Genomic DNA, 922,746 nt, shown 5'->3' with positions numbered 1-922,746 from the left:
TGTACGGGCTGTCTGCCACGACGTACTGCGCCACCGCATCGGGCTGACCTACGAGGCCGAGGCGGAGAACGTTTCGACCGAAGAAATCATCACCGACATACTCAACACCGTGGAGGTGCCGTAGCGGTGCGGCATCGTTTTGCAGATTATCCGATATGGAGAGCGACAGCAGCGACATACTCCGGCAGGTACGCAAGATAGAGATAAAGACGCGCGGACTGAGCAATGACATTTTCGCCGGCCATTACCACAGCGCCTTCAAGGGGCGTGGCATGGCTTTCAGCGAAGTGCGCGAGTACCGTGTGGGGGACGACGTGCGCGACATTGACTGGAATGTCACCGCCCGCAGCCGCAGTCCGCACATCAAGGTCTATGAGGAGGAGCGCGAGCTGACCATGATGCTGCTGGTCGATGTCAGCGGTTCGCGTATGTTCGGTACGGCGGACAAACTGAAGAAGAACGTTATCACCGAAATCGCCGCCGTGCTCGCTTTTTCCGCTACGGAGAACAACGACAAGGTGGGATGCATCCTTTTCAGCGACCGCATCGAGAAGTTCATTCCCCCGAAGAAGGGTCGTTCTCATATCCTGATGATAATCCGCGAGTTGATAGAGTTCGTTCCGCAGCACGGAGGGACGGCGCTCTCGGAGCCTTTCCGTTATCTGACCAACGTCCTTAAGAAGCGCTGTACGGCTTTCGTGCTTTCGGATTTCATGGAGCCGGAGGAGGACAGAAAGCGGTTCGAGGATGCACTGAAGATAGCCTCCGGCAAGCACGACATCGTGGGCATACGTGTCTATGACCGCCGTGATGCCGAGTTGCCCGATGTGGGAATCATGGAGGTGCAGGATGCGGAGACGGGGCGCAAGATGTGGATAGACACGTCGCTCGCCGCGCTGCGAGACCATTACCGCGGAGAGTGGGAGCGGCTGAGCCGCGAGACGGCTTCCGTGCTGAACCGCAGCCGGGTGGATAACGTATCGGTCGCTACCGACGAGGATTACGTCAAGGCGCTGATAAAACTGTTCAATAGGAGATGATGAAGAGAGCCGTCATACTGTCGTGTCTGTTGCTGGCGTTCGCCGCGGGGATACCGGGCGTACGGGCCGCCGCGCCGGTGGTTCGGGCCACGCTGAAGCCCGATACCGTCCTCATCGGCGACCGTTTCTCGATAGAGGTTCTTATCGACAAGGATATGATGCAGGTGGTGGAACTCCCCACCTTCGGCACGGATATGACGGGTGGCGGCAGCATCGAGATACTCTCCGAATCGCCGCTCGATACGCTCCGGCAGGAGGGGCGCAGGCAGGTGCTTCGCAAACGGTACGAACTGACCTCGTTCGATGCGGGGATTTACGAGCTGGGGCGTTATCCGGTGCTTTACGGCGACAAGAATATCACCGATACGCTCTATTCGCAGGCGCCTCTGCGCATCGTGGTCGATACCTTTCCGGTCGATACCCAGAAGAGTACCGTCTATGACATCAAGGGCCCGGAGCAGGCCCCGCTGATGGTCGGTGAATTCGCGGGCTATGCGGCGGCGATACTGGTGTTTGCGGCGGTGCTGGCGGCCGTGGTGATACAGGTCTGCCGTTATCGGGCCCGTCGGCGCGGTACCGTACCGGAAGGCCGGTCCGTACCCGTCGTACCGCCCCATGTGCAGGCGATACAGGATTTGGAGACTCTCCATAACCGGAAGCTGTGGCAGAGCGGTCGGGTGAAGAGCTATTATACGCAACTGACCGATATCGTGCGGGCCTACCTGAACGGACGTTACGGCGTCAATGCGATGGAGATGACCTCGGACGAAATCATGGGGGCCGCGGCGGCTCTGCAGATGTCGGACAAGAACCGTCGCGACCTGCGGGCCATCCTGCTGACGGCCGACCTCGTGAAGTTCGCCAGACATGTACCCGCCGGGGAAGAGAACGAGAACCTCTATTATGCGGCCTATTATTTTGTGGAGGATACGAAAGAGGTGCCGGCTGAAGCCGACGGAGGGGAAAAGGAGGAGAACGATGGGAAGGAGAGCCGTTAAACGGGCCGTCGGGGCCGTTCTGTTTGCAGCCGCGCTCCTGTGGTGCGGCGGGGTTACCGCGCAGCAGCATCCCGAGCGCCGTCACCTGCGCGCCGGCAACCGCAGTTACGAGGCGCAGGAGTATGCCGCGGGGGCGGAGGCTTTCCGCGAGGCGCTCGCCAAGGAACCTTCATCGTTCGCGGCCGCGTTCAATCTGGCCGATGCGCTTTACAAGCAGGGAGATTATGCCGGGGCCGCCGAAGTGCTCGGTGCATTGGCCGAACGTTCCGACCTGACGCCCGGTCAGCGGGCCAAGGTTTTCCACAACCTGGGCAACGACATGTTCGCACAGCAGAAACTGAAAGAGGCGGCCGATTTCTACAAGCAGTCGCTTCGTGAAAATCCGGCCGACCTTGAAACGAAATACAATCTTGCGTATGTCCAGAAACTGCTCGAAGAGCAGCAACAGGAGGGCGGCGGAGGCGACGACCGGAATCAAAACCAGAACCAGGACCAGGACCAAAATGGAAATCAGAACCGCGACGGCGACCGGGAGCAGAATCGGGACGGTTCGGAGAACCGTGACGAGGGTGGAAATGACCGTCCGGATGACCGGAACGACTCCGACGGGGACGACAGCTCCGACGACCGGGACGACGGCGGAAGTGCCGGGGATGACTCCGGGCCGAAAAGGGAGTCCCGAGAGCAGGAGACTCCGGGCGGCATGAGCCGTGAGGATGCCGAGAATATTCTGGATGCCATGCAGCAGCAGGAGGACAGGACGCGTGAGAAGGTAAATGCCCAGCGTGCGGTCGGTGTGGCCCGGTCGGGAAAGAACTGGTAGCCGGGTGCTGCCTTTGTTGAGAACCATTGAGTTGATAGCATGAAGATAACGCAATTCGCCAATCCGGAACTGTTGTGGCTGCTGGTCCTGTTGCTGCCGATGGCCGCGCTTTATGTGTGGCGCGTCCGCCGGGGCGGTTCTGCGTTGCGCATCTCTTCGGTCGTCCCGCTGGAGGGAGTGTCCAGAGGGGTGAGGTATTGGGCGCGGCACCTGCCGTTCGTATTGCGCTGTACGGCGGTGGCGCTGCTCGTGGTGGCGTTGGCCCGGCCGCAGAACTCCGAGAAGGGGAGCTCCACGACCACCGAAGGTATCGATATCGTGCTGGCGATGGACGTATCGACCAGCATGCTGGCCCGCGACTTTGAACCCGACCGTATCACGGCGGCAAAGGACGTGGCCGCCAAATTCGTGGCCGACAGACCCAACGACCGCATCGGTATCGTGGCCTTCGCGGGTGAGAGTTTCACGCAGAGTCCCCTGACGACCGACCGGAGTACGCTCCAGACGTTGTTGGGGCAGATTAGTACCGGCATGATAGAGGACGGTACGGCGATAGGCAACGGCTTGGCCACGGCTGTCAACCGGCTCCGCGAAAGCGATGCCAAGAGCAAGGTGGTCATCTTGCTGACCGACGGCGTGAACAATGCGGGCCAGGTGTCGCCCGCCACGGCGGCCGATATCGCCGCCTCGTACGGAATACGCGTTTATACGATAGGTGTCGGGACGCGCGGAACGGCTCCCTATCCGGTGCAGGACATGTGGGGCATGGTGCGTTACGTTCCCATGCCGGTGGAGATAGACGAAGAGATACTCACCGACATCGCTTCGCGTACCGGAGGGGAGTATTTCCGGGCCACCGATGCGGGGACGCTGGCGGAGGTGTATTCCCGTATAAACGAAATGGAGAAGAGCCGGGTAGAGACCAGCGAGTATATGACGCATACGGAGCTGGCCGGAAGGTACATGCTTTGGGCGTTCATTCTGCTCGCGGCGGAGTTCCTCGTGCGTTTCCTTTGGCTCAGGCGGCTGCCGTAAGGCTGCCGTCGGTCGGGGAGGGGAGAATTTCCGTGTCGGAGCCGTGTGACAACGGCGGTTACGAAGAGGAAGAACGTTGCGGCGCTTTCTGCAAAGGAGAGGCAATAGGGTCGGCGGAGAGCACCGCCGGGTAAAAACAGATGGATAGGAGATGTTGAAATTCGCGGTTCCGGATTATTTGTACCTGTTGGCGGCGATACCGCTGCTGACGGCGGTGTATCTGTTTGCCGTTCGGTCGCGCCGCAGAAGGCTGGAGCGTTTCGGCAATCCGCAGACGCTTGCAGAACTCATGCCGGAGGCTTCGCCGACGCGTATGCGCAACAAGGCGGTGTTTTTTTTGACGGCGCTGGCGTTGCTTGCAGTGGCGATGGCCCGTCCGCAGCTCGGTTCCAAACTCCGGGAGGTGGAGCGCGAAGGGGTGGAGATAATGATAGCGGTCGATGTCTCCAACTCCATGCTGGCCCGCGATTTCGAACCCAACCGGCTCGAACGTACCAAATATGCCGTAGAAAAGGTGTTGGAGGGGTTGGAGGAGGATAAGGTGGGCGTCATCGTCTTCGCAGGGGACGCCTACGTGCAGCTTCCCATTACGTCCGATTATCTGACGGCCCGCAACTTCGTGGCGCAGATATCGCCCAATATGGTCTCCAAACAGGGTACCGCGCTCGGCAGTGCCATTTCGCTCGCAGCTTCGTCGTTCACGTCGGGGAGCGAGAACAGCCGTGTCGTCATCCTCATCACCGATGGGGAGAACCATGAAGACGACCCGCTCGCGGCCGCGGAACATGCCGCTTCGCAGGGCGTGAAGATTTATACCATCGGGATAGGTACGCCCGAGGGGGCTCCCATCGAGCTCGGCGGTGATTTCATCCGGGACGAGAACGGCGATATCGTGGTGTCCAAGCTGGATGAAAAGACGCTGCAGGAGATAGCCCTTGCGACCGGAGGGGCCTACGTGCGTGCCGGCAACCAGTCGATAGGACTGCAGGAGGTAATCGCCCGGATAAACGAAACCGAAAAGGCGCACCTGTCGGAGATGGTCTTCGAGGAGTACGACGAACGTTACCAATACCTGCTTGTTGCAGTGCTTTTCCTGCTGTTGGCTGAGTTCGCCCTTCTGCCCCGCCGGAACCGCCTGCTCGCCCGCTACAACATCTTCGGCCGGAAAGATTCCGGTACGAGCCGTTAGACGCGGCCTCCGTTCTTCTTTTCGCTTGCGGTGTGGCGCCGGCCGCTTATCTCATTGTCCGAACCAGAAACGGTACGAATACTCCCTTTCCACCCTTTGCTCCGTACTGTCCGGCAGATTGGGGTAGAAATCGAGGGAGGTGAAAGCCTGCAGACGCTCTATCGGGACGGCATAATCCGCATATTCTCCCTCGAAGTGCGTTGCGTTCGGCAGCAGGAATCCGATGGCCTCGAAGTCGTTTCCCTCTCGTGCCAGTATCGCCTTGTAGAAGTATTCCGGTATGCCTATGCCCGAGGGCAGGGTATCGAGACCGGACGTCAGGACGCCTCCGGCAACGATGTAGAGCGTGTCGCACCGCACGGCCCACCGTCTCGCCTGTTCTTCGAGCTCTTTCCACGGGCCACGGTTCAGAGCGGGTGTCTGTGGAGCGATGTTGGAGAGGTAGAAGGTGCAGTCGTTCTCTTCCTGCGAACGGGAACGGTCGGCCGAAGGGCAGAGATGCCCGCGGTCGTATCCGCTCCCCTTGTAAGAGGCGGTGGTCGCGGTGGGATATCCGGCTTTTACTACGGTGGGGTCGGGTACGAACCGGTCGCGGCGTTTGGCTTGGCCGGGGGCCGCATCCTCGCCCGTCAGGACGTAGGCCACCCACGAAGCCTGCCGGTACGCCGTATCGTACCGCAGCGTATATCTGCCCTCTGCGTTCCGGATGAGGATGTCGCCGCTGTCGAACGAGGGCAGTTCCAGCGGGCCGGTCATGCTCCGGGTTCCGGCAGCGGCCGTTTCCGTTGCAGGCTCCGGAGCGGTATCTCTTTCGTTGCGGGCCTCTCGGTTCGACATGTCGCGGACGTCGGCGCGAAGGTACCGGGTATCCCCTGCGGAGTCCTGCGGGTGTGCCTCGTGGGCTATTGTAGGAGGGGGGCTGCCGAGTAGGGGGTTATGCAGGCAGTAGTCGTAATACAGCTTGCCTGCCACGGCGAGCAACAGGAAGAGTGCCGCACCTGCCAGGCGGTTGCGGCGCCGTTCCCTGTCTGTCGGTTCGTTCCTGCGTTTGTCCATTCGTTCCGGATGCTTGCTGCAAAGATAGTATCCGGGAGAGGAAAGCGGTTTCCGCCGCTCCCTGTTTTTCCTTTCTCTGGATAGCTCTGCCCTTGTGTCGCCGGTCGCCGATATCCGAAACGGAAACGCCGACAGTCTGCGGAAACGGGGGTGCCGGTCGGGGGGCTTCAGACCTCCGGTTTGTACTGTTACTTAATGTGGGGGTTCAGCCGTTCAGCAGTTTCGTCAAGTCTCCGACGGAAACATCCGTTCTGACGGAGACTTCTTCCAGTGTCATGCCCGTGGCGAGGAAACGTTCGATGACCGTTTTCATCTCTTCGCCGACTTCGATGATATGTCCGTCCGGGTCGTAGAAGCGGACGACGCGCTGTCCCCAGCCCTGTTCGGTGACCGTGCCCAGCCGGTCGATGCCGGGAAATCTTTCCAGTCTCTTCAGAAAACCGTCGAAGTCGGATTCCTCAAAACATATCTCCATATTGTTCGGCCGCTTCGCAATCCGCTCCTCCGGCAGGCCGACCAGCCAGCCGAACGCTTGCTGCAGTGCCAGACCGCACGTAAAGGATACGTTGATGCCGTAATCCTGCCATACTTCCAAGCCGAACAACTCTTCGTAGAATTTCCTTGCGGCGGCGATATCCGCTACTGCAAGCACCGTGCAGATGGATGTCATAAGCGTGCGTTTTATCGACGGCTAAAGATACGAAATTCCCCGACAGGACGCCGTCCTGTCGGGGAATTTCGGTTGTGAAGAGGAGGTCAGCCTTCGGTCGCCGTGACCGGGATGGGAGAGAGTGACGCACTGTCCAGCGTAATGGGCGAATTCCCGTCCATTTCTCCGACATAGGGAAGGTGGCACCATGTCTGGTCGGTCAGCGTTTTTGTCACCGATTCGTCCGATTGGTCGTATAGGGCCCAGGAACCGATGGTGATATTCGTCAAGACCAATTCGCCCCGTTTGTTGGTGCAATCGCCCAGAAGCGCTGCGCTGTCGAAGTAACAGTCGCTTCCATAAATGTATGGGAAGCCGTGATTGGTGACTGTGATGCCGTCGGTTACGGCAGCCTTTATCGTTTTTTTGCCTGCGCCTTGGATGCCTCCTATGAGTCCGGCGATGGCGTAACTGCCGTGTACTTCGGCGTTCCGGATGGATACGTTGCTGATGGCCGCATCCTTGTCGCCGCTCCAGAATCCTATCATGCCGCCGATACGGTATGAGTAGCGGTAGGGTTCCTGAGGGAGCGTCTCCTCATAGGGGTGTATGAGCGCATTTATGACGTGTACGTTCTCGACGGTACCGTTCCACAGATAGCCGACCAGCGCGCCTTTCCATTTCCCGGCACCGGTGACGGTGATGTCGGAGAGGGTCAGGTTGCGGACGGTACACTCCCTGCCGTAACCGATGATTCCGCAGGCACGTCCGTCGGAAGAGAGGTTCACGTTGGAAATAGTCCTTCCGTTACCTTCGATGGTGCCTTGGAACGGATGGAGGGGGAGCGAGGTGTCGGTCATGTAATCGGCCTCCATCCCCATGGATATGAATTCGATACCGTCGAAGTCGAGGTCTTGGGCGAGGGTGATGGTCTTGCCTTCGAAGGTGTTGCCGGTATCTACCTGTGCCGCCAGCCAGTTCCATTGCTGGGGAGTGCTGACCGTATAGACATTGTCCACCTCTTCCACCTCGTCGGTCGGTGCCGTCGTTATGGTTTCGACCTTGAACGAATTGACCGTATTGCGTTCGAAGACGAGCCCTTCGCCGAGAAGCCCTTTGACGTATGAGATTTTCTGTCCGTCGGCCGTATAGACATCCACCGTAATTCCCGAGTAGGTACCGGCCGGCATGACGAAATAGAAGTCGGTCGGTGCGTCTGCCTCGAGCGCGACGTTGTCGCAGTTCAGCGTGATGCTCCGGTTGTTGTCGGAGCTGCCGTCCAGTTCGAAGACCGGTTCGCTGTCGTAGTCGTTGAAGCAGACTTTGCCGCTGCCGGCGAGATAGAGTTTCTGGTTCGGCAGGCCGTTATCTTTGCCGGCCGTGATGACGATTTTGTCCAGCACGATGCCGTCGCCCTGAAGCTTGACGTCGAGGTAACTGCAGGCGTTCCGGAAAGCGTATTCGCGTCCGTCGGTCGAGACGGCTACGGCAATGTTGGCGTTGGTGGCGAAGGAGTTCTTTTTATAGGTCTGTACGGCCGGAAGTACCAAAGATAGTTCCGCTTCGTCCGTCATGCAGCAGTCGTTCGCGGTACGCGGATAGTAGGCGTAAAAAGTGTCGCTTTCCAGTTTGATGTCGGCGTCCAGCGTGAATATCCCTGCGGAGCAGTGCTCCTGTTCCCGGATGGCATAGGTCATGTTGGCGTCGGGTTTTTCGGGAGTCATCACCCCTATCTGGTCGCCCAGCGACCAGATGATTTTCATGTTGCTGTCGAATTCCGAACGGGTGGTGGCGTCGCTGAAGACCGGTTCGATGGTCGCCCTGATTTGGTTTTCGCCCGGAGCGGGAAGTTTCGTTTCGTTGTCTGCCTCTTTGGAACATGAGGCGGCGAGCAGAAGGATGCCCGTCGCAACTGTCAATATTTTTCTCATGACTGTCGGATGGATGAGGTTAGTATTCGGTACCGATGTTCACATCTTCGTGGGAGCCCTGTACATTGTCCGGACTGCTGATAGCAATTCCCTGTTCGACCGCAACGGAGATAATCTGCATTACGGGAGATTCGTAAGACATTCTTTCCAATTTTTTCATATTCGATTGAGTTTTGGTAATGTCGTAAGCGCTGTGTCGGCGGGACGATGCGGATGCGCAGCAGGTCTGTGTCGGGCGGATGTCCGGTCGGCGCGACAAATATACGTCTTTTACAATAATATATGCAATAATATTGTTAACGGTAATTTTGTCGGTAGATGGACAGAATGCGTATTTTACGTTCCGAACGGGACTGCTGTTTGCTTCGGGATTGTGCGGGCGCCAAACCCGGTCTTCGGCGGATATCCGTACACCGGTGTCTGACGTTTGCGAGCATGCTGTCTGGCGGCAGCGGATATGTCTGATAACCGATTTGGAGAGTCGGTCGGAAGGGATGATGTTTTCGGAACTGCCGGATGTGGCAATCAGTACTGGGGATGCTAATGCCATGTCTGCTGATGGATTGCTGTTTTTGTTCGCAAAAGATTGCTGAATCTGTTTTTTATGCTTATATTGTGAACACACGTAAGTTTCACATTAATTGCCAGAACTGTTATGAATAGGTATTTTTTTCAGGCAGGATTGTTCGCCGTTGCTGTTGCGGCATGTACATCCTGCGGCGGACGGGCATCCCAGGCAGAGAGGGATAAAACGACCGTTTCGACTGCTGTCGAAACGAAATCCATGATTGAGCTGAAAGACTATGGCGCAGAGCCTGCGGTACTCGATATCGAAGCCTATACGCTTGGAAACGAAAATTTCCGAACGGCATTGTGGACGGGAACCAATCTTCAGGTGACGCTCATGACCATTCCGGTCGGCGGCGAGGTGGGGCTCGAATTGCATCCCGATATCGACCAGTTCCTGCGTATCGAAGAGGGTGAGGCCAAAGTGATGATGGGCGACAGCAAGGAAGACCTTAATTATGTACGGACGGCGAAAGCGGACCATGCGGTATTCGTACCGGCCGGCAAATGGCATAATCTGGTAAATTTGAAATTAGCGTAAGTTTTCTATATATAATTCGCTTATAATCAATGTAGTGATATTTTTACACATTTGATTAAGAAACAATACAGAAACAAAATCATCGATTAAAGCAGATTCAGACCTTTTCTATTTTCATTAGGTTTCATTCCCTTCACTTGTTTGCACAAGGAGGCCGAGCTTTACTGCGAGCAGTTATTCTCTCCGCTCCGAGGAATATTTATTGGTAAACATACTTGCAGCCAAAAAAGAAAAACATCCGATCTCTCTTCAGCCTGTGAATCCCTTTTATTGGCAACCAATACCGATTTTACCGTAATAGCCATAGGCATACTGACAAGCAAGTATGCCTATCTAAATATAGTTTACTTTGGTTTAGCTTATATATAGAGCTAACCGACCAAACTAAACTGAATTTTCGTAGCCTCTACCTGTTCAACAGAGTTGCAGCCAAAAGAAAAAATAACTGAAGCCAATAAGTCTTGGCGCAGCCATCTCCTTTCTTCCCTTTGTTTGACTTTACTTTGATGAATGTATATATGAGACGGGAATAAAGTAAAGTTCGTATTTTTCTTTTCGCTGCAATCATAGTTCTGCCATAATTAACATCTCTAAACCATACACGAACAACTGAAACTCTTAGGATAGTAAAGTTTGGTACACACAGATGGTCGCGCTTTCAGAAACTTGTTGTTTTTATCTTTTTATTGCATTTTATTTTATATCTTTGTAGCAAAGATAAACGGATTAACATGGACAAGCCAAGGAATCGCATAAAAGAGGTGCTCGAAGAAAAAGGCATCAAGCAAACATGGTTAGCAGAAAAGCTCGGAAAGAGTTTTTGTATTGTTAATTCTTATGTATGTAATCGACGTCAGCCGAGCCTGGAGGTATTGTTTGAGATAGCCAATATTTTGCAAGTTGATCCAAAGGAGTTGATTAAAAGTGAATAAATATGATAATTGCGTTGTGTGTAATAAATTGGACTGCAATAAGTGCTGTCATTACGGCTATTACGGCATTGGTCGCTGTTATAGCATTGTGGCAGAATAAACAACAGCTTAAAGAGATGCGGCAGCAATGGTTGGAGGACCGTCGTGCTCGACTAAGTTTTAGTATTATATCGAATGATGGGCTTTTCTTGCTGCGAATAACCAATGTGGGGAAAGAAACGGCGTACAATATATCCATAACGTTAACTGGAGATCCTATCGACAATCATTACTCCGAAGCGGTAAAGAATTCGTATGCAAGGTTGCAAAACAGACCATTTGCCATAGAGGCCGGGGTAAGTAAATATTTCTACTTGTCGAGAATAAAAAGCGATATGGATAGCGAGATAATTCTATACCGCGAGAAATTCATGCAAAGTGATATAAACAAGTGGCTTGACAATAATATGGATTCTCCACTGCATATAGCCGGAACATATTGCGGCAGATATTCAATTGAAGAATCTTTCTGCATAAGCGACTTTATTATGGAGGGCAGTATGAAAATCAAAGACGAGTTGGTTGCATCCATAGAAGATATTCAGAAAGGCCTTGTACTGAACAACAAGCAATATATGCCCATACAGAAAAGTTTGGACGTTATAGCGAAAAAAATTACGAAAGAAGAATAAGCATATGCCTACACTGACTTGGATAGGAAAGGAGAAAGTTGTCAATCACCATCAGGAGGTGCCGTATCGGGTGCTGGAGCATAAATACGGATTCCGGGCAGATGATCCGGCTGACACGACTCCCACAAATAGCGGTAATAAAATCATTCACAGCGACAACCTTGAAGCGCTGAAATCCCTGCTGCCCGAATACGAAGGGCGAATCAAGTGCATCTATATCGATCCGCCCTACAATACCGGGAACGAGAAATGGGTCTACAACGACAATGTGAATGATCCGAAAATCAAGAAGTGGTTAGGCGAAGTTGTCGGTAAGCAAGGGGAGGATTTGAGCCGCCATGACAAATGGCTCTGCATGATGTATCCCCGTCTGAAGCTGCTACATAAGTTGTTGGCTGAAGATGGTGCCATCTTCATTTCGATTGATGATAATGAACTTGCCAACTTGAAATTGCTTTGTGATGAGATTTTCGGAGTGAATAATTTTATCGGACAATGGCATTGGTTTAAATCAGCAACACCGCCCAATCTCTCTTATAAAATCAAAAAGAACATAGAGTATGTTCTTTGCTACGAAAAGCAAAAAAGCAGCACTAAATATAAGGGTGTCCAAAAGGTTAGTGGTAGCGATGATCCCATGACAAAACCTCAGAATTCATTGAAAATTTTGAAATTTCCAGCAGGAAGTATTCATGTCAAGGGGGCAGACCGGATTATTCCTGCGGGTATATATGGAACGGACAAATTCCCTAACAAGCTATTAAATGATTTGATTGTAACAAACGGGGTAAATGCAAATGAAGTCGAATTCGAGAACAAGTTTATATGGCTACAAGAGAAGTTGGAAAACGAGCTTGCGCAGAATACGATCATAAATTGTTCGAACAGACTCGTTTTATCCTATAAAAAACAAGAATACGATCCCGAAGTCCCACCTAATTTAATAGATTCAGAAGTTGGCGTAAATACTACGGAAGAAGCGGGGAAAGTTTTATCTGTGATATTCAATGGGCGAAATATTTTTGACTACCCCAAAGACGTTTCGCTAATCGAATATATCATAAACTTTTTATGTAGTCCTAACGATATTATCCTCGACTCCTTTGCAGGTTCTGGAACGACAGCCCATGCCGTGCTGAATCTGAATAAGAAAGACAAAGGCAACCGCAAGTTCATCCTTGTGGAGATGGAAGAGTATGCCGAAAATATTACCGCCGAACGTGTGCGGCGAGTAATGAAAGGTTACGGCGAGGGCAAAAACGCAGTGGTCGGTACTGGCGGCGCATTCGACTATTACGAGTTAGGCGAACGGATGTTCGACGAGGATCAAAACCTCAACGAACGTATCGGTGAGGAAAAAATCCGCGAATACATCTACTACACCGAAACGAAACGACATTTGGATCGTGAACGTACCGAAGCGGCGAAATATCTGTTGGACACCTACAATGCGACGGGGTACTACTTCTATTATGAAAAAGAACGTCTTACGACGCTCAGCATCGATACGCTAGGTATCGTAACGGAGCGTGCCGAGCAGTATGTCATCTATGCCGACATCTGCACTGTGCCGCCGCAAGTGCTGGCAGCCCGAAACATTACTTTCAAAAAAATTCCTCGTGACATCAAACGATTCTGACTTTATGGAACTCAAACAATATCAAAAAGAGGTAATCGCCGATTTGGATGCATATATCGAGTATGCCGAGAAATACAACCGTCTCGATACGGCTTTTCATAAATTTTGGGAAGATAAAGGCGTTTCGATTTCATCGTACGATAACTACTATCTGCATCCATATGACAACAGCATTACCGGTGTACCGCATATAACGGTCAAGGTGCCGACCGCCGGCGGCAAAACTTTCATAGCCTGCAATGCATTGAATACGATATTCAGGCATATGCCTGCCGATAAGCCGAAAGTCGTGACGTGGTTCGTTCCATCGGATACGATTCTAAAACAGACCTACAAGAATCTGAATGACCCGTCGCACCCCTACCGGCAGAAGATTGACAGCCATTTCGGTAATGCCGTATGCGTTGTAGACAAAGAGGCTGCATTGTTCGGGCATGGCATCGGGCCGACGGAAATCCGCGAGCAACTGACCATTTTCGTGTTGAGTGTGCAGTCGTTTGCCGCCAACAATAAGGATGGACGGCGTGTTTACCGTGAAAACGAGAATCTGGTGGAGTATGCCAAGTTATACGACAACATGACCAAGCGTGTAAACGGATCGGACGAAACGGGGTTGATTCAGGTGCTGTCCTATCTGAATCCGGTGGTCATCATCGACGAGAGCCATAACTTCGAGGCAGACCTGCGTGTGGATATGCTTAAAGCGATCAATCCGTGTTTTATCCTTGACCTGACGGCCACACCACGCAAGAAAAGCAACATTATCAGTTTTGTGGATGCCATCAAGCTCAAACGGGCGAATATGGTCAAATTGCCCGTTATCGTCTATAACCACCGCTCAACGAACGATGTTATTTCGAGTGCGATACAAATGCAGCGCAGTCTGGAACAGAAAGCCGTTGCGATGGAGGCTGAAGGCGGTCGGTACATTCGCCCGATCGTGCTGTTCCAAGCCCAGCCGAAAACCGATGATGACAATATTACGTTCGATAAAATCAAAAACAAACTTGTCGAAATAGGCATTCCCGAAGACCAGATAAAAATCAAGACAGCGAATAAGGACGAAATCAAAAACACCAATTTGATGTCCCGTGACTGTCCGGTTCGTTATATCATTACGGTCAATGCGCTCAAAGAGGGTTGGGACTGTCCGTTCGCCTATATTCTCGCGTCACTTGCCAATAAGACCTCACGGGTGGATGTGGAGCAGATATTGGGTCGTGTGCTGCGACTGCCCTATACGACCAAGCACAAAGAGGAGCTGCTCGACCTGTCGTATGTATTTACCTCGTCCAACGATTTCCGGAGTACGGTAGAGAATGTTATAGAGGGCTTGAACCGTGCGGGCTTTAGCAAAAAGGATTACCGTGTTGCCGAAGTTCCGGCAGAACCAGCTTCTGTTCCAACGGAATTGCCGTCTCGCAGTCTGTTTGATAATGATGACGCAGATATGCCTGCCATTGCGCCAACCGACGACATTGACGAACAGATAAACCCCGAAACGATCAAAACGACAATTGCGACACCCGCAACAAATACGGGTACGGTCGAATTGGAGGCTTTTGCCCGACAGGAAAACGAGAATTACAACCAACAGGCGGCGCAACAGACCGATAATAACGACATCCCGAATGATATTAAAGGCATGATAAATACATATCCGATTAAAGATGTTTTCGCGGACAGCGCAAAAGAGTTGGCATTACCCCACTTCGTGAAAAAGATAAATGCCAATTTGATCTTTGCCGATGAATACGTACCGTTGGACAAGACGATGCTTGCCGAAGGTTTCGATTTGGACAAGTGCGACCATAATATCGACTTTACCCCAGCCAAAAGCGAAGCGGTGCGTGTGGACTTGGAAAAATCCAGCGGCGAGGAATATGCCGTCACAAGAAGAAATTTGAATGCCAATCAATTGTCATTCATCAAACGACACTTTGCGACCTTATCGCCGGAAAGCAAACAGAGGCAGTTGGCTGAAATGCTTGCGAAGAGTATTCGTTTCGATGAAATCTCCGAGCCGCAGGTCGCGCGTTATATCAAAAAGGCGATCGAGGGCGCAGATACCGAACAACTCGAAGTTCTGTACTCGAACGATTGGCAGACGAGAAATACGATTCGACAGAAAATAGAGTCTCTGCTGTCCGCTTATCAAGAAAAGAAGTTCAAAGAGTGGCTCGATACCGGTCAGGTAAAATGTCAGGCCGCCTATCGTCTGCCTGAACGGATAACTGTGAGAATTAAGTCTATCGGACTGGCTAAAGGACTTTATACGGAAGAGGAGTCGATTAACGGCTTCGAGTATGAGGTTATAAACGCTGTCGCCAATCTGGACAACGTTTTGTTTTGGCATCGAAATCCGAGCCGCACGGGGTTCTGTATAAACGGTTATATGAATCATTATCCTGACTTTATCGTCCGATTGAATAGCGGTATAACCGTTCTTCTTGAAACGAAGGGCGATGACCGGGATAACTCGGATAGTCGGGCTAAAGTTGAGTTAGGCAGAACTTGGGCCAATAAAGCCGGCGAACAATATCGCTATTTCATGGTTTTCGACAAGCAGGAGATGGAGGGCGCTGTTACGATCAAAGAGCTTTTGCAAAGATTAAGCGTAATGTAATTGACCAGTAAGCCAGAAGGAAATATCCCGGATGAATATACTATTAGATACAAACATTATCATTCCACTGGAAGATACGAGCAAAATACTCGATTCTTCCTTTGCAGAACTGCGGAAACTCTCTGTAGAGCAGAGCCATTGTCTGTATATTCATCCGATGCAACTTGAAGACATTAACCGAGACAAGAATCAAGAAAGACGGAAAATCGTATTATCTCGGTTAAAGCAATATTCAAAGATAGAAAATCCACCAATCTTATCCGATCAGGAATGCCATGAACTCGGTTTATCGCAATCCAACGATAATGATAAAGTAGACAATAACGTTTTGTTCGCTTTGTATCGAGGTGCAGCGCACCTCGATACAAACGACGAAGGCATTCACCGGAAAGCCTCGAAAATCGGATTGCAGGATAAAGTATATCGGTTAGAGCAATTCTTGTTATTACTTCGGCGATATACGACTGTCCCATTTTCTTTCGATTACACTGGTGTAAAAGAGCGCTTTCTATATGAAATAGATAAAAAACAGCCGTTCTTCGAATCTTTACGGCAATCGTATGACGGTTTTGATAAGTGGTTTCAGAAATGTGCTACAGATAAGCGGAAATGTTGGTGTATCGAAGACGGGACCGGCAACATCGTCGCAATCTGCATCTACAAACATGAGCAAGATGTTCAGCTGACTGATAACGGAGAGGTTATTCCCGAACGCATCTTGAAGCTTTGTACATTTAAAGTCGATATAAAAGCTCGCGGAAAGAAATTAGGTGAGCGACTTTTGTATATCGCATTCGATTATTGTGTAAAAAACAGGTTGGACTGGGCATATTTACATACGTTCGGAGAGGAACAAAAAACTCTTGTAGGGCTTTGTTTAGATTATGGCTTTTATTGTCTCGGTAAATACAAACAAGATGATGTTTATATTAAGCCAATGAAATTAATGGATGATGATTGTGGCAGTTTGGATTCTTTGATAAGATATTATCCCTACTTCAAGGATAATGAATCTGTTCAAAAGTTCATTATTCCTATTCGACCGCAATACCATGAAGACTTGTTCCCGGACTTCAGCAGCATGAAAGGTTCTTTGTTCGAGAAAGATCAATCGCTGTATTCTTGCCAAGGAAATACGATTAAAAAAGCGTATTTGTGTCATTCCAAAATAAAAACGATTCGTAAAGGGGATATCATCTTGTTTTACCGAAGCAAAGACCGGAAATCCATACAATGTATGGGAATCGTCGAAGATGTTCTATTTTCAGAAAATATCGACGAAGTATTTCCTACTATTGCCAAAAGAACCGTCTACAGTTATTCGGATTTACTTAAAATTCTGGAGAAAAAGACGCTAGTAATACTTTTCCGGTATATCGCTCTTGATAAAGAAATATCCTATCAACAGATAGCTAAAGCTAAAGTTGAAGGATATATCCAGAGTATTAGAAAAATTGATAATCAACAATATTCAGCATCGATACATGAGAACTGACACGATTATATTATCCATTCATCCAAGTCATATTGAAAAAATACTATCTGGAGAGAAGCGATACGAATATCGCAAGCGTATTCCTACGGATATACAATACATTGTCGTATATGCAACGGCTCCGATCAAAATGATCGTCGCCTTGATTAAGATAGATTCTATTTTAAAGGGGACACCAGAAAGCGTGTGGAAAAAAACCAAAAAACATGCAGGTGTTTCCAAAGATTTTTTCATGCTCTATTTTGCCGACCATCAAGATTCTTATGCTATCAAATTTAAGACGGTTTTAAAATTAGAGACGCCGAAATCTTTAATGTGCTTGGGTAATAATATTGCTGCTCCACAATCTTATACATACCTAACAGAGACAACAGAGGAATTGTGTAATAAATTAGGGATAAAGTAATTGAGCTATGATTAATTTCGACGAATATATGCGTCAATGCGAGCCGCAGAAGCGGGAGAAAGGATATGCGTGGCAGACTGCAATCGGCTTGCAGGCCGTTGATGGGCTGAAGCCGTCAGACTACCTGATTGAAACCGCGCGCAAGGACATCGAGGGAGAAATTACTATCGATGAAGCTGAACAACTCATAAAAAGTTACTACCAGTCGAAAGAAACGCGTACCCCTGAAGATGCGGAAACGCATGAAGCAGATACGGCATCAACCAATATTCGTCGGCTTCTTACCGAAAAGACCTTTGCTTTTACGCTTGTCGGACTGACATCGATTCATCGGCGTATTTTCGACGGAGTATTCAAGTTTGCAGGGCAAATCCGTGATTATAATATCACAAAAAAGGAGTGGGTACTCCGTGGAGATACGGTACTCTATGTTTCTGCGCCAGATATTCGTAAAGCTATTGAATACGACTTGGAGCAGGAACGCCAGTTCGATTATTCCAAAGTAGACAGGAATAGTCTTGTGAACCATATCGCCCAATTCGTATCGGGGCTGTGGCAAATCCATCCGTTCGGAGAGGGAAATACGCGAACGACTGCCGTATTTACGATTCTCTATCTCCGTTCTATGGGTTTCGACGTAACGAACGACCTGTTTGCCAACCATTCATGGTACTTCCGCAATGCACTGGTACGAGCAAATTATCAGAACGTACAAAAAGGTATTATGCGTAATTCCGAATATTTGGAGCGGTTCTTTCGCAATCTTCTATTGGGCGAAACTAATGAATTACGGAATCGATATATGGTGATTAATGCTCCGGAAGAACTGGTTACAGAGCAAGCACAACATAATGACCGTACAAGTACCGAACAACCTACCGTACAAGTAACCGAACAAGTTCGCACTTTATTGCTTACCTTATCAAATGAGCAATTATCTTTGAAAGGGCTAATGGAGAAGATCGGCTTAAAGCATCGCCCAACATTTGTAGAAAACTACATAACTCCCGCTTTAAAAGCTGGTATTCTCAAAGTACTATATCCAGACAAGCCGAATCATCCTCGACAGAAATATTTGTTGACGGCAAAAGGATTAGCATTATATAACGAAATCAAGGCAAAGCAATAATCCTGATGGTTACATTTGTTGTGTATCTTTCGCTTCTGTTGTGATATTTCTACTGGAAGGTTCTCGATGGTAGGCTACATTGTAGGAGTCTGTTGTCTTCCAATGCTATTTTAGCTCGGGCTTGCCCGTCTGCCACAATATTTCTTTCGGGGGAGCCTAATACCCCTCCAGCCATTCGGCGGCGGGAGGGATGCCACACAATCTGCAAGCAGAGGCAGTCTCGTTGTCCAATGTTGGCCTGATTATAAAGTGGCAAACAGGTTGGTATGGTTCGACGCAGAATTGCCATCAAAGTCTCTTCGTCAACATGCACATCTATCAAGCAATAAAAGGGGAAAAGAAAGACAAAACTGAATCCGTTATATCCGACTGGGTAACATTTCCAGCAACCTGTCCAGAGATATTTTTCATTGGCAGGAGGACAAATGTCGGACGACATGTTCCCCTTTATACAAGCCTGAAAAAAGCCCGTATTTGGCTCAAACTTTCACCGTCGATTTTCTTTAAGTTGTTTGCACGAAAACGGTTTACTTTAGTTTTTCTCCCCTATATATAGATATTAAAGTAAACTAAAATATATATGCCCGCGCCGGTGTAAAGAACCGTTCGTGTTTCAGTCGAACAATCCGTTTACCAGATTGACCGCATCATCCTTTTTCTGATTGATGATTTTGGCGTATACCTGCGTCATCTTCACGTCGGCATGACCGAGCAACTTCGAGGTGGTATAGAGGTCGGCGCCAAGCGTCAGCATCATCGTCGCGAACGTGTGCCGAGCCGTATGGAATGAGAAACGCTTGTCTATGCCTGCCGCTTTTGCCCAAGGTTTGAGCAGCAGGTTTATCATCGTTGGACACGGCAAGTCGAAGACGTGGTCTTCTGCCATCTTGTCTCCTCGCTCCGGCATCCACTTTAACGCTTCTGGTGAAAGCGGCAAATAAATCGGCTCTTTGGTTTTCTGCATGGACACAGCAAGACGGTATTGTCCTCTATCCACAAAAACATCTTTCCATCTCAAACCGATAATGTCGCTTATTCGCAATCCACAGAAGCAAGAGAACAAATAAGCCTGTTTTACGGCCTCATTCTTCATCGGAGTAGCAATCAGTGCCCGGACCTCTTCAATGGTCATATACGAGCGTTTGCTCTCCGGCAAGCGTATCTTATCCGAGTTGTTGATCTTTGTAAATGGGTTGGACTTGATAATATCCGCACGAACAGCAGCATTCAAAGCGCCGTTCAGGATACGGTAGTAGGTATGAAGCGTAAAGTTAGACACCCGTTTTCCTTTGGGGCGGTATTCTGTCTGCAGATAGTCGAGATAGTTTTGACAAAAGGTCTTGTCGATCTGATCCATCATTACCCGAGCTCCCGCAAAATCCTTCAGGATACGGATAGTAACATTGATTTGATTGCCGTCCTTCTTTCCCCTCTTCGCCTGATTCTCTTTGTAGGTCTCCATCCAATCCAAAAGAAAAACCTTTTCTCTGTTTTCGATTCCGGCTTCACCATTGGTAAGTTGGATAATGCGTTTCGATTTGATGGCATTGGCGGCAGCCATTGTCGCTTGATTCTGTCTACGGGCATTATGGTCGATTTCGGGGATAATATAGAGCTTCAAATACTCATACGACCGTTTGCCGTTGCGGTAAATGTCCAGATACAGGCTCTTGTTTCCGTTGACCAGTTCTTTCATCCGCAGACGGACAGGTTCTTTGACTTTCGAGGGTTTCTTTATGCGCGGCATGGATTCTCCCTTATTCTCGTTATTCTGCCGTAAAGTTAGAAAGAATCCCGCGAATCAAGAAACAAATAAGAAACAAAAATGTACCGAAAAAGAACCAATCAACTGAAAAGAATGAAAACAACAGAAAATATCAAACCCCAGATAAATCACTGTAAATTAGTGAATTTATTTGCACTTATTTAGCTCTTGTTTTCATTTAACACCCATACTTTGGAAATCTGGTAAATATCGGCGATAAACCGCTGAAGCTTTATTCGATTTATGCTCCGGTAGAGCACCCGTACGGTACGGTTCACAAGACCTACGACGACGCGATGGCGGCCGAACATCTTCATTGATAACGATAGAACTGTGGCGGACGACAGGCACAGTCTGTCTATCCTGCCGGAAACGTGCGTTTGGTTGCGTTTCTCCGGTCGGAATGTCGGTCGTGCTATATCAAGGAGTGAAGTTTGCCGAGACGGATGCGGTGGTTTTATGCCGCATCCATCCTCGTATTGATTCGGATATAAAGGGTATCTGGCCGGGTCGAGACCGAATTTATTTGTAATAGAATCCGGTTATTTCGTATCGGAATATATGTTGGTCCAAAGTATAGGGCGTACCGTTGAAGATGTCGTGGGGCAGTTCGCAGGTCGAGGAACCGACCGGTATCAGGAACGTACCCTGCTCCTGTATGGTAGAGGAGACCGGTTCCGAGTCGATGTCGTAGTAGTCGTCCCACAGGATGTAGCTGCATTCGATGGTGTTTTCGGTGGAAGCTATCCTGCGCGTACATGCGGCGTCAGAATAGAATCTGAGCGAGAAGCGTGATACGGCTTCGTTGTTCTTCAGGTATCCGTATTCTATTCCGACGTACTCTTCGTACATCTTGTAAAAGACCGGCGTCCTGTCGATGGATGTTATCTGCAGCGTCTTTTCCGCCGTTTTCGTCTCGCCGAGCCGGTTGGTAACGGTCAGGATGATTTTGTAAGTACCCCTGTCGGGAAATCTGAAATACCATCTGTCGGCGGTTTCGGAGAATCTGAGGGGGACTTCTTCTGTGGTTCCCGTATCGACCATCTTCACGCTTTTCGTGTATTCCTGCCAGTCGGGGAAGTTGGTATCGAATTCGCATTTGACGACGTATTCCCGGGCAAGGTCGATGGTTTCGTTCTCCCTCGCATTGGTCCATATCCGGGGCTGCGTCTGCCAGAACTTTACTTTTGCCTCCCCGCATAATACCGACTCAACCAAGACGCCGTATTGCAGCGTGTACTCACCGTAGGGAATGGAATAGCTTTCGTTCGCTTTGCCGAGTGCTACGACCCTGCCGTTCGCGTCCGTTATTCGGATGTATTTCTGTTTATTCTCGTGGTAATACCAGAAATCGCCGGTCTGTTTTACGTAGTTTTGGAATACATACGGCGTGTCTTCCGAAAAATCCCGCACGGAGAGTTCGATATCGAAATCATCTTGCGAGTATATCCAGGGGATTGAGGGGTCTATATCCGGCTCCGGCTCCGGTTCCGGCTCGTCGGTGGGATATATGGCCTTGAATGCCTTGATGTCGTTTTCGCTGAAGCCGCTCCAGCCGAGCGGGTCGGATTCTTCTGCCATAATGGATTTTGAATCAGGCCTAAGGTGTTCTATTCCATCAATGGGGTATTTCCCGAAGTCTTCCTTGATATTATCTCCGTTATTTACGAATGTGTGACCGAACCCTATGGCGTGTCCCATCGCATGAAGCATCATATACATGGCTTGAGAACTGTTCGGGTCGGGTTTGTATTTGCAGTCGGTATTGAATATGATTTCACCGCCGAGTTCTCCGGATGCGGTAGGCGGCGATACCAGCATCAGGATGCTTTCATCGTCCATGCTTTCTTCGGATATGCGCAATTCGTTTTCGATGCCGGTTACATGGAACTGAACACCGCATTTCGATTTGGTATTCCAGTAGTTAGCTGCTTCCGTGTAGGCATTGTTGTATTGCCATCCCGTGTAATTGAGGTAAACCTCCCGATTCTCTTCGCTGAGCGTGTTGCCGTTGGTCAAGCCCTGACGGGTTTGTGGTATACGCTCGAAATCACGAATATGGCGCTGCGTGATGAGAATGTGTTTTTCTACGACATAACTGCTGTCGATTCGGTAAATGTCGGAAATGTCGTATCCCATCTGACTGATTGTGTAAACGTCTCGGTCGTATTTTGATTGAATCGGCGGCTGAACGGTTTCTTCCAACAGCTGAGTGCATGCCGTTAGACAAAACAACAAACAAATGTTGAAAAGATAACTCGGTTTTTTCATGGTCGTAGTTTTATAAATGATAATATATTTCTACTGTTTTTTGTGCCGGATTTTCCGGGCCGAGGAATGCTACCCGATACGCGACATCAAGGAAGTTGTTCCCGGGATAATAGTAATTCGACCCTTCCTCGCCATGTGTATAACGCTCTTCCAGAAATCCGATAATTTCTTCCTGATATTTTGTGTATGCTGTCAGGTAAATCATCGTAATCCGGTAACAGCCTTCGCCGTCTAAAGCGCAGTAATATGTCCTGCCTGCCAATTTCGGATTGTCTTCTTCTACGGAAACGAGCCGCAAACTGTTATGAACTTGTTCCGTCTTAATAATTTTTCTGGGTTCCAACGATTTAATTACTTCCATAGGCTGCATCAACAGTTCGATAATCGGTTCTTCGAACGTATCGTAACGGGGTTGTACTTCCACGGTGCAGACGGCGCTACCGGAGTCGGCTGTTGCGGTCACGGTCGTGGAGCCGACGTGCCGGGCGGTGACGGTACCGTCGGCGTCCACCGCGGCATAGAAGTCGTCCGCGGCGCTCCACGCGACGGGCCTGTCGGCCGTGATTCGTACCTGGTCGCCCACATAGAGCCGGACGGCCTGCCGGTCGAGTTTCGGTGCATCCTGCTGTTTGCACCCTGCCGTTCCGGCAGCGATGCCTGCCAGTACGGCCAATAAGAGCATACGTTTCATAAGCATGAGTAGTGAAAGGTTTATATTTTATCAAAACATGTATCGTAAAGTTAATATTAATCCGGTTAATGACAAATATTATATAATGGATAATTGTGGAAAAGTCGGATATGCCGGGGAAAGTCTCCTCGCTGTCGACAGCTTCGGTTGCGGAGTGAGCTTATGGCAGGGCGGCATGCGTATCGTGCCGTCAGGCGGCTTTTCGGGGTTTCGGGTGCAATCCCCGGTTTGGCCCCGGCAGGATTGTGAAACTCGTTCCAAACCGCTATATTTGTATCCGCGTCCCGCCGGCGTGCGATGCGGGTGCGGAACAGGAATACTTATACGACAAACATAAAAATCAAGACGTAAATGAAAAAACTCTTCCTTTCGGCGCTCGGTGCGCTGGCGCTGGGGCTGACTGCCTTTGCGGATGAGGGGATGTGGCTGCTGCCCTACCTCCAGAAAACGAATTACGCCGATATGAAGGCAGCCGGACTGAAACTGAAGGCTACCGATATCTACAATCCCGACGGGCCGTCGCTCAAGGATGCCATCATCATCTTCGGGCCCGGTTGTACGGGCGAAATCGTATCGCCCGACGGGCTTATCTTCACTAACCACCATTGCGGTTACAGCAGTATCCAGCAGCTCAGCACGACCGAGAACGACTATCTGGCCAACGGTTTCTGGGCAATGGACCGCTCCGAGGAGATACCCGTTCCCGGCCTCTCGGTACACTTCATCCGCAAGATTGAGGAGGTGACCGACCGCATGACCGAAGGGCTGGAGGGGCTGCCTTTCGAGGAGTATACCGCAAAGGTGAATGAACGGCGCGGCGAGCTGACCGAAGCCTACCGGGCGGAGTATCCCGGCAAGAAGATACTCGTGGAGAGCTTTTTCGGCGGGAACCAGTATTTTCTTTTCGTCATGGACGAGTACACCGACATCCGTTTCGTCGGTGCTCCGCCCAGTTCGATAGGCAAGTTCGGGGGCGATACCGACAATTGGATGTGGCCGCGTCACACGGGCGACTTCTCCGTATTCCGTGTCTATGCTGCTGCGGACGGGACGACGCCGGCCGACTATTCGCCTGAGAACGTGCCTTACCGGGCTCCCGTGCACCTGACCGTTTCGGCCAAGGGCTACAAAGACGGCGACTTCACCATGATAATGGGTTTCCCGGGAACGACGACGCGCTACATGACCACGTACGAAATCGACGAGATGCTCGACGTGGCCAACCCGAACCGCATCCTCATCCGCGGCGAACGCCAGAAGATACTGAAAGAGGATATGGAGGCGAGCGACCGGGTACGCATCCAATATTCGGACAAATATGCCAACTCTTCCAACTATTGGAAAAATTCCATCGGCAAGAGCAAGGCCGTGCGCAAGCTCGGCATCCGTGACCGTCGACAGGAGCAGGAGGCGGCTTTCACGCGGTGGGCGCAGGCCGACCCGGCAAGGAGCGAATACCTGCGTGCTCTGCCGCTTATAGCCGCATCGAAAGAGGTCTCCGTACCGCTGGAGAGTGACAGGCAGGTGCTCCGCGAAGCCATCGTGAGCAGTGTCGAGGTGGCGTCGATAGCCGCCGTGCTCAGCCGTGCGCTTCCCGACCTGCTTTCGGCCGAGCCGCTCGCGGCTGAGGAGACCATTGCCGCGGTTTATAAGGACTACAACGAGCCGACCGACAGGAAAGTGGCCAAGCGCATGATAGAGCTCACGATGGAGATGGTGTCGCCCGACAACATGCCCGAATTCATCACGACCGAGGTGGAGGGTCGTTTCGGCGGCGACGTGCAGGTTTATGTGGACTGGCTGTACGACAACTCGATTTACGCGAACAGGGAGAAGCTCGAAAGTTACCTGGCCGGCGGCGGGGAGCTCCCGGCGGACGACCCGGCCCTGACGGTGTTCAATACGACCGTCGCCAAACATAACGGCCTCGTGGAACAGCTTCGGGAGCCGGCGATGCAGTTCGCCGAAGGGCACAAACTCTATATCAAGGGACTGCTTGAGATGGATGCCGACGGCAAGCACTATCCCGACGCCAACTTCACCATCCGTCTCACCTACGGCAACGTGAAGTCGTACTCTCCCGCGGATGCCGTGGATTACGACTACTTCACCACGCTGACGGGCGTCATGGAGAAAGAGGATGAGCTCAATCCGACCGAATTTACCGTCCCCGAGAAGCTCAAGGAGCTCTACATCGAGCAGGACTACGGTCCCTATGCCGACCTTTCCGGGCTTACCCGTAAGGAGATACGGAACGGTGCGAAGGGGCATGTGAATACCTGCTTCATCTCCACGAATGACATCACCGGCGGTAACTCCGGCAGTCCCGTGCTCAACGACCGTGGCCAGCTCATCGGCCTCGCCTTCGACGGAAACTGGGATGCCATGAGCGGCGATGTGCTCTTCGAACCGGAACTCCAGCGCTGCATCAACGTGGACGTGCGTTACGTGCTGTTCGTGATAGACAAGTTCGCCGGAGCGGGCCACCTGCTCGACGAAATGACGATAGAGTGGTAGCCGGGCATATGCCGGCTGGAAATACGGGGGCGGGTTCCGAAGGGGCCGCGCCCCCGTTTCGTTCCGTTCGTGCGGGAAGGCGGATGCGGCGAGTCGTACCGTGTCGGACGGAAAATTTTTCCGACCGTATCGGGTCGCGTACCTTTTCCCGGACAAAATATGTAACTTAGCGAACGCAAAAACATCGCTATTCCGGAGATGCTCGAAAGGTTGTCGATAGAGAATTACGCACTTATACAGCAGCTTGAGCTGGAACTTTCCCCGTCGCTGAATATCATCACGGGCGAAACGGGTGCCGGCAAGTCGATTCTGCTGGGGGCCCTCGGACTGATAATGGGGAATAGGGCCGATACGGCCGTGCTGAAGGATTCCGGGAGGAACTGCGTGATTGAGGGGCTGTTCGATATGGGCGGATACGGGCTCGAAACGTTTTTCGACGAGAACGAGCTCGATTACGAACGGCATACCGTTATCCGCCGCATCGTCACGCCCGCCGGCAAGAGCAGGGCTTACGTGAATGACCTGCCCGTACAGCTTGCCACGCTTCGGGAGCTTGCGGCGCACCTGATAGATATCCATTCCCAAAACCAGGGGGTACTGGTGGCCGACGGGGAGTTCCGCATCCGTGTGCTGGACAGCCTGGCCGATAACCGCGGCTTGCGGGCCGAATACGGCAGGGCGTACCGTGCCCTGCGTGAACGGGAGCAGGAGTTGGCGCGTCTGCGCGAAGAGGTCGGGCGGAACCGCCGCGACGAGGAGTATATGCGGTTCCAGTGGCAGCAGATAGCTGCGTTGGGGCTGCATGAAGGAGAGCTGCAGGAGCTGGAGGCCGAGCAGCGGGAGCTGTCCAATGCCGAGGGGATACTCGCTGCACTCTCCGAGGCGTGCGGCCTGATGGAGAACGACGAGACGGGGGTGCTTGCAGCCCTGAAGACCGCAGAGGCCGCACTGCAGCGCCTCGGCGGGGTGTTGGAGGGAACCTCCGACCTGGTTGCCCGCATACATTCCGCCTACGTGGAACTGAAAGATGTAAGCGGAGAAGTCGCTTCACTGGCCGGACGCATAGAAGATAATCCTGCGCGGCTGGAGGCTGTGGACAATCGGATAGGGGCTGTTTCCGACCTGATGAGGCGTTACGGCGCCGCTTCGTCGGATGAGCTGCTGGCACTCGGGAACGACCTGGCCACCAGGCTTGAGGCCATCACCGATTCCGATGCGGAGATAGCGGAACTGGAGGCCGAGACCGGAGCGCTCAGGGTGACCGCCGAAGGACTTGCGGCTGCCGTGACGGCGAGCCGTACCGAGGCATCGGCCTTGTTCGACGAAGCCGTCGGCCGGGTACTTGCCCGTTTAGGAATGCCTTCGGCGCGGTTCGTGACGGAGATAACCCCTTCGGGTGCACTCTCCCCTTCGGGCGCGGACAGTGTCCGGTTTCTGTTCAATGCCAACGGCGGCGAAGGGCTCCAGAGTCTCGAACGCATTGCCTCCGGCGGGGAGACGTCACGCGTCATGCTGGCCCTGAAATCCATCGTGGCCCGGAGTACCAAACTTCCGACGATACTGTTCGACGAGATAGACACCGGCGTATCGGGAAAGATAGCCGATGCGATGGGGAGAATAATCGCCGAACTGGGCGACTCCATGCAGGTAGTCAATATCACCCACCTGCCGCAGGTGGCGTCGAAGGGGGAGACGCATTTTCTCGTTTACAAGGAGGCGTCGCCTTCGGGAAATGTTACCCGTATCCGCCTGCTCGACCGTGAGGCGCGTGTCGGCGAGATTGCCAAGATGTTGAGCGGCAGCGAGGTGACGGAAGCGGCCGTGGCGCAGGCGCGTGCCCTGTTGGGATACGGCGGCGAAAAATAGGCGGCGGATTTGTCCGTTTGCGGAAAAAACGTTATATTAGGTACGGCCATCGGAATAGGACGGCATGGAGTGCCGGAGAGTCCGCCGGTCGGCTACGGATACCGCGGGGGTTGCCGCGGAGGATCTCCGGGAGAGGGGATATGTTGTCGAACCTTTAAACCTTATCGTTATGGATTATTCGGTATTACTTCAGAAATACGCTCCGGTGGCTTCGGACAGCCTGGTGGAGTCGGTGGTGGCAAAGGCCAGGGCCGAGATGGACAGGAACCGCAACGAGGAGGTTTACAGGTTCTGTTTCAGTGCGCTCGACCTGACCACGCTCTCCGGGAGCGATTCGGTGCGGAGCGTAGCGGAATTTGTCAAGAAGGCGGTGGACGTACCGGTACGTTTTCCCGGGATGCCCAATGTGGCGACCGTCTGCGTCTATCCCTCCTTTGTGGACATTGCGGGTCTCGGCGTGGAGGGGACGAACATCGGCGTAACGAGCGTAGCGGGCGGTTTCCCCGCGGCGCAGACCTACCTCGAAGTGAAGATGCTCGAAGTGGCGATGGCTGTTGAGAACGGCGCCGACGAAATCGATGTGGTGATGAATGCGGGAGAAATGGTGGAGGGCGAGTTCGACCGGCTGGCCAACGACCTCGAACTGCTCTGTCGGGAAGCCGGACAGGAAGTGACGTTCAAGGTCATCATCGAGTCGGGCATGCTCGAAACTCCGGAGGATGTCTATCGCGCCTCCATGCTGGCAATCCTTTCCGGTGCCGATTTCGTGAAGACTTCGACCGGCAAATCGGCTTACGGTGCCACGCCGAAGTCGGCCATGGTCATCTGCAATGCCATCAAGGATTACTATTTGCAGACCGGAATCAACGTCGGCATCAAGCTGGCGGGCGGTATCCGTACCGTGGACGATGCCGTGCTCTATTATACCATCGTGGAAAATATGCTCGGCCGCGAGTGGCTTACCCCGTCGCTGTTCCGTTTCGGGGCGAGTGCTCCGTTAGCCAACGCTTTGCTGTCGGCCGTAACGGGCGGTACACAGTCTTACTTCTGAACCTCCGTCTCTTCGGCAACTGTTCGGAGATAAGCGGTGCACAAGACAACCGTTGCATTTGCAAGGCAGGGCCGCCGAAAGTATCTTTCGGCGGCCCTGCCTTGCAAATGCTTTCACAAATGGGAGGCGATTCCCGGAATCGAATCGTTCTTTCTGTTCCGGCCGGTATCTTCCGTTCGGTCGTACATGCCGCTGCTCCGCGGAATTGCGGTTGCGGGCGATTCCGGAGACAGAACGGCAGAACGACCTGCCCTGTGGACGGGATTATTCGAGTTCCAGTTCGAGTTCCCGCCGAAGTTCGTCAAGCGCGGCGTTCTTGCTGCGCAGGTGGGCGAGCTTGTCTTCCGGCTTGACGGGGCGGACTGCGCTCCGGTCCTCTTTTACTTCGATGTCGAATACGACCGTTCCGTCGAGCCCCGAGATGTCACGCAGCAGGGAAATCAGCTCCTTTTGGTGCTGAATGATGTCGTCGCGCAGCAAATCGGTGGAGACGGTGGCGCGAATGGTGTTGCCCGTGACCTCCATGTTGGCGAATGCCGTGGCGAAACGGGGCCTGCGGCGGCCGAGCTCTGCGATGAAAGTCTCTTTGGCCGCCGTGATTTTCTGCTGGCTGTCGGGATCGACTGCCTGTCTCGCCGCCGTTGCGGCCGGTTCTCCGGCCGCGGCTTTCTCTTTGGAAGTTCCTCCTTTCAGGATACTGTGGATGGATACGCCCGAAACCGACCTGCCAGCCGGTTTTGCGGCTTGAGCGGCAGCCGGTTCCGGAGTCGTCTGCGCAGCGGGCGTATGACTATGGGGAGCATCGTTGCCTCCGGCCGGTGGCGCAAGGGGACGTTCCGTCTCTTTCGTCGGCTGCGGAATAGGGGGTATCTGCGTTGCCGCTCGCTCTGCCGGAGAGGCGGTATGCTGCGGTGCCGGTCGTGCGGGTTCGGATACCGGCTGTGTTGCAGCCGTCCCTTCGTGCGGCGGGACGGAGGAAGGATATTGCCCTGCAGCCGCCCCGACAGGAGACTGTCCGGCGCTGCCGGGTGTTTGTACCGAGCGCGGTGCGGTTCCTCCTGTGAGCGGAGGAAGCTGCGGTCCGTCAGGCTCTAAGCTGTTTTTTTTTTGCCCCATGCCGCAGAGCTTCATCAGTCCGAGCTCTACGTGCAGCCGGGTGTTCGTCGCGCTGCGAAGGGTGGCATCCACACCGTTTATCAGGGCTACCGCATCAAACAGGAATCCGATTTCCAGCCGGGCGCTCTGGGCTTTGTAGCGTTCCAGCAGCGTCCCCGTGGCTTCGAGCAGGGGAGCGGTCGCCGCGTCCTTGCACATCAGCAGGTCGCGCAGGTGCGCTGCCAGGCCGCCCGTGAAGGTCTGGGCCGAGAAACCTTTGCGCAGCACGTCGTCCAGCAGCAGCAGTGCTGACCGGTAGTCGCCTGCCGCGGCAAGGTCGGTGAGGTTGAAGTAGGTGTCGTAATCGAGAACGTTCAGCGTGCGGGCCACTTCGCGGAAGTCGAGCGATGTGCCGCAGAAGGCCACCGCCTTGTCGAACATGCTGAGCGCGTCGCGCATACCGCCGTCCGCTTTTGCCGCAATCAGGTTCAACGATTCGTCGTCGTAGGTGATACCCTCCTTTTCGGCGATGTATTTCAGGTAGGCCACGCCATCCTCCACGCGGATGCGGTTGAAATCGTATATCTGGCAGCGGGAGAGGATGGTGGGGATTATCTTGTGCTTTTCGGTCGTGGCGAGGATGAAGACGGCGTGTGCCGGTGGTTCTTCGAGTGTCTTGAGGAAGGCGTTGAACGCCGCCTGAGACAGCATGTGCACCTCGTCGATGATATAGACGCTGTACCGTCCTATCTGAGGGGGGATACGTACTTGTTCGGTCAGCGTGCGGATGTCGTCCACCGAATTGTTCGAGGCGGCATCCAGCTCATGGATGTTGAAACTGCGTCCCTCGTCGAAAGCGCGGCAAGATTCGCATTCGCCGCAGGCCTCGCTCCCCTGCGGGTTGAGGCAGTTGATGGTTTTGGCGAAGATGCGGGCGCAGGTGGTCTTGCCCACGCCCCGCGGGCCGCAGAACAGGTAGGCATGGGCAAGCTGTCCGCGTGCGATGGCATTCCGCAGCGTGGAGGTGATATGCGACTGTCCGACCACCGACTCGAAAGTGGCAGGTCTGTATTTTCGGGCTGAAACGATGAAATTGTCCATACGGAGAGCGGTCATGTGGCAGGAGGGCAATCCCGCCGTCCATACAAAGGTACGAAAAAAACACGGAATGTCGCTTCCTGTGCTTATTCCGCCGCCCGGTCCTTCGGTGTCTGTCCGCATGAACCGGCTCCCCCGGCGGAAATACGGGGGAGCCGAAACGCGAAAACGGCCGGCATATAAAAGTATCGGACAGACTGCCGGCAGAAAGACGGACGCCGTCCCTCCAAATCGCTACCGGTATTCGATACCGACGATTTCATAGTCGTACCGGTATCCGTGGAGCGTGAGGTAATCCTTCGCCTCGAATGTGTAGGGCAGGTTGTAGGTCGTAACTCCCGCCGGAAGCATGACCGTATCCTCCATCACCTTGTCGTTCTTCGTCGGATTGCCTTCTGCGTCGTGGTGACGCCTCCATACGATGTAGTGGCAGGCGGCGGAGTGCTGCAGCGAAAGCTTCTCCGTGCAGGCTTCGTCCGAATAGAAGTCGATGTAGTATTGGATGACTTTATCGAAGTCTATCGCCCGCCAGTTCAGCGTATGGTAGATGTCTTTGGGATTCGTCAGTTCGGGAAGGACGAAATCTTTGCGGATAACGAGGGTCTCGGAACCGTTCGATACGGTGGCCACCGCACGATAGGTGCCCCGTTCGGTCAGCCTGAAGGCCCAACGTTCGTTCGGCGTGTAGGATTGGTGCGTTATCTCCTCCCCGGTCCGCAGATTGACGAGTTGGACGGAGCAGGAGAAGTTTCTCCATGCGGCATCGTCGGTCTCGAAGGAGCAGCGCACCACGATTGTGCGCGAGAGGTCGATGTCTTCGGGATGGGAGAGGATGGGCATGGTGAGTTCGAATCCGGGGAGAGTCACCTCGAAATCCGCGGTGCCGTAGCGGCACTCGAAGGTGCCGTCTTCGCGCCGGACGGCCGCCCCGTAATGGAGCGTGTACTCGCCTGGCTGCAGCCGGCAGCTGCCGGCCTTTCCGCGCATGACCTCCTCGCCGGTGTACAGGTCGTATATCCGCATCCCCCTGACCTGACCGTCCGCCCATTCGCTGCCTGTCAGCCGTACGCGAACGTCGATATTCACCGAACCGTAGGCATACGGCCCGCCCATGGCGATGGCGAAGCCGTCATCCGCTATCCATTCCATGGACCGGTCGCTGAAATCGACTTCCGGTTCCGGCTCCGGCTCGGGTTCCGGCTCGTCGAGGGGATACACGGCTTTGAACGCCTTGATGTCGTTTTCGCTGAAGCCGCTCCAGCCCGAATGCGATTCCTTGACCATAATTGATTTCGCATCATAGGGTTCAGTGCCTGGAATTGGTACTCCAACCTCCTCCTGCGTTTGGCCGCTTCCGTCATTATAGTCTCTCAATGTATGGGTAAAGCCTATGGCATGACCGACGGCATGCAGTATCATATATTTGGCTTGCTCCGTAGAAGGTTTAGGCAGATAAGAACTCTGCGAATTGATTTTTATACTTCCCGGATAACCGTCGCTTGTGGGTGGAGTAACGAGCATGAGCGTATTGAAATCTTCGTAGCCATCCACCGTTTTGAAAGGTTCGGTGATGATGTCGATGATACTGTTCCCTCCAGCTCCTGACAAGACGATGCTGCATTGGGATTTTTCATTCCAATACTGAATGGCGTCGAGGCAGTCTAACGAAAAGTCTACATACGGAAAAGCAGAATTGATTTGTATCTTTTGATTGTCTTTGCTGACAGTCAGCCAATATTGATTAAAATTCTGCCGGGTTTGAACTCGCGACTCGAATTCGTCGAGGTGTCTCTGGGTCAGTAATATGTCGCCTTCGACAATGTATCCGTTCGCGGCGGAACGTATATCGGATATATCGTACCCCATTTCTTTGATGAGATAGACGGTCCTTTCGTATTGTAACTGCTCCGGACTTTTGGTGGTATCGGGATTGCCCTGCCGTACACAGGCAGTTCCGATAGACAAGACACCGATTATGATGGAAAAAAGAAGACGTTTCATGGCTTTTTGAGTTAAATGGTTTCAGAATTAAGCATGTGTGCGGTTTATAGTTTATGGGTTTGAAAATAGGTTACAACGATGTATTCCGGCTCCGTTTCATCGAATGCTATCATTATGGGAGGGATTGACCGGAAATTATAAAAGCAATCGTTTGACCCATCGTATTCATAGCGTTCGAAAAAGAAGTTCCTCATCTCTTCTTTGTACGATTTTTCGATGAAAATATTGGCATAGAACACGACAGGGTCTTCGCCCTTGTCGAATCTGTACTGAACTTTCGCTATGTAAGGCCGTTCTCCCTTATAGAAAATAGAGGTATCGTTTTCTTCCAATATTTCCCGTGTTTCCGCCTTTTTGAGTACGGACAGCGGTTGTCCGAACAGTTCGTACAGCGGTTCTTCGAACGTATCGTACCGGGGCTGGACTTCCACGGTGCATGCGGCGCTGCCGGAGTCGGCTGTAGCGGTCACGGTCGTGGTGCCGACATGCCGGGCGGTGACGGTACCGTCGGCGTCCACCGCGGCATAGAAGTCGTCCGCGGCGCTCCACGCGACGGGCCTGTCGGCCGTGATTCGTACCTGGTCGCCCACATAGAGCCGGACGGCCTGCCGGTCGAGTTTCGGTGCATCCTGCTGTTTGCATCCTGCCGTCCCGGCAGCGATGCCTGCCAGTACGGCCAATAAGAGCATACGTTTCATAAGCATGAGTAGTGAATGGTTTATATTTTATCAAAACATGTATCGTAAAGTTAATATTAATCCGGTTAATGACAAATATTTCATGCTGAAAAACACGGCGGAGGGACGGGTTCCGTCTGATTCCGTTGTGGAAGATGGTAGGGACGAAGATAAAAAGCGAGGTGCGGACATTGCCGTACCTCGCTCATTTCTGTGCGGAGATTGCCTAGGGTCAGGGCTTTTCGTATATCCAGAGTTCGTTGTTCACCCCTGCGAGTGCCCGCTTGCGGGCCTCGACAGCGGCGCGGTCGGTCGAGGAGAAGACGCTGACGAGCGTCTTGCCGCCGCTGAAACCGACTTTCCGGTAGTTGGCGCTTCCGATACCCAACGGGTCGGCTGCTATCAGCCGGTCGGCATTCGCCGGGTCGGAGAATACGCCGGCTACAAGGTGGAATTCCGGCCCTGAAGCGACGTTCGGAGAGGCGTATTCTTCCAGGCTGCGCTGTATCTCGTCCGCAATCGCATCGTTCGCCGTACTGTTCTCCATGTCCGTTGCGGTGGCCACAGTGCCTGCGGAGCGGTTCTCCGTTTCGGCGTTCTTTCCGGTTGTTGTCCCGACCGTCCGGTTGTCGGCGACGGTTTCCTCTTTCACCTCTTCCGCTACGGCGGGCGCTATCGTGCTCTCTCCGCGGGATGAGGCGCCTGCGGCCTCTTCACGGGCGATGCGTATTGCGGCGGGAGTTTCGCCGGTATCGGCTTTGCGGTCGGCGGGCGTATTGCGGCGGGAGTTTCGCCGGTATCGGCTTTGCGGTCGGCGAAGCGGCTGATTTGAACGACAACCGCCATGACGAGGGCTGCAACGGCTATCACGCCGATGCCGATGAGCAGCTTTCTGCCCGTCCCGTAACGGGGCTTCACCGGTACCGGTTCCGTCCCCTGCGGATTGAGCAGTTCGTACAGTTCGACGGCGGGATAGAATACGCCTCCGCGCAGTACGCCTACGCCGTTTATCTCCCGGACATCTCCCTCCTGCTGCGAATGGAGTGCCCACTCCTCATACCCCTCCAGCGTGCCTGCGGAAGGATATGCCGGATTCTCCGCCGGCGAGAACGCTATCCGGTTGTATGGCGGTCGGAGTGATTTTCCGGAGATGAACTCCGCCGGTTTCTGCTCGACGTAAAGCGCTCCTATTCCCGGCAGGTTGATACCCCGGCCGGCCGCGAGCGTGTCGAATATCGTTTTTTCGATGGCGTTCATAGCGGTATGGTTTTAAGGTCGGAAATGCTGCATCGGACGGTCCTTTTCCCTGGAGAGGAGGCAATCCCGTCCGGAAACTCCCGCAGTGGCGGCCTTTTCCGCCGCCACTGCGGCCCCCCTATTTCTTGCGTTTGCCGTTGTTTTTGGCATTGCGTGCTGTCGTCTGCGCGTCGCGTTTTGCGGCAAGCGCCTGTACTTCTGCGAGCGGGGGAGGCGTCTGTTTGTGATGCAGGGCGTAAACTATCATCACGATGCCGGCGATGATGAACGGCACGCTGAGCCACTGGCCCATGTTAAGGAACATGGTGGCCTCGAAATCCACCTGGTCGTTCTTGACGTATTCGATGAGGAAGCGTGACAGGAAGATGCCTATCAGTCCCACGCCGAACAGCAGGCCCGGGTAGCGCCTGCCCGCATCCTTGCGGTAATAGAGGTAACAGAGCAGGGCGAACAACACGAGGTAGGCGAGGGCTTCGTATATCTGCGTCGGATGGCTGGGCGGCCCGTACACCGGTTCGGCGCCGTTCATCCAGGCGTTTACGTTCTCGATGAACCGGAATCCCCACGGCCTGTCGGTCGGGTGGCCGTATATTTCGTGGTTGAAAAGGTTACCCATCCGGACGAAAGCACCGCCTACGGCCACGGGAATCATCACCCGATCCAGCGACCACAGGTAGGGCATCCTGTTCTTCCGCGAAAAGAGCCACAGACCGATGAGGAGTCCTATGGCCGCTCCGTGGCTCGCCATGCCGCCGTCGCGGAAGGCCAGCAGCTTGAGCGGATTGGCCAGATAGTACCCCGGTTCGTAAAACAGGCAGTGGCCCAGGCGGGCGCCGATGATGGTGGCCAGTGCCCCGTAAATGAATATCGAGTCGGCGAGCTTTGCGGGAAGCCCCTCTCGCTTGCAGAACTGTACGAAAAAGAAGGCTCCGAGCCCGATGGCGATGGCCCACATCACGCCGTACCAGCGGATGTCGAGCGACCCTATTCTGATGAATGTGGGATTGAAGTGCCAGACTACCGTAAGAAATTGGTTGAACATCTCTTGTATGGTTGGTTTACAAATCGTCGCGGCACAGCCGCATGCTCCTAATACTGCCAAAGGTACGAAGAAAATCCTTTTTCCTGTATCGCTGCCGGTTATTTGTTGCCGGAGCCGGCCGTCGCCGGGGGTATCGCGGCAGGGGAAGTGGCGGGCCGGAAGAATCCGAATATTTGCCGGTATGATTATATATGTTTGAAAATCCGTATCTTTGTAGCATTGGAATAAGCGGTTTTATTTGGTTTCCGGTAATTTAAAAAGTTCAGTATGAGAAAATTTTACACGAATTATGTGCTGCCGGCCGCGGTATTCGCCGTATCTCTCCTGTCGTACGGGTGCGTGGACAGGGAGTACAGCCTCGACAATATCGACGGCGGCGGGAGTATCAGTGTGGGCGATGTGATAACGACGCCGCCGGTGACCGCCCACCTCACCTTCGAGGGTATTTTGGGCGGTATGGACGAAGTGGAGAGGATACTGGAGGAGAACGGCCTGTCGTTCGAGGACATAGGTTTCGTGGAGATGTATATCGGCGAAGAGCTCTTTCTGGTGAATCTGCCGCTCGACATTCCGCTGATACCGGAAGGGATGACGGATACGTTCCTGCCCGAGGGCGACGACAAAGTGGAACTGCTGCTGGATATTGCCAGTACGCTTCCCATGGCGATGGATTTGAAAATCGAGTTTACCGATGCGTCCGGCGCGGTCGTGACCGCTTTCGACACGATTTCCATAGCGAAGGCCGGGGAGGGCGAAGAGTTCGGTGCGCAGGAGCGGCTGGATATCACGGATGTGATTGGCCGCATATCGGATATCGAGGGGATGAACGTCACCCTGTTGCGTCCCGATTTGGAGAAGGTCAAATTCCTGCTCGACAACTATATCGAAGTCGGAGTCCGGCTTGAGAAAACGGGCGGTATCAAGTTGCCGCTTTAAAAACCCAATCCTGCCATGAAGAGACTATGTTTTGTATCCGCCCTGATGCTGTTGGCGGCTTCCGGGGCTTCGGCCCAGCAATACCGGACCTCCTATTTCATGGAGGGTTCCACGATGCGCGGTTACCTCAATCCCGCCCTGCGTCCCGACAGAGGGTACGTTTACATCCCCGTGTTGGGTACGACATCCGTAAATTTTAATTCCAATGCACTTACGTTCAAAACGATATTCTATCCGGTAGGGGACAACGGGCAGTTGGTGTCGCTGTTGGACGACCGGGTGACGTGGCATGACATAGAACCGAATCTGAAGACGATGAACAAGGTCGGTTTCGACCTGCACATGACGCTTCTCGGTGCCGGTTTCTATACGGGCCGCGATTTCTGGACCATCGAGGCAGGACTCGATGTGACAGGGGGATTTCATCTTCCCAAAAGTTTCGTGGAGTTCGTCAAGCTCGGCTCCAAGGCCAATGCCTACGACATGGGTGGCCTGATGGCCGGTGCCGATGCGGTGATGAACATTTCGGCGGGATACTCGCGTCGTATCAATGACGAGCTTACGGTCGGCGGACGGGTGAACTTCAAGGGAGGGCTCGCCCGGGCCAACATGAATTACGACCGGCTCAACGTTACCCTGAACGGGGAGAAGTGGGCCGTGGATGCGGGCGGGAATCTCGCCCTGAGCCTGAACGGACTGGATGTACCGACCGATGCGGAAGGATACGTCGACATGGACAGGCTGGATGCAGAGTCGTTCTTTTCGAATATCCGCGGCCTGGCGGGTTTCGGCCTGACGTTCGACATAGGCGCCGAATACGTGTGGATGGAACGGTTCAAATTCTCGGCGGCCATTCTGAACCTCGGCTTCATGAACTGGAGTGAAAAACATACGTTCGTGGGACGTTCGGAGGCTTCGTACGACTTCGTGGGAATGCGCTACGATTTCAATCCGGAGACGAATCAGTGGGAGACCGTCGGAGAGGGCGGGGATTTCAACTTCGATGAGTTCGCCAAGTTCAAGGAGGCGTCTGGTAGGGCACGGACCAAAATGTATCCGGGCTTCGTGCTGGGTGCCGAATACGACATTTTCGGCAACAACCTGCTGGGTGCAGGTGCGTTGTTCACCCACCGGAAGAACGAATATTATGCCCGTACCGAAGTGGCGCTGTCGGCGACGGTACGCCCCATTGAGTGGTTCACGGCTTCGCTGAGCTGGTCGGTCGGCAACTACAAGAATATCGGCGACAATTTCTTCAATTCGTTCGGTTTCGCCTTCAATTTCCATACGGGGTGGATAAACTTCTTCGCCGGGACGGATTTCCTCATGTTCAAGGTCAATCCGCAGTTCATACCGGTCGGGCAGAAGGTGTTCAACATCACTGTCGGCCTCTCCGTTCCGCTCGGCCCTTCGCCGTACTGCCGTTACGGAAAGTGCTGAAAGACGATGCCGCAATACCGTATCGAGAGTATATTGCACGGGGGATGTCCGGTCGGGGCATCCCCCGCGGTTTTGTCGGCCGGTTCCGCGGCGGATATCCGGATGCGGTGCGCCGGTTTCCCGCAGGGGATACCCGTGCCTGTCCGGCGATGAAAATTGCCGATTTGTTTGTTATTTAAAAAACAATGGGATACCTTTGCGAGCGGTAACCATTTGTAGGTATAGGCGGCCTGCCGCCGGACTTTCCGGGTCAATACAAACACAAAATAACATATTCGTTCTATGGCCAACATCTTTACTTCATCTATCGGCAAGAAGCTGATTATGAGTATTACGGGAGCGTTTCTGATACTGTTCCTGACCTTCCACATGATTATGAACGGGGCGCTGGTCTTCTCCGACGACGCTTACAACGCCATCGTGAATTTCCTCGGGGCCAACTGGTATGCGCTCGTGGGGACCGTCATCCTGGCGGCGGGCGTGGTGTTCCACTTCGTGTACGCCATCGTCCTCACCGTGGGTAACCTTCGGGCACGCGGAAAGGTTCGCTATGCCGAGACCAAACGCGAGAACGGCGTGGAGTGGTCCTCCAAGAACATGTTCGTTCTCGGACTCGTCGTATTGGGCGGACTGCTGCTCCATCTCTTCAACTTCTGGTACAACATGCAGTGGACCGAGATAATCGGCAGGCATGTGAACAGCCTCGGCTTCGGTCCGAAGGAGGGTGCCGAGATGGTGAGGTTCGTCTTCTCGCACGTAGGGTATGTCATCGCCTATATCGTATGGCTCGTGGCGCTCTGGTTCCACCTCACGCACGGTATGTGGAGCATGATGCAGACCGTGGGATGGAACAGCAAGGTGTGGATGAAAAGGCTGAAGTGCATCGCCTATATCCTTTCGACGCTTATCGTCGGCTGTTTCATGCTGATAGTCATTATCCTGTATGTACAGAGCCTGATGTAGTTTTAACTAACCGCTGAATAATAAAAAAGCAAGATATGACAAAGATAGAATCCCATGTGCCGCAGGGCCCCATTACCGAGAAATGGAGCAAGCATAAGGCCGACATCAAGGTGGTCAGCCCGGCCAACAAGCGTAAACTCGATATCATCGTCGTAGGTACCGGCCTCGGCGGCGCGTCGGCTGCTGCCTCGCTGGGCGAACTCGGCTACAATGTCAAGATATTCTGTATCTCCGACTCGCCGCGCAGGGCGCACTCCATCGCCGCGCAGGGCGGTATCAACGCTGCGAAGAACTATCAGAACGACAACGACTCCGTCTTCAGGCTCTTTTACGACACCATCAAGGGCGGCGACTACCGTGCTCGTGAAGCGAATGTCTATCGTCTGGCGGAAGTTTCCAACAATATCATCGACCAGTGCGTCGCACAGGGCGTGCCGTTCGCACGCGACTACGGCGGGCTGCTCGCCAACCGTTCGTTCGGCGGCGCGCAGGTATCGCGTACCTTCTATGCCCGCGGCCAGACGGGACAGCAGCTTCTGCTCGGCGCTTATGCGGCGCTCAACCGGCAGATAGCCAAAGGGTCGGTGAAAAGCTATCCGCGCCATGAGATGCTCGACCTGGTGATGATAGACGGCAAGGCGCGCGGTATCATCACGCGTAATCTCGTAACGGGCGAAATCGAACGTTTCGGCGCACATGCCGTGGTTATCGCCACGGGCGGTTACGGCAACGTCTTCTTTCTCTCGACCAATGCGATGAACTCCAACGGTTCGGCCGCCTGGCAGTGCTACAAGAAGGGGGCGATGTTTGCCAACCCCTGCTTCACGCAGATACACCCGACCTGTATTCCGGTGCACGGCGAACACCAGAGCAAGCTGACGCTCATGTCGGAGTCGCTCCGCAACGACGGCCGCATCTGGGTACCCAAGAAGAAGGAGGATGTGGAAAAGCTCCGCGCCAAACTCAAAAAGGCTTCCGAAATCGCGGAGGAGGACAGGGATTACTACCTCGAACGCCGGTATCCTGCATTCGGTAACCTCGTTCCCCGCGACGTGGCTTCCCGTGCCGCCAAGGAGCGCTGCGATGCCGGTTTCGGCGTGAACGAAACGGGGCTCGCCGTATTCCTCGACTTCAAGACCGCTATCGAAAGGCTCGGCAAGGATGTCATCAAGGCCCGCTACGGCAACCTGTTCCAGATGTACGAAAAGATTACCGACGTGGACCCGTACGAGGAGCCGATGATGATTTATCCGGCCGTACACTATACCATGGGCGGCATCTGGGTGGATTACAACCTGATGACCACCATTCCCGGCCTTTACGCCATCGGCGAGGCCAACTTCTCCGACCACGGTGCCAACCGCCTCGGTGCATCGGCCCTCATGCAGGGACTGGCCGACGGTTACTTCGTACTGCCCTATACCATTGGCGATTATCTGTCGCATGACATCCAGACGCCGAAGATAGATACCAACGCTCCGGAATTTGCCGAAGCGGAGAAGAACGTCCGTGCACGCATCGAGAAGCTCTTCTCCATCAAGGGCAAGCAGACGGTGGACGAAATCCACAAGAAACTCGGCCATATCATGTGGGAGAACGTAGGCATGGCCCGTTCCAAAGAGTCCCTTGAAAAGGCGCTCGTCGAGATAAGGAAGGTGAGGAAAGAGTTCTGGGAGGATGTCAAGGTTCCGGGTAAGAACGAAGAGTTCAACCAGGAGCTCGAAAAGGCGCTGCGTGTGGCCGACTTCCTCGAAGAGGGCGAACTCATGGCCCGCGACGCGCTCCAGCGCAACGAATCCTGCGGCGGCCACTTCCGCGTGGAGTACCAGACACCCGACGGAGAGGCGCTCCGCGACGACGAACATTTCGCTTTCGTCGCCATCTGGGAATACAAGGGAGAAAACGAGGAACCTGTCATGCACAAGGAACCGCTCACTTTCGAGGCCATCAAGGTGGCACAGCGTAATTACAAGGACTAACCGGTAAAAACAAAGGACGATGAATTTCAAACTTAAGATATGGCGTCAGGCGGACGCCAAGGCAAAAGGCGGGTTCGAGACGTACGAGGTGAACGATATCTCCGAAGACACGTCGTTCCTCGAAATGCTCGATATCTTGAACAACAACCTGATACACGAGGGCAAAGAACCGGTGGCGTTCGACCACGACTGCCGTGAGGGTATCTGCGGCATGTGTTCGCTGCATATCAACGGCGAGGCGCACGGTCCGGATACCGAAGTGACCACCTGCCAGCTCCACATGCGCAAGTTCCATGACGGCGATACGATTACCATCGAACCGTGGCGTTCGGCCGCTTTCCCGGTCATCAAGGACCTCGTCGTGGAGCGAAGCGCGTTCGATAAAATCATGCAGGCCGGCGGATTCATATCGGTCAATACGGGCGGCGTTCCCGATGCCAATACCATCCCCGTACCGCGTGACGATGCCGAGGAGAGCATGGACGCTGCCGCTTGCATCGGTTGCGGTGCCTGCGTGGCTACCTGCAAAAACGGTTCGGCCATGCTGTTCGTAGCGGCCCGCGTTTCGTCGCTGGCCAAGCTGCCGCAGGGCAAGGTCGAAACTCTGCGTCGAGCCAAGGCCATGATTGCCAAGATGGACGAACTCGGGTTCGGCGGCTGTACGAATACGCGTGCCTGCGAAGCGGAGTGTCCGAAGAGCATCTCCATCTCGCATATCGCACGTCTGAACCGCAAATTCCTGACGGCCAAGTTCAAAGACTGACGGTAAGAAAACCTTCTCCGAGCGGTGTCCGAGCGGCGGAACGGTTTCGGCTTTCTTCTCATATCCGGCGTACATGAATGTACGCCGGATTTTTTGTTGTCGGAATCTGGAAATGGAGTTGACCAATTGCCGTTCAACGGGTTGCGGAGCGGGGCTTCCCCGGCTCCGTATCGTGAAACGGTTCATTCATGTCGCCCGATGCGGTTGGAAGCCAGCATGCTTCCGGATGAGAATCGTCCGATTGTGTCAATTTTTCACGTTTGGCTGACAATTTTGCAGTCAGAAGCCCTTTTGCGGTCATGGCATACTCTTTGTCTATTCTATAAATGACTTCGGGCAGTGGCCTGAAGGATGGAATGAAGCGGACGGCCGTAAGGCCGGACAAATATTGATAATACTGATTAAAGTTAGGAGGACAAAATTATGATGCCAGTTAGAAGAACGCAGGGATGGTTACCGGGGATTCTGGATGATTTCTTCGGGAACGAATGGGTGGACAAGACCAGCTCGACGGCTCCTGCCGTGAACGTGATAGAGACCGACAAGGAGTACAAGGTCGAAATAGCTGCGCCGGGTTTGACCCGCGACGATTTCAAAATAGATATCAACGAAGATAACGAGCTCACCGTTTCGATGGAGAAGAAGGTCGAGAAGAACGAAGAGTCGGAAAAAGAGGGCAAGAAACATACCTATCTCCGCCGCGAGTTCTCGTACAGCAGTTTCCGTCAACGCATGATACTGCCCGACAATGTGAATGTGGACAACATCGACGCGAAGATGGAGAACGGCGTTCTGACTATCGATATTCCCAAGAAGACCGAGGAGGAGAAACGTAAAAACATGCGCCAGATTGATATTAAATAGGGAGCAGAAGCGAGGGCGGTACCGCTCTCATCGTGGTGAAAGACCGGGGTACGGAGTGTCCGTACTCCGGTTTTTTCATGCCGTTCGCGGCGGGTTCCGGCGGCAGGCAAGTCGGACGGTGATTCCGGCGAGGGGGCGACGGGTTTCGTAGGGCTGCGGTTCCCCGTATGCGTGCGGAACCGTTACGCCCCCTGTCGTCCGGGCCTGATTTTTGAAACGTAAGCGCACGGCGCTGCCGGCGAGGAGCGATGTCCGGGGCGGCGTAACATAATCGTAATATTTTTTTAACACCATGTAAGGGCGGCGGTTCGTACCTTTAGGGCCGTTTGGCATGTGGATATTAAAGCGGTTCGTTTATGGAGAAAGATTATGTGGAGAGGGATGTCAGTTGGATGTATTTCAACAGGCGTATCTTGCTGGAGGCTGAGAAAGAGGAGGTACCGCTGCTGGAACGGCTCGGTTTTCTCGGCATCTATTCCAACAACCTCGACGAGTTTTTCCGTGTCCGGGTGGCGACGCTCAACCGTATCATCGAGTATGAGGACAAAGGCATCAAGCGGGAGCAGCAGACCGCTGTCGATACGTACAGGGAGATAACGAGGCTCAATGCCCAGTACTCCGTGCGGTTCGAGGAGATTTTCGCCCGTCTGAAGGAGGAGCTCGGACAGCACGGTATCTGGCTGCTGGACGAGACGCAGTTGAACGAAGTGCAGCGCCAGTATATCTGTTCCCTCTACGATACCCGGCTCAACGGTTCTACGAATCCGTTGTTCGTCTCCTGTTTCCGTCAGCTCGACGACCAGCCCGACGATGCGATATACCTCGCCGTCCGGCTCCGTGCGGAAGAGGGCAAGGTTGCGGATGAGTATGCGCTTATCGAGCTGCCCGTACAGGAGTTCGGGCGTTTCGTGCGCCTGCCCGACGACGGGGAGAGAAAGTGCCTGATGTTCCTCGACGATGCGGTGCGTCTCTGCCTGCCTTTCATCTTCGAGGGGCTGCCCTATACGGAGTTCGAGGCCTATACCTTCAAGTTCACCAAGGATGCCGAGATGGAGCTCGACAGCGACATGCGCAACGGGGTGCTTCAAAAGATATCCAAGGGGGTGAAGAGCCGGAAGAAGGGCGAACCCATCCGGCTTGTCTATGATTCGGCCATGCCCCGCCGCATGCTCCGCAGCATCGCCAAGATGTTGCACATAGATAAATGGGATACGCAGGTGGCCGGCGGGCGTTACCACAACATGAAAGACCTCATGCGTTTCCCGGACTGCGGCCGCAGTGACCTGCGTTATCCGGCACTCGAACCCGTGCTGAAACCCGAATTTACGGCGCATGGCAGCATGCTTGATGCGATACGCGCCCGCGACCGGTTTCTGCACTATCCCTATCACGGCTTTTCGTCGTTCCTGAGGGTACTGCGCGAAGCGGCCATCTCTCCCGACGTTACCGCCATACGCATGACGATGTATCGGCTGGCCCGCAATTCGAAGGTGGTGAAGACGCTGATTTGCGCCGCTCGCAACGGCAAGAAGGTAACCGTCGTCATCGAACTGCTGGCCCGTTTCGATGAGGAGTCGAACATCAACTGGTCGAAACAGATGCAGGATGCGGGCATCAACGTGGTGTTCGGTATGGAGGGGCTGAAGGTGCACTCCAAACTCGTGCATATCAGCAGCCGCAAGGGGGACGTCGCCTGCATCAGTACGGGCAACTTCCACGAAGGCAACGCGGCGCAGTACACCGACGTGACGCTCTTTACCGCCCGCAAGAGGGTGGTGCAGGAGGTCGGCACCGTCTTTGGTTTCATCCAGAAACCTTATGTTCCCATCCGGTTCAAGGAACTGCTCGTATCGCCCAACGACATGCGCCGCCGGTTGCTCGCCCGTATCGACAAGGAGATACGCAATGCCGCTGCAGGCAAACCGGCGTATATTATGGGTAAGCTCAACCACATCACCGACCGTGCTCTGGTGCAGAAGCTTTACGAGGCTTCGGCCGCCGGCGTCAGGATAGATCTCCTCGTGCGGGGCAACTGTTCGCTCGTGACGGGTATTCCCGGCAGGAGCGACAACATCCGGATTAACGGCATCATCGACCGGTACCTGGAGCACTCCCGCATCCTCATCTTCGCCAACGGGGGCAAGGAGGCCTACTATATCGGCTCGGCGGACTGGATGCCGCGCAATTTCGATAACCGCATCGAAGTGATGGCTCCGGTACACGATACCGAGATACGCCGGGAACTGAAACGGATAATCACGTATGGACTGCGCGATACGTTCCAGGGACATACCGTAGACGGTACCGGCAGGAATCTGCCCTGGACCTTGCCGGAGGGTTGCGGCGAGGCGCTGCGTTCCCAGTCTGCCCTGTATGCGTATTATCGGGAGCAGGCGGAGCAGGCCGCCCTGCGCGGAAGCCTTGCCCGGCGCCGTCGGCCCGGCCCGGATGCGGGAGAGGAGAAGAAGATTTTGATATCGGAATAATATGGAAAAGACGAATTATGCGGCGATAGACATCGGGTCCAATGCCGTCAGGCTGCTTATAAAAAGCGTGGATATGGAGGAGGGGACAGCCTCTTTCGTAAAGGAACAGCTTCTCAGGGTGCCGCTGAGGCTCGGAGAGGATACCTTTTCGGTCGGGACAATCTCCAAGGAGAAGGGAAAGCGGTTGCTGCGCCTGATGAAGTCGTACCGGCAACTGATGAAGATATACGGCGTGAAACGTTACCGGGCGTGCGCTACCTCGGCTGTCCGCGATGCGGCCAACGGGCCGGAGCTTATCCGGGAGATAAGCCGCAAGACGGGAATAAAGATAGAAGTAATCGGCGGAGAAGAGGAGGCCCGTCTGATATATGACAACCATATTGAGGAGATGCTCGACAGGAGGTACGATTACCTGTACGTGGATGTGGGCGGCGGAAGTACCGAGATAAGTCTCATCAGCGGCGGGGTGTTGCAGAGCTCCCGGTCGTACGACATCGGGACGGTGCGCCTGCTCGAAGGGCGCGTGAAGGAGGAGTCCGTGGCCTCCCTGCGGAACGACATGCGGGAACTCGGAGCAGGGCATCCCGGTTTGCGTATCATCGGCTCGGGCGGCAATATCAACAAACTCTACCGCCTGGCCGCTGCCGGATGCAAGAACGGCATGGAACTTCCGGTGAGCGAACTCTCCGTTATCAACGGCGTACTCAAGTCGATGTCTTCCGAGGAGCGTGTGCGTGTCTTCAGGATGCGTCCCGACCGGGCCGACGTCATCACCTTCGCAGCGGATATCTTTCTGGAGATAGCCGGGCAGTGCGGCGCCTCGGTCATCCTCGTGCCGACCATAGGACTGGCCGACGGCATCATCGACAGCCTTTATGCCGAGGATACGGAGCGGGCAGGCAGGCGTTGATTCGTTTTCCTGCCGTCGGTGGCGGCTTAGAATATTTCGCCGAGGATGCGGAGTGACTGCACCTTGTTGATGGCATCGAGGTGGTAGCCGAAGTAGTGCAGCATGTCCGAAAGAAAATCGGCCCGCTGCGTGCGTGACAGGCGCAGGGTGCCGAGCTCTTCCGCTTCTGCGGACATGAGCGTGGCCAGCAGGGCGGCGTTGGGGCGGTTGATGGCGACGGCATGTTCCGGGAAACCGGCAGTGAACGACCCTTCGACGATGTCGAACCAGTCCCCTTCGGTGTATTCATTGCCCGGATAGAATCCGAGGAAAGCGCTTAACTGGACGAGGAACCACAGGTGGAAGTTTGAGATTCCCTCTTCCATCTGGTCGAGCGCCATGACCGAGGCGCGGACGAAACCGAACAGCGGAGAGTTGGGTTCGACCTCCTTGATGAGCCTGTAAAGGACTTCGGCCATGAAGAGCGAAATGGTGCTTTTGCGGACGTCGAACGGGATATGCTGGAGGGGGTGCGACAGCCGGACGTCTTTCATGCGGTCCATCTGCGACCGGTGCGAGGGGATGCCTTCGAATTCCAACAGGAACATGGGTTGCAGCAAGGCGGCCTTGTTTCCCTTTCCCTTGCCGCTTTTTACCCCTTGTACCAGGTAGTTCCGGCGACCGTAGGTGTCGGTCAGAATGTAGGCCACTACCGACGTATCGCCGTATTTTATCGTGTGCAGTACGATGCCGTGTGCTTTGTAAGAGTCCATCTGGAGGCGTCGAGTTCGGGTGTCCAAGCCTGTGAATGAGGCAAAATTACGAAATATAAAATCAGCAGGCCGAACTTTCGGCAGAATAAACCTATGATTTTTTTCTGTAATTTAATATGTTTGCAGAAGCGATTTAAAAATCTTTTCCTTATATTTGCATAAATATGTGACAGAAAATCCATGTGTTATGAGCAAAAAAACTGAAAGACTGGATGTTATAAGGAATCTGATAGATTCCGAGCAGATATCTTCACAGGAAGAGCTGTTGTCATGGCTGAAAAGGGTGGGCATCGATGCTACTCAGAGTACCCTTTCGCGCGATATGAAGGAGTTGCGGGCCATCAAGGTTCCCGATGCGGAGAAGGGCTATGTCTATCTGCTGCCCGAGACACTGCAGGGAGAACAGACCTCGGGCAAGGTCTCCTCATCGGTGACGGACAACATCAGGTACATCGAGTTTTCGGGCAATATGATTGTCATACGCACGAAGGCCGGTTATGCGAAAGCCGTGGGGGTGATGGTTGATAATGAAGATTACGACGATGTGTTGGGTACGCTTTCAGGCGATGATACCGTATTCGTACTGCTGGCCGAAGGGGTGAAGCCGCTCGATTTCCTGCCGTCGTTCGATTCGATACATCCTAATATCAAGACGCTTTACAATCCCGAAGGACGGAAAAAGAATAACGGTGCCATGCGCCGCCGTTTCTTCTGACCGAGGACGGGGTGGAATTCGGCCGCGGGGACAACGCATGTGCGTTGTCCCCGCGGTGTTTTCGGACCCGGAGAAGAAATTCCGGAAAAGCCTCGCGGGCGGGCGGAGGCTCCTCTTCGTTGGAAAAAGCAGACGGTTTCGCAGGAAGACAGGCGATTTTTACAGGTAGCGATACGGTGCAGATGCTGTTGTATAATGCAATGAAAATTAATATCTTATATGTCGGTTCTGCGCCGGCCGGCTGCCGGGGAGGTGTGCGTTTTCCGCAGATTGAAGTATGCACAAGGAAGGTTTTGCACATAATTTGTTTATCTATCGGGAGAAAGGGTCGTTTCGTGCGGCCTGCCGAACCGCAGAACGGTTCGTAAAAGATGATATTCACATTAAAATTACTGAGATGAAAAGAATTACGTTATTGTTGGCAGCGGTGGCCCTGTTGGTAGGGAGTGCCGCTACGGCGCAGGACCTCAGGCGTGAGGAGCGTACCATGAAACGGTACGGGCAGCAGGCCGAGAACGAGATGCGCAGGGAGATGCGCGGAGTACGCGCAGAGGAGAGGCGTGCGGAAAACGAGATGCGCAGGGAGATGCGCCGTGCGGAACGCCAGATGCAGCACATGCATACGCCTGCCCGTCAGGCCGTGAAGGTCGTGTCGTACCGTTCTACCATGGTGGGTGACCTGACCGACCTGGATTTCATGATAAACTTCGACGGCGTCATGCTTGACCCGAACGAGGAGTTCGTAATTACACCCTATCTCGTCAAGGGCGAGAACATGCTATGGCTGGAACCCGTCGTGATAGTGGGCGAGCGGCGTTACAAGGAGTTGGAACGCGGCGGGGAACTGAATGCCAATCCTTCCGGGCTGATGCCTTACGAAACGGTGGTGCAGTCGCGTCGGTACGTGCGCGAGATGCGTCGCGAGGCCCGGAAAAACGGTATGCAGTGGGCGCCCGATTCACCCAATACGGTGATGTACTCCGCTTCGTTTCTTTATGAGGCGTGGATGGACGGAGCCGAAATAAAGCTTGACCATGTCTATTCGAGGCGGAGCGTGATAGCCGAGTATCCCACGCTCGTGGGAACGCTTTACAATCCGATGCCCCCGCAGGTGATGTTCCTCGTTCCGGAAGTGGAGGTTGTCAAGGCCCGTTCGGAAACCATGACGGCCCGTATCGTGTTCCAGGTAAGCAAGACCACGATAGACATGAACATATTCGACAATGCTGCCGAGCTGGAGAATATATACAGGTTTACCGGCCGTCTTGCCGGTGACGACAAGGTGAAGGTCACGGGTATCCGGATGACGGGATATGCGTCGCCCGAAGGCTCCTACGACTTCAACGCGAAACTGTCGCTCGGGCGCGTGAATACCATTCGCGACCTTGTACAGAAGCGGTTCCCCGGTATCGCAAAGTCGCTTTATACCGTTGGCAATGTGCCGGAGGATTGGGACAGTGTGCGCCATTGGGTAGCTGCTTCCGATATCCGTTACCGGGATGAGGTGCTCGCCATTATCGACAACTACGCTCCCGATGCCCGTGATGCGAAGATACGTGCGCTCGACAAGGGCGCTACCTACAACATGCTGCTGCACGACGTCTATCCCGGTCTGCGCCGGACAGACTATACGATTGATTACACCGTGCTGCCTTTCACGGTAGAAGAGGGAAAGAAGGTTATTCGGACGAATCCCCAATACCTCAGCCTGAACGAACTGTACCAGATAGCCCTGTCGTATCCGCAGGATTCACCCGAGTACGAGGAGGTGTTCATGATAGCCCTGCGGTATTATCCGGACGACCCCGTAGCCAATAACAACATGGCGGCCATTGCGCTCCGCAAGAACGACCTCAAGGAGGCTCACAAGTATCTCGACAGGCTCGGCGACTTCGCCGGTGCACATAACAATATCGGTGTCTTGAAAGCCCTCGAAGGGGATTACCGTGCTGCCGAGGCGCACTTCCGCAAGGCCATCGAGCACGGCAGTAAGGAGGCGAAGTTCAACCTCGAAAACCTCACCTCGCTGCGCAGGCATTGATGCCGGGCCATTGTCCGGAGCGCCGCCCTTGCGGAAAGAGTGTTCCGGACCGCCAGCCGATACTATGGATGAAGGGACTGCCTTTTAAGGCAGTCCCTTCATCGTGTCGTCCGTGTATGGGGGAGCCGGCGGTTCCGTACGGAGTCTGCCGCCTGCTGCACACAGAGGAGGGGCGGAGAGCTTTCCTTTTTCCGATGTCAGTACGCCCTATCGGACAGGCTGCGGCGGAGAACCCTTACCAGAGTTGTTCGGGGTATTCGCCCGCATCCACCAGGGCGCGTATCTTCTCCACTACACCCGGCCGGTCGGCCGCATAGGTGACACCGAACCAGCTTGCGTCGGTATCGAGTACCTTTACCTTCGCCGCTCCGCAGCGGATGGCTTCATTGACGACGGTCGGAATGTAGAATTCGCTTTTCAGTTCGTGGCCGCGCTCCGCCAGAAAGCGTGCGAACAGCCGGGCGGAGAAATCCATGTAGTCGGGCGTGAAGCCCCACATGTTCATGGAGACCGGTGTTTCGGGAGCCAGCGCATGGTATTCGTCCTGTTCGTCGCGGAAGATGATGCCGCGGCCCTCCTGACGGCGTATTTCGGTGCGTTCCGTGACCGATGTAAGGAATCCGTTCGTATCGGTTTCACATACGCCGCGCGACACCGACCCGCTTTCGGAGAGGGTATTGCCGACCCGGTAGCCGACCATGCAGTATTGTCCGGTACCGTCGGTCCCGGCGAGGAACCGTGCGAGCACCTCAAAGCCATTGCGGCCGTAGAAGTCGTCGGCGTTTATCACGGCGAACGGTTCGCGTACCGTTCCGGCGGCCGTCAGTACGGCGTGTCCCGTACCCCACGGTTTTACTCTGTCGGCGGGCGGAACGAATCCGTCCGGCAGCGCATCTACCGATTGGAATACCACTTCGGTCGGAATGCGTCCTTCGTACTTGGCGAGTACCTTTTCGCGGAAATCCCGTTCGAAGTGGCGGCCTATGACGAAGACCACCTTTCCGAATCCTGCCCTCGCGGCATCGAAGACCGAGTAGTCCATGATGGTTTCGCCCGAAGGGCCCACCCCGTCGAGCTGTTTGAGGCCGCCGTACCGGGAACCCATGCCGGCCGCCATTATCAGTAGTGTCGGTTTCATGTGAATGCTTTTTTACCGGTGCAAAGATAATGGTTTGTCGGTGGTTCGCATAGGGAAACGGAGAGCCTCTGCCTTCTGTTCGCTCTTTTCGCCTTTGCTGCGGAGACTGTCGGCGGACTGGGGAACGGCGTTTCCTTCGTTCCCTACATCTTCGGCGGTATCCGCCGGATGTCCGGTCGTTCTCCGTGCCTTCCGGCACCCCGTTCCGTTTCCTCTGCGCGGATTAGAATACCCGTTTCAATATCTCGCAGATGTTTCCCGAACGGCTCATGGTATAGAAATGGATGGCCGGTACACCCGCCGCCTTCAGCTCTTTGGCCTGTCCGACGCTCCATTCAATGCCCACTTCCTTGGCCTGTTCGTCGGTACGGCAGCGCGACAGCTCCTCGGTGAGCGCTTCCGGCATATCGATGTGGAACGTCCGCGGGAGCATTTCGAGGTGTTTCAGCGACGAGACGGGTTTCAGTCCCGGTATTATCGGTACCGTAATACCTTCGGCGCGGCACCGCTCCACGAAGTCGAAGAAACGGGCGTTGTCGAAGAAGAGCTGCGTAACGATGTAGTCGGCCCCCGCGTCCACTTTTCGCTTCAGGTTCCGGATGTCCTGCGAGAGGTTGGGCGATTCGTAATGTTTTTCCGGATAACCGGCGACCCCGATGCAGAAGTGGGTGGGGATGGGGTTCTGCTGGAGTTCGTCGAGGTAGACGCCCCGGTTCATGTCGCTGATTTGCCGCACGAGGTCGGAACAGTAGGCGTGTCCTCCTCTGGTGGGGGTGAAGAAGCGTTCGCCCGGAGCGGGGTCGCCCCGCAGCGCCATCACGTTGTCGATGTCGAGGAAGTTGAGGTCTATCAGGATATTCTCTATCGTATGGCGGTCGAGGCCGCCGCAGACCAGATGGGGAACCACCTCCACGTCGTAACGTTTCATGATGGCCGCCGCCAGTGCCACCGTTCCGGGGCGTTTCGTGACCGTGATGCGCTCCAGTGTTCCGTCCGGCCGCTGGCGTATCACCTCCTCGTCGCGGTGGTAGGTAAGATTGATGAAGGAGGGCGAGAACTCCATGAGCGGTTCAATGGCGTTGTAGACCTTCCCGATGTCGCCGCCCTTCAGCGGCGGCAGGAGCTCGAACGAGATGAGCGTCCTGTCCGATGCTGCCAATATCTCTTTTACTTTCATTGTGCCGTGTTTGCGTGCCGTTCCGTGCGAGCGCAGGTACAGGGATATTCGCCGGAAACCGCGGCCGGTTTCCGTATCCTTCTGTCCTGCGTTCGCTTTCGGAACGGTTCCCTTATCTTATCGTATCAGGGGTTGTTTCCATATTTTGAGTCCGTATTCGCCGCAGATGCCGAACATGTCGTCCTTGATGCAGATGGCTCCCGAAATGGCGGGGATTTTCCGTATCTCGGCGATTACGTTGTTGATGTCCTGTTTGGTGTGTATCTTGTTGGCGAAGGCGGTCGCGTAGCTGTCGGCCAGTGCTGCGTCGCTGCAGACTATCATCACGGCATCGGCCATTCCGAAACTGAGTGATGGCCCGACCGTGCCGGAAGATGTGCAGATGCTGATTCTTCCTCCCTCCGGAATGAAGATGCCGACCTTCTCCGAGAGCGGCGACTGTCCCGCGAATACGGGTATGTCCATCCCCTCGACAATGTCGGCGTAGATGTCGCCGCCGTTTTCGACGATGACTTCCCGGCAGTCGTACTCCGTCTTGAGGCGTCGGCCGATGTACTCCGCTATCGCTCCTGCAACGGCGGCCATGGGGCCGACGCCCGCCGTTGCTGCGGCTTCTGCCATCCGTACCAGTATCCCGGGCGCACCGGCGGCCGGGAAATAGGGGGAGAGGATGACCGCGTAGGTCGGGTCGTTCGTAATGTATGCGTCCATTTCGAGCCGTAGTTCACGGAGAATCTGTCCGGCGAAGAGATTCATTTCGGGGACGTACGATGCAGTGTCGATGCCGATGCAGAGGTCGCTCTCCTTGTAGCTTATCGTGAAGGTTTGCCAACGGTCGCGGTTGAAATTGTCGCGGTATATCCGAATTTTGTACTCTTTCATCGTTAGTCGTTTGCTATGGTGAATAAATGTTGCGGGCATGCCGTCAGGCACAGTTTGCACAATATGCAGTTTTCCCGCTGGAAGGAGAGTTTCCAGTCGGGCGGCCCGATGGTCAGTGCTTTGGAGAAGCAGGCCAGCGCACAACTGCCGCACTGTACGCACCGCTCCTCACGGAAGATGATTTTGTCCGTGACGAGGGCTGTTCCTACCCCTTGGGCGGCAAGGAATTCAAGTGCCTGTGCGATGTCCCCTTCAGGAGCGCTGAACTCCGCGAGCATGGACCCGGCCAGTCCCGGTGCCATCTCCGCCTTGATGATATTGATGCATATGTCGAAACGTTTTATCAGGTCGTGTATTATCGGTTTGTCGCCCGTGCTCTCCGAGAACGACAGCATATATTTCCTTTTCATGTTTTTTCGTATTTCAATGGTTTCTTCCGGGTTCTTCGCGTATTTGCAGTTTCTTGGTCGTAGTACCCGTAGGCATGGGGCGTACCGGCTCGCTCAGCAGGAATTTGCCGCTCCGGATGCGCTCCCTGAGCAGTTCCGCTATCTCGCGGGCTTTGGCGAGGCTCGACACGGGGGCTGTTCTTATCCGGTGGCCGCCGACCTCTATCTCGCCGCTCCGCAGGGCAGCGTAGTTGGTTTTGCCGAGCACTCTGTTGCCGTTGCCGTAATCCACCACGGTCGTTTCAATCTGTTCGTTGCGGATGGATACGCGGCGGGCCAGGTCGGCGTCGAGTATCGGTATCGGAATACCGATGCCGACGAAGAGACTGCATCCGTACTTCTCGTAATACATGCCCCGCAGGTATTCGGTACTCATCTCACGCAGGTCGCCTATGACGGCGATGGTGCGGGCATTGCTTGTCGGGATACCGTATTCGTTCGTCTCCTTGGAGGTGTTGAACTGCGTCCCGTTCCACGCCACATACCCTTCCGCACCGGCGAGAAAGATGCGCGTACCGAGTCCTATCGTGCGGCACTCCGGGTCGTTCAGCAGGGGCGACAGCTCGCCGGAGGTGGAGTAGCTGGCGTTCTTCATCTTCGGTAGGAGCGTACCCATGTAGGTATGGATGGTGCGGTCGGAGGTGTTGGTCGCCACATTGTAGTTCTGGTAGGCGTTGCGCGGATTGTAGAGATAGGCTTCGTTCACCGTATCCCGGTTGATGTAGGTGCGGATGTGGCGGCGGGGATAGCAGTCGGTCCCTTTGCCCCAGGCCTCCAGCAGAATGTCCTTGCCGTTGATGAAGTCTTCGATGATATGCGCTCCGCCGTATTCGGGATTGGCCGGGTTGCAGTCGGTGGCTCCTATGTAGGTATCCACGGCAGCGAGTCCGCCGCTTACGCCCACACCGTTGAGTTCGATGCGTTCCATGCGGATGGGCGGGTCGGAGTGTCCGAAGTTGATGAAGGCGCCCGAAGAGCACATGGCGCCGAAAGTACCGGTGGTTACGACGTCCACCTTGTCGGCTATCTCTTCCGGCGACATCGTGAGGGCGAGTTGCGACACCTCCTCGGCAGTCAGTACGACCGCTTCGCCGTTCTTAATCCGTTCGTTTATCTGTTGATATGTTTTCGCCATGGTAATGAAATTACAGGGCATAGCTAATGCTATGCGTTGATTGTTAATAATATGCGTGTTTGATTACATGATGCCGTAAGGATACGGCGAACTATGCACGGCCTGTCTTACAGGTCTGTCGATAGTATGTTCCGGGAATAAGATAAGATTAGCGCGCTTGGCGCATACGCATATCCATGGAGAAAAGACTGCGCGACGAACCGCCGCAGTAACATGTCGTTGAAAAAGCTTCTCCTGAAATAGTCGTTTTCATAGCCTTCATGGTTAATTATATTTCCTGTCCTTGGCAGGTCGGGACGTGGCACCTTATCGTTGCGATAGGTTGCCGAAGTTTCATAGAGCCCGTTCTCTCCGCTTCTCGTTATAATTCGGCACTACTTTCACTCATAGTGTTGCCACAAAGGTATGCAAATTTTCATTAAAACCAAACATATTTTTGAAAAAGTGGGAAACTATACAGAAAACGGCTTTTGAAACGGTTCCGTCCGGGTGTTCCGGTCAAGGTCGCATTCGCAGACCTGTCGCGGAGCGGTGCTGCGGCAGTCGGTTTCGGACTCCGGATGGAGCGGAAAACGGAAGGTCGGGAGCCGCCGCGAGGCCGGTTTGCCGAATGGCCGCCGCGTTCCGGGGTTTCGTCTGCTCCCTGCTGTTTCCGTGTATCGGGATAATCCGTCCGTTTCGCTTGGCGGCATTGGCTCCGCCGCCGTGTTCCGATTCGGCATCCCCGGCTTGTACCGTTATATTTCGATGATATATTTCCTATCTTTGCGGATGCAAGACAAAAATACGAAGACGAATTTATGGAGTACAATTTCCGCGAAATAGAGCCGCGCTGGCAGAAGGAGTGGGAGCGGCGCAGGACTTACAGGGTGGATGCGGACGCTTCCCGCCCCAAGTATTATGTGCTCGACATGTTTCCTTATCCGTCCGGGGCGGGCCTCCACGTCGGGCATCCGCTGGGGTATATCGCTTCGGACATCTATACGCGCTATAAACGGCTCTGCGGGTTCAACGTGCTGCATCCGATGGGGTTCGATGCTTTCGGGCTTCCGGCCGAGCAGTATGCCATCCAGACGGGGCAGCATCCCGCGGTCACCACGGCGCAGAACGTGGCGCGTTACCGGGAACAGCTCGACAAGCTCGGATTCTCGTACGACTGGGACAGGCAGGTGGTGACCAGCGACCCCGCATATTACCGGTGGACGCAGTGGGCGTTCCTGAAGATGTTCGACAGCTATTACTGTTACGACCGGCAGCAGGCGCGCCCCATCGCCGAACTGACCGAGGCGTTCGCCCTCCGGGGAACGGAGGGGCTGCATGTCGCTTGTACCGAGCGGATGGAGTTCACCGCCGCCGAATGGAATGCGATGGACGGGAAACGGCGGCAGGAGGTGTTGCTGAACTACCGGTTGGCTTACCGGGCCGACACGACGGTGAACTGGTGCGAAGGGCTCGGTACGGTGCTTGCCAACGACGAGGTGGTGAACGGCCTTTCGGTGCGGGGCGGTTTCCCGGTAGTGCAGAAGCGCATGAAGCAGTGGCTGCTGCGGGTGAGCGCCTATGCCGAACGGCTGCTCGACGGCATGGAACGGCTTGACTGGAGCGAATCGCTCAAGGAGATACAGCGCAACTGGATAGGGCGCAGCACCGGAGCGCAGATGTTCTTCGGCATCCGGGGCAGCGGGCGGAAACTGGAGATATTCACCACACGGCCCGATACCGTTTTCGGATGCACGTTCATGGTCATCGCGCCGGAACATGAACAGGTGTGCGCACTGACGACCGACGCACAACGGGCGGAGGTCGAGCGCTATATCGAAGAGACGAAGAGGCGTTCCGAGCGCGAACGGATGGCCGATACCAAACGGGTCAGCGGCGTTTTCACCGGTTCTTATGCGATTAATCCGTTCACCGGCACGGAACTGCCGGTTTATATCAGCGACTACGTGCTGGCGGGGTACGGTACGGGAGCCATCATGGCCGTACCGGCGCACGACGCGCGCGACTACGCTTTCGCCAAACATTTTGGACTCGGCATCGTGCCGGTGGTCGAGGGGGGCGATATCGACGTCGCAAGTTACGATGCGAAGGAGGGGCGGATGATGAATTCCGGGTTCCTCGACGGCCTGGACGTGAAGGAGGCCATCGAGCGGATGTTCGCGGAGATAGAGGCGCGGGGCATTGGCCGGAAGAAGGTCAATTACCGCCTGCGCGACGCCATCTTCAGCCGTCAGCGTTATTGGGGAGAGCCCTTCCCGATTTATTATAAGGACGATACGGCCTGTCCGTTGCCGGAGGATGCGCTGCCGCTTACGCTGCCCGATGTGCCGGAGTTCCGTCCGACGAGCTCCGGAGAACCGCCGCTCGCCCGTGCCGAGGGGTGGCATACGGCCGAAGGGTATCCGTATGAGACGAGCACCATGCCGGGTTTCGCCGGTTCGTCGGCCTACTATTTGCGTTACATGGACCCGCACAACGACCGGGAGCTGGTGAGCCGCGAGGCGAACGCCTACTGGCGCAGCGTGGACCTCTACATCGGCGGTATCGAACATGCCACGGGGCACCTCATCTATTCCCGTTTCTGGAACAAGTTCCTGTATGACATCGGTGTGGCCGTCGAGGACGAACCGTTCCGCAAGTTGGTGAATCAGGGGATGATACAGGGACGTTCCAATTTCGTTTACCGGGTTGCCGGGACGAATACCTTCGTATCGTTCGGTCTGAAGGACGGGTACGAGACGCAGCCGATTCATGTGGACGTGAACATCGTGAAGAACGATATCCTCGACCTGGAGGCATTCCGGGCGTGGCGGCCGGAGTTCGCCGACGCGCAGTTTATCCTGGAAGAAGGCCGCTACGTTTGCGGCTGGGCGGTGGAGAAGATGAGCAAGTCGATGTACAACGTGGTCAATCCCGATTATATCGTGGAGCATTACGGAGCCGATACCCTGCGCATGTACGAGATGTTCCTCGGTCCGCTCGAACAGAGCAAGCCGTGGGATACGAACGGCATCGACGGCGTGCACAAGTTCCTGCGCCGCTTCTGGAGGCTGTTCCATGCCGGGGGCGGGGAGCTTTCGGTAAACGAGGAGGCGCCTTCGCCGCAGGAGCTCAAGGTGTTGCACAGGACGATAAAGAAGGTCAGCGAGGATATCGAGAACTTCTCGTTTAATACGTCGGTCAGCGCTTTTATGATATGCCTGAACGAGCTCGGCGACTGCAGCAAGCGTGCCGTGCTCGAACCGCTCCTTGTCCTGTTGTCGCCTTTCGCTCCCCACATCGCCGAAGAGCTGTGGCACGAACTGGGGCACGAGGGAACCATTTTCGACGAGCGCTACCCGGTCTTCGACCCCGCCTGCCTCGTGGAGAACAGTTTCGACTATCCGGTTTCGGTGAACGGGAAGATGCGCTTCAAGAAGGAATTTCCGCTCGGTGCTGCGGTCAGCGAAATCGAAGCCGCCGTGCTCGCCGACCCGCAGATGGAGAAATACACTGCCGGGAAGGAAGTTCGGAAGGTCATCGTCGTACCGGGCAAGATTATCAACGTCGTCGTGTGACGTCCGTCGGTGTCGTGCGGCATTGCGGTGCCGGTGCGTGCGGCTCTTCCGGAACGTGACCGAAGGCCGGTCGGAAAAACAGACTTTTCCGACCGGCCTTCGTCGTTTCTCGGCTGCGTAGCAGTTGCGGTCACCGGCTTGCGCCGTTCTCTCCTCGCCGCAGCGCGGAGGCAGGCCGATGTCATTTCCGGAAGAGGTAGAACTTCAGGTCCAGAGTGGCGCTGTGTTCGTATCTCCACGGTCTTGTAGTGCCGAATTGGAAGAAGGTGGGACGATAGGTGGCTCCGAACATGATTTTGGGCGTGATGTTGATGTAGGCGGCCACCATGATGCCTGCCGCCCAGTACCGGTCGTCGAGGCGCGTATCGCCCAGGTAGTTCGTTCCGAAACCGGGGTAAGGCGGTTTGTAGGTGTACTTGTTCCGTGCCGCATTCAGGCCGTACCCTACGGTGAAACGGCGGAAATGGAAGTATTCGGCTAGGGAGATGTGTATGGCAGACCATTCTTCGTTGGGCGGCGGGTCGATGCTGGCAGCCGGTCCCCAGATAGTGGCATATCCGGCCAATGCACTTGCTTCCAGTGCGATGCCGCGCTTGTCGCGGTAGAGGTATTCGATGCCTGCGGCGATTCCGATACATCCGCCGTTGTTTCGGCGTATTCCTGTCGAAACGGGAGAAAACGAATAGAGTTGCAGCCACGGGAAGGCCAGCGAAACGTTGACGCGTCCTTTCTGGAACGAGTTTGCATAGCGTGTCGCACGGCGCCCCCCGCGTCTTTCGGTGGCTTTCAGTACGGACCGGTATCGCGGGCGTACGCCCAGCGTCCAGTCGTTCTTGCGGAAGGTACGGTAGCCGTCGCCGGTCCAATAGAGGTCGGGATGTTCGTAGCGGTTGTCGTTGCCGCGGTCTTCGAACATTCCTATCCCCAACGAGAGGAAATTGAGCCAGAAGAGGTCGCTGTTGTAGGCTGCCAGACGGTAGGAGTAGGTGGTGTCGGCGGCGTGTATCTCCACCGACAGCGGTTCCGGGGTGGCGTCGTAAAAGCCGTAGGCCGTCTGCGGCGAGTTGGCTGCATAGACAATCCGGGACATTCGGGCGAGGTTCTTTCCCGACGGTTCCACTCCGAGTTCCAGGGCCATGTCGCGGGGCGTGAGGCCGTAGCGGAGCGTGTCGCCGTTCATGACCACCGTCTCCCCTTCGGGGGTGTCCACGGCGACGTATTTCCGGGAGGTGCTGTAAGTCGTCACGCATGAGGCGAATAGAAGACATGCGGAGAGCGGCAGGAGGAGTGTTCGGTTCATAGGCATTGGCGTTTTGGGTTTGTAATATACAGATGCATCTCCCCGTCGTTTTGTTGCACGGCCGGTCGTTTTTTCGGAAAGGCGCTCTTCCGGTGCCGGAAGGGTCGCCTCTGCCGTTCCCGTAGCGGAACATCCGGACGGCATCTCTCTCCGGAGGCTATCTCAGCAGGTAGAATTTCAGTTCGATGGCAATCGTATGTTCGTATCGCCACGGTTCGGGATTGCCGAACCGCAGGAAGGTGGGCTTGTACGATATGCCGAAAAGAATTCGGGGTGTGATGTTGACGTATCCGGCGACCGAAACGCCCGCCGCCCAGTAATGGTCGCGGAAGCTTTCGCGTCCCAGCGGTGCCGGCGGCATTTCGCCCTCTTCCGGTATGTCGTAATGGTAAGCCCAAAGATAGCGGGTGCAGTTGAGACCGTAGCCGAATGTGAACCGGCGAAGATGATGGTAGGCCGAGATGCCGGCCGTCATGACGGAATACCCCTCGTGGGGGCTGTTCCATACAATGTCGAGCGGTGCCAGGACGGGGATGAAGGAGAAGAGCATCCCGCTCCACTCGGCGGCTATTCCCTGTTTGTCGCGGTAGAGGTATTCGATGCCGGCTCCTGCCCCGATGAAACCGCAGAAGCGCCGTCCGCCGCCTGCTGCTGCGGGGTGGCAGGAGGAGAAGTGTGTCCACGGAAGAGACAGGGAGAGGTTGAGACTGCCCGGTCGGAATGTGCCGTCGAAACGCATACGGCGCAGTTGTTCCCGATGCCTTGTGGGAAAGAAGTCCCTTTTCGGGGTGAGGCGGTATCCGGCTCCGTCGCGGCAGATGTCGGGGGCGGGCGAATACTTCTTCTGCCGACGTTGTACCGTTGTTTGCCGGTGTGACCTTTTGTCCCGTTCGTTCGGCCCGATGGCGAAGACGAAGGTCGAATCGCGGGTCTGTATCTCGACCGTTACCCTTTCGGATGTCGTCGGAAATACACCGTAAACCGTCTGTGGTGGATTCAGGTCGTGGATTATCTGGGCGAATTTGTCGAGTTCCTTCCGGTCGCTTTGGAGATGCAGCTGTTCGACCAGCCGCTCCGGTGTCATGCCGTAACGGAGGGTGTCGCCGTCGAGGAGGACGGTTTCGTCGCAGGGCGTCTCTACCGCTACATAATCGTAGGCGGGCGGGGCGGGCGGTTGGTAGAGGAGGAATTGGGGGGTACAGGCATAAGCCGCAGTGCAGCAGATGGCGGAAAGGAGCGCGTAAATGGAGTGTTTCATGCCGTTGCTTTTCTGTAAGATGCACCGGGGAGCGGGAATGTTGCACCGGTGCGAAGAAATTTTTATGGCGGGAAGGGCGGGGTGTCGCCTGCTGTGTGCAGTCGTATCCCGTCGCAGCGACATGCGGCCGCACACGGCAGGAGCGATTCGTCGGATGTATCCGCATAGGAAGCTGCCGACGTTTGAATGCGGAAAGACTTGCAGCGGGCCAGTCGGGAAAAAGTCGGACAGCGGATTTTGCCGGACCGTGGACTGAAGCGGGAGAAGAGTGGCGGCGGAATTACAGGTAAAGGTCGAGGAGCCCTTCCGGGAGCACAAAGGTTATCTCCCGTGCGTCGATGTCGAGGGCCGATATCATCTCTTCGGCGGCGGGTACGAGGATTTCCCTCCCTTCGGCCGTAATTGCGAACAGCGGGTTCTGTTCGCTGTCGATATAGTCCGTGATTTCTCCCCGAAGCGGATGACCGTCGAACGTCGCCCGGAAGCCGACCAAATCCTCCAGATAGACGATGTCGTCGTCCGCCTCCTCATCGTCCGTGCGCAGGGAGAGTTCCAGACCGACAAGTTCCGCGGCCCGTTCCTGCGTGTCGAAATCCGCGAATGTAACGAGTGCGCTGCTGTGGCCGCGTCGCTCGAATTTCTCGATAAAAAGAGGAACCGCCAACGCATCGATAGATGCGAAGAGCGGTTCCCTTTTATCGAATTCTTCCGGAAAAGTGTCGTACAGGTTGATTATCAGTTCGCCTTCGCGGCCAAACGGTTTGGATACCTTACCGACGGTTTCCAGCGTATTCATCGTCTTACTCGGCGGCGGGAGCTTCCCCTTCGGCAGGAGCCTCCGCTTCCTCGGTTTGTGCGGCGGCAGCGGCTGCTGCTTCAGCCCTTTTGGCCTCGATAGCCTTCGCCTTCTTTTCGTTGGCTTCTTTCTCCGCTGCGAGGCGTGCCTTTTCGGACTTCTCCTTTTCGCCGGTCAGCTTCTGCGTCTTGGCGGATATCTTGGCGGCCTTCTCGCTCATCCATTTTTCGAACTTGGCATCGGCTGCGGCTTCGTCGAAAGCTCCTTTGGCAACGCCTCCGAGGAGGTGCTTCTTGTACATCACACCCTTGTAGGAGAGGATGGCGCGGCAGGTGTCCGTGGGCTGTGCACCCTTCTGGAGCCATTCCAGGGCTTTGTCGAAATTCAGGTCGATGGTAGCAGGATTCGTGTTCGGATTGTAGGTACCAATCTTTTCGATGAACTTGCCATCGCGTGGCGCCCTGCTGTCTGCGACAACGATATGATAAAAGGCGTAGCCTTTCTTACCGTGGCGCGCAAGTCTGATTTTTACAGGCATTTGTTTGAATGTGTTAGATTAACAATCGTTGTTGTCCTGCCGTTTTCACGAAACGGCCTGCAAATGTAAGGAGTTTTTGCCGAACTGCCAAACGCTCCGGGGGAATAACTTCCTGCGGTACCGGTTGCGGAGAGGGACTACCGGGCCGTCTGTTTCCGGTGCCGTGCCCGTGCGACGGCCCGCCACGCCTCTCCTGCCCACAGCACGAGCGAGGTGCCTGCCGTGATGAGGAGCCATTCGTGCAGCGGCAGCGGTTCCGTCCGGAATACTTCGCCTCCGAACGTGACGATGATTATCTGGCCGGCGAGTATCAGCAGGGCGGTCCAGAGCAGTCCCTTCGCCCGCGAAGCGTCCCGGAAGACGGAGTGGTCGGTGCCGAAGACGCCTGCGTTGAAGAGGTTCCAGAATTGCAGCATGACGAATACGGTGAAAAAGACCGTCAGCCGGTGGGTATCCATGCCGCCGGGGAGGGTGTTCATCCAGGCCAGCAGCCCCATGAGGAGGACGATGAAAGCGATGCCGACGCCGAGGATGGCATTGCGCATGGCGGGCGTGATGATGAAGTCGCTTTGTTTGCGGGGCTTCTCGGCCATTACGTCCGGGCTCGGAGGTATGGAGGCCAGCGCCATGGCGGCGAAAGTATCCATGATGAGGTTCACCCAGAGCATCTGCGTGACGGTGAGCGGCAGCGCCGTGCCGAAGAAGGCGCCCAGCAGGACGCTCAACAGCGCCACGATGTTGATGGTGAGCTGGAAGACGATGAACCGCTGGATGTTCTTGTAGAGCGAACGCCCCCACATGACGGCCGTGGCGATGCTGCGGAACGAGTCGTCGAGCAGGGTGATGTCGCTCGCCTCCTTGGCCACCGAAGTACCCGTGCCCATCGAAAGGCCCACCTGGGCGTGGTTGAGTGCCGGGGCGTCGTTCGTACCGTCGCCCGTAACGGCTACCACCGCTCCCTTTTGCTGGAGCAGTTGTACGAGCCGCTGTTTGTCCATGGGGCGTGCACGGCTCATCACTTTCAGGTCGAGTACCCGGTCAAGCGCCTCCTCGTCGCTCAGCGCGGCGAATTCGGCTCCCGTAATGCGGTTGCGGTCGGTGTCCTCCGGTGTCCAGAGCCCTATCTGGCGGGCTATTTCGGTTGCCGTGCCGGGTGTGTCGCCGGTCACTATCTTGACCGCTATCCCGGCCGATTGGCACTGCCGGACGGCATCGGGGACATCGGGACGTATCGGGTCGCTGATGGCGAAGATGCCCAGGAAGGTGAGCCCTCCTGCGGCGACGAGCTCCGCACAGTCGGTTGGAGCATCGGCTGGAATGACCTTGTAGGCCAGTCCGAGGGTACGCATGGCCTTGTTCTGGTAGGCGAGCAGTGCCTCTTCGTACTCTCTTTTCCGGGCTTCGTCCAGCGTACACCTGCTCATCACGATTTCGGGCGCCCCCTTGACGTAGAGTACGCGGCTCCCCGCAACAGGCGACTCCACGAGCGTCGCCATGTATTTGCGTTCGGTGGAGAAGGTGAGCTGGTCGAGCACCCGGGCCTGCGAACGGAGCGCCATGTAGTCCCTTCCGCGGCCTTGCAGCCACAGCAGCAGCGCCACCTCCGTCGGGTTTCCGACCCCCGCGGGTCGTTCCCCTTCGCCTTTCTCCTCCAGGAAGGCCGTCGAGTTGGCCGCGATGCTTTCGGCGACGATGTCGGGGCATGTCTCGTCGAGCTGCGTTTCATAGACCTGCATCAGGTTCTGTGTCAAGGTGCCCGTCTTGTCGGTGCAGATGACCGTAATCGCTCCCATCGTTTCGCAGGCGTGCATCTTGCGCACGAGGTTGTTTGTCCGGAGCATGCGCCGCATGTTGAGCGCAAGGCTGAGAGTAACGCTCATGGGCAGCCCTTCCGGAACGGCCACGACGATGAGCGTCACGGCCATCATGAAGTATTTCAGGACGATGTTGGCGATGTCGAGCCACTGCTCCCAGCCCGTCACCGTGTGGACGGAGAGATAGGCGTAGAGGTCCTTGCCCGTAAAGATGAGGAAGGTGAGTATCGCAATGGTGAAACCCGCCCGCCCAATCAGCTTCGCCAGCCGCGAAAGCTGGATGTTCAGCGGTGTCCGTTCGGTTCCCTGTTCGGTCGCCTGCCGGGCTACTTTCCCAATTTCGGTCGCATCTCCGACGCGCTCCACCCGCATGACGCCGTGGCCGTCGGTGACCGTCGTGCCGCGCATGACGGCGTTGGAGGGATAGGTCGCTTCGGCGTCGAAGGCCGTCTCCTCGACCGTCTTGTTTACCATGAGTTCCCCTGTCAGGTTCGATTCGTTTATCTGCAGCGAGACGGCTTCGAGCAGCGTGCCGTCCGCGGGAACCTCTTCGCCGGTGTTGAGGATGACGATGTCGCCCACTACGATATCCTTGCGGGGAATTTCCCGGATTTTCCCGTTGCGGACGACCGATACGGGCGTCTCTTCGCCCACGGTGTTTAGCAGGTCGAATTTCCGGTTGGCGTCGTACTCGAACCAGAAGCCGATGCCCGTCGCCAGAAAGATGGCGAAGAAGATGCCTATCGTTTCGGCGTATTCGCCCTCGATGACGGAGATGACCAGCGAGAAGCAGGCCGCTACGAGCAGTACCTTGATGACGGGGTCTTTGAACTTTTCGAGATAGAGCCTCCACATGGAGGGGCGTTTAGGCGGGGTGAGCAGGTTTTGGCCGTGCTGTCGCCGGCTCTCCTCCACCTCGCGGTCGGTCAGGCCGGTCAGGTGCGGCCCGTTCGCGTTTTGTGTCATGTCGTTTCTGTGCGTTTGGTTCGTTTTGCAGTTTTCGGGCCCGGGAGACTGCGGAGTCGGGATAGCTTGTCGTACCGCTCCGCAGGTGCATTGCCGTCGGGTAGGGATTTTGCCTTTCGGCATCGGCCCCTGTCGTTTTGGGAACGCTGTTCCGTTCGGCCGGAATCTGCTTGTCGGCTGCAAAAATGGTGTACATATGGAAAAATATCGTTATGTTTACGGGAGAAAAAATGTGTAAAAGGTCGGATTGAACGGATATGGAGCCTGATGGAGATTTGCACGGAATGGCGGCGGGCGAGCCGTCGCAGGAAAAGGAGGTTTCGGTCGGGGCAGGTGTCCGCTTCTCCCTGCACGACAGAGCGGAGCATTTTTACCACGGCGAGACACCGTTTATTCTCGACGGCTTTATTCTGGGGCTCTGTCTGCGGGGCAGCGAGGAAATCCGTGTGAACGGGAAGACTTATTCCGTCGTTCCCGGCACGGTCGTCCTGCTGTCGCCGAATCAGTTGGTGGAGCACGGCGGGGCTTCGGAGGATTTGGAACGGCACACGGTAGCGATGTCGCTGGAACTGGTATTGGAGTTTCCTTCGCCGGTCGATATCGAAATACTGAGTATGGCCCGCACCATGCCTGTGGTGCGGGCTTCTGCGGAGGAGATGGATGGATTGACGGTATATTACCGTTTCCTTGAGAAGCAGTATGCCTCCGAAACGGGCGTCTACCGCGAGGAGATAGCCAAGGCGTTGCTCTATGCGCTGATGTTGAAACTCTGTGAAGTGTACCGTCGGGAAGCGGGGACGGCCTCGCATGTCGCCAAGCCTCGGAACGAACAGCTGACCGACGATTTTTTCGTCCTCCTGTCGCGTCACTACCGCAGGGAACGGAGCGTGAAGTTTTATGCTTCCCGAATGAACCGCACACCGAAATACCTTTCCGGGGCGGTGAAGCGTATTACAGGCCGTTCGATATCCGACTGGATTGACGAGGTGGTGGTGATTGAAATCAAAAGGCAGTTGAAGACGACCGACCGGACCGTTCTTCAGATATCCGAAGAGCTCAATTTTTCGAGTCCCTCGGTGTTCGTGCAGTATTTCAGGCATCATACGGGGATGACGCCGCGGCAATACCGGAAAGAGGGGCTTTGACGGATACCCTACTTGTTTTGGCAGGGTCGTTTCGTATTCTTGTGTCCTGCTTCATCGCCCCGATTACGGCCCTATTTGCACAAGTGGCGGAAAAGCATTACTTTTGTGGACCTTTGTGGACCTTTGCGGACCTTGAGGCCGCAGGGGTTCTATCGATAAGGTTCCGTAGCTCAGTTGGATAGAGCAACAGCCTTCTAAGCTGTGGGTCTTGGGTTCGAATCCCAACGGAATCACGCAGCGGGTATTCCGGAGAAGTCCCGGTACCCGGCTTTCCGCTACCGGAAGGTAATCGCATTTACATACATGACGCGGCGGCCGATGGTTATTCCGGTCTGTGTCGGCTCGGAAAGCGTCTGCTTCGCAGCGGGTGGTCGCTCCTCTCTTTTTGCATCCTTTTTTCGTTTTGGAAATCGGTTCATTCCGCAGGAGTGCGGTACGTTATGCCCCGTTCGAACACGGACATCCGGCAGGCCATTGCGCGCTCATGCGGTACGCTGGCGGTTTTCAGGTGCGGATTCCATGCTGTGTGCAGGTATGTTGTTTTCAATCATGTGTTTACGTTGTATGTTTCTGTTTCTTAAATGTGTATTTTCTATGCGTTTAAAAAAACGATAAGCAAAAAGAATAGCGCAAAGGGGCGGCAGACGTGAAAAACGCTGTAAATCCGGCCGAAACAGGTGAAAAAAGTTGTCGCTTCATATACCGTTTCGGAAATTTTGCCTATATTTGCACTCCGTTTTGATTGCGGAATTACGAGAAAACAACAGTTAAGTTACTCAAACTAAAGGACAAAAGTTTTAAAGATGCCAACTATTCAACAGTTAGTTCGGAAAGGACGGGTGCAGATGGAGGACAAGAGCAAGGCTCCGGCACTCGACGCATGTCCGCAGAGGCGCGGCGTGTGCGTGCGTGTGTACACCACCACACCCAAGAAGCCTAACTCTGCAATGCGTAAGGTCGCCAGGGTGAAGCTGACCAACCAGAAAGAGGTGAATGCCTATATTCCCGGAGAGGGGCATAACCTGCAGGAACACTCCATCGTGCTTGTGCGCGGAGGCCGTGTGAAGGACCTCCCCGGTGTACGTTACCACCTCGTGCGCGGTGCGCTCGACTCGGCAGGTGTGGACGGCCGTCGCCAGCGTCGCTCCAAATACGGTGCGAAGAGGCCCAAGGCAGGCGCTGCTCCCGCCAAGAAGAAATAGCGGCCCGTACTTTTCGTGATGCGGACGCGGCTTCCGGTGCCGGGCGCGTGACGCAGGGAATCGACAAACGAGGCGCCGCCAAACAAACGAAGAATTTTTAAATAAAATGAGAAAAGCTAAGCCTAAAAAGCGAATTCTACTTCCGGATCCCAAGTTCAACGACGTACTTGTGACAAGGTTTGTAAACAACCTGATGGTGGATGGTAAGAAGAGTATTGCTTACACGATATTCTACGATGCGTTGGATATCGTCGGCGAGAAGATGAAGGACGCGGACAAGGCTCCTCTGGAGATTTGGAAGCAGGCATTGGAAAATATCACACCGCAGGTGGAGGTGAAATCCCGCCGCATCGGTGGTGCCACGTTCCAGGTTCCTACCGAAGTGAGGCCCGAGCGCAAGATTTCCCTTTCGATGAAGAATCTTGTCCTTTATTCTCGTAAACGCGCCGGGAAATCCATGGCCGAGAAGCTGTCGGCCGAGATAATAGCTGCCTACAACCAGGAAGGCGCTGCCTTTAAACGGAAAGAGGAGATGCACCGTATGGCCGAGGCCAACAAGGCGTTTGCTCACTTTAGATTTTAGGAGGCTGCAATCATATGGCAAGAGACCTTAAATTTACACGCAACATAGGCATCATGGCCCACATCGATGCCGGCAAAACCACGACGTCCGAACGTATCCTTTTCTACACCGGCAAGACGCACAAAATCGGCGAGGTGCACGAAGGGGCCGCCACGATGGACTGGATGGTGCAGGAACAGGAGAGGGGTATTACCATTACCTCCGCCGCCACCACCGCTTTCTGGCGTTATGAGGACAAGACCTATCAAATCAACCTCATCGACACTCCCGGACACGTGGACTTTACCGTGGAGGTGGAGCGTTCGCTCCGTGTGCTCGACGGTGCCGTGGCTACCTTCTGTGCAGTCGGCGGCGTGGAACCCCAGTCCGAAACCGTATGGCGCCAGGCCGACAAATACAATGTGCCCCGTATCGGTTACGTCAACAAGATGGACCGTACCGGTGCCGACTTCCTGGCCGTATGCGCACAGGTGAAGGAGCGCCTCGGAGCCAATGCGGTGCCCATCGCCCTGCCTATCGGAGCCGAGGACAAGTTCGCCGGCGTGATAGACCTTATATATAACAGGGCGCTCATATACGACGATGCCAAGAAGAACGAACTCGTCAACTATACCTACGAGGAGGTTCCGGCCAACATGAAGGCCGAGGTGGAGGAATACCGTGCGAAACTCATCGAAGAGGTCGCTACCGTGGACGAGGCTCTGATGGAGAAGTTCTTCGAGGACCCGGATTCGATAACCCCCGAAGAACTGAAAGCGGCCATCCGCAAGGCGACCATCGAGATGACCATCGTACCGATGCTCTGCGGCTCCTCGTTCAAGAACAAGGGTGTGCAGCTGTTGCTCGACTCCGTCGTGGCGTTCCTGCCCTCGCCGCTCGATATCGAAGCCATCAAGGGTGTGAATCCCGCTACCGGCGAAGAGGTGGTACGCCATCCGTCGGAATCGGAACCTTTCTGCGCCCTCGCGTTCAAGATAGCCACCGACCCCTATGTGGGCCGCCTCGCTTTTGTGCGCGTCTATTCGGGCAAGCTCGATGCGGGAAGCTACGTGTTCAACTCCCGGTCGGGCAAGAAGGAGCGTATTAGCCGTATCTACCAGATGCACTCCAACAAGCAGAATCCGCTTGAAACGGTGGGTGCCGGCGACATCTGTGCCGTAGTTGGTTTCAAGGATGTACGCACGGGCGATACGCTCTGCGATGAGAAGGCTCCGATAATTCTCGAATCCATGACCTTCCCCGAACCGGTAATCGGTCTGGCGGTAGAGCCCAAGACGCAGAAAGACCTCGACAAACTCGGCGTCGCACTCGGCAAGCTGGCCGAGGAGGACCCGACCTTCACGGTGGAGACCGACGAGGAGAACGGCCAGACCATCATACGCGGTATGGGCGAGCTTCACCTCGATATCATCGTGGACCGTCTGAAACGCGAGTTCGGCGTGGAAATCAACCAGGGACAGCCTCAGGTGAATTACAAGGAGGCGCTGACCGCTCCCGTGGAACACCGCGAAGTGTTCAAGAAGCAGTCGGGCGGCCGCGGTAAGTTCGCCGACATCGTATTCCAGCTCGGTCCGGCCGACGAGGGCGTTACCGGACTCCAGTTCATCGACGAGGTGAAGGGCGGTAACATTCCGAAGGAGTATATTCCCTCAGTGCAGAAGGGCTTTACGGCTGCCATGGCCAACGGCCCGCTCGCAGGGTTCGGCGTGGACAGCATGAAGGTGATTCTCCGCGACGGTTCGTTCCACCCGGTGGACTCCGACTCGCTCTCTTTCGAAATCGCTGCCCGTAATGCGTTCCGTGCCGCAGGCGTGAAGGCCCGGCCGGTCATCAAGGAGCCGGTGATGTCCGTAGAGGTGGTGACTCCCGAGGAGTACATGGGCGATATCATAGGCGACCTGAACAAACGCCGCGGACAGGTATCCGGTATGGAGCAGAAGGGCAATGCCCGTGCCATCAAGGCGAAGGTGCCCCTCTCGGAGATGTTCGGTTACGTGACCGTGCTCAGGACGCTCTCTTCGGGTCGTGCGACGTCCTCCATGGAGTTCTCGCACTTCGAGGAGGTACCCGCCAACATCGCCAAGGAGATTATCGAGAAGAATGCCGGACGCCGGAAAGACGTGGAGTAACCCTTTACAGACAATTTGAATAACAATTAAAATTAAGGTTCTAACGATATGAGCCAAAAAATCAGAATAAAGCTTAAATCTTACGACCACAATCTGGTCGATAAATCGGCTGAAAAGATTGTGAAGACCGTAAAGGGTACGGGTGCCGTGGTGAGCGGTCCGATACCGCTGCCTACCCAGAAGCAGATTTTTACGGTAAACCGTTCGACGTTCGTCAACAAGAAGGCACGCGAGCAGTTCCAGCTCTCCACCTTCAAGCGGATATTGGACATTTACAGCTCCACGCCCAAAACCATCGACGCGCTCATGAAACTGGAGCTGCCGTCGGGTGTCGAGGTCGAGATTAAGGTCTGACCGGAGCCGGCGGAACGTGCGGAGCCTGCCTGGCGGGAGGCTTCGCATGAAACGTACGGCATGCGTACGGAACCGCCGCGAGTGCCGTGCCGGGTCCGGGTAAACCGCAGACCGGAAGAGAGAATATACGCAAAAGATTCATAACAACACCAAGTAACAAGTAATCAGACGACTAAAATGTCAGGACTAATTGGAAAAAAAATCGGAATGACTTCCGTTTTCAGTGCCGAGGGTAAGAATATACCATGCACTGTTATCGAAGCTGGTCCCTGTGTAGTTACGCAAATCAAAACCGTGGAGAAGGATGGCTACGAAGCGGTTCAGATTGCCTATGACGACAAAAGCGAAAAACACACCAGCAAAAGTCTGTCAGGACACTTCGCGAAAGCAGGTACGACTCCCAAACGCAAGGTGGCGGAGTTCAGGGATTTCCATGAAGTGAACCTTGGTGATACCATCACGGTGGATTCCATTGCCGACGGCGAATGGGTGGATGTGACGGGCATCTCCAAAGGAAAAGGTTATCAGGGCGTCGTAAAGCGCCATGGCTTTGCAGGTGTGGGCGGACAGACACACGGTCAGCACAACCGTCAGCGCAAACCGGGTTCGCTCGGTGCATCTTCGTATCCTTCGAGGGTGTTCAAAGGCAAGAGGCTTCCCGGCCAGGCGGGCGGTACGCAGGTTAAAGTCCTTAACCTGAAGGTTCTCAAGGTAATTCCCGAAAATAACCTTATCCTCGTGAAGGGTTCAATCCCGGGAGCAAAGGGTTCTTATTTATTAATCGAGAAGTAGGAGATGGAATTAACTGTTTACAAGACCTCAGGAGAGGAGACCGCCAAGAAAGTAGTCCTCGAGGATACGGTCTTCGGCGTGGAGCCTAACGACCACGCTATATACCTGGACGTGAAGCAATATCTCGCCAATGCACGCCAGGGTACACACAAGTCGAAACAGCGCAACGAAGTCGCAGGTTCGACCCGCAAACTGAAACGCCAGAAAGGTACCGGCGGCGCCCGTTCGGGCAGCATCCTTTCGCCGCTCTTCCCCGGCGGAGGCCGCGTATTCGGTCCCGTGCCGCGTGACTACAGCTTCAAGCTCAACAAGAAGCTCAAGAGGCTGGCCCGCCGCAGCGCACTCTCTTATAAGATGAAGGACGAAGCCATCAAGGTCGTGGAGGATTTCGCTATCGAGGCTCCGCGTACCAAGACCATCGTAGCCATGATGAACGGTCTCAAAGTGAGCGACAAGAAGATACTGGTCGTTCTTCCGGAGTCGAACCGGAATATCCTGCTGTCGGCACGCAACCTTCAGAACGTAAAGGTAATCCCTGCCGCAAACCTCAATACCTACGACGTGATGAACGCTTCGAGCGTACTGATTGCCGAGGGGGCGGTCAATGTAATCAACGAAATGTTAGCTTAGGAGAATCATGGAAATGCAGATTATTATCAGGCCGGTACTTACCGAGAAGATGACCGCGCAGGGCGAGAAGCTCAACCGCTTCGCCTTCATAGTGGACCGCAGGGCTAACAAGATTCAGATTCGCCAGGCCGTGGAGGATATGTACGGTGTCGTGGTTACGGATGTGAATACCGTGAACTACATGGGCAAGGAGAAGAGCCGTTATACCAAGAGCGGTCTCCTCGAAGGGCGCTCGAACCACTTCAAGAAGGCGATTGTAACCCTGAAGGAGGGAGATACCATTGATTTTTACAGTAATATCTAAGAGAGATGGCAGTAAGAAAGTTCAAACCCGTTACTCCGGGTACAAGACATAAAATCGCCGGAACGTTTGAGGAGGTTACCAAGAGCGCTCCCGAAAAGTCGTTGCTCGAACCGAAAAAGAGCACCGGCGGCCGCAACAGCAACGGCAAGATGACCGTCCGCTACCGCGGCGGCGGCCACAAGCAGATGTACCGTATCATCGACTTCAAGCGGACCAACGACGGAATGCCTGCCACGGTGAAGGCCATCGAGTACGACCCGAACCGTTCGGCCCGCATCGCGCTCATCGTCTATGCCAACGGCGAAAAGAGCTACATCCTCGCTCCGAACGGCCTCAAGGTGGGGCAGACCATCGTGAGTGGTTCGGGTGTCGCTCCCGAAGTGGGCAACACGCTTCCGCTGGCCGAGATACCGCTCGGTACGGTGATACACGCCATAGAACTCTATCCCGGTCAGGGTGCCGCCATGGCACGCAGCGCCGGTACTTACGCGCAGCTTCTCGCCCGCGAAGGTAAATATGCTATTATCAAACTCCCTTCGGGTGAAACCCGCATGGTGCTGACCACGTGCCGCGCAACCGTAGGCGTCGTGTCGAACCCCGACCACAGCCTCGAACAGCACGGTAAGGCCGGCCGCCGCCGCTGGCTGGGCCGCAGGCCGCATAACCGCGGTGTCACCATGAACCCGGTAGACCACCCCATGGGTGGTGGCGAGGGCCGTTCCTCGGGTGGGCACCCGCGTTCGCGCAAAGGTTTGCTCGCCAAAGGCTACAAGACCCGCAACCCGAAAAAGACTACCTCGAAGTTCATTATTTCAAGGAAAAAGTAGGGCCGCATGAGCGCCTTGCCTGAACAAAAAGGAAAATTTAAAAGGTAAAAAATAGTAGCATAATGAGTCGTTCATTAAAAAAAGGACCATATATCGAACCGAAACTCGAAAAGCGCGTCATTGCGCAGAACGAGGGCGGTAAGAAAAGCGTCATCAAGACCTGGTCGAGGGCAAGCATGATTTCCCCCGATTTCGTGGGGCAGACCATCGCCGTCCACAACGGGAACAAGTTCATCCCGGTTTATGTAACAGAGAATATGGTAGGCCACAAACTCGGTGAGTTCGCGCCGACGCGCAACTTCCGCGGTCACGCCGGTAACAGAAAAAAATAAGTAGGAAATGGGCTCGAGAAAACATGAAATGGCCGAGAGGATGAAGGCCGAGAAGAAGCAGATAGCCATTGCCTCCCTGCGTGACTGCCCGACCTCCCCGCGCAAAATGCGTATCGTTGCGGATACCATCCGCGGCGTCGAGGTGAACCGGGCGCTGGCACTGCTGCGTTACTCCAAGAAAGAGGCTTCCATCAGGTTGGAGAAGCTGCTCCGTTCGGCTATTGCAAACTGGGAAGCGAAGAACGAGGGCGAAAGACTTGAAGACAATACCCTTTACGTAAAGGAGATTATGGTCGACAGCGCACGCATTCTCAAGAGGATACAACCCGCTCCTCAGGGGCGCGCACACCGTATCCGCAAGCGTTCCAACCACGTTACGATTGTAGTAGATAAAAAGATAACCGAAGAAAAAGCGAACTAAGATGGGACAGAAAGTAAATCCGATAGCTAACCGCCTCGGCGTAATCCGCGGCTGGGACTCCAACTGGTACGGTGGGAAAGACTTCTCGTCCAAGCTGGTGGAGGATGCTAAAATCCGCGAATACTTGAACGCCCGTCTGGCCAAGGCAAGTATCTCGAAGATTATCATAGAAAGGACGCTGAAGCTCGTCACCGTTACCATCTCGACCGCACGCCCCGGTATCATCATCGGCAAGGGCGGCCAGGAGGTCGACAAACTGAAGGAAGAGCTTAAGAAACTCACCGGCAAGGAGGTGCAGATAAACATCTTCGAGGTGAAGCGTCCGGAGGTGGATGCGGTGATTGTCGCCAACAACATCGCCCGCCAGCTCGAAGGCCGCGTATCGTACCGCCGTGCCGTGAAGACCGCTATCGCATCGACCATGCGTATGGGAGCCGAGGGCATCAAGATACAGATATCCGGTCGTGTGGGCGGCGCCGAGATGGCCCGCAGCGAAACTTACAAGGAGGGACGTATCCCGTTGCATACTTTCCGTGCCGATGTCGATTACGCACTGGCCGAAGCCATCACCAAGGTGGGTATTCTCGGCGTGAAGGTGTGGATTTGTACCGGCGAAGTATATGGTAAGCGCGACCTGTTCGAGATATCGGGCGCAAGCTCGTTCTCCGGTACGGGTGAGGGCGGCCGCAGGGATGACCGCGGTCCGCGCGGCAAGCGTGACGGTAACAGGAAGAGAAGGGGAGGCGACCGTCCGGCACGTTAATGTCGCCGGCCGGTATCCGGCAGGGTCCGATGCGGAACGCTCCGCGCTACGGAGCGGAAAGGCTGAGGGCCGATGCGGAGCCGAACCGATTAAATGCAACAATTAAAAAACAGAAATAACAATGTTACAGCCAAAAAAGACCAAATACAGAAGGATGCAGAAGGGGCGCATGAAAGGTCTTGCCCAGAGGGGTAACCAGCTTGCGTTCGGCTCTTTCGGAATCAAGGCGCTCGACTCTACCTGGATTACCGGACGCCAGATTGAGGCGGCCCGTCAGGCTATCGTGCGTTACATGAAGCGTGAAGGTCAGATATGGATAAGGATTTTCCCGGACAAGCCCATCACCAAGAAGCCTGCCGAGGTACGTATGGGTAAGGGTAAAGGTTCGCCCGAAGGGTTCGTGGCTCCCGTTACCCCCGGCCGTATCCTCATAGAGGCCGAAGGGGTGCCGTTGGAAGTCGCTCAGGAGGCACTCCGTCTGGGTGCGCAGAAGCTCCCCATCGCAACCAAGTTCGTCGTAAGAAGGGACTATACCGAAAACCAAAACTAACAGATAGACCATGAAAGCAGTAGAGATTAAGGAGCTCTCCGTGGCAGACCTGCAGGAGCGCATTGAGGCTGAAAAGGCGAATCTGAACAAGTTGAAGGTGACGCATGCAGTCTCGCAGATAGAGAATCCGCAGAACATCAAGAAGGCACGCCGCGACATCGCACGCATGATGACCATTCTGCATGAAAAGATGAACAAATAATTACCGCTACTATGGAAAGGAATCTCAGAAAAGAAAGAATCGGGGTGGTTGTCAGCAATAAAATGGACAAATCCATTGTGGTGGCAGTTAAGAGGAAGGTTAAACACCCTATCTACGGCAAGTTCGTGAACAAGACGACCAAGTTCACCGCTCAGGACGATACCAATACGTGCAACGAGGGCGATACCGTCCGTATCATGGAAACCCGTCCGCTGAGCAAGACGAAACGTTGGAGGTTGGTTGAAATAATAGAAAGAGCTAAATAGTCATGATACAACAGGAAAGCAGACTTACAGTAGCCGACAACAGCGGTGCGAAAGAGGTTCTTTGCATCCGCGTGCTGGGCGGAACGCGCAAGCGTTACGCCACGATAGGCGACAAGATAGTGGTTAGCGTGAAAAGCGCTACGCCTTCGGGGGATATCAAGAAGGGGACGGTTTCCAAGGCCGTCGTCGTAAGGACCAAGAAGGAGATAAGGCGCGCGAACGGCTCTTATATTCGTTTCGACGACAATGCCGTGGTACTTCTGAACAACCAGGGAGAAATGAGAGGCACCCGTATCTTCGGGCCGGTGGCACGCGAACTCCGCGACCAGTACATGAAGATTATCTCTCTTGCACCCGAAGTATTGTAGAACTGATTATTCATTTTAGTTTAGCGCGGCGGTCGGCCGACAAGTGCGAACGGCGCTTCGGCGCAGGGAGCGGAAACGGCAGTACAGCGGCGCGGAACAAGAAACAAACAGGAAAATGTCAGCAAAATTACATATCAAGAAAGGGGACACCGTCTATGTGATTGCCGGTGAAAGCAAGAGCAAGGAGAAAACGGGCCGCGTGCTTGAGGTCGATGTGAAGAACCAGCGGGCTATCGTCGAGGGTTTCAACATGGTCAAGAAGCACACCAAACCCAACTCTGCACACCCCCAGGGTGGAATCATTGAGCAGGAGGCTCCCATCCACATATCGAACCTGATGCTGGCCGACCCCAAGACGGGTGCACCGACCCGTGTGGGACGCCGTGCAGGTGAGAAAGGTAAATTAGTTCGTTACGCTAAAAAGTCAGGGGAGGAGATTAAATAATGGCAACGTACACACCTACACTCAAGACGAATTACAGGGAGCAGATAGTTCCTGCCCTGATGAAGGAGTTCGGTTACAAGAGCATCATGCAGGTACCCAGGCTCCAGAAGATAGTGGTAAACCAGGGAATGGGCCAGGCTGTTGCCGACAAGAAGCTCATCGAAGTGGCTGCCGAGGAGCTCTCCCTCATCACCGGTCAGAAGGCCGTTACCACCAAGTCGAGGAAGGACATTTCGAACTTCAAGCTCCGTAAGGGCATGCCCATCGGCGTGATGGTGACCCTCCGGTCGGACAGGATGTACGAGTTCCTCGAAAGGCTTATCGCCGTTGCCCTGCCGCGTATCCGCGACTTCAAGGGCATCAACGAGAAGTTCGACGGCAAGGGGAACTATACCCTCGGTGTTGCCGAACAGATAATCTTCCCGGAAATCGACATCGACAAGATTACCAAGATATTCGGTATGGAGATTACGTTCGTGACCAGTGCGAAGAGCGATGAGGAAGCTTATGCGCTGCTCCGGGAATTCGGCCTGCCGTTCAAAAACGCAAAAAAGAACTAACGAATATTGTGGGCACTCCCCGGAACGGCTCGATGCCGGTGCCGGGGTGGGCACATGAAAATAACAGACATTCGATATGGCAAAAGAATCGATGAAAGCCCGCGAGGTAAAACGCCAGAAACTCGTGAACAGGTATGCTGAGAAGCGCGCTGCCCTCAAGGCGGCCGGTGACCAGGAGGGTTTGAGCAAGCTCCCGCGCAACTCGAACCCCATCCGTCTGCACAACCGCTGCATGATTACCGGACGTCCGAAAGGATACATGCGCCAGTTCGGTATCAGCCGTATCCAGTTCCGCGAGATGGCTTCCAAAGGGCTCATCCCCGGAGTGAAGAAGGCTTCCTGGTAGGAGCGCTGCCACCGGCCGGTTTCCGCAATGCGGAGCCGTCGCCGGAGGAGTGGCCGGGAGTTCCCGGAGCGCTCGGCAGGAGAGACGGAAGCGGACCGAAATGGAGGATTTACGCTTTTTTTACGCTCGGGAATAGTGAATTGTGCCGATAAAAGTGTACTTTTGTGCGGTCTTTTTGTGGACTAACGGATATTTTCCGGGAGGACATCCGCCCGGAATATCCGTAAAATCCACATTATATGATAAATAGGTGGCTTGTGTCTATCTGCAGTACGGCGGGCGGAATGCTCCGCTTGTGCTGTTTCCGCAGTAGCGATGCAGGTGCCGAATGATGAAACTTTAATTTTTAACTTCTAAATCATTATGACAGATCCAATTGCGGATTTTCTGACAAGAATTAGAAACGCGGTGAAAGCCAACCACAAGGTGGTTGAAGCTCCCGGTTCAAAAATTAAGCAGGAAATTACCAAGATTCTGTACGATCAGGGGTATATCCTTGCGTACAAATTCGGGGAAGACGAGAGGGGGCATGCTACCATCAAGATAGCCCTCAAGTACAACCCCCAGACCAAGGTCAATGCAATCAAGGGACTGGAGCGGGTGAGCCGTCCGGGCCTGCGCCGCTATGCGGGTGCGAAGGAGATGCCGAAGGTGCTCAACGGTCTCGGAATCGCCATCGTCTCCACTCCGAAGGGCATCATGACCGACAAGCGTGCCCGCGAGGAGAACGTAGGCGGGGAAGTATTGTGTTATATCTACTAAAACGGAAGGGCCGCGAGATATTTTCCGCGGGAGAATCCGCCGGTGTGCTGCCGGGAGGATGTGCCTCCGCAGAAGCGAAGATATCTTCGGGCGCTTTCGCAAACCAAGCAAAATAAAAGAACAATGTCAAGGATTGGAAAATTACCTGTAAACCTGCCCGCCGGGGTTACCGTGACGGTATCCGATAAGAACGTGGTAAGCGTGAAAGGACCTCTGGGCGAACTGAGCCAGAAGGTAGACCCGGACATCAAGGTCGCCGTAGAGGGGAACGTATTGACAGTGACACGTCCTACGGACCAGCCCCGCCACCGCTCCATGCATGGTCTCTACCGTGCGCTTATCCATAACATGGTGGTCGGCGTATCGAAGGGATACGAGATAAGGCAGGAGCTCATCGGCGTCGGTTACAAGGCCGAGGTCAAAGGACAGATTATCGAATTCTCCCTCGGCTTCTCGCATGATATCTTCTTCATGCTGCCGCCGGAGGTGAAGGCCGAAGTTATCCAGGAGAAGAAGAACGCTCCTATTTTAATCCTCAAGAGTTGCGACAAACAGCTTATTGGTCAGGTTGCCGCCAAGATACGTTCGTTCCGCAAACCGGAACCGTACAAGGGCAAGGGTATCCGCTTCGTGGGTGAAGAGCTCCGCCGCAAGGCTGGTAAGAGCGCTAATGCTAAATAGTAAAAACGTAAGGCTATGTCAATTAATAAGATAGAAAGACGCAACAGGATTAAGATGCGTGTCCGCAAAAAAGTGAGCGGAACCGCCGAGAGGCCTCGTATGACCGTGTTCAGGAGTAACAAGCAGATTTACGTTCAGTTCATAGACGACCTGCGCGGGGTTACCTTGGCGTCGGCATCTTCGCTGGACAAGGAGGTTGCCGAACAGATGAAGGGCATCAACAAGTGTCAGGAGGCGGCCATCGTCGGCAAGCTCGCAGCAGAGCGTGCCGCAGCCAAGGGCATCACGATGGTATCTTTTGACCGCAACGGTTACCTTTACCACGGACGAGTTAAACAGTTGGCCGACGCCGCAAGGGAAGGCGGACTTAAATTTTAAGCGATTATGTCAAATACCAACATAAAGAAAGTAAGAACGAGCGACCTCGAGCTCAAGGACAGGCTCGTGAGCATACAGCGCGTCACGAAAGTGACGAAGGGCGGTCGTACATTCAGCTTTTCCGCGATTGTTGTGGTAGGCAACGAAAACGGCGTGGTAGGCTACGGGCTGGGCAAGGCCAGCGAAGTTACCGCCGCCATTGCGAAGGGCGTGGAGGATGCCAAGAAAAACCTCGTGAAGATACCGATAATCAACGGGACCATTCCTCATTTCCAGGAATACCGTTTCGGCGGTTCGCAGGTTATCGTGCGTCCGGCTGCCCCCGGTACGGGAGTGATAGCCGGCGGTGCCATGCGTGCCGTGTTCGAGAGCGTGGGTATCAAGAACATCCTCGCCAAGAGCAAGGGTTCGTCCAACCCCCACAACCTCGTGAAGGCGACCATAGGCGCGCTTACCGAACTTCGCGATGCGCATACCGTGGCACAGGCCCGCGGCATTTCGCTCAGTAAAGTGTTTAACGGTTAATACGAAAGCGTTATGGCAAAATTGAAAATCACTCAGGTACGCAGCCGTATCGGCGCTACCGAACGTCAAAAGAGGAACCTCGACGCGCTCGGACTCCACAAGATGAACCAGACCGTGGAACACGAAGATTCCGCCATCATCATGGGGATGCTCGAAAAGGTGAAGCACCTCGTCCGTGTAGAAGCGGCGAAATAGGAGGTATCCGTTGCGGAGGATGTTTGCTGTAGGCAGGCATCCGGCCTGCGGCGGATTGTGCGCCGGATTCTTGCAAGGAAGTTGTCCCGTACAGGAGGAAGGCGGCAAAACGGTTTGTAAATTAAAAAACAACATAACGATGAATCTGAATAATCTTAAACCCGCAGAAGGCTCGACCCATCACGACAGACGGATTGGCCGCGGACAGGGTTCCGGGCGCGGCGGTACTTCCACCCGTGGCCACAAGGGGGCCCAGTCGCGTTCGGGCTATTCGCGCAAGCTCGGTTTCGAGGGCGGCCAGATGCCTCTGCAGAGGCGCTTGCCCAAGTACGGTTTTACCAACCTCAAGAGGATCGAATACAAGCCTATCAATCTGAGCGTCATCGATGCGCTCGTGACCAAGGGCAACCTTACCGAAGTCAATGTCGAGACGCTTATCGAAGGAGGCTACGTTTCGAAAAACGACCGCGTGAAAATCCTCGGTAACGGTACGCTCAGCAAAGCGGTCAAGGTTACGGCCCATGCTTTCAGCAAGAGTGCCGTGGCGGCCATAGAGGCCAAGGAAGGCTCCGTTGTAAAACTCTAATATTTCGACGACCGTGAAGAAACTTATCCAAACATTCCAGAACATATTTAAGATAGAGGAACTGAAGAAGAGAATACTCTATACTTTGGGCCTTCTTCTTATATATAGGTTCGGTAGTTTTGTGGTGATTCCCGGTATCAATCCCAATGCATTGTCTTCGCTCGCCGACCAGGTGTCGGGGACCGGTTTGCTCGGCCTGCTGGATATCTTCTCCGGCGGTGCTTTCGCCAACGCGTCGATATTCGCACTGGGCGTGATGCCCTACATCTCCGCCTCCATCATCATGCAGCTGGTGGGTATGGTGATACCCTATTTCCAGCGGATGCAGCGCGAGGGGGAGAGTGGACGCCGCAAAATGAACCAGTGGACAAGGTACCTTACCATCATCGTGCTCCTGTTGCAAGGTTCGGCCTATATCGCCAATCTTTACCACAAGCTCCCGAGCGAGGCATTCGTCCTCGGGCCCGACAACTTCCTGTTCAAGGTCAGCACGATAGTGGTACTTACCGCCGGCACCATGTTCGTCATGTGGCTCGGTGAGAAGATTACGGACAAGGGTCTTGGTAACGGTATTTCGCTCATCATCATGGTGGGTATCATCGCCCGCCTGCCCCAGGCGCTTCTGGTGGAGTTCAACATGCGTTGGGCCGAGGCCGTCGGAGGCATGGTGATGCTGGTTGTCGAGATAGTCATTCTCTACCTCGTCTTCATGGCCACGATTTCCGTATTGCAGGCCGTGAGAAAGGTGCCCGTACAGTATGCCAAGCGTATCGTGGGCAACAAGCAGTACGGCGGCGTACGTCAGTACATTCCGCTTAAGCTCAATGCTGCCAACGTGATGCCTATCATTTTCGCCCAGGCGATTATGTTCATCCCGATGCTTTTCGGAGGGAAGGTAGGCGCTGCAATGGCCAACTATACCGGCTTCTGGTACAACTTCGTATTTGCGATACTGGTAATCCTGTTCACTTATTTCTATACAGCGATTATCGTGAACCCCAACATGATGGCCGATGAACTGAAGCGTAACGGCGGTTTCATTCCCGGTGTGAAACCCGGCAAGGAGACCTCCCGCTATTTGGACACCATCATGACGAGAATCACACTTCCGGGCTCCATCTTCCTTGCTATCGTGGCTATTCTGCCGGCGTTCGCATCGAAGCTGGGCATCAGCCAGCAGTTCTCCCTCTTTTTCGGAGGTACCTCGCTGCTGATTCTCATCGGAGTTATTCTCGACACTCTCAAGCAGGTCGAAAGCTACCTCCTGCTGCGCCATTACGACGGTCTGATGAAGACCGGACGTGTGAAAGGCCGCAACGGTTGATGCTACGGCTGCTTTAATGAGTTTTAATGGTATCTGATGATAACGATAAAGACAGAGGAAGAGATAGGGCTGCTTCGTGAGAACAACCTGCTGGTGAGCGCGACGCTCGCCGAGGTGGCAAAGCATGTGGCTCCGGGTGTCACCACGCTTGAGCTGGATCGCATTGCCGAGGAGTTCATCCGTTCGCACGGAGCAGTCCCGGGCTTCCTCGGGTACGGCGGATTCCCGAATACGCTTTGCGTCTCTGTAAACGAACAGGTGGTGCACGGTATTCCGTCGGATTACGCACTCAGGGAAGGCGATGTAGTTTCGGTAGACTGTGGCACCGTTATGAAGGGGTTCTATGGCGATTCCGCCTATACGTTCGCGGTCGGCAGTATCGACCCGCAGGTGGCGAAGTTACTGCAAGTGACCAAAGAAGCTCTTTATAAAGGTGTCGCACAGGCGAAGGCGGGCAACCGCGTCGGAGATATCTCTGCGGCTGTGCAGCAACATGCCGAATCGAACGGCTTTTCGGTGGTGCGCGAACTGGTGGGGCACGGACTCGGCAGGGACATGCATGAAGACCCGGAGGTGCCCAATTACGGAGTCCGCGGACGCGGCCCGCTGCTCAAGGAGGGAATGGTCATCTGCATCGAACCCATGATTAACATGGGGCGCAGGCAGGTGGTGTTCGAGAAGGACGGATGGACGGTACGTACCGCAGACCGCAAACCTTCGGCCCATTTCGAATTTGCAGTGGCTATCCGCAAGGGAGGCCCCGACGTACTGACCGATTTCGGAATTATCGAGAAAGCGATTTCATGACCGGAGCGGGATTTCTTTTACCTGTGCAGCGGAACACGGTTCCCGGCAGAGGAAGAGAAAAGTTTTCCGGATGGAAGAAAATTTAAGACTCTATGGCAAAACAGGCTGCTATTGAAAAGGACGGAACGATTATCGAAGCGTTGTCCAATGCGATGTTCCGGGTGGAACTCGACAACGGTCATATCATTACCGCCCACATCTCGGGAAAGATGAGGATGCACTACATCAAAATCCTTCCCGGTGACAAGGTAAAAGTGGAGATGTCCCCCTATGATTTGACGAAGGGGAGGATATCGTTCCGCTACAAATAGGGAACGGTTGCGGGAGGGACCGTAACGGATGGAACCCTGTCGTCTCTCTGCATGACGCGGAGCGCGTCGGAGCAGAAGAATAGGGACGGCGGGAGTCTGCGCGGTACGGCGAAAAGGTTCGCAATGCAATCCCTTACTATTGACAATTAGAAAGATGTTTCAAGATGAAAGTAAAAGCATCAATTAAGAAAAGAAGCGAGGACTGCAAGATTGTAAGGCGTAAGGGGAAACTCTACGTTATCTGCAAGAAAACTCCCAAGTACAAAATGCGCCAAGGCTAATTAAAATTAAAGAAAAGATTTATGGCACGTATAGTAGGTGTAGATTTACCCAAAAACAAACGCGGCGAAATAGGCCTTACCTATATCTACGGCATAGGCCGCAGCACTTCGCGCAGGATTCTCGATATGGCCGGCGTGGACCCTAACATGAAGGTACAGGATTGGAACGACGACCAGGTTGCAGCCATTCGTAACGCCATCGCCGAAAGCGGTATCAAGGTGGAGGGCGAATGCCGTTCGCAGGTACAGCTCAACATCAAACGTCTGATGGATATCGGTTGTTACCGCGGCATCCGTCACCGTCTGGGCCTTCCGGTACGCGGACAGAGTACCAAGAACAATGCCCGTACCCGCAAGGGAAAGAAGAAAACCGTGGCTAACAAGAAAAAAGCAACCAAGTAATAATTTCGAAGAGTTAATATGGCAAAGAAAACAAGTACGACTAAGAAAAGGGTTGTCAAGGTTGAGCCCGTGGGTATGGCGTTTGTCCATTCTACCTTCAACAACGTCATCGTCACCCTTACCAACGGCATCGGAGAGGTTATTAGTTGGAGTTCGGCAGGCAAGATGGGCTTCAGGGGGTCCAAGAAAAACACCCCCTACGCTGCCCAGATGGCTGCTGCGGACTGTGCGAAAGTGGCATACGATGCCGGTCTGCGCAAGGTGAAGGTTTACGTCAAGGGTCCGGGTGCCGGCCGCGAATCGGCTATCCGTACGATACACGGTTCGGGCATCGAGGTGATGGAAATCATCGACGTTACGCCGCTGCCGCACAACGGTTGCCGTGCTCCTAACCGTCGCAGGGTATAAGCGGCAGGAGGAACGGAACATCCGTCAGCGGAATCTGCAATTAGGTAAGTGGCGCCGACCGGTCGGCATAGGGTTCCGGGAAGCGCGGTATGCTTAAAAACAAAAATTAAAAAACAATGGCAAGATATATAGGACCAAAAACCAAGATTGTACGTAAGTTCGGTGAGCCTATCTATGGGGTCGACAAGACTCTGGAGAAGAAGAACTATCCTCCCGGACAGCACGGCATCAACCGTAAACGCAAGAAAGTATCGGAATACGGTACTCAGCTCAGCGAGAAACAGAAGGCGAAATATACCTACGGTGTACTCGAAAAACAGTTCCACAAGACTTTTGAAGAGGCTGCCCGTATGGGCGGTATCACGGGCGAGAACCTGCTCAAGCTGCTCGAATCGCGCCTCGACAACGTGGTATACAGGTTGGGCATCGCTCCTTCGCGTGCGGCTGCGCGTCAGCTCGTTTCTCACCGTCATATCACTGTGAACGGCAACGTAGTGAACATTCCTTCGTACAGCCTGAAAGTGGGCGACGTGGTGGCCGTTAGGGAGAAATCCAAGAGCCTCGAGGTCATCACCGAATCTCTGGCAGGAAAACGCAACCGTTATCCGTGGCTGGAGTGGGACGGTGCGACGATGAGCGGACGTTTCCTCCAGAAACCGGAGCGTGAGGATATTCCCGAGAATATCAAGGAACAGTTGATAGTCGAGCTCTACTCGAAATAGCCCCTGATCTGTCGCGGTACGCCGCGACGGTCATGCGGATATCCGGCGGGAGGTACGCGGCGTGAGCCGGGTACCCCGCGGCCCGGAGGGTCGGGATGACCGTAACGGCGATGCGGAGGCCGGCAACCGCAGGACTTCGGCCGCGATGATGAACACTGAAAGAATATAAAGAAAAATAAGGAGCGAAAATTATGGCAATACTAGCATTCCAGAAGCCTGAAAAGGTCATCATGCTTGAGTCCACTTCGGAGTTCGGGAAATTCGAGTTCCGTCCTCTGGAGCCGGGATTCGGTATGACTATCGGAAATGCCCTGCGCCGTATCCTGTTGTCCTCTCTGGAGGGTTACGCGATAACGAACGTAAGGATTACCGGTGTCGACCACGAGTTTGCCGCCATCCCCGGAGTGATGGAGGGCGTAATCGATATCATCCTCAATCTCAAGCAGGTGCGGTTTATCAGGACGGTGGAGAATGTGGACACGGAAACCGTGACCATCAATGTCGCGGGACAGAGTGAATTGACGGCGGGCAACATCTCGAATTTCATGACGAACTTCAAGGTGCTCAATCCCGACCTCGTTATCTGCCACCTGACTCCTGAGACCAAACTGCAGATGGAGCTTACCATCAACAAAGGTCGCGGGTATGTCCCGGCAGACGAGAACCGTCAGCCGGATGCCGAATTCGGTGTCCTGGCCATTGACTCTATCCACACTCCCATTAAGAACGTAAAATATTCTGTGGAGAACTACCGTGTGGAACAGAAGACCGACTATGAGAAACTCAACATCGAGATTACCACGGACGGTTCCATCCACCCGAAGGATGCTTTGAAAGAGGCGGCTAAAATCCTTATCCACCACTTCATGCTCTTCTCCGACGAGAAGATTACGCTCAATATGGAAGAGAATAACATGTCCGAGGAGTTCGATGAAGATGTTCTCCATATGAGGCAGCTGCTCAAGACGAAACTGTCCGACCAGGACCTTTCCGTGCGTGCGCTCAACTGCCTCAAGGCGGCCGAAGTCGATACGATAGGCGATTTGGTTCGTTACAACCGCAACGACCTGCTGAAGTTCCGCAACTTCGGCAAGAAGTCGCTCACGGAGTTGGACGACCTGCTGGCCAATCTCAATCTCCACTTCGGCATGGATGTCACACCGTATAAACTCGATAAGGATTAGGGCCGAAGTGCCGTTCACAGTTTTTGTCTCCCGTACGGCGGGATGACGGAAATTTCTTAACCGATACGTAATTATGAGACACAATAAGAAAATCAACCATCTTGGTCGTCAGGCAGGTCACCGCAAAGCGTTGATGTCTAACATGGCAAGTTCCCTGATTCTCCACAAGAGGATAGAGACGACCGTTGCTAAGGCAAAAGCGCTCAGGAAGTTTGTAGAGCCGCTGATAACCAAATCGAAAGAGGATACTACCCATTCGCGCCGCGTCGTTTTCAGTTATCTGAAGGACAAGTATGCGGTTACGGAGCTGTTCCGCGAGGTGGCTCCCCGCGTAGCCGACCGTCCGGGCGGTTACACCCGCATCCTGCATACGGGCTTCCGTCTCGGTGACGGTTCGGAGATGTGTATCATCGAGCTTGTCGATTTCAATGAGACTTATAAGGCCGGTGCGGCTCCCGAGGCGAAAGCCCGTACGCGTCGCAGCCGTGGCGGTGCTGCCAAGAAGGCGGCTGCTCCGGTGGCTGAGGAGACGGTGGGCGCTGAGGCAGATGTTCCTGCAGAGGGGACCGAGGAGGTTCAGAAGACTTCTGCAAAGAAGGCACCTGCAAAGACCGCTGCTCCCAAGCCGGTTGCTAAGCCTGCTCCCAAGACTTCGGGGGCGAAGAGTGCCGCTGTTAAGACGGGGGCGACGAAAAAAGGGTGATAGAACATTAATAGCCAGATATTTGATAGCGGAGCGGAGTGCCTGTATGGTACTCCGTTCTGTTTTCTTGATGGGGTCCGACGGGGCGAGTGTCTGTCGGAGGGCAAGCGTTGCGGGTGTGGAAGCTCCGTATGTCTCTGCGGGGGCGGTCTTTGCTTCGTCTCCAATGTATGATTCAAGGCGCAAGGTTTTACTCTACCCTGAAACCGGAGTGGGACGGAGCCGCTGTCTGTAGGATACGGTTCGCCTTGCGGTTTTACGAGAAAGGTAAGTGTTAAAGCTCTTTTTCGGGAGCGGGTATTACTTTCCGGATAGTTGGCATTGATTTGATGCGTTGTCCGGTTTGTGCTTTTTTTCGGCAAGGCAGGCCGTTGGAGCTTTCTTTCGGGTGTCGCTCTCCGGGCGTCGGATTGTATCGGGACATATCTTGTCCCTCTCGGAGTAGGCGGAACGGCCTTATCCGGTCGGGATGGTCGGACATGTTCCGGCCTGAGGGTCCCCGAAGTGGCTGCTCTCTGTGCTTACCGTTTGGTTGTCAGGCGGACAAGTTATTTTAAAAAAATTTAATTTTGTTGTTTAATATCGGGCAATGTCGTAATTTTGCGTGTTCGGAGATGCGGTACGGTTGTTGTCGCCTCCCCGTCGGGTAACAGGCAGTTTAAGGTTGTATAACATTTTAAATATGAAAGAGATGTCAGAGATTGTAAGTGTACATGCAAGGGAGATAATCGACTCCCGAGGAAATCCCACGGTAGAGGTCGAGGTGACGACGGCCAGCGGTGCTTTCGGCCGTGCTGCGGTTCCGAGCGGTGCCTCCACGGGTGAACATGAGGCGCTGGAGCTGCGCGACGGAGACAAGGGGCGTTACCTGGGTAAGGGCGTGCTGAAAGCCGTGGCCAATGTAAACGATGTGATTGCTCCGGAAATTATCGGAATGGAGGTTACCGACCAGGTAGGTATCGATAAGACGATGCTTCAACTCGACGGGACTCCTACCAAAAGCAATCTCGGGGCCAATGCGATACTCGGTGTTTCGCTTGCTTGTGCGCGTGCGGCGGCAGACCTGCTCGGCATGCCGCTCTACCGTTATATCGGCGGGGTGAATGCCAAGACGCTGCCGGTTCCCATGATGAACATCATCAACGGCGGCTCCCACTCCGATGCGCCCATTGCGTTCCAGGAGTTCATGATACGTCCGGTAGGTGCACCCTCTTTCCGAGAGGGACTCAGGATGGGGTCGGAAGTATTCCACAACCTCAAGAAAGTGCTGCATGAACGCGGCCTGAGCACCGCAGTGGGTGACGAGGGCGGTTTCGCCCCGGCACTGAACGGTACCGAAGATGCAATCGAATCCATCATAGAGGCTATCAAAAGGGCAGGTTACAAGCCGGGACGCAAGGAGGATGGCGGCGATGTGGCCATTGCCATGGACTGTGCGTCGAGCGAGTTCTATGCGGACGGCATCTACGATTACACCAAGTTTGAAGGTGCCAAGGGTGCCAAGCGTACCTCGGCCGAGCAGGTGGCTTATCTTGAAGAGCTCGTTGCGAAATATCCGATAGATTCGATAGAGGACGGTATGAGCGAGAACGACTGGGAAGGGTGGCAGCTTCTTACGGCGAAACTCGGTGGACGCTGCCAGCTCGTGGGCGACGACCTCTTCGTGACGAACGTGGAGTTCCTCAAAAAAGGAATCGAGATGGGGTGTGCCAATTCCATCCTTATCAAGGTGAATCAGATAGGTACGCTGACCGAGACGATGGACGCCATCGAGATGGCCCATCGTGCCGGCTATACCAGCGTGACTTCGCACCGTTCCGGAGAGACGGAGGATGCAACCATCGCCGACATTGCGGTGGCTACGAACTCCGGCCAGATTAAGACCGGTTCGATGTCGCGTTCCGACCGTATGGCCAAGTACAATCAGTTGCTCCGTATCGAGGAGGAGCTCGGCGACGAGGCGGTTTACGGATACGCCAAGATTTACAGAAAGTAGACGGTATCCTGCCCCTCTCCTTTTGGGAGAGGCAGGAGCATCGGTAGGCTGTGTGCAAGTCGGCCTGCGATGTGTGGAAGCGGGGAGGGGAGTGTTTCCTTTCCCGCTTTCTTATTTGTATTGGAGGGTGTTTAAATAGCTGCAACGGAGGTGTCCCGGTGGAAATTTCCTGTGCCATACGCTCCTGCCGCATCGGAGAGCGGTTCATACAGATACAGAAAAAGGGAAAAGTGTAATCCGTTCCGTCCTTCCTGCAAACTGCAAACGCAATTCGAATCGATTCAACCTTCCGTCTCCGAAGTTCATGCCGAATTTCAAAGTACCGGGATGTTGCATTTTTTCGTCAAATCTTCCTGGGCTGTCGCTTATCCTTTTTGTATTTTCCCCGTGTATGCAGAGTGTCTTACCGCGGCATAATCTCTGGAAAAGAAAAAGGGGAGGAACCATGTTCCTCCCCTTTTTCCCACTCTTTGCAACGGTTATTTCGCTTCTGCGTTTTCCGCCATCGCTTCGTACTCCTTCTGCGAACCCACGAGGATGTGGTCCCAGTCGCGGACGCCCGTACCGGCAGGTATCAGGTGACCGCAGATGACGTTCTCCTTGAGGTTTTCCAGCGGGTCCACCTTGCCGTGGATGGCCGCTTCGTTGAGCACTTTGGTCGTCTCCTGGAAAGATGCCGCCGACATGAAACTGCTCGTCTGAAGGGCCGCCCGAGTGATACCTTGCAGGATCTGGCTCGATGTGGCCGGTACGATGTCCCGTACCTCGACCAGTTTCTGGTCCTTGCGTTTGAGGATGGAGTTCTCGTCGCGCAGCTTGCGCATCGAAATTATCATGCCCGGCTGTACGTTCTGCGAATCTCCGGCGTCGGTTACGACCACCTTGTCGTAGAGGGAGTCGTTCTCCTCCATGAATTCCCACTTGTCCACGATTTGCTCTTCGAGGAACCGCGTGTCGCCCGGGTCCTGAATCTGCACCTTGTTCATCATCTGGCGCACGATAATCTCGAAATGCTTATCGTTTATCTTCACGCCCTGTCCGCGGTACACTTCCTGTACTTCGTTGACGATGTACTCCTGTACCTTGGTCGGGCCCTGAATGGCGAGGATGTCGCTCGGGGTGATGGCTCCGTCGGAGAGCGGCATGCCTGCTTTCACGTAGTCGTTCTCCTGGACAAGTATCTGGCGCGACAGCGGCACGAGATACCGGCGGATATCGCCGCCCTTAGAGGTGATGATAATCTCGCGGTTACCACGCTTGATTTTGCCGAACGAAACCTCGCCGTCGATTTCCGACACGATGGCCGGGTTCGACGGGTTGCGGGCCTCGAACAGCTCCGTAACGCGGGGCAGACCGCCCGTGATGTCGCCCGCCTTGCCGAAGGCACGCGGTATCTTGATGAGGGTATCGCCCGCCTTGATTTTGGCGTTCTCCTTCACCACGATGTGTGCGCCTACCGGCAGGTTGTACTGTTTCACTTCGTTGCCCTCGTTGTCGAGGATGCGGATGACGGGGTTCTTCGTCTTGTCCCTGCTTTCGATGATGACTTTCTCGCGCAGACCGGTCTGTTCGTCGGACTCGTCGCGGTAGGTGACGCCTTCGATGATGTTGTCGAATGCTATCTTACCGTCGTGTTCCGATATGATGACCGCGTTGAACGGGTCCCATTCGCAGATTACGTCGCCGTTCTGGATTTCATCCCCGTCGAACTTGAAGAGGTGCGAACCGTAAGGCAGGTTGTGCGTGTAGAGCACGATATCCGTGTGGTTGTCCACGATACGCATTTCGGAGAGACGGCTCACCACGATGTTGACCGTTTCGCCGTCCTTGTCCTTGTGCTTGATGACCTTCAGGTCGTCGATTTCCAGACGGCCGCCGTAGCGTGCGACGACCTGGTTGTCCACCGCCGAACCGCTGGCCACACCGCCGACGTGGAATGTACGAAGCGTCAGCTGCGTACCCGGCTCGCCGATACTCTGTGCGGCGATTACGCCGACCGCTTCACCCTTCTGAACCATGCGGCCCGTGGAGAGGTTGCGGCCGTAGCACTTCGCACATACGCCGTGGCGCGATTCGCAGGTGAGTGCCGAACGTATTTCCACCTGTTCGATGGGCGATTTCTCGATGATTTCGGCGGCTTCCTCCGTAATCTCCTCGCCGGCACGCACGATGATGTCGCCCGTGAGCGGATGGATGACATCGGTAAGTGCCACACGCCCCAGTATCTTCTCGTAAAGTGTCTGCACGACGGCTTCGTTCCGTTTGGTCGCCGTGGCCGTGAGTCCGCGGAGCGTGCCGCAGTCCTCTTCGTTCACGATGACGTCGTTGGCCACGTCCACCAGACGACGGGTGAGGTAACCTGCATCGGCCGTCTTCAGTGCGGTATCGGCCAAACCTTTACGCGCACCGTGCGTCGATATGAAGTATTCCAGCACCGAAAGACCCTCCTTGAAGTTCGAAAGAATCGGGTTCTCGATGACCTGACCGCCTTCCGCACCGGATTTCTGCGGCTTGGCCATCAGACCGCGCATACCGGAGAGCTGACGTATCTGTTCGCGCGAACCGCGGGCGCCGGAGTCGAGCATCATGAATACCGGGTTGAAACCCTCCATGTCGGCTTCGAGTTGGCGGGACACCGTTTCGGTGAGCTCCGAGTTCACGCGCGTCCAGATGTCTATGACCTGATTGTAACGCTCGTTGTTGGTGATGAAGCCCATGTTGTAGCTTTCGTACACCTCGTCCACCTTTTCGTAACCTTCCCGAACGAGCTGTTCCTTTTCTTTCGGTATCAGTACCGCGTCGAGGTTGAACGAAAGGCCGCCCTTGAAGGCCATCTGATATCCGAGCGCCTTGATGTCGTCGAGGAACACGGCGGCCTTGTCGGCGCCCGCTTTCTTCATGATGACGCCGATGATGTCGCGCAGGTTCTTCTTCTTCAGGAGGGTGTTGATATATCCCACCTCCTTCGGAACCACCTGGTTGAAGAGGATACGGCCGATAGTCGTCTCCTTGATGAGTTCGCGTTTCGGGTTGCCCTCCTCATCCACCGTATCGACCATTACGCTTACCTTGGCGTGCAGGTCGGCACGGCCCTCGTTGTAGGCGATAATCGCCTCCTCCGGGCCGTAGAATACCAGCCCTTCGCCTTTGGCGCCGGGGCGCGATTTGGTGATGTAGTAGAGGCCGAGCACCATGTCCTGCGAGGGAACGGTGATAGGCGCTCCGTTGGCCGGGTTCAGGATGTTGTGCGAACCGAGCATGAGAATTTGCGCCTCCAGAATGGCGGCATTGCCCAGCGGCAGGTGTACGGCCATCTGGTCGCCGTCGAAGTCGGCGTTGAATGCCGTACATGCCAGCGGATGGAGCTGCAGGGCCTTGCCTTCGATGAGCTTCGGCTGGAAGGCCTGGATACCGAGACGGTGCAGGGTAGGGGCACGGTTCATCAGTACCGGGTGCCCTTTTATTACATTTTCGAGGATGTCCCAGATGACGGGGTCTTTCCTGTCGATGATTTTCTTTGCCGATTTGACGGTCTTGACAATGCCGCGTTCGATGAGCTTGCGGATGATGAACGGCTTGTAGAGTTCTGCCGCCATATCCTTCGGAATACCCATCTCGTGCATCTTGAGCTCCGGGCCCACGACGATGACCGAACGGGCCGAGTAGTCTACACGCTTACCGAGGAGGTTCTGGCGGAAACGTCCCTGTTTCCCCTTGAGACTGTCGCTGAGCGATTTCAGCGGTCGGTTGCTCTCCGTTTTTACCGCGTTGTTCTTGCGCGAGTTATCGAACAGGCTGTCCACCGCCTCCTGAAGCATGCGCTTCTCGTTGCGGAGGATGACTTCCGGTGCCTTGATTTCGATGAGCCTCTTGAGGCGGTTGTTGCGGATGATAACGCGGCGGTAGAGGTCGTTCAAGTCGGAGGTGGCGAAACGTCCGCCGTCCAGCGGGACGAGGGGCCTCAGTTCCGGCGGAATGACCGGAATGACCTTCAGCACCATCCATTCGGGTTTGTTGATTTCGCGCGACTCGCGGAACGCCTCGATGATGTGGAGCCTCTTGAGGGCTTCGGCCTTGCGCTGCTGCGAGGTCTCCGTGCTGGCCTTGTGGCGGAGCGAATAGGAGAGCGTATCGAGGTCGAGTCTGCGGAGCATCAGGTCGATGGCTTCCGCACCCATGAGGGCGATGAACTTGTTCGGGTCGTCGTCGTCGAGCTGGGCGTTGCCTTTCGGAAGCTGGGCGAGGATGTCGAGGTACTCCTTCTCCGCCAGCAGGTCCTTCTCCGAAACGCCTAACTCGGCGGCCGCGCCGGGCTGTACCACGATGTACCGCTCGTAATAGATGACCGCATCGAGCATCTTGGTGGGGATGCCGAGCAGGTAGCCTATCTTCGATGGAAGCGAACGGAAATACCAGATGTGCACTACCGGGACGACGAGCGATATGTGCCCCATACGCTCCCTGCGCACCTTCTTCTCGGTCACCTCCACACCGCACCGGTCGCAAACGATACCCTTGTAGCGGATGCGTTTGTATTTTCCGCAATGGCATTCGAAGTCCTTGACCGGACCGAATATCCTTTCGCAGAAAAGCCCGTCCCGCTCCGGTTTGTAGGTGCGGTAGTTGATGGTTTCGGGCTTCAGAACTTCGCCGCTCGAGTTTTCGAGTATCTCCTCGGGCGATGCCAGCCCTATCGATATCTTGCTGAAATTCGAAGTTTTGTTCTCTTTCTTGATTGGCATATCTTTTACTTTCTAAATTATCCGACATGCGGAAAACCGTTTCCGGCCTCCCGGACTCTCCGGCCTGTCGCCGGAAGCTGCCGCCGGCGCCGTCCCTGCCGAGAGGGACGGCGGACGGGGCATCGTCTTACTCCAGCTTGACGCTCAGCGCCAGGCCCCTCAGCTCGTGCAGGAGCACGTTGAGCGATTCCGGGATACCGGCCGGCGGGAGGTTGTCTCCCTTGACGATGGCTTCGTAGGCCTTCGCACGCCCCATGACGTCGTCGCTCTTGATGGTCAGTATCTCCTGCAGGATGTTGGCTGCACCGAACGCTTCGAGCGCCCAGACCTCCATCTCTCCGAATCGCTGGCCGCCGAACTGCGCCTTACCGCCGAGCGGCTGCTGGGTGATGAGCGAATAGGGACCGATGGAACGCGCGTGCATCTTGTCGTCTATCATGTGGCCGAGCTTCAGCATGTATATCACGCCTACGGTAGCCGGCTGGTCGAACTGTTCGCCGGTTCCTCCGTCGCGCAGATAGGTGCGGCCGCTGCGCGGAATGCCCGCCTTGGCCGTGTACTCGTTTATCTCGTCGAGCGTGGCGCCGTCGAAGATGGGGGTGGCGAACTTGAGCCCGAGTTCCTTGCCCGCCCATCCGAGTACGGTTTCGTAAATCTGGCCGAGGTTCATTCGGGAGGGCACGCCCAGCGGGTTCAGTACGATATCCACTATCGAACCGTCGTCGAGGAAAGGCATGTCCTCGTCGCGCACCACTTTCGCTACGATACCCTTGTTACCGTGGCGGCCCGCCATCTTGTCGCCTACTTTCAGTTTGCGTTTCTTGGCGATGTAAACCTTGGCGAGCTGGATGATGCCTGCCGGCAGCTCGTCGCCGTTGGTGAGGTTGTACTTCTCGCGTTTCACGCGGGCATCGAGCTCCTTGTACTTGATGATGTAGTTGTTGATGGTCTGTCCGACGAGGCGGTCTATGCGTTCGTCGCCCACCCACTTGTCCGTATTGAGGTTCAGGTAGTCTATCTCTTCGAGCATCTTGCGGCTGAACTTCGCGCCCTTGCCGTAGAGCTCCGCGCCGAGGTAGTCCTTGATACCCTGCGTGGTCTTGTCCTTCAGTATCGTCCACAGCTTATCCACCAGGACGGCTTTCAGGGCGGCGGCCTCCTTGGCGAACTGTGCGTCGATTTTGTCGAGCTGCACCTTTTCGGCCTGTTTGCCCTTCTTGTTGTCCTTGTTCACGCGGCTGAAGAGCTTCTTGTCGATGACCACACCGTAGAGCGAAGGCTGTGCCTTGAGCGAGGCATCCTTCACGTCGCCGGCTTTGTCGCCGAAAATAGCGCGCAGCAGCTTCTCCTCCGGACTCGGGTCGCTCTCTCCCTTCGGGGTTATCTTGCCGATGAGGATATCGCCCGGCTTGACGTTCGCACCGATGCGGATGATACCGTTCTCGTCGAGGTCTTTGGTCGCATCCTCGCTGACGTTCGGGATGTCGGAGGTCAGCTCCTCCATACCGCGCTTGGTCTCGCGCACCTCCATGATGTACTCGTCCACGTGCACTGACGTGAAGAGGTCTTCGCGCACGAGGCGTTCGGATATCACGATGGCATCCTCGAAGTTGTATCCCTTCCAGGGCATGAACGCCACCTTGAGGTTGCGGCCCAGGGCGAGTTCGCCGTTGTCGGTCGAATAGCCTTCGGTGAGTATCTGGCCTTTCGTTACCTTTTCGCCCTGCATGACGGTGGGGCGCAGCGTGATGGACATGTTCTGGTTGGTCTTGCGGTAGCGCGGCAGGATATAGGTGGTCACTTCCGGGTCGAAGCTGACGAGCTTTTCGTCCTCCGAGCGTTCGTAGCGTACCTGTATCTGCTGGGCGTCGGCAAATACCACCTCGCCGTCCTTCTCGGCGACGATATGGATGCGGCTGTCGCCCATCATCTCCGATTCGAGACCTGTGCCCACGATGGGGGCTTCGGGGTTGATGAGGGGCACGGCCTGGCGCATCATGTTCGAGCCCATGAGAGCACGGTTGGCATCGTCGTGTTCGAGGAACGGGATGAGGCTCGCCGCAATGGAGGCTATCTGATTCGGTGCCACGTCCACCAGATTCACCTGCTGGGCGTTCACTGTCGGATAATCGGCCTCCACGCGTGCCTTGATGCGGTCCGGTTCGAGGAAGTTACCCTCCTCGTCGATACCGGCCGTGGCCTGCGCGATGATGAGGTTCTCCTCCTCTTCGGCGCTCATGTAGACGATGTCCTCGTCCTTCATGTCCACTTTGCCGTTTTCCACGCGGCGGTAAGGCGTCTCGATGAATCCCATGTCGCTTATCTTCGCATAGACGCAAAGCGAGGAGATAAGACCGATATTCGGGCCTTCCGGCGTCTCGATGGGGCAGAGGCGTCCGTAATGCGTGTAGTGTACGTCTCGTACTTCGAAACCGGCCCTGTCGCGCGACAGACCGCCCGGACCGAGGGCCGACAGACGGCGCTTGTGCGTCATTTCGGCCAGCGGGTTTATCTGGTCCATGAACTGCGAGAGCTGGTTCGTGCCGAAGAACGAGTTGATGACGCTCGAGAGCGTCTTGGCGTTGATGAGGTCTATCGGGGTGAAGACTTCGTTGTCGCGCACGTTCATCCGCTCGCGGATGGTACGCGCCATCCTGACGAAGCCCACCGAGAACTGGTTGGAGAGCTGCTCTCCGACGGTCCTTACGCGGCGGTTGCTCAGGTGGTCGATGTCGTCCACGTCGGTTTTCGAGTTGATGAGCGAGATGAGGTATTTGATAATGGCTATCATGTCCTCTTTCGTCAGCACCCTGATTTGCGGGTCGATGTCGAGTTCGAGCTTCTTGTTTATCCGGAAACGGCCCACTTCGCCCAGGTCGTAGCGTTTGTCGGAGAAAAAGAGCTTGTCGATGACATCCCTTGCCGTCGCCTCGTCGGGTGGTTCGGAATTGCGCAGCTGTCTGTATATGTAAACCACCGCTTCCTTTTCGGAGTTGCAGGGGTCTTTCTGTAACGTGTTGTATATGATGGAATAGTCGTTGCCCGTCGCATTCTCCTTGTGCAGGAGGATGCTTTTGGCGCCGCTGTCGATGATTCGGTCTATGTCGTCGGCTTCGAGCACCGTTTCGCGGTCGATGATGACGTCGTTACGCTCGATGGATACCACTTCGCCGGTGTCCTCGTCAACGAAGTCTTCCACCCAGGTGCTCAGTACCCTTGCGGCCAGCTTGCGGCCTACGGCCTTTTTAAGGTTCGCACGGTTTACTTTCACCTCGTCCGCCAGGTCGAATATCTCCAGTATCTGCTGGTCATTCTCGTAGCCGATGGCACGCAGCAGCGTCGTGACGGGGAGCTTCTTCTTGCGGTCGATGTAGGCGTACATCACGTTGTTGATGTCCGTGGCGAACTCTATCCACGACCCCTTGAACGGAATGATACGTGCGGAGTAGAGTTTGGTGCCGTTGGTGTGTACGCTCTGCCCGAAGAATACGCCCGGCGAACGGTGGAGCTGCGATACGATGACCCTCTCGGCACCGTTGATGACGAATGTGCCGCGCGGCGTCATGTAGGGGATGGTACCGAAATAGACATCCTGTACCACCGTGTCGAAGTCCTCGTGTTCCGAGTCCGTACAGTAGAGTTTCAGTTTCGCCTTGAGCGGGACGCTGTAGGTCAGGCCGCGTTCGAGGCACTCCTCTATGGAATAGCGGGGCGGGTCGATATAGTAATCGATGAATTCCAGAACGAAGTTGTTCCTTGTATCGGTTATCGGGAAATTTTCCATGAACACTTTGTAGAGCCCCTCGTTCTTGCGGTTCTCTGCGGTGGTGTCGAGCTGGAAAAAGTCGTGGAATGATTTGAGCTGAATCTCCAGAAAATCGGGATAGTGCATCCTTTTTTTCACTGAAGAGAAGCTTATTCTCGGGTTATTTGCTTTTAAGGACATGTAACAAATATGTTTTTGAGTTGAACCCGCGGCATTCGTGGCGCCGTTGCGGGTAGCACATTCTAATCCAAGATAAGTTGGCGTCTATCGCTTGTCAGGTAGTAGTCGCCGGTCGGTTGAGGGTAGGGGGAACCCCGGTGGGCAGGCCGGTAGCCGTTCAGGCCGTGCTTCCTTGTGCGGGGGACCGTTTGTCTTCGCCGGTTAATCACCCTTTTCGTTTCTCGACACAGAAAGCGGCCGTAGCCGCATCCTGTCTTCGTGCGGATGCGGGCGGTGTACAGCCCTCTCCGCTTTCCGTCGCATATCGCCGCAGTTCCCGTTCCGGAGTATCCGAAAGGTGTTTACCCGTTTCGGTGTCTCTCCGGCCTCCGCCCGCGGCGGTCGTTCCGGATAACTCTTTGCCGTTCGTTTTGGCGGATGTCGCTCCCGCCGCTGTGACGTCTCCGCCATCGCTTCCCGGCACCTCTGCTTCGCCCTGCGGCATCTGCTGCCGTGCCTTGTGACAAAATAAACGGCAAAAGGTATAGAGCCTGTCGCCAGACTCTATACCTGAATATGTTCCGAGTTAGAAGTATAAACTATTTAAGTTCAACTTCAGCTCCTGCTTCTTCGAGTTGAGATTTGATAGACTCAGCTTCCTCTTTGGAAACACCTTCCTTGATAGCTTTGGGAGCGCCGTCAACGAGGTCCTTGGCTTCCTTGAGACCGAGACCGGTGATTTCCTTAACGACCTTGATAACACCTACTTTGGCCTGACCTGCGCTGGTGAGGACAACGTCGTAAGTGGATTTCTCGGCTGCACCTCCTTCGGCTGCACCTGCTGCGGGAGCTGCTGCAACTGCAACTGCTGCGGCTGCAGGTTCGATGCCGTACTCGTCCTTGAGGATAGCGGCCAATTCGGTTACTTCCTTAACTGTCAGGTTTACCAACTCTTCAGCTAATTTCTTGATGTCTGCCATTGTTGTATTGATTATTGTTTGTTTAATGTTTTTGTTAATGTCTTATTGCCTCCCGGCGACCTTCAAGCGGCTGTCGCAGCCGTTTCTTTCTGTACGGATGCCGGTAGGACTTCCGCTAATTGTTCCTCTCTTCGAGAGCTTTTACGATACCTGCGACCTTCTGTCCCGCAGCGCCGGCAAGGGCGGAAATAACGTTCTTGGCCGGAGACTGGAGCAGACCGATGATATCCCCGATAAGCTCTTCGCGGCTCTTGATGGCTACGAGCATGTCGAGGTTCTGGTCGCCGACATAAATACAATCCTCTACGTATGCAGCCTTGAGCACCGGTTTCCCCTGCGGGTTCTTCTTACGGAACTCCTTGATGACCTGTGCCGGAGCTTTGTTTACGGAGGAGAACATAATCGAAGTCGCGCCGCTGAGCACTCCGATGAGCTGCTCGTCGGCCTTGTCGGTTGCCTCCAATGCTTTCTCGAAAAGGGTATTCTTCACGACCATGAGATTTACCTCCTTTTCGAAGCACTGACGGCGGAGTGCCGCAGTCTGCTCGGCGTTGAGTTCGGCTATGTCCGTTATGTAGAAATGAGGGTATTCGTTGAGCTTGGCGGCCAGAGACTCTATTACCTGTCTTTTTTCTTCCCTGTTCATTGTCTTCGGAATTTTTATTTCGTGTCAATAGATTTGGGATCTATCTGTAAGCCGCAGCTCATTGTCGAGGAGAGATAGATGCTGAGGATGTAGGAACCCTTAGCGGCGGACGGTTTCAACTTGATGATTGTTCCGAGGAACTCCTTCGCGTTGTCGGCTATCTGTTCGGCAGTGAACGAAGCCTTGCCTATCGAAGAGTGGATGATGCCGTACTTGTCGACCTTGAAGTCGATTTTACCGGCCTTGACCTCTTTGACCGCTTTGCCCACCTCCATGGTGACCGTACCGGTCTTGGGGTTCGGCATGAGTCCGCGCGGACCGAGAATACGGCCCAGCGCACCTACTTTCGCCATTACGTTGGGAGTAGTGATGATGACGTCCACATCGGTCCAACCTCCTTTGATTTTCTCGATGTATTCGTCGAGTCCCACGTAATCGGCGCCGGCCTCTTTCGCTTCGTTCTCCTTGTCGGGAGTACAAAGCACGAGCACCCTTACTGTTTTACCTGTACCATGCGGCAGGGTAACGACACCCCTGACCATCTGGTTTGCCTTGCGGGGGTCTACGCCCAGGCGTACGTCCATGTCCACGGACGCGTCGAATTTCGTAAAGGTAATCTCCTTCAGAAGTTCGGCGGCCTCACTCAGTTTGTAAACCTTGTTCGGCTCCACCTTCGCAAGCATTGCTTTCTGATTCTTGGTCAGCTTACTCATCTTCGTCTATTCAATTACTTTTTAGGAAATTCGCCGACAACGCTGACACCCATGCTGCGGGCCGTTCCGGCAACCATGCGCATTGCAGACTCGACCGTGAAGCAGTTCATATCGCTCATCTTATCCTTGGCGATAGCCTCGACCTGCTCCCACGTAATCTGACCGACCTTGTTTCGGTTCGGCTCGGCTGACGCAGTGCTAATCTTGGCTGCTTCCTTAATCTGGACGGCTACGGGCGGCTGTTTAACGACGAAGTCGAACGACTTGTCGCTGTACACGGTGATGATAACCGGCAGGACCTTCCCCGCCTTGTCCTGGGTACGCGCATTGAACTGCTTGCAGAAGTCCATGATATTGACTCCCTTCGAACCGAGCGCGGGACCCACGGGGGGTGAAGGATTTGCGGCACCACCTTTTATCTGCAATTTAATAAATGCAGCAACCTCTTTTGCCATAGTTTTCCTTGGTTAATTACTCTTTTTCAACTTGCATAAAACTCAACTCCATAGGAGTCTTGCGTCCGAATATCTTCACGGAGACCGTGAGCTTCTTGCGGTCGTTGTCGACGGCCTCTATGACCCCCGAGAAACTTGAGAACGGCCCATCCGTAACCTTGACCGTCTCGCCGACAAAGAAAGGAATCTCGTTCTCCTCCTCACCCTGACTCAATTCGTCGACCCTGCCGAGGATGCGCGCCACCTCCTGTGGACGGAGCGGCGTGGCAATCATGCGTTTGCTGTCCTCCTTGGAGTCGCCGAGGAAGCCGAGTACATTGGGTGTGTTGCGAAGTACATACGGAATTTCTCCTACCATCGCTGCTTCGACAAGTACGTAGCCCGGATACGACACCTTCTCCTTGCTGATTTTCTTTCCGTTGCGGATGGTGTAAACCTTTTCCGTCGGAATCAGCACCTGCGAAATGTACTCCTCAAGGTGGGAGTTGTGAACCATCGTTTCGATGTACTCCTTGACCTTTTTTTCCTTTCCGCCGACGGCGCGTATCACGTACCACTGTCTGGCCTCTTTTTCACTCATAATCTGTAACCTGATTAATAATGAATTACCTTGCCAGATACCTGTAGACTACTTTCATGATATTCTCGAAAGAGAGGTCCATCGCCAGTACGACCACAGCGAATATCAAGGAAGCTACCATGACGGTAATTGCTAAACTCTGCAGCTCCTTCACCGGCGTCCAGGAAACCTTATGAACCAGCTCCGAATAGGATTCTTTGAAATAACGTATAAGTTTTTTCATACTTATATTTTCTTGTTTGCAGGAATGGAGGGATTCGAACCCCCATCAACGGTTTTGGAGACCGCTATTCTACCCTTGAACTACATTCCTATGATGCGGCCGGATTGTCGTAAAGCCTTTAATATTCAGCCCCCGGCCGCATATCGGTAAACGGGCACAGCGCATCTGCCGCGCCCGTCGTAATCATCGTCGGTTACTCGATAATCTTGGTTATCTGACCGGCACCTACCGTACGGCCGCCTTCACGGATAGCGAAACGGAGACCTACGTTGAGGGCAACCGGGTAGATAAGCTCTACGGTAATCGTCGTATTGTCACCCGGCATGACCATATCCACGCCCTCCGGGAGGTGTACCTCGCCGGTTACGTCGAGCGTACGGAGGTAGAACTGCGGACGGTATTTGTTGTGGAACGGGGTGTGCCGACCTCCCTCGTCTTTCTTCAGGATATAAACCTCAGCCTCGAACTTGGTGTGAGGGGTTATGGAACCGGGTTTCGCAACTACCATACCGCGTTTCACATCCTTCTTGTCGATACCGCGCATGAGCAGACCTACGTTGTCGCCGGCTTCACCCTCGTCGAGCAGCTTGCGGAACATCTCCACGCCCGTGCAGGTAGAGGAGAGTTTCTGGCCGATACCGATGATTTCCACCGGGTCGCCTACGTGGATAACGCCGGTTTCGATACGGCCGGTAAGTACCGTACCGCGGCCCGTAATCGAGAATACGTCCTCGACAGGCATGAGGAACGGCTTGTCCACTTCACGCGGAGGCAGCGGTATGTAGCTGTCCACAGCGTCCATGAGCTCCATCACCTTCTCTTCCCACTTCGGTTCGCCGTTGAGTGCGCCGAGTGCGGAACCGCGGATGATGGGAGCGTTGTCGCCGTCGTAGTTGTAGAAGTTGAGCAGGTCGCGGAGCTCCATCTCTACGAGGTCGAGCATCTCCGGGTCGTCCACCATGTCCACCTTGTTCATGAACACTACGATTCTCGGAACGTTCACCTGACGGGCGAGAAGCACGTGCTCGCGGGTCTGGGGCATGGGACCGTCGGTTGCGGCAACCACAAGGATGGCACCGTCCATCTGGGCGGCACCGGTAACCATGTTCTTCACATAGTCGGCGTGACCGGGGCAGTCCACGTGTGCATAGTGACGGGAAGCCGTCTGGTACTCTACGTGCGAGGTATTAATCGTGATACCGCGTTCCTTCTCCTCCGGAGCGTTGTCGATAGAGTCGAAGCTGCGGAGTTCCGAGAGGCCCTTCTTTGCAAGTACGGTGGTAATTGCGGCGGTGAGGGTCGTTTTACCGTGGTCCACGTGTCCGATGGTACCGATATTTACGTGCGGCTTGGACCTGTCAAATTTCTCTTTTGCCATAATTTGATAGTTATTTAGGAATTAATTTAAAAAAATTCTTGCCGTTTCTTACGGAACTTCCGGCCCGGTTTTCGTCGTTTCGGCGACCTGTTTTCCGGTCCCTGCGCTCTACGGACAAATCCGGCGGCAAGGGCATATTTTACCCGCCTGGCCGGAAAACGGATAAATCCGCCGTGCACTCCGTTCGCAAAAAACGCAGTGATATAAAAAACGTCCTCCGGACATCTGTCCGCAAAAGAACCTGCTGATTTTTATACCACCTCGCCCGAATCGTTCATGGCCGGCCGGCGCGAGCAGGACGGTCATGCATATCATCCTTTTTTGAGCGGAAGACGAGGCTCAAACTCGCGACCCTCAGCTTGGAAGGCTGATGCTCTATCAACTGAGCTACTTCCGCTTGTTGGTAAAGGTCGCTATCCCGTCGGGAATCCCGTCCGGAATATCAGCCTTTACTAAAGCCACTTCGGCTTCGTGGGAGAAGATGGATTCGAACCACCGAAGGTATAAACCAGCAGATTTACAGTCTGCCCCATTTGGCCACTCTGGTATTCTCCCGTATCTTGTTAAAACGTTTTCCGCGCTCTTTTGCCGTTCTCCTCTTTTGTGATGCGGTGTCCGGCTTTTCCGCCCCTCCTTCGAGCCGATGGAGGGATTCGAACCCCCGACCAGCTGATTACAAATCAGCTGCTCTGGCCAACTGAGCTACATCGGCATGGCTTTCGGGGTGACAAAAATAGCGATAAAATCTTAATGTGCAAAAAATAAGCGCAAAAAAACGTCGCGTATCTCAAAATGCAAAGAACCGTTTTCTTTCCTTTCCGTCCCCGCGGGATTCCGGCGTTTTTTGCCGGGCCGTGCGAAGAGGAAAATTCGCCCGCAAAAGTACGACAGTTTTTCAGAATAAAAAATAATGGGCGATTTTTTTCCGCACAAACCGTCGTGTCGGAGGCTTTGCGGTGGAGGACAAGGCGGTTCGGGACGGGCATGATGGGAAAGGAGGCTTTCGGGAGGCGGCGATATCGTTTGCGGTTTGAGCAGTCCGGATGTGCAAATGTGTATATATTGTTGCAAATTCTGTCCGTATGTACTATCATTGCCGGAGATTGTTGTATCTGATATTTATCTGTTAACCAAAAACTTTCTGACTCATGAAAAAATGTTTTGTGACTTTGGCGGCTGCCCTGGCGATGTGTGGGACGGCTGTGGCCCAGATTTCTGCCGGCGATTACATGATAAAAGGCCGCGTGGGGTTGAATACGGCAGGGGTACTGCCGTATGAAAGTCCGTTCGGAGGAAAATACGCAAGCTCTTATAACCTCGTGGCCTTTACACCGCAGTTTGAATATTTTGCTACGGACAGACTGTCGGTCGGTTTTTCTGCGGGGATATTGAATGCATGGTCGAGAGACAAGGCGGACTACGAACAGTTGGGAGAAAGCATTGATAAAGACGGGGTATTGGGCTACTTCGTAGGGCCTTCCGTCAATTATTATATACCTCTCGGCAATAGGTTCTATTTGTCTTTCAATGGATTCATCGGGTATTTCGGGATGTCGTCGTGGTCGGTGTACAAAGTCGGTGACAACAAGGAAAAGGGTAGCAGTTGTGCGAATTTCGGAATACTCTCCGTCGTGCCCATGCTGAATTATTGCATCAATGACCGTTGGATGCTTACCCTTTCCGCAGGGAATGCTGCACTTGCATTGGGCGGTGAGGACGGTATGGATACTCCGATGTATTATGCCGGCGTCAATTGGGGAACACCCATGTTGGGCATCGGGTTCAAGTTCTGACGGATAGAGGACCGTTTTCCGTCCGGTGCCGGTACGATGCGTGCCGTCGGCCGGTCGGGAGCCGTATGCGGCGGTTTTCCTGCGGGAAAGCCTGCCGCTTTTTATTCGTCGCATCTGCAAAAATAATTGACTTTTATGTCGTTGCATTTTTCCGTCGGGCGACGTATCTTCGCCGGAGACTCGGCGGTGTTCTTGATTCGCGGGAGAAGGGGACGTTGTCGTATTGGGTAATCCGACCGACAGGCCGGATGCCGGATTCATTCATGTTAAAATGACGGGACGATGAGATTTTATGGTTTGTGCGCGGTCGCTTGCGGTGTGTTGCTGGCGGCCGTATCCTGCAAGGGAAAGACGGTGGACGGCACCGGCGGAACGGAGTGGCAGGAGGGGATTCATTACGTGAAATCCGTGAAGAGCGTTTGCGAACTCTTTGGGGCCGTTTCCGAAAGCAAAGCTGTATTTCGTTACGACGATGCCTGGCGGCTGTCGCGTATCGATGTTACCGATGAGGACGGCAGCTATGCGGTCGGATATGCGTGGGAGGAGACAAAGCTCACGGTAACTACCGATTACGGCGATGGAGAGAGCTTCCGGGGTACCTTGCTGGACGGTTCCGGTCGGATAACGGAACTGACGATTACCGGCGGCGAGGAGGCTGTGCGGTGGAAATATACCTATGAGAACGGCGCGGTCGTCGAGTATCGCAGCAATCTGGTGACGCGGGTCGGTGGCATCGTATGGGATGCCGGGAATATCGTTTCGGCCGATTTGCTGTATGCGTTCGAGGACCCGGACGATGACGAGGGGGAGGGGGATGTGTGGACCGAGTTGTTGACATGTACTTACAGTCCGCACGCCAATACCTACAGTATCGACATGAATGCGTTGACATGCAGTTATTTTAATCCCCTTTCAACGGTGGTTCCCCGTTTCGAGGGGGTCTCTTGTGCCGGACTGCTTTCGTCGTTCCGATGCGCGGAGAGTTCCTATGGCGAGACGGAGGCTGCGGAGATATCGTATGAAACGGACACAGCGGGCCGCATTGTCCGTATGACGGTGAACTATGGTTACGGAAGCAGCGACAGGTATGCTTTTACCTATTACGACTGACGGCCGAACCGGAAAGACGGTCAGTAGGAATCGGCGGGGGCGTTCGTTTTTGCGGGTACTCCTGTTCGTTGCGCGTTGGAGGCCGCGAAGGGATGTGCATCGGGTGCATGACGGCGGCTGCAGTGATGGGAACGGTGCCCGTTTTTATATTCGATTCTGCGTGCCGTGTGCGGATTGCCGGCTGTAGGAGTACGAACGAGGGTGCCCGCTTTAGCGGGCACCCTCGTTCGTCATTGTATGGCGTGCCGTGCGGAGGGGATTACTCCTGCATGAGAATTTCGAGTATCTTGATAGCTGCCGTGGCTATCGGCGTGCCGGGGCCGAAGATGGCGGCGGCGCCGTCGGCATAGAGTTCCTCGTAATCCTGCGCAGGGATGACGCCGCCCACGATGACCACGATGTCCTCGCGGCCCAGCTTTTTGAGTTCGGCGATTATCTGCGGGACGAGGGTGAGGTGCCCTGCGGCGAGCGACGATACGCCCACCACGTGCACGTCGTTTTCGACGGCCTGTTTGGCCGCTTCGGCCGGTGTCTGGAAGAGCGGGCCCATGTCCACGTCGAACCCGATGTCGGCATAGCCCGTAGCCACCACTTTGGCGCCGCGGTCGTGGCCGTCCTGGCCGAGTTTGGCAATCATGATGCGCGGCTGGCGCCCCTCCCTCCGTGCGAACTCCTCGGCCATCGCCTTGGCTTTCGCGAAATTCTCGTCTGTCTTCACTTCGCTTGAATAAACTCCCGATATGGAACGTATTACGGCTTTGTAGCGGCCCACCACCACTTCGCAGGCATCCGATATCTCGCCGAGCGTCGCCCGCACCTTCGCGGCCTCCACGGCGAGTTCGAGCAGGTTGCCCTTTCCGCTGCGGACGCATTCGGTGATGGCGGCCAGCGCCCGCTGCACGTCGGCCTCGTTGCGGTTGGCCCGCAGGTCATGCAGCCGCTTGATTTGCGCCTCGCGCACGGCTGTGTTGTCCACGGCGAGGATGTCGATGGGGTCTTCCTTCGGCAGGCGGTATTTGTTCACGCCTACGATGATTTCGCTGCCGGAATCGATGTGGGCCTGCTTGCGTGCGGCCGCCTCCTCGATGCGCATCTTCGGAATACCCGTTTCGATGGCTTTCGCCATGCCGCCGAGGCTTTCGATTTCCTGGATGTGTTCCCATGCCTTGTGGGCGATTTCGTGCGTCAGCGCCTCCACGTAATAGGAACCTGCCCACGGGTCTACCTCCTTCGTGATGTAGGTCTCTTCCTGGATGTAAATCTGCGTGTTGCGGGCGATACGCGCGGAGAAGTCCGTCGGCAGCGCGATGGCCTCGTCCAGCGCGTTGGTGTGCAGCGACTGCGTGTGACCGAGTGCCGCACCCATGGCCTCGATGGCGGTGCGGGCCACGTTGTTGAACGGGTCCTGCTCGGTGAGCGACCAGCCGGAGGTCTGGCAGTGCGTGCGCAGCGCCATGGATTTCGGGTTCTTCGGGTTGAACTGGCTCACGATTTTAGCCCACAGGAGCCTTGCGGCACGCATCTTGGCGATTTCCATGAAGTGGTTCATGCCCACGCCCCAGAAAAAGGAAAGGCGCGGCGCGAACTGGTCCACGGTCATGCCCGCATTGATACCGGCGCGGATGTACTCCAGACCGTCGGCCAGCGTATAGGCCAGCTCGATGTCGGCCGTCGCCCCCGCCTCCTGCATGTGGTAGCCGGAAATGGAGATGGAGTTGAACTTGGGCATGTTCTTGGCCGTGTATTCGAAGATGTCGGCGATAATCCGCATGGAGAATTCGGGTGGGTAGATGTAGGTGTTGCGCACCATGAACTCCTTGAGGATGTCGTTCTGTATCGTGCCGGCCATCTGGTCGAGACGGACGCCCTGTTCGAGCCCGGAGACGATGTAGAAGGCCAGTACCGGGAGCACGGCGCCGTTCATCGTCATCGATACGGACATCTGGTCGAGCGGAATGCCGTCGAAGAGCACTTTCATGTCCTCCACGGAGCATATCGAAACGCCCGCCTTGCCCACGTCGCCCACCACGCGCGGATGGTCGGCGTCGTAGCCGCGGTGGGTGGCGAGGTCGAACGCCACCGAAAGACCCTTCTGCCCCGATGCGAGGTTGCGGCGGTAGAAGGCGTTGCTCTCTTCGGCGGTCGAGAAGCCGGCGTACTGACGGATGGTCCACGGACGCATCACGTACATCGTGCTGTACGGGCCGCGCAGGAACGGGGCGATGCCGGCCGCATAGTTGAGGTGTTCGAGCCCTTCGAGGTCCTTTTCCGTATAGGAGCCCTTGACGGGTATCTGTTCGGCGGTCATCCACACGCTTTCGCCGTGGCCGCCCTTTCCGGCGTGGCAGCACTTGGCGGGCCCGCCTTCGTATGTCATTTCTGAAAATTTTGCTCTCATCGTTCTGTCGTGTGTTACCCCTTGTTAGATTCCGAGTTCCTTAACGTATTCCCTGAGGGTTTCGAGTACGTTGCTCCTTACGCTGATGAAGCGGGTGATGCCCTGCGCTTCGAGTTCGGGCTGCGATGCCGGTGCACCGGCCACGACGAAGAGCGCCCGTTCGCCGAGCAGTTCTTTCGCTTTCGGGGCGAGCGTTGCGTAATCGTCGTCCGCGGCGCAGATGACCACGATTTCGGCTCCGGAGTCGAGCGCGGCTTTCGCGCCTTCCTCCACCGAATGGAAGAAGGTGTTGTCCACTACCCGGATGCCTGCGCAGGCGAAGAAGTTGCATGCGAACTGCGAGCGGGCGCGCGCCATGGCGAGCGTGCCGCAGGTGAGCATGAAGGCCCGCGGACTGCGGCCGCTGCGGTCCACCTTCAGGCGGAGTTGTTCGAAGGCCATGCCGCCGCGGTAGGGGCGCAGTACCTTGGCGTCCCATGCCTGCGGCGTGATGCACGCTTCGGTAATGGCGCTGTCGGCCACTTCGTTGAAATTAGGGTATTGGTTCGTGCCGAGGAGTACGATGCGGCGCGTGGCCACGGCGTTGTCCTTCGCCTCGGCCGAAGCCTTCACGGCGTCGGGAATGAAACCGTCGCGGAAAGCGGCCGTATAACCGCCCCGTTCCTCCACTTCCTTGAAGAGCTTCCATGCCTGCTCGGCGATGCTCTGCGTGAGGTTTTCGATGTAATAGGAACCGCCGGCGGGGTCTACCACGTTATCGAAATGGGACTCGTTCTTGAGCAGCAGCTGCACATTGCGGGCGATGCGCGAGGAGAACTCCGTGGGGCTTTCGTAGGCCGTATCGAACGGGAGCACTTCCAGCGAGTGTACTCCGGCCAGCGAGGCGCTCATCGCCTCGGTCGTACCGCGCAGCATGTTCACGTAGGGGTCGTAGGCGGTGATGTTCCAGCCCGATGTCACGGCGTGGGTGAACATTTTGCGGGCGCAACCGCCCGTGTAGGCGTTTACGATGTTGGCCCACAGCATGCGTCCGGCACGGAACTTGGCCATCTCCATGAAGTAATTGGAGCTGACCGCCATCGAGAAGCGGATGGTCCGGGCAGCCTCTTCGGCGCTCAGCCCTGCTTCCGTCAGTTTTACGAGGTATTCGTGTCCTGCCGCGAGCGTGAAGGCCAACTCCTGCGTAATGGTCGAACCGCTGTTCTGGAACGTTTCGCCCGAGACGGTCACGAATTTCGCCTTGGGCCACGCCTTGGCCCCCCGGACGAACCCGGCGATGGTCTTGTAACACTGCTGTCCGTCGTCGCCGTCGCAGAAGGCGCCCGTGAGCGAAAGCTGCCGGATGAGCGGGTCGTAGCCGAAGAAGACGCGGAATTTCTCCGGGTCCGCCTTTTTGGCTTCGGCCACCGACAGCACCTTGTCGGGCAGTTCGGCATCCGGTTTTCCGCTGAAAGCCAGTTCGGTGGCGTTCAGGTCGATGCCGGCCATGAGGTCGGCGACCTGCTGTGCGGAGAGCTTTTCCGACAGGTCGAAACCGATGGAGTCGGCACCCGCCTCCACCGCATGCAGGGCGAGACGGTTGGCCTCGGCCACCTCTTTCACCGCGATGGTTTCGTGGATGCGCCAGCGGTTGTTGCACCGGTTCCCCCTGACGTAGGGGAATTCGCCGCTTTTTTTACCTAAATACTTGATTCCTTCGAGGTCTTCGGCCCGGTAGTACGGGCGGACATTGAACCCCTCGGTCGTGCGCCATACCAGTTTTTTCTGGTAATCGGCTCCCTTGAGGTCGGCCGTTATTGCCGCTTCCCACTGTTCGGTGCTCACCGGCGGGAATTGGGAGAACAGCTTCTCTTCCGTGTTATTTGCCATAACTTTTATATGAAGGTTAATATCTTGTCGTCACTTAGGATTCTTAATCGCTTCAACCTACAAAGTTATAAATTTTTTGATAAGGCGATGGGGCCGGCATTAAATTGTTAGCGGATTCACAGTGTTGCCGGACCGTTTACCGTTCCACCCGTGCAATGAGGCTGATGGGAAAGCGGAACGACCACTCCGTATCCTCCCACGCATCGCCCTGGTTGTATCGGACGCAGCTCCGGGCGCCCGTGAGGCCTATCGGAAAACGGATTTGCCCGGTCAGGGAACTGCTGATATGCTGGTAGGCTACGATGAGGTCGTCATCGGTCACGATGTGGAGGTCGGCGAGGTTTATCGTTACGGTAGTCGGTTCGTCGGTTCGCGGTACGGAGGCGTAGATGGGCTGCCGGAGGATGTTCACGAAGCGCCCCGTTTCGTCCCGGCCGTAGATGTTGAGCCGGAAGACCAGGTCGTCGTACGAACAGCTCAGGACGTTTATCCGGACTTCTTCCAGCCAGGTCCTTTTTTTGATTTTGATTATCGTACCGAATTCTACGCCGGTCAGGTCATCCTGATGCACCGCCTCCATCAGCGGCGACCTGAAATTGTTGCCCAGCCGTTTGAGCCGGGTTTTCACCGGTACGACGGTCACTTCCTCGATGACCTGGGGTACGGGGGCGAGGAAGGCGTCGAACGTGCCGTCCTGCGGGATGTCCCGCAGACGGACGGTGCATGTGTCGTAACCGATACAGTTGAAGCTAAGCGTATGGTCGGGGGTGACGGTACCTGCGTCGATCGAATAGATGCCGTGCCCGTCGGCCACCGTACCGCGGCCCGTGCCGTTGAACCAGATGTTCGCGTAGCCGACCGGCTCTCCGGTCGTGCGGTCGGTGACGGTACCGTGTACGGTCTGTCCGGAAACCGTGCTCCATGCCTGCGGCAGCAGGAGGGCAAAGCAGAGAAGCGATGCGAATTTCATCCGTGTGTCGTTTGCCGGGCGGAATGTCCGTCCGAAAGTTATGACCCGAATCGGCTAAATTGATTACTTTTGTAAAAATAGAAATAATTCTGCTTATGTACGGCAGTTTGCGGGAATATATCGACCTGCTCGAACGGGAGGGCGAGTTGGTACGGATAAAGGCATGCGTGAATCCTGTGGAGGAGATGGCGGAGATAGCCGACCGGGTGGTGAAACATGGCGGGCGGGCGCTGCTTTTCGAGAATACGGGGACGGCGTTTCCGGTGGCGATGAACCTCTTCGGTTCCGACCGTCGGATGGCGCTGGCCCTCGGCGTCGCTTCGCTGGATGAACTTCCGACCCGGATAGAGCGGCTGGTCGGCGAAGTCATGTCGCCCAAAGGTTCGTTCGTCCAGAAAATAGGGGCCTTGCCGTTGCTGGGCGAAGCGGCCCGCTGGTTCCCGAAACGGATGCGCGGTCGCGGTGCGTGTCAGCAGGTCGTCCGGATGGGCGGCGATGCCTCGCTTGACCTGCTTCCGGTGCTTAAGTGCTGGCCCGCCGACGGCGGGCGCTTCGTGACGCTGCCCATGGTGAATACGGCAGACCCGGCGACCGGAGCGGTCAATGTGGGCATGTACCGCATGCAGGTGTTCGACGGCCGCACCACGGGGATGCACTGGCACATGCACAAGACCGGCGCGAAACATTACGAAGCCTATCGGCGTGCGGGACGGCGGATGCCCGTGAGTGTCTGCCTCGGCGGCGATCCGGCCTACACCTACGCCGCCACTGCGCCCGTGCCGGACGGCATCGACGAGTATCTGCTGGCGGGATTCCTGCGGGGTCGGCCCGTGCGGCTGGTCAGGTGCGTGACGAACGACCTCTATGTCCCGGCCGACTGTGATTTCGTAATAGAGGGGTACGTGGACCCGGCCGAAGAGAAGGCGGTGGAGGGCCCCTTCGGCGACCATACCGGTTTCTACTCCCTCGAAGACCGTTATCCGCTCTTTCATGTTACGGCGGTGACGCACCGCCGTGACGCTGTGTGGCCCGCCACGGTGGTGGGTATTCCGGTGCAGGAGGACTATTATATGGCGCAGGCGACGGAGAAGATATTCCTCGCCCCCATCCGGCTCGCCCTGCAGCCCGATATGGAGGAGATGTATATGCCTGCCCCGGGGGTGGCGCACAACCTCGCCGTCGTGGGACTGCATGTCCGTTATCCGGGGCATGTGCGACAGGCCGTCTCTTCGCTGTGGGGAGCGGGGCAGATGATGTTTAACAAATACATGCTCGTCGCACCGGCGGGCAGCGACGTGCGTACTCCGCAGGAGTTGGCCCGGCTGCTGCGCGGCGTGGAGCCGGAACGGGCGGCCATTCGCGGCGAAGGGGCACTCGACGTGCTCGACCACGCTGCGGCCGAGACCGGTTACGGAGGCAAGCTCGCACTCGACCTGACCGGTGTTCCGGAGGGAGAGGTACCCCTCCTGGCCGTGCCGGAGCGAATCGTTCCTGCGGGGGGTATCGCGGCGTGGAGCATGGCATTCTATGCGGAGTGGGGTATCGTGGCGCTTTATGCCGAGCCCGGTGCCGAGGCGGACATTGCCGCTTTCGTCCGGGAGAACTGTCCGGAGGCCCGCATCGCCGTGCTCTTCGATACCGCTGCGCAGGGGTTGGACGGCGGCGACCTGCTGTGGCTGGCCACGGCCGATACCGATGCCGGGCGCGATATCCGTTTCAGCGGCGGTACGCTGCTGGCCGATGCGCGGACGAAGCTGCCGGGGAGCGGGACGGACTATCCTCCGCGTTTCCCGAATGTGGTCGCCGCTTCCGAAGCCACGATTGCGCTTGTGGATGCACGGTGGAAGGAGTATGACATAGGCGAGTTTCTGCCCTCTCCTTCGGACCGTTACTGTCGGCTGCTGCGCGGCGGAGGGGCGGAGATTTCGTAGGAGCGGCGGGGTATCCGAACGGTTGCGTGCCGTTCGTGAGGCGTGACCTTGCATGTTTGCAGTACAAACAGAGACAGTATAAATATAATATATGGCTTCCGACAGGAATCGTACCCGGCGGTGCTGGGAGTTCCCGGCCCGTGAGCGCAGGGCGGTATTGTTGCTGCTCCCGTTGCTCGGTGCGCTCGTGTGGCTCGTGTCGGAGACGCTCCGGCCCCGGTTCGGCGACAGTGCCCCGCTGCTGGGCGATACGCTTGCCGAGGAGGAGAAACACCCGGCCGGCGGTGCCGATACGGCTGGAGTGCGCAGGCTCCGGTTGTTCCGTTTCGACCCCAATACCGTAACGTATGAGGAGTTGCGCCTGCTGGGGATTGCTCCGCGTACCGCCGCGGGTATCGTCAAGTACCGGACAGCGGGCAAGGTGTTCGCCATCCCGGAAGATTTCGCCGCCTGTTACGGCATCACCGATTCGGCGTATGCCGTACTGAAACCTTATATTGATATAGGAGAAGCCTACCGGATGCGGATACGGGAGCCTCGGACGGCGGAGCGGCGTTGTCTGTTTTCCGTGACGCCGGAGGGAAACGGGCGGACCGCGATGGCGCGCACCGGGGAGGGCGTTTCCGCTGCGGCTTCAGGTGCCGAAAATGGGCTGGTACCGTTCGACCCGAATGCGCTCGGCGAGGAGGGATTCGTCGGACTCGGTTTTACGCCTCGTCAGGCCCGGACAATCATCAACTTCCGTGAAGCCTGCGGCGGTTTCCGCACAGCGGCCGATTTTGCCCGTTCCTATGCGGTATCCGAGGAGATGTTTGTCCGGTTGAAACCTTATATCGTCATCGCTCCGCCTGAGGAAGAGTCAGCCGGGAAAGAGAGCGGACAGGCGGCAGGGAACGGCGGTGCGGCGGCCTCCCTGCCGGTGGAACTGAACCGTGCCGATTCCGCAGCGCTGGTGGCCGTAAGCGGGATAGGGCCCGCGACCGCATCGGCCATCCTCGCCTATCGGGAGCGTCTGGGCGGATTCTGCAATCGGAGACAGGTGGTGGAGACCGGGGTGGTGACGGAACGCAATTGGGAGCGGATGAAGGAACAAATTTGGGCGGACAGTTGCGCAATTCGGAAAATTGATATTAACTTTGCAGCCCCGAACGCTGTTGCAAGGCATCCCTACATTACGCCGCGGACCCTGCGGAAGATACTTCGCAACAGGCAATTGAAAGGAGGTTGGAGTACGATTGAGGATATGGTCGAAGACAATACGTTGACGAACGAGGAGGCCGGAAGACTGGCCCCGTATCTTCATTTCGGCACCGTCCCCCTGTGAGGGACGGGCCGCGCCGGAGGTTCCGGTACCGCAGCGGATGCGGAAGGTGTCCGCAGGGACATGCAACCGAATTTCAATAACCAAAAATAGTTACGACAATGATTATCATGCCTATCAAGGAGGGTGAAAACATCGAGAGGGCCCTCAAGAAGTTCAAACGTAAATACGAAAGGACGGGAGTTCTCAAGGAGCTCCGTCGCCGCCAGTACTTTACCAAACCTTCGGTGGTGAAGCGCGAGCAGAAAATACATGCCATTTACGTAGAGCAGCTCCACCGCAACGAAGAGGAGTAGCGTTCCGGCCGGCTGCCGCTCCCCGCAGGTTATTCGTACCGTACGGTACGAAGGCTGGGGGCGGGAATGGAAATGAGGACGGGGCGACGGGTTTTCCGCCGCCCCGTTTTGTATCTCCTACCTGAGTAGCTGGCGGAAAAGAACGTGCGCTTTTCGGCATTTTTCTCGTTCGGCCGAAGCGAACGGCCGGAAGGCGGAGATTTGTGGGTAGGAAGGCCGCGGAGGAGTTTCGGGGAGGGGGCTGCACAGAGGGGGGAACGTGTGTGCGGCCCGCTGTCGCGCGGACGGAAAATTCGGCCGGCGTTCTTACAGAATGCCGCTCTCCACGATGAGTTTGCAGAGTTGGGTACGGGCGCGGTGTATCTGCGTTTTGACCGTTCCGAGCGGGATGTCGAGTTCGGCGGCTATCTCCTCGTAGGAGTACTCCTTGAAGAAACGCAGTTCTATCAGCCGCCGGTAACGCGGCGTCATGTGCGAGAGGTGATTCTCGAGCTGTTTGCCGTTCTGGTTGTTGATGACGCGCTCTTCGGGCGTAGCCTCGTGCGAAGGGGGATTGATGTAAGCCGTCCCGCCTGCCGGGGAGGTGTCTATCTGCAGGTCGTCGCGCCTTTTGCGCATGAAGTCGATGAAGGTGTTCCGCGCGATGGTATATATCCACTGGCCGAAAGTGAAGGCCGTATCGTATTTGCCGAGGTTGAGGAAGACCTTGATGAAAGTCTCCTGCAGCAGGTCGTCGGCATCGTCGCGGTTGCCTCCCGTCCGGTTGAGGTAGAGTTTGTAGATGCCGTCCCGATAGCGGTTGAAAAGCGTCTCGAAAGCTACGGCATCCCCGTCGTGGGCAAGGGTGACGAGCTGCTGGTCGGTGAGTATGATGTAGTTGCTTATCTCCATAGTCCCGGCGAACGTCTGAATTTACGGTCTGCGGCCATCCATGCCTCGTACAGCGGCGAGCAGAGGTCGTAGAGGGGAACGGCCCTCATCAATCCCTTCTCGGAAAGCCGGCGCGTGATGCGCCGCATCTCGAAGAAAATCAGGCCGAAACGTATCAGCAGCAATCCTGCCGCGAAGAGTTTTAGTTCCGGTGGAAACAGGACGACGGCCGCGGCCGCCGCGGCGAAAAAGAGCGCCCGGCTCCAGAGCTCGGCGGCAACAAAAGTCTTCACCTTCGCCGGATAGTGGCGGAATGCGTTGCTGCGCATGCAGCGGTCGGCATACCACCAGCCCGTTCCGCCCCATATCTTCTGCCGGACGGTCGAATTGGATGAGACGATGACTGCTGCGGCGGTACCCGTTTCCAGCAGTTTCTGGATGAAGAGGTCGTCCTCGCCGATATTCATGTTGAGGTAATTGAATCCTCCGTTGCCGAAGTAAAGTGCCTTGGTGAAGCCGATGTTCTGGAGCGTACCCCGGTAGGGTTTCCCGTGCATGGCCGCACTCAGCCAGCGGATGGCCCGGGCCGCATTGTCCAGCCTTATCAGGCGGGAGGAGAAGGCGGAGGCTCCTTCCATGCCGCAGTAACCTATCACGATACCCGCACCGTCGAATCCGCGTGCCATGCGGGCTATCCACTGGAGCGATGCCGGGCGGCTGTCTACCGTGGTCAGCAGGATGTTGTCGTAGCGTGCCGCCTTGATGGCCACGTTGAACGCCATCTTGTCGCTTATCGGAAAACGGGCGTCGCGTACCATGCGGGTGACGTTGAAACGGGGGTTGTGTTCGGCGATAACCGCGAGCGCCTCTCCGAACTCCACATCCCCGGAGAGGTCGGTCACGATAATTTCAAAGTCGTCGTACTCCTGTCCCAAAAGTACCGGAAGTCCGTTTTCCAGAAAATCGTAGTCGGGTTCGTGCACCACCAGGGCGACGGAGACCGGCGGGCGGGCGTCGCCTGCGCGGGCGTTCCGGTAGGAGGGGATGCGTCCGTAGTACCCCACCCAATACCAGAACTGGACGAAAAAGAGGATTATCATGCAGGCCAGCAGGGCGATGCCCCACGGTCCGCAGGTTTCCCAAAGGTATGCGTATGCGGATGAGAGTCTTTCCATGTTCGTCGGCGGATACGAAGACAAAAGTAGTGTTTTTCGGCCAACATCCCTTGTCCTGCCGGCAATAAACCGTTCCCGTGTCGGAGAGGACTGCGGAATGCGGCGCTGCTCCGGTGCGGAGGCGGGAATCTCGGCGGAATTGAGTACCTTTGGCCCGTTGAAACCGTTGAAATTCCATATGCCCCGTACGATAACGCTTACTCTTTCGCCGAAACAGGCCGCCGACCGGAAAGTTTATACGGAGATAGCTGCCCGGCGGGCGGGGGTGCCGCCTGCCGATGTGGCGTTGGTACGTATCCTGAAGCGTTCGGTGGATGCCCGCGGGCGTTCGGTACGGGTGAATCTGACGCTCGAACTCTATGCCGACGGCGACGGGCCCGCTCCGGAGGTCCGCTTCGACTATCCGGACGTGTCGCATGCCGAGGAGGTCGTCATCGTGGGCGGAGGCCCTGCCGGCCTCTTCTGTGCGCTGCGGCTCATCGAATCGGGATACCGGCCCGTCATCCTCGAACGGGGCCGGGAGGTGTCGGTACGCCGCCGCGACGTGGCAGAACTGAACCGCAACGGCCGGCTCGACCCCGACTCCAACTATGCCTTCGGCGAAGGAGGTGCGGGTACCTTTTCCGACGGCAAGCTCTTTACCCGGAGCAAGAAGCGCGGAGATTACAACAAGGCGCTCCGTACGCTCGTCTTCCACGGTGCCGACGAGGCGATACTCTATGAAGCCCATCCGCATATCGGTACCGACCGGCTGCCCGGTATCATGACCGCCATCCGCCGGACAATCACCTCCTGCGGCGGCGAAGTGCGGTTCGGCAGTCGGGTGACGGAGCTGTTGCTGCACGGGGACGCCGTAGCCGGCGTGGTATGCGGCGGTGAGCGGATAGAGGCCCGCAGCGTGGTGCTGGCCACGGGTCACTCGGCGGACGATGTCTACGCGATGCTCCACCGGCAGGGGGTGCTGCTGCAGGCCAAGCCGTTCGCCATGGGCGTCCGGGTGGAGCATCCGCAAGCTCTCATCGACGAGATACAGTATCACGGTGCCGGACGTGAATACCTGCCCGCGGCCTCCTATACCCTGACGGCCCAGGTGGGCGGACGGGGTGTCTACTCGTTCTGCATGTGTCCGGGCGGCGTCATCGTACCTGCCATGACCGACCCGTCGGAGAGTGTCGTGAACGGCATGTCCTCGTCGGGGCGCAATTCGCGGTGGGCCAATTCGGGCATCGTGACGGAAGTGCGGCTGTCCGATTTCGAGCATTTGCGCGGGGAGTGGGGCGAGCTGGCCGGACTGAAGTTCCGCCGCGACTTCGAGCAGGCCGCCCGGCGGGCCGGGGGCAGCGCACAGGTGGCGCCGGCCCAGCGGCTGACCGATTTCGTTGCCGACCGCAGGTCGGCCGACCTGCCGGCGACCTCGTATGTGTTGCCGACCGCAGGTCGGCCGACCTGCCGGCGACCTCGTATGTGCCGGGAACGGTGCCCTCGCGTTTCTCCGAATGGATGCCGGAGTTCATCGGCGGTGCGCTGCGCGAAGGGTTTGCGGTGTTTGGCCGCCGCATGCACGGGTTCCTGACCGACGGGGCGCAGGTGGTGGGGGTGGAGTCGCGCACCTCCTCGCCGGTGCGGATTCCGCGCGACCCCGTCACGTTGATGCATGTGTCCGTGCGCGGACTCTATCCTGCCGCAGAGGGGGCCGGGTATGCGGGCGGCATCATTTCGGCGGCTCTCGACGGGGAGCGTATCGCGGAGGCCATCGTGCGCAATCTCGGCTGAACGGGCGGCTTTTCGGACAGGGAATTTTAAAAGGATGGTTCATATGGAACTTATCGAGAAATATTTCAGCGGGGAACTCACTCCGCTGCAACGGGAACGCTTCGTCCGTTTGTACGACCTCTATGCGGAGTGGAACGCCCGTATCAACGTGGTGTCACGCAAGGATTTCGACAGCCTCTACCTGAAGCATGTGCTTCATTCGCTGGCCATTGCTTGCGCGTGCCGTTTCGACGGCGGGGCGCAGGTGTGCGACGTCGGGACGGGAGGGGGGTTCCCTGCCGTGCCGCTTGCCATCTTCTTCCCCGGGGCACACTTCACCGCAGTGGACTCCATCGGCAAAAAGATTACGGTGGTACGGGCGGTTGCCTCAGCCCTCGGTCTCGATAACCTGGAGGCGGTGAATTGCCGGGCGGAGGCGCTGCCGGGCGGATACGATTACGTAGTCAGCCGGGCCGTTACGGAGATGTCGGTGCTGAAGGGATGGATGTGGAACAAGATAACGTCCGGCCGGAAGGGAACGCTTCCCAACGGCATGCTCGTGCTGAAGGGCGGCGATCTGACCGCGGAGCTGACCGCGGCAGGGGGGCGTTTCGAGGTGTACGATATAGCGCAGTGGTTCGGCGAGGCGTTTTTCGAAACGAAAAAGGTGGTTTATGCTCCCCGCTGAATTCCGGCCTTGTCCGCGGGGTTCTCGCCGGAGGAGACTCCGGCATGACGGAAGGTCCCGTTCGGAGAGTAAATAAAAAACCCGGAGGGGGATATTTCCGCCCTCCGGGCCGACAAAGCCGAAAGTTGGGGGTTCTCAATGGTATCCCGGTACAGGCGGTCGGAGACCTTGCCTGCCCGGCTGCTTTCGTGACATGCCGTTATGCCGCCGTTCCTGCGGAGATATATCTTCGCAGTCGTTTTCCTTTTCCGGTTTTTGCGGTGCAAATATATATAATTTTCTGCCGATTGAATGTTGTTTGAGTGAAAAACGGTTTCATATACAGGCGATTGTACGTTGCAAGGGCCTGCAGGGCCATTTTTCCCGACAGATTTCCTCCCGGAAGAGGGCGGCGCGCACGCCGGCGGATACATCTCCTCCCGGAGGGGCAACGGCGCATCCCTATGTTTTGATACGCATGTGATTATTTTGCCGTATTTCTTTTGTAAATCGTAAAAATGGTTTACCTTTGCACTCCGCAAAGAGTGGACGAAAAGTAAAAATATAGACAGCCATGAAAAGGACTTTCCAACCCTCCCGTCGCAAGAGGATAAACAAACACGGTTTCCGCCAGAGGATGGCGACCGTAAACGGCCGCAAGGTTCTCGCAGCACGCCGTGCCAAAGGCCGTAAGAAACTGACGGTATCGGACGAAACGCGTTTCAAGTAGCGTTCAGCCGTCCGGTTTCCGGTAGACAAGATACGTACAGCCGCCCTCAAGGCGGCTGTTCATGTTTGCCGCGTTCGGGCGGTGTTTGTAGATTTCTTTTTCGTATCTTTGAAAACTATGTTTGACAAGGAGAGAGTATGCGGCGGTATAGCGGAACGGGTGGCCGCCGGCGGACGCATATCCCGCGATGAGGCGGAGACGCTGTGGAACGATGCGCCGCTGTCGCTGCTGGCCGAATTGGCCTGTGGTATGCGGCATTGCAAAAGCGGCGACGTGGTCTATTACAACCGCAATTTCCATATCGAACCGACGAACATCTGCGTCTTCAACTGCCGTTTCTGTTCGTACCGTCGCGGGGCTGGCGAACCGGGGGCGTGGAACCATTCGTTGGCCGAAATAGAGGAAATCGTGCGTGCCCGCCGCGACAGCGGGGTGACGGAGGTGCATATCGTGGGCGGCGTGCATCCCGACCATGACATCCGGTTCTATGCCGAAATGATACGTCTCGTAAAACGTATTATGCCGCAGGTGGCCGTGAAGGCGTTCACGGCGATAGAACTCGCCTATATGATAGAGAAGGCGGGTATGGGATACGACGAGGGACTGCGGCTGCTGCGGGAGGCCGGTATGGAGGCCATACCGGGCGGCGGTGCCGAGATATTCGACGAGGAGCTCCGTGCACGGATATGTCCGGAGAAGGGGAGTTCTCAGGTGTGGCTGTCGCTCCACCGGGCCGCACACCGGCTCGGCATACGGAGCAATGCCACCATGCTTTACGGCCATGTGGAGACGGTTGCCCAGCGGATAGACCATCTCGACCGGCTCCGGACGCTGCAGGACGAGACGGGCGGTTTCGACGCCTTCATTCCGCTCAAGTTCCGCCGGGCGGGCAATCGCCTCGGCGAGGGGCTGGAGGAGGTACCCGTAACGGAAGACATGCGGACGCTGGCCATGTCGCGTATCTATCTCGATAACTTCCCGCACATCAAGGCCTACTGGGTGATGTACGGCAAGCAGACGGCGGAGATGGCGCTCGGCTTCGGAGCCGACGACATGGACGGTACGATAGACGACTCGACCAAAATATACTCCATGGCGGGGGCGGAGGAGAAACCCCGGCTCACGGTGGATGATATGCAGGCCATGGCCGCATCGGCCGGACTGCGGGCGGTCGAAAGGGATACGTTTTATAACGAAATCGTCCGGTAGGCCCGGCCTGCCGGTCAAATCACGTGTTGTATGGGAGACAACGGAAAACATTCCGGACAGGGGTGGTTGCGCAGAATGTGGGGCAACTATGTGGTGCGCAATATCGTGTTGGCGGTAAGCCTGCTCGTCATCGTACTTTTTGCAGCGAACCTGCTGCTGAACCTCTTCACGCGTCACAACAAGCATGTCGAGGTGCCCGATTTCATGAACATGACGCTCGACGAGGCGTTGGCGGCTTCCCGCGGGGACAAGCTGCGGATAGAGGTGAACGATTCGCTCTATGTACCCGCCTTCGACCCGGGCGTCATTCTCGAACAGCGTCCGGCTGCCGGTACGGAGGTGAAGCCCGGCCGCCGTATCTATGTGACGGTGAACTCTTCGCAGCAGCGGATGATAGATGTGCCCTATGTCGCGGGGTATTCGCTCCGTCAGGCCAAGAATATTCTGGAGACTGCAGGGCTGGAGATAGAGAAACTCGTCTATGTGGACGACATCGCAACCAACAACGTGCTTGAACAGCGGGTGGGGCCGGAGGTGGTGGCTGCCGACAACCGGGTTCAGGCCCGCGTGGGAAGCGGCGTGGTGCTGACCGTGGGTCGTGCGCCCGGAGCCGACCTCGTCTCCGTGCCCCGCGTGGTGGGACTGCCGCTGCGGGAGGCCAAGAGCCGTATCTGGGAGGCCGGACTCAATGTGGCCGGCGTAACGCTGGCGGAGGATATCGACCGGATGAATCTCCGCCAGGCCCGTGTATATCTTCAGCAACCCGACCAGGGGCACCGCGTGGTGCTCGGGACGGGGATTTCCATCGCCCTGTCGCTCGACTCGCTTACCGTAGCGTCCGGCGTTTCGCGTTCGGACCGGTATGGAAACAGGGTGGCTGCCCGGGAACAGGCCCTGCGGGACAGTCTGGCGGCCGAAGGGTATTCGGGCGACGAACTGCAGGAGGAGATGGACTGGATAATCCGGATAGAGAACGGCGAAGCGACGCCGGCAGAGAGGAGACGCAAAGAGGAGGATGCCATCGTGCGTTCGTTGGAAGAGTACGGCGGAACGGTACGGCATGACGACGAGAGCGAGTTTTTCGAATAGCGGGACGGCGAATGCGTGCGCCCGATACGTTTGTGCGGATGCGGAAAGACGGCTGCCGGGAAACGGTGCCGCCTGCCGCTTCGGGATTAAAGGATTTGTGCGAGGTGGAGAGTGCCGAAATGGAATACGCCGGGGAGGTACCGGAGGAGCTGGAGGAGCAGCAGGATGAACTGTACGAGCATTTCGCCGTCACGGTAGACCGGGGGCAGGCCATGCTCCGTATCGACAAATATCTGGCGGTGAGACTGGAGAACTGTTCGCGGAGCCGGGTGCAGGCCGCAGCCGACAGCGGAAATATCCTTGTGAACGGCATTCCCGTGAAGTCGAGCTACAAGGTGAAGCCGCTCGACCGTATTGCCCTCGTGATGCCCTATCCCAAGCGGGAGGTGGAAATTATTCCGGAGGATATTCCGCTCGACATCCTGTATGAAGACGACGACCTCATCGTACTGAACAAGCCGGCCGGGCTCGTGGTGCATCCGGGGCACGGCAATTACAGCGGGACACTCGTCAATGCCCTGACCTGGCATCTGAAGGATTTGCCCCTGTTTCAGGAGGGGGACATGCGGGCCGGATTGGTGCACCGTATCGACAAGAACACTTCCGGACTGCTGGTGGTGGCCAAAAACGAGCGGGCCCATGCCCGTCTGGCCCGGCAGTTTTTCGACCATACGGTTTCGCGACGCTATGTGGCCCTTGTGTGGGGCAATTTCGAGGAGGACGAAGGCACGGTGACCGGCAACATTGGCCGCAGTGTGCGCGACCGGCTGCGCATGGCCGTCTATCCCGACGGCAGCGACGGCAAACATGCCGTGACGCACTACCGGGTATTGAAGCGCTACGGCTATGTAACACTCGTAGAGTGTCGACTCGAGACAGGACGCACTCACCAGATACGTGTCCACATGGAGTATATCGGCCATCCGCTTTTCAATGACGAACGTTACGGGGGCGACCGTATTCTGAAAGGAACGACATTCGCCAAATACAAGCAGTTTATCGATAACTGCTTCTCTGTCATGCCGAGACATGCCCTGCATGCGCGAAGCCTCGGATTCGAGCATCCCTCCACCCGTCGGCGCATGGAGTTCGACAGCGAGCTGCCGGCCGATTTCCGGGCTGTTCTCGACAAGTGGGACGCTTATACGGCCGCCCGGCCGGCGGAGGAAGAGTAGCGGGGCGGCCCCGTACGTCGGCGGGGATTCTTGCCGGCGGACAGGGGCGGCCGTCCTCTTTGCCGGATGCTCGCCTTGTTCCTGCGGTTGTCTGGACACAGACGGTCGGTGCGGCGGTCGGCTGCGGAACGGTTTTTGCACGGTTCGTGGCGGCGGGTGCGTACCTGCCGTCGTGTTTTCGTATAATGCAGTTCGCCATGGAAGAGAGGACTTTCACCATCATCAAGCCGAATGCCGTTGCAATGGGTGTTACGGGCCGGATAATCGACGCTTTTCTGCAGGACGGCTTCCGGATACTCGCCATGCGCCTGGTTTGCATGAGCCGTAACGATGCCGAGAAGTTTTATGCCGTACACCGGGGGCGGGAGTTTTTCAGTCGGCTCGTCGATTTCATGACATCGGGGCCCTGCGTGGTGATGTTGCTGGAGCGGGAGGATGCCGTCGCCGAACTGCGGCGGCTCGTCGGAAACACCGACCCGGCCCGAGCGGCGGAGGGTACGCTGCGCCGGATGTACGGCGAAAATGTCACGCGCAATGCGGTGCATGCCTCCGACAGCGTGGAGAATGCTCGTATGGAGGCCTCCCGTTTTTTCCGCGAAGAGGATATCGTCGTGGCCCGATACGAGCCGAAGGAGGAGTAAGCGCGGCAGGGCCGACGGAGGAAAGACCGGCCGGAGGGGACAGAACAAGCTGTCCCCTCCGGCCGGTTTCTGTTTCCCGATGGATACGGTTAGGCTGTCGGCATTATTCTGCAACCTGTTTTATCCATGCCGCGATGTCGGCGAGCACTTCGGGCGAGAGGGTCTCCTCTATCTCCCCGTATTCCGCAGGCAGGCCCGTTCCGGCGTGCTGGAAGAGGTGGTTGAGGTCCGGGTACACCTTGACGGTGAGGTCTGCAGCCGGGTTGATGCCTTCGCGCAGCGGGAGTTCCACGACTGAGGGCGGTACCTGTACGTCCTTCTCGCCCACCAGAGCCAGCACCGGGCAGGTGATGCGTGCAAGGTCTGCGGCCGGGTCGTAACGCCTGAGCGATACCATCTCGGGTACGGCGGATTGCAGAAGTCCCGTTTTGATTTGGTTTACGGCGAGCGTATCGTTACGCATGAAGGCCGGCAGCACGGTCGCTGCAAGCGAATCGAGGTGCGTTTCTACATAGTCGTAGGGGTATCGGTCGGTCACCTCTATCATGTACTCCACCATCTGTTCGTTCTGGCGGAAGGCCGATTCGGGAAGGCCCATCCTTTCGGTGATGAGGCGGCGCTGTTCACGCATGAATTCCGTCCCCTTGACGGCCGGTCCCGCCATCGAAACGATGAAGTCGGGGGCCTCTCCGCCGCCGGCCAGCATGTAGGCGATGATGCCCCCTTCGCTGTGGCCGATAATGCCTGTGGCGGCCGTTTCGGGCCGTGCGGCGAGCCAGCGCAGGGCGCTTGCCGCATCGGAGGCGAAATCCTGCAGCGTGGCGGAGGCGTAGTCGCCTTCCGAAGCGGCCGTTCCGCGGTCGTCATAGCGCAGGACGGCGATGCCGTTGCGTGTCAGCCAGTCGGCCAGTACGAGGAACGGTTTGTGGCCGAGGAGCTCTTCGTCGCGGTTCTGTGCCCCCGAACCGGTCACGAGGACAACGGCGGGGAAGGGACCTTCTCCGGCGGGCAGTGTCAGGGTTCCTGCAAGCGTGATGCCCGCAGCGGAGTTGTCGAATGCGACCTCTTTCGCGGTGTAGGGGAAGGGCGGCCGGGGCGACTGCGGCCTCGCCCGTTCCACTTTATGGCGCGTGAAGGTCAGCGGCAGGGCGAGCCCTCCCTGCCGGAACGTTCCCTTCAGGGTATCAGCGGCGAATGCGCCTTCGTAGGTCATTCCCAGAGCGGCGGCCCGGACGGTCAGGGTCGTGCCGTCGAATACGGTCGAAGAGGTCTCCAATCCTTCGGCATGCTGGTCGGGGCTGTCCATGACGGTCGCGTATCTCCCTTCGTTTTCGCTGATATGGAAGACCAGGGCGAGCTTTTGCGGGCCTATTTCGAGGGTTCCGTACCAGTCGCCCGTAATGTCCTGTCCTCTGGCCGGAGCGAAAGCCAATGTTATAGCCAGGAGCGGCAGCAGCAATCTTTTCATTCTGTCGGTGTTTTTTGTCGAATCGTCGTCGTGCGGTAATGTTACCGATTGCAAGGTACGGATTCTGTTCGGAATGCACAATGATTGTCGTTGCGGTCGGAACGGTTTATTTTTCTATCTTAGCACCGCAGTATTCCGCGCCGGCTGCCCGAAACGATTATGGCACGGGTGTCCCGTGCGGGAATTCAAAAACGGTTTTTGTCTATGACGGACGAATGTTACGGGACGGGATTCGCCTTGAGCGGCGGTTTCGTGAAGGGATATGCGCATCTCGGTGCGCTACAGGCGCTTTTCGAGTACGGCATCAGGCCGGAAATCATTGCAGGGGTCAGCATCGGCGCGGTGGCGGGTGTATTCATCGCCGACGGCAAGAGACCGGAGGAGGTGTTGGAACTCTTCATGAGCAGGGAGTTCCGGAGTTTTACGGGTTTTACCCGTTCGCGCGGCGGTTTCATGAACCTCGATAACTTCTACGGTTTCCTGCGCGACACCCTGTCGGTCGGGCGCATCGAAGAGCTCTCCTTGCCGCTGGCGGTGACGGCGACCAACCTCGATACGGGGCGGAGCGTCCACTTCCGGGAGGGGGAGATAGCGCCCCGCATCGCGGCCTCGTGCTGCGTGCCCGGCCTTTTCACCCCCATCGAGATAGAGGGCGACCACTACGTGGACGGCGGCGTGCTGATGAATCTGCCCGTGTCGGTCATCCGCGGCCGGTGCGAGAAGGTGGTGGCCGTGAACCTCAGCAAAATCGTGCCCGACAGGGATTACCGCCACAACGTATTCGGTATCCTGATGCGCACCTATCACCTGATGTCGCACTGCAACGTCATCCACGACCGGCGTAATGCCGACATACTGATAGAACCCGACGGGCTCTCCATCTACGGCAATACCCAGCTCGACAAGGGCAGGGAGATTTTCGACATCGGATACGAGGCGGCGCGGAAGGTCATCGAACAGGTGAAGGATATCGTTTACCCCCGCTCCGGGGAGGCGTGATGCCGTACCGTTCGGGGCGTCCTGTGCGGGAAAAGGGTCCGTCCCTGCGGGTGACGGGGGAGTGCCGCGGGAGGGCATGTCCGGCGGCGGTTGCGGCGTATCTCTGAAAAAAGCGGAAAGGAGCGTTCCGTATATCCGAAAAAAGGTTAAATTTGAGGGATTCTAAATTTCTAACCTACTATTTTATGAACAACGCTCTATTCAAATTTCAGAAGCCGTGCAACGAACCGGTGAAGGGATACGCTCCCGGTTCGGAGGAGAAGGCGGAACTTAAAAAGGCGCTCCACCGGCTCGCATCCGAGAAGTGGGAGATACCGCTCGTTATCGGCGGCCGCGAGGTACGCACGGGCGATACCGGCGAAGTGGTGATGCCGCACGACCACAGACATGTACTCGCTACCTATCACAAGGCCGGAGAGAAGGAGGTGCGGATGGCGATAGAGGCTGCCATGAAGGCCCACCGCGAGTGGGCCCGGATGCCGTGGGTGGAACGTGCCTCCATCCTGCAGCGTGCGGCGGAACTCATCGCCACGAAATATCGTTACCTCGTCAATGCCTCGGTGATGCTCGGCCAGAGTAAAAATCCTTTCCAGGCCGAAATAGACGCCCCGTGCGAACTGGTGGATTTCCTGCGCTTCAACAACTTCTTCGCGGGAGATATCTATGCCGACCAGCCCTGTTCGGAAAAAGGAGTCATCAACCGCATGGAATACCGGCCCCTGGAGGGTTTCGTGTTCGCCCTCACGCCGTTCAACTTTACGGCCATCGCTTCCAACCTCAACATGTCGCCCGTGCTGATGGGCAATACGACGATATGGAAGCCTTCGACCACCGCCCTCTACTCCAATTATCTCGTAATGCAGATATTCCGCGAGGCGGGCCTGCCCGATGGCGTGGTGAACTTCGTCCCCGGCCAGGGGAGCCTGATGGGCAAGGTGATAACGGCGAGTCCCGACCTGGGCGGCTTCCACTTCACCGGCTCGACGGCGACCTTCAACTACCTCTGGGGGCAAATCGGCGCCAATCTCGCGGGCTATAAGTCCTATCCCAGAATCGTGGGCGAAACGGGCGGCAAGGACTTCATCTTCGTACACCCTTCTTCCCCGACGACGGAAGTGGCAGCGGCCATTGTGCGCGGCGCGTTCGAGTATCAGGGGCAGAAGTGTTCCGCAGCTTCGAGGGCATACATCCCGAAATCGCTCTGGGGCAGTATACGTTCCGAAATAGGGGATATGCTGCGGGAGGTGAAGATGGGCGATGTGCGCGACTTTACCAATCTCGTGAATGCCGTCATCGACGAACCTTCGTTCGACAACATCATGGCGAACATCGAGTATGCGAAACATTCGTCCGACGCCGAGGTCGTATTCGGCGGCAGGGGGGACAAGTCCGTGGGTTATTTCATCGAACCTACCGTCATCGTCACCACCGACCCGAAGTTCAAGACCATGGTGGAGGAGCTGTTCGGTCCGGTCATCACCGTCTTCGTGTACGACGATGCGAAATACGAGGAGACGCTCGACCTGTGCGACGCCTCTTCGCCCTATGCTCTGACCGGTTCCATCTTCGCCCGCGACCGCGCGGCGATAACGACCGCGATGGAGAGACTCCGCTATGCGGCCGGCAACTTCTATATCAACGACAAGCCTACGGGGGCTGTCGTGTCGCAGCAGCCTTTCGGCGGTTCACGAGCTTCGGGTACCAACGACAAGGCGGGCAGCGCCCTCAACCTGATACGCTGGACGAATGTGCGGGCCATCAAGGAGACGCTTGTTCCCCCGACGGATTTCCGCTATCCGTTCCTCGGCGAGAAATAGGGGCCGGCCATGTTGGATTTCAACGATACCAAGACCGCATTCGCCCGCAAAAGCGACGGTGAGATGCGGAACGCCCTCATGCTCTTCCGTATGATGAAGAGGCCCGGCCTCGTGAAGGCCGGCAAGCGGGCGTGCGGTGCGGCTGCCCGGCTGCATCTGCCGGTGGGGTGGATTGTGAAACCGACCCTTTACCGGCAGTTCGTCGGCGGAGAGACGCTCGAGGAGTGCGGGCCGACGGTGGACGGTCTCGAACGGGCGGGTGTGAAGGCGGCTCTCGACTACTCGGCCGAGAGCGAACAGACGCCCGTGGGAATCGAGGCGGTTTTCGCCGAGACCGAACGTTCGATAGAGTATGCCGCTCGTAACAAGAACGTTGCCTACGCGGTGTTCAAGCCTTCGACGCTTACGACGGATACCCTGCTGGCCAAGGCATCGGAGCACCCGGAGACGCTCACGGCTGCGGAGCGTACCGGATTCGATGCATTCGCCGCGCGTTTCGATGCGCTCTGCGCTCTGGCTCACAGGCATGGGGTGCGGATACTCGTCGATGCCGAAGATGTCCGGTTCCAGGATGCGGTGGACCGGCTGACGGAGGAGGCCATGCACAGGTACAACGGCGGACGGGCCATCGTATTCGCCACGCTCCAGATGTACCGCTGCGACCGGATGCCCTATCTGCGCAGGCTGTACGAAGATGCCCGGCAGGCGGATTATGTGGCCGGCGTGAAGTTCGTGCGCGGCGCTTATATGGAGGAGGAGCGTGCACGGGCTGCAGCAATGGGGTATCCCGACCCGATATGCCCCACGAAAGAGGCCACCGATGCCAATTTTGACGAAGGCGTGGCGTTCGCGGTGGAGCATATCGACCGGATGGAGATTTTCATGGGCAGCCACAACGAAACGAGCAATTACCGGCTTGCACGGCTGATGGATGAGAAGGGGCTGGAGCGCAACGACCGGCGTATCTTCTTCGCCCAGCTCCACGGCATGGGCGACCATATCTCTTTCAATCTGGCGGCCGCGGGATATAACGTGGTCAAGTACGTGCCTTATGCCCGGGTACGGGACGTGCTTCCGTATCTTATCCGCCGTGCGGAGGAGAACACCTCCATGGCGGGGCAGACCACACGCGAGCTCGACGTGCTTCGGGCCGAGATGAAGCGCCGTCGGGAGGCCCGTCGGGAGCGGTGATTCCGGTCGGAAAGCGCAGATGAATTCAGGGGCGGGAACAGTTTGTTCCCGCCCCTGAATTTGCTTGGCCGGCCCGTGCGGAGGCATCCGCAAGTTTCGTCCGCCGGCGGGGGATTACATTACGATATCCGTGACGCCGGCGAAGGAGGTCTTCCAGAGATAATTCCAGAACGATTTCTGCGGGTCGCGTTCATAGAAGCCGTGCCCGATGCGGAGTTTGCCGCCTTCGGGATTGTCCCGGTGCAGTACCATGCCGTTCGCGATGGTGGTGAGCAATTCCCGTTCCCGTTCGGGGTCTTTCTTGTGCAAAATGGCTATTTGCAGGTTGTTATAACGCATGTCCACGACTGACTGCGCCTTGACGGAGCTTCCGGAGAGCTCCACGTTCACCGAATGGAGGTCGCCCGATACGATGCGAACGTTGGCGATGGGTTCGGTGACCGGCGAGGCGATGGTGGCCGACATGGGTCCTACCTCCGCCTTGAGCGAAAAGCGGTCGTTGCTGCTGTCGGCGGGGAGAGAGAGGGTGGTTTTGACGAGAGCTCCGCCGAACATGTATCCTTCGGCGTAAATTCGATATTGCTGTGTCGGCTTTTGGGGTCGGTTCGTCAGGCCGGTTATCCGGGCGTCCATGTCGGTGAAGGTGACGACGCCGGGTACGGTGGCCCCTTTCGATACCTCCTCGTAGCGGATGTTGATGCCGCGGGCGTCGATGACGGGAAAATCAATGCCGACGGGGATACGTTGTACCGATGTGTAGAGCATCTGCCGGAATGCAGGCGACTGGAGCTGGTTGCGGTCCTTGTAGCTGTCTATCTCTACGCTCCCCACGCTGACCGAGTCGGCGTGCAGCATGTCGTGACCGGAGAGATAGGGAAGGCTGACACCTGAACAGGCTATCTCCCGCACGTCGAGCATCACCCAGTCGGTGTGGTCGCCCACGCGCACGGCATACTGGTACTTGTCGTACTGCGGGAGCAGGGCCAGCCGTCCGGCCGAAAGGATTCCTTTCCCCGAATCCAGCGAGAGGGTGTCCGCCTCCATCTTAAGTGCTCCGTTCTTGAAAACGTAGGCGAGGGTTCGGACGGAGAGGCTGACGGCCGAGACGCCGGCCGGAACGCTGTCCGCCTGTCGGAGCGTCTCCTTCGGTATCCCGCTCCCGAAGGACAGGTGCAGCAGCGTCAGGTCGAGGCCTTCGGCAGTGAAATTGTTCTTTTCGCTCCCTTCCCAGATGCCGGCGTGTATCGTGGCTCCGCTTATTCCGAAACGTTCGATGTCGATTTTCATTGGCTTGTTCCTCTTTCCGGCAGCAGCGGTACGGCAGGTGTCCCCTTCGGGGCAGGGAACGCCCTCGAATATCACCTCGGGAGCGGTGACTTCGAGGCTGCGTATGTGCAGTGCCCCTGGTACGGTATCCCTTCCCTTACGATAGTGGATGCCCGATGCGCTTACCTTTTCGGCACGGGCCTCGAGAACGGGCACGGGGCCTTGCTTCCGTGTACGGGAGTTCTTCTGTGTCTTTACGCTGACTCCGTGCAGGGTGACGCTCCGTCGGGCGAGGTCTACCCGTACTCTGCCGACGTCGGTTATGTAGGCGCTTCCGTCGAGGTTGAGCGGTTCGCTCTCCAGTAGTTTCGTCACTTCGCGACCCAACCACGCCTGTATGCCGAACCATGCGCCCAGCAGAACGGCGACCGCGATGCCGCTTATCAAAAGGATGCGGCCCGTCCGCGAGAGCCGCTTGTTGTTGTCTCTGTTCATGTATGATGTCTGTTTCCCGATTTTTAAAGATATGCAATTATTCTGCCTTTTTCGTACCGGGCCCGACGAATCTTTCCAAGTCCGGCGTAAAATGGTCTCTCTCCGGGCCTTATTGCGCCGGGTGGTGGCGATAACCCGTTTTTTATGTGTACCTTTGGGCCGAGAAATAACGATGATATGTCTAAGAAGAAGACTGAAGGGGGGCCGAAGGGGACCCCGAAGAGGCGTGGCGCCGACCGCAGCGCCGTCATAGCGGAACTGTTCCGCTCGTTTCCGGGCAAGCAGTACACGATAAAGAACCTTGCTGCGGCCAGCGGCGGAAACGACAAGGAGGGGCGTTACCGCACCAAAGAGATTGTGGACGCCATGGTAAAGGAGGGAGTGGTTGTGGAAGCCCTCCCCGGGAAATACAGGCTGAGCACCTCGCAGATGCCTTCCTACGAAGGGGTCGTGGACCTCGTACCTTCCGGAGCCGCATACGTTAAAGTAGAGGGCTTTGATAAGGATGTCTATATCGACGGGCGCAATACGAATCATGCGCTGCAGGACGACGTGGTGAAACTGGTCGTCATCCGCCGCAAGCGCAACGGCGACCCGGAAGGAGAGATAACCGAAATCGTGAAGCGGGCCGACAGGCAGTACGTGGGCCGGGTGGAACTTACCCGCAACCACGCCTTCGTGCGGGTGGATTCGCGCAAGATGCCCTATGACATATTCGTCTATACCAAAGGGATGGAACTCCACGACGGAGACAAGGTCGTGGTGAAGATAAAGGAGTGGCCGGCAGACACCAAGTCGCCTACGGGCGAAATCATCGACGTGCTCGGTCCGGCGGGCGACAACGATACCGAAATGCATGCCATCCTCGCCGAATTCAACCTGCCCTATAAATATCCGGAGGAGGTAGAGAAGGCGGCCGATGCCATTCCGGAGCTGATACCGGCCGAAGAGATAGCCCGGCGGCGCGATTTCCGCGGAGTGACGACCTTTACCATCGACCCGGCCGATGCCAAGGATTTCGACGATGCGCTCTCGATACGTCCTGTAGGGGAGAACCGGTGGGAAGTGGGCGTACACATTGCCGATGTCACCTATTATGTGCAGGAAGAGAGCATCATAGAAGCCGAAGGCCGTGAGCGCGCCACTTCGGTCTATCTGGTGGACCGTACGATACCGATGTTGCCGGAGAAACTCTCCAATTACCTCTGTTCGCTGAGGCCCGATGAGGAGAAACTCTGTTTCTCGGCCGTGTTCGAGATGGATGCCGACCTGAATATCACGAACGAATGGCTGGGCCGTACCGTCATCCGTTCCGACAGGCGCTTTACCTACGAGGAGGCGCAGCGCATTATCGAAACCGGCGAGGGGGATTTCAGGGAGGAGGTGCTCACGCTGAACATGCTTGCCCAGAAGATGCGTGCGGAGCGTTTCCGCAACGGCGCCATCACGTTCGGCCGCGAGGAGGCGAAGTTTACCCTCGACGAGCAAGGCAAACCCACAGGCGTCTATTTCAAAGTACAGAAAGAGGCCAACCAGCTTATCGAGGAGTTCATGCTGCTGGCCAACCGCAAGGTGGCCGAGTTTGTGGGGAAAAAACGAGGCAAGGGTGCCAATGCGGAGCGGACGTTCGTCTACCGCGTGCACGACAAGCCCGACCCCGACAAGCTGGAGCGTTTCAGCAACTTCATCCTCAAGTTCGGCTACTATTTCAAACCGGACGCCAAGGGAAAGGAGATTTCGCGCGAGATTAACAGGCTGCTCAAGGAGATAAAGGGCAAAAGCGAAGAGAATGTCATCTCGACGCTCGCCATCCGCTCCATGGCGAAAGCCTACTATTCGACCGACAACATCGGACACTACGGACTCGCGTTTCCTTACTATACCCATTTCACCTCGCCCATCCGCCGTTATCCGGACATGATGGTACACCGGCTGCTCGCCCGTTACCTTGCCGGCGGCAAGTCGCCCGACGTGGCGTTTTACAACGAGCAGTGCGAACACTCCTCCGATATGGAGGTGGTGGCTGCCGAGGCGGAGCGTACATCGGTGAAGTATAAGATGGTGGAGTTCATGGAGGACAAGATTGGACAGGAGTTCGACGGCGTCATATCAGGCGTTACCGAGTGGGGCGTTTATGTGGAGCTCGACGATACGCATATCGAAGGCATGGTCTCCACACGGGATATAACCGACGATGTCTATTCGTTCGACGAGGAGAATTATGCCCTGCGCGGTCACCGTACCGGTCGCACCCTTACGCTAGGAGAGAATGTGCGCATTCGGGTGAAAAATGCCGATCTTGCCCGCAAACTGCTGGATTTCGAACTGGTGGGAACCATCGAGTTCGGTACCGGCAGGCTGCATCCGATGGGGCAGGCCGCGGCCGGAAAGCAGGGCGGAGCACCGGACAGGCAGCCGGGAAAGTCCAGAGGAAGGCATCGCCGCTGAGCGGGTGACGGCCGGTCGGCGGAGGATGCTCTACGGACCGTGTCCGGAACGAATCGGGCGGCCTGCCCGGACAATAGATGCAAAGCGAGGGGAAACGGATAACGTTTCCCCTCGCTGTTGTGTGGACGGTCTCCTTACTTTTTGACGTTGGGCAGTTCCAAACCGTAGTGGTTCTTCGTATCGAGCCGTTTGAGCCAGATGCCGAGGAAGAAGGCGAGGACACCGAGACTCGCAAAGACAAGCATCGGTACCGTATAGTTGTAGGTTACGCCCTCCACGCCTGCCTGTATCTGTTCCGATACACCGGGGTTGGTAGCCTGGAGCGTTTTGCCGATGATGAGCGGGAAGGCCCACAGACCGAGGTTCTGTATCCAGAAGATGACCGAGTAGCCCGAACCGAGGTACCGGCCGTCCACCAGCTTGGGTACCGAAGGCCACAGGGCGGCGGGAACGAGCGAGAACGACACGCCGAGCAGAATGATGGCGATGTAGGCGATGGGCTTGGTCAACGGGACGAGCGCGAAAGTGAGGTGGCATGCACACATCAGAATGGCGCCGAGAATGAGCATCGTGGCTCCCTTGCCCCTGAAGTCGAGGAATGCACCGAGGAGCGGCGTGAGTATCATCGCTCCGATGGGGAACCATGCGAAGAGGTCGGAAGCCTCCTGGCTGGAGATGGCGAGCGTGTTCTGTAGCATGGGAACGGCGAACTTCTGGAAGGGGAAGATGGCCGAATAGTAGAGCACGCAGAGGAATGCCACTATCATGAAGGTTTTGCTTCCGAAGAGGTTGCCGAGGTCTTTTACCTTGAATTTGTCCTCCTCTATCTCTTCGATGTTACCCATTTGCCGGTCGAGTTTCCGGTCCATGAACGTGAAGACGAGGAAGGTGAGAAAGCCGATGCAGAGCAGGGCGCCTACGACCGCTACCGGGCGCACGACGCTTTCGGGTGCGATTGCGGCCAGACGGGGCGAGAGGAAGAAGACGGCCGTCACGCCGAGGCGTGCAATGGCCATCTCCACACCCATGGCGAGCGCCATCTCCTTGCCGTCAAACCAGCGTGCGATGGCTCGCGAAACCGTCACGCCCGCCATTTCGGCGCCGCATCCGAAGATGGCGAAACCGATGCATGCCACCTTTGCGCTGCCGGGCATCGAGGGCCAGAATGAATTGAAGAATTCCCAGCCGAAACCGCCGCCCACGAAGTAGTCGCTGATACCGTAGAGCTTAATTCCGGCACCTATTATCATCAGGCCGGCCGAGAGGAGTCCCGTGAAGCGCACCCCCATCTTGTCGAGGATGATGCCTGCGAATATCAGGAAAAGTACGAATACGTTGAGGAAATACTCCGAACCTACGACCGTGCCGTAAACGTCCGGCGACCACCCCCGCTGCGTCTCCAAAAGGGACGATATCGGGGAGATAACGTCCACGAACATGTAGGCGAAGAACATCATCAGTGCGATGAGTATCAGCGCCCCCCATCTTGCCACGACCGAGTCGTTGAGCTTTCTTTGCATTGTCTGTGTCATTTTTTCTTCATTTGATATTTTATGGTTTATGTCAGTTGTCCGTGTCGTTCGGCATGCCGGCGGCCGAGTAGAGCCGGAGCAGGTCGTAGGCTTCGCCGATGCCGAGTTCGCCCGCCTTGCTGATGTCGAGCAGCCCCTTGCGGGTATCCTTCATGTATATCTGTACCAAGCCCCTGTTGAAATAGGCTTCGGCGAGGCCCGGGTCGAGGGCGATGGCGTGCGAATACTCCTCGAATGCCTCCGGGAAGCGTCCCGACAGGGCGAACAGATTGCCCCGGTTGTAGTAGATGCAGGGGAGGTTCGGATTGAGTTTGGCCGCCTTGTTCAGGTCGGAGATGGCTTCGTCGTAGTCGTACGTCCGTGCCGCGTCGCGCATCCTGGCCGAACGGTCGCTTTCGGGCGAAATGCGCGAATAACCGTTGTTCATGGAGGAGATGAAATCCGTCATTTCGGCCTGTACGGCGCTGCGGGCGATGTAGAGGAACGGGTTGCGCGGAGAGAGCGTGATGGCAGTCGAAAGGGCTCCGACCGCGTTGGTGTACTGTTTCAGCAGCGCCTGTGTCATGCCCCGCATGAAATAGGCCTGCCAGCGGCTGCCGTTGGCGGCGATGTCCGCCGAGACGGCCTCGTCCTTCCTGACGAGGGCGGCGGCCGCCATGTCGCTTCCTTCGCATCCGAAGACGACCGATGCGTCGCCCAGCGAAGCGATGAACTCTTCCGCCTCGGCCTCTCCGGGGTGCAGGATGAGGCCCCGGCCTGGCTCCGCATCCGAACGGAGGGTGAAGCCGTAGGAGGGGCGCAGCGTTATTCGCTCGTTCGTTCCCGTTGCCGTATTGCGTACCGGTCCGTCGGAGAGCTGCGTGTCGAACGACAGCAGTTTGTCGAATTGCCGGGAGGTGTCGGCAAAGGAGACTTCGCTTTCCCCTTCGAGCCGTGCCCGGTATTCGGCGATTTTGCGTTCGGCGACACTGCGGTCCCGTTCGGCGCCTTCGCTGTCACGGAGCAGGTATTTGACCGAAGCCCGGCCGAGGTAGGCGTTGGCGAAGTCGGGATAGAGTTCGATGGCGCGGTCGTAGTCTTCCAGCGCCCCCTGCAATTCGCCGAGTCTGAAGCGGAGGCCGGCCCGGTTGTAGTAGACGATGACGTTGCCCGGCGAGTAGGCGGCTACCTGGTCGTAATCCTCCAGGGCCCGGTTGTAGTCACCCGTTTCGGTGCGCACCAGCGCCCGGTTGAAGTAGGTTACCGAACTGGTCGGGTCGAGCTCCAGTACCCGGTCGAAATCGGCGAGTGCGGCCTGCAGGTTGTGCTTCCTGTAATAGGCCATGGCCCGGCTGAAGTAGGCCGGTATGTACGACGTGTCGCACCGTACGGCCGTATCGAAATCGGCGAGCGCTTCGTCGTACCTGCCCTGCTCCATGTAGAGCGAACCGCGTTCGAGGTAACCGCGCGGATACTCCCGATTGGTGCGGATGGCCCTGCCGAAGTCCTCGTATGCGGCGACCGTATCCTGCAGGTGGAGGTACGCTGTGCCCCGGTTGGCGTAGGCGTCGGCGTCGCGCTGGTTGAAGCGCATGTACATGTTGAAGTCATCGACGGCTTCGCGGTAGCGCCCCGTGAGAATGTTCGTGACGCCCCGGCTGTAATAGGGGGCCGGATAATCGGGACGCAGTTCGATGGCTTCGTCGAAGTCTTTCATCGCGTCGTCGTAGTTGCCGAGCCGCGAACGGGTGAGTGCACGGAATTGGTAGGCGTTGGTGTAAACCGGATTTTTTGCGAGTGTCAGGGTGAAATCCCGTTCGGCGCCCAGCAGGTCGTCTAGGTGATACTTCGCGATACCGCGCCAGAAGTAACCTTCGTAGGCGTCCGGGTCGGCGCGCAGCAGAATGTTGAGCGTCTCTATCGCTTCCCGGTAGCGGCTGTCCATAACCATGTCGCGGCCTACCCACACGAAATACTGTTTGTTGACCTGCGCTCCGGCGTTGTCTGCGAACATGCAGAAAAGGAATAGTATGGCCCCAATGAATTTACGCATTCCCGGATTTTAAGCTTGCTAATATAACGATTATAATCCTAATACGGATGCGCCGGAGGCGTTTTCGGAGCGGCAGCGGTCTGAGAGGACTTGTTAAGTGGCTGGATGTTAGTGTATTCGTATCCGATGGACGGTCGGCCGACGGGAAAGCCCCGAAAAAACGGGACGTTTATGCACCTTTCTCGGAAAAAAGAGTAAATTTGCATCCGGCCCTAATTTGGAACGGTGTATTTGCAGCTATCCCGGCTATGTAGAGATAGTATTGTCATACAGTATGTTGCAATGCAAAGGCAGGATGCCGGGCCGTCTTGCAGGGCCGTGGCGGGGCATGTCGGCGGCGGTGTCGGCAGGAGCTTTCGGAAATCGGTGATATTAAAAGGAATCCCGTGCGGCGCAGCCCGCACGCGGTTCGGTTACTAAATAAAAGTTAAGCTAATGGGAAAACAGTTGAAAGTAGTTGTACTCGCCAAGCAGGTTCCCGACACGCGCAACGTGGGCAAGGATGCCATGAAGGCCGACGGTACGGTGAACCGTGCCGCCCTGCCGGCCATCTTCAACCCCGAAGACCTGAATGCGCTCGAACAGGCACTGACCATCAAGGACATGTGCGAAGGGAGTACGGTATATATCCTGACCATGGGGCCGCTGCGTGCTGCGGATATCATACGCGATGCCATGTTCCGCGGTGCCGACGGCGGATACCTTCTTACGGACAGGGCATTCGCCGGTGCGGATACCCTCGCCACCTCCTATGCCCTTTCGCGGGCGCTGGCCGAGATAAAGCCCGATATCATCGTGGCGGGCCGGCAGGCCATCGACGGCGATACCGCGCAGGTGGGGCCGCAGGTGGCTGAGAAACTCGGTCTTCCGCAGGTGACCTATGCGGAACAAATCGTGTCGATAGACGACAGCCGCATCGTCATCAAACGTCGTCTGGAACATGGCGTGGAGACCGTTTCGTCGCCTTATCCGATGCTGATGACGGTGAACGGTTCGGCTCCCGAATGCCGTCCCCAGAACGCGAAACGGGTGATGAAGTACAAGCATGCCCGTACCCGCAGCGAACTGCAGGAGCTCGGCGAGGATTACTACATGCAGCTCCTCGAAGCCAAGAGTTACCTGAAAATCAATGAGTGGAACGTCGGCGATATCGATGCGGACCCCCAGCAGCTCGGACTGCTCGGTTCGCCCACCAAGGTAAAACAGATAGAGAACGTGGTATTCCAGGCCAAGGAGTCGCGCAGACTGACCGCTTCGGACGGGGATATCAATTCACTGATGGTCGAACTTATTTCCAGCCACACGCTCGGATAGAGGAGGAATGTAAGATGAACAACGTATTCGTATATATTGAAACGGAAGGCGGCAAGGTGGCTGATGTCAGCCTGGAGCTGCTCACCAAAGGCCGCGAACTGGCCGACCGCCTCGGGTGTAAACTGGAAGCGCTCGCCCTCGGTCACGAACTCAAGGAGATGGATAAGATTGTCGGACGCTACGGAGCCGATACGCTCTGGCTGGCGGACGATGCGGAGCTCGCTCCGTACCGCACCCTGCCCCATACGGCGGTGGTTTGCGGTATCTTCGAAGAGGAGAAACCCCAGATAGCCCTGTTCGGTGCGACGCCGGTGGGGCGCGACCTCGCTCCGCGCGTCTCCTCCACGCTGCGCAGCGGGCTCACGGCCGACTGTACGAGCCTCGTCATAGGCGACCATACCGATGCCAAGAGCGGCCGGTCGTACGAGAACCTGCTCTATCAGATTCGTCCTGCCTTCGGCGGCAACATCATCGCCACCATCGTCAATCCCGACCATCGTCCGCAAATGGCGACCGTCCGCGAGGGCGTGATGCGCAAGGAAGAGCTCAAGGAGCCGAAGCATCCGGAGGTGAAACGGGTGGACGTGGCGAAGTTCGTGAAGGAGAGCGACCTCGTCGTGAAAATAATCGACCGGCATATCGAGGAGCGGGGCATCGACATCAAGAACGCCCCGGTTATCGTGGCCGGCGGTTACGGCATGGGGTCGAAGGAGAATTTCGCCATGCTGCATGAACTGGCCGACCTGCTCGGCGGCGAGGTGGGCGCGTCGCGTGCCGCCGTGGATGCGGGATTTACCGACCATGCCCGTCAGGTGGGGCAGACCGGCGTGACGGTTCGGCCGAAACTCTACATCGCCTGCGGCATCTCCGGTCAGATACAGCATACGGCGGGAATGGACCAGGCCTCCATCGTGATAGCCATCAATACCGACCCGGAGGCGCCCATCAACAAATTCGCCGATTATGTGATTACCGGCAGTGCCCTGGAGGTCGTGCCCAAAATGATAAAGTTCTATAAACAAAACTCCAAATAGGCGGGAGCCGTTTCCGGGGAGGGCCGAGAGAGACGCCGCTTCCCGTATCCGGGAACCTGCCGCAAGGCAAGATATGGGAAACTTTTTTTTAGACAATAAAGACCTGCAGTTCCACCTGAATCATCCGCTGATGAAGAAAATCGTGGAGCTGCGCGAGAAGAATTTCGCCGACAAGGATGTGTACGACTATGCACCGGCGGATTTCGAGGATGCGATGGACAGCTACCGCCGCGTATTGGAGATAACGGGCGGAATATGCGCCGACGTGATAGCGGCCAATGCCGAGGATGTCGATAAGGAGGGACCGCGGGTGGTGGATGACCATGTCGTCTATGCACGCGGTACGCAGGCTAACCTCGATGCCATCCGCAAGGCCGGATTGGGCGGTATCCACCTGCCCCGCAAGTACGAAGGACTCAACATGTCGCTCATCTGCTTCGTGATGGCCAACGAGATGGTGGCCCGCGGCGATGCCGGTTTCGAGAATATCTGGGGATTGCAGGACTGCGCCGAAACCATCAACGAGTTCGCCAGCGAGGAGATAAAGCAGAAATATCTGCCGCTCGTATCACGGGGGGCTACCTGCGCCATGGCGCTTACCGAGCCCGATGCCGGTTCCGACCTGCAGGCGGTGATGCTTCGGGCGCATTACGACGAGGCCCGCGGCAAGTGGTTGCTCAACGGCGTGAAGCGGTTCATCACCAACGGCGACGGCGACATCTCGCTCGTGCTCGCCCGCTCGGAAGAGGGGACGAAGGACGGGCGCGGTCTCTCCATGTTCGTCTATGACCGCCGCGACGGCGGAGTGAAGGTGCGTCGCATCGAGAACAAGCTGGGTATCAAAGGCTCGCCTACCTGCGAGCTCGTCTATACGAACGCTCCGGCAGAGCTCGTCGGCGACCGCAAGCTCGGCCTTATCAAATACGTGATGTCCCTGATGAATGCCGCCCGTCTCGGTATCGGCGCACAGGGCACGGGGCTGTGCGAGGCCGCCTACCGCGAAGCGCTGAAGTATGCCAACGAACGCCAGCAGTTCGGCAAGCCCATCATCCAGTTCCCGGCCATTTATGAAATCCTGACGAACATGAAGGCGAAACTGTACGCATCGCGTGCGATGCTGTACGAGACGGCCCGTTTCGTCGAGATATACAAGTGCTGGGCGGAGATAGGCAAGGAACGTCCGCTGACGGCCGAGGAAAAGAGCGAGATGAAGGCCTATAACAAGCTCGCCGATGCCTTCACGCCGCTCTGCAAGATGTTCGCCAGCGAATATGCCAACCAGCTTGCCTACGAGGCCATACAGATACACGGCGGTTCGGGCTACATGAAGGACTATCCCATCGAACGGATTTACCGCGATGCCCGCATCACCAACATCTACGAAGGTACGACCCAGCTTCAGGTGGTGGCCGCCATCCGCCACGTGACGACCGGCACGTTCCTCGCGCAGATGAAGGCATACGAGGCTGCCGAGCGCCCGGCCGAGTTCAAGTTCCAGCTCGACAAGCTCATCGCCATGCGCGAGGAGTACGAACGGGCGATAGCCCGCGTAACGGGCGGCGACAGCGAACAGATAGAGTTCCATGCACGCCGGCTCGTGGAGATGACCGGGCACATCGTCCTTTCGCACCTCCTGCTCCGTCAGGCGGCCGAGAGCGAAGAGTATCGGGTGCCTGCCGAGGCGTACATCAAGTATGCCCAAGCGCAGAACAAGGCGGCGGCCGAATTCATCGCCAACTCCTGCTGCGGCGATATCGACCTCTACAAGGCGGTTCTGAACGAGACGCTGGAATAAGATAAGAACGGTTGCGCGGAAAGCGTAGCCGATTGGGACGAGGGGTGCGGCAATCTTGCCGCATCCCTCGTCTCGTCTTTGCTCCGTAGACAGCCGTAACGGATTGCCTGCGAAACGGTGCGGTAAAGTGGGTGTCGTTGTCGGGCAGTGTATCCCGGCCGGTGAAACCCAGCCGGACATGACGCTGTTTCGGGAAGACGTTCGGCGGCGGTGACGGAATCGGGAGTTGTCTCGGTCGGAGCTGAGCCCCTTGCCTGCGTGTGGTTGTTGGGCGGTTTCCGTGCAGAACCTGTATGCGGTTCGGTCGGAATGCCGGAAAGCGGCGACAGGGAAATGGCCGGTCGGTTTTCGGAATCTCTGTGGCCGTACTGTTGCGGGGGCAGGAACAGTACGGCACGGAATGCTGCCGGTTTATGGCGGCGGTGTCCGGGAAAGGATAGGGAGAGGCTGGCAGGTCAGAGTTCCTCTATGAAATGCGGATATTTGTTCCGGTATTCGTCATAAATCCGTTCTTCCTGTCCGTCGAGGTTGAGTTGATACATGCGAAAGACGACCGGGATGTTTTTGGGCAGCCAGAGCTCCCGGTAGGAGTAACGGTATTTCATACCTATGGCCTGCATCACGTTTCCGCTTCTCGGGTTGTTCACGTCGTGCGTCGCCGTAACATAAGGGAGACCATCTCGCCGAAGCCGGTCGATGATGGCCTGGCAGGCTTCCGTACACAGGCCCCGGTGCCAGAATGCTTTTCGGAGTCCGTACCCCAGGTCGTGGCTGCCGGCGCCGCTTACGTGGACATAACCGACGGGTACATCGCTGCCTTTCATGCAGACGGCATCGTATAAAAGCGATTCGCCGGAACGCAGTGCTGCAAGTTTCTTGTGCAGGTATGCCTCGGCCTCTTCCAAATGCTTCAGCGGAAACATGGGCAGGAATGTATTCACTTCGGTGTCGCCCAGAATGTCCAGCAGGGCTTTCGCATCCTGTTCGGCAAACGGCCGCAGGTGCAGCCGTTCCGTTCTTATGTCATGGGACATGCGTTCGTTTTGTGAGGGTTGTCGCGTTGTATCCGGGCATTTCGATGAGGCGGTGCCGTACCCCGTGCTTTTGCCGGAAAGGCGGGAACGACGGGTTCGGGGAAATGGGCCGGAGGACGTCCGTTCGCTGCCGCACGAAGTGCGGCGGCACGGAACTGCCTGCCGCTGCGTTATTCCTCGATATAGAAGAGGTCGCTGATGATGCTGTTGGAGACCATGAGCTTTTCGGGTGGTATCCTGTACACATTGCCTTCGCGGACTATCAAGCCGTTTCGGAGAAACTTGCCGGCACAATATTCGAAGTAGAGCAGTCCCTTGAACCCGAACCGTTCGGAGAGCGCGTCGCGTCGAATACCGTAATCGGTACGGAGGGCGGTCATGATATATTCGTTGTACTTGTCTATGCGGGAGAGGATTTCCCGTCCGTATATCCGGTCGGTACCGGCCAGGTCGATGTACTTTTCGAGGTTGTTGACCGAGTAGATACGTTGGTCCCCATCGTAGGAGTGGGCCGATGGGCCGAGGCCGAGATAGGTTTTGCCGCACCAGTAGGCCCAGTTGTGCAGCGAGCGGAACTCTTCGCCGCGGGCATAGTTGGAGATTTCGTAGTGACAGAAACCGCTGTCGGTCAGAATGCGGTGGCATATCATGAACTGCTCCTCACATATTTCGTCGCTGGCAGGTATGAGCGTTCCCGCCTCCGCCATGTCGCCGAAGACGGTGTTGTCGGAGATGGTCAGGCAGTAGGCCGAGATGTGCTGTACGCCGAGTATTACGGCACGCAGGACATTGTTTTCCCACTCGCGGAGCGACATGCCGGGGATGCCGAAGATGAGGTCGAGCGAAATGTTGCCGAACCCCTTTGCCTGGGCCGCCCGGATGGCCTCTACCGCCTGTTGGGCGTTGTGCCGTCTGCCGAGCAGCTTGAGGTCACGGTCGATGAAGGACTGTACGCCGAAACTGAGCCGGTTGATGTCGGTACGGGCGAGTTCGTCCAGATAGTGTTCGGTGATGTCGTCGGGATTCGCCTCGACCGTGATTTCCGATACCTCTTCCAGATTCCAGAGCGAGCGGGCCTTGTCGATGAGCCGCTGGAGCAGGGCGGGCGGAAGAAGCGACGGGGTACCCCCGCCGAAGAATACCGTGTCTACCGGGGTGTCGCCGAAATAGCCGCGCCGGTACTCCATCTCCCTTTCGAGGGCTTCTATGTAATCCTCCGTTTTGGCACAGGATGTGCTTTTATAAAAATCGCAATAGTTGCAGCGCGTTTTGCAGAACGGGATATGGATGTACAATGCGGCCATTTCTGGGTGGAATGATGGTGTGTTTCGATTTCGTAAGGTGCTGAACACAAAAAACGTGCGAAAGTTAGCAAAAAAACCGTAATAATGGCCGCCGCTGCCGTCATTATGCGGTGGGGGAAGATATGCAGATAGGTATTCCCGGTTTCCGGTACGGTAAAAAAAGTCGATTTTATACGGTGGAATTAGTACCGCAAGACGGAATTATTCCATATCTTTGCGCCGTTGTTAGTGTGCTAACAATAATTCCGGCGGGAAAGAGTTATATAACCGGATTCGCAGACCGGACCGTTCCGGGTGTCCGGAGGCGCATATAACAGGTGAGAATAGCATAAACACATAATATACAGAAGATTATGGCAAAGAAGATTGATTTGACCAAGTATGGTATCACCGGAACCCCGGAGATACTGTACAATCCGTCGTACGAACGGCTTTTCGAGGAGGAGATGAACCCGGCCCTCACCGGTTACGAACGGGGCCAACTGACCGATACCGGTGCGGTGAATGTGATGACCGGCGAATATACCGGCCGTTCGCCCAAGGACAAGTTCTTCGTGATGGACGACACGACGCGCGATACCATCTGGTGGACCAGCGACGAGTATAAGAACGACAACAAGCCCGTGAGCGAGGAGGCGTGGAAGGAGCTCAAGAAGATTGCCACGAACGAGCTCTCCAACAAGAAGCTCTTCGTGATGGATACTTTCTGCGGCGCCAATGCGAATACCCGCCTCAAGATACGTTTCATCATGGAGGTGGCATGGCAGGCCCACTTCGTGAAGAACATGTTCATCCGTCCGACCGAAGAGGAGCTGGAGAACTACGGCGAACCCGACTTCGTGGTGATGAATGCTTCCAAGGCGAAGGTAACGAACTATAAGGAGCTCGGCCTCAATTCCGAAACGGCCGTCGTCTTCAACCTGACCGAAAAGGTGCAGGTCATCATCAATACGTGGTATGGCGGCGAGATGAAGAAGGGCATGTTCTCCTACATGAACTATCTCCTGCCGCTCAAGGGCATCGCTTCGATGCACTGTTCGGCCAACACCGACAAGGAGGGCAAGAATACGGCCATCTTCTTCGGCCTCTCGGGTACGGGCAAGACCACCCTTTCGACCGACCCGAAACGCCTGCTCATCGGCGACGACGAGCACGGCTGGGACGACCAGGGCGTGTTCAACTTCGAGGGCGGCTGCTACGCGAAGGTCATCAACCTCGACAAGGAGAGCGAGCCGGATATCTGGCACGCCATCAAGCGCGATGCGCTGCTTGAGAACGTGACGGTGGACAAGGAGGGGCATATCGACTTCGCCGACAAGAGCGTGACCGAGAATACCCGCGTGTCCTATCCGATATACTTCATCAACAACATCGTGAAGCCCGTATCCAAGGGCCCGGCTGCGGAGCGTGTTATCTTCCTGTCGGCGGATGCGTTCGGTGTGCTGCCTCCCGTTTCGATCCTCACTCCGGAGCAGACGAAATACTACTTCCTCTCCGGTTTTACCGCGAAGCTGGCGGGTACCGAGCGCGGTATCACCGAGCCGACACCGACTTTCTCGGCATGTTTCGGTGCGGCGTTCCTCTCGCTTCACCCTACCAAGTACGGCGAAGAGCTCGTAAAACGCATGGAGAAATCGGGTGCGAAGGCCTACCTCGTGAACACCGGCTGGAATGGTACGGGCAAACGTATCTCCATCAGGGATACACGCGGCATCATCGACGCCATCCTCGACGGCTCGATAGACAAGGCCCCGACCAAGCAGATTCCTTATTTCGACTTTACGGTGCCGACCGCACTCCCGGGCGTAGACCCTGCAATTCTCGACCCGCGCGATACTTATGCCGACGCGGCCGAGTGGAACAGGAGAGCGGAAGACCTTGCCGGCCGGTTCATCAAGAACTTCGAGAAGTTTACCGGCAATGCGGAGGGCAAATCGCTTGTCGCCGCAGGTCCGAAGCTGAAATAAGAGTGTAGTGTTGTCACTCATCGAACGGCGGGGCGGCGTAATGTCGTCCCGCTTTTTTCAAAAGGAGAAGAGATGAAGACGATTCGAAGGTACATGTTTTTCGCTCTCCTTCTGCTGGCGGCAGTCGCCTGCCAGCCGGGAGCAGGGGCGGAACGGGGAGCGGCCGGATTGGATTACGGTCGGGCCGACATGTGGTATCGGGGCGGTACGGCGGCTTCGGCGGAGAATGCCGATGTGTTTTACATCGCCCCGACCTGCAATTGGGGACGGACGGATGCCGACGGCACCGTGCATTGGCAGATGGATGTGTACGATACCGTGCAGCGTGCCAATCTGCAGGCGCCGCTCAGACTGGCCGAGCGCGTGTTCGCCGAAGGCAACCGTTTCTACGCGCCTTATTACCGGCAGATTACCATGGAGTCGTGGTTCGAGCCCGATTCGGTTATCGGGGCAAGGTTCGCCGTGGCGATGGAAGATGTACGGGAGGCTTTCCGTTACTATCTGGAGCACGTCAACGGGGGCCGGCCTTTCGTATTGGCGGGACACAGCCAGGGAGCCCGGTGCGTGTTGGAGCTGTTGAAGGAGGAGATGAACGACAGTCTTTACGGCCGGTTGGTGGCCGCTTACGTGGTCGGGTACCGGATTACCGACGGAGAGTTGGAGGGAGCGCGGTATGTCGTGCCTGCCGCCGACTCGCTCGATACAGGTGTCGTGATATGTATCAACAGTGTGGCGGATACCTCTGCGCTCTCTCCGCTCTTTCGGGGAAACCGTGCCTGCATCAATCCGATGAACTGGCGGACGGATGCTCTTCCCTCCCGGCCGGAGGAGAACCTCGGTACGCTTTTCCTCAATCCGGACGGGACGGTCGCCCGGCAGGTGGAACCCGTGACGGCACGTATCGATACGGCCTCCTGTACGCTCATCGTGGACGGTCTTGTTCCGGAGGAGCATTTCATTCCGGCCATAGCCCCCGTAGCACCGCTGGGAAATTACCATGTGCAGGAACTGAACATCTATTTCGGCAACCTGCGGCACAATGTGGCGCGAAGGGTGCGGGCGTATTATGAAGAAGGCCGTGCGGCACGTTTTCCGACCGCATGCCGGGCTGCCGCAGTCCGGGAATGAAGGGGACTGTTTGAAATGCACAGAGGGGCGGGAAGTTCATCTTCCCGCCCCTCTGTGTAGGTGATTGGTCGGCGTTACTTCCTGAGGAACTTCCGGGGTTTTACCATATTCTCCGGACGCAGGATGTTGTCGAGCTCCTCCTTGCTCATGAGTTTGTGTTCGAGCACGAGGTCGTAGATGCCCTTGCCGCTGTTGAGCGCCTCCTTGGCCAGCATGGTCGAAGTTTCATAGCCGAGGTAGGGATTGAGGGCCGTAACGAGCCCGATGCTGTTGTACACCATGTTGCGGCACACTTCCTTGTTGGCCGTGATGCCGGTCACGCACTTCTCGCGCAGTGTGTTCATCGCATTGGCCAGCATTTCGATGCTCTCGAAGAGACAGTGGATGATGATGGGCTCCATGACGTTCAGTTCGAGCTGACCCGCTTCGGCGGCCATCGTGACGGTCAGGTCGTTGCCGATAACGCGGAAAGCCACCTGGTTCACGACTTCCGGAATGACGGGATTCACCTTGCCCGGCATGATGGACGAACCCGGCTGGCGGGGCGGCAGGTTGATTTCGTTCAGACCGCAGCGGGGGCCGGAAGAGAGCAGACGCAGGTCGTTGCATATCTTGGAGAGCTTCACGGCGAGACGTTTCAGCGCCGAGGAGTTCATGACGAATGCACCGGTGTCGTTCGTCGCCTCTATCATGTTCGATGCGACCACCATCGGCAGGCCCGTGATTTCACGCAGATACTTTTCGCAGATGGCCGGATAGTCCGGGTCGGCATTGATACCCGTACCGATTGCGGTGGCACCCATGTTCATCTCATAGAAGAGCTTGTAGTTCTGTTCCAGCCGCTCCATCTCTTCGGAGAGGTTCGCTGCATAGGCTTCGAACTCCTGCCCGAGTGTCATCGGTACGGCGTCCTGCAACTGCGTGCGTCCCATCTTGATGACGTCGGCGAACTCTACGCCCTTGGCACGGAAAGCCTCCACGAGCTGTTTGAGGGAGTCCTCCAGCTTGGCGATGCTGCGGATGAGGGCTATCTTCATGGCCGTAGGGTAGGCGTCGTTGGTGGACTGCGACAGATTGACGTGGTTATTGGGGTGGCAGTATTTGTATTCGCCCTTCTTGTGGCCCATCAGTTCGAGGGCGATGTTGGCGATGACCTCGTTGGCGTTCATGTTGGTGGAGGTGCCGGCTCCGCCCTGTACCATGTCCACAACGAACTGGTCGTCGAACTTGCCGTCGCGTACCATGCGGCATGCCTCTACGATGGCGTCGGCAGTCTTTTTGTCGAGCAGTCCCAGGTCGCGGTTCGCCAGTGCGGCGGCCTCTTTCACGTCGGCCAGGGCCTTGATGATTTCCGGGAAAAAGCTGAGCCTTACGCGGCTGATATGGAAATTCTCCATACCGCGCATCGTCTGCACGCCGAAGTAATACTCTTCCGGAACCTGCATGTAACCTATCAGGTCGTGTTCTTCTCGTGTTTTGCCCGACAGTTGGGCAGTCGTGATATCCATAGTCTGAATGAGGTTAATTTAAAGAACCTATGTCTGGTTTTAATTTGTTTAGCTGTCGGATTGGTAATCCCCCAATTCTGCAAATGTAGCTATTTTTACGTGTAGTTATCCTTTTTAGCTACAAAAATTTACAAAATGCCCTTGTGAAGTATCATTTTATCACTTCCGGGCCGGATGCCGTACTATTTCGGCGCTTTCTTGTAAAGGTAGAGCGCGATGAAGGCGTAGAATATGTCTGGCAGCCAGACGAGCAGGATGGGGGAGAAGAAGGTGCTGCTTTTGGCGAATTCGGCTGCGAACTTGCAGACGAGGATGTAGGTGAAACAGAGTCCGATACCTACGCCGATGTGCAGGCCCGTCCCGCCCCGCACCTTGCGGGAGGAGAGCGAGACGCCAATGACCGTCAGCACGAAGGTAGCCATCGGGTAGGCGAAACGGTTTTGCCGTTCCACCTCGAACATCGAGACCATGTCGGAGCCTTTGGCCTTCTGTTCGACGATGAACCGGTTGAGCTGCCCGATGCTCATGGTCTGGATGATGTCCTCCAGCTTGCCGAGTTCCAGCACATCGAGGTTTATCATGGTGTCGAGCTTCTCCTTTTTTTCGAGTTTCTCCACGTTGTTCTCGTCGAAGCTGCGCGTCAGGTATTTCGCTGCTGTCCAATGCTTCGTGTCGGGATTGAATTTCACGTCCGAGGCTTCGAGCGACGCCACCATGCGGCTGCCTTCGTACTTCTCGATGGCGAGGTAGGAGGCTTTCTCCGTCGTTCCGTTGTAACTGCGGATGTAGGCGAAAGTGCCCGGGTAGACCTGACGGTAGATGTGGCGTTCGTAGCGGATATAGGCGTTTTTGGTGAGATGCTGCCGTTCGAACTCCACTCGCCGGGCGTTGGCGTTGGGTATCACCCACAGGTTGAGGCTCAGGGAGAGCATCGTGATGAGCATGGCCGAAAGGAAATAGGGCCACATGAGTCTGCGGAAGCTGACGCCGCTCGAAAGGATGGCGATGATTTCCGTCTGGTACGCCATTTTCGAGGTGAAGAAGATGACGGCGATGAAGGTGAACAGGCCGCTGAACTGGTTGATGAAGTAAGGGATGAAGTTGAGGTAGTAGTCCAGTGCGACAGCTTTGAGCGATGCTTTCGTGGTGATGAAGTCGTCCATCTTCTCCACCGCGTCGAATACTACGACGATGACGATGATGAGTGCGATGGCGAACACATAGGTACCCAGAAACTTCCGGGTGATATACCCGTCGAGTATCTTGAATCCGGGGAATTTTATTCTTTTCCTGTCTGCCATGCCTTTGTCGCAAAAGGTGCTTCCCGACCGGGAAACAAGCCAAAGTTACAACCTCCGTGTCAATTTTACAACCATCCCGCGTTTCCACTCCGCGAAAGTGCCGTCGGCGATGCGCCGCCGTGCCTCGTCCACGAGCCACATGTAGAAGGCGATGTTGTGCAGCGATGCGATTTGCGCCGCCAGCATCTCACCCGAAACGGCCAGGTGACGCAGATAGGCTTTCGAGTAGAGCGTATCCGCGAAGCAGTGTCCCATGGGGTCTATGGGCGAGAAGTCCTCGCGCCACTTCTGGTTGCGGATGTTGATGATGCCCTCCGAAGTGAAGAGCATCCCGTTGCGTCCGTTGCGGGTGGGCATCACGCAGTCGAACATGTCCACGCCGCGGTCTATCGCCTCGAGGATGTTCACCGGAGTTCCCACCCCCATCAGATAACGGGGTTTGTCCTGTGGAAGTATGCCGTTCACGATTTCTATCATCTCGTACATCACCGGGGCGGGTTCTCCGACGGCGAGGCCGCCGATGGCATAGCCGTCCGCACCGAACTGCTGCACGAACTCCGCCGCTCCGGCCCGCAGGTCGGGATAGGTGCACCCCTGTACGATGGGGAAGAGCGACTGTCTGTGGCCGTATTTCGGCGCAGTGGCGGCATAGCGTTCGAAGCAGCGTTCCAGCCAGCGTTGGGTGAGAAGCAGCGATTTTGCCGCATAGTCGCGCGGCGAGTCGCCGGGGGGGCATTCGTCGAATGCCATCATGATATCGGCTCCGATGGTGCGCTGGGTGTCGATGACGTTTTCGGGGGTGAAGAGGTGGCGCGAGCCGTCGATATGGGAGCTGAAACGGCACCCCTCTTCGGTCAGCTTGCGGCACTGCGCGAGCGAGAATACCTGGAAACCGCCGCTGTCGGTCAGCATCGGTTTGTCCCATGTGCAGAAACGGTGGACGCCTCCCGCCGCTTCGATGACCTCCATGCCCGGCCGCAGGTAGAGATGGTAGGTGTTGGCGAGGATGATGCGCGCTCCCGCTTCGGCCAGGTCGCGGTGGAAAACGCCTTTGACGCTCGCGGCCGTGCCGACCGGCATGAAGACGGGAGTCTCGACGGTTCCGTGGTCGGTGGTGAACCGTCCCGCCCGGGCCGCGCTGCCTGCCGCCCTGTGTTCCACTTCAAAAGTCATTGCTGCTTGACGAGGCTTTGGTTTTCGCTCCCAAAGGTAAGCAATTCCGCTCCATTTACAGCACGAAAGCCTCCCGCTTCCCCGATTTCGGAACAGCATTCTTTCGGTCTCACGGATTATCCATACCTTTGGAGACGGAAAACGGAGAGCGTTTGGTTGATGGAGATAAGGAATCTGTTGGATGCGAAGTCCCGGCGGGAGCTTCGGGCATGGCTATCGGAGAATCATCGGCGGGAGAAGGAGTGCTGGGTGGCGGTCAGGCGGGGTCGGCCGGTCGATGACGGCACATTCTGGTATGTGGATGCCGTGGAGGAGGCGTTGTGTTTCGGCTGGATTGACAGCACGGTGAAAAAGCTCCCGTCGGGAGCGACGGTGCAGCGGCTGTGTCCCCGCCGTCCGGGCAGTGCCTGGTCGGAGCTGAACAAGGAGCGATGCCGGAGGCTGGAGCGGCTGGGGCTGATGACCGATGCGGGGCGTGCCGTATTGCCGGATATGACGCAGGCGGGATTCGTCGCGGACGAGGATATCCTGCGGGCGTTGCGTGCCGACCCGGTCGTCTGGGAACATTTCTGCGGATTGCCCGAACTTTACAGACGGGTAAGGATAGACACCATCCGGATAAAACGGAAGGAACCGGAACTTTTCCGTCGCAGGCTGGAGAAGTTCGTCGAATGTACCCGTGCGGGGATTCTCTACGGCGAATGGAACGACAACGGCAGGCTGTTGAGTCGTTGAGGAGGAGGGCCGGCGGAAGGAGCCGGCGGCGGATGTCCGGTCGAACGGCGGCCGGGTATTATTTCCCGAGTTTGCGTTCGTTTATTCCGGCGATTTTCCGTAAGTTTGTCTTCGGGGAACTGACCAATAGCTTGACCATACATGCGAAAACTCGTGATAATACCGACCTATCTTGAAAGGGAGAACGTGTCGGCCATGATTGACAAGGTTTTTTCGTTGCCGGAAGCGTTCGACCTGCTCGTCATCGACGATGCCTCGCCCGACGGGACGGCCGATATCGTGCGCGGCAGACAGGCGGAGTTTCCCGGCAGGCTCTTTCTATTGGAGCGTTCCGGCAAACTCGGCCTGGGTACCGCCTACCTGACGGGCTTCCGATGGGCGCTTGCCGAAGGGTACGACTACGTGTTTGAGATGGACTGCGACTTTTCGCACAATCCGGACGACCTGCTGCGCCTTTACCGTGCCGCTCTCGGCGGGGCGGACGTCGTGGTGGGTTCGCGTTACATACAGGGGGTGAACGTGGTGAACTGGCCCATGTCGCGGTTGCTGATGTCCTACTGTGCCTCGTCGTATGTGCGTACCGTGACGGGAATGCCCGTCCGCGACGCAACGGCCGGATTCGTCTGCTATTCCCGCGAGGTGCTGGAAGCCATCGACCTCGATGCGGTACAGATGAAAGGCTACGGTTTCCAGATAGAGATGAAATATACGGCATGGCGTCTCGGTTTCAGTATCCGGGAGGTTTCCATCATCTTCATGGACCGCACGGCCGGGGTGTCGAAGATGAGCAGCGGCATCTTCGGAGAAGCGTTCTGGGGGGTGATAAAGCTGCGTTTCCGTAAGATACGACCAGCCGTCCGACCCTGATGCGTCTGCGGTAAAAAACGCGGCGGATGAAATATACGGCCCCTGTTGCCGTTATCCTGTAAAAAGAGGGGCGTTCTTACGGATGCTTCGCGTCCGTAAGCGTGCCGACAGGGGTTCTGTTTAATCTTTTTTGTCATGACCGACCTCGCGGAAGCATATCTCGCCTACATAGAGCGCGTCAGGCGCTATTCGCCCAATACGGTGAAGAGCTACCGTCGCGACATCGGGATGCTGCTCGATTTTCTCGGGACGGAGGAGGGAACGTTCGACCCGTCGCTGCTGACTGCCGACGATATTCGAGAGTGGATAGTGGCGCTTTCGGAAAGCGGGCTGAAGCCGTCGAGTATCAACCGGATGCTCTCCGCCTGCAGCTCTTTCTTCAAATACCTGCTGCGGGAGGGGATTGTTGCGGGGAATCCCTTTGCGAAAGTCTCGTCGCTCAAGACGCCTGCCCTGCTCCCGTCGTTTATACCGGAGGGGCGGATGGCGGCGCTTGTCGGCGAATTGTCGGCCGAGATGGAGGAGGCGACGGATTTCCGCAGTATGCGCGACGCATTGGTGGTACTCTTTTTGTACGCTACGGGGATAAGGCTTGCGGAGCTGATTGCGATAGACCGGACCGATTTCGGTCCGGAGTTCCGTGAACTGCATGTGACGGGGAAGGGCGACCGGGAAAGGATGGTGCCCGTCGTCCCGGAACTGAGGCGGCGGTTGTTCGAATATATGGCAGCGATAAAACGGGACGATATTTGCAAATCCGGAGAAAAAGCGTTATTTTTAACAGAGCAAGGGAGGCGGATTTCGAGAACGGAGGTTTACCGTATCGTGCGCGGGGAGCTGACGGCGCTCGGAGTACAAGGTAAGCGGAGTCCGCACGTCCTGCGGCACACGTTCGCTACCCACCTGATGAACGGTGGGGCGGATTTGCGGGAGATACAGGAGTTGTTGGGGCACGGTTCCCTGAATGCCACGCAGGTCTATACCCACAACAGCATTGCGCAGTTGAAAGAGGTTTATGCCGGCGCACACCCCCGCGGGAACCGCAAGTGATGCCGTCTCTGCAGGAGAGAACCGGTCGGGCCGGAAGCCTGTACCGAAAAGATAAACGGCGCCTTCGGGTGCTTTAAAGTTAGGAGGATTAGTTATGAACGTACAGATTCAGGCAGTTAAATTCGATGCCGACAGGAAGCTCATCGAATTCGTAGAGGCAAAAATGGCTAAACTCGACCGTTTCATAGAGCGTGCGACAGGGGCCGATGTCATCCTCAAACTCGACAAGGACAACGAGAAAGGTAACAAGGTGGCCATTATCCGGATAGAGGTTCCCGGTGACGACCTGGTGGCGGAAGCCCGCAGCAAAAGTTTCGAGGAGTCGGTGGACAATGCCATAGATGCGCTGAAGAAGCAGATAGAGAAACACAAGGAACGTTACGCCAAATAATCTCCTGACAGCCACGCAGGCATGGGCCGTTCCCTGACCGGGGCGGCTCTTTTTATCGGTCCGGACGCTGGCGGCCGTCTGCCCCGGCGGGCCGGAGCACAATAAAACGGGAAAGCGCCCCGCTTTTAAGTAAAATTTGATAAATTTGCGGAAAGAGGTTTTTTCGGCGGAGTATGCAACAAAGAGGTTGTTTCCGGCGTCTTAGGGATAAAGCAGAGAAAAATGAAGAACGAATATCGTATATCAGGCATGGGCATGAGAAAGTTCGTATTGACGCTGGCAGCACTGCCCGCAGTGCTGCTGGCCGGGTGCAAGCAAGAGAGCAATTACAACAATATCACGCTGGACAAGTATGCGCTCGAAATGCGTACGGGCGATACGCAGATTGTCTATGTGGAGACAGGCGACCCCGATAATGTGGCGTGGCGCAGCGACAACGAATTCGTTGCCACCGTGGAGAGGGGACGCATATCGGGTCTGCGAATCGGCCAGACGCGCATCACGGCCAACAACGCATCGGTTTCCGTGACAGTCCGGGGGCGTTCCGACCTGTACGACGAACCGATGGAAGACCTGAGCTGGAACATGACCCGGGAACAGGTGGTCAATCGTCTCGGTTTGCCGGACAAGATGGAGAACAACGTATTGACGTACGACCTCGTCTCTTCGGTGAATTCGTTCAAATCGTATGAATTCGACTCCAATAACCGGCTGGTCGCTGCCAACATTACCGTCGGCAAGGATAAGACGGCACAGCTCGACGACTTTCTGAATGAGAGGTACCTGTTGCTTAATGGCAGCGAACAGGGGGATAAGAACTATATCAACAACCTGACGTACTCCACTTCGACGATGACGGTCTGCCGGACAGGATACGACGATGATTATTGGCTTGTATCCTATCGGCAGATAAAGTGAGCCGTCTTCGCAGACCGACGGCGGGCATCACTTTCTCCGTTTGCCGAATCGCAGCCCCTTGCGTCCCTGGCCGCTTTTGGCCGAAAGCTCGTCCATCCGTTCCTCCTTTATCTCCTGCGGTGTCATCAGTTTGAATTCGTGATAGTATATCTTTATGAGCAGCAGGAAGATGGATATGAGGAGCGGGCCGAATATGATACCCCAGAAACCGAACAGGGGAATCCCCATGAAGACGCCGAATATGACTATCAGCGGATGCGTGTCGGTCATCTTCTTATTGAGGAATATCCTGATGAGGTTATCTACGTTGGCGATGACCAGCATGCCGCAGAGCATCAGTAGAATACCTTGCCACAGATGTCCCTGCATGATGATGGAGATACCCAGCGGCACGCTGACGATGATGGAGCCGACGACCGGTATCAATCCGGCGATGGCGGTAAGGAAGGCCCAAAAGGCGATATGCTGGATTCCGAAGAGCCAGTAAATCAGGGCGGCGGTCAATCCCTGGCCGAGCATGATGATGGGGATGCCGACTGCGTTGCTGTAGATGATATCGGATACCTCTTTCGTCACCACTGCACGGCTGTCGCCCTTGAACGGATTGTAGCGGCCGAGGCGGCGCTCCAGCGTCCGGGCGTTGGCCAGCATGAAATAGAGGATGATGATGGTGAACAGGATGTTGATGACGAAGCTGTACGTGGTGTTGATGATGGAACCCGCCGCTTTCGTCAGGTAGGCCGACGAGTCGGATAGGTAGGAGGCCGGGATGAGGTTGAACGGCAGTTCCCGGTTTATCTTCTCCACCACGTTGTCGAGCCCGGAGAGCAGGCTTTTGAAGTCGATGTTGATGATTTCGGCGGATACGACCCGGAATACGCCGAAAAGCAGTCCCGCGAGTACGAGCAGTGCGAGAAACACGAGCAGCAGCGAGGCGAGCCATGGACGCCATCGGTACCGGTCGATGAGCCGGTATTGCAGAGGACGGAACACGATGTAGAGCGTAATGGCCCCGAGGAAGGAACCTATTATGAAGGAGAGCTCCCTGAGCATGACTACTCCCATCAGTATCAGTACCGACAGGAAGAGGAGCTGCCGGAAAAACAGGTTGTTCTTGCGGATGGTGTCGTCGAGTTCTGCCATAAGCGGAAATTTTGCGTGTGAGACCTTGCGTAAAATATTGCGGTGCCGCATGATGGGTGTCCTGCAACCTTCCGTGCGACAGGGATGTACGAACAAAAACCAATCCAAAAACGGATTCTTTTGCGGCAGGAACTTTTTTATTTTTTGCTTTTTTATAAAAAATAGGATATATTTGCACCTCGATTGAAGGCGGGATGTAGTTCAGTCCGGTTAGAATGTTGGTCTGGGGGACCAAAGGTCGCTGGTTCGAGTCCAGTCATCCCGACGGAGCCGCGCAGGTTGTCTTACGACAGCCTGCGCGGCTTGTTGTTTGCTTGCTGCCGGGTTTCTGTCGCCATAAGGCGGGGAAGAGAGGCCGGTATAGTCGTATGACATCAAGGGGGAGGCCGAAACCTCTCCCCCATGCGTTTGTGGCGGGCGTCTTCTATTTGTTGCGGCGGCGCGACTTGTCGTTCTTGACGTCGCGGTATTCGAGACCCTCGTTGTAGATGTGCATCGCCTGCATGCTCATGCCCATGCTGGAGTATCCTCCGTCGTGGTAGAGGTTCTGCATGGTGACTTTCCGCGTGAGGTCGGAGAAGAGCGTAATGATGTAGTCGGCGCACTCCGCCGCGGTGGCGTTGCCCAGCGGCGACATGCGTTCGGCGAAATCCATCAGGTTTTCGAGACCCATCACTCCGCTGCCGGCGGTCGTGGGAGTGGGTGACTGCGAGACCGTGTTGATACGGATGTTCTTTTCCCGGCCGTAGATATAGCCGAAGCTGCGGGCGATGGATTCGAGCATCGCTTTGGCGTCGGCCATGTCGTTGTAGCCGTACAGCGTGCGCTGGGCGGCTATGTAGGTCAGCGCCACGACCGAACCCCACTCCTCGATGGCGTCGAACTTGCGGCACGTCTGTATCACCTTGTGGAACGAGATGGCCGAGATATCCACCGTCTTGTGGTAGTAGTCGTAATCGAGGTCGTCGTAAGTCCGTCCTTTGCGTACGTTGGGCGACATGCCTATCGAGTGCAGGACGAAATCGAATTTTCCACCGAGGTGTTCCATCCCTTTCGTCACGAGGTTTTCGAGGTCTTCGACGCTGGTGGCGTCGGCGGGTATCACGACGGCTCCGCACCGCTGGGCGAGTTCGTCGATGTTGCCCATGCGGATGGAGACCGGAGTATTGGTCAGTACCAGCTCCGCGCCCTCTTCGCGGGCGCGTTCGGCTACCTTCCATGCGATGGATTTGTCGTTGAGGGCACCGAATATCAGGCCGCGTTTTCCTTTCAGCAGATTGTAAGGCATAAGTTTCCGTATTGATTGAATGTACGCAAAGATACGAACTTCCTTCCGATTTGCGGCAATGGAAGCGGTCGGCTGCAGGCGAACGGGTGGCCGTGTCTGCAATCGTTTATACGTATGTACGGTTTTTTGAATATCTTTGCACTCTCCCAACGACGGGAGCTGCTAAAAGATTGGAATATGAAACAGTTTATCCATATCGCCGCCTTTGCCGCGGCTATCGTCTTCTCCGGCTGCGAGCCTGTGGATTTGACCGACCACGGTCGGGCCCCCGAGAGCATAGGACCTGTTACCGTAAACCGCGAACGTATCGGTACGGGCCAGCCCTTCACGGCGACGTGCGTCATTCCCGCCGACGGGCATAACATCTCTTCGGTGGAATATTTGTGGGGTATTCGTCCGGCTGCGGAGCAGGTAGCTGCGGACGTTACCCGTACCTCTCCGGTGGAACCCACCGTGGAATCGTACGATTTCAGGGCGCCTTCTGCGGCCGGCAGTTATGTGATAAGCTGTACCGCACGGTATATATTCGGTGCGCCCGATGCCGGGGGGGCTCTGTCGGCGGATGTGACCGGCGAGGCCCGTATCGAGGTTGTACCCTGCGATGTGCTCCGCTCCTTCTGGGGCGACAGTATGCAGGAGACGGAGCTCAACTATCCGGGACTGACGGCGCAGGGCGAAGATGCGTTGGTCGGTATGGTATATGACCCCCTGCAGTCCGGTCAGCCGAATATCGTGACGGGCTTCCAGTTCACTGACGGCAGGCTTGCCAGGATACTGCAGACGGAAGGGGCGGATGTTTCGCGCGGCAGCGGTTTCTATATGCACTACCTGCTGCTGCATCATCATATCACGACGTGGGACTCGCTGATGCTTGCCTGCGACAGCGCCGTGATTGCGTGGACGGACGGTACGGAAGAGACGCCCGATATGGAGAATGACAACAAGGACAGGGAGAAGCAGGCGCGTATAGATGCCGGATTTGCCGCCGGCGAAGTGACGATAAGGTCCGTGTTCCACAGCGACAGCTATACGTTGACGCTCAATGTACTCAAAGCCGGCGAGCAGGTGGTGTACGACCGTACCTATACCCCTCGGCGGGCGCAGTGACGTTTCGGCTGTCACAAATGTATATACGATGCGGGGACCCTCACCGGTCCCCGCATCGTTCGCATATGGCTGTACTGTCAGAAATACTCCTGTCGGAATATGTACTCTTCCCGGAGAGTCTCGAACTGTTCCGGTGCCGCTTTGAGCGTCCGTGATTGGCCGTCGATGTCGAAATAGTCCGTGATGGTCGCACGCATCTCCGCCCAGCTTATCGGTCTGCGTCCGACCTGCGTCACGCCGGTCGGGTACCATCCTTCCGGCGGGAGGCCGAAGTGTTTGGCCGCAGCGGCCACGACGGCCGCCGAAGCGTTGGCCTTGCCCTGTTCGGAGTAGCCTGCGATGTGCGGTGTGGCCGACAGGGCCGCATCCAGCAACCGGCGGTCGATGGCCGGTTCGTTCTCCCACGTATCGATGCGGCACGCGCACCGGTCGCTTGCCATGGCGCGTTTCAATTGCTCTTCGTCCACGACGCCGCCGCGGGAAGAGTTGAAGAGTGTCGCTCCCGGCTTGAGGGCGGAGAAAAAACGTTCGCCGGCCAGATGCACCGTAGGATGGGGGCCTTCGGCGTGCAGCGGGACATGGAACGTAACGATGTCGGAGTGCGCGGCCAGTTCGTCGAGCGGTACGTAACCATCGGCGGGACCCAGCTTCTCGGCCGTTTCGCGCGGCGGGTCCGAGCGGAGTACCCGGAATCCCCATGCGGAGGCATACTGTTCCACGAGCGAACCGACGTGGCCGATGCCGACGATGCCGAGCGTCAAACCGGCGGGAGATGCCTCGCCGACCGTGCGGGCGAGTGCGGCCGCTACCCATTGGAGTACCCCGCCGGCGTTGCAGCCCGGAGCGGAGACGACCTTTATCCCGTGGGCGGCGCACCATGGCAGGTCGATGTGGTCGGTGCCTATCGTTGCGGTGGCGACCATACGGACGGAGGAACCGGCCAGCAGTGCCGCATCGCAGCGGGTTCGTGTGCGAACCAGAAGCGCGTCCGCCTCCTTGACCTCTTTGGCCGTGATGGCCTTGCCCGGCAGGTAGGTTATGTCGGCGTAGGGTTCGAATACGCCGCGGATATAAGGTATCTTGTCGTCGGCTACTATTTTCATCGTATTTCTATGGGCGTTTGCGTATTTTCCCGAGAGGCGCCGGGGAGGGTTCGGATGAATGGTTTCAGATAACGAACTCGATTTCCCGGAACAGGAAGCCGCGCTCTTTCCCGTCGATGGTTACCGTCAGCCGACCGTCGGGTCCTGCGCCGCATATCGTGCCGATGACTTCGCCCTCTTCGGGCAGGAAGAAGCGCGACGGCTTTCCGCGGCGGTAGAGCAGGGTGTTGTAGTCGTCGCTTATCCGGTCGGCCCGTCCTTCCTCCAGCATACCGTAGCGCATCGAAAGGTGGCCGTACAGTTTGGCGAAGACCTCCATGACGTCGTGCCGTATTCCCGTCTCCGTGCGTATGGAGCAGGGGTTGGCTATCCATGCGGGAAAACGTTCCTGATTGACGTTGAGTCCGATGCCCGCTACCGTACGTGCGAGTCGTGTGCCGTCGAGGTTGTGCTCCAGCAGCATGCCGCATATTTTCCGGTCGTTGACGTATATGTCGTTGGTCCACTTGATGGCTGCACCGATGCCGTACTCCTGTAAGGTATCGGTTACGGCGAGCGCGATGGCTTCCGAGAGCAGGAACTGCTCTCCCGCAGCGAGGAAGGTCGGTTCGAGAACGATGCTGAACGTGAGGTTCTCGCCCGGCACGCTCTCCCACCGGTGTCCGCGCTGTCCCCGCCCGGCAGTCTGGCGTATGGCCACTACCGTGTCTCCGTGGGCATAGCGGCTGCGGTCGGCGGCCTCCGTATTGGTCGAACCGCACGTTTCCAATACCGTCGTCTCTCCCCGAAGCATCTTATTTGCGGAAAGGCTTGTCGTTGTACCGGAGGAACGCATAACTGACCGCTACCGTTCCCCGCATGTGCAGCATCTTGTATTCGAGATAGTTGCTGCCGCGACGGAAGATATCCTTGAATCCCATCGAGAAACGGGCGGTCATCTTGACGCGAGGGACGATTTGCCATTCGTATCCCAGCAGCATGCCTGCATCCCATTTCCCGAGGTAGTCGTTGAAAACGGGCATCGCGTCCGGCGGTACGGGGCTGTCGGGCGTCACCATGATGGGCGGTTTCGACGGGTCGTTCGGATTCTCCACGAGTCCTTTGAGGGGGGTGGTATTGAACTGGCTCTTCAGTATGTAGCTGTAGTAGGCGCCGAGGTATATCCGGCTGCGTCCGCCGCCGAAGCTGTATCCGACGTAGATCGGTATTTCGAACATGGAGAAGTTCATGACCACGTTGGCCGTTCCACGGAACCGCGTGATGAAATCCTCGCCGTCGGGATTAGGCATCCTGAACTGCTGTCCGGATACCCACGCTTCGGCGTCGATGCCGACCTGTTTGTAGGTAAGTTCTGCCGTAAGCGACAGCCGGTAGGGCATGTGGGCGGTAAAGGAGAGGCCCAGCGAGGGACTCAGCTTCGGGACTGCGCTCATCTTCATGGCCCCGCCCCGCATGTGGGCGGGGGGCCAGGGGGCGGCGGCACCCAAGTCTACGCCGACGTGTACGCCGAAGGCGTATTTCGGCTGTTCGGTGCGGCGTTTCTCTGCCGTGCGCTCTTCGGTCGGGACGGGCTTGGAGTGAAGGACCGTTTGGTGCCATGCCTTTTCCCGTTCCTGTGCCGGGGCGGGTCCCTCTTCTTCGGCCGTCGAGGAAAGGGCGGTGTTTGCAGCGGGACATGTCCGTACGATGTCCGCGGGCTCCGGCGCCTGGCCGTAGGCGCTGGAGGTGCCGGCCGCAGCGGCCAGCAGCAGCGCGGCATATAGCGTGAGGTGTTTACTCTTCATAGATTAACCGGATGTTATCGATTTTCAGTATGGAGCCTACGGCACCTTTGTAGGAGTCGCCTTTGGACGAGGAGGAGAAAGTGACCGTCAGGTGGGTGTATGCAGGGTAGGCGCCGTCGTATTCCAGCGGGACGAACACTGTCTGCCAGGTGTTGTCGGGCACGACGAGGTCGGCCGTATCGCCGTTGTCGAGCGTGCCTGCCTGGGTGGCTACGATGGAGTGGCCGCGCGCTACCCGGTCGGCGTTGTTCTTGGAGTGCCACGTCCCGTCGGGATTCGCGCCGTGATATTCGAGTTCCTGGGAGAGGTCGCGCTGCCGGATGAGTTCGATGGCCAGCGAACCGGAGTCGCTCGAAGGTCCGTTGCCCGGGTGGTAGAGGATATCCACCTGCATCCCTTTGATGGGCTGGTTGGAGGAGAAGGGGATACCGTAAAACATCATGACGGCCGGGTCGTTCATGTTCCCCATGGGGTTGGAGTCGTCGAACCAGCCGAGGAAGAGCGAACCGGCGGCGAGTTTGCCGATGATGGTATTCTTGGTCTCCATCTGTACTGCCTTGCCCTGTCCCGGTGCCCCTTCCGTCTGGGTGGTGCCTTCGACTACCACGGGAGAGGTCATGTTGGCGGATGCCCAGTAGGGACTGCCCTTGATGCCTTTCGGGAGGGGTGTCTGCAGGTTGGCCCAGCGTTCGAAGTCGGCGTTCTGGAGCTGGGGCATGTAGGTGGTGCGCAGCGTCCATTCGCGTGTCTCGCCGTTCTGTGCGGTTACGGTGAACGGTTTGTCCTCCACCCGGGCGAATTCGACTGCGCCGGCACCGTACTGGTCGATGATGGTGCTCGTGGCCTTGTAGGAGAGCCCCATGCGTATGTTCATCGTCACGGGGAACCGTCCCGTTTGCAGGAAATTCACGGTCACCACCGCATTGTCGGTATCGATGCCGACGAGTTCCGCGTTGAATCCGCTCTCGGAGAAGGAGACGATGCGGAAGGAGGTTACGTCGGTTCCCGTCTCTTTCAGCGGCGGGCGGAGCCGGAATGTCCACATTTCGCTGTTCTTTCCGCTTTCGGAGACGACCTCCACCTCATTCACCGCTTCCGGCGAATCGAATACCAGCGGGTCGCGGCCGCCGTTTTGCGTGGCGATGCGTGCGTAGTCCGAAAGCTGGTAGTCGACAGCCACCGAGAGCGGATAGCCGTTGTCGTCCTTGGTGAGATTCAGCGTGATGGTGCGGTTATCGTAGTCTATTGTCAGGGGTTCCGCTTCGAGTTCCACGGTGTAGGGACGTACCTCTTTAAGCGTTACTCCGTAGAGTTCGCATTCGTCGGAAGCCTCCGGTTCGCCGTCGCTCCAGTCGCGGATGATGATTTTCCATTCATAGACAGTGCCGTCCGAAGCCTTCACCCCGAAAGTTTTCGGGTTTTTCCAGGAGTCGGTGCCCGTCCAGTCGAAGTTGCTCACGTTGACCAGCGATGCTCCGTTGCTTATCCTGATGTCCACTGTCAGGCTCAGTTCCCACGGGTCCAACGAGGCGTATTTCGGTTTGTGTATCTCCACCGCCCGCAGGTAGATGCACCGGTTCACGGGGTCTATGTCGGCCGTCCGGTCGGCATCCATCACGATGGCCGGTACCTTGGGGTCGGAAAGCGAATTTTCCCGTACCTCGGAGGCCGTGTATTCATAGGAGAAGTCGAGAACCGTGGCCACGGGGGAGTTGTACTCTTCGAGGGCCACTATCCAGCGCCGTGCGATGCCGTCCACCGTATCCAGCAGCCAGAAGGTATGCTCGCTCCCGATGTCGGGGAACGACATGTCGCTTACATCGCCGACGAGCGATACGCCGTCGGGAAGGGGTATCGCCATGTCGATGCTGATGGGGAACGGCGTGCCGGAGGAGGTGTTGATATAGAGTTTGAGCGTATCGGCGGTCGGTGTGTCTGCCTCTGCGGGGCGGCCGTGCCGGATGGTCGCTTTTTGCAGGGCGTTTCCTCCCTTGCCGGAGAGCGCTGCCGTTTTGGCCGGTTCGGAAGTCGCGGCGGTTTCGGTACCTGCGGCGCCGGTGGATGCGGAGAAGCGGTGCTCCTCGATAGAGAAACCTTTACTGCCCGGTTCGGCGGAGAATCCCGCCAGGTTGGTGAGCGCGAGGGCGGCTTCGTCCACCTCGGCGCTGTTGGCATTGACGACCGGGAGGACGGCCAGACCGAACGTCCACCGTTTTTCCGTACCGTCGCGGGCCACCACCGTGAAGCTGTGCCGCTCGTCCGCCGAACCGAATTCGTACGGCGTAGTGCCGTTGCCTTCGAGTGTGGCTCCGTCGCTGAGGCTGAATTCGGGGGTGAGCGTCAGCGGGAACTGCGGTGCGACGATGTTGGCCAGCACCATATTCCCCTCTTCGGGTACATCGCTGTCAGTGACCGTCAGCAGGTCGGCCACGATGCTTCCCTCGGGCACTTCTGCGAAGGTTACCTGCGGGAATATCTCCGCGTCGCTGCTGGTGGCGGTATAGTCGATTTTGAACGTGTATTCCCGCGGCATCCCGCTGAGCGCCTGTACGTAGAATTTGGGCTCCTGGAAGATGTAATTTCCGTTTTCGTCGAGGACGGGTTCGTTTCCGCTCTCGCCCCCGCGTTCGAGGTCTATCTCTATCCAGTCGTTAAAATCGAGCCCCGTAACGCGGTCTATCGGATTCTCGAAGTGCGGCTGCCCCTTGAAATAGAGCGGAAAGTTGTGAATGCCGTGCAGCACCGGGATGCGGATGGTGTTGCCGGCCATGACCGGTTCGCCTATCACGATTTCGCCGTCGGTACCTTTGTGTTCCGTTATTTCGAACGAGAAGACGGCATTGTAGTCGTTCAGCCCGTCGATGTCGCTGCATGCGGCCAGCAGCAGCGCGAGAAATAATACCGGAAAGAATTTGAAGTTTTTCATGAATCGCGTCTGTACGTTATAACTGTTGCATTGTCACCGCCGGACAGGCGGCGCCGGACTATACCGGTACGTCGAAATCGCGCAGGGCGTCGTTGAGCGATGTTTTCGTGTCCGTACTCTCCTTGCGCTGTCCGATGATGAGGGCGCACGGTACGCCGTACTCCCCGGCGGCGAACTTTTTGGGATAGCTGCCCGGTATGACCACCGACCGCGGCGGAACGTAGCCCTTGTAGGTGACGGGTTCCGGCTGCGATACGTCGATTATCTTGGTGGATGCCGTTATCACGGTACCGGCTCCGATGACCGCCTCCCGTGCGATGCGGGCCCCTTCCACGATGATGCAGCGCGAACCGATGAAGCAGTGGTCTTCGACGATGACGGGAGCGGCCTGTACCGGTTCGAGCACTCCGCCGATGCCTACTCCTCCGCTGAGGTGCACCTCTTTGCCTATCTGGGCGCAGGAGCCGACCGTGGCCCAGGTATCTATCATCGTGCCTTCGTCCACGTAGGCGCCTATATTGACGTAAGAGGGCATCATCACTACGCCCCGTGCCAGATAGGAGCCGTAGCGCGCCACAGCCGGGGGTACGACGCGTACGCCGAGTTCCCGGTAGTTGCGCTTGAGGTCCATCTTGTCGTTGTATTCCATTTCGCCTGCGTTGGTCTGGCGCAGTTCCCGTGTCGGGAAGTAGAGTATCACGGCCTTCTTTACCCAGTCGTTCACCTTCCAGCCTCCTTCCCCGTCCGGTTCGGCGGTACGCAGTTCGCCCTTGTCGAGCAGTTCGACCACTTCGTTCACCGCAGCCTGCGTTTCGAGGTTCCGAAGGAGCGTATGGTCTTCCCATACCTTCTCTATCAGCCCCTTCAGCTCTTCATGGCCTAAGTTTTCCATAATCATATCTTCTTTGAGATAAAACGATATTCGGGTGTAAACAGGTGTAAAATTAGCCATTTTTTCCGTCCCGCAACCATTTTCTCGTAAAGAAGGGCCGAATCGGGGAGGCAAGTCCCGATAAGTTTTGTATTTTTGTTTGCCGTACCGGTTCCTTTCGGAAGCATTTCATGAACTTAAAAAGATAACCGATGAAGAGAATCCCGTTTTATGTCGCGCTGGCGGTGCTGTGCCTCGCAATGACAGACTGTACCTCTAAGAAAAAGATGGAGATTAAGATGAAACCCTATCCGCAGACGGCGAAGGTCGATGTCTCGGATAACTACCACGGCACGGTGGTGGCCGACCCCTACCGGTGGCTGGAGGACGACAATTCCGCCGAAACGGCGGCATGGGTTGCTGCCGAGAACGAGGTGACGTTCGATTACCTTTCGCAGATACCCTACCGTCCGGCCATAGACGAACGCCTCACGGAGCTGTGGAACTACGAGAAGATAGGGGCGCCGACCAAGGTGGGCGACCGCTATTTCTATTTCCGCAACGACGGACTGCAGAACCAGAGCGTCCTCTACATGCTTGACAGCCTCGATGACCCGCAGCCCGAGGTCTTTCTCGACCCCAATGCCCTGTCGGCCGACGGGACCGCCGCCCTCAACAGCGTTGCTTTTTCGGAAGACGGGAAATATATGGCCTACGGTATCGCCAGGTCGGGTTCCGACTGGGTGGAGATATTCGTCAAGGAGGTCCCCACGGGCCGGGTGCTCGACGATGTCATCCGCTGGGTGAAATTCTCCGGTGCGAACTGGTCGGCCGATTCCAAGGGGTTCTATTACCGCGGTTACGAGGAGCCGGCGAAAGGTTCCGAGCTTTCGGGCCAGAACCAGTTCCAGAAGGTTTATTACCACAGGCTGGGTACGCCGCAGTCCGAAGACGAAATCATCTATGCCGACCCGCTTCACCCGCTCCGCTATTACGACGGTTTCGATGACGGCGATACGGGCAAATACCTCTTCGTAAGCGTTTCGGAAGGAACGTCCGGTACGCAGCTGATGTACAAGCGCACAGGTGTGCGCGAGCCGTTCCGTGTCATCCTCAAAGGGTTCGACCACGAATATGCCGTGGCCAAGGTCAGGGACAACATGCTCTACCTCTACACCAACGAAGGGGCGCCCAACTACCATCTGCTCCGGCTGGATGTCCGCTTTATGCCTTCGCCTGCCGAGAAGATACTGCCCGAGGACCCGAACATGCTGCTGCAGTCGGTGCATTTCGTGGGTGACTACATCTTCGCCATCTACATGAAAGATGCCTCCAGCCGCGTTTACCAATATACGCTCGACGGCGACCTGGTGCGTGAAGTCGCTCTCCCCGGTATCGGTACCGTAGCCGGTTTCGACGGGAAGGACGATGCGACAGAGACGTTCTATACCTTCTCCACCTTCACCGCGCCGCCCGCCGTGTACCGCTACGACCTGGCTACCGGAGAGTCCACGCTCTTCGCCCGGCCGGAAGTGAAGTTCAATCCGGACGACTTCGTGACCGAACAGGTCTTCTTCGCCAGCAAGGACGGCACACAGGTGCCCATGTTCCTCTCCTATCACAAGGGGTTGAAGAAGAACGGCAAGAATCCCGTGTACCTCTACGGTTACGGCGGTTTCAACGCCCCGCTGACGCCCGGATTCAGCCCCACGAACATTGCCATGATGGAGCAGGGTGCCATCTATGCCTCGGTCAATCTGCGCGGCGGCAACGAGTACGGCGAGGAGTGGCACAAGGCGGGCATGCTTGCCAACAAGCAGAACGTCTTCGATGACTTCATCGCGGCGGGCGAGTATCTCGTCAGGAACAAATATACCTCCAGCAGGAAACTCGCCATATCGGGCGGCTCCAACGGCGGACTCCTTGTGGGCGCCTGCATGACGCAGCGTCCCGACCTCTTCGCCGTGGCCTTCCCGCAGGTGGGCGTGCTCGACATGCTCCGTTACCACCTCTTCACCGTAGGTTGGGGATGGGTGGTCGAATACGGTTCGAGCGACGACCCCGAACAGTTCGAGTACATTTACAAATACTCCCCGCTTCACAACATCAAGGAGGGGGTATGTTATCCGGCGACGATGATAACCACCGGTGACCACGACGACCGTGTGGTGCCGGCCCACTCGTTCAAGTTCGCGGCTACGCTCCAGCAGGCGCAGGGGTGCGACAAGCCGGTGCTTATCCGCATCGACACCAATGCCGGCCACGGTGCCGGGAAGCCGACCGCCAAACGCATCGCCGAGGCGGCCGATATCCTGTCGTTCTTCTTCTGGAATACCGACACCGACTATCGGCCGGTAGCCGAATAGCGGCGGACGTTCCGCAGCAGGACTGCGGCGATATATCCGAACGTATCTCTAAGTCTTCCGCCCGGCGGGGGACTTAGATTTCGTTAGGGCGCGGGGAAGCGTGCGGCCGGTATGCCGTACGTGCCTTTCGTCCGACTTGGGAAAAGACCCTACATAGAGAAAATAATATGGACAATATGAAAGTGTATAAATTCGGCGGCGCGTCGGTAAAAGATGCCGCCGGAGTACGCAACATCGCCTCGATAGTGGGTGCCGAAAAAGGGAGGCTCTTCGTCATCGTCTCCGCCATGGGAAAGACGACGAACGCGCTCGAGGGGTTGCTCGATACGTTTTACGACGGGAAGACCGCCCTGGCGTTGGAGCGCCTGCAGAATATAGTCGATTTTCACAACCGGATAATCGCGGAGCTCTGGGGCAGGCCGTTCCTGCCCGACCGGGTGGCCCGTTTCTATATGGAACTCGAGGAGACGGTGGCTTCTTCCAATCCTGCCGTGCGTGAATACGAGGTGTGGTACGACCGTATCGTGGGGTACGGGGAGCTCATCTCTACTTCCATCGTGTCGGAATACCTCGCTGCGGTCGGTATCGCCAACACGTGGGTGGACATGCGGGAGTGTTTCGTGACGACGGCGCGCCACAAGGATGCGAATGTGGATTTGGAACGGTCGGCCGAGCGGCTCGTTCCACTCGTGGAGGCTGCCGATTCGCGCGTCTATGTCGGCCAGGGATTCATCGGGGCTACCGAGGACGGAGCGCCTACCACGATAGGGCGCGAGGGTTCGGACTATTCGGCCGCGGCGGCGGGATATATTCTCGGTGCGGAGAGCGTGACTATCTGGAAGGATGTGGAGGGTATTCTGAACGGCGACCCGAAGCGGTTCGACGATGTCTGCCATATTCCGGAGATGAACTACCTCGATGCCATCGAACTCGCTTACAGCGGGGCGCAGGTAATCCATCCCAAGACCATCAAACCGCTCCAGAACAGGAATATTCCTCTCCATGTGCGCTGTTTCCTCGACCCTGCGTTGCCGGGCAGCGTCATCCGCGCCGGCGTGCAGAAGAACCGCGAGATACCCATCCTCATCGTCAAGCCCTCGCAGGTGCTGCTGACCGTCCGGGCCAACGACTTCTCCTTCATTTTGGAGGAGCGCTTCGCACAGATATTCGCCCTGCTCGACGAGTATATGGTGAAGGTGAACCTCATCCAAAGTTCCGCCGTGAACCTCGACCTTTGCATGGACCGCACGCGGCATCTGGAGGAGCTCACCGAGCGGCTCCGGCAGGAGGGGTACTATACGCGCTACAATACCGATATGGAGCTCATTACCATCCGCAACTATACGCCTCAGCAGCTCGCCGCGCTGGAGGGGGCGCAGGATGTCTATCTGGTGCAGCGGACGCGCCGCACGCTGCAGGCGGTGAGAAGAAGGGAGGAGTAGGACGATGGAGATACTGAGACAACAGTTTCTGAGACATATCGGCCAGACCTCGCCTTCGCCTATGCTGGTGGAGGTGGCACGTGCCGAGGGGGTGTGTTTCTTCACTCCGGAGGGAAAACGTTATTACGACATCATCGCGGGGGTTTCGGTGAGTAACGTGGGGCACGGCAATCCGGCTGTCACGGAGGCCGTGTGCCGTCAGGCCCGCGACTACATGCACGTGATGGTCTACGGAGAGCTGGTGGAGCGCCCGCAGGTGCGCTATGCCGCCCGCATCGCGGAGTACCTGCCTGCACCGCTCGATGCGGTCTATTTCGTCAATTCCGGTGCGGAAGCGGTGGAAGGGGCGCTGAAGCTCGCCAAGCGCTTTACGGGCCGCCGGCGCATGGTGGCCTGCCGCAATGCGTACCACGGCTCCACGCACGGAGCGATGAGCGTCATGGAGAGCAGGGAATTCTCCGACGCCTACGGCCCGATGCTGCCCGGTGTGGATTGGATACGGTTCAACGAACCGGAGGATTTGGGTCGGATTACCGAAGAGACGGCCTGCGTGCTCGTGGAGCCCGTGCAGGGCGAGGCGGGGGTGCGGATTCCGCAGGAGGGGTATCTGGAGGCTCTGCGCCGTCGCTGCGACGAGGTGGGTACCCTGTTGATTTTCGATGAGATACAGACCGGTTTCGGTCGGACGGGGGAGATGTTCGCCATGTCGAAATACGGTGTGACACCCGATATCGTCTGCCTGGCCAAGGCGCTTGGCGGTGGCATGCCCCTCGGCGCCTTCGTCTCTTCTGGCCGGATAATGGAGTGCATTTCGCATGACCCGGCCCTGGGGCATATCACCACCTTTGGCGGTCATCCCGTCTGCTGTGCGGCAGGGCTTGCTGCCATGGAGTATATTATTGATGAAGGGCTGCTGGGGAGCGTCGAACGCAAGGGGGCGCTTTTCGAGACGCTGCTGGGCGGTCACCCCGCCGTGAAGAGCATCCGTCGCAGCGGTCTGCTGTTGGCTGTGGAGCTCGGCGAGAGCAGGAAACTCTACCGGATAATGGAGCATTTCAAGGAGAGCGGCATCCTGAGCGACTGGTTCCTTTTTTGCGATACCGCCTTTCGTATCTCTCCGCCGCTGACCATCACCGACGAAGAGGTGGCGGAGGTATGTCGGATAGTCGTCGATTGTCTCGACCGGCTGTAAGGGCGGAATTGCCTGCCCTGTTGCACGGTACTTTTCCGTTTGTCCGGAAGGACCGGTTGCGGAGATGACGTTTCGGACAGGAGAGCCCGGCCGCACCATGGTGCAGCCGGGCTTCTCTATTTTTCGGCTGCCGGTTAGCATATGACGGCCGTCGTGTCTGCCTGCGGACGAATTTGTATGTATCCGTGCATTTTGTCCGCTTTCCGGAAAGGAACGGCACAATAATGGCATGGCGAATCCTCCGAAATGAATTCTTTGTCGGATTTTCAGCATGATATTCATCCGTTTGGTACCGTGCGATTGAATATGCGCAGTGGCATTCTGTCGTTTTTTAATCCGGTAAACATAGTATAGAGGCGTACGGGGTACTTCCGAGGCAGGGGGCCGTGACGAACTGCGGCGGCGGAAGCGCTGCGGCAGCCTCTGCGCGTTTTTGCCGGCTTTCGGCGGAGAGGTTCGGGCGGAGCCTGTTCCAGCGGCCCGGCGGCAGGCGAGGAGGGAAGAGTGCCGGTATGAATAATTAGAAGATTGACTTAAATCGATATATTGATTATGAAAACTGTTATACATCTTTATAATCCGTCGGAGAACGGAGTCGTGGAGTATGGGTTTATCGACTCTCCGTTCGGGAGATGCCTTGCGGCTTTCAACTATTCCGGCCTCTGTTCTTTCGAATTCGTGGATTCGGAAGAGCGGGCGGCTGCTGTGCTCCGGCGGGTGTGGGCCGATTCCTGGGTGGGCCGCAACCGCGCTTTCGACAGGATATCGTTCAAGGAGCTGTTGTATGACGGGAAGAATCCTTTGCCGCTCTGTTTCAGGAGCACGACGTTCCAGTCGGCGGTATGGCAGGCCCTGCTGCGGATAGCTCCGGGAGAGACCATGACCTATGCCGAGGTCGCGGCGGCTGTCGGGTGTCCCGGGGCTGTCCGGCAAGTGGCGTTGGCCATCGCGGCGAACAGATTGGCCGTGGCCGTACCGTGCCACCGCGTCGTGTGCGGCGACGGTGGTGGCGGATACCGCTGGGGTCGGGAGCGGAAGAAGGCGATAGTGGATTGGGAGCGGATGGCCATGTAGGAGGGATAACGGCGCTGCCGCAGCAAGATGCGGCGAAAACCGCCGACGGTTTGTCCGGTGTCGCGGGATTGTTTATTTTTGTGCGCCCGGAGCATGTTGCGGTGTAGGTGCGTGGCTGTCCGGGGAGGAGTTGCGGGCGATGTCCGTGACGAACGGAAAGAGATGCACCTGATTATGGTACGTTGGATAAAAGGTATTGTGGCGGTCGCGGCCCTCGTGTTCACGAACGAAGTGGCGGCGCAGGAGAGACGTTGCCGTGCGGAATTTGGCGGCGGCGCAGATATAGTAAGCAATTACATGTGGCGGGGACTGCGGGAGGCAGGTGTCAGTTTCCAGCCTTCCCTGTCGTTTTCCGTCGGGGCGTTCTCCATCGCTGCCTGGGGGTCCACCGATTTTGCAGCCGCCTCCTACCGGGAGATGGACCTGACGCTTGCTTACGGGGTCGGTCCGGTAGACCTGTCGCTCGCCGACATCTATTGCGTCTCGCCGGCAGGGGAAAAGCGGGATAGCTACGGCTATTTCAGTTTCGGCAAAGGGTCGCCCCACCGTATCGAAGCGGGCATTAGGTGGCGCATTTCCGAACAGGTTCCCGTCGCGCTCGCATGGTACACGACGCTGTTCGGCGGTTCGGATTACAATGCCGCCGGCAAACGGGTTTTCGCTTCCTATTTCGAGATTTCGTATCCTTTCACCTTCAAGGGCATCGACCTGGAGGCGGGTATCGGCATGGTGCCGTGGAATGCCTACGGCGTTTACGGTATCGACCGCGACTTCTATGTGCAGGATGTCCACTTCAATGCCGGGCGAAGCTGGCGTTTCGAGGGGCTTGCCGGACTGGAATTCGGTATCTTTACCTCCGTAAGCTGGAACCCTGCTCTGGAAGATGTCAATTTCACGGGCGGTCTCTCTTTCCGCATGTAATTTCCAGGTCGGTCTCTTGCCGCGGCGGCGGATTCCCGAATGGCCGTTTTCCGCAACGACATACGCAATGGGAAAAATAAAGGTTGTCTTCTGGCGGAGTGAGGTGCCGGAGCGCCTGCGGCTCTCAGACCGGGTGTCGTGGCTTCCTGTCGGGGTCCGTGTCGGACGTATCGTGACGGCCGGCCGTTTCCGGCAGTGTGTGCCTTCTTGTTGCCCGGCGGATGTGTCGTGTGGCGTTTTCGTAGGCTGCTCATCATGTATCGTATCACCGGGAGTGTGACGTCGTCGATGCTCGGTGGTTGCACCTTGTCGGACGAATTGTCGCCGGGCCGACCGGGTAATACGGTGGACGGCAGAAGCGGTTCGTTCCGTTGCCTGTGGCAGGTGTCGTGCGTGGGAGAGCAGAGATACCGGACGGATGTGGGACAAAATAATACGGGCCCCTTCAAGGGGCCCGTATCGTTTCGGAACGACAGGGTTTATTCCGCTGCGGTTTCGGGCGTCATGAGAATCTCGATGACGTTGCCATCGGCGAGAATCTTGGCGGCCAACTGTTTGAAGTAGTCGGACGTAAAGCCGTTCACGGTCTCCATGTAGTTCGTATCGAGGTCGTAACCGTAGAGGTGGTAGTTCACGAGGGTACCCAGCCAGTAACCATTCTGTTTGATTTGGTCGGGATACTGTTTGGTGAAGTACTCCTTAATCTTGCTGAGGTCTTCCTCTTTCACGCCCTCCTCGGAGAGTTTCTGAATCTCGTTCACGATATCCTGCTTGAGCTCGTCGGCCATAGCCGGGTCGGTGTCGAAGATGGTGAAGAGCATGTAGGTCTGTACCGGAGCGAACGATGCGTCGCCGCTGGTCTGTACGCCGTAGGTACCGCCCTTCTCCTCACGCAGGGTAGCCGTGTAGCGGATATCGAGTATCTGCGAGAGGAAGTCCATGGCGAGAATGTTCTCCAACGTGTAGGGCATTTCGCCGGTGAAGATGGTCAGGACGCTGGTCTTGGGCATCTCCATGGTGGTCGAGAAGTGGTTCGTCACCTTGCCCTGCGGATACCGTACGCCGTCGTCTTCCCACGAATAGCCCTGTTTGGTGCTGGGCAGCGAGCCGATGTACTTCTCTACGAGCGGTTTCAGCGTTTCGAGGTCTACGTTGCCCACGATGGTATAGGTGAAGTCGTCGGCATTCCGGTAGAGCTTGTCGTAAATCTGCTGCATCTTGGCGAAATCTATCTGGGAGAGATTGTCGTAAGTGAGCATTTCACGGCGCGGGCTGTGGTTGTAGAGCGTGCTGGTCAGCGTGTCCTGCAACTGGAACATCGGGTTGCTGGCCATGTTCTGGTAAGCCGACTGGAGTTTGTCCATCAGTACGTTGAAGTCGCTCTCGTCGAACCTCGGAGAGGTGAACGACAGGTAGAGGAGCTGGAGCATGGTTTCGAGGTCCTTGGGCGAAGCCGAAGCATAGAAACCGTTGCTGTAGTTACCGATGAAGGGGCTGACGCTGGCCATCTTGCCGGTAAGCTGCTTGCGCAGGTCGCTGGCATTGAACTTGCCCAGACCGGCCATTGCGGTGTAGTCGGGCAGCACGGTAGCCGAAAGAATCTCGTCGTCGGCGAGTACCGATTTACCGCCCTTGGAGATAACCTGCATGGTCACCTCGTCGGCCTTGAAGTCGGTAGGCAGTACGACGATTTTAGCGCCGTTCTTGAGGGTCCATATCGTTGCGCCGAACCGGTCGGTTTCGGTCGTCTTCACCTTCGAGCCTTTGAGTTTGGTCTTGGCCGGAATGAGGGGCTCTATCACGAAATCTTCGATGTTCGCTTCGAGTTCGGCTGCGCGTACCTTGCCGATGGTCTCCTCTATCTGTTCCGCGGTGGGTACGACGGCATCCGCTTTCTCCGGAGCCATTACGATGATTACCTGGTTGGTCGGGGTGAGGCGCATCTGCTGTACGAATTGGTTGAGCAGGTCGAGGTTGATTACCTGCAGCAGGTAGTTGTTGAATTCGTATTCATCCTCGGCGCTCATCATCGGTGCGTTGAGCATGTAGTTGTAGATGAACGGCCACATGAACTCATCGCTGCGGCGGTCGTCGCGGCGGTCGTACTCCTGCTGTATCTGGCGTTCGATTTCGGTCTTGGCGCGGTCGAATTCCGACTGCGTGAAGCCGAAGCGTATCATCTTCTCCACTTCGGTGTACATGGCGTCGAATGCCCTCAGGGCTTCGCCGTCACGGGCGTTGGCCTGCACGAGCGTCACATCCATGGCGTTGACCATATAACCGCTGTACATTCCTCCGGAGATGAACGGTGCGTCGGGTTTCTGGGCGATGTCGCTGAAGCGTTCGTCGGCGATGGTCATCATGAAGCGGTCGAGCATGTCGAGCATGGCGACATCCGGTGTCTTGTTGTATTCGGTGGGTATCGGTTCCCTCTTGATATAGAGCGTCACGTTGGTCCCGGTGAGTTCCGGGTCGGTGATGATGCCCACGATGGGTTCGTCGTTCGGGGCAATTACGATTGTCTGCTTGGGTTCCGGGTTCTCTACGGCGGGAATGTCGGACATCAGGGCGATGACCTTCTGTTCCATCATGTCCACGTCGAAATCGCCGACGATGAAGAGCGCCTGCATGTCGGTGCGGTACCAGCGGTGGTAGAAGTCGCGGAGCTCCTTGTGGTCGAAGCTGCGGAGGCCCTCTTCACTGCCGATGATGTTGCGGGTCGTGTAGCGCGTATCGCCGTAGAGATAGGGCCTGAGTTTCTCATTGGTCCGCCAGCTTGCGTTCTGACAGGTGCGGAGCTCCTCGACGATGACACCGCGCTCGTTGTCAATCTCGTCGCCGTCGAGCGTGATGTAGTACGCCCAGTCGTGGAGGATGAGCAGGGCGGAGTCGATGACGCCTTCGCGGGTGACAGGCACGTTGGACATGTTGTAGCAGGTCATCTCCTGTGCGGTGAAGGCGTTCAGGTTGGCACCAAATTTCACGCCGATGCTCTCCAGGTAGTTAATCATGTTCTTGCCCGGGAAGTTCTCGGTCCCGTTGAAGGCCATGTGTTCGAGGAAGTGTGCGAGTCCCTGCTGGGAGTCCTCCTCCTGCAGTGCGCCCACATTGTCGAAAATCCAGAATTCTGCCTGATTGGCGGGTTTGTCGTTGTGGCGGATGTAGTAAGTCATCCCGTTGTCGAGCACGCCCTTGCGTACCTCGGGGTCATCGGGAAGCTCCTGTGCGAACAGCCCCGTAACAGCTACGAGTGTCGCGGCTACCGTTAAAAAGATTTTCCTAATCATAACATTAACTTTAAGAGTTGATTGAACTTATGTGTAATTGTCTTTCATCGCGTGTCACTGCTGTCTGCCGGGGCGGAGCCCCTCCTCCGGTTACTCCGGGTCCGGTTCGTCCGGGCGGTATTCGATGATGTCGCCGGGCTGGCACTCCAGAACGCGGCATATCGCATCGAGCGTCGATATCCGGATGGCCTTGGCTTTGCCCGTCTTGAGTATCGACATGTTGGCCTGTGTGATATTGACGCGTTCGGAGAGTTCGTTCAGCGACATCTTCCTTTTGGCCATCATAACATCTATGTTGATTATAATCGCCATGCCTCTCAGTCTTTCTTGTATGCTTTCATGCGTGTCATAGGTTCCCGGTCAGATGGTGAGTTTCTGTTCTTCGCTCAGCGTGGAACTGATGGAGAATATCTCCGCGATGATGAAGATGAGTACGCCCATGATTATCTCTCCGAAGTTGAACGGGAAAGCCGTGTTTATCGCATAGGGACTTCCTGCGAAATAGGGTGCGGCGGCCCGCGCTTCGAGCCAGCTCATCAGCGAGAAGAGCAGCGAAGCGGCTATCAGCAGGATGCCGATGGCCCGCGTAAGGGCGATGTTCGACTTGCGGAACACGTCGTCATTGCGGATGCTTTTCCGCAGGGAACCGATGATGACGAACAGTATCACGAATATCGCGGCATAGGTCATCATGGCCAGCAGACCGTAAACGATGCTGTAGGAGTTGAAGGCGGAGGTGCCGGAGGAACTTCCCGCCGGCATGACGGCCTCCAGGTCGAGGAGCGACGGCCGGGCATACATCGTGACGCTGTCGGCGGCATTGCGGTATATCGGTATGTCGAAACCCGTGGTGCTGGTGGCTACCCGCAGGTCGTACATGAGTTCGACGTTGCGGCCGTCGGCCATCCGTGCGGCGGCCACCATGCGGCGGGCGTCGTTCCGCCCCGTATTGAAGTCTTCGCCGGAAAACCGGGAAACCGTCCGCACGATGCCGAAGGCTATCACGACGAAGAACACGACGTACAGCGTGGTGATGCGGCGCAGTATGGTCTTTTTGGACTTCATGATTCAATAACAATTTATCGTAATTCGATATGCAAATATACGGCTGTTTTCCGGAAAAACAATAGTTTTTTATTGTTTTTCGATATATTTTTATTCTTAGCCCTTTGTCATGCCGGCAGGCGCTTGCCGTTTCGCGGGATTATGCGTATCTTGGTAGTGGCCGTACATGGCGTGCCGCAGGAGGTAAAACTGTGGCAAGTTAATAATTATTACCGGCTTATGGACAATAAAAGGGAATATATTTACAGAATAGAACCGGGAGATGCCGATTTCATGAAACGGGCTACGCTCATGTCGCTCGCCGATTACATCCTGCACACGGCGGGGGAGGATGCGGACCGGGGCGGGTTCGGCGTGCGCGACCTCAACCTGCATAACGCTTCGTGGGTATTGACGCGCATGGCGCTGGAGGTGGAGCGCATGCCTGCCGAGTACGAACGTATCCGGGTTACGACGTGGGTGAGCGCCGTGACCCGTGCCATGACCACCCGCAACTTCGAAGTGTTCGACGAGAAAGGCGTCAGGATAGCGTGCGCCGTTACCAATTGGGCTATGCTCGACCTGTCGGCCCGGCGCATGCTCGACCTGCACCTGCTGCCGGCCTACGACTCCATGACGCAGGATTTCCCGCTGCCGGCCGCACTGCCGTGCCGTCTGGCTCCGCTCTCCGGCGGCCGGGAGTACGAACATGCGGTGGTTTACAGCGACCTCGATTTCAACTGCCATGCCAACAGCGTGAAGTATATCCAGTGGGCGGTCGATACGCTGCCGCTGGAGCTGTTGCAGCAAAAGCGCTTCGCCCGGACGGACATCAATTTCATTCGGGAGGCGCGTTACGGGGAGCGGCTGCGCATCGTGGCGGCGGAGGAAGCCCTCGCTTTCGAGATACGGAATGCGGAGGGAGAGGCCGTATGCCGTATCGCTTTCCGGATGGAGTGACTTTCGGTGCCAGATGCTGTTCGCGTACAGAATTTTGCCTGCCGGAAAACGATTATTTCCTGCCGGAAAGCATGGCGGGTACGGATTTTGCTGAACAGAGGGAATACGGAGACTGTGATTTTAAGACATAACTTATAAACTTTAAAGACTATGGCAAACGAAAAAAAGTATGAGCGCAGCATCGAACTGCTGAACAATGCGCTCGCGGAGGAGAACACGGCATCGTTGCAGTACATGTATTTCCACTTCATCTGCGAGGACAAGGGGTACCGTCCGCTGGCGCAGTATTTCAAGAGGACGGCCATTCAGGAGATGAAACATGCCGAGGAGTTCGCCGAACGTATCCTGTTCCTCGAAGGCGAGGTGAAGATGGTGCTCGCGAAAGGCGTAAAGCACATTACGGAGGTCCCGGAGATGCTCGACTATGCGCGTGAGCTCGAAAAGGGGACGATAGAGGATTACAATGCGTGGTCGAAAGAGACGGCTGCGCTCGGCGATGCGGGTTCCCACAAGTTGTTCCAGGACATCCTCGTGGTGGAGGAGGGGCATATGGACCAATTCCGTCTGGAGATGGAGAACTCGAAGGAGTACGGCAAGGAGTACCTTGCGCTGCAGGTGGTGGACAACCTCAAGAACGCGGAGTAGGGAGACGCTGCGGCTTATGGAAAGGAGGGCGGTCTTCGGGCCGCCTTTTTGCGTATAGGAGCGGGCACACGGTCTCTGGAGGCAGATGATGGTGCGCCGCGGCCGGCAGGAGAACCGGAAACGGGGTGGCTGCCGTTTCGGTCGTCCCTTGCTGTGTCCGGCAATCGGATGCGCAGCCGGAATCCGGAGCGCGGTTTACGGATGTCGTCTTTGTATGCCGAATATCTCCCGCTGTACGGAGCCGGCGGCGTTCCTCCGCCCGGCCATGCTTCCCGGCGTCAGTTGGTGACCGTTATGTCCGTCTGCATTCGGGAGCGGCTGGATGAGGGAGCTTGCTGCCGCAGCGGCAGGGAAAACGGCCGTGCTTCCCGGAGCATGAGCCGATACCTGTTTCGTGTCGCCGCGTTTCGATGCGGATGTGCCGTTTCTTCGTTTCGGCTGCATTGCCTTGCCGCTTCACGATGGGATGGCATTCGGTGGAAACCGTTCTTTTTCATCGAATATAAACTTATCTTTGCAGGGCAGTTGAATTCGGAAAGATATGTTCATATCGCTTGTCATACCGGTATATAACCGGCCGCAGGAGGTGCGCGAGCTCCTCGAATCGCTGACGCACCAGACGCGGCGCGACTTTGAGACGGTCGTGGTCGAGGACGGTTCCGCGCCGGAACTCTCCTCGGACGGGGTGGTGCGGGAGTATGCCGACCGGCTGGATATCTGTTATGTCCGCCAGCCCAACGGCGGCCCGGCGGCGGCCCGCAATACCGGTGCGGCCCATGCGCACGGCGATTTTCTGGTCATTATGGATTCCGACTGCATCGTTCCGCCGGGTTATTTCGAAACCGTCTATGCGGAGGTGGAAGCCCGCGGCATCGCCTTTTACGGCGGTCCCGATATGGCGGCTCCCGATTTCAGCCCTTTGCAAAAGGCGGTCAGCTACTCCATGACCTCGGTTTTCACCACCGGCGGTATCCGGGGAAACAGGCGCAGCATCGGTAAATTCTCTCCTCGGAGTTTCAATCTCGGCATCTCGCGTCCGCTCTTCGAACAGGTGGGGGGCTTCAGCGACATGCGCATCGGCGAGGATATCGACTTCAGCATGCGTGTCATGGCGGCCGGGGCACAGGCCTGGTTCCTGCCCGATGCGAAGGTGTGCCACAAGCGGCGGACGAGCATGCGGCTCTTTTTCAAACAGGTTTTCGTGTTCGGTACGGCGCGGGTGAACCTCGATATCCGCCATCCGGAGTCGCGCAGGGCGCTCTTCATGCTGCCTTCGCTCTTTACGATTGGTTCGGCGGCACTGCTGCTTGCCGCGTTGTGCACGAGCCCCTGGTTCCTGCTCGCCGTTGTCGGGGTGGCGGCCCTTTGGGCTCTCGGCACTCCCGTTCAGTGGGGCGGCCTGCTGCTGGTTCTCTTCGGTGCCGTCTATGCGCCCTGGTGGTTCAGCCTTCCTTTCGGGGCGCTCATGCTGCTGTGGTTCGCGGACGCCTCGGTGCGTAACCGGAGCGTTGCGATAGGGTGGCTCGCTGTATGGACATCGTTCATACAACTTTACGGCTACGGAGCAGGCTATCTCTACGGGCTTTGGCTGCGGCGTGTCCTTCGGAAGGACGAGCCTTATACCTATAGGGTGACGAAATTTTTCTCGCAGAAGACGCGTTGAGCTTTCCGCCGGTTTCGCTTTCCTTCCGCCTCTTTGCTGTTATCCTTTTGTCTTTCCTGTCGGAACGCTTCGCAGCGTGGTACTGTTTTTGCCCATGCTCGTTTGTGTTTATGCCTGTCTGGATTAGGGGCGGGGATGTTCGATTAAAACGCATGACTATGGCAGAGATAAGGATACGTTCGGACAGGAGGGTGGACTCCACCGACAACAACGGATTTGCGGACGGTACGCGGGACGAGACGGCCATTGCCGCCGACCTGACGGAGGAGGTCTCCGTAGACGAAGAGATACCGGAAGCCCTGGATGAAGCCGGGGTAGGGCACCGGCCTGTTTATGATGAGGCGGGGGTGCGCGGCGACGACTGACGGGCCCTTTGCGGGGCCTGCCGTTACGGCATCCCCATGCCGGAAAAGAGAAGAACGGGCGCGTGTTTGTCACGCGCCCGTCGGATTTGCAGCGGTCAGGCCGGACCTGCGGCTTCGGCTGCAGCGGGCGAACCGTATCCCCCCTCGGGTTATTTCCGGGAAGTGTCGCCGGTGGGGAGGCTGAAGAGGAATTCGAGCCCGCCTTCACGGCGCTCTTTGGCTGTTATGGTTCCGCCGTGGAGACTTACGATGTTCTTCACTATCGACAGTCCGAGCCCGGAACCTCCCGCGTCCCTCGTGCGTCCCTCGTCGAGACGGTAGAAACGTTCGAAGAGCCGGTTGAGCTTGCTGCGGTCGCCGATGCCGCAGCCGTCGTCGGCGAAGGAGATGTAGACATACCCGTTGCGTTCGGCGCGTTTCCCGATGGTGACGTGTACCCCTTCGCCCGCGTGGTTTATCACGTTGTCGGTCAGGTTGCGGAATATCGAGTAGACGAGGCTTTCGTTGCCGTTCACCGTGAGGCCCGCCGGCAGGGTGTTCTCCACGGTGATGCGTTTTGCCTGCAGGGCCGGTTCGAGTTCGGCCGTCACCCGGTTTATCACCGCGCCGAGGTCTATTCTGCCGAAATTGAAGGAACCCGGCGTGTCCTCTATCTTCGTGAGCAGGCTCATGTCGCGGATGAGTTCCGATAGCGCGAGCGTCTGCCGGTAGGCTTTGGTGATGAAGTCCCGCTCCTTTTCGGGCGGCATCGGCGTTTCGAGCACCGTTTCGAGGTAGCCCCGGATGCTCGTTACCGGTGTGCGGAGTTCGTGGGCGATGTTGCCGGTCATCTCCTGTTTCAGGCGGCGCGTCTTCTCCTGTCGGGTGATGTCGTTGAACACCACCTCGAAACTTTTGTCGTCGAAAACGTTCACGCGCAGCAGGAACTCCCTGCCCTGGTCCTGAAGGTGCGTTTCGAAATACTGTTCTCCAGACCCGGACGCGAGGAAACGTCGGACGGGTTCGAATACGTCGAGCGTCAGGAGGGCGGGGTTGTCGCTTACCACTACGTCGCTGATGGTATTCATGTATTGCAGGAACAGGCCGTTGTAGAATTCCACCGAGCCGTCCGGTCGAAAGAAGCATACCCCCTCGGCCGAACTGTGTACGTGCTGGAGCAGTTTTTCGCGTTCGCGAACGAGTGTCCGTTCACTCTCCTTCAAGCTTTTGTAGCTGCCGGCTATGCGCTGGCCTATCTCCCCGAGCTCGTCGTGGGGAAAGTGCGCCGTGCCGAGGTCGGCATCGGCGTCGTCCGCTGTGGAGGCGAAGTCGCGGAGCCGTTTGACCGACCGGCCGAAAAGGCTCCCCACATAGTGGATGAAGAGCAGGCCTACGGCGAAAAGGATGACGATGAAGTAGAGGAATCCGTTGTCGGGCTGGAGGAAGTGTTTTACCTTTACGTCGTAGGGCAGCGCCACGCGAACGAAGTCGTTGCCGAAGTATTTGGCGTAGTAGATGTATGGGATGTGGTTCGAGGCCGAGGTGCGGATGTCGTAGGAGGCACCCTGCTTCCGTGCGTTCGCCACTTCCGGCCGCCCGGCGTGGTTGTCGAGTTCGCCCGGTTCGGCGAACAGGTTGTCGTATACCACCTCTCCGGAGGCTCCGATGACCGTGAGGCGCAGTTCCTGCGGCAGCAGGGGAAGCAGTACCTTCAGGTCGATGCTGTCGGGGGTGTCGCCGGCCACGCACGCGTGTATCATCTCCGCATAGGCGTCGAGCCGCTCCTCCAGCGCTTCGGTACGGTAGCGCCGTGCCTGGCCCTGCTCGAATACCACCACTCCGGCGGTAAAGATGACGAATATGATGAGGAAGCTGAGCGTGAGCCTCCGCTGGAATGTCAGTTTCATTCTTCTGTGTAGTTAAAACGGTATCCGTATCCCGGCCTGCTCGATATGAGCGACGCCTTGGCTCCCAGTTTCTTGCGCAGCCGCGTGATGTGGACGTCCACGGTGCGTTCCGTCACGAAGGGCGCATCCTTCCAGATGCGGTCTATCAGGTCCTCGCGGCTGAAGACGCGGGCGGGATTGGAGGCGAGCGTCGTAAGGATGTCGAATTCGGTGCGCGTCAGCGGAATGGCATGGGGGCCGATGATTACCTCTTTGGTGTCGAAATCTATCGTGACGTCGCCGAAGACGAGCCGGCCTTCGCGCTGTCCGGGGCCGGCCGACTGTCCTGCACTGCGTTTGAGCACTGCTTTGACACGGGCCACCACCTCCTTGATGGAGAAGGGTTTGGGAATGTAGTCGTCACCCCCTACGGAGAAGCCCGTCAGCATGTCGTTCTCCGTATCCTTGGCTGTCAGGAAGATGATGGGTATCCGATTGCCGTCGTGACGGAGCTTCTCGGCCATTTTGTAGCCCGACATGCCGCCCATCATGACGTCGAGCAGTATGAGCGCATGTTCGGGCGTCAGCTTCCGAAGGGCCTCCTCGGCGGAGGTCGCCGTATCTACCCGGTATCCTTCGTTGGAGAGATTGAAGCCCAATATTTCGCATATGTCCTTTTCGTCGTCTACGACGAGTATCCTTTCGTCCATGTGTATGACGTTTTTTGAATCTGCTTTCGCAAAGATAGGATTATTCTTTGTTCCTGTTGTGCTTGAGTATCTTGGCGTCTATGTAGAAGACGATTTCCTCCACGATGTTGCTGCAGTGGTCGCCGATGCGCTCTATCTTGCGGAGCACCAGCAGCGTATCCAGTACGCACCGTGCCTGTACGGGTTCCTTCTGCATGTATTCGGCCAGCAGGCGGATGTCGTCGTGGTAGATTTCGTCCACCGTTTCGTCCTTGGCGAGTATCCGTCCGGAGAGTTTCGTGTTCTCCGATTCGAGCGCCACGAAGCTGTCCGACAGCATGGAGATAACCGTATCGAACATCGTGCCGACGCGAAGCTCTTCCTTGAACGAATCCGGCAGGGCGGCGCACTCCTCCTCTATCACATGGCGGGCGATGCCGTCGGCGAAATCGGCGATGCGCTCCAGCGTGCCGCTTATCTTGATGAGCGACAGCACGAGCCGGAGGTCTACGGCGACCGGCCCGAACAGCGCGATGTAGTTCTCGCAGTCGCTGTCTATCTTGAGTTCGTAGGTATCTACCCTCTTTTCGCGGCTCGCCACCTCACGGGCGAGTTCCGCATCGTTGTTCAGATAGGCCTGGCGGGCCTTCTCGAGTTGCGAGAGCACCAGCCCCCACATCTGGCTGACCTCCTCGCGCAGGAGCGTCAGCTCTTTTTCCGTATGTTTCATTGTCCTGGTCGTTGCGCTTTGTCCGGTTAACCGAACCGGCCGGTGATATAATTCTGTGTCTGTACCTTGTCCGGATTGAGGAACATCTTCTTGGTGTCGTTGTATTCGACCAGCTCGCCCAGCATGAAAAAGCCCGTCTTGTCGCTTACCCGTGCCGCCTGCTGCATGTTGTGGGTGACGATGACGATGGTGTACTCCTTTTTGAGCGAATGGATGAGTTCCTCTATTTTGGAGGTGGAGATGGGGTCGAGCGCCGAGGCGGGTTCGTCCATGAGGAGTATCGAGGGCGAAACGGCCAGGGCCCGCGCGATGCAGAGCCGCTGTTGCTGCCCGCCGGAGAGTTCGTAAGCCGACTTTTTGAGCTTGTCTTTCACTTCGTCCCAGAGCGCTGCGCCCGCGAGCGACTCTTCCACGCGCTGCCGAATGAAGGCTTTGTCGCGGACGCCGTTTACGCGCAGCCCGTAGGCCACGTTCTCGAATATCGACTTGGGAAAGGGGTTGGGCTTCTGGAAGACCATGCCCACGTTCTTGCGAAGTTCGTCCACATTCACCCCTTTGCCGTAGATGTCGTTGCCGTCCACGAGGCATTCGCCCGTGAGGCGCGTCCCGGGGATGAGGTCGTTCATCCGGTTGAACAGCCGCAGGAAGGTGGACTTGCCGCACCCGGAGGGACCGATGAAGGCCGTCACCGTATTGCTCTCCATGGTCATGCTGATGTTCTTCAGCGCATGGAAGTCGCCGTAGTAGAAATCGACGTTCTTTGCTTCTATCATAATGCGTTAGTTCGTTTTGACTTTTTTGCCGAAGTGGCGCCTGAGGAACGAGGCGAGCAGGTTCATGGCCAGCACGATGACGATAAGCACCAGCGCCGTGCCGTAGGCCATGGGACGGGTGGCTTCGAGGTCGGTGCCGCTCGTGGCTATCACGTAAAGGTGGTAGGGGAGCGCCATCACCTGGTCGTAGATGCTCGTCGGCAGCTTGGGCAGGAAGTAGGCCGCCGCCGTGAAGAGTATCGGCGCCGTTTCGCCCGACACACGTCCGATGGAGAGAATGAGGCCCGTCGTGATATTGGGGAAGGCCGTAGGCAGCACCACGCGCCATATCGTCTGAAGTTTGGTGGCTCCGAGGGCGAGGCTGCCCGTGCGGTACGAATCGGGGACGGCCTTGAGTGCCTCCTCCGTGGTGCGGATGACCAGCGGAAGCGCGAGCAGGCCGAGGGTGAACGAACCGGCGATAATCGAGTCTCCGAAGCCGAGGGCATTGACGAAGAGTGCCATGCCGAAGAGACCGAAGATGATGGAGGGGATGCTGCCGAGGTTGTTGGTCATGATGCGGATGAAGCGGACGATTTTTCCGTTGCCGGCGTATTCGGTGGTGTAGATGGCCGACATTACCCCGAGCGGGAATGCCACCACCATGCTGCCCGCGATGAGACAGAAGGTGCCCACTATCGCGGGGAAGATGCCGCCGCCCGTCATGCCGTCGGTCGGCGCCGTGGTGAGGAACTTCCAGTTGATGACGCCGGCTCCGTGCCAGATGATGAAACCGAGTATCCAGAAGAGTATCCCCACGACGATGAGCCCCAGGATACGGAATATCCAGAAAGCTATCCGTTGGTTGGTTCTTTTGCCCGTCATAGTCCTTTGTTGGATTGTCGTTTGGAAATCATTTCGGCCGTGACGCTGATGACCATCGTGATGATGAAGAGAATGCACCCCAGCATGAAGAGCGACTGGTAGTGCGCTCCGCCGGCGGGTGCTTCGCCCAGTTCCGCCGCGATGGTGGCGGGGATGGTCCGCACCGGCTCGAAGAGCGAGCGCGGCATCACGGCGGCGTTACCCGTCACCATGAGTACCGCCATCGTTTCTCCGATTGCGCGGCCGATACCCAGCACTACGGCAGCGGAGATGCCCGAACCGGCATAGGGGATTACCACGCGGTAAATCGTCTGCCAGTGGGTCGCCCCGAGGGCGAGGCTCGCTTCGCGCATGGCGCGCGGGGTACCCCGCATGGCATCTTCGGCTACGGTGATGATAGTCGGCAGAGCCATGACGGCGAGTATCAGACTGCCGGCGAGGGCGGTTTCTCCGACCGGCAGCCCGAAAGTCTTCTGTATCAGCGGTACGAGTACCACAAGCCCGAAAAAGCCGTACACCACCGAGGGGATGCCGGCCAGCAACTCGATAGTCGGCTTGAGTACCTTGCGCATGCGTTCGCCGGCGAGTTCGGAGAGGTAGATGGCGACGCCGAGCCCCAGCGGGAGCGCGATGAGTATCGCCACGAAGCTGACCAGCAGGGTGCCGAGTATCAGCGGGAGTACCCCGAACTGCGGGGCGGGCGTGGCGGTGGGTATCCATTGGCGCCCTCCGAAGAAGTCGGCCGGCGTGATGCGGTCGCTCCGCAGTATCTTGACGCCGGCCATTCCGTCGGGGACGTATTGGTCGGGGATGAAGGCGACGATACCCGGCGTCGAGGCGATGACCTCGCCCAGCCGCTGGGGCAACAGTTCGTAATCCTCGCCGAAAGCCTCCTCCGGGTAGCGGTCGAACACCTCCTCGAAGCGGAACGGGACGATGGCCTCGTCGGGCCCTCCGACCTGTCTCCAGTTTTCGGTCCGGTAGTCGAAGATATCCATTATCTGTGCGGAGCTCAGGTGCGATACCGTATTGGAAGTGTTGACGCAGAGGAGATAGCCCTTTTCCACGGCCGGACTTTTGAAAAGTCCGAGCCCCTCGCGGAAGAGGAATACCACTATCAGCAGGATGGTGACGGTGGTCACGGCTCCGCTGACGGTGAAGATGCCTTCTATCGTGCGTTCGAGTATTTTCCTCAATCTCTTCATGGCTGACAGGTGGGGCGGCTGCCGTGGGGACCGCCGCCCGTTTCAGTGTCCGTTTATTCGCTTACCGGGATGAAGCCTATCTCCCGGACGATTTGCTGTCCCGCAGGGGAGAGGATATAGTCCACGAAAGGTTTTACCGTCTTTTCGGAGTGTGTCATGTAATAGTAGTAGAGCGGACGGACGATGGGATAGCTGCCGTCCTTGGCGTTGGCTACCGACGGGGCGGTGAAGGTCTTGCCGCCGTCGTAGGATACGTGGACGGCCTTCACGTTGTCGTTGAGGTAGGCCAGCCCCACGTATCCGATGCCGCCCTTGGTCTGACTGATGGACTGGATGATGGCGCCCGTGGCCGGCATGCTCATGATGCCGTTCATGTAGTTCCGGTTGCGGAGCACGCTCTCCTTGAAGAATTCATAGGTACCCGAGGAGGTCTCGCGTGAGTAGGGGACGATTTTCATGTTGGCACCGCCCACCTCTTTCCAGTTGGTTATCCGGCCCGTGAAGATACCTTCGAGTTGTTCGCGGGTGAGGTTGGTTACCGGGTTGGAAGGGTGTACCACGATGGCGAGGGCATCGTAGGCGACGACGGTCTCCTTCACCTTGTCGCCTTCCTTCTGTATCTTCTGCTTTTCGTCGAACTTCATGCGGCGCGAAGCCTGGGCGATGTCGGTCGTACCCTCCATCAGGGCCGAGATGCCTACGCCGCTGCCGCCGCCCGTGACCGTTACGGTGGCCGACGGATTGACCTTCATGTACTCCTCGGCTTCTTTTTGGGAGAGGGGAAGGACGGTATCCGAACCTTTGATTTTCTGTGCACTGGCCGTTGCGAATCCTGCCAGCAGGAGAGCGGCCGCGATGATGAACTTTTTCATGGTCTTCATGTTTTTATGTTCCTGTGAATGATATTTTTCCGTGTTTCAGAATTTGTATTGCAGGCGGAGGGTGAACATGTCGTCCTTCAGGTCGGCGGCGAAACCGTCGAGTGCCGTGCTCGTCTCGTTGCGCACGATGTCGTAGTAGGCAGTAAGCTTCAGCCCTTTCATAATGTGCCATGTGGCGCCGAAGCCGATGGCCCATCGCAGTGCGTCGGTGATGCCCGTCCCGCCCGTGCCGAGCGCATTGCCCGATACTTTCGTATTGGGGTCGTAGACGTCGTATTTGGCTACCAGCGAGAAGGGCGTATCCTCGATGTCGTGGGCGAGAAGGACGTAACCGCCCCGGAACGGACGCAGGTAGGTGTCCGATGCGGGCAGTGCCGCCGTATTGGGGCTTTTGCTGGAGGTCTGTGTACCGGGCTGCGTGCCGAAGAGGTACTCGCCCCGCAGTGTGGTCGTACCCAGGTCGGTCTCGAACCGGAAGCATGCGTCGAAACCGTAATATTGTCTTTTGGCGTACCGCCCTTTGTTGGACGGGTCGGTTTCCGTCCGGAAGCCGCTGTCGGTCATCGTGTGGACGGTGCCCGTTCCCTGATATACGAATCCGTGATAGTAGGAGGCGCCGGCCCTGAACGAGAAGTCGTCGAACTCGTCGCCGAAGGAGAGATGGCCGATGAAATCCTTGCGGTTGTCGTTGTCCTGACCGATGCCGTTGCCGGAGAAGATGCCCGCCTGCAGGCCGACAATGTGCCAGGGCGAATCTTCCGGGGCCCGAATGACGAGCATGGCGCCGAAATCGCGTTCGTCGGGAAAGAGCATCGGAAAGATATAGGAGCGTTCGGGGGTCTCGCGTACCGATGAGGAGAGCTCTATTTCGAGACCGAAAGGACGGTTGAAGACTCCGGCCTGCAAACCGAATGTCCGGAGCCACGGCTCCTTTACGTCGATATAGGCATCTTTCAGAATGACGCCCTTCTCGGTGCTGACGTCTATCTGCACCACCGCCGAGGCCGTCTTGTAGGCGTATGCGAATTTGAGGTGACCGCGGCGCAGTCCGAACCGGTTGAACGACTCGGACGGGTTGTCGTTCGGCGTGCCCACTTTCAGGGAGGCGTCGCCCTCTCCCCACTGGAACTGCGGCTGGAGGTAACCGGAGATTTTCAGTCTCCCCTTATCCGAAACCGGTTCTTCGTGTCTTTTCTCTTTCCGGTCGTCGTGCCCGTCCGGTGCTGCCGCCGTGCCGGTGTGGATGGCCAGCAGTGCGGCGAACAGGATTGCGGCTTTTGTGCGTAATGTCATCTCCCTTGCTTTTGTCGCTGCAAAGCTATGGAGGCGTATTTACGCCCCGTTTACGTTTGTGTTACGAAAATATTACAACGATACGGAGGGGACGGTAACTTGTAACGTGCTTGTGTGTCGGGTGTTATGAAATGCGAAAAATGGTCGTGTCGTTCCGTTCGACACGACCGGACGCCTGCGCGTCCGGTCACCGTAACAAAAATGCAACGTAGCCGGCCGGCGGGCAAGCCGGATTTTTCGGCAATGGGGTGTCCTTGTGTGTGGCGGAACCTCTCGGAACAGCGGTGTTCTGCTAGGTGTGTTTCGGGAATGTTCCGTAAGGTGGATGGGGGCAGATGCCGGTGTTGGCGGCGGAGAGTAGCAAACCGTTTCGCAGGGTCTTCTTTCGGGGATGTTTCCCGGAGCGGTGCAGAACGGGATGATAGAGAAACACAAAAAGCGCGGCCTGAAGATTCAGGCCGCGCTTTTTGTGCCGTGCTCCTGTCCGGGAGGCACGACGCAAAAGATTCCTTCGTACTATTTCTTGTCGAAGAACTCTTTGATTTGGTCGTTCGGTACGATATCCGATTTGAAGGCGTAAGCGCCGGTCTTGTCGGACTTCACCATTTTGATGACCTTGGTGAAATTCTTGCCCGTACCAGTTTTGAGCGTTGCAACTACTTTCTTTGCCATGGTTTGTCTGCTTATTTAATTTCCCTGTGTACCGTCACCCTCTTGAGATACGGATTGTATTTCCTGCGTTCGAGCCTTTCGGGCGTGTTCTTCTTGTTCTTGGTCGTGATGTACCTCGACATGCCCGGTACCCCGCTCTCTTTCTGCTCCGTGCACTCCAGAATTACCTGGACACGGTTGCCTTTTCCTTTCTTTGCCATTGTTCAGTCGATGATTTAGTAGAGGTTCTTGGGAGCCTTGGCCTCCTTGAGGGCGGCTGTCAGTCCCTTTTTGTTAATAGTCTTGATTCCGGCGGCGGATACTTTCAGGGTAATCCAGCGGCCTTCCTCCTCCAACCAGAAACGCTTCGTCTTCAAATTGGGATTGAATCTGCGTTTGGTACGCCTTACCGAGTGGGAAACGTTGTTTCCGGTAACGGCGGTTTTTCCGGTGATTTCGCAAGCTTTCATTCTGTCGTTTTAATTTCGTTAAGCCCTGTTTCGCAATAAGGCTCGCAAATATACGACTTTTTTTCAAAACGGCAAGTACGTCGGGGTATCTGACGGTTGTGAGGAGACCGTTTGTGCCTGTGCAGGCGGTTTCTCCGCTGCGGGGCGGAGATGGGAACCAGGCAGTCGTGGAGACGGTACGGCGTATCGGGCCGTATATAGATACGTGTGCTGTTGCGGGTGGCAAGAGAGGAGGAAGACGGCGGAATGAATTTGTCCTGCGGCAGCTATGATATGATGGGCTTGGGATACGTGAAGCCGCCCGTACGGGTATCGATGCCGCCTTCCTGTATTGGTTGCGGGCCGTGCCGCTCCCGGCCGCCGGGAAATGGCTGAAAGACCGGCGGCCGGAGAGGGCGTCCCTGTCAGGCGATGCTGCCCCGTATCTCGTCGGTCCAGGCCGAGACCCGCTCGTCGGTCTTGTCCCCTTCGTTGACGTCGTCGATGGCAAGCCCCACGAAGTGGCCGTCCACTGCCGATACGGAGGAGTTGTAGGTATAGTCCGTGTCGGGTACGAACCCGATGAATTTGCATTGGCTGTCTTTCAGGTCTTCGTAAAGGATACCCATGCCGTCGCAGAAGGTGTCGGAGTAGGATTCCGAATCGCCGCAGCCGAAGAGGGCTACCGTTTTGCCGGAAAGGTCCATCTTCTTCAGCGTCTCGACGGCGTCGTTCCAGTCGTCCTGCAGTTCGCCGTATCCCCAGGTGGAGGTGCCCAGTATCAGGACGTCGTAGGAGCCTGCCAGGTCTGCGGTGAGTTTGCCTGCGTCATGTACGTCGGCCGGGGCTATACCCAGTTTGGATGCGATAAGATTGGCGACGGCCTCGGTGGTGCCGGTCGAGGAGCCGTAAAATATGCCGGTCTTTTTCATGTCTTTAAAGAGATTTGGTTTGAACACTGCAAATTAAGGCCATCGCATCGGGGCTTGAAATACCTAAAGATGATGATTTCGGGTCGCGGGACGGGACGACGGAAAGCGTTGGGGCGTGTCGGACGGTCTGTCCGGCGCGGACAGCAGAGCGGGTTTCCGCGGCGGAGCGGACGTTGTGGTTCGGAGCCGGGAAGACGCATGGCCGCCCGAAAGGCGGCCATGCGGGGGAGTGTGTTTTTGGGGGTTACTCTGTCGGCTGTCGGTGCAGCAGTTCCAGCCGGAGCATGTTGGCGGCCGCGGCCGCTGCGCGTTCGATGTTCTGTGTCCGCAGGCGGGCGAAGACCGATTTGCAGGCCCGGGTTCCGTGCGGTGTGGCAAGCCCTATCCATACCGTGCCGACGGGCTTCTCCGGGGTGCCTCCCGTGGGGCCCGCCACCCCGGTGGTCGAGAGGGCGTAATCCGCACCGCAGAGGCGGCGTACCCCTTCGGCCATCTCGCAGGCGGTCTGTTCGCTGACGGCCCCGTGCAGCCGCAGCGTGTCGGGGGATACGCCGAGTATCCCGACCTTGACGTCGTTGCTGTACGACACCACCCCGCCAAGGTAGTAGTCGGAGGCTCCCGCCATGGCGGTGAAGGATGCGCTCAGGGCGCCTCCCGTGCACGACTCCGCCACGGCCAGCGTCGCCCGGCGGGCCCGCAGCAGGTCGGCTGTCGCCGAGGCTACCGTGGCGTCACCGTAACCGATGAAGTAGTCCGGTATCAGCCGTTCGAGCACTCTGAACCGCCGTTCGATTTCCTCCTCCTCCCGTCGTCCTTCGATATCGTAGGCCGAGAGGCGCAGTCTGATTTGCGAAGGGCTGGGAAGGTAGGCCAGATGAAGGTAGCCGGGCAGAGCCGCCTCCCATTCCGCTATCGTTGCCGCGAGTACCGATTCGGCCAGTCCGTAGGTGATGGCAGTGCGGTGTACGACCTTGCTTTGCCGGAAGTGTGCGGCCAGCCGCGGCATCACTTCCGTCTCCATCAGCTCCTTCATCTCGAAGGGAACGCCCGGCAGGGAGACGACCGCCTTGCCGCCCCGGGTGAACCACATGCCCGGTGCTGTACCGTGCATGTTCTGAAGTACTTCGGCCGAGGAGGGAACCGTCGCCTGCTCCCGATTCAGCTCGTTGTACTCGATGCCGCGTGCGGCGAGTATCCGGCCGTTGCGTTCGTAAGTTTCCCGGTCGCGTACCATTTCGCCGCCGAAGATGCCTGCCAGCGTCTGTTTCGTGATGTCGTCCTTCGTGGGACCGAGACCGCCGGTGACGATGACCGCGTCGGCGGTGCGCATGGCTCCCTCGACCGCATCGGCTATCTCCCGCCGGTCGTCGCCGACGGTGAGTTTCCGCACTACGGTGAACCCTGCTTCGTTCAGCCTTGCGGCTATCCATGCCGAATTGGTATCGACGATTTGGCCGATGAGGATTTCGTCCCCTATGGTGATGATTTCTGCTTTCATGTCGTATGGTTTTATCGGAGGGTAAATTTATGAAAAACCGTCGGCCGTTGTGTCGTTCGGGGCGGATATCTTCGGAGACGCGGAACGGTGTGAAGGTGCCGCCGGGTGTTTTCGTGCGGTGGCCGTCCGGTCGGCGGGTACGTTGCGAAAGCCGGTGACCCCGGTACGGCTCCGGGCGGTTCCGGAGAAGAGGAGGTCCGGACACTGTCCCGATGCCGTACCGTCTCCGGTTCTCCCGCTTACTCCGGAAATTCGTGGGCGAGGATGCGCTGCGAGTCGCGGATGCTCTCCATGAGCCAGCGGAAGAGCAGGGCGGCCTGTTCGTCATCGGACAGCCGCCACGGAGCGTTGCCTGCCCGCAGTCGTGAGGAGAGTTGGCTGAGGAGGATGGCTGCGGAGGCGGAGACGTTGAGGCTCTCCACGAAACCGCACATCGGGATGCGGATGAATCCGTCTGCCGCCGCCTTGACCTCGTCGCTTATCCCGGCGTGTTCCGTGCCGAATATGAGTACGAAGGGGCTTTGCGATACGTCGAATGCTTCCGGTGAAGTGTCGCCGCTGTGGGGCGTGGTGGCGATGAGTCGGTAACCCGCCCTGCGCAGGGCGGCGAGTGCGCCGGCTGTGTCGGCATGCCGGTGCAGGTCAATCCACTTGTCCGTTCCCTTGACGATGTGGGTGTTGGGACTGAAGGGGCAGAGCGTTTCGACGGTGTGTATGTCCTGAATACCGAATGCCTCGCAGTTGCGGATGATGGCGCTCGCGTTTTGCGGATGAAAGGTGTTCTCCATGCAGACGGTCATCCACCGGGTACGCATGGAGAGTACCTGTCGGAAGGTTTCGAATCGTTCGGGCAGGATGAACTGCGAGAGGTAGGCGATGCGCGGACGATACCACTCCGGGCTGCGCATTCCGTCATTGGCGGTATTTCCCATCTTCGTCGAGCAGTTTGATGTAACTGATGTAACGCTGTGGAGCGATGTCGCCCCGCTCTACGGCAGCGGTGACTGCACAGCCGGGTTCGTGCGTATGCGTGCAGTTGTAGTATTGGCAGTCGGGGGAGTGACGCATGAATTCCGGAAAGTAACGGAACACTTCGCCCGGTTCGATGTCCACGAGCCCGAATCCCTTGATGCCGGGGGTGTCGATGATGTTTCCGCCGCCTGCCAGCGGGTACATGCGGGCGAACGTGGTCGTGTGCATCCCCTTGTGGTGGTACTCCGAAATCCGGTTGATGCGGACATCTGCATCGGGTACGAGCGCCTTGATGAGGGTGGATTTGCCCGCCCCCGAGTTGCCTGTCAGCAGGGTGGTCTTTCCGGCCGTGAGTTCGCGCAGCGTCTCCAGACCGGTGCCTTCGGTCGCCGACACGGGATAGACCGTATAGCCGGCGGTCTCATATATCGCGATGAACTCGTCCAGTTCGTCGGGCCGTTCCGCCGCGAGGTCGAGCTTGTTGAGGACGATGGCCGCCGGGATGGCGTAGGCCTCGCACGTCACGAGGAAACGGTCGATGAATTCGGTGTTGGTGACGGGCGAGAAGAGCGTCGCCACGAGCAGGGCCCGGTCGAGGTTCGAGGCGATGACGTGTGACTCTTTTGAGAGGTTCGAAGCGCGGCGTATCAAGTAGTTGCGGCGGGGGTCCACCGCCGTTATCGTGGCACCTTCAGGGGTCTCCTCGTAAAGGACGCGGTCGCCCACGGCTACGGGATTTGTCGTGCGGCTCCCGTTCAGGCGCAGCCTGCCGCGCAGCCGCGTCTCCAGCCGTCTGCCGTCCGGCGTGAGGATGATGTAGCGGCTTCCCGTACTCTCTGTCACGATTCCTGTCTCCATATCCTGTGCTCCGTTATGCCGGTCGGGCTTCCGTCTCCGCCCGTTTCGTCTCTTCCTGCGAAGGCGTTTCGTCGAAAATCTTCTCCTTGGCCTTGACCAGGTAGGGGAAGACCGCGTCGGTCATCGCCTGGAGAGGTCTGTAGATGACCGAGTCGCTGATTGTTTCGGGCTTTACCCAATGGTAGTTGTCGTTCATCCTTGCGAAGAATCCAGTCAGTACCGCCAGCAGCATGCCTATCTTGACCACGCTCAGGGCAAGGCCGCCGAGCCGGTCGATGATGCCGAAACCGGTAAGGCGGAACACTTTTTTGAACAGGTAGCCGATGAGTGCCAGCACGAGGATGCTTACGACGAGTATCACGACGAAGCCCAGCACGGGGGAGAGCTCCTCGCCCGCACCGAGCCATCCGCCTATCGTCCGGCTGAAGCGCATGGCGAAGAGGATGCCCAGCACGAGTCCCGCGATGCCGCACGCCTGTACGATGATGCCTTTGCGCCATCCGGCCACGGCGGCGATGAGGAGCAGGACGAGCAGTATGATGTCGAGCGTATTCATGTCGTCTCCTTTGCGATGGGATTATGTCACGAAAGTAGTAAAAAAATCGCTACCTTTAACGCCGTGTGGAACGGGCGCGGCTTCACCGGCCGAGTGCCTGCGGGCGGAATCCCGCCTTTCGCAGGCCTCAGGGCCTGCCGCACATTCATCTGAACGGGGCTTATGAAAAGGTTTTTCTTCGTTTTGCTGGCGCTTCTGCCGGCGGTGTCTGCGCTGGCAGGGCGCGAGGTGTACGATATCGGCCGGGGCTGGAAATTCTATACCGTGGACCGTCGCGATTCGGTCGGTGTCACCCTGCCCCATACGTGGAACGATACGGATGCGGCGGTGGGGCGCCTGGATTATTACCGCGGGATAGGCAACTATTTCCGTTATCTGAAGGCCCGTCCGGAGTGGCGCGGCAAGCGTGTGTTCGTCCGTTTCTACGGGGCCGGTACGGTGGCCGACCTGATGGTGAACGGCCGCCATGCGGGGGAACACCGCGGCGGTAACAACGCGTTCGAGTTCGAGATAACCGATTTGCTGGATTACGGAGGGAAAAACCTCCTGTGGGTGATAGTGAACAACGGGGCGCGGCTGGACGTGCTGCCTACCGCGGGCGAGGAGAACGTTTACGGCGGACTTTTCCGGCAGGCCGAAATCATTGTGACCGAGCCTGCCGCCATAGGCTTCGACGGTTATGGCGGCTGCGGGGTGCTTTTTGCCACGGAACGTGCGGACACGCTCCGGGCATCGGGCAGCGCCGCAGTGACGGTGAATGTTCCGGACAGCCGCCACGTGCAGCTTGACATGCGTATCCTCGACGCCCGCGACAGCGTGGTCTTTTCGGGGCATGCGAAGCATCGGGCCGACGGGGGCCTGTCGGTGGCGGAGCTGCCGTTCGAGATAGAGCGGCCGCACCTGTGGCAGGGAACCGCAGACCCCTATCTCTATACCGTCACAGTCGTCCTCGCCGACGGGACGCGTACCGATTCGGTATCGTTCCGCACGGGGCTGCGCACTTTTTCGGTGGATGCCGCCCGCGGATTCTTTCTGAACGGTATCTCCTACCCCCTGCGCGGAGTGGTGCTGTGGCGCGACCAGGCCTTCAGCGGGCCGGTCTTCAACGAAGAGGAGCTGCGCCGGGATATGAGGCTTATCCGTGAAATGGGGGCCAATGCCGTCCGTGTGGCCGGGGGAACGCACCATCCCGCCTTTTACGAATTGTGCGACGAGGAGGGGGTCGTCGTACTGGCAGACGGTCCCTTTGCGGGAACTTCGACGCTCGACGAACGCGGCTATTTCGCTACGCCGGCATTCCGCGACAATGCGGAACGCCAGTTCCGGGAGCTGGTCTGCCAGCGGTACAACAATCCGTCGGTGGCATTTTGGGGAATATTCGCAGACCCGGAGATACTTGGCGATGACCCCATTCCCTTTATCGAGGAGATGAACCGGCTGGTGAAGTCGCTGGACCCCGGGCGTCTTACCGTAGGTATAAGCAACAAGGACGGTGACGTGAACCGGATAACGGACCTTGTTGTGTGGAACCATACCTTCGGCTGGAAGACGGGACTGCCGGGCGATATCGCCATCTGGCGCGACCAGCTCCGCGGCGATGCGGAGTGGCGCAAAATCCGTTCGGGCGTCAGTTACCGGGTGGGCGGCATTGCGGGGCAGTATGCCCCGAAACTTGTACGGCCCGACCCTGCGAGCGGATGGCACCCGGAGAATTGGCAGGCCTATGTGCATGAAGTGCATATCGGCGCGCTGGCGGACGAAAGGGCTTTCTGGGGGGTGTTCGTCGGCGATATGTTCGACCACGGCTCCGTGCGGACCGCTGCGGGCGGTCTCCGGGGGGTGAACGACTGCGGACTCGTGACGTTCGACCGGCAGGTGCGTAAGGATGCCTATTGGCTTTACAAGGCCAATTGGAACCGGGAGGACCCCTTCATTCACATAGCTTCGGTACGGGAGAGGCGCCGAAGCGATAAGATACAGACCGTGACGGTCTATACCAACCTTCCCGTTGCGGAGCTCTGTGTCAACGGAGTGTCGCTCGGCACCCGTGTGGCCCGCAATGGTGTCATGAAGTGGGACGGCGTGCAGTTGCGGCTGGGCGAGAACGGTCTCAGGGTCTTTGCCGTCATCGCCGGCGACGATGATTATGTGACCGTGGAGGAGACGGTCGTGCTGACCTGCCGGCCGGGCGGCGGTGTGTGACGGGTTTCGGACTCTTCTTTGTTTGCCGGCGGAGGTTGCGGTATCCCGACGGGCGGAAAAAAACACCGGCGCATTTCCCGCAGTGGAGATGCGCCGGCGGCTCTTTGTATAAAATTCGCAGTTCGGATTATTTTACGTACAGATAACGCCGAATCGACATCTTGGGTGTCTTCTCGAATTCGGAGGGGTAGAGAATGATTGCTTCTATGTGCGGTGCGTCGCCGAGGGAGGCATTCAGGGCTGCGAGGTTGGCATCCATCATCTCCCGGATGCCGTTCATGCCGATGCCGAGGTGGTCGGCCTGTTCGTAATCGGGTACGACGAACGCGACGAGCCGCCCTTCGTGCATGGCTACGAGGCTCTCCATGATGCCGTCCATTACGTTCAGCCTCGATTCGATTTCCTCCGGATAGACCTCTCTGCCGTCCGGCAGCGTTATCCGGCTCTCCAGACGTCCCCGTACGCGCAGAACATCGCCTTCGAGCGTCCCCATATCGCCCGTATGCAGCCATTCCTCGCGGTCGATGGCACATGCCGTACTGCGTTTGTCGCGGAAGTATCCCGCCATCACATGGTCGCCCCGGACGAGGATTTCGCCCGGAATCTTCGCTGCGTCGGACGAAGCTATCCGTACCTCCATGCGGCTGACGATGCGTCCGCAGGAGCCCGCTGCGAACTCTTCCGGTGCCGAGTGGCTTATCAGGGGACCGCATTCGGTCATGCCGTACCCTACGGTGAACGGGAACCGGATGCGCAGCAGGAAGTGTTCTATTTCGCGGTTGAGGGGGGCTCCGCCGACGATGACGAGACGTATTTCGCCTCCGAAGGCGTGCGTGAGTATCTTGCGTGCGGCCGGCTCGATGAGACTGTTCATGGCCGGTACGAGCGACGCAAGCCTGACGGCTCCGGTTTGCATGCGTTCGAGCACCTCTTTGCGTGTGAGCTGTTCCAGAATCCGAGGCACGGTGCATACTACGTGTGGATGTACCCCCTGAAGCGCCTTGGTGAGTACCTTGGCAGAGGGGATATGGCCGAGCAGCGTGATATGGGAGCCTGCCGCGAGGGGGGCGAGCATGTCGAGTACGAAACCGTAGATGTGGCCCAGCGGCAGCATACCAAGCGTCCGGACTCCCCGTCCGAACAGTTTCCGGGAGAGAGTATAGGAGACGTTGGCGGTGAGGTTACCCACCGTGAGCATTACCCCCTTGCTGAAACCGGTCGTTCCCGAAGTGTAGCATATTGCGGCCACGTGTTTCAGTGCCGGAGCTTCGTACGATATGTCGGCCGGCAGGAACCCTTTCGGGTACCGGGCGTTGAAGTGGCGTAGGATGTCGCGTTGGAAAGCCGTCAGCTTCTCTCCGTCGCGTTCGTAAAGGCACCGGAAGTCCGAGAGCGAGAACGCGGCCTTTACCCGGCGGGCGCTGTCGGGTTCGACGATGTCCCAGAAAATGTCGCTGAGAAAGAGCAGACGGGCGTGCGAATGGGCGATGATGTGGTTGATGTCGTTCGCATCGAAATCCTGCATGATGGGAACGACGGTACTGCCGTAGGTGAGCGTTGCGATGCAGACCGCTGCCCACCGCGGGTTGTTCCGTCCCACGACGGCCACTTTGTCGTCCTCTTTCAGACCACATGCGTCGAAAAGCATGTGCAGTTTAGCGACCTCCTGCGCCAGCGTGTAATAGGTGAATACCTCGCTGGTGAAGTAGTCGGTGATGGCCGGGGCGTCGCTGTGCTCCTTGAAACTCTCCTCGAAGAATTTAATCAGGTTGTCCTGTAACATGCGGGGGCGTTTAGGGGTTGTGATGGAACACAACAAAAATAATACTAACTGCGGGAGGCATGTGCGTCGCCGCAAAGTTATCTACGATGTCTAATTCGGATGTTTCGGGACCGGACGGTTGTCTCGTCAATTCGTACCGCCCCATATGTCGGAATGAAAAGGGACATGGGAATTCGTCTTTTCTTTTGAGCGGAGTGGCTTTTTTACGATGTTCAGATTTGAAAAAAGCCTGTCGTAAGGCGATGCCTTAACATATGCGTCCGGAACTGCACATGCGGTTCCGGACGCCGTTTCTCCCTGAAGGGCGGATACGCTTCTCCGTCGTGGCAGTCTATCTGTAAAGGTATCTTTTGATGCTCCTTTTGGCCGTCTTTTCGAATTCGGTAGGATAGAGCATGATTTCCGCTATCCGTTCGTAGGCGGCTACCTGCGTGTTCAGTTCTTTCAGGTTCTCATTCATGATTTCCTGTAGTTTCGCGTGGTCCACGCCCTCGTTGTCGGCCTGTTCGTAGTCGGGTACCACGAGTGCTACGAGCCTGCCGTTGCGGTCGACGATGAGGCTCTCCATCACGCATCGCATGTTGTTGAGGCGGGCTTCAATCTCTTCGGGGTAAATGTTCTGTCCGTTGGAACCGAGGAGCATGGATTTGCAGCGGCCGCGGATGAAGATGGTGCCGATGTCGTCCGTAGTGCCCATATCGCCCGTATGGAGCCAGCCGTCGGGTTCGAGCACCTCGGCGGTGGCCTTTTCGTTTTTGTAGTAACCCATCATGACGTTCTCTCCGCGGGTGAGTATTTCGCCCGGAACATTGAAGGGGTCGGGCGAATCTATCCGCAGTTCCATGATGGGGGCGAGTATCTTGCCGCACGAGCGCGGAATGAACTCCCAGTAATCCGTATAGCTGATGAGCGGGCCGCACTCGGTCATGCCGTAGCCGACGCAGAAGGGAAACTTTATCCGCGTGAGGAAATCTTCCACCTCGGCGTTCAGCGGTGCCCCGCCGATGATGACGTGGCTCAGTTCGCCTCCGAACGTTTCGATGAGTTTCTCCCGGATGCCCGCATATATCTTGTTGTTGACGCCCGGAATCTTTACGGCCACTTTGGCCACGCCGCGGCTTATCTTGGGGAATACCTGCTTGCGGACGATTTTCTCGATGAGCAGCGGTACGGTGACGACCACGTTCGGCCGGACGTTCGCCATTGCCTCCACCAGTATTTTGGGGGCCGGCATCTTGCCCAGGAGCGTGACGTGGGCACCGACCGCCAGCGGCGAGAGCATGTCGATGGCGCAGCCGTAGGCGTGGGCGAGGGGCAGGAACGAGAGGACTCGGCTGCCGCGGGCGTGTATGTCGTGCGAGCGGACGAAGACCACGTTGCCCGTCAGGTTGTTCACCGAGAGCATCACCCCCTTGCTGAAACCGGTCGTTCCCGAGGTGTAGTTCAGCAGGCAGAGCGCTTCGTTGGGGATGTCGGGGTAGCTGATGTCCTCCACGCTGAATCCCTTCGGGTAACGGGCGTTGAAATGCCGGCGTATGTCCCGCTGGAAATCGGTTATCCGGGTTCCCTCCTTTTCGTAGATACAGTGGTTGTCGGTGAGCGAGAAGACGGCCTGTATCAGGTCGAGTTCCTCTTCGTGGATGATGTCCCAGAAGGTGTCTCCCAGAAAGAGGAGCTTCGATTCGGAGTGCTTGATGATGTGGTTCACGTCGTTGGCGGGGAAGTCCTGGAGCATGGGTACGATGACTGCGCCGTAGGTGACGGTTGCCAGATAGGCTATCACCCAGCGGGTGTTGTTTCTTCCTATCAGCGCTATCTTGTCTCCTTTCTCTATGCCGCATTCCTCGAAGAGCAGGTGCAGTTTGGCTATCTCCTTGGCCATCTCGAAATAGGAGAAGGTCTCCTGTTTGAAGTAGTCGGTGAGCGCGGCCAGCTCCCTGTTCTCCCGGAAGCTCTGCTGGTATATCTTGATAAGGTTTTCCTGCATCATAAACGTATTCGGTTAAATGACAAAGTTAGAATAAAAAAAACGTAGCTGCAAAAACAGCCGTCGGAGGCCTCTCCCGTGGCGGAGCCGGTCACTCCGTCCTATCGGGGCGTTTGTGGAAATAGGTTTTCGGTTCCGTGCCGGCCAGAAGCCGCCCGATGTTCTTGCGGTGGGTTATCAGCAGGAGTACCGACACCGCACAGCAGAACAGGATAAGGGGAAGATAGTGTTGGCCGAATACGAAAACGGTATAGACGGGCAGCAGGATGCCGGCGGTCATCGAGGCCAGGGAGACGTACCGGCAGAGCATGAAGACGACGGCGAAGGTGGCCAGACACAGCAGGACGGCGGGCGGGTAGACGGCAAGTACCGCTCCCGCGAGGGTGGCTACCCCTTTGCCGCCTCGGAAACCGGCGAAAAGGGGAAAAATGTGGCCGAGTACCACGGCGGCGGTCAGGACGAATTTCATGTTGAACAAGGCGGGGCTTCCGGCCGCATAGGGGAGAAGGGCTGCCAGTGAGACGGCTATAAAGCCTTTCAGAAAGTCGAGCACGAAGACTGCGATACCCGCTCTGCGGCCCAATATCCGCATGGTGTTGGTGGCACCGGCATTGTGGCTGCCGTGTTCGCGGACATCCGTTCCGTAGAACGTCTTGCCTATCCATACGGCGTTGGAAACCGAGCCGAGCAGGTAGGCGGCTGCTGTCAATAGAATGATGAGGAGTGTCTCTGTCATGTCGCTGTCGGATGCTGTCCCGTCGCGGAACGGTACAAAGATAAGTCCTATACTATAAATAGAACTTATGGTTTGCCGGCATCTTATTGGCTATGTTGCGAAGAGGTGCGGCTGCCGGTCGGTGTGCAGTCGGATGACACTCCTTTGTATGTTTTGTGAAAACAGTTGATTTTTAGCTGTTTGGTGCGGTAATGGCGAAGAACCATCATACAGGGAAGAGACCGGATGCCATCGTCCGCTGTCGGCTGTCCGTTCTACAGGGCGTTCCGTTGCGGGGTGTGTGTGTACAAACTGCGGGCTCGGGCGCCTATGGCACCGGGGCCTGGTCGGCCGGGCCGACCAGGGTATCCGTCACCAGGTCGGTGACCCGATTCGGGTATAAGCACCGGACGTGGTGCCGTGCATGCTGAATATGACCGGGAGGCTGTATCGGAACATGACCGTCTTACCGTCCTGTCGGGCCGGCTCCCATTGCGGCGACATGCGGAGCACCCGCAGCACCTCCCGTGTCAGGGAGGAGTGGGGCGATGCGACGACATGCGTATCGGTCAGGCATCCCTCCGTGTCGATGACGAAATGGACGACTACCGTCCCTTCTATATTGTTGTCGTATGCGGCGGTGGGGTACTCCAGATTGGACATGACCCAGGAGCGGAAAGCTATCAGGCCGCCGCCCATGAAGTCGGCGGGTTGGCTGTCGCCTGCTGCCGCAAAGACCGCCTCTTTCGGGCGGATGGCGTTGCGGAACGAGACCGGCAACGTTACGGTGACTGCGACGGGTTCGCCTCCCTTTCTCCCCGGCAGCCAGCGGGGCGACCGGTGCAGGGCGGCGACCGCCTCCGCTGCGAGAGCTGCGTCGTCGTATGCTGTTGCTTCGATGCCGTCGAGGCTGCCGTCGGGTTCGACGGTGAAGCGTACCGTTACCTCGCCGTGCAGGCCGTTCTCGAAGCCGTTCGTCGGGTATGTTATATTTTCGGCAAGCCACTGTTCCAGTGCGGCCTGTCCGTCCGCTGCGAACAGGGGCGGTTCATCGTAATTCCCCTCTGCCTGCAAACTTCCTGTATTTCCATAGCCTACGACGGTTCCGCTGTGCCGTACCTCTTGGGCGAGGCCAGGTATGCCGGCGTACAGGAAAGCGAGACAGGCAATCCATGTTGTTATTTTCGGCGAAGACATGTTTGTTATCTTATTCGAGTAAATTTAAAACAAATATAAGTAAAAATACTTCAACAAAGGTGGACAGGCATGGCGTTTTTTCTTCCCTTTTTAATATAAAACAAATTGGGGGCTTGGAAACTATCACTATCTTTGCATACCCAAAAAAAGATGGTTGGAACATCTGCGATACTAACGGTCCGTGCATCACAGGAGGAAATAAACCTGCACGGTAAATTTAATATAAAGTTATGGATTTCAGTGCTGCAATGCGCAATTTGCGTTCAAAAAAATTCTGGTTCCCGTGGCTGGGGGTGATGGTCGGAGCCGTGATAATGTCTGCCGGGTTCGTGCTCTTCACCAATCCCTATAAGATAATCCCCGGCGGTGTTTACGGTCTCGGGCGCGTCTTCCATTACCTTGTGCCTTCGATACAGACGGGTACATTCGGTCTGATGATGGATATTCCGCTGATGATAATCGGCCTTATCGTATTCGGAAAGACCTTCGGAGCTAAAACGGTATTCGCTGCGCTCGTCACGCCGCTCGTCATGAACGGCATGACGAACCTCGTGGGGGAGAATCCCGACGACGGCACCTCCTTCATCAGCCAGTTCTTCAACTTTTCAGACAACTTGCTCGTAGCCGCCATATTTGGCGGTGTACTGATAGGGGCCGGCGTGGGTATCATCGTGAAGTTCGGAGCCACGTCCGGCGGTACGGACATCATCTCCATGCTCCTTTCCAAATTCATGAAGATGAAGTTTTCCACGGCCATGTTCATCGTGGAGTCTTCGGTCGTGGTAATCGGTATGATAATTCTGCGGGACTGGAGCATGCCCCTCTACGCCCTTATCTCCATCTTCGTGGCGGCGCAGGTAACGGATTTCGTGCTGGACGGTGCGAGCTACGACAAGCTGCTCTTTATTATTACCGACAAGAACGAACAGATGAAGGATTATGTGATGAACGACCTCAAGCGGGGCGGTACTTACATCAAATCCAGGGGCATGTATACGGGAAAAGACCGCGATATGATATTCGTTGTGGTGAACAAGCGGCAGATTTCCGAAGTGCAGGATAAGGTGAAGAATGTGGACCCCAACGCTTTCGTCGTCATCGTTAATGCACAGGATACTTTCGGCGAGGGTTTCAAGGCGTTTCCGGAATAGCCCTCGGTGCGGGCGCAGGGGCGTGCCTTGTCCCGGTTGTCAATCAGATACGTGATATGAAACTCGAGAATTTGAGGCCTCTTTCCGGGAACGGGAAGAGGCTCTATGTGGAGACATACGGGTGCCAGATGAATGTCGGCGACAGCGAAATCCTCGTTTCCATCATGCAGGACGAAGGATACCGTTATACGGAGGATATTGCGCAGGCCGATGTCATTCTGGTGAATACCTGTTCCATCCGCGACAATGCCGAACAGCGGATATGGGGCAGGCTTCGGGAGTTCCACCGTTACAAAAGGGCCCGCAAGGGGCTCGTCGTAGGGATTGTGGGGTGTATGGCCGAGAGACTCCGGGAGGAGCTGTTCGAACGGGAAACCGTCGTGGATGTGGTGGCCGGTCCCGACTCCTATCGCGAGCTGCCGAGGCTGGTCGCGGCTGCTGCTGCCGGAGGTCACGGAGTAAACGTGCAGTTGTCGCAGGAGGAGACCTACGGCGATATACGTCCCGTCCGGCTCGACCGCAACGGCGTGAGCGCTTTCATCTCCATTATGCGCGGCTGCAATAATTTCTGTTCCTATTGCGTGGTTCCCTATACGCGGGGACGTGAGCGCAGCCGCGACCCGCAGACCATTCTGCGCGAGGCGCAGGAGCTTTTTTCCGCCGGGTACCGGGAGGTGACGCTGCTCGGACAGAATGTGAATTCATACCGCTGGAAGGAGGGGACGGCCGAGGCCGTCGATTTTCCCGCACTGGTGGAGCGGGTGGCCGGCATATCGCCGCTGCTCCGGGTGCGTTTCGCCACATCCCATCCCAAGGACCTCAGCGACCGTCTGATAGAGGTGATGGCTTCGTATCCCAACATTTGCCGGGCTGTTCACCTGCCGGCGCAGTCGGGCAGCGACCGGATGCTTGCGGCGATGAACCGCAAATATACGCGGGCATGGTATCTCGAACGGGTGGCGGCCATCCGCAGACGGATGCCCGACTGCGCGGTCACGACCGACCTGATAGCCGGTTTCTGCGGCGAAACGGCCGAAGACCATGCGCAGACGCTGTCGCTGATGCGGGAGGTGGGATACGATTCGGCTTATATGTTCAAGTATTCCCAGCGTCCGGGGACCCTTGCGTCGCGTACCATGACGGACGATGTATCCGAGGAGGTGAAAACGGCGCGGCTGAACGAAATCATCGCGCTGCAGAACGAGCTTTCGACGGCGAGCAACGAACGGGATATGGGCAATGTGTTCGAGGTGCTCGTGGAGGGGCTCTCGCGGCGCAGCAGCGAGCAGTTGTGCGGTCGCACGTCGCAGAACAAGATGGTCGTTTTCGACCGGACGGGGGAGACGGCTCCGGGCGATTACGTGCGGGTTCGGATTACCGGATGCACGTCGGCGACACTGTTCGGAGTGGCGGAGTGAGGCGGTTGTCGCTGCCTGTCGGTAGATGGATACAATGAAGAAAGGGAGCGTAAAAACGCTCCCTTTCTTTGTCTGCGGATGCACGGCATGTTATGAAGGTGCCGTGCATCCTGCATTGCGGCGGCCGGCCTGACGGATGTCCGTCCGGTTCTCCGGCGAACCACGGCGGGCAGCAACTTCCCAGCAGCTACCCGCGAATAAATAACCTAACCCTAACCTATGAATCCTTACTTACTGTTCGTTTGCAGCATTAGTATGTTTATTTCGGAATGTCTCTTTCAAATACGTATCGAGGTAACACAGTTCGCAATCGTCCCTGATGATGTAGTCCATCAGCATCTGTTCGTCGTCCGCACCGTCGGGACAATCGATTCCGCAAGCATAGTCTATCTGTTCCATAGGCTTATTTCCGTTTTACCGTTTCCGATTTTCCAATAAAACGGCGCCTGTCGGATTATATTGTGCGCCTCAGGTTAATATCAGTTGGTTTTCCTTTATCATCTTCCGGAGGTTGATGAGGGCGTACCGCATCCTGCCGAGAGCCGTGTTGATGCTTACGTTGGTCTGCTCTGCTATCTCCTTGAAACTGAGGTCGCCGAAATAACGCATCATAACGACTTCCTTCTGTTCTTCGGGCAGATTGTCCACGAGTTTTCGCAGGTCGTTTTCTATCTGTTCGCTCACCATGCGGTCTTCCACGGTCGTGTCGGCGAAACGCTTCGTATTGAGAATGTCGTATCCCGCGTCCGATTCGGACAGGTTGTTCTGCTGTTTCGCCTGCCGGAAATGGTCGATGACCTGGTTGTGCGCGATGCGCAACACCCACGACAGGAATTTGCCGTTGTCCGTATAACGTCCGTCGTCGATAAACCGCACGACTTTGATGAATGTCTCCTGATATATGTCGTCTGCGACTTCATTGTTCTTCACCATCATGCGAATGTAGTCCAACACACGTTTGGAATGACGTTCGATGAGTATGGAAATCGCATCCTTATCGCCCGAAAGATAGGCACTGAGCAACTGCTGGTCACTAAGCGCTGATACCTTCTTGTTCATTGTCTTCTCCTTTTTAAATTGGTGGAGTAGATTTATTCGATAGGCGATACGTTTTAAGAGTTAGAAATAAATTTTGCGCGCACAAGATACGCTATTTTCCTTGAAATTCCAAAGGGAATCCGCAGGATTCGTTTCTCCATGCTTCTGCATGATGATTATCATCAAACGGGATGCCAGTATGCGGCACATGACACCGAACGGCAGCCGAGCCGTTGCCGTTATTCTCCGGAAAGGAGTATTTTTTATGTAATAGATTGAAAATCAGTAAAATCGTGCGGTGGAGGTGTGGGTGTCAAAAAAACAGATAGCCTGACAAAATCCTGACAAATTTTTGTCAGTTCACTTCCTTTCTTGACATGATACCGTTAAAACCGACGACGGGAAACCGTAACAGTCCCCGCCGCTTGCGGTCGTTTTTTGTGCCGGAGGCATCCGGATGTCCGATTGGTATCCCCTCTCGGAAGGGCCGGTTATTTTACTGCCGCATAGTAGCAGCGTTTCGGCGACTCCACTTTGCCCTCCTTGACGAGCTTTTTGATGATTTTCTCCACCTCTTTCTTTTCGATGCCGGTGGCTTCGGCTACCTCCCCCGTCTTCATCGGCTGGGTCAGGAGATTCAAAATCTTCTCTTCCATGGCGTTTGGTCTTTGTCGGTTATGTCCATTGCAGCATAGACCGGAAAGGCATCCGGTATGTGTCGGATACTCTTCCTCCCCGGGAGTTCCGCCCGTTCGTAGAGCGGACCGGCGGGGTGCCGAGCTGTGCTGCCCGTTCGGACCCGGTCTCTGTCTGCGGCAAAATAGCGATACATAAACCGTGCTAAACGTACCTGCGGGCGGGAAGAATTCGACCCTGCCGCCTTGACCTGCCGCTCCGGAGAATGAGACGGCCCGCCGAGTCTCGGCGGGCCGTCTGTCTGCGGTGTACCGCAATCGCTATTTTACTGTGTTAACTACTTGCTCGAATGCCTTCGGGTGGTTCATGGCGAGGTCGGCCAAAACCTTGCGGTCGAGGCGGATATCCTTAGCCTTGAGCTTACCCATCAGTTCCGAATAGGTCATGCCGTTGCTGCGGGCTGCAGCGTTGATACGCTGTATCCACAGGCTGCGGAATTTCCTTTTCTTGTCCTTACGACCTACGTACGCATAGGTCAACCCCTTTTCGACAGTATTTTTCGCTACTGTCCAAACATTTCCCCTTGAACCAAAGTTGCCTTTGGCAAGTTTTAAAACTTTTTTTCTTCTGGCTCTTGATGCTACCGCATTTACGGACCTTGGCATAATTTTAAAGTTTTACGAACGGCCAGCGGTGTGTTTTCCTCACACGCTTGGGGGCTGGCACACTCTTGGTTTTACATTTTCCGGCGCCGGCGGGGCTGCTTTTCCGGCAGCTCTTGCGACCGTGCGGCAACCGTCCTTTCGCAAAAGGCGATGCTATTTTACGAGAAGGCTTTTTACTTTTGCCTCATCGGCAGGAGCGACGAGTGCGGAATAATCCAGATTGCGTTTCTGCTTCGTCGTCTTTTTGGTGAGGATATGGCTATGGTAAGCGTGTTTCCTCTTGATTTTTCCGGTGCCGGTGAAGTCGAAGCGCTTCTTGGCAGCGGAATTTGTTTTCATCTTTGGCATTTCGATAAACTTTAAGTAGTTACGACCGCCCGACCGGGTGTGGTGTCCAAGCCCGGACAGAACCCGGCTGACCGGTACAAATGGTTAAACAGCCTGCAAAGATAACCATATTTTGCGAAGAATCAAATTGCGTTTCCCTATTTTGCGCCTTTCCGGAACGGCAGAAGGAGGACCGCAGGTCCTCCTTCTGTATCGATATCCTTATACTGGACGGTTATTCGGCTTCGTCCGCCGTAGGAGTGGTGAATTCGATTATCTGCGTTTCACCGCGGGTACCGTTCTCTGCGAACGGCTGGGCGAAGATGGTGTAGGTTTCGCCCGGAGTGAGGCCGGTAGCCTGCGTCTCTTTCGGGGCGGTCACGTCGTTCTCCCACATGATGTCGGGCCAGGTACCGTTTTCAAAGTAGTCCAGCAGTTCCATGGAGCCGAGCATGTAACGGTATTTGGAGGTGTCGCCGCCCGGACGTATCTCGACGACGGCGGAGGTCGAGGTCAATTCATCTTCCAGCAGAACAAGTTCGAGTTCGAGTTTCAGCGTCTTGCCGGATACCGTCGATACGTTTCCTTTCTTGTCGCCGGCTACTGCCTGTACGAAGACCGTGTACTCCTGACCGCGCTCCATACCCCTGACGATGATGGTATTGGCTGTGGGGTTGGTGACTTTCGTAATGGTGGAGAGGGTACCGTTTTCGAACGCTTCGAGGTCATCTGCGCTGCCGTATCCGTACACCAGCGTGCGGGTATCGGCACCGAACTCAACTCTGATGACGAACGAGTCTTCGGTGATGTTGTCGATGGTGGTCGTGGTTGTGAGGTCGAAATCGGGTTCACCTTCGGTAGTCACGACCAACTGCCTGACGTTCCCCTTTTCTTCTCCTGCGAAGGCTTGTGCGTAGATGGTATAGTCGGTCGCCTTCGTCAGACCGTCGAAGGAGGCGGATTTGACGGTCGGGTCGTTCTGTGTCTGGATACCCTCCATCGTACCGTTCTGGAATTCGTTGAGCTTGCCGGCTTCGCCTATGGCATAGATGTATCCTTCCGCATCTTTCTCTGCGGTGATGTCCACCGAGACGGAGGTCTCCGTTGCCGATGTGAGTTCTATGCTGACGCCGAGTTCCTTTTCGACGGGTAGGGTCGATTCGGAAGGCGTTTTGTTGCAGGAGACTGCCGTAAAGCAAACCGCAGTCAGGAAAGCGGCGATGGCCGATGCATTACATAGTTTTTTCATGAGTGTAATTTTTTATTTCAAAACAAATAGTGTAGTCCGCAAAAATAACAAAAAACTTTAGAACAGGATAACGTTTCGGTCGTTTAGTTGCGCTTCTCTTCGTTTCCGGCGCGGATTTCCGTGCGAACGGTGTTTTCTCGGACAGGCCGTTCCCGGATTTTTCCGGGCCGTGTTCCGTACGGTCCTTGCGCCGGGCGGGTCCCGATTCGGTATATATGACGTCGCAGGGGCTGTCAGTGTTGCATGACGTCGCCGTTTTTTTTCGATTTTTTTGCGGCAGGCGGACTTTTAGCGTGGATTTTGCCGTTGTCGGTTTCCGGATTGAGGCAGGATTCCGTATCTTGCGGAAGAGAGATTGTTGAATTTTAAATGTCACGGAAATGAAAAGATTCGTCATGACGGCGGTCGCGGTGATGGCGGCCGTCGGGGCATTTGCCCTTGAACCGGTGAAGTTGAATGAACCCGACCTTGACAGGGGCGGTTCGTTGATGCGGGCGTTGGCCGACCGTCGCTCCGTGAGGGAGTATGCCGACCGGGCGCTTTCGTTGCAGGACATGTCCGACCTGCTGTGGGCAGCCAACGGCGTGAACCGTCCTGCGTCGGGTAAGCGGACGGCTCCCTCGGCCATGGACCGGCGCGACATTCAAATCTATGTCCTGACCGACAAGGGTGTCTATCTGTATGTGCCGGAGCAGTCGCTCTTGCAGCCCGTCGCAGAAGGCGACCACCGGCAGGATGTACGCGGCAATAAGCCGGCGGTGAACCTCGTGTTGGTGGCCGAGGACGGCTCGTCCCGGTTCGCCGATACCGATGCGGGATATGTGTCTCAGAATATCTTCCTCGCCTGTACGTCGCTGGGGCTCGCCACCGTATCGTGCGGCTCGATGGACGAACCCGCCTTCCGCAAGGCGTGTCGGCTGAACGACAGGCAGCGCATCATCCTCTTTCATCCGGTCGGCTACCCCAGATAACCTGTGCCGCAGCCTGTCCGGGTGCGGCCGGCACGAACGGGAGGCGGGATGCTGTCGGTGCAAGCCGCCGGCAGGGTTGCCGGTTTCGGAGTCCGGTCATTCCCGGCGGAAGGTCGCCGCATTTCGCGTTTTGTCGCTTCCGGTATATGACAAAGGCCGTACCTTTCATGATACGGCCTTTGTCATAATCGGAGGTGCCGTGGCGTGTCCGCTGTGGGCATCGCCGGCCGGTGTTTACAGTATGCCGAATTCGCGGCGCAGATTCTCCACCTCGTCCAGCTTTTCCCACCCGAAGAATTCGATTTCTTTCGTGACTTCCCTGCCATGGTCGAACAGGGTGACCTCCCGGCGGTAGGGGCGGTTGCCGAAGTGACCGTAGGAGGCCGTCGCTTCGAAGATGGGGTTCTTGAGACCGAACCGTTCCACGATGGAGGCGGGACGCAGGTCGAAAAGCCGTTCGATGCGGCGGGCTATCTCGGCATCGGTGTCCGATACGCGGGCCGTGCCGTAAGTATCCACATAGATGCTGAGCGGATGTGCGATGCCTATCGCGTAGGAGAGTTGGACGAGTATCTGGTCGGCGATGCCTGCTGCCACCATGTTCTTGGCGATGTGGCGGGCCGCATAGGCTGCCGAGCGGTCCACCTTCGAGGCGTCTTTGCCCGAGAAGGCTCCGCCGCCGTGGGCACCCCGGCCGCCGTAGGTGTCGACGATGACCTTGCGCCCCGTGACGCCCGTGTCGCCGTGCGGGCCGCCGATGACGAATTTCCCCGTCGGGTTCACGTACAGCAGGTAGTCGTCGCCGATGAGGTCGGCCAGCTTGTCGCCCGCCCGCTGCAGGCGTGCCTTGACACGCGGTATGAGGATGCTGCGCACGTCGTCTTCGATGCGTTTGCCCATCTGACGTTCGGCCTCCTTTTCCGTCACGTTGCCGCCGGCACGGATGAATTCGTCGTGCTGGGTGGAGACCACGATGGTGTGTACCCTTACCGGGCATCCCGTCTCGTCGTACTCGACGGTCACCTGGCTCTTGGCGTCGGGCCGGAGATAGGGCATTTCGTTGTGCTCGCGCCGCAGTACGGCGAGCTCTTTCATGATGACCTGGGCGAGTATCAGCGTCGCGGGCATGTATTCGCGCGTCTCGTCGCAGGCGTAGCCGAACATGATGCCCTGGTCGCCGGCTCCCTGCTCTTCGTCCTTTTTCACGACGCCCTGGTTGATGTCGGGGCTCTGCTCGTGGATGGCGGAGAGGATGCCGCAGGAGTTTCCGTCGAACATGTAGTCGCTCCGGGTGTAGCCGATGCGGTTGATGACGCGTCGGGCGACGTTCTGTACATCGACGTATGCTTCCGAACGCACTTCGCCGGCAACTACTACCAGTCCCGTCGTGCAGAGGGTTTCGCACGCCACCTTCGATTCGGGGTCGCGGCGAAGGAATTCGTCGAGTATCGCGTCGGATATCTGGTCCGAGATTTTGTCGGGGTGCCCTTCCGAAACGGCTTCCGACGTAAATAAGAATGCCATTTTAAAACGTTTTTGGGGACGGCGCCGTGCGCAGCCCGTTGGACAAAATTTTAAAACGGAAATTATTGGCTGTTGTAAAAGTAACGAACCCCGGCCGGGGCCCCTAAAGAAAAACGGATTGCTTCTTTAGCTATTTTTTTACGTGGTTTGCAAGCGGCCAAATCTTTCCACTGCCGGAGTTCCCGGCGCTGTTCACCGCACAAAGGTAGGCAAAAAAACGTTAGAATGTGCGCTGCGGTCGGTTTTAGGTATATTTACTTACCGTCGGGCAGTACGGACTTTCGGAGGCTGCCGTATCCGGTTCCTCGGTACGGACGGCCGTTGGGGGCCTGACGCGGCGGGGAGACAGGAAAGACGCAGCAGCTGCTTTTCTGCCAGCCGGTTGGGGTGGAGGCGGGTAACGGGGCGTGCCGGCAACTGTGTCGGCGGGCGTGTCGTCGCTGCGGTCGGCCGTCAGAAAGGATAGCCGATACCGAAATTGAGGGCCGTGTTGCCCCATTTGAAGGCCTTGAGCCATCGCTGTCCGGCGGGCAGGCTGGGGTCATGCACCCGGACGCCCCAGTCGAGGCGGATGACAATCAGGTCGAGGTCGTAGCGCAAGCCGAACCCGGTGTTGAAACCAAGCTCCTTGTAGAAGCTGTCGAAACGGAAAACCTCGTCGCTGGCCGCACCGGGGATGCCTGCGAGCCAGACGTTCCCTACGTCGAAAAATACCGCACCGTGCAGGGCGTTCCAGATGGGAAAGCGGAATTCGAGGTTGGCCTCCAGCCGCAGGTTGCCGAGCTGGCTTTTGAAGCCGGAGTTCCGTCCCTTGGAGGAGTTGCCTGGTCCGAGGGCTCTCACCGGCCAGCCGCGCATGCTGTTGCTGCCTCCCACGTAGAACATGCGGTCCATCGGGAGGGTGGAGGAGTTGCCGTAGGGGAGTCCGATGCCGCCGAAGAACCGGTAGGCCACGGCCGACCGGTATCCTATCGGGATGGTATTGCTGACACTGGCATCCACGCGGAAATACTGCGAGTAGCGGATGCCGAATATTTTGTAGAATGTTTCGTACCGTGGGGAGGTCTGTCCCCCCGTACCGCAGTCGTCGATGTTCACCTGTTCGGAGACGGGCGAGGAGAGCCAGTGCGCCAGTGCGTCGGTCAGGTTGCCTGCCGTTTCCGCATTGACGCGTACCGTTATCGAATTGCCCTTGCCGGTATTCGGGTTGTTGAAGAGATAGGAGCCCGAGATGGCTGCTATGTACTGCGATTTATAGCTTTCGCGCAGGTAGCTGTTCTGGATGGAGCAGAGGAAGTCCGTGTCGATGAAGCTCACGTCCACGAGGTTGAAGTCTATCGGACGGACGGTATAGGTGGTGTTGCGGCCGTTGTTCCACGAATAGCCGATGTTGGCTCCGGTGATGGTGCGGTGGTATTTCGATTTGCGCTGCAGGTTGGTCGATACCTCGATGCGCGTCAGGGGACGGTAGAGTTTTCCCGCCCTGTCAATGGGGAAGGGGGCGAGGAACCGCGGGAAGGTGACGGATGCCGTGAGCCCCACCTCGTAGGAGTTCTTGGCCGCCGTTTCGTCCGTGTTGAATTCGTATCCGCCCGACAGGCTGATGTTGAGCAGTTCGGCACCGCGGAACAGGTTGCGGTTGAGGTAGCTGACGGTTGGACGCAGCGCATAGAACGCCGACGAGGTGGTGGCCTCGAAGTCGAGCGTGTAGCCCTGCCGCATGGCGGGCGTGCAGAAGATGTCGCAGTCGAGCGCTCTTTCGAGGGTCTGTACCGGGGTCTCCCCTTCGCCTCCTTCGCCGATGTAGGTGATGTAGTTGTCGTCTTCCGGTTCGGGTTCGGAGAAGGTCACGCTGGCATTCTTGAAGTAGTCGAGCCGTTGCAGGTTACTCGATGTGCGCTGCTTGTCGCCTGCGCTGTAAAGGTAGTCGGAGTAGATGGGGATGGCCCGGCGCAGTGTCTGCGGCTTGATTTTGGGCTTGCCCGACCGGATGATGTAGAGTCCCCGGTAGTAGGTCGTGTCCATGCCGCGCAGGTAGGCGGGGTCGGTGGCAGCCGCGGTGGCGTCGTAATCCGGATAGACGAAGATTTTGCCGAGGCGGTAGACGGCGTTGTTCCCATATATCGGCTCTCCCTCGGGCGTGTATCCTTCCAGTTGCTGCCGGATGACCATCGTGAGGTTTACCAGGTGGTCGCCTGCGAGCGTATCGGCTATGTAGCTGATGTTGTTCACGGAGAACTTGTAGTACCCCCGGTCTTTCAGATAGGCCGTTATGCGCTGCCGTTCGTCGTTGAGCAGGGTGAGGTCGAAGATGTCTCCCGGCCTGATGAGCGTGGCGGCACTGTCTTGTCGGATGACCTGTTCGAGGAATTTGTCCTGATAGTCGTAGGAGAGGGAGTTGATCCGGTAGGGCGCTCCTTGTCTGACCGAATAGGTGACCACCGCTTTCCGGTTGCGTTTGTATTCGATTGCGTATCGGCTCGTCGATTCATAGAATCCGCGGGAGTCCATGTAGAGCTTGATGTTGCGGTTCGATGCGGCGGTCTGTACCGTGTCGAGGATGACGGGTTCGCTGCCCAGCCTGCGCAGCAGGTTGTTCCAGCCGTTCTCCTTGTTCGGGTCGGCCTGGTTGTAGAGCCAGGCAGGGAGGTTCGTTCCAAGCAGCTTTTTGGAGGGGTTCTGCCGTACGTACCGGTCTATCTCCCCGGCCGTGATGCGTTCGTCGCGCGGTACCGTCCGGTCGGTCTCTATCTTGTTTTTCGTCAGCATGTAGGAGTCCGGCGGGAGGTGGCGCGTCACGGAGCAGGAGTACGACGCTACCCCGCATGCGAATGCGAGCGCGCATCTCAGGACGGAGGCCTTCATGCTTTTCATGGACGTTACTGCTGGTTGAAAAAGCCCTGCTCGACGAGTTCGTCGAAGTATTTGCGCGAGAAGGTCACGTTGTCCTCCCTGACGTAGCGGCGTTCGGTGAAGATGCGGGCGAGGTTGGGCAGCCGGTTTTCCGCGAGAAGCTGCTGCGTCTCGGCCGAGGCTTCGCGCTCGCGCCAGAGGATTTCGAGCCTTTCGGGTGTGTAGTCCGTATAGGTATCCCGATGAACTACCGCATCGAGCGGCAGCCGGTCGGTCAGCGGCGGCAGGGTTTCGGGATATCCCATGGCGACGGTCATTACCGGCAGAACACCCTTCGGGAGCCGGAGTATCCGGGCGATTTCTCCCGCATTGTAGAGTGTCGTTCCCAGATAGCAGATGCCGAGCCCGTGCGCTTCGGCCTCCAGGCAGGCGTTCTGCGAGGCGAGCAGGGCATCGGTCACGCCGTTCATGAACCAGCAGAAATTGTCGTAGCCCGGTTCGGCTCCCCGCAGTTCGCACCACCGGCTGAAACGGTGGATATCGGCGCAGAAGGTCAGGAGGACCGGTGCCGTCGTTGCGGCGGGCTGGTTGAAATGCAGGGGGGCGAGCTGTTCCAGCAGCTCCCGCGATGTGGTTACTATAATGCTGTACAGTTGCATGTTCCCCACGGTGGAAGCCCGCGAGGCCGCCTCGAGTATCTCTTCCATGACCGTGGAGGGGATGGGTTCGGGTTTGTATCGCCGAATCGACCTGTGTTCCCGTATCTCTTTTATCATCGTCGTGTTTTTATGGTACAATCCGTACAAAGGTAGTAATTCTTGCGGAGGATGCGACCGTACCCGTTTCGATTTTGCGTGGCCGTGCCTGCCCGGCAAAGAGCAAATTCCGTGCATTTTCCGTTCTTTTTTCTCCGGAGGCTGCGCATCTCCGGCGGGGGGATGACCCCATGTAGGGATTTTTGGCCGGAAGTTGCGGCAGGCTCGGGAATAATCGTAAATTTGCACACATGCAGATAGAATTCGGAAAGTACGAAGGCGCAGGCAACGACTTCGTGATAATAGATAACCGGGAAAGGGTGTTCGAGCCCCGTCCCGCTTTGGTGGCCGCCCTATGCGACCGCCGGTTCGGAATAGGTGCCGACGGGCTCATGCTTCTGGAAGAGGAGTGCGGGGCGGATTTCCGCATGCGGTACTTCAATTCCGACGGGCCCGAGGCGACCATGTGCGGCAATGGCGGCCGCTGCATGGCGCTTTTCGCCCGGCATGCCGGTGCGGCGGGCGAAAGGATGGCGTTTGCTGCGGTGGACGGCCTTCACCGGGCCGAGGTGCTCGCCTGCGGGGACGATGCGGGGCGTATCGCCTTGGGAATGACCGAGCCGCACGGCTTTGCCGAAGCGGAGGAGGGATACTTTGTCGATACGGGGTCGCCCCATTACGTCCGTTTCGTGGAAGACGTGGAGCGGGTGGACGTGCGGGGTGAGGGACGCCGTGTGCGGAACCTGCCCGCTTTCGCCGGGACGGGAGGCGTGAATGTCAATTTCGTCGAGGTCGCCGGCGAGGGGACGCTGAAGGTGCGTACCTACGAGCGGGGTGTCGAAGACGAGACGCTGGCCTGCGGAACCGGTTCGGTAGCCGCTGCCGTAGTGGCTTCCCGCGTGCGTTTTCCGCAGGTGCGGAGCATCGATGTGCAGGTGCGCGGCGGACTGCTGAATGTGGCGTTCGACGTCGTCGGGGGGCGGTTCTCTGATGTGAGGCTTACGGGGCCGGCCCGCAGGGTCTATTCGGGTGTTTTCAGACCGGAAAATTTTTGAGACGGCGTCGTGCCGGTTCGGAAAATTTTTCTAACATTGCACCGTGTGCGGCGGCTTTGTGCCCTGGCAGGTATTTTGCGGGACAGCAGCCGGAGCGTAAGGAATTTTCAGTTTTTACACTACGATGAAATCTATCAGGGATGTCCGGAGACCGGGCGGGAACCGGTCCGATTCGGACGATTTGCGCAGAAGTACGAAACTCGCGCCCGCGAAGAAGGGTGGTCGGGAGCGTTATTCCGTGTACGATGGGGACGACGAGGAGGAGATGTCGCTGTCCCTATCCAAAAAGGAGTCGGTCTTCGATTACTTCGATGACGGAGAGGAGTCGGTAGGGTAACCGGCAGCTTTCGGATGGATGGGTAGTGTGGGCCGTTCCGCAGGGAGACGGCTTTGTCTGTTGATGGTCGGATATGGTTAAGGAAGAGAAATTCATCATGGCCGGCGGTTGCGCGGTCCGGGTGAGCGATACGTTGGAGGGCGAACGGACGGTGGTGTTGCTGCACGGCTATCTGGAGTCGCTTGATGTATGGGACAGGTTCACGGAGCTGCTCGCGCCGCAGGTGCGGGTGGTTGCGGCCGACCTCCCGGGACACGGCATCTCGGAGGTGAAGGGCGAGGTGCACACTATGGAGTTCATGGCCGATACGGTACATGCCGCGATGGAGACGCTCGGCATAGGGCGTGCCGTCGTGGTCGGTCACTCGATGGGCGGTTACGTGGCGCTGGAGATGCTGCGCAAATATCCGGAGGCGTTTGCCGGCCTCGTGCTGTTCCACTCCACGCCGAACCCCGATTCGGAGAAGAAGCGGGAGGACCGTCTGCGGGAGATACACCTCATCGAGGGGGGCAAGAAGGAGCTTATCGCCCGGAGTTTCCCCCATGTGGGGTTCGCTCCGCAGAACCGCAAGCGGTTGGCGTGGGCAGTGGAGGAGCTCTCGGACCAGATAACCCTGACGGAGGATGCGGGAATCGTGGCCGTGCTGAAGGGTATCCGCGACCGGCACGACCTGAACGGGACGATGCGCGGAAGCGGTGTTCCGCAGATGATGCTTTTCGGCCGGTACGACGAGTATGTGACGCCGGAGACGGCTGCGGAAGTTATCCGGAACCAGCCCCAGGCTCGTGCGGTATGGCTCGAAAACTCCGGGCACATGGGCTTCGTCGAAGAACCCGCGGCGGCGGCCGATGCGCTTCTCTCTTTCGTGGCGGAGGCGTACGGCGACGTGTCGCCGGAAGCTGCCGGGTGATTTTTAGTGTGGAACAGGCCCGCTTCGTTGTGCGGCGGGTATTAACGTTTGGGTGAAATGGAGGCTGTCATCTCCTTTCTTTCGGAATATCGCCTGACCGGACTGACGGTCGGCATCTTTACGTTTCTTATCATCGGACTTTTCCATCCGCTCGTCATCAAGGCGGAGTATTGGTTCGGTACGCGTTCGTGGTGGATGTTTCTCGTGCTCGGCATCGCCGCCGCAGCGCTTTCCGTCTGCGTGGAGGGGCTGGTGCTTTCGATACTTTTCGGCGTCGTCGCGTTCTCTTCGTTCTGGAGTATCCTCGAAGTTTTCCAGCAGCGGGAACGTGTGCGCAAGGGGTGGTTCCCGGAAAATCCGCGCCGTAAATCCTGATATCGTTCGTTTTGCTCGCGTGCAGGCAGGGGCAGGGCTTTGCCTCCGTTGCGTGTATCTGCCGCACGGGATATGATGCGGCGTCTTGGAGCCGGAGACAGGCGGTTTGTCTGTGGTAAATATTTCCAGGTAAGGTGCTGTCGGTGCCGAAATCGGTATGTATGTGCCGGTTTGTGTTATTTTCATCGGTCGTGAATGGATATTTATCTTGCCGGAACGAATGTGTTTATATTTAAAAAATCATAAATTAATATTGGTTTTTATGGGTATATTTGCAAATACATGAAACAGGATTCCGTGTTTCATGGCGTGGAGTTATTACTTAATTACTATCTATCACTATTTATGACGAAGAAATTTTTTGCAGGCGGCATGCTGGCGTTGCTGGCCTGCATGTCGCTTGCTTCCTGCACGACCGGTGGCGGCGAGGAGGTGCAGTATGTGAAAATCGGACAGAATCTCTGTTCGTTCCTGGCGGAGGGCAATCAGCCGCTCGAAATCGACGTGAAGGCTTCTCCGGCGGAGTGGACGGTCGAAGCGGGTGCCACCTGGGTGAAGGCGGAACGTACCGCTGACCGGACGCTGACCGTCACGGTGGAGGATAACGATACGGGTAGCGAAAGGAGTGCCGTCCTGACGGTGACGGCCGGGCAGGCGGTGCAGGAGATAGGTATCCGGCAGTTGGCGGCGGACGGTGCCTTCGCCCGTTTCCGCAAGCTCGACACTTTTTCCATGGGGGCGGCGATGTCGCCCAGCGGCAGGTATGCCGGCGGTTTCGTCATCTCCATCGCGCCGGATGACTCTTACCAATACTCTCCGACCATCGTGGACCTTGAGACGGACGAATGGCATCAGTTTGGACCCTATCCCGAATCGGTCTATGCACTGCATCAGACGATGGCCGTTACCGACCAGGGTTTGCTGTTCATCAGCGACGGTACGAACGGCGGCCAGATAGCCATCGACCTCAACGGAGACATCTTCATACCGGAGGCGCCTGCGGATTTTCAGTTCCGGCCTGAAATACAGGGTACCTCTGCCGATGGAAATTTTTGGGTAGGATTCGGCAAAAAAGAGGCCGGCGGACTCTATTATCCTCTTCTGTGGATAGACGGGGCGGCACAGGAACTGTCCCTCCCGGAGAAGAATTACAGGGAAGAGGAGCTGCGGGCCGGTGTCATGGCACGGAGCATCTCTGCCAACGGGGAGGTGATTTACGGTACTTCCTGAGATAACAGCGACTACGGCATGCTCTATTGGGAAAAGGAGGGTGCCGGTTTCGGCCGGCCGCAGTGGGTAGGCGAGGATGTACGCGAAATCACCCCGACGGTGATGCAGTATCAGGATGGTACGGAGTACGATTACAACCTGGTGAACGGTTGCATATGTCAGGCACAGCTTACCAAAATCAGTCCTTCCGGGAAATGGATAGCCACTACATACCGGACGGAAACCCCGTCGGCCAACAGGCAGTATGTGGAATATACCTATGCGGCGGCTTTTTATAATACCGAGACCGGAACGACCACGATAGTGGAGGATTACGGCGAGACTACGGGAGTACACGTTACCGACGACGGCATCGGCTTCATCGGTATCGGTACCCTCGGCGTATCGGCCGGCAAAGTTTACGACCTGAATACGCATACGGACCTGGGCGATACGCAGGATTGGGTGTACGATACCTACGGCATCGTCATTCCCGGCGGTTACATCAACCATATTTCGGCGGACGGCAGGTATGTGCTGGGTACTTCGGCGCAGTCGTCTGCCGGCGGTACCAGCTTCATCAACTGGTACATCGCCCCGCCTCGTGCGAAATAACTGTGTTAACCTAAATAGATACGACCATGAAGAAGATTTTATTCATCGCGGCGGCCTGTATGTTCGCCGCCGCATGTACGCCGCAGGACGGGGGCGGAGAGACCGCTTCCCTCGAGGTGTCGCCCAAGTCGCTTACTTTCGGTGCAGAGGATACGACTCCGCAGGAGATTACCGTGACCGCCACCGGCGTGGAGTGGGAATATGCCGTTCCTTCGTCGGCCGACTGGATTACCGTGGACGACGGGACGGCCGGAAAACTGCTGGTCTCGGTCGCCAAGAATCCGACAGCCGAGAAACGTACCGCTTCGATTCGGATAACTGCCAAAGATAACGATGATTTGGAACCCGTGAGCGTGACGGTTACGCAGGCCGGTTCTGAGACTCCGGAGGTCTATTCGCTGACGGTAGACCCGGCGGCACTGACTTTCGAGGCCGAGGGTGCCGCAGGCCAGAGCGTGAAGGTGACCGCTTCGGGCGAGGGGATTACCTGGAGCGCCGCGGTTGATGAGGCCGCCAAAGAGTGGATAACCCTTTCGACGACGGAAGGAAGCGAGGGGGAGACGACGCTGACCGTCACAGTGCAGGACAACCCCGACACGGCGGAACGTTCTGCGAACGTCACCCTGACGCCGAGTGTGGAATCGGCAGGCCCGAAGGCCATCCGCGTGACACAGGAGGCCAAGGTGCTGCCGCCGTCGCTGACGATGACTTACAACGGCGGCGACGTACCGGAGGAGGGCATCGTGTTGGAATACAAGGGCGGTTTCGCCCGTATCGACCTGACGCCCGTCAGCCTGACCTGGTCGGCCAGGGCGGATGCGGCCTGGCTGGACATCAATGCCTATTCGAGCGACGATAAGAATTTCATCGAAATCTTGATGAATGAAGAGATAAATGAATCGTCCGAACCGCGTACCGGCCGTATCATCGTGACGACCGATGCGGAGGGTATCGGGCCGTTCGAGATTCCTGTTACGCAGGAAGGAAAGCCCGATTTCCAGAGCACCATTCTGGAGGATGTGGAACTGACTACGCTGACTCATTGTCGTGCGAACCTGCAGCCTAACTGTGACTGGCGCGATAAGCCGTTTACGTGGTGGGAACTGAGGTTCATGAGCGAGGGGCTTACCTTTGAAAATTCCAAAGGGGCATATTTCGGGACGGGCGACCGTTTGACTGTTTGTATGGCGACGGAGCCTGTTTGGGTAAACGATGACAGGGAGTATTATCTCCCGGAGGGTACCTATACGGTGCGTCCCAATTTCAGTTATGACACGACGGAGGCTTTGGAACCGGGCATCAGCGCGGGGGCGTTCGGCTATTCGCACCCGACTTTCCCGAACGGTACGTGGTACGTACGCATCGAGGACGATGCCTATCCCGGCGACCAGGCGGCGATAACCGAAGGCACCATGACCGTGAGCCGGACGGGCGAGGAGTATGTCATCACGTTCGAGTTCGTGAGCGATGCCGGTTTCGCTGTGACAGGGACGTATGAGGGAGCCCTGGACCTTTATCCGGATGCCTGAGGCATAATGCGTTTCATCGCGCGGTAAGGCATGCGCTTTCCCGACAGGAGGGGATATTACCCTCTCCTGCCGGGAATTTTTTTGTCCCATGGCGAATGAGGCGGAAAGAAGGATTTGTGTTGTGGCTTATATAAGTATGTGTGTATTTTTTTGCTGAAGTTATAGAATGATATATTATAGAACAAATATGTGATTATTTTAAGATGATATATATTTATTTAATTTTATCAATATATTTGCCAACACATGAGATGTAGGCTCTCATGCAGTCTAACTAAAATTATTAACCGTTATGAGAAAGAATGTGTTTGCCGGCAGTATGCTGCTGTTGGCATGTGTGGCGCTTGTTGCCTGTACGACCGATAGCGGCGAGGAGGTGCAGTATGTGAAAATCGGACAGAATCTCTGTTCGTTCCTGGCGGAGGGCAATCAGCCGCTCGAAATCGACGTGAAGGCCTCTCCGGCGGAGTGGACGGTCGAAGCGGGTGCCACCTGGGTAAAGGCGGAACGTACCGATGACCGGGTATTGACCGTTACGGTAGAAGACAACGGTATGGATAGCGAAAGGAGTGCCGTCCTTACGGTGACGGCCGGGCAGGCGGTGCAGGAAATAACGGTTCGCCAGCTTTCGCAGGACGGGGCGTTCGCACGCTTCCGTAAAGTGGACTATTTTTCGCAGAACGGCGCCATGTCGCCCAGCGGCCGCTATGTGGGCGGTTATACGGTTTCTATCGCTGCGGACGACTCTTTCCTGAAATCTCCTACCATCATCGATTTGGAGACGGACGAAGTTTATGAATTCGGTCCTTATCCGGAAACTCTGTATTTCATGACGCAGACGATGTGCATCAGCGACCAGGGACTGCTGTTCATCGTGGACGGCAACCAGGGCGGAACGTTCGTCTGCGACCTGGAAGGGAATATCACCAAACTGGAGGCGGTGGAAGGATTCCGTAGTGAACCGACCATACAGGGAACTTCGGCCGACGGTGTGTATTGGGTAGGTTATGCGCGTGAAGATGTTATAGGAAAGGGGCTTTGCAAACCGTTGCTGTGGACGGACGGTGTGGCGCAGGAACTGCCGCTGCCCGACCTGAATTACCGGAATGAGGAGATATGGTACGGTGTCATGGCCCGCGGCATTTCGGCCAACGGCGAGATTATCTACGGCACCTCCTGGGAGAACTCCGACTTCGGCATGCTTTACTGGCGGAACGAAGGCGCGAATACCGCAAAGCCGAGATGGGTAGGCGATGACGTGCGGGAAGTGACGTCCGTTAAGTTGATAAGGGACGGCGAGGAGTATGACTATAACGTCGTGAACGGCTTTACCTGTCAGGCACAGCTTACCAAGGTAAGCCCCTCGGGTAAATGGATAGCCGGTACGTATCGTACGGAAACGCCGGCCGACGACAGGCAGTCGGTAGTCTGCGTACAGACCGCCGCCTTTTACAATACCGAGACGGAGACCTCCGTCATTGTGGAGGATTACGGCGAATCCTCCGGAATACACGTGACCGACGACGGCATCGGCTTTATCGGCATCGGTACGCTGGGCATCTCGTCGGGTGCGGTGTACGACCTGAATACGGGCACCGACCTGGGCAGCACGCAGGAGTGGGTATATGACAACTACGGCATCATCATCCCGGCCGGTTACATCAACCGTATCTCGGCGGACGGCAAATTCGTTTTCGGTACTTCGGCGCAAGCATCGGCAATGGGAACTTCGTTCATCAATTGGTACATCGCTCCGCCTCTTGAAAAATAACCTAATCTGATAAAATGAACCGGATATGAAGAGATTGACATTTATCGCAGCAGCATGTCTGCTTGCAGCGGCATGCACACCGAAAGACGGGGGCGGAGAGACCGTTTCCCTCGAGGTGTCGCCCAAGTCGCTTACTTTCGGTGCGGAGGACACGACTCCGCAGGAGATTACCGTGACCGCTACCGGCGTGGAGTGGGAATATACCGTTCCCTCGTCGGCCGACTGGATTACCGTGGACGACGGGACGGCCGGAAAACTGCTGGTCTCGGTCACCAAGAATCCGACGGCCGAGAAACGTACCGCTTCGATTCGGATAACTGTCAAAGATAACGATGACTTGGAACCCGTGAGCGTGACGGTTACGCAGGCCGGTTCGGAGACTCCGGAGGTCTATTCGCTGACGGTGGACCCGGCGGCACTGACTTTCGAGGCCGAGGGTGCCGCAGGCCAGAGCGTGAAGGTGACCGCTTCGGGCGAGGGGATTACCTGGAGCGCCGCGATTGATGAGGCCGCCAAAGAGTGGATAACCCTCTCTGCGACGGAAGGTGCCGAAGGGGAGACGACGTTGACCGTCACGGTGCAGGACAACCCCGACACGGCGGAACGTTCTGCGAACGTCACCCTGACACCGAGCGTGGAGTCGGTAGGCCCGAAGGCCATCCGTGTGACGCAGGAGGCCAAGGTGCTGCCGCCGTCGCTCGCCATAACCTACGATGGTGGCAAAGAGCTGCCGGAGGAGGGTTTTGTCATGGGGTATCGGGGCCGTCTCATCACGTTGGCTCTGGTTCCCGTCAATCTCACGTGGAAGGCCGAAGCGGATGCCGAGTGGTTGAAGATAACCGTCAATACCGATTATAATCTGCTCACTATTGCAATGTCCGACGTGCTCAATACTTCCTCGGAATCCCGCTCGTGCAACATCATCGTGACGACCGATGCGGAGGGCGTCGGGCCGTTCAAGATTCCTGTTACGCAGGAGGGGCAGCCGGAGTTCCAGAGTACTATACTGGAGGATATGGAACTGACTACGCTGACGCATTGTTACGTTGCCGTTACCCCCAACTGCGACTGGCGCGACAAGCCGTTTACGCAGTGGGATATGCGGTTCATGTCGGAAAACGTTTCGTATGCGAACAATCTGGGCAACTATTCCGGGACGGGCGACCGGCTGACCGTCGATTTCGTAACGGAACCCCTGTGGGCCAATGACGACAATGAGTATTATATTCCGGACGGTACCTATACGGTGGGGGCGAATTACAACGGCATCGAGAGCCTCATGATTCCGGGCAATATCAGCGCGGGGGCGTTCGGCTATTCGCATCCTAAGTTCCCGAACGGTACGTGGTACGTGCGCATCGAGGACGGTACCTATCCCGGCGACCAGGCGGCGATAACCGAAGGCACCATGACCGTGAGCCGGACGGGCGAGGAGTATGTCATCACGTTCGAGTTCGTGAGCGATGCCGGTTGTGCTGTGACGGGAACCTATGAGGGGCCGTTGGACCTCCATGCATTTTATTGATAATTGAGGTAGGAGCTCCGTCGCGCGGTAAGGCACGCGCTTTCCCGACAGGAGGGGATATTACCCTCTCCTGCCGGGATTTTTTGCTGCCGGTTCGGAATAGAAGGGCGGACGGAAGGAACGGAAGACAGACGGCGCAGTCGGCGGAAAATCCGGGGAGGAAACAGCACGGGAAAGAGGAAAAACCGTTTCCCTCGGCATCCGTTCGTTCCGTTTCGGCCGGATAAAAAGCCCCGTACCCTCACGGGCCGGGGCTTCCGCCAAATAAACTTACTCCTATCTAATTCCTAACAAAAGCAGTGTGGTTTTCGGGAGGGTAGAGCTCGCCGCCGACGATGTATGTCTTGGCCGTGCTGCCGGTCGTATATGTTCCCGTGTGGTATTTCTCCGTTTCGATGTACTCCCCGACGCCGTCCTTGCGGTCCATGTTGGATTTCAGTTTGATGTCGATGCTCTCTTCCCCTTCGGGTACGAGGTCGGCGATACGGAAAGAGGCCAGTCCCGTGTCGCTCACGACGTACCGTCCGTTCCCTTCCACTTCACCCATGGCGTTGTGGCGCAGTTCGAGATATACGGAATCGGTCGCCGGGCGCGTGTCGTCCCACACGAGGTTTATCATGTGCGGCTGTCCGTTCTCGTAGCGAAAGTATTCGAAACCGATGTTGATATAGTTGCCGGAGAATGCCGCCGTGACGACGCGTATCAGGTCGTGCCCGATGCTGTCGCTGCGGTGCGGGTCGTCTTCGAGCAGGAAACTCTTCCGGACTATCGGCACCGCGTGGATGTCGTTGAAGACGAGGACGCGTATGTCGTAAACGGTCTGTTCCGGTGTGGAGTAGGAGCTCACGTAGTCGCCGTTGCCGGGCAAAATGTTGTATTTGAAATAGACCCTTTCGCCCCTCTCTATCTCCTTGCTCCCATTGTACTCCAGGACGCGGAGCAGCACGCCGTCGTCTCTCGTTATCTCGAAATAGCCGTCGTAGTCCGTGCGCGTTATCTCCCCGAAGCCGTTGTAAACGATGTCGGTGGGCGGTGCCGCGCCCGCAAGCTCCTTGCTGCATGAGGAGAGTGCGGCGACTGCCGCAGCGAAGGTCAGGAGCACCGTGATGTATTTAGTCCAATTTTTCATTCTTTTCGGCTTTGCCGGCGCGGCCGTTCGCGGGTCGGCGCCGTTCCGTCTATACGTCCATTTTATGTAATGACGCTAATATATATTATTCTGTTGCACGGGCGGTGAAAAAAATGGATTTTTTCTCTTTGCCGCCCGGCCGTCGGAGTCTCAGAGGCCGAACCGTACGCCTACCTTGACGGAAAAACTGGTCGGATGGACGGTACGGTAGCTTGCCGGCTGGTCTTTCTGCCGGAAATAATATCCGACTCCCGGTTCCACGTAAAGGCCTATGTACCTGTTGAAATTGTAGCTGACTCCGGCTGCGGCGCTTACCGAGAACTGTACGCCCTTGATGCGGCGGAGGGTCGATTCCCTACCGCTGTCGCCCGCATCGGCGAATCCCTGCGTCTCGCGCCAGGCAACGCCTTTTTCGACCATGCCGCCTCCCTGGACGTAGAAACCGAATCCGCCCGCGCGGTAGAATGTATAGGTCAGCCCGACCGGTACGCCGATGTAGTGGAGCTCGCGCGTGATATGCGCTGTACCCGCCGAGAACGACTGTTCGGAGGAGGAGTAGAGATAGGAGTAGTTGAGTCCCGTGGTCAGGGCGAGCCGTTCGCCCAGCGGGACGGAGAGCGACAGTCCCACGTTGAGCGGCATCCGGTGCTGGAGCCGTACTTCCTCCGTGACAGGCCCCGTGGGGGCGAGTACCGGGCGGCCGTTCTCCTCGTGCAGTCCGGACTGGAGCGTCATGCCTCCGTCGGAGGTCTGTTTGATGAGCATGCCGGCCGATGCGGCCCTGTCCGGGTCGTTCGTTACGCTGTTTCCGGCGAAAGTGCCGAAGTTGCCCGCATAGACGGAACCGGCCACCTTCCGGCGGGGTGATCCGCCGTACTCCCGAGCGATGGCCCGCTCCCAATAGGCATCCGTGTTCCTCCGCAGTTCCGCGGCGGCCGAACCGGGCGAGGGGTAGGCAGGGCGTTTCCGGCTGCGGCCCCGCTGTCCGTTTCGGTCGCCCTCCCGTACGACGGGGGGAGCGTCCCGCGCCTCCGTATCCTTTCCGGCCGGGGCGTTCTCCTGTCCTGCGGCCGTAGTCTGTCTTTCCGGGACGGTGTCCTCTCCGTCTGTTTTCGCGACGGCCCGTACCGGCTGCGGGGTGTTTGCTCCGGACACGGTCTGCGGAGGTTCGGAACCGGCGTCCGTATCGGGTACGGCCGTATCCCCTGTTCCGTCGGGCAGTACGACTGCGGTCTGCCGTACCGCTGCCTCTTCCGTGATACCGGCCGGTCGGGAGAGGTAAAGGGCCGTGACCAGTACCCCAGCCAGCAGTGCCGCCGCGACGGCATACCCGTACGCATGCCGGATGCGTTGCCGCTTGCGGGGGGCTGCACCGGCTGCGGCGAGCGTCTCCTCTATCCGCTGGAAAAGCTCCCGGGGCGGCTCTTCTTCGTAGCCGCGCAGGGCATCTCCTATCCGTTTGTCGAAATCCTTATCTGTCATCTTTCCGTATTCTCTTTATCCGTGCCGCCCCGCGGGATGCGCCGGGCGGCCGCATGTCGTCTTTCATCTGCCGGCCCCGCGGCCGTCCGTCTTGCGCGGCGGCGTGCCTGTATGGAGCCTTCTGCCCAGTATCTCTATCAGTTTCATCCTCGCCCGGAGGTATTGCGAGCGGGTGGTCGCCTCGCTTATTCCCAGCATCTCCGCAATTTCGGCATATTCGTACTCCTCTACCGCCCGCAGATTGAAGATGGTTCGGTACCCTTCCGGCAGGGTGTCCACGCACGCCTTTATCTCTCCCGCCGAAAGTTCGTCGAGGACCGTCGGCGGTACGGAGCCGCGGAGGTTCGCCGCGCTCACTTCATCGGCTCCCTCCAGCGGGTTCCTGCGGCGGAAATAGGACATGACCGTATTGACGAATATCCGTCTGCACCAACCCTCGAACGGTCCGTCGCCGCGGTAGTCGCCTATGCGCGTATAGAGCGTCACGAAACCGTCGTGCAGCAGGTCTTCCGCCGTGGAAGCGTCGCTCACATAGCGCCTTATGACGCCATACATCGGACTGCCGTAGCGTACGTACAGTTCGCGGCGAGCCTCCGCGTTCCCCCTGCGGCAACCCTCTATTATCTCTTCCAGTGTCAAAGACGGTCAGTGATTCGTTAATAAGATGCTTTTGCAGTACGTTTTGTTGCATCCGGGTAACAATTTTACGCATTTTTTCCCGGCCGTTCAAGTTCCGGATAGCTCATTGGCAAATTTTGCTTACCTTTAAGCCGTATAAATACGCATATTATGGAAGCAAAGAAGATAGGCATAGCATCCGATCATGCCGGATACGAGATGAAGGAATTCCTCATCGGATACCTCGAAAGCAAAGGATACGAAGTGTATGATTTCGGAGCTCCGAGCGCCGAAAGTTTCGATTATCCCGATTCGGCCCATCCCCTCGCATGCGCCGTCGAGAAGGGCGAACTGCCCATGGGCATCGCACTCTGCGGCAGCGGCAACGGCATCTCCATGACGCTCAATAAACACCAGGGTATCCGTGCGGCCCTCTGCTGGACGCCCGAATTGGCCGAGCTCGCCCGCAGGCACAACGATGCCAATATCTGTTCGCTGCCGGCGCGTTTCATAGACAATATGCAGGCTGCGGCTATCGTGGACGCATACCTCGGAGCCGAATTTGAAGGGGGACGTCACCAGCGCCGGATAGACAAGATACCTTTCAGGGGAACGTGCTGACGCTCGCCGGTCGTACCAACGGAAAGACCCTATGAAGGAGATAGACGTATACAAGGTGCTCGAAGGCAAGAATCCGAAGCTTGCCCGTCGCGTCCCGCGTTTCGTCGTCGATTATCTTCGCCGTACCATACACGAGCGGGAGGTGAACGAGATTCTGGCGAGATTCGGAGACCTGGAGGGGATAGCGTTCGTACGGGCCGCTCTCGGGTACATGAATGTCCGCTATCATTCGGTCGGTATGGAGCGGCTGAACCCCGAAGGACGTTACGTGTTCGCTTCGAACCATCCGTTCGGAGGAATGGACGGACTGATGCTGGCCGACGAGGTGGCGCGTTATTTCGGCGATGTCCGGGTAGTGGTGAACGACCTGCTGATGTACCTCGGCCCGCTCAGGGGACTGTTCGTGCCGGTGAACAAGCACGGCCGTCAGGATGCCGGAAGCGTGGAGGCTTTCAATAACGCTTTCGCATCCGATGTGCCGATAGTGACCTTCCCCGCCGGGCTCTGTTCGCGCCGCCGCCGCGGGGTCGTGCGCGATCTCGAATGGAAACCCAATTTCGTGAAGAAGGCGGCCGCCTACGGCCGGGATGTGGTGCCTGTCTATTTCAACGGCAGGCTCTCCGACTTCTTTTACCGGCTGTCGAACCTGCGTACCGCGCTCGGCATCAAGGCCAATATCGAGATGCTCTATCTTGCCGACGAGATGTTCCGTCAGGCAGGCAGCGATTTTGAAATCATCATCGGGAGACCGATACCGTCCGCTTCCCTGCTGGAGGGAAGGACGCCGGGGCAGGCGGCCGATTACGTCAGGCGCGCCGTGTACGCGCTGGGGAGAGGCTGACGATTTCCCTCTCCTTCGGGCGGTCTGCGAGCGCGGCCGGAGGCGGGCCTTTCCATGCAGTTGTCTCAGTGTTCATCCATACAATAAAACGGATACCATGAAACCGATAATAGAAGCCGTACCGAAGGAACTCATCGAACGGGAACTAACCGAGGAGCGCCTGCTGCGTGCCACCAACAATGCGGGAAACTTCATTTACACGATAAAGGCGGCGGAGGCTCCCGACATCATGCGGGAGATAGGCCGTCTGCGTGAGCTCGCATTCCGGCAGGCCGGGGGCGGTACGGGGAACGAGGTGGATGTCGACGAACAGGACCTGGCTCCGGACGGTTATACGCAGTTGTTCGTATGGGACCCGGTAGCCCGTGAAATCCTTGGCGGCTACCGCTACATTATCTGCGATTCCCCTTATCCGAAAAATCTCTCGACGGAACACTATTTCCGTTTCAGTGACAGGTTCCGGCAGGAGGTGCTGCCCTATACCATCGAGCTGGGACGTTCGTTCGTGCAGCCGCGCTATCAGCGTACCCGCGATGCGAAGAGCCTCTATGCGCTCGACAACCTGTGGGACGGACTCGGTGCGCTGATAGTGGAGAATCCCGACAAACAGTATTTTTTCGGCAAGGTGACCATGTACGGGCACTATGACAAGGAGGCGCGCAACATCCTGATGTATTTCCTGCAGAAATATTTTCCGGACAGGGACGGCCTGCTCGAACCGCTCTATCCCGTCGAGATGAACATCGACGTGCCGGCCATGGAGCGGATATTTGCCGGAGGAAGTTATATGGACGACTACCGGACACTCGTCAATGAACTGCGCAAGCGGGATGAGTTCATTCCGCCGATGATAAATTCATACATGAATCTGTCGCCTTCGATGAAGGTTTTCAGCACCGTACACAATCCCGATTTCGGAGAGGTGGAGGAGACGGGCATCCTCGTCCGGATAAAGGACATCTACCCGGAGAAGGCGGAGAGGCATACGCGCGGCCTGCTGCAGAAGCTGAAGAAGCGGATAAAATCGGTTTCGGGTGGCGAGTGAGCCGGGCCGGCACGCTGCGGGCGTTTGCGGAAGCTGCGGTTTGGGCTGCGGCGGCATACATTGCCGCCGCAGCTCTTTTACGGGGGGCGGTATGGCGGAAGTGTCGGAGGAGCGGAGTCCGTTCGGAAGTACCTGCCCCTGTATCTGGTACCGGGGACGGATTATGATATGCGCGGGTTTCTGATTAATTTTGCGGTATGAACGGGAAGACCATCACGGAGGAGCAGTTGCTCGAAGCCCTGCGGAGGTATTGGGGGTACGGTTCGCTGCGCGGAACGCAGTCCCGGACGATTCGGTGCGTGCTCGAAGGCCGGGATACCCTTTCGCTGATGCCTACCGGTGGCGGCAAGTCGCTGACCTACCAGCTTCCCGGTCTGCTGATGGAGGGGCTGTGCGTGGTCGTGACGCCTCTCGTGGCGCTGATGAAGGACCAGGTCGATTCGCTGCGCCGCCGCGGTATCCCGGCGGTCGCCATCCACTCCGGCATGAGTCCGCGCAACATCGACATCACGCTCGACAATTGCGTGTACGGCGACATCAAATTCCTGTATGTCTCTCCCGAACGGGTGGCGGGCGAACTGTTCGCGGCCCGGCTGGCCAAGATGAACGTGAATCTGATAGCGGTGGATGAGGCGCACTGTATTTCGCAATGGGGGTACGACTTCCGTCCGGCTTACCTGCGTATCGCCCGGATGCGCGATATCCTGCCGGCGGTGCCCGTGCTCGCGTTGACGGCTTCGGCTACGGAGCCTGTGGCGCAGGATATCATGGAGAAGCTGGCGTTCCGCGAGCCCAACGTCGTCCGGAGCGATTACGCCCGGCCGAACCTGTCGTTCTCCGTCCGGCATACGGATGACCGGAAGGGACAGTTGCTGCGGGTGATAGGGAATGTGCCGGGGAGCGGAATCGTCTATGTCCGGACGCGTGACGCCGCGGAGCTGCTTGCCGCGGAGCTGAAGGAGGAGGGTATTGCGGCCGAGTATTACCATGCGGGGCTGCCTCATGGCGAGCGGACCCTGCGGCAGAACGAATGGACGGCGGGAAAGACGCGGGTGATGGTGGCCACCAACGCATTCGGCATGGGAATCGACAAGCCCGACGTCCGCTTCGTGGTGCATTACGGGCTCTGCGCTTCGCTGGAGGAGTATTATCAGGAGGCCGGGCGGGCCGGAAGGGACGGCCGTCGTTCCTATGCCGTGCTCATCGTCGCTTCCGACGACCGGGAGCGTTTGACACGCCGTTTCTCCTCCGAATTTCCCACCATAGCGCAGATAAAAGATATCTATGTCCGGTTGATGAATTATCTCGGGGTGGCCATCGGGGAGGGGAAATTCTGCTCGATGGCGGTGAACCTGTACGATTTCTGTACCCGTAACCGTCTCTTCATGGGAACGGTGCAGAATGCGCTGAAGATACTCCAGCAGAACGGTTACCTCGTCTTCACGGACGACGAGGAGAATCCCGCACGGCTTATGTTCTGTGTCAGCCGCGACGACCTCTATTCGTTGCGTGTCGAACGCGAGGACCTCGACAATATCTTGCGCACCATTCTGCGGCTCTATACCGGTGTATTTACCGGTTTGCGCCCGGTGGATGTGCAGGAGATGGCCATCTATACCGGTTATACCGAAGAGCGCGTGATGGAGCTGCTCAAGACGTTGTGGCGCCTGCATGTGATACGGTTCGTCCCCAAGAACCGCAGCCCCATGGTATTCCTGACCGACAATCGGCTCCCGGATGCCGACGTGTACATTTCGCCGGGGAGTTACCGGGCACGCAAGGAGACGGCCGCCCGGCGGCTGGAGGCCGTGTTCGCCTATGCTGCCGATACGGAGCGGTGCAGGAGCGTGGTCTTGCAGGAGTATTTCGGACAGAAGGATGCCCGGCCCTGTGGGGTGTGCGACATCTGTCTTGCGCATAGGAAGCGGGGGACGGTCGGGGAGGGGATGGCCGGCGAGATTCTGAAAAGAATCCCGGCCGGCGGAATAAGTCCGAAAGATTTGGCCGGACAGTTCGCTGCCGCGCCCGAAAAGGTGGCCGCAGCGGTCGATGCGCTGGCCGCGGAGGGTAAAATTTCGGTCATGCCGAACGGATTACTCGTGATTAATCGGTAACTTTGCAGACCGCCCGGTTGGCGGTTTTGCCTGTATGCTTGTACGATGAGCTGTTTCCGGAACAACATAACGAATGAAGAGATAACCGCGATGCCGAAGTGCGCTTTCCCCGGTACGGTCGAGATTGTCGATACGGAGGAGAAGGCCGTTGCGGCGTGTGCGTACCTCATGGCCCAGTCGGCGCTCGGATTCGATACCGAGACGCGGCCGTCGTTCAAGGCGGGCGTGTCGAACCGGACGGCGCTTCTGCAGCTCGCTTCGGCCGACCGTTGTTTCCTCTTCCGCCTTTCGCAGATGAAGTTCGTGCGCGAGGTGGCGCGGGTGCTCGAAAGCGGCGACGTGGTGAAGGTAGGGGCTGCCGTGCGCGACGACATCAAGGGGCTGCAAAGGCTCCGTTGGTTCAGGCCGCAGGGGTTCGTGGACCTGCAGAGTGTTGCGGGGGAGTGGGGCATCGAGGAGAAGAGCGTCCGCAAGCTCGCGGCGATAGTGCTCGGCAGTTCGGTTTCCAAGGCGCAGCGGCTGAGCAATTGGGAAGCGGCCACTCTCACGAAAGCGCAGATAGGGTATGCGGCGACGGATGCCTGGGTCTGCCTGGAGATATATAACAGATTAATGAAGGAACCCAGATGACGAAGATATTCCTGAAACGCGGCAAGGAGGAGTCACTCGGCCGTCGCCACCCGTGGGTCTTTTCGGGAGCCATCGAACGGATGGAGGGGGAGCCCGCCGAAGGCGATGTGGTGGATGTCTATTCGCGGCAGGGGGAGTTCCTTGCCAGGGGCCATTATCAGATAGGTTCCATCACGGTGCGGATACTGACTTTCGTGCAGGAGGAGATTGACGCCCGGTGGTGGCTGGAGCGGTTGCGTGCCGCTGTCGGGGTGCGTCGGGCCGTCGGGCTTGTCGGGAATCCGATGACGGACTGTTATCGTCTCGTGCACGGCGAAGGCGACGGATTGCCCGGACTCGTCGTGGATATTTACGGCGATACGGCGGTGGTACAGGCCCACAGCGTCGGCATGTACCGTTCGCGCGATGCGGTATGCGATGCCCTACGGAGGGTTTACGGCGGTGCCTTGGCGGCTGTCTACGACAAGAGTGCGCAGACACTTCCCTATAAGGCCGATACGGGGGCTTGCGACGGCTATCTGTATGGCGGAGACGGTACGACGGAGCGGATTGTCACCGAAAACGGCAACCGGTTCCATGTCGATTGGGGCGCCGGCCAAAAGACGGGCTTCTTCCTTGACCAGCGGGAAAACCGGGAACTCGTCCGGCGTTACAGCAGCGGGCGTGCCGTACTCAATACGTTCAGTTATACCGGCGGTTTCTCCGTATACGCTCTGGCGGGCGGGGCGGAACGGGTCGTATCGGTGGACAGCTCGGCCGGTGCCGTCCGCCTCGCGGAGCGGAATGTCGCGCTCAATTTCGGCGACGGCGCACCGCACGAGGGGGTGGCGGTCGATGCGTTCGATTACCTGAAAGAGATGGACGGCAGTTTCGACCTCGTCATTCTCGACCCTCCGGCCTTCGCGAAGCACCACAAGGTGCTGGGCAACGCCATGAAAGGTTATATGCGCCTGAACGCAAGGGCGCTCTCGCAGATAGCTCCCGGAGGTATTCTCTTTACTTTCAGTTGTTCGCAGGCGGTGAGCCGCGAACTTTTCCGAACGGCGGTCTTCACGGCGGCTGCCGTTGCGGGGCGCAATGTCAGGATACTTCATCAACTGACGCAGCCTGCTGACCATCCCGTAAATATCTACCATCCGGAGGGGGAGTACCTGAAGGGGTTGGTGCTGTACGTGGAGTGACCGTCCGCCGTGCAGCGGATGCATCGGCACATAACCTCCATTGCTTCCGGTCTGGAACGGCAATGGCGGCGGACAGGGGAAGCGCCGACGGTTTTGTTCGTGCGGATGCGTGGAGCGGACGGACTATTTGACTGCTTCGCTGAGTTCGGTGCCGGGGCGAAACTTGACGACGTTTTTGGCCGCTATCCGGATAGGGGCTCCGTTGCGCGGGTCCCGTCCGGTTCGTGCATGTTTCCTCTCTATTGCGAAGGTGCCGAATCCGGCCAGGGTGACTTTTTCGCCGCTGATGAGCGCGGCGGTTGTTATTTTCATGAAAGCCTCCAGGCTCCTTTTCGCTTCGCCTCTGGATATTCCCGCTTCCGAGGAGATGGATTCGATTAACTGCGTCTTGTTCATTTTAAGTCGGTCTTGCGATGGTGATACGGATGGTTCGGCGGGCAGGGGGCACGTTGCCGCCCGTTCCACAAAATAACTAAAAATAATCTCCAAATCCAAACCTTGTCGTTTCGTCTCGCGGTATTAAGCGAGGGGCTGTGCCTGCGGCGCCGTCCGCAGATACAGACCGTTGACATGCCGTAGGACGGGGCCGGGCTGTGCGGCGGGCGGAGCGGTATCGTGGGGAGATAACCCGTCGGTATGGCTGCGGAACGGTGCCGTACCGTCCGGCCGCCGGTTTGGATAAGTCGAAAAGAGGTTATACTTTTGTGTCTGGAAAGATGGCAGAGTGGTCGATTGCGGCGGTCTTGAAAACCGTTGAGCTGCAAGGCTCCGGGGGTTCGAATCCCTCTCTTTCCGCAGAAGACGGCCGGGAAGATGTAAGACGCGGTGCCGGAATACGAGAGGCGACAGCAGGAAGATTTGCTGGTCGCCTTTCGTGTTTTATGTTTTATGCCGTTCCCGGCAGGGAAGGCGTTCCCTGTTTGCCGGGGCAATGAGCAGCGCACATTGTTGCATGCTTGCCGGAGGGTCGTTTGGCGGAAAGACAGTGAAATGATTGGAACGGACGCATCCATGTTTTTTTGAGATATTTGACCGTTGCGGGAGGCAGGGTCGGTCGGCCCGTGTTGTGGGTGCAGACCCGGACGGGGCCTGGCTTGTGGCCTTGCGGCCCGTTTTCGTTGCGGACTGTGTTTTTTCGGGTGTTGGGAACCAACCGTATGGCGGGTGTGGATTGCCGGACCGGTATGGAAGAGCGTTGCTGTTTTCGGTGAAATTAAAATTCTATCGCCTTTTTAAATCTTTTACCGGTTTTCTGCCGTCATATGAGTGAACGGCCGTAAGTAGAATTTATGATTGGAAAAAGATTGGATGAACTGGAGCGTGTGATTGAGCTCTATCAGGATGCGTTGTTCCGTTTCGCTTTTTTCCGTACCGGTTCCCTGGCGGATTCGCAGGATATCGTACAGAATGTGTTTCTCAAAATGGTTGACAGCAGTCGCGACCTTGCGCATGTCGGGGATTTGAAAAACTATCTGTTTCGGTGTGTCTCGAATGCCTGCTGCGATTGGACGGAAAAAAGGCGGCACACCGGGACTCTTCCGCTGGAAAGCGTGGGTGTTGCAGACGAAACCGGTACGGAGGAGGAGTGGATGCATGAATACGTGCGTATCGGCAGCATGCTGGAGGGTCTGCCTGCAAGGCAGGCGGAGGTCGTGCGAATGAGATGTGTGGATGGACTTCGGTTTGCGGAGATAGCCGATATGCTTGGCGTTTCGCTACCGACTGTCAAATCGAGGTTCAGGTATGGTATTGAAAAAATGCGAACGATTGAAAAAAAGGGAAAGCTATGAAATGCGATGATTTCAAAGATAAGTGCGGAGACCTGTCCGATGGAGAAGTCTCTGCGGAGATGCGGATGCATATGGCTCATTGTGAGGAGTGCGCAGCGTATTATCGGTTAATGCGTTCGTTGGAGCCCAAGGCGGTTCCTGTGGCGCCGGGAACGCTGAAGCGGGAAGTGCTGGCCCGTGCCGCCGCGAAGCACAGAAAACGCCCGGCGGTCGCAGTCCGGCGGATTGGTTATGCCGCCGCAGCCGTGGTATTGGTTGCCGCGGCAGTGTGGATGGCCGTATTGGCCGGTCCTTCGGAAGCAATGGCTTCAGCGGCACAGTTGAACAGTTCGCTGCGCGGGATGGATAGGGTGGAAAATATGGTGATGGAGGTGAAGGTTCGTACGATGCCGGCAGAGGGTTTCGGCAGTATCGACCTTGAAGCGGACTTTACGGACCATATTCTGACGGTATTGTTCGGGGATACCTGCCGGTGGCGGCTTGAAAAGGCAGGCCGTACGGCAGTGTGCGATGGCCGGAGGAAATACATGTGGTTGGCCGACAGTCGGTCGGGAGTAACAGGGCCGGTCGGGAGTAACTTCGAAGAGTGGTTTGCGGTGCTCCTCGACCCTCGTTTGGTGCTCATGAAAGAGAAGGAAGCAGCCGAAGCGCACGAAGGTGTCCGGTATTCTGTGCGCGACGAAGGCGATGAGGTGTTGTTGACTGTGAGGGCGAAGGCGCGTGGTGATTTTAGAAACGACTATCTGTTCAATGGCTCGATTGACGAATCCGATACCCGTCGTGAATATCGTTTCGATAGTGCGACCAATTTGTTGAAGGGATTGAAGGTCTACGTGCTTGACGGTCGCCGTGAGGTATTGGTTTTGGAGGTCGCTGCCGTCGGTTACAATGTCCTTGTCGATGAGAAGGCTGTCGTTTCCCTGCCGGAGGGGTATGTGTGGCGGGATGTAGATGGACGGTATGCTGCGGCTATGTATCCGTCCGATTCGGCGGAGGAGACCGTTGTTCGGCTGTTTCAGGCATTCCGCGACCTCCGGCTCGATGTGGCGGACGGTATGTTGGCCGTTCTTTATGACCGGGAGGGGTTGTTGGAACGTTACGGCGGGGCGGAGCTGATGCACGTCGGGAGTGCCTTCCGTTCCGGACTCTATCCGGGGCTCTTTGTCCCGGTGGAGGTCGTTCTGAAGGACGGTTCGCGTGAATCTCTGTGTCTGGCGCTGAGGAACGACAATCCCCGTCGGGTATGGATAGTGGATGGCGGTTTCTGACGGGGCTTGCGTCCGGATAATGTGTAGTGGTTTGTGTTGGCCGCCGCGGGTACTTCGGTATCTGCGGCGGTTTTGCGGCGGATTGGGCGGCGGCTTTTGGCGTGGCGTATGGAACAGGATATAACCGAAAAAGCAGGTATATTATAATAAAAGGTCTCTTGTTGCAACCGGTGCGTCGACGGTTACGGATGCCGTTTGGAATGGAACTTTGTTGTTCGCACAATGCTCGGTGCCGACCGGCAAAGCATGAGAATAAGACACCTGCACATGAATGGACATGTGCAGGTGTCGGTGTTAATCGGTTATCGAATCGTTGATAACGATTGTCAGGGTACATGCCGCATCAGGGCATGGGATATGCACCCGAATCCCATGTTATTTGCCAGTTGTAGGTATTCATTCTGTTATTGATGGAGTTGACGATGCTGCTTTTGATATATATCGGCGTGTAGTCGCTTAACGAAGTATTTATACCACGTAGGATTATCGTACCTTTGGACTCCGTATTCGTGCATGGGGGCAACGTAAATAACGTTTCCTGCAAATATCTTCCTTGTGTCGAGGAGGTTCCTCCGCATACGATGCCGTTCAGTTGCGAAGACAGATAGAGGTAATTGAGTTTTTTCAGGACATGCAGGTCCAGGCCGGTCAGACGGGTATTCTCCAGGCTGAGCGTAGTGATGTTCGGACAATTTTCAATTGTCAGACCGCTGCCGGCATTATTGCTGAGCGAATAGCGGTACTCGGGTAGTTCCGGCCAGTCCGTGACGGGGTCTTCTTCCGGCCCGACGATTCGTGCCGCTCCGTCCTGCGCAGCCTCTTCATTGACTTCCATCGGTTCTAAATCGACATTTATCGGCGACAGGGACGACGGAGTGTAGATGTGCGTGCTCGTAGCTATGGTAGAGAGTTTCTGGCAATTCTTGACGACGATTCTGGAGTCGCCGATTTGGTTGAGATAAAGCGACTTTAACTCTCCCCAGCCATCGAATTCAAGTGTCTGGGCCGGGAACCCAGACCCTCCGACTATGCGTATGTACTCCAATTTGGTGTTCTTCGATTCTTCGAAATTGAAATTGGAGGCATTATTGCCGCTGCGCAGGTCGAATTTGCTTAGCGCGGCGCTTGTATCAGATCTGGGAGCCTCTGGGCTCCGCCATACGATTTCGCACACGACCACCCTCTTTTTCGTGTAATCGTTGAAATTGCGGATGATTGTATGGGTATAGTCGCCGGTCGCATCCGTCGGATAATAGAACGCCCCGTTTTCCTGGTCTACCAACTGCTCCCCTTTGTCGTCGTCCCAGTTCCATACGACGGCGAAATCCTTGTCGCCTGTCAGCCGCATGTCTAATTTCTTGCCTGTAAAATCGAATGAAATCAAAGGCTGAAGCGTGGCAATCTCGTTGCCGCCTTGTACGTCGTAAAGCTCTATGATGAAACTCTTGTCGAGTTCGGACAGCTCGTTTACCGGATAGTCGTCGTAGTCCAGGACGGGGATATTCTCAGCGATCATTTCGTAGAAGGGCCATGTCATTACCGAATTGGGGTCGTACTCGTCGGTGCTGCGGATGAGCAGCGAATGGTCTTCGAGCGGGTCTATTACATATTTTTTGAGCTCTTCCCAGGAGAGGAAGCTGTTGAGCTGTTCTTCCCAATATGTCCGTATCTTTGCCTCGTCGATGTTTCCGTTCGCATCCGTAATCCATGTGGGATGGAATTTCGGATGGCGGAACTCCAGGTCGAGGCCGAGGACCTGTCCGAAGGCACGCAGCACTTCGTTGCGCTTGAAACGGTCGTCGAGCCGGAACCAGTTGCCGAACTGTACGGTGGCCTGCGTCTGGTCGGTCACCCGTGCATGGTCGGTACCGGTCAATGCCCAGCTCGTTAACGAGGCGTTGTCGAATGTTATGCGCACCAATGCGGGTTGCGTGTTGTCCTCCAGGAAATTGAATTTGACGTTAGCGTACTTTGCCCATTCATTTGCTGCGTCCTTGACGAAAGCCTGCGAAGCCGCCGAGCCGTCGAGGAACTTGACGGTGAGGCCGTTTTTTACGACCTCTTTCGGCCAAATTTTCGTACCGTCTGCGACACCGCGCGTTGCCGGCGCCGAATCGTCCGGCAGTGCGTAGCCGTAAAAGTGGGGCACGCTTTGTGTCGGCTGAGCGTTCGGGCCGTCGGCCGGAACATCGTTCTGCGAGCAACCGGACAGTACGAGTCCGATGGCTGCCAATAGAAATAGTTTTCTCATAATAGTTTGTTGTTTAGGTTGATAAAATGATTATGACTGCCTTCCGGCAGTTTGTCGGTTGTCAATAATCCATTTTGTCGTTTTCCAGAAATTTTTCGAAAGTGTACTCTTCTCCCGCCAAGGTCAGAATACGCCTCACGAGCAGTTCCCTGCATACCGTATCGAAATATGGCCAGTTTGGGGATGAGGTCATTATACATCTCGGCGATGCGTGCCACACGCCATACAGGTAATTGCTGCCCCCCCGATAGATTCCCACATCCGGAAACCGTGAATCTCCGATAAGATGCGCCCAGGGGACGCTGGCCGGGTCGTCGGTCAGGGAGAGATTGAGATGTGTACCGACACGATGCCCGTAGTGGATGGTTTCTATTGCTCCTGATGTAGGGGTGGTCTGATTGTGGCCATATTCGTCTCCCAACAATCCGAGGGCATGACCGGCCACTTCATGTACCACTGTAAAGTAAAAAGTGCCATCCAGATATCCTATTGTGCCGAAACTCGGCTGGTACGGTGGATTGATATATCCGGCGCCTGCTCCCGGGCAGTTGTTCACTACAAACCCCCACACTTTGGCCGTTTGCAGCCTCTCGTGGTCTTGTGTGTAATCCGATAAATTGGTCGGGCCCCCATGGCTCATCTGCAGCCCCCAGTTAGTGATGAAGCCGATGTCCAATGCCGTTTCATAATCGGCCGGCCAATCCTTTGTTCGCGGTTGCGCATGCTTTGATACGGCATAAACCATATGGATGTTGAGGTAGTCCTTATACGTTTTCAGGGGTTCTACGGAGAGAAGCGCGTCTTTTGCGGCTTCCATTATCTGCCGGTAACGGCCGACTTCGATATCGATGTCCGTGAAGGCGTCGCCCATCAGCACGATATCCACGCCGTCGCCCCGTGTGGCTGCATGCAGCAGTTCGTACTGTTTGTCCATCGAATAATCCGTGCTTTCGTATTTGCATGCCCCGACGTGCTCGTAAAAACAAAGCGACACGTAATAGTCGAATCCGAGAGAAAGGATATCTTCCAAAGGCTGCCATGGTCCCATACTGAAAGAGGGGGGGATGTTTTTCCCTTCGTATATCTCGTCTACGATGATTCCCTCTGCGTCGAAGAGCATGTAACTCGGATAGGGGGCGCCGGGTAGGACAAGCTCTTCGCCGCTGAGCGTCCGATAGTCCGAACAGATGTACCATTCCGTTTCATGGGTCCGCAGGTATTCCTCCGCCGCCCTGCGGTACTCCTCTCCCTTCGGAATTACGGCTATTACGTCGAACCCCTGGCCGTGGTAGAGCTTATGCAGTCGTTGCACCGTGGTTTCGGCGAAACGGACGGATTTCTCCTGCAGGGGGTCCCACGACAGCAGCATGGTCATGCAGTTGTCCTTGCAAATATCCTGTACCCGGAGTGTCTGGCCCGTTGTCAGGTCGTCGAAGAGGAAATCGGGCAGTTGTGCACCGTCCATAAACCCCGTGTCTTTGTCGGCCCGCTGCCGCGCTATCGCCATGCTCATCTGAGGCCAACTGTGGTAATTCAGGTAAATATCGGGTACATAGCCGGTCGGTATTTTGTTGTAATTCAGTCTTAGGTCGAGGTTGCGCCCGTCGAAAAGCGCCGTCCACTCCCGCAGATTGCTGTCCAGTTCATTGTATGAGAAATCAATGTAATCCAGGAATTTGTGGCTTTTACTCGTCCACTCCGACCAAAACGGCAGGCCGCCCTCGATGCGGTTGTGACTGAGGTCGATGGCTATCAATTCATGCATGGTATCCATAAAACTGTAAGTGCCATTTTTCGGTGGGCGTCCCTGCTTGTTTATCGTACCTCCGATATCGTTGTGGCTGAGGTCGAGATGGCGTAGGACGGTCAGGCCCGACAGTTCGTCCGGCAATTCGCCCGTGAGGTTGTTGTTGCTTAGGCGGAGGGCGATGACGCGTCCCGAGAGGTCGGTCTCCACACCGTACCACTCGTTCAGAGGCTTGTCGCTGCACCAGTTGTCGTTGTGCGTCCAGCCGTCGCCGCCCGTGGATTCGTACAGCGCCGTGAGCGCGGTCAGCTCCGGAGTCGGGTCTGTCCATGCCGCCTGTACGATGGTCAGCGTATCGCAGAGCTTCGTCTCCGTGTTGCGGAACAGCACCACGCCCTTGCGTTCCCGTTCTTCGGTATTGGCGGCAATGCGGAAGGCGTGCGCCGTCGTTTCGAGCGCTTTCGTGTCGGTCGGCGCTTCCGCCTCTTTTATCCATTGCTGCCCGCTCTCTACGACCGTTTCGTATGCGACGTTGGCCTGCACCTCCACGGTCAGTGTCTGCTCCTCGCAGGAGACTGCATAATCGTTTTGTCCGGACAGAATCGCATTTTTCTGACGCTGACGGACTGCGATGCGCTCCTCGCGCGTCCCGGCACGCAGCACGAGGAACACTCCCCGTTCGGAATAGGTGTCGTTCTCTCCGACGGTCACCTGCAGCCGCAGGTTCTCGCCCGCCGGGCCGGAGGAGGGGGTGATGCTGTACCATGCTTTCCGCTGTGCAGCGAATGCGGACCCTGTCGTGGTCAGCGGTTCCGTCTCCACGCTCCACGGTGAATCCGTGGAGAAGATGAGCAGATTCTCTCCGCCCGAAGCATCGAACGTATAAAGTTCGGACTGTAGCTGAAGGTAGCTGTCCGGCCCTTTCGTACAGCCCGTGAACATTACGGCTGCCAGTAAGAACGTGGGCCAAAATGTCAATTTGATGATTGATTTCATCGTTTGTATGTTTTATTTAATCGTAATGTGTGTCCTGTCTGTGGCCGGGAATACGTCATGCAGACGAGTAGTCAACCGATTTTAAATCATATGGTTTATCTGTATGCAAATTAATGATTATTTATTGAACAACCAAACTAATATGTAGGAAAATAAAGACAATGTGTTTTTATTACGTACGGTGCGTCGGCGCATGCGAATGATTCATGGCTATGAGCGGGTGCTCCGGTGCCTGCGGCGGTTCTGCGGCGGATTGGGCGGAGGCTTTTGGCGTGAAATGTGCATGGAACAGGATATAACCGAAAAAACAGGCATAGTATGAAAGGCGGATTTTTGTGTGCCGCGCTCCTCGCAGGGGCGTTGGCCGTCGCTTTCCCGGAGAGGGCGGAAGCGTGTACGAGAGTGGTTTATGTGGGGCCCGACGGAACCGTACTGACGGCCCGTTCCATGGACTGGAAGGAGGACAGCCGGAGCAATTTGTGGATATTCCCGCGCGGTATGGAGCGCAGCGGCGAAGTGGGGGGCAACCCCCTGACGTGGACCTCCCGGTACGGCAGCGTGGTGACTTCGGCATACGATATATGCAGTACCGACGGCATGAATGAGGCGGGACTCGTGGCGAATCTGCTGTGGCTCGCCGAATCGGCCTATCCGGAGTGGGACGGTTCCACGCCCGGCCTTTCCATCGCAGCATGGGTACAGTACATACTCGATACCTGTGCGACCGTGGACGAGGCGGTGGCGGAGATGGAGAGCGGACGGTTCGAGGTGGTCTCCGGCATGATGCCGGACGGTTCGAGAATGGCTACCCTGCACCTCTCCGTATCGGATGCCGCGGGCGACAGTGCCATATTCGAATATGTGGACGGGGCTCTGTCCGTTCATCACAGTCCGGCATACAGGGTGATGACCAACTCGCCGCTGTTCGACCGGCAGCTGGCTCTGGACGATTATTGGCAGAACATCGGCGGACTGACCTTCCTGCCCGGAACGAACAGGGCGGCCGACCGCTTCGTGCGGGCCTCCTTCTATGTGGATGCGCTTCCGCAGACAGCCGATACCCGGCAGGCGGTTGCCGGCATATTCAGCGTCATACGCAATGTCTCGGTTCCGCTCGGCATCAGCGTTCCCGACCAGCCCAATATCTCCTCCACCCGCTGGCGGACGGTGTCCGACCAGAAGAACAGGGTGTATTATTTCGAATCCACGCTTTATCCCAATATTTTCTGGGTGGATATGAAGGATGTGGATTTTTCGGAGGGGGCACCGGTCAGGATGCTCGACCTGGTGGGCGGCCGGACTTATGCCGGTAATACGGCTTCTCTCTTCGTGGAGGCAGAGCCTTTCGAGTTCGAGCGCGTGGATTAGGCCGCAGAGTTTCTCTGTAGGAAGCAACCCGGAAAAGGGTTGCTTTTTTTGTCTTCCGCCAGACCGTGTGTGCTCGAATAGCTACGATATCCAAAAATAAGCAACAATTAATAAAAAATTTTAATAGTGTTTATGTATTTGTATTCCAGTGGTGTGTGTCGATGGTTTCGGCGTCTTTCCGGAATGTAAAATATGATGCGTAAAATATGAGGGTGGGATGTCTCGTTATTTATTTGACAATTAACAAGGATTTATCATGAAACTCAAACAGACAAAAGCACTCGAAAACGCCCTCGCACGCGGCCTGCTGGCTTCGCAGAGGGCCGGCGGCGGCAATCCCGTTGACCGAGCGTTTCTTTTCCTGCTTGAAGAGGGTAATTGTCACGCAGCCCACATCCTGGGCAAATTCATCAAAAGTTGGGAGTCGTACCAAATAAAGGTGAGGATTGAGAAGGATTTGGAAAGCGCGACGCAGGAGAACATCGCGGCCGACAGAAAACTATACGACAATCTGATGGCGGCGCTCCGAAAGGTATGCGCCGAATTCGGGCAGGAAGGGGGCGAGCCGCTCGTCAATACGGGCCATTTCCTGCTTTATCTGCTCCGGAGCAGGAAATTCGCCAGCTCCCAGGTTTTGAGTACGTTCAATATTCCCCGGAATCTGGTGGCGGAGATGATTTCCGACCTGCCGTTCGACGAGGACTACTATATGGAGATGAATGCGCTGCGCAACATCCGTATTCTCCGGATTGATCCCAAGGATACGGGATACGGCGGTACGGCAGGCGACGGCCGGGAGCGGCCGGATGAAGAGGATACGGAACGGAACGACGTCAAGCCCCATGGAAAATCCGTGCTGAAGGAGCTTGAAAAATACGGAACCGACCTGACCGCCGCTGCGGCTGCGGGCGGGGTGGACCCGGTGATTGGGCGGGAGACGGAGATTGACCGGCTCATCCAGATACTCGGCAGGCGCAAGAAAAACAACCCGATACTCATAGGCGAGGCGGGTGTGGGCAAGAGTGCGATAGTGGAGGGGCTCGCCCTGCGCATCGTTTCGCACGACGTACCGCCGTCACTTTACGGCAAGCGTGTCTTTTCGCTCGATGTGGCGTCGCTGGTGGCAGGCACCAAATACAGGGGACAGTTCGAGGAGCGTGTCAAGGAGTTCATGGAGGGCCTGAAAAGAGAGAGGGATGTCATTCTCTTCATTGACGAGATACATACCATCGTGGGAGCAGGTGCCACGCAGGGCGGACTCGATACGGCAAACATCCTCAAACCGGCGCTCGCCCGAGGCGAACTGCAATGTATCGGGGCTACCACGCTCGACGAATACCGGGAGAGCATCGAGCACGACGGGGCGCTTGAGCGGCGTTTCCAGAAGATAGTGGTGGAACCTACTTCCAGGGAGGATACCCTGCGGATTCTCCACAGGCTCCGGGAGCGGTACGAGCAGCACCATCACGTCCGGTATTCGGACGAGGCCCTCGCCGCATGTGTGGAGTTGACCGACCGGTATGTGACGGACCGGTATTTCCCCGACAAGGCCATTGACGTGCTCGATGAGGCGGGCTCCAAGGCGCGTCTTTTCGCCCGTCACGAACCCGAGGCCATTTCGGAGCTCGAGGAAGCGCTTCAGGCTGCAGGGGAGGAGAAGCGGTCGGCGGCCAAGGGGATGAATTACGAAGCCGCGGCCAAGGCCCGTATCAGGGAGATTGCGCTTGCAGACAAGATAAAGGAAATCAGGGCTGACTGGCAGCGCGAAGTACGTCTCAGTCCCGGTCTGGTCACGCCCGAAAATATCCGCGAAGCGGTAAGCGCCATGACGGGGATACCGGTACAGGAGGTCTCCGGCGACGAACGGGCCCGACTCAGGGATATGTACGGCCATCTGGCGTCCCGCGTGGTAGGGCAGGACGCAGCTATCGGCAAGGTTACGAAGGCGATACAGCGTTCGCGGGCTGGACTCAAGGACCCGGGCAAACCCATCGGCGTGTTCATGTTCGTGGGGCCTACGGGCGTAGGGAAGACGCTGCTGGCCAAGGAACTTTCGCAGTGGATGTTCGGCAGGCGCGATGCGCTGGTGCGGATAGATATGAGCGAGTATTCCGAGAAACACAACGTGAGCCGCCTCATCGGTTCTCCGCCTGGATACGTCGGATACGGCGAAGGTGGACAACTGACCGAAACGGTACGCCGCCAACCCTATGCGGTGGTGCTGTTCGATGAGATAGAGAAGGCTCATCCCGACGTGTTCAACATCATGCTCCAGCTCTTCGACGAGGGACAGCTTACCGACGGGCTCGGCCGAAAGGTGGATTTCCGGAATACGGTGATAATCATGACTTCCAATGTGGGCTCGCGCCGTGCAGCCTCCCGTCCGCCCGTTATAGGCTACGATGCGCCCGGACTTTGCACCCTGGAGGAACAGAACGGCGACGGTGACTATCGGAGTGCGTTGGAGGATACCTTCGCTCCGGAGTTCATCAATCGCATAGACGATATCGTGGTATTCAATACGCTTTCGCTCGACGACGTGAAGCGCATAGTCGATATCGAGTTCGGGCGGATTGCGAAACGGGCTGCTGCGATGGGCTATACGCTGGAGCTCTCCGAAGATGCCCGCGAGGAGCTTGCGGCGCTCGGCTTCCAGCCGCGTTACGGAGCCCGTTCGCTCCGGCGGATGTTGCTCGAATATGTCGAGGAGCCTCTCGCCGGGATGATAGTGGGCGAGGAGGTCTGCGGAGGGGATACGGTATCGGTCGAGTTTGTCGGCGGACGTGTTGCGCTCGTGCGCCGGGCACCGGCGGGTCATCCCCACATAGCATAGGTGAAAGTATAGGGTGCGCTCTGCGTACCGGATGGAATGACTTCCGGCATTCGGACAGGGCCGGTACCGGCGGCTTGCGTGCCGTACCGGCGGGTATTGAGATGGTTTGTGACATGCCGGGAGGAGAGGCGGAAGTCCCGTGGGCTTCCGCCTGATGAAAAGCGAATCCGAGACGGACCGCTTATTCCGGGAAACCGGAACGGGAAATGTTTTTCTCTTCAATATTAGTTTTTGTGTTTGTGGTGCGCCCCCTTGCGCGACGAGGGGGCGCATTTTCAGAGAGGGGCGGTTGCTCCCGATGCAGGGCCGGCTGCGTAAGACGCATTGCCGGTATCGTGTCCACGCAGGTGGAAATTGTTAACGTTTAGAAGAAAGGGATTGGAAAATGAGAAACAGACAGATTCAGGAAGAGAGGATAAAGACCTATTTTCTGGATGCGGCCAAGAATCTGCTCAGGGCGGAGGGGCTGAAAGGCGTGAGCGTACGCAATGTGGCATACCGCGCCGGCTATTCCTATGCGACGCTGTATAACTATTTCAAGGATATCAACGACTTGCTTTTCCGTTGTGTGGAGGATTTCTGTCAGGAGGTCGGCGATTTCGTGGCAGCCCGGACGGAGGGGGGCGCTCCCGGCAGGGAGGGGCTGCGTCGAACGGCCCGGGCTTATGTGGAGTATTTCGTGGAGTATCCGGGAGTTTTCGAGCTCTTCTTTCTGGAGCGGCTCGGCGGCTTCGGCGACCGTACCGAGACGGCGGCCCTTATCACGGGGCTCCTCGGCAGGCTGTGCGAACCCCGTCTGGCGGAATGCATTGCCGACGGAACCTACACGGCCGGAGAGGCGGCTGCCGTGGAGGAGGGGCTTCGCTGCATGCTGCCGGGTATGCTGCTGCTCTACGAGAACAGGCTCGCCCCCGACAATTACGAGGAATTCATGCAGTCGGTCGATGCGCAGCTCGGCAGGGTAATCGACTGAGGCATGCGGCGGCCGCAGGACAGGGCGCACCGTGGAGACAGGGTGCGCCCTGCGTATGTTCTTCCCTTTCTGCCGGCGTATTATACGGTTGGCGGCTGCGGAAATTTTCAGTACTTTTGCGGGGCTTATAGAACAATGGTTCCGTGTGCCGCTGCTTTTCGGGGGAGGGGTTCTACGCATGACGCTCCGTTGCGGCGGAGTGTCCCGGAGCGGTGGGAACGCTGGCGGGTAGTCTTCCTTGACCGACCGGTACGGACCGGATGCCGCCCGACCGCGAAGAATGCGGAACGGGGCCGCCGGAAGCCCGGCGGGGGCGATGCAAAGGTTTCACTAATGGAAAAATTCAACCGTTCAGGATATTACAGGCGGGTATTGACTCTTGCCTTTCCCGTCATACTTTCGCAGGCGGGACAGATACTCGTACAGCTTGTGGACAACGCCATGGTAGGCCGGCTCGGTGCCGTGCCGCTTGCGGGCGTGTCGTTTGCCAACGCGGTGTTCTTCATGCTTTTCGTCCTCGGGACGGGGATGTCGCTCGGACTGACGCCACTGGTCGGAGAGATGTACTCCGTGAGCAACCACCGCAAGTCGGCCGCCTATCTTCAGAATTCCATCCTCTTCTACGGCTGCATGGGCGTCTGCATCTTTCTGCTGGCCATGGCCGTGCGTCCCTTCATGTGGCACATGGGACAGTCGCCCGAGGTTGTCCGGCAGGCCGTGCCGTACTTCGGCTATGTGGCCGTTTCGGTCATCCCATTCATGGTGTTCGCATCCTTTAAGCAGTTCCTCGAAGGGGTGGGCAACACCAAGGTGGCGATGGCGATAATCATCACTTCCAACGCCATCAATGTCGTCTTCAACTGGCTGTTCATCTACGGTCATTGGGGGTTTCCCGAGATGGGTGCCGCAGGGGCCGGACTTGCGACACTGATTTCCCGTGTATTGACACCCGTTCTCATCATCGTCTATTTTTATCGCCGCGATAGTTTCTACCGCTATTTCAGATTGTTCCGCAGGGAGAATTTCTCATGGGAGATGATACGTTCCCTTATCCGCGTGGGGGCGCCGATATCGCTCCAGATGTTCATGGAGGGCAGTGCCTTTGCCCTGACGGGCATCATGATGGGATGGGTGGGAACGGTGGAGATGGCCGGCAACCAGATAGCTTCGGTGATTTCCAATTTCGCCTTCATGATAATCCTGGGAATCGGTTCTGCCGTCACGATATGCGTCAGCCATGCCTACGGCCAGCGCGACTGGTGCGAGATAAGGCGTTATGCGGGGACGGCATACCGGCTGGGTCTGATGTGGAACGCCGTGACGGCGCTGCTGTTCATTTCGCTGCGGCGCTATATTCCGATGCTCTTCACCTCCGACCCGGAAGTGATAGAGATGGCGGCCCGTTTTTTGGTGTTCGTCGCCGTGTTCCAGATATCGGACGGCCTGCAGGCGAGTTCGGTCGCCATTCTGCGCGGTATTCAGGACGTAAAGAGCATCATGTGGATATCATTCATCTCCTACATCGTCATCAGCCTGCCGATAGGGTACTGCCTCGCGTTCGGTACGGAGGTCGGTGCTTCGGGATTGTGGATGGGGCTCATCATAGGCCTGGCAGTCGCTGCGGTACTTTACAATGCCCGTTACCGGAAGCAGATGAAGCGCAGTGCGTCCGTTGTGCATGCGGAATAAAAACAGCATGGAAAAAGGGGCTCGGCAGCGGTATTTATCCGCAGTCTGAGTATCTTTGTAAAATACGGGGAAGGGTGTGCGGCTCCCCGGCGGCTTAGCCGTATATCCGCTTTTCATACGTTTGACAAATACGGAACGACAAATGGAACTGTTTCAAGATAAGAAAGATAAAAAGGACTGTACGCTCGATATGGGCAGGGGCTGCGAATTTTGCGGCTGTGGAGGCGAGGAGCTCTCCGCCGGCGTATGCGAGGGCTGCTTCAAACTGCATGTGACCGACTGGCTGAAAGATTACCCCGACACGCTGCCCGGCGACATATACGAGGTGCGGTTCAAGAATACCCGCAGAGGATACTACCAGAATGTCAACGGTCTCTCTCTGAAGGAGGGCGACATCGTGGCCGTAGAGGCCGCTCCGGGGCATGATATCGGCATCGTCTCCCTGTCGGGCGATATGGTGGCCAGGCAGATGCGCCGCGTGGGCTTCAATCCGCAGAACGGCGAGTTCAAGAAGATTTACCGCAAGGCCAAGCCGTATGACATCGAGAAGTGGCAGGAGGCCATCGCTCTCGAGCATGGTACGATGATAAAGGCGAGGCAGATAGCCGCCGAGATGAATCTCAACATGAAGATAGGCGATGTCGAATATCAGGGTGACAAGATAAAGGCCATCTTTTACTATATCGCCGACGAACGGGTGGATTTCCGCGAGCTTATCAAAGTTTTCGCGGAGGTCTTTCACATACGGGTGGAGATGAAGCAGATAGGTGCGCGGCAGGAGGCCGGGCGCATCGGAGGCATCGGTTCCTGCGGCCGCGAACTGTGCTGCGCTTCTTGGATATCGAGTTTCATGTCCGTGACCACCAATGCCGCCCGTACGCAGGACATATCGCTCAATCCGCAGAAGCTGGCGGGGCAGTGCAGCAAGTTGAAATGCTGTCTCGTATATGAATACGACGATTATATGGATGCCCGGAAGGAGTTTCCGCGTGTGTCGGAACCTCTCCAGGCTCTGGACGGGGACTACTATTTCGTCAAGAACGATATCCTTGCCCGTACCATGAGTTTCAGCAGTGCGCCGGGCTCTATGGCCGGTCTCGTGTCGCTGCCTGTCGAACGGGTGCGTGAAATCATGAAAATGAATGCCAGGGGCATCAAACCCGACAGGCTCGAAGCGGCGGGAGCCGCTCCGCGGCAGGAGGTGGACCCCGGTTTCGTGAATGTCATCGGGGAGGACAGCATCACCCGTTTCGACAACACCCGGAAAAAGAAGAAATCGCGCGGCGGCCGTGGCAGGGACGAACAGCGTGGCGACGGACAGCGGCCGCGGCAGGAGGGACAGCGTCAGGCGAAAAACGGCGCGGGCGGCGGAAGTGTTCCGGACGGAGGCGTTTCGCAGCAGCGTACTGCCGCAGGAGCCGGCGGCGAAGTCGTGCGGAACAACGGTGGGAACAACCGCCGCCGCGAGGGAAGTAACGGCCGGCAGAACGGTCAGGACAGGCCCCAGCGTCAGACACCCAACGGGGCGGAAGGCAGTCGTGATAACCGTCGCGGCGACCGGCCGGCGGGTGCGAAACAGCAGGGAAAATCCGCTTCCGGTGCGGAGAGAGAGGCGAACGGTTCTGCCCGTCCGCAGCAGCGTACCGCCGAAGGGGCCGGCGGCGAAGGTGCGCGGAGCAACGGCGGAAACAACCGCCGCCGCGAGGGAAGCAACGGCCGGCAGAACGGTCAGGGAAAACCCCAGCGTCAGAAACCCAACGGGGCGGAAGGCAGTCGCGATAACCGTCGCGGCGACCGGCCGGCGGGTATGAAACAGCCGGCGGAACAGGAGGGAAAACCCGCTTCCGGTGCGGAGAGGGAGACGAACGGTTCTGCCCGTCCGCAGCGTACTGCCGACGGGACGGGCGGCGAAAATGCCCGGAACAACGGTAGCGAATCTTCGGTTGCCGGGAAAGAGTGATTTCTGGCGGTTTTCAGCCGGGAAGAAGTGAGGGGATTTTTAAAAATACGGATGCGGTTTGCGTTGTTTTTTATTAATCATTGCGCTGTATTGAAAAAATATTAGTAATTGCTTCCGGAGATGCGGACCGTACGATATTGTGCCGTAATGGCTTTATGTTGCATGTTGTTGTCGGCGGGGTGCTCCGGTCGGCCGGAGAGTAGGGCCGTAGCGGTAAACCCGTGCGGATGGAAGAGCGTTGAGGAGCGGGAGGTATCGTTCGTCAATTCGGATACCGTGTCGTTGAGGGAGTTGTCGGTTTTTGCCGTTACGGGGGGCCGGTGCTCTGCCGGGTGCGACTCGCTTCCTCTGGAGATAACGGTGCATACGCCCGATTCGCTGCTCTTTATCGAACGGGTTGTCCTGCCGTTCGGAACGGATGCGGCGGAGGGTACGGTTCGGCAGCGGACGTTCCGGTCGCATGGCGTCCTGCGGCGTGAGGGAACCTACCGTTTCGCGGTCAGTCATACGTCCGATACGCCGGTGCGCGGCTTGCGTGCCGTAGGCATAGAGATAACAGAAACCGAGCATGGGAAAAGATAAATACCGCAGGTTCCAGGAGAACCTGACATTCGCCAATATGGTGCAGCCCGATTTCGAGGAGGTTTTCGGCAAGGAGTACCGGCTCAAGGGGCATTGGCACGATGAGTTTTTCCGTAATCCGAATCCGATAATTCTCGAACTCGGCTGCGGAAGAGGGGAGTACACCGTAGCGCTGGCCGAGCGCAATCCCGACCGGAATTATATCGGTATCGACATCAAGGGGGCCCGCATGTGGCGCGGTGCCAAAACCGCTACCGAGAGGGGGATGGCAAACGCCGCTTTCCTGCGCACGCGTATCGAGTTCATCAACTCTTTCTTCGCGTCGGGAGAGGTGGATGAGATATGGATAACCTTTCCCGACCCGCAGCTCAAGAAGCAGCGTGTGAAGAAGCGCCTGACCTCACCGCAGTTCCTCGGTTACTATGCGAAGTTTCTGAAGCCCGAAGGTGTCGTACACCTGAAGACCGACTCGCGCCACCTCCACGAATATACGAAAGCGGTCATCGAACGCAATGCCCTGCCCCTGTTGGCCTGCGGTGACGATATCTACGGGACGGGGATGGCTGATACGGACCTCTCCATCCAGACGGCATACGAGCGCAAATTTCGTGAACAGGGCCTGCCCATTACCTATCTGCGGTTCATGCTCGGCGGCCGTTCGGAGTTCGAGGCGCCCGATTTCGAGGAGGACGACAATTTGGATGCATCACGGTTGGGCGAATGACGCAGCATCCGTCCGAGCGGCCGTGGTGACGTCCGTCCGGCTTCCGTGTCGGGGAATGGTGGTAACCGGATATGGCAGAAAGGCCGGAGGAATTCCTCCGGCCTTGTATCATCATCCGGGGAACCTGCTGTTTCCCGGATGTTTTTCTCTATATTCCGTACATTTTTCCGGTTCGGCTTCTTCCGACAATCGGTGTCGGATGGAGGCTTCCGGATTGGATTTGAGGCCGATTCCATCGTGTCGGGCAGGTAACGGAGATTGGCGAAACGACGGGTGTATTCGATTCTTCTGTCTCGGCCTCCGTTTGTGTCGTGTATGGCAAGACTGAAGTCTTTTGGTATTCGTTGCGGCCCTGGCCGTTCGGGGAGGATTGTCGCAGGTTCCGTACCCGTCGCGGGTGCAGGGCATAACATGTATCTCGGTTGCGTATCGGATAAATGCGTCCGATGGCAATGATTTCGGATAGGATGAGCGGAAAAGGCGGGCGTTCGGCTGCCGCTTCCGGAAGTACCGGTAACTGTCTCGGACCGTATATGGCAGCGTTACATCTCTTCGGTGAAGATGGCCTTGGGTAGTTGGTCGATACGGCTGACGCGGACGATGCGTATGTCGCCGGGCACCTCGGATTTGTCGCGGTAATAGCCCGATACAACGATACGGCCGAAACCGAGCCGGGCGGCTTCGAGTATCCGTTGATAGGTGCGCGGTGCGGGACGTACCTCGCCCGAAAGTCCTATTTCGCCCGCGCAGCATACGCCCGTAGCCAGCGGTCGGTCGAAATAGGAGGAGATGACTGCCGATACCACGGCCAGGTCGAGCCCCGTGTCGGCTACCTTGAAACCTCCGGCGAAGTTCAGGAAGACGTCTTTCTGGTACATTTTCATGCCTACGCGCTTCTCCAGCACGGCCAACAGCATGTTGAGGCGCTTGATGTCGAATCCTGTGGAGGAGCGTTGCGGCGTTCCGTATGCGGCGTTGCCCACGAGCGATTGCACCTCGATGAGGTAGGGGCGGATGCCGTCTGCCGCTGCTCCTACCGCGATGCCGCTCAACGGTTCGTCGTAGTGGGTGAGCAGGATTTCGGACGGGTTGGCGACCTCTGCGAGCCCTTCGTTGCGCATTTCGAACACGCCTATTTCGTAGGTGGCGCCGAAACGGTTCTTGATGCCGCGCAATATCCGGTAGACGTTGTTGCCGTCGCCTTCGAACTGGAGTACGACGTCCACGATGTGTTCCAGCACCTTGGGCCCCGCTATTGTGCCGTCTTTGGTGATATGGCCGATGAGCAGGATGGAAGTCCCCGTCGTTTTGGCGTATTTAAGCAGCATGGCGGCGCACTCCCGTATCTGCGATACGCTGCCGGGCGAAGACTCCAGTACCTGACTGTAAATCGTCTGGATGGAGTCGATGACCATCAGGTCGGGGCGGACGGCCTCGGCCTGTCGGATTATCTCTTCGAGGAGGGTTTCCGCGTAGACGAGGCATTCCCCGTCGCCTCCGGGAAGCCTGCCTGCCCGCATCTTGATTTGCTGCGGCGACTCTTCGCCCGACACGTAGAGTGTTCGCAGCCCCCGGCTGCCGAGGGCAAGCTGCAGGGCCATGGTCGATTTGCCGATGCCCGGCTCCCCGCCGAGCAGTACGAGCGACCCCCTGACCATGCCTCCGCCCAGCACGCGGTTCACTTCGGTGCTGCCTGTGTCGAGCCGCCGGTGGTGTACCTCCTCGATTTCCCCTACGGGAACGGGGCGTGTCTGGGCGCGTGCGAAGCCGGGAGCCGGTTTTTCGTCGCCGCGGCTGACCACTTCCTCGGCAAACGTATTCCATTCGCCGCATGCAGGGCATTTGCCGAGCCATTTGGGCGCTTCGTACCCGCAGGCCGTACAGAAATATGCTTTTTTTACCTTTGCCATCGGAGGGTATGCTTTCGGAGTTTGTTTCGATTATCGGAGTTTCCGTTTGACGGCTGCCGGATTGCCTGCGGCCAGCGAGTCGTCCGGGATGTCCCGCGTGACGACACTTCCGGCACCGATGATGCAGCGGTCGCCGATTTTCACTCCCGGGCAGACCACGACGCCTCCTCCCAGCCAGCAGTCTTCGCCTATCTCGATGGCCGCTCCCCGTTCGATGGGTTTGCGCCGCTCGGCGGCATCCATCGGATGAATCGGGGTGTAGAGTTTGCAGTCGGGGCCGATGAGCGTGTGGGCGCCGACGGTGATGCCTCCCTCGTCGAGGAAGGTGCAATTCGCGTTGATGTAGACCTTCTCGCCGAGGCGGATGCGGAATCCGTAGTCGCAGAAGAAGGGGGTGATAAGTACCGACGAGGGGGCCCGGTCGGGAATGAGTTCCGTGAGGGCCTCCGCGTAACGGACCGTGTCGAGCCAGGAGGTGGCGTTCAGTTTCTCGAGCTTGCGCCGGGCCTCCCGGTTCAGCCGGCTCACCTCGGGGTCGGTGATGTCGTGCATCTCGCCCGCGAGCATCTTTTCCAGTTCGGTCATGGCGGAAAACTATTTGATGAACAGCCGGTAGATGTCGTTCCCCGTGGCGTAGATGATGAGTGTGAAGAGAAGAAGCATGCCGGCTATCTGAGCGTACGTCATGAATTTGTCGCCCGGTTTGCGGCCCGTGATGACCTCCACCAGCAGGAAGAGCACATGGCCGCCGTCGAGTGCCGGGATGGGCAGGATGTTCATGACGGCGAGGATGATGGAGAGTAGGGCGGTTATCTCCCAAAATGCCGGCCAGTTCCATTCGTCGGGGAAGATGCTGCCTATCGAGAGCGGACCGCCGAGCGATTTGTAAGCCTCCGTCTGGGGACGGAAGACCAGTTTCAGTTGCTTCCAGTAGCTTCCAATCTCTTCGCCGATGCGTTTCGTGCCGGCGGGTACCGCCTGCCAGAAGGTGTAGTCCATCGTGTGGATGGGCGTGACGGCCAGCATGTCCACTGCCGCCCCTATTCTGCCGTCGTCGGATACGCGTACCGGGAGATGTCTGATGACCGATGTGCCCGCACTGTCGCGGACGATGCCGACTTCGGCCACGGTGCCGCTGAGCTGCGGGAGCCGTTCGGTGTATTGGTCGAAATAGGCGAGCGGTTCTCCGTTGAGTTCGACGAGGCGGTCGCCCTGCTGCAGTCCGGCCTCGGCCGCACCGCTTCCTTCGACCACCTGTCCGATGAGGAAGGGATAGCGCGGCGAGATGAAACCGGCATCCTGTGCGAGGTCGTTCACCGAAACCACCGGTGTCCGGAACGTTACCGTATCGCCGTTGCGGAGCACCTCGACCGTATAGTTCTGTTCGAGCAGCAGTGCGATGCGCAGTTGGCGGAAGTCGTCGTACGTTTCGCCGTTCACCGACAGGATGCGGTCGCCGTCACGGAAACCCATCTCCTCCCCCTGGGGGCTGAATACGTAACCGTAGGTCATGTCGCGCGTGGAGAGGTAACTTTCGCCCCATTTCCAACTGATGCCGATGTAGATGACCAGGGCGAGGAGAATGTTCATCAGCACGCCGCCGACCATGATGAGCAGGCGTTGCCAGGCGGGTTTGCTCCGGAATTCGTCCGGCTTGGGTTCGCTCTTCATCTGTTCTGTATCCATGCTCTCGTCTATCATCCCGGCGAGCTTGACGTATCCGCCGAAAGGTATCCAGCCGATTCCGTAACGGGTACCCCGGCGGGTGAACGATGCGATGGGACGGCCAAAGAAGAGTTGGAACTGTTCGACGCGCACTCCGAAGATGCGTGCGAAAAGGAAGTGTCCGAGTTCGTGTATGATTACCAGCAGCGAAAAGCTGAGTATGAATTGCAGTACCTTGATAAGTATATCCATAAGCGTCGTCCTCTGTCGGTGCGGGTCCTTTGGCTGTCGGCCCGTCTCTGCCGTTACGGTAAGTCAAACGGTGTAAACCCTGTAAAAGTATATTCCTTCCTCCGCAAACCTTCTGCCTTTTTTCGCGGTCGTTCGGCCGTTGCCTTCATTGTCCGGATGTGTGGCCGCCGATGGGGTCACAGCATGGCCGATACCATGCCGCGTACTTCGCGGTCGCATGCCGTGTAATCCTCCACGGTGGGCGAGGGGAGAAAATCGGCCTGTTCCAGTGCCCGTTCGATGAGCCGCACGATGTCGCTGTAACCGATGCGTCCTTGAAGAAAGGCCGCTACTGCCACTTCGTTCGCTGCGTTCATGGTGCAGGGAGCCGTTCCTCCGCGTTCCAGGCATTCGTATGCGATGCCGAGCGCCGGGAACTTGTCGCCGTCCACCTCCTCGAAGGTCAGCGAAGGGGTTCGGGCGAAATCGAAACGCTGTCCGCCGTAATCGGGCCTTTCGGGAAAAGTGAGTGCGTACTGTATCGGCAGACGCATGTCGGGTGTGCCGAGCTGGGCCTTGATGGCACCGTCCGCGAACTCTACCATGGAGTGTACGACCGACTGCGGATGTACGAGTACGTCTATCTTCTCGGCCGGGAGTCCGAACAGCCAGTGCGCCTCGATGACCTCGAAGCCCTTGTTGACCATGGTGGACGAATCGACCGTTATCTTCGCGCCCATGCTCCAATTGGGGTGACGAAGTGCCTGTTCGACCGTCACCTCGCAGAGCCGCTCTTTCGGGGTGTGCAGGAAAGGACCTCCCGAAGCGGTCAGGATGAGCCGGCGGGCGGGGGATACTTCGCCGACCAGCGACTGGAAGATAGCCGAATGTTCCGAATCTACCGGCAGGATGGCCGCGCCGTTCCTGTCGGCGGCTTCGATGATTTGCTTGCCGGCTATCACGAGGCTCTCTTTGTTGGCGAGGGCGAGTTTTTTGCCCGTCTCTACCGCAGCGAGCGACGGCATCATACCGGCATATCCTACCAGGGCATTCACCACGACGTCGGCGCTGTCGCCCCGGACGACCTGTTCGATGGCCTCCGTACCGGCATAGACCTTGACGGGCAGATGGGCGAGGGCTTCCCGCAGGTCGCCGTACCACCGTTCGTCGGCGATGACTACCGCATCGGGAGCGAACTCCTCTGCCTGCCGGGCGAGCTTTTGCCAATTGCTGCATGCGGTGAGAACCGCAATTTCGAACCGGTCGCTGCGGGCACGTACGACGTCGAGCGTCTGTTCGCCTATCGAACCCGTCGAGCCCAGCAATGCTATCCTTTGCTTCATGGTCGTGCTATTGGAATATCACATATTTCTCCGGGTCTGCCGGGTGGCCGTCGGCCCACAGCTCGAAGATGAACTCGCCGGAGGGGCGGGTGGCGTTGTCCACGACGCCCGGTTCCACGTAGCCGATGACCTCTCCCGTCTCGACACGGTCGCCGACCCGCTTGAGCAGTTGGGAGTTATGCTTGTAGAACGACAGGTAGTTGTCGCCGTGCTGTATCTGTATCGTGTTGCCGTCTTCGGGTGTCCACTGGCTCATCACCACCGTGCCGGCCTGCGCCGCAACGACCTGTTGCGCTCCGTCGGGTACGATGCCCGTACCGAACATGTTGCGTCCCGGGTCAAACCGCGAGATGACCTCCCCTTTCACGGGGGCGATGAACTCCATGCGCCGGACGACTGCTCCGGAGGGGGTGACTGTGGCATTTACCAGAGCGAACCGTCCGTCGCCTTCCAGTTGTGCCCGCAGGAGCGAATCGGCCGCGGAGGGCGGAACGAGCGCCTTTTCCGATGCCGGCGTATCGTCCCGGTCGGTCGGTCGGTCGGCCAGCGGCGTCTTCCCTTCCATGATGAGCGCCACGTTATCGCTGTATGCCTGCATGATGCGCAGGCTGTATTCGAGCGAGTCTATCCGCTCGATGTTGGCGAGGAGTATCTCCCGGGCCTTTTTACCCGGATAGCCGGGCAATGTATCGAGTATCGGTGTGTACACTACGGCCGTCACCACGACGGCGAACATGACCAGCAGCACGCCGAGTACGGCCAATACCATCCGCATGGGACTGATATACATGTACCATACCTCCCGTTCGAGCTCCCGGTCGCGGACGCTCACCCGGTGTTTCTTGGTGAAGTTTCTCAGCAGGTAGCCGAGGCCGGTGCGTATCTTGTTGTCGTTTTTCTGTTTGCCCATGTGGCGGTGATTGCTTTACAAAAGTAATAAATTAATGCGAGTTTGTCGGTCGGAGCTGCGGATTTGTGACGCTTCGGGCCGTTTCGTCTCCGGGTGCGGGATTTTGTCCGGCAGGGTTTTCCGGTTTCCGGTTGCCGTGGGATGGCGGATGTACGCTGCCCGGAAGAGCAGGAGGCCGGGAGCGGAAGCGGCCGAAACGAGAACCGGAGCACCCTACATTGGGGTGCTCCGGTTCTCGTCTTTCTGCTGTCGCGCGGACGGTCTACGCCTCCTCTTCGTGGTCGAGCTCGTCGGAAACGAGGATACGGCCGCAGTATTCGCATACGATGATTTTCTTGTTCTGCCTGATTTCGAACTGCCGCTGCGGCGGTATCCGGTTGAAACAGCCTCCGCAGGCATCCCGCTTTACGGTAACGACGGCCAGTCCGTTGCGGACGTTGGAGCGGATGCGGGAATAGGCCGAAAGCAGCCGTTCGTCTATCTTGGCCCTCGCCCGTGTCTCTTCTTCGCGCAGGCGTGCCATTTCATCGGCCGTCTCCATGTCGATGCTTTCGAGTTCGGAACGTTTCGCTTCGAGGTCTATTTTCCGCTCTTCGAGGACGGCGGCGGCATCTTCGGTCTGTTTCTTCTTGACCTTTATCTCCGCGGTGTACTCCTTGATGTGCTTGTCGTTGAGCTGTATCTGGAGTTCCTGATACTCTATTTCCTTGCTGATGGCATCGAATTCGCGGTTGTTGCGGACGTTCTTCTGCTGTTCGTTGTATTTGGCTATCTGTATCTTCGCCTGTTCGGTGTCCTCCTTGGACTGTTTGACCTGCAGGTTGAGTTCGTCAATTCCGCTCTTGATATTGTCTATGCGCGTCTGGAGTCCTGCCACTTCGTCTTCGAGGTCCTGTACCTCGGTCGGGAGCACCCCCTTTATCTTGTTTATCTCGTCTATTTTGGAGTCGATTTTCTGGAGGTCGTAGAGCGCCATTATCTTCTCCTGCATCGAATAATCGACAGTGTCTGCCGTCCTTCTGCTTGTTGCCATATGTTTTGTCGTTATATGCTTTATGTCAAATAGTTCACCGGATTGACCGACCGCATGCTCTTATGAAGTGCAAAAGTAGGCATTTTTTTTCTAATAATTTCATAGATAAGGTCGATGGCGCAATATTCGCTTTCAAAATGTCCGATGTCTGCAATCACGAGTTCGCGGTCGGCATCGAGGAAGTCGTTGTATTTGAAATCCGCCGAGAGGTAGACGTCGGCTCCCGCCCGTTTGGCGGCGGACATCATGGAGGCTCCGGCTCCGGTGCAGAGGGCTGCGCGCCGAACCGTCGGCCGCGTGATGCCGCTGTACCTTATGCACCTGAGAGAGAGCCTGTCGCGTACAGTCCGCAGGAACTCCTCCGTCGGCAGCACGTGTTCCGGTTCGCCGACGATTCCGAATCCCGAACCGGGCATCTCCGTGGCGGTGGGTTCGAGAAGTATAACGTTCCGCAGCCCCAGAAGATTGCCCAACATCCGGCTCATGCCCTCCGGGGCGCTGTCGAGGTTGGTGTGGCAGGCGTAGAGCGCGATGCCGCGGCGTACGGCTTCGGCCACCGTGCGTTCGATGTAGCTGCCACCGGTGAGGCGTTTCAGCGGATGGAAAATGACCGGGTGGTGGGAGAGGACGAGGCCCGCTCCCACTTCGGCGGCTTCGGCAACGACACTTTCGGTCGCATCCACGCAAATCAGGGCGCTGTCGATTTCCGCTTCGGGGTCGCCCACGAGGAGCCCCGAATTGTCGTAACTCTCCTGAAGGAAGAGCGGGGCGGCCTCTTCCAGAATGGCTGTTATCTCTTTTACTTTCATTGTCGGTTCGGATTGTCGGAATAAAATTCGGTCGGAAGCGTCGTACGCCTTTGCCCGGTGCGGGCAGTCCTGCCCGCAGTCCCGGTGTCAGAACAGGGTCTGTTCAATGGCCTGTACCCTCGGTTTAGGCTCCTCTTCCTGCGGGGTCTCCTCGCCGGCAGTTTCGCCGGCGAAGGCGGCACGGGCCGATTCGAACCCGTCGTCGTCGGCCGTTCTTCCCGCCTGCATCAGTTCCAGCGGAACGGCCACCTCGAAGAGTACCTGTTCCTCGAAGGGCGGCCTGGTATCCGCCGTGGCAGGGGCCGGTCTCTCCGCTCTCTCCGCTCTCTCCCGGGTCTCCCCGGTCGGCTGCGCGGCAGATTCGGGAGCACGGTCGGCCGCTGCGGCCGTTCCTGTTTTCGTCCCGGTGTCCGTTTCTCCCGCTTCGTCCCCCTTTCCGACGGTTTCCCGTCCGGATTGCTGAGGGACAGCCACGGGCTCTTCGTCGCAGTCGTCGTCCACCACTGCCCCGCCGTAGGCAAGGTCCTGTTTGATTTCGAGCAGAATGGCGCGGATGTTCATCAGGTGTTCGGTAATCTCCGCATCGCGGTCCACCTCCTTGCGGTAGTCCCGGATGTACTTGCGGGCTACCTCGATTTTCATCTTGCGCTCCTTGAGCAGATGGTAGATGATGCGGATGTTGTCCACATCCTTCGGCGTGAAGAGGCGGTTCCCCTTTTTGTTCCGGTGCGGTTTGAGAATGTCGAACTCCTGTTCCCAGTAGCGCAGCAGCGAAGGATTTACGTCGAACATCTCCGCCACTTCGCCCATGGAGTAGTATATCTTGCCCTTTTTGTGGTTTATCTCCTGCATAGGTGGAAATTGGTTGGTAGTGGATGAAAACGCCGCAATTTACGAAAAAACGTGCAACCCGCGTAACGATACCGGCGGAGAAAGGTGTCGCTGTCCCGTGCGGAGCGTCCGTCCCCGGTTGCGGCGGTTGCCGTTACGGGACGTTTTCTCCCCGGACGGTACAGCTCGTGTAGTCCACCGTCAGTGTGTCGAAAGCGGTCGCGAAATCCGTGCCCAGCGAACCGGCCTCCGAACCGGCCGTGGCACCGGCGCTTCCGGATGGCAGTACGTCGATGTCGCGGAGTGTGAAAGGAACGCCCTCCAGCGTGAATTCCACGGAGGGAAGCCGGTAGCATACATTCTCGGCGACACCGGCGAATCCCCCGATGCGCACCGTATCTTCGACGCCGCAAGAGTCTACCTGTTCCCGAAAGAGTTCGTAATATGGGGGGTAGAGGGTCGTCGCCACGTTGCCCGTATCGAAATGGAACAGCAGGGGGATACCGTCCGCATGGATACGGACGTAGGGCTGGAAGCTGTTCAGCATCATGTTCGCCATCCTTTCCGTTCCGTCCGCGTGCAGCGTCCGTTCGGCAGGAAAGACGATGTGCCGTGTGCGGTTGTCGATGGTGAAGCGCTCCGCCTTGCGCATGAAGGCGTTGCCGAGCACCGCGCTGATGACCTCGATGGTGTCCGTCGCCTGGTCGGGCGGAGATATCAGAAAAACGGGGTTTCGCATCACGATACCGCCCACGGCGAGGCTGTCGGCCACGCCGAGTCCGACCCACCCCCGGCCGATACCCGCGACGGGAATCGAGTCGGCAATCATCCGTATTCCGTTCTCGCGGGCGAACCTTTCGGAGACGAAGTTGAACTGTGCTGCGCCCGTATCGAAGACGAAATCGCGGACGTTGCCCCCGATGTGTACCGGTACGGTCATGATGCGGCCGCGGCCTACGCTGTCGAGCCGGTAGGATACGCAGGTGCCGCCTTCGGGCATGACGAGCTCTGGGGCCGGACGTCCGGCCAGGGCGTGCCCCGTGCGCCGGAAAAATTCGAGGCTAAAAAGCAGTTCGTCAGGCAGACTGCCGTCTGTATCGGCAATGAAGTCGTCCGTGAGTTCCGCCGCAGCAGTGTACCGGTCGAGCATGAAGAGGTCGAGCAGGGCCATGAAGACCATGCTCGTCGCATTGTCAGGCCCGAGTTCGTCGCCGTATGTCTCCAACAGTTCCGATACGGCTGCGAGGGCATCGGCCGGCCGGTTGAAGAAGGTGCCGACCAGTGTTTCGGCCATCCCGCGCACGACGGGCGACACGATGCTGTCTGCCTGTCGGGGCAGCACTTCACGCAGGGTGAAATAGTCGCCGGAGTTCAGCAGTGCGCCGATTCGTGCATCGGCATGCTGTCCCGCGGCCGGTACGGTGACTGTCGCGGCGGCAAGCAGAAACAGCAAGAAAGAGAGTGTGTATTTCATATGGCGGCGATTCATTAGGTTCTGTCCGTGTGCGGGACGGAACGCATCTTCGCAAAGATAGCGAAGCCGGCGTTGCCGGGCAAGAACGAAAAGCCGTTTCGGGGGGCGTGATGCGTGTCATATTTTCATAACTTTGTTGCGTAAAAGATTTTTGGTATGGTACACAAGATAAGAGGCAAGGTGGTGCGCGGCAACAGCATCGGGCGCAAGCTCGGTTTTCCTACCGCCAATATTCCCGTCGCGGCGGAGATGCCCGTGCAGGACGGAGTCTATGCGGCGGAGGTACGCGTGGGCGGGGCACTTTACCGGGCCATGGTCAATATAGGGACGAGGCCTACGGTAGGCGACGGTGCAGGCCGTTTCGCGGAGGCCAACCTGTTCGGTTTCGACGGCGATATTTACGGTGAACCGGTGGCGATATTCCTGCTCGGTTATATCAGACCCGAACGCCGTTTCGCCGGCCTCGACGAGTTGCGTCGGCAGTTGGCCGATGACCGACTGGCTGTTGTGAAATATTTTAATAATGTAGGGCTTTGATTGCGGATATCGATTTGTTGGTTGGGCGCATTTTGATGTTTATTGTATAATTAAGACGTTGTTATGCGTGTATTTTATTAGATGGTAGGTATATATTAAAAATATTAAAAAATAAAGATAGAATGTTCTTGGATAAGTCGATACCCTATCGGGTGGCTGATATGTCACTGGCCGGTTGGGGCAGGAGAGAGATAGAGATAGCGGAGAAGGAGATGCCGGGGCTGATGGCCGTCCGGCGCAAGTATGCTCCGCAAAAGCCGTTGGCCGGCGCCCGTGTCATGGGGTCGCTCCACATGACCATACAGACCGCGGTGCTGATTGAGACGCTGGTCGAGCTCGGTGCCGATGTGCGCTGGTGTAGCTGCAACATCTTCTCCACGCAGGACCATGCCGCGGCGGCCATCGCCGAGCGGGGCATTCCCGTCTTCGCATGGAAGGGGGAGAGCCTCGAAGAGTATTGGTGGTGCACGGCCATGGCGCTGACCTTTCCGGGCGGTGCAGGTCCCCATCTCATCGTGGATGACGGCGGCGATGCGACGCTGTTGATTCATAAGGGATTCGCGGCCGAGTGCGATGCCGCGTCGCTCGACGGCGAACCTGCCTCGCATGAAGAGGCGGTTATCGTGGAGACGTTGCGCCGGTGTCTGTCCGAGGACAGTACGAAATGGCACCGTCTTGTGGCGGAGTGGAAGGGCGTTTCGGAGGAGACGACGACCGGGGTGCACCGCCTCTATCAGATGCAGGAACGGGGCGAGCTGATGGTTCCGGCCATCAACGTGAACGATTCGGTAACCAAAAGCAAATTCGACAACCTGTACGGCTGCCGCGAGTCGCTGGCCGATGGCATCAAGCGGGCTACGGACGTGATGATTGCCGGCAAGGTGGTCGTCGTGTGCGGTTACGGCGATGTGGGCAAGGGGTGTGCCGCGAGCATGCGTTCCTACGGCGCACGGGTAATCGTGACCGAGATAGACCCGATATGCGCCCTGCAGGCGGCCATGGAGGGATATGAGGTGAAGACTGTCGAGGAGGCGCTCGCGGAGGGCAACATCTTCGTGACCTGTACCGGCAACCGCGATATCATCACCCTCGAACACATGTACGGCATGCGCGACCAGGCCATCGTGTGCAATATCGGCCACTTCGACAACGAGATACAGATGGCGCGGCTCGACGGTGACAGGGCGGTGGCCAAGAGCGTCGTCAAACCGCAGGTGGACAAATATACCTTCCCGGACGGACATGCGATTTTCGTCCTGGCCGAGGGACGCCTCGTGAATCTGGGATGCGCTACGGGCCATCCGTCGTTCGTGATGAGCAATTCGTTTACCAACCAGGCGCTCGCCCAGATGGAACTTTGGGCCGGGCGGGAGAATCCCGTGCCGGGTGTTCGCTGTCTGCCCAAGCACCTCGACGAAGAGGTGGCCCGCCTCCATCTCGAACAGCTCGGCGTACACCTCACGCGTCTTACGCCCGAACAGGCAGCCTACATCGGTGTCAGTCCGGACGGCCCGTACAAGTCGGAGATTTACCGTTATTAGTAATCGGAGATACGACCATGCAGCAGGGGCACCAAGCGGTGCCCCTGCTGCATGGTCGTACCGTGCCTTCCGTTACTTCGGTGAAGGCGATTCCCGCCTCGGTGAAGTCCATGTTTTCCGGCGCGTCATGGAGTAGGCCTTTTTCGGGAAGAGGAAAATCACCAGCGTGGCTCCGCCCGCAAGCAGGAAAACGACGCTGACCGTCACCGTCGCATTGACGAAGAACTGGTTGATGTAGATGTCCGACATGGTGTAGTCGCCGAGGTTCTGCATGAGTTTGACGAGTGCATAGACGCTCTTGTAGGCATACATTCCCGGTATCATGGGCAGCAGGGCCGGAATGTAGAGCACCGTCAGCGGACAGTGCGACAGGCGTCCGAACCATAATGCCAGCAGGCCGATGGCCAGCGAGGCGCAGAACGACGAGGAGGCGATGTCCATACCGGCGTAATTCATCAGCGTGTAGCGCAGCGCATGGCCGGCTGCCGCCAGTATGGCTATGTATTTGAATGCTTTCCGGGGCGGGTAGGAGATGGCCCCGAAGCCTACTGCCGCTATCGCCGCCAGCAGGCCGTCCGTAATGATATCCGTTATCATAGCAGGTTCTTCATGAATAACAGCAGGGGCACTGCGAGCCCGGTCGCTATGCAGATGACCAGCAGCGTGGCCTGTATGAGCCGCGAGGTTCCCGTGACCGTGTGCCCTTCGAGGATGTCGATGATGCCGTTGATGAGCGGGACGCCCGGTATGAGGAACAGGACGCTCGTACCGATGGCGATGTCGGGCGTCCATCCGGGAATGAGGGTCAGAGAGGCGAACATGGAGGCGGAGAAAGCCGATACCATGAAGACGATGAAGTGGTTGTAGTGGCGCTTCTGCATCTGCTGGCGGATGAATATGCCCAGCAGCGTGGCCAGTATCACCGTGGCTACGGCGCCCCACGACCCGCCGAACAGCCTGCAGAATGCGCCGTTGGCCAGACCGACCAGCAGGAGTATCAGGCGGGGCGACATCTTCGGACGCGAGATGATTTCCCGGTACCGTTCCCTGAGCTCTGCAAGCGGCATGCGGTTGTCGTAGGCCTCCCAGCTCAGGGCGCTGAGTTCGGAGTTGTACTCGAAAGAGATGGGAAGTGTCGGAATGGAGAGCACCTCGGTGTTTGCGCTGCCTGTACCCGAGTCGTCGAATACGGTGAGAACGATGGTCTTGGAGAGTGTCGTCATGTGTATCCGCAGCCCGAAGGCTTCCCCTATGCGCGACGAGTTGCGCAGCACGCGCGAAGTGTGTACCCCCGAACCGAGCAGGCATGTCGCATATTCCGCAATGAAAGCCGTTATCTCTTTCAGTTCTTCTGTCGTTCTCATCGGTCGTTTATCCGGTGTTTTTTCGCCGCAAAGGTAATGCGCGGGTGTGGAATATCCGCCATGCAGCGGAGGTTTCCGGCCGATTTTCCTGCACGGGGACGGGAATCGGGCATTCTCTGCGGGCAGGGAAACAGCGAGGCGCAACCGAACGGACTGCGCCTCGCTGCTCTTCGGGCCCGTCGGCGGGCCGGGATGGTACGTCTTTCGCGGTCACATGTAGATGACGTTCAGGCGGGCCAGTCCCAGCCGGTATTCGAGGTCGGTCCGTATGCGCGTTTCGAGTGCGGAATAGAAGGTGTCGAGCTCCGAGTAGTAGTCCACGATGTTGATTTGGCCCGCTTCGAGCGTCCGGCCGAGCATGTCGATATATCCGGCGGCATCGGGCAGGCCGCCGAAAGACTCCAGCAGCCGCCCCGTGTAATCCACTTTCAGATAGAGCTCCCTGACCGAACTGCGTTGCTGGGCCAGGGCAGACTCGGTGTTGGCCTTCGCGGCCTGCTCCATGGCATGCGCCCGCTTCACGTTGTGGCGGTTGGAGAGTATCGGAATACTCAGTCCCGCCGTGAAGCCGTTGAAATGCTCTCCCGTACCGTATTCGTATTTATAGCCCAATTCGACTTTCGGGAGCGCCTGTTGCCTGCTGAGGCGGACGTCGTAGCGCGCCCCCTGCTCCTGCAGGCGGAGCGCCGTGAGTTCGGGGGCATACTCCTCCCAGTCGGCCAGCAGGACCTCCAGCGGCATCTGCTCTTCGGCCGGCGGCATCGTATAGCCGCATTCGGGCATCTCCCCGCCGTTGAGTACGGCCAGCCGCTGTGACAGCTCAATCATCCGCATGTCCACGGCCGAGAGCTCCTCTTTCAGCAGAAGGTATTCGACCTCCGTGCGATTCTTGTCGATGGCCGTGGCGTCGCCCGTTTCGTAGCGCGAGGCGAACAGGGCGGCCATGTGCTCGGCCGCAGCCAGGCGCGGCCTGTTGAGTTCCATGATACCGTGCAGGGCGCAGAGTTCGAGGTAGACTTCCTTGGCCTCCAGCAGGATTTGTTGCCGCAGGGCGAGATATTCCGTTTCGTATTGCTGTGCCAGCGTCCGGGCTATCCGGCTTCGGGTGGCGTAGAGCATGGGCAGGTCGAACGACTGTGAAACCTCCAGTTCCCCCTCCTTGCCGAGCGCCTGCGGAGAGTCTCCCGCCGAGGAGTATGAGACCGACAGCGGTTCGAGCGAGTTGCCCGTACGGGCTTCGAAGGTGCGGCCGGCAGTTGCATGCGCTTCGGCCTGCAGGGTGAGGTTGTTGCGTTCCACGCTTTCCAGTACGCGCCGCAGGTCGTTCTGTGCGACGGCGGGTGTCGCCGCCAGGAGCGCTGCGGCGACGGTTATGATGAGCGTTCTATTCATTTTGACTGCATTTGTCGGTTAATAACTCTCCGCCTGTTCGCCGGAGTTTCCGCTTTTCGGTTCGGGTAGTGACCAGTATGTACATGATGGGCATGACGAAGCCGTTAAGCAGGGTGGAGCTGACCAAACCGCCCAGTATCACCTGGGCCATCGGACTCTGTATCTCGTTGCCGGAGACGTCGCCGTTCACCGCGAGGGGGATGAGGGCGAGGGCCGTGGTGAGCGAGGTCATCAGGATGGGGGTGAGGCGGTCGAGCGAACCGTGTACGACCGCCTCGTACAGCGTACACCCCTCCGCACGGAGCTGGTTGTAGCGCGATACGAGCAGGATGCCGTTGCGTACCGAGATGCCGAAGAGCGAGATGAATCCGATGATGGAGGGGATGCTCACGACATCCGAGGTTATCCAGATGCTGACTACGCCGCCCACGAGCGCAAAGGGCAGGTTTACCATTATCATGGTGGAGAGCGGGACGCTCTTGAACTCCTGGAACAGGAGCATGAAGACTACGAGGATGGCGAGCAGTGATGCGAAGACGAGCGTGCGCGAGGCCGATTGCTGGCTCTCGAACTGTCCGCCGTACTCCACGTAATATCCTTCCGGAAGGACGATGTCCCGGTCTACGGCCTGCCGGATGGCTTCCACCGCACCGCCGAGGTCGCCTCCGACCACATTGGCCGATACGACGATTTTCCGTTTCACGTTTTCGCGGCTTACCGTATTGGGACCCGAGGAGGATTCGATGTCGGCGATGTAGCTGAGCGGTATCTTCGCTCCGTTGCCGTCTATCAGCAGGTTGCCTATCTTCTCTATCGTGTTCCGGCGGTCGTCGGCTACCTTGACCGTCAGGTCGAAGGTATTGTTGCCTTCGTAGACCTGCGATACGGCCTGTCCGGCCAGTGCCGTAGTGATGTATTCGTTGAATTGCGGCATGGTGACGCCGTACAGGGCGAGCATCTCGCGCCGCGGCGTTATTTTGAGCTGCGCACGCTCCACCTGTTGTTCCACGCTGATGTCGGCGATGCCCTCTACGCCGGCGATGGAGCGGCCTATCTGCGTGGCGAGGGCATACATCCGGTTGAGGTCTTCACCGAAGAGTTTGATGGCGATGTTGGCCTTCGTTCCGGAGAGCATGGCATCGATACGATGCGAGATGGGCTGGCCTACCTCCACTGTCAGTCCCTTCAGGTCGCCCAGTCGGTGGCGGACATCGGCCAGGAATTCGTCGCGCGAACGCCTGTCCAGCACGAACGGCGCTTCGAGTTCCGATGCGTTTACGCCGAGGGCGTGTTCGTCGAGTTCGGCGCGGCCGGTCTTGCGGGCCACGGTCTGTATTTCCGGTATTTCGAGGAGGATTTCCTCTACCATCCGTCCCATGCGGTCGGACTCTTCGAGCGATACGCCCGGCATCGTGGCGACGCTGATGGTCAGCGAACCTTCGTTGAAGGGCGGCAGGAAGCTGCTGCCGAAGGTGCTGAAAACGATGGCGGCGCCGACGAAGAGGGTGACCACTCCCGCAAGCACCGTCTTGCGGTGACCGAGTGTCCAGGTGAGTGCCTTGCCGTAGATGCGCTTGAAGAACCGCGTGACGGGAGGTTCCTTCTGGCTCCGTTTCAGGGCACGTTCCGAAGTCAGCATGTAGCTCGACATGACCGGTGTCAGCGTCACGGCTACCAGCAGCGAGGCCAGCAGCGAGATGATGAAGGCGATGCCGAGCGGTTTGAGCATGCGTCCCTCCATTCCGCCGAGGAGGAAGAGCGGCACGAAGGCGACGATGGTGATGAAAGTGGCGTTCACGATGGAGACGCGGATTTCGCGCGAGGCGTCGTAAACCACCTTCAGGCATTTCTCCCGTTCGGCTTTGGGACGGGCATAGTTTTCCCGCAGCCGTTTGTAGACATTCTCCACGTCGATGATGGCGTCGTCTACGAGCGAGCCGATGGCGATGGCCATGCCGCCGAGGCTCATGGTGTTGATGGTATGCCCCGTAAGGCGCATGACGATGACGGTGATGAGCAGCGACAGGGGCATGGCCGTGAGCGAGATGAGCGTCACGCGGCCGTTCATCAGGAATACCAGCAGCACGAGGACGACGAAGAAGGCTCCCTCGATGAGGGAGTTTTTGATGTTGTTTATCGAGCTGTCGATGAAGCGCGACTGCCGGAAGATATCGGTCGATACCTCCACGTCGTCCGGAAAGCCCGCACTGAGCTCGGCGATGGTCGCATCGAGTGTTTCGGTGAGGTCGATGGTGCTGGTGTAGGGCTGTTTGGTGACGGTTATCAGCACGGCCGGTTCGCCCCTTACGGAGGCTACTCCCAACTGCGGCGATTTGGCTCCCGTCCGTACTTCGGCGATGTCGCCGAAGGTTACCGGTTCGCCCTGGGCTGACATGCGGACGAGTCCGGCGGCTATCTGCTCCGTGTCGGTCGTGGAGGCCATGCCGCGCACGATGTATTCGTTGCCGTATTCATAGAGTACGCCGCCCGAAGAGTTGCGGTTCATCTCCCGTGCGGCTGCGAGCACCTCGTCGAGCGTGATGCCGTAGGCGTCCATCTTTTCGGGTGAGAGGAGTATTTGATATTCCCGGATATCGCCTCCGATGACGGCCACCTGCGAGACGCCCGCAACGGAGAGCAAACGCGGCCGGAGGGTCCAGTCCGCCAGTGTGCGCAGCTCTTCGAGCGAGGTCTCCCCGGTGGAGGTGAGGCCGATTATCATCATCTCTCCGAGAATGGAGGACTGCGGGCCGAGGGTGGGCTGTCCTGCCGTGGGGGGCAGCAGTTCGGCTACCGAGGCGAGTCTTTCGGAGACTATCTGACGGGCGATGTAGATGTCGGTGTCCCAGTCGAACTCCACCCATACCACGGAGAAGCCCGTGGTGGACTGCGAACGGACGCGGCGCACGTCCGTTGCGCCGTTGAGCGAAGTTTCTATCGGAAAGGTCACGAGTCGTTCCACCTCTTCGGCGGCCATTCCCTGTGCCTCGGTCATGACTACCACGGTGGGGGCGTTGAGGTCGGGGAATACGTCCACTTCCATGCGCGTGGCGGCCCATACGCCGGCGACGGCGATGAGGACCGCCGCGATAACCACCACCAGGCGGTTATCGAGCGAGAACCTGATTATCCTGTTCAGCATGGCCGTGCGGAATTAGTGGGTGTGTCCGTGGGGAATGGCGTCCGATGCGGAGGCCATCTTCACATTGACGGCGCCGCGGGTGACGATGCGTTCGCCTCCCTCCAGTCCGCGCAGGATTTCGACGTTCACTCCGTCGTCGCCGCCGCGCCATACCTGCTGGCGGCGGTAACAGTCGGCGTCGAGCTGAATGTAAACGTAGTAGAGTCCCTGCTGTTCGGTCAGGGCCGAGAGGGGAACGGAAACGACGTCTTCGCGTTCCCGGCCGAGCAGCACTACATCGGCATAGGCTCCGTCGGGGAAACGTCCTCCGGCATCGAACTCGAAGACCACGGGAACGAGGGAGGAGCCTTCCGGAATGATTTTTCCGGAGGTATAGAGCCGGCCGCCCAGTTCGCTTACCCGGTAGCAGGCATCCGAAGCGGGGGTGCGGAAGGTGGCGTCGGTCAGCGAGGGCAACAGGCTGAAATAACGCTGCGATACCATGGCACGCAGCTGCATTCGACCCGATTTGGCGATGGTGGCCAACGGCTGTCCCATCTCCACGTAGTCGCCCGGTGCGACGGATAGCTGCGACACGTATCCGGCGGCCGGAGCCTGGATGAGTGTCCCCTTCTCATCGGAGACCTTCACCGGGTCGTATTCCGCCTTGGCGCGGAGGTATTCGGCTTCGGCGGCCAGATAGTCGCGTTGTGTGACGAGTTTGTCGGCATAGAGTGCCTCGATGCGCCGGAAATCGGCTTCGGCCTGGTGGAAGGCGATGCGTGCCTTCTGTACGGCGTCGCCCGAAGCGAGTCCGCCGGAAGAGAGACGGAACAGGCCCTGTCCCGCGCTCACCGTCGAGTTGGTCATGACGCGTCCGTCCACGAAGGTCACCACACCCGCGATAGGAGCCGATACGACCGACAGTTCGCTTTGCGAGGCGTATATCTCGCCTCCGCAGCGGAGTGTTTCGCGGAACGGACCGCGTTTCACCTCCTGCACTTCGAAGTCGGTGCGGGCGGCCTGTTCGGCAGGAAAGACGATTTCGTCCGGATTTTCGGCTCCGGTGTCGGGCGTGCCGTGCGTGTGGCCTTCGAGGCCGTGGGATTCGTCCGCACCGTGGGCGGTGTCGGACGGGCAGGGAGTGCCCTCCGGATGGTCGTGTACGTGTCCCTTTTCCGCTGCGTGCTGTGCGGCGGACGTCTCTTCTTTTGTGGCCGTGCGTCCTGCACAGCCCTGAAGTACGGCGAGCGATACCGCTGCCGTTATCAATAATATGTTTTTCATGGAAATTAAGACTTTATGTGGGGCCGTCTGCGGCCCGTGTTGATGAACGATTCCTGTCGTGCCTGCGGGCAGGCGTTTCAACACATAAAGTCGGGGGCGCGGCACGGTACCGCGGCCGTGAGGAAAATCCGGATATAGGATTCGGTACAGGGAGCGTCGCCGAAGCCCTGCAGGGCGACCTCCGTGAGATGATTGACGACGAAAGTTCGGCAGACCTCCGCACAGGAGAGGCATCCGCATTCCGGCGAGTGGTCGGCGACCGCCTCTTCCAATCCCTCCTCGCGCGGCTGGGGTTGTGCGACGGTGAGGCTATGCGACGCACACGACGCATAGGGTTGCGTATTGTGCGAACCGGTGCCGGTGCAGACGTTGCGGCACGGATTGGCCCCGTTGATATGGCTGTAATTGAGACATACGGCCGTCGGGTCGCCGTGGTGATGGTGCGGCATGAGTGCCACCGCCTGCATCAACACGCAGAGCAGCAGTACGGTCTTCGCGAACCTGTTGTTTCCCAAGTGCCTCATCTCCCGCAAAAATACGCCTTTTTTCCGAATATGGAAATTCCGGGTGTTTTTTTGCATGGTCGGGTCTTGCGGTCAGCCGTACTCTCCGTCCGTCCGCAACCGAGTGAAGCAGGCTACTTCCCTTTTTCCTGGCCTGTGCGGGAGTGTGGCTCCGGGAACGGAAGCGGAGGCCGAGACTGGGAAGTCTCCCGTTCGTATGCGGAGCGGCGGTGGCGAGGAGTGGAAAGTGGCTTGTAGGGGCGGCTCCGGGAACAGGGCCGGAGGTTCGGCGCGATGCGGAAAATGACACCCCCGGACGGCAAAAAGCCCTTTCTCCGATAGGGGAAAGGGCTTGGCCTGAGCGGACGGATAGTGTGCCGCAGGTGTGTACGGCTCTTCTCCGAATGTACAAATTACTTCGTAGCCATGTATTTGATGAGCTCTACGACCTTGTTGGAGTAACCCCATTCGTTGTCGTACCAGCTCACGAGCTTCATGAAGTTGCCGTTGAGGGCGATACCTGCATCGGCGTCGAAGATGGAGGTGCGCGCATCGCCGATGAAATCCGACGATACGACCGCATCTTCGGTATAGCCGAGGATGCCTTTGAGTTCGTTCTCGGAAGCGCGTTTCACTTCGGCTTTGATTTCGTCATAGGTGGCTGCCTTTTCGAGCCGTACGGTGAGGTCTACTACCGAAACGTCGAGGGTGGGAACACGGAACGACATGCCGGTAAGCTTGCCGTTGAGCGCCGGTATCACCTTGCCTACTGCTTTGGCTGCCCCTGTCGAGGAGGGGATGATGTTGCCGGCAGCGGCACGGCCGCCTCTCCAGTCCTTGGCCGACGGGCCGTCTACGGTCTTCTGCGTAGCGGTCGTGGCGTGTACGGTGGTCATGAGACCCTCGATGATGCCGAACTTGTCGTGTATCACCTTGGCCAGCGGAGCGAGGCAGTTGGTGGTGCAGGAGGCATTGGAGACGATTTCCTGTCCGGCATAGGTGTCGTTGTTGACGCCCATGACGAACATGGGGGTGTCGTCCTTCGAGGGGGCCGACATCACGACGCGTTTCGCACCCGCCTTGATGTGTGCGCCGGCGAGTTCCTTGGTCAGGAAAAGGCCGGTCGATTCGACCACGTATTCCGCACCTATTTCGTTCCACCGGAGATTCGCCGGGTCTTTCTCTGCCGTAACGCGTATGGTTTTGCCGTTTACGACGAGGTTGCCGTCCTTTACCTCCACGGTGCCGTCAAAATGGCCGTGAACGGTGTCGTAACGGAGCATGTAAGCCATGTAATCAACCGAAATGAGGTCGTTGATGCCTACCACCTCTACGCCGCCCTGCTTGACGGCGGCACGGAAAACGAGGCGGCCGATGCGCCCGAAACCGTTGATGCCGATTTTAATTTGTGACATAATCCTTTATTGTTTTATGGTTCTGTATAATTCTTAATGCCTGTTCCCCTGCGGTGATGCAAAGGTAGGAATCTTTTGCCTGTAAATCAATACGCATGCAAACGTATGCGCAGTTTAATTTTCGGAAGCGTTCCGGGTGTCGGAGTCCTGTGGCCGGGCCGCCTCTTTCACCTTTTTGGCCATGTTCGATGCGAATACGAAATCGTTGAGGGCCCGGTTGTCCGTGTGCAGGATATCCGCCGAAGTGCCTTCCCATCCCTTGCGCCCCTGGTTGATGAACACAATTTTCTCGCCAATCTCCATGACCGAGTTCATGTCGTGGGTGTTGATGATGGTCGTGATGTCGTACTCCTTGGTGATGTCGTATATCAGTCGGTCGATTACGTTGGAGGTGACCGGGTCGAGCCCGGAATTGGGTTCGTCGCAGAACAGGTAGCGGGGATTCATCACGATGGCGCGGGCGATGGCCACCCGTTTTATCATGCCGCCGCTCAATTCGGCGGGATAGAGTTTTTCGGCCCCTTCGAGGTTCACACGGTGCAGGCAGAAGGCCACCCGCTCCCGTTTTTCCGCCATGCTCTGGCCGGTGAACATGTCAAGCGGAAAGCGGATGTTCTCTTCCACAGTGGAAGAGTCGAGCAGGGCGCCCCCCTGGAATATCATGCCCACATCGCGCCGGATGGCCTTCTTCTGGCGGAAATCGAGCGATGTGAAGAGCGTGTCGCCGTAGTATATCTCGCCTTCGTCCACCGGAAAGAGGCCGGCGATGCTTTTGATGAGCACCGTCTTGCCGGAACCGCTGCGGCCGATTATCATGTTGATTTCGCCCGGCAGAAAGGTCGCCGATATGTCTTCCAGTACCGGCTTGCCGTCGAAGGACTTGTATATGTGTTCGCAGCGTATCACAGGTAGGAGATTTGGGTGATTATAAGGTCCATCATCAGTATCACTACCGAACTCACCACCACGGCCTTGGTGCTGGCACGCCCCACTTCGAGCGAGTTCCCTTTGGCGTAATAGCCGTAGAAGCCGGAGATGGAGGTGATGACGAATGCGTATACAATCATCTTTATCAGCGCATAGACGATGGAGAAGAGTCTGAAATCCATTTTGATGCCGGTGATGTACGTGTCCGGGATGATGATTCCCGTGACCAGCGTGATGGCGTATCCCCCGATGAGACCGACGACGATGCTGAGGATGGCGAGCAGCGGGAAGAAGATGACCGTTGCGATGATTTTCGGGAGTATCAGGTAGCTCGCCGAATTGACGCCCATGATTTCGAGGGCGTCTATCTGTTCGGTAATGCGCATCGTGCCTATCTCGGAGGCGATGCTCGAACCGACGCGGCCGGCCAGGATGAGCGCCACGACCGTGGAGCTGAATTCGAGTATCATCGTTTCGCGCGTGGCGTAGCCCATGAGCTCGCGCGGGATGAAGGGCGACTCGAAGTTGATGCACATCTGAAGCATGAGCACGGCCCCCATGAAGACTGATACGAGCGTTACGATGCCGATGGAGTTGAGCCCCAGCGTCTCCATTTCGGCCAGCACCCGCCGTTTGTAAACGCTCCTGCGTTCGGGACGGGAGAAGACCTTGCCCATGAGCAACATGTACCGTCCTATGAGGTTGAAGATATTCATACCGGCGATGATGTTATTCCCTGCGGCTTTCAGATGTCTCTTCGCGGATGTCCTCGTATTCCACGTAGTCTCCGACCTCGTTGCTTACCACCTTTTTCGACGATGTCTCGGTCTGCTGTACGGTGATTTCGCCGTCCTTTTTCTTTTGGTTCCGGCCGCCGCCCCATGTGTAGGTGCGGAAAGTCTCTCCCTGCTCCTCCATCTGTCTGCGCAGACGGTTCATCCGGTAGCGGAATATCAGTATGCCGATGAGTACCAGTGCGATGAATCCCATAACGATATAGAAGGCCACGCTGAGTATGTCGCCGATGGATACGAGGCCGAACAGTATCAGAATGACCAGTATGATAAGAATGTATGTTCCTACTCCCGTTCTCATAAAATGGTGGTGTGTTTCGGTTCTGGGGGCCGGTCGCGGGCATCTCCCTCCGGCCGATTATACAAAGATAACTCTTTTTCCCCGAAAATATTATTGCCCTTTTCCCGATTTGAGTGACATAACATATTTTGTGCCCGGCCGGTGCAGTTTGGTAACAATTTTGTATCTTTCGCTCCGGAAACATCGTTTAATTAAAACAGTCACGGATATGAAAAAGTACATTTGTAACGTATGCGGATATATATACGACCCGGCAGCGGGGGACCCCGACAGCGGCGTGGCACCCGGAACCGCTTTCGAGGATATTCCCGAAGATTGGGTATGTCCGCTGTGCGGTGTGGGCAAGGAGGATTTCTCTCCCGTGGAGGATTGAGCCGGCCGGAAATGGAAAAGGCGGCGCTGCGAATCTGCGGTGCCGCCTTTTTTGTCTCCTGACGGGTGTTACCGTATCCTGTCGAGCGACTTCACCAGAAGGATATCTTTCCGGATGCCCCGCAGCGCAAGGTAGGTGAAGATGAGCGAAACGGGCGGGAAGAAGGCGGCGGCGGAGAGTTTCCAGGCTGAAACGGCGAGCGTCGAGAGGCTCCGCGCACCTCCCCAGATGTAGTATATCTCGAACAGCATCACTCCGGCGAGGAGTACCGTCTCCACTACGCAGAGCCGGAATTGCAGCAGGCGTTTCTTATAGAGGAAGATGGTTACGAACGGTAGCAGCGCGGCGGCGATGACCGTGGCGGCGAGGCCGTAGGCGGTCAGCACGGGCGTTCCGTCGGCGGCGTCGGAGAATCCGAAGGCCGTGAGGTACATCTCTTCCGTTCCGCCGAGGAAGGTTCCCAGCGGCATCAGCAGCATGAGGCCCGTCAGTACGGCGACGAGCAGCAGGTAAAGCGATTGTATCCTTTGTATCATCTCTTTTGGTATTTGTTGTCTTTTTCTGTTTGTCATTGGGCCGTTTTCGCTGCTTGGCGAGGCGGATGCCGGTCTTCTGGCAAGGGGCGCCTGACGCCTGCTGCGGACGGGGCGCGGGGGCGTTAAAGTTCTTCGTCTATGAGATAGTGGTTGCGGTCTGCCGAGTTCCGGTTTATCAGCTCTCCGAGGAAACCCGCCAGGAAGAGCATGACGCCCAGAACGACGGCCAGCAGGCAGAGGTGGAACAGCGGCTGGTCGGTGACGGCGCGGAATACCATGTCGTGCGACTGGCGATAGAGCTTCTGGGCGATTATCACGATGACGGCCACGCCCCCGAAGAGGAACATCAGCGTGCCCAGTCCGCCGAAAAAGTACATCGGACTGCGCCCGAAGCGCGACAGGAACATGACCGTGACGAGGTCGAGGTAGCCTTTGACGGCGCGTTCCCAGCCGAATTTGCTGTGGCCGTACTTGCGTGCACGGTGGTGTACTTCCTTCTCCCCGATGCGGGTGAACCCTGCGTTCTTGGCCAGGATAGGGATGTAGCGGTGCATCTCTCCGTACACCTCGATGCTCTTGACGACTTTCTTCCGGTACGCCTTGAGGCCGCAGTTGAAGTCGTGGAGCCGGATGCCGGAGGTCGCCCGTGCCGTAGCGTTGAAGAGTTTGCTCGGCCACCGTTTCCCTATCGGGTCGTGGCGCCGGCGCTTCCATCCCGAGACGAGGTCGTAGCCCTCCTCTGTTATCATGCGGTAAAGCTCCGGTATCTCGTCGGGGGAGTCCTGCAGGTCGGCGTCCATTGTGATGACGACTTCGCCCCGGGCCGCCTCGAATCCGCAGTAGAGTGCGGCGCTCTTGCCGTAGTTGCGCCGGAAGCGGATGCCGCGTACCGAGGGATTGGTCGCCGAGAGGCTGCGTATCACGTTCCACGAGCTGTCGCTGCTGCCGTCGTCGATGAAGATGGCTTCGTACCGGAAACGGTTTGCGGTCATTACCCGGTCTATCCATGCGGCGAGCTCCGGAAGCGATTCGCTTTCGTTCAGCAGGGGGATGACCACCGATATGTCGGGTGTCTCACTCATGGCCGGTTCCGTTGTCGTCGCGGTCATCGTTCCCGGCGAGCGGGTCGGGCTGGCGCTGTGCCATGGCGCTCGTAAAGAGGCCGATGATGCCTCCCTGTATGAAATAACCTATTACGTAGCAGATGACGAGCACGAGCGGGTTGAACATGGCCGAATAGAGCGCGTCGTAAACCATGTCGAACTGAGCCTGTGGCAGGAGGTCCTGCATGGTGGCCATCTGCAGGTCGATTGCCTCCGTGACCGCTTCCTTAATGAGGAAGTTGTTGATGAGTGCCGAGGCGAATCCGAAGATGACGCCCGTGAAGAGCATCATGGCAAGGACGAATCCCATGCACCGGCCGTAGGGGAACCCTTCCCGTGCATCGGCCATGCCGGCTATCCGGCGCGTGAAACCGTAGGTGAGCAGGATGAACAGGACGAGCGACAGGATGCTCATCCAGCCTCCCAGCGCGAGCGATACCCGTGTAAGCTGCAGGGCAGCCGCCACGAGTCCCATGACGGTGCCGCCTTTCATGGCCTCCGTCCAGAATATCTTTTTCGTTATCTCCATGTCGGAATCTTGTTTGTCTGCGTTGCGTTCACAAATATAACGCTTTTTGCCGCTTCCGGCAACTTTCGCCTCCGTGCCGAATTCGCTGTTCCGGTACCCGGAAGGGCACTGCGCCGATGCGTTCGCCTGTTCCGGTGCGGCGGGATGCGGCGTCTTGCGGAGAGTTTCCTTTCGGGCGCGGAGACCCGTCAGTATTTGCCTTTCCAGAGCGAGGCGATGCGGCGTGCTATCTCGGCCTCCTTCGGATTGTTGCCCGGTTCGTAGAAGCGCCGCCCCTCCAGACCGGCAGGCATGAACTCCTGTTCGGCGAAGTTGCCTTCGAAATCGTGGGCGTACTTGTAGTTCTTTCCATAGTCCAGCTCCTTCATCAGTTTGGTCGGAGCGTTGCGGATGTGCAGGGGGACGGGTCGGTTGTTGGTATCCTTCGCCGCCAGCCCCATGGCCCGGTCGATGGCCATGTAGGCCGAGTTGCTCTTGGGACTCGTGGCGAGGTAGATGGTGGCCTCGGCCAGGGGAATGCGGGCCTCGGGCATGCCGATTTTGTGGACGGTGTCGAAACAGGCGTTGGCGAGCAGCAGCCCGTTCGGGTTGGCCAGTCCGATGTCTTCGGCGGCGAGGATGACGAGCCTGCGGGCAATGAATTTGGGGTCTTCCCCGGCATTGAGCATGCGGGCGAGGTAGTAGACGGCGGCGTTCGGGTCGCTGCCGCGTACGCTTTTGATGAAAGCGGAGATGATGTCGTAGTGCATCTCTCCGTTCTTGTCGTAGGTGGCGATGTTCTGTTGCAGGGCGTCGGTTACGGTGCGGTCGTCTATCACCAGGTCGCCGTCCGAGGCTCCCGCGACAATGTCGAGAATGTTGAGCAGCTTGCGGGCGTCGCCTCCCGCGAAACCGAAGAGCGCGCCCGTTTCGCGTACCTCGATGTGCCGTTCACGGAGTATCGCATCCGTGGAGAGGGCGCGGTCGAGCAGTTCCTGCAGCTGTGCGTCGTCCATCGCCTTCAGTACATAGACCTGACAGCGTGACAGCAGCGGCGAGATGACCTCGAAGGAGGGATTCTCGGTCGTCGCGCCGACGAGGGTGATGTCGCCCTGTTCGACGGCCCCCAGCAACGAATCCTGCTGCGCCTTGTTGAAACGGTGGATTTCGTCGATGAAGAGGAACGGTGCGGGCGTGTTGAAGAATTTCTGTTTGCGTGCCTGTTCGATGACCTCACGCACGTCCTTGACGCCCGAGTTTATCGCCGACAGCGTGAACATCTTCCTGTCGAGAGCTCCGGCGACGAGCCGGGCCAGGGTCGTCTTGCCCACGCCGGGCGGCCCCCAGAGGATGAAGGAGGGGACGTTGCCCGTTTCGATGAATTTGCGAAAAACGCCTCCGGGCCCCACGAGATGCTCCTGCCCGATGTAGTCGTCGAGCGTCCGCGGCCTGAGCCGTTCGGCCAGGGGAATGTTGCTTTGCTGTGCCATGTGTCGTGTCCTCCGGAATTTGCGGGTCGGATACCTCCGGCCGGGGAGCTCTCCGGCCGGCATGCCTGCCCGGCAAAGGTAACGAAAAATCCCCGTTCCGCAGTATTCCCCGTCGTCTCCCGGTACAGGGGTTGCAAAAAAGGCGGCATGCACAATAAGGAGGGAGAAAGGTGCGTTCTAAATTAGTCACGAATGATTTAAGAAATTAAGAAACAGAACGATATTCGCCTATGGTATGATTCGACGCGCTTTCCCGCAGCAGGCTGTCCGTGCGGCGGCCGGGAAACAGGAGTTCAACTTATACTTATTTTATATATCGTTATGAACAGAAAATGGATGTTTGCGGGTCTCATCGCCGCAGCCCTGGCGGTTGGCAGCGGTGCGACCTACCTTATCACGAAGAACAGCCGGAGCGTGCAGCCGCAGGAGCGGGTGGTGGAGAAGGTTGTGGAGATAGAGAAGTCGCCGGCGGCTCACTTTACCGCCTACCAGGCGGCCGACTATCCCGACCTGACCTATGCCGCCGAGAATGCGGTAAATGCAGTGGTCAACATCGAGGTGACGCAGCAGGTGCAGATGCGCAATGTAGACCCCTTCCTCGAATTTTTCGGAATACCGCAGGGTTACTCCCGCGGCGGGGAGTATGTGCCTCGCGAATTCAAGGCGGGCGGTTCGGGCGTCATCATCTCTCAGGACGGTTATATCGTTACCAACCATCATGTCGTGGATAACGCCACCGAACTGAAGGTGAAACTTTACGACGGGCGTACCTTCCAGGCCAAGGTCGTCGGTACCGACCCGACCACCGAGGTGGCGCTTATCAAGATAGAGGGTGAGAACCTGCCGACGCTGGCATTCGGAGATTCGGATGCGCTGCGGCTTGGTGAATGGGTGCTGGCTATCGGCAGCCCTTTCGACCTGCAGTCGACCATTACGGCGGGTATCGTGAGCGCCAAATCGCGTAACCTCGGAGCGATTCCCAACCAGTACCGCGTGGAGTCGTTCATCCAGACCGATGCAGCGGTAAACCCCGGCAACAGCGGCGGCGCACTGGTCAATACGCGCGGTGAGCTTGTGGGTATCAATACGCTGATTAAAAGTCAGACGGGAACCTATATGGGCTATTCGTTCGCCATTCCGAGCGCGATAGTGAAGAAGGTGGTGGTGGACCTCAAGGAGTACGGCGTGGTGCAGCGTGCGCTGCTCGGCGTCAGCTACCGGGAGATTGACGAAGAGTTCGTCGAGACGTTCGGCGAGGAGTACGGCATCCGCGAAACGGGCGGTGTCTATGTGGCCGATGTTTCGGAGGACGGTGCGGCCAAGGCGGCCGGCATCCGCAAGGGCGACGTAATCACCGCAATAGATGGCATCCGGCTCGGCAACAATACCAACCTGGCGGAAATCATGTCGCGTTATCGCCCGAACGACAAGGTGACTATTTCCGTAAAAAGGGACGGGAAAACGAAACAATTCGAGGTTGTGCTGCGTAATAAGGCTGGTAAGGCCGAACTGCTCTCCCGCGACTATGTGGATGTGGCCGAGTCGCTCGGCGGACGTTTCGCGGAGATTAACGACAGAACCCGCAGAGAGCTGAGGATAGAGAACGGCATACGGGTGACGGAGGTGCGTCCGGGCGGCGTGCTGGCCAGGGCCCGGGTGAAGGAGGGATTCGTGATAACCCATATCAACGACCGCCCCATCCGTTCGGTGGCCGACCTTGACCGGGTGACGGGTCCCGTGACATATATCGAAGGCGTATATCCCAACGGGCGCGCCATCAGTTACTCCCTTGTGCAGTAGGGAGCTGCCGAGAGGGACGATAAGAGAAAGATGGTCCCGGCCCACGCAGGAGTCGCATTGCGGGGCCGGGTCCGTTTTTAAAACGCCTGCCGGCGGGAAAGAGAGAAGAGACAACGTACTATTTTATATTGCAACCAACAACATGAGGCAGTTAAAGATTACAAAATCCATCACGAACCGCGAAAGTGCATCGCTGGACAAATACCTTCAGGAGATAGGCAAGGAAGACCTTATCACCGTTGAGGAGGAAGTGGAGCTTGCGCAGCGCATCAAGAAGGGCGACCAGGAGGCGCTTGAAAAGCTGACCAAGGCCAACCTGCGTTTCGTGGTTTCGGTGGCCAAACAGTACCAGAACCAGGGGCTCAGCCTTCCCGACCTTATCAATGAAGGCAACCTGGGGCTCATCAAGGCTGCGGAGAAGTTCGATGAAACGCGCGGTTTCAAGTTCATCTCCTATGCCGTGTGGTGGATACGCCAGTCTATCCTGCAGGCCCTCGCCGAGCAGTCGCGCATCGTGCGTCTGCCGCTCAACCAGGTGGGGTCCCTCAATAAGATAAACAAGGCGTTCGCCCGTTTCGAGCAGGAGAACGAGCGTACCCCTTCGCCGGAGGAGCTTGCCAACGTGCTCGACCTGCCGAAGGAGAAGGTCTCCGATACGCTCCGTGTGTCGGGTCGTCACGTCTCGGTGGATGCCCCCTTCTCGGACGGAGAGGACAACAACCTGCTCGACGTGCTGGTCAATAACGATTCCCCGAATGCCGACCGCGGGTTGATAAACGAGTCGCTCTCCACCGAGGTGGAGCGTGCGCTCGCCACGCTGACCGACCGTGAGCGCGACATCATCCGTTACTTTTTCGGTATCGGCTGTCCGGAGATGACGCTCGAAGAGATTGGCGAGAAGTTCGGGCTGACGCGCGAACGTGTGCGTCAGATAAAGGAGAAGGCCATCCGCCGTCTCCGTCACAGCTCGCGCAACAAATTCCTGAAATCGTACCTCGGATAGTGCCCGGGGCGCCGGGGCGGTTGCCGCCCGCAGGAGGGGAATCCGCAGAGGGGTTCCCCTCCTGTTTTTGTCGCCGCCGCAGGTGTTTCTTCCCGGGAACAGGTACGGGAAACGGGACAATTGGGTATCTTTGCGCCGTTTGAAAAACATTCCGACCATGAAAGCGCTTTATACCGTTCTGTTGCTCGTATGTTCCAATACCTTCATGACGATAGCGTGGTACGGACACCTGAAGTTCAATGGCTCGAACAACGGCAGTCCCCTTCCGCTCTTCCTCGTCATTCTGGCCAGTTGGGGAGTCGCCTTTTTCGAATACTGTTTTCAGGTGCCGGCCAACCGGCTGGGGTTCGTCGAGAACGGAGGACCCTTCTCGCTCATCCAGCTCAAAATCATACAGGAGGTCATCTCCTTGCTCGTGTTTACGGTTTTCACCATTCTGGTTTTCCGTACCGAGACTTTCCGCTGGAACCATATCGCCGCTTTCGTGTGCATCGTTCTGGCCGTCTATTTCGTATTCAGAAAATAGTCCGTGACAGTGCCGTGCAACGTCCGGCCCTACGCGAACCGCCCGCAGGAAACTTCCTGCGGGCGGTTCGCATACGCGGTAACGCTGCCGTTAGAACAGCGTCCGGTTGTTCTCTTTCAGAACATTCACCGCATCGAACACCTTCTTCGATATCCTGGCCCGCTGGAGGGCATCGAGATAGGCATTGGAGTGCGTGTCGGTTCCCACGAAGGTGTATAACCCCTGCCGGAGCATCTGTTCGGCATATTTCTTCGCACCGCTGCCGTGGTATCCTGCCAGCGAGAGCAGGTTGAGCTGCAATTTGTACTGTTTTATCAGGTTGATGACCTTATCCTTGCCGTTGGCCTGTACGAACGCATATCGTTCGGGGTGGGCGAGGATGATTTCATAACCCGAAAGGGTCGCTTCGAACAGCATGTCGAAAGCCCGGAGGCTGTATCCGTTGATGGAGAACTCCACGAGAACGTGGCGGCAGTTCATGGTCAGGGGATTGCCTTCGAGGTGTTCCGGGAACTTGTCGTCGATGAAATACTCCGCGCCCAGCCGGATATCCAGCGGCCCCTGGTACCCGAAGTCGGCGAATCGCTGTCGGAGCTCCTCTTCGCCGCGGTTGTCGTAGGCTCCGTGAATGATGTGGGGCGTCATGTAGAGACCTTTTACCCCCATGCCCTGCATTCGCTCCAGCAGTCGAAGGCTGTGTTCCCGGTCGGGACTCCCGTCGTCCACGCCGGGAAGCAGATGGCAGTGGATGTCGTAAAAGTCGTCGAGCAGGTCGGCGAGATATATGTTCTTTGTATGGAAACTGAACATTTCTGCTTTAAATGATGTATAGTATCGGTTTATCGGATAATGCTTTCGAAGTAGGCGATGGTTCGCGCGAGCCCTTCGCGGAGCTGTATCTCCGGCCGCCATCCGCCGAGCAGTTCGCCTGCAAGCCCGATGTCGGGACGGCGCTGTCGCGGGTCGTCCGAAGGCAACGGACGGAAGACTATCCGCGAGGAGGAGCCCGTAAGCTCCCGGATGAGGGAGGCGAGTTCGAGGATGGTGAACTCGCCGGGATTGCCGATGTTTACCGGACCGGTCACTTCGTCCGGGGTATCCATCATGCGCACCATTCCTTCCACCAGGTCGCTGACGTATTGGAAACTGCGCGTCTGTGAGCCGTCGCCGTATATTGTGATGTCCTCTCCGCGCAGTGCCTGTACGATGAAGTTGGAGACCACGCGTCCGTCGTCCGGATTCATGCGCGGGCCGTAGGTGTTGAATATCCTCACGATTTTGATGCGGACGCCGTTCTGACGCCGGTAATCCATGAAGAGCGTCTCCGCGCAGCGTTTGCCTTCGTCGTAGCAGGAGCGGATGCCCACCGGGTTCACGCTTCCCCAATAGCTCTCCGGCTGCGGATGCACGTCCGGGTCGCCGTAAACTTCGGAGGTGGAGGCCTGCAAGATGCGTGCCTTGACGCGCTTGGCGAGCCCCAGCATGTTGATGGCCCCCATGACGGATGTCTTGGTGGTCTTGATGGGGTTATATTGGTAATGTATCGGGGAGGCGGGGCAGGCGAGATTGTAGATTTCGTCCACCTCGGCGTAATAGGGAGCGGTGACGTCGTGGCGCACCATCTCGAAATTGCCGCATCCGGCCAGGTGCATCACGTTTCTCTTGCTGCCGGTAAAATAGTTGTCGAGGCAGATGACGTCGTGGCCTTCGCTTACCAGCCGTTCGCACAGGTGCGAACCTATGAATCCGGCTCCTCCGGTTACAAGCACTCTCTTCATCGTCAATCGTTCAGTGTCGCCGACGGTATGCGGAATACCGTATTTGTGGATGCAAATATAGCTTTTTTTACCATCCCCTTCGAACGCTTCCCTATTTTTATCCCTTCCGTTTCCGCGGTCGGACAATGAAACGGAGGGCGATGCCGTTGTTTAGGGAGAGGGATTGCCGTGCGTGCGGTTTTGCGTGGATAGGTTTTTTGCCTATCTTTGTACATTAAACGGACGCGAGCCGTGTCCGAAGGAAAAAATTCGGCCTATGAAGGGTAAATGCTGGAGAATGTGCGCTGTTGCGGCCGTTGCGGTCGTGCTTGCGGTTTCGGCGTGCAACAAGAAGGGCGAGATATTCGAGCAGCAGATGGATACCATCCGTTCGTGGGTGGAGAGCAGGAATGAAAACGGTAGTGCCTATACCGAAATCATGTCGGGGGTGTTCCGCGACATCGTCTATCCGGAGGATGGCCGGGGAACTCCGCTCGCGGAGCGAGGCGACAGTCTCTATCTGATGTATGAGGTATATAAGTTTTCGACCTCTTTTTCCGAGACGAGTACCGGAGACCTCATCTATACCAACAGGCCGGAGCGGATGCCCGACCGGGTGGAGTGGAACCGCGATACGCTGCGGATAGTGCTGGGTGACGGAAAGCTGATGAAGGGCGTGGAGGAGTCGTTGGCGGAGAGTGCGCCGGGCGACCTCGTCATGGTGGTAATGACCTCCGGTAATGCCTATGGCGACCATACGGTGCAGCAGCTTCCGCCCAACACGCCCGTAGCCTGGCGGGTGAATGTGGAAAAAGTGATTGAGAACCAATGAGAAGGCATAGCGCCGAACAGTGATATATGATGAGACATGTTTTGAAACCTTTGGCGGTCGCCGTCGCCGCATGCGCCTTCTGCTCGTGCGCCAGGACCGAGAGCGAGAATTTCAACGAGATAGAGGACAAGGCGCTCGACATCTGGGTGAGCAGCAATGCTCCCGATGCCGAACCGCTCGGAGATACGGGGATGTATTATGAGGTAATCGAGGCCTTGCCGGACGGAAGTGCCACGAAGGTGGACGTCCGGGGCAGGTGGGTGGATGTGGAATATGTCATCCGTGACCTGAACGGCGACATCGTTTACAACCGTAACGAGGAAACGGCCCGGCTTCTCGGAACCTTCACCAAATATACGCATTACATCCCCGACAGGCTCTATATCGCCAGTCGGCAGGACCTGAGCGATATACCTTCGGGCATCTACCAGGCCATCACGGAAATCATGCCCGGAGAGACGTGGCGTGTCTATATCCCTTCGCGTCTGGCTTTCGCATCGTACGGTATTCAGACTTCGACCGGATACGGGGGGCAGCAGGCCCTTGAATCGGACGTGCCGGTCATTCTCGACAGCCTCCGCATCGTCAATATCGTGGATAATCCCCAGTCCGAAGGGCGGCAAGCGATAGAGGAGTTCGTCACCGCATCCCGGCCGGAAGGGTGGGGCAAACCGCTGAACGATACGGTGCGCGAGGGACTGTATATGGATATACTCGCCCGGCCCAATCCCGGTGATACGGTGCCGCTGAACCAGAGCGCCAATATCTACTACAGGTGCGGGTTTCTCGACGGGCATCTGATAGATTCCAATATCGATACCGTATTGTACAACCGGTTCGGTACGGTGCGCAGCAGCGACGTTACGAGTCCGATAAGGGTGACGCGGATGTCCACCGACCCCAACAATGCCAACCAGATGCCGGCGAAGGTGTTCTATGCCATCCTGCCCGACCTCTGTTACGGCGACAGCGTGCGTATCGCCGTCCCGTCGGAGTACGGTTATTACCGTCAGTACATGTATCCGGACAAGAGCAGCTCCATGTGGTCTTCCTCGGCCACGTTCACGTTCGACTTTACGTATCAGTATAAGGACTATACGACGGAGGATACGGACTACTTTTTCGCCTCCTCTACCTATTATATGCCCTATTCCACCTCTTCGGGCACTACTGTACCGGTAGCGGAAATCAAGCCTTATACTCCGTTGATATACGAGTTCGTCGTGCAGAAGCCGGAGTCTTGACGGTCCGGCGGATGAACGACCGCAGGAGGCTGTGCCAGATTGAATCGATACGGTTCAGAATGGCACAGCCTTTTTCGGTGTCGGAGTCGACAAGCTGAAAGATATTCGGGTACGGGAGGAGGACCGTGCAGGACTGAATCGATGCCGATGGTGATACGGCGGGTGGCGGTCGGAAGATACCGCCCTCTCTTTTCGCCGTAATCGGGCTTGCCTGTCGGGGATGTATTTTCATGCCGTCTCGGTTGTACCGTATGTGCCGAGCCGGGCGGCCGGTGGTTGGCGCAGCGGAAGGACGGGAAGAAACGGCGGGGATGCCGCCCGTGGCGGTCGGCGGATTCTTTCAAGTTTCAAGTCCGTATTTCGATGGAGTGAGAAGGATGCCTGTTGTCCGGTCTCCGTTCCCGGGATTGCCCGGGCCGAGGCATTTGCTGGAAGCCGACGAAAAAGGGGACGAATCGTTCCGTCCCCCTTTGCTTCTGTCTTCCGTCCCCCTGACTGTGCCCCTGCTGATTTATTTGTTTCCCATGAGGTCGTTGGAGGTGTCCTGATTCTCCATGAACGAACGCTGCGACTTGAGAAGGTTTCTCGACTGGAGTACCATGGTCTTCGTTTCGTTCAGGATAGTCAGGTAGAGCATGCTGGCTTTGGTGCTCGTGGCCTTGTTCTGTATCCTGCGGAGCTGGCTCTTCACCGCATCGTCAATCGTGACGAACAGCTCGTCGCGCATCTCCAGCACCACGTTCGTGTCGGAGTAGTCGTTGTCGTTGAGCATGACGTTGATGCGGGCGTATATCTCCGATACCTTGTCGTTGATTTTGAGGAGGTCTTCCACCTGTTCCTCGCTCATCCCCTTGTGGTTGTTGTCGATATGTTCGAAGCAGGGACGGGTGATGTGCACTAGCGCCTTGGACATCTCGCTGATGTAGTCCACGACCTGTACGTAGAAGTGGCCCGCTTCGATGTAGTTGTCCTGAAGTTTCTGGAGGGTGGGCAGCAGGGCGTATTTCTTTTCACGGGCGTTGTAGAAGAGGTCGTTCGATTCGCGCACCATTTCGCGCAGCGTCCTGCGGTCTTCGTTCAGCGTCGCCATGATGGTCTTGCTGTATATCTCGGTCGTTTTGGTCATGACACCGCTTATCTCGGCGATGAGATTGCGCATCACCTCCTGAGTGCTGTTGCCCGAAGCGGTGACGATTTCTTCGGTTTTATGTTCTTTGGCCTTGCGGCGCTTGTGGGTGATGGAACTCTGGATGAACATCCCTACGCAGAGCAGCGAGATGATGATGACGGCCCACGTACCGCCCCACAGCAGGGCGTAGGTCACGACGAGGGCGATGACGAAGGCGATGAGTGCCGTGACGAACCAGCCTGCGATGACCGTCACCACGCCCGTTATTCTGTAAACGGCGCTTTCGCGGCCCCATGCCTTGTCGGCGAGCGAACTACCCATGGCCACCATGAAAGTGACGTAGGTGGTCGAGAGGGGGAGTTTGAGCGAGGTGGCCGTGGCGATGAGGATGGAGGCGACGGTGAGGTTCACCGTGGCGCGTATCAGGTCGAAATGGGCGCTTCCGGCTTTGGGGCGCAGCGGAATGAACCGTTTGTTTATCGCCCGCTGGAAGGATTCGGGAGCGTGGTCCTCGTACCACCTGTTGACGGTGATGGCTCCCCGCACGATGGAACGGGAGAAGAGGGTGGAGCCGAAACGCTCCGTTCCCTCGTCCTGTTTGGCGAGGTTGATTTCCGTTTCGCTGACGCTCTGTGCCTTTTTGGATGTCCAGAGCGTCACGACCATGATGCACCCGGCTACGAGCAGCAGCAGGTGGTTGGCCACTACCGGTTCGCTGAGCTTGCCCATCATCATGCCGTCGTCGCCTCCGGCCGCAAGGGCTATCTTGTAGGAGTCGAGGCCGGCTATCGGTACGCCGATGAAGTTCACCAGGTCGTTGCCCGCGAAGGAGAGCGCCAGCGAGAAGGTGCCGGCGAGTATCGTAACCTTGAGGATGTTGATTTTGGCGAGCTGAAGCAGGAACATGACGAGCGAGCTGACCGCGAAGAAACCGAGCAGGATGGGGAACATGTGGGCCGAGAGCGTATCGAAAAAGGCCGGACTGAATATCCCGGAATCCTGCAGCCCCTTGAAGAGAGCGAAGTAGGCGATGGCGGTGAAGGCGATGCCGCACCACAGGGCGCCGAAGCGCTTCAGCATCTTCTGGTAGCGGAAAGTGAAGATGAGACGGCTGATGAACATCACGAAGGCACCCACCACGAAGGCGATGGCCACGGAGGCCAGGATACCCGATATGATGACGAGAGCCTTGCCCGAGTTGATGTAATTGGACATGTCGGCCGCCGTCAGCGTCGGGTCGGCGCTTATCTTGAGCGAGGTGACCGCCACCGCGGCGCCGAGCAGTCCGAAAACGAGGGAGACGGTCGTGGAGGTGGGCAGTCCGAAGGTGTTGAACAGGTCGAGCAGTATCACGTTGGCGAACATCACCCCGAGAAAGAGCATCATCACGTCGCGGAAGGTGAACATCTCCGGGTAGAACACGCCGCTGCGGGCCACCTCCATCATGCCGCTGGAGGTCATCGTACCCAGCAGGATGCCGACCGAAGCGATGGTAAAGATGACTTTGCGGGAGGCGGCTTTGGAGCCTATCGCCGAGTTGAGGAAGTTGACTGCGTCATTGGAAACCCCTACGACGAGACCGAGGATTGCCAGAACCAATAAAATGACTACGATGACGGTGTAGATAGTTTCCATTATTCGTGTCCTGATAGAAAAATTTGGGACAAAGTTAATCTATAATTTGAAAAGCCCTATAAGGACGGGGCTAAATCTTAACATTTAATTGCCGTGAACGCCACGGTTTTGTCATGGCCGTTTCCCGTGAGGGGGAGGGGGTACCCGGCGGGAGATTGTTATTTTCTGCATAAATTTTGCACATCGCAGGCAGATGGTTAATTTTGTGGATTGGATGAGAAACTACGTTTGGGATTACGCATGGAAGAGAGCAATAAGATAATACGCGATATTGCGGAACAGGAGTACAAGTACGGTTTTACAACCGATATAGATACGGAGACCATTCCGCGCGGACTGGACGAAGAGGTCGTCCGGCTCATATCCCGCAAGAAGGAGGAGCCCGAATGGATGACCGAGTACCGGCTGGCCGCCTTCCGCCATTGGCAGACGATGAAGCTGCCGACCTGGGCCCATCTCGACATTCCGGAGATAGATTTTCAGGATATCATCTATTATGCCGCTCCCAAACCCGCCAAGGGGAAGGCGGGGGCTACCGTGGACGACATCGACCCGGAGCTGAAGAAGACCTTCGACAAACTCGGCATACCGCTCGAAGAGCAGCTCGCGCTGAGCGGGATGGCGGTCGATGCCGTGATGGATTCGGTGTCGGTCAAGACCACTTTCAAGGAGACGCTGGCCGAAAAGGGGATTGTCTTCTGCTCGATGAGCGAAGCCATCCGCGACTATCCGGAGCTGATTCGGAAGTATCTCGGCAGCGTGGTGCCCTATACGGACAACTTTTACGCCGCGCTCAATGCGGCGGTCTTCTCCGACGGTTCGTTCTGTTACGTCCCGAAGGGGGTTCACTGCCCGATGGAGCTGAGTACCTATTTCCGCATCAATGCCGCCGGTACGGGGCAGTTCGAGCGGACGCTCATCGTGGCCGACGAGGGGGCGTACGTCAGCTATCTGGAGGGGTGTACCGCGCCGCGGCGCGATGAGAACCAGTTGCATGCCGCCGTGGTGGAAATCGTGGTGATGAAGGATGCGGAGGTGAAATACTCCACCGTCCAGAACTGGTACCCCGGCGACCGGGAGGGCAAGGGAGGTATCTACAACTTCGTCACCAAGCGCGGGATATGCCGCGGCGAAAATGCCCGACTTTCGTGGACGCAGGTGGAGACCGGTTCGGCCATCACCTGGAAATATCCGAGCTGCATTCTCGCCGGGGACAACAGTACGGCGGAGTTCTACTCGGTGGCGCTCACCAACAACTTCCAGCAGGCCGACACGGGTACCAAAATGATACATCTGGGGCGCAACACCCGGAGCCGCATCGTTTCGAAGGGTATTTCGGCCGGGCGCAGCCAGAACAGCTACCGCGGACTGGTGCAGGTGAATCCCAGGGCGGAGAACGCCCGCAACTTTTCGCAGTGCGATTCGCTGCTGATAGGCGACCGCTGCGGGGCGCACACCTTTCCGGTCATCGACGTGCGGAATTCAGGTGCCGTGGTGGAGCACGAGGCCACGACGTCCAAGATAAGCGACGACCAGCTTTTCTACTGTAACCAGCGGGGGCTGGATATGGAGGAGGCCGTGGGACTCATCGTGAACGGCTATGCCAGGGAGGTGCTCAACAAGCTGCCGATGGAGTTCGCCGTGGAGGCGCAGAAGCTGCTTTCGGTGAGCCTGGAAGGAAGTGTGGGATAGAAATTTGCGGAGCCGTGCAACGGAAAGGACCGGTGCGGCGTCATGGTAAGAGAGGCGGGACGATACCCGCTGCATTTGACTGAAACCTCTTGAACCATGAAAAAGTGTTTGCTGCTGTTATGTACGGCGTGCGTGTCGGTTGCAGCCGCCGTGGCACAGACCGGTGGCCGGGATGAGCGGCGGGCGGACCGCAACGTGATTGCTTTCTCCGGCGGTGTGGCTATCGGCGTCGGAGATATTGATATGTTCGGTCCGTTCGGCTATGTCGAGTATGCCCGGAACGTGAAGGGCAGGTTTTGGGCGGGAGGCCGTCTGGGCCTGCAGTCCGATTTTCAGTCCGCGACGTGTCAGCCTTCCTACGTACTCGACCGCTGGCTCCGTCCGGCGTTGTACGGCATCGGGTATTGGGAACTCCCGGTGGCAAGGCAGTGGCTGTCGTTCCGGGCGGGTGCCGGAGTAGGACTGGGCATGCACCTCGGACCAGGAGTGAAGGACCTCGGCCTGGCTCCCTACGTGATGGTACGTGCGGAGTGGGTGGTGCATTTGGGCCGGCATTTCGGTATGACCTTCGCGCCGCTGCTGTTCGGGCCTTTGGGCTCGTCGCAGGCGGAGTGGACGCCGCTGGCTCCGATTACCTACGGTGGCAGGAGAGGGCATTTGGCCTCGATTGATGTATTCGGCCATATAGGTTTTTACGCCCGGTTTTGAGCCTGCGAGGCGGCGGGGCCGCAGAATGGGGCGGAATTTGGCCGGACAGTGCCGGAACGTGCCGACGGTGAGTGGACGCTGCGCCTCGACGGAAGGACGGATAACAGGGATTGTATGCCGTGTGGAAACGGCAATGATATGAACCTTAGAGCATAACAAGATGAAGAGAGCGCTGATTGTCTTGCTGTTCGCCCTTACGGCTTTTGCGGCCCGGGGGGCAGAGCCCGCTGTTGCGGAAAAGGGAGTCGAACGCCCGAATGTTATAGAGATACGCGGAGGCTTGACTTGGGATATAAACAGTAGCTTAGGGTATTTTTTCTACGCTGAGTATGCCCGGAATATGAAGGGGAAATTTTGGTTGGGAGGCCGTCTGGGCGAAGCATACGAAACGTTGGCAGGGAACCCAGTTTCGAATATGGTTTTAACAAGTTATTTCGCGACGACCGCTTACGGCATCGGGTACTGGGAGTTTCCCGTCGCCCGTAAATGGCTCTCTTTCCGGGTCGGAGGCGGCGTGGGCCTGGGGGTTCATGCGGCTGAAGACCTGTACCGTCCGACGGTAGGTCCCTATGTGATGGTGCGGGCGGAATGGGTGGTCCATATAACCCGGAACTTCGGCCTCTCCCTCTCGCCGTTGGTCATCGGGCCTTCGCAGTTCGAGTTCGGGCTTGCTCCTTGGTGGAAGAACGGAGCGATGGGGATAAGCGGCAAGCTGGATTGGCTGGGCCATTTGGGCCTGTATGTGAGATTTTAGTGCGATGGACCGGGTGAGGTAGGGATGTAATATTGACACAACGATAGAAGTATGAAAAACATATTGACGGTTAGAGGCCTCCATGCCTCGATAGAGGGCAAGGAGATACTGCGCGGCATCGACTTCACGGTGAATGCCGGCGAAGTACACGCCATCATGGGACCGAACGGTTCCGGCAAGAGCACGTTCGCTTCGGTGATAGCCGGCAGCCCGCGTTTCGAAGTGACGGCCGGTACGGCGGAGTATGACGGAAAGAACCTGTTGGAGATGAATATCGAGGAGCGTGCCCGTGCGGGGATATTCCTCGGGTTCCAGTACCCGGTGGAGATACCGGGGGTGAGCATGGCTAACTTCATGAAGCTCGCCGTGGCCCGCCGCCGCGAGTACCTCGGCCTGCCGCCGCTCTCTTCGGGCGAGTTCCTGAAACTGATGCGCGAGAAGGGAAAGGTGGTGGAACTCGACAGCAAGCTGACGGGCCGTGCCGTGAACGAAGGCTTCTCGGGCGGCGAAAAGAAGAAGAACGAAATCTTCCAGATGGCCATGCTGGAGCCGGAACTCGCCATACTGGACGAGACGGACAGCGGGCTCGACATCGACGCGCTCCGCATCGTGGCGCAGGGGGTGAACAAGCTGCGCACGCCCCAGAACGCCACCGTCGTGATAACGCACTACCAACGGCTGCTCGATTACATCGTGCCCGATTTCGTGCATGTGCTCTATAAAGGCCAGATTATCCTGTCGGGCGACAGGGAGCTCGCCCTGAAGCTGGAGCGCGAGGGGTACGACTGGTTGATAAACCGATATAAATGACGGCCGGCCATGAGAAAAGCGTCTGAATTGACCGGTATCTGCGGCGGAGCCGCAGTGGAGGTAAGGGACGGCATCTGTACGCGGCCGTTCGGAGTCCTGCCTTCCGGCATCGAAGCCGGTGCGGGAAGTGCCGGAGATGCGGCAGGCGTGACCGTGCATATTCCCGACGGGTTGCAGGCTGCGGAGCCGCTTTGCCTGTCGTTCGGCGGTCGGGGCAGTTGCCGGGTGGAGGTCGTCGCCGGAAAGGATTCCGCGGCGGAGCTGCTCTTTCTGCTTTCGGACGGCGCTTCCGTGGTGCGGAATACGGTCGTGCAGGAGGGGGCGTCGCTTCGGATGCGGGAGGTAGTGCTTCTTGCTGCGGAGGGGAGCGTTTCGGGTTCCGTGCGGTTGGAAGCCGGTGCACGCAGCGAAACGGTAACGGTGGCGTTCGGTTCCGGAAAGACGGCGCTGCGGTATGCCGCACAGTTGGCCGGTCCTGCGGCAGAGGCGCTGCATGCCGGCCTTTTCATGGCGGCGGACGGCGAACGCAAGGAACTGGACGTGCGGGTGGAACATCTTGTGCCCGATTGCCACAGCGACGTGCTGATGAAGGGCGTCGCTTCCGGAACGGGGTACGGTTCGTTCGACGGTATGGTCTATGTGGCGCAGGATGCGCAGCGGACGGAGGCTTATCAGCAGAGCCGCAACCTGCTCATGGGCGACCGGGCGCGGATAGTCACTTCGCCCCGGCTTGAAATATATGCCGACGACGTCCGGTGCAGCCACGGGGCGACGGTGGGACAGATGGACGACGATGCGGTCTATTACATGCGCCAGCGGGGGCTGAGCGAAGCCGAAGCCCGCGGCCTGCAATTGACCGGGTTCGTGAACGACGTCGTCTCCCGGTTGGGCGAGGGGCCGCTGGCGGCAGCGGTGCTGGCGATGGCCGAGGAGAAAATCGCCGAACTCCAGCAGGGTGTCTGAACGGATGCCTGCCGAGGGGATGCCGGTCCGTCGCAAAGGAGACGTATTGCGGCGATACGAAGGAAAACCGGCAGTGCGTTCGGTGGGGGAAAGCCGTGCCGGACAGAGGCAGAGCCCCGCAGCGGGCGGATGCTGCCGGGCAGGAAACAGGACGGTACCGGACAGGAGGCCGGATAGGGCCATGATTTATGAAGAGTGCAAAATGTTGGATGTAGAAAAAATACGGGAGGATTTCCCGATACTGTCGCGGCCGGTTTACGGCCGGCCGCTGGTGTACCTCGACAGTGCGGCTACCGCCCAGAAGCCGCGGCGTGTCATCGATTGCGAACGCAGGCTGTATGAGGAGGTGAATGCCAATGTGCACCGCGGCGTGCATTACCTCTCCGGGCAGATGACCGAACTGTTCGAGGAGGCCCGCGAACGGGTACGCTCTTTTATCGGGGCCGCCTCGCGTGAGGAGATAGTCTTTACTTCGGGGGCGACGGCCGCCGTGAATGCCGTGGCGTACAGCTACGGCGAACTCGCTTTCGGGCCGGGCGACAACATCGTGGTGTCGGAGATGGAACACCACTCCAACATCGTCCCCTGGCAGTTGGTCTGCGGCCGCCGTGGCGTGGAAATGCGTGTGTTGCCTTTCGACGATACGGGACGGCTGATGGTGGAACGACTGCCTGAACTGCTCGACGGTCGGACGAAACTGGTCGCCGTCACGCAGGCATCCAACGTGTTGGGTACCATGCCGCAGCTCGACGAGGTGGTCTCCGCCGCCCATGCCGTCGGGGCCGTCGTGCTGGTGGACGGCTGTCAGGGCATCGTCCACGGCGGGGTGGATGTCGGTGCACTCGGCTGCGACTTCTATGTCTTTTCGGGCCATAAGCTCTATGCTCCGACCGGGACGGGAGTCCTGTACGGTCGGCGCGAACTGCTCGAGCGGATGCCTCCTTTCATGGGCGGCGGCGATATGGTCAGGAAGGTGCGGTTCGCCGGTACCACGTTCGCCGACCTGCCGCTCAAGTTCGAGGCCGGAACGGCCAATTATGTCGGTGCCGTCTGTCTCGGCGAAGCGATGGAATATCTCCGGGAAATCGGCATGGACGGAATCGCGGAGTACGAACATCGCCTGGCGGAGTATGCCGCCGACAGACTGTCCGCCGTGGAGGGGCTGCGTATCTACGGTACGACGCCGGATAAGTGCAGCATCCTTTCATTCAATGCGGAAGGGGTGCATGCTTACGATATGGGAATGATACTCGACAAGCTGGGTATCGCTGTCCGGACGGGGGCACACTGTGCCGACCCGGTCATGGAACATTACGGGGTGAAGGGCATGGTACGTGCCTCGTTTGCCTTTTACAACACCGAGCGGGAGGCCGATGCCCTCGTTGCCGGTGTGGAGCGGGCCGTGCGTATGCTGCGTTAGCGGCGGGCCGGTCCTTTTGCGGGGGGGGGGGTCCCGCCGGATGCGGCAACAGCCGCGGTAAATAGTTGTCCTTATGCCGCTGATAGTTCTCGAAGGGCTCGACGGAGCCGGGAAAACCACACAGACGGAGCTGCTGAAAGAGCGGCTCGAAAGCCGCGGGCTCCGCTACGAATACCTGCACTTTCCGCGTTTCGACGCTCCCGTGTACGGCGGGCTCATCGCCCGTTTCCTGCGCGGGGAACTGGGCGGTATCGATGCTGTGGACCCATACCTCGTCGCCCTCCTTTTCGCGGGCGACCGGGCCGATGCGGCCGCGATGATACGGAAATGGCTCGCCCGGGGAAAATACGTCCTGCTGGACCGGTATGTGAACTCCAACATCGCCTACCAGTGCGCCAAGGTGGAGGGGGGCGAGGCCCGGGAGATGTTGAGACGGTGGATACTCGACTTGGAATACGGGCACAACGCAATTCCGCGTCCGGATGTCTCGCTCTTTCTGGACGTGCCGTTCCGCTTTACCGAGCGCAGCCTCACCGCACCACGCCGCGGCGCGGACCGGGGGTACCTGGGCGGCGCGGACGACATACACGAAGCTTCGCTCGCTTTTCAGCGGCGCGTGCGGGAGATTTATCTCGGCCTGGCCGAAGAGGGCGAACTGGAGGTGGTGGACTGCCGTGACGAGAAGGGGGACATGTGCCCGCCGCAGCGCGTGTTCGCCCGGATAACGGAAAAGATGGAAGGCATCCTGTGATTTGAAAGAGATGGAGAAGAAGGAATGGTTCAGGACAGCGGCGCATGTATGCCGCATTGTACTCGGTGCGGTATTCCTCTTTTCGGGTCTTGCGAAAGGGATAGACCCCTGGGGTTCGGCACTCAAGGTGGAGGAGTATCTCGATGCGTTCGGTCTCGGCGGCCTTTCGGCGGTCGCTGCTCCTCTCGCCGTGGTGCAGTGCGTGGCGGAGTCCGCCGTAGGACTCATGCTCCTGTGCGGTACGGGACTTCGGCTGGCCAGTCTTTTCGCCCTGCTCTTCATGGCATTCTTCACCCTGCTGACCCTCGTGATAGCCGTGTGGAATCCGTTGGATGACTGCGGCTGTTTCGGGAATGCGCTCAAGTTGAGCAATTGGATGACCTTCGCCAAGAACGTCGTACTGCTGCCCGTGGCGGCGGTGGTGTGGCGCGATGCGAAGAGGCGCCGCGGGTTCGCCTTTACTCGGCGCGAGGCGGTCCGGAGCACGATATTCCTCCTTTTACCGCTCGCACTCTGCCTGTATGCGTGGTACTGCCTGCCGCCGGTGGATACGTCGGTTTACCGTAAGGGAACCGACCTGCGCCGGGACGTTCTCTGCACGAGCTGCATGGAGCGCTCGGTGGTGCTTGTGTACGAAGATTTGCAGACGGGCGGGCTGCAGGAGTTCTCCCTGTCGGATACCACCTGGTACGATACCGCGCGGTGGCGGTATGTCGATACGCGTACTCCGTATGACGAGTTGCCGGAAAAGGCGAAGGAATATGATTTCTCCCTTTGGCTGGACGGTGCGGACCGGGCCGGGGATATGGTCTATGCTGCGGGAAGGAGTTACCTCGTGCTCGTGCGGGATGAATCGGATATCTCCGGGCGCTGCCGCGAACGTATCCGGACATTTGCTGCGAAGGCTGCGGCTGGCGGAGCCCGTGTGATTTGTGCCGTGGGTACGGAGACTCCGGGGGATGCTCCTGCCGGAGCGGATTTGGGTGCCGGAGCGGTATATGGCATGGACCGTCGGCTGATGGCGCAGATGCTGCGGGCGGATGCGGGCGCGGTAGAGATAACGGACGGGGTGATAACCGACAGACGGCCGTGCCGGACGATGGAGAAGATGTTGGAATGAACGGCCGGAACAGGGCCGTTGCAGATAAGATAAACGGAAAATGATGGGACACAGGATATTATTGTCTGTATTGTTGCTGGGGAGCCTGCTCCCGTCGGTCTCTTTCGCACAGGACGGGGGGCTGGAACGGCACCTTTCGCGTGGCGAGGGACTGTACCGTATGGAGAAGTACGGCGAGGCATTCATGGAGTTCGGAAAGGCCGGACGGTATGCGGCCGGTGCCGACGCTGCGGTCAGGGAGCGGTTGTGCCGGCTCCTTGCCATGAGTGCGGCGCAGGCCGGAGAGGGAGAGGCGCAGGAGCTGCTCGAAACATACCTTACCCGTTATCCGGCGGGGCCGGGAGCCGTAGAGGTGCGCTTCGAACTCGGCAATCTCTTCTTCGGGGAGGGCGACTATGCGGCGGCGACGGAACAGTATGCCGGAGTGGATGCCGGCAAACTGCCGGCGGAGGATGCGGACGAATACTGTTTCAAATACGGGTATGCCTGTTTCGAGCAGGAGCGTTTCGAGGCCGCCGTGCGGCTGATGGCCCGCATCGCCTTCACGAGTGACTACTATCCTCATGCGCAGTATGTGATGGGTTATTCCGAATACCGGAAGGGGGAGTACCAGTCGGCCAAACGCTACTTTACCGTAATAGCGGACCATCCTGCATACAGCAATGTGCTGCCTTTCTATATCCTGCAGATTGAATTCAACGACGGCAACTACCACTATGTCCGCGAGAACGGCGGGGCCGTCCTGCGCATGGCCGCAGGTGACCGGCTGGCGGAACTGAACCGTATCATCGGTGAGAGCTGGTTCTATACGGGCGGGTGGCGCGAGGCCGCGCAGTATCTCGAACGTTACCGGGAACTCGGCGGTGAGATGGACCGCGAAGTCTATTACATGCTGGGATTCGCCGCCTATATGGTGGGCGATTACGGGGAGGCGGAACGGAACCTTGCCCGTGTGGCCGGTCCCGACGACAAACTGTCGCAGAACGCGAGCTACCACCTGGCCGACTGTTATCTGCGCATGGGGCGCAAGCAGCAGGCCATGCAGTCGTTCGCCATGGCCTCTTCGGAGGGGTACGACGATGCGATAAGCGAGGATGCGCTGTTCAATTACGGAAAGCTGCAGTACGAGCTCGGCGGCGGTTATTTCAACGAGGCCATCAACGTGCTCAACCGTTACATTGCCCGTTATCCGAATTCGGGACGTGTTCCGCAGGTCAAGGAGTATCTCGCCGCGGCTTACTACAATTCGCGTAATTACGATGCCGCCTATCAGGCCATCATGCAGGTACCCTATCCGGACAACAACCTGAAGGCGGCGCTCCAGAAGATAACCTACTTCCGCGGACTGGAATATTACAATGCGGGCGATTACGATGCCGCCGCGCGCCTGCTCGACCAGTCGCTCGCCAACCGTTTCAATGCCAAGTACACCGCCCTGGCAGGATATTGGCAGGGTGAAATCTGTTACCGCCGGGGCGACATGCCGGGGGCGGCCGAACGTTTCGCGGCCTATGTGCGCCTTTCGCCCAAGAGCGAACCGGAAAACCTGGCGGCACGCTACAATCTGGGGTATGCCTATTTCAATATGAAGAACTGGGAGGAAGCCAGGAAGTGGTTCGACGAGTTCCTGCTCGATTACCGCCGCAAGGACAGCTATGCCGCGGACGCCTATAACCGCCGCGGCGATATCGAATACAGCGGGCGTTCCTTTTGGCGCGCCATCGAGTTCTACGACAAGGCGGCCGCGATGAATACCCCGGAGCGCTATTATTCCGCTTTCCAACGGGCGATGATGCTCGGCATGGTGCAACGGCCCGAGCGCAAGATAGAGAGTCTCACGGAAATAGTGCGCAAGAACGAAGGCCCCTATGTGGCCGATGCCATGTACGAGCTGGGAAGGGCCTACATGGGGCAGCAGCGCTATTCGGAGGCTACCGGTGTCCTCGAACGTTTCGTGAATACCTATCCCTCCTCGCCGCGCTATGCCTCGGCGCTCAACGAGCTCGGCCTCGCCTGCCAGAATCTCGGCGACGATGCGAAGGCTTTGACCTACTATAAAAAGGTGATGCAGCACGAGCAGCACTCCGATGCTTCGCGTAGCGCCATGAACGGTATCCGCACGATATATGTGGAGCGGAACGACGTGGATGCCTACTTTAAATATGCCGAAAGTGTCGGGATAGAGACCGACCTGGGCGAAGTACAGCGCGATTCGCTGGCTTTCGCGGCTGCGCAGCGGGTTTATCTCTCCGGCGATACGGGCCGGGCAGCCGCGGCGCTCGACAACTACATCGCGGGATACCCGAAGGGTGTCCATGTCGCGGAAGCGCTCTATTTCGCCGGGGAGAATGCCCTGGCGGCGCAGGATGCCGCCAGAGCTGCCGGTTACTACCGGAGGCTTGTCGCAATGCCCAACGGCGACTTTACGGTGCGCGGACTGGAGCGGCTCTCTTCCGTCAGCATGGATATGAAGCAGTATGACGAGGCGGCCGATGCCTACCTCCGGCTGAGCGGACTGGTGACCGTGCCGGCCCGGAAGGACGAGGCGCTGTCGGGCTATATGAAGGCCGTCGTAGCCGGAGGGGACGACGGGAAGATATTGGCTGCGGCCGACGAGGTGGCTGCGCGGGCTGCCGGCGAACCGGCAAAACGGCAGGCCCTCTATGCGAAGGCTTCGGTGTTGAGGCGGACGGGTCGCAATAGCGAGGCGCTGCCGCTTTACGAAAGGCTCGGCAGCGACGTCTCCACTCCGGAAGGGGCGGAGGGAGCCTACCGCGTAATCGAGGCTGCGCGGGCCGCCGGGGAAAATGCCCGTGTCGAGGAGCTCGTATATGCCTTCGCCGACCGGAATACGCCTCACTCGTACTGGCTCGGGAAGTCGTTCATCATTCTGGGTGACATCTATGCCGAAGCGGGGGATGCCTTCCAGGCGCGTGCGACTTACCAGAGTGTGGTGGACGGCTATCCCAATGCGACGGACGGCGTAGTAGAGGAGGCGAAGGCGCGGATTGCCGCGTTGTAAGGCGGCCTCCGCCCGGGTCTGCGTATCCGGACGAAGGCGCAAAAAGCGTACGGGGCCGTTCGCTGACGATTGGCGGTAATGCACGGCCTGCGGCCCCGGATGGTTGAAAGATATAATCCCAAAGGGAGATGAAGAGGATAGTTATGACTGTTATCGCGGCCTTTCTGGCCGCAGGGGTGTTGACGGCACAGGAGGATGCCGCCTCCTCCATTACGCAGCGTATCGAGGTGACGAGGCAGTACGTACCGGAACTCGGCGAGGCGCAGAAACTCGATTTTCCGCCCCGCATGGCCGATACGGTCACGCTGAAACCGGATATAAGTTACGCCATCACCCCGACGCCGTGGAAATCGGTATTCGATACGGAACCCATTGCTCCGGTGGCGATAAGTACCGCGGAGTACCGGCACCAGCGGCCGTTCTACCTGATGCTCGGCGGTGGCTATCCGGCTCAGAGCAGACTCGATTTTTACGCCGCCTTCTCTACGCCCCGCGACATTCGGGCCGGGGTGTATGCCAACCATGTCGGACAGTGGGCGAAGCTGGAGAACGAACGGGGAACGAAGGAGCCTGCGTCGTGGACGGAGAACGGCGTCGGCCTCTATGCCGGGCGGGATTTCGGAACCCGCAGCCTCGACTTCGACATCCGTTACGGATACAATTACTACACGACGATGGACAAGGTATGGACGGGATATATGGAGCCCGAGAATATATACTATCATAAAGTGCAGACTTCGTTGACTTTTGGCGATGCGTTTACGGACTTGTCCCGTTTCAATTACCGTTTCGGTATTGCGGGCAGCCTGTGGGGAACGGTCGTGGAGAATCCGGCGGCCTCCGCATTCGCCGATTTCGGTTGGAAGGCGGGCCGTCGCGGCGCGGTGGTGGTCGGCGCCTCGTTCGAGGGGGCGTGGAACGACTGGGATACCGGCGACTGGTATGCGGCGCTGGTCCCGGAGTATCGTCTGCGGACGGACCGTCTTTCCCTGCATGTGGGGGTGAAGTTTTATTACGACAGTTTCCGGCTCTCGGCAACGGACTGCGGCAGTCATTTTTTCGTGCTCCCGAAAGTCGGGGTATCGTATGAACTGGCCGATGCCTTCATCCCGTATGCGAGCCTCGACGGAGAGATAGGAACGGGGAATTATCTGGAACTCGCCGGACTGAATCCCTATATCCATGAGGCGGACATCGCCGGAGCCAAGCGTGCCGAGCTGCGCGGCGGTTTCCGGGGCGACGCCGGAGACGTGGTGACTTACGACGTATATGCCGGTTACCTGATAGGAGAACTTCCCTATTTCCTGAAGACCGGGGAGACATTCGTTCCCCGACTCGCTCCCGTGAACCTGTTCTATGCCGGTGCGGGTGTCGGACTGAAACTTCCGATGGGATTCGGGCTGCAGGCCGGGGTACGGTACGACAGCTACAACAATGCCGGCAACTTCTGGAGCGGTCGGGGCGGCCGGGTAGGAATGGGAATTCCCGAATTTACGGTAACCGGGAGGGCCAGCTATTGTTACCGCGACCGATTCTCCGTCGGCATCAGTGTGGAAGTGCTGGGGGAGAGAAGATTCGCTTCCCTGCAAAACCTCGATACGGCGGTACCGGCGACGGTGAACCTCAAGGTCGATGCGGAGTACAAGACCGGCCCCCGGTTCAGCATCTTCGCGGCTGGCGACAACCTGCTGAATCGGCGTATTTACCGCTGCCTCGGCTATCCGGCTCTCGGAGCCAATGCAGTGGCGGGAATACGGATGTTGTTCTGACGGGTGCATACGGCCTCCGCGGGACGGAGACGGATTTCGAAGGGTATCCATCGGTGTTCGTAAGGACGGTAACAAGATAACGGAAGAGGAAATATGAATACGGAAGCAGTTGCACATTATATTGCGGAGTGGATGTCGGGTTATCTCGACGGAACGGGTGCGGCGGGATTCGTCGTGGGCGTTTCGGGGGGTATCGATTCGGCGGTAGTTTCGACGCTGGCGGCTATGACCGGCCGCAGAACGCTCTGCGTGACATTGCCTATCCATCAGGTACAAGCACAGGTGGACCGGGCCGGGGAGCACGTCCGCCGGCTGACGGAACGTTATTCCAATGCAGAGGCGGCACATGCCGACCTGACGGCGGCGTACGATGCGTTCGCCGGCTCTTTCGCTCCCTCTCTGGTGCAGGGGGCGGGCAAAGGGGTGGCCGACCTGGCCGGAGCCAATGCCCGGTCGCGGCTTCGCATGACCGCACTCTACTACTTCGCCGGACTCAATAATCTGCTCGTGGCCGGTACGGGGAACAAGATAGAGGATTTCGGAGTGGGGTTCTTCACCAAGTACGGCGACGGAGGGGTGGACATCAGTCCGATTGCCGACCTCACCAAGACCGAGGTGTACGAACTGGGGCGCTGGCTGGGGGTTCCTGAGGCGATTCTCGCTGCGCCGCCGACGGACGGCCTTTTCGGTGACGACCGCACGGACGAACAGCAAATCGGGGCCACCTATCCCGAACTGGAGCGGGCGATGGCTCATGCGGAGCGGGGTACCGACCCGGCACTCCTGTCGGGCCGCGAGCGCGAAGTGTACGACATTTTCCTCCGACGCAACCGTGCCAACCGCCACAAGATGGAGCCGATACCGGTATGCCGCATTCCCCGGCACCTGGTGGAGCCGGCCGGGCGATAGAGAAGCATGTTCCGGCCGGGGCCGAAGGCGTCGGTGTTGGGGTGCATGCGCAGGGATTGTTCTTTTAACAAAATCACATTATGAAACGGGTTTGTTTGTATTATGTCTTGCTGTGGGCTGCTGTGGCGTGTGCGCCGGGCGATAATAAGTACAGCGAACGGGATTTCGTCGGGATATGGGTAGAACCCGTACCGGGGATGGCCGGCGTGCAGGGAATCGCTCTCGAAGAGGACGGCGCGGCGCATTCGGTCAATATGGCGACGCTGCGCTATGAGACCTGGAAGTATGAAAAAGGAAGGTTGGTACTGACCGGAATGAGTATCGGGAACGGTGTGACGATTCCGTTTTCGGATACGGTGAAGGTCGAGGGTCTCACGGAAGACAGTCTGCTGCTTTCGCGGGGAGAGACGGTGCTTCACCGTTACAGACGGTCGGTGGAAGAGTGCGGTTTCTCGGCCAATCCGGGTGAAATCGTACGCGGGACGGTAACCTTTGCACATGAGGTCCGCACGTTCCGGCCGTTGAACGATACGGCCGTGTACTGGCTGGTCGATAGGTCGGGTTATCTGCAGCAGCGGTACCTCGATTCCGGCCGGCCGGAGTGGCAGGCGGATGCAGAACTGGAGGTGCGGCGTGTCGATGGTGCGGCGTCGGAATTTGCCGAACGGTACGACGGCGTTTACCAGGTACTGCGCGTCGTGGATGTGCGGGAGCGATAGCCGGTGTCGCCGGAACGTTTTCGGTGTTGTGTGAATCGGATGCGGCTGCCGGAATCCGCTGCTGTGGCCGTTCCGTCTATCGGATGCCCCGGCGGTCGAGAGCGGCGGCGTAGGCGCGGGCGTTGCGGTTGTGTTCGGCAAGCGTGCGCGCGAACGCGTGATAACCCGAAAAGTCGGGCCGGGCGCAGAAGTAGAGATAGTCGTGTTCCGCATAACCGAGCACTGCATCGATGGCTGCCACGGAGGGCATGCGTATCGGTCCCGGAGGCAATCCGGCATGCTGGTAGGTGTTGTACGGCGAATCGACTTTCAGGTGTCGGTTGAGGATGCGCTTCAGAGTGAAATCGCCTATTGCATAACGTACCGTGGGGTCGGCCTGCAGGGGTATGCCGCGGTGTAGGCGGTTGATATAGACGCCCGCCATGACCGGCATTTCGTCCGTCCGGTTGGTCTCCTCGTCGATGATGGAAGCGAGTATCGCCACTTCCTTTTCCGTAAGTCCAGTGCGGCGCAGACGTTCCTGCCGCGTACCGCTCCAGAAGCGGCGGTACTCCCTGTTCATGCGTTCGGCGAAGGCGTCGGGTGATACCGTCCAGTAGACTTCGTACGTGTCGGGAATGAACATGCCGATGAACTCCTCCGGCCGGAAACCGTAGCGGGCGGCCACGGAGTCGTCCAGCAGCATGGCGGCGAAGGCGGCGGAGTCTGCGCGGAGCTGCCGGCCAAGTACGGAGGCCAACTGGGGCATGGTGCGTATGTTGTTGAAGGTGACGCGCAGAGGCGTCTGGCTGCCGCTCCGGAGCATCGAGACTATCCGGTGGGCGCTCATTCCCGCATGCAGCTCGTAACGGCCCGACCGTATCTTTCGGTCGGCGCCCATCGCCCGTGCCACTATCCGGAACCGTCCCGGCCGGGTGATGCGTCCTTCGGCCGAGAGCGTATCGCACAGCGCCTCGAAGGAGGTATTCTCCGGGATGCAGACCACCGAATCCCGGTCGGTGATACTGCCCGTGAACAGGCCGTACCCGGCGGCACCGGCGGCGAGAAGCACGGCAAGCAAGACAGCGGCTGCCGTAAGGAGCCGTCGCTTTGCGGTATGGCGGGAGGGATGGGGCATCGGAAAGGTACGCTCTCTTTGATTCGTTTGCAAAAGTATGAAAAATTTGCTTATCTTTGTGCCGGGTAAGTCTTATACGACCAGCTCCTGCTGAATCCCCCAGGCGTGGAAGCGAGCAAGGGTAGGCGGTCGCAGCGGTGCGATATAAGTAGCTTACCCTTTTTTTGTATGTTGTCACGGGCGACGGCCGCGTATCCTTTCGGAATCCATTCTTGTTCGCCCCTTAAACGTTTCCGTCATGTTCGTTAAACTATATCCTGAAAACCCGAACCCCAGGGATGTGACGCGTATCGCCGGGATACTGCGCGGCGACGGTGTAATCATCTATCCGACCGACGGCGTCTATGCCTTCGGCTGTTCGCTGGCGAGCCAGAAAGCGATAGAGCGTCTCAAAACCATCCGCGGCAAACGTGACGATGAACTCACCATCGTCTGCGACGGACTGAGCAATATTTCGGAGTATGCGCGTGTGGATAATGTGCAGTTCCGCATCCTCAAGCGCAATCTGCCGGGGCCCTTTACCTTCATCATGCAGGCCTCGGGCCGCATACCGGGCAGGGCGCTCGGGAGGCGCAGGACGGTGGCGGTGCGCGTACCGGCCAATCCCATTCCGGTGGCTATCGTGCGGGAGCTCGGCGTGCCGATGGTAACGGCTTCGGTCAAGGACCCCGACGAGATTATCGAATACACCACCGACCCGGAGCTGATTTACGAACGCTACCGCGATACGGTGGATGCCGTAGTAGACGGCGGATACGGGAATCTCGTTCCGACCACCATGGTGGACCTCACTTCCGGTGAGCCGGAGATACTGCGCGAAGGCGGCGGCGAACTCGTATGATGGACGGTCTGCCTTGATTTTCTACTTTTTCCATTCGCCCACTTCGAGGCTGCCGATGGCACTGCCGTCTACTTCGAGCCGGATGGCTGTCCGGACTTTGTGGAACCCGTATTTGCCCGCAGCACCGGGATTGATGTGCAGTGCGCCGTGCCGGCGGTCGTACATCACTTTCAGAATGTGCGAGTGGCCCGTTATGACGATGCCGGGTCGGCACGATTCGATGCGGCGCAGGAAGGAGGGTTCGTACCGACCGGGATAGCCGCCGATGTGCGTCATCAGTACGGTGATTTCCTCGCATGCGAAACACGCCGTTTCCGGCCATATCCGTCGTGTCTGGGCGTCGTCTATGTTGCCGTAAACGGCCCGGAGCGGTTTGAAGGCCGCGATTTCGTCGGAGAGCGCAGCCGAACCGATGTCGCCCGCATGCCATATCTCGTCCACATCCGCAAGGAACCCCTTCAGGGCAGTATCGAAAATTCCGTGCGTGTCCGATATGATTCCTATCTTTTTCATCCCTGCAAAGATAAGCCGGCCGGACGTCTGCCGTATCCCTGCGGACGGTTTTTTACCGTGCCGTTCTTTCGGAGAGAACAGTTCGGCCGACCGGTTCCGGTCGGAATAATAAGATTTACTTGTTTAATAATACATATCAGGCATGTGATTTGTAGCGTGTGAGATTGACGGGTACCGGTCAATCGTTTCATTTCTCAAATAAGTGTTCTATGAAGCATGTGTTACGGATTTTTGCAGTGGGTGCAGCACTGCTGGCGGTTGCCTGCACGAAAGAACAGTCCGACGGGGAGCGGATACCGGAATCCTTTTCGTCCGACAGCCATTATGTGAACGTAGATGAGGCCCGTGCGGCGGTGGAGACCATGCTCGGCAGCATGGACCCGGAGACGCGGGGCGGAGCGGTACGGAGCATCACGGGAGTCGTGACGATAGGCGGGCCCGGCGATACGCGGGGCGGCGCTTCGGATTCGCCCGTTTACCACGTTTTCAGTCTCGGTGACGGAGAGGGGTTTGCTCTTGCTTCGGGTGACGACCGCACACCGCCCGTCTTCTGTATCACCGACAGCGGTACTTTCGAGGAGATAGCCGAAACGGGTAATCCCGGTCTGGGCATGACACTGCTCAGCTACGATATCAATTATCGTGTGGCGGTAGGACTGCCCATTCCCGACGAAGGGGACGGGATGATATATCCCGGCGAGCCCGGCTATCCGTCCGCTTCTGCCTATGGCAGCGGCGGTGGGATTACCGATGTCGATATCGATTACGGCGGAGGTGTGGGGAATAATATCACCCGCAAGACTTATCCGTGGGAGCTCTCCGGCTACAAGGGGACGCAGGTCGCCTGCAACTGGGGACAGGGAGAACCGTATCACCTGATGATGCCGATGATATCCGCCAACAAACACGCTTATGCCGGCTGCGGTGCGGTGGCCGTGGCGCAAATCCTTTACCATTACGGCTATCCTTCGAGCATCGACGGTTATGCCTTGGACTGGAATAAGATAAGCAAGCATAGAAGTATTTATAGTTGCGATACGACTGTCTATCCGGCAATTGCCCGTCTGTTCGAGAGGCTTAATTCCCAAAATTATTTGCAGGCAACCGTCAGGGGGAGCAGTGGAACATTTACTAATACGAATCGGATAACGCCTACTTTTCAGTCATTGGGGTATTCGTGTGTAGCGGAAGCCGATTACAGTGCGGTATCGCTTTTGAAAGCTATTATGACAGACGGAAGACCAGTCATGGTGTTCGGCATGTCGCATCGGACACCGAAATATATTTTAGGGAAAGTGTCCGGCTATGATTATTCTGATGGACATTATTGGGTTTGCGACCGGGTAATGACCTACAAACAGAAAATAGAGACCTACAATTGGAGTATCCTGCTGCGGACGGATTACGAATGCCTTTACTATGTCCATTGCAACTGGGGATGGGACGGAAGTCACAACGGGTATTTCCTTCCTAATGAATTCGATGCAGCTCATGAGCCTGCGAAACCCGATACGCGTGCGGTGGAGGGCGAGGAGAACTATTACCAGTTTCGTATGAAAATGTGGCACCAGATAAAACGATGACAGTGATGAAAAAGGTATTTTATATTTTGCTATTTGCATGGTTCGGGATTTCCTGTACCAGAAGCGGAAGCGAAGTGGGAGGAGAATTCAGTGAAACGGAATATTATATCCAAGGCTATCTGGAGGCCGATATGCTGACAGGGACCGTTTGTACGGGAGGCTTAATCGGGTTGGGATTCAGCGGGGAACTATATTTGCCGTCTCGTGGTGAAAAAGGCGATAAGTTTCGGGAGTTGAGCGCTTTTTACGGAGATACGCACTATAATAAGCCGACCTATCCCGGAGGGCCCAACGTGTTATGCAATGAGTTCAAGAAGATAGATATTGTAAGCGACAAGGATTTCAATGAGATTCCGGCAGGGCAGTCGCTCGGTAATGTCGTTCAGTTCCTTGCTGTTTCGGTGAAACCATTCCTCGATAGCGGGTATACGGAGGAATTCGATTGGAGCAGGAATGATGTGCCGTCAGAATATAGAGACTATGCTTGGAGATTTTGGCCTAAGGAAGAGTTTTATCCGGTATATGGCTTGCTGTCGGAGTTGAGGGAAAATGAGCTCAAATTGCTTGAAAGAAGAAGTCCGAGCCTTTGTTTCCTTGATGAACCGAGGGCTTTTCGGAAACACACGTTTACGATTACGCTGGAAGATACGACGGGGCGGGAGTTGAGCTGCACGGTCGAGTACGATTTCGATGCTGTGTAGCCGGCTGATTGATTCGGTCATTGCTTCAGTGAATTAATGCGTTCCACAAGCCTGCCAAACCCGATACGCGTGCGGTGGAGGGCGAGGAAAACTATTACCAGTTTCGGATGAAGATGTGGCACCAGATAAAACGATGACGGCGATGAAAAAGGTCTTTTATATTTTGATATTTGCATGATTCGGGATTTCCTGTACCAGAAGCGGAAGCGAAGTGGGAGGAGAATTCAGTGCAACGGAATATTATATTCCAGGCTATCTGGAGGCCGACATGCTGAAAGAGCCCGATGTTTGTACGGACGGTTTGGTCAGTTTGCAATTCAGCGGTGAACTGTATTTGCCGTCTCGTGGTGAAAAAGGCGATAAGTTTCGGGAGTTGAGCGCTTTTTACGGAGATACGTACTATAATAAGCCGACCTATCCCGGGGGGCCCTACGTATTGTGCAACGAGTTCGAGCGGATAGATGTGATAAGCGACAGGGATTTCAACGATATTCCTGCGGGTTCGTCTTTAGACAGCGTGGTGGAACTTCTTGCCGCATCGGCCAAACCGTTTATCGACAGCGGTTACGACCCGTCGTACGGTTGGCCTGACAATGCTCCGGCTGCTTATTATCGGGACGGTGAACCTATCATGTGCGGCACTGCGGGCGAGGAAGGATTCTCTCCGGTTTACGGGGTGTTGTCGGACCTTCGTGCGGAAGATTTGAAATTGCTCTATTTTAGTTATGTGGGATGCATGTATCTTTCGTTTCTCGAAGAACCGGCCGTCAAGGAGCACACGTTTACCGTTACCATGCAGGATGCTGCAGGCCGGACGTTGAGCTGTACGTTCGAATATACATTTTGATTTTCTGTGCCTGCCGGGCCGCCGGTCCGGTACAGTGTGCAGGGGGCATGAAAGGACAGGCTGCCGATGAAAGTCGGCAGCCTGTCGTGTGTCGTAGCGAAGGGAGCTTTTACTGGGCTCCGCCGGTCATGGATTTGAAGAGGGCGTTGTATTTTTCGTACTTGGCCATCATGCCGTCCAGGTCGCGGATGCGGAACGTGACGTTCTTGAGCAGTTCCACGGTGCCCACGTTGGTCGGGTCGCTCGCATAGGCCTTTTCGAGATAGGGAACCGCTTTGGCATATACCTGGAATGCCTTGTTGAGTTCCGCATCGTATTCGTCCTGCGTAGCGAAAGTAGCGGCGCGCGAATTGACGTCTTCGAGGATGGCTTCGGCCTGCTTGATATAGACGATGCCGAGGTTGTTGTTCGCTACATAGCTGTCGGGGACGAGTTCGGCCATCTTGGTGAATGCCTCTATCGCCTTGTCGTATTCGTTGTTGGAGACATACAGTACCCCCAGCGCGCTCCACATGTCGGCGTTGGTCGGGTCGCTTTCGGCCGCTTGCTGGACGATGGTGAGTATGTTGTCGGGGTTCTCTCCGAGGAATACGTATGCTTCCGAGAGGCTTTCGATGATTTTGGAATCCGTCGGATACATGGCCATGCCCTTTTCCAGGTATTGCTTGGCAGTCTGTATTGCATTCGGGTCGGCCATGGCGTTGCCTCGGTAGGCGTGGTATATCAGGTAGTATATTTCGGGGTCCGAAATGTCGGCATTGCCGGCGCTGATTTTTTCGGCTGCCGTCAGGTATTCGATGCTCTGGGGGTACTTCTGGGCGAGCATGAAGGCCAGGCCTGCGTCGTGCAGCAGGGAATAGAGGTCGGCCTCGGAGATGGTGGCTCCGGGCATCTGGGCCACTTCGTAGGCGCTGATGAACATGTTGCCGGCCTCTTCGTACATGCCGAGCGGGAAATAGAGGGCTCCCGTCTTGGAATACTCGTCGTATGCCTGTTTGAGCCCTTCGTTCACTTTCTCGGCAGTTTTCTGATTGTTCCCGTCGAGTTCGTAGGCTTTTTCATACGCTTCTACCGACTTTTGGAGTGCACCGGGATATATCTCCTTGGTCATTATCCACGCTACCGGTATGGCTAGCTCGTCGAGGTAGATGTCCATGTACGGGAATATGCCCTTGGTATAGACCTTGCCGTTGAGCTCCACGACCTCGGCAGCGGTAGGTTCGCCGAACAGGGTGGTAAGCGTGACAACGTCGATGCCGTCGTAAAGGTGCTTGGATACTGCCGTCGCAACTTCGTAGAATACTTCGCCGCGGTGTATCCATGTAGAGGCCTTGCCCGATTTCTTCGGGTTGGCGATATCGGCGTCGGAACGCTCTATCTTGTTCAGCAGGCTCTTTTCGTTGATAGTCACCTGCTGTGCGGAGAGCGACGGACCGCAAAGACAGATTGCGGCAGCCGCCAGCATCAATATGCGCTTCATGGTAAGAAATGATTTAAGTTATTGTTTTTCGTAATGTGGTAATATTGTCTTTTTCATCGGTTCGGGCTGTACCGGTCGAATGTCCGTTTTTCGCGGGCTTCCAGTGCGGCCGGCGGTTACTCTTCGTGTTTCCCGCCGTTCTCCTCCGCAGCAATTATCGTTCCGTCGCTCTCCCCTTCGGGCTCTTCGCTTTTGGGAACGGCCATGACGGAGGCTATCGAATCGCCTGCGCGGAGGTTGATGACCTTCACCCCCTGGGTAGCCCTTCCGGCCAGCCGGATGTCGGAGGCAGCGGTACGTATCGCCGTTCCGTTGCGGGTGATTATCATCAGGTCGTATTCGTCGGATACCGACTGGATGGAGACCACCTTGCCGGTCTTCTCGGTCACCTGCATCGTCTTGACGCCCTTGCCGCCCCGGTTGGTCGTGCGGTAGGCATCCAGGTCGGTGCGTTTGCCGTAACCGTTCTCGCTGAGTACGAGGATGTCGTTGGCGCTTTCCGGTTCCATGCATATCATTCCTACTACGCGGTCGTCGCCTTCGATGGTGATGGCGCGTACGCCTGCTCCCGTGCGGCCTATCGGGCGTACCTTCTCCTCAGGGAACCGGATGGCCTTGCCTTCGCGGGCGGCGATAATGATGTCGGCGCGGCCGCTGGTCAGGTTGGCGTCGATGAGCTGGTCGCCCTCCTTGACGGTGATGGCATTGACGCCGTTCTGGCGGGGCCGGGAGTAAGCCTCCAGTTTCGTCTTCTTGATGATGCCTTCGCGCGTACACATGACGATGTAGTTGTTCTCGACATACTCCTTGTTGTCGAGCCCGCGCACGTTGATGTAAGCACGTATCTTGTCGTCCGGTTCTATCTGGATGACGTTCTGTATGGCGCGTCCCTTCGAGGTGCGCGTTCCCTCCGGAATGTTGTAGACCTTGAGCCAGTAGCAGCGTCCCTTTTCGGTGAAGAAGAGCATCGTGTCGTGCATCGAGGCCACATAGATGTGTTCGATGAAGTCTTCGTCGCGTGTGGCGCTCGCCTTGACGCCCACGCCGCCCCGGTGCTGCGTCCGGTATTCGGCCAGCGGAGTGCGCTTGATATAGCCCATGTGCGAAATGGTGATGACCATCTCGTCGTCGGCATAGAAATCTTCCGGATTGAACTCTTCGGCACTCATGACGATTTCCGTGCGGCGTTCGTCGCCGTACTTCTCCTTTATCTCCAGCGTTTCGTCCTTGACGATGCCCAGGCGCATCTCGCGGCTGGCCAGCACGCGGTTGTAGTACTCGATGCGTTCGAGCAATTGCGCATACTCTTCTTCTATCTTGCTGCGTTCCAGTCCGGTCAGCGCACGAAGCCTCATGTCGATGATGGCTTGTGCCTGTACCTCGCTCAGGCCGAAGCGCTCCATGAGAGCCGCCTTGGCGATGTCGGGCGTCTGGGAGCCCCGTATGATGGAGATGATTTCGTCGATGTGGTCGAGAGCGATGAGCAGTCCACGGAGGATATGGGCGCGTTTTTCGGCCTGGTCGAGGTCGTAGCGCGTGCGGCGCTCCACCACGTCGTGCCTGTGGTCCACGAAATGGCGGATGAGATCCTTCAGGTTCAGCAGGACGGGCCGGCCGTTCACCAGCGCGATGTTGTTTACCGGGAAACTGGTTTGCAGTTGCGAGTGTTTGTAGAGGGTGTTGAGTACCACGCTCGCCACGGCGTCGCTCTTGAGGATGATGACGATGCGCGTACCGCGGCGGTCGCTTTCGTCGTTGATGTACGAGATGCCGTCGATTTTCTTCTCGTTAATCATGTCGGCAATCTGACGTATCATCTCGGCCTTGTTCACCTGATAGGGAATCTCCGTCACGACGATGCACTCCCGGCCGCTGTGAGTGTGCTCTATTTCTGTTCGGGCCCGCATGACGATGCGTCCGCGTCCCGTTTCGAGCGCCTCACGCACCCCTTCGTAGCCGTATATGATGCCTCCCGTCGGAAAGTCGGGAGCTTTCACGTATTTTGCCAGTTCGGAGACTTCGATGTCCGGATTGTCTATGTAGGCTGCTATCGCGTCGCATACTTCCGAAAGGTTGTGGGGCGGCATGTTGGTGGCCATGCCCACCGCGATGCCCGACGAGCCGTTCACCAGCAGCAGCGGGATGCGGGTGGGGAGCACGGAGGGTTCCTGCAATGTATCGTCGAAGTTGTTGACGAATTCCACCGTATTCTTGCCGATGTCTGCCATCACCTCGTCGGCTATCTTGCGCATACGGGCCTCCGTATAACGCATGGCCGCGGGGCTGTCGCCGTCCATCGAACCGAAGTTACCCTGACCGTCCACCAGCGGGTAGCGCATGGCCCACGGCTGTGCCATGCGGACCATGGCGAAGTAGACCGAGCTGTCGCCGTGGGGGTGGAACTTACCGAGCACGTCGCCGACGATACGGGCGCTCTTACGGTGCGGCTTGTCCGAATAGAGGTTCAGTTCGTTGCTCATATCGAAGAGGATGCGCCGGTGTACGGGCTTCAGGCCGTCGCGCACGTCGGGAAGCGCGCGGGAGACGATGACCGACATCGAATAGTCGATATAGGCGGTCTTCATCTCTTCCTCGATGTTTATCCGGATTATCCTCGGTTCGGCGGGTGTCTCTTTAGTTTCTTCTGACATATCTGCTGATGTTCAAAACTATCATGAAATAATCGTGTAAAGATACGATTATTTTGGATTATGTACAAAATAAGCCTCTCCCTTTTTCTCCCCCGGACAGCCGGTGCGGAGAGGGTTCCGGCTCTTTCCGGCTTCGCCTCCGGAGGTGTTGCGGGGTGTGCGTGTACGGGTTCCGGCCGAACGGAACGGGGTCTCCGAAATTTCCGGAGACCCCGTTCATGCCGCCCGTTCTGTCGTTGGCACGGCGGATGTATCCGTCAGCCTTGCGGATAGACTTTCAGCGTACCTCGGAACGTGCCCTTGACGGTATAGCCTGCGTCGCTGACGAAATCGAACTGCATGTCGTACGACTCTTCCGTGCTGGAGACCGTCATGGTGCCCGTCCGGATGCACGCTTCTCCCGTGTATTCGCTTCCGGCCATGCGGACGTACCACGTTCCGTTCGGGAAGGTGGGATGGCCGTAATAGCCGAATGCGCCGCCACTGATGTCGCCGGCCTGGGGCGTCAGGTCGGGGTAGTTGCCGAAATTGACCGTTACGGTATAGGTACCGTCCGGAATACGGTATTCGTTGTCGTCGTTGGCCGCTATCGGTTCGGTGTAAAGGAGAATGTTCAGTCGGTCGCCCGAGCCGGTGTAGGCCGCTCCGTCGAAGCTTAACCCTTCGCTCCAGAGGCGGAGTTCCCAATCGGTGTAGGGCTGGTCGCGGAAGTCGTTGTTGGGGCGCACCAGCACATAGCTTTCGGTGAGCGTTCCGAACTCCACGTGTTCGGTAAGGGTGCTGATATAGTCGGGTTTTCCCGCTTGCGAGACCTTTACCTCCACCGGGCCGACGCCGTCGGCGTCGGTAGTCAGGACAATACGTCCCGTCCGTGCTTCGGCCTCCTCATTTCTGCCGACACTTACGCTGATGCTGTTCATCCCTTCGTTTTCCGATGCGGTAATCCAGCCGGTCGTCTCCGTGTCGTACTCCGTCTTCATGAACCATTCGCAGTTTACGGCTTCGACATCTATGCGGTAGCTTTCCTGGCCGATGTAATCGAAGGAGAGGCCTTCGGAGGGGGTGGCTCCGTTCGTCAGTGTGACGTTCAGGGAAGGGGGCAGCTCTTTTGCCTCCTGTGTGACGCGTACCGCCTTCGCGGGTACTGCGGCATCGCTGGGCGTAACGGTGATGTCCGCCGTGCGTCGGGCCGGTTCGGGATTCGGGGATGCGGTGACGGAGAATTTACCGTCGCTCTCCGTGACGGTGAGCCAGCTGCGGCCTGATTCCGCTATGTCGGTACTCCATGTCAGGTCGTTTCCCTCCACGGTTACGATGACCTCCTGCGGCCTGTCGTCTTCCGCCCCGAAAGTGAGTGCGGCCGGATTGACCGATAGGGAATAGGTCTGGGGACGGTCGGAACCCTGCTGGGTTATCGTAACCATGCGCGATTTGACCTTGAAGTTGTCCGTTTTGACGGTCAGGGAGGCTGTCCTCGGTTCGCTTTTCAAATTGTCCCGTACCGTTACGTTCAGTTTTCCGGCCGTCCGTTCTTCTACCGTGACCCATTCGGAGGCTCCGGCGGAGAGGGCATATTCCCAGGTCACGCCCGAAGCCGTGACAGTGAGCTCCTGAGCGGCCGCCCCCTCTGCTGCGAAAGAGAGCTGTCCGGGCGTTACGTCGAGCGAGGGGAGTTCGGTATCCGTTTTATTGCATGCGGCCAGTGCGATACATGCTGCCGCGATGTATGAAAGTCGTTTCATGTGTGCAAGGTTTAAGATTCATGTTTCGTCTTGTCCGAGGGAGCCCCCTATGCCTCTGCGGGAGGGGCGACGTACCAGCCTATCGTAATGAGGTCCTGGGTACCGGTCATGTCGAGCATCGTACCGAAAATCACCCGGCCGTCAGGTGAAACGGAGTTGATATAACCGGTCGGGACGTAGATACCGTAGGTGTCGTGTACCCATTCTTCCACGGAACCGAGTTCTGTATTCGTGTTCAGGTCGTACACGACTCCAGAGGAGAGGTTCATGGTGCCCAGTCCGATGAATGCGATACCGTCGTCCGTGACATGAATGCCGACGGAGCCGCCGTAGTCTTTCACGACAGTGGTCGTTTCGGTTTCCGTATTGTAAAAGGCGGCGTATTGCGTCCGGACGATATCCATGCGGTTGTCGGCCAGTGTTTCGATGCGGTAACTGCCGGCTATCCATTTGCCCGTGGCGCTTATCTTCGTATATTCGGCGGTGCAGATGATGCCGTCGGCGAGGTTGTAGTCCATCTCCTCCCCGAAGGCGTCGAGCATCTTGACAGGTTTGATTTCGTGGACGTCCTGTCCGACGTAATCCACTTTCCATTCGCCTCCGTCGCGTTTCCAGTAGACCATGCCGAAATCGAGGTTTTCCCATGTCGTACCGTAGATGACCGAGCCGTCGGCCGAGATGCCCCGTGCCATGATACCGTACCAGAACGCTTCGTCCCGGAAATTTTTGGCGGGCATCGGAAGTTTCTCGGCGACGCCGTCCGTCCAGAGCAGCGGCCAGGTGAGTCCCTCTTCGCCGTTGCTCTCTTTGGCGAAGCCTACCCAATATCTGCCGTCGGCAGAGCTGCCCTGTACTTCGGGTTGAAACTGGAATCCGGCGGGAGCTTCGGGAACGATGATATCGCCGGTAGTATTGATGGCTATCTGTCCGCCGTTTGAGTTGGAAAGGAACATCAGCCCCTGGTCGGTGATGGCGATGGTCTGGCTGATGAAATAGAGCGATTCGGGAAACGGGCCGAATTCGTACCGTTCTTCGGTCTCGACGTCGATGATGACCGGCGAGTATTGCCACGAATCGTCCGGTGCGACCGAGATGATGTAGCCGCCGGCATATTTGCCGCCCGGCGACATGGCCGAACTCGCAAATTCGTCGAGTTTGCGGTAGCGTGCGAAAGAGGAGTCTTTCGGCAGTTGGTTGATGCGGATGGTTTGGGTTGCCCGGTCGGCCTGGATGGTGACCGTTGTCTTGCGTTCCTGGTCGGTATCGTTATCGTCAGCGGTTAGCGTAAGGGTGTGTTCGTCGGTACGCTCGGCTTTTATCCATGATGCGTTCGGGGTGGCCTGCCACGTCGCCGGAGAGGCATCGACGGTTATCGTCAGCGGTGTATTGTCTTCGCCCAGAAAGGAGCAGGCTGCCTGACTGAGATTAACGTACTGTAAATTTTCCGTTCCCTCGTTGCAGCCGTTCAGGACCGAAACTGCGAAAAGCGCCGCTGCGACGCCTTTCGGAAGCAAACATCTTTTCATTTCGTTTTAGATTATTGAATTGTTAGGTAAATAGGGTGTGTGGATATGAAATCCCATATCCTCGTATGTATGCAAACATAATGATAAAATAAATATTATATATGCAGTGTTAAGATGTTTTCGTATTTCTTTTGTGAAGAAATATATTCCTCCGGTAAGAGGCGGAGTTGTACGTTCCGTTGTTTTAATGAACGGTTTTCGCTGATGTTTGTCTTGTTTCCTGTACTGCGGCAGGAGAGGTTGCAAGGCGTCGAAAGAGAGGGGGTACCAATACGCAAGGGGATGACTGCTCGGCAGTCATCCCCTTGCGTATTGGTATTGCGGACGGTCTATCGGAAATCTATCACTTCGTAGTCGCCGTAAAGCGACGGGTCGAACAGGAACATGGTTTTGTCAATCTCCTCGAGGGGGATAATCCGGTCGATGGTGACGGTGAGTTCTTCGCCCTGATAGTCGTAGTTCAGCGCCACGGGCATGCCGTCTTCCGCACTCACGTACAGCGTTATCGTTCCGTTGCCGTAACGGTCGCTGCGCGGAACGAGTTTGACCTTTTCCACTGCCTTGCGTTTGAGCTCGGCCGGCCCCGTATAGGTACTTTCGAACTCTTCCGGGGCGAACTCGAAGGCGCGCGTGGGGTTGTTCAGGATGTTGTGCGAACCGGTGTCGGCTGCGTCGATGACCACCTCCTTGTCGGCCGCATAGATTTCGTAGCGGTTGGTGCCGTCGCTGAACTGCTCCTGTTTCTGGAGCTTGATGCGGTAGCGGTCGCCGCTGACGAAATAGTTGCCGCTCATGTTCCCCATGCCTTGGGCCGACACGGTGAAACGTACTTCGTAATTGCCGTACGAAGCGAAGGTTTCGGCAATGTGGCGGAGGATGCTTTCGCTTGTTTCGTCGGCTTTTGCGGACGATGCCGCTGCGACCAGTGCGGCCGCTATCAGGATGAATCTTTTCATGGTATCGGTATCTGTTTGTTGCGTTGTACGGCAGATTCCTGCTGTGTCCCCTCTCCGGAGAACGTAGCATTCGTTCGGTTATTGTGTCTGCTGCAGTGCCCTCATACGTCGAGTTCCTCGTCGTCGTAGGAGAGAAGGATGTCTTCGAGCTGGCGCATGTCGGTCACGATGACCTCACGCGGCTTGCTGCCGTCCTGCCTGCCCACGATGCCCATCTTTTCCAGTTTGTCCATGATGCGGCCCGCCCGGTTGTAGCCGAGGCGGAAGTTGCGCTGGATGGCCGATGTGGAGCCCTGCCGGTTCTGGACGATGAAGTGGGCCACCTGTATCAGCATGTTGTCGGAGTCGGCCGTCTCTTCGCCTCCTCCTCCGTTGCCGCTTCCGGTCGTCCCTTTGAGCTCGAAGAAGGGGAGTTCGAAAGGCCCGTCGTATCCCTCCTGCTGGCTGATGAAGGAGGTGAGGTTCTCGATTTCGGGCGTATCGAGGAAAGCGCACTGCATTCGGGTAAGCTCTCCGTTGAGGTAGAGCAGCATGTCGCCCATGCCGATGAGGTTGTTGGCCCCCGGCTGGTCGATGATGGTACGTGAATCCACCATGGAGACCACCTTGAAGGCGATGCGGGCCGGGATGTTGGACTTTATCAGTCCGGTGATGACCTTCACGTCCGGACGCTGCGTCGCCACGATGAGGTGGATGCCCACGGCGCGCGCCTTGGCGGCAAGCCGCGTGATGGGGATTTCCACTTCGCGGCCGGCGGTCATAATCATGTCGGCGAACTCGTCGATGACGACCACGATGTAGGGCATGAAGCTGTGACCGTCGCGTTTCTTGAGCTTTCCGGCCTGGATGCGGGCGTTGTAGTCGGCGATGTTGCGTTCGCCCGCCCGGTTGAGCAGCGTGTAGCGCTCCTCCATCACCATGACCAGCGAGTTGAGCGTGTTTACCGCCTTGCTCGTGTCGGTGATGATGGCGCTCTCCTCGCCCTCCATTTTGGCGAGGAAGTGCCGGTCGAGTTTGGCGTATGCCGACAGCTCCACCTGTTTCGGGTCGATGAGGACGAACTTCAGCTCGGCCGGGTGTTTCTTGTAGAGCAGCGAGGCGATGATGGCGTTCAGACCGACCGATTTGCCCTGTCCGGTGGCGCCCGCCACGAGCAGGTGGGGCATTTTGGTAAGGTCGCCGATGTATATCTCGTTGTATATCGTCTTGCCCAGAACGATGGGAAGCCGGTACTGGCAGTCCTGGAACTTGACGGACTTTACGACCGAAAGCATCGACACGATTTCGCGCGTGCTGTTCGGTACCTCGATGCCTACCGTACCGCGTCCCTGGCCGAGCGTGACGATACGGATACTCTGCACCTTGAGTGCGAGGGCGATGTCCTCCTCCAGATTGCGGATGCGCGATACCTTTACTCCCTGTGCGGGCTCTATCTCGTAAAGCGTCACCGTCGGCCCTATCGTGGCCTTTATCTTGTCGGTTATCCGGATGCCGAAATCCTCCAGCTTCTCGCGGATGATGTTCTTGTTTTCGCGTATCTCGTCTTCCGAGATACGGATGCCCACGCTGTGGTCTTTCAGGATAACCCATGAGGGGCGTTGGTAGCGGGGCAGGGTACGGGTGGGGTCGCGGAAATCGTCGGCCTCCTCCTCTGCTTCGGTATCCTTGTAGTCCGTCTTGACGATTTCGATGCCCTCCTCGTCGCTGACCACGACACCGCCGGCGCCGAGCGTGGCCGGCGTGCGTGTCGGACGCAGCGTCGAAGCCTTGATGCGTTCGCCCTGTTCGTCCACCACGATGAAGTCGTCTTCCTCCTCTTCGATGAAGGGGGATTCGGCTGCGTCGTTCCCGTCGTTTCCGGCCGTCGCTCCGGTATGGCCGGCGGGTAGTTCTTCGTTGTCCGTCCGGTCGCCGTTGCTGACGAAGATGCCTTCCGCCTCCTGTTCATCGGAGGGATAGACCGTGAGGGTCTCCTCGGTTCCGGATACGGCCGTCCGCTCCGTTCCGGCCCTTTCGGCGGATTCCGTTCCGATTGCCTCTGACGCGATGTCGGATGCGGCTTTCGCGGCGGGTACGGTATCGGGCGTATAGTAGTAGTTGGCCGCTTCCATGTCTTCACGCAGCCGCTCCTCTTCGGCCTGCCGCTGTGTGTCTTCCTTTCCCTTGAAGGGATGGACGGGAATTTTCCCCATGAGGTCGGTAGCCCCTTTGGCTACCGACGAACCTACGCGGTTGACGACCTTGATGGTGCTGCGGTTGATATAGACCGCGATGAGTATCCAGCAGACTGCGAGCAGCAGTCCGAGCCCGGCCGTCCCTATCACCGAACGGAGCCAGTCGGCCGCGGCGATGCCCGCTTGTCCGCCGAGTCCCGTGCCGAAGATGCCCCAGCGTGTGCCGAAAAGATAGCCGAGCGAGAGCGAGCCGAGTATCATGACGATGAGCGTCGTCCGTACCGAACGGTTCAGGAAGAGCGGCCGGACGCGCATGATGCGCAGCGAGAGAATGAGCAGTACAACGGGAATGCCTATGGCGAAGACACCGAACCACTTGCCGACGAGTGCCGAGCCGGTGATTGCTCCCAGCTTGCCCGCATGGTTGGCGACGTTGTCCACCGCGCTCCAACTGAGTCCTTCGCGCAGGGCGGCCTGGTCTTCGCTCCAGGTGAAGTAGTAGCTGACGACGGCGAGCAGGAAGAAGAGCGACACGAACAGGAGCAGGAATCCGTATATCCAGCGTTCTGTTTCTCCTATTTTCCTGCCTGCGAACAGCCTGGCGGCTGTTCCGGTACTTTTCGCTTTCGTCTTTTCCTGTTTTGCCATGGTGCGGCTTTTCTGCTGTTCGGGCAAAGATAATAAAAATGTGCGAGGGTGCTGCCGGCCTGTCGCGCCGGGTGCGGTGTCAGAGTCGGGAAGCCCGTTCCCGGAGCCGTTCGGCATAGGGAACTCCTGCGGCCGAAAGAAAGGTATAGACCGGGACATGTCCTCTTTCGGCCCGCAGTCCATGGCGGTCGAGCAGCGATGCGGTTCGTCGGGCGATGGCCGGTGCGGGGTCGATGATTTCGATTGCGGCGCCGGCCTCGTCTGCGATGACCTCGGCCAGAAAAGGATAATGGGTGCAGCCGAGCACGATGCGGTCGGCGCCCGCTTCTACCAGCGGCGCGACGGCCCGGTGTACGAGTTGTCGGACGGCGGGCGTGTTTTCCTCGCCTCTTTCGACCGCTTCCACGAACCCCTCGCCTACGGCAGGCAGTATCCGGACGCCGGCGGCGTATTTGCCGCTCAGTTCGCCGAACCAGTCGCTTCCCAGCGAAGCGCGTGTGGCGAGCACCCCGATGATGCCGCTGCGGGTGGTGGCCGCGGCCGGCTTGATGGCCGGCTCCATCCCGACGAAGGGAACGGGATAGGCTGCCCGCAGCCGTTTGACGGCTATCATCGTGGCCGTATTGCAGGCCAGTACGATAAGTTTGGTTCCTGCGCCGAGCAGCGTGCGCACGGCATCGTCGATATAGCCGGACACCTCTTCGGCGGGCTTTTCGCCGTAGGGGCAGTGTGCCCCGTCGCCGTAGTAGACGACCGACTCCTCCGGCAGGGCTTTGCGCAGCTCCCGCCAGACGGAGAGGCCGCCCATGCCTGAATCGAAAACACCTATTGGGGAATTGTCCATACGGTACAAAGGTAGGGATTTTATGCGTGCGTGGTACCGGGAAAACGGCGGTCGTTGCATGCCGTCGGGAAAGGACGGCCGTTGTCCCGCTCGCTTGCGTTACGGTGGCCGGGCGGGGTATTCGTTCCTTCTGTCGGGTCTCGGCGTATGCGGCGGACGCTTTGCGGAGACGGGGCGTTGTGCGGGCGGGCGGCCTGACGATTGACGGCATGATTTTGAAAGGCCGGCAGCGGGGATTGTCGTCCTCCGGCTATCTTAATTATGACAGCGTGGCATACTGCGCAGGCGTTGGCTGCGTGGCCGGAGAGGTATTTGTCATCTGACGGTGCGCGGCAGGTACGATGCCGTGGTGTTGTACCTGATGTTATTTGTATGGGGTGGCGGGAGTTGTGAGTCCGGCAGATGCGCAGGGCGACGAGGAGTGCACAGCGTTGACAGCGTTGTCGTTTTCGTCGGGGAAGCGGTGTGTTTGCCCGGCACTCCCGGACGGTCGTCTGCGGCGGTTACGGCCCGGATGGTGACGGGTTTTCTGCGGTAGGTGTCCGGCACCGGGTCGGGGCTGTGAAACGGTGGCTGCGATTCGGCAGTTCGCGCGGAGCGCCGTATCGGCGTATCTCTTTTCGGTGCGGAGAGGGGCGGTTATTGAAGCTCCTCCAGCGAGCGGATGTAGGCGATGATTTCGTCGACGATATGCCGGCTGTCCATGCCGTCGCAGATAACCGTCCGGTCGGCCTGCGCATAGTAGCTTTCCCGTTGGGCGAGGGCGGTGCGGACATACTCTCGGATGCCGGCCTCGTCGAGTCCCGCTATCCGGGGGCGCCGGTCGCGGCGGCAAGCGAGCAGAATATGCACCAGACGTTCCTGAGAGGAGGCGAGATAGACGATGCGGCCCCGCTGCCGCATGAGCGACAGGTTGCGTTCGCTGCACGGCAGGCCGCCGCCCGTGGCTACGACGGTATTCCCTTCCTGCGGAATGGCGGCGAGCGCTTCCGTCTCCAGTTGCCGGAACACCGTTTCCCCCTCCTCGGCGAAGATGCGGGCGATGCTCTTCCCGGCAGTCTCCTCCACCAGACAGTCGGTATCGGCGAAAGTGTATCCGAGGGCCCGTGCCACGCGCCGGCCCGTCGAGCTTTTGCCGCATCCCATGAAGCCTGTGAGATAAATGGTCATCGTATGGTGTGCTTCGGTCAGAAAAGGTCAAGCTGTTGGATGTCGGGGTTGCGGGTTTCGTCCTCCTCCTCCGGCCGTTCGATGATGAGGTCGTCGTCGACCGCCGTTACGGTGGTGCGGCGGATACTCCGGTTGCCGTTCTGCAGGGCATCCTGTTCCCCGTCATCGCCGTCGGGGTCGGGGGTCGTCGGCTCCGTCGTCCGGCCTGCGGCATCTGGAACCTCCGGCTGCTCCCCGTTTTGGGATGCATCGTTTTTCTGGTCACCGCTTTCCGGCGATGGGGCCGGCGTGTCCGGCAGGTCATTCGCTGTGCCATCTGCCTCTCCGTTCCCGTTGCCTGCGGATGTCTCGTCGGGGTCGGGTCGGAGCGGTTCGGTAAAGCGGAGCGACGCCACGTCGTAGGTGGTGAGCCGTTTTCCCTTCGCCCGGTGGCTCTTGACGCCGATGAACTGCTCCACGTCCACCAGGTCGGCGGGACGCGTACGGTGGGCGCCGCCGTAGGTGATTTCCAGCTGCGGATAGCGGTCGGCCGACAGGGCTGTCATCCGCGAGCGGGGGTTGGAGTCGTCGATGAAGGACTGCATACGGTTGTCGCTCGCTTCGGCAGCGAAACGCTTCAGGTAATAGTAACGGCTGTCGGCGTCGTAGTATGCGACGCTGTATATCCGGTCGGGTGCGTACTTCTCCACCCGGATGGTATCTTCCGGGAAGTGGTGGCCGGTGTCGTATCCGGTGGTATAATACTGGCCTTTGGACGTGAAGACGATGATTTTGTCGTCGCCCTGGAACTCGCCCAGCAGGCGTCCGCGGCCGTCGGTATTGAGCCGCATCACGTCCTCGTCGAACCAGATGTTCTGTCCGGCGAGGGTGGAGGCGCCTCGCTCTTTCACCTGTATCTTGTGGATGGCGTAGCGTGAGAAGAGATTGCCCTGCGAGCTGCGCCCCTTGATGGCGAGCTTGCTGAAGTCGAGGTCCACGATGGCCTTTTTCAGTCGTGTACGCTGTTTGAACATGATTTTGAGTACCTCGGCCTCTCCGTTGGGATTCACGCTCATGTAGAGGATGCGGCTGCCGGGCGTGCCTTTGGTGATGGCGTATTCGCGGTCGCGCGTGACGCCCTTGATGGCGCAGCGCTTCATCATGATGGGGCCCTTCTCGCCGTCGCGGTAGAGGACGTTGTAAATCGTCCGTTCGTCGTTGCGCTTGAAGACCCCGATGTACTGGATGCCGGGGGCATAGAAGGCCTTGTCGCTCACCTTCGTCACCAGATAGTTGCCTGCCTGGGTGAAGACGATTACCTCGTCGATGTCGGAACAGTCGCAGACGTATTCGTCCTTCTTCATGGCGTTGCCGATGCCGAAAAAGCCCCCTTCGCGGTCCACGTAGAGTTTGGCGTTGGCGACGACCACTTTCGCCGCCTCGATGCTGTCGAACTCCCGCAGTTCGGTGCGCCGTTCGCGTCCCTTGCCGTACTTCTCCTTTATCCGGCCGTACCAGGCGACGGCGTAGTCGGTCAGGTGTTCGAGGTCGTGGCGGACACGCTCCGTCTCCTCCTCGATGCCCTTTATCTGGTTGTCGGCCTTGGCGGAGTCGTATTTCGAGATGCGGATGAACCGCAGCTCGGTAAGCTTTACCACGTCCTCGTGCGTCACTTCGCGGCGCAGCAGTTTCTTGAAAGGTGCGAGCCGTTCGTCCACCGCCTCGTAAGCCTCTTCGCGCGATTTCTTGCCTTCGATAGCCTGGTAGATTTTGTTCTCGATGAAGATGCGTTCGAGGGAGGCCATGTGCCACTCCTCGTCGAGCTCCCCGAGGCGGATGCGCAGCTCGGTGCCCAGCAGATGTTTGGTGCGTTCGGCGCTCCGGCGCAGGATTTCGCTGACGCCGATGAAGTGCGGCTTCTCGTCGGAGATGACGCACGAGTTGGGCGATATGGAGACTTCGCAGTCGGTGAAGGCATAGAGCGCGTCGATGGTCTTGTCGGCCGATTCGTCGGCGCTTACGTGGACGATGATTTCCACCTTTTCGGCGGTGTTGTCGTCCACTTTCCGTATCTTGATTTTTCCCTTTTCGTTGGCCTTGATGATGGACTCCTTGATGGACTCGGTTGTGGTGCCGTAGGGGATTTCGGTAATGGCGAGCGTGCGCTTGTCGATTTTGGAGATGCGTGCGCGCACCTTCACTACGCCGCCGCGCAGTCCGTCGTTGTAGCGCGACACGTCGATGAGGCCCCCCGTCTGGAAGTCGGGATAGAGCGTGAACGGTTCGCCCCGCAGACAGGCTACGGAGGCGTCGATGAGTTCGTTGAAGTTGTGCGGCAGGATTTTCGAGGCGAGGCCCACCGCGATACCCTCTACCCCCTGCGCCAACAGCAGCGGGAACTTCACGGGCAGCGTGACGGGTTCCTGGTTGCGGCCGTCATAGGAGAGCATCCACTCCGTGGTCTTGGGATTAAACACCACGTCGAGGGCGAACTTGCTGAGCCGGGCCTCGATGTAACGCGGCGCGGCGGCCATGTCGCCCGTGAGGATGTTGCCCCAGTTGCCCTGCGTGTCGATGAGCAACTCCTTCTGGCCGAGCTGCACGAGGGCGTCGCCGATGGAGGCGTCGCCGTGGGGGTGGTACTGCATCGTCTGGCCGATGATGTTCGCCACCTTGTTGTAGCGTCCGTCGTCGATTTTGCGCATGGCATGCAGAATGCGCCGGTGTACAGGTTTGAGGCCGTCCTCCACATGGGGTACGGCCCGTTCCAGTATCACGTACGACGCATAGTCCAGAAACCAGTCCTTGTACATGCCCGTCAGACGGTAGCGGGCCGTACCCGTTTCCGTGAGGCGCACGTATTTTTCGGACATCCGGCCTCGGCTCTCCGGCACGGCGTCCGTATCGTCCGCGTCCGTCATTCCGTCGTCGCCGGCATCCGTTCCGTCGGTCTCTTCTCCGAAACCTGCGGCGTTGCCCTCTTCGTCCGTATCGTCCGTACTGCCGGCCGCCGCCGTTCCTTCCTCTTCCGGGTCCGTTGCCGCCCGTTCCTTGTTCCTTCTCTCTTCGCTCATCGTATCTTGGTTGGCCTGCGGCAGCCGGACCGCCGCAGGCTTTCGTTATGTTTCCGCGGGCGAAGGAGGGATGTTATCGCTTCCGGGAGATGTCCGGGGAGCCCGTCTTGTTGGGATTCTCCATGTCGGAGAGCCCGTTCTCGTCCCGGCGGAAATCCTCCGTCGCCTCTTTTGTCCCGTCCAGCGGCCCTGTTTCGTTCATCAGGCGTTCCGTATCCGCCTTTTCCGCTACACATTCGTTGGGGAAGTCGCCTTTGTACTTCCTGTCCAGTTCTTTTCCGTTCATAACCGTGGTTTTTAAAGTTGTCCGTAAGTCGCGGCATCGGTGCCGCTCTTCGCAATAACAAGTAAAAACCGTGCCGGAAAAGGTTCGCCGGCATTTTTTTCGCAATTCGGCTGCCGGCAGCCCTCTCTTTCCGCCCTTCGTGCGGATTATATCAGCTCGTCGATGTAGTCGGCCTCTATGCGCAGGTTGTTGATGATGAACTCCTGCCGGTCCGAGGTGTTCTTGCCCATGTAGAACTCGAGCATGTCGTGTATCGGGTCCTCTTTCGTCAGCCGCACCTGTTCCAGCCGCATGTTCTCGCCGATGAACTCCTTGAATTCGTCGGCGGATATTTCGCCGAGTCCCTTAAATCGCGTGATTTCGGGGTTCGGGCCGAGCCGGTTCACCGCCCGCTGCCGCTCCTCTTCGTTGTAGCAGTAGATTGTCTCCTTCTTGTTGCGCACCCGGAACAGCGGGGTTTGCAGCACGAAAAGGTGGTTGTTGCGTATCACGTCCGGAAAGAACTGCAGGAAAAAGGTCATGATGAGCATCCGGATGTGCATGCCGTCCACGTCGGCATCGGTGGCGATGATGACCTTGTTGTATCGCAGGTTGCCGATGTCCTCCTCGATGTTGAGCGCCGCCTGGAGCAGGTTGAACTCCTCGTTCTCGTAGACCACCCGCTTGGTCAGTCCGAAGCTGTTGAGGGGCTTGCCGCGGAGCGAGAAGACCGCCTGCGTCTGTACGTCACGGCTGGCGGTGATGGAACCGCTCGCCGAGTTGCCTTCCGTAATGAAAATCATGGTGTCGAACCGGCGGTCGTTCTTTTCGTCGCTCAGGTGTATCTTGCAGTCGCGCAGTTTCTTGTTGTTGAGGCTCACCTTCTTGGCCATTTCGCGCGCCTTCTTCTGGACGCCCGATATGGCCTTGCGTTCCTTCTCGTTGGAGGCCACCTTCTTGCCCAGCGCATCGGCCGTCTCGGGGTGCATGTGCAGGTAGTCGTCCAGCCGCTCCTTGACGAAATCCATGATGAAATTGCGCACCGATGGGCCTCCCTCGGCCACGTCCTTCGAGCCGAACTTGGTCTTGGGCTGGTTCTCGAACATGGGATTTTCGACCTTGATGCTGAGCGCCGCGATGATGGAGGTGCGCACGTCGGCCGGGTCGTAGTCTTTCTTGTAGAACTCCTTGACGGTTTTCGCCACCGCCTCCCGGAAAGCCGCCTGGTGAGTGCCTCCCAGTGTGGTGTACTGGCCGTTCACGAACGAGTAGTAGGTTTCGCCGTAGCCGCTGCCGTGGGTGATGACTACCTCGATGTCCTCGCCCGTCAGGTGGATGGGCGGGTAGAGCGGCTCCTCGGAAAGGTTGTCGTTGAGCAGGTCGAGCAGACCGTTCTTCGAAAGAAAGGCCTTGCCGTTGAACTTCACCGTCAGCCCCGGATTGAGATAGGTATAGCGGCGGAACATGGGTTCCACGAACTCGTAGTTGTAGGCGTAGTTGCCGAATATCTTTTCGTCGTCGTCGGGGACGAAGCTCACCCACAGACCGTTTTTTTCCTGCACCCCCTCCTCCCAGCGGTCCGAGAGCTCGTAGCCGCGCGAGAAGCTGACCGTGCGGGCCTGGCCGTCGCGCACGCTGCGGACGGTGAATTCGCTGGAGAGGGCGTTCACCGCCTTTACGCCGACGCCGTTCAGTCCGACCGACTTGCGGAACGTGGTGCTGTCCTCGAACTTGCCGCCGGTGTTCATCTTCGATACCGCATCGGCGAGTTTGTTGAGCGGTATGCCGCGTCCGTAATCGCGGATGGTGACGCGGCGTCCCTCGATGGTCACCTCGATGGTTTTGCCGTGCCCCATCATGTATTCGTCGATGGAGTTGTCCATCACCTCCTTGATGAGCACGTACATGCCGTCGTCGGACTGGCTGCCGTCGCCGAAGCGGCCCACGTACATGCCCGGTCGCTGCCGGATGTGTTCGTTCCATGCCAGCGTCTGGATGCTGTCGTCGTTGTAAGTCGATGCGTTGGTATTCCGGTTCTCTGCCATGAATGGTTATCGCTCCTTTTCGGTTTTCTTCTCCCGGCCGCGGATGGCGGCCAGTTCGCTGACGGTCCGTTCCCGTACTTCGGCGAGTACCTCCCGGACGGGGGTCTCCGCCACCTTTCCGGCGGGTACGGGCGGGGTGATGCGCACGGTGAAGGTGTTGCACCGTACCCGCCATCCCTTGATGAACGTTTTGGCTCCGTCGATGACACACGGCAGGATGGGAACTCCCGCCTCCCGCGCGAGCAGGAAAGCACCCTCCTTGAAGTTGTGCACCTCCCCGTCGCGGCTGCGCGAGCCCTCCGGGAAGATGATGACCGAGGTGCCGCGGTGCAGGTGTTCGAGTCCTTTGGACATGAATCCGAGCGTCTTGCGTACCGAGCCCCTGTCGTCCACCGTGATGTCGCCGTGCAGCCACAGCACCACCCCGAACAGCGGCCATTTGTAGACGCCGCTTTTGGCCACCCATTTAAAGTTAATCTTCGGCAGCACGTACATCAGCGGGATGTCCACCATGGATTGGTGATTGACCGTCACCACGTAGGCGCCTTTCGGGTCGATGTGTTCCCTTCCTTCCACGCGGAGCCGCCAGAGCGGGTTCAGGAAGAAAATGCTCCGTGCCCAGAAACGCGACGCCGCATGGAGCGCCTTCCGTTCCCGGTCGAACGCCACGGTGAGCGCGAAAAGCAGGAGCATGAAGACGAAGTAGGCGAGCGACCACGCCAGCAGGACGAGGTAGTATAGGATGGATACGATGGCTGTCAGCATGTTGCGAAGGTTTGGCCTCCTGTCGGGGAAGAATACATGTAAATTATGGAATCAGCTTGCAATTTTAGCAAAAATTCGCCTCAATTCCTAATCGTCTTCTTTTTGTTTTTGTTAAGATGCTGTTATGCTGTTTGTTGCCCGGCAGCAGCGGACGATGTGCAGCGGTATGGATTATTTTGACTATTTTTGTCCCGTAACGCTGTTATCAATCTAACACACAATATGCAATGAAAAAGGCATTCGTTTTCCCCGGACAGGGGGCCCAGTTCGTGGGCATGGGTAAAGACCTTTACGACAACATTCCCGAGGCGAAGGAGCTGTTCGAGCGAGCCAACGAGATACTCGGTTTCCGCATTACGGACATCATGTTCGCCGGTACGGACGAGGAGCTGAAACAGACGCGGGTGACGCAGCCGGCCATTTTCCTCCATTCGGTCATTCTGGCCAAGAGCCTCGGTGCGGCGTTCGTGCCCGACATGGCTGCGGGACATTCGCTCGGCGAATTCAGTGCGCTGGTGGCTACCGGTGCGCTCAGCTTCGAGGAGGGGCTGAAGCTGGTCTCCAAACGTGCGCTCGCCATGCAGCGTGCCTGTGAAATCAATCCTTCGACCATGGCTGCCGTGCTTGCCCTGCCCGACGAGACGGTAGAGCGGATATGCGCAGAAACCGAGGGCGTGGTGGTGCCGGCCAACTACAACTGCCCCGGCCAGCTCGTCATATCGGGTTCCAACGAGAGTGTGGAGCGGGCGTGCGAGGCGCTCAAGGCCGCGGGTGCGAAACGGGCGATGAAACTCGCCGTGGGCGGTGCGTTCCATTCGCCGCTCATGGAGCCGGCCCGCGAGGAGCTCAGCCGTGCCATCGAGGAGGCGGTTATCGTGGCTCCGTCCTGTCCCGTTTACCAGAATGTGGATGCGCTGCCGCATACCGACCCGGCTGAAATCAAGGCGAACCTCATCGCACAGCTCACCGCGCCGGTGCGCTGGACGCAAATCGTGCGCAACATGGTGGCCGACGGTGCCGCTTCTTTCACCGAACTCGGTCCCGGCAAGGTACTTCAGGGCCTTGTGGGTAAGATAGCCCCCGGGGTGGAGGTCACCTCGATACAGGCGCTGTAACGGGTTCCGGCGAGGCCGGTAGGGTCCGATGACCCGCGAAGGTGCGTCGCCGGAGCGGTTGTCCCCGTTTTCGCGGACGTTCCCGAATCGCCCTGGCCCGGAAGAACTTGAAAAGGAAGGCGGCACCCCATACAGGGGTGCCGCCTTTTATCGTCCGCTTCGGTGCCGGGCCGGAACTCCGTTACGTATCCGGTACCGTCGGATGCGGCGAGTGCCGGGTTATTTGTCGTCCGGGCGGTAGAGGTTCGCTTCGACGTATTGGCGGAGCGTACCCTTTTCCTGCATCTTTTTGAGTCGTTCGAGTTTTCCGTTCCGTCCCAGCAGGTCGCGGTTCCGGTCGTAAAACGCTATCGAATATTCGATGGCCCGCGTGGCCCCTGCGGTCCGGTCTTCGTCCGACAGACCGCGCGGAGAGAGCGTCATTTTGCCGAGCGTGCCGTTTTCGCTTTTCAGTTCGAGTAATCCGGCTGCATACCCGCCTGTATAAACGGTCATCTGTTCCTCGAAGTATTTGGCGTCGTCGAGGAACGCGGTGAGTGTCGGGTCGAGGCTTATCCGGATACTCGGTGTCTCTCGAAGCCAGGTGTCGATGAATTTGCCGATTGTCCGGCGGTCGAAACTGTCGGCTTCGAGAGGGGTTTCCGTCAGCCATTCGACGCACTCCAAAACGTTTGGCTCGTAATGGTAATAGGCTTCCGGGGCGGTTTGCAGGAAGTTTTGCGGGATGAGCGGCTCCTGCGCGTGCAGGGAGGCGGGGACGATGACGACGAGCGTTGCTGCGATGAGTCCTTTCATGTTCATGGTCTGTCGTTTTGAAGTCCGTTCGGTTACAGTTTCTTGAGTGCGAGGCGTATGACCTCCTCCACCCCTGCGGAGGGGGTCTCCTTCAGGATGGATTGTACGGCTTTTTCGGAAGCCGCCTTGCCGAATCCCAGCATCGTGAGAGCCGCTGTCGCTTCGGTGCGGGTTTCGTCCGTTCCGGCTGCGGTGGTCTGCGCGGGCGAGCCCGTTCCGGTACTGCCCAGTCCGGTCGCCTTGTCTTTCAGCTCGACGATGATTTTCTGGGCCGTTTTCAGACCGAGCCCCTTGACGTTCTTGAGCAGTACGGCGTTTTCGGTTGCCAGAATGTTGGCCAGCTCCGCCGGAGAGTAGGTGGAGAGTATCATGCGAGCTGTGTTTCCCCCGACACCCGAGACGCTGACCAGCAGCCGGAAAACCTCGCGTTCCTCGCGTGTGGCGAAGCCGTACAGCGTCTGTGCGTCTTCGCGTACCGCGAAATGGGTATATACGCGGGCTGAGGAGAGATGTTCCAGTTCGGCATAGGTTTGAAGCGAAATGACGAGGTAGTAGCCCACGCCTCCCGCCTCGACGACGGCGTAGGCAGGCGTCAGCTCCGTGACTTCGCCCTGTATGTAGTCGTACATGGTTCCTGACGATTTTGTGGATTGCGTAATGCAAACATAGAGAAAATTCATATATTTGCTCTCCGTAACGAACGAAAATAAAACCATACGCGATGAGAAAAATAGTTGTGGCGGCAGCGGTGCTGCTGGCTTTTACCGCTTGCCGGAACGGCGGGCAGCAGGCTCCTGCGGCGACCGGTCAGGAACCGGAGGCGGCAGCGGCGGTCGAAGTACGGAGCGAAAGACCCAATGTGGCTTATATCCAGATAGATTCGCTGATGCTGGATTATCTGCTTGCCCAGGATTTGAGCAATGCCTTCCAGGCCAAGGCCAACAAGGCCGAACGCGAGCTTAACGCCAAATCCCAGCAGTTGGAGAAGGATATGCTGGAGGCGCAGGACAAGATACAGAAGGGGCTCGTTACGCGGGCTACCGCCGAGGAGATGCAGCAGAAACTGATGCAACAGCAACAGGAACTGCTGGCTACGCGCGACCGGATGATGGGCGAACTCGCCGAAGAGGAGCAGGTGATGAACAACCGGATATACTATGCGGTCATGGATTATCTGAAGGAGTACAATGCAGATTACAAATACTCCATGATAATCAGTACGACCGCGTCGGGGCCCATTCTCCATGCCGACCCCGCAATGGATATCACCGAAGAGGTGCTCGTCGTGCTGAACGAACGTTATGCCGCCGAGAAAGCGGCCGGAAAGAAGTAGTTTGCACGCGGAGGGAAAACGATAGGCGAGGCTGCGGGTGACCGCGGCCTCGCTGTATTTCGGGAGAGCGGTCTGTTCACGGAGACTGGCAGCTCCGTCCTGTCGGACGGCCGGGAGCGGTGCAGGGCGTTTTCCGGAGCGGATTGCCGGGCCGTGCTGCCCCGGAGAGCCTTTCCTGCGGAAGATGCGGGACGCAGGGTGTTTCGGTATGAATAAAATGGTGCGGAGGAGGGCGTTTATTCCGGTCTTCTTACTATTTTTGTATCTGGCAAAGCGGCGTTTCGGAGAGTCGCATGCCTTTCCTGCCGGAAGCATTCCCTTGGGGATGCGGGCAGACTGCGGTTTTAAACGGTTTCGGACAATGGCAGAAAACGGCATACAGCCCGGCGCACCGGCGCCGGAGAAGCATTCGGGCGGCGACAGACCGCTCGGAGAGCAGGAGGGGATACCCGCCGTGTTGAGGGAGAGTTTCACGGAGCGTATGCGTCCGTGGTGGGCGCGTTTCACGGCGTGGGTGAAACGGATATGGGCGCCCGTGTGGAAACGGCTCCGCAAGTTCATCTCCGTGCCTTTCCTCGTCATGCTCCTGCTGTCGTTCACGCTGTGGTATGCCATCAAACTGGGCTATACCTATCAGGCGGAGATACCCGTCCTGGTCAATGTGGACGGCCACGTGTTTGAAGTGAACTGCATGGTCGAGGGGCAGGGAACGCGTCTGTTCACCAAACGGCACTCCAAAGGGAAGCCGTTGGAACTCAGTTGGAGCGATTTGGACGTATCGCCGTCGGCCATCAATCCGGGGTGGGTGGTCATATCGCCCTATTCCCTGCAGAATGCCATCTCGGCACGCAATACGGATATCAAGTTCCTTTCCGTCGGGCCGATTCCCGAGATAGAGTTATGACGCGCCGTGTTCCGCTCAAGGTCGGTGTGACGGGGGGAATAGGCAGCGGGAAGAGTACCGTCTGCCGTCTGTTCGCCATGCTGGGTGTCCCGGTTTACGATTCGGATGCCGGGGCGAAGCGGCTCATGTCGTCCGACCCGGCGCTCATCGCCGCTATCCGGGAGCGGTTCGGGGCGGCGAGTTACCGCGACGGCGTATTGGACAGGCGATACCTTGCTTCGCAGGTGTTCAGCAGCCCGGTGGCCCTGGCGGCCCTGAACGGGGTGGTGCATCCTGCCGTGCGGAGTGATTTCCGTCGTTGGGCGGGGGAGCTCGGTGCGGAATATGTCGTGGCAGAGAGTGCCGTGCTTTTTGAGAGCGGGATGGACCGGGAGGTGGACGAGATAGTGACCGTTTCCGCTCCGGAAAGGCTGCGTCTGGAACGTGCCGTCGGCCGCGACCGGAGTTCGGAGGAAGAGGTTCGCGCCCGCATGAGGAGTCAGATGAACGATGCGGAGCGGGAAGCGCTCGCCGGGCATGTTATCTTCAATGACGAAAAGCATCTGCTGTGGGAGCAGGTATTGCGGCTCGATGCCCGGTTTGGTGTCGGCCGGCGGTAAACGGCCTGTATGGAAAGGTAGATTGGTTTATACAGCAATCATGATGAAAACGATAAGAGTAGGGAGCCGGCTGCTCGACCTGCAGCGGCCTGTGGTGATGGCCATTATCAATGTGACGCCGGATTCGTTTTTCGCCGGCAGCCGGACACCTGAGGTCCGGGCTGTCAGGGAACGTGTCCACAAGGCCGTTGCCGAGGGCGCTTCGATAATCGACGTGGGCGGTTATTCGTCGCGGTCGGGGGCGGCCGACGTACCGCCTGCGGAGGAGCTGCGCAGGGTGTCGCTCGCCGTGGAGGTCATCCGCAACGAGCATCCGGAGATGGCGGTCTCGGTCGATACTTTCCGGGCGAGTGTGGCGGAAGGGGTGATTTCCCGTTTCGGACCGTGTATCGTGAACGACATATCCGCCGGTGAGCTCGATGCGGACATCATGGGGGTCGCTGCCCGCTACGGTGTACCCTACATCGCCATGCACATGCGGGGCACGCCCGCCGACATGCAGGGGCGTACCGTTTACGGCGACATAACCCGGGAGGTCGTGGAGTATCTGGCCGGGAGGCTGGAAGCGGCCCGCCGGGCAGGCATACGCGATGTGGTGCTCGACCCCGGTTTCGGTTTCGCCAAAACGACCGCCCAGAATTACGAACTGCTTGCCGGAATGGGCGGAATTGCGGAACTCGGTTGTCCCGTACTTGCCGGTGTCTCCCGCAAGTCTATGATTTATAAGGTGCTCGGCGTGACGCCCGACGATTCACTGAATGGTACGACGGCGCTCAACTGGGAGTGCCTCCGGCAGGGGGCCGACATATTGCGGGTACACGATGTTGCTCCGGCCGCAGAGGCTGTGCGGCTCTTTAATTTCTACAGGGAACATGGACGGATATAGGATGATAGAGGCTGCCGACGTGCATAAAAGTTACGGCTCGCTGGAGGTGCTGAAAGGGGTTTCGCTGACCGTATGCCGGGGCGAGGTGGTGTGTATTGTCGGGGCGAGCGGTGCGGGCAAGACTACGCTGCTCCAGATACTCGGTACGCTCAGTGCGGCCGACAGCGGTCGTATACGCATAGACGGTATTCCGGTCGAAAGGCTCTCCGACCGGGAACTCTCCGATTTTCGCAACCGCCGGATAGGATTCGTCTTTCAGTTCCACCACCTGCTTCCCGAGTTTACCGCTTTCGAGAATGTCTGCATGCCGGGTTATATAGGGCGTCGCGACCGGGTGGAGGTGGAGAAGCAGGCACGGGAACTTCTCCTGATGCTCGGGCTTGGAAGTCGGGGGCACCACAAACCTGCCGAACTCTCCGGAGGGGAGCAGCAGCGGGTGGCCATCGCGCGGGCATTGGTGAACTCGCCTTCCGTACTGTTGGCCGATGAGCCTTCGGGCAACCTCGATTCGAAAAACCGCGAGGAGATTCACCGGCTCTTTTTCGAGCTGCGCGACCGGCTGGGACAGACGGTCGTTATCGTGACGCACGACGACGGCTTGGCGGAGATGAGCGACCGCAAAATAGTGATGAGCGACGGCCTTATCATCGCCTGAGACGATGTGCCCGGGCGGATGGGGATGAGTGTGGCCTCCGTGTCCGGTTGGTTTCTTCTCTGTTAGCGCTCATGATTTCTCAGTGTCGGCTAATTATCGTTTGACGATGGGGGCCTGCGTAGTTTTTTCGATACCAGAATGTGCTGGCTATTGTGGCCGTTCGTCCTCTTTGTGTCACCGTTGATGGCTTTTGCTCGGCATCGGTATTTTCTGTCGTTTTTGGGTGGTGTTTCTGTCGGAGTTTTTTCGATATCAAGAGGTGCAGGGGGGGCGTCTTTTTCTGTCACCGTTAACGACTTCTCAGTATCGGCGTCTGTTTTGACAGTAGATTTGTCTCCAAACGTGTTCTTGTATCTGTTTGTATTGTCGGAGACGTTCGATATGACAGAAGCTTGCGGTAACTAAACTTACACTCTTGCAGGATGACTTAAGACATATATCCTTCCGAAAAGCAGGAGATTTCTTTGTACCGTTCGGAATATATTGTCTGCTTTCGGAGCGAAATCTCGTTTGTCCCCCTACTGTTTTCACACCGCACACCTTTCCTCCGCCCGTATTGGCAAATTTATTTCAATTCTACATCAAACCACAACACCTTGCAGAACTACCACAACGCCTACGGCGTTGTTTCTTATTTCAATTCTACATCAAACCACAACCCAAGCGGGGGGCTACTCGGGCGGGCGAAGGTTGTTTCTTATTTCAATTCTACATCAAACCACAACTGGACGCTAACGGTAATCCGACAGACCAGCGTTGTTTCTTATTTCAATTCTACATCAAACCACAACTTCCCTTTACTTTTCCCATCATCCAATCCTGTTGTTTCTTATTTCAATTCTACATCAAACCACAACCTCGGATATGCGATTTGTTGATTGTCATTCGGTTATGTGGCCGAATGAACGGTACGAACGGCGCATGACAGGCCGGGGAAGCCGGAATGATGCAGGTTTTGTATTTCAAAGATACTTTTCGTTAAAGGTTGAATGTACGAGCCGTGCAAGGAACCGATACATGTTTGCGAAATAGTTCGACTCAGACAAATATAAGATTATATGTCTTAAAAACCAAAGCGGTTGTCGGCGATAGCCCGGCTCGCAGTTGTTGCAGTTCGGTCAAAACAAATATACGGAAATAATCGAGAAACCAAAAGCGGCCGCTGGATTATTCGGTGGACGACAGGTCATGCGGGGCCGGCGGTCGGGCCGGCGAATACCGTCGTCTTTCGGAAGGGGAGATACCGGAGTCGGTTTCTTCGGTGTCTCTGTCTGCCGCCGTACCGTTTGTTATTGGGAACATGGAAACGTCCCGTTCGGCAGGGTATCTGTTTTCACAGATTAGGGGTGTTGCCCGCGCTTTTGCGGGGAGTAGCGGGGTACCTGGGGGAGAGGCTGTGTCTAGACTGTGTGTCGAAACGGATGACTTTGAAGACCGGAGTCGGATGAAACGCTTCGGCGGGCAGGTGGCAATCGGTTTGTCCGATGGCAATGTGCAAGGTGTTTCGGGAGGGTGCCGGCGTTTTTCGCATCCGGATACCCGGCTGTTTCCGCGGCAAGAGGAACCGGCGGATATCGTACCTGAGGAAATGGCGGTCATTTCGTTCGGCAGCCAGCTCCATGCGCGCCGTCCAGGTGTCGTCCGATTTCCGACGGAGACAGGGAGACCGGCTGTCCGATGGCCGTTGTGCGTGTGGCAGGGGGCGATAATATCGAAGGGCCTGCTGCAAGCAGGCCCTTCGATATGTCGTGCGGCAGTGCCGGTTATGGTTATTCCAATATTTTGTCGATAAGTGCTTTCGTTTCGGGCTTGTGGCCGCGGAACCTGACGTAGAGTGTCATCGGGTGTTCGCTGCCGCCTTTGGAGAGGATGTTCTCGCGGAACGAGCCGGCGACGTCGCGGTTGAAGATGCCCTGCTCCTCGAAGAGAGAGAAGGCGTCGGCTTCGAGTACCTCGGCCCATTTGTAGCCATAGTAGCCTGCCGCATAACCGCCGCCGAAGATGTGAGAGAAGGCAGGCGACATGGCCGTACCGCTGATGTAGGGCGTTATCTGGGCCGGTGCGGTGGCCGTGCGTTCGAACTCCTCCACACTGACCGTGACGGGCTCCGTAACGGTGTGCCATGCCATGTCGTTCATGGCGAAGCCGAGCTGCCGCACGTTGGCGTATGCGGCCAGGTAGTTTTTGGAGGCTACTATCTTGTCGATGAGTTCCTGCGGCATCTTTTCACCGCTTTTGTAGTGCACGGCGAACAGGTCGAGGAACTCTTTCTGCGTCGCCCAGTTCTCCATTATCTGCGAGGGCAGTTCGACGAAGTCCTGGTACACGGACGTCCCCGTGAGGGATGCGTATTTTCCTTCCGCGAAGAGGCCGTGGAGACAGTGGCCGAATTCGTGTAGGAAAGTTTCGAACTCGTCGAAGGTCAGCAGCGACGGTGTCGAGGAGGTGGGTTTGGTGAAGTTGCCGCAGAGCGTCACAATCGGGCGTACTTCGGTTCCGTCGGCTTCGGTGTACATCGGCCGGTAGTTGGTCATCCATGCGCCGCCGCGTTTGGTGGCACGCGGGAAGAAATCCATGTAGATGATGCCCGTAAAGCTTCCGTCGGCCTCGTGTACTTCGTAAGCCACCACATCGGGGTGATAGACGGGAATCTCCTTGTTGGGGACGAAGGTGATGCCGTAGAGTTTCTCGGCAAGGGAGAAGATGCCCTGTTTCACGCTTTCGAGTTCGAGGTAGGGTTTTATCTCCTCGTTGCTGACGGCATAGCGGTCGTTCTTGTACTTCTCGCTGACGTAGCTCCAGTCCCACGGCATGAGTTCGAATCCGGCCCCGTAAAGGCCGCTTGCGACGGCATAGCGCTGGAGTTCGGCAACCTCTTCGAGCGCCCGTCCCTTCGTGGCGGTCAGCAGTTCGTCGATGAAGGCATCCACCGTCGCCTCGTTGCCGGCCATCTTCTCTTCCAGCACGTAGGCGGCGTAGTTCGGATAGCCGAAGAGTCCGGCCAGTTCGAGGCGCAGTTCGGCGATGCGTTTGGCAATGTCGCGGTTGTCATTTTCGCCGATGCCGCGGGTGTTGTACGCTCTCCAGAGCTTCTCCTTCAGTTCCCGGTCGCTGGAGTAGGTCATGAAGGGACCGTAGCTCGCCATCTGCAGCGTTACGGTCCATCCCTCCTCGCCGCGTGCGGCCGCTTCGTCGGCCATGCTTTCCCGGACGAAATCGGGCAGTTCGGCTACTTTGGCGGAGTCTGCTGCCGGGATGTTGAGCGTAAAGGCGTTGGTAGCAGCCAGTACGTTCTGTTCGAATTTCAGTGACAGGGTCGCGAGCTCGTTCGTAATGGCGCGGTAGCGTTCCTTGCCTGCTTCATCGAGTCCCGCTCCGCCGCGGACGAAACTTTTGTAGGTTCTGTCGAGCAGCATGGAGTCCTGGATGTCGAGCCCGTAGTCGGCCCGGTTGTCGTACACGGTCTTCACTCGCTGGAAGATGACCGGGTCGAGATAGATGTCGTTGGAGTACTCCACCAGCTTGGGTTGCAGCCGTTCGGCTATCGCATCCATTTCATCGGAAGTTTCGGCGCTCTGGAGGGCGAAAAAGATGGTGGCGACGGAGTTGAGACGGTTTCCGCTGCGTTCCAGTGCGACGATGGTGTTGTCGAACGTGGGAGGTTCGGGATTTCGGGCTATCGCCTCGATGTCGGCCCGTGCTTCGGCCAGGGCTACGTCGAAGGCGGGTTCGTAATGTTCCGTTTTGATTTTGTCGAATTGCGGTGCGCCGTAGGGCGTTGCCGGCGTCGTCAGGAGCGGGTTCTCTTCCGAGGAGCCGCCCTGCTGACATGCTGTCGCAGCCAATGTCATGATGGTGAGTGGGATGATGATTGTTTTTTTCATTGGTATTGTTGAATGGTTTCTTTCGTGTCCGGGCGGACTCCCTTCCTCGGGGGGCGGGAGCACGTGTATGCGTTCGGTCTGCCTTTCCTATTCGCCCCAGTCGATGTTGTCGAGATAGGAGCTGTGCTTGTCGTATTTGAGGTCCTGCAGGGCGGCGGCCTTCACGCTGATGTTGAACTGCCAGCTTTTACGTGCCCCGGTCGGTACCCACGAAAAACTCATCTGCCAGCAGTGCAGGTCGCGCGTGAGGGTGAAGACGCCGGTGGTCAGCTTGCCTGTTTCGAAGTCGAAGCCTCCCGTGAGCGTAATGCCCCATTTGGGCGTCAGGTTCACGCTTCCGCTGTAACTCAAGGTCTGTACGATGTTCTTCCGGGCGAGCTGGTTGGAGTAGCTGATGCTGTAATTGAACGTCAGGTTCCACGGGATGGAGAAGTCGTAGTAGGTGGCGCTCATCATCTGCCGCCTCAGCAGCGGGTCTATCGGGTTGTCCGGGTCGAAGTAGAAGGGGTTGAGCAGGTCGGCCTGCGTATTGATGCTGTTGTTGATGGCCGGCTGGCCCGTCTGGTTGGACTGGCCGGAATTGAACGTGTAGCCTATCGAGGTGGAGGCGTTCGTGATGCGCCCGAGGCCCTTGCCGTTGGCTATCATGAGTTTGTTGATTCGGGTGAGCTGTCCGTTCGCACCGATGCCGATATCGTACGGGTCGAGTGTGGCCGAGATGTTGATACCGAAGTTCTTGAGGCCCGGAATGGTCATGCGCAGACTGAGCGGGATGGTGGAGAGCTTCATGGAGTCGGCCAGAAAGTTGTAGGAGCCGCTGAAGGAGAAGTTGTCGATAATCTTCACCTTCTTCATGCCGGAGGTATCCCGCTTGCTCGCCACCTTGGCTTCGAGCGTCTGGGCGACGCTGAAGGTGAGGGAGGCGGCATGGCTGCTGCGGCTCGGCACGCTGTAGGCGTTGCCCGAATAGGGGGAGTAGTAGTCTATCTTGCCGTCTTCGGAGGTCTGGTAGGGTTCCCAATAACCGTATGTGGGAGAGCCGAAATTCGGTGTATAACGGAAGCCTATCGTCGGCGTTATCGTGTGACGGAGCATCTTCAGCGGGAACTTCTCGTACCGCGTGAAATCGTAGGTCCCGTACACCTTGGTGTTGGCCGACACGTTGAAGTTGTAGTCATTCAGATGGTGGAATCCGTAGGTCGTGTCCCTGCGCAGGTGATTTTCCGCGTCGGGGTCGTAGGCTTGGGTCACCTCTCTGAAGAGCCATACGGCATTGTAGTTGAAGCTCGGCGATACGTTGATGTAGTTGAACAGGTTGAACGACGTCGATACGGGAATCTTGTGCTGGATGCCGTTCACCATCTTGTCGAAGATGTCGGGCGAAAGCAGTTCGTCCTCTTTCGCCTTGACCGAGTTGGTGAGGCTACCGGTATAGGAGACCGAAATCTTCTCGTACCACCGTTGTTTGCCTACGGCATTTTTTCGCCGGAAGGGAAAGACCTTCGACATGTTGAACGTAGCGCTCGGCAGGGTGAGCTGTATGGTGGAGTCGCGGGAGTTTACCGAGGCGCGCATACTGATTTGCAGGGAGAAGGGGGTACCCGCCCAGCTCTTGCCGTAGGAGATGGACGATTCGGTGGTGGTGCTGACGTAGTCGTTCAGCGATGTGGAGGCGTACTGCCGGAAGCCGCTGGTGGCGAAGTTCACCGAGGCGGAAAAGGTCGAGCCGGGATTGAACTTGGGGTCCTGCTGGTGGGTCCACTGCAACTGGAAACTCGGCGAGTTCACGTAGTTGGCATCGCCCGGTTCGCCGATGACGGTCTTGGCGTAACGGCCGGATATCCGGCCGCTGTATTTGTATCGCTGTACGTATCGGCTCTCGGCGGAGAGCTCCCACGAACCGTAAGTGTAGATGCTGCCCAGCAGCGTCAGGTCCATGTGTTCACTCGCTGCCCAATAGTAACCGCCGTCGCGCAGGAAGAATCCGCGGGTGGTCTCCTCGCCGTAGCTCGGGATGATGATACCGGAACTGCGCCCCTGCGTGAGGGGGAAAAAGCCTTCGGGAACGGCAATGGGCAGCGGTACGTCCTCCATGACGAGGTAGGCCGGACCGATGATGACTTTCTTCTGCGGGATGACCTTCGCCTTGGTGAGACCGAGGTAGAAGTGCGGATGGTCGGTCTGGTCGCAGGTCGTATATTTGCCGGAGCTGATGTTGATGGAGTTGTCCGGCATCTTCTTCACGTCGTCGCCCAGCAGAAAGCCTTCGCCCTCCTGCGTTGCCACGCCCTTGATTTTCGCCTTGCCCGATTTGAAGTTGTAGAGGATGGTGTCCATCGTAAACGTGGAGCCACCCTCCACGAATACGGGCCGTGTCCTGTTGCCGAGGGTGTCGCTGACGCCGGTGGCATACATCTGTTTGGTATCCAGTTCTACGCGCATGAAATCGGCCTGCATGTTCATGTTGCCGTAAGTCACGTCGCCGCTGTTATAGATGTAAACGAGTTTCTCTTTCGGACGGTACACGAGCGAGTCCTTGTTCTTGCCGCTTATCACGTCGTCGAGAAAATTGTTGACCCGTACCGAGTCGTGCCGGGCCGTGTCCTGCGGTCCGCGCTCTTCGGGCGGGATGTAGTCCGGGAAGAGGACCATGGAGTCGAGGGCGGTGTAGTTCTCCGGCAACGGCTGTTGGCGTACCGTCCCGAGCTGGCGGAGAGTTTGCGGTGCAGTCGGCCGTACCGAATCCCTCTCCGTTTCGGTATCCTGCCCTGCCGGCGGCACCGGAGAGGAGGCATCGCCCTGCGGCGGAAGCGCTGCGGGGGAGGGGATGGAGTCGGGAAGCGAATCGCGGAGGGTTCCGAGGATGCCGAAACGCGGCGCATGCGAACCGCTGCGCAGTCCTGCACCGAACACCATCTGTATTGCCAGCGACGCGGCCAGCAGCGCGGCGGCATATTTTAACGCTCGTTTGACCAAATTCCGTTAAAAATGGTTAACTTTGCCGACAAAGTCGGCAAAAACGCCACGGGAACCCTTCCGGGGCGGGTTTTTCGCCAACAAAAATAGGTAAAAAAAAGCAGTTTATCGCATCCGCAGCCAATAAAGTGCGGAGGGATTACGGCAGCAAAAAATACGGAAAGCATGAAGGTTACGCCCCGCAATTTTCTACTCATAACGGCAGCCTCCCTCTTTATGTTGTGTACCTGTTGGGAATCGGGTGCACAAAACGCGCAGCCCGCCGAGAGGGGAAAGGTGTGCAAGGTGGTGCTCGACCCGGGGCATGGGGGAAAGGACCCCGGATGCGTGTACAGAAACTATTACGAGAAGGATGTGACCCTCGGCATAGCCAAGAAGCTGGGAGAGCTTATTCGGAAAAACTATCCGGACGTGGAGGTTATCTATACGCGTTCCACCGATAAGTATGTGGAACTTGCCGAGAGGGGAAAAATCGCCAACCGGGCCAATGCCGACCTCTTCATCTCCATCCATATCAATGCGGCGACGAATCAGAATGCGCGGGGAACCTCCACCCATGTCATGGGTATGGACAAGGACGGCAAGAACCTGGAGGTGGCTATGCGCGAGAACGACATCATCATCTACGAGGACGACTATACGACCAAGTACGAGGGGTACAATCCGGGCGACCCGGCGAGTTATATCATGTTCTCCCTGATGCAGTACGCCTACAAGGACCAGAGCATGATGTTCGCCGAAATCATCCAGAAACATTTCAAGGCCGACTTGCCCATGCCCGACCGGGGGACGACCCAGGAGCCTTTCCTCGTGCTCTGGCGTACCTCCATGCCCAGCGTGCTGACCGAGGTGGGTTTCCTTTCCAATCAGACCGACCGCAGCTATGTCACTTCCGGCAAGGGGCAGAGCGAGGCGGCGCGGGCGTTGTTCAACGCCTTCAGCGAATATAAGAGCAAGGTGGAGGGCCGGGCCAATGTCGTCATGCTGCGCGAGGCCGAGACGGAGCCCGTCCGGAAAGGGAGCGGCAGGACTCCGGCACCGGAGTTGCAGGAAAAGGAGGAACCGGACACCCGTCTCGTCGGGCAGGAACCTTACGACGGTGTACTTTATTATGTGCAGATAGGGTTTCTTGGAAGTAGAAAACCGCTGAATGACAGGGTATTCAAATCGTACCGTAACCGGGTGACGGAGAAGCGAGAGCCCGGACGCGGATACCGTTACCTCGTGGGCGGGGTGCGGGATTACGATGCCATCGTGAAGATACAGTCCGAGGCCCGGAAGGAGTTTCCCGACGCTTTCGTCGTGGCCTATGAGGGCGATAAACGGATAGATGTAAAGACCGCACGGCGTAAAACGGGACAATAGGAGGATGTCGCCCCGTACGTTCAGGTGACGGAGAGGGCGCCCGTCGGGCGTGTGTTTAAATAAGTTTACGGTTATGAAGATGAGAAAAGAGGTTAAGATAGGAATATTCACGGTAGCCATACTCGCGTTGCTCTATTGGGGGATAAACTTTCTGAAGGGGAGGGATTTGTTCAACCGGAACATGACGTACTACGCCTATTACGACAATGTGAGCGGCATTCAGATGTCCTCGCCCATCATCGTGCAGGGCATTCGTGTCGGTGCGGTCACGGGCATCAAATTCCGTCCCGACCTGAACAATACCGTGGAGGTGAAGTTCGACGTGAAGTCGGCTTACCGCGTACCGGACAATTCGGTCGTCCGCCTCTTTACCAACGGTATCATGGGGGGAAAGGCCCTCGAAATCGAGTTGGGCGATTCGCCCAATGCGCTTCCCGACGGTGCGACCATACGGTCGGAGAGCGAAACGAGCTTTCTGGAGCTGGCCGGTTCCGAGCTCGACTACTTCAAACAGAAGCTCGACCAGCTCATCAGTTCCCTCGACCTTACGCTGACGAGCCTTAACTCGATACTCGTCGATAACAGCGGTTCGATAGCGGGTACGCTCGAAGGTCTGCGCAGGGGAGCAGAGGCTTTCGGCGCCAAGGGCGAGGAGATAAGGAGCATCATCGACGACATCAACGAGGTCACGGGAGCGTTGGCGGCCAATTCGGAACGGATTGACAATACCATGGCCAATATCGAAAACGTCAGCGGAGCGCTTGCCGAAGCCGACCTGTCGCAGACGGTCGCCAAACTGAACGGTGCGATAGACGAATTGACCGCTACCCTGGCGGCGGTCAATTCTACGGAGGGCAGCATCGGTCTGCTGATGAACGACCGGGCGCTGTACGATTCGCTCGCCGAGGCGAGCGCAAACCTCTCCTCGCTGCTCGAAGACCTTCAGAACAATCCGAAACGTTACGTGCATTTCTCCCTGTTCGGGGGCGGCAAGAACAAATAGCGCCGCCTGTCGGGGCCGTGGAACTGCGCCGTTCCCCGTTCCTTTCCGGACGGGGTGCGGTGGGAGTGTACGCCGTGTCTGCGGCGAGGTGTTGCACTGCGGGTCTGTCGTCGTTCGGGCGGCCGTGGATAGAAGATAATGGATGATAAATATGGTATATCCGTCAGATTACGAGAACAAAACCGGTTTCGACCGCATAAGGGCCCAGGTGCGCGGCAAATGCACGACCGATGGCGGTCGTGCCCTGCTCGACGGCGAAGGGTTTTCGGCGTCGGCCGGAGAGATAGCGCACCGGCTGTCGCTTTGCAGCGAACTGCAGGAGATATTGATGCTGGAGTCGGGGTTTCCGCTGCAGGAGTACACCGACATAGGTCCTGTCGCCCGGAAAATAGAGGTGGCAGGCACCTTTCTGGATATCGAGGATATGATAGCCCTGCGGGCGGGACTCGGTGCGGTGAACGAAATAACGGCATTCCTCGCGGCGAAAGAGGAGGGGCGCTATCCGGTACTGCGCGGTCTTGCGCAGGGGGTCGAAAGCTTTCCGGAGATAACCGGTCATATCGATACCATCCTCGACCGTTACGGCAAGATAAAGGACAGCGCTTCGCCGGAACTGTACACCATCCGCCGTACCATCCGTGACCGGGAGGGGCAGGTGTCGAAGCGGTTGCAGGCCATTCTTTCCAAGGCGCAAAAGGACGGCTATGCCGATGCCGATGCCGCCGTATCGATACGCGACGGTCGGGCCGTCATTCCTGTGTCGGCAGCCAACAAACGGAAAATCAACGGTTTCATACACGATGAATCGGCCACGGGCAAGACCTTTTATATCGAACCGGTAGAGATAGTCGAGATTAACAACGAACTGAAGGAGCTGGAGTATGCCGAACGCCGCGAAGTGGTGCGGATACTGACGGCTTTTACCGACCGTATCCGGCCCGATGCGCCGGGTATCGCCCGGGCCGGGGAGTACCTCGCCTGCATGGACATGATACGTGCGAAGGCCCGCTGGGCTGCGGAGAACGAATGCGTGAAGCCGGTTCTTTCAGAAGAGGGAACGCTGTGGCTGCGCTCGGCACGCCATCCGCTGCTGCGGCAGACGCTGGCGCGCGAGGGGAAACAGGTGGTACCCCTCGACCTGAAGCTCGACCGCGGACGCCGCATGCTCGTCATTTCGGGTCCTAATGCCGGAGGCAAGTCGGTATGTCTCAAGACCGTGGGGTTGCTGCAATACATGTTCCAGTGCGGTTTTCCGGTGCCTGTACTCGAAAATTCCGAATTTCCGGTATTCGACGGCATATTCATCGACATCGGTGACGAACAGTCCATCGACAACGACCTGAGTACCTACTCTTCGCATCTGCTCAACATGAAGCATATGCTGGCCGGGGCAGGTTCCGGGTCGCTCGTCCTTATCGACGAATTCGGTTCGGGTACGGAGCCGGTGATAGGCGGGGCGATAGCCGAAGCGATTCTCGAACGTTTCGTGGAGACGGGAACCTATGGTGTCATCACCACCCACTACTCCAATATCAAGTATTTCGCCGGCAGCCATGAAGGGGTGGAAAACGGAGCGATGATGTTCGATGTACAGAACATCCGTCCGCTGTTCCGTCTGCAGATGGGAGAGCCGGGAAGTTCGTTCGCCGTGGAGATAGCCCGCAAGATAGGGCTGCCGGCGCAGATAATCGATGCGGCTTCCCGAAAGGCCGGCAGCGACCACATCAATCTGGAAAAGCAGTTGCGCGACATTGCCCGCGACCGGCGCTACTGGGAACAGAAACGCGACCGGATACGCATCACGGACCGAAAGGTGGAGGAACTGGAACAGACCTATGCACGTCAGCTTGCCGATATCAAGCAGGAGCGGAACCGTATCCTGCATGAAGCCCGGGAGGAGGCCCGTGCCCTCGTTGCCGAGGCCAACAAGCAGATTGAGAATACTATCCGTGTGATAAGGGAATCCCAGGCGGAGAAGGAGATGACGCGCTTCGCCCGCCGTGAGCTCGACGAGTTCCGGGAGCGGGAGGTCGAGGAACGTGCGGTGACACCGGAGGAACAGGCTCGCATAGACCGCGAAATGGAGAAGGTGGAACGTCGCCAGCAACAGCGCCGCGAACGCAAGGCCCGGCAGGGTGAGGTGACCCGGGAGCCGGCTGCGGAACCGGAGACGCTCGAAGTAAAAGTGGGCGGGAAGGTGCGCATCAAGGGCCAGGAGGGTGCCGGCGAGGTGACGGAAATCAAGGGGAAAAAGGCGACGGTGGCTTTCGGACAGTTATTGACTACGGTGGCGCTCGACCGGTTGGAGGCCATCTCCAATTCGGAGTATAAGCGGCAGGTGAGGCCGGAGCGGGCACGTACGGTGGTCAGTGTGGATATCGCGTCGCGCCGCCTCAATTTCAAGGACAACATCGACGTGCGGGGTATGCGTGCCGCCGAGGCGCTCGAACGGGTGGAGGATTTCATCGACGATGCCCTGATGGTGGGGGTGGCGGAGGTGAGCATCCTGCACGGCAAGGGTACCGGGGCGCTCAAGGAGGAGATACGGCGTTATCTGCGCAGCGTGAGCGAGGTGGCTTCCGCTACGGACGACCATGCCGACCGCGGAGGCGCGGGTATTACGGTGGTGCGGTTCCGGCAGTAGTCCCCGTGCGGGCGAAATAAAATAGCGCAGCAGGGGATAAGGCGCGTCAAAAAGTGCTATTTTAGCGGCATCCGCGCAAGACGGGTCGCGGCGCACTTTCTCCCTGTCGGCAGTTGCCGCCGTGCGTGCGGATGTGGCGGGGGCGGATGCGGTTTTCCGGTGCGAAAATTGTACGGAAAAAATTTTTGGCAGCGGTTTCGGTCCGGGAAGTAGAAAAGAATAATGTAAGTGATGGAGTATTCTGTAAGCGAGATAGCCGCGATATGCGGAGGCACGTTCTGCGGCGAGGATGTCACTGTCCGCAGCGTGATGGCCGACAGCCGTCGGAGTGTTGCCAGGGATGGAGCCGCGCTCTTCGTGGCGATACGGGGCCGCAACCACGACGGCCATGACCACATCGGCGAACTGTACCGCCGGGGAGTGCGCGGTTTCATGGTGGAGCGCGAGGTGGACGCTTCGGCCTGGCCGGGTGCAGGATTCGTGCGTGTGAACAAGTCGCTGGCCGGACTGCAGGCCCTGGCGGCTCATTACAGACTGTCGTTCAGCGGAACGGTAGTCGGTATCACCGGTTCCAGCGGGAAGACCACCGTGAAGGAGTGGATAGCGCAGGCCGCCCCGGAGGGAGTGTCGCTTTTCCGCAGTCCGCGCAGCTACAATTCCCAGCTCGGCGTGCCGCTTTCGATATTGATGATGACCGGAAACGAGGACATCGCCCTCATCGAGGCGGGCATATCGCGTCCGGGAGAGATGGACCGGCTGGCGGCCATTATCCGGCCCGACGTAGGGGTGTTTACCCATCTCGGTCCGGAGCACGGCGAGAATTTCCAGTCCGACCGTCAGAAGATGCGGGAGAAGGCTCAGCTTTTCGCGACATGCCGCAGCATCGTCTACTGCGGCGGCGAGCCGCTGATAGAGGAGGCGCTGCGGGCGAAAGCACCCGAAGCGGAGCTGCGCGATGCCCTGCCTTACGAATGTCTGCTTCCCGAGGAGGGGGAAGACGGGGTGGCCCGCCGCAACAAGGCGCTCGTGACCGCTTTTTACGATGCGGTGGGGGTGCCGCCCGCGACGGTCGTTCCGAAGCTTTCCGAGCTGCAGCCCGTGGCCGTGCGGCTCGGCATGCGGGAGGGAATCGCCGGTTCCATCATCGTGACAGACATGAACAATACCGACGCCAATTCGCTGCCGATGGCGCTCGACTATTTGACCGGAGTGGCCGGCAGCCGCGAGAAGGTACTTATCATGTCGGACATTCCCTTCAGCCCCATGCCCGACTGGGAACTTTACGGCAAAGTGGGCGCCATGGTCAGGAGTGCCGGTATCGGACGGTTCGTCGGCGTCGGCGAACGTATCTCGGCGTGCCGCGACGCGTTCGGTGCGGGGAGTGAGTTCTACCGCACGGCGGAGGAGTTTATCCGTCACTGTACGCAGGACAGCATAGCGGGCCGGGCCATCCTGCTGCGCGGCAACTCCGACACGGGGGTCATCCGCATCCTGCATCAACTCGACCGCCGCAGCCATACGACTGTGCTGGAGGTGGACCTCGACGCCATGAGGCACAACCTCAATCACTACCGTGCGCTGGTGGGCGACGGGGTGAAGATGATGGCCATGGTGAAAGCGTCGTGTTACGGCAACGGAAATTTCGAAGTGGCGGACATGCTCGACAAACAGGGGGTGAACTACCTTGCGGTGGCTTTCGCCGACGAAGGAGTGACGCTGCGTGAGAAGGGTATCGCCATGCCGATAGTGGTGCTGAATGCCGATTCGGACAGTTTTGCGCTGATGGTAGCCAACCGTCTCGAACCGGAGATATACAATTTCCGGTCGCTGGAGCGTTTCATCGCGGCCGTGCGGGATGCCGGGGAGACCTCCTGGCCCGTACACATCAAGATAGACACCGGGATGCACCGCCTCGGATTCCGGATGGAGGATATGCCAGAGCTGGCCGCCTTTCTGCGGCGCGAAGCGGGTGCCGTAGCCGCAAGGTCGGTATTTTCCCATCTGGCGGCGGCCGACATGCCCGAAGAGGACGGCTTCACCCGTTCGCAGATAGACTATTTCCGGCGGACGGTGCAGGCGCTTGCCGACGGTCTGGGTTACCGTCCCCTGATGCACATCCTGAATACGGCCGGCATGGAGCGTTTCCCGGAGGCGCGGTTCGACATGTGCCGTCTCGGTATCGGACTCTATGGCGTCAGTTGTACGGAGGGGGAGGCGCTGCGTCCGGTGAGCCGGCTGCTGACGCGCATCGTGCAGGTGAAGGAACTGGCGCAGTCGGAGACGGTGGGGTATGGCCGCAGCGGAAAGCTCGCGCGCGATTCGCGGCTGGCAACCATTCCGATAGGGTATGCGGACGGACTTGACCGCCGGCTCGGATGCGGAAACTGGAGCGTGCTCGTGAACGGCAGGCCGGCTCCGATTGTGGGGCGCATCTGCATGGACAGCTGCATGGTGGACGTGACGGGAATGAACGTTTCGGAGGGTGATGAGGTGACCGTATTCGGCAGCACGCCAGGCAATACCGTTTCGGATATGGCTGTTCTGCTGGGTACCATTCCCTATGAAATCATGACCTCCGTGTCGGAACGGGTAAAGCGTATCTATCTGAAAGAGTAAAATGGAACCTGCCGGCCTCTCCGCACGGCGTGCCGCGGCGGGGAATAGGGAGACCGGGCGCCGGTGTTCGAATGGAGCGGAGAGATGGCCTCTTACGGAAAACTTTATATGATACCGTGCCCGATAGGGACGGATTACGGCGTCCTTCCGGAGGCGAACCGGCCGGTAGTGGAGGCGCTCGACTATTTCATCGTGGAGAATGTACGTTCGGCCCGCCGTTTCCTCGGGCGCGGAGGGATGGGGCGCACGGTAGAGGAGCTGACCTTCGTGGAGTGCAACGAACACACCCGTCCCGAGGAACTTCCGTCCATGCTGGAACCGCTATTCGGCGGCAGGGATGCCGGATTCATATCCGAAGCCGGAGTTCCCGGCGTAGCCGACCCAGGTGCGGAGATAGCAGCGCTGTGCCACCGGGCGGGTATCCGGGTGGTGCCGTTGGTCGGTCCCTCTTCCATCCTGTTGGCGCTGATGGCCTCCGGGCAGAACGGGCAGTCGTTTGCTTTCAACGGCTATCTTCCCGTCAAGCCGCCGGAGCGGGCAAAAGCCCTGCGGATGTATGAAAAAAGGGCATTGGGTGAGGGACAGTCGCAGCTCTTCATCGAAGCGCCCTACCGCAATGCGAAACTGCTGGAGGAGATGCTCGCAGTGCTTTCGCCCCATACGCGCCTGACGGTGGCAGCCGACATCACTGCATCCTCCGAATTCATTCTTACCCTGCCGGTAGCCGTATGGCATTCCAGGCCGAGGCCCGACCTCAACAAGCGGCCTGCCATCTTCATCATCGGTCGGTAATCATCCTTGCACCGTTTTCGGGAGGCGGCGGGACTTTTTGCTTTTCCCCTTTCCGAAGGTATGTTTTTTGCTTATGAGTATATAAGAAATAACAATCGTGGATTGTGCTCTTGTTTGTTATTCTTATAGTAAGAGTCTGTATCTTTGTATCGGATAAACCGGAATCATTCATTAAAACATAAGGAGATATGAAATCTTTGATAGGAAAAAAGGCGCCTGCCATCCGTGCGACGGCGGTAGTGAACGGAAACGAGATTGTACAGGACTTCACCCTCGGCCAGTACGAGGGGAAAAAGTATGTGGTATTGTTTTTCTACCCGATGGATTTTACGTTCGTGTGCCCGACGGAGCTGCATGCGTTCCAGGAGAAACTGGGCGAATTCGAGGCCCGCGGCGTACAGGTAGTAGGCTGTTCGGTTGATTCGGAGTATTCCCACCTGGCCTGGCTCGGCCAGCCCAGAAACAGAGGCGGTATCGAAGGGGTGAAGTATCCGATAATCGCCGATACGACGAAAACCATCTCCGAGAATTACGGCGTCCTCGGTGGAGAGTATCTGTCGGGTGAAGAGGATGAACTCCTGTTCGAGGGCGGTGCTCCCGTAGCCTACCGCGGGCTTTTCCTTATCGACAAGGGCGGTATCGTAAGGCATATGGTCATCAACGACCTGCCGCTGGGGCGCAGTGTCGATGAAGTCATCCGCATGGTCGATGCACTCCAGCACTTCGAAGAGTACGGCGAAGTCTGTCCCGCCAACTGGGCCAAAGGCAAGGATGCGATGAGTGCGACGGGGGCCGGTGTGTCGGATTACCTGAGCAGGCATTAATCGGCAGCGGCGGGAGCCGCGGCGTACCGTTTATGCGAGAGGCTGTACCTGAAGGTACAGCCTCTCTGTCGTATCGTGTCCGCTTTCGGTTTCGGACCTTTATTTTTTGGATTTCGCCATGATGTCCCTGACCTGTTCCAGCGTGAGCGTTGCCGGGTCGGTATCTTTCGGGATGCGGTAGTTTTTGCCGCCGGATGCGATGTAGGGACCGTAACGGCCGTTCAGTACCTTTATCTCCGGTTCGGCATCGAAGACCTTGATGGGCTCTTTCGATGCCTTGGCGGCACTCTCTTTTTCATGGATAAGCTCTACGGCACGTTCCAGCGTGACGGAGTAGGGGTCGTCCTTTCTGGGCAGCGAGGTGAATTTGCCGTCGTAGCGGATGTAGGGGCCGTACCTCCCGATTGATACGACCACCTCTTTGCCGTCCAGCTCGCCCAGCGTGCGCGGAAGCTCGAAGAGGGCCAACGCTTCGTCGAGGGTGATGGTGGCAATCAGTTGGTCTTTCTTCATGCTGGCATAGCGCGGTTTCTCCTCGTCGTCCGCGCTCCCTATCTGTACGATGGGACCGTAACGGCCGATGCGTGCCGAAACCTGTTTGCCGCTTTTGGGGTCCGTTCCCAGAATGCGTTCCCGGCCGCTGCGGTCGGGAAGCTCTTCGAGCGCCTTTTCCACGGTGGGATGGAAGGCGGTGTAGAACTCCCGAATCATGTTGGTCCATTCCTTGCCTCCTTCCGCTATCTCGTCGAACTCCTTCTCCACGTTGGCCGTGAAGTTGTAGTCGAGTATCTCCTCGAAATGTTTGTCGAGATAATCATTGACAATCATGCCGATGTCGGTAGGCGTCAGCTTGGCCTTCTCCCGGCCGGTGGTTTCCGAAAGCTCTTTCGAGCTGATTTTGCCCTTTTCGAGCCGGATGAGCCGGTAGCTGCGTTTGGTTCCCTGCTTGTTCTGCTTGATGACGTATCCCCGGTTGATGATGGTGGAGATGGTCGGCGCATAGGTGGACGGCCGGCCGATGCCGAGCTCTTCGAGCCGTCGCACCAGCGATGCCTCGCTGTAACGGAACGGAGGCTGGGTGAAGCGTTCCGTGGCTGATATATCCTGATAGCTCAGTCCGTCGCCCGCTTTCAGTTCGGGCAGCGTATTCTCCTGTCCCTCCTCCGTTTCATCTTCTACGGTTTCGGAGTAGAGCCTGAGGAAACCGTCGAACAGGATGACCTCGCCCGTAGCGGTGAACTTGTGGGGCGATTCTCCGGCTGCGATGGATACCACCGTCTTCTCTATCCGTGCCGGCGACATCTGCGAAGCCACCGTACGTTTCCATATCAGGTCGTAGAGACGTTTCTCTTCCGGCGAGCCCTCTATCTGCTGGCGGTTGAGATAGGAGGGGCGAATGGCTTCGTGGGCCTCCTGCGCTCCCTTGCTTTTGGTCTTGTATTTCCGGGCGCTGCTGTACTCCTCTCCGAACATCTTGATTATCTCCTCCCGGGCGGCTGCGATGGCCTGCGAGGAGAGGTTCTGGGAATCGGTACGCATGTAGGTGATGTAACCGTTTTCGTAAAGCCGCTGGGCGACGGCCATCGTCTGCGATACCGACATGCCGAGCTTGCGTCCCGCCTCCTGCTGGAGTGTGGATGTGGTGAACGGCCCGGCCGGGTGGCGTTCGGCAGGTTTGCTTTCGCTGCTGAGTACCCGGAAGTCGGCCTCCCTGCACGTCCCGAGGAATCCTTCAGCCTCTTCGGCCGAATCGAACCGCCGGTCGAGCTCCGCCTTGAAAAGGGTTTTGGCAGGGTCGTCCGTGCGGTAGAACCGGGCAGTGACCCGATAGTAGGGGGTGCTTCGAAAATTCATTATCTCGCGCTCGCGCTCGACGATGAGGCGCACTGCGACGCTTTGGACTCTTCCGGCCGAGAGCGACGGTTTGACCTTCTTCCAGAGTACCGGCGAGAGTTCGAATCCGACCAGCCGGTCGAGTACACGCCGTGCCTGCTGCGCATTGACGAGGTTCATGTCGATGGTGCGCGGATTCTCGATGGCGGCCATGATGGCGCTCTTGGTAATTTCGTGGAAAACGATGCGCCGCGTCTGGTCTACCGGCAGGCCGAGCACCTGTGTCAGGTGCCAGGCGATGGCTTCCCCTTCGCGGTCTTCATCGGATGCGAGCCAAACCCGTTCGGCCTCCTTCGCACTCTTGGCGAGCGATTCGACGAGTTTCTTCTTGTCGGGCGATATCTCGTAATCGGGTTTGAAGTTGTCGTCTATGGCGATGCCGAGCTCCTTTTTCGAGAGGTCGCGGATGTGACCGTAGCTCGACATGACGGTGTAGTCCTTGCCGAGGAATTTTTCGATGGTTTTCGCCTTTGCCGGAGACTCGACGATGACGAGGTTTTCGTGTGTCTTCTTCGTGTCAGTATTGCGTTGTTTCTCCTGCGCCATAACTTTCTGCGCTTGTGTGAATTTGATTAAAACAAGAACCTAAAGGCATCCTTTAGGTTCGTTACTCTGTCGTTCATTCGCCGTCCGGCTCGATGAGGGTGTATGTTATCTTGACTCTGACCGGTTTGTCGCTGTCTGCCGCCAGAAGGACCGACGTATTGTCGGCGAAGGGCTCGTAGGGCGTGTAGGTAGGGGCCAGCGTCAACTGCCTGCTCTCTTCGTCGTCGTGCTGCAAGGCGTGCTGCAGGAACGAGGTGATGTCCATTCGGTAGTATCCCTTGCCGGGGTTGCGGTTCAGCGTACCGTCGTAGGGTATCGTGAGGCTCCCCGTGGAGGCGTCCGATATATAGTAATCCGGGATAACGGTCATGCTGCCGTAATCGGAGTAACTGCCGAGTTTTTGGAACGCCTTGTCGTATGCTTCCGTTGTCTCTCCTTCCAGCCATACGAACATGTGTGCCTGGTTGATGTACAGTCCGTAATCCTCCGATGGCTTGAGGGCGTTCATGGCGTCGAAGAAACCGTCCGGGAATTTCAGCGTCGCTGTCACGCCGCCGAGTCCCTGCACGTAGACCGTTTCGTCGGCGGCTACCTCCCCTCCGTTCTGCACCCCTTCGAGCGGCGTACCCGTGTAGTCGTGGCGGATGCTTGCCACCGACATCGTTTTGAGTCCGTCGGCGTCGGAGAAGTACCACTGCATGTAGGCCGTGACCTCTTTTTCTTTGTTGTCGTCGTCGAGGTCTATCTCCCACTGGTCCCTCTCCCGCTGGAAGTAAAAGTTCATGTTGCAGTTCGGAAGGTAGTTGGCATATATCGCTGCATTGGCAGGAGTTCCGGGAGCCTGAGCGATGACGAACCCCTTGTATTTCCGCAGGAATTCGTAAGCCTTGTCGGAGTAGAAGAGGGTGGTGTCTGCGGCCGCCAGTTCGTCGAGCAGCAACTGTCCCTGCGGAAGGATATCGAGCTTTATCTCTTCGATTTCATCCGGTTCGCCCGAATATTCGAAGCTGAACAGCGGTTCACTGTCGATATGGTCTTCGTAGCGGAACGAATGGTAGTATATCGTGTCCGTCGTATAGGCGAGCGAATCGCGGAGCCGGTAGATGTTGAAAGTCTGCCGTACGGAAGGGTCGCCGCATACGTACTTCATGTTGACGATGAGCTTGACCGAGTCGAACGGCGACTTGCGGTTCTTGAAGAAGTTCGGGGTAAGCGCCTGAGCGGGCAGCCCCGAAAATACGGAAGCCGCCACGGTCTTGCCGAAGAAACTCTCCTCCGCCGAACCGATATAACCTACGTTGACGTTCATGGCACCGCGCATGTGTTTGGTCGAGGCCCGCAGCCCGATGGAATCCGTATAGGTCTGGAACGCCCTTATCCGTTCGCCTTCGCCAAGTCCGAGTGTGTCGATGTGGATGGAAAGCTTCTCCCCTCCGCCGGGAATGAGACCGGCTCCCAGCGTATCGTCCACCGAGGTGCAGGCTACCGACAGCACGAAGGCCGACAGGAGGGCCGTCGCTGCGGAGAGGTATCTCTTATTGTAAAAGCTCTTCATAGAATTTCTGGTAATTGTCGAGATAGTCGGCGGCATCCGAAGGCTGCCAGGGAAGAAGCACTTTTCCCGTTCCTTCCAGTGCTGCCGTTATCAGCGGAGAGGGATGCTCGGTACGCATGACCACGCCGTCCGCATAGTCTATAACGAGTTTCATCAGGTTTTCGTATGAAGGGGAGTCGAGCAGTGCCAGTTTCGGGTCTTTTATTCCTTCGTTCTCTATCTTTTTCCTGAATCCGGCATCGAGCGTTCCCGGAAAGGCATCGTCGTAAATCGAGACGGCTATCTTCAGGTTCTGGAACATGGGGTCGTCGGCGAAGGTGTTGCGCAGGTAGATGGGCATGACCGCCGAGAACCATCCGTGGCAGTGTACGACGGTGGGCTCCCACCGCAGTTTGCGTACCGTTTCGAGTACGCCCCGGGCGAAGAATATGGCTCGTTCGTCGTTGTCCGGAAACATTCCGTCCGTTGCAGGGTCGCGGAGTACGGCCTTGCGTGCGAAATAGTCGTCGTTGTCGATGAAATAAATCTGTACCCTTGCCGAGGGTATCGAAGCTACCTTGATGATGAGCTGATGGTCGTTGTCGTCTATGATGAGGTTCATGCCCGAAAGGCGGATGACTTCATGGAGCTGGTTGCGTCTTTCGTTTATGACCCCGTAACGCGGCATGAACGTCCTCGTTTCATTGCCCCGTTCCTGCATGGCCTGAACCAACAGCCTGCATTCGGACGAGATTTCGGTCGGCGGTAGATAAGGGGTTATCTCCTGACAAACGTACAATATTTTGGAACCTGCCATTACCGGAAACTTAAAATACTCACAAAGATACGAATTAATTTCCAATGAAACCGGACGTGTCGGATAAAAAAGATTCCCCTCGGGAAGTCTTTTCCCGTGCAATCGTTTGTTTCTGAATGCGATGCGTGCGGGGTTGCAACCCCGCACGCATCGCATTCGCTCCGGCCGGTGCCGTGGGGAAGTCGTTCCCGTCAGAGCAGCAGCATGGCGTCGCCGTAGGTGCCGAAACGGTAGCCTTCCTCTATCGCCACCTTGTAGGCGTGCATGACAGTTTCGTAGCCGCCGAATGCTGCGACGAGCATCAACTGCGTCGAACAGGGGAGGTGGAAGTTGGAGACCATCGAGTCGGCCACGCTGAAATCGTAGGGACAGAAGATGAATTTGTTCGTCCATCCGTCGCACGGTTTCAGCATGCCGTTGGTCGATACGCTGCTTTCGATGGCCCGCTGGACGGTCGTCCCTATCGCACAGACGCGGTGCCCTCCCTCCTTGGCGCGGTTCACTTTGGCAGCCGCCTCTTCGGGGATATGCACCTGCTCCGAATCCATCTTGTGTTTCGTGAGGTCTTCCACATCCACGGTGCGGAAGTTGCCGAGCCCGACGTGCAGTGTTATCATGGCCGATTCGATGCCTTTGATTTCGAGGCGTTTCATGAGGTGTTTGCTGAAGTGCAGACCCGCCGTAGGGGCGGCTACCGCCCCCTCTTCGGTGGCGAATATCGTCTGATAGCGCTCTTCGTCAATCGGCTCCACCTTGTCGCGTATCCATTTGGGGAGGGGTGTTTCGCCGAGTTTGTAGAGTGCGGCCCGGAACTCCTCATAGGTGCCGTCGAACAGGAAGCGGAGCGTGCGTCCGCGCGAGGTGGTGTTGTCTATCACTTCGGCCACCAGCAGGTCGTCGTCGCCGAAGTAGAGTTTGTTGCCTATGCGTATCTTCCTTGCCGGGTCCACGAGTACGTCCCACAGGCGCAGGTCGCGGTTCAGTTCTCTCAGCAGGAAGATTTCTATTTCCGCGCCTGTCTTCTCCTTGTTCCCGTAGAGCCTTGCGGGGAAAACCTTCGTGTTGTTGAAGATGAAGACGTCCTTTTCGTTGAAGTAGTCGATGATCTCCTTGAAGATGCGGTGCTCTATCTTGCCTGTTTTGCGTTCTACCACCATAAGCCGCGATTCGTCGCGGTTGTCGGCAGGATATTTCGCCAGCAGTTCCGGCGAAAAGTTGTAATTGTACTGTGAAAGTTTCATCCTTTATTCCCGGGAATTTATATAGCGATGTTTTGTCGTAAGCAACGTTGCGGCTTCTGTACAAACAGGGACCGAATAATTATTATACGAAAAAAAAACGGGTTTGTTTCACCCGTGCCGTTTTTTCCGTCAGTACCCGTGCTTCCCGCCCGGACAGGCTCCGGCGGTTGCCGCTGCATCCGGTGCTGTACATGGCTGGCCGTGCATCTCCTGCAGTTTCGGAAGTCTCCGATTCGATAACGGTTATTTCAGGATGTTTATTATTTCGTCCATGGAGTATCCCTCCTCGGCAGTGAACCGGCCGCTGCGTGTCCGGCGGAGCGAGGTGAGGTAGGCCCCGCTGCCGAGTGCTTCGCCTATTTCGCGGGCGAGCGAACGGATGTAGGTACCCTTGCTGCACACCACCCGTATCCTGATGCGGGGCAGGTCGTATTCGAGCAGCTCCATGGCGTAGATGTTGATTGGGGCAGCCCGGAGTTTCACCTCTTCGCCTTCGCGGGCGTATTCGTAGGCACGCTGCCCGTCGATTTTCTTGGCGGAGTAAAGCGGCGGCATCTGCAGCCGTTCGCCGGTCAGGGCGGCGAGGGCCTGTTCCACCTCTTCACGCGTGATGTGTTCCCAGGGATAGGCGGCATCCTCCGGATGTTCCATGTCGAAACTCGGAGTGGTCGCGCCGAGTTTCATTTCCGCCACATACTCCTTCTCCTCGGCCTGCAACGCTTCCACTGATTTGGTGGCTTTGCCGAGGCATACGACGAGTACGCCCGTGGCGAGCGGGTCGAGCGTGCCCGCATGGCCGACCTTCAGGTTCCGCAGTCCATTGTGGCGGAGCATGAACTTGACTTTGCGTACCACGTCGGTGGATGTCCAGCCCAGCGGTTTGTCCACGACGAGCACGTATCCCTCCCTGAAATTTGTCTCTTTGGAAAATGGTTCTTTCAATTCCGCTTGTTTTGTGTTTGGGTCAATGTCGTCCGCAGCCTAATGGAAAATGCCGAATCCGATGGAAAGAAGGCCGACGGCGACGCAGTAGACGGCGAACCAGGTGAGTTTGCCCCGGTTCACGATGCGAATCATCCAGCGGCAGGCGAGCGTACCGGTGAGGTAGGCCGCGGCGAAACCGCCCACGAGCTGCCACGTCCCGATGCCTTCTCCTCCCGTCGGCGCACCAATCAGCTCCAGCAGGTTCATGCCGATGATGGGAACGAGCACCATGAGGAAAGAGAATTTGGAGACTTCGCTCCGCTGTACTCCCAGCAGCAGACCGGTGGAGATGGTCGTGCCCGAGCGCGACAGACCGGGCAGGACGGCCAGTGCCTGTGCGAGGCCGATGATGAATGCGTTTTTGGGCGTTATCGTTCCGGTGCGCGGTTTGGCAAGTCCTGCAAAGGTCAGCAGGCACGCCGTGACGAGCAGCATGATGCCCACCAGCACCAGATTGGAGGTGAAGAGTCCCTCGATGGCGTCCTTGAAGAAGAAGCCGACGACGGCAATGGGTATCATGGAGATGAGCAGGTTGATGACATATCGGGTCTCTTCGTTCATCCGGAATCGGAACAGCCCTTTGAACAGCTCCACTATCTGACGGAAAAAGACGGTGATGGTGCTCAGCACGGTAGCCGCATGCACCGCCATGGTGAACTGCAGGTTGCTTTCGGCCTCTATGCCGAACAGGTAGTTGGCGATTTCGAGGTGGCCGCTGCTGCTGACCGGCAGGAACTCCGTGAGCCCCTGCAGGATGCCCATGATGATGGCTTCAAGTACCGACATGACTCTCTACTCCTTGAATTTTTTCATGATGGCGAACAGCTCGAATCCGAATCCGGCGAGTACCACCACCGGAGCGAGCGTGATGCGCCGAAAGCTGAACATCGAGTAGTCGAATACGTTCGGGTCGTCGCTGCCGCCTCCGCTCATCAGGATGAAACCGAGAATGATGATTCCCAGTCCGATGAGCATGAAAAGGTAGTTTTTGCGTCCGAGCGGCATGCGGGCCTCCGCCTCTTTCCGCTGTTCGGCTCCGTTTTTCGATGCGGCCGGTGCGCCGCCTTTTCCCTTTGTCGTCTGTGCCATATCTTACATATATTGACTCTGATTTTTCCGTCGTTTTCCCGTGCCGGAATGCCGCATCGGCCCCGGTGAATCAGTAGAGATTGATTTTCGTGGTGTTCATCCGGACGAATTTGTTCACCGCGAAGAGGGTGAACAGCGCCGATATCAGAATCCCCAGCAGCAGCATACCGCAGAGGACGTAATAGACCGGTCGGCTCTCCGCCAGAAAGGTCACTTCGGGGAGCCCTTCGCCGAGTCCCGCCACGAGCGCGAGGAACATCGCCGCGGCGATGAGCCATGCGTAGACGCCGTGGAGGATGCTGCGCAGAAGGAACGGTTTCATGATGAACCATTTGGAAGCCCCGACGAGCTTCATCGTATTTATCAGGTAGCGTTTGGAATAGATGGTCAGGCGGATGGTGTTGTTGAGCAGGATGAGTGCAATGACCAGCAGGGCGCCTCCGAAGAGCAGCAGGACGAGATTGAACTTGTTGATGTTGGAGCCTATCTGTTCCACCACGGCCCGCTGATAGACCACCTCTTCGATGCCGTTCCAGGAAGCGGCCTCCTTTTCGAACTTGCGGACATAATCCTTGTCGGAATACTGTGCGTGCAGTTTCACTTCGTAGGCATCGGGCAGGGGATTGAAGGCGAGAAACTCCACGAAGTCGCTTCCTATCTGTTCCTTGAAATTCTCCGCAGCCACTGCCTTGGGGACGAATGTCACCTCCTTGACGGCCTCGTGGGCACCTAGCTCCCGGCCTATTTCGGCAATCCGTTCGTCGGACGTGCCCTGCTTTATCATCAGATGGATGGCCACGTTCTCCTTCATCAGGTCGGTGGCCCGGACGGCGTTGAATATGAGGTAGCCGACGCTTCCGAGCAGGAACAGTACGAGTGCGATGCTTATCGTGGAAATGATGTACGAGTTGCGTACTTTACGCCTGAGGCTTTTCGTGTTTTCGGCTTTAGCCATGGTTTGATACGGTGTTTGTTGTCCCTTCCCGTCTTCTTACGCTTCCGGGAGGATATTATTGTTCTCGTTCCGGTCTTTTTTACGCCGGTCGTCCCATACCGCATAGATTGCCGTTGCGGCGAATCCGATGAGGATGATGAGCGAGCCTGCGAGTGTCACGGCCGATGCCTCGCGGAACTTCGGCGCACGGAAGACGAACTCCACGGTGTGGTGTCCGGCCGGCAGCGCCATGGCCCGCAGTACGTAGTCGGCCCGGAAGTAGGGCGCCTCCGTGCCGTCCACATAGGCTTTCCAGCCCTTGTCGTAATATATTTCGGAAAATACGGCGATGCCTTCCGTTGCCGAATCGTATTCGTAGGTGAGCCGGTTCACCCGGTAGTCGGTCAGCCGGATGGAGGCGGCGGTGTCTGCCGTGCCGGTGACCGGCAGCCGGTCGGTGAAACGCCGGTCGGCCACGGCCTGCCGTTTGGTGTCGATGCGGTTCAGCGCATCAATCTCTTCGTTCGGGGTATCCGACGGTATCACCTCCGCAACGAACCATGCGGCCCCGTTGGCGTCGGGATTGAACTGCGCTTCCAGCCGTCCGGACATCTCCGGAACGATGAAATAGCGCGTGTTGAGCATGTTGTAGACCTCCATGTTCATCGGTACGAGATGCCGGTCGATGAGGTCCTGATAGCGCTGCAGTTTGGCACCGTGGTATCCTCCGACGGAGCGGTGGAAGTAGGAGGTCGTGGCGTCGCTGAAGGTGTTCACCGCAAAGTTGGCCACCCGATATCCCGGTGTGGTATCTTTCAGTATCTCCTTGTCCGCCTCCGTGGGATAGAGTTGCGTGCGCCGTGCCGGAACGAAGTCGTCCCACGAGAGGTAGCGCAGGTCTACGGGAATGAGGTCGAGGCAGACCAGCCCTGCGAAGCATGCGGTCAGGATACCCCGTTTCATCCGCCCTTTGGCATAGAGCAGCACGAGGCCGGCCGAGACGAGGACGAAGAGCAGCGAGCGCCAGGCGTCGGCGCGGAGCATCTTCGCCCGTTCGGCGCTCATGGCGTCCGATACGTAATCGGCGAACTGACGCGCCCCGGCTTCGTTGAAGCCGGAGTGGGCGGCGATATTGTAGAGCAGCGGGTAGTCTCCCGGAGCGGAGAAACCGAACATCTTCGGTCCGAAAAGGGCGAAGAGCAGGGCGATGCCACCCGTGATGCCGGTCGCCCATGCGAGCCCGCGGCGTATTTTCCGTGCAGGGATTTCGCCTTTCCAGAGTTCCGAGAGCAGCAGGCAGGCCAGCAGGGGAAAGGTCCACTGGACGATGACGAGGGCCGTCGAGACCGCGCGGAACTTGTTGTAGCCGGGCAGTATTTTGAAGCAGAGTTCCGTGAACCACATCATGTTGCTGCCCCACGAGAGGAAGAGGGCGAGGAGGCTCACTGCCAGCAGCCACCATTTCCGGCTGCCGCGCAGAACGAACAGGCCGAGCACGGCGAGGAACACCACCGCGGCGCCGAGGTAGGTGGGGCCGGCCGTACCGGGCTGGTCGCCCCAGTAGGTGCCGATGGGCAGGTCGGCGGGACGGGCACCGAAATTGGCGAGAACTTCGGCCACCGGGCCGTCCGGCGAGAAGGGTTGTGCCGACGAACCTCCCATGAGGTTCGGGATGAACAGGTTGAAACTCTCCGTGCGGCCGTAGCTCCAGGCCGTGGCGTATTCGAGATCCAGCCCCCGCTGTGCCGCTTTGCCGCCGGCATCCCCCTCGGCGAGTTCCGAGCCGCCCCGCGTGGTGTCGGCGGCGTGCTGTGCGGTGAAGTAGAGCGGTGCGAAGTTGGACCCTACCGCCAGTACGGCGGCCAGCAGGAGCGCCCCCGACGCCTTCCAGAAACGCGGAAGCACCCGATGTCTGTACGACCGGACGAATTCGTTTATCAGCAGCGCGACGATGACCAGCAGGAAGTAGTAGGTGATTTGCGGGTGGTTGGCCGATATTTCGAGCGAAGCGGCCAGCGCCGCCAGCGCGACCCCGAACCACAGGTGCCGTCCGCGGTAGGTGTAGACGATGGCTCCTATCAGCAGGGGGATGTAGGCCATGGCCCACACCTTGGAGATGTGGCCGGCTCCGATGATGAGTATCGTGTAGGTCGAAAAACCGTAGGCGAGTGCCGGAACGATGCCTACCCACGGGTTCACTTTCCACAGCAGCGTCATGAGCCAGAAGCAGAGCATGGCCGTGAAGATGAGCACGGCCGGTTCGCCCATCGCCCGCACGGGCAGCTTCGAGGCGTGGCGGATGAGCCATGCCGGTACCTTGAAGTCAATCATGTAGGAGGGCATACCGCTGAAGGAACTGCCCGTCCACTGGGGGTCTTCGCCGTATTGCTCTACGTGCCGTTCGATGTCGGCACTCGCTCCGACGTACTGGGTGACGTCGTGCATGTCGAGTTTCTCCCCGCTGAACTGGGGGGCGAAGTAGAGCATCGATACCAACAGGAATATGACGGGGGCCGCGACGTATGGCAGCCAGCGGAAGGATTTCCCTTTTTTGTCCATAACGGGCTTGTGTTTTCGTATCCCGCAAAGTAACGAAAAATAGTTGAGATTATGAACTGCGGTATCCCGGCTATTGTGTCCTGTTGGCGTATTTCCCGGTGCCGGAGCGGGGTTTTTCGACGGAAATGTGCGTAAAATATCTCCGAAGGGGAGGACGCAGGCGGATTCTCTCGGAATTTTGCACTACCTTTGTGCGTTCGGTCGGAACGGCATGGATAGGTTGAGTGAAATAAGGGAACCGCTCGAAAAGGTGTTCGGGGAGTATGAGGAGTTCATGAAACGGGCCCTGTACAGCGACAACAGGTTCGTCGCGGGCATCATGGATTATATCGTCTCTTCGCGCGGCAAGGGTATCCGGCCCTTGCTGGTCTTTCTCTGTGCCGGTATCCATTCCCGGTTCGGAATCGGCAAGCGGGCCTATCTGGCCGCCCTGATGGTGGAGATGATACACAACGCCTCGCTCGTTCACGACGACGTGGTGGACGGTTCCGATACGCGCCACGGCAAGCCTACGGTGCATCACCGATGGGACGCGCGCGTTTCGGTGCTTTCCGGCGATTATATCCTCGCACGGAGCTATTCGCTCGGCATGCAGAGTGCCCAGTTCGACATCGTATCCTATATTACGGCCGGCATTTCCGAACTTGTTGAGGGCGAGCTCATTCAGAGCGAGCTCAACGGTAGCCGCCGCGTCTCGCGCGAGGCATACCTCGACATCATCTTCAAGAAAACGGCTATCTTGATGGGGGTCAGCAGCGGCGCGGGAGCCATGGCTGCGGGGGCTGCTGCCACGGAGGTGGGGATGGCCCGTCAGATAGGACTTGATTTGGGGATGGCCTTTCAGATTAAGGACGATATCCTCGATTATGCACCCTCCGAACAGACCGGCAAGTCCTCCTGCGCCGACCTGCGCGAAGGGAAGGTCACGCTTCCGCTGATAGCCATTTTCGAACGGTGCGGCGACGAAGAACGAGCACGCATCATGGAGAAAGTGAAAGCTGCGGGCGAAAATCCCGGGCTTATCGAAGAAATCTCGTCGTTCGTCCGCCGCGAAGGGGGTATCGAGGCCGCCGAGAGTGTCATGGAGGAGTACCTCGGGCGGGCTCGCAGCATCATTGTCACCTATCCCGATTCCGTTTACCGCCGTTCGCTCGAACTGCTCTGCGACTACATCGGCGACCGGGAGCGGTAACCGGCGGATTCCTTTTTTCGGCGGAGCCGTATTCGTCCTGAATCCTTGAATTTTCCGTTTTTGTTTCTTCTTCTGTGACGGGGTGCCCTGTGCAGGTTCGTTGCTTTTTGTGGTGATGTCCGGCGTTTTCCGGTCATTGTCATACGCCGTGGGGCGTTTGTCGTCCTGCAATGTGTCGCTGCGCGGAGTGACTTTGCGGTCGGGTGGAGGATTCCGCTGACAGATGCCGGAGTATGTCCGTCGGTTACGGTCGGCCGGTCGTAATGATACGCGCGGCGGGAGGCGTGTCTGTCGGGAGCAGTCCCGTATCGGATGGGGTATATGGGGCGTGTGGCAGGCTGCGGTATGCTTGGGGATGGCGTTTCCGGGGGTGCCGGTCGGCGCAGTGAGACGGACTTACGGGGAATGGTCAGGAGGTTGCGGCGGCATGCGGTCGATACCGATATGGCAAGATGTGTTGCCGCGTTCGAATCGCTGTGCGGGATGGTTAGAGAGAAAGACAATGCCGCTTGCCGGGGGCGGGTGCTGCCGGACCGGATGTGCGGGGATGCTCTCCGTCGCGGAGGGGCGGCCCGTCAGGGCAGCCAGCCGATGAGGCTGTCGCCGCGGTGCGCCTCGCGCCAGGCCGTGAGGCCGGCATAATCCCTCACTCCGCCGGAGAGTACTGCCGCGTAATATTCCGCTCCGATGACGGACTCCGTGTCGGGGGTTTCGTATTTGAGCCGCAGAATGGCGTCGCGCGTCTCTTCGGTCAGGACGGCGCCGATGCGTGAGGCCATGCGTTCGGCGAAGCCATCGTAGGCCGAACCGCGCCGGATGTGTATCATGTCCATTTTCCACATGCGTCCGTCCCGGTCGCGGTAGGCGGCGTGCCATTCGATGCACTCCTCTTCGGTGTCGATGAGATTGGTGTATTCCATCCGGACGATGCCCGGATGCGAGGCGATTCGGGCCGCCGCCCGGAAACTCTCCTTTATCGACAGCGTATCGGTGTAGACGTGCATGTCGATGTCCAGCTTCTTCATCATCAGCCCCGTGGAGAGGCTGCCGATGAGGTTCGCCTGTGCTCCGATTGCCTCCCAGCTTTCGACCAGCTGCGTTTCGGCGATTATCTCCCGGCCCCGTCGCTGATTGGCTTCGGCCATCTTTCTGTAATCTTCCATTGTCGTTGCTTTTTGCGGGGCGCAAAGATATGGAAAATCGGGGAAAAAGGTCCGTTCGGTAGTTGCCCGATGTAAAAATCGGAGCGTATTTTGGGGACGGATAGCAGGAAATTCGATGACTACGGTCGGACGACAGCGTTCATTCCGCTCTCCGACCGTAACGACCAGGCCGTATCGTGTGCTGATATCGGTGGATGTGCAGGAGCGTTTAGCTGGAAGTCGTTTCGATGGCGAGCAATTTATATTTCCGCAGCCTGCTGTGTAATTGAGAAGGTTACTGCGGAGGTGCCGCATGTGAAGGTAATCTCGGCTGCCCGTTGTACTGGGGCTGCGTTTTCAGCGACGGTTATGGTGAGGGAGTGTTCTCCGGCTTCGCCCGCGGCCTGTGAGAGGACAATCCATTCGACCCCATCGGTTATTTCTGCCTGCCATGGGCCGGAAGCGGAGAATGTGAGGTCGATTTCGCCGCCTGCTGCGGGGAGGGTCAGGGTCTGCGGGGTACCGTCCGGAAATGTGATGGTTTCCGTTGCCTGCTGTGTAATTAAGATGGTTACTGCGGAGGTGCCGCATGTGAAGGTAATCTCGGCTGCCCGTTGTACCGGGGCTGCGTTTTCAGCGACGGTTACGGTGAGGGAGTGTTCTCCGGCTTCGCCCGCGGCCTGTGAGAGGACAATCCATTCGACCCCATCGGTTATTTCTGCCTGCCATGGGCCGGAAGCGGAGAATGTGAGGTCGATTTCGCCGCCTGCTGCGGGGAGGGTCAGGGTCTGCGGGGTACCGTCGGCAAATATGAGCGAATCTTCGTCTTCGTCTTCATCTTCGTCCCCGGTGCCGTTTCCGCTGTCGTCCGTCGCTTTTTGCGTGATTCTTGCTTGGACCTCGTCCTTTCCGCAGGTAATCGTTATGAGTGCGGTGCGGTCCGAGTTGTTTTCGTTTGGAAGCAGTGCGATGTGCATGGAGTAGGTTCCGCCTTCGTCCCCGCTTTCGGGCGATACGGAGAGCCATTCGGGAATGCGTTCCTCGCCCGGTTGGGATATTGCAGCCTGCCAGGCATCCTGGGTGATGAAGTCGATGGTGGTTTCCCCTTCGGTGCTTTCGGCAGAGACGGTTTGTATGAGCTGCGAGGTGTCCGGTACGCTGATTTGTCGGTCGAGCAGCGATTGCAGTTGTTCGCATCCGGTCAGTAGCAGGAGTGCCGATACGCTTGTCAGGTACAATCTTTTCATAAGGTTTAATCAGTTACTGTACGAGAGCCGGTCGGGTTCTCGGAAATCGTGTTCAAGGCGCGAAATTAGCGTTTCGGATGATAAAAGTCAATATTATAAATAATTGTAAATTCCATTGTTCGGCCGTTAGTGTCGGAAAGATGCGGGATGTAGGGGAGGAATGCAACCGTCCGCCGGTACGTTGTCCCGGCAGGCATGGGTCGAATCGACATGCAAAAAACAGGGGCCCCGTTCATTACGGGGCCCCTGACATAGGAACGTGTCGCAACCGTCAGAGCGTCCGGAGGATTTCGATAAGGAATTTCCAGAATTTGTCTACGGTCGCTATTTCGAGGCGTTCGTCGGGCGAGTGTACGCCGCGCAGCGTCGGGCCGACCGATATCATTTCGAGCTTCGGATATTTTTCGAGGAAGAGTCCACACTCCAGCCCCGCGTGGATGGCGCGTACTTTGGGCTGTGTGCCGAACAGGTGTTCGTAAGCCGCCTCCGCAATTTGGAGCAGGCGGCTCGACGGGTCGGGGTTCCAGCCGGGATAACCTTCGCCGTGCTCGACTTCGGCACCGGCCAGCCGGAAGGCCGCTCCGACGGTGGCTGCGGCATCGGCCTTGGCGCTCTCCACCGAGGAACGCTGCGAGGAGGTCACGACGATGCGCCCTCCGTCGGCGAACTTGACCGATGCGAGGTTGGTGGAGGTTTCCACGAGGCCAGGCATTGAACGGCTCATGGCGAGCACGCCGTTGGCCACGCCCTGCAGGGCGAGCAGCAGAGAGCGCTGGGTGCCGGCATCGATGACCGTCGCCGGTTTGCCGGCCTCCCTGACCTCCAGCCGGACGCCCGCGTCCGTATATTTATACTCTTCGGCGAAGGTCGCGGCGAACTGTCCGGCCAGTCGGCGCATCTCGTCCGCTTGCCCGGCCGGGACGCCGAATACCGCATGCGCTTCGCGCGGAATGGCGTTGCGCAGATTACCCCCGTCGAACGAGGCCAGACGCAGGTCCATACGTTCCGTTCCGGCCAGCAGCAGGCGCGTGAGCAGCTTGTTGGAGTTGCCGAGTCCGTCGTTGATGTTGTCGCCCGAATGGCCGCCTTTGAGACCGGAGATGTCGGCCTGCATCCAGGTCATCCCTTCCGGGGCGGGTTCTTCGCGGTAGCGGAAAGTCGCTACCGTATCGACGCCGCCGGCGCAGCCGATGAAAATCTCGCCGTCGTCTTCCGAGTCGAGGTTGATGAGGTAGCGGCCCGAGAGCATGTCGCTGCCGAGGTTGAACGCACCGGTAAGGCCCGTCTCCTCGTCCACCGTGAATAACGCTTCGAGGTCGGGATGCTCTACACCCTCGGCCGTGATGAGTGCCAGGGCGGTGGCCATGCCGATGCCGTCGTCGGCACCGAGCGTCGTGCCGCGCGCCTTCACCCATTCGCCGTCGATGTAGGGCTGTATCGGGTCGGTCATGAAGTCGAAGGCGACGTCGGCGTTCTTCTCGCACACCATGTCCATGTGGCTCTGGAGCACGACGGTGGGTTTGCCGGCCATCGAAGGCGTGGCTTTCTTGTACATCACGATGTTGCCGGCCGTGTCTTTCCTGTAGTCGAGACTGTGTTTTCTGGCGAACCCTTCCAGGTAGGCGATGATTTTCTCCTCTTTTTTGGAGGGTCGGGGAACCTGAGTGATTTCGTCGAAGATTTCCCATACGGCCCTCGGTTCGAGCCTGCTGATTTCTGACATAGCTTTTGCGTTTTTGCGGCCCTGCGGCATGCGGTGCCGGCCTCTTGCGGCGGGGTGTTCCGGCCGGAGAGCAGCACGCTCCTGTGCAGCGCCTTGATTATCATTTAATATGTTGTTTCGGGATTTTAGCCTTTTCCCGCCGTCGGCAAGGAAATGTAAAAATAGTGAAAATATGCGTAACTTGCAATCCTCAAACTGACTGTTATGGATAGGACTTTTGCCGATTGCCTCCGGGTGGGGCACGGTTATGACGTGCATGCCCTCGCGCCGGGGCTGCGCCTGAGGCTTTGCGGAGTCGACCTGGAGCACGACAGGGGATGCGTGGCCCATTCGGACGGCGACGTGGCCGTGCATGCGCTGTGCGATGCCCTGCTCGGTGCCGCCGCTCTGGGCGATATCGGGCTCCATTTTCCGGATACGGCGGCGGAGTATGCCGGGATAGACAGCATGGTGCTGCTGGAACGGTGTATGGAACTGCTGGCCGGTGAAGGATTCGGTGTGGTGAATGCCGATGTGACCATCGCCATGCAGCGTCCTCGGCTGCGTCCCCACATCGATGCCATGCGCCGGAGGCTGGCCGGCGTGCTGGGCGTGGATGTTTCTCGTGTGTCGGTCAAGGCGACCACGACCGAACGGCTCGGCTTCGTCGGCCGCGAGGAGGGGGTGGAGGCCAATGCCGTGGTGCTGATAGCCCGGCAGAAATGACGGCTGCATAGCCGGAAAGCTCCGGCCGCAGGGCTGTATCTTCCGTGTGTTTGCCCTCTTTTCGTATTGCGGCATATCTCTTTCGGTTGCCTGTCGCGGGCGGTTGTCTGCGGGCCGGGCGGAATGCGGGCGTGTGTTGTCTCCGGAAAGCCCGTTTGCGTCGGGCCTGTCCGTTGCCGCCGTGTACGTCGGCTGTTATTTTATCCGTCGTCCTTCCCGGTCGATGAAGTATGCGGTATGGCCGGTGCGGACGAGTGCCCGGCCGTCGCTGAAGGAGAAAGCCTCCTCGTAACGCAGCTCCGTGACGGGTTGGCCGGTCAGGTCGATGAACCCGAACCGCTCCCTGCGCCGGACAAGGAGCGTCCCCTCCGCCGGCGGAGCCATCCAGTCGTATCCGGAGGCCGTCAGCCGCTTTCCGCACCGGTCGTAGAGATTCCATTCGCCGTCAAGGCAGGCCGCCGCCACGTTCCATTCGCCGTACCATTCGAGCGCTTCGAAGCGCGGTTCCATGACAAATCCGCCGCTGCGGTCTATCAGACCGACCCCGCCGGTATTTCCCGCGGCGGCCCGGCCTTCGTAAAATTCGTCCGCCCGGGTGAACACCGGAGCTGTCAGTGGCCGCAGTTCCGCGTCGGCGTATCCCCACAGGCCGTTTTTACAGTAGCGCACGACCGTGTCGGCCGGACGTCCGATGTGCTCGCATGTCTCGGTATCGAGGAGTATCGTCTGCGGGCCGGCTGTTTCCGTTGCCGTGTAGGGTACGGTGATATCGTGTGCCGTGGCGTGAGCGGAGGTATTCGCTGCCGTTTCCAGCAGCGCTTCCAACAACGGCATGGGGGCGAAGGGCAGTGCGGCCAGCGTATCGAGCAGTGCGGCGGTCTCTTCGGGGCCGGGTGACCGGAGCAGTTCCGGCGGAAGCGCGTGTAGGGGAGGGGTACTGTCTGCTGCGGCGGCTGCCGCGATGCGTATCAGGGGCGTATTCCGGTCGAATTCGGCCTGTGTAAAGAGTGCCGGCAGCCACGCCTCTGCTGTCGGGGAGGTCCACAGCATATGGAAGAGCGGCGGCATACAGGCCGAAACATAGACGGCGAGGGAGAGCCGCAGCAATGCCGAACGGTCGTTTCGGGCGTCGCGGCTGTGGCTGTGGAGACAGCGGATGGCCGTGGGCCGGCCGTCGGCAGTGACGAGGATGTTGGCCGTTTTGAGGTGTCCGTGTACGATACCTTCGGCATCGAATGTCCGGTACATTTCGGCCACGCTCTCCAGCAGACGGCGGAGGATGGAGGCTCCGTTACGGTCGAGGTGGGTGCGGACGAAATCGGGGAGCCGGAGGGCGCCGGGCGGGAGCCGTTCGAGCAGAAGGTCGGTACGTTGCGGGGTTCCCGTACCGTCGAAGAAGAGCATCTCTTCGTACAGGTATTCGTAGGGGGCGATGAAGAACCTTTCACCGCCTTTGGGAAAGGGATGTTCCTGTGCGTTACGGCGCAGGCGCGTATTCTCGCCGAGGGAGAACCTGAGCAGACAGGGCGTACCGTCGGCTTCCGCCTCGAAATCCGCCGTTTCCGCCGTGACGGTGAAGCGGGGTACGCCGTTTGTGTCCGTGACGGGGGTTACCCCGGAGAGCCTGCGGAACCTTCCCTGCGGATGGAGCAGGCTTTCGGCGATGGCGGCTATGGTCGGACCCGGTCGCGTCATATCACGAAGGAGGAGCTGGCCGTACCGATGGCCAGCATGGCGAAGAGCTCTTCCACGGGACAGTTGTAGCCGACCGCCCGGAACGGCGGGCAGGCTCCGGGGCGCGAGGCGAGTATCAGGTCGTCGTAACAGGCGGGTAGCTCGCTCGACATGTCGTAGAGCAGGTCGGCATACCGGATGTAGGGGAGTTCCTCCCTGTTCGAGGGGAAGCACTGTGCGGAGGTCTGCGTGCCGCTTCCGGCCAGGTGGATGTTGAAAAGAAGGACATTCCCGTCGCGTGTGGCGACGGATTTGATGCTGCCGGCTTCGGCGAGCAGGGTTTGCGGCGTGGCATCGGAAGCTTCGCCGTCGGTGATGTTGAGGACGATGGGCGGAAAGCTGTCGCGGTTGCGGGGGACGGCACACCACGCTCCTGCCAGTACGGCGGCTGCCGACAGTGCTCTGCACATGGGGGTGTCGCCGTTCGCTTCGGGGGTTATCCACTGCCGCTGTCCGATTTCCACCGCCGTCTGTCTTCCGCCGGGCAGCGTGCGCAGCATACGGCGCTGCTGCACCGGCGCAGGCAGACGGACGAGGTCGCCGATGCCGATGAACCGTTCCCGGTCGCCGGCGGGGAGCAAGGGCTGCACTCCGCTGCCGGAGTATCCGAGAACGGCGATGTCGAAGTAATCCCTTATTCCGTCGTCGCGCCGGGAGCGGTGGATGAGTTCGCCGAGCAGCATGTTGATGATGCAGGCGACCGCTTCGGCCTTTCGCATGACCTGCCCGCCGAACCGTGTCTCTTCGGCCATGGAGCCGGAGCGGTCGCAGAGGATGATGAATGCCGTCCGGTGTTCTCGGGTTATCTTTGCCTTGTACATCGTATGTTGTTGGTTTGTCGCGTGTCTTCCTTGCCGGACCGGCCGGGTTCTGTCCGTTTCCTGTCGCACGGTATCCGGCATGTTGCTCTTTTTCCGCCGTCTCCTGCTGCCCGTTCCTCTTGCCACGCCGGATACGGCTTTTACCGGTTTTCTTCTCCGCCGGCTTCCGGGATACCCTTCCGGCCGTTGTCGGAGGGTGACTCTACCGGATTGCCCCGGCGGTCGATACAGCTCCACCGGCCTGCCCGTCTGACGGCCGCCACACCGCTGCGGAAGGGCTTCAGATGGTCGTATCCGCTGCCCACGATGGCCGTGTGTCCCGTGGGGTCGATGAAGTGACGGAAGCCGCCCGTTTCCACTACGGCGAGCCCTTCGGTAAAGCGGAGAGCCGTGTCGAACAGCGGAGGGACGGTTTCGTGTCCGGCCGTTTCGTATCCCCATGCACCGTCGCGCAGGAAGGGTTCCGGTGCGGTATTTCCGGCCGGGAGCGCGTCGTTTCCGTTCGTCGCGAACCGGATGATTCCGCCGAGGGACGGAAGTGCCGGTGTCGGTGAGAGCAGGAGGGCGAGCAGACGGTAGGTGACGGCATCGCCCCGCCGTGCCGCCTCCGTGAGGGCTTTGGCATATCGCTCAGACCGGCGTGCGAAGAGCTCCGGCGGAGTGAAAAGCAGCGAGTCCGTCAGGTCGGCCCCGTCGGCGAATGAAAGGTCGGCGGCGAGTGTGCGCAGTGCTGCCGAGATGAGTGCCGCGGGATAGTCGTCGATGCTTTTCGAGAAGAAGGAGGCGTTGCGGGAGGGGTGGTTGAACTGCGGGGTACCCGTTTCGGGTGCTCCGGGCGCGTCGATGCCGGGAATGTACATGGCGTCGTAGTCGAGCAGCCGCATCGTGCCGTCAGTCCCGACCGTGATGTTCCCCGGTTTCAGGTCGCCGTGTGCCCACGGCATGGAGAGCAGTGCGGCGACCATCGCGTCGAAACCACGGGACAGGGCGGCCATTCTCTCCGTATCGCGGTGATGGAGCGCTCTCCTTACGGCGTATCCAAGCGAATCCCCGTCGGCCCACTCGGTCAGCACGGTATCGTACCACGCCCCTTCTCCGTCCGGGCCATAGATGTAGAGTTCTTCGGGTAGGTACCGGACTTCGCAGAGCAGCGGCGTCCGGCGTCCGGCGAGGTATGCGTAGAGCATGCCGTTGCGTTTTCCCGGTCGGGTGTAGCATTTCAGCGCATAGGGTCTGCCTGCGAGCCATACTTTGAACACCGCCGCATTGCCTCCTGCATAGAGCAGGGGTTCCCCGTAGGCATCGCGTTCGACGGCCGGTTCTCCGAGGGTGCGGAAACGGCCGTAAGGGTGGCATACGCTTTCGGCATATTGGGATATGGTGGGTGTGTTCATGCAGGTGGATTACCCTGTAAAGATATGAAAAATATTATAATGAAGTCTAATTATGGTATTATACTTCTTCGCTTGTCCGGGAGATTGCCGCTGTGGAAGGGGTTTTCGGTAGGTATTCCGGCGCATACCGTCACGGAACGGGGCGGTATGAAGGGAAAAAACTGCCCGGCGGTTGGTGCGGCTCGGCGGTAATGATTATTTTTGCAGCATATTGGCATAAAAGAATCGGTATGAAAAAGGAATACATTCCCTTCGTGGAGGAGCTCATCGAGCTTGCCATCCGGGAAGACATCGGCGACGGCGACCACACGTCGCTCGCCACCATTCCCGCGGATGCCCGCGGGAAGATGCAGTTGCTCGTCAAACAGGACGGTATCATCGCCGGAATCGAAGTGGCGCGGATGGTCTTCGACCGGCTCGACGGCAGCGTGGCCTTCGACCAGCGGATAGAGGACGGTGCGTGCGTGCGCCGGGGTGACATCGCTTTCTACGTGGAGGGGCGCATCCTGTCGCTCCTGCAGGCGGAGCGTATCGTGCTCAATATCATGCAGCGCATGAGCGGCGTGGCGACTCAGACGGCCGCATACGTGAAGCTGCTGGAGGGCACGCACTGCCGGGTGCTCGATACGCGCAAGACCACGCCCGGTATGCGGGTGCTCGACAAGATGGCCGTCAAGCTCGGCGGCGGCGAGAATCACCGCATGGGACTTTTCGATATGATACTGCTCAAGGACAACCACATCGACTTTGCCGGCGGCATCGCCAATGCGCTGGGAGCCGTGCGCGGCTACCTGGCCGATACCGGACGGCAGTTGCCTATCGAAGTGGAGGTGCGTTCGCTGGAGGATATCGACGAGGTGTTCGCCGCAGGGGGGGCCGACCGCATCATGTTCGACAACTTCACGGTGGAGATGACGCGCGAAGGGGTGCGTCGTATCGCCGGTCGCTGCGAAACGGAGTCTTCGGGGGGTATCCGGGAGGAGACGATGCGGGCGTATGCCGAATGCGGTGTGGATTACGTCTCGGTGGGTGCGCTGACGCACCAGATACGGAGCCTCGACATGAGCCTGAAAGCGTGCGTATAGTGCGCGGAGTCGCGGAGTATGCGGTTGTATCGGGGCGTTCCGGTGCCGCACGGCGGGCGGAGAGAGCCGTGTCGGCCGACGGGATATTGGAATTTAAGTTAATAAACAGGTTATCATGAGGAAACTCGGATTGTTGCTGGGGTTGGCCGCCGTCGCATGTACGGCATACGGCGCCTCCCCGCAGTTTACTTATGCGGATATCGCTGCCGGCAAGTTCGCGCAGCGCACCGTCGCGGGACTGAGGTCGATGGCGGACGGAGAACATTATACGGTGCTCGACAGCGGCCGGGTGGTCGTCTTTTCCTATGCGTCGGGCGACCGGGAGGGGGTGCTGGCTTCGCCGGAAGATATCGGTGCGGCATGGCAGCGCATCGCCGATTACCGGCTTAGTCCCGCGGAGGACAAAGTGCTGTTCCGTCTCGACGGAAAACCGTTGTATCGCCGTTCGGCCTACTCTTCTTATGTGGTGTACGATACAGAATCGGGTGAGGCCGCTCCGCTGCACGAGAGCGACAGCCTGCGGTATGCGGTCTTCTCTCCCGACGGGGAGCGGGTGGCCTTCGTACTGCGCAACAACATCTATGTAAAGGAACTGGCTACGGGGCGCGAGACGGCGGTCACGACCGACGGTGTACCCAACCACATTATCAACGGTATGCCCGACTGGGTGTATGAGGAGGAGTGGGGCTTGGAGGATGCGCTCCGCTGGTCGCCCGACGGGAAGAAACTCGCCTTCCTGCGGTTCGACGAGAGCGGTGTGCGCGACTATTCACTCGACCTTTACGGCCCGGACGGAAGCACTCCGGAAGACGACGTGACGGCACCCCGCTATCCGCGGCGCTTCACCTACAAATATCCGATGGCGGGCGAGGCCAATTCGGCGGTTTCGCTCCATGTGTACGACCTGGCGAGCGGACGGACGACGCATGTGGATGTCGGCCCGGAGCGCGACCAGTATCTCCCCTTCTTCGGCTGGACGCCTGCCGGCGCTCTCTGTTTCTACCGTATCAACCGGCTTCAGAACCATCTGGAAGTTTTCGTGGACGACCTGAAGGGAACTCGGAAGATGATATACGAGGAGCGTTCGGACAAATACATCGACAACATCGGCATGGGAACGGTGACTTTCCTCTCCGACGGTGACCGTTTCATCGTGAAGAACGAGACCCGTACCGGTTTTTCGCACCTTTATATGTACAGCATGGAGAGGGGTTTCCTCTATCCGCTGACCGAGGGCGAATGGGAGGTGCGCAGCCTCGTATGTGCGACGGACGAGCGGGTGTGGTTCCTCTCCAACGAGACCTCCCCGCTGCGCAACAACCTCTATGTGGTGGGGACGAACGGCAAGGGAAAACGTCGGCTCACCAAAGGTGAGGGCACCTATGCCATCGCGCCGAGCGAGGGGTGCAAATACTATATCAGCTACTTCTCCAACTCCTCGATGCCCAATACGGTGACGCTTCACGACAGCCGGGGCCGACTGCTGCGTACGCTGGAGGATAATGCGGAACTGAAGGAGTACATCGCCTCGGTAGGGTATCCGGTCAGGGAGTTCTTTACCTTTCCCGTTACCCACGAGGGGCGTCGGATAGAACTCAACTGCTATATCGTCAAACCGGCGGATTTCGACCCAGGCGGGAGTTATCCCGTACTCTTCACACAGTACAGCGGGCCGGCCTCGCAGCAGGTGCTCGACCGTTGGTTCGTGGACTGGGAGGATGCCCTCGTGCAGCAGGGCTACCTTGTGGTCTGCATGGACCCGCGCGGTACGGGCGGTCGGGGCGAATGGTTCAAGAAACTTACCTACGGGCAGATGGGGCTGCTCGAAACGGAAGACCAGATAGCCCTTGCACGGTACGTGGCCGGGCTGCCTTACGTGGATGCCTCCCGGATAGGCATATACGGCTGGAGCTATGGCGGTTTCATGTCGCTCAACTGCATTCTGAAAGGGGCCGACGTATTCAGTATGGCCATTTCGGTTGCCCCGGTAACCTCGTGGCGCTACTACGATTCGGTCTATACCGAGCGGGTGAACGGTCTGCCGCAGGAGAATCCCGACGGTTACGACATCCCTTCGCCCGTTTATTATGCCGACCGGCTGAAGGGGCGGTTGCTGCTGATGCACGGTTCTGCGGACGACAACGTCCATCCGCAGAACAGCTACAAGATGGCCTATGAACTGGTGCGGGCCGGAAAGAAGTTCGACATGATGATATATCCGGACGACAACCATTCGATGGTACCCAACGGGCGTTTCCATGTCCGGCAGAAAATGGTCGATTACTGCCTTGAGAATCTTTGACGGGCAATAGGTTGATTATGATGAAATTGAACCCTTCCAGCCGTGAGGCGGAAGGGTTTTTGCCTTTGTCGGCGGCCCGAAAAGGGAGGTGTGGCACGCATTTGGTTTAATATTTGCAAAACTCGTAAGAAAGAGAAACCATTTAGTTTCGTTAAACCAATTAAATTATCTGAATTATGAAAAGACTTTTTATCTCGCTTGCAGCCATTCTGTGTGTAGCGGCTACGGCATCGGCCCAGACCCTTATCGTGGTCGAAGAGAAACCGGTTCTTACCAACAAGAAGGGTGCCCCCATCCTTCCCCAGGCCGGCGACATGTCGATAGGTATCAGTACGACTCCGTTCTTTACCTATCTGGGCAACATGTTCACCCGTGACGGTTCCAATTCGGCTCCCACGTTCAGCAGCCTCGGAGCTGGCCTCAACATGAAGTTCTTCACGGCCGACAACCAGGCTATCCGTGCCGGCCTGACCGTTAATTTCGGGACGGACTATTATTATGGCAACCCCACGAGCAATACGGCGGCAGGCGCTACCGTCACCGACCGCATGGAGAAGAGCAACCAGGGCTTCGGCATTAACGTCGGCTACGAGTGGAGGCGCGGTTACGGCCGTCTGCAAGGCTTCTACGGGGCTCAGCTCACCGCATCCTACAACAACGTGACCACCCACTACAAGTACGGTAACGAGATGAGCGCGACCTATCCCGACCCGTGGACCTGGAACTTCAATACCGACAGCCAGGCTCAGGTCAGCGAACGTACGATAGATGTCAAGGGGTCGCCGGTCATCAGCGTGGGCGTATTCGGTTTCGTGGGCGTGGAGTATTTCTTCGCACCCAAGATGTCCGTGGGCGGAGAACTCGGACTCGGCATCGCCTATGTCAATCAGGGCGAGAGCGAGTACAAGACGCAGTATTTCGATACGGCCAGCAACAGCGTGAAGGAGAACACTGTGAAGCGTCACGACTCCACGACGCCTACCAACGGTTTCAACGTACGTACTGCGGCGACGGGCAACATCTTCCTGTCGTTCTACTTCTGACGGCGCGTTCCGAAAGTTTGATTTACCCGGTTTGCGTTTCCGTGTGAGCGGAACCGGAACCGCGGATTATACGGAGAGTGGTCCGGGCGGCATTGGCCGCCCGGATTTTTTGTGTCTTCCCGCCCGGTGGGTTTCGGTAAGACTGCCGGATGTGTTGCATATCAGTGTGTTGTGTGTTGTCCGGCATTTTGCGGCTCCTGCTTCCGGCCGGACCGCTGTTCCTATACTTTTAACGTGTGTGTGAAAAATTACATAGAGTATAAAAGATGAAAATCTTTTAACATGCTATATTATGTATTTTATATTATTTATAAGTTTGTATTGCTACAAAAAGTCATGTGTCCGGCCGGCGTGACGATTGGTGGCGTCAACTCTAAATCATTAACTCTAAAAAGAACGAAAGTATGAAGAGAGGATTGCTTTTTGTCCTGCCGGTACTTGCAGCGGCTTTTGCGGCCTGTACCACGGAAGTGAAAGAGGAGCGTCAGTTCGTGAATCTCAGCCAGGTGGTGTGTTCCTTCCATGGCGCAGGAAACGAACCGCTGGCCATCGAAGTGAAGACATCGCCGACCGAGTGGACGGTGGAGTCGGAGGCTTCGTGGGTGACGGCGGAACGTACCGACGGCCGGACGCTGACCATCACCGTGGCCGACAACGATGCGTCGGCGGAGCGGAGTACGACGGTGACCGTTGAGGCCGGGCAGGCCGTGCAGCACATCAAGGTGGTGCAGTTGGCTCCCGACAGCGAGATTGCTACCTACCGCAGGCTGGACGCCCTAGCCAACGGGGGAGTGATGTCTCCCGGCGGGAAGTACGTGGCCGGTTATACGGCTTTCATCGACGAGAGCGATGCGGCCGGGTTCCGCTATACGGTCTCTTTCATCGACCTCGATACCGGCGAAGTGACCGAAGTGGGTCCCTTCTTTAAATCCCAGTACGACTTTTTCAGTACGCAGGCCGTGACCGACCAGGGGGTGTTGTTCATCAATCTCGGTATGACCGGGGAGTGCCTGATGATAGACCTCGACGGCAATGCTTCGTTCGTAGAGCGCATCGACGGATGCGAATCGTGGCCCCACGTTTCGCGGACTTCCGAGGACGGCAGGTACTGGGTGGGGTATGTTACAGAGAGAAAAGGTTTCTACCGGCCGGTACTTTGGACCGACGGGGTGCCCGAACTGCTCCCCATGCCCGAAAAAAACTACAGGGACGAGGATTTTACGACAGGGATTCTGGGACGCGGCATCTCCAACGACGGCAGCGTCATCTACGGCAGTACGTGGGAGAACTCCGATTTCGGCATGGTCTATTGGAAACGGGTGAACGGCGAGTGGCAGGTGGCTTATGCCGGTAAGGACGTGCGCAAGGTGACTCCGGTCAAGATGATTGATGTAGAGGGAAACGAATACGACCTCAATATGGTCAATGGCCTGACCTGTACGGCGGAGCATACGAAGGTAAGCCCCAACGGCAAGTGGCTGGCCAGCATGTACCGTACCGAAACGCCTACCGAGAATAGGACGGACTGGATATTGGAGAAACGCGCCGCATTCTACAATACCGAGACGGAGCAGACCGTCATCATCGACGACCTGGGCGAATGCGTGGGGGTTGCCGTGACGGACGACGGCATCGCTTTTATCTCCGAGGGGTACGCGTTCTTCACGGGCGGCCATGTCTATGACCTGAATGCCGGCACTTATCTCGGTACCTTGCCCGAATGGGTTTACCAGCATTACGGAATCCATGTCCCTGCCTCTGCGTGGGTGCGCTATATGGCTCCGAACGGCCGTCTGCACGGGTACTATACGGTAGAGATGGCCGGGATAGGGCTGCAGCATCTGGGGTGGTATGTGACGCCTGTAGGCGAGTGATGTGAGCATGGCTTTTCATGTTGAAGCAGTTTTTTTCATAGAGGTTATTTTTGGTGTAAGGGAGGCCCGCAGACGGCGTCCGTGCGGCAGAAACGCCGGGCGCCGGAGGGGCCGGATAGCCTCCGGTCTGCTGCCGGCAGCGGGATTTCGATGACTAACCTTTTAATTCGTAACCTTTTAACGCAAAATCGAGATGAAAAAGATAGGAAGTATTTTGGCGGCGGCATTGGTTGCCGTGGCATGTTCGCCCGAGAATGAGGGCGTACAGGAGGCGTCGCTGGAGGTATCTCCCTCGCAGTTGACCTTCGGCGCGGAGGATACGGCTCCGCAGGAGATTACCGTGACCGCTGTGGGTGTGGAGTGGGAATATGTACTGCCCTCCACGGCCGACTGGATTACGGTGGAGGACGGAACGACCGGAAAACTGCTGGTTACGGTCGCCGCGAACCCGGCGGCCGAAGCGCGTACCGCCTCCGTCACCGTCCGGCCGACGGATAACGACGACGTAAAGGCCAAGAACGTGACCGTGAAACAGGAGGGCAATCCCGCTCCGGTCGTTTATTCGCTGACCGTCGAGCCGGCCTCGCTGACCTTCGGTGCGGAGGGTGCGGCCCCGCAGGAGGTGACCGTCACGACCGAGGGCGAAGGCCTTACGTGGAGTACGTCGACGGAGGCCGACTGGCTTACCGTGACGGAGAAGGCAGGCGGCTTTACGGTCTCGGCGGCCGACAATCCGGATACGTCGGAGCGTACCGCCGACATCACGGTGACGCCGAGCGAGCGTTCCGCTTCGCCGAAGGCGGTCCGCGTGGTACAGGAGGGGAAGGTGCTTCCTCCCTCGCTGACGCTCTCCTACGATGGCGGTACACTGCCCGAGGAGGGATTCACTTTGTCCTATAACGATAACAATCCGATTTACATAGATATCGAGGCCGTAAACGTGGAGTGGAACATCTCCGTCGAGTACGAGGGCGATTCTGCCGGATGGCTGAATGCAGTGAAAACGGATGAACGGGCAGTCATTCAGGTGCTTGACGGGAATGAAAACACCTCGTCCGAGGCGCGCCGCTGCACCGTGCGCATTACGGCCGATGCCGAGGGAATCGGCCCGTTTGAGATACCGGTGACGCAGGAGGGAAAACCCGAGTTCGACAGCACGCTGGCCGAGGATGTCGATTTCGGGACGCTGACGCACTCCAAGATACTGCTGTATACGGCACGTGAGGGTCAGGATTATTCGTTGTGGGATTTGGTCTTTTGGAATGAAGGATTGGAGTTCGATCTCAATTACGGCCGGTTCAACGGAACGGGCGACCGGATACAGGTGTATCTCGCTTCAGAGGCCATCGCCAAGAACGAGGAAGGGGTCTATTATCTGCCGGAGGGTACCTATGAGGTGGTCGATAACTTCTATTCCGATAGTGCCTTGTATGTGCCTTTCAACATCAGCGGCGGATACAGAACACCGTATGCGCAGTCGCATACGTGGTTTATACGGCAGGTCGACGACACCGTCACGGGCGACGCCTGCATCACGACCGGCACCATGACGGTGAAACGTACCGGCGAAACGTACAACATCTCGTTCGATTTCGGCAGCGATGCGCTGTACAGCGTGAAAGGTTCGTTCGAGGGGACTTTCGATATCGTAGGAGTTTACTGATTGTTCGGATGTGCGACAACCGGCCGGCCGCGGGCGGCACGCGGCGCAGGCCGTTTCATAATGACCGGAATTGACAAATAGAGGTTTTTACCAGGCCGCACACGCCTGTCCGGAGGGTCTCGCACCTTTCGGGCAGGTTTTTTCATGTCCGGGGTGATGTTTCGTGTTTGGGGCGATGGGGTTCGGAGGCCGGTCGTCTTTTCCTGTTCGGGCCGGGTGTACGGTGTGCGGGCCGGTGTTCGGGCTCGGAGCGCTGCGGCCGGGAAGAGCCGGTTTGTACGGGCAGCGGTGGCAGGAACGGTTTGTGCCCCGTCGGGCAGAGCTGGAGAAGAGCTGAAAGACACGGGGCGGGGCGTCGGGTATGACAGGGCAGGGCCGTATCGGAGTGGATGAGGACAGACCGCATAGGATGCGGTGGAAACGAATGGCTCGGAAGGCATGGCACGAATGACTTTTCGTCGGGGCAGGATTGCTTTTCGGCGTGTCGCTATATGCTCCGTCGTGTCGTTACGGTGGCATAGGGGCGATTCAAAAGGTTTGTCGCAAAGGATTTTGCATCGGTGAGGATTCATGTGCTCGGTCGGAGCATGTTCCGGCAGACGTTGCGCGGGCACGGAAAACGATAAAAAAAGAGACAGGCCGCAATGACCTGTCCCTTTTCGTCTAATCGTTTCTATGGTTACGGAGTCCCTCTACCGTCCGCAGACGGCCGGGCGTATCGTCCGTCTTATTTGACCTCTTCGAATTCCACATCGGTCACGCCGCCGTCGTTCTGGCTGCCACCCGCATTGTTCGGTGTACCGTGCTGCGTTCCGGCATCCTGTGCACCCTGTTGTGCACCGCCGGCCTGCTGCTGGGCTGAATACATATCCTGGGAAGCCGCCTGCCATGCGTCGTTCAGCCGCGTGGTAGCCGAGTCGATGTTGGCCACGTTGCCTGCGGCGTGTGCGGCTTTCAGTTCGGCCAGCGCACTTTCGATGTTGGCCTTCTTGTCGGCCGGTATCTTGTCGCCGTACTCCTTGAGCTGCTTCTCGGTCGAGAAGATGAGGGTGTCGGCCGCATTCACCTTGTCCACCTTCTCGCGCTCCTCGCGGTCGCGGGCCTCGTTGGCTTTCGCCTCGTCGCGCATCCGCTGTATCTCCTGTTCGGTAAGCCCCGAGGAGGCCTCGATGCGGATGTTCTGCTCCTTGCCCGTACCCTTGTCCTTGGCCGATACGTTGAGGATGCCGTTGGCGTCGATGTCGAAGGTCACCTCAATCTGCGGCACACCGCGCGGTGCGGCGGGGATGCCGTCCAGATGGAACCGGCCGATGGTCTTGTTGTCGCGTGCCATGGGACGTTCGCCCTGCAGGATGTGAATCTCCACGGAGGGCTGGTTGTCGGCCGCAGTCGAGAAGACCTCGCTCTTGCGGGTAGGTATCGTCGTGTTGGCGTCGATAAGCTTGGTGAAGACGCCGCCCAGGGTTTCGATACCCAGCGACAGCGGGGTGACGTCCAGCAGGAGCACGTCCTTCACTTCGCCCGTCAGTACACCGCCCTGTATAGCCGCGCCGATGGCTACCACCTCGTCCGGATTCACGTTCTTGGAAGGCGTCTTGCCGAAGAAGTCCTGTACGACCTTCTGGATGGCCGGAATACGGGTGGAACCGCCCACGAGGATAACCTCGTCGATATCCTTCGCCTGCATACCCGCATCCTTGAGCGCCTTGCGGCACGGCTCGATGGTGGCCTGTATCAATCGGTCGCTGAGCTGTTCGAATTTGGCCCGTGTCAGCGTCGTGACCAGGTGCTGCGGAATACCGTCTACCGGCATGATGTACGGCAGGTTGATTTCCGTCTGCGTGGAGCTCGAAAGCTCGATTTTCGCCTTTTCGGCAGCTTCTTTCAAGCGCTGCATCGCCATCGGGTCCTTGCGCAGGTCGATGTTGTGATTCTTCATGAACTCCTCTGCCAGCCAGTCGATGATGACGTGGTCGAAGTCATCGCCGCCCAGATGCGTGTCGCCGTTGGTCGATTTTACTTCGAAGACGCCGTCGCCCAGCTCCAGAATGGAAATATCGAACGTACCGCCTCCCAGGTCGTACACGGCTATCTTCATGTCCTTGTTGGCCTTGTCCAGACCGTAAGCCAGCGCGGCGGCCGTAGGCTCGTTGATGATACGGCGTACCTTCAGACCGGCGATTTCGCCCGCCTCCTTGGTGGCCTGACGCTGCGAGTCGGAGAAGTAGGCCGGTACGGTGATGACCGCCTCGTCCACCGTGGTACCGAGGTAATCTTCCGCCGTCTTCTTCATCTTCTGGAGAATGATGGCCGAAATCTCCTGCGGAGTATATTTACGCCCGTTCACCTCCACGCGCGGCATGTTGTTCTCGCATACCACCGTGTAGGGGACGCGCTCGATGTCGCCTTTCACCTGCCCGCAGTTCTCACCCATGAATCTCTTGATGGAGAAGATGGTGTTCTTCGGGTTGGTGATAGCCTGCCTTTTGGCCGGGTCGCCCACTTTGCGCTCGCCGCTGTCGGTGAACGCCACGATGGACGGGGTGGTGCGGTGCCCCTCGCTGTTGGGTATCACAACGGGTTCGTTGCCTTCCATTACTGCTACGCAGGAGTTGGTTGTTCCTAAGTCGATTCCGATAATCTTTGCCATAATTGATATATTGTTTTAGTTATTTCTTTAATTTCCGTTCGTCTTACCGTTTCGGTTTGTCCTGAGAACTTCAATCTTTATGCCAACCGCGCAAAGTCCCGTGAAACTGACAAAAAGGAGGTGGCATGTCAGTCCCGCTGCCAGAAAAGGTGACATGCGGACTGTCACCGGCAGACTAAACCGTCCGCTCCGGCGTTCTTATGGATGAAGACCCGGAATACTCCTCGGAAGGGCGTGTTGCACGGCTGTTAATTATGAATGACAAAAAAGATACGTTTCATTTTTTTAGTCCGGAATTTTTTGTTATCTTTAAATCGTTGGATGTATATTTCACATAAAACCATATAGCTATGACAATAACCTTTAATGAGTTGCGCCGTATCAAGGACCAGCTTCCGAGCGGCAGCACCCAGCGTATTGCGGATGAACTGGGAGTGGATGTAGAGATAGTGAGGAATTACTTCGGCGGACGCCATTTCGAGAGCGGCAATACCGTGGGTGTACACTTTGAACCGGGGCCCGACGGCGGCGTCGTCACACTGGACGATACGGCCATACTCGACTGCGCAAAGCGCATCCTCGACGAGCGGCAGGCGAACTGACGCGGCCGGGTTTTGAAGAAAATACTGTCCGTTCCAGACGGACATCGGTTGGCGGGGCTGTCCGGAAGGGCGGCCCCGTTCCGTTTTTCTCTCCCGCCGGGCTCCCTTTTTCCCCTTCCGGATGCGAATAGTGGCTGATACCCTGTTGTATTTTACGAAAAAATATCTATTTTTGCGCACTATTGGGAAGAGTGTCTGCAGCCTCCTCGTGCGGCTGCGGCTTATGCGACGCAATTAACTGAAAAAATAATAACTCTTACTTACAATGCAAAACAGAGGCGCTATCAAAGCAATTGCGATTATTTTGGCTATCGCTTGTGCTTACCAGCTTTCGTTCACATTCGTGGCACGGAACATCGAGAAGAAGGCCGCCCGCTATGCCGAAGGGTTCCCCGTCGAACTCCAGCAGGAGAGGCAGCAGTCTTACCTCGACTCTATCAAATCCCAGAAAGTATTCCTGGGCTTCACCTACAAACAGGTCAAAGAGAGGGAAATAAACCTCGGCCTCGACCTGAAGGGCGGTATGAACGTCATGCTCGAAATCTCCGTCGAAGATGTGGTGAGAGCCCTGTCCAACGACAGTCAGGACCCCATCTTCAATGCGGCGCTTTCGCAGGCACGGAGCGAGCAGAAGAACAGTGCGGAAGATTTTATTACACTCTTCTCGCGTGCATACGCCGACCTTTCGGGCAATGCTCCGTTGGCGCTCATCTTCAATACCCAGGAGCTGCGCGAAAAGATTACTCCCACCAGCACGAACGAACAGGTCATCCGTGTATTGAGGGAAGAGGCCGAAAGTGCGATAGACAACTCGTTCAACGTGCTGCGCAGCCGTATCGACCGCTTCGGCGTCACGCAGCCCAATATCCAGAAGATAGGGGCCTCGGGCCGTATCCTCGTGGAACTTCCCGGTGTCAAGGAGCCCGAACGCGTACGCAAGCTTCTTCAGGGAACGGCGTCACTCGAATTCTGGCTTACCTATAATAATACGGAGATATTCCCGATGCTTGAACAGGCCAATGCGGTGGTGAAAGAGCTGCAGAAGGCTTCCGATGCCGCAGCGGCCGGAGAGGAACAGCAGGCGCTGCAGGATACCGAGGTGGTGGACGTGACCGAGATAACCGACGGACAGGTTACCGAAGTGGCAGTCAGTGAGGAGAGTGCCGAGCAGGACCTGCTGGCCGAGTTGGAGAACCGGCCCGATGCCGCTGCCATGACGGGGGCCGATGAGGCGGTTATGGATGAATTCCCGCTCTTCGCGAAACTCTCCCCTGCATTGAGCGAAACGGGCCAGATAATGAACGGCCCGGTGATAGGGTATGCGAAATCGTATGATACCGCCGCCGTCAATTCGATGCTCAACACCCCGCAGGTACGTATGCTGCTGCCGCGCGACGTGAAACTCATGTGGGGCGTGAAACCGATAGACCCGGCCGAAACCACCTATGAACTTTATGCCATCAAAGCCAATACGCGCGACGGCAAGGCTCCGCTGGACGGTTCCGCAGTAGCCGATGCGAAGGGCGATTTCGCCGAGCAAGGCTCTGCTGCCGAGGTTTCCATGACCATGACGCCTACCGGTGCCAAAACCTGGGCCCGTATGACGGCCGATAACATCGGCGAATTCATTGCCATCGTGCTCGACGGCTATGTCTATTCCGCACCGAGGGTGAACAGCGAGATACCCAACGGACGTTCCTCCATTTCGGGACAGTTCACCATTCAGGAGGCCAAGGACCTTGCCAACGTGCTGAAGTCCGGTAAGCTGCCGGCGCCGGCCCGCATCACCCAGGAGGCGGTGGTCGGTCCGTCGCTCGGACAGGAGTCCATCAATTCGAGCATGATTTCGTTCGTGATAGCTTTCTGCTGCGTCCTCATTTACATGATGTTGTTCTACAACAAAGCGGGTATGGTGGCGAGCATCGCACTGGTTGCGAACCTCTTCTTCCTGTTCGGAGTGCTCGCTTCGTTCGGAGCCGTGCTGACACTGCCCGGTATCGCGGGTATCGTGCTGACGATGGGTATGGCGGTGGATGCCAACGTCCTCATCTACGAACGTGTCAAAGAGGAGCTGCGGGGCGGCAAGGGATTGAGTCTCGCCGTGAACGAAGGATACAAGAACGCCATGTCGGCCATCATCGACTCCAACGTGACGACTATCATCACGGGTATCGTCCTCTTCGTATTCGGTAACGGCCCCGTACAGGGATTCGCTACCACGCTTATCATCGGTATCCTGACCTCTCTCTTTACTTCGCTCTTTATCACCAGGTTGATATTTACGGGCATGCTCAGCCGCGGGAAGAACATCCGCTTCTCGAACAAGTGGTCGGAGAATTTCCTCCAGAACGTGCATGTCAATTTCCTCGGTATCCGCAAGTGGGCATACGGCGTATCGCTGCTGCTCATCGTGATAGCCGCCGTGTCGTTGATGACCCGCGGCCTCAACTACGGCGTGGAGTTCTCCGGAGGCCGTACCTTCGTGATACGGTTCGACCAGGTCATCTCCGACAACGACGTCCGCTATGCGCTCGACCAGACTTTCATGTCGGACGACGTGGAGGGCGATGCTGCCTACAAGAGCTTTGAGGTGAAACAGTTCGGCTCGGAAGCGCAGATGCAGAAGCGCATTACTACGCAGTACAAATACGATGATGACAGTCAGGATGCGAATACCACGGTAGAGCGGCTGATGTACGAGGCGCTTGCACCGCTTTTTGCTACGCCGCTGACGTTCGAAGAGTTCCATTCGACGGCGACCAATCCCTACGGTATCATCTCCGCCGACATGGTGGGCCCGAGCGTGGCGAGCGACATTACCCGTAACTCGTTCATCGCGGTATTCATCGGCCTCTTCGCCATCGGTATCTATATCATCATCCGCTTCCGCAGATGGCAGTGGGGTGCCGGCAGCGTCATCGCCCTCGCCCACGATGCATTCCTGACCATCGGTGTCTTCTCCCTGTTTTACGGCATCCTGCCCTTCAGCATGGAGGTGAACCAGTCGTTCATTGCGGCTATCCTGACCATCATCGGTTACTCCATCAACGACAAGGTGGTGGTGTTCGACCGTATCAGGGAGTATATGGGACTGTATCCCAAACGTTCGATGTTCGACAATATCAACAATGCGATAAACCATACGCTGTCCCGTACGATAAACACTTCGGCTACGACGTTCGTGGTGCTGCTCGCCATCTTCCTTTTCGGCGGTGAGGTTATCCGCGGGTTTGTATTCGCCCTCATGTTCGGTATCGTTATCGGTACGCTCTCTTCCATCTTCCTTGCGACGCCGGTCTCCTATGACCTGATGTCGCGCAAGGCCAAGGCGCCGGCAGCCCCCGTAAAGACGGCGAAGTAATATCATCCGGATATTCCGGACCTGTTGCAGCCGGAGCCGCCCCGAAAGGGCAGCTCCGGCTTTCTGTTCCGGTTCATTCGGCAGGCGTTTTTTTGAAAACGGCCGGACTGCCGGCCGGCTCTTTTTCCCGCTGCGGTTATTGACATGTCCCGTTTTTTTATTTAGTTTTGTGTTTCAAATAGAGGCTGGTATGGATTTCATCCGGATAACATTCGTCGATATCCTTGACATCGTGTTGGTGGCGATGCTGATGTATTACCTGTACAAGGTGTTGCGCGGTACGCATGCGATGAGCATCCTTTCCGGTATCCTGTTGCTCTTCGTCGTCTATATCGTCGTCCGTGCCCTCAACATGGAGCTGCTGACGTCGCTTATCGGCAGTCTGACCAGTGTCGGTCTTATCGCTTTGGTCATCATTTTCCAGCCGGAGATAAGGCGTTTCCTGCAGGTGTGGGGCAATCAGTTCCGTGACCGGCAGCGCTCTTTTCTCGGACGCATATTCGATTTTAAGGGGAGCGGCAAAGTGGCGGACCTCGAATACATCAACCCGATAGTCAGTGCATGCGGCGATATGTCTGCGACGAAAACGGGAGCTCTGATAGTGATAAAGACGGAGGGTAACTTGCAGGAGATAATCGATTCGGGGGTCCGTGTGGATGCCATCATCTCCACGCCGCTGGTCAAGAACCTTTTTTTCAAGAACTCTCCGTTGCATGACGGGGCGGTAGTCATAGCTGATAACCGGATAGTGGCGGCCAAGTGCGTGCTGCCTTCCACCCGTTCGGAGGTACCTATTTCGTTCGGCATGAGACACCGGGCTGCTCTCGGCGCCAGCGAAACGACGGATGCCATCATCGTGGTGGTGTCGGAGGAGACGGGCAATATCTCCGTGGCCCATAACGGCAAGATAAACGTGGGCCTCTCTTCCACCGAACTCAAGGCCGAACTGATGCGGCTCTCCGCTCCCGAAGAACCGCACGCCAAGACTGCAAAAGCCTCCTGAGAGGCGTAACGGCAGGTGGACGGCGGTGCCGTTGGCCGGTAGAGACAGGGTGTCGGGGGTGTTTTTTTCGGGGAACGGGGAGAGCGGAATCTTTTTCCCGAATGTCGGTCGGGATTTACGGAAACATGGAAAGGATAAACGGGACGGTTCTTTCGTCCCGCTGTTTTTTGGTATTTCTCGTCTCTGTGTGCGGGTAGGGGGGACGGGGGATATGCCTATGCCGGGAACGATAGAAGACAGGCGGCGTTCGTGGGAAGGTTTTCTTCTCCGGTGCGGTGGAGTGATTCGGCCCTGTTTGTCGGGATGTCGTTTTTAAGTCGGGAGCGATGGAATACAGGAGGGGCCGTAAGGAGGTTTTCGTGATGTATGGAGCGGTTCGGTGCGGGGACGGCTTTTCTTTATTCCGGGATGGAGGGGTACTGCAGCGGAAGACCGGGCCGTACGGAGGCTGCGCATGGCGGGTTTCCGTTCGGTCACTCCTCGACGGGCAGGTCGTCGGACTCTTCCAACATGGACTGGGGCAGGGATTTGGAAACTTTGATGTTCAGGGCGCTGAGCCGCTGGGCTCGGCTGACGAGGTTGCCGGTGCCGGTGCGGAGCTGTTTCATCGCCTTGTCGTAGTTGCCCTGCATGGTGTCGATATTCTTGCCGATTGTTTCGAGCGTAGTGACGAATCCGACGAATTTGTCGTACATCATGGCCCCCTCGCGGGCGATGCGGTTGGCGTTGCGTCCGAGGTCGTCGCGTTTCCAGAGGTCGTCCACAATCTTGAGCATGCCGAAGAGGTTCGTGGGTGAACTGATGATGACCTTTTTGCGGTAGGCCTCGTCCCACAGGCCGTTGTCGTACTGTACGGCAGCCAGGAAGGCCGGTTCCGTCGGAATGAACATGATGACGAAATCGGGCGAACCGAGCACGTTCTCCTGGTAGCTTTTGCGGCCCAGCTCGTTGACGTGGTTGCGGACGGAGCGCAGGTGTTCGGCCATGGCCCGGCGGCGCGACTCTTCCTCCTCGCATGCACAATAGTTCACGTAGGCCGTGAGCGATACCTTGGAGTCGATGACCACCCGTTTGCCGTCCGGCAGGTTCAGGATGACGTCCGGCCGGAGGTTGTTCCCTTCGGCGTCCTTCACGTTGGTCTGTGTCGTATAGTGGATGCCTTTCTGCAAATTGGAACTTTCGAGAATGGTGTCGAGTATCATTTCGCCCCAGTCGCCCTGTACCTTGCTGTTGCCCCGCAGGGCGGAGGTAAGGTTGTTGGTCTCCTCGGTGATGCGGCGGTTGAGCTCCATCAGACTGTTGAGTTCCGCCTTGAGGGCGCCGCGGTTCTCGTTCTCTTTGGAGTAGATTTCCTCCACCCGCTGCTTGAAGTCGGAGATGTTGTCCTTCAGCGGCTTCAGAATAATGTCGAGCGACTCTTTGTTGACATCCTTGAACTGGCGCGTCTTGCGTTCGAAGATGTCGTTGGCGGTCTTCTCGAACTGGAGCATCAGCATCTCGTTCTTCTCCTTCAGCTTCTCTCCCTCTTCGTCGAGCCGGGCCGTGAGCGCTTCGATGTCCTTGCGGGCTGCCACGAGGTCGAGCTCCCGTGCGCGCAGCTCGCCGGCCAGCTCCGTACTCCGTGCCGTTTCTGCAGCCGTGCGGGCCTCCTCCTCCCCGATGCGCAGGGACTGCGCGTGCAGCCGGCGGCGCTGGGACAGGCAGAGAACGGAGAGGATGCCGCATGCGGCGGCGAAAATGACAGCGGTGATTATCAGAAAGATTTGCATATCGTCTTATTTCGTCGGAGAGCTCTCCAAAGTTACCCGTTTTTTTCGGAAATTGCCTTACCTTTGTGCAAATGTTTTAAAATGCCATGGAACGCATTATCTCCCCTTCTATGCTTTCGGCCGATTTCGGCCACCTCGACCGCGACACGAGGATGATTGACGAAAGTGCCGCGCAGTGGATACACATTGACGTCATGGACGGCGTCTTCGTGCCCAACATATCGTTCGGCTTTCCGGTGATGAAACCCATCCGTCGGGCGAGCGCGAAGTTTCTCGATGTACATCTGATGATAGTGGAGCCGGAGAAGTACCTCAGGCGTTTTGCCGAGGCGGGAGCCGACCTCGTGACTTTCCATTACGAGGCGACGCAGGACCCGCTGGGCGCCATCCGGATGATTAAAGAGTGCGGTGTGAAGGCGGGAATTTCCGTCAAGCCGGCTACTCCGGTGGAGGTGCTCGGAGAGTTGCTGCCCGAGCTCGACCTTGTACTCATCATGAGCGTGGAACCCGGTTTCGGCGGCCAGAGTTTCATGGAGGGCAGTTGGGAAAAGGTGCGTCGGCTGCGCCGCATGATAGACGACCGCGGTCTGCCGGTGCTGATAGAGATAGACGGCGGCGTATCCGCGTCCAATGCAGGCGACCTCTTTGCAGCGGGTTGCGATGCGCTCGTGGCCGGAAGCGCGGTGTTCGGTGCCGCCGACCCGAAGGCGGAAATCGTGAAGATGCTGGAGGCACAGTCCTCCCGGTAACGGCAGCCGGTGCCGGGAGCTGCAGGATGTGCGGGAGAGAACCGTGGCGGATGCGGTATCCGAAGGGTGCGCCGTTGCGTTGTGCTTTCGGCCATGGGATGGCGCATACCGTTTTTGCCGCTGGAGAGGCGTGTTTGAAAAGGATTAGGTTGACAGATGATTTCAGTAGATAACCTGACCGTCAGTTTCGGCGGCTGGGATTTGTTTAAGGACATATCGTTGCTCGTGAATCCCAAAGACCGCATCGGTCTGGTGGGTAAGAACGGTGCGGGCAAGAGTACTCTGCTCAAGGTGATTGCCGGCGAGCAGCCCGCCACGAGCGGTACGGTGACCCGCAGCGGCGACGTGACGGTGGGGTACCTGCCGCAGCAGATGAAGGTGGCCGATACCACGAGTCTCGTGGAGGAGACGGCGGGAGCCTTTACCGAGGTCATCGCGTTGGAACGGGAGATAGCCGAACTCACCGATGAGATTGCCGTGCGCACCGATTATGAAAGTGCCGATTACGAGAAACTGCTCCACCGGCTGAACGATGCCACGGACCGTTACCATATTCTCGGCGGAGACAACCGCGAGGCGGAGATAGAGAAGACGCTGCTCGGACTGGGCTTCCGTCGCAGCGATTTCGATCGTCCCACGAGCGAGTTCAGCGGTGGGTGGCGCATGCGCATCGAGTTGGCCAAACTGTTGCTTCGCCGTCCTTCGGTCTTTCTGCTCGACGAGCCTACCAACCACCTCGACATCGAGAGTATCCAGTGGCTGGAGGGGTATCTGAAGGAGTACAACGGGGCCGTCGTACTCATTTCGCACGACCGGGCATTTCTCGACAACGTGACCAACCGTACGGTGGAAATCATGCTCGGCAAGCTGTATGACTACAAAGTTCCGTACAGCAGGTATGTGGAGCTGCGGCGCGAACGGCGCCAGCAGCAGATGGCCGCCTACGAGAACCAGCAGCGCATGATAGAGAAGACGGAGGAGTTCATCGAAAAGTTCCGTTACAAACCCACCAAGAGCAATCAGGTGCAGTCGCGCATCAAGCAGCTGGAGAAGCTCGACCGTATCGAAGTGGACGAAGAGGACCTGAGCGCCCTGAGCATCAAGTTTCCTCCGGCGCCCCGTTCGGGACAAATCGTGGCCGAGGTCAAGGGGGCGGGCATGAGTTTCGGGGAGAAACATGTCTTCAGCGGTGCCGAATTCACCATCGAGAAGGGTGACCGCATTGCGCTCGTGGGGCGCAACGGCGAGGGCAAGACTACGTTCGCGCGGATGCTCGTCGGCGAGCTCCGGCCTACGGAGGGGAGTATCCGGGTCGGCGTGAATGTCAATACGGGTTACTACGCCCAGAACCAGGACGACCTGATGAACGGTGATTTCACCGTGTACGATACCCTCGACCGGGTGGCGGTGGGCGACATACGCACGCGGCTGAGGGATATTCTCGGCGCGTTCCTCTTCCGGGGCGAGGATATCGACAAGAAGGTGAAGGTGCTTTCGGGCGGCGAACGCAGCCGTCTGGCCATGGCCCGTATGATGCTCGAACCCCACAACCTGCTCGTGCTCGACGAGCCGACGAACCACATGGACATGCGTTCGAAGGATATTCTGAAAAATGCCCTGCTGAAATACGACGGGACGCTGGTGGTGGTATCACACGACCGCGAGTTCCTCGACGGACTGGTGGACAAGGTGTACGAGTTTCGCGACGGAGGGGTGAAAGAGTATCTGGGCGGTATCTGGTATTTTCTGGAGAAACGCCGGGTGGAGTCGATGCGCGAGATAGAGGCGCGGCAGCCTGCGGCATCGGCCCCGGCTGCGGCGAAGCCGGAGAAAAAGAAGGTGGATTACCAGCAGAAGAAGGAGCTCGAACGCACCATCCGCAAGACGCAGGGGGCCGTGGCCGCTGTGGAGCAGCGGATAACCGGTCTGGAGGCGGAAGTCGCCGAATGGGACAAACGGCTGGCAGACCCCGCCGCGCACGGGATAGACCTCTCCGACGGAAGTGTGTTCGGGGAGTACAACGCCCTGAAAGAGCGGCTGGCATACGAGGTGCATGAGTGGGAGAAGCTCGGATATGAGCTGGAATTGCTCGAAGACCGGTTGAAGGAGATGCTCTGAACGGGCATGCGGCCGTGGAAAGGCATGGGCAGTCCGCAAGAGAACGAGAAGGGTCGGCCGCAAACGGCGGTCGGGAATAGATAGGGAACGATATCCGGAGAACGGAGAAGAGGGTACGGTATGGAAAATATCATTTTCGGCATACGTCCGGTCGCAGAGGCGATACAGTCAGGCCGGCAGATAGAGCGGTTGTACATAAAAAAGGATGCCGGGGGGCAGCTCATGACCGAGTTCAAGGACCTCTGTTGGCGGTACAGGGTGCGCTGGCAGGAGGTGCCGGTGGAGAAACTCAACCGGATGACGCGCGGCAACCACCAGGGGGTGGTGGCGCAGATAGCCGCCATCGGTTATGTAGCGTTGCAGGATATCCTCGACCGGGTGCCCGACGACGAAACGCCGCTGATTGTGGTGTTCGACGGCGTGACCGACGTACGTAACTTCGGCGCCATCGCCCGCAGTGCCGAGTGTGCCGGGGCCCACGGGCTTATCGTTCCCATGAAAAACGCCGCTCCGGTGAATGCCGAAGCGGTGAAGGCTTCGGCCGGGGCGCTGAACAGGATTCCCGTCCATCGGGCGGGCAGCATCCGCAATACGCTGAAATATCTCTCCGAAACGGGCATGCAGATAGTTGCCGCGACCGAGAAGTCGCGTACGCTGATTTACGATGCCGACCTCGGCAAGCCGACGGTCATCGTCATGGGAAGCGAGGACAAGGGGATTTCAAAGGAGGTTCTTAAACTGTGCGACGTGCAGTTGGCCGTACCCATCATCGGGTCCATCGAGTCGCTGAACGTTTCGGCTGCCGCGGCCGTGCTGCTGTTTGAAGCGGTGCGCCAGCGGATTCACTGACCTTGGCGGTGGAACCGTCCGGAACAGTGCCGCGTGCGGAGAGTCGCAGCAGCCCTGTCGGAGTGCGGGGGCGGTCAGCGGAGTTTGTGGTCGTGGGGAACCGCATGGGCAGGCGGACGGAACAAAAAAGACGGGGGCGGAACGAGGGGGCGGAGGTGCCTGCCGTTCCGCTTCCGAACGGATATAAAAGGTGTGAAGAAGAGGGTAGTGCATCCTGTTTTCGGGGAGGTGACGGTGTTCGGTACCCGTCGGGCACGGCGTATCTCGGTGTCGGTCCGACCGTCGGGCGAGGTGCGTCTGACCTTGCCGGCGGGATGTTCCGTGCGGGAGGGACTCGCTTTCCTCGCTGCAAAAGAGTCGTGGGTGGCCGCGGCGCTCGAAAGAATGGAACGAAGCCACCCTGTCCGCCTGCTGGAACCCCCTTATGCCACCCGTACCCACGTTCTGCGTTGGTATCCGGAGCCGGGCAGGGAACGGGTGGTGTGCCATGTCACGGCGGACGAAATAGCGGTTTCGTTTCCGGTTTCGATGCCGTCCTCCTCCCCGGAGGTGCAGGCGGCGGCGAGGGAGGGAGCCCTCCGTGCCCTGCGTGCCGAGGCGAAGGCGCTGCTGCCGGGCATGGTGGAGGAGCTCGCCGCCCGGTACGGTTTCCGGTACGGAAAGGTGACCGTCCGTGCCACGCGCAGCCGGTGGGGCAGCTGTTCCTCGCGCAACGATATTTCACTCAGCATCTTCCTCGTGCGTCTGCCGCTGCCGCTCATCGAATATGTGATTGTCCACGAACTTTGCCATACGTGCCATAAGGACCATTCGGCCCGTTTCCATGCGCTGGCCGATACGCTGCTCGGCGGTCGGGAGAAGGAACTTGCGCGGGAGATACGCCGCTATGTACCGGATGTGGTGTGAGCCTGCCGGCGGCAGCGGATTTGGATAAAAGAGGGGAATTGCTTAATTTTACACGTTTTTAACGCGGTACCGGCAACAGCCTCGTTTCGGTGCCGTATCCGGAAAGATTAAACCGAAGGGGCGGCCGCCGGGCCGGATTGTCTGCCGCCGCTCCGCCAAACGATATCGAACAGTTATGACTATTTTGATGCATGAACCCACCGAGGAGCTGTTTCTCGGTGTGATACATCCCGATGCGGCTCTGTTCGCGGATTATTTCAATGTGGACCAGGCCTCCAGGGAGCACAGGAATTACCGGAAGGCACTGACGGAGGCCGGTGCCCGTGTACTGACCGTTAGGGAGGTGCTTCTCGACGGTACGCTCGACGGGGAGGGTAATGCGGTGGAGGGGCCGGCGCTCGACGCCCTGCGTACCTTTGCCGGAGAGTTTCTCGTGTACAATACGGATGCTATCCCTGCCCAGCGCGATGCCCAGCGGGCATACAAGGAGGAGGTGCTCCGCAAGGCCAATCCCAAGGACCTGCTGCGCATCATCCTGCTTCAGCCGGAAGTGGTGCTGTCGCATACGGAGGGGAATACCGGTTTCGCGGCCACTTACAGGCAGCGGCCGATGATGAATCTCTTCTACATGCGCGACCAGATGATAGCGACTTTCAAAGGGTTGGTCATCGCCCGCATGCACTCGCCCCAGCGGGAAGTGGAGAGCCGCGTAGCCGAATTTTGCCTCAATAAGATAGGAATGCCGCCGATAGGCCGTATCAGCGGCGAGGGGGCTTATCTCGAGGGGGGAGACTTTCTGCCTTTCGGCAGCAGCGCCTTTATCGGATGCGGGCTGCGCACGACGCAGAAGGCCATCGACCAGCTCATGGAGAACGACTGGCTCGGTACGGACAGGCTCATGGTTGTTCGGGACAACTGGCTCGAACAGGAACAGATGCACCTCGATACCTATTTCAACTGCATCGACCGCGACCTGGTGACGCTGTCGGCAAACCGCTACAAGGCCGGGCCCGATTCGTCGCAGTACTTGACGGTAGATGTGTACGAGCGGAAGAATGGCCGGTACAGCAGGACGGTCGAAGGCGCATGTTTCGTAGATTTCCTCGAAAAGACGCTCGGCGTGAAAGTCATTCCCATATCGCGGCCGGACGAGCTGAATTACGCCAACAACTACCTGACCATCGGCCCGCGCCGCATCATGGCCGTCGCCGGACAGTCGCAGGAGCTGCAGCAGGCGTTGGCGGCGCACGGCGTCGATGTGACGTGGATACCGCTCCCCAACCTGACCAGAGGATACGGTGCGGCGCACTGCATGACGCAGATTCTCGGTACGGAAGAGGTTTTCTGAGGAAGGAAAGCGGATTTGGCCGGGAGAGTTTGGCAAGCCGGTGTCCGTAAGCGGATAGGGGCACGGTATCCTTTCCGGCAGCAAGGAAAAGGGATTGCAAGATGCAATCCCTTTTTTATTTGTGTGCAGCGTACCCGGTCGTAAGGTGCGGTATGGTCGTCTCGACCGCATCACATTTGCGGGCCGGGCTTATACCCGCCGTCCGTTTTCGGTTTTTCACCGGATATATTCGTTATATTTGCGCGGAAAAATTAAGACTCTTCATGAATACGAAGCTGAAAGGTTATGTGCTGGGGGCCGTTGCGGCGGCATCGTACGGAATGAATCCGTTGTTCGCGCTTCCGCTCTACAAGGAGGGGATGGACCCCGATTCGGTGCTCTTCTTCAGGTATCTGCTCGCCATTCCTCTGCTGGGTATCATGATTAAGGCCCGGGGACGCGATTTCAGGCTCAAGCGGAAAGAGATAGTACCTCTGATAGTCATGGGCCTTCTCGTGGCCCTGTCGTCGCTCACGCTCTTCCTCAGTTACAACTATATGGATGCCGGAATAGCCTCCACGCTCCTGTTCGTCTATCCGGTGCTGGTGGCTTTGATTATGGCCCTCGTATTCAAGGAGAAACTGACGATGCAGACCGGATTGTGCATCGTCCTCGCGCTGGTCGGCATCGCGCTGCTCTACCGGAGCGGTGACGGAACCACCCTGAGCCTGACGGGAACCGTACTCGTGCTGGTTTCGGCATTGGCTTATGCCATCTATATCGTGGGTGTCAATCAGACGGCGCTGAAGAGTGTGGCGACACTCAAGGTCACCTTCTATGTGCTGCTGTTCGGCCTGTCGCTGTTCCTCGTCCGGCTGGATTTCGGCCGGGACGTGTGTCTCCCCGACCGGTGGTATTCGTGGGGCAATCTGCTTGCGCTGGCGGTCTTTCCCACGGCCATATCGTTTCTTTGTACGACCAGCGCCATACAGTACATAGGTTCCACGCCTACCGCGATACTCGGCGCACTGGAACCCGTGACCGCCGTTTTCTTCGGGGTGACGGTATTTGGAGAGGCGCTGACGCCGAGGATAGTGTGCGGGATAGTGATGATAATTCTGGCCGTGACCTTCATCGTAGCCGGAGGCAGCATCACCGCTTATCTGGTGCGTTTCCGCAAACTCTTCCCGAAGCTGTCCCGGCGGAGGCGTGCCGCCTGATAACGGGGCCGCTGCCGTAGTAAGAGGCGGGCGACGGAGGAGGCTTTTTCGGAACGCCTCCCTTGTACGGGGCCGGTGCGGGAAACGGCCGCTTTCCGGGGGTAGGGGAGCGTTTCGTTCGTTTCCTACAGGCGGAACGAACGTCTGGTCTTCTTACCGTTTGTCTGCCGGCGTTTGCGGGTGTTCCTTCTCTTCCTTCGGTTTGCGGGTGTAGAGGTAGCGTTTGATTTTATGGGAAGGCGTCTTTTCGAAGTCGTGTTCCTGCTCCTCGATGGTGGCTATTTTGGAGGATTTGTTGACCTTCGAATTGACGTATTTTATCACGTCGGCCTTGATATCCTCCATGGTCGTGGCAAGGTCGTCTCGGAATTCGTGGTAGCGTTTCTCCAGTTCGGCCCGGTCGAAACGGACGAGCGCCACGAGTTTGCCCTGCTCCTGCGTCACGATGGAGTCGCTTATCAGAAAATGGCTGTTCAGAACGCTTTCGATATCCTCCGGGTAGATGTTCTCGCCGTTCGGCCCGACTATCATGCTGCCGAGCCTCCCCTTGATGTAGAGGAATCCGTCCGGGTCGAAGGCGCAGAGGTCGCGCGTGCGGAACCAACCGTCGGGAGTGAAAACCTCCGCGGTGAGTTCCGGATTCTTGTAGTATCCCAGCATTGTGCAGGGACTTTTGACCACGAGTTCCCCCTCGCCGAATTCGTTCGTATCTTCGAGCCGTGCCTCGATACCCGGCAGTACCGGTCCCGTAGAGCCGAGCCGCACGTTAGACGGTACCGCTCCGGCAATCAGCGGGGCCGTTTCGGTCAGGCCGTAGCCGATGGCGTAGGGGAACTTTCCTTCCGACAGGAACCGTTCCGCCTCCGTGTCGAGCTTCGCTCCGCCGATGCCGAAGAAGCGCAGCCGTCCTCCGAAGAGTTTGTAAAGCTGCCGCCCCGCTATGCGGTGTATCATCTTTCTGAAGAACGGTTTCCCGTAGAGTTTCCGCAGGAGGCCCGACGAATTGAACCGCCCGGCCACCTGGCTTTTGTATATCTTTTCTATGACCAGCGGGACGCTGAGCATCACCGTCGGGCGTACCTCCCTGAGCGCGGGCAGCAGGTTGGATGCCGTCGGCGGTCTGTCTACGTACACCACCGAAGCGCCGCACATGAACGGCAGCAGCATGCCGAGCGAACATTCGTAGGTGTGGGAGAGGGGGAGTATCGAAAGGAAGATGTCGTCCGGCTTCACGAAAAACAGGTCGCGGTCCATCTGTATTTGTGCCGCGAGATTGTAGTGCGTGAGCATGACGCCCTTGGGCGAAGAGGTCGTTCCCGATGTGTAGATTATCACCGCCAGGTCTTCCGGTTTCGGTTCGGTCATGGCCCCGAGTTCGAACGAAGTGCGGGCGATGATACCGAGGTTCTTGGTGCGTACCACGATGTTCATCCGTTCCACCACCTCCTTGGAGATGCGCGTGTAGAGCTTGTCGGATACGAAAAGCGCTTTGGCTTCGGAATGGGTGATTATCATGTCCAGCTCGCTGCCGGAGAAATCGGGCAGTATCGGAACGGCGACCATGCCGGAGGTGACGATGGCGAAATAACAGACGCTCCAGTTGGGCATGTTGCTGCTCAGCAGCGCCACTTTGTCGCCGCTGCCGATGCCGGCTCCGAGCAGGATACCGCGCACGTACTCCACCCGGTCGTCGAAATCGTTGTACGTCATGGATTCGCGTTCGAGCATCGAGAACGAAGGCCGGTTGCCGTAGGCCTTGATGCTGTGGGCATATAGTTCTTTGAGAGTCTGGAATTCCATTGGGAAATGATATGTTGTGAACCCTTGCCGCGGGCTCTTGCGTTCCGTAGGAGGCGCGGCCGCCTGCCTGTGTCCGGACGAGTCCGCTGCACTTCCGGCCGCCTCGTCGCACCGTTCGACCGCACGCTGCGTAACGCGCTGACCGGCCCGCCGTTCCTTTTCCTACACAACGCAAAGTTAATTATATTTATTTCCTACTCCTTTTATTAATCGTTATTTTTGCCGCAAATGGTCAATATGTTGCAAGCCCGTGAAATAAAGCAGGCCGCCGCTGCCGCCGGTTTCGACCTGTGCGGTATCTGTCGTGTGCGCAATTTCAGTGCCGAACAGACCTTTTTCGAGGGGTGGCTGGAGCGGGGGTTCGACGGAGGACTGGGGTATCTGCGCAGGAATGTGGAGAAGCGTTTCTCTCCGGCGGAACTGATGCCCGGAGCGCACTCGGTGGTGGTCTGCGGTGTCTCCTACAAGAATGATACGAGCCTCGGTTACGGCGATACGGCGGTACCCAAGGTGGCGTCGTATGCCTGTTCGGGGGATTATCATGTCGCGGTGAAGGAGATGCTGTACGAGACCGCTGCGCGGTTGGGACTGAAGGAGGACGGAACGGGTTTCAGAGCCTTTACGGATACGGCTCCGCTGCTGGAGAAACGGCTCGCCTGCGAAGCGGGCCTCGGTTTCATAGGACGCAATACGCTGCTCGTCTCGCCCCGTTACGGCTCTTTCCTGCTGCTCGGCGAACTGGTGGTGGATGTGCCGGTCGATACTTATGACCGGCCCTATGAGGGTATCGGCTGCGGCGCGTGCCGGAGGTGCGTGGAACATTGTCCGGCAGGCGCTTTGACAGGCGAGGGGCTGGATGCCCGCCGGTGTATCTCCCGGTTGACCGTCGAACCGCATCCGGAACGGGTCCCGGCGCTTGCGCAGCGCATCGGAGCTTCTACGGCGGGATGGATATTCGGGTGTGACGACTGTCAGAACGTGTGTCCCTATAACCTCCGGGCTCCTTTCTTTGCGAATCCTCGCTTCCGGCCGCTTTTCAGTCCGGCTGATATGCCCGCCTGCCGGTGGCTGGAGATGACACAGGCAGAGTTCGACGCGCGGTTCGGGGCGACACCGATGGCACGTTCGGGACTGGCACGTATCAAAGAGCTTCTGAGGCGCTGAGGCTTCCGGGAACTTCCGGGGCTTCTTCCGGTACGGCGGACTGCGGCGCCGGTTTCTGGGGTGCCTTCGCCGCGTCGAGGAAGATGTCTTCGAGGCTGTCGGTATTCACCATCTCCACCGAACATTCGCCGATGGCACGCGGAAAGACGAGGTAGATGCCGTTGCCTTCCCGTTTCTTGTCGGCACGGATGGCAATAAGCAGCTGTTTCATCTCTACCGGGTACTCCGTGGGCAGGCCCATGCTGCTGATGACGTTCCGGATACGGTCCGCCGTGGCTTCGTCGAGCTTGCCTGCGCGTACCGCCGCGTCGCAGACGATGGCCATGCCGGCCGCTACGGCTTCGCCGTGGGAGAGGTTGGTGAAACTTTTCTCTATCGCATGGGCGAATGTGTGGCCGAGGTTGAGTTTGCGCCGTTCGCCCCGTTCGCGCTGGTCGTGCTCCACTATCGCCGTCTTCACCCGGATGGAGCGGATGATGAGTTCGCGCAGCAGGGGAGCGTCGGAACGTATCTCCTCGAAGGAGTGCCTCTCCACCATGGAGAAGAGCTCCGCGTCGCCGATGATGCCCGCCTTTATTACCTCGGCCAGACCCGCCCGGAACTCCCGGTCGGGGAGGCTGGAGAGCAGCTCGGGGTCGCAGAGGACGAATTCCGGCTGGTTGAAGACTCCGATGATGTTCTTGTATCCGTCGAGGTTCACGCCGTTTTTGCCGCCGATGCTCGCATCGACCTGTGCGAGGAGGGTGGTGGGCAGGAATCCGAAACGGACGCCCCGCATGTAGGTGGAGGCGACAAAACCGGTGACGTCGGTCACGATGCCGCCGCCCATACCGACGATGAAGGTGCTCCGGTCGGCCCCCATGTGGAGGAGCTGGCGGTAGACCTCTTCGAGCTTGACGAAAGTCTTGCTGCTTTCGCCCTGACCGATGACGATATGTTCGTGCGCATTGACGAAAGCCAGGTTGTTGGCATGTACCTTGGCGTCGGTCACGATGATGATGCGGGGCGTTCCGCCGGGCAGCAGGCTCTCGAAGTTCTCCTCTACGGAACCTATCACGACCCGGGACGTGGCCCCTTCGTCGCATACGATATTGATGATATCCTTCATATGTGATTCCTCGCTGAAGTTGCAAAGATAATCCCGATTGGATTAGAATCGGCATAAATGGGGACGATAATTTTCAGTGCGGAGTGCCGTCCTGTCGTGGCGGCGTTGCCCGTCGGTCGGAGAGACGGAAATTTTTGTATGAAATCGGCGATTTATTCGTACCTTTGCGCCCTAATCGGAAGACGTGTAGGCACGCTTCCGGCCAATGTGTTGATAACTGCCTGCCGGCGTCGTTCCTGCGCTTCTGCGGCGGGCTGTATAACGGAAAGGATATCAGATGCGGAAACTTCGCAACATCGCCATCATCGCCCATGTAGACCACGGCAAAACCACGCTGGTGGATAAGATGATACTCCAGGGACATCTGTTCCGGAACGCCGCTTCGGCGGGCGAACTCATACTCGACAACAACGATATCGAACGGGAGCGGGGAATCACGATTCTCTCCAAGAATGTTTCGGTCATCTATAAGGACTACAAGATAAACATCATCGACACGCCCGGTCACTCCGATTTCGGGGGCGAGGTGGAGCGCGTGCTGAACATGGCCGACGGAGTGTTGCTGCTTGTGGACGCTTTCGAGGGGACCATGCCCCAGACGCGGTTCGTACTTCAGAAGGCGCTGGCGCTGGGCAAGAAACCCATTGTGGTGATAAACAAGGTGGACAAGCCCAACTGCCGTCCGGAGTTTGTGAACGAGCAGGTGTTCGACCTGATGTTCACCCTCAATGCCAACGAAGAGCAGCTCGACTACCGTACCGTGTACGGCAGCGCCAAGCAGGGGTGGATGTCCAACAAACTGGGCGAACGTACCGACAATATCACACCGCTGCTCGACGCGATAATCGACGATATTCCCGAACCGGCCCGTGTGGAGGGGACTCCGCAGATGCTCATCACCTCGCTCGAATACTCTCCTTACGTGGGGCGTATCGCCGTGGGCAAGGTGACGCGCGGCACACTTCGGCCGGGCATGAACGTGACGCTCGCCAAACGCGACGGCGTGACGATGGTGAAGACCAGAATCAAGGACCTGATGACCTTCGAGGGGCTCGGAAAGAGCAAGGCCGAAGAGGTGCCGTGCGGCGAGATATGCGCCATTGTGGGTATCGAGGGTTTCGAGATAGGTGACACGATATGCGATTACGACAACCCCGAACCGCTCGAACCGATAGCCATCGACGAGCCCACGATGAGCATGCTCTTTACCATCAACGATTCCCCCTTCTTCGGCCGTGACGGCAAGTACGTGACTTCCCGCCATATCAAGGAGCGGCTCGACCGGGAACTGGAGAAGAATCTCGCCCTGCGCGTGGAGCCCGGTGCGACGGCGGACAGCTTCGTGGTGTACGGGCGCGGCGTGCTGCACCTTTCCGTGCTCATCGAAACGATGCGCAGGGAGGGGTACGAGCTGCAGGTGGGACAGCCCAAGGTCATCATCAAGGAAATCGACGGCCGAAAGTGCGAACCGGTGGAGGAGCTGACCATCGACCTGCCCGACGAATACTCCGGCAAGGCCATCGAGATGACCACCAAACGCAAGGGGACGCTCGTGAACATGGTGTCGGAGAACGGCCGCACGAGGCTGGAGTTCGACATCCCTTCGCGGGGCATCATCGGGCTAAGGAGCAACCTGCTGACCGCTACGGCCGGCGAGGCGGTGATGGCGCACCGGTTCAAGGATTTCGAGCCCTACAAGGGAGAAATAGAGATGCGCAGCAACGGTTCGCTGATAGCCATGGAGACGGGGCAGGCGTATGCCTATGCCATCAACAAGCTTCAGGATAGGGGCCGTTTCTTCGTATCGCCCGGCGACGAGATATATTGCGGCCAGGTGGTGGGCGAGAGCACCCGCGAGGGGGACATCACCATCAACCTGACCAAGTCGAAGAAGCTGACCAACATGCGGGCGAGCGGTTCCGACGAGAAGATGAACATCGCTCCGGCGGTCATCTTTTCGCTCGAAGAGGCGCTGGAGTATATCAAGGAGGATGAGTATGTGGAGGTGACGCCCAAGGCGATGCGGCTGCGGAAAATCCTGCTTGACGAGACGGAGCGCAAGCGCGCCGCGAAATAGTCCGCCGGGGGGCGGATGCAACGGAGGGGCCGCATCGACCGATGCGGCCCCTCCGTTGTGTCTGTCGCTCTTCGGCATCCGGAACGTTTCGGTTCGACGGGTTGTCCGTGGATGTTCCTCCGTTGTGCCTGACGGGCTTTGCGATTCGGCGGCCCGGCCGGTTCCCGTGTGTTTTGAGCGAGCCTTTCCGCTGCATGCCTGTTTCCTGGAGCGGCTTCGTTCCGTACTGCCCGTCGGAACGGCAATGTTCGGCGTGTCGGGCGGTTTTGTGCGGCAGTCCGGATGCTGCCGATTTCGCCGGAGCGGAAAACTGCAGGTACCGGGAGGAGACTCCCCCGTTTTACTCTTTGCAGGCCTTCTCTTTGCAGGGCTGTTGTTCCGTTTGTTTCGGGGCCGGAGGTTACTGCCGGGAGAGGGCCGCGGCGTAGTCGCGCTTTCGGTAGAGCTGGTCGCGCAGCTGTGGAGTGAAACCCGCTTCACGGATGGCCCGCTGGATGCCTTCGGCATCGAAAGCGTTGCGGGCGCCTGCCGAGGAGACCACGTTCTCCTCTATCATTATCGAGCCGAAATCGTTGGCTCCGCAGTGCAGGGCTATCTGTGCCGTGGCCTTGCCGACGGTGAGCCACGAAGCCTGTATGTTGCGTATGTTGTGGAGTACGATGCGGCTGACGGCGATGAGACGCAGGTATTCGAGCGGGGAGAAGCGGGAACGTACCCCCTCCTTTTCGAGCCGGGTACCCTCGCTGCAGAATATCCACGGGATGAAAGCGATGAAACCGTAGTGGCCCTCCGGGCATTCGGCCTGCAGGTCGCGCAGCAGCAGCAGGTGTTCGATGCGCTGGGCGGGTGTCTCCACATGGCCGTACATCATGGTAGCCGAGGTGGGCAGGTTTATCCGGTGGGCTTCGCGCATCACTTCGCACCATTGCGCGACGGAGGGTTTGCCGGGTGAGATGCGGCGGCGCACTTCGTCGCAGAGAATCTCCGCGCCCGCGCCGGGCAGCGAATCGAGCCCTGCCTCGTGCAGCCGTCGCAGCGTCTCGCCTATCGAGAGGCAGCTGATACGGGCGATGTGGGCGACCTCCGGGGCACCGAGGGCATGGAGCCGGATTTCCGGATGGCGGGCCTTGAGGCCGCGGAAGAGCTCTTCATAAAAGGCGATGTCGAGGCGGGGGTGCAGGCCGCCCTGCAGCAGCAGTTGGTCGCCGCCCAACCGCAGGGTCTCCTCTATCTTGGCGTCATAGGCTTCGGGGGTCGTGATGTAGGCGGTGCGCTCGCCGGGCCGGCAGTGGAAATTGCAGAACGTACAGCCCGAGATGCAGACGTTGGTGATGTTGACGTTGCGGTCTATCTGCCAGGTCACGGTACCGGGCTCTTCCACTGCCCTGCGGCGCAGTGCGTCGGCCAGGCGGAAAAGCCGTGCGGGCGGGACCGTTTCGTAGAGCCACAGCGCTTCGTCGAAAGTGAGCGGCACCCGGTCGAGCGCTTTGCCGCGGATGGTTTCGAAATTCATCGTGTTTTCCCTTTTTGCATGCGAAGTTACGAAAAATAGCGGTCTGCCGGGCGGAAAGCGGGGAGGACGTTCCGGCAGGGGAAACGAAAAGGGGCACGGCCGCTGCCATACCCCTCTTTCGTATTCTGGAAATATCCGGTTTACTCCTCCGAAATAGCCTCCGTCGGGCAAACACTTGCGCAGGTGCCGCAGGAGATGCATTTGTCGGCGTCGATAACATAGGAGTTATCACCGGCCGAAATCGCTTCGGTGGGACATTCTCCGGCGCATGAGCCGCAGGAGATGCAGACATTCTCATCAATTTTGTAAGCCATTTCTTTAGTGTTTAAGTGTCGTTAAAAACTTCGCAAAGATAGTATTTTATCTTGTATAAAATAAACGGCCTCCGGATTATTTTATTTTGCCAGACGAAAGGGCGGCTACCGGCCGTGGGAGAGGATGGAGTATCCCTGTCGGTGGCGCTTCCGGCGGTCTCCCGGCGAGGCGTGCGCCGTACCTCCTGGCGCCGCAGCGGTGCTTTTCCGGATAATTTATATCGTTTATATATAATGTTTTAAATGCGGAAATGTATCTTTATCTTTGGCTAAACATTAACCTTAAATTCAGGACTATGAAACAGATTGGACGGAATGTGATGTGCGGCCTTTGCACGGCGGTGACCGCTGCGGCGGTGCTGCTCTCTTCGTGTACGCAGGGGCCGGAGCCGGTAGGGCCGCAAAGCGGGATGACCATCCGTGCGACGACGGAGGTGACACGTACCGCACTGGGTGCCGACTATTCGGTCGTGTGGAACGAGGGTGACTCGTTTCTTCTGATGAACGACAGCGGCGGCAGCTCCGTGTTCGGATTGACGGAGGGGGCCGGGGAGCGTTCGGCGACTTTCACCGGCGATTGGCTCGATGCCGGTTCCGACGGTATGTATTATGCGGCGTACCCGGCTGCAGGTGCGGTTTATGATTCGGGGTCGGTGGCTATGGAGATACCTGCCGAACAGCCTTATGCAGCAGGGACGTTCGCTTCGGGCTGCAATCCCATGGTCGCTTCGGGCAGCGACCCGGAATCCGGTCTCGCTTTCCGGAACGTATTCGGATTGCTGGAACTGCGCATTACGGGCAGTACGGTGCTTTCCAAACTCATGTTGACGAGCAATACCGATTTGAGCGAGCAGGCGCTGAATCTTTCGGGCAGGATGTATTTTGGTGCCGACGGTTCTTTCGTCGGTTATGCGAAGACGGAGCAGACTGCCCGTTCGGTGACCGTAACGGGTATCGATACGCAGCTTTCCGATACGCCTCTGTCGGTGTATGTCGCCGTTCCGCCTGCGGAATACGATGCGCTTACCGTCCGTTTGTTCGATAAGGAGGGAGGATATGTCGAGCGCACGCTGGCATCGCCGATAACCGTCGCCCGCAATACGGTGCTGCCTGTCGAGGGACTCGTGTTCGACGGGGCGGAGAAGACCGGCGCCGTCATCATGACCATCGACCAGAAGAACTATTCGCCCTATCGGATGTTGGTGAACTTCGTGATGGCGGAAGGATGCGCGTCCTTCATACCGGGCTATGTGGAGAAGGCGGTGTTGGAACAGTGGTTCGCAGACAATGCCGGTCATACGATGGAGGAGTTCATTCTGGCCAACCAAGCGTATCAGGAGCAGTTCGGGGACATTCCCGGCGAATTTTCCGTGGAGCCGGAGACGGAGTATGTCGTTTATGCCCAGCCTTACGATGCCGACCATCGGCCGTTGGAGCCGGTGACGGAGACCTACCGTACCAAAGCGTTGGTACGGAGCGGGGAACGGATGACCGGCTCTTATGCGTGGCTTGCGGCCGACTTGCTGGAACTTCGTTTCGAATTTTCCTCTCCTGCCGTCGAACGCTATTGGCTGGCCGTATATGCCGGAGCCGATTACGAGAACGTCTTTAAGGAGGAATATGAAGATGAATTGCGGGGAGTGCTGAGCGTGGGAAGCGTGTTCCCGGCGACCGAGGCGGTTCAGACTCTTGCGGTTCCGTCGGGAAAGGCCGACCGTTATGTCGTGCTGGCGGTACCGGAGTCGGCGGACGGCATCGGCGAACTCTGTACTTTCACGGTGGAGGTACAGCGCAGTGCGGCGGCGTTGAGCAGTCTGGACGTCGATGCGTCCGACCGGTCGTTCGTCGTACGTTTCGTCAATGACGGCAGTGCATATGTCCGCTTCGGAGCGTTCCAGGGCGGTGTGAGCGACGAGGACCTGAAGGCAACGCTTGCAGGCGGAGGCAATTTGCTGGAGTTCGAGAGCGAATCGGCATCGGTAGAGCGTGAATTCGTCAATTTCAAGCCGCTCACCGATTATACGGTCGCAGCCCTTGCGTTCGATGCCGACGGAGTGGCCGGCGGATTCTATCGCGCCGATTTCACTACGCTCGACCTGATACCGGGCGAGGACAGCGAGGCATACCGGAAATACATAGGTACCTGGGCCCTGACGTTCTATACCGATGCGGCGAAGGCGAACGGCCCCTATTGGCAACCCGTTACGGTGCGCGAGGAAGTGGTCGGCAAGTCCTATCTGGTTTCCGGCCTGATGAACAGTGTGTCCGGTACCGTGGTGACCGACGATGCCGTCCGGGCCTACTTTACGGACGGCCGCATCGAATTCGCCGGAGGCACTCCGGTAGCGGCTGCCGGAGCGAACGTTACTTTCGAGCCTTTTACTTCGGGAATGTACATCGGAAATGGTTACAGTCTGTACGGTACCTGGAGTGCGGACGGGGTTTCCTTCGATGAGTCGTGGGATAGCTATGACGTCATCGGATACGCTTTCTGGAACAACGATGCGGGGGCTCAGGTCGACATACTGTTCTTCTATCCTTCGCTTCTGCCGCAGACGTCGGGAGGGATGGCTTCGACCGAGAGTTTCGTACCGCAGCCTCCGGTTTCACCGGGATGGAAGTGAGAACAGGCGATTCGGTAACAGGAATGGACGCGGCGGAAAATCTCCGCCGCGTCCGCTGTTTGCGGGGACGTTCCCGTATTTCTCGGGTACCGGTGCGTTTTCCCGATGGCTTTTGTCCGTTTTCCCGGCGGCAGAGGAAGCAGAGAACGATGTAGGGATTAGGAAGAGGACAGAGCGGGAACGAAAGGTACCGCCGGGCGATTCTCGCCAGTGGTCCTTTCGGAGCAAGGGTGGCCGGCCGCAGCGGGAGAAAAAAGAGAGCGGCCTGCCGGGTATCCGGCAGGCCGCTGGCATGTGCGGGGCAATCCGTTATTTTATCCGGTCGAACCCGGTGAAGGGGACGAGCGCCGCGGGAATGCGGATGCCGTCGGGCGTCTGGTTGTTTTCCAGCAGCGCGGCCACGATGCGCGGCAGGGCGAGCGAACTGCCGTTGAGGGTGTGGGCCAACTGGATTTTCCGGTCGGCGTCGCGGTAGCGGAGTTTCAGCCTGTTGGCCTGAAAAGTCTCGAAATTCGACACGGAGGAGACCTCCAGCCATCGCTTCTGGGCGGCAGACCATACCTCGAAATCGTACGTGAGGGCCGACGTGAAGCTGATGTCTCCGCCGCACAGCCTCAGGATGCGGTAGGGAAGTTCCAGTTCCTTTACGATGCTTTCCACGTGGGCCACCATTTCGTCGAGTGCGGCATAGGAATTTTCGGGCCTTTCGATGCGCACGATTTCCACCTTGTCGAATTGGTGCAGGCGGTTGAGGCCGCGCACGTCCTTGCCGTAGGAGCCGGCCTCGCGGCGGAAACAGGGCGTGTAGGCGGTCATGCGCACGGGAAGTTCCGCTCCGTCGAGGATGACGTCGCGGTAGATGTTCGTCACGGGAACTTCGGCCGTAGGAATGAGGTAGAAATTGTCCTGCGTTACGTGGTACATCTGCCCCTCCTTGTCGGGAAGCTGGCCCGTGCCGAAGCCCGACGCTTCGTTCACCATCAACGGGGGCATCACCTCCGTGTAGCCCGCTTTCGTGTTGCGGTCGAGGAAGAAGGAGATGAGGGCTCGCTGCAGAGCTGCTCCCTGTCCCTTATAGACGGGGAATCCGGCTCCCGTGAGCTTCACGCCCAGCTCGAAATCGATAATGCCATATTTGCGCGCCAGTTCCCAGTGTGGAAGCGCCCCTTCGGGCAGTGCCTCGGGCAGCGGCGTGATTTTGACCACTTCGTTCTCCTCGGCGCTCCTGCCTGCCGGTACGATTTCGGTCGGTACGTTGGGCAGGGTAACGATGAGCGCGTTCATGCGGTCGGCGGCCTCGCGGAGCTGCTCTTCGAGTTTTTTCGACTCCTCCTTCAAGAGCGTTACCCGTCCCTTGGCCGCGTCGGCCTCTTCGCGTCGTCCCGCGGCAAAGAGCTTTCCTATCTCCTTGGAGAGGGCGTTCTGTTCGGCAAGGCAGCCGTCCAGCCGCTGCTGGAGCGAACGGCGCAGGTCGTCCTCCGCTATGATTTTTTCAATCACCGGGGCCGCATCGACTCCCTTGACGGCGAGGCGCTCCACGGTGCGCTGCCTCTCTTCCCGGATTTGTTTCAAAGTAAGCATACCCAGTCGGTTTTAATTGGGCAAAATTAATAAAATTATGGCAATCGCCGGAGGGTTTCGCCGCTATTTGGCGGGACGGTATATGCGTTTCGGCATATTTTGCGTAACTTTGTACATTCCGGTAAATTTCAAAATGATGAAAAGGATAGTCGTACTTTATGTTATACTCGCGCTGGCCGTATCCTGCGGCGGGCGCGGGACGGCGAAGCGGGCTGCGGCCGCACCTGCTGCGCCTCAGGCCCCGGTCTCCTTCCGCGAACCGGCGGAATACACCTACCGCGTGAAGGCCGTTTATCCCCACGATACCGGAGCCTATACGCAGGGACTGTTCTGGCTCGACGGGTATCTGTACGAGGGAACGGGCCAGAACGGGCGTTCGGAGCTTCGGCGGGTGGAACCGGCGACCGGGCGCGTGCTGCAGCGCGTGGGACTGGAGAGAAAGTATTTCGGCGAGGGTATCGCATACCTCGGCGGCAAGATATACCAGTTGACTTGGGTGGCGGGCCGTGCGTTCGTCTATGATGCGGAGGATTTCCGGCCGCTCCGTTCGTTCGTGTACGACGGCGAAGGGTGGGGGCTGACCACCGACGGGGAGTATCTCTACATGAGCGACGGTTCCGACAAAATTTATGTGCGCGATGCGGAGAATTTCGGCGTGGTGCGGACGCTGCAGGTTACGGCCAAGGGGCGGCCGGTGGACATGCTCAACGAACTGGAGTGGATAGAGGGGCGCATCTGGGCCAATCTTTATCTGTACGACCAGGTGGTCGTCATCGACCCGCAGACGGGCGAGGTGACCGGGGTGGTGGACTTCGAAGGCCTGCAGGAGCCTTCGGACCGGACGCCGGAAACGGATGTTTTCAACGGTATCGCCTACGATGCCGCATCGGGAGACATCTATGTGACCGGAAAGAACTGGAACAAACTTTATAAAGTAGAGATATTCGAGAAAGAAAAAGGAGAGGAGTGAGAGCTCCGTAAGGGAGAATGGGAAAAGAGTTATACGATATTATCGGGGAGCGGATTGTCATCCTCGACGGCGGTATGGGTACCATGATACAGCGGTACGGCCTGCGGGAAGAGGAGTACCGGGGCGAGGAGTTCGCATCGTGGCATCTCCCGCTGAAAGGGTGCAACGATTTGCTGGCCCTTACCCGGCCGGAGGTCATCGGGGAGATACACCGCGCCTATCTGGAGGCGGGTGCCGACATCATTACGACCGATTCGTTCAATGCGAACCGCATTTCGCTCGCCGATTACGGCCTGCAGGAACATGCGTATGCGATTAGCCGCGCTGCGGCACAGGTGGCCCGACGGACGGCGGACGACTACATGCGGGAGCATCCGCAGGCGGGGCCACGGTTCGTGAGCGGTTCGGTGGGGCCGACGAGCAAATCCTCCTCCATCGCCACGGACATGAACGACACCGCGCGCCGCGAGGTCGATTTCGAAGGGCTCGTTGCCGCTTATACTCCTCAGATAGAGGGGCTGGTGGACGGCGGCGCGGACATCATCCAGTTCGAGACCTTTTTCGACACGCTCAACTGCAAGGCGGCGATATTCGCCGCCGGGGAGGTCTTCGCCTCGCGCGGAAGGAAACTTCCCCTTATCGTGTCGGGAACGCTCACCAACAGCGGACGGACGCTCTCCGGACAGACCGTCGAGGCATTCTACGCATCGGTCGCGCATGCCCGGCCGCTGGCCGTCGGTTTTAACTGTTCATTCGGGGCGCGGCAATTGCTGCCCTACCTCAAACGGATGGCCGACATCGCGGAGTGTCCGGTATCGGTCTATCCCAATGCCGGCTTGCCGAACCTCGCAGGCGAATACGAAGAATCGCCGGAGACCATGGCGGTGCAGATGGAGGAGTATTTCCGGCAGGGGCTGGTCAATATCGCGGGCGGATGCTGCGGTACGACGCCCGACCATATACGCGCCGTTGCGGAGGCCGCACGGCGCTATCCGCCGCGTCCGCTGCCGGTTCCGCGGCACCGGACGATGCTTGCCGGGCTCGAACCCCTCGTAGTGGATGAGACGACAGGTTTCGTGAGTGTCGGCGAACGCACGAACGTGGCCGGTTCGGCCAAGTTCGCCCGTCTGATACGCGAAGGGCGTTTCGAGGAGGCGCTCGCCGTGGCCCGCAATCAGATAGAGGGGGGCGCACAGGTCATCGACATCTGTTTCGACGACGGAATGATAGACGGCCCGGCAGCGATGCGCAGGTTTCTCAACATGGCCGCTGCCGAGCCGGAGATAGCGCGTGTCCCCGTGATGATAGACTCTTCGTCGTGGGAGGTGCTGGAGGCGGGACTTCAGTGCGTGCAGGGCAAGAGCATCGTGAACTCCATTTCGCTCAAGGAGGGCGAAGAGACCTTCCTGCACCGTGCGTCGCTCATCCGGCGGTACGGTGCGGCGGCAGTGGTCATGCTCTTCGACGAGCGCGGGCAGGCCGACGTTTACGAGCGCAAGATAGAGGTGGCCGCACGGGCTTACAGGTTGCTGACCGCAGCGGGTTTTCCGCCCGAGGATATCGTCTTCGACCCGAACGTGCTGGCCGTGGCGACGGGTATTCCGGAGCACGACGTGTATGCCCGTGACTTCATCCGGGCGACCGAATGGATACGGGCCAACCTGCCGGGAGTGAATGTCAGCGGCGGAATCAGCAACCTGTCGTTCGCTTTCCGGGGCATCGACCGTGTACGCCGGGCCATGCACTCGGTGTTCCTGTACCACGGCCGGAAGGCGGGCCTCAATTTCGGCATCGTCAATCCGGCCATGACGGACCTTTACGAAGAGATAGAACCGGAACTGCTCGCGCTGGCCGAGGATGTGGTGCTGGCGCGGCGGACGGAGGCCGCGGAGAACCTCGCCGCATACGCCGAACGTGTCCGGGGCGAGAAGGAGGCCGGAGGCAGAGCCGCCGCAGGCGAGGAGTGGCGTTCGCTGCCCGTAGGGGAGCGGATATACCATGCGATGGTGAAGGGTATCGCCGACCGTATTGCCGATGATGCGCTGGAGGCCGTCGGAGAGGGAATGACGCCCCTTGAGGTCATCGACCGCTGTTTCATGCCCGCCATGGAGCATGTGGGCGAACTCTTCGGGCAGGGGAAGATGTTCCTGCCTCAGGTGGTGAAGACGGCACGGGTGATGAAGAAGGGGGTCGGTGCCCTGACGCCGCTGATAGAGGGCGGCAGTACGGAGAACTCCGGCAAAGAGAAGGCGCTGCTCGCCACCGTGAAGGGCGACGTGCACGACATCGGGAAGAATATCGTGTCGGTGGTGATGGCCTGCAACGGTTATCGTATCCGGGACCTGGGCGTGATGGTCGAGTGTGAGGATATCGTGGATACCGCCCTCGAATGGGGGGCTGACGTGATAGGGCTGAGTGCGCTGATAACGCCTTCGCTGGGCGAGATGATAAAGGTGGTGCGGGAGCTGGAGCGGCGCGGGGTGAGGATTCCGGTCGTGGTCGGCGGAGCCACCACGTCGGGGGTGCATACGGCCGTCAAGATAGCCCCGGAGTATTCCGGCCCGGTGATACACTGCCGCGACGCGTCGGAGAATGTGGTCGTGCTCGGCAAACTGTTCGGCCCGGAGCGGGAGGAGTTCCTCGCCGACCTGCGGAGAAGACAGGAGGAGCTGCGGCGCAGTTATGCCGCTTCGCACGGCGAGGGAAATTTGCTCCCTCTTGCGCTGGCGCGGACGAACCGGCACGTAAAGCGGGCCGAAGATGTGGAGCTGCCGCGCAGCTCCGGTATCCGGCAGTTGCTCGACTATCCGATATGCGACGTGATACCCTATATCGACTGGAGCTATTTTATCTCCTCGTGGGGGCTGAAGGGACGGTGGCCGGAGATTCTCTTTTCGTCCGACAAGGGGGAGGAGGCGCGGAAACTCGTGGACGACGCGCAGACCATGCTCTATCGGATAGGCCGTGAAAAACTGCTGACCCTGAATGCGGTCGTGGGCATATTCCCCGCTTTCTCGCGCGGGGACGATATCGTGGTGGAACGGGAGGGGCGGAAGGTAGTTCTTCCGCAGCTCCGCTGTCAGTCGGCTTCGACCGCGGAGAACCTGTCGCTCGCCGATTACGTGCTGCCGGAGGGGGAAGGGAACGATTATGTCTGCCTTTTTGCTGCCAGTGCGGGTTTCGGACTGCACGAACTGGTGACTGGACTGCGCGAGAGCGGCGACGAATACGGGGCCATCCTGGCGAAGCTGCTTGCCGACCGGTTGGCCGAGGCTTTCGCCGAGGCGCTGCATGTGGCCGTGCGCCGCGATCTCTGGGGGTTCGAGGCCGGAGAGACCATGCCGGTGCAGGAGGTTCTGGCCGGGAATTATCAGGGAGCGCGGATGGCCTTCGGGTATCCGGCCGTTCCCGACCATTCGCTCAAAAAGGAGGTCTTCCGGCTGCTCGATGCGGAGCGGATTACGGGAATGAAGCTGACGGACAGTTATATGATAGACCCCGGCGAATCGCTTTGCGGAATGATACTCGCCGACCGGCACCTGAAATATTTCGATGTCGGCAAGATAGATGCCGAACAGCTTGCCGATTATGCCCGTCGTCGGAGAATCACTCCGGAGGAGGCGAAAAGGCTGCTGCCGAAAAATATCGTTTAGAAGAGGCATGTTCCTTGCAGCCCTTTGTCGGCGGGAGAATGCGGGGCGTTTGTTGCTCCGTATGGCGGTACGGGCTGTCCGTATCCCGGGGAGCGGATGTTCCGGATGCGGCAGATTTTGGCGATTCAGTATGCGGGCCGGGAAGGCCTATTGGAGATATGGATAACAGGGAGAAACAGACAGTCATCAACGAGGCGCTCGGGGAGTTCCTCCATGTCATGATGTGGCGCAGGAGCCTGCACCAGCACCCGGAGCTCTCGTTCGAGGAGCACCGAACAGCGAAGGTCGTGGCCGAGGCGCTCCAGCACGAGGGTATCGAATACCGCAGTGTGGCGGGGACGGGTGTCCTCGCCCGTATCGAGGGGACGAAGGCGTGCGTCGGCCGCGAGCGGGATGCGCTCGTGCTGCGGGCCGATATGGATGCGCTTCCTATTGCGGAGGCGACCGGGCTCGAATTCGCTTCTGTCCATAAGGGGGTGATGCACGCCTGCGGCCATGACATGCATACGGCCATCCTGCTCGGGGCGTTGAAAATCCTCAACCGTCACCGCGACCTCTTCTGCGGAACGGTGTTCGGACTTTTCCAGCCGGGCGAGGAGCTGAACCCCGGCGGGGCTTCGCTGGTGATGCGGGAACGTCCGTTCGACGGATACCGCGTCGCGGCGTTCGTCGGACAGCACGTGGAACCCATGCTCAAGACGGGAACGTTCGGTTTCCGGCGGGGAAAATACATGGCCTCGAGCGACGAACTCCGTTTTCGCGTGAATGGTGTCGGTGGACATGCCGCTCTCCGGGAGCGGATAAAGGACCCGGTGCGGGCGGCGGCCGAACTCATCCGGCTGCTCTACGATATACCTGCCGCGAATCCTTCGCCGGAGCTTCCCACCATCGTTTCCATCGGTCGGGTGACGGCCGACGGGGCGACAAACGTCGTGCCCGACCGCACCTTTATGGAGGGAACGATGCGGACATTCGACGAGACGTGGCGCCGCCGTGTCAAAGAGATGGTACACGAGGCCGCTGCAGAGGTGGATGCCCGGTTCGGCGTCTCCACCGAGGTGGATATCAACCACGGCTATCCGTGCGTTTACAACGATGAGGAGCTGACGCGGCGGGTGGAGAGCGCCACGGCGGGACTTTTCGGGGAGGATGCGGTGATATCCCTCGGTCTGCGCCCCACGGCGGAGGACTTCGGATACTACACGCTCGAGTACCCTTCGGTCTACTACCGGCTCGGCGTGGGGGGCGACGGAGCGTATTTCGACAGCCGTTCGGCGGGTCGGATACACACGGGCACCTTCCGTCCCGACGAGAAGGCGCTCGGCTACGGTGTGGTGCAGTTCATCAATATCGTCTTTACCGTTCTTGGCTGACCATGCTCACCAAAGCACGCATAAGACAGGTCAGGTCGCTTTCGGACAAGGCGGCCCGCAGCGAGAACGGCCTCTTCGTGGCGGAGGGGCGCAAGATGGTCGGCGAGGCCCTGGCGGCCGGAGCCGACATAGAGCGTATTTACCTGACCGGCGAAGAGGGTGCCGGGGGGGTGGACGAGGCCGTGCGCCGCGGCATCGTCGAACGGGTGTCTGACAGCGAGATGGAGCGCATGAGCCATCTGAAAACCCCTGCGGACATGCTCGCCGTGATACGCATGCCCGCCGACGGCGGGGAGGCAGCCTTCCCGGCCGGAGAACTCTCCCTCTGCCTGGACGGGGTACAGGACCCCGGTAATCTGGGGACAATCATCCGGATAGCGGACTGGTTCGGGATTGGCAGGGTGTTTTGTTCGCCCGATTCGGCGGACTGCTACAATCCCAAGGCGGTGCAGGCCACGATGGGAGCCCTTTTCCGGGTATCGGTAGGGTACGGTCCTCTCGATTCGGCGCTGGCGGAGGCGGCCGTGCGCGGGGAGGCTGTTTACGGTACTTTTCTCGGAGGAGACGACCTTTACCGGGCGGAGCTCTCTGCCGGGGGCATCATCGTCATGGGAAGCGAAGGACGGGGTATCTCCCCGCAGGCCGCCGCGCTGGTGAACCGGAAACTCTTCATTCCGCCATTTCCGCCCGGGCGGCATGGCTCCGAATCGCTGAACGTAGCCGCCGCGACGGCTATCGTATGCGCCGAGTTCCGTAGGCGTGTACGTGCGGCACGATGATACCTTCCGGTTCGATGTGCCGGGGAGGGAATGGAAACGGCTGCCGGGGATGTGCCTGAAAACGTACGCGGCTTGCTGTGTACGGTCGCTCCCGTATGTATTTCCCACCTGTTTGTCTTTCTTGTCGCATTTTCCCGTTTTTGCCGAACGTGCAAGACCATGCCGCTGTCGGACTTTTGTATGCGGGCGATGCGTCGGTTGCTTTCTTTCGTTCCGGAGTTCAGATTGCCCGTGTACCGTATTGCGTCATCGTATTTTATTCGTATCTTTGTTATTTCAAACGATGCTCCGCCGACAGGCGGAGGATTTTCGACAGGAAGATTCTTATGGCAGAAAACAGGATGATAAGGGTCGGCATCACGCAGGGAGACGTCAACGGCATCGGACCGGAGGTCATTATCAAAACCCTTGCGGACCCGCGGATGAGCGAACTGTTCGTCCCGGTGGTGTACGGCTCTTCCAAGGTGTTCTCATATTACCGGAAGGGATTGCCCGAAGGAGAGACCTTTTCGTTTCAGATAACGGGAAGCGCGCGTGAGGCGCGTCCCAAGCGGGTGAACCTGGTGGAGACCGGTACCGGCGAGGTGCGCATCGAACCGGGTACGGCCACGCGGGAGGGCGGTGCCGAAGCGGTGAACGCCTTGCGCCGGGCGGCCGACGACCTCGCTGCGGGCGACATCGACGTGGTGGTGACGGCTCCTATCAACAAGGAGAACGTGCAGGAGGCCGGTTTCGGATTTACCGGACACACGGAGTTTTTCGCGGACCGGTTCGGCGGCGAGCCCCTCATGGTCATGTGCAGCGAACGCATGAAAGTAGGTCTCGTGACGATACACGTTCCGCTCGCACAGGTGAGCGGAATGCTCTCGACGGAATTGATTGTGCGCCGGCTGGAGCAGTTGCGGCGTATGCTCGTGACCGATTTCAGGGTCGTGGAGCCGCGTATCGCTGTACTCGGGCTGAACCCCCATGCGGGCGACGGCGGAGTGATAGGCAGCGAGGAGGAGGAGATGGTGCGGCCGGCCGTTGCCGAAGCCGTGCGGCGCGGGATATTGGCTTTCGGACCCTTCGCGGCGGACGGTTTCTTTGCCTCGGGTAGTTATACTAAATACGATGCCGTGTTGGCGATGTATCATGACCAGGGGTTGATACCTTTCAAGTCGCTCAGCCGGAGCGGTGTCAATTTCACCGCGTCGCTGCCGGTGGTGCGTACGAGTCCCGACCACGGCGTGGCCTACGACATAGCGGGGAAAGGGGGGGCCGACGAGGGGTCCATGCGGGATGCCGTCTATGCGGCGATGGATATTTTCCGCAGCCGCCGCTGGTACGGAGAGATAAGTGCCAATCCGCTGAGGCATTACGAACGCGAGCGCGGTGCCGACGTCTCGGTGAAAGACCTCAAGCTGCCCGAGCAGCAGGACGACTGATGCGGTCGATACGATTTTAACAAGATATTGGAAATGGCGGCCGGGTTTGTAGCCGGTCGCATTATTGAAGAGAGAAATGAGCCAGAACAATGTCAAAATCACGTTCCCGGACGGAAGCGTCAGGGAATATCCGCAGGGGGTGACGCCGTTCCAGATTGCGGAATCAATCAGCCAGAGGCTGGCGCAGGAGGTGCTGTCGGCGACGGTGAACGGCAAGGTGGTGGACCTCGCCATGCCCGTCAATCAGGATGCCTCCGTGAAGCTCAACAAATGGGAAGACCCCGAAGGTAAGGCCACTTTCTGGCACACTTCGTCGCACCTGTTGGCCGAAGCGCTCGAAAGCCTCTATCCGGGCATCAAGTTCGGCATCGGGCCGAGCATCGAGAACGGTTTCTACTACGACGTGGATTCGCCCGTACCCATTACGGAGGCCGACCTGCCGAAAATCGAAAAGAAGATGGAGGAGCTTGCCCGTACCAAGGAGCCGCTCGTGCGCCGGGAGGTGAGCAAGGCGGAGGCCATGCGGATATTCACCGAGAAGGGAGACCAATACAAGACGGAACTCATCAGCGACCTGCAGGACGGTACCATCACGTTCTATACGAACGGCTGTTTCACCGACCTCTGCCGCGGCCCGCACCTTCCCAATACGGGGCTGATAAAGGCGATAAAGCTCACTTCCGTGGCCGGAGCCTATTGGCGCGGCAACGAAAAGAACAAGATGCTGACCCGTATCTACGGCATTACTTTCCCGAAGAAGTCGATGCTCGACGAGTACCTTGCCATGCTGGAGGAGGCCAAGAAACGCGACCACCGCAAATTAGGCAAGGAGTTGGAGCTCTTCATGTTCTCGCCGAGGGTGGGGCAGGGGCTTCCGATGTGGCTGCCCAAGGGGGCGGCACTGCGGGAGAGACTTCAGAATTTCCTGCAGAGCGTACAGAAGAGATACGGTTACGAGCAGGTTATCACGCCGCATATCGGCATGAAGGACCTCTACGTGACATCGGGACACTACGCCAAATACGGCAAGGATTCGTTCCAGCCCATCCGGACACCGGACGAGAACGAAGAGTTCCTGCTCAAGCCGATGAACTGCCCGCACCACTGCGAGATATACCGCCACAAGCCGCGTTCGTACCGCGACCTGCCGTTGCGTTTTGCGGAGTTCGGTACGGTGTACCGTTACGAACAGAGCGGCGAGCTGCACGGGCTGACGCGCGTGCGGGGCTTTACGCAGGACGACGCGCACCTCTTCGTGCGTCCCGACCAGTTGCTGGAGGAGTTCGAGAAGGTTATCGACATCGTGCTCTATATCTTCAAGACGCTCAAGTTCGAGGATTTCATCGCCCAGGTATCGCTGCGTGACCCGGAGAACAAGGAGAAATATATCGGCAGCGACGAGAATTGGGAGAAGGCCGAGCGGGCCATCATCGAAGCGGCCGAACACAAGGGGCTGAAGACCGTCGTGGAGCTCGGCGAAGCTGCATTCTACGGCCCGAAGCTCGACTTCATGGTGAAGGATGCCCTCGGCCGGAAGTGGCAGCTCGGTACGATACAGGTGGACTACAACCTGCCCGAACGTTTCGACCTGACCTACACCGGAGCCGACGACCTGCCCCACCGTCCCATCATGATACACCGGGCGCCGTTCGGTTCGATGGAGCGCTTCGTGGCCGTGCTGCTCGAACACACCGGCGGCAAGTTCCCGTTGTGGCTCACGCCCCAGCAGGTGGTGGTGCTGCCCATCAGCGAAAAATTCAACGATTACGCGCAGAGTGTTTTAAAATTCCTGAATAATTCCGATATTCGTGCCGAGGTAGACTGCCGCAACGAAAAGATTGGCAGAAAAATACGCGACAACGAGCTGAAGCGGATTCCTTTCCTGCTCATCGTGGGCGAAAAGGAGGAGGCCGACGGTACGGTTTCCGTCCGCATGCAGGGCGAAGGCGACAAGGGGACGATGAAGCTGGAAGAGTTCGCCGCCTATCTTGCCGACCTTGTCAAGAAAGAGGTGGAAGCGTAGATTGGAATGTGTTTTGCATGAATATTCCGATAGATAATTAGATGTTTTATTAATCGAGGAGGACAAAACTATAAACACCGTAAAGAAAACTTACCGTCCCAAACCGGCCCCGTCGGGAGCCGGCCAACAGCGCAGACCGTACCCCGGAAGGGTGGAGAAGGAGGCGCCCAATAGGATTAACGAGCGGATTACCGTCCCGCAGGTGCGGGTGGTGGGCGACGGCATCGAAGGCGGTTCGGCAGTGATGCCGACCAGCCAGGCGCTCCGGCTCGCCCGCGAACAGGAGCTCGACCTTATCGAAATCTCGCCCAAGGCGGAGCCGCCCGTGGTGCGTATCGCCGATTACCAGAAGTTCCTCTACCAGCAGAAGAGGAAGGCCAAGGAGCTGAAGGCGAAGACCGTGAAGGTGACGATAAAGGAGATACGTTTCGGTCCTCAGACCGACGACCACGACTATAACTTCAAGCTCCGCCACGCGCAGAACTTCATCGGCGAGGGGGCGAAAGTGAAGGCATACGTCTTTTTCAAGGGGCGTTCGATAGTCTTCAAGGAGCAGGGGGAGATACTGCTGCTCCGTTTCGCTACCGACCTCGAAGAGATAGCGAAAGTGGAAATGATGCCCAAACTGGAGGGAAAACGTATGACGATGATGCTCGCGCCGAAGCCCAAAAAATAGGCACGAAGCAGTACGGTTCCTCTTGCAGGAGGAAGATTAGATGAATTTGCCGGGCGGAACGCATTATGCGTTCCGCCCGGCGTCGTTTTCGGGAGGAGAGGCAGCGACCGGCCGTTTCGGTACGCTGCCTCTCCTGCGTGTTTTTTGTCGTTTTCGGGGAAGCGATAGACGGGTTGCGGCGGTATTCATTCGCAGTACACTGAATCGCGGTATCTGCAGGGCATGCGTCGGGGCGGATTTTCTGTTCTGTAGGAGACGAATCCCTATGTGGGTAGGGACGACGTATTGTTGGCATGTGTCCGGTTGCGGGGAAAGGGTCGGTATTCTGTTTTTTTTGCTTGGAAGGGCCCTGAAACGCTTTTGTAGGGCCGATTATTGATTCTTCCTAATAGACGGATGATTTTTATAGGAAAAAAAGATGAGTTTCTCTTTTATTATTGTTGTATGAATATTATTATTGTATAACTAAAAATATAAATAGTTTTCTGTGACAAAATACTAAAAATGCGATAATGGATACGATGTATTGCTTTTTAATGCATGACGTCTAAACAAGGAATAGTATGTTCCTTTTATGAATCTAACTTTTTATTATTAACCCTTTAATGATTCCAAGCATGGAGTGGAAAAAACTATTGTATGGGTGCGTCGGTCTGTTTGCCGCATGTGCCCTGGCCGGATGCGGCAAAGAGGAGGAAGAGAATCTGCAGTACCTGAACCTGAGCGACATCGCATGTACCTTTACCGGAGAGGATAATCTTCCCTTCAAGGTAACGGTCTATGCGTATGCCGACTGGACGGCGGAGTCGGACGCTTCGTGGGCGAAGGTCGGCGACAAAACGGCGGAATCTTTCACGATAACTGTCGATGACAACCCCGACAGTGCGGAACGGAGTGCCCGGATTTCGCTGACCGCGGGCGCTTTGTCCCGGGAGATAACGGTTTTCCAAATGGCTTCCGGCAAGGGATGCGTGCGTTTCCGTCGGCTGGACGATTTTCAGAACCTCGGTGCGATGTCGCCCAACGGACGTTACGTCGGAGGATACACTGCCGAAATACCTTCCGGCAACACCTGGTATTATACACCCGTGATAATCGACACGGAGACGGGGGAGCGGCAGGCGCTCGGCGGCCCGTATAAAGAGGCCGAGATTTGTTGGTTTCACGGTACTTTTGCAGTCTCCGACAACGGAGAGGTCTTTTATCAGGACTCGAATACTTCCGGGACGATGATATTCGATTTGACCGGCGGTCATTATGCTCCGGAGGCTCCGGGAGGGGTGTCGCGGGTTCCCTCCGTTCAGGCTACTTCGCTCGGCGGGAAATATTGGGTCGGCTATGTGCGTAATGACAGCGACAGGCTCTACCACCCCATTAAGTGGACCGACGGGGTTCCCGAGTGGCTGCCCATGCCGGAGAAGGATTTCCGGGGATACGATTTTACGACGGGGGTGATGGCCCGCGGAGTCTCGGCCGACGGCGAGGTGATTTACGGCACTACCTGGGAGCGGGACGACTCCGGGATGGTCTATTGGAAAGACGGCGAGGTCAAGTATGTCGGGCATGATGTCCATACGATAACGCCCTGCCAGTTGTACGATGCCAATTGGGAGCTGTTCGATTGGAATCTGGCCAACGGCGTGACCTGTACGGCGGAGCGGACGAACATCAGCCCCAGCGGAAAATGGATTGCGGGAGCGTATAAAACGGAGGAGGAGCGGAACCACCAGATTGTAGAGACGGGCGATTATCCGGCGTTCTACAATACCGAAACGGAGAAGACGACCATTTTCGAGGATTATAACGGATATTATGCGGCGACGGTGACGGACGACGGTCTGGGAGTCATCCAGTCGCGGTACGGTACGGAAGGATATGTGGTCGATGTGGAGGCGAAGTGTGCCGTCGGTTCCGTGTCCCAGTGGGTTTATGACACCTACGGCATCGTGATTCCGGATGACTGCGGCATTATCGCTTTCTCGCCGGACCTTACGCATATTTGGGGAGTGGGCCAGCGTGGTTACGCTTTGGGCGGGGTCATTCCTTATGTATGGTATATCGCTCCTCCCCTCGGGGAGTAGTCCGGACGGAGGAACGGACGGAATTGCCGCCGGTCTCGTTCCCGGTGCCGGGAGGCAGCAGGAGTCCTGCGCGTTTCTCGGGCAGTTCGGCACGTATCCGATGGGGAATGCAGACCTGCGGTCTTTATGGACAGATAAAAAACAGACACGGATATGAAAAAGTATATTTATTCTTTGTTGATTGCGGCTGCTGCATGGGCAGGGAGCGCCTGCGAGCGGTCGGGAAACGAAACAACCGGTCAGGCGAAATCCCTCGATGTGGAGACGACCGAATTGACCTTTGATGCGAAAGGGGCGGCCCCGTGCGAGATAGCGGTGACGGCGGAGAACCTGACCTGGGAATTCTGGGTTGCGGAGAGTGCGGCGGAGTGGCTGCATGCCGAAAGGGACGGAGAGAAGCTCATCGTCCGGGTAGATGACAACTCTTCACCGACGGAACGTCGCGGAAGCGTGACGATTGCGCCTTCGGAGGCAGGCCCTGTCAAGAGCAGGACCGTTACGGTCGTTCAACTGGCTTCCGACGAGAAGTACAGCCTTTCGGTGAATCCGGAGAGACTCGATTTTGCGGGTACGGATGCCGAACCGCAGGTCGTGAAGGTCGTGACGGAAGGAACCGGACTGACCTGGCATAGCGAGGTGGAGGGCGATGCGAAAGAGTGGATTTCGGTGGAGGAAGGCGACGGGACGGTGACCGTCTCGGTGAAGGATACTTCGCTGGAGGGGCCGCGCAGCGGCAATATCCTCATTGTGCCCAGTTTGGATAATGTAGCGGAAAAGGTGATACGGGTGGAACAGGCCGGCTTGCCTCCGATGTTTGCCGTCGATACGGAGAGCATCGAATTCGATTACAGGGCGAAGAATTACAAGAACATCCGGGTGACGGCTGTCAATACGGAGTGGACTTTCCATGAGGCGAACGAGGCGGGCGATGCGACGGAAATCTCCTGGCTGAAGACCCATGAAGCGAGCGATGCGGTGCGTGTAGAGGCCGAAGTCAACGCTACGGAGGAGGAGCGCGTGGCCTATGTGGTGCTGACGCCTGCGGCCGAGGGGCTGGAACCGGTAAAGGTAGCCGTTCGGCAGACGGCGGCCGATGAGATTCTGAGTACCCTCACCGGTGACCTCGACCTGGGCGAGCTGGCGGGCGCGCGGGCCACGCTGATGCCCAAGCAGACATGGGACAAGGTATCTACCTTCAGCGAATGGAATCTCTATCTGTGGGAAGAAGGTGTGAGCTACAAGGCGAGTACCGGGGCTTTCGTGGGCACCGGAGCCCGGCTGGCCATCACGTTGGTTTCGGAGAGGATTAACTTCAACGACGATAACGCATATTATATACCCGACGGGACCTATACCGTGACCGCTCTCGCCGAAGGGGAGACGAGCGCGCCGGGACAGCTTCGCTATCCGGCGGTGAGCAATACGGGCCATCCGAAATTGCCTATCGGAGCATGGTACACGAAGCTGGAGAACGATGCCTATACGAAGGAGCAGGCTCCGCTAGTAACCGGTACCCTGACGGTGACGCGCAGCGGAGAGGAGTATACGTTCGTATTGGATTTCGAGGACGATTTGGGGTACGCCGTGGCCGGAAGTTATACCGGTGCTATGGAACTCAGTGTAGTCGGTACGGCCCGTCCGGAACCTACCGTCGAATGACGTTCCGTTCGTTATGTCCGGTATCGGCTCGAAAGGACAGCCGAAATGGAGAGGTGCCGGGCTGCAGGGAAAACGCATGACGATGATGCTCGCGCCGAAGCCCGAAAAGTAACGGAGTGACATGACGGAGTGCCTGTATGCCGTGCGGCCGGGCAGCAGCAAAGGGAAGGGGAGGCAAATTTTGCCTCCCCTTCCCTTTGCTGCTATCAGGCGATTGTTTTTTTGGTATTACTGTCTGATTGCTAAATGATTACTGCATGAAATATTGCGCCCGTTCAATGTGTCTTATTAATAGTAATGATGGTATAAGAAAATAAAATGGCTAAAATATTTGTTAGTTTGGATTTGTATGCCTAATATTGTAAACAACAAAATGTGCGTTTGCGGACATTAATCATATGTATTATGGTGTTGAAGTTTTATTTCGGCTTGTCTGTTATATTTGATTTAACGGCAGGAGAAGCCTGTCCGGAACAGCACGGCGGCAGCGGGAGACCGGCCGCATCGGCAGGAACAGCGTAAGCGGCGGTGCATCGGTCGGGCGTGTCGGGTATCCGTCCGGGGATTCCGGAATACGGACGGGAAAACGGAAGAAATCCACCTGCGGCCGGCTGTATCGTCCATATGTATATTTCTTAACTTATTATCACTATTAATCGAAGGTCATTATGAATCTAAAGAGACGTTTCAGCATGTTGCCGGCCGCGTGCCTGGCCGGTCTGCTTTTCGTGGGGTGTACGACAGAGACCACGGAGACGCATTATGTCAAACTCAGCGAGGTGGCATGCACCTTCCTCGGCGAAGGGGGGCCGAAGGTCATCACGGTCGAGGCCAATCCGGGGTACGAGGTCTCCTCGTCGGCTTCGTGGCTGAAGGTCGGCGACGAGGGCGCAAGTTCGTTTTCCCTGACAGCGGATGCCAACGACAGCGGTTCCGAGCGCGTGGCGGAGGTGACCGTTACGGCCGGGGAGGCTTCCGTCGTCATCAGCGTGAACCAGCTCCCGAGCGACAGCGAGATGGCGCACTACCGCCTGCTCAACAAGTTCAACTACGGTGCGGTCGTATCGCCCAACGGCCGGTATGCCGGCGGGTCGTACCAGACGCGTAACAACGACGATACGTATAATTACCACGTCGTCATCATCGACCTCGAAACGGAGGAGTGGCATGAAGTGGGCGAGTTCCACAGCAACCAGTACAAGCCGACCATTCCTTCCTGCATTACGGACGACGGTACGCTCTTTTTCGCCGAATACAATACATACGGGAATTTGGTTTCCACCCTGTCGGGGGACAATTACCTGCTGGAGAAGGCTTATCCCGACTGGATAGGAGAGTCGAACGTGGAGGCGACCACTGCCGACGGAACGGTATGGGTAGGTTACCAGCAGTGGATGAATACAGATGATGCGGTGGCGGCCGGAGACGATGGCGGGCACTACATGCCCATCAAGTGGACGAACGGCGAGCCGGAAATCCTGTCCATTCCGGAGAAGAATTACCGCAACGAACCGTGGCCGACCGGGCGGAGCGTGATGGCCCGCGGCGTATCCTACGACGGAAGCGTCATCTACGGCAGTGCATGGGACAATACGAATCAGGGGATGGTCTACTGGAAAGACGGCGAGGTGCATTGGGCCGGCGAGGATATACGGGAGTTCGAGGAGGTGACGCTCATCCGCCAGGAGGACGGCAAGGAGATACCCTTCACGTTGACCAAGGGCCTGATGGTATATGCCGAGCGTACCAATATCAGCCCCAACGGCAGGTGGCTGTGCGCGGCGTATGCGGTCGATACGGCTACTGAAGGGATGCATGATGTGATTACCTCCAAATGTCCCGCCTTCTTCAATACCGAGACGGGGAAGACCTACATTTTCGACGAATACAGCGGAAGTGCCCGTTCGGCGACCGACGACGGTATCGGCTTCATCGTGAACAGCGGCGGTGCTTCGGGCTATGTGGTGGATATCGAGAGCGGAACGCAGCTCGGAACCACGGAGCAGTGGATACACGACAACTACGGCATTACGGTTCCTGCCGGATTCATACAGCGTCTGTGCCCCAACGGGGTGGCCCTCGGGTACTCCGTGATGGATGTAGGGGCCGGATTGCTCTCCGTCGCATGGTACGTCCGGCCGACGGAGATGTGATGCCGGGTGTCGGCGAGTGACGGCAGGGGCGGCCGGACTGCCGAAGTCCGGAGCCTGCCCGGCCGTCGGGGAGGCGAAACGGCAGTGCCGTACGCCGGCCGGCGATATGTTGAACGGAAGAGACCGGAGTGTCCGAAGTTGATGAGGCTGCAGTTTTTTCATAGGTTATACAGGTTAAGTGTAGTAGGGCATGTTGGGTCGGCGGACACTCCCTTTTTCCGTTCGGTAGCGGTGAATGGGGCAGCCGCGGCGGCCGAGGCCGCGGAGTGCCGGAAAGTCAATCGGCAAAATGAAAATCGGTTAATCGAACAGAATATTATGAGAACACATGTATTGATAGGAGCTTTGGCTGCCTTTCTGATGGTCTCCTGCGAGGGAAAGAGCGGAACGGAGCAGCCGTCGTTGGAGGTCTCTCCCGAGGCCATGACTTTTGAGGCGGGAAGTGGGACGCAGCAGGCGGCCGTAACCGCGCAGGGGGTGGAGTGGACGCACGAAGTGGCCGCGGAGGCTGCGGAGTGGCTCTCTGCCGAACGGAGCGACGACAAGACATTGACGGTGACGGTGGCGGAGAATCCCGCACCGGAGCAGCGCAGCGGCCGGATAACGGTGTCGGCCGAGGGAAGCGGCGTTGCGCCGTGCGTGATAACCGTCACGCAGCAGGCGGCGGATGTCGCATACGGACTGACGCTCGAACCGGCGATTCTCGAGTTCGCGGGCGAGGGTGCTCCGGCCCAGACGGTGACGGTCGTCACGCAGGGCGGACTGACCTGGACGGCGGAACCCGAGGAGGCGATTGCCGGATGGGTGACGCTCGCCGTGGAGGGCGACAAGATTACGGTTACCGCTGCGGATAATCCCGAAACCGCGCCGCGGTCGGGGAATATCGTGGTGACGCCGAGCGTCGAATCGGTCGGCCAGAAGGCGATTCGGGTAGTGCAGACGGGCAAGGAGGTCATTCCGGAGCTGAGCGCAACCCCGACGGAGCTGACCTTCCCCTGCGGCGACGTGACCAGCGAATATACCGAACCGCAGACCATTCAAGTGACGGCCGTCGGTACCACGTGGCATCTCATGTGGAGTATTGACAATGCCGGTGAGTGGACGGATGTGATGCCGAACGATACGCGCGATGAGATTATGTTGAGGTTGAAGCGTAACGGGACTGCCGAGCCGCGGACCGCTTCCCTGTTCATTGTGCCGGACAATGACGAGCTCGGACTGCAGACGGTCGAGGTCAAGGTGACGCAGGAGGCCGCTCCCGAATACCGGAGCAACCTGACGGAGAACGTCGAGCTGAAGGTGACGCAATTGGTCAGTCTCATCCGTCCCGGACAGGGAAGCGGTATAGAGGGGGAAGGCAGTTATTGGACGCTGACGATACTGGGTCCGGATGCGGAGTATAATGGCGGCATGGGAGGCGGAACCGGAGACCGGCTGTATATTCATATGGCTTCGACGCTGATAGAACCGAACGACGACGGTGTTTATGAATTGCCGGAAGGGACGTACACCGTTGCTACCGCCGAGAAGGAAGATAAGGTGGCTCCGGGAGAGTTGATTTATCCGTTCAATTTGAATGCATCGGCTATGTTCCCGACCGGTACGACCTATACCCGGCTTGAGAACGGTACCTATACCGTCAATGCGCCGCTGGTATCCGGAACGATGACCGTGTCGCGCTCGGGCGATACCTATACGTTGCAGTTCGACTTTAAGGACGACCAGGGATATACCGTGACGGGCACCTACGAAGGGCCGTTGAATGCACAGAGGGCATAATGCAGGGAGGCGAAGCAGCCTCTTGGAATATTTACGTGAAGCAGCCTCCGCCGTTTACGGCGGAGGCTGCTTCACGTTTATGCCCGCGTTTTTGCGGGGCTCTTGCGGGCGCGGCAGTGAAGGAGCGGATATGCGGGGAGGTCGAAACGGGCGGATTCCGGATGTCCGGAATCCGTTGGAAGGATGCAGGCGGTGGAATCCTCGCAGAGCCTTTGTGGAAGGGTAGCGGCTTTCGGGCGGGCTGAAAGAGCGGGCCGGAGGGGCGACGAAAGGCCGGGGGACCGAAAGGCATGACGGAAAGCCGGGGGAGGGCTGCTGTTGCGGGATTCTATGATTATATGTTATCTTTGTCCTGCCGGCGAGGAAAGCGGTGGGCGACGGTTTTTGTGTCCGCTGCCGGACGGCCGGAACGAAAGAGAAACGATATGAAGATTAGCGGATTTACGTTTATCAAGAATGCGGTGGCCTACGACTTTCCGGTGGTGGAGAGCGTGCGGTCGGTATTGCCCGTGGTGGACGAATTCATCATCGTCGCGGGAGACAGCAGCGACGGGACGGACGAACTGTTGAAAGCCTTCGACGGGGAACCCAAAGTGCGAATCATCCGTACCGTGTGGGATACGAAAACCTACGACCGCGGCGGAATGATATACGCCCAGCAGACCGACGTGGGGCTGCGGGCCTGTACGGGCGATTGGTGCCTCTATATCCAGTCGGACGAAATCATGCACCACGATGCGCTGCCCGTCATACGGGAGGCGTGCGCGAAATATCTGGACGATGCGCGCGTGGAGGGGTTTCTGCTCAAATACGTACATCTCTACGGCGATTATCGTCATTATATCGACTCGCTGCACTTCGCCTATCCGCGCGAAATACGCATCGTGCGCAACCGGCCCGATATCCATTCGTGGCGCGACGCGCAGTCGTTCCGCGTGATACCCGATTTTAACGGCGTGGATTACGACGTGGAGGAGGGAACGCGCAAGCTGCGGTGCATCCTGCTCGACGCACTCATCTTTCACTACGGGTGGTCGCGCGACCCGCGGTGCATGGTGCGCAAGGCCAATCACCACAATGCGCTCTACTCGAAAGATTACAAGCCGGTCGAAGGCGTTGATTATTACGACTACGGCAACCTCGGCATGATGCCGCTCTACGAGGGGACGTTCCCGGAGGCGGCCGCGGAGCGGATGGCCGCATACGACTGGGCGGATTTCGTTCGGTACGACGGCCCGCGCCCCAATATCGGGAAGCGATATGGGGTCAAGTACCGGGTGGTGGATTTCATCGAAAAACATATCCTGCGGGACGGCAGGCGCATCGGCGGGTTCAAGAACTACAAGCTGCTGAAGCCCTGAGCCGATATCGGCGGAAAGTGATGGTGGGCTGCGCAGGAGCGGCCGGAATGAAGAAGGGGGCAGTGCTGTTTTTCCACAGTGCCGCCCCCTTCTGTTGTTTCAGTGCCGTCACTGTTCCTGTGCGGCCACTTCGCCCGAATATTGGAATGCCCGCAGGTTGAACAAGGGCATTACGGCATAGACATGGTCGAACAGGTCGGACTGCACGTTCTCGTAATCTATCCAGCGCTGTTTGGCGGAGAAGCAGTAGATTTCCAGCGGCAGGCCGGTGGGACCCGGCTGGAGCTGCCGTACCATGTGCGTCATGTCCTGGTTGATGTCGGGATTGCTCTCTATCCACTGTTCCATGTACTCGCGGAAGGTGCCTATGTTGGTCAGGCGCCTTTCGTCGAGGTCGCTCGCACGGTTGGCATTGTATTCCGCCAGTTCGGCCAGTTTCTTCTCCATATAGCGGCGGAGCAACTGCGACGAACCGAGCGTGGCGAGTTCGGCATCGGACAGATAGTGTATCGAGGAGACGTCGATATTGACCGACCGTTTGATGCGCCGGCCGCCGGATTCCTCCATGCCGCGCCAGTTGGTGAAGGATTCGGATACGAGTTTGTGGGTGGGAACGGTGGTGATGGTCTTGTCCCAGTTCTGTACCTTGACGGTGGTGAGACCTATCTCCGTCACCTCGCCGTCCACTCCGCGGCTCGGCATCACTATCCAGTCGCCGAGCCTTACCATGTTGTTCGAACTGAGCTGGATGCCCGCCACGAAACCGAGGATGGTGTCCTGAAAGACGAGCATCAGGACGGCGGCGAAAGCCGTGAGACCGCCGAGCAGGACGGCCAGGCTTTCACGCGTAAAGATGCTGATGATGATGAGCGCCACGGCGCACCAGATGACGACCGTGATGACCTGCGTGATTATCTTGACGGGTTTGTCCCGGACGCTGGCCATCTTCTCGTACACCCGGTTGATGCCGCTCATGAAAGCCGATACGAGCAGGGCGATGGCGACGACTATCCAGATGTCGAGTATCCGGTTGATGGTCGCCATGTGTTCCCACTTTATCGGCGAGAGGCCGGTGCGGAGTACGATGGGCATAATCAGCAGGGCCAGGCGGTTGAAGAAGCGCTGGTCGAGCAGCCATTCGCTCCAGTGCTGCCGGGTGGCACCCGCTATCTTTTTGATGAGTTTCGGGAGAAACTTCTTCGCTACCACGTATGCCAGCCAGCCGATAAGGCTCACCACCAGCATGGTGAACAGTACGTTGATGACCTCTATGAGCCTTTCGTTCTGTATGCCGAAACGTTCGAGTATGCCGCTTATGTTCATGAGCTTGTCCGTTAAACGTCGATGTTGTCCTACAAATATACTTCTTCCGTCCGTTCTTTCCAAAAGCACATTCGTTATCTTTGTGTCTCGAAACGTGACGTATGGAAAAGATAGAGAACGTGGTTTTCGACCTCGGCGGAGTCGTGATAGGACGCGACTACGACCGTTACGGCGCCGAAATAGCCGAATTTTCGTTTCTGCAGGGCGACCGGCCTTTTCCCGAGTGGTGGAAGCGCTACGACCTCGGTACCGCATCCCGGAGCGAAGTCGTGGAGGCGGTCTCTGCCGAGTGCGGACTCGGCCCGGAGCAGGCTGCCGCCAAACTGGACAGGCTCATGTACCTGTTCAACGAATTCGGCGACACGGCAGAGCTGATAAAGGAGCTGTCGGCAAAGGGATACGGACTCTATGTGCTCTCCAATATGCCGGCCGAGTTCTACGACCATGTCAGCCGATTCGAGGTCTTCCGCTACTTCGACGGACAGATTGTTTCGAGCCGGGAGGGGCTGGCCAAGCCCGACCCGCGCATGTTCGGCCTGCTTACCGAGCGGTACGGTCTCCGGCCCGAACGGACGCTTTTCGTGGATGACAAGCCGTCCAATACTTCGGTAGCCGCCCGGCTCGGATTTGCTGTCCATACTTTCGTGCCGGGACGCGAAAGCTGTCTGCGCATCCGGGAACTCGTCGAGGAGGGATACGAACGATGACGGCGGCGGAAGAACTTCTTGCGTGGCTCGAAGAGAACCGAAACGAGAAGAATATCGAGGGGATGGCGCGTTTCGGTATCCGTACCGACCGGGCCGTCGGGGTGCCGCTGCCGCTTCTGCGTGCCGCGGCGAAACCCTATCGGCGCAGGCACGAGACGGCCATGGCGCTTTGGGAGTCGGGAGTGCACGAAGCCCGGATATTGGCCGGCCTGATTGCCGACCCGGCGCGTTTCGGGCCGGAGGATATGGATGCCTGGAGTGCGGAGTTCGACTCGTGGGACCTGTGCGACCAGTGTTGCTCCAATCTGTTCCGGCACCTGCCTTATGTGCAGGGCAAGGTGACCGAATATGTGGCCGACGGGAGGGAGTTCGTGCGCAGAACGGGGTTCGTATTGATGGCGGTATTTGCCGTCCATGACAAGGAGGCTTCGGACGAACGTTTTCTGGAGTGGCTGAAGGTGGTGGAGGCCTACGCATGGGACGGGCGCAACTTCGTGAAAAAGGCGGTGAATTGGGCCCTGAGACAGATAGGGAAACGCAACGAAAGGCTCCGCCTCGCAGCGGTGGAGGTGGCCGGACGGCTTGCCGCGGCAGACGATGCGGCGGCGCGGTGGGTGGGGCGCGACGCCCTGCGGGAACTCACCGCACGGCGGACATTGGATTTCATGGCTGCCCATCGGCGATAAATACCGGGCGGGCCGTCGGGAAGCGGTTTTGCAGAGGCGGCACTGCAGCCGATTCCGTTCCGGAGGCGGACATTCAGACCGTCAGAACCAGTAGGTGTAGGTGAGGCTGTAAGCGCGGGAAGTCTGTCTGGTAACCGTATCGCCCGTGAAGTTTTCCCATGTATGGAGCATGCCCCGGTTCCATGTATCCGTAAAATTCTGGATGAACTGGAATGTGAAGTGACCGTATCCGATGCCGAGTATGAGCCCGAACGAAACCCGGTTGAACGAATCGCCGGCTCGGCGCGGCGTCCATTCCCCGTAATCGGCATCCGCCGTTACATTTATCCTGCCGCCTGCCAGAATGCCTGTCAGTACCCCGGCCTGCAGGAAGACGGGAATGTAGGCGTCGCTTTCGAAAAAGGTGATGAGAACCGGAATCTCCACCATGTAGCGCTCCGTTTTCATCCTTATTCCACTGTCTCTGTATCCGAAACCCCACCACGAGAAGTTGACTCCCGTATCGAAAGACCACACCTCCCCGAAAGGATACGATGCTACGAATCCGGCCGTTGCGCCGGGGTGACTCCGGATGTAGTCCCTGCCGTTGTGTTCGATGCCGTCCGTAATGACCAGCCAGTCGGCGGCCGAATGGAAATAGCCTGCGGTGATTCCGAACTGCCATCGGCTGCCTCCGTTCTCCGGAGGCGGGGGAGGGAGAGTGGCCGGTTCTGCGGAGTCGGCAGGCAGGGGAACGGAGACGGCGGCAGGAGGCTCCGCTTCCGGAAGCTCTTCGAGTATGAGCTCCGGTTCCTGTGTCTTTGCGCCCGGACAGGCCAGCAAGAGGGCCGCGATTGCGGCGAGGGTTCTTTTCATGTTCGGGTTGTCGTGCGTCCGTCGGCCCCGGACGTCGGGTTTTCTGTTGCGTATGGCTTCTAAAAGAAGAAGTTGAACGACATGGTGACGGTATGTCTGTTCAGAATGCCGTCGGTGATGTCGCCTATCGGCTTATAGGTCACCTCGCCCACCATGCCTTGCGGCAGGCGTGCGGGGCCGTTGTAGTAGTAGAGCCCGTAAGGTGCCACTTTGTATCTGCTGTACACGTAGGCGATGTCCAACGTGGTGGCCCGGCCCAGCCAAATGCCGACGCCGGCCGATATGTGGTTGGATGATGTAGTGAAGATGTTTTTGAATATCAGGTCATTCCCTGCCTCGTCCTTCTCCTTTATCGGGGAACCGTAATAGGCGTAGCCGGCCCGCAGGGCGAAACCGGGAATGGGTTTTACCTCAACACCCACACGGAAATTGTCGGCGGCCCGGTAGTCGTTGCCTATGGCAGTGCGGAAACTCTCCTGGACGTCGTAGGTCTCGCTCATGTAGCGCATCTTGTTGTACCATACCCGTTCGTAGTCGAACGACAGGGCGAAGTAGTCGCCGAGCGTGAAAGCGATACCCGTGAGAAGCCGCGAGGGGGTATTGAATGCGTAGTCGTAACCGACGGTGGACGACGTATAGTGTTTGCTGTTGGGGTCGCCGTAGCGCGAAGTTCCCATGCTCCCGTAATACTCTTTGCGTACCGAGGAGTAGGAGGGACTGTGGTAGGCGATGCCTATGCGCAGTTGAGGAATGGGGCGGACGATGGCGCCTATCTTGAAATTGAAGGCCGAACCCTGGGCCAGCAGATACTGGTTGTAGTTCATCTGCCTGAGGTACTGCTGTGCCGTGCCCGAGTAGTTGCCTTCGTAGTCTTCGGAGTAGTAGAGCGACAGCCGCTGGTAGATGTCCCGAAAGCCGAAATCGAATCCGAGATAGAGGATGTTGTTGATGTTGAAGCCGCCGGCTATGTTGTACTCGCCCACCGAACCCCGGCTGTCATAGCGCAGCGAGGGAGTGATGTTGCTGTTTTCGGGCAGGCCGTTCAGACCGTACATGTTGTCGCCGCCCAAACCGGGGAATAGGCCCGACTGATAGCCCAGTACAGCTCCCCATTCGTCGATGTAGATGTTGCCGTTGTTGAATGGGTCGCTGTTGAGGTCTTTCTCCGAAAGACCGTTCCACGTACCCGTGTTGAAGAAGTCGTAGAGACCGTTGAGCTGGAGCTGGAAGATGTTCAGCAGAGAGCCTCCCGCCGCTGCCGGCAGCCGGACGCTGCCGCGGTAGTTGAAATCTTCCATCTTGTTGTATGACAGACCGAGATTGAAGCTGACGAGGCCGTTGCTCCGCTGACTCAGTTGCAGTACCGTTCCGATGTTGTTGAAGCTGAAACGCGAGGCGTTGTTGTCGTGCGCCGTCGCGTATGCGTTCCGGTTGCCCGTGAAGGTCATGGCGGGAGAGAGTCCCCATACCGAATTGCGGTACATGCCCAGACCGGCCGGGTTGATGCCCATCGAGGCCATGTCGCCCCCGAGTGCCGTAAAAGCTCCGCCCATGGCGGCGACGCGGCCGGTGGTGAACGAATAGTTGTTTTGCGAATATTTCATCATGTCCACCGGGGTGAACTGGCTGGCCGTGACAAGCAACCCGTCCAGCTGGGCATTCTGCGCACCGGCGGAAACCGCTGTGAGGAGTGCGGCCAGTGCCGGCACCATGCGTCTGAAACTCTTCATAATTCCTTATGTTATGGTTTTGTCCGGCGGAAGGGTCTCCCTTCCGCCGGATGTCTGTTAATCTTTCGCTTATCCGTTATCTCCTTCCTGACGATGAACGTGAGGAGGATGAACTCGATGCACGCCCTGCAGAGCCTGAACTGAAACTACCGGAGGAGCGTCCTGCCGAACTCGGACTGAAACTGCTTCTGGAAGAACTGCTCGAAGAGGACCTTCCGGAACTGAAACTGCCGGACGACCGTCCCGTCGAACTGCTGCCTGTGCTGAAACTGCCTCTCGAGAAGGAGCTTCCGGATGAATAGGACGAGCGGCCGGAAGTGCTGTAACTGCTGCGGGAAGAGCCGCTCGATATACCGGTACTGCGGTTTCCGGAAGATATGCCGGGGGTTCGGTAGCTGTTACCCGTCGAACGTCTTGTGCTCGTATTGAGGTTGCCTCTGGACGAACTGCCGGACGACCCGCGCACGGAAGTGGCGGAGCTGCCGCGCGAGGAGGAGCTCGACGAGCCCCTTACGCTCGTACCTGTTGCGCTGCCTCTGGACGAACTGCTGGACGACCCGCGCACGGAGGTGGCGGAGCTGCCGCGCGAGGAGGAGCTCGACGAGCCCCTTACGCTCGTACCTGTTGCGCTGCCTCTGGACGAACTGCTGGACGACCCGCGCACGGAGGTGGCGGAGCTGCCGCGCGAGGAAGAGCTCGACGAGCCCCTTACGGAACCGGAGGAGGCACTGCCCCTCGATGCGGACGAACCGGAACGTACGCTGCTGCTCGATGACGAGCCGCGGGATGCGGATGATGAGTACCGCGATGCGTTCGGGCTGTAACCGTACCGGCTGCCGGGATTCGAATTGGGTCTGTAAGAGTAGTTGGGATTCCCGTGATGCCAATGGTCATGCCATCCCGGATGCCACCATCCCGGATGCCACCAACCCGGATACCATCCCCAGTTCGGGCCCCATCCCCAACTCCATCCCCAGTTGAAGCCCCAGCTCCATCCCCAATAGGGCGAGTAGTAACTTCCGAAATAGAAACCGGGATTCCAATAGTAGGGGCTGCTCCAGTAACTCCACGGCGTGAGATAGACGGGATTGACGATGACATTCCCTCCCACGATGGAGATGTCGTAGAACCCCGGGCCGTAGACGCCGTCCACGAAGAAAGCCGTGTCGTAGTAATAGTCGTAATAACTGGACGGACGGACATAGTACGGGTCTTCGAACATGCTCAGCCGCCGCAAGTAGGCACTTTCGTATCCGTCGCGGTAACCGTCTATGTAGCTGTCCGAATAACCGTCGTCTATTCCCTCCAATATGATGCCGTCCTCGGCGTCGGCCTGTGCCAGCATGGCTTCGATGCCCGCACGGCGGGCTTCCGCTTCGGCCCGTTCTATTTCCGCCTGCCTGCGTTCGGCCTGCGCTATGGCCTGCCTGTCATGCGTCCCGTACATGTTGTCGTAATACGGGGAGGCGGATGCGGCATAGCGGGAAGCGGTACATCCGGCGGTCAGCACGGCGGCGAGTCCGGCCAGCGCCGCTCCCAAATATTTAATCATCTTTCTCATAGCTGTAAGCGTTATGTTATGGTTCCCTCTTTCGTTATGATAACGCAGGAATCCGTTTTCTGTTTTGTAACCCGCACCGCGGAATGTATATATATAAGACGCTGCGGTTCCCTTTTTTGTTGCATCATAATTTGTGCCACCTCCGCCGGTGTCGCTTATCCAAAGCTACGAAAAATATTCCGCCGGGCGGAGCTCCGGTGGACGAGCCGGAAAAAATGGGGGGTGAAGTGCGGCCCGGACCGGTTTTTGTCCCGTACGGGCTAAAATTTATGTTGTTTAAACGGATTTAAACGGATTCTGAGTACCTTTGTCACTTACAAAGATAAATATTTCTTACAACATACGATTATGGCAAAAGAGTTAAAGGAGTTGACCAGCCGTGCCGAGAATTATTCGCAATGGTACAACGACCTCGTGGTGAAGGCGGGTCTTGCCGAAAGTTCGGCTGTTCGCGGATGCATGGTGATAAAGCCATACGGATATGCCATCTGGGAGAAGATGCACAGGGCTTTGGACGACATGTTCAAGGAGACGGGCCATGTCAATGCCTATTTCCCGCTTTTCATACCCAAGTCGTTTTTCAGCCGTGAGGCCGACCATGTGGAGGGTTTCGCCAAGGAGTGCGCCGTGGTGACGCACTACCGCCTGATGAACAATCCCGACGGGGAGGGTGTCGTCGTGGACCCGGATGCGAAACTCGAAGAGGAGCTTATCGTGCGTCCGACCTCCGAAACCATCATCTGGAATACGTACAAGAACTGGATACAGTCTTACCGTGACCTGCCTATCCTTATCAACCAGTGGGCCAATGTAGTGCGTTGGGAGATGCGTACCCGGCTCTTTCTCCGTACAGCCGAATTCCTCTGGCAGGAGGGGCATACGGCGCATGAAACCAAGGAACAGGCGCTGGAAGAGGCAGACAAAATGATAAACGTCTATGCCCGTTTCGCGCAGAACTGGATGGCGCTGCCGGTTATCATGGGGCGCAAGACGGCCAACGAACGTTTTGCCGGTGCGGAGGAGACTTTCACCATCGAGGCGCTCATGCAGGACGGTAAGGCGCTTCAGAGCGGTACGTCGCACTTCCTGGGGCAGAACTTCGCCAAGGCGTTCGACGTGCAGTTCGCCGGTCGGGACGGCAAGCTCGATTACGTATGGGCGACTTCGTGGGGAGTTTCGACGAGGCTGATGGGGGCGCTCATCATGGCGCATTCGGACGACAACGGGTTGGTGCTGCCGCCCCGGCTCGCACCCACGCAGGTGGTGATGATACCTATTTATAAAGGCGAGGAGGAGCTTCGCCGCATGGTGGGCGAGATGGAGACCGTCGCCGCGAAGCTGAAGGCCAAAGGCATTACCGTCAAGATAGACGACCGCGACAACGTCCGTTCCGGATTCAAGTTCGCCGAGTACGAACTGAAGGGATTCCCGGTGCGCATCGTGATAGGGCCGCGCGACCTGGCCGCCGGAACGGCGGAGGTGATGCGCCGCGATACGCTCGAAAAGGAGACGGTACCGATAGCGGGTATCGAGGATTACGTGAACAGGCTGTTGGCCGAGATACAGGACAATATCTACCAGAAGGCGCTTAAATTCCGTGATTCCATGATTACCAAGGTGGATACCTTCGAGGAGTTTACCCGCGTGCTGGACGAGAAGGGCGGATTCGTGCTCGCGCCGTGGGACGGTACGACCGAAACGGAAATCCGCATTAAGGAGCTCACGAAAGCGACGATACGCTGCATCCCGTTCGATTCGATGGAAGAGGGAGGCGTGGATATGCTGACGGGCAAACCTTCGCAGCGGAGGGTGCTTTTCGCAAGGAGCTATTGATATCGCCTCGGCTCGCTTTGTCGAGGCGCAAGAGCGGTTTTCGGAGGGGTCGGCTTTGCAAAGCCGACCCCTCCGCTGTCTGATGCTTCGGGGGGAGAGGCTGCCGCCGGGTACCGGTTCCGTTCGCGGCGCAAAAAAAGCCCCGGCCCGTCCTGTGGGCGGACGGTATCGGGGCAAGGAACCCGGTTGCACGGAAACGTTTCAGAGCTTCGTGCGTTTGAGGGTATAGTTGAGTTTGGAATCGGCTCGTTTGAGGTCTTTGCCGACCATCGTCAGGCTGCCGTCTTTCTCCTTCAGGAAATAGTGGACGGTACTGTCGTCGGAGGGGGTGAGCTCCAGGTATTCCGTCCCTTTATTCGGACCCTCGCCCTGGAGAGTGACGAAACGCCCCGTTTCGGTAAATATCGCATCCCGGCCGTTTTCTCCTTCGATATAGGTCGTTACGAGCGCATAGACACCCCGCGTGACACCCTCCTGCCGGACGATGGTAAGGTCGTAGTCGATGCCGGGACCGTCGGCGGCCGGCAACATGCCCGTGTAGCGTTCATTGATGACCGCACCGGCTTTCGGGTCTTTTACCAGCGAATCCGCAATTTTTATCCGCGTGGCTTCGAGGTTGTGGTCGCCCTCGACGGTGGTGAGCTCTATCGTCTCCTTATAGACGCTCTCCTTCTGCGCCTTTTTGTTCCTGTTTCCGCAGGAGCACAGCAGCGCGCCGCACAGGGCGGCGATGACAATGAGTCTGGTTTTCATAATCATGTATTTTTGGTTTGTATTAATCGGCGGACGCACCGCACGTTTCGGGTACACCCGTTTCCTGTTTCGTGTCAAATTCCGTGCCTTTCCGCCGCCGCGCTAGTTCGTTGATGAAGTCGCTCAGGACGTTCATGTAGTTGATGAATGCCTCGTAGCTCGACGGATAAGGGTTTTCGCCGGTCTGCTGGCCGTCGTCCGTGAACCATTTGGTGGCCATCCAATAAAAGTTGTCGGCCGTCTGCAAGAAATTCCAGACGTGGTTGAAATCGGGGTCGCCGAGCTGCCGGACGTTTCCGGCCTGGGCATAGAGTTTGCCGAAGGCTTCCTGCTGGAGTTCGTTGCCAAGCCAGGCAGATAGGTCGCGTTCTTCGTCGGCCCACGTCACTTCGTGGTTCGCGTAGAGTACCCCGACGGGCTGGTGACGTGCGGCGCTCTCCGATACGGTAGCGAATTCGAAACGGTCCGAGGCGGCTGCCCCTTCGGCGAAGGCGCGGAGGAAATCGAATATTCCCGTGTCGGCCCGCTGCCACGAGCCGAATGCTTCGTAATCCGTACAGAGATTGACCACCTCGCCCCGGTCACCCGCTATCCATTCGAGGAACTTGTCGGCCGTCAGCGGCCATTCCGACCACCTGCGGTCGGAGAAGCGGAACGCCAAATCGTCGCTCAGGCGGTAGTTGCGCAGCAACAGACGCAGTTTCTGGTTCGTGGCACCCGCATAGACGTAGTTGGGACTTTTCCAACCGAGCAGGTGCTTGGCGCCTTCGGCCAGCATGGTCTTGTAGCCGAGCGAAGCGACCGTCTCGCCTATCGAATCGGAGTAGAGCATCGCGGTGTTGAAGAAGGCGTCCGGCGTCTGGCCGAACTCCTCCCGTATCATCTCCGCATGGCGCTGCACTTCGGCGGTGAACTCCTCCCGGCCCGCCAGAGCGGCGAGCGAGTAGGAGTAGGTGCCGCCGACGAACTCTGCGCACCCGGTGGCGGCCAGTTTTCTGAAGCCGCGCAGTACGTCGGGAGCGTAGGAGCGCATCTGCTCCAGGGCTGTCCCCGAGATGTAGAAACTGACGCGGAGTCTTCCTCCGGTGGATTTTATCAGCTCCAGCAGCAGGTCGTTCATGGGCAGGTAACACTCCGCCGCCGCGCGCTGCATGAGGGTGCGGTTGCGGGCGTCGTCGAGGTAGTTGTGGTCGATGCCCATGTTGAAGAACCGATAGGTCTTCAGCCGCATGGGTTGATGCACCTGGAAAAATAATGAGATGGTTTTCATATATGGCAACTTTTATCGTTTCGGTTCGTATCCTTTCCGCCGGTTGTGGCGGGTCAGGCAGGCGGTACCGTCGGGTGCCGGTCCGCTCTATCGGCTGCCGGTTCCGGCGAGCTGTTCATAGACCGCCTTTACCTTTGCCGCAGCGTTGCTCCACTTGATGCCCGTGACCTCCTCGTGTCCCTTGCGGGAGAACATGCGCGCCAGGGCGGGGTAGGTGACAAGGGCGTAGATGGCGTCGGCCATGGCATCCACGTCCCAATAATCCACCTTCAGCGCGTAGTCGAGCACTTCCGCGACGCCCGACTGTTTGGAGATGATGACCGGTACGTTGGATTTCATCGCCTCCAGCGGGGATATGCCGAAAGGTTCCGAGACCGACGGCATGACATAGACGTCGCTCATGGCGAACATGCGGTTCACCTCGGCACCCTTCAGGAATCCGGTGAAGTGGAAACGGTCGGAGATACCGAGCGTCGCCACACGCCTGACTACGTGGTGCATCAGGTCGCCGCTTCCGGCCATGACGAAACGGACGTTCGGGACCCGTCGGAGCACCTTCGCCGCCGCTTCGACGAAGTAATCCGGCCCCTTCTGGTAGGTGATGCGTCCCAGAAAGGTCACGATTTTGTCGTCCAGGCCGCGTACCGCCTCGCCCTCGTCGTTCTCCGAAAAACGGACGGCATTGTGGACGGTAACCACCTTTTCGGGCGGAATGCCGTACTTCGTTATGACGATGTTGCGTGTCAGGTTGCTTACGGCTATCACCCGGTCGGCAGCCTCCATGCCCGCCCGTTCGATGTCGTAGACGGCGCGGTTGATGTGTTCGCCGCTGCGGTCGAACTCCGTGGCATGCATGTGTACCACGAGCGGTTTGCCCGACACGGCTTTGGCCGCCATGCCGGCGTAGTAGGTGAGCCAGTCGTGGGCGTGGATGACATCGAATTTGCCCGCCAGGTCGCGGGCCACCTGCGCGGCCACCGTGGCGTAGCGGGCCACCTCCTCCATCAGGTTGGCGCCGTACCGCCCTGAAAAGTTGTAGCGTTCGTGCCAGACCTCTCCCGGGAAGGTACGCTGTTCGCCTGCCTTCCTGTAGGCCTCACCCAGCGAGGCGAACTCCTCCGGCGAAGAGTAGGGGACGAGGTTGGAGTCTATCTGGATGAACGAAACCCGTTTCCATAACTCTCCGGCGTATTCGCCGCTTTCGTAGAGCGCCTCCACGTCGCTGGCATTCACGATGCGGACGAACCGCTGGTCTTCGTCGCCGTAGGCTTTCGGAACGACGAAGATGACCTCCACGCCGTTCCGGGCGAGCCCGCGCGTCAGTCCGTAGCTAGCCGTACCCAGTCCGCCCGCGATGTGGGGCGGAAACTCCCATCCGAACATCAGTACCCTCATGTTTTCCTCCTCTTTTTGTCTCTTTGCTGCCGTATGTGTTTCTGCATGGTGTATCCTTTGCGTTTTCGGAACGTGCCCCGCACTTTCCGAAGCCTTCTATTCCCTCTCTTTCCAGTAGTCAATCATGTCGCGGATGCGGAGCAGCGCCCCTACGCTCCAAGCCTGAGAGATGGCACCGCGCTGCGCATGGGGCGGGTCGCCGTCGTATATCTCCGGTACCGAGCCTATGCCGTAGCTGCTGATATCCTCCTCGAAGGCGGCGAGCAGCTCTTCCGCTTCCCGTACGAACGCTGCTCCGCGCAGGTCGAATCTCGCCTTGACATAGTGTTCGAGCGGCCATACCCATACCGTTCCCTGATGGTAGGCCGCGTCGCGCGTGGGCTGGTCGCCTTCGTAGCGCCCCTTGTAGAGCGGATTCCGGGGTGAGAGCGTGCGCAGACCCCGCGAAGTCAGCAGATGCTGCCGGACGGTGTCCAGAACGGAGAGCTGCATCGCTTCGTCGGGCATCTTGTAGGCGAGCGAACAGGCGAGGACCTGGTTGGGGCGTATGAAGGTGTTCTGCGTACCGTCGGCAGCGACGTAATCGGCCAGGTATCCGCCGTCGTCGTACCAGAACATCGTGAGAAACGAATCGCGTACGAGGGCGGGTATATCGTGCCACGCTTCGACGAATTGCCTGTCGCCGAACTGTTCGGCCAGCTCCAGCGTATAGCATACGGCATTGTACCAGAGTGCATTGATTTCCACCTGGTAGCCGTCGCGGCCCGTGACCGGACGGCCGTCCACTACCGCGTCCATCCACGTCATCGCCAACGACGGGTGCGAAGCCCGTACGAGTCCGTTGCGGTCGGTACGGACGACTTCGCCGATGCCTTTGCGGTAGGCGGCGAGTATCTCTTTCATGTAGTGGCCGTAACGCTCCCAGACCTTCCGGGCGGAGGTTCGGGCGGCGAGCTGCTGGAGTACCCAGAAGAACCACAGCGGAGCGTCCGCCGAATTGTAGGCGGTGCCCATGTTCGGGAAAAGCCCCTCCTGCAACTGTCCGGTGAGTGTGTCGAGCACCTCCGTGCAGCTTCGAATGTCTCCCTGCGAAAGCGTGACGCCCGGCAGGGCGATGAAGGTGTCGCGGCCCCAGCGTCCGAACCACGGATAGCCTGCGACGATGTCGGTACCGCCGGCATTGCGGACGATGAATTGCCGGGCCGAGTGACGGAGGCAGGAGAGGAAATCGTCCTTGCGCGACCGCCGTGCCGCTTCGGCCTCGAACATCTCGTCGAGCATCGCCGGAGAGGAGACCTCTTCGAGCGAGCAGGAGAATACGACGGGCTTTCCCTTCGTGATTTCCGTCTCGAAATAGCCCGTGGTGAGCAGGTCCTCGAGGTAGTCGTAGCCGCGCTCGCGCTCTTCGGTGTATTCGAAATTGTAGTACCAGTCGGGCGCCGGGATGAACTCCGCCCCGGCGTCGGTTTGCAGGTAGAGCCACGGAAAGCCTTCGTAGAGCCGGTTGCGGACGCCTCCGGTGACGGGGAAGGAGCGGCCGTCGGCATAAAAGTTGGCCTTGCTCAGGGTGTGTTTGTCGCGGAAGGCGAGGAACGGCCTCAGGCGCAGTATGGTCTGCGAGCGGGCTTCGAGCAGCGTGTAGCGGATGAGCAACTGTGCGTGGGCATGTATCCAGAGAATCTCCTTACGCAGCAAAACGCCCCCTACACGGTAGGTCAGCGCCGGCAGCGGCGTATAGGTGAAATCGACGAGATATTTGTGCCCTTTCGGCTCGTAGGTCTCCGGAAAACGGTGCAGGGCGAGGTTGAAGGAGTGGTCGTGCTGTACGACGGTTTCGTCCAGCGACGAGAGCATCACGTAGTCGTGCTCGTCGCCCTCCCTCACCGGGCCTACGAAGAGGCCGTGGTATTTCCTCGTGTTGCAGCACACGATGGTGGTGCTCATATAGCCGCCGGCACGGTTGGTCGAGAGCATCTCGCGGCGCAGGGCGTATTCGAGGTTTCCCAGTTGATTCTTGTCGAATTCGAGGACTGACATAAGGCTTTGTATTTTACTGTTCTGTTCTTTGTCCGTTCGCGGCGGGTCGGCCTGCTGCAGGGAATGTTTCCCCCTGAACGTTTCGGAAAGGACGGTTCCGTATCGTATCGACGGACCTGTGCCGTTTCCCTCTCTCCCGGCCGTGTTACGCCCATTTCACCAGCGCGAAATCCATGCGGTGGGGCAGCAGGTCGTTTTTCGGATAGACCCGGATGGCGACGTCGAACGAGCCGGGGAAGGTCGGTATGGAATTGACCGCATACCGGACAAGGCTTCCATTCGTTTCGGTGACGTTGAGGTCCATCCGGTCCAGTATTCGCACCTGTGAATCCGGTTCTATCTGGTCGGCGATGATGAGCTCCACGCCGATGTCCTGTGCATCGAGACCGTCTACGTCCACGACGGCTTCGATACGGTAGGGCGTGTTGACCATGATGGCCTCGCGGCCCACGTCGAACTGTTGTACGCTGACTATCCGGACTTTGTCCCACGCCGCGCTGACGCGTCGTTTCCAGGCGGCTATCCGGCGGGCCATGTCGTAGTCGTCCTTGCGCATCTCCAGGGTACGTGCCCACAGTTTACTGTAGTAGCGTTCCTGGTAATCGGTGAGCATCCGGTTGGTGGTGAAGTTGGCTGCGATGTCGGCCACGCAGCTCTTCATGGCGGCTACCCAGCCGTGGGGAATGCCGTCTTCCCCCCTGTCGTAATAGAGCGGAACGATTTCCTCCTCGATGGTCCGGTAGAGAAGCGCCGCATCGAGTTCGTCTTGGTAGCGCGGGTCTTCGTAGGTCCGTTTCATCGGAAGTGCCCAGCCGGCCCCCTTGCGGTAGCCCTCGACCCACCAGCCGTCCAGCACGCTGAACTGCATCACTCCGTTCATGGCGGCCTTCATGCCGCTCGTACCGGAAGCCTCCTGCGGCCGGGTGGGAGTGTTGAGCCATACGTCCACCCCCTGCACCATGCGCCGGGCGATGTCCATGTCGTAATTGGCGAGGAACATGATTTTTCCCGTGAACTCCGGCATGGCCGATACCTCGACGATGCGTTTGATGAGCTCCTGTCCCGGAATGTCGTTGGGGTGTGCCTTGCCGGCGAAGACGAACCGTACCGGGCGTTCCGGGTTGTTTACGATGGCGGAGAGCCGCGCAAGGTCGGTGAAGAGCAGGTTGGCCCGCTTGTAGGTGGCGAAACGGCGGGCGAACCCTATCGTCAGGGCATCCCGGTCGAACGATTCGATAATTTTCACCATCCCCTGTGGAGAGGTCATGTTGCTCTGTTCCGGTGCGAGGTAATAGTGGCGGATATTCTTTATCAGTTTGGCTTTCTGTTCCATGCGCGTTTGCCAGAACCGTTCGTCCGGAATCTCCCTGGCTTTCTGCCAGGCCTCGATGTCGTATTGTTCGCCGGAGAAGCCCTCCGGGAAATATTCCGCGTACATCCTGCGCATGCTGGAGGCCGTCCAGGTCGGAAAATGAACGCCGTTGGTAACGTAGCCTATGTGGAGTTCGTCGTGGAAATAGCCAGGCCAGATACCGCCCAGAATCTCCTTGCTTACCTGACCGTGCAGCCAGCTCACTCCGTTGATTTCCTGCGACATGTTGCTTGCCAGAACGCTCATCGAGAACTTCTCCGACGCATCGTTCGGCTTCGTTTTGCCCAGGTTGATGAACTGTTCCCAGGTGATGCCCAGCCGGTCGGGGTAGTGTGACATGTACTGCCGCAGCATGGATTCCGGAAAGGCGTCGTGTCCGGCCGGTACGGGGGTGTGGGTGGTGAAGAGCGACGAGGAGCGCACGACCTCCAGTGCTTCGCTGAACGACAGTTTGTGGCGCTCTATCAGCCTGTTGATGCGTTCGATGCCGATAAAGGCCGCATGTCCTTCGTTGCAGTGGAAGATGTCGGACTGTATGCCAAGCTTGTCCAGTGCACGGATGCCGCCTACGCCGAGCAGGATTTCCTGCCGGAAGCGGTTCTCGAGGTCGCCGCCGTAGAGGTAGTGGGTGATGGAGCGGTCTTCGACGAGGTTCAGGTCGTGGTCGGTATCGAGCAGGTAGAGTTCCGTGCGGCCTACGTCGCATTTCCAGATGCGGGCCGTGACGTAGCGGCCGGGAAACGAGATGCGGACAGAGCACCAGTTGCCCATGTCGTCGCGCACGGGTGTGATGGGGAGCTTGTTGAAATCCTGCGCTTCATAACCCGCCTCCTGGGCTCCGTTGGCCGAGAGCCGTTGGGTGAAGTAACCGTAACGGTAGAGCAAACCGACACCTACCATGGGGACGTTCTTGTCGCTCGCCTCCTTCAGGTAGTCGCCCGCCAGGATGCCGAGGCCTCCCGAATAGATTTTCAGGGAGCTGTGCAGACCGTATTCCATGCTGAAGTAGGCGATGCGCGGCGACTGACGCCGCTCTTTTCCGGACATGTAGCGCTGGAAGTCGGCATAGACTGCATCCATTCTGGCGAGAAAAGCGTCGTCCCGTTCGAGTTCCTGCAGTCTCCGGACGTTGAGCTGGTCGAGAAAGGCAATCGGATTGCGGTTACACTTCTCCCATAGCGGCGCGTCGATATATTCGAACATCTCCCGTGCGCCGGAGGCCCACGACCACCACAGGTTTTTGGAGAGTATCTCAAGCGGACGGAGCCTTTCGGGCAGGGAGACCTCCACGATGAGCCGCGTCCAGGTCGGGCGGCTGCTTACGAGCTGCTGCTTGACGAAATTGACCTGTTCGGTGTGGGCGCCGCCGTCGTAAACGGTACGCTTGCTGCGCCCTCCGGCCGCACGGAGGGCTTTGTCGTATGCCTGCCAGTAGTAGGCTACGAGATTTTGCCACAGGGCCGTCTGTGCCGTTTCGCAGGCCGAGTGCCTCGCGGCCTCGTATCGCTCCGCATCCATGGCGGCGTATCCCTCGATGGCGCGGGCGATTTCGTCGATGACTTCGGCATCGTTGTCGTCGGTGCGTCGGATGACCGTTACCCCCTGCGTCTGCGGCAGGTGGTCGGCCACCCAGAGTCCGAAACCCGCCAGCGAAGTCGTGATGGTGGGTACCGAGAAGGCGACGCTCTCCAGCGGCGTGTAACCCCACGGTTCGTAGTAGGATGCGAAAACCGTTGCGTCCATCCCCACCAGCAGTTCGTAGTAATCCACATTGAAGATACCGTCCTGTCCGTCGAGATACGACGGTACGAAGATGAGTTTTACGCGACTCTCTGCCTCCGTGAGGCTGCTGCCTTCGACGGAGCGTACGATGGGGTCCCATTCGGGGGATGTCAGATGATGCGTCACATAGGGCAGGGAAGCCGTTCCGACCGGTACCGACGGGTCGGCAAGATGGGCGGCGAGCTCCTTGCGCGGGCCGTTGTTGCCGGCCGGAACCATGATGTAGGCGAGTATTTCCCGCTCTTGCCGTTCGGACGCAAGCCGTTTCAGCGATTCCAGAAATACGTCTATGCCTTTGTTGTGGAATTCGTAACGACCGCTCGTTCCCACAATCAGCGGTTCGCGGTCGAATGTATGACCGAGGCAGGCTTCGGCTACCGAAATCAAGAGCCTGCGCGCTTCGGCCCGCTTGCGGTCGAACATGGCGCCCTGCCAGACGAAATCGTCTTCGAAACCGTTGGGAGTGACCTCGTCCGGTTCCCTGCCGAGCAGGTACCGGCATTCGCGGGCCGTGATGTCGCTGACCGTACAGAAGCAGTCGTGGTTGGCAGCGGCAATTTTCTCGAGCGAGTGTTTGGCAACTATGTTGAACTGACGGGCGAGGTCGTCCGCATTCAGGTCGGGCAGTTGTCTGTACAGTGGGATGCCGTTGCCGGCAATGCTTCTCCCTACGACCGTGGCGTGCGTCGAGAAGACCGTGGCGGTGTAAGGAGCGTGCTGCCGCAGGTAGAGACCGCCGCTGGAGGTCATCCATTCATGGAAATGCGCTACCGGCATTTCGTTGGGGGTACAGAACATGTTGCAGTAACTCTCGATGACCTTGCCTGCGGCATAGCCGAACAGCACGGGTTCGATATAATCCCACTGGCCGCTTATCGAATCGACCTTGTAACTCTCCCAGAGAGCTTTCAGAATGTCGTCCTTTTTGTTGAAGAACGAGCTGAAATCCACCAATATGGTGATGGGGCGCCCATTGACGTTCCATCGTCCTATCCTGATACGTATGCCTTCGCTGTAAACCATCTGCTTCCATTCGGCAAGCAGGCCGGTATCCTCTTCGAATTCCGTATTGTCGTTCTCGCGGTGGATATCCGGACCAATGGTTATGTAGCGGTTCCCGAGTGCTTCTACCATCGTCTGTGCCTTGGTGGCCACTACCGTATGTATCCCGCCCACCTTGTTGCATACCTCCCAGCTCACCTCGAAAAGGCGGTCGGGCCGTATCAGGGTTTCGTTGTTCTGATTTTCCATAGTTATTTTTTTGCTTCCGGGGATGTGGTGCCGCTCCCGGAATTCTCTCCGATAACGGTTAAAGGTAGGGAATATTTTGGGATTCTTCCCTCTCTTTTGGCCGATTTAATGACATTGTTTCCGCTTTTTAATGGAAATTTTCTATCTCCAAAAATGGCGCCAAGCCGGTTGTCCGGATTATAAAATGGCATATATATAAAAGGTATGATTTGGAAAGCGGAAAAGGAGGGAGAACGGTTGGAGAACGAGCCGCGTAGAGGATGGCGTGGAAGCGTCTTTTTTAGTGTTAATAGTGGTTTGATAATCAATTATATATGAGAATGAAGAAAAAAAAGCTAAAAAAAAGTTTCGGATTGATTTGGAAGTTTGAAACGTTTGCGCTTATCTTTGCACCCGCTTCCGGAAATCAAACGGAAGACAACAACGAGGTTCTTTACAAAAACAGGATATGTTAGACGTGACAAAATGACGGAATGTCAGTGCGTTATGGCGACAAAAAGAATGATGTGCGTTTAGTACGCAATAATCCGGCTTCGGCAGACGTTCTTTAAAGCATATTCGAAAAAAAAGTGGTTCGCCGCTTTGGAAATTTGAAAAAAGCCTTTACCTTTGCAACCCGTTTCGATAAGAAACGCAAATTGCGGAGAAAGCAATAAAGAAACAAGTTCTTTGAAGATATTTGAGCAGCTAAAGTTTATCCAGGTCAGCAATGACCGGATATCAAAAATACCTTTGAGATATAGCCAAGATTTATAACAATTCATTACAATGGAGAGTTTGATCCTGGCTCAGGATGAACGCTAGCGGCAGGCCTAACACATGCAAGTCGAGGGGCAGCACGTTAAAGAGTTTACTCTTTATGGTGGCGACCGGCGGACGGGTGCGTAACGCGTATGCAACCTGCCTGACACAGGGGGATAATCCGAAGAAATTTGGTCTAATACCCCATAATACCGATATAGGCATCTATGTTGGTTGAAAGCTTTGGTGGTGTCAGATGGGCATGCGTTGTATTAGCTAGTTGGTGAGGTAACGGCTCACCAAGGCGACGATACATAGGGGGACTGAGAGGTTAACCCCCCACACTGGTACTGAGACACGGACCAGACTCCTACGGGAGGCAGCAGTGAGGAATATTGGTCAATGGGCGGAAGCCTGAACCAGCCATGCCGCGTGCAGGAAGACGGCTCTATGAGTTGTAAACTGCTTTTGTACTAGGGTAATTTGCGGTACGTGTACCGTATTGAAAGTATAGTACGAATAAGGATCGGCTAACTCCGTGCCAGCAGCCGCGGTAATACGGAGGATCCAAGCGTTATCCGGATTTATTGGGTTTAAAGGGTGCGTAGGCGGCAGATTAAGTTAGAGGTGAAATTCCGAGGCTCAACCTTGGCACTGCCTCTGATACTGGTTTGCTAGCGAGTAGATGCTGTAGGCGGAATGTGTGGTGTAGCGGTGAAATGCATAGAGATCACACAGAACACCGATTGCGAAGGCAGCTTACAAATCTATATCGGACGCTGAGGCACGAAAGCGTGGGGAGCAAACAGGATTAGATACCCTGGTAGTCCACGCAGTAAACGATGATAACTCGTTGTCGGCGATATACAGTCGGTGACCAAGCGAAAGCGATAAGTTATCCACCTGGGGAGTACGTTCGCAAGAATGAAACTCAAAGGAATTGACGGGGGCCCGCACAAGCGGAGGAACATGTGGTTTAATTCGATGATACGCGAGGAACCTTACCCGGGCTTGAAAGTTAGTGACGGATGCCGAAAGGTGTCTTCCCTTCGGGGCACGAAACTAGGTGCTGCATGGTTGTCGTCAGCTCGTGCCGTGAGGTGTCGGGTTAAGTCCCATAACGAGCGCAACCCCTATCGTTAGTTACCAGCACGTGAAGGTGGGGACTCTAACGAGACTGCCGGTGTAAGCCGAGAGGAGGGTGGGGATGACGTCAAATCAGCACGGCCCTTACGTCCGGGGCGACACACGTGTTACAATGGTCGGTACAGAGGGCAGCTACCTGGTGACAGGATGCGAATCTCGAAAGCCGGTCTCAGTTCGGATTGGAGGCTGAAACTCGCCTCCATGAAGTTGGATTCGCTAGTAATCGCGCATCAGCCATGGCGCGGTGAATACGTTCCCGGGCCTTGTACACACCGCCCGTCAAGCCATGGGAGTCGGGGGTGCCTGAAGTACGTTACCGCGAGGAGCGTCCTAGGGCAAAACTGATGACTGGGGCTAAGTCGTAACAAGGTAGCCGTACCGGAAGGTGCGGCTGGAACACCTCCTTTCTGGAGGCTAATCCAAAGGTATTAGCTGCTCACACTTCAAAGACTTCTACAGCAGTATCACTATAGAGGTGTAGCGGAGCGAAACCGCGATACTGCTCGAAGTCCTCAGGGACTGAAGAGTTCATTGACATGATTAAGGGATGAGAAAGAGGGTATGTACCGAGCAAAAGGCGGTGCATACTGGAAGAAAGTAATTAAGGGCGAATGGGGGATGCCTAGGCTCTTGGAGGCGAAGAAGGACGTGGTAAGCTGCGAAAAGCTGCGGGGATTTGCAAACGAGACTTGATCCGCAGATATCCGAATGGGACAACCCGGCTGGCAGGAGGCCAGTCACACCGTAAGGTGGGCTAACCCTCTGAACTGAAACATCTAAGTAGGAGGAGGAGAAGAAAGAAACATCGATTTCCTGAGTAGCGGCGAGCGAAAGGGAAGAAGCCTAAACCGACGTTGTTACGGCAATGTCGGGGTTGTAGGACTGCGGGATTCGATACTGAGAGAACCGGAACGGTTTTGGAAAAGCCGGCCGAAGAGCATGAAAGCTGCGTACGGGTAATCGAGGTAAAGAAGGCAGTATCCTGAGTAGGGCGGGACACGAGGAATCCTGTCTGAATCTGCCGGGACCACCCGGTAAGGCTAAATACTACCAAGAGACCGATAGTGAACCAGTACTGTGAAGGAAAGGTGAAAAGTACCCCGAACAGGGGAGTGAAATAGAACCTGAAACCGTTCGCCTACAATCGGTCGGAGCCACTTCGTGTGGTGACGTCGTGCCTTTTGCATAATGAGCCTACGAGTTACTGATCACTAGCGAGGTTAAGTGGCAGGAGTCACGGAGCCGAAGCGAAAGCGAGTCTGAATAGGGCGTATAGTTAGTGGTCGTAGACGCGAAACCTTGCGATCTACCCTTGGCCAAGATGAAGTTCGGGTAACACCGAATGGAGGTCTGCACCGATAAGCGTTGAAAAGCTTCCGGATGAGCTGAGGGTAGGGGTGAAAGGCTAATCAAGCTGGGAAATAGCTCGTACTCCCCGAAATGCTTTTAGGAGCAGCGTTTTAATAGTCTACTGGAGGTAGAGCTACTGATTGGATGCGGGGGCTTCACCGCCTACCAAATCCTGACAAACTCCGAATGCCAGTAGAATGATTTAGAGCAGTGAGCGGCTGGGTGCTAATGTCCGGCCACGAGAGAGGAACAACTCAGACCAGCAGCTAAGGCCCCGAAGAGTATACTAAGTTGAACTAACGATGTGCGACTGCAGCGACAGCTAGGATGTTAGCTTGGAAGCAGCTATTCATTTAAAGAGTGCGTAACAGCTCACTAGTCGAGCGGTTGTGCGTGGATAATAAACGGGCATCAAGTATACCGCCGAAGCTCTGGGATCTACGGATCGGTAGGGGAGCATTCCATTCGCGTCGAAGTTGTAGCGTGAGCTATGGTGGAGCGTATGGAAAAGCAAATGTAGGCATAAGTAACGATAAGGCGGGCGAGAAACCCGCCCACCGCAAGACCAAGGTTTCCTGATCAACGTTAATCGGATCAGGGTTAGTCGGGACCTAAGGATAAGCCGAAAGGTGATTTCGATGGACAATCGGTTAATATTCCGATACTGATATGGACTGCGACGGAGAGACGAAGGGGCGTAAGCCACGCCAACTGACGGAATAGTTGGTTAAAGGATGTAGGTAAATCGGGAGGTTAAGAGCTTTCTGATGCTGAAATCCGACAGTACCGCAAGCCTACGGGTGAGCGGATAGTTGGCCCAAGCGGACTTCCGAGAAAAACTTCTAAGCTTCAGGTTCATATCACCCGTACCGTAAACCGACACAGGTGGTCGAGGAGAGTATCCTAAGGTGCTCGAGTGATTCACGGTTAAGGAACTAGGCAAATTAACCCCGTAACTTCGGAATAAGGGGTCCCATCGCAAGATGGGCGCAGCGAAGAGGTCCAGGCGACTGTTTAGCAAAAACACAGGGCTCTGCAAATTCGAAAGAAGACGTATAGGGCCTGACACCTGCCCGGTGCTGGAAGGTTAAGAGGGGATGTCATCGCAAGAGAAGCATTGAATCGAAGCCCCAGTAAACGGCGGCCGTAACTATAACGGTCCTAAGGTAGCGAAATTCCTTGTCGGGTAAGTTCCGACCTGCACGAATGGTGTAACGATCTGGACACTGTCTCAACCGTGAGCTCGGTGAAATTGTAGTCCCGGTGAAGATGCCGGGTACCCGCAACGGGACGAAAAGACCCCGTGAACCTTTACTGCAGCTTAACGCTGAATTTGGGTATACGATGTGTAGGATAGGCAGGAGACAATGAAGCGGGTACGCCAGTATTCGTGGAGTCAACGTTGAAATACTGCCCTTTGTGTATTTGAGTTCTAACCCTGCGAAGGGGACACCGTTTGGTGGGTAGTTTGACTGGGGTGGTCGCCTCCAAAAGCGTAACGGAGGCTTCCCAAGGTACCCTCAGCACGAATGGTAACCGTGCGTAGAGTGCAATGGCACAAGGGTGCTTGACTGTGAGACCAACAAGTCGACCAGGTGCGAAAGCAGGGCATAGTGATCCGGTGGTTCTGTGTGGACTGGCCATCGCTCAAAGGATAAAAGGTACTCCGGGGATAACAGGCTGATCGCCGCCAAGAGCTCATATCGACGCGGCGGTTTGGCACCTCGATGTCGGCTCGTCACATCCTGGGGCTGGAGAAGGTCCCAAGGGTTCGGCTGTTCGCCGATTAAAGTGGCACGCGAGCTGGGTTCAGAACGTCGTGAGACAGTTCGGTCTCTATCTGTTGTGGGCGCAGGAAATTTGAGGGGTCCTGACTTTAGTACGAGAGGACCGAGTTGGACGAACCTCTGGTGTACCGGTTATGCCGCCAGGTGTACCGCCGGGTAACCACGTTCGGACAGGATAAGCGCTGAAAGCATCTAAGCGCGAAGCCTACCCCAAGATAAGATTTCCCTAGAGGGTCGTAGGAGACTACTACGTTGATAGGCCGCAGGTGTAAAGGCAGCAATGTCAAAGCCGAGCGGTACTAATTACCCGAACGACTTTCTGCACAAGACTTTTTCTCATCCTTTAAGTCAATGGATTCCAAAGACGATGTACCGTAGTTTGTCGCAGGTTCGGTTCGGAACGACAGTAGGATGAAGGTACATACGAGATTTAGGTGGTAATAGCAGTGGGGTCCCACCTCTTCCCATTCCGAACAGAGAAGTTAAGCCCATTCACGCCGATGGTACTGCATTTAGTTGTGGGAGAGTAGGTAGCCGCCTCTTCAAGCGCCGATTCACAATCGGCGCTTTTTTTGTGTTTTGCCCTTTGGTAGCGGATAGCGGTTTCAACGGCGCTTTTTTGTGTCTATTCTTTCTCTGCCGTAGGACTTTTCTTTTCTCGGTCGGCCATTCGGAACAAACCAATCTCCGTTGGAGAAGGTGTCTCCGAAACCTGTTGTGTGCCGGCTTCATATCCCCCATCCGATACGGAAACTTTGGATTGGGCCTCCTCTTCCTTATAGGAATGCTTTGGTCTAAACAGGGTTTATTGATTCTTGTATCGTTTTATCCGACGGATGTTATTTGTGTTTTTCGTACCGTGTCTGGCGTGCTTCCGGCCTTGTCTTCGCATGCAATCGCCTCTCCCATGCTCGAAAATACTCTGAACAGGAGAGGCTGAAGGAGCCGAGAAGTTTTTGGCGAGGGGGCCTGAAAGCAGAATTGTGGCTCCGGACTGTTGCGGTCGGATACGGTTGGTTGCAACAGTGGAAAAGAAGGACTGACCGGCAGGATAACGGGAGGAGAATCTGCGTTCGGTATCAGTGCTTTGCTTTGGATATGTTTTCGTATGCAGCCGGAAGCGGGAATGACCGACAGAGAAACACGAAAGAAATAATATGAGGTTTCTGTTTTGTTTGTGCGGTGTCGGTGTTTTGCTTCCGGATGCTGTTGCATGCAGGCTGAGCAGTGGGTCAGGAGAGATTGAATCGTGAAATAGGCTGTCGTGCGTATAGCACGGACGTGCGACGAGTGGCTTGCAGGCAGAAAATGTGGGAGAATTGGCAGGGATTGTTTATCTTGCGATGCATGATATGATACCAGGGACTACTTATGCGAAAAGTGCAAGCGACAGGATGGGCATTGTGATAAGAAAGATGGAAGAAGCGGAGTATCATTTACTACGCGGATTTCTGTATGAAGCGATTTTTATTCCTGAAGGAGCGGCTGTGCCCCCGGAGGTAATTGTCGATAGTCCTGAGTTACAGGTATATTATGTCGGGTTCGGTACCTCGAAACATGACAGGGCATTGGTTGCGGAAGCGGAAGGGCGAGTCGTGGGAGCTGTCTGGTGTCGCATCATGGAGGATTACGGACATATCAACGATGCGACTCCTTCTTTGGCCATTTCCGTGCATAAGGCCTGGAGGGGAGTAGGGATTGGAACGGCCATGATGCAGGAAATGCTCGCTTTGCTGTATGCCTGCGGTTACGGGCAGGTCTCTCTGTCGGTGGATAAAGCGAACTATGCGGTACGGATGTATCTTGCCGCAGGCTTCGGGATTGTCGAAGAGAGGGAGACGGAGTATGTGATGGTCTGTCCCTTAACGCAGGGTATGCGCTGAGTGGATGTGGAACCTGTGTAGAATAGACGGGGAAATGCGGCAGGGCTGGAATTATCTTTTCGGAGTTCGCATGCAGAGAGATGAAAGGCCATGGAACGGTATCTGTTTTATTCCGTGAACGGTTTAACCGACGGGGCTGGCGAAAATAGGAAGTGGCAGGGAACAGGAGGAGTTCGTTGTCGATGCAGTCTTTGTGGATAGGGCGATACGGTGGGAGCAGAGAAGAACGACAAGCGGTTGGACAGTAGCTGGCCGAGCAGGAAAAACATACGAGGACGAAAGAGGCCGTTTCGCATTGAACTGTATGATTCAATGCGAAACGGCCTCTTTCGATGGGACGCGGAGTGATGGAATGCAGGCCCGAAAACGCAGGGAGAAAGGTGTACTGTCGTCAATTTTCAGGTTCCGAGGCCGATAATGCAACCGTCCGCCATGGTGACGCACTTTCCCGGGCTGTGTGGGTATGTACCGTTCCGGGTGGAGCCCGGGTGGGTTTTTATTTCATGGAGTTCATGCGGATGCTGGCTTTGATGAAAGCCAATGCCTTGATGCGGTCGATACTCACATCCTTGTCGGCATGGTGCGGGTTCTGGCTCACCAGCTTGATGCAGCCGTTGTGTTCGGATTTCTGGATGTATTTCACCGTTATGTACTCCTCTCCGTCGATATCTATCGAGAGCAGGTACATGTCGCCCCAAAAAATGTCGTCAATGCTGTTCATCTTTTTGTACAGTACGATGTCTCCGCTTTTGAGCAAGGGGTACATGCTGTCTCCGACGATGTAGATGGCCCCGTCACACTTGGGCAGGTTGGGAATATGGATGTAATCCACCGGGCGGACGGGGGTTTGTCCCGTGAAGAGCGGGACAAGTCCTGCCGTGCCTTCGATATTATATAAAGGTACGCTCTGCATGGGCAGCGTCCGGTCCGTACGCCGGATGAAAGGGACGAACGTTTCCAGCGGGCTGTTGAAAATCTCCCCCTCGCCGCTCTCTATCCACTGGGGATTAAGGTTCAATTCCTGAATAAGGATGTTCTTGTTGCGTTCGGAAAGGGCCGCTCTTCCCGTCTCTATCATGGAGAGTGCGCTTTTGCCGATACCGAGGATACTCGATAACTCATCCTGCTTCATTCCGAGCGCTTTACGCATCTCTTTGACGCGTGCTCCGACCTGTTCGCTTTTCATTATCCGAAATTTTTTGCTTCAAGTATTGTTTTGTTCAATATTTGATTATACCTTTGTCTTGCAAAGTTAAGAACTTTAATGGAATAATCCAAATGATTTCGTCAAATTCGGCTGGTTTGTGTTATTTTACTATTCTTTTGTGTTGTCGAGAGGTGTCGATAATGACCTGTTTTGATTGGTTATGTGATATTTGTGAACTTTGCACAGTGTCGTGGAAACGGGAAGTTTATGAACACTGTTAAAGATAGAATCGACGTGTTTTAAATGGTATGGATAGCCTTGTAAAAATGTAATCGTTATGAAAGGATTCGATTTTGTAGAAACTGTTTCGGGGGGAGCGGATATTAAATTCGCAGACGACAATCGTGTGATAGAGGTAGGGCAGGCGATGTATGCCCAGGCGGCTTCTTCTCTGCTGGAGGCGGTCGGCGACGGATATTACTATAACGGAAGCATCGATGTGGACGGCGATGGGTTTTACTCCACGCTGACGGCGACGCTTATCGTCTACCGTGAGGCGGAGACCATGCCCGAGGGGTGTACGGTGAGCCATATAAGCGATGTGGTCCCGGTGTGGTGGGAGTTCGTTACCGTCGTGCCGGGCGCCGGGGAGGTGTTGAATGATTTCTGTTTCAAGCGGCTGAAGGATACCGTACTTGTCATGCAGTAGGAAACCGTACCGGATTGCGGGCCCCGTACCGAGTGTGCCGGTACGGGGCCCTGCGGTATCATGTCCTGCCGTTTTTTTAGGGATATAGGGATGGAGAGAGCAAAGGAGAAGACGGAGGTGCCCGCTTTTACGGAGTTTGCCGATAGGGTGTTTCCGGGACTTGAGAAAGGAGGGTTTCATGCGGCGTATTACCGGGTACTGGAGGCGTTTGCGAGAGGGCGCATCAGGCGGCTGATGGTCACGATACCTCCCCAGCACGGCAAGTCCCTGGGGTCTACGACGCTGCTGCCGGCTTATATGCTGGGGCTGGACCCCGACCTGAAAATAGCCATTGCATCGTACAGCGCCGCATTGGCCAACAGGTTCAATAAGCGGGTGCAGCGGATAATGGATTCGGCCCTGTATCGAGCCCTATTTCCCGGAACGTCGATAAAACGGGCGGGAGAACGGTCGGATTATGTGCGTACGGCGGATATGGCGGAAGTGATAGGCTGCAGCGGCGAACTCCTTTCGGTCGGCCGGGAAGGTTCCCTGACGGGAAACCGGGTGGATGTATTCATTCTGGACGACCTGTATAAGGATGCCATGGAGGCCAACTCGCCGCTGATTCGTGAGAACTGTTGGGAGTGGTACACTTCGGTGGTAAGGACGAGGATGCACAACGCTTCGCGCGAACTTATCGTATTTACCCGGTGGCATGAGGAGGACCTTATAGGCCAGCTGGTCGCCAAAGAGGAGGTGACGGAGCTGAAGTCGTGGAACCAAATCGAACGGGAAAACGGGAACGGTTGGCTGCTGCTGAATTTCGAAGCCGTCAAACGTTCGCCGCCGACCGAGATAGACCCTCGGTCCGAGGGAGAACCGCTGTGGGGGGAACGTCATAGTACCGGGTTGCTCGCCGAACGGATGAAACTCGACCCACTCCGTTTCGAGTGCATGTATCAGGGACATCCCTCCGCGGCGCAGGGGTTGCTGTACGGCGACCGGTTCATGCTGTATGAACAACTGCCGGAGACCCTAGTACGTTATGCGAACTATACGGATACGGCCGATACGGGTGACGATTATCTCTGTTCGGTCTGTTATGCGGTGGATGCACAGCGGCGCATCTATGTGACGGAGGTCGTCTATTCGCGGGAGGGGATGGAGGTGACCGAAGAAGTGGTGGCCGTGATGCTGCAACAGGTCCCGGGATGCGACGTGCTGGTGGAGAGCAATAACGGTGGGCGCGGCTTTGCGCGGGCCGTGTCGCGGCTGTGCCCCAATCACCGGATAGGATGGTTCTGTCAAAGCGCCAACAAGGAGGCGCGTATTCTTTCCAATGCTTCGGCGGTACTCCGGAATATCTGCATGCCTGTGGACTGGGTGGCGCGTTGGCCGGAGTTCGCGCACGACCTGCTTTCCTATCGGCGTATTTTCCGGACCAATCGGTGGCATGACGCGCCGGATGTGCTCACGGGTATCGCTGAACGGGAGATTTGCGGTACGCTCTCCAAAAAGATAAGGGCGCTCAGCTTCAAAAGGTGATGCGGCAGAGCATGGCCCGGCATCCCGGAGAGCATAAAAATGAAGATGGGGAAGACTCACGTCTGCCCCATTTCATCAGGTTAGGTCAGTTAGGTTAATGAGGTACGGAAACCTCATTCCGTAAAACATCGTAACAAAAATAAAATTAAAATTCTAATGTCCCAAAAAAATGCTCGGAAAATTGAAGATACGGATGGATTATTTTTTTATCCGCCGCTTTGTTGTTAGTTGATTTTTATTAATTATTAAAAAACATAGCTGTATTATTAAAATAATTTAAATATTTCCGGGAAAGATATATGGATACGGCAGCAGCAGACTGGTGAGGAAGTGCTGCTGCCGTATGTGCGGATACCGTGGTTGGAAGGGTATGTATGACTGACCGGTGCATAAAGAGCCGGTTCCCGGTCGGCAGGGGTGTCAGTTATAGGCGAGTTCCTGTTCGGCTTCTTCGTGCCGTTTGGCCGTCATCCCGCGCTGGTTGTTCCTGTACACGGCAGGAGTGACGCCGTACTCCTGTTTGAAAAGCTTGATGTAGTGGGAGGTATTGGTGAACCTGCATTCCGAAGCGATGTCGGCGATGGATTTGTTGGTCGATACGAGCAGCAGGCGGGAGTGGGTCAGCCGTCGTTTGAGAAACCATTTGTGGGGCGGTTCGTGGAAATGCTTGACGAATTCCTTCTTGAAAGAGGTCAGGCTCTTATGGCATAAGGCGGCCAGCTCCTCCGTACTCAGCCCGTCGAAGATGTGCTGCTGGATGATTTGTTCGAATCCTTCGGCGGCCATGTTGGCGTCATTCAGTATCCGGCTCTTGATGCAGCACTCCGGATTGGAGAGTATCAGGTAGACGAGTTCGGTAGTTTTCAGTTTCTCCGCCGTGGGGGCCTCGCTGAACAGGTCTTCCTTGAGGTATTGATTGACGTTGCTGAAGAAATGTTTTACCATGTTCCATGCCGGGTAGGACACGTGCGACAGGTCGGTGTCGCATGCGGAACAGGAGTGGGCGGAGTCTATTTCGAGCTGATAGTTGATGCTGAGCGTGGTCAGTATCTCGTGCAGGTTTTCGGGTGAATAGAACAAGGTTATCTGCTCGTAGGGTTTGCCCTCTTCCGGGATATCTTCGATATAGTGATTGCCGATGTCGAGGTAGAACAGGTCGCCCTGTTTCACTTCGTAGCGGGTGTCGCCGTAGTAGATGTACTTCCGGCCGCGCATGACATAGCCTATCGCGTAACGGGAGATGGCATACACCTGTATGCCTATCCTTTGTGTCTGAACGGTTTTTGTTATAACCGGCTGTCGGGTCTGCTGGGTTTTGCTGTCCATCGTCGTATCGTAGAAGGTTGGAGTGTGTGGAATTGTGTGTCGGATTCCTTTCCGGTCATTGCGGCTGCGGCCATGAAGGAAAACCCGTAGTGCTTCGGGCGGGCAAGTGCCTCGGAAGTACAGGGTATATTCCCTCAATTCAATGACAGTCTGCTTATTGTGTAATTCAAAAGTAGGATATTTTTCCCAAACCTTCAGCCTCTGGGCAGGATAGTTGCCGACACATTGTCCGTAGTGGAGCCTGTCGGTATAATTTGTTGACTGTAAATACGATGTGATATTGTAAAAATACAATATCGTAATTTGGTGGTATGAAGTGTATGTTTTGTAATGTTTGTTTTCTTTTATTTGAATAGTGAATGCACTAAATATAGTATAAATTATGTCCGAATATTTTTAATATTCGTCTTTGTATGGTGTCTTCGGAATGCGGTATGGGGTCGGAATCGGCCGACGGACGGGGGAGGAAGATAATGCCGGAGGAAGAGGCAGCGATTGTGTCACACGCCCGGAAAGAGGTTGATATACAGCATGAGTGCTGTCAGAACGGTATAGATTGCGAGGGGCAGCCAACCCCGGTAGCGGATGAAGAATGCGGAGACCGTTACGCAGCAGGGGACGGCGAGCACTCCCAGCGAGGCGATGGTGCTGCCGGGCAGGAGGAGCGATATCAGGCACAGGAGCAGCAGCCATAGAAAGTGGATATGGATTTTTTTGGCCCTTGTGCGGAGCGAAGGCAGTGTGCGCAGGATGATGATGGCGGAACAGAGTGTCAGGGCGGCGAAAAGGCCGATATAGACTTTGCTCCAGACTCCCTTTTCTCCGAAAAGTGCCGGCAGCGCCGTGTCTTCGCCGAGGGTTGTACCGGCGAGAAGTTCGTGGCCCATGAGGCCGAAAGAGTCGCCGAGCCCCCACCAGACTACGGAACATATGAAGAAGGGGAGGAGCAGGCCTGCCGCTGCGACGACCGCCTCGCGCAGCGTGCGTCGGTAGAGGACGAGTGTCACTGGAACGATGAGAACAAGGGGGAGTGCCGGTGCGTAGAGCATCGGGAGCAGGCCGATGCAGAAGGCCGATTTGAAGACATGCTCGAACTGATAGGAGCGTTTGAAGGCGGCTATCATCTGCGTGCTGCCGAGTATCAACAGTAGCGGAACCAGCGTAGCGCTGACCGACCCTGCGGGAAAGCAGATGCCGTAGGCGGTCATGGCGTAGACGGCCATCGGAAGGTAGGTGCGCACCGCGCTGACCGAGTAGCGGACAATCATTCCGGCCAGGAGGGTGGCGTTCAAAATGGCTGCCACGAGACCGACGGTACAGGCGGCGGCTCCGGTCGGAAAGAGGGAGTCGATGGCCCGGCCCAATGGCATGTCGGCGGCGAGGTCTGTTTCCGCGGGGTAGGGGGCGGTTGTCACACGTATGACTACGCATGCCATCATTATCACGAATGTGGCTGCCACTACCCCCAACGGTTGCCTGATGACGTCCGGTCTGTTCATGCGGTTCGTATTCCGGTCTCGGCCGGAACTCCTGCAAAGTTAGTGATTCCCCCCTGGATTCCTTCCGCCCTGTGGACGAATAACGGAGGACTGCCGTGTTTTGTCCTTTCGGAAGGGATTCCCGTGCGGGGAATTTCGTACCTTTGCGGGGAATGCAATTGGGAGGCGGAGCATGTTGAAGGAGTGTTTTCAACGGGAGGTGCCCGAGGCCGGGTGCGATGAGGCGGGCCGCGGATGTCTGGCGGGGCCGGTGTTCGCCGCAGCCGTGATACTGCCTCCCGGTTTTGCCCATCCCCTGCTGAACGACTCCAAAAAGATGAGCGAGAAGAACCGCTACCTGATGCGCGATGTCATCCTCCGCGATGCCGTGGCGTGGGCGGTCGCCGAGGTCTCGCCGGAGGAGATAGACCGGATAAACATCCTGAACGCCTCTTTCGCCGGCATGTCGCGGGCCGTGGAGCGGCTCTCCTTCCGGCCCGGCCTGCTGCTGATAGACGGCAACAGGTTCCGGAGCACGCTCGGTATCCCGTTCGAGTGCATCGTGGGCGGCGACGGCCTCTATGCCTCCATCGCAGCCGCATCGGTATTGGCCAAGACTTTCCGCGACGACAGAATGAAGCTGCTGCATGAGGAGTACCCGCAGTACGGATGGAATGCGAACAAGGGGTATCCTACCCGGCAGCATCGGTTGGCCGTGCTTCGTTACGGCCTGACACCTCATCACCGTCTGACTTTCCATTGTGCGCCCGGTCAGCTATCGCTGTTCTGACGCTGTTGCCCGTATCGGCAGCCGAATCTTTCGTTCTCTTTGCTCCCGCTAGTCTTCGTTTTTGTGCGGTTTTCATTTGCTTCTTTTGTGCGGCTTCCCGTTTCGTTTGCTTTGTCGAAGCACTGTCTGCAGTATCCGGCTCCGGGGCGGAGAGATGTGCAGGGCGGAGTAGCGGTGTCTTGTCTGTCGGTTAATTCATATTTTGAAGTATTTGTAGGTTGCCGTCTTCTTTTGTCTTGTTTTTAAGCTTTTGTTTGTCAATGATTCTAAAATTATACCCTTGTTTTTTGAGTAAAACATGTATTCAAATATTGACAATCGTTAATTGATTATTTATCTTTGTGCCGTCGGCAGGGAGCGATGCCGTGAAAGTATCGGAAAACCTGTCGGCAGTCCGGAAAGGGACGGCGATGAAGGTATGGGGCGCCGTATTGATAACGAACAAGAGATATGGTTATGGAGAGGGAGAGTTTGACGGCTGTGCTCAGACGTGCCGCGGAAGATTTGGGATATGTGTTTTATATCGGCAGCGAATCGTTGCTGGCAGCGAAAGTGACCGTGCTTCCGGCGGTATGGCTGACGGTACCCGTGTTGAAAAGGGTGTCGGGGCGGAGGGAACGGCGCGATACGTATGCGGTACGTCTTCGGCTCATGATGGCCGGGGTGCCGGACGATGCCGGTTCGCGCGAGGTGTGGCGCATCCTGGAGGACGATGCTGCGGCACTGTATGGAGCGGTTCGGGCGTGTGAGCGGGTGCGGTCGGTACGCGGGCTGAAGGTGTCGCCCGAAACGAAACCTCTGACGCCGCGGGGCGAGACGGCCGTGGCGGCGGAGTTCGAAGCCGAGATGTTTTACTGCGATTGAAGGGAGGACGGTATGGCTGTGATGTTTTCAGGGGTTCCGGACAATTACGATTCGGTCTTCGGCCCTCTGGTCTATACCCTGACGGGTATCGCGTCGGGGGAGACCGTCGATGCGGAGGTCTTCACGGTGGGGGCGGAGACTCCCGTCGGCGTGAAACGGATAGCGGGCGGCGATGCGGCGCGGGTGAATATCGCCTGCTACATGCGCCGGTTGTTGACGCCCGTCCCGTTTCCGGCGGACAGTACCGGCCTCTTTTCGGATGCGGGACGTTTCGTCACTGCCGCGGTGGGTTGCGGCGGTGCGGTATCGCCGGTCAGAACCTTTACGGGGGCCGTGCGCCGGCTTTCGGAGTACGAGGTGCTCACTACACTTCCCATGCACCGTACCATTGCCTGGGACGAGAGCGACGAGGTTTCGCTGCTCGTACCCGGCTGCAGCATGACTTATTCGTGGAGAGTGTCCGGAGGGGCGGAGTACGTGTACGAATCGCCGGAGTATATCGCCTCGCGGGGCATCGTGACGTTGGTCGTCGGGATGCCGTCGGTTCGGACGACGCTCGCTGCGGCCGGGGTGCAAACCGACGGAGTTGCTGCTCTGCGGGTGACGGTGCGGGTGGCGGGAGAGTCTGTCGCCGAAGTACACTACCGGATAGAGCCGCGGGAGCCCGGTTCGGTGCGCCTCTGTTGGTTCAACCGTATGGGAGGGTTGGATTACCACACGTTCGGGCGTCCGGACGCCGGGTATCTCGAAGCCTCGCGCGAAGCCTTCCTGAACCACGACGGTTATGCGGCTGCCTCCGTACGGCTCGCCGACCGTACGGAACTCTCGTCGGGATATCTGCCGCGTCTGTGGATGGAAGGACTCGCCCTCATTCCGGCTTCGCCGCGGGTGTGGCGTGTGGAGGAGGAGGGCTTCGTCCCTACGGATGTCTTTCCGCTGTCGCATGCGTTCCGCAATGGTGTACCCGGAACGATAACGCTTACAGTCAGGGACAGGACTCCCCGGCTTTCCCAAAACTTTTAGCATTATGGAACTATTCATTGACGGACGTTTGGCGGATATGGACGCCGCCTGCCCGGTGTCGGTATCCGTATCGGTGGCTTCGGTGACCTCTCCGGAGTATGGCAGGACGGGATATACGAAGAGCATCTCGATTCCCATGACGGCCAGAAACAGGGAACTCATGGGCGACTGCGAACAGCTCATGGCCCGTGACAGGTTCAATGCCTCGCTCCACACGGCGCGACTGGAGCAAGAGGGCTGTGTGATAATGGAGGGGCATGTCATGCTCACGGCCTGCGAACGGGAGGAGGAGGGGGGCCGGTATCGGTTCAATATCATCGGTGCCGGAAAGCGGTGGGCCGTGCATGCCATGCAGCATACCTTCTCTTCGCTTTTCCCCGATTATGCTTTCAAACTGGACGGCGAATCCATCGCCGGGAGCTGGACGGCGCCGGTACCCGTACGGTGGCTGCCCCTGCAGCGACAGCGTTATGAACCGCAGAACGCTTCGGTCGGGCTCGTGCCTGCCCAGCGCGTACTCACGGAGACGGATTACCACCCTTTCATCCATCTCCGGTCGGTACTGCATGCCATTTTCGAGGAGGCCGGGTATCGGCTCGTCTCCGCTTTCGTGGACAGTGCCTATTTCGATTCCCTGTACATGAGCGGCAACTACCCCACACGCGACGCGACCCTGTTGCGTTCGCGGATGGATTTTTTGGCGGCGCGTTTCGGGGAGGCGGCGACGACCGCCGACAGCGGAGGCCGGGTGTATGCCGACCCGCTGGCGGCCTACAACACCGTGGGGAATATCGTCGATACGGCCGACCCGGACGAAGAGCGTGACGGTGTGTCGCTGAAGCGGGTATTCACCCGGGGCGGATGTTTTCGGCGCGACGGAGAGCGGGTGGTTTTCGTTCCCCCTTACAGCGTTGCGGTCGGGTTCGAGTACAGGCTGCGCTATGTCACCGGCTACCGTATGGCGGGCAGTGACCGTCTGGCCGGTTTCGACCGGATTTATCTCGGAGGCGGGCAGTTGCATCGGTTCCGGATAGCCAACCGGTTTCCTGACAGACGGAACGAATTCCGGACGGGCAAGGAGTTCCTGTGCATCGTTTTCGACCACGAGGAGGGGCTGTCGTACCGTCTCGTCGCCGACTGCCGTACCGGGACGGGGACGGTCGTTCAGCGTACGCTTGCCCAATTCTATTCGCGTTCCGTCAAGGTGAGTACCGGGGTGGCCGGCACTTATGGGAACTTGCGGATGCAGCGGCAGGAGGCGTCGGGGAGTTTCGTCGATTTCGTCGGGGATTGGGCCCTCTACGACGGTTACGTCGCCGAGACGGGGGAGACGGAGGTGGAAGTTACGCTCCGGAGTGCTGCCGAGACCGTGACGCCCGGTTCACCGAAATATTTCGACACCCTCTATTTCGCGGGGGCGGATGAGGGAATGCCGTTCCGGTTGGTGGAGGCGGAGGTGCGTCCGGTTTTTCTGCCTCACCCGGTGCTGGGCGATACGCTCTCGTTCGCCGAGGCGGGGGCCCACGACATGAACCGCATGCAGGTGGTGAATGCCCTGCGGGAGATGTTCGGTCTCTGTTTCTACACCGACGAGCCGGGGCGGACGGTCTATGCCGAGCCGCGGGAACTCTTCTACCGCAACGACACGGTGGTGGACTGGAGTGACCGGCTCGACCTTTCGCGGCCGTGGAAGGTGAGCGAACTCGCTGCGGATGTGCCCGGTACGCTCACATGGGAGTATCGCAGCGGCGACGGGGCATCGGCTGCCTTCAATACGGCCAACGGCGGTCGGTTGGGCCGGTGGAGCGTGCAGACGGGGAATCCGTGGCGATGGTCGCAGGAGAGGGTGTACGAGAATCCGCTTTTCACCACGTCGGTCAATCTCACCGGCTTCGTCTCGTCGGCCCCGTCGGCTTCGGTAGTTGCAGCGGGAGACATGGATGCGTCGTCGGAGGGGACGGACGACCTCAATTTTCCCGCCAAGGTGGTGCACTACTTCGGCCTTCGAGAGCTGCCCCGGGGAGAGCGGTGGGATTGGCCCGGCTTCGCAGAGTCCTATCCTTTCGCCGCATTTCATGCGCCGGAGTGTCCCTCCGGCATCATCGTGCCGGAATCGCCCTGCGGCGGGGTGTCGGATTGCGTGCTGCCGGAAGAGTCGGATGCAGGACGTACGCTTTGTTACGAAGACCGGGACGGGGCGGCGGGGCTGCACCGCTGGTGGGACGGTCTGGTGGCGGTGTACGCCGGAGGGGTGCGGCTGGAGGCCTGGGTGCGGCTTTGGTCGGACGACATCGAAGCACTTATCCGTCCGAACTACCTGATGCGGGATTTCCGGGCCCGTTTCAGACTGTATGTCGACGGTGAGTGGAGCGACTGGCGGCTGGAGGAGGTGTGCGACTACCATCCCTCCTCACCCTCGACGCGGTGCATTTTTACGAAGATAGTTTAAACGGTTGATTTTATGACAGTAAGGAAAAACAGCGCCGCTCCGGCAGGGCAGGCGCAGGGCGGGGCCTTGCCCTATGCCCGGGTAGAGGCAGCGGTATTCACGACGATGTACGGTACGCAGGAGGCCGAGTGGCCCGCGGCGGGCGGAGGCGCGGAAGAGGGAGCTGGACGCCCCGTCACGGCGGCCGAAGTGGAGGATATTGTGCGGAGGGTACTTGCGGGAACGACGCTCTATGTTCTCGAATCGGACATTACCCAGGCGCAGAACGCCGTGAAGGGCGTCGTGGAACAGACGTTTTTTTAACGGCCGGTTCTGCCTTTGTGCGGAGACGGCATACGGAACAGATTGAAAAGCGAAGTGCGATGACATTGACGGTTTACGACAAGCAGTTGATAGGTGAGGTGGAGCGGATGTTTCCCGGCCATCATGCCGGCGAAGTGGTCGAAAGGCTCATTCGCATGGGCGTAGTGGATACGGTCCGGTGTAAAGTATTGGTGGTGAGGGAGTATGTGAACGAACTCGTGGGCCGCGGAACGGGCAAGGTCGATGCCATGTACATGGCTGCCGAAAAGTTCTGCTGCTCCTACGAATACGTTCGCAAGTGCATGTATTACTACAAGGAGGTCAATCTGGCCTGACGTGCGTCGGTCGGAGCGATACGGTTTAAACGGTTTTTGTGAGATGTTGTCAGATATCAGGATTAACGGCAGCGCGTCCGAGGCTGTCATAGACATAGAGGGAGTGATAGGGGTTCCGGAACAGACGCAGTTTCTGGAGCCCGGAGGGCGGGTGGCTACCTATGCCCGTTTCGCGGAGGCGCTGGCTGCCGTGGCGGCGGTACAGGCTCCGCGGGTGGTGGTGAACATCCGTTCCGCGGGTGGCGATGTGAACGATGCCCTGTTGATATTCGACGCCCTGCAGGGGCTCGGTGCCGAGGTGGTGACGCGCTGTTACGGGTATGTGGCTTCGGCGGCTACCGTCATTGCGCAGGCTGCGTCGCCCGGCTGCCGCGAAATATCGTCGAATGCGTTCTATCTCATCCACTGTTCGGAGAGTGCGGCGGAGGGGAACTCCCGGTCGCTGTCGGCGGCCAAGGAGCTGCTCGACCGGACGGACGAACGGATAGCGGACATCTATGCGTCGCGTTCGGGGCGTCCGGTTGCCGGGTTTGCGGCGCTGATGAACGAGAACGGCGGGAAGGGTCGGTGGCTGACGCCCGGCGAAACGGTGGAGGCAGGGCTCGCCGATACGGTCATTCCGTCGCCTGTGAACTGTGCGTCGGGTGAGATGCCCGACGGCTGCGGGGATATCGGAACGCTGTGCCGGCTCTTCGGCCTGATGCCTCCGCCGGATGTAACCGGCAGAGAGCGGTGCAGCGGCCTTGCAGAACGCGTTGTCCGAAGGATGGGGGCGCTGTCGAGGCTTTTCAGGCGTTTCCTGTCGGCGCAGGGGAAGAAAGCGGCGGACCCTTCTGCGGCAGGCAAAACGGATGGGGAGACGGCTGTCGCCGCCGGTCTCTCCGATGTCCCGGCCGGACCGGAAGGACGGCTGCCTTCGGATGCCGCGTTGCCTCCCTCGTGGGGAACGGGGCAGGAGGAGGCGCTTCCTACGCTTACGAAAGCGGTGGAAGACCCTGCTACGGAGGAGTACCGTCCCACGCCGAACGAGGAGGCGTATCGCCAGGATGCCATGAACATGCGGGTACGGAGCTGACGGTCCGCAGCATCGGACGGAGCGGGGTTGTGCGTCCTCCTTCCGGCGGGCGGAGGTGCCGGCAGCGTACCGGATACGGAAGAGGCGGGAGCGGCCCTGCCTTGAAGAGGGCCGTATATTGCAAACTTTTAAATTCGATTGGACGACAATGAGTAAGATTGAGAATGCCAAGACCTATCTTGGCAAGGAGCTGGAGAATATCTTTTTCCGTCCCCTGTTTGCCGACGAGGGTGCGAGGGAGTTGGGTATCAAGGTGATGTACAACATGCCCGCTCCGACGAGGCTTCATTTCTGGCACCGTCCCGACGACGTGCTCCATAAATATACGAGCGCGGGGTGGAACGGTTCGGCTTCGGCGGAGCGTTACACGAAGACGATTGAGCTTCACCGCGTGAAGGCCGAGATGAGCTATTCGGCCGACGAGTATTTTTCGCTCGTGTACGACAGCCTTGCCCAGAGTGCCCTGACGCAGCTCGACGACCTGACCGGTACGGAACTCGAAGCGGCCGAAACGGCCCTTTTCCGCCAGGCCATCATGGAGAGCGTGCGTGCCACCATGTGGCTGGGCAAGACTGCGCGCGAAGAGGGGCTGAATACATTCGACGGCTTCCTGCACCGCATCCTTTCTGATGCGGAGGAGCAGGAGATACCGACAGAAATGTACGAATCGGTGTCGGCCGACAATGCGGACGAACGTCTCAGGTCGGTATGGGACAATGCTTCCGAGGAGCTGCGCAACATGCGGTCGGAGGGCCAGCTCGCCTTTTTCGTGACCACCGACGTGTACGGGGCCTACGAGGACAGCCTGGAGGCCGCCGACAACGAAGCGGCGTACCGTGTCCGGCAGGACGGGCCCGGCAGCCTCATGTTCAAAGGGATTCCGGTCATCGACATGAAGCTGGGCGGCTACCTGGCCAAATACTACGACCTCGGCGTGTCGTTCATCCTGCTGACCGACCGGCGCAATCTTGCGCTGGCGCTCAACACGGGCGATTTTCCCGGTTCGGAGGTGCGCATGTGGTATAATCCCGACCTGATGGAGAACCGACAGCGGGCGATATTCATGGCCGGATGCGACTACCTGCTGCCGGAACTCGTGTCGCTCGGCTATGCCCAGTAACCTTTCCGTGCAGCGATGGGAGTTTCCGGATTCACGAGGCCGCCGGAGCGGTGCGAAGGCGGCCTTTCGGATGTGTGGCTCGCGGCGGCGGATGATATAGCCGCCTGTACCTACGACGGTGCGACGGGTACATTCGGTGCGGTGAGGTTGCGCGAAGGGGCCGCTTTCGCCCGATACGAATTTGCGGAGGATACGGCACGTTACCGGCAGTATGTTTCGGGAGATGCGCCGGCCTGCGTGGTACACGAACTTTCGTTTGCGCTCCGGCGGGCCGATGCCGGGAGCACGGTGGCGCTCGCTTCGCTGCTTGGCGCCACCGGAGGCGGATTCGTGGCGCTGGTGCGCACCGCCTGCGGCGGGAAGTTTCTCGTCGGTTGGTCGCCCGGTTTCGGAGGGGAGTGTCCGTTGCGGCTCGTTTCGGCGGTGTTCGATACACAGGCCGGCTACGATGAGGACTCCGGTGCCGTGGTCGTACTGCGTTCCGAGGATACCTCTTTCTCGAAACCGTTCGCCGGTACATTGCCGGAGTAGGTACCGGGATTTCACTTAAATAATCAATTCAGATTGCAGATGGAAAAGAAGAAAGGAGAGACGGCCTATGTCCCGAAGCTCTTCACGCCGCGCAACGAGGCGCGGGATATTTTCCGGGCGGCGCCGCGTGCCGCTACCGGAGGCGGATTCTGGCGCTGGGGCAGCGACAACCTGTATCCGTATGCCCTGGCGCAGATGTTCCGCCGTTCGACCACCCATCGCCGGATAGTGAACGACAAGGCCGATTATATCGCCGGCAAGGGTTTCAGCCACGAGGAGGGGCTGCCGAGGCTCGCCGCTTTCATTCGCCGCGTAAACCGCGACGGGGAGACGCTCCGGCAGGTGCTGCGCAAACTCGCACTGGACAAGGTACTCTTCGGGAACGCTTTCGTGGAGGTGGTGACCGATGGCGGAGCATCGTTTCTGTCGCTGTTTCATCAGGACGCTTCGCGCTGCCGGCTCGCCGCCGACGGACGGCATGTGCTGCTGCATCACGATTGGTCGCAGTATGCGGCGGAGGAGGCGAAATCGCTTCCGCTGTGGCCGCTCACGGAGGAGGGAGCCGACGGGAAACTGCATGCGGTTATTCATTACAAGGAGTACGAGCCCATGTTCGGCCATTACGGCGTTCCGTCCTACATAGCGGGCATGAACGTTTCGGCCATAGCGTACAAGACCGACTGCTGGAACATCAGCCGGCTCGACAACTCTTTCCAGCTCTCCGGGGTGATGCTTCTCGACGGGGGCGTGGATAACGAACAGCAGGCGGAAGAGCTGATGCGCCGGGCCGAACGGCGGTTCGCCGGTAAACCCGGGCAGGTGATGTTCATGATAAAGGATTGCGGGGAGGGCGACGGTTCGCGTTACATTCCCATCGCCTCCTCCAACGAGGGCGACTGGAAGGAGCTGCACGAACAGGCCACCTCCGACATCGTGGTGGCCCATTCGTGGTTTCGTTCGCTGAGCGGACTCGACTATGCGTCGGGTTTCAATGCGGAGCGTATTCTGCACGAGTACGAGGTGGCACTCAATACGGTGATACTCTCGGCACAGGAGGAGCTGCTCGACCCGCTGAAGGCGATTATGGAGGAGGTGCTGCGCGAGGAGTGCGATTCGCTGGCGGTAGTGAACCGTCCGCCGACCCGGAGCAAGCCGCTCTATATGAAAGTGTGGGAGGCCCGCAAGGCGGACGGGCTCGACTACGACCCCGAGAATGAACTGGAACAGCTCTTCGTGGCTCAGATAACCAAATATGCGATGAGGAACATCGACTGATGCGCGGTGTCAGAGATACTTTTCGAGCTCCTTGAGGATGTAATACCGGTCGTAGAAGCAGCAGGAGCTGCGGCCTTCGAGGTATTGGTAGAGGGCTGCGGCGGCCGAGGCGGTTCGGCGGCGGGTGTCGTCGTCCGGTGCCCCGGCGGCGAGCAGAAAGAGTATCCGGGCGAATCGTTCGAGGTTGTCGTCGCCGAAACCGTAGCCGGCGGTCAGGGTGCCGGCTATGTCGTCGCTGCCGAGTACGGCATCGAAATCCATGCCGAGTCCCTCCCGCAGACCGGTACGTGCGGTATCGTAGGCCTCTTCCCCCTTCTCCCGTGTCGTTACGCCGAGTTTCAGCAGGATGGCTTCGAGCACTTTTCCTGTCTTTTCGATTTCCCTGAGGAGCATGTCTTCCATGGTGCCGTGTCTTTTGTCGTTGTAAAGTTATGTAAATTGTTCCGGCGGAACAACCGTTGCGGACGGTATGCACGGCGGAATTAAACGGAATGAATGTGATATGGAATTGTTGATGACCCCCGCGGAGGTTGTTGAGGCGGCTTTCGGCGGCGGGGATGTGATTGATGCGGCCATCGTTACCGAAAGCGCCGTATTGACGGCACAGCGCAGATACCTGCGGCCGGTGTTCGGCGTTTCGTTCTACGGTGCGCTGGAACAGGGAAGGTACGGTGCCTTCCTTGCGGAGTATGTACGGCCTGCGCTCGCCCTGTTCGTCAAGTACCTCGTGCTGCCCGATGCGGCTGTCCGGCTCGGCAGGCTCGGCATCGTGCGTTTCGGCGGCGAATATTTTGGGCCGACGGACGGTGCCGCACTGAAGCTCCTGCGGGAACGAATACGTGCCGAGGCCGAGACATCGTTGACTGCCGCCGTCGAACGGCTGGAGGCGGCTCCTGCGGAGTTTCCCGAATACGACCCGCGCGAGAATATAAAACGGCGGCTCTCCGTGGCCGGGGGCGTGGTGCTCTGACGGGGCGTTTCGGACGTGCCCGGATGACAAGGAGAGGAGTTCCCGGCGGAACTCCTCTCGTTTATTTATAGGCCGGTGCTGCGGTCCGGACTGTCGCAGGCTCTGTACAGGGAGGGCCGCGGGCGGAGGACTAATCGTCTTCCAGATAGATGCCGTCCATCAGTGCATCGATTTCACGCCGTTCCTTTTTGGTGGGGCGTCCCGTTCCGCGGTCGCGCGAGATGAAAATGGTTTCGCGCGGGATGTTCAGCTTGTCGAGTTCCGTCTGCGGAGTGATGTTTTCGGCATAGAGCGGAACGTTCTTGGCCGGCTGCCGGTTCGAGACAAGCCCCTTTACCCGGAACGAGTAGGTCACGGGAAGTTTGCGTACCTCCACGGTGTCGCCTTCGCGCAGCTCGCGCGAGGGTTTGCAGTAACTGCCGTTCACCGTCACGCGGTTCATGCGGCAGGCTTCGGCGGCATCGCTGCGCGATTTGAAGATTCTGACCGCCCACAGCCACTTGTCTATCCTTATCTCCTCTTCCATGATGTCTTGTACGGAATGAAAACGGAACGGGCGGCGGGCGAGACGTCCGGTAAGGCGCTTTGTCGCGGCCCGTCCGGATACAAAGGTAGAAAGAATTTTTTTAGGCGGGCCCGTATCTTCGGCTGCGGGCGGCGGACAGGACTGCCCTTTGCGGCGGGAGGGATGCCGGCCGCTCCGTCTGTTGCCGATACTGCCGGGAGGAGAGCGCATGGGGCTTGGAGCCCCTTTTGCCCCGTTATTTATCAAATAAACGGGATTAAATGTGGGAAAAGGGATAATTTTTTATATTTTCGCAGGCAACCCATGGCGGGTTTAACTCGTTTAATTGATATGTGAATGTAATAAAAACGGACTACAACTCTTTTTGAGAATGAAATTCAATGCTTATCTGGCCATTATCGCTATGGCCGCACTTTGCGCTTCGTGCGTGAAAGAACCTGTTGCCGGGGATGGCGTCGGCCAGACCTCCGGGGAAGACCGGGATTATGCCCATTACAGCGACGACGTTGCCGTAAGGGGTTGGGTGAGGATTAAGTTGGACGAACAGTCGCAGCCGCTGAAGGTAGGCGCCTTTACGCGCGGCGAAGTCGAGTCGGGCGACCCGCGGCTCGACGAGATAGCGGCCCAGCTCGGAGCGACCGAAATACGCCGGGTATATGCCGACGGCGGCCGGTTCGCCGAAAGGCGCCGCCGGTTCGGCCTGCACCGCTGGTACGATATTAAAATCGACGAGAATATACCCGTTACCCGTGCCGAAGCCTCCATCGCGGAGCTTCCTGGAGTGGCTTACGTACAGCCTATTTATAAGGTGAAACTGTTGGGCGGCCCCATTGTTCCGGCCGAGTATGTTTATGTGCCCGCGGCTGCGCAGGCACGCCGGTCGGTGGCGGCGGGCGAACTGCCGTTCGATGACCCCGACCTGTCCAAGCAGTGGCATTACCACAACGACGGCTCGATAGAGGGTATGGTGGCCGGTGCCGACATCAACCTGTTCGAGGGCTGGGAGGTACTCGGTACCAAGGGAGACCCGGAGGTCATCGTGGCGGTGATAGACTCCGGCGTACAGTGGGACCATCCCGACCTGGCGGATAACATGTGGATTAACGAAGCGGAGCTGAACGGTGTCAAGGGCGAGGATGACGACAACAACGGTTACTACGACGACATATACGGCGGTTGCTTCATGCCCAACTACTATCCGCACGACAAACCGGGCGGTATCCTGAAGGCGGGGACGCACGGCACCCACGTGGCCGGTACCATCGCGGCCGTGAACGGAAACGGCATCGGCGTATGCGGCGTGGCGGGCGGTACGGGCAACCACGACGGCGTAAAGCTCATGACGCTGCAGGTGATGCGGGATGATGCTGCCGACGACATACCGTTCAACGACGTATTCCCCTATGCTGCCGACAACGGGGCGGTGATTGCCTCCTGTAGCTGGACCATCAGTCAGACCGGTATGGACCAGGCGACCAAAGACGGTATCGACTATTTCCAGGCCAATGCCGGATGGGACGATACGGACGGAGACGGTATCAACGACGTGCAGACGGGGCCCATGCAGGGCGGTTTGGTGATAGCCGGAGCAGGAAACTCCGGGACGGATAAGGTTTTCTATCCGGCCAAATACAAGGATGTGATAGGCGTAGGGGCCATCGACGGCGATATGACGGTCGCATGGTACAGCGAGTACGGAGAAGGTATTGATGTCCTGGCTCCCGGAGGGAACCAGGAAGGCAGCGGGGAGTATAACAGACCGGAGATATGGGGCGTCTACAGCACCTATCCCAACGGCGGGTATGCCTACAGCGCCGGCACTTCGATGGCCTGCCCGCACGTTTCCGGCGTCGCCGCGCTGATACTCTCCAAATTCAAGGGGCAAGGCTTTACGGCCGAAGAACTCCGCAACAAGGTCGAACGCAGTTGCCGTCCGCTGAGCGAACCGATGGACCCGAAGTACCACGGCGGTATCGGGAACGGCCTCATCGACGTAACTCTTGCACTGACCGAGGTGCCGGAGGAGGGACCCGAGAAGCCGCAGTTCGAGGCGATACCCGCTCCGGCTTCCGTCAGGATAACGGGACCCGTGCCCGTGGACGGCAACGGCATGCCCGTAGTCAAGTATAATTTCGAGTATGCCGAGGTGGTGAACGGCACGGCCGGCGAGATGACCAGGAACGTACTCTCCAACACCTACAATGCCGGCGAAGAGTTCGTCTATATGTTCCCCGGCAAGAGTGAGGCCGAATACAAATTCAGGATGAATGCCGTAGACCGTTACGGAAATGAATCCGAATACATCGAGCTGCAGTCCGAAACGCTGGAGTTCGAGAACCATGCGCCCACGCTGCTCCGGGAGTTCTCCGATGTGGAGATACGCCAGGCGGGCGAGGATTATGCGAGGCTCTATACGCTCGTGACCTATTTCGAGGATGAGGATGCCCAGTATGGAGACGAGATGACATTCACGGTGGAAAACAGCAACGATGCGGTGGTGAGAACCGAACTGAGAAACGGGCGGACACTGGCCGTCATTCCGTTGACCAAGGGCTCCTGTGTGGTGACCGTGACGGCTACCGATACGCGCGGTGCTTCCACGACGGCTGCCATCAATGTGACGGTGTTGGCCGGCGCCGGTTCCGCACCGACTTTCAAAAGGCAGTTGGGCAGCCTGACGCTTCCGGCCGCCGGCAGTTTCGTAAGGCAGTACGACTTGAACGATTATGTTTACGATGCCGACATGCCCGACGATGAACTGACTTTCTCGGCCGTCAGCAGTGACGCGTCCGTCGTGACGGCCGCCGTGACGGGGACGACCCTCGAAGTGACCGGACTGAAAAAGGGCGACGCTACGGTGCAGGTAACCGTGACCGACCGGGGCGGCAACTCGGCCGAGAACGAACTCTTCGTTTCGGTGGCCCAGGAGCCCGGTTCGCAGTCGGGCGGAGCGACTCTTCGGCTCTATCCCAATCCGGCGACTGATTACGTGAACATAACGCTTAGCGGTGCCGGCAGTGGCAGTGCGGATGTCGTTTTCTACGATTCGGCAGCCCGTCAGGTGATGAAGACCACGGCCGAGCTCGATGCCAGTGGAACGGCCCGGATTGACGGTATTTCCGGTCTGACTCCCGGTGCCTATACGGTGTCGGTAAAGCAGGGAGGCAACACCTATAAGGGTACTGTGCTGAAACGATAGTTCCGGCTGTCGGACACAGGTTACGGCTTTACGGGATTTTCCAGCCGGGAGGAAGCACTGCGCTGCAAGGCCGTTCTTCCGCGGAGGGAGGAGACTGTAAAGCCGTAACCGTATTCGGGAGTGCCGGATGCCGGGTGAGGCAGGGCTACTACGGAAAAACATACTATGAACCTGAAATTGAATGACTGATGAGAACCAGATTGGTGTTGGCCGCTTTGGCGGCCGTTTCGGTTTCCGCCTGTACGCGGGAGCCGTTGGCAGCCCCGGTGCCGGAAGGGGCGGGGCAGGGACCGGAATACGTTTCCGGTGAAGAGAAGAATTATGTGGACGGATGGGTGAGGATAAGGCTCGCCGACGATGCCGGGGCGCTGCGTGTGGGGTGTTTCACGCGGGGTGCGGCGGAGTCGGGCAACCGGGCAATCGACGAGGCGGCTGCCCGGTTGGGTGCCACGGAGATAAGGCGCGTATTTGCCGAGGGAGGCCGGTTCGCTGAACGGCGGAGGCGGTTCGGCCTGCATCTGTGGTACGATATCCGGATAGGCGACGATGTCCCTGTCACGAGGGCTGCCGGTGACCTCGCCTCCGTTCCCGGTGTGAGCCATGTGCAGCCTGTTTACAGAATACGGTGGGCCGATAATCCCCGCGTATTGCCGGCAGAATACCTCTATACGCCCGTGCGCGCCAAGTTCGCCGACGGTGCCGCTCCGGTCAATGACCCGGAGATAGGCAAGCAGTGGCACTACCATAACGACGGTTCGGCCTGGGCATGGAAGACGGGAGCCGATATCAACCTATTCGAGGCGTGGGAGAAGTTCAATGCCGGCCGTCCGGAGGTCATCGTGGCCGTGGTGGACATGGGCGTGCAGTACGACCATCCCGACCTGGCGGCTAACATGTGGGTGAACGAGGCGGAGTTGAACGGTGCGCCCGGCGTGGATGACGACGGCAACGGTTACGTGGACGATGTGTACGGTTACAATTTCGACAAGGATACCGGTGCGATAGAGCCCGGCGGCCACGGTACGCACTGTGCGGGTACCATAGCCGCGGTCAATAACAACGGTATCGGCGTATGCGGTGTGGCAGGCGGTACGGGCAATGGCGACGGGGCACGTATCATGTCCATTCAGATGGACCCCGGTGCTGCTGACGCGCGTTATGCCGATGCATTCGCCTATGCCGCCGACAACGGAGCCGTGATAACCTCCAACAGTTGGGTGCTTGATATGGATGCCATGCCGGCCGATGTGGGTGCGGCGATAGATTACTTCAATGCCAATGCCGGTACCGATGAGAACGGTGTGCAGACCGGCCCGATGAAAGGGGGCTTGTGCATGTTCGCCGCCGGGAACTACAACACCTCCGGCCCGCAGTATGAAGGGCGGATATGGTACCCCGCCGCCGACGACCGGGTGATAGCCGTGACCTCCATGGGGCCCGATTACAAGAAGGCCGATTATTCGCAGTACGGACAGGGGGCCGACATCATGGCTCCCGGCGGTGAGGATACCGACGGCGCCGGCTGCGGCGTTTACAGTACCGTGACCGAGGGCGGATACGGTTATATGTCGGGAACTTCGATGGCGACTCCCCATACGGCCGGTGTGGCCGCACTGATGGTGTCGCAGTACGGAGGCGAGGGATTTACCGCGGACGAGCTGCGCAGGGTGCTGCTCGGCAGCTATCGAAATGTCGGAGAGTACCAGGAGGAAGCGTGCCGCAACCTCATCGGCGTCGGATTGCTCGATGCGTCGCTGATGGATAACTACTACAAGAATCCCGGCGCGGCTCCCGAGACACCTGCCGAACCCTCCGTGGAGGGCATCGCGGACGGATTGCACTTCTCCTGCCGGATACCGGCCGATGCGAACGGCGACCCGGCTGCGTGGCTGCTGCTCTCCTATGCTCCTGCCGCCAGTTCGGAGCAGACACCCGTTCGGCTCAGGATGTCGTGCAATGCAGGCGTGGGCGATGCATTCGGCTATTCCGTGACCGTGGCGGGCGACACCGAGTTCAACGCGGAGCTGAGGGCGGAAGACCGTTACGGCAATGTCTCGGAACCGTATGCCGTGACCGTGAAATCCCTGCCCCATATCAACCGTCCGCCGACGATGATAGCTTCGGTGAACGATTTTACCATACAGCAGGTGGGGACCGAGTATGCCCGCCGTTTCGACCTGTCGATGTATTACAGCGACCCGGACGTGGGGGAATTCGGCGATGAACTGACGTACGGCGTATCGTCCGACCCGGAGGGTATCGTGCGTATCTCCGTGGAGGGGAGCGTGGCGGTGTTCGAACCGGTGGGGATAGGGGCCGCTGCGGTCGTGGTGAAGGCTTCCGACCGGGCCGGTGCCTATGCGGAAGACCGTTTTACCGTCTCCGTTATCCATAAGGGGATACCCGATACGACGATAGAGGGGGTAGGACAGGAACATGCGCTCGTCCTTCCGCTTGCGGAGTATTTCTATGCCGTTGAGGGGATGGAGTACAAATATGCGGCGGAGAGTTCCGACCCGTCGAAGGTGCGGGTAAGTATCGGTCAGGGCAGCTTGCATATCGTTCCGGTGGCTGCCGGCAGTGCTGCGGTGACAATCTCCTGCAAACCGGGAACGGGGGCTTCGGTGGAGTCGCAGTTCCTCGTGACCGTGACGGGCGGCGAGACGCCCCTGCCCGAGGGAGGTTTCGCGCTTTGGCCCAATCCTGCCTCCGAATACGTCGATATCCGTGTCCCCGGAGCGGCGGGGACCGTTGCGGTGAGGATTTACGATGCGTCGGCGCGTCAGGTTTTCGACGGTACGGTAACGCCGGATGCCGACGGGGTGGGGCGGCTGGAGGTTGCCGCACTGAGCCCCGGGGCCTACTCCCTGGTGGCCGAGCAGGATGGACATAAATTTACGGCAGGTTTCGTGAAACGGTGATGCCGCTCTTCGTTTTGGCCGCCCTTTCCGGCCGGCCAAAACGTGGCGGAAGATGAAACGGGGGAGGTCGGAATCGGTCTGGCCTCCCCCGGCCGTTCCGGTATCGGAGAGAGAAAGGAGGGGAAAAGAGGGCTGAATAGGGTTTCCGGGGCGTCCGCAGGATATGATATTTGCCCCCGGAAGCGTTTTATGTGCTTTTTTGTTGGGTAAATGTTGGAACTTTTATTAATTTCGCAAAGATGTACGCCATGTAACAATAAGCGCAGGTCAATATCGGTTATACTATGAAGGATAATCTAATCCATTTAATGATGAAACGATACTTTTTATCTTTGTTCGCTGTGGCAGGCATTCTGGCCTCCTGTGCGAAAGACCCTGCTGTGTCCGGAACGGCTCCGGGCGGCGGGAACGAACGGAATGAAGAGGAGTACGTCGGCGACGTAGTCAAGGGGAAGATAAGGATTCGCCTGGCGGATAATGCCACGGCTCTCCGGACAGGAGCGTTTACCCGCGGCGAGGCTGATTCCGGCGACCCCGAACTCGACAAACTCGCGGCACAGTTGGGCGCAACCAAAATAGAGCGGGTTTTCGGGACCGACCCCCGGTTTACGGAGCGTCACAAGAAATACGGCCTGCACTTGTGGTACGACGTGACGTTCGACGAGGATGTACCCGTTTCACGGGCACAGTCCGGATTCGAGTCGCTTCCCGGCGTAGCCTATGTGCGTCCCATCTACCGGATATATCCTGCCGACGGTTACGATACCCTTTATCCGGCAGCGGTAACGGATAAGTCCGGATGGGAGGGCAGTACCGCTGAAATGCCTTTCGATGACCCCGGACTGCCGATGCAGTGGCATTACTACAACGACGGTACGCTTTTCAATACCGAAGGTACGGTGGTGGCCGTCGAGGGGGCGGATGTCAATCTGTTCAAGGCATGGGAGATGTACGGTGCCGGTGACCCGAGCGTGGTGGTGGCCGTCATGGACATGGGTATTCAGTACGACCATCCCGACCTTGTTGCCAACATGTGGGTGAACGAGGGGGAACTCAACGGCGAACCCAATAAGGATAACGACGGCAACGGCATCAAGAACGATATATACGGCTATAACGGTTTGACGCGGGACGGTAACATCGAGCCCGGCAGCCATGGTACGCACGTAGCCGGTACGGTGGCCGCTACCAACAACAACGGTATCGGCGTTTCGGGTGTGGCCGGCGGTACGGGTGTGGGTGACGGTGCAAGGCTCATGTCCTGCCAGATATTCGCTCCGAACGACGCTTCGGAGAGCGACTACCCGGACGTGTACCGTTATGCCGCCGACAACGGTGCGGTGATAAGCCAGAACAGTTGGGGCTATTCCCAGATGTACAGTGCCATCCCGGAGGATATGGCCGTGGCGATGGATTATTTCATAGACAATGCGGGTATCGGACCCGACGGCGAGCAGACCGGCCCGATGAAGGGAGGTATCATCATCTTCTCGGCAGGCAACGACTATTCGTCGCGTCCCTCTTTCCCGGGAGCCGACGACCGGGTGGTGTGCGTTACCTCCATGATGCCGAACTACATGAAGGCAGGTTACTCCAATTTCGGCGATGCCGCCGACATCTTCGCTCCCGGCGGAGCCGGTTCGACCGATACGGAGTTCAGCATGGAAGGGCAGGTGTACAGTACGGATATCACCGATGCGTACGGTTACAAGGCGGGTACGTCGATGGCGTGTCCGCATGTATCGGGTATCGCGGCCCTTATCGTGTCGCGTTACGGCGTGGGGCAGCCCGGTTTTACGCCCGACAAGCTGAGGGAGATACTGCTGCGCAGCTATCGCAGCGTAGGTCAGTATCAGAAGACGCCGGCCATTGCCGACGGCCTCGGCGTGGGCTTGGTGGATGCTACCATGATAGAGCTGGAGAATCCCGGAACGGCACCGGAGGCTCCCCAGGCCGTGAGTGCGGAGGGAACGGACGAGCGAAAACTCACGCTCCGTATCACCGCTTCGGCTGACGGCAACGGAATGTCCGTAGCGCAGTACCGTGTCTCCTATGCCCCGGAAGGAACGACCGACGGAGCGGACGGTTGGCAGTCGGTGGAGCTTTATAACCGGGCCGATATCGGCGAGGTGAGCGAATATACGGTAGGCAATCTCGAGCATGAAACCACTTATGTGTTCCGTGTGAAGAGTGTGGACCGTTTCGGCAACGAATCGGCCGGCTATACGGAAGGGCGGGGTACGACCGTCGAACACACGAACCTGAGCCCGGAGATAACCAAGCCGCTCGGCAGGGTGGTACTCCCCTCCGGCAACAGTTTCACGGCGACCGTGGATTTGAACGAGAACTTCAGCGACCCCGACCTGCCCAACGATGAACTGACGTTTACGGCCGAAAGCAACGATGCTTCGGTAGCTACGGCGCAGGTATTGGAGGGCGGCATACTGGAGGTGACCGGCCTCAAGAAGGGCGATACGTTCATCTCCGTGACCGTGAAGGACCGTGAAGGACTGTCCATTTCGAAAAATATGGGCGTATCCGTTACGGCAGACCCTGCCGGCAGCGGAGAGGGGACGACCGTGACTTTGCCCGACAGTGCGAACGCTTTCTCCGGAAACATCGCGCTTGATGAACTGTTCGGCGTTACGGGCGGTCTGACCTATACGGCCGTAAGTTCCGCACCGGATGTGGTATCCGTGGCAGTGAACGGCAATGTCCTGACGGTTACCGGACTGAAGATGGGCAACGCTTCGGTGACGGTGACGGGAACCGATACCGCCGGAGCATCCGATACGCGGACGGTCGAGGTGACGGTGACGGCGAATCCCGGAGGCGGTACCGCCCCGCAGACACCCGCCGGAAGCATCAGCCTCTATCCCAATCCGGCCGATGATGTCCTCAATATCGGTGTGGGCGGAGCGACCGGAGGGGCGGCCGGCATTCGGATATACGATGCCGGCACCCGTCAGGTAGGCAATCTCTCCGTGACGCTCGACGGTAACGGCGTGGCAGCCGGCAATGATGTGTCCGGCCTCGCTCCCGGAGCCTATTCGGTCGTGGTCGAGCACGACGGTCACCGCTATACGGGCAGCTTCATGAAACGGTAGAACCGCCGGACGAATGGAACGGCGGAGCCGGGCCCGGTCGGGTCCGGCTCCGTTGTCTTTCTGTGACCGGTATCTCCGGGACGGTTATTTGCGGCGGAAGGTCATTTTGTTTTCAGGGGTAACGATATTGTGGCATATTTTTTATATTTTCGCAAACGGCCGTCGGTGCGGGTATCCTGCCTGCGGCGGACATTTATCAACCAACCCTACTATCGAATGAAACGGTATTTGAATCTGTTGTTCCTCGCGGCGGCTGCTCTTTGTGCATCGTGTGCGAGAGATGCCGTCGTTTCCGATGTCCCGCCGAAAGGGGAGGATGTCGGCGGTTACGACAACAACGTTATTGTGCCCGGATGGGTGAGGATAAGGCTCGACGACGAGGCTGCCCCGCTTCGGACGGGCGTCTTTACCCGGGGCGAGGCCGATTCGGGCAATCCGCTACTCGACGAACTTGCGGCCGGCCTCGGGGCGACCGAGATACGGGAAGTGTTCCCGACCGACCCCCGGTTCGAGGAACGTCATCGGAAATACGGGCTCCATCTCTGGTTTGATATCAGGCTCGGCGATGAGGTGCCCGTATCCCGTGCGGAGCAGGAGTTTGCTGCACTGCCCGGCGTGCGGCATGCACAGCCGATTTATCGGATAGTCGCACTGGACGGTGCCGATTATCCGCTGCCTTCGGAGGTGAGCGAACCTTCCTCCTGGGAGGGCAGTTCCCGCGAGATGCCTTTCAATGACCCCGGTCTGAAGATGCAGTGGCATTACGACAACGACGGTACGATGACCAATGCCGAAGGCGAAACGGTCGCTGTCGAGGGGGCCGATATCGGGCTGTTCGAGGCATGGGAGATGTACGGTGCCGGCGACCCGTCGGTAATCGTCGCCGTCATGGATACGGGAGTTTTCTCCGGACACGAGGACCTGCAGGGCAACATGTGGGTGAACGAGGCCGAATTGAACGGTACGGCCGGCAAGGATGACGACGGCAACGGGTACAGGGACGATATACACGGCTATGATTTCTACAAGAAGTCGCCCGATGTGGAGCCCGGTGAGCACGGTACCCATGTGGCCGGTACCATCGCTGCCGTGAACGATAACGGCATCGGTGTCTCGGGTGTGGCCGGCGGTACGGGCAACGGCGACGGCGTGCGGATAATGACCTGTGCGATATACGACTATATGGGGTATGGTACGGCGACTCCCACGGGCTACGTTTACGCCGCCGACAACGGGGCCGTGATAAGCCAGAACAGTTGGAACTATCCCATGATTAATATTCTGCCCGAGGACATGTCGGTGGCGTTCGACTATTTTATCGACAATGCGGGTATCGGGCCCGACGGCGAACAGACCGGGCCCATGAAAGGGGGCGTCATCATCTTCGCCGCGGGGAATGAATTCAGTCCCAAGGTGGGATGTCCTTCGGACGACCCGAGAGTCATTACGGTGACCTCCATGATGGCCGACTATGTGAAGGCGAGCTATTCCAACTACGGAACCGAGGCGGATATCTTCGCTCCCGGTGGTGCCGGCGAACGCGATGCGGCATTTCCGCAGCAGGGTCAGGTTTACAGCACCGGCTTGGACAATACCTATACCTACCACAGCGGTACCTCCATGGCTTGTCCGCATGTGTCGGGCGTAGCAGCCCTCATCGTGTCGCATTACGGTGCGAATGCTTCCGGTTTCACCAACGAGGAGCTGAAGACGATTTTGCTGCGGAGTTACCGCAATGTGGATATGTGGCAGACTCGGCCGGACATTGCGGCGGGGCTCGGTGCGGGGCTTGTCGATGCTTCCCTGATGGAACTGGAAAATCCCGGAGTGCCGCCCGAAGCCCCGGCAGGGCTCGAAGTGGCCGAAGGTACGGTGGAGGAGCGGCTGACGGTATCCGTTACGGGCCTGCCCGCCGACGGGAACGGTATGGGCATCGCTTACGTGAACCTGCGTTATGCCCCCGAGGAGGCGCGTGCGGAGTCCGGAGCATGGACCTCCGTGACGATACCCTGTCGGATGTCGCCGGGCGAGGCGCTGGAATACGAGGTTTCCGGATTGACGGATGCGACGACCTATGTGTTTGAGGCCGGTGCGATAGACCGGTTCGGAAACGAGTCCGGCTATGTCGGCGGCGAGGGTCGGACGATAGACCATATCAATCGTCCGCCGGCGATACAGAAGCCGCTGCCTGGCGTGGAACTGCCCGATGCTGCGGGAGAGGAGCCTTTCGTGACTGCCGTGGAGCTGAGCGATTATTTTACGGACCCCGACCTGCCGGCGGACGAACTGTCGTATGCTGCGAGAAGCAACGACGAGAGTGTGGCTACGGTCAGCGTCAGCGGTTCCATGCTGACGGTCGAAGGCCTGAAGCTGGGGGCGACCTATGTTTCGGTGACGGTGACCGACCTGGCCGGAGAGAGTATCGTCAAGAACATGTCGGTCAAGGTACTTGAGGAGCGGTTCCCGGAGGACCCGCCGACGCCCATACCGCCTGAGGAGGGCGTGGAACTGACCGAGGGCGCACTGACGCTCTTCCCGAACCCGGCTCCGGATGCGCTGTTCATCGGCGTCGGCGGCGAAGCGGGCAAACGGGCCGATATCAGGGTGTACGATTCGGCTGCACGGGAGGTTGTCCGCCTGGACGGTGCGGCCTTCGGCAGTGAAGGCGAACTGAAGGATGTCATCCGGTACGACGTTTCCGGTCTCGTTCCGGGCAGCTATACGGTGCGGGTGAAACTGGCCGACGGACGCGAGCTTCGCAGTACGTTCGTGAAAGCATGAGAGCGTGCGGACGGCAGACTTCAGCCTGCCGTCCGCTCTCTTTGTCGTCCGGCTGCGGATACCGGCGTCTGTCCGTTTTCGGAGCCTGCAGCGCGGAACCTGAAAGGTTCCTGCGGTCGGGAGTCCGCCGCGGAATGCGGTGCTGTGCTTCGGGAGGCGTATCCGGAGACGGGCTGTGAGGAACAACCGTGAATAGGATGCTATTGCCATGAAAAAAGTTCTGATTATCTTTATGGCGGTGTTTCCGTTTCTGTGCTGTGCGGGGCGTTCCCACGGGGCGGCGGAGCCGCCTTTCGTTGCGGATACCCTTTCCGGAGCGGGAGAGGCGGCAGCGACCGACCGGATAAGGATACGGTTCGCCGATACGGTGCCGTTGCCTCGTGAAGCGCGTTTTGCGGCAGGAGCGGCCGATACGGGTATCGGGTGGTTCGACCGGGCTTTGGACACTGTGGGTGCGGTCGAGGTGCGCCGGGTTTTTTCGGATGGCGGCCGTTTTGCCGAGAGGCGCCGCCGGTACGGTCTGCACCTGTGGTACGAGGTGCGTACCGACGGCAGGATGCCTGTCGCGGAGGTCGTGCAGGTGTTCGCGGCGCTGCCGGCGGTTGCGTATGCCGGATTCGTGTACCGGGCCGAACTTGCGGATTAGCGGCAGGGGGAATGTGTTCGGATAGGGGCATCCGTACTATCGGAGGGCAGAATGGCGTTAAATATATATATGAATGGGATAAATACACCAAATAATTGTCAACTCTAATGTTATGAAAAGGATTTCTGTTTTTTTATTGGCTGCTGCGGCTATGTGGTCCTGTACGAAGGAACCGGTGTTGTCCGAAGCTCCCGAACGGGACGTTCCGGACGTATCGGTGCCGGACGATGATAACATAGTCAGCGGATGGGTCAGGATAAAGCTGGCCGACGATGCCGCTCCGCTCCGTGTCGGTGCATTCACGCGCGGGGAGGTGGAGTCGGGCGACCCGCGGCTGGATGAGATAGCGCAGGAGCTGGGTGCGACCGAGATTCGCCGCGTTTTCCGCGACGGGGGCCGTTTTGCCGAGAGGCGCCGCCGGTACGGTCTGCACCTGTGGTACGACATAAAGATAGGCGAGGATGTGCCCGTATCGAGGGCGGAGGCGGGAATCGCCGCCGTGCCCGGCGTGGCGCACGTACAGCCCATCTACAAGGCGAAACTGACGGACCACAGGGTGATTCCCGCCATGGCGTCCGACATGAAGTATAAACCGGCTGCGCTGGACGCTTCGCGGCCGGTGCTGTCGCCGGAGGAGTATCCTTTCAACGACCCCGGTCTGCCCCAACAGTGGCACTACTATAACGACGGTTCACTGGAGAAGGCGGTCGAAGGGGCCGACATCAACCTGTTCAAAGGATGGGAGATAAATACGGGCCGTCCGGATGTCATCGTGGCCGTGGTGGATATGGGCGTGCAGTACGACCACCCCGACCTGGCTGCCAACATGTGGATAAACGAGGCCGAGATGAACGGCACAGAAGGCGTGGACGATGACGACAACGGATACGTGGACGACCTGTACGGATGGAACTTCGCTCCGAATTACGACAGCGGCGAGATAGTGCCCGGATACCACGGGACGCATATCGCCGGTACGATTGCCGCCGTGAACAACAACGGCGAGGGAGTCTGCGGAATCGCGGGCGGTTCGGGTAACGGCGACGGCGTGCGGATAATGACTATCGGATGGTCGGCGGACAACCGGCAGACGATTCCCAACTGGGACATGTTCGCCTATGCGGCCGACAACGGAGCGGTCATCGCTTCCTGCAGCTGGGAGGTCTCCTCTCCGGACCTCGCTCCCGACCTGCAGGCGGGGCTCGATTACTTCATCGACAACGCCGGCATGGATGAGAACGGAGTGCAGACGGGCCCCATGAAGGGCGGACTCATCATGTTCGCTGCGGGCAACTCCGGTGAGAACAGACTGAAGTTCCCCAGTTATTACGACCGGGTTGTCAGCGTGGCTTCGATGGCGCCGGATTACAACAAGGCCAGCTATTCGAACTGGGCTCCGGAGGTGGACATCCTCGCGCCCGGCGGTGAGAAAAACTTCGGCGAGGCGTATGCCGTTTACAGTACCTATACCGACAGCGGTTACGCCTACATTGAGGGAACGTCAATGGCTACTCCGCATGTGTCCGGTGTCGCCGCACTCATCGTTTCCGAATACGGGAAGGAGGGCTTTACGTCCGACGACCTGCGCAAGCGGCTGTTGGCCAGCTTCCGTCCCATCAGTCCGGTGGTCAGCGGCGAGTATGCCAACCAGATAGGTGTCGGACTCGTGGATGCCTCTCTCATCACGCTCGAAGACCCCGGAGTGAGCCCCGGTGCCCTGGAGAACTACGGTGCCGAAGGGCTGCCCGACAGCGTGAGGATATATTGCCGCGTGCCGGCCGACGGCAACGGCATGCCCGTGGTGAAGTACCGTCTCGAATATGCGGAGAAGAGCGGCGGCAGTACGGGCGAATGGCAGACGATGGACCTCGTGAATACCGCGGATGCGGGCGAGGATTACGAATACCGCATGATGCTCGTGCAGCTTACGACCTATGCCTTCCGGATGACGCCCGTAGACCGCTTCGGCAACGAAGGCAGTACGGTGGAGTTCGAGGCGACGACCTTGCAGCATACGAACCGTCCGCCGAGGCAGAAAGCTAATTTCCTCGATGTGGAGGCGGCGAAGGCCGGAGAGAAATACTCCAAGAAGTTCAAGCTGGCCTATTACTTCATCGAACCGGACGAAGCTTTCGGCGATGCGCTTACCTTTACCGTGACTTCATCGGATGAGGATGTGGTCAGCGTCGTTATGACCAACGGTTCCGACCTGGAACTCGTTCCCCTGAAACAGGGCGAGAGTACCATCACGGTACGTGCTACGGACAAGGGCGGCCTGTATGTGGAATCTTCGTTCAAGTTCACTGTGCTGGAGAATGCCTTCGAGAATATCAAGCCGAGGGCGACCAAAGAGTTCGGTACGGTTCGTATGGCGGGAACCGGCGCCGAATACAGGCAGTCATTCGTGCTTTCGGAGTATTTCACAGATGCCAACCTGGCGGACGGAGACGTGCTCACGTTCTCGTTCACCAATATGAATGAAGCGGTTGTGGGCGTGACGGTTGAGGAGGGGAGCCTCGTCGTGGAACCGATAGCCGAGGGTACGGCCTCCGTGACCGTGACCGCCACCGACCTGGCCGGCGAATCGGCGCAGTCGGTACTGACGGTACAGGTCGGCAGTGTACCGGCCGGTGATGGCGGTCTGCTGATTGCACCCAATCCCGTAGGGGAGACGCTCTCCATGCACTTCGCTGCTGCGGCAGGCGTCGGTGCCGAAGCCGTGATATACGATGCGGCGGCCCGCAGGGTGCTCTCCGAAAATGTGGAATTCGATGGGAACGGAACGGGGACGCTCGACGTGTCGGCACTTGCTCCGGGTATCTATACGTTATCGGTGAAAACGGAGGGCGGAATTGCAGGTAACGGCACTTTCGTCAAGCGATAGCGTGCGCCTGCGGCTGGAGGATGCATCTCCGGCGGAAGAATTGAGGAAGGGTATCCGGCATCGTCCGGATACCCTTTCTGGGTATTCGGCGGCACGTATGCCGCCGGTGCCCGAAAGGTTGCCGTGTGGACGGATGCGGAAATATTTTTCCTGGTGTATGTATTGGCTGTCATTTTGTTATGTGAAAGTGCGGTGGGCCGGGAGGCGAGAAAATATGGTCTGGATATGACATATTTCCATATTTTGGTTATTTTTGCTTGATATGCTTACCGTATCTTGATGATACCTGTTCCGAAAGGATGCTTCCGGATACAGTATTTAATTCATACTTATATGGATTTCAGATTCCTGGTGGCTATGGCGGCCGTTGCCTTGTCGGTTTTCTCTTCCTGTACGAAGGACCCTCTTATGATGAATGGAGGCGGAAGCAGTGAGGGAGAGGCTGCGGATTTTGACGATTCTGCCGAAATCGTGCCCGGATGGATAAGGATAAAACTGGCGGATGATTCGGAGCCGTTGCGTACCGGGGTTTTTACCCGCGGCGGTTTCGATTCGGGAGATGTGCGGCTCGACGAACTCGCAGCCGGACTGGGGGCGACGGAAATCAGGCGTGTCTTCCGTGACGGAGGCCGTTTCGAAGAACGCCACCGCCGTTACGGGCTCCATTTATGGTACGATATCCGAATCGCCGACGAAGTGCCCGTTTCCCGGGCCCGGGCCGAAATGGTTTCGTTGCCGGGTGTCGATGTCGTCGAGCCCGTGTATCGCGTGAGGCTCGCCGAGGCACATGTGGTGCCGGATATTTCCGACCGGCTGTACCGGCCGTTTTCCGAAGGCGAGGCGAGGCCCGAACCAGCTCCCTTCAATGACCCGGAACTCTCCCGGCAGTGGCATTACAACAACGACGGGTCGATTGAAGGCTCGGTGGCGGGTGCAGACATCAACCTGTTCAAAGCCTGGAGAGAGATAGGGGCGGGGAGACCGGAGGTTGTCGTGGCTGTTATTGACGGCGGTATACAGTACGACCATCCCGATCTGGCGGCCAACATGTGGACAAACGAGGCCGAGATGAACGGTACACCCGGCGTGGACGATGACGGTAACGGTTATGTGGATGACATTTATGGATGGAATTATTATACCGATTCGGGAACGATAACCCAGCATTTCCACGGTACACATGTGGCAGGTACGGTAGCTGCGGTCAATAACAACGGTATCGGTGTCTGCGGCGTGGCCGGCGGTACGGGTGTGGGTGACGGTGTCCGGCTGATGTCGTGTCAGAATTATGATACCGATGCCAACGGTCAGGAGGTGGGCAGCGTTACGGAGGAGTCGTTCATTTATGCTGCCGATAACGGCGCCGTTATCGCTCAGTGCAGTTGGGGATACAATGGTATCGAGACGCCGCTGTCGATGCAGCGGGCCATTCAGTACTTTATCCGGGAGGCCGGTACGGATGAAAATGGGGTTCAGACCGGACCGATGAAGGGCGGTGTGGTCTGCTTTTCGGCTGGTAACAGCAGTTACTCCCATGTAGGCAATCCGGGCGATATGGAAGAGGTGGTCGGTGTGACGGCCATGGGCCCCGATTATAAGAAAGCCGGGTACTCCAATTATGGCTCGGCGGCCGACCTTTTCGCTCCCGGAGGGGCGAGTTCGGCCAATCCGGAGGACCCGAAACAGGTTTACAGCACCTATATCAACGGCGGCTATGCCTATCTGTGGGGAACGTCGATGGCATGTCCCCATGTTTCGGGCGTGGCGGCGCTGATAGTGTCCTATTACGGTGTGGATACGCCCGGTTTTACGGCCGAACGCTGCCGGGAGATTCTGCTGCGCAGTTTCCGGCCCGTGGGAGAGTATGTCGCCGGCGAACCGTATGCCGACGGATTGGGTGCCGGGTTGGTGGATGCTTCGCTGATTCTGCTCGAAAATCCAGGGATAAAACCGGGAAGCGTCGAGGAGCTGACATTGACGCCGCTGCCTGACGGGATGGCGATAGCCGCTGCGATGCCCGCCGATGGCAATGGGGATGCCGTGTCGAAAATCAGGCTCGGATATGCGCCGGTCAACGGAGATGGTACGACGGGCGAGTGGAGGGAAGAGACCTTTCCGAATATCCAGCCTGCAGGAGGAATCTTCACGACCGAACTTCAATTGGCGGCCGAAGAGACCTATCGGGTGCGGATGAGCGTGGAAGACCGGTACGGAAACGTGTCGGATGAGGTGACGGATGAAGCTACTACGCTTCCGCACGTCAATGTGGCACCTTCGTATCGCGGCATAGAGACGCAGTTGTTCACTTCGACCGGTAAGGGGTTCAGCAAGACGGTGGCGCTGGACAGCTATTTCAGCGACCCCGATATTCCGTATGGCGACGAACTGACATTCGCGTTCGATGACGGAGAGCAGGAGATACTGGAAGTCGTACTCGAGGGGGCGGAGCTTCTCTTGACACCGATATACAAGGGCCAGACGGAAATTGTGGTGACGGCTACCGATAGGGCGGGGGAAAGCGCCTCGGGCACTTTCAGGGTGCGTATCGTATCGGGTGACGAACCCCCGGCAGAGCCGGAACCTGACCCGGAACCCGACCCTGACCCGGTGCCCGGATTCGACGGGGACACGATGGTGGTCGTCCCCAATCCTGTCGGTGAAGCGTTGACCGTGTATGTCCCGCATGTCGCGTCGATGGAGGGAACGGCTACGATATACGATGCGGCGGCCCGTAAGGTATTGGAGACGACGATAACGGTGGATGCGGAAGGAAAGGGTACCCTGCAGGTAGGCGGACTTTCCCCCGGAGCGTACTCGCTTTCGGTAGAGGTCGGGGGTAAAAGTTCCAAGGTATCGTTCATGAAGCGGTAGATAGTGCAGAAGAAAACGGAAAGAACGAATAATGTATGAAATACAGGTATTGGTTGGCAGGGCTTTGTGCGGGATTGCTGATTTCCTGTGCGAAGGAGAGTTTTACAGTCGGTGTGGAGCCGGAAGACGGCGACCGGATATATGCCGACGGCGATGAGGTAATCAGGGGCTGGATACGGATAAAGCTTTCGGAAGAGGGTCCCGAAGCGCTCCGGACTGGGCAGTTTACACGCGGCGAAGCTGCGACGGGCGACGGAGATATCGATGAGGTGGCGGCTGCGCTCGGTGCTACCGAGGTGCGGCGCGTTTTCCGCGACGGAGGCCGTTTTGCCGAGAGGCGCCGCCGGTACGGTCTGCATTTGTGGTACGATATACGTTTCGACGAGGAGATTCCCGTATCGCGGGCCGGGGCTGAATTTGCTGCGCTTCCGGGAGTGGCTTATGCGGAACCGGTGTACCGGATACAGCGCCTTGACGCTGCCGCGATTCCTGCCGAAGCGCTGTACGAGCCGCCCGTGCCGGCGGCAGAGGAGGGACAGTGGCCTTTCGACGACCCGATGCTCTCCCAGCAGTGGCATTATTATAACGACGGTACCATCAGCGGGACGGAAGCCGGTGCCGACATGAATCTGTTTGAAGGGTGGAAAACCACCGCGGGCAGTCCGGCCGTGATAGTCGCCGTGACGGATTCCGGCGTGCAGTTCGACCATGAAGACCTGGCTGCCAACATGTGGGTGAACGAGGCCGAACTGAACGGAACGGAAGGTGTGGATGACGACGGAAACGGCTATGTGGATGACATATACGGATGGAATTTTGTCCGGGACAGCGGAACGATAGTTCCGGAAGACCACGGTACGCATGTAGCCGGTACGGTGGCGGCAGTCAATAACAACGGCATAGGCGTCTGCGGCGTGGCCGGCGGTACGGGCAATGGCGACGGAGCCCGCATCATGTCGATGCAGATATTCGAGGGCGACGAATCCGTAGGCGATACGAATGCGGAGTGTTTCGTGTATGCCGCCGATAACGGGGCCGTGATTTCGCAGAACAGTTGGACGTGGACCCGGCTGTCGTCGCTTCCGAGAGCCTACGACGAAGCTTTCGACTATTTCATCGAAAATGCGGGAATGGACGACAGCGACGGCGACGGGGTGAATGACCGTCAGACCGGCCCCATGAAGGGAGGTATCATCATCTGTGCGGCGGGCAATTCCGGCGGGAGAATAGAGTATCCTGCGGCCGATGCGAGGTGTGTGGCCGTCACGGCAATGGGGGCGACTTTCAAGCTGGAAGCCTATTCCAACCGGGGAGCGGAAGCCGATATCATGGCGCCGGGCGGCGTGAAGGCCGCCAATTCGAAACGCCGGGTGTGGAGTACGGTTGCCGATAACGATTATGCCGCCATGTACGGTACGTCGATGGCGTGTCCGCATGTATCGGGCGTGGCAGCCCTCATAATCGCGGAATACGGACAGGAAGGGTTTACGGCCGAGCAGTGCCGTGAGATACTGCTGCGGGCATACCGTCCTGTCGGCGGTCTTGCCGACGACGATGCGGAACTCGGCGTACTGGGCGTGGGACTGCTCGATGCGGGGGCCGCATTCGTGACGGACCCCCAGTCGCAGCCGGGTGTCGTGGAATTCGGTTCCATGCAGGTGTCGGGCAATACGGTGAGCGTGCCGTGGCGCGTGCCTGCCGACGGCAACGGGAATGCCGTCGCGCAGTTTGTCGTGGAGTATGCCCCGAAAGAAGGGGGCGGCACGCCGGGTGGCGGAACCGTTGCGAACCGTTACGACGTGGGGCAGACCATGGTGTACACCTTCGAAGGGCTGTACAATACCGATTACGAAATAAACGTTCGTTCTATAGACCGGTTCGGAAACAGTTCGGAGGCGGTGTCCGGTTCGGTATCCATAGGCAATTTCGAGAATCGTCCGCCGGAGAGGACTTCCGAAAGGATGGCGGATGTATCCATGCCCGATACGGCGGAGACGAGTATCGTGAGCATAACGCTCACTCCTTATTTTACCGACCCCGACCTTGAATACGGCGACGAGCTCTCCTATTCGGCGACGAGCGTGAACGAGGATATCGTCGCCACAGAGGTGGCAGGGGAGGTGCTGAGGCTGATTCCGCGTGCCAAAGGAACGAGCCTGGTGACAGTGACGGCATCCGACCTTGCCGGGGCGACGGTGGGTTTCTCGATATATGCTACGGTAGCCGGAGGTACGGGCCCCTCGGGCGATGACGGGGCGGTTGCAATAAGTCCCAATCCGGTGGCTGACAGGCTGAATGTCCGGTTGGGTGACACGGAGGGCGAAGCGGCCGTACGCATTTATGACGGTGCTGCCCGGCTGGTGATGGAGGCCAGGGAAGAGATAGTCGGCGGCGGTGTGGAGCTCGATGTCAGCCGTCTTAGTCCGGGAGCCTATTCGCTTGTTGCGGAAGGTGGCGGACGGACGGTGCGCGGTACTTTTGTGAAACGGTAGCGGTCGATGGAACCGAATGGTGCCCGGCGGGTTCGGACACCGGAGCGGAAGGGCGGGATGTCCGCCTGAGGAGACGGAACAAACATTTAATACATAATAACAAGGATGAAAAAAGTACAATATTTATTGATGTCCGTATGTGCCCTTGCGGCGGCTTCCTGTACCAAGGAGGCTTCCTTTACGGAAGAAACCAAACCGGAGGCCAAAACCGAGATGGGGGCAGGCGAAGTGCGCGACGGGTGGATAAGGATAAAAATCAAGGAGGATGCCGCTCCGCTGCGTGCGGGGGTGTTCACCCGCGGTGCCATGGAGTCCGGAAATGAGGATATGGACCGTATCGCGGCCGAACTGGGTGCTACCGAGGTGCGGCGCGTATTCAGCGACGGCGGCCGGTTCGCGGAGCGCCGCCGCCGGTACGGCCTGCATCTGTGGTACGACGTGCGTTTCGATGAAAGTGTACCCGTGTCGCGTGCTGCAGACAGGTTTGCGACCATCGACGGAGTGGAGTATATCGAACCCGTCTATGTCATCAAGAGTACGGATGCCGATGCGGTCTATGTGCCCGACAATGTCATCTATACTCCTTCGGTAGCGGTTACGCGCACTGAGATGCCGTTCAACGACCCGATGCTCTCCCAGCAGTGGCATTACAACAACGAGGGGGAGAACGGATTTACAGCCGGTGCCGACATCAACCTGTTCGAGGCATGGAAGGTCGAGACCGGCAAACCGAACGTCATCGTGTCTGTGCATGACCAGGGAATCGTGCTCGACCATGAAGATTTGGCGGCCCATATCTGGGTGAACGAGGCCGAGATGAACGGTGCGGAAGGTGTCGATGACGACGGCAACGGCTATAAAGACGATATTCACGGGTGGAATTATATAAACAATTCCCCGGATATCATTCCCGAAGGACACGGTACCCATGTAGCGGGTACTATCAGCGCGGTAAACAACAACGGCATCGGTGTCTGCGGCGTGGCCGGCGGAACCGGTGAGGAGGACGGCGTGCGGATAATGAGTCTTCAGATACTGTATCAGCCTGTGGCCGGCGGTTCGTCGCAGTTTTCGGAACGTGCCCCTGAAACGTATGCGTATGCCGCCGATAATGGGGCAGTGATTTCGCAGAACAGTTGGACACTCGGCGTGACGGGCAAACTTCCGTACTCCTACGAACAGGCTTTTACCTATTTCAATGAGAATGCCGGTATGGACGATACGGACGGCGACGGCGTGAACGATGTACAGACCGGCCCGATGGCGGGCGGAATCATCATCTTCGCAGCCGGCAATGCAGGCGGTCCGACGCTTCTGCCCGCTGCGAGCGACAAGGTGATAGCGGTGGCCGCATCGGGTCCGAACTATGAGAAGGGTTCCTATTCGAGCTGCGGTCCGGAGATAGACATCCTTGCCCCGGGCGGTGCCGGTTCGCAGGGCGGAAAGGGGAATGTGCTCAGTACGTACAAGGACTCCTACACCGGAGAGGTCGGCTATTCGCATCTGTGGGGAACCTCGATGGCCTGCCCGCACGTTTCGGGTGTGGCTGCACTGATAGTGTCGCACTTCGGCGGCGAGGGCTTTACGGCGGAGGAGTGCAAGAAACGTCTGCTGAACGGTTACCGACCGATGGGCGGCCTGATTCCCGACGACCAGCTCGGTGACATAGGCGTCGGACTGCTCGATGCCGCAGCCGCTCTGATGGACGACCCCGGTACGGTACCGGCCAATGTGGACGATGCGGAGGTCTCTTCGGAACTCAATAAGATAAACCTGACGTGGACGGTGCCGGCCGACGGTAACGGAGCGGCGGTGGCTACCTATTGGGTAACTTACGGTGCCGAAGGTGAGGAACCCGTCGAGCAGGAGATAAGGAACCTCTACAATGTGGGTACCGAGGTGACCTATGCGTTGGACGGAAAGTACAATACCGCTTATGATATCAGTATCCAGACCGAAGACCGCTGGGGAAACAGGACGACCGAAGCCAAAGAGCTCTCCGTGACGCTCGGTACGTTCGAAAACGTGGCTCCTACGGTCATGGAGAAAATCGGCGACAGCAATATCGCGGCTCCGGGCGAGGAGAATATCAGACAATATACGCTTTCGGATTACTTCACCGACCGCAACCTTTCCGACGGCGACGTGCTGGCCTATACGGCAAGCAGCAGCAATGAAGCCGTGGTTGCCGTGTCCGTAGCCGAGGACATCCTGACTCTGACGCCCAAGGCAAAGGGGTCGGCCAACATCACCGTGACGGCTACCGACCTGGCGGGAGCGTCCGCCGAGCTGAAGTTCCGGGTGTCGGTAACCAGCGGACCTGCACCGGGCCAGGCCGTATCCGCCCTGACCGTAACGGAGAACCCCGTGGGCGATGCACTCGGATTCTCGCTTTCGGAGGCGTCCGGAGCAACGGTGGATGTAACGGTTTATGATGCTGCGGCGAGAAAGATTTACGGCGGCGGCGTGACGTTGGATACGAACGGTGCAGGTAGTGTGGATGCTGCGGCATGGAGTCCCGGCGCCTATACGCTCGCTGTCGTACACGGGAATCAGACGCTCAAGGCATCGTTCGTGAAGAGGTGACGGCAGCCGATATGTATGAATGAGTTATGCGATACAGGTTCCTTGGCGGTGTGCCACGGAACCTGTATTGCGATGGGAATGTCCGGCCGGTATAGCGGCCGGGATTCGAAAGAGCGGATTAAAGTTTTGCATTGCGATGAATTATAAATATTTGTTTTTGGGAGTGGTTTCGTTGGCCGCATTGTCGTGTGTCAGGGAGCCTGCGACGGACTCCGGAATCTGTCCCGGCCGGGAACCGGAAGCAGTGGCCGACGACGGGTCGGTTGTCAGCGGCTGGATAAGGATAAAGCTGCAGGAGGATGCGGCACCGCTCAAGGTGGGGGTGTTTACGCGCGGTGAGGCCGATTCGGGCAATCCGGAACTGGACCGGGCCGCCGCTGCGCTTGGTGCCACCGAAATACGGCGCAGTTTCAGCGACGGCGGCCGGTTTGCCGAACGCCGCCGCAGGTATGGGTTTCATTTGTGGTACGACATCCGTTTCGATGAGGATGTGCCCGTGTCTCGTGCCCAGGACGGCATCTCGTCGCTTCCCGGCGTAGCGCATGTCCAGCCCATCTATCGGATAGTGCCGCTGGACAATGGGCGCGGTATTCCGGGGGAGATGGTGTACAGACCTGCGGCAATCGGTGCGGCACGGCCTTCGGACGAGCCGTTCGACGACCCGGGGCTGCCGCAGCAGTGGCATTACAACAACGAAGGTTCCATCAGACGTGCCGTAGAGGGTGCCGATATCGACCTGTTCGAGGCGTGGAAGACCACGGCGGGAGACCCGGCCGTAATTGTGGCTATCATGGACGGCGGCGTGCAGTGGGACCATCCCGACCTGGCGGCCAACATGTGGGTGAACGAGGCGGAACTGAACGGTATGCCGGGTGTGGATGACGACGGCAACGGGTATGTGGACGATATTTACGGATGGAATACCATGCGCGAAAGCGGAGAGATAGCCCCCAACAGCCACGGAACGCATGTGGCGGGAACGGTTGGTGCCGTCAATAACAACGGCATCGGCGTCTGCGGTGTGGCCGGCGGTACGGGCGAGGGAGACGGCGTCCGGCTCATGTCGTGCCAGGTATTCGATACCGTGGAGTCGGGCAAGGGTGCCGAAGCGTATCTTTATGCCGCGGACAACGGTGCGGTCATATCCCAGAACAGTTGGGTGTACAATAATATGGCTGTTTTGCCTCAGGATATGTCCGATGCGTTCGATTACTTTATCGAGAATGCCGGTATGGACGATACGGACGGCGACGGCGTAAACGATGTACAGACCGGTCCGATGGCGGGCGGTATCCTGATATTCGCCGGAGGGAACAACGACTCTTCGGCTATACAGCAGCCCGCTGCCGACCCGCGCACCGTGGCGGTGACGGCTATGGGACCGGATTATACCAAGGCGGGGTACTCTAACTACGGTGTCATGGCGGATATCTATGCTCCGGGCGGAGCCGACGGCAACGACACGAGCTATCCGCGGGAGTGTCAGGTATACAGTACCGATTTCGGCGGCGGCTATGTCTACATGAGCGGTACCTCGATGGCTTGTCCGCACGTTTCGGGCGTGGCTGCGCTGATAGTGTCGCATTATGGGGTAGGACACTCGGATTTTACGGCGGAGCAGCTCAAGGAGCGGCTTTTGCGCAGCTACCGTCCGGTGAGCGAGTACGTAGGGGCTAAATACGACGGTAAACTCGGCGTGGGACTGATAGATGCAGGGCTTATCTTTCTGGAGAATCCCGAAAGCGTCCCCGGCGAAATCACCTCACCCGAGGCGGAGGCCGTACTGAACGGTCTGAGGCTGTCGTGGCTGGTACCTGCCGACGGCAACGGAATGGCCGTGGCCGGATTTACGGTGACCTATACGGGAAGAGGAGTCGGCAAGTTCGCCGACCGCGAGGAGGTCTCCGAGGAGCTCTCCTTCAGCAATTACGCAGAAGCGGGCGACCGGGTGTTGTACACGGTAGAGGGGCGCTACAATACGGAATATGAGCTCCTTGTGTCGGCGGTGGACCGGTTCGGAAATGTTTCCAATGCAGTCGCCATCGCTTGTACGACAGGAGACTATGCGAATGAAAAGCCGCGGATAACGGAGCGGTTCGGAAATATCAAGATAGCCGAGGCGGGTGCGGCCTCCTCCGTGCGGTTCGTGTTGTCGGACTATTTTAGCGACCCCAACCTGGCCGACGGCGATGTGCTTGCTTATAGCATTACCAACCGTTACGAGCATATCGTGCGGACGACATTGGAGGAGGGGAACGTATTGGTCCTTGAACCGTTGGCCAGAGGTACCGCCAACGTTACCGTGCTGGCTACCGACCTCGACGGCGAGGTGGCGCAGTCGGCCATGACGGTAATTATCGAGAACGGGCCCGACCCTTCCGATAAACCCGATGAACCCTCCGTCGAGGGATTCGCGCTCTATCCCAATCCGGTGGCCGACCTGTTGCATGTCCATCTCGGCCAGGCGGCAGGCGACAGCATGGAGTTTGCCGTCTACGATGCGGCGGCCCGCAAGGTTATCGGAGGCCATCTCGATTTCGACGCGCAGGGCGTGGCGGAACTCGATGTCTCCGCTCTGGCGCCCGGCATCTATACGTTTGTGGGCGACGGCGAACCGGATACGTGGAGAGGGACGTTCCTGAAGAGATGACGCCCTGGGTCCGTGGCGGAGCGTCTGCGCATCCTGCGGCACCGGCTCCGGAAGGGAATTGCGGGGTGTCGGAGGAAGGAGAGAACAATGGTCTGCCGAACGGAATGTCTGCCGTATCGGCAGCCGTTCCCCGTACCGGAAATGAACGAAACCAGTGATGAGAACCTAAATAAACGAAAGGATGAACGGATATAAACTGTTGTTGATGCTGCTTTTGGCAGGCATCGTTTTCTCCTGCGTCAGGGAGCCGGAGGCTCCGCTTTCCGACGGACAGATACCGCAGGAGACCTATGCTCCCGATGATGAGGGGGTACTCAAAGGATGGGTGAGGATAAAGCTGCGCGATGACGCACAGGCTCTGCGTGTGGGGACTTTCACGCGCGGTGCCATGGAGTCGGGTGACCCGGAGCTGGACCGGATAGCCGCTTCGCTCGGAGCTACCGAGGTGCGCCGGGTGTTCCATGAAGGCGGACGGTTCGCCGAACGCCGTAGGAAATTCGGCCTTCATCTCTGGTACGACGTGAAGTTCGACGATACGCTGCCCGTGTCGCGTGCCCAGGCCGAGCTTGGCTCCCTGTCCGCTGTCGCGCATGTGCAGCCGGTCTATACCATCCGGATGTTCGATGCGGGGAATACGCTGCCCGAAGAGGCCGTGTATGTCCCGGCACAGCGGAGAGCGGAGCGTGCGGGGGCAGGGCCTTTCGACGACCCGGGACTTCCGAAGCAGTGGCACTATAACAACGACGGAAGCGGCACCAAGTGGGTCGAGGGTTCGGATATCAACCTTTTCGAAGCATGGGAAGTCACTGCCGGCGACCCGTCGGTGATAGTGGCCGTCACCGACCACGGGGTGGAATACGACCATCCCGACCTTGCCGGGAACATGTGGGTGAATGAAGCCGAACTGAACGGTACGCCCGGCGTGGACGATGACAATAACGGGTATGTGGACGATATTTACGGATGGAACGTCATCCTCGATTCGGGTACCATCAATCCCGGTACGCACGGTACGCATGTGGCCGGTACGGTGGCGGCTGTCAATAACAACGGCATCGGTGTCTGCGGTGTGGCCGGTGGCACGGGCAACGGCGACGGCGCTCGGATAATGTCTCTGGCGATATTCGACAGCACCAGTGCCAATGCGGGCAGTTATCCCGATGCCTACGCCTATGCGGCGGATAACGGAGCGGTGATAAGTCAGAACAGCTGGGGATACACCAGCGGGGTGGCGATGCCGCAGGATGTCTCCGATGCGCTGGATTACTTCATCGCCAATGCGGGTGTCGATGAGAACGGCAACCAGACGGGGCCCATGAAGGGCGGCCTGCTGGTCTTTGCTGCCGGCAACGAGGGGACACCCAGTGCCCGCATGCCTGCGGCCGACCCTCGGACGCTCTGCGTGACGGCGATGTGTTCCGATTATACCCGACCCAACTATGCGAATTACAGCGACGACGTGGACATCTTCGCTCCGGGAGGGGCTGACGGCAACGACCGCAACTACAGCGATGCGGACCGGGTGTACAGTACCGACCTCGACGGAGGCTACAGTTATAAATGGGGCACTTCGATGGCCTGTCCGCATGTGTCGGGTATCGCTGCGCTGGTCGTCGCTCATTACGGTGTCGGCCACCCCGGTTTTACCGTCGAAGAGTGCCGTGAAATATTGCTGCGGAGTTACAGGAGCGTCAGCGAATATGTGGAGCCGAAATACGACGGCAAACTCGGTGTCGGCCTTGCGGATGCGGGAATGATATTCCTGGAGGATGCCGGTACGGCTCCGGGTACGGTTTCGGCGCCTGCTGCGAGAGCCATGGGAAGGGAGCTCGAACTGGCATGGACGGTTCCGGCCGACGGCAACGGGTTGCCCGTAGCGGAGTTCCGGCTGACCTATACGGGCCGGGGCATCGGCAAGACCGAGGGCAAGGCTCCGGATACCTCCGGCGAAGTCGTGCTGCGGAACTATACGGCCGTAGCAGAGACGGCGACCTATATATGGACGGGACAGTACAATACGGAGTACCGTTTCGAAGTCTCCGGTATCGACCGTTTCGGTCATGAGTCGGAGAAGGTCTCCTTTTCGCACTCCACCGGAGATTACGAGAACGGCAAACCGCGGACGCAGCAGGATTTCGCCCCCGTCGAATTCGAGAATGTCGGTGAGGCCTATGCCCTGAGTTTCGACCTGTCGGAATATTTCACCGACCCGAATTTCGGGGACGGGGATATGTTGTCCTATTCACTTATCAACCGCAACGAGGATATCGTCGATGCTGCGGTGCGGGAGGGGCGGTTGGTGCTTCTCCCGGTTGGCAAGGGAACGGGCCGTGTGACGGTGACGGCTACCGACCTCGACGGCGAGGGGGTACAGTCCGTTCTGACCGTTACCGTGCTGAACGGTCCGGAACCGGCTGCGCCTGCCGAGGGTTTGCGTCTCTCTCCGAATCCGGCCGGCGACGAACTCGGTATAGCGGCCGGTGTGCGGAATGCGGAAGTGGAGGTAACGGTGTACGACGCGGCGGCCCGCCAGGTGATTGCGGGTACGGTGGCGCTGGATAGCCGGGGGTACGGTACGTTGAATGTCTCCGCTCTGGCGCCGGGTACCTATACGCTGGTGCTGGAGGCTCCGGGATTGTCGGAGAACGGCTCTTTCGTGAAAAGATAACCGGCTGCCCATCCGGGCGATGCGGTGAACGGGCGGGACGGCATGGCTGTCCCGTTCCGTTTTCAGGAGGGAGGGGAGCTGTCGGCGATAGGGAATCCTTATGGCGGTATAGGAAAAGAGATGGGGGTTTCGTATTCGGATTGTGGCGTTCAGGTATTATCTTTGTTCTGTACAAAAGGGCCGGAAACGGCAATTGCGAATCCATAAAAAATACGAGGAGATGGCAACGATACAGACCTTATACCTGGGCGACCTCCGAACGGAGATAACCCATGTACAGTCGGGCAACAAGGTGATGACCGATGCACCGACAGACAACAACGGCAAGGGCGAATATATTTCGCCGACCGATATGGTGGCTGCGGCTTTGGGCAGCTGTATGCTGACGCTCATGGCCTTGGCGGCCCGCCGGCTGGAGATAGAACTCAAGGGAACGAGGGTGGAGATACAGAAAGTCATGGCGGCCAATCCGCGCCGTATCGCCGAGATAAAGCTCGATTTCTATTTTCCCGGCAGCTATACGGACCGGTGCAGGAGGATAATCGAGGGGGCCGGGGAAACTTGTCCCGTGGGGAAATCTCTGCATCCGGACGTGAAACAGACGGTGACCTATCACTACGCCGAGGCTTCCTCGTGTGAAGTGAAATAGCCGGGTATGCCGCAGTTTCCGGTCGGCCGAATTGCCGCGGGTTATCGGAAGGGGCCGTATCGCTTTGAACAAATGCGGTTCAAAGCGATACGGCCCCTTTCAGTCTGTAAGAATCAATGCGGTGTCGTCGGTGACCGGGTGCCGATGTCGGAAAGCACGTACCGTTTCGGAATGTACGTACCGGGGTCGAAGGCGGATGCCCTCGTCCCGATATGTCATATCCTCTTCGATTGCCAGTCGGCCCTTTTCAGGTAGAGATAGGAGAGGACCAGCAGTCCGAGGGCATATACGGCGTCGCTCGTCCAGCAGAGGGCGATGTCGGAGCGGAGCCGGACAGCGATGATGCAGATGTAGATGACGTAGAGCGTCGTTGAGGCGAGCTCCATCAGGAATGCCTGGCGCGTATTGCCTGTTCCCGATACGGCGAGGAAGAGGACGTAGGCCGGCACGTTGAGGATGTAGATGAGCAGCATGACGCGCATGGAGGGTACGGCGGCGGCTATCAGGTCGGCATTGTCGGTGAAGATGCGCATGATGAGCGCCGGGAAGGCCATGGCGAGCAGGAACAGCGGCAGGATGGCCGCCGCGCACATCCGCATGATGCGGTAGCAAACGGGCATGACCTCCTGCGGTTTGCCGTTGCCCATCAGATTGCTGACGATGGCCGTTCCGGTCGAAGCGAAAGCCGATACGAACATGTAGAAGAATGCCGATACGTTCCGTACGATGTTCGATACGGCGAGCGGCCGTTCGCCGAGGTGCTCGATGGCAAGGAAGAAGAAGAGCCACGTAGCCGACGAGATGAAATACTGTACGGTCGTCCAGCCCGAAACACGGAATATCTGTCGCTGTATCAGCGGCGAGAGGCGCGTGAAACGGAACATGCCGTAGCGTTTGTAGTCCGTCCGCCGGCGGGTATAGAGTACGAAGAAGACGACGGAGATAAACTCCGCGGCAGTCGAGCCGATGGCTGCTCCTGCAATCCCCATGGCGGGCAGGCCGAGTTTCCCGAAGACGAATATGTAGTTGAGCACCACGTTGCTGAGTACCATTACGATACCGTTCAGCGTGAGGATGGAGGTGCGTGTGGTGGCCATGTAGAAGGCACGGAACATGCAGGCGATGAGCGAGAAGAAGAGCCCCCAGATGCGCAGGTTGATGTAGTCCATGGTGGCCCCGTAGATGGCCGGCGAAGAGAGGATGTTCCGCAGCAGCACGGGCGATACGGTGTAGGAGAGGAGGGTGACGGCGGCGGCTATCATCATCAGTATTGCGCTTCCCTGAAAGAAGATATTGCCTATCGAGCGGTATTGTCCCTCGCCGTTGCGGCGGCCCATAAGGATTTCGGCACCCACGCTGAAGCCGAATCCCAGCATGTATAGTACCATGTAGTAGATACCCGCTATGGCGGATGCGCCGAGTTCCACTTCGCCGACATGTCCCATGAATGCGGTGTCGGTCATGCCGATGAGGTGCTCCATGAGCAGGCTTATCAGCACCGGGTAGGTAATGCGCCATATCTTGCGGTGGGGGAATTCCGTGGTTTTCATGTGTATGGCCTTCTTCGTTTCTTTCTGTTCTGCGGCTGCAAAGATAGCGATAACCTGCCGAACCGCCATATTCAGGTATCCGTCCTTCGGACGGAAATCCCTATCTTTGCGGAAAAGCGGTGCATGTCGGGGCGGCCGCAGGGCCGCTGCCGCGGAGCTGGAGATGATTTGCCGGGATATATGGAATCGACCTTCATATATATCAAGAACATGGTGTGCGACCGGTGCATCATGGCGGTGCGCAGTCTGTTGCAGGAGATGGGGTTGGAGCCTCTCTCCGTAAGGCTCGGCGAGGCGGAGCTTTCCCGTCCGCTGTCGGCGGCGGGACGGGCATCGCTCGATGCGGCATTGCGTCGGCTCGGTTTCGAGCTCATTGACGGTCGCCGCGAACGGCTGGCCGAGCAGGTCAAGACGCTTGTCATCGAGCTCGTACACCGGGAGAACGGCTGCCTGCGGGTCAATCTTTCCGATTACCTGGCCGAACGGCTGCGTCACGATTACGACTACATCAGCGGCATCTTCTCCGATGTGGAGGGAACGACGGTGGAGAAGTTCTTCATCGCACAGAAGATAGAGCGGGTAAAGGAGCTGCTCGCCTATGACGAGTTTTCGCTGAGCGAGATAGCCGGCATGCTCAACTATTCGAGCGTTGCCCACCTCAGTGCCCAGTTCAAGCGGGTGACGGGACTCTCGCCGAGCGCCTACAAGCGGGCCGGGCGTCCCGGACGACTCCCGTTGGACAAGGTGTGAGGCATGTGGGCTCTTCGGCCGACGAATGCGGCGGTGCGCACGATGTCCGCGGCCGACAGGCTGCATGTCGATAAGAATCTTGTAAACTTTTCCGGTAATTGTGTAACGTTCGGCGGACGGTTTGTCACCATCTTTGTATCGTTACGGAACATAAAAAGTTATCGTATTATGGCCAAGGTAAAAAAGATATTTCCCGTATTGCAGATGGGGTGTGCCGCCTGTGCGGCGCGTGTGGAGAACGCAGTGAAGGAGACGCCGGGTGTCGTGTCCGCGGCGGTGAACTTCGCTTCGGCTAACCTGTCGGTGGAGTACGACTCCGCCGTCGTTTCGCCCGAGGGGCTGCGCGAGGCGGTCCGCCGGGCGGGTTACGACCTGCTGGTGGAGGATGAGGGCGTTTCGCCCGATGCCCTCGATGAAATCCAAAAAAAAAAGTAAGCGACCTTAAGCGCCGGACGATATGGGCGGTTCTCCTGTCGGCTCCGGTCGTGGTGATAGGCATGTTCTTCATGGAGATGCCCTATGCCAACGAAATCATGTGGCTCCTTTCGACGCCGGTTCTGTTCTGGTGCGGAAGGGGCTTTTTCACGAATGCGTGGCGGCAGCTCCGCCACCGTTCCGTCACGATGGATACGCTCGTGGCGCTCAGTACCGGCATCGCCTACCTTTTCAGTCTTTTCAACATGCTCTTTCCGGGATTCTGGCTTTCGCGCGGCATCCATCCCCATGTCTATTTCGAGGCGTCGAGCGTCATCATCGCCTTCATTCTACTGGGCAGGCTGTTGGAAGAGCGTGCGAAGGGGAGTACGACTTCGGCCATCCGCAAACTGATGGGGCTCCAGCCCCGGACGGTGACGCTCGTGGCGCCAGACGGCAGCCATCGGCAGACGGGTATTGCGGAGGTGCGTGCGGGCGATATCCTGCTCGTGAAGCCGGGCGAACGGATACCCGTGGACGGCAGCGTGACGGGCGGCTCCTCCTACGTGGACGAGAGCATGCTGACGGGCGAACCGGTGGCTGTCCGGAAAGGGGAGGGCGATGGGGTCTTCGCCGGCACCATCAACCAGAAAGGGAGCTTTACCTTTCGTGCCGAGAAGGTAGGCGGCAATACGCTGCTCGCCCAAATCATCCGCATGGTGCAGGATGCACAGGGCAGTAAGGCCCCCGTGCAGAAACTTGTGGACCGGATTGCCTCGGTCTTCGTACCGACCATCATGGGAATTGCCCTGCTGGCATTCATTCTTTGGATGCTCCTCGACCCCTCCGACGGTTTCACGCACGGTATTCTCGCGCTGGTGACCGTCCTGATTATCGCCTGTCCGTGTGCGCTGGGACTCGCCACGCCTACCGCCATAACGGTAGGGATAGGCAAGGCGGCCGGCCAGGGTATCCTGATAAAAGATGCCGATAGTCTGGAGACCGCCCGGAGGGTCGATACCGTCGTGCTCGACAAAACCGGTACCGTTACCGAGGGGCGGCCGGTCGTGACGGACGAGGTTTGGCTGGAGGGACGGCGGGAAGCTGCAGCGATATTGGCCGGACTGGAAGCGCTGTCGGAGCATCCGCTCGCTGAGGCGGTGACGGCTCATTACGGTCGGCCGGAAAATGTGGAAATCGTGGATTTTCGGAGCCTGACCGGTCGGGGTGTCAGCGGTATCGTGGAGGGACAGACCTGGTATGCGGGCAGCGAGAGACTGCTTCGCGAACAGCATATCGTCTTGACGGAGGAACTGGCGGCGACGGCGGACGCATGGACGGCGGAGGCCAAAACGGTGATATGGCTGGCCGACAGCAGTCGGGCGCTCGGGGTCGTGGCCGTCGCCGATACCGTGAAGGCGAGCTCCGTGGAGGCAGTCCGGCAACTGCGAGGCGCCGGACTGGAAGTCTGTATGCTGACCGGCGACAACGAGGCGACGGCCCGTGAAATAGCCGCGCAGGCGGGTATTGTCCGTTACCGGGCCGGCGTGTTGCCCGACGGTAAGGCGGATTTCGTGCGGGAGCTTCAGGAGCAGGGGCGTGTCGTGGCTATGGTGGGCGACGGTATCAACGACAGCGCTGCATTGGCGCAGGCCGACCTCGGTATCGCCATGGGGCGCGGCAGCGACATCGCCATGGATGTGGCCAAGATGACCATCGTCTCCTCCGACCTGACGAAGATACCGGTGGCTATCCGGATTTCGGCGCAGACGGTGCGTACCATCCGGCAAAATCTCTTCTGGGCCTTCGTCTATAACGTGATAGGTGTACCTGTCGCCGCCGGTATCCTCTATCCGGTGAACGGTTTCCTGCTCAACCCCATGATAGCCGGAGCCGCCATGGCCTTGAGCAGCGTCAGCGTGGTGACCAACAGCCTCCGCCTGAAGTGGAAGAAATAGCTGTCGGCCGGCGATTGGCACTTCCTGCGATGCTCGCAGACAGGCGCGGGAGCACAGCCGACCCCGTAGCTTGTGCGTGATGTTTGCTTTGCTGCGTGCCGGCGGGGCCGTTCGGGCCGTTCCGGGCGTTGGCTGATGGGAAACGAGCGGGCAAAGAAGATAATTCATTGCCCGACGTAGCGGGAAGAAGTGCGGGAGACCATTGCCTTGCGGTGCCGGCGGCAGAGGTGTTGGCGGAGGAGAGATGGACTGGCTGCCGGCTGGCTAATGGAATCGGACTGTTCGTCATCTTTTGCGGTCGTGATACGGCATAAACGCGGAGCGCGCCGCAACATCATGTTGCGGCGCGCTCCGGCTTTGTTTGACGGACGGAGTTCCTATTCGGTGAGCGCCCGTTTGATTTGGCGTTTGGCCAGCGTCAGCGGTGCAAGCGAGCAGGGGCCGTTCACACAGCCTCCCTCGCAGGCCATCACCTCCACGAACTGGGCTATCGGCTTTTTGACCATCGCCTTCAGCAGGGCGGCGTTTTTCTTGTCGAGTCCTTCGATATTGGTCGTGGTGTAGCCGTCGCCCACGGCATGTACGATGGCGTTGCGTACGCCGCCTGCCATGGCATAGCCGCGGCCGAACTTCGTGACCTCCGGGTTGAGCGGTGCCGTCTCCTCGTCCTTCTGTACCTCGACGCCGTAGGCTACCATGAAGGCTCCCAGCTCCTCGAAGCTCATCACGTAGTCTACCTCCGGAACGAAATCGGCCTCGTGCCTTTTGGCCAGACACGGCCCGATGAATACTACCTCCATCTCCGGGTCGGCGGCCTTTACCCGACGGGCCGCATAGACCATCGGGCTGCGCGTCTCCGAAACGAACGGTTTCAGGACCGGGGCATGTTTCTCTACCCATCCCGTGTAGGCCGGGCAGCAGGAGGTCGTCATGAAAGGTTGCCCTGCGGCGATGCGCTCCTGAAGCTCTTCGGCTTCATTACGGGAAGTATCCTCCGCGCCGAGCGCAACTTCCACCACGTCGTCGAATCCGATGCGCTTGATGGCGGCGAGTATTTGTGCCGGCGAGGCGTCGAACTGGCCGTTGATGGCCGGTGCGACGATGGCTGTTATCTTCTTGTTCGGGTCGGCAAGACATTTGTGGACGTCGATGATTTTGGAACGTTCCGTGATGGCTCCGTAGGGACATGCCTGCATACACTTGCCGCAGTAGATGCACTTCTCCTTGTCGATATGTTCCGTACCGTCCGGCTGTTTGGAGATGGCCTTGACGGGGCACGCCTCTTCGCACGGGACGGGCGTATAGATGATGGCGTGGTAGGGACATACCTGCTGACAGAGTCCGCAGCTCACGCAGTCCTCCTGTGAAATGGTCGCCTTGCCGCCCTTGAACGAGATGGCGCTTTTGGGACAGTTCATCATGCACGGACGGGCTTCGCAGCCGCGGCACATGTTGGTGATGAAGTACTGCGACTGCATGCAGGCGTTGCACGCTTCGTGCACCACGGAGAGGATATCCTCCTTCATGTTCTTGTTGTCCAGTGATTTCTGGGCATAATGGGAGAGCGGCACGAGGTCGATATCCTCCTCGTTGCGGATGTCGAAACCGAGGATGGATATGATTTTGTGGCGGATGATGTACCGGTCCTTGTGGACGCAGCAACTGTTCTTCTTGTCGCGCGGACGCATCTCCACCGGGATGTACCGGACACCGTCTACGAGGTTGTTCTCCTTGAGTAAGGTTACGAGTCGGATTAGCAGCTCACGTTTGGTGAGCATTGCATAATTGTCATAAAGCATTGTGCAATTCTTCCTTTAATATTTGTATGAGTCCCGCCGTGCTTACGCGGGCTATCGTGCGGCCGTTGACCTGTACGTAGGGCGGTTCCCCGCCGTCGTTGCACATCCCCAGGCACGGAGAGTAACTGATTTGGATTTGTTCCCTTTCTTCGTGCGGCAGGGAGTCTATCGCGGCTTTCAGTTCGGCGCCGCCCATGACGTAGCACATCGTGCCCATACAGATTTTTAATTCGATTTTACCCATAGTTCTCAGCCATTTCTTTAAAGTACCTTCGGATGTCTTTATGTCATAAGTATGTAATGTCGACGTCTTTCAGCCATTTGGTTTCGAGCAGGTATTTTATCTTCTTCACGACGTTGCGCCGTATTTCCAGCTCCACCGGCAGGGTGGGGTCCTGATGGGCGATGTTGATGCGCGTGCCGACCAGAAACGTTATCTTGTCGCTGTCGGCGAGCATCTGCAATATTTGGTCGGCCGGTCCGCCGCGCCGCTGTCCATCTCCTCCGTCGCCGGAGAGCAGGCTCTCCACCCGGCTGAGCGTGAGGATGCCTTCCGTGATGAGGTCGATGCCCTCCATACGTGAGGCCGGCGGCAGGTCTGGTTCCATCATCTCCATATCGAGCGTAATCTCCCGGCCCGTTTCGCGGGAGAGGATGTTGGCCGTCGTTCCCCCGCAGATGATTTTCCGTCCCGGAAACTCCGTGACGAGCTTGCTCAGGTAGGCGTCGTTTTTCTCGTCGAAGGGAGGCCCCGTACAGATGAGCAGGTTTCTCGGCTTGCGCATGTAGATGACGCAGCAGCTCGTGTCGTCCTTGAGTGTGTAGCCGTCGTTCTTCTCGGACTCGATGACCACCTTCCGTGCCAGTTCCTTGGCCGATATCGACGGGTTCCGGGCGACGCACTCCCGGATGAATGCCTTTGCACCCTCTTCCCAGCCGAAGGGCATGTTGCGGTTGCCCATGCCCGACTGGCTGACGCCGTCGCTGAAGAAGATTATCCGGTCCTCCTTCTCCATGGCGAACTCCGAGAGCCACATGGCCGTCTGTCCCATGTCGTCGCGCTCGACCGGTATCCGTTTCTTCTCCACATCCACGAACTGGCCGCCCCGGAAAAGGTAGTAGGCCGGATTTTCGTACTCCGCTATCCGGGTGTTGCCGAAGCAGTCTATGTCGCAGAGACAGAAGGTCGAGTAGCTTATCTTGCGCACCTCGTCGCGCGGTAGCGTCTTGATGATGGAGGCCGCGGCCGCAGTGATGTCCTCGTTCATCATCGAAAAGTTGAGCAGCATCGAAGATGTCATAGTGGAGAGTACGCTCGCCTTGATGCCGCTTCCCAGTCCGTCGGAGAGTACGCTGATGACGCGCCCCTCCTCCTTGAACTTGTGCGACACGAACGAGTCCCCGCATACGATGTTGTCTCCCTTGTTCTTCTGGAAACAATCGACCTCTATGAAATCTCCGTTTACCCTCACTGCAGACTCTTCAGTTCGTTTTGTTTCCGCCGTCGTCCTTGCCCGGCTTGTCGTATGCTTCCATGATGGAACGCAGCGTCGCGTCCGTATAGGCGGCGTTTTCCCCCAGCAGGCCGGCCACCTTCTGGACGGTCAGCATGTGGTTCCGTATCACTTCGCGCGTCTTTTCGAGCATCCATTCTTTCCGCACCGCAGGTTCGTGCAGGTTTTGCAGCAGGCCGAAGACCTGTTTCTGCGGCTGTATGTTGTAGATGGAGAGCAGCCATGTTCGCTCGCCCTCGTTGATGCGCCGTTCGCGGAGCTCCTCGCCCGTGGCGAGCACGGTGCGGAACATGGACTCGAACGGGCAGAGCCCTTTCAGCGAGGCCCCCTCCATGCCGGGGAACATGTCGTAGACGCCCAGCGTATCCTCTCCCATGCAGGCTGCGAAGGTGCGGTTCATGTCCACTATCTTGAGCTCTTCGTTCACTATCACCACTCCGGCGGGTATCTTCTGCAGCAGGGCCGTTGCCTTGTCGTGAGCCACCTTCCGCATGTATGAGGCACACATGTTGTCCTCGGCCCGTCCTTCGAGCATCGCTACCGCAAAGTCGCGGCAGGTGTCGTAGCCGCACGAACTGCAGTTGAGCTCGTCCGCCGCAGTCGTCTTGCCGACGGCCGCGAGCGCCTCCTTTATCCGGTATTCGGGGTAGGTGGTCTTCGTCTCCTGCGGGTCGGCCGGAAAGTCGGCATGCAGGTCTAGATGGCTGAAATCCTTTGAGGGATTTCCCGTCTCGCACTTGTCCATGATGTCGTAACGTTTGATGGCCAGGGAGGTAGCCTTGAGCTTGGCCGGGCCGTTGATGCATCCGCCCTTGCAGGCGAGCAGTTCCATGAATATCGTATCGCGGCGGTTCACGGTGTCGAGTTGTTCGAGCACGCCCTTGACGGTGGGCAGGTCCGAAAAAGCCATATGCGTAGCTCGCCTGCCCGGCGAACGGAATCCGGCGAGCATGCCTCCCTCTACCGGATACATCGCCCCGGCTCCGGAGTGGTAGGGGACGAAGGTCTCTTCGCCGTCGGCCTCGGTCTCCGCCGGTTCGATACCCTCCCGTTCGAACCACGTCCGCAGGTCCTTGAAGGTGATGGCCACCTCCACAAGGCCGCCGTAGGTATCGGCTTCCGATTTCTTGCCGATGCAGGGGCCCGCGAAGATGATTTTGATGTCGTCGCCGTAGAGCTCCTTCAGAATTTTGGCATGGGCTATCATGGGCGATACGATGGGCGTGATGTTGGCTGTCAGTTCGGGTGCGTATTTGCGGATGTAGTCCACCACGACCGGACATGCCGAAGAGAGGTAAACCCCTTCGGGTGCTGCCGCGAGGAAACGTTCCGTTTCGGCGGTTACCAGTTCCGCACCGAGCGCCGTTTCGGATACGCCTGCGAAACCGAGACGCTTTATTGCGCTTATCAGCCTGCCGACCGGTATGTCTCCGAATTCGCTCACATAGGAGGGCGCGAGGGACATGTACATCTTGCCGGGATGTTTCGATACGACGAGCTTGGCCCGCGTCAGGCCGTCGCGTATCTTTTTCGCTCCTGTCGGGCACACCTGCGTGCAGTGGCCGCAATATACGCAGCGTTCGGCTATGATGGAGGCCTTGTTGTTCTCAATCCTGATAGCCTTCACTGGGCACTCCCGGATGCATTTGTAGCAATCCTGGCAGTTTTCCGGTTCTGTATATACGGGCCTTAGCATTTGAATTCCTCTTCGAGTATCTTATGGAGCAATGACAGGTTCACCTCTTCATAGACCTGGTCGTCGATGCAGATGATGGGTCCCCTGTTGCACATGTTTTCGCACAACTGCCCCGTGAAGGTCACCTCCGCTTCCAGGCCTCTGTCGGCAAGGAACTGTTTGACGACCGCTATATTGGCATTGTTCCCGCGTGCGAAACAGGAGCTGCCGAGGCAAATACTGATGCGCCTTTTTCCCATGGTTTCCGGTTGGCTTTATGTGTTTTCCGAGCTATAAAAATAGTAATAGTTATCTACATAACGTCGAAAAATCACTAATAATTGCGGGGGCGGAAAATCGGCCTACCCCCGTTGTTCGCCGAAAAGGGCCGTTGCAGGGCCCCCGGCGTTCATGGGCCATACCGGCTAAGAAATACCGCTATGGTCGCGCATAAATATGCTGTGTTTTTATTTGTGTGTTATATCTTCGTTTTTCCTGCCGCAAAAATACGCACTTTCCTTCCGTATATGCAAAAAAACTATCGGATTTAATCCTGTTAATGACACGGTTCTGTCGAATCCTATCGTTCGGAACAGGTAAGTAGTTGGTGTATAGCGCGATGTCGAATGGGAATAGAGCAACGTAAGAAAGCATTTTCCCGCTGGCGGCCGGTCGGGGAGAAAACGGAGGCGACGGAAGGGAGGTGGGCCGGGGAAGTTCGCCCGATTGGCTGCATACAGGTCGACGGATTTGTATTCGGTGCAACTACCGGTTGCAGCGCAGCCGCGACCGCGCAAGGTCGCTTCCTCATGAGAAAAAAGTAAACAGGCCCGCTGGAATTCAGCGGGCCTGTCGTTGGTGCCCAGGACAGGACTCGAACCTGCACACTATCACTAGCACTAGTACCTGAAACTAGCGTGTCTACCAATTCCACCACCTGGGCATGGCTGGTAGGCTGTCCGGGTTTTCGTTCGCCCGAACGGAGTGCAAATATAAGGAAAAATCGGAATCGAGCGAATTTTTCGGAAATATTTTTATTCCAATCTTTCGCTCGGATGGTTTTCGCGGGTGCTACGGTGGTCTGCTGCGCTGCGGCAGACGGGAAGGAGACGGATTCCGGGTGTGGACGAGGCTGGCGGAAAGGGTGGCGGGGAGCGGTCGGTGTATTGCCTGTCGCTGCCGGGCCGTTCGCTGTCCTGCTGCGGGTTGGGCATGAGGAACCGCAGAAGGAGCAGGCGGAGCATTTGGGAGGAACTGGAAAGAGCAAGGTGTCGGGTGGCGGTGGAAGAGGCCGGTAGCGGTCGGGGTGACCGGAACGGTTTGCGGCTGTTCCGTTTCAGACAGGTACATGACGGATACGAACAGGGAGAGCTTGGTTGGTGCTTCGCACGCTACGGCCCTATATGGGAGGGTATACGGAAGGTATAAAAAAAAGGAAACCCGGTCGGGGCAGAGCCCTCGGACCGTATTTCCTTCACTAACCTAAAACTACTAACCTAAAATGAACCTTAAAACTTCACTGCAAAGATAAGCCCGTATTTCTGATTTTCCAAATTATTTTAATAATTTTTTAAATTATTTTAGGAACATTTTTGTTACAAAGCAGTTGCGCTGGAACGTATCGGTTCTCTGTGGCGCTGCTCAGGCTATTTTCCTGTATTCGTCCATATAGTCGTGGCAGGCTTCGGCACATTCGCTGCAGCTTTTCGCGCACTCCATGCAGTGGAGGTGGTTGTGTTTGCGGCATTCGGCGGCACACTCTTCGCAGGCCTTGATACAGATGCTGAGTACCTCGTGCGTGAAGTCACCCGTATAGGCGAGCGACGATGCCGTATGTTCGCATATCTCTGCGCATTCTACCGTCCGTTTGATACAGCGCCTCATCATGTCGATTCGCGCCTCTTCGAGGCAAGCGTTGAAACAATACTTGCATGCGGACTGACATTCGTAGATGCTATTTAGGAGTGATAAAATATTGTCTTCCATAATCATAGTGTTTAAAAAAATCGCTTTGTCCTTAAAGGAACAAAAGGCGTGCCAAACTTATTGGCGGAGTGCCTGAAGCTTGGATTGACTTTTCATTCGCGGAGCGGGCGATGTCCCGGAACGGACACAGGAAAGATAAATGCAGGAAACGTGCCGTTTGCGTGCGGGTACGGCGGAGCAGTGGTCGCAGGCATTTCTTCGGGAACGTATCGCGCAGTATTCCGCCGCCCGCGGGAAGGGGGAGTAAGTTATGGCAAATAACATGATAGGCCCCTTCCCGTGTTTGCGGTCGGAATATCGTCCTCTTCTGCCGTCGGCAAGACTGGGCGGCGGAAAACGTGTCCCGGTTTCAAGATGTTTCGATACGGCTCCCCGTTATTTAAGCAGGTTGTAGTCGCTGATGCCGAATACTTCCGTGGAGTTCTCGCCGAGCCATCCAGCCTTGGCCTGTACACCCGTCTGAATCTTCACGAAGTCGATGTACTTCAGGTCGGCGGGACGGCCGTCGTATGTCACGGCATTGCTTATCTTGAAGTAGTTGCAGTTTACGGAGGCATTGTGGTTGTCGTCGGCCAGACGGTCGATAGGGCTGAAGTTGTCCGAGTAGCCCCACTCGTATTCGTGGTTCACCCAGTAATTCTCGGTTATCATCTCCGTCCGGGGTTTCAGTTTGCGGCCTATCAGGGTATAGGTGTCCCCCGTAATCCATGCCGGATAGTAGTAGTCCTGCGTATGGAATGCCGGCAGGTAATCCACCTGTCCGCTGCCGCCTTCGTTGTCGGTCCAGGCCACGGGTTGGCCGGGGGAGTCGGGACGGTAATAGGTCACCGCATAGTCGAGTCGTGTTTCGGCACCGCCGTATTCGCTGCCTTTCAGTTCGTACCATGTATCGTCCGGCAGTCCGTTGCCGTTCTCGTCCTGCATCACCCACACGATACCCGGCTCGGAGGAGCCTTCAAACGAATTGCCGTCCACCCGGATGTTGTAGCCGCCGTCGTTCTCGATGCTGTGGTCGAATCCTACGACCAGGCAGCCTCCGAAAGCGCCGAGCGATACATAGGCGGCTTCCCTCATGCGGCTGTCCGCATATGCGCAGGCCGCTTCCGGGTCGGCGGCCGTATAGTGTTCGTTGACGAACTGCCCCGGAGCGGCCGTGAACTCATACACTTTGTTCCATTGGGCCGCACTGGCCGCCGAAGGCGTTCTGCGATAGGTGCCTTCCGCAGGACAGCAATGGACGGTGAAGAGCTGCGTGCGTTCCACATAGCTGTTCGTCATGACGGCCTCTACCTCGTATGTCCCTTCGGACGGTGGGGTGAAGGCGAGGATACAGGCAGGAGCCGGCCCCGCATAGACCGTCTCCACGGCGGGGGCCTCGACGGGCTCTCCGTTTACCTTCCATGTGTAAACGGCGTCGAAAGCGTTCTCCGTATAGTAGGGGCGGATGAAGACCGTGCGGCCCACGGAGACATTGTAGGCGGTCTGTTCAAACCGCCAGTCGAAGGCCATCTGCTCTTCGGTGCATACCCGTACCGTGAACGTCACGGAGTCTGTACCGTCTTCGTTGGAGGCGGTGAAGGAGAGGGCGTACTCGCCGGTTTCCTCCCCGCGGAACGTATATTCCTGCGTTGCGGAGACTGTTGTGCCGTTCACTTTCCATTCGAATGCGGAGACTTCGGCGTTGTCCACTTCGGGGGAGAAGGTGAGTTCTTCGCCCCGGAGCAGCGAATAGCCGTTCGCGGGAACGATCAGCGTAATGGCGGGGAACCGGTACGGCATGACGTCTATCCGCATTTCGGCTTCGTCCTGTCCGCTGTCGTTGATGACCTCGAACAGGAGATAGACCGAGCCCGCCTCCGTGCCGACGTAGGTGAAGGTGGGTTCGTAGCCTACCACTTCGCCCTCTATCGACCAGCGATAGGCGGCATCGTCTCCGGCGTTCTCCACCGTAGGCGTGAGTTTCAGCGGTTCATTGACCTTGATTCTGTAAATGGGTTCGTCGCTTTCGAGGATAATCCGGGGCGGTTCGGGCGAATACCTTTCGGGTATCTTCGTACACGATGCGGCTGCACACAGGAGAGCGAGCGCAGCGGCGGTTGCAAGCCGTTTCATCTTTTTTTGTTTTTCTGGTTTACCTGTCGTTTCGTATCTTGTCGTTTGTGCGGTCATCTTTTCCGGTTACTCGTCGAGGGGCCGGAGCCGTTTGCGGGTGAATACGATGTGTGCCGGAATGTCGCCGGTCGTGACCGACCATTTCCGCTTTCCCTGCCGGTCGTAGCAGTGGAGCTTGCCCGGCGTCACATAGTCTTTGGCGTCGGTGACGAAAAAGTCGCCGTTGTCGGGATTGACCGCTATTCCGTAGGGTACCTCTATCTCGGCGTCGGTACCGTCGGTGATGAAGTTGCGCGTGACTATCTTTTTGGTACGGGTGTCCACTATCGCGTACGAGGTGGCGAACTGTTCCGTGTACCAGCTCCATTCGGTGCTGTAGACATAGAGCGAGTCGCCCGCGAGCGTCATGTCGGAGTTGGGCAGCAGGTGCAGGATGTCCGTCACCTCGTCCGTGCGGCTGTCTATGACGTAGGTTTTGGAGGGGGTGTCGTAGTAGTCGCCGCGCGAGGATACGTAGATGTTGCCATAGCGGTCGAGCTCCAGCCGGTGGAGGTTGATGGCCACGTCTATCTTTTTTATTTCGGTGAAGGTCGTCAGGTCGATGACCGAAACCGTCCGGTCGTAGTTGGGAACCCGGTAGCCGCCGGAGTTGGCCACGTAGAGTTTGTTGCCCGCGATGACCATCTCCTCCGGCTGGTAGCCTACCGTACAGGTGTCCACTATCTGCATTGTCGCGGTGTCTACCTTGGCCACGTATCCCAGCCGGGCGGTGGGGTCTATCTTGACCGGGCCGGCATAGGAGCTTACATAGGCATAACCGTCCTGAAAGACGATGTAACGGCAGTTGGGTATGTAGACGGTGGCTTCGTGCCGGGCGGTGGCGACATCCATCACCTCCACCAGGTTGCTGCAATTGATGACGGCATAGAGCTTGTTGCCGTATATCTGGATGTCGTTGCCGACGTCGCCGAGTTCGTACACCACGCCGGGATTGCGTTCCGCGTAAATATTGACATGGTAGATGCCCGTTTCGTAGTCGTAGTAGTCGAGCGAGGCCTTGTTGCTGCCCATATTCCCCTCGTTGAGCAGGAAAAAACCTTTGATATCGCCGCCCGAATCGCCGCCGCCCACCTCGATGGAGGTGGAGGGGAGGACGAACTCTCCCTTGCGGCACGAGGCGAAGGGCAGGACGGCGAGCATGAGCGCGACGGAGGCACGGAGTAATCGCTTGTTGTTCATAGGGTGATACTTATGATGATTCTGAAATTCGTTCCCGGCATGGGGTAGCATTGCACCACTTCGTACTGCTGGTTGAAGATGTTGTTGATTTCGGCGCAGATGCGCATGCGGACATGCCTCATGTGTATCTCGCGGGCGAGCGACATGTCGTGCGTGTACCACGGCTGTACGTAGTTGTAGAGCGTATTGGCCGCCTGTTCGTAGCGTTCGCCCGTGTAGATGAAGCTGTAGTTGAGGCTCCACTCTCCCCAGCTTATCCCGACGACGGCCGAACCGCTGTGCCACGGGATGTAGGGAATCTGGTCGCCGTAATGGTCGGAGGAGGGGTCGGTGAAATCCTGGGCCTTCTGGTAGGTATAGGAGAACCGGGCCGTTGCCGCGAACCGGCCGTGCTCCATGCTTATGCCCGCCACCGCGTCCACGCCGCGTATCTCGACGTATCCGAGGTTGAGCATCATCCAGCGGAACTGGTTGTCGGCGGGCATGGCCACTATTTTGTCCTTTACCTTATTGAAATAGCCGTCGAGCTGTATGTCGAGCCGGTAAGAGCTTTCCGGTCGGTGCCATTCCCGGCCGTAAACCACCCCGGCATTGTACTGCTCGGTGTATTCCGGTTTCAGGTTTTTGTTCCCGATTTCGGTGTAGTAGAGGTCGTTGAATGTCGGCATGCGGAAGATGCGCTTGTAGAATCCCCGCAGGGAGAGGTCGTGCCTGCGGAGGGGTTTCCAGGAGACGATGGCCGTGGGGGTGAATTCGTTCTTGGCTCCGGCTTCCGTTCCTTTCCATTTCGTGATATCGGTCACATGGGTGTAGAGCAGGCTTCCCTGTACGGAGATGCGGCTGAACTGGAGGGAAGTGGCCGCGGCCGCAAGGACGGTGTATCTTTTCGGATAGACGAAATCCACGAGGTCGGCCTCCAGTCTGTTCCATTGCGCATCGACCGAGAGGTTGGCGCTCCACCACGGAAAGATGGAGAACATGTGGGCCGACGAGACGTAGGCCTCCTGCTGGCGGTAGCGGTTGTCGATGTACATGCTGTCCTCCTCGTCCGAGAAGTAGTGCAGGTAATCGTAAGCGTATTTTCCCTTTATAAAAAAGGTATAGAAGGGAAGCGGTTTGCGCGTGAGAGAGCCCTGCAGGAAGAAATTCGTGTCCCACTGCCGGTCCTGGTTGCGGATGTGGTCCGGGATGTTGCGGTCGATGTAGCCGGGATATCCCCGTTCGGAGTCGTAGAAATAGGCCTTGGCTCTCCATTCGCCGTCGTCGAGGTCGCCGAAGAGGGCCGCTTCGGCCCGGAAAAGCCTCACGTCGCCGTTCTTCCGGACTTCCGTGGTGTCGTATCCGTCGGCTTTCGCGTAACTGAACCTGTACTCTCCGGAGGTGTACATGTATTCCGTGTTGAGCGAGCTTCGTATTCTCCTGCCGAACTTGTGCTCCCACAACAGGGAGGGGTTGACGGTCTTGAAAGAACCTCCTTTCAGCGTCGCCTTGAAATTGTCGGTGCGGATGGAATCGAAACGGGGCCGCCGTGTCTCCATGTAGAGGGCGCTGGCCGAGGCGAAATCCTTGGCCGACTGGAATATCGAACTCTTCTGTCCGTTATAGACGGAGATGGCTTCCATGTTGTCGAGCGAGAACCTGCCGAGGTCCACCGTGCCATTCTGGGCATTGCCTATCTGTATGCCGTCGAAGAACACCCCTACGTGCTGGCTTCCCATGCTGCGTATATTGACCGTCTTGAGTCCCCCGATGCCTCCGTAATCCTTTATCTGTATGCCGGAGAAGTAGCGGAGCGCATCGGCCACGCTGTGGCTGTTCAGCTCTTCGAGCGCCTTGCCTTCGAGTTTCTGGGTGGGGATGATTTCGGTTGCCCGCCTTGCCGTGACGACGATTTCCTCGATGTCGTACGAACCGTCCACCGTGAGGGTGTCTGTCGGATGCTGCGCCCCGGCGCGGCAGGGGAGGGCCAGCAGGAGCAGCAGGCTTGCACGGACTGCCGGCCCTCCTCGCCGGTGACGTATGGCGGGAGCGGGCAGCGATGAGCTGCGGAGGGGACGGAACAGACAAAAACCCATCATTCGACCGTAATAAATTTTGTCCTGCGGAGTGCTCTCGGACGGGGGCGGTGAATGCCGGAAAGTCTGTCGGCTGTGACGTGCGGAAAGTACGTTCGTGCAGAAAAACCGCCGGTATCCACCTCCATTCTCCGCAGAAGCGAATCCGTAAAAGGCACGGGCAGGTCTTCTGACTCGTTCCTGTTCCAGCGCCTTCCCGGCCTTGGGGGCCAGTGGCAAAAGATTGCCGGAACTCGTTGCGGAGGCGGTATTGCTCCCCGGGAACTTACAGCAGCGGGAACTGTTGCCGATTCTCACGGCATTCCCTTTTAATCCCCTCCCGCGCATGGACGGCGGCATGGGGAACCTGTGCAGGGACAAAGGTAATATTAATTTCCTTGCGCAGCGCAGCACGGGTTCTGAAAATTCCCGGCCCGGGGCGGCGGAGATTCCGTAAACGGGTGGTGTGGCCGGCGGGGGAGCAGGCGTCCGGTTCATGCGGTTTTCGCGGTCGGGAGCGGCGATGCGTTGCCGTGTTTTCCCTATCTTTGCGGGTAATCGAATACGGAGGATGATGACTGCTGTAAAGTATGACAATTCGCCGGTGCGCCGGCAGGACAGGCTGTTGGAGGAGGAGCATGCGGCGGAGCTGCTCCGGAGCGGGGAGTATGGTTTTCTTGCGTTGGGAGGGGGCCGCGGAGGCTACGGCGTCCCTGTCAATTATGCGGCGGAAGGGAGCCGGATATACATACACTGTGCGCCGGAAGGGGAGAAACTCCGTCGTATCGGACAGGATGCACAGGCGGTTTTCTGTGTGGTAGGACGTACCGCGCCGCAGCCGGAGCGCTTCACGACGGAGTATGAGAGCATCATGGCCTCCGGCGTCGTTTCGGTCGTGTCCGATGACGGGGAGCGTATGCGCGCCCTCTCCCTCATCGTAGAAAAGTATTCGCCGGGATACGAGGAGCAGGGGGCGGTCTATGCGCGGAAATCCTTTGCCCGCACCGTCGTGCTGCGGCTGGATATACGCAGCATGACGGGCAAGTGCAAACGGCTCGGCAGGTAGCGGCGCCGGGAGGTTCGGCCGCGATGCCGTGCGGTGACGGTCGCGGCTGTTTTTATGCGGATGTATGCGGGGCATGTGGTGCCGGTTCCTCGGCTCACATGCCCCGCATGTGTTTCGTTCGTTCGGACGGAGTGTACGGTACGGTCTGCCGAAATTACGGATTTGTTATTAATAATCAATAATATATAAGTAATTTTACTTACCTTAGCAAAAGCAGGACGGGGAGCAGGTTTTGTCGTATGATACGGCGGCCGTGCCTGGGAGAGGAGCATCCTTAATGTCTGCTAAAGTATAACTATTAATCTGGAGTGCTTATGTTGAAGAAAATTTTGTTATCGTTGGCCGCGTTGCTCGCCGTAGCGGCGGTAATGCAGGCGCAGGAACTGCCCTATGACCCGGAGCTCCGCAAGGGGGTGCTTGAGAACGGCATGACCTATTATATCCGGCACAACGGAAAGCCCGAAGGACAGGCCGAATTCTGGATAGTACACAATGTCGGGGCTGTACAGGAGGAGGATTCGCAGCAGGGACTCGCCCATTTCCTCGAACACATGGCTTTCAACGGGACGGCGAATTTTCCCGGTAAGCGGATGATGGAGTGGCTCGAAGGGATAGGCGTGAAATTCGGGTACGACCTGAATGCCTTCACGACGCGGGAATATACCTGTTACCGTGTTTCCAACGTGCCGCTGGTACGTGAAACGGTTGTGGATTCCTGCTTGCTGATACTGCATGACTGGTCGCACTGCATCACGCTCGACGGCGGGGAGATAGACAAGGAACGCGGCGTCATCATCGAAGAGCTGCGCCAGGGAGAGGGGCCGGCAAGGCGCATGTGGTGCGGGGCGGCTCCGTTGCTTTACGGAGATACCCGGTATGCCACCCGCAACCTGATTGGCCATATCGACGGGCTGAGTACCTTCCCGCATGACGAGCTGCGCGATTTCTACGGTCGCTGGTACCGTCCCGACCTGCAGGCCGTCATCGTGGTAGGCGATTTCGACGTGGACGAGATGGAGGCAAAGGTGCGGGCCGTCATGTCCGACATTCCGGCCAAGGAGAACCCCGAGCCGAAGCGGCGGATAACGCTGCCCGACAATGCGCAGCCGGTCGTGGGCCTCTTTACCGACCCCGAAGCGACCATGACCTCTTTTTCGCTCTATTACAAGCGTCCGCTGCGGCCTTTCGAGTCCCGCAATACGCGGCAGGGGAACCTGAACACCCTGTGTGACGGTATGATGATGTATGCGATGAACCTGCGTCTGGCGGAACTCGCCATGCGGCCCGGCGCCTCTTTCGTGTCGGCTTATGTGGCAGGCGACCCGGTCGCCAGTTTCGTTTCCGATGTGATGCGGCTGACGGTGAATGTCAAGGAGGGGGAGCTGTTGCAGGCGGTGACCGAACTGTATACCGAAATGGAGAGGGTCTCCCGGTACGGATTTACTGAAGCGGAGTTCGGCGTGGTGAAAGCCGATTACGAACGGATGGTGCAGCGTATTTTCGACAGCCGCGACGACCGTTTCAACCAGAATTTTACGGCCGTTTACCGTGACAATTTTCTGTATAACCGCCCTGCGATGGATGCGCGGACCGAATATGAAACGGATATGGCTGCTGTCGCAGCGTTGTCGTTCGAGGAATTCAACGATTATGTGAAACGACAGTTTTCCGATGAGAATCAGGTGCTTGTCGCCTATGCGCCGGAAGGGGCGCCGGGCCTCCCGACCGTCGGGGAGCTGGAGACGGCCCTGGCGCAGGTACGCGGCGCCGAGCTGGAAGGGACTTCGCCCGAAACCGTCGTGGCACCTTTGCTTCCGGAGGGTACGCGGCTGAAGGGCGCCCGCGTGAAGAGGACGGCGGAGGGGGCGTTCGGCTCGACGGTCTGGACACTCCGCAACGGCGTACGTGTCGTCGTGAAACCTACGGATTTCATGACCGACCAGGTGTGCCTGTATGCCCGTGTTCCCGGCGGTCGGTCGTTGCTCTCCGACGAGGAGATGCTTGCCGCACAGGTGCTGGATTACTATATCGGCCAGACGGGCGTGGCGGAGTCGGATGCCGCCCTGTTGCGCAAACAGCTCGCCGGCAAGACGGTCAGATGCTGGCCCGGGACCGGAGCCTATGAGAACGGCTTCTCCGGCACCTCCTCTCCGAAAGACGTGGAGACGCTTCTGCAGCTCGTCTATCTCTATCTTGCCCAACCCCGGTTCGACGGGGAGACGTTCGGGGTGGTTATGGAACAGTTGCGGCACTCCTATCGGAATCGGACCGCCGACCCGTCGTTCCGTTACGGACAGGAGGTCAATGAGACGATGTACGGCGGTTCGCCGCGCCGGCCCTATTTCGTGTACGACGACATCGACGGCATCACGTTGGAGCAGTTGCAGACGATTTATGGAAAACTCTACGGCAATCCGGGCGATTTCACCTTTTTCATTACGGGTAATGTGGACGAGAAGACGCTGCGTCCGCTGGTCGAAAAGTATATCGGTTCCCTGCCGCGTGCATCGCACCGGGCGGAGTGGGTGGACGACGGGGTGCGGACGCCTGTGGGAACGGTGGAGAACCGGTTCGCCGTGAAGATGGAGCAGCCGAAAGTCTCCGCCTGTACGTTGTTTACCGGCCGGATGCCCTACACACTGGAGAATACGCTCGCTATGGCGGTACTCGGACAGTTGCTCGATATACGTTATACGGCTGTGATGCGCGAAGACAAGGGAGGAACGTACGGTGTCAGCGTGAGCGGTTTAGTACAGGCCTTTCCCGTGCAGCAATACCAGTTGTCGATAGCGTATGAGACGGCGCCCGAAAAGCTGGATTCGCTCCGGCCGGACGTATCGGGCGAACTGGCCCGTATTGCCCGCGAGGGTGCCGACGAGGCCGACCTGGCCAAGGTCAAGGAGTATATCGCAAAATCCTTTCCCGAATGGTGCCGAGATAACTGGATGTGGCTGAATGTACTGCGTGGTTATTATCTTCAGGACTACGACGGCCTGACCGGATACATGGATATCGTCGAAGGTTTTACCCCCGATGATTTCAAACGGCTTGCTTCCCGGATACTGGCCGACGGGAACATGCTGGAGGTCATTATGGAACCGGAACCTGCACCGCAAGCCGAATAACGTTCGGTTCGGGTGCAGCGGCTGCATCACCGTGTGTCGAGTACCGTCGTGGCATTCGGTAGCCGGGAACTTCGCACCGTTGGTGCAGCCGGTACGGACCGGCGCGATGACAGTCGCAGGCAGGACACTGAGCCGGAAGAAGCCGTCGTTCCTGTCGAGGGGATGGTGTGAAGACTTGATACGGGCCGCTGCCGCGTTATCTTTGTCCGTTCAACGGAAGTTATTATGGCGACTTTACCTGTGCATGGGGCGGCCAAGCTCTCCGACTGCGGGATTTTCCTGCGGGAGGCAGTCCCTTCTTTGCCCTGTGAGGCGGTCGAGTATCCCCACAGGGACGATTACTACCTCTTCGGCGTGGTTTATGGCGGTTCGTGTACCGTGTGTGTCGATTTTCAGGAGTATGAGCTCACCGGGGGCGATGTGGTGTGCGTCCTGCCCGGGCAGGCGCACGCGTTCCTGCAGGCGGAAAACCTGTCTGCCTCTTTGCTCGGGATGGATGCCCTGCTGGTCGGCGGTTCCGACCGGAGTGTTATCGACGAATACGCCCTGGCGCCTGTGCCCCTGCGGGTGGATGTCTGGCAGCGGCACGAACTCGGAGCGCTCTTCTCGCTTCTGTCCGACCGGTACGCGGAGGCCGGCGATGAGAGTTCGCGGGAGGTGGTGCGCCGTCTGGCCGGTGCGGTCGCCGCCGTTGTGATGGAGGCGGTGCGGCAGGCTGCCCGCCTGCGGCCGCAGCCGAGGCGCTATGTCGATATCATGCTTCGCTTCCGGAAGCTTTTGCAGGCGGGGTTGCGTGAATACCGGAGTCCGGCCCGTTATGCTGCGGCGCTCCATATTTCGGAACCGTATCTGAACGAAGCCGTCCGTGCCGTGACCGGAATGAGTGCCGGGAAATATATTCGCAGCGAAATCGTTCTGGAGGCCAAGCGTCTGCTTTGCCATACGGACGGCAGCGTGAAGGAAATTGCCGGGGAACTGGGATTCGGGGACTGCACCTATTTTTCCAGACTTTTTGCGCGGACGGCGGGCATGAGCCCTGCGCTTTTTCGGGCGAAGTACCGCGGATAGTACGGACTTTACCCCGTTCCGTCCATTGTCCGCATGTTTGTGCCGCCGTTACTTTGCGGAAAAAAGATGAGCGGGAAACGGAGTATATTTATTACGGATGCGGCATTGGTACCGCTTTTCGCAGCGGTGCTTGCGACCGGGGTGAGACTGCATGTCGCCGGAGAGACGCAGAGCCACGATGTATGGCATGTGTGGGCGGTATGGCATACGCTCGCCGGCATCGCCTTTCTCGCGCTGGTCTTTCTGCATCTCCGGCACCATTGGGGATGGTATAAGGGGTGGAGGAAAAGGTCGGTGCGCAGGAACGGCGTGACATGGTTGCTCTCGCTCTCCTTTGCCGTGACGGTACTGACGGGAGCGCTGCTGCTGGCTTGCGTCGAGGGGGCGGGGTCCCCGACGGGATGGTGTCATTATGTGGCCGGACTGGTTGCCGGTATATGCGGAATCCGGCATATGGCAGCGCGGTGGCCGGTACTGCGGAAAGGGCTCGGACGGAGACCCTGAGCGGAACTTCCGAAGCGTGTCTCTCTGCACTTCCCTCGGAAACGAAAAAGCCGCTGTTTTCAGCGGCTTTTTCATTATTGGTGCCCAGGACGAGACTCGAACTCACACGCCGTAAACCGGCACTACCCCCTCAAAGTAGCGTGTCTACCAATTCCACCACCTGGGCTTCTGCCTTCGCTGAACGCTCCGGCTCCAATCATGCTTATGAACCTGTTTCCCCGAAAGGGTGTGCAAATATAGATATTTTTCTTTGAATACAAGCCGGCGGGAGAAAAAAATAAAAAAAATCCGGGTGATGCGGCCGGCAGGCGGGATTTCCGCCGCCGTCCCGTTTCCGCCGCCCGTTTGCGTATTCGGGTAAAATCGTTATCTTTGCACCCGCAGGCGGAATGGGTGCAGCCGGTACGCCCGTCGGCGGAGGAGGCTGCATGAGTACCGCCCAAGTGTAACGTTAAACGATAACATACAAATGGAAACCATTCAGATTAAAGGCGCCAAGCGCGAGAATTTTGGGAAAAAGGGGAGCAAGGACGTGCGCCGCGAAGGCCGCGTGCCGGCGGTAATTTACGGCGGACACGAGGAGCCGATACACTTCTCGCTCGAAGAGAAGGAGATGAAGCCGCTGCTTTTCACCCCCAATTCGTATATCGTGGAGCTCGACATCGACGGCAGGAAGGAGCAGGCTGTCATGCGCGACGTACAGTTCCATCCGGTGAAGGATTATCCCATGCACGTGGATTTCTTCCGCGTACTGCCCGGTAAGCCTGTGGCGATAGACGTGCCCGTGAAGATAGTGGGTAACTCGGAAGGGGTGAAGCTCGGCGGTAAGCTGACCGTACAGAAACGCAAACTGCGCATCAGCGGTCTGGTAGAGAACCTGCCCGATTTCCTCGAAGTTGATATCACGAACCTCGGTATCGGCAAGTCGATTTTCGTGGGCGACCTGAGATACGACAACCTGACGCTGCTTACCCCGGCGACCACTTCGGTATGCGCTGTCATCATGACGCGTGCCGCACGCGGTGCCGCCGCTGCCGCCGCCGCAGGCAAGTAGGAATAGAACAGGCAGTTCATGAAGTATCTGATAGCCGGACTCGGGAACATAGGCTCCGAATATGCCGAAACCCGGCACAATATAGGTTTTAAAGTGTTGGATGCCCTCGCTGCGGCATCCAACGCTGTTTTCAGGACGGAGCGTTACGGCGATGTGGCGGAGATGCGGTTCAAGGGGCGTACTTTCCTCCTGCTCAAGCCATCCACCTATATGAATAACAGCGGCAATGCAGTGCGGTACTGGCTCCGGAAAGAAAAGGTGGAGCCGGCCGAATTGTTGGTGGTGCTCGATGACCTCGCGTTGCCGCTGGGAACCATCCGTATGCGGGCGAAGGGTAACGACGGCGGCCATAATGGTCTGAAAAGTATCGATGCCTGCATCGGGACCAACGCCTATCCGCGGCTTCGCTGCGGCATAGGGCATGATTTCCGGCAGGGACAGCAGGTGGATTATGTGCTCGGCGAGTGGCTTCCGGAGGAGAAGGAGACGCTGCGCAGCGTCATCGGGATGGCGTCGGAGGCCGTCCTGTCGTTCGGAACCCAGGGGGTGGAGCGTACCATGAACCTCTTCAACAAGAAGGGGGTGGGAGCGGAAACCGACAAAAACGGTACTGTCCCGACCGGTAGGTGACACTCGGTGATAAACGGCTTCTGCGGAAGCGGAGGGAAGGAGAACAGCCCCGCTCCGGTAAGGTTCAGCCTGCCGGAGCGGGGTTGTTCGTTACTGACGTGCGTTGCCGAAAAGGGCTTCGGACGACACCCGGGCGGCATCGGCGTTGGGCAGGCAGTCGAGTGTATAGACCGGTACGGCGGAGAGCATGTGCGACAAGGCATCGCACAGGATGTCCAGCATCCGGTCGTCCTGCTGGAGTGTGGGGAGGCAGGAGGGAAGAACCGCACCGAAGGCTTGCAGGGTGTTCAGACGGGTGATTTGATTGTAGGGGGCCCGCCGGATGCGGACCAGGGCCGCCAGGGGATAGTGTTCGGCACGGTAACACGGGGTTTTACCGCTCCACGGAGTACCGTAAGCCGTCGTGCCGTCGGCGGATATGCGTACCGCCGGAGCGTCGTCGTTGAGCAGGGTGCTCCCTTCGATGTTTTCGAGCCACATTCTCGAATGGGTGGATTTGCCTGTGCCCGATTCGCCGAGGAACATGACGGCCTTGCCGCGGTAGCGTATCGTGGAGGCATGGATGAGCAGGATGCCCTTTCCGACGGCGGCCACCGACAGCGCGAAGATGAGCAGGTGGTCAAGGATGTGTCCGGGAGGAGCGATGCCTTGCATGGTGAGGTCTGCCGGATATGCGGGGGTATCGTCGGGACTGTCGGAACGGAGCGGACAGGCTATCGAGAAGGTCTTGCTGCTCGCCTTGTGCGTGATGGAAAGGAGACAGCGGTCCGGATATATCCGGAGCCTGGCTGCATCTTCAGTCAGAGCATAGTCGAATGTCTTGAGCGGCTCCCCGGCCGGTACCGTGACGGTACGGTCGATGTCTGCGATGAAGAGTACCTTTTCGGCCGGTACGGTATCCGCCGTCATGAAAGGCCCGTAATTCTTCTCCATGCGGTGCAGCATGGCTTCCTGTTTGGCTGTTTTGATGCCGAATGTCTCTCCGGCTACAGTTACGTATATCATCGGCATATGTTCTCTATACGTTATTGTCGTCCTCGTCGTCCTCGTCGTCGTATATGTCCGGGAAGAGCCTTTGGAGTTCGTTGTCGGTGATTCCCGTTTTTTCTTTGTTGGCGTTGTTCTCTTCCTTCAGCAGGGCCGTCAGTTCCGGCAGCAGCAGTGTGTGCATTCGGTGTATCCGCAGGTAGGCTTTCGTGGCCGGGTTATCGAGGTGGACGCGCACGAGCGCCGTCGGTTTATCGTCCCTCTTTTTCTGGCGTTCGAACTGTTCGAACGTGCTGTCGCAGGCTTCCGTATGGTAGGCGGCTACGGTTTCGTAGAGGTCCGATATGGTGTTCTTCAGCGAGAAACAGGTGTTGATGGAGTAGAGCAGGTTGAGGTCGTTGAAGTCGTGCCACGTTTCCATGCTGTTGGAGAAGGCCTTTTCGGCCGATTGGTTGCTCAGCAGGAGCTGGGGCAGTATCATCGAGGAGAGCAGCAGGTCGATGGTGTCGCGGCTTATCTCCGCCAGGCGGTCGGGATGCCGTTCGTAGACGAAACGGTACAGACTGTCGGTCTCCTGCATCTCTTCGCATATCGCTTCCAGTTGCATGATGTCGTTGTCGATATGGGCTATCGCTATCAGTTCGGCCCGGCGGGCCATGCTTTTGCGGGCGTGCATGTCGATGACCGCGGTCGTCCCGAAAGTGACGACGATACCGAGAAATGCACCTGCGAAGTTGGCGGACATGTTGTTCCACCACGATTTGTCGATGAAAGGTCTCTTCATATTTCGGTTCGGTCCGTACCGGGTGCGGTACGGTCAATGACGATACTTTCCGGGTGCCGGGGCTGCGGGGAACGGGCGGAGTGCCGTCTGCCGGCCACCGGACTTTCCCGCCGGCCGTCTGCGGAAAAGACAACGTGTACCGGCGTATCCGACGGGAGCACCCGACCACCGGGTACTTCGGTGTCTATTCCTCTATCAGCTCTGCTTTGCGGAGTTGTGCTATCCATGTTTCGGCATCCGCCAGGGCGGTCGGGCGTTCCACCTCGTAGTGCTCCGTCAGCAGGTCTGCTACCCGGCCGGCATCGAATTCCGTACCGCTGAGCTGTTCCCACAGCCATACTGATGAGGTGTTCAGTGAGACGACTTTTGTCAGATTGACGTTGAGCGTGCCGATGGAGACGATGACATGCTCTCCGGCGATGTTCCTTATCTTGTATCCCTCTTTGATTTTCATTTTCGTGCGTATTGAAATGTGTTTCTGCAAAAATAGTAAAATTGCCGTTGTTCCCGGCAGGAACGGGAGCGAATCGGAAGGTCAGGCTGCGGGTGTTCCGGAGCGGCGGCCCGTTCCGCGCAAGTCGTGGTAGAGTGTTCGTGCGGACTTTACTGCGAGGCTCCAGGCCGTGAGGAGATGCCAGCGGACCGAACCGTAGTCGATGTGACGTCCGTTGCGCTCGATGGAGTCGACGTATGCCGTGATGTCGCCGGGGCGGATGCGTTCCTTTTGGCGGTAGTTGCCGTCGCCCTCGATGACCGCCTCTTCGGCATCGATGCGGCATATGCGGTGCAGAATATGCCTGCCCCGGTAGCGAAACAGCACCACCATACCCCGTTCCGGCCTGTGCAGGCCGATGGGGGAGAGGTTGACGCAGTCGGTGCCGTTGCGCAGGAAAGGGCGCATGCTGTATCCCTTGACGCGAAGGCGGATACGGCCTCCTTCGCCGATTATCTGTTCTACGTCGGCGAACAGCTCTTCGTTCTTGACGGTTTTGGTTTCCGGCATCGTTTTACCCTATGTCGATTATGCGGTCGCAGAATCCGAGCGTCTGCTCGCGGTGCGATATTATCAGGATGGTCAGTTCGCTGTGGCGTTCCGACAGCCGTTCGACGGCCTCCACGATTTCCCGTTCCGTCCGGCTGTCGAGCGATGAGGTGGCCTCGTCGAAGAGCAGCACCGATGCGTTCTTGTAGAGGGCGCGTGCGATGCCGATGCGCTGCCGCTGTCCGCCGGAGAGCCTGCACCCCGCTTCGCCCGTCACAGTGTCCGTACCCTGTGGCAGGGAGGCTACGAGCTCCGTGAGCGAAGCGGCCCGGATGGCCCGCTGCAGCCGCTCGGCATCTATCTCGTCGCTTCGTTTTCCGAAAGCAATGTTCTCGGCCAGCGTCATGTCGGGAATGAAGACGTCCTGCGACACGTAGGCGAGGTTGTCCTGCCACTGCCGGGTGTTGGCGGGTGACAGCGGCGTACCGTCTATCCGTACCTCTCCCGATTCGGGCCGGAAAAAGCCGCAGAGAATGTTGAACAGGGTGGTCTTGCCTGCCCCCGAATATCCCCGGATGCCTATCTTTTCCCCTTTCCGAATCGTCAGCGAGAAGCGGTCCAGTACCGCTTTCCCTTCGGGCTCGTAACGGAAGGTGACATCGTCCACCTTGATTTCCCGCTCGAAGGGGAGGCGTCCGGCCGGGGCCGCATCGAACCGTATCTGCGGTGCATCCGCAAAGGTCTCCGCTATCTTCTCCGCGGCGAAGGCATTGCGTTTGTACTCTACCCAACTGTTCACGATGCGGTTTACCGAGGGTACTATCTTGTATGCCGCCACGGCGAATACGCCGAGCGATACCGTCAGGGCGGACATCTCCGTGCCGCTCGCCAGACCGACGATTATCATGACCACCACCCCCAGGATGAGCGAGAATTCCGCCATGCGCCCTGCGGCGGTACGCACCAGCATGGCCCTGCGGCGGCAGTCGGTGAGGTTCCGCAGACCGTCGCGAAACCGGTCGGATACGTACCGTTCCGCGTTGTTGATTTCGATGTCCGAATAACCGCGCAGGGTTTCGTAGAGCGTCTTGTTCTGGGCCACGAAGAGCCTGTTCTCCGTGCGGCCGTTCTCGTTCATCCTGCGCCGGAAGACGAGCGCATAGACGAGCGTCAGCGGCAGGAAGACCGCCAGGGCGAGGAGAACCAGCCGCGGGTCGTACCACAGCAGGGCGGCAGCGACGAGTCCCAGCAGGATGATCTCCGTGACGATGGAGAAGAGCTGGCCGAGTACGCCGTCGGTGAAACGGAGGCAGACGCCGTTCACGTTGTTAATCAGTTGCGAAGTGTGATTGTTGCGGATGAAGAGCAGCCCCTTGGAGAGGTAGATGTCGAACATGCGCGTAGAGTAGTGCCGGTAGAGCGAGAGCAGGTATTTCGATACGGCGTTGGATACGGTGAGTGTCAGGATGCTCTTGACGATAATGACGAGCAGTACGGCGACGCATACGGCCGTGACGAACGTACCGAAAGAGGTGAAACTCCCCGCCTCGTAGAGCCACCGCATGACGGGATAGCTGAATGTGGCGTCTTCGCTGAGAATGAGCAGCAGTACCGGTACGAGTGCGGCGACGCCTACGAAGTCGAGCAGTGCCAGTGCCACCGAGGCGAAGACCACGCCGACAGCTCCCCGCCTTCGGTCGCGTGGAATAAGGGATATCGCCTTCGTAAAGGAGACTGCTGCCGGAGAGTTGCCTTTCATGCTTCGTGTCGTCGCGGGACGGGGCTTGTCTGTCCGGCCCCGGACAGACGCAAATATAGCAAAAAAGCTTGCTCCTAGGCTCGGGATGAAAACGATACCTGATGCGAATTTTTCTTTTTGCAAATAGATTTATTTTGTAAACAGACTGTTCGGTATGTTAATTCCATCCGAATAGTTTATCGTTTATGCTTGGTCTGTTATGTTGGAATTGTATCTTTGGCTCCTTGCTGATTGTCGATGTTTCAATGAATAGGCTTGCAGGGTTGTAAGATAAATCCAACCGCTCGGGGAGTGCTCGGCGGTAAAGGACGGGCCCCGTTCCGACATGCGGGAAATAGATTGTCTTATACGACAGTGGAGTATATTTCTATTGTATTTGTGGTTGTGGAAATAGCTATTGGAATATCAGCTCTTTTAGTTGCTATCTTTACATTGAAATTGCAATTTTTCTCCAGACCTAAAGAAGAATTAGAGCATTTACAAATTCAGTTTAAAGCAACTCAAGAATTATCTTTGCAAGTTTTAAGTGATTTGGATATTGTTGTGTCCTAATGTTTTAAACGCTGACTGTTTTGATGAGTATGCCATCGGCGTGCGGTATGGAAGTGGTGTAGGAATGGTAGGGTATAGGTCGTCAGGGGGATATTCAATCTTAATTTTATGCCTGAATTGTGTTTGTCGATTTGCTCAGGCTTGTAAATACTTGTGAATAACATATCCATAAAATAAAGTACCCGATAATCATTTGATTATCGGATACTTTGCCGTGATCCAGCTGGGGCTCGAACCCAGGACCCCATCCTTAAAAGGGATGTGCTCTACCTGCTGAGCTACTGAATCTCCTTGTTTGTAGTTTGGGCTTAGGTCAATGTCCTTCCGGCGGGCGGAAGAACCGGGTGTGTTTTCCTAAAGCGGTGCAAAGATAGGCAGTTTTTTTGTTTTGCCAAAATAAGATTTCATAAAATTCCGGTCACATTCTTGTGATTATTGCGCGGTTCCGCGGCGAGAGGGGTACACTCTTTGGGGATTATCGTATTTTTGTACGGGAAATGTACGGAATGTGCATATCCGGCGTTAATCAATGTGAACGAAGATTTTTTGATATGAATGGCAATCTGGTCGGTATAGCGTGTGAAAACAACGGTGCCAACATGATGGTGGAGTGGGGAACGAGGCTTTCGGATATCATCCGGATGCTTCCGGAACCCGACCTGCCCTATCTTGCGGCGTATGTGAACAATGACATAAAGGAGCTCGACTACATGATATACGAGCCCGTTTCGGTGCGGTTCATCGACATTACGCATTTCGAGGGTATCCGAGTGTATCAGCGGACACTTTTCTTCACCTTGCAGAAGGCGGTGCACGACCTGTTTCCGGGGCGGCGGTTCCGTATTCCGCACTCGGTTTCCAAAGGATTTTACTGCGAGATAGAGGGACTGGACGAAGTGTCGCAGGAGGATGTAGACCGTCTCAAAGCGCGGATGAATGACCTGATTGCGCAGGATATTCCCATCGCGCGGCAGAAGGTGCTTGCCTCGGAGGCCAAGGAGGTCTATTCGCGGCTGGGCTTTTACGACAAGATAACGCTGATGGATACCCGACCGAAACTGTATGTCACCATGTACGGCCTGGCCGACATTGTGGGGTATTTTTACGGCGCTTTGGCGCCTTCGACCTCCTATCTGACGCTGTACGACCTGAAGCCGTATTACAAGGGTATCTACATCGCCGTGCCGAAACGTACCGCCCCCGACCAGCCCGAAGTGATGATACATCAGGAGAAGATGTTCGATATCTTCACCGAATACAAGGAGTGGGTGGATGTGATGGGGGTGCCGAACATCGGCCTGCTTAATACGCGGGTTCTGGCCGGAGAGGCAAGCGACCTCATCAAGGTTGCCGAGGCTTTCCATGAGAAGAAGCTCGCCAGCATTGCGGACGCCATCTATGCGGCCAACCGCAGCCGCGGCGCACGGCTCGTGCTCATATCGGGGCCTTCGTCCAGCGGCAAGACCACGTTCGCCAAACGGCTCGGCATCCAGATGAGGATATTGGGGCTCGACCCGGTGCTGATTTCGCTCGACGACTACTTCCTCGAGAGGGAGCAGACGCCCCGCGACGAGAACGGCGATTTCGATTACGAAACCATCGATGCGCTCGACCTGAAGACCTTCAACGAGCACCTCGGACAGCTCTTCGACGGGCAGAGCGTGGATATTCCCCGCTATGATTTCATTTCGGGCAAACGGCAGTGGCACGAGTCCCCGCTGCAGCTCAGCGATCGTTCGGTGCTCGTCGTGGAGGGTATCCACGGCCTCAATCCGCGGCTGACGGAAAAGGTGCCCGATTCCTATAAATACCGGATATACATCTCGGCCTTCACTTCCATCATGATGGACGACATGAACCGTATCCCGACGACCGACAACCGGTTGATTCGCCGCATCGTGCGCGATAACGAGACGCGCGGCAGCGATGCGGTCTCCACGCTCCGCCGCTGGGCGAGCGTGCGGGCGGGGGAGGACAAGTACATCTTCCCGTATCAGGAGAATGCCGACGTCATGTTCAATTCGTCGCTTTTCTACGAGTTGCCCGTGCTCCGCAGTTACGCCGAACCGTTGCTGTACAACGTGCCGAATACGGTGCCCGAATACGGAGAGGCCAAAAGACTGCTGAAGTTCCTCGACAACTTTCTGAACATATCGTCGGCGGAGATTCCTCCTACTTCTATACTGCGCGAATTCATAGGCGGTAGCAGTTTCAGGTATTGACTTTCGGCCGCAGACGAACCGGACGGCAGGGAACGGATGTTCCGTAAGGTGTATGAGAAGGCCGCAACCATCGGGTTGCGGCCTTCTCCTCTATTTTCGACCGGTACCTGCGGTCGGAGTCCGTGGATTAATCGGGAAGCTGCCTCCCGTTTACGTTGAGGCCGATAGAGCCGGAATATGTTCCAGTGAGCCTGTTGCCGATATCGTCCAGCAGGTCGAACTCGAAGACGTAGGAGTTTTCGAACCCTTCCATTTTGGTTACGGTAACGGTGCCGGATACGACGGGCGCTGCACCGACGACTTCGTTGTCGCGGTATTCCAGGTACCAGAAGTCTACGTATTTGTTCCATGTAGTCGTACCTTCGGTACCTTTGTCTATCGTCCAGGCATCCTTGTAGTAAATTGCGTCCGGGTCTTCCGGATGCGGTTTCGGGGTGACGATTTCGTATTCCCCGTCGGGGAGGATGTACATGTCGTCGTCGTTCATCTCGATTCGTTCCGTGACGGGCATGAAGTGGAGCCGGTGACCCGAGCCCTCGATTGCACCGGTATTGCGGTTGAAGGAGAGCCCTTCGGAAAAGAGGTTGAGTTCCCACTGGATGGTCGGCTGGAGGGTGTCGTCGGGTGCATACGGCATCAGCGTGGAGTAACCGTGGTCAAGGCCCAGCGTTGTGAGGTCGAGATCACCGTCCAGCGTGGTGAGGTGGTCTGGGGCCGCGGTCTGGGTGATGGGGATGCGCAGTTCGTTCAGCCCTTCGGCCGTAGGGGTGACCACGAGGATTCCCGAACGCGGTTGTTTTTGGGTGTTGCGCGTGAAAGAGAGATTGATGTATCCTTCGCCGGTCGAGGCGGTGGCCGTCGCCCAGTCGAGTGCGTTCCCCTCCGCGTCTGTCGCTTTGGCCGACCATTCCGTATTCTCGGCGGTTACCGTCAGCAATACGTAGAGTTTGCCGTCGATGCCGTTATAGGGTATCTCTATCGGGTCGGAGGGGGATACGGTCAGCGACGGCGGGAGAATCCTGCCTTCCTGTATGATGCGAATGGCCTTGCTGTCGGCGGCATCGTCCGACGGGGTGATGACGACGCTTCCCGACCGGCGCTGCGTGTCGGGGTTGTCGGCGACCGAGACCGTAAGCTTGTCGCCTGCCGCGGCGACCGTTATCCATTCACCGGATGTTTCGTCGGGCGCCGCCGTCCATGTCAGCGTTTCGGAAGAGGAGGTTACGGTCACCTCCTGCGGGGCAGCACCTTCGCCCTCGAAGGTCAGCGAAGACGGATTCACCGAGATGGACATCTCCGGCGGGTTGGCATTGGCCTGCTGTGTGACGGTTACGCCGCGTGCGGGCAGTTTGCTGCCGTCCGTTACCTGTATCCTGATTTGTCCTGTCCGCTGTTCCCCTTTGTTGTTGTCGGCCACGGATACGGTGAGTACGTTTCCTTCCTGTGAGACGGTCATCCATGCCTGTGCGGCAGCGGATACGGAGTATTCCCATGTTACGTTTTGGGCCTGGACGGTAACGTTCTGGACCGTGCCGCCCGTAGCCTCGAATTCGAGCGAGGTGGGCGAAACTTCGAGCGATTTCGTTTCGGTCTCCGTTTTGTTGCATGATGCGGCGAGGAGAGCGACGGCCGCCGCGAGCAATATCTTTTTCGTTTTCATTGTCTTCTGTTTTTAAGGTTGGCGAGGTATCGATGAGGGATGCCTCCTGCCGACGGCCTTTCGCCGGCAGGAAACGTCCCTTGGGGCTATTTTTCCACGGGAGGAGCCATGTACCAGCTTACGACACGCGGTCCGAGTTCGCTGTATTCTATAACCGACCCTATCATGGAGGATTTGTCCGGGGTCATATAGGTGATGTAGCACATCGGGATGACCATGTGGTAATTGTCGAGTACCCATTCCTGTACGGAGCCGAGGCTCACCTGATTCTCGATGTCGTACACGATGCCCGAACTCGGCAGGAAGGTTCCGACGAGGATGATGCCCAGCCCGTCGTCCGTAACGTGTGCGGCACTGCCCTCGCCGAAGTCCTTTACGATGGTCGTTGTGCCCGTTTCGGTGTTGAAGAAGGCCGGATAGCGTGCCTGTACGTAGTTCCTCGGTGAGGGGTAGTCCTCGGTGCGGTAGGTCCCGGCAATCCAGCGGCCGTTGGGGCTGATGTTGGTCAGTTCCGCCGTGCATATCATGCCGTTGACGATATTGGAGTCTATCATCTCGCCTACGCTGTTCTCTATCTGGACGGTTCTCACTTCGCGGACGTCGCTGCCGACCCAGTCTACCTTACCGTCCTTCCAGTAGAGCATGCCGTAGTCCAGGTTGTCCCACGTGCTGCCATAAATGACCGAACCGTCTGCCGAACAGCCGCGGGCCATCACTCCGCTCACGTAAGGTTCGTTACGGAAATTGAGTTCCGGGACGGGCAGCACTTCCGGAGTGCCTCCGTCGGTCCATTTCAGCGGGCGGTACATGCCGCCGAAAGCCAGTACGTCATCCAGCCCCCAGCCGACCCAAATGCGGCCGTCGGCCGAGATGCTCTGTACCGAGGGCAGGAGTTCGTGCCCCTCGGCATTGGCGGGCAGAAAGTAGTCGCCCGCGAGGTTGAAGCCTACGCATGCGCTGGTGTTGGCATCCAGGAAGAATATCGTCCCTTCGTCGGAGATGGCGAAGGGCAGTTCGATGTTGAAGAGACTGTTGGGATAGGGACCGAGCTGTATCCATTCGTCGGTTTCGAGGTCGATGATGGTCGGGTAGTTTTCCCACGTCTCGTCGGGCAGCAGTTCCTTGATGTTGCCTCCTACGTAACGTCCGTTCTTGGACATGACCGCTCCCATATCGAAAGTCTTGAGGACGCGGTAACGGTATATTGTACTCTCCGGTGCCATCTGTATGACCTTTATTCCGGCCGTCGCACTGCCGCTGGTGATGACGATTTCGGTCACCCTTTCCATTCCGCTGTCGTTGTCCGCCGCGGCAAGGAGGAGGTAGTCGTCCTGTCGTTCCACGGTCAGCCATGAGGCGCCGGCGTCGGCCTGCCATGCGCCGGATGCCGTCACTTCGATGCTCTTTTGTGTGTTGTCGCTGGCGAGGAAGGTACAGGCGGCGTCGCTCAGCCGGACATACTCGTAGACAGTTTCCGTGCTGCTGCACGCTGCTGTCAGTGCAGCAGCGGCCGCCAGCGTGATGAAATGAAGTTTTTTCATACGATTAGGTGTGTTTTAGTGGATGAATTGAAATTGAAGGTTAACGATTGAAAAGCGCATTCGATATAATGCGTACAATTCAAAAATAAGTGTTCAAATAAAATTTAATATTACAATTTTCGGAAAACATGTTGTTGTGAACGCAGAAAGCGAAGTTTGGGACTTTTGCCGGTCGGTCGTCTGTGTGAGGTGTTGCGGGAAACAGTCCGGAAAGCGGAGATTCGGCATACCGGGCCGTTCTTGTCTCGGACAGCCTGAAAAGTGAGCGGAGCCGGACAATGGTTTTGTGACGGAAATTGTCCGGCGTGTCGGGGAGACGGCCTTCGAAGAGCGGAGATTGGGCGGGCAGGGATTGCGCTGTTCTGCGACATACAGGGCGGCAGGGGAGCGTGCGGCCGTCCGGACGGGGTTTGGGCCTATCCTAATTGTATGGCGGTGCGACCGCGGTTCGGATACCGGCCCTCTGCCGAACCGTTTCTCCGATATTTTTATTTTGCTATCTTTTTTGTCGCAGGAACCGGCAGCTTCTCTGCAGGCCGGGCCGGTATCCGTTACTCTTTATCCGTCGGATATGTCCGATTCGGATATATTCGATATATTTGTCTCGACCGAACAGCGGTGCGGCCGTGGACCGGGCTTCCGTCCGACGGGCGCTTTCGGTTTTTCATCGAATAATTTCGCTATATTTGCAAACTGTTTGAAACCTGCCAGGGAAACACAATAGAAAACTTTAAAATATAATCCGGATTATGTCTTTCGATAAATTCGCTGACCGCCATATAGGCGTGTCGGAAACCGACCTGAAGGAGATGCTCGCAGTCATCGGCGTCTCCAGTGTGGACGAGCTGATAGGACAGGTGATTCCTGCATCCATCCGCCTGCGCAAACCCATCGGACTGCCCGCAGAGGGAATGACCGAATACGAGTTCGCGGCTCATGTGCGTGAGCTGGCCGCCAAGAACAGACAGGTGCGTTCGTTCATCGGTATGGGCTGGTACCCGACGGCCACTCCCGCCGTTATCATGCGCAACGTGTTCGAGAATGCCGCATGGTACACCTCCTATACCCCCTACCAGGCCGAGATTTCCCAGGGCCGCCTCGAAGCGCTCCTGAACTTCCAGACGATGACCATTTCGCTCACCGGCATGGAGATAGGCAACTGCTCGCTGCTGGATGATGCGAGCGCCGCCGCCGAGGCGATGCTCATGATGTTCGCCCTGCGTTCGCGCGACCAGGTAAAGAACGGTTGCAACCAGCTCTTCGTGGACGACGACATCTTCCCGCAGGTGTTCGATGTACTCGTGACGCGCAGCGAGCCTTTCGGCATCGAGATAATTAGAGACAACTACGATACCTACAAGTTTACCGGCAAGGAGTTCGGCGCCATCGTGCAGTATCCTTCCGCATCGGGCCGTATCCGCGACTATGCGGCATTTGCCGCCGCCGCTCACGAGGCCGGTGCGAAGGTGACCGCCGTGTGCGACTTGATGAGCCTTGTATTGCTCGCTTCGCCGGGACAGTGGGGTGCCGACATCGCGGTGGGTTCCGCCCAGCGCTTCGGTCTGCCGATGGGCTTCGGCGGCCCGACGGCCGGTTTCATGACCACCAAGGAGGCCTACAAGCGCAACATGCCGGGCCGTATCATCGGCGTATCGGTGGACAGGCTGGGGAACAAGGCGTTGCGAATGGCACTCCAGACGCGCGAGCAGCACATCAAACGCGAGAAGGCTACGTCCAATATCTGTACCGCATCCGCCCTCGTGGCCTCCATGTCGGGATTCTATGCGGTCTATCACGGAGCCGAAGGGCTGCGTCGGATTGCGCAGCATATCCATTCGCATACCGCAGCGGTAGCGGACGCTCTGCGGGAACTCGGCTACGAAGTTGCGGCAGGGAACTATTTCGATACCCTGCAGGTGAAGGCGGAGGCCGCGGTGGTGCAGGATTCCGCGCTGGCACGGAATATCAACTTCTTCTATCCGGACGAGAGCACCGTGCGGATGAGTTTCGACGAGGTGACTACGGCCGACGAGGTGGCGCAGGTGGTTGCCGTATTCGCCGAGGCAGCCGGAAAGAAGGCTCCCAAGAGCGTCAAGGTGGACGAGGGCAAGGTGGCGATTGACGGTGCCCTGCTGCGGACGGATAAGATACTCGACGCTCCCGTATTCGACAAGTACCACAGCGAGACGGAGATGATGCGCTACATCAAACGCCTCGAAAGAAGAGATATTTCGCTTGCCGACAGCATGATACCGCTCGGCTCGTGCACCATGAAGCTGAATGCCGCGGTGGAGATGATGCCTCTGTCGCTGGCCGAATTCACCAACATACATCCCTTTGCGCCCGCTTCGCAGACGGAAGGGTATCTCGAAATGATACGGGAACTCGAACACGACCTGGCTGCCATCACCGGTTTCGCCGGCTGTTCGCTGCAGCCCGAATCGGGTGCGTCGGGCGAGTACACCGGTCTGATGACCATCCGGGCGTACCACCAGAGCCGTGGGCAGGGGTACAGGACGACCATCCTGATACCGGCTTCGGCACACGGTACCAACCCCGCATCGGCGGCGATGGCTGGAATGAAGATTGTCATCGTGAACAGCGACGAGCACGGCAACATCGACGTGGAGGACTTCAAGGCGAAGGCGGCGGCCAATGCGGCCGAACTCTGCGGTGCCATGATAACCTATCCCTCGACGCACGGCGTCTTCGAAAGCAAGATACGCGAGCTCGTGGATGCCGTACACGATGCGGGCGGTCTGGTCTTCATGGACGGCGCCAACATGAACGCACAGGTGGGCCTTACGAACCCCGGTTACATCGGTGCCGACGTATGCCACCTGAACCTGCACAAGACCTTCGCCATGCCTCACGGCGGCGGCGGTCCCGGCGTAGGCCCGATATGCGTGGCGGAACACCTCGTCAAATTCCTCCCGTCGCACTCGGTCGTCCCGACCGGTGGCGAGGAGGGCATCACGGCCGTGTTCGCATCGCCCTACGGCAATGCCCTGCTGCTGCCCATCACCTACGGATACATCAAGATGCTCGGAGCCGACGGACTGCGCCGTGTTACCGAGATGGCGATAGTGAATGCCAACTACATGGCCAAGGCGCTCGAGGGCGAATTCCGCACCTACTATACCGGCGAGAACGGCCGTGTGGGTCACGAGATGATTCTCGACCTGCAGAACTTCCGCAAGGACTACGGTGTCGAGGTAGCGGATATCGCCCGTCGTCTGATGGACTACGGCTTCCACGCCCCGACGCTCTCCTTCCCCGTGCACGATACGCTGATGGTAGAGCCTACCGAGAGCGAATCCAAGGAGGAGATGGACCGCTTCATGGAGGCGCTCGTCAGCATCAAGCGCGAATGCGAAGCCATCGAAAACCACGAGGACAACGTGGTGGTGAATGCACCGCACACCGCGCTCGAAGTGGCCGGCGAATGGAACCATCCCTATACCCGGATGCAGGCCGCCTATCCGCTCGAATGGATATCGCGGGCGAAGTTCTTCCCCTACGTCTCCAAAATCGACAACGGTTACGGCGACAGGAACCTCGTCTGCACCTGCTGCGAATTCTGATTCATGCGTCGCCCGCCGCGGCGGGCGACGTTCTCTGTACTGCGTCGGCCGTCTCGGCGGCGGGTTCGGGGCAGGCATATTTATGCGGTGCGGCGCAGCCACGGCGGAGGACGGCCGGGACATATACTTTACCGGTCGTTCCGAACGTTATGATAGGGTTGCGAACGGCTGTAAAACATAGTAATTATTGAAATGAAAATCGGAGAAAAGAAATTTGTGACGTTGAGCTATACGCTTACCGTGGACGGCAGTGTGGCCGATTCGGCTACGGCCGAGAATCCGCTCGGATTCGTGTTCGGTGCAGGATACCTGCTGCCCGAATTCGAGAAGAACATCGATGGCCTCAGTGCCGGGGAGAAGTTCGAGTTTACGCTCACCCCGGAGAACGGTTACGGTCTGCCCAATCCCGATATGGTGATTGAACTGCCCCGTTCCACGTTCGAAGTGGACGGTCAGGTGGAGGAGGGGCTGCTGACGGTCGGCAACCAGATTCCCATGATGACCAACGACGGAATGCGCCTCATCGGCGTCGTGGCTTCGGTAGACGGCGACAAGGTGAAGATGGATTTCAATCACCCCATGGCCGGCAAGACGCTCAACTTTGCAGGCGAGATAGTGGGAGTACGCGAGGCGACCGATGAGGATTATCCCCATGCCCACAACGGCGGGTGCAGCTGTGGATGCAGCGGCGACGGCTGCGACGACTGCAGCGGCGGAGCCTGCTGCTGACGGAATGCTTTCGCGTTTTCGGTTTTTCGGCCCAACGACCAGCGTTGGGCCGAATTCGTTTATGGCAACGGGTGAGGACGGTCTTCCCGAATGCGGAGCATTGTGTCTGGTGCGGATTCCGGTGGGACGATTACGGTATGCGGTACGAACGAGGGCGGATTTCGGGCGGCCGTTTCGGCCTGCCGGATGCGGCCGGTCGGGGAGATTCTGGCGGGACAGGACGGGTGTCTTCGGCGCGGTCCGGTGGCGGTGCGTTCCGGTTCCGGTCGGAGCGACTGCGGTATATACGGTACATCCGAGGACGGTTTGTCCTCTTTCGGCCGCCTGTCGGAGGGGCTCCGCTACCCCGCGGCGGCGAATCGCGGGAAATTGATTATATTTATCGCTGTTTCGGTCTCCGTAGGGATGTATCCGACGGTGAGACCATTTAATGGGAAGAGGTTATGAAGTTCACGCTTCTGTTTTATACCGACGGCTGGGAGTCCGGCCCGACGGTCGAACTATCGCACATTCCCGCTCCGGGAAGCATCGTCTGGACCGGCGGTCGCCGCAGGGACGAGGAGGACAGCATGTATTACGTGGATAACGTCATGTACCCGGAGCGAGGAATGGACCGCGAGGACACCGTATATCTGTACGTGCGTCCCTACACGGGTTATACCCGTTATGCGCCCATGACGGAGGCCGACCGCATCGTCGAGAGGCTTACGGCCGTCGGGGAGGAACTGGCGCGTGTGGGGGAGAAGCTCGATGCCCTGCTTGCGGACAGCGGGGCGCTTCGTGAAACGGCCGCCGCATTGCGGGACAGCGTTGCGGCACTGGGCGAGGAACATACCCGGAGCCTCGAAGGGCTGTTGCGTCTCGGAGAGCAGGCACTTCAGTCGGCCGATGCCATGGAGGACGGGCAGCAACTGCATATCGAAAAGCTGGACGACATCGTACTCGCCCTCGAGCAGATGAAGGAGCAGTTGTGACCCTCTCCGCAGCGGGTCATCGCGTCTCCTGGCCGGAAGCGTAACGGCTGCGGTAGCTCGCGGGCGTCGTGCCGTAATGGTGCTTGAAGCTCCTGACCAGGTGGCAGGAGTCCGTATATCCCAGCCTGTATGCGATTTCCTTGACGCTCATGCGGCTGTTGCAGAGCATCTCCGCCGCGGCCCTGATGCGGCTTTCGACGATGTATTGCCGGAGACTTTCGTGGAAATGACGTTTGAAATAACGGCCGATGTAGGCGGGCGACAGGTTGAATGCCGCACATAGTGCCGAGCCTTTCAGCCGTTCGGGCTGGTGGATATGCCGTTGGATATATTGCAGCATGGAGACGGCCCGGTCGTTCTCCTGCTGTACGGGGATTCCGCTGCCGGAGTGCTGGGCGGCACTGCGTGCAGCTAGCGTGATGATGCTGTTTATCCACTGCTGCTGGAGGTGGGCGGAGAATCCGTTCGGGGAGGCCTGCTCCGCCGTTACCATCTCCATGAGCTGTTGCAGTGTCGATGCGTCGCGCCCGGCGGGCGTGATGCGGGGGACGTCCTGCATCCGGAGTGCCTGTTCTATGTCTTTTCCTATATATTCTGTCACATAACTGCCCGTAAACCGGATGAATAGATATCGGCTGCGCGTGCCGACCTTGAAGCGGTGCAGCCTTTCGGGCGGAATGAGGAGGAGCGTGCCGGTCCCGTAGGAGATGTCGCCGCTCCACTGTCCCGGTACCCCTTCCGGCATACTGAAACTGCCGCTTCCCGATACGATGTATGCCAGTTCGTAAAAGGAGTGGGTGTGTTCTCCGATGGGAAACCTTTCGTGTTCCCGCACCAGAATCTCCGCCGGACGGTAGAGGTTTTCTATCCACATGACATTAAATGTACAATGAATTGCCGTAAAGATACAATGAATTCGCCGGATGCGGCGATAATTTTGCGCAGGATTTTAACGGAACCCTGGCGGGACATCCTGCTGCGGCGGGGCGCTGTCGGTCGGGATGTATCTGTGCGGAGAATCCGGTAGGAGACGGATATGGACAGGAGAAGTATCGGAGGACATGCGGCTATGCTGGGTGCGAATGTCATGTGGGGATTGATGTCGCCGCTGGCGAAGTTCGTGATGGGAACCGGAGGGGTGACTCCCATGACGATAACCGGTCTGCGGGTGGCCGGGGCCATGGTGCTGTTCTGGACGGCATCGCTTTTCGGCCAGCGGGAGCGGGTGGCGTCGGCGGATATGCTGAAGCTTTTCGCCGCTTCGCTGCTGGCTATCGTGTTCAATCAGGGGTGTTTTATCTTCGGGGTGGGGCTTTCATCGCCGGTGGATGCCTCGGTTATCACCACCAGTATGCCGCTGCTGGCCATGGTCTTCGCCGCGCTCTATCTGAAGGAGCCCGTCTCGGGAAAGAAAGTGGGGGGCATTACGGCGGGGGCTGCCGGTGCGTTGCTGCTGATACTCGGCGGTCATGCGGCGGAGGCGGGTCGGGGTGGCGGAAACAGTTATGTCTGGGGCGATTTGCTGGTACTGCTCGCACAGTGTAGCTATGCCTTGTATATCGTGCTCTTCAAGAATTTCGTAAACAGGTATTCGCCCGTCACCATCATGAAGTGGATGTTCACCTACGCCTTCGTCTGCGTACTGCCCTTTTCGTTCGGTGGGGTGGCGGCTACCGACTGGCCGGCGCTCGGGGGTGGTGCGATAGGGGCGATAGCGTTTATCGTTGCGGGCGGTACGTTCTTGAGCTACATGCTCGTGGTGGTCGGGCAGAAGCGGCTGCGGCCTACCGTGGCGGGGATGTATAACTATATACAGCCTCTCGTGGCGAGCATCGTGGCCGTCTGCTGGGGGATGGACCGGTTCAATGTCGTGAAGGTGCTGGCCGTAGTATTGATATTCGGCGGGGTGTACCTCGTTACGGTCAGTCCGAGCCGGGCGGGCCTTGAAGCCGCGGAACACGGCCATGAAACGGGTCGGAACGGCGGCGAAGGGGCCGGGTGCCGTGCGGAGGACGACGGAATCCGGCTATCGGATAAATATAAAAGACCGCGATAACAGTCGCGGCCTTTTTCGTTCGTGTGGATCCACCAGGGCTTGAACCTGGGACCCCCTGATTATGAGTCAGGTGCTACTAACCAACTGAGCTATGGATCCGTCCTTTTCCGTTCGTTGTTCCGATGCAGGGAAGCAGTCGTCCGAACGGGTGCACAAAAGTACATAAATAGCGTTGAAATGCAAAAAAAAGCGGAAAATTTTTTCGGCAGGCCGGCTTTGCCGGGGCCGGCCTGCCGACTCGCTATGCGGGCGGAAGGCGCACAGTATCCGTTCGGTTCCGGTAGTGCCGGGAGAGGGTACCGGTTCGGTGAAATTTAAAAAATCTTCGTGATTTTTTTTAATCCCCGTAAGGCATTATATTTGTGTAGTCGAAATCATTGAAGTAATTCCTAATACTATCTTAAATTTTAAAAAAGAAGATTATGAAAAAAATTATCCTTTTTACCGCATGCGCGCTGCTGTGTGCGGGTACAGCCCTCTCCCAGAATTACAAGCATGCCATCGGTCTCCGTGCCGGCGGCAGCAACGCCGCACTCACCTACAAGCAGCACCTGAATGCGGGCAACGCTTTCGAAGTGATGGCATGGTTCGGATTTTATGAGGCGAGCAGTTTCTCCGCAGCAGGTCTTTACGAGTGGACGCAGCCCGTCATCAACAACGACTTCAACCTCTATTACGGTGTGGGCGGCCATCTCGGCGCCGCAGCCAACAAATTCGCTATCGGTATCGATGCCATCGTAGGGCTCGAATACAAGATTCCGAATGCGCCTATCGCTTTCTCGCTGGATTACAAACCTTCGGTCAACTTTATGAATCTGAATGCGTACGGTCTTTTCGACCTGGCTCTCGGCATCAAATTCACCTTCTGATATACCGTACCGTTTAGGGCAGGTTCGGGCCGTTCCTCCTTGTGGGGGAGCGGCCCTGTTTTTTGCAGCAGGAGGCTGTGTTTCGCAAATAAATTCGGAACGGGAGGCGATATCTTAAATTTGTTTAGAATATTTTTTAAAAAGCTTAGTAATTTGTTTTAGGTATTGAAAATAATTTCTAAATTTGCGCTTAGATAGAAAAATAGGCCGGAGGAGATGCCGGTATTATTTAAAAACCAGTCTGTGCTTCTTAAGGATTTTTTCAATCAGCAGGAGGACGAACCCTTGAAGGGTATCTCCCATAAGAATATTCTGATAAAGAAGAATATCATCGCCTACATGGCGCTCAACGGCGAGAGTACACTGGCCGACCTCGCCCGCGAGCTGCACGTCAGCGTTCCGACCATCACCAAGCTCGTGGGGGAGCTCGTCGAGGAGAACATCGTAGTGGACAACGGCAAGATAGAGACTGCCGGAGGGCGCCGTCCCAATATCTTCGGGCTGGCCAATACGGCCATCTATTTCGCCGGCATCGACATCGGGCGCGACAATGTACGTTATGTGGTGACGGACCTCAAGAATAATGTCATCGTCAGCGAGGAGGAGCGGGATTTCGTCCTGTCGGACAATGAACAGTCGCTTGAGGAGATATGTCGGCGCATCAACCGCTTCATAGACGGCTGCCGGATAGAGCGCTGCAAGATACTCGGCATGGGGGTGTGCATTGCGGGGCGCGTCAATCCCAAAACGGGGCGCAGCTACATGTACTTCACTTCGAGTCCGGAGTCGCTGAAGGATATCATCGAACATGCTACGGGCATCCGGGTGTTGCTGGAGAACGATACGCGGGCCCGCTGTTATGCCGAGTACTTCACGGGTGATTCGCGGACGGAGAAGAACATGCTCTACCTGCACCTGGGCCGGGGAGTGGCCATAGGCATCATCACCGACGGCAAACTGTTTTACGGCAAGTCGGGTTTTGCCGGGGAGTTCGGGCATACGCCTTTTTTCAACAACGAGATTATCTGCGAGTGCGGCAAGAAAGGGTGCCTCGAAACGGAGGTGTCCGGTATAGCCATCGAGAAGAAGATGGTCAGCGAGATACGCCGCGGTGTCAATACCATCCTGCGCGAACGCTACGATTCGGGAGGAACAATACGCATAGACGATATCATCGAGGCTGCGAAGAACGACGACAACCTCTCGATAGAGCTTATTGAGGAAGCGGGCGAGAAGATAGGCAAAAGCATTGCCTTTCTCATCAATATCTTCAATCCGGAACTTGTCATCATCGGCGGAAACATGGCCTATGCGGGCGACTACCTGATGCTGCCGCTCAAATCGGCCACCAACAAATACTCTCTCAATCTTGTCTACAAGGATACGAAATTTCGGCTGTCGCATATGGGCGGCGATGCCGGCGCCCTCGGCGCAGCCATGCTCATAAGGAACCAGGTAATAGGATTGTAGCCATGAACAACATTCTCGAAACGGATTCCGTCAGGTTGAGGGCCCTTGAGCCGGAGGATATCGACGTGCTCTACAAGTGGGAGAACGACACGCGCATCTGGAAGATGAGCAATACCGTCGCGCCGTTCTCGAAATATGTGCTCCGCAGATTCATCGAAGACCAGAAGTACGACATTTACGAGACCAAGCAGTTGCGCATGATAATAGAGAGCCGCGGCGATGGAAGGGCCGTGGGGGCCATCGACCTTTTCGAGATAGACCCGACGAACCGCCGGGCCGGCATCGGGATACTCGTCTATGAAGACCGCGACCGCGGGCAGGGTTATGCTTCGTGCGCGCTGACTTCCATGATAAAGTATGCCTTTCAGGTGTTGGGGCTCAACCAGCTCTACTGCAATGTGCTCTCCAACAACCTGCGCAGTCTGAACCTTTTCAAAAGCAAGGGCTTCACTACGGTCGGTCTGAAGGTGGAGTGGGTGCGTTCCACGACCGGATGGCTGGACGAATACATGCTTCAACTGGTCAATCCCGTCAAGGTGTAGGCGGGGAAACGTGCGGTTCCGGTGGCGGACGGTTCACGCGGGGGCGCCGCGTACCGGAAAGGGTACGCGGCGCCCCCGTTTTGACGGCAAGGTGCGGTGAAAGAGCGAAAGGGCGGCAATGGAATAATTATTGCACCTGGGAAAGTGTGGGGATGCGGCTGCCGGAGAGGCCGGGACGCCCGTCCCGAATGGCATGTTTAACCAACAAGATTGATTATGAAATATTTTTTGACGCTTTTGCTCCTGTTGCCGGCGTTCGCCTCTTTCGCACAGGAACCCGAAGAGCACCTCTCGCTGGACGAGGTGAGGACGCAGTCCGGTGTAGACCCCACGAGGATTATCTCCAAGATAGGATTCTCTACGTGGTATTTCGACAAGGAGGCCGGTAATGCGCAGGTGAACAACCGTATCAGCGCCACATTCGGCGTGGACGACTGGGCGTTCAACGTGCGGATGGACCTCGTCTCGATAAACAACGTACCGGGCCGCCGGGGCTTTGTCACAGGGGCGGGCAACATGAAGGTGAATATCCTGAACTCTTTTTACAATAACGGCAGGCATGCGCTTGCCGCATCGGTGGATTTGGCCTTTCCGACGGCTTCGCAGGCGATAGACGCCGCGGCCGGACTGAACGGCTATTTCTACCTGACGCCTGCGCTGACCTACAGCTATACGATAAATCAGGGGCTGATGGTGGCGGCACAGCCCCAGTATTCGTTCGCCCTGGCCAAGGGAGAGGCGGACTATCCTGCCATGAGCCTCCTGACCGTGAGGATGTTCATTGCGAAGTTCTGGGATTCCGGCCTCTTCGCGGTGTTCGAGCCGCGGCCGATGTACGACTTCACACGGGACCGCTTCGACCTTATCCTTTCGCCCATCGTCGGCAAGGCGCTCGGCGGCGGATATACCCTGACGTTTCTCGCCGAGATTCCCGTAAGGAAAGAGTCGCTCCACAATGTCGGGGCACTGTTCCTGATAGGGGTAAAGCGGACTTTCTGACCCGTCGGAGGGAAAACGGGAGAAGAAAGGGGTACGGCCGAAAGCCGTACCCCTTTCTTCTCGCGGGCGGTTGTTACAGCCATGCTGCAAGGTCGGGTACGGTTCCGAGCCGTTCGTAGTCCGTTCCGTCGCCGGCGGCGAAGAAGTAGTGGCGCAGACCGTTGGTGAGCATGATGTAACGGGCCCGGACGACGCTGTTGTAGCGTACTGCCTGGTCGAGGACGCATTGGTCTATCGCGACGTCGGCGGCCTTGCACTCCACCAGCATGACTGCCTGCTGCCCGCGGCCCGTTACCACGATGTCGGCCCGCTGCCGTGTGCCTCCGAGGGAAAGCGGGTACTCCTGAATGATATTGACGGCGGGAATGCCGATACAGTCCGACAGCCATCCGATGACGTGCCGCCGCACCCACTCTTCCGGAGTGAGCAGCAGCCAACAGCCCCGCAGACCGTCCCAGACGCGTTCCTCGCCGTGCCTGTGCGCGGCCCGCAGCCTGACGGGGGGCAAATTAAGTGCGGGATACCTGTCCATTTCTCACGGAAAAAGAGTAATTTTAGCCCCGCCCGGCGTTTGCGGGGCTGCCTGCAAAGTTAAGGCATAAACACCGATAAATTGACGACCATGCCGATAAAACGCCTTGCTATCAGTTGTCTCTTCGCCTTTGCCGTTTTTCTTTCGTCCTTCGGCGGAACCCTGCGTGCCGCAGGACCCGGTTTCGCCGCCATGGCCTGTGAGCCCGGAGCAGTGGAGGCGGGATTCAGACTGCCGCCGCGCAGTGCCCTCGTGCCGTATCCTTCACGCGAAGAGGCGTTGGCGGGCGGTACATCCTCCTATGTGATTCCTCTGGAGGAGTGGCAGCGCGACAGTGTGCCGGAAGGAGTCCGCTATACGGCCCGGTTCAAGGTCCGTTATGCGTGGGACAACCGGGCCGTCCTGCTGCGTGTGGAGGATGTCCCCTCCTCTTTCGGCATCGAGGTAAACGGCGAGGCGGCCGGATACAGTCAGGCGGGTATGGGGCGCACGGAGTTCGATATCACCGATTTCATCCGGCAGGATTACAATACGGTTTCGGTCATCGTCTGCGAGGCTCCGGCGGCCCGCCGTATCGGCGAAGGGCGCGGCCGCGATGCGGAAAGCTGGAGGGGGAGGGCCTGGGTGTTGTCGCAGCCCTCGGTACGGATACACGACCTGTTTGCCGAGACTTCGGTGGACGGCGGTTACGGTTATGTGGCGCTCGATATCGTCATGCAGAGTATCCTGTTGAATCCCAAGGAGTATACCGTCTGTTACGAGTTGCTTGACCCGAAGGGCGAGGTCGTGGCCATGTCGCAGAAAGACATCGTTACCGGTATGCTGAGCCGGGATACCGTACGCTTTACGGTACGGATACCCGACCCGCTCGTGTGGAACCATGAAACTCCGAATCTCTATACACTGCTGGTACGCAGCCGGAACGAAGGCCGGTTCGTGGAGAACGCGGCTGTTCGGGTAGGATTCCGGACGCCGGGAACGTCTGACGGAGTATTCTTAATCGACGGCCTGCCTGTCGGTTTGTATGCCGTACGTTATGCGATGGGCGGCGACGAAGGGGCCGCGGCAACCGAGCTTGCACGCTTCAAGGCGGAGGGGTATAACTGCATCGTTGCAGACGGAACTCCCCAGCCGGACTGTTTCTATGCGCTTTGCGACAGTCTGGGGCTGTACGTGTGCGATGCGGCGGATATCAATACGAGTCGGGAACCGGCCCGTATCACCGTGGGCGGCAATCCGAGCAACGCTCCCGAATGGAAAGATGCCTACATCGACCGGATACACCGCATGTATTACGCTTCGCACCTTCATCCGTCGGTGGTGATGTATGCTCCTGCACACGATTCGCGCAACGGATACTGTCTGTACGAAAGTTATGTGGAGCTCAAGCGGCTGGCTCCCGGTGTCCCCGTTTTCTACGACGGGGCCGGGGGGGAGTGGAACAGCGACATGGATGCCGCGGCCCTTTTCCGGCATCCCGATGCTGTACGGCCTGCGGGCCGTCTCTCGGTAACGATGGAGAGGGACGGTTCGGACGAGGTGGTCGTGGCCAACAACATGGAGCTGACATCGGCCCGGGGAACCTACCGGGTGGTGCTGAAGTCGGGGGTTAAGAGCCTTTGGACGGCCTCCGGCGAGTTCAGGCTCATGGGAGGCGGGGCGCTTCATATTCCCGTGCCCGTTCCTGAGGGTGTGCGCAGGGGCAGCGTGCAGGTAGAGGTGCATCTCCTGAAGGATATCTCGTCGCAGGGTGCCGGCCAAGGCGGCAAAGTGTCGGATATGTACGACGTCCTGAAGATGAAATTCCCGTTGTGACGCCGCCGGCCCGTGTGCCGGTTGCGGTTGCGCTGTTTCCCGAAAACGGAGAGCCCTCTCCGTTGTGTCGTCGTCTCCTGCCGCCGCTGTCCGTATCCCTGCGGAATCGGGCGGCGGTTCGGTCATTCGTGAAAAACCTTCTTGTTCTGTATTCCGCGGCCCGGTGCCGTGCCGAACGCATTGTCGGGGATGCTGAACTCCTTGTCGGCGAAGAGTGCTGCAAGTCCCGATACCTGCTTGAGCCGCAGCAGCTCGTCGCGGTCCATTCCGATGTTCTTCATTATCCAGGCGTCCGACATGCCGGCCTGTTTCAGTTCCGCGACGATGTTGGTCATGAGCTCTATCGAGTGCGTCCCACGGGCCCTGTTGTGGCGGATGGTCGAGGCCATGCGGTTGGAGAGGTCCTTGTCTATCACAACCACCGGAAGCATCCCCTCTTCCCGTTCGTATATCCGGTCGGAGGTCTTCATCACCATGTAGCGGTGGTAGCCGTCCACGAGTTCGTAGATGTCGTGTTCGCGGTCGTAGTAACATACGCACGGCGAGGTGTAGCCGTCCTCCCAGATGGAGAGTTCGAGGAGCTTCATTTCGGGCGGTGCCACCACGTTGGGATTGTAGGCATTGGCGCGTATCTTCGATACGGGTACGGGGATGACGTCGTAAACGGGGCTTTTGTATCTGTTCATCGGTTTCAAGAGAAGATTTTGTTGTAATATTCCATTATCCGCCGCCTGTCGTCCGTCTCCTTCTTGGTCAGCGAGAAGCCCATGTATTTGCAGGCGTGGTCGTTTTTCAGGATGCATACGCACATGCGCTTGAAAGTGGGCAGGTCTTTGAATCCGGGAATGTCGATGTCGTCCAGATACTCCATCCGGACAGGTTTCTTGTCGGTGTTGTAGCTGGAACGTTCTCCCACTTCTATCTTGATGCCCATGGCCTTCAGCTTCTCGATGGTCTCGTCGGGCAGTACGCCTCCGCGCGTGCGCCAGAAGTTGATGCTGACCGAAAGTTTGCGTAGGTAGTTGTTGCGCGTCTTGGCCGGCAGGGTGGAGAGCAGGAAATACATGTAGCTCTCCCACGTATGGCCCGGCGGTAGTTTGGCTCGATAACGGGCCACGGCGCTGCTCGAACCGTAGATGCCGGTGAAGTTCACACCGTTCACACGGCATATCATCTTGCCCCAGGTGTCGGGGTCGATGGCGCGGTAGAGTGCCAGATTCTCCTGGGCAGCCGAGATGAAAGGACTCGCCACGCGCTGCTTTTCGAGCGGTACGCCCGCCTGATAGAAGAGGTCGTAGAGCCGGTTGTAGTCCCAGCCGAACCGTCCGTTTGCCGTCCAGATGTCGGTCGTGAGCCAGTCGTACAGGATGTAGGCGTTGTAGATGTCGGGGCTGTTGCGGCATGTCCAGACCAGATTCCGGTACTGCGACGTGCGTTTTCCCGCGTATATCGTGCGCCATCTGTTGTAGCTCTCCTGCGTTCGGATGCCGACCAGACAGCAGGTACGGTTTGCCCCTTTGAGCCTGTGGTACCACTGCGCGAACAGCAGTTGGAATTCGTAGTCCCACATCTCTTTCGAGTAGAAAGGGAAGTCTTGTGCCGTGTAGCACTCCGCCGGCATTTCGCGTACCCACAGTTCGCGTTTCTCCTCCTCCCACGGCCGCCAGTAGGTCTGGTACATGGAGGTGCATGTGGTCACTTTGAAGGGGACGCAGACGCGATAGATTTCCAGCAGGTCTTTGTTGGCAGCGAATACGCGGTCGATATAGCGGGTGGTCTCCTCGTACTGTACCTCATAGTCCATGTGGAATACGCCGAGTTTCCGGGCTATGTGGTGGCGGCGCATGTAGTCGATGCACAGATTGAGCATCACGGCGCTGTCCTTGCCTCCGGAGAATGAAACATATACGTTGTCGAATTCATTGAATATGGTATCGATACGCTCTAAGGTCAGTTCATAAACGTTTTTTCTGGTCATCTTCGTTGTATATCATTTTCACGTATTTTTCCCATTCGAACATTACCGAAAACCCGCAGCGCCTGAAGGCCTGGATGTGTTTGTTCTGGGTGACGGATATGATAGCGAAGTCTTTTTTGAACTCTTGTATCAGTTGTGTCAGCATCAGGCACAATACCTCTTCGTCGTCTTCGGCGGCATAGTAGTTGTTTATCGTCGCCTTCCTGTTTCTGAGCACCACGGGGATGAATCCGAGGGTGCGGCCTTCGTCGTCGCAGGCGACGAACCAGATGTGTTCCGAGGATGTCTTGAACGGATAGTTGTTGTTGCTCGCGAGGACTTCCCGGTTCATTACCAGATGCGCTACGCGCCGGTACAGTTCGGTATCTTCGCCGTTTAACTTTACGATGTTCATGAACGTCATTAATGTTTAATTATCAAATTTAACGTTTTTGAGGGTCGTTAATTTTCTTAATTCCGTTTTGGGACTATATAAGTGAATTATGGTCCTGATTTTACCGTTTTTTTTCGTATTTGGCATCTCGTTTTACGTGAAAAGAACTGTTCGTTTTGTGTTTGTGGCGTATCGTATTATGATTTTGCCGATAAATGCGTTAATAGTGTTCATGTAATTGTAGAAATGAACGGTTTTATGTGGTGTTTATCGGGCTTTTTATGTTATTGTGCTGCCGGGCTACAGACTGTCAGGCCGGGTCGGAAAGGTTCATTAATTGCCTTTTATACAGCAGAAACGGAGAAGTGCGCAGGGATGCCGGATTTCTTTTGCAGTGTGCGCGGATACGCTATGCCGACGGCTTGTTTTGTTGCGATATTTGCCTGTAAAGCGTATTTTGGTGTGATGATAAGGCCACGGTGCGTGGCTGCGTATCGCATATGGGTGTCGAGAGGATTTTATAGGATATGAGATACGGGTTGGCGAGCGTATTTGCAGAGACGGCAGGAATTCGACTGCGAAGAGGGCGGGATGCAAAAAGCGCAGGACCATGCGGTCCTGCGCTTTTCCGTATTCCGGCGGACGGTTACCGCAACTCCCGTGCGGGAATGTGCACCACTTTGCCGTCGCGGATGACGACCAACGTTCCGTCCTCTTTTTTCGTCTTCTCTATCAGACGTTTGCGGGCCAATTGGATGCCAGCCTCGATTTTTTTCTGCATTTGTTTGATTTCGACCTCACTCATAAGTTACAATCGATTTATAGGATAACGTATCTTCGACGGTCAATGTTGCCGAGAGGCCGCCCGAAGCAATCATCTTCACCTGCGTGTCTGCCGAACTGTTGTCGTAAATGGCCCAGTAGTCGCAGATGGGGGCGTAAAGGGCGGTCAGGTTTTTGAGTCCCATCCGGTAGCGGCGGCAGATGACTTCGCGGGGAATGTCGTGTCCGCCTTCCCGGACACGGGTGGCTACGCGTTCGACGGCCTGTTGGGGTGTCGGCAGCCAGAAGTAGAGTAGCGTCACGAAGTAGCCTTTGGCATGGGCCTGTTCGATGAATCGTACGTAAGAACGGGTGGCCAGCGTGGTCTCGAACGCGAAATCGGTGCCTTCCGACAGCAGGTCGTCCATGCGCTGGAGCATCAGCCTGCCTGCTTCAATCGCCACGCTGCCGGGGTTGAACGGCGAGAGTCCCCTGGCTATCTCGTCGGCATTGACGAATTCGCGACAGCCGAGCATCTCCGGCAATACGGTGTAGGACGCGGTGGTTTTTCCCGCGCCGTTGCATCCGGCTATGATGTAGAGATGAGGCATATCGTCGGAGCAAAGATAGGGATTGCCGCGGGTTTTCCAAAACGAGGCCTGTCCGAAGCTGCTGCGGAGCCGGACGCTTTTCGGCGTCCGGTCTGCCAGCGGAGGCGGATTGTTGAAAACTATGTGAAAACTTCCCCGGCGAGGCGGGGTTTTCGGAACGGCATTGGCTAATTTTGTTCCCGACACCAGGTTCCCCGTGCCGCCCGTCGGGTGCGGCCGGGGATGAAAAGGGAATCCTGTGAGAATCAGGAGCTATCCCCGTAGCTGTAAGTTCCGTGCACACCGTATGCCCGCTGGCGGGAGAGTCCCGCAGAGCCGGTATGCGGCAGGTGCGAAGGGTGAGCATCCTTTGCCACTGGCCCCGAAGGGCCGGGAAGGCGCAAAACCCGGAACGAGCCAGAAGACCTGCCCGGTGCCGTATTAACGTAGCTTTCGGGCGAAAGGCTGTCGGACAGGGGGTATGGATGCCGCCGTCTTATTCAATTTCCCGGAGTTACCATTTCTAATCTCTTAACATCTAAGAAGATGAATGGACAGACTCAGTTTACGAAAATCGTAAAGCGCAACGGCGACGTTGCAGAATTCAGGCCGGAAAAAATCGAACAGGCCATTTTCAAGGCCATGAGGGCCGCAGGCCGTCCCGACCGTGCCGCGGCACGCCGGCTGGCCGGTGAGGTCATCGCGGAGCTCGCTGCCGGAGGGGAGCGTATCCCGCATGTGGAACGGGTGCAGGATGCGGTGGAGAAAGCCATCTACCGCAGCGGCGATTTCGACCTGCTCAAGACCTATATGCTCTACCGCAAGAAGCACGAGGAAATCAGACAGAGCAAGGAGCTGTTCTCGAACCTCGACGTCATCGACGATTATCTCGGACTGGACGACTGGCGGGTGAAGGAGAGCGCCAACTCCTCCTATTCGCTCCAGGGGCTCAACCAGCACATATCGACGAGCATCACTTCGCAGTACTGGCTCGGCAAACTCTATACGGAAGAGATAGCCCAGGCCCATCGTTCCGGTGCGCTGCACATTCACGACCTCGGCTTTCTGAGTGTTTACTGCGTGGGCTGGGACCTGCGCGACCTGCTTCTGGTAGGCTTCAAGGGGGTGGAAGGTAAGGCGCAGAGCGCACCCGCCCGCCATTTGCGTACCGCCCTCGGACAAATCGTGAATTTCTTCTATACCATGCAGGGCGAAGCTGCCGGAGCGCAGGCTTTCTCGAACTTCGATACTTTCCTTGCGCCGTATGTACGTTACGACAACCTCGACTATGCGCAGGTGAAGCAGTGTCTGCAGGAGTTCCTCTTCAACCTGAACGTGCCGACGAGGGTGGGTTTCCAGACTCCGTTCACGAATATCACCATGGACCTCGTGGTACCGGATTTCCTGAAGAACGAACGGGTGGTGCATGCCGGGCGCGTGCTCGAAGATGCCGTTTACGGCGATTTCCAGCCGGAGATGATGTTGCTGAACAAGGCCTTCGCCGAGGTGATGTATGAAGGGGATGCGGCCGGAAGTCTCTTCTCTTTCCCGATACCTACCTATAACATAACGCCCGATTTCGACTGGGAGAATCCCGACTACGACGGCATTTGGAAAATGACGGCCAAGTACGGCATCCCCTATTTCTCCAATTTTGTCAATTCCGATATGAAACCCGACGACGTGCGCAGCATGTGCTGCCGCCTGCGGCTCGACAAGCGCGAGTTGATGAAACGCGGCGGCGGGCTTTTCGCGGCCAATCCGCTGACGGGTTCGGTCGGTGTGGTGACCATCAATATGCCGCGTCTCGGTTACGAGGCCCCTTCGGAAGAGCTCTTTTTCCAGCGGCTCCGTCACCTGATGGAGATAGCCCGCGACAGTCTCGAAGTGAAGCGCAAGGTGATAGAGGGATATACCGAGAAGGGACTCTATCCCTATTCGAAATTCTACCTGCGGCAGGTGCACGACCGCTACGGCTGCTTCTGGAAAAACCATTTCTCCACCATCGGCATCAACGGCATGAACGAATGCTGCCTGAATTTTCTCGGCGTGTCGATAGCCACCGAGGAGGGGAGTGCCTTCAGCCGCAAGGTGATGACCTTCATGCGCGAAGTGATGGCGGAGTTTCAGGAGGAGACAGGCAATATCTACAATCTCGAAGCTACCCCGGCCGAGAGTACGGCCTACCGGTTCGCGCGTATCGATACGCAACGTTATCCGGATATCATCACCGCCAACCAGCAGGCACGGACGGAGCGCGGGGCGAAGCCCTACTATACCAACTCCACGCACCTTCCGGTCGGGTACTCGGACGACATATATGAGGTGCTTGCAAAACAGGACCCGTTGCAGACACTTTATACGGGCGGTACGGTGCTCCATATCTTTACCGGGGAACACGAGATGTCGCCCGAATCGGCCAAACGGCTCGTGCGTAAGGTGACGGGCGGATTCCGGCTCCCTTACATCACCATCTCGCCTTCGTTCAGCGTCTGCCCGCAGGACGGCTATCTGTCGGGCGAGCATTTTACCTGTCCCAAGTGCGGACGCAGTGCCGAGGTCTACAGCCGCATCGTGGGCTACATGCGTCCGGTGAGCCAGTGGAACGAGGGCAAGCGCGAAGAGTTTCGCGACCGACGGCTTTTCGACCGGATGATTACGGGGCAGGAGAGCGTGTCGCATCCGGCTTCCTGCTGCTGGAAGGAACCTGCGGCGTCCGAAGCGGTATGAGCGGTATGGAGAAGGAGCGCATACGCATCGGGGGGCTGGTGAAACAGAGCCTCGTGGATTGGGACGGCGTGCTGTCGGCGGTGGTCTTTACCAAGGGATGCAACTTCCGCTGCGGCTATTGTCACAATCCGGCGCTGGTGGTGCCGGCGCTGATGCGGGAGCGGCCCGATGTGGCGGAGAGCGAGGTGTTCGACTATCTCGCACGCCGCCGCGGCTGGCTTGATGGGGTGGTGGTTACGGGCGGCGAGCCTACGCTGCACGCCGGACTCCCCGCTTTTCTGGAGAGGGTGAAGGCGTTGGGCTATCGTGTGAAGCTCGATACGAACGGTACCAATCCCGAAATGCTCCGGCAACTGATTGCCTCCGGAGCGGTGGATTTCGTGGCGATGGATATCAAGCATTTTCCGGACGCGGAACATTACGGAGCCGTGACGCCGCTGTCGCAGGCGATGATGGACAACGTTCTGCGCTCCATCGGGATTCTCCGGCGCGGTGGCACGGAGTACGAGCTGCGTACCACGCTTCTGCCCGGTATCCATACCCCGCCGGTACGGGAGACGCTGCGGAGAATGTTCGCCGACTGTCGGTATGTGTTCCATGAATTTCGGAATACGGGGCCGGACGGACTGGTCGCCGATTATCCGGAGGCGTAAAGATTTGTGCCGGTTTTGGAACGGGCGGATGACGAAACCGCGGCAGAAATGCCGCGGTTTTTGCGTCTTTGGAGTGCCTCTTGTTTTTCTTCTTTTGCTCCGGCGCGCGTGAGTTTGCGGATTATCCGCTGCCTTTCGGGGGCGGGCCGTCGGCTTCGGTGTTGCGTTTCCGCACATACCGGGTTCTCAGTAGCACTCCCGCAGAGAGCTGCGGAATGTCAGGCTGCATTCATGCCTCTGTTTGCAGGCGTTTCGTTGCAGGGAAACCGCTGCTGCCGAGAGCGGTAAGGCAAGATGACGGTGCCGGGTATCGCTTCGGTGGCGGAGCATTCCGCAGCTTTCGCAAAATTTCCGTTCCGTATCGTCCGTTATTATAGTGTGAGAGTGATAGCGCGGTGCGATGCCGTGATTTCCGGAACCTGGCGGCAGATAGCTTGTTCCGGCTTTTGACGGCACGATGCTGCCGTATGGAAAGCGAGAGTTTTTCATGGATTTGTTTTAGAAAAGGTACGGCAGGCATTCTGCCGTCGGGGCGGAGTATGCATGACGGCGAGGGGAAGGTATGCCGGAAGAAGCGGTATGCGGAGGAGAGAGTGTCCCTCCGGTCCTGGGCGGAAGAGTTGACCGGGCCCCGGCCGTCGCTTTCAGGTCGGGGGTGGGGAGTGTCCGGCTATCGGTGCCGGAAAACGGTATACGAATTTGTGAAAAGGAAATTTTCCAGTCGTTTTATGGTATGTAATTTTTTCCTATTTTTGTCGGTAGTGTAAGGTAAAGTCATTCACAATCTGTTAATTGGCTGTTAATAGCTGATGCCCGAATAAACGTATTGTTTGCAGTGCTTAAATCGGAAATTCTTAATCGGATAATGTCGCATTACGGCCTTAGGAACAAGACCGAACTCGCTTCGTTTCTCGGGGTGAGTCCTCAGACCGTTTCCAATTGGTACAGCCGTAATTCCATCGATTACGATTTGGTTTTCGAAAAGTGCGCCGGATTGGATTTCAACTGGCTGGTAACGGGAAATGCTTCTGTGTACGGGCATCGTATTGGAAATGTTTCTGTTGCGAGCGATGTGGAAGGGGCTTACGATGTCCCCGTCGCTTCCATGTTGCCTGTCGGCATGACAGGAGGGAGCTGTCCGGTAGGTGACGGCGCAGGGTTGCGGAGCGGCGGCATGCCTGCGGTGCTCTCCTCGGACGGCGAATGTATTGCCTGTGTGGCGGACGGTGCAATGCCCGACGAATTCCGTAGCGGCGATGTGCTGGTCGGTAAACGTATTGTTGATTTCGGTGCGGTGGATACCGACGGTCTTACACCGTATGTTTTTGCCCTTCGAAGCGGCGGACTCATGGTGCGGAGGGTAATTGCCGATAAAAATTTCCCGGAGAAGCTGCTTCTTGTCGCGGGCAGTCCCGACCGGCGGCAGTTCCCGGATATAGTCGTGAAACGCGCTGACCTGTGCGGTGTTTGGGACGTTAAGTTCACACTGGTCTCCTATGGAAGCGGCGGCGGGAATATCGGCGAACGGCTGTCGGAACTGGAGCGAAGAATGGACGAACTGACGAAACGGATAGATGATGCCGCCTCCGCCGGCGGTGCCGGTCGTTGAGGTCTGTTGTCTTTTTTCGCGTTTTCTGTTTGCTTCGTATTGTCCAGAAAGGACGGGATGTCTTTCCCGACCCTATGCATTTCTTGTAGGTAAATCCGGTGCGGAGAGGACAAATCCATCCTGTGCAGCATAAACACGACGGACAATACCTTACGGTATTGTCCGTCGTTTCGTAGCGAGTCCGAGACTTGAACTCGGGACCTCATGATTATGAATCATGCGCTCTAACCAGCTGAGCTAACTCGCCGTAAAAGCAGGACAAAAGTAGTGAATATTTTGTTTCCTGCAAATATGCCGTGCTTTTTTTCTCGTTCTTCCGTGCCTTATTTCTTCGGGTCGTGCGGCGTTTGGCAGAGATTGCGCTGCGGCAGCGGAAGTCTTGCCTTGCGGCGGAGCGTATCTCCGCTCATACGCGGCAGTGGCCGCATTGATTAGAAGGCGAGGAAGAATTCGGCGATGAACTTGTTGTGGAAAGCGGGGTTGGCCTCTATCGCGGCCGGCCGTCGGTCGATGAGATAGTGTTCGTAGTTGAGCCTCAGTTCACACTGCAACAACTTTTTTGCAAATCCTATCGTGAGGCCGCCCGTTATTCGCTGGGCGTTCAGGTGCAGGATGTCGGATTGGTCGAGCAGGGCGATGTTGCGGCCGTAGTCCCAGCGTATCATCGGAGCGATGAATTTCACGGGGCCCCATTGCCGGACGGGTTGGCGGTAGATGGCGTGAACGGCCGCCAGGTCCAGCCGGTCGGTGCCGCTGGCGGTTCCCAGCCAGCGGCTGGCGTATTCGCCCTCTATTATCCATCGCTCTTTCATGTAGCGGAGTTCCCCGCCCGCCATCGTGATGTCGTTCCCGAGCGGCGTTTTGCCCGTGTAGTAGTTTCCCGCGATACCGAAACCGTCCACTATCTGGCCCGGGTCTATCCACAGCCGTGCGACGAAGTTTACGTTCCGGTGCCATGCCATGTTGTTGATGCCGTAGCCATTGACAAGACCGGCGAGGATGCCTACCGGAAACTGCTCCGTTCCTTTGTGCGTGAACAGGATGCCGATGTCCCGCGCGCCGAGGTTACCTGCCGCAGCGGAGATTTTGTCGTTCCGTTCCGTATAGTAACTGCCTACGTAGGTGGTGAGGAAAGAGCTGCTCGCAAAGTAGTTCTTTCCGGGGCCACGGCTCAGTTCCGTACCGAAGTGGTAAAGCTGCTGACCGAGCGAGACCTCGAAGGCTCCGGAGGCGAACGCTACGTAGGTGTCGAGGATACTCAGCTTTCCTTCGGAGTTGAGGTCGGCCTGGAACTGATAGCGGAAGAGTCCTGCCGTACCGCCAGCCTCTCCTTTCACGCCGAGGCGTGCGTTGTTGATGTTGAACCGCAGGTCGCCCGTCTGCGTATCGGTTTCGAAGCGGGTTTTCAGTACCCCGAAAAGTTTCGGGGTGAACGGTTTGGCCTCCTGTGCCATGGCCTTTGCCGGAGCGCACAGCAGCAATACCGCTGCGGCCGTGCGTATCGTTGCGCGTATGTTGTAAGGTCTTTTCATAGCGGGCGCAAATATAGATACCCGTACCGGATTTAGCAAGGCAATTCCGGCCGGATTTGCGGGGCCGCCTGCGTCGTACCCGCTGTCTGCGTCCGGTCGATATTTCCGGAGGCAGGGGGAAGGGGGGGCCGTAACGAACGCAAATTCCCCGCGCTGTCACAGCGCGGGGAATGTCGGTATTACCTTGTATAATATAGAAACCGTTAGCGGTTCCGGCCCTCCTCGGCGGTCTCCTTCTTCAGCAGGTCGCGTATCTCGGTGAGCAGTTTCTCCTCTGCGGTAGGTGCGGGCGGAGCGGCAGGGGCCGGCTTGTCCGCCTGTTTGCGGCGCAGCGAATTGATACCCTTCACCATGAGGAAGATGGCGAAAGCGACGATGAGGAAGTCCACGACGGTCTGCAGGAAAGCTCCGTAACGGAGCAGGACTGCAGGGTCGTCGCCCGTGGCCCTCTTCAGCGTGATGGCGAGGTCGGTGAAGTCCACTCCGCCAATCAGCAGTCCGAGCGGCGGCATGATGACGTCGGCTACCAGCGAGCTGACTATCTTGCCGAAAGCCGCGCCGATGATGATACCCACGGCCATGTCTATCATGTTGCCGCGCATCGCGAATTCCTTGAATTCCTGTAAAAATTTTTTCATGGTAGTAAGAGTTTGGTTATCGTTTTTTTGTATCTTTATGTTACGGAAATGCTCCTGCGGATGCGTATGCAAATCGGACGCCAATCTGGCTTAAAATTTGTTAGGCATAAACAGGGAGAAACCGCGGGCGGAGCCGTCTCCTGCAAAGATAGTTTTTACGTTGTTAAATGGCTGCGGAAAGTTGTGCTTTTTTACGGAAAACATTCATAATGGTGCGGTTATTGATAACTTTTACGGAAAAATACGGGAGAGCGTGCGTGTTATTCGAAAAAATGTTTTACCTTAGCGGTGTTAAGTACCATAGCGGATTGATTGCGAAGACAAACAAATACAAAAGTCTAATATTTATTAAAATCTAAATTATGAAGAAGTTACTAGTTTCTCTGATGGCTGTTTTTGCTATTGCAAACATCTCTGTGGCTCAGGAAGCTGCAATCAAGTGGAACCCCCTCTACCTTGGTCTTGGTTCGGTAAATCTTGGTATAGAGTTTTCCGTAGCTCCGAAGTGGACTTTGGCTTTTGAAGGCAATGCGGTCATCTTCAACCCGTGGCAGAACGGTGATAACTCCATCTATGCCAACGGCTGGACGGGAACTTTCGAGGCAAGGTGGTATACCTGCGAAGCATTTAACGGACACCATCTCGGCCTTTACGGTACGGTAGGCCGTTTCGGCGAAGCTTCCTCCAATTTCGACCTGTTCAACAAAATCGCCCTCGGCGGTCACGGTGCAACGGGGGCTACCAACGTGAAGGCTGCGATGCTCGGTCTCTCCTACGGTTACTACCTGAAGCTGAACCACGGCTGGGGTCTCGACTTCTATGTAGGCGGCGGCATCCTCTACGCAATGTACAACACGCCGGGTTCGACCGAAGTACAGAAGAGCGGTATCAAACCTTCGCTCTCCCGTCTGGGCGTCGTTCTTTCCTATAAATTCTAAACGACTGCATGATTTCATGATAGAGGGCTGCCCTTCGGGGCAGCCTTCGTTTTTTGTGGAATACGGTTTGCGGAAGGCAGTTTTGTCGGGATGGGGGCAGTCGCGGCATCTTGTTTCCGGCGGCGCTTCCCTCTCGGTTTGCTGTTAAAATCCCGGGACGGAAGAAATTTATCCGTTTCCGGTACGTTATTATGAAAAATAAATTATATTTGTTATTCGGATAACAGAGAGCGCTTAGGGTACTTCTATTATTTATAAACTTAATAATCGCTTAAATATGGCAAGGAAATTAAAAATCAGGGACCTGACGCTGCGCGATGGCCAGCAGTCGGCTTTTGCAACCCGGATGACACAGTCGCAGATTGACCGTGTCCTGCCGTTCTACAAGGATGCTAACTTCTATGCGATGGAGGTGTGGGGCGGTGCCGTGCCCGATTCCGTGATGCGCTATTTGGGCGAGAACCCATGGGACAGGCTCGAAAAGATTAAGGCGGTCGTGGGCGATGCCTCGAAACTGACGGCGCTTTCGCGCGGCCGCAATCTCTTCGGCTATGCCCCCTATACGGACGAAATCATAGAGGGTTTCTGCCGGAATGCCATCGAATCGGGCCTCGATATCATGCGCATATTCGATGCGCTGAACGATGTGGACAATGTCAAATCCACGATAAAGTATGTGAAGAAATACGGCGGCATAGCCGACTGTGCTGTCTGCTATACGGTGGACCCGAAGTATCCGCCGCTCAGTTTGGTAGACCGGCTCAAGGGCAAAAAGAACCCGAAGCCGGTCTTCACCGATGAATATTTCGTCGATAAGGCCCGTCAGATGGTGGCGCTCGGCGCCGACATGATAACCATCAAGGATATGAGCGGACTGATTCCTCCGGCACGGGTGGCCTCGCTCATCCGCAAGATGAAGGAGGGCGGAGTAAATGTGCCGATAGATTTCCATACCCACTGTACGCCCGGCTACGGTCTTGCTTCGGTCGTGTCGGCGATAGCGGCCGGAGCCGACATTGTCGATACCAATATCTGGAATTTCGCGGGCGGTCCGGCCGCACCCGCCATCGAACTGGTGCATATCTTCTGCGAAAAGATGGGGATAGAGACAGGGTTGAATCTCGAAGCAATAGGCAAGATAAACAGGGAGCTGTTCGCTATCCGTGAGGAGCTTTCCGAGTACGATGCGGTGCACAAGTTCCCGAAACCGTTCGACCCGCTGCACGACCGGCTGCCGGAGGATATCGATGCGCAGTTCGACCGGGCTGTGAAAGCCGCTCTGGCAGGCGATGAGGATACGCTCATGGATGCCTGCCACAAGATAGAGGCCCATTTCGGTTTTCCGGCGCCCAACGAGCTTGTCAAACGCGCCGAAATACCGGGCGGCATGTACACCAATATGGTGGCGCAGCTCAAGCAGTTCAAGAGCGAAGACCTGTTGGAGAAGGCGATGGAGCTCATTCCGGAAGTGCGCCTTGCTGCGGGGCTTCCGCCGTTGGTGACGCCTACGAGCCAGATAGTCGGCGCACAGGCGGTGAACTGTGCATTGGACATGAAGAAGGGCAAGCCGAAATACACGACCGTATCCAACCAGTTCGTGAGCCTCGTCAAGGGTGAGTACGGTCATACACCCGTACCGGTAGACCCTGAATTCCGGCTGAAGATAGCCGGTATCCGGGAGGAGACCAATTACGACACCTCCAAATACAAGATGCAGCCCAATCCCGTGCTGGACGAGTACGGCGGCGTCCGTCTTGCCGAGAATGAGAAAGAGGTGCTCCTGCTGGAGCTCTTCCCGATGGTGGCCAAGGATTTTCTGATGAAACAGAAACGGGAGCGTTGGGAGGCTTCCCGACCTGCTGCCGGTGCCCGTGCGGAGGAACCCGCAGCGAAGAGCGGGCCCGTACAGGCGGAGATAACCGGTACGGTCGTAGCGGCTCCGCTTCCCGGCAGGGTGCTTCAGGTGAAAGTCAAGGCCGGTGACATCATCGCCAAGGGGCAGGATGTGGTCGTGCTTGAGGCGATGAAGATGGAAAACAGCATTCCCAGCGAGGTAGCCGGACGCGTGAAACGCGTCCTCGTCGGCGAAGGCGATACGGTGGCTGAAAATGCTCCGCTGGTAGAGATAGAGAGTGCGGATGCCGTACGGAGTGCTGCTGTGTCGGGAGCTTCGGCTACGGCCCGTTCCAATAAGGTGACGGCGCCGCTGCCCGGTCGGGTTATGGACATCCTCGTGAAGGTAGGCGACAAGGTGAAGACCGGTCAGGATGTGGTTGTACTCGAAGCGATGAAGATGGAGAACAGCATCGCTTCGGATTTCGAAGGAACGGTCGTGCGCATCGATGTAAACGTGGGCGATACCGTTGCGGAGAATGCCCCGCTCGTGGAGATAGGGTAGAGGATACGGCCCGTATTACGGAGGGATGCTTCTCGGAGCATCCCTTTTTCGTGTGCGGACGGAGGGAACGAAAGGGGGCGGAGCGGTGTGCTGCGGTATGGTAACTGTGCTCCTCTGTCGGGATGTGCGGCCGCCGGAAGAGCGAGGGAAGGGAAGCTGAAACTGCCGTTCGAGGCAGACGTCCGGATATATTTTCGTGTCTTTGATAGGGTCAAGAATCGGTGTGCTGATTTTAGGTAGATTAGCAGAAATCACACTTGAAACAGCAATGTACAGGTACTACGGATGTCGGAAACGACCGCCGCAAAACGATGCAGGGTACAAAAATTTATAGATAATATAGATTATTATGTAATTGTGTTGTATGGCACCGTATTTTTTACTATATTTAAAGCGTGAAAACAATAGGCGGTACGGGTTTAACCCCCTTTATTACAGTGCCCCCAACCTGCATATAAAAAATCCGTACCGCTTTCTTCTCATCTGGGCCCCGATTCGGAGCATACGGACTCTGCGCATAGCACAAATTTTGCAGGGTTCCCCATATCAATCAATAGGCATTGACCATGTGTTTTTTCACTTCACAGCATATGCAGGCGGAAGATATCGCCCGCAAATACGGCCGCCGGACCGACCGTGTGGATGCTGCGCGTCTCATGTTGGCCGACAAGGAACATGAAGCGCGTCTGTCTGCGGACACAGGCGGGAGGACGGCCATCTACGATTATCGCCTGAACGAGGGCATGTACGTAAGTCCGGCATACGCCGCACCCTACACGGTGATAGTAAACGGAAGCGACCAGCTTCAGGTCATGCGTTGGGGACTTGTTCCCCATTCCGCCACCCTTACCGAGAAAGAGCGGTATGAAAGGGAGCATATGTACAAGAATGCACAGGCGGAACACCTTTTCACCTCGTGGCCGTGGCGTAAATTGTGGCGGCAGCGGCGCTGCATCATTCCGGTAACGGGATTTTTCGAGCCTCATTACGACGAGAGCGGTCTGAGCCGCCCATACTATATACAACGTACCGACGGCGGTCTCTTCTCCATTGCAGGTCTGTACGACGAATGGCCGGACCCGGAAAGCGGAAATACGCTGCTCTCGTTCGTCATGATAACCATATCCGCCAATCCGATGCTGCGGGAGATTCACAATGGCGGGGCACATCCGTTCCGGATGCCCCTGATACTGCCCGACGAGAGGGCGGAGGGATGGCTCGACAGCAGTACGGAGCGACAGGAAGAGGTGGAGCGCTATCTCGTAACACCCGACGACAAAGACTTTGAGGCATGGCCTGTAGGGAAAAGGTTCAATTACGGCGACCCGTACGACCCGGCGAAAACCGAACGGGAGGAGATACGTACACCCAGACAGGCGTTCATCTTCTGAAAGGTTGCAAAGGACAGGGCGATTTTATTCCCTGCATCCATGCCTTCTCGGAATTATTCGCTACATTTGTTACAATGTAGGCGTGCGGTACCGTCGGACGCAATACGGTACAGCCGGTACGGACACAATACGCACCGGAGCCGGAACGGACGCCGGCAATGATTCGACAACTCAAAACAGGTACTATTTTATGGAACAGAATGTACAAAACTGGTCGCATACGACCAACAGCATCTTCAATGCAGTCCTCATCTTCTCGATAGGCACCATCGTGGTCGGCCTTCTCGGCGGCCTGACCGTCGTATTTTCCATGATGGGAGCGGGTGTCGTCTTCCGGGTACTCACATGGATAGCTGAAATAGCCGTAGCCGTGGGGTATGTGCTCTACATGATAGGTCTGGGCAATCTTCGCAGCGCAGTGGGCGAAAAAGAGGGCGTAGCCCTTGGTCAGATACGTACGGCTGCCATCCTCTCCATCGTGACAGCCATTCTGGGCATTTTCGGCATACCGGCCTGGATAAACGGCATCATCAATTTTGTCGCATTCGTCATGATGCTGGTCGGTTTCAACACGCTCAAGAAGTCGGCGGCCATGCCGGAGAAGGCACGAAACGGATTCAACCAACTTTTCATTGCCATGCTGCTCAACATCATCGCCGTTGGCATTACGGTCATTCTCGGCTGGATTCCGTTGGTGGGAAACATCATAACGGCCATCGCTGCAATCCTCGGCATCATCGGATTCGTCATGGTCATCACCGGATGGGCGGCCGTAAAACACTCCCCTGCGCCGATAGCATAAGGCACGCCACGTACAAAATAAAAGCAGTGCGGCCGATATTATTCCGGCCGCACTGCCTTTTTATCCTTTTCGGGCAGACGGAACGCCGCTCTGCATCGTCGGGAACTCGCGGTGACAGGGGCGACGACTGCCCGGACCAATCCCGACGACGGTATTTCACTCTTCCGCCAGATGCTTTAGGACCCTGCACGGATTTCCGACCGCTACGCAGTCTGCAGGAATGGAGCGCGTTACGACACTCCCGGCACCGATGACACTGTTCCTGCCGACCGTCACGCCCGGCAGCAAGATGGCACCGCCACCAATCCATACGTTATCCTCTATCCGTACAGGCCGTGCAAAAGTCCGATAGAAAGCCCCGTTTCCATTCCAGTCGTTCACCATCCGTTCGACGGCCTTCGTCGGATGGGTGGCCGTATATATCTGTACATTGGAAGCTATCAGGACACCGTTCCCTATATCTATCCGGTTATTATCCACGAACGTACAGTTCATATTGATGATGACCCGGTCTCCTATGAAAATGTTCCGTCCGTACTCGCAATGGAAATCAATATCCACATGCACGGAATCGCCCATGCTGCCGAACAGCTCGCGCAGGATAGCTTCCCGTTCGCCCGTATCGGCATAATCCGTCGCATTGAACCGCGCCAACAGGCGTTTGGTTCGCAATGTCATGGCTGCCAACTCCGCATCCGTACCGTCGAACGGTTCGCCGGCCATACACTTCTGATACTCCGTCTTCATTTTATCTATTGCCCGATTTGCATTCCACTTCCGGGAACGAACTATCCGAGCGACAGTTTGTTCTTTACCGGATTGGCATAAATGTCCACCATAATGTCGAACAGTTCGTCCGCATCGCCGTCGAGGCCGGCGACACGTCCCTTCAAATAGGCGACGAACTCCTCCCGCTGCTGCGGACCGTACTGTTCTCCCTCATACGCATTGACACCGCTGCGCATGTCGTATGCCATATAATTGGTCGGGAAGAGCCGGTAAGCCGCATATATTCTGCGGTCTATGAGCGAAGCGACGCCGCGTATCATGTCGTTCCCCGACTCGCCGGCAGCCAGCCCCTCTATCTCGTCCGGACGCAGGGGAGGACATATCTGTATATGAATCGCCCCCTTCGGTTGCTTCACACCGGTGACGATACTGCGCAGGTCTTCACCGGGAACCTTTTCGTACGTTCCGCGACGTTTGATATATAGCTCCCTGGCCTTCAAAGAGTCGCAGCTTTCATACTCGTAAGATACGGCAAACGGTACGATGTTCAGTCCGGTCAGCGCATCGGCCGGACTTCCCGCTCCGCCCATGGTCAGCATCTTGACGAGCCCCTGGTCAGTCTTGTCGTCGCCATCCTTCGTGCGTCCGTCGCGCTGGGATATCCAGATGCTTTTACCGCTGCCCACCACTTCGTGAATATGGTCGGAGAGGATGTGCGAATTCCGGACAAGGTCGCGCCCGCTTCCGCCGCGAATGATTTTGTACATCTTGTTGGAACGGCCGAAATCTTCCACGAATCCGGAACTTATCAGGTTGCTGCCGAAGGTTATCTCGGAGGTCGGCAGGCCGGCGTACAGCAATACGAGTTGCAGCAGGGCGCCGTCGAGCACGATATCCCGATGGTCGGAGACGAACAGGTGTCCTTCGCCGCGTGCGATATGTTCTTCGCCGCCGAAGGTGAATCCAGTCGAACTCTTCCGTATGATATTCTCCAGCATCGGCTGCACGAACGCCTGTTGGAATCCGTCGGCGCTCCGCACCTGCAACAGTTTCTCCCGTACCGCCTCCAGCGGGATGCCCGGAAAGGCGAAAGCCACCATCTCTCCGAGCGTAGGGTCGTTCGCCATACGCTTCATGGCGGCCGGTATTTCGGCATCGGTGTAAGGACGCAGGCTGTCGACAGCCGTTTCTTCTTGTACAGTATTCATAATCTTAGCCATTTCCCTGATACAAATATATCAAAATATATTTGACGAAGACTGAAAGCAGCCGACGAACGATAGTCCGGCCCGCGGGTGCGGCACGATTCGGACAATTCAAATCTATGAAAATGTCTCCAAGGTCTTTTTATGAGTGTGTTACTGATTTATCTTGTATTACCAAAGAGTTCGTTTGATTTCAGGGTTGGTCAATGCTTCTGTAAACGGGTATAGTATACCTTTCCCATTTATATAGTCATATCTGAAAACAAAGACTTGGTTGTTTTTTATCATGAAACAATTGGTGAGCGATGCTTCGTAAATATAAAAACATGCCTCCATATTTTCTGTGTAATAGGTATTTACAAATACGTCGTCCAATTTGTTTCCGATAAACCAACTATAGTTGTCTTTGGCGAAAATCTCAACACTTAGTTTGCATTGTTTGGTACTGTCTGTTATGTAAATCACGGCGTAATCGTCTTCAAAGTGCCTTTTGCCGGTCGATATCGGAGGACCGGTTCGGAGGTGGGCCAAGAACATGCTGTCTGTTGTGATTTGGTCGATGGGTATATCGAAATGTCCCCATTGGATGTAGAGCAAGGAGTAGTTTGCGTGCTTGTCATATACACACTCCCACTTCATGCCGTCGACTAAAAACTGCTCGAATTTTTCTATGCGTTTTCTTTCATCCGCATCTTCGCTGTTTTCGGCCAAGGAGTTTTGAAAGACTATTTGAGTCGGGGCACAGGCTGTACAGAACAGAAGAATTATGAATGATAACCATTGTTTCATATGAATAGCTTTTCAAGCGGTTTGTACTTTTCCAGCCGAGAGGGCTTTTTGGCCGAGGCAGTCGTTCCGGTTGCCAGCAACAGTGCTGCCAGCAGGATGATGCGTGTGAGTTTCATGATTATTTGTTTGTGTTTTGAATTAACCCCATCGGTTTAAGACGGGGTTAATACGCATGCCTATCTTATCAGTCGTAATCCTTAGGATAGGTGATAGGGTATTTTGTCCGCATATCACCGTACCTGAACACGTACTTCTTCAAGAACATCTCTTTTTCTCCGATTTCTTTCCATGAGTAATTTTCATACACTTCCGGACTGATAATAAATATCGCCAACAGCGCATTGTCGTCTAACACCATAAGGTGATAGGGCTGTGTATAACTTCTTTTTTGTCCGGGTAATACTTTTTGTAAGGATAAATCTTCTTGTGCCGGGAACTCGGTGGTTAGGTAAATCAGACGGTTCTCTTTTTTGCAGCCGGTTGCAACCAAGATTTCTTCAGAGCTGTCATTTTTTATGTCGATATACCACTCTCCACCAAGAGGCACGCAGGCGGAACATAAAAGCATTCCTAAACCTAAGAGCAATAAAACATGTTTTGATCTCATAATTTTAGGGTTTACTGTTAATCAATATTTGTTAAAAGGATACTTGCTGTTTGGCCACAGGGGTTCTCGCCTGTATTTCTCGTATCCTAATTTGTTAGCTTGTCTTTCGTACCAGCGGTATGAATGTTTGTTTGTCTTCTGAGCGGTATCGTTCCAACAACTGATAAGACTTCCTGGCGCAATCATTAGGAAATACAGCGGTCCCCATCTTCTGCCTTGTAGGGTGTGGCCGTACTCGTGGGTGAAAATTTCTTGCGAAATATCCATATTGGTACCGTTAATCGTATTTCCTAACGTCAGTCCCCATTGGTCGGTAGGGTTCGGGGTGTTGTGGTTGGCCAGCACCGCACCGGCAGCAAACTGTACATTACCGGAACCGTTGATAAATATACGAAAATCCTCCTGTTATACAGGAGGATTTGAGTGAAAAATATTGGACATACAGATGATTACGGTGCTAATAGGATGACGTGTATCCAAATGTCGTCGAAACCGTATCGGGCTAAGTATTCCTCATAAGTATAGGTGCCGAATATATCCCGGAAAAAGTCGATGACGTAAACGATTCCATCTTTAGCAGCAAAATAAAAACGCAAGCTTGAATCTGAATCATTTAGAGTGAAAATATAATCCCACTTGTTGGATATATAAGCACGTATTACCGCGGAATTGTGGCTACTAAATCCTGCTGCTGTGAAGGTTGATGTAGAATTGTGTCGGAAATGTAGTACTTCCAAGTCTTCGTAGATTCTCTTCTTGGGAGGTTCCATACACCCTTTTACAGCCAATGTTTTATCGTAGACGATGATATTGTGGATGTTGTTTTTCCAGAACTGTTTTTGTTCGTAGTCCGGAGGACAGATGGCTTTCAACAGCTTTTCGGACGTATCGAGAGCCTTGACCGCCTGGTATAGGCTGTCGTTCGCGAACCTTTCGGATGAAGGCGGAAGTTCCGTATATAATTTGAACACATACATGAAAGCATAGTCCGCATGTTTGCGAAAGAGAAAATGTCGGTCGATTGACCGTTGTGCGATTTTATCGTAACGGTTGAAATCGACCTTCGACAAATCGAGTCCTTGCCCCAGACAACTGCAGGTCCAGCCGATAGCGATAATGATTGATAGAATGTGTTTCATATTGCGTCAATTTACAATGTGTTTATGTATGGAGATAGCGTTGATTAGGTCGCTGTCGAGGGTTTCGTACCGGCTGCTTTGATATTGTCGTGCAGTCTGTTTGTACTTTAATAAACGTTCCTGCCGCGTATGCGGCAGGAACGTTTATTGATTATCGGTCGTACCTATTTCGTGGGCCGAAAATGGGTTCGAGTCCGAACTGTTCGATGTAATCCTCGAAAAGGTAGACTTTAAACGGCTCTTGCCCGTCCTCTACCGATACGAATACCTGATTCCCCTTAACCATAAAAAAGGTATAACCTATGAAGAAATATTCCTGTATATTATTTCTCAATAAATATTGTACTCTGCATATATTCACAGAAGCTGGTCGGTAGATAGATGCAAATGGGTACAGGAGCTCTGCACATAACATTAGACTGTCGGCATCATACAACCATAAATCCATTTGCAGGTTCGGGTTGTTAACATCTGGAAATATGCGTACCGTATGTTCCAGCAGGTCTTGCCCTGTTTGAATATGCTCGTAAGGATTTCCCTCGATTTCCTTGAAAGGGAGGTACATGAAGACATATTCATGTGCGGGATTATAAAACGGTTGCTGTTTTACAATGCGCATGATGTTTTTTTGATATCTTTCTATTGGTATCGGTTTTTTCGCCGAGGCAGTCGTTCCGGTTGCCAGCAACAGTGCTGCCAGCAGGATGATGCGTGTGAGTTTCATAAGCGAAATTCGTTTTGATAAATATACGAAAATCCTCCTGTTTACAGGAGGATTTGAGTGAAAATATTGGACATATAGATTACGGTTGTAATAGAATGGTGTCTATCCAAATGTCGTTGAAGCTATGTATAAATATTCTAGATGATTATAAATGTCGAAAACGAGAATTAGAAATAGAAGTTATATAACTTTTCTTGTCGTTTGTGTCGGATGATATAGTAAAATCCAGCCGTATATAATACGGCTGGATTTTTAGGCGTTTAGCAAGCGTTACTTTGAATTACTTCGAGTAGTTGCTTCCGAGAACTTTGCCGGTTGAATATTCAAGGGAAGATTATTTGGCCGGTCAGGATATCGGATATCGAATAGTTGACGTAGTTCGATGTATTTTTTAAGTTCTTTTTTTGGGTCGTACAGCGTATATTTTTCATTTTCCGATAGAACCGTGTAGTAGTCAGGGGCGTTGCTTACCCAGATGACATCGTTACCTTTTTCATAAGAATAGGTTTTGATGGTATTTAATAAATTGTGGATAAATTCCTTTTGTGTTTCATTTAATACTGGAATGTCTTTTAATACAATGTAATTGTTTTTGTTCTCATTGTAGAATTGAATTAAAGATTCGGCAATACAATGTTGAGACATGCTATCGTAAGCGAGTAGATAGGTCGGGTCTGTGTATCTGTTCGGTAAGTCTTTGTAACGTTCGTCTAACGAGAGTAGCGAATCGCATTGAGCAAGAGAACGATGCGCTAATCCGTAACTGCTGACGTTGTATAATATGTATTGGGCTTTTAGATTTTCAGCGTTCTGATACACGAATAAACCTTCGTTGATTGCGCCAAATTCGGAGGTATGGATACAAAAGTTGATGCGTATCGTATCCGATTCTTGAGCCATATGGTCTATCCAAAAGAAGACCGAAATAAAAATAACCAATAATTTCTTCATCATACTACTCAGATTAAAATGTCAGCCAATCCAATAGGAAAAATCTCACAAAAGGGTCCTTGTTGATAGGTATATAATTGTCCATACCGGGATAATGATATGAAGAACCTGTCCGTCCAACAACTATCGAAAAACCAGGTATCTGTAAATCTGAGGGGGAATGGTGTGCCCCTATGGATATATCCATCGTTGAGTTAGGAGGGTAAGATTGGTTAGGAGAAAATCTTATCCAATCGGTGTCAGTGCCTCCTAGATTTACCCATTCGACTCCTGGTTTAGCCCAATGTGTATGTGCGGTAGCATAATCTCCTGCTTTTTTATTTATTGACATACTGACATTTAGTTTATTTCCTCGTACCATACTGGCCCTGCCATTAGTATTTAAGATTACACCATATTCACGATGCCAGAATCTAGAGCGTTGATATGCTGTGTTAATTTTACAAAATTGTCTATACGTAATATTACTTCCTCCAACATGTTCGCCTCCGCCCCATTTCCATGATGCAAATGATAATCCATGATATAACCCGAATGACGTAAGTCCACTCAAACCAACAGAACTCCAATTGATGTTATGTAGATTACCGCCATTATACAATAATTGATGGGTGAAGTTAGCTGATGCACCTCCAGCCATAGCTCCCCAGCCTCCTCCAATTGCAGCGCCTGTTAAGCCACCAATACAACCTGCAAAGCCACCAAATATAGCTCCTTGTACAATAGCTTGATTATCCCAATTTGACGATAATCCGTTAAATCCAGCACCACTTATCATCCCTGCTGCAAGCCCAGATAATGATGCTCCACCGCCAATTGCACTGATTCCCGCAGCAGCGCTACCAGATAGGCTGCCAATTGCAGCTCCTCCTATAATATATCCGAATAATTCCCAACCAGTTGCTCCCTGATTTGAGCCTATTTTGTAACCTGTATATCCACCAACAATAGCACCTATAATTGCGGGAATAAACCAAGCTATTTTTCCGTCCGGGTCGATGTACTGTACCGGATTGTTGCCGCAGAAGATATAGGGGTTGGTGAACTGCATGGCCGGGTCCTGCGTAGTCCAGCGGCCGATGACGGGGTCGTACATGCGTGCTCCGTAGTCGAGCAGTCCGAGGTCGGCTGCGGCGAATGGAAGCTGGTACTCTTTCCCGTTGAAAAGGAACCGGTTGACGCGGGGAATCTCGTTCAGCAGGTAGTCCGTCCCCTCGTACCGCAGCCCGAAGGGATAGAAGTCGTTCCGGGCCAGTATGAACTTTTCGTCGTTATAGACGACCCGCACGCTTCCGAGGTAGTCGGTAATGTGGTAGAGGGGCATGTAGTCCCGCGTTCCGTTCTGTGTCGTGGTGACGTAGAACTGTCCGCTGCCGAAATCGATGCCGAGCAGTCTGCCCTGCATGTCGTATGTGAAAGAACCTTTGTATCTGAAGCCGTTGCCCCTGCTGTCGTGGCATTCGACCTTCGTACCGTCGGGCAGCCAGGTGTAGAGCGCTTTCGGCTGGTTGTCGCTGCCCGTGACGATTACAGGCAAATTTAAGTAATTATAATTAATAATCAAACCTTTTCGGGCGTCGTACTGCATATTCCCATTGGCATCGTAGGCATATGCGTATGTCGGGCCGCCCTGTTCCTTCAGACCGACCAGCCGGTTGCCGTCGTTGGTGTAGGTATAAGTATGGCTGTCGGAGGGCGCCGCACCCGTGCGTGCCATGGTCAGGATGTTGCCGTGCAGGTCGTACGTCGCCTCCTCATCGAAGCACATGTCGCGCTGGCCGTCGTCCGTAAGGTGGTAGGCGGCAGTCAGTTGTCCATATCCGTCGTACGTATAGCCGTAACACTGGAACGGGCTGTTCGAGTGCTTCCAGCGCGTCGCCGTGACGTAGCCGTCGTACCGGCCCGCATAGGAGAGCTCCTGTCGGAAGTAGGGAGACGCCTGTCCGGTGAGGCGGCCGTAGAAATCGTGTCCGTACGATTCCGTGATGCCGTCGGTCGTTTTCGAGGAGAGGCGGTCGAACTCGTCGTAGACGAAGGTGCTGACGGAACGTATGGCGGAGCCTTCCCGGTCGACGGTGGTTGTTTCGTTCAGCATGCGGCCCTGGGCGTCGTAGGTGTAGTCCACGCGCTTGAAGTCGGGGAGGTTGCTGTCCGGAATGCGGTGTTCCTCCACGGTGGTCAGGATGTGGCCCGCATCGTCGTATTTCACCCAGTAGCAGCTCGGATTACCCTCCCTGTCCAGCTCTTTGGTGAGGATGACGCGCCCTTTCCGGTCGTAATAGTAGGCCCGGTATATGTTATTGTCCGTCTCCTGAGGCGACACGACGGCCAGTTGCTGGAACGTCATGCGGCCGCGGTTGGTCGGAGCGAGCATATCCGCGGAGGCGATGCCGGCATAGGGCTCGAACGCGAGCTGCGACATCAGTTCCGCCGCAAGGCCGATGCCTTTGAGCGGCGTGCCGCTGCCGGGGAAGGCGGTGACGATTTCATAGGGGCCGCCCAGTGCGACCGTCCGTTCCACGAGTTCGAGACACGCTTCCGGAATGTAGTAGTAGCCCGTCTTGATTTTGTACTCGCTGCGCACGGTAGCGCAGTTCTCGAAATATTTGCCCTGCGGGTCGTAGACGGAGGGGAAGGTATCCGCCGTGGCGGCGATGCTGCCTATCTTGAAGTATTTTCCCTCCACGTACCGGGCCGACGTGACGGCCGGCCGGCCCTCCGGATAAGAGCCCAGGTCGGGATAGCCGCTGCCGGGAAATTTCGTGACCAGGTTGAACAGGCCGGGCGTATTGATTTTGATGAAGATGTTCTGTACGGTCTGTACCATGTTTTCCGGGATATAGTAGTAACCCGGTACGACGGTCGTGCCGTTCTTGACCGCGTACTCCGGCTTGACGGTTCCGCCGTCCACGAAGTAGGTCCACATGCCCGGAATGTCCCGGATACCGTAGCTCTCCATGCTGAAGGCGTGCGGCATGTAGAGATAAAGGTTCTCCCGGTACCGGGTGAAGGCTGCGGGAGCCTCGGTATGCTGCGGATAGATGTCGTAGTCGTCGTAACGGGCGCTCTCCAGATGGGCCTGGAGGACGAACAGGCTGCCGGAGAACGGAACGAGCGGAGTGTCCGTACCGCCGAGGTAGGGGTAGGTGTTGTCGAATCCGTCGGCATAGTACCGCTCCTGGATGGAGGCGCGTGTCAGACTGCCGGGCGTCTTCTCGCGCACGATGCACTTGTCGAGCACCCTGTCCTGCGTATCGTAGATGTAGTAAAACCAGGCGTTCGCAGCGCGCAGATTGCCGTCCTGGCTGAGTACCATGCGTCCCTGTTTGTCGTACACGAAATATTCGTCGGCTTTGCCCGGTTTCGAGGCGACGACCGTCCGGCCGTACCGGTCGTATTCGTAATAGTACCAGTATTTCTTGTAGCTGGCCGAGGCGGGGGTAATGGACATCTGGAGGCCCTTTATCTGTTCGTGTACGATGGGCGGGATGACGTAGCGTAGCCGTCCCAGCTCGTCGTAGGCATAGCAGGTGAAGCGGGGATTTTCGTTGCCTGTTACGGTGGATTTGGCGACGAGTCGCCCTTCGCTGTCCCGGTACTCCGTTTGGAGGGTCCGTACCCCGTCCGTCGCATAGTAGGCCGACTGCGTTTTGAGCAGGGTGCCGGCAGCATACCTGGTACTGCAGGAGAAGGAGCCGTCCAGTGCTACGGTATACTTATACACCTCCAGAGCCGTATTGCGGCCGTAGATATAGGCGGTGTAGTGGCCGGCGCTGCCGCCGTCGATGCTGTACTCCCTGCCCGGTCCGCCGGATTTGACGGGAACGCCGAGCGGCGAGGTGTCGTACTCTTTGGACGAGTAGGCAAAATTGTACTCGTTCGCCGTATAATACTCCCGGTAGAAGGCCTTCTGTTCCGCTTCGGGGTTCTCCCGGAGCGAGCCGCCGGTCTCTTCCAGCGTGTAGGGCAGGTAGGTGACCGAGTCGCCGCGGTTCATGCAGTCGTACCGGTAAAAACGGATGATGTCGTTGCCCGAAGGCGAGGCGGACAGGGCTGTCTCCTGTACGAGGCGGCCCGCCCGGTCGAAATGCGAAACCTTTTTCGTCTGCATGGTGCCGTTGTAGGTCGTTTCCTCCATTCTGAGGCCCTGAATGGCACCGGTGCTATAAACCGTCACCGGAGCCTGCGAGAAAGTTACCCGTACCAGAGCCGCCGGTCGGATGCCGCCGGTGAATGTGGTGTTGGCGATGACGTAGATATCGAGGGTATTGGAGAGGGCATCCATGCCGTTGTTCGGCTTGAAATCGAGTGTGAGAGCCGTTTTGCCTTCCGTCCAATCCGTGCCGAACTGTAACTGCTGGAGGCCTGTAAGGCGGGTTTCGACGCCGTAGCCCAACAACGGGCCGTCCGGCAGGCCGATGGCTGTGTACATCTTTTGTGCAACGGAAAGCAGGTCAAGTGAAAAAGTCTCTCCGGCCGGGGCTATCGTATGGGTGTGGTTTTCCTGATAGACGATGTCGTATTGCGACGCTTCGGCGGTCTGCCTGGCGGCAGCGGCCGGAATGCGTTCGTCTGCATGCAGCTCCGCGGTGCCGGATACGACGGCCGTACAGAGTGCGAATAGGGCGAGTCTTATCTTGTTTCTCATGGCTTCTGTTTAAAGATTGCTGGTATAATTGTCATAAATGAACCTTTTGACGACGGTACCGTCGTCGTCGCGTACCGTTTTCAGCAGACCGAATTTGTTGTAGTCGTAGTAGGTGGTCGTGCCGTTGACATCGGTTTCCGATATCTTGCCCACGCCGGGCGTGTAGGCGCAGGTGGTCATCTGTGCTCCGACCGGCAGGATACGGAGCTCGTCATATACATAGGCCGATGACGTCGGCAGGGTGAAGGGCGGGGTGTCCGGGCCGATGTCCATGCTGCTCTCCACGTACTGCCAGGCGGCCGGAGCGGCGGAGGTACGCGGCAGGCGCCAGTAGGAGACGATGTAGCGTCCGGGTTTCAGGTTCTTCAGCTCCACCGAATAGGAGCCGTTCAGTACGTATTCTCCGCTTTTGGCGTGGGCGCTCTTGAGTATGTTGGCCCCCGATTCGAAGCTGTCGTAGATGACCTGGTTGCGGCCGGATGCCTTGCTGTGGACGGCATTCGTTACGACGGCGACCGGCAGTGTCCCGTCGTAGCCGTACATGACTGACTGTACCGTGCCGTGCTCGGCGTGGGAGGAGAGCAGGGTGGGGCCGTCGTACTCGTCGTACCGGACGGTGGGTTCGTATCGGGAGTCGTACCTGAATTCGCTCGTGTACGGAGCGTTGTAGATGCTCGAATGGGTGAACGCCGTATGGACGATGGGGGCGTCGGTATAGACGGCCATCTCCGTCGCCGGAACGACTCCTGGCCTCTGTGGGTTGTCGGAGAGCGTTTTGTACAGCACGAGGTTGGCCGAAACGATTTTCCCGTTTCTGTATTTGACCGTTTCGATGGGAAGGTTGTACGCATGGTGGTCCAGCATCTGTTTTATCGCCGCCAGCATACCGTAACGGTCCGTAATGGTCGAACCGGTGATGTTGCCATAGTCCTTGGCGTATTTGATGCGGGTTTCATAGGTATTTCCGGCAGCATCTGTCGTGACGCTCTTCGTGGGAAGCATCCGGTTCGTGTCGTAGGTGAATTCGGTCTCCGAGGCGAGGCTGTATTTGCTGCCGTAAGTGGTGGTTTTGGAGACATAGACCGGTTCGCTTATCCAGTAATAGACAAAGAGCCGTTGCAGCGGAGTGTAGGGAACCAAACACTTTATCTTGGCCTTCGGTTCCCCGAACGCATACCGGGTGCTGGTGCCGGATACCAGATTGCCGTCGGAGTCGTACACCGACTGGGAGGTGAGCAGGCCGCGGCGCCAGAAATAGGAGGTGGGCGGTGCGAACGGCTCCATCCGGTTTTTCTGCGCTTCCGTAAGGGCGGGAGTAGTCGGGTAGTATTCCCATTCCGGGTCCAGATTGTCGATGCCCTCGTCGTAACAGTAGACGGTGTAGGAACCGTTGGGCATATACTCGGTTACACGGGAGTAGGACATGTGGTTGCCTCCGAAGTCGTACAAATTGTTGATGCAGCGGGAATATACCAGAATACGTTTTTCGCCTTGCGGCCCATTGGGATAGGAGTCGTAGTACCGGAATTTGTCTTGAAACGCCTTGCCGCTGGAACGTCCGTCCGGCAGGGTGTATTCGAAACGACGCACGGTCTGTTCGCCGTTGCCGATGAGTTGCGTGATGCTGGCGATGCGCAACCCGCCGAAAGGACGGTCTCCGTTCGCTGCGTCGGCTATCGAATTCAATTCGTAGTTGTAGGTGAAGCTGAAGCCGTTGCCTGTCTCTATGCCGGAGAGGATATTGCCTCGGGCGTTGGCGGTCGGGGTGCGGTCGTGGCCCGGTACGGCGATGCCGTCGATTTCTATCGCGGGCATGTAGTCATGGTATCCGTAGTCGCCGCGGTTGTTGTAATATCCCCAGTGGTCGAAGAAACTGTCGTTGTTGGCTGGGAATGCCGCCATGTCGAGGTAACGGAACTTGTAAAGGTAGAGCATGTCGTTGCCGTACCGTTCCCTGACGGCGGTCAGCTTGAGCGCTCCGTTTTGGAAAAAGGAGTAGTCGAAGTGGATGTCATTCGTCTGTCGGGTCGTGGCGTAGGTAGTGATGTTCTTTAGTACTTGATAGGTGGTGCCGAGTTTCAGGCTGGTGATGCCGTCGTACGTGAAGACGACCTTGCCTCCGCTCCATGTAATCTGCCGCAGGAATTTCGGAGCCGCGGCGGTGGCGGTCGTGTAGTCGTTCTCGAATTGGAGGAGCTCGTACCGGCCCTCTTTGAGCGCATAGAGGCCGACTTGGAACCAGTCCCGGGTGGTTATCTCGTTTGCGTGGGTTCCCGCTTCGTATGTGAACAGTACCTGTTCTCCGGAGAAGGGCGCGATTTCGTCGAGATGCCAGGTGGAGTTGTAGGTCAGGGTTTTGGTGTTGGTGTGGTTGGTATTGTCGTGGGTAGTCGCGGTCGTGACCTCCCGGCTCTCCGCCGAAGAGCCGAATTTGTAGAGGTTGCCCGCATTATCCCGTATCGTGAAACGGTTGTCCGTCGGTTCCGTGCCGCGTATGAAGGTGATGGCGAGGTCCTGATAGGGGATGGTGTGCGCTCCGCCGTCGTTGTCGAGTACGAAGATGCCGGAGTTGCCCGGTATTTCGAAATAGAAAATGTCCGGTTCGGTATCGAAATCGAAGAAAGGTATGTTTCCTTCCCGTTCTCCGTTCGGCAGGTACTCGAATACCCCCAGTTCATAGACTTCATTCAGCGTACTGTCCGTCTTGAAGAGATAATCCAGCCAGGCGGAGTTGTAGTGATAGAGTCGGGTCGAATCGTTTTTTATATAGGTGACGGCTGTTCGGCGCGACTGCTCGTCTGGATATTTTTTGACGATTCGGGTGATTTTTCCGCCTGCCGAGAGTCTCCAGCCGAGTCCTGTGGAGGTCGGGGTGTCGTTGACCTTGACGCCCGAGGTGTTGTAGCTCAGGGTTATCGGAATCGAGATTCCATTGGCCTGAACGGTGTAGAGCGGGGCCTGGACGTTCACGGTTCCCGTACGAGCGTCCGGCTGTCGGGCGAGGGGCTGAGCGAGTTGCTTTCCTGGGCGTGGAGCCGGTTCCACGGCAGGCAGGCGGCAGCGGCCAGCAGTAGCACTGTCCTGAGTCTTTTTAATGTTGCCATGTGTCCTGTTGTTTAATGGATTATTAGGAAAAGAGGGCTTCCGGCCGTGCCGGAATGCCCGCCGCCAAAATAGGACACGGCAACGGCCTGTGGATTCCACGGATTCGGAATTTGTATCGGGCTGCGGATTGGAAAAAACGGAAGAGGCGCAGTCCGGCTTGCTGCGGGACGGCCAGCCGTGCTGTATGGCCGGGTGTAGAGGCTTCGGTTTTTGCAGTGGGACAGCTTTGGCTGCGCAGCGGCGACCGGGCCTGTGCGGGTTGCTGTCCGGGGCTGAGTCTCGGGTTCGGTGCCCAGAAGACGACCGATATGAATCGGTGTCGGATGCTCGTGCAGTGCGGGAATGTGGGGGCTGCCTTCCGAATCGGTTGTGAACGCGCTTTCGGTATGCGGGTGAATGCGGGTTGCAGAGGTGAATGCGGGTTGCAGATAGGGCCTTTCAACCGGTTGAGTGCTCCCGGCGACGGTGCATTCATGCGTAATGAAGACCTCTTTGGGTATCGTCTGCCGGTTCCGACGGAACGTTGTTGGCCGTGCGCCTTTTCTGCGGAGAGGGACGGAGTCAGCCGGATATGGAAGACCGGCGCACAATGTGCGGCCGAAGAGGGCGGTTGGGGCCTGTCGGAGTCGGTCGAACCGTATCGGCCGTAGAGGAATGTAAATGAAAAAGCCTTGTAAATAGCTATTTACAAGGCTTCCGTTTTTTGCGGTATGGACGGGACTCGAACCCGCGACCCCCTGCGTGACAGGCAGGTATTCTAACCAGCTGAACTACCACACCGTGCTGAATTGCGAGTGCAAATGTACGACTTATTTTTTATTGTGCAAGGGATGTACGGGAAATTTGCGATAATTTTTCCGCTGTCGGTTCCGTACCGTATGAGTCGGGCCGAAAGAACCGTCCGTGTGCAGGAACGGTCGGGCGGTGGCCGGGCAGCAGGGAAACGGGGACGCGACCCTGTGTTCGGCCGGATTGAGGCCGTTCCTCCTGCCGACGGCCGCGCTTTCTCGCCGGGGCTGAGGGAAAATGTACGGTTTTTGAGGGATTGCTACAAAAATAGTGCATTTGAACATGAAACGGATGAGAAAGTATCTATTGATTCCGCTGTCGGCGGCGATGGTCGCCTGCGGACAGCATGTACGGTATGACCTTTCCGGTTATTCGGATACGGCGATATATTACGGCGGTGATATCGTCACGGTCGATGACGGACGGCCCGAGGTGGAGGCCGTACTGGTGGGCGACGGCAGGATAGTGGCTGTCGGCGGCAAGCGCGAACTGATGCGGAGCCGCCGGCCCGACACGAAATTGGTAGACCTGAAGGGTATGACGATGCTGCCCGGCTTTATCGACTCCCACAGCCATATCAGCTCGGTTACCAAGTTTCCCGACTTCTCTCCGGCGGAGGGGGTGACCTCCGTGGAAACGCTCGTGGAGTATGGCCGGCGGGAGTTCGATGCATGGTACGACCGTTCGGTAGCGGAAGGGACTTATGAGCCGGGCGACTGGTTCATAGGCAACGGTTACGACAATACGGTTTTCCCCGGGGCCGAGGGCCCTACCGCCGACGACCTCGACCGAATATCGGAGGAGGTGCCTGTTTGTATCATTCACATGAGCAACCATGTGGCTGTCGTGAACAACAGGGCGCTGGAGCTGATGGGGTATTCCCCGGGCAGTCCGCTGGTGCGGGAATACGCTGCGCTGCTGGGCCGTTATCCGGACGGCCGGCTGAACGGACTTTTGGAGGAGGAGGCTTATTTCCGGCTCTATTATGACCCGAATGTCTTGATGGATAATGCCGTTACGAATGCGCCGAGCGAAGAGGACGTCCTGCGGCATGCCATGCGCGTATATGCCTCGCACGGCATTACTACCGCACAGGACGGTGCAGGCAGTAATATTGCGGCGAGCGTGCGGACTATTGTGGAGCAGGGCGATTCCCTCATCATTGATATCAACAGCTACGGCGACCTCGGCAGCATGTCCGTCCCGAGCCGTGAGGCCGTTTACAGGGACGGACTGCGTCGTGCCGGTGTGAAACTCTTCCTCGACGGTTCGCCGCAGGCGAAGACCGCATGGCTGCTGGAGCCGTATTATGTCGTTCCGGCGGGCAAGGGGGCGGATTACGACGGGTTCCCGCAGATGACGGACGATGAGCTGTACGCCCAGTTGGCGGAGTGCCTCCGGAAAGGATATCAGGTGATAGCGCATACCAACGGTTCGGCGGCTATCGGGCAGTTTCTCGACCAGTATGCCCGGGCCAAACTGGTCACGGCAGCCGAGGAGGGTATGAAGCCCGTGCTGATACATGCCCAGACGATTACCGAGGAGCAGCTCGACAGGGCCGAAGAGCTTGGAGTGGACGTGTCGTTCTTCAACGACCATACCTATTATTGGGGCGATTACTATCTGACTTCGATTCTCGGTCCGGAGCTGGGACGGCGCATCAGTCCGCTGCGTACTGCCTTGGAGCGAAAGGGGCTTAATATCACCATACATCAGGACTCGCCGGTGGTGCCTCCGGACATGCTGTTCAGCATTTACAATGCCGTGAACCGCATTACCCGCAGCGGGCAGCCGATAGGGCCCGAGTATGCGGTAACTCCCATGGAGGCCTTGCGGATGGTGACCGTCAACGGTGCCAGACAGTACGGACAGGAGGACGACCGGGGTTCGATAACGCCCGGCAAGATAGCCGATTTCGTCATTCTCGACCGTAATCCGCTCAAGGTGCCCGGGACGGAGATAAAGGATATCGCCGTTGTCCGGACTGTCAAGAGGGGGAGGGTCATCTATCCGGCCGGCGGAGCCGATTAACGGTGTGTGCATGGAGGGCGGTTTCCTGCGGGGCCGCCCTCTTTTGGTATTGAACCGGAAATTCATTATCTTTATCTCCCGTTTGCAACGGGAACCGGTTCCGGCTCCCGATAAACATGCAGGTTACGATGAAAGAGAAAGTGAGAAGTTCAGCGAAAGGCGGCGTGCTTCCCGGTTTCGAGGATTTTACGGTCTATTCCGACGTCAGGTATTTACCCGTCGGCTGTCACCCCGCCTATCTTTCCGAGGGTTTCGTCGGGGTTTGTACCGGAGGCAGTGCCGTATTGGATATCTTTTCCGTCAGGCGCAGGGTGTCGAAGGACGACCTCGTGGTGGTGATACCCCACATGTTCGCGGTGCTGAGCGAGAAAAGCGACGATTTTGCCATGCTCTTTTTTAAAACCTCGTACACGCTCTTCATGGACGTTCTGAGCGGGATGTGCCGTCCGACGCTCGATTTTTTCTTCTACATGCGCCAACACTATGTTTTCACGCTGGTGGAGAGCGAGGTGGAGCGGTTTCGGAACTTCGTACACGCGCTTGCGTGCAAGGCCGGTTCGGAGACGGGACATATCCGCCGCGAGTCCGTCATCCTGCTGCTCCGGGTGTTCTATTGGGACATATTCGTACAGTTCAAAAAGGAGGCGGTCCGGGGCGGTATCAGATACGGACATAAGGAGGAGCTCGTCTATAAGTTTCTGAACCTCGTGACGGAGCACTACTCCACGAATCGTGAAGTATCCTTTTATGCCGACAAGCTCTGCATCTCGCCGAAGTATCTCACGATGGTGGTGCACGACGTCACCGGCAAGTCGGCCAAGGAGTGTATCGTGGAGCATACGCTGCTTGAGATAAAATCCCTGCTGCGGGATGCGTCGCTGGACATCAAGGATGTCGTGAGATTGGCCCGTTTCTCCAGCCAGTCCCTGCTGAGCCGTTTTTTCAGAAAGCATACGGGGATGTCGCCGTCGCAATATAGGGAGCAGGCGCATCTGTGAAAGAGACCGACCGCTGTTTCCGGGCGAAAATCCGTGTCGAGATGTGCCGAAATTCGGTTTTTGGGGACTATAACGGAAATAAGCCTTATAGTACGGTTTTCATTGTTTATCTTTAAACCGAAAAGATAGGCGGCATGGACGCCGGTACCGAAACGGATTGTTGACAGACGGCCGTTCCGCTTTCCGGGTCCGGCGATTCCCGCGGCGGCGGGAGCGACACGGAAGGCCGGTGCCTATCGGAAAGGACATGTGGCAGGATTAAGAGAGTAAGTCGTTAGTCTATTAACGTTTATTTTGGAATCTGTAATCTAATTGGGGTAAGGTTAAAAAGGTTGGATTCTGACGTATCATGCGGATGTATCTCGATTGCATCCCGAATTCGGACTTACTCTCTTTTTTCGGTCGTGCCGCAGCAGGGTTTTCGGAACAACGGCGGGAGTATTCCCGTGATGTGTATTCGTCGTACAAGAACGCGCCAAATAGAGGAAAGCTCTCACACTCACTCTCACACTAGAACTTCTCACTCTCTTTCCTCTATTTTTGGCGTTCTTTTTTCTCTTTCTGCCGGTGGTTGCCTTTCCTGCCGCTCCCGGTGAGGGGATTTGCCGGAAAATTCGTACATTTGTCATTCGGATTCGAGGCAGGAAATGATGGACGGTATCGGAATGGCATATAGTTGCAATATTAACTTCGAAAGGCCGGAAAGGAGAAATTCCGGTCTTTTTTAATCCTCTTTGTGAAATGGCTATCGACGACAATGCGGTGCGTAACAGGGTGCTGGTAAGAACCTCTTGGATAAGCACCGTAGGCAATGCCGTGCTCTCTGCGGCGAAGATAACGGTAGGTGCTTTGGCAGGCAGCCTGGCCGTGCTGGGCGACGGCATCGACTCGGCCACCGACGTGGTCATCTCCGTGGTGATGATATTTACCGCACGCATCGTGGGCAAACCGCCCACCAAGAAGTATCCTTACGGATACGAGAAGGCGGAGACCATTGCTACCAAAATTCTTTCGCTTATCATCTTCTATGCCGGCGTGCAGATGCTCGTATCGTCCGTTGAGAGCATGTTCTCTCCCGAACCCAAACTGATGCCTGCACCGGTAGCCATCTATGTTACCCTGTTCTCCATCGTGGGGAAGCTGCTTCTGGCGCTCTATCAGTACCGGCAGGGCAAGAGGGTGCAGAGCGCCCTGCTGACGGCCAATGCGGTGAATATGCGCAACGACGTCATCATTTCGCTGGGGGTGCTCGTGGGGCTCGTTTTCACCTTCGCGCTGGATATGCCGGTACTCGATACGGTAACGGGCCTTGTGATAAGCCTTTTCATTATCAAGTCGTCCGTAACGATATTCATGGATTCCAATGTGGAACTGATGGACGGCGTCAAGGACGAGACGGTCTATGCCCGGATATTCCAGGCCGTGGAGGCGGTGCCCGGTGCGCACAATCCCCACCGGGTGCGTTCGCGGCAGATAGGCAACATGTACATGATTGCGCTCGATATCGAGGTGGACGGCACGATTTCGGTGACGGAGGCCCACCGGATAGCGAACGAGGTGGAGCGCAGCATCAAGGCGCGGATTGACAATATTTACGATATCGTCGTGCATGTCGAGCCGGAAGGGGTGCATCACGATGCGGAGAAATTCGGTATCGACCGGGGAATGGTCTGACGGGTATCGTTCGGAGTAGGGAGGCGGCCGCTGTACAGCGGCCGCCCCTTTTTTATCGGTTTGGACTCCTCCGGAAGCGCTGCCTTTCCGGCCGGAGGGGGCGGGCCGTTCGCTGCGGCGCTTCGGCCGGCGACCGTACGGCACAGGAGGTGCATCGGGCGGTACGAAGCCGTATGGTTACGGCAGGGTATTTCCGGATTTGTAGAAGTCGGCCGTGTGGGGCGGATAGTATTTTTGACGCGGAAGGATGGCACATGAATGACGGGGTGCCGGCCCTTCCCGCTGCGGGCTGTGCGCGGAGACCGGCTTTTTCATTTTAACTATCGATATATGAACTGGGATATAATCAAAACCGCGGTGGCGGCCTTTTTCGGGGCCTGCATCGCTACGCTCCAGCCTGTGCACAATGCCATGCTGTTGCTGCTCATTTTCGCTGCATGCGACATTCTTTTCGGCATTCTGGCCGGCCTTATCGCCGCCAGGGAGAGGTTCAGTTTCAAGAAATTCATCCTTGCGGCGGGATACCTGCTGGTCTATCTCGGCATCGTCGTAATGGTGTATGCAGTCGGAAAATATCAGGACGATACGCAGGAGGCGCTCTATGTGGTGAAGGTAATCACCTATGTATTCATCTATTTCTACTCCTCCAACATCCTCAAGAATCTGCATCTGCTGATGCCCGATAATCCGGTGATACGCTTCCTTGACTATTTCATCGGCCTGCAGTTCACCCGGAAAGTGGCCTGGCTGGAGGAGTTCCTGAAGAAGGAGCAGCAGGGAGCCGGAGCGGACGGCACGGAGGATGACGCGGTCCCCGAAGGAGTCGGAGCGCCGTCGGACGAAGCGGACAGGCGGGAAGAAAGGGGGTGATGTGTCATGGGAAAGTATTTTACGGTCGAGGAGCTCTGTGTGTCCGCCGTGGCCCGTTCTCGCGGTATCGACAATACGCCCCCGCCGCAGGCCGTAGCGGCGTTGCACGACCTTATCGGCCATCTGCTCGACCCGCTTCGAGAAGCGTGGGGCGGGCCGGTCGCGGTGAACAGCGGCTACCGTTCTCCGGCACTGAATGCAGCGGTGGGCGGGGCGCCCCGTTCCCGGCATATGTACGGCGAGGCGGCGGATATCACCGTGGGGAGCCCGTCCGCCAATGCCGCGCTGTTCGCTCTGCTGGAGAGCGGCGGGTTCGATTTCGACCAACTGATAGACGAGCGCGGCTATGCGTGGCTGCATGTTTCGTGGTGCAGGACGAATCGCCGGCAGGTGCTGCATCTGTGAGGGTCGCCTCGTCGTACTGTTGCGGATGGCGGCGGTCGGAGAGAGGCATTGCGGCCGGAGGGGTGCTGCGGATGATGGCCTTATGATTGGAAAAGGTATGAAACGATTTTTTGCATTTGCATTGGCGGCGCTGGTGCTGCTCTCCGGATGCTGTCCGGGGCGGACAGCCCTTTCGCCGTCGGTATCCGACAGCCTTCAGGTAGAACGGGAGGTGCGGTATGTCGAGAAGCTGCGGGATACGGTCATCTATGTCGAGGTGCCCGTGGAGAGCAGGATGGTGCGGGTGGCGGCCGACAGCTCCTTCCTCGAAACCTCTCTGGCAACCTCGTCGGCCCGTGTCGCTGCCGACGGTACCCTCTCCCATACCCTTGAAAACAAGCCCCAGCGCCAACCCGTTGGGGTGACCGTTCGGGATACCTTCGAGCGGGAGAGCGAGCTTTCCGGCAGTGTCCGCACCGAGCGGGTGGAGGTACCGGTGAAGGTGCCGCTGTCGTGGTTTCAGAAGAGCCTGATGGGCTGCGGTCTCTTCGCCCTGGCGTTCGGTGTCGGGTGGGCGGTGTTCCGTATCGTGCGACGAAGGTTCGGACGGTAACGGCTGGCCCGTTCCTCCCGGTTCGGAACCGCATCCGGCCGGACGTCTCTTCTGCCGATAGCTGCGTCGCGCCCTTCGTGAAGGCTCCGCCGGTGTCCCGTGCACCGGCGGAGCTTTTGTGCGGCCTTGTCTTCGTTCTTACGGAGCTGTCGGACGGTTGCGGCTGTGTCTCAGTATGTTATTAATATATTTATGTTAATATAAAATAATTGTATTTTATATTGAAAAATAATGTATTTTTGTGGTGGTGCTGCATGGACGGAGTGATTTGCGGCGGACGATAAAACGGAGAGACGGAGATGAAGACGGATTTGTCGGAAAAACTCAGGATATTGGCCGAATCGGCGAAATACGATGTGTCGTGTTCGTCGGGCGGAGTTCGCCGGCGGGGGATGGACGGGGCGCCGGGCAGTACGGGGTCGTGGGGCGTGTGCCACAGTTTCACGGAGGATGGCCGTTGCGTGTCGCTGTTCAAGATAATGCTGACCAACTTCTGCATATACGACTGTGCCTACTGTATCAACCGGCGTCGCAACGACCGGCCGCGTACGATGCTTTCTACGGCGGAGCTGGTCGGACTGACCATGGAGTTCTACCGCCGTAACTATATCGAGGGGCTTTTCCTCAGTTCCGGTGTGGTGCGCAGTCCCGATTATACGATGGAGCGGATGCTGCGCGTGGTGAAGGAGCTCCGTACCGTACACCGTTTCGGGGGATATATCCACATGAAGAGCATACCGGGTTCGAGCCGGGAGCTGGTGATGGAGGCGGGCCGGTATGCCGACAGGCTGAGCGTGAACGTTGAGATTCCGACGGAGGCCAATCTCCGGCTGCTCGCCCCCGACAAGAGCCGCGAAAGCATCTATACCCCCATGTCTTTCATCCATCAGGGGGTGATAGCCGGTGCTGAGGAGCGCCGTCTGTTCCGCAGCGCTCCTCCGTTTGCTCCGGCCGGGCAGAGTACGCAGATGATAGTGGGGGCGACGGACGAACGCGACAGCGAGATACTCCGTCTCTCGTCGCAGCTCTACCGTGTCAAGGGGATGCGGCGGGTTTACTATTCCGGTTTCGTACCGGTGAATTCTTACGACAAGCGATTGCCCTCCGTCGGGAGTGCTCCGCTGGTGCGTGAGAACCGTCTTTATCAGGCCGATTGGCTGATGCGTTTTTACGGTTTTACGGCGGCTGAAATCGCGGACGACGCCCATCCCGACCTCGACCTGGAGATAGACCCCAAGCTGGCATGGGCGCTTCGCCATCCGGAAATTTTTCCGGTGGATGTCAACCGGGCGGAATACGGCTTGATACTGCGTGTGCCTGGCATCGGTGTGAAGTCGGCCCGGATGATAGTGACAGCCCGTCGCAGCGGGCGTATTACGGCGGATGCGATGGCACGGATGGGGGTGGTAATGAAGAAGGCGCGCTACTTCGTGACCTGCGGCGGAGTGCCGGCAGGGGCATGTATCGCCGATATGACGCCGGAACGGGTACGCAGGACACTCGTCCCCCGACAGAGGTGCCGGACGACTGCCGGGCAGTTGTCGTTCGCCTTTCCCGAATGACCGTTGCGGAGGGGCGGACGGCTGCGACGCGTGACGGATACGGAATATGGTTAAACATCTGAATATATGAGTGCGGTATTTCATGTTATTGATAGGGAGGAGTGGGAGAGAAGCGCGCATTTCGATTACTATTACAGGCAGGTCAAGGCGCGTTACAACATTTCCTCCGACGTGGATATCACGGCGCTCCTCGATTTCCGCGGGGAGCACGGATTGAAATTTTTCCCCGTGATGCTTTATGCCATCATGCGGGCCGTAAATCGCAACCGGGAGTTCCGGATGGGATTCGATGAGGAGGGACGGCTCGGCTATTGGGACGAAGTGGTTCCCTCCTATACCCTGTTTCATCCGGAGGACAATACCTTTACAGATGTATGGAGCGAATACGACAGCGGATTCGGAACGTTCTATCGGACGGTGACCGGGGATATGGAGCGTTACGGCAAGGTTCGCGGGGTGATAAAGGCCCGTCCCGGCCAGCCCCGGAATTTTTGTCCCGTGTCGTGTCTGCCGTGGCTCAGTTTTACGTCGTTTTCGCAGGATACCTATACGGACAGTCCCTTCCTGTTTCCGCTCATCCGGTTCGGCAGGTATTTCCGCCGCGATGGCCGCATGTGGCTGCCGCTGTCCGTATTCGTAAGTCATGCTGCTGCAGACGGTTATCATACATGCCGGCTTATCAACGATATACAGGAGATTGCGGCCCGGCCCGAGCTGTGGCCCGAAGGGCCGGAAACGGGAGACCCGGCCGGCGGACGGGGGAAACGATGAGGACGTTCGTTTACGACAGAAGTTTCGAGGGGCTGCTGACCGCGGTTTTTCATGCCTATGCGCGCAGGGAGTTTCCCGATTTTCTGGCGGTGGAAGGGGAACCCGGCCCTTTGTTCGTCGAGGAGAGATTCCGTGTCGTGACCGATGAGGTTCTTGCCGCGCGGGTTTGGAGGGGGCTGGAGCAGCGTGCGGGAAAGGGCGTCTGCAATATGGTGCTTTGCGTGTGGCTCTCGGAAGAGGAGGGGGCCGATATGCTCCTGTTCCGGTATCTGTGTCGGATATTCGGGAGTCCGCACGGTGTGGAGTACGACTTTACGGACAGTGCGGTACTTCGGATGAAGCAGACGGCGTGCAGGGTGGCGAAGGAGGGGCACCGGCTCATGCAGTTCGTGCGTTTCCAGAAGGCGGCCGATGGCAGCTATTTTGCACCCGTATCGCCGCGGTATAATGCACTGCCTCTGACGGTAGCTCATTTCCGCGAACGTTTTTCCGACCAGTGCTGGCTGATATGCGATATGAGGCGCGGATACGGTTACGGGTACGACCTGCATTCCCTGCGTGAGGTGGAGTTTCAGCCCGACGGCCGCCTGGCGGACGGGAGGCTGCCCGCCTCCATGGCTGCCGAAGGCGAAGAGGTCTGCGGGGCGCTTTGGCGGATTTATTACGGTGCACTGACGATAAGGGAACGGCTGAATCCGAAACAGCAGCGCCGTTGCATGCCGGTGCGTTATTGGAAGTATATGACCGAACATTGGTGATGTTCCGTATTTCGGTACCGGTGCGTCGTTCTTGCGGTCTGCTGCGGTATCGGTCATTCGCAGCAATGAGGGGAGTTTGCGGCCGCAAACTCCCCTCGATAGGAATGGCAGTTTCTTCTATGTGGTATCCCGGTTTCAAGGAGACCGGGCCTGTCGAACCGCATGCGTGCGGTTGATACCGGCCTCTCCCGTCGTTTCGGAGGTCAGTTGTCGCCGCAGAGGGCTGCGGCGAGTGCTTCCGTTCCTTCCGCCCCCGGCAGTCCGGGGTAGGCTTCGTTCAGGGCTCGAAGAAACGCTTCCCGGGAGGTGTGCTCTGCCAACAGGTGCCGGACGTTCTCCAGATAGTCGATTTTGAACCGGACGGCATCGGCGTCGGCTGCGCCTCCGTGTCCTCCGATAAAGAGGGTGGCTCCCGATGCGAGTGCTTTCCGGGCCTCGGCTATTTCCGCGTCAACTGCGGCCGGGGAGGAGATTTGCAGGGAGCTGGGGTGTGCTTTTGCCGGAGCCCAGTGGGTATAGTACACCTTTCCGCCTATCAGGATGCTTGCTCCGGGAAAGTCGGTGGAGGCACCGCGTTCGAACCGGAAGGGAATGCCGGCCCATGTATGGGTGGAGCCGAAGGCGGCTTCACTGACCGAACCGGTGGGAAGGTCGGCCAGCGCATTGCCGAAGGTTGCGGCGAATCCCTGCATCATGCCTCCGTAGATTTCTCCTTTCGTAAACTCCGGCATCCCTTCCGCCATGACGGTGGCGTGGTCGCCGGTTCCTCCCACATGGTAGTCTGTGATGCGCCGTACGACCGGTTTGCCGAGGCTGGCGAGGTAGCGGTCGAATTCGGCGACGTTGTCCCGGAACAGCGGCTGTTCCATCGTTACGAGTTCTTGCGTTCCCTCGATGATGTAGCTCGCGTCGCCGAGGGCGTCATTGGTATAATAGACGTGCAGTTTGAAATTGTCGAGGTCGTACACTTCGAAGCGTCCTTTGTCCTGTGCCATGGCTGTAATCGTTAAAAGGTTAAATAGAATGAACAATACTTTTTTCATCTCGGTACATGTTTGAAAGTTAATAATGGTATCTAAAAAATATTAAGTATCTTTTCGGATGCAAATATAATGCATCCTTGCATGTATGTCAAGTAGGTACTTGTTTTTCAGTTACTTACTTGCATGTGACCATTGTTGGAAATGAGCGGGTTGGCTGCCGTTTTTTGTGAATTTTTTTTACTTGCGGTAAAGAAGATGTATGCTTACTTTTGTAAACTGTAATTTGAAATGCGATTGTATGGACAGGATGAGTGTGGAGGATGCGTTGTTTCCGGGGTGCCCGATACGCAACGTGCTCGCCCGGATAGGCGACAAATGGTCGCTGCTGGTACTTTATACGCTTGACGGAGCGGAACCGATGCGTTTCGGGGCGCTGCGCAAAGCCATACCGGATATCTCCCAGAAGATGCTGACCGTTACGCTGCGGACGCTGGAAGAGGACGGTTATCTGACGCGGAGCATCTATCCGGAGGTTCCGCCTCGTGTGGAGTATGCGCTGACGGAGCGGGCCAAATCGCTGTTGCCGCATATCAACGGTCTGATTGCCTGGGCTATTGAAAATATGGATGCGATAAAAGGGGAACGGAAGGCTTCCCGCGAGGTGTAAGGTACGGGTCCGGACCGACAGCATCGTTTCATCCCCTTTCGGTTGGCCCTGTGACAATGAAGGCGCCCCGGCATGACTTACGCCGGGGCGCCTTTTCGATTTATTTTTTCTGTCTTTCCGTTAATCGGCTTCCGAATAGGTCAGGGCATCGGACAACATCTCCGGATTGACGAAATCTTTCAATATCACCTTTTTGTCCCTGTCGAGCAGGTAAAGGCTCGGAATCGCCCGCAGGTCGTAGAGTTCTTTTTCGTTAATCTCCTGCGCTTCGTCGCAGGCATTTATCCATGTGTCGGGAATTTCGTTCGCATGGGCCACCCATTCGGCCATGTCGGTATCGGGGTAGAGGGCGATTATCCGGAGTTTGCCGGATGCCAGCATCCCCGCCGCCGGTTCCCGGGCTGTTACCGAGACGATTCCCTGGCGCACTTCCCGGCATGCCGGGCATCCCAGATTGTGGAAAAAGAGCAGTACGTAATCGGCGTCTATGCCGTACAGGGTGCCGTGTCCGCCTTTTCCGGTCGTGAAGGAAAAGTCTGCGGCCCGGTCGCCCGGTCTGTTCTTCAGGGCCATCCGGAGCCGCTCGCGCGGGGCTACCTTATATATATCTTCGAGGTCGGGGTCGGCTATCTGCTCTTCGAGCACAGTGATGTAGAGCTCTTCGTTGCGCAGCGGAGAGTTGGGGTCGTAAAGGTATTTGTCGGCGAGCCCTGTCATCAGGTCGTAGACGTCGGGGACGGCCTCTTCGCCGAGACGCTGCATCAACCGGGCTACCGCCTGTTTCGACAGTTCCATGTCGGGATAGAGGGAGGCGACTGTGATGAAACGTGCGAAAGCCTCCTCCATGGTCTCCGCGGCTTCCGTCCACGATTCGTCCGAGAAGTCCACTCCGTCCCAGAAGTGCATCAGCACATAACCGGCTTCTTCCTCTTCTCCGTTCAGGTAGGTCGGTATCTCAGGATACGGTACGGAAAGTTTTGCTGTTGCGGCGCATTCTCCCGCAGGGAGAGAGGCGGGCGTACCGGCTTTCAGGGCCGTCCGGCGTCCGCATGCCATGCAGGCTGCGGCGGCCATCGCTATTATCGCTGTTTTTCTCCACATGGATCTCCTGTTTCGGTTCTCGGCAAAGATAACCGTTTGGCGGCGGCTCTCCAAGAAAGGAAGCGGGCAAAGAGACGCTTCCGCCCCCTTACTTTCGCTCCGAAAAGATACCTGGCCGTCGCTGTGGTTTCCTGTTCATCCAGATTTATTCCCGTTTCGACGATATATTGTTGCATGTGACCGCTGCCCGGATTACATTTGCGGTATTCGGCCGAAAATGTACGTTGAGGATGCGTACAACGAGGGTTGGCCGCGTTTATTGTCCGGCGGACGAATTATTTAAAAAAATTAAAAAAACGGAATAAAACGCGAAAACTTTTTTTGTTTTTATAGTTTTCGCCGTACATTTGTCCCTGCAAAAGGGGGATGAATATGGAGATTAAGGAGAGGGTGATAACCGAGGCCACGCGGATGTTTTCCGAGATGGGAATCAAGTCTGTGCGTATGGACGACATCGCTGTCGCCTGCGGCATATCCAAGCGGACGCTGTACGAGAATTTCGCCGACCGGGAAGACCTCGTCAGGCAGTCGATATACTACCATCTCAGGAGGCACGAGGAGGAGATGCTCGGACAGATGAAGGCCGCGTCGAACGTCATAGACGAGTTCTGGATAATGTTCGGCCACAGTTCCGAGTTCAGGGCATCGACCAAACTGGTGGTGCTCGACCTCATCAAGTACTATCCGCAGATATTCGATGAGGTGATGCGCAATCACCACGAAACGATTGTCCGCAACAACGAACAGCGGCTGCGGAAAGGCATTGAGCAGGGGCTTTTCCTGCGATGTATCGATACGGAATTGATGGCACGGAGCCTCACGCGATACCTGTATGGTCTGCACCGGGATTTTTCCGATGTCGTCATTTCCGCCCATGTGGATGATAATAAACCGGAGCCGCGTCCGTTACAACTTGCGATAATGTTCTTTCTGAGGGGGATAACTACCGAGAAGGGAAGGGAGTACATAGACGGGAATATTTTGAAAGGGATAGAATAAACAAAAGAAAATCAGGTTAGTGATGAAAAGAGTATTTTTAGCAGCCCTTGCATCGTGTGCCGCCGCCGTACTCGGCGCGCAGGAGCCGACGCAACCGCAAACTATTACGCTTACCCTCGACCAGGCGATAGAGATAGCGCTGAACGAGAATCCGACGATACGAATCGCCGACATGGAGATAGAGCGTCAGGATTATGTCCGGAAGGAGACCGTAGGCAACCTGCTCCCGTCGCTTTCGGGGTCGGGACAGTACAGTTATGCCATCATCAAGCAGAAGATGTCCAAGAGCGGGCTTTCGTTCGGAGCCGACAATACGGTGACCGTCGCCGCTAACCTGAACGTGCCCCTTTTCGTTCCGTCAGTGTATGCTTCCCTGAAACTCAACGATGCCCAGATTGCGGAGGCGGTGGAGTCGGCGCGTTCTTCACGGGTGAACATGGTCAATGAGGTGCGGAAGGCATACTACAACATGCTGCTTCTGCAGGAGTCGCTGGACGTGCTGCGCGAGAGCGAGAAAATCATGCAGGAGACGGTCGATAACACCCGGATGATGTACGAGGCCGAACTCGGTTCCGAGTACGACTACATCACCGCGCAGTCCAACCTGAGCGCCATCATGCCGAATATCATCCAGACGGAGGGGTCGATAGAGGTGGCGGACCTCTACATGCACATGTTGCTGAGTCTGCCGAACGACGTGGAGATAACATTTGTCGGTGACCTCGATTACTATTCGGAAGACATTGTCAACAGTACGGGGTATTACTCCACGGATGTCAGCAACAACAGCGACCTGAAGCTGCTCGACATACAGGAGCGGATGCTGGAGGCCCAGTTGAAGATGACCAATGCGCAGCGTATCCCGACCGTTTCCGCTTTCGGTTCGCTGAGTCTTTACGGAAACGACATGCCGGAGATTAACTTCGGCGATTTGGGAGGGGGCAGCCAGGTTGCCGGCTCATCCAAACAGTTCTGGTGGCAGTACCCGGCGAGTGTGGGCGTCTCCATCTCCATACCGATATTCTCGGGAAACAAGATAAACAACCAGGCCAAGCAGGCCAAGATTGCCATCGACCAGCTCAAGATGCAGCGGGAATATATGGAGGAATCGACCGGCATGCAGGTGCGTACCGCCATCAGCAATCTCGTTACGGCACGCAGCAAGATGAAGGCGAACGAGACGGCCATGGCCCAGGCCCGGAAGGCGTACGACATCATGAATGCACGCTATACCGGCGGTGCGGGTACCATCCTCGAACTGAACTCTTCGCAACTGCAATTGACGCAGGCGCAGCTCAACTATACGCAGGCCATCTACGACTATCTCGCGGCCGAAGCCGATTACGAGAAGATAATCGGTTTGGATTATGTGCCCGAAACGGAGAGAACCGACAGCGTGTCCGGTGCGGACTATTCTGAAAATAAATGATAAATATATATTGGTGAATTATGAGAAAAAGTCTTTTAATCGCAGCGGCGATTGTGTCGGTAGTGGCTTTTACCGGCTGCAAGGGTAAGAACAAGACTGTGACCGGCGGGGGCGACGAAGCCGTCTCGGTGAAGATAGAGCAGTCCTACAAGGAGAAGGTGGCCCAGTCCGTGGATTTCACGGCCAATCTGGAGGCGTACAAACAGACGTATATCGTTCCTTCGATAACGGCCCGTATCGAGAAGCTGAACGTGGATGTCGGCGACAAGGTCAAGAAGGGCCAGATACTCGCCGAAATGGACAAGACGCAGTACAACACCAATGCCCTCCAGCTTGCCAATGCCGAACTCGATTTTGCAAGGATGAAGCCCGTATATGAGACGGGAGGGATTTCCAAGCAGGAGATAGATGCGGCCGAGACCAATATCAATGTCTTGAAGGAGACCGTATCGAATCTGGAGGAGAACGTAACGCTCCGCAGTCCGTTCGACGGCGTGGTAACGGCGCGTTACAACGAGGAGGGCGACCTCTTCTCCTCGATGAGCGGCACGGGTATCTATCAAGTGATGCAGATGAACCCGCTCAAGGCGTACGTCTTCGTGTCGGAGCAGTATTTTCCGCAGGTTTATATCGGGATGCCGGTAGAGGTGAAAGTGGACGTCTATCCGGACCAGGTATTCTCCGGTAAGGTGAGCCGTATCGCACCGGCCATCGACCCGACTTCGCGTACGTTCGAGGTGGAGGTAACCGTAGGTAACTCCGCACTGACACTCCGTCCGGGCATGTACGCCCGCACGACCTTCAACATGGGCGAGGTGGATAACGTGACCGTACTCGACGTGGCTATCCAGCGCCAGACGGGGACCAACGACAAGTATGTCTACGTCCTGAAGGACGACGGTACCGTAGAGAGCCGCTTCGTGACCACGGGCCGTCAGGTAGGTGACCGGATAGAGGTGCTCGCCGGTCTTGCCGAAGGGGAGAAGGTCGTTATCGCCGGTTCCGCCCGTCTGCTCGACGGCATGAAGGTGCAGGTCATCGAAGGAGCGCAGCAGTAGGCTTTCATCCGTCCGGGCGGTCGGCTGCCCGGACAATTCAAACACCAAACGAAACAAGGATAAACAATGAAGATATATGAGAGTGCGGTCAGGAAGCCTATTTCTACGGTCCTGATATTCCTGATGGTGATGATACTCGGTATTTTTTCGCTGAGCAACCTCGCCATCGACATGTATCCGGAGATGGATATGCCTACCATATCGGTCATCACGACCTACGAGGGGGCCAACGCTGCGGATATAGAGACCAACGTGACCCGTGTACTGGAAGACAATCTCAACACGGTGGATAACCTGAAGGATATTACCTCCAAATCGTCGGACAACTTTTCGCTCATTTCGCTCGAATTCGAATGGGGTACCGACCTCGATGTGGCGGCCAACGACATCCGGGACGCCATCGACCGGGTAAGCACGTTCCTGCCCGACGAAGTGGACAATCCTACACTGTACAAGTTCAGCAGTTCCATGATTCCGGTCATGGTGCTTTCGGTGACGGCCGACAAGAGCTATAACGGTCTTTACAAACTGTTGGACGACCAGCTCGTCAACCGCCTCAACCGTGTGAATGGCGTGGGTTCGGTCAGCATGATGGGTGCGCCGGAGCGCGAAATACAGGTCTATGTGGACCCGCGTAAGATGGAGGCTTACAACCTGACTGTCGAACAGCTCGGACAGGTGATAGCCGCCGAAAACGTCAATGTACCGGCCGGTACGATTGATATCGGCAACAACACCATCAATGTCAAGACCGACGGCGAGTTCAACTCCAGCGATGACCTTTACGGCATCCTCGTGACGAGTTACGGAGGCCGCGATATCTTCCTGCGCGACGTGGCCCAGATACGCGATACGATTGAAGAGGAGACGCTCGATGAGCGCATCAACGGCCGCAAGGGCGTGCGTGTCGTCGTACAGAAACAGGCCGGGGCGAATACCGTCAGCATTGTGGACCAGATAATGGAGACGCTGCCGTCCATTCAGAAGAATCTGCCGAATGACATCGAGATAAGCGTCCTGATGGACGGTTCGGAGAATATCCGTGACAGTATATCCTCGCTGACGGAGACCATCATGTTCGCCTTCATCTTCGTCATCCTCGTCGTCCTCGTGTTCCTGGGTAGGTGGCGGGCGACGCTGATTATCTGCGTGACGATACCTATCTCGCTACTCGCCGGTTTCATCTACCTCTATCTGACGGGCGGTACCATCAACATTATCTCGCTCAGTTCGCTCTCCATCGCCATCGGTATGGTCGTGGACGATGCCATCGTGGTACTGGAGAATATCACCACCCACATGGAAAAGGGCTCTTCGGCCAAGGAGGCGGCCATATACGGTACCAACGAGGTGTGGCTGTCGGTCATCGTGACGACACTGACGGTCGTTGCCGTGTTCCTGCCGCTTACGCTCGTGTCGGGCATGTCGGGTATCATGTTCCGGGAGCTCGGTTGGATGGTCTCCATCATCGTGACGATATCCACCCTGACGGCTATTTCGCTGACGCCTATGCTTTCGGCGAAGCTGCTCAAGGGCAACTACATGCATACGTATAAGGGACTCGGTGTGATATTCAAGCCGATTGACCGTTTCCTTGACAACCTCGACAACTGGTATGCATCCATCATTACGTGGGCCGTACGCCACCGGGCGGTCGTGATGTGCTCCGTGTTCGTCATCTTCCTGGTGGGATTGTTCGTGGCGACCAAAGTGCCGAGCGACTTCATGCCCGTGTCCGATAACGGCTCCATCAGCATGAAGGTCGAACTCGAACAGAATACGGGGCTCGAGTACACGAAGAAGATAGCGCGCCAGATAGATACGATGATATTCGAAATGTATCCCTATGTGGAACGCGTATCGGCCAGTGCCGGTTCCGCTTCGGAGACGACCGCTTTTTCGGCCATGAACACGTCGGGTTCGTACATCATTAACTATACGCTGAAATTCCCGAAGGCGCACGAGAGAGAGAAGTCGATATTCCTCATCAGCGACGAGCTGCGTGCCGAGCTGGCCAAGATACCTGAACTGAAACGGTTCACCGTAACGCCCGGCGGCGGTTCGGGCGGTGGCGGCGGTATCGGCAACGCCGCGAATGTGGAGGTCAAGGTATTCGGTTACGATTTCGATGAGACGAACGCCATTGCGGCCGACCTCAAGAGCAAGATGGAAAAGCTCGACGGTGCCCGCGACGTGATTATCTCCCGCGAGGACATGCGTCCCGAATACAACGTGAAGCTCGACCGCAACATGCTGGCTTACTACGGACTCAACACCGCGACCGTTTCGACCGCCATCCGTAACCGTATCAACGGATATACCGCCAGCAAATACCGCGAAGACGGCGACGAGTACGACATCATCGTGCGTTACGCCAAACCCTATCGTCTCTCGGTGCAGGATATAGAGGATATCATCCTTTACAACTCGTCGGGCAAGGCCATCCGGGTGGGTGACGTAGGTACTGTCGTTGAGGAGTTCGCTCCGCCTACCATCGAGCGTGAAGACCGTCAGCGAGTCGTTAAAGTTACCATGATGCTTGGCGACGGCGTCGCACTCGGTTCTGTGGTGGACGAGGTGAACGGGGTACTGGCCGACTACGTGCTTCCCGACGACGTATTCATCGAAGTGGGCGGTACGCTCGAAGACCAGCAGGAGTCGTTCGGCGACCTCATCGTGCTCTTCGTGCTGATAGTCATTCTGGTTTACGTGGTAATGGCCACCCAGTTCGAATCCTTCGTGAACCCCTTCATCATCATGATTACCATTCTGCTCGCCGTACCGGGCGTCTTCTTCGCCCTCTATCTGACAGGTACTTCGCTGAGCCTTATGGCCCTGCTGGGTGCGATTATGCTCGTCGGTATCGTGGTGAAGAGCGGTATCGTGATGGTGGACTATACGAATCTCCTGCGCGAGCGCGGCTACGGTATCAATCAGGCCGTGATAGCTGCCGGCAAGAGCCGTCTGCGTCCTGTGCTGATGACTTCGCTGACCACCATTCTCGGTATGTTCCCGATGGCGCTGAGTCTCGGCGAAGGTTCCGAGCTGTGGCAGCCGATGGGTGTGGCCGTCATCGGCGGTCTTACTTTCTCGACTATCCTCACACTCGTGGCCGTTCCGGTCATGTACTCGCTGTTCGGAGGTGCGGGCGTCAAGCGCCGCCGCCGGATGATGCGGGAAGCGTATATCAACGGCACTACGCCTGAAGCATAAACGAGATGCGTTCCGGCGGGGAGAAGATTCCCGCCGGACGTTCATCATAAACATAGAAAACGATGAAAGCACTGTTCATTTCATACAATATGACGCTTACCGAGCGTGTGGAGGGCCTGCTCGACCACTATACTGTCCGCGGCTTTACGCTTTTTCCGCTGACGCACGGGAGGGGGTCTTTCGACGGTGAGCCTCACATGGGCACGCATACGTGGCCGGCCATGAACTCCACCATCATTGCCATGGTCGAGGATGAGAAGATGCCGCGTGTGATGGAGGCCCTGCGCAAGCTGGAAAAAGAGACACAGATGCAGGGCATGAGGGCCTTCGTGTGGGATATCACCGATACCTTATAGCCTCTGTCTTCTTGAGTCGAAGGCGGCGGAAGTATATTTCCGCCGCCTTCGACGTATCCGGCAGCCCCAGGCAGGATACGGTGGCTGTCGTTTTCGAGCAGAATGAGCGATGTCGCCGAGATAAAATGAGGTGCCCGAATATGGAGAGGCCAAAAGACTGCTGAAGTTCCTCGACAACTTTCTGAACATATCGTCGGCGGAGATTCCTCCTACTTCTATACTGCGCGAATTCATAGGCGGCAGCAGTTTCAGGTATTGACTTTCGGCCGCAGACGAAGCGGACGGCAGGGAACGGATGTTCCGTAAGGTATATGAGAAGGCCGCAACCCGATGGTTGCGGCCTTCTCCTTTATTTTCGACCGGTACCTGCGGTCGGAGTCCGTGGATTAATCGGGAAGCTGCCTCCCGTTTACGTTGAGGCCGATAGAGCCGGAATATGTTCCAGTGAGCCTGTTGCCGATATCGTCCAGCAGGTCGAACTCGAAGACGTAGGAGTTCTCGAACCCTTCCATTTTGGTTACGGTAACGGTGCCCGAGATTATCGGTGCCGAGGCCGTGACGGTGTTTTCCTTATATTCCTGATACCAGAATCCCATGTATTTCGACCATACCGTTTCTCCCTCCGAGCCCTGTTCGATAGTCCACGGAGCTTTGTAAACTCCGCCCCCATCGGAATCGAGCGGTGCAGGAACGATTTTGTATTCCCCGTCGGGGAGGATGTACATGTCGTCGTCGTTCATCTCGATTCGTTCCGTGACGGGCATGAAGTGGAGCCGGTGTCCCGAACCTTCGATACCGCCCATGGAGGGCGTCACTCCGTCGGTCAGTATATTGATGTCCCATGTGCTTACGGGAATCATGGTGTCGTCGGGTGCATACGGCATCAGCGTGGAGTAACCGTGGTCGAAGTCCAGCGTCATGAGGTCGAGGTCGCCGGTCAGGGTAGAGAGATGGTCGGGTGCTCCGCCCTGGGAGACCGGGATGCGGAGTTCGGCCACCTCCTCCCGGTCGGCCGTAATGACGATGAAGCCCGAACGCGGTGCGCTGTCCGTATTACGCTGCGGAACCGCATTGATGTAATCCTCTGCCTGGTAGACGCTCAGCCAGGGAAGCGTGCTCCCGTCGTCATCGACGGCTTTTGCGCTCCACTGGACGTTTACGGCAGCGATGTTGATGACGGTTCCCGTATCGTTGTCGTATTCCCATGCGATGGGGCCTTCGGTATCGGCGGAGAGGGAGGGCGGAAGTACCTTCGCTTCCTGAACGATTACGATGGTTTTCGGGGAGGCGGCGGTATGCTGCGGCGTTACGACGACTTTGCCTGTCCTGCGCCGGGTTTCGGGGTTGTCTGAGACGGCGACGGTCAACTGCCCCTTCTCCTGCGTCAGCGTTACCCACCCCTGTGCGTCGTCATCGGATTCGGCTCTCCATTCCATGGATTCGGGTTCGGCGGTTACGGTCACCTGCTGAGGTGCGGCCCCTTCGGCCGGAAATGTCAGCGAGGCAGGTTCGACCGAAAGAGAGACTTGCGGCGGTTCGGGATTCGCCTCCTGCCTTACCGTGACGCTGCGGGCGGGAAGTTTGCTGTTGTCGGTCGCATCTATCCGGATTTGGCCTATCCGTTCTTCGGCCAGTTGGTTGTCCGAGACGGAGACGGTGAGCGTAGTGCCCTGTTGTGTTACAGAAAGCCACTCCTGCGAAACCGCCGGAACGGTGTATTCCCAGGTCACGTTGTTGGCGGTCACTGTAACGGTTTGGGATGCTGCCCCGACCGCGGTGAACGAGAGTTCGGTCGGCGATACGTTGAGGGAGCGTTCTTCCTGTTCGGTAGGCTGGCAAGCTGCGGCGAGGAGCAGTGCAGCGGCCCCCAATACTGTTTTTTTCATGTTGCTTTCTTCGATTTCGTTCGTTTGGAAAATGTGTTGCTGTTGTGTGTATGCACGGGCGTCGGTTATTTTTCGAGGGGCGGAGCCACATACCAGCTTACGACACGTGTTCCGACCGCAGTGCTTTCCAGAACATTGCCCATCAGGCGCGAGCGGTCGGGGGTGATGTAGGTGATGTACCCCGTCGGAATGATGATGCCGTAATTGTCGGACACCCATTCCTCTACGGAGCCGAGGCTCACCTGATGCTCGATGTCGTACACGATACCCGAACTCGGCAGAAAGGTTCCGAGCAGGATGATGCCCAGGCCGTCGTCCGTCGCGTGGGATGCGTAACCTTCGCCGAAGTCCGTGACTATGGTTGTTTTTCCCGTTTCGGTATTGAAAAAGGCCGGATATTGGGTTCTCGCTATGTCGTTGCCGGCCAGTTTTTCCGTCCGGTAGGCTCCGGCAATCCATCGGCCGTTGGGACTTATTTTGGTGTATTCGGCGGTAGCGATCATGCCGTTTACCAGACGGTAGTCGATGGTTTCTCCTATACCGTTATCTATTTGTACGGTTTCCACTTCGCGGACGTCGCTGCCGACCCAGTCGACCTTGCCCTCTTTCCAGTAGAGCATTCCGAAGTCGAGGTTGTCCCACGTGCTGCCGTAGATGACCGAACCGTTGGCGGAACATCCGCGGGCCGTGACACCTGTCACATATGGGGCGTCGCGGAAATTGAGCGGCGGTACGGGCAGTATCTCCGGTTCTCCGTCAATCCATCGGATGGGTTGGTAGAGGTTGCCCGGCTGATGGCCCCAGCCGACCCAGATGCGTCCGTCGGCCGAAATGCTCTGTACCTGCGGAATGGTCGTCTGTCCGGCGGGAGCCTTCGGAGTAAAGGCATTCCCGGAGATGTCGAATCCGATGCATCCGTTCGTGTTGGAATCATAGAAAAAAACGGTGCCCTCGTCCGATACGGCGAAAGGGACTTCGATGCAGTAGAGGTCATCGGGCAGCGGTCCGAACTGTATCCATTCGTCGGTTTCGATGTCGATGACGGTCGGACGGTTTTCCCATACGTCGTCTGTCCTCACGGTCTTGACGTTTCCGGCAGCGTAGCGTCCGTTTTTCGACAGGACGGCTCCCATGTCGAAGGTTTTGAGGATACGGTAACGGTTGGTTCGGTGTTCCGGAGCCATCTGGATAACGGTGATACGTGCGGTAGCTTGTCCGCAGGCAATGGTGATTTCGGTCCGCCGTTCGGAATCCGCTTTGTTGTCTGCAGCGGCGAGGACGATGCCCTCCGCCTCTTCCGTGACGGTGAGCCACGAAGCGCCCGTTTCGGCACTCCATGGCCCGGAGGCTGCCACTTCGATGGCTTTGGGTATGTTTCCGTCGGCGAGGAATGTACAGGCGGCGTCGCTCAGGCGGACGTATTCATACTGTGTTGGTGTCTCGCAGGCTGTTGCAAGAAAGCCTGCCGCTGCCATCCATAGGATGGATTGGAGTTTTTTCATGAAGTCAGGTGTTTTTGGTTGAGTGATTAATGGAGAAAATGGAACTGACATTGTACAATAAGTTCTATGTAAAAATAAATAGGCAAATAAAATTTAATATTATGTAAGGGAAAAAATATGATGAAATGAACGCAAAAAACGAAGTTCAGTGCATTTGGCAGGAGCCTGAGAACGTGTGCGCGGACTTGAAGAGGCAGGAGGGGACCAGGGGAGTGCGGGTATTGCCGTCCGGTAGGGGGATAGCGTACGGTAACGTTGCGAACAAGAGGAGGGAGGAAGATACGGACGTGTTGCGGTCAGGAAGGAGTTCGGCTGTCGGAGGCGGTTTACGGTCCGGCCCGGTACCGGAAAGGTATCGGGCCGGGTGTGGTTCTGTGGCTGGAAGGATGTATGTTGTACCGGCGGCCGGGTGTCAGATGTCGTCGCCCTCCTCTCCGTCGCCGGCCGGCGTTTCGTAGGAGAAGGTCATGGTCAGCCGGGGGGTGGATGACGGGAAGACAATATCCGTTGCGGCGTCGGAGAGTTCGTCCCCGTTGCGGTGGTAGGAGTAGAGGTATCGGGTTGGCCACGGGGTTTGCAGTCCTTCCTGAGAATGTATCTGCGTCGTGATATCGGCGCTTTCGGGGAAGTTGCTCTGCGGGTCGCCCGTCAGTCCCAGCAGCCAGAAACCGGTGAGGGAGTAAAACGGCGTACCCTGTGCCTCCGGCAGGACGAAGATGTTCCATACGTTGGCTGTCAGGTTGTTGTCCTGATATCCCGTTTCCTGTGTCGGGTAGTTCAGCTTGTATTGGACGGTATCCTGCACCATTTTCGCCTCGTCGTTCGGATTGTAGGTGGTGATGTGGCAGATGCTGTCCACGCGGAGATTGTCGTAGAAGTAGTCGAACGTTTCGTTGATGACCTGCGCCGTATCGAGGGTCTCTCCGTTGCGCATACTCATTGTCTCGTTGCGCGTGATTTTTTGCAGGAGCTTGTCCTCGCTGTTGTCGTAGCTGAGGCTTATCGATACGGTGGACCGGTTGAGGATGATGCCCGTATTCGCGTCGGCGAAAGACCACTCCAGATTCTCATACCCGTATGCGCGTCCGTCGAGCATTTTTATCTGGAAGCTGCTTTCGCTTCCTCCGGAGGCCATCGTGACGGTACCCGAGGAGCTGCCCTTCTCCACCGAATAGGTGACGGCGCCGTCGCCGCTTCCCGTCGTGAAGGAGGTTACCTCGTCCGATTCGTCTGCGTATTCGAAAGAGAGTTCCGCCGGCCCGTCGAGCGTTCCGCCGATGAGGGTGCGTCTGATGCCGGAGAGCTGCCTGGGTCTGGCGACGGCCGGCTGCGTTACCCGGATTTGCGTTCCGACATTTCCGGGGAGCTTTATCTCCACATCGGCATGGCGGTCGCTGCCGGTGTAGTTGGCCGATTTGGCCATGATGGTTACGGAAGTGATGTTCGGACTTCCGGAGAGCGGCGTGACGTTGAGCCACCGTGTCGTGTCGCCCTGTTCGTAGAAGATGCGTGCATACCATTCGGCGCTCGCCCGGAAATTGACCGTGAAGGGATTGGTACCCGACAGTTCGATGTCGTGCATACCGGGGTCGTCGATATCGACGTATGCGTTGTCGTGTGCGCACGATGCGGAAAGTGCCGTGAGGCACAGTGCGATGGTGATATTCGCAAGGGTTCGTCCCATGTTCATGTCCGTCGGTATGGTCGATGGCGGAAGCGTTCCGGCTCCGCCGAACAAGTGTAGTCTAAGACCGGACAGGCCGGTGTGCCAAAGGAGATTTCCCGGATTACAGGCCTGCAACTGTCTGTTACAAAGATACGCAGAACCGACGAAAATCCGATAGAAATGGTGCAAATAAAGTAAATGGTTGATAATTAGTTCTTATGTGCTGTTCCTGCGGCGGAAAGGGGACAGGACGCCTCGCCGGCGGACGGCTGCGTGTTCTTTTGCCCTGTTTGTACGGGGTATCCGCCCCTCCCGGCAGCAGTCTGCGGAGAGGCGGCGGTTTCCTGCCGGTTCCGGTCGGCGGGTTCCGGAAGCTTCTGTCGTTCCGTATCGGACTGCTGCGCAGGCATCGCTCCTGCGGCAGTCTGTCTGCGGTTATTCGTAGAAAAGGATGAAATCTCCTACGTTGTTCTCTACGATGGGCGTTTGGATGCCGTCGGTTTCGTTGGCGACGGTCGTTTTGATGTAGCGTTCCAGTTCGAGCGTGGTGATGTTGCCCTGCCCGTCGCGGGCCTCTCCGGCAAGACCGTCGAGCAGGGCGCGGGTAAAGACTCCGTTCTGCCACTTTTCGGCCTCGTTGGATTGTTGGGAATCGGTGCTCGAATAGAAACCGATGACGCCGGGTTGGGCAAACTGAAGCGTTCGCGAGATGGACTTCGTGTTATAGAGCGCCCCGGCATGGCAGGCGTCCATGAAGACGACTACCCGGCAGTGCTTGTCCACCAGGATGCGCATGGCCGTGCGGATATCGTTGAAATTTACAGCCGTGGCATAGAGATTCCCTTCCACGGCGTCGGAGGTGAGGAAATAGGTCTCGTCGTTCTCCTGCGCTCCGTGTCCCGAGAAATAGAGGATTGCCACGTCGTCCTGCCGGACGCTGCGGGCGAGTTGCATCAGCGCCGTTTTCAGGCTGACGGCCGTAGCATGGGCATCGGTCAGCAGAATCGGTTCCTCGATTTTGCGGTATCCCTCCGGGTTGGCTCCGGCCACTGCCCGGGCGATATCCTTCGCATCTTTGGCCGCATGTGCGAGGTCGGCGATGTTCGGGTCGTCGTATTGTCCCACCCCCACGGCGAGCAGGTGCAGCGCGGGTTTGAGTTGCTCGCCCGTATATCGGAGCGTCAGGTAGACGGGCTCGCTGTTCAGCCCGCGCGAATCTTTGGCAATCAACTGAATGCGGCGCACTCCCTCTTTGGAAGGCAGTTTCAGCCGCAGCTCGTCGCCCACGCGCCGTACCCCCTTGGCAGTCATGTCGTAGGGTTCGTTGTCGATGGAGACCATGATTTCCGGCGCTTTGCCGTCGGCCGTTTTCGCCTCGTAACGGATGACCACCTCGTCCAGGTCGTAACCCGTACCATCCTTCGGACTCAGGATGGCCACTGTCGGAGGCGTCACGGCGGCCGGCGGGGCCGCATCTTCGGCGGGTGTCCGTACCGTCGTGTCCGCCGCGTGTTCGGCGAGGTTCCGGGCAGTCGTGGTCTGCGGATTCATGTCTGTCCCGTCGGGCACATAGTTGGCCACCTGGGAGGCCGGGACGACCGCATAGTCCGGAGAGTTCTGCCACTCCATTCCGGCCAGGTAGGAGTCGCCGTAAGAGAAGACGGGTTTGACGACGAACTCGCCCTTTTTGTTGATGCATCCCCATTTGCCGCGGTATTGCACGCTGGCGAAGTTGATGCCTTCGCCGAACGAATAGGGATGGCAGTCTTCGTAGCGGGGCAGGATGGCCCAGTTGCCGAGGTGATTGACGAATCCCCATTTTCCCGTGTCGCGGTCCTGGATGCGGTAAAGTACCCTGCCTACCGGGGTACCTGCGAGCAGGTGCTGTCCGGCCAGATAGGAATCGCCGTAGGAAAATACGGGACGGATGACGAACGCTCCTTTGCGGTCGATGCAGCCCCAGCGTCCTTTATATTTGACCGAACCGAGGCGGAATCCGCTGCTGAACGAATAGGGGTGGCACTCTTCGAATGCGGGAGCGATGGCCCATTCACCCCGAGCATCGACGAAGCCCCACAGTTCGGTATCCGGGTCCTGTGCGGCACGCAGGGAGGTTTGTGCCGGGGCGCTTGCCGGCAGCAAGAGGGACAGGAGACTAAATAACAGGAATCGTTTCATGTCGTAGCCGTATGTCGGTTAAGGATTTGTTACTTCGAGGGGCATCCGGAAGATGCCGACGCCGTCGGGCGATGCGTCTGCCGGTCGATTCATGCCGAGCGCTTCGGCCACGCGGCGCAGGTCGAACGGCCGGTCGTAGGCCGTCAGGACGAGGAGGTCGGTTCCGACCGGTTCGGAGAACTCCATCGGATACTGCCGGAAGTCGACCGTACTGTTGCCTGGGACCAGCAGGTGCAGCATGGTACCGCCTTCGTCGATGGGCAGGCAGTCATAAAGGCTTCCGTCCGAGGCGATGTCCAGAACATTGACGAACAGCGGGATATCTCCCCGGTTGGTGATGCGGAAAAAGAAACGTCGGCCCATCGGGGCGCGGCCGCTGATTTCCGCTCCGGTCTGTTCGTCCACCAGCACCATCGACAGGGGGTAGGCCGACCGGTAGTCGAGGGTGACGACGGCGGCATGGATGGCTCCGTCGGCGTTGAGGTCTTTGTAGGATACGGTCGCTTCGTGGCTGATTTTTTCCGTATCGCCGCGGGTCAGTGCCCGCAGGAAATTGGTGGCGAAACGGCCGAGGGCCGAACGGCGCTGAGCCTCGATGATTTCGGCCAGCGGGGCTTCTTCCTGCTCCTTGAGGGCGTAAAGTCTGTTGCCGTCCCGGTCGATGACCGACAGCACGGAGTGTTTCCCGATGCGTACTATATCCTCCGCGGAGAGGGTTTCTCTGGGGGTCAGTGCATCCCATTGGCCCGCACGCAGGCAGTGGGCGTCGCCGTTCACCGAAGCGACACGGTAACTTTGGGCGGAGAGGGTTCCCGTCAGAAACAGGGAGACCAGCAGGCCCAGCATTTTACGGATTGTCCGTTTCATCTGTTGCGTTTTTTTTCGTCCGTCCGGAGCGTTTGCGTGTACGGTGTTTCCCCCGAACCCATCCGGCCAGTTCGACGATGTCTGCCGCGAAGCCTGTCAGCGCCAGGGCGAACATCGTATAGACGAGGTTCAGTACCACTCCGTATTTCGAGAAGAGGCAATATCCGACCAGCATCAGCAGTACGATGAGCAGGATGCGGGCCGCACTTTCGATAAAGTTGGCCCAGCGGGGGTGAAGGCGCCGGCTTTCCCGGACGGCATAGCAGAAATATGTGAAGAGAAATGTCAGGACGAAAGCGGCGGCCGCGCCCCAGACCGGGGCGAGCTTCACCACCCACGTATCGTGCAGGATGGTGGAGAGCGTATGGGCCAGCAGCACGGTGCCCGGTACGCGGTGCGTTCCTCCTATGCGGAAGGGCATGTCGTGCGTGTCGCGCAGGTCTTTCAGGTCACCCACCAGCACGAACCGTCCCCGGATGTCGTCGGGAAAGAGCGGTTGGGAGATGCCCGTCGTGAAGAACTCCTTGTCGAAGTAGTTCACCGTCCGGTACGGGTCGGGCGTGCCTGTCGTTCCGGTTGCGAGATAGGGCAGATAAGGGATGGTATCGCCCTGTTCTGTCTCGGCAGGTCGGAAATAGGTGAGGCGGTTGACGAGCCCTTCGGATATGTTCCCGTCTGTCACGAAGAACGACCGTTCCGTCTCCCCGTCGGTCAGCCGGCAGGCCGCATAGAGGTTGCGGGCCTCGGTGACCGCATTTCGTAGCCGTCGGTCTTCGGCGGTATCCGTCGTGGCGGCTGCCGGAAAGATGACGTCGAGCAGGATGGCTGCGGGAGCACAGGCGTCTATGCGTTCGATGGCCTCGGCGATGGCTGCCCGCGATTTCTCTCCTTCCAGGTCGAAAAGCACGATGCGGTCGTCGTAAAAGCAGCTATAAGCTTCCGTGTCGGGCCCCCGGTTCTCAATCGAGTAGAAGTAGTTGATGACGTCCGCTTCGTCGTCCTGCGGCGCCAGATGGTCCAGTACATTGACGTCGAGAACGGTATAGAGCAGGAAGCAGAGTGCCAGCGAAATGCACGTTCCGGCAAGGGAGCGTAACAGGCGGGACGTATGGATATGAAAACGGACGGGAACCACGGTTGCGGAGCGTTTCGTTGGACTGGCGCGTGCAGATGACGGGAGTCCGGAACAAAGATAGGGAAATTTTGCACAATGCGGTTTGATGCCGTATCACAAACTGTCGGCAGCGTACACGGAGTTTCCCTCGGGAATGCGGTCTGAGGATGCAATCGTTGTTGTCGCATCTGCGGATACATGGGATGTCGCGGGCGGCGTAGGGAAAGCGGTTGTGACCGGAGCAGGGGAGCGTCGGCCGCGACTTTTCGGGTAGATATCGGACAGGACTTCCGTCCTACCGCTTTCGGGGCGGCAGGAGGCTCCTTTCCATGAGATAGTGTTCGCTTACGCTACCGTCGGGAGCTTGCACAGGCCCGCTGCCGGTAATCATGAAGCCGCTCTTCACGCAGACGGCGATTCCCCGTCCGTTGCGTTTGTCCACCGAAAGCCGTACGGTATGCACTTCCCGGTAACGGCCGTAATAGTCGATGAACAGGAAGGTGTCGCGGGCATATCCTTTGCCCCGTGCTCCTTCGGCGATGCGGAGGCTGTCGAGAAGCAGTGTACCGTCGGCGCAGGGTTTCAGCACTGCACACCCTACGTCGGTACCGTCGGCGCGGAGCAGGTAATATTCGTATCCTTTCTTCATGCGTGCCGCGATGGCTGCGGCGCACGGTTCGTTTTGTTCTCCCTCTACCGATGTTTCGCCGTGCAGGAGGGCTGCTGTACGGCCGATTTCGCCTGCTTTTCTGACACGGAAGAGGCGGAGGTTTTCGTCGCGGCGCATCGTGCGGAAGGAGAGGATGTGCCACGAGACCGCCGCGAATATTGCGGCCAACAGGATTTTGAGCCACAGGGATTCCGCCACGAAAAGGATGCAGATGAGAATGGTGACGAACATCAGCGAGACGGCCGTCGCCTTGCTTTGCAGCGTGATGGCCCTTTTTTCGCGGTAGTTGCGTATGTAGGAGCCGAGATAAGGGTGGCTCATGAGCCATCCGTAGAGCCTGTCCGACCCTTTGCAGTAGAACCATGCGGAGAGCAGCAGGAAAGGGGTGGTGGGAAGCAGCGGCAGAAAGATGCCCAGCATACCGAGAGCGAGCGCCGTGCTTCCGAGAATGATGTAGAACAATTTCATGGAGTACAAAGTAACGCAACTTTGCGGATATTCCTCTCCTGTCCGTCCGTTTTCCGTACAAGGAACAGGGGACGGGATTGCAATCCCGTCCCCTGTTCCGGCCGGTTAGGGAATCGTCCGCTGCCGTGTGTTCCCTGCGGCGTTTCCTTCCTTTGTGCCGGCATCAGAAATTCACCTGAAAACCGATGCCGAGCACCTCTTTTATCTGGAGGCGCGGCGAACCGGGCGTATCGGCCGTCTTGCCGAAGAGGATGTCGTCGTCGTATATCATATTGACATAGAGGTTGGCGGTGAGCCATCCGGTCAGGGCGTAATCGAGCTGTATGTCCCAATTGATGTCGATGTTCTGCGGATTGTGCAGGTAGTTGGAGTAGAGTTCCAGGCGCGAGTAGAGCGACAGTTTTTTCCAGAGCGTCGTTTTCGCCTCCGCCCGGATGTTCGCGCCGAACTCGTTGAGGACGCGGCGGCCGCTTTTTACTCCGAACGCACCCGTGTCGGAGAGCCTGTCGTTGCACACGAACGTGGCCCGGTAGGTCGCCGGGGAGACGATGACGGTCAGCCATGCCGTCGGGGTGTAGGTCAGGCCGAGGCCGACGGAGAGGTAGCCGGGGGCCATGAAGTCGGAGATGTATTCCGTGGAGGAGACCTTGTAGTCGTATCCTTTGGCGAACTGGGTGTTGAAAGTAGCCGTCGCACCGGCGTACAGTTTCCGGGCTATCAGCCGGCCGTAGTTGGAGGAGAGGTATATCTTGTCGTTGGTTTTGCGCGTTCCGTCCGTGCTCGTGCGGTTGATGCCGTAGGCGAGTTCCAGACGGTTCGTCCAAAGGTTGCTGCCGTCGTTGTAGTCGAGGCTGTAGTTGAAGGAGGCGTTCACGGCAATTGCCGGGTCGCCGCCCGCGTTCCAGTTGGAGAACGATGCCTGCGATAAACTGAGCCCGGCCGTACCGCTGCTTTTCCAAGGTGAGGCTTTTTGCAGCGAATCGGCCTCCGTCGCGGCCTGTTCCATGACGGCTTTGGTGGTTTTTTCGATGTCGTCGGTGATGGCCGGCGTCTGTGCGAACGAGGCCGCTGCCAGGAGCAGGGCGGTTGCTGTCGTGTACAATTTCTTCATAATGTCTTTGTTTTGGTTATGACTTTTAGCGGGTTGCCGTTATGAATCGGTCGTTATAAAAACCGTGCCACTTTTATCGGCGGTGGCCGTTTTTTGTCTTTCCGATTCTCCTTTCGGGCCGGAAAATATTCGAAAAACGTTACATTTGCACCGGATTTCACCCGGCGTTCCGGTATGGAACGATACGGTATGTTTTCTGATAAATTGCTTATTTATAGGATTTTAATTGTCTGGATGTGTATTTAGCCTTCCTCTTTTGATGCGAGTGGAACGATTTTTGTATTTAATGGTGTCGTAGATAGAGTACATATGGAGAAAGTAATTCACCGTTCGGGGAGCAGGGGGTTTTCCGACAACGGTTGGCTGAAGAGCTATTTCACCTTCAGTTTTGCAAATTACTACGATCCGCGCCGTATCAACTTCGGAGCGCTTCGAGTGTTGAACAACGATACGATTGAAGGCGGCGAAGGCTTTAAATCGCACCCCCACGACAATATGGAAATCGTGTTCATCCCTACCGAAGGGGCTATCGACCACGGTGACAACATCGGCAACATTACGACCGTTTCCACCGGCGAGGCGCAAATCATAAGCGCAGGGCGCGGAATGGTGCATAACTCCTATAATCATGACCGAAACACCCCCCTTTCCTACATACAGATGTGGATATTTCCGCAGGAGTATGAGCTGGAACCGGCCTACTCCAAGGTGAAACTGGAGGAGGTGGGGCGGAACCGGTGGCAGCCCGTCGCCTCTCCCGAGGGAGGCGAACATGTGCTGAAGATAAACCAGCGGGCATGGGTGGAGATGGCGGCGCTGGATGCCGGTACGTCCATTCGGTACGAGGTACGTATCGACACGAACGGCGTCTATATCTTTGTGGTGTCCGGCGATGTGCTGATAGCGGGTTCGTCGCTCCACGAGAACGATGCGATAGGTCTGACCGGTCTGGAGTATGCGGATGTGGAGGCGGAGACCGATGCGAAAATACTCGTCATAGAGGTGCCCATGCGGCAGTGGAGCAACTCTTCCGAGGGTTGACGCCGGAATGGATTTGACGGAACGGACAGGGGGCCGCAGAGCGGAGCACCTGTCCGTTCCGTGTGTTTTCGGCTGCCTCCGGAAAGGGCCGGTACGTCGGGCGGACGCTGTCGGAGACGTAATCCGGCTGTGTGTCGTTGGGAAGGTGGATGGAAGAGAATGGAGGTCCGGCTGAAAAAATAACCGGAAAATTTTGAATCGAGTATGAAATGTGCTAACTTTGTCCCAATTTAAGCGATACGAAAACGAGATGATGGAAAAGGAGAGAGATAAACGTGCGGAAAACGGTGTCAAGAGCTTTTTCGCCGGTTACGCAATCGCCGTTTCCCTCATCGTTCCCGATAATTTTTAGGCAGCTAATCAAGCTGCCTTTTTTTTGGGTAGGCGTTCCGGTCGCTCTTGCGTTTGGAGATTTCTTTTAAAAACATATCTGGATGAAAAAGCTGCTCAAAGGGGGAAAAGTGTATACCGGCGGAGCGTTTGTCCGTGCCGATGTCTTGGTGGAGGACGGCGTCGTGGCCGGAGTGGGCGACCTGTCCGTTTCGCAGGCCGAGACGGTGGATGTCTCCGGCAAGCACTTGCTGCCCGGATTGGTGGATGTGCATGTTCATTTCCGCGAGCCGGGTTTCTCATACAAGGAGACCATCGCTACGGGAAGCAGTGCGGCGGCCCGGGGCGGCTATACGACGGTCTGCACGATGCCCAACCTCAATCCGGCGCCCGATACGGCGGAGCATCTGGGGGTGCAGCTTGAAATGATACGACAGGGGGCGGTCGTGAAGGTCGTTCCTTACGGTACCATCACCATGCGGCAGAACGGCGGCGGGGAATTGTCGGATATGGCGGCCATGCGCGATGAGGTGGTCGGCTTTTCGGACGACGGACGCGGTGTGCAGGAAGATGCTGTCATGGAGGCGGCGATGCGGGAGGCAGCCCGGCTGGGCAAACCGATAGTGGCCCACTGCGAGGTGAATTCCCTGCTGCACGGAGGATATATACACGACGGTGAATATGCCCGCTTGCACGGCCATCGGGGAATATGCTCCGAAAGCGAGTGGAAGCAGGTAGAGCGCGACATCGAGCTCGTTCGCCGTACGGGGTGCCGCTACCATGTCTGCCATGTCTCTACCAGGGAGAGCGTGGAACTCGTCCGCAGGGCCAAGGCGGAAGGGCTTCCGGTGAGCTGTGAGACGGCTCCGCACTATCTCGTGCTGACCGACATGGACTTGCGGGAGGAGGGGCGCTTCAAGATGAATCCGCCCATCCGGAGCGCCGAAGACCGAGCCGCACTTGTCCGCGGAATACAGGACGGTACCATAGAGGTCGTTGCCACCGACCATGCGCCCCATTCCGAGGCCGAGAAGGCCAAGGGGCTTGCGGGCAGCGCATTCGGTATCGTAGGGCTGGAGACCGCTTTCCCGGTGCTCTACACGCGTCTCGTGCTGGAAGATGTTCTGTCGCTCGAAAGACTTGTGGAGCTGATGAGCGTCGGCCCTGGCAGGCTGTTCGGCCTGGGCGGGACAATCGCTCCGGGCGCTCCGGCCGACATTGCCGTCTTCGACCTCGGGGCGCGGTACCGGATAGAGAGCGCCGATTTCCTTTCCAAGGGACATGCGACGCCGTTCGAGGGCTGGGAAGTGCAGGGCCGGAACGTGATGACGCTCGTGGACGGGCGCGAGGTTTACCGCGACGCATCCTTGGGCGGCTGCGGCATTGTCGGCGCATGATTGGGCGGCGTAAAGAACGGATTTATTTCAGAAGGGAAAGACGATGTATAAACGTGCGACATACAGGATACGTTCAAACGAGCCGCTGACGGAGACGGTTTACCGGATGGTGGTAGAGGGCGATACGCAGTACCTGACGGCGCCGGGGCAGTTCGTGAACATCGAGCTGCCGGGCCGGTTTCTCCGCAGACCCATTTCGGTGTGCGATTACGACGGGCATACGATAACGCTTATTTATAAGGTAATCGGCGAAGGTACCGCGCAGATGGCCGGTATGGCGGCGGGCGGGGAGCTCGATATGCTGACCGGACTGGGAAACGGTTTCTCGACCGCCGTGAAAACCGAACGGCCGCTGCTGGTGGGCGGCGGCGTGGGGGTGCCTCCGCTCTACAACCTGGCCAAGAGGCTGTTGGCCGAAGGACGTCGGGTGTCGGTGGTGCTCGGTTTCAATACGGCTTCGGAAGTCTTCTATGCCGAGGAGTTCGAGGCGCTCGGCGTCGATGTGACGGTCGCTACGGCGGACGGTTCGCGCGGCATGCGAGGCTTCGTCACCGATGTGCTTGCGGACGGATGTACGGATTATGATTACGTGTATGCCTGCGGCCCCATGCCGATGCTCCGTGCGCTGTCGGGGGCCATTCGGGTGCCGGGGCAGTTCAGCTTCGAGGAGCGGATGGGATGCGGTTTCGGCGGCTGCATGGGATGCACCTGCCATACGCGTAACGGCAACAAGCGTATCTGCAAGGAGGGCCCGGTGCTGACGACGGACGAAATCATATGGGAGGAACGATGAAGATGGAAGGAATGGATACGGCGTGCCGCCCGGATATGTCGGTGGAGCTCAGCGGACTCCGGCTCGACAATCCGGTGATACCCGCGAGCGGCACGTTCGGTTTCGGTGCGGAATTCGCCGAGTTTTACGACCTGGACATACTCGGTTCGTTCTCTTTCAAGGGGACGACGCGGGAGGCGCGTTTCGGGAATCCGACGCCCCGCATCGCGGAGTGCCGCGAGGGAATGATAAATGCCGTCGGGCTTCAGAATCCCGGCGTCGAGACTGTGATAGCGGAGGAGCTGCCGCATATCGCGAAGATATTCCACAAACCGGTGGTGGCCAATATCAGCGGGTTTTCGGTGGAGGATTACGCCTACTGCTGCGAGAAAATCGATGCGCAGGAGCAGGTGGGTATCATTGAGGTGAACATCAGTTGCCCGAACGTAAAGCACGGCGGGATGAGTTTCGGCACGGTACCCGAAAGCGCCTATGAAGTGACCAGGGCCGTGAAGGCCGTCACGACAAAGCCCGTATATATGAAACTGAGTCCCAACGTGACCGATATCGTGTCCATCGCCAAGGCGTGCGAGGAGGGTGGAGCGGACGGGCTGACGCTCATCAATACGCTGCTGGGCATGCGTATCGACCTGCGTACGCGCAGGCCCGTCATCGCCAATACCATGGGCGGTTTTTCGGGGCCGGCCATCTTCCCGGTAGCGCTGCGCATGGTTTATCAGGTGGCCAAAGCGTGCCGGATTCCGGTCATGGGGTGCGGCGGGGTGGCGACGGCCCGCGACGTCATCGAGATGATGATGGCCGGAGCCACGGCGGTGCAGGTGGGAGCCGAGAATCTGCGCAATCCGTATGCCTGCAAGGAAATCATCGAGGCGCTTCCGGCCGAGATGGAGCGGTTGGGAATCGCCCGCCTGCGGGACATCATCGGGGTGGCCTGACAGCGTGTGCGGGAAACGGCTGCCGGAGGCGGGAGCCGACGGGGGAGTCCCCGGCAGTGGAACGGATGATAATTTTGAGTAAAGTACAGATAAATACAATGGCAAAAGACGTGATTATCGCGTGCGACTTTCCGGGCGCGAAAGAGACTTTCCGGTTTCTCGACCTGTTCACCCAGGAGAAACCTTTTCTGAAGATAGGCATGGAGCTCTTCTATGCGGAGGGCCCCTCGATAGTGAAGGAGATAAAGCGGCGCGGTCACAGGATATTCCTCGACCTCAAGCTGCACGATATTCCCAATACGGTGAAGAAGGCGATGTCGGTGCTCGCACGGCTGGACGTGGACATGACCAACGTGCATGCTGCCGGTACGATAGAGATGATGCGTGCCGCGCTGGAGGGACTTACCCGTCCGGACGGTACGCGGCCGCTGCTCATCGCCGTGACGCAGCTCACCTCCACCAGCGAGGAGCGCATGCAGCGCGAGCTGCTTATCCAGGCTCCGATAAACGATACCATCGTGCAGTATGCCCGCAATACGAAGGAGGCGGGGCTCGACGGCGTGGTCTGCTCGCCGCTCGAAGCCGGCATGGTGAAGGAGGCGTGCGGGACGGATTTTGTGACCGTAACGCCCGGTGTCCGTTTTGCCGACGGTGCGAAGGGGGACCAGGTACGGGTGACCACCCCGGCCCGTGCGGCGGAGATAGGCACCGACTACATCGTGGTGGGGCGTCCCATCACGGAGGCTGCCGACCCGGTGGGGGCATACCGCCGGTGCGTGAAGGAGTTCATGATGCAGTAGGCAGCCGGAAGATAACCCTGACTTTAAATAATTAAACCGACATAAAAATGGATTTGGCTTTGGAAATGGACCGGAAACCCGCTGATGCTGCCGGGTGCTGCTGCGGCATGGCCGGTGAACTGAAAGAACTCGAAAGACAGATTGCGAAGGACCTTCTTTCGATAGGGGCGGTATTCCTCAGGCCCGGGGAGCCCTTTACGTGGGCGAGCGGGATAAAGAGTCCGATTTACTGCGACAACCGCCTGACACTGACTGCACCGCGGGTGCGCGACCACATCGAGGCGGGCCTTGCCCGTGTGGTGAAGGAACTCTATCCCGAATGCGAAGTGTTGATGGGAACGAGTACCGCCGGCATTGCCCATGCGGCCATTACGGCCACCCTGCTCGACCTGCCGATGGGGTACGTGCGCAGCAGCGCCAAGGACCATGGCCGGACGAACCGCATCGAAGGCCGGCTGGAGAGAGGACAGAAAGCGGTTGTTATAGAAGACCTTATCTCTACGGGCGACAGTTGCATCGAGGTGGTGAAGGCGCTCCGCGAAGCGGGAGCCGAAGTGCTGGGCATAGCGAGCATATTCACGTACGGCATGCAGACCGGTCTCGACCATCTGCGCGAAGCGGAGGTGCGTAACCACAGCCTCTCGAACTTCGATACCCTTGTCGAGGTAGCTGCCGAGCAGGGATATATACGTCCGGAAGATATCGAACGCCTGATGGCCTTCCGTGCGAATCCGCGCGACGAGTCGTGGATTGGGACGATTCGGTAGTCCTTTCGGTGCGGCAAGGTGCCGCCGCAGGCCGCCGGCGCACAGGCGGAATGGAAAGAAGAACATCAGTTACCATAATTTATAAAACAGGTTTATTATGCATCACCTTATCGACATCACCGACCTGAGCATGCAGGAACTGCAGGAGATTATTGATCTCGCGCTCGACATCATCGCAGACCGTCCGGCTTACACTGAAAGATGCAAGAACAAGACGCTGGCCACTCTCTTCTACGAACCCAGTACGCGCACCCGCCTCAGCTTCGAGGCCGCGATGCTCGAACTCGGCGGTAATGTTCTCGGATTCTCGGATGCAAGCACCTCTTCGGTAACGAAAGGCGAGTCGCTTGCCGACACCATAATGACCATCAATAAATTCGCCGACATCATCGCCATGCGTCACCCCAAAGACGGCGCTCCGCTCGTGGCGTCGCGCGTGACCGACATACCGATTATCAACGGCGGCGACGGTTCGCACTGCCATCCGACGCAGACGCTTGCCGACCTGCTCACCATCAAGCGCGAAATGCGCCGGCTGGACAACCTCGTCATCGGTATGTGCGGCGACCTGAAATTCGGCCGTACGGTACATTCGCTCACCAAGGCGATGATGCGTTACGACAACATCCGTTTCGTGATGATTTCGCCCGACGAGCTGAGGATGCCGGAGCACGTGCTCGAGGAGCTGCGCGAGGCGGGTATTCCCTACACCGAGGTGCGGGATATGGAGAGCGTGATGCCGGAGCTCGACATCCTCTACATGACGCGCGTGCAGCGGGAGCGTTTCGACGACCCGGCCGTGTACGAGGCGCTGAAGGATACCTATATCCTCGATGCGGAGAAGATGAAGCTCGCCAAGAAGAACATGGCCGTACTGCACCCGCTGCCCCGCGTGAACGAAATCGCCGTGGAGGTGGATAAGGACCCGCGTGCGGCTTATTTCCGTGAGGTAGAGAACGGTAAGTTCATGCGTATGGCCCTTATCTGCAAACTGTTCGAGTGGGAGAACAAACGCATGGAGAATCCGCAGCTGGTCGGCGTGGAGGAGAATCCCGCAGGTGTGAAGTGCCCCAATAAGCGCTGCATCTGCAACTCGGAGAACGTGCCCCAGCTCATGCGTCCCGTCGAGGGCGAAGAGGGTGCATACCGTTGCGCTTACTGCGAAACACTTGTCAGAAAGTAACCTTTCGGTTCTTTGCGATACGATTCGGCCGTCCGGGAAACGTGCGTTTCCCGGACGGCTTTCGTCTGCCGGTGGCCGTGCATTTTTCCCGTTGCCGTCCGATTTTTTATAATAATATTGACCGACGGGGAAGAAAACGATAATTTTGCGGCACGGAATCGTGTAAAAAGACGAAGCGTATGAAGAAGATGAAAAGCGTAATGCCGCTGTTTCTGCTGCCGTTGCTGCTGACCGCATGCGAGAAGATAGGCGAGCTGTTCGGCGGGGACGGGGGAAGTACCGTGACGCCGCCGGAGATAAGGGTGGTGGCCGTGACCGATGTGATGGCCTATGTCGAGGTGGGATATTATGATGAAACGACAGAGGCCGAGGTCGGCATCTGCTGGGCGGAACACCCTGCGCCGGGAACCGAACAGACCATTGCCCTGTCCGGTCCGGGGATGGCGGTCGAAATTGACGGGCTTGCTCCCCAGACCGAATATTACGCACGTAGCTATGCGCGCGGCGGGAACGGTAAGACGACGTTCGGCGGCGAGGTGCAGTTTACGACCGACCGCGAGCGGCCCAAAGTAACGGTCGAGGGTCTCACGGTGTACGACCAGTCCGTTGAGGTGGTGTGCAGGGCATGGGGCCCCCGCATCAAGGAGGTCGGCGTGTGCTGGAATACCGACGGTTCGCCCAGCACCGAAAACGGGGAGTTCCGGCTTTGTACGTACGATGCCGGGAACGACCTTTACCGGGCGACCGTGACCGGCCTCAGTGAGTCGACGCACTATTATCTCAGGGGGTTCGTCCGGACGGACGACGGCTATACCTATTTTTCCGACGGCGAAGCGGATTTCCGTACGGAGGGCGTTTACGTGCCCGACATGCAGATTATCATGCCCATCGGGAAAGAGGATACCTATGCGGATGTCATTTACGGAGTGTACGAGGAGCATATCGTTCGCCGCGGGCTGTGCTGGGCGACGGAGCCGGAGCCTACGGTGGATGACGCGATGACCGACGACGGTTCGGTCGAAGGGACCCTGGAGGTGCGGATTGAAGGGTTGCAGCCGGCCACCGACTACTACATTCGTCCTTACGTGGTGCTTCCGCACGCAGTGGACGGAGAGCGCCTCTATTATGGGGCGGAGGAGATGTTCACCACCTATGAGGCCGACGAGTTCTTCGAGGTGCCGGATGCGGTTTTCGCCGCGTATCTCGTCGCCAAATTCGATAAGAACGGCGACGGTAAGGTCTCCCGGCGCGAGGCGGTCGATGTCTCCTATATGGACGATTTGTCCGGCCGGAACATCACTTCGTTGAAGGGCATCGAAAATTTCCCGAATCTGGCCGTTATCCGCTGTCGGGACAACCAGATAACGGAGCTTGACATCAGCGGCAATCCGAAACTGTTCAATGTGGAGTGCAGCGGCAATAGACTGACCGCCCTCGTCTTGGGAGACGGGGAACTGGAGATGTTGGAGATGCTCGACTGTTCCGGCAATCTGCTGACCGACCTGGATGTCTCAGGCCTCCCAGCCTTGAGAGACCTCGACTGCGACGACAACATGCTGCGGAGCCTCGACCTCGGGGCGAACGGCCGGTTGGAGGAGCTGTCGTGTATGAGCAATCCCCTGACTGCGCTCGACCTCGGCGATAATCCGGAGCTGACGAAACTCTATTGTGCGAATTGCAAGCTGACCTCGCTCGACCTGTCGGCCAATCCGAAACTGACCGACCTGTACTGTAGCGACAACGGCCTGACCCTTCTCGAAATATCGAACTGTACCGCTCTGACCGACCTCTCCTGCCGTTTCAACAGCCTGGCGTCGCTCGATGTTTCCCGTGCGACGGAGCTGCGCGACCTCGACTGCGGGTACAACGAGACCATCGCCGCACTCGACCTGAGTCGGTGTAAAAAACTCGAACGCGTGGATTGTGCCAAGAACCGTATTGCGGAGCTCGACCTTTCGGACAATCCTCTCCTGGTCTCCGTGCGCTGCGAACAGAACGCATTGACCTTGCTGGACGTTTCGGGCTGTACGGCACTCGAATCGCTGATGTGCTACGGCAATGAACTTGCAGAGCTCCGGACCGACGGCCTTGCCGTTCTCGACTTCCTGAACTGCAGCCAGAACCGCCTTCCGTCGCTCGACCTGAGCGATGCGGTGCGGCTTACGACGCTCGTCTGCAATACCAATGCGCTCGTCTCGCTGGACGTATCGCACAATACCTATCTCGAGTACCTCGACTGCGGGAAGAACAACATTACGACGCTCGACCTGCGGAACAACCCGGACCTGGATGCCTCCGGCCTTGTCTGCGATTCGTATGTGAACGTCATCTGGAAGTGACCGTCGCCGCCGGCAGCCCGTGCGTCGGCGGCTAAGGAAAGCGGTGGTTGCGTTACGGCAGGGGAATTTTCCCCTGCCGTAACGCATGTATGGGGAAGGCGTGCCGCCTTCTGTCCGTACTGCACGGGGCCGTTCCGATGCCATGATGCCGATTCGGGCGGTGCGGCAACGGCTCCGGCGGTCCGCTGCGGGAGGTTACGACGCGAAAAAAGGGCGCGGCATTGTATTTTCCGTAAATATATATTATCTTTACGCCTTTAAAGAACGAATGGTTTGGCCGCGGGGGCGGCCGCAAAGGTTCCGGTGATTTTATTTATGCCCGTAAAGACTCTTTTGGTATTTGTACGACAAGGGTCGTGTCTCTGTTTTTTCCGGCCGGAAAGTTCGGATGCGGGGGCGGAGAGGGTGACGGAACCCTTGCGGAGAATGGCCGCAGACCCCGGGGTGGAATAAGCCGCTATGACATGGTCGTGTTGTAGCGGTTTGTCGTTAGAGCGGATTATTTTAGAATGAAAGAAATATGGTAAAGGTAGGAGTCATCATGGGGTCGGTGAGCGACTGGGAGGTGATGTCGGCGGCCGCCGAGACGCTCGAAACGTTCGGCGTAGCGTATGAAAAGCGGATTGTGTCGGCGCATCGCACGCCCGACCTGCTGGCCGAGTATGCCAAGACGGCCAAATCCCGCGGCATAGAGGTCATCATCGCCGGTGCCGGAGGCGCGGCGCACCTGCCCGGCATGGTCGCTTCGATGACGACGCTCCCGGTAGTGGGAGTGCCGGTGAAATCGAAGGCGTTGAACGGGCTCGATTCCCTGCTCTCCATTGTGCAGATGCCTGCCGGCGTGCCGGTGGCGACCGTTGCCATCAACGGCGCGAAGAACGCCGCCCTCGTGGCGGTGAGCATTCTTGCCCTGCACGACGAGGCGCTGGCGCTGGCGCTGGAGGATTTCCGCCGCCGTCAGACCGAAACGGTGCTGATGACGGAACTGCAGTAACTACGAACCGGTTTTGAAAAGGGTGAAGACCATAGGAATCATAGGCGGTGGACAGTTGGGGCTGATGATAGCCGAGCAGGCCGCCGTGCTCGGGGCACGGACGGTGTGTCTCGACCCTTCGGCGGATGCGCCGGCCTTTCGGGTGTGCGACGACCATATCGTGGCCGCTTTCGACGATGCCGCCGCGCTGGAGGAGTTGTGCCGCCGCAGCGATGCGGTGACCTACGAATTCGAGAACGTTCCGGGGGAGATACTCATTCCCCTGACCGAACGGTACAATATTCCGCAGGGCTACCGGCCGCTGTTCGATTCGCAGGACCGGATAAGAGAGAAGACCAATGCCCGCGACAACGGCCTGCGCGTGCCCCGTTTCGCCGAGGTGCACGACCGCGAATCGCTGATGAAGGGGATTTTCGAGATAGGCTATCCGTGTGTCTTCAAAACGCGGACGCTGGGATATGACGGGCACGGACAGGCGGTGATACGTACTCCGGAGGATATCGCCCGGGCGGAACCCTATCTGGGGGTACCGGCCATTCTGGAGGAGTTCGTGCCGTTCGATTACGAGGCGAGCATCGTCATGGTGAACGACGGCGAGCGAATCGTGAGTTTCCCGATAGGGCAGAACATCCACCGCGACGGCATCCTCGACCTGTGCATCGTGCCGGCCCCGCGCATGGACGATGCCGTGCGAGCCAGGCTCGTCGAACAGAGCGAGGCGTTCATGCGCCGGTGCGGTTATACGGGGATTCTGGCTATCGAGTATTTCGTGAAGGGCGGGGAGCTGTACTTCAACGAGATGGCTCCGCGGCCCCATAACAGCGGTCATTACACCATCGAGGGGTGTACGACCAACCAGTTCCGCGAGCTCTGCCGCTATCTGCTGGGCGAGCCTTTGCAGGAACCTCGCCTGGTGGCGCCGACGGTCATGAAAAATATCCTCGGCGAGGATTTGGCCGCGGCGGAGGCCGTGGCGGCCGAAACCGGAGCAGAGGGGGCGCAGTCGCCGGAGGAGGGCGTCTATGTCCACCTTTACGGCAAGAGCGTCAGCAAGCCCAAACGCAAGATGGGGCATATCACCTTCGTGGGGATGACCGCCGGGGAGTACGATGCCCGTTGGCGGGGGCGGTTCGTGGAGTAGCCGCCGGATTTTGAAAATGGAAACGGAGAAAAGCGCAAGATAATGGAGAGTTATCGTATTTACGTAGAGAAGAAACCGGAATTCAGGGTAGAGGCGCAGAGCCTTCGGGAAGAGCTGAACGGCAATCTCGGTCTGTCGCTCGGGGAGCTGCGTCTGCTGAACGTGTACGACCTGTTCGGCTTTACGCCGGAACTGCTTGAAAAGAGCCGTTACGGGGTGTTCGGCGAAGTGGTGACGGATGTCGTGACGGATACGTGCGACCTGACGGGGAAGAGATACCTGGCTGTGGAGTACCTGCCGGGGCAGTTCGACCAGCGGGCCTCTTCGGCCGAGGAGTGCGTCATGCTGCTGGAGCCCGAGGCCAAAGTGAAGATACGCAGTGCGAGGCTGCTGATATTTGACGACGGCGTGACGGATGCCGACCTGTCGCGTATCCGCAAATACTATATCAACGGCGTGGAGTCGCGCGAGAAGAACCTCGCTGTGCTCGGCCTGGCGGAGAACGCCGAAGTGAGGCCGGTACCCGTGCTGGAGGGCTTTACCCGGATGGGCGAGGCGGCACTCGCCCCTTACTGCAAGGCCAACGGTCTGGCAATGAATGCCGACGACCTGCGTGAGGTAGTGGCCTATTTCCGCCGCGAAGGACGAGACCCTTCCGAAACGGAGCTCCGGATATTGGATACCTATTGGAGCGACCATTGCCGCCATACCACCTTTACGACCGTGCTGGAGGAGATTACCGTGGACGAGTCGTTCATGAAGGGCGAGATGGAGGAGTCTCTGGCCCTCTACCGCCGCATGCGTGAAGAGCTGGGGCGTACCGGCAAGCCGGTCTGCCTGATGGACATGGCGACCATCGGCGCCCGTTACCTGAAGAAGAAAGGACTGCTCGACGACCAGGAGGAGAGTGAGGAAAATAACGCCTGCAGCATTTTCATCAACGTCGATGTGGACGGAGAGCCGCAGAAGTGGCTGCTTCAGTTCAAGAACGAAACGCACAACCATCCGACCGAAATAGAGCCTTTCGGCGGTGCCTCCACCTGCCTGGGCGGCGCCATCCGCGACCCGCTTTCGGGCCGGGCGTATGTCTACCAGGCGATGCGTGTGACGGGTGCGGGCAACATATACCAACCTGTGGGGGAGACGCTCGAAGGCAAACTTCCGCAGCGTATCATCAGTACCAAGGCTGCGGCCGGCTATTCGAGCTACGGTAATCAGATAGGGTTGGCTACCACGCATGTACGGGAGATATACCATCCCGATTACGTGGCCAAGCGCCTGGAGGTGGGTGCGGTCGTGGGCGCGGTAAAGGCGGATAACGTCCGCCGGGAGAGTCCTGTGCCGGGCGACATCGTGCTGCTGCTGGGCGGGCGTACCGGCCGCGACGGCATAGGCGGGGCGACGGGTTCCTCGAAGGAGCACAATGCGCAGTCGCTCGAGGAGTGCGGCAGCGAGGTGCAGAAAGGCAATGCCCCGGAGGAGCGCAAGCTGCAGCGGCTGTTCCGCCGGCCGGAGGTGGCACGCCTCATCAAGAAGTCAAACGACTTCGGTGCGGGGGGTGTCAGCGTGGCCATCGGCGAGCTGACCGACGGGCTGGACATCTATCTCGACCGTGTGCCGACCAAATACAGCGGCCTGAACGCCACGGAACTCGCCATCAGCGAGTCGCAGGAGCGTATGGCCGTCGTGATAGAGGAGGCGGCCCGGGAGGAGTTCGAGCGTTACTGTGCCGAGGAGAATGTAGAGGTGACGCATGTGGCGGATGTGACCGATACCCGCCGGATGAGAATGTATCATAAGGGAGAGCTCATCGTAGACCTCTCCCGCGAATTCATAGACAGTGCCGGAGCCGAGCACCGCGCGAAGGCAGCCGTGGCCGGTGTCGAACGTCGCAATCCGTTCCTGCGCGAAGTGGCGGGGACGGGCATCGCGGAGAAGATGCGGGCGCTTCTGTCGGACGACAATGTCGTGTCGCAGAAGGGCATGGTGGAGATGTTCGACTCCACGATAGGCGCCTCGACGGTACTGATGCCCTACGGCGGCCGGACGCAGCAGACCGAGACGCAGGTGTCGGTGCAGAAGATTCCCGTAGGGGAAGGGTACACCGATACGGCGAGCATCATGGCTTTCGGTTTCAATCCTTTCATCTCCAAATGGAGCCCTTATCACGGTGCGGCCTATGCGGTCGTGGAGGCGGTGTCGAAAGCGGTTGCGGCGGGCGCCCGTTTCGAGCGGATGCGTTTCTCGTATCAGGAGTATTTCGAACGCATGACCGACGACCCCCATACGTGGGGTAAGCCGCTGGCGGCTCTGCTCGGTGCGCTGAAGATGCAGGAGGCTCTCGGACTCCCTTCCATCGGCGGCAAGGATTCCATGAGCGGGACGTTCAAGGATATCGACGTACCGCCGACGCTCATTGCGTTCGGTATCACGACGGTCGATGCGGGGCGGGTGATAAGCCCGGAGTTCAAGGAGGCGGGCCATCGTATTTACCTTATGAAACACCTTCCGCTGCACAATTTCATGCCCGATACCGATGCCCTGAAGAAGAACTGGGAATATGTGCATCGGGAAATCGCGGCGGGCAACATCGTTTCCGGATGGGCCGTCGGTTTCGGAGGCGTGGCGGAAGCCGTTGCCAAAATGTCGTTCGGTAACCGGATAGGGGCCGAAATCAAAATAAACGAACAGGAGCTCTTCGGCTGCGGCTACGGTTCGATAGTGGTCGAGAGCCGCGGAGAGCTCGATTGGCCGGGAGCCGTCGAGCTAGGCCGGACCGTGGCGGCAGAGACGGTGACGGTCAATGGAGAGCGGATGCCTATCGACCGCTTGCTGGAGGCCAATACGGTGAAGTTCGCCACGGTCTATCCCGACCGGGGAACGACCGAACCGACCGTCATGCAGTGTATGCCCCGTCCCGTTCGGTTCGAGTATCCGGGGCCTGCGAAGGGGCATCCGGTTGCTTATCTGCCCTCGTTTCCCGGGACGAACTGCGATTACGATACGGCCAAGGCGTTCCGCCGGGCGGGTGCGGAGGTCACGACGAGTGTATTCCGCAACCTCTCCGGTGCCGATGTGATGGAGTCCATCGACGAGATGTGCGGCCGGATAGCCGCCTGCGACATCTTCGTGCTGAGCGGCGGCTTCTCTTCGGGTGACGAACCCGACGGCAGCGGCAAGTTCATCGTGAGCGTGCTGAACAACGCCCGCGTTGCGGAAGAGATACACCGGCTGCTCGACCGCGGCGGCCTGATACTCGGCATCTGCAACGGCTTCCAGGCACTCGTCAAGTCGGGTCTGCTGCCCTACGGCCGGTTGGGCCGGCTGACGCCCGAGTCGCCGACGCTTTTCCGCAACGACGTGAACCGCCACATTTCGCAGACGGTATGCACGCGGGTAGCTTCGACGAACTCCCCGTGGCTGGCCGGGTTCGAGGTGGGCGACCTGCACACCATCGCCGTGAGCCACGGCGAAGGAAAGTTCGTGGTAAACGAGCGGCAGGCGCGGGAGCTTTTCGAGGCTGGACAGGTGGCTTTCCAGTATGCCGACGCCGAGGGGGTGCCCACGGGCAGGGCGCCGTTCAATCCCAACGGTTCCTATTATGCCATCGAGGGCATCGTGAGCCGCGACGGGCAGATACTTGGCAAGATGGGGCATACGGAGCGTTACGAGCCCAACCTGTTCCGCAACATAGCGGGCAACAAAGTGCAGGATATCTTCGGCAATGCCGTGCGGTATTTCAGGAAAAGATGATTCAGGTAAGCGCCAGTCGACGGCAGGCGCGGCGAATGACAATACATAAAAAACGGATAAATAATTCCCAACAACTATGGAAAAGCGCGAAATGCTCTACGAGGGCAAGGCAAAACAGGTGTTCCTGACGGACGACCCCGACCTTATCGTTATCCATTACAAGGACGACGCCACGGCATACAACAACGTCAAGAAGGCGACGATAGAGGCGAAGGGGTTGCTTAACAACCAGATATCCACTATCATATTCAAATATCTGATTGAGAACGGTATACCGACCCATTTCATCGAACAGCTCAACGACCGCGACCAGCTCTGCCGCCGCGTCACGATATTCCCCCTGGAGGTTATCGTGCGCAACGTCATCGCGGGTTCGATGGCCAAGCGGCTCGACATCCCGGAGGGAACGAAGCCGTCGAACACCATCATCGACATCTGTTACAAGAAGGACGAGCTCGGCGACCCGCTCATCAACAACGACCATGCGGTAGCCCTCGGCATCGCCACCTACGAGGAGCTCGACGAGATGTTCGAACTGACGCGCCGCATCAACGTACTGCTGACCGACCTGTTCAAGAAGTTGGGCATCACGCTCGTGGACTTCAAAATCGAGTTCGGCAAGACGAGCGACGGCAAAATCGTGCTGGCCGATGAAATCAGTCCGGATACCTGCCGTCTGTGGGATTCCCAGACGAACGAGAAACTCGATAAGGACAGGTTCCGCCGCGACCTGGGTAAGGTGCGCGAAGCATACGAGGAGATACTCCACAGGCTTACGAAATAAGCGGAAGCGGGGAATACGATTCCGGTCCCGTAAGGACGTTTGTGATTATGGGGCCGGATGGCTTTTTCGGATAAGGGACCGAAAGTGCGCATGTGCGGGGAGTTTTTTCCTTGCGTGTGTGCTTCCCTTTTTTTATTTTTGACGAATATATGACGTACGGGCTTCCGCAGGGAGGGGGCCGGAACGGTATTTTTATTGGGAGGACAAGACAAATGGCTAATTATCAGGACAGGCAAATCCATGAGGAGTGTGGCGTGTTCGGCGTGTTCGGCGTGGAGAAGGCCGCGTCGCTCACCTATTATGGACTTCATTCGCTCCAGCACCGCGGCCAGGAAGGGTGCGGCATCGTGAGCGTGGACAACCGCACGTTCCACCGTGTCAAGGGCGAGGGACTCGTGACGGAGGTCTTCAACGAAGACAACCTCCGGACGCTGACGGGAAACATGGCGATAGGACACGTGCGCTACTCGACCACGGGAGGGGGCGGCATCGACAATGTCCAGCCCTTCATGTTCATGCACAGTACGGGCGACTTCGCGCTGGCTCATAACGGCAATCTCGTCAACTCCTTCCAACTGAAAACGTTCCTTGAGGAGCGGGGCAGTCTGTTCCACTCCACTTCCGACAGCGAGATATTCGCCCACCTCATCAAGAAGGAGACCGACAGCCGTGACCGCATCTTCCCCATCCTCGAAGCGCTGAACATGGTCGAGGGGGCCTTCGCGCTGCTCATCATGACGGCCAGCAAGATATACGCATGCCGCGACAAGCACGGCCTGCGGCCGCTCTCGATAGGGAAACTCGGCGACGGCTATGTGGTCAGCAGCGAAACCTGCGCCTTCGAGGTGGTAGGAGCCGAGTTCATCCGCGACGTGGCTCCCGGCGAGGTGGTCATCATCGACGTGAACGGCCTGCAGAGCGTGGACTACTCCAAGTTCAAACACTACAACATGTGCGCGATGGAGTATGTCTATTTCGCCCGTCCCGACAGCGATATCGAGGGTACGAACGTCCATGCTTTCCGTAAGGAGACCGGGCGTATGCTCTACGAGGAGGCCCCGGTGGATGCCGATATCGTGGTGGGCGTGCCCGATTCGAGTCTCAGTGCCGCCATCGGTTACAGCGAGGCGAGCGGCATTCCCTACGAGATGGGACTCATCAAGAACAAATACGTGGGGCGTACCTTCATCCAACCCTCGCAGGAGCTGCGGGAGAAGGGGGTACGGATGAAACTCTCGCCGGTGCGCAGCATCGTCGAGGGCAAGAGGCTGGTCATCGTAGACGACTCCATCGTGCGCGGTACGACCTCGCGCCGTATCGTGAAGATGCTCCGCCAGTCGGGCGCCAAGGAGATACACATGCGTATTGCCAGTCCGGCCATCACCCATCCCTGTTTCTACGGGGTAGACATGTCTACCTATGACGAATTGATATGCGCCCGGGAGAAGGACCTCGAAGCGGTACGCCGGCTCATCGGGGCCGATTCGCTGGTATGGCTCTCGCCCGAGGCGCTCTACAAGGCGGCCGGCGGCCGGAAAGAGTTGTGCATCGCCTGCTTTAACGGCCGTTATCCCACGGCGCTCTACCAGTCGATACACGATGTGAACAAGGATAAAAAATGCTGATAACATACGAAAAACAAGATATTTATGGCAAAGAGTTATGAAGAAGCGGGTGTGAACCTCGAAGCGGGCTACGAAGGGGTGAGGCGTATCAAGAAACACGTCGCATCCACGGCACGTACCGGCGTGATGGGCAACATAGGTGCCTTCGGCGGCATGTTCGACCTGTCCAGGCTCGGAGTGGCCGAACCGGTGCTCGTGAGCGGGACAGACGGCGTGGGTACCAAGCTGAAAATAGCCATTCAGATGGACCGGCACGATACTATCGGTATCGATGCCGTGGCCATGTGCGTGAACGACGTTCTCGCACAGGGGGCCGAACCCATCTTCTTCCTCGACTATATCGCGCTCGGCATCAATGACCCGGTGAAGGTAGAGGCCATCGTTTCGGGCGTTGCCGACGGCTGCCGCCAGGCAGGGTGCGCTCTCGTGGGCGGCGAGACGGCCGAGATGCCGGGGATGTATGCCGGTGACGATTACGATATTGCCGGGTTTACGTGCGGCGTGGTGGAGAAGGCGCGTCTTATCGACTGTTCCAAGGTGGCGGCGGGCGATGTGCTGGTGGGGATTGCGTCGAGCGGCGTACACTCCAACGGTTTCAGTCTTGTGCGCAAGATTGTGTCGGACAATGGTTTCGAGTTGGATAAGGTCTATCCCGAACTTGGGGAGCGCACGCTCGGCGAAGTACTGCTGACGCCGACGAAAATCTATGTGAAGCAGGTGCTCGATGTGATTGCACAGTGCGATGTGCACGGCATCAGTCACATTACGGGCGGCGGTTTCGACGAGAATATTCCCCGCATCCTGAAGGAGGGGCAGGGAATCGAGGTGACGGAAGGTTCGTGGGAGATACTCCCCGTGTTCCGTTTTCTGGAGAAGTACGGCCGGATAGCGCACCGCGAGATGTTCAATATCTTCAATATGGGCATCGGCATGGTCATCGCCTTGCCCGAGGAGGATGCGGCGAAGGCCGTGGCGATACTCGAGGGATACGGCGAACGGGCGTCGGTCATCGGCCGTGTCACCGACCGGGAGGGCGTCGTGATAAAATAACATGCTGCCGATGGAGAGAAATGTGGGTAAAGGACACAGGCTCGCCGTATTCGCCAGCGGTAACGGCAGCAATTTCGAGGCGATAGCCGCGGCGTGCGCCGACGGCCGTCTCGATGCGCGGGTGGTACTGCTCGTATGCGACAGGCCGGGCGCTTACGTCTGCGAACGGGCCGCACGGCTGGGTGTAGAGACGTTCGCCTTTCGTCCGAAGGATTATGTCTCGAAGGAGGCTTATGAACAGGACATCGTGCGCATGCTCGACGAGCGCGGTGTGGAACTGGTCTGCCTGGCCGGATACATGCGGATACTCTCCCGTGTGATGCTCGATGCCTATGGCGGGCGCATCGTCAACATACATCCCTCGCTGCTGCCCGCTTTCAAGGGCGCCCATGCCATTCGGGACGCTTTCGAATACGGCGTGAAGGTGTACGGCGTGACGGTGCATTATGTGAATGACGAGTTGGACGGCGGGAAGATTATTGCCCAGCGGGCTTTCGACTATACCGGTGCCGATGTGCAGGAGCTGGAGGCGATGGTACATGCGGTGGAACATCCGCTCTATGTGGAGGCGATAGCCGGCCTGCTCGCCGGACGGAACAGGTAACGTCCGTTCGATTGGCCGCCGGTATGGCGGTCGGTCGTCTGGGCGGGCAGGTGGAAACAGAGATTTGGAAATATAAAACGATAGAAAATGAGAGCACTTATCAGCGTTAGCGACAAAACGGGCGTCGTGGAGTTTGCGGACGGTTTGAAGAGACTGGGTTGGGACATCATCGCCACGGGCGGTACCATGAAGCTGCTGCGCGATGCGGGGCTGGAAGTAATCAATATCAGCGACGTGACGGGATTCCCGGAGATATGCGACGGGCGCGTGAAGACGCTCCATCCCAAGGTACACGGGGGGCTGCTCGCCCGCCGCGACCTGCCCTCGCATCTGGAGGCGCTGCGCGAAAACGGCATCGAGTTCATCGACATGGTCTGCGTGAACCTTTATCCCTTCCGCCAGACGATAGCCAAAGAGGGCGTTTCGATGGAGGATGCGATAGAGAATATCGACATAGGCGGTCCTTCCATGCTCCGCAGCGCCGCCAAGAACTACCGCGACGTGACGGTGGTATGCGACCCGCAGGATTACGGACGGGTGCTCGACGAGATACGCGCGGGCGGCAATACCCGCTCCGAAACGCGGCTCATGCTTTCGGCTAAGGCATTTACCCATACGGCGCAGTACGATGCCTGCATTGCGACCTACCTGCGGGAAAAAGCCGGTCTGCCGGAGAAGCTCTTCCTGGATTTCGACATCGTGCAGCCGCTGCGTTACGGCGAGAATCCCCACCAGCAGGCCAGGTTCTACCGCGGGGCCGAACCCGTGCCCTTCTCCCTGGCGTTCGCCCGCCAGCTCAACGGCAAGGAGCTCTCCTATAATAATATACAGGATGCCAATGCGGCGCTCAATATCGTTCGGGAGTTCGATGCGCCGTTTTGCGTGGGGCTCAAGCACATGAATCCGTGCGGAGCTGCTGTGGGCCGGGACATTGCCCAGGCATGGAGCAAGGCTTACGAGGCAGACAAGGTGAGCATCTACGGCGGTATCGTAGCGGTGAACCGCGAAGTGGATGCCGCGACGGCGTTGGCGATGAAGCCCGTCTTTCTGGAAATCATCATCGCACCCTCGTTTTCGAAGGAGGCGCTCGAAATATTGACCAAAAAGAAGAACCTGCGTCTGCTCGAAGTGGACATGCGGCGCACGGGCGTCCGCGAACGCCAGCTCGTGAGCGTGAACGGCGGTCTGCTCGTACAGGACCTCGATACGGAGACCTGTACCGTCACGGCGGAGATGGCCGTAACGAAGCGGCGGCCCGAAGCGGCTCTGCTTGCGGATATGGATTTCGCTTGGCGTATCGTGAAGCATGTGAAGTCCAACGCCATCGTGGTGGTGAAGGACGGGTGTACGGCAGGCATCGGCGCGGGACAGATGAACCGCGTGGGGTCGGCTGAAATCGCCCTGCGGGAGGCCCGGGAGAAGGGGTTGACCGAAGGGCTCGTGCTCGCGTCGGACGGTTTCCTGCCCTTCGACGATACGGTGACGCTGGCGGCGGGTTATGGTGTGTCGGCCATCGTGCAGCCCGGCGGCAGCATTCATGACGAGGATTCCGTCGTGAAGGCCGATGAACTCGGTATCGCCATGGTATTCACCGGCGAACGCCATTTCAAACACTGACGCCGGTCCGAAGGAGGCGGTGCGGCAGACGGTTCGTTCCGCGGAATCCGGAGACCTGCTTTTGGAAACGAAAAGAGAGAGAAAAAGATGAAAGTGCTTGTAGTAGGGGGCGGCGGACGCTGCCATGCGATAGCGGATGCGCTTCGCCGTTCGCCTAAAGTGGAAAAGATATACGTCGCACCGGGCAATGCCGGTACGGCGGAAGTGGCGGAGAATGTGCCGCTGAAGGATACCGACGTGCAGGGACTGCTGGCTTTCGCGCAGAAGAAGGACATCGACTTGACGGTGGTCGGACCGGAAGCCGCCCTTCAGGCCGGAATCGTGGACGAATTCCGTAGTCATGGCCTTCGCATCTTCGGGCCGACCGCTGCCGCTGCCCGTATCGAGACGAGCAAGGAGTTCGCTAAGGAGCTGATGATGCGGTACGATATTCCGACGGCCGCTTATCGTCCGTTCGACGACTACCGGGAGGCGTTGGACTACGTGGCATCGCGGCCGTTGCCTGCGGTGCTCAAGTACGACGGCCTGGCGGCCGGGAAAGGGGTGGTCATCGCCCGGAGTATGGAGGAGGCGGAGGCTGCTCTGCGGGACATGCTTCTCGACGACAAGTTCGGCCACGGGCGCGTCATCGTAGAGGATTATCTCGAAGGGCCGGAGTTCTCGTTTATGTGTTTCGTGTCGGGTTCCGATGTCTGGCCGATGCCGTTGGCCCAGGACCATAAGCGGGCCTACGACGGCGACCGGGGGCCCAATACGGGCGGTATGGGCGCCTATTCGCCCGTTCCGTTCATCAGCGAGGATGAACGCCGGTTTGCACTGGACAATATCATGAAGAAGACGGCGGCGGCCATGGTGCTCGAGGGGCTCCCCTTTACGGGTGTCCTCTACGGCGGCCTGATGAAGACGCGGGACGGCATCAAGGTAATCGAATTCAATGCCCGTTTCGGCGACCCCGAGACGGAGGTGGTATTGCCGCGCCTGAAGAGCGACATATACGATATTTTTGCCGGGGTGGCCGACGGGAGTCCGGTGGAAGAGCCCGTATGGGACGACCGTGCCGCACTCGGTATCGTGCTGGCTTCCAAAGGTTATCCGGGCTCGTGCGAAAAAGGCTTCCCCATCGGGGGGCTCGATGCGTTGAATGACCCCGATATCCGGGTCTACCATATGGGAACGGCGTGGTCCGGAGACGGATTGGTGACGGCGGGCGGCCGGGTGCTGATAGTGGTAGGGCGCGGGGATACGCTCGCCGAGGCGCGGCTGAAAGCCATACAGGGTGTGGGCAGGGTAGCGTGCGACAACCTGTTTTACCGCACCGATATCGGCGCTGCGGCACTGGAACATTGAGGGGGACGGAGGTGCCTCCCTACGCCGGCTCTCTTTCTGGAAAGGCGGCGAGGGGAATCGATTCGAATTGAACGTCATTGCGGTGGCGGAAAGAATAAATTGACAAGCGATTATGGTAATAAGCGGGAAAGAACTTTCGATGGAGATGAAGCGGCAGATGGCCGTCAGAGTGAAGGAACTTGAACAGAAATACGGCAGGGTACCGCATCTGGTGGTGGTGCTTGTCGGCGAGGACCCGGGCAGTGTGTCGTATGTGGCGGGCAAGGCCAAGGCGGCAGACGAGATAGGGATACGGAATACCACCATCCGCCGTCCGGAGACGATTACCGAAGCGGAGATGCTGGCGTTGATAGAGGAGCTGAATGCCGATAAGGAGGTGGACGGTATCCTCGTGCAGTTGCCTCTTCCGAAACACATCGACTCCGACAAGGTCATCGCAGCCATCGACCGCGGGAAGGATGTGGACGGTTTCCATCCGCTCAATGTGGCCTCCCTCTGGCTCAGGCAGGAGTGCCTGCTGCCGTGTACTCCGAAAGGCATCATCCGGCTGCTGAAGAGTACGGGCACGGAAATAGCGGGAAAGCGTGCGGTCGTCATAGGAAGAAGCAATATCGTCGGTTTGCCGGTCGCTAAACTGCTGCTCGACGAGAATGCGACCGTGACGATAGCCCACAGCCGGACGAAGAACCTGCCGGAAGTGACGCGCGAGGCCGACATCCTGGTGGTGGCCATAGGCCGTCCGAAGTTCGTCACGGCCGATATGGTGAAACCGGGCGCCGTGGTGATAGACGTTGGCGTGAACCGCGACCCGGAAACCGGCAAACTGTGCGGTGATGTCGATTTCGCCGCCTGCGAACCGGTTGCCGGCATGATAACGAAAGTGCCGGGAGGGGTGGGCCCCATGACTATCACGATATTGTTGGAAAATACGATAGAGGCTTTTGAACGGCGTATGAGAGGCTGATTGGCGGCAGGGCCTTGTCTGCGGCTAAGGCGTGAAGCGGCGCCGTGCAGAAGATGCACGGCGCCGCTCCGCTTCTGCATAGCAGGTGCATGGATGAAATTGGTTTCCGCTGAGGCCGCATGTTACAATCAGGGGAGGATTTTCGGCATATTTTTCTTTCTTTCAAATAAAGGCGGTATCTTTGCGCCGTTTTAAGCAATTAAAAAACCGTTTAATCGACTAACCGCGCGACCGCGCAAACTTAAACTTAATTTATGGAGTGGTTCAGGGAGCTCGTCTTCGGAACGGGGATAGCTCATTCTATTCTGTTGCTGGCCCTTGTGATAGCCGTGGGAGCGGCATTGGCTAAAATCAAGGTGGCCGGCGTTTCTTTGGGCATGACGTGGATACTCTTCGTAGGTATCGTTGCCAGCCATTTCGGCCTGGTGCTCGACCCGGTGGTGCTGGGCTTCATCAGGGATTTCGGCCTCATCGTCTTCATCTTCGCCGTGGGCATGCAGGTAGGGCCGAGCTTCTTCTCTTCGTTCAGAAAAGGCGGCCTCAAGCTCAACGGCTTCGCCGTGCTGAGTATCGCTTTGAGCGTGGGTATCGCCTTAATCCTCTGCAAGGTGGCGGATGTGAAGCTGACTACGATGACCGGTATTCTCTGCGGTGCCGTGACCAATACCCCCGGTCTCGGTGCAGCGCAGGAGGCGTATCATGATGCGACCGGTGTCAGTGACCCCTCCATTGCCATGGGGTATGCGGTGGCCTATCCGTTGGGCGTTATCGGCATCATCCTTTCGATGATACTGCTCCGCGTGATTTTCCGCGTCAATATAGAGGCTGAGAACAAACGGCTCGAAGAGGCCCGCCGCGACGACCCTTCCGCTACGAACACCGTTTCCGTGAAGGTGACGAATCCCGTCTTCTCGGGCAAGAAAATCGCCGATATGAAGAAACTCTGTACGAACAGGTTCGTCATTTCGCGTATCATGCATCCGGACGGGACGGTGGACATTGCGGCCGGCCATTCGGTCATCAATCTGGATGACGTCCTTTACATGGTCGTTTCCGCCAAGGATTCCGCCCGTGTGGCATCGTTTATCGGCGAAGAGGTGACCGTGGATGATGACAAATGGCGCGAGGAGAACCAGAAGTACGTTTCGCGCCGTATCGTGATTACCAAACCGCAGATTAACGGCCGCTATCTCGGCGACCTCAAGTTGAGAAACAATTTCGGCGTGAACGTTGTCCGGGTGAACCGTGCGGGTATCGACCTTGCGGCAACAGCCAACCTTCAGCTCCAGATGGGCGACCGGCTCACGGTGGTGGGCGAGGAGGCGGCCCTCCAGGATGTGGCCAACATGCTCGGCAACCAGCTCAAGCGGCTCCGCCATCCCAATATCATTCCGATATTCGTCTGCCTGCTGCTCGGTGCACTGCTCGGCAGCATTCCTTTCTACTTCGGCAATATTCCCCAGCCGGTGAAGCTCGGCCTCGCCGGCGGTACACTCGTGGTAGCCATACTCGTGGGCCGTTTCGGGCCGAAAATCCGGATGATAACCTATACCACTGTCAGTGCGAACCTCATGCTGAGGGAGATAGGTATTTCGATGTTCCTGGCGGCCGTAGGGCTCGGCGCCGGCAGCGGATTCGTGGAGACGATTGTCGGCGGCGGCTGGAAGTGGATTGGGTACGGTTTCATCATTACCGTCCTGCCCCTGCTCATCACCGGGTTCATCGCACACAAATGGGGAAAGGTGGATTTCTTTACGCTGATGGGGATGATGGCCGGCGGAACGACCGACCCGCCCGCACTCTCCTTCGCCTCCAGCATATCGCCCAACGACCTTCCGGCAGTGGGATATACGACGGTCTATCCGCTTACCATGTTTCTGCGAATTATCACGGCCCAGATGCTTATTCTGCTTGCGGTATAGCGGCTGAATCCGGGAACAAGATTGCGGGGATGCACGGAAAAGTGCATCCCCGTCTTGTTTGTGCGGTGCCGCTGTCCCGTATCTGCGGAGTGTATTTGCGGGCGGAGAGGGCCGGATGGTAAAGGGGCGTTGCCTGCGTTCTCTCCGTAAAACACGGGAGGAGGCTCCCGGAGCGGGTTTATTTCAGGTATTCCGTGAAGAAACTTTCGAGTTTGTCGAAAGGAATCATCTCCGTGCGGTCGTATAGGTCGATATGGCGGGCTCCCGGAACGACGTAAAGCTCTTTCGGCTCCGCAGCCCTCTCGTAGGCGTCCTCGCTGAAGTAACGGGAGTGTGCCTCTTCGCCGATGATGAACAACAGAGGTCGGGGCGCGATGGTCTCGATATACTCCATCAGCGGAAAGTTGATGAATGAAAGGTGGCTGGTGGTGGTGAATCCGCCCCGGGCACGGGGATGGTGGCCGCGTTCCATGGCATAGTATTCCCAGAATTCCGCGCTGATGGCGTCGAGTTCTTCCGGTACCGCGGTGGTCGCATCGGGCGGAAATGAGGGGAGGTATTCCGGTTCCCCCTTCTCGAAATCTTTCCAGCGCTGTTCGCCGAGCCGTTCGAGCATGGCATCGTACTCATCCTTGGTCATGGAATCCTTCCAACCGTAATGGTCGGCCCGGCTGATGTCGTACATGCTTGCCGTCGCAACGGCCTTGATGCGTTTGTCTACCTGTGCGGCGGTGACTGCGAAACCGCCCGCTCCGCAGAGTCCTATCGCTCCGATACGCTCCCTGTCCACGAAGGGCCGCGTACCGATGAAATCGACGCTGGCGCTGAAATCCTCGACGAAGATGTCCGGCGAGGAGACATGGCGGGGTTCTCCGCCGCTCTCCCCGTTGTATGATTCGTCGAATGCAAGTGTTACGAATCCGCGTTCGGCAAGCACCATCGCATAGATGCCGGCACCTTGTTCCTTTACGCCTCCGTAGGGGGTGCCGATAACGATGGCCGGATATTTTTTCGTCGTATCCAGCCCTTTGGGCAGGTACATGTCTGCTGCGACCGTTATACCGAAACGGTTGTCGTACCGTACATTTTCAACCGTTACCTTGTCGCTGACCTTGAAGGTCTTTCCGTTTTCCTGAGCATGAATCCCATTCATAATCGTCGTTGTTAGAATTGTGATAAGAATAATGCGTTTTTTCATGTTGCCGATATATTGGGTGTGTTGGAATGTGTTGCCGGATTCGGGAAACTTCTTCCCGGAACCGGTATGGCAAAGGTAGGGAGGCATGCGGTGCCGTATGATAGATGAATTACGGATTGTATTACCTTAATTACCGGTAGTGGCTCGGAGATGGCGTGCATGGAGAGCCGGGATGTCCCGGGTGCCGGCTGCAGCAGCGAGGGGAAGGGAGAGAAGACGTAACGGGTAAAGAAGAGGCAACATAAAGGGCCGTCCTTGCAAAGGACGGCCCTTTATGTTGTTCGAATGCTCTTATTTGGAAGCTTCTACCGATTCTTTCCGGAATTCTTTCATGAGTTTGGAAATCTCCAAAGCCGCTTTGCGTGCACGCGTACCGGCAGCCTTGTTGTTCTTGGTCAGTTGAAGGTTCGCGTTCGTCTGGAAGATTTCGATTTGTTCGTTGATTTTGTCTACTAATGTCTGCATAGTTCTATAGTTTTTAAGATTTAGGTTACTTCTCTCCTACAAAATTATATAAAAAAACGGTTTTCCCAAGAGTTACAGCCTGATTTACGGTACTGAACGAAGTTAACCTTCAGTTGAACCTTATTCTTTCCTCTTTTTCAGATTTTTCCAGAACAGCCGGAACCGGGTCTTGAGGGTCATTTTCTTTTCGTTGCCGTATCCGTAACCGTATCCGTACCCATAGCCGTAACCATAGGTGGAGGTTTCGCGGGTGTATCGTCTGGCTGCACCGATATCGGTGATGATGACATTCATGTTACGCAGCGTCTTGCGGTCGTTGAGTATGTTGATACCCACCAGGTTGCGTTTGAACGATTTGCCTACGCGTACCGAGAATACGGTCAGGTCGGCTATCCGGTTGATGAGCATGGTGTCGGTTACCAGTCCGATAGGCGGAGTATCGACGACGACGTAGTCGTACATCTGTTTCAGCTCCTCGAAAGTCTGTGTTATCCGGTCGCCCATGAGCAGTTCGGCCGGGTTCGGGGGAATGACGCCGACATAAAGCACATCGACGTTGTGCATGGCGTTGTGGCTGATGAGGTTGTCGAGATTCTCCTCCTTTTTCACCAGATAATTGACCAATCCCTTGGTCTGCCTGCGTCCGCTGATTTTCTCCGAAAGGGAGGCTTTGCGTAGGTCGAGGTCTACCAGCAGTACCCGTTTTCCGGCGATGCCCAGCGTCAGGGAGAGGTTGATGGATACGAAACTCTTCCCCTCGCCCGGCATGGACGAAGTGACCATGATGACCTTACCGCCCTGCGGCATGGTGAAGTCCAAGTTGGTACGTACCATTCGGAAGGCCTCCGTGACGACATCCCGGCTGTTCGGGGAGACTATCTTGTCGTTGTGCATGCCGGCGGTTTTGGAGGGAATGGCACCTATTATCGGGACATGGATGTTGTCTTCCACTTCGCTGACGCTTCCGACCTTCACCCGCAGTTGCTCTATCAGGTAGATGACGATGGCCGGAAGGATGAGTCCGATGGCGAAAAACAGCAGGACAATCATGGACCTGTGCGGTGCGACGTGGATGGGGTTTACCAGCGCCTTGTCGATGACTTGGGCGACCGGGGTGGTGGCCACCATGGAGAGGGCCGTCTCCTCACGTTTGTTGAGGAGGTAGGTGTAGAGGGCTGCCTTGATTTCCTGGTTCCGTTCTATCGAAACGGTTTCGCGTTCCAGATAGGGGATGTTGCTGACCTTGTCGGATACCTGGGCGAGCTGTTGCCGGAGTGACTCGTTCTGTATCTGGAGGGAGTTGGCGACATTCTCTATGGATTTTTTCAGCGAATGCTGCATGGAGATTATCTGTGCGTTCATCTCCCGGATGACGGGGTTGTCGTCCGAAGTCTCCGTTCCCAGCCGCATCCTTTCGAGTACCAGTTCGTTGTATTTGTTGATGGCGTTCGACAGGGCCTGGTTCTCTATTCCGATATTGACCGGCAGGATGCCGATTTCCTCCTTTCCGTTGAGGATGTCGCCTATGGCGGAGAGCATCTCCAACTGTATTTCCGTCTTGAGCAGGTCGTCTTCGTATTGACGGGAGGTTTCGAGCGAGAGTTTCGTCTCCGAAATGATGTCTACCGCGGAGTTGTCGCTTTTGAACTTTTCGATGGCCGTATCGACGTCGGAGAGTTCACCTTCCACTGCCTGCAGGCGTTCGTCGATGAACCGCATGGTCGCTTCGGCCGTCCGGCGCTTGCTGTTGATGGCGTCTTCGTTATAGACCTCGATGAGCTTGTTCGTCAGCGCCGCCGCCTTCTGCGGGTTATGGTCGGAGATGGAGACATTGACGATATTGGAAAATTTCTGGGCCTGCGCTACGTGCAGCGCTTTGGCGTATGCTTCGGCGGCGTTCCGTACGGGACGGACATAAATTCTCAGGGAGTTTGCAGCTTTCGGGTTGTATCCGGCCGTCGCCACGGCCCGTTCGAGCCGGAAGACTCCGACCGTGTCGCGGATTGTCTCTCCGAAGGCTCCGGTAATGGTCTTTTCCGTAGTCTTCTGCCCCGGCAGCCGGTATTCGAGGAGTGCCTTGAAGCTTCCGTCTGCATCTTCTATCGATTTGATATGAATGTTGAAGGTATAGCGGATGGTATCTGCCGTCAGTTTCAGAGGAGAACTTTCGGCAGTCAGGTAGCTGTACCGGAGTTTCGATTTGGTGGCGTAGACGATGTTGGCGTCCAGTTCGGCTACCACGCGTTCCATGATGGAGCGCGAGCCCATGATGAGCAGTTCGTCCTCGACTCCGCTGTTGGTACGGTACATCATGCGGCCGGGCATGAATCCTGTCAGGTCGCTGTTCGACGAACGGTTGTACTGTTCGTCGATGAGCACCATGGCGGAGGAGCGGTATACGTCGGGCCGCGAGAGGGCATATACGATACCGATGCCCGCGAATGCGATTGCCGAGAGGGCGAACCAATACCAATTGAATACGATGAAATCGAAAATATCCCGCAGGGTGATGGATTTGTTTTCCTCCTCTTTCCTGCCGTCGATGATGTCTTTGTTATTCTCGGTCATTGCAAAGCCTTGGTTTAGGATTGGGGGTCTGTTATCTGCCGCTTACGCTGGTTATGTAGAAGATGAGCATCGCGATGGAGCTTGCGAGGGAACCGAGCGATACGATGGTCGGGAAGTTCATCTGGAAAGCCGATGTTTCGCGGGCCCTGGCGTTGATGGGGTCCACGTAGACCACATCGTTCTGCTGCAGATAGTAATAGGGCGATTCGAATATCTTTTTCGATTTGATGTTGAGACGGCCTATTTCGCGTACGCCGTCCGTTTCCCTTATCACCACGACGTTTTCCCGGTCGCCGAATTCGGTCATGTCGCCGGCCATGCCCAGCGCTTCGAGGATGGAGACCCTGTCGCCCGTAATCCGGAAGTTGCCGGGTTTTTCCACTTCGCCTATCACGGTGATGTTGAAGTTGAGGAAGTTGATGGTCACGATGGGGTCGGGCATATACTGTGTGAGCATTCCCTTTATCATGTCGGCCACCTCGTTGCGCGTCATGCCGGCTATGTGGAGGGTACCGAGCGTCGGGAAGTCGATGTTGCCTTCCGGGTTCACCGTGTAGCTTTCGAGCTCCTGCCGCGACTGTGCCTGCGGCGTTACCGCCGACATCTGCGCTTTGACGCTGTAAAGGTTGAAGGGAACGGCCAGTTCCGGTTTCGATGACGACACGATGATGGAGAGCAGGTCGCCGGGCTTGATGATATTGGTGTAGGGATTGAGCTCTTCCATTTCGCCTGCTGCGGCATCCTGGAGATAGGCTATGTTTTTCGCCGAGCCGCAGGACAGCATGACGGCGGCTACCGTGCAGAGGCTCAAGAGTCGTTTAAGCATGTCGTTTCCGTATTCAGGGTGGTTAATTATCATTCAACAGGACACAAATATACGTTATTTTCCCCGACCGGCAAACCCCGGCGGGTTTTTATCGGGTTACAGGCGTGATTTTTGGGGTCCGGTTCTGCTTTCCCTCGGGGCCGTCGGCATCAGAGTTGCAAGTGCCATATTCCGGTGCCCGTCTCGTATTCGGGCCGGGTGTCGAACAGACCGAATATCGCGGAACCCGACCCCGACATGGAGGCGTAGAGGGCTCCTGCATCGTAGAGCGACCGTTTGATTGCGGACAGTTCGGGGTGTTTGCGGAAGAGGGATGTTTCAAAAGCGTTCGGAAGATTGTCCCGCCATGTCGCTATCGGACGGGAGAGGCGTTTCGCCAGCGGTTCTTCCGGAATCCGGGGAGTGATTCCCGCATAGGCTTCCGCAGTCGGGATGCAGATGGCGGGCTTGACGAGCACCATCCAATACCCTTTCAGGTCTATTTCCGCAGGACGCATGACCTCGCCGCGTCCGCTGCACAACTGCGGGGCATCGTGGAGGAAAAATGGGACGTCGCTGCCGAGTTTCAGGGCCAGCGCCTCGAGGCGCCGGATACCGGCTCCGACGGAAAAGAGGGTGTCTAACATGCGCAGCGCCGCCGCTCCGTCCGCCGACCCTCCTCCGAGGCCGGCCCCGGAGGGGACGGCTTTGTGCAGGTGCATCCTGACGTTGCCTATGCCGTAGGTTTCGTGCATGAGCCGCCATGCTTTCATGACGATATTCTCCTGCGGCGGACACCCGGTCCGGAGACCGGATTCGGTCAGTTCCGTCGCTTCCTTCTCCTCCTCCGGAACGATGATTTCCAGGCTGTCGCATAAGTCCCGTACGGGGAACATGACCGTCTCTATGTCGTGGTAGCCGTCCGGACGTTTGCGCAGGACGTCCAGCCCGAGATTTATCTTGCAGTGGGGAAAACTTATCATTTGTGCCGTTCAGATGGTTATGATTGGGCAAAGGTATGTATGAATGGGGTAAATTTCCTAATTTTGCGGACCGTTGGTACCTTTTTAATTCGATATGAAGTTCAGGACAGAGATAGCGTTGTGCCGTTCGGGGTTTACGGTGGACCATGGGCGCCGCGGCTTCCTTGCGGGGTCGTGCTTTTCGGAACATATCTTCGGGCGGCTGGCGGCGGCGAAGTTTTCCGTCGCGGCCAATCCGACCGGCATCCTCTTCAATCCGGCTTCCATCGCCGGCATGATTCGCCGTCTGGCCGAAGGCAGGCCCTACGAGGTCGGGGAGCTCTCCTGTGGAGGCGGATTGTGGTTCAGCTACGACCATCACGGTTCCTTTGCGCGTGCGTCGGCCAAGGAGGCGTTGGAGGCGATGAATGCGTCGCTGACGGCCGGGGCCGGAGCATTGGCCGCTGCCGATTATGTCGTCCTGACTTTCGGTACCGCGTGGGTCTACCGTCTGGCCGATAGCGGCCGGATAGCGGCCAACTGCCACAAACAGCCTTCGGGCTGTTTCCGCCGCGAACGGCTCTCTGTTGCGGAGATTGTGCGGGAGTACGGCGAGCTGCTGTCCGGGCCCCTGGCCGGAAAGCAGGTGCTGCTGACCGTAAGTCCCGTGCGGCATGTGAAGGATGGCCTTGAAGGCAATTCGCTCAGCAAGGCGATACTCCGCACGGCGGCCGCTTCGCTGGCCGAAGGGTTTCGCGACGTCTATTATTTCCCCTCCTTCGAGATAATGAATGATGACCTGCGGGATTACCGCTTCTATGAGGAGGATATGGTTCATCCCTCCGCGCAGGCGGTGGACTATATCTGGGGCAAGTTCACCGAGTTCGCCATGGACCCCGATACGCGTGCCCTGCTGCCGCGGCTGGGGAAGCTCGATGCCGCGCTGCACCATCGGGTGCTGCATGCGGGCAGTGCTGCGGTGGAGGTCTTCAGGGAGTGTTCCCTGAAACTGGTGGATGAGCTTCAGGAGGCGCTTCCGGGGGTGGATTTCAGTGCGGAGCGCGCCTATTTTACCGCAGGGCTCTGAGGCGGGCGTGCTGTGGGCTGCCGGGGCGCCGCAGCAAGGACGGACCTGCGGCGACAGGGAGCCCGTTTCCGGAAGGACGTCATGGAGGGACGGTAAAAATATGCCGATTTGTATTATCTTTGTCCGTCCTAAATTTATCCGTTGAGAGATGATGGTATGCAGACTGGTCCCTTTGCTGGTAGGGGGAGTATTCGCTTTTCAGACCGCCGCCGCACAGCAGGCTCCGCGGCCGGAGCGGCCGGCACTGGTGGTCAATATGGTAGTCGGGGGGCTGCCCTATGATTTCGTCACCCGTTACGGCCATAACCTTTCCGAGGGCGGGTTCCGCCGTCTGGCCGAAAGCGGGGTCTCCTTTACCTCGGCCCGTTACGATTATATGCCCACCGACCGGGCTTCGTCGCTTGCCACGATAACTACCGGCACCTATCCGTCCGTACACGGGGTGGTCGGCGAGCGGTGGTGCGACGTGCTGACGGGCGAGGAGGTGGAACTTATCGCCGATTCCGAAGCGGCGGGTTTCGACTGCGAATACGGGCAGGGATGTTATTCCAACGTGAATCTCATTGCCCCCACGCTGGGCGACCGGCTGCGGGCCGAGAGTCCGGCGAGCAAAGTGGTCAGCATTGCGGCCGACCCCGTTTCGGCTATCGTCATGGCGGGGCTGGGCACCGAGGCCTATTGGGTGAATACCGCCACGGCGGGATGGACTTCTTCCAGCCGTTACATGCTTTACCTGCCCGGATGGGTGGAGCGTTTCAACGACCAGTATAGGGGCAACAGCTATCTGGCCGACTGGTTCTGGACGCTGCATCTGGGGCCGGAACGCTATGTGAACAGGCGGTACGGTCGTATCGACCTGCCGGAGGATGCGCGTTTCCGGGAACTGGCCCCAATCGGCGGTCTGCCGTGCACAGCCGGCGGAGGACGGTACGTTCCGGTATTCGCCACGCCGCTGGCGAGCGACCTGGTGGCCGATTTCGCCATGCAGGCCGTCGTGCGCGAGGAGCTGGGGCAGGATGAAGCTCCGGATATCCTGAACATCTGTTTCGATGCGCCGCGCGACATCATCGCCCATTACGGCCCCGAATCGGTCGAGGCCGAAGATATGTTCTATCAGCTCGACAGGACGGTCGGCAGCCTGATATCTTTCATCGTGTCGCAGGTCGGCCAGGAGCGGGTACTCTTCGTATTGACCTCCGACCACGGCAGCAGCCAGGCTTTCGATGCCGCCGCGCCTTCGCAGGAGCGTTTCAACGGGGAGCAGTTCCGAACCATCATCAACAGCTTCCTGTGTGCCCAGTACGGCGGCGAGGAGTGGGTGGCGGGATATGCGAACCGGCGGCTCTATATCAACCGTCGCGAAGCTTTCAACCGCAACCTTTCGCTCGGCGAGGTACAGCGTCGCGCGGCGGATTTCGCGCTCCAGTTCCGGGGCATTTCCCGTGTTGTCCCCGCCTGCGACTTGCGGGGTGGAGCCGCCAGCGATGCATACATGCAGCGGCTGCGGAACGGCTATTTCCCGAAGCGTTCGGGCGACCTGCTCGTAGACCTCGTGCCGGGCAGGATAGAGGAGCGGGCGGGGATACGTTCGTCGGCCGGTTCGGCCTACGACTACGACATACACGTGCCGCTGCTGATGGCCGGATGCGGGCTTCCGCATGCCGTTGTCGAGGAGCCGGTTGACATGGCGTCGCTTCCCGTCACATTGGCGCGGATTTTGGGGATACAGAGACCGGAGGCGGCTACCGCCGAAGCGATAGCGCCCATTGTGGAATATGTGGAATAATCGGAAATCTTATGGCAGGTACGGACAAGGTACAGGAGGAGATAATAGAGGAGTTCTCGGCGTTCGACGAGTGGCTCGACCGGTACGAAGTGTTGATAGGGCTGGGCAACGAACTGCCCGCCATCGCCCCGGCCCACCGGGACGAACAGCACCTGATAGAGGGGTGCCAGTCGCGCGTGTGGGTGGATGCGCGGCTCGAAGAGGGCAAGGTGTACTATTCGGCCGACAGCGATGCCATCATCACCAAAGGGATAATTGCGCTGCTCATTCGCGTGCTGAACGGACGCACTCCGCAGCAGGTGCTTGATACGGACCTCTATTTCATCGACCGCATCGGGTTGCGCGAGAACCTGTCGCCTACGCGGGCCAACGGCTTGGCGGCGATGATAAAGCAAATGAGGCTCTACGCCCTGGCATTCGCGGCGGGCGGAAAGGAGTGAAAGGGAGATGAAGAAGATGGAACCGAACGACATATTGCGGGTGGAGCAGGACATAATCGCTACGCTCAAGAATATATACGACCCGGAAATTCCGGTCAATGTCTATGACCTGGGGCTCGTGTACAACATCGACTATATGCCCGACGGGACGGCGGAGATACAGATGACGCTGACGGCTCCCAACTGTCCCATGGCCGATATGCTCGTGGAGGATGTCAGGACGCAGGTAGCGAAAATACCGGGTGTGGAGCGTGTGAACGTTGCGCTGGTTTTCGACCCGCCGTGGGACAAGGATATGATGAGTGACGAGGCCAAGCTGGAACTCGGTTTCATGTAGCGGTCGCGGGTATTTTTCCGGTCCGCACAGCGCGGGGGCCGGATGCGTTCCGTCCGGTAATAGCGAACATGAATAGCGAACATGCACAGGGAGCGGCAAGTGCCGCTCCCTGTGCATGTTCGCTTGTGTTTAAGAGGGATAGAATGTATAAGGGCGGATGATATGACAGGGCGGCGGAAGGCCGCTTCATGCCGCTTGATTCGGCCGGTTCGGTACGGCCTCCTGTCGTCGGGCGGGAACCGGAGGATGCAGGGGATTGAAGTTCGAGCCGGGAAGTTTGCCCTCATAAAGGGCATGAACCTGCCACCGGACGCGCCCCGGCGGTTGGTGCCGATGACATACTGTCGTGGATGCCGTTCGTCTTTTTGTCATGCGTCGTCATCTTTTGGATAGCGGTCTCGGGGGGGGCCGGCATGTTTCGCTGCCCGGGCAGCCCGGCAGCCCGTATCGGGTGCATTGTGCTTTCGGATGGGCAGTACCGCGCTCCGTCCTGTGCGGCGGGATATCCCGTTCGTTTCGCCGCCGCAGACCGGAAACGGTTCGGCTGTACCGCTATCTTTTCATTGATTTGTGTTATATTTGGGGCTGTATATGTTATGTTCGATGGGAGCTGATGGCGATATATTGCGGCTCGCGTGGCCGTATATGGCGGATGCCGGCGGAGGAACGTTCGTGCTGGACGACGGCGGCACCCTGCGAATCGTGAAGCCGGGCGAAGAGGATGCCGGGTACGGGATTTACCGTGCAGCGGATATCGAAGTGAACGGTGTTCGCCGCCGGGGCGATGTCCTTTTCGGCGGAGATTCCGTCGAGGGCCGGGAGCACGGGAACGGTCTGTTGCCGGCGGCTTTGCAGTGGGCGGTGCTGCATGTCGTTTCCGCCCCCGCAGCACCGTTGTACGATGCGGGCGGTGAACGCATTCCGCAGTTGGTCGTATCCGTTCCGCAGCGGTTGCGGGATGCGGTGGCTTCCCTGAGGACCGGGGCAGGTCGGTATGAGTGCGGGATATGGCTGGGCGATTTGCCCGCTGCCAAACGTATTTCCTTTCTGGACAGGCTCGTGGTGGAGCGTCTCGACCGGAAGTGTCGGGACGTGCTGAACGTGTTGGAGAGGTGCGGCGGCGATTGGGCCCAGGCACTGTACACCATGCTTTTCCGGGCCATGGGCGGTAACCGCAATCGCGAATCCTACATCGACCTTGCCTCGCGGGCTACCTATCAGATGGTTCTGCGGGAACGGGGCGATATCGAGCTGGTGGAGGCGCTGCTGCTCGGTACGGCCGGAATGTTGGAGGGGTGCTATTTCGACGATTACATTGCCCGGCTCCATGACCATTACCTCTATCTCGCCCGCAAATACGGTATCGTGCCCATGCGGGCCGGGGAGTGGGCGCGTGCGGGTATCCGGGCGCAGAACAGGCCCGTCACGAGAATCGTGCAGCTCGCCTCGTTCGTCGCCCGCAACGATTTCATCTTCGACCGGGTGGCGGGATGCCGGACACGGGAGGATGTGCATGCGCTCTTCGATACCGAGGTGTCGGGCTATTGGGCCACGCATTACGTGCCCGACGGTTCGGGCGAACGGTGCCCGCGGCGCATCGGGGCGGAGAAGGCCGACCTGCTCGCAATCAATGCCGTCGTGCCGGTCATGTTCGCTTACGGACAGACTACCGGGAAAGGAGCGCTGAAAGATGCCGCTTTCGACCTGTTGGGAGATATTCCGGCGGAGAACAATGCCATCGTGCGCAGTTGGAGCGGAATGGGGGTGCCGGTGCGCAGCGCCCTCGATTCGCAGGCGTTGCTGCAGTTGAGGAACGAATACTGCACCCGGGGCCGGTGCACCGACTGCAAGGTGGGGAAAAGTATAATAAAAGTCCGGGACAAGGCGTTCAGTTTCCGATAAAATCGGTATATTTACCGGCTCAACAGGAAACATGAGACAGCAATGGACATATTATCGAAAGTAATCAAGACATTTTTCGGAACCAAGAGCGACAAGGACCGCAAGGAGATACAGCCCTATGTGGACCGGATACTCGCGCTCTACCCGCAGATAGACGCCCTGTCGAACGACGAACTGCGTGCCCGCAGTGCTGCCCTGCGCCGTGATATCGCAGAGGAGATACGCCCCGACGAGGAGCGGATAACCGAACTGAAGGGAATACTCGAACAGCCGGAAACCTCTCTGGAGGACAAGGAGCGCCATTCGCGCGAGATAGACAAACTGACGAAGGATATCGACGACAAAATAGAAAAGAAGCTGGACGAGATACTGCCCGAGGCGTTCGCCATCATGAAGTCCACCGCCCGCCGTTTCGCGGAAAACCCGACGATAGAGGTCACCGCGACGCAGTTCGACCGCGACCTGGCCGCCACGAAGGATTTCGTTACGATAGAGGGCGACAAGGCCGTCTATTCCAACAGTTGGGTAGCAGGAGGCAACACCGTGACGTGGGACATGGTACACTACGACGTGCAGCTTTTCGGCGGTGTCGTGCTTCACAAGGGGCGTATCGCCGAGATGGCGACGGGCGAGGGTAAGACGCTCGTGGCTACACTCCCGGTATTTCTGAACGCGCTGGCCGGCAAGGGCGTACACGTCGTTACGGTGAACGACTACCTCGCCCGCCGCGATTCGGAGTGGATGGGGCCCATGTACGAATTCCACGGCCTTTCGGTGGACTGCATCGACAACCACCAGCCCAACTCCGCCGCCCGGCGCAAGGCCTACCTGGCCGATATCACCTTCGGTACGAACAACGAGTTCGGCTTCGACTATCTGAGGGATAATATGGCGATTCAGCCGCAAGACCTCGTGCAGCGCAAGCATCACTTCGCCATCGTGGACGAAGTGGACTCCGTGCTCATCGACGACGCCCGTACCCCGCTCATCATATCGGGTCCCGTACCCAAGGGGGACGACCAGCTTTTCGACCAGTACCGCGGCTTCATCGAACAGCTCTACAACGTGCAGCGCAACTTCGTGAACGACCTGCTCGGCAGGGCCCGCAAGCTCATCGGCGAGGGAAAGAACGACGAGGGCGGTGTACTGCTTTACCGCGCCCACAAGGGACTGCCCAAATACAAACCGCTCATCAAGTTCCTCAGTGAGCCGGGCAACAAGGCCCTGATGCAGAAGGTGGAGAACACCTACATGCAGGACAACAACCGGCGCATGCCGGAGATTACGGACGAGCTCTTCTTCGTCATCGACGAGAAACTCAATTCGGTGGAGCTGACCGACAAGGGGCACGAATTTCTCGCCCGCAACGTCGGTGAGGACGGTTTCTTCGTGCTGCCCGACATAGGTGCTTCCGTGGCCGAAATCGAGAAGAGCGACCTGAGCGCCGAGGAGAAGACGGCCAAAAAGGACGAACTCATCAACGAATATGCCGTCAAGTCCGAACGGGTGCATACCATCAACCAGTTGCTCAAGGCGTACAGCATGTTCGAGAAGGACGTGGAGTACGTCGTCATCGACAATAAGGTGAAAATCGTGGATGAGCAGACGGGCCGTATCATGGAGGGACGCCGCTACTCCGACGGGCTGCACCAGGCCATCGAGGCCAAGGAGCGCGTGAAGGTGGAGGCCGCCACGCAGACCTTTGCGACCATCACCCTCCAGAACTACTTCCGCATGTATCACAAGCTGGCCGGCATGACCGGTACGGCCGAAACGGAGGCGAGCGAATTCTGGAGCATCTACAAACTCGACGTTGTCGTTATCCCGACCAACCGGCCGGTCATCCGCGAGGACAGGGACGACAAGATATACAAGACCAAGCGAGAGAAGTACAATGCCGTGGTCGAGGAAATCGTCTCCCTCGTGGCCGAGGGCAGGCCGGTACTCGTGGGTACCACTTCGGTGGAGGTCTCCGAACTCCTGAGCCGCGTGCTCAAGCTGCGCGGAATCAAACACAACGTACTCAACGCCAAGCACCACCAGCAGGAGGCACAGGTGGTGGCCGAAGCGGGTCGGGCAGGGCAGGTGACGATAGCCACCAACATGGCGGGCCGCGGTACGGACATCAAGCTGACGCCGGAAGTGAAGGAGGCGGGCGGTCTGGCCATCGTGGGTACCGAGCGTCACGAGTCGCGCCGTGTGGACCGTCAGTTGCGCGGCCGTGCGGGCCGTCAGGGCGACCCCGGTTCGTCGCAGTTCTTCGTATCGCTGGAGGATGACCTCATGCGTCTGTTCGGTTCGGAGCGTATCGCCTCCATGATGGACCGTATGGGACTGAAGGACGGCGAAGAGATACAGGCGGGTATGATGACCAAGGCTATCGAGCGTGCTCAGAAGAAGGTCGAGGAGAACAACTTCGGTATCCGCAAACGTTTGCTCGAATACGACGACGTGATGAATTCGCAGCGTACGGTAATCTACTCCCGCCGCCGCAACGCGCTGGCCGGCGAGCGGATAGACATCGACCGCAACAACATCGTGCTCGACTTTGCCGAAACGTTCGTGGAGAACTTCGGCGAGGCGGGTTTCGAGGATTTCAGTTTCGAACTGATACGTCAGGTAGCCGTACAGCCGTCGTTCGACGAACAGACCTTCGCCAATGCCAAGAAGGAGGAGCTCGTGGAACTGATTGCGGCCGATATCAACGACGCCTACGAGCGCCGGGCGCAGTCTGTGGCCGCTACCGCGATGCCCGTTCTCAGGCAGGTGTATGAGAAGCAGGGCGACCAGGTGGAGAACATTTATATCCCCATCACCAACGGCAAGCTGGTCTATAACGTTCCCGTGAATTTGCGTAAGGCGATTGAAAGCGACGGGGCGGAGATTTACAAGATGTTCACCAAAATCGTCATGCTTACTACCATCGACGACAACTGGCGTGACCACCTGCGGCAGATGGACGACCTGCGCCAGAGTGTGCAAAATGCCTCCTACGAACAGAAAGACCCGCTGTTGATATATAAACTCGAATCCTATAACCTCTTCAGCGCCATGCTCGAAAAGAGCAACCGCGACGAACTGTCGATACTGAACAAAGGGTATATCCCGATGCGCGAACAGACCGAACAGAGCGTAAGGCAGCCGAGCAGGCCGCAGCAGCAACAGAACCGTCCCAAGGTGGATATGTCCAAGTTGCAGGCTTCCCGTATGCAGGCCGCGGCCGCGGCAGGGCAGGGCGACAAGGGGGCTCCCTCGCCCGTGCATGTAGAGAAGAAGGTGGGGCGTAACGAACCCTGTCCCTGCGGCAGCGGCAAGAAGTACAAGAACTGCCACGGAGCATCCTGATGCTCCGGTATTTCGGGGTGCTTCCAGCCGGCCGCAGGGCAGGCGAACGAAACCGGATAAACTGCCGCGGGTGCTGCGATGCCCTGCGGCAGTCTTTTATATTTCGACTGCCTGCGGAATGTACTGCGCAGGCGAGCGGGTCGGAAAGGGTTGGTTTTTCCCTTCCGGTTGTCTGTATCCTTCTTTTATGCTTTGCGAAAGGCGGTTTTTGCGTTGCGGATAAATGGAGGAAGTCCGTTCGGTTTGGCTGTTATGCAGCTATGCAGGGAGCATATCGGAGACGGGTGCCGGTTGTCCGTGCGGGGATGTGTGGCGGAGGCGTAGAGGCAGGGCCGGGTTTTTCTCCGGTTGTTCCGGTTGCTTATGCGGAGTGTATTGTGGGGAAGGTCGGAGAAAGCGTTCCGATGCGGAAAGCGGTGACTGCCGTGCGGCGGAAAATGTGTCCGCAACGGGGTGCAGGGAGGAGGTTGGAATGCTTTTTGGTACGGTGGCGGTAGGCTTGCATCCCGCTTCCGAAAGGGAAAAAGCGTTTTCGGTGTTCATGCGGCGATGCGGCCGGGGACCGAAGCGGGGTTGAGCAGTCGGATGTTGGCTTATATATATTGTCGTGATATGAGAAGGAGTTTGTTGTTTTTTGCGGTCGTTGCGTTCGCACTCTTGTTCCCGCCGGCGGTGCGGGCCGATAACGATACGCTGCCTGTGCCGGCGTTTCCGTTGGACGAGGCGGGACGGATAGAGATAGCCGGTGCCGGAGGCAGTGCACTGACGCGTCAGGAGATGGTCTCCCGTACGAAGGAGTGGATATACGATAATTTCGAGGAGGCGACCATCGACGAGGATGCCTCGTCAGGGAGTCTCCGTGTATCGGGGAGTTTTCTGATTGCCGAAGAGGAGCAGGAGAACCTGAATACCGTGATGGAACTCATGGCTTATGCGGTGACCGTAGTCTGCGATGATTACCGTTATGCGTACAGCATCGACGATGTGGGAGCCTATGTGGTGACGCTTGTTCCCTTCGCGGAGGAGGAGACCTCCGGTACGGAGTATGAGATAGTGGACAGCGTCTATATATCGCTGCCGGGCGATTACGTCGTTTTGATGGACGATGCCTACCGGGAGCGAGCCCGGCTACGCGGCGAGCTGGAGAAGATGCTGGCCGAAGATGTCTCCGAATACGGCAGGAGTCGGCTGCGCCGGTACGAACAGGAGCTTCAGCAGACGGCCGATTGGTTTACCGCTACCGATGATTATTATCGGTTGGTGAAAGAGAACTACATGGCCTGTTACGACCACCTGACCGGTCTGGCAGAGACGCTCCGTGCGGCTTTGGGCGCGGAGGAGTAAGGGGCCGTTGCCAATCGGGCTGAAAGACTGCCTCGGAGAGTGTCCGGAAGAAACGGTCTGCGACGATGGCGTGCTTGCATCTCTTCAACCGAGTGCCTGGGCGAGAGGCGCTGCTATGGCTGTAGCGGGTCGGAAAAGCGCACAGAGTGGCGGAGATTCTGGCCAGTGGTTCGGGTAGGGCGGAGAGTACAAGGCAACAGGCGATGGCGGCACGCCGCCATCGCCTGTTGCCTTGGTGGGGTGTCATTGTTGCAGCACAGCTTCTATACGGTTCACTTGTGTTTCGGCTACTCCGTCGAAGAAGGCCGCGATACGCGGACAGAAAGATGCGAAGGTCGGGTATGCGCTGCGTTCCCGTTCGTATTCGTGCAGCAGGCCGACCAGCTCCGGCATCCAGTAGAAATTTCGGGAGAGTTCTTCCACCAGCATGGCCTTTACGGTGCGGAGAGGATAGTCGTGTGCTTGCATGTAACATATCGTGGCGGCCCGTACCAGTGATTCGTTGAGGAGCGTCTGCCAGTTGCCGTAGGCCTGTACAGCCATTGCATACCGGGTAGTGGCCAGCAGGATTTTCCCGGAACGCTCCAGCAGAGCGGCATGGTCCGTCAGCAGCGGATTGACGAACGAGTGGTTGAATTCGTGTATCAGCAGGGCGAGGTAGGAGCCGTCGTACTGCGGTACGCCGTTGCTGTCCACGACGTACCCTATGACGGATACCGCCTCCTCCGGGCCTCCCTCCGGATGTCGTCGGATGCCGTAGTTCTGTCCTCCGTTGCAAAAACCGATGACGACGGTGAAGGTTTCCTGTGCTTCCGTACCGTAAAAATCGGCATACCACGTCTGGTCGAAACCCGTCATGATGCTCTCCCGGAATGCTGCGATTCTGGCGGCATAGAGCGGTTCGTGTGCGACGAAGAAGTCGCGGAACCGACTCCGGGCATGGAAATCGGAAAGCAGCGCGAGAAAACGCTCCTTGTCCACCGTCGCCCATCGTTTGTCGAGCATGGTTTCCTGTTGCGGCATCAGGACGAACCGGCCGTCGCAGTACTTTAGCAGCAGCGCCATCGACATGACCGCGTCGTACGAGATGCCGTTCGTGCGCCGTATCTCCTGCATGAAGGCGACGGCCGGATGGGTGCGGCAGGGACCCATGCAGGAGTCTATATCGGCGGTGTAGCTTCCGCCCAGGTTCATGGCATACTCTTCGTAACCGGCCGTCCGGGCGAGAGCCGACATCAGTTCCACCTCTTCGCTTACGCGCGGCTCGATGGATTGTGCCGCGGTGCGTGCCGTTGCGGCTGTCAGCAGTATACAGCCACAGCAGGAGTGTCTTCATCGTCTTCATCTTTCGTATGAGTTTGTCGGAAGCGGAACGCATGGTCCCTATCCTGTATGAACAAAGATATGTATTTCTTTAGATATATTTTTGCAGCATAAGCCCTTTCGCCGGAGGAAAGCGCATGTCGGGGAAAGGAGGCGTGAGGGAAATAGGGAAAACGAGCAAGGGCGGAACACAATGTTCCGCCCTTGCTCGTGGCTTCATGCTCCCGCTAACGGCGTTTTTTGGGAGGCTGGTTCTTGGTGCTCTGCGGCTTGGCCGTATGCGTCTTCTGGCTGCCGCCGTAGGCTTTCTGTTGCTGCTGGCGCTGCATCTGCTGCTGTTGGCGGAGCGCCTCTTCATAGCGCATCTGCCATTTGCTTTTCTTTTTGGTCGCGGCACTGCGGTCGGCCTTCGCGGCGTTGCTCTGCAGCTTGGCCAGGAGCTTCTCCTCGTTCACCGAATAACGGATGATATACATTATCAACATGGTGAAGAGCTGCGAGAGCAGGTAGTAGTAGGTCAGGCCGCTGGCATAGCTGTTGAACCAGCAGAGCATCAGAATAGGCATCAGATAGACGGTCATGAACTTCATGCCGGCCATCTGGGGCCCGGCCGATGCGGTCTGTTTGTAGGTCATGCGCGAGTAGAAGAACATGGCGAGTGCCATGAGCAGGGCGAACATGCTGACGTGGTCGCCGTAGAAGGGAATTTTAAAGGGCAGTTGCAGGACACTGTCATAGGAGGAGAGGTCCTCGGCCCACAGGAAGTGCTGCCCGCGCAGCTCGATGGAGGCCGGCAGGAAACGGAACATGGCGATGAGGATAGGCATCTGTATCAGCATGGGGATACAGCCGCCCATGGGGCTCACGCCGCACTTCTTGTAGAGTTCCATGACCGCCTGCTGTTTCTTGAGCGCATCCTCCTGGTTGGGATAGCGTTCGTTTATCTCGTTGAGCTGCGGCTGGAGTACCCGCATTTTCGCGCTCGACATATAGGACTTGTAGGTCAGCGGCAGGATAATCAGTTTGATGATGACGGTCAGTATCAGGATGATGATGCCGTAGTTGCTGATAAATTTGCTGAGCCAGTTGAAGACGTTGATGGTCAGACCGGTGTTGATCCAGCTGATGAGACTGCCGCCCAGGGGGATGACTTTTTCCAGCTTCATGTCGTACGACCGCATGATGGTGTACTGGTTGGGGCCGAAGTAGTATTGGAAGCGGTAGCTCGTCTGCGCCGGGTCGTAGGGTACGGAGAAGGTTGCCGAGAAATCTTTGATCTCGCCCGTTCCCTCCGATTTGGTGTCGAAACCTACGGCATCCGCCGTAAAGTCTTCCCGGGCAATGAGCACCGAAGAGAAGAACTGCTGTTTGAAGCTCACCCAATTGACCTTGGTCTTGATTTCCTTGCCGCGATGTCCTTCGGATGCACCGAGCTGTTCTATCTTCTTCGCGCCGGGATACCGGTAGGCGAGGGTAGTGTTCATGTTCTCATTCTTGTACCCCTTTTCATTCTGGAGCGTGGTGGCCCCCCAGTCGAAGTTGAAGAAGGTAAGGTTGGAGGTGTACTCCTGCATGCCGATGAAGTTGATGTCGAAATCGACCATGTAGTTGTCCGGCCGCAGCGTATAGACATACTCTATGGCCGCTCCCGTCTCGGCATCCACCGGCAGTTTCAGGTGCAGGCTCTGTGCAAAGCCTCCTTCGGGCAGGGGCGTTTCGGTCATCTCCGCTTCGGTGAAGACATAGTCTTTCGTATTGAGCTGGGCGAAGTTGTAGGCGCGTTTGATGAAGAGTTCCATGTCGAACTTCGCCGTACCCTCCTTGTATATCATCAGCGGCTGCCCGTCGTAACGTTTGTAATCCTTGAGCTCTACGTTGGTGACCGTGGCTCCCTTGGAGGATACCCACACCTTGATGACCTCGTTTTCGAGGGTGTAGGTGCGGGCTTCGGCCCTGGATGCATCTACGAGCGACTGTCCGATATTGGCGATGACGATGGAGTCCTGTCGGGCCTGTTCCGCCTGCCGGGCCTCCAGCTCGTCGCGTACTGCTTTGCCCGTATCGCTGAGCGGGACCTCTTCCACATATCGTTCGGGGTGTTCGGCGCGTGCTATGGAGTCGGCCCTGTACTGTTCCTGCTGATATTTGGCAACTTGTTTGGAGTTGTAGAATACGTATCCGAACAGGATGACGCCGACTATCAGGAGGCCGATGAGTGTCTTCTTATCCATTCTTGATGTTTCGTGTTTGAGTAACGGTTGCGCGGACTGCGGTCCGCAGGGTTAATTATCGGAATCTTGTTCTCTTGGCGGTCATGCGCACGGCCTGTGTTCTCCGCAGGCCGTGCGTGAATGCCCCGGCAGGCCTTATGCCTGCCGGGCTTCGTAGGCTACCGCAGCTGCGACGAACGCCCGGAAGAGCGGGTGCGGCCTGCTGACCGTGCTTTTGTATTCCGGATGGTACTGTACGCCGATGAACCACGGATGTCCTTCGAGTTCGACCGCTTCGACGAGGTTCGAGTCGGGGTTGATGCCGACCGGCTTCATGCCGGCCTTCTCGAAGGCGTCGATGTAATCGTTGTTGAATTCGTAACGGTGCCTGTGCCGTTCGTGAACGAGCCCCGAGGCGTATGCGTCGTAGAGTTTCGAGGGCTGCGAAATACGGCACGGATAGGCTCCGAGCCGCATGGTTCCGCCCTTCTCCATGACGCCTTTCTGCTCCTCCATCAGGTCGATGACCGGATGGGTTGTCTTGCGCATCTCGGTGGAGTCCGCGTCTTCGTAGCCCAGCACGTTGCGGGCGAATTCGATGACGGCGCACTGCATGCCCAGGCAGATACCCAGGAACGGGATGCCGTTCTCGCGGGCGTACCGCACGGCCGTAATCTTGCCTTCGATGCCCCTGTGCCCGAATCCGGGAGCCACGAGGATACCGCTCATCCCCTCCAGTGCCTCGCCGACATTTTCCGGAGTTATCATTTCGGAATTGACATATGTGAGATTGACATGCACATGGTTGGCGGCTCCGGCGTGTACGAAGGATTCGACGATGGATTTGTAGGCGTCCGGCAGTTCGGTGTATTTGCCTACGAGGGCTATCTTCACCGTCCGGTCGTAATGTTTGACCTTGTTCACGAACTCTTCCCATTCCTTCAGGTCGGGTTCTCTGTCGAGCGGCAGGTCGAGCTTTTCGAGTATCGTTTCGTCCAGGTGCTGTGCATGCATTCGCAGGGGTACCTCGTAGATGGTCGGGACGTCGATGGACTCGACCACCGCCCGGGGTTCCACGTTGCAGAAGAGCGCCACCTTGCGGCGGATGTCCTGGCTGAGCTCCTTTTCGGTGCGCAGGACGAGGATGTCGGGCTGGAGCCCGTTCTCCAGCATCATCTTCACCGAGTGCTGCGTCGGTTTGGTCTTGAGTTCACCCGAAGCGGACATGTAGGGTACGAGCGTCAGGTGCACCACGGCCGAGTTCCGCAGGCCGAGTTCGTATCGCAGCTGGCGTACCGCCTCGATATAGGGAAGCGACTCGATGTCGCCTACCGTACCGCCCACCTCGGTGATGACCACGTCGTACTCCTTCTTGCTGCCCAGCAGTTTGATGCGGCGTTTGATTTCGTCGGTGATGTGCGGTACGACCTGTACCGTCTTGCCGAGGAAATCGCCGCGGCGTTCCTTGTTGATGACCGTCTGGTAAATCTTGCCTGTGGTGACGTTGTTGGCCTTCGAGGTGGTTATCGAGGTGAAACGCTCGTAGTGTCCCAAATCGAGGTCGGTTTCGGCTCCGTCCTCGGTGACGTAGCACTCGCCGTGTTCGTAGGGATTGAGCGTTCCCGGGTCCACGTTGATGTACGGGTCGAGTTTCTGGATGGTTACCGAATAACCGCGTGCCTGCAGCAGGCGTGCTATGGACGATGAAATTATACCTTTCCCGAGAGACGATGCCACGCCTCCCGTGACGAATATGTACTTGGTCGGTGCACTTTTTTCAGCCATGACTATTTATCCCCTTGCTCCTGTTGTGAATCGATTAACTTTATCTTTTCGATGGTATCGGCCATCTCCTGTTTCGCTTTGGTTATCTTGGCCTCCACTTCGCGTATCATGGCTTCGGCGTTTTTGGAACGCGAGAAGAACCCGATGTTGTTCTCCAGTGTGGCGATGTCGCTCTCGAGCTGTTTCACCTTGTTGTAGAGCCTGTCGCGTTCGAAGCGCAGCCGTTTGTCGCCGCTGCCCTTCATGTCGGAGACCTTCACCCGGAAACGGTCCATGCTGCGTTCGCGTTCGCCGCCCCGCAGGGTGGCGAACATGCCGTCCACCACGGCCCGGTAACGCTGCTGTACCTCGTCTTTCTGCCGCAGGGGTACGAACCCGATTTCGTTCCAGCGTCTTTGGAACTCCTTTATCATTTCGAATCCGCCTTCGCTGATGTCAGCCGCTTCCATCTCCGTCAGCAGCGCCAGTTTCGCCTGCAGGTTCTCCTCGTGCTGGGCGTCCACGCCGGAGAAGTGGGCTGACTTGCGTTCGAAGAAACGGTCGCACGCTGCGCGGAACCGCTTCCAGACAGCATCCGAATAGCGGCGCGGTACGGGACCAATCTCTTTCCATCTTTTCTGGAGCGCTATCAGTTCGTCGGTCGTCTTCTTCCACTGTTCGCTCTCCTGCAGCGATTCGGCCTGTTCGCATATTTCGGTCTTGAGCTGCAGGTTGGTGTCCATCTCGGTCTTGAGCTGTTCGTAGAATTCGCGTTTCTGCTCGAAGAATTTGTCGCAGGCGTTGCGGAAGCGTTCGTAGATGCGGGCGTTGTCCTTCTGCGGTGCGAAGCCTATTGTTTTCCACACCTTCTGTATCTCGATGAGCCGTTCGGACGCTTTGTTCCACTCCTTGCGGGTGGTGAGTATCTCCGAGGAGAGTTCCTCTACCTTGACGCAAAGTTCCGTCTTCAGTTCGAGGTTGTGTCGCTGCTCCTCCTTGAGTTTTTCGAAATACTCCTGGTGCTGTTTGTTGATACGCGTGCTCGCCTCCTTGAAACGTTCCCAAAGCGCCTCCTTGTATTCGTTGGCTACGGGGCCCGTTTCGCGCCACTGGTCATGCAGGTCCTGCAGCTTGCGGAAGGCCGTCACTATCGAGGGTTCGAGCATGAGTGCCTCGGCCGCTTCGCAGAGCTGTACCTTGGCCTCGTAGTTGCGTTTGAGGTCGAGGTCGCGCAGCTCCTTGTTTATCTTGATATAATTGTAAAAGTTCTCTACGTGCAGGTTGTAGGTCTCCCACAGCTCCTTGATGTTCGCCTGGGGGACGATGCCCGTCTCCCTCCAGCGCTGCTGAAGTTCGCGGAAGGCGTTGAAGGTGCTGTTCATCGTTTCGTTGCCGTTTACGAGCTCCTTCAGCTCCTCGATTATCTGGAGTTTCGTGCGGAGGTTCTCCTCCTTCTCCTTTTCGATGTTGGCCAGATACTCCGCCCTGCGCCTGCGGTATTCGGCGAACAGCTCCTTGAGGCGTGCTTCGTCGGCATCGGGCTGCGGTACGAAATCTTCCGGTGCACCGCCTCCTTCGGTGAATTCGCGCCTCTTCTGTTCGTTCTCGGCGCGGTGGAGTTTATAGAAGGCCACCTTGATGGCTTCGGCTTCGCGCCTTATCTGCTGTACGGGTTTGGATTGCAGCAGCGAGGCGAACAGCTCCACCAGCCGGTGCTTGTCCAGCCGCGAGATATCTTCCAGATTCCGGGCCGTTTCCGCGTCGGCGTGCTCCTCCTGCGCGCGTTCTTCGTCGGTCGCCTCGCCCATGTCGAGTTCGGGCTGGGCCGCATCGAGCGCCGCATCTTCGTCGGCGAAATTGACGGTTTCGTTTTCGTCGGCCCCGTCGGGCCCTTCGTGTTTGACGGACGCGGATTCCTCCCCCGCCGTCGCGGGAACGGCGGGCGCCTCTGCGACAGCGGTGCGTCCCCCGCTTTCGGTTACGTTCTTCACATCTTCGGCCTCGCCGACATGTTCCTCGGGAACAGGGATGTTGGTTTTCTCGGTAGCCATCTTCAAGGATTTTATTCGTTACTTTGCCCGGCACTATTCAGGCAACCTACAAAAGTACTTCTTTTTTGCAAAAAATTCCAAGACGGAGCGGCGAATCGGCCGAAGGTCTTCATTTTTCCGTCGTTTGCCGCCGACAGGCCGCGTCGGTGCAAATATTCCCGCAGGCCCGGCCTGCGACACGTTTTTTTCATTACATTTGCACCTGCGTAATTAGGGCGGTTTCACCCGGATAGATGATGGTAAAGGAGATATTGCTCGCGGGTGCGGGCGGCTTTGCGGGCAGTGCGTTGAGATATGCCGTTTCGGCTGCCGTCGTGTCGCTGCCGCTCCGGGGCGGATTGCCTGTCGGGACTTTCGCCGTCAATGCGGCGGGTTCCCTCGCCATCGGAGTGCTGGCTGCCTGGCAGCCGCCGGGAGGATGGCAGGTGTTCGCCATGGCGGGTTTTTGCGGCGGATTCACCACTTTTTCCGCCTTCTCGCTCGAAACGGTGAGGCTGATGCGTAGCGGGCAGGTCGGGATGGCTGCGGCTTATGCGGCCGGCAGTGTAATCGTATGCCTGCTTTTTGCGGGTCTCGGCCTGTGGCTGGGCGGCAAACTCTCCCGGTGAGGGAGAGGGGCGGTTGTGAATGACATGTAATTAATATATTCTAACCTACACATTTTAACGGAGAAATGGTAATTCTTGTATTGAACTGCGGCAGCTCGTCGATAAAGTATCAGGTTATCGACATGGTCTCCCCGCGCGAGAACTCGCTTCTTGCCAAGGGGCTCGTAGAACGCATCGGTATCGAAGGCGGCATCATCACCCATAAGCCGACGGGCAAACCGCGTCTGGAGCTCACGACGGACATTCCCAACCATACGAAAGGGATAGACCTTATCTTCAAGGCCATCACCGATTCCGAATCGGGCGTGATAGCCTCCCTGGACGATATCCGGGCGGTCGGACACCGTGTGGCGCACGGCGGTGATTTCTTCGACCGGAGCGTGCTCGTGGACGACGAGGTGATAAATCGGATAGAACAGCTCGTGGAGCTGGCCCCGCTGCACAACCCGGCCAACCTGAAAGGTATCTACGCCGTGAAGGAGCTCTGTCCGGCCATACCGCAGGTGGTATGTTTCGATACGTCGTTCCACCAGTCCATGCCGCCCCGCAGCTACATCTACGGGCTTCCCTATAAATATTACGAGCAGTACCGCGTAAGGCGTTACGGTTTTCACGGTACGAGCCACAAGTTCGTGGCGCAGAAAGGGTGCGAACTCGCCGGTCTCGATTTCGCGAAGGCGAAGGTGGTGACCTGCCATATCGGCAACGGTGCCTCGGTGGCCGCCGTGGACGGCGGGCGGAGCATCGATACTTCGATGGGATTCACGCCGGTGGACGGCCTGCTGATGGGAACGCGCTGCGGCGAGGTGGACCCGGGTGCGCTGACCTACATCGCCGATAAGGAGCACATGACCGGCAACGAGGTGTGGGGCATGATAAACAAGCAGGCGGGCGTACTCGGCATCACGGGTCTCTCCTCCGACATGCGCGACATCGAAAATGCCGCCGCAGAGGGGAACGAACGGGCGAAGCTGGCGCTGGATGTCTACTATTACCGCGTGAAGAAGTACGTGGGAGCCTATGCAGCCGCCATGGGCGGGCTCGACCTCGTGGTGTTTACCGGCGGAGTGGGCGAAAACGACCCTGCGCTGCGCGAATATGTGTGCAGCGGTATGGAATTCCTCGGTCTCGAATTCGACGCCGACGTGAACCGCGGCCTGCGCGGCAAGGATACGATACTGACGAAACCCGCGTCGCGTGTCAAGGCGGCCCTTATCGCCACGAACGAGGAGCTGGTCATCGCCACCGATACTTTCGATATCGTAGAAAAACTCCGGTAACTGTTTCAATTCGGTACGAATCGGTTGTCCCACGGAATAAATTCGCAGAAAACTTTGTTATTTGCGGGACAATCGGTATTTTTGGCAACTCTTTGTATAAACCGCAGATTTAATAGTCATGATTCAGCATTTAGATGACCTCGTAGCCAAGGCTAAGGCGAGGGGAAAACGTAGGCTCATCGTAGCTTACGGACAGGATTCGCACACGCTCGAAGCTGTCAATGATGCCGTTGAGGCAGGTATTGTGGATGCCACGCTGGTCGGCAATCCGGAAGAAATCGAAAAGGTATGCAAGGCCGAGGGCATCGACATGTCCCGTTTCACCATCGTAGCCGAGAATGTGGATGTGAACTGCGTCCGCATCGCCGTGCAGATGGTGAGCGAGGGCAAGGGCGACGTTCTGATGAAGGGCCTCGTATCCACTGACAAGTACATGAGGGGTATTCTGAACAAGGAGTTCGGCCTCGTGCCCCCGAAGGGCGTGCTCAGCCACGTGACCGTGATGGAGATACCGGCTTACCACAAGCTCCTGACCATCGGCGACGTGGCGGTCATTCCCTATCCGGATTTCGCACAGAAGACGGCCATTGCCAAATATATCATACAGACCGCCAAGAAGCTGGAAATCGACGTCCCCAAGGTGGCCTGCATCGCTCCGAGCGAGCAGCTCCTGCCCGGCGTGCAGTCTTCCGTAGAGGCGACGCTTCTGGCCAAGATGGGCGAGCGCGGCCAGCTCGGTACGAAAGTCTATATCGACGGCCCGCTGGCGCTCGACGTAGCCATCAACAAGGAGGCGGCAGCCACGAAGAAGCTCGACAACCCGGTAGTGGGCGATGCCGACTGCCTCGTCTTCCCGAACATCGACGCGGGTAACGTCTTCTTCAAATCCTGCACGAAGTTCGGCGGTGCCGAGCTCGCTGCCATGGTGATGGGGGCGAAGGTACCGTGCGTACTGACGTCGCGCGGCGATTCCAAGAAGACCAAGATGTATTCGATAGCACTCGCGTGTCTGTCTGCAAAATAACGAGGGAGCAATGTACACCATATTAGCGATAAATCCGGGTTCTACCTCGACCAAGGTTGCGATATATCAGGACGACAAGGCCGTGCGTGAACTCACGCTCCGTCACTCGACCGAAGAGCTTGCTCCTTTCGCGGGTGTGCTCGACCAGTTCGACTTCCGTAAACAAATCATTCTCGATGCCATGAAGGAGGCCGGCGTGACGCTCTCCGACATCGATGCGGTCATCGGGCGGGGCGGGCTCATCAAGCCCGTCAAGTCGGGCGTTTACGAAGTGAACGAGACGATGATAGACGATATCCGTCATCGTCCGGTGGGGCAGCATGCTTCCAACCTCGGTGCGCTTCTTGCCTATGATATCGCCAGGGAAGCCGGAGCGAAAGCCTATATGGCCGACCCGGTCGTGGTGGACGAGCTGCAGGACGTGGCGCGGATTACCGGCCATCCCGATATCGAGCGGGTATCCATCTTCCATGCCTTGAACCAGAAGGCGATGGCACGTGCCTATGCCGAAAAGAGGGGTGTGAGGTACGAAGACCTGAACCTTATCGTCGTGCATCTGGGCGGCGGCATTTCGGTCGGGGCTCACCGCAAGGGCGAGGTCATCGACGTGAACAATGCGCTCGACGGCGAAGGGCCTTTCTCTCCGGAGCGTGCCGGCGGACTTCCTGCGCTGGCTGTTGCCAAGTGGGCTGCGAGCGGCAAATATGACATCAGGCAGATAGCCAAGTTCATCAACAGCCGCGGCGGTTTCGTGGCGCATTTCGGTACGAACAGTGCAATGGAGATATCCAAACGTGCCGAAGAGGGCGACCAGCGTGCCGCACTTGTGCAGGATGCCATGTGCTACAATGTCGGCAAGGCTGTCGGTGCGATGGCAACCGTGCTGAAAGGGCAGGTGGATGCCATTATCCTGACGGGCGGTATCGCCCATGACAAGTATGTCTGCAAGTATATCGGCGACATGGTGTCGTTCATTGCCGAAGTGGTGGTCATGCCGGGCGAGAACGAGCTTGAAGCCTTGGCAGGCAATGCGTTGCGTGTGCTCGAAGGGAAACTGACCCCGAGAGTGTACGAATAACGATACGGCAATTCTCCATAAGTCTCCGCGGGATGCATTCTTGCGGAGACTTCTTTTTTGTAAACTCCCCGTGGCAGCCCGTCCGGCAGCGTTTCGTCTGCCTGTCTTTCTCTTTATTATCTGCCTCTGTCTCTTGGAGGTAACTGCTTCGTGAATGTTCATGGGATAGTCCGTCCTGTGCGGAGGCGGGCCGTATGCGTTTATAATCCCTAACGGAACTTTCCCGGCTGTACCGTGTACCGAAAGGGGCGAATGAGCGGATGCCCGGTCATGGCAGTGCAGGAGACGGCAAAGGGCCGGGCCCGATATGGTTCGGATGCGGGACGGAAGCGCCGCCCGGTATTCGTCCTGTTCGGAACAGGACGGGAGAAGGACGAAAAGAGACGGTGTGTCCTGATTGCGGACAGTTGCGTTATTGTCGGGGGCTGGTGCTTGGTCGTTGGCAAAAACATCTTTTGCAGTGCATGTCAATGTCTGGCGATACGGAGCGGGGTCGGATATGTACACCTCCCTGCGGGTGTACATGTCGTTTTGTACTGGTGCGGTTCGAAGTAACGGCCGCGATAACTGTGGTGAAATATGGAGATTGCAGATGGTGCGGGCCTCTTCCCTGTGGAAAGGGGAGCCGTGTGAGGAGTCGGTCTTTTTCGGTTCGGCAGAACGTTATCTGTTTTTGTTGCGTCTCTTTGTTGCGTCTCCGTCAGGGGCGTGAACCTGGGAAGCCTTGGGCTTTTATCTCTCGTTCGCCTGTTTCGTTGGCGTGTTACTCAGGGGCACGGACTTGCGGGGAACGTCTTTTCGGTTCGGCCGCAACGGGTATTTGTTCCCTCTTGTGCCGTCTTGTTTCCGTCAGGATTTCGTCTCTTTGGCAGTGTATTTGAGCAGGCCGGTGCAGGCATCCTCCAGCAGGTCGAGCACCAGTTCGAAACCTTCCCTGCCTTCATAGTAGGGGTCCGGAACATGGTCGTAGTCGTGCCGGCTGCTGAAATCCGTCATACGGTAAATTTTGGCTTTGTCTTCGAGGGTAAAGGCCAGGCGGTCGAGGGCGTCGTAGTTGCGTTCGTCCATGGCAATGAGCATGTCGAAACGGGAGAAGTCTTCGTCGAGAACGGGACGGGCCCGGTGCGTGAGGCGATAACCCCTCCGTTGGGCCGCTTCGCGCATGCGCGGGTCGGGCAGGTCGCCGCTGTGGCCGGAGTAAGTTCCCGCTGAATCTATTGCGTAATGTTCGGCAAGACCGGCTTTTTCGGCCTTGCTTCGTAGGATTCCTTCTGCAGCCGGGGAGCGGCAAATGTTGCCCATGCAGACGAAAAGTATCCTCTTTTTCATACCTCGGGTCATTCTTCTGGGGTGCAAAGATAGCATTTTTGCGGCAGCGGCCGAAGGGCTGCGTGATGATACGGTACAAATCCGGTGCCTGACTGCAGCGGTCCGGCGGCGTATCTCCTATCCGTTTCTTTTGCCTCCGGCTCTCCCTGCAGTCACACGTCTGAGGTACCGTCGTGCATAGGCGGCCATGGCCGGCCGGCATTCCGGATTTTCGGACAGGCTGCGTACCATCTCCGTGAGGTTCTCCTCTATCCATCCGATACGGGTGCGTAGGTCGTCCAGCAGTTCTATCTGCCAAATCTTGACGGCTACCGGTGTCTTTTCGTCCGTCAGCAGGTCGAAACATTTGCCTGCGAGTTCTTCGGCCTGCAGGGCGTCGGTAGCGACGGCACCGCGGCGGACCATGTCGCAGAGCATTTTGGAGTAGATGCGTTGTACGCTCGTATTGTCGGAACGCAGAAAATCCTCGAAAAAACGACGGAAGCGTGCCTCTATGGGGTGTGCATCCATCGTGTAGGCCCATTCGAGTGCCCATGCCGAGCGGAAAGCCACCTGTGCCTCGTCCGAGCGGGCGAGCTCCATGGCTTCGTCCCATAGCTTCTCCTCTGCGATGAGCCGGCCCAGCATACGGTTCGTCTGTTTGGTCAGACCGCCCGCGGACAGGATGCCTTGCAGCGTCTCCTTATCAATCCGCTCTTGCGGCGGCGGACCGAGCTCTTCCCGGGCGGAACGGGCAGCGGTGGGGTATTCGGTTCGTTTGTAGATGCCTTTCATTTTCGTTTTGACATGATTTGACCGTGACCGGATAACGGACGATGCCGGCAACGTCCGACTGTCCGACCCGGACGGGTGTATGGCGCCGATTGGTGTCTCCGGTCGGACCTGGCCGTTCCGGTTCGATGCGGAGGCGTGCGGCTGACGCGTGCGGAGTCACTGGTGTTTTACCGCCGGTATTTCGTATGTGTGCATCTCTTTGGCCTCTTCCGTAGCGGGAAAGAGGGTGCGTGCCTCTTCGACGAGGGGTGCCGCGTCTTTGTAGCGCGAGGAGAAATGCCCTATCAGCAACCGGCCGGCCTGGGCTTTCGCGGCGGTTTTTGCGGCCTGCAGGGCAGTGGAGTGCCCTGTCTCCCGGGCGAGCGCCCGTTCCGCGTCGGCAAAGGTGGCCTCGTGGTAGAGCAGGTTTACACCATGGGCGATGTCCGCCACTTTGCCCGAAACCATCGTATCGCTGCAATATGCGTAACTGCGCGGTGCATAGGGGAGATAGGTCAGTTCGCCGTTGGGTATCGTGTAGCCGTTCGGTCCGGAAATGTCTTCGCCGCGCTTGGCGGCGGTTATCTGTGCGATACCGAGACCGTAGCGTTCGATGGCCTCCTTGTGTACGTTGAGCTCCGGCCTCTTTTCCCGGAAAAGATATCCTGCTGCCGGAACACGGTGTCGCAACGGGATGCTCCATACCTCCATGACACTGTTTTCGAATATCGGCAGGTGTTTTCGGGTATCCACCTCGCGATAGATTATCTCGAAGGGCAGGTTCGTGTCGAAGTAGCGGTAATGGTACTCCAGAACCTCACCCAGCGGAGCCGGCGCGAAGACCGTGAGCGGTGTCCGCCGTCCCATGAGTCCCATGGACGATATGAGCGGGAAAAGTCCGTAGACGTGGTCGCCGTGAAGGTGTGACAGGAAAACCGCGTTTAGCCTGAGGGGATGGATGCCGCATTCGATGAGTCTGGACTGCGTGCCCTCCCCGCAATCTACCAAATAAAACTGCTCATGCACGTTGAGTGCATGAGCAGAGTGGTGTCTTTGTATCGTCGGCCTTGCCGAACCGTTGCCGAGTACGGTCACTTTGAAAGTCATGGTACCATTGTTTGCGGCAGCCGGCCTGTCACGGGAATGTTCGCCCCGAACCCGGTGCGGCCCCCGATACGTTCGAGTCGTCGTTTATTCAGCTTTCTTGTCGCTCTCCGCTTCTTCGAGGCGTGCCTTGAGTTCGGCCAGTCCGGTGATGTCACCGAGCGTCGTCTTCTCTACCGAAGCGTTTATCTTCTTGACATTGGCTTTGGTAGCGTCGGCTGAAGCACGTTTCTCATCCTTGGCGGCCTTCTCCTCCGCGCGGCGTGCATCCTCGAAAGTGCGCGTGTGCGAGAGGGTGATGTGGCGTGTCATCTTGGAGAATTCCGTTACCTTGAAGGGAAGCGTTTCGCCTACCTTGGCGGTCGTGCCGTCTTCCTTGGCAAGCTGGCGCGAGGGCGCAAAGCCTTCGATGTTGTCGCCGAGCGAGACCACTGCGCCGCGGTCGGTCATTTCGGTGATGGTACCTTCGTGTACGGAATCAATCGGGAACTTGCTTTCGAATTCGTTCCACGGATTCTCTTCGAGTTGTTTGTGACCCAGACTCAGACGGCGGTTCTCCTTGTCGATGCCGAGCACTACGACATCGATATCGGCTCCTATCTGGGTGATTTCGGCCGGATGCTTGATTTTCTTGGTCCAGCTCAGGTCGGAGATGTGGATGAGGCCGTCGATGCCGTCCGCTATCTCTACGAAGATGCCGAAATTGGTGAAGTTGCGCACCTTGGCGGTGTGGCGCGAGCCTACCGGGTAGCGCTCTTCGATACCTTCCCACGGGTCGGAGGTGAGCTGCTTGATGCCGAGCGACATCTTCCGCTCCTCACGGTCGAGGGTGAGGATAACCGCTTCCACCTCGTCGCCTATCTTCATGAAGTCCTGTGCCGAACGCAGGTGCTGGTTCCACGACATCTCCGATACGTGGATGAGACCCTCTACGCCGGGTGCGATTTCGATGAATGCGCCGTAGTCGTACATCATCACGACCTTGCCCTTCACCACGTCGCCCACCTTGAGGTTCGGGTCGAGCGCTTCCCACGGATGGGGCGAGAGCTGCTTGAGGCCGAGGGCGATACGTTTCTTCGTGTCGTCGAAGTCGAGGATGACCACGTTGAGTTTCTGGTCGAGCTGTACGACCTCCTCCGGATGGTTCACGCGGCCCCAGCTGAGGTCGGTGATATGGATAAGTCCGTCTACGCCGCCCAAGTCGATGAATACGCCGTAGGAGGTAATGTTCTTGACCGTACCTTCGAGTATCTGACCTTTTTCGAGCTTGGACATGATTTCCTTCTTCTGCGCTTCGAGCTCCTCTTCGATGAGCGCCTTGTGCGATACGACCACGTTACGGAACTCCTGGTTGATTTTCACCACCTTGAACTCCATGGTTTTGTCCACGTACATGTCGTAGTCGCGGATGGGCTTCACGTCTATCTGTGAGCCGGGCAGGAACGCTTCGATGCCGAATACGTCCACAATCATACCGCCCTTGGTGCGGCACTTGATATAACCCTTGATTATCTCGTCGTTTTCGAGGGCCTGGTTCACCCTGTCCCAGGACTTGAGCTGGCGGGCATTCTTGTGCGAGAGCACCAACTGTCCCTTCTTGTCCTCGGCGCTTTCCACGTAAACCTCCACCTTTTCGCCTACCGCGAGTTCGGGGTTGTAGCGGAATTCGGCTATCGGGATGATACCCTCCGATTTGTAGCCGATGTTCACGATGACTTCACGCTTGGTGATGCCTACGACGGTACCTTCCACCACTTCGCCCACCTGTACGTTGGAGAGTGATTCGTCGTATTTCTGTTCTACGGCTTCCTTGTTGCCGCCGTACAGGTCGAGGTCGTTCTCGAACGCATCCCAGTTGAAGTCTTCGTTGGCCACTCGCTTCGGCGCCTCTTCTGCCGGCTTGGCTTCCTTGGCGGGTTTTGCCTCTTTCGCGGGTTTCGCAGGTTTGGCTTCCGCCTCCAGGGCAGCGTTCTCAACGGCTGCGCCCTCGATTACTTTGTTTTCTTCCATGTTTGTTTAAAATGTCTTGCAATTAAACAGTTAGACTTTATTTGTAAGCTTCCCTGGCGGGAAGGAACGCACAAAGATACGACTAAATACAAGTATTTCAATAGGAAGCAGGGAATTTTTCACAGTTTTCCGGCTCGCGGAAGCGGTACGTTCCTGTGGGCGGGAACCGGATGGTCGTGGGGCGGGAGCGGTATTCGGCCGGAGTCATTTCCAGCGTATGGGGCGGAACGGCTCCACGTTGACGGTGACCTGCGTTTCGGGGCCGTATTCCCGGCGGAGCAGCTCTTCGATTTCGGCAGTTACCAGGTGCGAGGCGTCTACCGTCATGTCGGGGCTGAGCCGGATGCTCATTTCGACGGCTATGCGGGTCCCCAGATTCCGTGCACGCAGTCGGTGGGGGTCTTGAATGCCGGATATGGACGATATCATCTCCAGGATACGGTGTTCTTCGGAAACAGGAAGCCGTTTTTCGAGCAGGTCGCCGAGATTGGGGATGACGAGTTCGATGCTGATTTTAACGATGAGGGCGCCTACCACAATGGCCGCCACCGGGTCCATGATGACCCATTTGCCTCCGAAGGCTCGGGCGGCGCCTATGCCGAGCAAGGTGGCTATAGAGGAGAATGCGTCGCTGCGGTGATGCCAGGCGTTGGCGATAACGGCCCGGCTCTTTACCCGTCGTCCCGTTCGGAGGGTGTACCGGTAGAGCCACTCCTTCGCCGCGATGGAGACGGCAGCGGCAACGACGGCTATCAGGCCCGGCCGCTGGAATGCGGTGCCGGAGAGTATCGAGCTGATGCGGTGTGCGCTGTCGACGAAGATGACGATGGCCACGCCGAGCAGCGCCAGACCGATGAGGACCGTCACGACCGTTTCGTGTTTGCCGTATTCGTAGCGCGGTTTCTCCTCTTTCGTCGCCGTGGGGGTGGTATTGACGGAGAGCAGGACGATGATGTCGGTGGCGAAGTCCGAAATGGAATGGATGGCATCGGCAAGCATGGCGCCGCTGCGTCCCAGGATTCCTGCGATGAGTTTGCCTGCCGACAGCAGGATGTTCACGAATATTCCGGTCAGCGTGACTCGGTATATTTCGTTCGGCCTGTACGTTTCCGACAGGGGTGCGGAACCGTTCGGGATTCCCGGTACCTCCGGGAGGATTGTTCGTCGTTTCATGTTTTTGTCCCGTCTCCAAAACAGGTACGGCGGCATTTCGGCCGGATAACCGGCAGCCGTACCGAACCGACACGCTGCGGAGCGCATTAAATATGAAAAACAGCAATTGTCGTGCCGAAAATACGCCAAAGGGCCGGACTCTCTGCAGGAGGGAAATAAACGCATCGGCTGTTGGATTCGGCCGCCGGATTCCGTATCTTTGAATGTCAGCGGAGCGGGGACTTCCCGCGCCGCCGGCGGAACCCAAATAAAATCCTAAAAACTTAAACGCTTCAATCTTATGACACAGCAGGAGTATATCGAACGGGAGAGCCGTTACGGCGCCCACAACTACCATCCGCTGCCCGTGGTGCTGCAACGCGGCAAGGGCATTTTCGTATGGGATACCGACGGGAAGAAGTATTTCGACTTCCTCTCCGCCTATTCCGCAGTGAATCAGGGGCACTGCCATCACAAAATCGTGGGTGCGGTGTGCGAACAGGCGGGCAAACTCGCCCTGACTTCGCGGGCGTTCCACAACGACGTGCTCGGTCAGTGGGAAGAGTATGTGACGCGGTTTTTCGGTTACGACAAGGTACTGCCCATGAATACCGGTGCGGAGGCCGACGAGACGGCCCTCAAACTGTGCCGCAAGTGGGCCTATCTGAAGAAGGGGATAAAGGACGGCATGGCGAAGATAATCGTGTGCGACGGCAATTTCCACGGCCGTACCATCACCATCGTCTCCATGTCTGCCGACCCGGAGGCCTATCGGGATTACGGGCCCTATACGCCCGGTTTCGTAAAGATTCCCTACAACGACATTCCGGCACTCGAACGGGCCCTGGAAGACCCTGACGTAGCCGGTTTCCTGGTGGAGCCGATACAGGGCGAGGCGGGGGTGTATGTGCCCGACGAGGGATACCTCCGCAGGGCCTGCGACCTTTGCCATGCGCATAATGTACTCTTCATGGCCGACGAAGTGCAGACCGGAATCGGCCGTACGGGACGGATGCTGGCCTGCGACCACGAAGGGGTGCGTCCCGATATACTTATTCTCGGCAAGGCGCTGGGAGGCGGTGTCGTGCCTATTTCCGCCGTGCTGGCCGACGACGAAATCATGCTGACCATCAAACCCGGCGAACACGGTTCCACTTTCGGAGGCAATCCGGTTGCCTGTCGGGCTTCGATGGCCGCACTGGAGGTGGTGCGCGAGGAGCGGCTTACGGAGAATGCTGAAGCGATGGGGCGGATATTCCGCGACAGAATGCGCTCCATCGGTTCCGACATGATAGCGGAGGTGCGCGGAAAGGGGCTGCTCAACGCCGTGGTGATAAGGCCGAAGAACGGTCGTGAGGCGTGGGATGTCTGCCTGCGGATGCGTGACAACGGTCTGCTGGCCAAACCGACTCATGACCATATCATCCGTTTCGCGCCGCCTTTGATAATTAGCGAAGAAGAGCTGCTCGACGCCTGCGGTATTATCGAAAGGAGCATCCGCTCATTCGATTGAGAGACGTTTTGAAATCTGTGATGGAGATGGTTGCGGAAAGAGACGAAAGTGCCGGGGGCGTATTGACCGGCCTCCGGTGCTTTTTACGGACTGCCTGTCAGGCGGCGCTTGTTTTCGTTGCTGCGGTATCGGTATGTTCCTGCGGTGGAGGGGGGCGGATGCAGGAGGCGGAGGCGTATCGTGCCGACAGCCTGGCTTTCGTCCTGAGCCAGCTTTACGGACTTGACCAGGGGGTGAGGATGTTGGGGCTGAGGGGCGAAGAGGTTGCGGCGATTCGGCGTGCGGATTCCCTCACGTTCGGGCAGTTTCTTGCTTTTGTTTCGGAATACGGATTTCCGACCGCCGAACTGGTAGGGGAGGATAACTTTTCCCGCGAATGTGTATGCATGCTCGGCTATGTCGTCATGCTGCATAATCCGCAGCGCTTGCTGGAGCCGGAGACGTTCCGTCTGCTGTGCGGCGAGGTGCGTGCAGGAAGGCTCAACCCGGAGGTCTTCGGTTGGGCGCTCGACCGCTATTTCGTCACTTACGAAGGGTATTCCCTTTTCAATTCACCTTACCGGGCGGTGCGTGCGCTGCAGGGGGTGCCACGCAGCCGCCGTGCCGCATCCGATTCGCTGCATGCGGCCATCGGGCTTCCTTTGCTGCCCGATTCGGTGTTCGTGGAGTGAAACGGGCGTTTTTTGGGAGGATACGAGGCCGTCATGTTTGGATAGTTCGTGAAAATCGCTATTTTTGTAGGCTTCACGACGGGGGCGTAACCGGTCCCCGCAGCCGGGAGGCAGCGAAAAAATGAATAAACCTTAAAGACGACAATGCCGAAATTATCACAACGCGCGGAGCGCATGCCCGCATCGCCGATACGGAAACTCGTTCCGTATGCCGTACAGGCCAGGGACAGGGGAATCAAGATATATTCCCTCAATATAGGACAGCCGGACATAGAGACGCCGCAGGTCGGACTTGACGCCCTGAAACACATCGACCGCAAAGTGTTGGAGTACAGTCCCAGCGACGGGCTCCCCTCTTACCGTAACAAACTCGTCGGTTACTATGCCCGGTTCGGCATCGACCTCAGCCCGGAAAACATCATCGTAACGACGGGCGGTTCGGAAGCGTTGCAGCTCGCCTTCCCGTCGTGTATCAATCCCGGTGATGAAATTATCATGACCGAGCCGACATACGCCAATTATATTTCGTTCGCCATGCAGGCGGGGGTGAAGGTGCGGCCCATCAAGACCGATATACGCAACGGTTATGCGCTTCCGAGCGTAGAGGATTTCGAGGCGCTCATCGACGAGCGTACGAAGGCCATCCTCATCTGCAATCCGAACAATCCGACGGGGTATGTCTACACGAAAGAGGAGATGATGCGTATCCGCGACATCGTGAAGAAATACGACCTGTTCCTCTTTTCCGACGAGGTGTACCGCGAGTTTCACTATACCGACGAACCGTATGTGTCGGCTCTTCACCTCGAAGGTATCGAGGAGAACGTGGTACTTATCGACTCCGTATCGAAACGCTACTCGGAGTGCGGTATCCGGATAGGTGCCGTCATCACGAGAAACATGCAGCTCCGCAATGCGATGATGAAGTTCGCCCAGGCTCGTCTCAGTCCGCCTCTGTTGGGGCAAATCGTGGCCGAGGCGTCGCTCGACGCGCCGAAGTCGTATATGGAGGGTATTTACGAAGAGTATATCGAGCGGCGTAACCTGCTTGTGAACGGTCTCAACAAGATACCGGGCGTCTATTCGCCCATGCCCAACGGTGCATTCTATACCATGGCGCGTCTGCCCATAGACGACTGCGACCGTTTCTGCGAATGGCTACTTAGGGAGTTCTCTTATGAGGGCGAGACGGTGATGTTCGCTCCCGGTTCGGGATTCTATACCAATCCGGAAGACGGGCGCGACCAGGTACGCATGGCCTATGTGCTGAAAAAGGAGGATTTGGCACGTTCGCTCGTCATCCTTGAAAAGGCGCTCGAAGCCTATCCGGGGAGAACGGAGCGGTAGGTTGCTGCGGACCGAATGAAAGAAAAAGGGCTTTCCTTGCGGGAAGCCCTTTTTTCTCAATGAATTATAGGCTCAATTGGTGTACAATGTATAATAATTGCAAACACCGCCACGATTCTTAATCTTGATTGTGAATGCTCCCGTCCATTTCGGTGTCCAACTGCAATAGCAGGTGTCGGTATAGTCATCGTCTTTCTCGATGAGATTGCCGTTTGAATCGTAGATGTAGAGATCCAGGTCGGTATCACCGTCGCCCACAACGGCCACTTCGGCCTCTTCCCCGGCAATAAAGCGGATTGTATAGTTATCGGTACAGTTGGCGTATACGCAGTCCTCATGTACCGCTGCTCCGCCCACGCGGCCGCGGCTTGTGCCGTTATCAATCTTCACTTGGTCGGCTAATGCAAGCAGCGTGGCATTGCCGTCGGCATACGCTCGGGCATCTTTCAGCAGTTGCTCTACCGAGAACTCGGTTTTCTGGGCCTTGCCGTCGGCCGTCCCCTCGCCCTTGATGAATGACTCTGGCGTCAGTTCGTACGTAGGTACGCCGTTCAGAATGCGTGCCGCCTCAATCAGAGCCGATGCCGAGTAGGTTTCGTAACCGTATCTGGCCAGGTCCGATGCCAGACGCAACTGCGTCATCAGTTCGCTTGCAGGCTGTTTGGCATCGTCCGTCTTCTCCTGTGCGAACGTAAATTGCGCAGCGGCAACGAGTGCCAATGTCAAAAGGATTTTTTTCATAATTTAAATTTATTTAAGTTAAACAAAAAGGATTAATCCAACATGATGAATGCCGCCCAATCCTTGTCGGGATATGCATTTTTGGTTTTGGCCTGTGCATCTCGGAACGCTTCGTGCCGTTCCATGCCGACGGTCAGGTTGTTGTAGAACTCCGTCATCATATATTGAGCCATCTGACTGTCTATCTGCCATAGAGTCATGACAATAGTTCCGACGCCGGCCTGCTTGAACCCTCGTTGCAGACCGAAAATCTCGTTGCCCGAGAGGTCGCCCAGAGCAGTCTGGCAGGCCGACAGTACGACCAGATCGACCGCCGAGAGATCCATGTCGGCTATTTCGCGTGCCAGCAGCAGGCCGTCCTCGCGGTCGTCGGCCGAGAGTGTTTTCTTGCGCGATAGCCTCAATCCCGAGCGCATCATCGGCGATAACAGCTCTTCCGATGTCTGATACTCGGTGTGTCCGGGCATATAGAATCCGTGGGTGGCTATGTGAAGTAGCTCGAATTGCCGGCCGGAGAGTGCCTTGAACGACTCCTCCACACCCGAATCGTCTGTCTTCAAATCGGGCTCTACACCGCAGGACCTCAGCATTTCGGCAATATTTACGGCTTCATGGTATGTCTCGCTGTAAATATTTTCATCGGGCAGCATTCCCTCTGCCAATGATAATGATCCGCGCGACACGGTACGCGAGGCCGCCAGATCGGTATCGCGATATTCGCTCGTCGCTCGGGCCATGGCATCGGTCCCCATGTCGTAATTCAGTCCGCCGTATATCACAGCTCGTTTCATCTCGTGTGCTTCTCGTCCGATACACAACTCGCGCGTCGATGACAATCTCCGCAGCGTATATCGCTCGTCGGCTGTGCGCCGGTCTTCGCCTTGCGGTCTGAAGGCACCGATATTCAACATGTTCATTACACCGTCCACCGAGAAATATACGGTCTCGCCCTCCGATAGATACTCCTGCAAGGGCTGCCATATCAGCGGCCATAGCTGCCATGCCTCCGGCGTATTGTACAGCCGCCTGTTTTTGAGCTGGTCATTCTTGACGTAGTCGCGCAGCACCGATTCGCGGCACAGCTCCACGATTCGCGGCGATTCCCAGCCACTGCGCAGCATGACGGCGACATACAATGGATCGGCTTTCTTGTCCTCTCCGCCGGTCAGCCGCATGAACTCTACGGCCGCATCGTGCTCGTTCAACCTGCTCTGCACCTCGCGCCAGCCGACCGTATGTCCGCCGGCAAAATCGGTTTCGATGCCCATGCGGCGTACAGCCATGATGATGTCGCGCTGCGCGGTTTTCAAGGCTTCGCGCATAGTCGCCACATGCGAGGGGTCGCTGCCGCGCATAGTCATGTTATCAAGCCGTGCCGCCAGATTCTTCATCTGGGCATAGCGCACGCGCACGATAGAATCGGGGTGCTCGGTAAGCAGCCTGTCTACGCGGTTGTCGGCACTCAGCAGCAGCCCCTTCATCATAAGGCTGTAATCGTATACGCAGGAGGCCAGTATGGCGTTCTGCTCCTCGTTGCCGCGGGCGGCCTCGCATATCTCCATAAAAAAGTTGCTGTCCGCTATTCTGCCGTAAAAACTCTCGCGCTCCTCCGACGACAGATTGTAGAGTTTGTCATCTATCTCGGCTTTTATCCCTTCCGTATATTTCTCGGCCGTATCGCGCATACACTCCGTGTCACCGGCATGTGCGGCGCAAGACATCATTTCTAAGAAAAATGTGGGGTCGCAAAACTCCGAACATCGCTCGGCGTAGGTCTTATATATTTCGATGGCAGGCCTCCAATCCTGTGTTCTAAAATGTGTTTCGGCTACCCTAAGATTGGATAATATTTTAAAGTCATCCGACGGATTGCATTGTATGGCGAGATTCAATACCTCTAACGATTTCTCATAATGCTCCTGTACATAATATACATCGCATATCAAACCCGATACAATAGCTTTATCTTCATCGTTCTGCAATCGATTAACCATCGAAAAAGCCTTATCCGCCAAAGCGGTAGCCAGCTCCTTTTGCTCACACTCGGCGAGTACTGCTGCGCATTGTGCCGTACATATCAGATCGGGAGATAAAAATGACTCGTCGTTATACTCGCAAGTCTCGATATATGGCAAAACGTAATTATCGAGTATTTTACGGGCTTGGACATGATTTCCCAACAGAGTGTATATGATTGCAATATCCGCGAGAGGATACGGAACAATGCTCTTGTAAATATTATCATAATAGGCCAATGCCGGTTCTATTATATCGAGAGCCAAGGCGGTATCGCCATAGAAGAATATCATGTTGGCAAGATTAAGAGATACCATCACGAATACCTCTTCGTTTTCGCATCCGAAATTTTCGAGCATGGATTTGAATTGCGAAATAGAGTCTGGCGTCCATATTGTCAATGATATGGCTGTCCAAACATCGCGAAGCATCTTTGCACATTCGATACAGTATTGCACGTACGTATCGTAATTATCTTCATTGACAGAGTCCTCAGGACACAATCCCGGCAAATGGCCGGCAAACATATATCCTGCTTCCCGCAATTCTTTGCAATACGCCAAGAAATCAGTTATATACTGTAAATCGATGCTGTTGTATCTTGTCATCACAGAAGCATACATGAGGTCGAACGCCTCCGTCGTTCCGAATCTATCCGTACATTCTTCTTTATAGATGTCGAACCGTTCGCGTTCTCGGTTCACTCGACCTGCGGCCTGATTTAATATATTTCCAAGCCACTCTTGCATATAAGGCGGCAGTATATACAACATTAATTTCGTAAGCTCACGAGTACAGTCCGCTATGAGTTCGTATTGTTCGGCATTATAGGCGTTTGCTACCGCATTGCATATTATGAATTCGGGCCTTTCAGTATAGTCGCCCTGATAATAAACACGAAAACGATTATACAGCCTCACAAACAATTCCTCCGGCCAAGGGTCGATATCCTGCATATAGGTATCGTCGCCATACAGCGTATATTCGATATAATGCAGATTATTATAACCGTAATTTTTAAACCCGGCTACGGTAGCCTCTTCCTTATATAAAATGTAATTACCCATATGGTACGCCAACTGGCAGAAATTATAAAGCATGCTGCCGACGGATTCATCGGGCAGATACTGCGACAGATATCGATTCACCAACAAATCGCGCCCCATGGCCATTTGCTTGAATATCTCCTCCTCGGCCATTCGCTTCACCGTGACGGCCATGCACGGCAGATAGTGGTCGCGAATCACCTTCGGCGATATATTGTCTATACAGTCGGTTAGTTTGAAAGATATTCCTGTGGCGAAATCGAGCAGATGCGTCCGGTCGAGCTGCGAGACGAAATTCGGCAAATCCATCTGCGCGGCCGTATTCGGCTCCACACTTATGCGATAGAGATAATCGTAGATTTTTTCGCATGTCGGACACGGTTGGGTATCACCGTCGGCATGTCGTGCCGAGGCAGTAGCGACGACCGACAGCGAGAATGCGATAACGAACATTGCGCGCAGCAGTTTCATAATGTTCTGGGGGTTAGTCTACAAACGGAAAGCGTGTTGCCGATAGCTTATTTCAGTCAAACAGGCCTAACACTCAGAGATAAAATAAGCGACAGCCTACACCTGGTTATACCCCGAGAGGTACGACACGGCAAGATGTCGGCCTGTACTCTGTTTGGATTGAAGTTCCTAAGTTCGCTTGACATGAAGGTTTTGCACTTCCTGTTTGTTAAACTGTTAATACAAATATTTTTTTGCAACATGAAGGTCTGTTGCTGTTATTTAATTTCAAAGTAAATACAGAGTTCCATAGTATTCCAAAAAAAATTAATATTGTGACTCAATTTTATTATCTTTATACGGGGTATTGTGTCGTGGTGCAAGAGTGTCGGGAGCGTGCGGTGAAAATATCCGACGAAAATGTGACGCCGTTCGGGAAATGTGTATCTTTGTTCGCGAAACATGATATGGAAGGATTTGGACTGATTACAAGCCACAATAAAAAATTGCTGAAACAGCATTTTGTTCGACATTCTCCTGCTTTAATGTATTTAATTGTTTAGGTATAAATATTTTAATGTAGGCTTTTTTATTGATGTCGGAGTAGGCCTCTGGGGGACACCCCTTTCGGGACGGGTCCTTTTCTTTTTGTGTGCAAGCAGATTAACTGAAAATACAGAACAGACATGAATTTAGCCATAGTGGGAACCGGGTATGTCGGGCTCGTGTCGGGAACCTGTTTCGCCGACATGGGGGTGAACGTCACCTGCATCGACATCAACGAACGGAAGATAGAGGAACTGCGCCGCGGGGTGATTCCGATATACGAACCGGGCCTGGAGGAGATGGTGTTGCGCAACGTACAGGCGGGGCGGCTCCGTTTCGGAACCGACCTTTCGCAGGGGATAGATTTAGGCGGCGCCGTGTTTGCCGGGGCGCGCGAGCAGTGGGTAAGTGTGTATAAGAGACAGGGATAGACGATTACGACGTCATCGTGTGTGCGGTGGGTACCCCTCCCGGCGAAGACGGCAGTGCGGATTTGCAGTACGTGCTCGAAGTGGCCCGCACGGTCGGGCGTCATATCGGCGGATATACGCTTTTCGTAACCAAAAGTACCGTTCCGGTCGGAACGGGCGAACTGGTGCGGGCGGCCATCCGCAGAGAGCTTGACCAACGGGGGATGAATGTGGAGTTCGACGTCGCTTCCAATCCCGAATTCCTCAAGGAGGGGGCGGCCATCAAGGACTTCATGGAACCCGACCGGGTGGTGGTCGGCGTCGACAGCGGCCGGGCCCGCACGATTATGGAGCGGTTGTACAAGCCGTTTATCGAGAACGGGCGTTTGCTGCTTTTCACCGATATTCCTTCGGCCGAAATGATAAAATACGCTTCGAATGCCATGCTTGCCACGCGTATCTCCTTCATGAACGACATCGCCAATCTGTGCGAGAGGCTCGGTGCGGATGTCGATATGGTGCGTCAGGGGATGGGAGCCGACCCGCGTATCGGGCCGAAGTTCCTCTACCCGGGCATCGGTTACGGCGGAAGCTGTTTCCCGAAGGATGTGAAGGCGCTGGTGAATACGGCGCGCAGCAACGGGTACGACATGAAGGTGCTGCGGGCGGTCGAAGAGGTTAACGGGGCGCAGAAACGGTTGCTCTTCGAGAAGTTCAGGGATTACTTCCGCGGCGACATCGCCGGTCGGCGGGTGGCCGTATGGGGCCTTTCGTTCAAACCGGAGACCGACGACATGCGCGAAGCGCCTTCGGTGGTCATCATTGAACACCTGCTTCGTGCCGGATGCGAGGTTTGTGCCTACGACCCGGTTGCATCGGAGGAGGCACGCCGCATTCTCGGTGACGGTGTCCGCTATTGCCGGGATAAGTACGAAGCGGCGGAGGGGGCCGATGCCCTGATGCTGGTTACCGAGTGGCAGGAGTTTCGCATGCCCGACTGGTGTGCCGTGCGGAAAGCCATGAGGACGCCCGTGGTATTCGACGGGCGTAATATATACAACGGCGAAGAGCTTGCTGCCAAGGGATTTGCATACTGTTCCATCGGACGCAGATGACGGGCGGCGGCCTTCGTGCATTGGTACGGCGGGCGGCATGTGAGTGCTGCCCGCCGTTCTTTGTAGGGAACGGCTTCGAGGGCCGAAGGGATGACCCGGATTCGGCGTATTACAGGCTGCCGCCGAGAAAACCGAGTACGAAGATAGAGGCGACGGCGAAGAGCATGCCGACGGTTTTCCGTCCGTCGAGTTTCTCACCGAAAGCCGCGATGCCGACGAGCGTGGTCAGCAGGACTACGCTGATGTTGTAGATTCCGTAGAATGTGCTGGATGAGAAATATTTGAGTCCGTGCATCAGACCGAATGTCACGAAATAGTTGAAGGTACCCAGGCAGAGACCGCCGGCTATGCTTTTCCAGCGGAATCGGAATGCCTCGCGTCCCTCTTTCGCGGCATAGTAGGCGACGGCCCCTAAAAAGGCGGCGGAGAAGAGCATGATTTCGAATACGGGATAATCCGTTTCGTAGCACCCTTCGGTCTTGATGAGGTGTTGAGATGTTTTCATGCATACCGCAATGAAGCCCACGGAGAGGAATACGCCGACCGGCAGTAGAACGGTCTTGAGCCGTTCGTTTCTGCCCGTTGCCGTATCCGTCCCCTTGTCGTGCGGACGGTAGATGATGAATACGAAGGCGAGCATTACGAGGGCCGTGCCGAGAAGTTCCCAGCCTGTGATGCGTTCGCCGAGGAAAAGGGCGGCCCAGACAATCGGCAGTATCACCGATGTGCGTGAGGCCATGGTGGTGATGGATACGCCTACCCGTCGGGTAGAGGCGGCCATGAGGTCCATCGAGCCGAAGTAGAGCGCTCCTGTTATCAGGGCCAGGTACCACCAGCCGTTTCCGCCGAAACCGCCCGCGTCCGCTGCCGCGAGATACCGTCCGCCGGAGAGAAGGGCGATGACGAGGGCGAAGGCGTAATTCGTCATGATGGCCTGCGGAATATAAATCTTTTTGACGTTGAAGAATTTCAGCGCCAGCATGATGAGCGACATGGCCGCTATGGCGAGGAGCAGGTATTGCATGGTCTGTATCGTTGTTTCCGTCTTGGACAGGAGAACCGGGATGCCGGCCCTCCTGCCCGACAAAGATAGTGCGAAAAGTTCGGTAAACGCTCCGCCTTTCCGGACTTTGTCCGTGTGCGGGCGGCGTGTCCGGAGTAAAAATAAGAGGAGGAACGGCATGAGCTCCCGTTCCTCCTCCTCGTGTATGGCTGCCGCGTTTATGCTGTCTTTCCGGCTACGAGGCGGTTGGCCCTTTCGGCCGCGATGTGGATGTTCGCGCAGATGTTTTCTTCGCCGACGAGCCGGTCGATGCCCGCTTTGAGAAGCGTCTCTCTGACCGACGGGTTCACGCCGGAGAGGATGACCTCGATGCCCTCTTTTCGGGAGGCCCGGATGAGGTTGGAGAGGTTATGCAGTCCGGTAGAGTCGATGAAGGGAACTTTGCGCATGCGGATGATGCGGACTTTCGACTTCTCGCCCATGGTGTGCATCACGTCGTCGAACTTGCTGGCGATACCGAAGAAGAAGGGGCCGTCTATCTCGTAGACTTCGACGCCTTCGGCGACCTCCACCTTGTCGTCGCGGTGGTTGCTCTCGGCATCGGCCGTCATGTCTATCTGGTCGTGGATGACCGAGATGTTGGTGCTCTCCATGATGCGCCGCATGAACAGGACGACGGCCATCAGCAGACCGGCGGCTATGGCGATGGTCAGGTCGAAGACGACCGTGAGCAGCAGGGTGGTGAAGAGTACCGCGATGTCCGCTTTGGGATTTTTCATCATGCCGCGGATGGTGCGCCATTCGCTCATGTTGTAGGAGACGATGACGAGTACGCCTGCCAGACAGGCCATCGGGATGTGGCGGGTGAGCGGCGAGAGGAAGAGCAGGATGAGCAGCAGGACGACGGCGTGAATGATACCGGCCACCGGGGTACGGCCGCCGTTGTTGATGTTGGTCATCGTGCGGGCGATGGCGCCCGTCACGGGGATACCGCCGAAGAACGGTACGACGATGTTGGCGGCGCCCTGTGCGATGAGTTCCGTATTGGAATTGTGGCGGTCGCCCGTGACGCCGTCGGCCACCGTGGCCGAAAGCAGCGATTCGATGGCGCCGAGCATGGCGATGGTGAAGGCCGGTGGCAGCAGGCCGCGGATGGTCTCCAGATTGAAGGAGAACCCGGCGGGGGCCGGTATGGCGGGGTTGATGCTGTAACGGTCGCCGATGGTCTCTATCGTATCGATGCCGCAGTACCTTTTGAGCAGGTAGGAGGCGACGGTAACGAGGATGATGGCCGCGAGCGACCCCGGTATCTTGCGCGATACCTTGGGCGTCAGCAGAATGATGAGGATGCTCACCAGGCCGATGCCGAGGGCCCAGAGGTTGGTGGTGTCGAAGTGCTGGAAGTAGACCGCCCATTTGCCGATGAAGTCTTCCGGGACGGCTCCGTCGATACGTAGACCGAAGAGGTCTTTTATCTGGGTGGAGAATATCGTCAGGGCAATACCAGCCGTGAAGCCCACGATGATGGGATAGGGGATGAATTTGATGACGACGCCGAGTTTGAAGAGTCCGAGCAGGACAAGGATGATGCCGGCCATGACGGTGGCGATGGCGAGTCCTTCGATGCCGTACTGGCTGATGATGCCGGCGACGATGACGATGAAGGCTCCCGTGGGGCCGCCTATCTGGACGTTGCTGCCGCCGAGGAACGAGACGATGAAGCCGCCGATGATGGCGGTGATGAGTCCCTTTTCGGGCGAAACGCCGCTGGCTATGCCGAATGCGATGGCGAGGGGGAGGGCGACGATGCCGACGATGATGCCGGCCATCAGGTCGGCGGTGAATTTCCGGCGGTCGTAGTTTTTCAGCGCCGTGAAAAGTTTGGGTTGGAAATCGATGGTGTGTTTCACGATAACGGATGTTTGTCAGGGTTAGTTTTGTTAAGGCGGCGCAAATATAACAAAATATATTCGATGAAAACCGAAAGCGGCTGTCGGGCAGTATCCCGGCCTGCGGTCGCAGGAGCGATTCGGTTGAACGGATATGGTTAGATGTATTCAATGGACCCTTTCTGCGTCTGTCGGGTGTTCCTCCGGTTTATGGGCGTGTTGCGATTGGAGAGTGGTAAATGCCCGTGGAGTGAATGAGATGACCGGACGGGCGGCCCTCTTCATCGGATGCTGTTTGTCGATGTACCGGGTATCGGGAGTGCCTTGTTGCCGGCCGGGGTGACGGAACGGAAGGGTAATATTTTGACGATTAAGCGAATGAATTAATATTTTATTATTATCTTTCAAGTGCGATACCTCGAAAAAGATTGATGGGATTATGCGAAAACTCTTGTTGCTTTTCTTGTTTTTAGGCGGCGCCGTGTTTGCCGGGGCGCGCGAGCAGTGGGTAACGGGGCATGTGTTTATCTGCGGTACGATGCAAGCCATGCCATTCGCTTCGGTCTGGTTGCTGGACCCGCAGACGGGAGAGCCTGAATATGCGGCGTTTACCTCCGTAGACGGTTGGTACGACTTCGGCAATGTCGAGATGGACCGGGCCTATCTTTTGAAGGTTACTGCGCCGGGCTGCGAAACGGTGACGAAAAAGATAAAACCCCGATATGATGCGAATGTTCAACCGAACATCACCTACAATATCGCGCTGGAGCGCACGCCGGACGCGGGGATGTTGATGCCGGCGACCATGTACGTTCCGGCAGAGATTGCCCCCGATGCCGTTACCATAGAGGATGTGTATGGACATATTCCCGGAGTCATTTATGAGGACGGTTTCTTTACCGACGCAAACGGAGCGAATGTACGTATCCTATTCAATGGATATGTCATGTACAGCAGTTCATATGAGGAGCTGTGCGAGCTTGTGACCGCTAAGGATATTGTCAGCATAGACTATTACGACCTGAGCGATACGGATTCGCCGTATTATGCCGGCGTTCTCGATTTCAGAGTGAACATCGTGATCAGCGACGGACCTGAAAATACGGAGCTCCCAATTGAAAGTACTTTCTGGGATATTTAGTTCTCCGTCCGTGGTCGGAGCCCAAGACGCCATCCGTTTTTCAGATAGGAGGAATAGAGCGAACCGCCGTAATTTTGTCAAGCTTATGCAATTGGCCTTTCTGAAAGAATATATGTATGCCGATTTATTCAATGAAGTTGCAAGCGATTCATTCAGTAGGATTCTTCGTGAACTGCTGCTGGAAGAGCACGTGACCATTCATTTTCAACATAGATATCTTCAAAAGAATTTTGTAAAGCTATGAAAAAACTCATCTTGTTTTTCTTGTTTTTAGGCGGCGCCGTGTTTGCCGGGGCGCGCGAGCAGTGGGTAACGGGGCATGTGTTTATCCGCGGTACGATGCAAGCCATGCCATTTGCTTCGGTCTGGCTGCTGGATCCGCAGACGGGAGAATCGGAGTATGCGGCGTTCACCTCTGTCAATGGTTGGTACGACTTCGGCAATGTCGAGATGGACCGGGTCTATCTCCTGAAGGTTACTGCACCGGGCTGCGAAACGGTGACGAAAAAGATAAAGCCCCGATATGATGCGACTGTTCGGTTGAACCGCACCTATAATATCGCGCTGGAACGCACGCCGGACGCGGGGATGTTGATGCCGGTGGCCATGTACGTTCCGGCAGAGATTGCCCCCGATGCCGTCACCATAGAGGATGTGTATGGACATATTCCCGGTATCGTCTACGAGGACGGTTTCTTTACCGATGAAAACGGAGCGGATGTGCGTATCCTGTTCAATGGATATATCATGTACAGTGCCGAGTATGAGAAGCTGTGCGAGCTTGCCACCGCTAAGGATATTGTCAGCATAGACTATTACGACCTGAGCGATACGGATTCGCCGTATTATGCCGGCGTTCTCGATTTCAGGATAAATATTGCAGGCAATGATGCGTTGGCTATTACGGAACCGTTGATGGAGAATCCTTCCTGGGATATTTAGAGATTCCGTCCGTGGTCGGGGAGCGCAGGATGCGGTTAGTTCTTCGGAAAGACTACGGTATGTGAAACGGAAGAGACAGCTTGATGTATCGGGCATTTTCTCTTTCGCAGGCTGTTGCCGGCGTCCCGCACGGCTTGTCGAACACGTACCGGAAAAGAGGCAGGTAAAATTGATTTGGACTCCATGAAAAAATCGAAGTTCTGTATATTGTTCGTCCTGTTCGTAATTGCGGCGGATATCGCCGCAGTGGACGCCCAGATTGTATTGAAAGGGAAGGTCACGACCCGGGAGGAGGAACCGGTCGCTTTCGCTGCCGTCAGCCTGCGGGGGATGAGGGACACCACGCGGCTGGTCGAAACGGCGGTAACGGACATGCAGGGGAATTACGCTTTCGGGAAACATCGCGAGGGCAAATACCTGCTCACGATACAGTCTCTGGGGTTTCGCACACTGAACGATACCGTGCATATCAGAAGGTCGTCTTTGGGCAATACGTATGAGATGCGCAAGGATTATCTCCTCGAAGAGGAGGCGACGGCGATAGACGATGTGGTGGTCGTGGGGACGAATGTGGCCCACTATCTCGACCGTACTGTTTACCGGGTGACCAATGCCGACCGCAGGACGGCCGTCACGGGCCTCGACCTGACCAACAAGGTGCCGCAGGTTACGCTCGACCGTATCAACGAGACCGTCTCGTCGAGCGACGGGGAAGTCACGATTCTCGTAAACGGCATCGCGGCGTCGGCACAGGAGCTGAAGACGATTAGTCCGGAGGAGGTCGGTCAGATAGAGTATTACGACCTGCCGCCCATACGGTACGGCGGCGGGAATGCGGTGCTGAACATCGTTACCAAAGAGGTCCGGGACGGCTTCTACGGAGGCATCGATTTGAAACATGCCGTTCCGGTCCGATGGCTCAACGACAGTTTTTACCTGCGTTACAACCGCGGCCGCAGCCAGTTGACCTTCCGCTATTATGCGAGCTGGCACAAGTCGGACGCACAGTTTGTGGACGATGAGTACCGGTATGCGCTGAACGGGACGGATTATGCCCAATATCTCCATACTTCGGGCGGTTACAGGAGTTTCTATAACGATTTCAATCTCAAATACACCAACCAGCTTCAGGACAAGTACGTCTTTCAGGCGACCTTCTATCCCAGTCTGCGGAACAATGAAAACCATTACGATTCGCAGATAGAGTTTTTGGAGGGTGCGACCGGGATGCAGCGGTACGGCAATTACAGGACGGAATCCAAAATATTCAATCCGACGCTCGACCTCTATTTCTGGAGACAGTTGGGCCGGAAGCAGGAGCTCATCATGGCTATCACGGGAAACTATTTCGATTCGGGGCTGGATACCCGTTCGAGCGAGTACGATTCGGCGGACGACCGTCCCGTATTCGAGGATTTCCTGACTGTCGACGGCCGGAAATACTCGGCCATCGGACAGGCGCTTTACATCAAGAATTTCGAGAAGGTCGCGTTTTCGGTAGGCGAACGCTTTTCGTACGAGTCCAACATCGCGCATACGGCCAGCTGGCTGTCGGGCGACCGGCAGGAGCGGACGACACGGATGAACAACTACCTTGCGGCCGAAGTGTCGGGCAAGATAAAGACCAGGTTCTCGTACCGTTTCTCTTTGGGGGTTATCGCCAGCCGTACCGTAACGGCCGGCAACGATTCGTGGCAGTGGGTCTTCGCTCCGAATGTCATCGCCGGCTATCAGATATCGTCTTCCTTCATCGTCAAGGCGGGATTCAGCCAGGCCAATACTTCGCCGAGCCTCGGCATGCTCGACGACCGGATTGCCATGATAACCCAAAATATCGTTTCACGCGGCAATCCGTCCCTGAAGAACGGATTCCGGAACTCGGCATTCATCGGTACGGGATATACCAACAAGTGGCTGAATATCAACGTCACCTGCCTCTACGGATATGCGAAGAACCCCATTAATTATTACTATCGGCAGGATGGGGCCCGGTATGAGTACATGCCGGTCAATGACAGGTCCAGCGAGACCTGCGGAATCAATTACGCTTTGCAGCTCACCCCGTTTGAAAACGACATCCTGACGATTAAACTGCAGGGCGGCGTTTATTACACGAGTCTGAACTCCGGTGTCTTGGGAAGGGTAGGTTATCTGCGAATTCCTTTAAGCTACTATATACAATTCGCCTGGAAGAACCTTTCGGCATTTTATCAGGGCAACATCGTTACCGGAAACATGGTACCGCCGATGATAGTGTACAGCGACCTGGGTTCCGGAATCGGAATAATCTACAAGTATCGGAATTTCGCCTTCTCCCTATCCTGCGCCAATTTCCTGATTCGTCCGGAGTCCCGGTCGCATACCATAGGCGGAAGCGCCGTTTGGCGCAAAAGCACGGGCAGTCAGAGGGATTCGTACAATCGGGTGATGCTGGGGGTGAGTTATAACTTCGGCCGGGGCCGGGTCTATAACGAAGCCGAAAGGCATATCAGCAACAGGGACGAGGATTCCGGATTATAGGTTTCGGTCGTTTCAACCTGTCGGTCTTTTTATTTCACCACTTCGCCGCGGACGAATACCGCTACCGGTCGGCTGTTTCCCGTATTGGAGTATATCTTCACGTTGTTGTTGAAGGGCCCCGTTTCGTTTTTCGGGTTGTAGGTTATTTCAAAAGTGCCCGACTCGCCCGGCATGAGGGGTTTGCGCGGATACTTTACAGAGAGGCAGGTGCAGCTCTGTTCGGTGCGGGTGATGACGAGCGGGGCCGAACCGGTGTTCGTAAAGACGAAAACCGCGGTTTGCGGCTCGCCTTTGAAACGGAGCGTTCCGAAATCGTGCTCCATGCGGTCGAAAGAGAGTTCGGGCGCCGGCTCCTGTTTCTGTTCCGTGCCGGATGCGTGCACGGCGGCAGGCACCGCCGTAGCTGCGTTCATGCCGCCGGTTGTGCCGAGCATCAGTGCCGCAACTGCGGCCGTGAGGATTGCGTACATCTCCGTTTGCTGTTTTGACCGGGCATCCGGAGCGCTGCGGTTTCCTGAGAAGGAAACGGGCGCAGACCCGTTCGTCCGGGATGTGATATTTCTTGTCTTGCGGGCAGCGTAGGCCGGGAACCCGTACAAGGACGGAGGACCGTCTTCTCGGGACCTTTCTTATTGGAGGCGGAAGACGTAGGTTATCGTACCCGTTTGTACCGCGTTGGCTTCGCTCGGCGAGAACCGTGCCTGTCGTGCCGCTTGCAGAGCCGCATCGAGCAGTCTGGCATCTTGGGTCGTGGAGCCCTGCGGATGGAAGGCCGTGTTCTGTACGTGCCCCTGTGCGTCCACGGTGATTTCGATGATGACGATACCCTGTGCGTCGTTGGATTCGTAGGCCGGTTTCGGCAGGCTGCCTATCGCCCGGCGCCCTTTCAGGTCGAAGGAGATGCCTTCGTTTCCCGTTCCCGTACCGGTACTGCTGCCGTCACCGCCCGATTCGTGCCCGCGGTTTCCGGCCGTCTGTGCGCCGGAGCCTTGCGAAGAGGCATTCGAGGAGGTGCTCCTACCCGGGAAAAGGGCGCGGCGGTTCACCTGCCGTTCCTGTTCGGCAGGGGTATGCTCCGTCTGCTGCTGGCGCTGGCTGCCCGTCGTAATGACCGGTGCCGGTTCCGTCTCCTGCGTAAGGTACTCTTCCTGCGAGGTATCCGGCCGGCTGGCCGCCTCTTCGGTTTCGGACAGTGCCACGTTCTGTGTACCGCTCCCGTCGCTGTCGTCGCCGAAGTCGATGAGGATGCCTTCGGCGGGACGTTCGTACTCCGTCCGGAACGACACGAGCAGGCTCACCGCAAGGAATGCGGCGAGGTAACACGCCGCGGCGATGAGGCCCGCGCGCCTGCCTGTCCGGTTATTATCGGGAGCGTAATAGTACATGTGCCTGTCAATTGGGACTCGTGGCCAGGATGAGCGTCCACTTGTTGTCCTTGGCGATGTTCATCACTTTCACCACGTTGTCGATGGGAACGCTCTTGTCCGCGTGCAGCGACAGGGTGGGCTGTTCCGCACCTTCGAGTTTTCCGCGCAGGATGGTCTCCAGGTCGTCGAACCGGACGGGAACCGTCTCTACGTAATATTGCAGGTCGGAGGTGATGGAGACCGTGGTATAGGGTTTCTCCTTTATCTGGTTGTTGCTCGTGGGAAGAGTCAGTTTCAGCGCGTTGGGGTTGATGAGCGTGGTGGCTATGAGCATGAACACCAGCAGCAGGAACATCAGGTCGGTCATCGAGGCCGAGCTGAACGCCGAATTGACCTTTGAGCCTCTTCTGATAGCCATGGCCTTATTTCTTCTTATCTACCGGTTGGTTGAGGATATCCATGAAAGCGATGGAGTTGGCCTCCATCTGGAAGATGAGCTTTTCGATACGCGCGATAAGGTAGTTGTAGCCGAAGTAGGCGGGAATACCGACGATAAGGCCGCCCACGGTGGTAATCATGGCCACGTACATGCCGCTGGAGAGGATGCTCATATCCACTACGCCTCCCGCCATGGACATGTTCATGAAGGCCTGTACGAGCCCTATCACCGTTCCGAGAAAACCAATCATCGGGGCGCCTCCCGAGATGGTGGCCAGAGCCGGCAGACCGTTTTCGAGTTTGGAGACTTCGAGGTTGGCGACATTCTCGATGGCGTTCTGCACGTCGGTCATGGGACGCCCGATGCGTTCGATGCCCTTGTCTATCATCCTGGCGATGGGGGTATCGGTCGATTTGCAGAGGTCTACCGCCGCCTCCATTCTCCCTTCGTAGATGAAGTCGCGTATCTTGTTGATGAAGTTCTGGTCTATCTTCGATGCCTTGCGGATGGCGATGAAGCGTTCCACGAAGATGTATATGGCCAGTGCCCCCAGCACCAGCAGTACCCACATCAGCCAGCCTCCGGCAAGGAACAGTTCCCCGAACCCCATCGTTTTGGGCTGTTCGGCAACGGCAGCGCCCGCTGCCTGCAAAAATATCGTCATAGTGTAAGCCTGTTAAGTTGTTATCGGGTTTTCTTTTGCTGTGTTTCGTATGCCGTACGGTCCGAAACCGCATAAGGCTCCGCAAATTTAAGAAACATATTTCAATTTCATGAACCGTACCCCTGCTTTCAGCCTGTGAAGGCGATGTCGTCCCTTCGGTAGGGACGGATGTTTCGACCGCTGCGGATTTGTCGTATCCCGTGCCGTATTACGGTCGGACGGTGACTGCCGTTCCGCCGGAGACGTTACTGGCCGGATTCCCGTTCCGCCGGAGCAGCCAGTTCTTCGGCTGCTGTCGTACGTGCCTCCTCTTCGCGGCGGCGCTGCATCTCCTCGCGCATGCGTCGTCGCCGCTCCTCGCTCTCCTCCCGCCGCTGTTCTATACGGCTTTTGGCGGGTTGCTGCGTTTCGGCCGGTCGGCTGTTCCCGTCGTTGGGCGCGGCATCGAGGGGGGCGGTTCCGGTTGTCGGTGCGGCGGGCTGTTCCGCACTGCCGGCCTTCGCCGCCTCTTTCTCCGCGCGTTTGCGACGGCGGGCCTCCTTGCGTGCACGCGACTGGCGGACGATATCGGAAAAGACATTGAAGTCCTCCTTGTAATAGATACCGATGCCGTTCTCCTGGAGACCCTGGTTTTCGTCGTAGCGGTTGATGGTGCGCGTGAAGGCTTTGAGCGATACGTTGCCCGCCGGGGTGATTATCCAGGTCAGGGAGGCGTCTCCCGTAATGTTGGCATTGTTACGCATGTTATTGTCGGCGTTGTAGTTGCCTTCCACTTCAAGGATGAGCCGGTCGTTGCCTCCGATGTTGTAGGAGAAGCCGAAATCCACCTCCTCCGAGGAGGTCTGGTCCTGCGGTCGGTAGTTCAGCATGATGTTCAGGTCGTTGGTGGAGATGAGGTTGCTCAATTGGTTGGAGAGGAAGTTGAGGCCCAGCGTCGCTCCGGCCGATGTGGCATCGGTGTCGGAAGCCGTACTGCCGTTCGGAGCGAATGAACCGAATCCCACGAGCCACAGGAAATTGAGGGCTCTGTCCTCGTTGGAGGCGAGGGCGCCGCTCAGCACGTTCTGTATGTCGGCGTCGGCCGAGGGAATGCGGATGTCGAACGTGAGGTCTGGTTTGCGGAGGCTTTCGCTGATGCGCACGATGCAGTCCACCGGGACGCGCGTCCCGGTGTTGATGCCGGTTCCCTGGAGCGACGAGGCGAGCTGCTGGAGCGAAGCCCGCACCCTGTACACGGCCTCTATGTTGAGCATGGCATCCATCGGGTCGCCGCTGAACTGGATGGTTCCTCCCTGTTGCAGGATGAACTTCTTGTTGGAGATTATCGGTTGCATGCTGAACAGAAAGTCCCCTTCCGCTATCTCGTAGGTGCCGAATATGGAAAGTTCGCCGGTTCCCGGGTTGAGCAGGACGTTGAGTGCGGCCGTACCGCGTGCATTGACCGTCATGTTGGTGGCCGGGTCGATGATGATGGAGAGCAGCAGTCCGGGGTTGACGTTCAGCGATACGTTGAGGTTCAGGTTGACCTTCTCCTTGCGCTTGGTCCGTTCCGTCATGGAGCGTTCGTACAGTTGTTTTTTCAGCTCCAGCACGTTCTCCGGCGCAGCGTTCTCCGGCTGGCGGCTTTCGAATACAATCCAGTCGGCTTCCGACATGTTGGATTTGTTGGACAGCGGCAGATAGAAAGCCGACCCCGGTTGCGTGGTGACCGCCACATCCACGTTGATTCCGTTGCGGTTGCCCTTCACATTGACGGCTCCGGAGATGTAGACCTTGCCGTAGAATTGGTCGTTGGCCCTGGCTTTCGTGTCGATGGCCATGATGTTGGAGGGAATCAGACGTGCGGAGTATGCGATGTTCGAGGTGTTGCTGATGTCGGCCTGTGCTTCGAGCGTGGCTTTGTTCCCTTCGCCGTCGGTGAGCGTCGTGAGGGGCAGGCGCACGGTTCCGCCGTCGATGTCGATGTCGAGCGTCGGTGTACTGTATGTGACGTCGGTGATGCCGATGGTCGTCGAGAAGTCGCTTACCGACAGTGTGCCGTTCATCTTCGGCATGCCCTTGCTTCCGCGGAGTTCGAGGTAGAGGGCCGTGGTGCCTTCCACCGAACGGATGACGTCGGCGGGCAGGAACGGGTTCGCCGCTGCGAGCGGAATGCCGTCGATGTCCACCGTAGCGGCGTAGCTGTTGGTGTCGGGGCGGTAGAAGCCGCGCACGAGAGTTTTGCCGTCGGCCGTATTGACGAGCGACAGGCCCGCCCGTTCGGTGGCGAAGTCCCATGCGCTGTTCAGGCGCAGCCTCGGTGCCGTATAACCGTTCATGCTCAGGCTGTCCATCATGATGTCGGCGATGAGTATCGGGTCTTTCATGCCGGAAATGAGCGTGGCCGAACCGTCGAGCGAACCCCGTACGGTACCTTCGGGCAGTCCGGCTATGCTGTTGAGCGGCCTGATGCTGAACTCGTCGAGCGCCAGCCGCAGCGTGTCGTCCTTGCCGTCGGCGAGCGTGCCGTCCACATGCAGCTTCTGTGCGCCGCTTGTTATCAGAAAGTCGTCTATCGTTATCCGTTTCGGCGTATATTCTATCAGGTTCGAGGAGATGTTCCAGCGCTGTTTGCCCGTCATGATATGGGACGAGGACTTGAAGAGAAGGCCGATGCGCAGTTCCTTGTCCTCTTCCGTTCGGGAGAGGAGCGACTGTACGTCGAATACGGCATTCAGGTCCGACGTACTGTTGCTGATGTTGGCATTGACCTCTATTCTGTCGTCTGCCACACGGGCGGCGATGTCGTTGGACGGCATGGAAAACCCCGGCAGGTAAAGGTCTTCGGTGGTGAACCGCAGGGCGATTGCTCCGGGGTCCGATGTGTTGTCGGCCGTGAAGCCGAGTTTCGTTACGAAGAAGTCGGCGTATTCGATGTAATCGCTGTTGGCCGTCACGGAGAATCGTTCGGTCATCGGATTGAATTCGGCATCCACCTTCGTGCCTTCGGCGATGCTGAAGCCCGGCAGAAAGATAGCGGCGATGTTGTTGGCTGCCTTGATGTCGAGGTGCAGTTCCGACCGGCTGTCGGAACGCTTGAGGGTGACGGGTATCGTGTGTCCCTGCCGGTCGGTGCGTATCCGGGGAGGCGCAGATGTTCCGGCGGCGGGCCGTACTGACAGGGGACCTGCGGCAGTCGGTGCGCCGCCGGAAAGCATCCGGTCGCCGGGGCGGTGCGCTGCTTGCGTCCCGCCCGTCGCATCGAGTGCGGGCAGATAGTCGTAGAGGATGTGGTTCAGATAGTTGAATATTTCTTTATAGCTTATTCCGCTCTTGAATTCCACGTCGGCGAAAGAGGAACTCATGGCGAGGTATTTGCTTTCGTCGCTGTTGCGGCCGGTGAAGAGGATGGTATCAGCCTGCACGTCGTCCGTCGAGGAGGTGTAGCGGAGGTTCGAGAGCAGTATCTCGCCGTTGATGTTATCCAGATTGGTACCGCTGCCGTTCGCCCGTACACGGCCGCTGAGAATGGCGATGCTGTCTTTCCGATTGACGTTGAGGCTGTGCAGGTCGGCGCGGCGCAGGTTTATTTCGGCATCGTAGGCGGGAACGGCATTGCGGAAATCGGCCGAACCGTTCACCGTGAAGAGCAGTTTCGGGTCTCCTGACATGACGTTCAGCATGGCCTGTTTGCCGGCGTAGCTGCCCGAGGCCATCAGTTGGCTATAGGTGTAGCCGTTGAATTCGGCCATCGGCACGAAAAGGCTGCCGTTCACCGAGAGTCCCTCCTTGCCGGCATGTCCCTGTGCCTTCATATCCGCGATGACCTTCCCCAGCAGGTCGTTCCCCGTTACTCTTCCGGCATCCACGCCGTTTACCGTGACGTGTGCATCGAAATCCGTTCCCGCCTCTCCGTGCATGCCGCCGTGTCCGCTGACGGTTACCGTACCCGCATCCGCATGCAGCGACAGTTCCGCTCCGAATGCCGTCGTCCGGCCGGAGGCCTTGGCTGTCAGGGAGAAGTTTCCCGCGCGGGCAATCATCTCGGCGGTCTGCCGCGGCAGCGAGTCGGGCAGGAGTGCGCCCGCTATCTTGTCCACTCCGCTGCCGCTCGATACGAGTCGGGTGATGTCGATGTCGAATGTGGCATTGCCGATGTCCATGACGTTGGCCAGGGCGGCGTCGAGTCCTATCTCGGCCTCCCGGTCGCCGACCAGCAGGGCGAGTTTCACTTTGAAGTCATTGATGGTGCCGCCGAAATCCACTGTCGCATTGCGGAGCAGGAGTCCTTCGTCCGTACCGAGCGAGGGGACGAAGTAGGCGAGCGTACGGGTGGAGAGCGTCGAATGTTCGAGCCGAACATCGAAGCGGACGCTGTCGAGAATATCGGCCATGGCCTCCCAGTTGCCGCCGTCCATCCGGAATACCGGCATGGAGAGGTCCGAACACGGCGTAACGATGCGTGTGCCGTTCAGGGCTATCAGGCCGTCGCCCACGGTGAGCTGGTCTGTGGAGAGGTTGCGGACCGTGAAGCCGCTGATGTCGCGGAACGACATGGAGACGATATCCATCGTGATGGTTCCCCCGTCGATATCGAGTCCGTCGCTCCGGATGTCGAGTCCGTCGAACACCATATTTCCGAAATTGACTCCCTGGGAGAGGGTGTCGGCCCCTTCGTTGCGGAACATGAAGCGCGAGTCGGAAATCCGCAAGTCGCGGAAGGCCAGCCTCGTGGAGCTCTTCTGTTTGGTGGTGTCGCTGCCCAGTCGGGAGATGAGCTGCGCGATGTTGAGTTCCCCGTCTCGCGGAGTATAGAGATAGATTTTTGCCTCGTCCAGAAATACGTCCCCGATAATGATTTTCTTGTGTAGCAGGGCGCTTTTGCTGACGGCCGCTCCCAATTTTTTGGCGTAGAGCATGGTATCGCCCGTGTAGTCCTCGATGTAGAGCCCTTCGGCGACGAGCCGGCTGAATCCGCGCAGACGGATGCGGTCGATGGAGACGGTGGTTTCGAGTTTGCGCGAAAGGAGTTCCGTGGCCTTGCGGACGGCGAAGTTCTGTACCGTCCCGACATTCAACAGCAGGGCGGCTGCAACCGGCAGTCCGACTATCGCGACGATTATCCACGACAGCACTTTTCCCAATATTTTTATACCTTTGCGCATAGCTGTTTCACTCCCCATTAAAGGCCCGCGGAACGAATCGCAATTTTACTAATTTTTAACGAAACTGCCATCCGTTATCCCTGTTTTAAAGGGGCGTGAAGGGGCATTTGTCAATTAAAAGTACAGGTCTTGGAAAATTCATCCCGCTCCGGTGCCGTGATTCTCGGCATCGAGTCGTCGTGCGACGATACCTCGGCAGCCGTGCTGTGCGGTACCGAAATGCTTTCCAACGTCATCGCCTCGCAGGCGGTGCATATGCAATACGGCGGCGTGATTCCCGAACTCGCCTCGCGTGCCCATCAGCAGAACATCGTTCCCGTGGTGGATACGGCGCTTAAAAACGCGTCGGTCGGTGTCTCCGACCTCGATGCCATCGCCTTTACCCGGGGGCCCGGCCTGCTCGGCTCCCTGCTCGTCGGAGTGTCGTTCTCCAAAGGATTGGCCGTTGCAAATAATATACCGCTTGTGGAGGTCAATCATTTGCAGGGGCATATTTTGTCGCATTTCATCGATATTCCGGGCGAGACGGTTCCGCATCCTTCGTTTCCGTTCCTGTGTCTGCTCGTATCGGGAGGGCATACCCAAATCGTAAAGGTGACGGCTCCGCTTGAGATGGAAATCGTGGGCACCACGATAGACGATGCGGCGGGCGAGGCTTTCGACAAGTGCGCCAAGGTGATGGGGCTGCCTTATCCCGGCGGGCCGGTCATCGACCGCCTGGCGGCGCAGGGCGATGCGGAGCGTTTTCGGTTCGCCAAACCTTCCGTGCCGGGTTTCGATTACAGTTTCAGTGGGCTGAAGACGTCGTTCCTCTATTTCCTGCGCGACCGGGTGAAGGAGGAGCCCGGTTTCATCGAGGCGAATATCAACGACCTGTGCGCTTCGCTTCAAAAAACCGTCGTGGATATCCTGTTGGGCAAATTGGTCAGGGCGGCCCGGGAGTTTCGGATAAGAGACATTGCGATAGCCGGCGGGGTATCTGCCAATTCTGGATTGCGGAAAGGCGTGACGGCCGAAGGGGAGCGCCGCGGCTGGCGGACGTTCTTGCCGCCGCTGAAGTTTACGACCGACAACGCCGCCATGATAGCCGTTACGGGGTATTTCCGCTACCGTCAGGGTGAGTTCAGTTCGCTTTCCGTCGCTCCGGAAGCCCGTATCGAGAATATGCTTTCGGGCGAGTGAATCCGGTCGATGCCTGTCGGAGCAGCCGGCAGACAGGAATATTTCCGATAAAGGAGAGCAAGGCCCTCCGTGTTTTTCACGGAGGGCCTTGCTGTGTCAAAGAAGCGGATGTCGTGCGTCAGGCTTTCACCGGCTTTTTGTCGAACAGGTTCCATACGAGTGCCGACAGGGCGGCTCCTATGAGCGGAGCGACGATGAAAAGCCACAGTTGTGACAGGGCGGCGCCTCCCTGGAAGATGGCCGGCCCGATACTGCGTGCGGGATTGACGGAGGTACCCGTGATGGGGATGCAGACGATATGGACGAGCGTCAGCGTAAGACCTATCACCAGTCCCGCCATGTTCGCATTGCCCTTGTCTTGGCTCGTGACTCCCAGAACGACCAGAACGAAGATGAAGGTGAAGAGTGCCTCTGCGATGAATGCCTGCACTGCCGTACCTTCCGTGTAGGTGTTGGCTCCCGTCAGGGTGGGCCCTTCGTGTATGCCTGTGGATACGAGTGCGTAGATGATGGCCGAGCCGATGATGGCTCCGATGACTTGGAACAGCATGTACATGCAGGCCTCCTTGCCCTTCATCCGGCCGGAAAGCCATACGCCGAGCGTAATGGCCGGATTGATGTGGCAGCCCGAAATGTTCCCTATCGTGTAGGCCATGGCTACCACGGAGAGGCCGAAGGCCAGTGCGACGCCGAGCGTGCCTACGCCCGTTCCCACGATACCGGCGATGTGCCCTGAAAATACGGCACTGCCGCATCCCATCAGTACGAGTACCATCGTACCGAGCATCTCTGCAAAATACTTCTTCATGATGTTTGGTTTTTAGGTTATCTGTTCGGGAAAATCCCCTTTTTCAGTTTTAGGCGGCAGGTCGGAGAAAGCGTCCTGTCTGAAAAATTTTCATAAAATTATCTGTTTTATTTGAAATCGGAAAGAAAAAACGAACTTATTCGGGTCTTTCCTTCCCGTCGGCGCCGGATGCGGACGAGGGAACTTGTCCGTACCGGCGGTCGTCGCGGCTGTTAACGACACAAAAAGGCCGGATACAATGGTATCCGGCCTTTTGCCTCTCTGCCGTCCCTATCGGGACGGTGCCGTGAATCAAAGTTTGCGTTTCTCCTCCACGATTTCGTAGCCTTCGATGAAGTCGCCGACACGGACATCGTTGTAGCTTTCGATGTTGAGACCGCACTCCATACCGGCCGATACCTCCTTGACGTCGTCTTTGAAACGTTTGAGCGAACCGAGACGGCCCGTATGGATGACGATACCGTCGCGGATGACGCGGATGGGGGTATTTCTGGTTATCTTCCCTTCCCGTACTACGCAGCCCGCCACGACACCGACCTTGGTGATTTTGAACGTTTCGAGTACCTCGACCGAACATACGATTTCCTCCTTCTTCACCGGTTCGAGCATACCTTCGATGGCGTCCTTGATGTCGTTGATGGCGTCGTAGATGATGGAGTAGAGCCTTATCTCTATCTCCTCCTTCTCGGCCATGCGGCGGGCGCCGCCGCTCGGACGTACCTGGAAGCCGACGATGATGGCATTGGAGGCCATGGCCAGCATGACGTCCGATTCGGAAATCTGTCCCACGGCCTTGTGGATGACATTCACCTGCACCTCCTCGGTGGAGAGTTTGATGAGCGAGTCCGTCATTGCCTCTATCGAGCCGTCCACGTCGCCCTTGACGATGATGTTCAGCTCCTTGAAGTTGCCTATGGCGATGCGGCGTCCTATCTCGTCGAGCGTGACGTGTTTCTGGGTCTTGAGACCTTGGATACGCTGGAGCTGCTCGCGCTTGTTCGCCACTTCCCTTGCGCTGCGTTCATCCTCCATGACATTGAAGGTGTCGCCGGCCTGCGGGGCTCCGTTGAGGCCGAGCACCAGTACGGGCGTGGCGGGCGGTGCGGCCGTTACCTTCTGGCCCCGTTCGTTGAACATGGCCTTTACCTTGCCGGAATAGACGCCCGCTACCATCGGGTCGCCTATGTGCAGTGTGCCGTTCTGTACGAGCAGGGTGGCTACGTAGCCGCGTCCCTTGTCGAGTGTCGATTCGATGACCGTACCGGTGGCTTTCCTGTCGGGATTGGCTTTGAGTTCAAGTAGTTCGGCTTCGAGCAGCACCTTTTCGAGCAGCTTGTCGAGGTTGATGCCCTTCTTGGCCGAAATCTCCTGCGACTGGTATTTGCCGCCCCAGTCCTCTACGAGGTAGTTCATCTGGGCCAATTGCTCCTTGATGGCTTCCGGATTGGCTCCCGGCTTGTCTATCTTGTTTATTGCGAAGACTATCGGGACACCGGCGGCGGAGGCGTGGTTGATGGCTTCCACCGTCTGGGGCATGACGCTGTCGTCCGCCGCTACAATGATGATGGCCACGTCCGTCACTTTGGCGCCTCGGGCACGCATCGCCGTGAAGGCTTCGTGGCCGGGCGTATCGAGGAACGTGATTTTCTTTCCGTTGAGGTCTACGCTGTAAGCGCCGATGTGCTGCGTGATACCGCCCGCTTCGCCTTCGATGACATTGGTCTTGCGGATGTTGTCCAGCAGCGAGGTCTTGCCGTGGTCTACGTGGCCCATGACGGCTACGATAGGCGGTCTCTCCACGAGGTCCTGTTCGTCGTCGCGGTCTTCGTCAATGGCCTCCTGAATGTCCACTGTGACGAATTCGACCTTGAAGCCGAACTCCTCGGCGACGATGACCAACGCCTCCGCATCGAGCCGCTGGTTGATGGAGACCATCAGTCCCAGGTTCATGCATGCCGTGATGACCTCCGTAACGGGAACATCCATCATGGTGGCCAATTCGCTGACCGTCACGAATTCGGTGACCTTGAGGATGGACTCCTCCATATGTGCCTTCTCCATCGCCTCGTCCATGCGGGCACGGGCGTCGAGTCGCTTCTCCTTACGGTACTGCGCTCCCTTGTTCTTGCCTCCTTTGGAGGTGAGACGGGCGAGCGTATCCTTTATCTGCTTCGAAACCTCTTCGTCGCTCACTTCGGGGCGTACGACGGGTTTCGGAGCGCCTTTTTTCTTCCTGTCCTTCCGGGACTGAGGGCCTTGCGCGGCTCCCCGGCCTCCGCCTTGACCGTCGCGGGGACCCTGTCCGCCCCGTGCCCCGGGGCCGGAGGGCTGCTGTTTCGTCACATCCACCTTGTCTTTGCCGATGCGCTTGCGTTTTTCGCGTCGGCCGCCGGCCGGACCGAGGCTCTGTACATCCATCTTGCCGAGAACTTTCGGTCCTGTGAGTTTCGTCTCGTCGCTCGGACGGAAGACGTCGTCGCGGTTCTCGGCCATGCGCTGGTCGTAGGTCTTCTCCTGTATGACGATTTCCGGTTTGGCTGCCGTCGCAGTGCCGGTCTCCGGTTTCGGGGCGGCGGGTTCTCCGGCAGGCCGTGTTCCGGCCGTCGGTGCCTCCGGTCGGGGCTGTGATACAGCCGGTTTTTCGGAAGCGCTCTCCTTGCTGTCCGCCGGAGTTTTCGGCTGGGGAGCAGGGGAGGGTACGGGTTTGGCACTTTCCTGCTTTGCGGGTTGTACGGGGGAGCCTTTGGGCTCCTCCTTCTTGGCTGCAGCCGGTTGCGGAGCTGCAGGTTTGCGGTTTCCTCCGGAGAGGTCTATCTTGCCCACTATTTTCGGGCCGGTACGAATTTCGTCCCTGGCACTTATAACGCCGCTTTTGATGACTACCTCTTCTTCGAACTCACTGTCGTGTGCACGCGGCGAATCCTTCTTGTCGTGCAGCGATACGCTTTCGGGTTTCAGGTTTATCCGCTCGCGGACATTGACCCGCTCGTTGGCACTGCGGTTGCCGCCGAACTCCTTCGCGAGAACCGCATAGACATCCGGTTCGACCAGCGTATTGGGCGAACTTTCTATGTGGACCCCTTTCTTCGCAAGGAAATCCGTAATGGTGGCAATGCCTACTTTGAACTCCTTCGCAACCTGTAGGAGTCTGAGTTTTTTTTCGTTTGACATATAAATCTCTTTTCGGCGTTATGTTTCTCTTTTTGTTTACGTTTGTGACGGCAAAACCCGCTTTCCCTCCGTATCCCCTCGGCCGCCGGACATCCGGGATACTCGGTGCGGGCTCCGTAATCCGCTATTCGAATTCGGATTTGAGGATGCTGATGACCTCCCGGATGGTCTCCTCTTCCAGGTCGGTGCGCCGAACGAGGTCGTCGGGCGATATTTCGAGGACGCTCTTGGCCGTATCGCAGCCGATGCCCTTCAGTGCGTCGATTATCCACTGGTCTATTTCGTCGGAGAACTCCTGCAGGTCCACGTCTTCCTCCTCTACGTCGCGGTAGACGTCGATGTCATAGCCGGTCAGCATACTGGCCAGCCGGATGTTGAGTCCTCCTTTGCCGATGGCGAGCGACACTTCGCTCGGCTTGAGGTACACCGACGCCGTCTTCTTCTCCTCGTCGATGGTAATGGAGGAGATTTTGGCCGGGTTCAGGGCACGCTGGATGAGCAGTTGGGTGTTGGCGGTCCAGTTCACCACGTCGATGTTCTCGTTGCGCAGCTCCTTGACGATGGAGTAGATGCGCGAACCTTTCATACCGACGCATGCGCCCACCGGGTCGATGCGTTCGTCGTAGGATTCCACGGCCACCTTGGCCCGTTCGCCCGGTATGCGGACGATTTTCTTGATGGTGATGAGGCCGTCGAATATCTCCGGCACCTCCTGTTCGAAGAGCCTTTCGAGGAATTCGGGTGCCGTGCGGGAGAGGATGATGACCGGGCTGTTGTTGCGCATCTCCACCTTGGATACGATGGCCCGGATGGTGTCGCCTTTGCGGAAGAAGTCGCTCGGTATCTGTTCGCTCTTCGGAAGTATCAGTTCGTTGTCCTCGTCGTCGAGCACGAGTATCTCCTTTTTCCACACCTGATAGACCTCGCCCGTGATTATCTCGCCCACGCGTTCGCTGTACTTCTCGAACAGGTTGGCTTTTTCGAGATCGAGGATGCGGGAGGCGAGGTTTTGGCGCAGCGAAAGCACTGCGCGGCGTCCGAACGAATCGAGTTTTATCTCGTCGGCCACCTCTTCGCCCACTTCGTAGGTTTCGTCGAGTTTGCGGGCGTCCGAAATGGATATCTGCTGGTTGGGGTTCTCCACCTGGCCGTCCTCCACGATGATGCGGTTGCGCCAGATTTCGAGGTCGCCCTTGTCGGCATTGATGATTATGTCGAAGTTCTCATCCGTTTCGTAAGTCTTTATCAACAGATGGCGGAAAACATCCTCCAGTACTCCTATCATCGTACTCTTGTCGATATTCTTAAGCTCCTTGAACTCGGCGAAGTTGCTTATCAGATTGAGGTTGTCCATGGTTTTATTTGATAGTGAATGTTATATTTCCCTGTAATGCGGCCCTGTCCGCAGAACGGACGGCCGTGCTATTTGAAATCGAGGAACTCCTTGGTGCTCTTTATTTCCGAAAGAGGGTAGGTCTGCACCACATCGAATCCCTGTTTGCGTTTCTTTCCCTCTACGGCCCGCATCTCCCGATAGGCCAGCGTGACGGAACCCTCGTCGGCATCGCGCAGTTCCGCGATGATTTTCGTCCCGTTGAGCAGCACGACTTCCACAGGACGGCCGATGAGTTTCCGGTACTGGCGCAGCAGCCTGAGCGGTCGGCCTATCCCTGCCGAGGTGACCGTCAGTTCGAAATCCTCCTCTTCACGGTCGAGGCGCTCCTCGATGGCACGGCTCAGGGCGACGCAGTCGTCGATGTCCACCGAACCGTCGCTGTCTATCACGACCTCTATTTCGTTGCCGGGGGTGATGTTCACCTCCACGAGGAACAGGCTGCCTTCGGCGAGCTCCTCTTCTGCTATGTTCCTTATTTTGTCTGCGTCCATTCTGTTCCGTTGCTTTTCCGGCCTTGTGTGTAAGGCGTTTTCCGATAGCTGTTTGCGGGCCGTTTCCCGTTCCGGGGTCTGGCCGTACGCTGCTTCCGATTACGAAATTTGGGGACTCTCGTCCCCAAATCCGTCTCTTCCGTTATCACGTAACGGGTGCAAATATAGCGCAATATATTTTATTTTCCTAATATCCGGCGCTTAAAAATGAAAATGCTATTCCTCTTCCGCCGCTATGGAGGCATTGTAGGGTTTCAGGATGCCGCGTTTCGAAGAGCGGATGAACTCTACGATTTCGTCGCGTACCTCGCTTTGGGGAAACTGTGCCATCACGATATCGCATGCGCGGCTGTAGTTGTGGCCGTCCTGGAAGAGCACCCGGAAGATATCCTGTATTTCGCCTATCTGTTCGGCAGTGAAGCCGCGGCGGCGGAGTCCGATGAAGTTGGCCCCTACGAAGGTGATGGGGAAACGGGCGGCCTTTACGAACGGCGGAACGTCTTTCGCCACGAGCGAACCGCCGCTTATCATGGCATGGCGGCCGATGCGGACGAACTGGTGTACGGCCGATGCGCCACCCACGATGGCCCAGTCGCCTACTTCGACTTCGCCGGCAAGGAGCACGTTGTTCACGATTACGCAGTTGCTTCCCACCACGCAGTCGTGCGCTACGTGTGCACAGGCCATGATGAGATTGTTGTTGCCGATAACCGTCTTTCCCTTGGCGGCCGTACCGCGGTTTACGGTGGCCGATTCCCGGACGGTGTTGTAGTCGCCCATTTCGACCGTGGTGTATTCGCCTTTGAACTTGAGGTCCTGCGGAACGCCGGCTATCACTGCACCGGAGTGTATCTTGCATCCCTTGCCCATGCGTGCTCCATCCAGTACCACGGCGTTGGGCCCTATCCAGGAGCCGTCGCCTATCACCACGTCGCCCGCTATGTATGCGAACGGTTCCACTACTACGTCTTTGCCGAGCCTTGCGTCCGGATGGACATAGGCTAAATTGCTTATCATTGCGTAAGTGTTTTGTTTGTCTTCGGTTTATTTGCCCGGCCGAGTCTCCTTACGTTTTCCGCCAAGCGGCGGGCGTACCGCCGGAGCCCTGCGGACGGGTTTGCATATCGTGGAGAAGGCCGCCCTCTTCCCCGTCGGGAAGGGGCGGCCTTCCCTGCCGTCATGCCTTGTTTTTGGCTACCTGTGCCATCAGCGACGCTTCCGTGGTGAGCCTGCCGCCCACATACGCTTTCGCTTCCATGACAACAATGCCGCGCCGGATGGGTTCCGTGAGTTTCAGCTCGAACTGGAGCGTATCGCCCGGTACCACCTTGTTCTTGAACCGCACATTGTCTATGCGGAGGAAATAGGTGGAGTAGTTCTCCGGGTCGGGTACGCTGTTGAGGGCGAGTATCCCTCCGCACTGTGCCATGGCCTCGATGATGAGCACGCCCGGCATTACAGGTTCTTCCGGGAAGTGCCCGACGAAGAAGGGTTCGTTCATGGTGACGTTCTTGATGCCGGCTACGCTCGTTTCGTCTATGTGGAATATCCTGTCCACGAGCAGGAACGGCGGGCGGTGGGGCAGGGTGCGCCGAATACGGTTGATGTCGTAGACCGGTTCGGCCGTCGGGTCGTAGACGAACGACGGGCGGTTCGCGTCGCGCTTGATGTTGCGCTTGAGTGCCCGTGCCGTCTCCGTATTGACGAAATGGCCCGGCCGGTTGGCCAGGACGCGGCCCTTTATCCGCATGCCGAGCAGTGCCAGGTCGCCCAGTACGTCGAGCAGTTTGTGTCGTGCTATTTCGTTGATGAAGCGGAGCTGCAGGTTGTTGACGTATCCGTCCGTGATGCGGATGTCCTTTTTGTCGAAAACCCGTGCGAGGCGTTCGAGTTCCGCATCAGAAACCTCCTTCTCGGCCACCACTATCGCATTGTCCAGGTCGCCCCCCTTGATGAGGTTGGCGGCCAGCAGGGGTTCGAGTTCGTGCAGGAAGGCGAAGGTACGGCAGGGAGCTATCTCCTTCGCGTAGTCCTCCTCCTCGGAGAAGGTGGCGTATTGGTTTCCCACCACGCGCGAATGGTAGTCCACATGGACCGATACGCTGAATTTGCTGTCGGGATAGATGACTATCGACGCATTCTTTTCGGGGTAGTCGAATTCTATCGTTTCGCGTACCTCGTAATATTGCCGTTCGGCCTCCTGTTCTTCGAGGCCGGTCTCCGACAGGGCGGCGGCGAAATCTTTTGCCGAGCCATCCATTATCGGTGTCTCGGGGGCGTCAATCTCCACGACGGCATTGTCGATGCCCAGCGTCCAGAGGGCCGACATGATGTGTTCGATGGTGCACACCTTTGCTCCGCCTTTCTCTATGGTCGTACCCCGCGACGTATCGGTGACGTAATCGGCCAGGGCGGGTATTTCGGGGCGCCCTTCGAGGTCGGTGCGGCGGAATACGATGCCGCTGCCTGCGGGGGCGGGGTGGACGGTCATGTTCGATTCCATGCCCGTATGGAGTCCTTTGCCGCTGAATGCTACCGGAGCTTTCAGCGTCTTTTGGTTATCAGCCATAAGGTATTAAGTATCGGTTAATTTTATCGTGCAAAGATATTAATTTCTTGAAAGAATCCGTACTTTTGTCTGCAAATCGCTTGAAAATGGCCGTAGAAACCGTCTCTGTGCCTTATTGCGGGTGGGCGGTGGTACAGGCTTGGGGGCCGTTTGTCCCGCATTCGTTTGCAGGCGGTGGACTTTGCGTATGGAGAGAAGAGAGGAGAGGAACGAAGAGGAGTACGAATGGGGGGTGCCCGCAGGACCGCCGCCCGACCTCGACCTGCCTTTTGCGAAGAAGCGCAGGCGGGAGGCCGGCGAGTGGATATACGATAACCGCGAAACCATCTGTATTACCGTTATCGTCTATCTGCTTGTCGCCATCGTGTTGCTCTCTTCGCGGATTATCCTTCAGCCCCGTCGGGAAGATGCCGCCATCGTGATGGATTTCAGCCAGGCGGAGGAGCTCCAGCGGCTCGAAGAGGAGCTTGAACGGGCGCAGCGGCTCAACGATATGCTCAACGGCATGCAGGCCCCCGATTACGGGGAGGTGAAAAATGCCGTCTCCAACGAGCATGCGGAGGAGATGGAGGAGTCGCTGAGCGAGGAGACGCGCGAGCTGTTCGAGCGTTCCGAGGAGGTGATGGAGCAGATGGAGCGCAACGGCGCCGAATACGAACAGATGCTCGGTATGCTCGGCGAGGAACGCCGTCCGGAGGAGCGGAGCGCGGAGCGCAGGGATGCCAGAATCGCCGGCGGGGTGACGGTCTCCTTCTCGCTCGCCCGGCCTGTCCGCCATGCCGTGAATCTGCCCGTTCCTTCCTATAAATGTTCCGGCGGCGGAACGGTCGTTGTGGATATTGTCGTGAGCCGGAACGGCGATGTGCTCTCGGCCAGCGTGGACAAGTCCCGTTCCGCGTCCGACAACTGCATGACGGAGGCGGCGCTGGAGGTTGCCATGCGGTCGCGTTTCAATGTGGACCCGTCCGCTCCGGGGCGCCATTCGGGCACTGTCACGTATGTCTTCGTGCCGCAGTAGTCCTGCCTTCTCCTTCCGCCGTGTCTCGGGCAGTGGCGCCGAATCCCCTTCCGTACCCGGCCTGTCCGCCGTATCGGCCGTATCGAAGCGGCAGGCGGCGGTTCTTTCATCGGTTTCCTTTCCGTCTCTCGGCAGGAATCTTCGGCCTGCGCCCGTTCGTAACGCTGCGGAGGGTTCCGTTTGCAGGGAAGGACTGCGGCAAACGGCCGACGCGATGTCTTGCGAAAGCGGAATCCCGTCCGTCTTTCGCGGACAGCTGCATTCCCGTACTGCGGCCGGGCGGGAACAGACACTCTTCTCTGCCGTTTTTTCCCTGAGGCCGGTACAATGTTATTGTATATACATGGCATTGTGCGTATCTTGCAATGAATTGAATGAACGACCGTGGGAATATCTCGTCTGCGGCAATATGCCTTATCGATACTGCTGACAGTATGGTCCGTTGTGTTTCCTGGTACGTTGCATGCCCAATCGACCGCATGCACCGCGGAGGGCATCGTGCGCGACACGACGGGCACCGCGATACCCTATGCCGTGGTATCGGTGTTTCCGGAATCGTCGGAGGGTGCGACGACCGGCCAGGCGGTCGGAACCGCCGTGACCGATGACGACGGTTTCTGGAGTATTCCCCTTCCCGGCGACGGGTGTTATCTGATACGGTGCGAACACATGGCCTTCGAGACCTGCGACTCTTTCGTGGTCGTCGGCGAAGAGACCGTTCGGCTGGAGACGGTACTCACCCCCTCGGCCGAATACATCGAAGCCGTCGAAGTGCTCGGCGTTCCCATCCGGTATTCGGCCGGCCGGTACGAAGTCACTATGGAGGGGAGCGAGCTGGCCCGCAACCGCAATGCGAACGAACTGCTCGGACTGCTGCCCGGCATTACGACGTACGACGGCCTGAGGCTACACGGTAAAAGCGTCGGCATCGTCTATATCGATGACCGGCGCGTGGAGGACAGGGACGAACTCGCGGCCCTGCGAGCCGAAGATATAGAGAAGGTATCGGTTCAGAACCGGGCCGGAGCCTCGGAGGACGCCACGACGAAAGGCGGAGTCGTGCGCATCACGCTGCGGCGGCCCGACGACGGAGGTTATTACGGTACGGTAACCGGCAGCGTGTCGTTTACGCCGCAGTCTTCTCTCTACCGGCTTCCGTTCATCTTCAACTATCAGAAGGGGCGATGGAATGTTTACAACTATTTGAGCGGCGCATACGGTTACGGGTATGAAACGCAAACGCGGCAGGAAGAGTTCCGTCGCGGCGGTTACACGCAATTTTCCGATGTGACGGAGCGAAGTGCCGCCCGGAGCCTGAGCGAAACGTTCGGTGTCGTTTATGACTTGTCCGACCGTCATGCGGTCGGCTTCACGGTCCGGGTCAGGCTTGACGGCCGTGACAACGCTTCCGTAGCCTCGATATGCAGAGAGATAGCGGGAAATACGGAGTCGAATGCCTTCGGGGAGTACGCATATGACGGCGAGATGCTCCTCCCGCAATATCAGGCCGCATTCAACTATACGTTCGATATCGACACGCTCGGTTCGCAGTTTGCCGTAAAGGCCGATTATATGCACACGGCCTCGAAACGGCGTACCGATTATCGTTCCGTGCCGTCTGCCGGTACGGAGGAGACCTATCGGGAATTCCATGCGCAGTCTGCCGATGCGCTGGATACCCGCATCGATATGGACAAATATTTCGTGTCGGGAGGTTTGCTGAGCGTCGGGGGAAGATATTACCGAATCGGTGCACGGTTCGACCGACGAAGAGAGGATATGACGGGCGGAGAGCGGACGCCGAATCCGGAAACATCCATGTATTACGGCAATGAGACGCAGGGAGCGGCTCTTTACGGGGAGTATTCGGGGAGCCGGGGCAGGTTCTCCTACATGGTCGGGGTGCGTATGCAATACGACCGTATCGACTATAAGACCGGCGGCAACGCAGGACATCACGACTATTGGCGGTTCATACCGTCGGCAAGTCTTGCTTATACCTTCAACCGCGGGAAGGGAGACAACCTGAATCTCGACATCTATCGTTACGGCGGCAGTTTGCCCGACCCTGCTCAACTCTCTCCGCTGCCGGTACGCATTTCCGAGAACAGCTATTATGTCGGGAATCCGCGGCTCGAACCGTATACGGGATTCTGCGCGGACCTGACTTATACGCACCGCGGGCGGTGGACGTTCGCGTACGGATTCGACCGGGCGCAGCATATGTCGCAAAACCTTACGACATTGCCGTCCGACGACTCCGGTCTGTCGATTGTCTCTCCCGTCAATCTCGGCCTCTCTTTAACGCATTCCCTGTCGGTCGGTGTCAATTACCGCTGACCGGTTGGCTGCGGCTGAGTGCGCATATATACGGCTATTATGCGTCCAATCGTTACGGAACGATGAGCTACGATGATTGGCATGCCGAAGTTTATACATCTTTGATGTTCGCTGTCCTGCCTTCGATGGGAGCACAGCTCAGCCTCTCCGGTTCCTCCCCGACGGTCGGTCTCGAATCGCATTCCGGAGATTCGTACGGACTCAGCGGCTCGATTTACAAAACTTTTTTCGACGGCAGGCTGTACGTGTCGCTCGGATTCGGAGGCCTGTTCTACCGGAAATGGCAGATTCAGGAGACGGTGAAGACCGACGGTTCCTACTATGCCGTGATACGGCGGCGGAATCACAACCGGCAATGGATATCGCTTTCGGCGAGTTTCCGGTTCCGGCACAATGTTCGTAAACCCTTCAGGACGGTGGAAATGCTGCAAGAGATGCAGGAGGAGTTATGATATGCTGAAGCGGCTGCGGAGACCATTGGTTGTTCGGACTTTTTCATTGGGGCGGACAGGGACCTTCCGGGCCTGCGGCGGACGGTCTGGTGTCGGGGCGGGGGTACGGTGTCTTTCCGTTCGGCTGTTCGGGTAGGGGCGGCACCGTCGTTCGGACATCCGGCTGCGGAATAATTTTTGAGGATTCGCGGATTGTTTTAATTTTGCAGGAATCGCGGAAGAAAGAGGCGGTCCGTTTCCCGGGAAAAGCGGGGCACGGTCACCGTACGGCCGGACGGCTTCGGATATTTTAGGTTTGGGATTACGTCATGGGATTGGTTGAGTTTCTATTGAGCAGCGGCAACATCGTCCTGCTGTTCTCCATTATTTTAATCGTTGCGATATTCGCTGCCAAGTCCGGTGCGAAGTTCGGTACGCCGACGCTGCTTCTGTTCCTCTTCATCGGTATGCTTTTCGGCAGCGACGGACTCGGCATCCAGTTCAACAGCTCCAATACGGCCCAGTTCATCGGTATGCTCGCGCTGAGCGTCATCCTCTTTTCCGGCGGTATGGATACGAAGTATTCCGAGATACGTCCCGTAGTGGCCGAGGGGGTGGTGCTTGCTACGGTCGGGGTGTTCCTGACCGCTGCGCTGACGGGGTTCTTCATCTATTTCATCAGTGGCGTTTTCGGCGTCCGCCTTTCGCTGACCGAATCGTTCCTGTTCGCGGCGGTGATGTCCTCCACGGATTCGGCGTCGGTGTTCTCCATCCTGCGCTCCAAAAAACAGGGGCTGAAGCAGAACCTGCGGCCGCTGCTGGAGCTGGAGAGCGGAAGTAACGACCCGATGGCCTACATTCTGACGATAATTCTCGTGCAGGCGGTATCGCAGGGCGACATAAACGTGTGGCAGTCGGTGCTGACTTTCGTCATGCAGATGTCGATAGGCGCCGTGGCCGGATACCTGCTCGGCCGGTTCGCCGTCTATGTGCTCAACCATATCAACCTGAACAACAAATCGCTCTATTCGGTACTCCTGCTCGCGCTGGTGTATCTCATCTTCTCGCTGACCGACCTCGTGCACGGCAACGGTTACCTGGCCGTCTATATCGCCGGACTGGTGGTCGGCAACCACAAGATAGTGTTCCAGAAGAGCCTGACCACCTTCTTCGACGGTTATACGTGGCTCTTCCAGATTGTGATGTTCATTTCGCTCGGTCTGCTGGTGAATCCGCACGAAATGCTCGACGTGGTGGAGACCGGGCTGCTCGTGGGGGTTTTTATGATACTCGTGGCACGTCCCGTGAGCGTGTTCCTGTGTCTTGCACCTTTTCGGAAGATTACGGTCAAGGGCAAGCTTTATGTCTCGTGGGTGGGGCTGAGGGGAGCCGTTCCCATCATCTTCGCTACCTACCCGCTCGTGGCCGGGCTGGAAAATGCGGGGATGATATTCAATACGGTCTTTTTCATCACCATCGTGTCGCTGCTGGTACAGGGCACTACGGTGAGTTCCATGGCCAACGTGCTGGGTCTCTCCACGGAGCTCGAGGAGGACAGTTTCGGTATCGACATGCCGGATGAGGTGAAGGCGCAGCTTACCGAGAAGGAGGTGCGGCCCGACTGGCTCGTGCACGGAAACCGGATGAGGGATATCCGGCTCGATGCCAATACGCTGGTGATGATGATACGCCGCGGGGACGATTACATCGTGCCCAAAGGCGACACCGAACTGCGGCCGGGAGACAAGGTACTCTGCATTACCGGCGAGAAGGCACGCCTGCCGGAGGATTATGCCGTGTCGGGCAGGGAGGGGTTCCGTCACAAGGCTCTGCGCACGTTGGGAAGTTTCGTGCGCAGGGGCAGGCGCGTCGGACATACGCCCGACGGAGCGGACGACGGGGCCTTCGTGTCGGCCGACAGCGGGGCGGAAACGCCTCTTCCCGATTTCGATATAGGTACGGATGAGATACGCGAAGATTCGCGGTTTTATGAGGAGATAATGGAGGATGAAGAGGATGCCGAGCGCGGAGGAGAGTGACCGGGTGGCTCGGCGGCGGGAGAAGACCTTCCGCCGCCGGGGGCAGCGCCGGTTATCCCGGAATCGGATTGTCGGATGATGCGGACGGGGGTTTTATACGGTGGCGAGGCGGAGACGTTCGGATTCGGAAGGACCGAGTGCGCCGCCTTTACGGGATACAGACCGGCCAAATTCCTCGCGGCCTTTCCGCAGGGCGATGCGCGGCAGCGTGTGGGAGAACTGCTGCGCCCCGTTGTTGCCGGACTGTATGACCGCGGCGTGCGGCTCTTCCTGTCCGGTATGGCGGAGGGGTTCGACCTGTGGGCGGCGGCCGAAGTGCTTGCCCTGCGCGACCGGGGAAGATGCCCCGATGCAGCGGTTGCGGCGGTCATTCCCTTTCGCGGGCAGGAGCGGGGATACGCGCCTGCCTCCCTCGATGAGTACCGGTTCATCTGTGCTCGTGCCGTAGCGGTTCGGGTGCTCTCCGACCGCTATTATCCGGAGTGTTTCTACCGCCGCAACGATTTTCTGGTCGATAACGCCTCGGTGGTGGTGGGCTACTACGACGGGCAGAGGGGCGGAACCGCCTATACCTTCCGGCGGGCGTACAGCCGCGGGGTGCCGGTCGTCAATATCTGCTCCGGAGAACCTGCTCTGTTCTATCCTTGACGGCCGTTCGTCTCTTTCTCTCTTATATTAGTATCGGGTCCGGACGGGGCTTTTTCCGGACGGAGGCGGAAAGCGGGAGAGGATTGTTTCCGTATTCGTTTTTTGTCGATAAAAGGGCGGTTTTCTGTCGATAACCCCGCGTCGGGTTGTTGATAGTGTGTTGATAAATTGTTCGGACAGTTCGAAGCAGCGACGTGGCTGGGACCGGAAGTATGGAAAACGGGAATAGGAATATTCGCGGAAAAAACAGACCATATCCGTATTGTGGCACAGATGTTGCTGAAATAATCAACGTAGAATATTGATTATGAATAGAAGGTGGGATTGTTCAATCCTTTCCTGCGGGAACTTAGTCGTGAGATTGCAGCATACCGCGAAAAGAACGGGAGGTTCGTGCAGGCAGTGAGCGTGTGTCGGGCCGGTACCGTACCGATTGGAAGGCGGAACCCCCATTATATGCCCGCCTTCGGTCGCAGGAAAATCCCTCCAACGGGGATTCGTGGTTTAGATAATTTACGGGAAAGGCTGTTGTGTGTGCCTTTCCCGTAAATTCGTTTCGGTCGTTGCCTTCGGATGCGTGTGGTCGGTTGCTTGTCGGGACCCGCCGTCAATCAATGCCTTCAGTTTGCGGGCGATGGCCGTGTTCTCCATCACGCCCGTGAAGTGTTCCGCTCCCGTTCCGTAAGCGAATACGGGGATGAAGGTGGCCGAATGACAGTCGGTCGAGAAGACGTATTCGGCGGTCGCTGTGCCGGTCTCTTCCCCGTGGGGAGGTATCAGCGTGAGACCTCCGGTTTCGTGGTCGCCGGTCACGAGGACAAGTGTCCCCGGATGTCGGTCGGCGAAATCGAACGCGGTGCCGACGGCCCGGTCGAAATCGCGGAGTTCACCCAGCATCCCTTCCGTATCGTTTTCGTGCGCAGCACGGTCTATCAACGAGCCCTCCACCATGAGGAAGAAGCCGTCGTGCCCTGCTCCGGACAGCAGTTCGATGGCTTTCTGTGTGGCCTGGGCGAGGTAATCGCCCCGTATGCCCGCCGTGTCTCGGGCTGCGAGGGGTAGTGCGTCGCCGGGAAATAGGGCTGCCAGCGGCGTCGTCCGTGCCGCGAGCAGGGCCTCCCGGTCCGGTGCGAAGGCGTATCCCCGGCTGCACATCTCGTCTGTCAGGTCGCGGCCGTCGCTGCGCCGGTCGAAATACTCCCGGCCGGCACCGACCAGGAGGTCTATCCCGCTGCCGGCATATTGAAGTGCCGTGTATTCCTGTGCATATCTGTCCGGGTTATGGGCGACGAAAGCGGCGGGCGTCGCATCCGTGACGGCACATGTCACGACGATTCCCGTCGCTTTGCCTGCCCGCTGCGCCCTTCTCAGTACCGATTCGAGGGGGCGGCCGTCGGGCGTCATGCCTATCGTTCCGTTGGTCGTCTTTTCGCCGCAGGCGAGTGCTGTACCTGCCGCTGCCGAATCGGTGATGCGCCCTCCGGCGGAGTAGGTTTTCTGGATGCCCGTGTATGTCGCCCGCTCCATCCGGGTGGGGGCGTAGCCCTGTTCGAGCGAAAGGGCCGTTACCTGCGGCAGCCCCATGCCGTCGCCTATCATGAAGATGATATTCCTGACCGGTTCCTGCCCGTCGCCTGTTCCTGTGCAGGCTGCGAGCAGGCAGAGTACCGAAACCAGCAGGGTGGGGAAAATCTCTCTTTTCATAAACCTTTTCCGATGCCGTTGCGTGTGCCTGTATGCCGCACGGAACAAAGATAGGGCGTTCCGATGCCCCATTGCGGAACGTAACCCGATTTTAACGCTGTTTTTGCAACCGTATGGTATTTGTAATACATTTGTAGCGGAAAAAGGTTCGGATTTGTGATACGCATGGCAGCGGAAATCCGTTCGTATTTCGGACGGCCCGGGAGAAACAGGGCCGGGATATCGTTCGATACGGATAAACAGATATATAATTTGCAGAAGAGATGAAGAGGATTTTTCTATTCGTGGCGGTTGCGGCTGCTGCACTGTCGCTCGGCGGCTGTCAGAGGGGTGGCGGCGGAAATGCCGAACCGATGAATTTCAAGAAACTGACCAACGGCAAGGCGGTCTATCGGGGCGAGGAGGCCGGGTTGAGGCACTATGCGGTAACGCTCTGGACGAACGGACACAGTACGGCGGCGGTGGACAATTACAAGGATGCGGATATCTCCCTGGCGCTGGAGCTCGTGACGGCCGCCTCGGGAGCCGAGGCGCAAATCGCTTCCGGAGAGTACCTCTTTTCGGCCGATGCTCAGGCCGGCGTTATCCTTGCTTCGGCGCAGAGTACGTTGAGCGTCTTCACCGAGTACAGTTACGGCGGCGACCGACAGGCACTCTCCGGCGGCAGCGTGACGGTGTCGTTCTACAACGGGAAGTATGAGATAAAAGGCAGTGTAACCGACGTATGGGACCGGGTGCTGGAGTTCACCTACTACGGTGAGATAGCGTTCGAGGGGACGGGCCCCGTGGAGCCGGAAACGACGACGGTAACTTTCGAGGCGGCGGAGCTGTCCGCGGCGACGGGTACCTATTCCGATATCCTGTGGGGCCGGGAACAAGCCGCGGAAGTGGACGGTTCGCAGGTGTACAACGGCTTGCTTTATACGGAAGGGGCCGCTTCTTTCGGGAGCTATTATGCCTATGACGGAACGTGGGAGTCGTGGGGCGGTTTCGCCCTTTCGGCCAACCGCGACCTGGAAGACCTCGGCATGGATTATTCCAATCAGTTCAGCGTTTATGCATCGGATAACACTAAGTTCGCCGTCGGCTATGCGTTCGGCGACTGGGGCGGGGAGTACGGCGTTCCGGTCATCGAGTTCTCCGAACCGGTACGGCTGGTTTCCGCCGAGGTGGCCAATGCGAACAAGACCTATCACTATTGTGTGGCGCATCCGCGCGTAGGAGAAGAAGAGAACGAAGAGGCGCTTTGGGTCGACCTCGTCGTCACGGGGTACGATGCCGCGGGAACGCAGACCTCCACGGCTTCCTTCCGCCTGGCCGAAGGGGAGCAGGTACTCGGAACGTGGGCCGGTTTCGACCTTTCGCCGCTGGGAGAGGTATCGCGTGTGGTATTCTCCATCGAGTCCAACGACGTCGGTGAGTACGGTCTGAACGTACCTGCGTTCTTCTGTATAGACAACATCGAAATGCAATAATCGCCGAGGCGGTTTCGGACATGAGGCATCCTCCCGAAAGGGGGATGCCTCTTTCGTTATTCTTGCGGATTCGCTCCGTTGCGGACGGGCGTTTTGTCGCCGTCGCACTGCCGTCCTGTCACCCCTCCGGGAGGCGTGGACGGCTGGGTTTCACGAAATGTTTTTCGGGAGAATTTTTTAACTTTGCAGGTGGTTAAGGCAGTTGCATTATGGCAGGAAAGGAGAGCGAAGCGAAGGATAGGAAATATGTGGAGACGCCGCTGATGAAGCAGTACTACTCCATCAAGGCGGTGCATGGCGATGCAGTGCTGCTTTTCCGGGTGGGTGACTTTTACGAAACGTTCGGCGAAGATGCCGTTCGTGCGAGCCGTATTCTGGGTATTACTCTTACCCGCCGGGCGAACGGAGCGGCCAGCTATGTGGAGCTGGCCGGTTTTCCCTACCATGCGCTGGATACCTATCTGCCGAAACTCGTCCGGGCAGGGGAGCGGGTGGCCGTGTGCGAGCAGCTCGAGGATCCCAAGCTCGTCAAGGGAATCGTGAAGCGGGGAGTCATCGAACTGGTCACTCCCGGCGTGGTGCTGAGCGACAACGTACTCGTCAACAAGGAAAATACGTTTCTCGCATCGGTACATTTCGGGAAAAAGACCACGGGAGTGGCTTTTCTCGACCTTTCGACCGGGGAGTTCTACGTAGCCGAGGGGCGGGACGACTACGTGGACAAGCTCCTGTCCAATCTTGCCCCGAAGGAAATCATCTACCAACGGGGCTGGGAGGAGCGTTTCACTCGTGCGTTCGGTACCCGTAACTATACCTACAAACTCGACGAGTGGGTATTTGCCGAGGATATCAACCGGGAGAAGCTCTGCAAGCAGTTCGGTACCGCCTCGCTCAAGGGGTACGGCATCGACTCCATGACGAGCGGCATTTCGGCCGCAGGAGCCATTCTCTACTACCTGGATTTTACGGAACACAAGAATGTGGGCCACATTACGGGTATTTCGCGCATCGACGAGAACGCCTACGTGTGGATAGACCGTTTCACCATACGCAACCTCGAACTCTTTTCGTCCAACTCTCTGCGCGAGCGGTGCGGCTTCGCGGATGTCATCGACCGGACGGTCACTCCCATGGGCGGGCGTCTGCTCAAGCAGTGGATAGCGCTGCCGATAAAGGATGTCGCGCGGCTCAACCGTAGGCTCGACGTGGTGGAGCGGTTTCGGGGCGACGACGGGCTGCGGGAAGAGGTCGGCGGAATATTGGAACGGATAACCGACCTCGAAAGGCTTTCGTCGCGTATCGCCACCCAGCGCATCACGCCGCGAGAGATGGTGCAGCTCAAACTGTCGCTGGGAGCCGTGGCCGACCTGCGGCGGGTGCTCCTTGCCTCGGACGATGCGGCGCTGGCTTCGCTGGCCGAGGGGCTCGATTTGTGCGAGGAGCAGCGGGAGCGTATCGAAAAGGAGCTGTTTCCCGACCCGCAGAACAATCAGATACAGAAGGGGGGTATCATTGCCGATGGCGTGGACCTCGAACTGGACGACCTGCGCCGCATCGCATGCCACGGCAAGGACGTGATTGCCGAGATACAGCGGCGCGAGAGCGAGGCGACCGGTATCCCGTCGCTCAAGGTGAGCTTCAACAACGTCTTCGGCTACTATATCGAGGTGAGGAACACCCACAAGGACAAGGTGCCGGCCGACTGGATACGCAAGCAGACGCTGACTTCGGCCGAACGTTACATTACGCAGGAGCTCAAGGAGTATGAGGAGAAGATACTCGGTGCCGAGGAGAAGATGCTCGCCATCGAGCAGCGTATCTATGCCGGATTGGTGGAGTTCCTCTCCCGTTCCATCGCGGCGTTTCAGCGGGATGCGGCAGTGGTGGCGCGGGCCGACTGCCTGCGTTCGTTCGCCGTCATGGCGGCCGAACGGGGGTATTGCCGGCCGGAACTCTCCGAGGACAAGGTGATAGATATCCGCGACGGCCGCCACCCCGTCATCGAAACGCTCATGGACGTGGGGCAGCAGTATATCCCGAACGATGTTTATCTCGACGATACGTCGCAGCAAATCATGATGATAACGGGGCCCAACATGGCCGGTAAGTCGGCCCTGCTGCGGCAGACGGCCCTCATCGTGCTGATGGCGCAGATGGGCTCTTTCGTGCCCGCCTCGTCGGCCCATATCGGCGTGGTGGACAAGATATTCACGCGGGTGGGGGCGAGCGACAACATCTCGCAGGGAGAGAGTACCTTTATGGTCGAGATGCTTGAATCGGCCTCCATCATGAACAACCTCTCCGACCGCAGCCTCATTCTGCTCGACGAGATAGGCCGCGGAACGAGTACCTACGACGGCATGTCGATAGCTTGGGCCATGGTGGAGTATATCCACAACCATCCGGCCGCGCGGGCGAAGACCATGTTCGCCACCCACTACCACGAGCTCAATGAGCTGGAGGAGCTGCTGCCGCGGGTGAAGAACTACAACGTCTCGGTGAAAGAGGTCAATCGGACGATACTCTTCCTGCGCAAGCTGGTGCGCGGGGGAACGGAGCACTCGTTCGGTATCCATGTGGCCAAGATGGCGGGTATGCCGGTCAAGGTCATCGAACGGGCGGAGGCGATTCTCGCGTCGCTGGAGGGGGCCGGACGTGCCGCCGCAGGCGCAGGGGAGGAGACCGGGAGCGATGTGCGGGAGGAGGCTGCCGTACCGGCGGGCGTCCGGGCTGTTGCGAAGCCTTCGGGGCGCGGCAAGGGGCGGAAGACGTCAGGCGCCGAGGAACATCTTCCGGGCGTACAGCTCAGCATGTTCCAGTTGGAAGACCCCGTGCTCGTCCAGATACGCGACCAGATACGGGGGCTCGACATCGATTCGCTGACGCCCATTCAGGCGCTCAATATGCTGAACGACATCAAGCGGATAACGGGCCTTTGACCGGTATGCCAAAAGGGCGTGCACGGCGGCGCGGCGGCCGTAATCGGTACGGCTGCATGTCGTGCGATTCTGCGGACGTACGTGGTATATGGTTTGTCCGTCGGGCGGTGTGGTATCTCCTTTCCGGTACCGTGCGGGTTCGGGGTACTGCCGTCGCTGCGTCGGACCGGCGTGCGGGTTGTCCTCAGCCGTCGCGTTTCATTCTTGCGTTTCATAGTTGTCGGTATCGTTACTTTTCTTATGGCATACAGTCATTGTCTTTCAGCGTGTTTTTTGCCGCCGTGGTTGGCTGCGGCCTCGAAATTTTCCTTGTTCCCTGCCGGTTGTCCCCTGTCTTTGTCTGAGTAGGGCGAAGCGTCGTATCGTTGGGGAGGCTTGGTATATTCGGATGGCGGATTCCAATTATCCTCGGCTGTTGCCGGGCTGTTCGGAGCCGACTATACTCCATTACATGTCATACGAAGGCGGGAACACGTTACGGGAAGGAGGACGGGGTGCGGATACTGCGGCCGGGGCATGGAACCGGACGAAAGCGTATGCAAAGACAGTATGCAGGTGTGGAAACCGGAGGTCCCGTTTGATGCGTTTTTTGGCCCGCCCAAATCCCTCCTGCCGCGTAATTCCCGTCAGAGGGATGTCTGGTTCAGCAGCCTTTCCCTAAAATCGAAAACCGCCTTTACCAAATGTTTTCATGTATTCTGTCTTCGATGTCGATTTCTTTTTGTTTGGGTAAAAAAGCGTTTTCAGCGGGGTAGCCTATTGTAAGCAGACAAGTAAATTCGTAGTCTTCGGGAGCGCCTACGATTTTCTTTATCATTTCGGCCTCGTCGCTCACGGGTATATGGAAGGCCGTTCCCAATCCTTCGGCGGCTGCGGCGAGCAGCATGTTTTCCACGGCGCACCATGCGGAGGCGAAATAGTTGAGCGAACTTTGCTCTGCCGGTTCCAGCAGGGGACTTTGCTTTTGCCGAAAAAACGGAAGAATAAGTAACCCGCTATCCAGAAGCATCTTCTGTTGTTTGGGCAGCGCATCGGCAAACATCGCCCTCTTGTCCTTGTCGCCTGAATCGTCCGCTTCGAAAACAAGGTCCTTGAATGCGGCCATATGCTTTGCAAGCGGAGTGATTATCCGGGCAATGTTTTCTCGACCACGCACCACGATGAATTCAAGCTGCCGCAGGTGGTCGTTGGTCGGGGCTTTGAATGCCGCACCGATAACTCTTTTCAGAAGCTCGTCGCTGACCTCGCGGTCGGAGAAATCGCGGTATGTGCGGCGTTTTTCCAATACTTCATAGAATTCCATATGCAATTAATTTATAAGTCAGACTTCTTGTCGTTAATTGCTACAAAGATACGGTGTATTGTTGTCGTATCTTTGTCCTGTTTTGTCGAATAGTTGTCGTAAATTTGCATGTATTCGAAGCCGTGATATGAAAGATGTCGTAATACCGTATGACTTGCCGGACCAGGAAAATCATTCGTTCTTTTTTATAGACCAACGGGTGGATGTACGGATGGAAGCAAAACTGCATCGGCACGATGCGTGGGAACTGTACTATGTATTGCAGGGGTATGGGGCGCGAACGGCCGGAGACACGCTACAGCCCTTTGCGGCGGGAGATGTGGTGCTAATTCCGCCCTCCATGCACCATCATTGGGACTATGCCCCCTCTTCGGCTGACAAAGAGGGGTGTATCCGTTATCTTATGGTGGCTTTCAGGCATACCCTTGTGCAGAGGTGCATGGAGGTCTTTCCCGAATTACGGAACGGCTTGACGGGGGTCGTTTTCCCGACCGAGGCGTTGAAATTCGGCGTGCGAAGTTCCCGGATTGTCCGTCAGGCATTGCATAAAATGAATGGATTGAATGAATTGGAGCGGCTATGCGAAATGTTCCGCCTGCTGCCTGTCATCTTTACGGCATCGGATTATTCGTTTGCGGGCAAGCCGGTACGGATGGAACGTGATGTGCGCCGAATGCAGCAAATCCATGCTTATGTCATGGCACACTACATTCATCCAATATCATTGGACGATATGGCGGCGGAGACAGGGATGAACCGTTCCGCTTTCTGTTCCTATTTCAAGCGTTGTAAGGGAATGACATTCTCGCAGTTCGTGACGCAATACCGGCTGAACACTGCTTGCGAATTGTTGAAACACTCGCAGAAGTCCATATCCGAAGTGTGCTATCTCGTAGGATTCAATGATTTACCGCATTTTATTCGGGTCTTTCGGAAAAATATCGGAACGAGCCCGTCGCAATATCGGAAGCGATTGCAGCAGACCTGACGTTGCCCGTCTCCGTTTTGTCCTTTCTGACGGTAGCGTTGCGGCGATATTTTGAGAATCTTACCGTTTTGTAATGCGGCTGTTGGTTTTGTCGTATAAGCTTGCGGGGACGGATAGTGCCCGCAAGCTGCCGTGATGTTTGCAGAGCAGTGGCTGCCTGTAACGGTTGCATCCCGGCGGCAGAACTGCCGCCGGGGTCCGCTTGGCTGTTCCCTTACGGGGGAAGGCATCCGTTTCCGTGCAGCAGGTCAGGGCCGTTTCCGGATGCTGCCTCCGCTGGTGGCCGAAATGTCGGTCTGTGTCGGATTGCCGTAATATACTACGATGGCGCCGCTCGTCGCTTTTGCCGTGAGCCGGGTGTGTGCATAGGTCTTGACGTGTGCTCCGCTGGTTGCAGAGGCCGAGACCTCTTCGCTGACGAGGGCCGATGCGTCTATGTTCGCACCGCTCGTTGCGGTGAGGGTGGAGTGTCTGCTGCGGCCCGTCAGGGTGATGTCGGCGCCGCTGGTGGCCGAAAGCATGAGACTGCCGTACCGGATGGCCCCGTCGATACGTGCGGCGCTCGTGGCATGGACGGTCAGCGCTTCCCCTTCGAAAAGGTTCGTGAACGTGATGTCCGTTCCGCTGGTGGCCGAGATGTTCGTAAGCACCGGACAGGAGACGCGGACGACGGTGGGTTCATGCCGGCCGTTGATGGAGGTGTTGTTCCGGTAGCGGATGCGGAGCGTATTGCCCACGACTTCGGTCTGTACGCGGTCGATGATGTTCTCGTCTGCGGAGACTTCCACCGTCCACTCGTCGGCTTGTCTTACCAGTACGGTGATGCCGGACGATGCCGCAATCTCTTCGAATCTGCGGACTTCCCGGCGCTGGGTAACCGATTTTTTCGCGGGACGGATGCTGCTGTCGGCCGCATGGGTAGTGTTGCAGGCCTCGTCCTGTCGCTCTGCCGTATGACCTGAGGTCGCCGATGCTGCGGCCAGAAGGCAAAAAAGGAGGGTGAAGATTCTTTTCATGGTACTTTCTGTGGTTTGTTTCCGCCAGCGGGGCGGGCGCCGTCAGGGCGCCCCGGCCGGGAAAAAGTACCGCCCGACGCCCTTTTCATATAGGGACGTGCCGGCCGGAAAAATGTAACACCGCCGGCCGAGAAATTTTCCGGATTCTGCCGCCGGGTGCCTATTCGTCTCCGCCCTGCGACTTTTCAAAGAAACTCCAGAGGCTGTCCTCTTTCGGGACGGGAGCGGTTATCGTCAGCGGTTCCCTGCGTACGGGATGGACGAAGGAGAGGCTGCGCGAATGGAGCGAGATGCCGCCGCCGGGGTTGGAGCGCGGTGCACCGTACTTCAGGTCGCCCTTTATCGGACACCCGGCTTTTGCAAGCTGGCAGCGAATCTGGTGGTGCCTTCCGGTGATGAGTTCGACCTCCAGCAGCCGGTAGTTCTTGCTGCCGCCCAGAAGCCGGTAGCGGAGCACGGCCTCTTTGGCGTCGCCGCGAGGCGAGGCGTAGGCGTGTGCCCGGTTGGTCTTGCCGTCGCGCGTCATCCAGTGACGGAGCGTACCCTCCGGTTCTTCCGGAATGTTCTCCGTTATCGCCCAGTAGATTTTCTTTACGCTGCGGTCGCGCAGCATTTCGTTCAGCCTTACCAGCGCCTTGCTCGTCTTGGCGAAGAGTACCGCACCGCTGACGGGCCGGTCGATGCGGTGGGCGACGCCGAGGAACACCTCCCCCGGTTTGCCGTCGCGCTCCTTGATGAAGGCTTTTATCATCTCTTCGAGGCCCGGTTCGCCCGCCGTGTCGCTCTGCACGAGCTGTCCGGCCCGTTTGTTGACGGCGATGAGGTGGTTGTCCTCGTAGAGGATGTCCCCGGCGGAGAATCCTCCCGTGAAAGTATCGTTTGCCATATATCGGTTTTAATGCGTTGTCGTCGGCCGTTTTCCGGGGGCCTGTCAGAGGCCGAAAGGGAAAGGCATCAGGCAGGCGGGACTGTCCACGACCGTGGCGCTCTGCTCGCTGCTCATAATGATGCGGAAGGGGGTACCCTGGCGCCGCATCGTGTCCAGCATTACCTGCCTGCATCCGCCGCACGGACAACACTCCGTATCGTCCGGGACGGAGGCGATGGCCAGAGCCGTTATCCGGTCTTCCGGGTCGGTGGCCAGGTGGCTGAAAAGCAGCACCCGTTCGGCGCAGAGGCCCGCCGGAAACACTTCGCTTTCCTGGTTCGCGGCGGTGATTATCCGCCCGCTCGCCAACCGGGCGGCGGCCCCAACGCGGTAGCCCGAGAAGGGGGCATAGGCGCCCTGGGCCGCTTTGCGGGCCTCTTCGATAAGGAGCCTCTCCTCCGGCGTTGCGCCGTCCGGTAGGGTGTATTGCCTGTAAGGGAATGTGTATTGTTTTTCCATGGCCTTCCTTGTCGGCGCATGTTCCGTCATGCCGACCGTCAAAGGTAATATAAATAACGGTAGCAACCGCTTCGCAATAGGAACGGCCGGCAAAGAAATGCAGGTTTTCCTTGCCCGGCGGTACATCGGGCGATAGGTCCGACGGAGCGGATTGCGGGGAGTGTGTCCGCTCCGTCGTCATCTTGCCGTCGGCACCGTGTGCCGCGGCGTAATCTCACTGCCGTGTCTGCGGCCGGTCATTCGGCAGGATGGCCTGCCGGTGGCTCGACCGGCTTTTCCGCCCGCAGCATATGGTGTTTGCCGGGGGCGCCGGGCAGCCGCCGCACCGTGAATCCCGCCTCGCGGAGTGCCTGTTTGACCGTTCCCCTGGCGCTGTACGTTACGAGGGCTCCTCCCGGTGCGAGTATGCGGAAGATGCGTCGGAAGATGTCGGCCGTCCACATCTCCGGCTGCGTAGCGGGGGCGAAGGCATCGAAGTAGACCAGGTCGTAGGTGTAGCGTTCCCACTCCCGGCCGGGTTCGGTCAGGTCGGCGGCGTATTTGGTCAGCGTGAATCCCTCGGCGAGGGGCAGTTCCCTGTCCCATGCGCTGCGGTGCAGGTCGGCGAAGAGCGTGTCTTCCGTATAGCCGAGTCCGCAGGCCGTCTCCGCATCCACGGGGTAGCGCTCCACGGCACGGTAGTCGATGCGTATTCCGTGCCGTCGGGCGTACTCCAGCGTCAGCCAGGCGTTGAGGCCGCTGCCGAATCCCGCTTCGAGTATCCGTACCGAATTCCTGCCTGCGGCGGCGAGTCCGTTGCGGATGAAGACATGTTCCGACTCCGTCGCTGCACCGTGCAGGGAGTGGTAGGTGTCGCCGAAAAGAGGATGACGGAGCGTTGCCGTTCCGTCATCCGTCGTCACCTTTTCAGGGTGTATCGTTTCCATAATTCGTCGTATCGGGCACCGGCCGTCGGTGCGGCGGCTCCTTCCCTCGCCGGCCTGGGGAAGGGGCTTGGGGCCCGGTCGTTATTCCAGTACGAACCGGACGTTTACCGAGCAGTTGATTTTCATGTCCTGGAATTCGAGCGAAGCGCCCGTATCGGTCGCTGCCGCCTCCATCTTGGCCGAGCGCGCTACCGGCATCGCGTCGTTGAAATAGACCGTACCGCTGCCGTAGTAGTTGTTGTCGATTATCATGAAAGCCTTGCCGGCCTTCTGTCCGATGGCTTCGGCGAGGGTGTCGGCGCTCCGGCGTGCGTTCTTCATGGCTTCGGCACGCAGTTCCAGCTTAATCTGTTCGAGGTCGCTGCGCGTGGCCTTGATGAGGTTCATGCGGGAGATGTCGATGGCGGCCAGGGCCTGGAACACCTTGCCGAGCGTTGCGGCGTCGCTTACCTTCAGGACGTAGTTCTTCTGCGTCTGTACGCGGTCGCGGCGCAGTACGTAGCTCTTCAGGTCGCCCGACATGTCGCCCACCTGCAAATCCTTGTCCACGTCGATGCCGAGCTTTTTCAGTTCGGCCACCATTTTGCGTTCCTGTTCGGCTACGGTGACTTTGCCGCTGCGGCTGTCGCTTTCGTCGATGGTTATCCCCACGTATATTTCGTCGGGCGTCACTTCGCGTTCGGCATTCCCCGTCACTATGATGTAGCTGGGATAGGCTTCGGTCTGCTGGGCAGAGGCGGCCGTGGACAGCATCAGCAGTCCGGCGGCCATGATAAGGAGTTTTTTCATCGCTTTCTTTCGTTTTTGTTGGACTTTTATCTTATGGATGCACCGTTGTGTCGTATTCCATAAATCGGGCCGGAATTTTCCGGGAGAATTTGTTCTGCGTACCAAAGATGGGAAAATATTTTTTACCGGCCAACCGCCGCGCTTCTCTCCGGCCGCAGGGGAGGGAAGCGGCGCGGGGAGGGAAATCGGTAAAATTGGTAAGAACTTCCCGTATATCGTTAAGTCCGCTTCCGTCTGGTGCGGTAACTTTGCATTGTCGAAAAGAGGGACGGAGAAGGGGACGGCAGGGAGAGATGTCCGTGTGCCCGGTCCGGGAGTTGCGGCGGGAACAGGGACGGCCGGACGATAACGGTTATGAAAATTGAAGGATTTATGAAAAAGTTGTTGTGGATTCCATTGCTGCTGACCGTTCTGACGACGGCAGCCTGCGGCGGTACCGATGACGGGCCTTTCGCACCCGGACAGCCTTCGCAACCCGAAACGCCGGGAAAACCCGGCGGGGACGATGATGAACCGGCGGAGCCGCTCCCCGGCGGCAGGGGGCGCAGTCTGGTGCTTTACTGTTCGCGTACGGGCAATACCGAACGTGTGGCGCGGCAAATCCGGACAGTGCTCGATTGCGATATGCTGGAGGTCGAACCCGCGGTGCCTTACGAAGACGATTACAATGCCATGCTGGAACGGGCGCAGGAGGAGTTGGCTGCCATCCGGCAGGGCGACTATCCGGCTGTCGCTACCTACGTGGAGCACTTCGATGACTACGATACCGTATTCGTCGGTTATCCGATATGGTACGGCAGCATGGCCTCGCCGATGCAGGCGTTCCTGTATGCACACGCCTCGGAACTTGCCGGCAAGCGGATTGCGCTCTTCGCCACCAGCGGAAGCAGCGGTGTTTCCGCCTCGGTCGGTGAGGCCCGCAGCCTCTGCCCCGATGCTGAATTTACGGAGGTGTTGCATTTGACGCAAAACACGCTCGAAGAGACGGAGCCGCGCGTCACCGCCTGGTTGGAACGTCTGGAGGCGAACGACAACGACAGCGAAGAGCCTATGCAGACAAATACGCTTGAACTTACCGTGGAAGGCAGTACCTTTACTGCTACGCTGGAGGAGAACTCCTCCACACAAGCCCTTAAAGAACGTCTTGCACAAGGTCCGTTATCCATCCGGATGAGCGATTACGGTGACATGGAAAAAGTCGGTTCGCTGGGCATATCGCTTCCCCGCAACGACCGACAGACCACGACCGGCCCGGGCGACCTGATTTTGTATCAGGGGGATTCGTTCGTTATCTATTACGATACCAATTCGTGGAACTTTACCCGGCTGGGCAGGGTGGATGGCGTGGCTACTCGTGAAGAGATGCTCGATTTGTTGGGTGGTGTGGGAGAAATTACCGTCACGCTGTCCCTGTAAACGCACGGTCGGCGGCTGTCGCGTGCTGTTCGTTCGCCTGCCGTGCGGCGATGGGAAAGGGGCGGACCGGGAAAGGTGCGACGGGAATGGAGATGGAAGATATCGGCGGCCTGCCGGTGTCCCTGTCAGAGACCGGCGGAGCAGCATGCGATATTCGTGAGGCGAAGGCACCGTCGGGTGTGGCCGGAAATATGTGGGGGCAATTTGAAAAAAGGAAACCATATGAGTATCGAAGAATTTAAGGAGTATGTGAAAGGGCGCTGTCCGCTCGATACGGAGGAGATACACCGTTTCATGGACGAAATGAGCGACCGGGCGAGGCGGGTCACGTTCCGGTTGAATACGGCGTATCATACGCCGGACGAGGTGCGGGGATTGCTGTCCGAACTGTTCGGCTATGAGGTACCAGAGTCGCTCCGTCTCTTTCCGCCGTTCTATACCGATTTCGGCGGGAACATTACTGTCGGCGAGGATGTTTTCATCAATGCCTGCTGCCATTTTCAGGACCACGGCGGCGTCTTCATCGGGAACGGCTGCCAAATCGGACACAATGTGGTGTTCGCCACGCTCAACCACGGATTGCCGCCCGAAACGCGCAGGCATCCCTTTCCCGCCCCTATCGTTCTCGGGAAAAATGTCTGGATAGGTTCCAACGCGACCGTTCTGCAGGGGGTGACCATTGGAGACAATGCCGTCGTCGGGGCGGGTGCGGTCGTGACGAAGGACGTGGCCGCGAATACGGTCGTGGGCGGAGTGCCGGCGAAGTTTATCAAATACATCTGAAAACGGAAAAGATGAATAAGAGGTTCCTGTTAAGCGTACTGCTGCTGTGCTGCCTGTCGTCATGCGGTACGACAGTGGAAAATGACATGAATCGTCCCAATATCATGGAAACGGAAAAACGAAATATCGGAAGCCTGTTGGCACTCTACCCGAAACCGATGACGGTCGTCGGTGCGGAGGTCGGGGGCAAGGTGAACTGGCTTGTCGTCGGACATACGGGCATTATCGGTCATGACCGGATAGTGGTCAGCATGAGCAAAAGCCATCATACCAATCGAGGGATAAAAGATTCCAAAAAACTTTCTATCAACCTGGTCAGTCGTGAAATGCTGCCGGAAGCCGACTACGTGGGCAGCGTGAGCGGCGCATCGGTCGATAAGTCGGGGGTGTTCGATTACCACTGGGGCGAAAACGGTACACCCGTGATAGATGTCTCCCCACTGACAATGGAGTGTAACGTGGTGGATATTTACGAAACCGAGGGCTTCGACAACTTTATCTGCTCCGTGGCGAACACCTACGCCGCTCCCGATGTGCTCGACAGCAACGGCAAATTGGATTATACGAGGCTGAAGCCTGTCTTGTTCGAGTTTCCGACCTATTCCTATCTCGCCACGGGAGAGGTCATCGGCAAATGCCTGAACCTGGACAAGCAGCCAGGAATGTGCGCCAAGGAGCCGATGACCGCCGACGGTATCGTGCGCCTGTCGAAAATCGAGGTTTACCCGCAATTCCTTGACGAGTATATGAAATATGCGACCGAGGTGGGCGGAGTCTCCCTGCGCACCGAGCCGGGCGTACTGACCATGTATGCGGTTCATGAAAAGGAGAATCCCTGCAGAATAACCATTCTCGAAACCTACGCAAGCCGGGAGGCATACGAATCGCATATCGCTTCGCCCCATTTCCAAAAGTACAAGCGGGAGACGCTGCATATGGTCAAGGCGTTGGTATTGTCGGACCAGACACCCCTCGACTCTTCGAACCGAATCAATAACTTCATCCGATAAATCATGCGATTATGAAGAAGATTCTTTTAGTTTCACTATTCAGTATCTTAACATTCAATGTTATGGCACAGGAAAAGATAGTACAGACGGCGGGGCGCGACCAGTTGGGTGACTTCGCCCCCAAATTCGCGGAACTCAACGACGATGTCCTTTTCGGTGAGGTGTGGAGCCGTACCGACAAATTGGGGCTGCGCGACCGCAGCCTGGTGACGATAACCTCGCTCATCAGTCAGGGTATCACCGACAGCTCGCTGGGCTTCCATCTTCAGGAAGCGAAGAAAAACGGCATCACCCGCACCGAGATTGCGGAGATAATCACCCATATCGGATTTTACGCGGGTTGGCCGAAGGCGTGGGCGGCTTTCCGCCTCGCCAAAGACGTGTGGGCGGAGGATACGCCCGGCGAGGATGCGAAAGCGGCCTTCCAGCGGGAGATGATATTCCCCATCGGTGAGCCGAACACGGCATATGCCCGGTATTTCATCGGCAACAGTTACCTCGCGCCAATCTCGCGGGAACAGGTGAGCATCTCCAACGTCACCTTCGAACCGGGATGCCGCAACAACTGGCATATCCACCGTGCGACGACGGGCGGTGGGCAGATGCTTATCGGCGTGGCCGGCCGCGGCTGGTATCAGGAGGAGGGCAAACCGGCGGTAGAGATTCTTCCCGGCACGGTCATCCACATTCCTGCCAATGTAAAGCACTGGCACGGCGCGGCGGCCGATAGTTGGTTCGCGCATCTCGCCTTTGAGCTTCCCGGAGAAAACGCCTCTACCGAATGGCTCGACCCCGTGACCGACGGGGAGTACGACGAACTTCAGAAATAAAAGGGATTTCCCATGTATAAATTTTTATTGATATTGTTGTCGGTCGTCGGTATGGCGACCGCAACTTCCGCACAACAAAAACAGGATATGAACAGCAGACAATCGAATCATAAAATCCTCGTTGCTTACTTTTCTGCGACGGGCACAACGGCGCGTGCGGCCCAAAAGGTGGCGCATGCAACGGGCGGGGAACTCTATGCCATTACCCCAGCACAGCCTTATACCGATGCCGACCTCAACTGGAACGACAAGCAGTCGCGCAGTTCGGTGGAGATGAACGACCAGAAAGCTCGTCCTGCAATCAAGAGTCAAAAGGGAAAAATCGCCGATTACGATGTCGTTTTCATCGGCTATCCCATTTGGTGGGGCCTTGCTCCGAGAATCGTCAATACGTTTATCGAAAGCCATGATTTGAAAGGCAGGACGGTCATTCCGTTCGCTACGTCGGGCGGCAGCGGTATTGCCAACAGCGTGGCGGAGTTGCAGAAAGCCTATCCCGGTTTGAATTGGCAGAAGGGCAGGTTGCTCAACCGTACCGACGAGCAGACCGTCCGGCAGTGGGTGGAGGCGTTGGGATATTGACTGCCCGAACGAACAAGGGGTATCCGTACGGTTTCCGGCCCGTGGACGGAGGGTCTTTTTCGAGAGGAAACGGCAGGAGTGCGGGGTTGTTCGGACTGCAAGGCGTGCCGGAGAGCCATTGTCCTCCGGCACGCCTTGTGGCAACGGGCGGCTTTCCGAAGAACCGGATAGCACGGTGGGCGGAAGATACGACCGGCGAGGATGCCTTTACCGAGTGGCTCGACCCGTGACCGATGGGGAATACGCTAAACTTCAAAAACAAAACGCCAGATGTGTAAATCCTGTTCGCGCTCGTGGCGATAAGCGGGTATTTATGCGGTGCTGTGCGCACAGCGGAAAGAGAATCTGAGCGGCAACCATTCAGATGCCAGCATACTCGCGGCTTATCTTTCGGCGACTGCTCCGGCTGCGGAGCGTACAGTTGCTTTCGGCCGTTAAGTTCTAATCTTTTCCTTAAATTTGTGAAGACTTTGAATGGAGTTGATGGTAAAAGATATAGAAAAAGAATATAAACAGTTGATGTATTCCCAGCGGCCTGAAGGACGATTTTTGGACTATAATCGGTTACAGCAACATATCGACATGTTTTCTCGGTCGAACGAACTGCAGTGTGTTGCCGTTACGATTTACGACAATTGCCGTAATGAACATGTGTATGTGTCGGAATATCACAAGCGACTGTTCGGGAGCGGAGAAGTGGAGGTTCATCCCGATGATTTGGATGACGTGCTGAAGAATGCGATAGCATCCCTTAAACATGTATTTCAAGGCAACAAAAACTTCGCCCACATGAAGACGATACGGGAGTACAGGGTCAGGATGGGAGATAAGTTCCGGCGTGTTACCGAATCGTTCCGGGTGTTGGAGACCGACCGGATAGGTAATATCTGGTTGACATTGTGTGTGTTGGAAATTTCGCCCAACCAACTGCCGCCGTTTACGGTCAATTACCAGATTGTCAATACCGTTACAGGAGAGGTGTTTTCTCCCTTAATCCGGTATTTTCAGAGCGAATCCATCTTGACGAAACGCGAGCTGGAGATATTGGCTTTGATTGCTCGAGGTAAATTGAGCAAAGAGATATCGGAGATGTTGCATATAAGCGTCCATACCGTTAACACCTACCGACAGCATATCTTGGAGAAGTTGAATGCGGACAATTCGCATGAGGCCGTACGGTACGGCCAGTCTTTGGGGTTGATTGAATACTGAATTTTCAGTATTTCCCCCTTTTTTGCGACAGTCTAATTTTGTCCGAAAAGAATTGTCGTATGCATCGAAGGAGGGTATCGCTGAATTTTGGGACAGGTCTGGAGTCCGATGTGGCTGGTGAGGAACGCCGTTATGCGCTCGTTACGGGTGCGAGTCAGGGATTGGGACGTTGCTATGCTCTCGAACTGGCCCGGTGCGGTATCGATACAGTGCTCGTTTCATTGCCCGATAGCGGTCTGAATGAGGTGGTTATCGAGTCGCGGCGTTTGGGGGTGCGATGTATTCCTTTCGAGATTGATTTGTGCGACGAAGAGGCATTGAGTGTCCTTTGTCGGGATGTCAATGCCGGTTATCCGCTCTTCATGCTGATTAATAATGCGGGGACTGGCGGAACACGACGTTTCGCATCTTGTACTTCCGATTATCTTGACCGCATCTTACACTTGAATGTCTCGGTTCCTACGCTGTTGACCTTTTATCTGCTTCCGAATCTGCAACGTGCTCCCGAGGCTTTCATTCTCAATGTAGCGAGTATGGCGGCCTTTTCGCCAACCGGTTTCAAGACGGTTTATCCCGCCACCAAGCGTTTCGTGCTCCAGTTTTCGCTCGGTTTGCGGGAAGAGTTGCGCGGTGCAAAAATTGCGGTAAGCGTCGTTACTCCCGGACCGATGAAGACCAATGGAGAGGTAACGGGCCGTATCGAACGACAGAAATTCTTCGGCCGGCTGGGGTTGCTTTCCCCCGAGAAGGTGGCCCGCATTAGTCTCCGCGGACTGTTGCGTCGCAAGGCGGTCATTCTACCCGGCTGGTCGAACCGCATCAACGGATTGTTGCTCCTGCTTATTCCTATATTTATCCGTATCCGGCTGATGTCGCGCGTCGTCGCTCGGGAGCTTGATGTGCCGCCTGTTCCGACCCGGTGACGCCGGACCATGGTTTATAATGAAGTTTGTTATGGGGAAAACTGTTCTTATTACCGGAGCCAACAGTCTCTTGGGGACACATACGATTTGCGAGCTGTTATCGGCCGGTTATGCGGTACGGGGTCTGCTTCGCTGTCTCGGTTCCTATGTGGGAGTCGAAGACCCGGCGCTGGAACTTGTCGAAGGTGAATTTACCGATAGAGAAACTTTACGTCGGGCGATGCATGGGTGCGACTATGTGGTGCATTGCGCTGCCAAAACAGGGCAGTCGGGTTCTTATGATTCTTACGAACAGGTGAATGTGACGGCGACGGAGCGATTGGTTGAACTCGCTTCCGAGTGTGGTGTGAAACGAGTTGTCAATGTCGCCAGTGCGAATGTTTTCGCTTATGGTACCAAAGGACAGCCGGGCGATGAGACGAGGTCCATGGCCGCTCCGTTTACCGAATCTGCCTATGCGAGGAGCAAGTTCGAGGCGTTGCAACGGCTGGAGCATTTTCGGAATCAGGTTGAAATTGTGACGGTCTGTCCCACTTTCATGATTGGTGCATGGGATTCCCGACCGAGTTCGGGACGTATCATCCTGATGGGGTATGGCCGTCGTATCGTGTTTTGTCCGCCCGGTGGCAAAAATTTTGTCGCGGCCAACGATGTGGCTCGGGGCATCGTTGCTGCCCTTGCGCGGGGGAATAGCGGAGAACGATACCTCCTTGCGGGTGAGAATTATTCCTATGCGGAGTTCTACCGTCTGCTCGCTGAGCGCACGGGGCATTGCCAGCATCTCATTCATATTCCTGCTTGGTCGCTTCGCATTATCGGTGCAATCGGAGATTTGCTGGGCAAAGCAGGTCTGAGAAGCGAGGTTTCGCGTACGAATATGCGTATACTTTGCATCGGCAACTATTACACGAATGCTAAGTCTATCCGGGAGCTGGAACTGCACTACCGGCCTCTTGCCGAGGCAATCGATGAAGCCGTTGCTTGGTTCCGCTTACACGGGATGTTACCGAAATGACGTTGACGAAGCTGCGTTGTGTGCCCCTTCCGTCGGCCATTATTGGTGCTTTGGCGGCGCTGTTTTGAGGTTTTGTCCATATCTGTTGAGCTCTTGATGCGGGCAGTCGTTATTCGGAGTCAAACCGGAAAGTTTCCTGACGGTACGGCCGGAGAACCGTTGTTTTTCGGAAAGTCGATGCATTCGGGTCGGTGACCGCTCCGGTACTCCGGCATACGGAGCGGTCGTGTCGTGGTGCGGCGGTCGTTTTCGACCCGTATGTTCCAATCTTTTCCTATCTTTGCGGACGGTTAAATGCATGGACGCAATGGATGCAAAAACGGCAGTTTCGATAATCATCCCTTTTTATAACGGCATCGATTGGCTGGAGATGATTTTCGTCGCTTTGGGGAAACAGACCTTTAAGGATTTCGAGGTCATCGTGGCGGACGACGGTTCGCGGGAGGATGTGGTCGCCCGGCTGGAGGAGCTGATGGCCCGACAACCTTTTCCCGTCACTCATCTCTGGCAGGAGGACTGCGGGTTTCGCAAGAACCGGATGCTCAACAAGGCGGTGGTGCAGAGTCGGACGGAGTACCTGATTTTCCTGGACGGCGACTGTATCCCGCACCGGAAATTCGTCGAGGAACACTGCAAGGCGCGGCGGGAAGGGTTCGTCGTCGCCGGCCGGAGGGTAGACCTGCCGGCCGTTCTCTCCGAGGGAATGAGTGTCGGGAAGGTAGCTTCTCCGGGATTCGAGCGGAAATTGGTGTGGCCGTTGCTCTATGCCGGCATCGTGCGCGGAGAGAAACATATGGAGAACTGTATCCGGATTACCTCCCCGACCTTGCGTCGGTGGTTCATCCGCCAGCGTTACGAGGGGATATTGGGGTGTAATTTCTCCATGTACAAATCCGACCTTCTCAAGGCCAACGGGTTCGACGAACGGTATGTAAATCCCGGAACCGGCGAGGATACCGATTTGGAAGACCGGCTGGTGCGTCTCGGTATCCGCCCGCTCGTCATGAACCATTACGCCACGGTGTACCATAAGAAGCACAGGCGGCTGGACATCCATAACGAGGCGAATCGGATTCTGTACGAGGAGAATACCCGGAACCGGGTAGGACGGACGCCGTACGGAATCGTCCGGGAGACCACCGAATAGTCCGCGGGTATGACTGAGCGGGGAAAACAAACCGTTGTGCAGGTCTTCGCCTCGGCCGGCTGGGGCGGAGGCGAACAGTACGTCTACGACCTGGCGGAAAGATTGCAGAGGGAGGGCTACGGCGTGCAGTTGGTATCGCGCGAAAGCGAAGTCATCCGCCGGAAAACCGCTTCGCTGGGGTGTCCGCTCGTGCAGTTTCCGCTCCGCAGCCGTTTCGGTCTCCGTTCCATCCTGAAGATGAAGCGGCTCATCGAATCCGTCGAGGCCGATATCGTCCATACCCATCAGTTCAAGGATACTTTCATTGCGCTCTTTGCCCGTGCCCTTTCCGACCGGAAACCGAAGGTTATCCTTACGCGCCACCTGGTCCGGCCGGCGAAGAGGAATTTTCTCTACTCCTACCTGTACCGGCGGACGGACCGGATTGTCTTCGTCTCCGAACTTGCCAGGCGTGTATTCCTCTCCTCTTCGCCGAAGATAGCGGCGCGGAGCGTGACGGTCATTCACAATAGTATTCCGCCCTGCCGTCTGCAGACCGGAGGTGTCGTTCTGAGGCAGCGGTACGGTATTCCGCCCGATACGGTCGTCGTCGCTTATGCGGGCCGTCTCCATCCGGAGAAGGGGGTGGAGGTGCTGCTTGATGCGGCTGCACTGCTGAAGTCGGAGGATTTCGTACTTTTGGTCGCAGGGCAGGGAGAACCGGTCTATGAGCAGAGACTTCGCGACCGGGCGAAAGCGCTGGGCCTGGACGGAAAGGTCGTTTTTACGGGCTTTCTGGACGATGTGCCGCAGTTTATGCGCCAGGTCGATATTGGGGTAGTCCCGACAGTCGGGCAGGAGGCTTTCGGGCTTACGGTGCTCGAATTCATGCAGGCCGGCCGGGCAGTGATTACCACCGACAACGGGGCCCAGCCGGAGTTCGTCGCTTCCGGTACGGACGGCATACTGATTCCGCCTTCCGATGCGGAGGCTTTGGCGGCGGCTCTGCGCGGACTGATACGGAACAGGGAGCTGCGGGAGTTGCTCGGGGCGGCCGCCCGTAAAAAAGCGGAAGAAGCACTCTCTTACGAACACTTCTTCCGGGAAATCACGGCGGTCTATCGGGACCGCTCATAGAGCTTCTTTTGCATCAGCGGCCGAATACCCGTTCCCAGAAACTCGTTCGGCCCGATTCGGCATCCAACAGTTTTTTCGTCGTTTTGGCCGTCGCCCGCTGACCGTCGGTGAGCAGACCGTTGCCCGTCGCGGTCATGAAGAGGGGATTGATGAACTCCGTCTGGGCCATCATGTGGGGATAGAGGGCGGTGTTGCGGTTGGAGGCATAACGGTACAGGCCTACCTGTACACCGTAACCTCCGCTGCGCAGTTCGCCTGCCAGTGCTATCGGGGTGTCGGGAAAAATTGTATCGCCCGGGGCGACCAGGGCTGAACCGCTGCGGAGCGAGGCATAGCGTGCCTGCGTCCCGTCGGCATGTTCGACGATAATCGTACCGCCGCCTGCCTGTCCGTTCTCCGCGTCGTAGCCCTCTACATGGATGACCGTCCCTTTTCGGATGGCAAATACCGGTTCGTTCCGCTCCATGGCGAACTCCCACATGCGGAAATCGGCGATGTTGTCGCGCATCATCCCCGCTTCGGCAGGAGTGAGCGAGCGCACCGCCGTGCTCTTTCCTGCGGCTATCGGCAGCCGGTAGATGAACCCGAGGTCGGGCGTGGCATCGAGCGTTCCGTTAATCCAGTCCCATGAGAAGTCGGCGGTCACGGGTCGGGCGGCATCCTGCGGAGCGATCGAAAGAATTTCGCCCCCTTCGTTGCCGGTGGTGACGGTGACCGTGAGGGCGTCGTCTCCCGCATGGTTGCGAATGTCGGCGACGGCCAGGCGGATGGTGAAGGTGCCGTATCCTGTTATGGCGGCGTCGAATGCCAGCGAATTGTCTGCTGCATTGCGGGCGGTTACCCGAACGCCCGTCTGCTGTGCGGCGAGCGGCAGTGCCGCGAGCATGAGCGCTGCGGCGATGGTTGCTTTTTTCATGGTCGTATGTTTTTTAGTCGGTATTCCTGTCGAGCCGGACGACATTTTCTACGTGGTGCGTGTGCGGGAACATATCCACGGGCTGTACGGCGGTCACACGGTACAGCGGTGCGAGGAGGGCGAGGTCGCGGGCCTGCGTCGCGGGGTTGCAGCTCACGTAGACGATGCGCTGCGGGGCGGCCCGTTTGATGGTCTCCAGCACCTCCTCGTGTACGCCGGCCCGCGGCGGGTCGAGTATCACCACGTCGGGCCTGCCGTGCCGGGCGATGAAGGCGTCGTCGAGCACATCTTTCATGTCGCCCGCGAAAAATGCGGTGTTGTCGATGCCGTTCAGCCGGGAATTGCATTTTGCATCTTCGATGGCTTCCGGCACGTATTCGATGCCGACCACCTGCCGGCAGGTGCGGGCGACGAAGTTGGCGATGGTGCCGGTGCCCGTGTAGAGGTCATAGAGGGTTTCCCCGCCCGTCAGCCCCGCGAAACTGCGGGCCACCTTGTAGAGCTCGTAGGCCTGTGCGGAGTTGGTCTGGTAGAACGACTTCGGGCCTATCTTGAAACGCAGCCCCTCCATCTCCTCGAAGATGTGGTCGCGGCCGCTCCACAGGTGGGCGTCGATGTCGCCCGTCGAGTCGTTCAGCTTCGTATTGACCATGTACATCAGCGAGGTGATTTCCGGAAACCGCTCCTTCAAGTGGTCGAGCAGGGCCCCGATGCGTGCGCGGTCTTCCTCGCCGAATACGACGATGACCATGACTTCGCCCGTGGAGGAGGTGCGCACCACGAGGTTGCGCATCAGGCCGCGGTGTTCGCGGATGTCGTAGGAGCTGTAGCCGTGTTCCCGGCAGAAGCGTTTCGTTTCCAGCCGGATTTCGTTCGAGGGGGCCGGCTGCAGCCAGCATTCGCGGATGTCGAGTACCTTGTCGAACCTACCGGGAATGTGGAAGCCCAGTGCGGCGTCCGCGTCGATGTCGCCGGCGTCCGCTATCTCTTCGTAGGTCATCCAGCGCCGCGGTGCGAAGGTGAATTCGAGTTTGTTGCGGTAGTGCGTCGTCCGGGCCGAGCCGATGATGGGCGAGAGCGGCGGAAGTTCCACCTTGCCTATCCGGGTAAGCTGGTCGCGTACCTGTTCCTCCTTGAAGCGGAGCTGTTCGGGGTAGGGGAGGTTCTGCCATTTGCATCCTCCGCAAACGCCGAAGTGCTCGCAAAAGGGTTCGGCACGCAGGGGCGATTTTTCGATGTAGCGGACGACCGTCCCCTCCATGAAACGCCTGCGCCGGTTGCGTATCTGCACGTCCACCACGTCGCCCGGGACGGTGAGCGGTACGAATACGACCATATCGTTGTATCTGCCCATAGCCTTGCCTTCGGCGGCCAGGGTGGTTATTTCCAGCCCCTCGATGAGGGGCAACTCTTTCTTCTTTCTTGCCACTTGTCTGTCGGTAAATTCCGTCCGGGCTTTCCCGTCGGTGCTGACAAATTTAGCCAAAAATCCGGTTTTATCCTTGACGGCGCGAGGAAAGTGGGGGAAAGGCACCGCATCGCCGGCTCGGCGGGAAGGAGTCCTGCTGCTGCGCGGCTTTACCTTGCGGATGTGTGTATCCCTGTGGCCACGCGGCATCCCGGGCCGGCGAGTTGTGCGGATTCTCCGTTATCTTCGATTATTTGTCCGGACCCTGCTCGTGTCGTTTCGGCGGGCCGGTCCGGCGTTTGACGGCCGCTTGCGGTTTTTCCCGAATATATTTCCTATCTTTGATTTCGCATTTGCAAATTCAAATAAAACTCGTTTTTGCGCTTGACTTATTCGTATCTTTGTTCCAAAGATTAAGGCGTTGCCCCTGCCGACCGGGCGGGCCTGCCTTGCTTTCCGGTCCGGCGAAGAGGCGACGGGCGGAGGACGGGTATTGCCGGAACGGGCCGCCGGAAATTAATACGAGAGAGAAATGAAGATAGCCAGACTGACATTCAATCCGTTCCAGGAGAATACATACGTCCTGTGGGACGAAACCGGCGAGGCCGCCGTGGTCGATGCCGGCAATTATACGCCCAAGGAGACCGAGGCGCTGCGCGGATTTATCGAGGAGAGGGGGCTGCGGCCCGTCCTCGCGGTGAATACCCACGGTCATGTGGACCACATGCTCGGTGTGGAGCGGGTCAAGGAGCTCTACGGCGTTCCCTTCGCGCTCCATCCCGACGACGGGTTTCTGATAGAGTCCGCCGCCGTACACGGTGCGATGTACGGTTTCCGGGTGGAGGCCGTTCCGACCGTGGAACGCAGCCTCGCCGACGGGGACGAGGTGGTTTTCGGGAATACGCGCCTGCGGGTGATACATACGCCCGGCCATACGCCCGGCCATGTCTGCCTCTACCTGCCGCAGGAGAAAGTCCTGCTGACGGGCGATACCCTTTTCCGGGAGAGTATCGGGCGTACCGACCTGCCCGGCGGCGATTACGGCTGGATAATGAAGAGCATCATCGACCGCATCCTGCCTTTGGGCGAGGAGGTGACCATCTATCCCGGACATGGGGGAGAGAGTACGCTCGGCCACGAGATGCTTTACAATCCGTTCATTACCGAGGTGATGGAGGGCGACGTCCGGCCGGAGTAGGCCGTTGTCTTGCTCCGTTTCGGAGGAGAAGGTTCCCTTCCGGTTTTCTTGTTCCGCGGCGGAAGCGGCCGCGGGCCCAAACGAATCAGAACTATGCGCATAGACATATTGACCGTCGTTCCCGAACTGCTCGTCTCCCCGCTTAACGAGTCTATCCTCAAGCGGGCGCAGCGGGCGGGGCTGGTGGAAATCGTGGTACACAACATCCGGGACTGGGCGACCGACAAACACCGCCATGTGGACGATTATCCCTTCGGCGGGGAGGCCGGTATGGTGATGAAGCCCGAACCGGTTTTCCGGCTCATTTCGCATTTGCAGTCCGAGCGGCGGTACGACGAGGTCATCTTCACTACGCCCGACGGGATGCAGTACGACCAGCGGGAGGCCAACCGTCTCTCGACACTCGGCAACATCATCATTCTCTGCGGCCATTACAAGGGGCTCGACCACCGTATCCGGGAGCATCTGGTGACACGCGAAATTTCCATCGGGGATTACGTACTGACCGGGGGCGAGCTCGCCGCGGCGGTTATCGCCGACAGCGTGGTACGGCTGCTGCCGGGGGCGATAGGCGATGAAGAGTCGGCGCTGACCGACTCATTCCAGGACGGCCTGTTGGCTCCGCCCGTCTATACCCGTCCGGCGGAGTTCAACGGCTGGGCGGTTCCGGAGGTGCTGTTGTCGGGACACGATGCCCGTATCGAGGAGTGGAAAGAGGAGCAGGCGCTCGAGCGTACCCGCAGGCTGAGGCCCGACCTGCTCGAAAAATGGGAGGATTAGCAAGATGAAATATTACCTGATTGCCGGCGAAGCTTCCGGCGACCTGCACGGTTCCAATTTGATGAAGGGGCTGCTGCGGAGCGACCCGCAGGCCGAGTTCCGTTTCTGGGGTGGCGACCTGATGGCGGCTGTGGGAGGACGGGAGCACCTGGCCAAGCACTACCGCGACGCCTCTTTTTTCGGTATCGGCGAGATTGTCCGCCGCCTGCCCACGGTGCTCGCCCAGATACGCGAATGCAAGCGCGATATTGCGGCCTATGCCCCCGACGTGCTGGTGCTCATCGACTATCCGGGGTTCAACTTCCGGATGGCGAAGTTCGCCCACGGGTGCGGCATCCGTGTATTTTACTACATTTCGCCCAAGGTGTGGGCGTGGAAGGAGCATCGTGTGGAACGAATCCGCCGGTATGTGGACAAGCTGTTCATCATCTTTCCTTTCGAGGTGGAGTATTTCGCCCGACGGGGAATCGATGCGGTATATGAGGGTAATCCGCTGATGGATGCCATCGCGGAGCGCTGTGCGGCGATGCCTCCGCGGGAGGAGTTCTTCCGTGCGAACGGTTTCGGCGCCCGGCCCGTCATCGCCCTGCTTGCCGGCAGCCGCCGCAGCGAGGTGCGCAACAACCTCCCTTTCATGGCAGCCCTGGCCGAGTTGATGCCGGAGTACGATTTCGTGCTCGCCGCGGTACCGTGGCTCGACCGGGAGCTGTACGGGGAGCTGCTTGCCGGCAGCCGTATCATCTGTCTGTACGATAAGACCTACGAAATCGTGCGCTATGCCGATGCGGCGGTGGTCACTTCGGGAACGGCGACGCTGGAGACGGCCCTGATAGGTACGCCGGAGGTGGTGTGCTACCGTACCGATGCGCTGACCGTCTGGGCCGGGCGCCGGCTGCTGAAGATACCTTATATCTCGTTGGTGAATCTCGTGATGGGCCGGGAGGTCGTGAAGGAGTTGATTCAGCAGGAGATGACGCCGGAACGTGCCGCGGAAGAACTGCGGGCTATCCTGCCCGGAGGGGGGCAGCGGGAGCGTATGCTCGCCGATTACGATGCCCTGCGCAAACGGATAGGCGGTCCGGGCGCTTCGGAGCGCGTGGCGGCCCGGATGGTGGCCCTGCTGAAAGGGGAAAAGGCACCGCGTCCGACGGAGCGGGAGCAGGAGAACGGAGGAGCGAAATGAAGATAATCTGCATAGGACGCAATTACAGGGAGCACATTCGGGAGTTCGACGGCGGGGAGCCGGACGAACGGCCCGTGTTTTTCATGAAACCCGATACGGCGCTGCTGCGCAACAACGATACGTTCTGGATACCGCCTTTCAGTCGGGAAGTGCATTACGAAACGGAACTCGTGGTGAAAATCAACCGGACAGGTAAGTGTATCGCGGAGCGTTTCGCACATCGGTATTACGATGAGGTGACGCTCGGCATCGATTTCACTGCACGCGACCTGCAGCGTGCGGCCATCGCGCAGGGGCATCCGTGGGAGATAGGAAAGGCGTTCGACCGCTCGGCGGCGATAGCTCCGCGCTGGCTCGGTCTCGCTGCGCTCGGCCGGCCGGTCGGGGAGCTCCGGTTCGGCATGGCACTGAACGGGGAGCCGCGGCAGGAGGGGTATACGGGCGACATGCTCTTTTCGGTGGACCGTATCATCGCCTACGTATCGCAGTTCGTGACGCTGCGCATGGGCGACCTCGTCTATACAGGGACGCCTGCCGGAGTGGGGCCCGTCGCACCGGGCGACCGGCTGACCGCATGGCTGGAGGGGGAGCAGTTGTTGGATTTCGATATCAGATAACGGGCCGGACGCCAGTCGTACCGTACCGGTCGGCCGACGGTAAGGACGGGCTCGTCCGACGGATAAAAACAATTGGGAGTGTATGAAAAAATGGATGAAACTGTTGCCGGCTGTGGCTGCGCTGTTCGTGTCGCTGCCTGTGTTCCCGCAGTTCGTGCTCACGCCGCAGGGATTCGTGAACGCTGCCGACGGAACTTCCGACTGCTATGTCATCGAATGTCCGGGGGCGGGACAGGAGGAGTTGTTCCGCGCCGTCTCCTATTTTCTGGAGGTGCAGATGGCCGGTTCGCGCACGATGTTCCATGCGGCTGAACCGGACTCCTTTTCGGTCAATGCTTTCGTGCGCGGGGCGGTAGCCGATGGGGCGCGTGCTTTCCGGAGCCTGTACGACATGGAGTTCCGTATGATGTTCGATATCCGTGACGGGCAGGTGTGCGTCCGGGCTCCGGAGGTGAAGGCGATGCGTCGGGTGACGTTCGACGAGGAAGCTGAACCGGAAGCGCCCATGGAGCCCGGTCTTACGGTGAGGATAGGACATCGGCCCGGAAAGGTGGAGGTGGCACGGCTTTTCGTGTCGCGCAGCTACGTGCCTGTCGGGGCTTCGCTGTACGACGGCTCCGGGGGAGACGTTATTTTCAATAGGCGGGGCAAACTGAAGAGAAAGGTGGCCAAGGCTTCGCTTGAAGATTACTTTAACGGTTTGACGGGGGCGCTCGAACGCCATTTGTGTGCAGAGGGCGGACGTTAGTGACCACCGGGAAAAGAGTAGGACAGGAATGGTTTTGCTGAAAGATAAATTGCATGGGCATCGGCTGCTGCTTGCCAGCCGCTCCCCGCGGCGGCGCGAGCTGTTGGCGGGGGCGGGACTTGCTTTTGAACTCGCCGACAGTTACGACGTGGAGGAGACCTATCCGCCGGGACTGCCGGCAGAGGAGGTACCCGGATATCTGGCCGTGCTCAAGTCGGAGGCCTATCCGCATGCGCTCGGAGTGGGGAATATTCTCATTACCGCCGACACGGTGGTGATTTGCGGCGGCCGCATATTCGGCAAGCCCGACGGACGGGAGGGGGCGGCGGCCATGCTGGCCGAACTGTCCGGCCGCAGGCATACGGTAGTCACAGGGGTGGCCCTGCGGGCGCCGGGGCGCATGCGCAGCTTTTCCGTGTCGTCGGACGTATGGTTCCGTCCGCTCGCAGAGGAGGAGATAGCCTATTATGTCGATACGTTCCGGCCTTACGACAAGGCGGGTTCCTACGGCATCCAGGAGTGGATAGGGTATGTGGCGATAGAGCGGATAGAGGGCTCTTTCTACAACGTCATGGGGCTGCCGGTGCAGGCGCTCTATGCCGAACTGGGAAGTTTCGTCGATACGTTGTGAACGGCATGTTTTCAGCCGGTTGCCGGCGGGATGCGGGAAGCTGCGCACGGACACGGAATGCGGATTCATTCATCGGATAATTGCGATAACTTTATGAACAAAAAACGTTTACTCCTTTTTTTGTGGTGCCTGTCGGCAGCCTTCAGTGCTTTGGCCGACGAGGGCATGTGGCTGCCGAGCCTTATCGGACGGCAGGTGGACGACATGAAAGCCAAGGGCTTCCGGCTTACGGCCGAAGACATTTACAGCGTGAATCAGGCGTCGCTGAAAGATGCCGTGGTGCTTTTCGGACGCGGCTGTACGGGCGAGTTGGTGTCGCCCGAGGGACTGCTGCTGACCAACCATCACTGCGGATACGGCCAGATACAGAGCCACAGCAGCCTGCAGCACGACTACCTGACCGACGGCTTCTGGGCCATGTCGCGGGAGGAGGAGCTTCCGAATCCCGGCCTGACGGTATCGTTTCTCGTCCGGATGGAGGATGTGACCGACCGGGTGCTTGCGGGCGTGAAGGACGATATGGATGAAACGCGCCGCCAAAAGAAGATAGCGGCCAATATCGAACGGGTGAAGGAACGGGCCTTGAAGGAATATAAGGGACAGAAGGGATACGAAGTCTCGGTGGAATCGCTCTATTACGGCAACCAGTATTTCCTTTTCCTGTTCCGTACCTACGGCGACGTGCGGCTCGTGGGTGCTCCGCCCTCGGCCATCGGTAAGTTCGGCGGCGATACGGACAACTGGATGTGGCCCCGTCATACGGGCGATTTCTCCGTGTTCCGCATCTATGCGGATGCCGACAACCAGCCGGCGGACTACTCTCCGGACAACGTTCCCTACCGTCCCCGGCACTGGTTTCCGGTTTCCACGGCGGGAATGGACGAGGGCGATTTCACGTTCGTTTACGGCTGTCCCGGTTCGACGCGCGAATACGTGACGTCCGACCATGTGGCCCGCGTTATGGCGTCGAATCCGAATAAAATCAGAATGCGCACCGAGCGGCTGGACATTATCAATGCGGCCATGGCCGCCGACCCTGCGGTACGGATAAAGTACGCCTCCAAGGCGGCCAACATAGCCAATGCCTGGAAAAAATGGCAGGGTGAGAGCCTCGGACTGGAACGCCTTGGTACGCTCGGAAAGAAACGCGCCTATGAGGAGCGCTTCGCCCGGTGGGCCGCCGGACAGCCGGAGTATGCGGGGGTACTGGAGCGTCTGCGGAGCGCTTACGAGGCCGGCAACGGGGCTTCGTATGCAGCGGATTTCTATACGGAGGGAATTTTCTCCATCGAACTGATGAGCCTTGCCAACTATGTGACCGTCGCTCTGGAAGCGGGGGAGATGCCTGTCGTTCCCGGGCTGTTCTACAAGGATTATGAACCGGAGATAGACCGGCAGGTGGCCTGTGCCCTCGTTCGGGAATTCGCGGAGCATGTCCCCGCCGTCTTCATGCCCGACGGTTTCGCCGAAGGGCTTGCCGAAGCCGGTGGCGTGGAAGAGTATGTCGGTCGGCTGTTCGACCGTTCCGCACTGGCGGACAGTGCACGGCTGGCGGCACTGACGGCCCTACCGCGCAAGGAGGCTGTCGCCGCGCTGACTGCCGACCCCGCCGTGGAGTTCTATGCGATGTTCGCCGACACCTACCGGCAGCGGATAAGTCCCGTGCTGGAGGAGGCCGACCGGACGCTGGCCCGCGAGTACCGCACTTATATGCGCGGACAGATGGAGTTCGAACCTGAGCGGAATTTTTACCCGGATGCCAATCTGACACTGCGCGTGGCATACGGTGCCGTCGAGGGGTACAATCCCGAAGACGGCGTCCGGCACCTGCCTGTCACCACGCTGGAGGGTATTATCGCCAAGGACAATCCCGATATCTACGATTACGACGTACCCGATGCACTGCGCCGTTGTTACGAGGAGAAGGATTATGGACGCTGGGCGGTGAACGTCGGGACGGAAGAGGAACCGTATTACACCGTGCCGGTAGCCTTTCTGGCTACGAACCATACCACGGGCGGCAATTCGGGCAGTCCGGTGCTGAACGGCGACGGTGAACTGGTGGGTATCAATTTCGACCGAACATGGCTCAGCACCATGAGCGACCTCGAATTCGACCCGGCCATGTGCCGGAATATTTCGGTAGATATCCGTTACGTGCTCTTCGTGATAGAGAAGATAGGAGGAGCGGGCTATCTTATCGACGAGATGACGCTCCGATAGCGTATCCGGACCGGCCGTCCGGAGAGGGGGCGGCCGTCCGTTTTGACAGGACAATCGATTGAAATATAAGTAAAATGTTTATGAAAAGATTTCGTTTCGCAGCCTTTTGTGCCGCCCTTCTCGCCTTTACCGCCTGCGATGTCGTGAAGCAGGCCGAAGGTCTCTACAACATGACGCAGTGCGAGTATGAATACGATTCGGTCACCGACCTGTCGCTTGCCGGGGTCAATCTTTCCGGAGAACTGACACCCCTGCAAATCGCCCGGCTGCTCGGCGTGCTCGGCGGCGGGGCTTCGGAACTGCCCATGGGGTTCGACCTGAATCTCGGCATCTCCAACCCCAACTCATCGGCGGCGCAGATAGGTGCCATGGATTACATCCTGGAAATAGACGGGATACGGTTTACTTCCGGCAGTGTCAGTGAGGGGATTCGCGTCGATGCGCAGGACAGCGGCGTCTTCCCGATACGGATGGATTTCGATATAGCGGGCCTGCTTACGGGCGACTCTTCGGCTGCCGCCCTCAATGCCGTGAAGAATTTCGTGGGCATCGGAACGGAGCCTTCGCAGGTGACGCTGCAGATAAAGCCGTCGGTGAATATCGGCGGTTACACCATTCCCGTTCCGGTCTATATCCCCGTATCGTTCAGTTTCGGCGGTGCGGCCGGAAAGTAGGGAACCGCTCTTTGCGACCGGGCCGGTCAGGGCGGAGGCCGGTCTTCATCCATGCAGGATTCGGCGGTAGAGAAAATAATAACATGTGCAGGACGGCTTTCAAAAGCCGTCCTGCACATGTTTATTCGGGGCACGGTTATCGGAGCAGCAGGTAGGCGATGTAACCGATGTACAGTGCCAGGAACAGGGCTCCGTCGGCTCGGTTGATGCGCTGCCCGCGGAAAGTGTAGACGGAGAGCAGGAGCATGAGGGCCGCTGCCAGCGGTGCGAGGATGTCTGTCGGATGGAGACCCGTGACGTCCAGCGGAGCGACTATCGAGGAGATGCCCAGAATGAGGCATATATTGAATATGTTGGAACCGATGACGTTGCCCAGCGCGAGCTGCGTGTTGCCCTTAATTGCCGCGACGATTGCCGTGGCGAGTTCGGGCAGCGAGGTTCCTACGGCCACCATCGTGATGGCGATGACGGTTTCGCTGACGCCGAGCGACAATGCGATGCCGCTCGCGCCGCCGACGAACCACCGTCCGCCGAAAGCAAGTCCCGCGATGCCGAACAGAATGAGCAGGACGGATTTCCACAAGGCCGGACGGGAGCCGGTCTCTGCCGCCTGTGCCGTTTCCGTTCGCCCTTTGGCTGCTGTCCGGAAAGAGTAAGCCATGTAGCCGGCGAAGAGTGCGAGCAGCAGGATACCCTTCCACCAGGTGATGACACCGCCGGTGGGGTAGTGCCGGAAAGTGAATCCGAAACACATGAAGAAGAGGACGAGTGTGACGAGGATGTTGTACGGAATGTCTATCCGTTTGGTGGCGGGACTGATGCTGATGGGCTGTATCAGGGATGCCGCTCCGAGTATCAGCAGCGTATTGGCCAGGTTCGAACCGACGACATTGCCTATCGCCATGCCTCCTTTGCCTTCGATACCCGCGATGAGGCTCACGACCAGCTCCGGCATCGAGGTGCCGATGCCCACGATGGTGAGTCCGATGAGAAATTCGGGCATCCGGTAGCGTTTGGCGACCGCTACCGCGCCGTTGACCAGGCAGTCGGCCCCCGCGATGACGAGGACGAGTCCCAGAATCAGTAAGAGTACGTTCATGGTATTTTCTTTCGGGGTTTAACCTTGCCGGACGATTCCGGATATATAGCTGAAAAGTTCTTTCGGGATGTCGTTCCGGCCCACGCGTGAGAGCGTGCGGAAACCGGCGTTGCCGTTCACTTCGTTCACCGTGAAACCGTCGCCGCGGAACAGCAGGTCGATACCCGCGAATTCGGCCCCCGTCGCCGCTGCGCTCTCCACGGCAAGTCGGGCCGCCTCTTCGGGTAGGTCGAAGGCCCGGACGCTGCCGCCCTGCGAATAGTTGGAGAGAAACGAGGTCTGGGAATAGCGCATGACCGCTCCGATGGCCCGGCCGCCGATGACCCATACCCTCACGTCGCGGCCGCTGCTTTCGGCGATGAACTCCTGGCAGATGCAGTGCCGTCCGCACTGCTCCACGGCGGAGGCCATCTCCCTCGCGCCGTTCACGAGGTAGACGTCCTCGCCTTTGGCGCCGTCCGTCCGTTTGACGATGAAACGGGCGCTGCCGAAGCGTTCGGCCAGTTCCGGATAGGCATATTCGGCCCCCTCGGCATAGACCGTGGCGGGAGTGGGCAGACCGGCCGCGACGAGCACCTCATGCGTCAGCATTTTGTTTTTGCATAGCTCCATGGCGGCGGCCGTGTTTATCACTCGGACTCCGAGCCGTTCGAAGTAGCGCGAAAGAACAGTGTCGTAGGTCCGCATGATGACGAATTCCGGCATCTGGACGACTTCCCTCCCTTTGTGGAAGATGCCGCAGCGGGTGCCGTAAACGACGGAAAGCTCTTCGACGAAGAGCACCTCCAGCCGCATGCCGGCCGCTGCCGCCTCGCCGACGAGCCAGCCGAAAGCGTTGTCGCTGCGGTCGGCGGTGTAACGCGGGTATATTATCCAACCTGTGACGGGTTCCATGGTCTGCATAAGCGAATGACAAAAGTAACCCATTTTCCCGATACGGAACCTTTTCCGTCTGCTAAAACGGCAACCCGTTCCGGAGAATTTCGGCCGGAAAGGGAAATAAATATATGGACGGCGGCACGTAGGTCGGATACGTGCCGCCGTGCGGAGTTCCGTTTTCGTGAGGGATTATTTGCCTATTTTCTTGTGAATTTCATCGCAGGGAATTTCCCTCGTACAGAAGAACCAGTCGTAGCATTTGACACCGCTGTCGGCTTTCTGCGATTTCTCCCAGCGCTCTTCGACTCCCTTCATGTTGCCGGGATTGGGGTCTATCACCTCGTCGCCGGGCCGCCAGTCGGCCGGAAGGGCCACGTTGAAGGCATCCACCGTCTGTAGGCCGATGAGTACCCGTTTTATCTCGTCGAAGTTCCGGCCGAGAGCCAGCGGATAGTAGATTATCGTGCGGATGATTCCTTTCGGGTCGATGAAGAAGACGGCGCGGACAGCCTTGGTTTCGCTTTCGCCAGGCTGTATCATGCCGTACAGTCTGGATACGTTCATGGATACGTCGTCGATGAGGGGAAACTGCACTTCGATGTTGTCCATATCGCGGAAATGCATCCGTTCCCTGATGGTGCGCAGCCATGCGATATGGCTCGACAGCCCGTCCACGGAAAGTCCCACCAGTTGGCAATTGAGTTCCTCGAACTCTTTCTGCATCTTGCCGAAGGTCATGAACTCCGAGGTGCAGACCGGGGTGAAGTCCGCCGGATGGCTGAACAGGATTATCCAACGGCCGCTGTAATCGACCGGAAAGTTTATCGTACCCTGAGTGGTTGCCGCCCGGAAAGCCGGTGCGGGGTCGCCGATGCGAGGCATCATGTTCATTTCGTTTTCCATAATAAAAGCTGTTTTGATGAATGCGTTCTTGTTTTGGTTAGGTGTGGCAAAGACTGTGCCTGTTGTCGGCTACAGGGCATCCTGTTTGTCAGGTAAATATTGATGGCGGCATAACGATTTCCTATGGCCCGGGCGGTTGCGGCCCGCTGCGGCTCTTCCCGTCGTCCGGAAGTTTTTCGCTGCGGACGACAGTTTTGTACGCATTTTGTACATTCACCGGACAGACGCCGTCCGTCGGCAGACGGAACGGTTTTGAAATTAACAAAACATATCGGATTATGAAAGAGAAAGAGAACGGGAAAAAAGGCTGCGGTTGCGGCTGCGATTTCAAGAAAGAGGTGGAAGGCCTCGTAAAGGATGGCAAGAAACCCACCGTAGAGGAGCGTCTGGAAAAGAAACGCGAAGTGGAGGCGGCTTTCGGCAGAAAAGAGGAGGAGCATAAATAGCCTTTCCGACCTATCGCCCTGCCCGGAGGGGGTACGGGCCGCGGTGCCGCCGCAGCGGGAATTTCGGTTCCGGGCGGCGGCATCCTTGTGTCCGGGAGCGGTGGTTCGGGCCGGTGCGCGGGAGGAGGTTGGTGGCATGTGTCGTGAGCGGGGCTTCGGCGAGGTGTGTGACCGTATTTTTGCAGGAAATTCGGAACCGACGGTACGCATCCTGTGCCGATTCGCTATTTTTGCAGGAAAGAGGGCCCCGACGTCCGGAGGGGCGGCCGTATGATAAGAACGTATTGGGACATACTCGGCAGGTACAAGTGGAGCATCGTGGTGTGCCCCGTGCTCGTATTGGTCTTCGTCGTCTGCGAGACGCTCCAGCCCATGCTGATGGCGCGCATCGTGGACGAGGGAGTCATGCACCGCGACATCGCGGTCGTTACCCGCATCGGTATCTGGATGCTCGGTATCTCGGTGGCGGGGCTGCTCGCCAACATCACGAATGTGTTCGTCTCTTCCAACGCTTCCGTCGGATTCGCTACGGAGCTGCGTTCGAGACTGTTCCGCAAGATACAGGAGTTCTCCTTCGCCGAAATGGACAAATTCAACTCCGCTTCGCTCATCACGCGTCTGACGGGCGATGTCACGCGCCTGCAACAGGTCGTGCTGCTCGGATTGCGCATCCTGCTCCGTTCGCCGATGATGCTCGTGATGGCCTTCTTTTATGTGGTGCGGATAGATTCCGGCCTTGCACTGATAGTGGCCGGAGCCATACCCGTGCTCGGAATAAGCGTATATCTGATTCTGCGTAAGGGATTTCCCTATTTTCTGAAGATGCAGCAGAAGGTGGATGCCGTGAACGCCGTCGTGAGGGAGAACCTGATAAACATGCGGGTGGTGAAATCGTTCGTGCGCGAGAGATACGAGTCGCGCAAGTTTTCGGCAAGCAACCGGGATTTGTGCGACGTGTCGGTGAAGGCGTCCAACATCATCGTGACGATATTCCCCGTGATGCAGCTCGTGTTGAACCTTTCGGTGATTGTGGTGCTCTGGGTGGGGGGAGAGCGGGTGGCGGCCGGAAGACTGCAGGTCGGCGAGCTCGTTTCGCTGGTGAACTATCTCATGCAGATACTGATGTCGCTGATGATGCTCTCCATGATAATCATGAACATCGCCCGTGCGTCGGCCTCTTCCGACCGTGTGTTGGAGGTGCTCGGTACGGAGCCTTCGCTGAAGGACTCGCCGGGCGCTTCGGCAGTCGTTCGCCGCGGTGCCGTCGAGTTCCGCAACGTTTCTTTCCGGTACGGTGGCGGCGAGACCGACGTGCTCCACGGCATCTCGTTCAGCGTTGCGCCGGGCATGACGGTGGCTGTGGCGGGAGCGACCGGTTCCGGCAAGAGTACGCTGTTGCAGCTTGTTCCGCGTCTTTACGACACGACCGGCGGCGAAGTGCTCATCGACGGGACGGATGTACGCGACTATCCTCTGGCACAGCTTCATGCGCAGGTGGGGATGGTGTTGCAGAACAACGTCCTCTTCAGCGGTACGATAGCCGATAACCTGCGCTGGGGCAGGGAGGATGCCTCCCCGGCGGAGATGGAAGCCGCTGCCCGGGCGGCGCAGGCCCACGATTTCGTCATGTCGTTCCCGGACGGGTACGATACGGTGCTGGGGCGCGGCGGGGTGAATCTCTCCGGCGGGCAGAAGCAGCGGCTCTGTATTGCCCGTGCGCTGCTGCGCCGGCCGAAAATCCTCCTGCTCGACGACAGTACGAGCGCTGTGGATACCGAAACGGAGCTGAAGATACGCCGCGGCCTGCGGGAGTACCTCGGGGAGGGGACGACGGTTTTCGTTTCGACGCAGCGGGTGAAAACGATGGAGGAGGCGGACAGGGTACTGGTGCTCGACGACGGGAAGGTGGAGTCGTACGGTACGCCGGCCCGGCTGAAGGAGGATTCGGCCGTGTACAGAGAGATATTCAATTCACAGCAACTTACATTCTGAGCGATATGGTACACGGCAGAAGAGAGAAGGGTGCGGCGGGGCCGAAGGAGGGCCGAAAAACGTTCCGGCGCCTGGTCGCGTACCTTGCGCGTAGCAAGGGGGAGCTCGCTGTGGTGCTGGTGCTCGTGGTGATTACGATAGCCTCCAGCCTCGTGGGGTCGTATATGCTCAGGCCGATAATCAACGATTACATCATGCCGGGCGACGTGTCGGGTCTGATGCGTATGCTGGCGGTACTTGCGGCAGTCTATCTCGCAGGAGTCGTTGCGGCCGCGCTGCAGTACAGGATGCTTAACCGGATAGGACAGCGGACGGCAGCCCGCCTGCGGATGGACCTCTTCCGAAAGATGGAGACCCTGCCCGTGCGTTATTTCGATACGCATCCGCACGGTGATGTGATGAGCCGTTACACGAACGACATGGACCGAGTGACGGAGGGGCTGACCGATAACCTGGCCGATATGCTCTCTGCCGTGCTTTCGCTTGCGGGCATTTTCGTCCTCATGCTCGTCATCAGTCCTCTCCTGACGCTCGCCATGTTCGTCGTGGTACCCTTGATGCTCCTGTTCGCCAATCTCATATCCCGTCGCAGCCGCAGGTATTTCGCTGCCCAGCAGGGAACGCTCGGGCAGGTGAACGGTTACATCGAGGAGATGATAAGCGGCCAGAAAGTGGTGAAGGTATTCGGACACGAGCGGCAGGCAGAGTCGGGGTTCGAGGTGCTGAACGGGGAACTGAATGCCAAGTCGCGCCGGGCACAGCTCTATTCCGGCATGATGATGCCCGTGATGCAGAATCTCAACACGCTGAATTTCGTGGTCGTCACGATAGTGGGGGCGCTGCTCGCCATTTACAGGGGATTCGATGTAGGAGGTCTGGCCGTGTTTCTGCAGTATTCGCGGCAGTTCGGACGCCCCATTACGGATATCGCATCGCTCTACAACAATATTCAGGCGGCCATTGCCGGTGCCGAACGCATTTTCCAGATTATGGACGAGCCCTCCGAGGCCCCGGATGTGCCGAAAGCGGTGCGCATGGCTTCCGCCCGGGGCGACATCTGCATGAAGGACGTCTGTTTCTCGTACGAACCCGGCAAACCGGTGTTGAAGCATGTGTCGATGCACGTACGTCCCGGCGAACGGATAGGGCTCGTGGGAGCTACCGGGGCCGGCAAGACGACGATACTCAACATGCTGCCGCGGTTTTATGATATCGCGTCGGGCGAAATAACCATCGACGGGGTGCGCATCGAATGTATTGCGCGGGACGACCTGCGCAGGCTGCTCGCCATCGTGCTGCAGGATACCCATCTCTTTACGGGAACGGTAGCCGACAATATCCGGTTCGGCAACCTCGATGCGACGGATGACGACATTGTCCGTGCGGCGAAGCTGACCTCTGCCCACTCCTTCATCAAGCGGCTGCCGCACGGGTACGATACCATGCTGGAGAACGACGGCGAGAACCTGAGCCAGGGACAGCGGCAGTTGCTCAACATTGCCCGTGCCGCGGTTGCGAATCCCTCCGTACTGTTGCTCGACGAGGCGACCAGCAACATTGATACCCGGAGCGAAATGCTCATTCAGCGCGGGTTGGATAAACTGATGGAGGGGCGGACGAGTTTCGTGATAGCCCACCGGCTCTCCACCGTGCGTACCCTCGACCGTATCCTCGTCCTCGAAAACGGAGAAATCATCGAGGAGGGGAACCATGCCGAATTGATGGCCCGCAAGGGGTACTATTATCGGCTCTACTGCAATCAGTTCGAGTAACTCTGTGCCTTTTCCCGTGCCTCTGGCGGAGCTCTTCCGTATCGCTGTCCGGGGAGGGGAGGAGATACGGTCCGGCTGGTACGGTGTTTGCTCCCCTTGATGGCAGATACGATTAATATCCGAGATTATGAAAGCGATTGTGATGCACGGCCCCGGACTGGCCGATGAACTGTTTTATGAAAGCGCACCGAAACCGACCCCGGGAGTCGGGCGCGTATTGGTGAAGGTACATGCGGCTTCCGTGAACCAGATAGATTGGAAACGGGCTTCCGGACGGGCCGGAGGTACCCTGACTCCTGCTTTCCCCTGGATACCGGGGATGGATTTCGCCGGAACGGTCGAGGCGGTCGGCGACGGAGCAGAGGGCTTTGAGGCGGGCGATATGGTGTTCGGCTGTACTGACGGCGGAGCCTATGCCGAATATGTCGAGGCTGACCCGGCGCAGCTGGTCGTCAAACCGATGGAGTTCTCCTATGTGGATGCTGCAGCTGCGGCCTATGTATCGCAGACCGCCTGGCAGGCGCTTTACCGTCATGGCAGGCTGGGGAAGGGGCAGCGTGTGCTGATACACGGCGCAGCCGGTGCGGTCGGCGCATTCGCCGTGCAGTTCGCACGCTATACCGAAGCGGAGGTTTATGCCACGGCCGCCGGGCGCGACCGCGATTTCGTCCTTTCGCTGGGGGCGGACGTATTCATCGATTACCGTACCGAGGATTTTGCTGCGGTTGCACGTGACATGGACCTTGTCATTGACTTGGTGGGGGGCGACACGCTCGCACGTTCCTACGGCGTGGTACGGCCCGGAGGCCGGCTTGTGACACTGGTCGGAAAAGCGGAGGAAGAGTTGGCTCGCGAATGCGGTATCGAAGCTGTCTCCATGGGGGTTGAACCCAACGCCCGCGACCTGGCCCGTATCGCGGAGCTTGTCGAGGGACATCATGTGACTGTGGATATAGCTGCCGTTTTCTGGCTGCGGGATGCCTGCAAGGCGTGGAACTATGTGCTCGACCCGAACCCCGGCCGCCGAGTACACGGTAAAGTCGTGCTTCAAGTGGTATAACCGGGAGAGAGGCAACGACCGGTGCGGATGGCCGGACTGAAAAGAGCGGAACTTGCATAAGCAAGTTCCGCTCTTTTCAGTCCGTGCTGTCGCGTTTATTGCATGGCGAACGTCTCGCTGTCGGAGAGAATCGGGCTGTTGAGACGGTACTCCTTGTCATCGGCGTAGATGAAGAGGACGGCTCCCTCCTTTATGGTGTCTATGATTTTGTCGCTTATCTCTTTCGGCAGGGAGGGACAGCCGAAACTGCGGCCGAGCCGGCCCGCCGTGTTCAGGAACGCTTTCGTACAGTAATCCGCGCCGTGGATGACGATGGCCCGTTCATATGCCTTGTCGTTGATGCCCGGTTCGAGTCCGTCGAGCCTTAGCGAATAACCGTTGCGGCCCTGATAGGTGTTCAGCGTCAGGTAGAATCCGAGCGAACTCTGGTGCGAACCGGGGGTGTTGGAGAAGGAGGTGGCATAGGTGTCACCGCTGCCGCGCCCGTGGGCCACGAGGGATTTGTAGAGCAGCCTGCGGTTTTTCATGTCGATGACGTAAAGCCGTTCCTGTGTAGACGGCTTGCTGAAATCCACGAATACGAGAATCTCCTTTTTCCGGGAATCTATCCGTTCGTAGCCGGTAAGCGCTTCGTCGAATGCGGCGTACGATACCTCTCCCTCCATGCCCGTGGTTTCGTACAGGGTCTTGTGGAGGTCGCGTGCGGTACTTTCCGCCGCTGCGGATACGGTACCGTCGGCCGGTACCTTGCCCGAAGAGCAGAGGAGCAGGCTCCCCGCTATTGCCGAAACCGTTAGTAATATTCTGCGTATTCCCATCGTGCAACAGGTATGAAGAGTTAGGGTAGTCCCCCTAACGAATCGGTATATTCAACTGTTCGGGTATGCCGGTAACACCGGACATTTCCGTCAATAGCTTGGTGCGGTATCGTTCCGACATCTTGTCGGCCAATTATTTATATAGCCCCTCATCGGGTCGATACCGCCTAACGCCACGGGGAAGGCGGTTGTTATCTTTCGTCTCTCCGGAACGTCGTTTCGGCCGGTTGCCGGACGTCGGCCGTTCCCTCCGCATGTCAATCCATTTTGAGGACGGCGAGGAATGCCGACTGCGGTACCTCCACGTTTCCTATCTGGCGCATGCGCTTCTTGCCTTTCTTCTGTTTCTCCAGCAGTTTGCGCTTGCGGGAGATGTCGCCGCCGTAACATTTGGCGGTCACGTCCTTGCGGACGGCCTTGATGGTCTCGCGGGCGATGATTTTCGCTCCGATGGCCGCCTGCACCGCGATGTCGAACTGCTGGCGCGGGATGAGCTCCTTGAGCTTCTCGCACATGCGTCGGCCGAAATCGTAGGCGTGGTCCTGATAGATGAGCGACGAGAGCGCATCCACCGGTTCGCCGTTCAACAGGATATCGAGCTTCGCCAGGCGGCTCTCGCGGTACCCCGTCTGGTGGTAGTCGAACGAGGCGTAACCGCGTGAGATGCTCTTCAGCTTGTCGTAAAAATCGAATACGATTTCCGACAGCGGCATGTCGAACGTCACCTCCACCCGGTCCTGCGAGATGAATACCTGATTGCGGAGCGAGCCGCGCTTGTCGATGCAGAGCTTGATGACGTTGCCCAAGTAATCGCTCTTGGTGATGATTTGGGCTTCGATGTATGGTTCCTCTATTTTGTCCACCATGGTCGGTTCCGGCAGCCCCGAAGGATTGTGTACGTAAACCGTTTCGCCCTTTTTCGTCGTCACCCGGTACGATACGTTGGGTACGGTGGTGATGACGTCCATGTCGAATTCGCGGTAGAGGCGCTCCTGGATGATTTCCATGTGGAGCAGGCCGAGGAAGCCGCAGCGGAAACCGAATCCGAGGGCGAGGGAGCTTTCCGGGTCGAACGTGAGCGAGGCGTCGTTGAGCTGGAGCTTCTCCAGCGAGGCGCGCAGGTCTTCGTACTGATCGGCCTCCACGGGATAGACGCCCGCGAAGACCATCGGTTTCACATCCTCGAAACCGGCTATCGCTTCGGTGCTGGGGTTTTCTACGTGGGTTATCGTATCGCCCACCTTCACCTCGCGGGAGTTCTTGATGCCCGATATGATGTAGCCCACGTCACCCGCCCGGATTTCCTGCCGGGGGGCGAGTTTCAGTTTTAGAACGCCGATTTCATCGGCGTCGTATTCGTGACCCGTGTTGATGAACTTCACCGCATCGCCCGTGCGGAGCGTCCCGTTGAAGATGCGGAAGTAGGCGATGATGCCGCGGAAAGGGTTGAATACCGAATCGAAAATAAGCGCCTGCAGGGGAGCCTTCTCGTCGCCTTTCGGGGCGGGAACGCGCTCCACGATGGCTTCGAGTATTTCGTCCACCCCCTGGCCCGTGCGGCCCGATGCGGCGATGATTTCCTCGTGGCTGCACCCCAGCAGGTCGGCTATCTGGTCCTTGACCTCTTCGACCATGGCAGCCTCCATGTCTATCTTGTTGACGACGGGAATGATTTCGAGGTCGTGTCCGAGAGCGAGATAGAGGTTGGAGATGGTCTGTGCCTGTATCCCCTGCGTGGCATCCACGATAAGCAGCGCCCCTTCGCACGAGGCGATGGCACGGGATACCTCATAGGAGAAGTCCACATGGCCGGGCGTGTCGATGAGGTTGAGGATGTATTTCTCGCCGCCGCGCTCGTACTCCATCTGGATGGCGTGGCTCTTTATCGTGATGCCCTTTTCGCGCTCCAGCTCCATGTCGTCGAGTACCTGCGCCTGCAGGTCGCGCTGCGATACGGTGTTGGTCGCTTCGAGCAGCCGGTCGGCAATGGTGCTTTTGCCGTGGTCTATATGGGCTATGATGCAGAAGTTCCTGATGTTCTTCATGAATCGGATATAGGGGTTTAAGTGCCTGCGGGCCCCCTTTGCCCGAAAGCGGGCCTAAAACGGACGGGGGAATACAACGGCATGCAAAGTTAATTAATTTTGCAGGATTAATGAAATACGCCCGGATATGAATAACGTAGTTTCCCGTTACGCATCGCTCGTCAAGTTCTCGCATACCGTTTTCGCCATGCCGTTCGCCCTGCTGTCCTATGTCTATGCCCTGGTGAGTACCGCTGTGCCGTTCGACTGGCTGCTGCTCGTCAAGATTCTGCTCTGCATGGTATTCGCCCGCAACGCTGCCATGGGGTTCAACCGCTGGGCGGACCGCGACATCGACGCGAAGAATCCCCGTACGGCAGGCCGGGAGATACCCGCCGGGAAGATTACCCCGCGTGCGGCGCTGGCGTTCGTCATCGGGAACTGTGTGGCGTTCGTCGCCGCGGCGGCTTGGATAAACTGCCTCGCCCTCTGGCTGTCGCCCGTGGCGCTCGCCGTGCTGCTGGGCTACAGTCTGACCAAGCGCTTCACCGCGTGGTCGCATGTGGTGCTGGGCCTGGCGCTCGCCATTGCACCCGTGGGGGCCTATATTGCTGTGACGGGCAGCGTCGCGCTCTTCCCCGTGCTGCTTGCCGTAGCCGTATTGACCTGGACGGCGGGTTTCGATATCCTCTATTCACTGCAGGACGCCTCTTTCGACCGCAGCAACGGACTGCATTCCGTCCCTGCACGCTTCTCCGCCGTGCACTCCACGCTCATCAGTATCCTGCTGCATGTGTTTGCCGTGGCAGCCGTCGCGGTGCTCGGTGCACTTTACCGCCTCGGCGTCTGGTATTGGGTGGGATTCGGGCTTTTTACGGCGGTACTCGTCGTGCAGCATGTGCTTTACCGTCCCTCGCGCATCGACCGGATAGGAGCGTCGTTCGGACTCGTGAACGGTCTGGCGAGCGTCAGTTATGCGGCCATGTCGATTGTCGCCCTGCTGACCGCATAGGCTGCGGAACGGCCCGAAAGGAAAGGGCGGCGGTAATCTTACCGCCGCCCTTTCCTTTCGGGCCGTTTGCCTGTCGGCGCGTCAGTTCTGGACATTGCGCTTAGCCTCCATCAGGATGGTGAATGCGCGGTGGATGTCGTGGTCGCCGACGACTATTGTGAATTCGTTGGCGGTGCTGATGACCTCCACGATGTTGATGTTGTCCCAGGCGAGCTCCTTGAACAGGTAGTAATAGACACCGGGACATGCCGTATTCTCCGAGGGAAGCCGGACGGTGATGAGCGACAGGTTGGTGTTCGAACTGATGATGCGTTCGTTGGCGAAGAGCTCCTTCACGAGGGGTACGATGGAGTCGCTCACCACGAGCGTCGTCTCGTAGATGCCCTGCGAGAAGGTGCAGAATACGTTCTTCAGCGAATGCACTTCGTTCAGCAGGCGTGCCTGCAGGCCGTAAAGCGTCGAAGTGTTGAGGAACGTGAAATCGGAGAGGTTGGAACGTACCACGATGTCGCCCATGTTCTCCACCACGTTCTTTATCTTCATGGCCGACATAAGTTCCAGCCGCGGAACGAGCCTGTTGAGCGCCATGATTACGGCACTGTCGTTCACCGTCTTGCCTATTCTTTCTTCCACTTCCGGCTTTATCTGGCGGGCCAGTGCCGAAAGGTTGATGAGTCCGTCAACCAATGCCCCTTCGAGGAAAGGTTTCTTTTTGACTACTTCTTCTACTGCTACAGGTATCGATATCATATTAATTTAATATTGTGTTTTGTGGTACAGACAGAATGCCATGTGTTCGTTTAAAAAGCTATTGTGGAAAATTACACCCGCCTATTATCTGGATGCAAAAAAAATAAATTTCACTAACAAATCAAAATATTTGCATGTTTTTCTCCATTTAAAAATGGAATTCGGTTCGCACCTGTTATAAAAGAGGTGTTCTGTTCCGTATCGCTGTCTGGTGGAATGTTTTTTTGTGGAATGATGTGGTTGTAAATTTACATGTAAAATTAAAATTGCCGTATGTCGTTTATCGCCAGGAGTTTTCCCTCGCCTTTCAAAGAAACGAAAAAAACGGTCGGTTCGTCTGCGGGATGATAGTTTTCGATATTCTTAGTATCTTTAGCCTGTTTTTCCATGAAAATAACAGGATGCTATGAAAATATCTTACCAGTGGCTGAAACGCTATATCGATACCGACCTGGAGCTGGACGAAATACTGACCGTCCTGACCGATATCGGACTTGAAGTGGATGGAGTGGAGCGGTTCGAGAGTGTCCGCGGCGGACTCGAAGGGGTGGTCGTGGGCGAGGTGCTTACCTGTACCGACCATCCCGATTCCGACCATCTGCACCTGACGGAGGTGGCGGTGGGCCGTGAGGAACCGCTGAAAATCGTATGCGGAGCTCCGAATGTTGCCGCCGGGCAGAAGGTGCTCGTCGCCACCGTCGGGGCTGTTCTCTATCCGACAGATGCCCAAGAGGGTTTCAAGATAAAAAAGAGCCGCATCCGCGGTGCCGACTCTTTCGGCATGATATGCGCCGAAGACGAACTTGGTATCGGCACGGGACACGAAGGCATCATGGTCCTCCCGCAGGAGGCTGTGCCGGGGACACCGGCGGCCGCTTTTCTCGGACTGGAGTCGGATACCGTTATCGAAATAGGACTGACGCCCAACCGGGCCGATGCCATGTCGCACTACGGCGTGGCCCGCGACCTGGCGGCTTTCCTGAAAGCGCACGGCAGGCGGGCGGAGCTCACCCTGCCCGGTACGGAGGGTTTCGACGACGGGGGATTGCCTGCGGCGCAGATTGCCGTGGAGTGTCCGGAGGGGGCCCCGCGCTATGCCGGCGTGGTGATAAGCGGCGTCCGAATAGGGTCTTCGCCCGACTGGATGCAGAACTGTCTGCGTGCCATAGGGCTCAATCCCAAGAATAATGTGGTGGACATTACCAACTTCGTCCTGCACGAGCTGGGACAGCCGCTCCACTCTTTCGATGCCGACCGGATTGCCGGGGGCCGGGTGGTAGTGAAGACCTGCGCGGAGGGGACGAAATTCGTGACGCTCGACGGGGTGGAACGGACGCTTTCGGAGAGAGACCTGATGATATGCGATGCGGAGAAACCGATGTGTATCGCGGGTGTCATGGGCGGACGGGATTCCGGCGTTTCCGACGCTACGGTGAACGTCTTCCTTGAAAGCGCCTATTTCAATCCGGTCTGGATACGCAAGAGCGCACGCCGCCACGGAATCAATTCGGATGCGTCGTTCCGTTTCGAGCGCGGTATCGACCCCAATATCACGATTTATGCCCTGAAACGTGCCGCGCTTCTGATTCAGGAGCTGGCCGGGGGGCGGATAACTTCCGGCATTGCCGATACGGTTTCCGTACCCGATATTACCGAACCGTTCCGTTTCGATGTCGGGTATGACCGGATAAATGCCCTTACAGGGAAGGAGATACCGCAGGCGACCGTGAAAGAGATACTCGGTGCGCTGGAGGTGCGCATCGAGGCCGAGCGGGACGGAGTGCTCTCCGTGGCCGTACCGCCCTACCGGGTGGATGTGCGCCGGCCGGCCGACCTGACGGAGGAGATTCTCCGGATATACGGTTACAATAACATAGAGATTCCTGCGAGGGTTCGTTCGGCCATTGCGCTGGAGAAGCGCTCCGGTCGGGAGCAGATAGCGAACAGAACGGCGGAGTATCTCACGGCGAACGGTTTTTCGGAGATAATGAGCAATTCGCTCACGAAGCTGGCCTATTACGAGGGGCTGACGGAGTATCCGGCCGATGGCTGCGTGAAAATCCTCAATCCGTTGAGCGCCGACCTCAATGCCATGCGGCAGACGCTGCTGTTCAATGCCATGGAGGCGGTTGCGCTGAATACGAACCACCGCAACCCGAATCTGAAACTTTACGAGTTCGGGAATGTCTATCGCTACGATGCCTCGCGTGCTGCGGAAGGCGGCCTGGCACCCTATTCGGAGAATTATCGTCTCGGCGTGGTCATGACGGGACTTACGGAGACCGTCTCCTGGAACGAGAAGGCTGCACCGGCGACCTTCTTCAGCCTGCGTGCCGTGGCGGAGAATCTGCTCGGTCGTTTCGGAATGGATATCTACCGGCTGGAGACGCTGCCGCTCGGAGGCGAACTCTATTCGGAGGGGCTCTCCTTCCGTCTCAACGGGAAAGAGCTCTTTTCGCTCGGAATCGTTGCGGGCAGCATACGGAAGATGTTCGACCTGCGGGCGGAGGTCTATTTCCTCGAAATGGATTTCGACCTCTTCGTCCGCAGCGTCCGCAAACATACGGTCGCCGTGTCGGAGCTTCCCCGATTCCCGGAGGTTAGGCGCGACCTCGCCCTGCTGCTGGACAGGGAGGTTACCTTCGCCCGGCTTCGGGCCATCGCTTTCTCGACCGAACGGAAGCTGCTCCGCAGCGTGACGCTGTTCGACGTGTACGAGGGCGACAAGCTGCCTGCCGGAAAGAAGTCGTATGCGCTCGGCTTCGTTTTGCAGGACAGGGAGCGTACTCTCACCGACCAGATAATCGACCGGGTGATGAACAACCTCCTCGTCCAGTTCGAGAAACAGGCCGGGGCCGTGGTCAGGGTATAGTCGGCGGATGCCGCGTTTACTGTAATAAAACACAGACACTATGAGGAGAATATTGATGACGGTTTGTGCGGCCGTATTGGTTGCGGGAGCGGCTGCGGCGCAGGAGACCCCGTCGTTTCCCGCCCGTGACCTGCCGGCGGCTTACGACACCTATCCGAGGCTCTCTTTTCATGATGTATCGCTGGGATACGGCGTGATGCCCATCAACGACGTGACGGGCATCATGGACGATTTGCTGCCGTCGCTCGTTGGGACAGGTGAGATAGCGAAGCGGAAGACGGGGTCGGTGAACATGGGATACATGTACCGTCTCACCCCTTCGCTGACGGTCGGCGGCATGTTCGTCTATTCGGGAAACATGAGCAGTACGGTGGGGGGAGGCTACATATACGATAACTTTTACAGCATCCTGCCGCAGGTGAAGTTCGTGTGGTACCGGAGCGGTATCGTGGGCCTCTATTCCCGTCTGGCGGCCGGCGTGCTGATTGCCGATCGGCAGTATCAGGTCGGGCCGGCGGTAGATGACGGCGATACGGCAGCGACATTCACTTTCCAGGTCTCTCCCATCGGAGTGGAGCTCGGTCGGACGATAGCCGGTTTCGCCGAAGCGGGTTTCGGTGCGACAGGTGTGCTTACACTGGGAGTCAGGGCGCGTTTCTGATTCCCTTTGCTGCAAAGGTGTATGGACGCGGGGTGTGCAGACGCCCTGCGTTTTACCTTTCCGGAGCCGGCTGTCCGTGCGGAAGAGCGGGCCCGGCAAGAAAAAGGCGGCGGATGGCGGCGGGGATGCGTCCGAAATAGGCGGGGACGGCCTTTATTTTCTGTCAAAAAAGTTTATATTTGCGTCCGATAAAGATGGAATATATGGCTTGCAAGATTTCACCTGCGGAACGCAGTTCGATAATAGCCCTGATGAACAGGGAGATAGTGCCGGCGATAGGGTGTACGGAACCGATTGCCGTATCGCTTTGTACGGCGCGTGCGGCGGAAGTGCTCGGCCGCCGGCCCGAACGTATCTCCGTATTGCTGAGCGCCAACATGCTCAAGAATGCGATGGGCGTGGGCATTCCCGGTACGGACGGCATGATAGGGCTTCCCATCGCCGTGGCGCTGGGAGCGCTGTTCGGAAAGTCGGAGTACGGCCTCGAGGTGCTGCGCGACGTGACTCCTGCGGATGTGCAGCAGGGGCGCCGTTATATGGAGGAGACACCCATCGAAATAGGGCTGAAACAGGGTGGCTGCGATATCCTCTACATCGAGGTGGAGGTGGCTGCTGGGAGCGACAGGGCGCTGGCCGTTATCGAGAAAAGTCATACGGGATTTACACGGATTGAACGCAACGGAGAGGTGTTGCTGGAGAAGTGTGCCGGAGCCGGTGCATCGTGTGCCGGGGAGGGTTGTGCTCTGAACTTGAAGAAGGTGTTCGAGTTTGCCGATACCGCTCCGCTGGACGAGTTGCGGTTCATACTGAAGGCGGCAGACATGAACAAACATGCCGCCGAGGTCTCCTTTACGGGAGAGTACGGCCATTCGCTCGGACGCCTGCTGCGGGGCGACATGGAGCGGCATATTATGGGAGACGGCATCCTGTCGAGTATCCTTTCCTATACCTCCGGGGCGTGCGACGCCCGCATGAGCGGGGCGATGATACCCGTTATGAGCAATTCGGGAAGCGGCAATCAGGGAATCTCTGCGACGCTTCCGGTGGTGGTGTATGCCGAGAAGTCGGGGGCGCCGGAGGAGAAGAAGATACGGGCGCTCATCCTCAGCAACCTGACGGTCATCTATATCAAACAGAGCCTCGGCCGGCTTTCGGCCCTTTGCGGGTGCGTGGTGGCCGCCACGGGGTCGAGCTGTGGCATTACCTACCTGATGGGGGGCGGGTACGAAGAGGTGTCGTACGCCGTGAAGAACATGATAGCCAATCTTGCCGGCATGATATGCGACGGAGCCAAACCGAGCTGTGCGCTCAAGGTGGCCAGCGGCATCTCTACGTCGGTTCTTTCTGCCATGCTCGCCATGGAGCACCGGTGCGTGACCGCCGCCGAGGGAATTATCGACGAGGATGTGGACAAGTCCATTCTGAATCTGACGAAGATAGGCCGCGAGGGAATGACGCAGACCGACCGGCTCATTCTCGATATCATGACCTCCAAAGGGGCCTAACCCTTTGCGGGGTCGGAGAAAGCGGCAGCCGCAGGAGCACTTCGGACTCCTGCGGCTGCCGCTTCTCTTTCCGGCCTGTCCAGGGAGGTTGCCCCGTAGAGACGGCCGGTATCGGTATTTGTGTCCGGTGCGGGAAATGCACGGAAATTGCGGTGGTTTTTCCGCATACACCCCTTTTTTGTGTAATTTTACGCTCCGGACGGAAGCTGTGGTTTGCCGTCCGGAACGGAAAATCATACAAATAAAAGATACGGCATGTACGAGAAACAGCTTGAGGCCATGGAGCGCCTGTTCGGGGTGATGGACAGGCTCCGGGTAGAGTGTCCGTGGGACAGGGAGCAGACTTTCGAGTCGCTGCGCAACAACACCATAGAGGAGACGTTCGAATTGACCGATGCGATAACGGACGGCGACATGGACGGCATCCGCGAGGAGCTGGGCGACCTGCTGCTCCACATCGTCTTCTATTCGCGCATGGGGGCGGAACAGGGGCGTTTCGATATAGGCGATGTGGCCAATGCATTGTGCGATAAGTTGATATACAGACATCCGCATGTCTACGGCAATGTAGAGGCCGACAGTGCCGGACAGGTAATACACAATTGGGAGGAGCTGAAACTCGCCGAGAAGCGCAAGAAAGACCGCAAGGCACGCAAGGGGGTGCTGTCGGGGGTACCGCGCAGCCTACCGGCCATGGTGAAGGCGTTCCGTATCGGGCAGAAGGCTGCCGCTGCCGGTTTCGACTGGGGCAGGCGCGAGGATGTGTGGGAAAAGGTGCAGGAGGAGACGGACGAACTCCGGCAGGAAATCGGACGGATGGACCGCGACCGGATGGAAGAGGAGCTGGGCGACCTGTTGTTCGCTCTGGTCAATATGGCGCGTCTGTACGGTATCGACCCCGAGAATGCGCTTGAACGGAGCAACAAGAAGTTTATCCGCCGTTTCGAACATATCGAGAAAAGGGCCGACGAGCAGGGCGTGGAACTGACGAAGATGCCGCTCGAAGAGATGGAGGCGTACTGGCAGGAAGCCAAACGTGAAGAACGCTGAATATGAAGAACGCTGAGCGATACGGTCGGACGACGCGGCGGGCGTCGTTCCTGTGGGTTGCCGTACTCCTTGCCGCATGCGGCGGACCGGCCGACCAACCATCTGCGGAGGTTGCTGCCGTCGTGTTGCCTGAAGGGGCCGTACCGTTGGAGTACGACGGCCATATCCGGTTTGAGGCGACGGTAGGCGATTCGGTGCCTGCACGTCTCCTATTCGATACGGGGGCGGCGGGGCTTTATCTCGATTCGCTTTGGCAGGAACGGTCCGGCATCGGGGCGGAAACACGTACCGAGACATGGATGGCGGCGGGCGCCGGTACGCAGCCGGTGCGGTGCGGCGTGCTGTTCGACGAAATAACCTTCAGGATGGATACAATCGTCCATACGAGCCGGATGACCCCGCTGCTGGACTTCAGGGGAATGCTCGGACGGGGGAGCGACGGTATTTTCGGCCTGCAATACATGGCCGGGTACTGTGTGGAATTCGATTTGAAGGAAGGATGGATGCGGGCCGTGTCGCCCGATACGCTGCGACAGGCAGGGTTTGTCCGCTACCCGCTGGAGGAGGAGAACGGCAGACTGTATCTTCCCGTCCGTGTTCGGGCGGCAGGCAGGGAGGTAGAGGGCCGTTTCCTGTTGGATACCGGGAGCCCTGGAACGCTGTCGATGACCGGAGCGGGCTGGGGGGCCGTATCGTGCCGGCCGGATGCGGTTTTGTATCGGACGATATCGGGAGGTGTCGGGGGAAGTGCCGCATCGCTGTGTTTGCGGGCGGATTCGGTTTGGTTTTGCGGCAGTGAATTTGCGGGTGTCCCGGTGGATGTGTCGCTGAACCGGACGGGGGCACTGTCGCGTACCGACATGGCGGGAATCGTTGGGAACGGACTGTTGGAGCGCTTCTCGTTTGCAATTGATTTCGGTGCTCCGGCCCTATGGGTGCGTCCGAGGGCGGAGGCGGGAAAACCGTTCGATTTCGTAACTCCCGGTTTCTCTGCCATCGACCGGACGGATATTATGGACGGTTGGCTGGTGACGGGACTTTTCGACGGGCATGCGCCGCAGGGAATGCAGCCGGGCGATATCATCGTGTCATGCGACGGAGTACGGATGGTGGATAGCGCTGCTGCGGATACGCTTTGGAAAGCTCCCGGCCGCCATGAACTCGGTATTGTCCGCGGCGGGGTGTCGTCGGTCTGTACGGCCCATACGAAAGAGATTTTATAACGCAACGGAATATGGCGATTATCAAGGAAGTGCGCGGGCATGTGCCCGTAGTGGGAGCAGGGACGTTTCTGGCCGAAACGGCGGTACTGATAGGCGATGTGACCGTCGGGCGCGATTGCAGCATCTGGTACGGTGCGGTGCTGCGCGGCGATGTGAACAGCATCCGTATCGGTGACCGGACGAATATTCAGGACGGTGCGGTGGTGCATACGCTTTACGACGGTGCGCCGCATCCGTCGCAGGCGCATATAGGCAGCGATGTCTCCATCGGGCACAACGCCATCATCCACGGTGCCGTCATCGAAGACGGGTGCCTGATAGGCATGGGGGCCACGGTGCTCGACAACGCCGTGGTCGGGACGGGCTGTATTGTGGCCGCCAACGCGCTGGTGCTGGCCGGGAGCCGGCTGGAGCCCGGCGGGGTATATGCCGGGGTACCGGCACGGCGGGTGAAGGAGGTGACGCCGCAGCAGCGGCAGGAGATTATCGAACGTACGGCCCGCGACTATATGCTGTACGCGTCGTGGTACGAGGGGGCGGAAGAGTGAATGCAGGGGATGGAGTTATTGCCCTGCCGTACAGCCGTTTTCTGCGATACGGTCTGTTTGCCGGGCAGCGGCCGGGTCTTCGGTTCAACCGCCGGTTTTTCCGTTTCGGCTCCCTGAGGGTAGGCCGTCCGGTCGGGTTACTGTATATTTGCAACGGATTCCTCCCACGATAATTCATGCGTATGTTCAAGAGCAGGCTCAGGACAGGGGGCGTGTTAATCAACGTGCTGATAGCCGTTGCCGTAAGCCTCATTGTCAATTTTTCATACTTCGTCTTCATGATTCTGCACCGGACGGCGCGGATGCCGTCCGAACATCCGGTGTCGGAGAACAGTACGCTGTTCATGGTGCTCGAAGTGCTGTTTTATATGGCAGTGTCGTTCATCCTGCTTACTGTATTCACCCACAATCTGAGCGAAAGCAAGATACGCTCGCGCAGTTTTCCCAAGCGGCTGCTGGCCGCTCTCGTCATCTCGGTCGTCGTCTATTTTCTGGCTCCCTATATGAACCGTGCGGGTGACGTGAAAATCATATTGGCCGCCCGGCGCCTGTTCAATCCGATGGTGCTGCTCAAGTGTTCGTTCATGCTTGCGGTGGTGACGCTCTACGGCAAGATATACGAACTGATAGTCCTGCAGCAGCGGATGACGGTCGAGAACGAACGTCTGAAGACCGAGAACCTGCGGTCGCGGTACGACGTACTCATCAACCAGATGAATCCCCATTTCTTTTTCAATTCGCTCAATTCGCTCGCCATGCTCGTGCGGGAGAACAAGAACGACGATGCGCTCGTATATATCGACCGGCTGTCGGACACCTTCCGTTACATCATCCAGTCGGGCAAGAGCAGCATGACCACGCTGCGCGACGAGATGGCTTTTTTGGAGGCGTACAAATATCTGCTTGAACTGCGTTACGAGGGCAAGCTGTTTATCGAGGCGGAGATACCGGAAGGGTACCTCGGCCGGACACTGCCGTCGCTGACGCTTCAGCCGCTCGTGGAAAATGCGGTGAAACACAATACCATCACGAGAACGAAACCGCTGACGGTCACCATCTCCGTGCGGGGCGACTGGTTGCTTGTCAGCAATCCCCTGCAGCCCAAGATAGACGATTCGGAGAAGGGAACCGGAATAGGGCTCAAGAACATAGCCAGCCGGTATCGGCTGCTGACCGACCGGGATGTGAACATAATAGACGACGGAAAGACCTTTACGGTGCGTTTGCCCCTCGGTCCCGCCGCCGAAAGGAGAGATACGTTATGAGAGTGGTTATAGTGGAAGACGAGACGGCTGCCGCCGTAAACCTCGTGTCGCTGCTGCGGCAGACCTTTCCCCGGATGGAGGTGGTCGCACAGCTCGAAAGCGTCACCGATACGGTGGAGTGGTTTTCGGAGAACGAGGCGCCGGAACTTGTCTTCATGGATATTCATTTGGCCGACGGCTCGGCGTTTTCGGTCTTCGAGAAGGCGGAGATAACGTGTCCGGTCGTCTTTACGACGGCTTACGACCAGTATGCGCTCGACGCGTTCAGGGTGAACAGCATCGACTACCTGCTCAAACCCATCAAGGAGAGCGACCTGCGCCGGGCAGTGGAGAAACTGGAACATCTGACGCGGGCCGGCATGGGAGAGTATTCGCGGCGGATAGGGGAGCTGGTACGTTCCCAGCGCGGGGCGCAGGCTTTCCTCGTGTATGTGAAGGACCGTATCATACCGCTCAAGACGGAGGATATCGCCTACCTCTATTCCAGCAATGAAAAGGTCGCGGTGTGTACGCTGAAAGGCGAACATTTCCCTTTCGACCGGACGTTGGACGCGGTCATGGCGCAGTTGCCCGAGGAGGGTTTTTTCCGGGCCAACCGGCAGTTCGTCATTTCGCGCGAGGCGATAGCGGATATTTCGGTGTGGTTCGGCAACCGGCTTTCGGTGAACCTTTCGGTGGAGGTTCCCGAGAAGGTGGTCATCAGCAAGGCGAGGGTGCCGGAGTTCAAACGGTGGATATCCGGTATCCGCTGAGGTACCGCCGGGAGGCCGTTGCGGTACGGAATGTTTTTTGCTGCCGCCGGGGAGGCGCGGCATGAAGGACGGAGAGGAAACAGTTAGGAAAAATAGAAAGAGATGAGAAGGTTTGCAGGTTTGTTGGTTTTGTTGCTGACGGCGGCACAGGCGTATGCGGCTGCGCCGGGACGTATTACGGGAACGGTCGTGGATGCGGCCGACGGCGAATCACTGCCCGGCGCGGTGGTGGAGGTGGTGCCGGTCGGAGGAGACGGTTCGTCGAAGAGTGCGATGAGCGAGGTGAACGGACGTTTCACCGTCGCGTCCGTGCCTTACGGCGATTATACCGTTCGGGTATCGTTCCTCGGGTATGCCGATTTCGAAAAGGAGGTAACGGTAGAGGCCCCGGTACTCGACCTGGGCAGGATAGAGATGCGGCTCGACGACAATGAGATAGAGGCTGTCGTGCTGGAAGTGCCCGCTATGCGCACGTCGCAGAAAGGCGATACGGTGGTGTACAACGCGTCGGCGTTCAAGGTGGCTGCGGATGCCGATACGGAGAGCCTGCTGGCAAAGATGCCGGGTATCATGATTTCCGCGGACGGTACGGTGGAGGCACAGGGCGAAGAGATTCAGAAGGTGTTCGTGGACGGCAAGGAGTTTTTCGGTGATGACGTGAGTACGGCGATAAAGAATCTTCCTGCCGAAGTAGTGGAGAACGTCGAGGTATTCAACAAACTGAGCGACCAGGCGGAGTTCACCGGACTCGACGACGGTGAGGGCTACAAGGCGCTGAATATCGTCACTTCGGAGAGCAAGCGCCGCGGGCAGTTCGGTAAACTCTATGCCGCATACGGTTATCCGAAGTATTATACTGCGGGCGGCAACGTGAACATTTTCGAGGGTGACAGCCGTATCTCCATCATCGGTCTTGCCAACAACCTGAATCAGCAGAATTTCTCTTTCGAGGATATTCTCGGCGTGGTCAATACGGGCGGCAGTTCGTCCAGCGGCGGCAGAATGGGCGGCCGGAGAGGAGGCATGGGCAGTTTCCTTGTCCGTCCGATGGACGGTATATCGACCGTTCAGGCCGTAGGCGTCAATTACAGCGATACGTGGGGCAGGCGTGACAACATGGAGGTGACGGCAAGCTATTTCTTCAACCACAGCAAGAACCGGAACGAATTCGTGAACGAGACGTGGCAGAACCCGGGCAGCCAGTACGACTACGAGACGGGCGCTTCCGGTGCGGAGAATTACAACCACCGTTTCAATGCCCGCATAGACTATAAGATAAACGACAATCAGAACCTGATGCTCCGCCCCTATTTCCGCTACCAGAAATATACCGGTACGGAGTCGTCGCAAACCGACATGTCCGAACTGGAGGACGATGTGGAGGAGGCGATACAGAGCATTCTCGGCAGCGACGGCAGCGACCGGTCCGGATACAATGCGGGGCTCAGTGCGCTGTACCGTATGAAGCTCGGGAAGCAAGGGCGTACCCTGACCTTCAATCTCGACGGGAGTTACAGCAAGAACAGGGAGCTGCAGCTCGTCGAAGAGTATTACTACCTGCCGCGGTATGCGGAGGGGATGGTCGCCGACTCGGTGGCCAACCAGCGCATTGCCGGCGATTCGTACAGTTACAGTCTCGGCGGCGGTCTGACCTATACCGAACCCCTCGGCAAGAGGTCGCAGCTCAATCTGGAATACCGCATCAACTACGACTATTCGGATGCGGAGAAACTTACTTACCTCTGGGACCCGGTGCTGGAACTCATTTCGCCCGAATTGAGCGAGGAACTTTCGACCATGAACAACAGCGGGTACCTTACTCACCGCGCGGGGCCCGGTTACCGGTATTCCGACGGCAAGACCAACGTCTCGGCATCGCTGATGTATCAATACTCCACGCTCGATAATGCTACCGAGTATCCTGCCACGGTTGCACCCTATGTGAACTATTCGTTCAACAACCTGGTCTATTCCGCCATGGCCAACGTCAATTTCGATGCCCAGAATACGTTGCGGATACATGCCCGTTCGCGGACGAACAACCCTTCGGTCTCCCAACTGCAGGACGTGCCCGATTTCTCCAACAGCACCTATGTCAGGGGCGGCAATGCGGCGCTGAGGCCCGCCTATACCAACCGTCTGCACGCCTTTTACATCAATTCCAACGTGGCGAAGGGACAGACCTTCACGGTGATGCTCGGGGCGGAGTACACATCCGATTACATAGGCGATTCGATAGTGACCTATGACGCTTCGAGGCCGTTCGTGATACCCAACTCGACCAATGTGTTGCAACAGGGACAGCGGTATGCACGCTATGCGAATATAGGGAACAGCTGGTCGGTACGTGCGGGGCTGAGTTATGGCCTGCCCGTGAAGTTCCTCGGCAGCAACCTCAATTTTAATGTAGGGGCTACTTTCGCGCAGACTCCGAATATCGTCGACGGGGCCCGGTTCATGCGCAGCGAGAACTATTTCGACGGTGGGGTGCAGCTCAGCAGCAACATCAGCGAGAACATCGACTTTACCATCCTGTACAACGGCAGCTACAATATCGCCAGCGGTATCTCCAATGGCGTCAGGACCGACGACAGGTTCGTCAACCAGTATGCTTCGGCAAGCATCAAGTGGGTGATATGGAAAGGGATTACCTTCACGGGAAATGCCTCCTATACGCAGTACAAGGGAATTACCAACAAGTACGACGAACAGTATGTGCTTTGCAACCTTTATATAGGCAAGAAAGTTTTCCGCAGTCAGCTTGGCGAGATAAGCATCGGGGTGAACGACCTGTTCAACCAGAATACGAGTTTCCGCCGTACGGTGCAGAGCTCGTACATCCAGAACAGTACCAACCTCGCGATTGGCAGGTACATATCCCTGCAGTTCGTCTATAACCTGCGCAATTTCGGCAAGAAAGCGACGCGTGCTGCCAGCCAGTACGACAATTTCGATACAGGCGGTTCGGGCAGTGTCGGCGTGCAGCGTCCGGGCGGTATGCCCGGCCCCGGCGGACCGCCTCCGCATGTGAGGTAGTTGAAGATACTCCGGTCGGATTTTCCAGAGGAAAATCCGACCGGAGTATCTTATGACGGAACCGGGATAGGAAGGGTCGGGAGGCGAAAGGAGGGTGTGGCAGGCCGAAAGGATGTCGGCCTGCCACGCTTTCGTCAGGACTTCTGCGATCTCCGATTGGCGCTTCGATTCGGAGGCCGCCGCTGATTGGCGCGTCTTTTGCTGACTGTATTCCTTAATGACTGCCGTCCGGTCCTGAGTCGTGGCTTTTGCGGATTTATTTGCGGTCGGCATGTCCGGCGGCATTTTTATAATTCTTATATTTGCCGGCCGTCGGAACTGCTAACCGTTCAAAAGGACCTTGTGATATGGCATTGAAATTATTGACAACCAATAATACACAAGCATATGGATATTGCAAAAAGGTTTCCGGAAAATCCCATTCTCAGACCGTCCGACCTTCGTCCCGGCATTGGCGGGATGGAGATAGTCTGTCTGCTCAATCCCGGTGTCTTCCGCCTCGGCGGCCGTACGGGACTGCTGCTCAGGGTGGCCGAAAGGCCGCGGCAGGAGGAGGGGCGCATCAGTTTCCCCATATACAACGACCGGGACGAGATAGAGGTGTTGTCTTTCGACAAGGATGACAGCCGGCTCGACGCCTCCGACCCGCGGGTCATCAAATACAACGGACAGAACTATCTGACGACGCTCTCTTACCTGCGTCCCGTCTTCAGCGACGACGGGGTGCATTTCTACGAGGATGCCGATTACCGGCCGATTTACGGCAAGGGGCCCCTCGAATCATTCGGTATAGAGGATTGTCGCGTCGCTACCATGGATGACGGTTATTTCCTGACCTTTACGGAGGTTTCGCCCGTTGCTGTAGGGGTGGGGCTGATAGCTACCCGCGATTTCAAAACCCTCGAACGCAAGGGTATGATATTCCCTCCGCATAACAAGGACTGCGCCCTTTTTGAATCGACGGTCGGCGGGAAATATTATGCCTTCCACCGTCCGAGCAGTCCGGAGCTCGGCGGCAACTACATCTGGCTTGCCGAGTCGCCCGACCGCCTGCACTGGGGGAATCACCGGTGCATTGCCGTAACGCGCGAGGGGCGGTGGGATTCCGCCCGCGTGGGGGCCGGAGCCGCCCCCGTCCGTACCGAGAAGGGGTGGCTCGAGATATACCATGGAGCCGACGGCAACAACCGTTACTGCCTCGGGGCGCTGCTTCTCGACCTCGAGAATCCTGCGAAAGTGCTTGCACGGAGCGACGAGCCCATCATGGAACCTACGGCACCCTACGAAAAGACGGGCTTCTTCGGAAACGTCGTCTTCACCAACGGACAGTATGTGGAAGGGGATACGATACACATGTATTACGGGGCGAGCGACGAAGTCATCTGCGGGGCCACCCTCTCCATCCGTGAAGTTCTGGCCACGCTGAACGTGTAGCCGGAGTCGTACCGGTAATTTCGTATGCCTTATGAGCTACGGACCGGTCTGTTCCGGAGCGTGAAAACCGCCAATGTCGAAAATCTTATAGAAATATCATGGCAAAATTCCTCAACGAATTCCAGTATTTCCGCCGGCAGCCCCACAACATGAAGGTGCTGCTCATCACGAACCTCTGTTTCGCATTCGTACTCCCCGTCATAGAGATATTCGTCGGGGCGTACATCATGCGCAATACGAACAATCCCTCCTTCGTGGCCGTGTATCAGCTCGCGCAGTACACGGGCATCGTGCTGTCGTCGCTTATCAACGGTTTTCTACTGAAACGGATAAATGTCCGGACGCTCTATATGTTCGGTATTCTCGTGAGCGGTATCTCGCTGTTGGTGATGATGACCGTCCAGGCCGTAGGATTGTGGGAACTTGTTCTTTCGGGCCTGCTGCTCGGCGTTTCGGTCGGTTTCTTCTGGACGAACCGTTATCTGCTCGCGCTCAACTCGACGACGGACGACAACCGTAACTACTTCTACGGCCTCGAATCGTTCTTCTTCTCGGTATGCTCCATTCTCGTTCCGCTCGCTGTGGGCGGTTTCCTCGCCAAAGCCTCCGGAACGGGTTTCTTCGGAAGTACGATGGACATCAACAAGGCGTATCAGATAGTCACTTTCGTGACGCTCGGCATCTGCATCCTTGCCTGCATTGCCCTCTCGCGCGGGAAATTCACCAATCCGGCACAGAAGAAATTCCTTTATTTTAAATTCAACCGGTTGTGGAAGAAGATGATTGGCCTGGCCGCACTGAAAGGGCTCATTCAGGGTTTCCTGGTCACCGCTCCTGCCATCCTTATCCTGCGGCTTGTGGGCAGTGAGGGCGAACTCGGTCTCATACAGGGTATTGGCGGACTGATAACGGCCGTCATCGTCTATGTGCTGGGCCGCGTCACCAAACCCAAGGACCGTATTGCGGTATTCGCCGTGGGTATCGTCATCTTCTTTATCGGAACGCTCGTCAATGCGGCGCTCTTTTCGGCCGTGGGCGTAATTGTGTTCGTGCTGTGCAAAATCTTCTTCCAGCCGCTGCACGACCTCGCCTACAATCCGATACAGCTCCGGACGATAGACGTGGTGTCGCATCAGGAGCACCGCAACGAATACGCCTACATCATGAACCATGAGCTGGGTCTCTATGCGGGCCGGGCGATAGGGTTGGTGCTTTTCATCGTGTTGGCGACCTACGTGTCGGAGGATTTCGCACTGAAATTCGCACTGGTCATCGTCGGTGCCGTGGAGTTGCTCTCCATTCCCCTTGCCAAAAACATCACCAAGAATACGGACAAAGCCCCGAAGTATGCCGCACCCGACGTACAGGGCTCTTAAAACAGACGAAAGCTTATGAAAACCGGATGGATTTTTACGGCGGCGGCAGTCGCTGCGGCGGCGCTTGCGGGATGCCGCGAAAAAGGAGGTAGGGAACCGGGGCCTGCTCCCGGCGACGGGGTGGCTCAGGTGGCCATACCGCGGATAGAGAAGATGGACAACATGCCGGTGCCGTACAAGATAATCGACTGGAAGCGGAAAGCGCTCGAGTTCGACAATTACGCGTTCGATTTCGACTCCTCCATGCCGGCCGGGCCGATTATCTGGCTCGACGATGCACAGCGTAACGTGCCGCAGCAGACCTTCGGGCAGTACACTGCCATACACGATGTACGTCAGGGTCCCGAGGCGAACGGCGGAGAGTTCCACGAAAGCCTCACTTCGCTGGCGGCCATACTCGGAGGCGGACTGAACGGAATAGACAAGACCAACCAGAACGGGTACAACTTCGTGAAGATGGTGCAGAACTATTTCAACAGCGACAACGGGTGGAACATCGTCATGAACAACACCAATCCCGATGTGGCAAATCTCGGCGGGGGATACGGGCGCGACTGGTGGTACGACGTCCTGCCCAACTGTCTCTATTACGCCGTGTCGGATGTCTTTCCGGGCGTTCCCGGCGCGGAGGAGATACAGCGGACGGTGGCGGAGCAGTTTTACCGTGCGGGCGAGGTGCTGGGGGAGAACTACGACTACTCCTACTTCGATTACGGGACGATGACGCCGCACGTCAATCACATTCCCCTGCAGCAGGACGCTGCGGGCGGCCACGGGTATGTGCTCTATTCCGCATACCGGAAATTCGGGGACGAGCGCTATCTGGAGGGGGCGAAACAGGCCATCCGGGCGCTGGACAACCAGAAAGAGAGCCGGTTTTACGAGATACTGCTTCCGTTGGGTATCTATACGGCCGCGCGGCTGAATGCCGAGGAAGGTACCGATTACGATACGGAGAAGATGATAAACTGGGTGTTCGATGGCGTGACCGACCCCAAGGGGCGTTACGGTTGGGGTATCATTCAGGACCGCTGGGGGCCCTACGATGTCAGCGGACTTCAGGGAAGCATTACAGACGGGGGAGGGTACGCCTTTTTCATGAACAGCGTGAAGATGGTGTGGCCGCTTCTGCCCATGGTAAAGTACGAGCCCCAGTATGCCCGTGCGATAGGCAAGTGGATGAACAACAACGTCAGCGCCTGCCGGCTTTTCTATCCGGACGAGATACCGGCCATCTACCAGTGGCTTCCCCAGCAGAAAGATATCACCCGCGGCGTGATAGCTTACGAGGGGCTTCGCAAGACCGACGATTACGGCAAGCCCGAACTGAAGGGTATGTCGCCCGTGGCCATCGGCGACGGGCCGAAATGGAACGAGGCCAATCCGCCCGAGAGCATGTTCAGCGTTTACAGCACCGCTCCGGTGGGGATTCTGGGGGCTACGGTGCATACGACCGATGTGGAGGGCGTGCTGCGGCTCGATGCCAATGCAACCGATTTCTATGCCGACAAGCCTTACCCCGTATGGCTGATATACAATCCCTATGAGAAGGAGGTGAAGATAACCTACGATGCGGGCGAGGGGGCCGACCTGTACGATGTGGTCGCCAGGGAGTATGTGGCACGCGATGCGCAGGGGCGTGTCAAGATAACCATTCCGGCCGATACGGCCCGGCTCGTGTATGAGCTGCCAACCGGAACGGTGCTCACCGAATCGGAGGGAAGGATAACCACCGATACCGGGCATGTGATACTCTATTGATTCGCTTTCCCGTACGGAAAGGGTTGACCCCTTCCGTACGGGATATTCCCTGCGACGGAGGGGGCGAATGGTGTACGAACAATTTAAAACATATTGGTATGAAGAGAAAACTACTGTTTCTTTTTTGTCTTGTCCTGGCGGTTCCGCTGATACCCGTTGCGGCGCAGCAGACCGCTACGGTCAAGGGTATCGTGACCGATGCCCAGACCGGCGAACCGCTCATAGGGGTGAGTGTCGTCGTGCCGGGAACCACGCACGGGATTGCGACCGACGTGGACGGTTCGTATGAACTGAACAATGTGCCCGAGGATGGTTCGCTCGAATTCTCCTATCTGGGGTACGAAACCCGTACGGTGGCGGTCGGAGGACGTACCGTCATTGATGTCGCGCTGGATATGGCTTCCGACCAGATAGAGGAGCTGGTGGTGGTCGGTTACGCGGTACAGCGCAAGCGCGACGTGCTCGGTGCGGTGAACAAGGTGGAGGGTGCCGAACTCGCCCAGATTCCGGTACCGTCGGCTCAGCTCGCCCTTCAGGGGCGTGTGCCGGGCGTTCAGGTCGCCTCGGCCAGCGGTGCTCCGGGTGCCGATGTGTCGGTGCGTGTACGCGGCGTGGGTTCGATAAACTCCAGCAACGAGCCGCTCTACATTATCGACGGCATCCAGATAGAGGGCGGTCTCAATACCGTGTCGCCCAACGATATCGAGGACATCACCGTACTGAAGGATGCGGCTTCGACGTCCATATACGGTTCGCGGGGCAGCAACGGTATCGTCATCATCACCACCAAGAAGGGACGGGCGGGTCAGGCGACCGTATCGTTCAATGCGGAGGCGGGCGTGCAGACCCACGGTTATCTTACCCCGATGGTGAATACGGCCGACTATATCTCCATCTATAACGAGGCCGCCCGCAACGACAATGCCATGGGCGGCGTGCAGCGCGACCTCATCGAGGGGAGTTATCTCGACGGACTGGCCGATGTGAACCATGTCGAGGAACTTTTCCGGGTGGCTCCGCTGCAGCGTTACGAGCTCTCCGTGACGGGCGGCAGCGAACGTACCACCTATGCGGTGTCGGGTTCGTTCTTCGACCAGGACGGTATCATCAAGAACAGCGGTTACAAGAAGATTTCGTTCCGCTCCAATGTACAGTCCGACGTCAAACCGTGGCTCAATGTCGGGATGAACGTCATCGGAAGCATGGCCGAGACGCAGAGCATTCCCAGCTCGGGCGACGGTTATCAGAACAACGAAGGAGGCAGTGCCATCCGCTACGCCCTGTTCCGTACGCCTGCCATCCCCACCTACGATGCCGACGGCAACTACGTGGACCTGCCGAGCGCCTATTTCGGACAGGGAATTTACAACACCTTTTTCGGCGACGGCTACAACCCGATGGGCGTGATAAATGAGACCGACCGGGTACGCAACGAGAAGGCGGTCATCGCGGCGGCGAACATGCTTATCAAACTCCCGCTCAACATCACGTCGCGGACGGTGGCCGGCGTCGATTACATGTCGGGGAGATACAGGCAGTTCAACCAGACGTGGGGTACGGGCGGCAGGATAAACAATCCCAACAGCCTTCTGGTGGAGAATTACGACAATTTCAACTGGACGTTCAATACGGTGCTCAACTGGGGCGAAACGTTCGGCGACCACAATGTGTCGGCCATGGCCGGTTTCGAGGCGGTGCGCACCACGACGTACAGCATGCAGAATACCGACCAGAATTTCGCCGACGACCTGATATTCATCGGTAAGGGACTCGATGAACAGCGGCGTACATCCTATGAGAACCAGCAGGCATTCACGCTGGCGTCGTTCTTCGGTTCGGTGAACTACAATTACAAGCAGAAGTACTATGCGGCGGCGACGGTCAGGGAGGACGGTACCTCCCGGTTCAAGGGACGCAACCGCTGGGGAACGTTCTACTCCGTATCGGGAGGCTGGAACATCGAACAGGAGAACTTCATGCAGGACGTGGATTTCATCGATATCCTCAAACTGCGTGCGGGCTGGGGTACGGCCGGCAACCAGAATGTGACGGCCTATGCGACAGAAGACCGGTATATGCCCAATTACAATTCGACCTTTGGCGGAGTGGTGGCACCGGGGTATGTACAGACGCAGATAGGCAACGAGAATCTCAAATGGGAGACGAGCAGCCAGCTCAATGTCGGTATCGACGTGGAGATGTTCCGTCAGACCTTCGGTTTCTCGATTGACTATTTCTATAAGCGGAGCGACAACATGCTCATGTTGCAGACCATGCCGCCCTCTTCAGGTAATGCGCAGCCCGCGTGGGTGAACAACGGAAGCATGCTCAATACGGGTATCGACTTCGAGATGTTCTATCGCCGCAATTTCGCAAACGCCGGTTTCGAAGTGAGCGTGAACGGCGGCTGGCTGAAGAACAAGGTGCTCGCCATCAACGGCAGCGTGCCGGGCGGCCGCGTGGACAACGGCGTCTATGTCACCCTGACCGAAGCCGGTTATCCGGTCGGTTCGTTCTATATGCTCGTCATGGACGGCATCTTCCAGGACCGCATGGAGATACTCACCTCCCCGTCGCAGTCTTCCAATCCGGACGACATACAGCCCGGTGACGTGAAGTTCGTCAACCAGAACGGCGACCTGGTCATCGACCAGAACGACCGTGTGCATGTCGGTTCCTCGATACCGAAGTTCACCGCCGGTATCAATCTCTCGGGCTACTGGAAGAATTTCGACATCTCCTGCTTCTTCCAGGGGGCTTTCGGTCACAAGATATACATGCAGGTGGCACAGGACATCGAAGGGTTCTACCGTGCGTTCAACGTGACACAGAACTATTTCGATAACCACTGGACGGGGCCCGGCACCTCGAATACGCAGCCGCGTGCATCGTGGAAGGCGAAGTTCAACAACGCGAGGGTATCCACGCGGTTCCTCTACGACGCCTCCTACATGCGTCTGAAGAACCTCCAGATAGGGTACACCATACCGAAGACGGAGAAGATAGGCATCAGCCGGCTGCGCGTCTATTTTGCGGCCACCAACCTCTTCACCATCACCAAGTACCCCGGCATGGACCCGGAGATGACCGTGAGCGCCAACTCTGCCTCCGAAGGCGACCGTGCCGCCGGCATCGACTGGGGTACCTATCCGATAGCCCGTTCGTTCACGTTCGGTATTAATCTCACTTTTTAAAACGCGGATACGATGAAACGGAATATTATATCATACATATCGGTTGCGGCGGTTTGCTGTACGGCATCCGTCGCGTGCAGCGACTTCCTGACCGAAGAGCTCCAGACCGATTACAGCAGCAAGACCTTCTACACCTCGGCTGCCAATGCCGAGCGGGCCGTGAACGGCATCTACAATAACATCATGTTCACCAGCGACCAGAACATGCTCTGGGTGTTCGGCGACGTGGCGTCGGACGACTCCGAGAAGGGGGGCAGCGCGGGCGACAAGTCCGATATCGACTATATAAATAACTTTTCCGCCATGGCCGACAACGGCATTCTCGGCGACTATTGGACCTACCTCTACGAAGGGGTGGCCCGGGCCAACAATGCCATTGCCTACATTCCCGGTATCCAGATGGACGAGGAGCTGAAGAGCCGCCTCATCGGCGAGGCCAAGTTTCTCCGGGCGCTGAACTATTTCCATATCGTGAACATCTGGGGCGCAGTGCCGTTGCGGACAGAACCCAATGCCGCCGATAACGGCAATCTTGCACTCAGCGACGTGGAGACCGTGTATGCGAAGATAGAGAGCGACCTTTCCGATGTTATCGCATCGACCGTACCCATTTCCTATTCGGGTGAGGATGCAGGGCGTGTGACACAGGGGGCCGCCTATGCCCTGCGGGCCAAGGTACATCTGTTCCGTCAGAATTGGGGAGCTTGCCTCAGCGACATCGAGAGTCTCGAAGCGCTGCATCAGTACGAGCTGGCCGAGAGTTACCAGGAGCTGTTCGTCCCCGGTGCGGAGGATAACAAGGAGGTCATCTTTGCGGCGCGTCACCTCTCCGGGCAGAATCCCGGACTGGGTAATATCCTGAACGTCTATTTCGCCCCCTCTGTCGAGACGGGCTACTATTTCAATGCCCCCACGCAGAGTTTCGTGGATTGTTTCAACGAGCAGACCGAGGAAGGGGAGACGGACCCGCGTCTGGACATATCCATCGGCCGTCCCGGTCAGCCGTGGGTGAACGGCGATACGTTCGATGCGAGCTGGTCGCCTACGGGATATCTCGTGAAAAAGTACGAACAGCCGCTTTCCGAAGTCCCGGTCGGAACGAAGAGCGACGGTTATCTGCCTTACATTTATCTCCGTTATGCCGACGTGCTGCTGATGAAGGCCGAGGCGCTGGCGAACCGTAACACGGGTACCGATCTGGAGGATGCCTGCGATGCGCTCGATCTCGTGCGCGGCCGTGCCGGACTGGCGCCTACGACGGCTGGAACCCAGGAGGAGGTGTTGGCTGCCGTACGGCTCGAACGCCGGCGCGAACTCGGGTTCGAATCGCACCGTTTCTTCGACCTGATGCGCTGGGGCCGGGAAATCGCCGTGGAGGCGCTTGGCCCGGATATTGCATCCGTTTGGACCGGAGACCGCTTCTATTTCCCGATACCGCAGTCGGAACTCGATTCGAACAAGGGAATAGAGCAGTGAGAGCGGGAACGGGGCGAACAAGGCCGGCAAGTCGGATATTATCTGAACAATCTCAATATTTACCGATTTTAAAACAAACAATTATGAAAAATTTTCTGAAAAGTGCATCGGCTTTCGTGCTCATGTTGGGTGCGGCTGTCATGCTGTTCACCGCCTGCGACAAGAAGGGCGGTAATTCGGGCGGCAACGGAGACGTGGATAAAACCAAGCTCGAAGCGTTGATAATCGAGTGCGAAGCACTGCTCGACGGGGCGACGGCCGACGACTATCCGGAGGCCAATATCGAAGCCTTCACCAATGCGGTGAACGACGCCAAGGCCATCCGCGACAATCAGAACGCCACGCAGTCGCAGGTGGACCTGATGACCAATAACCTGACGCTCGCCAAGGAGACTTTTGTGGGCAGCAAGTATGAAAGCATTCCCGATTCGAGTGTCATCGCTTTCTTCGATTTCGAGACCATCAATGACAACACCGTCGCTTCGACCGGTACCAAACCGGTGGTCGGCGTGCTGCAGGCCGGGCCGGCGGAGATATTCGGTTCCGATACCGAACTTCCGTCGCTGGTGGACGGTGTGGGCGCAGGCAAGGCCATCTACTTCAGCAAGGGTAACTACCTGGCAGTGGAGGATTACAATCCTGCCGATTTTCTGATGAACAACATGTCGTGGTCGGCATGGGTGAAGGTGGACGACGCGAGCCGTGCGAACAACTACATCGTCTCCCTCAACTACTGGAACAACTGGAAACTGAACGTAGAGAACAACGGCAAGCCTTTCTTCACGGTCAAGACCACGACAGCGACGGTCGATATGGACAACGAGTCGGTAGGGACCGTCAAGGACGGTGTATGGGTACATTTGGCCGTTACGATGGACCTCAATGCCCATACCGTAGTGTTCTATGTGAACGGTATCGCCACGAAGACCTGGGACTCCGCGACCAAGGAGAACCTGACCGGTTCCATCGCTTCGGCGTATGTGTCCCCGATAGGACGCCAACTTCCGTTGCTCATCGGTGCGGCGACCGTTTACGACGAGGCCGCTACCTGGGAGTGGGATTCGTGGAAGACTCCCGACGGTTGGGACTCCATGAGGGGGGCCATAGATAATCTCGGCATCTACAATACGACGCTGACCGCAGGACAGGTGGCACGTCTGTACCAGATGCAGAAACCCCAGTAGAATTTTCATCCCGCAAGGGATATCGAATACGGGGCTCCGGAGTTGAATCCGGGGCCCCGTTTTTTTTGTCGTCCCGGCTTCCGGTCGTGTGCGGCGGTCGTGGAGGAGGGAGCGGCCGGTTTCGGGACGGTCTGGTGCAGGGCGGATTGTCGCATGATGCGGAATGTGTACGGGGTACCAGGAAAGAAAGACGTGCCGGATTGCCGCGTCGTGTCAGGAAGAGGCCGGCGTGCGGGGCGTGTGCAGAGTCGGATACCTCGGTGGGCCTGCTCTCCGGAACGGTCGTGCCCGGTTGTGGCATACAGGATTATGTCTGGAATTGGGATAGGAAGAGGGCTTTCCTGCCTGTTCTCCGGTACAGGAGTGGGGACGGGATTTATTCCGGGAAGCCTGTGGAACGTAATCGGATTCATATTCGTATTCGGGCTGATATTGTCGGCCGTGCTCCGGCGGAAGGAAGCGGAGAGCTGTTCGGACGAAGGAATAAAAAAGCCGCCGTACATCCGGATGTACGGCGGCTTGCGTGCGGAAACCGCGAAGGTTATTCCGTCAGTTTCTTGAACTTGTTCTTGATGCTGAACAGCTGGAAGGCGAACACCACGAGCGATACACCCGCTACCAGGAACGATATGCCTACCCATACCACGACGGCTGCGATGCCGAACAGTGGCTGGAAGAGTATCATCAGCGAGCAGATGATGAGTAGAATGCCGAGGATGATGGTCCATACCATGCCATTGACCTTGAAGTGGCTCATTTCGCTCGCGATGCCGATGAGACCGATACCGCGGAACAGCAACCATATGCCGAGTACGATAGGAAGCATCATGGCCGTGATGGCCGGGCTGCATATCAGGATGATGCCGAGGATGATTTCCAGGACACCCAGTACCGCGGCCCATCCCCGGCCTACCATGTACTTTTCGGTAAATGCAATTACCACCTCGATGATACCCGAAACGAGCATCAGTACGGCGAAGAGTGCTGCCATGCCTATGTAGCTTTCGCCCGGATAGGTGAAGATGAGAATACCCACCACGAAGATGGCCACGCCGAGTATCAGCATTGCCCACCAATAGCGTGTTAGGCTTTTGAAACGTTCCATTAATGTTTCCATATCAAAATGTTTTTAACGGTTAAGAAAAATTATGTCTGGCTTAAACGTTACAAGAACCGTGCAAAAACAGGATGCGGCGGGAGGGGCGTGCGGATGTGGTTGCTGTTTGGTGACAGGATATTGGCCTGGAAGCCTCCCGGTCGGGAACGGTCTCCGGGGAATAGGCGTCTTTCTTGGAGATGAAAGGCTGGTTTGCTGAGGGGAGCCCTTTTGCGGCTGCCATTTCCGGCTGTCTTTGCCGGGCTTTTTCCGTTTAGAGAGACGGACGTGAGTTGCGCGGAATATACTGTACGGAGCGTTTGTATCTGTACGGAGCGCTCTCCTCTGCCGTTCTGTCGGTTGCTGGGGCGGGGAGTGCCAGTCTGACGGCAGCTTCCGTTATCCGGAATCCGAGCGGGGTGTCTCCGAGCGGGTCGCCGTCGGCTTCCACGGCGAAAATATTGTCCGTTTCGATGCGTATCTCTCTGCCTCTCCAGTGCAGGCTGCCGGGCAGGTCATACGGTTTACCACGGAACAGCTTGTAGAAGAGGCGCAGACAGGTCATTCGGCAGCCTCCGGGCTGCAGGGTGAGTTCAAAATGCCCTTCGGGAAACTCGCCGGAGATGACGAGGGTAGCACCCGCGGCACGGCCGCAGTAGACGGATTGTCCGTCCGCATAGATACGTACTTGCGGAGCGCGGTAGGAGAGGATACTTTCCAGTACGGCCCAAAGGCGTCTCGGTACGGTCGCTTTGCCCTCTTCCCGGAGCCGGTTGAATCGGGCTGCGAGCATGGCATACAGTCCCATGCCGGCTTCGCCTGCCATCAGGCGCTCCTGTCGGTAGTGCGACTGACTGTATGAGACGGTTGCGATGTGGTATAAAGAGACATATCCCGAAGCGATGGCCGAAACCGCTTCGGGATATGTCTTCGGTATGCCGGCTATCCTGCAGTTGCCTGTCGGGATGATGCCGAGCGTTATCTCTTCCGGCCGGACGGCCCGTTGGATGAAGAGTCCGTTCACCACTTCATGCAGTGTCGTGTCGCCTCCTACCGCGATGATGTGTCTTATGCCGTCGTTGACGGCGGCGACAGTCAGCTCCACCGCATGGTACCGATGCGCGGTGAAGACCGCCTCGGCAGTGATTCCGGCCCTGCGCAGCAATCGGTCTATCAATGGCCACTCCGCGGCGGCGCTGCCGCCCGCCGCGGAGGGATTGATAATTGCGAGCCATTTGGCACCGGAGCTCTCCGCAGGTTTATACCCTACCGTTCCGTCCACCGCTTTCCCTTATTTCACGGGGATGGTTTCCAGCGTGTGGCAGAGGAACTTCCAGAACTTCTCGACCGAAGCGATGTTTACCTTCTCATCGGGCGAATGGGGATATTTGATGGTGGGGCCGCAGGATATCATGTCCATGTCGGGATATTTGCCGCCGATGATGCCGCATTCGAGTCCGGCGTGTATCGCCATGACGGCCGGTTCCTTGCCGAAGAGTTCCTTGTATCCAGCCTTCATCGCCCTGAGAATGGGCGAATCCATGTTCGGATTCCAGCCGTCGTAGGCTCCGGAAGTCCTGACGGTCGCTCCGGTGAGCTCGAAGACGGTGCGTATCATGAGGGCCAGGTCGTCCTTTTCGGTATTCACCGAACTGCGAAGCAGGCACATGATTTTGAAGTAGCCGCGTTCGGACACCACCCTTGCGAGGTTCGAGGAGGTCTGTACCAGCCCCGGCATCGAGGTACTCATGCGCATCACTCCGTTCGGGCAGCCGAATACGGCATCCACCAGATTGGCCTGGTCGAAGAAATTGATGGCTTTGGAGGGAGTCTTGACAGGAACGGCCTTGAAGGAAATGCCGTCCTCGATGCCCTTGTATTCGTCGATGTATATCTTTTCAAACTTCTTGACGGCATTCTGGAAGGCTTTCTCGTGTTTTTTCATCACTGCCACGGTGGCGAATGCCTCGCGCGGAATGGCGTTGCGCAGGCCGCCGCCGTCGATGTCGCAGAGCATGATGCCGAGCTTTTCCTGGCAGTTGCGCATGAAGCGGGCGAAGAGCTTGTTGGCGTTGGCCCGCTGGAGGATAATTTCCATGCCGGAGTGGCCGCCTTTGAGACCCTTGATTTCGAGTCGGTATCCGGCGAAGTTCTCGCGGTCGAGCTTGACCGTATCGTACTTCATGGTGGCCGTCAGGTCGAGCCCGCCGGCGCAGCCTACATAGAGTTCACCTTCCGTCTCCGAGTCGAGGTTGATGAGGATGTCGCCCTTCAGTTCGCCGGGGCGCAGTGCGAAGGCTCCATCCATGCCGGTCTCCTCCGTGGCCGTGAAGAGCGCCTCGATGGGGCCGTGTTTCACCGTTCGGTCCTCCAGTACGGCGAGGATGGCCGAAGCTCCGATGCCGTTGTCGGCGCCGAGCGTTGTCCCGTTGGCCGTTACCCAGTCGCCGTCGATGTAGGCCTCGATACCGTCCTTCTCGAAGTCGAACTCCTTGTCGGAGTTCTTCTGCGGCACCATGTCAAGGTGAGCCTGCAGGACGACCGTCTTGCGGTTCTCCATCCCCGGAGTGGCCGGTTTGCGGATGATGATGTTGGGGCCGGCGTCCACGGTGTAGTCCAGGTTGTGTCTCTTGGCGAAGTCGATGATGTACTCCCGTATCTTCTCCTCGTGGTGCGAGGGGCGCGGAACGGCGCATATCTCCGAGAACCGCGTCCACAGCAGTTCCGGTTTCAGTTTTTTCAAGTCCTTGTCCATAGTCTTATGCATTTTGTGATTTCGTTTCGTTTATCGTTTTTCGCGTCTGCCGGCCGTCATTGCCTCCGGTACTGCGAAAATACCCGTCACAACCGCCGGCGTATCGCTGGCGCAGGCCCGGTGTGCGTTCACCCGGCAGTTCGCTGAAACAAATATAATGAATATTTCATTCAAAAAGCCGCAAACGCCCGTCTGCGTCTCTTCAATACACAAGCGCGCAGCGTTCGGTCGAAACAAAGATGTGAATAAACCCCGGAAAAACCTTATAAAATTGCCTGAAAGATTTACATTATTACGTATTACCGTCCTGTTATCACGTTCTATCCTCCTGGTGGCTGCGCTTTCCTGGAAAATTCCTGCGTCTTGCGCGGGTGTCGTGTGACGGTTCAGCGTGCTTCGTCCGTCGCCGGCGTCTCTTTGCCCGCCGTCTGCTCCTGCTCCTTCTCGAACGCCTTGACAATGTGCTTTACCAGCCGGTGACGGATGATGTCGCGCTGGTCGAACTCCACGATGCCGATACCGTCTATTCCCCGCAGCAGCTCCATGGCCCGGACGAGGCCGGAATCGGAACGGCGCGGCAGGTCTATCTGGGTGATGTCGCCCGTCACGATGAACTTCGCGTTGCGTCCCATGCGGGTAAGGAACATCTTGAGTTGGGAGAGGGTGGTGTTCTGTGCTTCGTCGAGAATGACGAAAGCGTTGTCCAGCGTCCGTCCGCGCATGTAGGCGAGCGGGGCTATCTGCACTGTGCCCTCGTCGATGTACTTCTGGAGCTTGGCTGCCGGAATCATGTCGTTCAGTGCGTCGTAGAGCGGTTGGAGGTAGGGGTCGAGTTTCTCCTTGAGGTCCCCGGGGAGGAAACCGAGTTTTTCGCCCGCCTCTACCGCGGGGCGCGTCAGGATGATTCTTTTCACCTCCTTGTTGCGCAGGGCGCGTACTGCCAGCGCTATCGCGGTGTAGGTCTTGCCGCTTCCGGCGGGCCCTACGGCGAATAGCAGGTCGTTGTCGTCGTACAGCTCTACCAGGCGCTGCTGGTTCACCGTGCGGGCCTTGACGATAAGGCCGCCGTTGCCGTAGACGATGGTGTCTTTGCTTTGTGCCTCTTCCGCTTTGTGGAGACCTTCCGAGAAGACCTGGCCGACGACTTCGGGCGATATGTGGCCGTATTTGGAAGAGTAGGCCATGAGAGCCTGCATCTTCTCTTGGAAACGTTCCAGTTCCGCTTCGTCGCCGATAGCCTTTATCGAGGAACCGCGTGCGACGATTTTCAGCTTCGGGAAAAGGTCGCAAATCCGGTTCAGGTTGGCATTTGCGACCCCGTAGAAGGCAAGGGGTTCCACCCCTTCGAGCGTTATGGTCTTTTCAGGCATTCCTGTCCGACTGTTTTAGAACAGGTAGCCGATGGTGAACGTCCAGCTCGTAGGACGGGTATTGATGGAGGCGAGGTCGCCGATGTTGGCGATGTCCTTCTTCGAGAAGACGCCGTTGTAACGGATGTCCACCATGATGTTGAACAGGTCCACACCGATGCCTGCGGTCCAGGTTACGGTCTGTTTCCGGAACATGTTTTCGAGGTCGGCCACGTTTTCCACATTCGAGAACTTGGCCGTGGAGACGAGGTTGAAGACCGGGCCTACATTGGCGCGTACCTTGACGAAATTGGAAGAGCCGATGCCTACGCCTACAAGTACCGGTACGCTGAAGTTGTTGGTCGTGACGCTCGTCGGGTTGAGGCCTGTCAGCGATACGTCCTTGTATTTTCCCCAGTCGTAGAGCAGTTCGCCCTGAACGTAGATGGGCAGCAGGGGAAAGTCCACGCGGGCCACGATGCCGGCGTTGAAACCGCTCGCATTTTTCTTTATCGTTTCGGCGTTGCGCAGTGCCTTGTAGTCGATTTTCTGCTGGTTGGTCGTGTAGCCGGCTTTGATACCGAACGATACGAACGGAAGTTTGTAGTTGTTCCCGGCCATGGCCGAAACCGAAATCAAGAGCGCCGCAACGGCTAAAGCAATCTTTTTCATAGTCCTGTGTTTTTTAGTGATTGTCTTTCGACAAAGATAGGCTTTTTTCCCTTTCGCCGGCATATCGGCAGCCACAATCGCTCGCTCGGATGGGTTATCTCTATGGGAAAATGATTTCCGTACTTCCCGTTATCTCCGTATCCTGTTCCCGCAGGACGACGGTAACCGTGTGTTTTTTTATCTCGGGGAGAATCGTGAATTTCAGGTATAGTTCGAAAGGGTCGAGCATATACATCTCCTCCGCATCGAGTTCGCAAAGCGTCCCGTTCACCGGCAGGTATCCCTCCAGATATGAGATTCCGTTCTCTATCCGGTAGTCTTCGGGCAGTTCCCTCCAGTCGAACGGAGCCGTATAGCCGTTCCGGATATACCGGTAAGGCGAGGCGCCCACGATGCGCACGATGTCCGAGAGGGAGGTTCCGGCCGGATGGGCGGCATCGAAATCCCTGTCGCTGAAGATGTCGATTCCCGAAAATTCGTTGCAGTATACCGTATGGCTGAACGGAGCGAGCGGACGGTTGTAGGCCGTATCCCCGTATTTTTCGCTGAGCGCTTTGAACCGTACCGACGGCGGAACCGAATAGCTGCATGTTTCGTATGTTTCCGGCATGATTTGAATATAGGGGTAGTCAAAATATTGCCGGACGGCAATGGCTGACAGGTCGTAATATTGCTGGACGAACGAAGGCGAAATCGTTCCGTCTCCGTCGGTATTGCCGGTCGGGGCCTGTCGGCACCCCGCCGCGGTGACGGCTGCTGCGAGCAAGCCGGCGTAAAGGATGAATCGGTTCATCGTCGGGTACGTTTTAAGGTCGGATGTCATGCCGGTTCCGGCATGGCTGCGGACGAATTGGCACATATACACATATTAAAGATAGGGATTTTGGAGGTTTCCCAAAAAATTTTACCGGGAAATCGGTGAATTTTTATCGATGTTAGCGACGGGAGACCGTGGCGTATGATTGTTGAGTTGCCGGATTCTGCCTATCTTTGCGGCACATTTAAAAATCGGGTATCATGGGCATAGTAGCTATCGTCGGGCGTCCCAATGTGGGGAAGAGTACCTTGTTCAACAGGCTGGTGGGAATGAGGCAGGCCATCGTGGATTCCACGGCCGGTACCACCCGCGACCGTCACTACGGGCGTACGGACTGGAACGGCCGCGAATTTTCCGTCATCGACACGGGTGGGTATACGGTGAACGGCGAAGATGTGTTCGAGGAGGAGATACGGCGGCAGGTGATGCTGGCCATCGACGAGGCCGACGTGATACTCTTCATGACCGAGGTGAGTACCGGTATCACCGACCTCGACATGTTCATGGCCGACATTCTGCGCCGTGCCGACAAGAAGGTGTTTCTCGTGGTCAATAAGGTGGACAACAGCGAACAGCTCTACGGTACCCCCGAATTCTACGCACTGGGATTGGGCGAGCCCTACGCCATCAGTTCGATGAGCGGCAGCGGTACGGGCGACCTGATGGATGCCATCGTGGCCGCACTGCCTCCCGACGAACGGGACGGCGGGGAGGAGGAGCTTCCGCGCATCACCATCGTGGGGCGTCCCAATGTCGGAAAGTCCTCCATGACCAATGCCCTGCTCGGTCAGGAGCGCAACATCGTGACGCCCGTGGCCGGTACTACCCGCGACTCCATCCATACGCGCTACAACAAGTACGGCATGGATTTCTACCTGATAGATACCGCCGGGCTCCGCAAGAAGGGAAAGGTGACGGAAGACCTCGAATTCTATTCGGTGATGCGTTCCATACGCGCCATAGAGAGTTCCGACGTCTGTATCCTGATGCTCGACGCCTCGCAGGGGGTAGAGTCGCAGGACCTGAATATCTTCAATCTCATCGTCCGCAACCGGAAAGGGTGCGTCATCGTGGTGAACAAATGGGACCTCATCCCGAAGGACAGCAATACCATGAAAGAGTGGCGTGCAGCGATAGCGAAAAAACTCGCTCCGTTCAGCGATGTGCCGGTCATCTTTACCTCCGTGCCCGACCGGCAGCGCATTCTCGAAGTGCTTCAGACAGCCCTGCGGGTTTATCGGTCGCGTGCGCGGCGGATTCCGACTTCGGAGTTCAACGACTATATCCTGCCGATAATCGAAGAGACACCGCCGCCCTCGATAAAGGGAAAATACATCCGCATCAAATATGCGGCCCAACTTCCCAACCCTACGCCCGTGTTCGCCTTTTTCGTCAATCTGCCGCAGTATATAAAGGATACGTACAGGCGTTTTCTCGAAAACAAGATACGCGAGCATTGGGATTTCTCGGGAGTACCCATTCAGATATATTTCAGACAGAAGTAACGGTCGGTTTCCCGCCTCCCGCAGAAGCGCTGCCGGGGCGGGGCGTTCATGGAAGGTTTAAACGTTTCGTAACATGTCACACCAACAACGGCGCACGATTGCGCTGCCCCTCGCCATGCTGATTGGCGCGGTATTCCACGGCTTTTTCAACAAACTCTCCTTTTTGCCCCCTTACCTTATCTTCGCGATGCTGTTCGTGACCTACTGCCGCGTGTCGGCCGGACAGGTGCGGTTCCGGACGTTTCACTGGGTATTGCTGGCGGTGCAGATGTCGCTGGGCATCCTGCTCTATCTCGTACTGTGCCGGGTGAATCCGCTGCTCGCCCAGGGGGCCATGATGTGTTCCTTCGTGCCCACGGCGATGGCCGCTACCACGATAGGGGGCATGCTCGGCGCCGATGTGGCGACGATGGCCTCGTTCTGTCTGATGAGCAACATGGGGGTGGCGGTGGCCGCACCGGTGCTCTTCGCCGCCATAGGGGCCAATCCGGAGCTCTCGTTCCTGCAGTCGGTCGGAATCATCCTGTGGAAGGTCGTGCCGCTGCTCATCCTGCCTTTCGTCTGCGCCGTCCTGCTGGAGCGGTTCGCCCCCCGCTGGCACAAGGCTGTCCGTGACCGGCAAATCATTTCATTCTGGATATGGGCCGCCTCGCTGACCGTGGTACTCGGACGGACGGTGGAATTCCTGCTCGCGCAGCCGAAAGAGAATTATACCGTCGAGGTACTCCTCGCTGCGGTTGCGTTGGTCATCTGCCTGTTGCAGTTCACTCTCGGCAGATATATAGGCCGGCGTTTCGGCGATACGGTGGCGGGAGGACAGTCCATCGGACAGAAAAATACGGTATTGGCCATCTGGATGGCTCAGACGTGGCTCGACCCCCTCTCTTCGGTGGCGCCCGCCGCCTATGTCATCTGGCAGAATATCGTGAACAGTTGGCAGTTGTGGCGTTATAAGGGGGACGGCAGGGGGCGCAGTTGAGTGCTGAGCCGTCGAAGCGGACGGATGCCGCACCTTCCGGGACGAAAGAGACCGGAAGGTGCGGCATTTCGTCTCTCGTCTCTCATCTCTCATCTCTCGTCTTTCGGCGGTCGGCCGTTTAGCCGTGCTGTCGGTAGGCGATGAGCCTTCCGGTGTCGAGGTTGTGCGTCGCCGCCATAAGCAGACCGCCGCGGGCTGCGATGAATCCCACGAATGCCAGCCACAGGGCGTTATTGCCTATCAGACCGACGGTGGAGTAGTAAAGTCCGAAATAGAGGGCGATGGCGATGAACATGGTGTTTCGCAGTGTTTTCGTCTGTGTCGCACCGAGCAGGATGCCGTCTATCAGGAAGGGCAGGCATCCCACGAGCGGAATGGCGATAACCCATCCGATGTAAGCGCCAGCCGTATCGAGTATCGCTCCGGAGGGGTTGAAGAGGGAGAGGATGCTGCGCCACCCGGTCAGGTAGACGGCGACGTAGAGAACGGCTATGCCGAGGCTCCACCCGAAGAGTTTGCGGATAGCCTCCCGCAGGGCCGGACGGTTGCCAGCGCCGATGTATTTGCCGGCCAGCGATTCGGCGGCGTAGGCGAATCCGTCGGACATATAGGAGAATAGGGTGAAGAGTTGCATAAGGAGCGTATTGGTGGCGAGCACGGTGTCGCCGAAACGCGATGAGGCGGCCGTGAAGAAGGTGTAGGCCGTCACCAGACAGAGAGTACGCAAGAAGATATCCTTGTTGATGTGGAAGAACTGCGTCATGGGTTTGAGCCGGATGCTGCGCCGCAGGTCGGCATATTTTGCCAGCCGGCCGTAGTAGACGCCCCAGAATATCCACGACACCGCGACGCCCGTGTACTGTGCCACCACCGTTCCCCAGGCCACGCCCGCGATGCCCATGTCGAACCGGAAGACGAACAGGGCGCTGAAGACGACGTTCACCACGTTGGAGATGATGGAGACGACCATCGGCGTTTTGGAGTTCTGCATCCCGATGAACCAGCCGTGTATGGCGAAGAGCGATATGGAAGCGGGTGCCGCCCAGATGCGGGCGAAGAAGTATTCGGCTGCAAGTGCCCGAGCCCCTTCGCTGCCCTGCATTAGCCCAAGCGAGAACCGCCCTACGGGGTTGCGCAGCAGAACGAGAAGCAGGGCCAGCACGATGGCCACGGACATGGAACGGACGAGGATGTCGGTACATTCGCGCAGGTTGCGGGCTCCGTAGGCCTGTGCCGTGATGCCGCTCGTTCCCATGCGCAGGAAACCGCACGTCCAGTATATCATGTTGAATATCGTCGTTCCGATGCCGATGGCGCCTATTGCGGCGGCACCGTCGCCCAGCCGGCCCGCTATCGCCGTATCGACCATGCCCAGCAGGGGGATGGTGATGTTGGATATGATGTTTGGGATGGCGAGTCTCAGTATTCGCCTGTTCATTAGGTCCATGGCTTTGCGTGTCTCTCCCGGAATGTGCAAAAATATCATTTCCTCCCGAATGGGACAAGAAGGTTTGTGCAAAAAGGGGCTGCGCCGCACAGTCGGCCGCCGGGATTGCGGAGGTGTGCCTCCTGCGTTTGGTAAGGTTTTTGAAACATCCACGGGAAAGATGCTCGGAGGGCGGCTTGCGGAGATGCCCGGAGTGTAATACCAACTAAAATATTTTATGATTATGAAACGTTTGTCTTTACTTTTGCTCGCCCTGTGCGTGATGGGCGGCGCAGCGAATGCCCAGAAGAAGCCGTTCCGCGACGGCGATGTGTTCTCGAAGGGCGATGTGGTGCTCAACCTCGGTATCGGGTTGGGCAACATGGTGTATAACGACAGTTATACCAAGAAGGTGCCTCCCATATCGCTCTCCGGCGAATACGCCGTGACAGGAAACCTGTTCAACAACGGCCGCGGCGTAGTGGGACTCGGTGCCTATATCGGTTACACCGGAGCCAAATACCGCGCATTCGATAACCTTGATGCGGGGTGGAATTTCAACAACCTCATTCTTGGCGTGCGCGGTGCGCTGCACTACCAGTTCGTCAACAGGCTGGATACCTACCTTGGCTTGTTCCTCGGCTACAACATCACCATGACCAACGATTACGGTTCGTTTCCCTCGGGCCTCAGACCGTCGGCCCCGGCAGTGGGCGGTTTCGAATTCGCATTCTACGTGGGTGCCCGTTACTATCTCACGCAGCGGTTCGCCGTTTTCGGCGAGGTAGGGTACGGGCTCGCTACGGTGAACCTCGGCCTCGCCTACAAGTTCTGACGGCAGGTGCAGGCCGAAACGACGGGAGCGGAGTCCTCGCAAGGGACTCCGCTCCCGTCGTATTGCGGAGACTGCGGGGCATTCCGTTGAGACAGTCGGACTGTCCCGCGCAGCTTTGGCCGCGCTGCCGTCAGAATTCGTAGCCGACGATTTGGGATGCGTATTCGCTCCACTGGGCACGATAGGCCTCTACCGAGGCTGTAGGTACATATATAGTTGGGTTAGGCGTATTCTCAAATGTATAATTGCCGAGTACAGGCGGGATGACCGAACGGCAATATACGCTTGTTAAAGCGAAGCAACCGCAGAATGCTTCATCCTTGATGAGAGTGACGTTTCCCGGGATAATAATGTCTGTGAGAGAATAGCACTGGGCGAATGTATCTGTTCCGATGGTGGTAAGGTTTTCCGGAAGTTTGATGCTTGTCAGCGAGGAACAGCCCGAGACTGCATAAGTCTCGATAGATGTAACCCCTTCCGGAATGGCAATGCCTGTTAGGGTAGGATTATCAGCAAATGTATTCTTCGGAAGAAACGTAATCGACTTGTCGAAGATGATGGTGCCGACGCCGTTTTTGAAAGTATGCGAGACGATTGCGGCGTCGAATGCGTCTGAAGACAATTGGAGGCAGGGGCCGGTCGTCGTATACAGAAGCTGCGTCGACCCGACGGCCTGTTCGACGGTGTACTCGATGCACTGTGTCGGGACGAAGACAGAACGTACCGTCACTACCGTACTGCGGGGGCGGTCGGTATTTGCGGCGATATCGAGTACGATGCTGTGCGGGGTCAAGGCCCGGCTCGACGGCGCGACACGGACCCAACTCCGTGCCTCGTCGGGAATCTCCGCCTCGCAATCGCTGTCGGACAGAAATGCCAGTTCGATACGGCCTCCCGCAGCATCCACGCATTTGGTCGTCTCCTCGACGGCCGGGATACCGACCTTGTCGAAGAGGAGGGTACGCATCAGCATACGTTCGCCGTTCGTGACGAAAATGACGACTTTGCTGTCATCGTTTATCTCCGCGCCGGAAACGAGAACGATTTTGCCATTGATGCCCGTCGCATCGTCGGGCTCCACCTTGACCTTCATATCGACAGAGGATAGCGCTTCCACCGTCGCTTCGGAAATAGCGCCGGTCACTGTGTAATGAAGTTCGCGGGTAGAGTTGACAGGCATGCGGGTCAGGTCCGATTCCGCAAACGATATGTTCAGCGAAGTTCCTTTCGGTACGGTAACCGTCGTGCCGTCGGATAGGGTGAGGTAGACGTTCTCCGCATCCTGAGTAACGTCCCGGAAGAACGATTCTCTGGTCGTTCCCGTCTCGCCCGTCGCTTTGCCGAGCCTTTCCCACAATGCGCCGTCGGTGTCCTGACGGATACCGATTGTCGGCGTCAATCCCTCGTCGCCTTTATCGCCTTTGTCACCTTTCTCTCCATGATATATGGTGATAGGGGCGTGGTGGAGAAAACGGAGTGTGTAGCCGATGATGGTGGTGCCCTCGACAACCGGAACGACATCGGTTACGCAGTCGTTGTCCTGCAGTACATCGACAATGGTCTGTAAAGCTGCAATGTCGGTATTCATTTGTCGGCACAGCTCCTCGAGTTGGGTGACCTGGTTTTCGAGGTCGTCTACGCGTCCGGTCAATACTGAATCGTCGTATGCGGTACAGTTCGACAGGATGCTAGCTGCGGATAATAGTGCGGGCTGTATTCAACTTCTTGGTAACAAATGACACAGGCGGCATCATGCCGCCTGTGCGCTATGGTTTTGCAAAGGAATCTTTTTCCTGTTTCGAGAGGGTCGCTTTCCAGTGTGCCGCATTGAACATGCGGCCGTAGAAATCCTCCCAAATTTCTTCGGCGACCTCTATTGTATATTCATATTCCTTTTCATAATCGAAATCATAGATAGGACGGTCGTATAGCTGCCACTCGGTGTTCGGGGTCTCCCGTACCTGAAAGCCCCATGCGGACTCGTAAAGGTTTTCCCCTTCGGGCATGTCGGGATGCTGCCGTTTGTCGGAGGCTACATACAGGTTCCGCTCTACCGAATCAAGTAAAATAGGGTCAGGAAGCGGCTGCGGTTCGGGCAGCATTTGTGAATCTGCCGGCTCTTTGGAGAGTATCTCCTGACATACGAATGCACAGGCAGGCCTGGCCTCGAACGGAAGGAAATCGACCATCAGCCCCCGAAGTTTATATTCATATCCTTTCTCGTACGGAAAATCGTAAACCGTAAATTTGCCAAATTCCCAATCGAGGTGCTGGGCATGTTTGACGATAAAACATCCCTCCGTGTATTTGTTATACAAGTCGTCCTCGGAAATCTCTCTATCCGTATAGGGATACATTTTGACCGATGCCACGTAAAGCGTCATTTCTTCGATGTTGACGATCGATTCTCTGTCAATGCCGATATTTTTCAGCGGGTCTTCCCTTTCGGTACAGGTTCACATACTGCAAGCGGCACACAAAATGAAAATGAAGAGAGGGAATTTTTTCATGGTCTTTGCTCGTGTTAAGGCATCGGATGCGTTGTTCCCTGCCACAAAATTAAGAATTTTTGTGGTGCAGTTAGGGCCTATGCCTACTGTTTTGACATATGGTTCCGTATATGCAAATACGAAAAGAGTACCAAGAGGCCCTTGGAAACGAATAAAGGCCGGGAAGCAAATCCCGACCTTTATTTATTCTGTTGCAAAGCAAGGCAGTACGGATTACGAATGTTCAGGTTGGGGGCACTGACATCAGTGGGGGCTAACCCGTACTGCCATCAATCATCTACACCCCGAAGTTATACACAAACTTATTAAAAAGCAATAAAATATAAAATAGCAGAAATTCTTGTTTTTCCAATAAAAATGACAAATAAGTTAGTTAAGCCAGCCGGAGAATGCTTGATGTACTTACATTCTTTTCGGTCGCTACAACATGATTTGTGTTTTATTGTTAAAATATTTACCATTGGGGCAGTGCAACGGACAGCACGTTATTAGGTACGGACTCGCTATCCATATCTTACAATGAGTTTCATTTTTTATAAAAATAAAACCAGCGGTAAATCCACAATGAATTTTCCCAATATTTTTTGTAATAGGTTATCAGGGAAAAACAAATCATGCAAACAAACAAATAAATAAAATTAATATGCTGATTAGAAAACACTATCCAAATTAAATTTATTATTTGCTATATCGGTGATACTTTGGAGCTGTGCCAATGACGACAATTTACAAGAGGTATTGCCGGTAAATTCCGAGAATACAGAGGAGAGTCTGTATTTAGAGAATGGGAATGAAGTGATAATTTACTCCAATGGAGTAGCTGTTGAGAAACTACCTGACGGAAGAATTGTGTGGGATGGTACTGGATTAGAACCATTTGATTCTCATTCCATCATGATATATGGTTCGTGTGAAGCAGCCTGTGCCCTGACAGAAGGAGTGTCATATATGTGGAAAAAATCGGACGGGTCCACATGGAATGTTAACGATACTGATTTGTCAGAGATGGATATCTTTACATTAAATACCGTTTATTCTAAACCACACTATACAATAACTTGTAAACCACAATGTACGCTTTCCGGTACAGTCAGAGGCACAGGTCGTTATGCTAAAGGAGAAATTTGCGTTTTACAAGCGTTTCCGGAAGACAACAGAGGTTTTCTCGGTTGGTTCGATGGCGATAAAAAAATAAGCTCGTCCAATATTTACTTGGTTCAGGTCACATCGGATAAAACTTATGAAGCGAGATTTACTTATCCTATCAATGTTCATTGCGAAATATCGGTTACAAAGAATAGTTTGGGGAAACCTCTTGGTACTACCAGCGCCGGCTCTTTCGGAACATCGACCGGCAATGCGGTGACTATCGAGGCAACGCCTAATTTCGGTAATCAGTTCGTACATTGGTTAGACCTGGATACCGGCGAGATATTATCGACAAAAACCGCTTATCTATTCCCGGCAAAAAGGGATATGCGAATCATGGCTGTATTCAAACCAATGATATCAATTATCCCTTAATAAAATCCCCCTGCCGGATACTTCTGGCAGGGGATATAATTTTCAGTTTTTCAAGAGTGTTCTATAACAGGTTTTCCGGAATAACGGAATCTTTCTTTTCTTTTGTCAATACTTCTCTGCATACGTAAACCCAGGCCGGATTATCCGCAAGTGATGGGTCTGTCATTTTTTTCTCGACATGTATCGTACATTCGTATCCTTGTTCGAAGGTAAATTGTAAAAGCGACGTTCCCAACAGTTGCCATTGACCATCCTCAGCGAATTTGACAATATACGAAGGGCCTCCGAGAAATGGAAATTTGCGACTGCTTACTTCTGACGCTACATACATCGTGATATAATCGTTCTCTTCTTCCGTCGTCTTGTTTCCGTCATTTTCCGGTTTGCCGGTCGTACACGCCGTAAAAACGAACAGAGCACCGAGCATTGCAAACAGATACTTTTTCATGTACTGATAACATTAAAGTGGTCAAACAATGCGTAAACACTTTCCTACATCAAAGATAGCGATTATATCTATAATTACACTGTACATTCAAGGGAATAAACTTTTTGAATGCAGTTCCGATATAATAAGGAGTGGCTATCCATACAGGTACGTAACTTGTGGCTCTGATTGACCAGACACCGAATCCGGGAATCGCAATAGGTCAAAAAAAACGACGTAACAATCTGACAAGCCGAAAGAAGTGTACGGCAACATGTACCTCGGACGCCGGGACTCCTATCTGAAGGTAGGATTGTGAATCGGGAAAAAATAATTGAGCTGCAATAACTATTACGGCTCAATTTATTCAGAGAATCCAGGTACTACTTTTCACCGCTTCTGTAATTAGCCATACGTTCGTCGTACATGGCTTTGGCCCGGTTGTAATCTTCATCGGTGAAGATGTACACCCAACGCAGACGACGGTCGGTGAATTTTCGAAGATTCAAAAGATTTTGGTGCCATTCAACGCCTGTATGGCTTCTTTGTGTTTTTTTGAACTGTCAGATTCCCATCACAAGACAAAAGCGAAACACTTTCATCAATATGTCTCTACCCATGGGGTAGCAGGACAAAGATAGAGAATGTGTTTCACATTTCCAATCTTTTACAATACAAGGAGAGTAGAGCTGTATTCCGTCCGGAAGTTTTCTTTCCCGGCCATATAATAAACTTGCCCGAATGAAGTTTATGTATTTACTTTGCGGTGGTTTGCCGCAAGGCAGATACGGAAATAGGCAAGAAGGGAGAATCATGGAGATGAACGGTATGAAAAAGGGAATCATCCTGTTCGCTGCCTTGCTCGTGGCGGGCATGACGGCGGAAGCGCAGACGCAGAATACGTTCGGCGGGGGCGATATCGTGCTCAGTGCCGGCATAGGGGCGGGAACGGCGCTCAATATCGGTAATACGGTCGTGCCTCCGATAGTGATACAGGGAGAGTACGGCATCGTGGACAATTTGTTCGACGCATACAGTTCCATCGGCGTGAGCGGCTACATAGGTTTCGCCGCAGGCCGCAAAAGTTTTTACTATTATCCGTACGATACGTACAGGCAGAAGATTAACAGTTTCCTGCTGGGTGTCCGCGGAACGTTCCATTATCAGTTCGTAGAGAGGCTCGATACCTATGCGGGCATTACCCTCGGCGGCGAGATTGCGAACGTGCGCGAGGAGGGTAGGTGGTGGAACGGCCAGCCGCCCCGTTACGGCGGTTTCCTGGCCGATGTCTTCATCGGTGCACGCTACTATGTCGTGCCGCAGCTTGCGGTCTACGGAGAGCTCGGTTTCGGGGTGGCCTATTTTACCCTCGGTGTCTCGTTCAAGATATAGCGGAAGGGAAATAGGGTGTTTCCCCGGTCGGGCGGAGCGTCGCCGTGCGGGGGAATCCGGGCGTCCTGCCGGAATCATTTGTTCCGGCATTTGTTTTTTTATTGATTAGAAATCACTATCTTTGCACGCCCGTAAAATACGGGTGACGGATCAATTATTTAATAACAGGTATAAAACGTAAAACAAGTGGATTCACAGAGTTACAAAACAATCTCCGCTAACGCAAAGACGGTCAACAAGGAATGGCTCGTCATCGACGCCGAGGGGGAGGTTTTGGGACGCCTTGCCTCGCAGGTCGCGAAGATACTGCGCGGCAAACACAAGCCCAGTTTTACCCCGCACGTCGATTGCGGCGACTACGTTATCGTCGTGAACGCCGACAAGGTAAGGCTGACGGGCAAGAAGATGACCGACAAGGTCTACGTAAGACACACCGGCTATCCCGGAGGACAGCGTTTCGCCAACCCGGCGGACACCCTCAAGAGGAAACCCGAATTCCTTCTGCAGCACGCCGTGAAGGGAATGCTGCCCAAGACGCGCCTCGGAGATGCGCTTCTTCGCAACCTCAAGATTTATGCAGGGGCGGAACACCCGCACACCGCGCAGAATCCCAGAACAATCAAATTAAACGAGATTAAGTAGAAACTATGGAAGTTGTAAACACCGTAGGACGTAGGAAAGCTGCCGTTGCACGCGTTTACGTGAAGCCCGGTAAAGGAACCATTACCGTAAACCACAAACCCATGGAAACATACTTTCCGCTGGATATCTTCCAGTACGTGGTGAAACAGCCCCTTCTGGTGCTCGAGAACCCGGAAAGCTATGACATTACCATCAACCTCACGGGCGGCGGTATCCACGGGCAGGCTGAGGCTGCACGTCTGGGCATCGCACGCGCCCTCATCGAAATCAATCCCGAGTGGCGCGGTGTGATGAAGAAGAACGGGTTCCTGACCCGCGATTCGCGTGAAGTGGAGCGCAAGAAACCCGGTCAGCCCGGAGCGCGCAGGAAATTCCAGTTCAGCAAACGTTAGTATTTACGTCCTTACAAAGCACGAAAGCGGTTGTCAAACCGTGCAGACTACCCGGAGCGGTATTACTCGCACGGCTGCCCTTTCGCGGAAAACCCGGCGGACCGCCTGAAAGCGCTACCTGCGGGTTGATGTAAAGAGAATTAAAATTAGAAAAACAGACAGTAATGCCAAGAACAGATTTTAATCAGTTACTGGAAGCCGGAGTTCACTTCGGTCACCTCAAAAGAAAATGGAATCCCAAAATGGCTCCGTACATCTTTATGGAGAAGAACGGGATTCACATCATCGACCTCCACAAGACGGTGGTGAAGGTCGATGAGGCGGCAGCGGCCCTGAAGCAGATTGCCAAGAGCGGCCGCAGGATACTCTTCGTCGCTACCAAGAAGCAGGCGAAAGAGGTCGTTGCCGAAAAAGTGTCCGCGGTCAATATGCCGTATGTTACGGAGCGCTGGCCCGGCGGTATGCTTACGAACTTCCCCACCATACGCAAGGCCGTGAAGAAGATGGCGACCATCGACAAATTGACCGCCGACGGCACTTACGACAATTTCTCGAAAAGGGAAAAACTCCAGATTTCCCGCCAGAGGGCCAAGCTGGAGAAGAACCTCGGTTCGATAGCCGACCTTACCCGTCTGCCCGCAGCGCTCTTCGTCGTTGACGTGCAGAAGGAGCAGAATGCAGTGAAGGAGGCCAAGAGACTCAGCATCCCCGTTTTCGCAATGGTAGATACCTGTTGTGATCCGACAGACATTGATTACGTGATACCTGCGAACGACGATGCGACCAAGAGCATAGCCGTCATCATAGATGCGATGACACAGGCTATCGCCGAAGGACTTACCGAACGCAAGCTCGAAAAGGACAAGGAGGCCGAAGCGGCTGCCGCCGAAAGCAAGGAGAGGGAGGCGAAACCCCGTATCCGCAAGTCGGTGAAGGTGGCCGGCAGCGACGAGTTCGAGGCCGAGCAGCTCGCAGCGGAAGAGAAACCCGTACAGGAGAAACCCGAAGCTGCGGTAGAAGAGGAAATCAAGGAGGAGGTTGCCCAGTAACTCCTGCCGTGATTACCGGTATAATCAAACTACGGGGGAGTGCCTTCGGGGCATCTTCCCGTAGTTCGGTTAAGGCGCAGCCCCGGCGGGCTGTGCGGATAACATTAGGATAACCATTAAAGAAAGGAATTATTATGGCTGAGATAAAGCTTGCAGACGTAGCGAAACTGCGCAAGATGACGATGGCCGGCATGATGGACTGCAAGAATGCGCTTGCAGAAGCGGACGGCGATATGGAGCGTGCCGTGGAGATTATCCGCGAAAAGGGTAAACTCGTGGCCAGCAAACGTGCCGACCGGAATGCAACGGAGGGTGTCGTAGTGTCGCGCGTGGTGAACGGCACCAAGGCATACATGCTCTGTCTTGCCTGCGAAACCGACTTCGTGGCGAAGACCGAAGGTTTCGTACAGGCTGCCAACGAGATATTGGAGATAGCTGTGAAAAACGATGTGGCCGACCTCGAATCGCTGCTGGCGACCAAGGCGGGCGACCGTACCGTGGCCGACCTTGTTTCCGAGAAGTCGGGCCAGACGGGCGAGAAGGTGGAACTGCCTTTCTATGGCCGTATCGAGGCTCCCTACTGCGCGGAGTATGTGCACATCAACCACAAGGTAGGTTCGCTCATCGGGTTCAACAAGGAGGTACCGGCCGAGCTCGCACACGATGTCGCCATGCAGGCTACCGCCATGGCCCCCGTGGCTATTGACGAGGCGCACTGCCCGAAGGAGGTGATTGAGAAGGAGCACGAGATAGGCCGTGAACAGGCCCGTCTGGAGGGCAAGCCCGAGAACATGCTCGACAAAATTGCCGACGGTAAGGTCAAGAAGTTCCTCAAGGAGAATACGCTTTGGAGCCAGGATTTCGTGAAGAATCCGAAGGAGAGCGTGGGTCAGCACATCCAGTCTGTGGACAAGGAGGCCAAAGTGGTGGCTTACGTGCGCTTCTCGTTGAACGATTGATGATAAACGCGGTCGTTGTGCCGCAGTTGTTTGAAGGAACCGCCCCGGTATCGGGACGGTTCCTTCGTTGTATTCGGTCGGGTGGACAGAGGGATAGAAGGGGCGGGCGACCGGAGAAGACGACCTGTCGGTTGGTGAAGGTGCGCCATTTATCTCGTAGCCCATTGGGTTGTTGTGGGGGGCGGGAGCTTAAGCCGGTGTCCGGTGCTTTTGCGGAGTATACGGGAAGGAATGTTTACGGCTGAGGGGAACGGAATGTCCGGTGTGTAGGGCGGCGTGTGCCTGTTGTTCATTTGGCGGCCGGACAATGCGTTGGTCGGAGAGGGGCTTAAACCGGTATCCGGCGTTTTCGAGGGGTCTGTGGGTACCGATGGCAGTCAATCGAAAAACTGTTTTGGAGGACGGTGGGGCGTTCTCCGTGCTTGCAGAGGGCGGTTTCGGCCTGGTCGATTAGGGAATCGTGGCGTCGATGATTTCCCAGTCCGTGTCGGGGAATTCTCCGAACGGGTATTCGTAGACGCGGCCGTCATATCGAAAGATGAGTTTGCCGGGCAGGTCGTGTTTGTTTACGATGAGGGCATAGAAGCCGTTCTCGTTGGTGGTGCATGTTCGGCCGTCCTCAGTACGGACGGAAACGTCCGGCACGCCGCGTTCGATGCCGTCGGCATCGAACCGTACCGCGTGACCGAAGAGGGCGAATTCCTCTTCGGAGAGGAGCAGTGGGGTATATCCCTCTCCGAAGGAGGTCAGGATTTCATTCAGGTCGCTGACCGGCAGGCCGATTTTGCGCCAGGCCTTCCGTACCTTCCGGGAAACGGGATAGAGAAACGGGTCGCCGGTTCCTGCGTAAACGTAACTTTGCAGGCCGTATGTCTGGGCTTTCCGCTGCCTGACGAGAAGCCGGTCGGTGAACCAGGCGAACTCCACGTTGGTGATAATGTCCCGTTCGAACAGCGAACGGATAAACGGTGCGTATTTTGTCTGTACCGGGAGGTCCGCATGCTGGATGACATAATAGAGCGTAGTCAGCGATTCGTCCGAAAGCGGAAGGGTCCCGGCCAGATACTCTTCGAGTATCGGGAGGGCTTTCCGTTGGTTGGCGGCATCCGTGCGGGCCATCTCTTCATAAAGAGGGAGCAGTTCCGTCACGTCGGTTCCCGCCCGTGCAAGGCTGTCGAGTTGCCTGCGTACCCGTTGGTCGTCCTCCATAATCCGGCGGAGCACCGAGTCGTAATGACTGCCGGATACTTCCTGTGACCGTAGAGGCGAGAATACCGCGGCTGCGGCAAGGAGAAGGACAAGCGTTTTTTTCATATTCATGTTGGCTATTCGTTCCGGCGTTCGTCGTATTGCGTCCGTTTTCCCCGCGGTATGTACTCTTCCCGCAGCAGACTATACACTTCGATATCGGAGAACCGTCCGTCCGCCTGAAGCTCTCCGGCCCGTGCTATTCCCTCCAGTGTGAAACCCAGGCGCCGGGGAATGTTGCTGCTTTTGGTGTTGCCTACGGCGCATTGTATCTGTATCCGGTTCATGTCCAGTTCGCTGAAGGCCAGGCCGCAAAGCGCCTCCACGCACCGTGTCATGATGCCGCGTCCTTGGTACTCTTCGCCGAGCCAATAGCCGATTTCGGTTTTCCGGTTCGCCCGGTCGGTATCTTTGAATCCGACCAGCCCTGCGAAACGCCCGTCGGCGGTTATCGTGCACAGCAGTTCCCTCCGTTCGGACGGGACGGAGAGGACCGACTGCAGGTAGGCATACGAATCGTTTTCAGTGCGGGTTTCCGCCACGAAAGGCAGCCAGCGACCGAGATATTGCCGCTGCGTATCTATCATCCGGAACATTGCCGAGGCATCGGAGAGTTTCGCTGCGCGGAGGCAGATGCTCTCGTCGAACCATATCTTTTCCATTCCTCTGTTTTCTTAGGTTGCATCATTCGTCGGGCGGTTCTCCGTCCGGCTGCCACAGGCAGCGTTCCAGCACGACGCGGCCGTTCCGATGGAAAGGTACCCCTTCGTTTTCGAGCAAATTCCGCTGTCCGTCCCATCCGGGAGCGGTACCGCCCCGACTGTTCACCACGCGGTGGCAGGGGATACCGCGTCCGGACGGAGTGCCCCACAAGGCTCGCCCGACGAGCCGCGCATGACGGGGACGCCCCATCATGCGGGCTATCGCCCCGTAAGTGAGTACCTTGCCGGGAGGTATCTGCCGTACGATGGAGTAAACCTCCTCATAAAACTCCTCCGGGCCGTGTGCGGCCCTCTTGCCTGTCTGTTCCATGCGGATGTACCGGTATGTTGTTGCATGTCTTGCCGCCGGGCAGCATATCGTATCTCCTCCTTCTTCCCGCCGCAGCGCTGCGGCGGGCGTGCAGCCTCTCCCGCTGACGGCGGGTCCGGTACGGTCGTCGCCTTTTCCTGCGGTAGTCCGTATCCGTGTCGGAGAAAGGGCTACTTTTTCCAGCGTTTCAGGGTGGGAAACAGTTCGGTCATGTGTGTACGGGCCGCTTCTACGGCAGCCGCATCGCCGCCGCTGTTCATCGCATACATTTCCGCACACTGTTCAATCATCTCTTCCATGGTGAGTTCTTCGTTGAATTCGCCTCCGGCGAAACAGTAGATACAGTAGTCTTCATTCCTGCTGTCGTCGCTGTTCGTACCGTAGAATCCGGGGTCTCCGAGTGCCATTCCGCAGCTCTGGCAAATTTTTTTCTCCATATTGCAATCTATTCCAAGCACAGAATCAAGTACATAAATGTTTATCGCCGATAACGGGGATGCAATTTCGTGAAAAATGTACTATATTGGGACGCCAAAACGTTTTTTATAAAGATTAACACAGAGGATTTTGTTTGACATATGACAAATATTTCGATATGAATATTGCATGTGGTGAAATATGTATCATTTTTTGAAACTCTTTACGCATGTAATCGGATTCAAAGTTAATTATATGAAACAATATCTGCTAATTCTATAAACAAAATTACAAAATGAGTTTATCGTATACTTTTAAATCTTTGGCAGCCTTCCTCTTCGTGCTGTTTTGGGGGTGGGAGCTGAGTGCCGTACCGTCGTATCCGCGGCCCATCAGGGTCGAGCAGCCCGACGGGACGATCATGACCGTGCGTCTGTACGGTGACGAAAGGTTCAACTATGTTACGACGGTGGACGGCTACAACCTCGTGGCCGAAAACGGTGTGCTCTATTATGCGCAGGTACAGGGGACGAAACTCGTATCTACGGGGGTACAGGCCCATGACCCGATGAACCGGACGAACGAGGAGCGCCGTATTCTCAGTTCCGTGAGCTTCGGCTATCCCCATGGTGTCGCGGCTGCCGCGATGGTGGCCGATGCGGGCAGCGGCGTGGCTTTCGGAGCTTCTCCCGTGCTGGAGGACGATTTGCATCTCCGGACGACGGCGGCCGGTACGAATACGGGGGAGGAGTTCAGGTCGCTCGTGATACTCGTTTCGTTCAGCGACAGGGATTTCAGCATAAGCAATCCGCGGGATGCGTTCGACCGGATGCTCAATGAAGAGGGATACTCCGAGAACAATGCCATGGGCAGTGCCCGCGATTACTATGTGGACAACTCCAACGGAAAGTTCAACCCCCATTTCGATGTGGTGGGGCCGTTCCAGCTCAGCCAGTCCGTGTTTTACTATCCGGGCAACGAAGGGCAGTTCATCATCGACGCCTGCAACCTGGCGCAGGCCAACGGAGTGGATTTTTCCCCGTATGTGGAAGAGGACGGCGATTTGCGCGATGTTTTCATCTTTTATGCCGGCTACAACAATGCCGAGGCGACGGGCGGTTATCTGCACCCTGCCAGAATGTTCTTCTCGGACCCCAACCAGAGTTTCGGCCGGTGGGGCGGCGGTGCGTTGAAGGCGGCCGCGTACACTTCCGAGCTGAAGGGCAATACGGGCACCGTGATGGCCGGTATCGGTACTTTCTGCCACGAGTTCGGTCACATCCTCGGATGGCCCGATTTCTACGATACGGACTATGCGCAGAACGGCACGGGATTCAACCTCGATGTCTTCTCGCTGATGGCGTCCGGTTCCTATGTGAAGGACGGCCGGGTTCCGCCGGCCACGTCGGCCTATGAGCGTTATATGGTCGGCTGGGCCGACCTGACCGAGATAACCGAAGAGGGAGAATATACCCTCGAACCGGTCTATAACGACAAATGCTACATGATAAAGTCGATGAACGAGGGAGAGATATTCGTGTTCGAATACCGTAACGGTACCTTGAGTACGTGGGACAGGTACCTGCAGACGGGCGACCCCGACTCCTCATATGCCATCGTGGGCAGCGGTTCCGGTATGTTGGTCTATCATATCGACAAGTCCCAGAACAGGGTGGGCGGATACCGTGCCAGCGACCTTTGGAGCCTCAATGCCAACCGTGTGAATGCCTACGGCGACCATGAGTGTATGCGTTTCGTAATGGCTTCCAAGGTCGAAAGGGAGAATTACGTGCTCAGCGGTTTCGGCAAGATGTTCTTCCCGGGGACCGAGAATGTCACGGAATTCACCTCCGGCTACTCTCCCTATTTTGTGGGGTGGGACGGATTTACGACCGGGTTTGAACTGTATAATATCAAGGAGAATGTCGGGACGGGCGTTACTTTCGAGGTGAAGAAGGTGAGCAGCGGTACCATCAGGGACCTGACCGTCACACCCGGCCAGTTCGATATAGCCGTTTCGTTCGTATCGCCTTTCAACGACAACTACAGGGTCGTTTGTCAGGAGAAGGGGGGCGAATCCCAGTCGGTGACCACGGTGGAACGTACCATCCATTTCACCGGACTTAAACCCTCCACGAATTACACCATATCCATTTATTACGAGGATGCGACGGAACCCATGGAGGTGCAGGAGGTGACGACCGAGGCGCTCGATTTGTCGAAGATGCCTACGCTCGGCATGGAGAATACCTATCAGGAGGGCGAGGCCATTGTGCTGAATTACCGGAATATCGCTTCCGAAGTCACTGCTGAGAAGTGGACGGTGAACGGCGAGGAGGTCGATGGAACCGTCGTGAAGCTCTCGTCGGGGAACAATTACAGAATTATGGCCGAAATCACCACCGATGCCGGTGTGGAGTATCTGGTCAAGTATGTCAATGTACGATAGAATTAACTGAGGATAGCCATGAAACTGAAACAGATATTAACGGTATTGGCTGTGGCGGCAGCGACAGTCGCATTGGTCGGATGCGAACGCCCAAAGGGAATTAACGTCACTTCGAAGGAGTTCGAGAGAAAGGTGACGGAGGGTGTCTATAAAGTGGCCAAGGCCCAGTATGCTTTCAACAAGACGACCGACCAGCTCTACTTCAACAAGGCGACGAATACGTTCCGTATAGTCTCCAATGACGGCACGAAATATATCGAGGTGGCATTTGCCGCCCCGATAGGCAGCGTAGGGGCAAAGGTGCAGGCCTCCGTTAAAAGCGAGGGTTTCGAAGATGTGGAGAATTTCGACTCCATCGAGTTTGAAATCATGAAGAAGGAGGGGCAGAACTGCTGGCTGTGGTGCCAGGCTCATGCGCTCGGAGTGCTTGCCTTCTACATCCCGTAATCGGCGGATGGAGGCGCCTGTATGCGTATTGCGGGGATATTTTGTGAAAATATCCCCGCTTTTTTTCGAAGAATCGGAAAAGACGATGCAACATTTCGGTCCGTCGGGGCGTCTTATAAAGAGAACTGAAAAATCAGGGTACCGGTTTTTTCGCCGATTCTTTTGCTTATCAGATTATTTTTTTCTTAATTTGTTGGGATAAAGAATGCTTAAACATATGAAAAAATCTACTAATGTGAAGCTTACAGGCTTTTTATGTGCGGCGGCCTTTATGGCGACCGGTATCGTAAACGCTCAGGAGCCCGCCAATTACGGACGGCTTTCGGGTAGTTTTGAAACCAATACGATATGGTATATGCCGGACAGTTTGGTATATAATAACGGCAACCCGATGCCGGCGGACAGAATAGGGTCGAACAACTACCTGAAACTGGACTATACGCTTGGCAAATTCAGCGCGGGTGTGCAGGGCGAGCTGTATGCGCCGGTACTGAGCGGTTATCAGGAGCAGTACAAGGGCGGCAAGATAACCAATAAGTATGCGAGCTGGACGGATGACAACTTCTTCGTGACGGTCGGCGACTTTTACGACCAGTACGGCAGTGGCCTTATCTTCCGTGCCTACGAGGACAGGGCGCTCGGTATGAACTCTGCTGTCGAGGGTGTCCGTGCGGGAATGAACATCGGGGATGCGTTCGCCATTCGGGCGATGCTCGGCCGGCCGAGGCTCTATATGGACTATGCGCCGTCGTGGCTCCGGGGTGCCGACGCTACGCTGGCGCTCTCGTCGCTCTTCGGCTTCAAGTCGCAGTACCTCGCCCTCGAGGGAAGTTTCCTGTCGCAGTATGATGCCGCGCGGCTTAATATAACGAACCCCGAAGGGCAGCGTCTCCTCAGCTCGGACATGAGCGCATGGTCGGCCCGGATGGTGTACGAGGCGGCCGGTTTCTCCGGACGCGTAGAGCTCGTAGGCAAAACGCCGGGGGCCTATCTGGTCGATGGAATCGATATGGCTTACTTCGGGCGTGCCCAGTTGATAGAGCTCGGTTACAGCGGATACGGCTGGGGCATTTCGCTCACGGGCCGCAATGTGTCGCATATGGATATGAAACTTACGGATTCCAAGGATTTACAGTACAGCGGTCTGGGGAATGTACTCAACTATATACCGGCCCTCACGCGGCAGTACACCTATTCGCTGGCCAACCTCGACCCGTTCCAGGTCAAAACCAAGGGCGAACGTGCCGCGCAGATGGATGTCTTCTATAACATCCGCCGCGGTTCGCAGCTCGGCGGCAGGTATGGCACCAAACTCCATGTGAACGCTTCGTTGATTTATCAGCCAAAGGATGTGTATTATGTAGGCAAGGTGCCCGAGGATGCGAAAGAGATGAATTTCGTCTACCTCGATGCGAGCTTCGATTTCGAGAAGCAGTGGAACAAGCAGTTCAAGACTACGTTCCTTTTCGCTTTCCAGCGGATGATGGGCGAGGAGTGGACGATGGTGCCCATCAACCGGTACGTGTTCGCCCTCGACGGGCTTTATAAGTTCAATACGAAACATTCGCTGCGTCTCGAACTGCAGTATCTCTATTCTCCGTTCGTGACGATGGAAACTACCGGGGCCGAGGGACCCGTTCAGGAGAGACTGAACGACAAGAGGAACAACGGCGACTGGTGGGCTGCGCAGCTCGAATACAGTTTCGCGCCGGTCTTCAGTGTTTTCGTAAGCGACATGTACAATTTCCAGTTGGAAAGGGTACATTATTATAATGTGGGAGTGAGCTATACCAAGTCGCGGACGAGAATAGCGCTCTCCTACGGACGCAACCGCGCCGGTTACGTATGCTCCGGAGGCGTATGCCGCCAGATGCCTGCCTATACCGGTTTCAACCTCTCACTGACGACTTCGTTCTGATGTATTGACCAAACTATGTAGAACAATAAATTCTTTTTAAAATTATGAGAACATTCAAAAGTCTGAGTTTCGTACTGATGGCTGCAGCGCTGTCGCTGACGGCTTGTAACAACCCGAACGGAGGGAACGAGAATCCGTCGTCGGGTGAAAAGAAACTGATGCTGTCCGTGGACAAGACATCCATCATGTCCGACGGACGCGACAAGGCTACTTTTACCGTGAAATACGGAACGGAGGAGAAGAGTGTTGACGTTACTTCCGATGCCGTTATCATGAACGGTACCGTTGCTATCGAAGGCTTCACGTTCACGAGCACGACTCCCGAGACGTACACTTTCACCGCTACCTACGAAGACCCGGAGAGCGGTGAGACGGTAACATCCAACGAAGTAACCGTGACAGCATCGTCGCTGACGCTCTCGGTGGATGCGGAGACGATTGTCAGCAACGGCCTCGGTAAGGCGACCTTTACGGTGACCTATGAGGGGGAGGACGTGACGGCCACTTCGACTATCACGAACGTAACCCTTGGTGAGGAGTATGCACAGGGTGCCAATGAGTTCGTATCGCCGAGCTATGTGGGCGAGTTCGAGTTTACCGCCAAGTACAGGAACTTGACCTCCAATACGGTCAAGGTGACGGTGGAGGCCGCGCCTGCCGCAGAGTTGCGCCTGGTGGTAGATAAGCCGCGCCTGCAGTCGGGCGAGTCCGCTACCTTTACCGTACTGGACAAGGGCACCGATGTGACCGCTTCCGCCAAGATTAAGAACGTGACTTCGGGTGACTACCTCGACGGCGCAACCTTTACCATGGGGTCGGACAAGACCGTGCAGTTCGTTGCAGAATATAACGACAAGACCTCGCAGACGCTCAGCGTCGGTTCCGGTGACTTCCACAAGAGTGTAATGGTACTGAAATTTACGAGCGTAGGATGCTCCTATTGTCCGCAGATGGCTACCGCCCTTGAAAAGGCCAATGAGTCTTATGATAACGGGACCCGAATGGTTGAAGTTTCCGTTCATCACCCCAATATGGGCAGCGACCCGATGATTCCCGCAAACATCGACGACTTCAATGCCTATTTTAGTGTACCCGGATTGCCCATGACCTATTATGATATGGATTTGTCCGTCTATTCGTATGGAGCCGAATCGACTTCGGCCATTCTCGGCAAGGTGAAACCTTTGGCTCGGACGGTTGCTGGCGTGGGTATCGCAGCCGATGCGGAGGCCGACGGTTCCAACCTCAAGGTCAACGTGAATGTGACCGCCTCCGTGGCTAACGAATATTATCTTGCAGTCATGCTCCTCGAGAATGGTATCGTACATTCTCAGACAGGTGGCGGTGCCAATTATGTACATAATCATACGTTGCGCGAAACGCTCAGCGAGAGTATTTTCGGTGATTCGCTCGGTGCCATGACCGTGGGACAGACCGTTTCCAAGGAGTACTCGATTACCGCCAATGCCGAATACGAAATCGACAACTGCTCCATCGTATGTTATGTATGCACTAAATCGGGGGATGTTTGGAGCGTTTCCAACGTCGTATCGTTCCCGGTCGGCAGTTGGGCAGACGTAACATTTGAGTAGTTCGCTTTGAACCCTGAAACGGAAAACTGCACCACGTATCGTGGTGCAGTTTCCATATAGGGGCGAAAGATTGTTTTTATCAATGTATTTTCGTTAAATGTTAAATATTTTTTCCGTAAATCTTTAACCATATCAAATAAACCTTATTTATATGAAGAGTATGAAATATTTCAGTTATGCGCTTTGTGCGGCAGCCCTGGCGTTCGCTTCCTGTACGCAGCCCACCAACGGGAACGGGGGAGGTGATAAGGACCTTGTCCTTTCCGCTTCGAAGAGCGAGATTACCGCGGACGGCACGGACAAGGTGACGTTTACTGTGAAATACGGCGAAGAGGATGTGACGGCGAACGCTTCGATTGCCGATGCGGCGACCGGCGAGGCGCTCTCCGGAAGCGAGTTTGCGACGGAGACCGCCGGCAGCTACGAGTTCGTCGCCTCTTACGACGGCAAGGAGTCCAATAAGGTGAAGGTCGATGCGACTACCGTTTCGGGTCTCGTCCTCTCCGTGGATAAGGAATCCATTGTCAACGACGGTGAGGATACGGCCACTTTCACGGTGACTTTCGACGGGAACGACGTGACTGCTCAGGCCACCATCGTCAATCAGACGAGCGGCCAGGCATGGGCGGAGGGTGTCCATACGTTTGTCTCCTCTGCCTCGGGCGAGTATGAATTCAAAGCTTCCTACAATGACATGAGGTCGAATACGGTGAAGGTTACGGTAACCATGGAGGCTGTGAACCCGCTCGTGCTGACGGCGACCAGGCCGCGTATTGCAGCGGACGGTTCTGATGCGACCTCTTTCAAGGTGATGTATGAAGGCGAAGACGTTACCGATGCGGCGAAGATAAAGAATCTCGCGACCGGCGAGTATCTCGAATCGAACAGTTTCTCCTACAGCGGCGACCTGAAGGTCGTGGAGTTCGAGGCGGAATACGAGGGAGCTACTTCGGAACCCATCAACGTAGGTTTTGGGGATTTCTACAAAAATGTTCTGTTCTGCCGTTTCACTGCTACGTGGTGTGGCCCCTGTACCTCTTTCTCGTCGGTCCTGAGTGCAGCACTGGAGCAGTATCCCGACCGTTTGGTACAGGTTGCGATTCATCAGAACGACGAGTACACCTCCAATAATTATTACGACTTCGCTTCGTACTTCAAGTTCTCCGGTATTCCGGCCATCTTCTTCGATTTCGACAAGGAGGGTCCGTCGGCCGTATCGATGAGTGCTGCCGATGTCGTCAATACCATCAAGGAGTATCAGGCGACCGGGGCCAAGGTGGGCATCGCGATGAGTTCTACGGTCGATGCAGCCCGCAATGTCAAGGTTACGGTGAGGGTAACCCCCAGCGAGGCGGGTTCCTACCTCCTCGGCGTAGCATTGCTGGAGGATGGAATCGAAGGACCTCAGAACGGTACGAGCGGTTACATCCATGACAATACGATGCGTGCGTTGGCGACTTCGCTCGGCGGCGACAGCCTCGGGGATGTTGCGGAAAATACCGAGGTCGTGAAAGAGTACACCTTCAGTCTCAAGGGATATACGGACAATTGCCGTGTTGTGGCGTATGTGAATACGGCCGATGGCGACGTATATGCGACTACCAATGCGGCCTCCTGTCCCGTGAACGGCCGGACGGATTACCGTTTTGAAACGGCGGCCGAGTAGGCGGCCGAGTGGTATGCGGCTCTTCTGCCGCGATGATAAACAGTTCGGGGAATCGCTGATAGGCGATTCCCCGAACTGTTTTGTGGAAAAGAATAATGATATTGGTTATTTGTTGTTGTTTTGCTAAATTTGAAAGCTAATACATAAAAACACTGTTATGCGTGTCGGATATTTTGTTGGTCTGTTTTGTATGACAGCTTTTGCGTTTGTCGCATGTGAGAAAGCTGGGGAAGATGGCGGGAACAAGGAACTTCGCCTGACCGTAGATTGCAGCGACCTTGTTGCGGATGGTGTGGACAAGGTGACGTTTACCGTGAAGTATGGCGAAGAGGATGTGACTGCTTTTGCCGAGATACGGGATGCGGCGACCGGCGAGGTGCTCTCCGGAAGCGAATTCTCGACGGATACGGTCGGGAGCTACGAGTTCGTGGCTTCGTATGACGGCAAGAAATCCAATAAAGTGAGCGTTAGGGCGGAAGCTGGCGCAGGACTGATTCTTTTGGCAGACAGGGAATCCATTGTCTGTGATGGCAGGGAGGCAGTTACTTTCACTGTGATGCTGGATGGCGACGATGTGACGAAGCAGGCTTCAATCTCCGATGCGGCTACCGGCGAGGTATTGGATGGGAACGAATTTGCGACCGATGTTATCGGTAGTTACAAATTTGTCGCTTCGTATAATGGACAGGAGTCGAATAAGGTGGCCGTTGAGGTGATAGCCGTTTCGGGAGAACTCGTACTGTCGGTGGATAAAGAGTCCATTATGAATGACGGGAGAGACCGGGCTACTTTTACCGTGACGTTTGAGGGGCAGGATGTGACGGTATTGGCGACGATTGTCAATCAGACGAGCGGAGAAACCTGGGACAGGGGAGTGCATTCTTTTGCCTCTTATTTGTCGGATGAATATGAGTTCAAAGCTTCGTATCAGGGGTTGCAGTCGAATACGGTGAAAGTAGTCGTAACGAGGGAAGAGGCCAATCCGCTCGTTATAATGGCAACCAGACCGCGTATCGCGGCGGACGGTTCCGATGCGACCTCTTTCAAGGTGACGTACGAAGGTGGGGACGTTACCGATGCAGCGAAGATAAAGAATCTCGCGACCGGCGAGTATCTCGAATCGAACAGTTTTTCTTACAGCGGCGACCTGCAAGTCGTGGCATTCGAGGCCGAGTATAATGGGGTCGTTTCTGAGCCCGTTCATGTAGGTTTTGGAGACTTTTATAAAAATGTTTTGTTGTACCGTTTTACAGCGACATGGTGCGGGCCTTGCAGTGCATTTATGTCTGTATTGAAAGTGGCGTTGGGAGTTTATCCGGACAGGCTTGTGGAGGTTGCGATACATCAGTCGGATATGTATACGTCCAATGATAATCCTTTGTTCCTGCAATATTTCTCGGTGCCTGCAATTCCGGCGGTATTTTTCGATTTCGATAAGAAAAACCAGCAAGATCCTTCAGTCATGAGTGTTACCGATGTTGTCAACATCATCAAGGAGTATCAGGCGACCGGGGCCAAGGTGGGTATTGCGATGAGCTCTACGGTCGATGCCGACCGCAATGTTACCGTTTCGGTGCGGGTCACTCCGAGTGAGGCGGGTATGTACCGGTTGGGGGTTATCTTGCTTGAAGACGGCATAGAGGGGGCGCAGTCCGGAACAAGTCGGTTTATCCACGACAATACGATGCGTGCATTGGCGACCTCGCTCGGCGGCGACAGCCTCGGGGAAGTTGCGGAAAATACCGAGGTCGTGAAAGAGTACACCTTCAGTCTCGAGGGATATACGGACAACTGCCGTGTCGTGGCGTATGTGAATACGGCCGATGGCGACGTATATGCGACTACCAATGCGGCCTCCTGTCCCGTGAACGGCCGGACGGATTACCGTTTTGAAACGGCGGCCGAATAAGAGAAGGGCGGAAAAGCGGTCGGAAGACTGCGGATATGAAACAGGGGAACCGACTTTTAGTCGGTTCCCCTGTTGTTTTTCACTGCCGTTCCGTTCCTGGGACGCGTCCGGCCCTGCTGCTGGCCGGTTATTCTTTTGCCTGTTGTTCCGGTGCCTGTTGCCCGCCGGCCGGGGCGGAAGCAGGAACTGGAGCCTTCCCGGGGAGGATGGAGTGCCAGGGGATACCGTCTATCGTCGAGATATCGACCTTGCCCGACTCGACGAAGCCGCTGATGAGCGTGTCGCGTGCGTCGGCATTCTGGAACGGATAGAGTTCGAAAGCCGGCAGTACGGAGACGAAATGTTCCAGTATCTCCGCCTGGATGGATTCGTAGCTCGGCCAGTTCTTGTTGGCCGAGAAACAGTAAATCTGTACCGGCAGGCCGTTTGCCGTCGGGGCGAGCGTGCGCACCATGAGGAGCAGGTCTTTGTTGATGGCGGGATGCCGCTTGAGATACAGGGTCATGTAGGCCCTGAAGAGACCGACGTTCGTGTCGATGGTGCCGTTTACCAGTCCGGCCGGATTGTCCGTATTGACCGTCTGGCCAGCGGCGGCCTGTTGCTGTTTTTCGGTGATGAATTTTCCCAGTTCTTCGTCGAAGCCTTTCATCTTTTCCAGAAATTCGGGCGTACAGGGTTTGATGTAGTCGAGCTTCAGGGAGTATTCGCGCATGATGCGTCTGCCGCCGGAGTCGCTCATGCCACGCCAGTTGATGAAAGAGCCCGATACCAGCGAATAGGGCGGGACGGTGACAGTCGTGTTGTCGAAATTCTGTACTTTCACGACCGTCAGCGTAATATCGGTCACGATGCCGTTTACGTTGTTCTGCGGCATCTCTATCCAGTCGCCGATGCGTACCATGTCGTTCTCCGATATCAGTACGCCTGCGACGAATCCGAGGATGGTGTCCTTGAATATCAACATCAGGACGGCCGTGAAGGCTCCCAGGCCCGTGATGAGGTTGAACGGGGATTTGTTTATCAGGATGGAGACGATGACGATAATGCCGATGCAGGAGAAAATCACCTGAAGGATTTGGATGAAGCCCTTCATCGGGCGGTTTTGCAGCTCTTTTTTGGTTTTCAGGGTATCCCCGACCGTATTCAGTATGGCATTGACCGAGAATATCAGTGCAACGCAAAAGTAAATCCAGGTGATTTTATCGCCGATGATGAACCATTCGGAACGTTTGTCGAAAGCGAAGGGCAGCAGGGCCGAGATGATGAGCGGCGGTATGATAGCCGTCAGTTTCCGCAGAACGCCGTATTTGGCGAGCGAACTGAGGAAATTGTCGTGCTTGCGCTTCAATACCCTCCGGGTGACCCGTGAGGCGATGGAGTGTATGATGACCGCGACGATGAAAGCGATTGCGACGATGAGTATCAGGAAGATGATTTCATCTGCCGTGTCGAGTATCTCGCGGGGAAGTCCTATCCAGGTGAGAAACTCCTTGATGGCGTTCAGTAGAGCTTGGGCGAATCGGTTCGTGTTCATAACGGTGTGTGCGCTGAATCGCTGCGCGGGCGTTCTTCTTCCTTATTGGGTATTTGTCCGTTTGCGGGGCATGCGGCCCGCAGCATATGCGTCCGGTGGCGGGTGCCGGTCGGCCGCAGAGCGGATTTATCCGGTGTTTCAAATCGTTGTATCTCTCGCAACTCTACACAAAAAATATGCCCGAATCCCTTTCCTGCAGAAAAACGGCCTCCGGATATTCGGAACGTGTCGGCGGGCGGTGTGGCAATGCCCGGCCAATCCGGAGAGTCGAAAGTCGTGGAAACCGTGCCGTGTCTTGTCGGCGTATTTTCATGGCTGTTTTTATCAAAATCTCAATTCTTATGGAAAAACGGAATGATATGTTGTCGGGGATACCGGAGACGCCGGTGCATGGCAACGGGGTGGTGCGGAAGACCGGGCAGGTGTTTGTCTCCGCTGCGGGTGCAGACGGGGTGCCTGCCGACCTGTGGGGACCGGAGATGCGGCGGCTGTCGCCTTCGCTGAGTGCCGGCCATGTGGCCAAGTATGCGGATTTCCCCGTGGAATATTCCCTCGGTTTGACGAACATCGAGGTTCCGCTCCATCGTGTCGTGTGCGGTAAGCTGGAAGTTCCCCTTTCGATTGCCTACCATGCGTCGGGTATCCGGCTGGAGGAACTCTCCGAAGCGGTGGGACTCGGTTGGTCGCTCAATGCCGGCGGCGCCGTGGTCAGGGAGATACGCGGTATGATGGATGACGGGGTTGCAGACCATACCGTCCGGACGGGCGGCACGGCTACGCTCGACTATCTGTCGCGGGTGATAGCGGGTACCGAGGACTCCTGTTGGGATAAGTATTGTTACTCCTATCCGGGCGGTTCGGGGAGTTTTCTTATCAATTTCAACGGCAGCGGTGCCGAACTGGTGAAAACCTCTTGTAACGACGATGCGATAACCTTCGAGTATGCGGAGGTGAATGACGGATTCTGGGGAAAACGGAAAATCGTCGAACGTTTTATCGTGACCGACCCGCTCGGAAACCGATATGAATTCGCCTGCAAGGCGGATGTGAGGCCTATGAACGTTTTCCGCCATGAGGTGGACGGTGTCGTGACCGACGACATTTCAGTCGATAACTCTGCCTATATTACTACGGCGTGGCTGCTGACGAGGATAACGTCGGCCGACCTGGCCGATACGGTGGAGTTCGAATACGAGGACAAGGGGATGCTGACGGAAAAGGTGGAGGGTTTCGCAGCCTATTACCGCAAATCGGCGGATGCGCCGGATTCCGACCTTTTCTTGCAGATGGATGTGACCGGGCAGGTTCCCGACCGGGTACACTGTCTTGCTTACAGTTGCATGTTGCTGACCGGGATACGTCACCGGGGCGGCCGTGTGGCGTTCCGCTATACGGATGCTCCGCTGCCGCTGGCACCGGAACTTGAAAACGTCCCGTCGCGCTATCCCGAAGGTTTCGACCTGAACCCGGAGCGGAGGCTCGCTGCGATGCTGGTGTACGATATGGAGGGAGAGTTGGTCTGTAAGGTGTCGTTCGACAACCGGGAGGGGGAACACGATGTCAAACGTTTCCGACTGAACGGGCTCTCGTTTTATGACCGCGACAGCGTGCTGTACGACTCTTATGCGTTCGAGTATTACGGCGTGGAGGGGCTCGTCTCCATCGAACCACAACCTGAGGCTCCGCAGAGCCGGTACGCCCAGGATTTCTTCGGATATTACAACGGTCGGAACGACAACTGCGACCTTAATTTTTTGACGCCTTACGGACCGGTAGAGGGCCGTCAGGCGGGTAAACGGGATTACTCTTTCCATCATGCCCGTTATAACGCGCTGAAGGCCATTTCGCGTCAGGCGGGTTCCCGGACGGAGTTCTTGTATGCCCCCAATACGCATCGCGATGCGGTGGCAGGTGATGTCAGCATCGGCCTGCGAATCGCCGAAATCAGAACCTACGACGAGGGTACGCTTGTCAGGCGCCGGACATTCACCTACCGGCAGAGCGGTACGACCGTCGATTTCCGGCGGCTCGACATAGCCGATTTTACCGAGCGGAGGCAGGTGGGAGTTGCCGCCGGCCGTGTGGACGAATATCTCGTCATCCACTCCGATTCCGTCCTTCCGGGAGCCAGGGTGGAGAATGCCCGGGTGTTTTACGGGGAGGTGACGGAGGAGGTGACGGATGTGAGAAACGGAAAGTCCGTCCGGACGGATTATGAGTACGATACGCGGCTGTGGGCCTGTGATTTCGTCTCCAAGAACTACCGTTTCCCCGCCTTTCCGGACGGAGAGCAGTGGAAATCCGTATCGATTCAGGATACGACCGAAGCATCCGACGGTACCGTTCACTATATAGGCGAGATACGCGGTTATTTCAAGGAGAAACCGCGGTTCTTCGGGAACCTCGGCCGGCGGGTGGAGTACGAAGGATTGCCGGACGGCAGCTATCGTGCGGTGCGCACGACCGAATGGACGTACGACCTGTACAGTCCGGAGGTGATGCAGTTGGTGACTGTCGGCCTGTTCGTGAAGAACATGGTGACGACTGCGACGCTGCAAAGACCTGTGTGGGCGCGGGAAACCAACCACATGCGTACGGTAGAGGACTGCCTCTATTTCGACGTGACCGAGAGTCTGCTGCTCTTCCGGCCCGTATCCATGCGTGTGACGACCTGTTACGGCGATAGGGAACATACGGTGGAAACCGGATATCTGTATTACGCTCCCAAGCCTTACCGTCAGTGGCCCGACGGTACGCTGGGGCAGGAGGAGGGTTACACGTCCGGCCTGCTCCTGCGGCAAGTGCGGGTCGAGACGGACGGCGACGTCTATGTGCAGCGTCTTCTGTATCCGACCGATTACGACCTGCCCGTTTACAGGAAAATGTGTGCCGCGAACATGCTCCATACCCCGGTCGGAGTGGAAATCGTGAAGAACGATACGGACAAGAGCGCCGTATATATCGGTTTCGGGGAGGTTACCGTGACCGTGGGACTGGAGGAGCGGAGCGTGTTCAGGCCCTGTCGGGAGGAGCGGTATTTCAACGGAGAGCTTTTGGCCGAACGGGAAATCAAGGAGTTCGACCAGTACGGCAATCCGCTGCATATCGTTGCTACGGGACAGCCGGAGACCTGTTACGTGTGGCGTTACCGGGGAATGTATCCGGTGGCCGAGATACGAGGCGCTTCTTACGAGCAGGTGGCGGCGGCCCTGAGGGACCGGGACGATGCGGACGATATTCCGGACAGTGCCTTCATGAATATCCTGAACGGCCTGCGCGACGACCTGCCCGGCGCCCTCGTATCCACGTACACCTATCGGCCGATGGTCGGCATGACCTCGGCGACCGATGCGGCGGGCAGGATGAAGACTTTCCATTACGATGCCGTCGGCCGTCTCAACGCGGTGAAGGACGACTGCGGTAACCTGCTGGAGACCTGTGAATACGGTCGGAAGTCCTTGCGGATGGCCTTACCGGATGCCGAAAACGTATCGGAAACCGTTGCTGCATCGCCTGCGGACGGAGTTGAACCCTGTGTGATAGGAGGAGAGACGGAGGCGGACTGGTATGTGGATGCCGCCCGCTACCTTTCGCTCGGCACTCTCCGTGTGAGCGACGCATGGTCGGCCGGTATTCTTGCCGACAACAACGTGACGGTGCGGAAACGCTATACGGCTGCACATACCGCCGTTTCGGCGGAGGACTATGTCGCTACGGTCACCTATTACGACTCTTTGGGAGAGGAGCGTCAGCGTATCGAGGTTGGCGGTTCTCCTTCGGGCAAGGATATCGTCACCCCCGTCCACGCCACTTTTCTGAAGGCCGGCGAGGTGCTCTCCTACCTGCCTTATCCCGTGGTGTCGTCCAATGCGGGTGGATACCGCGCGGATGCCGTTGCCGAGCAGGAGAGCTATTATGCGTCGGCCTTTTCGTTGGCTCTGCCGAGGCCTTATTTCAGGAACTGTTTCGAGATGTCCCCGCGCGGATTGCTCCTCGAACGTACTCAGCCGGGGTTTTCGGCTTCCGTTTCCTCCCGGTTCGGCCTGGATGCGGCCGCGGCCGACGATGCGGTACTGCGCCTGTCGTATTCGGCGGAGACGGGCGGATTCTCCGTGGCGCAGGCATATTACGGCGAGGCCGGTTTCCTCGAGAAGAGTACCGCGACCGATGAGGACGGCCATACGGTCGAAACGTTTACCGACGAGGCGGGACGTACCGTCCTTTCGCGCTGCGACGGGGCCGATACCTACCGCGTCTATGACGGCATGGGGCGGCTGGCCTACGTCGTCACTCCGGAAGGTGCCGCCGCACTCGAAGCGGGTACCTCGTATGCGCCGAATAGCCGGCTCGTTGTCGATTACTGTTTTGCCTATGTCTATGACCTTCGGGGGCGTGTCGCGGAGAAGCAGGTGCCCGGTAAGGGGTGGGAGTATTATGTGTACGACCTCGGCGGCAGGGTACTGCTCATGCAGGATGCCAACATGCGGACGACGGACGATGACGGCAACCTCGTCGGAGGCTATTGGGTAATGTCCGATTACGACGCGCTGGGGCGCCTCGTGTCGCGTTACATGTGTCATACCGTCTCGGCTGCGACTCGCGCGGACTACCAGGCGGTTGCCGATGCCGGTACTCCGCTTGCGCTGCCGCGGACAGTGCTGTTGGCCGCGTACCGTTACGACCGGCCGTTCGGGTACGAATACCGGCGGCTCGCCGTGGAGGACGACCGCTGGCTGTATGTCTATGCCGGTCGGGAGACGGTTTGGTCGGGAGTTTCCGATGCGGCGGAGGCGTTCCTCGGTGCCGGGGGAGCAATAAAGTCCGAATTTCTGATAGGTTCGTTTCTGACGCCTTCCGGCCGGCCGTTCCTCGCCTACTATGTGCCGTCCGAGTATGCCGATGTGGCGGAACGCCTGGTGCAGGCGTACGACGACTGCGAACTGTCGTCCGTACCGCCTTCCGACCGGCTGCTTGAGGCGGTTGTCACCCTGGTGCGGGGTACGTTCGCTTATGAACCCGTCGAGGGAATCTGTACTGCATCCGATTGTGATTATCGGACGCGCGGCCTGAAGACGCATGAAACGCTTGCCGTCGTGTCCGAAGGGATGAAGACGAGCGGTGCTTTCGTCGGCCGATGGTTCTACTACGACCGTCTGGGGCGGGTGATTCAGGTGGTCGAACGCAACGTGCACGGCAGCCTCAGCCGTTACAGCATGAAGTACGATTTCATGGGGCGGCTGGTGCTCAGCGAGGAGTGCCACAGTTGGTCGGACCGTTGGGAGAAGTCCGATACGAAGCGTACGGCCTATACGTATGACGCCCATGGACGCCTGTTGGCTGAAACGGTCGTGCTGAACGGCCTCGAAGGGAGCGTGTCGTACGGTTACGACGATTTGGGGCGACTGGTGTCCAAGACGGTCGGGAGCGGCGGTACGCATGTGACGACGCATTATGCGTATGATATCCGCGGACGCCTGACCGGGCTTGAAGCGCCGGGACTCTATTCGCAGGAGATGACCTATTCGTCCGGCGGTAATATCGGGCGGATTGTGACGGGGTCGCAGGTTTTCGGTCGGGAAGGGGTGGTACATACCTACGGTTACGACGGTCATAACCGTCTGTGTCAGGCGACGAGGGTGCAGCAGAACGACCGCGTCACCTATACGATGAATTACGACGGCAACGGAAACATCCTCGCCCACCAGCGTACGGCTTCCCCGAACAGTGCCGAAATCCGCCGTTACACCTATTCCGGCAACCGGCTCGCGTCGATGACGCGCAGCGTCTCGGGGACTTCGGGAACATCGGATAACTACGTTTTCGGTTACGACCTGAACGGCAACCTGACATTTAATCCGGAAAGGCCGATGCAGTTCCGTTATAATTATTTAAATTTGACGGACAGCATCGTGTGGCCCGAAGGCGGCTGCCGTTACTCGTGGCTTTCGGACGGCTCGCGAGCATCCGCTGCGGGTTTCGGTTCGGAAGGCGGCAAGGGCAGGGACTACCTCGGTTCTTTGATATACGACTACAATCAGTCTCAGTTGGAGCTTTCGACAGAGTTTTCCGGCGGTCGTCTGGTTAGCGGCCCGTCGGGCGATAGCGTTCTGCTGTATGTGCAAGACCATCTTGGCAGCGTGCGTGTGGTGCTGGCGGACGGTCGTCCGGCGGCCTATAACGAGTATGCTCCGTTCGGGGAGTCTGAGACGGCATACAGTACGGATGTTTTCCAGGGTCAGCGGCTCGCCCCGCAGTACAACAGGTTCCGTTATAACGGAAAGGAGGAGTTTCCGCAGCCGGGTTCCGACCTGCTGGATTACGGCGCCCGCCTCTACGACTCCGTCCTCTGCCGCTGGAACGCCATAGACCCGTTGGCAGAGAAGTATTGCTTCCTGTCGGGTTATGCTTATTGCGGCAATAATCCGGTACGTTTTATCGACCCGTACGGGTTGACGATAGCAGAGGGAAGTCTTCAAGAGTTCGGGCGTTTGCGTCAGACGATACGGGATAAGTTGAATTCATGGATTGCTTTGAAACAACAATATATCAATGCATTCTACGCACAGGGAAACTCCGGAGAACCGAATACATCGTATTTCGATATGATGATACAGTCGGTGCAGAGGTCGCTGGCATTGATGGATATTATTGAAATGAGTACGCGTATTTATGAACTCAACTTTTCTGAAGGTAACACAGGAACTCTCAAACACACTCCCAATACCCGGCATTTTACGTTAACGTATGGGAACGATGCGTTGTTCGTGCATGAATTGACGCATGCCGGTCAGTTAGAAAATGGGGATATAGGGTTTACGATGGGAGCTGAAAAGGCTATACTAATTGATGTATTTGATGAAGTGGCCGCTTATGCTGCGCAATTTGCGTTTTCTCCGATAAGTGTAGAAAACCTCAATCCGGATATGCCAATATTCATGATGAATGATATTACGGTAGAATGGTTATTGACGCTTACAGATTTTTCTACGGGGAATTATCTTTATAATCCTGAGTTTAATACATCCGTCAGTATGGTGCCGGTAGATGTCAATATGACGTGGAATGAGTTGTTGCGTGCTTACCCTTATGTGAATCTTGGGCAATATGGAGATTGGGGGAATACTGCAATAAAAGATGTTTTACATGAAGAATTAGTATGGTAATGAAAGTATTGTTTTTGACGTTCATGTCAATGTGCATGGGCATCGGTATTTGCATGGGCATGGGTACCGAACCTCCTTCTGAGCCGTTTCAAGGTACGTTTGAAACTCACATTAAAGGTTGGTGCGAGCCAGTTCGTTTGATTTTGCATGGTCGGGGAACGTTTGAATATTATAGTGAGTATGGCGGTCTGTCGTATAAAGGTATCTGGCAACGTGTCGGGGATGATGCGATTCGATTAATCCCATTAGATACTTCTATTATAGATTTGATAACATTTAAGCGTCAAAGCATTTCTGATACGGTTCGTATCATTAATAGTGATATGTTGCGTCTGACTCACTATGATTATTCTCCTCCTGTTGTCCGCGATTATCATCGGGTCGAGGAATAGAGGGATTTAGGCAGTCATTACCGCCGGGCGTAGCGGTCGTTCGTTCGGCGGTTTTTGTCATTTCGGTTAATTTACAGATTATTCTGGAGTTTATGAGAAAGCTGTTATTGTTTTTTGTCGCAGTATTGTGTTCTTCTTTCGGTTTTGCGCAGCATTCGGACAAAGGTACCATGCCGCCGCTCGCCTATAACTATTTTGCCCCTGCAGGCACCAGTGTGATGGATATTCCGGCCTCGTTTGTAAAGGATGAATTGAAAATTAGGGTAAGTGTTAGCGTAGGTTTTGCCTCGGAAATAGAGGATTGTGCCACGGAAATGGAGCCTGTATGGGCTCAGTTGACATCCGTAAGTTATTATTCATCTGAAGGCAAATGTATTTGTATACTACAAAGCGATAGATATCTAGGTTGTCGACGTCGGCGTATCTTGAATTTTTGTACCCAAAAGCTTGAGCCGTGGCTGTTATCGCAGTCCTATCCGACTGCTTTCCGCTATTTTTTCGATAAGAGTAGGACCGTAAATATTTATTTTTTTGTGACTTTGGTTCCGGATAATAATAAGCGGGAGTAAGTCCTAATGGCTTCGTATGTTTGATTGCATATTCGTGCGGGCATCCGGACAGAGACTGTTCTGTCCGGATGTTTTTTATGGGTAATTTCGTATCTTAGAGACAAAAACTTTGATACGGCCATGAAGCGGTTCGGTGTTGTTCTGTTGGTATGCGTCTCGGTGTTTTTAATGGCTTTCATGCCGTCTCCGGATGTGGTCGGCAAGTATGAGTCCATCTGCATACAGAAATGGCATGACCCGTTGACGAACTATGCCGATTTTCGTAAAGTGGATTTGCGAGAAGATACGACGTTTCTGATGCAGTCGGCTAAGGAGGCGTATTATGGTAAATGGCAGATTAAGGGTGAGTTTTTGATTTTAACGGAGATGGTTCCGGAAGATATTCCATTATGTGTCAGTAGTGGGAATCGCCTGCGTCAATGGTATTATTGGATTAAAGACAGGAATATGCTCATTCGGTTTATCGGTCAACGTCAGTTGGTTCCGGTTGATACGCTTGTCCGGATATCCGATGAGAGGTATTATGAAGCTTCTCCGTGGGGTGATGGGTTGTAACAAGCCGGTAAAAGTACAAGAACTTAGAAAGAATGATAAAGAAACGATTCGGTTTGGTCTTGTTGGTATGTGTGCCGATAGTGTTGATGGCGTTTAAACCGTCTCAGCTGGATATGATTGGCAAGTATGAATCTGTTTGTATGGAGAAACAGCAAGATTTGTTAAAGCGATATGTGTTTTTTCGTAAACTTGATTTGCGTCAGGATACGACGTTTCATATGAGTTCTCGTGACGCTTCTTTTCACGGCAGTCGTTATGGCCGATGGCAGATTAAGAGGAAGTACCTTATTTTAAGGGAGATTGTGCCGGTGGATAGACTTGCCGATTCATGTGCTTTCGGTCAGGAACATTCCTATGAGTGGGTTTATTGGATTAAGAACAGAGATACGTTGATTCAGGTTGATGGACGTCGTCCGCGTGTCCCGATTGATACGCTCGTCCGGATTTCCGATGAGAAATATTATAAAGAAAATAAGGCTCCTTCATGGGATGACAGTTTTGAGCGCACTCAGTGTTTGCCATCATGGCGGCAAGAAAATTGACCGGTATATTCGGCATCTGTATAGCGAATAATAATGTGGTGGATATCAGTCTGTTATATTGAATTTTTCGTATCGGGGCAGAAATTTTCTGCCCCGATATTTGTTGCAAATAAATTCGTATCTTGTAGTAGTCATCCATCCATATATTCATCAATTCGACCTGGAATGAGTATCTGGGTGCTTATCATAGTGAGAGGAGAAGCATTAGAGAACAATATGGAAATTGGGGGGATACTCCGATGAAAGATGTTATGGAAAATGTTTTTAATGATGGATTCATATGGTAACGAAAGTATTGTTTTTGACGTTCATGTCAATGTGCATGGGCATCGGTATTTGCATGGGCATGGGTACCGAACCTCCTTCTGAGCCGTTTCAAGGTACCTTTGAACAAAGTAAACGTTCTATTGCACCAGTTCGTTTGATTTTGCATGGTCGGGGAACGTTTGAATTTTATGATGAGTCTGGTTACGTGCCGCACCAAGGTATCTGGCAGCGTGTCGGGGATGATGCGATTCGAGTAGTCCCGTTGGAGACTGCTCCTATAAACTTGCTAACAAATAAGTATGAACATCTTACCGATACTGTTCGTATCATCAATAATGATGTGCTGCGAGTGACTTTTTGGTATACGCTGTCTCCTTTGGTATTTGATTATCATCGCGTTGAGGAATAGAGAAGTTTAGGCAGTCATTACCGCCGGGCGTAGCGGTCGTTCGTTCGGCGGTTTTTGTCATTTCGGTTAATTTACAGATTATTCTGGAGTTTATGAGAAAGCTGTTATTGTTTTTTGTCGCAGTATTGTGTTCTTCTTTCGGTTTTGCGCAGCATTCGGACAAAGGTACCATGCCGCCGCTCGCCTATAACTATTTCGCCCCTGCAGACACCAGTGTGATGGATATTCCGGCTTCGTTTGTAAGGGATGAATTGAAAATTAGGGTAAGTGTTAGCGTAGGTTTTGCCTCGGAAATAGAGGATTGTGCCACGGAAATGGAGCCTGTATGGGCTCAGTTGACATCCGTTAGTTATTATTCAGCAGAGGGCAAATGTATTTGTATACTACAAAGCGATAGATATCTAGGTCGTCGACGTCGGCGTATCTTGAATTTTTGTACCCAAAAGCTTGAGCCGTGGCTGTTATCGCAGTCCTATCCGACTGCTTTCCGCTATTTTTTCGATAAGAGTAGGACCGTAAATATTTATTTTTTTGTGACTTTGGTTCCGGATAATAATAAGCGGGAGTAAGTCCTAATGGCTTCGTATGTTTGATTGCATATTCGTGCGGGCATCCGGACAGAGACTGTTCTGTCCGGATGTTTTTTATGGGTAATTTCGTATCTTAGAGACAAAAACTTTGATACGGCCATGAAGCGGTTCGGTGTTGTTCTGTTGGTATGCGTCTCGGTGTTTTTAATGGCTTTTATGCCGTCTCCGGAGATTGCGGGACAATGGCTGTCACTAGTATTGCTATGAGTAGGGTATGATAAAAAAGGTAGTGTACACGGTGTTTTTTTGTTTGTCGTTTTTTCCTCTGTTCGGACAATCGGAATCCGGTGGCGTGCCTGTATTCATCAGCGACATGCGAACCCACATTGTGGAGCTGCAGACTTCATGCGTAAGGCGGCCGACTAAGGTAGCGGTTGGAGTGCGGTGACTTTTGATAGTGATTTGCATGATATTGACCGGGAGGTCCATCCGATAGATGTGGAGTTAAGCTACATAGAAGGGTATCTGGAGGGCAGACGAAGAAAAGGAGCGTCTCCGGTCATTTATCGTTGCGAAAGCGAAATAACGAGAAAACGTCCGGACCGTTGTATTTGGCGACTGTGTGAGGATACGATAGTCCGATGGATGTGGCATCAACCGTATTCAGTTATCGAATGTCGGGATTATGTCTTTACGGAAAATACAAAACGGTGGACATTCGTCGTCACGCTCTACCTGATGCCTCGGAAGTAATCATGCGTTCAACCGGAAAGATTATGATGCTTTCCGGTATTTTAAACGGGTATGTTCTAAAGATGAGCCTATGAGGAAATTATTGCTGGTATTTGTATTGGGGTTATTCGGACAATGTGCCTTTTCTCGGCCGGATGATATTCCGGTGATTATACATAGAGACTGGAATAACCGAGTGGAGTTGGTTTCCTCTTGTGTGAAGGATACCGTTCGTGTATGGGTAGGTGTCACGTTACGTTTCAATGCCGAATTTTTTGAACAAACACGACAGGTCAAACTCAGCAGCGTTACGTTCTCCTCTTTGGCACTTAATGTCAAAGATAGTTCGGGAAAGGTGCGGTATCTTAAGTATGACCGCTATGACATGCCGCCAGACTCTGTGCGTTGTATTTGGGATGTGTGTGCCCGAGAAGTTGTTAGGTGGATGTGGTATCAGTCGTACGATGACCTGAGCGGAAATGAATACGATGAATATGACGAGTTGAAAAGAGTGCCTTTTGACAGGACGTATTATTTCCCTTTGTATTTAATTCCAGCATCTATGACGCAAAAGATTTCTTGGAACAGATAGGATATGGTAAAATAAAACTGAGGTGAGAGATAGACTGCTTAAAGGGATGGACAATTTATATTGCTATTGATAGGAAAGTGTAATAGCATGAAAAAGGTTTTGTTGCTATTTGTTGTTGGAGTATCGTGTATGAGTGTCTTCGGACAGTCGGATGCGAAGATACCTATGTTTATCACTGGTATTAAGAACCAGACACTTGAGTTACACACCTCCTGTGTCAAACGGCCTACCGATGTTGGCGTAGTTGTTTCGGTCGTTTTCGATAATGATTTGCGGGATATCAGTCGGCAGCCCCGACCTACAGATGTGCGCCTGCAATTCATTGAGGGGTATATGGACGGCCGGAAACGCAAAGGGCGATGGCCAACCTGTTATTATAGTGAATCGGAAATCAGAAAACGGTATCCGGACAGATGTATCTGGCGATTATGTGAGAATACGATAGTCGAATGGATGTGGCATCAACCTTATGCTGAGATTAAGGATAGGGAATATCTTTTTCCGCGCTATACGATGCAATGGTCGTTTAGAATAACCGTCCATTTGCTCCCTGATTGAGAAAGGAAAAGACGGAAAGTTGTCATAGCTTTCCGTTGTCCTTTTTATTGTGTTTCTTTTACGTTTGATATTCATTGCTTTAGTGCCGTTCGTTGCAGAGATTATGAAAAAAATATTCTTGTTGCTTTTGTACGTTATGATAAGTGCGGGAGGAATTATTGAGGCACAAAATGTTGCTGTACCCGTTATTGTAAATAGGGATTCTTGGGATACTGAAATCGAGATAAGTACATCTTGTGTACAGGATACATTGAGAATTGTTGTAACGGTTGTGTGTAGGTTCGATACGGACCTATATTTGAAAACACGTAAAGCACAGCTCGTACAAGTGTCTTTGGATAAGGTAGAATTTATGGTAAGAACGAATGGAGCGTATCGGAGGCAGGTCTATCAAGGCAGGGAAGAGTGTAAAGACGATGATGGAAGCAGGTGTATCTGGGATTTGTGTACAGAGAAGGTCTTAACATGGATGTGGGCTCAGTCATATGCCTATCTTGATGGCGATGTATTTGATGAATCATATTTATGGTTGCATCCATTTTTAAGGAGGGAAAAAGAGTGTTGAATTTACGTGATTATCAGTATTTTGTTTGTTTGTCAAAATCTATAATCAGTTAGTTTCAGCACAAAAAATGCGGATAATGGACGTTGTTTCGTTACCAAATCGTGACCCATTTTAGCGTTAGGCATATACGTCTGTTTTTCAGCTTGTTTCGCAAAACTTCTCATTTCTAAATAGCTCAATATCAATTACTTTTGTGTTATAAAAAATATTGAGTTATGCGAAGTACATTCAAGGTTCTTTTCTATCTGAAAAAGAGTAGATTGACGGCCGATGGCTACCCAGTCATGTGTCGTATCACGGTCAATGGCACCCAGACAGCTTTCAGTTGCAAAATGACTGTCCCGGCAGAGTGTTGGGATATGGCGGCGAATCGACCGAAGAAATCGAAGAATCCGCGTATCATCGAGATTAACGACTACCTCGACGACATCGAGAATCGGTTGAAGAAACACTATCGTCTTTTATGCGAGAAAACCGATTATGTGACAGCCCAGCGTGTTAAAGATGCCTATCATGGTTTCGGGGACGATAACAAAACGCTGCTCGAAGCCTATGATTACCGATTACAACAAGTCCAACAGGATATAGGTATCGGTCATAAGCAAGGCACTTACGATAAATTGTCGAATGATCGTAAGTGTTTGGCGTCGTTTCTGAAAGACAAATATCGGGAAGATATATTGCTCAAGGAATTGGACAGCGAATTTATCGAAATCTATTATCAATGGATGTTGGGAGTCAGGAGTTATCATGCGACTACCGTGTTCGACCGGATTCAATCGCTCAAATGCGTATTATACATCGCCGTTGCGAAGCATTGGGTTTCGCATCACCCTTTTCTGGACTTTCATTGCCGTCCCGCTCCGGCCGAGCGGACACGTCTTACGGACGATGAGATTTGTCGTTTGATGGCTCTGGACCTCCGGTACCATCGGCAAAGGGCCATCCGGGATATGTTCATCTTTTGCTGCTTCACCGGCTTGGCTTATGCCGATCTTCGTAATCTGCGTTATCGGGATATTATCGTCAATGAAGCGGGTGTACCCTGTATCTATGCCAAGCGGGAAAAAACAGGTACGGAGTACCGGATACAGCTGTTGCCAATTCCGTTACAGCTTATCGAGCAATACCGGGGTTATCCGGGTAAATTGTCCGAAGACCGGATTTTTCCGGTCAAGGACTGCAACAGCATGATAAAAACGCTGAAAAAACTCGCATCCCGGGCGGGCATCGACAAGAATCTCTCGACGCATTGCGGGCGACATACTTTCGCCACGACGCTTACTCTGGCCAAAGATGTGCCGTTGAAGACGGTGTCCGTGATGCTGGGCCATAAACACATCACTACGACGGAGATTTATGCCAAGATTACGGCCTCGAAGATGAAGAACGACATGAGGCGTCTGGAGGAGCACCTGTCCGATACTTTCATTTTGCAGCAAGAGGCGCAGCCTCCGAAGCCATACAAATCCTATTACGTAAAAAAGGGGGCATAACGGGGCCTTTTCACGACAACACCCTCGGAACGAATTGTTCCGGGGGTGTTGCATGTTACCGAACACGGGCTACCGACGCTTCCAGGTCTTGAAATCGCGGTAGTTTTTCCGAAGTACCTCATATATTCCAGACTCGGGATACAGAAACTTTCCGCACACGGAAGTGAATGGAATCGTCCGTTCGTCGCGCAGTTTCTGCAAGGTGCGGGTCGTGATATGCAGTTTGTCGGCCAATTGTTCGCTGTTCATGTAATGTTCATCCGCAATGGTGGGGCGCATTCGCTTTATCGCCTCTGCGATATTTTGTTCGATTCGGTCGGCCCATCCGATAAGCTCTCGGAACTCCTCAGAATCTACCGTTATCATGTTTGCCATCTTCTACTGTTGATTTTTACGTTGTTCCAAAATCCGTGCGATGTCCGCTTCAAGGTAGTAATACTTTCCGCCTATGGTGGAGTACGGCAGTGTTCCGTTCTCCCTGTATATCTGCAATGTGCGTTTGGATACGTCGAGCAATTGGCAGACCTGCTGTGCGTCGAGTCATTTTTCAGGTGTCGCCGGGGCTGTTTTCTGTTTGAAATCGGCCACTGCGACCGAAAGACGAGAAAGGCGGTTTTTCAGTTCCGTGTACGCCTTTTGTTCAATCAATACGAAATCCATCCGTAATAAATATTAGCGTTAAACAAATTCTAAATGCCGGGACCTTTTTTCCGGGGTGCGGGATTTTTCGGGGGAATGTTTCTCCGGTCTGCAGAAGCCGCGTACCGGCCCCTGCCTTGCAGGGTCAGGCGGTCGGGAACGCGATGTATGGCCCGGATGACTCCCGTGCGCACACGCTCCCGCTCCATGTGCCGGTAGAACAGTTCCAAATCATGAGGGTCCAGCGGGTCCAATCCGCATTGACAGCATCCGATGATTTCGTTGAGTGTCACGATGCGCCGGATGATGCCGTCCGCATTTCTTACGGCAGACAAAGCCTGCCTCAAATCCCGGCTGCGAGGCGCCATCCGCCCGAAGCCCTCGATGTCGGGGACCTCGGCCTGTATGAATGCCCGTTGGGGAGCGGGCTCTCCGGGGATGACACGCCGGAGTTCTTCGTCGATGAAGGTACGGTAGTCCTTGTTGCTGCCGCTCTCCAGGCGCAGCAGTTCCATCGTATCGAATACGGCCATCATATATACCTGACCGGCATTGCCGCCGTCGGTGGCTTGTACCCTGTTCTCTTTCATAAGTTTGCAGATTAAATGGTGACCTTTTTATGCTTGGCAGACTCCTGTCGGGGTACATGTCGTTGGTTCTGTTCCTGTGTTTGCCGGGTGCTGTCATGCGATGTTTTGAGCTGTAATGACTCGGGAGCGCAGTTCAGAAGCCCCAGAAGTTGTTTCAATTTCTGGGGAGAGCCGAGTGTCTGGCGGCGAAACGACTCCACATCCACCGGGTCCAGCGGATTCAAGCCCTGTTGCTGACATCCTACGATATCAATTATCGAGAGCGACTGTTTCGGTGCACCCTTGATATGGGCGATATTTATCTGCCTATCCTGTTGCTGCAGCCCCACCAACGCCATTTGATCGGGTTCTATTGCTTGGAACGAGAGATACGGTATGGGTTTTCCCGGTTCGATACGCCGCAGCTCCTCGTTCACGAAATCGACGAAATTCTTTCGGGCATCCATCTTCATATTACATGCCTCGTGCGTTCAGGTATCAATAGAGAGCAGTAAGACTGTCTTTTCCCCTTCCTCGCGGCGTAGCTGCGCGACCTTTTCCCGCAGATCGGGCGCTGCCACACCATACCCGTCGATGGCCTGCCGATAATCTTCGGGAAGGGTTTGTCTTTTGCTTTTTTCCGCCATTTGGGTAATCGGAATATCGTGTTCAAGAGCATACATTGCATCTTTCAGCGAAACGGCGGCAGCTATCTTAATTGTGTGGTCATCAAGCTTGGGAGTTATGTCTTTCATATAGCGACCGGCATTATCCTGTGTCAGTTCGGGCAGCGGAGACGGCGATACAAGGTGTATCATCAGCTGGTCTGATACCGGTTGTCCCGGTGTCAGTCGGTCCAATTCCCGGCATACATCCCCGACAAAATCTTCGTTCGGAATCAGTCGTGTCGTTCTGCACGTTTCATCCATTATCATTAGGTAGCTGTACTCCTCTGTTTTCTGTTCATCCATATTCGTTCAATATTTATGATGTTTTATATTTTAGATTTTCAACGGTTTGACACAATCGTTTGAAGAATAAACTTTTAGCAAATTATTTGAGAAGTAGCGGTAACGACTAAGAGACCGTGCAGTTTTCAACGTTTCGCTATGTTTGACTGTCAAATAACTCTTTATGCAAAAATACGCAAAATCCTTAAACGAACACAAGGATTTACTATTTATTATTCTCTTCTATTAAGTTCCACAAACCGACAATTGAATCAAAAATCAACAATAGAAAGTATATAAAAGTGAATACAGTGACACTATTTGATAAAATAGTTATCCATTGCATGCATTCTGTAGATATAACACTACTGATTGCACCGCGAACAGTATAGCAAAGAAAAGCAACAAAAATTAATGACATTTCTATTATCAAATCTTTTTTCATGCTATGTAATACGTCTTTTATATTGCCGCCTTTTTGATTTTTGAAAACTACAAGTTCTTTCAAAATTAGTGCAAGAATTGTTACATAAAAAGCTAATATGGTAACTAACAAAGGTATTATATTATGGCTGATTTGCAAAATAAAATCTGTTTTATCACCACTATAATTAGAAAACCAGCCAATTAGAAGTGATAATGAAAAATATCCGATATATCTAAAAATTTGATTTACTCGATTCATCATTTTGCAGCATTAAGTAGCTCTACAATTTTCTCAAATCTATTTTGAAATAAATTATCGCTTTGCATTTGTACTTCAAGATCGTCAATTTCAATTTTCTTTGTCGTTTCTCCTGTTTTTACATATCTACGTAAACCTTTTACTTTCAAAGTAATGACATTTCCACTATCAGCAGACGCATTAACTAAACCATTCAACTCTTCATTATCATTTGATAATGACAGTTGTTCAGAATCTGACGACTTTAGCTCAAATGTCGTACTTTTACTATTCGTAATTTTGCTTTGATTACTAATTAATGCATTGATACTTTCGGAAACTCGCGGTAAATTAGGATATGAGAAGTGAAATCTAACCATAGATACCCCTTTGGGATATTGCTCTAGGAGCTGCCAAAATTCTGTTTTCTGATATTCTTTTTTTATTGATATTGTTAGTCCATAAGTTTTTAATGCTTTTTTCAAAGAGTATTCCATTATGTTACGGACGACATCCGTTGTAGAAAAGGCAGTAGGATCATCTTCTATAGCTATATGTTGTACATCTTGACGATTATCAATAATAACAAAACAACTCGGAGAATAATGATGTTTTTTCTTTTTAAAATTTTCTTCGAGACTAAGTTGCTTATTATTTGCAAGTTTCAATATAATAATTCCATTACTGTTATAACGTAATTGATGCTCAAAGACACCTTCTCTTTTGCTATTAAATTTGAAGTTTGCATTTAATAGTATTTCTTGCAAATAGGTTTGTTTTGATTCCATACGTTGTTCAACCTCGGGCATAGGTTGGAACAAATTAGCTCCATCATTTATAATTGGTGCGAATTGATATGTATATAATATGTAGCTTGCCATAATCGTTTCTTACAACATTATGTTTATTCACTAAAGGTTTAATCCTTTATCAAAATCTGCTTGATATTGAACTGGGATTGTTTGTCTTATTTTTATTATATCCTGATTCTTACCATAGTTAAAACCATGATTAGTACAAATATTCTCAACAAACTCATTACAATTTATTCTACTTATTACATCGCCTCCATTTCCTGCAGTTATGGCGAGTTGTCCAATATTAGGCATATTGGATATATGTACTTGAATGCGACCTTCACTTCCCCAAGCACCTTGATTTTCATTATGTTCCCAAACGATTGATGTACTGCCATCAGATTTGGCAAGATATCCTAAGAAAGTGTAGTATTCATGTTCATTGGCAAATTGTATTTGTCCTTTTGAACCAAAACTTGATTTATACATAGTTATGCTGCGTTATAAATTTGAACTAGTTTTGTTTTTATCTCTTCGAAAGTCAGACTTGTACTAAAATCAGTCGTTAATCCAGTGTTTATCACATATACAAATGATTCTTTCCTATAATATTTATCTCCGACAAGTCGCAAGGAATTTTCAATTGTATCAGCTTTTGCTAATAAGCACACTAATTGATAGTCCCTGTTTATTTGTTGAGTTTTATTATTTGGATGCGCTTTTGTATTATGTTGTGTTGCAGTCAATAATATCAGATTTTCAACATAATGAGCAATCTGCGGAAACTGTGATTTGGGAAAAATGTGATGCACTTGTGTAGCCTCTCCATTACCCCAACTATCATGAACTTCGCTTTCTGTTTGGATTTTGCGAATTAAGGCAATTGCTTTCTGTACATAATATGTATTTATAGCCTCTTGCCTTTCTTTCTTTTCAGGTGTCAATGCCTCCTGGCGTGTTATGGTTTTATCTTTGTCCATATCGCGCCAATTCTTTTTGTTATACATCAAATCTGAGTAGTATGTAATCTTTCCATTACTTCCATGCAAATGATGTTCAGCCGCATACACGTTGAATACCTTATGAAACATACGTCTTATGTCTAATCTTGAATGCGACGGAGTATTTCCATTTATCAATTTGAAATATCTGTCATAAATTTCATCTCTTGCCGTAATAGGATTATCTATGCTATCTTTTGCATATTCTTCAAAATACTTCATAAAGCCACTATCAGTCATAACTTTCATAAAGTAGCAATATAAGAAATTATATGCGTTGCGATCTTTTCTTGAAATATAATCCAACAAATCTTCATTAGCGACAGAGAATGTAAGAGAACCATCTACTATTTCAACATTCAAGATGTGTGCATATGCTAACAATTTTAGTGGTTGTGAAAGCACTTTGTTATATTCATTATATGCTTTCTTGTCATTTGCCCATGGTTTATTAAATATCACTCTTGAATTTTGAATAAAATATTGTGATCCCCATATATCATTAATGACAAAGACAGGCTTTGTTGCAACCATATTCATAACGCAATCGGCCATAAAACATACAATGTCAGGAGTACATTTCTGGTCAACAAACCTAGCGTCATGAGACTTGCGTATATCTAAATCAAATTGACTAAGATATTCATTTATAGTATCTCTCATACCTGTTGAGATTTAAGTTTCCCAAAAAAGAAAACGGAGTTATTATCTATATTAAGAGAACGTGTCCCTAAATTTCTAGCAATTGCATAAAACCTTGTAAAGCTATCTGTTGCATAAAAAGCCAAATCTGCTTTAGAAACAGAATCAGCATCATTCACTAATGTCAAGATTGCAACAGAGCCATCTGCGATACAACCCTTGGGCAAGAAACACGCCCGTGGATTATATGTAAGATTTGGCAATAGAATACAATTTGACTGATTCAGATATTTTGCGACATCTAAACCAGTTACATCATCAATATAGCTGTCATATTCAGGAATGTTGATAATTTCATTGTTTCCTATGTTTCTTGATTTCAAGACCCTTATTTTTCCATTACTCTTTGTTATTGATTTGGTAATGACTCTGTCTCTATATGCTTTGAACACGTTGAAATCCATCTTATCGGCAACTTCGTCAAACTCATTGTTGCGATAAATTATCCAATATGGAAATTTGTCATCCATTAAATATTCCTGTTTATGTTCCAATACCGTATTTGTTATATAAGATTCGACAATTGTATTGCTTGGCTTTTTCTGTGTATCAAGAATGAAGCATATTGTTTCAATCTTAACTCCCTTAAATCCTTTTTCTCCAAAATCTATAATATGAGTCACTCTCTTTTCTTTCATCAATGAACGAGTCAAATTGAATTCAGGAGCATTAATCAAGCTTTTGGGCACAATCAATGAAACGACGTTTCCTATTTTCATTGCTTTTTCAATGAAAAATGAAAATATATTATTAGTATCTTTATTATAGATGTTTGATTTATACTTAGACAATAATTCTTTTTCTTTTGTCAATTTCTTATACGGAGGATTACCTACTACAATATCGTATCTTTTATCAAACTCATACAATAAGAAATCTGCATTGATGTAATTAATATGCACATTAGCAGGAATATTTATTTTATCTACTAATTCTTTTAAAATTTCAATGCTTACGGCATCAATATCCACAACATCAATGTTTATCGCAGGGACACTTGAATATTTTTGAATCAAGGTCGGCAAGAAATTACCAACTCCAACTGATGGCTCCAGAATATTCAGTTCAGAATAATTTTTCGCATCTGGCAAATTTTTAACAATTGAAAAGCAAATATCCTGCCTTGTGTAATAGGCGGCATTGTCTTCTCTTTGTGCGTTTGCCAATTCTGCAATTTTAGACAAATCAGCAAAACTACGGTGGTCTGCAGTTTTTATATATTCCAATAAGCAAGATGGTGTGGTCAAACTTTTCACTTCAATAAGTGATTTGATGTCTTGTTCAGACATTGTCGGTTTGCATAAAGCAGCACGTATTTTGTGTGCAATCTGCTGAAAAATAATAGTTGGAACCGCTTCCCCTAGATTTTGTCTAATATTCATTTCTTCTTTTTTCAGAAAATCATGCTTCTGCTTTTCTGAAAAAGCGTTCAACTCCTTAAATGGGATATCAGTCCATACAAAAGAGGAGGGAACAGACATCATCAGCATCAATTCACGGATACTAAAAACTCTGTTGTCGGTAGGATGTACTGTGTTTTGGCTTGCCATAATATCATTTCGAGTATGAATGCAAGGAGCAACCTTATCCCAACACTGACGAGTATATTTGTCACCATTTTTTTGAGCATTATATACCACAATCCCATTTTTAATAGTATGTGGAATTTTTGATATGTCAGTATTATCAAATGCTGATTGTCCCTCCTTAATATCCGCAATCCACGCCTCCATATGAGGTGAATACTTTCTGAAATTATGATAAATATCATCAGCAGATATTTCTCCCATTTTTTTCAAGGACGGAAGGTGACCTATAACTTGGCGCAATGTCCTTTCTGGTTGCCTGTCTGGATATAAATCAAAAGGCGTAATTTCTTTCATATCTTTTCTTACGCCAATAACGAGTGTACGAGTACGGCTAGACGGATTTCCGTAATCTTTAAAGTTCAGGACTTGATATGATATGTTATAGTCTCCTGAAAGATTTTTGTCTATGGCATTTTTTATGGTTTTATCTTGACCATCAATGTCGGTACATACAGAGTTCAAGAAAGCACGAACATTCTCATAAATAAAGAATTTCGGCTTAATTTGCATCGTCATTTTGATTGATTCAACAACTAAAGAATTTCGCTTTAGCTCATCTTTCTTTTTATGATTTGCAACGGACATTCCTTGACATGGTGGGGTCGCAATGAGAACATCAAGATCAGTAATATTATATCCTCTTTTCCAAAGGGCAAGTTCTTTAAAAACCTTATCTTTAGTCTCTTGCAACGTCATATCTCCACAGATATAACCGCTCTGATATACACACTTGTGATTAAACGACTGTATTTTTAATCTTCGCTCCAACAACTCGACAGTTGCTATGCAGTAAAATCCCTCTTCTTTAAAACCATAACACCCAACACCAGCACTGCTAAACAAACTGATGTAAGTTTTAAGACCATAAGTTGATTTAGCCTCAGACAACATAGCAGAAGCTAAATCAGGATCAATCATTTCATATTTTACTCTAGCCATATTATATATCTCGTTTTAATGCCTCAACAACAAGAGATAATGCTTGAGGTGCAATTTTTTGTTCACTTGATACTACGGCAGACACCTGATCTGCAAGCCATAAAGTCAATAGTTGTTCAGCATTGACATTAAATAATTTAGATAAAATAGATACCTGCTCTTTTTTTGCTCTTCTCTCACCTTTTTCTATTTTGCAATAAGTCGCAGTATCAATATCTAAAGCCGCTGCTAATTGTCTCTGTGGCATCTGATTCTGAACACGAAGCTCTTTAATACGCTCTGAAAACATAAATTTACTCTTTTGTGTCTTGACATTATTTGGCAAAAGTACAAATAATATTTGAGCCATGGGCTATATTCCCAGACCTTTTTTATGCTGACCTTTCCGACTTTGGAGGAAAAAGATTCCAGCAAGTAGTTTTGGAACGCCGAAAACATTTCGGGCGTCCCAAAACACAACTTGCTATGTTCGTTTGAACATAAGATTTAAGTATCGAAATCACGACTAAAAATAGAAGAATAATCTTTGATAAGATGCTTATTTGAGATTGGTCATATTATTTGTTGTTTCCAACAAGTAACGGTCGGTTGGTTGGTTTGCCCAATTATTGGTTAGCATCATGGTCGGTTGGTCTCTAAGCCGTCAAGAAAAAAACGGTCAACAGAATTGCAGGAATGAACAGCACCTTGCCTATCGGTAAAGCACGACATTCCGACAAGGCGAAAACGGTGTTCCAAAAACACCGCCAAGGGAAAAAGATTATTTTCTGGAGGGAGTGCAGTTTCCCGTTTGCCACAATTTTTTATTGTGTCCTATAAAAGCACCTCACTCGGTTTTGAATGAAATTCTATAAACAAATAATGATAGACATATATGCCTATTCAATAGTTTTGTCTTTGACGATTCTTTTCCGTCAGTCGTTTGTTTCCGTAGCCGTCAGTGTCCATTGTACAGACGTGAAAGGGAAAAGGTTTTCGGGCTGAATACGCTCTGGAAGAGGAAGATTCTGCCCGAAACGGCGCAGCCGCCTGACCTTTTCCCTTTCAATAAAGTCTGTACTAACTTAATGGACGAGCAAGGAAACAGGCGACTGACGGTCCGTAATTTTCATATCGACCTACAAATGCTTTTCTCCATATCTCCCAATTTTTCAGAGAGTTGTTCCATGTCCTGACTTATCTTTTGGGCGGTTATCTTTGCGTAGATTTGGGTCGTCTTTATGTTGGTGTGCCCCAACAGTCTGCTTACGGTTTCAATCGGTACTCCATTGGATAATAAAATGGTGGTCGCCGCTGAATGTCTTGCAACATGATAGGTCAGATGGGCTTTTATACCGCACAATTTGGCAATGGTTTTCAACTTCTTGTTGCAAGTCGTATTGCTCGGCATAGGGAATACCTTGTTGTCTTTTGTCATGCCTTTGTACTTCTCTATGATACGTCTGGGTACATCTAACAGACGGATATTGGATTCCGTGTTGGTCTTCTTTCTTCGGGTGATAATCCAAAGGTTTCCGTCAAAGAATGTCTGCAAATTGTCATTGGTCAGGTTCTTGACATCAGAATAGGACAAGCCAGTGAACGTGGAAAACAGGAACAAGTCCCTGACAAGTTCATGTGTCTTATCGGGCATCTCGGTGTCCATCATTGTGTGTATTTCCTCTTTCGTGACATATCCTCTGTCCACACTTTCGGGAGAGTTAATATACCCAGCAAAGGGATTGAAAGGCAGACGTCCGTCATTCCGCGCTATGGAAACGATGTGTTTCAGCACAATCATGTAGCCCCATATAGTATTGGTACGGCATTTCTTTTCAGTGCGCAGGAAATACTCGAAGTCGTTAATGAAAGAGAGGTTCAACTCTTTCAGAGGAATATCCTCACGTTTGTAGGTATGAGGCAGGAACTCACGGATATGTTTGCAGACGGTCACATAACGCTGGAATGTTCCTTTTGCCCTGCTGTATCCTACTTTCTTGGCAAACTCGCTGTTGTGCTGGTCAAAAAGTTTCAATAAAGTCTCCTGCTTGACACCGATACCGAGATAGGCATCTTTTAATTTGGCGGCAGTGACATACCCATCAGTCTGCATCAGCTCTTGATAACGGCGGTTTACTTCCACCCGGATTTTATCAACGGCAATGTTGATTTTCTGTGCTTCGATGCTCTTGCCCGAGGCTCTGTTGTTTTTCACGTCCCACAGACGCAAAGGCACATCCATCTTGCAGCTGAACTGCTTGATTTCTCCGTCCACCGTAAGGCGGCACATCAAAGGCAGGTTGCCATTAGGCTTCTCGCTACCTTTCTTTACGTAAAATAATACTTTAAAGGTACTTCGCATAACTCACTTTTTTATGGTTACAAAATTAATTCATAGTGAGTTACAGACAGTTATGACAAATAATGCAAATTGCAGAAATATAGCCACTTAGCAACACGTTTTGACTATATCACTCGGTAATGATGTGGTAACTGAACATTTGCATCATTACGCTATATTACGGATTCCTTCTGCCTTTCATTAAGAGTGAAATATGGCGTAATAGCCACATTCTCAACCTATTTTCTGCACTTCTCCGCTTTCTATTACTTCGTTACGTGTTTATTTTAAGTCCTTTTCGTTTATAAGGCTCATCCTTCCGTATTTCCCGCAGCTGTTCTGCTGCCCGCCTCATTGTTTGCAGTTTTCGGACCTGGCTGCGGAATACAGCTTCGGTCTGCCGGAAATCCTGCCGCAGGCGCACGTTCTGCCCCTCATCCGAGAGCGGGTCTATGTCGTGCCGGCAGCAATAATAGAGCGATACGGTATCGGTCATCTGCACGAGCGTTCCTTTGTCGTGCTGTATGGCAGGCCCCAGACATTCGAGCAGGTAGCGGGTTTTGTCCTGCCCGGAAGTGAAGTGCAGGCCGCGCATATCCTCCATGTCGTAGCGTCCGAAGGTCAGTATCGGCATGCCTCGCTTGCGGATGGATGCGTGCTGTATGCTGTCTATGAACTGCCGGAATCCTGCCTCTCCGATACCCTCGGTCGATATGTCGTACACCTGCATTCCGGGGCCCAGAGCCACGTAAACGCTGCCGTGAAGCTGTTTCTCTATCATGGCTGTACGGTTCGTTAGAGAGTTATTCCGGTTTTGCGGTTTATTGAGCGCCGGGCCACATGCACCTCTTTTCTGTCCGGTTGCGGTTTTCGCAGGCCGGGGTACATTCGTGCCAGCAGCGCTGCGGCGACTGCGCGTCCGTCTTCACCCATCGGATGTATTAAGGAATCGGGGTGTCGGAGCGCCGTTCCCGTTCAATCTGCCGGTACGAACAGTTCGGGCAGCAGCCGTCCGTGCTCCCGGATGTGCAGCAGTTGTACGATGCGCCGATTGTGGGGCGTAACGTACAGGTGCCCGACCCCGTTTTGAGCCACGAATCGCAGGTAGTGCTCCAGGTCAGGAGCCATGTCGAATACCCCGTGCGGGATGGCGTAAGGCAGCACCACCTTTTGCTCTATCGTTATTCCTTCGCCCGGTTTTTTGCGTGTTCGGTGCAGGGCGGAACGTATTCCGGTCTCCAAAGGTGCGACATCATAAAGGGCAAGTCTTTGCATGGAATATTCCTGTCGGAAGTAGTCGCGGGCCTGCCGCTGGAGAAAGAGCCGCAGGGCTTCGTGCGAGGCGAAGAGCCAGCACGTGCCGTCGCAGTCGGCCAGCGGTACGGTCGGGAACGGTGCCATTCCGCAGCGTATGACGTTGATGCCGGGGCCGTATCGTAAATCGTGCAGGTAATCGGCATCTTGACACAGTGCCATATGGGAGCCGTCCGGGGAGAGCGGGTCGAGGCCCTTGTCGCGGCAGTAGGCCGCCGTGCGCAGCCGTACGGCGGCATCGGGAACGGCTCCGAACGAGCGGACGCTCTGCGGTCCGAAGGTCTGTTCCTCGAAGTCCGGCCCCGTTGCCGGGAAACGGAACATTCACAAATCAGGCAGGAAGCGGTCGCAGGCGAAGTAATCGATGTTGGCGTCGATAAAGTGCCGCCAGGAGGTTTGCGTCCCGTCGTTGCGCTCGAAACTTACGGGACGGTACAGCGGGTCGAGCGTCAGACAGGCCCCCGGCGTGGTATCTGGAATCGTTGTCATGGCTGGAACGGTCGTTTTCATTTAGCAAATGGTTTTATCGTGCCCTTTGGTGCTCTTGCGTCCGGGTCCCCGGCGTGCAGGAGGCGGAGATAAGGTTTCCGTTTCGGCTCCGGTATTTTGTGCTGTTTCCCCGAACGGTATTCTATATCCGGGAGAACGGGCCGGCGTAATATCCGAAACGTCTGCACGCGGCTCGGGTCTTTCGGCCTCGGCTTCGAATCTGCCGCTGCGGATGCCGTAGTCGGCCGCCAGAATGTCGCAGGCTATATCGCGCGTCTGCCGTTGGAGCGCTTCGTACCCGAAATCGTGGTGCGAGGCGGGATTGTCCGCACGGGCTTCGAGTGCATCCCGAATCTTTTCGGCCAAAGCCGCAAAGCGTCCCTCGTAACCGAAGGGATGAAAATAATCGGCGGCCAGATGACCGGCATAACCATTTTCTGCAATGTACAGCAAAGAGGCGATGTCGTAATTCTTACGACCGACGAGCAGCATATTCTCCTTCGTAAAACGGTCGAAAGCATAGAAGTCGGGACTCATCCGGTAGTGCTCGACACAATATGCATCGGGCAACGAATCTCCCGGGAGCATCCGCTCGCAGGAGAAGTCGCACTGCGAATAACGCAGCCCGCACTCTTCGGAGCGTTCGTCGCGCCGTGAAGCTCTCACGATGCAATTGTCGGCCAGTGCCCGTACTTCTGCCGAAGGAGCGTCGATAGCGAGCAGACGCAGCGTGCCGGCATTTTGTCGCGGGTCGAAATAGACATCGGCACAATGTTGAAGGTAACTATGACGGGCTTTACGTCCCAACGGTGTTTCGCTGAACAGCAATACGCCCTGTGCCGTTTCCACTCCCGTGATGCGAACAGAGCCGGATTGCGGAGCCTGTCCCTGCAGCCGTGCCGGTACGGTACGCAGGAACTCCCGATACCCTTTGCGTCGTATCAGTTTTTCGTGTGCGGCGGCATCGGTCGGCAGCGGCAGTCCTTCGGCGAGCGCATAGGCCGCATCGAGCAGGAGGGTCTGCGCCGTAGGCTGCCGTCGCAGTCCGCGCAGCGATTTACGGTACTTATCCGTATCTTCGGGCCAGGTATTCCGCAGACGTTCCTTGCCGAGTCGGTAGGCTTCTATCTTTAACTCCGTCAAAGGCCGGTCACCGAAACGGTGCAGCATCCGGCGGACGAAACGGCGGTATTGCCGCTGCCATTGCTCCTGCCGCCGGGGGTCGTCCTGTCGTCCGGGCAGGACGATACGGAAAGCATGGAGCGGCTTCTGTGCGGCGTCGAGCAACAGGAACAGCTCGGTATCCTCTCCCCGGTCACGACGAAACGGGAACATTCCGGCGATACGGGCCATGAAATTTCGGATTGCAGGCATCGGATATGCGTCTAAAGGAATCTCCGGCGTTTTAATGTCCCACGGTTTCACCTTCGATATCGTCAGGCACCCAGGGCACAACGCTCACTTCGGGCGTTGGCTGCGGGCAGGTCGTGACATCCATTTCGGTTTGTTCCGTTACCGTGCAACCTGTCAGTGTGCCACAGGACAGGCTGAGGACGATAACGACGAGACATCGTATTTTCATGATTTTAGCGGTTTTTGATAAGAGAATGAAGTTCCGGGTCGAGAGCCGCTCGGTATTCGAGGTTTTCATCGAGTGCACATGCCCTCTGGTAGGCGTCGAATGCCTTGTCCTCCTCTCGGAGACGGGCATAGGCAATAGCGAGCAGATAGCATACGCGGGCATCGTCCGGCGGAAGCCGTTGCAGCAGTTCGCAGGCCCTCCGGTCGTTGCCGAGCGAGAGGAGGCATACGGCCGTGTTCAGGTCCCCGTAGGGCATTAACAGCTCCAGTGCCTGTATGTACTTCTTTGACATCAGCAGCTCCGTACCCCGACGGTAGAGCGTATCGGGTGTGACGGTCGTAAGTGTATCCTGCGGCGGATACAGAGCGTCGTTCCCTGAACAGACGGGAAATGTATGCCGCACGTAGCGGGCGGTCGTATCGGCGAATGTCAGCAGCGAGGAGATGTGATACACGAGTGTATCGGAGGGTGGCAGCGGGTACCGGCTGCCGTCGAGGGCTTCCACGCAGCCTTCGAGCGTGAGGCGCAGGCGTCGCCCGGCACTGGCGGTCGGAATACGCTGGGTAAAGCGGTACGTGGCCTCGCCGTTGCGGTGTGCGGGATAGTCGGCCCGTACGTCCGTCACCGGCGTATGATGTACGAAGCGACGGTATGCCTGTGCCGCCTGCACGCTGTCTGGCTGGAAAAGCGTCAGATAACGGGCATACTGCCAGGTATTGCGCTTTTGTACCCGGCCGAAGAGTTCGCCCGAAAGGACGATGTTTCCGAGCGGCTCGCGTCCGTCCTCCCGATGCAGGACAGGGGTGATGACTACGCGACGGTCCGCACCCGACAGCTCTGCGGGCAGGCGGACCGTGAAATCGACCGTTACCGCACCCAGGCGTTCGGGCAGGGAACGCGCAGGTGCCACGACCACGATCTCTTCGATTTCGATATGATAGGTTTCCTCGCCGTTCTCGCGGGTCACGGTAACGGGAGTCAGCCCGAAATCGGCCGCAGCGCTTTCCCGTATCTCTATCGTATCGGCTGTAGCGGTCGCTTCAGGTCGGGCATCGACGCGCAAGGCCCGGGGCGTATGGCTCAGGACTGCGGAAACGTCACGGCGGTCGAGCCGCCGGGCAACGCTGCATCCGCCCGCAAAGAGCAGGAGCACGGCCAGCGTGGAAACGATAACACATAATATTCTTTTCATGAGTTGGTTACGTTAAATCGGAAGGATTGGTACTTACCGTGTAATTGTACGTTGCACCCCGTTCGTCGCGCAGCGTGAAGGTGAAATAGTTATTGACCGTCTGCCACCGGGTTTCCCCATCCGAATTGATGAATTTCAAAAACGTGTTGCTTAATCCGTTTCCGTCATGAACGGTAATCCACTCTCCCGGCTGCCAGTTTTTGTATTCGCTGTCTTTCGAGCGTTTGTACTGCATCTGCCATTGGGACTTGAATGTTCCCGAAACTTTCTTGTAAGATACCTGTATTTCATTGCCCGTATCGAAGCGTTCGGTCAGAATTTGCAGCTTGCCGCAGGCGGCGCCTGCCTTCCATGCCAGCGTATTGCGGTAACGCTCTTCATCGTGCCCCGACCAGAAGGTAACTTGGGTTTTGGAGATACGGTAATCGCTCGAATTGGTCCCGAAGATCGTGATGATGTACTGATAATGGTTATTGCGGCGTATGCTGAAATCCGAAGGGTCTCCATTTCCCAGATAAATACGGTAATCGAACAGGTTGCCCCGTATTTCGACCCGTACAACCACATAGGCGGCATATCGGGGAGACAAAACAGCCGTGCGGTCCCGGTAGTCGGTGATGGTCGGAACGGGATTCTGGATGTTTTCAAGCAGATAAAAGGACGTATAATAACTCCGCAGCGAACTGCCGCTCTTATCGTTTATCGGATAGGCGACGACCTCTCCCGAACCGCCGAGTCTGTTTTCTGCAAAAAGCATATTCTTCGCAGGAATATTATACGGAACGACATGCAGGATGCGGGCGTCGCTGTCGAGGGTCTTGTCGAGTTTTATATTGACGCTCAGCAACACGAATATTCGCTCCAATTCGATGTCGAGTGTCGTTTGCCGGTCTATGGTGACTTCCAGCTTTTGGGACAGCAAGGTCGCATGACGCGGCGGAAAATCTTTTTCAGGATCTGCCGCCTGAAAGCAGAACTGTGTCAGTTGTGCGGGTGTCTGTTCCCCCATGTCGTACCCCAGATTGCCGATGCAGTAAATCCGGCACGCTCCTTTGGGTACGGCTACCGTCGGCGGCAACGACGACTTGGTCAGATACGCATGGTAGGCATACTCCGCCGTTTCGTTAAAAATGTAAAGGTTTACATTATCCGGACGGCCGTTTACCACTCGGGTTTTCGGTATAGTATCGTCGTATGGGTCGTCGGTATCGACGATGCGCTGTTCCACGACACCGAAAGAGAGTTGCAAAGGTACGGTCCCCGCCTCGGGTACGGACGGTGAGGGCTGGAACCGGAGCTCCTCCGGCTCGGTCTTCTGGCATGCGCACAGCCACAGCGTGCCCAGCACCGTGATGAAAATGAGAAATCGCTGCATAATAGGATGAAGATGAAAGGTTAGGATGTTTAGAATAGATAAGTAAAACTCACCTCGCATTTCGAGGGGCCGAAAGCGAGCCGGCGGGTGCGGTATATCCGCTCGTCTTCGGTGGCAGGGAGGCTGCGGCGCCCCCGCCGCTCCTGCATATAGTAGAGTCCGATGCCGGCTTCGAGCGAGAAGTTCCAACGCGGAGAGAGCGGCCACGCATAACCGTAGGAGAAGCCCGCACCGGCCATCCAGCCCCGGCGGTAGCTCTTCTCCGTACCCACGTCGTACAGGGCGGCCGAGAGATTGCCCGAGAGGAAATGCCCCGTGTAAGGTTGGTAGAACCAGTAGCGCACGGCAGGGCGCAGGGCGACATGGCTCATCTGCAGGCTATGTCCCCGCACGGGATTTCACAGAGCAGCAATCTCGAAAGAATAGTGCGGGGCAACCATAATTTCAAGGCCTGCATTGAGCGTTCCGGCGGCCAGCGCCAGCAGATTGCTCCTGACGCCGCAGTATTGTGCCGCCGCAGGCTTAACACCCGCACAGAACAGCGCAAGCAGAATGACTAATTTGATTTTCATGACTGGTCGATTTTTCGTGAACACCGGTATGTCGGTCGGATGTCGCCCGACAGTAAAGAGCGGCGGAGCGGAACTGCCGCCCCGCCGCACGATGTCGGATATGTCCGGGGGTTATTGGCCTAAATTGATATTCTGAGTCGTAGGAGTTTCCCAATTCGCAACCGTGATGTCGGCGACTACATCCTGTCCGGCCAGCCCTGCAATGCCTACCGCAACACGATAGTAACCGTTACGCACAAGCTGTCCGTTGTTACTTGCCCCTGCGAGTTCGACCTGATAGCCGACAGCGACCTGGTCCTCTTCGGTTGAAAAGTCGCCGTCGCGGTCGTAGATGCCGTCGAGCGTCAGCAGAACACGGCTGCCGGTCCCCAGCGCTCCGTTTTCAAACACGTAAAACAAGTTGTTGAACTTAGCCGATGTACTACCCGGAGTCTGGGTATGGGTGAAGGTCATGGCACCGGGTTTAGCTGTACCAGTAAAATAAGGCGTCTGCGAAGCAGCCCGTGAGATTTTGGCCGAAGTGATTTTGACTGCTCCCGGATAACGCGACGAGAAGTCGGAAGACAGCGATGTCTGTACGGCGATTTTGGCCACGTCGCGCTTGAGGGTAATGGCTACTTGGGTCGGTGTGTCTCCCGATTCGATGGTCTGGGTCGCATAGCCCGACATGAGAAAGCCGCCGGAGCGCAGGCTTTTGGACGTGACATCGGAGAATGTACCGTTGTATGTGGAGGGAGCGGTTTCCGCCAGTGCCAGCAGTGCCGCTTTGGTCGTTACGTCACTACCGACGGCGGTGTTGCCGATGGCGTAAAAATCGACGCTCTGACCGGCTGCGGTACGCGGAAGAGAAAACGTGGTTTTTCGGGCTGCGAGTTCGCTCGCGGTGAAATTACGTCGCACGAGCAGGTTGCCGTCCTCGCCGAAACAGAAGAGCGTGAGCGACGACAACGATTGCTCTCATGCCTCGGTCGTAGAGGAGGAATCGAAAAAGGCGCGGGTGGGCAGGTCGGTGTTTTGCTCGCTTACGAAAGATACGGTAACTTGTCCTGCCTGAGCGGAAGGCGTCGGCAGCGGAGCTTCCTGTTTGTTACAGGACGTCGCGGTCAAGGCCAGCAGTGCGGCACTTGCCAGAATAAGGGTTTTGTTCATGATTGAAAGAAATTTGGTTTGATAATAAGCGTCGCCGCACCGTGCGGCTTGCAGGGACAAAGGTATAATCGTTTTCCGGCAAAAAGTACCGTTTCCCGGAATACCCCGTTTTGAAAATCGAAAAGTTTTTTGCCGTTTTTCAAAACATATATTATTGGTTTATAGTACATTAAATTTTAATTGTCGGCAAAACACTTTGTAAAACCGCCTTCGCCGAAAGAGCCGGCGAAGGCTTGAAATATCGCTTGATTTCCGTCGTGAGGCCAAGAGGTTACTTCAGATGTTTTTCGACGGTTCGGTCGAACGCTGCGAGCAGCTTGCGCAGAAACGAGGCACTGTCCGAGCGGTCCAGAACGAAAGTCTTTTTGACATAGATGTTATCTACACGCATGCCGAAGGCATCGCATAGCAGACGCAACAACGGAGCATAACCGGCTCTTTGCCCGGTCGCGTCCACTATGACACCCTGTTCCTGCAGGGCGATAGCCAGCTCCACCAAGTCGTTGTGACTGCCTGCCCAGCGCAGGTACCCCGGTCGGAATGGAGCTTCGCCGTTTCCCGACGTACCGAAAAGCGATACGGTATAGGCGATGCGCTGATGTTCCTCGATAAGCTGGAGTGCCTTGTCGATGCACTCGCACCACGCTTCATTTTTTTTTAACCTTGAAGAAATCCGTTTGCTGCAAACTTTGCAGCTCCACCCGCGCATGGCACAGCTCCGACAGAAACCGGTGTATCGGCTGTCCGTCATAACTCTCTTCCAATGTCGTCACGAAAACATCGTACGCCTGTGTCACCTCCTGCGCAGAGGCCGTAGCGATAAGATACTGTGCGGCGCCGTCGCGTGACGGGTCGCCGACATACCGCAGTGCGGTAAGCAATCTGTTGTTTTTCATAACATAAATAGTTTAGTGAATAATAAAAAGATTCCGGGACACGAATGCCCCGGAAAGATTATCATCCCATGCCATAGCCTGTGCGCAAGAGGGCTGACAGAGATTGTCACCCGCAGGCGAAGACCTCTTTTCACAACCGAAATATCAGCTTTTTTACAGCCGCATGGCTGTGAATTTACGCTGGACGGATGGAATACACTTGTTGTTGCTGCGGCGCATCATGTTAAGAAATCCGACAAAAGCGGTTTGCCCGTCCTGCCGGGACCGCTATTTCCGGTTAAATTAAACATTTTATATGAATCATAAAAGTAAAAATCCTGCCAACAGGCGATTATCGGTGTTTTTTAGTGCCGATTAAAGGAGTCCCGCTGAAATCCGGAATATGTATTTGCTGCCGTTTCATGGTCGCCGTTTTCCCCGTTTCTGACGTTCCGGCAACTCGTTTTGTGGTTCATCTTGCAAAGGAAATAAGGGGAATTGCCGAGCGAAGAGGGTAAGGGCTGCGCCGTTCGGGATAAAAAAGATTGACAGGCTGCAAAGGTCTGTCAATCTTTTTTTCCCGAAACCCTCATTCCCTCGATTCCCCTTATTGTCGGCAAGCTGAAACGAACAAAACGAGCATGCGGCACGGCAAAAAAAAGGTCAAGCTATGAAAACGAGCGCAAATACACACTCCGGATTGAAACGAAACGAAAACTTCGCATCGACCGGCAAGGATTTGCGGGACTGGCCGGGGCGGACGGGGCGCGGGATTCTGCGGCTTATGTCGGTGGGAATGGCGCTGGGACTGTTACGGCTCCTGCCCGTGTGGGTCTTTTATCTGTTCGCGGTGTGGGTGTTCGCACGATGTTCGGTATGGTTCCTCACCGCGCTGTTGCGGGTGCTCGCCTGTGTGTTTCTGATTCTTATACTCGCCTGTCTGTTTGTCTGATACTCCATATACGATAACAAAAACCAATAAAACTTAATGAACTATGAGCAAAGTATTTCTTTTGGGCGCGAACGTCGAAATCGACACCGAGATTAAAACGGTGGGAATCGGGCAAATAATCCGTATGGAAGGATACGAATACGATAACTATGTCGTGGCAGACATCACGCACAATAGTTACGGGTATTCCTATTGCCTAATTAATTTGCGAACATACGAATATGTTACAGCGGAAACGATACGTCCGCTTTCGCAGAAATTCGGAATCGGATTCTATTACGACGACACTGCCCCGCAGTTTATCGGTACGGATGAACTGCGTGCCGTCATACACAAGGCCGAGGAGATAGCGGATGCCGAAATCCTACGTAAAGAACAAAAACGGGAAGAACAACAGCGGACGAAACAACGCGGTATGGAAATGTTGCGACGAATTACCCCTGCCGACGTGCAAGCCGTTATCGTTGCCGAATTGCACGAGGACGACAGCGACCCGATCACCGACTATTTCGGATGCCGCAACGTCCGAACCGTTATACTCGATTTTTCGTACAAGACGCGGGAGGATTTTGCAGAAATGCGCTGTGCCGCCGCTCATTTTCCTGACACGGCATACTTGGCCGAATATAACCGCGAATACGAGCATCGGGAAAAATACAGTATGGGACACGGGTACTGGCTCGGCGAAAATTATTACAGCGGCTGGATTATTCGTAAAGAAGGGTGTTCAAATGCCGAAAGCCTCATCGACCGCTACGCATACACCGCCGGATGCAAAGGGGGAATCTATGTGCCTGAAGTACCGCAAACGGCAATGCCGGAACACTTGCCCGCAGATGCCGCCCCACAAAACATAACCGTTGAAATCATAGACTATTCTGAAAAAGCGATAGCGGTGTTCGGCGATACCAAGCCGCTGAAAGAGATTTTACGCTCATTGGGCGGACGATTCTCCCCGCGATTGCAAAATAACGGTCAGACCGCTGCCGGGTGGGTATTTCCAAAACGAAACGAGCAGAAAGTACGCCAAACCCTCGCTTCCTATTTAGCCGCATAACACAACCAACCATACACGGGGCGAAGCGACGCACGCACGCCCCTAATTAAAACACACAAGACTATGAAACAACAGCTATTGGCCGTCATAGACGCGCTGGAGGACTTGCAGGCCACCGGGCGATATACCGTGATGTATTCCGTCGCCGGACACGTACACGATTTCGATGTAGCTATTTATTGCGGGAAATGGTACAAGGGCGCCAGCCCGATGTTCCGGCAAAGCATCTACACGGACCGTCCTCTGTGCCGGCAGTATGGCGGCATCGGCAAACTCGACCTGTACGAACTGGAAGCATTCGTCCGGCGACTGTTGCGGGCCGTAACCTCGAACAACGCTTAAACGATACGCAATATGACTGACTTGCATTTTTATCCCACCGCAGAAGATATGCGGAACGATGCAGACAGGTACGCCTGTCAATGGTATGAAACGATTTCGCTGAAAATGCGGTGTATTTGCGGACGGCTGACCGACGGCATACTCGTGCGCTTCCGCATCACCGGGCAAATTGTGGACACACTCGTATTCTGCCCTGACTGTTATCGGAACCAAAACCGGGCATCGTAACCCGATATAGCGAACAAAACATTATCAATCACAAAATCAGATACAGCATTATGAAAACGAAAAACGTAAAAAACAGCAAAGAAATCACCGAGAACAACGCAACGACCGATACTACCGTACAGGCCTCGATGGACGGACAACGGGCCGAAGCCGGCGCCCCGGCGGAAACGGAAGAAATACAGAATACCGAAACGGTACAAGCCCCGACCGACCACACGCCGGAGGCGCTTCCTACCGTGCTGATGGATATTGCGCAACTCCGGACAAGTCCGTACAATCCGCGCACGACTTACGAGGAGGAAGGCATCAAAGAATTGGCGGCAACACTCCGCGAAAGCGGTTTGCTGCACCCTCTGCACGTGCGTCCTAAAGACGGTCATTATGAAATCATAACGGGGGAACGCCGCTTCCACGCCGCAAAACTCCTCGGCTGGAAACAAATCGCCGTATATGTCCGCGAAACGACGGATGCCCAGGCCCGCGATATGGCGCTGACCGAAAACCTCCAGCGGGAGGATATGGCCCCGATGGACGAGGCACGGGCATATAAAACGCTGGTCAGCGAAGGTGCGGACATTTACACTCTCGCGGCCAAGTACGGCAAATCCGACCGATATATATACGACCGGTTGAAATTGAACGACTTGATTCCCGCTATCGCCGACTTGCTGTCACGGAAAATGATTGGATTGGGAATTGCGCTGGAAGTCAGCAAATGCGAGAAATTCATCCAGCAAGATCTTTACGAAAATCATTTGAAAGGTTCTGCCGAAGATGATACGCCCCAAACGGGATGGCGCGGGAAAGGCCTTGCCGATTTCCGACGACTGTTGCAGGATGCCTATACTTCCGACCTTACCCGATACGCTTTCGATAAAAGCGATTGTTTGCATTGTGTCCACAATACCAACACATACGATATGTTTGCCGAAACGAACTCTTGCGGCCATTGCACGGATAGAGAGTGTTTGCAGGCCAAAAATGCCGCTTTCGTGTTGGAGAAAAGCCGCGCCTTGCTCAAAGTGGACCCCCGAATCGTCGTGGCGAATTGCAGTTACGGATACACCAATCCGGTCGTTAGGCAGAACCTCGAAGAGGAAGGACATACGGTGAAAAAGGTCGGATTCGGATACCGTACTTTGCCTGCCGAGCCGCAGGCGCCGCAGGCGGAACAATTCCGGGAGGCGCACGAATACGAACAGGCGGTGGAGCGATACGAAATGCAGAGGCAGGAGTACGAGCAGACATTACAGGAGGCACTCCAGCAGGCCGAAGCGGGGGCGATACGGCTGATGGTATCGCCCGAACCCACCGATGCCCGCCTTATCGCCATACCTGTAAACCACCGCGAAAAAGAGCCGGATTTCGTGAAACGGCTCTCGCAGGAGAAGCAGGCCAATGTCGAGCGGGCGATAACCAAAACGGTCGAGGACACACGGAAGATGATGCGCAAAGAACAGATGGAGGCCCCGGTTTTCTCCGCCTTCGATGAAAACGTATTACTCTATTGTTTGCTCGATGCACTTCGGCACGACCACCTCGCCTTGTTCGGAGAAAAATACCGAGAGTCACATTATTTGACCGACGCCGACAAACTCGAAATCGTCAAGAATCTGACACCCGAACAGCGTGACATCATCCGACACGACTACATTGTCGAAGCATTGTCGAAAAAGGGAGAATCGAAAATTGTCGGGCAGATGATTATGGAATATGCCAACATCCATTATAACAGGCAATTTTCGCTTATCAAAGCCGGACACGAGGAAACGTGCGAGAACCGTAACGACCGCCTCGACGAACGAATCGCGGAATTTCAGGCGAAAGAACGGGGCAAGAAAGAGCAGGAAAAGAAAAAGCGCAAGAAACAGGCGGCAACCGAAACACAGGCGGTAACTGCGGTATCGGCGGCATAATATCGGACAGGGGTACGGAGCGGTACAAAGTACCGCTCCGTATCTTTTACTCGAATCGTATGGAAAACACATCACGACACCGAAACGGACAGACGAACAGTGTCCCGAAGGAGGAGGGGGCCGCGTACCGCGTCACCTGCACTCCGGGACTGTATGACCCGGATTTTGAATATTTTTATGCCAGGCAGATTTTCATTATTTCCGATAAATCCGGCACGACCTCTTTCGCCAGCAGGATGGAGCGCAGGCTGTTCCTGCGTACCGCGTCACACCATTTATCCCGGAGAAGGATACGGGCATTGTGCCGGGAGATACACCGGGACCTGATGCGTGAACAGGCCGCAGCCGGGCAGCTTACCGGGTCACATTAAACGGGCGGACGCCTCAAGCAGATAGCCGCAGTCATGACGACTGCGGCTATTTCCGTATGCATATATCTCATTATGACGTCGGGCGGCATCTACAGCCGGTATCCCGTCCCGTAGGTCTCGGCCAACCATAAGCCGAAGAAACGGTCGTACACCTGATAGACGTTTTCTTCTTTGGTTATGAACTCCTTTTCGAGCAACTGCCGGGCTGCCGACTGCACACTGCTGGAAGAATACAGACCATGCCGGGTTACGAAATCTACCGACGTAATCTCACGGGCACGCCCCTCCTTGCCGATAGCGAACAGCAGCTCCTTCTGCCGCTCGGAAAGCATGGCGACCATGTTCTGATACATCGCCTGTTGTGCGTTCACGGTCTGATGCAGTACGATATCCGCCTCTTCGAGCGTCGCCCCTTCTCCTTTGGCGGTCTGTTCGTACAGACGGTTCAACATACTCTGCATATACCACGTATGTCCCTCGAACAGCGTATAGATACGTTCGATACACTCCCCGGAAATCTCCTTGCCCGCCTGCCGGAAATGGCGCTGTACGAATCGGCGATACGCCTCTTCTGCGATAGGTCCGAGATTCATGAACGACGCGCTCTGGTAAAAAGGCCGCGAGGCCGAAAAAAAGATATTCTGCATCATGTGCCGCTGGCTGCCGGCGAATACGAAAGTCGTATTGGTACATTTTTGAATGTGAGTACGCAGAACGGCTTCCACGTTCTTTTCGGGATACCGGGCGATTTGCTGAAACTCGTCGATAGCCACCAAACAGGGCTTGTCGGCAGCTTCGAGGTAGGCGAACAGCTCCTCCAGCGACACTTCCGGCCGGCGAATCTCCCCGATACCGATGTCGAATACGGGCTCTCCGGTGACGGCATCGAGCTTGAAAGCCGGACGCAGGGAGGCGATAGCCGCGAAAAATTCCTCTGCAAACTTCCGGCCTTTGGGTTTCAACGTATCGAAGATGTGTTTGCCGAGCATGAACACCAACTCCTTGAGCGAACCGGTAGCGTAAATGTCCACGAAGAACGTGTAATATTCCCGGGCAATCCGCTCCTGATGGAAACAATGTTCGATAAGTCCGGTCTTGCCCATGCGACGGGGCGATACGATGACCGTATTACGCCCGTTTACGAGAGCCTGTGTAAGCTCCTCGGTTTCGACTTCTCGGTCGCAGAAATAGTCGGCGGAAACGTAGCCGCTGACAATGAAGGGATTTTTCAATATTTTCATGACTTCAAATAATATACAAATCTAAATTATTGCAAATATAATAATTAAAATCCGAATACACGCAACACCGCAGAAAAACGCTGCGGCACGACGTATCCCGCAATTGTTCTTTCACAGCATTCCTGAACCGCCCGCCTGTCCTTGTCCGGTACGGCAAAACAGGCTATCTTTGTATTTATCGGGATGCAGGCTGTACCCCGCCTTGTACCCGGCAAACGGATATATTACCTGAAACGAAATGACCGGATGAAAAAATTTGTTGCTCTTGTGACTTTAATATTGGGTGCCGCTCTTACCCTTACCGCTTTCGATACGGTCGAAGAACCGGAACCGGAGTGCGTCTGCGGGGCGGCTGGCCCATTGAGAAACAAGACTGTCGAAGAGCAGGAGCTGGAGCGCTTCCTCAAAGAATTTCCGTATAAAATCTTTTTTGTTGAAAGATGGATATTGATCGTTGCATCTGAAAAATACCATAACCCGGAGTGTAACTGGTCTGAAAAAGAATTATACGAAAGTGAGCGCTGGTATTACGTAAAAAGCAGCTCTGAAGAAGAATGGTCGAGGATTGTTTGGCCTATTACTGACTTTGCCTATGAGAAGGGATACGAGTATGTGATTGAGGGAATTTGCATAGATTATTCTCCTCGAAACGATGACGTGCTGGATAGGACTTTCAAGTGTTGCAGGATTCTGTCCAGGCAGAAAAAGCAGTCGGAAAACCTGCCTCGATAAAGATATTGGAAAATAGGATGCGAATCGCATCCTATTTCTGGTATCAGCATCTTAATTTTGAGAAGGTATCATAATGGGTTGGTTGAATTCTGCATGTACCCGCATATCCCGGGTGATTTTCATAGAACAGGGATTCTTTGTGGAGATGGTTTCTCCCGAATCCAAGTCCACCCATCGGACAAAATAAAAACCGAGAGCTGATGTCGCCTGAAAGGTTAATAGGACATTGGCCGTTGCATTCAAGGAGCCGGGCGACACCGTACCACCCTCGCGGGGAGAAAGAAGATTGCCCGGATTCGCATGTTTGGATACCGATGTCTCTACGGAGTAGCAATTATTCGTCGTCGTGAATCGGGCAATGAGAATTTGGTCACCCGCCACCTTAAAGGAATATGGATTGAGCGTAGAAACGAGCTTGCCGTCTTGGTACCAGCCGGCGAAACGTCTGTTTTGTGCAGGAGTGGCCCGCAGAGTACACGTAGAAGCATAGGTATAGTTTCCGGCACCGACTGTGGTTCCGGAAAGGGAACATTCGCAGCGGGCCTTTATAGCGTATTTTTTCTTTTTATACATTTCATTGACGGTCTTGACGTCGAGATCGCTGGGGGTTTGCCTGCGTTGAATCTGTGCTCCGTCCTTTCGCCTGAGTATCGGTTCCGCAATATCGATAGCAACTGTTTCATCCGTTGTAAATGAATTGTATATCATTACCGAGGAATAATCGAACTCTGTGAATTGTTTATAATTGTTACCCAAAGTTACCTTATCGAAATTATGTCGTTGGTCCGGGTAGATGTTGTCGAAAAAAATAACGATGTAGTCATCCCGGTCCGCCCGACAATGTTCATGCTCCAATCCCAATGCATGGCCCAGTTCATGAATGACCGTATATACATCCGACCCCGTTTTATTTAAAGATAAGCTTTGTACCTTGCCAATCATCCCTAATTGAGAACTATTACTCTCACCGTATAGTATTTTAATTCGATTCGAATAGGAACTTTTACCCGTAATATCGATGAACTCTATACCGCATTTGTCCGTCCATACTTTCATGGCCCCGAGTACCATGTTTTTTGTCTGGTTAACAATATCGGTATCCCATTCGTAATAGACGATACCGTCAGTCCACGGTCGGTTCAATATCAATCCGCGAGTCGTCGGCCCGGTCAATGCCTGGAGCTGCCAGTCTGCGAGCAGAATATCTCCCTGCCAGAAGAACTCACCCGCGGGAGTACGCTCTACACGCACCCCGTTCGGATACGTCCATAATTCATTTCCGTTACCCAAAGTTTCGACTTGAACCGAAAGTTTTTCTTCCTGTTGGGGCAGGACAGGTGTTTCATCGGTGAAATCAGAACAGGCGGGCATCCATGCACATATCGCCAAAGCCAGAATACAGTATAATTTCTTCATAATTCAGCATTCAATTTAACAATCTTACATTAAATAGGATAAAGGATATGGTTAGTATCTGATAGAAGAGAGAAAAGATTGCCTGAATGCGTATTGAGATGAATCGAAGGACGTATTTTCTCTATCGGCACGAGGGGCAAGCACCTGCCGAATTTATCGATATGCGCTTCGATGTTAAATATATAAACATTATTGTGGTAATGCAAACGTAATAGCAATAATTCTTTCAAATGCAATTTAATATTGAATTATCAAAAAGCAAATAAGCCGTATTTTCATCCGTTGTCTGTGATTTTTTCTTTTTGCGAGCAATAATTCTTTGACTTGCTCTTTGTTTTGTGAAATAATTTACATGCATTTGAAATAGGATATACAACCGCATCGTGACGATACGGCGGATTATCGGAACGGATATTTTCAATGCGTGGAATTTCGAGGTTATGAAAAAAGGCCCGGTATCATGGTGATCTGATGGATTTGCAGCGTGCAATACCACAAGATTACCAATATCGGAAGCCAACGGCGGAGAGCGCTCCGCCACATCATTAACCTTAAAATTACACTGAGATGAAAAAGTTATTCTTTATGGCAACGGCATGTGCAATGGTATTGGCGGGCTGTTCGGTAGATTCTATCGAAGAGCGGGAGTATGCCTCCCGAAACATCATGCCCAAAGACGGAACTCCCTATGAACTGGAGTTCATGCAGCAAGTCGTCTCCGAGGTGGCGGGCACCCGCGCACCGATGACCGAGCTGCAGCCCACCCACCTGTACGTCGAATTCGCCCCGGCGACCCTCGAAGAGTATGACCGGCTGCTGGCTGCGCCTCAGTTCGAGTGCCTGCCTTTCGATGTATTCGAGGTTCCGGAACTTCCGCAAGGAGCCGCTTATGCGGTACAGCCGCCGTGCGAGGGTGTCGGCAAACTCTATGCGCTGGTTCGCAGCGATATGACGCTGCCCGCCGTCGAATACGAGGTGCTCAAGAGCTATTACACGCCGTATGCGGACAATTCGGGAATCGAGGATGCGGCACTGGCGCGACAGATAGTCGCACGGGCCGAGGAGCTGAACGAGCCTTACCGCACCCGTAGCGAGGCGAATGAAGCCGTTCCCCACGGCAGCGTCCGTGTTTACGACAACATCGCCGGGCGGGAAGTCGGCGTGCAGGGCGTTCCGGTATTCGTCACCGAACAGAGCAACGGAATCTCTTTCCCGAAGACGGAAACCGTTTATACCGACATGTACGGGGGCTTCAGGTCCAAAAGGACGATATGGGAAACCCAGGTCACTTTCCGCATCACGTTCGATACGGATACCTGGAGCATCAAAAACTCCAACGGCCAAACGATGGTCATCAACGGCCCGACGCAAAGTCCCGGTACCGTTTGGAGATGCGTGCCGGTGTTCGCTCTGGGGGCCAACGATGCGTACTACGCCGTCAATATCCTGCGCGGCATCAATGCGGCGCAGATGGCCGGCTTGACGTTCGATACAAAATTGACCATAAAATATTTTGATAAAAGTAATTCCGACAACGGAAAAACGAGTGAGATAACCGGTACCGTACCTTATATCAACATCTACTGCGGCGGCAGACCCTGCCAGGAAATTATCGGCATCACCAATTACGGTATCGGACAGGCTGCCTATTACCGGGCGCATCGTACTGATTATAACAATTGCCTCACTGCTGTTAAGGATAGTTTTGCGATGTACACCCGCTGGTTCTTCACGGATTACGAATACGCCCGGCTCGATGTATTGGACAAGCTGCATACTTACGATTCGAACGGTCCCAAACCGGACGGCTGGAACATTCAGGGATGGAGCGTGAATAACGGGCATAAGACCGAAACACCGTTGTTCATCGACCTTCACGACGGATACAACCAACTGGCTCCGGGTACCATCTCGTTCAACAACTACATTCCGGACGACAACATCTATTTGTCGAGCTATGGCGATGTGCAGAATATCGCATTCGAATCGGCGACTATATCGAATGTCCGCACGAACCTGCTGCCGCTCGCAGATGATTTCGTGTTTACCAATGCGGACGTGATGACGCTTTTCCGCACTTACAACCAGTTAAGGAACTAACTTAAATACGCTGCGATTATGAAATGGCTTTATTACACAGTGCTGCTGCTCGCCTGCTGCCGTATGTCGGGATGCGGCAGCGACAAGGATTCGGTATCGGTCCTTCCTTCGGACCCTCCAGCACCGGAGGAGCCGGAGTATGTGGACCCGACAGCCGGATTCAGGGAAGTAGGACCCTACGGCAGTATGGAGGATATGATTCCTGATGAACACCCGGACTCCGAATTTTCTCAATGTTACTACAACTATTTTTGCCTGTGCAATAAGAGCAGCCATACCCTGACCGTAGCGGTTTCTTCAAAATGGAAAAATATATGTGGGTTTTTACGACCGGAAACAAAATATACCGATAATTTCGGACAGGAAGTTTTCGGCACTTATCGGGATGGCCCTATCGAGTCGTTCGACGACATTCGGTCAATACGTGTTATCTATGACAAGAATGTGTCTGATGATCCTATAGAGGCAGACTTCTTTCATACGGTATCCGAACGCTATCTGTTCCCTTCCGAGGATGATTTTGCGGGGACGATTGGCGACGAGAACGAATGGATCTTCGAAAAATTCACCGACCGTCGTTTGCGCTGGGTCTATATCTTCACCGATGAAGATTACGACCGGGCCAAAGCCATGTACGACGAACGCATGGCTAATTACGGAAGCGGCGAAAAGTAACTCCCGGATTCTCTGAACGAATAGAGCCGCAATAGCTATTGCGGCTCTATTATTTTTCCCTGCTTCACAATCCGACCTTCAGATAGGAGTCCCGGCGTCCGAGGTACATATTGCGGTACACTTCTTTCAGTTCGTCGGACAGGTAGGAGTTCCGAATCAGCCTGTCCAGCAAGGAATACGTAGCGCAGAATCGGTCCAACTCCCGGCGTACCGTCTTCTCGGGAAGTCCCAGCCGTTTCCCGAACTCCGTAAAGGTCGCGCCGCCAATCATCCCGAAAGGCGTATGGGCGGCAGCATCGCCTCTCAATAATCCTCTGTCGAGCGCGAAAATCCGGTCATCGACGTGCAGCTTCGTGTTGATAAGATCGTATGCCGGAGCCAGCCGGAAATCGCCCGATTCGGTTTCCAATACCGAGAAGTTTTTCAGGTGTGCATCGCCGTTGCAGACGAGGAAATTGAACACGACCAGATCGAAGAATTTCAGCATCTCGACCCTCCAGGCAGGCAGGTATCTGCGAATCAGGTCGCCGCACTCTTCGTAGGTCAGCACATCGTATTTGTAGTTCTGGCCTCCGTTCTGTGCGGTCAGTCCTGCCAGCGACGCGAAATCTTCCTTGCGGCGCTTCGTGCCGTCCGGCTTGACATCGAAACGTTTTACGATGTAGGCCGCTTCGCCGCCTCGGAAGAAGCACAATCCGTTCTCGGCCGTCTCGATGCCGAACACCTGTGCGGCTATCTGCATCGTCAGATTTTCGTTCGCCGCACTGTACAGACGGTTGCGGAAATCGCTCAACTTCGGTTTGAGGATATAACGACCCTGTTCGCCCTCTTCGGTCAGTCGCAATTTGCCGTCCCGGACGACCATCGAGTATTTCGGCTGCACGCCGGAGAGCGAAATCCGCTCCTGATTGTGCATGAACTCCTCCTGCGTCGCAGGCTGGCTGTCGTCGTCGATGGGCGCATAATCCAGATAGGGCGATACCGTCCGGCCGTCGAACAGACGTCGGCTCGCTACGGGAGAATAGGTGTCGTAACCCTCGCTCAATGTCGAGGGACATATCGTAATTGGATTCATTGTCGTCATAAAGGCTTAACGGTTACGGCTCCGGCGACATCGGTCTGCGCCGTTGCCAGCAGAATGCCGAAATGGTCGTTCTCGTCGATATGCAGCAACCGGGACTGCACGGCGCGATTGCGTCCTTCAGAGAGCATATTGCTGAAAAACGGGAAAAGATAAGGCGACCAATACTCCTGCTGTGTCTTGGGCAGCGTCAGGCTGACGGCAGGCATCGCTGCGTCCGCATAATAAGCGTCTTCATACCGGAACAGATACTCTGTTGTTGACACTTCGGTTATCACTCCGGCCGGAATGCCGTTCATATAAACCATCCCTTGCCTCATAATTTATCGCTGTTTTTGATGCCTACCCGCAGTTCCAGCCCCAGCGTGTCGAGAATCCGTTCCAGCACGTCGAGCGAAGGATTCCCTTCGTTGCGTTCGATCTTTGTGAGGGTATTGATTCCTACGCCAGCCAACTCCGCCAGCGTGCGCTGGGTAATCTTCAGCATCTTGCGACGCTCCTTGATTGCATTGCCGATAGTCATTACAAAATCCCTTTATATTGTGATTTCAGTGCAAATATAATGCAATTCTTTGGAATAATAATCATAAATCACAATAAATGGTGATTTGTGCTATACTGCACGATAGATCCGCCATAGAACCGGCATGCACATCATGCATTCTCTGCCGGCTTAACTTATTTGTCATTTTTATTGGAAAAACGAGAATTTCCGCTATTTTATATTTTATTGCTTTTTAATAAGTTTGTGTATAACTTCGGGGTGTAGATGATTGATGGCAGTACGGGTTAGCCCCCCTAATGTCAGTGCCCCCAACCTGAACATTCGTAATCCGTACTGCCTTGCTTTGCAACAGAATAAAATAAAGGCCGGGAAGCAAATCCCGGCCTTCGTTCGTTTCTACGGGGCCTCTTCCCCGGCTACATTTTTTCGTATTTGGTATATACGACGTTCCTTTGCTTGTTGTATAAATTTTTCACTGAATATAGTTAAATAAAAGTAGTTTTACTTGTTTTGATAGATTTGTATTTATTTATTAACCAAAGAATTGCTATTATCCAAAATTTATTGTGATACTCAAATGATATTCCTTTGAACTTCGGAAGTTTATCGTTAAATTTGTTTCAATAGAAGTGCCCCGGTTTATTGGTCGTGTCCTTTACACGGGCATTTGAAAAACTTAAACTCTATGCCTATGAAAACCTTCACTCGAATTTTGTTGCTGTGCCTATTTCCCGTATTGGCTACCGGTTGCGAAAAGAAAGTAAATATTACCTATGAGCATCGTTATTGGGATGAATATAAGTTTATTAATGCCAGTTCTAAAGACGTATATTGTCTTTATGGTTCGTCTCACATCGTAAATAATCGAGAAAAAGAGAAACGTGACGGCTTTATCGTTCCTAAAGGTAATTCCCATTCTCTGTTTTTATTCGCTTATGATGGCGAAAGTCCTTTTCTACTAATAAATGGGGACGAATCTAACTTCGACTGGATAATAATCCATAACAATGAACGATATGTAGAATATACATTTCAAAAGGACGGTTATAGTCCGTATTTCGATAGGTTCTATGACTCGACATATACAGATAACAATGTTACTTTCCATGTTTATACAATTAAAGACGATTTATTTAAGAATGGGAAACCAATCGAGGAACTTCAAGAATGGCTGATAAACAATCAATAAATCTATTGATTATGAAAAAAATACAACTAATTTTATTGCTGACGTTGTCGTTATTTTTATTGGACTGCAACCCCGTCGAATACACAGAATATTATCCGACAGAGATAATAACCTATTCCTTTCAGAATTCTTCTTCTACAGATGTAATTTTCAGAATCTATTCTTCCGATTCCAATGAAATGCCAAAGGAAGATGGCTTTTTCGTACTTCGAAGTAATGAACATAAAGTTTATTCTTTTGACAGCACAAATCCGTTCTACCTGCTGCCGGATGCGACCGAGAACTATACGACCATATCCAACGGCAAGGTATATGTCGTCCAGCGTCCCGGCGATGCGGGAAGCGTGTACGACGATGCGTTTTGGGAAGAAGCGCACTATCGGTTCGTCGTAACGGATAAACTGTTCGAGAACGGAACGCCCTTATAGACCGAGTGTATCGCAGACAAAAAGGGAAAGATTCTGCATCTTTCCCTTTTTTAATTTATGATTTTTCAGTAAATTTATCTTGTTATTTAGTTGCGTGTGCCCGCACCTCACGCAACCGGATTTCCTACATAATTCGAATTTAATCTGTATTCGCCGCGAGAACCATTCTTATTACCCGTTGAACCATTATTGACTTTACCTAAAATTACTATTCCTATGAAACAGTTTTTATCTTGTCTTTTCATTATTCTGGTCTGTTTCTCTTGTACTAAATTCGAGGAGGAATATCAATGTGAGGAAATGCTGCCCGAAACGAGGACCGGAATGGCATTGAATAACGGCAATCCCTATTCATTCAAAAATATCCAATCGGCAGCCAATCAAATAGCTGTTTTTGAAGGAACAACCCCTATACGTTTAACTCCCACCCATCTATATGTCCGGTTTTTCGTACAAGATACGATTCAATATTGCATGTTGAGTGACAGTATGCGTTTATCGCTTTACCCGTATCCGTTGGACCGCCGATTAAGTTCCGGTGAAATGCACCAGTATTTGACCAATAAACACAATCAATATTTTTATTCCGTATTACCGATAAAAAATTTATCTATTCTTTCCATTGTGCAATGCAATATTTTGGATACCCTGTATATGCAGCCGACCAATTCTTTGTTGAGGACAAACTCCACGGAGAATGAAGAAGAGATGATGGACGGAAATACAGGAGAGTCTTCAGGAGTGGAGAATGGTTTGTATAGGACTTCAGCCACGGCTGTTCAATTGTCAGAAGCAGGCTGGGAAAAAGTGCTTAAGCAGGCCAAAAAAAATGTAGGTATAGAGCTTCCCACCGGGCCATCTTCTACTGCATCGGGCGACTGGTATCCTTCCGTCAGGGTTACGTATCAGGATGGCAAACTGACCGACCCCATCCCGTTACCCGGGGTAAAGGTCGTCGTAAGAGATTTTACGAATGAAGGATTCGCCTATACCGGAACGGACGGTGTTGCACGGGATATTGCAGCCAATTCCGGTCGATGGTTCACCGATTATGTGCAATATGTCCTACGGTTTGAGAATGACCAAGGCGGCACTGAGTGGATTATTCGCGATTGCGGGTATTTAACGGCGGAATATCACAACGAGAACATGATGAATACGAACTGGAATTTATTTATTGATGCCCGAAACAATGATACTCCCCACCGGTTACAATGTTTCGCAGCTACCCACTTGGGAACCTATGCCTTTATAATGGGGCAGAATGTACTGAACAAGAACTTCAAGAATTTCGACCATTTGATGATTATCGGTGTCTTCCCGGAAGAAAATTGCATAGAACATCCCGGAGCCAGCGGATGGTTTATTTATGATGAACGGCTAAACCGCTTGAGTAAGCGTACCGACATAAAAATATACGGTTTAGCTTTAAATGATACTATATCCAAAGCAGCTATGGTAGCTTCTACTATCCATGAATTTGGCCATGCCTCCCATTTTCAATCCGTTCTCAGCACTCCTGAATCGGACAGAAACAAAAATTATAAAAAGGCTGAAAACAAAATGGTCGAAAGTTATGCCGTTACCGTACAATACTATGTATCCAGCCTCATCTACGGACGAACGAAGGCCGGGGATTTATTGCAGCATGATTCTCATCCGGATTATACTAAAGTCGGACCTTCGTTGATATGCAACGGAGTTACGGTAGAAGATTTGCAAAACACCGTCATCTATTCCGCAACCTTCGTAGAATGGATGCAGAAGATATGGGAAGTCCCGAGAGTTCAGGACAAACTGGATAGAAGCGTTTTCGATTTGATACTCGACAACCCGTACCGTCTCATTTTAGACAATTACAACGAGATGCTGAAAGGACCGGAACATACGTCCGTCGGAGTAAAAAATGATTATTATATCAATTCCCGTTATATGGGAGATGTCGAGGTCCTGTCGTTCGAGATTTCGGGCGAAGGATACAACATCGAATCGGATGCTAAACAAGAACATTTTTACGTAACCTTTTCTACAAGAGGAAAACGTACGATAACGCTTACGGTCAATCATCTGAAACTGAATACCGTTTTGCGTGCCGTTATGGAAGTAGATGTTGCAGACCCGCCGGAAATCATCGCCTGTGCCTTGTCGAGTACGCAGCCGCGTATCGGGGACAGAAATTGTTATACGATCAAAAACTATCCAAATACCGTTATTCCGTATTGGTCAATCGGACGGTATGAAAACCGTCAGTTCGTGGATTACTCTTCCCACTTCTTCATTTTGGATGCCCCCTCCGAAGAATACTTTTATATCGTACCGAGATTCGGAGGCAAATATGTCATCCAAGCCACATATAGAACAGGAATCAGTACTTACGAGACGTTGGAATTGGAAATCAACGTCCCTACTGAAACTGTCAGAATGCCGGGAGTTGTCACACCTTGGCCGAACGATTCTACTTATATTACCAAAGTAAGAGCTTACCTGAAAAACAATGGTACTGCCCAAAAGCGTATCATATACAATGCAGGACCTTTTTACTCGATTTCGTCTGATACTTTGGGCGGTAGTTATGATTTCTATGCTTTTTCCAATCTGCCGTTCGAGAACCATCCGAATTACAGTTACATCGTTCCATTGTATGAAAACAAATACCAGAACAATCAATTCGCTTATGATACGAAGATATACAGTGAATGGGGCAATACCGCAAACGACACTCCGGTATTATGTTATATTTATAGCGGAGTGCGTCCCGGCGCAGTTCCACTGTATTCGATTGAAGAGGTACGATTGGAAAACAATGTAATCGTAAACGCATTCAGATACGTATCGACAGCAGACAAACCCAACCAACAATACACTTCTACCGATCCTGTTACGAAAAAAACATATACATTGAAAACCATCAATCACGGCAGAATCGGTTATGTGTATCCTAATTCAGAGCTATAATAACGAACGAAGGCCGGGAATTTGTTTCCCGGCCTTTATCGTTTCTACTGGACTTCTCCTGGCTACATTTTTTCGTATTTGGCATATAGGACGGTCAGCGTCGCCGAAGGTTTGCAAAGGTATTGCACTTTGGTCGAGAGCCTCGTTCGGTAAGTGGCATCGGCATACCATCCGGCGAACCGCATCCCTGCGCTGTACTGCGGGGCCCGCAGGGTGCATCCGTTTTCGTAACAGGCGATGCGCAGGGTTCCGTCCTCCTGGCGCAGGTAGTACGGAGCACCGGTCACCGTGAGCACTTCATCACCGTAAGGCACGGCCCGGACCTCGTTGGCCAGCATGTGCCGGAAGGTGTAGGTCTTGCGGAATCCTCCGTCATCGACCAGCAGCACGTCGTACTCTATCCATCCGTTCGCTTCGGTCACGACGGGCGGATTGTAGATTACCGGCAGGGAGTTTGGGCCGTTCTGATTCCACAGGGCGATCGTCCCGGTCTGTCCGTAAGGATTGGTGTTGAACTTGAAACAGGATGCCACGCCTTCCCGGAGCGTCACCGTGCCGCTTATCTTGCGGCCGGCCGTATTCCCGGCAATGTCGAAATGCAGATTCCACGCCTTCGAGGGGATGCAATAGCCGGAGAGTGCTGCGTCGGAGTTCTCCAAATCGTCGTACACGTCGAGCGTGTAGCACTGCACGCGGGTGTCCACCTCGCTCTCGCCCTCGATGGTGATGTCGAGCGAATAGCGGGTATTGCGGCGGACGTTGAAATCCGTCGTGTTGTTCTCCCCGAGATATACCCGGTATTCGAGTACCTTGTTTTCCCGCACGGCCCGAATCATCAAATACGCCGCATACTGCGGGGCATGGTCGGCATCCTTCAGCCGCTGGTCGGTAACGGAGGCAACGGTTCCCTGACAGTTCTGCGGCATGTACAGTTCATCCGTATAGCGTCCTTGTCCGTCCATTACGATACTCCGGTTGCTGGAGACATATTCGTCTTCCTGCGTCGAAGGAGCCGTATCGCCGAAGACCGCTCCCCGCCGGGGTATGTTGCAGACTTGCAGCGACACGATTTCCACACCATTCATAGCGGGAGCTGCGGAAATGCTGTACGTCACTTTCGCCATATCCCTTTCGAGTTCCAGCGGCGGCAACGTCACCTGATTTCCCGGCTGCTGCTCGATTTGAAGTTCCCGCATCGCCGACATCGGCAAGCTCCGAAGCCCGACCATAAAGTTTACCGTCCTGTCAGTAACTTGCGCATACTGCAATTCCCCCAGATCGGCATAGGCATTGGCGATGACATAGAGTTCGTAGTTTCCCGGAACGCAATTAAATTCCAGCTCCATAGACGTAAGATAGCTGTGCAGAACCAGCTCTCGGGAGTAGGCATCGAAAAGATAGACGTTCAGGTCGTTTACCGTGTCTTCATCCGCCGCACGTGTTACGCACTCCATCTGCCCGGCCTGTACGGGCATAACGACCCGTACCTGCCCTTCGGGGATGTTCCGCTCCCCGGCGGGCTGTATCTCGCGCGAGCAGGCGGCACATCCCGCAGCGACGAGGCCGCAAAGAATAATCATTGATTTGAGTTTCATCGGAAGTTAATTTTTGAGGGTTATCGATTTTGTTTTATACGGCATCGTCCGACTCCACGAGTCGGAAAGAGCACTCCGCTTCCTGTTGCTGCCCGAAGTTGTCGGTTACGATAAAGCGCAGGGAGGGGTCGTCGCTGCCCGTTGGCCGGTACCAGAGCGTAAAGCGCCACGCCAGCGGGTCGGAAACGTCCAGGTCGGGAACCACGCGCAGTTCGTATTCTTCGCGGTCCGTGTAGTACATCCCGCGCGAATCGCGCAGCGTGCCTTTTCCGTCGGTCTGTACCCAACTGAATCCGTACTCCGCGCCTGCGTAGTCGCCCTCGCGCTCCAGAGTGAAGCGTATCTCCACCTCTTCGCCCGGTGCGACCTCTGCGGGCAGCGGCCAGGTGGAAATTTTGAAAGAATACTTCTGCCGGACCTCGATGCCGTCACTGCAGGCTGCCGCCAGAAGTCCTGCGCACAGCAGGCAGGCGGCCGTTCATACGTGTGTTTTCATCTGTGTTGTTGTTTGTGTTAGAATTTGTTGTCGTTGCACCAGGCCGCCAGCCGTCGGTCGTCGTACATGGCGCTCGGTTTCCCGCACCGCTCCAGATGTTCGATGACGAGCGGTCGGGGCAGTATGCCCCGGCAGACATAGGTCGAACCGCAGGGTGTGCCTTTCGTGGCGGAGTATTCGATACGTCGGTCGAACATCAGCAGCTGCAGCTGAACTCCGGCCAAAGCCCGCATACAGCTTCCGTTGCTGAAAGTGTTGTTCGAAAGGAGCAGGGCGAAAGGCTTACCCAGAGCGATGCACCGACGCAGAATCTCGGTCTTACGGCTGTACGGCGGGTTGGAAAGCAAAATATCCCAATGCGGTGGTTCGAAGTTGAAGAAATCCTGTCCCCGGGACAGATGCGACCATACGCAGCGGATGCCGAGTGAGCGCAGGGCCCGGACATATTCGCTGTATTCGGTATCGAAAGGGCATCATACGATTTTGTCGCGTGGAATATATTTCAAAACAGGAACTACCGCATAGTGCGGCGTATAGTATTCGTCGCCGGGACGTTTGTAGATACGTGCGATTTCCATAGCGATTGACGTAGCTTTAGTTGATGATGAAGCGTATCCCGACGGATACGGTGGTGCGGAAGAGTGTGACGGAGGAACCTGCGGTGATGCGTTGTGCCACTTCCAGCGACAGAGCTACCCGGTCCGAAAGAAAGGCGGACAGTTCCGCCGAGAGCGCTCCTCCCCACAATACGGCATTGTCGTTTACCAACCGTGCCCCGTCGTAGAGTGTCCTGCTGCGGCCGCCGACTGTTTCATAGCCGACCAGCAGGGTCCCGCCCGCAGATACGCGGACGTGATAGCCCCGGTCGTGCAGCAGGTGGACGTAGTAGCCGACACCGGCCAGGTATTGTCGCTGGGGTACGCACTGCGGGCCGTAGCGGAAGTCGCGGTGCAGATATTCGACTCCGAACTTCCAATGTGTGCGGTTCCGGTTTGTCCGCTCCAGCGCTATGGCCGTACCCCATGCGTACTCTCCGTACCGGCTGCATACGCTCAGTCCGTCCACCGTTCCTGCCTGCATGTGTAGTGATAGCTGGCGGTGCAGGTCGCGCTGTGCTGCGACCTCGGTTGCCGGGCAGATGCCGAGGAGCAGAAAAAATGCGGTGATAAGTCCTTTCATGTCTCTTGCGTTGTTATCGGGATTCGGGAATAGGTTTGGCGGCGAGGATGTCTCGGTTTTCGACACGGAGACTTTGGTGGCGTCCTCCGCCTCGCTCATAAATATCTATGTGCAGAGCTTTACCGTCGGGAATGGTCATCTTGGGAATGGCCCACACGGTACGGCCCGTCTTGCCCGTGTCGATTTCGGACAGGGGGTGCAGGCGGCGGACGGGAATGATTTCTATATCCTGCACGGCCGTGCGGCGGGGCAAGCGTTTGTCCCGAACATACATGCGGATATGGTCTATGTCGAAGGGTATGCGGCTGTCATTGCGCATTTCGATACCGAAATAGAGCCATCCCTCGCTGTCGATATAGATTCCTGTGAGAAGCGTTTGCAGTCCGTAGCGCTTGTAACCGATATGTTTAATCTGCGGCTTGTCATTGTTGTAAATTTGTTCCGTCGCACTGTCTATGCGAGCTGCGTCATCCCCGTCCAGCGCATCGAGGCGCACAGGTACCGTCGGCGCTTTCCCTTCAGGAATTTGCGCTTGCAGGTCGTTCATAATGCGTATCGAGAGCTGCCCGGGGTCATCGGCATACCGCACGTCGAAAGCGTAGAAGCAGCCGTCGGCGGTGATAACCGTCAGATTGGTTTCTGCCTGAAAGTCGCGCACGGCAGCTTTCAGTCGCACGACGTTGGCCGCTCCTGCGGCTTTGTCGGCGATGATATCCGTCGAACCGAGGTCCACGTACTGCACGGGGGCAGGGAAAATCAGGTGCGTGGTCTTGTTGAACGACACTTCGACCTGACGGGGTGTTATCTCCGACTGCGGTATCTGGGCCTGCCCGCTGCGACCTGCGCAGAGGCAGAGCAGAAAGACGATGTATCTTTTCATGGCTATTTTTCGATTTTACTGTTCCGAGACAAGAAAAAGCGTGTGTCCCGCTTTGAGCGTTATTCGCACTTCGCGCAGTTTGGCCGAGAGGTACTTCGTGCCTCCCGAGAGGAGCGAGCGGGTAAGGTCTGAAGCGATTTGCTGACCTGCACCGCGTGTCACCGTAATCCCCGAGCCGAGGTTGTTGCCGGCACTCGCCGCTGCCTCTTTGAGTGCCGAGCGCTCTGCGGTATCGGGAATGAAGAGTCCCGGCTGGCCGTCCGTATCGTAGGCCGTAAGATTGACAGTGAGAAGTCCGGCGTCGGATGCGAGCGACTGCACCCGGATACCGAGCCTTTGGCCGCTGATTGTGGCCGTGCCGTAGATTATCGTTCCTTCCGGCAGGAGGGTCTCTCCGGCCTGCACCCGGTCGAGCAGCCGCAGGCGTACCCGCTCCCCGGCCGCGATGCGCTGTTCCCCGGCGATGCAGGCATGAATCATACCGGTCGGAGTCGTCGTATCCGGTCCCACTGCGGTACGGAATGCCCGGTTACGGGGTATGTCCGGCAACGTGTCGGGCAGGGCGAGCGTGGACACTACCGATGTTACGGGCCGCACGACGGTTATCTGTTCCGCCGGACTCACGGTCGCAGGTACGGATGCCGCAACAGGTTCTCTGCCGTCGGCAGCACCGTTAGGGAAGTAGCGGGCCGCCAATGCATAGCTGCGCTCCAGTACCTCGTCTGCCGTAGGATGTTCTACCGACGGAGACGTCCGGCTTTCCAGGCGGCGGGTCAGCTCCTCGACCTGCCGCTGCAAATCCGCGACACGAGGATCCTCAGCAGGTGTCGGACGGTAGAAGGAGGCTATCTGCCGGTTCAGCGTCCGGTAGGTATCGTGCGAGGCGTCGATGGCGCTTGCTCCGGCTCCGGGTGTCGGCGAAGTTTCTATCCTTGTCATACTGTCCGAAAGCAGCGTGTCCTCGGAGAAGTCTTCCAGCGACCGTACTTTGTCCTGCCACAGCTCCTGCCGGTGTATCTCTTCATAAACCTTGCGTTTATCAGCGTTCATTTCGCTCACTGTCGCATCGGGAATCGACGTATCGAAACCTTCGAACATCTCGTTGCCGGGCGTCTTCTCCTGCGGGGCGTAGAGCATCCACAGAAAACCGCCGCACAGGGCCGTCATCGCACCGATGGCAAGTCCGGAGCGCAGGTGCTGCCATGCCTTTTGTTTGGATGCCTGCTGGGACTCTTTACCGGGTTGTGTCGCTGCCATAACATACGGAGTTTATCGAGGTGCTGTCTGTCATATCGGTAATCAGCGGTACGGGATGCAGGTGTTCGATGCGGCCGCGCAGCCGTTCCCTGCCCGAGGAGATGTCCCGCAGCGTAGTGAACAGATTCAGCGTCAGCAGTGCGAGCAGCAGGCCTGCGGCAGTCCATCTCCTCTGTTGCGGAGAGAGCGCATCGCAGCGGTGCCGCACTCCCTCTGCGGCCCGTCGCAGCCGCTCCCGGAGATGTTCGAGATTATTTTTCATGGTTTGTGAGGTCTTTGTTTTCCGTTACTATGAAATTTTCAATGAGGAATCCCTGGGGATTGCTGTCCGAACGCTGGGTGTTGCGCAGCGTGCAGTGCGTCACGAGACTGCGGAGCGTGCGGTTGCTGGCGCGGACGATATGCTGCCGGGCATAGGTTACAACCCGGTAGGGATAGCTGTCGAAGTCGCAAGCGATGCTGTCCACTTCTATCCGCTGGATAATGTCGCCTCCGATGATGCGGTTGTAGTAGCCCCGCTCTGCCAGGTTGCGGTAGTAGGCGTAGGCGCTGCCGTCGGCCAGGGCCAGGGCACGTGCGACGTTGCTCTCGATGGCCTCTTTGTCCGGAGCCAGCGAAAAGAACAGTTCGTGAAAACGGCGCACGTGTTCGCGGGCTTCGACCGGGCGGTTCTGCGCGGCATCCTGTGCGAGGGCCAGCATCAGACTTTTGCCCTGGTCGAGTACGTAAATCTTCTGCCGCTGCCGCTCGGCGAAGTCGTAGCTTCGCCACAGGGCGACGGCCGTCAGCAGCGTGTTACCTGCCAGGACGAGCACGACGACGAGTCGTATGCGGTCGAACGCGCTCTGGATATTGGTCAGTGTCTTGAACTCCATGATTGTAAGATTGAGGATGTGCGATATTTCGGGTATGCCCCGCCGCATTGCCTGCCGCAGCTCCGGCAGTTCCGGCAATATAGCCGCCCAGGGCACTGGCCCCCGCATTGATGCGGTGCTGATACATGCCTCCGCCGCCCGACTGGATAATCCAGCTCGCCACGGTCGGGATGAAGAAGTAGCCGACGATACCGATGATGAGAAAAATGCAATAGACCGTATTGCTTCCGTCAGGGATGAAGTCGGGGTCGCGCAGCTGTTCGATGTCCTGCGAGAGCATCAGGGTCTGCAGACGCGAGAGCATGGCCCCGAACAGGTCGCTCACCGGCAGCCAGAGCGAGATGCCCACATAACGGGCTATCCATGCCGTCAGCGTGGACTGGAATCCGTCATATACGGAGATGGCGAAAGCCAGGGGCCCCAACAGCGCGAGGACGATGAGGAAGAACGTGCGCAGGGTATCCACCGCGAGGCCGGCCGCCTGAAAGAACAACTCCAGCAGGCTGCGGAACCATCCTCGGACCGCTTCTCCGATGTTGTACGCCGTTCGTTCGGCGTACATCCCGGCCATGACCGCCAGGTCGCGGGGACTTCATCCCAGCTCATCGAGCTGACGGTCGAACTCTTCGTCGCTGACCAGATAGGCCGTTTCCGGATTGCGGAGCATCGCCTCGCGCTGAAGCTGGTCCTTCTCTTGCTGGAAGCGATGCACATTGAATGTTTCGTATTCCATGAGCGAGGCCGTCGCGCGGTTCACCGGCCGAAGTATTCCGTCGATGGAGCCCAGCACCAGCGTCGGAAAGAACATGATGCACAAGCCCAGCACGAAGGGCCGCAGCAGCGGAAAGACGTCGATGGGCTCGGCGCGGGCCAGCGACTGCCACACGCGGTAACCTACGTAGAGCATGGCTCCGATGCCCGCGACGCATTTGGCCACGACAGCCATACTGCCGCATTGTACGAGCATGTCGCCTTGCAGGTTGCGAAGGAGCTGGTGCAGATTGTCCCAGTGTATATCCAAAGGCATTACCATAAGAGGATGAGAATCGAAAGGTTAATAATAGCGTTCCTGCTGCGAACCGTACAGGGCTGCCACCCGCGCTGAATCGCCGGCGGCCTTGCCGCGAAGGTAGGAGACCGATATTGTCTTGCGGGTGTAATAATGGAGCAGATTGCGGTAACGTGTTATGTCCCGATACACCTTGTCTATCATCTGCATCCGTTCGTAGTCGTTCATGCGCAGCGTCGTGACCGATGTCAGCTGTTTCAGCTCGTCCAGCAGATAGCTGCCCTCGGAGAGCAGCAGCGTATATCCCGAGGCGATGGCGGTCAGCTCCTCGGCCGAGAAATTGCTGTCCGCGAGCATCTTCCGGAAGTTGTTCACGTAGATGTCGGACATCTCGCCGACCATCAGCACGCATTGCTGAACCTTGCGGGCGTCACGTACCAGATTGTTCACCGAGCGCAGGGCGTCGAAATACTTTTTCCCCTGTTCATAGATTTTGACCGTTTCTTTGAAGTTATTCAGCATGTGCGAAGCGGTCGTCGCCGTTTCGATCACCTCATTGGTGCTGTTCACAATGCTCTGAGCCAGATTGGAGGCATCGAATGTCAGCCACTGTGCGTGGGCCGCCGTCGTTGAAAGAACGACCAGCAGGGTCAGCAGCAACCGCCGGGGATGTTTCAGTGTCGTCGTATTTCCGTGTTCGTGTTTCATCGTTTATCGTTTTTGTTCTTCGGCCCGCCGCGCGGCGGCGAACTCCCGCAGTGCTTGTTCCATATCACCGCCCGCACGGGCTGCCAGGCGTTGTACTTCCACTTTCTCGCGTTCTTCGGTCGTATAACACCCGTACTCTTCATCCGATACTTCAACTGCATAGACGGCCGACCGTACGCCTCCCAGTCCTATTCATACCTCCTTGTATTGCCGGGTGGGATCGTTGGCAAGATTCAGGGATAGTATCTGGTCGCGGGCCTTGTCCGTGAGACCGAGCAGGGACTGCACCTGGTCGAAGCGGTTCACGTATTTGCGCATGTCGAGCAGAATCTTGCAGTCGGAATTGTTCAGGATGGTGTTTTTGATAATCGGGGATGTCAGGTCGTCGAGCTCCTGCGTGACCACCACCGCCTCGCCGAAGAACTTGCGGCACGTGCGGTAGGTGTACTGCACGAAATCGGCCATGCCGGTTTTCATCAGGGCTTTCCACGCCTCCTCGATGACGAGCATCTTGCGCTGCCCCTGCAAGCGCCGCATCTTGGAGATGAAGAGCTCCATGATGATTATCGTCACCACGGGAAACAGGATGGGATGGTCTTTCACGGCATCTATCTCGAAGACGATGAACCGCTTCTGCAGCAGGTCGGGATTCTGCCGGGCGTTGAGCAGATAGTCGTACTCGCCCCCTTTGTAGTAGGGTTCCAAGACGTTGAGAAAACCGGCGATGTCGAAATCCTTCTCTCGGACCTTCTTGGCCTTCAGCACGGCGCGGTAGTCGGTCTTCACGAACTCGTAAAAGGTGTCGAAGGAGGGCTCGACGGCCGCATCGCACTCCAGATGTTCGATGTAAAGGGTAACGGCGTTCGAGAGGGCTACCTCCTCGGCCCGGCTCGGAGCTTCGTCCTCCCGTTTCCAAAGAGTCAGCAGCAGTGTCTTGATACTCTCTTTCTTTTCCAAATCATAAACTCCGTTTTCCGAATAAAAGGGGTTGAAGGTGATGGGTTCCTTTTCGGAATACGTATAGTAAATCCCGTCCCGCCCGCCGGTAGTGCGGTGAATGAGCGTGCACAGTCCCTGATACGAATTACCCGTATCGACCAGCACGACGTGCGTGCCCTGTTCATAATATTGACGGACCAGATGGTTCATCATAAACGATTTGCCGCTTCCCGAAGGCCCGATGACACATTTATTTCTGTTGGTCGTGATGCCTCGCCTCATCGGTTCGTCCGAGATGTCCACGAAGACAGGACGTCCGGTCTGTCGGTCTGCCAGGCGGATGCCGAAAGGCGACGGCGAAGAGCGATAAGCAGTCTCTTCTGTGAAGAGGCAGAGCGCTTGCTCGGCGAACGTGTAGAAAGACTCCTCGGCCGGGAATCCTCCTTCGCCGCCCGGGATGGCGGCCCAGAAGAGTGTCGGCGTGTCGATGGTATTGTAACGCGGGTTGCAGCCCATACGGGTAATCTGCGCTCCCACCTCGTTGCGGACGGCCCGCAGTTCCTGTTCGCTGCGGGCCCAGGCCAGGACGTTGCAGTGCACCCGAACGGGCAGCAGGTCCTGCGAATGGGCCGCATTCAGATAGGCGTCTATCCACTGTTTGTTGATGGCGTTGGCCCGCGAATAGCGCGACAGGGCGTGCAGCGTCCGGGCATTTTTCTCGAAGCGCTGGAGAATCTCGGCCGGGCTGTCCAGAAAAATCATCTGGTTGTAGATATGCTCGCACGGAAGCAGGATACCCACGGGTGCGGCGAACGAAAGCAGGCAGTCGCTCCGCTCGGTAGAGAGCCGGTCGTAGCGATAATCCGTGCCGACGAGGGCCGGCAGGTCATCCAGCTCGGAGAGCGTGTACAGCGCGAGTATCTTATCGCCGACGGTCATACGGTCGGAATCCAGCCGGATGTCCTGCAGCCCGGGCGTCTCCGACCCCGAAAGCGTGAGATAGCGTTCGATGATGCCCGCGTGCCCGCGGGTGCCTGTCAGCTCCCGGTCGCGGAGTCGCCGCAGGCTGACCAGACCGCTGTCAGCGAGGATACGCTCGAACTGTCCGACGGCTTCGGTGAAACCTTGCAGCGTCTGGGCGTCCGTCATCGGTGCCGGGACGATACGGCCCCGGCAGAGCATCGACAGGTCGCTCCGGCGGCGGCTGCGCTCCCGTGTGGTCTTGGTCAGAAACAGGTAGCAGGTGTGGGCGAAGAACTCGCGCTCGTTGAAATGTCGTTCGAATGACCGTGCCAGAAAGCTCAGGTCCTCCTTTTGCAGTTCAGGCCGGTACTGTTCCCGCAGAAAGATATCTTGTTTATGCACGATGCAGTATTCGGGCAGCACGCGCAGGGCCTTGAGTCACGCCTCGTGCAGGGCTTCGTACTCCTCGGCCGAGAGCGTGTAGAGCTCCGGCAGCAGGACGGCGAATGCCGCCGTGATGTCGGCATCTTTGGACAACAGGTAGTCGTTTTCGACGGCCAGCAATGGAAGTTTACTCTCCAGCGTGGCGGTTTTCAGGATATTTTCCATACGTATCGTTGTTAATGTGAAGCATCGTCATCACGCTCCGGCGCGAGGCAATGCGGCGGGGGCGCCGGCAGCGGGCGACTCTTTTCATCAGCCCGTGTTCCCCGTAAACGGCGTTCAGACGGAATGTAAGCGCCGTGGCTCCGGCTCCCACCGCGAGGCCCAGCGTCAGGTAAGCGGCCGTACTCATTCCCGCCAGGCGGCAGACGACGATGAGTAGAACGTCGAAGAGCAGGCCTCCGGCAAAGAGGAACAGGTAAGGGCCTCGCAACCCCTTGAACTCGGGTCCGCGTCCCACGCCCTTGTGTATCTCGTATTCGGCCATCGCGTTACAGGAAGAATGAGCGCAGCACCGTAGCCGCGACGATAAGAAAGATGCAGGCGCCGAACCAGCTCGCCGCCGTTTTGCCTGTGTCGGGGTCCCCGGAGGAGAATTTCTGGTAGGTGCGGATACCGCCGATAAGTCCGACGATGGCACCTACGGCATACGTGAGTGTAACGGCCGGCTCGAAGTAGGACTGCACCATGCTCGTGGCATCCAGCAGTCCCTGGACCCCGGTACCGCTCTGTGCCCGGAGGCTGCCCGTCGTTCACAGCAGCCACAGGCTTGTTATGCTGAGTTTCTTTTTCATTGTCAGGTGGATTTTTGTCATCGTTTCGAAGATAGGGGCAGGCGGCCCGTGGCCGGCCCGCCCCGCAATATGCCGAAAGGTTACCTTCAGCTCGAATCGAAATACGCTCCCATAGGTGTCGTTTTTTTAGGTTAAACAATCTCTTCGGCGGAGGTGTCCGCCGCTTCTGCCTGGTCGAGAAACCGGGCGATGCGGTCGTCGCTGCCGCTGATGCTTTCCAGCAGCGAAGTGTAAATCTGCGTATCCTGAACGCTCCGCACGGCCCGCACGAGTGCGGCGCGGTGTTCGGCGGCGACCTGCTGTCCGTTGCACAGACGGATTATCCACTCCAGTTCGCGGGGACCTATCCCTTGTCCGCAATCGTGCAGCCCCGGGGATGCGCTCTCCATGACCGCGTCGTGCGGTGCCTCGGTGTCGGAAGGAGTCTGCCCGTCGTCCGGCTGCTCTGCAGACGGTTTTTGGCCTTGCAGCGTGCTGCGCAGGTAGTCGTCGTAAAACGCTATCCGAACAGGGTCGGTGAACATCTCCGGCAGCCGCCCGGAGGATTTTCCGGCAGTTGCGGAAGCAAAGGTATCGCCTGCGGCGGCGGATTCTCCACCCTGTCGTGCGTTGGCGCTCTTTGGCGCAATATGGCGGAGGCTCCCGCCGCGCGGGACCAGGTCGTCTTCCGGGACCGAAGCCGTATCGCGGCGGAAAGGGTCCTTCGCCTGCGGGACGTCGGCAGGGACACCCGTCTTTCGCGCCCAGCGCTCCAGCAGCTCTGCCAGCCGACGCAGCGGCCGACCGAAGAGCAGCGCATCCAGCCGCCGGGCGAACAGAAACCGGTCGAGGAACAGGTAGCAGAACAGCAGACAGAAAATCCCTCCGCCGAACCATTTTAACACCGTCCCCGCGTCCATCGCTGAAGCGGGTAACGGTATTCCTCCAGATGCGCCGCAACGAGGTTGCGCACGACGGACGACACGCTGCCGCCTGCCGGGGCCAGCTCCCGCAGCAGGGCCGACAGACGCTCATGTTGTGCGGGGGTAAGATACACGGCACGCCGGCCGCCGAACGAAGGATGCGGTTTGAGAAAGCGGGACCGGTAGCGCTCCGGAGTGATGCGCCAGGGCAGGTAACGCGCCCGCACCGTCGTCCGATACCGCTGCCGATGCAGTCAGCATCGCAGGAGTACGAGCAAGAGAAGCACCGAGGCCGCAGCACCCAGCACCGTGAACCACGCGGCGCACTGCGCATGCGTAGCAAACCAATTTACAACCGATTCGTGCATATTAAAAAAGTTTATTCAAATCCTTCGAGCAAAGTTGTCTTATCCGTTCGCCATACTGCTCGAAATGGTATGCGAGGATGTTGTCGATAAAACTGCCGACCGTCAGGTTCCGCTTGCCGAGAAGCCCGATAAGAGCGGTGATTTTGCGGTGCAGCGCCCGGTCGATATAGACTCCCTGCCGTTCGTTGCAGGGGCGCGATACAAGAAAACGTGCCGTGTAGTCGTCGCACGGAAGGTGCAGGGCGCTTTTGCTGCGAGGCAGCGTGTGCTCCGGTCGCTCCGACGGGAAGGTGCCGTGTGCTGCGGCATCCGGACCCGTTCCTGCCATGAGGCTGCGCAGGTACTCTTCGTCGAGCCTCTTATCCGTTTCGTCCTTCATCCTTCGGGTCGAGATTCAGTGCGAGGCACAGTTCATTCATCAGGTCTGCAAGGCCGCACTCCCGGGCCAGCGCCGCATCGGGAGGCAGCAGCGTCGAACGGCCTGCCCAAGTGCCGGGCACCAGGTCGCGGCCCAGCGCCGCACGGACGGGAATGCGGCTGTGCAGCAGCCGCAAGCCGAGCTGGGAGATGCCCGTAGCATAAATGTCGTACAGACGGTTGCGCTCGCGGCGGTCCTCCAGGTTCCAGAACAGAAAGATGCCCCGCAAGCGCGAGGCGCCCGTGGTGATAAGGCGGTCGTTGAGCGTCGCGGCGAAGTTCAGGGAGCTCTCCAGCACCATGCGGTCCGCCTTGAGCGGCACGACCAGATAATCCAGGGCGGCCAGCGTCGAAAGAACGCCTTCCGTGCCCATTGTCCCCGGCAGGTCAAACAGTACCGCCTGACAGCTTTCCTGCTCCCGGGCAGCATACTGTTCCCATTCCCGGAGTGCCGTCTGCGGGCGGGCCGCAAGGACCGGGTAAGGCTGCCGGTCCAGACGGCCGAACTGCGCCTCCAGCCGCTGCCGCACGAGTGCCGAGGCCTCGGCTGAAGCCGTATCGCGCTGCCGCTGCCGAAGAACGGAATACTGCGGGTAGTCGCAGTCTATCACGGCCACGCGAAAGCCGCGCACGTAATGCAGTCACGAGGCCGTCAGAATCGTAAAGGTGGATTTGCCCACGCCGCCTTTTTGACTGGCAAATGCGAAATGAACGGGACGTGTTTCCATAAAGATGAATCGATGAATAAGTGAATGAATAGGTGTTCGTACGAATGTCCGTCTGTCTTTTCAGCTGCGTATTCGTCCCGACGGACGGATAGCTAAACAGCTATGCAATTATTCAGCTATGCGGCTATCCGAATATTCAGCTATCCGCACGGATACGGACATAGCCGGACAGATGGATAAACGGCCGAACAGGGTGCAAAGTAAATATGCCGGCAATAGGATTGTACGGGGCCTGACAGCCGTGGCACGTGCTGGCGCTCTTTGGCGCAGAATGGCGAGGGCTGAAAAGTTACATTTCCGGCAAACGGGCCGTATCTTTGCAGCGGGAAATCCCCCGCAAAGGGACATGTCGGAAAATCTCACGATTTTCCTCCTTCAACCGGCCCTGCGGCCGGTTTTATTAGCACACGCTAATAGCAAGGGGTACTTTCGGCCGCCCGAAATAAATCCGGCCGCCCGAAAGGGCCGCGCAGAAACTCTGCACGGCCGACGGTTCTCCCGAGTCGAACCTTGAACACGATATGATATGCCGATGCGAAACACGAACAGAAATGCCGCCGGACGCAAAGTGCTGTCCGACCCAAAGACACACAGGTACTACCTGAAGCTCAACGACGAGGAAAACGAACGATTCCTGTCGATGATGCGGCAGACACAATACCGCCGTGCGGCGGATTTTATCCGTGCACGCCTCTTCGACTGACCTTTTCGCGTTGCCGTGCGCGACCGCAATACGCACGATTTTCTCGTCCGTCTGACCGAATTTTACGAACAGTTCCGGGCCGTCGGGCGAAACTACAATCAATGCGTCAAGGCCATTCACACCATCTACGGCGAGAAGAAAGCGCTCGCTTTTCTCTACAAACTCACCGCAGAAACCCGGAAACTGGAACAGCTTATCACCGAGGTCGTGCGCCTCACGCGGGAAATGCAAAAATGGTATAAAGAGCGGGAAAACGAGGGTAAAACAGGCAAGGATGTTGCAAGTCAATAATCGTAGCAAAAAATAGGTTTTTAGCGGATTTTTGCTTATATTTGTATGATATATATTCAGTATCGAATGGTATTCGGAGATTGGAGACAGAAAAGTAAGGGGCTGACCGTATCGCCGTCATTGTTATGGGAATATGACATGGAGCGGTTCGATTGGCAGAGAATGCGCGTGGTAGTGATGCAGCGTGTCATAGAGCGCGGGTCGGACGAAGACATGTACGCTGCGCTCCGGCTTTACGGCGGATTCCGAAAAGTTCGGGAAATAGTAAAGGAAATTCCCGTCCTCGCTCCGATAGATATGAACTTCGTATGCCTTGTGTTCGGACTGAAAAAGGAGGAACTGAAATGTTACACACGCAGACTGTCCAGAGAAAAACTTTTGAACTCTTAACGAAGTTAATGCAAGACCCCATGCTGCAAGGATTCAACCTTGCCGGTGGAACGGCTTTGGCCTTGTATATGGGGCATCGCATGAGTATAGACCTCGACCTGTTTACTCCCGATGAGTTCGATACTGAACGTCTGGACGCCTATCTGACAGAACACTACGGTCTGCACACGACGTTCAAACGTAACTTTACACTCAAGGGTATCATCGACGGAGTAGCTATCGACTGCATACGCTATGCCTATCCGTATCTTGCACCCGTAACGGTCGAGAACGGCATACGCCTATATTCAAAACAAGATATAGCGGCCATGAAACTATCGGCCATAGCCGACAACGGTACTCGTTTGAAGGATTTTATCGACATAGCATATCTTTCGACTCTTATGTCTTTGGAGGAGATGCTGACGGCTTATGACACCAAATTTCCTAATTCCACACGTTTAAGGGCGATAAAAGGACTTGGGTATTATGAAGACATAGATTTCAATGAGCCTATAATGTTGTTGGAAGGGAAATTCGAATGGAAAGCCATCGCACAGCGATTGACCGACATGGCCAAACACGATACCGAACTTTTCGACATGCCGCCTGTCAGAAAAATAGGAATACCGTCCGTTTCTCCGAAAAAGAAAACCTCGAAACCGAAAATATAAATCGCGCATGATTCCCACCGTGAGCTACGGCAGCAACTTTTACGGAGTGCTTGCCTACAACAATCTGAAGGCCGAGGCGGGCAAGGGCGAGGTGCTGTGAACGCAGGGCCTTGCCCGCAAGTCGGACGGCGGCATCGACCTTGCCGACTGCCTCGACACTTTCCGGCTCTTTGCCGACTGTAATCCCAACGTCCGTAAACCGGTCATCCATTTTTCGCTCTCTCCAGCACCGGAGGATAACCTTTCCGACGGTCAGATGGCCTATCTCGCTCGTGAATTTATGGAGCGCATGGGTTACGACCGCCAGCCGTACATCGTCTTCCTGCACGAAGATACCGGACGACGGCACCTGCACATCGTCTCGGTCCGGGTGGACGAAGAGGGACACGAACTGCCGTACCGTTTCGACCTGAAACGGGCAATGGCACACTGTCGGGAGATGGAACGCAAGTACGGCCTGCGCCCGCCACAGGCCGGGGAAACGACCGCCGAAACTCTCTCATCGCTTCGCAAGGTCGAATATCCCTCGGACGACTTTACGGCACGGCTTCGCAGTACGGCACGGGCCGTCATCGAAAGCTACCGCTACCATTCGCTCGGCGAGCTGAACACAGCTTTGGAGCTCTTCAATATCCGCATCGAAGAAGTACGGGGACAACACGCCGGACAGGAGTTTCACGGACTGGTGTACGGTGTCCTCGACGATAATGACCGGCGCATCGGCCCCACCGTCAAAGCCAGCAGGCTCGGCCCCGCTTTCGGCTGAAAGTCTATCGAAAAGCGCATCGCCCGCAATACGGCAGTTCTCAAGGCCAATCCTCATTCGCTCGATACGCTGCGGAGTGCCGTCCTCTCCATACGGACTGTGTCGTCCTCCGAAGAGGAGTTTGTCCGGCAGCTTCGTAAACAAGGCATAGAGGCCATATTCCGCCGCACGGACGAAGGCCGCATCTATGGCGCGACGTTCATCGACCGAACCGAGCGTTTGGCCGTGAACGGTTCGAGATTAGGGCGGGAGTTCGCCGCCCGTACATGGAACGAATGGCTGGATAGATTCCGCCCGGAGCCGGTATCCGATACAGTGCCTGCACAGGAACAGTCCGGTTGCCCGAACTCCCGTATGGAGGAAGTTTCATTCGGAATACCGCAGCAGCCACCGTCCCTTTTCGAAGAACTCCTTTCAGCGGGAGCGGAAACCTTCGGAGAACTGTTCGAACCGCTGCCGCCACGACACGAAGAGTATATAGACCCGGCATTCCGGCTTGATTACAAAAAACGCAAGAAGAAAAAACGCAAGCATATCAAATTATAAAACCTCATGCAACAGGAAGATGACCTGCGCGGTCTGGCCAAGACCGCCGATTTCATGCGCGGAGTGAGCGTACTGTTTCTCGCCGTGCACCTCTATTGGTTCTGTTACGGCACGCTGGCAGAGGCGGGCTGAACCAATGCCATCGTCGATAAAGTTCTCGCAGGCTTTCAGCGCACGGCGGGACTTTTCTCCTCGCCTCTTTATACCAAGCTCTTCTGCCTGCTCTTATTAGCGCTCGCCTGCGTGATGAACTCCGGTGTCAAGAAGAAGTCCGTTACCCGCCGAAGTATTCTGTGGCTCCTTGCAGTCGGAGGAGGGCTGTTCTTCGGCAACGGTCCGCTGCTCGACCTGCGGCTGTCCGCAGCCCTGCGGACACTGTTGTATGGGCTGACGCTCCTTGCAGGGTATCTCTGTCTGATGGCCGGCAGTCTGCGTATCTCGCGGCTGATGAAGAGCCGCCTGCTCGAAGACCCGTTCAACGAGGAGAACGAGAGTTTCATGCAGGAAATGCGTCTGAAAACGAACGAACACTCCGTTAATCTGCCGACACGTTTCCGGTATAAGGGAAAGCTGCACACAGGCTGGATAAACGTAGTCAATCCCTTCCGTGCGACCATCGTACTCGGAACGCCCGGCTCCGGGAAGAGTTATGCGGTCATCAACAACTACATCAAACAGTCCATCGAACACGGCAGCGCGATTTATCTGTACGACTTCAAATTCCCGGATCTGAGCCTTATCGCCTACAACCACCTGCGGACGCATCTGGACGGATACACGGTAAGGCCCAAGTTCTATGTCATCAACTTCGACGACCCGCATCATTCGCACCGCTGCAACCCGCTGGTGCCGGAGCTGCTGACCGACATCGCCGATGCTTACGAAGCCAGCTATACGGTGATGCTGAACCTGAACCGCTCGTGGACGGAAAAACAGGGCGACTTCTTTCCCGAAAGCGCCATCACGCTCTTCGCAGCAATCATCTGGTATTTGAAAATCTACAAGGACGGCCGGTACTGCACTTTTCCGCACGTGATAGAATTGCTCAACCAGCGATACGAAGACGTATTTACGATTCTTTCGACATACCCGGAATTGGAAAACTATCTTTCGCCATTCATGGACGCATGGAAAGGCGGGGCGGCCGAACAGCTGCAGGGGCAGATAGCCTCGGCCAAGATACCGCTTTCGCGTCTTATATCTCCGGCCTTGTATTGGGTGATGTCGGGAAACGACTTTACGCTCGACCTGAATAATCCGAAGGCACCGAAAGTCCTTTGCATGGGGAACAATCCCGACAGGCAGAGTATCTATGGCGCCGCACTGGGATTATACAATTCCCGCATCATCAGACTCATCAATCAAAAAGGAAAACTCAAATCGGCGGTTATCATCGACGAGCTGCCGACTATCTATTTTCGCGGACTGGACAATCTTATCGCTACCGCACGTTCCAATAAGGTCGCCGTATGCTTAGGATTTCAGGATTTCTCGCAACTCAAACGCGACTACGGTGAGCGGCAGGCGACGGTCATCATGAATACCGTCGGCAACATCTTCTCCGGACAGGTGGTAGGCGACACGGCGCGTATGCTCTCCGAACGTTTCGGGCGTATCGTACAGCAGCGCGAATCCATGAACATAAACCGCAACGAAACATCCATGTCGGTCAATACCCAACTCGACAGCCTGATTCCTGCGGCGAAGATATCGAACCTGTCACAGGGAATGTTCGTAGGCGCAGTGGCCGATAACTTCGGAGAGGAGGTCAGACAGAAGGTGTTTCATACGCAAATCGTCGTCGATAACGAGCGGGTGAAGCACGAGGAGAAAGCCTATAAGCCCCTGCCGGAAATCTATTCGTTCAGGGATGAAGAAGGACGCGACACGATGCAGCAGGAAGTGCAGGACAACTACCGTCGCATCAAAAAGGAGGTCGAACAAATCATACAGGACGAACTCAAACGCATCGAACAAACGCCGGAGCTGGCTCACCTACTCAAAAGCGAAGAGAAATAGACCGGAGGAGCAAACAATAAAAGGGCGAGAAATTTGTTATATTACTAAATATTGGTAACTTTGTAAAGAGCAATATCGAAAATATGAAAACGACATCGGTTGCATTGGGAAGTTATTTCGACGATTTTATCAAATCGAAGATTGCGCAGGGACGCTATAACAATGCCAGTGAAGTGGTCCGGGCCGGTCTGCGGCTGCTGGAGGAGAATGAAAACAGATTCATGGAGCTTAAGACGGCCATCGAAGAGGGCATCGGCAGCGGCGAAGCGGTCGGTTTCGATGCACAGGAACATCTTAAGACACTGAAAACGCAGCGGCAGAATGGCTAAAGTTCGCTTTACCAACAAGGCGGTCGAAGACCTTTCCGAGATTTGGAATTACACGTTCGACAAGTGGTCCGAATCCCAGGCGGATATCTATTATACTTCACTTGTTTCCGCCTGCCGGAAGGTGGCGGACAATCCTTTCCTGTTCGGACAGACCTACCGTAACATTCGGGAGGATTTGTTTGGATACAGGTGTCACAAACATATTATCTTTTACCGTGTTTTGGAAAACAGGGATGTTGAAATCATCAGAATCCTGCACCAGCGGATGGACTTGGAAAACCGGATGAATGAATCTAAAGATTAAAGACGAGATAACAATAACAGTCAGATATATATTGGTAAGAAACTAAATAATCTTTAATGGTAAATTGCAATATCTGCCCCCATCATAGTTATCAAAAAAATTTGATATATTTGTATTATAAATGAGTGTGACATAACTATATTAAATGCTGACGCAAAAAACATATATTGATTTATTTTCTGGTTGTGGTGGCCTTTCTTTAGGACTGCATAACGCTGGCTGGAAAGGTGTTTTTGCTATTGAAAAAAATCCAGACGCTTTTAAAACATTAGAATATAATCTTATCAATAGGTTACATCATTTTGATTGGCCCCATTGGCTTCCACAAAAGGCACTTGATATTAATGAATTACTAAAAACTTATAAATCTCAATTACAATCTTTAGCAGGTACTATTGATATGGTAGCAGGAGGGCCTCCATGTCAAGGTTTTTCTATGGCAGGTCGTAGAAATGAATTAGATATAAGGAACCAGTTAGTTAATTCATACATTCGATTCATCAAATTGGTAAAGCCCAAGCTAATCTTTTTTGAAAATGTAAAAGGATTCACGTTGAGTTTTCAAAAGAATAAGGATAAAGGTATTGCTTATTCTGAATATGTAACCGAAAAATTAAAGGCTGCTGGTTATCAGGTCTATGGAGAATTAGTAAATTTTGCAGATTATGGAATTCCTCAAAAAAGAGTCCGTTTTATTTTAATTGGTATTCAAAAAGAAATAGCTGGTAATAACAAACTTATGGCTAAAAGTTTTTTTGAAAGATTACAAGCAAACGTAATACATTTTTGTAATGAAAAAAATATCGCTATAGATACAACTTTAGAAGATGCTATTTCCGATTTACTTATGGCCAATGGAACGTATCAAGCACCAGATATGCCGAAGTTTAAAATGGGGATTTACAAACCTGCCAAAACGCAATATCAACAATTTTTAAGACAAGACGTACAGTCTATTAATCCAGATAGTCATAGATTTGCGAATCATAGTCAAGCGATTATTAGCAAATTTACTGCAATACTGGCTACAAGTAGACGAAATAAAGATTTGGAACAAAATTTAAGAGAATTGTATAATATAAAAAAACATACTATTATTCCACTGGATGGACAAACCCAATGTCCCACAATTACAACTTTACCAGATGATTATATCCATTATTGCGAGCCTCGCATATTAACTGTTCGTGAATATGCTCGCATACAGTCTTTCCCAGATAATTTTGAATTTAAAGGAAAGTACACTACAGGAGGGAAGGTTAGGACACAAGAGGTTCCGCGATATTCCCAAATTGGAAATGCTATACCACCATTGTTTAGCGAACAAAGTGGTATCATTTTACAACAAATGATTTGAGAGCAATATGAGTGATAAATTAACATTCAAGACAAATATACAATTAAAGAGTATTATTGGTAAGGATCTTATCAATGATGATAATATTGCTATATTGGAACTTGTGAAAAATGCTTTTGACGCTAATGCTAAAAAAGTAACCATCACTTATTCGCATCTTAAATCAAATGATGATAATGTGACAGCCACCTATTCCGATAATACATCTCGTTTAATAATCCAAGATGATGGCATTGGAATGAGTATGAATGATATTAAAAATAAGTGGCTAAATATTGCATATTCTGAAAAGAAATCTCGCACAAGACAATATAATCGTTTAATGGCTGGCGCGAAAGGGGTGGGACGTTTCTCTTGTGATAGATTGGGACAGTATTTAAATTTATATACAAAACAGAAAGGTTCTCCCAAATATATTTTATTGCAAATAGACTGGAAAGATTTTGAGGTTGAAGACCAAAATAAAGAAATTCAATCGGTACCTCTCTCTATTTTTCATTTAACTAGTGAAGACCTACGAAATAGAGGTATTTCTCCTTTTGAAAAAGATCAAGGAACTTGTCTTGAAATTATTCATTTGAGAAGCTTGTGGACTAACCAAGAATCTAGTGGTGTTTGGAATACAGACAAATTGGTTAAGTTAAAGAAGTATTTAGAAAAACTTATAAATCCAAATCAAGCTTTTGAAGCACAGAATGATTTTGGCATTTTCTTAAATGCATCTGAATTTTCGGTTGAAAATAAAAATCTCCCTAAAAATGAGCAATTTATAGGTCGTATTCAGAATAGGATTTTTGAAAAATTAGATTTTAAAACTACTAGTATTGAATGTAGAACTATCAACGAGGGGACTTTAATATATACTGAACTAAAAGATCGAGGAGAAACAATTTTCAGCATAAAAGAAAAGAATAATTATTTCCCCTGGGTAAAACAGGCTAAACTTACTTTATATTATTTAAATCCATATTCCAAGGCTTTCTTTACGAAACAAACCGGAATAAGGTCTATTGACTATGGTTCAGTATTTCTCTTCATTAATGGCTTTCGCATACCACCATTTGGTGATATCGATAATGATTGGCTTAATTTAAATCAACGAAAAACACAAGGTACAAGCCGTTATATTGGGGTTCGAGAAATTGTAGGTAACATTGAAATTTTAGATACGGATAATGATTTTCAGATTATATCAAGTCGGGAAGGTATTGTTAGAAATGAGAATTTTTTGAAATTAACCAATTCTAAAGGTAATGACAGTTTTATATTTAAAGCTTTAAGACGTCTAGAACGGTATGTTGTAGAGGGTATTGATTGGGACAGATTACCTAAGCAGCTGGATGAATCATATAATCAGATTGAAAAAAAGATTCTATCAGGAGAATTTACCGAAAACGATGTAATCTATTATGAAGACGATAGAATTAAACGTCAACGGATATATGCTTCAATTCATGGTATTATTTCCGCACGTCCAGAAGACGTTGAGGCGTTATATATTAATGAAAATCTTATTCTTGATAAAATTGAAGAAGAGAAACAGAAATCTGAACGAGAAATAGAGCAGTTATTGCATGATTTTGAAACGAAGAAAATAGATATAAATACAATTAATCGTATTCTATCACACAAAGCGGAACAAAGCAAGGAACTTGAGAAACAGTTGAAGGAGTTTGCTAAATATGAAACAACACCAGCTACAGCCAAGGCAATATTGGAGTTGCAGCAATATAAGGAAACAATTAAAAGACAGGAAAAGATTATCGAGGGCTTAAGAGCTGAATTAGAAGAGTTACAACAAAAACAAGCCGTTGCTCAGATAGAAAATCAACAATTACAAAAATTACACTTAGAAGCTGAAAGGAAAGTTGCTCAAATAGAAAAAGAGAGGAAGGAAACAGAGCAAAAATTATATATAGAGCAAACAAAAAATAAATATCTGGCATCAACGAGAGCCATGTCTTCTGATGAAGAATCATTTCACCATCTTATTAATAACTATTCTCAACAAGCAGACACGGCTCTTGTAAAGATTTCAAGAATTGCCAACAATTACGCACTGCCTAAAGAACTATTGGAAGCTATTGATAATTTGAGCCTATATGTAGGTAAAATAAACAAACTTACAGCTTTACTGTGTAAATCCGACATTAAAACATTATCTGAAAATGTATACATAGATATTCCGGCTTATGTACAAGAATATTTGACAGATTATGCAAATACAACGCAACGAATCAAGATAACTTTTGGGGAAAACAATGTAATCCTAAAACGCAATATTAGTATGCTCGATATATCAATCATTTTAGATAACTTAATTATTAATTCATTAAAAGCAGGGGCCTCCGAATTGTTTGTAAAATTTAGCAAGAATGAAATAGCCAATAAAGTATATATTGACTTTTCGGATAATGGTGATGGGGTTCAAGAACCAATGTTGTCTAATCCTCAAGCCATGTTTGAAGCAGGTGTAACAACCCGTTCTGGCGGTTCTGGCATTGGTTTAAGTTCCGTTAAAAATCTAATGGTCAACACCTTATTTGGCGATATAGAATTTATTGGTAATGGTTTGAATACTCTAAAAGGAGCAACTTTTAGGTTAATCTTCTGATTGCTATGGACAAGAAAATATGTGTCATCATTGATAATGATCCTCAGGAAGAAAATTTTAAGGAAAATATTTGTACCCCATTACGTCAGGAGTTTGATATTTCATTAATCTATATTAACCCGAACCATCCCGATTTTGAGGGAAATGATGGTATGCCTGATATGCAAAAAGTTAACGCTCACATCCACACAATATGTTCAAACTCAAAAATCCATATATTTGCTTCTGATCTTAATTATAACATTTCAACATTTTCAGGATTAGATATTATATCTGAATTTAGGACGTATAACAAGCGTACTCCTGTTATTTTATATTCAGCAAATATAAAGCGGGCTATAACATCTATTATAGCTCCATTTATGGAGAAACAGATTACTCCAGAGCAAGCCATTACACAAATTGAATTATTAACAACAATAAATAAATATGTTAATGGGAAAAGATATTATGAAGCAGTCATACGACTTATTAAGAAACCAGAGGATATCTTAACAGATATTTTATTACAGAATCTTAAAGAACACAGCGAGATTATATGCCAATCTTGTTATCCAAAATTTCAAGGACGAAATTTTGGAGAAATCGCTCATGAAATAGAATGTAATAGTCCTCACGGCATAGGATTTCAAAATAGTATTATTGAACAAACGTTAGCTTATCTTGCCGACATACACAATGAAGACAAGTAACATAATTTGTATTTATCCAAGCGATCAGACTACGGATTTTTTATCGCCTATTGTAAAGGTATTGGAATTATATGGGGCAAGTATATTTAGATTACAACCTAATGATTGTCCATATAATGACATAAAACGCAGAATTTATGAATCTGAATCCGGTACGCTTGTATTTTTCTTAGGACATGGCGCTGACAATCGATTATATGGAGCAATGGTAAATGGAAGTAAAGATATTTTTGTTAATTCAACTGAGAACGACATATTCAATGACAAAAATATTGTTTTGTTGGCCTGTAAGTCAAATGATTTTATACAATCATATCTAACTAAAAAAAGAACACAATACCCACCTCTTAATGCGATAGGATTCGGAATACTACCTACAGATTGGAATGATGTAATTGCTGAACGAGACGGCGATGCAATGGCATTTAATGGGATAATTGAGCAGGATATAGATTATTTCCGCACAACATTAGTTCAGATATTCTCTAGTACAATTAAGTATATTTTAGACAAAGGATTTTCTGTTAAAAAGTTTTATACCCATATTAAACTTAGACTCAATAAAGAGATAGCCACATTACTCACAGAAAGGCAAAAGATGCATTATAGTGAAATAGCTGCTCTTTTTCATCGCGTAAAAGAAGAAGTGTATTTTTATAGTCAGGATGAAAACTGATAAAATCGTAGATAATTTGTTGTAATTGGCAAATAAGTCAATATTTATCAGATAATTGCTTTCTGAATTATAATATATTATGTTATTTGTTTCGAATATAAACTAATGTGGTGTTAGGAAGTTCGTTCCGGCAATAAGCTAATTCAAAGTTATTCGACAGGGCGTATTTAATCAATTGTGTTAATTTTTTTAACCCGTAATTTGGGGGATCGAAATCCGGCATTTTTTTCGATAACATATTGCCTACTACTCCTAAAAAAGCCCAGCTGTCATCATCACGTGCAGCTTCAATAGTATTAACAAGCAATGTAGATAATTCTTTATCTACAAGTTTTGGTGACATTCCTATATCTGTGTTAGATACCTCTAATTGCCTGTTACGTTCTCGTGATTGTTCTGGGACCAATTCTTTCGGATTTAATAATTCAATTTTCAATAAATCCATGCTTAAAATTTCTACGTAAATGAATTTATCGCAGGCTTTAATAAACGGTTGTGGTGTTTTGTGCTCACCAAATCCAAAAACTATCTTGTCGGCTTCACGCAATCTACTGACAAGTCGCGTATAATCACTGTCGCTGGAAATAATACAAAAACCGTTAATATATTCTTGACAATGCAGTTGTCCACTGCATCAATAATTAGCGCTGAATCAGTTACATTTTTGCCAGTCGTATAAGCGTATTGCTGATTGGTACTATCGAATGTTCGAGTAATATATCTTTCCAACTACTTAATTTATTGTCAGAAAAATCTCTGTAAATGTGCTTTATTGTCAGCGTTCCATTTTAAGTTATTCCATCAGATGTTTTTAATTGTCCGATAAGATGCATTATCGGCATCAATCGGGACCGCGAACTTCAAGTCGCTTTTTTTATTCTCGGCTATTTCTGTCATATGAATTTAGTATTGCTTTAATCTCATCTAAAGTAATTAAAAACTCGACAATCTCCAAATCTCCGCCACCGTGCGCCATCCCCGGCCAACGTCCGCCAGCGGGTGCGGAAAGGGCTGCACGGGCATTAACTTCGCGGCGGGAGCCGCAAGTGCGGCTTGCCGGTACGATTATCCACTTATTCATATTCATAACAATTCAGACAATGGCAACACAACAGAGCGAGGCGCCTGCGGCGCCCGAATCCCAGGATGTTCTTCTGGCATTGAACAAGCAGAACAAGGAGTACGGTTACGTGACGGAGCTGAATCCCCAGACGGGGGATTTCACGTGGGAGACACCCGAGGGGAACGACTATCGGGAGCGTATGTTCCGCTTTCCGACCAATACGTGACTGGGTCAGTTTTTCGAGCAGTTCCGCCGTCAGTACGGCAATCCCTCCCGTATCGGGTTCGACTTTTTCCGCGTTCCCGTGGATATGGCGGACCGTGTTCTTTCGGCACTCGTAAGGGTTCGCATCGAAGAGAGCGGTACCCGTGCGGACCAGAAACTTTTGGACGACTACCGGCTCAACGACGAGGGGCGCAACGCTCGCCAGGCCGAAACGTACAGCTTCGAAGAACGGGAACTAACGGATTCCCTGACCGAACTGGGCCTTACACCCGGGCAGCTGCGCGATGCGCACGAGATGGGCAATCTGATGAAAGGTTACATCACCTCGACGCCGCTGCCGATATACAAAGAGATAAACGGCGAGCGCAAGCCGCTCGGCGAAGCCTGTTTCTATGCGGTCCGCGAGGAGGGGCGCACGATTGTAAAGGCCCTTCCCGTACTGAAAAGCCCGCAGTACGACATGACCGCCTATAAGGAGCTGTTCACCGACCGGCAGCGTAAACAGCTCGCCGCGAACGGCCATCTGGAGGGGACGAAAGTCATGCGGGACTTCACGACGGGCCGCGAGTGCGAGTGTTACGTGAGCTACCACGAACCTACGCGCCGTCTGACTACGCTGCCGGTCGATTCCCTGCGGCCGCTGACCCACATCTACGGCCAGCCGCTGTCGCGTCAGGAGCAGGAGGCGCTGCGCGGCGGGCGTCAGGTCGAAGTTACCGATATCTAGCGGCGCGACGGACGTCTCATTTCAGGTATTCTGCGTGCCGACGCCAACCATCGGGGTTTTTATTTCAAGGATACGGAAACGACCCTGCGCATCGGCGAGCGCGTGAACGGCGCCCTCATCGACGATACGCAGCGTGCGAAACTGGAAAACCACGAACTGGTCTATGTCACGGGGATGCGCCGACGCAACGGCACGACCTATTCCGATGACGTCATCTTTACCGAGGGCAACATCCAGCTCGTCGGCCAGGCGGCCCGCAACTATAAGCCGCAGCAGGCGCAGCGGCAAATCCGTCCCCGTCCCCGAACGGCCCGTTCCGCACGTACCGAGGCATCGCTGCCGCAGCCCAAGCGTCCCGGTCTCCGCAACAGCGGTCTGAAATAATCCCCGGCCATGAAAACGACATCCACACCCCGCACTCAGGAAGCGCCTTCCTGTTTCGAGGCTGCGCTGCGAGCCTTCCTTCGCCGCCGCCATCCCGAATTGCTCTCCGACAACGACTTTATCCTCCGGCGCAGCGAGGATGCTGCGGCCACCTTCTCCCGAGGACGACGGGACGGGCATTCCGTCTATGAAGCCCTCGAACTCTCGCGGGCCGTCCTGTACGACGGCCTGCGCTTCTCGCGCTACGACACGCTTTTCGAAGTCGTCTCCGAATGGTTCCCGGAAGTCGCGCCGCGCCGCCGCCCGGACTTCTGCCTGAAACTTCTGCCCTTGTGCACGCAGGTCTTCGAGCGCTACGCTCCGGGCGACGATTTCGAGAGCACCCCGGCTTACCGGGTTCTGACGACCGAATTGATAGGCATCGTACAACAAAACCTCGACCGCTATGGCTTTTAACAAAAAAGAACACCTCCGGCAAAACATCCGGGCTATCGAAATAGCCTTGCAGCAAGGCGAAGCGACCGCTGCCGAACGCGAGGAGCTGGCCCGTTACTCCGGTTTCGGCGGTCTCAAATGCGTTCTGCAGCCGGCCGCTGCGGATCGCGACATCGAACGCTGAAGGAGCGACCGGGAGCTGTTCCCTCTGGTGCGGGAGCTGCACGAGAGTGTGCGCAAACACTGTACCGACGAGAAAGAGTACAAACGCTGCATGGACGGCATCCGCAGTTCCGTACTGACGGCATTCTATACGCCTCCCGTTTTCGTAAGGGCCATTGCGGATACCATTTACCGCACGGGCGACATCTCTGCGGAGCGTATGCTGGATCCCTCTGCCGGAACGGGAGTTTTCGCCGAGGCGTTCAGCGGGGAAGGACGCGCGGCAGAAACGGTCTGTTTCGAGAAGGACCCGCTCACGGGCGCCATCCTCGGCAAACTCTTCCCCGGCTATGAAGTCCATACCGATTCTTTTCATCGCGTCAATAGCGATTATAACGGTTCTTTCGACCTGGTGGCCTCGAACATCCCGTTCGGCACGATGCAGGTGTTCGATGCGGCTTTTGAACGCAGCGGAGACAAGGTGCGCCGCCTCTCGCAGCAGGCTATCCATAATTACTTCTTCATCAAGGGCGTGGATATGCTGCGCGAGGGCGGTATCCTGGCGTTCATCACCTCGCAGGGCGTGCTGGATTCCCCCGGCAACGCCCCGATTCGGGAGTGGCTGATACACCGCTGCAATCTCGTCTCCGCTCTGCGCCTGCCCAACAACCTGTTCACCGACTACGCCGGCACGCAGGCGGGCAGCGACCTGATTGTGCTGCAAAAGAACAGCGGCAGGGAGGCCCTGCGCACTTCGTGGGAGGAGGAGTTCATGCAGACGGCCGATAACGGCGACGGCATCGTGCAGAACCGCCTGATAGCCGCTCATCCCCATCTGATTCTGCATACGACCGCCCGCCGGGACGTCGATTTGTACGGCAAGCCCGCAATGGTCTATACTTTCGAGGGGAGTGTCGGGCAGATGGCCGAACGTTTGTCCGGCCTGCTTGCGAGCGATATGAAACGCTTCGACCGGACGCTGTACCTGACCCATCGGCAGGAGGCAAAAGTCACAGCGACCATATCTGCGGGCCGCAGTCCTTCCGAAGAACAGAGTGCCGAGCGGAGTCCGGAACTCGGCATGCCCCCGGAAAGGAGCGGTTCCCTGTTCGGGAATACCGTCGGGGCAGCGTCCCCCGCACCGGCGGCCGGCGGGGTGTTCGACCTGTTCGGTCAGGGCAATCTTTTCGCTCAGCCTGCGCAGGAAGAGCTATCGCCCGAGGAGCACCGCCACAGGCACGAAGAGTTTCTGGCCCGTCAGCAGCAGGCGCTGGAGCCGCGCCCCTATACGGGCAAGGTGCAGCCTTTCTACCGCAACGGCACCCTCGTCGAACAGGAGGGACAGTACGGGCATTTGAAGGATATAAGCAGGAGACAACCGATGTTCCACCCTCTGCGCTTAAACACGATGCAGCGCTTCCGCGCCGAGGCCTATCTGCCGCTGCGGGACACCTATCACCAGCTTTACCGGCTGGAAGCCCGCAACGAAACAGAGTACAGGGGATTGCGGCGCAAGCTCGGAAGACTGTACGACAACTTCGTCCGGACGGTCGGCGACCTGAACGGCAAGGAGAACGCGAAGCTCATCCTTCAGGATGCCACGGGCCGCGAAATACTGTCGCTCGAACGCTTCGAGAACGGTAAAAAACGCCTCGCCGATATCTTCGCGTGCCCCGTGTCGTTCGCTGCGAACGATGTGCAGCACGTCGATACGGCTCTCGAGGCACTCACGGCGTCGCTCAACCGGTACGGCCGCGTCGATTTGCCTTACATGTCCCGTCTGAGCGACATCGCACCGGACGAATTGGTCGTACAGCTCGAAGGACGCATCTATTACAATCCGATGGCCAAGACATACGAGATTGCCGACCGTTTCATTGCGGGGAACGTCATCGAAAAGGCCGAATGGATTGCGAACTACCTGACCGAGCACCCCGACGACGAAGCGTCGCGCCGCTCGCTCGACGCCCTGAAGGAGCACACACCCACGCCGCTGACTTTCGACGAGCTGGACATCAATCTGGGCGTGCGGTGGCTCGATACGTCCATTTATGCGGATTTCGCCCGCGAGCTGTTCGGACTCGAAAAGAAGCCGCAGGTCATCTATATCGAAAAACTGGACGAATTCGATATTACGACCAACGAACGCAATGCGGCCATCTCGGAGGAGTATTGCGTCAAGGGCCAGGACCGCAAGTACGACGGATTGTCACTGTTCATTTACGCCCTGCACAATACGCTGCCGGATATCACCAAATGCATCGGTTACGATGAGAACAACAAACCCGTCCGCGTGAAGGATGCCGAGGCGGTACAGCTCGCCGACGCCGTGGTGAACCGGATACGGCAGGCTTTCAGCGACTGGCTGCAGGAGCGTCCCGAAGCGTTCAGGCAGCAGCTGACCGACCGTTATAACCGTCTTTTCAACTGCATCGTGCGTCCCCGCTACGACGGCTCCTTCCAGTCATTCCCCGGCCTCGACCTGAAGGGTCTGGGAATAGACTCCCTGTACGGGAGCCAGAAAGACGCCATATGAATGCTCAAGCTCAATGGCGGGGGTATCTGCGACCACGAAGTCGGCACCGGAAAAACACTCATTATGTGTGTGGCGGCATATGAAATGCACCGGCTGGGCCTGGCGAAAAAGCCGCTTATCATCGGATTGAAAGCCAACGTGCACGAGATAGCCGAAACTTTCCGCACGGCCTATCCCGATGCCCGGCTTCTCTATCCGGGCAAGGAAGACTTCACGCCCGAAAACCGCGTCCGCATCTTCAATGACATCAAGAACAACAACTGGGACTGCGTCATTCTCACGCACGACCAGTTCGGCAAGCTGCCGCAATCTCCGCAGGTGCAGCAGGAGATTTTCCAGGCCGAGCTCGACGACCTGGAGGAGAGTCTGGAAGCATTGGAGCGGTATGGCGATGAAGTTTCAAAAAGAATGCGCAGCGGGTTGGAAAAGCGAAAAGAGAACCTTGCGACCAAGCTCGCAAAACTGGAGGATGACCTTCTGCGAAACAAGGACGACGTAGTCGATTTCCGGCAGATGGGCATCGACCATATTTTCGTGGACGAGAGCCACAACTTCAAGAACCTTACCTTCAACACCCGACATGCACGGGTGTCGGGGCTCGGAAATCCCGAAGGCAGTCAGAAGGCGATGAACCTGCTCATGGCCCTGCGCGATATTCAGTCCCACACGGGCCGGGACCTCGGGGCGACGTTCCTGTCGGGTACGACCGTCAGCAATTCGCTTACGGAACTCTACCTGCTCTTCAAATATCTCCGGCCCCGGGCGCTGGAAAGACAGGGTATCACCTGTTTCGACGGCTGGGCTGCCGTATTCGCCCGCAAAACCACCGAGTTCGAGTTCTCCGTAACCAACGAAATCGTCCAGAAGGAGCGGTTCCGATACTTCATCAACGTCCCCGAACTGGCGGCCTTCTATGCGGAAATCACCGATTACCGAACGGCGGAAGACGTAGGGGTGCGCCGCCCGCAACTGAACACCGAGCTGGTGAATATTCCCATGACACCCGCACAGGAGGCATTTATCCCGAAGCTGGTGCAATTCGCCGAAAACGGCGATGCCACGCTGCTCGGCCGGGAGCCGCTCAACAGGAGGGAAGAGCGGGCCAAAATGCTTATCGCAACCAATTACTCCAACAAAATGTCGCTCGACATGCGTCTGATAGATCTGTCCCACGGCGATGAAGAGGGAAACAAGGCCAGCGTCTGCGCTGCCAAACTGAGCCAGTTTTACCACCGTTACGATACGGCCAAAGGCACGCAGTTCGTATTCTGCGACCTTTCGACTTACAAGCCCGCCGAATGGAATGTTTACGCCGAGATAAAACGCAAGCTCATCGAGGATCACGGCATCCCGGCGCATGAAATCCGCTTCATTCAGGAGGCGACGACCGACAAAGCACGCAAAGACCTCTTCGCAGCGATGAATGCCGGCAAGGTGCGCATCCTCTTCGGTTCGACGCAGAAGCTCGGTACGGGAGTCAATGCCCAACAGCGGGCCGTAGCGGTCCACCACCTCGACATTCCGTGGCGTCCGTCCGATTTGGAGCAACGCAACGGACGTGCCCAGCGCAAGGGAAACCGCGTGGCGGAGGAGTACGCCGACAATACCGTCCATGCGTTCATCTATGCAGTGAACCGTTCGCTCGATGCCTACAAATTCAACATCTTACAAAACAAGCAGATGTTTATCCGACAGCTCAAAAGCCGCAGCCTGGCAGCACGCACCATCGACGAGGGGGCGATGGATGAAAACAACGGCATCAACTATGCCGAATACGTGGCCTTGCTCTCCGGCAATACGGACTTGTTGGAAAAAGCCCGGCTGGAGAAACAAATCGCCACGCTCCAATCCTCCCGGCAGGCATTCCTGCGCAGCAAGGGAGCGGCACGCACCCGGTTGAAGGAGTGTACCGACGGTGTGGCGACCAATGAGCGGATTATCGCACGCATCGAACAAGACCGGGCCTATTTCGACCGAGTAGCTCCGGCCGATGAAAGCGGCAGACGTCCCAATCCTCTCAAGCTCGACGGCGTGGAGTCCGAAGATGTCAAAGTCCTCGGAAAGCATCTGACGGAGCTCGACCGCACGCTCAATACCAACGATGACTACCGGCAGATAGGCACCCTGTTCGATTTCCGGCTGCTGGTACGCTCCGAGCGGGTGAACAAGGACGGGCTCGACCTGGTGGTCAATAAATTCATGGTGGAAGGACCCAGCGGTATCAAATACTCCCACAACAACGGTCATTTGGCCGCCGACCCCAAACTCGCATGCGAGAACTTCATCAAGGCCCTCGGCAGCATGCCCAAACTCATCGAAAAACACGCCGCCGAGCGCGACCGTCACGCCCGCGATATTCCGACTTTGGAGCGGATACTGGAAAGCTCCTGGGACCGGGAGTCGGAGCTGCGGGAATTACGCACACAGCTACAAGGCGTGGAGCAGCGGATAGCGGCGGAGATACTTACGAAAAATATGGCGAAGGTCGTGGAGAAGGAGGAAGCGGAGATACCGCCTGAAATGCTGCAGGAAGTGACGGCAGCGGCGCAGGCCCGGCCGCAAATCGTTATGGAAAAACCGGTCGAAGAGAAGCTCACCGGCGGAAGCGACATCCTCCATGTCCCGGCAAACATCTATGCCGTCAAACCGAGAGGACCCAAAGTATAACCGAAGGAGGCTCGGAGTACCGGCGCATAGAGCGGGGCCATGCGGCCCCGCTCTATGTATGTGCGGCATTTAATTCTTGACCTGAATAGCCGTATCCGGAACGGCGCTGTCCATCGTCTGCCGAAAGATAAGCTGGCTGTCCAGCGAATCTTTCAGGTCGATAAGGTCAATCAGGTCATAGTAACGAATCCCGTCGATTTCATCGTAACGCAGGCGGCCGCGAAGGGTCCGGCGCCGAACCTCTTCGGGGTCGAGCTGCAGCAGTTCGCAAATCTCTTCGGCCGTCAGCGTCAGCAGTGTCCGGCGCTGTTTGCAGATATGCGTCAGCAACGTGTTCAGGTAAAGCGACTTGCGGTAATTGCGCAACAGGCGGGCGAAACGGCTTCGTTCGATAATAATCATCTTTTTCATTTGTGTTTACCGGTGTTGGTTCGACTCATGTTGTTCGAGAGCCCGCAAAACCTTCGATTTGACATAGTAGATTTTGCCTCCTCTGCGGAAATAAGGCAGCGTCCCGTCGTTGCGGCGGCGAAGCAGCGTGCGGTCGGACATTTTGCTTAACAGGCGCATCTTGCGCGTGTCCAGAATCTCTTCATTTTCCGAGAGCTGTTCGGCGGACAGTGCCGACAAATGTTGTTCGATGGCATCGAGTCGCTCGTATATCCTGAACAACAGATGCCCGTAAGTGGGTTTGCGTGCTCGCATCGTAGTAGGAATTTTGGCGCAAGGTAGAAATGCGTTTCCGAACCGGCCTTTAGTTAAGCCTTTATAGAAATATCCGCCAACCGTCCCGCCGATAACAATATCGGAAGAGGAAATTGCGGGCCTGATGATGCGTAAATACCGATTTCACGTTATCTTTGCCGCGTAAACTCTTAAACTATAATGGCTATGAAAGAATTGATAACAAAGATTCAGGAATCTTATCAGGCATTCGTAAAGGACGCGAACCTTCAGGTGGAAAACGGCAACAAAGCGGCTGGTGTGCGGGCACGAAAGGCCTCTCTGGAAATCGAGAAAATGATGAAGGAATTTCGCAGAGTATCCCTCGAAAACGCGAAGAAATAATCGGGACAGGCCTTACGGTATTCCGTACTTGCCATACTGCATCGACCAATACGAATGAAAGGGAAAAGCGAGCTTGATTAAGCTCGCTTTTTTGTAAAGTATTTATTTTCAAATAAATATCGTGTGGTTATTGCTTTTTCAAGCAAAATAGACTATCTTTGCTTTCGAGTTATTCAGTTATGCGAAGTTTGGGGAATCCGGTTGATAGACTTTCGTAACCAATTCGTGACCCATCCCTTTTTATCTCTGATATTACAGTTTGTAAATCAACGAGATAGTCTAAATGGAAACAACCGGAGTTTATTTTCATGCTCTTGATAGACGCTATCGGTTTCCTCTGTACTTGATTCCGGAATCATAGATTAGGTAGGGGTACATAACTGTCGTTAGAGGCGTCATTGGAAAACATGATGTATAATTTTATGGGTGCCGGTGAAGGTGATGTAAATGCAGTGTATTGATGTGGATTAAGTATTTTTATTATCGGCTGTATGTCTATGCGTGTCATTGTCGTTTTATGCCAGAAAGACGCAGACAGCTATCGGATTTGGCGGTATATGCAGTTGCCTGTGTATGGATATTTTGCAACTTCTACATAAGTTGTTTCCGTCGAGCCGGTTGTTGACGACTTTGACGACGTGGCCGTTGGGTGGATATATCATGATAGGTATATTCTTTTTGTTGCCGATAGTTGTGGGTTTGTCCATTAATCTGGAAACGTGCGAAGCGAGGTGGAAGCATACGAATACGTTTGCGATAGAGACTCGTGACGGCATCCTTATCGGTCTCATGTGTGTTTTGATTTTTGCATATGCCATTTGGGGGTGGTAATTCAACGTAGATAACTTCCATAAGGAGTTTCCTTGTTTGCGGACATCCGGGCAGAGACTGTTCTGTCCGGATGTTTTTTATGGGTAATTTCGTATCTTTAGAGACATAAACTTATCTATGAGTGGATATGTCTAAATCCTTCTGTTTATATCTACTCCATGGCGGATATTACGGCAGAGTGGGTAATAGGGATTGAAGATGCAACGGGGGGGCATCCATATGGACCTGGAGGAAGTAATCATACAGGGCAGGCACTGCTAAATATCAATTCGACATGGAATGAGTATCTGCGTGCTTATCATTGTGAGAGGAGAAGTATTAGAGAACAATATGGAAATTGGGGGGATACTGCAATAAAAGATGTTTTACATGAAGAATTAGTATGGTAATGAAAGTATTGTTTTTGACGTTCATGTCAATGTGCATGGGCATCGGTATTTGCATGGGCATGGGTACCGAACCTCCTTCTGAGCCGTTTCAAGGAACCTTTGAACAAAGTAAACATTCTATTGCACCTGTTCGTTTGATTTTGCATGGTCGGGGAACGTTTGAATTTTATAGGAGAAGAGAGTCTGGTTACGTGTCGCACCAAGGTATCTGGCAGCGTGTCGGGGATGATGCGATTCGAGTAGTCCCGTTGGAGACTGCTCCTATAGATTTGCTGACAAGTAAGCCTGAACATCTTACCGATACTGTTCGTATCATCAATAATGATGTGCTGCGAGTGACTTTTTGGTATACGCTGTCTCCTTTGGTATGTGATTATCATCGCGTTGAGGAATAGAGAAGTTTAGGCAGTCATTACCGCCGGGTGTAGCGGTCGTTCGTTCGGCGGTTTTTGTCATTTCGGTTAATTTACAGATTATTCTGGAGTTTATGAGAAAGCTGTTATTGTTTTTTGTCGCAGTATTATTGTGTTCTTCTTTCGGTTTTGCTCAGCATTCGGACAAGGGTACCATGCCGCCGCTCGCCTATAACTATTTCGCCCCTGCAGACACCAGTGTGATGGATATTCCGGCTTCGTTTGTAAGGGATGAATTGAAAATTAGGGTAAGTGTTAGCGTAGGTTTTGCTTCGGAAATAGAGGATTGTGCCACGGAAATGGAGCCTGTATGGGCTCAGTTGACATCCGTAAGTTATTATTCATCTGAAGGCAAATATATTTGTATACTACAAAGCGATAGATATCTAGGTTGTCGACGTCGGCGTATCTTGAATTTTTGTACCCAAAAGCTTGAGCCGTGGCTGCTATCGCAGTCATATCCGACTGCTTTCCGCTATTTTTTCGATAAGAGTAGGACTGTAAATATTTATTTTTTTGTGACTTTGGTTCCGGATAATAATAAGCGTGAGTAAGTCCTAATGGCTTCGTATGTTTGATTGCATATTCGTGCGGGCATCCGGACAGAGACTGTTCTGTCCGGATGTTTTTTATGGGTAACTTCGTATCTTTAGAGACATCAACTTATAGATTGGCCTTTGTGGATTCTTTGAGAAAGGCAGAAGATATCATAATCGATGTTTGGCCTCCATCCCATGATTTTGGGATGAATTTGTTCTTTGAAGTAGAGACTTTGTTCTGTTATGTTTTGTTATATATTGTATTTCGTCTTTATCTTGTCTTCACGGTTAAAGTCTGCTCACGGAAGAAGAACATGGCAGTATGTGATTGAAATATGGGGCGTAAATCAATGTCCCGACTTTTAGTGGAATGTGTTTTCGGTGTGATATTTCCGTTGTTATAATTTTGGCAGACCGTCATGTGGCCTGTTGGACCGGGGTATGGGCAAAGGGAGAGAAGTCCGTCCTGTTCGTATAGACCGACGTTTGGCTTTTCCGTTTGTCCTTCTCTATCCGAAGAGTTGAGCCGGTCAAGTCCGTGCACTCTTTGGACATCAAGTAGACTCATCTGTGATGCAAAAATAAGAAGACAGTACGGATTTCTTATGGTCGGGTTGGGGGCACCGGCATAAGGGGGGCTAAATCCGCACTGTCTCGATGATTAATTTTGCGCTTTAAATATAGCGACAAATTTATTAATCGGCAACAATATATATTGAATAAAAAATGTGCTTTTATGTGAAGGAGCATAGTGTTACGGGCAAGTCGGACCGGCACTGACATACTCGGTACGGAGAAGGGGGGCCGTGCGGGGTGCCGGTGTCTGTATAAGAAAAAAGAGGTCTTCCAATTTTTTGAAGACCTCTCTTTCTTTGGTCGGGATGAAAGGATTCGAACCTTCGACCTCCACGTCCCGAACGTGGCGCGCTAACCGGACTGCGCTACATCCCGCTTTAAAAGCGACGCAAAGATAATAAATTATCCGGATGCAATCCAAACGTCGGAAGATTTTTTTAGTTTGGGTCCGTTTTTCTTGCTGCTGGTCTGTTGCCGGGAGGGTACGCCGCTACGTGGCAGGGGGATGCCGGCTGATGCCGGCCGGGTATGCAGCGGACGGGACACGGGTAAAGAAGATACGGACAGGCAAAGCGTACGCATCATTCGACGTTTTGTCGTCCGGTTCTCGTTTTCTGACCGGGAAACAGGTCAGACGACCGTATCTTCGAAGATACGGGGAATCCCTGTGGAAAAATCGAGCCGCTCTCCTGTTGTCGGGTGGATGAAACAGAGTTTGTAGGCGTGCAGGCAGACGCGTCCGGCCGGGTTGGTCTGTGCGCCGTATTTTTTGTCGCCGGCTATTGGTGTTTTCATCCATTCCATGTGGGCCCGTATCTGATTCTTCTTGCCCGTGTGGAGCGAGAGTTCCACGAGGGAGTAGTTCCGCCCTTCCCGCAGGACGGTATAGTCCGTGGCGGCCTCCTCTCCCGTACCGTTGCAAGAGGCCCAGACTTTGCGGTTGCGGTCTTCGCGGAGGAGAGTGGCGATGGTTCCTTTCGTCTGCGGCAGGCGCCCCTCCACGACGGCCGCGTAGCGTCTATCGAGCACCATGGTTTTCCAGTTCTTTTGCAGGATTTCCTGTGTCCGCTGGTCTTTGGCATAAATCATCAGACCGGAAGTTTCCCGGTCGAGGCGGTGCACCACAAAGAGCCGGGCCGCGGGATTGTTCCTTTTGATATATTCGCTCAGGATGTAGAAGGCGGTTTTGCGGTGCTCTTTTTCGGTACCGACCGAAAGCAATCCGTTCCGTTTGTCGGCAACTATCAGCCGTTCGTCTTCGTACACGATGCGGAGCATCGGGTGATGCAGTGTTCCGGCTGTCCGGTGTTTTGTGACCGTAACCGTGTCGCCTGCTGTCAGCGGGGTGTCGTGGCGGGTGGTATGGCATCCGTTCACCGCGACCTGTCCGTGCGTCAGATACGATTTCACGGAGCTGCGGCTTCTGCCTTCCATGCGTTCCAACAGAAACGGCAGCAGCGTGCCGTCTCTCTCTACTTTATATTCCATAGGTCATAACAGTTTCTTGTAATGGCACACGAGCAGTTGTCCCGTTTCGTCGCGCAGATGCATCCCGTTGCCGCGGCAATATTTGAATACGCGGCAATTCCCGCACGCACCGTGCCGCATCCATTCGCGGTCGCGGTATGGTGCGAAACGGTTGTTCCATACGTCCATGAAATTGTCTCGGTAAATGTTGCCCTGGTCGTAGCGGGCCCGAATGCTCGTGCATCCCGAGATGGCGCCGTCTACCCTGATGCCGGCGATGGATACGCCGGCGCTGCAGTGGTAGAACGTGTCGCGTACATCGCCTTCGTACCGGCCGAGAAAGCCTTCGCATCCGTAATTGACCGCGATGCGGCCTTCGCGGCGCGTATCTCGGATGAACTCCATCAGACGGCGGAATTGTTCCGTATCGAGTTGCAGACTCGGGTCGTCTGCGCCGCGGCCTACCGGGAAGATGGTGAAGATGCGCCAGCGTTTCACCCCTTCGGCTATCAGGAAATCCCGGAATCGGGGCAGGGTGGCGAGGGTGTCTGCATTGGCGCAGGTCACGGCATCGTAGAGGATGTCCGGCTGACGGGCGAGCAGCCGGAGGGCGCCGAGCGCGCGTTCGTAGCTGCGTTCGTTCCGCCGTATGCGGTTATGAGTTTCGGCGAAACCGTCGAGGCTGACGGTAGCCGTATGCAGGCCGGCACGAAGCAGCGACTCCAGGCGGCGTTCGTCGAGCAGCATTCCGTTCGTGACGATGCCCCACGGATACCCCCGGTCGTAAAGGGCCCGTCCGACCTCTTCGATGTCGCGCCGCATCAGGGCCTCTCCGCCCGTAATGACGATGAGAACCCGATTCGGAACGACATGTGGGGTTATCGTATCGATTGTCCGGAGAAAATCGGCGGCGGGCATGTCGGGTACGGCGGCCTCGCTGCGGCAGTCGCTTCCGCAGTGACGGCACGCGAGGTTGCAGCGGAGGGTAGCCTCCCACATGATGGTACGCAGTTCGTGAGCCGCGATGCGTTTGTCCTCTATATTGGAGAATATGTCGAGTGCGAGCCGTCTGCGCACTCCCAAGCCGTTCTTCATCCTCTCTCCGGCATTATTCGCTGTCTATCCTCTCCACGATGATGTCGTCCATGGTGAGGAAGGCTTCGTTGTTTGGGGCGGAGTTTATCTCTTTCAGGATGCGCCGGTATTTGTAGGTAGGCTTCCCGAGTTTGTCTTCCGGGCTTCTGTCGTCCATTATCTCGACATAGATATGTCGGGCCTCCCAGGAATTTCCGACCGCCACGGCGGCGTGTTCTATCAGGAACCGGCCGTTGTAGTTGGTGTGCGTGGAGTCCGTGCGTATCCCTTCGCCGTCTATCATGGTGACCTTGATGCCGTATATCGGGACGACGTTGCCCGATTCGTTTATCCAGCCGACCTTCCCGTCGAGCGAGATGTTCAGCGGATGGTGCTTTCCCTCCTCAGGCGGCCTGGCGCCGCCGTTTTCCGACGGGGCGTCCGCTGCGGCCGAACATCCGCCCGCAAGCAGTACCGCCGCCACCAGAACGGTCAATAGCGATGATTGTAAACGGAAAACGTTTTTCATGTCGTATGTGTGCGGTTCGTAAAGGGGGAGCGTGTACGTTCCTGTCGAATCTTTCGGCAAAATTAATAATTGTCGGTTAAATGATTGCGCGGACGGGGGCTCCGACCGGAATTATCGGTACGTCGTTTTCATTTTTTGCGCTCCAGAGCGAAATCCACGCTCTTCGTGACGGTGCCGTGGTTCCATGAACTGCCTTCCCCCCGACCGGTGTAATCCTCCTCCGTTATGATGATGGTGTGACGGGCTTCCTCGAACAGAATGCCGTTCTCCCTCTCCTGTGCGTCGGCCCGGAGTTCGACCTTCTCTACGTTCGGGAAGATGTGTTCGAACTCCATAAGGTATGCGCCGGCCCGGTCTGTATAGACCGTATCGGTCAGCTCCGGTGCCTCTGCGCTGCGGGAGATTACCCGGATGCCTTCCAGCGGCGAGTGGGCCTCGGCATCGGTGACGGTCCCTTTGAAAGTGAAGCGGGCGTACGGCGTGCCGTATTCGCCGGCGGATTGGTACTCTTCGCTGTTGCACGATGCGGCGATTCCGGAGAATCCGAGCAGCGAAAGCAGTCCGGATAAAAGGCGTGTTTTCATGACTTTTCCATTGTGGCGGTTTCGGGCAGGCCTCTTCGGCGCTCCCCTTTGTTAATAGGATGCGGAAGGGGGGCGTTTTGTTGCATCCGGTGCTGAAAATATTTTCCGGCGGTACATTGCGGCGGGAGCGGGCATCCCTTTGGAAAGGGGAGTGATTCGGTGCCGATGGCATGTCCTGGATGTCCTGCGTGTGCGGAAAATGGCTAAATTTGTCGAAAGGATTTTTCGCCATGCGGGCATACACTTATATCGAACACGGGAAATTCGGACTGTCGGATAAGCCGGTACCGAAACTGACAGGGCCGCGCGATGCGGTCGTACGCGTGACGCTGTGCAGTATTTGTACGAGCGACCTGCATATCAAGCACGGCAGCGTGCCCCGTGCGGTGCCGGGCATCACCGTCGGACACGAGATGGTGGGAGTGGTGGAGCAGGTGGGGGCGGAGGTTGCCTCGGTGAAGGTTGGTGACAGGGTGACGGTGAACGTCGAGACCTTTTGCGGCGAGTGTTTCTTCTGCCGCCGCGGCTATGTGAACAATTGCACCGACCCGGAGGGGGGCTGGGCGTTGGGATGTCGTATCGACGGCGGTCAGGCGGAGTATGTCCGGGTCCCTTATGCCGACCGGGGTCTGAACCGTATTCCCGATGCGGTGAGCGACGAACAGGCCCTGTTCGTGGGAGACCTGCTCGCTACCGGATTCTGGGCTGCCCGTATTTCGGAGATAACGGAGGGGGATACGGTACTGGTCATCGGGGCGGGGCCTACGGGGCTGTGCACCTTGCTCTGCGTGATGCTGAAGAGGCCGAAGCGCGTCATCGTCTGCGAAAATTCGCCGGAAAGAGCCCGTTTCGTGAAGGAGCATTATCCCGGTGTGCTGGTGACCGGCTCGGAAGAGTGCCGGGATTTCGTGCTTCGCCACAGCGACCATGGAGGGGCCGATGCGGTGCTGGAAGTGGCTGGAGGAACCGATACGTTCCGGTTGGCGTGGGAGTGTGCACGTCCCAATGCCGTCGTCACGGTTGTCGCGCTTTATGACAGACCGCAGTTGCTGCCTTTGCCGGAAATGTACGGAAAAAACCTGACCTTCAAGACGGGAGGGGTGGATGGCTGCGACTGTGCCGAGATTCTCCGTCTTCTCGAGGAGGGTAGAATCGACACAACGCCGCTCATTACCCATCGTTTCCCGTTGAGCCGTATCGGAGAGGCATACCGTCTTTTCGAGGAGAGGGCAGACGGTGTAATCAAGATAGCGGTCGATTGCGGTAAATAGTTGTCGAGGCATCCGTTCCAGCCGGGTACAGGACGACGGAGTATCGGACAGACCGCGGTCCCCGGGCCGCATGTCGTCCGTCAATGTGTAACAGGAAGTATGAGAATAGACCACGTTGCCATTTATGCACATGACATCGAGTGTGTCAGGGATTTTTTCGTACACTATTTCGGGGCTTCGACAGGTGCCGTGTACCATAATGTCCGTACGGGTTTCAGGTCGTATTTTCTCGTTTTCGGCGACGGTTCGCGGTTGGAGATAATGACCTGCCCCGGTCTTTCGGACGATGCGGGGCCGTCGCCGCGTTGCGGTCTTGCCCATATTGCGATGGGGGTGGGCAGCAGGGAGGCGGTGGACGAACTGACCTGTCGGCTCGGCAGCGACGGTTACGAGGTACTTAGCGGACCGAGGACGACGGGAGACGGTTATTACGAGAGTTGTATTCTCGGGCCGGAAAATAATCTGATTGAGATAACCGGAGAATAGCGCTCCCTGCTGTCTGCAAGGTGCTGCGATTATTGGACAAGCAAGTTGTCTCGGTGACTGACCCTCCCTTTGGGTGGGTATGTTTTGTCACGCTGTGTATCTTTTGTCAAGGAGTAGTTCGACCGCGCTTGTTGCTTGAATCTTGCATAAGATTTGCCTCAAATTTACCTGTTTTGACTATTCATTACCTAATGTGTGGCGATAAAAAGGATAGGGGAAACGCAAATGAAAAAGCCTAAAAAACTGTAATTGCCAGTTTCTTAGGCTTGTCGGGGTAGCGGGATTCGAACCCACGACCCCCTGCTCCCAAAGCAGGTGCGCTAACCGGACTGCGCTACACCCCGTTGTCTCTGCACGGCCGGCGCATGAAAGGGCGTGTAAAAGACGGTGCAAAGATAGGCTATTTTCACCAATCTCCAAACCGGCGGTGCTGCTCACTTCCGGTGGGCGGCCACGGCCAGCAGGATGCCGAGTATCACTCCCAGCAGCGCGGCGAACAGTACCCTTGCGTCGCCCGGCAGCAGGAACGTTACCGTGTGGGCCGGGTACCAGAAAAGCGGTATTGTTTTCTTGAAAACGAAGTTCCACTGTCGGTGCCAGTCGAGTCCGGCGAGCGTGTCGCCCATGTGCAGCGGGGTGAAGAAACCGCGGAGCGTTCCGCCCGTAGCGAGTATGTGGGTGTCGGTCACTTTGTGGAGCGTCATGAATACGGGAGCGAAGATGGTGTTCATGGCCACCGATATGCAACATGCGACGAACACTTTTTGCCACGACAGCGGCAGGACCATCGCTGCCGGGGCGTTTTCCATGCCGAGCGAGGCGAGGAAGACCGGGACTCCCGAGGCGAATATCGTCATGGCCATGCTGATGCCCATACCGAGAATGCCCCACACCAGCGCACGTGGTGCAATGCCGAAACCGGGGCGGTTGTAAACCCCGTGGGTTATCCGGAGTCCGATGCATTCGCCGAAAGTGGAGAGCAGGGCGAATTTGATGAAACTCATCACCATTCCATGCTGTGCGTTGAACTCTTTGTAGAATTCGTACACGGAAGGGAACAGGAAGAAGGGGGAGAGCAGCGCGAGGGCGCAGACGATGACGATGAGGTCTTTTCTCTTCATGGCTTGGCCGTTGTCGTTCGGGTACAGGGTCGCGTCGGTGTGCGATTTCCCGTCCGCAAAGGTAGCGAAATTATCCGTACCGGTACCGTATCCTCCCGGAATCTCCGGCAGGCCGGGAGGATAGAGGGATTGTATGCGCGGAGAGACGCAGCCTGCGTCTCCCCGCGCATTTTCCGTTTTGCGGAGCCCGTTTACAGCAGTCCCGCGGCTTTCATGTACTCCGACCGGCTGATGGCGAGTTTCGCCCGGGCCGCTATGTATTCTGCCGAGGCGTTTTGCCATATCGCTTGGGCTTCGAGGTAGTCGGAGATGGGTTCCATGCCCGCCTCGTAGAAGTTGCCGCTCGTTTGCATGTTTTCCTCCGCCTGCGAAAGGGCGGATTCGGTCAGCCTGACTTCGAGGATGTATTCGTTCACGGCGTTGAGCGCCTGTTGGGCTTCGAGCTCCATCTTCTCCGCCATTTCGTCGCGCTGCAGTTCGGCCATCGCCGTTTCCGCTTTGGCCGCGCGGACCTTGTTCATGCCCTCGCCCCAGTGGAACAGGGGAATCGAAACCGCTATCATGGCCGAGAATCCGCCGTTGTCGAAGAGCGGCCGGCCGTTGATTTTCATGCCGTACGTGTAGTTATAGCCTCCCCGAACTCCTACCGACGGCAGAAAGTCGCTTTGGATGAAACGCTGCTCCTGTCGTTTCAGCTCGACCTGCTTGCACAGCATGGTGTATTCGGGCCGGGCCGTGATGTCGGTTCCAGCTGCGGCCGGGGCGGTTTCGTCGCCGAACGATTCGGACGGAACGATGTCGCTGTCGAGCGGCAGTCCGACCATCTGACAGAGATTCATCCGGGAGAGCCGGACACCGTTGTCGGCCCGCTGTAACTGCAGTTCCGCCCGGTTGAGCTGTACCTGTACCTTCATCAGGTCGTTGCGCGACTTCATGCCGGCCTCCACGGCATTGCTCACCGTCCGCAGAAACTCCTCCACTACCGCCTTGTAGGCGCCGGCGGATTTGCGGAGTTCGAGCGTCTGGACGTAGGTCCAGTATGCCCGGTCGGTTTCGACGATGACCTCCTCTTCGGTCAGGCATACGTTGAGGGCGGCCAGCTCGTCGCCGATACGGGCCATGCGGTAGGCGGAGTGTATCTTGCCCCCCATGTAAACCGGCTGTTCGATGCTCACGCCGGCCAGATAGGAGTTGTTCAGGTCGAGCTTCAGCGACAGCTCGGGCAGGCGGAGGAGGGAGAGCCGGTCGAGCCACGGTTCGAGGGCGGGGGGAACGATGCCCTCCAGAGTACTTGGGTCGAAGAGCCGTATGTCGCCGAGGGCCAGTTTCATATCGTTCGCCGACGAGGCGTAGAGACCGTATGCGCCCGCGGAGAATTTGGGAAAGAAGTTGGCCTTCGTGGCTTTTACCGTGTAGGCGGCCTGTTCGTCGGCCTGGCGTGCGATGGCTATCCGGCGGTTGTTTTCCAGTGCCATCTCCCTGCACCGGTCGAGCGAGACCTCCTCGCCGCCGGCGAGTGCCGGCAGGGCGAGAAGCGGCAGGGCGAGGATGATGATTCGTATCTGTTTCATGGTTCGGTAAATGTGTGGACTATTTTATCCGGATGCGGTAGAACAGTGCGTAGAGCACGGGAATGAAGAGCAGCGTAATGAGTGTTCCGACCAGCAGACCGCCCATGATGACGACCGCCGCCGGGCCGAACAGCGAGTCGCCCAAGAGGGGTATCATGCCGAGGATGGTCGTGAGCGATGCCAGCATGACGGGACGGAAACGGCTCGCCGAACTCTCCATCAGGGCATCGACGGGCTCCTTGCCGGCGTTTATCTGAAGCGTGATTTCATCCATCAGAACGATGCCGTTCTTGATGAGCATGCCGACCAGTCCCAGCGTAGCGACGATGGCCACGAATCCGAACGTTTTGCCCGAGAGCATCATGCCGAAAATCACGCCGATGAAGAGCAGCGGCAGACACAGGACGATGATGGCCGGTTTCCGGTAATCCTTGAACAGGGCGATGAGTATCGCAATCATCAGGATGACGGCCAGCGGATAGTATTTGAACAGGTATTTCATGGATTCGTTGCTGGCGCTCTTTTCGCCTTCCCACTTCATGTCGTACCCTTCGGGCAGTTCGATGGATGCTATCTGTTCCGCTATGGAGGCGCGGGCGTTCTCGACGGCTGCGCCCGGTACGGGGATACACTGCGCCCGCATGGCCCGTTCCCCGTTCCGGCGGATGACTACGGGTTCTTCCCACTCCACGTGTACGCCGTTGACCGCCTGGCTGAGGGGAACGGTACTGAGCAGGGAGGCGAGCACCTCCTCCTCGGACAGGGTGCCTGTCAGCAATCCCCCGACCGTCTGGCGGTCGAGACCCGCGGTCGCAGGCATGAGTCCGAATACGGGCGTGTGTTCGAGCGATTCGATGGGATTCCCGTCGCGGTCCACGCAGCGCATGTAAATGGTCTTGCTCTCCGTCCCTTCATAGAATGTTCCCGTCGGGATGCCGTCTGTCGCGCTCATCAGCGAGAGACCGATGTCCTGCCGGCTGAGGCCGATATTCCGGGCTACGGGCTGGTTGTAATCGACGATGAGTACCGGTACCTTGAGCTCCCAGTCGCTTGTCACCATCTGAAGCGAGGGGCTCTCCTCCATGATGGCGGCGGCCTGGGCCGTCAGGTCGCGCAGGACGGCCGGGTCGGGACCGCTGAATTCCACTTCAATCGGGAATTTCTTGTACATCAGGTTGTAGCGTTTCAACCGCACGTAGGCGTCCGGATAGTTGGCGTTGAGGTACGTCTGTATTTCGTCGAAAGAGGCCGTCAGTGCCTCGGGCGAGGTGTAGTCCACTATCAGTTCTCCATAGGCCAGCGACGGGTCGGCGATGCTCCGCACGAGGTTGTACCGGCTGGGCGTGCCGCCTATCGAGGTCGTGACGTGGGTGATTTCGCTGCGTCCCAGCAGATAATTCTCTATGGCGTGCAGGTCTTCCCCGACCTGTGTGCTGTTGGTCCCTTCCGGCAGTTTGTACTCTATATAGAGCTGGTCGTAATCCATATCCGGAAAGAAACCCTGCGGCAGGGTGCGGAAACAGAGCAGGCTGACGGCGACCAGACCGAACCCTACGCAGAGCGAGACGATGCGGTGAGACAGCACCCAGTTCAGTACGCTGCGCAGTGCCCGGTAGTAACGGTTTCCGTAGGGGTCTCCTTCCCTGTTCCCTTTCACCTTCAGTCTTTTGTCGGCGAGTATCGGGACGAGCGTGAGCGCCAGTATCCAGCTCAGCAGCAGCGACACGGCCAGCACGATGAACAGGTCGCGTACATAGATGCCTGCCGTATCGGGCGACAGGAAGATGGGAAAGAAGGCGAGGATGGCGATGAGGGTGGCGCCCAGCAGGGGCATGGCCGTTTTCCGGCCGATACCGGTCAGGGCCGTGCGGCGTTCGATGCCGCGCTGCATATCCACCTGAATGCCGTCCAGTATCACGATGGCATTGTCCACCAGCATTCCCATGGCGAGTACGAACGATGCCAGCGATACGCGCTGCAGCGAGCCGTCGAAGACGTTCAGTATCATCAGCGAGCCGAGTACCGTGACGAGCAGGTTGAACCCGAGGATGACACCGCTGCGGAATCCCATGGCGAACATGAGGAGTACGACCACGATGAGGACGGATTCGACGAGGTTTATCAGGAACGAATCGAGTGCCGCCTCTACCTTTTCCGGCTGGAAGAATACTTCGTGTATCTCCATACCGGCCGGCATGCGTTCGTTTTCGAGCCGTTCCAGCGTCCGTTCGACCTGGCGTCCTATTTTGGTGATATCCGTACCGCTCAGCGCGGAGATGGAGATGCCCAGTGCCCTCCGGCCGTCGTACCGCAGCTCGTTGCGGACAGGATTTTCATACCCTTCGGTAACGGAGGCGATGTCGCGGAGCCGCAGCTGGTCGTCCTCATGTCCCTGCAGCAGCAGGCTGCCGATGTCCTCCGTCGTGCGGTAACGGTCGTTCACGGTTACGCGCAGCCGGGAACCGCCGCTTTCGTAGTATCCGGAGTACACGGTTTTGTTCTGTCCGTTCAGGGTGGCGAGGACCTCTGCCGGATGTACCCCGAGGTTGGCGAGTTTGTCTTCGTAGAGCTCTATGTAGATGCACTCCGGCCGCTGGCCGTAGATGTTCACCTTCGAGATGCCTTCGATTTTCATTACCTCCTTTTTCACGAGTTCGGCGTACCGTGCGGCCTCTGCGTCGGTATAGCCGTCGAAGGTCATGGCGTAGAACATGCCGAATACGTCGCCGAAATCGTCCATTACCACGGATACGGAGGCTCCTTCGGGCAGCTCCGCCTGTACGTCGGCCACTTTGCGGCGGAGAATGTCCCAGCACTGTTCCGTCTCTTCGTTCGTGACGAGTGTGGAGAGCGATACGTTTATCAGGGACATGTCGTTCATCGAGCGGCTCGTCACTTCGCCGATGTCCTTCATCGACCGGATGCTCTTCTCCAGCACATCCGTCACTTCGAGTTCCACCTGATGGGCGGAGGCTCCCGGATAGACCGTGACCACGGCGGCCTGTTTCACCTTGATTTCGGGGTCTTCGAGCTTGCTCATGTCGTAATAGGCGAAGACGCCGCCTATCGTCAGTACGGCGACGAGGAAGTATATCAGCTTCCTGTTGTCGAGCGCCCAGTTTCCTAAATCTTTCATAGCAGACCTCCCACGTTCGTTGAGGTTGCGGCCGGCAACGGCTTGACCTTGTCGTTCTCTTTTAGGGCGTGTACTCCGGCACTCACCACCTGTTCCCCGGCGTGCAGTCCCCCGGTTACTGTCAGTATGCCGTCCCGCGATATGGCCGACGGTCTTATCTTACGGAGTGCCACGGTGCTGTCTGCGGGGTTGTAGACCCACACGGCCGGTGTGCCGTCGTGCTCCAACATGGCCGACAGCGGAATTTTCACCGCTCCCGTCGTGCCGCTCCTGAGCCCGATGGTCACCATGACCGACATACCCGGAGTCAGCGGCGTGTCGGGACCGGTCGGCAGGAAACGGAGTCTCGCGGTGTAGAGCTGGTTCAGGTTCGCTTTCCGGCTGATGGAGACGAGCTCTAGCGGGAACTCCCGGTCGGGATATATTTCCGAACTGCAGCGGTAGGTTTCGAACTCGTCGCTGCGGATGAATTCGCTGGCCGGAATGTTTATCTCGACCTCCGGCGCGGAGGAGCTAATCAACGACACCACGGGCATGCCGGCCGCGACGGTCTCCCCGGCATCGTAGTGGATTTTCTGTACGTAACCGTCGAACGGTGCCGTGAGGCGCGTGTCGGCGAGGGCATTGCGGTGCGCATTGTACTTCGCCGTTATCTGCTGGAGGCCTGATACGGCCTTGTCGTAGTCGTTTTCCGATACGCTCTGTTTTTCGTAGAGCCGGATGACGCGTTCGGCTTCGGCCTTTACCTGTTTGTATTCCGCTTCGGTAGCCGTCAGTTGCAGGGCATAGTCGCGCGAATCCATCCGGGCGACCGTTTCTCCTTTGCGTATCTGCTGTCCGACGGTGACGGGAATCTCCGCAATCGGCCCGCTGATACGGAAAGCGAGGTTCGCCTCGGACGATGCCTTCAGTTTGCCTGGAAAACTGATGCTTCTTTCCCCTTCGCATCCGGTCGCTTCGGTCAGTTTGACGGTTCTGACAACCTCTTTGGGGAGGCTTCCGTGCCTGCATCCGGTCAGCAGAACCGGCAGCATCAGTAGCAGGACGGTGCATTGTTTCACATCTTTCATCTTCTGTCCGCTTGATAAATTTCTCGCTAAAGTACATGCGGTGTGATACGGTTCTATATTCTGTCCGGTGTTGAAAATGTTCTGAAAAGGAAATACGGGTTTCGATATAATTCTTTTTGGCGGGAATATGTCTATATTTGGAACATGAATGGCACATATAGGAACATATCATTCCGGGATGGCGGAGATAAGGTTTTTAGCGAAATCAATTTCGATGAGGAGGGCCGTCTCTTTTTCGACAGTTTTTTCATAAGGGGGAACGAGAACGATATTTTCTGTATGGAGAATATTCCGCATATCGTGAATGCGGCCGGGCTGTGTATCTGTCTGGAAGGGAGTGCCGATGTCGTGATAGGCTCCCAGAGTTACCGGCTGCGCAAGGGCGACATGTGTTCGGTCCTGCCCCGCACGATATTGTATGCAATCCGCAAGAGCGAGGATTTCAAAGGGTACGCGTGCGTGTGTACGCCGCAGTTCCTGATGAGTTTCAACATCCCGCTGGGGACACCGCTCTACCTGTTCGTCCGGGATAACCCGTGTATCTCCCTCGGTGAGCAGGAGTGCGGATGGTTGTTGAAGATGTGCCGTCTGCTGGAAGAGCATGCGGCCCGGAAAGAGCATCCGTGCGGCATGGACATATCGCGTCTGCTCGCCTCGGCGGTGGTCTATGAGGTTATCGGCATCTACCGAAAGGGGAATGTCATCGAGCAGCAGCCGTTCTCGCGGAAAAGCAAATATTATGCGGAGTTCGTCCGGCTGCTGACCGCGAACTATGCGCAGCACCGCAGCGTGGAGTTCTATGCCGACAGGCTTTGCATCACTCCGCGTTATTTGTCGGCCATCTGCAAAGAGCTGACGGGAATGACCGCTACGGAGTCCATCAACAACCATGTGATGGTCAATGCACGTATCTTGTTGGCCTCTACCGACATGTCGGTACTTCAAATCTCCGAAGAACTCAATTTCCCGAATCCGTCTTTCTTTTCGCAGTTTTTCAAGAGACACGAAGGAGTGGTGCCCAAGACATACCGGGCAATGCACCGATACGAGGTCGGCAGCGATGTGTGAGGTCCGTTCCGGCTCTCTTGTATCCGCTTGCGGGAATGCTCGTTCGTTCGGACCGCGGCGGTCCCGGCTGTCATTTGGCTTTGAGCGCTTTGGAGATGCTCTTGCCGATACCTTCGAATTTGTTGAAGTTCGGTAACAGCGATGCGTTGAGCAGGTCTCTGTTCTCGCTCTCTTCCGCGATGGTATGTATCGGGTATATGAGAATGAAATTGTAGTCCGAGAAGTATTTCGCCATGTAGTTGGGTATCTTTTTCATGCCGGTCTGAAACGAAGGAAGCCCCTTGTGGCTCATCACGATGATGAGTCCGTCGTCGGGCTGCATATCCCTCGTGATGATGAGAAAGTCGTCCCAGTCGTCGAAAAGGCGGAACTCGGCTTCGATGGGATTGTCCTTGTGTACGTCGCGCAGGATGTCGAGCGTCTTTTTCGTCCCGTAAAAGAGCAGCTTGCTGCCCGTGTTCTGCGCAAGGTTCCACATCTTGATGACCCATAACGGGAATCCGAGCTCCTCTTCGGCGTTCTCCGGGATGACGACGAGGTTGCGTTTGACCGTGGCCACGGGCTGTACCGGCCGGTAGATGTAGGTGGTGACGTTGCTGCTGCCCAGAATCCGTTCGGTGGTATGCCCGAGGAACGATTCCGAGAACTCCTTCTTTTCGTGCAACCCCAGGACGAGGTCGGTTACCTTGTTCTCTTTGATGACGCTCATGATTGCATTCGGTACGTTGACATCGTACCGGAGCAGGGTGTTGAGCTGTATGTCTGCCGAAGCCGCCGTCTGTTGTGCCTTCTCAAGAATTTTGTGCGACTTTCCGTCGGCACTGGGGTCCGACTCCTGGTTATTGATGACGTTCAGCGCATAGACGCCTGTCCGGTTGTCTTTCCTCTTTATCAGGACACTGAGGTTGATGAGTTCGTCCGTATTTTCCGAATCTTTCAACGGTATCAGGATGTTTTCCCGGAACCGGCCCTCTTTCTTGTTGTCGGAGATGGATTCGCTGAGGGAGATGTTGCGTGCTCCGCGCTGCGCTGCGAAAGAGGCGATGGTGCAGGTGACGAGAATCATCACGATGGTGCCGTTGAGTACGCTGTCGTTCAGCAGCCGGATGGGCTCGCCTGCGGCCGTTTCGCCGATGATGACGTTGTAGCCCACCGTCACGGCGGCGAGAGTGGCGGCCGCCTGTGCATTGCTCAGGCCGAAGATGACGCGCCTCTCGTCTGCGGAGTATTTGAACGATTTCTGGGTGAAGAGCGCGGCGAGGTATTTGGCGAGGATGGCGACGCCGGTCATGACGGCCGCCACCTTGATGGTTTCGAAATCGCGGAAAAAGGCGCGGTAATCGACGAGCATGCCGACGCTTATCAGAAAAAACGGGATGAAGATGGCGTTTCCGACGAACTCGATGCGATTCATCAGCGACGATGTGGAGGGTATCAGTTTGTTGAGCGACAGACCCGTGAGAAAGGCCCCGATGATGCCTTCGATACCGGCCAGTTCGGCGAGCACCGCGCCGAGGAAGACGAGAGCTAGAACGAAGATGTATTGCGAAACGCTCTCTTTCACCCGTTTGAAGAACCATCGTGTTATGACCGGGAACAGGAAGATGACGATGCAGCCGAACAGGAGGATGGAGACGCCGAGCTGGGCCCAAAAGTGGGGGTCTACCTCGCCCGTGGCCATTCCCACGATGATGGCCAGTACGAGAAGCGAAAGCGTGTCGGTGATGATGGTGCCTCCGACGGCTACCGTGACTGCCCTGTTCTTCGTGATACCGTATTTGCTGATGATGGGGTAGGCGATGAGCGTATGCGATGCGAACATGCTCGCGAGCAGTACCGACGATTCCGTCGAGAAATTGAGTCCGTAAAGGCCCGCGACGATACCCAGGACCATGGGTATCAGAAAGGTGTACATGCCGAACAACAGACTTTTGGAACTGTTGCGGCGGAAGTCGCCGAGGTCTATTTCAAGGCCCGCGAGGAACATGATGTAGAGCAGACCGGCCGTACCGGAGAGGATGATGCTGCTGTCGCGTTCCATAAGGTTGATGCCGTAAGGGCCTATGACTGCACCGGCGATTATCAGTCCGAGGATGGGCGGTATGCTGATTTTGTTCAGGAGCAGCGGTGCGAGCAGGATTATCGTCAGGATGACGAAGAATTTCAGTATTGGGTCTGTCAGCGGCAGCGTTATGTCGAGTATGTTCAGCGGAAGCATCGGCAAGTACATGATATTACTCTGCCAAGTTAATGATTTTGGGCGGAATTTTGAAGTCGGGAACGGCTTTTTCCACTCTTCGCTCCCGATTCTTGTATCCTCCTGCCGCATTTGGCCCGTTTCCGGTTTGCCGGCCGTTGTCCCGTACGACGGTCGATGCCTCGGATTTGCCCCGGGCGGCAGCGGAAGCAGCATAAAAAATACCGCCGGGGAGCTCCCCGGCGGTATGCTATACGGTTGCGGATGAATTTACTGCCGGGCTTTTTGGTATTCGGCCAGACCGGTCTTGAGGAATGTGATATACTCCTCGATGTTGAGGTTGTATCCTCTGACCGGCAGCAGCGGTTTGCCCGTATGGTCTACGATGATGTAGGCGGGCTGGGCATTCACGCCGTATGTTTCGGCCATGAAGTTGGAGTTTATCCGGCCGAGTCCTTTCAATACTTTGCCGTTCGGCAGCGTCACCCAGTCTTCTTCCGGGACATTCTTCTTATCGTCGCCGTAGAGCGATACCACGACGAATTCGTTGCGGAGCAGCTCTTGTACCGTCGGGTCCGACCATACCCGCTGTTCCATTTCGCGGCAGTTCACGCAGCCGTGGCCGGTGAAGTCGATGAAGAGCGGTTTGTCGGCTTTGACGGCGGCCTCCATAGCCTGTCCGTAGTGGTAGTAGCCGTCGATGCCGTAGGGCAGCGGCGCGAGGAAATCGGCGTATTTCTTGGTATCGCCGGAGGAGGTCATCGTCGAGGTACCGGTATAGGCCTGGCTGGTGGTCGGGCCGGTATAGGCACCGAGCACGAAGTCCTGCGACTGGATGGGCGGCATATATCCGGAGAGTCCCTTGAGCGGTGCACCCCACATGCCGGGTAGCATATAGGCGACGAATGCGAATACGATGATGGCGAGTACGAGCCTGCCGACCGAAATGTACTTCAGTTCGCTGTCGTGTTTGAATTTGAGCTTGCCTATCAGGTAGAGTCCCAGCAGGGTGAATATCGCTATCCACAGGGCGAGGTAGATTTCACGGTCGAGGATGCCCCAGTGGTAGGTCTGGTCGGCTACGCTGAGGAACTTGAGACCGAGGGCGAGCTCGACGAAGCCGAGTACCACCTTCACCGAGTTGAGCCAGCCGCCGCTCTTGGGCAGTTTGTTGAGCAGCGAGGGGAAGAGCGCCAGGACAGTGAACGGCAGGGCGAAAGCTACCGAGAAGGCGAACATCGTGATGATGGGCTGCCAGAAGTTACCGCCCGATATGGAGTTGATAAGGACATTGCCGACGATGGGGCCCGTGCAGGAGAAAGAGACCAGCACGAGGGTGAGCGCCATGAAGAAGATGCCGCCGAGACCGCCCTTGTCGGATTTGGTGTCGGTCTTGTTCACGAGTTTGCTGGGCATCGTGATGTCGAATGCGCCGAAAAACGAAGCGGCGAATATCATGAATACGATGAAGAAGATGATATTCGGCAGCCAGTGCGTAGCGAGCCAGTTGAATATGTCGGCCGTCACGGCATCGCCGCCCAGCCAGCGCGTGATAATGATGAGCGCAGCGATGGGAAGCGTGTAGAGCAGGATGATGAACAATCCGTACATTCCGGCCCGGAACCGGCCGCGTGCCTTGTTTTCGGAACCTTTCAGGAAGAAGGAAACGGTCATCGGCACCATGGGGAAGACGCACGGGGTAAGGAGTGCGGCGAAGCCCCACAGGATGGCCTCCAGTATCATGCCCCAAAGCGAACCGCCCCCGGCGGCCGTAGTCTCTGCGGCGACCGCCGTCCCCGAAGCGGACGTGAGGTCTATTTCGAAATCCCAATACTGCATCGGCGTGCAGCCCACGTCGTTGCACACCATCCATTCGACGTATCCCTTGAGGCTTGCCGAGGGAGCGGTAAGAACGACCTTCTGTGCGATGGTGGCGGCGTGTTCGTAGTAGCCTATCTCCATGCCGAAGACTTCGTCATATACGACGATGGGTTCCGTCAGCTCGTATGCTTCGCCTTCGAGCCGTGCCCCCTCCGTACCTTCGAATGTTATCATCGTGGGGTTCGGGCCCATGGCATCGTACGGCCCCAAGTCATACATGTGCCATGTGTCTTCGATAGCGGCATCGAACACGATTTCGAATGTGTTGTTGCCCAGGTCGTTGACCCTGTACTTCCATTGTACGTCCTGCGAATGCGCCAGCGTCGAACCCATCAGGAGCGACATAGCGGTCAAGAGGACGGTTTTAAAGAATTTCTTCATGAGGATGGTGTATGAATTAATTTTAAAGTGCGCTGTCATGCAGTCCGTTTCACAATTTTAAAGGGTATTCGTGCGTTATCGGTAAGACGCATAGTACGTTCCGGTAGCGTGCGAATGAGGTCACAATAATAGTAAAATATTTGTTTAGGAGCAATTTTCTTTCTATTTTTGACTTACAAAACAGGTTGGACGCAGGTCCGGTTAGGTGACTTTAACATTTGATTAACAATATTTTATTATGAAAAAACTTTTTGTAACGGTAGCCGCTGCGTTGCTCGCGGGCGCCGCTCTGGCTCAGATGCCCGATGTGAAGATAGAGAACCACCAGGGAGATGTCATCAACACCTCTTCGCTCGTGAACGGCAAGCCGACCATCCTGTCGTTCTGGTCCACGACCTGCAAGCCCTGCCTTATGGAGCTCAATACCATCAACGACCAGCTGATGGACTGGCTCGACGAAGCCGATTTTCAGGTGGTTGCCGTTTCGATAGACGATACGCGTTCCGCTGCCAAGGCAAAAGCGCTCGCCAGCGGCAACGGCTGGAGCGACTTCATCGTCCTCTACGACAAGAATCAGGATTTCAAGCGTGCGATGAACGTGAACATGGTACCGCATGTTTTCGTTCTGGATGGGGAGGGAAAGATTGTCTACAACCATACGGGCTATACTCCCGGTTCGGAAGCCGAACTGCTGGAAGTGATAAAGGGCCTTCAGTAAAATGCGATTTGCGCAGGGGAGCGTTGTCGTGTCTCCATTGTCCCGCAGTTGTTTGCTGCGGGATTTTTTTTGTCTCCGTGAAAAAAATTTCAATCCTGTGCAACAAAACGGCTGGCTGATGTATCTTTAAAGTAGGAAGGCGATGCGGAGATGGCCTGTTCCTGTAACTTAAAACTATGCTTATGATGAAAAGAGTGACTTTGGCGACCGTTTGCTTGGCCTGTGCGGTCTCCTCTTCTCCAAGGGGGATACCGCCTATGGGCCGGAACGGTCGGAAAATTATGTACCCGTCTATATGACGCGGGCGGAACTGGAGGGTTCCGTGAAATATCTCGATGGAGAACGCGGCATGTCGGACCCCGGCAAGATTTATGTGTACGGCGACCGTATTTTCGTGAATGAAAAGTACCGGGGCGTGCATGTTATCGACAACAGCGACCCGTACAATCCCCGCCGGACGGGTTTCATCGTGGCGCCCGGCTGTATAGACATGGCCGTGAAGGGGAATATCATCTATGTGGACAATGCGGTGGATTTCGTCGCATTCGATATGGTGTCCCGGAGCGTCACGGAACGCATCCGCGACTATTTTCCGGAACATTCCGTCTCTCCCGACGGACGGCAGTACGACTATCCGTACAACCGCCCCGACGGTTACATACTCGTACGATGGGACAAGGCGGACAACTAAAGCGTGAGCGCGATATGAAAAGGATATTTGTTTCAGTTGCGGTTTGTGCGACACTGGCCCTGGCGGCCGCGGCGTGCAGCAGCAGTGCCGACGGCGGTATGCCGTCGCAGGGCGGAGGTGGCGAAGGGCAGGGCGGTTCCATGGCCCGTTTCACGATAGTCGGCGACTGCCTTTATACGGTGGACCATACGACGCTGAAGGTCGTCGATATCTCCAATCCGGCGCATCCGGGTGCGATGCCCTTCAAGGATGTGGAGCTCGGTTTCGATATCGAGACCATCTTTTATTATGATGACATGCTTTTTATCGGGTCGCGGAGCGCCATGCATATCTACGATATTTCGCGTCCCCACTATCCGAGTGAACTTTCGGTTACCCGACACTTTACCAGTTGCGACCCCGTTGTGGCCGATGGCGGTTATGCTTACGTTACCCTGAATTCCGACAATGCCTCCTGCTGGAGGGGAACCGATGCGCTGCAGGTCTATGACATTGCCGACCCGAAACACCCTTTCCTCGTATCGGCCGACGAAAAGATACGTTCTCCCAAGGGGCTCGGGGTGGATGCCGCTGCCGGCAGGCTGTTCGTCTGCTGCAAGGGAGGACTGAAGGTATACGACCTTGCGGAACCGGGTTATCCGGTGTGGGTGGACGACCTGACCAATTTACCGGAAGTGGGCAGCATAGATGCCTACGACGTCATACCCCGCGGCGGACTGTTGATACTGATAGGGGCGGACGGACTTTATCAGTTCGATTATACGGAGGAGAATCTGTCGTTTGTAAGTAAAATAGATTTGAGAACACTTTGACCATGAAGAAAACTGCTAACCTTATTTTGCTGACGCTCCTGTTGGCTGCGTCGCTGCCTGCCGCACTTTCTGCCCAGACGGGCAGCGTTGCAGGCAAGGCCTACTATCTCGACCGTAGCCGCGGTTCGGGGCTTATCGACTGGATGCCTGTCGAACAAGACGGCCGGCGTTATACGGTGGCCCTCAGGCCCTTTTACCTGATAAATTCCGGATTGAAGGCCGATTTCGAATTCGAACTCCGGCAGCCGGGCCAGTGGCTTCAGTTCGAATTGATAGGCCGGTATAAGGGGTGGTACGACCCGATGCCGGAGGAGACACATTACGGCTGGG

General features: G+C 56.7%; 742 protein-coding genes, 15 tRNA genes, 3 rRNA genes, 1 other RNA gene, 14 pseudogenes and 3 riboswitches (2 of these 778 only partly in view). Of the genes and pseudogenes, 426 read left to right on the top strand and 349 right to left on the bottom strand.

Annotation, left to right across the window (positions count from 1 at the left end; translation table 11 throughout):
* From BQ5361_RS08355 to BQ5361_RS08330, 6 genes are all read left to right on the top strand, one after another.
* Positions 1–124 carry the 3' portion of an AAA family ATPase gene (locus BQ5361_RS08355; RefSeq protein WP_022063295.1) on the top strand. It extends 875 nt beyond the left edge of the window, so only the last 124 of its 999 coding nucleotides appear in the window; its start codon lies beyond the left edge, outside the window; it ends in the stop codon at positions 122–124.
* Between the two features lie 31 nt (positions 125–155).
* Positions 156–1,040 (top strand): DUF58 domain-containing protein, encoded by an 885-nt coding sequence (locus BQ5361_RS08350; protein ID WP_022063294.1) that lies wholly within the window; start codon positions 156–158, stop codon positions 1,038–1,040.
* Positions 1,037–2,038, top strand: coding sequence for a hypothetical protein (locus tag BQ5361_RS10750; protein ID WP_052131122.1), 1,002 nt, complete (start codon positions 1,037–1,039; stop codon positions 2,036–2,038). Before BQ5361_RS08350 ends, BQ5361_RS10750 begins: the two co-directional genes overlap by 4 nt.
* Positions 2,019–2,861 (top strand): tetratricopeptide repeat protein, encoded by an 843-nt coding sequence (locus BQ5361_RS08340; RefSeq protein ID WP_052131121.1) that lies wholly within the window; start codon positions 2,019–2,021, stop codon positions 2,859–2,861. Before BQ5361_RS10750 ends, BQ5361_RS08340 begins: the two co-directional genes overlap by 20 nt.
* 39 nt (positions 2,862–2,900) lie before the next feature.
* Entirely contained in the window at positions 2,901–3,896 is a 996-nt protein-coding gene (locus BQ5361_RS08335; RefSeq protein ID WP_022063291.1) for a vWA domain-containing protein, read from the top strand.
* 151 nt (positions 3,897–4,047) lie between these two features.
* Complete coding sequence (locus tag BQ5361_RS08330; RefSeq protein WP_035474122.1) at positions 4,048–5,085, top strand: VWA domain-containing protein; 1,038 nt, start codon at positions 4,048–4,050, stop codon at positions 5,083–5,085.
* A gap of 51 nt (positions 5,086–5,136) precedes the next feature.
* Here the strand turns inward: BQ5361_RS08330 and BQ5361_RS08325 are convergent, their stop codons facing one another.
* The 4 genes from BQ5361_RS08325 to BQ5361_RS10695 all read right to left on the bottom strand — a co-directional run bounded on the left by BQ5361_RS08325 (position 5,137) and on the right by BQ5361_RS10695 (position 8,881).
* The gene (locus BQ5361_RS08325; RefSeq protein WP_052131120.1) at positions 5,137–6,141 is read right to left on the bottom strand and encodes a DNA/RNA non-specific endonuclease; all 1,005 of its coding nucleotides are present in this window, start codon (positions 6,139–6,141) and stop codon (positions 5,137–5,139) included.
* Between the two features lie 205 nt (positions 6,142–6,346).
* The gene (locus BQ5361_RS08320) at positions 6,347–6,811 is read right to left on the bottom strand and encodes a VOC family protein (RefSeq protein ID WP_035474120.1); all 465 of its coding nucleotides are present in this window, start codon (positions 6,809–6,811) and stop codon (positions 6,347–6,349) included.
* An 86-nt stretch (positions 6,812–6,897) separates the two neighbouring features.
* Positions 6,898–8,721, bottom strand: coding sequence for a fimbrillin family protein (locus BQ5361_RS08315; RefSeq protein WP_035474118.1), 1,824 nt, complete (start codon positions 8,719–8,721; stop codon positions 6,898–6,900).
* A 19-nt stretch (positions 8,722–8,740) separates the two neighbouring features.
* Positions 8,741–8,881: a hypothetical protein gene (locus BQ5361_RS10695; protein ID WP_022063286.1), complete on the bottom strand. Its 141-nt coding sequence runs from the start codon at positions 8,879–8,881 to the stop codon at positions 8,741–8,743.
* A 624-nt stretch (positions 8,882–9,505) separates the two neighbouring features.
* Between BQ5361_RS10695 and BQ5361_RS08310 the strand changes: the two genes are divergently transcribed.
* The 8 genes from BQ5361_RS08310 (at position 9,506) to BQ5361_RS08275 (ending at position 18,727) form a co-directional block, all read left to right on the top strand.
* Positions 9,506–9,829, top strand: coding sequence for a cupin domain-containing protein (locus BQ5361_RS08310; protein ID WP_052131119.1), 324 nt, complete (start codon positions 9,506–9,508; stop codon positions 9,827–9,829).
* Between the two features lie 731 nt (positions 9,830–10,560).
* Positions 10,561–10,761: a helix-turn-helix domain-containing protein gene (locus BQ5361_RS08305; protein ID WP_071425011.1), complete on the top strand. Its 201-nt coding sequence runs from the start codon at positions 10,561–10,563 to the stop codon at positions 10,759–10,761.
* Positions 10,762–10,763: 2 nt separating this feature from the next.
* Positions 10,764–11,432 carry a hypothetical protein gene (locus BQ5361_RS08300; protein WP_071425010.1) on the top strand — a complete coding sequence of 223 codons (669 nt, stop codon included), beginning with the start codon at positions 10,764–10,766 and terminating at the stop codon, positions 11,430–11,432.
* A 4-nt stretch (positions 11,433–11,436) separates the two neighbouring features.
* The gene (locus BQ5361_RS08295) at positions 11,437–13,071 is read left to right on the top strand and encodes a site-specific DNA-methyltransferase (protein WP_071425009.1); all 1,635 of its coding nucleotides are present in this window, start codon (positions 11,437–11,439) and stop codon (positions 13,069–13,071) included.
* 4 nt (positions 13,072–13,075) lie between these two features.
* Positions 13,076–15,697: a DEAD/DEAH box helicase gene (locus BQ5361_RS08290; RefSeq protein WP_035474504.1), complete on the top strand. Its 2,622-nt coding sequence runs from the start codon at positions 13,076–13,078 to the stop codon at positions 15,695–15,697.
* A gap of 31 nt (positions 15,698–15,728) precedes the next feature.
* Positions 15,729–17,192 carry a GNAT family N-acetyltransferase gene (locus tag BQ5361_RS08285; protein ID WP_071425008.1) on the top strand — a complete coding sequence of 488 codons (1,464 nt, stop codon included), beginning with the start codon at positions 15,729–15,731 and terminating at the stop codon, positions 17,190–17,192.
* Positions 17,182–17,598, top strand: coding sequence for an ASCH domain-containing protein (locus tag BQ5361_RS08280; protein WP_071425007.1), 417 nt, complete (start codon positions 17,182–17,184; stop codon positions 17,596–17,598). The genes BQ5361_RS08285 and BQ5361_RS08280 overlap by 11 nt, the downstream gene beginning before the upstream one ends.
* Before the next feature lie 7 nt (positions 17,599–17,605).
* A complete protein-coding gene (locus BQ5361_RS08275; RefSeq protein ID WP_035474381.1) occupies positions 17,606–18,727 on the top strand; it encodes a Fic family protein in 1,122 nt (373 codons plus the stop codon).
* Between the two features lie 613 nt (positions 18,728–19,340).
* Here BQ5361_RS08275 and BQ5361_RS08270 read toward each other — a convergent pair.
* From BQ5361_RS08270 to BQ5361_RS08260, 3 genes are all read right to left on the bottom strand, one after another.
* Positions 19,341–20,474 carry a site-specific integrase gene (locus BQ5361_RS08270; RefSeq protein WP_035474383.1) on the bottom strand — a complete coding sequence of 378 codons (1,134 nt, stop codon included), beginning with the start codon at positions 20,472–20,474 and terminating at the stop codon, positions 19,341–19,343.
* Positions 20,475–21,014: 540 nt separating this feature from the next.
* Complete coding sequence (locus BQ5361_RS08265; RefSeq protein ID WP_035474386.1) at positions 21,015–22,631, bottom strand: zinc metalloprotease; 1,617 nt, start codon at positions 22,629–22,631, stop codon at positions 21,015–21,017.
* A gap of 142 nt (positions 22,632–22,773) precedes the next feature.
* On the bottom strand, positions 22,774–23,460 hold the full coding sequence (locus tag BQ5361_RS08260; RefSeq protein WP_071425006.1) for an Ig-like domain-containing protein: 687 nt from the start codon (positions 23,458–23,460) through the stop codon (positions 22,774–22,776).
* Positions 23,461–23,805: 345 nt separating this feature from the next.
* Between BQ5361_RS08260 and BQ5361_RS08255 the strand changes: the two genes are divergently transcribed.
* The 3 genes from BQ5361_RS08255 to deoC all read left to right on the top strand — a co-directional run bounded on the left by BQ5361_RS08255 (position 23,806) and on the right by deoC (position 28,888).
* Positions 23,806–25,971: a S46 family peptidase gene (locus BQ5361_RS08255; RefSeq protein WP_035474389.1), complete on the top strand. Its 2,166-nt coding sequence runs from the start codon at positions 23,806–23,808 to the stop codon at positions 25,969–25,971.
* Between the two features lie 198 nt (positions 25,972–26,169).
* Positions 26,170–27,837 (top strand): DNA repair protein RecN, encoded by a 1,668-nt coding sequence (gene recN, locus BQ5361_RS08250; protein WP_035474392.1) that lies wholly within the window; start codon positions 26,170–26,172, stop codon positions 27,835–27,837.
* 169 nt (positions 27,838–28,006) lie between these two features.
* The gene (gene deoC, locus BQ5361_RS08245) at positions 28,007–28,888 is read left to right on the top strand and encodes a deoxyribose-phosphate aldolase (RefSeq protein WP_035474400.1); all 882 of its coding nucleotides are present in this window, start codon (positions 28,007–28,009) and stop codon (positions 28,886–28,888) included.
* A gap of 264 nt (positions 28,889–29,152) precedes the next feature.
* On the opposite strand, the gene BQ5361_RS10355 is transcribed toward deoC, so the two are convergent.
* The 6 genes from BQ5361_RS10355 to lgt all read right to left on the bottom strand — a co-directional run bounded on the left by BQ5361_RS10355 (position 29,153) and on the right by lgt (position 36,058).
* The gene (locus BQ5361_RS10355; RefSeq protein ID WP_074021981.1) at positions 29,153–31,084 is read right to left on the bottom strand and encodes a DNA polymerase III subunit gamma/tau; all 1,932 of its coding nucleotides are present in this window, start codon (positions 31,082–31,084) and stop codon (positions 29,153–29,155) included.
* A 231-nt stretch (positions 31,085–31,315) separates the two neighbouring features.
* The gene (locus BQ5361_RS08235; protein WP_071425005.1) at positions 31,316–33,082 is read right to left on the bottom strand and encodes a M57 family metalloprotease; all 1,767 of its coding nucleotides are present in this window, start codon (positions 33,080–33,082) and stop codon (positions 31,316–31,318) included.
* Between the two features lie 44 nt (positions 33,083–33,126).
* Complete coding sequence (locus BQ5361_RS08230; protein ID WP_035473390.1) at positions 33,127–33,786, bottom strand: Ig-like domain-containing protein; 660 nt, start codon at positions 33,784–33,786, stop codon at positions 33,127–33,129.
* A 205-nt stretch (positions 33,787–33,991) separates the two neighbouring features.
* Positions 33,992–34,411, bottom strand: coding sequence for a hypothetical protein (locus BQ5361_RS08225; protein ID WP_071425004.1), 420 nt, complete (start codon positions 34,409–34,411; stop codon positions 33,992–33,994).
* 20 nt (positions 34,412–34,431) lie between these two features.
* Positions 34,432–35,016, bottom strand: coding sequence for a hypothetical protein (locus BQ5361_RS08220; protein ID WP_071425003.1), 585 nt, complete (start codon positions 35,014–35,016; stop codon positions 34,432–34,434).
* A 118-nt stretch (positions 35,017–35,134) separates the two neighbouring features.
* On the bottom strand, positions 35,135–36,058 hold the full coding sequence (gene lgt, locus BQ5361_RS08215) for a prolipoprotein diacylglyceryl transferase (protein ID WP_022063362.1): 924 nt from the start codon (positions 36,056–36,058) through the stop codon (positions 35,135–35,137).
* 267 nt (positions 36,059–36,325) lie between these two features.
* Here lgt and BQ5361_RS08210 point away from each other — a divergent pair, with 267 nt between their 5' ends.
* The 8 genes from BQ5361_RS08210 to BQ5361_RS08165 all read left to right on the top strand — a co-directional run bounded on the left by BQ5361_RS08210 (position 36,326) and on the right by BQ5361_RS08165 (position 46,399).
* Positions 36,326–36,994: a hypothetical protein gene (locus tag BQ5361_RS08210; protein WP_022063361.1), complete on the top strand. Its 669-nt coding sequence runs from the start codon at positions 36,326–36,328 to the stop codon at positions 36,992–36,994.
* Positions 36,995–37,009: 15 nt separating this feature from the next.
* A complete protein-coding gene (locus BQ5361_RS08205; protein WP_143047543.1) occupies positions 37,010–38,434 on the top strand; it encodes a DUF5723 family protein in 1,425 nt (474 codons plus the stop codon).
* 282 nt (positions 38,435–38,716) lie between these two features.
* The gene (locus BQ5361_RS08195; protein WP_022063359.1) at positions 38,717–39,397 is read left to right on the top strand and encodes a succinate dehydrogenase cytochrome b subunit; all 681 of its coding nucleotides are present in this window, start codon (positions 38,717–38,719) and stop codon (positions 39,395–39,397) included.
* 35 nt (positions 39,398–39,432) lie between these two features.
* On the top strand, positions 39,433–41,376 hold the full coding sequence (locus BQ5361_RS08190) for a fumarate reductase/succinate dehydrogenase flavoprotein subunit (protein WP_035473396.1): 1,944 nt from the start codon (positions 39,433–39,435) through the stop codon (positions 41,374–41,376).
* A 19-nt stretch (positions 41,377–41,395) separates the two neighbouring features.
* Positions 41,396–42,139, top strand: a complete 744-nt coding sequence (locus BQ5361_RS08185) for a succinate dehydrogenase/fumarate reductase iron-sulfur subunit (protein ID WP_035473398.1) — start codon at positions 41,396–41,398, stop codon at positions 42,137–42,139.
* Positions 42,140–42,562: 423 nt separating this feature from the next.
* Positions 42,563–43,003: an Hsp20/alpha crystallin family protein gene (locus tag BQ5361_RS08180; RefSeq protein WP_035473400.1), complete on the top strand. Its 441-nt coding sequence runs from the start codon at positions 42,563–42,565 to the stop codon at positions 43,001–43,003.
* A 356-nt stretch (positions 43,004–43,359) separates the two neighbouring features.
* Entirely contained in the window at positions 43,360–45,489 is a 2,130-nt protein-coding gene (locus tag BQ5361_RS08170) for an RNA degradosome polyphosphate kinase (protein WP_022063354.1), read from the top strand.
* A 1-nt stretch (position 45,490) separates the two neighbouring features.
* Positions 45,491–46,399, top strand: coding sequence for a Ppx/GppA phosphatase family protein (locus BQ5361_RS08165; RefSeq protein ID WP_035473402.1), 909 nt, complete (start codon positions 45,491–45,493; stop codon positions 46,397–46,399).
* A 26-nt stretch (positions 46,400–46,425) separates the two neighbouring features.
* Here BQ5361_RS08165 and recO read toward each other — a convergent pair whose 3' ends face one another.
* On the bottom strand, positions 46,426–47,151 hold the full coding sequence (gene recO / locus BQ5361_RS08160; protein ID WP_022063352.1) for a DNA repair protein RecO: 726 nt from the start codon (positions 47,149–47,151) through the stop codon (positions 46,426–46,428).
* A gap of 187 nt (positions 47,152–47,338) precedes the next feature.
* On the opposite strand from recO, the gene BQ5361_RS08155 reads away from it, so the two are divergent.
* Positions 47,339–47,866, top strand: coding sequence for an arginine repressor (locus tag BQ5361_RS08155; protein ID WP_022063351.1), 528 nt, complete (start codon positions 47,339–47,341; stop codon positions 47,864–47,866).
* Between the two features lie 397 nt (positions 47,867–48,263).
* Positions 48,264–49,907: a tetratricopeptide repeat protein gene (locus BQ5361_RS08150; protein WP_143047542.1), complete on the top strand. Its 1,644-nt coding sequence runs from the start codon at positions 48,264–48,266 to the stop codon at positions 49,905–49,907.
* 235 nt (positions 49,908–50,142) lie between these two features.
* Here BQ5361_RS08150 and BQ5361_RS08145 read toward each other — a convergent pair whose 3' ends face one another.
* The 5 genes from BQ5361_RS08145 to BQ5361_RS08125 all read right to left on the bottom strand — a co-directional run bounded on the left by BQ5361_RS08145 (position 50,143) and on the right by BQ5361_RS08125 (position 54,688).
* Positions 50,143–51,045, bottom strand: a complete 903-nt coding sequence (locus tag BQ5361_RS08145) for a nucleotidyltransferase family protein (RefSeq protein WP_035473404.1) — start codon at positions 51,043–51,045, stop codon at positions 50,143–50,145.
* 223 nt (positions 51,046–51,268) lie between these two features.
* Entirely contained in the window at positions 51,269–52,222 is a 954-nt protein-coding gene (gene metF, locus BQ5361_RS08140; protein ID WP_022063826.1) for a methylenetetrahydrofolate reductase [NAD(P)H], read from the bottom strand.
* 117 nt (positions 52,223–52,339) lie between these two features.
* Entirely contained in the window at positions 52,340–53,104 is a 765-nt protein-coding gene (locus tag BQ5361_RS08135; RefSeq protein WP_035473406.1) for a UPF0280 family protein, read from the bottom strand.
* Between the two features lie 2 nt (positions 53,105–53,106).
* Positions 53,107–53,514 (bottom strand): NIL domain-containing protein, encoded by a 408-nt coding sequence (locus BQ5361_RS08130; protein WP_035473408.1) that lies wholly within the window; start codon positions 53,512–53,514, stop codon positions 53,107–53,109.
* Between the two features lie 13 nt (positions 53,515–53,527).
* The gene (locus tag BQ5361_RS08125; RefSeq protein WP_035473531.1) at positions 53,528–54,688 is read right to left on the bottom strand and encodes a homocysteine biosynthesis protein; all 1,161 of its coding nucleotides are present in this window, start codon (positions 54,686–54,688) and stop codon (positions 53,528–53,530) included.
* Between the two features lie 265 nt (positions 54,689–54,953).
* Positions 54,954–55,058: riboswitch (SAM riboswitch) on the bottom strand.
* 430 nt (positions 55,059–55,488) lie between these two features.
* On the opposite strand from BQ5361_RS08125, the gene leuS reads away from it, so the two are divergent.
* The gene (gene leuS / locus BQ5361_RS08115; protein ID WP_035473412.1) at positions 55,489–58,245 is read left to right on the top strand and encodes a leucine--tRNA ligase; all 2,757 of its coding nucleotides are present in this window, start codon (positions 55,489–55,491) and stop codon (positions 58,243–58,245) included.
* Positions 58,246–58,426: 181 nt separating this feature from the next.
* Here leuS and BQ5361_RS08110 read toward each other — a convergent pair whose 3' ends face one another.
* From BQ5361_RS08110 to BQ5361_RS08090, 5 genes are all read right to left on the bottom strand, one after another.
* Positions 58,427–59,545, bottom strand: a complete 1,119-nt coding sequence (locus tag BQ5361_RS08110; RefSeq protein ID WP_143047541.1) for a hypothetical protein — start codon at positions 59,543–59,545, stop codon at positions 58,427–58,429.
* 157 nt (positions 59,546–59,702) lie between these two features.
* Positions 59,703–60,803: a hypothetical protein gene (locus tag BQ5361_RS08105; RefSeq protein WP_071425000.1), complete on the bottom strand. Its 1,101-nt coding sequence runs from the start codon at positions 60,801–60,803 to the stop codon at positions 59,703–59,705.
* A 280-nt stretch (positions 60,804–61,083) separates the two neighbouring features.
* Positions 61,084–61,599 carry a ribosome maturation factor RimM gene (gene rimM, locus BQ5361_RS08100; protein WP_035473419.1) on the bottom strand — a complete coding sequence of 172 codons (516 nt, stop codon included), beginning with the start codon at positions 61,597–61,599 and terminating at the stop codon, positions 61,084–61,086.
* 4 nt (positions 61,600–61,603) lie between these two features.
* Positions 61,604–62,137: a 30S ribosomal protein S16 gene (locus tag BQ5361_RS08095; protein WP_022063818.1), complete on the bottom strand. Its 534-nt coding sequence runs from the start codon at positions 62,135–62,137 to the stop codon at positions 61,604–61,606.
* Positions 62,138–62,274: 137 nt separating this feature from the next.
* Complete coding sequence (locus BQ5361_RS08090) at positions 62,275–64,917, bottom strand: calcium-translocating P-type ATPase, PMCA-type (protein ID WP_035473422.1); 2,643 nt, start codon at positions 64,915–64,917, stop codon at positions 62,275–62,277.
* A gap of 257 nt (positions 64,918–65,174) precedes the next feature.
* Here BQ5361_RS08090 and BQ5361_RS08085 point away from each other — a divergent pair, with 257 nt between their 5' ends.
* The 36 genes from BQ5361_RS08085 (at position 65,175) to eno (ending at position 88,401) form a co-directional block, all read left to right on the top strand.
* Entirely contained in the window at positions 65,175–66,062 is an 888-nt protein-coding gene (locus tag BQ5361_RS08085) for an AraC family transcriptional regulator (RefSeq protein ID WP_081976838.1), read from the top strand.
* Between the two features lie 159 nt (positions 66,063–66,221).
* Positions 66,222–66,295 (top strand) — tRNA-Arg (locus BQ5361_RS08080).
* A gap of 570 nt (positions 66,296–66,865) precedes the next feature.
* Positions 66,866–67,264, top strand: coding sequence for a 30S ribosomal protein S12 (rpsL, locus tag BQ5361_RS08075; RefSeq protein WP_022063815.1), 399 nt, complete (start codon positions 66,866–66,868; stop codon positions 67,262–67,264).
* 106 nt (positions 67,265–67,370) lie between these two features.
* Complete coding sequence (rpsG, locus tag BQ5361_RS08070; RefSeq protein WP_022063814.1) at positions 67,371–67,847, top strand: 30S ribosomal protein S7; 477 nt, start codon at positions 67,371–67,373, stop codon at positions 67,845–67,847.
* A gap of 14 nt (positions 67,848–67,861) precedes the next feature.
* Positions 67,862–69,976, top strand: coding sequence for an elongation factor G (gene fusA / locus BQ5361_RS08065; protein WP_035473427.1), 2,115 nt, complete (start codon positions 67,862–67,864; stop codon positions 69,974–69,976).
* A 48-nt stretch (positions 69,977–70,024) separates the two neighbouring features.
* Positions 70,025–70,330 (top strand): 30S ribosomal protein S10, encoded by a 306-nt coding sequence (gene rpsJ, locus BQ5361_RS08060; RefSeq protein WP_022063812.1) that lies wholly within the window; start codon positions 70,025–70,027, stop codon positions 70,328–70,330.
* 177 nt (positions 70,331–70,507) lie between these two features.
* Positions 70,508–71,122: a 50S ribosomal protein L3 gene (gene rplC / locus BQ5361_RS08055; RefSeq protein ID WP_035473429.1), complete on the top strand. Its 615-nt coding sequence runs from the start codon at positions 70,508–70,510 to the stop codon at positions 71,120–71,122.
* Between the two features lie 3 nt (positions 71,123–71,125).
* Positions 71,126–71,752: a 50S ribosomal protein L4 gene (gene rplD / locus BQ5361_RS08050; RefSeq protein ID WP_022063810.1), complete on the top strand. Its 627-nt coding sequence runs from the start codon at positions 71,126–71,128 to the stop codon at positions 71,750–71,752.
* Positions 71,753–71,765: 13 nt separating this feature from the next.
* Complete coding sequence (gene rplW, locus BQ5361_RS08045; RefSeq protein ID WP_035473533.1) at positions 71,766–72,056, top strand: 50S ribosomal protein L23; 291 nt, start codon at positions 71,766–71,768, stop codon at positions 72,054–72,056.
* A 5-nt stretch (positions 72,057–72,061) separates the two neighbouring features.
* Positions 72,062–72,883 carry a 50S ribosomal protein L2 gene (rplB, locus tag BQ5361_RS08040; RefSeq protein ID WP_022063808.1) on the top strand — a complete coding sequence of 274 codons (822 nt, stop codon included), beginning with the start codon at positions 72,062–72,064 and terminating at the stop codon, positions 72,881–72,883.
* 62 nt (positions 72,884–72,945) lie between these two features.
* Complete coding sequence (gene rpsS, locus BQ5361_RS08035; protein ID WP_022063807.1) at positions 72,946–73,215, top strand: 30S ribosomal protein S19; 270 nt, start codon at positions 72,946–72,948, stop codon at positions 73,213–73,215.
* A gap of 7 nt (positions 73,216–73,222) precedes the next feature.
* Entirely contained in the window at positions 73,223–73,636 is a 414-nt protein-coding gene (gene rplV, locus BQ5361_RS08030; RefSeq protein WP_035473431.1) for a 50S ribosomal protein L22, read from the top strand.
* A gap of 1 nt (position 73,637) precedes the next feature.
* Positions 73,638–74,399, top strand: coding sequence for a 30S ribosomal protein S3 (gene rpsC, locus BQ5361_RS08025; protein ID WP_022063805.1), 762 nt, complete (start codon positions 73,638–73,640; stop codon positions 74,397–74,399).
* A 121-nt stretch (positions 74,400–74,520) separates the two neighbouring features.
* Entirely contained in the window at positions 74,521–74,949 is a 429-nt protein-coding gene (gene rplP / locus BQ5361_RS08020; protein WP_022063804.1) for a 50S ribosomal protein L16, read from the top strand.
* A gap of 10 nt (positions 74,950–74,959) precedes the next feature.
* Positions 74,960–75,151, top strand: coding sequence for a 50S ribosomal protein L29 (rpmC, locus tag BQ5361_RS08015; RefSeq protein WP_022063803.1), 192 nt, complete (start codon positions 74,960–74,962; stop codon positions 75,149–75,151).
* 11 nt (positions 75,152–75,162) lie between these two features.
* Positions 75,163–75,417, top strand: coding sequence for a 30S ribosomal protein S17 (gene rpsQ / locus BQ5361_RS08010; protein WP_022063802.1), 255 nt, complete (start codon positions 75,163–75,165; stop codon positions 75,415–75,417).
* 2 nt (positions 75,418–75,419) lie between these two features.
* Complete coding sequence (rplN, locus tag BQ5361_RS08005; protein WP_022063801.1) at positions 75,420–75,785, top strand: 50S ribosomal protein L14; 366 nt, start codon at positions 75,420–75,422, stop codon at positions 75,783–75,785.
* Between the two features lie 115 nt (positions 75,786–75,900).
* Complete coding sequence (rplX, locus tag BQ5361_RS08000; protein WP_022063800.1) at positions 75,901–76,230, top strand: 50S ribosomal protein L24; 330 nt, start codon at positions 75,901–75,903, stop codon at positions 76,228–76,230.
* Positions 76,230–76,790 (top strand): 50S ribosomal protein L5, encoded by a 561-nt coding sequence (rplE, locus tag BQ5361_RS07995; protein WP_022063799.1) that lies wholly within the window; start codon positions 76,230–76,232, stop codon positions 76,788–76,790. The genes rplX and rplE overlap by 1 nt, the downstream gene beginning before the upstream one ends.
* 76 nt (positions 76,791–76,866) lie before the next feature.
* A complete protein-coding gene (rpsN, locus tag BQ5361_RS07990) occupies positions 76,867–77,136 on the top strand; it encodes a 30S ribosomal protein S14 (protein WP_022063798.1) in 270 nt (89 codons plus the stop codon).
* A 363-nt stretch (positions 77,137–77,499) separates the two neighbouring features.
* On the top strand, positions 77,500–77,898 hold the full coding sequence (gene rpsH / locus BQ5361_RS07985; protein ID WP_022063797.1) for a 30S ribosomal protein S8: 399 nt from the start codon (positions 77,500–77,502) through the stop codon (positions 77,896–77,898).
* 123 nt (positions 77,899–78,021) lie between these two features.
* Positions 78,022–78,579 carry a 50S ribosomal protein L6 gene (rplF, locus tag BQ5361_RS07980; protein ID WP_022063796.1) on the top strand — a complete coding sequence of 186 codons (558 nt, stop codon included), beginning with the start codon at positions 78,022–78,024 and terminating at the stop codon, positions 78,577–78,579.
* A gap of 15 nt (positions 78,580–78,594) precedes the next feature.
* On the top strand, positions 78,595–78,957 hold the full coding sequence (gene rplR / locus BQ5361_RS07975; RefSeq protein ID WP_022063795.1) for a 50S ribosomal protein L18: 363 nt from the start codon (positions 78,595–78,597) through the stop codon (positions 78,955–78,957).
* A 6-nt stretch (positions 78,958–78,963) separates the two neighbouring features.
* A complete protein-coding gene (rpsE, locus tag BQ5361_RS07970; RefSeq protein WP_022063794.1) occupies positions 78,964–79,482 on the top strand; it encodes a 30S ribosomal protein S5 in 519 nt (172 codons plus the stop codon).
* Between the two features lie 12 nt (positions 79,483–79,494).
* The gene (gene rpmD, locus BQ5361_RS07965; RefSeq protein ID WP_022063793.1) at positions 79,495–79,677 is read left to right on the top strand and encodes a 50S ribosomal protein L30; all 183 of its coding nucleotides are present in this window, start codon (positions 79,495–79,497) and stop codon (positions 79,675–79,677) included.
* Between the two features lie 139 nt (positions 79,678–79,816).
* Entirely contained in the window at positions 79,817–80,263 is a 447-nt protein-coding gene (gene rplO / locus BQ5361_RS07960) for a 50S ribosomal protein L15 (RefSeq protein ID WP_022063792.1), read from the top strand.
* A 13-nt stretch (positions 80,264–80,276) separates the two neighbouring features.
* Entirely contained in the window at positions 80,277–81,587 is a 1,311-nt protein-coding gene (gene secY, locus BQ5361_RS07955; protein WP_022063791.1) for a preprotein translocase subunit SecY, read from the top strand.
* A gap of 36 nt (positions 81,588–81,623) precedes the next feature.
* Entirely contained in the window at positions 81,624–82,394 is a 771-nt protein-coding gene (map, locus tag BQ5361_RS07950; RefSeq protein WP_035473435.1) for a type I methionyl aminopeptidase, read from the top strand.
* A gap of 92 nt (positions 82,395–82,486) precedes the next feature.
* A complete protein-coding gene (gene infA, locus BQ5361_RS07945; protein ID WP_022063789.1) occupies positions 82,487–82,705 on the top strand; it encodes a translation initiation factor IF-1 in 219 nt (72 codons plus the stop codon).
* A gap of 164 nt (positions 82,706–82,869) precedes the next feature.
* A complete protein-coding gene (rpmJ, locus tag BQ5361_RS10350; protein ID WP_022063788.1) occupies positions 82,870–82,986 on the top strand; it encodes a 50S ribosomal protein L36 in 117 nt (38 codons plus the stop codon).
* Between the two features lie 21 nt (positions 82,987–83,007).
* Positions 83,008–83,388 carry a 30S ribosomal protein S13 gene (rpsM, locus tag BQ5361_RS07940; RefSeq protein ID WP_022063787.1) on the top strand — a complete coding sequence of 127 codons (381 nt, stop codon included), beginning with the start codon at positions 83,008–83,010 and terminating at the stop codon, positions 83,386–83,388.
* An 18-nt stretch (positions 83,389–83,406) separates the two neighbouring features.
* The gene (rpsK, locus tag BQ5361_RS07935) at positions 83,407–83,796 is read left to right on the top strand and encodes a 30S ribosomal protein S11 (RefSeq protein ID WP_022063786.1); all 390 of its coding nucleotides are present in this window, start codon (positions 83,407–83,409) and stop codon (positions 83,794–83,796) included.
* Between the two features lie 116 nt (positions 83,797–83,912).
* Entirely contained in the window at positions 83,913–84,518 is a 606-nt protein-coding gene (gene rpsD / locus BQ5361_RS07930; protein ID WP_035473438.1) for a 30S ribosomal protein S4, read from the top strand.
* 191 nt (positions 84,519–84,709) lie between these two features.
* Entirely contained in the window at positions 84,710–85,702 is a 993-nt protein-coding gene (locus BQ5361_RS07925) for a DNA-directed RNA polymerase subunit alpha (protein WP_022063784.1), read from the top strand.
* 73 nt (positions 85,703–85,775) lie between these two features.
* Positions 85,776–86,405, top strand: coding sequence for a 50S ribosomal protein L17 (gene rplQ, locus BQ5361_RS07920; RefSeq protein ID WP_035473440.1), 630 nt, complete (start codon positions 85,776–85,778; stop codon positions 86,403–86,405).
* Positions 86,406–87,096: 691 nt separating this feature from the next.
* A complete protein-coding gene (gene eno, locus BQ5361_RS07915) occupies positions 87,097–88,401 on the top strand; it encodes a phosphopyruvate hydratase (protein WP_022063782.1) in 1,305 nt (434 codons plus the stop codon).
* A gap of 479 nt (positions 88,402–88,880) precedes the next feature.
* Here the strand turns inward: eno and rpoC are convergent, their stop codons facing one another.
* The 13 genes from rpoC to BQ5361_RS07845 form a co-directional block, all read right to left on the bottom strand.
* Positions 88,881–93,143 (bottom strand): DNA-directed RNA polymerase subunit beta', encoded by a 4,263-nt coding sequence (rpoC, locus tag BQ5361_RS07910; protein ID WP_022063781.1) that lies wholly within the window; start codon positions 93,141–93,143, stop codon positions 88,881–88,883.
* 127 nt (positions 93,144–93,270) lie between these two features.
* A complete protein-coding gene (rpoB, locus tag BQ5361_RS07905; protein WP_074021972.1) occupies positions 93,271–97,089 on the bottom strand; it encodes a DNA-directed RNA polymerase subunit beta in 3,819 nt (1,272 codons plus the stop codon).
* A gap of 578 nt (positions 97,090–97,667) precedes the next feature.
* Positions 97,668–98,048 (bottom strand): 50S ribosomal protein L7/L12, encoded by a 381-nt coding sequence (rplL, locus tag BQ5361_RS07895; RefSeq protein ID WP_022063779.1) that lies wholly within the window; start codon positions 98,046–98,048, stop codon positions 97,668–97,670.
* Between the two features lie 115 nt (positions 98,049–98,163).
* Complete coding sequence (gene rplJ, locus BQ5361_RS07890) at positions 98,164–98,694, bottom strand: 50S ribosomal protein L10 (protein WP_022063778.1); 531 nt, start codon at positions 98,692–98,694, stop codon at positions 98,164–98,166.
* 14 nt (positions 98,695–98,708) lie between these two features.
* Positions 98,709–99,407 (bottom strand): 50S ribosomal protein L1, encoded by a 699-nt coding sequence (gene rplA / locus BQ5361_RS07885; RefSeq protein WP_022063777.1) that lies wholly within the window; start codon positions 99,405–99,407, stop codon positions 98,709–98,711.
* A gap of 14 nt (positions 99,408–99,421) precedes the next feature.
* The gene (rplK, locus tag BQ5361_RS07880; protein ID WP_022063776.1) at positions 99,422–99,862 is read right to left on the bottom strand and encodes a 50S ribosomal protein L11; all 441 of its coding nucleotides are present in this window, start codon (positions 99,860–99,862) and stop codon (positions 99,422–99,424) included.
* Positions 99,863–99,878: 16 nt separating this feature from the next.
* Positions 99,879–100,442, bottom strand: a complete 564-nt coding sequence (gene nusG / locus BQ5361_RS07875; protein ID WP_022063775.1) for a transcription termination/antitermination protein NusG — start codon at positions 100,440–100,442, stop codon at positions 99,879–99,881.
* Between the two features lie 25 nt (positions 100,443–100,467).
* Entirely contained in the window at positions 100,468–100,665 is a 198-nt protein-coding gene (gene secE, locus BQ5361_RS07870) for a preprotein translocase subunit SecE (RefSeq protein WP_022063774.1), read from the bottom strand.
* 19 nt (positions 100,666–100,684) lie between these two features.
* Positions 100,685–100,755 (bottom strand) — tRNA-Trp (locus tag BQ5361_RS07865).
* 103 nt (positions 100,756–100,858) lie between these two features.
* A complete protein-coding gene (tuf, locus tag BQ5361_RS07860; RefSeq protein WP_022063773.1) occupies positions 100,859–102,043 on the bottom strand; it encodes an elongation factor Tu in 1,185 nt (394 codons plus the stop codon).
* A 324-nt stretch (positions 102,044–102,367) separates the two neighbouring features.
* Positions 102,368–102,440, bottom strand: a tRNA-Gly gene (locus BQ5361_RS07855).
* Positions 102,441–102,515: 75 nt separating this feature from the next.
* Positions 102,516–102,598: transfer RNA gene (locus BQ5361_RS07850), tRNA-Tyr, on the bottom strand.
* Between the two features lie 83 nt (positions 102,599–102,681).
* Positions 102,682–102,755 (bottom strand) — tRNA-Thr (locus BQ5361_RS07845).
* 436 nt (positions 102,756–103,191) lie between these two features.
* Here BQ5361_RS07845 and BQ5361_RS07840 point away from each other — a divergent pair.
* Positions 103,192–103,836, top strand: coding sequence for a hypothetical protein (locus tag BQ5361_RS07840; RefSeq protein ID WP_035473448.1), 645 nt, complete (start codon positions 103,192–103,194; stop codon positions 103,834–103,836).
* A 282-nt stretch (positions 103,837–104,118) separates the two neighbouring features.
* Positions 104,119–104,946, top strand: coding sequence for a hypothetical protein (locus tag BQ5361_RS07835; protein WP_035473450.1), 828 nt, complete (start codon positions 104,119–104,121; stop codon positions 104,944–104,946).
* Positions 104,947–105,205: 259 nt separating this feature from the next.
* Here the strand turns inward: BQ5361_RS07835 and scpA are convergent, their stop codons facing one another.
* The 3 genes from scpA to BQ5361_RS07820 form a co-directional block, all read right to left on the bottom strand.
* Entirely contained in the window at positions 105,206–107,344 is a 2,139-nt protein-coding gene (gene scpA, locus BQ5361_RS07830) for a methylmalonyl-CoA mutase (protein WP_046445696.1), read from the bottom strand.
* A gap of 24 nt (positions 107,345–107,368) precedes the next feature.
* On the bottom strand, positions 107,369–109,213 hold the full coding sequence (locus BQ5361_RS07825) for a methylmalonyl-CoA mutase family protein (RefSeq protein ID WP_022063769.1): 1,845 nt from the start codon (positions 109,211–109,213) through the stop codon (positions 107,369–107,371).
* 136 nt (positions 109,214–109,349) lie between these two features.
* Entirely contained in the window at positions 109,350–110,183 is an 834-nt protein-coding gene (locus BQ5361_RS07820; RefSeq protein WP_035473452.1) for a carboxypeptidase-like regulatory domain-containing protein, read from the bottom strand.
* A 95-nt stretch (positions 110,184–110,278) separates the two neighbouring features.
* On the opposite strand from BQ5361_RS07820, the gene BQ5361_RS07815 reads away from it, so the two are divergent.
* The 3 genes from BQ5361_RS07815 to rpsU all read left to right on the top strand — a co-directional run bounded on the left by BQ5361_RS07815 (position 110,279) and on the right by rpsU (position 113,731).
* Positions 110,279–112,114 (top strand): menaquinone biosynthesis decarboxylase, encoded by a 1,836-nt coding sequence (locus BQ5361_RS07815; RefSeq protein ID WP_035473535.1) that lies wholly within the window; start codon positions 110,279–110,281, stop codon positions 112,112–112,114.
* 91 nt (positions 112,115–112,205) lie between these two features.
* Positions 112,206–113,438, top strand: coding sequence for a helix-hairpin-helix domain-containing protein (locus BQ5361_RS07810; protein ID WP_052131063.1), 1,233 nt, complete (start codon positions 112,206–112,208; stop codon positions 113,436–113,438).
* Positions 113,439–113,536: 98 nt separating this feature from the next.
* Positions 113,537–113,731 carry a 30S ribosomal protein S21 gene (gene rpsU, locus BQ5361_RS07805; RefSeq protein ID WP_022063765.1) on the top strand — a complete coding sequence of 65 codons (195 nt, stop codon included), beginning with the start codon at positions 113,537–113,539 and terminating at the stop codon, positions 113,729–113,731.
* Positions 113,732–114,037: 306 nt separating this feature from the next.
* Here the strand turns inward: rpsU and BQ5361_RS07800 are convergent, their stop codons facing one another.
* Positions 114,038–114,622 carry an RNA polymerase sigma factor gene (locus BQ5361_RS07800; RefSeq protein ID WP_022063764.1) on the bottom strand — a complete coding sequence of 195 codons (585 nt, stop codon included), beginning with the start codon at positions 114,620–114,622 and terminating at the stop codon, positions 114,038–114,040.
* The gene (locus BQ5361_RS07795; protein ID WP_035473454.1) at positions 114,613–115,776 is read right to left on the bottom strand and encodes a glycosyltransferase family protein; all 1,164 of its coding nucleotides are present in this window, start codon (positions 115,774–115,776) and stop codon (positions 114,613–114,615) included. Before BQ5361_RS07795 ends, BQ5361_RS07800 begins: the two co-directional genes overlap by 10 nt.
* Positions 115,777–115,954: 178 nt before the next feature.
* Between BQ5361_RS07795 and BQ5361_RS07790 the strand changes: the two genes are divergently transcribed.
* The 8 genes from BQ5361_RS07790 to ndk all read left to right on the top strand — a co-directional run bounded on the left by BQ5361_RS07790 (position 115,955) and on the right by ndk (position 123,039).
* Positions 115,955–117,349: an NAD(P)/FAD-dependent oxidoreductase gene (locus tag BQ5361_RS07790; RefSeq protein WP_399270638.1), complete on the top strand. Its 1,395-nt coding sequence runs from the start codon at positions 115,955–115,957 to the stop codon at positions 117,347–117,349.
* A complete protein-coding gene (locus tag BQ5361_RS10950) occupies positions 117,277–117,549 on the top strand; it encodes an FAD-dependent protein (protein WP_399270636.1) in 273 nt (90 codons plus the stop codon). Before BQ5361_RS07790 ends, BQ5361_RS10950 begins: the two co-directional genes overlap by 73 nt.
* Before the next feature lie 43 nt (positions 117,550–117,592).
* Positions 117,593–118,216 (top strand): 16S rRNA (guanine(527)-N(7))-methyltransferase RsmG, encoded by a 624-nt coding sequence (gene rsmG / locus BQ5361_RS07785; protein ID WP_035473456.1) that lies wholly within the window; start codon positions 117,593–117,595, stop codon positions 118,214–118,216.
* 553 nt (positions 118,217–118,769) lie between these two features.
* Positions 118,770–118,925, top strand: coding sequence for a 50S ribosomal protein L34 (gene rpmH, locus BQ5361_RS07775; RefSeq protein ID WP_022063759.1), 156 nt, complete (start codon positions 118,770–118,772; stop codon positions 118,923–118,925).
* Positions 118,926–119,042: 117 nt separating this feature from the next.
* On the top strand, positions 119,043–120,134 hold the full coding sequence (gene mqnE, locus BQ5361_RS07770; RefSeq protein WP_035473460.1) for an aminofutalosine synthase MqnE: 1,092 nt from the start codon (positions 119,043–119,045) through the stop codon (positions 120,132–120,134).
* Between the two features lie 30 nt (positions 120,135–120,164).
* Positions 120,165–121,223 (top strand): PASTA domain-containing protein, encoded by a 1,059-nt coding sequence (locus BQ5361_RS07765; protein ID WP_081976839.1) that lies wholly within the window; start codon positions 120,165–120,167, stop codon positions 121,221–121,223.
* 119 nt (positions 121,224–121,342) lie between these two features.
* Entirely contained in the window at positions 121,343–122,398 is a 1,056-nt protein-coding gene (locus BQ5361_RS07760) for an RluA family pseudouridine synthase (protein ID WP_035473541.1), read from the top strand.
* Between the two features lie 197 nt (positions 122,399–122,595).
* A complete protein-coding gene (gene ndk / locus BQ5361_RS07755) occupies positions 122,596–123,039 on the top strand; it encodes a nucleoside-diphosphate kinase (RefSeq protein ID WP_035473543.1) in 444 nt (147 codons plus the stop codon).
* 103 nt (positions 123,040–123,142) lie between these two features.
* On the opposite strand, the gene BQ5361_RS07750 is transcribed toward ndk, so the two are convergent.
* On the bottom strand, positions 123,143–124,507 hold the full coding sequence (locus tag BQ5361_RS07750; protein ID WP_035473463.1) for an alpha/beta hydrolase family protein: 1,365 nt from the start codon (positions 124,505–124,507) through the stop codon (positions 123,143–123,145).
* A 204-nt stretch (positions 124,508–124,711) separates the two neighbouring features.
* Here BQ5361_RS07750 and BQ5361_RS07745 point away from each other — a divergent pair, with 204 nt between their 5' ends.
* From BQ5361_RS07745 to BQ5361_RS07735, 3 genes are all read left to right on the top strand, one after another.
* Positions 124,712–125,506: a patatin-like phospholipase family protein gene (locus BQ5361_RS07745; protein WP_022063753.1), complete on the top strand. Its 795-nt coding sequence runs from the start codon at positions 124,712–124,714 to the stop codon at positions 125,504–125,506.
* 185 nt (positions 125,507–125,691) lie between these two features.
* Positions 125,692–127,323: an L-glutamate gamma-semialdehyde dehydrogenase gene (pruA, locus tag BQ5361_RS07740; protein ID WP_022063752.1), complete on the top strand. Its 1,632-nt coding sequence runs from the start codon at positions 125,692–125,694 to the stop codon at positions 127,321–127,323.
* A gap of 9 nt (positions 127,324–127,332) precedes the next feature.
* Positions 127,333–128,514 (top strand): proline dehydrogenase family protein, encoded by a 1,182-nt coding sequence (locus tag BQ5361_RS07735; RefSeq protein WP_035473466.1) that lies wholly within the window; start codon positions 127,333–127,335, stop codon positions 128,512–128,514.
* A gap of 114 nt (positions 128,515–128,628) precedes the next feature.
* On the opposite strand, the gene BQ5361_RS07730 is transcribed toward BQ5361_RS07735, so the two are convergent.
* The gene (locus BQ5361_RS07730; protein WP_035473468.1) at positions 128,629–130,275 is read right to left on the bottom strand and encodes a hypothetical protein; all 1,647 of its coding nucleotides are present in this window, start codon (positions 130,273–130,275) and stop codon (positions 128,629–128,631) included.
* A gap of 177 nt (positions 130,276–130,452) precedes the next feature.
* On the opposite strand from BQ5361_RS07730, the gene rnr reads away from it, so the two are divergent.
* Positions 130,453–132,723 carry a ribonuclease R gene (rnr, locus tag BQ5361_RS07725; protein WP_035473471.1) on the top strand — a complete coding sequence of 757 codons (2,271 nt, stop codon included), beginning with the start codon at positions 130,453–130,455 and terminating at the stop codon, positions 132,721–132,723.
* A gap of 134 nt (positions 132,724–132,857) precedes the next feature.
* On the opposite strand, the gene BQ5361_RS07720 is transcribed toward rnr, so the two are convergent.
* Positions 132,858–134,255 (bottom strand): MFS transporter, encoded by a 1,398-nt coding sequence (locus tag BQ5361_RS07720; protein ID WP_035473473.1) that lies wholly within the window; start codon positions 134,253–134,255, stop codon positions 132,858–132,860.
* Positions 134,256–134,286: 31 nt separating this feature from the next.
* Positions 134,287–136,287, bottom strand: coding sequence for a tetratricopeptide repeat protein (locus tag BQ5361_RS07715; protein WP_035473476.1), 2,001 nt, complete (start codon positions 136,285–136,287; stop codon positions 134,287–134,289).
* Between the two features lie 435 nt (positions 136,288–136,722).
* Here BQ5361_RS07715 and BQ5361_RS07710 point away from each other — a divergent pair, with 435 nt between their 5' ends.
* From BQ5361_RS07710 to BQ5361_RS07700, 3 genes are all read left to right on the top strand, one after another.
* Complete coding sequence (locus tag BQ5361_RS07710; RefSeq protein ID WP_035473479.1) at positions 136,723–137,601, top strand: electron transfer flavoprotein subunit beta/FixA family protein; 879 nt, start codon at positions 136,723–136,725, stop codon at positions 137,599–137,601.
* Positions 137,602–137,615: 14 nt separating this feature from the next.
* Positions 137,616–138,635 carry an electron transfer flavoprotein subunit alpha/FixB family protein gene (locus BQ5361_RS07705; protein ID WP_022063745.1) on the top strand — a complete coding sequence of 340 codons (1,020 nt, stop codon included), beginning with the start codon at positions 137,616–137,618 and terminating at the stop codon, positions 138,633–138,635.
* 73 nt (positions 138,636–138,708) lie between these two features.
* Positions 138,709–140,430: an acyl-CoA dehydrogenase family protein gene (locus tag BQ5361_RS07700; protein WP_035473481.1), complete on the top strand. Its 1,722-nt coding sequence runs from the start codon at positions 138,709–138,711 to the stop codon at positions 140,428–140,430.
* Positions 140,431–140,885: 455 nt separating this feature from the next.
* On the opposite strand, the gene BQ5361_RS07695 is transcribed toward BQ5361_RS07700, so the two are convergent.
* Both BQ5361_RS07695 and hemW read right to left on the bottom strand, forming a co-directional pair.
* Positions 140,886–141,464, bottom strand: coding sequence for a GNAT family N-acetyltransferase (locus tag BQ5361_RS07695; protein ID WP_035473483.1), 579 nt, complete (start codon positions 141,462–141,464; stop codon positions 140,886–140,888).
* A gap of 170 nt (positions 141,465–141,634) precedes the next feature.
* Positions 141,635–142,768: a radical SAM family heme chaperone HemW gene (hemW, locus tag BQ5361_RS07690; protein WP_035473485.1), complete on the bottom strand. Its 1,134-nt coding sequence runs from the start codon at positions 142,766–142,768 to the stop codon at positions 141,635–141,637.
* Positions 142,769–143,121: 353 nt separating this feature from the next.
* Between hemW and pckA the strand changes: the two genes are divergently transcribed.
* Both pckA and BQ5361_RS07680 read left to right on the top strand, forming a co-directional pair.
* Positions 143,122–144,735, top strand: coding sequence for a phosphoenolpyruvate carboxykinase (ATP) (pckA, locus tag BQ5361_RS07685; RefSeq protein ID WP_022063741.1), 1,614 nt, complete (start codon positions 143,122–143,124; stop codon positions 144,733–144,735).
* A gap of 72 nt (positions 144,736–144,807) precedes the next feature.
* Positions 144,808–145,863, top strand: a complete 1,056-nt coding sequence (locus BQ5361_RS07680; protein WP_081976840.1) for a DUF3089 domain-containing protein — start codon at positions 144,808–144,810, stop codon at positions 145,861–145,863.
* Positions 145,864–145,937: 74 nt separating this feature from the next.
* On the opposite strand, the gene aspA is transcribed toward BQ5361_RS07680, so the two are convergent.
* The 3 genes from aspA to tgt all read right to left on the bottom strand — a co-directional run bounded on the left by aspA (position 145,938) and on the right by tgt (position 149,845).
* Entirely contained in the window at positions 145,938–147,371 is a 1,434-nt protein-coding gene (gene aspA, locus BQ5361_RS07675) for an aspartate ammonia-lyase (protein ID WP_022063739.1), read from the bottom strand.
* Positions 147,372–147,553: 182 nt separating this feature from the next.
* Positions 147,554–148,672 carry an LptF/LptG family permease gene (locus BQ5361_RS07670; RefSeq protein WP_022063738.1) on the bottom strand — a complete coding sequence of 373 codons (1,119 nt, stop codon included), beginning with the start codon at positions 148,670–148,672 and terminating at the stop codon, positions 147,554–147,556.
* A gap of 45 nt (positions 148,673–148,717) precedes the next feature.
* On the bottom strand, positions 148,718–149,845 hold the full coding sequence (gene tgt, locus BQ5361_RS07665) for a tRNA guanosine(34) transglycosylase Tgt (RefSeq protein ID WP_035473487.1): 1,128 nt from the start codon (positions 149,843–149,845) through the stop codon (positions 148,718–148,720).
* A 159-nt stretch (positions 149,846–150,004) separates the two neighbouring features.
* On the opposite strand from tgt, the gene BQ5361_RS07660 reads away from it, so the two are divergent.
* The 5 genes from BQ5361_RS07660 to BQ5361_RS07640 all read left to right on the top strand — a co-directional run bounded on the left by BQ5361_RS07660 (position 150,005) and on the right by BQ5361_RS07640 (position 153,806).
* The gene (locus BQ5361_RS07660; protein WP_035473490.1) at positions 150,005–150,580 is read left to right on the top strand and encodes a YdeI/OmpD-associated family protein; all 576 of its coding nucleotides are present in this window, start codon (positions 150,005–150,007) and stop codon (positions 150,578–150,580) included.
* A gap of 141 nt (positions 150,581–150,721) precedes the next feature.
* Complete coding sequence (locus BQ5361_RS07655; protein ID WP_035473492.1) at positions 150,722–151,447, top strand: polyprenol monophosphomannose synthase; 726 nt, start codon at positions 150,722–150,724, stop codon at positions 151,445–151,447.
* Between the two features lie 135 nt (positions 151,448–151,582).
* Positions 151,583–152,497, top strand: coding sequence for a tyrosine-type recombinase/integrase (locus BQ5361_RS07650; RefSeq protein ID WP_035473494.1), 915 nt, complete (start codon positions 151,583–151,585; stop codon positions 152,495–152,497).
* A gap of 94 nt (positions 152,498–152,591) precedes the next feature.
* The gene (gene hpf, locus BQ5361_RS07645) at positions 152,592–152,888 is read left to right on the top strand and encodes a ribosome hibernation-promoting factor, HPF/YfiA family (RefSeq protein WP_022063732.1); all 297 of its coding nucleotides are present in this window, start codon (positions 152,592–152,594) and stop codon (positions 152,886–152,888) included.
* A 255-nt stretch (positions 152,889–153,143) separates the two neighbouring features.
* Entirely contained in the window at positions 153,144–153,806 is a 663-nt protein-coding gene (locus tag BQ5361_RS07640; protein ID WP_161940442.1) for a hypothetical protein, read from the top strand.
* A 27-nt stretch (positions 153,807–153,833) separates the two neighbouring features.
* Here BQ5361_RS07640 and BQ5361_RS07635 read toward each other — a convergent pair whose 3' ends face one another.
* On the bottom strand, positions 153,834–154,949 hold the full coding sequence (locus tag BQ5361_RS07635) for an AI-2E family transporter (RefSeq protein WP_022063730.1): 1,116 nt from the start codon (positions 154,947–154,949) through the stop codon (positions 153,834–153,836).
* Positions 154,950–155,139: 190 nt separating this feature from the next.
* Here BQ5361_RS07635 and BQ5361_RS07630 point away from each other — a divergent pair.
* Positions 155,140–155,214, top strand: a tRNA-Pro gene (locus BQ5361_RS07630).
* A 159-nt stretch (positions 155,215–155,373) separates the two neighbouring features.
* Here the strand turns inward: BQ5361_RS07630 and BQ5361_RS07625 are convergent.
* Positions 155,374–156,237, bottom strand: coding sequence for an enoyl-ACP reductase FabI (locus BQ5361_RS07625; RefSeq protein ID WP_035473499.1), 864 nt, complete (start codon positions 156,235–156,237; stop codon positions 155,374–155,376).
* Positions 156,238–156,414: 177 nt separating this feature from the next.
* Here BQ5361_RS07625 and BQ5361_RS07620 point away from each other — a divergent pair, with 177 nt between their 5' ends.
* Entirely contained in the window at positions 156,415–157,344 is a 930-nt protein-coding gene (locus BQ5361_RS07620; RefSeq protein WP_035473501.1) for a hypothetical protein, read from the top strand.
* 77 nt (positions 157,345–157,421) lie between these two features.
* Here the strand turns inward: BQ5361_RS07620 and BQ5361_RS07615 are convergent, their stop codons facing one another.
* The 5 genes from BQ5361_RS07615 to BQ5361_RS07595 all read right to left on the bottom strand — a co-directional run bounded on the left by BQ5361_RS07615 (position 157,422) and on the right by BQ5361_RS07595 (position 164,049).
* Positions 157,422–158,447, bottom strand: a complete 1,026-nt coding sequence (locus tag BQ5361_RS07615) for a 4-phosphoerythronate dehydrogenase (RefSeq protein WP_022063728.1) — start codon at positions 158,445–158,447, stop codon at positions 157,422–157,424.
* A gap of 64 nt (positions 158,448–158,511) precedes the next feature.
* Entirely contained in the window at positions 158,512–159,240 is a 729-nt protein-coding gene (locus BQ5361_RS07610; protein ID WP_035473503.1) for a biotin--[acetyl-CoA-carboxylase] ligase, read from the bottom strand.
* A gap of 1 nt (position 159,241) precedes the next feature.
* The gene (locus BQ5361_RS07605; RefSeq protein WP_035473505.1) at positions 159,242–160,231 is read right to left on the bottom strand and encodes an outer membrane beta-barrel protein; all 990 of its coding nucleotides are present in this window, start codon (positions 160,229–160,231) and stop codon (positions 159,242–159,244) included.
* On the bottom strand, positions 160,221–163,157 hold the full coding sequence (locus BQ5361_RS07600; RefSeq protein ID WP_035473507.1) for a PCMD domain-containing protein: 2,937 nt from the start codon (positions 163,155–163,157) through the stop codon (positions 160,221–160,223). Before BQ5361_RS07600 ends, BQ5361_RS07605 begins: the two co-directional genes overlap by 11 nt.
* Before the next feature lie 58 nt (positions 163,158–163,215).
* Positions 163,216–164,049 (bottom strand): 2,3,4,5-tetrahydropyridine-2,6-dicarboxylate N-succinyltransferase, encoded by an 834-nt coding sequence (locus BQ5361_RS07595; RefSeq protein WP_022063724.1) that lies wholly within the window; start codon positions 164,047–164,049, stop codon positions 163,216–163,218.
* Positions 164,050–164,240: 191 nt separating this feature from the next.
* Here BQ5361_RS07595 and BQ5361_RS07590 point away from each other — a divergent pair, with 191 nt between their 5' ends.
* From BQ5361_RS07590 to BQ5361_RS07570, 5 genes are all read left to right on the top strand, one after another.
* Entirely contained in the window at positions 164,241–166,394 is a 2,154-nt protein-coding gene (locus BQ5361_RS07590) for a prolyl oligopeptidase family serine peptidase (RefSeq protein WP_035473509.1), read from the top strand.
* Positions 166,395–166,570: 176 nt separating this feature from the next.
* Entirely contained in the window at positions 166,571–167,836 is a 1,266-nt protein-coding gene (locus BQ5361_RS07585) for an aspartate kinase (RefSeq protein ID WP_035473547.1), read from the top strand.
* A 4-nt stretch (positions 167,837–167,840) separates the two neighbouring features.
* Entirely contained in the window at positions 167,841–169,028 is a 1,188-nt protein-coding gene (locus BQ5361_RS07580; protein ID WP_035473511.1) for an aspartate aminotransferase family protein, read from the top strand.
* Positions 169,029–169,580: 552 nt separating this feature from the next.
* Positions 169,581–170,102 carry a methylated-DNA--[protein]-cysteine S-methyltransferase gene (locus BQ5361_RS07575; RefSeq protein ID WP_052131065.1) on the top strand — a complete coding sequence of 174 codons (522 nt, stop codon included), beginning with the start codon at positions 169,581–169,583 and terminating at the stop codon, positions 170,100–170,102.
* Between the two features lie 93 nt (positions 170,103–170,195).
* On the top strand, positions 170,196–171,023 hold the full coding sequence (locus BQ5361_RS07570) for a TorF family putative porin (protein ID WP_257526759.1): 828 nt from the start codon (positions 170,196–170,198) through the stop codon (positions 171,021–171,023).
* Between the two features lie 479 nt (positions 171,024–171,502).
* Here BQ5361_RS07570 and BQ5361_RS07565 read toward each other — a convergent pair whose 3' ends face one another.
* The 3 genes from BQ5361_RS07565 to BQ5361_RS07555 form a co-directional block, all read right to left on the bottom strand.
* A complete protein-coding gene (locus BQ5361_RS07565; RefSeq protein WP_035473512.1) occupies positions 171,503–174,310 on the bottom strand; it encodes a M16 family metallopeptidase in 2,808 nt (935 codons plus the stop codon).
* A gap of 90 nt (positions 174,311–174,400) precedes the next feature.
* On the bottom strand, positions 174,401–174,622 hold the full coding sequence (locus BQ5361_RS07560; protein WP_022063717.1) for a helix-turn-helix domain-containing protein: 222 nt from the start codon (positions 174,620–174,622) through the stop codon (positions 174,401–174,403).
* A 48-nt stretch (positions 174,623–174,670) separates the two neighbouring features.
* Complete coding sequence (locus BQ5361_RS07555; RefSeq protein ID WP_022063716.1) at positions 174,671–175,375, bottom strand: DUF2975 domain-containing protein; 705 nt, start codon at positions 175,373–175,375, stop codon at positions 174,671–174,673.
* Between the two features lie 219 nt (positions 175,376–175,594).
* On the opposite strand from BQ5361_RS07555, the gene BQ5361_RS07550 reads away from it, so the two are divergent.
* The 4 genes from BQ5361_RS07550 (at position 175,595) to BQ5361_RS07530 (ending at position 178,987) form a co-directional block, all read left to right on the top strand.
* Positions 175,595–176,314, top strand: coding sequence for an acyl-[acyl-carrier-protein] thioesterase (locus tag BQ5361_RS07550; protein WP_022063715.1), 720 nt, complete (start codon positions 175,595–175,597; stop codon positions 176,312–176,314).
* Between the two features lie 150 nt (positions 176,315–176,464).
* Positions 176,465–176,959 (top strand): ferritin-like domain-containing protein, encoded by a 495-nt coding sequence (locus BQ5361_RS07545; RefSeq protein ID WP_022063714.1) that lies wholly within the window; start codon positions 176,465–176,467, stop codon positions 176,957–176,959.
* Between the two features lie 541 nt (positions 176,960–177,500).
* Entirely contained in the window at positions 177,501–178,622 is a 1,122-nt protein-coding gene (locus tag BQ5361_RS07535; RefSeq protein ID WP_035473514.1) for a glycosyltransferase, read from the top strand.
* A gap of 158 nt (positions 178,623–178,780) precedes the next feature.
* Positions 178,781–178,987 carry a hypothetical protein gene (locus BQ5361_RS07530; protein ID WP_022063712.1) on the top strand — a complete coding sequence of 69 codons (207 nt, stop codon included), beginning with the start codon at positions 178,781–178,783 and terminating at the stop codon, positions 178,985–178,987.
* Positions 178,988–179,136: 149 nt separating this feature from the next.
* Here the strand turns inward: BQ5361_RS07530 and BQ5361_RS07525 are convergent, their stop codons facing one another.
* The 16 genes from BQ5361_RS07525 to BQ5361_RS07455 form a co-directional block, all read right to left on the bottom strand.
* Positions 179,137–180,873 (bottom strand): sensor histidine kinase, encoded by a 1,737-nt coding sequence (locus tag BQ5361_RS07525; protein WP_035473515.1) that lies wholly within the window; start codon positions 180,871–180,873, stop codon positions 179,137–179,139.
* The gene (locus tag BQ5361_RS07520; protein WP_022063710.1) at positions 180,870–181,562 is read right to left on the bottom strand and encodes a response regulator transcription factor; all 693 of its coding nucleotides are present in this window, start codon (positions 181,560–181,562) and stop codon (positions 180,870–180,872) included. The genes BQ5361_RS07525 and BQ5361_RS07520 overlap by 4 nt, the downstream gene beginning before the upstream one ends.
* Before the next feature lie 40 nt (positions 181,563–181,602).
* Positions 181,603–182,271 (bottom strand): phosphate signaling complex protein PhoU, encoded by a 669-nt coding sequence (gene phoU, locus BQ5361_RS07515; RefSeq protein WP_022063709.1) that lies wholly within the window; start codon positions 182,269–182,271, stop codon positions 181,603–181,605.
* Between the two features lie 26 nt (positions 182,272–182,297).
* On the bottom strand, positions 182,298–183,044 hold the full coding sequence (gene pstB, locus BQ5361_RS07510; RefSeq protein ID WP_035473516.1) for a phosphate ABC transporter ATP-binding protein PstB: 747 nt from the start codon (positions 183,042–183,044) through the stop codon (positions 182,298–182,300).
* Between the two features lie 6 nt (positions 183,045–183,050).
* Entirely contained in the window at positions 183,051–183,908 is an 858-nt protein-coding gene (pstA, locus tag BQ5361_RS07505) for a phosphate ABC transporter permease PstA (protein ID WP_022063707.1), read from the bottom strand.
* Positions 183,905–185,104, bottom strand: a complete 1,200-nt coding sequence (gene pstC, locus BQ5361_RS07500; protein WP_035473555.1) for a phosphate ABC transporter permease subunit PstC — start codon at positions 185,102–185,104, stop codon at positions 183,905–183,907. Before pstC ends, pstA begins: the two co-directional genes overlap by 4 nt.
* Before the next feature lie 62 nt (positions 185,105–185,166).
* Positions 185,167–185,985 (bottom strand): PstS family phosphate ABC transporter substrate-binding protein, encoded by an 819-nt coding sequence (locus tag BQ5361_RS07495; protein ID WP_035473557.1) that lies wholly within the window; start codon positions 185,983–185,985, stop codon positions 185,167–185,169.
* Between the two features lie 45 nt (positions 185,986–186,030).
* Positions 186,031–187,287 (bottom strand): porin family protein, encoded by a 1,257-nt coding sequence (locus tag BQ5361_RS07490; RefSeq protein ID WP_035473517.1) that lies wholly within the window; start codon positions 187,285–187,287, stop codon positions 186,031–186,033.
* A 516-nt stretch (positions 187,288–187,803) separates the two neighbouring features.
* Positions 187,804–187,959 carry a DUF4295 domain-containing protein gene (locus BQ5361_RS10345; RefSeq protein WP_022063703.1) on the bottom strand — a complete coding sequence of 52 codons (156 nt, stop codon included), beginning with the start codon at positions 187,957–187,959 and terminating at the stop codon, positions 187,804–187,806.
* 11 nt (positions 187,960–187,970) lie between these two features.
* Complete coding sequence (gene rpmG / locus BQ5361_RS07485; protein ID WP_022063702.1) at positions 187,971–188,159, bottom strand: 50S ribosomal protein L33; 189 nt, start codon at positions 188,157–188,159, stop codon at positions 187,971–187,973.
* Positions 188,160–188,174: 15 nt separating this feature from the next.
* Positions 188,175–188,408: a 50S ribosomal protein L28 gene (gene rpmB / locus BQ5361_RS07480; RefSeq protein ID WP_022063701.1), complete on the bottom strand. Its 234-nt coding sequence runs from the start codon at positions 188,406–188,408 to the stop codon at positions 188,175–188,177.
* A 404-nt stretch (positions 188,409–188,812) separates the two neighbouring features.
* Positions 188,813–189,319 carry a flavodoxin FldA gene (gene fldA, locus BQ5361_RS07475; protein ID WP_035471980.1) on the bottom strand — a complete coding sequence of 169 codons (507 nt, stop codon included), beginning with the start codon at positions 189,317–189,319 and terminating at the stop codon, positions 188,813–188,815.
* Between the two features lie 244 nt (positions 189,320–189,563).
* Positions 189,564–190,817, bottom strand: coding sequence for a competence/damage-inducible protein A (locus BQ5361_RS07470; protein ID WP_035471983.1), 1,254 nt, complete (start codon positions 190,815–190,817; stop codon positions 189,564–189,566).
* A gap of 239 nt (positions 190,818–191,056) precedes the next feature.
* A complete protein-coding gene (locus BQ5361_RS07465) occupies positions 191,057–191,749 on the bottom strand; it encodes a TrmH family RNA methyltransferase (RefSeq protein ID WP_052130974.1) in 693 nt (230 codons plus the stop codon).
* On the bottom strand, positions 191,730–192,647 hold the full coding sequence (gene rsgA / locus BQ5361_RS07460; protein WP_071424995.1) for a ribosome small subunit-dependent GTPase A: 918 nt from the start codon (positions 192,645–192,647) through the stop codon (positions 191,730–191,732). Before rsgA ends, BQ5361_RS07465 begins: the two co-directional genes overlap by 20 nt.
* Positions 192,648–192,660: 13 nt before the next feature.
* Positions 192,661–193,203 carry a CvpA family protein gene (locus BQ5361_RS07455; RefSeq protein WP_035471988.1) on the bottom strand — a complete coding sequence of 181 codons (543 nt, stop codon included), beginning with the start codon at positions 193,201–193,203 and terminating at the stop codon, positions 192,661–192,663.
* A 162-nt stretch (positions 193,204–193,365) separates the two neighbouring features.
* Here BQ5361_RS07455 and BQ5361_RS07450 point away from each other — a divergent pair, with 162 nt between their 5' ends.
* Entirely contained in the window at positions 193,366–195,405 is a 2,040-nt protein-coding gene (locus BQ5361_RS07450) for a glycoside hydrolase family 2 protein (protein WP_052130975.1), read from the top strand.
* 127 nt (positions 195,406–195,532) lie between these two features.
* Here BQ5361_RS07450 and BQ5361_RS07445 read toward each other — a convergent pair whose 3' ends face one another.
* From BQ5361_RS07445 to BQ5361_RS07430, 4 genes are all read right to left on the bottom strand, one after another.
* A complete protein-coding gene (locus BQ5361_RS07445; protein WP_035471991.1) occupies positions 195,533–197,188 on the bottom strand; it encodes an AMP-binding protein in 1,656 nt (551 codons plus the stop codon).
* 331 nt (positions 197,189–197,519) lie between these two features.
* The gene (locus tag BQ5361_RS07440) at positions 197,520–199,178 is read right to left on the bottom strand and encodes an AMP-binding protein (protein ID WP_035471994.1); all 1,659 of its coding nucleotides are present in this window, start codon (positions 199,176–199,178) and stop codon (positions 197,520–197,522) included.
* A gap of 88 nt (positions 199,179–199,266) precedes the next feature.
* Positions 199,267–199,911: a glycerol-3-phosphate 1-O-acyltransferase PlsY gene (plsY, locus tag BQ5361_RS07435; RefSeq protein ID WP_035471997.1), complete on the bottom strand. Its 645-nt coding sequence runs from the start codon at positions 199,909–199,911 to the stop codon at positions 199,267–199,269.
* A gap of 351 nt (positions 199,912–200,262) precedes the next feature.
* Complete coding sequence (locus BQ5361_RS07430; RefSeq protein ID WP_081976774.1) at positions 200,263–201,087, bottom strand: energy transducer TonB; 825 nt, start codon at positions 201,085–201,087, stop codon at positions 200,263–200,265.
* Positions 201,088–201,317: 230 nt separating this feature from the next.
* Between BQ5361_RS07430 and BQ5361_RS07425 the strand changes: the two genes are divergently transcribed.
* Positions 201,318–202,238, top strand: coding sequence for a YitT family protein (locus BQ5361_RS07425; protein ID WP_022063690.1), 921 nt, complete (start codon positions 201,318–201,320; stop codon positions 202,236–202,238).
* A 56-nt stretch (positions 202,239–202,294) separates the two neighbouring features.
* Positions 202,295–203,656, top strand: coding sequence for a tRNA (N6-isopentenyl adenosine(37)-C2)-methylthiotransferase MiaB (gene miaB, locus BQ5361_RS07420; protein WP_035472006.1), 1,362 nt, complete (start codon positions 202,295–202,297; stop codon positions 203,654–203,656).
* Between the two features lie 231 nt (positions 203,657–203,887).
* On the opposite strand, the gene BQ5361_RS10690 is transcribed toward miaB, so the two are convergent.
* From BQ5361_RS10690 to BQ5361_RS07395, 6 genes are all read right to left on the bottom strand, one after another.
* Positions 203,888–204,055, bottom strand: coding sequence for a hypothetical protein (locus BQ5361_RS10690; protein ID WP_022063688.1), 168 nt, complete (start codon positions 204,053–204,055; stop codon positions 203,888–203,890).
* A 69-nt stretch (positions 204,056–204,124) separates the two neighbouring features.
* Positions 204,125–204,715, bottom strand: coding sequence for an RNA polymerase sigma factor (locus BQ5361_RS07415; protein ID WP_035472009.1), 591 nt, complete (start codon positions 204,713–204,715; stop codon positions 204,125–204,127).
* A 470-nt stretch (positions 204,716–205,185) separates the two neighbouring features.
* Positions 205,186–205,350 (bottom strand): FaeA/PapI family transcriptional regulator, encoded by a 165-nt coding sequence (locus tag BQ5361_RS07410; protein WP_022063686.1) that lies wholly within the window; start codon positions 205,348–205,350, stop codon positions 205,186–205,188.
* 300 nt (positions 205,351–205,650) lie between these two features.
* Positions 205,651–205,995 (bottom strand): 50S ribosomal protein L20, encoded by a 345-nt coding sequence (rplT, locus tag BQ5361_RS07405; RefSeq protein WP_022063685.1) that lies wholly within the window; start codon positions 205,993–205,995, stop codon positions 205,651–205,653.
* A gap of 153 nt (positions 205,996–206,148) precedes the next feature.
* Positions 206,149–206,343 carry a 50S ribosomal protein L35 gene (gene rpmI / locus BQ5361_RS07400; RefSeq protein ID WP_022063684.1) on the bottom strand — a complete coding sequence of 65 codons (195 nt, stop codon included), beginning with the start codon at positions 206,341–206,343 and terminating at the stop codon, positions 206,149–206,151.
* 214 nt (positions 206,344–206,557) lie between these two features.
* Complete coding sequence (locus BQ5361_RS07395) at positions 206,558–207,571, bottom strand: hypothetical protein (protein ID WP_035472012.1); 1,014 nt, start codon at positions 207,569–207,571, stop codon at positions 206,558–206,560.
* Positions 207,572–207,951: 380 nt separating this feature from the next.
* On the opposite strand from BQ5361_RS07395, the gene BQ5361_RS07390 reads away from it, so the two are divergent.
* On the top strand, positions 207,952–208,542 hold the full coding sequence (locus BQ5361_RS07390) for a SagB/ThcOx family dehydrogenase (protein ID WP_035472015.1): 591 nt from the start codon (positions 207,952–207,954) through the stop codon (positions 208,540–208,542).
* 234 nt (positions 208,543–208,776) lie between these two features.
* On the opposite strand, the gene metK is transcribed toward BQ5361_RS07390, so the two are convergent.
* The 3 genes from metK to BQ5361_RS07375 form a co-directional block, all read right to left on the bottom strand.
* Positions 208,777–210,066: a methionine adenosyltransferase gene (gene metK, locus BQ5361_RS07385; protein ID WP_022063681.1), complete on the bottom strand. Its 1,290-nt coding sequence runs from the start codon at positions 210,064–210,066 to the stop codon at positions 208,777–208,779.
* A gap of 453 nt (positions 210,067–210,519) precedes the next feature.
* Positions 210,520–212,940, bottom strand: a complete 2,421-nt coding sequence (tamL, locus tag BQ5361_RS07380) for a translocation and assembly module lipoprotein TamL (protein WP_052130976.1) — start codon at positions 212,938–212,940, stop codon at positions 210,520–210,522.
* Between the two features lie 5 nt (positions 212,941–212,945).
* A complete protein-coding gene (locus BQ5361_RS07375) occupies positions 212,946–213,695 on the bottom strand; it encodes a nitroreductase family protein (RefSeq protein WP_022063679.1) in 750 nt (249 codons plus the stop codon).
* 230 nt (positions 213,696–213,925) lie between these two features.
* Between BQ5361_RS07375 and dapF the strand changes: the two genes are divergently transcribed.
* The 9 genes from dapF (at position 213,926) to BQ5361_RS07330 (ending at position 223,000) form a co-directional block, all read left to right on the top strand.
* Positions 213,926–214,729 (top strand): diaminopimelate epimerase, encoded by an 804-nt coding sequence (dapF, locus tag BQ5361_RS07370; RefSeq protein WP_035472018.1) that lies wholly within the window; start codon positions 213,926–213,928, stop codon positions 214,727–214,729.
* 124 nt (positions 214,730–214,853) lie between these two features.
* Complete coding sequence (locus BQ5361_RS07365) at positions 214,854–215,066, top strand: hypothetical protein (RefSeq protein WP_022063677.1); 213 nt, start codon at positions 214,854–214,856, stop codon at positions 215,064–215,066.
* 73 nt (positions 215,067–215,139) lie between these two features.
* Positions 215,140–215,976 (top strand): alpha/beta fold hydrolase, encoded by an 837-nt coding sequence (locus BQ5361_RS07360; protein WP_035472021.1) that lies wholly within the window; start codon positions 215,140–215,142, stop codon positions 215,974–215,976.
* Positions 215,977–216,045: 69 nt separating this feature from the next.
* Positions 216,046–216,351 (top strand): DUF4491 family protein, encoded by a 306-nt coding sequence (locus BQ5361_RS07355; RefSeq protein WP_035472312.1) that lies wholly within the window; start codon positions 216,046–216,048, stop codon positions 216,349–216,351.
* Between the two features lie 345 nt (positions 216,352–216,696).
* Positions 216,697–217,581, top strand: coding sequence for a BACON domain-containing protein (locus BQ5361_RS07350; protein ID WP_071424994.1), 885 nt, complete (start codon positions 216,697–216,699; stop codon positions 217,579–217,581).
* A gap of 18 nt (positions 217,582–217,599) precedes the next feature.
* Positions 217,600–218,175: a hypothetical protein gene (locus BQ5361_RS07345; RefSeq protein ID WP_035472027.1), complete on the top strand. Its 576-nt coding sequence runs from the start codon at positions 217,600–217,602 to the stop codon at positions 218,173–218,175.
* A 26-nt stretch (positions 218,176–218,201) separates the two neighbouring features.
* Complete coding sequence (locus tag BQ5361_RS07340) at positions 218,202–219,704, top strand: BACON domain-containing protein (protein ID WP_035472030.1); 1,503 nt, start codon at positions 218,202–218,204, stop codon at positions 219,702–219,704.
* A gap of 292 nt (positions 219,705–219,996) precedes the next feature.
* On the top strand, positions 219,997–221,475 hold the full coding sequence (locus BQ5361_RS07335; protein WP_035472033.1) for a BACON domain-containing protein: 1,479 nt from the start codon (positions 219,997–219,999) through the stop codon (positions 221,473–221,475).
* A gap of 25 nt (positions 221,476–221,500) precedes the next feature.
* Positions 221,501–223,000, top strand: coding sequence for a BACON domain-containing protein (locus BQ5361_RS07330; RefSeq protein ID WP_035472037.1), 1,500 nt, complete (start codon positions 221,501–221,503; stop codon positions 222,998–223,000).
* Positions 223,001–223,280: 280 nt separating this feature from the next.
* On the opposite strand, the gene BQ5361_RS07325 is transcribed toward BQ5361_RS07330, so the two are convergent.
* From BQ5361_RS07325 to BQ5361_RS07315, 3 genes are all read right to left on the bottom strand, one after another.
* Positions 223,281–224,129: a NigD1/NigD2 family lipoprotein gene (locus BQ5361_RS07325; protein WP_022064139.1), complete on the bottom strand. Its 849-nt coding sequence runs from the start codon at positions 224,127–224,129 to the stop codon at positions 223,281–223,283.
* Positions 224,130–224,279: 150 nt separating this feature from the next.
* Positions 224,280–225,611, bottom strand: a complete 1,332-nt coding sequence (locus BQ5361_RS07320; protein ID WP_035472041.1) for a porin family protein — start codon at positions 225,609–225,611, stop codon at positions 224,280–224,282.
* 63 nt (positions 225,612–225,674) lie between these two features.
* Positions 225,675–226,250: an RNA polymerase sigma factor gene (locus BQ5361_RS07315; RefSeq protein WP_046445582.1), complete on the bottom strand. Its 576-nt coding sequence runs from the start codon at positions 226,248–226,250 to the stop codon at positions 225,675–225,677.
* A 150-nt stretch (positions 226,251–226,400) separates the two neighbouring features.
* On the opposite strand from BQ5361_RS07315, the gene rpiB reads away from it, so the two are divergent.
* The 6 genes from rpiB (at position 226,401) to BQ5361_RS07285 (ending at position 232,661) form a co-directional block, all read left to right on the top strand.
* Positions 226,401–226,850 (top strand): ribose 5-phosphate isomerase B, encoded by a 450-nt coding sequence (rpiB, locus tag BQ5361_RS07310; RefSeq protein WP_035472044.1) that lies wholly within the window; start codon positions 226,401–226,403, stop codon positions 226,848–226,850.
* A gap of 31 nt (positions 226,851–226,881) precedes the next feature.
* Positions 226,882–227,691, top strand: coding sequence for a 1-acyl-sn-glycerol-3-phosphate acyltransferase (locus BQ5361_RS07305; protein WP_022064135.1), 810 nt, complete (start codon positions 226,882–226,884; stop codon positions 227,689–227,691).
* A 97-nt stretch (positions 227,692–227,788) separates the two neighbouring features.
* Entirely contained in the window at positions 227,789–228,736 is a 948-nt protein-coding gene (locus BQ5361_RS07300) for a glycine N(alpha)-acyltransferase GlsB (RefSeq protein ID WP_022064134.1), read from the top strand.
* Between the two features lie 197 nt (positions 228,737–228,933).
* Positions 228,934–230,850 (top strand): RecQ family ATP-dependent DNA helicase, encoded by a 1,917-nt coding sequence (locus BQ5361_RS07295; protein WP_035472047.1) that lies wholly within the window; start codon positions 228,934–228,936, stop codon positions 230,848–230,850.
* A 45-nt stretch (positions 230,851–230,895) separates the two neighbouring features.
* Positions 230,896–231,480: a 3'-5' exonuclease gene (locus BQ5361_RS07290; RefSeq protein WP_035472050.1), complete on the top strand. Its 585-nt coding sequence runs from the start codon at positions 230,896–230,898 to the stop codon at positions 231,478–231,480.
* Positions 231,477–232,661 carry a class I SAM-dependent rRNA methyltransferase gene (locus BQ5361_RS07285; protein WP_035472053.1) on the top strand — a complete coding sequence of 395 codons (1,185 nt, stop codon included), beginning with the start codon at positions 231,477–231,479 and terminating at the stop codon, positions 232,659–232,661. The genes BQ5361_RS07290 and BQ5361_RS07285 overlap by 4 nt, the downstream gene beginning before the upstream one ends.
* A 123-nt stretch (positions 232,662–232,784) precedes the next feature.
* On the opposite strand, the gene BQ5361_RS07280 is transcribed toward BQ5361_RS07285, so the two are convergent.
* Positions 232,785–233,057 (bottom strand): HU family DNA-binding protein, encoded by a 273-nt coding sequence (locus BQ5361_RS07280; RefSeq protein WP_022064131.1) that lies wholly within the window; start codon positions 233,055–233,057, stop codon positions 232,785–232,787.
* Positions 233,058–233,371: 314 nt separating this feature from the next.
* Here BQ5361_RS07280 and BQ5361_RS07275 point away from each other — a divergent pair.
* The 3 genes from BQ5361_RS07275 to BQ5361_RS07265 all read left to right on the top strand — a co-directional run bounded on the left by BQ5361_RS07275 (position 233,372) and on the right by BQ5361_RS07265 (position 235,719).
* Positions 233,372–233,456, top strand: a tRNA-Ser gene (locus BQ5361_RS07275).
* A 494-nt stretch (positions 233,457–233,950) separates the two neighbouring features.
* A complete protein-coding gene (locus tag BQ5361_RS07270; protein ID WP_035472056.1) occupies positions 233,951–234,451 on the top strand; it encodes an RNA polymerase sigma factor in 501 nt (166 codons plus the stop codon).
* Entirely contained in the window at positions 234,448–235,719 is a 1,272-nt protein-coding gene (locus BQ5361_RS07265; protein ID WP_022064128.1) for an anti-sigma factor family protein, read from the top strand. Before BQ5361_RS07270 ends, BQ5361_RS07265 begins: the two co-directional genes overlap by 4 nt.
* 343 nt (positions 235,720–236,062) lie before the next feature.
* On the opposite strand, the gene BQ5361_RS07260 is transcribed toward BQ5361_RS07265, so the two are convergent.
* Both BQ5361_RS07260 and BQ5361_RS07255 read right to left on the bottom strand, forming a co-directional pair.
* Complete coding sequence (locus tag BQ5361_RS07260) at positions 236,063–237,970, bottom strand: zinc metalloprotease (RefSeq protein WP_074021971.1); 1,908 nt, start codon at positions 237,968–237,970, stop codon at positions 236,063–236,065.
* A 61-nt stretch (positions 237,971–238,031) separates the two neighbouring features.
* A complete protein-coding gene (locus BQ5361_RS07255) occupies positions 238,032–240,713 on the bottom strand; it encodes a M64 family metallopeptidase (RefSeq protein ID WP_081976777.1) in 2,682 nt (893 codons plus the stop codon).
* Positions 240,714–241,031: 318 nt separating this feature from the next.
* On the opposite strand from BQ5361_RS07255, the gene BQ5361_RS07250 reads away from it, so the two are divergent.
* The 7 genes from BQ5361_RS07250 to trmB all read left to right on the top strand — a co-directional run bounded on the left by BQ5361_RS07250 (position 241,032) and on the right by trmB (position 250,842).
* On the top strand, positions 241,032–242,081 hold the full coding sequence (locus BQ5361_RS07250; RefSeq protein WP_022064126.1) for a linear amide C-N hydrolase: 1,050 nt from the start codon (positions 241,032–241,034) through the stop codon (positions 242,079–242,081).
* Between the two features lie 256 nt (positions 242,082–242,337).
* Positions 242,338–244,914 (top strand): ATP-dependent Clp protease ATP-binding subunit, encoded by a 2,577-nt coding sequence (locus BQ5361_RS07245; RefSeq protein WP_035472064.1) that lies wholly within the window; start codon positions 242,338–242,340, stop codon positions 244,912–244,914.
* 385 nt (positions 244,915–245,299) lie between these two features.
* On the top strand, positions 245,300–245,887 hold the full coding sequence (locus BQ5361_RS07240; RefSeq protein ID WP_052130977.1) for a TetR/AcrR family transcriptional regulator: 588 nt from the start codon (positions 245,300–245,302) through the stop codon (positions 245,885–245,887).
* Between the two features lie 333 nt (positions 245,888–246,220).
* Positions 246,221–247,576, top strand: a complete 1,356-nt coding sequence (locus BQ5361_RS07235; RefSeq protein WP_022064124.1) for an MATE family efflux transporter — start codon at positions 246,221–246,223, stop codon at positions 247,574–247,576.
* A 142-nt stretch (positions 247,577–247,718) separates the two neighbouring features.
* Entirely contained in the window at positions 247,719–249,536 is a 1,818-nt protein-coding gene (gene ricT, locus BQ5361_RS07230; protein WP_071424992.1) for a regulatory iron-sulfur-containing complex subunit RicT, read from the top strand.
* A 147-nt stretch (positions 249,537–249,683) separates the two neighbouring features.
* The gene (locus BQ5361_RS07225) at positions 249,684–250,118 is read left to right on the top strand and encodes a hypothetical protein (protein ID WP_143047538.1); all 435 of its coding nucleotides are present in this window, start codon (positions 249,684–249,686) and stop codon (positions 250,116–250,118) included.
* Positions 250,105–250,842 carry a tRNA (guanosine(46)-N7)-methyltransferase TrmB gene (gene trmB, locus BQ5361_RS07220; RefSeq protein ID WP_035472068.1) on the top strand — a complete coding sequence of 246 codons (738 nt, stop codon included), beginning with the start codon at positions 250,105–250,107 and terminating at the stop codon, positions 250,840–250,842. The genes BQ5361_RS07225 and trmB overlap by 14 nt, the downstream gene beginning before the upstream one ends.
* A 542-nt stretch (positions 250,843–251,384) precedes the next feature.
* On the opposite strand, the gene radA is transcribed toward trmB, so the two are convergent.
* The 9 genes from radA to BQ5361_RS07175 form a co-directional block, all read right to left on the bottom strand.
* Entirely contained in the window at positions 251,385–252,752 is a 1,368-nt protein-coding gene (gene radA / locus BQ5361_RS07215; RefSeq protein WP_035472071.1) for a DNA repair protein RadA, read from the bottom strand.
* A gap of 30 nt (positions 252,753–252,782) precedes the next feature.
* Positions 252,783–253,337, bottom strand: coding sequence for a sugar O-acetyltransferase (locus BQ5361_RS07210; protein ID WP_035472074.1), 555 nt, complete (start codon positions 253,335–253,337; stop codon positions 252,783–252,785).
* A 9-nt stretch (positions 253,338–253,346) separates the two neighbouring features.
* Positions 253,347–254,669: an RIP metalloprotease RseP gene (gene rseP / locus BQ5361_RS07205; RefSeq protein WP_035472077.1), complete on the bottom strand. Its 1,323-nt coding sequence runs from the start codon at positions 254,667–254,669 to the stop codon at positions 253,347–253,349.
* A 176-nt stretch (positions 254,670–254,845) separates the two neighbouring features.
* Positions 254,846–255,991: a 1-deoxy-D-xylulose-5-phosphate reductoisomerase gene (gene dxr, locus BQ5361_RS07200; protein ID WP_035472080.1), complete on the bottom strand. Its 1,146-nt coding sequence runs from the start codon at positions 255,989–255,991 to the stop codon at positions 254,846–254,848.
* A gap of 7 nt (positions 255,992–255,998) precedes the next feature.
* Positions 255,999–256,901, bottom strand: coding sequence for a murein hydrolase activator EnvC family protein (locus tag BQ5361_RS07195; RefSeq protein WP_052130978.1), 903 nt, complete (start codon positions 256,899–256,901; stop codon positions 255,999–256,001).
* Between the two features lie 262 nt (positions 256,902–257,163).
* Positions 257,164–257,934: a zinc ribbon domain-containing protein gene (locus BQ5361_RS07190; RefSeq protein WP_022062975.1), complete on the bottom strand. Its 771-nt coding sequence runs from the start codon at positions 257,932–257,934 to the stop codon at positions 257,164–257,166.
* Positions 257,935–257,954: 20 nt separating this feature from the next.
* Positions 257,955–258,743: a Nif3-like dinuclear metal center hexameric protein gene (locus BQ5361_RS07185; RefSeq protein ID WP_035472083.1), complete on the bottom strand. Its 789-nt coding sequence runs from the start codon at positions 258,741–258,743 to the stop codon at positions 257,955–257,957.
* 87 nt (positions 258,744–258,830) lie between these two features.
* Positions 258,831–259,595 (bottom strand): MerR family transcriptional regulator, encoded by a 765-nt coding sequence (locus BQ5361_RS07180; protein WP_071424991.1) that lies wholly within the window; start codon positions 259,593–259,595, stop codon positions 258,831–258,833.
* Positions 259,596–259,728: 133 nt separating this feature from the next.
* Positions 259,729–261,048 carry a retropepsin-like aspartic protease gene (locus BQ5361_RS07175; RefSeq protein WP_035472086.1) on the bottom strand — a complete coding sequence of 440 codons (1,320 nt, stop codon included), beginning with the start codon at positions 261,046–261,048 and terminating at the stop codon, positions 259,729–259,731.
* Between the two features lie 156 nt (positions 261,049–261,204).
* Between BQ5361_RS07175 and BQ5361_RS07170 the strand changes: the two genes are divergently transcribed.
* Both BQ5361_RS07170 and ahcY read left to right on the top strand, forming a co-directional pair.
* Positions 261,205–261,585, top strand: a complete 381-nt coding sequence (locus BQ5361_RS07170; RefSeq protein ID WP_035472089.1) for a riboflavin kinase — start codon at positions 261,205–261,207, stop codon at positions 261,583–261,585.
* Between the two features lie 122 nt (positions 261,586–261,707).
* A complete protein-coding gene (gene ahcY / locus BQ5361_RS07165; protein ID WP_035472090.1) occupies positions 261,708–263,126 on the top strand; it encodes an adenosylhomocysteinase in 1,419 nt (472 codons plus the stop codon).
* A 72-nt stretch (positions 263,127–263,198) separates the two neighbouring features.
* Here ahcY and BQ5361_RS07160 read toward each other — a convergent pair whose 3' ends face one another.
* From BQ5361_RS07160 to BQ5361_RS07115, 10 genes are all read right to left on the bottom strand, one after another.
* Positions 263,199–263,723, bottom strand: a complete 525-nt coding sequence (locus BQ5361_RS07160) for a threonine/serine exporter family protein (protein WP_022062981.1) — start codon at positions 263,721–263,723, stop codon at positions 263,199–263,201.
* Complete coding sequence (locus tag BQ5361_RS07155; RefSeq protein WP_035472092.1) at positions 263,720–264,490, bottom strand: threonine/serine exporter family protein; 771 nt, start codon at positions 264,488–264,490, stop codon at positions 263,720–263,722. Before BQ5361_RS07155 ends, BQ5361_RS07160 begins: the two co-directional genes overlap by 4 nt.
* 210 nt (positions 264,491–264,700) lie before the next feature.
* Positions 264,701–265,882: a TolC family protein gene (locus tag BQ5361_RS07150; RefSeq protein WP_035472095.1), complete on the bottom strand. Its 1,182-nt coding sequence runs from the start codon at positions 265,880–265,882 to the stop codon at positions 264,701–264,703.
* Positions 265,875–269,024, bottom strand: a complete 3,150-nt coding sequence (locus BQ5361_RS07145; RefSeq protein ID WP_052130979.1) for a CusA/CzcA family heavy metal efflux RND transporter — start codon at positions 269,022–269,024, stop codon at positions 265,875–265,877. The genes BQ5361_RS07150 and BQ5361_RS07145 overlap by 8 nt, the downstream gene beginning before the upstream one ends.
* A gap of 12 nt (positions 269,025–269,036) precedes the next feature.
* Positions 269,037–270,290: an efflux RND transporter periplasmic adaptor subunit gene (locus tag BQ5361_RS07140; RefSeq protein WP_052130980.1), complete on the bottom strand. Its 1,254-nt coding sequence runs from the start codon at positions 270,288–270,290 to the stop codon at positions 269,037–269,039.
* A gap of 77 nt (positions 270,291–270,367) precedes the next feature.
* Positions 270,368–270,814: a hypothetical protein gene (locus tag BQ5361_RS10745; RefSeq protein ID WP_161940441.1), complete on the bottom strand. Its 447-nt coding sequence runs from the start codon at positions 270,812–270,814 to the stop codon at positions 270,368–270,370.
* A 392-nt stretch (positions 270,815–271,206) separates the two neighbouring features.
* Positions 271,207–272,208, bottom strand: coding sequence for a type I glyceraldehyde-3-phosphate dehydrogenase (gene gap / locus BQ5361_RS07130; protein WP_022062987.1), 1,002 nt, complete (start codon positions 272,206–272,208; stop codon positions 271,207–271,209).
* 114 nt (positions 272,209–272,322) lie between these two features.
* Positions 272,323–273,114: an ABC transporter ATP-binding protein gene (locus tag BQ5361_RS07125; protein WP_035472101.1), complete on the bottom strand. Its 792-nt coding sequence runs from the start codon at positions 273,112–273,114 to the stop codon at positions 272,323–272,325.
* Positions 273,111–273,851, bottom strand: a complete 741-nt coding sequence (locus BQ5361_RS07120; protein WP_022062989.1) for an MlaE family ABC transporter permease — start codon at positions 273,849–273,851, stop codon at positions 273,111–273,113. Before BQ5361_RS07120 ends, BQ5361_RS07125 begins: the two co-directional genes overlap by 4 nt.
* A 13-nt stretch (positions 273,852–273,864) precedes the next feature.
* Positions 273,865–274,230: a hypothetical protein gene (locus BQ5361_RS07115; protein ID WP_022062990.1), complete on the bottom strand. Its 366-nt coding sequence runs from the start codon at positions 274,228–274,230 to the stop codon at positions 273,865–273,867.
* Between the two features lie 208 nt (positions 274,231–274,438).
* Here BQ5361_RS07115 and rd point away from each other — a divergent pair, with 208 nt between their 5' ends.
* The gene (rd, locus tag BQ5361_RS07110) at positions 274,439–274,603 is read left to right on the top strand and encodes a rubredoxin (protein ID WP_022062991.1); all 165 of its coding nucleotides are present in this window, start codon (positions 274,439–274,441) and stop codon (positions 274,601–274,603) included.
* 68 nt (positions 274,604–274,671) lie between these two features.
* Here the strand turns inward: rd and BQ5361_RS07105 are convergent, their stop codons facing one another.
* From BQ5361_RS07105 to BQ5361_RS07090, 4 genes are all read right to left on the bottom strand, one after another.
* The gene (locus BQ5361_RS07105; protein WP_022062992.1) at positions 274,672–275,139 is read right to left on the bottom strand and encodes a DUF4293 domain-containing protein; all 468 of its coding nucleotides are present in this window, start codon (positions 275,137–275,139) and stop codon (positions 274,672–274,674) included.
* 122 nt (positions 275,140–275,261) lie between these two features.
* Positions 275,262–276,221, bottom strand: coding sequence for a glycosyltransferase family 2 protein (locus BQ5361_RS07100; RefSeq protein WP_035472104.1), 960 nt, complete (start codon positions 276,219–276,221; stop codon positions 275,262–275,264).
* Complete coding sequence (locus tag BQ5361_RS07095; protein ID WP_035472107.1) at positions 276,214–276,771, bottom strand: DUF4199 domain-containing protein; 558 nt, start codon at positions 276,769–276,771, stop codon at positions 276,214–276,216. Before BQ5361_RS07095 ends, BQ5361_RS07100 begins: the two co-directional genes overlap by 8 nt.
* 188 nt (positions 276,772–276,959) lie before the next feature.
* The gene (locus BQ5361_RS07090; RefSeq protein ID WP_035472347.1) at positions 276,960–278,240 is read right to left on the bottom strand and encodes a replication-associated recombination protein A; all 1,281 of its coding nucleotides are present in this window, start codon (positions 278,238–278,240) and stop codon (positions 276,960–276,962) included.
* Between the two features lie 321 nt (positions 278,241–278,561).
* Here BQ5361_RS07090 and BQ5361_RS07085 point away from each other — a divergent pair, with 321 nt between their 5' ends.
* The 3 genes from BQ5361_RS07085 to BQ5361_RS07075 all read left to right on the top strand — a co-directional run bounded on the left by BQ5361_RS07085 (position 278,562) and on the right by BQ5361_RS07075 (position 281,569).
* The gene (locus BQ5361_RS07085) at positions 278,562–280,040 is read left to right on the top strand and encodes a Do family serine endopeptidase (protein ID WP_035472110.1); all 1,479 of its coding nucleotides are present in this window, start codon (positions 278,562–278,564) and stop codon (positions 280,038–280,040) included.
* Positions 280,041–280,182: 142 nt separating this feature from the next.
* A complete protein-coding gene (locus BQ5361_RS07080; protein WP_035472113.1) occupies positions 280,183–281,043 on the top strand; it encodes a sigma-70 family RNA polymerase sigma factor in 861 nt (286 codons plus the stop codon).
* A gap of 157 nt (positions 281,044–281,200) precedes the next feature.
* A complete protein-coding gene (locus BQ5361_RS07075) occupies positions 281,201–281,569 on the top strand; it encodes a DMT family protein (RefSeq protein ID WP_022062998.1) in 369 nt (122 codons plus the stop codon).
* Between the two features lie 90 nt (positions 281,570–281,659).
* On the opposite strand, the gene BQ5361_RS07070 is transcribed toward BQ5361_RS07075, so the two are convergent.
* Both BQ5361_RS07070 and BQ5361_RS07065 read right to left on the bottom strand, forming a co-directional pair.
* Positions 281,660–282,379 (bottom strand): tyrosine-protein phosphatase, encoded by a 720-nt coding sequence (locus tag BQ5361_RS07070; RefSeq protein ID WP_022062999.1) that lies wholly within the window; start codon positions 282,377–282,379, stop codon positions 281,660–281,662.
* 29 nt (positions 282,380–282,408) lie between these two features.
* Positions 282,409–283,347: a UDP-glucuronic acid decarboxylase family protein gene (locus tag BQ5361_RS07065; protein WP_022063000.1), complete on the bottom strand. Its 939-nt coding sequence runs from the start codon at positions 283,345–283,347 to the stop codon at positions 282,409–282,411.
* A gap of 256 nt (positions 283,348–283,603) precedes the next feature.
* Between BQ5361_RS07065 and BQ5361_RS07060 the strand changes: the two genes are divergently transcribed.
* Positions 283,604–284,158: an FKBP-type peptidyl-prolyl cis-trans isomerase gene (locus BQ5361_RS07060; protein ID WP_143047536.1), complete on the top strand. Its 555-nt coding sequence runs from the start codon at positions 283,604–283,606 to the stop codon at positions 284,156–284,158.
* Between the two features lie 26 nt (positions 284,159–284,184).
* On the top strand, positions 284,185–285,402 hold the full coding sequence (locus BQ5361_RS07055) for an FKBP-type peptidyl-prolyl cis-trans isomerase (RefSeq protein WP_143047535.1): 1,218 nt from the start codon (positions 284,185–284,187) through the stop codon (positions 285,400–285,402).
* A gap of 511 nt (positions 285,403–285,913) precedes the next feature.
* Here the strand turns inward: BQ5361_RS07055 and BQ5361_RS07050 are convergent.
* Positions 285,914–288,166 (bottom strand): inorganic phosphate transporter, encoded by a 2,253-nt coding sequence (locus BQ5361_RS07050; RefSeq protein WP_071424990.1) that lies wholly within the window; start codon positions 288,164–288,166, stop codon positions 285,914–285,916.
* A gap of 240 nt (positions 288,167–288,406) precedes the next feature.
* Between BQ5361_RS07050 and sufB the strand changes: the two genes are divergently transcribed.
* The 12 genes from sufB to BQ5361_RS06990 all read left to right on the top strand — a co-directional run bounded on the left by sufB (position 288,407) and on the right by BQ5361_RS06990 (position 302,803).
* Positions 288,407–289,858, top strand: coding sequence for a Fe-S cluster assembly protein SufB (gene sufB / locus BQ5361_RS07045; protein ID WP_035472123.1), 1,452 nt, complete (start codon positions 288,407–288,409; stop codon positions 289,856–289,858).
* Positions 289,859–289,954: 96 nt separating this feature from the next.
* A complete protein-coding gene (locus tag BQ5361_RS07040; RefSeq protein WP_035472126.1) occupies positions 289,955–290,566 on the top strand; it encodes a hypothetical protein in 612 nt (203 codons plus the stop codon).
* 415 nt (positions 290,567–290,981) lie between these two features.
* The gene (locus BQ5361_RS07035; RefSeq protein ID WP_154822301.1) at positions 290,982–291,320 is read left to right on the top strand and encodes a hypothetical protein; all 339 of its coding nucleotides are present in this window, start codon (positions 290,982–290,984) and stop codon (positions 291,318–291,320) included.
* 60 nt (positions 291,321–291,380) lie between these two features.
* Positions 291,381–292,130, top strand: a complete 750-nt coding sequence (gene sufC / locus BQ5361_RS07030) for a Fe-S cluster assembly ATPase SufC (RefSeq protein WP_035472350.1) — start codon at positions 291,381–291,383, stop codon at positions 292,128–292,130.
* Positions 292,131–292,139: 9 nt separating this feature from the next.
* Positions 292,140–293,093, top strand: coding sequence for a SufD family Fe-S cluster assembly protein (locus BQ5361_RS07025; protein ID WP_022063009.1), 954 nt, complete (start codon positions 292,140–292,142; stop codon positions 293,091–293,093).
* 202 nt (positions 293,094–293,295) lie between these two features.
* Positions 293,296–294,513, top strand: a complete 1,218-nt coding sequence (locus tag BQ5361_RS07020) for an aminotransferase class V-fold PLP-dependent enzyme (protein WP_035472355.1) — start codon at positions 293,296–293,298, stop codon at positions 294,511–294,513.
* A 73-nt stretch (positions 294,514–294,586) separates the two neighbouring features.
* A complete protein-coding gene (tmk, locus tag BQ5361_RS07015) occupies positions 294,587–295,264 on the top strand; it encodes a dTMP kinase (protein WP_035472132.1) in 678 nt (225 codons plus the stop codon).
* Between the two features lie 10 nt (positions 295,265–295,274).
* Positions 295,275–296,384, top strand: a complete 1,110-nt coding sequence (locus tag BQ5361_RS07010; RefSeq protein WP_035472358.1) for a DoxX family protein — start codon at positions 295,275–295,277, stop codon at positions 296,382–296,384.
* A gap of 43 nt (positions 296,385–296,427) precedes the next feature.
* The gene (locus tag BQ5361_RS07005; protein WP_161940440.1) at positions 296,428–299,406 is read left to right on the top strand and encodes a tetratricopeptide repeat protein; all 2,979 of its coding nucleotides are present in this window, start codon (positions 296,428–296,430) and stop codon (positions 299,404–299,406) included.
* A gap of 128 nt (positions 299,407–299,534) precedes the next feature.
* Positions 299,535–301,175 carry a TonB-dependent receptor gene (locus tag BQ5361_RS07000; protein ID WP_071424989.1) on the top strand — a complete coding sequence of 547 codons (1,641 nt, stop codon included), beginning with the start codon at positions 299,535–299,537 and terminating at the stop codon, positions 301,173–301,175.
* Between the two features lie 93 nt (positions 301,176–301,268).
* A complete protein-coding gene (nadE, locus tag BQ5361_RS06995) occupies positions 301,269–302,084 on the top strand; it encodes an NAD(+) synthase (protein ID WP_035472141.1) in 816 nt (271 codons plus the stop codon).
* An 80-nt stretch (positions 302,085–302,164) separates the two neighbouring features.
* Positions 302,165–302,803, top strand: coding sequence for a lipocalin-like domain-containing protein (locus BQ5361_RS06990; RefSeq protein ID WP_081976781.1), 639 nt, complete (start codon positions 302,165–302,167; stop codon positions 302,801–302,803).
* Between the two features lie 76 nt (positions 302,804–302,879).
* Here the strand turns inward: BQ5361_RS06990 and mltG are convergent, their stop codons facing one another.
* Complete coding sequence (gene mltG, locus BQ5361_RS06985) at positions 302,880–303,953, bottom strand: endolytic transglycosylase MltG (RefSeq protein ID WP_257526193.1); 1,074 nt, start codon at positions 303,951–303,953, stop codon at positions 302,880–302,882.
* 30 nt (positions 303,954–303,983) lie between these two features.
* On the opposite strand from mltG, the gene ffs reads away from it, so the two are divergent.
* Positions 303,984–304,082: signal recognition particle sRNA small type (gene ffs / locus BQ5361_RS06980), an RNA gene on the top strand.
* Between the two features lie 76 nt (positions 304,083–304,158).
* Positions 304,159–304,761, top strand: a complete 603-nt coding sequence (locus tag BQ5361_RS06975; RefSeq protein ID WP_035472147.1) for an L-threonylcarbamoyladenylate synthase — start codon at positions 304,159–304,161, stop codon at positions 304,759–304,761.
* Positions 304,762–304,782: 21 nt separating this feature from the next.
* Here the strand turns inward: BQ5361_RS06975 and BQ5361_RS06970 are convergent, their stop codons facing one another.
* Positions 304,783–305,274: a metallophosphoesterase family protein gene (locus BQ5361_RS06970; protein WP_035472150.1), complete on the bottom strand. Its 492-nt coding sequence runs from the start codon at positions 305,272–305,274 to the stop codon at positions 304,783–304,785.
* A gap of 209 nt (positions 305,275–305,483) precedes the next feature.
* On the opposite strand from BQ5361_RS06970, the gene BQ5361_RS06965 reads away from it, so the two are divergent.
* From BQ5361_RS06965 to BQ5361_RS06955, 3 genes are all read left to right on the top strand, one after another.
* Positions 305,484–306,857 carry a C10 family peptidase gene (locus tag BQ5361_RS06965; protein ID WP_035472153.1) on the top strand — a complete coding sequence of 458 codons (1,374 nt, stop codon included), beginning with the start codon at positions 305,484–305,486 and terminating at the stop codon, positions 306,855–306,857.
* 5 nt (positions 306,858–306,862) lie between these two features.
* On the top strand, positions 306,863–307,558 hold the full coding sequence (locus tag BQ5361_RS06960; RefSeq protein ID WP_143047533.1) for a hypothetical protein: 696 nt from the start codon (positions 306,863–306,865) through the stop codon (positions 307,556–307,558).
* 373 nt (positions 307,559–307,931) lie between these two features.
* On the top strand, positions 307,932–308,405 hold the full coding sequence (locus BQ5361_RS06955) for a hypothetical protein (RefSeq protein ID WP_257587958.1): 474 nt from the start codon (positions 307,932–307,934) through the stop codon (positions 308,403–308,405).
* 109 nt (positions 308,406–308,514) lie between these two features.
* On the opposite strand, the gene BQ5361_RS06950 is transcribed toward BQ5361_RS06955, so the two are convergent.
* The 12 genes from BQ5361_RS06950 to BQ5361_RS06895 form a co-directional block, all read right to left on the bottom strand.
* The gene (locus BQ5361_RS06950; RefSeq protein WP_022063997.1) at positions 308,515–309,885 is read right to left on the bottom strand and encodes a tetratricopeptide repeat protein; all 1,371 of its coding nucleotides are present in this window, start codon (positions 309,883–309,885) and stop codon (positions 308,515–308,517) included.
* Positions 309,886–310,001: 116 nt separating this feature from the next.
* The gene (gene gyrA, locus BQ5361_RS06945) at positions 310,002–312,536 is read right to left on the bottom strand and encodes a DNA gyrase subunit A (RefSeq protein ID WP_022063998.1); all 2,535 of its coding nucleotides are present in this window, start codon (positions 312,534–312,536) and stop codon (positions 310,002–310,004) included.
* Positions 312,537–312,793: 257 nt separating this feature from the next.
* Positions 312,794–314,278: a BACON domain-containing protein gene (locus tag BQ5361_RS06940; RefSeq protein WP_035472165.1), complete on the bottom strand. Its 1,485-nt coding sequence runs from the start codon at positions 314,276–314,278 to the stop codon at positions 312,794–312,796.
* Positions 314,279–314,325: 47 nt separating this feature from the next.
* Positions 314,326–315,804 (bottom strand): BACON domain-containing protein, encoded by a 1,479-nt coding sequence (locus BQ5361_RS06935; RefSeq protein ID WP_035472168.1) that lies wholly within the window; start codon positions 315,802–315,804, stop codon positions 314,326–314,328.
* Positions 315,805–316,133: 329 nt separating this feature from the next.
* The gene (locus tag BQ5361_RS06930) at positions 316,134–316,760 is read right to left on the bottom strand and encodes an outer membrane lipoprotein periplasmic chaperone LolA1 (protein WP_035472170.1); all 627 of its coding nucleotides are present in this window, start codon (positions 316,758–316,760) and stop codon (positions 316,134–316,136) included.
* Positions 316,761–316,861: 101 nt separating this feature from the next.
* A complete protein-coding gene (locus BQ5361_RS06925) occupies positions 316,862–319,582 on the bottom strand; it encodes an FtsK/SpoIIIE family DNA translocase (RefSeq protein ID WP_035472364.1) in 2,721 nt (906 codons plus the stop codon).
* A 79-nt stretch (positions 319,583–319,661) separates the two neighbouring features.
* Positions 319,662–320,426: a glutamate racemase gene (gene murI / locus BQ5361_RS06920; RefSeq protein ID WP_035472174.1), complete on the bottom strand. Its 765-nt coding sequence runs from the start codon at positions 320,424–320,426 to the stop codon at positions 319,662–319,664.
* 639 nt (positions 320,427–321,065) lie between these two features.
* Positions 321,066–321,596, bottom strand: coding sequence for a shikimate kinase (locus tag BQ5361_RS06915; protein WP_035472177.1), 531 nt, complete (start codon positions 321,594–321,596; stop codon positions 321,066–321,068).
* A gap of 17 nt (positions 321,597–321,613) precedes the next feature.
* Positions 321,614–324,649, bottom strand: a complete 3,036-nt coding sequence (locus BQ5361_RS06910; protein ID WP_081976783.1) for a DNA gyrase/topoisomerase IV subunit A — start codon at positions 324,647–324,649, stop codon at positions 321,614–321,616.
* Between the two features lie 73 nt (positions 324,650–324,722).
* Complete coding sequence (locus BQ5361_RS06905; RefSeq protein ID WP_022064007.1) at positions 324,723–324,935, bottom strand: hypothetical protein; 213 nt, start codon at positions 324,933–324,935, stop codon at positions 324,723–324,725.
* 146 nt (positions 324,936–325,081) lie between these two features.
* A complete protein-coding gene (locus BQ5361_RS06900) occupies positions 325,082–326,959 on the bottom strand; it encodes a DNA topoisomerase IV subunit B (protein WP_035472180.1) in 1,878 nt (625 codons plus the stop codon).
* Positions 326,960–326,965: 6 nt separating this feature from the next.
* On the bottom strand, positions 326,966–327,724 hold the full coding sequence (locus BQ5361_RS06895; RefSeq protein WP_052130985.1) for a lysophospholipid acyltransferase family protein: 759 nt from the start codon (positions 327,722–327,724) through the stop codon (positions 326,966–326,968).
* Between the two features lie 227 nt (positions 327,725–327,951).
* Between BQ5361_RS06895 and fabD the strand changes: the two genes are divergently transcribed.
* Positions 327,952–328,839, top strand: a complete 888-nt coding sequence (fabD, locus tag BQ5361_RS06890; protein WP_022064010.1) for an ACP S-malonyltransferase — start codon at positions 327,952–327,954, stop codon at positions 328,837–328,839.
* Between the two features lie 219 nt (positions 328,840–329,058).
* Here the strand turns inward: fabD and BQ5361_RS06885 are convergent, their stop codons facing one another.
* Positions 329,059–329,640, bottom strand: a complete 582-nt coding sequence (locus BQ5361_RS06885; RefSeq protein ID WP_035472183.1) for a hypothetical protein — start codon at positions 329,638–329,640, stop codon at positions 329,059–329,061.
* A gap of 26 nt (positions 329,641–329,666) precedes the next feature.
* A complete protein-coding gene (gene ruvA / locus BQ5361_RS06880; RefSeq protein ID WP_035472186.1) occupies positions 329,667–330,263 on the bottom strand; it encodes a Holliday junction branch migration protein RuvA in 597 nt (198 codons plus the stop codon).
* A gap of 92 nt (positions 330,264–330,355) precedes the next feature.
* Between ruvA and BQ5361_RS06875 the strand changes: the two genes are divergently transcribed.
* The 5 genes from BQ5361_RS06875 (at position 330,356) to BQ5361_RS06855 (ending at position 334,011) form a co-directional block, all read left to right on the top strand.
* Positions 330,356–330,967 carry an OmpH/Skp family outer membrane protein gene (locus BQ5361_RS06875; RefSeq protein WP_035472189.1) on the top strand — a complete coding sequence of 204 codons (612 nt, stop codon included), beginning with the start codon at positions 330,356–330,358 and terminating at the stop codon, positions 330,965–330,967.
* Positions 330,968–331,328: 361 nt separating this feature from the next.
* Positions 331,329–331,871, top strand: a complete 543-nt coding sequence (locus BQ5361_RS10405) for a hypothetical protein (RefSeq protein WP_022064014.1) — start codon at positions 331,329–331,331, stop codon at positions 331,869–331,871.
* Positions 331,868–332,470 (top strand): dephospho-CoA kinase, encoded by a 603-nt coding sequence (gene coaE, locus BQ5361_RS06865; protein ID WP_035472192.1) that lies wholly within the window; start codon positions 331,868–331,870, stop codon positions 332,468–332,470. Before BQ5361_RS10405 ends, coaE begins: the two co-directional genes overlap by 4 nt.
* A gap of 43 nt (positions 332,471–332,513) precedes the next feature.
* A complete protein-coding gene (gene folP, locus BQ5361_RS06860) occupies positions 332,514–333,356 on the top strand; it encodes a dihydropteroate synthase (protein ID WP_257526197.1) in 843 nt (280 codons plus the stop codon).
* Position 333,357: 1 nt separating this feature from the next.
* On the top strand, positions 333,358–334,011 hold the full coding sequence (locus tag BQ5361_RS06855) for an ABC transporter ATP-binding protein (protein ID WP_022064017.1): 654 nt from the start codon (positions 333,358–333,360) through the stop codon (positions 334,009–334,011).
* Between the two features lie 1,769 nt (positions 334,012–335,780).
* On the opposite strand, the gene BQ5361_RS06845 is transcribed toward BQ5361_RS06855, so the two are convergent.
* Positions 335,781–337,895, bottom strand: a complete 2,115-nt coding sequence (locus tag BQ5361_RS06845; RefSeq protein ID WP_022064019.1) for a M3 family metallopeptidase — start codon at positions 337,893–337,895, stop codon at positions 335,781–335,783.
* An 87-nt stretch (positions 337,896–337,982) separates the two neighbouring features.
* The gene (locus tag BQ5361_RS06840; RefSeq protein ID WP_035472195.1) at positions 337,983–340,871 is read right to left on the bottom strand and encodes a putative LPS assembly protein LptD; all 2,889 of its coding nucleotides are present in this window, start codon (positions 340,869–340,871) and stop codon (positions 337,983–337,985) included.
* 216 nt (positions 340,872–341,087) lie between these two features.
* On the opposite strand from BQ5361_RS06840, the gene BQ5361_RS06835 reads away from it, so the two are divergent.
* From BQ5361_RS06835 to BQ5361_RS06810, 6 genes are all read left to right on the top strand, one after another.
* Positions 341,088–342,236, top strand: a complete 1,149-nt coding sequence (locus BQ5361_RS06835) for an N-acetylmuramoyl-L-alanine amidase (protein WP_257587953.1) — start codon at positions 341,088–341,090, stop codon at positions 342,234–342,236.
* Positions 342,237–342,309: 73 nt separating this feature from the next.
* On the top strand, positions 342,310–343,239 hold the full coding sequence (locus BQ5361_RS06830) for an MlaD family protein (protein WP_022064022.1): 930 nt from the start codon (positions 342,310–342,312) through the stop codon (positions 343,237–343,239).
* A gap of 151 nt (positions 343,240–343,390) precedes the next feature.
* Positions 343,391–345,883 carry an endonuclease MutS2 gene (locus tag BQ5361_RS06825; protein ID WP_035472381.1) on the top strand — a complete coding sequence of 831 codons (2,493 nt, stop codon included), beginning with the start codon at positions 343,391–343,393 and terminating at the stop codon, positions 345,881–345,883.
* A gap of 231 nt (positions 345,884–346,114) precedes the next feature.
* A complete protein-coding gene (alr, locus tag BQ5361_RS06820; protein WP_035472202.1) occupies positions 346,115–348,499 on the top strand; it encodes an alanine racemase in 2,385 nt (794 codons plus the stop codon).
* Between the two features lie 84 nt (positions 348,500–348,583).
* On the top strand, positions 348,584–349,291 hold the full coding sequence (locus tag BQ5361_RS06815; RefSeq protein ID WP_035472383.1) for an SAM-dependent methyltransferase: 708 nt from the start codon (positions 348,584–348,586) through the stop codon (positions 349,289–349,291).
* Positions 349,292–349,479: 188 nt separating this feature from the next.
* Positions 349,480–350,115 (top strand): peroxiredoxin, encoded by a 636-nt coding sequence (locus BQ5361_RS06810; protein WP_022064026.1) that lies wholly within the window; start codon positions 349,480–349,482, stop codon positions 350,113–350,115.
* A 99-nt stretch (positions 350,116–350,214) separates the two neighbouring features.
* Here the strand turns inward: BQ5361_RS06810 and topA are convergent, their stop codons facing one another.
* From topA to BQ5361_RS06765, 9 genes are all read right to left on the bottom strand, one after another.
* The gene (gene topA / locus BQ5361_RS06805; protein WP_052130986.1) at positions 350,215–352,554 is read right to left on the bottom strand and encodes a type I DNA topoisomerase; all 2,340 of its coding nucleotides are present in this window, start codon (positions 352,552–352,554) and stop codon (positions 350,215–350,217) included.
* 73 nt (positions 352,555–352,627) lie between these two features.
* Positions 352,628–354,109 (bottom strand): DUF4270 family protein, encoded by a 1,482-nt coding sequence (locus tag BQ5361_RS06800; RefSeq protein WP_035472205.1) that lies wholly within the window; start codon positions 354,107–354,109, stop codon positions 352,628–352,630.
* The gene (locus BQ5361_RS06795; RefSeq protein ID WP_022064029.1) at positions 354,090–354,905 is read right to left on the bottom strand and encodes a glycogen/starch synthase; all 816 of its coding nucleotides are present in this window, start codon (positions 354,903–354,905) and stop codon (positions 354,090–354,092) included. The genes BQ5361_RS06800 and BQ5361_RS06795 overlap by 20 nt, the downstream gene beginning before the upstream one ends.
* A 191-nt stretch (positions 354,906–355,096) precedes the next feature.
* Positions 355,097–356,146 carry a tRNA preQ1(34) S-adenosylmethionine ribosyltransferase-isomerase QueA gene (gene queA, locus BQ5361_RS06790; protein ID WP_022064030.1) on the bottom strand — a complete coding sequence of 350 codons (1,050 nt, stop codon included), beginning with the start codon at positions 356,144–356,146 and terminating at the stop codon, positions 355,097–355,099.
* Between the two features lie 243 nt (positions 356,147–356,389).
* A complete protein-coding gene (truB, locus tag BQ5361_RS06785) occupies positions 356,390–357,088 on the bottom strand; it encodes a tRNA pseudouridine(55) synthase TruB (protein WP_022064031.1) in 699 nt (232 codons plus the stop codon).
* Positions 357,089–357,127: 39 nt separating this feature from the next.
* Positions 357,128–357,916: an undecaprenyl-diphosphate phosphatase gene (locus BQ5361_RS06780; RefSeq protein WP_035472211.1), complete on the bottom strand. Its 789-nt coding sequence runs from the start codon at positions 357,914–357,916 to the stop codon at positions 357,128–357,130.
* Between the two features lie 6 nt (positions 357,917–357,922).
* Complete coding sequence (locus tag BQ5361_RS06775; RefSeq protein ID WP_257526251.1) at positions 357,923–358,135, bottom strand: DUF3098 domain-containing protein; 213 nt, start codon at positions 358,133–358,135, stop codon at positions 357,923–357,925.
* Between the two features lie 154 nt (positions 358,136–358,289).
* Positions 358,290–359,174, bottom strand: a complete 885-nt coding sequence (locus BQ5361_RS06770) for a cell division protein FtsX (RefSeq protein ID WP_022064034.1) — start codon at positions 359,172–359,174, stop codon at positions 358,290–358,292.
* Between the two features lie 36 nt (positions 359,175–359,210).
* Entirely contained in the window at positions 359,211–361,712 is a 2,502-nt protein-coding gene (locus tag BQ5361_RS06765; RefSeq protein WP_035472214.1) for a YfhO family protein, read from the bottom strand.
* 211 nt (positions 361,713–361,923) lie between these two features.
* On the opposite strand from BQ5361_RS06765, the gene BQ5361_RS06760 reads away from it, so the two are divergent.
* Entirely contained in the window at positions 361,924–362,904 is a 981-nt protein-coding gene (locus BQ5361_RS06760; RefSeq protein ID WP_022064036.1) for a polyprenyl synthetase family protein, read from the top strand.
* 575 nt (positions 362,905–363,479) lie between these two features.
* Here the strand turns inward: BQ5361_RS06760 and BQ5361_RS06755 are convergent.
* The 3 genes from BQ5361_RS06755 to BQ5361_RS06745 form a co-directional block, all read right to left on the bottom strand.
* The gene (locus BQ5361_RS06755) at positions 363,480–364,067 is read right to left on the bottom strand and encodes a hypothetical protein (RefSeq protein ID WP_035472217.1); all 588 of its coding nucleotides are present in this window, start codon (positions 364,065–364,067) and stop codon (positions 363,480–363,482) included.
* A gap of 239 nt (positions 364,068–364,306) precedes the next feature.
* Complete coding sequence (locus BQ5361_RS06750; RefSeq protein ID WP_035472220.1) at positions 364,307–365,293, bottom strand: BACON domain-containing protein; 987 nt, start codon at positions 365,291–365,293, stop codon at positions 364,307–364,309.
* A gap of 271 nt (positions 365,294–365,564) precedes the next feature.
* Entirely contained in the window at positions 365,565–367,016 is a 1,452-nt protein-coding gene (locus tag BQ5361_RS06745) for an aminoacyl-histidine dipeptidase (RefSeq protein ID WP_035472389.1), read from the bottom strand.
* Between the two features lie 204 nt (positions 367,017–367,220).
* Between BQ5361_RS06745 and ispF the strand changes: the two genes are divergently transcribed.
* A complete protein-coding gene (gene ispF / locus BQ5361_RS06740; protein WP_022064040.1) occupies positions 367,221–367,721 on the top strand; it encodes a 2-C-methyl-D-erythritol 2,4-cyclodiphosphate synthase in 501 nt (166 codons plus the stop codon).
* Positions 367,722–367,916: 195 nt separating this feature from the next.
* On the opposite strand, the gene BQ5361_RS06735 is transcribed toward ispF, so the two are convergent.
* The 3 genes from BQ5361_RS06735 to BQ5361_RS06725 all read right to left on the bottom strand — a co-directional run bounded on the left by BQ5361_RS06735 (position 367,917) and on the right by BQ5361_RS06725 (position 371,670).
* On the bottom strand, positions 367,917–369,416 hold the full coding sequence (locus BQ5361_RS06735; protein ID WP_035472223.1) for a WG repeat-containing protein: 1,500 nt from the start codon (positions 369,414–369,416) through the stop codon (positions 367,917–367,919).
* Positions 369,413–370,276: a vWA domain-containing protein gene (locus tag BQ5361_RS06730; RefSeq protein ID WP_035472226.1), complete on the bottom strand. Its 864-nt coding sequence runs from the start codon at positions 370,274–370,276 to the stop codon at positions 369,413–369,415. The genes BQ5361_RS06735 and BQ5361_RS06730 overlap by 4 nt, the downstream gene beginning before the upstream one ends.
* 140 nt (positions 370,277–370,416) lie before the next feature.
* Complete coding sequence (locus BQ5361_RS06725) at positions 370,417–371,670, bottom strand: WG repeat-containing protein (RefSeq protein WP_052130988.1); 1,254 nt, start codon at positions 371,668–371,670, stop codon at positions 370,417–370,419.
* Between the two features lie 230 nt (positions 371,671–371,900).
* On the opposite strand from BQ5361_RS06725, the gene nadC reads away from it, so the two are divergent.
* The 5 genes from nadC to BQ5361_RS06700 all read left to right on the top strand — a co-directional run bounded on the left by nadC (position 371,901) and on the right by BQ5361_RS06700 (position 379,637).
* On the top strand, positions 371,901–372,755 hold the full coding sequence (gene nadC / locus BQ5361_RS06720) for a carboxylating nicotinate-nucleotide diphosphorylase (protein ID WP_035472395.1): 855 nt from the start codon (positions 371,901–371,903) through the stop codon (positions 372,753–372,755).
* Positions 372,756–372,870: 115 nt separating this feature from the next.
* A complete protein-coding gene (locus BQ5361_RS06715) occupies positions 372,871–375,057 on the top strand; it encodes a S9 family peptidase (RefSeq protein WP_035472229.1) in 2,187 nt (728 codons plus the stop codon).
* 176 nt (positions 375,058–375,233) lie between these two features.
* Positions 375,234–376,100, top strand: coding sequence for a hypothetical protein (locus tag BQ5361_RS06710; protein WP_022064046.1), 867 nt, complete (start codon positions 375,234–375,236; stop codon positions 376,098–376,100).
* A gap of 404 nt (positions 376,101–376,504) precedes the next feature.
* A complete protein-coding gene (locus tag BQ5361_RS06705; RefSeq protein ID WP_035472233.1) occupies positions 376,505–377,974 on the top strand; it encodes a BACON domain-containing protein in 1,470 nt (489 codons plus the stop codon).
* Between the two features lie 193 nt (positions 377,975–378,167).
* Positions 378,168–379,637 (top strand): BACON domain-containing protein, encoded by a 1,470-nt coding sequence (locus BQ5361_RS06700; RefSeq protein WP_035472236.1) that lies wholly within the window; start codon positions 378,168–378,170, stop codon positions 379,635–379,637.
* 727 nt (positions 379,638–380,364) lie between these two features.
* Here BQ5361_RS06700 and dnaK read toward each other — a convergent pair.
* On the bottom strand, positions 380,365–382,287 hold the full coding sequence (dnaK, locus tag BQ5361_RS06695) for a molecular chaperone DnaK (RefSeq protein WP_035472239.1): 1,923 nt from the start codon (positions 382,285–382,287) through the stop codon (positions 380,365–380,367).
* A gap of 350 nt (positions 382,288–382,637) precedes the next feature.
* Here dnaK and BQ5361_RS10340 point away from each other — a divergent pair, with 350 nt between their 5' ends.
* The 3 genes from BQ5361_RS10340 to cdaA all read left to right on the top strand — a co-directional run bounded on the left by BQ5361_RS10340 (position 382,638) and on the right by cdaA (position 387,253).
* The gene (locus BQ5361_RS10340) at positions 382,638–382,889 is read left to right on the top strand and encodes a hypothetical protein (RefSeq protein ID WP_022064050.1); all 252 of its coding nucleotides are present in this window, start codon (positions 382,638–382,640) and stop codon (positions 382,887–382,889) included.
* Positions 382,890–383,154: 265 nt separating this feature from the next.
* Positions 383,155–386,250, top strand: a complete 3,096-nt coding sequence (secDF, locus tag BQ5361_RS06685; RefSeq protein WP_022064051.1) for a protein translocase subunit SecDF — start codon at positions 383,155–383,157, stop codon at positions 386,248–386,250.
* Between the two features lie 190 nt (positions 386,251–386,440).
* Positions 386,441–387,253, top strand: coding sequence for a diadenylate cyclase CdaA (cdaA, locus tag BQ5361_RS06680; RefSeq protein ID WP_022064052.1), 813 nt, complete (start codon positions 386,441–386,443; stop codon positions 387,251–387,253).
* Between the two features lie 473 nt (positions 387,254–387,726).
* On the opposite strand, the gene rmuC is transcribed toward cdaA, so the two are convergent.
* Positions 387,727–389,022 carry a DNA recombination protein RmuC gene (gene rmuC / locus BQ5361_RS06675; RefSeq protein WP_035472245.1) on the bottom strand — a complete coding sequence of 432 codons (1,296 nt, stop codon included), beginning with the start codon at positions 389,020–389,022 and terminating at the stop codon, positions 387,727–387,729.
* Between the two features lie 86 nt (positions 389,023–389,108).
* Between rmuC and rpe the strand changes: the two genes are divergently transcribed.
* The 6 genes and pseudogenes from rpe to BQ5361_RS06645 all read left to right on the top strand — a co-directional run bounded on the left by rpe (position 389,109) and on the right by BQ5361_RS06645 (position 396,191).
* On the top strand, positions 389,109–389,771 hold the full coding sequence (gene rpe / locus BQ5361_RS06670) for a ribulose-phosphate 3-epimerase (RefSeq protein WP_022064054.1): 663 nt from the start codon (positions 389,109–389,111) through the stop codon (positions 389,769–389,771).
* A gap of 156 nt (positions 389,772–389,927) precedes the next feature.
* A pseudogene (locus BQ5361_RS06665) lies at positions 389,928–391,289 on the top strand (ABC-F family ATP-binding cassette domain-containing protein); the annotation flags it as partial.
* Positions 391,290–392,009: 720 nt separating this feature from the next.
* A complete protein-coding gene (rlmB, locus tag BQ5361_RS06660; protein ID WP_022064056.1) occupies positions 392,010–392,738 on the top strand; it encodes a 23S rRNA (guanosine(2251)-2'-O)-methyltransferase RlmB in 729 nt (242 codons plus the stop codon).
* A 192-nt stretch (positions 392,739–392,930) separates the two neighbouring features.
* Complete coding sequence (locus BQ5361_RS06655; protein WP_035472401.1) at positions 392,931–393,644, top strand: M48 family metallopeptidase; 714 nt, start codon at positions 392,931–392,933, stop codon at positions 393,642–393,644.
* Positions 393,645–393,819: 175 nt separating this feature from the next.
* Complete coding sequence (locus tag BQ5361_RS06650) at positions 393,820–394,992, top strand: arginine deiminase family protein (protein ID WP_081976786.1); 1,173 nt, start codon at positions 393,820–393,822, stop codon at positions 394,990–394,992.
* Between the two features lie 263 nt (positions 394,993–395,255).
* Positions 395,256–396,191 carry a DMT family transporter gene (locus BQ5361_RS06645; RefSeq protein ID WP_022064059.1) on the top strand — a complete coding sequence of 312 codons (936 nt, stop codon included), beginning with the start codon at positions 395,256–395,258 and terminating at the stop codon, positions 396,189–396,191.
* A gap of 153 nt (positions 396,192–396,344) precedes the next feature.
* Here the strand turns inward: BQ5361_RS06645 and BQ5361_RS06640 are convergent, their stop codons facing one another.
* A complete protein-coding gene (locus BQ5361_RS06640; RefSeq protein ID WP_022064060.1) occupies positions 396,345–397,991 on the bottom strand; it encodes an AMP-binding protein in 1,647 nt (548 codons plus the stop codon).
* 237 nt (positions 397,992–398,228) lie between these two features.
* On the opposite strand from BQ5361_RS06640, the gene queG reads away from it, so the two are divergent.
* The gene (gene queG / locus BQ5361_RS06635; RefSeq protein WP_035472406.1) at positions 398,229–399,155 is read left to right on the top strand and encodes a tRNA epoxyqueuosine(34) reductase QueG; all 927 of its coding nucleotides are present in this window, start codon (positions 398,229–398,231) and stop codon (positions 399,153–399,155) included.
* Here the strand turns inward: queG and aroB are convergent.
* The gene (gene aroB, locus BQ5361_RS06630; RefSeq protein ID WP_022064062.1) at positions 399,133–400,263 is read right to left on the bottom strand and encodes a 3-dehydroquinate synthase; all 1,131 of its coding nucleotides are present in this window, start codon (positions 400,261–400,263) and stop codon (positions 399,133–399,135) included. The genes queG and aroB overlap by 23 nt on opposite strands.
* 277 nt (positions 400,264–400,540) lie before the next feature.
* Between aroB and typA the strand changes: the two genes are divergently transcribed.
* Positions 400,541–402,340, top strand: coding sequence for a translational GTPase TypA (typA, locus tag BQ5361_RS06625; RefSeq protein WP_035472252.1), 1,800 nt, complete (start codon positions 400,541–400,543; stop codon positions 402,338–402,340).
* Between the two features lie 400 nt (positions 402,341–402,740).
* Here typA and BQ5361_RS06620 read toward each other — a convergent pair whose 3' ends face one another.
* Both BQ5361_RS06620 and BQ5361_RS10335 read right to left on the bottom strand, forming a co-directional pair.
* Positions 402,741–403,853 carry a radical SAM protein gene (locus BQ5361_RS06620; protein WP_035472411.1) on the bottom strand — a complete coding sequence of 371 codons (1,113 nt, stop codon included), beginning with the start codon at positions 403,851–403,853 and terminating at the stop codon, positions 402,741–402,743.
* Positions 403,854–403,993: 140 nt separating this feature from the next.
* Positions 403,994–404,167, bottom strand: a complete 174-nt coding sequence (locus BQ5361_RS10335; RefSeq protein ID WP_022064065.1) for an indolepyruvate ferredoxin oxidoreductase subunit alpha — start codon at positions 404,165–404,167, stop codon at positions 403,994–403,996.
* Between the two features lie 296 nt (positions 404,168–404,463).
* On the opposite strand from BQ5361_RS10335, the gene BQ5361_RS06615 reads away from it, so the two are divergent.
* Positions 404,464–406,791, top strand: a complete 2,328-nt coding sequence (locus tag BQ5361_RS06615; protein WP_143047532.1) for a hypothetical protein — start codon at positions 404,464–404,466, stop codon at positions 406,789–406,791.
* Between the two features lie 309 nt (positions 406,792–407,100).
* Here BQ5361_RS06615 and serS read toward each other — a convergent pair whose 3' ends face one another.
* On the bottom strand, positions 407,101–408,372 hold the full coding sequence (gene serS / locus BQ5361_RS06610; protein ID WP_035472258.1) for a serine--tRNA ligase: 1,272 nt from the start codon (positions 408,370–408,372) through the stop codon (positions 407,101–407,103).
* A 136-nt stretch (positions 408,373–408,508) separates the two neighbouring features.
* On the opposite strand from serS, the gene BQ5361_RS06605 reads away from it, so the two are divergent.
* The 12 genes from BQ5361_RS06605 (at position 408,509) to BQ5361_RS06545 (ending at position 428,306) form a co-directional block, all read left to right on the top strand.
* Positions 408,509–409,342 carry a glutaminyl-peptide cyclotransferase gene (locus tag BQ5361_RS06605; RefSeq protein ID WP_035472413.1) on the top strand — a complete coding sequence of 278 codons (834 nt, stop codon included), beginning with the start codon at positions 408,509–408,511 and terminating at the stop codon, positions 409,340–409,342.
* 17 nt (positions 409,343–409,359) lie between these two features.
* Positions 409,360–412,995 carry a methionine synthase gene (gene metH, locus BQ5361_RS06600; RefSeq protein ID WP_071424985.1) on the top strand — a complete coding sequence of 1,212 codons (3,636 nt, stop codon included), beginning with the start codon at positions 409,360–409,362 and terminating at the stop codon, positions 412,993–412,995.
* Between the two features lie 158 nt (positions 412,996–413,153).
* Positions 413,154–414,368 carry a M20 metallopeptidase family protein gene (locus BQ5361_RS06595; protein WP_035472261.1) on the top strand — a complete coding sequence of 405 codons (1,215 nt, stop codon included), beginning with the start codon at positions 413,154–413,156 and terminating at the stop codon, positions 414,366–414,368.
* 2 nt (positions 414,369–414,370) lie between these two features.
* On the top strand, positions 414,371–415,147 hold the full coding sequence (locus tag BQ5361_RS06590; protein WP_035472264.1) for a TrmH family RNA methyltransferase: 777 nt from the start codon (positions 414,371–414,373) through the stop codon (positions 415,145–415,147).
* A gap of 326 nt (positions 415,148–415,473) precedes the next feature.
* Positions 415,474–416,574, top strand: coding sequence for a 4-hydroxythreonine-4-phosphate dehydrogenase PdxA (gene pdxA / locus BQ5361_RS06585; protein ID WP_071425055.1), 1,101 nt, complete (start codon positions 415,474–415,476; stop codon positions 416,572–416,574).
* 76 nt (positions 416,575–416,650) lie between these two features.
* Complete coding sequence (gene thrS / locus BQ5361_RS06580; protein ID WP_022064073.1) at positions 416,651–418,597, top strand: threonine--tRNA ligase; 1,947 nt, start codon at positions 416,651–416,653, stop codon at positions 418,595–418,597.
* A gap of 151 nt (positions 418,598–418,748) precedes the next feature.
* A complete protein-coding gene (gene infC, locus BQ5361_RS06575) occupies positions 418,749–419,273 on the top strand; it encodes a translation initiation factor IF-3 (RefSeq protein ID WP_022064074.1) in 525 nt (174 codons plus the stop codon).
* A gap of 617 nt (positions 419,274–419,890) precedes the next feature.
* Positions 419,891–421,354, top strand: a complete 1,464-nt coding sequence (locus BQ5361_RS06570; protein ID WP_161940439.1) for a BACON domain-containing protein — start codon at positions 419,891–419,893, stop codon at positions 421,352–421,354.
* A gap of 153 nt (positions 421,355–421,507) precedes the next feature.
* Positions 421,508–423,013 (top strand): BACON domain-containing protein, encoded by a 1,506-nt coding sequence (locus BQ5361_RS06565; RefSeq protein WP_035472272.1) that lies wholly within the window; start codon positions 421,508–421,510, stop codon positions 423,011–423,013.
* 668 nt (positions 423,014–423,681) lie between these two features.
* Positions 423,682–425,166: a BACON domain-containing protein gene (locus tag BQ5361_RS06560; protein WP_081976789.1), complete on the top strand. Its 1,485-nt coding sequence runs from the start codon at positions 423,682–423,684 to the stop codon at positions 425,164–425,166.
* 318 nt (positions 425,167–425,484) lie between these two features.
* A complete protein-coding gene (locus BQ5361_RS06555) occupies positions 425,485–426,945 on the top strand; it encodes a BACON domain-containing protein (protein ID WP_161940438.1) in 1,461 nt (486 codons plus the stop codon).
* Positions 426,946–427,370: 425 nt separating this feature from the next.
* Positions 427,371–428,306 (top strand): glycosyltransferase family 2 protein, encoded by a 936-nt coding sequence (locus tag BQ5361_RS06545; protein WP_035472284.1) that lies wholly within the window; start codon positions 427,371–427,373, stop codon positions 428,304–428,306.
* A 108-nt stretch (positions 428,307–428,414) separates the two neighbouring features.
* Here the strand turns inward: BQ5361_RS06545 and BQ5361_RS06540 are convergent, their stop codons facing one another.
* Positions 428,415–429,629 (bottom strand): mechanosensitive ion channel family protein, encoded by a 1,215-nt coding sequence (locus BQ5361_RS06540; RefSeq protein WP_022063267.1) that lies wholly within the window; start codon positions 429,627–429,629, stop codon positions 428,415–428,417.
* Positions 429,630–429,730: 101 nt separating this feature from the next.
* Here BQ5361_RS06540 and BQ5361_RS06535 point away from each other — a divergent pair, with 101 nt between their 5' ends.
* Positions 429,731–430,336, top strand: a complete 606-nt coding sequence (locus BQ5361_RS06535) for an HAD family hydrolase (RefSeq protein WP_052130991.1) — start codon at positions 429,731–429,733, stop codon at positions 430,334–430,336.
* Entirely contained in the window at positions 430,333–431,022 is a 690-nt protein-coding gene (locus BQ5361_RS06530) for a DNA alkylation repair protein (RefSeq protein ID WP_035472287.1), read from the top strand. Before BQ5361_RS06535 ends, BQ5361_RS06530 begins: the two co-directional genes overlap by 4 nt.
* An 81-nt stretch (positions 431,023–431,103) precedes the next feature.
* Here BQ5361_RS06530 and BQ5361_RS06525 read toward each other — a convergent pair whose 3' ends face one another.
* Both BQ5361_RS06525 and BQ5361_RS06520 read right to left on the bottom strand, forming a co-directional pair.
* Complete coding sequence (locus tag BQ5361_RS06525) at positions 431,104–431,877, bottom strand: porin family protein (protein ID WP_022063264.1); 774 nt, start codon at positions 431,875–431,877, stop codon at positions 431,104–431,106.
* 59 nt (positions 431,878–431,936) lie between these two features.
* Complete coding sequence (locus BQ5361_RS06520) at positions 431,937–433,607, bottom strand: OmpP1/FadL family transporter (protein ID WP_071424984.1); 1,671 nt, start codon at positions 433,605–433,607, stop codon at positions 431,937–431,939.
* Between the two features lie 50 nt (positions 433,608–433,657).
* Here BQ5361_RS06520 and BQ5361_RS06515 point away from each other — a divergent pair, with 50 nt between their 5' ends.
* From BQ5361_RS06515 to proS, 3 genes are all read left to right on the top strand, one after another.
* Positions 433,658–433,909 (top strand): hypothetical protein, encoded by a 252-nt coding sequence (locus BQ5361_RS06515; RefSeq protein ID WP_035472295.1) that lies wholly within the window; start codon positions 433,658–433,660, stop codon positions 433,907–433,909.
* A gap of 114 nt (positions 433,910–434,023) precedes the next feature.
* The gene (locus tag BQ5361_RS06510; protein WP_143047531.1) at positions 434,024–434,431 is read left to right on the top strand and encodes a hypothetical protein; all 408 of its coding nucleotides are present in this window, start codon (positions 434,024–434,026) and stop codon (positions 434,429–434,431) included.
* Positions 434,432–435,516: 1,085 nt separating this feature from the next.
* A complete protein-coding gene (gene proS, locus BQ5361_RS06500; protein WP_022063259.1) occupies positions 435,517–437,001 on the top strand; it encodes a proline--tRNA ligase in 1,485 nt (494 codons plus the stop codon).
* 201 nt (positions 437,002–437,202) lie between these two features.
* Here the strand turns inward: proS and BQ5361_RS06495 are convergent, their stop codons facing one another.
* The 5 genes from BQ5361_RS06495 to glgP form a co-directional block, all read right to left on the bottom strand.
* Positions 437,203–437,754, bottom strand: a complete 552-nt coding sequence (locus BQ5361_RS06495; RefSeq protein ID WP_035472418.1) for a copper resistance protein NlpE N-terminal domain-containing protein — start codon at positions 437,752–437,754, stop codon at positions 437,203–437,205.
* Positions 437,755–437,776: 22 nt separating this feature from the next.
* Positions 437,777–439,024 carry a glycoside hydrolase family 57 protein gene (locus BQ5361_RS06490; protein ID WP_022063257.1) on the bottom strand — a complete coding sequence of 416 codons (1,248 nt, stop codon included), beginning with the start codon at positions 439,022–439,024 and terminating at the stop codon, positions 437,777–437,779.
* Positions 439,025–439,111: 87 nt separating this feature from the next.
* Complete coding sequence (locus BQ5361_RS06485; RefSeq protein WP_257526243.1) at positions 439,112–440,419, bottom strand: glycosyltransferase family 4 protein; 1,308 nt, start codon at positions 440,417–440,419, stop codon at positions 439,112–439,114.
* 96 nt (positions 440,420–440,515) lie between these two features.
* Complete coding sequence (locus BQ5361_RS06480; protein ID WP_052130993.1) at positions 440,516–442,456, bottom strand: amylo-alpha-1,6-glucosidase; 1,941 nt, start codon at positions 442,454–442,456, stop codon at positions 440,516–440,518.
* A gap of 145 nt (positions 442,457–442,601) precedes the next feature.
* Positions 442,602–446,861 carry an alpha-glucan family phosphorylase gene (gene glgP, locus BQ5361_RS06475; protein ID WP_035472303.1) on the bottom strand — a complete coding sequence of 1,420 codons (4,260 nt, stop codon included), beginning with the start codon at positions 446,859–446,861 and terminating at the stop codon, positions 442,602–442,604.
* A gap of 765 nt (positions 446,862–447,626) precedes the next feature.
* Between glgP and BQ5361_RS06470 the strand changes: the two genes are divergently transcribed.
* From BQ5361_RS06470 to BQ5361_RS06455, 4 genes are all read left to right on the top strand, one after another.
* A 16S ribosomal RNA gene (locus tag BQ5361_RS06470) occupies positions 447,627–449,155 on the top strand.
* Between the two features lie 184 nt (positions 449,156–449,339).
* Positions 449,340–452,209, top strand: a 23S ribosomal RNA gene (locus BQ5361_RS06465).
* 106 nt (positions 452,210–452,315) lie between these two features.
* Positions 452,316–452,428 (top strand): 5S ribosomal RNA (gene rrf, locus BQ5361_RS06460).
* Together the 16S, 23S and 5S rRNA genes form the textbook arrangement of a ribosomal RNA operon.
* A gap of 851 nt (positions 452,429–453,279) precedes the next feature.
* Positions 453,280–453,768: a GNAT family N-acetyltransferase gene (locus BQ5361_RS06455; RefSeq protein WP_071425053.1), complete on the top strand. Its 489-nt coding sequence runs from the start codon at positions 453,280–453,282 to the stop codon at positions 453,766–453,768.
* A 496-nt stretch (positions 453,769–454,264) separates the two neighbouring features.
* On the opposite strand, the gene BQ5361_RS06450 is transcribed toward BQ5361_RS06455, so the two are convergent.
* A complete protein-coding gene (locus BQ5361_RS06450) occupies positions 454,265–454,954 on the bottom strand; it encodes an XRE family transcriptional regulator (protein WP_022063898.1) in 690 nt (229 codons plus the stop codon).
* Positions 454,955–455,252: 298 nt separating this feature from the next.
* Here BQ5361_RS06450 and BQ5361_RS06445 point away from each other — a divergent pair, with 298 nt between their 5' ends.
* A complete protein-coding gene (locus tag BQ5361_RS06445; RefSeq protein ID WP_022063897.1) occupies positions 455,253–455,624 on the top strand; it encodes a hypothetical protein in 372 nt (123 codons plus the stop codon).
* A gap of 90 nt (positions 455,625–455,714) precedes the next feature.
* Positions 455,715–457,151: a phage terminase large subunit gene (terL, locus tag BQ5361_RS06440; RefSeq protein ID WP_035474187.1), complete on the top strand. Its 1,437-nt coding sequence runs from the start codon at positions 455,715–455,717 to the stop codon at positions 457,149–457,151.
* A 420-nt stretch (positions 457,152–457,571) separates the two neighbouring features.
* Here terL and BQ5361_RS06435 read toward each other — a convergent pair whose 3' ends face one another.
* Positions 457,572–458,477 (bottom strand): AraC family transcriptional regulator, encoded by a 906-nt coding sequence (locus BQ5361_RS06435; RefSeq protein WP_035474185.1) that lies wholly within the window; start codon positions 458,475–458,477, stop codon positions 457,572–457,574.
* A 500-nt stretch (positions 458,478–458,977) separates the two neighbouring features.
* Entirely contained in the window at positions 458,978–459,976 is a 999-nt protein-coding gene (locus tag BQ5361_RS06430) for a hypothetical protein (protein ID WP_035474179.1), read from the bottom strand.
* Positions 459,977–460,148: 172 nt separating this feature from the next.
* Between BQ5361_RS06430 and BQ5361_RS06425 the strand changes: the two genes are divergently transcribed.
* The 10 genes from BQ5361_RS06425 to BQ5361_RS06380 all read left to right on the top strand — a co-directional run bounded on the left by BQ5361_RS06425 (position 460,149) and on the right by BQ5361_RS06380 (position 469,720).
* On the top strand, positions 460,149–460,745 hold the full coding sequence (locus BQ5361_RS06425; RefSeq protein ID WP_022063893.1) for a ribonuclease HII: 597 nt from the start codon (positions 460,149–460,151) through the stop codon (positions 460,743–460,745).
* Between the two features lie 450 nt (positions 460,746–461,195).
* Entirely contained in the window at positions 461,196–461,609 is a 414-nt protein-coding gene (locus BQ5361_RS06420; protein ID WP_143047530.1) for a hypothetical protein, read from the top strand.
* A gap of 12 nt (positions 461,610–461,621) precedes the next feature.
* Positions 461,622–462,632, top strand: a complete 1,011-nt coding sequence (locus BQ5361_RS06415) for a hypothetical protein (protein WP_143047529.1) — start codon at positions 461,622–461,624, stop codon at positions 462,630–462,632.
* A gap of 4 nt (positions 462,633–462,636) precedes the next feature.
* Complete coding sequence (locus BQ5361_RS06410) at positions 462,637–465,081, top strand: hypothetical protein (protein WP_035474173.1); 2,445 nt, start codon at positions 462,637–462,639, stop codon at positions 465,079–465,081.
* 12 nt (positions 465,082–465,093) lie between these two features.
* Complete coding sequence (locus BQ5361_RS06405; protein ID WP_022063889.1) at positions 465,094–465,384, top strand: hypothetical protein; 291 nt, start codon at positions 465,094–465,096, stop codon at positions 465,382–465,384.
* A 59-nt stretch (positions 465,385–465,443) separates the two neighbouring features.
* Positions 465,444–465,719, top strand: coding sequence for a hypothetical protein (locus tag BQ5361_RS06400; protein WP_035474194.1), 276 nt, complete (start codon positions 465,444–465,446; stop codon positions 465,717–465,719).
* A gap of 43 nt (positions 465,720–465,762) precedes the next feature.
* Positions 465,763–466,794 (top strand): Clp protease ClpP, encoded by a 1,032-nt coding sequence (locus BQ5361_RS06395; RefSeq protein WP_035474171.1) that lies wholly within the window; start codon positions 465,763–465,765, stop codon positions 466,792–466,794.
* A 148-nt stretch (positions 466,795–466,942) separates the two neighbouring features.
* The gene (locus BQ5361_RS06390) at positions 466,943–467,914 is read left to right on the top strand and encodes a hypothetical protein (RefSeq protein ID WP_022063886.1); all 972 of its coding nucleotides are present in this window, start codon (positions 466,943–466,945) and stop codon (positions 467,912–467,914) included.
* Positions 467,915–467,929: 15 nt separating this feature from the next.
* Entirely contained in the window at positions 467,930–468,445 is a 516-nt protein-coding gene (locus BQ5361_RS06385) for a hypothetical protein (RefSeq protein ID WP_035474169.1), read from the top strand.
* Positions 468,446–468,484: 39 nt separating this feature from the next.
* Complete coding sequence (locus BQ5361_RS06380) at positions 468,485–469,720, top strand: phage portal family protein (RefSeq protein ID WP_081976871.1); 1,236 nt, start codon at positions 468,485–468,487, stop codon at positions 469,718–469,720.
* A 9-nt stretch (positions 469,721–469,729) separates the two neighbouring features.
* Here the strand turns inward: BQ5361_RS06380 and BQ5361_RS06375 are convergent, their stop codons facing one another.
* The gene (locus tag BQ5361_RS06375; protein WP_035474167.1) at positions 469,730–470,122 is read right to left on the bottom strand and encodes a hypothetical protein; all 393 of its coding nucleotides are present in this window, start codon (positions 470,120–470,122) and stop codon (positions 469,730–469,732) included.
* A 100-nt stretch (positions 470,123–470,222) separates the two neighbouring features.
* Between BQ5361_RS06375 and BQ5361_RS06370 the strand changes: the two genes are divergently transcribed.
* On the top strand, positions 470,223–470,690 hold the full coding sequence (locus BQ5361_RS06370) for a DUF6712 family protein (protein ID WP_035474164.1): 468 nt from the start codon (positions 470,223–470,225) through the stop codon (positions 470,688–470,690).
* Between the two features lie 130 nt (positions 470,691–470,820).
* On the opposite strand, the gene BQ5361_RS06365 is transcribed toward BQ5361_RS06370, so the two are convergent.
* The gene (locus BQ5361_RS06365) at positions 470,821–471,216 is read right to left on the bottom strand and encodes an RNA-binding S4 domain-containing protein (protein ID WP_035474162.1); all 396 of its coding nucleotides are present in this window, start codon (positions 471,214–471,216) and stop codon (positions 470,821–470,823) included.
* Between the two features lie 370 nt (positions 471,217–471,586).
* Between BQ5361_RS06365 and BQ5361_RS06360 the strand changes: the two genes are divergently transcribed.
* The 12 genes from BQ5361_RS06360 to BQ5361_RS06305 all read left to right on the top strand — a co-directional run bounded on the left by BQ5361_RS06360 (position 471,587) and on the right by BQ5361_RS06305 (position 500,670).
* Positions 471,587–474,415, top strand: coding sequence for a S8 family serine peptidase (locus BQ5361_RS06360; RefSeq protein WP_035474159.1), 2,829 nt, complete (start codon positions 471,587–471,589; stop codon positions 474,413–474,415).
* 188 nt (positions 474,416–474,603) lie between these two features.
* The gene (locus tag BQ5361_RS06355) at positions 474,604–477,336 is read left to right on the top strand and encodes a S8 family serine peptidase (protein ID WP_035474158.1); all 2,733 of its coding nucleotides are present in this window, start codon (positions 474,604–474,606) and stop codon (positions 477,334–477,336) included.
* Between the two features lie 284 nt (positions 477,337–477,620).
* A complete protein-coding gene (locus tag BQ5361_RS06350) occupies positions 477,621–480,443 on the top strand; it encodes a S8 family serine peptidase (RefSeq protein ID WP_081976870.1) in 2,823 nt (940 codons plus the stop codon).
* A gap of 216 nt (positions 480,444–480,659) precedes the next feature.
* Entirely contained in the window at positions 480,660–483,224 is a 2,565-nt protein-coding gene (locus BQ5361_RS06345; RefSeq protein ID WP_052131125.1) for a S8 family serine peptidase, read from the top strand.
* Positions 483,225–483,432: 208 nt separating this feature from the next.
* On the top strand, positions 483,433–483,870 hold the full coding sequence (locus BQ5361_RS06340; RefSeq protein WP_035474156.1) for a subtilase family N-terminal domain-containing protein: 438 nt from the start codon (positions 483,433–483,435) through the stop codon (positions 483,868–483,870).
* A 112-nt stretch (positions 483,871–483,982) separates the two neighbouring features.
* Positions 483,983–486,754, top strand: coding sequence for a S8 family serine peptidase (locus BQ5361_RS06335; RefSeq protein WP_083389236.1), 2,772 nt, complete (start codon positions 483,983–483,985; stop codon positions 486,752–486,754).
* Between the two features lie 333 nt (positions 486,755–487,087).
* Positions 487,088–489,625 carry a S8 family serine peptidase gene (locus BQ5361_RS06330; protein WP_052131078.1) on the top strand — a complete coding sequence of 846 codons (2,538 nt, stop codon included), beginning with the start codon at positions 487,088–487,090 and terminating at the stop codon, positions 489,623–489,625.
* Positions 489,626–489,660: 35 nt separating this feature from the next.
* Positions 489,661–492,117: a S8 family serine peptidase gene (locus BQ5361_RS06325; RefSeq protein WP_052131079.1), complete on the top strand. Its 2,457-nt coding sequence runs from the start codon at positions 489,661–489,663 to the stop codon at positions 492,115–492,117.
* Positions 492,118–492,222: 105 nt separating this feature from the next.
* Positions 492,223–494,703 (top strand): S8 family serine peptidase, encoded by a 2,481-nt coding sequence (locus BQ5361_RS06320; RefSeq protein ID WP_052131080.1) that lies wholly within the window; start codon positions 492,223–492,225, stop codon positions 494,701–494,703.
* Positions 494,704–494,839: 136 nt separating this feature from the next.
* Positions 494,840–497,353, top strand: coding sequence for a S8 family serine peptidase (locus BQ5361_RS06315; protein WP_052131081.1), 2,514 nt, complete (start codon positions 494,840–494,842; stop codon positions 497,351–497,353).
* Positions 497,354–497,534: 181 nt separating this feature from the next.
* Complete coding sequence (locus BQ5361_RS06310; protein ID WP_052131082.1) at positions 497,535–500,021, top strand: S8 family serine peptidase; 2,487 nt, start codon at positions 497,535–497,537, stop codon at positions 500,019–500,021.
* Positions 500,022–500,241: 220 nt separating this feature from the next.
* Complete coding sequence (locus BQ5361_RS06305) at positions 500,242–500,670, top strand: OsmC family protein (RefSeq protein ID WP_035473777.1); 429 nt, start codon at positions 500,242–500,244, stop codon at positions 500,668–500,670.
* Between the two features lie 215 nt (positions 500,671–500,885).
* On the opposite strand, the gene BQ5361_RS06300 is transcribed toward BQ5361_RS06305, so the two are convergent.
* Positions 500,886–502,220 (bottom strand): MATE family efflux transporter, encoded by a 1,335-nt coding sequence (locus tag BQ5361_RS06300; protein ID WP_035473825.1) that lies wholly within the window; start codon positions 502,218–502,220, stop codon positions 500,886–500,888.
* Positions 502,221–502,400: 180 nt separating this feature from the next.
* Between BQ5361_RS06300 and BQ5361_RS06295 the strand changes: the two genes are divergently transcribed.
* Together BQ5361_RS06295 and BQ5361_RS06290 are read left to right on the top strand one after the other, a co-directional pair.
* On the top strand, positions 502,401–502,970 hold the full coding sequence (locus BQ5361_RS06295; RefSeq protein WP_022063863.1) for a helix-turn-helix domain-containing protein: 570 nt from the start codon (positions 502,401–502,403) through the stop codon (positions 502,968–502,970).
* A 168-nt stretch (positions 502,971–503,138) separates the two neighbouring features.
* A pseudogene (locus BQ5361_RS06290) lies at positions 503,139–505,342 on the top strand (heavy metal translocating P-type ATPase).
* A gap of 377 nt (positions 505,343–505,719) precedes the next feature.
* Here the strand turns inward: BQ5361_RS06290 and BQ5361_RS06285 are convergent.
* From BQ5361_RS06285 to BQ5361_RS06255, 6 genes are all read right to left on the bottom strand, one after another.
* Entirely contained in the window at positions 505,720–507,120 is a 1,401-nt protein-coding gene (locus BQ5361_RS06285; RefSeq protein WP_257587947.1) for a monomeric [FeFe] hydrogenase, read from the bottom strand.
* Positions 507,121–507,130: 10 nt separating this feature from the next.
* Entirely contained in the window at positions 507,131–507,385 is a 255-nt protein-coding gene (locus tag BQ5361_RS06280; protein WP_022063857.1) for an NAD(P)H-dependent oxidoreductase subunit E, read from the bottom strand.
* Between the two features lie 43 nt (positions 507,386–507,428).
* Positions 507,429–508,613 carry a SpoIIE family protein phosphatase gene (locus tag BQ5361_RS06275; RefSeq protein WP_035473779.1) on the bottom strand — a complete coding sequence of 395 codons (1,185 nt, stop codon included), beginning with the start codon at positions 508,611–508,613 and terminating at the stop codon, positions 507,429–507,431.
* A gap of 10 nt (positions 508,614–508,623) precedes the next feature.
* On the bottom strand, positions 508,624–510,351 hold the full coding sequence (locus BQ5361_RS06270; protein WP_022063855.1) for a [Fe-Fe] hydrogenase large subunit C-terminal domain-containing protein: 1,728 nt from the start codon (positions 510,349–510,351) through the stop codon (positions 508,624–508,626).
* Positions 510,345–510,590, bottom strand: coding sequence for a (2Fe-2S) ferredoxin domain-containing protein (locus BQ5361_RS06265; RefSeq protein WP_022063854.1), 246 nt, complete (start codon positions 510,588–510,590; stop codon positions 510,345–510,347). Before BQ5361_RS06265 ends, BQ5361_RS06270 begins: the two co-directional genes overlap by 7 nt.
* Positions 510,591–511,186: 596 nt before the next feature.
* Positions 511,187–511,273 (bottom strand) — tRNA-Leu (locus tag BQ5361_RS06255).
* 112 nt (positions 511,274–511,385) lie between these two features.
* Between BQ5361_RS06255 and BQ5361_RS06250 the strand changes: the two genes are divergently transcribed.
* The gene (locus BQ5361_RS06250; RefSeq protein ID WP_035473783.1) at positions 511,386–511,628 is read left to right on the top strand and encodes a hypothetical protein; all 243 of its coding nucleotides are present in this window, start codon (positions 511,386–511,388) and stop codon (positions 511,626–511,628) included.
* A gap of 343 nt (positions 511,629–511,971) precedes the next feature.
* Here the strand turns inward: BQ5361_RS06250 and BQ5361_RS06245 are convergent, their stop codons facing one another.
* From BQ5361_RS06245 to BQ5361_RS06230, 4 genes are all read right to left on the bottom strand, one after another.
* Complete coding sequence (locus BQ5361_RS06245) at positions 511,972–512,316, bottom strand: four-helix bundle copper-binding protein (RefSeq protein WP_035473827.1); 345 nt, start codon at positions 512,314–512,316, stop codon at positions 511,972–511,974.
* A 375-nt stretch (positions 512,317–512,691) separates the two neighbouring features.
* The gene (locus BQ5361_RS06240) at positions 512,692–514,428 is read right to left on the bottom strand and encodes a PKD-like domain-containing protein (protein WP_035473785.1); all 1,737 of its coding nucleotides are present in this window, start codon (positions 514,426–514,428) and stop codon (positions 512,692–512,694) included.
* 66 nt (positions 514,429–514,494) lie between these two features.
* Positions 514,495–515,628: a YncE family protein gene (locus tag BQ5361_RS06235; protein ID WP_143047569.1), complete on the bottom strand. Its 1,134-nt coding sequence runs from the start codon at positions 515,626–515,628 to the stop codon at positions 514,495–514,497.
* A 35-nt stretch (positions 515,629–515,663) separates the two neighbouring features.
* The gene (locus BQ5361_RS06230) at positions 515,664–517,745 is read right to left on the bottom strand and encodes a TonB-dependent receptor (RefSeq protein ID WP_257526922.1); all 2,082 of its coding nucleotides are present in this window, start codon (positions 517,743–517,745) and stop codon (positions 515,664–515,666) included.
* A 139-nt stretch (positions 517,746–517,884) separates the two neighbouring features.
* A riboswitch (cobalamin riboswitch) is annotated at positions 517,885–518,107 on the bottom strand.
* A 185-nt stretch (positions 518,108–518,292) separates the two neighbouring features.
* On the opposite strand from BQ5361_RS06230, the gene BQ5361_RS06225 reads away from it, so the two are divergent.
* The 4 genes from BQ5361_RS06225 (at position 518,293) to BQ5361_RS06210 (ending at position 523,484) form a co-directional block, all read left to right on the top strand.
* Complete coding sequence (locus tag BQ5361_RS06225; RefSeq protein WP_022063849.1) at positions 518,293–518,787, top strand: pyridoxamine 5'-phosphate oxidase family protein; 495 nt, start codon at positions 518,293–518,295, stop codon at positions 518,785–518,787.
* Between the two features lie 314 nt (positions 518,788–519,101).
* Positions 519,102–521,912, top strand: a complete 2,811-nt coding sequence (locus BQ5361_RS06220) for a M16 family metallopeptidase (protein WP_022063848.1) — start codon at positions 519,102–519,104, stop codon at positions 521,910–521,912.
* A 225-nt stretch (positions 521,913–522,137) separates the two neighbouring features.
* Positions 522,138–522,980, top strand: a complete 843-nt coding sequence (locus BQ5361_RS06215; RefSeq protein ID WP_035473788.1) for an AraC family transcriptional regulator — start codon at positions 522,138–522,140, stop codon at positions 522,978–522,980.
* A 66-nt stretch (positions 522,981–523,046) separates the two neighbouring features.
* Entirely contained in the window at positions 523,047–523,484 is a 438-nt protein-coding gene (locus BQ5361_RS06210; protein WP_035473790.1) for a DUF4405 domain-containing protein, read from the top strand.
* Between the two features lie 78 nt (positions 523,485–523,562).
* Here the strand turns inward: BQ5361_RS06210 and BQ5361_RS06205 are convergent.
* A tRNA-Leu gene (locus tag BQ5361_RS06205) sits at positions 523,563–523,650 on the bottom strand.
* A gap of 303 nt (positions 523,651–523,953) precedes the next feature.
* Here BQ5361_RS06205 and BQ5361_RS06200 point away from each other — a divergent pair.
* Both BQ5361_RS06200 and pth read left to right on the top strand, forming a co-directional pair.
* A complete protein-coding gene (locus tag BQ5361_RS06200) occupies positions 523,954–524,538 on the top strand; it encodes a 50S ribosomal protein L25/general stress protein Ctc (protein ID WP_035473792.1) in 585 nt (194 codons plus the stop codon).
* An 18-nt stretch (positions 524,539–524,556) separates the two neighbouring features.
* The gene (gene pth, locus BQ5361_RS06195; RefSeq protein WP_022063844.1) at positions 524,557–525,168 is read left to right on the top strand and encodes an aminoacyl-tRNA hydrolase; all 612 of its coding nucleotides are present in this window, start codon (positions 524,557–524,559) and stop codon (positions 525,166–525,168) included.
* Positions 525,169–525,258: 90 nt separating this feature from the next.
* On the opposite strand, the gene BQ5361_RS06190 is transcribed toward pth, so the two are convergent.
* From BQ5361_RS06190 to BQ5361_RS06170, 5 genes are all read right to left on the bottom strand, one after another.
* Complete coding sequence (locus tag BQ5361_RS06190) at positions 525,259–526,173, bottom strand: hypothetical protein (RefSeq protein WP_143047527.1); 915 nt, start codon at positions 526,171–526,173, stop codon at positions 525,259–525,261.
* 13 nt (positions 526,174–526,186) lie between these two features.
* The gene (locus tag BQ5361_RS06185; protein ID WP_071424981.1) at positions 526,187–526,939 is read right to left on the bottom strand and encodes a hypothetical protein; all 753 of its coding nucleotides are present in this window, start codon (positions 526,937–526,939) and stop codon (positions 526,187–526,189) included.
* A 184-nt stretch (positions 526,940–527,123) separates the two neighbouring features.
* Positions 527,124–527,393 carry a PqqD family protein gene (locus tag BQ5361_RS06180; RefSeq protein WP_035473796.1) on the bottom strand — a complete coding sequence of 90 codons (270 nt, stop codon included), beginning with the start codon at positions 527,391–527,393 and terminating at the stop codon, positions 527,124–527,126.
* Positions 527,394–527,474: 81 nt separating this feature from the next.
* A complete protein-coding gene (locus BQ5361_RS06175; protein ID WP_052131087.1) occupies positions 527,475–527,942 on the bottom strand; it encodes a S24/S26 family peptidase in 468 nt (155 codons plus the stop codon).
* Positions 527,943–527,946: 4 nt separating this feature from the next.
* Positions 527,947–529,680, bottom strand: a complete 1,734-nt coding sequence (locus BQ5361_RS06170) for an ABC transporter ATP-binding protein (protein ID WP_071424980.1) — start codon at positions 529,678–529,680, stop codon at positions 527,947–527,949.
* A gap of 384 nt (positions 529,681–530,064) precedes the next feature.
* Here BQ5361_RS06170 and BQ5361_RS10875 point away from each other — a divergent pair, with 384 nt between their 5' ends.
* On the top strand, positions 530,065–530,232 hold the full coding sequence (locus BQ5361_RS10875; RefSeq protein ID WP_156110319.1) for a hypothetical protein: 168 nt from the start codon (positions 530,065–530,067) through the stop codon (positions 530,230–530,232).
* A gap of 215 nt (positions 530,233–530,447) precedes the next feature.
* Here BQ5361_RS10875 and BQ5361_RS06165 read toward each other — a convergent pair.
* Positions 530,448–530,520 (bottom strand) — tRNA-Lys (locus BQ5361_RS06165).
* Between the two features lie 263 nt (positions 530,521–530,783).
* On the opposite strand from BQ5361_RS06165, the gene BQ5361_RS06160 reads away from it, so the two are divergent.
* Positions 530,784–532,454, top strand: a complete 1,671-nt coding sequence (locus BQ5361_RS06160; protein WP_022063838.1) for a uridine kinase family protein — start codon at positions 530,784–530,786, stop codon at positions 532,452–532,454.
* A 127-nt stretch (positions 532,455–532,581) separates the two neighbouring features.
* Here the strand turns inward: BQ5361_RS06160 and BQ5361_RS06155 are convergent, their stop codons facing one another.
* The gene (locus BQ5361_RS06155; protein ID WP_035473798.1) at positions 532,582–534,114 is read right to left on the bottom strand and encodes a BACON domain-containing protein; all 1,533 of its coding nucleotides are present in this window, start codon (positions 534,112–534,114) and stop codon (positions 532,582–532,584) included.
* 86 nt (positions 534,115–534,200) lie between these two features.
* Positions 534,201–535,655 (bottom strand): BACON domain-containing protein, encoded by a 1,455-nt coding sequence (locus BQ5361_RS06150; protein ID WP_035473800.1) that lies wholly within the window; start codon positions 535,653–535,655, stop codon positions 534,201–534,203.
* A 749-nt stretch (positions 535,656–536,404) separates the two neighbouring features.
* Between BQ5361_RS06150 and gcvP the strand changes: the two genes are divergently transcribed.
* The 3 genes from gcvP to BQ5361_RS06125 all read left to right on the top strand — a co-directional run bounded on the left by gcvP (position 536,405) and on the right by BQ5361_RS06125 (position 540,942).
* On the top strand, positions 536,405–539,239 hold the full coding sequence (gene gcvP, locus BQ5361_RS06140; protein ID WP_035473803.1) for an aminomethyl-transferring glycine dehydrogenase: 2,835 nt from the start codon (positions 536,405–536,407) through the stop codon (positions 539,237–539,239).
* 192 nt (positions 539,240–539,431) lie between these two features.
* Complete coding sequence (locus tag BQ5361_RS06135) at positions 539,432–539,968, top strand: FKBP-type peptidyl-prolyl cis-trans isomerase (RefSeq protein ID WP_022063834.1); 537 nt, start codon at positions 539,432–539,434, stop codon at positions 539,966–539,968.
* A 443-nt stretch (positions 539,969–540,411) separates the two neighbouring features.
* Positions 540,412–540,942: a hypothetical protein gene (locus BQ5361_RS06125; protein ID WP_035473805.1), complete on the top strand. Its 531-nt coding sequence runs from the start codon at positions 540,412–540,414 to the stop codon at positions 540,940–540,942.
* A gap of 16 nt (positions 540,943–540,958) precedes the next feature.
* On the opposite strand, the gene BQ5361_RS06120 is transcribed toward BQ5361_RS06125, so the two are convergent.
* A complete protein-coding gene (locus BQ5361_RS06120; protein WP_035473807.1) occupies positions 540,959–541,816 on the bottom strand; it encodes a helix-turn-helix domain-containing protein in 858 nt (285 codons plus the stop codon).
* A gap of 162 nt (positions 541,817–541,978) precedes the next feature.
* Between BQ5361_RS06120 and BQ5361_RS06115 the strand changes: the two genes are divergently transcribed.
* Positions 541,979–542,998, top strand: coding sequence for a DMT family transporter (locus BQ5361_RS06115; RefSeq protein WP_081976858.1), 1,020 nt, complete (start codon positions 541,979–541,981; stop codon positions 542,996–542,998).
* Between the two features lie 24 nt (positions 542,999–543,022).
* On the opposite strand, the gene BQ5361_RS06110 is transcribed toward BQ5361_RS06115, so the two are convergent.
* A tRNA-Ile gene (locus tag BQ5361_RS06110) sits at positions 543,023–543,097 on the bottom strand.
* Positions 543,098–543,420: 323 nt separating this feature from the next.
* Here BQ5361_RS06110 and BQ5361_RS06105 point away from each other — a divergent pair.
* The 4 genes from BQ5361_RS06105 (at position 543,421) to BQ5361_RS06090 (ending at position 546,878) form a co-directional block, all read left to right on the top strand.
* A complete protein-coding gene (locus tag BQ5361_RS06105) occupies positions 543,421–543,867 on the top strand; it encodes a hypothetical protein (RefSeq protein ID WP_022063830.1) in 447 nt (148 codons plus the stop codon).
* Between the two features lie 216 nt (positions 543,868–544,083).
* Positions 544,084–545,337 (top strand): ROK family transcriptional regulator, encoded by a 1,254-nt coding sequence (locus BQ5361_RS06100; protein ID WP_022063829.1) that lies wholly within the window; start codon positions 544,084–544,086, stop codon positions 545,335–545,337.
* Positions 545,338–545,339: 2 nt separating this feature from the next.
* Complete coding sequence (locus BQ5361_RS06095) at positions 545,340–545,879, top strand: GNAT family N-acetyltransferase (protein ID WP_022063828.1); 540 nt, start codon at positions 545,340–545,342, stop codon at positions 545,877–545,879.
* Positions 545,880–546,095: 216 nt separating this feature from the next.
* Positions 546,096–546,878 (top strand): transporter family protein, encoded by a 783-nt coding sequence (locus BQ5361_RS06090; protein WP_022062785.1) that lies wholly within the window; start codon positions 546,096–546,098, stop codon positions 546,876–546,878.
* A 73-nt stretch (positions 546,879–546,951) separates the two neighbouring features.
* Here BQ5361_RS06090 and BQ5361_RS06085 read toward each other — a convergent pair whose 3' ends face one another.
* Positions 546,952–547,410, bottom strand: coding sequence for a type I restriction enzyme HsdR N-terminal domain-containing protein (locus tag BQ5361_RS06085; protein WP_035473809.1), 459 nt, complete (start codon positions 547,408–547,410; stop codon positions 546,952–546,954).
* 90 nt (positions 547,411–547,500) lie between these two features.
* Between BQ5361_RS06085 and BQ5361_RS06080 the strand changes: the two genes are divergently transcribed.
* The gene (locus tag BQ5361_RS06080) at positions 547,501–549,225 is read left to right on the top strand and encodes a glycoside hydrolase family 2 (protein ID WP_052131089.1); all 1,725 of its coding nucleotides are present in this window, start codon (positions 547,501–547,503) and stop codon (positions 549,223–549,225) included.
* 122 nt (positions 549,226–549,347) lie between these two features.
* Here BQ5361_RS06080 and BQ5361_RS06075 read toward each other — a convergent pair whose 3' ends face one another.
* The 5 genes from BQ5361_RS06075 to BQ5361_RS06060 form a co-directional block, all read right to left on the bottom strand.
* Complete coding sequence (locus BQ5361_RS06075; protein ID WP_022062788.1) at positions 549,348–549,911, bottom strand: IbrB-like domain-containing protein; 564 nt, start codon at positions 549,909–549,911, stop codon at positions 549,348–549,350.
* Positions 549,912–549,916: 5 nt separating this feature from the next.
* The gene (locus BQ5361_RS06070; protein WP_022062789.1) at positions 549,917–551,203 is read right to left on the bottom strand and encodes a DUF3440 domain-containing protein; all 1,287 of its coding nucleotides are present in this window, start codon (positions 551,201–551,203) and stop codon (positions 549,917–549,919) included.
* Entirely contained in the window at positions 551,181–551,597 is a 417-nt protein-coding gene (locus tag BQ5361_RS06065; protein WP_022062790.1) for a hypothetical protein, read from the bottom strand. The genes BQ5361_RS06070 and BQ5361_RS06065 overlap by 23 nt, the downstream gene beginning before the upstream one ends.
* Before the next feature lie 625 nt (positions 551,598–552,222).
* A complete protein-coding gene (locus BQ5361_RS10870; protein ID WP_022062791.1) occupies positions 552,223–552,381 on the bottom strand; it encodes a hypothetical protein in 159 nt (52 codons plus the stop codon).
* Complete coding sequence (locus BQ5361_RS06060; RefSeq protein WP_022062792.1) at positions 552,374–552,949, bottom strand: ATPase; 576 nt, start codon at positions 552,947–552,949, stop codon at positions 552,374–552,376. Before BQ5361_RS06060 ends, BQ5361_RS10870 begins: the two co-directional genes overlap by 8 nt.
* A 170-nt stretch (positions 552,950–553,119) precedes the next feature.
* Positions 553,120–553,376: riboswitch (cobalamin riboswitch) on the top strand.
* A 98-nt stretch (positions 553,377–553,474) separates the two neighbouring features.
* On the opposite strand from BQ5361_RS06060, the gene BQ5361_RS06055 reads away from it, so the two are divergent.
* From BQ5361_RS06055 to BQ5361_RS06045, 3 genes are all read left to right on the top strand, one after another.
* Positions 553,475–555,658 (top strand): ribonucleoside triphosphate reductase, encoded by a 2,184-nt coding sequence (locus BQ5361_RS06055; protein WP_052131091.1) that lies wholly within the window; start codon positions 553,475–553,477, stop codon positions 555,656–555,658.
* Complete coding sequence (locus tag BQ5361_RS06050; RefSeq protein ID WP_052131092.1) at positions 555,655–556,311, top strand: anaerobic ribonucleoside-triphosphate reductase activating protein; 657 nt, start codon at positions 555,655–555,657, stop codon at positions 556,309–556,311. The genes BQ5361_RS06055 and BQ5361_RS06050 overlap by 4 nt, the downstream gene beginning before the upstream one ends.
* An 835-nt stretch (positions 556,312–557,146) precedes the next feature.
* Entirely contained in the window at positions 557,147–557,920 is a 774-nt protein-coding gene (locus tag BQ5361_RS06045) for a helix-turn-helix domain containing protein (RefSeq protein ID WP_257526950.1), read from the top strand.
* A gap of 173 nt (positions 557,921–558,093) precedes the next feature.
* On the opposite strand, the gene BQ5361_RS06040 is transcribed toward BQ5361_RS06045, so the two are convergent.
* The 3 genes from BQ5361_RS06040 to mscL form a co-directional block, all read right to left on the bottom strand.
* A tRNA-Met gene (locus tag BQ5361_RS06040) sits at positions 558,094–558,167 on the bottom strand.
* A gap of 184 nt (positions 558,168–558,351) precedes the next feature.
* Positions 558,352–559,452 (bottom strand): porin family protein, encoded by a 1,101-nt coding sequence (locus tag BQ5361_RS06035; protein ID WP_035473811.1) that lies wholly within the window; start codon positions 559,450–559,452, stop codon positions 558,352–558,354.
* Positions 559,453–559,655: 203 nt separating this feature from the next.
* Positions 559,656–560,090, bottom strand: a complete 435-nt coding sequence (gene mscL / locus BQ5361_RS06030) for a large-conductance mechanosensitive channel protein MscL (protein WP_022062797.1) — start codon at positions 560,088–560,090, stop codon at positions 559,656–559,658.
* A 362-nt stretch (positions 560,091–560,452) separates the two neighbouring features.
* Between mscL and BQ5361_RS06025 the strand changes: the two genes are divergently transcribed.
* From BQ5361_RS06025 to BQ5361_RS06010, 4 genes are all read left to right on the top strand, one after another.
* Positions 560,453–561,028 carry a DUF3575 domain-containing protein gene (locus BQ5361_RS06025; RefSeq protein WP_022062799.1) on the top strand — a complete coding sequence of 192 codons (576 nt, stop codon included), beginning with the start codon at positions 560,453–560,455 and terminating at the stop codon, positions 561,026–561,028.
* 277 nt (positions 561,029–561,305) lie between these two features.
* On the top strand, positions 561,306–563,426 hold the full coding sequence (locus BQ5361_RS06020; protein ID WP_022062800.1) for a biotin/lipoyl-containing protein: 2,121 nt from the start codon (positions 561,306–561,308) through the stop codon (positions 563,424–563,426).
* Positions 563,427–563,992: 566 nt separating this feature from the next.
* Positions 563,993–564,817 carry an SOS response-associated peptidase gene (locus tag BQ5361_RS06015; protein ID WP_035472620.1) on the top strand — a complete coding sequence of 275 codons (825 nt, stop codon included), beginning with the start codon at positions 563,993–563,995 and terminating at the stop codon, positions 564,815–564,817.
* 190 nt (positions 564,818–565,007) lie between these two features.
* Entirely contained in the window at positions 565,008–565,619 is a 612-nt protein-coding gene (locus BQ5361_RS06010; RefSeq protein ID WP_046444980.1) for a hypothetical protein, read from the top strand.
* A 156-nt stretch (positions 565,620–565,775) separates the two neighbouring features.
* Here the strand turns inward: BQ5361_RS06010 and BQ5361_RS06005 are convergent, their stop codons facing one another.
* The 10 genes from BQ5361_RS06005 to BQ5361_RS10685 all read right to left on the bottom strand — a co-directional run bounded on the left by BQ5361_RS06005 (position 565,776) and on the right by BQ5361_RS10685 (position 579,515).
* Positions 565,776–566,366 (bottom strand): sugar O-acetyltransferase, encoded by a 591-nt coding sequence (locus tag BQ5361_RS06005; protein WP_035472616.1) that lies wholly within the window; start codon positions 566,364–566,366, stop codon positions 565,776–565,778.
* A 41-nt stretch (positions 566,367–566,407) separates the two neighbouring features.
* Positions 566,408–567,556 (bottom strand): lysophospholipid acyltransferase family protein, encoded by a 1,149-nt coding sequence (locus BQ5361_RS06000; RefSeq protein WP_022062805.1) that lies wholly within the window; start codon positions 567,554–567,556, stop codon positions 566,408–566,410.
* Positions 567,557–567,724: 168 nt separating this feature from the next.
* Entirely contained in the window at positions 567,725–568,342 is a 618-nt protein-coding gene (locus BQ5361_RS05995) for a hypothetical protein (RefSeq protein ID WP_022062806.1), read from the bottom strand.
* A 184-nt stretch (positions 568,343–568,526) separates the two neighbouring features.
* Positions 568,527–568,949: a hypothetical protein gene (locus tag BQ5361_RS05990; protein WP_022062839.1), complete on the bottom strand. Its 423-nt coding sequence runs from the start codon at positions 568,947–568,949 to the stop codon at positions 568,527–568,529.
* A 449-nt stretch (positions 568,950–569,398) separates the two neighbouring features.
* Positions 569,399–570,088: a hypothetical protein gene (locus BQ5361_RS05985; protein ID WP_035472613.1), complete on the bottom strand. Its 690-nt coding sequence runs from the start codon at positions 570,086–570,088 to the stop codon at positions 569,399–569,401.
* Between the two features lie 151 nt (positions 570,089–570,239).
* Positions 570,240–570,812, bottom strand: a complete 573-nt coding sequence (locus BQ5361_RS05980; RefSeq protein WP_071424978.1) for a hypothetical protein — start codon at positions 570,810–570,812, stop codon at positions 570,240–570,242.
* A gap of 270 nt (positions 570,813–571,082) precedes the next feature.
* Positions 571,083–571,766, bottom strand: coding sequence for a histidine kinase (locus BQ5361_RS05975; RefSeq protein ID WP_035472610.1), 684 nt, complete (start codon positions 571,764–571,766; stop codon positions 571,083–571,085).
* 10 nt (positions 571,767–571,776) lie between these two features.
* Positions 571,777–576,411: an RHS repeat domain-containing protein gene (locus BQ5361_RS05970; protein WP_035472607.1), complete on the bottom strand. Its 4,635-nt coding sequence runs from the start codon at positions 576,409–576,411 to the stop codon at positions 571,777–571,779.
* A 9-nt stretch (positions 576,412–576,420) separates the two neighbouring features.
* Positions 576,421–579,381, bottom strand: a complete 2,961-nt coding sequence (locus BQ5361_RS05965; RefSeq protein ID WP_071424977.1) for a hypothetical protein — start codon at positions 579,379–579,381, stop codon at positions 576,421–576,423.
* Entirely contained in the window at positions 579,378–579,515 is a 138-nt protein-coding gene (locus BQ5361_RS10685; protein WP_154818439.1) for a hypothetical protein, read from the bottom strand. Before BQ5361_RS10685 ends, BQ5361_RS05965 begins: the two co-directional genes overlap by 4 nt.
* Before the next feature lie 216 nt (positions 579,516–579,731).
* Between BQ5361_RS10685 and BQ5361_RS05960 the strand changes: the two genes are divergently transcribed.
* Complete coding sequence (locus tag BQ5361_RS05960; RefSeq protein ID WP_143047525.1) at positions 579,732–580,166, top strand: hypothetical protein; 435 nt, start codon at positions 579,732–579,734, stop codon at positions 580,164–580,166.
* Between the two features lie 56 nt (positions 580,167–580,222).
* On the opposite strand, the gene BQ5361_RS05955 is transcribed toward BQ5361_RS05960, so the two are convergent.
* Positions 580,223–580,296 (bottom strand) — tRNA-Asp (locus BQ5361_RS05955).
* A 291-nt stretch (positions 580,297–580,587) separates the two neighbouring features.
* On the opposite strand from BQ5361_RS05955, the gene BQ5361_RS05950 reads away from it, so the two are divergent.
* The 9 genes from BQ5361_RS05950 (at position 580,588) to BQ5361_RS05910 (ending at position 589,966) form a co-directional block, all read left to right on the top strand.
* Positions 580,588–582,336, top strand: a complete 1,749-nt coding sequence (locus BQ5361_RS05950; RefSeq protein WP_081976809.1) for an amidohydrolase — start codon at positions 580,588–580,590, stop codon at positions 582,334–582,336.
* 128 nt (positions 582,337–582,464) lie between these two features.
* Positions 582,465–583,334, top strand: coding sequence for a helix-turn-helix domain-containing protein (locus tag BQ5361_RS05945; protein ID WP_022064421.1), 870 nt, complete (start codon positions 582,465–582,467; stop codon positions 583,332–583,334).
* 741 nt (positions 583,335–584,075) lie between these two features.
* Positions 584,076–585,008 carry a cation diffusion facilitator family transporter gene (locus BQ5361_RS05940; protein WP_035472600.1) on the top strand — a complete coding sequence of 311 codons (933 nt, stop codon included), beginning with the start codon at positions 584,076–584,078 and terminating at the stop codon, positions 585,006–585,008.
* Positions 585,009–585,338: 330 nt separating this feature from the next.
* On the top strand, positions 585,339–585,878 hold the full coding sequence (locus BQ5361_RS05935; RefSeq protein ID WP_161940435.1) for a phage holin family protein: 540 nt from the start codon (positions 585,339–585,341) through the stop codon (positions 585,876–585,878).
* Positions 585,879–585,884: 6 nt separating this feature from the next.
* On the top strand, positions 585,885–586,283 hold the full coding sequence (locus tag BQ5361_RS05930; protein ID WP_022064418.1) for a D-Ala-D-Ala carboxypeptidase family metallohydrolase: 399 nt from the start codon (positions 585,885–585,887) through the stop codon (positions 586,281–586,283).
* 97 nt (positions 586,284–586,380) lie between these two features.
* Positions 586,381–586,875, top strand: coding sequence for a hypothetical protein (locus BQ5361_RS05925; protein ID WP_071424976.1), 495 nt, complete (start codon positions 586,381–586,383; stop codon positions 586,873–586,875).
* 299 nt (positions 586,876–587,174) lie between these two features.
* Complete coding sequence (locus tag BQ5361_RS05920; RefSeq protein ID WP_035472598.1) at positions 587,175–588,437, top strand: putative DNA modification/repair radical SAM protein; 1,263 nt, start codon at positions 587,175–587,177, stop codon at positions 588,435–588,437.
* A gap of 66 nt (positions 588,438–588,503) precedes the next feature.
* Positions 588,504–589,208: a CatA-like O-acetyltransferase gene (locus BQ5361_RS05915; protein WP_046445175.1), complete on the top strand. Its 705-nt coding sequence runs from the start codon at positions 588,504–588,506 to the stop codon at positions 589,206–589,208.
* Positions 589,205–589,966, top strand: coding sequence for a TIGR03915 family putative DNA repair protein (locus BQ5361_RS05910; protein ID WP_035472596.1), 762 nt, complete (start codon positions 589,205–589,207; stop codon positions 589,964–589,966). Before BQ5361_RS05915 ends, BQ5361_RS05910 begins: the two co-directional genes overlap by 4 nt.
* A gap of 203 nt (positions 589,967–590,169) precedes the next feature.
* Here BQ5361_RS05910 and BQ5361_RS05905 read toward each other — a convergent pair whose 3' ends face one another.
* Entirely contained in the window at positions 590,170–591,009 is an 840-nt protein-coding gene (locus tag BQ5361_RS05905) for a hypothetical protein (protein WP_022064413.1), read from the bottom strand.
* A gap of 238 nt (positions 591,010–591,247) precedes the next feature.
* On the opposite strand from BQ5361_RS05905, the gene BQ5361_RS05900 reads away from it, so the two are divergent.
* Positions 591,248–591,616 (top strand): winged helix-turn-helix transcriptional regulator, encoded by a 369-nt coding sequence (locus BQ5361_RS05900; protein WP_022064412.1) that lies wholly within the window; start codon positions 591,248–591,250, stop codon positions 591,614–591,616.
* 120 nt (positions 591,617–591,736) lie between these two features.
* On the opposite strand, the gene BQ5361_RS05895 is transcribed toward BQ5361_RS05900, so the two are convergent.
* Positions 591,737–592,717: a DUF5106 domain-containing protein gene (locus tag BQ5361_RS05895; protein ID WP_081976808.1), complete on the bottom strand. Its 981-nt coding sequence runs from the start codon at positions 592,715–592,717 to the stop codon at positions 591,737–591,739.
* A 372-nt stretch (positions 592,718–593,089) separates the two neighbouring features.
* Here BQ5361_RS05895 and BQ5361_RS05890 point away from each other — a divergent pair, with 372 nt between their 5' ends.
* From BQ5361_RS05890 to BQ5361_RS10865, 6 genes and pseudogenes are all read left to right on the top strand, one after another.
* On the top strand, positions 593,090–593,716 hold the full coding sequence (locus tag BQ5361_RS05890; RefSeq protein WP_022064410.1) for a TetR/AcrR family transcriptional regulator: 627 nt from the start codon (positions 593,090–593,092) through the stop codon (positions 593,714–593,716).
* Positions 593,717–593,738: 22 nt separating this feature from the next.
* Positions 593,739–595,145: a TolC family protein gene (locus tag BQ5361_RS05885; RefSeq protein WP_022064409.1), complete on the top strand. Its 1,407-nt coding sequence runs from the start codon at positions 593,739–593,741 to the stop codon at positions 595,143–595,145.
* Positions 595,146–595,165: 20 nt separating this feature from the next.
* The gene (locus tag BQ5361_RS05880) at positions 595,166–596,203 is read left to right on the top strand and encodes an efflux RND transporter periplasmic adaptor subunit (RefSeq protein ID WP_022064408.1); all 1,038 of its coding nucleotides are present in this window, start codon (positions 595,166–595,168) and stop codon (positions 596,201–596,203) included.
* 66 nt (positions 596,204–596,269) lie between these two features.
* Positions 596,270–599,416 carry an efflux RND transporter permease subunit gene (locus tag BQ5361_RS05875; RefSeq protein WP_035472590.1) on the top strand — a complete coding sequence of 1,049 codons (3,147 nt, stop codon included), beginning with the start codon at positions 596,270–596,272 and terminating at the stop codon, positions 599,414–599,416.
* Between the two features lie 62 nt (positions 599,417–599,478).
* Complete coding sequence (locus BQ5361_RS05870; RefSeq protein WP_022064406.1) at positions 599,479–599,772, top strand: PG0541 family transporter-associated protein; 294 nt, start codon at positions 599,479–599,481, stop codon at positions 599,770–599,772.
* Positions 599,773–599,902: 130 nt separating this feature from the next.
* Positions 599,903–600,031: pseudogene (locus BQ5361_RS10865) on the top strand (hypothetical protein); the annotation flags it as partial.
* 127 nt (positions 600,032–600,158) lie between these two features.
* Here BQ5361_RS10865 and BQ5361_RS05865 read toward each other — a convergent pair.
* The 8 genes and pseudogenes from BQ5361_RS05865 to BQ5361_RS05825 all read right to left on the bottom strand — a co-directional run bounded on the left by BQ5361_RS05865 (position 600,159) and on the right by BQ5361_RS05825 (position 611,234).
* Complete coding sequence (locus tag BQ5361_RS05865; RefSeq protein WP_035472588.1) at positions 600,159–601,658, bottom strand: BACON domain-containing protein; 1,500 nt, start codon at positions 601,656–601,658, stop codon at positions 600,159–600,161.
* 65 nt (positions 601,659–601,723) lie between these two features.
* Positions 601,724–603,160 carry a BACON domain-containing protein gene (locus BQ5361_RS05860; RefSeq protein ID WP_035472586.1) on the bottom strand — a complete coding sequence of 479 codons (1,437 nt, stop codon included), beginning with the start codon at positions 603,158–603,160 and terminating at the stop codon, positions 601,724–601,726.
* Between the two features lie 412 nt (positions 603,161–603,572).
* Complete coding sequence (locus BQ5361_RS05855) at positions 603,573–604,850, bottom strand: BACON domain-containing protein (protein WP_143047524.1); 1,278 nt, start codon at positions 604,848–604,850, stop codon at positions 603,573–603,575.
* A 411-nt stretch (positions 604,851–605,261) separates the two neighbouring features.
* A complete protein-coding gene (locus tag BQ5361_RS05845) occupies positions 605,262–607,004 on the bottom strand; it encodes a WG repeat-containing protein (RefSeq protein WP_081976805.1) in 1,743 nt (580 codons plus the stop codon).
* Positions 607,005–607,022: 18 nt separating this feature from the next.
* Positions 607,023–607,871: a FecR family protein gene (locus BQ5361_RS05840; protein WP_143047523.1), complete on the bottom strand. Its 849-nt coding sequence runs from the start codon at positions 607,869–607,871 to the stop codon at positions 607,023–607,025.
* Positions 607,852–609,006, bottom strand: coding sequence for a CHASE2 domain-containing protein (locus BQ5361_RS05835; protein ID WP_035472576.1), 1,155 nt, complete (start codon positions 609,004–609,006; stop codon positions 607,852–607,854). The genes BQ5361_RS05840 and BQ5361_RS05835 overlap by 20 nt, the downstream gene beginning before the upstream one ends.
* Positions 609,007–609,766: 760 nt before the next feature.
* A pseudogene (locus tag BQ5361_RS10860) lies at positions 609,767–610,123 on the bottom strand (YbaN family protein); the annotation flags it as partial.
* 163 nt (positions 610,124–610,286) lie between these two features.
* Positions 610,287–611,234, bottom strand: coding sequence for a DUF3078 domain-containing protein (locus tag BQ5361_RS05825; RefSeq protein WP_257526358.1), 948 nt, complete (start codon positions 611,232–611,234; stop codon positions 610,287–610,289).
* A 309-nt stretch (positions 611,235–611,543) separates the two neighbouring features.
* Here BQ5361_RS05825 and BQ5361_RS05820 point away from each other — a divergent pair, with 309 nt between their 5' ends.
* The 19 genes from BQ5361_RS05820 (at position 611,544) to BQ5361_RS05725 (ending at position 636,620) form a co-directional block, all read left to right on the top strand.
* A complete protein-coding gene (locus BQ5361_RS05820; protein WP_022064397.1) occupies positions 611,544–612,275 on the top strand; it encodes a pirin family protein in 732 nt (243 codons plus the stop codon).
* A 434-nt stretch (positions 612,276–612,709) separates the two neighbouring features.
* Positions 612,710–614,002: a dihydroorotase gene (locus BQ5361_RS05815; RefSeq protein WP_035472574.1), complete on the top strand. Its 1,293-nt coding sequence runs from the start codon at positions 612,710–612,712 to the stop codon at positions 614,000–614,002.
* Between the two features lie 43 nt (positions 614,003–614,045).
* Entirely contained in the window at positions 614,046–614,795 is a 750-nt protein-coding gene (locus BQ5361_RS05810; protein ID WP_035472572.1) for a dihydroorotate dehydrogenase electron transfer subunit, read from the top strand.
* Complete coding sequence (locus BQ5361_RS05805; RefSeq protein WP_272867018.1) at positions 614,792–615,730, top strand: dihydroorotate dehydrogenase; 939 nt, start codon at positions 614,792–614,794, stop codon at positions 615,728–615,730. Before BQ5361_RS05810 ends, BQ5361_RS05805 begins: the two co-directional genes overlap by 4 nt.
* Before the next feature lie 98 nt (positions 615,731–615,828).
* Positions 615,829–616,530 carry an orotidine-5'-phosphate decarboxylase gene (gene pyrF, locus BQ5361_RS05800; RefSeq protein ID WP_035472570.1) on the top strand — a complete coding sequence of 234 codons (702 nt, stop codon included), beginning with the start codon at positions 615,829–615,831 and terminating at the stop codon, positions 616,528–616,530.
* Positions 616,531–616,637: 107 nt separating this feature from the next.
* Entirely contained in the window at positions 616,638–617,297 is a 660-nt protein-coding gene (gene pyrE, locus BQ5361_RS05795) for an orotate phosphoribosyltransferase (protein WP_035472689.1), read from the top strand.
* 97 nt (positions 617,298–617,394) lie between these two features.
* Positions 617,395–618,480 carry an aspartate carbamoyltransferase gene (gene pyrB, locus BQ5361_RS05790; protein WP_022064390.1) on the top strand — a complete coding sequence of 362 codons (1,086 nt, stop codon included), beginning with the start codon at positions 617,395–617,397 and terminating at the stop codon, positions 618,478–618,480.
* 179 nt (positions 618,481–618,659) lie between these two features.
* Entirely contained in the window at positions 618,660–620,819 is a 2,160-nt protein-coding gene (locus BQ5361_RS05785) for a leucine-rich repeat domain-containing protein (RefSeq protein WP_052131014.1), read from the top strand.
* Positions 620,820–621,339: 520 nt separating this feature from the next.
* Complete coding sequence (purE, locus tag BQ5361_RS05775; protein ID WP_022064388.1) at positions 621,340–621,813, top strand: 5-(carboxyamino)imidazole ribonucleotide mutase; 474 nt, start codon at positions 621,340–621,342, stop codon at positions 621,811–621,813.
* A 22-nt stretch (positions 621,814–621,835) separates the two neighbouring features.
* Positions 621,836–622,954 carry a 5-(carboxyamino)imidazole ribonucleotide synthase gene (locus tag BQ5361_RS05770; RefSeq protein ID WP_022064387.1) on the top strand — a complete coding sequence of 373 codons (1,119 nt, stop codon included), beginning with the start codon at positions 621,836–621,838 and terminating at the stop codon, positions 622,952–622,954.
* A 42-nt stretch (positions 622,955–622,996) separates the two neighbouring features.
* Positions 622,997–626,707 carry a phosphoribosylformylglycinamidine synthase gene (locus tag BQ5361_RS05765; RefSeq protein ID WP_035472568.1) on the top strand — a complete coding sequence of 1,237 codons (3,711 nt, stop codon included), beginning with the start codon at positions 622,997–622,999 and terminating at the stop codon, positions 626,705–626,707.
* 76 nt (positions 626,708–626,783) lie between these two features.
* Positions 626,784–627,491 carry a phosphoribosylaminoimidazolesuccinocarboxamide synthase gene (purC, locus tag BQ5361_RS05760; RefSeq protein WP_022064385.1) on the top strand — a complete coding sequence of 236 codons (708 nt, stop codon included), beginning with the start codon at positions 626,784–626,786 and terminating at the stop codon, positions 627,489–627,491.
* A gap of 212 nt (positions 627,492–627,703) precedes the next feature.
* Positions 627,704–629,116, top strand: coding sequence for an amidophosphoribosyltransferase (gene purF, locus BQ5361_RS05755; RefSeq protein WP_022064384.1), 1,413 nt, complete (start codon positions 627,704–627,706; stop codon positions 629,114–629,116).
* A gap of 24 nt (positions 629,117–629,140) precedes the next feature.
* Positions 629,141–630,166, top strand: coding sequence for a phosphoribosylformylglycinamidine cyclo-ligase (gene purM / locus BQ5361_RS05750; protein ID WP_035472566.1), 1,026 nt, complete (start codon positions 629,141–629,143; stop codon positions 630,164–630,166).
* A 10-nt stretch (positions 630,167–630,176) separates the two neighbouring features.
* Positions 630,177–630,770, top strand: coding sequence for a phosphoribosylglycinamide formyltransferase (gene purN, locus BQ5361_RS05745; RefSeq protein ID WP_035472685.1), 594 nt, complete (start codon positions 630,177–630,179; stop codon positions 630,768–630,770).
* 87 nt (positions 630,771–630,857) lie between these two features.
* Complete coding sequence (purH, locus tag BQ5361_RS05740; RefSeq protein ID WP_035472564.1) at positions 630,858–632,387, top strand: bifunctional phosphoribosylaminoimidazolecarboxamide formyltransferase/IMP cyclohydrolase; 1,530 nt, start codon at positions 630,858–630,860, stop codon at positions 632,385–632,387.
* An 87-nt stretch (positions 632,388–632,474) separates the two neighbouring features.
* The gene (gene purD, locus BQ5361_RS05735; RefSeq protein WP_035472562.1) at positions 632,475–633,734 is read left to right on the top strand and encodes a phosphoribosylamine--glycine ligase; all 1,260 of its coding nucleotides are present in this window, start codon (positions 632,475–632,477) and stop codon (positions 633,732–633,734) included.
* Positions 633,735–633,846: 112 nt separating this feature from the next.
* Positions 633,847–634,698: a bifunctional methylenetetrahydrofolate dehydrogenase/methenyltetrahydrofolate cyclohydrolase FolD gene (folD, locus tag BQ5361_RS05730; protein ID WP_022064379.1), complete on the top strand. Its 852-nt coding sequence runs from the start codon at positions 633,847–633,849 to the stop codon at positions 634,696–634,698.
* A gap of 254 nt (positions 634,699–634,952) precedes the next feature.
* Complete coding sequence (locus BQ5361_RS05725) at positions 634,953–636,620, top strand: putative transporter (RefSeq protein ID WP_022064378.1); 1,668 nt, start codon at positions 634,953–634,955, stop codon at positions 636,618–636,620.
* A gap of 178 nt (positions 636,621–636,798) precedes the next feature.
* On the opposite strand, the gene BQ5361_RS05720 is transcribed toward BQ5361_RS05725, so the two are convergent.
* The 5 genes from BQ5361_RS05720 to ispE all read right to left on the bottom strand — a co-directional run bounded on the left by BQ5361_RS05720 (position 636,799) and on the right by ispE (position 642,639).
* Positions 636,799–637,773, bottom strand: coding sequence for an alpha/beta hydrolase (locus BQ5361_RS05720; protein ID WP_035472683.1), 975 nt, complete (start codon positions 637,771–637,773; stop codon positions 636,799–636,801).
* 336 nt (positions 637,774–638,109) lie between these two features.
* Positions 638,110–638,283: a hypothetical protein gene (locus BQ5361_RS05715; protein WP_022064376.1), complete on the bottom strand. Its 174-nt coding sequence runs from the start codon at positions 638,281–638,283 to the stop codon at positions 638,110–638,112.
* A gap of 120 nt (positions 638,284–638,403) precedes the next feature.
* The gene (locus tag BQ5361_RS05710; protein ID WP_022064375.1) at positions 638,404–640,851 is read right to left on the bottom strand and encodes a GumC family protein; all 2,448 of its coding nucleotides are present in this window, start codon (positions 640,849–640,851) and stop codon (positions 638,404–638,406) included.
* Positions 640,852–640,882: 31 nt separating this feature from the next.
* Positions 640,883–641,677: a polysaccharide biosynthesis/export family protein gene (locus tag BQ5361_RS05705; protein WP_035472560.1), complete on the bottom strand. Its 795-nt coding sequence runs from the start codon at positions 641,675–641,677 to the stop codon at positions 640,883–640,885.
* A gap of 149 nt (positions 641,678–641,826) precedes the next feature.
* A complete protein-coding gene (gene ispE / locus BQ5361_RS05700; RefSeq protein ID WP_022064373.1) occupies positions 641,827–642,639 on the bottom strand; it encodes a 4-(cytidine 5'-diphospho)-2-C-methyl-D-erythritol kinase in 813 nt (270 codons plus the stop codon).
* 94 nt (positions 642,640–642,733) lie between these two features.
* Between ispE and BQ5361_RS05695 the strand changes: the two genes are divergently transcribed.
* From BQ5361_RS05695 to BQ5361_RS05665, 7 genes are all read left to right on the top strand, one after another.
* On the top strand, positions 642,734–643,705 hold the full coding sequence (locus tag BQ5361_RS05695) for a GSCFA domain-containing protein (RefSeq protein ID WP_035472558.1): 972 nt from the start codon (positions 642,734–642,736) through the stop codon (positions 643,703–643,705).
* 148 nt (positions 643,706–643,853) lie between these two features.
* Positions 643,854–645,491 (top strand): alkaline phosphatase family protein, encoded by a 1,638-nt coding sequence (locus BQ5361_RS05690; RefSeq protein WP_052131012.1) that lies wholly within the window; start codon positions 643,854–643,856, stop codon positions 645,489–645,491.
* Between the two features lie 11 nt (positions 645,492–645,502).
* Positions 645,503–645,931 carry a SufE family protein gene (locus tag BQ5361_RS05685; RefSeq protein ID WP_022064370.1) on the top strand — a complete coding sequence of 143 codons (429 nt, stop codon included), beginning with the start codon at positions 645,503–645,505 and terminating at the stop codon, positions 645,929–645,931.
* 16 nt (positions 645,932–645,947) lie between these two features.
* On the top strand, positions 645,948–646,268 hold the full coding sequence (locus BQ5361_RS05680) for an iron-sulfur cluster assembly protein (RefSeq protein WP_022064369.1): 321 nt from the start codon (positions 645,948–645,950) through the stop codon (positions 646,266–646,268).
* Between the two features lie 603 nt (positions 646,269–646,871).
* Positions 646,872–648,170 carry a DUF2851 family protein gene (locus BQ5361_RS05675; protein ID WP_161940434.1) on the top strand — a complete coding sequence of 433 codons (1,299 nt, stop codon included), beginning with the start codon at positions 646,872–646,874 and terminating at the stop codon, positions 648,168–648,170.
* A 42-nt stretch (positions 648,171–648,212) separates the two neighbouring features.
* Complete coding sequence (gene secA, locus BQ5361_RS05670) at positions 648,213–651,515, top strand: preprotein translocase subunit SecA (RefSeq protein WP_035472556.1); 3,303 nt, start codon at positions 648,213–648,215, stop codon at positions 651,513–651,515.
* A gap of 612 nt (positions 651,516–652,127) precedes the next feature.
* Positions 652,128–652,859: a hypothetical protein gene (locus BQ5361_RS05665; RefSeq protein WP_143047521.1), complete on the top strand. Its 732-nt coding sequence runs from the start codon at positions 652,128–652,130 to the stop codon at positions 652,857–652,859.
* A 243-nt stretch (positions 652,860–653,102) separates the two neighbouring features.
* On the opposite strand, the gene BQ5361_RS05660 is transcribed toward BQ5361_RS05665, so the two are convergent.
* The 4 genes from BQ5361_RS05660 to BQ5361_RS05645 form a co-directional block, all read right to left on the bottom strand.
* Complete coding sequence (locus BQ5361_RS05660) at positions 653,103–654,104, bottom strand: DUF4932 domain-containing protein (protein ID WP_052131010.1); 1,002 nt, start codon at positions 654,102–654,104, stop codon at positions 653,103–653,105.
* 305 nt (positions 654,105–654,409) lie between these two features.
* A complete protein-coding gene (yidC, locus tag BQ5361_RS05655) occupies positions 654,410–656,413 on the bottom strand; it encodes a membrane protein insertase YidC (RefSeq protein WP_071424971.1) in 2,004 nt (667 codons plus the stop codon).
* Positions 656,414–656,548: 135 nt separating this feature from the next.
* A complete protein-coding gene (locus BQ5361_RS05650) occupies positions 656,549–658,177 on the bottom strand; it encodes a CTP synthase (protein ID WP_035472550.1) in 1,629 nt (542 codons plus the stop codon).
* 2 nt (positions 658,178–658,179) lie between these two features.
* The gene (locus tag BQ5361_RS05645) at positions 658,180–660,207 is read right to left on the bottom strand and encodes a DUF349 domain-containing protein (RefSeq protein ID WP_035472548.1); all 2,028 of its coding nucleotides are present in this window, start codon (positions 660,205–660,207) and stop codon (positions 658,180–658,182) included.
* A gap of 233 nt (positions 660,208–660,440) precedes the next feature.
* On the opposite strand from BQ5361_RS05645, the gene crcB reads away from it, so the two are divergent.
* The 4 genes from crcB to buk all read left to right on the top strand — a co-directional run bounded on the left by crcB (position 660,441) and on the right by buk (position 664,197).
* Complete coding sequence (crcB, locus tag BQ5361_RS05640) at positions 660,441–660,815, top strand: fluoride efflux transporter CrcB (RefSeq protein WP_257526327.1); 375 nt, start codon at positions 660,441–660,443, stop codon at positions 660,813–660,815.
* 65 nt (positions 660,816–660,880) lie between these two features.
* A complete protein-coding gene (locus tag BQ5361_RS05635) occupies positions 660,881–662,095 on the top strand; it encodes an acetate/propionate family kinase (protein WP_035472546.1) in 1,215 nt (404 codons plus the stop codon).
* 118 nt (positions 662,096–662,213) lie between these two features.
* A complete protein-coding gene (locus BQ5361_RS05630; protein WP_022064358.1) occupies positions 662,214–663,119 on the top strand; it encodes a phosphate acyltransferase in 906 nt (301 codons plus the stop codon).
* Between the two features lie 10 nt (positions 663,120–663,129).
* Entirely contained in the window at positions 663,130–664,197 is a 1,068-nt protein-coding gene (gene buk / locus BQ5361_RS05625) for a butyrate kinase (RefSeq protein ID WP_022064357.1), read from the top strand.
* Positions 664,198–665,046: 849 nt separating this feature from the next.
* Here the strand turns inward: buk and BQ5361_RS05620 are convergent.
* From BQ5361_RS05620 to BQ5361_RS05600, 5 genes are all read right to left on the bottom strand, one after another.
* Positions 665,047–665,526: a low molecular weight protein-tyrosine-phosphatase gene (locus BQ5361_RS05620; RefSeq protein ID WP_035472676.1), complete on the bottom strand. Its 480-nt coding sequence runs from the start codon at positions 665,524–665,526 to the stop codon at positions 665,047–665,049.
* Between the two features lie 117 nt (positions 665,527–665,643).
* Positions 665,644–666,300: a hypothetical protein gene (locus BQ5361_RS05615; protein WP_035472543.1), complete on the bottom strand. Its 657-nt coding sequence runs from the start codon at positions 666,298–666,300 to the stop codon at positions 665,644–665,646.
* 156 nt (positions 666,301–666,456) lie between these two features.
* The gene (locus BQ5361_RS05610; RefSeq protein WP_035472541.1) at positions 666,457–667,386 is read right to left on the bottom strand and encodes a ribonuclease Z; all 930 of its coding nucleotides are present in this window, start codon (positions 667,384–667,386) and stop codon (positions 666,457–666,459) included.
* An 84-nt stretch (positions 667,387–667,470) separates the two neighbouring features.
* Positions 667,471–669,393 carry a 30S ribosomal protein S1 gene (rpsA, locus tag BQ5361_RS05605; protein ID WP_022064353.1) on the bottom strand — a complete coding sequence of 641 codons (1,923 nt, stop codon included), beginning with the start codon at positions 669,391–669,393 and terminating at the stop codon, positions 667,471–667,473.
* Positions 669,394–669,597: 204 nt separating this feature from the next.
* Positions 669,598–670,566, bottom strand: coding sequence for a cation diffusion facilitator family transporter (locus BQ5361_RS05600; RefSeq protein ID WP_081976812.1), 969 nt, complete (start codon positions 670,564–670,566; stop codon positions 669,598–669,600).
* 280 nt (positions 670,567–670,846) lie between these two features.
* On the opposite strand from BQ5361_RS05600, the gene rocD reads away from it, so the two are divergent.
* The 3 genes from rocD to BQ5361_RS05585 all read left to right on the top strand — a co-directional run bounded on the left by rocD (position 670,847) and on the right by BQ5361_RS05585 (position 674,076).
* Positions 670,847–672,058 (top strand): ornithine--oxo-acid transaminase, encoded by a 1,212-nt coding sequence (rocD, locus tag BQ5361_RS05595; RefSeq protein ID WP_035472539.1) that lies wholly within the window; start codon positions 670,847–670,849, stop codon positions 672,056–672,058.
* A gap of 26 nt (positions 672,059–672,084) precedes the next feature.
* Positions 672,085–672,729, top strand: coding sequence for a hypothetical protein (locus BQ5361_RS05590; protein ID WP_143047520.1), 645 nt, complete (start codon positions 672,085–672,087; stop codon positions 672,727–672,729).
* Positions 672,730–672,873: 144 nt separating this feature from the next.
* Positions 672,874–674,076, top strand: a complete 1,203-nt coding sequence (locus tag BQ5361_RS05585; RefSeq protein ID WP_022064349.1) for a pyridoxal phosphate-dependent aminotransferase — start codon at positions 672,874–672,876, stop codon at positions 674,074–674,076.
* A 72-nt stretch (positions 674,077–674,148) separates the two neighbouring features.
* On the opposite strand, the gene BQ5361_RS05580 is transcribed toward BQ5361_RS05585, so the two are convergent.
* The gene (locus BQ5361_RS05580) at positions 674,149–674,817 is read right to left on the bottom strand and encodes a hypothetical protein (protein ID WP_143047519.1); all 669 of its coding nucleotides are present in this window, start codon (positions 674,815–674,817) and stop codon (positions 674,149–674,151) included.
* A 32-nt stretch (positions 674,818–674,849) separates the two neighbouring features.
* Entirely contained in the window at positions 674,850–678,332 is a 3,483-nt protein-coding gene (locus BQ5361_RS05575; RefSeq protein WP_161940433.1) for a CHAT domain-containing protein, read from the bottom strand.
* A gap of 683 nt (positions 678,333–679,015) precedes the next feature.
* On the opposite strand from BQ5361_RS05575, the pseudogene BQ5361_RS05570 reads away from it, so the two are divergent.
* Positions 679,016–680,400, top strand: a pseudogene (locus tag BQ5361_RS05570) (UDP-glucose dehydrogenase family protein).
* A 109-nt stretch (positions 680,401–680,509) separates the two neighbouring features.
* On the opposite strand, the gene BQ5361_RS05565 reads toward BQ5361_RS05570, so the two are convergent.
* Together BQ5361_RS05565 and BQ5361_RS05560 are read right to left on the bottom strand one after the other, a co-directional pair.
* The gene (locus BQ5361_RS05565) at positions 680,510–681,424 is read right to left on the bottom strand and encodes an EamA family transporter (protein ID WP_022064344.1); all 915 of its coding nucleotides are present in this window, start codon (positions 681,422–681,424) and stop codon (positions 680,510–680,512) included.
* A 197-nt stretch (positions 681,425–681,621) separates the two neighbouring features.
* Positions 681,622–683,313, bottom strand: coding sequence for a SulP family inorganic anion transporter (locus BQ5361_RS05560; protein ID WP_022064343.1), 1,692 nt, complete (start codon positions 683,311–683,313; stop codon positions 681,622–681,624).
* Between the two features lie 418 nt (positions 683,314–683,731).
* Between BQ5361_RS05560 and BQ5361_RS05555 the strand changes: the two genes are divergently transcribed.
* From BQ5361_RS05555 to BQ5361_RS05545, 3 genes are all read left to right on the top strand, one after another.
* Positions 683,732–684,433, top strand: coding sequence for a peptidase associated/transthyretin-like domain-containing protein (locus tag BQ5361_RS05555; RefSeq protein ID WP_035472531.1), 702 nt, complete (start codon positions 683,732–683,734; stop codon positions 684,431–684,433).
* Between the two features lie 240 nt (positions 684,434–684,673).
* Positions 684,674–685,375 (top strand): peptidase associated/transthyretin-like domain-containing protein, encoded by a 702-nt coding sequence (locus BQ5361_RS05550; RefSeq protein WP_035472529.1) that lies wholly within the window; start codon positions 684,674–684,676, stop codon positions 685,373–685,375.
* A gap of 183 nt (positions 685,376–685,558) precedes the next feature.
* Positions 685,559–687,895 carry a carboxypeptidase-like regulatory domain-containing protein gene (locus BQ5361_RS05545; RefSeq protein WP_035472527.1) on the top strand — a complete coding sequence of 779 codons (2,337 nt, stop codon included), beginning with the start codon at positions 685,559–685,561 and terminating at the stop codon, positions 687,893–687,895.
* Between the two features lie 29 nt (positions 687,896–687,924).
* On the opposite strand, the gene BQ5361_RS05540 is transcribed toward BQ5361_RS05545, so the two are convergent.
* From BQ5361_RS05540 to BQ5361_RS05520, 5 genes are all read right to left on the bottom strand, one after another.
* Positions 687,925–688,365 carry a DUF1573 domain-containing protein gene (locus BQ5361_RS05540; RefSeq protein WP_071424970.1) on the bottom strand — a complete coding sequence of 147 codons (441 nt, stop codon included), beginning with the start codon at positions 688,363–688,365 and terminating at the stop codon, positions 687,925–687,927.
* Between the two features lie 159 nt (positions 688,366–688,524).
* Complete coding sequence (locus tag BQ5361_RS05535; RefSeq protein WP_052131007.1) at positions 688,525–689,280, bottom strand: TonB family protein; 756 nt, start codon at positions 689,278–689,280, stop codon at positions 688,525–688,527.
* Positions 689,281–689,287: 7 nt separating this feature from the next.
* A complete protein-coding gene (locus tag BQ5361_RS05530) occupies positions 689,288–689,680 on the bottom strand; it encodes an ExbD/TolR family protein (RefSeq protein WP_022064338.1) in 393 nt (130 codons plus the stop codon).
* A 4-nt stretch (positions 689,681–689,684) separates the two neighbouring features.
* A complete protein-coding gene (locus BQ5361_RS05525; RefSeq protein ID WP_022064337.1) occupies positions 689,685–690,365 on the bottom strand; it encodes a MotA/TolQ/ExbB proton channel family protein in 681 nt (226 codons plus the stop codon).
* A gap of 245 nt (positions 690,366–690,610) precedes the next feature.
* Complete coding sequence (locus tag BQ5361_RS05520; RefSeq protein WP_035472525.1) at positions 690,611–695,509, bottom strand: translocation/assembly module TamB domain-containing protein; 4,899 nt, start codon at positions 695,507–695,509, stop codon at positions 690,611–690,613.
* Positions 695,510–695,638: 129 nt separating this feature from the next.
* Here BQ5361_RS05520 and tsaD point away from each other — a divergent pair, with 129 nt between their 5' ends.
* Positions 695,639–696,691 carry a tRNA (adenosine(37)-N6)-threonylcarbamoyltransferase complex transferase subunit TsaD gene (gene tsaD, locus BQ5361_RS05515; protein ID WP_022064333.1) on the top strand — a complete coding sequence of 351 codons (1,053 nt, stop codon included), beginning with the start codon at positions 695,639–695,641 and terminating at the stop codon, positions 696,689–696,691.
* Positions 696,692–696,809: 118 nt separating this feature from the next.
* Here tsaD and BQ5361_RS05510 read toward each other — a convergent pair whose 3' ends face one another.
* The 6 genes from BQ5361_RS05510 to BQ5361_RS05485 all read right to left on the bottom strand — a co-directional run bounded on the left by BQ5361_RS05510 (position 696,810) and on the right by BQ5361_RS05485 (position 705,126).
* On the bottom strand, positions 696,810–697,499 hold the full coding sequence (locus BQ5361_RS05510) for an MIP family channel protein (RefSeq protein WP_022064332.1): 690 nt from the start codon (positions 697,497–697,499) through the stop codon (positions 696,810–696,812).
* 291 nt (positions 697,500–697,790) lie between these two features.
* The gene (gene infB / locus BQ5361_RS05505) at positions 697,791–700,670 is read right to left on the bottom strand and encodes a translation initiation factor IF-2 (RefSeq protein ID WP_035472523.1); all 2,880 of its coding nucleotides are present in this window, start codon (positions 700,668–700,670) and stop codon (positions 697,791–697,793) included.
* A gap of 124 nt (positions 700,671–700,794) precedes the next feature.
* The gene (nusA, locus tag BQ5361_RS05500) at positions 700,795–702,024 is read right to left on the bottom strand and encodes a transcription termination factor NusA (RefSeq protein ID WP_022064330.1); all 1,230 of its coding nucleotides are present in this window, start codon (positions 702,022–702,024) and stop codon (positions 700,795–700,797) included.
* A 68-nt stretch (positions 702,025–702,092) separates the two neighbouring features.
* Positions 702,093–702,557 (bottom strand): ribosome assembly cofactor RimP, encoded by a 465-nt coding sequence (rimP, locus tag BQ5361_RS05495; protein ID WP_035472521.1) that lies wholly within the window; start codon positions 702,555–702,557, stop codon positions 702,093–702,095.
* 216 nt (positions 702,558–702,773) lie between these two features.
* Positions 702,774–703,574, bottom strand: coding sequence for an acyl-ACP--UDP-N-acetylglucosamine O-acyltransferase (lpxA, locus tag BQ5361_RS05490; RefSeq protein WP_022064328.1), 801 nt, complete (start codon positions 703,572–703,574; stop codon positions 702,774–702,776).
* A gap of 160 nt (positions 703,575–703,734) precedes the next feature.
* Positions 703,735–705,126, bottom strand: a complete 1,392-nt coding sequence (locus tag BQ5361_RS05485; RefSeq protein ID WP_022064327.1) for a bifunctional UDP-3-O-[3-hydroxymyristoyl] N-acetylglucosamine deacetylase/3-hydroxyacyl-ACP dehydratase — start codon at positions 705,124–705,126, stop codon at positions 703,735–703,737.
* A 187-nt stretch (positions 705,127–705,313) separates the two neighbouring features.
* Here BQ5361_RS05485 and BQ5361_RS05480 point away from each other — a divergent pair, with 187 nt between their 5' ends.
* The 4 genes and pseudogenes from BQ5361_RS05480 to BQ5361_RS05460 all read left to right on the top strand — a co-directional run bounded on the left by BQ5361_RS05480 (position 705,314) and on the right by BQ5361_RS05460 (position 711,602).
* Positions 705,314–706,144 (top strand): TonB family protein, encoded by an 831-nt coding sequence (locus tag BQ5361_RS05480; protein ID WP_022064326.1) that lies wholly within the window; start codon positions 705,314–705,316, stop codon positions 706,142–706,144.
* A 669-nt stretch (positions 706,145–706,813) separates the two neighbouring features.
* Positions 706,814–708,936 (top strand): annotated as a pseudogene (locus tag BQ5361_RS05475) (outer membrane beta-barrel protein).
* Positions 708,937–709,244: 308 nt separating this feature from the next.
* On the top strand, positions 709,245–710,954 hold the full coding sequence (locus BQ5361_RS05465) for a potassium/proton antiporter (protein ID WP_022064323.1): 1,710 nt from the start codon (positions 709,245–709,247) through the stop codon (positions 710,952–710,954).
* A gap of 75 nt (positions 710,955–711,029) precedes the next feature.
* Positions 711,030–711,602 (top strand): SLOG family protein, encoded by a 573-nt coding sequence (locus BQ5361_RS05460; protein WP_052131006.1) that lies wholly within the window; start codon positions 711,030–711,032, stop codon positions 711,600–711,602.
* Between the two features lie 513 nt (positions 711,603–712,115).
* Here the strand turns inward: BQ5361_RS05460 and BQ5361_RS05455 are convergent.
* On the bottom strand, positions 712,116–713,306 hold the full coding sequence (locus BQ5361_RS05455) for an alkaline phosphatase (RefSeq protein ID WP_052131005.1): 1,191 nt from the start codon (positions 713,304–713,306) through the stop codon (positions 712,116–712,118).
* A 263-nt stretch (positions 713,307–713,569) separates the two neighbouring features.
* Here BQ5361_RS05455 and BQ5361_RS05450 point away from each other — a divergent pair, with 263 nt between their 5' ends.
* Entirely contained in the window at positions 713,570–714,781 is a 1,212-nt protein-coding gene (locus tag BQ5361_RS05450; protein ID WP_035472515.1) for a DUF4465 domain-containing protein, read from the top strand.
* A 209-nt stretch (positions 714,782–714,990) separates the two neighbouring features.
* On the top strand, positions 714,991–717,720 hold the full coding sequence (gene mutS, locus BQ5361_RS05445; RefSeq protein WP_035472513.1) for a DNA mismatch repair protein MutS: 2,730 nt from the start codon (positions 714,991–714,993) through the stop codon (positions 717,718–717,720).
* A 676-nt stretch (positions 717,721–718,396) separates the two neighbouring features.
* Here mutS and BQ5361_RS05440 read toward each other — a convergent pair.
* Positions 718,397–719,023, bottom strand: coding sequence for a nitroreductase family protein (locus BQ5361_RS05440; protein WP_035472511.1), 627 nt, complete (start codon positions 719,021–719,023; stop codon positions 718,397–718,399).
* A 127-nt stretch (positions 719,024–719,150) separates the two neighbouring features.
* Between BQ5361_RS05440 and BQ5361_RS05435 the strand changes: the two genes are divergently transcribed.
* On the top strand, positions 719,151–720,011 hold the full coding sequence (locus tag BQ5361_RS05435; protein ID WP_035472509.1) for a helix-turn-helix transcriptional regulator: 861 nt from the start codon (positions 719,151–719,153) through the stop codon (positions 720,009–720,011).
* A 248-nt stretch (positions 720,012–720,259) separates the two neighbouring features.
* On the opposite strand, the gene BQ5361_RS05430 is transcribed toward BQ5361_RS05435, so the two are convergent.
* The 5 genes from BQ5361_RS05430 to BQ5361_RS05410 all read right to left on the bottom strand — a co-directional run bounded on the left by BQ5361_RS05430 (position 720,260) and on the right by BQ5361_RS05410 (position 724,129).
* Positions 720,260–721,027 (bottom strand): head GIN domain-containing protein, encoded by a 768-nt coding sequence (locus tag BQ5361_RS05430; protein WP_052131004.1) that lies wholly within the window; start codon positions 721,025–721,027, stop codon positions 720,260–720,262.
* 160 nt (positions 721,028–721,187) lie between these two features.
* Positions 721,188–721,913 carry an RluA family pseudouridine synthase gene (locus tag BQ5361_RS05425; protein ID WP_035472503.1) on the bottom strand — a complete coding sequence of 242 codons (726 nt, stop codon included), beginning with the start codon at positions 721,911–721,913 and terminating at the stop codon, positions 721,188–721,190.
* Between the two features lie 45 nt (positions 721,914–721,958).
* Positions 721,959–722,414 (bottom strand): cytidine deaminase, encoded by a 456-nt coding sequence (locus tag BQ5361_RS05420; protein ID WP_035472501.1) that lies wholly within the window; start codon positions 722,412–722,414, stop codon positions 721,959–721,961.
* A 236-nt stretch (positions 722,415–722,650) separates the two neighbouring features.
* Positions 722,651–723,340, bottom strand: a complete 690-nt coding sequence (gene mnmD / locus BQ5361_RS05415; protein ID WP_052131003.1) for a tRNA (5-methylaminomethyl-2-thiouridine)(34)-methyltransferase MnmC2 — start codon at positions 723,338–723,340, stop codon at positions 722,651–722,653.
* 81 nt (positions 723,341–723,421) lie between these two features.
* A complete protein-coding gene (locus BQ5361_RS05410) occupies positions 723,422–724,129 on the bottom strand; it encodes an SIMPL domain-containing protein (protein ID WP_022064312.1) in 708 nt (235 codons plus the stop codon).
* A 372-nt stretch (positions 724,130–724,501) separates the two neighbouring features.
* On the opposite strand from BQ5361_RS05410, the gene BQ5361_RS05405 reads away from it, so the two are divergent.
* The 12 genes from BQ5361_RS05405 (at position 724,502) to BQ5361_RS05360 (ending at position 734,163) form a co-directional block, all read left to right on the top strand.
* Positions 724,502–725,545 carry a flavodoxin gene (locus tag BQ5361_RS05405; RefSeq protein ID WP_035472652.1) on the top strand — a complete coding sequence of 348 codons (1,044 nt, stop codon included), beginning with the start codon at positions 724,502–724,504 and terminating at the stop codon, positions 725,543–725,545.
* An 86-nt stretch (positions 725,546–725,631) separates the two neighbouring features.
* Positions 725,632–725,787, top strand: a complete 156-nt coding sequence (locus tag BQ5361_RS10680) for a hypothetical protein (RefSeq protein WP_154818438.1) — start codon at positions 725,632–725,634, stop codon at positions 725,785–725,787.
* Positions 725,768–726,328, top strand: a complete 561-nt coding sequence (locus BQ5361_RS05400) for a sugar O-acetyltransferase (protein WP_071424969.1) — start codon at positions 725,768–725,770, stop codon at positions 726,326–726,328. The genes BQ5361_RS10680 and BQ5361_RS05400 overlap by 20 nt, the downstream gene beginning before the upstream one ends.
* A gap of 11 nt (positions 726,329–726,339) precedes the next feature.
* On the top strand, positions 726,340–727,338 hold the full coding sequence (locus BQ5361_RS05395) for a flavin reductase (protein ID WP_035472497.1): 999 nt from the start codon (positions 726,340–726,342) through the stop codon (positions 727,336–727,338).
* Between the two features lie 11 nt (positions 727,339–727,349).
* Complete coding sequence (locus BQ5361_RS05390) at positions 727,350–728,168, top strand: carboxymuconolactone decarboxylase family protein (protein WP_022064308.1); 819 nt, start codon at positions 727,350–727,352, stop codon at positions 728,166–728,168.
* Positions 728,169–728,180: 12 nt separating this feature from the next.
* A complete protein-coding gene (locus tag BQ5361_RS05385; RefSeq protein ID WP_035472493.1) occupies positions 728,181–728,750 on the top strand; it encodes a flavodoxin in 570 nt (189 codons plus the stop codon).
* Between the two features lie 86 nt (positions 728,751–728,836).
* Complete coding sequence (locus tag BQ5361_RS10675) at positions 728,837–728,980, top strand: hypothetical protein (protein WP_154818437.1); 144 nt, start codon at positions 728,837–728,839, stop codon at positions 728,978–728,980.
* A 427-nt stretch (positions 728,981–729,407) separates the two neighbouring features.
* Positions 729,408–729,962: a response regulator transcription factor gene (locus BQ5361_RS05380; RefSeq protein ID WP_161940431.1), complete on the top strand. Its 555-nt coding sequence runs from the start codon at positions 729,408–729,410 to the stop codon at positions 729,960–729,962.
* Between the two features lie 59 nt (positions 729,963–730,021).
* On the top strand, positions 730,022–730,885 hold the full coding sequence (locus BQ5361_RS05375; RefSeq protein ID WP_022064305.1) for an SDR family NAD(P)-dependent oxidoreductase: 864 nt from the start codon (positions 730,022–730,024) through the stop codon (positions 730,883–730,885).
* Positions 730,886–730,904: 19 nt separating this feature from the next.
* Entirely contained in the window at positions 730,905–731,900 is a 996-nt protein-coding gene (locus BQ5361_RS05370; RefSeq protein WP_052131000.1) for an NAD-dependent epimerase/dehydratase family protein, read from the top strand.
* 307 nt (positions 731,901–732,207) lie between these two features.
* Positions 732,208–733,047: a glycosyltransferase gene (locus BQ5361_RS05365; RefSeq protein WP_035472491.1), complete on the top strand. Its 840-nt coding sequence runs from the start codon at positions 732,208–732,210 to the stop codon at positions 733,045–733,047.
* A 9-nt stretch (positions 733,048–733,056) separates the two neighbouring features.
* Complete coding sequence (locus tag BQ5361_RS05360) at positions 733,057–734,163, top strand: glycosyltransferase family 4 protein (RefSeq protein ID WP_035472489.1); 1,107 nt, start codon at positions 733,057–733,059, stop codon at positions 734,161–734,163.
* Between the two features lie 13 nt (positions 734,164–734,176).
* Here the strand turns inward: BQ5361_RS05360 and BQ5361_RS05355 are convergent, their stop codons facing one another.
* Together BQ5361_RS05355 and rlmD are read right to left on the bottom strand one after the other, a co-directional pair.
* Complete coding sequence (locus BQ5361_RS05355; RefSeq protein ID WP_035472487.1) at positions 734,177–735,079, bottom strand: M23 family metallopeptidase; 903 nt, start codon at positions 735,077–735,079, stop codon at positions 734,177–734,179.
* Between the two features lie 13 nt (positions 735,080–735,092).
* Positions 735,093–736,508 carry a 23S rRNA (uracil(1939)-C(5))-methyltransferase RlmD gene (rlmD, locus tag BQ5361_RS05350; protein ID WP_035472644.1) on the bottom strand — a complete coding sequence of 472 codons (1,416 nt, stop codon included), beginning with the start codon at positions 736,506–736,508 and terminating at the stop codon, positions 735,093–735,095.
* 511 nt (positions 736,509–737,019) lie between these two features.
* On the opposite strand from rlmD, the gene BQ5361_RS05345 reads away from it, so the two are divergent.
* The 8 genes from BQ5361_RS05345 to BQ5361_RS05310 all read left to right on the top strand — a co-directional run bounded on the left by BQ5361_RS05345 (position 737,020) and on the right by BQ5361_RS05310 (position 744,541).
* The gene (locus BQ5361_RS05345) at positions 737,020–737,685 is read left to right on the top strand and encodes an MBL fold metallo-hydrolase (RefSeq protein WP_035472485.1); all 666 of its coding nucleotides are present in this window, start codon (positions 737,020–737,022) and stop codon (positions 737,683–737,685) included.
* Between the two features lie 93 nt (positions 737,686–737,778).
* Positions 737,779–738,465 carry a tRNA (guanosine(37)-N1)-methyltransferase TrmD gene (gene trmD, locus BQ5361_RS05340; protein ID WP_022064298.1) on the top strand — a complete coding sequence of 229 codons (687 nt, stop codon included), beginning with the start codon at positions 737,779–737,781 and terminating at the stop codon, positions 738,463–738,465.
* Positions 738,466–738,469: 4 nt separating this feature from the next.
* On the top strand, positions 738,470–739,648 hold the full coding sequence (gene lpxB, locus BQ5361_RS05335; RefSeq protein ID WP_022064297.1) for a lipid-A-disaccharide synthase: 1,179 nt from the start codon (positions 738,470–738,472) through the stop codon (positions 739,646–739,648).
* Positions 739,645–740,265 (top strand): fumarylacetoacetate hydrolase family protein, encoded by a 621-nt coding sequence (locus BQ5361_RS05330; protein WP_022064296.1) that lies wholly within the window; start codon positions 739,645–739,647, stop codon positions 740,263–740,265. Before lpxB ends, BQ5361_RS05330 begins: the two co-directional genes overlap by 4 nt.
* Positions 740,266–740,347: 82 nt before the next feature.
* The gene (locus tag BQ5361_RS05325; protein ID WP_035472482.1) at positions 740,348–741,013 is read left to right on the top strand and encodes a hypothetical protein; all 666 of its coding nucleotides are present in this window, start codon (positions 740,348–740,350) and stop codon (positions 741,011–741,013) included.
* Between the two features lie 28 nt (positions 741,014–741,041).
* Positions 741,042–741,644, top strand: coding sequence for a Maf family nucleotide pyrophosphatase (locus tag BQ5361_RS05320; protein ID WP_035472480.1), 603 nt, complete (start codon positions 741,042–741,044; stop codon positions 741,642–741,644).
* 93 nt (positions 741,645–741,737) lie between these two features.
* Positions 741,738–743,867 (top strand): S46 family peptidase, encoded by a 2,130-nt coding sequence (locus BQ5361_RS05315; RefSeq protein ID WP_052130999.1) that lies wholly within the window; start codon positions 741,738–741,740, stop codon positions 743,865–743,867.
* A gap of 80 nt (positions 743,868–743,947) precedes the next feature.
* The gene (locus tag BQ5361_RS05310) at positions 743,948–744,541 is read left to right on the top strand and encodes an LEA type 2 family protein (RefSeq protein WP_022064292.1); all 594 of its coding nucleotides are present in this window, start codon (positions 743,948–743,950) and stop codon (positions 744,539–744,541) included.
* 136 nt (positions 744,542–744,677) lie between these two features.
* Here BQ5361_RS05310 and BQ5361_RS05305 read toward each other — a convergent pair whose 3' ends face one another.
* From BQ5361_RS05305 to BQ5361_RS05295, 3 genes are all read right to left on the bottom strand, one after another.
* The gene (locus BQ5361_RS05305; RefSeq protein WP_022064291.1) at positions 744,678–745,640 is read right to left on the bottom strand and encodes a calcium/sodium antiporter; all 963 of its coding nucleotides are present in this window, start codon (positions 745,638–745,640) and stop codon (positions 744,678–744,680) included.
* A gap of 18 nt (positions 745,641–745,658) precedes the next feature.
* Positions 745,659–746,534 (bottom strand): ATP-grasp domain-containing protein, encoded by an 876-nt coding sequence (locus BQ5361_RS05300; protein WP_161940430.1) that lies wholly within the window; start codon positions 746,532–746,534, stop codon positions 745,659–745,661.
* 174 nt (positions 746,535–746,708) lie between these two features.
* Positions 746,709–747,422: a peroxiredoxin gene (locus tag BQ5361_RS05295; protein ID WP_022064289.1), complete on the bottom strand. Its 714-nt coding sequence runs from the start codon at positions 747,420–747,422 to the stop codon at positions 746,709–746,711.
* Between the two features lie 278 nt (positions 747,423–747,700).
* On the opposite strand from BQ5361_RS05295, the gene BQ5361_RS10855 reads away from it, so the two are divergent.
* From BQ5361_RS10855 to BQ5361_RS05280, 4 genes are all read left to right on the top strand, one after another.
* Positions 747,701–747,868, top strand: a complete 168-nt coding sequence (locus BQ5361_RS10855; RefSeq protein WP_022064288.1) for a hypothetical protein — start codon at positions 747,701–747,703, stop codon at positions 747,866–747,868.
* Between the two features lie 273 nt (positions 747,869–748,141).
* The gene (locus BQ5361_RS05290; RefSeq protein ID WP_035472636.1) at positions 748,142–749,860 is read left to right on the top strand and encodes an ABC transporter ATP-binding protein; all 1,719 of its coding nucleotides are present in this window, start codon (positions 748,142–748,144) and stop codon (positions 749,858–749,860) included.
* Between the two features lie 5 nt (positions 749,861–749,865).
* Complete coding sequence (locus BQ5361_RS05285) at positions 749,866–751,632, top strand: ABC transporter ATP-binding protein (RefSeq protein ID WP_035472476.1); 1,767 nt, start codon at positions 749,866–749,868, stop codon at positions 751,630–751,632.
* A gap of 127 nt (positions 751,633–751,759) precedes the next feature.
* Complete coding sequence (locus BQ5361_RS05280) at positions 751,760–752,692, top strand: NADP-dependent oxidoreductase (protein ID WP_035472474.1); 933 nt, start codon at positions 751,760–751,762, stop codon at positions 752,690–752,692.
* A 95-nt stretch (positions 752,693–752,787) separates the two neighbouring features.
* Here the strand turns inward: BQ5361_RS05280 and BQ5361_RS05275 are convergent, their stop codons facing one another.
* The gene (locus tag BQ5361_RS05275) at positions 752,788–753,510 is read right to left on the bottom strand and encodes a murein L,D-transpeptidase catalytic domain family protein (RefSeq protein ID WP_081976796.1); all 723 of its coding nucleotides are present in this window, start codon (positions 753,508–753,510) and stop codon (positions 752,788–752,790) included.
* A 257-nt stretch (positions 753,511–753,767) separates the two neighbouring features.
* On the bottom strand, positions 753,768–755,555 hold the full coding sequence (gene lepA / locus BQ5361_RS05270; RefSeq protein ID WP_035472472.1) for a translation elongation factor 4: 1,788 nt from the start codon (positions 755,553–755,555) through the stop codon (positions 753,768–753,770).
* Between the two features lie 127 nt (positions 755,556–755,682).
* Between lepA and BQ5361_RS05265 the strand changes: the two genes are divergently transcribed.
* On the top strand, positions 755,683–756,546 hold the full coding sequence (locus BQ5361_RS05265; protein ID WP_035472470.1) for a UbiA-like polyprenyltransferase: 864 nt from the start codon (positions 755,683–755,685) through the stop codon (positions 756,544–756,546).
* Positions 756,547–756,627: 81 nt separating this feature from the next.
* On the opposite strand, the gene BQ5361_RS05260 is transcribed toward BQ5361_RS05265, so the two are convergent.
* Positions 756,628–757,296 (bottom strand): hypothetical protein, encoded by a 669-nt coding sequence (locus tag BQ5361_RS05260; protein ID WP_022064281.1) that lies wholly within the window; start codon positions 757,294–757,296, stop codon positions 756,628–756,630.
* A gap of 406 nt (positions 757,297–757,702) precedes the next feature.
* Between BQ5361_RS05260 and pheT the strand changes: the two genes are divergently transcribed.
* The 15 genes from pheT to BQ5361_RS05185 all read left to right on the top strand — a co-directional run bounded on the left by pheT (position 757,703) and on the right by BQ5361_RS05185 (position 780,633).
* The gene (pheT, locus tag BQ5361_RS05255) at positions 757,703–760,168 is read left to right on the top strand and encodes a phenylalanine--tRNA ligase subunit beta (RefSeq protein ID WP_035472467.1); all 2,466 of its coding nucleotides are present in this window, start codon (positions 757,703–757,705) and stop codon (positions 760,166–760,168) included.
* 40 nt (positions 760,169–760,208) lie between these two features.
* Positions 760,209–760,829, top strand: a complete 621-nt coding sequence (locus BQ5361_RS05250; RefSeq protein ID WP_143047516.1) for a hypothetical protein — start codon at positions 760,209–760,211, stop codon at positions 760,827–760,829.
* A 203-nt stretch (positions 760,830–761,032) separates the two neighbouring features.
* Positions 761,033–762,334, top strand: coding sequence for an L-cysteine desulfidase family protein (locus tag BQ5361_RS05245; RefSeq protein ID WP_022064278.1), 1,302 nt, complete (start codon positions 761,033–761,035; stop codon positions 762,332–762,334).
* A gap of 255 nt (positions 762,335–762,589) precedes the next feature.
* Positions 762,590–763,384 carry a nucleoside triphosphate pyrophosphohydrolase gene (mazG, locus tag BQ5361_RS05240; RefSeq protein WP_022064224.1) on the top strand — a complete coding sequence of 265 codons (795 nt, stop codon included), beginning with the start codon at positions 762,590–762,592 and terminating at the stop codon, positions 763,382–763,384.
* A gap of 2 nt (positions 763,385–763,386) precedes the next feature.
* Positions 763,387–764,607, top strand: coding sequence for a hypothetical protein (locus BQ5361_RS05235; protein WP_022064225.1), 1,221 nt, complete (start codon positions 763,387–763,389; stop codon positions 764,605–764,607).
* Between the two features lie 11 nt (positions 764,608–764,618).
* Positions 764,619–765,155: a gamma carbonic anhydrase family protein gene (locus BQ5361_RS05230; protein WP_035472465.1), complete on the top strand. Its 537-nt coding sequence runs from the start codon at positions 764,619–764,621 to the stop codon at positions 765,153–765,155.
* 182 nt (positions 765,156–765,337) lie between these two features.
* Positions 765,338–766,420 carry a sensor histidine kinase gene (locus BQ5361_RS05225; protein WP_074021979.1) on the top strand — a complete coding sequence of 361 codons (1,083 nt, stop codon included), beginning with the start codon at positions 765,338–765,340 and terminating at the stop codon, positions 766,418–766,420.
* A complete protein-coding gene (locus tag BQ5361_RS05220; RefSeq protein ID WP_022064228.1) occupies positions 766,417–767,172 on the top strand; it encodes a LytR/AlgR family response regulator transcription factor in 756 nt (251 codons plus the stop codon). The genes BQ5361_RS05225 and BQ5361_RS05220 overlap by 4 nt, the downstream gene beginning before the upstream one ends.
* Positions 767,173–767,274: 102 nt before the next feature.
* Positions 767,275–770,208 carry a TonB-dependent receptor gene (locus BQ5361_RS05215; RefSeq protein WP_035472463.1) on the top strand — a complete coding sequence of 978 codons (2,934 nt, stop codon included), beginning with the start codon at positions 767,275–767,277 and terminating at the stop codon, positions 770,206–770,208.
* Positions 770,209–770,595: 387 nt separating this feature from the next.
* Entirely contained in the window at positions 770,596–771,642 is a 1,047-nt protein-coding gene (locus BQ5361_RS05210) for a glycoside hydrolase family 130 protein (protein WP_035472461.1), read from the top strand.
* A 98-nt stretch (positions 771,643–771,740) separates the two neighbouring features.
* Positions 771,741–773,018 (top strand): MFS transporter, encoded by a 1,278-nt coding sequence (locus tag BQ5361_RS05205; RefSeq protein WP_022064231.1) that lies wholly within the window; start codon positions 771,741–771,743, stop codon positions 773,016–773,018.
* Positions 773,019–773,033: 15 nt separating this feature from the next.
* A complete protein-coding gene (locus tag BQ5361_RS05200; RefSeq protein ID WP_035472459.1) occupies positions 773,034–774,779 on the top strand; it encodes a hypothetical protein in 1,746 nt (581 codons plus the stop codon).
* Positions 774,780–774,877: 98 nt separating this feature from the next.
* Complete coding sequence (locus BQ5361_RS05195) at positions 774,878–777,973, top strand: SusC/RagA family TonB-linked outer membrane protein (RefSeq protein ID WP_022064233.1); 3,096 nt, start codon at positions 774,878–774,880, stop codon at positions 777,971–777,973.
* 12 nt (positions 777,974–777,985) lie between these two features.
* Positions 777,986–779,449 (top strand): RagB/SusD family nutrient uptake outer membrane protein, encoded by a 1,464-nt coding sequence (locus BQ5361_RS05190; protein WP_022064234.1) that lies wholly within the window; start codon positions 777,986–777,988, stop codon positions 779,447–779,449.
* Positions 779,450–779,532: 83 nt separating this feature from the next.
* Positions 779,533–780,633: a LamG-like jellyroll fold domain-containing protein gene (locus BQ5361_RS05185; protein ID WP_022064235.1), complete on the top strand. Its 1,101-nt coding sequence runs from the start codon at positions 779,533–779,535 to the stop codon at positions 780,631–780,633.
* A 541-nt stretch (positions 780,634–781,174) separates the two neighbouring features.
* Here the strand turns inward: BQ5361_RS05185 and BQ5361_RS05175 are convergent.
* From BQ5361_RS05175 to BQ5361_RS05145, 6 genes are all read right to left on the bottom strand, one after another.
* Positions 781,175–781,750, bottom strand: a complete 576-nt coding sequence (locus tag BQ5361_RS05175; protein WP_022064236.1) for an HdeD family acid-resistance protein — start codon at positions 781,748–781,750, stop codon at positions 781,175–781,177.
* A gap of 253 nt (positions 781,751–782,003) precedes the next feature.
* A complete protein-coding gene (locus BQ5361_RS05170; RefSeq protein ID WP_022064237.1) occupies positions 782,004–783,011 on the bottom strand; it encodes a diacylglycerol/lipid kinase family protein in 1,008 nt (335 codons plus the stop codon).
* 9 nt (positions 783,012–783,020) lie between these two features.
* On the bottom strand, positions 783,021–784,484 hold the full coding sequence (locus tag BQ5361_RS05165; protein ID WP_035472454.1) for an aminoacyl-histidine dipeptidase: 1,464 nt from the start codon (positions 784,482–784,484) through the stop codon (positions 783,021–783,023).
* A gap of 386 nt (positions 784,485–784,870) precedes the next feature.
* Complete coding sequence (locus tag BQ5361_RS05155; RefSeq protein ID WP_022064239.1) at positions 784,871–785,854, bottom strand: PhoH family protein; 984 nt, start codon at positions 785,852–785,854, stop codon at positions 784,871–784,873.
* A 15-nt stretch (positions 785,855–785,869) separates the two neighbouring features.
* A complete protein-coding gene (locus tag BQ5361_RS05150; RefSeq protein ID WP_035472450.1) occupies positions 785,870–786,505 on the bottom strand; it encodes an outer membrane beta-barrel protein in 636 nt (211 codons plus the stop codon).
* A 100-nt stretch (positions 786,506–786,605) separates the two neighbouring features.
* Positions 786,606–787,298, bottom strand: coding sequence for a hypothetical protein (locus BQ5361_RS05145; protein WP_143047515.1), 693 nt, complete (start codon positions 787,296–787,298; stop codon positions 786,606–786,608).
* 224 nt (positions 787,299–787,522) lie between these two features.
* On the opposite strand from BQ5361_RS05145, the gene der reads away from it, so the two are divergent.
* Positions 787,523–788,827, top strand: coding sequence for a ribosome biogenesis GTPase Der (gene der / locus BQ5361_RS05140; protein ID WP_046445502.1), 1,305 nt, complete (start codon positions 787,523–787,525; stop codon positions 788,825–788,827).
* 73 nt (positions 788,828–788,900) lie between these two features.
* Entirely contained in the window at positions 788,901–789,806 is a 906-nt protein-coding gene (locus BQ5361_RS05135) for a bile acid:sodium symporter family protein (RefSeq protein ID WP_035472446.1), read from the top strand.
* Positions 789,807–789,924: 118 nt separating this feature from the next.
* On the opposite strand, the gene BQ5361_RS05130 is transcribed toward BQ5361_RS05135, so the two are convergent.
* The gene (locus tag BQ5361_RS05130; RefSeq protein WP_081976810.1) at positions 789,925–791,244 is read right to left on the bottom strand and encodes an MATE family efflux transporter; all 1,320 of its coding nucleotides are present in this window, start codon (positions 791,242–791,244) and stop codon (positions 789,925–789,927) included.
* A 232-nt stretch (positions 791,245–791,476) separates the two neighbouring features.
* On the opposite strand from BQ5361_RS05130, the gene BQ5361_RS05125 reads away from it, so the two are divergent.
* Positions 791,477–792,067 (top strand): hypothetical protein, encoded by a 591-nt coding sequence (locus BQ5361_RS05125; protein ID WP_022064245.1) that lies wholly within the window; start codon positions 791,477–791,479, stop codon positions 792,065–792,067.
* A gap of 130 nt (positions 792,068–792,197) precedes the next feature.
* On the opposite strand, the gene BQ5361_RS05120 is transcribed toward BQ5361_RS05125, so the two are convergent.
* Positions 792,198–793,718 carry a leucine-rich repeat protein gene (locus BQ5361_RS05120; RefSeq protein WP_035472442.1) on the bottom strand — a complete coding sequence of 507 codons (1,521 nt, stop codon included), beginning with the start codon at positions 793,716–793,718 and terminating at the stop codon, positions 792,198–792,200.
* A 115-nt stretch (positions 793,719–793,833) separates the two neighbouring features.
* The gene (locus tag BQ5361_RS05115; RefSeq protein ID WP_257587946.1) at positions 793,834–794,439 is read right to left on the bottom strand and encodes a DUF4377 domain-containing protein; all 606 of its coding nucleotides are present in this window, start codon (positions 794,437–794,439) and stop codon (positions 793,834–793,836) included.
* Between the two features lie 831 nt (positions 794,440–795,270).
* On the opposite strand from BQ5361_RS05115, the gene BQ5361_RS10595 reads away from it, so the two are divergent.
* Positions 795,271–796,101, top strand: coding sequence for an InlB B-repeat-containing protein (locus BQ5361_RS10595; protein ID WP_143047514.1), 831 nt, complete (start codon positions 795,271–795,273; stop codon positions 796,099–796,101).
* A 61-nt stretch (positions 796,102–796,162) separates the two neighbouring features.
* On the opposite strand, the gene BQ5361_RS05105 is transcribed toward BQ5361_RS10595, so the two are convergent.
* Together BQ5361_RS05105 and BQ5361_RS10850 are read right to left on the bottom strand one after the other, a co-directional pair.
* Entirely contained in the window at positions 796,163–796,549 is a 387-nt protein-coding gene (locus BQ5361_RS05105; protein ID WP_035474216.1) for a DUF4377 domain-containing protein, read from the bottom strand.
* A gap of 362 nt (positions 796,550–796,911) precedes the next feature.
* Positions 796,912–797,037, bottom strand: a complete 126-nt coding sequence (locus BQ5361_RS10850; RefSeq protein WP_257527281.1) for a hypothetical protein — start codon at positions 797,035–797,037, stop codon at positions 796,912–796,914.
* Positions 797,038–797,341: 304 nt separating this feature from the next.
* On the opposite strand from BQ5361_RS10850, the gene BQ5361_RS05100 reads away from it, so the two are divergent.
* The 5 genes from BQ5361_RS05100 to tsf all read left to right on the top strand — a co-directional run bounded on the left by BQ5361_RS05100 (position 797,342) and on the right by tsf (position 800,962).
* Positions 797,342–797,920, top strand: coding sequence for a hypothetical protein (locus tag BQ5361_RS05100; protein ID WP_035474218.1), 579 nt, complete (start codon positions 797,342–797,344; stop codon positions 797,918–797,920).
* A gap of 186 nt (positions 797,921–798,106) precedes the next feature.
* Positions 798,107–798,562 (top strand): 50S ribosomal protein L13, encoded by a 456-nt coding sequence (gene rplM, locus BQ5361_RS05095; RefSeq protein ID WP_022064250.1) that lies wholly within the window; start codon positions 798,107–798,109, stop codon positions 798,560–798,562.
* Between the two features lie 5 nt (positions 798,563–798,567).
* On the top strand, positions 798,568–798,954 hold the full coding sequence (rpsI, locus tag BQ5361_RS05090; protein WP_022064251.1) for a 30S ribosomal protein S9: 387 nt from the start codon (positions 798,568–798,570) through the stop codon (positions 798,952–798,954).
* Positions 798,955–799,118: 164 nt separating this feature from the next.
* Positions 799,119–800,003 (top strand): 30S ribosomal protein S2, encoded by an 885-nt coding sequence (rpsB, locus tag BQ5361_RS05085; protein ID WP_035474221.1) that lies wholly within the window; start codon positions 799,119–799,121, stop codon positions 800,001–800,003.
* 134 nt (positions 800,004–800,137) lie between these two features.
* The gene (gene tsf / locus BQ5361_RS05080) at positions 800,138–800,962 is read left to right on the top strand and encodes a translation elongation factor Ts (RefSeq protein WP_022064253.1); all 825 of its coding nucleotides are present in this window, start codon (positions 800,138–800,140) and stop codon (positions 800,960–800,962) included.
* 450 nt (positions 800,963–801,412) lie between these two features.
* Here the strand turns inward: tsf and BQ5361_RS05075 are convergent, their stop codons facing one another.
* From BQ5361_RS05075 to BQ5361_RS05060, 4 genes are all read right to left on the bottom strand, one after another.
* The gene (locus BQ5361_RS05075) at positions 801,413–802,282 is read right to left on the bottom strand and encodes a DUF6624 domain-containing protein (RefSeq protein WP_035474223.1); all 870 of its coding nucleotides are present in this window, start codon (positions 802,280–802,282) and stop codon (positions 801,413–801,415) included.
* A gap of 5 nt (positions 802,283–802,287) precedes the next feature.
* Positions 802,288–802,872, bottom strand: coding sequence for a GNAT family N-acetyltransferase (locus BQ5361_RS05070; RefSeq protein WP_052131127.1), 585 nt, complete (start codon positions 802,870–802,872; stop codon positions 802,288–802,290).
* A gap of 22 nt (positions 802,873–802,894) precedes the next feature.
* Positions 802,895–803,242: an MGMT family protein gene (locus BQ5361_RS05065; RefSeq protein WP_052131128.1), complete on the bottom strand. Its 348-nt coding sequence runs from the start codon at positions 803,240–803,242 to the stop codon at positions 802,895–802,897.
* Positions 803,243–803,412: 170 nt separating this feature from the next.
* Positions 803,413–803,679, bottom strand: coding sequence for a zinc ribbon domain-containing protein (locus BQ5361_RS05060; RefSeq protein ID WP_035474225.1), 267 nt, complete (start codon positions 803,677–803,679; stop codon positions 803,413–803,415).
* Between the two features lie 302 nt (positions 803,680–803,981).
* On the opposite strand from BQ5361_RS05060, the gene BQ5361_RS05055 reads away from it, so the two are divergent.
* The 6 genes from BQ5361_RS05055 (at position 803,982) to BQ5361_RS05030 (ending at position 813,640) form a co-directional block, all read left to right on the top strand.
* Positions 803,982–806,108: a M6 family metalloprotease domain-containing protein gene (locus tag BQ5361_RS05055; protein WP_035474227.1), complete on the top strand. Its 2,127-nt coding sequence runs from the start codon at positions 803,982–803,984 to the stop codon at positions 806,106–806,108.
* An 18-nt stretch (positions 806,109–806,126) separates the two neighbouring features.
* Complete coding sequence (locus BQ5361_RS05050; protein WP_022064259.1) at positions 806,127–806,555, top strand: hypothetical protein; 429 nt, start codon at positions 806,127–806,129, stop codon at positions 806,553–806,555.
* 217 nt (positions 806,556–806,772) lie between these two features.
* On the top strand, positions 806,773–808,473 hold the full coding sequence (locus tag BQ5361_RS05045; protein WP_071424967.1) for a DUF6029 family protein: 1,701 nt from the start codon (positions 806,773–806,775) through the stop codon (positions 808,471–808,473).
* 44 nt (positions 808,474–808,517) lie between these two features.
* Positions 808,518–810,065 (top strand): Omp28-related outer membrane protein, encoded by a 1,548-nt coding sequence (locus BQ5361_RS05040; protein WP_035474231.1) that lies wholly within the window; start codon positions 808,518–808,520, stop codon positions 810,063–810,065.
* Positions 810,066–810,216: 151 nt separating this feature from the next.
* Positions 810,217–811,731: an Omp28-related outer membrane protein gene (locus tag BQ5361_RS05035; RefSeq protein ID WP_035474233.1), complete on the top strand. Its 1,515-nt coding sequence runs from the start codon at positions 810,217–810,219 to the stop codon at positions 811,729–811,731.
* A 190-nt stretch (positions 811,732–811,921) separates the two neighbouring features.
* Positions 811,922–813,640: an Omp28-related outer membrane protein gene (locus tag BQ5361_RS05030; RefSeq protein WP_035474235.1), complete on the top strand. Its 1,719-nt coding sequence runs from the start codon at positions 811,922–811,924 to the stop codon at positions 813,638–813,640.
* A gap of 127 nt (positions 813,641–813,767) precedes the next feature.
* Here BQ5361_RS05030 and BQ5361_RS05025 read toward each other — a convergent pair whose 3' ends face one another.
* Complete coding sequence (locus BQ5361_RS05025; protein ID WP_071424966.1) at positions 813,768–815,174, bottom strand: mechanosensitive ion channel family protein; 1,407 nt, start codon at positions 815,172–815,174, stop codon at positions 813,768–813,770.
* 341 nt (positions 815,175–815,515) lie between these two features.
* On the opposite strand from BQ5361_RS05025, the gene BQ5361_RS05020 reads away from it, so the two are divergent.
* From BQ5361_RS05020 to BQ5361_RS04990, 10 genes are all read left to right on the top strand, one after another.
* Positions 815,516–822,337 (top strand): RHS repeat domain-containing protein, encoded by a 6,822-nt coding sequence (locus tag BQ5361_RS05020; protein ID WP_161940428.1) that lies wholly within the window; start codon positions 815,516–815,518, stop codon positions 822,335–822,337.
* A complete protein-coding gene (locus BQ5361_RS10590) occupies positions 822,337–822,729 on the top strand; it encodes a hypothetical protein (protein ID WP_154822361.1) in 393 nt (130 codons plus the stop codon). Before BQ5361_RS05020 ends, BQ5361_RS10590 begins: the two co-directional genes overlap by 1 nt.
* Before the next feature lie 92 nt (positions 822,730–822,821).
* Positions 822,822–823,298, top strand: a complete 477-nt coding sequence (locus BQ5361_RS10585) for a hypothetical protein (protein ID WP_143047511.1) — start codon at positions 822,822–822,824, stop codon at positions 823,296–823,298.
* Between the two features lie 120 nt (positions 823,299–823,418).
* Positions 823,419–823,853, top strand: a complete 435-nt coding sequence (locus BQ5361_RS05015) for a hypothetical protein (RefSeq protein WP_071424964.1) — start codon at positions 823,419–823,421, stop codon at positions 823,851–823,853.
* Between the two features lie 32 nt (positions 823,854–823,885).
* Positions 823,886–824,395, top strand: a complete 510-nt coding sequence (locus BQ5361_RS05010) for a hypothetical protein (protein ID WP_046445518.1) — start codon at positions 823,886–823,888, stop codon at positions 824,393–824,395.
* A 280-nt stretch (positions 824,396–824,675) separates the two neighbouring features.
* Positions 824,676–825,071, top strand: a complete 396-nt coding sequence (locus BQ5361_RS05005; RefSeq protein WP_143047510.1) for a hypothetical protein — start codon at positions 824,676–824,678, stop codon at positions 825,069–825,071.
* Between the two features lie 92 nt (positions 825,072–825,163).
* Positions 825,164–825,640 (top strand): hypothetical protein, encoded by a 477-nt coding sequence (locus BQ5361_RS10580; protein WP_143047509.1) that lies wholly within the window; start codon positions 825,164–825,166, stop codon positions 825,638–825,640.
* 784 nt (positions 825,641–826,424) lie between these two features.
* The gene (locus BQ5361_RS10575) at positions 826,425–826,925 is read left to right on the top strand and encodes a hypothetical protein (RefSeq protein ID WP_022062692.1); all 501 of its coding nucleotides are present in this window, start codon (positions 826,425–826,427) and stop codon (positions 826,923–826,925) included.
* Between the two features lie 661 nt (positions 826,926–827,586).
* Positions 827,587–828,048 (top strand): hypothetical protein, encoded by a 462-nt coding sequence (locus BQ5361_RS04995; protein ID WP_143047508.1) that lies wholly within the window; start codon positions 827,587–827,589, stop codon positions 828,046–828,048.
* Positions 828,049–828,263: 215 nt separating this feature from the next.
* Positions 828,264–829,544: a site-specific integrase gene (locus BQ5361_RS04990; RefSeq protein ID WP_071424961.1), complete on the top strand. Its 1,281-nt coding sequence runs from the start codon at positions 828,264–828,266 to the stop codon at positions 829,542–829,544.
* 69 nt (positions 829,545–829,613) lie between these two features.
* Here BQ5361_RS04990 and BQ5361_RS04985 read toward each other — a convergent pair whose 3' ends face one another.
* The 23 genes and pseudogenes from BQ5361_RS04985 to BQ5361_RS04875 all read right to left on the bottom strand — a co-directional run bounded on the left by BQ5361_RS04985 (position 829,614) and on the right by BQ5361_RS04875 (position 848,283).
* Positions 829,614–829,919 (bottom strand): helix-turn-helix domain-containing protein, encoded by a 306-nt coding sequence (locus BQ5361_RS04985; protein ID WP_035474587.1) that lies wholly within the window; start codon positions 829,917–829,919, stop codon positions 829,614–829,616.
* A gap of 3 nt (positions 829,920–829,922) precedes the next feature.
* Positions 829,923–830,072, bottom strand: a pseudogene (locus BQ5361_RS10320) (helix-turn-helix domain-containing protein); the annotation flags it as partial.
* Positions 830,073–830,233: 161 nt separating this feature from the next.
* A complete protein-coding gene (locus tag BQ5361_RS04975) occupies positions 830,234–830,773 on the bottom strand; it encodes a hypothetical protein (RefSeq protein WP_035474592.1) in 540 nt (179 codons plus the stop codon).
* A gap of 11 nt (positions 830,774–830,784) precedes the next feature.
* Positions 830,785–831,225, bottom strand: a complete 441-nt coding sequence (locus BQ5361_RS04970; RefSeq protein ID WP_035474595.1) for a hypothetical protein — start codon at positions 831,223–831,225, stop codon at positions 830,785–830,787.
* 18 nt (positions 831,226–831,243) lie between these two features.
* Entirely contained in the window at positions 831,244–831,723 is a 480-nt protein-coding gene (locus BQ5361_RS04965) for a hypothetical protein (RefSeq protein WP_071424960.1), read from the bottom strand.
* A 205-nt stretch (positions 831,724–831,928) separates the two neighbouring features.
* The gene (locus BQ5361_RS04960; RefSeq protein WP_083389230.1) at positions 831,929–832,390 is read right to left on the bottom strand and encodes a hypothetical protein; all 462 of its coding nucleotides are present in this window, start codon (positions 832,388–832,390) and stop codon (positions 831,929–831,931) included.
* Positions 832,387–833,247, bottom strand: a complete 861-nt coding sequence (locus BQ5361_RS04955) for a hypothetical protein (protein ID WP_071424959.1) — start codon at positions 833,245–833,247, stop codon at positions 832,387–832,389. Before BQ5361_RS04955 ends, BQ5361_RS04960 begins: the two co-directional genes overlap by 4 nt.
* Positions 833,248–833,277: 30 nt before the next feature.
* Complete coding sequence (locus tag BQ5361_RS10570; RefSeq protein ID WP_074021968.1) at positions 833,278–833,652, bottom strand: hypothetical protein; 375 nt, start codon at positions 833,650–833,652, stop codon at positions 833,278–833,280.
* 2 nt (positions 833,653–833,654) lie between these two features.
* Positions 833,655–834,827 (bottom strand): hypothetical protein, encoded by a 1,173-nt coding sequence (locus tag BQ5361_RS04950; protein ID WP_071424958.1) that lies wholly within the window; start codon positions 834,825–834,827, stop codon positions 833,655–833,657.
* Positions 834,824–837,394, bottom strand: coding sequence for a DNA (cytosine-5-)-methyltransferase (gene dcm, locus BQ5361_RS04945; protein ID WP_071424957.1), 2,571 nt, complete (start codon positions 837,392–837,394; stop codon positions 834,824–834,826). Before dcm ends, BQ5361_RS04950 begins: the two co-directional genes overlap by 4 nt.
* A 1-nt stretch (position 837,395) precedes the next feature.
* Positions 837,396–837,743 (bottom strand): helix-turn-helix domain-containing protein, encoded by a 348-nt coding sequence (locus BQ5361_RS04940; protein ID WP_229088635.1) that lies wholly within the window; start codon positions 837,741–837,743, stop codon positions 837,396–837,398.
* A gap of 759 nt (positions 837,744–838,502) precedes the next feature.
* Positions 838,503–839,735, bottom strand: a complete 1,233-nt coding sequence (locus BQ5361_RS04935; RefSeq protein ID WP_035474530.1) for a site-specific integrase — start codon at positions 839,733–839,735, stop codon at positions 838,503–838,505.
* A gap of 253 nt (positions 839,736–839,988) precedes the next feature.
* Complete coding sequence (locus BQ5361_RS04930; protein ID WP_035474532.1) at positions 839,989–840,495, bottom strand: hypothetical protein; 507 nt, start codon at positions 840,493–840,495, stop codon at positions 839,989–839,991.
* A gap of 194 nt (positions 840,496–840,689) precedes the next feature.
* Positions 840,690–841,352, bottom strand: coding sequence for a DUF6047 family protein (locus tag BQ5361_RS04925; RefSeq protein WP_035474534.1), 663 nt, complete (start codon positions 841,350–841,352; stop codon positions 840,690–840,692).
* Positions 841,353–841,517, bottom strand: a complete 165-nt coding sequence (locus tag BQ5361_RS10670; protein WP_154818436.1) for a hypothetical protein — start codon at positions 841,515–841,517, stop codon at positions 841,353–841,355.
* A 21-nt stretch (positions 841,518–841,538) separates the two neighbouring features.
* Positions 841,539–842,870, bottom strand: coding sequence for a DUF6047 family protein (locus tag BQ5361_RS04915; RefSeq protein WP_071424956.1), 1,332 nt, complete (start codon positions 842,868–842,870; stop codon positions 841,539–841,541).
* Positions 842,871–843,103: 233 nt separating this feature from the next.
* Entirely contained in the window at positions 843,104–844,291 is a 1,188-nt protein-coding gene (locus BQ5361_RS04905) for a tetratricopeptide repeat protein (protein WP_035474410.1), read from the bottom strand.
* Positions 844,292–844,298: 7 nt separating this feature from the next.
* On the bottom strand, positions 844,299–845,666 hold the full coding sequence (locus tag BQ5361_RS04900; protein ID WP_035474413.1) for a DUF4906 domain-containing protein: 1,368 nt from the start codon (positions 845,664–845,666) through the stop codon (positions 844,299–844,301).
* A gap of 29 nt (positions 845,667–845,695) precedes the next feature.
* Positions 845,696–846,238, bottom strand: a pseudogene (locus BQ5361_RS10845) (DUF3575 domain-containing protein).
* 111 nt (positions 846,239–846,349) lie between these two features.
* Positions 846,350–847,186: a FimB/Mfa2 family fimbrial subunit gene (locus BQ5361_RS04890; RefSeq protein WP_035474417.1), complete on the bottom strand. Its 837-nt coding sequence runs from the start codon at positions 847,184–847,186 to the stop codon at positions 846,350–846,352.
* Between the two features lie 9 nt (positions 847,187–847,195).
* Complete coding sequence (locus tag BQ5361_RS10840) at positions 847,196–847,387, bottom strand: hypothetical protein (RefSeq protein ID WP_035474419.1); 192 nt, start codon at positions 847,385–847,387, stop codon at positions 847,196–847,198.
* A 271-nt stretch (positions 847,388–847,658) separates the two neighbouring features.
* Positions 847,659–848,096: a hypothetical protein gene (locus BQ5361_RS10565; protein WP_143047506.1), complete on the bottom strand. Its 438-nt coding sequence runs from the start codon at positions 848,094–848,096 to the stop codon at positions 847,659–847,661.
* Positions 848,035–848,283 (bottom strand): hypothetical protein, encoded by a 249-nt coding sequence (locus tag BQ5361_RS04875; RefSeq protein WP_071424955.1) that lies wholly within the window; start codon positions 848,281–848,283, stop codon positions 848,035–848,037. Before BQ5361_RS04875 ends, BQ5361_RS10565 begins: the two co-directional genes overlap by 62 nt.
* Before the next feature lie 649 nt (positions 848,284–848,932).
* Here BQ5361_RS04875 and BQ5361_RS04870 point away from each other — a divergent pair.
* The 4 genes from BQ5361_RS04870 (at position 848,933) to BQ5361_RS04850 (ending at position 852,757) form a co-directional block, all read left to right on the top strand.
* Positions 848,933–849,214: a hypothetical protein gene (locus BQ5361_RS04870; RefSeq protein WP_035474425.1), complete on the top strand. Its 282-nt coding sequence runs from the start codon at positions 848,933–848,935 to the stop codon at positions 849,212–849,214.
* A 154-nt stretch (positions 849,215–849,368) separates the two neighbouring features.
* The gene (locus BQ5361_RS04865; RefSeq protein WP_143047505.1) at positions 849,369–850,271 is read left to right on the top strand and encodes a P-loop NTPase family protein; all 903 of its coding nucleotides are present in this window, start codon (positions 849,369–849,371) and stop codon (positions 850,269–850,271) included.
* Positions 850,272–850,334: 63 nt separating this feature from the next.
* Entirely contained in the window at positions 850,335–850,613 is a 279-nt protein-coding gene (locus tag BQ5361_RS04860; protein WP_035474427.1) for a hypothetical protein, read from the top strand.
* Positions 850,614–850,891: 278 nt separating this feature from the next.
* Positions 850,892–852,757 (top strand): ParB/RepB/Spo0J family partition protein, encoded by a 1,866-nt coding sequence (locus tag BQ5361_RS04850; RefSeq protein ID WP_071424954.1) that lies wholly within the window; start codon positions 850,892–850,894, stop codon positions 852,755–852,757.
* Between the two features lie 460 nt (positions 852,758–853,217).
* On the opposite strand, the gene BQ5361_RS04840 is transcribed toward BQ5361_RS04850, so the two are convergent.
* A complete protein-coding gene (locus BQ5361_RS04840) occupies positions 853,218–854,369 on the bottom strand; it encodes an AAA family ATPase (RefSeq protein ID WP_035474482.1) in 1,152 nt (383 codons plus the stop codon).
* Between the two features lie 246 nt (positions 854,370–854,615).
* On the opposite strand from BQ5361_RS04840, the gene BQ5361_RS04835 reads away from it, so the two are divergent.
* Positions 854,616–855,101 (top strand): DUF4377 domain-containing protein, encoded by a 486-nt coding sequence (locus tag BQ5361_RS04835; protein WP_161940427.1) that lies wholly within the window; start codon positions 854,616–854,618, stop codon positions 855,099–855,101.
* Positions 855,102–855,152: 51 nt separating this feature from the next.
* On the opposite strand, the gene BQ5361_RS04830 is transcribed toward BQ5361_RS04835, so the two are convergent.
* Positions 855,153–856,517: a M12 family metallopeptidase gene (locus tag BQ5361_RS04830; RefSeq protein WP_081976884.1), complete on the bottom strand. Its 1,365-nt coding sequence runs from the start codon at positions 856,515–856,517 to the stop codon at positions 855,153–855,155.
* A gap of 567 nt (positions 856,518–857,084) precedes the next feature.
* Between BQ5361_RS04830 and BQ5361_RS04825 the strand changes: the two genes are divergently transcribed.
* Both BQ5361_RS04825 and BQ5361_RS04820 read left to right on the top strand, forming a co-directional pair.
* Positions 857,085–858,617, top strand: a complete 1,533-nt coding sequence (locus tag BQ5361_RS04825) for a hypothetical protein (RefSeq protein ID WP_143047503.1) — start codon at positions 857,085–857,087, stop codon at positions 858,615–858,617.
* 18 nt (positions 858,618–858,635) lie between these two features.
* A complete protein-coding gene (locus BQ5361_RS04820) occupies positions 858,636–859,292 on the top strand; it encodes a hypothetical protein (protein ID WP_035474472.1) in 657 nt (218 codons plus the stop codon).
* Between the two features lie 64 nt (positions 859,293–859,356).
* Here BQ5361_RS04820 and BQ5361_RS04815 read toward each other — a convergent pair whose 3' ends face one another.
* The 3 genes from BQ5361_RS04815 to BQ5361_RS04805 are packed head-to-tail and all read right to left on the bottom strand — an operon-like array spanning position 859,357 to position 860,896.
* A complete protein-coding gene (locus tag BQ5361_RS04815; RefSeq protein WP_071425048.1) occupies positions 859,357–860,367 on the bottom strand; it encodes a type II toxin-antitoxin system HipA family toxin in 1,011 nt (336 codons plus the stop codon).
* Between the two features lie 5 nt (positions 860,368–860,372).
* A complete protein-coding gene (locus BQ5361_RS04810; RefSeq protein WP_035474680.1) occupies positions 860,373–860,693 on the bottom strand; it encodes a HipA N-terminal domain-containing protein in 321 nt (106 codons plus the stop codon).
* Positions 860,690–860,896 carry a helix-turn-helix domain-containing protein gene (locus BQ5361_RS04805; protein WP_035474678.1) on the bottom strand — a complete coding sequence of 69 codons (207 nt, stop codon included), beginning with the start codon at positions 860,894–860,896 and terminating at the stop codon, positions 860,690–860,692. The genes BQ5361_RS04810 and BQ5361_RS04805 overlap by 4 nt, the downstream gene beginning before the upstream one ends.
* Positions 860,897–861,569: 673 nt before the next feature.
* Between BQ5361_RS04805 and BQ5361_RS04800 the strand changes: the two genes are divergently transcribed.
* From BQ5361_RS04800 to BQ5361_RS04790, 3 genes are all read left to right on the top strand, one after another.
* Complete coding sequence (locus tag BQ5361_RS04800; protein ID WP_071424952.1) at positions 861,570–862,067, top strand: hypothetical protein; 498 nt, start codon at positions 861,570–861,572, stop codon at positions 862,065–862,067.
* Between the two features lie 179 nt (positions 862,068–862,246).
* The gene (locus BQ5361_RS04795) at positions 862,247–862,495 is read left to right on the top strand and encodes a hypothetical protein (RefSeq protein WP_035474552.1); all 249 of its coding nucleotides are present in this window, start codon (positions 862,247–862,249) and stop codon (positions 862,493–862,495) included.
* Between the two features lie 216 nt (positions 862,496–862,711).
* Positions 862,712–865,450, top strand: a complete 2,739-nt coding sequence (locus BQ5361_RS04790; RefSeq protein ID WP_143047502.1) for a hypothetical protein — start codon at positions 862,712–862,714, stop codon at positions 865,448–865,450.
* A 62-nt stretch (positions 865,451–865,512) separates the two neighbouring features.
* Here the strand turns inward: BQ5361_RS04790 and BQ5361_RS04785 are convergent, their stop codons facing one another.
* The 17 genes and pseudogenes from BQ5361_RS04785 to BQ5361_RS04705 form a co-directional block, all read right to left on the bottom strand.
* On the bottom strand, positions 865,513–867,045 hold the full coding sequence (locus BQ5361_RS04785) for a DUF4906 domain-containing protein (RefSeq protein WP_083389229.1): 1,533 nt from the start codon (positions 867,043–867,045) through the stop codon (positions 865,513–865,515).
* A 34-nt stretch (positions 867,046–867,079) separates the two neighbouring features.
* Entirely contained in the window at positions 867,080–867,508 is a 429-nt protein-coding gene (locus BQ5361_RS04780; protein WP_257527353.1) for a DUF3872 domain-containing protein, read from the bottom strand.
* 50 nt (positions 867,509–867,558) lie between these two features.
* Positions 867,559–867,888 (bottom strand): hypothetical protein, encoded by a 330-nt coding sequence (locus BQ5361_RS10560; RefSeq protein WP_052131146.1) that lies wholly within the window; start codon positions 867,886–867,888, stop codon positions 867,559–867,561.
* A 247-nt stretch (positions 867,889–868,135) separates the two neighbouring features.
* Positions 868,136–868,720, bottom strand: coding sequence for a conjugal transfer protein TraO (locus BQ5361_RS04770; protein WP_035474357.1), 585 nt, complete (start codon positions 868,718–868,720; stop codon positions 868,136–868,138).
* Between the two features lie 13 nt (positions 868,721–868,733).
* Positions 868,734–869,600 carry a conjugative transposon protein TraN gene (gene traN, locus BQ5361_RS04765; RefSeq protein ID WP_035474356.1) on the bottom strand — a complete coding sequence of 289 codons (867 nt, stop codon included), beginning with the start codon at positions 869,598–869,600 and terminating at the stop codon, positions 868,734–868,736.
* Between the two features lie 15 nt (positions 869,601–869,615).
* The gene (gene traM / locus BQ5361_RS04760; RefSeq protein WP_035474353.1) at positions 869,616–870,857 is read right to left on the bottom strand and encodes a conjugative transposon protein TraM; all 1,242 of its coding nucleotides are present in this window, start codon (positions 870,855–870,857) and stop codon (positions 869,616–869,618) included.
* Positions 870,835–871,119 carry a TraL conjugative transposon family protein gene (locus tag BQ5361_RS04755; protein ID WP_035474351.1) on the bottom strand — a complete coding sequence of 95 codons (285 nt, stop codon included), beginning with the start codon at positions 871,117–871,119 and terminating at the stop codon, positions 870,835–870,837. The genes traM and BQ5361_RS04755 overlap by 23 nt, the downstream gene beginning before the upstream one ends.
* On the bottom strand, positions 871,109–871,732 hold the full coding sequence (traK, locus tag BQ5361_RS04750) for a conjugative transposon protein TraK (RefSeq protein WP_035474377.1): 624 nt from the start codon (positions 871,730–871,732) through the stop codon (positions 871,109–871,111). The genes BQ5361_RS04755 and traK overlap by 11 nt, the downstream gene beginning before the upstream one ends.
* Positions 871,733–871,769: 37 nt before the next feature.
* A pseudogene (gene traJ, locus BQ5361_RS10385) lies at positions 871,770–872,759 on the bottom strand (conjugative transposon protein TraJ); the annotation flags it as partial.
* A gap of 27 nt (positions 872,760–872,786) precedes the next feature.
* Positions 872,787–873,449, bottom strand: coding sequence for a DUF4141 domain-containing protein (locus BQ5361_RS04740; protein ID WP_052131145.1), 663 nt, complete (start codon positions 873,447–873,449; stop codon positions 872,787–872,789).
* A 3-nt stretch (positions 873,450–873,452) separates the two neighbouring features.
* A pseudogene (locus BQ5361_RS04735) lies at positions 873,453–875,960 on the bottom strand (TraG family conjugative transposon ATPase).
* Positions 875,923–876,282 (bottom strand): DUF4133 domain-containing protein, encoded by a 360-nt coding sequence (locus BQ5361_RS04730; protein ID WP_052131144.1) that lies wholly within the window; start codon positions 876,280–876,282, stop codon positions 875,923–875,925. Before BQ5361_RS04730 ends, BQ5361_RS04735 begins: the two are co-directional and overlap by 38 nt.
* A 4-nt stretch (positions 876,283–876,286) precedes the next feature.
* Positions 876,287–876,544: pseudogene (locus BQ5361_RS04725) on the bottom strand (DUF4134 domain-containing protein); the annotation flags it as partial.
* Positions 876,545–876,720: 176 nt separating this feature from the next.
* Positions 876,721–877,488, bottom strand: a complete 768-nt coding sequence (locus BQ5361_RS04720) for a hypothetical protein (RefSeq protein ID WP_035474349.1) — start codon at positions 877,486–877,488, stop codon at positions 876,721–876,723.
* Positions 877,467–877,718, bottom strand: coding sequence for a DUF3408 domain-containing protein (locus tag BQ5361_RS04715; protein WP_052131143.1), 252 nt, complete (start codon positions 877,716–877,718; stop codon positions 877,467–877,469). Before BQ5361_RS04715 ends, BQ5361_RS04720 begins: the two co-directional genes overlap by 22 nt.
* 142 nt (positions 877,719–877,860) lie before the next feature.
* Positions 877,861–878,238, bottom strand: a complete 378-nt coding sequence (locus tag BQ5361_RS04710) for a DUF3408 domain-containing protein (RefSeq protein ID WP_052131142.1) — start codon at positions 878,236–878,238, stop codon at positions 877,861–877,863.
* A complete protein-coding gene (locus BQ5361_RS04705) occupies positions 878,219–878,893 on the bottom strand; it encodes a P-loop NTPase family protein (RefSeq protein ID WP_257527346.1) in 675 nt (224 codons plus the stop codon). The genes BQ5361_RS04710 and BQ5361_RS04705 overlap by 20 nt, the downstream gene beginning before the upstream one ends.
* Positions 878,894–879,530: 637 nt before the next feature.
* On the opposite strand from BQ5361_RS04705, the pseudogene BQ5361_RS10835 reads away from it, so the two are divergent.
* From BQ5361_RS10835 to BQ5361_RS04640, 12 genes and pseudogenes are all read left to right on the top strand, one after another.
* Positions 879,531–879,998, top strand: a pseudogene (locus BQ5361_RS10835) (plasmid mobilization protein).
* 66 nt (positions 879,999–880,064) lie between these two features.
* Complete coding sequence (locus tag BQ5361_RS04690) at positions 880,065–880,388, top strand: DUF6922 domain-containing protein (RefSeq protein WP_035474363.1); 324 nt, start codon at positions 880,065–880,067, stop codon at positions 880,386–880,388.
* Entirely contained in the window at positions 880,307–881,041 is a 735-nt protein-coding gene (locus BQ5361_RS04685) for a nucleotidyl transferase AbiEii/AbiGii toxin family protein (RefSeq protein ID WP_317614669.1), read from the top strand. The genes BQ5361_RS04690 and BQ5361_RS04685 overlap by 82 nt, the downstream gene beginning before the upstream one ends.
* Before the next feature lie 133 nt (positions 881,042–881,174).
* Complete coding sequence (locus BQ5361_RS10380; RefSeq protein WP_083389228.1) at positions 881,175–881,807, top strand: relaxase/mobilization nuclease domain-containing protein; 633 nt, start codon at positions 881,175–881,177, stop codon at positions 881,805–881,807.
* A 99-nt stretch (positions 881,808–881,906) separates the two neighbouring features.
* Positions 881,907–882,353 carry a hypothetical protein gene (locus BQ5361_RS10375; protein ID WP_052131157.1) on the top strand — a complete coding sequence of 149 codons (447 nt, stop codon included), beginning with the start codon at positions 881,907–881,909 and terminating at the stop codon, positions 882,351–882,353.
* Between the two features lie 6 nt (positions 882,354–882,359).
* Positions 882,360–884,372: pseudogene (gene mobC / locus BQ5361_RS04670) on the top strand (conjugal transfer protein MobC).
* A gap of 83 nt (positions 884,373–884,455) precedes the next feature.
* Positions 884,456–884,701 carry a type II toxin-antitoxin system ParD family antitoxin gene (locus BQ5361_RS04665; protein WP_035474567.1) on the top strand — a complete coding sequence of 82 codons (246 nt, stop codon included), beginning with the start codon at positions 884,456–884,458 and terminating at the stop codon, positions 884,699–884,701.
* Positions 884,694–885,005, top strand: a complete 312-nt coding sequence (locus tag BQ5361_RS04660) for a type II toxin-antitoxin system RelE/ParE family toxin (protein WP_035474569.1) — start codon at positions 884,694–884,696, stop codon at positions 885,003–885,005. The genes BQ5361_RS04665 and BQ5361_RS04660 overlap by 8 nt, the downstream gene beginning before the upstream one ends.
* 145 nt (positions 885,006–885,150) lie before the next feature.
* Positions 885,151–886,362: a DNA cytosine methyltransferase gene (locus BQ5361_RS04655; protein ID WP_071424945.1), complete on the top strand. Its 1,212-nt coding sequence runs from the start codon at positions 885,151–885,153 to the stop codon at positions 886,360–886,362.
* Positions 886,363–886,369: 7 nt separating this feature from the next.
* Entirely contained in the window at positions 886,370–888,976 is a 2,607-nt protein-coding gene (locus BQ5361_RS04650; RefSeq protein ID WP_071424944.1) for an ATP-binding protein, read from the top strand.
* Positions 888,977–888,981: 5 nt separating this feature from the next.
* Positions 888,982–889,668: a hypothetical protein gene (locus BQ5361_RS04645; protein WP_071424943.1), complete on the top strand. Its 687-nt coding sequence runs from the start codon at positions 888,982–888,984 to the stop codon at positions 889,666–889,668.
* On the top strand, positions 889,655–890,344 hold the full coding sequence (locus tag BQ5361_RS04640) for a hypothetical protein (RefSeq protein ID WP_143047500.1): 690 nt from the start codon (positions 889,655–889,657) through the stop codon (positions 890,342–890,344). The genes BQ5361_RS04645 and BQ5361_RS04640 overlap by 14 nt, the downstream gene beginning before the upstream one ends.
* A gap of 82 nt (positions 890,345–890,426) precedes the next feature.
* On the opposite strand, the gene BQ5361_RS10920 is transcribed toward BQ5361_RS04640, so the two are convergent.
* Positions 890,427–890,891 carry an OST-HTH/LOTUS domain-containing protein gene (locus BQ5361_RS10920; protein ID WP_399270632.1) on the bottom strand — a complete coding sequence of 155 codons (465 nt, stop codon included), beginning with the start codon at positions 890,889–890,891 and terminating at the stop codon, positions 890,427–890,429.
* Between the two features lie 327 nt (positions 890,892–891,218).
* A complete protein-coding gene (locus BQ5361_RS10555; protein ID WP_143047499.1) occupies positions 891,219–891,425 on the bottom strand; it encodes a hypothetical protein in 207 nt (68 codons plus the stop codon).
* 19 nt (positions 891,426–891,444) lie between these two features.
* On the opposite strand from BQ5361_RS10555, the gene BQ5361_RS04635 reads away from it, so the two are divergent.
* The 6 genes and pseudogenes from BQ5361_RS04635 to BQ5361_RS10945 all read left to right on the top strand — a co-directional run bounded on the left by BQ5361_RS04635 (position 891,445) and on the right by BQ5361_RS10945 (position 898,543).
* Complete coding sequence (locus BQ5361_RS04635; RefSeq protein WP_035474449.1) at positions 891,445–891,633, top strand: hypothetical protein; 189 nt, start codon at positions 891,445–891,447, stop codon at positions 891,631–891,633.
* 84 nt (positions 891,634–891,717) lie between these two features.
* Positions 891,718–892,359 (top strand): DUF4099 domain-containing protein, encoded by a 642-nt coding sequence (locus BQ5361_RS04630; protein ID WP_052131152.1) that lies wholly within the window; start codon positions 891,718–891,720, stop codon positions 892,357–892,359.
* Positions 892,360–892,461: 102 nt separating this feature from the next.
* Positions 892,462–892,743: a hypothetical protein gene (locus BQ5361_RS04625; protein ID WP_052131151.1), complete on the top strand. Its 282-nt coding sequence runs from the start codon at positions 892,462–892,464 to the stop codon at positions 892,741–892,743.
* A 9-nt stretch (positions 892,744–892,752) separates the two neighbouring features.
* Positions 892,753–893,199 (top strand): DUF1896 family protein, encoded by a 447-nt coding sequence (locus tag BQ5361_RS04620; protein WP_035474447.1) that lies wholly within the window; start codon positions 892,753–892,755, stop codon positions 893,197–893,199.
* Positions 893,189–893,362: a hypothetical protein gene (locus BQ5361_RS10830; protein ID WP_257527371.1), complete on the top strand. Its 174-nt coding sequence runs from the start codon at positions 893,189–893,191 to the stop codon at positions 893,360–893,362. Before BQ5361_RS04620 ends, BQ5361_RS10830 begins: the two co-directional genes overlap by 11 nt.
* Before the next feature lie 90 nt (positions 893,363–893,452).
* Positions 893,453–898,543: pseudogene (locus tag BQ5361_RS10945) on the top strand (N-6 DNA methylase).
* 69 nt (positions 898,544–898,612) lie between these two features.
* Here BQ5361_RS10945 and BQ5361_RS04610 read toward each other — a convergent pair.
* The gene (locus BQ5361_RS04610; RefSeq protein WP_035474443.1) at positions 898,613–898,954 is read right to left on the bottom strand and encodes a hypothetical protein; all 342 of its coding nucleotides are present in this window, start codon (positions 898,952–898,954) and stop codon (positions 898,613–898,615) included.
* A 6-nt stretch (positions 898,955–898,960) separates the two neighbouring features.
* Positions 898,961–899,248: a hypothetical protein gene (locus BQ5361_RS04605; protein WP_035474441.1), complete on the bottom strand. Its 288-nt coding sequence runs from the start codon at positions 899,246–899,248 to the stop codon at positions 898,961–898,963.
* 186 nt (positions 899,249–899,434) lie between these two features.
* On the opposite strand from BQ5361_RS04605, the gene BQ5361_RS04600 reads away from it, so the two are divergent.
* On the top strand, positions 899,435–899,611 hold the full coding sequence (locus BQ5361_RS04600) for a histone H1 (RefSeq protein ID WP_035474452.1): 177 nt from the start codon (positions 899,435–899,437) through the stop codon (positions 899,609–899,611).
* 591 nt (positions 899,612–900,202) lie between these two features.
* Here BQ5361_RS04600 and BQ5361_RS10825 read toward each other — a convergent pair.
* On the bottom strand, positions 900,203–900,463 hold the full coding sequence (locus tag BQ5361_RS10825) for a hypothetical protein (protein WP_143047498.1): 261 nt from the start codon (positions 900,461–900,463) through the stop codon (positions 900,203–900,205).
* A 137-nt stretch (positions 900,464–900,600) separates the two neighbouring features.
* On the opposite strand from BQ5361_RS10825, the gene BQ5361_RS10545 reads away from it, so the two are divergent.
* From BQ5361_RS10545 to BQ5361_RS10535, 3 genes are all read left to right on the top strand, one after another.
* Positions 900,601–900,831 (top strand): hypothetical protein, encoded by a 231-nt coding sequence (locus BQ5361_RS10545; RefSeq protein ID WP_143047497.1) that lies wholly within the window; start codon positions 900,601–900,603, stop codon positions 900,829–900,831.
* Complete coding sequence (locus BQ5361_RS10540; RefSeq protein ID WP_161940426.1) at positions 900,831–901,226, top strand: hypothetical protein; 396 nt, start codon at positions 900,831–900,833, stop codon at positions 901,224–901,226. The genes BQ5361_RS10545 and BQ5361_RS10540 overlap by 1 nt, the downstream gene beginning before the upstream one ends.
* A gap of 92 nt (positions 901,227–901,318) precedes the next feature.
* A complete protein-coding gene (locus BQ5361_RS10535; RefSeq protein WP_143047495.1) occupies positions 901,319–901,798 on the top strand; it encodes a hypothetical protein in 480 nt (159 codons plus the stop codon).
* An 858-nt stretch (positions 901,799–902,656) separates the two neighbouring features.
* Here the strand turns inward: BQ5361_RS10535 and BQ5361_RS04585 are convergent.
* From BQ5361_RS04585 to BQ5361_RS04565, 5 genes are all read right to left on the bottom strand, one after another.
* Positions 902,657–902,734: transfer RNA gene (locus tag BQ5361_RS04585), tRNA-Pro, on the bottom strand.
* Between the two features lie 255 nt (positions 902,735–902,989).
* Positions 902,990–903,847 (bottom strand): RluA family pseudouridine synthase, encoded by an 858-nt coding sequence (locus tag BQ5361_RS04580; protein WP_022063674.1) that lies wholly within the window; start codon positions 903,845–903,847, stop codon positions 902,990–902,992.
* A 3-nt stretch (positions 903,848–903,850) separates the two neighbouring features.
* Positions 903,851–904,921 carry a TIGR04133 family radical SAM/SPASM protein gene (locus BQ5361_RS04575; protein WP_035474246.1) on the bottom strand — a complete coding sequence of 357 codons (1,071 nt, stop codon included), beginning with the start codon at positions 904,919–904,921 and terminating at the stop codon, positions 903,851–903,853.
* A 13-nt stretch (positions 904,922–904,934) separates the two neighbouring features.
* The gene (locus tag BQ5361_RS04570) at positions 904,935–905,429 is read right to left on the bottom strand and encodes a hypothetical protein (RefSeq protein ID WP_022063672.1); all 495 of its coding nucleotides are present in this window, start codon (positions 905,427–905,429) and stop codon (positions 904,935–904,937) included.
* A 128-nt stretch (positions 905,430–905,557) separates the two neighbouring features.
* On the bottom strand, positions 905,558–906,013 hold the full coding sequence (locus BQ5361_RS04565; protein WP_071424940.1) for a radical SAM-associated putative lipoprotein: 456 nt from the start codon (positions 906,011–906,013) through the stop codon (positions 905,558–905,560).
* A 230-nt stretch (positions 906,014–906,243) separates the two neighbouring features.
* On the opposite strand from BQ5361_RS04565, the gene BQ5361_RS04560 reads away from it, so the two are divergent.
* Together BQ5361_RS04560 and BQ5361_RS04555 are read left to right on the top strand one after the other, a co-directional pair.
* Positions 906,244–907,284 carry an alcohol dehydrogenase gene (locus tag BQ5361_RS04560; protein ID WP_035474248.1) on the top strand — a complete coding sequence of 347 codons (1,041 nt, stop codon included), beginning with the start codon at positions 906,244–906,246 and terminating at the stop codon, positions 907,282–907,284.
* Between the two features lie 99 nt (positions 907,285–907,383).
* Positions 907,384–907,770 carry a VOC family protein gene (locus tag BQ5361_RS04555; protein ID WP_035474250.1) on the top strand — a complete coding sequence of 129 codons (387 nt, stop codon included), beginning with the start codon at positions 907,384–907,386 and terminating at the stop codon, positions 907,768–907,770.
* Positions 907,771–908,039: 269 nt separating this feature from the next.
* On the opposite strand, the gene BQ5361_RS04550 is transcribed toward BQ5361_RS04555, so the two are convergent.
* The 5 genes from BQ5361_RS04550 to BQ5361_RS04530 all read right to left on the bottom strand — a co-directional run bounded on the left by BQ5361_RS04550 (position 908,040) and on the right by BQ5361_RS04530 (position 914,668).
* Positions 908,040–908,114 (bottom strand) — tRNA-Pro (locus BQ5361_RS04550).
* A gap of 90 nt (positions 908,115–908,204) precedes the next feature.
* Complete coding sequence (locus BQ5361_RS04545; protein ID WP_035474252.1) at positions 908,205–908,891, bottom strand: hypothetical protein; 687 nt, start codon at positions 908,889–908,891, stop codon at positions 908,205–908,207.
* A 191-nt stretch (positions 908,892–909,082) separates the two neighbouring features.
* Positions 909,083–910,462 carry a TolC family protein gene (locus tag BQ5361_RS04540; protein ID WP_071424939.1) on the bottom strand — a complete coding sequence of 460 codons (1,380 nt, stop codon included), beginning with the start codon at positions 910,460–910,462 and terminating at the stop codon, positions 909,083–909,085.
* A gap of 19 nt (positions 910,463–910,481) precedes the next feature.
* Positions 910,482–913,598: an efflux RND transporter permease subunit gene (locus tag BQ5361_RS04535; protein ID WP_035474254.1), complete on the bottom strand. Its 3,117-nt coding sequence runs from the start codon at positions 913,596–913,598 to the stop codon at positions 910,482–910,484.
* Positions 913,595–914,668, bottom strand: coding sequence for an efflux RND transporter periplasmic adaptor subunit (locus BQ5361_RS04530; protein ID WP_052131131.1), 1,074 nt, complete (start codon positions 914,666–914,668; stop codon positions 913,595–913,597). The genes BQ5361_RS04535 and BQ5361_RS04530 overlap by 4 nt, the downstream gene beginning before the upstream one ends.
* Before the next feature lie 279 nt (positions 914,669–914,947).
* Between BQ5361_RS04530 and BQ5361_RS04525 the strand changes: the two genes are divergently transcribed.
* Complete coding sequence (locus BQ5361_RS04525; protein ID WP_161940425.1) at positions 914,948–915,736, top strand: AraC family transcriptional regulator; 789 nt, start codon at positions 914,948–914,950, stop codon at positions 915,734–915,736.
* A gap of 70 nt (positions 915,737–915,806) precedes the next feature.
* Here BQ5361_RS04525 and BQ5361_RS04520 read toward each other — a convergent pair whose 3' ends face one another.
* Complete coding sequence (locus BQ5361_RS04520; protein WP_035474263.1) at positions 915,807–917,954, bottom strand: cation:proton antiporter; 2,148 nt, start codon at positions 917,952–917,954, stop codon at positions 915,807–915,809.
* A 249-nt stretch (positions 917,955–918,203) separates the two neighbouring features.
* Positions 918,204–920,195 carry a protein-disulfide reductase DsbD family protein gene (locus BQ5361_RS04515; protein ID WP_035474264.1) on the bottom strand — a complete coding sequence of 664 codons (1,992 nt, stop codon included), beginning with the start codon at positions 920,193–920,195 and terminating at the stop codon, positions 918,204–918,206.
* Between the two features lie 238 nt (positions 920,196–920,433).
* On the opposite strand from BQ5361_RS04515, the gene BQ5361_RS04510 reads away from it, so the two are divergent.
* From BQ5361_RS04510 to BQ5361_RS04495, 4 genes are all read left to right on the top strand, one after another.
* Entirely contained in the window at positions 920,434–920,913 is a 480-nt protein-coding gene (locus tag BQ5361_RS04510; RefSeq protein ID WP_022063661.1) for a TlpA family protein disulfide reductase, read from the top strand.
* Positions 920,914–921,208: 295 nt separating this feature from the next.
* Positions 921,209–921,604, top strand: coding sequence for an LVIVD repeat-containing protein (locus BQ5361_RS04505; RefSeq protein ID WP_052131102.1), 396 nt, complete (start codon positions 921,209–921,211; stop codon positions 921,602–921,604).
* 14 nt (positions 921,605–921,618) lie between these two features.
* Positions 921,619–922,416: an LVIVD repeat-containing protein gene (locus tag BQ5361_RS04500; protein ID WP_052131101.1), complete on the top strand. Its 798-nt coding sequence runs from the start codon at positions 921,619–921,621 to the stop codon at positions 922,414–922,416.
* Between the two features lie 2 nt (positions 922,417–922,418).
* On the top strand, positions 922,419–922,746 hold the beginning of the coding sequence (locus BQ5361_RS04495; protein WP_022063658.1) for a hypothetical protein. It continues 434 nt past the right edge of the window; only the first 328 of its 762 coding nucleotides appear in the window; it begins with the start codon at positions 922,419–922,421; its stop codon lies off the right edge, out of view.

The organism is Tidjanibacter massiliensis (genome assembly GCF_900104605.1).
Lineage (GTDB): Bacteria > Bacteroidota > Bacteroidia > Bacteroidales > Rikenellaceae > Tidjanibacter > Tidjanibacter inops.
The sequence above is the reverse complement of the archived record's forward strand: the minus strand, read 5'-3'. Positions and strand labels throughout refer to the sequence as shown.

Excerpts from the sequence above, each read along its gene's own strand:
- BQ5361_RS07305 (WP_022064135.1), top strand. The coding sequence starts at position 226,882 with ATGAAGGAGATAGACGTATACAAGGTGCTCGAAGGCAAGAATCCGAAG.
- BQ5361_RS06775 (WP_257526251.1), bottom strand. The coding sequence starts at position 358,135 with ATGCCGCTCGGACGCAAAAACTACCTTTTCATGCTCATCGGACTGGGA.
- gap (WP_022062987.1), bottom strand. The coding sequence starts at position 272,208 with ATGTCACAAATTAAAATCGGCATCAACGGTTTCGGGCGCATCGGCCGC.
- BQ5361_RS04875 (WP_071424955.1), bottom strand. The coding sequence starts at position 848,283 with ATGAAAAACAACAGATTGCTTACCGCACTGCGGTATGTCGGCGACCCG.
- BQ5361_RS07005 (WP_161940440.1), top strand. The coding sequence starts at position 296,428 with ATGGGACACAGGATATTATTGTCTGTATTGTTGCTGGGGAGCCTGCTC.
- BQ5361_RS05040 (WP_035474231.1), top strand. The coding sequence starts at position 808,518 with ATGAGAACATTCAAAAGTCTGAGTTTCGTACTGATGGCTGCAGCGCTG.
- BQ5361_RS07715 (WP_035473476.1), bottom strand. The coding sequence starts at position 136,287 with ATGCGTAAATTCATTGGGGCCATACTATTCCTTTTCTGCATGTTCGCA.
- BQ5361_RS06425 (WP_022063893.1), top strand. The coding sequence starts at position 460,149 with ATGTTGAAGGAGTGTTTTCAACGGGAGGTGCCCGAGGCCGGGTGCGAT.
- BQ5361_RS06590 (WP_035472264.1), top strand. The coding sequence starts at position 414,371 with ATGCTCACCAAAGCACGCATAAGACAGGTCAGGTCGCTTTCGGACAAG.
- BQ5361_RS08170 (WP_022063354.1), top strand. The coding sequence starts at position 43,360 with ATGGAGAAAGATTATGTGGAGAGGGATGTCAGTTGGATGTATTTCAAC.
- rpmH (WP_022063759.1), top strand. The coding sequence starts at position 118,770 with ATGAAAAGGACTTTCCAACCCTCCCGTCGCAAGAGGATAAACAAACAC.
- BQ5361_RS04935 (WP_035474530.1), bottom strand. The coding sequence starts at position 839,735 with ATGCGAAGTACCTTTAAAGTATTATTTTACGTAAAGAAAGGTAGCGAG.
- BQ5361_RS05265 (WP_035472470.1), top strand. The coding sequence starts at position 755,683 with ATGAATAACGTAGTTTCCCGTTACGCATCGCTCGTCAAGTTCTCGCAT.
- BQ5361_RS04950 (WP_071424958.1), bottom strand. The coding sequence starts at position 834,827 with ATGAGAGATACTATAAATGAATATCTTAGTCAATTTGATTTAGATATA.
- BQ5361_RS05985 (WP_035472613.1), bottom strand. The coding sequence starts at position 570,088 with ATGAAACACATTCTATCAATCATTATCGCTATCGGCTGGACCTGCAGT.
- BQ5361_RS04640 (WP_143047500.1), top strand. The coding sequence starts at position 889,655 with ATGAAGACAAGTAACATAATTTGTATTTATCCAAGCGATCAGACTACG.
- BQ5361_RS10750 (WP_052131122.1), top strand. The coding sequence starts at position 1,037 with ATGATGAAGAGAGCCGTCATACTGTCGTGTCTGTTGCTGGCGTTCGCC.
- BQ5361_RS05580 (WP_143047519.1), bottom strand. The coding sequence starts at position 674,817 with ATGAAAAAAATCCTTTTGACATTGGCACTCGTTGCCGCTGCGCAATTT.
- rplN (WP_022063801.1), top strand. The coding sequence starts at position 75,420 with ATGATACAACAGGAAAGCAGACTTACAGTAGCCGACAACAGCGGTGCG.
- BQ5361_RS05635 (WP_035472546.1), top strand. The coding sequence starts at position 660,881 with ATGGTAATTCTTGTATTGAACTGCGGCAGCTCGTCGATAAAGTATCAG.
- rplF (WP_022063796.1), top strand. The coding sequence starts at position 78,022 with ATGTCAAGGATTGGAAAATTACCTGTAAACCTGCCCGCCGGGGTTACC.
- BQ5361_RS07175 (WP_035472086.1), bottom strand. The coding sequence starts at position 261,048 with ATGAAATACACACTCTCTTTCTTGCTGTTTCTGCTTGCCGCCGCGACA.
- BQ5361_RS07700 (WP_035473481.1), top strand. The coding sequence starts at position 138,709 with ATGGGAAACTTTTTTTTAGACAATAAAGACCTGCAGTTCCACCTGAAT.
- BQ5361_RS07705 (WP_022063745.1), top strand. The coding sequence starts at position 137,616 with ATGAACAACGTATTCGTATATATTGAAACGGAAGGCGGCAAGGTGGCT.
- gcvP (WP_035473803.1), top strand. The coding sequence starts at position 536,405 with ATGTCTTTCGATAAATTCGCTGACCGCCATATAGGCGTGTCGGAAACC.
- BQ5361_RS07065 (WP_022063000.1), bottom strand. The coding sequence starts at position 283,347 with ATGAAGAGAGTGCTTGTAACCGGAGGAGCCGGATTCATAGGTTCGCAC.
- BQ5361_RS07410 (WP_022063686.1), bottom strand. The coding sequence starts at position 205,350 with ATGGAAGAGAAGATTTTGAATCTCCTGACCCAGCCGATGAAGACGGGG.
- BQ5361_RS06535 (WP_052130991.1), top strand. The coding sequence starts at position 429,731 with ATGGAAAAGATAGAGAACGTGGTTTTCGACCTCGGCGGAGTCGTGATA.
- BQ5361_RS05070 (WP_052131127.1), bottom strand. The coding sequence starts at position 802,872 with ATGGAAAAGATATGGTTCGACGAGAGCATCTGCCTCCGCGCAGCGAAA.
- BQ5361_RS05190 (WP_022064234.1), top strand. The coding sequence starts at position 777,986 with ATGAAACGGAATATTATATCATACATATCGGTTGCGGCGGTTTGCTGT.
- BQ5361_RS05875 (WP_035472590.1), top strand. The coding sequence starts at position 596,270 with ATGAAGATATATGAGAGTGCGGTCAGGAAGCCTATTTCTACGGTCCTG.
- BQ5361_RS06810 (WP_022064026.1), top strand. The coding sequence starts at position 349,480 with ATGAAATCTTTGATAGGAAAAAAGGCGCCTGCCATCCGTGCGACGGCG.
- rpsB (WP_035474221.1), top strand. The coding sequence starts at position 799,119 with ATGCCAAGAACAGATTTTAATCAGTTACTGGAAGCCGGAGTTCACTTC.
- BQ5361_RS08330 (WP_035474122.1), top strand. The coding sequence starts at position 4,048 with ATGTTGAAATTCGCGGTTCCGGATTATTTGTACCTGTTGGCGGCGATA.
- pyrB (WP_022064390.1), top strand. The coding sequence starts at position 617,395 with ATGCATCACCTTATCGACATCACCGACCTGAGCATGCAGGAACTGCAG.
- BQ5361_RS05035 (WP_035474233.1), top strand. The coding sequence starts at position 810,217 with ATGAAGAGTATGAAATATTTCAGTTATGCGCTTTGTGCGGCAGCCCTG.
- BQ5361_RS06965 (WP_035472153.1), top strand. The coding sequence starts at position 305,484 with ATGAAGCATGTGTTACGGATTTTTGCAGTGGGTGCAGCACTGCTGGCG.
- BQ5361_RS06380 (WP_081976871.1), top strand. The coding sequence starts at position 468,485 with ATGGAAAAGAAGAAAGGAGAGACGGCCTATGTCCCGAAGCTCTTCACG.
- BQ5361_RS05935 (WP_161940435.1), top strand. The coding sequence starts at position 585,339 with ATGAACTGGGATATAATCAAAACCGCGGTGGCGGCCTTTTTCGGGGCC.
- murI (WP_035472174.1), bottom strand. The coding sequence starts at position 320,426 with ATGGACAATTCCCCAATAGGTGTTTTCGATTCAGGCATGGGCGGCCTC.
- BQ5361_RS07340 (WP_035472030.1), top strand. The coding sequence starts at position 218,202 with ATGAAGAAGATTTTATTCATCGCGGCGGCCTGTATGTTCGCCGCCGCA.
- BQ5361_RS05285 (WP_035472476.1), top strand. The coding sequence starts at position 749,866 with ATGGTACACGGCAGAAGAGAGAAGGGTGCGGCGGGGCCGAAGGAGGGC.
- BQ5361_RS04665 (WP_035474567.1), top strand. The coding sequence starts at position 884,456 with ATGAAAACGACATCGGTTGCATTGGGAAGTTATTTCGACGATTTTATC.
- BQ5361_RS07395 (WP_035472012.1), bottom strand. The coding sequence starts at position 207,571 with ATGAAAAAACTATGTAATGCATCGGCCATCGCCGCTTTCCTGACTGCG.
- BQ5361_RS05615 (WP_035472543.1), bottom strand. The coding sequence starts at position 666,300 with ATGAAAGGCATCTACAAACGAACCGAATACCCCACCGCTGCCCGTTCC.
- BQ5361_RS08220 (WP_071425003.1), bottom strand. The coding sequence starts at position 35,016 with ATGAACGCCATCGAAAAAACGATATTCGACACGCTCGCGGCCGGCCGG.
- BQ5361_RS07555 (WP_022063716.1), bottom strand. The coding sequence starts at position 175,375 with ATGAAGTCCAAAAAGACCATACTGCGCCGCATCACCACGCTGTACGTC.
- proS (WP_022063259.1), top strand. The coding sequence starts at position 435,517 with ATGGCAAAAGAGTTAAAGGAGTTGACCAGCCGTGCCGAGAATTATTCG.
- BQ5361_RS07360 (WP_035472021.1), top strand. The coding sequence starts at position 215,140 with ATGGTTAAGGAAGAGAAATTCATCATGGCCGGCGGTTGCGCGGTCCGG.
- BQ5361_RS08135 (WP_035473406.1), bottom strand. The coding sequence starts at position 53,104 with ATGAAAGAGTACAAAATTCGGATATACCGCGACAATTTCAACCGCGAC.
- BQ5361_RS06560 (WP_081976789.1), top strand. The coding sequence starts at position 423,682 with ATGAATCTAAAGAGACGTTTCAGCATGTTGCCGGCCGCGTGCCTGGCC.
- BQ5361_RS06050 (WP_052131092.1), top strand. The coding sequence starts at position 555,655 with ATGAGCGGTATGGAGAAGGAGCGCATACGCATCGGGGGGCTGGTGAAA.
- BQ5361_RS05430 (WP_052131004.1), bottom strand. The coding sequence starts at position 721,027 with ATGAAAAGAATCTTCACCCTCCTTTTTTGCCTTCTGGCCGCAGCATCG.
- BQ5361_RS06115 (WP_081976858.1), top strand. The coding sequence starts at position 541,979 with ATGGACAGGAGAAGTATCGGAGGACATGCGGCTATGCTGGGTGCGAAT.
- mscL (WP_022062797.1), bottom strand. The coding sequence starts at position 560,090 with ATGAAAAAATTTTTACAGGAATTCAAGGAATTCGCGATGCGCGGCAAC.
- BQ5361_RS06605 (WP_035472413.1), top strand. The coding sequence starts at position 408,509 with ATGAAAAGGATAGTCGTACTTTATGTTATACTCGCGCTGGCCGTATCC.
- BQ5361_RS06715 (WP_035472229.1), top strand. The coding sequence starts at position 372,871 with ATGAGGAAACTCGGATTGTTGCTGGGGTTGGCCGCCGTCGCATGTACG.
- pstB (WP_035473516.1), bottom strand. The coding sequence starts at position 183,044 with ATGATAGAAGCAAAGAACGTCGATTTCTACTACGGCGACTTCCATGCG.
- BQ5361_RS07050 (WP_071424990.1), bottom strand. The coding sequence starts at position 288,166 with ATGGAAACTATCTACACCGTCATCGTAGTCATTTTATTGGTTCTGGCA.
- BQ5361_RS05460 (WP_052131006.1), top strand. The coding sequence starts at position 711,030 with ATGATGCGGACGGGGGTTTTATACGGTGGCGAGGCGGAGACGTTCGGA.
- BQ5361_RS04690 (WP_035474363.1), top strand. The coding sequence starts at position 880,065 with ATGGTATTCGGAGATTGGAGACAGAAAAGTAAGGGGCTGACCGTATCG.
- BQ5361_RS06960 (WP_143047533.1), top strand. The coding sequence starts at position 306,863 with ATGAAAAAGGTATTTTATATTTTGCTATTTGCATGGTTCGGGATTTCC.
- BQ5361_RS04850 (WP_071424954.1), top strand. The coding sequence starts at position 850,892 with ATGAAAACGAAAAACGTAAAAAACAGCAAAGAAATCACCGAGAACAAC.
- BQ5361_RS05165 (WP_035472454.1), bottom strand. The coding sequence starts at position 784,484 with ATGGACAAGGACTTGAAAAAACTGAAACCGGAACTGCTGTGGACGCGG.
- BQ5361_RS04740 (WP_052131145.1), bottom strand. The coding sequence starts at position 873,449 with ATGAAACACGAACACGGAAATACGACGACACTGAAACATCCCCGGCGG.
- typA (WP_035472252.1), top strand. The coding sequence starts at position 400,541 with ATGCGGAAACTTCGCAACATCGCCATCATCGCCCATGTAGACCACGGC.
- BQ5361_RS04905 (WP_035474410.1), bottom strand. The coding sequence starts at position 844,291 with ATGAAAAGAATATTATGTGTTATCGTTTCCACGCTGGCCGTGCTCCTG.
- BQ5361_RS07545 (WP_022063714.1), top strand. The coding sequence starts at position 176,465 with ATGGCAAACGAAAAAAAGTATGAGCGCAGCATCGAACTGCTGAACAAT.
- rplX (WP_022063800.1), top strand. The coding sequence starts at position 75,901 with ATGTCAGCAAAATTACATATCAAGAAAGGGGACACCGTCTATGTGATT.
- pth (WP_022063844.1), top strand. The coding sequence starts at position 524,557 with ATGAAGTATCTGATAGCCGGACTCGGGAACATAGGCTCCGAATATGCC.
- BQ5361_RS06970 (WP_035472150.1), bottom strand. The coding sequence starts at position 305,274 with ATGAAAAAGATAGGAATCATATCGGACACGCACGGAATTTTCGATACT.
- rplD (WP_022063810.1), top strand. The coding sequence starts at position 71,126 with ATGGAATTAACTGTTTACAAGACCTCAGGAGAGGAGACCGCCAAGAAA.
- BQ5361_RS06245 (WP_035473827.1), bottom strand. The coding sequence starts at position 512,316 with ATGGAAGACAATATTTTATCACTCCTAAATAGCATCTACGAATGTCAG.
- BQ5361_RS05810 (WP_035472572.1), top strand. The coding sequence starts at position 614,046 with ATGTATAAACGTGCGACATACAGGATACGTTCAAACGAGCCGCTGACG.
- eno (WP_022063782.1), top strand. The coding sequence starts at position 87,097 with ATGTCAGAGATTGTAAGTGTACATGCAAGGGAGATAATCGACTCCCGA.
- BQ5361_RS06755 (WP_035472217.1), bottom strand. The coding sequence starts at position 364,067 with ATGGAAGATTACAGAAAGATGGCCGAAGCCAATCAGCGACGGGGCCGG.
- BQ5361_RS04960 (WP_083389230.1), bottom strand. The coding sequence starts at position 832,390 with ATGATGAATCGAGTAAATCAAATTTTTAGATATATCGGATATTTTTCA.
- BQ5361_RS04635 (WP_035474449.1), top strand. The coding sequence starts at position 891,445 with ATGGCAACACAACAGAGCGAGGCGCCTGCGGCGCCCGAATCCCAGGAT.
- BQ5361_RS05400 (WP_071424969.1), top strand. The coding sequence starts at position 725,768 with ATGAGTATCGAAGAATTTAAGGAGTATGTGAAAGGGCGCTGTCCGCTC.
- coaE (WP_035472192.1), top strand. The coding sequence starts at position 331,868 with ATGACGCGCCGTGTTCCGCTCAAGGTCGGTGTGACGGGGGGAATAGGC.
- BQ5361_RS05050 (WP_022064259.1), top strand. The coding sequence starts at position 806,127 with ATGAAACTGAAACAGATATTAACGGTATTGGCTGTGGCGGCAGCGACA.
- BQ5361_RS06430 (WP_035474179.1), bottom strand. The coding sequence starts at position 459,976 with ATGAACAGACCGGACGTCATCAGGCAACCGTTGGGGGTAGTGGCAGCC.
- purF (WP_022064384.1), top strand. The coding sequence starts at position 627,704 with ATGGCTAATTATCAGGACAGGCAAATCCATGAGGAGTGTGGCGTGTTC.
- BQ5361_RS05485 (WP_022064327.1), bottom strand. The coding sequence starts at position 705,126 with ATGGCTGATAACCAAAAGACGCTGAAAGCTCCGGTAGCATTCAGCGGC.
- BQ5361_RS06700 (WP_035472236.1), top strand. The coding sequence starts at position 378,168 with ATGAAAAAGATAGGAAGTATTTTGGCGGCGGCATTGGTTGCCGTGGCA.
- folD (WP_022064379.1), top strand. The coding sequence starts at position 633,847 with ATGGTAATAAGCGGGAAAGAACTTTCGATGGAGATGAAGCGGCAGATG.
- BQ5361_RS07320 (WP_035472041.1), bottom strand. The coding sequence starts at position 225,611 with ATGACAGATAAGGATTTCGACAAACGGATAGGAGATGCCCTGCGCGGC.
- lgt (WP_022063362.1), bottom strand. The coding sequence starts at position 36,058 with ATGTTCAACCAATTTCTTACGGTAGTCTGGCACTTCAATCCCACATTC.
- BQ5361_RS04645 (WP_071424943.1), top strand. The coding sequence starts at position 888,982 with ATGGACAAGAAAATATGTGTCATCATTGATAATGATCCTCAGGAAGAA.
- BQ5361_RS05325 (WP_035472482.1), top strand. The coding sequence starts at position 740,348 with ATGAAAAAATGGATGAAACTGTTGCCGGCTGTGGCTGCGCTGTTCGTG.
- ruvA (WP_035472186.1), bottom strand. The coding sequence starts at position 330,263 with ATGTACGACTACATACAGGGCGAAGTCACGGAGCTGACGCCTGCCTAC.
- BQ5361_RS06450 (WP_022063898.1), bottom strand. The coding sequence starts at position 454,954 with ATGAAAAGCGAACAGGTCGGAGCACGCGTCAAAGAGATGCGTAAAGCG.
- rpsJ (WP_022063812.1), top strand. The coding sequence starts at position 70,025 with ATGAGCCAAAAAATCAGAATAAAGCTTAAATCTTACGACCACAATCTG.
- nusA (WP_022064330.1), bottom strand. The coding sequence starts at position 702,024 with ATGGACAACCTCAATCTGATAAGCAACTTCGCCGAGTTCAAGGAGCTT.
- BQ5361_RS05365 (WP_035472491.1), top strand. The coding sequence starts at position 732,208 with ATGGATGCAAAAACGGCAGTTTCGATAATCATCCCTTTTTATAACGGC.
- BQ5361_RS06005 (WP_035472616.1), bottom strand. The coding sequence starts at position 566,366 with ATGAAGACGGAGTATCAGAAGTGTATGGCCGGCGAACCGTTCGACGGT.
- BQ5361_RS06405 (WP_022063889.1), top strand. The coding sequence starts at position 465,094 with ATGACAGTAAGGAAAAACAGCGCCGCTCCGGCAGGGCAGGCGCAGGGC.
- BQ5361_RS05375 (WP_022064305.1), top strand. The coding sequence starts at position 730,022 with ATGCATCGAAGGAGGGTATCGCTGAATTTTGGGACAGGTCTGGAGTCC.
- rplO (WP_022063792.1), top strand. The coding sequence starts at position 79,817 with ATGAATCTGAATAATCTTAAACCCGCAGAAGGCTCGACCCATCACGAC.
- BQ5361_RS07790 (WP_399270638.1), top strand. The coding sequence starts at position 115,955 with ATGCCCCGTACGATAACGCTTACTCTTTCGCCGAAACAGGCCGCCGAC.
- BQ5361_RS05970 (WP_035472607.1), bottom strand. The coding sequence starts at position 576,411 with ATGAGAAACAAGATAAGACTCGCCCTATTCGCACTCTGTACGGCCGTC.
- BQ5361_RS05890 (WP_022064410.1), top strand. The coding sequence starts at position 593,090 with ATGGAGATTAAGGAGAGGGTGATAACCGAGGCCACGCGGATGTTTTCC.
- BQ5361_RS07390 (WP_035472015.1), top strand. The coding sequence starts at position 207,952 with ATGAAAAGATTCGTCATGACGGCGGTCGCGGTGATGGCGGCCGTCGGG.
- BQ5361_RS04630 (WP_052131152.1), top strand. The coding sequence starts at position 891,718 with ATGGCGGACCGTGTTCTTTCGGCACTCGTAAGGGTTCGCATCGAAGAG.
- BQ5361_RS05215 (WP_035472463.1), top strand. The coding sequence starts at position 767,275 with ATGAGAAGGTTTGCAGGTTTGTTGGTTTTGTTGCTGACGGCGGCACAG.
- BQ5361_RS04610 (WP_035474443.1), bottom strand. The coding sequence starts at position 898,954 with ATGAAAAAGATGATTATTATCGAACGAAGCCGTTTCGCCCGCCTGTTG.
- BQ5361_RS08305 (WP_071425011.1), top strand. The coding sequence starts at position 10,561 with ATGGACAAGCCAAGGAATCGCATAAAAGAGGTGCTCGAAGAAAAAGGC.
- trmB (WP_035472068.1), top strand. The coding sequence starts at position 250,105 with ATGGGAAAAGATAAATACCGCAGGTTCCAGGAGAACCTGACATTCGCC.
- BQ5361_RS07285 (WP_035472053.1), top strand. The coding sequence starts at position 231,477 with ATGACGAAGATATTCCTGAAACGCGGCAAGGAGGAGTCACTCGGCCGT.
- rmuC (WP_035472245.1), bottom strand. The coding sequence starts at position 389,022 with ATGCAAATCTTTCTGATAATCACCGCTGTCATTTTCGCCGCCGCATGC.
- aspA (WP_022063739.1), bottom strand. The coding sequence starts at position 147,371 with ATGGATATCACGACTGCCCAACTGTCGGGCAAAACACGAGAAGAACAC.
- BQ5361_RS06485 (WP_257526243.1), bottom strand. The coding sequence starts at position 440,419 with ATGAGGGTACTGATGTTCGGATGGGAGTTTCCGCCCCACATCGCGGGC.
- BQ5361_RS06320 (WP_052131080.1), top strand. The coding sequence starts at position 492,223 with ATGAAAAAAGTACAATATTTATTGATGTCCGTATGTGCCCTTGCGGCG.
- BQ5361_RS07235 (WP_022064124.1), top strand. The coding sequence starts at position 246,221 with ATGGAAAAATTCAACCGTTCAGGATATTACAGGCGGGTATTGACTCTT.
- BQ5361_RS05065 (WP_052131128.1), bottom strand. The coding sequence starts at position 803,242 with ATGGAACAGACAGGCAAGAGGGCCGCACACGGCCCGGAGGAGTTTTAT.
- infA (WP_022063789.1), top strand. The coding sequence starts at position 82,487 with ATGGCAAAACAGGCTGCTATTGAAAAGGACGGAACGATTATCGAAGCG.
- rd (WP_022062991.1), top strand. The coding sequence starts at position 274,439 with ATGAAAAAGTACATTTGTAACGTATGCGGATATATATACGACCCGGCA.
- rplJ (WP_022063778.1), bottom strand. The coding sequence starts at position 98,694 with ATGAACAGGGAAGAAAAAAGACAGGTAATAGAGTCTCTGGCCGCCAAG.
- purN (WP_035472685.1), top strand. The coding sequence starts at position 630,177 with ATGGAGAGAAATGTGGGTAAAGGACACAGGCTCGCCGTATTCGCCAGC.
- deoC (WP_035474400.1), top strand. The coding sequence starts at position 28,007 with ATGGATTATTCGGTATTACTTCAGAAATACGCTCCGGTGGCTTCGGAC.
- BQ5361_RS04785 (WP_083389229.1), bottom strand. The coding sequence starts at position 867,045 with ATGAAACTCAAATCAATGATTATTCTTTGCGGCCTCGTCGCTGCGGGA.
- BQ5361_RS04500 (WP_052131101.1), top strand. The coding sequence starts at position 921,619 with ATGAAAAGGATATTTGTTTCAGTTGCGGTTTGTGCGACACTGGCCCTG.
- BQ5361_RS05520 (WP_035472525.1), bottom strand. The coding sequence starts at position 695,509 with ATGCGCAAAGGTATAAAAATATTGGGAAAAGTGCTGTCGTGGATAATC.
- BQ5361_RS07210 (WP_035472074.1), bottom strand. The coding sequence starts at position 253,337 with ATGACCGAACTGGAAAAGATGCTCGCGGGCGAGATGCACGACATCACC.
- lepA (WP_035472472.1), bottom strand. The coding sequence starts at position 755,555 with ATGAAGAACATCAGGAACTTCTGCATCATAGCCCATATAGACCACGGC.
- BQ5361_RS05305 (WP_022064291.1), bottom strand. The coding sequence starts at position 745,640 with ATGAACGTACTCTTACTGATTCTGGGACTCGTCCTCGTCATCGCGGGG.
- buk (WP_022064357.1), top strand. The coding sequence starts at position 663,130 with ATGTACACCATATTAGCGATAAATCCGGGTTCTACCTCGACCAAGGTT.
- tsf (WP_022064253.1), top strand. The coding sequence starts at position 800,138 with ATGGCTGAGATAAAGCTTGCAGACGTAGCGAAACTGCGCAAGATGACG.
- BQ5361_RS04530 (WP_052131131.1), bottom strand. The coding sequence starts at position 914,668 with ATGAAAGATGTGAAACAATGCACCGTCCTGCTACTGATGCTGCCGGTT.
- BQ5361_RS05665 (WP_143047521.1), top strand. The coding sequence starts at position 652,128 with ATGAGAAGGAGTTTGTTGTTTTTTGCGGTCGTTGCGTTCGCACTCTTG.
- sufB (WP_035472123.1), top strand. The coding sequence starts at position 288,407 with ATGGAAGAGAGCAATAAGATAATACGCGATATTGCGGAACAGGAGTAC.
- rplA (WP_022063777.1), bottom strand. The coding sequence starts at position 99,407 with ATGAGTAAGCTGACCAAGAATCAGAAAGCAATGCTTGCGAAGGTGGAG.
- BQ5361_RS06155 (WP_035473798.1), bottom strand. The coding sequence starts at position 534,114 with ATGAAAACGAAAAAGATATTGCTCGCGGCGGCCGTCGCTCTCCTCGCC.
- rpmB (WP_022063701.1), bottom strand. The coding sequence starts at position 188,408 with ATGAAAGCTTGCGAAATCACCGGAAAAACCGCCGTTACCGGAAACAAC.
- purM (WP_035472566.1), top strand. The coding sequence starts at position 629,141 with ATGGCAAAGAGTTATGAAGAAGCGGGTGTGAACCTCGAAGCGGGCTAC.
- BQ5361_RS08185 (WP_035473398.1), top strand. The coding sequence starts at position 41,396 with ATGAATTTCAAACTTAAGATATGGCGTCAGGCGGACGCCAAGGCAAAA.
- BQ5361_RS06300 (WP_035473825.1), bottom strand. The coding sequence starts at position 502,220 with ATGAAAACCACGGAATTCCCCCACCGCAAGATATGGCGCATTACCTAC.
- BQ5361_RS06270 (WP_022063855.1), bottom strand. The coding sequence starts at position 510,351 with ATGCTAAGGCCCGTATATACAGAACCGGAAAACTGCCAGGATTGCTAC.
- der (WP_046445502.1), top strand. The coding sequence starts at position 787,523 with ATGGGCATAGTAGCTATCGTCGGGCGTCCCAATGTGGGGAAGAGTACC.
- BQ5361_RS04820 (WP_035474472.1), top strand. The coding sequence starts at position 858,636 with ATGAAATGGCTTTATTACACAGTGCTGCTGCTCGCCTGCTGCCGTATG.
- rpoC (WP_022063781.1), bottom strand. The coding sequence starts at position 93,143 with ATGCCAATCAAGAAAGAGAACAAAACTTCGAATTTCAGCAAGATATCG.
- ricT (WP_071424992.1), top strand. The coding sequence starts at position 247,719 with ATGGAACTGTTTCAAGATAAGAAAGATAAAAAGGACTGTACGCTCGAT.
- BQ5361_RS07670 (WP_022063738.1), bottom strand. The coding sequence starts at position 148,672 with ATGGCAGACAGGAAAAGAATAAAATTCCCCGGATTCAAGATACTCGAC.
- BQ5361_RS10405 (WP_022064014.1), top strand. The coding sequence starts at position 331,329 with ATGGCAGAAAACGGCATACAGCCCGGCGCACCGGCGCCGGAGAAGCAT.
- BQ5361_RS08290 (WP_035474504.1), top strand. The coding sequence starts at position 13,076 with ATGGAACTCAAACAATATCAAAAAGAGGTAATCGCCGATTTGGATGCA.
- rpsU (WP_022063765.1), top strand. The coding sequence starts at position 113,537 with ATGATTATCATGCCTATCAAGGAGGGTGAAAACATCGAGAGGGCCCTC.
- BQ5361_RS04970 (WP_035474595.1), bottom strand. The coding sequence starts at position 831,225 with ATGAAGATGGATGCCCGAAAGAATTTCGTCGATTTCGTGAACGAGGAG.
- rpsK (WP_022063786.1), top strand. The coding sequence starts at position 83,407 with ATGGCAAAGAAAACAAGTACGACTAAGAAAAGGGTTGTCAAGGTTGAG.
- BQ5361_RS05175 (WP_022064236.1), bottom strand. The coding sequence starts at position 781,750 with ATGGAAACATTAATGGAACGTTTCAAAAGCCTAACACGCTATTGGTGG.
- BQ5361_RS05600 (WP_081976812.1), bottom strand. The coding sequence starts at position 670,566 with ATGAAACGACGAACAATCCTCCCGGAGGTACCGGGAATCCCGAACGGT.
- BQ5361_RS04605 (WP_035474441.1), bottom strand. The coding sequence starts at position 899,248 with ATGCGAGCACGCAAACCCACTTACGGGCATCTGTTGTTCAGGATATAC.
- nusG (WP_022063775.1), bottom strand. The coding sequence starts at position 100,442 with ATGAGTGAAAAAGAGGCCAGACAGTGGTACGTGATACGCGCCGTCGGC.
- BQ5361_RS05260 (WP_022064281.1), bottom strand. The coding sequence starts at position 757,296 with ATGATATCGATACCTGTAGCAGTAGAAGAAGTAGTCAAAAAGAAACCT.
- rplP (WP_022063804.1), top strand. The coding sequence starts at position 74,521 with ATGTTACAGCCAAAAAAGACCAAATACAGAAGGATGCAGAAGGGGCGC.
- BQ5361_RS05995 (WP_022062806.1), bottom strand. The coding sequence starts at position 568,342 with ATGAAACAATGGTTATCATTCATAATTCTTCTGTTCTGTACAGCCTGT.
- BQ5361_RS05010 (WP_046445518.1), top strand. The coding sequence starts at position 823,886 with ATGATAAAGAAACGATTCGGTTTGGTCTTGTTGGTATGTGTGCCGATA.
- BQ5361_RS06180 (WP_035473796.1), bottom strand. The coding sequence starts at position 527,393 with ATGAAAATCAAAGAGGGATACAAGATAAGGAACATCGCCGGAGAGCAT.
- BQ5361_RS04990 (WP_071424961.1), top strand. The coding sequence starts at position 828,264 with ATGCGAAGTACATTCAAGGTTCTTTTCTATCTGAAAAAGAGTAGATTG.
- BQ5361_RS10670 (WP_154818436.1), bottom strand. The coding sequence starts at position 841,517 with ATGACAACGATTCCAGATACCACGCCGGGGGCCTGTCTGACGCTCGAC.
- BQ5361_RS05150 (WP_035472450.1), bottom strand. The coding sequence starts at position 786,505 with ATGAAAAAGATTGCTTTAGCCGTTGCGGCGCTCTTGATTTCGGTTTCG.
- BQ5361_RS07180 (WP_071424991.1), bottom strand. The coding sequence starts at position 259,595 with ATGCAGGAGATAAACCACAAAAAGGGCAAGATATACTACTCCATGGGC.
- rocD (WP_035472539.1), top strand. The coding sequence starts at position 670,847 with ATGACACAGCAGGAGTATATCGAACGGGAGAGCCGTTACGGCGCCCAC.
- BQ5361_RS04925 (WP_035474534.1), bottom strand. The coding sequence starts at position 841,352 with ATGTTCCGTTTCCCGGCAACGGGGCCGGACTTCGAGGAACAGACCTTC.
- BQ5361_RS04505 (WP_052131102.1), top strand. The coding sequence starts at position 921,209 with ATGACGCGGGCGGAACTGGAGGGTTCCGTGAAATATCTCGATGGAGAA.
- BQ5361_RS06375 (WP_035474167.1), bottom strand. The coding sequence starts at position 470,122 with ATGGAAGACATGCTCCTCAGGGAAATCGAAAAGACAGGAAAAGTGCTC.
- BQ5361_RS10695 (WP_022063286.1), bottom strand. The coding sequence starts at position 8,881 with ATGAAAAAATTGGAAAGAATGTCTTACGAATCTCCCGTAATGCAGATT.
- BQ5361_RS05705 (WP_035472560.1), bottom strand. The coding sequence starts at position 641,677 with ATGCTTAAACGACTCTTGAGCCTCTGCACGGTAGCCGCCGTCATGCTG.
- trmD (WP_022064298.1), top strand. The coding sequence starts at position 737,779 with ATGCGCATAGACATATTGACCGTCGTTCCCGAACTGCTCGTCTCCCCG.
- BQ5361_RS06525 (WP_022063264.1), bottom strand. The coding sequence starts at position 431,877 with ATGAAAAGAACCCTCGCCGCAATCGCGGCCCTCTTGCTGGCCTGTCCG.
- BQ5361_RS07620 (WP_035473501.1), top strand. The coding sequence starts at position 156,415 with ATGAAACAGTTTATCCATATCGCCGCCTTTGCCGCGGCTATCGTCTTC.
- BQ5361_RS08125 (WP_035473531.1), bottom strand. The coding sequence starts at position 54,688 with ATGGCGAAAACATATCAACAGATAAACGAACGGATTAAGAACGGCGAA.
- BQ5361_RS06100 (WP_022063829.1), top strand. The coding sequence starts at position 544,084 with ATGCCGGTATTATTTAAAAACCAGTCTGTGCTTCTTAAGGATTTTTTC.
- BQ5361_RS05610 (WP_035472541.1), bottom strand. The coding sequence starts at position 667,386 with ATGACTTTCAAAGTGACCGTACTCGGCAACGGTTCGGCAAGGCCGACG.
- BQ5361_RS06990 (WP_081976781.1), top strand. The coding sequence starts at position 302,165 with ATGAAACGGGTTTGTTTGTATTATGTCTTGCTGTGGGCTGCTGTGGCG.
- BQ5361_RS05060 (WP_035474225.1), bottom strand. The coding sequence starts at position 803,679 with ATGGAGAAAAAAATTTGCCAGAGCTGCGGAATGGCACTCGGAGACCCC.
- BQ5361_RS07000 (WP_071424989.1), top strand. The coding sequence starts at position 299,535 with ATGAAGAGGATAGTTATGACTGTTATCGCGGCCTTTCTGGCCGCAGGG.
- BQ5361_RS07635 (WP_022063730.1), bottom strand. The coding sequence starts at position 154,949 with ATGGCAGAACTCGACGACACCATCCGCAAGAACAACCTGTTTTTCCGG.
- rpsN (WP_022063798.1), top strand. The coding sequence starts at position 76,867 with ATGGCAAAAGAATCGATGAAAGCCCGCGAGGTAAAACGCCAGAAACTC.
- BQ5361_RS06000 (WP_022062805.1), bottom strand. The coding sequence starts at position 567,556 with ATGAATACTGTACAAGAAGAAACGGCTGTCGACAGCCTGCGTCCTTAC.
- yidC (WP_071424971.1), bottom strand. The coding sequence starts at position 656,413 with ATGGATAAGAAGACACTCATCGGCCTCCTGATAGTCGGCGTCATCCTG.
- BQ5361_RS07160 (WP_022062981.1), bottom strand. The coding sequence starts at position 263,723 with ATGATAACGGATATCATTACGGACGGCCTGCTGGCGGCGATAGCGGCA.
- BQ5361_RS08155 (WP_022063351.1), top strand. The coding sequence starts at position 47,339 with ATGAGCAAAAAAACTGAAAGACTGGATGTTATAAGGAATCTGATAGAT.
- rplK (WP_022063776.1), bottom strand. The coding sequence starts at position 99,862 with ATGGCAAAAGAGGTTGCTGCATTTATTAAATTGCAGATAAAAGGTGGT.
- BQ5361_RS10545 (WP_143047497.1), top strand. The coding sequence starts at position 900,601 with ATGGCGGATATTACGGCAGAGTGGGTAATAGGGATTGAAGATGCAACG.
- BQ5361_RS07250 (WP_022064126.1), top strand. The coding sequence starts at position 241,032 with ATGAAAGGCGGATTTTTGTGTGCCGCGCTCCTCGCAGGGGCGTTGGCC.
- BQ5361_RS08195 (WP_022063359.1), top strand. The coding sequence starts at position 38,717 with ATGGCCAACATCTTTACTTCATCTATCGGCAAGAAGCTGATTATGAGT.
- BQ5361_RS05525 (WP_022064337.1), bottom strand. The coding sequence starts at position 690,365 with ATGACGATATTTTTGCAGGCAGCGGGCGCTGCCGTTGCCGAACAGCCC.
- BQ5361_RS08165 (WP_035473402.1), top strand. The coding sequence starts at position 45,491 with ATGGAAAAGACGAATTATGCGGCGATAGACATCGGGTCCAATGCCGTC.
- BQ5361_RS05395 (WP_035472497.1), top strand. The coding sequence starts at position 726,340 with ATGAATAAGAGGTTCCTGTTAAGCGTACTGCTGCTGTGCTGCCTGTCG.
- rpiB (WP_035472044.1), top strand. The coding sequence starts at position 226,401 with ATGGAAGCAAAGAAGATAGGCATAGCATCCGATCATGCCGGATACGAG.
- BQ5361_RS07155 (WP_035472092.1), bottom strand. The coding sequence starts at position 264,490 with ATGAGAACGACAGAAGAACTGAAAGAGATAACGGCTTTCATTGCGGAA.
- BQ5361_RS06905 (WP_022064007.1), bottom strand. The coding sequence starts at position 324,935 with ATGAACGGAAAAGAACTGGACAGGAAGTACAAAGGCGACTTCCCCAAC.
- BQ5361_RS04540 (WP_071424939.1), bottom strand. The coding sequence starts at position 910,462 with ATGAAACAGATACGAATCATCATCCTCGCCCTGCCGCTTCTCGCCCTG.
- phoU (WP_022063709.1), bottom strand. The coding sequence starts at position 182,271 with ATGAAACATACGGAAAAAGAGCTGACGCTCCTGCGCGAGGAGGTCAGC.
- BQ5361_RS05155 (WP_022064239.1), bottom strand. The coding sequence starts at position 785,854 with ATGCCTGAAAAGACCATAACGCTCGAAGGGGTGGAACCCCTTGCCTTC.
- BQ5361_RS06085 (WP_035473809.1), bottom strand. The coding sequence starts at position 547,410 with ATGGACAGGTATCCCGCACTTAATTTGCCCCCCGTCAGGCTGCGGGCC.
- BQ5361_RS05130 (WP_081976810.1), bottom strand. The coding sequence starts at position 791,244 with ATGAACAGGCGAATACTGAGACTCGCCATCCCAAACATCATATCCAAC.
- BQ5361_RS10535 (WP_143047495.1), top strand. The coding sequence starts at position 901,319 with ATGAGAAAGCTGTTATTGTTTTTTGTCGCAGTATTATTGTGTTCTTCT.
- BQ5361_RS06935 (WP_035472168.1), bottom strand. The coding sequence starts at position 315,804 with ATGAAAAGATGTTTGCTTCCGAAAGGCGTCGCAGCGGCGCTTTTCGCA.
- rpmC (WP_022063803.1), top strand. The coding sequence starts at position 74,960 with ATGAAAGCAGTAGAGATTAAGGAGCTCTCCGTGGCAGACCTGCAGGAG.
- BQ5361_RS06950 (WP_022063997.1), bottom strand. The coding sequence starts at position 309,885 with ATGAAGCGCATATTGATGCTGGCGGCTGCCGCAATCTGTCTTTGCGGT.
- BQ5361_RS05905 (WP_022064413.1), bottom strand. The coding sequence starts at position 591,009 with ATGAAAAAAGTATTGTTCATTCTATTTAACCTTTTAACGATTACAGCC.
- rpsD (WP_035473438.1), top strand. The coding sequence starts at position 83,913 with ATGGCAAGATATATAGGACCAAAAACCAAGATTGTACGTAAGTTCGGT.
- BQ5361_RS07840 (WP_035473448.1), top strand. The coding sequence starts at position 103,192 with ATGAAAAAATGTTTTGTGACTTTGGCGGCTGCCCTGGCGATGTGTGGG.
- BQ5361_RS06365 (WP_035474162.1), bottom strand. The coding sequence starts at position 471,216 with ATGGAAGAGGAGATAAGGATAGACAAGTGGCTGTGGGCGGTCAGAATC.
- map (WP_035473435.1), top strand. The coding sequence starts at position 81,624 with ATGATAACGATAAAGACAGAGGAAGAGATAGGGCTGCTTCGTGAGAAC.
- BQ5361_RS04940 (WP_229088635.1), bottom strand. The coding sequence starts at position 837,743 with ATGGCTCAAATATTATTTGTACTTTTGCCAAATAATGTCAAGACACAA.
- BQ5361_RS06150 (WP_035473800.1), bottom strand. The coding sequence starts at position 535,655 with ATGAAAAAACTTCATTTCATCACGCTGGCGGCCGCTGCTGCACTGACA.
- pyrE (WP_035472689.1), top strand. The coding sequence starts at position 616,638 with ATGGCCGGTGAACTGAAAGAACTCGAAAGACAGATTGCGAAGGACCTT.
- BQ5361_RS05105 (WP_035474216.1), bottom strand. The coding sequence starts at position 796,549 with ATGAAAAAGTATCTGTTTGCAATGCTCGGTGCTCTGTTCGTTTTTACG.
- BQ5361_RS04815 (WP_071425048.1), bottom strand. The coding sequence starts at position 860,367 with ATGAATCCAATTACGATATGTCCCTCGACATTGAGCGAGGGTTACGAC.
- BQ5361_RS06370 (WP_035474164.1), top strand. The coding sequence starts at position 470,223 with ATGGAATTGTTGATGACCCCCGCGGAGGTTGTTGAGGCGGCTTTCGGC.
- BQ5361_RS06025 (WP_022062799.1), top strand. The coding sequence starts at position 560,453 with ATGAAGAAGTTACTAGTTTCTCTGATGGCTGTTTTTGCTATTGCAAAC.
- lpxB (WP_022064297.1), top strand. The coding sequence starts at position 738,470 with ATGAAATATTACCTGATTGCCGGCGAAGCTTCCGGCGACCTGCACGGT.
- BQ5361_RS05845 (WP_081976805.1), bottom strand. The coding sequence starts at position 607,004 with ATGAAACGATTCCTGTTATTTAGTCTCCTGTCCCTCTTGCTGCCGGCA.
- rpmJ (WP_022063788.1), top strand. The coding sequence starts at position 82,870 with ATGAAAGTAAAAGCATCAATTAAGAAAAGAAGCGAGGACTGCAAGATT.
- BQ5361_RS06565 (WP_035472272.1), top strand. The coding sequence starts at position 421,508 with ATGAAAAAGTATATTTATTCTTTGTTGATTGCGGCTGCTGCATGGGCA.
- BQ5361_RS06175 (WP_052131087.1), bottom strand. The coding sequence starts at position 527,942 with ATGCCGGAAACCAAAACCGTCAAGAACGAAGAGCTGTTCGCCGACGTA.
- BQ5361_RS05235 (WP_022064225.1), top strand. The coding sequence starts at position 763,387 with ATGAAGAACGCTGAGCGATACGGTCGGACGACGCGGCGGGCGTCGTTC.
- BQ5361_RS04515 (WP_035474264.1), bottom strand. The coding sequence starts at position 920,195 with ATGAAGAAATTCTTTAAAACCGTCCTCTTGACCGCTATGTCGCTCCTG.
- BQ5361_RS08255 (WP_035474389.1), top strand. The coding sequence starts at position 23,806 with ATGAAAAAACTCTTCCTTTCGGCGCTCGGTGCGCTGGCGCTGGGGCTG.
- BQ5361_RS06010 (WP_046444980.1), top strand. The coding sequence starts at position 565,008 with ATGGAACAGAATGTACAAAACTGGTCGCATACGACCAACAGCATCTTC.
- BQ5361_RS07055 (WP_143047535.1), top strand. The coding sequence starts at position 284,185 with ATGATGAGACATGTTTTGAAACCTTTGGCGGTCGCCGTCGCCGCATGC.
- BQ5361_RS06390 (WP_022063886.1), top strand. The coding sequence starts at position 466,943 with ATGAGTAAGATTGAGAATGCCAAGACCTATCTTGGCAAGGAGCTGGAG.
- BQ5361_RS07080 (WP_035472113.1), top strand. The coding sequence starts at position 280,183 with ATGAGGCAGTTAAAGATTACAAAATCCATCACGAACCGCGAAAGTGCA.
- BQ5361_RS06410 (WP_035474173.1), top strand. The coding sequence starts at position 462,637 with ATGGAACTATTCATTGACGGACGTTTGGCGGATATGGACGCCGCCTGC.
- BQ5361_RS07605 (WP_035473505.1), bottom strand. The coding sequence starts at position 160,231 with ATGAAGAGTAAACACCTCACGCTATATGCCGCGCTGCTGCTGGCCGCT.
- BQ5361_RS10830 (WP_257527371.1), top strand. The coding sequence starts at position 893,189 with ATGGCTTTTAACAAAAAAGAACACCTCCGGCAAAACATCCGGGCTATC.
- tamL (WP_052130976.1), bottom strand. The coding sequence starts at position 212,940 with ATGAAAAGCATGAAGGCCTCCGTCCTGAGATGCGCGCTCGCATTCGCA.
- BQ5361_RS05405 (WP_035472652.1), top strand. The coding sequence starts at position 724,502 with ATGAAAAAGTTGTTGTGGATTCCATTGCTGCTGACCGTTCTGACGACG.
- BQ5361_RS04685 (WP_317614669.1), top strand. The coding sequence starts at position 880,307 with ATGCCTTGTGTTCGGACTGAAAAAGGAGGAACTGAAATGTTACACACG.
- BQ5361_RS04660 (WP_035474569.1), top strand. The coding sequence starts at position 884,694 with ATGGCTAAAGTTCGCTTTACCAACAAGGCGGTCGAAGACCTTTCCGAG.
- mnmD (WP_052131003.1), bottom strand. The coding sequence starts at position 723,340 with ATGGAAACGATACACCCTGAAAAGGTGACGACGGATGACGGAACGGCA.
- BQ5361_RS04570 (WP_022063672.1), bottom strand. The coding sequence starts at position 905,429 with ATGAAAAACGTTTTCCGTTTACAATCATCGCTATTGACCGTTCTGGTG.
- topA (WP_052130986.1), bottom strand. The coding sequence starts at position 352,554 with ATGGCGCAGGAGAAACAACGCAATACTGACACGAAGAAGACACACGAA.
- BQ5361_RS05345 (WP_035472485.1), top strand. The coding sequence starts at position 737,020 with ATGAAGATAGCCAGACTGACATTCAATCCGTTCCAGGAGAATACATAC.
- BQ5361_RS05015 (WP_071424964.1), top strand. The coding sequence starts at position 823,419 with ATGAAGCGGTTCGGTGTTGTTCTGTTGGTATGCGTCTCGGTGTTTTTA.
- BQ5361_RS07430 (WP_081976774.1), bottom strand. The coding sequence starts at position 201,087 with ATGTCTTCGCCGAAAATAACAACATGGATTGCCTGTCTCGCTTTCCTG.
- BQ5361_RS05025 (WP_071424966.1), bottom strand. The coding sequence starts at position 815,174 with ATGAACACGAACCGATTCGCCCAAGCTCTACTGAACGCCATCAAGGAG.
- BQ5361_RS04840 (WP_035474482.1), bottom strand. The coding sequence starts at position 854,369 with ATGAAAATATTGAAAAATCCCTTCATTGTCAGCGGCTACGTTTCCGCC.
- BQ5361_RS04520 (WP_035474263.1), bottom strand. The coding sequence starts at position 917,954 with ATGCTTCCGCTGAACATACTCGACATAACGCTGCCGCTGACAGACCCA.
- BQ5361_RS05435 (WP_035472509.1), top strand. The coding sequence starts at position 719,151 with ATGAAAGATGTCGTAATACCGTATGACTTGCCGGACCAGGAAAATCAT.
- BQ5361_RS05715 (WP_022064376.1), bottom strand. The coding sequence starts at position 638,283 with ATGCAGACATTAGTAGACAAAATCAACGAACAAATCGAAATCTTCCAG.
- BQ5361_RS08105 (WP_071425000.1), bottom strand. The coding sequence starts at position 60,803 with ATGAAACACTCCATTTACGCGCTCCTTTCCGCCATCTGCTGCACTGCG.
- BQ5361_RS06645 (WP_022064059.1), top strand. The coding sequence starts at position 395,256 with ATGAATACGAAGCTGAAAGGTTATGTGCTGGGGGCCGTTGCGGCGGCA.
- BQ5361_RS05720 (WP_035472683.1), bottom strand. The coding sequence starts at position 637,773 with ATGAATGGGATTCATGCTCAGGAAAACGGAAAGACCTTCAAGGTCAGC.
- BQ5361_RS06885 (WP_035472183.1), bottom strand. The coding sequence starts at position 329,640 with ATGAACATGAAAGGACTCATCGCAGCAACGCTCGTCGTCATCGTCCCC.
- BQ5361_RS06895 (WP_052130985.1), bottom strand. The coding sequence starts at position 327,724 with ATGCTGACAGCCATCGTATCCATCCTATACTACCTCGTCCTGCTGGCG.
- BQ5361_RS04985 (WP_035474587.1), bottom strand. The coding sequence starts at position 829,919 with ATGGCAAACATGATAACGGTAGATTCTGAGGAGTTCCGAGAGCTTATC.
- rpoB (WP_074021972.1), bottom strand. The coding sequence starts at position 97,089 with ATGTCCTTAAAAGCAAATAACCCGAGAATAAGCTTCTCTTCAGTGAAA.
- BQ5361_RS06420 (WP_143047530.1), top strand. The coding sequence starts at position 461,196 with ATGGTTATGGAGAGGGAGAGTTTGACGGCTGTGCTCAGACGTGCCGCG.
- BQ5361_RS07095 (WP_035472107.1), bottom strand. The coding sequence starts at position 276,771 with ATGGAGATAACGAAAAAGATATTCTGGACGGAGGCCATGAAAGGCGGC.
- BQ5361_RS06900 (WP_035472180.1), bottom strand. The coding sequence starts at position 326,959 with ATGGCAGAGAACCGGAATACCAACGCATCGACTTACAACGACGACAGC.
- BQ5361_RS10685 (WP_154818439.1), bottom strand. The coding sequence starts at position 579,515 with ATGGCAACATTAAAAAGACTCAGGACAGTGCTACTGCTGGCCGCTGCC.
- BQ5361_RS05320 (WP_035472480.1), top strand. The coding sequence starts at position 741,042 with ATGGTTTTGCTGAAAGATAAATTGCATGGGCATCGGCTGCTGCTTGCC.
- radA (WP_035472071.1), bottom strand. The coding sequence starts at position 252,752 with ATGGCAAAGGTAAAAAAAGCATATTTCTGTACGGCCTGCGGGTACGAA.
- BQ5361_RS08205 (WP_143047543.1), top strand. The coding sequence starts at position 37,010 with ATGAAGAGACTATGTTTTGTATCCGCCCTGATGCTGTTGGCGGCTTCC.
- BQ5361_RS07350 (WP_071424994.1), top strand. The coding sequence starts at position 216,697 with ATGACGAAGAAATTTTTTGCAGGCGGCATGCTGGCGTTGCTGGCCTGC.
- BQ5361_RS05480 (WP_022064326.1), top strand. The coding sequence starts at position 705,314 with ATGGAGAGAAGAGAGGAGAGGAACGAAGAGGAGTACGAATGGGGGGTG.
- BQ5361_RS10690 (WP_022063688.1), bottom strand. The coding sequence starts at position 204,055 with ATGGAACAGATAGACTATGCTTGCGGAATCGATTGTCCCGACGGTGCG.
- BQ5361_RS05135 (WP_035472446.1), top strand. The coding sequence starts at position 788,901 with ATGTCACACCAACAACGGCGCACGATTGCGCTGCCCCTCGCCATGCTG.
- BQ5361_RS07375 (WP_022063679.1), bottom strand. The coding sequence starts at position 213,695 with ATGATAAAAGAGATACGGGAACACAGGTCGATTCGGCGATACAAACCC.
- BQ5361_RS07815 (WP_035473535.1), top strand. The coding sequence starts at position 110,279 with ATGTACGGCAGTTTGCGGGAATATATCGACCTGCTCGAACGGGAGGGC.
- BQ5361_RS04915 (WP_071424956.1), bottom strand. The coding sequence starts at position 842,870 with ATGGCCCGTATCGCCGGAATGTTCCCGTTTCGTCGTGACCGGGGAGAG.
- mqnE (WP_035473460.1), top strand. The coding sequence starts at position 119,043 with ATGTTTGACAAGGAGAGAGTATGCGGCGGTATAGCGGAACGGGTGGCC.
- BQ5361_RS06220 (WP_022063848.1), top strand. The coding sequence starts at position 519,102 with ATGTTGAAGAAAATTTTGTTATCGTTGGCCGCGTTGCTCGCCGTAGCG.
- BQ5361_RS08350 (WP_022063294.1), top strand. The coding sequence starts at position 156 with ATGGAGAGCGACAGCAGCGACATACTCCGGCAGGTACGCAAGATAGAG.
- BQ5361_RS07445 (WP_035471991.1), bottom strand. The coding sequence starts at position 197,188 with ATGTTACAGGACAACCTGATTAAATTCTTCGAGGAGAGTTTCAAGGAG.
- BQ5361_RS07280 (WP_022064131.1), bottom strand. The coding sequence starts at position 233,057 with ATGAACAAGACGCAGTTAATCGAATCCATCTCCTCGGAAGCGGGAATA.
- BQ5361_RS08180 (WP_035473400.1), top strand. The coding sequence starts at position 42,563 with ATGATGCCAGTTAGAAGAACGCAGGGATGGTTACCGGGGATTCTGGAT.
- BQ5361_RS06875 (WP_035472189.1), top strand. The coding sequence starts at position 330,356 with ATGAGAAAAATAGTTGTGGCGGCAGCGGTGCTGCTGGCTTTTACCGCT.
- BQ5361_RS06035 (WP_035473811.1), bottom strand. The coding sequence starts at position 559,452 with ATGAAAAGACCTTACAACATACGCGCAACGATACGCACGGCCGCAGCG.
- BQ5361_RS05895 (WP_081976808.1), bottom strand. The coding sequence starts at position 592,717 with ATGTGGAGAAAAACAGCGATAATAGCGATGGCCGCCGCAGCCTGCATG.
- ispF (WP_022064040.1), top strand. The coding sequence starts at position 367,221 with ATGGATAGGACTTTTGCCGATTGCCTCCGGGTGGGGCACGGTTATGAC.
- pstA (WP_022063707.1), bottom strand. The coding sequence starts at position 183,908 with ATGACGGGCAAAAGAACCAACCAACGGATAGCTTTCTGGATATTCCGT.
- BQ5361_RS08230 (WP_035473390.1), bottom strand. The coding sequence starts at position 33,786 with ATGCTTATGAAACGTATGCTCTTATTGGCCGTACTGGCAGGCATCGCT.
- BQ5361_RS06015 (WP_035472620.1), top strand. The coding sequence starts at position 563,993 with ATGTGTTTTTTCACTTCACAGCATATGCAGGCGGAAGATATCGCCCGC.
- BQ5361_RS08190 (WP_035473396.1), top strand. The coding sequence starts at position 39,433 with ATGACAAAGATAGAATCCCATGTGCCGCAGGGCCCCATTACCGAGAAA.
- BQ5361_RS05585 (WP_022064349.1), top strand. The coding sequence starts at position 672,874 with ATGCCGAAATTATCACAACGCGCGGAGCGCATGCCCGCATCGCCGATA.
- rimM (WP_035473419.1), bottom strand. The coding sequence starts at position 61,599 with ATGAATACGCTGGAAACCGTCGGTAAGGTATCCAAACCGTTTGGCCGC.
- BQ5361_RS06800 (WP_035472205.1), bottom strand. The coding sequence starts at position 354,109 with ATGAAGAGCTTTTACAATAAGAGATACCTCTCCGCAGCGACGGCCCTC.
- BQ5361_RS08295 (WP_071425009.1), top strand. The coding sequence starts at position 11,437 with ATGCCTACACTGACTTGGATAGGAAAGGAGAAAGTTGTCAATCACCAT.
- aroB (WP_022064062.1), bottom strand. The coding sequence starts at position 400,263 with ATGAAGGATATCATCAATATCGTATGCGACGAAGGGGCCACGTCCCGG.
- BQ5361_RS06940 (WP_035472165.1), bottom strand. The coding sequence starts at position 314,278 with ATGAAACGACTTTCATACATCGCGGCAGCATGTATCGCACTGGCCGCA.
- BQ5361_RS05045 (WP_071424967.1), top strand. The coding sequence starts at position 806,773 with ATGAAAAAATCTACTAATGTGAAGCTTACAGGCTTTTTATGTGCGGCG.
- BQ5361_RS10870 (WP_022062791.1), bottom strand. The coding sequence starts at position 552,381 with ATGAGTGAGGTCGAAATCAAACAAATGCAGAAAAAAATCGAGGCTGGC.
- BQ5361_RS07150 (WP_035472095.1), bottom strand. The coding sequence starts at position 265,882 with ATGAATAGAACGCTCATCATAACCGTCGCCGCAGCGCTCCTGGCGGCG.
- BQ5361_RS06830 (WP_022064022.1), top strand. The coding sequence starts at position 342,310 with ATGAAGATGAGAAAAGAGGTTAAGATAGGAATATTCACGGTAGCCATA.
- BQ5361_RS05885 (WP_022064409.1), top strand. The coding sequence starts at position 593,739 with ATGAAAAGAGTATTTTTAGCAGCCCTTGCATCGTGTGCCGCCGCCGTA.
- BQ5361_RS08340 (WP_052131121.1), top strand. The coding sequence starts at position 2,019 with ATGGGAAGGAGAGCCGTTAAACGGGCCGTCGGGGCCGTTCTGTTTGCA.
- BQ5361_RS06335 (WP_083389236.1), top strand. The coding sequence starts at position 483,983 with ATGAAAAGGATTTCTGTTTTTTTATTGGCTGCTGCGGCTATGTGGTCC.
- rlmB (WP_022064056.1), top strand. The coding sequence starts at position 392,010 with ATGGAAAATATCATTTTCGGCATACGTCCGGTCGCAGAGGCGATACAG.
- BQ5361_RS07590 (WP_035473509.1), top strand. The coding sequence starts at position 164,241 with ATGAAGAGAATCCCGTTTTATGTCGCGCTGGCGGTGCTGTGCCTCGCA.
- metF (WP_022063826.1), bottom strand. The coding sequence starts at position 52,222 with ATGAAAGTAAAAGAGATATTGGCAGCATCGGACAGGACGCTCATCTCG.
- BQ5361_RS05360 (WP_035472489.1), top strand. The coding sequence starts at position 733,057 with ATGACTGAGCGGGGAAAACAAACCGTTGTGCAGGTCTTCGCCTCGGCC.
- BQ5361_RS05075 (WP_035474223.1), bottom strand. The coding sequence starts at position 802,282 with ATGAATATGAAAAAAACGCTTGTCCTTCTCCTTGCCGCAGCCGCGGTA.
- hemW (WP_035473485.1), bottom strand. The coding sequence starts at position 142,768 with ATGGCCGCATTGTACATCCATATCCCGTTCTGCAAAACGCGCTGCAAC.
- BQ5361_RS06725 (WP_052130988.1), bottom strand. The coding sequence starts at position 371,670 with ATGAACACACCCACCATATCCCAATATGCCGAAAGCGTATGCCACCCT.
- BQ5361_RS04930 (WP_035474532.1), bottom strand. The coding sequence starts at position 840,495 with ATGATAGAGAAACAGCTTCACGGCAGCGTTTACGTGGCTCTGGGCCCC.
- BQ5361_RS04955 (WP_071424959.1), bottom strand. The coding sequence starts at position 833,247 with ATGGCAAGCTACATATTATATACATATCAATTCGCACCAATTATAAAT.
- BQ5361_RS05555 (WP_035472531.1), top strand. The coding sequence starts at position 683,732 with ATGCGAAAACTCTTGTTGCTTTTCTTGTTTTTAGGCGGCGCCGTGTTT.
- nadE (WP_035472141.1), top strand. The coding sequence starts at position 301,269 with ATGAATACGGAAGCAGTTGCACATTATATTGCGGAGTGGATGTCGGGT.
- glgP (WP_035472303.1), bottom strand. The coding sequence starts at position 446,861 with ATGGAAAATCAGAACAACGAAACCCTGATACGGCCCGACCGCCTTTTC.
- BQ5361_RS06210 (WP_035473790.1), top strand. The coding sequence starts at position 523,047 with ATGAGCGGGAAACGGAGTATATTTATTACGGATGCGGCATTGGTACCG.
- BQ5361_RS07100 (WP_035472104.1), bottom strand. The coding sequence starts at position 276,221 with ATGAGTGAGACACCCGACATATCGGTGGTCATCCCCCTGCTGAACGAA.
- BQ5361_RS04575 (WP_035474246.1), bottom strand. The coding sequence starts at position 904,921 with ATGAAGAACGGCTTGGGAGTGCGCAGACGGCTCGCACTCGACATATTC.
- BQ5361_RS04620 (WP_035474447.1), top strand. The coding sequence starts at position 892,753 with ATGAAAACGACATCCACACCCCGCACTCAGGAAGCGCCTTCCTGTTTC.
- plsY (WP_035471997.1), bottom strand. The coding sequence starts at position 199,911 with ATGACAGAGACACTCCTCATCATTCTATTGACAGCAGCCGCCTACCTG.
- BQ5361_RS05310 (WP_022064292.1), top strand. The coding sequence starts at position 743,948 with ATGAAAAGATTTCGTTTCGCAGCCTTTTGTGCCGCCCTTCTCGCCTTT.
- BQ5361_RS06240 (WP_035473785.1), bottom strand. The coding sequence starts at position 514,428 with ATGAAACGGCTTGCAACCGCCGCTGCGCTCGCTCTCCTGTGTGCAGCC.
- BQ5361_RS06765 (WP_035472214.1), bottom strand. The coding sequence starts at position 361,712 with ATGGACAAAAAAGGGAAATCCTTCCGCTGGCTGCCATACGTCGCGGCC.
- BQ5361_RS06120 (WP_035473807.1), bottom strand. The coding sequence starts at position 541,816 with ATGTGGATAGAAAACCTCTACCGTCCGGCGGAGATTCTGGTGCGGGAA.
- BQ5361_RS06020 (WP_022062800.1), top strand. The coding sequence starts at position 561,306 with ATGGCAAGGAAATTAAAAATCAGGGACCTGACGCTGCGCGATGGCCAG.
- BQ5361_RS06835 (WP_257587953.1), top strand. The coding sequence starts at position 341,088 with ATGTTGTGTACCTGTTGGGAATCGGGTGCACAAAACGCGCAGCCCGCC.
- BQ5361_RS10825 (WP_143047498.1), bottom strand. The coding sequence starts at position 900,463 with ATGGAAGTTATCTACGTTGAATTACCACCCCCAAATGGCATATGCAAA.
- BQ5361_RS08130 (WP_035473408.1), bottom strand. The coding sequence starts at position 53,514 with ATGAAAAGGAAATATATGCTGTCGTTCTCGGAGAGCACGGGCGACAAA.
- BQ5361_RS07105 (WP_022062992.1), bottom strand. The coding sequence starts at position 275,139 with ATGATACAAAGGATACAATCGCTTTACCTGCTGCTCGTCGCCGTACTG.
- BQ5361_RS07225 (WP_143047538.1), top strand. The coding sequence starts at position 249,684 with ATGGCTTTATGTTGCATGTTGTTGTCGGCGGGGTGCTCCGGTCGGCCG.
- BQ5361_RS04795 (WP_035474552.1), top strand. The coding sequence starts at position 862,247 with ATGCCAAAGGAAGATGGCTTTTTCGTACTTCGAAGTAATGAACATAAA.
- BQ5361_RS05145 (WP_143047515.1), bottom strand. The coding sequence starts at position 787,298 with ATGAACCGATTCATCCTTTACGCCGGCTTGCTCGCAGCAGCCGTCACC.
- BQ5361_RS05545 (WP_035472527.1), top strand. The coding sequence starts at position 685,559 with ATGAAAAAATCGAAGTTCTGTATATTGTTCGTCCTGTTCGTAATTGCG.
- BQ5361_RS05855 (WP_143047524.1), bottom strand. The coding sequence starts at position 604,850 with ATGAACATGGGACGAACCCTTGCGAATATCACCATCGCACTGTGCCTC.
- BQ5361_RS05870 (WP_022064406.1), top strand. The coding sequence starts at position 599,479 with ATGAAAGCACTGTTCATTTCATACAATATGACGCTTACCGAGCGTGTG.
- BQ5361_RS06925 (WP_035472364.1), bottom strand. The coding sequence starts at position 319,582 with ATGGCAAAACAGGAAAAGACGAAAGCGAAAAGTACCGGAACAGCCGCC.
- BQ5361_RS05005 (WP_143047510.1), top strand. The coding sequence starts at position 824,676 with ATGGTAACGAAAGTATTGTTTTTGACGTTCATGTCAATGTGCATGGGC.
- BQ5361_RS04655 (WP_071424945.1), top strand. The coding sequence starts at position 885,151 with ATGCTGACGCAAAAAACATATATTGATTTATTTTCTGGTTGTGGTGGC.
- rpsE (WP_022063794.1), top strand. The coding sequence starts at position 78,964 with ATGTCAAATACCAACATAAAGAAAGTAAGAACGAGCGACCTCGAGCTC.
- rpmG (WP_022063702.1), bottom strand. The coding sequence starts at position 188,159 with ATGGCAAAGAAAGGAAAAGGCAACCGTGTCCAGGTAATTCTGGAGTGC.
- tgt (WP_035473487.1), bottom strand. The coding sequence starts at position 149,845 with ATGACTTTTGAAGTGGAACACAGGGCGGCAGGCAGCGCGGCCCGGGCG.
- BQ5361_RS04720 (WP_035474349.1), bottom strand. The coding sequence starts at position 877,488 with ATGGACGCGGGGACGGTGTTAAAATGGTTCGGCGGAGGGATTTTCTGT.
- BQ5361_RS06650 (WP_081976786.1), top strand. The coding sequence starts at position 393,820 with ATGACTATTTTGATGCATGAACCCACCGAGGAGCTGTTTCTCGGTGTG.
- rplL (WP_022063779.1), bottom strand. The coding sequence starts at position 98,048 with ATGGCAGACATCAAGAAATTAGCTGAAGAGTTGGTAAACCTGACAGTT.
- BQ5361_RS04525 (WP_161940425.1), top strand. The coding sequence starts at position 914,948 with ATGGAGAATATTCCGCATATCGTGAATGCGGCCGGGCTGTGTATCTGT.
- BQ5361_RS05620 (WP_035472676.1), bottom strand. The coding sequence starts at position 665,526 with ATGAAAAAGAGGATACTTTTCGTCTGCATGGGCAACATTTGCCGCTCC.
- miaB (WP_035472006.1), top strand. The coding sequence starts at position 202,295 with ATGAAACTCGAGAATTTGAGGCCTCTTTCCGGGAACGGGAAGAGGCTC.
- BQ5361_RS06325 (WP_052131079.1), top strand. The coding sequence starts at position 489,661 with ATGAAATACAGGTATTGGTTGGCAGGGCTTTGTGCGGGATTGCTGATT.
- BQ5361_RS08315 (WP_035474118.1), bottom strand. The coding sequence starts at position 8,721 with ATGAGAAAAATATTGACAGTTGCGACGGGCATCCTTCTGCTCGCCGCC.
- BQ5361_RS06495 (WP_035472418.1), bottom strand. The coding sequence starts at position 437,754 with ATGAAAACCAGACTCATTGTCATCGCCGCCCTGTGCGGCGCGCTGCTG.
- BQ5361_RS07325 (WP_022064139.1), bottom strand. The coding sequence starts at position 224,129 with ATGAAAAATTGGACTAAATACATCACGGTGCTCCTGACCTTCGCTGCG.
- queA (WP_022064030.1), bottom strand. The coding sequence starts at position 356,146 with ATGAAACTTTCACAGTACAATTACAACTTTTCGCCGGAACTGCTGGCG.
- BQ5361_RS06355 (WP_035474158.1), top strand. The coding sequence starts at position 474,604 with ATGAGAACCAGATTGGTGTTGGCCGCTTTGGCGGCCGTTTCGGTTTCC.
- BQ5361_RS05225 (WP_074021979.1), top strand. The coding sequence starts at position 765,338 with ATGTTCAAGAGCAGGCTCAGGACAGGGGGCGTGTTAATCAACGTGCTG.
- BQ5361_RS06315 (WP_052131081.1), top strand. The coding sequence starts at position 494,840 with ATGAATTATAAATATTTGTTTTTGGGAGTGGTTTCGTTGGCCGCATTG.
- BQ5361_RS06520 (WP_071424984.1), bottom strand. The coding sequence starts at position 433,607 with ATGAAGAGTTTCAGACGCATGGTGCCGGCACTGGCCGCACTCCTCACA.
- BQ5361_RS04545 (WP_035474252.1), bottom strand. The coding sequence starts at position 908,891 with ATGAAGAGAAAAGACCTCATCGTCATCGTCTGCGCCCTCGCGCTGCTC.
- BQ5361_RS05510 (WP_022064332.1), bottom strand. The coding sequence starts at position 697,499 with ATGAAGAAGTATTTTGCAGAGATGCTCGGTACGATGGTACTCGTACTG.
- BQ5361_RS10345 (WP_022063703.1), bottom strand. The coding sequence starts at position 187,959 with ATGGCAAAGAAAGTAGTTGCAACGCTCAAAACTGGTACGGGCAAGAAT.
- rseP (WP_035472077.1), bottom strand. The coding sequence starts at position 254,669 with ATGGATATACTTATCAAGGTACTGCAATTCATACTCAGCTTTTCGCTG.
- BQ5361_RS07600 (WP_035473507.1), bottom strand. The coding sequence starts at position 163,157 with ATGAAAAACTTCAAATTCTTTCCGGTATTATTTCTCGCGCTGCTGCTG.
- BQ5361_RS05230 (WP_035472465.1), top strand. The coding sequence starts at position 764,619 with ATGGCGATTATCAAGGAAGTGCGCGGGCATGTGCCCGTAGTGGGAGCA.
- BQ5361_RS05880 (WP_022064408.1), top strand. The coding sequence starts at position 595,166 with ATGAGAAAAAGTCTTTTAATCGCAGCGGCGATTGTGTCGGTAGTGGCT.
- BQ5361_RS05185 (WP_022064235.1), top strand. The coding sequence starts at position 779,533 with ATGAAAAATTTTCTGAAAAGTGCATCGGCTTTCGTGCTCATGTTGGGT.
- BQ5361_RS06540 (WP_022063267.1), bottom strand. The coding sequence starts at position 429,629 with ATGAACATAAGCGGCATACTCGAACGTTTCGGCATACAGAACGAAAGG.
- BQ5361_RS06225 (WP_022063849.1), top strand. The coding sequence starts at position 518,293 with ATGATGACTGCTGTAAAGTATGACAATTCGCCGGTGCGCCGGCAGGAC.
- pdxA (WP_071425055.1), top strand. The coding sequence starts at position 415,474 with ATGGCAGAAAACAGGATGATAAGGGTCGGCATCACGCAGGGAGACGTC.
- BQ5361_RS10840 (WP_035474419.1), bottom strand. The coding sequence starts at position 847,387 with ATGAACAAAACCCTTATTCTGGCAAGTGCCGCACTGCTGGCCTTGACC.
- BQ5361_RS07560 (WP_022063717.1), bottom strand. The coding sequence starts at position 174,622 with ATGGCGATTATAATCAACATAGATGTTATGATGGCCAAAAGGAAGATG.
- BQ5361_RS05295 (WP_022064289.1), bottom strand. The coding sequence starts at position 747,422 with ATGGAAAACGAAATGAACATGATGCCTCGCATCGGCGACCCCGCACCG.
- lpxA (WP_022064328.1), bottom strand. The coding sequence starts at position 703,574 with ATGATAAGCAATTTAGCCTATGTCCATCCGGACGCAAGGCTCGGCAAA.
- BQ5361_RS04600 (WP_035474452.1), top strand. The coding sequence starts at position 899,435 with ATGAAAGAATTGATAACAAAGATTCAGGAATCTTATCAGGCATTCGTA.
- ndk (WP_035473543.1), top strand. The coding sequence starts at position 122,596 with ATGGAAGAGAGGACTTTCACCATCATCAAGCCGAATGCCGTTGCAATG.
- BQ5361_RS05650 (WP_035472550.1), bottom strand. The coding sequence starts at position 658,177 with ATGGCTGAAAAAAGTGCACCGACCAAGTACATATTCGTCACGGGAGGC.
- BQ5361_RS04770 (WP_035474357.1), bottom strand. The coding sequence starts at position 868,720 with ATGAAAGGACTTATCACCGCATTTTTTCTGCTCCTCGGCATCTGCCCG.
- rnr (WP_035473471.1), top strand. The coding sequence starts at position 130,453 with ATGTCTAAGAAGAAGACTGAAGGGGGGCCGAAGGGGACCCCGAAGAGG.
- BQ5361_RS04825 (WP_143047503.1), top strand. The coding sequence starts at position 857,085 with ATGAAAAAGTTATTCTTTATGGCAACGGCATGTGCAATGGTATTGGCG.
- BQ5361_RS08270 (WP_035474383.1), bottom strand. The coding sequence starts at position 20,474 with ATGCCGCGCATAAAGAAACCCTCGAAAGTCAAAGAACCTGTCCGTCTG.
- BQ5361_RS06310 (WP_052131082.1), top strand. The coding sequence starts at position 497,535 with ATGAACGGATATAAACTGTTGTTGATGCTGCTTTTGGCAGGCATCGTT.
- BQ5361_RS07595 (WP_022063724.1), bottom strand. The coding sequence starts at position 164,049 with ATGGAAAACTTAGGCCATGAAGAGCTGAAGGGGCTGATAGAGAAGGTA.
- BQ5361_RS07070 (WP_022062999.1), bottom strand. The coding sequence starts at position 282,379 with ATGTTCAGTTTCCATACAAAGAACATATATCTCGCCGACCTGCTCGAC.
- BQ5361_RS05280 (WP_035472474.1), top strand. The coding sequence starts at position 751,760 with ATGAAAGCGATTGTGATGCACGGCCCCGGACTGGCCGATGAACTGTTT.
- BQ5361_RS07145 (WP_052130979.1), bottom strand. The coding sequence starts at position 269,024 with ATGCTGAACAGGATAATCAGGTTCTCGCTCGATAACCGCCTGGTGGTG.
- BQ5361_RS05440 (WP_035472511.1), bottom strand. The coding sequence starts at position 719,023 with ATGGAATTCTATGAAGTATTGGAAAAACGCCGCACATACCGCGATTTC.
- BQ5361_RS06730 (WP_035472226.1), bottom strand. The coding sequence starts at position 370,276 with ATGTACAAGGCAAAGATAACCCGAGAACACCGGACGGCATTCATCATC.
- BQ5361_RS07450 (WP_052130975.1), top strand. The coding sequence starts at position 193,366 with ATGAAAAGGTTTTTCTTCGTTTTGCTGGCGCTTCTGCCGGCGGTGTCT.
- BQ5361_RS06400 (WP_035474194.1), top strand. The coding sequence starts at position 465,444 with ATGACATTGACGGTTTACGACAAGCAGTTGATAGGTGAGGTGGAGCGG.
- BQ5361_RS07085 (WP_035472110.1), top strand. The coding sequence starts at position 278,562 with ATGAACAGAAAATGGATGTTTGCGGGTCTCATCGCCGCAGCCCTGGCG.
- BQ5361_RS05575 (WP_161940433.1), bottom strand. The coding sequence starts at position 678,332 with ATGTTCGTTATCGCATTCTCGCTGTCGGTCGTCGCTACTGCCTCGGCA.
- leuS (WP_035473412.1), top strand. The coding sequence starts at position 55,489 with ATGGAGTACAATTTCCGCGAAATAGAGCCGCGCTGGCAGAAGGAGTGG.
- pckA (WP_022063741.1), top strand. The coding sequence starts at position 143,122 with ATGGCAAAGAAGATTGATTTGACCAAGTATGGTATCACCGGAACCCCG.
- rplC (WP_035473429.1), top strand. The coding sequence starts at position 70,508 with ATGTCAGGACTAATTGGAAAAAAAATCGGAATGACTTCCGTTTTCAGT.
- BQ5361_RS06345 (WP_052131125.1), top strand. The coding sequence starts at position 480,660 with ATGAAACGGTATTTGAATCTGTTGTTCCTCGCGGCGGCTGCTCTTTGT.
- BQ5361_RS06385 (WP_035474169.1), top strand. The coding sequence starts at position 467,930 with ATGGGAGTTTCCGGATTCACGAGGCCGCCGGAGCGGTGCGAAGGCGGC.
- BQ5361_RS08325 (WP_052131120.1), bottom strand. The coding sequence starts at position 6,141 with ATGGACAAACGCAGGAACGAACCGACAGACAGGGAACGGCGCCGCAAC.
- BQ5361_RS07580 (WP_035473511.1), top strand. The coding sequence starts at position 167,841 with ATGGAGATACTGAGACAACAGTTTCTGAGACATATCGGCCAGACCTCG.
- BQ5361_RS04870 (WP_035474425.1), top strand. The coding sequence starts at position 848,933 with ATGAAAACGAGCGCAAATACACACTCCGGATTGAAACGAAACGAAAAC.
- rpsQ (WP_022063802.1), top strand. The coding sequence starts at position 75,163 with ATGGAAAGGAATCTCAGAAAAGAAAGAATCGGGGTGGTTGTCAGCAAT.
- BQ5361_RS05355 (WP_035472487.1), bottom strand. The coding sequence starts at position 735,079 with ATGAAAAAAGCAACCATCGCCGCAGCGCTCATGCTCGCGGCACTGCCG.
- BQ5361_RS07650 (WP_035473494.1), top strand. The coding sequence starts at position 151,583 with ATGACCGACCTCGCGGAAGCATATCTCGCCTACATAGAGCGCGTCAGG.
- BQ5361_RS04790 (WP_143047502.1), top strand. The coding sequence starts at position 862,712 with ATGAAACAGTTTTTATCTTGTCTTTTCATTATTCTGGTCTGTTTCTCT.
- scpA (WP_046445696.1), bottom strand. The coding sequence starts at position 107,344 with ATGAGAGCAAAATTTTCAGAAATGACATACGAAGGCGGGCCCGCCAAG.
- BQ5361_RS07765 (WP_081976839.1), top strand. The coding sequence starts at position 120,165 with ATGGGAGACAACGGAAAACATTCCGGACAGGGGTGGTTGCGCAGAATG.
- BQ5361_RS05565 (WP_022064344.1), bottom strand. The coding sequence starts at position 681,424 with ATGCAATACCTGCTCCTCGCCATAGCGGCCATGTCGCTCATCATGCTG.
- BQ5361_RS05825 (WP_257526358.1), bottom strand. The coding sequence starts at position 611,234 with ATGAAGAAATTGTACACGACAGCAACCGCCCTGCTCCTGGCAGCGGCC.
- BQ5361_RS05950 (WP_081976809.1), top strand. The coding sequence starts at position 580,588 with ATGAAACGGATGAGAAAGTATCTATTGATTCCGCTGTCGGCGGCGATG.
- BQ5361_RS07655 (WP_035473492.1), top strand. The coding sequence starts at position 150,722 with ATGCGAAAACTCGTGATAATACCGACCTATCTTGAAAGGGAGAACGTG.
- mazG (WP_022064224.1), top strand. The coding sequence starts at position 762,590 with ATGTACGAGAAACAGCTTGAGGCCATGGAGCGCCTGTTCGGGGTGATG.
- BQ5361_RS04900 (WP_035474413.1), bottom strand. The coding sequence starts at position 845,666 with ATGCAGCGATTTCTCATTTTCATCACGGTGCTGGGCACGCTGTGGCTG.
- BQ5361_RS04830 (WP_081976884.1), bottom strand. The coding sequence starts at position 856,517 with ATGAAGAAATTATACTGTATTCTGGCTTTGGCGATATGTGCATGGATG.
- BQ5361_RS06070 (WP_022062789.1), bottom strand. The coding sequence starts at position 551,203 with ATGACCAGAAAAAACGTTTATGAACTGACCTTAGAGCGTATCGATACC.
- BQ5361_RS07020 (WP_035472355.1), top strand. The coding sequence starts at position 293,296 with ATGTTGGATGTAGAAAAAATACGGGAGGATTTCCCGATACTGTCGCGG.
- traK (WP_035474377.1), bottom strand. The coding sequence starts at position 871,732 with ATGGAGTTCAAGACACTGACCAATATCCAGAGCGCGTTCGACCGCATA.
- BQ5361_RS07195 (WP_052130978.1), bottom strand. The coding sequence starts at position 256,901 with ATGGGCAAACAGAAAAACGACAACAAGATACGCACCGGCCTCGGCTAC.
- BQ5361_RS06570 (WP_161940439.1), top strand. The coding sequence starts at position 419,891 with ATGGAGTGGAAAAAACTATTGTATGGGTGCGTCGGTCTGTTTGCCGCA.
- BQ5361_RS10340 (WP_022064050.1), top strand. The coding sequence starts at position 382,638 with ATGACAATAACCTTTAATGAGTTGCGCCGTATCAAGGACCAGCTTCCG.
- BQ5361_RS06135 (WP_022063834.1), top strand. The coding sequence starts at position 539,432 with ATGAAAATCGGAGAAAAGAAATTTGTGACGTTGAGCTATACGCTTACC.
- secE (WP_022063774.1), bottom strand. The coding sequence starts at position 100,665 with ATGAAAAAACTTATACGTTATTTCAAAGAATCCTATTCGGAGCTGGTT.
- rplE (WP_022063799.1), top strand. The coding sequence starts at position 76,230 with ATGGCAACGTACACACCTACACTCAAGACGAATTACAGGGAGCAGATA.
- BQ5361_RS06350 (WP_081976870.1), top strand. The coding sequence starts at position 477,621 with ATGAAGGATAATCTAATCCATTTAATGATGAAACGATACTTTTTATCT.
- BQ5361_RS07495 (WP_035473557.1), bottom strand. The coding sequence starts at position 185,985 with ATGAAAAAGTTCATCATCGCGGCCGCTCTCCTGCTGGCAGGATTCGCA.
- BQ5361_RS05210 (WP_035472461.1), top strand. The coding sequence starts at position 770,596 with ATGGATATTGCAAAAAGGTTTCCGGAAAATCCCATTCTCAGACCGTCC.
- BQ5361_RS05710 (WP_022064375.1), bottom strand. The coding sequence starts at position 640,851 with ATGACCGAGAATAACAAAGACATCATCGACGGCAGGAAAGAGGAGGAA.
- BQ5361_RS07835 (WP_035473450.1), top strand. The coding sequence starts at position 104,119 with ATGAGATTTTATGGTTTGTGCGCGGTCGCTTGCGGTGTGTTGCTGGCG.
- BQ5361_RS05540 (WP_071424970.1), bottom strand. The coding sequence starts at position 688,365 with ATGTACGCAATCCTCACGGCCGCAGTTGCGGCACTGATGCTCGGCACA.
- BQ5361_RS07490 (WP_035473517.1), bottom strand. The coding sequence starts at position 187,287 with ATGACATTACGCACAAAAGCCGCAATCCTGTTCGCCGCACTGCTGGCC.
- ispE (WP_022064373.1), bottom strand. The coding sequence starts at position 642,639 with ATGATAAGTTTTCCCCACTGCAAGATAAATCTCGGGCTGGACGTCCTG.
- BQ5361_RS07120 (WP_022062989.1), bottom strand. The coding sequence starts at position 273,851 with ATGAATATCTTCAACCTCATAGGACGGTACATGTTGCTCATGGGCAAG.
- BQ5361_RS04565 (WP_071424940.1), bottom strand. The coding sequence starts at position 906,013 with ATGAAAACACGCCTTTTATCCGGACTGCTTTCGCTGCTCGGATTCTCC.
- BQ5361_RS06185 (WP_071424981.1), bottom strand. The coding sequence starts at position 526,939 with ATGAAGAGACCTTTCATCGACAAATCGTGGTGGAACAACATGTCCGCC.
- BQ5361_RS05550 (WP_035472529.1), top strand. The coding sequence starts at position 684,674 with ATGAAAAAACTCATCTTGTTTTTCTTGTTTTTAGGCGGCGCCGTGTTT.
- purH (WP_035472564.1), top strand. The coding sequence starts at position 630,858 with ATGAGAGCACTTATCAGCGTTAGCGACAAAACGGGCGTCGTGGAGTTT.
- BQ5361_RS07825 (WP_022063769.1), bottom strand. The coding sequence starts at position 109,213 with ATGGCAAATAACACGGAAGAGAAGCTGTTCTCCCAATTCCCGCCGGTG.
- BQ5361_RS06710 (WP_022064046.1), top strand. The coding sequence starts at position 375,234 with ATGAAAAGACTTTTTATCTCGCTTGCAGCCATTCTGTGTGTAGCGGCT.
- BQ5361_RS06190 (WP_143047527.1), bottom strand. The coding sequence starts at position 526,173 with ATGATATACGTAACTGTAGCCGGAGAGACATTCGGCATCAAAACAGCC.
- BQ5361_RS07330 (WP_035472037.1), top strand. The coding sequence starts at position 221,501 with ATGAAGAGATTGACATTTATCGCAGCAGCATGTCTGCTTGCAGCGGCA.
- BQ5361_RS06095 (WP_022063828.1), top strand. The coding sequence starts at position 545,340 with ATGAACAACATTCTCGAAACGGATTCCGTCAGGTTGAGGGCCCTTGAG.
- BQ5361_RS07025 (WP_022063009.1), top strand. The coding sequence starts at position 292,140 with ATGAGAAAAGCGTCTGAATTGACCGGTATCTGCGGCGGAGCCGCAGTG.
- BQ5361_RS06065 (WP_022062790.1), bottom strand. The coding sequence starts at position 551,597 with ATGAACATCGTAAAGTTAAACGGCGAAGATACCGAACTGTACCGGCGC.
- BQ5361_RS07520 (WP_022063710.1), bottom strand. The coding sequence starts at position 181,562 with ATGGACGAAAGGATACTCGTCGTAGACGACGAAAAGGACATATGCGAA.
- BQ5361_RS07575 (WP_052131065.1), top strand. The coding sequence starts at position 169,581 with ATGAAAACTGTTATACATCTTTATAATCCGTCGGAGAACGGAGTCGTG.
- BQ5361_RS07455 (WP_035471988.1), bottom strand. The coding sequence starts at position 193,203 with ATGAATACGCTCGACATCATACTGCTCGTCCTGCTCCTCATCGCCGCC.
- BQ5361_RS07720 (WP_035473473.1), bottom strand. The coding sequence starts at position 134,255 with ATGACACAGACAATGCAAAGAAAGCTCAACGACTCGGTCGTGGCAAGA.
- nadC (WP_035472395.1), top strand. The coding sequence starts at position 371,901 with ATGAAAAAGGAATACATTCCCTTCGTGGAGGAGCTCATCGAGCTTGCC.
- BQ5361_RS08285 (WP_071425008.1), top strand. The coding sequence starts at position 15,729 with ATGAATATACTATTAGATACAAACATTATCATTCCACTGGAAGATACG.
- BQ5361_RS07140 (WP_052130980.1), bottom strand. The coding sequence starts at position 270,290 with ATGAAAAACATATTATTGATAACGGCAGCGGTATCGCTCGCCGTACTT.
- BQ5361_RS05630 (WP_022064358.1), top strand. The coding sequence starts at position 662,214 with ATGATTCAGCATTTAGATGACCTCGTAGCCAAGGCTAAGGCGAGGGGA.
- BQ5361_RS08320 (WP_035474120.1), bottom strand. The coding sequence starts at position 6,811 with ATGACATCCATCTGCACGGTGCTTGCAGTAGCGGATATCGCCGCCGCA.
- BQ5361_RS08150 (WP_143047542.1), top strand. The coding sequence starts at position 48,264 with ATGAAAAGAATTACGTTATTGTTGGCAGCGGTGGCCCTGTTGGTAGGG.
- BQ5361_RS06480 (WP_052130993.1), bottom strand. The coding sequence starts at position 442,456 with ATGTCAGTCCTCGAATTCGACAAGAATCAACTGGGAAACCTCGAATAC.
- BQ5361_RS10540 (WP_161940426.1), top strand. The coding sequence starts at position 900,831 with ATGAAAGTATTGTTTTTGACGTTCATGTCAATGTGCATGGGCATCGGT.
- BQ5361_RS07680 (WP_081976840.1), top strand. The coding sequence starts at position 144,808 with ATGAAGACGATTCGAAGGTACATGTTTTTCGCTCTCCTTCTGCTGGCG.
- BQ5361_RS07465 (WP_052130974.1), bottom strand. The coding sequence starts at position 191,749 with ATGGGAAATACCGCCAATGACGGAATGCGCAGCCCGGAGTGGTATCGT.
- queG (WP_035472406.1), top strand. The coding sequence starts at position 398,229 with ATGTTGCAAGCCCGTGAAATAAAGCAGGCCGCCGCTGCCGCCGGTTTC.
- rpsL (WP_022063815.1), top strand. The coding sequence starts at position 66,866 with ATGCCAACTATTCAACAGTTAGTTCGGAAAGGACGGGTGCAGATGGAG.
- rpsS (WP_022063807.1), top strand. The coding sequence starts at position 72,946 with ATGAGTCGTTCATTAAAAAAAGGACCATATATCGAACCGAAACTCGAA.
- BQ5361_RS06745 (WP_035472389.1), bottom strand. The coding sequence starts at position 367,016 with ATGTCAGAAATCAGCAGGCTCGAACCGAGGGCCGTATGGGAAATCTTC.
- BQ5361_RS08310 (WP_052131119.1), top strand. The coding sequence starts at position 9,506 with ATGATTGAGCTGAAAGACTATGGCGCAGAGCCTGCGGTACTCGATATC.
- BQ5361_RS07035 (WP_154822301.1), top strand. The coding sequence starts at position 290,982 with ATGGTTTTAACAAGTTATTTCGCGACGACCGCTTACGGCATCGGGTAC.
- BQ5361_RS06595 (WP_035472261.1), top strand. The coding sequence starts at position 413,154 with ATGGATAACAGGGAGAAACAGACAGTCATCAACGAGGCGCTCGGGGAG.
- rsmG (WP_035473456.1), top strand. The coding sequence starts at position 117,593 with ATGGAACTTATCGAGAAATATTTCAGCGGGGAACTCACTCCGCTGCAA.
- BQ5361_RS06395 (WP_035474171.1), top strand. The coding sequence starts at position 465,763 with ATGTTGTCAGATATCAGGATTAACGGCAGCGCGTCCGAGGCTGTCATA.
- BQ5361_RS06250 (WP_035473783.1), top strand. The coding sequence starts at position 511,386 with ATGGTTTTCGCGGGTGCTACGGTGGTCTGCTGCGCTGCGGCAGACGGG.
- BQ5361_RS05330 (WP_022064296.1), top strand. The coding sequence starts at position 739,645 with ATGAAGATAATCTGCATAGGACGCAATTACAGGGAGCACATTCGGGAG.
- BQ5361_RS06930 (WP_035472170.1), bottom strand. The coding sequence starts at position 316,760 with ATGAAAAGATTCATCCTGATAGCGGCCGCACTGGTCGCAGCGGCATCG.
- BQ5361_RS07010 (WP_035472358.1), top strand. The coding sequence starts at position 295,275 with ATGGAGAAGAAGGAATGGTTCAGGACAGCGGCGCATGTATGCCGCATT.
- rplR (WP_022063795.1), top strand. The coding sequence starts at position 78,595 with ATGTCAATTAATAAGATAGAAAGACGCAACAGGATTAAGATGCGTGTC.
- BQ5361_RS08085 (WP_081976838.1), top strand. The coding sequence starts at position 65,175 with ATGGAGCCTGATGGAGATTTGCACGGAATGGCGGCGGGCGAGCCGTCG.
- BQ5361_RS04560 (WP_035474248.1), top strand. The coding sequence starts at position 906,244 with ATGCGGGCATACACTTATATCGAACACGGGAAATTCGGACTGTCGGAT.
- BQ5361_RS05680 (WP_022064369.1), top strand. The coding sequence starts at position 645,948 with ATGGAACCGAACGACATATTGCGGGTGGAGCAGGACATAATCGCTACG.
- recN (WP_035474392.1), top strand. The coding sequence starts at position 26,170 with ATGCTCGAAAGGTTGTCGATAGAGAATTACGCACTTATACAGCAGCTT.
- BQ5361_RS07040 (WP_035472126.1), top strand. The coding sequence starts at position 289,955 with ATGAAAAAGTGTTTGCTGCTGTTATGTACGGCGTGCGTGTCGGTTGCA.
- BQ5361_RS06815 (WP_035472383.1), top strand. The coding sequence starts at position 348,584 with ATGGCCTCTTACGGAAAACTTTATATGATACCGTGCCCGATAGGGACG.
- BQ5361_RS04805 (WP_035474678.1), bottom strand. The coding sequence starts at position 860,896 with ATGACTATCGGCAATGCAATCAAGGAGCGTCGCAAGATGCTGAAGATT.
- BQ5361_RS07260 (WP_074021971.1), bottom strand. The coding sequence starts at position 237,970 with ATGAGAAAACTATTTCTATTGGCAGCCATCGGACTCGTACTGTCCGGT.
- fabD (WP_022064010.1), top strand. The coding sequence starts at position 327,952 with ATGAAAAAGGCATTCGTTTTCCCCGGACAGGGGGCCCAGTTCGTGGGC.
- BQ5361_RS06780 (WP_035472211.1), bottom strand. The coding sequence starts at position 357,916 with ATGTCGGTACTTGAAGCCATCATCATGGGCATCCTGCAGGGGCTCACG.
- BQ5361_RS05820 (WP_022064397.1), top strand. The coding sequence starts at position 611,544 with ATGGAGAAAGTAATTCACCGTTCGGGGAGCAGGGGGTTTTCCGACAAC.
- BQ5361_RS08260 (WP_071425006.1), bottom strand. The coding sequence starts at position 23,460 with ATGCTTATGAAACGTATGCTCTTATTGGCCGTACTGGCAGGCATCGCT.
- rpsM (WP_022063787.1), top strand. The coding sequence starts at position 83,008 with ATGGCACGTATAGTAGGTGTAGATTTACCCAAAAACAAACGCGGCGAA.
- BQ5361_RS06530 (WP_035472287.1), top strand. The coding sequence starts at position 430,333 with ATGACGGCGGCGGAAGAACTTCTTGCGTGGCTCGAAGAGAACCGAAAC.
- BQ5361_RS07295 (WP_035472047.1), top strand. The coding sequence starts at position 228,934 with ATGAACGGGAAGACCATCACGGAGGAGCAGTTGCTCGAAGCCCTGCGG.
- BQ5361_RS06075 (WP_022062788.1), bottom strand. The coding sequence starts at position 549,911 with ATGAACAGATACAAAAGCCCCGTTTACGACGTCATCCCCGTACCCGTA.
- BQ5361_RS07365 (WP_022063677.1), top strand. The coding sequence starts at position 214,854 with ATGAAATCTATCAGGGATGTCCGGAGACCGGGCGGGAACCGGTCCGAT.
- BQ5361_RS08275 (WP_035474381.1), top strand. The coding sequence starts at position 17,606 with ATGATTAATTTCGACGAATATATGCGTCAATGCGAGCCGCAGAAGCGG.
- BQ5361_RS05250 (WP_143047516.1), top strand. The coding sequence starts at position 760,209 with ATGAGGAGAATATTGATGACGGTTTGTGCGGCCGTATTGGTTGCGGGA.
- BQ5361_RS07925 (WP_022063784.1), top strand. The coding sequence starts at position 84,710 with ATGGCAATACTAGCATTCCAGAAGCCTGAAAAGGTCATCATGCTTGAG.
- BQ5361_RS06735 (WP_035472223.1), bottom strand. The coding sequence starts at position 369,416 with ATGACGCGACCGGGTCCGACCATAGCCGCCATCGCCGAAAGCCTGCTC.
- folP (WP_257526197.1), top strand. The coding sequence starts at position 332,514 with ATGAAAACGATAAGAGTAGGGAGCCGGCTGCTCGACCTGCAGCGGCCT.
- BQ5361_RS06215 (WP_035473788.1), top strand. The coding sequence starts at position 522,138 with ATGGCGACTTTACCTGTGCATGGGGCGGCCAAGCTCTCCGACTGCGGG.
- infB (WP_035472523.1), bottom strand. The coding sequence starts at position 700,670 with ATGTCAAACGAAAAAAAACTCAGACTCCTACAGGTTGCGAAGGAGTTC.
- purC (WP_022064385.1), top strand. The coding sequence starts at position 626,784 with ATGGAAAAGCGCGAAATGCTCTACGAGGGCAAGGCAAAACAGGTGTTC.
- dcm (WP_071424957.1), bottom strand. The coding sequence starts at position 837,394 with ATGGCTAGAGTAAAATATGAAATGATTGATCCTGATTTAGCTTCTGCT.
- BQ5361_RS07760 (WP_035473541.1), top strand. The coding sequence starts at position 121,343 with ATGGAATACGCCGGGGAGGTACCGGAGGAGCTGGAGGAGCAGCAGGAT.
- BQ5361_RS06770 (WP_022064034.1), bottom strand. The coding sequence starts at position 359,174 with ATGGCTAAAGCCGAAAACACGAAAAGCCTCAGGCGTAAAGTACGCAAC.
- BQ5361_RS05945 (WP_022064421.1), top strand. The coding sequence starts at position 582,465 with ATGAAAGAGAAAGTGAGAAGTTCAGCGAAAGGCGGCGTGCTTCCCGGT.
- BQ5361_RS05695 (WP_035472558.1), top strand. The coding sequence starts at position 642,734 with ATGAAGTTCAGGACAGAGATAGCGTTGTGCCGTTCGGGGTTTACGGTG.
- BQ5361_RS05420 (WP_035472501.1), bottom strand. The coding sequence starts at position 722,414 with ATGGAAAAACAATACACATTCCCTTACAGGCAATACACCCTACCGGAC.
- BQ5361_RS06555 (WP_161940438.1), top strand. The coding sequence starts at position 425,485 with ATGAGAACACATGTATTGATAGGAGCTTTGGCTGCCTTTCTGATGGTC.
- BQ5361_RS06265 (WP_022063854.1), bottom strand. The coding sequence starts at position 510,590 with ATGGGAAAAAGGCGCATCAGTATTTGCCTCGGCAGCTCCTGTTTCGCA.
- cdaA (WP_022064052.1), top strand. The coding sequence starts at position 386,441 with ATGGATTTCATCCGGATAACATTCGTCGATATCCTTGACATCGTGTTG.
- BQ5361_RS05910 (WP_035472596.1), top strand. The coding sequence starts at position 589,205 with ATGAGGACGTTCGTTTACGACAGAAGTTTCGAGGGGCTGCTGACCGCG.
- BQ5361_RS05300 (WP_161940430.1), bottom strand. The coding sequence starts at position 746,534 with ATGGAACCCGTCACAGGTTGGATAATATACCCGCGTTACACCGCCGAC.
- BQ5361_RS07060 (WP_143047536.1), top strand. The coding sequence starts at position 283,604 with ATGAAGGGTAAATGCTGGAGAATGTGCGCTGTTGCGGCCGTTGCGGTC.
- BQ5361_RS08145 (WP_035473404.1), bottom strand. The coding sequence starts at position 51,045 with ATGAAACCGACACTACTGATAATGGCGGCCGGCATGGGTTCCCGGTAC.
- BQ5361_RS06845 (WP_022064019.1), bottom strand. The coding sequence starts at position 337,895 with ATGAAAAAAACAATCATCATCCCACTCACCATCATGACATTGGCTGCG.
- BQ5361_RS06855 (WP_022064017.1), top strand. The coding sequence starts at position 333,358 with ATGATAGAGGCTGCCGACGTGCATAAAAGTTACGGCTCGCTGGAGGTG.
- BQ5361_RS05805 (WP_272867018.1), top strand. The coding sequence starts at position 614,792 with ATGAAGATGGAAGGAATGGATACGGCGTGCCGCCCGGATATGTCGGTG.
- BQ5361_RS06285 (WP_257587947.1), bottom strand. The coding sequence starts at position 507,120 with ATGCTCACCAAACGTGAGCTGCTAATCCGACTCGTAACCTTACTCAAG.
- BQ5361_RS07530 (WP_022063712.1), top strand. The coding sequence starts at position 178,781 with ATGGCAGAGATAAGGATACGTTCGGACAGGAGGGTGGACTCCACCGAC.
- BQ5361_RS07660 (WP_035473490.1), top strand. The coding sequence starts at position 150,005 with ATGGAGATAAGGAATCTGTTGGATGCGAAGTCCCGGCGGGAGCTTCGG.
- BQ5361_RS05860 (WP_035472586.1), bottom strand. The coding sequence starts at position 603,160 with ATGAAAAAACTCCAATCCATCCTATGGATGGCAGCGGCAGGCTTTCTT.
- thrS (WP_022064073.1), top strand. The coding sequence starts at position 416,651 with ATGAGCCAGAACAATGTCAAAATCACGTTCCCGGACGGAAGCGTCAGG.
- BQ5361_RS06825 (WP_035472381.1), top strand. The coding sequence starts at position 343,391 with ATGGTATATCCGTCAGATTACGAGAACAAAACCGGTTTCGACCGCATA.
- BQ5361_RS07710 (WP_035473479.1), top strand. The coding sequence starts at position 136,723 with ATGGGAAAACAGTTGAAAGTAGTTGTACTCGCCAAGCAGGTTCCCGAC.
- BQ5361_RS04535 (WP_035474254.1), bottom strand. The coding sequence starts at position 913,598 with ATGAAAGATTTAGGAAACTGGGCGCTCGACAACAGGAAGCTGATATAC.
- BQ5361_RS06360 (WP_035474159.1), top strand. The coding sequence starts at position 471,587 with ATGAAATTCAATGCTTATCTGGCCATTATCGCTATGGCCGCACTTTGC.
- BQ5361_RS05645 (WP_035472548.1), bottom strand. The coding sequence starts at position 660,207 with ATGGCTACCGAGAAAACCAACATCCCTGTTCCCGAGGAACATGTCGGC.
- BQ5361_RS06705 (WP_035472233.1), top strand. The coding sequence starts at position 376,505 with ATGAAGAGAGGATTGCTTTTTGTCCTGCCGGTACTTGCAGCGGCTTTT.
- BQ5361_RS06295 (WP_022063863.1), top strand. The coding sequence starts at position 502,401 with ATGGAATCGACCTTCATATATATCAAGAACATGGTGTGCGACCGGTGC.
- purD (WP_035472562.1), top strand. The coding sequence starts at position 632,475 with ATGAAAGTGCTTGTAGTAGGGGGCGGCGGACGCTGCCATGCGATAGCG.
- rplV (WP_035473431.1), top strand. The coding sequence starts at position 73,223 with ATGGGCTCGAGAAAACATGAAATGGCCGAGAGGATGAAGGCCGAGAAG.
- BQ5361_RS05410 (WP_022064312.1), bottom strand. The coding sequence starts at position 724,129 with ATGAAAAAACTCCTTATCATGGCCGCCGGACTGCTGATGCTGTCCACG.
- BQ5361_RS08265 (WP_035474386.1), bottom strand. The coding sequence starts at position 22,631 with ATGGGATACGACATTTCCGACATTTACCGAATCGACAGCAGTTATGTC.
- BQ5361_RS10355 (WP_074021981.1), bottom strand. The coding sequence starts at position 31,084 with ATGGACAATTTCATCGTTTCAGCCCGAAAATACAGACCTGCCACTTTC.
- BQ5361_RS06910 (WP_081976783.1), bottom strand. The coding sequence starts at position 324,649 with ATGAGCGAAGAGAGAAGGAACAAGGAACGGGCGGCAACGGACCCGGAA.
- BQ5361_RS04835 (WP_161940427.1), top strand. The coding sequence starts at position 854,616 with ATGAAAAAATTTGTTGCTCTTGTGACTTTAATATTGGGTGCCGCTCTT.
- BQ5361_RS07335 (WP_035472033.1), top strand. The coding sequence starts at position 219,997 with ATGAGAAAGAATGTGTTTGCCGGCAGTATGCTGCTGTTGGCATGTGTG.
- BQ5361_RS06915 (WP_035472177.1), bottom strand. The coding sequence starts at position 321,596 with ATGACCATTTATCTCACAGGCTTCATGGGATGCGGCAAAAGCTCGACG.
- BQ5361_RS07610 (WP_035473503.1), bottom strand. The coding sequence starts at position 159,240 with ATGCTTCGGGGAGAGACGACGGTATTGGAAACGTGCGGTTCGACCAAT.
- BQ5361_RS05920 (WP_035472598.1), top strand. The coding sequence starts at position 587,175 with ATGAAGACGGATTTGTCGGAAAAACTCAGGATATTGGCCGAATCGGCG.
- BQ5361_RS05530 (WP_022064338.1), bottom strand. The coding sequence starts at position 689,680 with ATGGCTATCAGAAGAGGCTCAAAGGTCAATTCGGCGTTCAGCTCGGCC.
- BQ5361_RS05535 (WP_052131007.1), bottom strand. The coding sequence starts at position 689,280 with ATGTACTATTACGCTCCCGATAATAACCGGACAGGCAGGCGCGCGGGC.
- rplQ (WP_035473440.1), top strand. The coding sequence starts at position 85,776 with ATGAGACACAATAAGAAAATCAACCATCTTGGTCGTCAGGCAGGTCAC.
- BQ5361_RS06515 (WP_035472295.1), top strand. The coding sequence starts at position 433,658 with ATGTCTGTTAATCTTTCGCTTATCCGTTATCTCCTTCCTGACGATGAA.
- rpe (WP_022064054.1), top strand. The coding sequence starts at position 389,109 with ATGGAACGCATTATCTCCCCTTCTATGCTTTCGGCCGATTTCGGCCAC.
- BQ5361_RS10590 (WP_154822361.1), top strand. The coding sequence starts at position 822,337 with ATGAAAGTATTGTTTTTGACGTTCATGTCAATGTGCATGGGCATCGGT.
- BQ5361_RS07290 (WP_035472050.1), top strand. The coding sequence starts at position 230,896 with ATGAGCTGTTTCCGGAACAACATAACGAATGAAGAGATAACCGCGATG.
- BQ5361_RS07810 (WP_052131063.1), top strand. The coding sequence starts at position 112,206 with ATGGCTTCCGACAGGAATCGTACCCGGCGGTGCTGGGAGTTCCCGGCC.
- rpsH (WP_022063797.1), top strand. The coding sequence starts at position 77,500 with ATGACAGATCCAATTGCGGATTTTCTGACAAGAATTAGAAACGCGGTG.
- BQ5361_RS06445 (WP_022063897.1), top strand. The coding sequence starts at position 455,253 with ATGAAAGGATTCGATTTTGTAGAAACTGTTTCGGGGGGAGCGGATATT.
- tmk (WP_035472132.1), top strand. The coding sequence starts at position 294,587 with ATGCCGCTGATAGTTCTCGAAGGGCTCGACGGAGCCGGGAAAACCACA.
- BQ5361_RS07640 (WP_161940442.1), top strand. The coding sequence starts at position 153,144 with ATGAGAAAGTTCGTATTGACGCTGGCAGCACTGCCCGCAGTGCTGCTG.
- BQ5361_RS05765 (WP_035472568.1), top strand. The coding sequence starts at position 622,997 with ATGGAGAGTTATCGTATTTACGTAGAGAAGAAACCGGAATTCAGGGTA.
- BQ5361_RS10950 (WP_399270636.1), top strand. The coding sequence starts at position 117,277 with ATGCCGGAGTTCATCGGCGGTGCGCTGCGCGAAGGGTTTGCGGTGTTT.
- BQ5361_RS08110 (WP_143047541.1), bottom strand. The coding sequence starts at position 59,545 with ATGAACCGAACACTCCTCCTGCCGCTCTCCGCATGTCTTCTATTCGCC.
- BQ5361_RS05205 (WP_022064231.1), top strand. The coding sequence starts at position 771,741 with ATGGCAAAATTCCTCAACGAATTCCAGTATTTCCGCCGGCAGCCCCAC.
- BQ5361_RS05220 (WP_022064228.1), top strand. The coding sequence starts at position 766,417 with ATGAGAGTGGTTATAGTGGAAGACGAGACGGCTGCCGCCGTAAACCTC.
- BQ5361_RS06055 (WP_052131091.1), top strand. The coding sequence starts at position 553,475 with ATGAATGGACAGACTCAGTTTACGAAAATCGTAAAGCGCAACGGCGAC.
- BQ5361_RS05450 (WP_035472515.1), top strand. The coding sequence starts at position 713,570 with ATGAAGAGGATTTTTCTATTCGTGGCGGTTGCGGCTGCTGCACTGTCG.
- BQ5361_RS07750 (WP_035473463.1), bottom strand. The coding sequence starts at position 124,507 with ATGAAAAGATTGCTGCTGCCGCTCCTGGCTATAACATTGGCTTTCGCT.
- BQ5361_RS06305 (WP_035473777.1), top strand. The coding sequence starts at position 500,242 with ATGGCAACGATACAGACCTTATACCTGGGCGACCTCCGAACGGAGATA.
- crcB (WP_257526327.1), top strand. The coding sequence starts at position 660,441 with ATGATGGTAAAGGAGATATTGCTCGCGGGTGCGGGCGGCTTTGCGGGC.
- traM (WP_035474353.1), bottom strand. The coding sequence starts at position 870,857 with ATGGCAGCGACACAACCCGGTAAAGAGTCCCAGCAGGCATCCAAACAA.
- BQ5361_RS07115 (WP_022062990.1), bottom strand. The coding sequence starts at position 274,230 with ATGAGAACGGGAGTAGGAACATACATTCTTATCATACTGGTCATTCTG.
- BQ5361_RS04510 (WP_022063661.1), top strand. The coding sequence starts at position 920,434 with ATGAAAAAACTTTTTGTAACGGTAGCCGCTGCGTTGCTCGCGGGCGCC.
- BQ5361_RS08335 (WP_022063291.1), top strand. The coding sequence starts at position 2,901 with ATGAAGATAACGCAATTCGCCAATCCGGAACTGTTGTGGCTGCTGGTC.
- alr (WP_035472202.1), top strand. The coding sequence starts at position 346,115 with ATGGAGTATTCTGTAAGCGAGATAGCCGCGATATGCGGAGGCACGTTC.
- BQ5361_RS05030 (WP_035474235.1), top strand. The coding sequence starts at position 811,922 with ATGACAGCTTTTGCGTTTGTCGCATGTGAGAAAGCTGGGGAAGATGGC.
- dxr (WP_035472080.1), bottom strand. The coding sequence starts at position 255,991 with ATGAAGCAAAGGATAGCATTGCTGGGCTCGACGGGTTCGATAGGCGAA.
- BQ5361_RS07800 (WP_022063764.1), bottom strand. The coding sequence starts at position 114,622 with ATGGAGATAAGCAACTACATCATACTCACCGACCAGCAGCTCGTCACC.
- BQ5361_RS06490 (WP_022063257.1), bottom strand. The coding sequence starts at position 439,024 with ATGAAAACCATCTCATTATTTTTCCAGGTGCATCAACCCATGCGGCTG.
- BQ5361_RS06975 (WP_035472147.1), top strand. The coding sequence starts at position 304,159 with ATGTTCGTTAAACTATATCCTGAAAACCCGAACCCCAGGGATGTGACG.
- BQ5361_RS08090 (WP_035473422.1), bottom strand. The coding sequence starts at position 64,917 with ATGACACAAAACGCGAACGGGCCGCACCTGACCGGCCTGACCGACCGC.
- BQ5361_RS07425 (WP_022063690.1), top strand. The coding sequence starts at position 201,318 with ATGGATTTCAGTGCTGCAATGCGCAATTTGCGTTCAAAAAAATTCTGG.
- BQ5361_RS06750 (WP_035472220.1), bottom strand. The coding sequence starts at position 365,293 with ATGAAAAGATTGTACCTGACAAGCGTATCGGCACTCCTGCTACTGACC.
- pruA (WP_022063752.1), top strand. The coding sequence starts at position 125,692 with ATGAACAACGCTCTATTCAAATTTCAGAAGCCGTGCAACGAACCGGTG.
- BQ5361_RS05125 (WP_022064245.1), top strand. The coding sequence starts at position 791,477 with ATGAAACGTTTGTCTTTACTTTTGCTCGCCCTGTGCGTGATGGGCGGC.
- BQ5361_RS04650 (WP_071424944.1), top strand. The coding sequence starts at position 886,370 with ATGAGTGATAAATTAACATTCAAGACAAATATACAATTAAAGAGTATT.
- BQ5361_RS07240 (WP_052130977.1), top strand. The coding sequence starts at position 245,300 with ATGAGAAACAGACAGATTCAGGAAGAGAGGATAAAGACCTATTTTCTG.
- BQ5361_RS06455 (WP_071425053.1), top strand. The coding sequence starts at position 453,280 with ATGGGCATTGTGATAAGAAAGATGGAAGAAGCGGAGTATCATTTACTA.
- BQ5361_RS05900 (WP_022064412.1), top strand. The coding sequence starts at position 591,248 with ATGGACAGGATGAGTGTGGAGGATGCGTTGTTTCCGGGGTGCCCGATA.
- BQ5361_RS06170 (WP_071424980.1), bottom strand. The coding sequence starts at position 529,680 with ATGAAAGGCAACTCTCCGGCAGCAGTCTCCTTTACGAAGGCGATATCC.
- BQ5361_RS04730 (WP_052131144.1), bottom strand. The coding sequence starts at position 876,282 with ATGGCCGAATACGAGATACACAAGGGCGTGGGACGCGGACCCGAGTTC.
- purE (WP_022064388.1), top strand. The coding sequence starts at position 621,340 with ATGGTAAAGGTAGGAGTCATCATGGGGTCGGTGAGCGACTGGGAGGTG.
- BQ5361_RS05925 (WP_071424976.1), top strand. The coding sequence starts at position 586,381 with ATGAAACGATTTTTTGCATTTGCATTGGCGGCGCTGGTGCTGCTCTCC.
- BQ5361_RS04710 (WP_052131142.1), bottom strand. The coding sequence starts at position 878,238 with ATGAAGGACGAAACGGATAAGAGGCTCGACGAAGAGTACCTGCGCAGC.
- BQ5361_RS05975 (WP_035472610.1), bottom strand. The coding sequence starts at position 571,766 with ATGATGAAGAAATTATTGGTTATTTTTATTTCGGTCTTCTTTTGGATA.
- rpmI (WP_022063684.1), bottom strand. The coding sequence starts at position 206,343 with ATGCCAAAGATGAAAACAAATTCCGCTGCCAAGAAGCGCTTCGACTTC.
- BQ5361_RS05785 (WP_052131014.1), top strand. The coding sequence starts at position 618,660 with ATGAAGAAGATGAAAAGCGTAATGCCGCTGTTTCTGCTGCCGTTGCTG.
- BQ5361_RS06090 (WP_022062785.1), top strand. The coding sequence starts at position 546,096 with ATGAAATATTTTTTGACGCTTTTGCTCCTGTTGCCGGCGTTCGCCTCT.
- BQ5361_RS05865 (WP_035472588.1), bottom strand. The coding sequence starts at position 601,658 with ATGAAAAAAACAGTATTGGGGGCCGCTGCACTGCTCCTCGCCGCAGCT.
- BQ5361_RS06235 (WP_143047569.1), bottom strand. The coding sequence starts at position 515,628 with ATGCTCGCCGTCCTGCCCTTCGCCTCGTGCCGCAAGGGAGAGTTCGTC.
- BQ5361_RS07820 (WP_035473452.1), bottom strand. The coding sequence starts at position 110,183 with ATGAAATTCGCATCGCTTCTCTGCTTTGCCCTCCTGCTGCCGCAGGCA.
- BQ5361_RS07170 (WP_035472089.1), top strand. The coding sequence starts at position 261,205 with ATGGTACACAAGATAAGAGGCAAGGTGGTGCGCGGCAACAGCATCGGG.
- metH (WP_071424985.1), top strand. The coding sequence starts at position 409,360 with ATGGGAAAAGAGTTATACGATATTATCGGGGAGCGGATTGTCATCCTC.
- BQ5361_RS08210 (WP_022063361.1), top strand. The coding sequence starts at position 36,326 with ATGAGAAAATTTTACACGAATTATGTGCTGCCGGCCGCGGTATTCGCC.
- rpsC (WP_022063805.1), top strand. The coding sequence starts at position 73,638 with ATGGGACAGAAAGTAAATCCGATAGCTAACCGCCTCGGCGTAATCCGC.
- BQ5361_RS05930 (WP_022064418.1), top strand. The coding sequence starts at position 585,885 with ATGGGAAAGTATTTTACGGTCGAGGAGCTCTGTGTGTCCGCCGTGGCC.
- BQ5361_RS05385 (WP_035472493.1), top strand. The coding sequence starts at position 728,181 with ATGTATAAATTTTTATTGATATTGTTGTCGGTCGTCGGTATGGCGACC.
- BQ5361_RS05990 (WP_022062839.1), bottom strand. The coding sequence starts at position 568,949 with ATGAGATCAAAACATGTTTTATTGCTCTTAGGTTTAGGAATGCTTTTA.
- BQ5361_RS05725 (WP_022064378.1), top strand. The coding sequence starts at position 634,953 with ATGGAGTGGTTCAGGGAGCTCGTCTTCGGAACGGGGATAGCTCATTCT.
- BQ5361_RS07185 (WP_035472083.1), bottom strand. The coding sequence starts at position 258,743 with ATGAAAGTAAAAGAGATAACAGCCATTCTGGAAGAGGCCGCCCCGCTC.
- BQ5361_RS07550 (WP_022063715.1), top strand. The coding sequence starts at position 175,595 with ATGGACAATAAAAGGGAATATATTTACAGAATAGAACCGGGAGATGCC.
- BQ5361_RS04810 (WP_035474680.1), bottom strand. The coding sequence starts at position 860,693 with ATGAGGCAAGGGATGGTTTATATGAACGGCATTCCGGCCGGAGTGATA.
- BQ5361_RS06615 (WP_143047532.1), top strand. The coding sequence starts at position 404,464 with ATGAAACAGATTGGACGGAATGTGATGTGCGGCCTTTGCACGGCGGTG.
- rpsA (WP_022064353.1), bottom strand. The coding sequence starts at position 669,393 with ATGGAAGAAAACAAAGTAATCGAGGGCGCAGCCGTTGAGAACGCTGCC.
- BQ5361_RS06160 (WP_022063838.1), top strand. The coding sequence starts at position 530,784 with ATGAATGGCAATCTGGTCGGTATAGCGTGTGAAAACAACGGTGCCAAC.
- BQ5361_RS06760 (WP_022064036.1), top strand. The coding sequence starts at position 361,924 with ATGGATAGGTTGAGTGAAATAAGGGAACCGCTCGAAAAGGTGTTCGGG.
- BQ5361_RS05590 (WP_143047520.1), top strand. The coding sequence starts at position 672,085 with ATGGTTGCGGAAAGAGACGAAAGTGCCGGGGGCGTATTGACCGGCCTC.
- BQ5361_RS10745 (WP_161940441.1), bottom strand. The coding sequence starts at position 270,814 with ATGAGGCACTTGGGAAACAACAGGTTCGCGAAGACCGTACTGCTGCTC.
- BQ5361_RS08280 (WP_071425007.1), top strand. The coding sequence starts at position 17,182 with ATGAGAACTGACACGATTATATTATCCATTCATCCAAGTCATATTGAA.
- BQ5361_RS10555 (WP_143047499.1), bottom strand. The coding sequence starts at position 891,425 with ATGAATAAGTGGATAATCGTACCGGCAAGCCGCACTTGCGGCTCCCGC.
- tuf (WP_022063773.1), bottom strand. The coding sequence starts at position 102,043 with ATGGCAAAAGAGAAATTTGACAGGTCCAAGCCGCACGTAAATATCGGT.
- BQ5361_RS07265 (WP_022064128.1), top strand. The coding sequence starts at position 234,448 with ATGAAATGCGATGATTTCAAAGATAAGTGCGGAGACCTGTCCGATGGA.
- BQ5361_RS07270 (WP_035472056.1), top strand. The coding sequence starts at position 233,951 with ATGATTGGAAAAAGATTGGATGAACTGGAGCGTGTGATTGAGCTCTAT.
- BQ5361_RS06080 (WP_052131089.1), top strand. The coding sequence starts at position 547,501 with ATGCCGATAAAACGCCTTGCTATCAGTTGTCTCTTCGCCTTTGCCGTT.
- BQ5361_RS06105 (WP_022063830.1), top strand. The coding sequence starts at position 543,421 with ATGAAAAAAATTATCCTTTTTACCGCATGCGCGCTGCTGTGTGCGGGT.
- rplW (WP_035473533.1), top strand. The coding sequence starts at position 71,766 with ATGCAGATTATTATCAGGCCGGTACTTACCGAGAAGATGACCGCGCAG.
- pheT (WP_035472467.1), top strand. The coding sequence starts at position 757,703 with ATGAAAATATCTTACCAGTGGCTGAAACGCTATATCGATACCGACCTG.
- BQ5361_RS07615 (WP_022063728.1), bottom strand. The coding sequence starts at position 158,447 with ATGAAAATAGTAGCCGACGACAAGATACCTTATATCCGCGGCGTATTC.
- rpsI (WP_022064251.1), top strand. The coding sequence starts at position 798,568 with ATGGAAGTTGTAAACACCGTAGGACGTAGGAAAGCTGCCGTTGCACGC.
- BQ5361_RS06200 (WP_035473792.1), top strand. The coding sequence starts at position 523,954 with ATGGAAACCATTCAGATTAAAGGCGCCAAGCGCGAGAATTTTGGGAAA.
- fusA (WP_035473427.1), top strand. The coding sequence starts at position 67,862 with ATGGCAAGAGACCTTAAATTTACACGCAACATAGGCATCATGGCCCAC.
- BQ5361_RS07745 (WP_022063753.1), top strand. The coding sequence starts at position 124,712 with ATGACGGACGAATGTTACGGGACGGGATTCGCCTTGAGCGGCGGTTTC.
- BQ5361_RS07730 (WP_035473468.1), bottom strand. The coding sequence starts at position 130,275 with ATGAACAGAGACAACAACAAGCGGCTCTCGCGGACGGGCCGCATCCTT.
- BQ5361_RS05020 (WP_161940428.1), top strand. The coding sequence starts at position 815,516 with ATGGAAAAACGGAATGATATGTTGTCGGGGATACCGGAGACGCCGGTG.
- BQ5361_RS07300 (WP_022064134.1), top strand. The coding sequence starts at position 227,789 with ATGAAACCGATAATAGAAGCCGTACCGAAGGAACTCATCGAACGGGAA.
- secA (WP_035472556.1), top strand. The coding sequence starts at position 648,213 with ATGGACATATTATCGAAAGTAATCAAGACATTTTTCGGAACCAAGAGC.
- BQ5361_RS07525 (WP_035473515.1), bottom strand. The coding sequence starts at position 180,873 with ATGAAACTGACATTCCAGCGGAGGCTCACGCTCAGCTTCCTCATCATA.
- mutS (WP_035472513.1), top strand. The coding sequence starts at position 714,991 with ATGGCAGGAAAGGAGAGCGAAGCGAAGGATAGGAAATATGTGGAGACG.
- BQ5361_RS05815 (WP_035472574.1), top strand. The coding sequence starts at position 612,710 with ATGAAAAAGCTGCTCAAAGGGGGAAAAGTGTATACCGGCGGAGCGTTT.
- recO (WP_022063352.1), bottom strand. The coding sequence starts at position 47,151 with ATGGACTCTTACAAAGCACACGGCATCGTACTGCACACGATAAAATAC.
- fldA (WP_035471980.1), bottom strand. The coding sequence starts at position 189,319 with ATGAAAAAGACCGGCATATTTTACGGCTCCTCGACCGGCACCACCGAG.
- BQ5361_RS05425 (WP_035472503.1), bottom strand. The coding sequence starts at position 721,913 with ATGGCAAACGATACTTTCACGGGAGGATTCTCCGCCGGGGACATCCTC.
- BQ5361_RS06280 (WP_022063857.1), bottom strand. The coding sequence starts at position 507,385 with ATGGGTAAAATCGAATTAAAAATCTGTATGGGCACGATGTGCTACGTC.
- hpf (WP_022063732.1), top strand. The coding sequence starts at position 152,592 with ATGAACGTACAGATTCAGGCAGTTAAATTCGATGCCGACAGGAAGCTC.
- BQ5361_RS07245 (WP_035472064.1), top strand. The coding sequence starts at position 242,338 with ATGAAACTCAAACAGACAAAAGCACTCGAAAACGCCCTCGCACGCGGC.
- BQ5361_RS07190 (WP_022062975.1), bottom strand. The coding sequence starts at position 257,934 with ATGGCAACAAGCAGAAGGACGGCAGACACTGTCGATTATTCGATGCAG.
- terL (WP_035474187.1), top strand. The coding sequence starts at position 455,715 with ATGGAGAGAGCAAAGGAGAAGACGGAGGTGCCCGCTTTTACGGAGTTT.
- BQ5361_RS07345 (WP_035472027.1), top strand. The coding sequence starts at position 217,600 with ATGCTCTATTGGGAAAAGGAGGGTGCCGGTTTCGGCCGGCCGCAGTGG.
- BQ5361_RS05275 (WP_081976796.1), bottom strand. The coding sequence starts at position 753,510 with ATGGGAATACGCAGAATATTACTAACGGTTTCGGCAATAGCGGGGAGC.
- BQ5361_RS05315 (WP_052130999.1), top strand. The coding sequence starts at position 741,738 with ATGAACAAAAAACGTTTACTCCTTTTTTTGTGGTGCCTGTCGGCAGCC.
- ahcY (WP_035472090.1), top strand. The coding sequence starts at position 261,708 with ATGTTCTTGGATAAGTCGATACCCTATCGGGTGGCTGATATGTCACTG.
- BQ5361_RS05685 (WP_022064370.1), top strand. The coding sequence starts at position 645,503 with ATGGCAGGTACGGACAAGGTACAGGAGGAGATAATAGAGGAGTTCTCG.
- pyrF (WP_035472570.1), top strand. The coding sequence starts at position 615,829 with ATGGCAAAAGACGTGATTATCGCGTGCGACTTTCCGGGCGCGAAAGAG.
- BQ5361_RS05465 (WP_022064323.1), top strand. The coding sequence starts at position 709,245 with ATGGGATTGGTTGAGTTTCTATTGAGCAGCGGCAACATCGTCCTGCTG.
- BQ5361_RS06640 (WP_022064060.1), bottom strand. The coding sequence starts at position 397,991 with ATGGAATTCCAGACTCTCAAAGAACTATATGCCCACAGCATCAAGGCC.
- BQ5361_RS05980 (WP_071424978.1), bottom strand. The coding sequence starts at position 570,812 with ATGAAACTCACACGCATCATCCTGCTGGCAGCACTGTTGCTGGCAACC.
- rplT (WP_022063685.1), bottom strand. The coding sequence starts at position 205,995 with ATGCCAAGGTCCGTAAATGCGGTAGCATCAAGAGCCAGAAGAAAAAAA.
- BQ5361_RS05200 (WP_035472459.1), top strand. The coding sequence starts at position 773,034 with ATGAAAACCGGATGGATTTTTACGGCGGCGGCAGTCGCTGCGGCGGCG.
- BQ5361_RS10335 (WP_022064065.1), bottom strand. The coding sequence starts at position 404,167 with ATGGCTTACAAAATTGATGAGAATGTCTGCATCTCCTGCGGCTCATGC.
- BQ5361_RS06330 (WP_052131078.1), top strand. The coding sequence starts at position 487,088 with ATGGATTTCAGATTCCTGGTGGCTATGGCGGCCGTTGCCTTGTCGGTT.
- BQ5361_RS05455 (WP_052131005.1), bottom strand. The coding sequence starts at position 713,306 with ATGAAAAGAGAGATTTTCCCCACCCTGCTGGTTTCGGTACTCTGCCTG.
- BQ5361_RS05245 (WP_022064278.1), top strand. The coding sequence starts at position 761,033 with ATGGCTTGCAAGATTTCACCTGCGGAACGCAGTTCGATAATAGCCCTG.
- BQ5361_RS07795 (WP_035473454.1), bottom strand. The coding sequence starts at position 115,776 with ATGGAAAGACTCTCATCCGCATACGCATACCTTTGGGAAACCTGCGGA.
- traN (WP_035474356.1), bottom strand. The coding sequence starts at position 869,600 with ATGAAAAGATACATCGTCTTTCTGCTCTGCCTCTGCGCAGGTCGCAGC.
- BQ5361_RS07735 (WP_035473466.1), top strand. The coding sequence starts at position 127,333 with ATGTTGGATTTCAACGATACCAAGACCGCATTCGCCCGCAAAAGCGAC.
- BQ5361_RS06795 (WP_022064029.1), bottom strand. The coding sequence starts at position 354,905 with ATGGCAGGTTCCAAAATATTGTACGTTTGTCAGGAGATAACCCCTTAT.
- BQ5361_RS07570 (WP_257526759.1), top strand. The coding sequence starts at position 170,196 with ATGTTGCGGTGTAGGTGCGTGGCTGTCCGGGGAGGAGTTGCGGGCGAT.
- BQ5361_RS04965 (WP_071424960.1), bottom strand. The coding sequence starts at position 831,723 with ATGGATGAACAGAAAACAGAGGAGTACAGCTACCTAATGATAATGGAT.
- rimP (WP_035472521.1), bottom strand. The coding sequence starts at position 702,557 with ATGGACGCAGACAAAATAAGGAACATAGCAGAAGAGGAGCTCGCCGAA.
- BQ5361_RS06230 (WP_257526922.1), bottom strand. The coding sequence starts at position 517,745 with ATGATGGGTTTTTGTCTGTTCCGTCCCCTCCGCAGCTCATCGCTGCCC.
- BQ5361_RS08235 (WP_071425005.1), bottom strand. The coding sequence starts at position 33,082 with ATGAAACGTCTTCTTTTTTCCATCATAATCGGTGTCTTGTCTATCGGA.
- metK (WP_022063681.1), bottom strand. The coding sequence starts at position 210,066 with ATGGCATTCTTATTTACGTCGGAAGCCGTTTCGGAAGGGCACCCCGAC.
- BQ5361_RS07090 (WP_035472347.1), bottom strand. The coding sequence starts at position 278,240 with ATGGCACAGCAAAGCAACATTCCCCTGGCCGAACGGCTCAGGCCGCGG.
- BQ5361_RS05370 (WP_052131000.1), top strand. The coding sequence starts at position 730,905 with ATGAAGTTTGTTATGGGGAAAACTGTTCTTATTACCGGAGCCAACAGT.
- BQ5361_RS08095 (WP_022063818.1), bottom strand. The coding sequence starts at position 62,137 with ATGCCTGTAAAAATCAGACTTGCGCGCCACGGTAAGAAAGGCTACGCC.
- BQ5361_RS05390 (WP_022064308.1), top strand. The coding sequence starts at position 727,350 with ATGAAGAAGATTCTTTTAGTTTCACTATTCAGTATCTTAACATTCAAT.
- BQ5361_RS04995 (WP_143047508.1), top strand. The coding sequence starts at position 827,587 with ATGAAAAAAATATTCTTGTTGCTTTTGTACGTTATGATAAGTGCGGGA.
- BQ5361_RS04755 (WP_035474351.1), bottom strand. The coding sequence starts at position 871,119 with ATGAAAAATAATCTCGAACATCTCCGGGAGCGGCTGCGACGGGCCGCA.
- BQ5361_RS05840 (WP_143047523.1), bottom strand. The coding sequence starts at position 607,871 with ATGAAACGGACAATCCGTAAAATGCTGGGCCTGCTGGTCTCCCTGTTT.
- BQ5361_RS07695 (WP_035473483.1), bottom strand. The coding sequence starts at position 141,464 with ATGTCCCATGACATAAGAACGGAACGGCTGCACCTGCGGCCGTTTGCC.
- BQ5361_RS07415 (WP_035472009.1), bottom strand. The coding sequence starts at position 204,715 with ATGAACAAGAAGGTATCAGCGCTTAGTGACCAGCAGTTGCTCAGTGCC.
- BQ5361_RS07625 (WP_035473499.1), bottom strand. The coding sequence starts at position 156,237 with ATGCCTTACAATCTGCTGAAAGGAAAACGCGGCCTGATATTCGGTGCC.
- BQ5361_RS05940 (WP_035472600.1), top strand. The coding sequence starts at position 584,076 with ATGGCTATCGACGACAATGCGGTGCGTAACAGGGTGCTGGTAAGAACC.
- dapF (WP_035472018.1), top strand. The coding sequence starts at position 213,926 with ATGCAGATAGAATTCGGAAAGTACGAAGGCGCAGGCAACGACTTCGTG.
- rpsG (WP_022063814.1), top strand. The coding sequence starts at position 67,371 with ATGAGAAAAGCTAAGCCTAAAAAGCGAATTCTACTTCCGGATCCCAAG.
- BQ5361_RS04800 (WP_071424952.1), top strand. The coding sequence starts at position 861,570 with ATGAAAACCTTCACTCGAATTTTGTTGCTGTGCCTATTTCCCGTATTG.
- BQ5361_RS05690 (WP_052131012.1), top strand. The coding sequence starts at position 643,854 with ATGATGGTATGCAGACTGGTCCCTTTGCTGGTAGGGGGAGTATTCGCT.
- BQ5361_RS06340 (WP_035474156.1), top strand. The coding sequence starts at position 483,433 with ATGAAAAAAGTTCTGATTATCTTTATGGCGGTGTTTCCGTTTCTGTGC.
- BQ5361_RS07255 (WP_081976777.1), bottom strand. The coding sequence starts at position 240,713 with ATGAAATCAATCATCAAATTGACATTTTGGCCCACGTTCTTACTGGCA.
- BQ5361_RS05100 (WP_035474218.1), top strand. The coding sequence starts at position 797,342 with ATGGAGATGAACGGTATGAAAAAGGGAATCATCCTGTTCGCTGCCTTG.
- BQ5361_RS04555 (WP_035474250.1), top strand. The coding sequence starts at position 907,384 with ATGAGAATAGACCACGTTGCCATTTATGCACATGACATCGAGTGTGTC.
- BQ5361_RS06415 (WP_143047529.1), top strand. The coding sequence starts at position 461,622 with ATGGCTGTGATGTTTTCAGGGGTTCCGGACAATTACGATTCGGTCTTC.
- BQ5361_RS07075 (WP_022062998.1), top strand. The coding sequence starts at position 281,201 with ATGAAAGCGCTTTATACCGTTCTGTTGCTCGTATGTTCCAATACCTTC.
- rsgA (WP_071424995.1), bottom strand. The coding sequence starts at position 192,647 with ATGGAGACAGGAATCGTGACAGAGAGTACGGGAAGCCGCTACATCATC.
- secDF (WP_022064051.1), top strand. The coding sequence starts at position 383,155 with ATGCAAAACAGAGGCGCTATCAAAGCAATTGCGATTATTTTGGCTATC.
- BQ5361_RS06125 (WP_035473805.1), top strand. The coding sequence starts at position 540,412 with ATGAAGTTCACGCTTCTGTTTTATACCGACGGCTGGGAGTCCGGCCCG.
- BQ5361_RS04860 (WP_035474427.1), top strand. The coding sequence starts at position 850,335 with ATGAAACAACAGCTATTGGCCGTCATAGACGCGCTGGAGGACTTGCAG.
- BQ5361_RS10680 (WP_154818438.1), top strand. The coding sequence starts at position 725,632 with ATGGAGATGGAAGATATCGGCGGCCTGCCGGTGTCCCTGTCAGAGACC.
- BQ5361_RS05195 (WP_022064233.1), top strand. The coding sequence starts at position 774,878 with ATGAAGAGAAAACTACTGTTTCTTTTTTGTCTTGTCCTGGCGGTTCCG.
- BQ5361_RS04580 (WP_022063674.1), bottom strand. The coding sequence starts at position 903,847 with ATGGAATATAAAGTAGAGAGAGACGGCACGCTGCTGCCGTTTCTGTTG.
- BQ5361_RS10580 (WP_143047509.1), top strand. The coding sequence starts at position 825,164 with ATGAGAAAGCTGTTATTGTTTTTTGTCGCAGTATTGTGTTCTTCTTTC.
- BQ5361_RS07470 (WP_035471983.1), bottom strand. The coding sequence starts at position 190,817 with ATGAAAGCAGAAATCATCACCATAGGGGACGAAATCCTCATCGGCCAA.
- dnaK (WP_035472239.1), bottom strand. The coding sequence starts at position 382,287 with ATGGCAAAGATTATCGGAATCGACTTAGGAACAACCAACTCCTGCGTA.
- rplB (WP_022063808.1), top strand. The coding sequence starts at position 72,062 with ATGGCAGTAAGAAAGTTCAAACCCGTTACTCCGGGTACAAGACATAAA.
- BQ5361_RS06060 (WP_022062792.1), bottom strand. The coding sequence starts at position 552,949 with ATGCCTCATCTCTACATCATAGCCGGATGCAACGGCGCGGGAAAAACC.
- BQ5361_RS07585 (WP_035473547.1), top strand. The coding sequence starts at position 166,571 with ATGAAAGTGTATAAATTCGGCGGCGCGTCGGTAAAAGATGCCGCCGGA.
- BQ5361_RS07535 (WP_035473514.1), top strand. The coding sequence starts at position 177,501 with ATGTTCATATCGCTTGTCATACCGGTATATAACCGGCCGCAGGAGGTG.
- BQ5361_RS10570 (WP_074021968.1), bottom strand. The coding sequence starts at position 833,652 with ATGTATAAATCAAGTTTTGGTTCAAAAGGACAAATACAATTTGCCAAT.
- BQ5361_RS05915 (WP_046445175.1), top strand. The coding sequence starts at position 588,504 with ATGAGTGCGGTATTTCATGTTATTGATAGGGAGGAGTGGGAGAGAAGC.
- BQ5361_RS05675 (WP_161940434.1), top strand. The coding sequence starts at position 646,872 with ATGGGAGCTGATGGCGATATATTGCGGCTCGCGTGGCCGTATATGGCG.
- BQ5361_RS10855 (WP_022064288.1), top strand. The coding sequence starts at position 747,701 with ATGAAAGAGAAAGAGAACGGGAAAAAAGGCTGCGGTTGCGGCTGCGAT.
- gyrA (WP_022063998.1), bottom strand. The coding sequence starts at position 312,536 with ATGTCAGAAGAAACTAAAGAGACACCCGCCGAACCGAGGATAATCCGG.
- BQ5361_RS06620 (WP_035472411.1), bottom strand. The coding sequence starts at position 403,853 with ATGAATTTCGAAACCATCCGCGGCAAAGCGCTCGACCGGGTGCCGCTC.
- serS (WP_035472258.1), bottom strand. The coding sequence starts at position 408,372 with ATGCTTACTTTGAAACAAATCCGGGAAGAGAGGCAGCGCACCGTGGAG.
- BQ5361_RS07440 (WP_035471994.1), bottom strand. The coding sequence starts at position 199,178 with ATGATGCAGGAAAACCTTATCAAGATATACCAGCAGAGCTTCCGGGAG.
- BQ5361_RS07565 (WP_035473512.1), bottom strand. The coding sequence starts at position 174,310 with ATGATTAGGAAAATCTTTTTAACGGTAGCCGCGACACTCGTAGCTGTT.
- BQ5361_RS10565 (WP_143047506.1), bottom strand. The coding sequence starts at position 848,096 with ATGCGCGGGTGGAGCTGCAAAGTTTGCAGCAAACGGATTTCTTCAAGG.
- BQ5361_RS04975 (WP_035474592.1), bottom strand. The coding sequence starts at position 830,773 with ATGAAAGAGAACAGGGTACAAGCCACCGACGGCGGCAATGCCGGTCAG.
- rpmD (WP_022063793.1), top strand. The coding sequence starts at position 79,495 with ATGGCAAAATTGAAAATCACTCAGGTACGCAGCCGTATCGGCGCTACC.
- BQ5361_RS08300 (WP_071425010.1), top strand. The coding sequence starts at position 10,764 with ATGATAATTGCGTTGTGTGTAATAAATTGGACTGCAATAAGTGCTGTC.
- BQ5361_RS10585 (WP_143047511.1), top strand. The coding sequence starts at position 822,822 with ATGAGAAAGCTGTTATTGTTTTTTGTCGCAGTATTGTGTTCTTCTTTC.
- BQ5361_RS10575 (WP_022062692.1), top strand. The coding sequence starts at position 826,425 with ATGAGGAAATTATTGCTGGTATTTGTATTGGGGTTATTCGGACAATGT.
- BQ5361_RS06435 (WP_035474185.1), bottom strand. The coding sequence starts at position 458,477 with ATGGACAGCAAAACCCAGCAGACCCGACAGCCGGTTATAACAAAAACC.
- BQ5361_RS06545 (WP_035472284.1), top strand. The coding sequence starts at position 427,371 with ATGAAGATTAGCGGATTTACGTTTATCAAGAATGCGGTGGCCTACGAC.